The organism is Massilia sp. LjRoot122, from assembly GCF_964252725.1.
Taxonomy (GTDB): Bacteria; Pseudomonadota; Gammaproteobacteria; order Burkholderiales; family Burkholderiaceae_D; genus Telluria.
Genome location: NZ_CAXUPB020000001.1, coordinates 3,585,633 through 4,503,779, shown reverse-complemented (window position 1 = coordinate 4,503,779; position 918,147 = coordinate 3,585,633). Strand labels below are relative to the sequence as shown.

General features: G+C 66.0%; 795 protein-coding genes, 8 tRNA genes, 2 other RNA genes and 2 riboswitches (2 of these 807 running past the window's edge). Of the genes, 455 read left to right on the top strand and 350 right to left on the bottom strand.

Translation table 11 applies throughout. The annotated features are described in order from the left end of the window. On the top strand, window positions 1-1,241 hold the 3' portion of the coding sequence (locus tag ACSQ25_RS19685; RefSeq protein ID WP_436107356.1) for a hypothetical protein. Its footprint begins 142 nt before the window's first position; only the last 1,241 of its 1,383 coding nucleotides appear in the window; its start codon lies beyond the left edge, outside the window; its stop codon occupies window positions 1,239-1,241. A gap of 25 nt (window positions 1,242-1,266) precedes the next feature. Here the strand turns inward: ACSQ25_RS19685 and ACSQ25_RS19680 are convergent, their stop codons facing one another. Together ACSQ25_RS19680 and ACSQ25_RS19675 are read right to left on the bottom strand one after the other, a co-directional pair. Further along, window positions 1,267-2,253, bottom strand: a complete 987-nt coding sequence (locus tag ACSQ25_RS19680; RefSeq protein WP_436107355.1) for a TerC family protein — start codon at window positions 2,251-2,253, stop codon at window positions 1,267-1,269. A gap of 29 nt (window positions 2,254-2,282) precedes the next feature. Continuing rightward, window positions 2,283-2,711: a TerB family tellurite resistance protein gene (locus ACSQ25_RS19675; RefSeq protein ID WP_436107354.1), complete on the bottom strand. Its 429-nt coding sequence runs from the start codon at window positions 2,709-2,711 to the stop codon at window positions 2,283-2,285. A 110-nt stretch (window positions 2,712-2,821) separates the two neighbouring features. On the opposite strand from ACSQ25_RS19675, the gene ACSQ25_RS19670 reads away from it, so the two are divergent. Continuing rightward, entirely contained in the window at window positions 2,822-3,721 is a 900-nt protein-coding gene (locus ACSQ25_RS19670) for a LysR family transcriptional regulator (protein WP_436107353.1), read from the top strand. A gap of 57 nt (window positions 3,722-3,778) precedes the next feature. Here the strand turns inward: ACSQ25_RS19670 and ACSQ25_RS19665 are convergent, their stop codons facing one another. The 5 genes from ACSQ25_RS19665 to uraH all read right to left on the bottom strand — a co-directional run bounded on the left by ACSQ25_RS19665 (window position 3,779) and on the right by uraH (window position 9,912). Further along, window positions 3,779-5,014 (bottom strand): type II secretion system F family protein, encoded by a 1,236-nt coding sequence (locus ACSQ25_RS19665; RefSeq protein WP_436107352.1) that lies wholly within the window; start codon window positions 5,012-5,014, stop codon window positions 3,779-3,781. 19 nt (window positions 5,015-5,033) lie between these two features. Continuing rightward, on the bottom strand, window positions 5,034-6,758 hold the full coding sequence (pilB, locus tag ACSQ25_RS19660; RefSeq protein ID WP_436107351.1) for a type IV-A pilus assembly ATPase PilB: 1,725 nt from the start codon (window positions 6,756-6,758) through the stop codon (window positions 5,034-5,036). A gap of 377 nt (window positions 6,759-7,135) precedes the next feature. Continuing rightward, window positions 7,136-7,693 (bottom strand): ATP-dependent Clp protease proteolytic subunit, encoded by a 558-nt coding sequence (locus ACSQ25_RS19655; protein ID WP_436107350.1) that lies wholly within the window; start codon window positions 7,691-7,693, stop codon window positions 7,136-7,138. A 36-nt stretch (window positions 7,694-7,729) separates the two neighbouring features. Further along, window positions 7,730-9,556: a DUF4153 domain-containing protein gene (locus tag ACSQ25_RS19650; protein ID WP_436107349.1), complete on the bottom strand. Its 1,827-nt coding sequence runs from the start codon at window positions 9,554-9,556 to the stop codon at window positions 7,730-7,732. A 2-nt stretch (window positions 9,557-9,558) separates the two neighbouring features. Then, window positions 9,559-9,912 carry a hydroxyisourate hydrolase gene (gene uraH, locus ACSQ25_RS19645; RefSeq protein WP_436107348.1) on the bottom strand — a complete coding sequence of 118 codons (354 nt, stop codon included), beginning with the start codon at window positions 9,910-9,912 and terminating at the stop codon, window positions 9,559-9,561. Between the two features lie 93 nt (window positions 9,913-10,005). On the opposite strand from uraH, the gene puuE reads away from it, so the two are divergent. The 10 genes from puuE to ACSQ25_RS19595 all read left to right on the top strand — a co-directional run bounded on the left by puuE (window position 10,006) and on the right by ACSQ25_RS19595 (window position 25,602). Beyond that, a complete protein-coding gene (puuE, locus tag ACSQ25_RS19640; protein WP_436107347.1) occupies window positions 10,006-10,947 on the top strand; it encodes an allantoinase PuuE in 942 nt (313 codons plus the stop codon). 117 nt (window positions 10,948-11,064) lie between these two features. After that, window positions 11,065-12,528 (top strand): xanthine dehydrogenase small subunit, encoded by a 1,464-nt coding sequence (gene xdhA / locus ACSQ25_RS19635; protein ID WP_436107346.1) that lies wholly within the window; start codon window positions 11,065-11,067, stop codon window positions 12,526-12,528. A gap of 13 nt (window positions 12,529-12,541) precedes the next feature. Then, entirely contained in the window at window positions 12,542-14,872 is a 2,331-nt protein-coding gene (xdhB, locus tag ACSQ25_RS19630; protein WP_436107345.1) for a xanthine dehydrogenase molybdopterin binding subunit, read from the top strand. Then, window positions 14,872-15,951 carry a xanthine dehydrogenase accessory protein XdhC gene (gene xdhC / locus ACSQ25_RS19625; protein WP_436107344.1) on the top strand — a complete coding sequence of 360 codons (1,080 nt, stop codon included), beginning with the start codon at window positions 14,872-14,874 and terminating at the stop codon, window positions 15,949-15,951. Before xdhB ends, xdhC begins: the two co-directional genes overlap by 1 nt. After that, window positions 15,938-17,242 carry a guanine deaminase gene (gene guaD / locus ACSQ25_RS19620; RefSeq protein ID WP_436107343.1) on the top strand — a complete coding sequence of 435 codons (1,305 nt, stop codon included), beginning with the start codon at window positions 15,938-15,940 and terminating at the stop codon, window positions 17,240-17,242. Before xdhC ends, guaD begins: the two co-directional genes overlap by 14 nt. 190 nt (window positions 17,243-17,432) lie before the next feature. Next, window positions 17,433-18,929: an adenosine deaminase gene (locus ACSQ25_RS19615; RefSeq protein WP_436107342.1), complete on the top strand. Its 1,497-nt coding sequence runs from the start codon at window positions 17,433-17,435 to the stop codon at window positions 18,927-18,929. A 485-nt stretch (window positions 18,930-19,414) separates the two neighbouring features. Beyond that, the gene (locus ACSQ25_RS19610) at window positions 19,415-21,787 is read left to right on the top strand and encodes a TonB-dependent receptor (protein ID WP_436107341.1); all 2,373 of its coding nucleotides are present in this window, start codon (window positions 19,415-19,417) and stop codon (window positions 21,785-21,787) included. A 106-nt stretch (window positions 21,788-21,893) separates the two neighbouring features. Continuing rightward, window positions 21,894-23,573 (top strand): bifunctional metallophosphatase/5'-nucleotidase, encoded by a 1,680-nt coding sequence (locus ACSQ25_RS19605; RefSeq protein WP_436107340.1) that lies wholly within the window; start codon window positions 21,894-21,896, stop codon window positions 23,571-23,573. A gap of 18 nt (window positions 23,574-23,591) precedes the next feature. Next, complete coding sequence (locus ACSQ25_RS19600; RefSeq protein WP_436107339.1) at window positions 23,592-24,653, top strand: S1/P1 nuclease; 1,062 nt, start codon at window positions 23,592-23,594, stop codon at window positions 24,651-24,653. A 91-nt stretch (window positions 24,654-24,744) separates the two neighbouring features. After that, window positions 24,745-25,602, top strand: coding sequence for a MipA/OmpV family protein (locus tag ACSQ25_RS19595; protein ID WP_436107338.1), 858 nt, complete (start codon window positions 24,745-24,747; stop codon window positions 25,600-25,602). A 72-nt stretch (window positions 25,603-25,674) separates the two neighbouring features. On the opposite strand, the gene ACSQ25_RS19590 is transcribed toward ACSQ25_RS19595, so the two are convergent. The 7 genes from ACSQ25_RS19590 to ACSQ25_RS19560 all read right to left on the bottom strand — a co-directional run bounded on the left by ACSQ25_RS19590 (window position 25,675) and on the right by ACSQ25_RS19560 (window position 32,902). Then, on the bottom strand, window positions 25,675-26,022 hold the full coding sequence (locus ACSQ25_RS19590) for a hypothetical protein (protein WP_436107337.1): 348 nt from the start codon (window positions 26,020-26,022) through the stop codon (window positions 25,675-25,677). Between the two features lie 197 nt (window positions 26,023-26,219). Next, entirely contained in the window at window positions 26,220-27,185 is a 966-nt protein-coding gene (locus ACSQ25_RS19585) for an ABC transporter permease (RefSeq protein WP_436107336.1), read from the bottom strand. A gap of 6 nt (window positions 27,186-27,191) precedes the next feature. Next, a complete protein-coding gene (locus ACSQ25_RS19580; protein ID WP_436107335.1) occupies window positions 27,192-28,271 on the bottom strand; it encodes an ABC transporter permease in 1,080 nt (359 codons plus the stop codon). A 6-nt stretch (window positions 28,272-28,277) separates the two neighbouring features. Beyond that, the gene (locus ACSQ25_RS19575) at window positions 28,278-29,807 is read right to left on the bottom strand and encodes an ABC transporter ATP-binding protein (RefSeq protein ID WP_436107334.1); all 1,530 of its coding nucleotides are present in this window, start codon (window positions 29,805-29,807) and stop codon (window positions 28,278-28,280) included. 90 nt (window positions 29,808-29,897) lie between these two features. Continuing rightward, entirely contained in the window at window positions 29,898-30,902 is a 1,005-nt protein-coding gene (locus ACSQ25_RS19570) for a BMP family lipoprotein (protein ID WP_436107333.1), read from the bottom strand. 384 nt (window positions 30,903-31,286) lie between these two features. Further along, complete coding sequence (locus ACSQ25_RS19565) at window positions 31,287-32,258, bottom strand: alpha/beta hydrolase (protein WP_436107332.1); 972 nt, start codon at window positions 32,256-32,258, stop codon at window positions 31,287-31,289. Between the two features lie 119 nt (window positions 32,259-32,377). Next, the gene (locus ACSQ25_RS19560) at window positions 32,378-32,902 is read right to left on the bottom strand and encodes a DUF2231 domain-containing protein (protein WP_436107331.1); all 525 of its coding nucleotides are present in this window, start codon (window positions 32,900-32,902) and stop codon (window positions 32,378-32,380) included. Window positions 32,903-33,069: 167 nt separating this feature from the next. Here ACSQ25_RS19560 and ACSQ25_RS19555 point away from each other — a divergent pair, with 167 nt between their 5' ends. From ACSQ25_RS19555 to pcp, 6 genes are all read left to right on the top strand, one after another. Then, window positions 33,070-33,585 carry a transposase gene (locus tag ACSQ25_RS19555; RefSeq protein ID WP_436107330.1) on the top strand — a complete coding sequence of 172 codons (516 nt, stop codon included), beginning with the start codon at window positions 33,070-33,072 and terminating at the stop codon, window positions 33,583-33,585. Continuing rightward, on the top strand, window positions 33,585-34,424 hold the full coding sequence (locus tag ACSQ25_RS19550; RefSeq protein WP_436107329.1) for an IS3 family transposase: 840 nt from the start codon (window positions 33,585-33,587) through the stop codon (window positions 34,422-34,424). Before ACSQ25_RS19555 ends, ACSQ25_RS19550 begins: the two co-directional genes overlap by 1 nt. Window positions 34,425-34,642: 218 nt before the next feature. After that, on the top strand, window positions 34,643-34,945 hold the full coding sequence (locus ACSQ25_RS19545) for a YciI-like protein (protein ID WP_436107328.1): 303 nt from the start codon (window positions 34,643-34,645) through the stop codon (window positions 34,943-34,945). Between the two features lie 67 nt (window positions 34,946-35,012). Further along, window positions 35,013-35,705, top strand: a complete 693-nt coding sequence (locus ACSQ25_RS19540) for a DUF969 domain-containing protein (RefSeq protein WP_436107327.1) — start codon at window positions 35,013-35,015, stop codon at window positions 35,703-35,705. After that, entirely contained in the window at window positions 35,702-36,655 is a 954-nt protein-coding gene (locus ACSQ25_RS19535) for a DUF979 domain-containing protein (protein WP_436107326.1), read from the top strand. Before ACSQ25_RS19540 ends, ACSQ25_RS19535 begins: the two co-directional genes overlap by 4 nt. Continuing rightward, the gene (pcp, locus tag ACSQ25_RS19530; protein WP_436107325.1) at window positions 36,652-37,299 is read left to right on the top strand and encodes a pyroglutamyl-peptidase I; all 648 of its coding nucleotides are present in this window, start codon (window positions 36,652-36,654) and stop codon (window positions 37,297-37,299) included. Before ACSQ25_RS19535 ends, pcp begins: the two co-directional genes overlap by 4 nt. A 40-nt stretch (window positions 37,300-37,339) precedes the next feature. Here the strand turns inward: pcp and ACSQ25_RS19525 are convergent, their stop codons facing one another. Next, on the bottom strand, window positions 37,340-37,747 hold the full coding sequence (locus tag ACSQ25_RS19525; protein WP_436107324.1) for a hypothetical protein: 408 nt from the start codon (window positions 37,745-37,747) through the stop codon (window positions 37,340-37,342). A gap of 205 nt (window positions 37,748-37,952) precedes the next feature. Between ACSQ25_RS19525 and ACSQ25_RS19520 the strand changes: the two genes are divergently transcribed. Continuing rightward, on the top strand, window positions 37,953-38,162 hold the full coding sequence (locus ACSQ25_RS19520; protein WP_436107323.1) for a hypothetical protein: 210 nt from the start codon (window positions 37,953-37,955) through the stop codon (window positions 38,160-38,162). On the opposite strand, the gene ACSQ25_RS19515 is transcribed toward ACSQ25_RS19520, so the two are convergent. The 3 genes from ACSQ25_RS19515 to ACSQ25_RS19505 are packed head-to-tail and all read right to left on the bottom strand — an operon-like array spanning window position 38,149 to window position 41,097. Further along, complete coding sequence (locus ACSQ25_RS19515) at window positions 38,149-39,066, bottom strand: LysR family transcriptional regulator (RefSeq protein WP_436107322.1); 918 nt, start codon at window positions 39,064-39,066, stop codon at window positions 38,149-38,151. The two genes, ACSQ25_RS19520 and ACSQ25_RS19515, sit on opposite strands and share 14 nt — an antisense overlap. A 10-nt stretch (window positions 39,067-39,076) precedes the next feature. Beyond that, window positions 39,077-39,985 carry a pseudouridine-5'-phosphate glycosidase gene (locus tag ACSQ25_RS19510; protein WP_436107321.1) on the bottom strand — a complete coding sequence of 303 codons (909 nt, stop codon included), beginning with the start codon at window positions 39,983-39,985 and terminating at the stop codon, window positions 39,077-39,079. A 2-nt stretch (window positions 39,986-39,987) separates the two neighbouring features. Further along, on the bottom strand, window positions 39,988-41,097 hold the full coding sequence (locus ACSQ25_RS19505; protein WP_436107320.1) for a carbohydrate kinase: 1,110 nt from the start codon (window positions 41,095-41,097) through the stop codon (window positions 39,988-39,990). Between the two features lie 269 nt (window positions 41,098-41,366). Here ACSQ25_RS19505 and xapA point away from each other — a divergent pair, with 269 nt between their 5' ends. The 10 genes from xapA (at window position 41,367) to ACSQ25_RS19455 (ending at window position 54,623) form a co-directional block, all read left to right on the top strand. Next, window positions 41,367-42,209, top strand: a complete 843-nt coding sequence (xapA, locus tag ACSQ25_RS19500) for a xanthosine phosphorylase (protein ID WP_436107319.1) — start codon at window positions 41,367-41,369, stop codon at window positions 42,207-42,209. Between the two features lie 17 nt (window positions 42,210-42,226). After that, the gene (locus tag ACSQ25_RS19495) at window positions 42,227-43,420 is read left to right on the top strand and encodes a phosphopentomutase (RefSeq protein ID WP_436107318.1); all 1,194 of its coding nucleotides are present in this window, start codon (window positions 42,227-42,229) and stop codon (window positions 43,418-43,420) included. Continuing rightward, entirely contained in the window at window positions 43,417-44,373 is a 957-nt protein-coding gene (gene deoC, locus ACSQ25_RS19490) for a deoxyribose-phosphate aldolase (RefSeq protein ID WP_436107317.1), read from the top strand. The genes ACSQ25_RS19495 and deoC overlap by 4 nt, the downstream gene beginning before the upstream one ends. A gap of 18 nt (window positions 44,374-44,391) precedes the next feature. Then, window positions 44,392-46,770 (top strand): aldehyde dehydrogenase family protein, encoded by a 2,379-nt coding sequence (locus ACSQ25_RS19485; protein ID WP_436107316.1) that lies wholly within the window; start codon window positions 44,392-44,394, stop codon window positions 46,768-46,770. Between the two features lie 127 nt (window positions 46,771-46,897). After that, the gene (gene deoA, locus ACSQ25_RS19480) at window positions 46,898-48,220 is read left to right on the top strand and encodes a thymidine phosphorylase (RefSeq protein WP_436107315.1); all 1,323 of its coding nucleotides are present in this window, start codon (window positions 46,898-46,900) and stop codon (window positions 48,218-48,220) included. Window positions 48,221-48,229: 9 nt separating this feature from the next. Beyond that, on the top strand, window positions 48,230-48,631 hold the full coding sequence (locus ACSQ25_RS19475) for a cytidine deaminase (protein ID WP_436107314.1): 402 nt from the start codon (window positions 48,230-48,232) through the stop codon (window positions 48,629-48,631). Window positions 48,632-48,816: 185 nt separating this feature from the next. Further along, entirely contained in the window at window positions 48,817-51,717 is a 2,901-nt protein-coding gene (locus tag ACSQ25_RS19470) for a type VI secretion system Vgr family protein (RefSeq protein WP_436107313.1), read from the top strand. 9 nt (window positions 51,718-51,726) lie between these two features. After that, on the top strand, window positions 51,727-53,136 hold the full coding sequence (locus tag ACSQ25_RS19465; RefSeq protein WP_436107312.1) for a hypothetical protein: 1,410 nt from the start codon (window positions 51,727-51,729) through the stop codon (window positions 53,134-53,136). 34 nt (window positions 53,137-53,170) lie between these two features. Then, the gene (locus tag ACSQ25_RS19460; RefSeq protein ID WP_436107311.1) at window positions 53,171-53,860 is read left to right on the top strand and encodes a hypothetical protein; all 690 of its coding nucleotides are present in this window, start codon (window positions 53,171-53,173) and stop codon (window positions 53,858-53,860) included. A gap of 103 nt (window positions 53,861-53,963) precedes the next feature. After that, entirely contained in the window at window positions 53,964-54,623 is a 660-nt protein-coding gene (locus ACSQ25_RS19455; RefSeq protein ID WP_436107310.1) for a DUF2076 domain-containing protein, read from the top strand. A gap of 20 nt (window positions 54,624-54,643) precedes the next feature. Here ACSQ25_RS19455 and ACSQ25_RS19450 read toward each other — a convergent pair whose 3' ends face one another. The 7 genes from ACSQ25_RS19450 to ACSQ25_RS19420 form a co-directional block, all read right to left on the bottom strand. Further along, a complete protein-coding gene (locus tag ACSQ25_RS19450; protein WP_436107309.1) occupies window positions 54,644-55,405 on the bottom strand; it encodes a LytR/AlgR family response regulator transcription factor in 762 nt (253 codons plus the stop codon). After that, complete coding sequence (locus ACSQ25_RS19445; RefSeq protein WP_436107308.1) at window positions 55,405-56,304, bottom strand: sensor histidine kinase; 900 nt, start codon at window positions 56,302-56,304, stop codon at window positions 55,405-55,407. Before ACSQ25_RS19445 ends, ACSQ25_RS19450 begins: the two co-directional genes overlap by 1 nt. A gap of 3 nt (window positions 56,305-56,307) precedes the next feature. After that, window positions 56,308-56,559, bottom strand: coding sequence for a hypothetical protein (locus ACSQ25_RS19440; protein WP_436107307.1), 252 nt, complete (start codon window positions 56,557-56,559; stop codon window positions 56,308-56,310). A 130-nt stretch (window positions 56,560-56,689) separates the two neighbouring features. Then, window positions 56,690-57,295 carry an energy transducer TonB gene (locus tag ACSQ25_RS19435; protein WP_436107306.1) on the bottom strand — a complete coding sequence of 202 codons (606 nt, stop codon included), beginning with the start codon at window positions 57,293-57,295 and terminating at the stop codon, window positions 56,690-56,692. 11 nt (window positions 57,296-57,306) lie between these two features. After that, window positions 57,307-57,870 carry a GNAT family N-acetyltransferase gene (locus ACSQ25_RS19430; protein ID WP_436107305.1) on the bottom strand — a complete coding sequence of 188 codons (564 nt, stop codon included), beginning with the start codon at window positions 57,868-57,870 and terminating at the stop codon, window positions 57,307-57,309. A gap of 27 nt (window positions 57,871-57,897) precedes the next feature. Beyond that, window positions 57,898-58,530, bottom strand: coding sequence for a TetR/AcrR family transcriptional regulator (locus ACSQ25_RS19425; RefSeq protein WP_436107304.1), 633 nt, complete (start codon window positions 58,528-58,530; stop codon window positions 57,898-57,900). 7 nt (window positions 58,531-58,537) lie between these two features. Continuing rightward, complete coding sequence (locus ACSQ25_RS19420; protein WP_436107303.1) at window positions 58,538-59,965, bottom strand: PLP-dependent aminotransferase family protein; 1,428 nt, start codon at window positions 59,963-59,965, stop codon at window positions 58,538-58,540. 350 nt (window positions 59,966-60,315) lie between these two features. On the opposite strand from ACSQ25_RS19420, the gene ACSQ25_RS19415 reads away from it, so the two are divergent. The 8 genes from ACSQ25_RS19415 (at window position 60,316) to ACSQ25_RS19380 (ending at window position 70,601) form a co-directional block, all read left to right on the top strand. Next, the gene (locus ACSQ25_RS19415; RefSeq protein WP_436107302.1) at window positions 60,316-61,632 is read left to right on the top strand and encodes an aspartate aminotransferase family protein; all 1,317 of its coding nucleotides are present in this window, start codon (window positions 60,316-60,318) and stop codon (window positions 61,630-61,632) included. 4 nt (window positions 61,633-61,636) lie between these two features. Next, window positions 61,637-63,130, top strand: a complete 1,494-nt coding sequence (locus tag ACSQ25_RS19410) for a CoA-acylating methylmalonate-semialdehyde dehydrogenase (protein ID WP_436107301.1) — start codon at window positions 61,637-61,639, stop codon at window positions 63,128-63,130. A 38-nt stretch (window positions 63,131-63,168) separates the two neighbouring features. Beyond that, on the top strand, window positions 63,169-64,545 hold the full coding sequence (locus tag ACSQ25_RS19405; RefSeq protein ID WP_436107300.1) for an NAD(P)-dependent oxidoreductase: 1,377 nt from the start codon (window positions 63,169-63,171) through the stop codon (window positions 64,543-64,545). After that, window positions 64,533-65,813 carry an NAD-dependent dihydropyrimidine dehydrogenase subunit PreA gene (gene preA, locus ACSQ25_RS19400; RefSeq protein WP_436107299.1) on the top strand — a complete coding sequence of 427 codons (1,281 nt, stop codon included), beginning with the start codon at window positions 64,533-64,535 and terminating at the stop codon, window positions 65,811-65,813. The genes ACSQ25_RS19405 and preA overlap by 13 nt, the downstream gene beginning before the upstream one ends. 71 nt (window positions 65,814-65,884) lie before the next feature. Further along, on the top strand, window positions 65,885-67,387 hold the full coding sequence (locus ACSQ25_RS19395) for an NCS1 family nucleobase:cation symporter-1 (RefSeq protein WP_436107298.1): 1,503 nt from the start codon (window positions 65,885-65,887) through the stop codon (window positions 67,385-67,387). Window positions 67,388-67,398: 11 nt separating this feature from the next. Further along, window positions 67,399-68,790 carry a dihydropyrimidinase gene (gene hydA, locus ACSQ25_RS19390; protein ID WP_436107297.1) on the top strand — a complete coding sequence of 464 codons (1,392 nt, stop codon included), beginning with the start codon at window positions 67,399-67,401 and terminating at the stop codon, window positions 68,788-68,790. A gap of 11 nt (window positions 68,791-68,801) precedes the next feature. Continuing rightward, entirely contained in the window at window positions 68,802-70,040 is a 1,239-nt protein-coding gene (locus tag ACSQ25_RS19385; protein WP_436107296.1) for a Zn-dependent hydrolase, read from the top strand. 69 nt (window positions 70,041-70,109) lie between these two features. Next, on the top strand, window positions 70,110-70,601 hold the full coding sequence (locus ACSQ25_RS19380) for an MgtC/SapB family protein (RefSeq protein ID WP_436107295.1): 492 nt from the start codon (window positions 70,110-70,112) through the stop codon (window positions 70,599-70,601). Here the strand turns inward: ACSQ25_RS19380 and ACSQ25_RS19375 are convergent. Both ACSQ25_RS19375 and ACSQ25_RS19370 read right to left on the bottom strand, forming a co-directional pair. Next, window positions 70,598-72,349: an allantoate amidohydrolase gene (locus ACSQ25_RS19375; RefSeq protein WP_436108110.1), complete on the bottom strand. Its 1,752-nt coding sequence runs from the start codon at window positions 72,347-72,349 to the stop codon at window positions 70,598-70,600. The genes ACSQ25_RS19380 and ACSQ25_RS19375 overlap by 4 nt on opposite strands. Window positions 72,350-72,435: 86 nt before the next feature. Further along, complete coding sequence (locus ACSQ25_RS19370; protein ID WP_436107294.1) at window positions 72,436-73,374, bottom strand: LysR substrate-binding domain-containing protein; 939 nt, start codon at window positions 73,372-73,374, stop codon at window positions 72,436-72,438. A 107-nt stretch (window positions 73,375-73,481) separates the two neighbouring features. Between ACSQ25_RS19370 and ACSQ25_RS19365 the strand changes: the two genes are divergently transcribed. Then, complete coding sequence (locus tag ACSQ25_RS19365) at window positions 73,482-74,717, top strand: urate hydroxylase PuuD (protein WP_436107293.1); 1,236 nt, start codon at window positions 73,482-73,484, stop codon at window positions 74,715-74,717. Next, the gene (locus ACSQ25_RS19360) at window positions 74,717-75,952 is read left to right on the top strand and encodes a M20/M25/M40 family metallo-hydrolase (protein ID WP_436107292.1); all 1,236 of its coding nucleotides are present in this window, start codon (window positions 74,717-74,719) and stop codon (window positions 75,950-75,952) included. Before ACSQ25_RS19365 ends, ACSQ25_RS19360 begins: the two co-directional genes overlap by 1 nt. Here ACSQ25_RS19360 and ACSQ25_RS19355 read toward each other — a convergent pair. After that, complete coding sequence (locus tag ACSQ25_RS19355; protein WP_436107291.1) at window positions 75,926-78,166, bottom strand: hypothetical protein; 2,241 nt, start codon at window positions 78,164-78,166, stop codon at window positions 75,926-75,928. The genes ACSQ25_RS19360 and ACSQ25_RS19355 overlap by 27 nt on opposite strands. A 59-nt stretch (window positions 78,167-78,225) precedes the next feature. Further along, window positions 78,226-80,601, bottom strand: coding sequence for a prolyl oligopeptidase family serine peptidase (locus ACSQ25_RS19350; protein ID WP_436107290.1), 2,376 nt, complete (start codon window positions 80,599-80,601; stop codon window positions 78,226-78,228). A gap of 607 nt (window positions 80,602-81,208) precedes the next feature. Between ACSQ25_RS19350 and ACSQ25_RS19345 the strand changes: the two genes are divergently transcribed. From ACSQ25_RS19345 to ACSQ25_RS19310, 8 genes are all read left to right on the top strand, one after another. Beyond that, window positions 81,209-81,853: an ANTAR domain-containing response regulator gene (locus tag ACSQ25_RS19345; protein WP_436107289.1), complete on the top strand. Its 645-nt coding sequence runs from the start codon at window positions 81,209-81,211 to the stop codon at window positions 81,851-81,853. 26 nt (window positions 81,854-81,879) lie between these two features. Next, the gene (locus ACSQ25_RS19340; RefSeq protein WP_436107288.1) at window positions 81,880-83,055 is read left to right on the top strand and encodes a CmpA/NrtA family ABC transporter substrate-binding protein; all 1,176 of its coding nucleotides are present in this window, start codon (window positions 81,880-81,882) and stop codon (window positions 83,053-83,055) included. A gap of 266 nt (window positions 83,056-83,321) precedes the next feature. After that, on the top strand, window positions 83,322-84,617 hold the full coding sequence (locus ACSQ25_RS19335; protein ID WP_436107287.1) for an MFS transporter: 1,296 nt from the start codon (window positions 83,322-83,324) through the stop codon (window positions 84,615-84,617). A gap of 11 nt (window positions 84,618-84,628) precedes the next feature. Then, window positions 84,629-87,163, top strand: coding sequence for a nitrite reductase large subunit NirB (nirB, locus tag ACSQ25_RS19330; protein WP_436107286.1), 2,535 nt, complete (start codon window positions 84,629-84,631; stop codon window positions 87,161-87,163). 16 nt (window positions 87,164-87,179) lie between these two features. Continuing rightward, window positions 87,180-87,527 (top strand): nitrite reductase small subunit NirD, encoded by a 348-nt coding sequence (gene nirD, locus ACSQ25_RS19325; protein WP_436107285.1) that lies wholly within the window; start codon window positions 87,180-87,182, stop codon window positions 87,525-87,527. Next, window positions 87,512-88,735 carry an NAD(P)/FAD-dependent oxidoreductase gene (locus tag ACSQ25_RS19320; protein ID WP_436107284.1) on the top strand — a complete coding sequence of 408 codons (1,224 nt, stop codon included), beginning with the start codon at window positions 87,512-87,514 and terminating at the stop codon, window positions 88,733-88,735. Before nirD ends, ACSQ25_RS19320 begins: the two co-directional genes overlap by 16 nt. Next, window positions 88,735-91,416, top strand: a complete 2,682-nt coding sequence (locus ACSQ25_RS19315; RefSeq protein WP_436107283.1) for a molybdopterin-dependent oxidoreductase — start codon at window positions 88,735-88,737, stop codon at window positions 91,414-91,416. The genes ACSQ25_RS19320 and ACSQ25_RS19315 overlap by 1 nt, the downstream gene beginning before the upstream one ends. Before the next feature lie 133 nt (window positions 91,417-91,549). Beyond that, complete coding sequence (locus ACSQ25_RS19310; RefSeq protein WP_436107282.1) at window positions 91,550-93,829, top strand: ATP-binding protein; 2,280 nt, start codon at window positions 91,550-91,552, stop codon at window positions 93,827-93,829. A gap of 17 nt (window positions 93,830-93,846) precedes the next feature. Here ACSQ25_RS19310 and ACSQ25_RS19305 read toward each other — a convergent pair whose 3' ends face one another. From ACSQ25_RS19305 to ispB, 7 genes are all read right to left on the bottom strand, one after another. Then, complete coding sequence (locus ACSQ25_RS19305; RefSeq protein ID WP_436107281.1) at window positions 93,847-95,547, bottom strand: hypothetical protein; 1,701 nt, start codon at window positions 95,545-95,547, stop codon at window positions 93,847-93,849. Between the two features lie 36 nt (window positions 95,548-95,583). After that, on the bottom strand, window positions 95,584-97,002 hold the full coding sequence (locus ACSQ25_RS19300; protein ID WP_436107280.1) for a glycosyltransferase family 2 protein: 1,419 nt from the start codon (window positions 97,000-97,002) through the stop codon (window positions 95,584-95,586). Next, window positions 96,999-98,066 carry a HEAT repeat domain-containing protein gene (locus ACSQ25_RS19295; protein ID WP_436107279.1) on the bottom strand — a complete coding sequence of 356 codons (1,068 nt, stop codon included), beginning with the start codon at window positions 98,064-98,066 and terminating at the stop codon, window positions 96,999-97,001. The genes ACSQ25_RS19300 and ACSQ25_RS19295 overlap by 4 nt, the downstream gene beginning before the upstream one ends. Next, window positions 98,041-98,790, bottom strand: coding sequence for a YaiO family outer membrane beta-barrel protein (locus ACSQ25_RS19290; RefSeq protein ID WP_436107278.1), 750 nt, complete (start codon window positions 98,788-98,790; stop codon window positions 98,041-98,043). Before ACSQ25_RS19290 ends, ACSQ25_RS19295 begins: the two co-directional genes overlap by 26 nt. Further along, complete coding sequence (locus ACSQ25_RS19285) at window positions 98,787-99,179, bottom strand: response regulator transcription factor (RefSeq protein WP_436107277.1); 393 nt, start codon at window positions 99,177-99,179, stop codon at window positions 98,787-98,789. Before ACSQ25_RS19285 ends, ACSQ25_RS19290 begins: the two co-directional genes overlap by 4 nt. 155 nt (window positions 99,180-99,334) lie before the next feature. Beyond that, window positions 99,335-99,411: transfer RNA gene (locus tag ACSQ25_RS19280), tRNA-Pro, on the bottom strand. Window positions 99,412-99,463: 52 nt separating this feature from the next. Next, window positions 99,464-100,450: an octaprenyl diphosphate synthase gene (gene ispB, locus ACSQ25_RS19275; RefSeq protein ID WP_436107276.1), complete on the bottom strand. Its 987-nt coding sequence runs from the start codon at window positions 100,448-100,450 to the stop codon at window positions 99,464-99,466. A gap of 277 nt (window positions 100,451-100,727) precedes the next feature. Between ispB and rplU the strand changes: the two genes are divergently transcribed. The 6 genes from rplU (at window position 100,728) to ACSQ25_RS19245 (ending at window position 104,525) form a co-directional block, all read left to right on the top strand. After that, complete coding sequence (gene rplU, locus ACSQ25_RS19270) at window positions 100,728-101,039, top strand: 50S ribosomal protein L21 (protein WP_027865917.1); 312 nt, start codon at window positions 100,728-100,730, stop codon at window positions 101,037-101,039. Window positions 101,040-101,082: 43 nt separating this feature from the next. After that, complete coding sequence (rpmA, locus tag ACSQ25_RS19265) at window positions 101,083-101,355, top strand: 50S ribosomal protein L27 (protein ID WP_027865916.1); 273 nt, start codon at window positions 101,083-101,085, stop codon at window positions 101,353-101,355. A 108-nt stretch (window positions 101,356-101,463) separates the two neighbouring features. Further along, window positions 101,464-102,576 (top strand): Obg family GTPase CgtA, encoded by a 1,113-nt coding sequence (cgtA, locus tag ACSQ25_RS19260; protein WP_436107275.1) that lies wholly within the window; start codon window positions 101,464-101,466, stop codon window positions 102,574-102,576. 9 nt (window positions 102,577-102,585) lie between these two features. After that, complete coding sequence (locus tag ACSQ25_RS19255) at window positions 102,586-102,996, top strand: hypothetical protein (RefSeq protein WP_436107274.1); 411 nt, start codon at window positions 102,586-102,588, stop codon at window positions 102,994-102,996. Then, window positions 102,993-104,123, top strand: coding sequence for a glutamate 5-kinase (gene proB, locus ACSQ25_RS19250; protein ID WP_436107273.1), 1,131 nt, complete (start codon window positions 102,993-102,995; stop codon window positions 104,121-104,123). The genes ACSQ25_RS19255 and proB overlap by 4 nt, the downstream gene beginning before the upstream one ends. Window positions 104,124-104,162: 39 nt before the next feature. Continuing rightward, on the top strand, window positions 104,163-104,525 hold the full coding sequence (locus tag ACSQ25_RS19245; protein WP_436107272.1) for a nuclear transport factor 2 family protein: 363 nt from the start codon (window positions 104,163-104,165) through the stop codon (window positions 104,523-104,525). A 10-nt stretch (window positions 104,526-104,535) separates the two neighbouring features. On the opposite strand, the gene nth is transcribed toward ACSQ25_RS19245, so the two are convergent. Next, window positions 104,536-105,228, bottom strand: coding sequence for an endonuclease III (nth, locus tag ACSQ25_RS19240; protein ID WP_436107271.1), 693 nt, complete (start codon window positions 105,226-105,228; stop codon window positions 104,536-104,538). A gap of 6 nt (window positions 105,229-105,234) precedes the next feature. Continuing rightward, on the bottom strand, window positions 105,235-105,915 hold the full coding sequence (gene rsxB, locus ACSQ25_RS19235; protein WP_436107270.1) for an electron transport complex subunit RsxB: 681 nt from the start codon (window positions 105,913-105,915) through the stop codon (window positions 105,235-105,237). A 138-nt stretch (window positions 105,916-106,053) separates the two neighbouring features. Here rsxB and ACSQ25_RS19230 point away from each other — a divergent pair, with 138 nt between their 5' ends. Next, a complete protein-coding gene (locus tag ACSQ25_RS19230; protein ID WP_436107269.1) occupies window positions 106,054-106,386 on the top strand; it encodes an RcnB family protein in 333 nt (110 codons plus the stop codon). Window positions 106,387-106,506: 120 nt separating this feature from the next. Here the strand turns inward: ACSQ25_RS19230 and ACSQ25_RS19225 are convergent, their stop codons facing one another. From ACSQ25_RS19225 to ACSQ25_RS19205, 5 genes are all read right to left on the bottom strand, one after another. Next, a complete protein-coding gene (locus tag ACSQ25_RS19225) occupies window positions 106,507-107,742 on the bottom strand; it encodes a polyhydroxyalkanoate depolymerase (protein ID WP_436107268.1) in 1,236 nt (411 codons plus the stop codon). A gap of 284 nt (window positions 107,743-108,026) precedes the next feature. Continuing rightward, window positions 108,027-109,124, bottom strand: coding sequence for an NAD(P)/FAD-dependent oxidoreductase (locus ACSQ25_RS19220; RefSeq protein ID WP_436107267.1), 1,098 nt, complete (start codon window positions 109,122-109,124; stop codon window positions 108,027-108,029). 104 nt (window positions 109,125-109,228) lie between these two features. Beyond that, complete coding sequence (gene fdxA / locus ACSQ25_RS19215) at window positions 109,229-109,552, bottom strand: ferredoxin FdxA (RefSeq protein WP_436107266.1); 324 nt, start codon at window positions 109,550-109,552, stop codon at window positions 109,229-109,231. Between the two features lie 170 nt (window positions 109,553-109,722). After that, window positions 109,723-109,998, bottom strand: coding sequence for a protealysin inhibitor emfourin (locus tag ACSQ25_RS19210; RefSeq protein ID WP_436107265.1), 276 nt, complete (start codon window positions 109,996-109,998; stop codon window positions 109,723-109,725). Beyond that, on the bottom strand, window positions 109,995-111,485 hold the full coding sequence (locus ACSQ25_RS19205; protein ID WP_436107264.1) for a hypothetical protein: 1,491 nt from the start codon (window positions 111,483-111,485) through the stop codon (window positions 109,995-109,997). The genes ACSQ25_RS19210 and ACSQ25_RS19205 overlap by 4 nt, the downstream gene beginning before the upstream one ends. A gap of 181 nt (window positions 111,486-111,666) precedes the next feature. On the opposite strand from ACSQ25_RS19205, the gene ACSQ25_RS19200 reads away from it, so the two are divergent. Then, window positions 111,667-111,948, top strand: a complete 282-nt coding sequence (locus tag ACSQ25_RS19200) for a polyhydroxyalkanoic acid system family protein (protein ID WP_436107263.1) — start codon at window positions 111,667-111,669, stop codon at window positions 111,946-111,948. A 15-nt stretch (window positions 111,949-111,963) separates the two neighbouring features. On the opposite strand, the gene ACSQ25_RS19195 is transcribed toward ACSQ25_RS19200, so the two are convergent. Further along, window positions 111,964-112,218, bottom strand: coding sequence for an acyl-CoA-binding protein (locus ACSQ25_RS19195; RefSeq protein WP_436107262.1), 255 nt, complete (start codon window positions 112,216-112,218; stop codon window positions 111,964-111,966). Window positions 112,219-112,361: 143 nt separating this feature from the next. After that, window positions 112,362-112,718: an FKBP-type peptidyl-prolyl cis-trans isomerase gene (locus ACSQ25_RS19190; RefSeq protein ID WP_436107261.1), complete on the bottom strand. Its 357-nt coding sequence runs from the start codon at window positions 112,716-112,718 to the stop codon at window positions 112,362-112,364. A 153-nt stretch (window positions 112,719-112,871) separates the two neighbouring features. On the opposite strand from ACSQ25_RS19190, the gene ACSQ25_RS19185 reads away from it, so the two are divergent. From ACSQ25_RS19185 to ACSQ25_RS19170, 4 genes are all read left to right on the top strand, one after another. Then, window positions 112,872-113,672, top strand: coding sequence for an EI24 domain-containing protein (locus ACSQ25_RS19185; protein ID WP_436107260.1), 801 nt, complete (start codon window positions 112,872-112,874; stop codon window positions 113,670-113,672). Between the two features lie 362 nt (window positions 113,673-114,034). Beyond that, window positions 114,035-117,310, top strand: coding sequence for a transglycosylase domain-containing protein (locus ACSQ25_RS19180; RefSeq protein WP_436107259.1), 3,276 nt, complete (start codon window positions 114,035-114,037; stop codon window positions 117,308-117,310). A gap of 29 nt (window positions 117,311-117,339) precedes the next feature. After that, on the top strand, window positions 117,340-118,689 hold the full coding sequence (locus tag ACSQ25_RS19175) for a TAXI family TRAP transporter solute-binding subunit (protein ID WP_436108109.1): 1,350 nt from the start codon (window positions 117,340-117,342) through the stop codon (window positions 118,687-118,689). 61 nt (window positions 118,690-118,750) lie between these two features. Continuing rightward, window positions 118,751-120,706, top strand: a complete 1,956-nt coding sequence (locus ACSQ25_RS19170) for a CocE/NonD family hydrolase (RefSeq protein ID WP_436107258.1) — start codon at window positions 118,751-118,753, stop codon at window positions 120,704-120,706. A gap of 135 nt (window positions 120,707-120,841) precedes the next feature. Here ACSQ25_RS19170 and ACSQ25_RS19165 read toward each other — a convergent pair whose 3' ends face one another. Continuing rightward, a complete protein-coding gene (locus tag ACSQ25_RS19165) occupies window positions 120,842-121,300 on the bottom strand; it encodes a rhodanese-like domain-containing protein (protein WP_436107257.1) in 459 nt (152 codons plus the stop codon). A gap of 284 nt (window positions 121,301-121,584) precedes the next feature. On the opposite strand from ACSQ25_RS19165, the gene glnA reads away from it, so the two are divergent. The 5 genes from glnA to corA all read left to right on the top strand — a co-directional run bounded on the left by glnA (window position 121,585) and on the right by corA (window position 127,344). After that, window positions 121,585-123,000, top strand: coding sequence for a type I glutamate--ammonia ligase (gene glnA, locus ACSQ25_RS19160; protein WP_436107256.1), 1,416 nt, complete (start codon window positions 121,585-121,587; stop codon window positions 122,998-123,000). A gap of 165 nt (window positions 123,001-123,165) precedes the next feature. Further along, window positions 123,166-123,681, top strand: a complete 516-nt coding sequence (locus ACSQ25_RS19155) for a DUF4124 domain-containing protein (protein WP_436107255.1) — start codon at window positions 123,166-123,168, stop codon at window positions 123,679-123,681. Further along, window positions 123,678-124,751, top strand: coding sequence for a nitrogen regulation protein NR(II) (gene glnL, locus ACSQ25_RS19150; protein ID WP_436107254.1), 1,074 nt, complete (start codon window positions 123,678-123,680; stop codon window positions 124,749-124,751). The genes ACSQ25_RS19155 and glnL overlap by 4 nt, the downstream gene beginning before the upstream one ends. Window positions 124,752-124,822: 71 nt before the next feature. After that, the gene (gene ntrC, locus ACSQ25_RS19145) at window positions 124,823-126,322 is read left to right on the top strand and encodes a nitrogen regulation protein NR(I) (protein ID WP_436107253.1); all 1,500 of its coding nucleotides are present in this window, start codon (window positions 124,823-124,825) and stop codon (window positions 126,320-126,322) included. A 53-nt stretch (window positions 126,323-126,375) separates the two neighbouring features. Next, entirely contained in the window at window positions 126,376-127,344 is a 969-nt protein-coding gene (gene corA, locus ACSQ25_RS19140; protein WP_436107252.1) for a magnesium/cobalt transporter CorA, read from the top strand. Here the strand turns inward: corA and ACSQ25_RS19135 are convergent. Together ACSQ25_RS19135 and ACSQ25_RS19130 are read right to left on the bottom strand one after the other, a co-directional pair. Next, on the bottom strand, window positions 127,341-128,213 hold the full coding sequence (locus tag ACSQ25_RS19135) for an EamA family transporter (protein ID WP_436107251.1): 873 nt from the start codon (window positions 128,211-128,213) through the stop codon (window positions 127,341-127,343). The two genes, corA and ACSQ25_RS19135, sit on opposite strands and share 4 nt — an antisense overlap. Further along, on the bottom strand, window positions 128,210-129,823 hold the full coding sequence (locus tag ACSQ25_RS19130) for an NAD(P)/FAD-dependent oxidoreductase (RefSeq protein ID WP_436107250.1): 1,614 nt from the start codon (window positions 129,821-129,823) through the stop codon (window positions 128,210-128,212). Before ACSQ25_RS19130 ends, ACSQ25_RS19135 begins: the two co-directional genes overlap by 4 nt. A 445-nt stretch (window positions 129,824-130,268) precedes the next feature. Here ACSQ25_RS19130 and ACSQ25_RS19125 point away from each other — a divergent pair, with 445 nt between their 5' ends. The 3 genes from ACSQ25_RS19125 (at window position 130,269) to ACSQ25_RS19115 (ending at window position 140,528) form a co-directional block, all read left to right on the top strand. Continuing rightward, window positions 130,269-133,211 carry a TonB-dependent receptor gene (locus ACSQ25_RS19125; protein WP_436107249.1) on the top strand — a complete coding sequence of 981 codons (2,943 nt, stop codon included), beginning with the start codon at window positions 130,269-130,271 and terminating at the stop codon, window positions 133,209-133,211. Between the two features lie 649 nt (window positions 133,212-133,860). Continuing rightward, window positions 133,861-136,758 (top strand): TonB-dependent receptor, encoded by a 2,898-nt coding sequence (locus ACSQ25_RS19120; protein WP_436107248.1) that lies wholly within the window; start codon window positions 133,861-133,863, stop codon window positions 136,756-136,758. Between the two features lie 785 nt (window positions 136,759-137,543). After that, window positions 137,544-140,528, top strand: coding sequence for a carboxypeptidase regulatory-like domain-containing protein (locus ACSQ25_RS19115; protein WP_436107247.1), 2,985 nt, complete (start codon window positions 137,544-137,546; stop codon window positions 140,526-140,528). A 64-nt stretch (window positions 140,529-140,592) separates the two neighbouring features. Here ACSQ25_RS19115 and ACSQ25_RS19110 read toward each other — a convergent pair whose 3' ends face one another. Further along, window positions 140,593-141,318: a 16S rRNA (uracil(1498)-N(3))-methyltransferase gene (locus ACSQ25_RS19110; protein WP_436107246.1), complete on the bottom strand. Its 726-nt coding sequence runs from the start codon at window positions 141,316-141,318 to the stop codon at window positions 140,593-140,595. Window positions 141,319-141,438: 120 nt separating this feature from the next. Between ACSQ25_RS19110 and tkt the strand changes: the two genes are divergently transcribed. The 3 genes from tkt (at window position 141,439) to ACSQ25_RS19095 (ending at window position 147,667) form a co-directional block, all read left to right on the top strand. After that, window positions 141,439-143,436, top strand: a complete 1,998-nt coding sequence (gene tkt, locus ACSQ25_RS19105) for a transketolase (protein WP_436107245.1) — start codon at window positions 141,439-141,441, stop codon at window positions 143,434-143,436. Between the two features lie 82 nt (window positions 143,437-143,518). Beyond that, window positions 143,519-144,529 (top strand): type I glyceraldehyde-3-phosphate dehydrogenase, encoded by a 1,011-nt coding sequence (gene gap / locus ACSQ25_RS19100; RefSeq protein ID WP_436107244.1) that lies wholly within the window; start codon window positions 143,519-143,521, stop codon window positions 144,527-144,529. Between the two features lie 261 nt (window positions 144,530-144,790). Beyond that, window positions 144,791-147,667 carry a TonB-dependent receptor domain-containing protein gene (locus ACSQ25_RS19095; protein ID WP_436107243.1) on the top strand — a complete coding sequence of 959 codons (2,877 nt, stop codon included), beginning with the start codon at window positions 144,791-144,793 and terminating at the stop codon, window positions 147,665-147,667. Between the two features lie 82 nt (window positions 147,668-147,749). Here the strand turns inward: ACSQ25_RS19095 and map are convergent, their stop codons facing one another. The 4 genes from map to glnE form a co-directional block, all read right to left on the bottom strand. Further along, entirely contained in the window at window positions 147,750-148,514 is a 765-nt protein-coding gene (gene map, locus ACSQ25_RS19090) for a type I methionyl aminopeptidase (RefSeq protein WP_436107242.1), read from the bottom strand. Between the two features lie 119 nt (window positions 148,515-148,633). Continuing rightward, entirely contained in the window at window positions 148,634-151,495 is a 2,862-nt protein-coding gene (locus tag ACSQ25_RS19085; RefSeq protein ID WP_436107241.1) for a TonB-dependent receptor domain-containing protein, read from the bottom strand. Between the two features lie 334 nt (window positions 151,496-151,829). Further along, window positions 151,830-154,730 carry a TonB-dependent receptor domain-containing protein gene (locus tag ACSQ25_RS19080; protein WP_436107240.1) on the bottom strand — a complete coding sequence of 967 codons (2,901 nt, stop codon included), beginning with the start codon at window positions 154,728-154,730 and terminating at the stop codon, window positions 151,830-151,832. A gap of 308 nt (window positions 154,731-155,038) precedes the next feature. Further along, window positions 155,039-157,768 carry a bifunctional [glutamate--ammonia ligase]-adenylyl-L-tyrosine phosphorylase/[glutamate--ammonia-ligase] adenylyltransferase gene (glnE, locus tag ACSQ25_RS19075; RefSeq protein ID WP_436107239.1) on the bottom strand — a complete coding sequence of 910 codons (2,730 nt, stop codon included), beginning with the start codon at window positions 157,766-157,768 and terminating at the stop codon, window positions 155,039-155,041. 164 nt (window positions 157,769-157,932) lie between these two features. Here glnE and ACSQ25_RS19070 point away from each other — a divergent pair, with 164 nt between their 5' ends. The 3 genes from ACSQ25_RS19070 to tldD all read left to right on the top strand — a co-directional run bounded on the left by ACSQ25_RS19070 (window position 157,933) and on the right by tldD (window position 164,619). Beyond that, on the top strand, window positions 157,933-162,120 hold the full coding sequence (locus ACSQ25_RS19070) for a YhdP family protein (protein ID WP_436107238.1): 4,188 nt from the start codon (window positions 157,933-157,935) through the stop codon (window positions 162,118-162,120). A 7-nt stretch (window positions 162,121-162,127) separates the two neighbouring features. Continuing rightward, window positions 162,128-162,925: a carbon-nitrogen hydrolase family protein gene (locus ACSQ25_RS19065; protein ID WP_436107237.1), complete on the top strand. Its 798-nt coding sequence runs from the start codon at window positions 162,128-162,130 to the stop codon at window positions 162,923-162,925. 233 nt (window positions 162,926-163,158) lie between these two features. Continuing rightward, entirely contained in the window at window positions 163,159-164,619 is a 1,461-nt protein-coding gene (gene tldD / locus ACSQ25_RS19060; protein WP_436107236.1) for a metalloprotease TldD, read from the top strand. A gap of 61 nt (window positions 164,620-164,680) precedes the next feature. Here tldD and ACSQ25_RS19055 read toward each other — a convergent pair whose 3' ends face one another. Beyond that, window positions 164,681-167,542, bottom strand: coding sequence for a TonB-dependent receptor (locus tag ACSQ25_RS19055; RefSeq protein WP_436107235.1), 2,862 nt, complete (start codon window positions 167,540-167,542; stop codon window positions 164,681-164,683). A gap of 507 nt (window positions 167,543-168,049) precedes the next feature. On the opposite strand from ACSQ25_RS19055, the gene aroG reads away from it, so the two are divergent. Next, window positions 168,050-169,108, top strand: coding sequence for a 3-deoxy-7-phosphoheptulonate synthase AroG (gene aroG / locus ACSQ25_RS19050; RefSeq protein ID WP_436107234.1), 1,059 nt, complete (start codon window positions 168,050-168,052; stop codon window positions 169,106-169,108). A gap of 246 nt (window positions 169,109-169,354) precedes the next feature. Here the strand turns inward: aroG and ACSQ25_RS19045 are convergent, their stop codons facing one another. Beyond that, window positions 169,355-172,222: a TonB-dependent receptor domain-containing protein gene (locus ACSQ25_RS19045; RefSeq protein WP_436107233.1), complete on the bottom strand. Its 2,868-nt coding sequence runs from the start codon at window positions 172,220-172,222 to the stop codon at window positions 169,355-169,357. 388 nt (window positions 172,223-172,610) lie between these two features. On the opposite strand from ACSQ25_RS19045, the gene ACSQ25_RS19040 reads away from it, so the two are divergent. The 15 genes from ACSQ25_RS19040 to ACSQ25_RS18970 all read left to right on the top strand — a co-directional run bounded on the left by ACSQ25_RS19040 (window position 172,611) and on the right by ACSQ25_RS18970 (window position 191,114). After that, window positions 172,611-173,549, top strand: coding sequence for an ABC transporter permease (locus ACSQ25_RS19040; protein ID WP_436107232.1), 939 nt, complete (start codon window positions 172,611-172,613; stop codon window positions 173,547-173,549). Next, the gene (locus ACSQ25_RS19035; protein WP_436107231.1) at window positions 173,546-174,559 is read left to right on the top strand and encodes an ABC transporter permease; all 1,014 of its coding nucleotides are present in this window, start codon (window positions 173,546-173,548) and stop codon (window positions 174,557-174,559) included. Before ACSQ25_RS19040 ends, ACSQ25_RS19035 begins: the two co-directional genes overlap by 4 nt. Beyond that, window positions 174,556-176,247, top strand: coding sequence for an ABC transporter ATP-binding protein (locus ACSQ25_RS19030; RefSeq protein ID WP_436107230.1), 1,692 nt, complete (start codon window positions 174,556-174,558; stop codon window positions 176,245-176,247). The genes ACSQ25_RS19035 and ACSQ25_RS19030 overlap by 4 nt, the downstream gene beginning before the upstream one ends. A gap of 20 nt (window positions 176,248-176,267) precedes the next feature. Next, window positions 176,268-177,212 (top strand): rhodanese-like domain-containing protein, encoded by a 945-nt coding sequence (locus ACSQ25_RS19025; protein ID WP_436107229.1) that lies wholly within the window; start codon window positions 176,268-176,270, stop codon window positions 177,210-177,212. A 143-nt stretch (window positions 177,213-177,355) separates the two neighbouring features. Further along, window positions 177,356-178,366 (top strand): glucokinase, encoded by a 1,011-nt coding sequence (locus ACSQ25_RS19020; RefSeq protein WP_436107228.1) that lies wholly within the window; start codon window positions 177,356-177,358, stop codon window positions 178,364-178,366. Between the two features lie 359 nt (window positions 178,367-178,725). Beyond that, window positions 178,726-179,472: an SMC-Scp complex subunit ScpB gene (gene scpB, locus ACSQ25_RS19015; RefSeq protein ID WP_436107227.1), complete on the top strand. Its 747-nt coding sequence runs from the start codon at window positions 178,726-178,728 to the stop codon at window positions 179,470-179,472. After that, window positions 179,459-181,354 carry a 23S rRNA pseudouridine(2605) synthase RluB gene (rluB, locus tag ACSQ25_RS19010; protein ID WP_436107226.1) on the top strand — a complete coding sequence of 632 codons (1,896 nt, stop codon included), beginning with the start codon at window positions 179,459-179,461 and terminating at the stop codon, window positions 181,352-181,354. Before scpB ends, rluB begins: the two co-directional genes overlap by 14 nt. A 300-nt stretch (window positions 181,355-181,654) precedes the next feature. Next, window positions 181,655-182,143 (top strand): ribosome maturation factor RimP, encoded by a 489-nt coding sequence (gene rimP, locus ACSQ25_RS19005; protein ID WP_159696170.1) that lies wholly within the window; start codon window positions 181,655-181,657, stop codon window positions 182,141-182,143. Next, window positions 182,140-183,705, top strand: coding sequence for a transcription termination factor NusA (gene nusA, locus ACSQ25_RS19000; protein ID WP_436107225.1), 1,566 nt, complete (start codon window positions 182,140-182,142; stop codon window positions 183,703-183,705). Before rimP ends, nusA begins: the two co-directional genes overlap by 4 nt. 46 nt (window positions 183,706-183,751) lie before the next feature. Further along, window positions 183,752-186,604 carry a translation initiation factor IF-2 gene (infB, locus tag ACSQ25_RS18995; RefSeq protein WP_436107224.1) on the top strand — a complete coding sequence of 951 codons (2,853 nt, stop codon included), beginning with the start codon at window positions 183,752-183,754 and terminating at the stop codon, window positions 186,602-186,604. A 293-nt stretch (window positions 186,605-186,897) separates the two neighbouring features. Next, a complete protein-coding gene (rbfA, locus tag ACSQ25_RS18990; protein WP_436107223.1) occupies window positions 186,898-187,305 on the top strand; it encodes a 30S ribosome-binding factor RbfA in 408 nt (135 codons plus the stop codon). Beyond that, window positions 187,302-188,222: a tRNA pseudouridine(55) synthase TruB gene (gene truB / locus ACSQ25_RS18985; protein ID WP_436107222.1), complete on the top strand. Its 921-nt coding sequence runs from the start codon at window positions 187,302-187,304 to the stop codon at window positions 188,220-188,222. Before rbfA ends, truB begins: the two co-directional genes overlap by 4 nt. A gap of 284 nt (window positions 188,223-188,506) precedes the next feature. Continuing rightward, window positions 188,507-190,339, top strand: coding sequence for a translational GTPase TypA (gene typA / locus ACSQ25_RS18980; RefSeq protein WP_436107221.1), 1,833 nt, complete (start codon window positions 188,507-188,509; stop codon window positions 190,337-190,339). A gap of 7 nt (window positions 190,340-190,346) precedes the next feature. After that, complete coding sequence (locus ACSQ25_RS18975) at window positions 190,347-190,511, top strand: hypothetical protein (RefSeq protein WP_436107220.1); 165 nt, start codon at window positions 190,347-190,349, stop codon at window positions 190,509-190,511. Between the two features lie 84 nt (window positions 190,512-190,595). Further along, window positions 190,596-191,114, top strand: coding sequence for a porin family protein (locus tag ACSQ25_RS18970; protein WP_436107219.1), 519 nt, complete (start codon window positions 190,596-190,598; stop codon window positions 191,112-191,114). A gap of 65 nt (window positions 191,115-191,179) precedes the next feature. Here ACSQ25_RS18970 and ACSQ25_RS18965 read toward each other — a convergent pair whose 3' ends face one another. From ACSQ25_RS18965 to flgB, 12 genes are all read right to left on the bottom strand, one after another. Then, entirely contained in the window at window positions 191,180-192,187 is a 1,008-nt protein-coding gene (locus ACSQ25_RS18965) for a hypothetical protein (RefSeq protein ID WP_436107218.1), read from the bottom strand. A gap of 24 nt (window positions 192,188-192,211) precedes the next feature. Beyond that, on the bottom strand, window positions 192,212-193,123 hold the full coding sequence (gene flgL, locus ACSQ25_RS18960) for a flagellar hook-associated protein FlgL (protein ID WP_436107217.1): 912 nt from the start codon (window positions 193,121-193,123) through the stop codon (window positions 192,212-192,214). 11 nt (window positions 193,124-193,134) lie between these two features. After that, on the bottom strand, window positions 193,135-194,508 hold the full coding sequence (gene flgK / locus ACSQ25_RS18955; RefSeq protein WP_436107216.1) for a flagellar hook-associated protein FlgK: 1,374 nt from the start codon (window positions 194,506-194,508) through the stop codon (window positions 193,135-193,137). Between the two features lie 62 nt (window positions 194,509-194,570). Then, the gene (locus tag ACSQ25_RS18950; RefSeq protein ID WP_436107215.1) at window positions 194,571-194,927 is read right to left on the bottom strand and encodes a rod-binding protein; all 357 of its coding nucleotides are present in this window, start codon (window positions 194,925-194,927) and stop codon (window positions 194,571-194,573) included. Next, complete coding sequence (locus ACSQ25_RS18945) at window positions 194,927-196,012, bottom strand: flagellar basal body P-ring protein FlgI (protein ID WP_436108108.1); 1,086 nt, start codon at window positions 196,010-196,012, stop codon at window positions 194,927-194,929. The genes ACSQ25_RS18950 and ACSQ25_RS18945 overlap by 1 nt, the downstream gene beginning before the upstream one ends. Window positions 196,013-196,058: 46 nt before the next feature. Further along, window positions 196,059-196,712, bottom strand: a complete 654-nt coding sequence (flgH, locus tag ACSQ25_RS18940; protein ID WP_436107214.1) for a flagellar basal body L-ring protein FlgH — start codon at window positions 196,710-196,712, stop codon at window positions 196,059-196,061. A gap of 3 nt (window positions 196,713-196,715) precedes the next feature. Next, window positions 196,716-197,501: a flagellar basal-body rod protein FlgG gene (flgG, locus tag ACSQ25_RS18935; protein WP_436107213.1), complete on the bottom strand. Its 786-nt coding sequence runs from the start codon at window positions 197,499-197,501 to the stop codon at window positions 196,716-196,718. A gap of 25 nt (window positions 197,502-197,526) precedes the next feature. After that, window positions 197,527-198,255 (bottom strand): flagellar basal body rod protein FlgF, encoded by a 729-nt coding sequence (locus tag ACSQ25_RS18930; protein ID WP_436107212.1) that lies wholly within the window; start codon window positions 198,253-198,255, stop codon window positions 197,527-197,529. An 8-nt stretch (window positions 198,256-198,263) separates the two neighbouring features. Further along, window positions 198,264-199,451: a flagellar hook-basal body complex protein gene (locus ACSQ25_RS18925; protein ID WP_436107211.1), complete on the bottom strand. Its 1,188-nt coding sequence runs from the start codon at window positions 199,449-199,451 to the stop codon at window positions 198,264-198,266. An 11-nt stretch (window positions 199,452-199,462) separates the two neighbouring features. Further along, a complete protein-coding gene (locus ACSQ25_RS18920; RefSeq protein WP_436107210.1) occupies window positions 199,463-200,155 on the bottom strand; it encodes a flagellar hook capping FlgD N-terminal domain-containing protein in 693 nt (230 codons plus the stop codon). 5 nt (window positions 200,156-200,160) lie between these two features. Beyond that, on the bottom strand, window positions 200,161-200,565 hold the full coding sequence (flgC, locus tag ACSQ25_RS18915; protein WP_436107209.1) for a flagellar basal body rod protein FlgC: 405 nt from the start codon (window positions 200,563-200,565) through the stop codon (window positions 200,161-200,163). Between the two features lie 27 nt (window positions 200,566-200,592). Then, window positions 200,593-200,952, bottom strand: coding sequence for a flagellar basal body rod protein FlgB (flgB, locus tag ACSQ25_RS18910; protein ID WP_436107208.1), 360 nt, complete (start codon window positions 200,950-200,952; stop codon window positions 200,593-200,595). Between the two features lie 324 nt (window positions 200,953-201,276). Here flgB and flgA point away from each other — a divergent pair, with 324 nt between their 5' ends. Then, entirely contained in the window at window positions 201,277-201,753 is a 477-nt protein-coding gene (flgA, locus tag ACSQ25_RS18905) for a flagellar basal body P-ring formation chaperone FlgA (protein WP_436107207.1), read from the top strand. Here flgA and flgJ read toward each other — a convergent pair. Genes flgJ through ACSQ25_RS18820 form a run of 17 tightly spaced genes read right to left on the bottom strand, consistent with a single transcriptional unit; the run spans window position 201,750 to window position 215,175 of the window. Next, entirely contained in the window at window positions 201,750-202,496 is a 747-nt protein-coding gene (gene flgJ / locus ACSQ25_RS18900; RefSeq protein WP_436107206.1) for a flagellar assembly peptidoglycan hydrolase FlgJ, read from the bottom strand. The genes flgA and flgJ overlap by 4 nt on opposite strands. Continuing rightward, window positions 202,483-202,923, bottom strand: a complete 441-nt coding sequence (gene flgN / locus ACSQ25_RS18895; RefSeq protein WP_436107205.1) for a flagellar export chaperone FlgN — start codon at window positions 202,921-202,923, stop codon at window positions 202,483-202,485. The genes flgJ and flgN overlap by 14 nt, the downstream gene beginning before the upstream one ends. Further along, window positions 202,920-203,195, bottom strand: coding sequence for a flagellar biosynthesis anti-sigma factor FlgM (gene flgM / locus ACSQ25_RS18890; protein ID WP_436107204.1), 276 nt, complete (start codon window positions 203,193-203,195; stop codon window positions 202,920-202,922). The genes flgN and flgM overlap by 4 nt, the downstream gene beginning before the upstream one ends. Window positions 203,196-203,235: 40 nt before the next feature. Further along, window positions 203,236-204,183, bottom strand: coding sequence for a flagellar motor protein MotB (locus tag ACSQ25_RS18885; protein WP_436107203.1), 948 nt, complete (start codon window positions 204,181-204,183; stop codon window positions 203,236-203,238). A 2-nt stretch (window positions 204,184-204,185) separates the two neighbouring features. Further along, a complete protein-coding gene (motA, locus tag ACSQ25_RS18880; RefSeq protein ID WP_436107202.1) occupies window positions 204,186-205,097 on the bottom strand; it encodes a flagellar motor stator protein MotA in 912 nt (303 codons plus the stop codon). A 35-nt stretch (window positions 205,098-205,132) separates the two neighbouring features. Further along, window positions 205,133-205,873, bottom strand: a complete 741-nt coding sequence (locus ACSQ25_RS18875; protein WP_436107201.1) for a FliA/WhiG family RNA polymerase sigma factor — start codon at window positions 205,871-205,873, stop codon at window positions 205,133-205,135. Between the two features lie 21 nt (window positions 205,874-205,894). Beyond that, the gene (locus tag ACSQ25_RS18870) at window positions 205,895-206,365 is read right to left on the bottom strand and encodes a flagellar basal body-associated FliL family protein (RefSeq protein ID WP_436107200.1); all 471 of its coding nucleotides are present in this window, start codon (window positions 206,363-206,365) and stop codon (window positions 205,895-205,897) included. 10 nt (window positions 206,366-206,375) lie between these two features. Further along, complete coding sequence (locus ACSQ25_RS18865) at window positions 206,376-207,479, bottom strand: flagellar hook-length control protein FliK (RefSeq protein ID WP_436107199.1); 1,104 nt, start codon at window positions 207,477-207,479, stop codon at window positions 206,376-206,378. Between the two features lie 8 nt (window positions 207,480-207,487). Continuing rightward, window positions 207,488-207,805, bottom strand: coding sequence for a hypothetical protein (locus tag ACSQ25_RS18860; RefSeq protein WP_436107198.1), 318 nt, complete (start codon window positions 207,803-207,805; stop codon window positions 207,488-207,490). Then, on the bottom strand, window positions 207,798-208,187 hold the full coding sequence (fliS, locus tag ACSQ25_RS18855) for a flagellar export chaperone FliS (RefSeq protein WP_436107197.1): 390 nt from the start codon (window positions 208,185-208,187) through the stop codon (window positions 207,798-207,800). The genes ACSQ25_RS18860 and fliS overlap by 8 nt, the downstream gene beginning before the upstream one ends. A gap of 13 nt (window positions 208,188-208,200) precedes the next feature. After that, a complete protein-coding gene (gene fliD, locus ACSQ25_RS18850; RefSeq protein WP_436107196.1) occupies window positions 208,201-209,577 on the bottom strand; it encodes a flagellar filament capping protein FliD in 1,377 nt (458 codons plus the stop codon). 25 nt (window positions 209,578-209,602) lie between these two features. Beyond that, window positions 209,603-210,040: a flagellar FliJ family protein gene (locus ACSQ25_RS18845; RefSeq protein ID WP_436107195.1), complete on the bottom strand. Its 438-nt coding sequence runs from the start codon at window positions 210,038-210,040 to the stop codon at window positions 209,603-209,605. After that, window positions 210,037-211,353, bottom strand: coding sequence for a flagellar protein export ATPase FliI (fliI, locus tag ACSQ25_RS18840; protein WP_436107194.1), 1,317 nt, complete (start codon window positions 211,351-211,353; stop codon window positions 210,037-210,039). Before fliI ends, ACSQ25_RS18845 begins: the two co-directional genes overlap by 4 nt. Continuing rightward, entirely contained in the window at window positions 211,350-212,030 is a 681-nt protein-coding gene (fliH, locus tag ACSQ25_RS18835) for a flagellar assembly protein FliH (protein WP_436107193.1), read from the bottom strand. Before fliH ends, fliI begins: the two co-directional genes overlap by 4 nt. Then, window positions 212,027-213,049 carry a FliG C-terminal domain-containing protein gene (locus tag ACSQ25_RS18830; protein ID WP_436107192.1) on the bottom strand — a complete coding sequence of 341 codons (1,023 nt, stop codon included), beginning with the start codon at window positions 213,047-213,049 and terminating at the stop codon, window positions 212,027-212,029. Before ACSQ25_RS18830 ends, fliH begins: the two co-directional genes overlap by 4 nt. After that, a complete protein-coding gene (gene fliF, locus ACSQ25_RS18825) occupies window positions 213,033-214,778 on the bottom strand; it encodes a flagellar basal-body MS-ring/collar protein FliF (RefSeq protein WP_436107191.1) in 1,746 nt (581 codons plus the stop codon). Before fliF ends, ACSQ25_RS18830 begins: the two co-directional genes overlap by 17 nt. 49 nt (window positions 214,779-214,827) lie before the next feature. Continuing rightward, window positions 214,828-215,175 (bottom strand): flagellar hook-basal body complex protein FliE, encoded by a 348-nt coding sequence (locus ACSQ25_RS18820; RefSeq protein ID WP_436107190.1) that lies wholly within the window; start codon window positions 215,173-215,175, stop codon window positions 214,828-214,830. Between the two features lie 336 nt (window positions 215,176-215,511). On the opposite strand from ACSQ25_RS18820, the gene ACSQ25_RS18815 reads away from it, so the two are divergent. From ACSQ25_RS18815 to ACSQ25_RS18785, 7 genes are read left to right on the top strand one after another with little or no spacing between them, the layout of a single operon-like run. Beyond that, complete coding sequence (locus tag ACSQ25_RS18815; protein WP_436107189.1) at window positions 215,512-216,414, top strand: hypothetical protein; 903 nt, start codon at window positions 215,512-215,514, stop codon at window positions 216,412-216,414. Between the two features lie 6 nt (window positions 216,415-216,420). Further along, window positions 216,421-216,771, top strand: coding sequence for a FliM/FliN family flagellar motor switch protein (locus ACSQ25_RS18810; RefSeq protein WP_436107188.1), 351 nt, complete (start codon window positions 216,421-216,423; stop codon window positions 216,769-216,771). Beyond that, window positions 216,768-217,526: a flagellar type III secretion system pore protein FliP gene (gene fliP, locus ACSQ25_RS18805; protein WP_436107187.1), complete on the top strand. Its 759-nt coding sequence runs from the start codon at window positions 216,768-216,770 to the stop codon at window positions 217,524-217,526. The genes ACSQ25_RS18810 and fliP overlap by 4 nt, the downstream gene beginning before the upstream one ends. A gap of 20 nt (window positions 217,527-217,546) precedes the next feature. After that, window positions 217,547-217,816 (top strand): flagellar biosynthesis protein FliQ, encoded by a 270-nt coding sequence (gene fliQ, locus ACSQ25_RS18800; protein WP_436107186.1) that lies wholly within the window; start codon window positions 217,547-217,549, stop codon window positions 217,814-217,816. Window positions 217,817-217,832: 16 nt separating this feature from the next. After that, window positions 217,833-218,618, top strand: a complete 786-nt coding sequence (gene fliR, locus ACSQ25_RS18795) for a flagellar biosynthetic protein FliR (protein WP_436107185.1) — start codon at window positions 217,833-217,835, stop codon at window positions 218,616-218,618. Then, window positions 218,608-219,747 (top strand): flagellar type III secretion system protein FlhB, encoded by a 1,140-nt coding sequence (flhB, locus tag ACSQ25_RS18790; RefSeq protein ID WP_436107184.1) that lies wholly within the window; start codon window positions 218,608-218,610, stop codon window positions 219,745-219,747. Before fliR ends, flhB begins: the two co-directional genes overlap by 11 nt. After that, window positions 219,744-221,846 (top strand): flagellar biosynthesis protein FlhA, encoded by a 2,103-nt coding sequence (locus ACSQ25_RS18785; RefSeq protein WP_436107183.1) that lies wholly within the window; start codon window positions 219,744-219,746, stop codon window positions 221,844-221,846. Before flhB ends, ACSQ25_RS18785 begins: the two co-directional genes overlap by 4 nt. A gap of 18 nt (window positions 221,847-221,864) precedes the next feature. Here ACSQ25_RS18785 and ACSQ25_RS18780 read toward each other — a convergent pair whose 3' ends face one another. From ACSQ25_RS18780 to ACSQ25_RS18755, 6 genes are all read right to left on the bottom strand, one after another. Next, window positions 221,865-222,707: a hypothetical protein gene (locus ACSQ25_RS18780; RefSeq protein ID WP_436107182.1), complete on the bottom strand. Its 843-nt coding sequence runs from the start codon at window positions 222,705-222,707 to the stop codon at window positions 221,865-221,867. Window positions 222,708-222,789: 82 nt separating this feature from the next. Continuing rightward, on the bottom strand, window positions 222,790-223,716 hold the full coding sequence (locus ACSQ25_RS18775; protein ID WP_436107181.1) for a flagellin: 927 nt from the start codon (window positions 223,714-223,716) through the stop codon (window positions 222,790-222,792). Between the two features lie 152 nt (window positions 223,717-223,868). After that, complete coding sequence (locus ACSQ25_RS18770; protein ID WP_436107180.1) at window positions 223,869-225,044, bottom strand: DegT/DnrJ/EryC1/StrS family aminotransferase; 1,176 nt, start codon at window positions 225,042-225,044, stop codon at window positions 223,869-223,871. Next, window positions 225,041-227,131 carry an O-linked N-acetylglucosamine transferase family protein gene (locus ACSQ25_RS18765; protein WP_436107179.1) on the bottom strand — a complete coding sequence of 697 codons (2,091 nt, stop codon included), beginning with the start codon at window positions 227,129-227,131 and terminating at the stop codon, window positions 225,041-225,043. The genes ACSQ25_RS18770 and ACSQ25_RS18765 overlap by 4 nt, the downstream gene beginning before the upstream one ends. A gap of 447 nt (window positions 227,132-227,578) precedes the next feature. Continuing rightward, a complete protein-coding gene (locus ACSQ25_RS18760; protein ID WP_436107178.1) occupies window positions 227,579-228,142 on the bottom strand; it encodes a hypothetical protein in 564 nt (187 codons plus the stop codon). A gap of 3 nt (window positions 228,143-228,145) precedes the next feature. Beyond that, the gene (locus tag ACSQ25_RS18755) at window positions 228,146-229,084 is read right to left on the bottom strand and encodes a DapH/DapD/GlmU-related protein (RefSeq protein ID WP_436107177.1); all 939 of its coding nucleotides are present in this window, start codon (window positions 229,082-229,084) and stop codon (window positions 228,146-228,148) included. Between the two features lie 241 nt (window positions 229,085-229,325). Here ACSQ25_RS18755 and dusA point away from each other — a divergent pair, with 241 nt between their 5' ends. From dusA to ACSQ25_RS18735, 4 genes are all read left to right on the top strand, one after another. After that, complete coding sequence (dusA, locus tag ACSQ25_RS18750; RefSeq protein ID WP_436107176.1) at window positions 229,326-230,318, top strand: tRNA dihydrouridine(20/20a) synthase DusA; 993 nt, start codon at window positions 229,326-229,328, stop codon at window positions 230,316-230,318. A gap of 371 nt (window positions 230,319-230,689) precedes the next feature. Then, window positions 230,690-232,462 (top strand): methyl-accepting chemotaxis protein, encoded by a 1,773-nt coding sequence (locus tag ACSQ25_RS18745; protein WP_436108107.1) that lies wholly within the window; start codon window positions 230,690-230,692, stop codon window positions 232,460-232,462. A gap of 75 nt (window positions 232,463-232,537) precedes the next feature. Further along, window positions 232,538-232,882 carry an energy transducer TonB gene (locus tag ACSQ25_RS18740; protein ID WP_436107175.1) on the top strand — a complete coding sequence of 115 codons (345 nt, stop codon included), beginning with the start codon at window positions 232,538-232,540 and terminating at the stop codon, window positions 232,880-232,882. Between the two features lie 176 nt (window positions 232,883-233,058). Beyond that, on the top strand, window positions 233,059-233,502 hold the full coding sequence (locus tag ACSQ25_RS18735) for a YXWGXW repeat-containing protein (protein ID WP_436107174.1): 444 nt from the start codon (window positions 233,059-233,061) through the stop codon (window positions 233,500-233,502). 48 nt (window positions 233,503-233,550) lie between these two features. Here the strand turns inward: ACSQ25_RS18735 and ACSQ25_RS18730 are convergent, their stop codons facing one another. The 5 genes from ACSQ25_RS18730 to ACSQ25_RS18710 form a co-directional block, all read right to left on the bottom strand. Then, window positions 233,551-235,146 carry a sensor domain-containing diguanylate cyclase gene (locus tag ACSQ25_RS18730; RefSeq protein WP_436107173.1) on the bottom strand — a complete coding sequence of 532 codons (1,596 nt, stop codon included), beginning with the start codon at window positions 235,144-235,146 and terminating at the stop codon, window positions 233,551-233,553. Between the two features lie 123 nt (window positions 235,147-235,269). Next, window positions 235,270-235,345: transfer RNA gene (locus ACSQ25_RS18725), tRNA-His, on the bottom strand. Window positions 235,346-235,427: 82 nt separating this feature from the next. Continuing rightward, window positions 235,428-236,297 (bottom strand): glutamate racemase, encoded by an 870-nt coding sequence (gene murI, locus ACSQ25_RS18720; protein ID WP_436107172.1) that lies wholly within the window; start codon window positions 236,295-236,297, stop codon window positions 235,428-235,430. A gap of 45 nt (window positions 236,298-236,342) precedes the next feature. Beyond that, a complete protein-coding gene (locus ACSQ25_RS18715; protein ID WP_436107171.1) occupies window positions 236,343-237,878 on the bottom strand; it encodes a fumarate hydratase in 1,536 nt (511 codons plus the stop codon). Between the two features lie 21 nt (window positions 237,879-237,899). Beyond that, entirely contained in the window at window positions 237,900-238,505 is a 606-nt protein-coding gene (locus ACSQ25_RS18710; protein WP_436107170.1) for a TIGR00645 family protein, read from the bottom strand. Window positions 238,506-238,698: 193 nt separating this feature from the next. On the opposite strand from ACSQ25_RS18710, the gene acs reads away from it, so the two are divergent. Beyond that, window positions 238,699-240,696: an acetate--CoA ligase gene (gene acs / locus ACSQ25_RS18705; protein WP_436108106.1), complete on the top strand. Its 1,998-nt coding sequence runs from the start codon at window positions 238,699-238,701 to the stop codon at window positions 240,694-240,696. A gap of 155 nt (window positions 240,697-240,851) precedes the next feature. Here acs and ACSQ25_RS18700 read toward each other — a convergent pair whose 3' ends face one another. Further along, window positions 240,852-241,217 carry a VOC family protein gene (locus tag ACSQ25_RS18700; protein ID WP_436107169.1) on the bottom strand — a complete coding sequence of 122 codons (366 nt, stop codon included), beginning with the start codon at window positions 241,215-241,217 and terminating at the stop codon, window positions 240,852-240,854. A gap of 90 nt (window positions 241,218-241,307) precedes the next feature. Here ACSQ25_RS18700 and ACSQ25_RS18695 point away from each other — a divergent pair, with 90 nt between their 5' ends. Together ACSQ25_RS18695 and ACSQ25_RS18690 are read left to right on the top strand one after the other, a co-directional pair. Then, window positions 241,308-241,634: a helix-turn-helix domain-containing protein gene (locus ACSQ25_RS18695; protein ID WP_436107168.1), complete on the top strand. Its 327-nt coding sequence runs from the start codon at window positions 241,308-241,310 to the stop codon at window positions 241,632-241,634. Between the two features lie 76 nt (window positions 241,635-241,710). Next, window positions 241,711-241,801: transfer RNA gene (locus tag ACSQ25_RS18690), tRNA-Ser, on the top strand. Window positions 241,802-242,462: 661 nt separating this feature from the next. Here the strand turns inward: ACSQ25_RS18690 and ACSQ25_RS18685 are convergent. Further along, window positions 242,463-243,767, bottom strand: coding sequence for a hypothetical protein (locus tag ACSQ25_RS18685; RefSeq protein ID WP_436107167.1), 1,305 nt, complete (start codon window positions 243,765-243,767; stop codon window positions 242,463-242,465). Between the two features lie 951 nt (window positions 243,768-244,718). On the opposite strand from ACSQ25_RS18685, the gene ACSQ25_RS18680 reads away from it, so the two are divergent. From ACSQ25_RS18680 to ACSQ25_RS18650, 7 genes are all read left to right on the top strand, one after another. Beyond that, the gene (locus tag ACSQ25_RS18680; RefSeq protein WP_436107166.1) at window positions 244,719-246,125 is read left to right on the top strand and encodes a methyl-accepting chemotaxis protein; all 1,407 of its coding nucleotides are present in this window, start codon (window positions 244,719-244,721) and stop codon (window positions 246,123-246,125) included. 437 nt (window positions 246,126-246,562) lie between these two features. Further along, the gene (locus ACSQ25_RS18675; RefSeq protein ID WP_436107165.1) at window positions 246,563-246,706 is read left to right on the top strand and encodes a hypothetical protein; all 144 of its coding nucleotides are present in this window, start codon (window positions 246,563-246,565) and stop codon (window positions 246,704-246,706) included. A gap of 305 nt (window positions 246,707-247,011) precedes the next feature. Beyond that, on the top strand, window positions 247,012-248,361 hold the full coding sequence (locus ACSQ25_RS18670) for a hypothetical protein (RefSeq protein ID WP_436107164.1): 1,350 nt from the start codon (window positions 247,012-247,014) through the stop codon (window positions 248,359-248,361). A 181-nt stretch (window positions 248,362-248,542) separates the two neighbouring features. Then, window positions 248,543-250,156, top strand: a complete 1,614-nt coding sequence (locus ACSQ25_RS18665) for an ABC-F family ATP-binding cassette domain-containing protein (protein ID WP_436107163.1) — start codon at window positions 248,543-248,545, stop codon at window positions 250,154-250,156. Window positions 250,157-250,190: 34 nt separating this feature from the next. Next, on the top strand, window positions 250,191-251,213 hold the full coding sequence (waaF, locus tag ACSQ25_RS18660) for a lipopolysaccharide heptosyltransferase II (protein WP_436107162.1): 1,023 nt from the start codon (window positions 250,191-250,193) through the stop codon (window positions 251,211-251,213). 19 nt (window positions 251,214-251,232) lie between these two features. Further along, window positions 251,233-252,234 (top strand): ADP-glyceromanno-heptose 6-epimerase, encoded by a 1,002-nt coding sequence (gene rfaD, locus ACSQ25_RS18655; protein WP_436107161.1) that lies wholly within the window; start codon window positions 251,233-251,235, stop codon window positions 252,232-252,234. Between the two features lie 98 nt (window positions 252,235-252,332). Further along, window positions 252,333-253,490, top strand: coding sequence for a sensor histidine kinase (locus ACSQ25_RS18650; RefSeq protein WP_436107160.1), 1,158 nt, complete (start codon window positions 252,333-252,335; stop codon window positions 253,488-253,490). 2 nt (window positions 253,491-253,492) lie between these two features. Here ACSQ25_RS18650 and ACSQ25_RS18645 read toward each other — a convergent pair whose 3' ends face one another. Then, window positions 253,493-253,891, bottom strand: a complete 399-nt coding sequence (locus ACSQ25_RS18645; RefSeq protein ID WP_436107159.1) for a putative quinol monooxygenase — start codon at window positions 253,889-253,891, stop codon at window positions 253,493-253,495. A gap of 121 nt (window positions 253,892-254,012) precedes the next feature. On the opposite strand from ACSQ25_RS18645, the gene ACSQ25_RS18640 reads away from it, so the two are divergent. Then, entirely contained in the window at window positions 254,013-255,647 is a 1,635-nt protein-coding gene (locus ACSQ25_RS18640) for a M28 family peptidase (RefSeq protein WP_436107158.1), read from the top strand. A gap of 1 nt (window position 255,648) precedes the next feature. Here the strand turns inward: ACSQ25_RS18640 and ACSQ25_RS18635 are convergent, their stop codons facing one another. The 3 genes from ACSQ25_RS18635 to ACSQ25_RS18625 all read right to left on the bottom strand — a co-directional run bounded on the left by ACSQ25_RS18635 (window position 255,649) and on the right by ACSQ25_RS18625 (window position 259,255). After that, a complete protein-coding gene (locus ACSQ25_RS18635; protein ID WP_436107157.1) occupies window positions 255,649-258,222 on the bottom strand; it encodes an ATP-binding protein in 2,574 nt (857 codons plus the stop codon). A gap of 77 nt (window positions 258,223-258,299) precedes the next feature. Next, window positions 258,300-258,713, bottom strand: coding sequence for an urease accessory protein UreE (locus ACSQ25_RS18630; protein WP_436107156.1), 414 nt, complete (start codon window positions 258,711-258,713; stop codon window positions 258,300-258,302). A gap of 11 nt (window positions 258,714-258,724) precedes the next feature. Then, window positions 258,725-259,255, bottom strand: coding sequence for an N-acetyltransferase family protein (locus ACSQ25_RS18625; RefSeq protein ID WP_436107155.1), 531 nt, complete (start codon window positions 259,253-259,255; stop codon window positions 258,725-258,727). A 212-nt stretch (window positions 259,256-259,467) separates the two neighbouring features. Between ACSQ25_RS18625 and ACSQ25_RS18620 the strand changes: the two genes are divergently transcribed. After that, window positions 259,468-259,947 carry a chemotaxis protein CheW gene (locus ACSQ25_RS18620; RefSeq protein WP_436107154.1) on the top strand — a complete coding sequence of 160 codons (480 nt, stop codon included), beginning with the start codon at window positions 259,468-259,470 and terminating at the stop codon, window positions 259,945-259,947. Window positions 259,948-259,997: 50 nt separating this feature from the next. Beyond that, a complete protein-coding gene (locus tag ACSQ25_RS18615) occupies window positions 259,998-261,608 on the top strand; it encodes a methyl-accepting chemotaxis protein (protein WP_436107153.1) in 1,611 nt (536 codons plus the stop codon). Between the two features lie 68 nt (window positions 261,609-261,676). Here ACSQ25_RS18615 and ACSQ25_RS18610 read toward each other — a convergent pair whose 3' ends face one another. Further along, the gene (locus tag ACSQ25_RS18610) at window positions 261,677-262,699 is read right to left on the bottom strand and encodes a porin (protein WP_436107152.1); all 1,023 of its coding nucleotides are present in this window, start codon (window positions 262,697-262,699) and stop codon (window positions 261,677-261,679) included. A gap of 328 nt (window positions 262,700-263,027) precedes the next feature. Here ACSQ25_RS18610 and ACSQ25_RS18605 point away from each other — a divergent pair, with 328 nt between their 5' ends. Then, window positions 263,028-264,083: an aldose epimerase family protein gene (locus ACSQ25_RS18605; RefSeq protein WP_436107151.1), complete on the top strand. Its 1,056-nt coding sequence runs from the start codon at window positions 263,028-263,030 to the stop codon at window positions 264,081-264,083. 7 nt (window positions 264,084-264,090) lie between these two features. Here ACSQ25_RS18605 and ACSQ25_RS18600 read toward each other — a convergent pair whose 3' ends face one another. Further along, window positions 264,091-265,461, bottom strand: a complete 1,371-nt coding sequence (locus ACSQ25_RS18600) for a serine hydrolase domain-containing protein (protein WP_436107150.1) — start codon at window positions 265,459-265,461, stop codon at window positions 264,091-264,093. 278 nt (window positions 265,462-265,739) lie between these two features. On the opposite strand from ACSQ25_RS18600, the gene ACSQ25_RS18595 reads away from it, so the two are divergent. Both ACSQ25_RS18595 and ACSQ25_RS18590 read left to right on the top strand, forming a co-directional pair. After that, window positions 265,740-268,463 carry a GAF domain-containing protein gene (locus tag ACSQ25_RS18595; RefSeq protein WP_436107149.1) on the top strand — a complete coding sequence of 908 codons (2,724 nt, stop codon included), beginning with the start codon at window positions 265,740-265,742 and terminating at the stop codon, window positions 268,461-268,463. A gap of 53 nt (window positions 268,464-268,516) precedes the next feature. After that, entirely contained in the window at window positions 268,517-269,206 is a 690-nt protein-coding gene (locus tag ACSQ25_RS18590; protein ID WP_436107148.1) for a fumarylacetoacetate hydrolase family protein, read from the top strand. On the opposite strand, the gene ACSQ25_RS18585 is transcribed toward ACSQ25_RS18590, so the two are convergent. Further along, complete coding sequence (locus tag ACSQ25_RS18585) at window positions 269,178-269,984, bottom strand: hypothetical protein (RefSeq protein WP_436107147.1); 807 nt, start codon at window positions 269,982-269,984, stop codon at window positions 269,178-269,180. The genes ACSQ25_RS18590 and ACSQ25_RS18585 overlap by 29 nt on opposite strands. Before the next feature lie 90 nt (window positions 269,985-270,074). On the opposite strand from ACSQ25_RS18585, the gene ACSQ25_RS18580 reads away from it, so the two are divergent. Next, a complete protein-coding gene (locus ACSQ25_RS18580) occupies window positions 270,075-270,929 on the top strand; it encodes a hypothetical protein (protein WP_436107146.1) in 855 nt (284 codons plus the stop codon). Here the strand turns inward: ACSQ25_RS18580 and ACSQ25_RS18575 are convergent, their stop codons facing one another. Continuing rightward, window positions 270,930-271,955, bottom strand: coding sequence for an asparaginase (locus ACSQ25_RS18575; RefSeq protein ID WP_436107145.1), 1,026 nt, complete (start codon window positions 271,953-271,955; stop codon window positions 270,930-270,932). It lies immediately after the preceding gene. 364 nt (window positions 271,956-272,319) lie between these two features. Here ACSQ25_RS18575 and ACSQ25_RS18570 point away from each other — a divergent pair, with 364 nt between their 5' ends. Next, complete coding sequence (locus ACSQ25_RS18570; RefSeq protein ID WP_436107144.1) at window positions 272,320-272,715, top strand: hypothetical protein; 396 nt, start codon at window positions 272,320-272,322, stop codon at window positions 272,713-272,715. Here the strand turns inward: ACSQ25_RS18570 and ACSQ25_RS18565 are convergent. After that, window positions 272,701-273,567, bottom strand: coding sequence for a pirin family protein (locus ACSQ25_RS18565; protein WP_436107143.1), 867 nt, complete (start codon window positions 273,565-273,567; stop codon window positions 272,701-272,703). The genes ACSQ25_RS18570 and ACSQ25_RS18565 overlap by 15 nt on opposite strands. 90 nt (window positions 273,568-273,657) lie before the next feature. Between ACSQ25_RS18565 and ACSQ25_RS18560 the strand changes: the two genes are divergently transcribed. The 5 genes from ACSQ25_RS18560 to ACSQ25_RS18540 all read left to right on the top strand — a co-directional run bounded on the left by ACSQ25_RS18560 (window position 273,658) and on the right by ACSQ25_RS18540 (window position 280,681). Then, window positions 273,658-275,172 (top strand): dipeptidase, encoded by a 1,515-nt coding sequence (locus tag ACSQ25_RS18560; protein WP_436107142.1) that lies wholly within the window; start codon window positions 273,658-273,660, stop codon window positions 275,170-275,172. A gap of 373 nt (window positions 275,173-275,545) precedes the next feature. Then, window positions 275,546-276,655 carry a galactose-1-phosphate uridylyltransferase gene (gene galT / locus ACSQ25_RS18555; RefSeq protein ID WP_436107141.1) on the top strand — a complete coding sequence of 370 codons (1,110 nt, stop codon included), beginning with the start codon at window positions 275,546-275,548 and terminating at the stop codon, window positions 276,653-276,655. Beyond that, window positions 276,652-277,773, top strand: coding sequence for a M24 family metallopeptidase (locus ACSQ25_RS18550; protein WP_436107140.1), 1,122 nt, complete (start codon window positions 276,652-276,654; stop codon window positions 277,771-277,773). The genes galT and ACSQ25_RS18550 overlap by 4 nt, the downstream gene beginning before the upstream one ends. Next, window positions 277,770-278,858 (top strand): galactokinase, encoded by a 1,089-nt coding sequence (gene galK, locus ACSQ25_RS18545; protein ID WP_436107139.1) that lies wholly within the window; start codon window positions 277,770-277,772, stop codon window positions 278,856-278,858. The genes ACSQ25_RS18550 and galK overlap by 4 nt, the downstream gene beginning before the upstream one ends. Next, window positions 278,855-280,681, top strand: a complete 1,827-nt coding sequence (locus tag ACSQ25_RS18540; protein WP_436107138.1) for a glycoside hydrolase family 2 protein — start codon at window positions 278,855-278,857, stop codon at window positions 280,679-280,681. Before galK ends, ACSQ25_RS18540 begins: the two co-directional genes overlap by 4 nt. 66 nt (window positions 280,682-280,747) lie before the next feature. Here the strand turns inward: ACSQ25_RS18540 and ACSQ25_RS18535 are convergent, their stop codons facing one another. From ACSQ25_RS18535 to ACSQ25_RS18505, 7 genes are all read right to left on the bottom strand, one after another. After that, a complete protein-coding gene (locus tag ACSQ25_RS18535) occupies window positions 280,748-281,335 on the bottom strand; it encodes a hypothetical protein (protein ID WP_436107137.1) in 588 nt (195 codons plus the stop codon). A gap of 155 nt (window positions 281,336-281,490) precedes the next feature. After that, on the bottom strand, window positions 281,491-281,928 hold the full coding sequence (locus ACSQ25_RS18530) for a VanZ family protein (protein WP_436107136.1): 438 nt from the start codon (window positions 281,926-281,928) through the stop codon (window positions 281,491-281,493). Window positions 281,929-281,948: 20 nt separating this feature from the next. Continuing rightward, on the bottom strand, window positions 281,949-282,269 hold the full coding sequence (locus ACSQ25_RS18525; RefSeq protein WP_436107135.1) for a hypothetical protein: 321 nt from the start codon (window positions 282,267-282,269) through the stop codon (window positions 281,949-281,951). Between the two features lie 540 nt (window positions 282,270-282,809). Further along, window positions 282,810-283,574, bottom strand: a complete 765-nt coding sequence (locus ACSQ25_RS18520; protein WP_436107134.1) for an SDR family NAD(P)-dependent oxidoreductase — start codon at window positions 283,572-283,574, stop codon at window positions 282,810-282,812. A 48-nt stretch (window positions 283,575-283,622) separates the two neighbouring features. Beyond that, on the bottom strand, window positions 283,623-284,132 hold the full coding sequence (locus ACSQ25_RS18515; protein WP_436107133.1) for a TPM domain-containing protein: 510 nt from the start codon (window positions 284,130-284,132) through the stop codon (window positions 283,623-283,625). Then, window positions 284,132-284,986, bottom strand: coding sequence for a TPM domain-containing protein (locus ACSQ25_RS18510; protein ID WP_436107132.1), 855 nt, complete (start codon window positions 284,984-284,986; stop codon window positions 284,132-284,134). Before ACSQ25_RS18510 ends, ACSQ25_RS18515 begins: the two co-directional genes overlap by 1 nt. A 3-nt stretch (window positions 284,987-284,989) precedes the next feature. Continuing rightward, on the bottom strand, window positions 284,990-285,601 hold the full coding sequence (locus tag ACSQ25_RS18505) for a LemA family protein (RefSeq protein WP_436107131.1): 612 nt from the start codon (window positions 285,599-285,601) through the stop codon (window positions 284,990-284,992). A 144-nt stretch (window positions 285,602-285,745) separates the two neighbouring features. Here ACSQ25_RS18505 and pyrF point away from each other — a divergent pair, with 144 nt between their 5' ends. Continuing rightward, complete coding sequence (gene pyrF, locus ACSQ25_RS18500) at window positions 285,746-286,567, top strand: orotidine-5'-phosphate decarboxylase (RefSeq protein WP_436107130.1); 822 nt, start codon at window positions 285,746-285,748, stop codon at window positions 286,565-286,567. Window positions 286,568-286,719: 152 nt separating this feature from the next. Here the strand turns inward: pyrF and sbcB are convergent, their stop codons facing one another. Continuing rightward, window positions 286,720-288,168, bottom strand: coding sequence for an exodeoxyribonuclease I (gene sbcB / locus ACSQ25_RS18495; RefSeq protein WP_436107129.1), 1,449 nt, complete (start codon window positions 288,166-288,168; stop codon window positions 286,720-286,722). A gap of 97 nt (window positions 288,169-288,265) precedes the next feature. Then, window positions 288,266-289,231, bottom strand: a complete 966-nt coding sequence (locus ACSQ25_RS18490; RefSeq protein ID WP_436107128.1) for a GGDEF domain-containing protein — start codon at window positions 289,229-289,231, stop codon at window positions 288,266-288,268. A gap of 104 nt (window positions 289,232-289,335) precedes the next feature. Here ACSQ25_RS18490 and ACSQ25_RS18485 point away from each other — a divergent pair, with 104 nt between their 5' ends. Then, window positions 289,336-290,145, top strand: a complete 810-nt coding sequence (locus ACSQ25_RS18485) for a helical backbone metal receptor (RefSeq protein ID WP_436107127.1) — start codon at window positions 289,336-289,338, stop codon at window positions 290,143-290,145. A gap of 41 nt (window positions 290,146-290,186) precedes the next feature. Here the strand turns inward: ACSQ25_RS18485 and ACSQ25_RS18480 are convergent, their stop codons facing one another. From ACSQ25_RS18480 to ACSQ25_RS18470, 3 genes are all read right to left on the bottom strand, one after another. Continuing rightward, on the bottom strand, window positions 290,187-290,561 hold the full coding sequence (locus tag ACSQ25_RS18480; protein WP_436107126.1) for an HPF/RaiA family ribosome-associated protein: 375 nt from the start codon (window positions 290,559-290,561) through the stop codon (window positions 290,187-290,189). Window positions 290,562-290,680: 119 nt separating this feature from the next. Beyond that, window positions 290,681-291,937, bottom strand: a complete 1,257-nt coding sequence (locus ACSQ25_RS18475) for an MFS transporter (RefSeq protein WP_436107125.1) — start codon at window positions 291,935-291,937, stop codon at window positions 290,681-290,683. Between the two features lie 59 nt (window positions 291,938-291,996). Further along, window positions 291,997-293,025, bottom strand: a complete 1,029-nt coding sequence (locus ACSQ25_RS18470) for a CDP-6-deoxy-delta-3,4-glucoseen reductase (protein WP_436107124.1) — start codon at window positions 293,023-293,025, stop codon at window positions 291,997-291,999. Window positions 293,026-293,173: 148 nt separating this feature from the next. Between ACSQ25_RS18470 and ACSQ25_RS18465 the strand changes: the two genes are divergently transcribed. From ACSQ25_RS18465 to ACSQ25_RS18455, 3 genes are all read left to right on the top strand, one after another. Beyond that, window positions 293,174-294,082 carry an SDR family oxidoreductase gene (locus ACSQ25_RS18465; RefSeq protein ID WP_436107123.1) on the top strand — a complete coding sequence of 303 codons (909 nt, stop codon included), beginning with the start codon at window positions 293,174-293,176 and terminating at the stop codon, window positions 294,080-294,082. After that, the gene (locus ACSQ25_RS18460) at window positions 294,079-294,306 is read left to right on the top strand and encodes a hypothetical protein (RefSeq protein WP_436107122.1); all 228 of its coding nucleotides are present in this window, start codon (window positions 294,079-294,081) and stop codon (window positions 294,304-294,306) included. The genes ACSQ25_RS18465 and ACSQ25_RS18460 overlap by 4 nt, the downstream gene beginning before the upstream one ends. Window positions 294,307-294,529: 223 nt before the next feature. Further along, window positions 294,530-294,799 carry a hypothetical protein gene (locus ACSQ25_RS18455; RefSeq protein WP_436107121.1) on the top strand — a complete coding sequence of 90 codons (270 nt, stop codon included), beginning with the start codon at window positions 294,530-294,532 and terminating at the stop codon, window positions 294,797-294,799. Window positions 294,800-294,851: 52 nt separating this feature from the next. Here the strand turns inward: ACSQ25_RS18455 and ACSQ25_RS18450 are convergent, their stop codons facing one another. From ACSQ25_RS18450 to ACSQ25_RS18440, 3 genes are all read right to left on the bottom strand, one after another. Beyond that, window positions 294,852-295,697 (bottom strand): glycine-rich domain-containing protein, encoded by an 846-nt coding sequence (locus tag ACSQ25_RS18450; protein WP_436107120.1) that lies wholly within the window; start codon window positions 295,695-295,697, stop codon window positions 294,852-294,854. A gap of 244 nt (window positions 295,698-295,941) precedes the next feature. After that, window positions 295,942-297,762 carry a CHASE domain-containing protein gene (locus ACSQ25_RS18445; RefSeq protein ID WP_436107119.1) on the bottom strand — a complete coding sequence of 607 codons (1,821 nt, stop codon included), beginning with the start codon at window positions 297,760-297,762 and terminating at the stop codon, window positions 295,942-295,944. 244 nt (window positions 297,763-298,006) lie between these two features. After that, window positions 298,007-299,764 (bottom strand): glutamine--tRNA ligase/YqeY domain fusion protein, encoded by a 1,758-nt coding sequence (locus ACSQ25_RS18440; RefSeq protein WP_436107118.1) that lies wholly within the window; start codon window positions 299,762-299,764, stop codon window positions 298,007-298,009. A gap of 143 nt (window positions 299,765-299,907) precedes the next feature. Between ACSQ25_RS18440 and ACSQ25_RS18435 the strand changes: the two genes are divergently transcribed. From ACSQ25_RS18435 to ACSQ25_RS18410, 6 genes are all read left to right on the top strand, one after another. After that, a complete protein-coding gene (locus ACSQ25_RS18435) occupies window positions 299,908-300,051 on the top strand; it encodes a hypothetical protein (protein WP_436107117.1) in 144 nt (47 codons plus the stop codon). Between the two features lie 106 nt (window positions 300,052-300,157). Next, window positions 300,158-300,448, top strand: coding sequence for a DnaJ domain-containing protein (locus ACSQ25_RS18430; RefSeq protein WP_436107116.1), 291 nt, complete (start codon window positions 300,158-300,160; stop codon window positions 300,446-300,448). 46 nt (window positions 300,449-300,494) lie between these two features. Beyond that, window positions 300,495-301,004: a hypothetical protein gene (locus ACSQ25_RS18425; protein WP_436107115.1), complete on the top strand. Its 510-nt coding sequence runs from the start codon at window positions 300,495-300,497 to the stop codon at window positions 301,002-301,004. After that, a complete protein-coding gene (locus ACSQ25_RS18420) occupies window positions 301,001-301,786 on the top strand; it encodes a hypothetical protein (protein WP_436107114.1) in 786 nt (261 codons plus the stop codon). Before ACSQ25_RS18425 ends, ACSQ25_RS18420 begins: the two co-directional genes overlap by 4 nt. A gap of 17 nt (window positions 301,787-301,803) precedes the next feature. Further along, the gene (locus ACSQ25_RS18415) at window positions 301,804-302,676 is read left to right on the top strand and encodes a hypothetical protein (protein WP_436108105.1); all 873 of its coding nucleotides are present in this window, start codon (window positions 301,804-301,806) and stop codon (window positions 302,674-302,676) included. A gap of 10 nt (window positions 302,677-302,686) precedes the next feature. Beyond that, a complete protein-coding gene (locus ACSQ25_RS18410) occupies window positions 302,687-303,895 on the top strand; it encodes an MFS transporter (protein WP_436107113.1) in 1,209 nt (402 codons plus the stop codon). On the opposite strand, the gene ACSQ25_RS18405 is transcribed toward ACSQ25_RS18410, so the two are convergent. From ACSQ25_RS18405 to ACSQ25_RS18395, 3 genes are all read right to left on the bottom strand, one after another. Continuing rightward, window positions 303,881-304,423: a DUF2812 domain-containing protein gene (locus tag ACSQ25_RS18405; protein WP_436107112.1), complete on the bottom strand. Its 543-nt coding sequence runs from the start codon at window positions 304,421-304,423 to the stop codon at window positions 303,881-303,883. The two genes, ACSQ25_RS18410 and ACSQ25_RS18405, sit on opposite strands and share 15 nt — an antisense overlap. Beyond that, window positions 304,420-304,758 (bottom strand): PadR family transcriptional regulator, encoded by a 339-nt coding sequence (locus ACSQ25_RS18400; protein ID WP_436107111.1) that lies wholly within the window; start codon window positions 304,756-304,758, stop codon window positions 304,420-304,422. Before ACSQ25_RS18400 ends, ACSQ25_RS18405 begins: the two co-directional genes overlap by 4 nt. Window positions 304,759-304,852: 94 nt before the next feature. Continuing rightward, window positions 304,853-305,854, bottom strand: coding sequence for a lysozyme inhibitor LprI family protein (locus tag ACSQ25_RS18395; protein ID WP_436107110.1), 1,002 nt, complete (start codon window positions 305,852-305,854; stop codon window positions 304,853-304,855). A gap of 207 nt (window positions 305,855-306,061) precedes the next feature. On the opposite strand from ACSQ25_RS18395, the gene ACSQ25_RS18390 reads away from it, so the two are divergent. After that, window positions 306,062-306,385: a hypothetical protein gene (locus ACSQ25_RS18390; RefSeq protein WP_436107109.1), complete on the top strand. Its 324-nt coding sequence runs from the start codon at window positions 306,062-306,064 to the stop codon at window positions 306,383-306,385. Here ACSQ25_RS18390 and ACSQ25_RS18385 read toward each other — a convergent pair whose 3' ends face one another. The 6 genes from ACSQ25_RS18385 to ACSQ25_RS18360 are packed head-to-tail and all read right to left on the bottom strand — an operon-like array spanning window position 306,386 to window position 311,120. After that, window positions 306,386-307,639 carry a CaiB/BaiF CoA transferase family protein gene (locus tag ACSQ25_RS18385; RefSeq protein WP_436107108.1) on the bottom strand — a complete coding sequence of 418 codons (1,254 nt, stop codon included), beginning with the start codon at window positions 307,637-307,639 and terminating at the stop codon, window positions 306,386-306,388. Window positions 307,640-307,677: 38 nt separating this feature from the next. After that, window positions 307,678-308,034 (bottom strand): adenosylmethionine decarboxylase, encoded by a 357-nt coding sequence (gene speD / locus ACSQ25_RS18380; protein WP_436107107.1) that lies wholly within the window; start codon window positions 308,032-308,034, stop codon window positions 307,678-307,680. Continuing rightward, a complete protein-coding gene (locus tag ACSQ25_RS18375; protein WP_436107106.1) occupies window positions 308,034-308,201 on the bottom strand; it encodes a hypothetical protein in 168 nt (55 codons plus the stop codon). The genes speD and ACSQ25_RS18375 overlap by 1 nt, the downstream gene beginning before the upstream one ends. Before the next feature lie 10 nt (window positions 308,202-308,211). Continuing rightward, window positions 308,212-309,660: a DUF4178 domain-containing protein gene (locus tag ACSQ25_RS18370; protein ID WP_436107105.1), complete on the bottom strand. Its 1,449-nt coding sequence runs from the start codon at window positions 309,658-309,660 to the stop codon at window positions 308,212-308,214. Further along, window positions 309,660-310,700 carry an SPFH domain-containing protein gene (locus ACSQ25_RS18365; RefSeq protein WP_436107104.1) on the bottom strand — a complete coding sequence of 347 codons (1,041 nt, stop codon included), beginning with the start codon at window positions 310,698-310,700 and terminating at the stop codon, window positions 309,660-309,662. The genes ACSQ25_RS18370 and ACSQ25_RS18365 overlap by 1 nt, the downstream gene beginning before the upstream one ends. Before the next feature lie 33 nt (window positions 310,701-310,733). Further along, window positions 310,734-311,120 carry a DUF350 domain-containing protein gene (locus tag ACSQ25_RS18360; RefSeq protein ID WP_436107103.1) on the bottom strand — a complete coding sequence of 129 codons (387 nt, stop codon included), beginning with the start codon at window positions 311,118-311,120 and terminating at the stop codon, window positions 310,734-310,736. 60 nt (window positions 311,121-311,180) lie between these two features. On the opposite strand from ACSQ25_RS18360, the gene ACSQ25_RS18355 reads away from it, so the two are divergent. From ACSQ25_RS18355 to ACSQ25_RS18345, 3 genes are all read left to right on the top strand, one after another. Then, on the top strand, window positions 311,181-312,692 hold the full coding sequence (locus ACSQ25_RS18355) for a polyamine aminopropyltransferase (RefSeq protein WP_436107102.1): 1,512 nt from the start codon (window positions 311,181-311,183) through the stop codon (window positions 312,690-312,692). Then, a complete protein-coding gene (locus ACSQ25_RS18350) occupies window positions 312,692-314,293 on the top strand; it encodes an NAD(P)-binding protein (RefSeq protein ID WP_436107101.1) in 1,602 nt (533 codons plus the stop codon). Before ACSQ25_RS18355 ends, ACSQ25_RS18350 begins: the two co-directional genes overlap by 1 nt. Window positions 314,294-314,371: 78 nt before the next feature. Further along, the gene (locus ACSQ25_RS18345) at window positions 314,372-315,619 is read left to right on the top strand and encodes a b-glycosidase (protein WP_436107100.1); all 1,248 of its coding nucleotides are present in this window, start codon (window positions 314,372-314,374) and stop codon (window positions 315,617-315,619) included. Window positions 315,620-315,623: 4 nt separating this feature from the next. Here the strand turns inward: ACSQ25_RS18345 and ACSQ25_RS18340 are convergent, their stop codons facing one another. Both ACSQ25_RS18340 and ACSQ25_RS18335 read right to left on the bottom strand, forming a co-directional pair. Further along, on the bottom strand, window positions 315,624-317,387 hold the full coding sequence (locus tag ACSQ25_RS18340) for a cation:proton antiporter domain-containing protein (RefSeq protein WP_436107099.1): 1,764 nt from the start codon (window positions 317,385-317,387) through the stop codon (window positions 315,624-315,626). Window positions 317,388-317,576: 189 nt separating this feature from the next. After that, window positions 317,577-319,895 carry a family 1 glycosylhydrolase gene (locus tag ACSQ25_RS18335; protein WP_436107098.1) on the bottom strand — a complete coding sequence of 773 codons (2,319 nt, stop codon included), beginning with the start codon at window positions 319,893-319,895 and terminating at the stop codon, window positions 317,577-317,579. Between the two features lie 306 nt (window positions 319,896-320,201). Here ACSQ25_RS18335 and trpS point away from each other — a divergent pair, with 306 nt between their 5' ends. Together trpS and ACSQ25_RS18325 are read left to right on the top strand one after the other, a co-directional pair. Then, window positions 320,202-321,230 (top strand): tryptophan--tRNA ligase, encoded by a 1,029-nt coding sequence (gene trpS, locus ACSQ25_RS18330; protein WP_436107097.1) that lies wholly within the window; start codon window positions 320,202-320,204, stop codon window positions 321,228-321,230. A 131-nt stretch (window positions 321,231-321,361) separates the two neighbouring features. Beyond that, a complete protein-coding gene (locus tag ACSQ25_RS18325; protein ID WP_436107096.1) occupies window positions 321,362-322,411 on the top strand; it encodes a serine endopeptidase in 1,050 nt (349 codons plus the stop codon). Window positions 322,412-322,429: 18 nt separating this feature from the next. Here the strand turns inward: ACSQ25_RS18325 and ACSQ25_RS18320 are convergent, their stop codons facing one another. Further along, entirely contained in the window at window positions 322,430-322,861 is a 432-nt protein-coding gene (locus ACSQ25_RS18320; RefSeq protein WP_436107095.1) for a DUF3597 domain-containing protein, read from the bottom strand. Between the two features lie 24 nt (window positions 322,862-322,885). Beyond that, window positions 322,886-323,425: a hypothetical protein gene (locus tag ACSQ25_RS18315; RefSeq protein ID WP_436107094.1), complete on the bottom strand. Its 540-nt coding sequence runs from the start codon at window positions 323,423-323,425 to the stop codon at window positions 322,886-322,888. 147 nt (window positions 323,426-323,572) lie between these two features. On the opposite strand from ACSQ25_RS18315, the gene ACSQ25_RS18310 reads away from it, so the two are divergent. From ACSQ25_RS18310 to ACSQ25_RS18275, 8 genes are all read left to right on the top strand, one after another. Continuing rightward, entirely contained in the window at window positions 323,573-323,920 is a 348-nt protein-coding gene (locus ACSQ25_RS18310) for a DUF1294 domain-containing protein (protein WP_436107093.1), read from the top strand. A 22-nt stretch (window positions 323,921-323,942) separates the two neighbouring features. Beyond that, a complete protein-coding gene (gene ugpQ, locus ACSQ25_RS18305; protein WP_436107092.1) occupies window positions 323,943-324,695 on the top strand; it encodes a glycerophosphodiester phosphodiesterase in 753 nt (250 codons plus the stop codon). A 93-nt stretch (window positions 324,696-324,788) separates the two neighbouring features. Then, the gene (gene alaS, locus ACSQ25_RS18300) at window positions 324,789-327,398 is read left to right on the top strand and encodes an alanine--tRNA ligase (protein WP_436107091.1); all 2,610 of its coding nucleotides are present in this window, start codon (window positions 324,789-324,791) and stop codon (window positions 327,396-327,398) included. A 332-nt stretch (window positions 327,399-327,730) separates the two neighbouring features. After that, window positions 327,731-327,958 (top strand): sulfurtransferase TusA family protein, encoded by a 228-nt coding sequence (locus ACSQ25_RS18295; RefSeq protein ID WP_436107090.1) that lies wholly within the window; start codon window positions 327,731-327,733, stop codon window positions 327,956-327,958. A gap of 213 nt (window positions 327,959-328,171) precedes the next feature. Then, complete coding sequence (locus tag ACSQ25_RS18290) at window positions 328,172-329,893, top strand: hypothetical protein (protein ID WP_436107089.1); 1,722 nt, start codon at window positions 328,172-328,174, stop codon at window positions 329,891-329,893. 142 nt (window positions 329,894-330,035) lie between these two features. Beyond that, on the top strand, window positions 330,036-330,785 hold the full coding sequence (locus tag ACSQ25_RS18285) for an electron transfer flavoprotein subunit beta/FixA family protein (RefSeq protein ID WP_436107088.1): 750 nt from the start codon (window positions 330,036-330,038) through the stop codon (window positions 330,783-330,785). Between the two features lie 19 nt (window positions 330,786-330,804). Next, complete coding sequence (locus ACSQ25_RS18280) at window positions 330,805-331,734, top strand: electron transfer flavoprotein subunit alpha/FixB family protein (protein ID WP_436107087.1); 930 nt, start codon at window positions 330,805-330,807, stop codon at window positions 331,732-331,734. A gap of 191 nt (window positions 331,735-331,925) precedes the next feature. Continuing rightward, window positions 331,926-333,716 (top strand): acyl-CoA dehydrogenase, encoded by a 1,791-nt coding sequence (locus ACSQ25_RS18275; RefSeq protein ID WP_436107086.1) that lies wholly within the window; start codon window positions 331,926-331,928, stop codon window positions 333,714-333,716. A gap of 66 nt (window positions 333,717-333,782) precedes the next feature. Here the strand turns inward: ACSQ25_RS18275 and ACSQ25_RS18270 are convergent, their stop codons facing one another. After that, window positions 333,783-334,196 carry an NINE protein gene (locus ACSQ25_RS18270; protein ID WP_436107085.1) on the bottom strand — a complete coding sequence of 138 codons (414 nt, stop codon included), beginning with the start codon at window positions 334,194-334,196 and terminating at the stop codon, window positions 333,783-333,785. An 85-nt stretch (window positions 334,197-334,281) separates the two neighbouring features. Between ACSQ25_RS18270 and ACSQ25_RS18265 the strand changes: the two genes are divergently transcribed. The 11 genes from ACSQ25_RS18265 to ACSQ25_RS18215 all read left to right on the top strand — a co-directional run bounded on the left by ACSQ25_RS18265 (window position 334,282) and on the right by ACSQ25_RS18215 (window position 343,822). Continuing rightward, complete coding sequence (locus tag ACSQ25_RS18265; protein WP_436107084.1) at window positions 334,282-335,037, top strand: AAA family ATPase; 756 nt, start codon at window positions 334,282-334,284, stop codon at window positions 335,035-335,037. 158 nt (window positions 335,038-335,195) lie between these two features. Beyond that, complete coding sequence (gene rpsP / locus ACSQ25_RS18260; protein WP_036216003.1) at window positions 335,196-335,444, top strand: 30S ribosomal protein S16; 249 nt, start codon at window positions 335,196-335,198, stop codon at window positions 335,442-335,444. Window positions 335,445-335,485: 41 nt separating this feature from the next. Continuing rightward, window positions 335,486-336,025, top strand: coding sequence for a ribosome maturation factor RimM (gene rimM, locus ACSQ25_RS18255; RefSeq protein WP_436108104.1), 540 nt, complete (start codon window positions 335,486-335,488; stop codon window positions 336,023-336,025). 26 nt (window positions 336,026-336,051) lie between these two features. Then, window positions 336,052-336,813, top strand: a complete 762-nt coding sequence (trmD, locus tag ACSQ25_RS18250; protein ID WP_436107083.1) for a tRNA (guanosine(37)-N1)-methyltransferase TrmD — start codon at window positions 336,052-336,054, stop codon at window positions 336,811-336,813. Window positions 336,814-336,923: 110 nt separating this feature from the next. Then, complete coding sequence (gene rplS, locus ACSQ25_RS18245) at window positions 336,924-337,310, top strand: 50S ribosomal protein L19 (protein ID WP_436107082.1); 387 nt, start codon at window positions 336,924-336,926, stop codon at window positions 337,308-337,310. Between the two features lie 80 nt (window positions 337,311-337,390). Further along, the gene (locus ACSQ25_RS18240) at window positions 337,391-338,059 is read left to right on the top strand and encodes a CoA pyrophosphatase (RefSeq protein ID WP_436107081.1); all 669 of its coding nucleotides are present in this window, start codon (window positions 337,391-337,393) and stop codon (window positions 338,057-338,059) included. A 98-nt stretch (window positions 338,060-338,157) separates the two neighbouring features. Continuing rightward, window positions 338,158-339,117, top strand: a complete 960-nt coding sequence (locus ACSQ25_RS18235; protein ID WP_436107080.1) for a CobD/CbiB family protein — start codon at window positions 338,158-338,160, stop codon at window positions 339,115-339,117. A 115-nt stretch (window positions 339,118-339,232) separates the two neighbouring features. Next, entirely contained in the window at window positions 339,233-339,583 is a 351-nt protein-coding gene (locus tag ACSQ25_RS18230; RefSeq protein ID WP_436107079.1) for a DUF3579 domain-containing protein, read from the top strand. Between the two features lie 85 nt (window positions 339,584-339,668). Then, window positions 339,669-340,118 carry a CBS domain-containing protein gene (locus ACSQ25_RS18225; RefSeq protein WP_436107078.1) on the top strand — a complete coding sequence of 150 codons (450 nt, stop codon included), beginning with the start codon at window positions 339,669-339,671 and terminating at the stop codon, window positions 340,116-340,118. Window positions 340,119-340,193: 75 nt separating this feature from the next. Continuing rightward, window positions 340,194-342,935, top strand: a complete 2,742-nt coding sequence (locus ACSQ25_RS18220; RefSeq protein WP_436107077.1) for a M16 family metallopeptidase — start codon at window positions 340,194-340,196, stop codon at window positions 342,933-342,935. A gap of 95 nt (window positions 342,936-343,030) precedes the next feature. After that, complete coding sequence (locus ACSQ25_RS18215; protein ID WP_436107076.1) at window positions 343,031-343,822, top strand: SDR family oxidoreductase; 792 nt, start codon at window positions 343,031-343,033, stop codon at window positions 343,820-343,822. A gap of 89 nt (window positions 343,823-343,911) precedes the next feature. On the opposite strand, the gene ACSQ25_RS18210 is transcribed toward ACSQ25_RS18215, so the two are convergent. The 8 genes from ACSQ25_RS18210 to ACSQ25_RS18175 all read right to left on the bottom strand — a co-directional run bounded on the left by ACSQ25_RS18210 (window position 343,912) and on the right by ACSQ25_RS18175 (window position 353,357). Further along, on the bottom strand, window positions 343,912-344,652 hold the full coding sequence (locus ACSQ25_RS18210; protein WP_436107075.1) for a GntR family transcriptional regulator: 741 nt from the start codon (window positions 344,650-344,652) through the stop codon (window positions 343,912-343,914). A gap of 15 nt (window positions 344,653-344,667) precedes the next feature. Next, window positions 344,668-345,738 carry a flavodoxin family protein gene (locus tag ACSQ25_RS18205; protein ID WP_436107074.1) on the bottom strand — a complete coding sequence of 357 codons (1,071 nt, stop codon included), beginning with the start codon at window positions 345,736-345,738 and terminating at the stop codon, window positions 344,668-344,670. A 132-nt stretch (window positions 345,739-345,870) separates the two neighbouring features. Beyond that, window positions 345,871-347,184 (bottom strand): tetratricopeptide repeat protein, encoded by a 1,314-nt coding sequence (locus ACSQ25_RS18200; RefSeq protein WP_436107073.1) that lies wholly within the window; start codon window positions 347,182-347,184, stop codon window positions 345,871-345,873. A gap of 152 nt (window positions 347,185-347,336) precedes the next feature. Beyond that, window positions 347,337-348,848: a beta-N-acetylhexosaminidase gene (gene nagZ, locus ACSQ25_RS18195; RefSeq protein ID WP_436107072.1), complete on the bottom strand. Its 1,512-nt coding sequence runs from the start codon at window positions 348,846-348,848 to the stop codon at window positions 347,337-347,339. 12 nt (window positions 348,849-348,860) lie between these two features. Continuing rightward, window positions 348,861-349,871: an SIS domain-containing protein gene (locus ACSQ25_RS18190; RefSeq protein WP_436108103.1), complete on the bottom strand. Its 1,011-nt coding sequence runs from the start codon at window positions 349,869-349,871 to the stop codon at window positions 348,861-348,863. Window positions 349,872-349,891: 20 nt separating this feature from the next. Further along, a complete protein-coding gene (gene nagA / locus ACSQ25_RS18185) occupies window positions 349,892-350,977 on the bottom strand; it encodes an N-acetylglucosamine-6-phosphate deacetylase (protein WP_436107071.1) in 1,086 nt (361 codons plus the stop codon). Then, complete coding sequence (locus tag ACSQ25_RS18180) at window positions 350,974-351,852, bottom strand: BadF/BadG/BcrA/BcrD ATPase family protein (RefSeq protein WP_436107070.1); 879 nt, start codon at window positions 351,850-351,852, stop codon at window positions 350,974-350,976. The genes nagA and ACSQ25_RS18180 overlap by 4 nt, the downstream gene beginning before the upstream one ends. 173 nt (window positions 351,853-352,025) lie before the next feature. Continuing rightward, window positions 352,026-353,357: a GIN domain-containing protein gene (locus ACSQ25_RS18175; protein ID WP_436107069.1), complete on the bottom strand. Its 1,332-nt coding sequence runs from the start codon at window positions 353,355-353,357 to the stop codon at window positions 352,026-352,028. A gap of 220 nt (window positions 353,358-353,577) precedes the next feature. Between ACSQ25_RS18175 and ACSQ25_RS18170 the strand changes: the two genes are divergently transcribed. The 9 genes from ACSQ25_RS18170 (at window position 353,578) to bufB (ending at window position 362,341) form a co-directional block, all read left to right on the top strand. After that, window positions 353,578-356,403: a PAS domain S-box protein gene (locus tag ACSQ25_RS18170; RefSeq protein WP_436107068.1), complete on the top strand. Its 2,826-nt coding sequence runs from the start codon at window positions 353,578-353,580 to the stop codon at window positions 356,401-356,403. Window positions 356,404-356,487: 84 nt separating this feature from the next. Further along, window positions 356,488-356,673: a hypothetical protein gene (locus ACSQ25_RS18165; RefSeq protein ID WP_436107067.1), complete on the top strand. Its 186-nt coding sequence runs from the start codon at window positions 356,488-356,490 to the stop codon at window positions 356,671-356,673. A gap of 6 nt (window positions 356,674-356,679) precedes the next feature. Continuing rightward, window positions 356,680-357,156: a hypothetical protein gene (locus tag ACSQ25_RS18160; RefSeq protein WP_436107066.1), complete on the top strand. Its 477-nt coding sequence runs from the start codon at window positions 356,680-356,682 to the stop codon at window positions 357,154-357,156. Between the two features lie 19 nt (window positions 357,157-357,175). Further along, window positions 357,176-358,774 carry an AAA family ATPase gene (locus ACSQ25_RS18155; protein WP_436107065.1) on the top strand — a complete coding sequence of 533 codons (1,599 nt, stop codon included), beginning with the start codon at window positions 357,176-357,178 and terminating at the stop codon, window positions 358,772-358,774. A 3-nt stretch (window positions 358,775-358,777) separates the two neighbouring features. Continuing rightward, a complete protein-coding gene (locus tag ACSQ25_RS18150; protein WP_436107064.1) occupies window positions 358,778-359,443 on the top strand; it encodes a general secretion pathway protein GspB in 666 nt (221 codons plus the stop codon). Next, entirely contained in the window at window positions 359,415-359,957 is a 543-nt protein-coding gene (mobB, locus tag ACSQ25_RS18145; RefSeq protein ID WP_436107063.1) for a molybdopterin-guanine dinucleotide biosynthesis protein B, read from the top strand. Before ACSQ25_RS18150 ends, mobB begins: the two co-directional genes overlap by 29 nt. 53 nt (window positions 359,958-360,010) lie before the next feature. Continuing rightward, a complete protein-coding gene (locus tag ACSQ25_RS18140; protein ID WP_436107062.1) occupies window positions 360,011-360,208 on the top strand; it encodes a YjfB family protein in 198 nt (65 codons plus the stop codon). A gap of 206 nt (window positions 360,209-360,414) precedes the next feature. Beyond that, complete coding sequence (locus tag ACSQ25_RS18135; protein WP_436107061.1) at window positions 360,415-360,717, top strand: BufA1 family periplasmic bufferin-type metallophore; 303 nt, start codon at window positions 360,415-360,417, stop codon at window positions 360,715-360,717. 4 nt (window positions 360,718-360,721) lie between these two features. Next, a complete protein-coding gene (gene bufB, locus ACSQ25_RS18130; protein WP_436107060.1) occupies window positions 360,722-362,341 on the top strand; it encodes an MNIO family bufferin maturase in 1,620 nt (539 codons plus the stop codon). A 4-nt stretch (window positions 362,342-362,345) separates the two neighbouring features. Here bufB and ACSQ25_RS18125 read toward each other — a convergent pair whose 3' ends face one another. The 3 genes from ACSQ25_RS18125 to fumC all read right to left on the bottom strand — a co-directional run bounded on the left by ACSQ25_RS18125 (window position 362,346) and on the right by fumC (window position 364,368). Next, window positions 362,346-362,627 carry a DUF883 family protein gene (locus tag ACSQ25_RS18125; protein WP_436107059.1) on the bottom strand — a complete coding sequence of 94 codons (282 nt, stop codon included), beginning with the start codon at window positions 362,625-362,627 and terminating at the stop codon, window positions 362,346-362,348. A 112-nt stretch (window positions 362,628-362,739) separates the two neighbouring features. Continuing rightward, window positions 362,740-362,952 carry an RNA-binding S4 domain-containing protein gene (locus tag ACSQ25_RS18120; protein ID WP_436107058.1) on the bottom strand — a complete coding sequence of 71 codons (213 nt, stop codon included), beginning with the start codon at window positions 362,950-362,952 and terminating at the stop codon, window positions 362,740-362,742. A gap of 18 nt (window positions 362,953-362,970) precedes the next feature. After that, entirely contained in the window at window positions 362,971-364,368 is a 1,398-nt protein-coding gene (fumC, locus tag ACSQ25_RS18115) for a class II fumarate hydratase (RefSeq protein WP_436107057.1), read from the bottom strand. 128 nt (window positions 364,369-364,496) lie between these two features. Here fumC and ACSQ25_RS18110 point away from each other — a divergent pair, with 128 nt between their 5' ends. Both ACSQ25_RS18110 and ACSQ25_RS18105 read left to right on the top strand, forming a co-directional pair. Then, window positions 364,497-365,447 carry a type IV pilus assembly protein FimV gene (locus ACSQ25_RS18110; RefSeq protein WP_436107056.1) on the top strand — a complete coding sequence of 317 codons (951 nt, stop codon included), beginning with the start codon at window positions 364,497-364,499 and terminating at the stop codon, window positions 365,445-365,447. A 324-nt stretch (window positions 365,448-365,771) separates the two neighbouring features. Beyond that, window positions 365,772-366,716, top strand: a complete 945-nt coding sequence (locus ACSQ25_RS18105; RefSeq protein ID WP_436107055.1) for an HDOD domain-containing protein — start codon at window positions 365,772-365,774, stop codon at window positions 366,714-366,716. A 59-nt stretch (window positions 366,717-366,775) separates the two neighbouring features. On the opposite strand, the gene ACSQ25_RS18100 is transcribed toward ACSQ25_RS18105, so the two are convergent. After that, window positions 366,776-367,057 carry a flagellar protein FliT gene (locus ACSQ25_RS18100; protein ID WP_436107054.1) on the bottom strand — a complete coding sequence of 94 codons (282 nt, stop codon included), beginning with the start codon at window positions 367,055-367,057 and terminating at the stop codon, window positions 366,776-366,778. A 335-nt stretch (window positions 367,058-367,392) separates the two neighbouring features. Here ACSQ25_RS18100 and ACSQ25_RS18095 point away from each other — a divergent pair, with 335 nt between their 5' ends. The 4 genes from ACSQ25_RS18095 to ACSQ25_RS18080 all read left to right on the top strand — a co-directional run bounded on the left by ACSQ25_RS18095 (window position 367,393) and on the right by ACSQ25_RS18080 (window position 373,049). After that, window positions 367,393-370,020, top strand: a complete 2,628-nt coding sequence (locus tag ACSQ25_RS18095; protein WP_436107053.1) for a M1 family metallopeptidase — start codon at window positions 367,393-367,395, stop codon at window positions 370,018-370,020. A gap of 37 nt (window positions 370,021-370,057) precedes the next feature. After that, a complete protein-coding gene (locus ACSQ25_RS18090; protein ID WP_436107052.1) occupies window positions 370,058-372,118 on the top strand; it encodes a M13 family metallopeptidase in 2,061 nt (686 codons plus the stop codon). A 67-nt stretch (window positions 372,119-372,185) separates the two neighbouring features. Beyond that, a complete protein-coding gene (locus tag ACSQ25_RS18085) occupies window positions 372,186-372,803 on the top strand; it encodes a class I SAM-dependent methyltransferase (protein ID WP_436107051.1) in 618 nt (205 codons plus the stop codon). 69 nt (window positions 372,804-372,872) lie between these two features. After that, window positions 372,873-373,049, top strand: coding sequence for a CsbD family protein (locus ACSQ25_RS18080; RefSeq protein WP_436107050.1), 177 nt, complete (start codon window positions 372,873-372,875; stop codon window positions 373,047-373,049). Between the two features lie 49 nt (window positions 373,050-373,098). On the opposite strand, the gene ACSQ25_RS18075 is transcribed toward ACSQ25_RS18080, so the two are convergent. Further along, a complete protein-coding gene (locus ACSQ25_RS18075; RefSeq protein WP_436107049.1) occupies window positions 373,099-374,181 on the bottom strand; it encodes an AI-2E family transporter in 1,083 nt (360 codons plus the stop codon). Between the two features lie 181 nt (window positions 374,182-374,362). Between ACSQ25_RS18075 and ACSQ25_RS18070 the strand changes: the two genes are divergently transcribed. Continuing rightward, complete coding sequence (locus ACSQ25_RS18070) at window positions 374,363-374,572, top strand: CsbD family protein (protein ID WP_436107048.1); 210 nt, start codon at window positions 374,363-374,365, stop codon at window positions 374,570-374,572. 295 nt (window positions 374,573-374,867) lie between these two features. Here ACSQ25_RS18070 and ltrA read toward each other — a convergent pair whose 3' ends face one another. From ltrA to ACSQ25_RS18055, 3 genes are all read right to left on the bottom strand, one after another. Beyond that, window positions 374,868-376,229 (bottom strand): group II intron reverse transcriptase/maturase, encoded by a 1,362-nt coding sequence (gene ltrA / locus ACSQ25_RS18065; protein ID WP_436108037.1) that lies wholly within the window; start codon window positions 376,227-376,229, stop codon window positions 374,868-374,870. Between the two features lie 438 nt (window positions 376,230-376,667). Next, the gene (locus ACSQ25_RS18060; RefSeq protein ID WP_436107047.1) at window positions 376,668-378,887 is read right to left on the bottom strand and encodes an alpha/beta fold hydrolase; all 2,220 of its coding nucleotides are present in this window, start codon (window positions 378,885-378,887) and stop codon (window positions 376,668-376,670) included. Window positions 378,888-378,959: 72 nt separating this feature from the next. Further along, window positions 378,960-380,363 carry an MATE family efflux transporter gene (locus tag ACSQ25_RS18055; protein WP_436107046.1) on the bottom strand — a complete coding sequence of 468 codons (1,404 nt, stop codon included), beginning with the start codon at window positions 380,361-380,363 and terminating at the stop codon, window positions 378,960-378,962. Window positions 380,364-380,490: 127 nt separating this feature from the next. Between ACSQ25_RS18055 and tssF the strand changes: the two genes are divergently transcribed. The 3 genes from tssF (at window position 380,491) to ACSQ25_RS18040 (ending at window position 384,033) form a co-directional block, all read left to right on the top strand. Beyond that, window positions 380,491-382,323 (top strand): type VI secretion system baseplate subunit TssF, encoded by a 1,833-nt coding sequence (tssF, locus tag ACSQ25_RS18050; protein WP_436107045.1) that lies wholly within the window; start codon window positions 380,491-380,493, stop codon window positions 382,321-382,323. Window positions 382,324-382,327: 4 nt separating this feature from the next. Next, window positions 382,328-383,320 (top strand): type VI secretion system baseplate subunit TssG, encoded by a 993-nt coding sequence (gene tssG, locus ACSQ25_RS18045; protein WP_436107044.1) that lies wholly within the window; start codon window positions 382,328-382,330, stop codon window positions 383,318-383,320. A gap of 89 nt (window positions 383,321-383,409) precedes the next feature. Next, a complete protein-coding gene (locus ACSQ25_RS18040) occupies window positions 383,410-384,033 on the top strand; it encodes a type 1 glutamine amidotransferase domain-containing protein (protein WP_436107043.1) in 624 nt (207 codons plus the stop codon). Between the two features lie 129 nt (window positions 384,034-384,162). Here ACSQ25_RS18040 and ssrA read toward each other — a convergent pair. After that, window positions 384,163-384,519: a transfer-messenger RNA gene (gene ssrA / locus ACSQ25_RS18035) on the bottom strand. 277 nt (window positions 384,520-384,796) lie between these two features. Between ssrA and ACSQ25_RS18030 the strand changes: the two genes are divergently transcribed. Next, window positions 384,797-385,555: a methyltransferase domain-containing protein gene (locus tag ACSQ25_RS18030; RefSeq protein ID WP_436108102.1), complete on the top strand. Its 759-nt coding sequence runs from the start codon at window positions 384,797-384,799 to the stop codon at window positions 385,553-385,555. Window positions 385,556-385,587: 32 nt separating this feature from the next. On the opposite strand, the gene ACSQ25_RS18025 is transcribed toward ACSQ25_RS18030, so the two are convergent. From ACSQ25_RS18025 to ompA, 4 genes are all read right to left on the bottom strand, one after another. After that, on the bottom strand, window positions 385,588-386,244 hold the full coding sequence (locus ACSQ25_RS18025) for a glycine zipper 2TM domain-containing protein (RefSeq protein ID WP_436107042.1): 657 nt from the start codon (window positions 386,242-386,244) through the stop codon (window positions 385,588-385,590). 108 nt (window positions 386,245-386,352) lie between these two features. After that, window positions 386,353-387,060: an HAD family hydrolase gene (locus ACSQ25_RS18020; RefSeq protein ID WP_436107041.1), complete on the bottom strand. Its 708-nt coding sequence runs from the start codon at window positions 387,058-387,060 to the stop codon at window positions 386,353-386,355. Window positions 387,061-387,080: 20 nt separating this feature from the next. Continuing rightward, window positions 387,081-387,782 (bottom strand): bifunctional 2-polyprenyl-6-hydroxyphenol methylase/3-demethylubiquinol 3-O-methyltransferase UbiG, encoded by a 702-nt coding sequence (ubiG, locus tag ACSQ25_RS18015; protein WP_436107040.1) that lies wholly within the window; start codon window positions 387,780-387,782, stop codon window positions 387,081-387,083. Between the two features lie 148 nt (window positions 387,783-387,930). After that, complete coding sequence (gene ompA, locus ACSQ25_RS18010) at window positions 387,931-388,644, bottom strand: outer membrane protein OmpA (protein WP_436107039.1); 714 nt, start codon at window positions 388,642-388,644, stop codon at window positions 387,931-387,933. Window positions 388,645-388,987: 343 nt separating this feature from the next. Between ompA and gyrA the strand changes: the two genes are divergently transcribed. From gyrA to ACSQ25_RS17940, 14 genes are all read left to right on the top strand, one after another. Further along, window positions 388,988-391,603, top strand: a complete 2,616-nt coding sequence (gyrA, locus tag ACSQ25_RS18005; RefSeq protein WP_436107038.1) for a DNA gyrase subunit A — start codon at window positions 388,988-388,990, stop codon at window positions 391,601-391,603. Between the two features lie 85 nt (window positions 391,604-391,688). After that, a complete protein-coding gene (locus ACSQ25_RS18000) occupies window positions 391,689-392,237 on the top strand; it encodes a DUF2059 domain-containing protein (RefSeq protein WP_436107037.1) in 549 nt (182 codons plus the stop codon). A gap of 15 nt (window positions 392,238-392,252) precedes the next feature. Further along, window positions 392,253-393,344 (top strand): 3-phosphoserine/phosphohydroxythreonine transaminase, encoded by a 1,092-nt coding sequence (serC, locus tag ACSQ25_RS17995; RefSeq protein WP_436107036.1) that lies wholly within the window; start codon window positions 392,253-392,255, stop codon window positions 393,342-393,344. A 61-nt stretch (window positions 393,345-393,405) separates the two neighbouring features. After that, window positions 393,406-394,476, top strand: coding sequence for a prephenate dehydratase (gene pheA / locus ACSQ25_RS17990; RefSeq protein ID WP_436107035.1), 1,071 nt, complete (start codon window positions 393,406-393,408; stop codon window positions 394,474-394,476). Between the two features lie 26 nt (window positions 394,477-394,502). After that, window positions 394,503-395,606, top strand: coding sequence for a histidinol-phosphate transaminase (gene hisC, locus ACSQ25_RS17985; protein ID WP_436107034.1), 1,104 nt, complete (start codon window positions 394,503-394,505; stop codon window positions 395,604-395,606). Next, a complete protein-coding gene (locus ACSQ25_RS17980) occupies window positions 395,607-396,512 on the top strand; it encodes a prephenate dehydrogenase (RefSeq protein WP_436107033.1) in 906 nt (301 codons plus the stop codon). Continuing rightward, the gene (aroA, locus tag ACSQ25_RS17975) at window positions 396,509-397,840 is read left to right on the top strand and encodes a 3-phosphoshikimate 1-carboxyvinyltransferase (RefSeq protein ID WP_436107032.1); all 1,332 of its coding nucleotides are present in this window, start codon (window positions 396,509-396,511) and stop codon (window positions 397,838-397,840) included. The genes ACSQ25_RS17980 and aroA overlap by 4 nt, the downstream gene beginning before the upstream one ends. Window positions 397,841-397,852: 12 nt before the next feature. Continuing rightward, window positions 397,853-398,515, top strand: coding sequence for a (d)CMP kinase (gene cmk / locus ACSQ25_RS17970; protein ID WP_436107031.1), 663 nt, complete (start codon window positions 397,853-397,855; stop codon window positions 398,513-398,515). 280 nt (window positions 398,516-398,795) lie between these two features. Beyond that, window positions 398,796-400,502, top strand: a complete 1,707-nt coding sequence (gene rpsA / locus ACSQ25_RS17965) for a 30S ribosomal protein S1 (RefSeq protein ID WP_436107030.1) — start codon at window positions 398,796-398,798, stop codon at window positions 400,500-400,502. 20 nt (window positions 400,503-400,522) lie between these two features. Then, entirely contained in the window at window positions 400,523-400,828 is a 306-nt protein-coding gene (locus tag ACSQ25_RS17960; RefSeq protein ID WP_036216108.1) for an integration host factor subunit beta, read from the top strand. Between the two features lie 295 nt (window positions 400,829-401,123). Continuing rightward, a complete protein-coding gene (locus ACSQ25_RS17955; protein ID WP_436107029.1) occupies window positions 401,124-401,441 on the top strand; it encodes a LapA family protein in 318 nt (105 codons plus the stop codon). A 33-nt stretch (window positions 401,442-401,474) separates the two neighbouring features. Then, window positions 401,475-402,650: a lipopolysaccharide assembly protein LapB gene (lapB, locus tag ACSQ25_RS17950; protein WP_436107028.1), complete on the top strand. Its 1,176-nt coding sequence runs from the start codon at window positions 401,475-401,477 to the stop codon at window positions 402,648-402,650. 12 nt (window positions 402,651-402,662) lie between these two features. Next, the gene (gene rfaE1 / locus ACSQ25_RS17945; protein WP_436107027.1) at window positions 402,663-403,640 is read left to right on the top strand and encodes a D-glycero-beta-D-manno-heptose-7-phosphate kinase; all 978 of its coding nucleotides are present in this window, start codon (window positions 402,663-402,665) and stop codon (window positions 403,638-403,640) included. A 99-nt stretch (window positions 403,641-403,739) separates the two neighbouring features. After that, a complete protein-coding gene (locus ACSQ25_RS17940; protein WP_436107026.1) occupies window positions 403,740-404,099 on the top strand; it encodes a ComEA family DNA-binding protein in 360 nt (119 codons plus the stop codon). A 45-nt stretch (window positions 404,100-404,144) separates the two neighbouring features. On the opposite strand, the gene ACSQ25_RS17935 is transcribed toward ACSQ25_RS17940, so the two are convergent. Next, window positions 404,145-404,495: a hypothetical protein gene (locus ACSQ25_RS17935; RefSeq protein WP_436107025.1), complete on the bottom strand. Its 351-nt coding sequence runs from the start codon at window positions 404,493-404,495 to the stop codon at window positions 404,145-404,147. Window positions 404,496-404,572: 77 nt separating this feature from the next. Continuing rightward, window positions 404,573-404,932, bottom strand: coding sequence for a DUF2200 domain-containing protein (locus tag ACSQ25_RS17930; protein ID WP_436107024.1), 360 nt, complete (start codon window positions 404,930-404,932; stop codon window positions 404,573-404,575). Window positions 404,933-405,131: 199 nt separating this feature from the next. Here ACSQ25_RS17930 and ACSQ25_RS17925 point away from each other — a divergent pair, with 199 nt between their 5' ends. The 6 genes from ACSQ25_RS17925 (at window position 405,132) to cysM (ending at window position 410,939) form a co-directional block, all read left to right on the top strand. Beyond that, on the top strand, window positions 405,132-406,754 hold the full coding sequence (locus ACSQ25_RS17925) for a methyl-accepting chemotaxis protein (RefSeq protein ID WP_436107023.1): 1,623 nt from the start codon (window positions 405,132-405,134) through the stop codon (window positions 406,752-406,754). Between the two features lie 128 nt (window positions 406,755-406,882). After that, window positions 406,883-407,416 carry a DUF4142 domain-containing protein gene (locus ACSQ25_RS17920; RefSeq protein ID WP_436107022.1) on the top strand — a complete coding sequence of 178 codons (534 nt, stop codon included), beginning with the start codon at window positions 406,883-406,885 and terminating at the stop codon, window positions 407,414-407,416. A 10-nt stretch (window positions 407,417-407,426) separates the two neighbouring features. Further along, complete coding sequence (locus ACSQ25_RS17915; RefSeq protein WP_436107021.1) at window positions 407,427-407,759, top strand: cupredoxin domain-containing protein; 333 nt, start codon at window positions 407,427-407,429, stop codon at window positions 407,757-407,759. Window positions 407,760-407,771: 12 nt separating this feature from the next. Then, window positions 407,772-408,470, top strand: a complete 699-nt coding sequence (locus ACSQ25_RS17910; RefSeq protein WP_436107020.1) for an RNA polymerase sigma factor — start codon at window positions 407,772-407,774, stop codon at window positions 408,468-408,470. Between the two features lie 64 nt (window positions 408,471-408,534). After that, window positions 408,535-409,938, top strand: a complete 1,404-nt coding sequence (locus tag ACSQ25_RS17905; RefSeq protein WP_436107019.1) for a M20/M25/M40 family metallo-hydrolase — start codon at window positions 408,535-408,537, stop codon at window positions 409,936-409,938. A 98-nt stretch (window positions 409,939-410,036) separates the two neighbouring features. Continuing rightward, window positions 410,037-410,939, top strand: coding sequence for a cysteine synthase CysM (cysM, locus tag ACSQ25_RS17900; RefSeq protein WP_436107018.1), 903 nt, complete (start codon window positions 410,037-410,039; stop codon window positions 410,937-410,939). A 115-nt stretch (window positions 410,940-411,054) separates the two neighbouring features. Here the strand turns inward: cysM and ACSQ25_RS17895 are convergent, their stop codons facing one another. From ACSQ25_RS17895 to ACSQ25_RS17875, 5 genes are all read right to left on the bottom strand, one after another. Further along, window positions 411,055-411,390 carry a hypothetical protein gene (locus ACSQ25_RS17895; RefSeq protein ID WP_036216124.1) on the bottom strand — a complete coding sequence of 112 codons (336 nt, stop codon included), beginning with the start codon at window positions 411,388-411,390 and terminating at the stop codon, window positions 411,055-411,057. 452 nt (window positions 411,391-411,842) lie between these two features. Beyond that, a complete protein-coding gene (mltB, locus tag ACSQ25_RS17890) occupies window positions 411,843-413,036 on the bottom strand; it encodes a lytic murein transglycosylase B (protein ID WP_436107017.1) in 1,194 nt (397 codons plus the stop codon). Next, window positions 413,033-415,042: a transglutaminase TgpA family protein gene (locus ACSQ25_RS17885; RefSeq protein ID WP_436107016.1), complete on the bottom strand. Its 2,010-nt coding sequence runs from the start codon at window positions 415,040-415,042 to the stop codon at window positions 413,033-413,035. Before ACSQ25_RS17885 ends, mltB begins: the two co-directional genes overlap by 4 nt. Further along, the gene (locus tag ACSQ25_RS17880; protein WP_436107015.1) at window positions 415,039-416,052 is read right to left on the bottom strand and encodes a DUF58 domain-containing protein; all 1,014 of its coding nucleotides are present in this window, start codon (window positions 416,050-416,052) and stop codon (window positions 415,039-415,041) included. The genes ACSQ25_RS17885 and ACSQ25_RS17880 overlap by 4 nt, the downstream gene beginning before the upstream one ends. Beyond that, window positions 416,053-416,973: an AAA family ATPase gene (locus ACSQ25_RS17875; RefSeq protein ID WP_436107014.1), complete on the bottom strand. Its 921-nt coding sequence runs from the start codon at window positions 416,971-416,973 to the stop codon at window positions 416,053-416,055. Window positions 416,974-417,147: 174 nt separating this feature from the next. Here ACSQ25_RS17875 and ACSQ25_RS17870 point away from each other — a divergent pair, with 174 nt between their 5' ends. From ACSQ25_RS17870 to ACSQ25_RS17860, 3 genes are all read left to right on the top strand, one after another. Then, window positions 417,148-418,077 (top strand): histone deacetylase family protein, encoded by a 930-nt coding sequence (locus tag ACSQ25_RS17870; protein ID WP_436107013.1) that lies wholly within the window; start codon window positions 417,148-417,150, stop codon window positions 418,075-418,077. Window positions 418,078-418,150: 73 nt separating this feature from the next. Beyond that, window positions 418,151-419,032 carry a hypothetical protein gene (locus tag ACSQ25_RS17865; RefSeq protein WP_436107012.1) on the top strand — a complete coding sequence of 294 codons (882 nt, stop codon included), beginning with the start codon at window positions 418,151-418,153 and terminating at the stop codon, window positions 419,030-419,032. Next, window positions 419,007-420,236, top strand: a complete 1,230-nt coding sequence (locus ACSQ25_RS17860) for a hypothetical protein (protein WP_436107011.1) — start codon at window positions 419,007-419,009, stop codon at window positions 420,234-420,236. The genes ACSQ25_RS17865 and ACSQ25_RS17860 overlap by 26 nt, the downstream gene beginning before the upstream one ends. 6 nt (window positions 420,237-420,242) lie before the next feature. Here ACSQ25_RS17860 and ACSQ25_RS17855 read toward each other — a convergent pair whose 3' ends face one another. Beyond that, complete coding sequence (locus ACSQ25_RS17855) at window positions 420,243-422,321, bottom strand: MASE4 domain-containing protein (protein ID WP_436107010.1); 2,079 nt, start codon at window positions 422,319-422,321, stop codon at window positions 420,243-420,245. A gap of 77 nt (window positions 422,322-422,398) precedes the next feature. Then, entirely contained in the window at window positions 422,399-422,548 is a 150-nt protein-coding gene (locus tag ACSQ25_RS17850; protein ID WP_436107009.1) for a hypothetical protein, read from the bottom strand. 169 nt (window positions 422,549-422,717) lie between these two features. Here ACSQ25_RS17850 and ylqF point away from each other — a divergent pair, with 169 nt between their 5' ends. Then, complete coding sequence (gene ylqF / locus ACSQ25_RS17845) at window positions 422,718-423,665, top strand: ribosome biogenesis GTPase YlqF (RefSeq protein WP_436107008.1); 948 nt, start codon at window positions 422,718-422,720, stop codon at window positions 423,663-423,665. 113 nt (window positions 423,666-423,778) lie between these two features. Here ylqF and ACSQ25_RS17840 read toward each other — a convergent pair whose 3' ends face one another. Genes ACSQ25_RS17840 through ACSQ25_RS17830 form a run of 3 tightly spaced genes read right to left on the bottom strand, consistent with a single transcriptional unit; the run spans window position 423,779 to window position 427,717 of the window. Next, window positions 423,779-424,579: a DODA-type extradiol aromatic ring-opening family dioxygenase gene (locus tag ACSQ25_RS17840; RefSeq protein WP_436107007.1), complete on the bottom strand. Its 801-nt coding sequence runs from the start codon at window positions 424,577-424,579 to the stop codon at window positions 423,779-423,781. A 49-nt stretch (window positions 424,580-424,628) separates the two neighbouring features. Further along, the gene (locus ACSQ25_RS17835; RefSeq protein WP_436107006.1) at window positions 424,629-425,516 is read right to left on the bottom strand and encodes a hypothetical protein; all 888 of its coding nucleotides are present in this window, start codon (window positions 425,514-425,516) and stop codon (window positions 424,629-424,631) included. Further along, complete coding sequence (locus ACSQ25_RS17830; RefSeq protein WP_436107005.1) at window positions 425,513-427,717, bottom strand: M1 family metallopeptidase; 2,205 nt, start codon at window positions 427,715-427,717, stop codon at window positions 425,513-425,515. The genes ACSQ25_RS17835 and ACSQ25_RS17830 overlap by 4 nt, the downstream gene beginning before the upstream one ends. 113 nt (window positions 427,718-427,830) lie before the next feature. After that, window positions 427,831-428,066, top strand: a riboswitch (cobalamin riboswitch). A 65-nt stretch (window positions 428,067-428,131) separates the two neighbouring features. Here ACSQ25_RS17830 and ACSQ25_RS17825 point away from each other — a divergent pair. The 4 genes from ACSQ25_RS17825 to ACSQ25_RS17810 all read left to right on the top strand — a co-directional run bounded on the left by ACSQ25_RS17825 (window position 428,132) and on the right by ACSQ25_RS17810 (window position 432,211). Beyond that, a complete protein-coding gene (locus ACSQ25_RS17825; RefSeq protein ID WP_436107004.1) occupies window positions 428,132-430,117 on the top strand; it encodes a TonB-dependent receptor in 1,986 nt (661 codons plus the stop codon). Beyond that, complete coding sequence (locus ACSQ25_RS17820; protein WP_436107003.1) at window positions 430,117-431,004, top strand: cobalamin-binding protein; 888 nt, start codon at window positions 430,117-430,119, stop codon at window positions 431,002-431,004. The genes ACSQ25_RS17825 and ACSQ25_RS17820 overlap by 1 nt, the downstream gene beginning before the upstream one ends. 218 nt (window positions 431,005-431,222) lie before the next feature. After that, entirely contained in the window at window positions 431,223-431,885 is a 663-nt protein-coding gene (locus ACSQ25_RS17815; RefSeq protein WP_436107002.1) for a thiol:disulfide interchange protein DsbA/DsbL, read from the top strand. Next, window positions 431,882-432,211: a hypothetical protein gene (locus ACSQ25_RS17810; protein WP_436107001.1), complete on the top strand. Its 330-nt coding sequence runs from the start codon at window positions 431,882-431,884 to the stop codon at window positions 432,209-432,211. The genes ACSQ25_RS17815 and ACSQ25_RS17810 overlap by 4 nt, the downstream gene beginning before the upstream one ends. A gap of 19 nt (window positions 432,212-432,230) precedes the next feature. On the opposite strand, the gene ACSQ25_RS17805 is transcribed toward ACSQ25_RS17810, so the two are convergent. From ACSQ25_RS17805 to ACSQ25_RS17790, 4 genes are read right to left on the bottom strand one after another with little or no spacing between them, the layout of a single operon-like run. After that, on the bottom strand, window positions 432,231-432,815 hold the full coding sequence (locus tag ACSQ25_RS17805) for a DUF6151 family protein (RefSeq protein ID WP_436107000.1): 585 nt from the start codon (window positions 432,813-432,815) through the stop codon (window positions 432,231-432,233). Beyond that, window positions 432,812-433,117, bottom strand: coding sequence for an antibiotic biosynthesis monooxygenase family protein (locus tag ACSQ25_RS17800; RefSeq protein WP_436106999.1), 306 nt, complete (start codon window positions 433,115-433,117; stop codon window positions 432,812-432,814). Before ACSQ25_RS17800 ends, ACSQ25_RS17805 begins: the two co-directional genes overlap by 4 nt. Next, window positions 433,114-433,653 (bottom strand): lipopolysaccharide transport periplasmic protein LptA, encoded by a 540-nt coding sequence (lptA, locus tag ACSQ25_RS17795; protein ID WP_436106998.1) that lies wholly within the window; start codon window positions 433,651-433,653, stop codon window positions 433,114-433,116. The genes ACSQ25_RS17800 and lptA overlap by 4 nt, the downstream gene beginning before the upstream one ends. Before the next feature lie 23 nt (window positions 433,654-433,676). After that, a complete protein-coding gene (locus tag ACSQ25_RS17790) occupies window positions 433,677-434,978 on the bottom strand; it encodes an ATP-binding protein (RefSeq protein WP_436106997.1) in 1,302 nt (433 codons plus the stop codon). Window positions 434,979-435,254: 276 nt separating this feature from the next. On the opposite strand from ACSQ25_RS17790, the gene ACSQ25_RS17785 reads away from it, so the two are divergent. The 3 genes from ACSQ25_RS17785 (at window position 435,255) to ACSQ25_RS17775 (ending at window position 438,079) form a co-directional block, all read left to right on the top strand. Continuing rightward, the gene (locus tag ACSQ25_RS17785) at window positions 435,255-436,472 is read left to right on the top strand and encodes a protease complex subunit PrcB family protein (protein WP_436106996.1); all 1,218 of its coding nucleotides are present in this window, start codon (window positions 435,255-435,257) and stop codon (window positions 436,470-436,472) included. A gap of 69 nt (window positions 436,473-436,541) precedes the next feature. Then, on the top strand, window positions 436,542-437,381 hold the full coding sequence (locus ACSQ25_RS17780; RefSeq protein WP_436106995.1) for a MipA/OmpV family protein: 840 nt from the start codon (window positions 436,542-436,544) through the stop codon (window positions 437,379-437,381). Then, entirely contained in the window at window positions 437,381-438,079 is a 699-nt protein-coding gene (locus ACSQ25_RS17775) for a hypothetical protein (protein ID WP_436106994.1), read from the top strand. The genes ACSQ25_RS17780 and ACSQ25_RS17775 overlap by 1 nt, the downstream gene beginning before the upstream one ends. Before the next feature lie 118 nt (window positions 438,080-438,197). On the opposite strand, the gene ACSQ25_RS17770 is transcribed toward ACSQ25_RS17775, so the two are convergent. Then, a complete protein-coding gene (locus tag ACSQ25_RS17770; protein ID WP_436106993.1) occupies window positions 438,198-438,887 on the bottom strand; it encodes a response regulator in 690 nt (229 codons plus the stop codon). 167 nt (window positions 438,888-439,054) lie between these two features. On the opposite strand from ACSQ25_RS17770, the gene ACSQ25_RS17765 reads away from it, so the two are divergent. After that, window positions 439,055-441,028: a S9 family peptidase gene (locus ACSQ25_RS17765; RefSeq protein WP_436106992.1), complete on the top strand. Its 1,974-nt coding sequence runs from the start codon at window positions 439,055-439,057 to the stop codon at window positions 441,026-441,028. Between the two features lie 119 nt (window positions 441,029-441,147). Here ACSQ25_RS17765 and ACSQ25_RS17760 read toward each other — a convergent pair whose 3' ends face one another. After that, window positions 441,148-442,218: a tartrate dehydrogenase gene (locus tag ACSQ25_RS17760; protein ID WP_436106991.1), complete on the bottom strand. Its 1,071-nt coding sequence runs from the start codon at window positions 442,216-442,218 to the stop codon at window positions 441,148-441,150. 95 nt (window positions 442,219-442,313) lie between these two features. On the opposite strand from ACSQ25_RS17760, the gene ACSQ25_RS17755 reads away from it, so the two are divergent. Next, window positions 442,314-443,213: a LysR substrate-binding domain-containing protein gene (locus ACSQ25_RS17755; protein WP_436106990.1), complete on the top strand. Its 900-nt coding sequence runs from the start codon at window positions 442,314-442,316 to the stop codon at window positions 443,211-443,213. A gap of 55 nt (window positions 443,214-443,268) precedes the next feature. On the opposite strand, the gene ACSQ25_RS17750 is transcribed toward ACSQ25_RS17755, so the two are convergent. Together ACSQ25_RS17750 and xseA are read right to left on the bottom strand one after the other, a co-directional pair. After that, the gene (locus ACSQ25_RS17750; RefSeq protein WP_436106989.1) at window positions 443,269-443,847 is read right to left on the bottom strand and encodes a superoxide dismutase; all 579 of its coding nucleotides are present in this window, start codon (window positions 443,845-443,847) and stop codon (window positions 443,269-443,271) included. Between the two features lie 89 nt (window positions 443,848-443,936). Continuing rightward, window positions 443,937-445,307, bottom strand: a complete 1,371-nt coding sequence (xseA, locus tag ACSQ25_RS17745; RefSeq protein ID WP_436106988.1) for an exodeoxyribonuclease VII large subunit — start codon at window positions 445,305-445,307, stop codon at window positions 443,937-443,939. A gap of 1,095 nt (window positions 445,308-446,402) precedes the next feature. Here xseA and ACSQ25_RS17740 point away from each other — a divergent pair. The 6 genes from ACSQ25_RS17740 to adk all read left to right on the top strand — a co-directional run bounded on the left by ACSQ25_RS17740 (window position 446,403) and on the right by adk (window position 450,203). After that, complete coding sequence (locus tag ACSQ25_RS17740; protein WP_436106987.1) at window positions 446,403-447,008, top strand: MotA/TolQ/ExbB proton channel family protein; 606 nt, start codon at window positions 446,403-446,405, stop codon at window positions 447,006-447,008. Next, window positions 447,008-447,451 (top strand): ExbD/TolR family protein, encoded by a 444-nt coding sequence (locus tag ACSQ25_RS17735; RefSeq protein ID WP_436108101.1) that lies wholly within the window; start codon window positions 447,008-447,010, stop codon window positions 447,449-447,451. Before ACSQ25_RS17740 ends, ACSQ25_RS17735 begins: the two co-directional genes overlap by 1 nt. Then, complete coding sequence (gene lpxK / locus ACSQ25_RS17730) at window positions 447,448-448,473, top strand: tetraacyldisaccharide 4'-kinase (protein ID WP_436108100.1); 1,026 nt, start codon at window positions 447,448-447,450, stop codon at window positions 448,471-448,473. Before ACSQ25_RS17735 ends, lpxK begins: the two co-directional genes overlap by 4 nt. Beyond that, window positions 448,454-448,624 (top strand): Trm112 family protein, encoded by a 171-nt coding sequence (locus ACSQ25_RS17725; protein WP_436106986.1) that lies wholly within the window; start codon window positions 448,454-448,456, stop codon window positions 448,622-448,624. The genes lpxK and ACSQ25_RS17725 overlap by 20 nt, the downstream gene beginning before the upstream one ends. Then, window positions 448,621-449,373, top strand: coding sequence for a 3-deoxy-manno-octulosonate cytidylyltransferase (gene kdsB / locus ACSQ25_RS17720; RefSeq protein ID WP_436106985.1), 753 nt, complete (start codon window positions 448,621-448,623; stop codon window positions 449,371-449,373). The genes ACSQ25_RS17725 and kdsB overlap by 4 nt, the downstream gene beginning before the upstream one ends. 173 nt (window positions 449,374-449,546) lie before the next feature. Continuing rightward, window positions 449,547-450,203 carry an adenylate kinase gene (adk, locus tag ACSQ25_RS17715; protein WP_436106984.1) on the top strand — a complete coding sequence of 219 codons (657 nt, stop codon included), beginning with the start codon at window positions 449,547-449,549 and terminating at the stop codon, window positions 450,201-450,203. Window positions 450,204-450,247: 44 nt separating this feature from the next. On the opposite strand, the gene ACSQ25_RS17710 is transcribed toward adk, so the two are convergent. Beyond that, a complete protein-coding gene (locus tag ACSQ25_RS17710) occupies window positions 450,248-450,760 on the bottom strand; it encodes a DsbA family protein (protein ID WP_436106983.1) in 513 nt (170 codons plus the stop codon). Window positions 450,761-450,922: 162 nt separating this feature from the next. Between ACSQ25_RS17710 and ACSQ25_RS17705 the strand changes: the two genes are divergently transcribed. The 30 genes from ACSQ25_RS17705 (at window position 450,923) to ACSQ25_RS17560 (ending at window position 489,602) form a co-directional block, all read left to right on the top strand. After that, the gene (locus tag ACSQ25_RS17705) at window positions 450,923-451,600 is read left to right on the top strand and encodes a hypothetical protein (RefSeq protein WP_436106982.1); all 678 of its coding nucleotides are present in this window, start codon (window positions 450,923-450,925) and stop codon (window positions 451,598-451,600) included. Window positions 451,601-451,721: 121 nt separating this feature from the next. Continuing rightward, a complete protein-coding gene (locus ACSQ25_RS17700) occupies window positions 451,722-452,480 on the top strand; it encodes a 3-hydroxyacyl-CoA dehydrogenase (RefSeq protein ID WP_436106981.1) in 759 nt (252 codons plus the stop codon). A 94-nt stretch (window positions 452,481-452,574) separates the two neighbouring features. Next, a complete protein-coding gene (gene ggt / locus ACSQ25_RS17695) occupies window positions 452,575-454,356 on the top strand; it encodes a gamma-glutamyltransferase (RefSeq protein WP_436106980.1) in 1,782 nt (593 codons plus the stop codon). Between the two features lies 1 nt (window position 454,357). Beyond that, window positions 454,358-454,999 carry a class I SAM-dependent DNA methyltransferase gene (locus tag ACSQ25_RS17690; RefSeq protein ID WP_436106979.1) on the top strand — a complete coding sequence of 214 codons (642 nt, stop codon included), beginning with the start codon at window positions 454,358-454,360 and terminating at the stop codon, window positions 454,997-454,999. Window positions 455,000-455,071: 72 nt separating this feature from the next. Then, on the top strand, window positions 455,072-456,217 hold the full coding sequence (locus ACSQ25_RS17685; protein WP_436108099.1) for a patatin-like phospholipase family protein: 1,146 nt from the start codon (window positions 455,072-455,074) through the stop codon (window positions 456,215-456,217). After that, window positions 456,214-460,494, top strand: coding sequence for a two-component regulator propeller domain-containing protein (locus tag ACSQ25_RS17680; RefSeq protein WP_436106978.1), 4,281 nt, complete (start codon window positions 456,214-456,216; stop codon window positions 460,492-460,494). The genes ACSQ25_RS17685 and ACSQ25_RS17680 overlap by 4 nt, the downstream gene beginning before the upstream one ends. 77 nt (window positions 460,495-460,571) lie before the next feature. Then, window positions 460,572-461,222 carry a response regulator gene (locus tag ACSQ25_RS17675; RefSeq protein ID WP_436106977.1) on the top strand — a complete coding sequence of 217 codons (651 nt, stop codon included), beginning with the start codon at window positions 460,572-460,574 and terminating at the stop codon, window positions 461,220-461,222. Window positions 461,223-461,325: 103 nt separating this feature from the next. Further along, entirely contained in the window at window positions 461,326-462,960 is a 1,635-nt protein-coding gene (locus ACSQ25_RS17670; protein ID WP_436106976.1) for an AMP-binding protein, read from the top strand. Window positions 462,961-462,967: 7 nt separating this feature from the next. Further along, window positions 462,968-463,462 carry a MarR family winged helix-turn-helix transcriptional regulator gene (locus tag ACSQ25_RS17665; RefSeq protein ID WP_436106975.1) on the top strand — a complete coding sequence of 165 codons (495 nt, stop codon included), beginning with the start codon at window positions 462,968-462,970 and terminating at the stop codon, window positions 463,460-463,462. Between the two features lie 97 nt (window positions 463,463-463,559). Next, window positions 463,560-464,336 (top strand): EAL domain-containing protein, encoded by a 777-nt coding sequence (locus tag ACSQ25_RS17660; protein ID WP_436106974.1) that lies wholly within the window; start codon window positions 463,560-463,562, stop codon window positions 464,334-464,336. Between the two features lie 101 nt (window positions 464,337-464,437). Then, a tRNA-Arg gene (locus tag ACSQ25_RS17655) sits at window positions 464,438-464,512 on the top strand. Between the two features lie 46 nt (window positions 464,513-464,558). Next, window positions 464,559-466,937, top strand: a complete 2,379-nt coding sequence (locus tag ACSQ25_RS17650) for a PAS domain-containing protein (RefSeq protein WP_436106973.1) — start codon at window positions 464,559-464,561, stop codon at window positions 466,935-466,937. A 90-nt stretch (window positions 466,938-467,027) separates the two neighbouring features. Beyond that, window positions 467,028-468,986: an ATP-binding cassette domain-containing protein gene (locus ACSQ25_RS17645; protein ID WP_436106972.1), complete on the top strand. Its 1,959-nt coding sequence runs from the start codon at window positions 467,028-467,030 to the stop codon at window positions 468,984-468,986. 41 nt (window positions 468,987-469,027) lie between these two features. Further along, the gene (locus tag ACSQ25_RS17640) at window positions 469,028-469,756 is read left to right on the top strand and encodes a CAAX prenyl protease-related protein (RefSeq protein WP_436106971.1); all 729 of its coding nucleotides are present in this window, start codon (window positions 469,028-469,030) and stop codon (window positions 469,754-469,756) included. A gap of 45 nt (window positions 469,757-469,801) precedes the next feature. Continuing rightward, entirely contained in the window at window positions 469,802-471,031 is a 1,230-nt protein-coding gene (gene epsL / locus ACSQ25_RS17635) for an XrtB/PEP-CTERM-associated polysaccharide biosynthesis outer membrane protein EpsL (protein WP_436106970.1), read from the top strand. A 26-nt stretch (window positions 471,032-471,057) separates the two neighbouring features. Further along, on the top strand, window positions 471,058-472,440 hold the full coding sequence (locus ACSQ25_RS17630) for an undecaprenyl-phosphate glucose phosphotransferase (RefSeq protein ID WP_436106969.1): 1,383 nt from the start codon (window positions 471,058-471,060) through the stop codon (window positions 472,438-472,440). Between the two features lie 269 nt (window positions 472,441-472,709). Next, on the top strand, window positions 472,710-473,825 hold the full coding sequence (gmd, locus tag ACSQ25_RS17625; RefSeq protein ID WP_436106968.1) for a GDP-mannose 4,6-dehydratase: 1,116 nt from the start codon (window positions 472,710-472,712) through the stop codon (window positions 473,823-473,825). 5 nt (window positions 473,826-473,830) lie between these two features. Then, a complete protein-coding gene (gene fcl / locus ACSQ25_RS17620; protein ID WP_436106967.1) occupies window positions 473,831-474,868 on the top strand; it encodes a GDP-L-fucose synthase in 1,038 nt (345 codons plus the stop codon). Window positions 474,869-475,036: 168 nt separating this feature from the next. Then, window positions 475,037-476,092 (top strand): EpsD family peptidyl-prolyl cis-trans isomerase, encoded by a 1,056-nt coding sequence (locus ACSQ25_RS17615; protein ID WP_436106966.1) that lies wholly within the window; start codon window positions 475,037-475,039, stop codon window positions 476,090-476,092. Between the two features lie 51 nt (window positions 476,093-476,143). Continuing rightward, window positions 476,144-476,932 carry a polysaccharide export protein EpsE gene (gene epsE, locus ACSQ25_RS17610; RefSeq protein ID WP_436106965.1) on the top strand — a complete coding sequence of 263 codons (789 nt, stop codon included), beginning with the start codon at window positions 476,144-476,146 and terminating at the stop codon, window positions 476,930-476,932. 91 nt (window positions 476,933-477,023) lie between these two features. Continuing rightward, a complete protein-coding gene (gene epsF / locus ACSQ25_RS17605) occupies window positions 477,024-478,430 on the top strand; it encodes a chain length determinant protein EpsF (RefSeq protein ID WP_436106964.1) in 1,407 nt (468 codons plus the stop codon). A 140-nt stretch (window positions 478,431-478,570) separates the two neighbouring features. Further along, window positions 478,571-479,386 carry a chain length determinant protein tyrosine kinase EpsG gene (epsG, locus tag ACSQ25_RS17600; protein WP_436108098.1) on the top strand — a complete coding sequence of 272 codons (816 nt, stop codon included), beginning with the start codon at window positions 478,571-478,573 and terminating at the stop codon, window positions 479,384-479,386. 1 nt (window position 479,387) lies between these two features. Beyond that, window positions 479,388-480,356, top strand: a complete 969-nt coding sequence (gene xrtB / locus ACSQ25_RS17595) for an exosortase B (RefSeq protein ID WP_436106963.1) — start codon at window positions 479,388-479,390, stop codon at window positions 480,354-480,356. Further along, on the top strand, window positions 480,353-481,057 hold the full coding sequence (gene epsI, locus ACSQ25_RS17590; protein ID WP_436106962.1) for an exosortase-associated protein EpsI, B-type: 705 nt from the start codon (window positions 480,353-480,355) through the stop codon (window positions 481,055-481,057). Before xrtB ends, epsI begins: the two co-directional genes overlap by 4 nt. 43 nt (window positions 481,058-481,100) lie before the next feature. Continuing rightward, the gene (locus tag ACSQ25_RS17585; protein WP_436106961.1) at window positions 481,101-482,579 is read left to right on the top strand and encodes an O-antigen ligase family protein; all 1,479 of its coding nucleotides are present in this window, start codon (window positions 481,101-481,103) and stop codon (window positions 482,577-482,579) included. Next, window positions 482,579-484,102 (top strand): lipopolysaccharide biosynthesis protein, encoded by a 1,524-nt coding sequence (locus ACSQ25_RS17580; protein ID WP_436106960.1) that lies wholly within the window; start codon window positions 482,579-482,581, stop codon window positions 484,100-484,102. The genes ACSQ25_RS17585 and ACSQ25_RS17580 overlap by 1 nt, the downstream gene beginning before the upstream one ends. 3 nt (window positions 484,103-484,105) lie before the next feature. Further along, complete coding sequence (locus tag ACSQ25_RS17575; protein WP_436106959.1) at window positions 484,106-485,317, top strand: glycosyltransferase family 4 protein; 1,212 nt, start codon at window positions 484,106-484,108, stop codon at window positions 485,315-485,317. After that, window positions 485,307-486,125, top strand: coding sequence for a glycosyltransferase family 2 protein (locus ACSQ25_RS17570; protein ID WP_436106958.1), 819 nt, complete (start codon window positions 485,307-485,309; stop codon window positions 486,123-486,125). Before ACSQ25_RS17575 ends, ACSQ25_RS17570 begins: the two co-directional genes overlap by 11 nt. A gap of 282 nt (window positions 486,126-486,407) precedes the next feature. Further along, the gene (locus tag ACSQ25_RS17565; RefSeq protein WP_436106957.1) at window positions 486,408-488,642 is read left to right on the top strand and encodes a DUF4962 domain-containing protein; all 2,235 of its coding nucleotides are present in this window, start codon (window positions 486,408-486,410) and stop codon (window positions 488,640-488,642) included. Between the two features lie 102 nt (window positions 488,643-488,744). Beyond that, a complete protein-coding gene (locus tag ACSQ25_RS17560) occupies window positions 488,745-489,602 on the top strand; it encodes a beta-1,6-N-acetylglucosaminyltransferase (protein WP_436106956.1) in 858 nt (285 codons plus the stop codon). On the opposite strand, the gene ACSQ25_RS17555 is transcribed toward ACSQ25_RS17560, so the two are convergent. Further along, entirely contained in the window at window positions 489,599-490,462 is an 864-nt protein-coding gene (locus tag ACSQ25_RS17555) for a DUF4394 domain-containing protein (protein ID WP_436106955.1), read from the bottom strand. The two genes, ACSQ25_RS17560 and ACSQ25_RS17555, sit on opposite strands and share 4 nt — an antisense overlap. A 208-nt stretch (window positions 490,463-490,670) precedes the next feature. Between ACSQ25_RS17555 and ACSQ25_RS17550 the strand changes: the two genes are divergently transcribed. The 11 genes from ACSQ25_RS17550 (at window position 490,671) to ACSQ25_RS17500 (ending at window position 506,128) form a co-directional block, all read left to right on the top strand. Continuing rightward, a complete protein-coding gene (locus ACSQ25_RS17550; RefSeq protein ID WP_436106954.1) occupies window positions 490,671-491,888 on the top strand; it encodes a glycosyltransferase in 1,218 nt (405 codons plus the stop codon). A gap of 186 nt (window positions 491,889-492,074) precedes the next feature. Further along, window positions 492,075-493,118, top strand: coding sequence for a glycosyltransferase (locus ACSQ25_RS17545; protein ID WP_436106953.1), 1,044 nt, complete (start codon window positions 492,075-492,077; stop codon window positions 493,116-493,118). 34 nt (window positions 493,119-493,152) lie between these two features. Next, window positions 493,153-495,117 (top strand): alginate lyase family protein, encoded by a 1,965-nt coding sequence (locus tag ACSQ25_RS17540; protein ID WP_436106952.1) that lies wholly within the window; start codon window positions 493,153-493,155, stop codon window positions 495,115-495,117. A 56-nt stretch (window positions 495,118-495,173) separates the two neighbouring features. Continuing rightward, complete coding sequence (gene wecB / locus ACSQ25_RS17535; RefSeq protein WP_436106951.1) at window positions 495,174-496,307, top strand: non-hydrolyzing UDP-N-acetylglucosamine 2-epimerase; 1,134 nt, start codon at window positions 495,174-495,176, stop codon at window positions 496,305-496,307. Between the two features lie 28 nt (window positions 496,308-496,335). Next, window positions 496,336-497,094 (top strand): WecB/TagA/CpsF family glycosyltransferase, encoded by a 759-nt coding sequence (locus ACSQ25_RS17530; RefSeq protein WP_436106950.1) that lies wholly within the window; start codon window positions 496,336-496,338, stop codon window positions 497,092-497,094. 201 nt (window positions 497,095-497,295) lie between these two features. Further along, window positions 497,296-498,294: a UDP-glucose 4-epimerase GalE gene (galE, locus tag ACSQ25_RS17525; RefSeq protein ID WP_436106949.1), complete on the top strand. Its 999-nt coding sequence runs from the start codon at window positions 497,296-497,298 to the stop codon at window positions 498,292-498,294. A 25-nt stretch (window positions 498,295-498,319) separates the two neighbouring features. Beyond that, entirely contained in the window at window positions 498,320-499,498 is a 1,179-nt protein-coding gene (locus ACSQ25_RS17520) for a sugar phosphate nucleotidyltransferase (RefSeq protein ID WP_436106948.1), read from the top strand. Next, window positions 499,495-500,913, top strand: a complete 1,419-nt coding sequence (locus tag ACSQ25_RS17515) for a mannose-1-phosphate guanylyltransferase/mannose-6-phosphate isomerase (protein ID WP_436106947.1) — start codon at window positions 499,495-499,497, stop codon at window positions 500,911-500,913. The genes ACSQ25_RS17520 and ACSQ25_RS17515 overlap by 4 nt, the downstream gene beginning before the upstream one ends. 132 nt (window positions 500,914-501,045) lie before the next feature. Continuing rightward, complete coding sequence (locus ACSQ25_RS17510) at window positions 501,046-501,765, top strand: PEP_CTERM-anchored TLD domain-containing protein (RefSeq protein ID WP_436106946.1); 720 nt, start codon at window positions 501,046-501,048, stop codon at window positions 501,763-501,765. A gap of 150 nt (window positions 501,766-501,915) precedes the next feature. After that, entirely contained in the window at window positions 501,916-502,938 is a 1,023-nt protein-coding gene (locus tag ACSQ25_RS17505; protein ID WP_436106945.1) for a TIGR03790 family protein, read from the top strand. Between the two features lie 196 nt (window positions 502,939-503,134). Next, a complete protein-coding gene (locus tag ACSQ25_RS17500; RefSeq protein WP_436106944.1) occupies window positions 503,135-506,128 on the top strand; it encodes an ExeM/NucH family extracellular endonuclease in 2,994 nt (997 codons plus the stop codon). A gap of 105 nt (window positions 506,129-506,233) precedes the next feature. Here ACSQ25_RS17500 and ACSQ25_RS17495 read toward each other — a convergent pair whose 3' ends face one another. Then, on the bottom strand, window positions 506,234-506,572 hold the full coding sequence (locus ACSQ25_RS17495; RefSeq protein WP_436106943.1) for a hypothetical protein: 339 nt from the start codon (window positions 506,570-506,572) through the stop codon (window positions 506,234-506,236). A 323-nt stretch (window positions 506,573-506,895) separates the two neighbouring features. Between ACSQ25_RS17495 and ACSQ25_RS17490 the strand changes: the two genes are divergently transcribed. The 12 genes from ACSQ25_RS17490 (at window position 506,896) to ACSQ25_RS17435 (ending at window position 516,860) form a co-directional block, all read left to right on the top strand. Then, window positions 506,896-507,300: a hypothetical protein gene (locus ACSQ25_RS17490; RefSeq protein WP_436106942.1), complete on the top strand. Its 405-nt coding sequence runs from the start codon at window positions 506,896-506,898 to the stop codon at window positions 507,298-507,300. Window positions 507,301-507,446: 146 nt separating this feature from the next. Then, window positions 507,447-507,896, top strand: a complete 450-nt coding sequence (gspG, locus tag ACSQ25_RS17485) for a type II secretion system major pseudopilin GspG (RefSeq protein ID WP_436106941.1) — start codon at window positions 507,447-507,449, stop codon at window positions 507,894-507,896. Between the two features lie 50 nt (window positions 507,897-507,946). Then, window positions 507,947-509,143, top strand: coding sequence for a type II secretion system F family protein (locus ACSQ25_RS17480; protein WP_436106940.1), 1,197 nt, complete (start codon window positions 507,947-507,949; stop codon window positions 509,141-509,143). Beyond that, window positions 509,140-510,834, top strand: coding sequence for a GspE/PulE family protein (locus tag ACSQ25_RS17475; RefSeq protein WP_436106939.1), 1,695 nt, complete (start codon window positions 509,140-509,142; stop codon window positions 510,832-510,834). Before ACSQ25_RS17480 ends, ACSQ25_RS17475 begins: the two co-directional genes overlap by 4 nt. Continuing rightward, window positions 510,827-511,633: a hypothetical protein gene (locus ACSQ25_RS17470; protein ID WP_436106938.1), complete on the top strand. Its 807-nt coding sequence runs from the start codon at window positions 510,827-510,829 to the stop codon at window positions 511,631-511,633. Before ACSQ25_RS17475 ends, ACSQ25_RS17470 begins: the two co-directional genes overlap by 8 nt. After that, window positions 511,630-512,178: a PilN domain-containing protein gene (locus tag ACSQ25_RS17465; RefSeq protein ID WP_436106937.1), complete on the top strand. Its 549-nt coding sequence runs from the start codon at window positions 511,630-511,632 to the stop codon at window positions 512,176-512,178. Before ACSQ25_RS17470 ends, ACSQ25_RS17465 begins: the two co-directional genes overlap by 4 nt. Window positions 512,179-512,183: 5 nt before the next feature. Then, window positions 512,184-512,750: a hypothetical protein gene (locus tag ACSQ25_RS17460; RefSeq protein ID WP_436106936.1), complete on the top strand. Its 567-nt coding sequence runs from the start codon at window positions 512,184-512,186 to the stop codon at window positions 512,748-512,750. Next, complete coding sequence (locus ACSQ25_RS17455) at window positions 512,747-513,274, top strand: hypothetical protein (protein WP_436106935.1); 528 nt, start codon at window positions 512,747-512,749, stop codon at window positions 513,272-513,274. The genes ACSQ25_RS17460 and ACSQ25_RS17455 overlap by 4 nt, the downstream gene beginning before the upstream one ends. After that, window positions 513,274-515,283, top strand: a complete 2,010-nt coding sequence (locus ACSQ25_RS17450; protein ID WP_436106934.1) for a secretin N-terminal domain-containing protein — start codon at window positions 513,274-513,276, stop codon at window positions 515,281-515,283. The genes ACSQ25_RS17455 and ACSQ25_RS17450 overlap by 1 nt, the downstream gene beginning before the upstream one ends. Continuing rightward, window positions 515,283-515,753, top strand: a complete 471-nt coding sequence (locus ACSQ25_RS17445; protein ID WP_436106933.1) for a type II secretion system protein — start codon at window positions 515,283-515,285, stop codon at window positions 515,751-515,753. The genes ACSQ25_RS17450 and ACSQ25_RS17445 overlap by 1 nt, the downstream gene beginning before the upstream one ends. Before the next feature lie 5 nt (window positions 515,754-515,758). Continuing rightward, a complete protein-coding gene (locus ACSQ25_RS17440; RefSeq protein ID WP_436106932.1) occupies window positions 515,759-516,142 on the top strand; it encodes a type II secretion system protein in 384 nt (127 codons plus the stop codon). Between the two features lies 1 nt (window position 516,143). Beyond that, window positions 516,144-516,860, top strand: a complete 717-nt coding sequence (locus ACSQ25_RS17435; RefSeq protein ID WP_436106931.1) for a type II secretion system protein — start codon at window positions 516,144-516,146, stop codon at window positions 516,858-516,860. A 1-nt stretch (window position 516,861) separates the two neighbouring features. Here the strand turns inward: ACSQ25_RS17435 and murJ are convergent, their stop codons facing one another. Then, the gene (gene murJ / locus ACSQ25_RS17430; protein ID WP_436106930.1) at window positions 516,862-518,412 is read right to left on the bottom strand and encodes a murein biosynthesis integral membrane protein MurJ; all 1,551 of its coding nucleotides are present in this window, start codon (window positions 518,410-518,412) and stop codon (window positions 516,862-516,864) included. Window positions 518,413-518,645: 233 nt separating this feature from the next. Here murJ and rpsT point away from each other — a divergent pair, with 233 nt between their 5' ends. Both rpsT and ACSQ25_RS17420 read left to right on the top strand, forming a co-directional pair. Further along, on the top strand, window positions 518,646-518,912 hold the full coding sequence (rpsT, locus tag ACSQ25_RS17425) for a 30S ribosomal protein S20 (protein WP_027864728.1): 267 nt from the start codon (window positions 518,646-518,648) through the stop codon (window positions 518,910-518,912). A 288-nt stretch (window positions 518,913-519,200) separates the two neighbouring features. Further along, window positions 519,201-521,435 (top strand): NADP-dependent isocitrate dehydrogenase, encoded by a 2,235-nt coding sequence (locus ACSQ25_RS17420; protein WP_436106929.1) that lies wholly within the window; start codon window positions 519,201-519,203, stop codon window positions 521,433-521,435. A 198-nt stretch (window positions 521,436-521,633) separates the two neighbouring features. Here ACSQ25_RS17420 and ACSQ25_RS17415 read toward each other — a convergent pair whose 3' ends face one another. Further along, a complete protein-coding gene (locus ACSQ25_RS17415) occupies window positions 521,634-522,191 on the bottom strand; it encodes a pseudouridine synthase (protein WP_436106928.1) in 558 nt (185 codons plus the stop codon). A gap of 181 nt (window positions 522,192-522,372) precedes the next feature. Here ACSQ25_RS17415 and icd point away from each other — a divergent pair, with 181 nt between their 5' ends. Both icd and ACSQ25_RS17405 read left to right on the top strand, forming a co-directional pair. After that, a complete protein-coding gene (gene icd / locus ACSQ25_RS17410) occupies window positions 522,373-523,626 on the top strand; it encodes an NADP-dependent isocitrate dehydrogenase (protein WP_436106927.1) in 1,254 nt (417 codons plus the stop codon). A 32-nt stretch (window positions 523,627-523,658) separates the two neighbouring features. Continuing rightward, a complete protein-coding gene (locus tag ACSQ25_RS17405) occupies window positions 523,659-523,952 on the top strand; it encodes a hypothetical protein (protein WP_436106926.1) in 294 nt (97 codons plus the stop codon). A gap of 61 nt (window positions 523,953-524,013) precedes the next feature. Here ACSQ25_RS17405 and cspE read toward each other — a convergent pair whose 3' ends face one another. Then, the gene (gene cspE, locus ACSQ25_RS17400) at window positions 524,014-524,217 is read right to left on the bottom strand and encodes a transcription antiterminator/RNA stability regulator CspE (protein WP_020653506.1); all 204 of its coding nucleotides are present in this window, start codon (window positions 524,215-524,217) and stop codon (window positions 524,014-524,016) included. A gap of 319 nt (window positions 524,218-524,536) precedes the next feature. Between cspE and clpS the strand changes: the two genes are divergently transcribed. From clpS to ACSQ25_RS17380, 4 genes are all read left to right on the top strand, one after another. Continuing rightward, window positions 524,537-524,839, top strand: coding sequence for an ATP-dependent Clp protease adapter ClpS (gene clpS, locus ACSQ25_RS17395; protein ID WP_027864722.1), 303 nt, complete (start codon window positions 524,537-524,539; stop codon window positions 524,837-524,839). After that, window positions 524,836-527,136, top strand: coding sequence for an ATP-dependent Clp protease ATP-binding subunit ClpA (gene clpA / locus ACSQ25_RS17390; protein WP_436106925.1), 2,301 nt, complete (start codon window positions 524,836-524,838; stop codon window positions 527,134-527,136). Before clpS ends, clpA begins: the two co-directional genes overlap by 4 nt. A 75-nt stretch (window positions 527,137-527,211) precedes the next feature. Further along, complete coding sequence (locus ACSQ25_RS17385; protein ID WP_436106924.1) at window positions 527,212-530,658, top strand: S41 family peptidase; 3,447 nt, start codon at window positions 527,212-527,214, stop codon at window positions 530,656-530,658. 111 nt (window positions 530,659-530,769) lie between these two features. After that, entirely contained in the window at window positions 530,770-532,350 is a 1,581-nt protein-coding gene (locus ACSQ25_RS17380; RefSeq protein ID WP_436106923.1) for a methyl-accepting chemotaxis protein, read from the top strand. On the opposite strand, the gene ACSQ25_RS17375 is transcribed toward ACSQ25_RS17380, so the two are convergent. After that, window positions 532,347-532,787 carry an FKBP-type peptidyl-prolyl cis-trans isomerase gene (locus ACSQ25_RS17375; protein ID WP_436106922.1) on the bottom strand — a complete coding sequence of 147 codons (441 nt, stop codon included), beginning with the start codon at window positions 532,785-532,787 and terminating at the stop codon, window positions 532,347-532,349. The two genes, ACSQ25_RS17380 and ACSQ25_RS17375, sit on opposite strands and share 4 nt — an antisense overlap. Window positions 532,788-532,922: 135 nt before the next feature. On the opposite strand from ACSQ25_RS17375, the gene ACSQ25_RS17370 reads away from it, so the two are divergent. Continuing rightward, entirely contained in the window at window positions 532,923-534,230 is a 1,308-nt protein-coding gene (locus tag ACSQ25_RS17370) for a family 1 glycosylhydrolase (protein WP_436106921.1), read from the top strand. A gap of 18 nt (window positions 534,231-534,248) precedes the next feature. Here the strand turns inward: ACSQ25_RS17370 and ACSQ25_RS17365 are convergent, their stop codons facing one another. The 3 genes from ACSQ25_RS17365 to prpR all read right to left on the bottom strand — a co-directional run bounded on the left by ACSQ25_RS17365 (window position 534,249) and on the right by prpR (window position 538,634). Next, window positions 534,249-535,421, bottom strand: a complete 1,173-nt coding sequence (locus ACSQ25_RS17365) for a trans-sulfuration enzyme family protein (RefSeq protein ID WP_436106920.1) — start codon at window positions 535,419-535,421, stop codon at window positions 534,249-534,251. Then, entirely contained in the window at window positions 535,418-536,797 is a 1,380-nt protein-coding gene (locus tag ACSQ25_RS17360; RefSeq protein ID WP_436106919.1) for a pyridoxal-phosphate dependent enzyme, read from the bottom strand. The genes ACSQ25_RS17365 and ACSQ25_RS17360 overlap by 4 nt, the downstream gene beginning before the upstream one ends. Before the next feature lie 244 nt (window positions 536,798-537,041). Then, the gene (gene prpR / locus ACSQ25_RS17355; protein ID WP_436106918.1) at window positions 537,042-538,634 is read right to left on the bottom strand and encodes a propionate catabolism operon regulatory protein PrpR; all 1,593 of its coding nucleotides are present in this window, start codon (window positions 538,632-538,634) and stop codon (window positions 537,042-537,044) included. 133 nt (window positions 538,635-538,767) lie between these two features. Here prpR and ACSQ25_RS17350 point away from each other — a divergent pair, with 133 nt between their 5' ends. The 7 genes from ACSQ25_RS17350 to ACSQ25_RS17320 all read left to right on the top strand — a co-directional run bounded on the left by ACSQ25_RS17350 (window position 538,768) and on the right by ACSQ25_RS17320 (window position 549,747). After that, complete coding sequence (locus ACSQ25_RS17350; protein ID WP_436106917.1) at window positions 538,768-539,100, top strand: DUF485 domain-containing protein; 333 nt, start codon at window positions 538,768-538,770, stop codon at window positions 539,098-539,100. Further along, window positions 539,097-540,758, top strand: a complete 1,662-nt coding sequence (locus tag ACSQ25_RS17345) for a cation acetate symporter (protein ID WP_436106916.1) — start codon at window positions 539,097-539,099, stop codon at window positions 540,756-540,758. The genes ACSQ25_RS17350 and ACSQ25_RS17345 overlap by 4 nt, the downstream gene beginning before the upstream one ends. A gap of 233 nt (window positions 540,759-540,991) precedes the next feature. After that, window positions 540,992-541,882 carry a methylisocitrate lyase gene (gene prpB / locus ACSQ25_RS17340; RefSeq protein ID WP_436106915.1) on the top strand — a complete coding sequence of 297 codons (891 nt, stop codon included), beginning with the start codon at window positions 540,992-540,994 and terminating at the stop codon, window positions 541,880-541,882. Between the two features lie 17 nt (window positions 541,883-541,899). After that, entirely contained in the window at window positions 541,900-543,060 is a 1,161-nt protein-coding gene (prpC, locus tag ACSQ25_RS17335; protein ID WP_436106914.1) for a bifunctional 2-methylcitrate synthase/citrate synthase, read from the top strand. A gap of 153 nt (window positions 543,061-543,213) precedes the next feature. Next, entirely contained in the window at window positions 543,214-545,820 is a 2,607-nt protein-coding gene (gene acnD / locus ACSQ25_RS17330; RefSeq protein WP_436108097.1) for a Fe/S-dependent 2-methylisocitrate dehydratase AcnD, read from the top strand. An 11-nt stretch (window positions 545,821-545,831) separates the two neighbouring features. Continuing rightward, window positions 545,832-547,043: a 2-methylaconitate cis-trans isomerase PrpF gene (prpF, locus tag ACSQ25_RS17325; protein ID WP_436106913.1), complete on the top strand. Its 1,212-nt coding sequence runs from the start codon at window positions 545,832-545,834 to the stop codon at window positions 547,041-547,043. A gap of 73 nt (window positions 547,044-547,116) precedes the next feature. Beyond that, on the top strand, window positions 547,117-549,747 hold the full coding sequence (locus ACSQ25_RS17320; protein ID WP_436106912.1) for a sensor domain-containing protein: 2,631 nt from the start codon (window positions 547,117-547,119) through the stop codon (window positions 549,745-549,747). A gap of 1 nt (window position 549,748) precedes the next feature. On the opposite strand, the gene xth is transcribed toward ACSQ25_RS17320, so the two are convergent. After that, the gene (xth, locus tag ACSQ25_RS17315; RefSeq protein WP_436106911.1) at window positions 549,749-550,516 is read right to left on the bottom strand and encodes an exodeoxyribonuclease III; all 768 of its coding nucleotides are present in this window, start codon (window positions 550,514-550,516) and stop codon (window positions 549,749-549,751) included. 481 nt (window positions 550,517-550,997) lie between these two features. On the opposite strand from xth, the gene ACSQ25_RS17310 reads away from it, so the two are divergent. The 3 genes from ACSQ25_RS17310 (at window position 550,998) to ACSQ25_RS17300 (ending at window position 552,089) form a co-directional block, all read left to right on the top strand. Continuing rightward, window positions 550,998-551,348, top strand: a complete 351-nt coding sequence (locus ACSQ25_RS17310; RefSeq protein ID WP_436106910.1) for a hypothetical protein — start codon at window positions 550,998-551,000, stop codon at window positions 551,346-551,348. Then, entirely contained in the window at window positions 551,348-551,560 is a 213-nt protein-coding gene (locus ACSQ25_RS17305; protein WP_436106909.1) for a DUF1653 domain-containing protein, read from the top strand. The genes ACSQ25_RS17310 and ACSQ25_RS17305 overlap by 1 nt, the downstream gene beginning before the upstream one ends. Window positions 551,561-551,627: 67 nt before the next feature. Continuing rightward, window positions 551,628-552,089, top strand: coding sequence for a hypothetical protein (locus ACSQ25_RS17300; RefSeq protein WP_436106908.1), 462 nt, complete (start codon window positions 551,628-551,630; stop codon window positions 552,087-552,089). A gap of 66 nt (window positions 552,090-552,155) precedes the next feature. Here the strand turns inward: ACSQ25_RS17300 and ACSQ25_RS17295 are convergent, their stop codons facing one another. Next, complete coding sequence (locus ACSQ25_RS17295) at window positions 552,156-553,658, bottom strand: leucyl aminopeptidase (protein ID WP_436106907.1); 1,503 nt, start codon at window positions 553,656-553,658, stop codon at window positions 552,156-552,158. Window positions 553,659-553,733: 75 nt separating this feature from the next. Between ACSQ25_RS17295 and lptF the strand changes: the two genes are divergently transcribed. The 4 genes from lptF to ACSQ25_RS17275 all read left to right on the top strand — a co-directional run bounded on the left by lptF (window position 553,734) and on the right by ACSQ25_RS17275 (window position 558,958). After that, window positions 553,734-554,903 carry an LPS export ABC transporter permease LptF gene (gene lptF, locus ACSQ25_RS17290; RefSeq protein WP_436106906.1) on the top strand — a complete coding sequence of 390 codons (1,170 nt, stop codon included), beginning with the start codon at window positions 553,734-553,736 and terminating at the stop codon, window positions 554,901-554,903. Beyond that, entirely contained in the window at window positions 554,900-556,084 is a 1,185-nt protein-coding gene (lptG, locus tag ACSQ25_RS17285) for an LPS export ABC transporter permease LptG (protein WP_436106905.1), read from the top strand. Before lptF ends, lptG begins: the two co-directional genes overlap by 4 nt. Window positions 556,085-556,098: 14 nt before the next feature. Continuing rightward, on the top strand, window positions 556,099-556,467 hold the full coding sequence (locus ACSQ25_RS17280) for a sirohydrochlorin chelatase (protein ID WP_436106904.1): 369 nt from the start codon (window positions 556,099-556,101) through the stop codon (window positions 556,465-556,467). Window positions 556,468-556,663: 196 nt separating this feature from the next. Continuing rightward, window positions 556,664-558,958, top strand: a complete 2,295-nt coding sequence (locus ACSQ25_RS17275) for a DUF4214 domain-containing protein (RefSeq protein ID WP_436106903.1) — start codon at window positions 556,664-556,666, stop codon at window positions 558,956-558,958. Window positions 558,959-559,059: 101 nt separating this feature from the next. Here the strand turns inward: ACSQ25_RS17275 and cobA are convergent, their stop codons facing one another. From cobA to ACSQ25_RS17245, 6 genes are read right to left on the bottom strand one after another with little or no spacing between them, the layout of a single operon-like run. Next, entirely contained in the window at window positions 559,060-559,776 is a 717-nt protein-coding gene (gene cobA, locus ACSQ25_RS17270) for a uroporphyrinogen-III C-methyltransferase (protein ID WP_436106902.1), read from the bottom strand. 13 nt (window positions 559,777-559,789) lie between these two features. After that, entirely contained in the window at window positions 559,790-561,103 is a 1,314-nt protein-coding gene (locus ACSQ25_RS17265) for a sulfate adenylyltransferase subunit 1 (protein ID WP_436106901.1), read from the bottom strand. Further along, complete coding sequence (cysD, locus tag ACSQ25_RS17260) at window positions 561,103-562,041, bottom strand: sulfate adenylyltransferase subunit CysD (RefSeq protein ID WP_436106900.1); 939 nt, start codon at window positions 562,039-562,041, stop codon at window positions 561,103-561,105. The genes ACSQ25_RS17265 and cysD overlap by 1 nt, the downstream gene beginning before the upstream one ends. Before the next feature lie 24 nt (window positions 562,042-562,065). Further along, window positions 562,066-562,782 (bottom strand): phosphoadenylyl-sulfate reductase, encoded by a 717-nt coding sequence (locus ACSQ25_RS17255; RefSeq protein WP_436106899.1) that lies wholly within the window; start codon window positions 562,780-562,782, stop codon window positions 562,066-562,068. Window positions 562,783-562,792: 10 nt separating this feature from the next. Beyond that, window positions 562,793-563,350 (bottom strand): DUF934 domain-containing protein, encoded by a 558-nt coding sequence (locus tag ACSQ25_RS17250; protein WP_436106898.1) that lies wholly within the window; start codon window positions 563,348-563,350, stop codon window positions 562,793-562,795. After that, entirely contained in the window at window positions 563,343-565,031 is a 1,689-nt protein-coding gene (locus ACSQ25_RS17245; protein WP_436108096.1) for a nitrite/sulfite reductase, read from the bottom strand. The genes ACSQ25_RS17250 and ACSQ25_RS17245 overlap by 8 nt, the downstream gene beginning before the upstream one ends. Window positions 565,032-565,210: 179 nt before the next feature. On the opposite strand from ACSQ25_RS17245, the gene ACSQ25_RS17240 reads away from it, so the two are divergent. The 4 genes from ACSQ25_RS17240 to ACSQ25_RS17225 all read left to right on the top strand — a co-directional run bounded on the left by ACSQ25_RS17240 (window position 565,211) and on the right by ACSQ25_RS17225 (window position 568,508). Continuing rightward, window positions 565,211-566,149, top strand: a complete 939-nt coding sequence (locus tag ACSQ25_RS17240; RefSeq protein WP_436106897.1) for a CysB family HTH-type transcriptional regulator — start codon at window positions 565,211-565,213, stop codon at window positions 566,147-566,149. A 16-nt stretch (window positions 566,150-566,165) separates the two neighbouring features. Continuing rightward, on the top strand, window positions 566,166-566,825 hold the full coding sequence (locus tag ACSQ25_RS17235; protein WP_436106896.1) for a class I SAM-dependent methyltransferase: 660 nt from the start codon (window positions 566,166-566,168) through the stop codon (window positions 566,823-566,825). Window positions 566,826-566,968: 143 nt separating this feature from the next. Next, the gene (locus ACSQ25_RS17230) at window positions 566,969-568,177 is read left to right on the top strand and encodes a hypothetical protein (protein ID WP_436106895.1); all 1,209 of its coding nucleotides are present in this window, start codon (window positions 566,969-566,971) and stop codon (window positions 568,175-568,177) included. A 64-nt stretch (window positions 568,178-568,241) separates the two neighbouring features. Beyond that, entirely contained in the window at window positions 568,242-568,508 is a 267-nt protein-coding gene (locus tag ACSQ25_RS17225) for a hypothetical protein (protein WP_436106894.1), read from the top strand. A gap of 12 nt (window positions 568,509-568,520) precedes the next feature. On the opposite strand, the gene nhaA is transcribed toward ACSQ25_RS17225, so the two are convergent. The 3 genes from nhaA to ACSQ25_RS17210 all read right to left on the bottom strand — a co-directional run bounded on the left by nhaA (window position 568,521) and on the right by ACSQ25_RS17210 (window position 572,060). Continuing rightward, entirely contained in the window at window positions 568,521-569,738 is a 1,218-nt protein-coding gene (gene nhaA, locus ACSQ25_RS17220) for a Na+/H+ antiporter NhaA (RefSeq protein WP_436106893.1), read from the bottom strand. 205 nt (window positions 569,739-569,943) lie between these two features. Next, a complete protein-coding gene (locus tag ACSQ25_RS17215) occupies window positions 569,944-571,434 on the bottom strand; it encodes an alanine/glycine:cation symporter family protein (protein ID WP_436106892.1) in 1,491 nt (496 codons plus the stop codon). Between the two features lie 209 nt (window positions 571,435-571,643). Continuing rightward, window positions 571,644-572,060 carry a DUF2141 domain-containing protein gene (locus ACSQ25_RS17210; protein WP_436106891.1) on the bottom strand — a complete coding sequence of 139 codons (417 nt, stop codon included), beginning with the start codon at window positions 572,058-572,060 and terminating at the stop codon, window positions 571,644-571,646. Window positions 572,061-572,169: 109 nt separating this feature from the next. Between ACSQ25_RS17210 and ACSQ25_RS17205 the strand changes: the two genes are divergently transcribed. Beyond that, window positions 572,170-572,697 carry a sterol desaturase family protein gene (locus tag ACSQ25_RS17205; protein WP_436106890.1) on the top strand — a complete coding sequence of 176 codons (528 nt, stop codon included), beginning with the start codon at window positions 572,170-572,172 and terminating at the stop codon, window positions 572,695-572,697. On the opposite strand, the gene crtB is transcribed toward ACSQ25_RS17205, so the two are convergent. The 9 genes from crtB to ACSQ25_RS17160 all read right to left on the bottom strand — a co-directional run bounded on the left by crtB (window position 572,600) and on the right by ACSQ25_RS17160 (window position 583,515). After that, on the bottom strand, window positions 572,600-573,574 hold the full coding sequence (gene crtB / locus ACSQ25_RS17200; RefSeq protein ID WP_436106889.1) for a 15-cis-phytoene synthase CrtB: 975 nt from the start codon (window positions 573,572-573,574) through the stop codon (window positions 572,600-572,602). The genes ACSQ25_RS17205 and crtB overlap by 98 nt on opposite strands. Continuing rightward, window positions 573,571-575,100 carry a phytoene desaturase gene (locus tag ACSQ25_RS17195; protein ID WP_436106888.1) on the bottom strand — a complete coding sequence of 510 codons (1,530 nt, stop codon included), beginning with the start codon at window positions 575,098-575,100 and terminating at the stop codon, window positions 573,571-573,573. The genes crtB and ACSQ25_RS17195 overlap by 4 nt, the downstream gene beginning before the upstream one ends. Next, window positions 575,097-576,275 carry a lycopene beta-cyclase CrtY gene (gene crtY, locus ACSQ25_RS17190; RefSeq protein ID WP_436106887.1) on the bottom strand — a complete coding sequence of 393 codons (1,179 nt, stop codon included), beginning with the start codon at window positions 576,273-576,275 and terminating at the stop codon, window positions 575,097-575,099. The genes ACSQ25_RS17195 and crtY overlap by 4 nt, the downstream gene beginning before the upstream one ends. Window positions 576,276-576,279: 4 nt before the next feature. Next, complete coding sequence (locus ACSQ25_RS17185) at window positions 576,280-577,593, bottom strand: glycosyltransferase (protein WP_436106886.1); 1,314 nt, start codon at window positions 577,591-577,593, stop codon at window positions 576,280-576,282. 17 nt (window positions 577,594-577,610) lie between these two features. Then, window positions 577,611-578,624 carry a polyprenyl synthetase family protein gene (locus tag ACSQ25_RS17180; protein WP_436106885.1) on the bottom strand — a complete coding sequence of 338 codons (1,014 nt, stop codon included), beginning with the start codon at window positions 578,622-578,624 and terminating at the stop codon, window positions 577,611-577,613. Window positions 578,625-578,928: 304 nt separating this feature from the next. Beyond that, window positions 578,929-579,942, bottom strand: a complete 1,014-nt coding sequence (locus ACSQ25_RS17175; RefSeq protein WP_436106884.1) for a porin — start codon at window positions 579,940-579,942, stop codon at window positions 578,929-578,931. A 133-nt stretch (window positions 579,943-580,075) separates the two neighbouring features. Further along, the gene (locus ACSQ25_RS17170) at window positions 580,076-581,272 is read right to left on the bottom strand and encodes an ATP-binding protein (RefSeq protein ID WP_436106883.1); all 1,197 of its coding nucleotides are present in this window, start codon (window positions 581,270-581,272) and stop codon (window positions 580,076-580,078) included. Window positions 581,273-581,404: 132 nt separating this feature from the next. After that, on the bottom strand, window positions 581,405-582,172 hold the full coding sequence (locus ACSQ25_RS17165; protein WP_436106882.1) for a LytR/AlgR family response regulator transcription factor: 768 nt from the start codon (window positions 582,170-582,172) through the stop codon (window positions 581,405-581,407). A gap of 68 nt (window positions 582,173-582,240) precedes the next feature. Beyond that, complete coding sequence (locus tag ACSQ25_RS17160; RefSeq protein WP_436106881.1) at window positions 582,241-583,515, bottom strand: sensor histidine kinase; 1,275 nt, start codon at window positions 583,513-583,515, stop codon at window positions 582,241-582,243. Between the two features lie 275 nt (window positions 583,516-583,790). On the opposite strand from ACSQ25_RS17160, the gene ACSQ25_RS17155 reads away from it, so the two are divergent. Next, window positions 583,791-584,729, top strand: coding sequence for an exopolyphosphatase (locus ACSQ25_RS17155; RefSeq protein ID WP_436106880.1), 939 nt, complete (start codon window positions 583,791-583,793; stop codon window positions 584,727-584,729). Window positions 584,730-584,732: 3 nt separating this feature from the next. On the opposite strand, the gene ACSQ25_RS17150 is transcribed toward ACSQ25_RS17155, so the two are convergent. From ACSQ25_RS17150 to ACSQ25_RS17140, 3 genes are all read right to left on the bottom strand, one after another. Continuing rightward, a complete protein-coding gene (locus ACSQ25_RS17150; protein ID WP_436106879.1) occupies window positions 584,733-587,105 on the bottom strand; it encodes an EAL domain-containing protein in 2,373 nt (790 codons plus the stop codon). Between the two features lie 128 nt (window positions 587,106-587,233). Next, entirely contained in the window at window positions 587,234-588,502 is a 1,269-nt protein-coding gene (locus ACSQ25_RS17145) for a nitronate monooxygenase (protein ID WP_436106878.1), read from the bottom strand. A gap of 125 nt (window positions 588,503-588,627) precedes the next feature. Beyond that, entirely contained in the window at window positions 588,628-589,113 is a 486-nt protein-coding gene (locus ACSQ25_RS17140; RefSeq protein ID WP_436106877.1) for a YajQ family cyclic di-GMP-binding protein, read from the bottom strand. 144 nt (window positions 589,114-589,257) lie between these two features. On the opposite strand from ACSQ25_RS17140, the gene murB reads away from it, so the two are divergent. Together murB and ACSQ25_RS17130 are read left to right on the top strand one after the other, a co-directional pair. Further along, the gene (murB, locus tag ACSQ25_RS17135) at window positions 589,258-590,286 is read left to right on the top strand and encodes a UDP-N-acetylmuramate dehydrogenase (protein ID WP_436106876.1); all 1,029 of its coding nucleotides are present in this window, start codon (window positions 589,258-589,260) and stop codon (window positions 590,284-590,286) included. 23 nt (window positions 590,287-590,309) lie between these two features. Continuing rightward, the gene (locus tag ACSQ25_RS17130; RefSeq protein WP_436106875.1) at window positions 590,310-591,029 is read left to right on the top strand and encodes an SDR family oxidoreductase; all 720 of its coding nucleotides are present in this window, start codon (window positions 590,310-590,312) and stop codon (window positions 591,027-591,029) included. Here the strand turns inward: ACSQ25_RS17130 and ACSQ25_RS17125 are convergent. The 8 genes from ACSQ25_RS17125 to ACSQ25_RS17090 form a co-directional block, all read right to left on the bottom strand. Then, window positions 591,026-593,623: a sensor domain-containing protein gene (locus ACSQ25_RS17125; RefSeq protein WP_436106874.1), complete on the bottom strand. Its 2,598-nt coding sequence runs from the start codon at window positions 593,621-593,623 to the stop codon at window positions 591,026-591,028. The genes ACSQ25_RS17130 and ACSQ25_RS17125 overlap by 4 nt on opposite strands. Window positions 593,624-593,684: 61 nt before the next feature. After that, window positions 593,685-593,978, bottom strand: a complete 294-nt coding sequence (locus tag ACSQ25_RS17120; protein ID WP_436106873.1) for a GIY-YIG nuclease family protein — start codon at window positions 593,976-593,978, stop codon at window positions 593,685-593,687. A gap of 176 nt (window positions 593,979-594,154) precedes the next feature. Further along, window positions 594,155-594,478 carry a YkgJ family cysteine cluster protein gene (locus ACSQ25_RS17115; protein ID WP_436108095.1) on the bottom strand — a complete coding sequence of 108 codons (324 nt, stop codon included), beginning with the start codon at window positions 594,476-594,478 and terminating at the stop codon, window positions 594,155-594,157. 75 nt (window positions 594,479-594,553) lie between these two features. After that, a complete protein-coding gene (locus ACSQ25_RS17110; protein WP_436106872.1) occupies window positions 594,554-595,786 on the bottom strand; it encodes an argininosuccinate synthase in 1,233 nt (410 codons plus the stop codon). Window positions 595,787-595,881: 95 nt separating this feature from the next. Then, window positions 595,882-596,808 carry an ornithine carbamoyltransferase gene (gene argF / locus ACSQ25_RS17105; RefSeq protein ID WP_436106871.1) on the bottom strand — a complete coding sequence of 309 codons (927 nt, stop codon included), beginning with the start codon at window positions 596,806-596,808 and terminating at the stop codon, window positions 595,882-595,884. A gap of 83 nt (window positions 596,809-596,891) precedes the next feature. Then, window positions 596,892-597,791 carry a ribosome small subunit-dependent GTPase A gene (gene rsgA / locus ACSQ25_RS17100; protein WP_436106870.1) on the bottom strand — a complete coding sequence of 300 codons (900 nt, stop codon included), beginning with the start codon at window positions 597,789-597,791 and terminating at the stop codon, window positions 596,892-596,894. Continuing rightward, the gene (locus tag ACSQ25_RS17095) at window positions 597,784-598,113 is read right to left on the bottom strand and encodes a 4a-hydroxytetrahydrobiopterin dehydratase (RefSeq protein ID WP_436106869.1); all 330 of its coding nucleotides are present in this window, start codon (window positions 598,111-598,113) and stop codon (window positions 597,784-597,786) included. Before ACSQ25_RS17095 ends, rsgA begins: the two co-directional genes overlap by 8 nt. Next, window positions 598,110-599,372: a M48 family metallopeptidase gene (locus tag ACSQ25_RS17090; protein WP_436106868.1), complete on the bottom strand. Its 1,263-nt coding sequence runs from the start codon at window positions 599,370-599,372 to the stop codon at window positions 598,110-598,112. The genes ACSQ25_RS17095 and ACSQ25_RS17090 overlap by 4 nt, the downstream gene beginning before the upstream one ends. Before the next feature lie 49 nt (window positions 599,373-599,421). Between ACSQ25_RS17090 and orn the strand changes: the two genes are divergently transcribed. Beyond that, window positions 599,422-600,006 carry an oligoribonuclease gene (gene orn / locus ACSQ25_RS17085; protein ID WP_436106867.1) on the top strand — a complete coding sequence of 195 codons (585 nt, stop codon included), beginning with the start codon at window positions 599,422-599,424 and terminating at the stop codon, window positions 600,004-600,006. A gap of 65 nt (window positions 600,007-600,071) precedes the next feature. After that, window positions 600,072-602,555 carry an ATP-binding protein gene (locus tag ACSQ25_RS17080; RefSeq protein ID WP_436106866.1) on the top strand — a complete coding sequence of 828 codons (2,484 nt, stop codon included), beginning with the start codon at window positions 600,072-600,074 and terminating at the stop codon, window positions 602,553-602,555. Here ACSQ25_RS17080 and ACSQ25_RS17075 read toward each other — a convergent pair. Further along, complete coding sequence (locus ACSQ25_RS17075) at window positions 602,552-603,499, bottom strand: MBL fold metallo-hydrolase (protein ID WP_436106865.1); 948 nt, start codon at window positions 603,497-603,499, stop codon at window positions 602,552-602,554. The genes ACSQ25_RS17080 and ACSQ25_RS17075 overlap by 4 nt on opposite strands. 137 nt (window positions 603,500-603,636) lie before the next feature. Here ACSQ25_RS17075 and ACSQ25_RS17070 point away from each other — a divergent pair, with 137 nt between their 5' ends. Next, on the top strand, window positions 603,637-604,767 hold the full coding sequence (locus ACSQ25_RS17070) for an HPP family protein (protein ID WP_436106864.1): 1,131 nt from the start codon (window positions 603,637-603,639) through the stop codon (window positions 604,765-604,767). Window positions 604,768-604,797: 30 nt separating this feature from the next. Here the strand turns inward: ACSQ25_RS17070 and ACSQ25_RS17065 are convergent, their stop codons facing one another. After that, window positions 604,798-605,490 carry a UPF0149 family protein gene (locus ACSQ25_RS17065; RefSeq protein WP_436106863.1) on the bottom strand — a complete coding sequence of 231 codons (693 nt, stop codon included), beginning with the start codon at window positions 605,488-605,490 and terminating at the stop codon, window positions 604,798-604,800. 99 nt (window positions 605,491-605,589) lie between these two features. Here ACSQ25_RS17065 and ACSQ25_RS17060 point away from each other — a divergent pair, with 99 nt between their 5' ends. Together ACSQ25_RS17060 and ACSQ25_RS17055 are read left to right on the top strand one after the other, a co-directional pair. Beyond that, on the top strand, window positions 605,590-606,597 hold the full coding sequence (locus tag ACSQ25_RS17060) for a serine/threonine protein kinase (protein WP_436106862.1): 1,008 nt from the start codon (window positions 605,590-605,592) through the stop codon (window positions 606,595-606,597). Between the two features lie 103 nt (window positions 606,598-606,700). Beyond that, window positions 606,701-609,019 carry a hypothetical protein gene (locus ACSQ25_RS17055; protein ID WP_436106861.1) on the top strand — a complete coding sequence of 773 codons (2,319 nt, stop codon included), beginning with the start codon at window positions 606,701-606,703 and terminating at the stop codon, window positions 609,017-609,019. A 183-nt stretch (window positions 609,020-609,202) separates the two neighbouring features. On the opposite strand, the gene ACSQ25_RS17050 is transcribed toward ACSQ25_RS17055, so the two are convergent. Together ACSQ25_RS17050 and ACSQ25_RS17045 are read right to left on the bottom strand one after the other, a co-directional pair. Next, complete coding sequence (locus tag ACSQ25_RS17050) at window positions 609,203-609,610, bottom strand: hypothetical protein (RefSeq protein ID WP_436106860.1); 408 nt, start codon at window positions 609,608-609,610, stop codon at window positions 609,203-609,205. A gap of 78 nt (window positions 609,611-609,688) precedes the next feature. Next, complete coding sequence (locus ACSQ25_RS17045) at window positions 609,689-610,732, bottom strand: DUF475 domain-containing protein (protein WP_436106859.1); 1,044 nt, start codon at window positions 610,730-610,732, stop codon at window positions 609,689-609,691. Window positions 610,733-610,900: 168 nt separating this feature from the next. Between ACSQ25_RS17045 and ACSQ25_RS17040 the strand changes: the two genes are divergently transcribed. The 3 genes from ACSQ25_RS17040 (at window position 610,901) to ACSQ25_RS17030 (ending at window position 615,891) form a co-directional block, all read left to right on the top strand. Then, on the top strand, window positions 610,901-611,317 hold the full coding sequence (locus ACSQ25_RS17040; RefSeq protein WP_436106858.1) for a divergent PAP2 family protein: 417 nt from the start codon (window positions 610,901-610,903) through the stop codon (window positions 611,315-611,317). A gap of 185 nt (window positions 611,318-611,502) precedes the next feature. Beyond that, window positions 611,503-612,678, top strand: a complete 1,176-nt coding sequence (locus ACSQ25_RS17035; RefSeq protein WP_436106857.1) for an efflux RND transporter periplasmic adaptor subunit — start codon at window positions 611,503-611,505, stop codon at window positions 612,676-612,678. A gap of 12 nt (window positions 612,679-612,690) precedes the next feature. Then, on the top strand, window positions 612,691-615,891 hold the full coding sequence (locus tag ACSQ25_RS17030; RefSeq protein WP_436106856.1) for an efflux RND transporter permease subunit: 3,201 nt from the start codon (window positions 612,691-612,693) through the stop codon (window positions 615,889-615,891). Window positions 615,892-616,070: 179 nt separating this feature from the next. Here ACSQ25_RS17030 and ACSQ25_RS17025 read toward each other — a convergent pair whose 3' ends face one another. The 4 genes from ACSQ25_RS17025 to ACSQ25_RS17010 form a co-directional block, all read right to left on the bottom strand. Beyond that, window positions 616,071-616,466, bottom strand: a complete 396-nt coding sequence (locus ACSQ25_RS17025; protein WP_436106855.1) for a hypothetical protein — start codon at window positions 616,464-616,466, stop codon at window positions 616,071-616,073. Window positions 616,467-616,663: 197 nt separating this feature from the next. Further along, on the bottom strand, window positions 616,664-617,677 hold the full coding sequence (locus ACSQ25_RS17020; protein WP_436106854.1) for an NAD(P)H-hydrate dehydratase: 1,014 nt from the start codon (window positions 617,675-617,677) through the stop codon (window positions 616,664-616,666). 6 nt (window positions 617,678-617,683) lie between these two features. Further along, a complete protein-coding gene (locus ACSQ25_RS17015; RefSeq protein WP_436106853.1) occupies window positions 617,684-618,445 on the bottom strand; it encodes a histidine phosphatase family protein in 762 nt (253 codons plus the stop codon). 110 nt (window positions 618,446-618,555) lie between these two features. Beyond that, window positions 618,556-619,956, bottom strand: coding sequence for an L-cystine transporter (locus ACSQ25_RS17010; RefSeq protein ID WP_436106852.1), 1,401 nt, complete (start codon window positions 619,954-619,956; stop codon window positions 618,556-618,558). 247 nt (window positions 619,957-620,203) lie between these two features. Between ACSQ25_RS17010 and ACSQ25_RS17005 the strand changes: the two genes are divergently transcribed. After that, window positions 620,204-621,895, top strand: coding sequence for a methyl-accepting chemotaxis protein (locus ACSQ25_RS17005; RefSeq protein WP_436106851.1), 1,692 nt, complete (start codon window positions 620,204-620,206; stop codon window positions 621,893-621,895). A 38-nt stretch (window positions 621,896-621,933) separates the two neighbouring features. On the opposite strand, the gene ACSQ25_RS17000 is transcribed toward ACSQ25_RS17005, so the two are convergent. Then, on the bottom strand, window positions 621,934-622,116 hold the full coding sequence (locus ACSQ25_RS17000) for a hypothetical protein (protein WP_436106850.1): 183 nt from the start codon (window positions 622,114-622,116) through the stop codon (window positions 621,934-621,936). A gap of 566 nt (window positions 622,117-622,682) precedes the next feature. Here ACSQ25_RS17000 and ACSQ25_RS16995 point away from each other — a divergent pair. From ACSQ25_RS16995 to ACSQ25_RS16980, 4 genes are all read left to right on the top strand, one after another. Then, window positions 622,683-623,102, top strand: coding sequence for a hypothetical protein (locus tag ACSQ25_RS16995; RefSeq protein WP_436106849.1), 420 nt, complete (start codon window positions 622,683-622,685; stop codon window positions 623,100-623,102). Between the two features lie 325 nt (window positions 623,103-623,427). Continuing rightward, window positions 623,428-624,678 carry a CmpA/NrtA family ABC transporter substrate-binding protein gene (locus tag ACSQ25_RS16990; protein ID WP_436108094.1) on the top strand — a complete coding sequence of 417 codons (1,251 nt, stop codon included), beginning with the start codon at window positions 623,428-623,430 and terminating at the stop codon, window positions 624,676-624,678. A 26-nt stretch (window positions 624,679-624,704) separates the two neighbouring features. Continuing rightward, a complete protein-coding gene (gene ntrB / locus ACSQ25_RS16985) occupies window positions 624,705-625,595 on the top strand; it encodes a nitrate ABC transporter permease (RefSeq protein WP_436106848.1) in 891 nt (296 codons plus the stop codon). 13 nt (window positions 625,596-625,608) lie between these two features. After that, entirely contained in the window at window positions 625,609-626,421 is an 813-nt protein-coding gene (locus ACSQ25_RS16980; RefSeq protein ID WP_436106847.1) for an ABC transporter ATP-binding protein, read from the top strand. A gap of 42 nt (window positions 626,422-626,463) precedes the next feature. On the opposite strand, the gene ACSQ25_RS16975 is transcribed toward ACSQ25_RS16980, so the two are convergent. The 9 genes from ACSQ25_RS16975 to ACSQ25_RS16935 form a co-directional block, all read right to left on the bottom strand. Further along, window positions 626,464-626,539 (bottom strand) — tRNA-Lys (locus tag ACSQ25_RS16975). 71 nt (window positions 626,540-626,610) lie between these two features. Next, window positions 626,611-627,366, bottom strand: coding sequence for a tol-pal system protein YbgF (ybgF, locus tag ACSQ25_RS16970; RefSeq protein ID WP_436106846.1), 756 nt, complete (start codon window positions 627,364-627,366; stop codon window positions 626,611-626,613). Between the two features lie 108 nt (window positions 627,367-627,474). After that, the gene (gene pal / locus ACSQ25_RS16965; RefSeq protein ID WP_436106845.1) at window positions 627,475-627,996 is read right to left on the bottom strand and encodes a peptidoglycan-associated lipoprotein Pal; all 522 of its coding nucleotides are present in this window, start codon (window positions 627,994-627,996) and stop codon (window positions 627,475-627,477) included. 36 nt (window positions 627,997-628,032) lie between these two features. Then, window positions 628,033-629,298, bottom strand: coding sequence for a Tol-Pal system beta propeller repeat protein TolB (gene tolB / locus ACSQ25_RS16960; protein ID WP_436106844.1), 1,266 nt, complete (start codon window positions 629,296-629,298; stop codon window positions 628,033-628,035). Window positions 629,299-629,317: 19 nt separating this feature from the next. Further along, window positions 629,318-630,256 carry a cell envelope integrity protein TolA gene (gene tolA, locus ACSQ25_RS16955; RefSeq protein ID WP_436106843.1) on the bottom strand — a complete coding sequence of 313 codons (939 nt, stop codon included), beginning with the start codon at window positions 630,254-630,256 and terminating at the stop codon, window positions 629,318-629,320. A 1-nt stretch (window position 630,257) separates the two neighbouring features. Next, window positions 630,258-630,692 carry a biopolymer transporter ExbD gene (locus tag ACSQ25_RS16950; protein WP_436106842.1) on the bottom strand — a complete coding sequence of 145 codons (435 nt, stop codon included), beginning with the start codon at window positions 630,690-630,692 and terminating at the stop codon, window positions 630,258-630,260. A 13-nt stretch (window positions 630,693-630,705) separates the two neighbouring features. Continuing rightward, window positions 630,706-631,389: a protein TolQ gene (gene tolQ, locus ACSQ25_RS16945; RefSeq protein WP_436106841.1), complete on the bottom strand. Its 684-nt coding sequence runs from the start codon at window positions 631,387-631,389 to the stop codon at window positions 630,706-630,708. 38 nt (window positions 631,390-631,427) lie between these two features. Further along, a complete protein-coding gene (gene ybgC, locus ACSQ25_RS16940; RefSeq protein ID WP_436106840.1) occupies window positions 631,428-631,832 on the bottom strand; it encodes a tol-pal system-associated acyl-CoA thioesterase in 405 nt (134 codons plus the stop codon). A 218-nt stretch (window positions 631,833-632,050) separates the two neighbouring features. Then, window positions 632,051-632,797, bottom strand: a complete 747-nt coding sequence (locus ACSQ25_RS16935; protein WP_436106839.1) for an SDR family oxidoreductase — start codon at window positions 632,795-632,797, stop codon at window positions 632,051-632,053. Between the two features lie 145 nt (window positions 632,798-632,942). Next, a riboswitch (ZMP/ZTP riboswitch) is annotated at window positions 632,943-633,059 on the top strand. Between the two features lie 98 nt (window positions 633,060-633,157). On the opposite strand from ACSQ25_RS16935, the gene glyA reads away from it, so the two are divergent. From glyA to ACSQ25_RS16890, 9 genes are all read left to right on the top strand, one after another. Beyond that, complete coding sequence (glyA, locus tag ACSQ25_RS16930) at window positions 633,158-634,405, top strand: serine hydroxymethyltransferase (RefSeq protein WP_436106838.1); 1,248 nt, start codon at window positions 633,158-633,160, stop codon at window positions 634,403-634,405. Window positions 634,406-634,458: 53 nt separating this feature from the next. After that, complete coding sequence (nrdR, locus tag ACSQ25_RS16925; protein ID WP_436106837.1) at window positions 634,459-634,917, top strand: transcriptional regulator NrdR; 459 nt, start codon at window positions 634,459-634,461, stop codon at window positions 634,915-634,917. A gap of 111 nt (window positions 634,918-635,028) precedes the next feature. Next, on the top strand, window positions 635,029-635,535 hold the full coding sequence (gene pilV, locus ACSQ25_RS16920; RefSeq protein ID WP_436106836.1) for a type IV pilus modification protein PilV: 507 nt from the start codon (window positions 635,029-635,031) through the stop codon (window positions 635,533-635,535). Beyond that, window positions 635,532-636,464 carry a PilW family protein gene (locus tag ACSQ25_RS16915; protein ID WP_436106835.1) on the top strand — a complete coding sequence of 311 codons (933 nt, stop codon included), beginning with the start codon at window positions 635,532-635,534 and terminating at the stop codon, window positions 636,462-636,464. Before pilV ends, ACSQ25_RS16915 begins: the two co-directional genes overlap by 4 nt. A gap of 97 nt (window positions 636,465-636,561) precedes the next feature. Then, entirely contained in the window at window positions 636,562-637,119 is a 558-nt protein-coding gene (locus ACSQ25_RS16910; RefSeq protein ID WP_436106834.1) for a pilus assembly PilX family protein, read from the top strand. Continuing rightward, window positions 637,116-637,565, top strand: a complete 450-nt coding sequence (locus tag ACSQ25_RS16905) for a type IV pilin protein (protein ID WP_436106833.1) — start codon at window positions 637,116-637,118, stop codon at window positions 637,563-637,565. The genes ACSQ25_RS16910 and ACSQ25_RS16905 overlap by 4 nt, the downstream gene beginning before the upstream one ends. After that, window positions 637,562-638,119, top strand: coding sequence for a GspH/FimT family protein (locus tag ACSQ25_RS16900; protein WP_436106832.1), 558 nt, complete (start codon window positions 637,562-637,564; stop codon window positions 638,117-638,119). Before ACSQ25_RS16905 ends, ACSQ25_RS16900 begins: the two co-directional genes overlap by 4 nt. A 65-nt stretch (window positions 638,120-638,184) precedes the next feature. Next, window positions 638,185-639,273 carry a bifunctional diaminohydroxyphosphoribosylaminopyrimidine deaminase/5-amino-6-(5-phosphoribosylamino)uracil reductase RibD gene (gene ribD / locus ACSQ25_RS16895; protein WP_436108093.1) on the top strand — a complete coding sequence of 363 codons (1,089 nt, stop codon included), beginning with the start codon at window positions 638,185-638,187 and terminating at the stop codon, window positions 639,271-639,273. 6 nt (window positions 639,274-639,279) lie between these two features. Further along, window positions 639,280-639,906 (top strand): riboflavin synthase, encoded by a 627-nt coding sequence (locus ACSQ25_RS16890; protein WP_436106831.1) that lies wholly within the window; start codon window positions 639,280-639,282, stop codon window positions 639,904-639,906. Between the two features lie 36 nt (window positions 639,907-639,942). On the opposite strand, the gene ACSQ25_RS16885 is transcribed toward ACSQ25_RS16890, so the two are convergent. Then, on the bottom strand, window positions 639,943-642,834 hold the full coding sequence (locus ACSQ25_RS16885; RefSeq protein WP_436106830.1) for a M16 family metallopeptidase: 2,892 nt from the start codon (window positions 642,832-642,834) through the stop codon (window positions 639,943-639,945). A 78-nt stretch (window positions 642,835-642,912) separates the two neighbouring features. After that, on the bottom strand, window positions 642,913-645,588 hold the full coding sequence (locus ACSQ25_RS16880; protein WP_436106829.1) for a two-component system response regulator: 2,676 nt from the start codon (window positions 645,586-645,588) through the stop codon (window positions 642,913-642,915). Window positions 645,589-645,948: 360 nt separating this feature from the next. Between ACSQ25_RS16880 and ribBA the strand changes: the two genes are divergently transcribed. From ribBA to nusB, 3 genes are all read left to right on the top strand, one after another. Next, window positions 645,949-647,055 carry a bifunctional 3,4-dihydroxy-2-butanone-4-phosphate synthase/GTP cyclohydrolase II gene (gene ribBA, locus ACSQ25_RS16875; protein WP_436106828.1) on the top strand — a complete coding sequence of 369 codons (1,107 nt, stop codon included), beginning with the start codon at window positions 645,949-645,951 and terminating at the stop codon, window positions 647,053-647,055. Window positions 647,056-647,119: 64 nt separating this feature from the next. Further along, window positions 647,120-647,599 (top strand): 6,7-dimethyl-8-ribityllumazine synthase, encoded by a 480-nt coding sequence (ribH, locus tag ACSQ25_RS16870; RefSeq protein WP_436106827.1) that lies wholly within the window; start codon window positions 647,120-647,122, stop codon window positions 647,597-647,599. A gap of 13 nt (window positions 647,600-647,612) precedes the next feature. Beyond that, on the top strand, window positions 647,613-648,083 hold the full coding sequence (nusB, locus tag ACSQ25_RS16865) for a transcription antitermination factor NusB (RefSeq protein ID WP_436106826.1): 471 nt from the start codon (window positions 647,613-647,615) through the stop codon (window positions 648,081-648,083). A 75-nt stretch (window positions 648,084-648,158) separates the two neighbouring features. On the opposite strand, the gene ACSQ25_RS16860 is transcribed toward nusB, so the two are convergent. Further along, window positions 648,159-648,707 carry a DUF4755 domain-containing protein gene (locus ACSQ25_RS16860; RefSeq protein WP_436106825.1) on the bottom strand — a complete coding sequence of 183 codons (549 nt, stop codon included), beginning with the start codon at window positions 648,705-648,707 and terminating at the stop codon, window positions 648,159-648,161. Between the two features lie 15 nt (window positions 648,708-648,722). After that, window positions 648,723-649,790, bottom strand: a complete 1,068-nt coding sequence (locus tag ACSQ25_RS16855) for a DUF4214 domain-containing protein (RefSeq protein WP_436106824.1) — start codon at window positions 649,788-649,790, stop codon at window positions 648,723-648,725. Between the two features lie 183 nt (window positions 649,791-649,973). Here ACSQ25_RS16855 and ACSQ25_RS16850 point away from each other — a divergent pair, with 183 nt between their 5' ends. Next, complete coding sequence (locus ACSQ25_RS16850) at window positions 649,974-650,960, top strand: response regulator transcription factor (RefSeq protein ID WP_436106823.1); 987 nt, start codon at window positions 649,974-649,976, stop codon at window positions 650,958-650,960. 22 nt (window positions 650,961-650,982) lie between these two features. Here the strand turns inward: ACSQ25_RS16850 and ACSQ25_RS16845 are convergent, their stop codons facing one another. Next, complete coding sequence (locus tag ACSQ25_RS16845; protein ID WP_436106822.1) at window positions 650,983-651,804, bottom strand: transglycosylase SLT domain-containing protein; 822 nt, start codon at window positions 651,802-651,804, stop codon at window positions 650,983-650,985. Window positions 651,805-652,378: 574 nt separating this feature from the next. Here ACSQ25_RS16845 and ubiD point away from each other — a divergent pair. The 7 genes from ubiD to ACSQ25_RS16810 all read left to right on the top strand — a co-directional run bounded on the left by ubiD (window position 652,379) and on the right by ACSQ25_RS16810 (window position 659,338). Further along, a complete protein-coding gene (gene ubiD / locus ACSQ25_RS16840; protein ID WP_436106821.1) occupies window positions 652,379-653,863 on the top strand; it encodes a 4-hydroxy-3-polyprenylbenzoate decarboxylase in 1,485 nt (494 codons plus the stop codon). Between the two features lie 68 nt (window positions 653,864-653,931). Continuing rightward, an RNA gene (ffs, locus tag ACSQ25_RS16835) (signal recognition particle sRNA small type) lies at window positions 653,932-654,030 on the top strand. Window positions 654,031-654,178: 148 nt separating this feature from the next. Beyond that, a complete protein-coding gene (locus tag ACSQ25_RS16830) occupies window positions 654,179-656,320 on the top strand; it encodes a DNA polymerase III subunit gamma/tau (RefSeq protein WP_436106820.1) in 2,142 nt (713 codons plus the stop codon). 43 nt (window positions 656,321-656,363) lie between these two features. Continuing rightward, window positions 656,364-656,690, top strand: coding sequence for a YbaB/EbfC family nucleoid-associated protein (locus ACSQ25_RS16825; protein ID WP_436106819.1), 327 nt, complete (start codon window positions 656,364-656,366; stop codon window positions 656,688-656,690). Window positions 656,691-656,709: 19 nt separating this feature from the next. Continuing rightward, a complete protein-coding gene (recR, locus tag ACSQ25_RS16820) occupies window positions 656,710-657,300 on the top strand; it encodes a recombination mediator RecR (RefSeq protein WP_436106818.1) in 591 nt (196 codons plus the stop codon). Window positions 657,301-657,408: 108 nt separating this feature from the next. Next, window positions 657,409-658,542, top strand: coding sequence for a glycosyltransferase family 4 protein (locus ACSQ25_RS16815; RefSeq protein WP_436106817.1), 1,134 nt, complete (start codon window positions 657,409-657,411; stop codon window positions 658,540-658,542). Continuing rightward, the gene (locus tag ACSQ25_RS16810) at window positions 658,529-659,338 is read left to right on the top strand and encodes a DUF2334 domain-containing protein (protein WP_436106816.1); all 810 of its coding nucleotides are present in this window, start codon (window positions 658,529-658,531) and stop codon (window positions 659,336-659,338) included. Before ACSQ25_RS16815 ends, ACSQ25_RS16810 begins: the two co-directional genes overlap by 14 nt. On the opposite strand, the gene ACSQ25_RS16805 is transcribed toward ACSQ25_RS16810, so the two are convergent. After that, complete coding sequence (locus tag ACSQ25_RS16805) at window positions 659,317-659,601, bottom strand: hypothetical protein (protein ID WP_436106815.1); 285 nt, start codon at window positions 659,599-659,601, stop codon at window positions 659,317-659,319. The two genes, ACSQ25_RS16810 and ACSQ25_RS16805, sit on opposite strands and share 22 nt — an antisense overlap. 180 nt (window positions 659,602-659,781) lie before the next feature. Here ACSQ25_RS16805 and ACSQ25_RS16800 point away from each other — a divergent pair, with 180 nt between their 5' ends. After that, entirely contained in the window at window positions 659,782-662,217 is a 2,436-nt protein-coding gene (locus ACSQ25_RS16800) for a penicillin acylase family protein (RefSeq protein ID WP_436106814.1), read from the top strand. On the opposite strand, the gene ACSQ25_RS16795 is transcribed toward ACSQ25_RS16800, so the two are convergent. The 4 genes from ACSQ25_RS16795 to ACSQ25_RS16780 all read right to left on the bottom strand — a co-directional run bounded on the left by ACSQ25_RS16795 (window position 662,174) and on the right by ACSQ25_RS16780 (window position 669,867). After that, window positions 662,174-664,333 (bottom strand): putative bifunctional diguanylate cyclase/phosphodiesterase, encoded by a 2,160-nt coding sequence (locus ACSQ25_RS16795; RefSeq protein WP_436106813.1) that lies wholly within the window; start codon window positions 664,331-664,333, stop codon window positions 662,174-662,176. The two genes, ACSQ25_RS16800 and ACSQ25_RS16795, sit on opposite strands and share 44 nt — an antisense overlap. Window position 664,334: 1 nt before the next feature. Continuing rightward, entirely contained in the window at window positions 664,335-667,202 is a 2,868-nt protein-coding gene (locus ACSQ25_RS16790; RefSeq protein ID WP_436106812.1) for a response regulator, read from the bottom strand. Window positions 667,203-667,594: 392 nt separating this feature from the next. After that, window positions 667,595-667,801, bottom strand: coding sequence for a YbdD/YjiX family protein (locus tag ACSQ25_RS16785; protein ID WP_436106811.1), 207 nt, complete (start codon window positions 667,799-667,801; stop codon window positions 667,595-667,597). After that, window positions 667,801-669,867, bottom strand: a complete 2,067-nt coding sequence (locus ACSQ25_RS16780) for a carbon starvation CstA family protein (RefSeq protein WP_436106810.1) — start codon at window positions 669,865-669,867, stop codon at window positions 667,801-667,803. The genes ACSQ25_RS16785 and ACSQ25_RS16780 overlap by 1 nt, the downstream gene beginning before the upstream one ends. Before the next feature lie 216 nt (window positions 669,868-670,083). Between ACSQ25_RS16780 and ACSQ25_RS16775 the strand changes: the two genes are divergently transcribed. From ACSQ25_RS16775 to ACSQ25_RS16755, 5 genes are all read left to right on the top strand, one after another. After that, window positions 670,084-671,448 (top strand): cache domain-containing protein, encoded by a 1,365-nt coding sequence (locus ACSQ25_RS16775; protein ID WP_436106809.1) that lies wholly within the window; start codon window positions 670,084-670,086, stop codon window positions 671,446-671,448. Continuing rightward, window positions 671,445-672,086 (top strand): response regulator transcription factor, encoded by a 642-nt coding sequence (locus ACSQ25_RS16770; RefSeq protein WP_436106808.1) that lies wholly within the window; start codon window positions 671,445-671,447, stop codon window positions 672,084-672,086. Before ACSQ25_RS16775 ends, ACSQ25_RS16770 begins: the two co-directional genes overlap by 4 nt. A 116-nt stretch (window positions 672,087-672,202) precedes the next feature. Beyond that, window positions 672,203-673,375 (top strand): EAL and HDOD domain-containing protein, encoded by a 1,173-nt coding sequence (locus ACSQ25_RS16765; RefSeq protein WP_436106807.1) that lies wholly within the window; start codon window positions 672,203-672,205, stop codon window positions 673,373-673,375. A 1-nt stretch (window position 673,376) separates the two neighbouring features. Next, complete coding sequence (locus ACSQ25_RS16760; protein WP_436106806.1) at window positions 673,377-675,419, top strand: putative bifunctional diguanylate cyclase/phosphodiesterase; 2,043 nt, start codon at window positions 673,377-673,379, stop codon at window positions 675,417-675,419. Between the two features lie 48 nt (window positions 675,420-675,467). Next, window positions 675,468-675,557, top strand: a tRNA-Ser gene (locus tag ACSQ25_RS16755). 48 nt (window positions 675,558-675,605) lie between these two features. Here ACSQ25_RS16755 and ACSQ25_RS16750 read toward each other — a convergent pair. The 3 genes from ACSQ25_RS16750 to ACSQ25_RS16740 form a co-directional block, all read right to left on the bottom strand. Further along, complete coding sequence (locus tag ACSQ25_RS16750; protein WP_436106805.1) at window positions 675,606-677,246, bottom strand: ATP-binding protein; 1,641 nt, start codon at window positions 677,244-677,246, stop codon at window positions 675,606-675,608. A 150-nt stretch (window positions 677,247-677,396) separates the two neighbouring features. Beyond that, on the bottom strand, window positions 677,397-678,425 hold the full coding sequence (locus ACSQ25_RS16745; RefSeq protein ID WP_436106804.1) for a chemotaxis protein CheB: 1,029 nt from the start codon (window positions 678,423-678,425) through the stop codon (window positions 677,397-677,399). Window positions 678,426-678,723: 298 nt separating this feature from the next. Further along, window positions 678,724-679,374, bottom strand: coding sequence for an SGNH/GDSL hydrolase family protein (locus ACSQ25_RS16740; RefSeq protein WP_436106803.1), 651 nt, complete (start codon window positions 679,372-679,374; stop codon window positions 678,724-678,726). Between the two features lie 259 nt (window positions 679,375-679,633). On the opposite strand from ACSQ25_RS16740, the gene ACSQ25_RS16735 reads away from it, so the two are divergent. From ACSQ25_RS16735 to ACSQ25_RS16720, 4 genes are all read left to right on the top strand, one after another. Beyond that, a complete protein-coding gene (locus ACSQ25_RS16735) occupies window positions 679,634-680,785 on the top strand; it encodes a TRAP transporter substrate-binding protein (protein ID WP_436106802.1) in 1,152 nt (383 codons plus the stop codon). Between the two features lie 75 nt (window positions 680,786-680,860). After that, entirely contained in the window at window positions 680,861-681,442 is a 582-nt protein-coding gene (locus ACSQ25_RS16730; protein WP_436106801.1) for a TRAP transporter small permease subunit, read from the top strand. Beyond that, on the top strand, window positions 681,439-683,346 hold the full coding sequence (locus tag ACSQ25_RS16725) for a TRAP transporter large permease (protein WP_436106800.1): 1,908 nt from the start codon (window positions 681,439-681,441) through the stop codon (window positions 683,344-683,346). Before ACSQ25_RS16730 ends, ACSQ25_RS16725 begins: the two co-directional genes overlap by 4 nt. A gap of 291 nt (window positions 683,347-683,637) precedes the next feature. Beyond that, on the top strand, window positions 683,638-684,285 hold the full coding sequence (locus tag ACSQ25_RS16720) for a YitT family protein (protein ID WP_436106799.1): 648 nt from the start codon (window positions 683,638-683,640) through the stop codon (window positions 684,283-684,285). On the opposite strand, the gene ACSQ25_RS16715 is transcribed toward ACSQ25_RS16720, so the two are convergent. Both ACSQ25_RS16715 and ACSQ25_RS16710 read right to left on the bottom strand, forming a co-directional pair. After that, window positions 684,270-685,403 (bottom strand): serine hydrolase domain-containing protein, encoded by a 1,134-nt coding sequence (locus tag ACSQ25_RS16715; RefSeq protein WP_436106798.1) that lies wholly within the window; start codon window positions 685,401-685,403, stop codon window positions 684,270-684,272. The two genes, ACSQ25_RS16720 and ACSQ25_RS16715, sit on opposite strands and share 16 nt — an antisense overlap. 45 nt (window positions 685,404-685,448) lie before the next feature. Further along, window positions 685,449-686,345, bottom strand: a complete 897-nt coding sequence (locus ACSQ25_RS16710) for a LysR family transcriptional regulator (protein WP_436108092.1) — start codon at window positions 686,343-686,345, stop codon at window positions 685,449-685,451. A 210-nt stretch (window positions 686,346-686,555) separates the two neighbouring features. Here ACSQ25_RS16710 and ACSQ25_RS16705 point away from each other — a divergent pair, with 210 nt between their 5' ends. Both ACSQ25_RS16705 and ACSQ25_RS16700 read left to right on the top strand, forming a co-directional pair. Then, a complete protein-coding gene (locus ACSQ25_RS16705; protein ID WP_436106797.1) occupies window positions 686,556-688,250 on the top strand; it encodes a diguanylate cyclase domain-containing protein in 1,695 nt (564 codons plus the stop codon). Window positions 688,251-688,290: 40 nt separating this feature from the next. Continuing rightward, complete coding sequence (locus tag ACSQ25_RS16700) at window positions 688,291-689,022, top strand: helix-turn-helix domain-containing protein (RefSeq protein WP_436106796.1); 732 nt, start codon at window positions 688,291-688,293, stop codon at window positions 689,020-689,022. A 181-nt stretch (window positions 689,023-689,203) separates the two neighbouring features. Here the strand turns inward: ACSQ25_RS16700 and ACSQ25_RS16695 are convergent, their stop codons facing one another. Then, the gene (locus tag ACSQ25_RS16695) at window positions 689,204-690,538 is read right to left on the bottom strand and encodes an alpha-amylase family glycosyl hydrolase (protein ID WP_436106795.1); all 1,335 of its coding nucleotides are present in this window, start codon (window positions 690,536-690,538) and stop codon (window positions 689,204-689,206) included. 198 nt (window positions 690,539-690,736) lie between these two features. Between ACSQ25_RS16695 and ACSQ25_RS16690 the strand changes: the two genes are divergently transcribed. The 3 genes from ACSQ25_RS16690 (at window position 690,737) to ACSQ25_RS16680 (ending at window position 693,329) form a co-directional block, all read left to right on the top strand. Beyond that, complete coding sequence (locus tag ACSQ25_RS16690) at window positions 690,737-691,687, top strand: porin (RefSeq protein WP_436106794.1); 951 nt, start codon at window positions 690,737-690,739, stop codon at window positions 691,685-691,687. 98 nt (window positions 691,688-691,785) lie between these two features. After that, entirely contained in the window at window positions 691,786-692,889 is a 1,104-nt protein-coding gene (locus ACSQ25_RS16685; protein WP_436106793.1) for a S41 family peptidase, read from the top strand. 20 nt (window positions 692,890-692,909) lie between these two features. Further along, window positions 692,910-693,329 (top strand): hypothetical protein, encoded by a 420-nt coding sequence (locus ACSQ25_RS16680; RefSeq protein WP_436106792.1) that lies wholly within the window; start codon window positions 692,910-692,912, stop codon window positions 693,327-693,329. On the opposite strand, the gene ACSQ25_RS16675 is transcribed toward ACSQ25_RS16680, so the two are convergent. The 3 genes from ACSQ25_RS16675 to ACSQ25_RS16665 all read right to left on the bottom strand — a co-directional run bounded on the left by ACSQ25_RS16675 (window position 693,306) and on the right by ACSQ25_RS16665 (window position 696,033). Then, entirely contained in the window at window positions 693,306-694,328 is a 1,023-nt protein-coding gene (locus ACSQ25_RS16675) for an SDR family oxidoreductase (RefSeq protein WP_436106791.1), read from the bottom strand. The two genes, ACSQ25_RS16680 and ACSQ25_RS16675, sit on opposite strands and share 24 nt — an antisense overlap. A 375-nt stretch (window positions 694,329-694,703) precedes the next feature. Further along, window positions 694,704-695,717 carry a sulfate ABC transporter substrate-binding protein gene (locus tag ACSQ25_RS16670; RefSeq protein WP_436106790.1) on the bottom strand — a complete coding sequence of 338 codons (1,014 nt, stop codon included), beginning with the start codon at window positions 695,715-695,717 and terminating at the stop codon, window positions 694,704-694,706. Between the two features lie 103 nt (window positions 695,718-695,820). Then, window positions 695,821-696,033, bottom strand: coding sequence for a hypothetical protein (locus tag ACSQ25_RS16665; RefSeq protein ID WP_436106789.1), 213 nt, complete (start codon window positions 696,031-696,033; stop codon window positions 695,821-695,823). A gap of 142 nt (window positions 696,034-696,175) precedes the next feature. Here ACSQ25_RS16665 and ACSQ25_RS16660 point away from each other — a divergent pair, with 142 nt between their 5' ends. Continuing rightward, on the top strand, window positions 696,176-696,928 hold the full coding sequence (locus tag ACSQ25_RS16660; protein ID WP_436106788.1) for a phosphatase PAP2 family protein: 753 nt from the start codon (window positions 696,176-696,178) through the stop codon (window positions 696,926-696,928). Window positions 696,929-696,953: 25 nt separating this feature from the next. Further along, window positions 696,954-697,790 (top strand): metallophosphoesterase family protein, encoded by an 837-nt coding sequence (locus ACSQ25_RS16655; protein ID WP_436106787.1) that lies wholly within the window; start codon window positions 696,954-696,956, stop codon window positions 697,788-697,790. Here the strand turns inward: ACSQ25_RS16655 and cls are convergent, their stop codons facing one another. After that, on the bottom strand, window positions 697,791-699,179 hold the full coding sequence (cls, locus tag ACSQ25_RS16650; RefSeq protein ID WP_436106786.1) for a cardiolipin synthase: 1,389 nt from the start codon (window positions 699,177-699,179) through the stop codon (window positions 697,791-697,793). Next, window positions 699,176-701,287, bottom strand: coding sequence for a site-specific recombinase (locus ACSQ25_RS16645; protein WP_436106785.1), 2,112 nt, complete (start codon window positions 701,285-701,287; stop codon window positions 699,176-699,178). Before ACSQ25_RS16645 ends, cls begins: the two co-directional genes overlap by 4 nt. Before the next feature lie 126 nt (window positions 701,288-701,413). On the opposite strand from ACSQ25_RS16645, the gene ACSQ25_RS16640 reads away from it, so the two are divergent. After that, complete coding sequence (locus tag ACSQ25_RS16640) at window positions 701,414-702,250, top strand: branched-chain amino acid aminotransferase (protein WP_436106784.1); 837 nt, start codon at window positions 701,414-701,416, stop codon at window positions 702,248-702,250. On the opposite strand, the gene ACSQ25_RS16635 is transcribed toward ACSQ25_RS16640, so the two are convergent. The 6 genes from ACSQ25_RS16635 to ACSQ25_RS16610 form a co-directional block, all read right to left on the bottom strand. Next, window positions 702,247-702,852 carry an NUDIX domain-containing protein gene (locus tag ACSQ25_RS16635; protein WP_436106783.1) on the bottom strand — a complete coding sequence of 202 codons (606 nt, stop codon included), beginning with the start codon at window positions 702,850-702,852 and terminating at the stop codon, window positions 702,247-702,249. The two genes, ACSQ25_RS16640 and ACSQ25_RS16635, sit on opposite strands and share 4 nt — an antisense overlap. Window positions 702,853-703,120: 268 nt before the next feature. After that, the gene (locus tag ACSQ25_RS16630) at window positions 703,121-705,985 is read right to left on the bottom strand and encodes a TonB-dependent receptor domain-containing protein (RefSeq protein ID WP_436106782.1); all 2,865 of its coding nucleotides are present in this window, start codon (window positions 705,983-705,985) and stop codon (window positions 703,121-703,123) included. 298 nt (window positions 705,986-706,283) lie between these two features. Further along, window positions 706,284-706,952 carry an OmpA family protein gene (locus ACSQ25_RS16625; protein ID WP_436106781.1) on the bottom strand — a complete coding sequence of 223 codons (669 nt, stop codon included), beginning with the start codon at window positions 706,950-706,952 and terminating at the stop codon, window positions 706,284-706,286. A gap of 106 nt (window positions 706,953-707,058) precedes the next feature. Next, complete coding sequence (locus ACSQ25_RS16620) at window positions 707,059-707,205, bottom strand: lmo0937 family membrane protein (protein ID WP_020652694.1); 147 nt, start codon at window positions 707,203-707,205, stop codon at window positions 707,059-707,061. A 105-nt stretch (window positions 707,206-707,310) separates the two neighbouring features. Beyond that, window positions 707,311-707,538: a hypothetical protein gene (locus ACSQ25_RS16615; RefSeq protein ID WP_436106780.1), complete on the bottom strand. Its 228-nt coding sequence runs from the start codon at window positions 707,536-707,538 to the stop codon at window positions 707,311-707,313. A gap of 184 nt (window positions 707,539-707,722) precedes the next feature. Continuing rightward, window positions 707,723-708,523, bottom strand: coding sequence for a glycine zipper 2TM domain-containing protein (locus ACSQ25_RS16610; protein ID WP_436106779.1), 801 nt, complete (start codon window positions 708,521-708,523; stop codon window positions 707,723-707,725). A 218-nt stretch (window positions 708,524-708,741) separates the two neighbouring features. Here ACSQ25_RS16610 and ACSQ25_RS16605 point away from each other — a divergent pair, with 218 nt between their 5' ends. Then, entirely contained in the window at window positions 708,742-709,470 is a 729-nt protein-coding gene (locus ACSQ25_RS16605; RefSeq protein ID WP_436106778.1) for a Crp/Fnr family transcriptional regulator, read from the top strand. A 104-nt stretch (window positions 709,471-709,574) separates the two neighbouring features. Here ACSQ25_RS16605 and ACSQ25_RS16600 read toward each other — a convergent pair whose 3' ends face one another. The 3 genes from ACSQ25_RS16600 to ACSQ25_RS16590 all read right to left on the bottom strand — a co-directional run bounded on the left by ACSQ25_RS16600 (window position 709,575) and on the right by ACSQ25_RS16590 (window position 712,310). Continuing rightward, the gene (locus tag ACSQ25_RS16600; RefSeq protein WP_436106777.1) at window positions 709,575-709,796 is read right to left on the bottom strand and encodes a glycine zipper 2TM domain-containing protein; all 222 of its coding nucleotides are present in this window, start codon (window positions 709,794-709,796) and stop codon (window positions 709,575-709,577) included. A gap of 22 nt (window positions 709,797-709,818) precedes the next feature. Further along, the gene (locus tag ACSQ25_RS16595; protein ID WP_436106776.1) at window positions 709,819-710,139 is read right to left on the bottom strand and encodes a BON domain-containing protein; all 321 of its coding nucleotides are present in this window, start codon (window positions 710,137-710,139) and stop codon (window positions 709,819-709,821) included. Window positions 710,140-710,234: 95 nt separating this feature from the next. Then, window positions 710,235-712,310, bottom strand: a complete 2,076-nt coding sequence (locus ACSQ25_RS16590) for an AsmA family protein (RefSeq protein WP_436106775.1) — start codon at window positions 712,308-712,310, stop codon at window positions 710,235-710,237. Between the two features lie 192 nt (window positions 712,311-712,502). Between ACSQ25_RS16590 and ACSQ25_RS16585 the strand changes: the two genes are divergently transcribed. The 7 genes from ACSQ25_RS16585 to ACSQ25_RS16555 all read left to right on the top strand — a co-directional run bounded on the left by ACSQ25_RS16585 (window position 712,503) and on the right by ACSQ25_RS16555 (window position 716,320). Next, on the top strand, window positions 712,503-712,916 hold the full coding sequence (locus tag ACSQ25_RS16585) for a DUF4398 domain-containing protein (RefSeq protein ID WP_436106774.1): 414 nt from the start codon (window positions 712,503-712,505) through the stop codon (window positions 712,914-712,916). A gap of 59 nt (window positions 712,917-712,975) precedes the next feature. Further along, window positions 712,976-713,917 (top strand): OmpA family protein, encoded by a 942-nt coding sequence (locus ACSQ25_RS16580; RefSeq protein ID WP_436106773.1) that lies wholly within the window; start codon window positions 712,976-712,978, stop codon window positions 713,915-713,917. A gap of 25 nt (window positions 713,918-713,942) precedes the next feature. Beyond that, window positions 713,943-714,476, top strand: a complete 534-nt coding sequence (locus tag ACSQ25_RS16575; protein WP_436106772.1) for a ferritin-like domain-containing protein — start codon at window positions 713,943-713,945, stop codon at window positions 714,474-714,476. 43 nt (window positions 714,477-714,519) lie between these two features. Next, window positions 714,520-714,873, top strand: coding sequence for a DUF883 family protein (locus tag ACSQ25_RS16570; RefSeq protein WP_436106771.1), 354 nt, complete (start codon window positions 714,520-714,522; stop codon window positions 714,871-714,873). Window positions 714,874-714,892: 19 nt separating this feature from the next. Further along, window positions 714,893-715,279 (top strand): phage holin family protein, encoded by a 387-nt coding sequence (locus ACSQ25_RS16565; RefSeq protein ID WP_436106770.1) that lies wholly within the window; start codon window positions 714,893-714,895, stop codon window positions 715,277-715,279. 24 nt (window positions 715,280-715,303) lie between these two features. Beyond that, a complete protein-coding gene (locus ACSQ25_RS16560) occupies window positions 715,304-715,687 on the top strand; it encodes a hypothetical protein (protein ID WP_436106769.1) in 384 nt (127 codons plus the stop codon). Window positions 715,688-715,780: 93 nt separating this feature from the next. After that, complete coding sequence (locus ACSQ25_RS16555; protein WP_436106768.1) at window positions 715,781-716,320, top strand: hypothetical protein; 540 nt, start codon at window positions 715,781-715,783, stop codon at window positions 716,318-716,320. A 9-nt stretch (window positions 716,321-716,329) separates the two neighbouring features. Here ACSQ25_RS16555 and ACSQ25_RS16550 read toward each other — a convergent pair whose 3' ends face one another. Next, complete coding sequence (locus ACSQ25_RS16550) at window positions 716,330-716,677, bottom strand: hypothetical protein (protein WP_436106767.1); 348 nt, start codon at window positions 716,675-716,677, stop codon at window positions 716,330-716,332. A gap of 73 nt (window positions 716,678-716,750) precedes the next feature. Then, window positions 716,751-717,215 (bottom strand): glycine zipper 2TM domain-containing protein, encoded by a 465-nt coding sequence (locus ACSQ25_RS16545; RefSeq protein ID WP_436106766.1) that lies wholly within the window; start codon window positions 717,213-717,215, stop codon window positions 716,751-716,753. A 227-nt stretch (window positions 717,216-717,442) separates the two neighbouring features. Here ACSQ25_RS16545 and ACSQ25_RS16540 point away from each other — a divergent pair, with 227 nt between their 5' ends. From ACSQ25_RS16540 to ACSQ25_RS16530, 3 genes are all read left to right on the top strand, one after another. Then, window positions 717,443-717,991, top strand: a complete 549-nt coding sequence (locus ACSQ25_RS16540; protein WP_436106765.1) for a hypothetical protein — start codon at window positions 717,443-717,445, stop codon at window positions 717,989-717,991. 101 nt (window positions 717,992-718,092) lie between these two features. Then, complete coding sequence (locus tag ACSQ25_RS16535) at window positions 718,093-718,410, top strand: BON domain-containing protein (RefSeq protein ID WP_436106764.1); 318 nt, start codon at window positions 718,093-718,095, stop codon at window positions 718,408-718,410. A 43-nt stretch (window positions 718,411-718,453) separates the two neighbouring features. Further along, window positions 718,454-719,725: an AI-2E family transporter gene (locus tag ACSQ25_RS16530; RefSeq protein ID WP_436106763.1), complete on the top strand. Its 1,272-nt coding sequence runs from the start codon at window positions 718,454-718,456 to the stop codon at window positions 719,723-719,725. Window positions 719,726-719,758: 33 nt separating this feature from the next. On the opposite strand, the gene ACSQ25_RS16525 is transcribed toward ACSQ25_RS16530, so the two are convergent. Together ACSQ25_RS16525 and ACSQ25_RS16520 are read right to left on the bottom strand one after the other, a co-directional pair. Continuing rightward, window positions 719,759-720,709: a YihY/virulence factor BrkB family protein gene (locus ACSQ25_RS16525; RefSeq protein WP_436106762.1), complete on the bottom strand. Its 951-nt coding sequence runs from the start codon at window positions 720,707-720,709 to the stop codon at window positions 719,759-719,761. A gap of 71 nt (window positions 720,710-720,780) precedes the next feature. Next, on the bottom strand, window positions 720,781-721,809 hold the full coding sequence (locus ACSQ25_RS16520; protein WP_436106761.1) for an OmpA family protein: 1,029 nt from the start codon (window positions 721,807-721,809) through the stop codon (window positions 720,781-720,783). 407 nt (window positions 721,810-722,216) lie between these two features. Here ACSQ25_RS16520 and ACSQ25_RS16515 point away from each other — a divergent pair, with 407 nt between their 5' ends. From ACSQ25_RS16515 to phbB, 5 genes are all read left to right on the top strand, one after another. Continuing rightward, window positions 722,217-722,831: a winged helix-turn-helix domain-containing protein gene (locus ACSQ25_RS16515; protein ID WP_436106760.1), complete on the top strand. Its 615-nt coding sequence runs from the start codon at window positions 722,217-722,219 to the stop codon at window positions 722,829-722,831. A gap of 201 nt (window positions 722,832-723,032) precedes the next feature. Then, a complete protein-coding gene (locus ACSQ25_RS16510) occupies window positions 723,033-723,800 on the top strand; it encodes a glutathione peroxidase (protein ID WP_436106759.1) in 768 nt (255 codons plus the stop codon). A gap of 1 nt (window position 723,801) precedes the next feature. After that, the gene (locus ACSQ25_RS16505) at window positions 723,802-724,689 is read left to right on the top strand and encodes a zinc-dependent peptidase (protein WP_436106758.1); all 888 of its coding nucleotides are present in this window, start codon (window positions 723,802-723,804) and stop codon (window positions 724,687-724,689) included. Between the two features lie 94 nt (window positions 724,690-724,783). After that, window positions 724,784-725,341, top strand: a complete 558-nt coding sequence (locus tag ACSQ25_RS16500) for a hypothetical protein (RefSeq protein WP_436106757.1) — start codon at window positions 724,784-724,786, stop codon at window positions 725,339-725,341. A gap of 120 nt (window positions 725,342-725,461) precedes the next feature. Then, window positions 725,462-726,205, top strand: a complete 744-nt coding sequence (gene phbB, locus ACSQ25_RS16495) for an acetoacetyl-CoA reductase (protein WP_436106756.1) — start codon at window positions 725,462-725,464, stop codon at window positions 726,203-726,205. Between the two features lie 18 nt (window positions 726,206-726,223). Here phbB and ACSQ25_RS16490 read toward each other — a convergent pair whose 3' ends face one another. From ACSQ25_RS16490 to ACSQ25_RS16460, 7 genes are all read right to left on the bottom strand, one after another. Continuing rightward, window positions 726,224-726,721: a hypothetical protein gene (locus ACSQ25_RS16490; RefSeq protein ID WP_436106755.1), complete on the bottom strand. Its 498-nt coding sequence runs from the start codon at window positions 726,719-726,721 to the stop codon at window positions 726,224-726,226. An 11-nt stretch (window positions 726,722-726,732) separates the two neighbouring features. After that, on the bottom strand, window positions 726,733-727,590 hold the full coding sequence (locus ACSQ25_RS16485; RefSeq protein ID WP_436106754.1) for a hypothetical protein: 858 nt from the start codon (window positions 727,588-727,590) through the stop codon (window positions 726,733-726,735). A gap of 105 nt (window positions 727,591-727,695) precedes the next feature. After that, entirely contained in the window at window positions 727,696-728,061 is a 366-nt protein-coding gene (locus ACSQ25_RS16480; protein ID WP_436106753.1) for a VOC family protein, read from the bottom strand. A 42-nt stretch (window positions 728,062-728,103) separates the two neighbouring features. After that, a complete protein-coding gene (hyi, locus tag ACSQ25_RS16475) occupies window positions 728,104-728,910 on the bottom strand; it encodes a hydroxypyruvate isomerase (protein ID WP_436106752.1) in 807 nt (268 codons plus the stop codon). Window positions 728,911-728,912: 2 nt separating this feature from the next. Next, window positions 728,913-729,383, bottom strand: coding sequence for a MarR family winged helix-turn-helix transcriptional regulator (locus tag ACSQ25_RS16470; RefSeq protein ID WP_436106751.1), 471 nt, complete (start codon window positions 729,381-729,383; stop codon window positions 728,913-728,915). 181 nt (window positions 729,384-729,564) lie between these two features. Then, the gene (locus ACSQ25_RS16465; RefSeq protein ID WP_436106750.1) at window positions 729,565-730,971 is read right to left on the bottom strand and encodes a DEAD/DEAH box helicase; all 1,407 of its coding nucleotides are present in this window, start codon (window positions 730,969-730,971) and stop codon (window positions 729,565-729,567) included. Between the two features lie 244 nt (window positions 730,972-731,215). Then, a complete protein-coding gene (locus ACSQ25_RS16460; protein ID WP_436108091.1) occupies window positions 731,216-731,995 on the bottom strand; it encodes an inositol monophosphatase family protein in 780 nt (259 codons plus the stop codon). Window positions 731,996-732,170: 175 nt separating this feature from the next. Here ACSQ25_RS16460 and ACSQ25_RS16455 point away from each other — a divergent pair, with 175 nt between their 5' ends. The 10 genes from ACSQ25_RS16455 to ACSQ25_RS16410 all read left to right on the top strand — a co-directional run bounded on the left by ACSQ25_RS16455 (window position 732,171) and on the right by ACSQ25_RS16410 (window position 741,435). Continuing rightward, complete coding sequence (locus ACSQ25_RS16455; RefSeq protein WP_436106749.1) at window positions 732,171-732,953, top strand: RNA methyltransferase; 783 nt, start codon at window positions 732,171-732,173, stop codon at window positions 732,951-732,953. Between the two features lie 54 nt (window positions 732,954-733,007). After that, on the top strand, window positions 733,008-733,526 hold the full coding sequence (locus ACSQ25_RS16450) for a twin-arginine translocation signal domain-containing protein (RefSeq protein ID WP_436106748.1): 519 nt from the start codon (window positions 733,008-733,010) through the stop codon (window positions 733,524-733,526). Further along, the gene (locus ACSQ25_RS16445; protein WP_436106747.1) at window positions 733,523-735,145 is read left to right on the top strand and encodes a GMC family oxidoreductase N-terminal domain-containing protein; all 1,623 of its coding nucleotides are present in this window, start codon (window positions 733,523-733,525) and stop codon (window positions 735,143-735,145) included. The genes ACSQ25_RS16450 and ACSQ25_RS16445 overlap by 4 nt, the downstream gene beginning before the upstream one ends. A gap of 10 nt (window positions 735,146-735,155) precedes the next feature. Continuing rightward, complete coding sequence (locus tag ACSQ25_RS16440; protein ID WP_436106746.1) at window positions 735,156-736,097, top strand: esterase/lipase family protein; 942 nt, start codon at window positions 735,156-735,158, stop codon at window positions 736,095-736,097. 47 nt (window positions 736,098-736,144) lie between these two features. After that, a complete protein-coding gene (locus tag ACSQ25_RS16435) occupies window positions 736,145-736,969 on the top strand; it encodes a response regulator (protein WP_436106745.1) in 825 nt (274 codons plus the stop codon). 58 nt (window positions 736,970-737,027) lie between these two features. Further along, window positions 737,028-737,501: a phasin family protein gene (locus ACSQ25_RS16430; RefSeq protein ID WP_436106744.1), complete on the top strand. Its 474-nt coding sequence runs from the start codon at window positions 737,028-737,030 to the stop codon at window positions 737,499-737,501. A gap of 74 nt (window positions 737,502-737,575) precedes the next feature. Then, window positions 737,576-738,271 (top strand): TetR/AcrR family transcriptional regulator, encoded by a 696-nt coding sequence (locus ACSQ25_RS16425; protein ID WP_436106743.1) that lies wholly within the window; start codon window positions 737,576-737,578, stop codon window positions 738,269-738,271. A gap of 16 nt (window positions 738,272-738,287) precedes the next feature. Next, window positions 738,288-738,830 (top strand): TIGR00730 family Rossman fold protein, encoded by a 543-nt coding sequence (locus ACSQ25_RS16420; RefSeq protein WP_436106742.1) that lies wholly within the window; start codon window positions 738,288-738,290, stop codon window positions 738,828-738,830. Between the two features lie 84 nt (window positions 738,831-738,914). Continuing rightward, a complete protein-coding gene (locus ACSQ25_RS16415) occupies window positions 738,915-740,288 on the top strand; it encodes a DUF1800 domain-containing protein (RefSeq protein WP_436106741.1) in 1,374 nt (457 codons plus the stop codon). A 1-nt stretch (window position 740,289) separates the two neighbouring features. Continuing rightward, the gene (locus ACSQ25_RS16410; protein ID WP_436106740.1) at window positions 740,290-741,435 is read left to right on the top strand and encodes a DUF1501 domain-containing protein; all 1,146 of its coding nucleotides are present in this window, start codon (window positions 740,290-740,292) and stop codon (window positions 741,433-741,435) included. On the opposite strand, the gene ACSQ25_RS16405 is transcribed toward ACSQ25_RS16410, so the two are convergent. From ACSQ25_RS16405 to ACSQ25_RS16360, 10 genes are all read right to left on the bottom strand, one after another. Beyond that, on the bottom strand, window positions 741,350-742,327 hold the full coding sequence (locus ACSQ25_RS16405; RefSeq protein ID WP_436106739.1) for a carbohydrate kinase family protein: 978 nt from the start codon (window positions 742,325-742,327) through the stop codon (window positions 741,350-741,352). The genes ACSQ25_RS16410 and ACSQ25_RS16405 overlap by 86 nt on opposite strands. Further along, on the bottom strand, window positions 742,321-744,168 hold the full coding sequence (locus ACSQ25_RS16400; protein ID WP_436106738.1) for a glycoside hydrolase family 13 protein: 1,848 nt from the start codon (window positions 744,166-744,168) through the stop codon (window positions 742,321-742,323). The genes ACSQ25_RS16405 and ACSQ25_RS16400 overlap by 7 nt, the downstream gene beginning before the upstream one ends. Window positions 744,169-744,262: 94 nt before the next feature. Beyond that, the gene (locus ACSQ25_RS16395; RefSeq protein WP_436106737.1) at window positions 744,263-745,372 is read right to left on the bottom strand and encodes a GGDEF domain-containing protein; all 1,110 of its coding nucleotides are present in this window, start codon (window positions 745,370-745,372) and stop codon (window positions 744,263-744,265) included. Continuing rightward, complete coding sequence (locus ACSQ25_RS16390) at window positions 745,369-748,080, bottom strand: bifunctional diguanylate cyclase/phosphodiesterase (protein WP_436106736.1); 2,712 nt, start codon at window positions 748,078-748,080, stop codon at window positions 745,369-745,371. The genes ACSQ25_RS16395 and ACSQ25_RS16390 overlap by 4 nt, the downstream gene beginning before the upstream one ends. A 5-nt stretch (window positions 748,081-748,085) precedes the next feature. After that, window positions 748,086-748,517, bottom strand: a complete 432-nt coding sequence (locus tag ACSQ25_RS16385) for a phosphate ABC transporter substrate-binding protein (protein WP_436106735.1) — start codon at window positions 748,515-748,517, stop codon at window positions 748,086-748,088. An 8-nt stretch (window positions 748,518-748,525) separates the two neighbouring features. Then, entirely contained in the window at window positions 748,526-749,797 is a 1,272-nt protein-coding gene (locus ACSQ25_RS16380) for a hypothetical protein (protein ID WP_436106734.1), read from the bottom strand. 116 nt (window positions 749,798-749,913) lie between these two features. Further along, complete coding sequence (locus tag ACSQ25_RS16375; protein ID WP_436106733.1) at window positions 749,914-750,468, bottom strand: YgjP-like metallopeptidase domain-containing protein; 555 nt, start codon at window positions 750,466-750,468, stop codon at window positions 749,914-749,916. 91 nt (window positions 750,469-750,559) lie between these two features. Next, entirely contained in the window at window positions 750,560-750,910 is a 351-nt protein-coding gene (locus ACSQ25_RS16370) for a KGG domain-containing protein (protein ID WP_436106732.1), read from the bottom strand. Window positions 750,911-751,051: 141 nt separating this feature from the next. Then, entirely contained in the window at window positions 751,052-751,618 is a 567-nt protein-coding gene (locus ACSQ25_RS16365) for a hemerythrin domain-containing protein (protein ID WP_436106731.1), read from the bottom strand. An 80-nt stretch (window positions 751,619-751,698) separates the two neighbouring features. Next, window positions 751,699-752,730, bottom strand: a complete 1,032-nt coding sequence (locus tag ACSQ25_RS16360) for an NADP-dependent oxidoreductase (protein WP_436106730.1) — start codon at window positions 752,728-752,730, stop codon at window positions 751,699-751,701. A gap of 112 nt (window positions 752,731-752,842) precedes the next feature. Between ACSQ25_RS16360 and ACSQ25_RS16355 the strand changes: the two genes are divergently transcribed. Beyond that, complete coding sequence (locus tag ACSQ25_RS16355; protein ID WP_436106729.1) at window positions 752,843-753,385, top strand: YaeQ family protein; 543 nt, start codon at window positions 752,843-752,845, stop codon at window positions 753,383-753,385. A 39-nt stretch (window positions 753,386-753,424) separates the two neighbouring features. Beyond that, complete coding sequence (locus ACSQ25_RS16350; RefSeq protein WP_436106728.1) at window positions 753,425-753,874, top strand: copper chaperone PCu(A)C; 450 nt, start codon at window positions 753,425-753,427, stop codon at window positions 753,872-753,874. A gap of 14 nt (window positions 753,875-753,888) precedes the next feature. On the opposite strand, the gene ACSQ25_RS16345 is transcribed toward ACSQ25_RS16350, so the two are convergent. Next, on the bottom strand, window positions 753,889-754,662 hold the full coding sequence (locus tag ACSQ25_RS16345; RefSeq protein ID WP_436106727.1) for a head GIN domain-containing protein: 774 nt from the start codon (window positions 754,660-754,662) through the stop codon (window positions 753,889-753,891). 218 nt (window positions 754,663-754,880) lie between these two features. Here ACSQ25_RS16345 and ACSQ25_RS16340 point away from each other — a divergent pair, with 218 nt between their 5' ends. From ACSQ25_RS16340 to ACSQ25_RS16330, 3 genes are all read left to right on the top strand, one after another. Beyond that, window positions 754,881-755,354: a DMT family transporter gene (locus tag ACSQ25_RS16340; RefSeq protein WP_436106726.1), complete on the top strand. Its 474-nt coding sequence runs from the start codon at window positions 754,881-754,883 to the stop codon at window positions 755,352-755,354. Between the two features lie 87 nt (window positions 755,355-755,441). Beyond that, window positions 755,442-756,563 carry a type IV pilus twitching motility protein PilT gene (locus ACSQ25_RS16335; RefSeq protein ID WP_436106725.1) on the top strand — a complete coding sequence of 374 codons (1,122 nt, stop codon included), beginning with the start codon at window positions 755,442-755,444 and terminating at the stop codon, window positions 756,561-756,563. Between the two features lie 82 nt (window positions 756,564-756,645). Beyond that, entirely contained in the window at window positions 756,646-757,104 is a 459-nt protein-coding gene (locus tag ACSQ25_RS16330; RefSeq protein WP_436106724.1) for a cupin domain-containing protein, read from the top strand. Window positions 757,105-757,139: 35 nt separating this feature from the next. Here ACSQ25_RS16330 and ACSQ25_RS16325 read toward each other — a convergent pair whose 3' ends face one another. The 4 genes from ACSQ25_RS16325 to ACSQ25_RS16310 form a co-directional block, all read right to left on the bottom strand. Then, window positions 757,140-758,516, bottom strand: coding sequence for a serine hydrolase domain-containing protein (locus ACSQ25_RS16325; RefSeq protein ID WP_436106723.1), 1,377 nt, complete (start codon window positions 758,514-758,516; stop codon window positions 757,140-757,142). A 93-nt stretch (window positions 758,517-758,609) separates the two neighbouring features. After that, window positions 758,610-760,067, bottom strand: a complete 1,458-nt coding sequence (locus ACSQ25_RS16320) for a CitMHS family transporter (protein WP_436106722.1) — start codon at window positions 760,065-760,067, stop codon at window positions 758,610-758,612. A gap of 92 nt (window positions 760,068-760,159) precedes the next feature. Further along, window positions 760,160-761,602, bottom strand: a complete 1,443-nt coding sequence (locus ACSQ25_RS16315; protein WP_436106721.1) for a sensor histidine kinase — start codon at window positions 761,600-761,602, stop codon at window positions 760,160-760,162. 13 nt (window positions 761,603-761,615) lie between these two features. After that, a complete protein-coding gene (locus ACSQ25_RS16310) occupies window positions 761,616-762,308 on the bottom strand; it encodes a response regulator (protein WP_436106720.1) in 693 nt (230 codons plus the stop codon). Window positions 762,309-762,476: 168 nt separating this feature from the next. Here ACSQ25_RS16310 and ACSQ25_RS16305 point away from each other — a divergent pair, with 168 nt between their 5' ends. From ACSQ25_RS16305 to ACSQ25_RS16270, 8 genes are all read left to right on the top strand, one after another. After that, window positions 762,477-763,679 (top strand): ISL3 family transposase, encoded by a 1,203-nt coding sequence (locus ACSQ25_RS16305; RefSeq protein WP_436105555.1) that lies wholly within the window; start codon window positions 762,477-762,479, stop codon window positions 763,677-763,679. A 202-nt stretch (window positions 763,680-763,881) separates the two neighbouring features. Continuing rightward, on the top strand, window positions 763,882-764,862 hold the full coding sequence (locus tag ACSQ25_RS16300; protein WP_436108090.1) for a Bug family tripartite tricarboxylate transporter substrate binding protein: 981 nt from the start codon (window positions 763,882-763,884) through the stop codon (window positions 764,860-764,862). Window positions 764,863-765,248: 386 nt separating this feature from the next. Further along, entirely contained in the window at window positions 765,249-766,028 is a 780-nt protein-coding gene (locus ACSQ25_RS16295) for a PEP-CTERM sorting domain-containing protein (protein ID WP_436106719.1), read from the top strand. A 1-nt stretch (window position 766,029) separates the two neighbouring features. Further along, window positions 766,030-766,323: a hypothetical protein gene (locus ACSQ25_RS16290; protein ID WP_436106718.1), complete on the top strand. Its 294-nt coding sequence runs from the start codon at window positions 766,030-766,032 to the stop codon at window positions 766,321-766,323. A 268-nt stretch (window positions 766,324-766,591) separates the two neighbouring features. Beyond that, window positions 766,592-767,149, top strand: coding sequence for a hypothetical protein (locus tag ACSQ25_RS16285; protein WP_436106717.1), 558 nt, complete (start codon window positions 766,592-766,594; stop codon window positions 767,147-767,149). 65 nt (window positions 767,150-767,214) lie between these two features. Continuing rightward, window positions 767,215-767,400, top strand: a complete 186-nt coding sequence (locus ACSQ25_RS16280; RefSeq protein WP_436106716.1) for a hypothetical protein — start codon at window positions 767,215-767,217, stop codon at window positions 767,398-767,400. 11 nt (window positions 767,401-767,411) lie between these two features. Next, the gene (locus tag ACSQ25_RS16275) at window positions 767,412-767,693 is read left to right on the top strand and encodes a hypothetical protein (protein ID WP_436106715.1); all 282 of its coding nucleotides are present in this window, start codon (window positions 767,412-767,414) and stop codon (window positions 767,691-767,693) included. A gap of 251 nt (window positions 767,694-767,944) precedes the next feature. After that, window positions 767,945-768,790 (top strand): GIY-YIG nuclease family protein, encoded by an 846-nt coding sequence (locus tag ACSQ25_RS16270; protein WP_436106714.1) that lies wholly within the window; start codon window positions 767,945-767,947, stop codon window positions 768,788-768,790. Window positions 768,791-769,828: 1,038 nt separating this feature from the next. Here ACSQ25_RS16270 and ACSQ25_RS16265 read toward each other — a convergent pair. Together ACSQ25_RS16265 and ACSQ25_RS16260 are read right to left on the bottom strand one after the other, a co-directional pair. Continuing rightward, a complete protein-coding gene (locus tag ACSQ25_RS16265) occupies window positions 769,829-770,527 on the bottom strand; it encodes a hypothetical protein (RefSeq protein WP_436106713.1) in 699 nt (232 codons plus the stop codon). A gap of 460 nt (window positions 770,528-770,987) precedes the next feature. Continuing rightward, window positions 770,988-771,299 (bottom strand): hypothetical protein, encoded by a 312-nt coding sequence (locus ACSQ25_RS16260; RefSeq protein WP_436106712.1) that lies wholly within the window; start codon window positions 771,297-771,299, stop codon window positions 770,988-770,990. 268 nt (window positions 771,300-771,567) lie between these two features. Between ACSQ25_RS16260 and ACSQ25_RS16255 the strand changes: the two genes are divergently transcribed. Further along, a complete protein-coding gene (locus tag ACSQ25_RS16255) occupies window positions 771,568-772,533 on the top strand; it encodes a helix-turn-helix domain-containing protein (RefSeq protein ID WP_436106711.1) in 966 nt (321 codons plus the stop codon). A gap of 165 nt (window positions 772,534-772,698) precedes the next feature. Here ACSQ25_RS16255 and ACSQ25_RS16250 read toward each other — a convergent pair whose 3' ends face one another. Together ACSQ25_RS16250 and ACSQ25_RS16245 are read right to left on the bottom strand one after the other, a co-directional pair. Beyond that, window positions 772,699-773,958: a c-type cytochrome gene (locus ACSQ25_RS16250; RefSeq protein WP_436106710.1), complete on the bottom strand. Its 1,260-nt coding sequence runs from the start codon at window positions 773,956-773,958 to the stop codon at window positions 772,699-772,701. After that, window positions 773,955-774,668 carry a c-type cytochrome gene (locus ACSQ25_RS16245; RefSeq protein WP_436106709.1) on the bottom strand — a complete coding sequence of 238 codons (714 nt, stop codon included), beginning with the start codon at window positions 774,666-774,668 and terminating at the stop codon, window positions 773,955-773,957. The genes ACSQ25_RS16250 and ACSQ25_RS16245 overlap by 4 nt, the downstream gene beginning before the upstream one ends. A gap of 103 nt (window positions 774,669-774,771) precedes the next feature. On the opposite strand from ACSQ25_RS16245, the gene ACSQ25_RS16240 reads away from it, so the two are divergent. Continuing rightward, complete coding sequence (locus tag ACSQ25_RS16240) at window positions 774,772-775,512, top strand: class I SAM-dependent methyltransferase (protein WP_436106708.1); 741 nt, start codon at window positions 774,772-774,774, stop codon at window positions 775,510-775,512. Here ACSQ25_RS16240 and ACSQ25_RS16235 read toward each other — a convergent pair. Further along, window positions 775,484-776,122: a 3'-5' exonuclease gene (locus ACSQ25_RS16235; protein ID WP_436106707.1), complete on the bottom strand. Its 639-nt coding sequence runs from the start codon at window positions 776,120-776,122 to the stop codon at window positions 775,484-775,486. The two genes, ACSQ25_RS16240 and ACSQ25_RS16235, sit on opposite strands and share 29 nt — an antisense overlap. Next, window positions 776,122-776,691 (bottom strand): ProQ/FINO family protein, encoded by a 570-nt coding sequence (locus ACSQ25_RS16230; protein ID WP_436106706.1) that lies wholly within the window; start codon window positions 776,689-776,691, stop codon window positions 776,122-776,124. Before ACSQ25_RS16230 ends, ACSQ25_RS16235 begins: the two co-directional genes overlap by 1 nt. A gap of 581 nt (window positions 776,692-777,272) precedes the next feature. Between ACSQ25_RS16230 and rpoD the strand changes: the two genes are divergently transcribed. From rpoD to ACSQ25_RS16215, 3 genes are all read left to right on the top strand, one after another. Next, window positions 777,273-779,966: an RNA polymerase sigma factor RpoD gene (rpoD, locus tag ACSQ25_RS16225; protein ID WP_436106705.1), complete on the top strand. Its 2,694-nt coding sequence runs from the start codon at window positions 777,273-777,275 to the stop codon at window positions 779,964-779,966. 117 nt (window positions 779,967-780,083) lie between these two features. Beyond that, complete coding sequence (locus ACSQ25_RS16220) at window positions 780,084-780,863, top strand: transporter (protein ID WP_436106704.1); 780 nt, start codon at window positions 780,084-780,086, stop codon at window positions 780,861-780,863. Window positions 780,864-781,034: 171 nt separating this feature from the next. After that, the gene (locus ACSQ25_RS16215) at window positions 781,035-783,218 is read left to right on the top strand and encodes a family 10 glycosylhydrolase (RefSeq protein ID WP_436106703.1); all 2,184 of its coding nucleotides are present in this window, start codon (window positions 781,035-781,037) and stop codon (window positions 783,216-783,218) included. A gap of 173 nt (window positions 783,219-783,391) precedes the next feature. On the opposite strand, the gene ppc is transcribed toward ACSQ25_RS16215, so the two are convergent. Next, window positions 783,392-786,199, bottom strand: coding sequence for a phosphoenolpyruvate carboxylase (gene ppc, locus ACSQ25_RS16210; RefSeq protein WP_436106702.1), 2,808 nt, complete (start codon window positions 786,197-786,199; stop codon window positions 783,392-783,394). 119 nt (window positions 786,200-786,318) lie between these two features. Here ppc and hemC point away from each other — a divergent pair, with 119 nt between their 5' ends. The 5 genes from hemC (at window position 786,319) to ppa (ending at window position 791,047) form a co-directional block, all read left to right on the top strand. Further along, entirely contained in the window at window positions 786,319-787,359 is a 1,041-nt protein-coding gene (gene hemC, locus ACSQ25_RS16205) for a hydroxymethylbilane synthase (protein WP_436106701.1), read from the top strand. Next, complete coding sequence (locus ACSQ25_RS16200) at window positions 787,352-788,125, top strand: uroporphyrinogen-III synthase (RefSeq protein ID WP_436106700.1); 774 nt, start codon at window positions 787,352-787,354, stop codon at window positions 788,123-788,125. Before hemC ends, ACSQ25_RS16200 begins: the two co-directional genes overlap by 8 nt. Continuing rightward, window positions 788,122-789,237: a uroporphyrinogen-III C-methyltransferase gene (locus ACSQ25_RS16195; RefSeq protein ID WP_436106699.1), complete on the top strand. Its 1,116-nt coding sequence runs from the start codon at window positions 788,122-788,124 to the stop codon at window positions 789,235-789,237. Before ACSQ25_RS16200 ends, ACSQ25_RS16195 begins: the two co-directional genes overlap by 4 nt. Before the next feature lies 1 nt (window position 789,238). After that, window positions 789,239-790,435, top strand: coding sequence for a heme biosynthesis protein HemY (locus ACSQ25_RS16190; RefSeq protein ID WP_436106698.1), 1,197 nt, complete (start codon window positions 789,239-789,241; stop codon window positions 790,433-790,435). Between the two features lie 72 nt (window positions 790,436-790,507). Next, window positions 790,508-791,047: an inorganic diphosphatase gene (ppa, locus tag ACSQ25_RS16185; RefSeq protein WP_436106697.1), complete on the top strand. Its 540-nt coding sequence runs from the start codon at window positions 790,508-790,510 to the stop codon at window positions 791,045-791,047. A 59-nt stretch (window positions 791,048-791,106) separates the two neighbouring features. Here ppa and ACSQ25_RS16180 read toward each other — a convergent pair whose 3' ends face one another. From ACSQ25_RS16180 to ACSQ25_RS16135, 10 genes are all read right to left on the bottom strand, one after another. Beyond that, window positions 791,107-792,558 carry a PA domain-containing protein gene (locus tag ACSQ25_RS16180; RefSeq protein WP_436106696.1) on the bottom strand — a complete coding sequence of 484 codons (1,452 nt, stop codon included), beginning with the start codon at window positions 792,556-792,558 and terminating at the stop codon, window positions 791,107-791,109. After that, window positions 792,545-792,952 carry a post-PEP-CTERM-1 domain-containing protein gene (locus tag ACSQ25_RS16175; RefSeq protein WP_436106695.1) on the bottom strand — a complete coding sequence of 136 codons (408 nt, stop codon included), beginning with the start codon at window positions 792,950-792,952 and terminating at the stop codon, window positions 792,545-792,547. Before ACSQ25_RS16175 ends, ACSQ25_RS16180 begins: the two co-directional genes overlap by 14 nt. 27 nt (window positions 792,953-792,979) lie before the next feature. Further along, window positions 792,980-793,666: a choice-of-anchor J domain-containing protein gene (locus ACSQ25_RS16170; protein ID WP_436106694.1), complete on the bottom strand. Its 687-nt coding sequence runs from the start codon at window positions 793,664-793,666 to the stop codon at window positions 792,980-792,982. 222 nt (window positions 793,667-793,888) lie between these two features. Beyond that, window positions 793,889-794,968, bottom strand: a complete 1,080-nt coding sequence (locus ACSQ25_RS16165) for a branched-chain amino acid ABC transporter permease (RefSeq protein ID WP_436106693.1) — start codon at window positions 794,966-794,968, stop codon at window positions 793,889-793,891. Window positions 794,969-794,973: 5 nt separating this feature from the next. Then, the gene (locus tag ACSQ25_RS16160) at window positions 794,974-795,993 is read right to left on the bottom strand and encodes a branched-chain amino acid ABC transporter permease (RefSeq protein ID WP_436106692.1); all 1,020 of its coding nucleotides are present in this window, start codon (window positions 795,991-795,993) and stop codon (window positions 794,974-794,976) included. Between the two features lie 8 nt (window positions 795,994-796,001). After that, window positions 796,002-796,736, bottom strand: coding sequence for an ABC transporter ATP-binding protein (locus tag ACSQ25_RS16155; protein WP_436106691.1), 735 nt, complete (start codon window positions 796,734-796,736; stop codon window positions 796,002-796,004). Further along, a complete protein-coding gene (locus ACSQ25_RS16150) occupies window positions 796,729-797,520 on the bottom strand; it encodes an ABC transporter ATP-binding protein (RefSeq protein WP_436106690.1) in 792 nt (263 codons plus the stop codon). Before ACSQ25_RS16150 ends, ACSQ25_RS16155 begins: the two co-directional genes overlap by 8 nt. A gap of 1 nt (window position 797,521) precedes the next feature. Next, window positions 797,522-798,724: a substrate-binding domain-containing protein gene (locus tag ACSQ25_RS16145; RefSeq protein WP_436106689.1), complete on the bottom strand. Its 1,203-nt coding sequence runs from the start codon at window positions 798,722-798,724 to the stop codon at window positions 797,522-797,524. Window positions 798,725-798,745: 21 nt separating this feature from the next. Further along, window positions 798,746-799,621 carry an alpha/beta fold hydrolase gene (locus tag ACSQ25_RS16140; RefSeq protein WP_436106688.1) on the bottom strand — a complete coding sequence of 292 codons (876 nt, stop codon included), beginning with the start codon at window positions 799,619-799,621 and terminating at the stop codon, window positions 798,746-798,748. Window positions 799,622-799,740: 119 nt separating this feature from the next. Then, on the bottom strand, window positions 799,741-802,029 hold the full coding sequence (locus ACSQ25_RS16135) for a TonB-dependent receptor (RefSeq protein WP_436106687.1): 2,289 nt from the start codon (window positions 802,027-802,029) through the stop codon (window positions 799,741-799,743). Window positions 802,030-802,300: 271 nt separating this feature from the next. Between ACSQ25_RS16135 and ACSQ25_RS16130 the strand changes: the two genes are divergently transcribed. The 12 genes from ACSQ25_RS16130 to ACSQ25_RS16075 all read left to right on the top strand — a co-directional run bounded on the left by ACSQ25_RS16130 (window position 802,301) and on the right by ACSQ25_RS16075 (window position 812,918). Continuing rightward, a complete protein-coding gene (locus ACSQ25_RS16130) occupies window positions 802,301-803,230 on the top strand; it encodes a LysR family transcriptional regulator (protein WP_436106686.1) in 930 nt (309 codons plus the stop codon). Continuing rightward, window positions 803,227-804,141 carry a LysR family transcriptional regulator gene (locus ACSQ25_RS16125; RefSeq protein WP_436106685.1) on the top strand — a complete coding sequence of 305 codons (915 nt, stop codon included), beginning with the start codon at window positions 803,227-803,229 and terminating at the stop codon, window positions 804,139-804,141. Before ACSQ25_RS16130 ends, ACSQ25_RS16125 begins: the two co-directional genes overlap by 4 nt. Window positions 804,142-804,364: 223 nt before the next feature. Then, on the top strand, window positions 804,365-805,798 hold the full coding sequence (locus tag ACSQ25_RS16120) for an SLC13 family permease (RefSeq protein ID WP_436106684.1): 1,434 nt from the start codon (window positions 804,365-804,367) through the stop codon (window positions 805,796-805,798). Window positions 805,799-805,814: 16 nt separating this feature from the next. Continuing rightward, complete coding sequence (gene mdcA / locus ACSQ25_RS16115) at window positions 805,815-807,482, top strand: malonate decarboxylase subunit alpha (protein WP_436106683.1); 1,668 nt, start codon at window positions 805,815-805,817, stop codon at window positions 807,480-807,482. Between the two features lie 8 nt (window positions 807,483-807,490). After that, a complete protein-coding gene (gene mdcC, locus ACSQ25_RS16110; RefSeq protein ID WP_436106682.1) occupies window positions 807,491-807,805 on the top strand; it encodes a malonate decarboxylase acyl carrier protein in 315 nt (104 codons plus the stop codon). Next, the gene (locus ACSQ25_RS16105; protein WP_436106681.1) at window positions 807,802-808,710 is read left to right on the top strand and encodes a biotin-independent malonate decarboxylase subunit beta; all 909 of its coding nucleotides are present in this window, start codon (window positions 807,802-807,804) and stop codon (window positions 808,708-808,710) included. Before mdcC ends, ACSQ25_RS16105 begins: the two co-directional genes overlap by 4 nt. Beyond that, a complete protein-coding gene (locus tag ACSQ25_RS16100) occupies window positions 808,710-809,426 on the top strand; it encodes a biotin-independent malonate decarboxylase subunit gamma (RefSeq protein ID WP_436106680.1) in 717 nt (238 codons plus the stop codon). The genes ACSQ25_RS16105 and ACSQ25_RS16100 overlap by 1 nt, the downstream gene beginning before the upstream one ends. Then, a complete protein-coding gene (gene mdcG / locus ACSQ25_RS16095) occupies window positions 809,410-810,120 on the top strand; it encodes a malonate decarboxylase holo-[acyl-carrier-protein] synthase (RefSeq protein ID WP_436106679.1) in 711 nt (236 codons plus the stop codon). The genes ACSQ25_RS16100 and mdcG overlap by 17 nt, the downstream gene beginning before the upstream one ends. Continuing rightward, window positions 810,108-811,025 (top strand): triphosphoribosyl-dephospho-CoA synthase MdcB, encoded by a 918-nt coding sequence (gene mdcB / locus ACSQ25_RS16090; protein ID WP_436106678.1) that lies wholly within the window; start codon window positions 810,108-810,110, stop codon window positions 811,023-811,025. The genes mdcG and mdcB overlap by 13 nt, the downstream gene beginning before the upstream one ends. 1 nt (window position 811,026) lies before the next feature. Continuing rightward, window positions 811,027-811,956 carry an ACP S-malonyltransferase gene (locus ACSQ25_RS16085; RefSeq protein WP_436106677.1) on the top strand — a complete coding sequence of 310 codons (930 nt, stop codon included), beginning with the start codon at window positions 811,027-811,029 and terminating at the stop codon, window positions 811,954-811,956. A gap of 115 nt (window positions 811,957-812,071) precedes the next feature. Continuing rightward, complete coding sequence (locus ACSQ25_RS16080) at window positions 812,072-812,212, top strand: hypothetical protein (protein WP_436106676.1); 141 nt, start codon at window positions 812,072-812,074, stop codon at window positions 812,210-812,212. A 112-nt stretch (window positions 812,213-812,324) separates the two neighbouring features. Continuing rightward, window positions 812,325-812,918: a GNAT family N-acetyltransferase gene (locus ACSQ25_RS16075; protein ID WP_436106675.1), complete on the top strand. Its 594-nt coding sequence runs from the start codon at window positions 812,325-812,327 to the stop codon at window positions 812,916-812,918. Here the strand turns inward: ACSQ25_RS16075 and ACSQ25_RS16070 are convergent. Then, window positions 812,899-814,050, bottom strand: a complete 1,152-nt coding sequence (locus tag ACSQ25_RS16070) for a GNAT family N-acetyltransferase (protein WP_436106674.1) — start codon at window positions 814,048-814,050, stop codon at window positions 812,899-812,901. The two genes, ACSQ25_RS16075 and ACSQ25_RS16070, sit on opposite strands and share 20 nt — an antisense overlap. 30 nt (window positions 814,051-814,080) lie before the next feature. On the opposite strand from ACSQ25_RS16070, the gene ACSQ25_RS16065 reads away from it, so the two are divergent. After that, window positions 814,081-816,129, top strand: a complete 2,049-nt coding sequence (locus tag ACSQ25_RS16065; protein WP_436106673.1) for an NAD(+) synthase — start codon at window positions 814,081-814,083, stop codon at window positions 816,127-816,129. A 26-nt stretch (window positions 816,130-816,155) separates the two neighbouring features. Continuing rightward, on the top strand, window positions 816,156-816,494 hold the full coding sequence (locus ACSQ25_RS16060; protein ID WP_036250489.1) for a P-II family nitrogen regulator: 339 nt from the start codon (window positions 816,156-816,158) through the stop codon (window positions 816,492-816,494). A 24-nt stretch (window positions 816,495-816,518) separates the two neighbouring features. Here the strand turns inward: ACSQ25_RS16060 and ACSQ25_RS16055 are convergent, their stop codons facing one another. From ACSQ25_RS16055 to trxB, 4 genes are all read right to left on the bottom strand, one after another. Continuing rightward, window positions 816,519-817,124 carry a trimeric intracellular cation channel family protein gene (locus tag ACSQ25_RS16055; protein WP_436106672.1) on the bottom strand — a complete coding sequence of 202 codons (606 nt, stop codon included), beginning with the start codon at window positions 817,122-817,124 and terminating at the stop codon, window positions 816,519-816,521. 67 nt (window positions 817,125-817,191) lie between these two features. Beyond that, on the bottom strand, window positions 817,192-819,357 hold the full coding sequence (locus ACSQ25_RS16050) for an ATP-binding protein (protein ID WP_436106671.1): 2,166 nt from the start codon (window positions 819,355-819,357) through the stop codon (window positions 817,192-817,194). 132 nt (window positions 819,358-819,489) lie between these two features. Continuing rightward, window positions 819,490-820,158 (bottom strand): Smr/MutS family protein, encoded by a 669-nt coding sequence (locus ACSQ25_RS16045; protein WP_436106670.1) that lies wholly within the window; start codon window positions 820,156-820,158, stop codon window positions 819,490-819,492. A gap of 16 nt (window positions 820,159-820,174) precedes the next feature. Then, window positions 820,175-821,140 carry a thioredoxin-disulfide reductase gene (gene trxB, locus ACSQ25_RS16040; RefSeq protein WP_436106669.1) on the bottom strand — a complete coding sequence of 322 codons (966 nt, stop codon included), beginning with the start codon at window positions 821,138-821,140 and terminating at the stop codon, window positions 820,175-820,177. Between the two features lie 183 nt (window positions 821,141-821,323). Here trxB and ACSQ25_RS16035 point away from each other — a divergent pair, with 183 nt between their 5' ends. The 3 genes from ACSQ25_RS16035 to ACSQ25_RS16025 are packed head-to-tail and all read left to right on the top strand — an operon-like array spanning window position 821,324 to window position 825,088. Continuing rightward, window positions 821,324-823,810, top strand: coding sequence for a DNA translocase FtsK 4TM domain-containing protein (locus tag ACSQ25_RS16035; RefSeq protein ID WP_436106668.1), 2,487 nt, complete (start codon window positions 821,324-821,326; stop codon window positions 823,808-823,810). Between the two features lie 11 nt (window positions 823,811-823,821). Further along, on the top strand, window positions 823,822-824,457 hold the full coding sequence (gene lolA, locus ACSQ25_RS16030; protein ID WP_436106667.1) for an outer membrane lipoprotein chaperone LolA: 636 nt from the start codon (window positions 823,822-823,824) through the stop codon (window positions 824,455-824,457). Window positions 824,458-824,476: 19 nt separating this feature from the next. Beyond that, window positions 824,477-825,088, top strand: a complete 612-nt coding sequence (locus ACSQ25_RS16025) for an energy transducer TonB (protein WP_436106666.1) — start codon at window positions 824,477-824,479, stop codon at window positions 825,086-825,088. A gap of 16 nt (window positions 825,089-825,104) precedes the next feature. On the opposite strand, the gene ACSQ25_RS16020 is transcribed toward ACSQ25_RS16025, so the two are convergent. After that, window positions 825,105-825,653, bottom strand: a complete 549-nt coding sequence (locus ACSQ25_RS16020) for a hypothetical protein (protein ID WP_436106665.1) — start codon at window positions 825,651-825,653, stop codon at window positions 825,105-825,107. A gap of 146 nt (window positions 825,654-825,799) precedes the next feature. Between ACSQ25_RS16020 and ACSQ25_RS16015 the strand changes: the two genes are divergently transcribed. Next, window positions 825,800-827,101, top strand: a complete 1,302-nt coding sequence (locus ACSQ25_RS16015) for a replication-associated recombination protein A (protein ID WP_436106664.1) — start codon at window positions 825,800-825,802, stop codon at window positions 827,099-827,101. Here ACSQ25_RS16015 and ACSQ25_RS16010 read toward each other — a convergent pair. Next, window positions 827,098-827,454 (bottom strand): winged helix-turn-helix domain-containing protein, encoded by a 357-nt coding sequence (locus ACSQ25_RS16010; protein WP_436106663.1) that lies wholly within the window; start codon window positions 827,452-827,454, stop codon window positions 827,098-827,100. The genes ACSQ25_RS16015 and ACSQ25_RS16010 overlap by 4 nt on opposite strands. A gap of 123 nt (window positions 827,455-827,577) precedes the next feature. Between ACSQ25_RS16010 and ACSQ25_RS16005 the strand changes: the two genes are divergently transcribed. The 4 genes from ACSQ25_RS16005 (at window position 827,578) to ACSQ25_RS15990 (ending at window position 830,007) form a co-directional block, all read left to right on the top strand. Next, complete coding sequence (locus tag ACSQ25_RS16005) at window positions 827,578-828,084, top strand: hypothetical protein (protein WP_436106662.1); 507 nt, start codon at window positions 827,578-827,580, stop codon at window positions 828,082-828,084. Between the two features lie 154 nt (window positions 828,085-828,238). Next, window positions 828,239-828,436 (top strand): hypothetical protein, encoded by a 198-nt coding sequence (locus ACSQ25_RS16000; protein ID WP_436106661.1) that lies wholly within the window; start codon window positions 828,239-828,241, stop codon window positions 828,434-828,436. An 86-nt stretch (window positions 828,437-828,522) separates the two neighbouring features. Beyond that, window positions 828,523-829,812 carry a serine--tRNA ligase gene (serS, locus tag ACSQ25_RS15995; RefSeq protein WP_436106660.1) on the top strand — a complete coding sequence of 430 codons (1,290 nt, stop codon included), beginning with the start codon at window positions 828,523-828,525 and terminating at the stop codon, window positions 829,810-829,812. A gap of 105 nt (window positions 829,813-829,917) precedes the next feature. Next, window positions 829,918-830,007 (top strand) — tRNA-Ser (locus ACSQ25_RS15990). Between the two features lie 246 nt (window positions 830,008-830,253). Here the strand turns inward: ACSQ25_RS15990 and ACSQ25_RS15985 are convergent. Both ACSQ25_RS15985 and ACSQ25_RS15980 read right to left on the bottom strand, forming a co-directional pair. Then, entirely contained in the window at window positions 830,254-830,946 is a 693-nt protein-coding gene (locus ACSQ25_RS15985; protein WP_436106659.1) for an anti-sigma factor, read from the bottom strand. Then, window positions 830,943-831,500, bottom strand: a complete 558-nt coding sequence (locus ACSQ25_RS15980; RefSeq protein WP_436106658.1) for a sigma-70 family RNA polymerase sigma factor — start codon at window positions 831,498-831,500, stop codon at window positions 830,943-830,945. The genes ACSQ25_RS15985 and ACSQ25_RS15980 overlap by 4 nt, the downstream gene beginning before the upstream one ends. Before the next feature lie 211 nt (window positions 831,501-831,711). Between ACSQ25_RS15980 and ACSQ25_RS15975 the strand changes: the two genes are divergently transcribed. Then, window positions 831,712-831,801, top strand: a tRNA-Ser gene (locus ACSQ25_RS15975). 151 nt (window positions 831,802-831,952) lie between these two features. Beyond that, the gene (locus tag ACSQ25_RS15970) at window positions 831,953-833,434 is read left to right on the top strand and encodes an SEL1-like repeat protein (RefSeq protein WP_436106657.1); all 1,482 of its coding nucleotides are present in this window, start codon (window positions 831,953-831,955) and stop codon (window positions 833,432-833,434) included. A 7-nt stretch (window positions 833,435-833,441) separates the two neighbouring features. Here ACSQ25_RS15970 and ACSQ25_RS15965 read toward each other — a convergent pair whose 3' ends face one another. Then, window positions 833,442-834,821: an enolase C-terminal domain-like protein gene (locus tag ACSQ25_RS15965; protein ID WP_436106656.1), complete on the bottom strand. Its 1,380-nt coding sequence runs from the start codon at window positions 834,819-834,821 to the stop codon at window positions 833,442-833,444. Between the two features lie 17 nt (window positions 834,822-834,838). After that, complete coding sequence (locus tag ACSQ25_RS15960) at window positions 834,839-837,604, bottom strand: glycosyl hydrolase 115 family protein (protein ID WP_436106655.1); 2,766 nt, start codon at window positions 837,602-837,604, stop codon at window positions 834,839-834,841. Window positions 837,605-837,763: 159 nt separating this feature from the next. Here ACSQ25_RS15960 and ACSQ25_RS15955 point away from each other — a divergent pair, with 159 nt between their 5' ends. The 3 genes from ACSQ25_RS15955 to ACSQ25_RS15945 all read left to right on the top strand — a co-directional run bounded on the left by ACSQ25_RS15955 (window position 837,764) and on the right by ACSQ25_RS15945 (window position 839,545). Continuing rightward, window positions 837,764-838,471 (top strand): GntR family transcriptional regulator, encoded by a 708-nt coding sequence (locus tag ACSQ25_RS15955; RefSeq protein WP_436106654.1) that lies wholly within the window; start codon window positions 837,764-837,766, stop codon window positions 838,469-838,471. A gap of 128 nt (window positions 838,472-838,599) precedes the next feature. Continuing rightward, entirely contained in the window at window positions 838,600-839,037 is a 438-nt protein-coding gene (locus ACSQ25_RS15950; protein WP_436106653.1) for a universal stress protein, read from the top strand. 85 nt (window positions 839,038-839,122) lie between these two features. Then, window positions 839,123-839,545 (top strand): DoxX family protein, encoded by a 423-nt coding sequence (locus ACSQ25_RS15945; protein ID WP_436106652.1) that lies wholly within the window; start codon window positions 839,123-839,125, stop codon window positions 839,543-839,545. Between the two features lie 18 nt (window positions 839,546-839,563). Here the strand turns inward: ACSQ25_RS15945 and ACSQ25_RS15940 are convergent, their stop codons facing one another. Beyond that, entirely contained in the window at window positions 839,564-842,296 is a 2,733-nt protein-coding gene (locus ACSQ25_RS15940; protein ID WP_436106651.1) for a Tat pathway signal sequence domain protein, read from the bottom strand. Window positions 842,297-842,624: 328 nt separating this feature from the next. On the opposite strand from ACSQ25_RS15940, the gene ACSQ25_RS15935 reads away from it, so the two are divergent. Further along, window positions 842,625-844,460: a glycoside hydrolase family 2 protein gene (locus ACSQ25_RS15935; protein ID WP_436106650.1), complete on the top strand. Its 1,836-nt coding sequence runs from the start codon at window positions 842,625-842,627 to the stop codon at window positions 844,458-844,460. 27 nt (window positions 844,461-844,487) lie between these two features. Further along, entirely contained in the window at window positions 844,488-845,828 is a 1,341-nt protein-coding gene (gene gudD / locus ACSQ25_RS15930) for a glucarate dehydratase (RefSeq protein ID WP_436106649.1), read from the top strand. 112 nt (window positions 845,829-845,940) lie between these two features. On the opposite strand, the gene ACSQ25_RS15925 is transcribed toward gudD, so the two are convergent. Both ACSQ25_RS15925 and ACSQ25_RS15920 read right to left on the bottom strand, forming a co-directional pair. Further along, a complete protein-coding gene (locus tag ACSQ25_RS15925; protein ID WP_436106648.1) occupies window positions 845,941-847,392 on the bottom strand; it encodes a sialate O-acetylesterase in 1,452 nt (483 codons plus the stop codon). Beyond that, complete coding sequence (locus ACSQ25_RS15920) at window positions 847,389-848,210, bottom strand: NAD-dependent epimerase/dehydratase family protein (protein ID WP_436106647.1); 822 nt, start codon at window positions 848,208-848,210, stop codon at window positions 847,389-847,391. Before ACSQ25_RS15920 ends, ACSQ25_RS15925 begins: the two co-directional genes overlap by 4 nt. 170 nt (window positions 848,211-848,380) lie before the next feature. Here ACSQ25_RS15920 and ACSQ25_RS15915 point away from each other — a divergent pair, with 170 nt between their 5' ends. The 4 genes from ACSQ25_RS15915 to ACSQ25_RS15900 all read left to right on the top strand — a co-directional run bounded on the left by ACSQ25_RS15915 (window position 848,381) and on the right by ACSQ25_RS15900 (window position 859,855). Then, a complete protein-coding gene (locus tag ACSQ25_RS15915; protein WP_436106646.1) occupies window positions 848,381-851,335 on the top strand; it encodes a glycoside hydrolase family 2 protein in 2,955 nt (984 codons plus the stop codon). 256 nt (window positions 851,336-851,591) lie between these two features. After that, window positions 851,592-855,377, top strand: a complete 3,786-nt coding sequence (locus ACSQ25_RS15910) for a TonB-dependent receptor (RefSeq protein ID WP_436106645.1) — start codon at window positions 851,592-851,594, stop codon at window positions 855,375-855,377. Window positions 855,378-855,610: 233 nt separating this feature from the next. Next, complete coding sequence (locus tag ACSQ25_RS15905; RefSeq protein ID WP_436106644.1) at window positions 855,611-858,769, top strand: TonB-dependent receptor; 3,159 nt, start codon at window positions 855,611-855,613, stop codon at window positions 858,767-858,769. A 72-nt stretch (window positions 858,770-858,841) separates the two neighbouring features. Continuing rightward, the gene (locus ACSQ25_RS15900) at window positions 858,842-859,855 is read left to right on the top strand and encodes a glycoside hydrolase family 43 protein (RefSeq protein WP_436106643.1); all 1,014 of its coding nucleotides are present in this window, start codon (window positions 858,842-858,844) and stop codon (window positions 859,853-859,855) included. 43 nt (window positions 859,856-859,898) lie between these two features. On the opposite strand, the gene ACSQ25_RS15895 is transcribed toward ACSQ25_RS15900, so the two are convergent. Beyond that, window positions 859,899-861,566 carry a sodium:solute symporter family transporter gene (locus tag ACSQ25_RS15895; protein ID WP_436106642.1) on the bottom strand — a complete coding sequence of 556 codons (1,668 nt, stop codon included), beginning with the start codon at window positions 861,564-861,566 and terminating at the stop codon, window positions 859,899-859,901. Between the two features lie 322 nt (window positions 861,567-861,888). On the opposite strand from ACSQ25_RS15895, the gene ACSQ25_RS15890 reads away from it, so the two are divergent. Beyond that, window positions 861,889-865,716 carry a beta-galactosidase gene (locus ACSQ25_RS15890; protein ID WP_436106641.1) on the top strand — a complete coding sequence of 1,276 codons (3,828 nt, stop codon included), beginning with the start codon at window positions 861,889-861,891 and terminating at the stop codon, window positions 865,714-865,716. Between the two features lie 71 nt (window positions 865,717-865,787). On the opposite strand, the gene ACSQ25_RS15885 is transcribed toward ACSQ25_RS15890, so the two are convergent. The 7 genes from ACSQ25_RS15885 to ACSQ25_RS15855 form a co-directional block, all read right to left on the bottom strand. After that, window positions 865,788-866,204 carry a hypothetical protein gene (locus ACSQ25_RS15885; protein WP_436106640.1) on the bottom strand — a complete coding sequence of 139 codons (417 nt, stop codon included), beginning with the start codon at window positions 866,202-866,204 and terminating at the stop codon, window positions 865,788-865,790. Window positions 866,205-866,430: 226 nt separating this feature from the next. Then, window positions 866,431-867,828, bottom strand: coding sequence for an FGGY-family carbohydrate kinase (locus ACSQ25_RS15880; RefSeq protein ID WP_436106639.1), 1,398 nt, complete (start codon window positions 867,826-867,828; stop codon window positions 866,431-866,433). 17 nt (window positions 867,829-867,845) lie between these two features. Further along, the gene (locus tag ACSQ25_RS15875; protein ID WP_436106638.1) at window positions 867,846-868,886 is read right to left on the bottom strand and encodes an ABC transporter permease; all 1,041 of its coding nucleotides are present in this window, start codon (window positions 868,884-868,886) and stop codon (window positions 867,846-867,848) included. Then, window positions 868,883-869,875: an ABC transporter permease gene (locus ACSQ25_RS15870; protein ID WP_436106637.1), complete on the bottom strand. Its 993-nt coding sequence runs from the start codon at window positions 869,873-869,875 to the stop codon at window positions 868,883-868,885. Before ACSQ25_RS15870 ends, ACSQ25_RS15875 begins: the two co-directional genes overlap by 4 nt. A 2-nt stretch (window positions 869,876-869,877) precedes the next feature. After that, on the bottom strand, window positions 869,878-871,443 hold the full coding sequence (locus ACSQ25_RS15865) for a sugar ABC transporter ATP-binding protein (RefSeq protein ID WP_436106636.1): 1,566 nt from the start codon (window positions 871,441-871,443) through the stop codon (window positions 869,878-869,880). A gap of 72 nt (window positions 871,444-871,515) precedes the next feature. Next, on the bottom strand, window positions 871,516-872,481 hold the full coding sequence (rhaS, locus tag ACSQ25_RS15860; protein WP_436108089.1) for a rhamnose ABC transporter substrate-binding protein: 966 nt from the start codon (window positions 872,479-872,481) through the stop codon (window positions 871,516-871,518). A 38-nt stretch (window positions 872,482-872,519) separates the two neighbouring features. After that, entirely contained in the window at window positions 872,520-873,380 is an 861-nt protein-coding gene (locus tag ACSQ25_RS15855) for a DeoR/GlpR family DNA-binding transcription regulator (protein ID WP_436106635.1), read from the bottom strand. Between the two features lie 347 nt (window positions 873,381-873,727). Here ACSQ25_RS15855 and ACSQ25_RS15850 point away from each other — a divergent pair, with 347 nt between their 5' ends. The 3 genes from ACSQ25_RS15850 to ACSQ25_RS15840 all read left to right on the top strand — a co-directional run bounded on the left by ACSQ25_RS15850 (window position 873,728) and on the right by ACSQ25_RS15840 (window position 877,569). Beyond that, window positions 873,728-875,836, top strand: a complete 2,109-nt coding sequence (locus ACSQ25_RS15850) for a bifunctional rhamnulose-1-phosphate aldolase/short-chain dehydrogenase (protein ID WP_436106634.1) — start codon at window positions 873,728-873,730, stop codon at window positions 875,834-875,836. A 60-nt stretch (window positions 875,837-875,896) separates the two neighbouring features. Beyond that, a complete protein-coding gene (rhaI, locus tag ACSQ25_RS15845) occupies window positions 875,897-877,192 on the top strand; it encodes an L-rhamnose catabolism isomerase (protein WP_436106633.1) in 1,296 nt (431 codons plus the stop codon). A gap of 62 nt (window positions 877,193-877,254) precedes the next feature. Continuing rightward, a complete protein-coding gene (locus tag ACSQ25_RS15840) occupies window positions 877,255-877,569 on the top strand; it encodes an L-rhamnose mutarotase (RefSeq protein WP_436108088.1) in 315 nt (104 codons plus the stop codon). A 15-nt stretch (window positions 877,570-877,584) separates the two neighbouring features. Here ACSQ25_RS15840 and ACSQ25_RS15835 read toward each other — a convergent pair whose 3' ends face one another. Further along, window positions 877,585-878,502 (bottom strand): alpha/beta hydrolase, encoded by a 918-nt coding sequence (locus tag ACSQ25_RS15835; protein ID WP_436106632.1) that lies wholly within the window; start codon window positions 878,500-878,502, stop codon window positions 877,585-877,587. A 38-nt stretch (window positions 878,503-878,540) separates the two neighbouring features. On the opposite strand from ACSQ25_RS15835, the gene ACSQ25_RS15830 reads away from it, so the two are divergent. Next, complete coding sequence (locus ACSQ25_RS15830; RefSeq protein ID WP_436106631.1) at window positions 878,541-879,179, top strand: 3-keto-disaccharide hydrolase; 639 nt, start codon at window positions 878,541-878,543, stop codon at window positions 879,177-879,179. Between the two features lies 1 nt (window position 879,180). Here the strand turns inward: ACSQ25_RS15830 and ACSQ25_RS15825 are convergent, their stop codons facing one another. After that, entirely contained in the window at window positions 879,181-880,527 is a 1,347-nt protein-coding gene (locus tag ACSQ25_RS15825; protein ID WP_436106630.1) for a hypothetical protein, read from the bottom strand. A gap of 154 nt (window positions 880,528-880,681) precedes the next feature. On the opposite strand from ACSQ25_RS15825, the gene ACSQ25_RS15820 reads away from it, so the two are divergent. The 3 genes from ACSQ25_RS15820 to ACSQ25_RS15810 are packed head-to-tail and all read left to right on the top strand — an operon-like array spanning window position 880,682 to window position 884,475. Next, a complete protein-coding gene (locus tag ACSQ25_RS15820; protein WP_436106629.1) occupies window positions 880,682-882,358 on the top strand; it encodes a rhamnogalacturonan acetylesterase in 1,677 nt (558 codons plus the stop codon). Next, window positions 882,358-883,044 carry a DUF6250 domain-containing protein gene (locus tag ACSQ25_RS15815; RefSeq protein ID WP_436106628.1) on the top strand — a complete coding sequence of 229 codons (687 nt, stop codon included), beginning with the start codon at window positions 882,358-882,360 and terminating at the stop codon, window positions 883,042-883,044. The genes ACSQ25_RS15820 and ACSQ25_RS15815 overlap by 1 nt, the downstream gene beginning before the upstream one ends. A 12-nt stretch (window positions 883,045-883,056) precedes the next feature. Beyond that, window positions 883,057-884,475, top strand: a complete 1,419-nt coding sequence (locus tag ACSQ25_RS15810; protein WP_436106627.1) for a glycoside hydrolase family 88/105 protein — start codon at window positions 883,057-883,059, stop codon at window positions 884,473-884,475. A gap of 119 nt (window positions 884,476-884,594) precedes the next feature. Here ACSQ25_RS15810 and ACSQ25_RS15805 read toward each other — a convergent pair whose 3' ends face one another. From ACSQ25_RS15805 to ACSQ25_RS15785, 5 genes are read right to left on the bottom strand one after another with little or no spacing between them, the layout of a single operon-like run. Next, the gene (locus ACSQ25_RS15805) at window positions 884,595-885,548 is read right to left on the bottom strand and encodes a glycoside hydrolase family 43 protein (RefSeq protein WP_436106626.1); all 954 of its coding nucleotides are present in this window, start codon (window positions 885,546-885,548) and stop codon (window positions 884,595-884,597) included. Then, on the bottom strand, window positions 885,545-886,846 hold the full coding sequence (locus ACSQ25_RS15800) for a rhamnogalacturonan acetylesterase (RefSeq protein WP_436106625.1): 1,302 nt from the start codon (window positions 886,844-886,846) through the stop codon (window positions 885,545-885,547). Before ACSQ25_RS15800 ends, ACSQ25_RS15805 begins: the two co-directional genes overlap by 4 nt. A 19-nt stretch (window positions 886,847-886,865) precedes the next feature. Continuing rightward, window positions 886,866-889,550: a Tat pathway signal sequence domain protein gene (locus tag ACSQ25_RS15795; protein WP_436106624.1), complete on the bottom strand. Its 2,685-nt coding sequence runs from the start codon at window positions 889,548-889,550 to the stop codon at window positions 886,866-886,868. 3 nt (window positions 889,551-889,553) lie between these two features. Further along, the gene (locus ACSQ25_RS15790) at window positions 889,554-890,774 is read right to left on the bottom strand and encodes a DUF4861 family protein (RefSeq protein ID WP_436106623.1); all 1,221 of its coding nucleotides are present in this window, start codon (window positions 890,772-890,774) and stop codon (window positions 889,554-889,556) included. Window positions 890,775-890,787: 13 nt separating this feature from the next. Further along, complete coding sequence (locus tag ACSQ25_RS15785) at window positions 890,788-892,683, bottom strand: rhamnogalacturonan lyase (protein ID WP_436106622.1); 1,896 nt, start codon at window positions 892,681-892,683, stop codon at window positions 890,788-890,790. Between the two features lie 266 nt (window positions 892,684-892,949). Between ACSQ25_RS15785 and lldD the strand changes: the two genes are divergently transcribed. After that, on the top strand, window positions 892,950-894,083 hold the full coding sequence (gene lldD / locus ACSQ25_RS15780) for an FMN-dependent L-lactate dehydrogenase LldD (RefSeq protein ID WP_436106621.1): 1,134 nt from the start codon (window positions 892,950-892,952) through the stop codon (window positions 894,081-894,083). Window positions 894,084-894,204: 121 nt separating this feature from the next. Here the strand turns inward: lldD and ACSQ25_RS15775 are convergent, their stop codons facing one another. Beyond that, on the bottom strand, window positions 894,205-894,594 hold the full coding sequence (locus ACSQ25_RS15775) for a hypothetical protein (protein ID WP_436106620.1): 390 nt from the start codon (window positions 894,592-894,594) through the stop codon (window positions 894,205-894,207). 401 nt (window positions 894,595-894,995) lie between these two features. Between ACSQ25_RS15775 and ACSQ25_RS15770 the strand changes: the two genes are divergently transcribed. After that, a complete protein-coding gene (locus ACSQ25_RS15770; RefSeq protein ID WP_436106619.1) occupies window positions 894,996-895,565 on the top strand; it encodes a hypothetical protein in 570 nt (189 codons plus the stop codon). A gap of 206 nt (window positions 895,566-895,771) precedes the next feature. Here ACSQ25_RS15770 and ACSQ25_RS15765 read toward each other — a convergent pair whose 3' ends face one another. Continuing rightward, window positions 895,772-896,149, bottom strand: a complete 378-nt coding sequence (locus ACSQ25_RS15765) for a hypothetical protein (RefSeq protein ID WP_436106618.1) — start codon at window positions 896,147-896,149, stop codon at window positions 895,772-895,774. Between the two features lie 165 nt (window positions 896,150-896,314). Between ACSQ25_RS15765 and ACSQ25_RS15760 the strand changes: the two genes are divergently transcribed. After that, window positions 896,315-898,102, top strand: a complete 1,788-nt coding sequence (locus tag ACSQ25_RS15760; protein ID WP_436106617.1) for a serine hydrolase domain-containing protein — start codon at window positions 896,315-896,317, stop codon at window positions 898,100-898,102. 87 nt (window positions 898,103-898,189) lie between these two features. On the opposite strand, the gene ACSQ25_RS15755 is transcribed toward ACSQ25_RS15760, so the two are convergent. The 7 genes from ACSQ25_RS15755 to ACSQ25_RS15725 form a co-directional block, all read right to left on the bottom strand. Continuing rightward, a complete protein-coding gene (locus ACSQ25_RS15755) occupies window positions 898,190-898,804 on the bottom strand; it encodes a DUF4304 domain-containing protein (protein ID WP_436106616.1) in 615 nt (204 codons plus the stop codon). A gap of 209 nt (window positions 898,805-899,013) precedes the next feature. Next, window positions 899,014-899,532, bottom strand: a complete 519-nt coding sequence (locus ACSQ25_RS15750) for a GNAT family N-acetyltransferase (RefSeq protein ID WP_436106615.1) — start codon at window positions 899,530-899,532, stop codon at window positions 899,014-899,016. Between the two features lie 20 nt (window positions 899,533-899,552). Further along, window positions 899,553-900,572, bottom strand: a complete 1,020-nt coding sequence (locus tag ACSQ25_RS15745; protein WP_436106614.1) for a S41 family peptidase — start codon at window positions 900,570-900,572, stop codon at window positions 899,553-899,555. 75 nt (window positions 900,573-900,647) lie between these two features. After that, the gene (locus tag ACSQ25_RS15740) at window positions 900,648-901,820 is read right to left on the bottom strand and encodes a Gfo/Idh/MocA family protein (protein WP_436106613.1); all 1,173 of its coding nucleotides are present in this window, start codon (window positions 901,818-901,820) and stop codon (window positions 900,648-900,650) included. A gap of 55 nt (window positions 901,821-901,875) precedes the next feature. Further along, window positions 901,876-903,222, bottom strand: a complete 1,347-nt coding sequence (locus tag ACSQ25_RS15735; protein ID WP_436106612.1) for a DUF3422 family protein — start codon at window positions 903,220-903,222, stop codon at window positions 901,876-901,878. 98 nt (window positions 903,223-903,320) lie between these two features. Next, window positions 903,321-904,091: a slipin family protein gene (locus ACSQ25_RS15730; protein ID WP_436106611.1), complete on the bottom strand. Its 771-nt coding sequence runs from the start codon at window positions 904,089-904,091 to the stop codon at window positions 903,321-903,323. Window positions 904,092-904,100: 9 nt separating this feature from the next. Continuing rightward, window positions 904,101-905,495, bottom strand: a complete 1,395-nt coding sequence (locus ACSQ25_RS15725) for an NfeD family protein (protein WP_436106610.1) — start codon at window positions 905,493-905,495, stop codon at window positions 904,101-904,103. A gap of 193 nt (window positions 905,496-905,688) precedes the next feature. Between ACSQ25_RS15725 and ACSQ25_RS15720 the strand changes: the two genes are divergently transcribed. Beyond that, window positions 905,689-906,393 (top strand): YjjG family noncanonical pyrimidine nucleotidase, encoded by a 705-nt coding sequence (locus ACSQ25_RS15720; RefSeq protein WP_436106609.1) that lies wholly within the window; start codon window positions 905,689-905,691, stop codon window positions 906,391-906,393. On the opposite strand, the gene ACSQ25_RS15715 is transcribed toward ACSQ25_RS15720, so the two are convergent. Next, complete coding sequence (locus ACSQ25_RS15715; RefSeq protein WP_436106608.1) at window positions 906,383-907,318, bottom strand: methyltransferase; 936 nt, start codon at window positions 907,316-907,318, stop codon at window positions 906,383-906,385. The two genes, ACSQ25_RS15720 and ACSQ25_RS15715, sit on opposite strands and share 11 nt — an antisense overlap. Window positions 907,319-907,490: 172 nt before the next feature. Here ACSQ25_RS15715 and ACSQ25_RS15710 point away from each other — a divergent pair, with 172 nt between their 5' ends. The 4 genes from ACSQ25_RS15710 to ACSQ25_RS15695 all read left to right on the top strand — a co-directional run bounded on the left by ACSQ25_RS15710 (window position 907,491) and on the right by ACSQ25_RS15695 (window position 910,673). After that, window positions 907,491-907,679 (top strand): hypothetical protein, encoded by a 189-nt coding sequence (locus ACSQ25_RS15710; RefSeq protein WP_436106607.1) that lies wholly within the window; start codon window positions 907,491-907,493, stop codon window positions 907,677-907,679. A gap of 23 nt (window positions 907,680-907,702) precedes the next feature. Further along, the gene (gene ypfJ, locus ACSQ25_RS15705; protein WP_436106606.1) at window positions 907,703-908,563 is read left to right on the top strand and encodes a KPN_02809 family neutral zinc metallopeptidase; all 861 of its coding nucleotides are present in this window, start codon (window positions 907,703-907,705) and stop codon (window positions 908,561-908,563) included. A 292-nt stretch (window positions 908,564-908,855) separates the two neighbouring features. After that, a complete protein-coding gene (locus ACSQ25_RS15700) occupies window positions 908,856-910,040 on the top strand; it encodes a zinc-dependent alcohol dehydrogenase (protein ID WP_436106605.1) in 1,185 nt (394 codons plus the stop codon). A gap of 9 nt (window positions 910,041-910,049) precedes the next feature. Continuing rightward, on the top strand, window positions 910,050-910,673 hold the full coding sequence (locus tag ACSQ25_RS15695) for a hypothetical protein (protein WP_436106604.1): 624 nt from the start codon (window positions 910,050-910,052) through the stop codon (window positions 910,671-910,673). Here ACSQ25_RS15695 and ACSQ25_RS15690 read toward each other — a convergent pair. Next, the gene (locus ACSQ25_RS15690) at window positions 910,670-911,899 is read right to left on the bottom strand and encodes a PepSY-associated TM helix domain-containing protein (RefSeq protein ID WP_436106603.1); all 1,230 of its coding nucleotides are present in this window, start codon (window positions 911,897-911,899) and stop codon (window positions 910,670-910,672) included. The two genes, ACSQ25_RS15695 and ACSQ25_RS15690, sit on opposite strands and share 4 nt — an antisense overlap. Window positions 911,900-912,001: 102 nt before the next feature. Here ACSQ25_RS15690 and ACSQ25_RS15685 point away from each other — a divergent pair, with 102 nt between their 5' ends. Both ACSQ25_RS15685 and ACSQ25_RS15680 read left to right on the top strand, forming a co-directional pair. Beyond that, entirely contained in the window at window positions 912,002-914,155 is a 2,154-nt protein-coding gene (locus ACSQ25_RS15685) for a TonB-dependent receptor (RefSeq protein WP_436106602.1), read from the top strand. 134 nt (window positions 914,156-914,289) lie between these two features. Beyond that, the gene (locus ACSQ25_RS15680; protein ID WP_436106601.1) at window positions 914,290-916,092 is read left to right on the top strand and encodes a M4 family metallopeptidase; all 1,803 of its coding nucleotides are present in this window, start codon (window positions 914,290-914,292) and stop codon (window positions 916,090-916,092) included. Here ACSQ25_RS15680 and ACSQ25_RS15675 read toward each other — a convergent pair. Both ACSQ25_RS15675 and ACSQ25_RS15670 read right to left on the bottom strand, forming a co-directional pair. Then, complete coding sequence (locus ACSQ25_RS15675; RefSeq protein ID WP_436106600.1) at window positions 916,086-916,808, bottom strand: M23 family metallopeptidase; 723 nt, start codon at window positions 916,806-916,808, stop codon at window positions 916,086-916,088. The genes ACSQ25_RS15680 and ACSQ25_RS15675 overlap by 7 nt on opposite strands. Before the next feature lie 27 nt (window positions 916,809-916,835). Then, window positions 916,836-917,846, bottom strand: a complete 1,011-nt coding sequence (locus tag ACSQ25_RS15670; RefSeq protein ID WP_436106599.1) for a L,D-transpeptidase family protein — start codon at window positions 917,844-917,846, stop codon at window positions 916,836-916,838. 104 nt (window positions 917,847-917,950) lie between these two features. Here ACSQ25_RS15670 and ACSQ25_RS15665 point away from each other — a divergent pair, with 104 nt between their 5' ends. Then, window positions 917,951-918,147: the 5' portion of a 2Fe-2S iron-sulfur cluster-binding protein gene (locus ACSQ25_RS15665; protein WP_436106598.1), read on the top strand. Its footprint extends 103 nt past the window's final position; only the first 197 of its 300 coding nucleotides appear in the window; the start codon lies at window positions 917,951-917,953; the stop codon falls past the right edge of the window.

The following is a 918,147-nucleotide window of genomic DNA, read 5'->3' as shown; positions in this document are numbered from 1 at the left end:
GCGAGCTGCTCGACACGCTCAACGCCGCCGGTGTGCCCATCTATATATGGTGCTCGCGCGCCCAGCCCGACCGCTTCCCGCTGCCTTTCCTGCGGCGTTTCCGCTCCGAATTCCGCGGCATCGCGACCTTCCTCTACCGGCCGGGGCGCGACATGCGCATCGCCAAGGAGCTGCGGCGCCTGCGGCTGCCGCTGGCCGCCTGCCCGGACGGCGTCACGGTCGGGCTGGCCGGCGACCTGCGCCTGACCGCGCTCGCCAACGGCGACGGCGACACCGCCTGCCTGATCAGCTGCGGCGGGCGCAGCATCCTCAACCTGGGCGACCGCGCCCTGGCCACGCCGGCGGCCTGCCATGCGGCGGCGCCGCGCATCGCCCAGGCGGCGTCGCGCATCGACCTGCTGCTCACCGGTTTCGGCAGCATGGGCTGGTGCGGCAATCCGGAACAGTTCGCGCTGCGCGAGGCGGCGGCCAAGGCGGCGGTGGAGCGCCTGGCGCTGCAGGTCGAGCGCTTCCGGCCCAAGTTGGTGCTGCCGATTGCCTCGTTCGCGCGCTTCGCCCGCGTCGACAATGTCTGGCTCAACGGCGGCAGGCTGTCGCCGGCCGAGCTGCTCGAGGTGTCGCGGCTCGACAACCTGCGCGGGGTGATCCGCTTCCTGGCGCCCGGCGCCAGCATCGACCTGCAGCGCGACACGCCGGGCACGCTGGCCTGCGCCCACCAGCGGGCGCTGGAACACTGGACCGAAGGCTGGCGCAAGCGTCCGCCGCCCTTGCCGCGCCTGCCGCAAGCGTCGCTGGGCGAGCTGAAGGCGGCCTTTTCCCGCTACAGCGAGCGGGTCACGGCCGGGATGCATGTGCTGCCCTGGCTGCTGGAACGGATCGGGCTGCTGCGGCCCTTGCTGGTCTACCTGCCGGACCTGCGCCAGACCGTGGAGCTGTCCTACCGGCATGGCTTCCGCCTGCGGCCGCGGGCCAACGGCGAACTGCCGGCGGCCCACGTGGCGATGTTCTCGGGAACCGCGCTGCAGCTGCTGCGCACCGGGGACGGCTTCGACACCGTCTATGCGGGCGGCTGCTTCTGGACGCTGCGGCGCAGCGGCCTGTCGACCTTTGGACGCTTCTTCCTGCCGCAGCGCATGGGCGGGCGCGGCGCCGACCGGCACCGGCCACTAGCCATGGGCGGCTATCTGTGGCGGGCGCTGCTGGGACGGATGGCGCGCGGGGTGCAGGCGGCCTTGCGCTGAACCCGGCGCAAGGCCGCCCCCGGTCTCAGCCTGCCGCCGCCGGCGGCTCGCCGCGGGTACGCCACAGCGAGTACAGGATGCCCGACGCGATCAGCAGGCCGGTGACGGCCAGCGACAGGCCAGCCGGCACCTTGCCGCCGAATACGAAGTCGCCCAGGAAGATCTTCGAGCCGATGAAGACCAGCACTGCCGCCAGCGAGTATTGCAGGTAGTGGAAGCGCGCGACCATCGCCGCCAGCGCGAAATACAGCGCACGCAGGCCCAGCACCGCGAAGATGTTCGAGGTGTAGACGATGAACGGGTCGCTGGTGATCGCGAAGATGGCGGGCACGCTGTCGACCGCGAACACGACGTCGGTGATCTCGACCATGCACAGCGCCAGGAACAGCGGCGTCGCCCACAGCAATGTCTTGCCGGGCTGCGCCGGGTCGGGCTGGCGCACCAGGAAGTGGTTGCCGTGCAGTTCAGGCGTGACGCGCAGGTGGCGCTTCAGCCAGGCCAGGACCTTGCTTTCGCGGATGTCGTCGCCGCTGGTCGAGACGAAGAACATCTTGATGCCGGTGAATACCAGGAAAGCGCCGAAGATGTACAGCACCCAGTAGTAGTTCTCCACCAGGGCGGAGCCGGCGCCGATCATGATGCCGCGCGTGACGATCACGCCCATGATGCCCCAGAACAGTACCCGGTGCTGATAGAGCGGCGGGATCGCCAGGGTGGCGAAGATCAGCGAGATCACGAAGATGTTATCCAGCGACAGGCTCTTCTCGATCAGGAAGCCGGTATAGAAGTGCAGGCCCTTTTCGCTGCCGAGCTCGAACCAGACCCAGAGGCCGAAGGCCAGGCCCGCCGTCAGGTAGAGCGCCGACAGCTTCAGGCTTTCCTTGACCCCGATGACGTGGTCTTTCTTGTTCAGCACGCCGAGGTCGAAGGCCAGCAGGACCACGACGATCGCGATGAACACCAGCCAGGTCCAGGCCGGTGTGCCGAGCCAGAGTGTAGTGAGGATGTCCATGATGATGTTCCTTATAGGTCGCTACGGCCTCAGGAGGCCAGCGCCGCGGTGCTGAAGGCATCCTCGGCACGGTCCTGGCCGAACCAGGCGCGCGCTGCGCGCCGCACCAGGGTGGTCTCGCGGGTGTCCAGGTGGCCGTCGGCGTGGACGATGTCGACCATGGTCCGCCACACGCGGATCTGCAGCAGCGGATCGCGGATGTCGAGCAGCAGGGCGTCCATCAGGCGCGGGTCGATCTCGACCATCCCGGCGTGGCGGTTGCTTGCCGCACCGAGCAAGTCTTCGCACAGCTCGCGCAGGGTGCGGTCGAAGGTGTCGTCATCGATTCCGGCCTGCTCGAGGTACTCGGCGCGGTGCATGGCGTGCACCTCGGACGGGCTGACATGGCCGTCGACGATCATGGTCAGGGCCAGGATGCGGCTGACTGCTTCGGGACTGTTGATGGAATACGTGTGCATGGCGACCTCGTCGGTAATGAATGAAAGTGGATTCACTATAGAAGCGCGCAAATGCAAAGTAAAATCGATTAATCTTTCGTGAAGCGTAAGTTTTAATTGAGGATTGTTCGATGATCAACTACAAGCACCTGCACTACTTTCACGCGGTGGCCACGCTGGGCACGGTGGCGCGCGCGGCCGAGCAGCTGCACGTGACGGCGCAGGCGATCAGCATGCAGCTGCAGCTGCTCGAGGAGCAGCTGGGCGAAGAGCTGTTCAAGAAGAAGGGGCGGGTGCTGGAACTGACTGAGGCCGGCAAGACCGTGCTGCGCTATGCCGAGCAGATCTTCGACCTCGGCAACGAGCTGGAAGAGGCGGTGCGGCGCGGCGCCTTTAACGGCGACGAGACCCTGCGCGTCGGCATCTGCGACGTGATCGCCAAGACGCTCGCCTTCCGCCTGCTACAGCCGGCGCGCGAGGCGGGCCTGGCGATGCGCCTGATCTGCCGCGAAGGCCGCTTCGACGACATGCTGCTGGAACTCACGGCGCACAAGCTCGACCTCGTCATCGCCGACCAGGGCTTGCCGACCGGCGGCGCGGTGCGCGGATTCACCCACCTGCTGGGCTCGAGCACGCTCACCGTGTTCGGCCATCCCGCGCTGTGCGCGGCCTGGCCGGGCGAGTTTCCGCAGCGGTTGCGCGGCGCGCCCTTCCTGCTGCCGGGGCAGGACGCGGCCATTCACAGCCAGCTCAAGAGCTGGTTCGAGAGCCAGGCGCTGCGCCCGATCACAGTGGGCGAGTTCGACGACGGCGCGCTGCTGAAGTCCTTCGCCTGCGCCGGCGCCGGCTTCATGGTGGCGCCCACGGTGCTGTCCGACATCGTGCGGGCGGAGAATGGCCTGGAAGCTGTCGGGACCGTCGACAGCATCGTCGAGCATTTCTACGCCGTGTCGGTGGAGCGGCGCGAACGGCATCCGGCGGTACGGCGCATCCTCGACGGGGCCGGCGCGGTGTTCGGCGGCGCGGCCTGAAAACGCGAAGGGCCGGTCCACGGACCGGCCCTTTAATGCAGCGCTCCAGCGCGAGGCTTACACCACCGCCCCCAGCTTGAAGATCGGCAGATACATCGCCACCACCAGGCCGCCGATCAGCACGCCCAGGATCACCATGATCAGCGGCTCCATCAGCGACGACAGCCCGGCCACCGCCTCGTCGACTTCCTCTTCGAAGAAGTCCGCCACCTTGCCCAGCATGGCGTCGAGCGAGCCGGATTCCTCGCCGATCTGCACCATCTGGATCACCATGTTCGGGAACACGTTCACGTTCTGCATCGAGATCGTCAGGCTGGTGCCGGTGCTGACCTCGGTCTGGATCTTCTTGGTCGCTTCCAGGTAGACATCGTTGCCGGAGGCGCCGCCGACCGAGTCGAGCGCTTCGACCAGCGGCACGCCGGCTGCGAACATGGTCGACAGGGTACGGGTCCAGCGCGCGATGGTAGCCTTGCGGATCACGGCGCCGAAGATCGGCAGGCGCAGCAGGATGCGGTCCATCGTTTGCTGCATCTTGCGCGAGCGCTTCCAGGACTGGAAGAAGAAATACAGGCCGGCGAACAGCGAACCGAAGATCACCCACCACCATTCCACGACGAAGTCCGACATCGCCATCACGATCAGGGTCGGGGTGGGCAGGTCGGCGCCGAAGGAGGTGAAGACCTCCTTGAAGGCCGGCACCACCCAGATCATGATGACCGCCGTGACCACGAAGGCGATCGCGATGATCGAGATCGGATACATCAGGGCCGACTTGATCTTGGCCTTGATCGCCAGCGTCTTCTCCTTGTAGATCGCCAGGCGGGTCAGCAGGTCTTCCAGGATGCCGGCCTGTTCGCCGGCGCCGACCAGGTTGCAGAACAGCGGGTCGAAATAGACCGGGTACTTGCGGAAGGCGTTGTTCAGGCTGGTGCCGGTCTCGACGTCGTTGCGCAGGTCCATGATCAGCTTGGCCATCGAGGGATTGGCGTGGCCCTTGCCGACGATGTCGAAGGCCTGCAGCAGCGGCACGCCGGCCTTCATCATGGTGGCCAGCTGGCGCGTGAACAGGGTCAGGTCCTTGTCGGTGATCTTGCGTCCGCTGCGTAGGGTCTTCTTCTTGACCTTGGTGACCAGGATGCCCTGGCGGCGCAGCGTGACGTTGACGATCGCCTCACCGCCGGCGCGCAGCTCGCCGCGTACGGTCTTGCCGGTCTTGTCCTTGCCTTCCCAGGCATAGACAGATTCCTTGACCTGCGCGCCTGCGCGGCTCCGGGGTTGTAGGGACGTTGCCATAGTAGTCTCGTAGGTTCGCTTATTCGTTGGTGCAGCCGAGCACTTCTTCAAGACTCGTGAGTCCCTGTTTCACCTTCATCAGGCCCGAGCGGCGCAGCGAGTTCACGCCGTCCTTCTCGGCCTGCTCGGCGATCTGCATCGAGTTGCCGTGCGCGAGGATCAGGGCCTCGATCGCCGGCGTGATCGGCATGATCTGGTAGATGCCGACGCGTCCCTTGTAGCCCGAGCCGAGGCAGCGGTCGCAGCCCACCGGGCCGTAGGGCTTCCAGCCGCCTTCCAGGTCGCCCTCGCGGTAGCCGGCCGCCAGCAGCACCTCGCGCGAGGTCTCGAGCGGCTGCTTGCAGCCGCACAGGCGGCGCGCCAGGCGCTGCGCCGTGATCAGGATTACCGAGGAGGCGATGTTGAAAGGCGCCACGCCCATGTTCATCAGGCGCGTCAGGGTCGAGGGCGCGTCGTTGGTGTGCAGGGTCGAGAACACCATGTGGCCGGTCTGGGCGGCCTTGATCGCGATGTCGGCGGTCTCCAGGTCGCGGATCTCGCCGACCATGATGATGTCCGGGTCCTGACGCAGGAAGGACTTCAGCGCCACCGGGAAGGTGAGGCCGGCCTTGTCGTTGACGTTGACCTGGTTCACGCCGGGCAGGTTGATCTCGGCCGGGTCTTCCGCGGTGGAGATGTTGATGCCGGGTTTGTTCAGCACGTTCAGGCAGGTGTACAGCGACACGGTCTTGCCCGAGCCGGTGGGGCCGGTGACCAGCACCATGCCGTAGGGACGCGAGATCGCGTCCAGCAGCAGCGCCTTCTGGTCGGGATCGTAGCCGAGCGCGTCGATGCCCATCTGCGCCTGGGTGGCGTCGAGGATACGCATGACGGTCTTTTCGCCGAACAGCGTGGGCAGGGTCGAGACGCGGAAGTCGATGGTGCGGGTCGGTCCCATCACCAGGCGCATGCGGCCGTCCTGCGGCACGCGCTTTTCCGAGATGTCGAGCTTGGCCAGCACCTTGATGCGCGAGACCAGCTTTTCCCGGATCGACAGCGGCGGGGTGGCATGGTCACGCAGCACGCCGTCCACGCGCAGGCGGATGCGGTAGTACTTTTCGTAGGGCTCGAAGTGGATGTCCGAGGCGCCCAGCTGCAGCGCGTCCATCAGGATCTTGTTCAGGAAGCGCACGATCGGCGCGTCCTCGACCTCGCTGGTCGCGTCGGGCGCCGCCTGCTGCGTGGCTTCCTCGGCGAACTCGATCTCCGTGTCGTCGCCCACCAGGTCGTTCAGGGTGGCTTCGGCGCTCTTGGCCAGGGTCCCCAGCAGCTTGACCAGGACGTCGTGGGCCACGATCACCGGCTCCACCGAGGCCTCGCTCTGGAACTTGATCTGGTCGAGGGCCTGGGTATTGGTGGGGTCGGACAGCGCCACCGACAGCTTGTTGCCGCGCTTGGCCAGTGCGATGACGCGCTGCGCCTGCATCAGCTTGGCGTCGATGGCGGTGGTGGGGATGGCTTCCGGCGCGAAGCTCGACAGGTCGAGCAGCGGATAGCCGAAGGTCTCGGCACAGAAGCTGGCCAGGGCGGCCGGCTCGATGATGCCGCTCTCCAGCAGGGCATCGATGAAGGCGCTCTTGTCTGCGGCGGCCTTTTTTTGCAGGGCGTCCGCCTGTCCCGGGCTCAGCCGGTTCGCCTGCACGAGCGCGCGCGCCAGGCCCGCGAGGGGAGCGCCGCTGATCGTGTTGGGGAGGACTGCTGCCATAGGTAGCCGAGGCGCCTTGAAAAAGGAAGATTTACCCGGGAAGGATTCTTTGGATGATGCCTACGGGCATCAAATTTGTAAAGGATTCCGTCCCCGGGAGATGCGTGCGCGCCACGTCCCCGGGCTGCCGTGGGACGTTTCATGGACCGGCTGACAATCCTTGTGGTCGGGCCGACAAGGATTGTGGTCGAGGTGGCAAGGAGCCGTATTGACGGGCGGAGGGCGGTGAGTTGATGCGTTTCAGGCTGCGCAAGAAAATTGGGTCCCGCCTGCGCGCACGACGATTTTTTTAAGCTAACGCGGAATCATGCAATGTCTTTCGGTCTGCTACGCCGGGCGCCGCCTCTGCCAGCCCTTTGAAACAGCCTATGGTCAGTTTAATTCCACCAATGACAGGTCGCTCCGGCTGCCGGCAATTGCGCCTGCATGGCGCGGTGGATGATGCCGGCCCTGGCCGCTTCGTCGGCATCGAAGATACGGGCATTGCCCGTGAGGTTGCTGCGGATATCGGTGGCGGTGCCGGCCGCCGTGGTGGCTTCGAGGAAGATTTTCGCGTAGCGCTCGGCGTCGAAATCGAGGCAGTCGCGCCATTCGGATACCCGCGAATGGTCGGCCGCGACCAGGCTGCCGAAGCCCCAGTGCAGCGGGTGGATCAGGAAGCGGGTGCCGGGGCAGGCGTAGCGTTTCTGGCCGGCGAGGAAGATCACCACGGCCACCGATTCGACGCTGCCGATGTTGTGGGTGGTGAGGGGCACCGGCAGCGACTTCAGGAAGAAGTACAGCGCGAAGCCGGCCGTCATGTTGCCGCCTTCGCTGGAGAGGTGCAGCTCGATCTCGGTGGCGCCGTTCTGCAGGGCCTGCAGGCAGTTGTTGCGGATCGCACTGGCGGAACTGTGGTTGATCGGTCCGATGAAATGAACGATGTGCAATGCCATAGGCTCTCCTTGCGGTGAGCCCAAGCATAGCAAGATTCACTCCGGCGGCGCGTCCGGCTGGGCGGGCGCGGTGGCCAGGCAGTCATCCTTCTGCGGCGGCCGCTGGTCGAAGGGGATGCGCCGTCCCGCCACTTCCAGGTCTTGCCAGGCGGGCGGCACGGCGCGCACCTTTCCTTCGCGCATGGCTTGCTTCCAGGCCGGACAGAGCGTTCTGGAGAAGGAGCCGGCGATACGCCAGCGGCCGCCGGCCTCTTCGGTGGCGACAATCGACTCCCAGGGCTTGTCGCTGAACAGCAGGACTTCCGGCCGGGCGTCTCCCCCGAGGTCGAGGACCAGCGCGTCGCAGGTTTCCGCACGGCGCAGCAGGCATCCCGGCATGAAGCCCGTGCGGCTCTGGTCCAGCCAGTCCATCCGCACGAAGCTGTCGGGCAGCCGCGCACCCGCGGGCCAGACGCGCAGGTTGGCGGCCAGTGCCGGCCGGTCGTTCACCAGGTCTTGCTCGTGCCGGTGGCGCAGCTTGCGCACGGCCGCGATCCGGCTGCGCAGCTGGGCCGGGTCTGCACCTGCGTTCGCCTCGAGCTGCGCCAGCGCCGCCTGGCCGTAGCGCGCGCCGTCGAAGTGCAGGTAAGCGAGGTCGAATCGCGCCGCGCCGACGCGGCCGGAGGCCAGGCGCGCCATCTGGTCGTTCGTCGCCAGGCGGGCCGGATCGGCCAGCGGCGTGAACAGGGCCAGCAGCACGGCCAGCACCACGAAGGCGGCCGCGATGTTGACCCCGGCGAGCGTGCGCAGCCAGCCCTTGCGCAGGGCCGCCGCCGCATAGCCGCCGGCATAGCAGCTGGCCACCAGCATGCAGGCCGCGGCGAACACGCGCTCGTCGGTCCAGCCATGCTCGCCGACCCGCAGGGCCAGGGCATAGATGGCCAGCGCGGTCACCGGCACCAGCAGCAGGGCGGCAGTGCGCGCCGCCACGGCGACCGGACGCGCCACCGCCAGGGCGCCGTTCTGCCAGGCGGCATTGATCAGCACCACGAAGGCCGCCGCTGCCCCGAGCAGGACCGCGGCCGCGCTGCGGGTCGCCCACAGCGGTGCGAGTCCGGTAAAGGGCAGGCTGGCGAGGAAGCCGCCGACCAGCAGGGTCAGCACCGGCAGGATCCAGGACAGCAGCACCAGCAGCAGGTTGCGGATGCCGCGCACGATGCCTGGACGTACGTCGGTCAGGTGCATGGCGCTCGCGAAGGCGAAGGTCGTGACGGGAATCGAGAACCACGATTCCTGGATCGCCTTGCTGAGGAAGTCCAGCTTGATCAACAGGAACAGCTGCGCGCCGAGCTGGAGCACCAGCCAGGTGACGCCGACGAACAGGGCGCTGAAGGCCAGTTGCACGCCCAGCTTCCAGGCGATCTCGAAATAGGCCGTATAGCTGGCGATGCGGCGCCGTTCCGACGATCCGGCCAGCACCAGCGCATGGGCAATGAAGAAGCCGGCCACGAGGGCCAGGCACAGCTGCGGCGACGGCTCCGGCCCACGCGGTTTCGGTCCGTCCGGCGGCCGCCAGGCGCCTTCCATGCGCCACACGTCATAGAAGGCGAGGACGGCAATGAACACCGCGGCCGTCGCGGTCCACAGCAGCAGGCGGCGCCGGGACAGTTGTCCGAGCGCGCTGATGGCGATGACCGGCACCAGCACGCTCACCATCAGCAGGGGCAGGAACAGGCGCGGCACGGTCGCCGGCCAGCTGACATCGGTGCCCGCGCGGTACAGCAGGTAGAGCACCAGCCCCTGCAGCAGCCCGATGCCGATCCGGGCGGCGGCGATGCCCGGCCTCGGGGCCGGCTCGGCCGGGTCGTTGGTGCCTGCTTGCATGGCTAGCTGCCCCGGTAGGTCGAATAGGACCAGGGCGTCATCACCAGGGGCAGATGATAGTTTTGCTCGCTGTCGGCGATGCCGAAGGCGATCGCGATGCGGTCGAGGAAGCGCGGCGAGGGCAGTTCCACGCCCTGGGCGGCAAAATAGTCGCCGGCGTGGAATACCAGCTCATACTGGCCGGGACGCAGCAGGGCGCCTTCGAGCAGCGGCGCGGCGCAGCGGCCATCGGCATTGGTCACATCGGTCTTGATCAGGGTACGGCCACAGGAGTCAATGCCGTAGAGTTCGATCCTGACCCCCGCCCCGGGGCGGCCGTGGGCGGTATCGAGGACGTGGGTGGAAAGTTTGCCCATATGAGAAGGATGAGTTGAGGTATGCGGGTAATCATATACCCTTGTGCTTCCTGCAATATATGATCGTCCATATACCTGCCCTTTTGCGATCCCATGGACACTTACACGCACTATCCGCGCGACCTGGCCGGCTATGGCCGCAATCCTCCCCATCCGCAGTGGCCCGGCGGGGCACGCGTGGCCCTGCAGTTCGTGCTGAACTACGAGGAGGGCGGCGAGAACTGCGTGCTGCACGGCGACCAGGCTTCCGAAACCTTCCTGTCCGAGATCATCGGCGCCCAGGCCTTCCCGATGCGCCACATGAGCATGGAATCGCTCTACGAATACGGTTCGCGGGCCGGCCTGTGGCGGGTGTTGCGCCTGTTCGAGGAGCGCGGCCTGCCGCTGACGGTGTTCGGGGTGGCGATGGCGCTCAAGCGCCATCCGGAGGCGGTGTCCGCCTTCCGCGAACTGGGCCACGAGATCGCCTGCCACGGCCTGCGCTGGATCTCCTACCAGAACGTGGACGAGGCCACCGAGCGCGCCCACATGCAGGAAGCGGTGCAGATCATCCGCGCGCTGACCGGTGAAGCGCCGCTCGGCTGGTACACGGGACGCGATTCGCCCAACACGCGCCGGCTGGTGGTCGAGCACGGCGGTTTCGCCTATGACGCCGACCATTACGGCGACGACCTGCCGTTCTGGCAGCAGGTAAGCACGCGCGACGGCCAGGTGGTCCCGCATCTGGTGGTACCGTACACCCTGGACACCAACGACATGCGCTTCGCCGCCATGCAGGGGTTTAATTCCGGCACCCAGTTCTTCGACTACCTGAAGGATGCCTTCGATGTCCTGTATGCCGAAGGCGATCCGGACGGCCTGAACCAGCCGAAGATGCTCTCGATCGGGCTGCACTGCCGCCTGGTCGGACGGCCGGCGCGGGCGGCGGCGCTGGCGCGCTTCCTCGATTACGTGCAGGGCCACGAGCGCGTCTGGATCACGCGCCGCATCGACATCGCGCAGCACTGGAAAACCCTGCATCCTTTCCTAAAATGAAAGGGTGCAAAGAACCATCAGATATGTTAATTAATTGATGAGCAATATATTCAAATTCTTATAAGTATGGTTCCGCCGGGTGGTAGCCTTCCGCCCTTGCTTGAGAGTGAGTTGACCATGTCAGAGCCGATCCGATTCTTTTACCGCGGCGCCGTCCAGGAAGTCCAAAACGTGCAGCCGACGCAGACCATCCTGCAGCACCTGCGGGAGGACCTGCATTGCACCGGCACCAAGGAAGGCTGCGCCGAAGGCGATTGCGGCGCCTGCACGGTGGTGATCGGCTCGCTGGAAGACGGCAGGCTCGAACTCAGGGCGGTCAACTCCTGCATCCAGTTCACCCCCACGCTCGACGGCAAGGCCCTGTTCACGGTGGAAGACCTGCAGCAGCCCGACGGCAGCCTGCACCCGGTACAGCAGGCCCTGGTCGAATGCCACGGTTCCCAGTGCGGCTTCTGCACCCCGGGCTTCGCCATGTCGCTGTGGGGCATGTACCTGAAACAGGAAGGCCGGGTGCCGCTGCGCTGCCAGATCGACGACGCCCTGTCGGGCAACCTGTGCCGTTGCACCGGCTACCGCCCCATCATCGATGCGGCCCGCCGCATGGTGGAATTGCCGCCCGCCAGTTTTGATCGCGCCGCGCTGGCCGAGCGCCTGCGCCTGCTGCAGCGCACCCATGGCTTCAGCTATGAAGCGCAGGGAGCGCGTTTCCACACCCCGCGCACGCTCGAGGAACTGGCCGCGCTGCGGGCCGAACGCCCGGGCGCGCTGCTGCTGGCCGGCTCGACCGACGTCGGCCTGTGGGTGACCAAGCAGATGCGCGAGCTGGACGACATCATCTATATCGGCCAGGTGGACGCGCTCAAGACGGTGAGGGAAAGCGCCGATACGCTGGAGATCGGCGCCGGCGTGAGCCTGAACGAGGCCTATGCTGCCGTCTGCCGCCACTATCCGGACGAACTTTCCGAGATGTGGCAGCGCTTCGCCTCGCTCCCCATCCGCAACGCGGGCACGCTGGGCGGCAACGTCGCCAACGGCTCGCCGATCGGCGATTCGATGCCCTGGCTGATCGCCTTGGGCACCCGCATCGTAGTGCGCGGCGCCGCGGGCGAGCGTGTGCTGGCGCTGGAAGATTTTTACCTCGGCTACCAGCAGAAAGACCTGCGGCCGGGCGAATTCGTGCAGGCCCTGCGCATACCGCTCCCGCGCGCAGGCTTGCGCTTCCGTAGCTATAAACTGGCGAAACGCTTCGACCAGGACATCTCGGCCGTGTGCGCGGCCTTTGCGCTCACGCTCGACGGCGATACCGTCGCGAGCGCGCGCATCGCCTTCGGCGGCATGGCCGCCACCCCCAGGCGCGCCGCCATGGCGGAAGCGGCACTGACCGGCCAGCCATGGAACGAGGCGAGCATGCGCGCCGCGATGGACGCGCTGGCCCAGGACTATGCACCGCTGAGCGACATGCGCGCATCCGGCGCCTACCGCATGCGGGCGGCGCAGAACCTGATGCGCCGCTTCTGGCTTGAAACCCGCAGCGACGATCCGCTGCCGGCCACGGCCGTCAATGCCTTCGCGGCCGGCTGAGAGGAGAACCGACATGAACGACACAGGTGCACGCATCCTCGCCGAAGCCGACTGGAGGGAGGTCGGCAAGCCACGGCCGCACGAATCCGCCGTGCTGCACGTGCTCGGCCAGGCCACTTATACCGACGACATCCGCGAGACCGCCGGCACCCTGCACGCGGCGCTCGGCCTGTCGTCGCGCGCTCACGCGCGCATCCTCGGGATCGATCTCGCGCCGGTACGCGCCAGCCGCGGCGTGGTGGCGGTGCTCACCGCGCGCGACATCCCGGGCCTGAACGACTGCGGCCCGATCATCCATGACGACCCGATCCTGGCCGACGGCCTGGTCCAGTACGTCGGCCAGCCGGTCTTCATCGTGGTGGCCGACAGCCACGACAATGCGCGCAGGGCGGCCAAACTCGCGAAAATCGACTACGAAGACCTGCCGGCCATCCTGACGCCGCAGGCGGCGCGTGCCGCCCAGTCCTACGTATTGCCGCCGATGCGCCTGGCGCGCGGCGATGCCGAAGCTGCCTTTGCGGCTTCACCCTACCGGGTCAAGGGCGAGCTGTACGTGGGAGGGCAGGAGCAGTTCTACCTCGAGGGCCAGATCGCCTATGCGATCCCCGGCGAGGACCGCGGCATGCACGTCTACTGCTCGACCCAGCACCCGAGCGAGATGCAGCATGTGGTGGCGCATGCGCTCGGCCTGCATTCGCACCACGTGGTGGTCGAGTGCCGCCGCATGGGCGGCGGCTTCGGCGGCAAGGAATCGCAGTCGGCGCTGTGGGCGTCCGCCGCGGCCATCGCCGCGGCACGCCTGCGGCGCCCGGTCAAGCTGCGCGCCGACCGCGACGACGACATGCTGGTGACCGGCAAGCGCCATTGCTTCCACTACGAATACGAAGTCGGCTACGACCGCGAAGGCCGCATCATCGCCGCCAGGGTCGACATGGTCACGCGCGCCGGCTTTTCGGCCGACCTGTCCGGCCCGGTGGCGACGCGCGCCGTCTGCCACTTCGACAACACCTATTATTTGTCCGACGTCGAGATCCGCGCCGCCTGCGGCAAGACCAACACCCAGTCGAATACCGCCTTCCGCGGCTTCGGCGGGCCGCAGGGCGCGATCGCCATCGAATACGTGATCGACGAGATCGCGCGCAATCTCGGACGCGACCCGCTCGACATCCGCCGCCTGAACTTCTACGGCAAGGGAGAACGCAAGGTCACGCCCTATGGCCAGGCCGTGGTCGACAATGTGATCCACGAACTGGTGGCCGAGCTGGAGGAAACCAGCGATTACCGCGCCCGCCGCGCGGCGATCAATGAGTTCAACCGCGGCAGCCCGGTGCTCAAGAAGGGCCTGGCGCTCACCCCCGTGAAATTCGGGATCGCCTTCAACGTCACCCACCTGAACCAGGCGGGCGCGCTGGTGCACGTCTACGTGGACGGCTCGATCCTGGTGAACCACGGCGGTACCGAGATGGGGCAGGGCATCAACACCAAGGTGATGCAGGTGGTCGCGCACGAGCTGGGCGTGGACCTGGAACGGGTGCGCGCCACCGCCACCAATACCAGCAAGGTCGCGAATACCTCGGCCACCGCCGCCTCGACCGGCGCCGACCTGAACGGCAAGGCCGCCCAGGATGCCGCCCGCAAGATCCGCGACCGCCTGGCCGCCTTCGTCGCGGCGGAGTTTGGCGCCAATGCTTCCGAGGTGCGCTTTGCCGACGACACCGTCTTCGTGGCCGGCCAGGCGCTGCGTTTCGGCGAGGTGGTGGCCAAGGCCTACCTGGCGCGGGTCCAGCTGTGGTCCGACGGCTTCTATGCCACCCCGGGCCTGCACTGGGACCCGAAGACCATGAACGGCAACCCCTTCTCCTACTATGCCTATGGGGCAGCGGTGTCGGAGGTGGTGGTCGATACCCTCACCGGCGAATGGAAGCTGCTGCGCGCCGACGCGCTGTACGACGCCGGCAACTCGCTGAACCCGGCGATCGACATCGGCCAGGTGGAGGGCGCTTTCATCCAGGGCATGGGCTGGCTGACCACCGAGGAACTGTGGTGGAACCCGGCGGGCAAGCTGATGACGCATGCGCCCTCGACCTACAAAATACCCGGCATTTCCGACTGCCCGGAAGACTTCCGCGTGCGCCTCTTCAAGAACCGCAACGTCGCGGACAGCATCCACCGTTCCAAGGCGGTGGGCGAGCCGCCGCTGCTGCTGCCCTTCTCGGTGTTCTTCGCGATCCGCGATGCCGTATCAAGCGTGGGCGGCCACAGGGTCAATCCGCCGCTGAACGCACCGGCTACCTGTGAAGAGATCCTGAAGGCGGTGGCGGCCGTCGAGTCTGCGAGCGCCTGATGAGCGATTGGCTGACAGGCACGCTGCCGGCGCCCGCAGTGCTGGTGACGGTCGCCCGCGTCGAGGGCTCCGTCCCACGCGAACCGGGCGCGCGCATGCTGGTCGATGCCCAGGGCTTCCGCGGCACCATCGGCGGCGGACACCTCGAGCACCGGGCGCTGGAGATTGCGCGCGCGATGCTGGAGCAGGGGGGCGAGGCCCATATCGAGCGCTTCCCGCTGGGGCCGAAGCTGGGCCAGTGCTGTGGCGGGATCGCCTGGCTGGCGTTTGAATTTGCCGATGCAGAGCAGCTTGCAACGCTCGATGCGCGGCGTAACGAAGATACCTGGCGCGTGGTGTTCGTAGGGTGGGCGGGTCTCCCGCCCGCGCGTTCAACTACCGACGGCGTCTCGGCTGCGCTTCCGCCAGTTGAACGCGCAGGCGGCGAAGCCGCCCACCCTACGTCCCTGTTCGACGCCGGTGGGCGCCAGCTCGCGGGCGTATCTGTTCCCGCATTCGACCGCAGCCAGGGCACCCACGTCTTCCAGGACGACAGCGGCCGCCTCTGGCTGATCGACGCCGTCCTCGCCCCGCGCGCCCACCTGATGCTGTTCGGCGCCGGCCACGTCGGCGCCGCCATCGTCCGCGCCCTCGCCGAACTGCCTTGCAGCGTCACCTGGGTGGACGAGCGCGAGGACCTGTTCCCGCCCACGGTGCCGGCCAATGTGACGGTCGAGGCGACCGACATCCCCGAGGCGCTTGTTGAAAACGCACCACAGGGCACCAGCTTTCTGGTCATGACCCACAGCCATGCTCTTGACCTGAGCCTCTCGCACGCGATACTGTCGCGCCCCGGCCCTGACTGGTTCGGCCTGATCGGCTCCGATACCAAGCGCCGCCAGTTCGAGCACCGCCTGCGCGAACGCGGCGTCGATCGCGCGCGCCTCGACGCAATGGTCTGCCCGGTCGGCCTGCCCGGCATCGAAGGCAAGGCCCCGGCCGTGATCGCGGCCTCCGTGGCGGCCCAGCTGCTCACCGTGTGGGAAGCGCAAGCCCGCCAAACCGATTTTTCTCCGGATTTTCAAGATGTCCATCACTAATGTGCAAGCCTACCGTGCGAGCTTGCTGCACTTCCGCGCCGACCCGGCTTTCGACGGCGACGCCCATGCCTGGCATGAAGACGGCCTGCTGGTCGTCGAAGGCGGCAAGGTCACGGCCGCAGGCGACTACGCCGCCCTGGTCGACACGCTGCCCGCCGGCGTGACCCCGCACGACTACCGCGGCCAGCTCATCACCCCGGGCTTCATCGACACCCACCTGCATTACCCGCAGACCGACATGATCGCCTCGCCCAGCGAGGGCCTGCTGCCCTGGCTGGAGACCTATACCTTCCCGACCGAGCGCCGCTTCGAGGACCCGGCGCATGCGCGCGCGACCGCCGAGTTCTTCCTCGACGAGCTGCTGCGCTGCGGCACCACGACCGCGGTGGTCTACTGCACCGTGCATCCGCAATCGGTCGACGCCTTCTTCGAGGCCAGCGAAGCGCGCAATCTGCGCATGGTGGCCGGCAAGGTGCTGATGGACCGCCACTGCCCGGACTTCCTGCGCGACTGCGAGGGCGGCGTCGGCAGCAGCGCCGACCTGATCGAGAAGTGGCACAAGCGCGGCCGCCAGCTGTACGCGATCACCCCGCGCTTCGCCCCGACCTCGACCGACGCCCAGCTGCGCGCCACCGCCGAACTGGCCAAGGCTTACCCGGACACCTTCATCCAGACCCACGTCTCGGAAAACAAGGACGAGTGCAAGTGGGTGGGCGAGCTGCACCCGCAGGCGCGCAGCTACCTGGACGTCTACGAACGCTTCGGCCTGATGCGCCCGCGCGCGCTGTTCGGCCACTGCATCTGGCTGGATGACGAAGACTTCGCGCGCATGGCGGCCACGGGCAGCGCGGTGGCGGTGTGCCCGACATCCAACCTCTTCCTCGGCAGCGGCCTGTTCGACTTCGAGAAGGCCGACGGCGCCCGTGCGCTGCTCTCGCTCGGCACCGACGTCGGCGCCGGCACCTCGTTCTCGATGCTGCAGACCATGAACGAAGCCTACAAGGTGGCACGCCTGAAGGGCAGCTACCTGCCGGCCGTGCGCATGTTCTACCTGGCCACCCTGGGCGCGGCCCGTGCGATGGGCCTCGAAGGCACGATCGGCAGCTTCGCGCCGGGCGCCGAGGCCGACTTCATCGTGCTCGACCCGCAAGCCACCCCGCTGCTGGCGCGCCGTACGGCGCGACCGGAATCGCTGGAAGAGCTGCTGTTCGCGCTGGCCCTGCTGGGCGACGACCGCGCCATCCGGGCGACCTACTCTGGCGGCAGCTTGGTTCACACCCGCGACGCCTGATTTTGTAGGGTGGGCGGGTCTCCCGCCCACGCGTTCAACTCCCGCATGCACTGTTTGAACGCGTGGGCGGCAAAGCCGCCCACCCTACGGACCCCACGTAGCCATATTGCCAACCCTAACTCAACCGTATAGAGTTGCGCGGTCCAGTGCAGGCGCGAGCCTGCCATAACCGCACCAGAGAATTCGATCCATGTACAAGAAACTGACCGGCAGCGTCCTGCTTGCCCTGGCCGTCGCCGGCGCCCCCCATGCCCTGGCCAAGGGCCCGACCGGGAACGCCAACGAGGCCGCCACCGCCCGCCACTATGCCAGCCTGATCGCCGGCGAGCCGAAGACCGCCGAGCTGACCCTGTTCTTCACCCAGATGCCGAAGGGCGGCGACCTGCACCACCATTACTCGGGTTCGGTCTACGCCGAGACCTACGTCGACTTCCTCGACAAGCAGGGCTACTGCGTCAACAAGCAGACCTACCGGATCGAGACGAAGAAGGAAGTCATCGAGGCCGAGCGTGCCAAGCCGGCGGAGCAGCGCAACTGCCTGTCGACCGCCGAGGTCTATGCCGACGACCACACCTACCGCGAACTGCTGCAGCGCTGGTCGAACAAGGATTTCCATAACCACGGCGCCATGCAGCCGCCGCCGGACCGCCTGTTCTTCCAGACCTTCAACTTCTTCGGCCCGGTGTCGAACGCGAACTTCCGCGAAGGCCTGCAGGAGCTGAAGAAGCGCGCCATCGCCGAGAATGTGAGCTACATCGAGACCATGTTCAAGATGTCGCCCTTCGTCGTGAACAAGGAATTCGACGCCCAGGCCTGGAACAATGCCAACAATGACCAGGCCTTCGACGCCCAGATGGGCGCCTGGCTGGCGGTGCTGGAGCAGGATGCCGGCTTCAAGAAGTCGACCGAAGACTTCGTCACGAAGATCCACGAGTCGGCCGAAGGCATCGACGACGAGCACTTCACCATGCGCTACCAGACTTATGTGCTGCGCCTGCTGAACCCCTCGCAGGTGTTCTCGTCGATGGTCTCGGGCTTCAAGGCCGCGGCCATGAGCGACAAGATCGTGGGCGTCAACATCGTGGGCCAGGAAAGCACCATGGTCTCGATGCGCGACTACGCGCTGCACATGAAGATGTTCCGCTTCCTGAAGTCGCGCTATCCGGCAGTGAAGGTGGCCATGCACGCCGGCGAGCTGGCGCTGGGCGACGTGCCGCCGGAAGGCCTGAAGTTCCACATCGACCAGGCCCTGGTGGTGGCCGGCGCCAACCGCATCGGCCACGGCATCGACCTGGCGCACGAAAGCGAGGCCCTGGCCATCATGGCGAAGATGCGCAAGGACGACATCCCGGTCGAGATCAACCTGACCTCGAACGCCTTCATCAGCGGCATCGAGGGCGCCAATCACCCGGTCACCCTGTACCGCAAATACGGCGTGCCCTACGTGATCTCGACCGACGACGCCGGCGTGACCCGCCATACGCTGTCGAACGAATATGTGCTGTTCGCCAGCCGCTACAAGCCGGACTATGCGGAAATGAAGCGGACCTCGTATAACAGTATCCGTTACGCCTTCCTGCCAGTGGCAGAAAAACAACGCCTGACCCGCCAGCTGGATGCGCGTTTCGCGGCCTTCGAGGCGCGCGTCGCCGGGATGACCCGCACGGCTGCCGCTGCGAAGAAGTAATCCGACAGCTGAGCGCTTGTTTGACACTTGACAGTGCCGCTTCCTCCTAAACGGGCAATCTGTGGTCATCGTGCTACAGATTGCCTGTCCTGCCTCATGGCAATTCGAATTTATAACAAATTCATTTCGTTGCCGAATTAGTCCTCTTATAATCGCGCCGCAGCATGTTTCCGTAGGTGAAAACTGTGTTGTGGGCAACCCACACGCCATCCTTACGGAGACTTATACGAATTACGTATAAATTTGTAAGCGAAATGGTATTTGTCACGCTAGATGCACTCATGCATAGTCGCCGAATGACTAAATGGAAAGTATTTCCTGGTGGTCATATCGTCAAACCGTGACTCCGGGCGCGTCATCAACCGGACATATTCAGACCTTACACTGCCGTGCCTCTGCGAAAAACGTGATCTTTTGCTAAGAATTCATGCAGGTGTAGTGCTTGCTGTTGTAGTTTTCATAATGACACTCTAGGGAGTTTTTGAATGCAATCCGCTTTTAACCAACAACCGAAGCTGCGCCTGAGCGCCATCGCGCTGGCATGCCTGGCATGCACCGGCGTCGCGCAAGCCCAGACGGCAACGTCTGACGAAGGCCAGGTTCGCTCGGAAGTTGTTATCACCGGCAAGAAACTGGGTATGGGCCTGATGGTGTTCGAAGACGCACCGAAAGCGCGTTCGACCGTCACCGCAGCGGAACTGGAAAAGCAGCGTCCGACCGGCAACGCCTATGAGGCACTGGAACTGCTGCCGGCAGTGAACAGCTACAACCACGATGCAACCGGCCTGTTCGGCGGCGGCCTGACCCTGCGCGGCTTCAACAGCGACCAGATCGGCGCCACCATCAACGGCGTGCCGGTGAACGACTCGGGTTCGTTCTCGGTGTACCCGCAAGAATACGTTGACCAGGAAAACACCTGCTCGCAGTTCGTGACCCAGGGCTCGACCGACGTCGACTCGCCGCAAGTCGGCGCGACCGGCGGTAACTTCGGCATCAACACCTGCAACCCGGAAAACAAGCAGCGCGTCCGCTTCATGCAGACCGTCGGCCAGCTGGACATGTGGAAGACCTTCATCCGCTACGACAGCGGCAAGCTGCCGGATAACCGCTCGAAGTTCTTCATCTCGGCCTCGCGCGCGATGACCGACAAGTGGAAGGGCAAGGGCGTCGCCAAGCGTGACCACGTCGACGCCGGCTTCAACTACGACTGGGATCGCTTCAACTACGTCCACGCTACCCTGCTGTGGAACGAAGCCCTGAACAACAGCATCAACAACCTGACCAAGACCGAGCTGAACACCCGTGGTTACTACTACGACACCAGCGACTTCTTCGCCGGCCACCTGACCCCGGTGCGCGGCACCGCCCAGGTCGAAGCGACCCAGAGCCCGCTGTACCACGGCCTGTACATCAACCCGTTCAAGAACGCGATCGCCTCGGCCACCGCCAAGTTCCGCCTGAGCGAAAACCTCGACCTGAAAGTGCTGCCGTACTTCTGGTATGGCTTCGGTAACGGCGGCCTGCAGCAGCGCGTCCAGCGCGAAAGCAGCGGCTTCCTGAACACCACCACCAACAAGACCACTGCAGCGGTCGACCTGAACGGCGACGGCGACACGCTCGACACCGTCATCATGGCGAACGCGTCGCACACCAACACCAAGCGTCCTGGCGTCACCTCGTCGCTGAACTACACCTGGAACAACCACAACATCCTGGGTGGCTTCTGGTACGAGCGCGCCAAGCACCGCCAGACCGGCCCGATGGTCCCGGTGACCGCCGACGGCCGTCCGGTCGATCCTTACCTGCAGATCTTCCAGATCGCCCGTCCGGACGGTTCGAAGTTCATGAGCCGCGACTGGGATACCATCTCGACCGCGTACCAGTTCTTCATCCAGGACACCATCAGCCTGATGGACGACCGCGCAACGATCAACCTGGGTATCCGTACCCCGAACATCGAGCGTGACTTCACCAACTTCGCCAGCGAAGGCAACCAGAACGCGACCTACAACATCGTCAAGAAGTACAACGATGTGCTGCCGCAGCTGGGCGCCAAGTACCGTATCGACAACGACAACCAGCTGTTCGCCTCGGTCGCCAAGAACATGAAGGCGCCGCCGAACTTCGTGTTCAGCAACGTCGGCAGCAACGTCATCCTGACCAACGGCGTCCCGAGCCTGCGTGGCGACGTGCAGGAAGAGACTTCGTGGAACACCGACATCGGCTTCCGTCACCAGAGCAACGCCTTCATCGCGACCGCGACCGCGTTCATGGTGGACTTCAAGAACCGCCAGGCGACCGCGTTCGACCCGATCACCAACACCAGCAGCTACACCAATGCTGGCAACGTGAAGAACTACGGTTTCGAGCTCGAGCTGGGTAACACTCCGGTCAACGGCTGGGCAGCCTACGGTTCCTTCGGCTACACCCGCAGCAAGATCGAAGACGACCTGCGCGTGAGCGCCACCGGTACCCTGCCGACCGCCGGCAAGGTCATGCCGCTGACGCCGAAGCTGAAGGCCGGCCTGTCGCTGGAATACTCGCAGGGCACGTTCTACGCCCGTGTGAAGGCCAAGGCAACCAGCAAGCAGGCTGGCACCCTGGTGAACGACGAATGGGCACCGGGCTACACCACCTACGGCTTCGATGCTGGCTACACCTTCGCGAACTACGGCATCTTCAAGCGTCCGAAGCTGCAGTTCAACATCAGCAACATCACCAACAAGCAGTACATCAACCCGTCGTCGCAGAGCGTCACCAACACGACCCAGTTCCCGGGCGTGACCAGTGTCGGCACCCTGCGTTACTACCTGGGCGCACCGCGCTTCGCGTCGGTCACCCTGTCGGTCGACATCTAATCGACGCCATCATGTCAGCCGCTCCCGGGCGGCTGGCTGCAGCGTGCAGTACCAAAGCAGGCCCGCAAGGGCCTGTTTTTACATTCAAACCCAGTATTGACAGAATATGATGACCGCGACCCCCACCGTCCGACTCCTTCCCCTGCTGCTTGCCATTGCGCTCGCGGGATGCGCCACCCAGGCCGTGCAAACTCCGGTCGACATCAACCTGGTTGCCATGAACGACTTCCACGGCAACCTCGAACCCAGCCGCTACACCCTGGCCAATGCGGACGGCGGCAAGGCCCAGGCGATCCGCGCCGGCGGCGTCGAAGCCGTGGCGGCAGCGCTGCAGGCCTGGCGCAAGGAAGACAAGGAGCTGCTGTTCGTCTCGGCGGGCGACCTGGTCGGCGCCAGTCCGGCGATGTCCTCGCTGTGGGCCGACGAGCCCACCATCGAGGCGATGAACATGCTCGACCTGCGCGTGAGCGCGGTCGGCAACCACGAATTCGACGCCGGCCGCAAGGAACTGCTGCGCCAGCAGAACGGCGGCTGCGATTCGCCGCGCCCTGCCAAGGCCTGCCAGATGGCCAAGGATTACCGCGGCGCGAAATTTACCTACCTGGCCGCCAACGTGGTGGACAGCGCCACCGGCAAGCCCTTCATTCCTGGCTTCCGCATCGAAGAAGTCAAGGGCATCAAGGTCGGCCTGGTCGGCGCGGTGCTGCAGGATACCCGCTCGGTCGTGATGGCCTCGGGCATCGCCGGCCTGAGCTTCGGCGACGAAGCCGAGGCGATCAACCGCGCCATCCCCGAGATGCGGCGCCAGGGCGCCGACGTGATCGTGGCGCTGGTGCACGAAGGCGGCACCACCAAGGATCACCCGACCCAGCCCGGCTGCAGCAACTTGACCGGCCCGATCGTCGGCATCGTCAGGAAGCTCGACCCGAGCATCCGCCTCGTCATCAGCGGCCATAGCCACCAGAGCTACCTGTGCAAGGTCGACGGCCGCACCGTGACCCAGGCCTCGTCCTATGGCCACATGCTGACCCGCATCGGCATGAAGGTGCAGAAGGGCGCCGGCGCCGTCGGCGAGATCAAGGTCGAGAACGTCCTGATGAAGCAGGGGGACTACCCGGCCGACGACAAGATGGCGGCCTTCATCGCGAAGCTGAAGGACAGCAGCCGCGTCGCCCTGAACCGTCCGGTGGCACGCCTGGCGTCCGCGCCGGTGCTGCGCAAGCAGAACGAAGCCGGCGAAGCGCCGCTCGGCAACCTGATCGCGGACGCCGTGCTGGCCGCGACCCGCAACCTGGGCGCCCGGATCGGCTTCATGAACGAAGGCGGCATCCGCAAGGACCTGGAAGCGGGCCCGGACAAGGTGGCCGCCTTCGGCCAGACCCAGGCCGTGCTCCCGTTCGGGAACACCCTGGTGGTGATGGACCTGAGCGGCGCCCAGATCCGTGCACTGCTCGAACGGCAGTGGAAGGAAGGCTCGTCCAGCGCTTCGATGCTGCAGGTCTCGCAGGGCTTCAGCTATACCTGGGACGAGAAGCGCCCGGTCGGCAGCCGCGTCACCGGCATCACCCTGGACGGCAAGCCGCTGGAAGACGGCAAGACCTACCGCATCGTCGCCAACAACTTCCTGGCCGAGGGCGGCGACAACTTCCCGGAGTTCGGCAAGGGCACGAACCGTCTCGAGACCGGCCTGCTGGACCTGGACGCCTTCACCGACTACCTGCGCAACACCGAAGGGCAGGGCGCCTCGCTGGCCCCTGCCGCGCCGCGCATCATCAAGACCCGATAATTGCAAACAAAGATGACCATGAAAAAACTGGCATGTGTACTCGCGCTCACGGGCGCCTTCGCATCGTTCGACGCCGCGGCCTGGGGCCGCGACGGCCACCGCGCCGTGGGCGCCATCGCCGACAAGCTGCTCAAGGGCAGCATGGCGCAGAAGCAGATCCAGGCGCTGCTGCTGCCGGGCGAGTCGCTCGAATCGATCGCCAACTGGGCCGACTGCGTCAAGGGCAGCTACTGCGGCCCGCAGACCCCGGAAATGATCGACTACGTCAACGGCAACCCGCAGCACAGCGAGTACCACTACACCGACGTCCCCTTCCAGCTCGAGAAGTACCATGAGCACGGCGTCGGGACCTCGGAAGTGGACATCGTCCAGACCCTGAAGCAGTGCATCGCCGTCCTGCAGGGCAAGACCGATCCGGCGCTGAATCCGCACAAGTTCACCAAGCGCCAGGCGCTGATCCTGCTGGCCCACTTCGCCGGCGACATCCATCAGCCGCTGCACGTGGGTGCGGCCTTCGTGAGCAAGGACGGCAAGTTCGTGGTGCCGAAGACGCACGCCGAGGTGGACGAAGCGGCGATCTTCGACTCGCGCGGCGGCAATAACCTGCTGCTGGACGACGCCAGGATCACCGCGCTGGCCGATGGCCTGATCGGCCCGGGGCAGCCGGCACCGGTGCGCGAAGGCGTCCCGAAGGCCCTGACCAAGCCTTTCCACTCCTATTGGGACAGCACTACGGTGGACTATGCCTTCCGCCGCATCCAGACCAGGACGCCGGAGCAGTTCGCCGACGCCGCGATCGCCGGCAAGCCGCAGGTCGCCACGGCCAAGGGCGACCCGATGACCTGGCCCTACCAGTGGGCCGACGACGCGCTGGTGGTCTCGAAGCTGGCCTACCAGGACGTGGTGCCGGGCAAGCTCACGCCGCAGACCAGCAAGAAAGGGGAGACCTACTACACCTTCGCGCTGGAAGTGCCGCAGAACTACCCGGTCCCGAGCTCGGCGATTGCCAAGACCCAGCTGATCAAGGGCGGTTACAACCTGGCGGCGCTGCTGCAGGCGATTTTCCCGGAACAGGGCTGATCGGCGGCCGACATGGTGGCCTGAGGTGAGCGGCGCGCGGCGATGGCGCTTCGGCTAGAATGCGGCACACCATCCGCCACCTCCAGAACCCATGAATTCCGTCCTCAAGGCCGCCTGCTGCGCCTGCCTCCTGTCTTCCTCTCCGGCCTTCGCCCAGGCCGATCCCGAACGCAATCTCCCGCTCTGGGAAATCGGCCTCGGCGGCGCGGCCCTGTCCACGCCGGCCTATCCGGGCGCCGACGAACGCGTGTCGCGCGTGCTGGTCTTTCCGAACGTGGTCTACCGCGGCAAGGTCTTGCGCGCCGACCGCTCCGGCATCGCGGCGCGCCTGTTCAGCAGCGACCGGGCGGAGCTGGACGTCGGCTTCGCCGGTGCCTTGCCGTCCGACTCGGACGAGGTCGACGAACGCGACGGCATGCCCGACCTGGGCCCGCTGGTGGAATTCGGCCCGCGCCTGAAGTTGCGGCTGGCCGACCTGGGCGGCAAGCGCAGGCTGCGCCTCGAATTGCCGCTGCGCGCCGTGATCGAAGCGCGCGGCGGGCTGCACGGCCGCGGGACCACCTTCGAGCCGCGCCTGGCCTATGAAATGGCCGGCGAACGCAGGCGCTGGACCCTGGAGGCCAATGTGTCGGCGGTGCTGGGCGACCGCAAGATCAACCGCCACTTCTACGAAGTCGCGCCGCAGTATGCGACGGCATCGCGGCCGGCCTATGCGGCCGATTCCGGACTGCTGTTGACGCGTCTCGGCCTGTTCGGCTCGCGCTACGTCAACGAGGACCTGCGCCTGTTCGGCTACCTGCGTTTCGAGAGTTACAAGGGGACGGCAAACCGTGAGAGTCCGCTGCATGTAAAGGACAGCGGCGTGTCGGGCGGGCTAGGGCTGCTGTGGACCTTCAAGCGCTCGGCGGCGCGGGCCCGCGGGACAGCAACAGTCGACCCGAGCCTGTAATAAAAAAGCCGTGCGGGGCCGCACGGCTGCGTGTACCCGGGCGGCGCAAGGCCGGCCCGGATAACGACTGAATTACTTGGTCGCGTCCTTGGCGTCCTTGCGCGCGGCCTTCTTGTCTTGCTTGGCCTGCTTGGCGTCAGCCTTGTCGGTCTTGTCTGCTGCGGATGCCGGAGTCGCTGGCGTAGCCGGGGTTGCTGGCGTAGCCGGGGACGCTGCAGTTGCCGCGGTCGTGCCGGTGCCGCCGCTGGTATCGGTGGTGCTTGCCGGGTCGGTGACGGGAGCGGTCGGCATTGCCGGCGTAGCGCTGGCAGCCGGAACTGCGGGGGTGGCCGGGGTTGCCGGCGTTGCCGGAGTGGTGGTCTGGGCGTAGGCCGAGGCAGCGGACAGAGCGACGATCAGGGTAGCAATGGTCTTCTTCATTGGTGATTCCTTTCTGGTTCGGGTTCTGGCGTACGTTATCGTGTCACCTCGGCATCTAACGGGGCGCGGATGAGGTCTGTTGACCGTCCTTACAAAGCCTTACGCTAGTCACATTTGCTAACAAACTGTGCAACACCCCGTGGCGTGAAGCAAAAAAATGGCCTGCGGAAAGCAGGCCATTTTCTGGGCGGAGTGGATCAGCGCGATTTGACGAAGGGCTTGCCCAAAGCCTTGGGCGCCACCGACTTGGCCATCAGGCCGGCCAGCACCACCACGGTCAGCACATACGGGATCATCTGGATCAGCGCACCCGGGATACGGCCCACCACCGGCAGGTCCACGCCTTCGATCTGCACCTGCACCGCGCCGAAGAAGCCGAACATCAGGCAGCCCAGCACCGTGTGCAGCGGACGCCAGTTACCGAACACCATCGCGGTCAGCGCCAGGTAGCCGGCGCCGGCCGACATGTCGCGCAGGAAGAAACCGCTCTGGACGATCGACAGGTAGGCGCCCGAGAAGGAGCACAGCACGCCGGCGATCAGCATCGCGGTGTAGCGGGTGCGCTGCACCGGGACGCCGGCCGCGTCGGCCGCGTGCGGGTTTTCGCCGCAGGCGCGCAGGCGCAGGCCGAAGCGGCTGTGGTAGAGCACCCAGTGCACCAGCGGCAGCAGCAGGAAGGCGAGATAGACCAGCACGGTGTGGCCGCCGATCACGCTGCCGTACAGCCAGCCGATGAAGGGAATGTCGGCCAAGGCCGCGGTGCCCGGCAGGACGATGTCGGCCAGGCGCGCTTCGCCCAGGTCCGGCGTGCGGCCGCCCTGTTGGAAGAAGTACTGGGCCACCACGAAAGTCAGGCCGCTCATGGCGATGTTGATCGCCATGCCCGCGACCAGCTGGTTGCCCTTCTGGGTGATCGAGACGAAGGCCTGCACCATCGCGAGGGCGACGGATACGAGGATGCCGGCGGCGATGCCCAGCCACGGGTCTTGATAGGCGTAGGCGACGCCGGCCGACACGAAGGCCGAGGCGAGGATCTTGCCCTCGAGGCCGAGGTCGATCACGCCGCTGCGCTCGGCGAACAGGCCGGCCATGGCTGCGAAAATCAGGACCGGCGCATTGCGGATCATCGTGACGACGATACCGGCTAACTGGAAGTCTTCCATGGCTGCTTAACCTTTACGAGCATTGATCAGTTTGAGGACCGCCGGCGCGTACAGGTTCTCCATCGCGCCGCAGAACAGGATGATCAGTCCCTGGATGAAAATGAAGGTCTCCTGCGGGATGTTCGGCTTTTCCAGCGAGAGGTCGAAACCGCCCTGGATCAGGGCGCCGAACAGCACCGACGACAGGAAGATGCCGACCGGGTTCTGGCGGCCCATCAGGGCGATCGCGATGCCGATGAAGCCGGCGCCGGCAGGGAAGTTCAGGCTCAGGTAGTGGGTCGAGCCGAGGATCGAGTTGACCGCGGCCAGGCCGGCCAGCGCGCCCGAGATCAGCATCGCGACGATGATCATGCGGCTGATGCGCACGCCGGCGTAGTGGGCCGCGTGCTGGTTCAGGCCCGTGGCCTGCAGCTTGTAGCCCCAGGGCGAACGCCCCATCATGACGCCATAGATCACCAGCGCGGCGATCGCCAGGAAGAAGCCGATGTTCAGCGGGGTGTCGCCCAGCACCGGGAACCACTCGCCCAGGCGCGGCATCCATGCGGCTTCGCTGAATACGCGGCTGGCCGGATTCTGGTCGCCTTCGGGGATCAGTTTCAGGATCAGGAAGTTCATCAGGCTGGCGGCGATGAAGTTGAACATGATGGTCGTGACCACCACGTGGCTGCCGCGCTTGGCCTGCAGGTAGCCCGGCAGGAAGGCCCAGCCGGCGCCGAACACGGCGCTGGCCACCATCGCCAGCGGAATCAGCAGCCAGGGCGAGAGCGAGGCATCGAAGGCCAGCATGGCCAGGGTTAGGCCCAGGCCGCCCAGGTACATCTGGCCTTCGGCGCCGATGTTGAACAGGCCGGCCTTCATCGCCACCGAGACTGCCAGGCCGGTGAAGATGAAGGTGGAGGCGTAGAACAGGGTGTAGCTCAGGCCTTCCGGATTGATGACGGCGCTGTTGATCAGGATCTGCAGCGATTCGATCGGGCTTTCGCCCAGCAGGTGGATGACGAGCGCCGCCACCAGCAGCGCCGACAGCAGGTTCAGGACCGGCAGGACGAAGCCCGATGCCCAGCGTGGGAGTTCAGTCGTTTTCATTGGAGCTTAGTGCTTGTGCATCCCGCCCATCAGCAGGCCGATGCGGGTAGTGTCGAATTCGTCGACGTTCAGTTCACCCGTGATGCGGCCGCTGGAGACGACCACGATACGGTCGGCCAGCGCGCGCACTTCTTCGAGTTCGGTCGAGACCAGCAGGATCGCCACGCCTTCGTCGCGCAGGCGCAGCAGCTGGGTGTGGATGCTTTCGATGGTGCCGATGTCGACGCCGCGGGTCGGCTGGCCGACCAGCATCAGCTTCGGTGAGGCCGACACTTCGCGCGCGATCACGACCTTCTGCTGGTTGCCGCCCGAGAGCAGGCCGATGCGCAGGTCCGGATTCTTCGGACGCACGTCGAAGGCTTCCAGCAGGTGCGCGCAGCGCTTGGCGATGGCCTCGAAGTCGAACAGGCCCAGCTTGTTCCTGACCCGGTCCTGGTAGCCGAACACGGTGTTCTGCATGACCGAGAAATCCTTGATGACGCCGTCGCGCAGGCGGTCTTCCGGCACGTGGCCGATGCCGAGCTCGCGGAACTCGGCGGGCAGGCCGTCGGCGTTCGAGCGGCGCGCGTAGGGCAGTTCCTTGCCGAGGAATGCGAGCTTGCCGGAGGTCGGCAGGCGCATGCCCGACAGGATTTCCATCAGTTCGCTCTGGCCGTTGCCCGACACGCCGGCAATGGCGACGATCTCGCCGGCGCGCACGATCAGGTCGATGTCGGCCAGCAGCTTCACTTTATTCTTGTCTTCCAGCTGGAGGTTCGAGACCTGCAGCACCGGCGCGCCCGGATTGAAAGGCTTGCGCGGCAAATTGCCCTCGATCGGGCGGCCGACCATCATGTTGGCCAGCTGTTCCTTCGAGGTGTCGCGGGTGGCGACGGCGCCGGCCACGCGGCCCGCGCGCATCACCGTCACCTGGTCGGTGATCTCCATGATCTCGCCCAGCTTGTGGGTGATCAGGATGATGGTCTTGCCCTGTTCCTTGAACAGCCGCAGGATCTCGAACAGCGAGGCGGTTTCCTGGGCGGTGAGGACGGCGGTCGGCTCGTCCAGGATCAGGATCTCGGCGCTGCGGTAGATCTGCTTGAGGATCTCGACGCGCTGCTGGGCGCCCACCGACAGGTCGTGGATGGTGGCGAGCGGGTCGACGTCGAGGCGGTAGCGGGCGCAGATCTCGCGCAGCTTTGCCTCGGTTTCCTTGCGCTTGGCAGCCAGCTTGAATCCGCCCTCGGTGCCGAGCATGACGTTGTCGAGCACGGTCATGTTCTCGACCAGCATGAAGTGCTGGTGGACCATGCCGATGCCCATGGCGATGGCTTCCTGCGAGGTGCGGATCTGGCGTTCCTGCCCGTCGATCAGGAGCTGGCCGCTGTCGGCGTTGTAGTAGCCGTACAGGATGCTCATGAGGGTGGACTTGCCCGCGCCATTCTCGCCGATCACGCCGTGGATCGAGCCTTTGGCGATCGAGAAGCTGACATCAGCGTTCGCCTGCACGGCCCCGAAGGCCTTGCTGATGTTGCGAAATTCTACGGCTGGCTGCATTGCGATCAGTATTAAGTAAGTGTTCTTCATTCAAAAGCGCGCCGGGCCGGGGTCACCGGCGCGGCGCGCTTTTTCATGGGGATGGGGGAATCAGACCGGGCAGCTGCCTGCGGCGCGGTAGTCGATGACCTTGATCTTGCCGTTGATGATGTCGGTGCGCACGGCGTTCACGCGCTTTTCCATCTCCGGCGAGACCACCTTGCGGTTGTCCTTGTCCAGGACCCAGTCCACGCCGCCTTCCTTCAGGCCCTTGTGGGTGACGCCGGCTTTCCAGCTGCCGTTCTTCATCGCCATGAAGGAGTCGTAGACGGCGATGTCCACGCGCTTGACCATCGAGGTCAGCATGCTGCCCGGGTGCAGGTAGTTCTGGTTCGAGTCGACGCCGATCGCCAGCTTGCCCTTGGTCTTGGCCATCTGCAGCGCGCCCATGCCGCTGCCGCCGGCCACCGCGAACACGACGTCGGCGCCGCGGTCGAACTGGGCACGTGCCAGTTCGCCGCCCTTGGCCGGATCGTTCCAGGCCGCGGCGGTGGTGCCGACCATGTTCTGCATGATCTCGATCTTCGGATACTGGGCTTTGGCACCCTGGGTGTAGCCGCAGGCGAAGGCGCGGATCAGCGGGATGTCCATGCCGCCGACGAAGCCCAGCTTCTTCGACTTGGACGCCATGGCGGCGGCCACGCCGACCAGGTAGGAGCCTTCTTCTTCCTTGAACATCACCGAGTTGATGTTGTTACCCTTGGCGATGCTGTCGATCAGTACGAAGCGCACGTTCGGGAATTCCTTGGCGACCTTCTGGACTGCCTGGGTCTGCGAGAAACCGATCGCGGCGATCAGGTCGACCTTCTTGCGCGCGAGGCCGCGCATCACCTGCTCGGCCTGGGTATCGCTGTTGGCCTGCACTTCGAGGACCTTGATGCCGGTCTCTTTCGAGAAGCGCTGCAGGCCTTCGAAGGCCGACTGGTTGAACGATTTGTCGAACTTGCCGCCCGCATCGTAGACCATGCCGAACTTCGGTGCGGCCGGTGCTGCTGCAGCGGCGCTGCCGGCGACGCACAGCGCCGCAATGGTCATGGTGAGTTGCTTGAGTTTCATGAATGAGGCTCCTGGAATTTCGATATTGTACCCGGCACAAGAGGTCGCTTGGAACGGGCTGCGCAAGCTGCATCGCCAAGGGCGCAAGGGCCGGACAATGCGAAGCGCATTGTGTCAGCCGTACGGCGCACGAGGGGTTACGATTTGTATCGCGTGAATTTTCTCTCGACAGCGCTTGCTAGCATGTAGCTCATCTGCAACATCCATACAGCTACTTACGACAGGTCTGGAGCCAAAATCCGCCGCGAGGCCGCGCAATCAAGGGAAATCCGGGTATACGCAGCTCAGCCTGTCAAATATGCATCAAGCGACATATTGATGACAAATACGATTTTACTTGGCAATTTATACCAAGGAAATATAACTGTTGATAATTTTCAGCAATTATTTTGCTATGGCGCTCATCGTGTCGGCAGCCGGCACCGCCAGCGGGGCCTCTTCGGCCGGCTTGGGACCGACTTCCTTGCCGACTTCGGCCTGCAACACCGGCGTGTCGGCCGCGGGGAGTTGGGGCGTGGCGACCGGTTTCTTGAACTGGCGCGTCAGGAAGCTGGCGATCAGGGCCTGGGTCGCTTCCATGTAGGGGATGCTCATGTGGTCCGAGCCGGGCACGGTGTCGTCGCCCACCAGCGTGGCCAGCTTTTCCACCAGCTGGTCGGTGTGCGAATGCGGCACCACGTCGTCCTGGGCGGCGCGCAGCACATAGGTCGGGGCCTTGAGCGAGGGCGCGTACTTGATCGACTCGAAGCGGTGGCGCAGCATGTACTCGATCGGGATCACGCGGAAGCGGCGCTTGGCGATGGCCAGGATCGAGTCGTAGGGCGTGATCAGGACCACCGAGTGCACCGGACGTTCCTTCGCCACCTGTACCGCAACGCCCGAGCCCAGGCTGCGGCCGACCAGTGCGATGCGCGCGGCATCGACCTGGCCGAGGGCGGCGAGCCAGTCGAACAGGGTGCAGCCGTCTTCGATCATGTGGATCTCGGCCGGCACGCCGTGGGACTGGCCGTAGCCGCGGTAGTTCATGGCCAGCACGGTCATGCCGGGGAACAGCTTGCCGGCGTCGCGCGCGACCCAGGACACTTCCTCGGAGCGGCCGCCGAAGTACATCACCGCGGGACGCGGTCCGGGTACGAGCGGGGTGAGCAGCCAGCCGGACAGGCGGGTGCCGTCCTTGGCGCGCAGGACGATCGGGCGGGTCCGGTGCCCGGTGCTGCGCGGGCTTTCGACTTCGGGGGTGATGCAGGGATTGAACACGAGCCGGCGCTGGTTGGCCGCCAGGGCGGCGCTCAGGGTCAGCCATAAAAAACTGGCAAATCCCGTGATCCCCGCCGCCATTTTCTTTGATGTGTCCATGGTTCCAGTCTACCCCCGCCGCAGACATTTGTTCTGTGCGGCACTTCGCTAAGTGGGACGCGATATGGATGAGATGTGGAACAGTTGGCTTATTACAACATCAGGCGGCCCCCCCGGCTTCACTGCGGGGCGTGCAGCGTGGACGGACCCGCGGCGACGTACTGTTCGACGTCGGGCGCGCTGTGGTCGATGCGGACGTCGGCCTGGTTGGCATGGACGCCCGCTTCGGCATGCGTGCCGCTGCCCGACATCTGCTTGCTCAGGTATTCCGAGGCCAGCACGCCGGCCGCCGACAGCGCCGTCAGCGCCAGCGAGCCGCCGCGCGCATGGCTGCCCTGGCGGCGCAGCACCAGGTTGGCTGCGCCCACGAGGAGGGCGGCGCCGGTGAGGGCGGCATGCAGCTGGCCTTCGCGCTTGGCCTCGCCCTGCGGCTTGTCGGCCACGTAGTCGGCCACGCCGGCGGCGCTGGCCGCCAGTCCGCCGACGATGCCGGCGCCCATGCTCAGGTAGGAAGCCTTGGCATAGTCATCGTCGCCGGTGGCGCTGTGCATGGCGTCGAGGATGAAGCCGAAGGGAATGAGGACGGCCGGCGCCGCGCTCAGGATCGAATGCAGAGGTTGGCCGGCGATGGTGATCTTGTTCATGGCATGCTCCTGGCGTTGGTTGCTGTCGGGATGAGTGTGGCATAGGGTGGGGGAGGGGAACGCACGATACCGGCGCTTCCCTTCCTCGTTAGCCCAAGAACGTCGTTCCGGCGAAGGTGAACTGCCACTAGAAAGTTGGACAGCAAATGTTCACTTTCGAGGGGTAGATGGTTAAGTACACGAAGAAGACCAAGCTCAAGGTCATCAAGCAGTATTTGGATGGGCAGCTCGGATATCACCGGCTGTCAGTCAAGCTCGGCATACCCGCCTTCACGATCCGGCGTTGGGTAGATGCGTATCGGTTGCACGGCGATGAATCGTTCGAGAGGCGCCGGGACCATTACCCTGCCGAGTTCAAGCTGTTGGTGCTTCAGCACATGTGGGACAATGGAGCCACGATCAATCAGACGGCTGCGTTCTTCAATATTCCTCATCCGGACAGTATTCGCACCTGGGCGAAGCGATACGACGAGGGAGGTAGCGAAGCACTGGGCCGTATAGAAACCGCTGTTCCAGCTATGCCGACTCGACTGCCGCCACCCGACGATAAACCCGTGCACGAACTCACGCGCGAAGAGCTGCTCAAGCGCGTCGAGTACTTGCAGATGGAGGTTGCCGTCCTAAAAAAGCTGGAAGCCTTAACTCAAGCGAAGAAAGCTGCTGCGCAGAAAAAGCGCAAGTAGTGCACGAGTTAAGGCAGTCCTACCCCGTTGTGGCGCTGCTGAAGGTTGTGAAACTGGCTCGTAGTACGTTCTACGCTTGGGATGCGGCGCGCAAGATGCCGGACAAGTACGCGAAGGCCAAAGAGCTGATCAAGCAGATCTACGAAGATCACAAGGGGCGCTATGGCTATCGTCGTATCGCAATCGCACTACGCGCGCACGACATCCATCTGCACGCAAATACGGTGCAGCGCCTGATGGCTAAGCTCGAGCTGAAATCAACACAACGGATTAAACGATACAGATCGTTCAAGGGACATGTCGGCATTGTCGCGCCTGACCGACTGCAGCGCGATTTCAAGGCCGAGGCACCAAATCAAAAATGGGTAACCGACGTGACCGAGGTGAAGGTCGGTGACGAAAAGGGTTACCTGTCGACCGTCAAAGATCTGTGCACACGTGAAATCGTAGCTTATGAACAGAGCTTACGTCCGACGATGGACATGGTGATGTCGATGATGAAGAAGGCCTTGTCTACGCTTAGGTCAGGAGAGACGCCAATCCTGCACTCGGATCAGGGATGGCACTACCAGATGCCCGATTTCCGTAAGCTTCTGAGCGACCGCAACGTGTTGCAGAGTATGTCCCGTAAGGGTAACTGCCTTGATAACGCAGCGATGGAAAGCTTCTTTGCAGTGTTCAAGACCGAATGTTTTCACAAGCAGAAATTCGACAGCATGGATGCGTTGCGCAGCGCCATCGACGAGTACATCCAGTACTACAACACGCAGCGCATTAGTACCGTCTTGGGCGGCCTGACCCCATCACAATGCAGGGCCAGGCACGCTCAAGTAGCTTAAAATCAGTGTCCAGCTTTTGTGTGGCAGTTCAAGGCCGGAACCCAATTTTGCATGCGTTCCGACTACGGATGCGTTTAGCGGCACGCGGCGAACTTGGGTTCCCGCCTTCGCGGGAACGACGGGCGAGGGGAGCGGGCCAGCGCGAAGGCAGTCACGTCCCGGCTCGATCTAGTAAGATCGTCCATTCCGGCATTCGCCACACCGACATCGGAGACCTCGTGCACTACCTGCTCATGTATGACCTCGCCCCCGACTACCTCGAACGCCGCGCTGAATTCCGCGACGAGCACCTGAAACTGGCCTGGGAGGCGCAGGCACGCGGTGAACTGGTGATCGCCGGCGCGCTGGCCGATCCCGCCGACCGCGCCGTCCTGATGTTCAGCTGCGACACACCGGAACCGGTCCAGATGTTCGCCGCCCAGGACCCCTACGTCACCCACGGCCTGGTGCGCGCTTTCCACGTACGCCAGTGGAATACGGTGGTCGGGGACACGGCCTTCACCCCGGTCCGCCCCGGCTGATTTATCGCTGGCAAATTTGTACTGAACAGGTAACATTGCCCGGCTTTCAAACTGAGCCGGAGAGTTCATGCAATCTGCCGTCAACCTGTGGCCGCTGCTCGGCGTCGCGGTCATCGTCGCCGGGTTCCTGCTGCGCGCGCACCCCGTGTTGGTGGTGGTCGCCGCCTGCGGCGTCACCGGCTTTGCCGCCGCCATGCCGCTCGAGGCCATCCTCGCCTCGCTTGGCACCGCCTTCGTCAAGACCCGCAACCTGCCCCTGATCCTGCTGCTGCCGCTGGCCGCGATCGGCTTGCTCGAGCGCGCCGGCCTGCGCGAGCGCGCCCAGGCTGCGATCGCCAAGGTCCGCTCGGCCACCGCGGGGCGCCTGCTGATCGTCTACCTGTTCGCGCGCGAGACCTCGGCGGCGGTGGGTCTCACCAGCCTGGGCGGCCAGGCGTCGATGGTGCGGCCGCTGGTGGCGCCGATGGCGGAAGCCGCGGCCGAAACGCAGTACGGCGATCTGCCCGACCACCTGCGCTACCGCATCCGCGCCATGTCCGCCGCCACCGACAACGTCGGCCTGTTCTTCGGCGAAGACATCTTCGTGGCCTTCGGCGCCATCGTCCTGATGCAGACCATCCTGAACGCCGAGGGCATCGCGGTCGATCCGCTGCACATGGCGCTGTGGGGCATCCCGACCGCCATCACCGCCTTCATCATCCATGCCTGGAACCTGCGCCGGCTCGACGCCCAGATTCGCCGCGAGATGGGCAAAGCATGATCACGCTCGAATTTTTCTACCTGCTGGTCGGCTTGCTGTTCGTGGCGGTCGCCGTCATGAACCTGCGTGACCGCAGCAATCCGCGCCGCTTCACGACCGCGCTGTTCTGGGGCCTGTACGCGCTGCTCTACCTGGCGGGCGAGCGCCTGCCGCCAAGCTTCGTCGGCGCCCTGATGATCCTGATGGCGCTGGTGGCCGGCTTCAAGGGTGTCACTGCGGGCAAGCCGGCCGTGCTGCCCGAGGAGGAGCGCCGCGCCTCCAGCCAGCGCCTTGGCAACCGCCTCTTCATTCCGGCGCTGCTGCTGCCGCTGGTGACCATGCTGGGCGCCACCCTGTTCAAGGATGTGCAGGTCGGCGGCCTGCCCCTGCTCGAGCCCAAACACCTGACCCTGGTCAGCCTCGGCGTCGCCGCCCTGGTGGCGCTGGGCGCGGCCTGCTGGCTCACGCGCGCCACGCCGCTGCAGGGCGTGCGCGAGGCGCGCCGCCTGGTCGATGCGATGAGCTGGGCCGTGGTGCTGCCGCACATGCTGGCGGTGCTCGGCCTGCTGTTCACCGAGGCGGGCGTCGGCAAGGCAGTGGCGCACGTGACGACGTCCTATATCGACATGGATGCGCGCTTCGTCGCGGTGGCGGTGTTCTGCATCGGCATGGCCCTGTTCACGGTCGTGATGGGCAACGGCTTTGCCGCCTTCCCGGTGATGGCGGGCGGCGTCGGCATCCCGGTGCTGGTCGGCGTCTATGGCGCCAACCCGGCCGTGATGGCGGCGATCGGCATGTTCAGCGCTTATTGCGGTACATTGATGACGCCGATGGCGGCCAACTTTAATATCGTGCCGGCGGCGCTGCTCGACCTGCCCGACAAGAATGCCGTGATCCGGGCGCAGATCCCGACGGCGCTGCCGCTGCTGGTGGCCAACATCTTCCTCTTGTACTTCCTGATGAACCAATGATCAAGACTGTCCTGCTCACCGGTTTCGAACCCTTCAACAAGGCGAGCATTAATCCTGCGTGGGAAGCCGTGCGCGCGCTGGAGGGCTGGTGCGGTCCGAACTTCCGGGTCGAGGTGCGCCAGCTGCCCTGCGTGTTCGACGAAGCCAACGACGCGCTTGCCGCGCTGGTGGACGAGCTGTATCCGGACATCGTCATCGCCGTCGGCCAGGCCGGCGGACGCGCCGAGATCTCGGTGGAGCGGGTGGCGATCAATGTCGACGACGCGTCCATCCTGGACAACGCCGGCCGGCAGCCGGTCGACCGGCCCATCCGTGAAGACGGACCGGCAGCCTATTTCAGCACGCTGCCGATCAAGGCAATGGTGGCGGCGATGCGGGACAAGGGCTTGACGGCGGGGGTGTCGCAGACCGCGGGCACCTTCGTGTGCAACCACGTGTTCTACGGCCTGATGCACCACACGGCGGGCAAGCCGGTGAAAGCGGGATTCATCCACGTGCCCTTCCTGCCGGAGCAGGCCGAGGGAAGGGCGGACAATCCTCCGTCGATGCCGCTGGCGGACATCATCGCGGGGATCAGGATTGCGGTCGAGACGGCGCTGACCGTGGAACGCGACGTGGCGCAGCCCGGCGGGGCGACTCACTGAGCCGCCCGCCGGGCTGCGCCACGACGCTTACTTCAGCAAATTAACGCTTTTCCTGCAGCTTCTCGCCAGCGCGCTCCAGGGCGGCGCCGGTCTTGTCGCCCACCTTGTCCGAAGCAGCCTTGACTTCGGCAGCGGCTTCCTTCGATTCCTGCTTCACTTCGGCGCCGGCTTCGCGGACGTTCTCGCCAGTCTTTTCGGCAGCTCGCTCGATGTTCTCGCCGGCGCGGTCGGCGGCGGCATCCACGCGTGCGGCTGCGTTTTCGGTCGCGTTCTCGACGTTCTGTGCGGCTTCCTTGGTTTCCTGGGCAGCGTTGGCAGCGGCGTTGTCGACTGCAGCGCCGGCTTCCTGTGCCGGGCCCATGTTCGGGTTGTCGTCGGCCTTCTTGCAACCGGTGGCGGTCAGGGCGACGGCGAGCATCAGGGCGGTAATGGTGGCGGTGTTTTTCATGGTGTGCTCCTTGTAAAAGGGTTTAAGTTATTCATCTTTTGACAAGAGTTTGCACGAGTGCGCCGTCGAGAACGGTGCGCAAAGTAACGCAGAACAAAGAAAAACTTGCCCGTTACACAAAATTAATCGAAACGGGTGTTGCAATCGGTTTTCTCGAAGGGCGTGCGCCTTGGAGTGCGAGCTTGAGGGATGTTAGGATGAATCAATGGACCGACGAAACGACTACAAGACTGCACTGCTCATCGATGCCGCCATCCACGAAGCGGCCAGCGAAGGCCGGCCCCATGCCGCGACCGAACTGGCGAAGATGGGCGTTCCGCTCGACACCACGATGCGGGTGCTGACCCGCCCGGCCGACCGGCGCCACCAGATCGCCTCGCTCAGCACGGTGGCGGTCGAGCTCAAGCGCCAGTAAGGACCTCTCCCTCTGGGAACAGGATGTTCAGGAAGGCGCGCACCACCGGCGCATCGCCCTCCACCGGATAGCTGATGTAGAGATTCGCCGAAGGCGGGTTGGTCCTGATCGGCAGGAAGCGCACGCCCGGCCAGCCGATCCGGCTGGTCGTCTGGGGCAGCAGCGCCACGCCCAGGCCGGCACCGACCATGGCCAGCAGGGTTTGCGGCTCGGCCGCTTCCTGGAAGATGGTCGGCTGGAAGCCGGCATTGACGCAGCACTGGATCAGGTAGCGCGGCTCGGCCGACTGGTCCAGGTGCAGGGTCAGCATCGGCTCGTCCGCGATGTCCATCAGTTCGATGGCGTCGTTCTGGGCCAGCGGATGCTTCTCGTTGATCGCCACGCACACGTTCTCGCGCGAGCACAGGTCCTGGCGCAGCTTGGCCTGCTTCAGCACGTCCTGCTCGATGCGCGGCTCGCGCCAGAAACCCACGTCGATCTGCTTCGCACGCAGCGCTTCCCACTGGTCGTTCGGGCCGAGCTCGTGGATGGTCCAGGTCACGCGCGGATATTGACTCTGGAACTGTTCGAGCAGGGCCGGGATCGGACCCCACATGGCCGAGCCGACGATGCCCACGCGCAGGCGGCCCACTTCGCCGCGGTCGATCTGGCGGATGGTGTCGATCGTCATGCGCATCTTGCCCAGCAGCTCGGCCGCCTCGCTCATCAGGGCCTTGCCCGCCACCGTCAGCTCGAAGCTGCGCGTGGTGCGGGTGAACAGGCGCACTCCGAGTTCGCTCTCCAGCTTCATGATCTGCTGGCTCAGCGGCGGCTGCGAGATGTGCAGGCGCTCGGCCGCGCGGCTGAAGCTCTTTTCTTCCGCCACCGCCAGGAAGTAGCGCAGCTGTTTCAGGTCGATCGACATCGTGCGCGGGTCAGCCGTTCAGGGCCACGGCCAGGCGCGCGCCGACCAGCGCGTTGTGCTTGACCAGCGCGATGTTGGTTGCCAGGCTGCGGCCCTGCGTGAGCTCCTTGATGCGCGCCAGCAGGAAGGGCGTCACCGCCTTGCCTTTCACGCCCTGCGCCTCCGCTTCGCCCAGCGCCTGGGCGATGATGGCGTCGATTTCCTCGCCCGGCATGGCGGATTCCGCCGGCACCGGATTGCTGACCACCACGCCGCCCGCCAGGCCGAGCTGCCACTTGGTGCGGATGAAGGCCGCCTGTTCTTCGGGCGTATCGAGCTGGAAGTCGGCATTGAAGCCGCTCTCGCGGGTGAAGAAGGCCGGGAAGCCGGGCTGGCCGACGCTCACCACCGGCACGCCCTGGGTCTCCAGGTATTCGAGGGTCAGGCCGATGTCGAGGATGGACTTCACGCCGGCGCAGACCACGGCCACGCTGGTCTGGGCGAGTTCCTGCAGGTCGGCCGAGATGTCGAAGCTGGTCTCGGCGCCGCGGTGCACGCCGCCGATGCCGCCGGTGACGAAGACCTCGATGCCGGCCAGCCGGGCGCAGATCATGGTCGCGGCCACGGTGGTGGCGCCCAGGCGCTGTTGCGACAGCACGTAGGCCAGGTCGCGGCGGCTGACCTTCATCGCGTCTGGCGAGGAGCCGAGCAGCTCGAGCTGCTCGTCGGACAGGCCGACGCAGATCTTGCCGCCGATGATGGCGATGGTGGCCGGCACGGCGCCGGCGTCGCGGATGAGCTGTTCGACTTCACGCGCGGTCTGCACGTTCTGCGGGTAGGGCATGCCGTGCGAGATGATGGTCGATTCGAGCGCGACGACGGGTTTGCCGGCAGCGCGCGCGGCCGCCACTTCGGGCGAGAACAGGAGGAAGGATTGCATGCTCAGTCCAATACGGTATCAAGAGGGGTGGCATCGAAATGGCCGGGTTCGAGCGCCGGGCAGACGGTCTGCTCGCACTCGATGGTCATGGCGGACAATTGCAGGCCGCGGCGGCAGGCCAGGCCGAGATCGGTCTCGCCGCTGTGCAGCGACCAGCACACGGCGGCGGCGAAGGCATCGCCCGCGCCGGTGACGTCGACGACATTGACCGCCGGCGCGTCCAGGCGCATCACCCCGCCGGGGGAGGTATACATGACGCCGCAGGCGCCGCGCGTGACGATCAGGTCCTGCACGCCCTGGCGCTGCAGTTCGAGGCAGGCCGCGCCGATGGCGGCGTCGCCGTCCAGCGCACGGCCGACGCGGGTCGCCAGTTCGCCTTCGTTCAGGATCAGGAGGCGCAGGCCGGACAGGTTCTCGGGCAGGCGCGCCATCTTTGGTTCGGACACGGCCACCAGCACCAGCGCAAGACCGTCGCGCGCCGTGTCGGCGAGCAGGGCGGCGATGCTGTCGAGCGGGAGATTCAGGTCGGCGACGACCAGCGCGGCGCTGGCGCGCTGCTGCTGGCGCGTCGCCAGGAAGGCCGGGCTCAGGCTGTCGTTGAGGGCCATGTCGGCCAGTGCCACCACCATCTCGCCGTCCTGGTCGAGCACCGCGGTATAGGTGCCGCTGCTGACGCCGTCCAGGCGCAGGGCGCCGCGGGTGTCGATGCCGGCGTCTTCGGCGTGGGCCAGCAGGGCGCGGCCCGAAGCGTCGTTGCCGACCGCCGTGATCAGCGCCACCGGCGCCCCCAGGCGCGCCAGGTTCTCGGCGATGTTGCGGGCCACGCCGCCGAAGGATTCATCCTGGGTGGCCGGATTCGAGGTGCCGAGCGCGAGTTTCCTGATGCTGCGCAGCTTGCGGTCGAGGTTGGAAGCGCCGATGCACAGGACCGGGCGCTGGTCCGGCAGCACGTAGGCGCGCCCCAGGATGCGGCGTTCGCGCACCAGGGTGGCGATGTAGTTGGCCACGGCCGAGCGCGACAGCCCCAGCTGGGTCGCAAGGTCCTGCTGCGAAATGAAGGGATTCGCGCGGATCAGCTCGTACAACTGTTCTTTCTTGGGCAGCTCGGTCACGGTCGTTGGTCTTGGTTTAAACAATTGTTCATCGATACTAGACAAATGTTTGACGGGTGTCAAAGCATATCCGGATGCTGTATCCGCATGTCAACAATACACCGTTTGATTTATTTTATAAACCAATAAATCGCCAAGAAAAATGGTATTTGCCATACATATTGGCCCTCATGCATAGTTATAATATTCCGGCTGATATGTGCACTCTTCTGTAGCAACAATCCTGCCAGCCTTCTCACCACTCCCCCGATTCGTACACAAGGACGACCATGTTCAGCAACACCCCATTTGAAGCAGCAGAAGTCATCAAGGCCCGCAAACCCGGTTTCGCGCCGCGCGCCGCACTGATCCTGGGCTCGGGCCTGGGTGTGCTGGCCGAGCAGATGCTTGACGCGGTCTCGATCAGCTACGCCGACCTGCCGGGCTTCCCGATCAGCACCGTGCACGGCCACGCGGGCGAACTGGTGCTGGGTACCCTGGCCGGCGTGCCGGTGGTGTGCATGAAGGGCCGCGGCCACTTCTACGAAGGCTATGGCGCGGCCGTGATGACCTCCGCCGTGCGCACCTTCAAGCTGATCGGCTGCGAGATGCTGCTGGTGACCAATGCCGCCGGCTCGCTGCGTCCCGAAGTGGACGCGGGCAGCGTCGTGGTCCTGAGCGACCACATCAACCTGCTGCCGGGCAGCCCGATGGCCGGCCCGAACGACGACCGCTTCGGCCCGCGCTTCTTCAGCATGGCCAATGCCTATGACGCCGAACTGCGCGCCATGATCAAGGAAACCGCGGCAAGCAAGGGCATCACCCTGAACGAAGGCGTGTACCTGGCCTGCCCGGGCCCGAACTTCGAAACCGCCGCCGAAATCCGCGCCTTCAAGGCGCTCGGCGCCGACGTGGTCGGCATGTCGGTGGTGCCGGAAGTGATCTCGGCACGCCACTGCGGCCTGAAGGTCGCCGGCATCTCGGCCATCACCAACCTGGCCGAAGGCCTGACCCCGTTCCCGCTGTCGCACGAGCAGACCCTGAAGTACGCCGCGGTCGCGGCCAAGGATCTGGTCACCCTGATCCATTCCTTCATCGAGCGCCTGGGCGCCACCCCGCGCAGCGCCGCTTAATCAACTAGCGAGATTCCATGTCACGCGCATTCATCCTCCTGCTTGACTCGTTCGGCCTGGGCGCCTTGCCCGATGCCGACAAGTACGGCGACGCAGGCGCCAACACCTTCGGCCACATCGCCGCATGGGCAGCGAAAGAGGGCAAGCCGATGGCGCTGCCCAACCTCGAGCGCCTCGGCCTGGCGGCCGCCGCGCACAAGGCCAGCGGCGAATGGGCCGCGGGCTTCGGCCAGCGCGACGGCTTCAGCGGCGCCTGGGGCGTCGCGCGCGAGCAGTCGACCGGCAAGGACACGCAGAGCGGCCACTGGGAAATCGCTGGCGTGCCGGTGCTGTTCGACTGGGGCTACTTCCCGAAGACCGTGCCGTCCTTCCCGAAAGAACTCACCGACAAGCTGCAGGAGCTGACCGGCGTTCCCGGCTGGCTCGGCAACTGCCACGCCTCCGGCACCACCATCATCGACGAGCTGGGCGACGAGCACGTCGCCAGCGGCAAGCCGATCCTGTACACCTCGGCCGACTCGGTGCTGCAGATCGCCGCGCACGAAGAGCACTTCGGCCTCGAGCGCCTGTACGAAGTCTGCGAAGCGGCGTATGAGCTGGTCAAGCCCTACAACATCGGCCGCGTGATCGCGCGTCCCTTCCTGGGCGAGAATGGCAAGTACAAGCGCACGGCCAATCGCCACGACTACGCCGTGCCGCCAACCGCGCCGACCCTGCTCGACCACGTCAAGGACGCGGGCGGCGAAGTCATCGCACTGGGCAAGATCAGCGACATCTTCGCGGCCCAGGGCGTGACCCAGCTGATCAAGGGCGCCGACAACATGGCCCTGTTCGACCGCCTGGTCGAAGTGGCCGATACCGCGCCTTCGAAGTCGCTCACTTTCGTGAACTTCGTCGACTTCGACATGCACTTCGGCCACCGCCGCGACGTCGCCGGCTATTCCAATGCACTGCACGAGCTGGACGCGCGCCTGCCGGAGTTCATGGCCAAGCTGCAGGATGGCGACCTGGTCGTCATCACCGCCGACCACGGCTGCGACCCGACCGCGCCGGGCTCGGACCACACCCGCGAGCATATCCCGATGATCTTCTTCGGCCCGAAGGTCGCTCCGCAGGAACTGCCGATTGCATCCACTTTCTCTGATATCGGCGCCACCCTTGCCAAGCACCTTGGCGTCAAACCACTTTCGAACGGAACCGCACTGCTATGACCCAGCCCCTGGATTTCAAACGTAATACCGCCGTCGGCCTCGACCTCGGCCTGGTCAAGCACGTCAAGGTGAACCGCAACGCGGCCGACCGCCGTGCCGCCAGCCTGGCCAACCGCCGCACCGTCAAGAAGGAATACCAGGCCGCCTGGTTGATCCGCGCCGTCGAGTGCATGGACCTGACCACCCTGGGCGGCGACGACACCCCGGGCCGCGTCGAGCGCCTGTGCATGAAGGCCATGCGCCCGCTGCGCGCCGACCTGATGCAGGCCCTGGGCCTGGAATCGCTCACCACCGGCGCCGTCTGCGTGTACCACGAGATGATCGGACCGGCCGTCAAGGTCCTGCAGGGCCGCCTGCCGATCGCCGCGGTGTCGACCGCCTTCCCGGCCGGCCTGTCGAGCCTGGAAACCAAGCTGCGCGAGATCGAACTGTCGGTGGCCGCCGGTGCGACCGAGATCGACATCGTGATCACCCGCCAACACGTCTTGACCGGCAACTGGCAAGCCCTGTACGACGAGATGCTGGCCTACCGCCAGGCCTGCGGCGAAGCGCACGTGAAGGCGATCCTCGCCACCGGCGACATCGTCACCCTGGACAATGTGGCCAAGGCCTCGATGGTCTGCATGATGGCCGGCGCCGACTTCATCAAGACCTCGACCGGCAAGGAAGGCGTCAACGCCACCATCCCGGTCTCGCTGGTGATGACCCGTGCGATCCGCGACTACTACGAGCAGACCGGCTTCCAGGTCGGCTACAAGCCGGCCGGTGGCGTGAGCACCGCCAAGGCCGCGCTGCAGTACCTGACCGTGATGAAGGAAGAACTCGGCAACGACTGGCTGCAGCCGCACCTGTTCCGCATCGGCGCCTCGAGCCTGATGACCGACATCGAACGCCAGCTCGAACACTACGTGACCGGCAACTACTCGGCCGCCCATCGCCACGCGCAACCATAAAACAGCAAGGTATTCGTCATGCCAACTATTAAAGAGATTCTTCAGACTATGGATTACGGCCCCGCACCAGAAAGCACCAAGGAAGCAAATGCGTGGCTGGATCAGCATGGACGCCGTTTTGGCCTGTTCATCGACGGCGCGTGGACCGACGCCGCAAGCACCTTCGCCACCAGCAACCCGGCCGACGCCAGCGAGCTGGCCCAGGTGACGCAAGCAAGCGCGGACGACGTCGAGCGCGCCGTGCAGGCCGCGCGCCGCGCCCAGCCGGGCTGGGTGGCCATGGGCGGCCATGGCCGCGCGCGCGTCATGTACGCACTGGCGCGCCTGCTGCAGAAGCACTCGCGCCTGTTCGCGGTGCTCGAGACCCTGGACAACGGCAAGACCATCCGCGAAACCCGCGATGCCGACCTGCCGCTGGCCGCACGCCACTTCTACCACCACGCCGGCTGGGCCCAGCTGCAGTCGGAAGAATTCGCCGACTACCGCGCCGTGGGCGTGGTCGGCCAGATCGTGCCGTGGAACTTCCCGCTCCTGATGTTGGCATGGAAGATCGCCCCGGCCCTGGCCGCCGGTAACACCGTCGTGTTCAAGCCGGCCGAGTTCACGCCGCTGACCGCGCTGCTGTTCGCCGAGATCTGCCAGCAGGCCGGCGTGCCGGCCGGCGTGGTCAACATCGTCACCGGCGACGGCGCCGTGGGCGAAGCCATCGTCAATCACCCGGGCATCGACAAGCTGGCCTTCACCGGCTCGACCGAAGTCGGCCGCATCATCCGCAAGGCCACCGCCGGCACCGGCAAGAAGCTGTCGCTGGAACTGGGCGGCAAGTCGCCCTTCATCGTGTTCGACGATGCCGACCTCGATGCAGCCGTGGAAGGCCTGGTCGACTCGATCTGGTTCAACCAGGGCCAGGTCTGCTGCGCCGGCTCGCGCCTGCTGGTGCAGGAATCGGTCTACGACCGCTTCATCGCCAAGGTGAAGGCACGCATGCAGAACCTGCGCGTCGGCTCGCCGCTGGATAAATCGAACGACATCGGCGCGCTGGTCGACCCGATCCAGCAGCAGCGCATCCACGCGCTGGTGGAATCGGCACGCACCGAGGGCTGCGAAGTCTGGCAGCCGGCCTGCGAAGCCCCGACCGCGGGCTCGTGGTACCTGCCGACCCTGATCACCGGCGCCTCGACCTCGGCCGCCGTCGCCCAGGCTGAAATCTTCGGCCCGGTGCTGGTGGCGATGAGCTTCCGCACCCCGAGCGAAGCCGTGCAGCTGGCGAACAACACCGTCTACGGCCTGGCCGCCTGCGTGTGGTCGGAATCGATCTCGCTGGCGCTGGACGTGGCGCCGCAGATCAAGGCCGGCGTGGTGTGGATCAACACCGCCAACCAGTTCGACGCAGCCTGCGGCTTCGGCGGCTACAAGGAATCGGGCTTCGGCCGCGAAGGCGGCAAGGAGGGCATGTACGAGTACCTGACCCCGCTGTCGGAAGATGCACGTCCGGCCGCGCCGGTGGCGCCTGAAAAAGGCCGTGTGAAAGCGTCGGAAGAGGGCAGTCCGTTCGCCGTCGACCGCACCGCCAAGCTCTACATCGGCGGCAAGCAGGCACGCCCGGACGGCGCCTACAGCCGCGCGATCAACGGCGCCAACGGCGCCTTCCTGGCCGACGTCGGCGAAGGCAACCGCAAGGACATCCGCAACGCCGTGGAAGCGGCGCACAAGGCGGCCGGCTGGTCGAAAGCGACCGCGCACAACCGCGCGCAGGTGCTGTATTACATGGCCGAGAACCTGGCGATCCGCGCCGACGAATTCGCCCAGCGCATCGCCGCGCAGACCGGTTCGAAGGACGCCGCACGTGAAGTGCAGGCCTCGATCGAGCGCCTGTTCTACTGGGCCGCATGGTGCGACAAGTACGACGGCCAGGCCCACCAGCCGCCGATGCACGGCATCACCGTGGCGCTGAACGAACCGGTCGGCGTGATCGGCATCATCTGCCCGAACGAGAACCCGCTGCTGGGCTTCATCTCGCTGGTCGCTCCGGCGCTGGCCTTGGGCAACCGCGTGGTGGCAGTGCCGTCGGAAGCGCACCCGCTCTCGGCCACCGACCTGTACCAGGTGCTGGACACCTCCGACCTGCCGGGCGGCGCGCTGAACATCGTGACCGGCTCCGCGTCGGAACTGGCGCGCACGCTGGCCTCGCACTCGGACGTGGATGCCGTATGGCGCCACGACGGTTCGCTCGAGGGCTGTGCGGAAGTCGAGCGCCTGTCGGCGGAGTCGCTGAAGCGCACCTGGGTCGGCGGCGCCAAGGGCCGTGACTGGTTCGACGCCAAGCAGGCTTGCGGCCGAACGGTGCTGCAGCATGCGAGCCAGGTCAAAAACGTCTGGATTCCGTACGGCGTTTAATACCAACAGCTTATAAACCGTCATTCCCGCGGAGGCGGGAATCCAAGTTCTGCCAGCGTCACGCGAACAAATTGGATTCCCGCCTGCGCGGGAATGACGTTTTTGAGATAACACTTAAGGAAGCATCATGTTCCTCCCCCAAGAAATCGTCCGCAAAAAGCGTGACGGCGGCGTCCTCAGTGCCGAAGAGATCCAGTTCTTCGTGCGCGGCATCCCGGACGGCAGCACCACCGAAGGCCAGATCGCCGCACTCGCGATGGCCGTCTACTTCAACGACATGAACATGGACGAACGCGTCGCCTTTACGCTGGCGATGCGCGATTCCGGCCTGGTCATGGAATGGAAATCCCTGGACCTGCCGGGTCCCGTGGTCGACAAGCACTCGACCGGCGGCGTCGGCGACGTGGTCTCGCTCATGCTCGGCCCGATGATCGCGGCCTGCGGCGGCTACGTGCCGATGATCTCGGGCCGCGGCCTGGGCCACACCGGCGGCACCCTCGATAAATTCGATTCGATCCCGGGCTACAGCACCGTGCCAGACCCGGACAAGTTCCGCCAGGTCGTCAAGGACGTGGGCGTGGCCATCATCGGCCAGACCGCCCAGCTGGCGCCGGCCGACAAGCGCTTCTACAGCATCCGCGACACCACGGCGACCGTGGAATCGGTGGCCATGATCACCGGCTCGATCCTGTCGAAGAAGCTGGCCGCCGGCCTCGATGCGCTGGTGATGGACGTGAAAGTCGGCAGCGGGGCCTTCATGCCGACCTACGAGAAATCGGTGGAGCTCGCCGAGAGCATCGTCCACGTCGGCAACGGCGCGGGCACCCGCACTTCGGCCATCCTGACCGGCATGAACGAGTCGCTGTGCCACGCGGCCGGCAACGCCGTCGAAGTGCGCGTCGCGATCGACTACCTGACGGGTAAATCGCGCCCGGCGCGCCTGCACGAAGTGACGATGGCGCTGTGCGCCGAGATGCTGGTCATCTCGGGCATCGCTGCCAATGATGGCGAGGCGCGCGCCAAGCTGCAGGCGGCACTCGATTCCGGCGAAGCGGCCGAGCGTTTCGCACGCATGGTCACGGCCCTGGGCGGTCCGGCCGACCTGATGGACAAGCCGGATGCGCACCTGGAGACCGCACCGGTGATCGTGCCGGTACCGGCGCTGCAGCCGGGCTACGCGAGCTCGGTCGATACCCGTGGTTTGGGCCTGGCCGTGGTGGCATTGGGCGGTGGCCGCGTGCGTCCGCAGGATTCGATCGACTTCGCCGTCGGCCTCACCAATCTGGTGGAACTGGGCGACACGATCGCGGTCGGACAGCCGCTGGCGATGGTCCATGCACGTACCAGGGACGCCGCCGAGCAGGCGGTACGCCAGGTGCAGGCGGCCTACCAGATCGGCGCCGACAAGCCGGTGGCCGAACCGATGATCTACAAGACCATTCGTCCTTAAGGAACCGGCATGAAGTACGCAAAACTGATCGACGAAGCCCGCGCCGCGCGCGAACTGGCCTACACCCCGTACTCGAAGTTCCAGGTCGGCGCCGCGCTGGAGTGCAAGGACGGCCGCATCTTCCGCGGCTGTAACGTGGAAAACGCCTCCTACGGCCTGTGCAACTGCGCCGAGCGCACCGCCTTCTTCAGCGCCATCGCGCACGGCTACAAGCCGGGCGATTTCAGCGCGCTGGCCGTGATCGGCCAGACCGACGGCCCGATCGCCCCCTGCGGCGCCTGCCGCCAGGTGATCCTGGAACTGGGCGGCAATGCACTGCCGGTGGTGCTGACCAACCTGAAGGGCGACGTGTTCGAGACCACGGCGGCCGAGCAGCTGCCGAATGCCTTTGGCGGCAGGGACCTGAACTAGCAAGTCCCAGGTTCAAACCTGACACGAAGCGCTGCACGCGGAAACGCGGCAGCGCTTTTTTATTGCTTCGGATTATTCTGAATACGGCTTGCAAGGCTCGCATGCCTGATCCTTCTCAAGAGCAACATCTCGATCCCAACGTGTAATCGCAGGAATCACTGTGCACTGCACGAAGGGAGGAGCCGATGTCAGCACATGACACCAGCCTGTTTGCTTCATTCACGCGCTTCACCCAGGACACGCGCCTGATCCGCCTGCACACGGCCCTCGGCGAGGACTTGGTGGCGGAATGCGTCCACGGCGAGGAAGCCATCAGCAGGGGCTACTGTTTCCGCATCGATGCGCTGTCGACCGATGCCCATGTATCCTTGCGCACGCTGGTCGGGCAGCCCGCGCTGGTGCAGCTCCTGACCGCCGAGAGCCATGCCGCGCTGCGTCCCTTCCACGGCTACATCACCGCGGCCGAGATGACGGGCGCGAACGGCGGCTTCGCGCGCTACGTCCTCACCATCGAACCCTGGAGCCAGTTCCTGTCGCTGGGCAGGGACAGCCGGATCTTCCAGGACATGAGCGTGTTCGACATCCTGGACGTGGTCTTCGGCGGCTACGCGGGACGCGGCAGGATTGCGCCCGCATGGCGCTTCGAACTCGCCGACCGCCCCATCTATCCGAAGCGCAGCCTCACCACCCAGTACCAGGAAAGCGATCTCGCCTTCGTCGAAAGGCTGATGCACGAGGAAGGCCTGTTCTACTTCTTCGAGCACAGCGGCGCACCAGGCAGCGCCTCGCTGGGAAGCCATACCATGGTCGTCGCGGACCACAACGGGGCGTTCACGCCGAATGTCCAGTCTTCCGTCGAGTTCACCCGGCCCGGTGCGGTCATGGAGGCCGACAGCATCGACCGCTGGCGCAGCGAAGTGCGCCTGTCGACCAATGCCATCGAGATGGGCAGCTGGGACTACCGCAGCGCGCGCCGGCGCCAGGTGTCGGCAGGGGGAGCGGCCGAGGTATTGTTGTGCAGCCGCGATTGCCCGGGCCTCTACGCGTGGGAGGACCGTGAGCAGGGCGAGCGCATGGCGGGCAAGCAGATCGACGCGATCGAGGCGGCCCGGCGGATCCACATCGGCGCGGGGACCGTACGCACGTTCGGAGCGGGCACCACCTTCACCCTGCACGGCCACGCGGAGTTCGACCGGGCCGACCGCGACGACGATCGCACTTTCCTCATCCTGCGCACGGTGCACCTGATGCACAACAACCTGAGCGCGGAGATGCTCGACGGGGTCGCCAAGCTCCTGGGGCAGGGCGCCGTGGCGCGGGCGGGGGCGGGAGAGCCGATGTTGAAGGCGCTGCGGCCCGGCGCTGAGCGGCCGCTGTACCGCAACCGGATCGACGCGATCCTGGCGAGCCTGCCTTACCGCAGCAGCGCGACCGACGGACATGGCCAGCTTCTGCATCCGCGTCCGACGGTGCACGGCCAGCAGACTGCGATCGTGGTCGGCCCGCCGGGCGCGGTGATCCACACGGACCGGGACCACCGCATCAAGCTGCAGTTTCACTGGCAGCGCGGAGTTTCCAGCCACAGCCGTCTGGCGCATGCTTTTCCGGAAGGTCATACTGGTGCGCCTGGCGACGACACGGCCGGCACCTGGGTGCGCGTGGCGACGCCGATGGCAGGGGCGAACTGGGGCAGTAACATGCTGCCGCGCATCGGCCAGGAAGTGCTGGTCGATTTCCTCGAAGGCGATATCGACCGGCCTGTGGTGATCGGCAGCCTGTACAACGGCCGCGGGCAGATCGACGCCCAGCATAACCAGGTCGCACACGGGGCCGGGGCTGCGACCGGCAATGCGCCGCCATGGTTTCCCGGTGAAAGCGGCGGGCATGCGCATCCTGCTGTGCTGTCGGGCTTCAAGTCGCAGGCCATGCAGGCCAGCCAGGCTGGCAACGGCGCCTACAACCAGCTGGTGTTCGACGACACGCCGGGGCAGGCGCGCATCGGCTTGCAGCATCACGCGAAGCAGCATGACGGGGCTGCGGAACTGAATTTGGGGCACCTACGGCACCAGAGCGATAACGAACGCTTGCAGACCGTTAGCTTTGGTGCGGAGCTGAAAACGGCAAACAGCGCTGCGCTGCGGGCGGGGCAGGGGATGCTGTTGTCGACGGATGCGCGTAATGGTGGGCGCGGCAACCTGCTCGACTCGCGCGAGGCGGTGAGTCAGGTTGAAGAGAGTCACCAGTTGCAGGTTTCTATGGCGACGCTGGCGCAGAAGCACAACGCGAAACTGAAGGATGACGCTGGGCCGGAAGCGCTGGGGGCGATCAAGCAGATGGCGCACAGCGTTGACGTGCTCAACGCGACAGCGGGCTCGCCGCAGCCTGTGGAAGCGTACAGCGAGCCGCATTTGCAGCTGTCGAGTCCGGCGGGGATTGTTGCTACCACGCCGGCGGACGCGATGTTGTCGGCGGGGACGACGAGCAGCATCGTGGCGGGGCAGGACATCAATATGGTTGCGCAAGGGAGCATGTCCACGCTCGTCGCGGGTGGAATCAGCCTGTTCACGTATGGGAAGGCGACCAATAAGGAGAAGCCGAATCAGGAGGTGGGGATCAAGTTGCACGCGGCGAGCGGGAAGCTGAGCACCCAGAGTCAGTCGGGGCCGACGTCGCTGACAGCGGACAAGAAGGTCACGGTGGCGAGCGTTACCAAGTCGGTGTCGATTGCGGCGCCCAAGAAGCATGTATTGCTGACTGCGCAGGGGGCCTACATCAAGTTGGAGGGCGGGAACATTGAAGTACATGCGCCGGGGAATGTGGATTTCAAGGCATGCAAGAAGGAGCTGGCTGGGCCTGTGAGCGTCTCCAGTCCGGAGCTCGCCATGAAGGTATCTGAACTGAATATCAAGCGGGACCTCGAAATCGAGTACGTAGATGCGGACGGTAATGCCCTTACCGATGAGCCGATCAGCTTGAGATTTTATTCCGGCATAGAGAAGAAGGCAGTATTGGACGGCAGCGGTAAAGCCCTCATCAAGAATGCACCTCTAGGGCCATTCGGAGCTAAACAGCCACGACGCAAGTGAGGATAGGTGATGGGCGCGACGAAAGCAGGGACAGCATCGAAAGCGAAGGCGCAAGAGGTATGCATTGACTTGCCTGGCCAATATGTCGAGTGCTGGCGATCGAGCGAAAGCGTCAAGGTCATCTTGCGCAAGCATCGCGACGTCATCTTCGATATCAATCTGACGAAAGACGCAATCTATACCGTCGAGTCAAAATCAGAATTCTACAGCCCGCGAGAAAAGAAGTTATTGAAGAAGGCAAACTTTTTCGACGGCGAGAGATTTCAGATCTGGGTCGGCCGGGATTTCAAAGGGTCTCTTATATTGACTGCGAATGGAGTGGTTCTAGGAAGATACAAGGTCGCTGAGCTTGATTCAACCAATTATGGTTCTGATCCCAAGGAAAAACCTGAGCCAGTCTTGATAGTTTTAGGTAGTAAAGAGTCGCACTTTTCTCCGGTCTGCTCGATTAGCGACCCTCTCAGCGTCAAGCAGAGTCATCTAGATATTTTCTCAATACTCCAGCCGAAATTGCCGATTTTGTCAACAGCAAGTAGCACACGGTTCGATTATTCATACTCTTCTGATGAACTGGAGGTGAGAGAGTACGTCGCGGTTGCAGAAGTTCAACCCGATGAGATTCGGCCCGAGGTATTGAAGAAGCTGGAAGGCGGATCGGTCAGCGGAAAGCCAAGCGAACTGTTTTCAGAGACGGTGCAGAAAAAACAGGATTCTCATCTGTATAAAGCACTGGTTGCTGCAGGCTCAGCCATCGCAGGTAATGAAGTTCTGACTAGCAACACATTTAAAGAAGGAGCCGGTTATATGCAGGAACACTTCCGGGAGCTCGATAAAGTCTTAATGACGATACGCGTTGAAAAAAAAGCGAAGGGTCAGTACAAAGCAATTTTCAAAGGTAAGCCGGTTTCAAAAGTCATTGCCGCGGCATTGCAAGGGAAAACGGCAAAGACTGTCCATCAAAATGTTCGCGCTGGGTCAAAAGCCGCAAGTTTCGTGGATGGTGGATTTGCCAGGAGCGGCAAGGCCGGATACGGTAGCATTCGCCGGATAATGCTGACTTCGGCGGAAAACTTCAAAGGTGGCGTGAAAATACAAATTATAGGAACAGTCGTCGATTTGTTTGTTGATGCAAACTCAGTATTTCTCGAAGAAAAAGGAAGTAAAGATCTTTCCGAATTTTTAGGGCGAGCCGGCGTCACGATCGTAAAAGCTGGCATGACTGCTGCGCTAGGCAGTGTATTTGCAGCGCTAGGGATGGCCGCGATAAGTGCAGGTGCAGCTGCACTAGGGCTAGCGGCCGTGCCAGTGGTGGCTGTTGTAGCCGTTGCAGTTCTGGGCTATATATTTGCCGCATCAATCATTGATGGTGTCGATGATGGATTTAAAATCAAGGAATCTGTAGCGAAACTTGCGCGCTAGAAAAATGTTGAATCATAGAGTCTCGAACATTTCGTTGTCGGCATTCATGTCTGCAGGTGGTACTGCAGGAGGTTATGCGATTACCTATAAATTGGCTGGATACGATGGAGCCCAGTCGTTCCTATGCTTTTGCGCGTATACTTTGGCGACTCTGCTGACAGTGCAAGCGATCCTTGGAATCAAAAGTGCGGTGCGGGCTGTCTATCTGGTTCTTTTCAATATATGTTTTATTCTCGGCATCGTCTGGTTCATGTTGTGCTTGATCTTGCCAATGTTCTGGATTCCGACAATCGACATGTCAGCAAAATTACTCTTGTCTGTGGCATCCGTAATACTCTGCTCTGTTAACATCTCGAAGGGAGTTGAATTGTTCAAGCTGAGATGGAATCGGGTGGGAGCGGAACTACTCTCCCGATACTATGACCAGAAGCACAGCGTTATCGAATGGAGTGATATGGTAGGAGGACTCCGAATGGCGGTCTCAATCTATATACCTGGAGTGCCGGAGAAGTTGAATTCGATTATTTCTGTTGCAGTCGTTCTTTCAATGATAGTAGGCCTGTCGCTTCGTAATGCTTTCCCACTGTTCAGTTTGTTCGCATGGGGAATTCCAATAGTGATTGTGGTTTCTTTAGTCGTGCAGATGATTGGCTTTGGTATCGGTCAGTTGTTGGTGCTGACTGCTCTTGAGAAAAAGGATCGAAATATCATTCGTCCCTTGTAGCGATCATTAACATAGTCCGCTCTACCATAAGCGGTGCGGTCTTGAAATCCGCGCCGCCCCCACAACATGCAGCTTTAACCACGTTTCGATGAGGAGCACCACCATGAGCCCATCCGATACCCAAAAGCTGCATGATTTCCTCGGCCAGCTCGTCCAGGCCCGAGACATCCAGAAAGACCCCGAAGCCGACGCGCTCATCCAGCGCGCGGTCGCGCAGCAACCCGACGCTGCCTACCTGCTGGTCCAGCGCGCCCTCTTGATGGAGCAAGCCCTGGACAGCGCAAGATCCCAGATCGCCGCACTGGAAAGCCAGCTACAGCAACAGCAGCGCCATGGCGGCGGATTCCTCGATCCCAACTCGTGGGGCCATCGCAGGCATGTCAGCCATCCGCAGGCCCACCACATGCACTACCAACACGCTGGTTCAGGGTCGATGGGCCAAGGCATGGGCGGCTTCCTGCGCGGAGGCGGAGGCGGGGGATTGCTGGGTTCGATCGCGGCAACGGCCGCCGGCGTGGCAGCAGGCAGCTTCCTCTTCCACGGCCTGGACAACCTGTTCCACGACCATGACGGCAACGGTGCGGCCCACTTGTTGGGCGGCGAAAACCAGGCGGGTAGCGATCTGTCGGGCAGCGCCCTGGCCGACCAGGCCGGCCTGAACGACATCGGCACCGGCGACGGCCTGCTCGGCGCCGAAGGCGGCATCGAAGGCAGCGGCGGCTTTTTCGATGGCGACGGTTCCGACGAAGGCCTGTTCGGCTGAGGCTCAGGCCAGTAGACGTATCACATCTGCTGGAACAGATGCCCGTGATTGCGGCTCACTTCCAGCTCGTCCGGGAAGCCGCGCAACCTGAGCATCTGCCGCCCGCGCACATCGCGGACCACTTCGGTGATCGCATCCACCCGCACCAGGGTCGAGCGGTGGATGCGCCAGAACTCGTCCGGGTCCAGCTCGTCCGCCAGTTCCTTGAGCGTCTTGCGGATCAGGAGTTGGGCGGTGGCGGTCTGCACGCAGGTGTACTTGTCGTCGGCCTGGAAGAACAGGATCTCGCGCGTGCTGACCATGCGCAGGCTGCCGCCCACTTGCGCCTGGATCCAGCGCAGGTAGCTCGGCTTGGCCGCTCCCCCTTGCTTCAGCAGCGTGCCCAGTTCGGCCAGTTGTGCGCCGATGTCCTGCGGTGAGCGGTGCAGGCGCGCGCGCAGGCGCTCGCAGGTGGTCTGCAGCCGTGCCGGCGTCACCGGTTTCAGCAGGTAGTCGATTGCCCCCTGTTCGAAGGCGTCCAGCGCATACTGATCATAGGCGGTCGCGAACACGATGTGGCAGCGGTCGTAGAGCTGGCGGGCGGCGTCGATGCCGCCCATGCCCGGCATGCGGATGTCGAGGAAGGCGATGTCCGGCTTGTGCTGCGCCGCCAGCTCCAGCGCCTCGGCGCCGTTGGCAGCTTCGGCGACCACGCGCAGCTCGGGCCAGGCTTCAAGCAGGCGCATGCGCAGCTGGTCGCGCATCGGCGCCTCGTCGTCGGCGATCAGGGCGGTCACCGTCATCAGTCGAACTCCGTCATGCGGTAGGGCAGGCGGATCGAGGCGCAGGCGCCGCCGCCCGGTGGCATTTCGATTACCAGTTCCGCATCCTTGCCATACAGGAGGGCGAGCCGTTCACGGATGTTGGCCAGGCCCACGCCTTCGTCGGCATGCAGGTCGATCCCGACACCGTCGTCGCACACGTCCACGTGCAGCGTGGCGACTTCGACATGGGCGCGGATGGTGATGGTGCCGCCGGCCACCTTCGGCTCCAGCCCGTGCTTGATCGAGTTCTCGATCAGGGTCTGCAGCATCATCGGCGGGAAGGGCGCGCTGCCGAGGAAGTCGGGCACCTCGAAGCGCACAGCCAGGCGTTCCTTCATGCGCGCCTGCATGATTGCCAGGTAGGCGCGCGACAGTTCGACCTGCTTGCCGAGCGTGCCCTGCGTACCGCCTCCGCCTGCGCGCATCTGCGGCAGCGAGGAGCGCAGGTATTCGATCAGGTGGGCATGCACGCGTGCCGCTTCCTTCGGGTCGGTCTCGATCAGCTGGCCGATCAGCGCCAGCGTATTGAACAGGAAGTGCGGTTCGACCTGGGCCTGCAGCGTGGCCATCTGCGCTTCCATCAGGCGGCGCTCGAGCGTGGCCACGTTGGCCTTGTCGGCCGCTTCGCGGGCGGTGAGTTCGGCGCGGCGCTTGCCGCCGGCCAGCACCTTGACGCCGAAGGAGATCAGGATGAACCACACCGCCGGTTCGGTCAGCTGGAACGAAATGCCGAACACGAAGACGATGAACCAGGTTACGTACAGCTTGCGCCACTCGACCAGGGCCAGCCAGTCGAAGAAGCTCCACCACAGGGCGCTGGCTTCGCTGACGGCTTCGCGCACGAAGTCGACTGCACGGTTGATCGGGGCGGCGGTCATCGCTTACTCCACGATCTGGGCCGGGCGGCGGCCGAACAGGGCCGCGGCGACGAACTTCAGCAGCAGGAAGCAGACGAACAGGGTCAGCGCGAGCGGCACGATGCTCAGCACCAGTGCCAGGGCGATCGACACGGCCAGCAGCGATGGCCAGGACAGGGCGGCCAGGCTGCGGGCGCCGGAGCGTACGGCGCGGTTGGTCTGGCGGCCGATGGCTTTCATGTCGTCGATGAACGAATCGAAGCGGGAGGTTTTCATGCGTGCGTCCTTCGGTTGAGTTGATGGCGCCACTGTAAGTCCTGGACGCGAACCGCGCCATGGCGATCCGACGAACGGTCGAAATCCCGGTTCTGGCGGTAGCGTGGGGCGATAAGCGGAAGGCGCCGTCTTACTTTCGGGGTAGCTTCGCCGCTTCCTGCTGCATCAGGGCGAAGAGGGTGTCGCCGGGCCGTGTTGCGCAAGCGTCAATGGCGGCTGCCGCGACGGCGCTGCTGTTGCGCGCGTAGGGCATTTGCTGAGGACCAGGCAGCGTAAAGATGACCCTGTCCTGCAGCGCCTTCACTACCTCCATGTCGCCCGGCCTCTTCCAGGGGAAGGTGGCGCTGAACCAGGCCTTGTCGATATTGAAATCCGCGCAGGTTTTCTTCGGCAGGTCGGACGGGCGATCCTTGATAAAGCGGATCGTGACCAGTGTCTCGCTCCCCGCTGCGCCCTTCTTTGCCGGAGGGTAGGGATAGGAGCGTGCCAGGGCCAGTGCCGCATCGTCCAGTTCACGCGAGCGCGAGGACGTGCCGATGGCGGTGGCGGCAGCCTTGCCCTCGGCATTGACCGACACCCGCACCACCGCCCGTCCCTGTACGCCGCGCGCGGCGAGGCCGGCCGGGTAGGCGGCCTCGCCGGGGTAGACCAGGGTGTCGCCGATCATCATCTGCCCGCTGGGCAGTTGGAAGGCGGCCAGCATGAAAGCAGCGAGCAGCGCAGCGTGGGTGCTCATCGGTATCCGGTTCAGGTGCGCTCGCGCGCGTCCCAGTAGCGGCGCAGCAGGCCGTAGTTGATCGTATCGGCCATCTCGCCATGCACGAACCAGCGTTCCGGCATATAGCCTTCCTTGCGAAAACCCATCCGCTCCAGCACGGCGGCCGAAGCGCCGTTGCGTGGATCGATGTCGGCTTCGACGCGGTTCAGGCGCAGTTCATGGAAGCCGTAGTCGAGCGCCGCTTGCAGGGCTTCGGTGGCATAGCCTTTGCCCCAGTGCGGACTGCCGAGCGCGTAGCCCAGTTCGCAGCGGCGGTTTTGCGGGAAGAAGTGGTGCAGGTTGACGGTGCCGACCATGGCGCCGGTTTCCGCGAGCTCGATGCCGAAGCGGACCTCCGATTGTTCCCGGTAGCCGTCGAGCGCGCGTGCGATGGCGTTTTCCGCGAAGGCGATCGAGGTCCAGGGTTCGGCGCTCCAGTAACGTACCACGGCCGGGTCGGAGAATACCGCGAACAGGTCGGCCGCGTCGTCCGGCGCCAGGGGACGCAGGGTGAGCCGCTTCGTCGTGAGGGTGGGTGTGGGATAGCTGGACATGAAGGAAATGATAACACCGGCACGGCCTCAGCCTGCCGCGGCCACTGCCCGCACCACCATGTCGCCGATCAGGCGCTCGGCGTCCTCGAAGTCGTCTCCCGTGAGTTCGGGTTTGCCGAGCACCAGCGTCATCTGGGCCGCGAAGTCGGCGTACGACTGCGTCATGGCCCACAGTGCGAACAGCAGGTGGGTGGCGTCGACGCGGGCGATGCGTCCGTCCGCCATCCAGCGTTCGAATACCTCGATGTCGCGGCGCAGCAGCGGCACCACGCGTGCGCGGATCTGCTCGCCGTAGAACTTGGCGCCGCCGATGACTTCCATCGCATATACGCGCGAGGCCCAGGGCTGTTCGCGCGAGAAGCGCAGCTTGGCCGCTACGTATGCGCGCAGCACCTCGGCCGGTTCGGCCCCGGCATCGGCCAGGTGGGCCATGCGCGCCAGCCAGTCGTCGAGCACCTCGTCGAGCACGCGTTCGTACAGGCCGTGCTTGGTCGGGAAGTAGTAGAGCAGGTTCTGCTTCGAGATGCCGGCCCTCTCGGCGACAGCGGCGATGCTGGTGCCTTCGAAACCGCATTCGGCGAACAGGCGGGTGGCGGCGGCCAGGATCGTGCCTTCCAGGCGGTCGCGCCGTTTGGCGCCGTCGGTAACGTGAATGTCCATGGTGTCCTCAGCGCTGTGTGCGCAGGAAGGCCAGCAGTTGCGGGTCGGCCGCATAGGCGGCATTGAAGCGGAACCAGATGCCTTGCGGTTCGCGCTGGGTGAAGAATTCGCCCGGTGCCAGCAGGATGCCGGCACGCAGGGCGGCGTCGGCGATAGCCCGGCCGGTACGGCCGGGCGCCGTTGCCGCGTTCCAGCCGGCGCTGACGAACATGCCGCCGCGCGGGCGCGCCAGCGGCGCCATGCCGATGCCGTCCAGCGCCTCCAAGGTGCGCTCGCGTGCGTCGTCGAGCTGGGCCGCCAGGCGCTCGACCATGCGCCGGTAGCCGCGCGCGCTGGTGGCGTGGAAGACCGCGCGCTCGTTGATCTCGGAAGTCGTCAGGCCTGCCACCATCTTCACACGCAGCAGTTCCGGCACCAGCGAACGCGAGGCGCACAGGGAGCCGACGCGCAGCACCGGCGACAGGGTCTTCGAAAAACTGCCGACCCGGATCACGCGGCGCAAGCCGTCCATCGCCGCCAGCGAGGCCTCACCCGGCGCGGCCAGTTCGCGGTAGATGTCGTCCTCCACCAGCCAGAAATCGAACTGCTCGGCCAGCGCCAGCAGGCGGTGCGCCTGGGCCTGCGACAGCGAGGTGCCGAGCGGATTCTGGAGCACGGTGTTGACGAACATGAGCTTCGGATGGAGCTGGGCGGCCTGGCGCGCCAGCTCGTCCAGGTCCAGCCCTGCCTCGCTGCGCCGGATGCCGACCGGGATGCAGCCGTGGTGGCGCACCAGGGCCAGCAGGTTGCTGTAGCCGGGATCTTCGACCAGCACCACGTCGCCGGGGCGGGTCAGTGTGCGCAGCACCAGGTCGAAGGCGTGGGTGGCGCCATTGGTGAGCAGGATCTGGTCGGGCTCGACGGGGAACAGTTCGCCCGACAGGGTGGTGGCCAGGTGCTGGCGCAGCGAGGGAAAGCCGAGCGGGTGGCCGTAGCCGCGCAGGCGGCTGGCCGGGATCTTCATCGCATGGCGCACGGCATCGAGGATGGTGTTCTCGCCATACCACTCGGGCGGCAGCCAGCCGGCGCCCACCGGCAGCGCTTCGCCCTGCCCACTGTAGAGGTCGGGGGCAAGGACGTCGATCTCGGATTGCAGGCCGGGCTGGGAGGGAACAGGGGCGCTGGGCGCCTGCGACAGGCTGCGTGCGACGAAGAATCCGGAACCGCGGCGGGAGGACAGCAGTCCCAGCTGGTGCAAGCGCTCGTAGGCTTCCACCACGGTGAATGTGCTGACGCCATTGCACTTTGCGAATTGTCTAACCGATGGCATTTTCGTACCGGCACTGAGCTGGCGCTCGTTTACCATCGCCGAGATAGCGCCGACGATCTGGTCGACCAGGCTCCCGCGCCCCTTCCTGTCGATGGCGAGCAGGGGCCAAGCCGCAGCGGATGCCATACTGGACGCCAATCGCAAGGTTTCAGAAGGAATGACCTCTGTTAACACAGCTTCTTCCATCGCCACTACTCCACTCACGGGGTTGGGGCACCTCGGAAAACCTGCTGCGCGTTGCACTGGCGGTCTGCGATGCTCGCTGTACTACTCGTACAGCTGCGCTTCTCGACCACCATTGCTGCCGCTCGCGACGGTTTTTCGAGGCGCCCGAAACTGTACAGGCCGTGTGACCTGTACGGTTGGTCGGTTTTGCCCTTGGTGTATCTGTGCCGGTGTTGCCTTGCTGACTATTATTGATCAATATTTTGCCAACTGGTAAAAATTTTTCGCCGTCATGGCGGGGAGAGAGACGGATGAACGAGTCCATGCCCAAGTCGATGTCCGCATTCTGGATGCCCTTCACCAATAACCGCGATTTCAAGGCCAATCCGCGCCTGCTGGTGTCGGCCGAGGGGATGTATTACAAGGATGTGGACGGCAATAGCGTGCTCGACGGCACCGCCGGCCTCTGGTGCGTGCCCTGCGGCCACGCCCAGCCGCGCATCACGCAAGCCGTCAGCGAGATGGTCGGCCAGCTCGACTTCGCACCCACCTTCCAGATGGGCCACCCGGCCGCCTTCGACCTGGCCGAGCAGCTGATGGACTACACCGGCCACAAGTTCGGCCACGTGTTCTATACGAATTCCGGTTCGGAAGCGGTGGATACCGCGCTGAAGATGGCGCTGGCCTACCACCGGGCGCGCGGCGAGGGCGGGCGCACGCGCCTGATTGGCCGCGAGCGCGGCTACCACGGCGTCGGCTTCGGCGGCCTGTCGGTGGGCGGCATCGGCAACAACCGCAAGAGCTTCGGTCCACTGCTGCCGGGCGTCGATCACCTGCCGCACACGCACAACCTGCTGAAGAATGCCTTTTCGCGCGGCGAGCCGGACTTCGGCGCGGAGCTGGCCGACGAGCTGGAGCGCCTGGTCACCCTGCACGACGCCTCCACCATCGCGGCGGTGATCATCGAGCCGGTATCCGGCTCCACCGGCGTGCTGGTGCCGCCCAAGGGCTACCTCAAGCGACTGCGCGAGATCTGCGACAAGCACGGCATCCTGCTGATCTTCGACGAAGTCATCACCGGCTTCGGCCGCCTGTGCACGCCCTTCGCGAGCGACTATTTCGGCGTCGAGCCGGACATGATGACCACGGCGAAGGGCCTGACCAACGGCGTGGTGCCGATGGGCGCGGTATTCTCCAAGCGCTTCATCCACGACGCCTTCATGGAGGCGCCGGCCGGCATCGAGCTGTTCCACGGCTATACCTACTCGGGTCACCCGCTGGCCTGTGCCGCCGCAATCGCCACCCTCGACGTATTCCGCGAACAGGGCATCATCGAGAACGCGACAGCGATGCAGTCCTACTTCGAGGATGCGCTGCATTCGCTGCGCGGCCTGCCGCACGTGATCGACCTGCGCTCGATCGGCCTGGTGGCGGGCATCGAACTCGAACCGATCGCCGGCAAGCCCGGCGCGCGCGCCTACAGCGCCTTCAAGAAGGCGTTCGCGGACGGCATCCTGATCCGTGTGACGGGCGACATCATCGCGCTGTCGCCGCCGCTCATCCTGAACAAGCAGCACATCGACGAACTGTTCGGCAAGCTTGCCAACGTATTGAAAAACCTGGACTAAAGACATGACCATCATTTCGCATTTCATCAACGGCGAACTGGCGCACGCCGAGGGCACGCGCCAGGCCGACGTCTACAACCCGGCACGCGGCGAGCCCTGCGCGCGCGTGGCGCTGGCCGAGCCGCGCGACGTCGATGCCGCAGTGGGCGCCGCCCTGAAGGCCTTTCCGGCCTGGGCGGCTACGCCGCCGCTGGCGCGCGCGCGCGTCCTGTTCAAGTACCTGCAGCTGTGCCAGCAGCATACCGACGACTTCGCCGCCATGGTCGTGCGCGAGCACGGCAAGACCTTCGCCGATGCCCAGGGCGAGGTCGCACGCGGCATCGAGGTGGTGGAATTCGCGGTCGGCATCCCGCAGATGCTCAAGGGCGAATTCACCGACCAGATCGCGCGCGGCATCGATGCCTGGTCGATGCGCCAGCCGCTCGGCGTCGTCGCCGGCATCACGCCCTTCAACTTCCCGGTGATGGTGCCGATGTGGATGTTCCCGGTCGCGATCGCCTGCGGCAATACCTTCGTGCTGAAGCCCTCGGAACGCGACCCTTCGCCCTCGCTGCTGCATGCCCGGCTGCTGAAGGAAGCTGGCCTGCCGGACGGCGTGTTCAACGTGGTCCAGGGTGACAAGGTGGCGGTCGATGCGCTGCTCGACCATCCCGACATCCAGGCCATCAGTTTCGTCGGTTCGACCCCGATCGCCGAATACATCTATTCGCGCGGCTCGGCCAAGGGCAAGCGCGTGCAGGCCCTGGGTGGCGCCAAGAACCACATGGTGGTGATGCCGGATGCCGACATGGACATGGCGGTCGATGCGCTGATCGGCGCCGCCTACGGCTCGGCCGGCGAGCGCTGCATGGCGATCTCGGTCGCGGTGGCGATCGGCGACGCCGGCGACAAACTGGTTGCGGCGCTGGCCGAGCGCACTGCGAAGCTCAAGATCAACGATGGCATGGCCGAAGGCGCCGAAATGGGGCCGGTGGTGACCAGCGCCGCCAAGGAGCGCATCGAACGCCTGATCGGCCAGGGCGTGGAGCAGGGCGCGACACTGGTGGTCGACGGCCGCGGCTACCGCGTGGACGGCTGCCCGAACGGCTTCTTCGTGGGCGGCACCCTGTTCGACCACGTCACGCCCGACATGAGCATCTACCAGGAAGAGATCTTCGGCCCGGTGCTGTGCGTGGTGCGCCTGCCGGACGTGGGGCGCGCGGTGGAACTCATCAACGCCAACGAGTATGGCAACGGCGTTGCCATCTTCACGCGCGACGGCGGCGTGGCGCGCGAATTCGTGCGCCAGATCGAGGTCGGCATGGTGGGCGTGAACGTGCCGTTGCCGGTGCCGATGGCCTTCAACAGCTTCGGCGGCTGGAAGCGCAGCCTGTTCGGCGACCACCACGCCTATGGTCCCGAAGGCGTGCGCTTCTATACGCGCCACAAGGCGGTGATGGAGCGCTGGCCCAACACTGCCTCCAGCGGGCCGCAGTTCGCCTTCCCGCAGATGAAGTAAAGCACGCGGCGTCGATTCAAAAACAAGAAGGGATGCACATGATCGAGTCACTCCAGCACCTGCCGCCCGCGGCAGGCTCGAACGGCGAGCTTGCCGCGCAGTTCACCGACCTGGCCCCGCCGCTCACGGCGCGCCAGGCCGCCGTCGAGGCGGCGCGCTGCCTGTACTGCTACGACGCCCCCTGCATGAATGCCTGCCCGACCGGGATCGACGTCGCCAGCTTCATCAAGAACATCCACGATGGGAACGTCGCCGGCGCCGCCCATGGCATCTTGAAGGCGAACATTTTTGGGGGCAGCTGCGCCCGCGTGTGCCCGACCGAGATCCTGTGCGAGGATTCCTGTGTGCGCAACAACCCGGCCGAGCGCGAGCCGGTGCGCATCGGCCTGCTGCAGCGCTACGCGATCGACAATGCCGGTTTTACCCACCATCCCTTCCAGCGCGCGCCCTCCACCGGCAAGGTGATCGCCGTGGTCGGCGCCGGCCCGGCCGGCCTGTCCTGCGCCCACCGCCTCGCCATGCTGGGCAACGACGTGGTGGTCTATGAAGCGCGCCCGAAGGCCGGTGGCCTCAACGAGTATGGCATTGCCAAATACAAGCTGCCGGGCGACTTCGCGCAGCAGGAGGTCGACTTCCTGCTGTCGATCGGCGGCATCCACATCGAACACGGCCGCAGACTGGGCGAGAACCTCAGCCTGGCCGAGCTGCACACGCGCTACGACGCGGTCTTCCTGGGCATCGGCTTGCAGGCCAGCCGCGCACTCGGGCTGCTAGGTGAAGACGCGCCGGGCCTGATGGCGGCGACCGACTACATCGCCGCGCTGCGCCAGGCCAGCGACCTGGCCAGCTTGCCGGTGCCGCGCCGGGCGGTCGTGATCGGCGCCGGTAACACCGCCATCGACATGGCGGTGCAGATCAAGCGCCTCGGCGCCGAGGACGTGACCCTGGTGTACCGCCGCGGCCTCGAGTCGATGAGCGCCACCGGCCACGAGATCGAGATCGCCAAGGCGAATTTCGTGCGCATCCGTACCTGGGCCGCGCCGCTCGAGGTCCTGCTCGACGACGCCGGCCGGGTGGCCGGCATGCGCTTCGAGCAGACCCGCATGGAAGAGGGCCGGCTGGTGCGCACCGGCGGCTTCATCGAGATCGCGGCCGATGCCGTGTTCAAGGCCATCGGCCAGGGCATGAGCGAAGAGGGCTTCAGCGAACCGCTGGCGCGTGAATTGTCGCGTGATGGCGAGCGTATCCGGATCGACAGCTGCTTCCGCACCGCGCTGCCGGGCATCTACGCGGGCGGGGACTGCGTCGCGCCGGGGCAGGACCTGACGGTGCAGGCGGTCCAGCACGGCAAGCTGGCCGCTTTGGCCATCCACGAAGACATCCAGGCAAAAACGGAGGCAGCATGGCCGACCTGAGCATCGAATTCTGCGGCATCAAGAGCCCGAACCCGTTCTGGCTGGCCTCCGCGCCGCCGACCGACAAGGCCTACAACGTCGTGCGTGCCTTCGAAGCAGGATGGGGCGGGGTGGTGTGGAAGACCTTGGGCGAGGATCCGCCGGCGGTCAACGTTTCGTCGCGCTACTCGGCCCATTACGGCAAGAACCGCGAGGTCATCGGCTTCAACAACATCGAGCTGATCACCGATCGCAGCCTGGAGATCAACCTGCGCGAGATCACCCAGGTCAAGAAGGACTGGCCCGACCGCGCCGTGATCGTCTCGCTGATGCTGCCCTGCGAGGAAGCGCCGTGGGCCGCGATCCTGCCGCTGGTCGAAGCCACCGGCGCCGACGGCATCGAACTGAACTTCGGCTGCCCGCACGGCATGCCCGAACGCGGCATGGGCGCCGCGGTGGGGCAGGTGCCCGACTACGTCAGGATGGTCACGGCCTGGTGCAAGAAGCACACGCGCCTGCCGGTCATCGTCAAGCTCACGCCGAACATCACCGACGTGCGCCAGCCGGCGCGGGCGGCGCTGGCCGGCGGCGCCGACGCCGTCTCGCTGATCAATACCGTCAACTCGATCACCCACCTCGACCTCGACCGCATGGTGGCCTTCCCGGTGGTGGGCGGGGCGAGCACCCACGGCGGTTATTGCGGTTCGGCGGTGAAGCCGATCGCGCTGAACATGGTGGCCGAGATCGCGCGCGACCCGCAGACCGCCGGCCTGCCGATCTCCGGCATCGGCGGCATCGGCAGCTGGCGCGACGCGGCCGAGTTCATCGCGCTGGGCGCCGGCAGCGTGCAGGTGTGCACGGCCGCGATGCTGCACGGCTTCCGCATCGTCGAGGAGATGAAGGACGGGCTGTCGCGCTGGATGGACAGCCAGGGCTACGCGAACATCGCGGCCTTCTCGGGCAAGGCGGTGCGCAATACCACCGACTGGAAATACCTGGACATGAACTACCAGGTGATCGCGCAGATCGACCAGGACAAGTGCATCAAGTGCGGCAAGTGCTACGTGGCCTGCGAGGACACCTCGCACCAGGCGATATCGCGCGCGATCGACGACCTGGGGTCGCGCCGCTACGAGGTGATTACCGCAGAGTGCGTGGGCTGCAACCTGTGCGAGATCACCTGTCCGGTCGAGGCCTGCATCACCATGGTGCCGCAGGAAAGCGGCAAGCCTTACATGAACTGGACGCAGGATCCGCGTAATCCGAGAGCGGAGCCGGTGGCAGTATAAGCCGCGCATCCGTACGTACGATTGCGCTACACTCGGTCGCATCATCTGCAACCGACGAGGAGAGTCCTTCCGTGACCACACAGCACAACGCAAGCCCCGAACTCTGGAACGCCGACCTGGCCCCGACCACGGCCGCGCAGCGCACCTGGCGCTGGTATCACTTTGCGGCGCTCTGGGTCGGCATGGTGATCAGCATTCCCGCCTACATGCTGGCGGCCAGCCTGATCGAAGGCGGGATGTCGGCCTGGCAGGCGGTGTCCACGGTGTTCCTCGCGAACGTGATCGTCCTGTTGCCGATGCTCCTGATCGGCCATGCCGGCACCAAATACGGGATTCCGTATGCGGTACTGGCGCGCGCATCGTTCGGCACCCGCGGCGCGCGCCTTCCCGCCCTGATGCGTGCGATCGTCGCCTGCGGCTGGTACGGCATCCAGACCTGGTTCGGCGGCAGCATGATCTACACGCTGCTTGGCGTCATGCTGGGCGCGCCGATCAGCGGCGAGAACCTTCCAGGCCTGGGGATCAACGCCGGCCAGCTGGCCTGCTTCCTGGGGTTCTGGGCGATCCAGATGTACTTCATCGTGCACGGCATGGAAGCGATCAGGAAGCTCGAGACCTATACCGCGCCGCTCAAGATCGCGATCTGCTTCCTGCTGCTGTGGTGGGTGTACGACAAGGTCGGCGGCTTCGGCCCGCTGCTCGACCAGCCCTCCGCTTTCGTCGAGGGCGGACCGAAGGCCGGCCTGTTCTGGGCGGTGTTCTGGCCCTCGCTGACCGCGATGATCGGCTACTGGGCCACGCTGGCGCTGAACATCCCCGACTTCACCCGGTTTGCGACCAGCCAGCGCGACCAGGTCGTCGGCCAGACGCTCGGCCTGCCGCTTCCGATGGGCCTGCTCGCCGCACTGGCCGTGACCGTCACCTCGGCCACCGTCGTCCTGTATGGCAAGGCGCTGTGGGATCCGGTCGACGTGGCCAGCCGCATGACGGGCGTGGCCGTGCTGGTGGCCCTGCTGATCCTCCTGATCGACACGGCCAGCGTCAACCTGGCCGCCAACCTGGTGGGCCCGGCCTACGATTTTTCGGCGCTGTCGCCGAAGCGCATCTCCTACCGCATCGGCGGCTACATCACCGCCGGCATCGCGCTGGCCATGATGCCGTGGAAGATACTCGAGACCACCCAGAACTACATCTTCATCTGGCTGACCGGATACTCGGCCCTGCTCGGGCCGATCGCCGGGATCATGATCGTCGATTACTACTTCATACGCAGGACGGAGCTCGACGTCGACCAGCTGTATCGCGAGGGCGGGGTCTACTCCTATCAGGGCGGCTGGAACATCGCGGCCATCGTGGCCTTTGCGGCCGGGGTGCTGCCCAACCTGCCCGGCTTCCTGAATGCGGCCTTGCCGAACAGCTTCCCGAACCTGGGCGAGGCCTTCAAGACCATCTATACCTATGCCTGGTTCGTCGGCGTCGTGATCGCGGCGATCGTGTATGGACTGATGATGAAGGGGCGCACGGCGCCGGCACCTCAAGCCGTGAATCACACCGCGAACAACTATCCAAGCTGAAGGGAGTGTCGATGACAACCTTGATCCGTGGCGGTACCGTCGTGAACGCCGACCGTGCCTTCCGCGCCGATGTGCTGTGTGTGGGCGACAAGATCGCGGCGGTGGGCGAGAACCTGGAGGCGCCCGCGAACGCGACGATCGTCGACGCCGGCGGCCAGTACGTGATGCCGGGCGGGATCGATACCCACACTCACATGCAGCTGCCCTTCATGGGCACCGTCACGGCCGACGATTTCTTCACCGGTACCGCGGCCGGCCTGGCGGGCGGCACGACCACCATCATGGACTTCGTGATCCCCGACCCGAAGCAGTCGCTGCTCGAAGCCTTCCACACCTGGCGCGGCTGGGCCCGGAAGTCGGCGGGCGACTACACCTTCCACGTGGCCGTCACCTGGTGGGACCCGTCGGTGCACGAAGAAATGGGTGTGCTGGTACGCGAGCATGGCGTGAACAGCTTCAAGCACTTCATGGCCTACAAAAACGCGATCATGGCCGACGACGAGACCCTGGTAAAAAGCTTCCGCCGCGCGCTCGAACTGGGCGCGATCCCGACCGTCCACGCCGAGAACGGCGAACTGGTCTACCAGTTGCAGCAGGAGCTGCTCGCGAAGGGCATCCGCGGCGCCGAAGCGCACCCGCTCTCGCGCCCGCCCGAGGTCGAAGCGGAAGCCGCCAACCGTGCGATCGCGATCGCCAACGTGCTCGGCACCCCGGTCTACATCGTGCACGTGTCCTGCGCCGAATCGCTGGAAGCCATCACGCGGGCGCGCGCCAAAGGCCAGCGCGTCTACGGCGAAGCGCTGGCCGGCCACCTCGTCATCGACGACAGCGTGTACCGCCACCCCGATCCCGCGTTCGCGCGCGCCCACGTCATGAGCCCGCCGTTCCGCAGCAGCCACCACCAGCAGGCGCTGTGGCAGGGCCTGCAGGGCGGGAACCTGCACACCACGGCGACCGACCACTGTACCTTCTGCGCCGAGCAGAAGGCGGCCGGCAAGGACGATTTCACCCGGATCCCGAACGGCTGCGGCGGCGTCGAGGAACGCATGGCCGTGGTCTGGGACGCCGGCGTGAACAGCGGCCTGCTCACGCCGATGGAATTCGTGCGCGTCACCTCGACCAATGCGGCCCAGATCTTCAACATGTACCCGCGCAAGGGCCTGGTCGCGGCCGGGGCCGATGCCGACATCGTGGTCTGGGACCCGAGCGGCACCCGTACCATCTCGGCCCAGACCCAGCATTCGAAAGGCGGCTTCAACGTCTTCGAAGGCCGCACCGTGCGCGGCGTTCCGACCCACACGGTGGCCGCCGGCAAGCTGGTGTTCGAGCGCGGCACGCTGCGCGCGGAAGCCGGTGCCGGACGCTACGTCGAACGTCCCGCTTTCACTGCAACCGCGGCCTGAGGAGAACCCGCATGAACGAACTGCGTATCAATGGCGACCGTCTGTGGAAGTCCCTGATGGACTTGGCCGCGATCGGTGCCACCGAAAAAGGCGGCGTCAAGCGCCTGGCCCTGACCGACCTCGATCGCCAGGGACGCGATCTGGTGGTGAAATGGGGACGCGAGGCCGGTCTGGAGGTCACGGTCGACCAGATCGGCAACGTGTTCATGCGGCGCGCAGGACGCAATGCTTCCTTGCCACCGATCGTCACCGGGAGCCACGTCGATACCCAGCCCACCGGCGGCAAGTTCGACGGCAATTACGGGGTGCTGGCCGGCCTGGAAGTGGTGCGCACCCTGAATGACTTGAAGATCCAGACCGAGGCGCCGATCGAGGTCGCATTCTGGACCAACGAGGAGGGCTCGCGCTTCGTGCCGGTGATGATGGGGTCGGGCGTGTTCTGCGGCGCCTTCAGCCTGGAGACGGCCTATGCGGCACGCGACGTGGAAGGCAAGAGCGTGCGCGAGGAACTGGAGCGCATCGGCTACCTGGGCGACGAGGTGCCGGGCCGGCACCCGATCGGTGCCTATTTCGAGACCCACATCGAACAGGGGCCGGTGCTGGAAGACGCCGACAAGGTGATCGGCGTGGTGCCGGCCGTGATGGGCCTGTCCTGGTATGACTGCACGGTCACCGGGATGGAAGCGCATGCGGGTCCGACCCCGATGGGCCTGCGCCGCGATGCCCTGCAGGTGGCCACCACCATCATGCAGGAGGTCGTGCAGATCGCCAAGCGCTACCCGCCCTACGGTCGCGGTACCGTGGGCATGGTCCAGGTGTTCCCGAACAGCCGCAACGTGATCCCGGGCCAGGTGAAGTTCAGCATCGACCTGCGTAACGTGAACGATGCGCTGCTCAACACCATGCACGAGGAGATGCTGGCCTTCGTCGCCAAGACCCGGCAGGACAGCGGCCTGGGCATCGAGGTCGAACGGGTGTCCTACTACCCGCCATGCCCCTTCCATCCCGATTGCGTGAACGCCGTGCGCGCGGCCACCGACAAGCTGGGCTATTCGACCATGGACGTGGTGTCGGGCGCCGGCCACGACGCCATCTATGCCGCGCGCGTCGCACCGGCGGGCATGATCTTCGTGCCCTGCAAGGACGGGATCAGCCACAACGAGATCGAGGATGCGCAACCGGCGCACCTGGAGGCGGGCTGCAACGTGCTGCTGCATGCCATGCTGGACAGGGCGGGCGTGGTGGTGTGAACCGTCGAGCGTGGCGACGTCATCCTTGCTGAACTGGCATCATTCCCGGATGTGATCGGGAGGAGCGGCATGGAGTGGCTGGATCGGAGCTGGCTGACAGTACAGCATGAATTTTCGGACCTCGGCAATGTCGAGGACATCACGCGCATCGTGCTGCGTCTTCTCGTTGCGGTGGTCCTCGGCGGCATGCTCGGCTACGAGCGCGAATCGGTCGGCGCCTCGGCCGGCCTGCGCACCCATATGCTGGTGTCGCTCGGCGCCGCGCTGTTCGTGCTGATCCCGCTGCAGGCGGGGATGCAGATCGGCGACCTGTCGCGGGTGCTGCAGGGCGTCACCGCCGGCATCGGCTTCATCGGCGCCGGGGCCATCCTCAAGCATCACCAGCAGGACGACGTCAAAGGCGTCACCACCGCTGCCAGCGTGTGGCTGACCGCCGCCATCGGCATCGCGGCCGGCATGGGACGCGAAGCGACCGCGGTGCTCAGCGCCCTGTTGGCGCTGGTGATTCTGGCGATCCTGCGGATCACGCCGAAGCGCTCCCAGGCCAAGCCGAAGAATTAAGCGGACGCCAGGCTGCGCAGGAAGCCGAGCAGCACCTCGCCCGCCACTTCCGCATCGTCCGCCGTCATGGTCTCGAGCGGATTGTGGCTGATGCCACCGTTGCCGCAGCGCGTGAACAGCATCGCCACATCAAGGATCTTCGCCATCTCCATGGCGTCGTGCCCGGCGCCCGACAGCAGGTCGAAGCGCGCCAGGCCGCTTGCCTCGATGGCCGCGCCCAGCAGGTCCATCAGCCGCGGCGCGCAGGGTGCGGCATCCGCTTCCACCAGCTTCCACAGCTTTTCCTCGATGCCGCGCCGCGCGCAGATGGCGCTGATGCCGGCCAGGATGTCGTCCACCGCCGCCAGGCGCTCCTCGTCGCTGGCGGCGCGGATGTCGAGCGACAGCCGGCACTGGCCGGGGATCACGTTGACCGAACCGGACGGCACCTCGAGCTGGCCGACCGTGCCGACCAGCGAACCGCGTCCGCTGCAGCGCGCTTCGACCAGCAGCACGATTTCGGCTGCCGCCGCGGCGGCATCGCGGCGCATGTCCATCGGCGTGGTGCCGGCATGGCTGGCCACGCCCGAGAGCTCGACCAGGTAGCGCGAGCTGCCGGCGATCGCCGTCACCACGCCGACCGGCAGGCCGCGCTCGAGCAGCACCGGGCCCTGTTCAATATGCACTTCGATGAAGCCCAGCAGCCTTGCCGGGTCGCGTGCCAGTTCGGGAATCGCCGAAGGATCATGGCCGGCGGCGGCCAGGGCCGCGCGCATGCTCACGCCCGCGCTGTCCTGCTGGTCCAGCAGGGCCGGGTCGAAGCGGCCGGTGATGGCGCTGCTGCCCAGGAAGGTGCTGCGAAAGCGTACGCCTTCCTCTTCCGCGAAACCGATGACCTCGAGATGGAAGGGCAGGCGTTCGCCGCCTTGGTTCAGGTGGCGCACCAGGGCGATGGGCAGCAGGATGCCGAGCCGGCCGTCGTACTTGCCGCCATTGCGGACGGTGTCGTAGTGCGAGCCGGTGAGGAGCGTCTTCGCATCCGGCCGGGCGGCGGCATAACGCCCCACCACGTTGCCGACCGCGTCGATGTGCGCTTCCATGCCGGCCTCGATCATCCAGTCGCGCAGCTGATGTGCGGTGCGCTGGTGGGCCGGGGTCATGTAGGCGCAGGTCAGGCCGTCTTCGCTGTCGCTGAAGGCGCCCAGCGTTTCGGCCCAGTCCATGACCTGCGGCCCGAAGGCCTGCTGCACGTCCAGCAGGGCATTGAGACGGATCTCCGCAATGCGGTGCACCTGGCGCAGGCACTCGGCCATCTCGTCGCCGCGGCTGTTCTTCAGGCGGCGCGAGAAAGTCGCGATGATGGCGGCGCGGCTCAGGCCATGGCCCGTCGGGCCCTTCACCGCCAGGATGAAGGGAAAGCCGAATTTCTCCTTGTACTGCGCATTCAGCGCCTGCAGCACGGCGTATTCTTCCGGGCTGCAGCGGTCCAGGCCGGAGGCTGCCTGCTCGCCGGTCGATTCCGCCGTCAGCTCGCCGGCGATCGCCGCCTTGCCCGCCAGCTCGGGGTGGGCGCGCAGAAGGGCGAGTTGCTCATCTAGCGTGGCCCGGGTGACGACCGCCTGCAAGGCCTGCTTGAGGGCGGTCACGCTGGCGAAAGGACGCAGGCCGGCGGCGCGCTCGGCGATCCAGGGAGAGTGTTCGTAGATGCCGCGCAGGGCCTCGGCGAAGGCGGCGGGCGCAAGGCTGTTCAGGTCCGGCAGGGTGGTCATGGTATGCATCGCCTCATTGGAATCAATGATGATAAATCCTGCAAGCCATCCAGCTTATACGCGGGTGCGCATAAGCGGTATTGCGCTTATTTGACCGCGAGTGCTCGTGCAGCGGCGCTCACCTGGTCGCGCAGCCACTTGTGCTCGGTCGACTGGTGCACCCGCTGGTGCCACAGCTGGTAGAAGCGCATCGGCGGAAACTTGATCGGCACCGTGAAGCTCTTGAGCGGCAGCGTGCGTTCATAGAAGCGGATGAACTGGCGGCCGGTGGTCAGCACCAGGTCGGTCTGGGTCAGCATGTAGGGGATCACGCCGAAATAGGGCGACTCGACCGCCACCTTGCGCTGCAGCCCCAGGCGGTCGAGATGGGCGTCGATCACGCCGTGGTAACCCGGCAGCATCTGCGAGGGCGCCACGTGCGGCAGCGACAGGTAGTCCTCGACCGTCATCGCGTCGCTGGCCGTACGCCGTGCGTAGGGGCTGTCGGCGCGCATGGTGCAGGTGATCGGGTCTTCGAACAGCTTCGACATGTGCAGGTGGGCGGGCGGCTCGTCCCAGTTGGCGATCACCAGGTCCATCTCGCCGTCGGACAGCATGCGCAGGTAGTCCAGGCCCGGCCCCAGGCTGTGGATCACCACCTTGCTGTTGGGCGAACCGCGCCGCAGCGAGGCCACCACGCCCGGCAGGAACTGGGTGTCGAGGTAGTCCGGGGCGGCGATGTGGAAGGTGCGCGCCGCTTCCTCCGGCACGAAGGGCGACTTGCGCACGAACAGGCTCTCGGTTTCGTCCAGGATGCGCTTGGCCGGCTTCATCAGGCTCTCGCCGTGCTGGGTCGGCACCATGCCGCGCGCGCCGCGCACCAGCAGCGGATCGCCGGTCAGCTCGCGCAGCTTGCGCAGCGAGGCCGAGATCGAAGGCTGCGGCTGGTTCAGCTTGAGCGCGACGCGCGAGACGTTCTTTTCCTGCAGCAGCAGGTAGAGGATGCGGATCAGGTGCAGGTCGAGGTGCTGGGGCAGGCTGGCCATCGGGCGTCGTGTGTATATCAATTCGGCTATGTCGAATATACGCTAAATTTCATGTTGCAGAAATTGAAATCACGTTATTGTCGAGGGATATACATCAAGGAAGCCCTATGGACGATTTTGGCTATCTGGGCCCATATGCCCTCGAATGGTTCAACATGCTGGTGCGCTGGCTGCACATCATCACCGGCATCGCCTGGATCGGCGCCTCGTTCTACTTCGTCTGGCTCGACAACACGATCCGGCCGCCGGCGCCGGGCTCCGAGCTGGCGAAGAAGGGCGTCGCCGGCGAGCTGTGGGCGGTGCACGGCGGCGGCTTCTACAACCCGCAGAAATACCTGGTGGCGCCCGCCGAGCTGCCGAAGGAGCTCCACTGGTTCAAGTGGGAAGCCTATTCCACCTGGATCTCCGGCTTCGCGCTGCTCGTCATCGTCTACTACCTGAATGCGCAGGCGATGATGGTCGACCGCAGCGTCGCCGACCTGAGCAGCTGGCAGGCGGTCGGCATCGGCCTGGCCAGCCTGGTGGTCGGCTGGGTCGTCTACGACCTGCTGTGCAGATCGAAGCTGGGCAGGCACGACCTGGCTTTCGGCCTCGTGATCTTCGCCTTCCTGGTCGCCAGCAGCTACGTGCTGAGCCATTTGCTCAGCGGCCGCGCCGCCTACCTGCACGTGGGGGCGATGATCGGCACCATGATGGTGGCGAACGTGGCGATGCTGATCATCCCGGGCCAGCGCAAGATGGTGAATGCGATGATGGCGGGCCAGCAGCCCGATCCCGTGCACGGCATCAAGGCCAAGCAGCGCAGCGTCCACAACAACTACTTCACCTTGCCGGTGCTGTTCATCATGATCAGCAACCACTACGCGATGACCTACCGCCACGAATATTCCTGGGCGGTGCTGGGTGTGATCATGGCGGCGGGCGTGCTGATCCGCCACTTCTTCAACCTGCGCCACAAGGGTCGCGTCGAGTGGAAATATCCGGCGGCGGGCGTGGCGCTGCTGCTGGCCCTGGCCGTTGCGATTGCGCCGAAGGCCCCGCTGCAGGCCAAGGCCGGCGCTGGCACCGACGACGCCGCGCGCTTCGCCCAGGTGCGCACCATCATCGACCAGCGCTGCGTGTCCTGCCATGCGCAGCAGCCGACGCAGGCGGGGTTTGCGACGGCGCCGGGCGGCGTCATGCTGCACACCCCCGAACTCGTGAGCCAGAACGCGCAGCGCATCTATCAGCAAACCGTGCAGATGAAAGCCATGCCGCTGGCGAACCTCACCAACATGACCGATGCCGAACGGGCGCAGGTCGGCGCCTGGTTCGAAGCCGGCGCAAAAACCGGGAACAACTGATGAACGATCGACAGCAACAGCTCCTGGAATGGATCGACGCCCACTTCGACGAGGAAGTCGGCTTCCTGCAGCAGGTGATCCGCATTCCGACCGATACGCCACCGGGCAATAATGCCCCGCATGCCGAGGCGGTGGCCGGCATGCTCGCACAATACGGCTGGAACGCCGAGCAGCACGCCGTGCCGGCACAGGAGGTGCGCGACTACGGCATGCAGAGCATCACCAACCTGATCGTACGCCGCCCTTACGGCGATGGCGGCCCGACGCTGGCGCTGAACGCCCACGGCGACGTGGTCCCGCCGGGGGAAGGCTGGAGCAAGCCGCCCTACGGCGCCGAGATCCACGAGGGCGCCATCTACGGCCGCGCCGCGGCAGTCTCGAAGAGCGACTTCGCCACCTATGTGTTCGCCGTGCGTGCGCTCGAAGCGCTGGGCGTGCCGCTCAAGGGCGCGCTCGAGCTGCACTTCACCTATGACGAGGAGTTCGGTGGCCTGCTCGGCCCGGGCTGGCTGCTGGAACAAGGCCTGAGCCGCCCCGACTACGTGATCGCGGCCGGCTTCAGCTACAACATCGTCACCGCGCACAACGCCTGCCTGCAGCTCGAGATCACGGTGCACGGCAAGGCCGGCCACGGCGCCATGCCGGAGCTGGCGGTGGATGCACTGCAGGCCGCCACCCGCATTCTGAACGCGATCTACGGGCAGCTGCCGGAACTGAAGAAGATCAAGTCGGGTGTCCCGGGCATCGACTCGCCCACCATGTTGGTGGGCCGCATCGACGGCGGCACCAACACCAATGTCGTGCCGGGCAAGGTGATCATGAAGATGGACCGCCGCATGATTCCGGAAGAAGATCCGGTGGCGGTCGAAGCGCAGCTGCGCGCCCTCATCGAAGAAGCGGTGGCCGGCATGCCCGGCATCCGGCTCGAGATCCGGCGGCTGCTGCTGTCGCATGCGTTGCGCCCGCTGCCCGGCTCCGGGAAGCTGGTAGAGAGCCTGCAGCGCCACGGCCGCGCCATCCTCGGCGAAGACATCACGGCCCAGGGCACGCCGCTGTATGCGGACGCGCGCCTGTACGGCGAGCGCGGCATCCCGGCGGTGCTGTACGGCGCCGGTCCACGCACCGTGCCGGAATCGAACGCCAAGAAGGCCGACGAGCATGTGCAACTGGACGACCTGCGCAAGGCTACCAAGGTGGTGGCGCTGAGCTTACTGGACTTTCTCGGTGGGGAGTGAAAGCTTGCGCGGCACGATGGCAAATTGCGGGCCGCGGCCGTAGTCCGGCTTGACGCTGCGCGCCATGAATTGCCGCCACGCCTTCCTGCCGGGCTCTCCCAGGGCGTCGACCGCATAGGCCAGCGCCGGCTGCATGTTCGACGGGAACCCTTCCTCGCTCGCCGAGTAACCGGTCATTTCACCGGTTTTCAGTTTGAGCGCGGCGGCCATTTCGTGGCCGCCGCAGGGCAGGGCGCGTATCTCGGCAGGAATGCTGGCGCGATAGGCTTCGTCGATACTGGCATAGAAGGGCGCCGATGCGCTGTCGCGCACCATCATGCTGTACATCGCGCCCTGGATCCAGCAGCTGCCGTCGCCGGTCATGCGCATCACGGGGAATCTGGTCTTCCAGCGCAGCAGTGCCTGCGCCTTGTCATAGCCCAGTTCTGCGACGTGCCCGACAGCCGACGTGAAAAAGTCGTCCTGCCATGGCGCCAGCCCGCGCTTGTCGGCGTAAGCCAGTGCATAGCCGTTGACGATGGCGCCCAGGGCGTTCGCCTTTGGGTTGTGGGTGTAGGTGGCGTTGTACCAGTCCAGGTTGTCGTCGAGGATCTGGGCGAAATGGCGCTTCAGCGGATGCGCGTCCGGGGTAATGTAGGCTGCTTCGGCGAGCGTGCGCAGCGCCCATGCCTGACCGCGCACCTGTTCGGGCTTGAGCAGGCCCTTGCGGTGTTCGCGGTAGCGGGGATTGGAGGCGAACACGTCGTACATGGCCCAGAACTGCAGTTCCTCCAGATGGTAATGGTCGCCCGTGAGGAGATAGGGCAAGTAGGAAAACGCCGGTTGGTGCGAAATATCGTGATTGTTGGGCGTCTTGCAGGCGTCCGGCCGTACACACGCAGGGAACAGTTCGCGTTTGCCGGTTGCCGGATTGAGCGTATCGCCGGGCATGCCGAATCGCGTCATGTAAGGATAGTCGTGCACGCTCACCGGCAGCCCGGTTCGGCGGTCGCGGTAGTGCATCGACCAGCTTCCCGCCAGGTCGGCCGTCCCGAGTGTGAGTTCGCGTGCACGCCGGTCCATGCCGAGCAGGTACATGGCCGCCCATCCCGGCAGCAGCCCGATATCGGCGCGTCCGCCTGTATTGGGCATGCCAGGAATTGCCATGCCGGTGCCCATTGGCTCGGTCCGCGGGCCGCTCCAGCCGGCGTGCATGCGCGACAGCCTGGTGTCGTCGATCACGACCGACTGGTCGTAGTTGGGCAGCGCCATCGACTCGATCAATTGCCGGGTGTCGTGGCGCACGTGGACGGAAGGGGCGCCGCCCCACCAGAACAGTTTGCGCCAGCGCGCGTGGTGGTAGTGGGTCAGGTCCTGCTTGCTGTAGACCTCAGTGTCGCCGACGATGACCTGCGCATCGTAGGTGAAGTTTTGCGGCGCCGGTTCGAAGGCCCAGTTGTTCTCGACCGTGACGTCGACACGCGCCTTGTCCAGTGCCGGATACCAGCGCAGCGCGAACCGGGCTGCCAGGTGCGGGTGAGCCCGGCCATCGGCATCGGCCAGCGGGCCCGTTACCTGCCACTCGCGCGCGATAGGTCCATCGAGCCAGAGTACCGCTTGCGTTTTCTCCAGCAGCGCGCGCAGGTTGGCGGTGTACACCCTTTCATCCAGCTGCAGCTCTACCCTGGTATCCATTCCCTGTTGCAGCAGCGTCGACAAGGTGCGCTCTTTCGACACGGCGGCCCTTGCCGGCGCGGCGCTTCCCTTGAACAGTCCAAGCAGCACCGGTTTCGCAGGCGAACTCCGGGCAAGGACCAGGGAAATGATGGCATGCCTGACCGACCCGTCGGGATGGCGCGCCTTGACGTCGGTCTGCAAGGGAACCGTGCTGCCATCGGCCAGCCGCGCCAGCAAGCCATCCGTGCGCTTGAGGACGCCCTCGCCGAACACCTGGCCAAAGGTGACCGGGACGTTTTCCTGGTCCTTCTTGCCCGTGTCTTCGAAGACCAGCGTCGCCAGCGCGCCCGAAATCCTGTCTTGGCGCGCCTGAACGCCGGCGCCGCCGGCATGGTCTGTCCCGGCCTTGCCGTAGCGGAGTTCGACGACGCGCGCGGCATCGAGCCCGCCGCCTGCCGGCAAACCGGCCTCCTTGCCCGATCCGGGCATGGCCTGGCTGCGCGCATCGGTGAGGACGGCGCCGGCCAGGAAAGCGATGACGAAAAGGTGGCGTGGCATGAATTGACGGAGTGGCCGATCAAAAAAGGCGCCCGCAGGCGCCTTTCATGTTAGCAGTGTTATTGCTTCAGCGTGCGTTCGAATAGCTGGTAGATGCGGCGGTACTGGTCGTACCAGGCTTCCGGCTGGACGTAGGCGTGGCGCTCCAGCGGGTAGCTGGCCAGTTCCCAGTTATCCTTCTTCAGCTCGATCAGGCGCTGGGCCATGCGCACCGAGTCCTGGTAGAACACGTTGTCGTCGATCATGCCGTGGGCGATCAGCAGGTGGCCCTGCAGCTTGTCGGCGTACTCGATCGGCGACGAGATCTTGTAGGCCTGCGGGTCGATGTCCGGCGTGTTCAGGATGTTGGCGGTGTACTCGTGGTTGTAGGTCACCCAGTCGGTCACCGGACGCAGCGCGGCACCCGCCTTGAAGGTGTCCGGCGCGCGCATCATGCCCATGAAGGCCATGAAGCCGCCGTAGCTGCCGCCGTAGATGCCGACGTTCCTGGCGTCGCCCTGGTGCTTGGCCACCATGTAGTTCACGCCGTCGATGTAGTCCACCAGTTCCGGATGACCCATCTGGCGGTAGATCGCGGTGCGCCACTTGCTGCCGTAGCCCTTCGAGGCGCGGTAGTCCATGTCGAGCACGACGTAGCCCTTCTGGACCAGCAGGTTGTGGAACATCTGCTCGCGGAAGTAGTTCGGGTAGCGCTTGCTGACGTTCTGCAGGTAGCCGGCGCCGTGCACGAACATCACCACCGGGTACTTTTTGTTCGGGTCGAGCTGGGCCGGGCGGTACAGCTTGGCCCAGACCGGGTCGCCACCGTCGCTCGAGGGCACCGCCACGTACTGCGGTTCGATCCACTGGCGCGCCTTGAATTCGGCCGTGCGGGTATCGGTCAGCTTGACGGCCGCGCCGCCGCTCACCGGCACCGTGGCGATCTGCACCGGGGTGTAGCTGCTCGACCAGTGCACCAGCAGCTTGCGCTCGTCCGGCGACAGGCGGAAGCGCTCGACGCCGTCCAGGCTGGTCACTTCGCGGATCGCGCCGTTCTTTGCGTCGACGGCGCAGACTTCGTAGTCGCCCGGGGTGGCGCGGTTGCACATCATGTAGGCGACGCTGCCGTCATGCGACCAGCGCACGTCCGAGGCTTCCCACTTGCCGGAGGTGAGGGCGCGCGCTTTTGCACCCTCGCCACCTTCGGCAGGCTGCGTGTACAGGTGCGAATAGCCGCTTTCCTCGGACAGGTACCACAGGGTGCGGTTGTCCGGCAGCCAGCCGAATTCGTTGTTGTCGTAGTTGATCCAGGCCCGCTCGGTCAGGCGGTGCAGCGGCTTGAGCTTGGCGCCCGCCAGGTCGACGCTGGCGATCCAGCGGTCCTTGTTGTCGACCGAGCGCAGCATGACGGCGACATTGGCGCCGTTGGGCGACCATTCGATCGCATCGGCGCCGTCGATCACGCGCACCGGGCGGCTGCCCTTCAGCGGCTCCTTCTTGGCGGCGGCGCGCAGCTCGGCCAGCGGATCGACGTTGACACCCGGCAGCACGTCGAAGGACAGGTCCTGCACCTTGTTGGTGCGCAGATCGACCAGCTTCAGTGCATGAGGCGTCGGCATGTTGCGTCCGACGCGGGTGCGCTGGTCGTCGAATTCCTCGTAGCCCGACTCGGTCACATAGCGCGGCATCTTGCCGACGCGGCCCTTGTCGCCGTTCTTCGGCGCGGTCACGACCAGCAGCCAGCGGCCGTCCGGGGACAGCACCGTGCTCTCGATCGCGACCTTGTCGCCCAGGTAGATCTGGCCAGGGGGCAGGGTCGGGTCGAAGCGGCGCTGCTCGTTCATGCGCTCGCGCAGCGCATCGCGCTCGTCCTTCTGGCGCTTCAGGGTGGCGATCAGGCGCAGCTGCTGGTCGCGCAGCGCGTCTTCCTCGTTCACCGCCGGATCCTTGGCGGCGCGCGGCAGCGCGACCGGGCCGACCACCCTGGTGGCGCGGTCCCAGCCATACCAGTCGGTGCCGATGCGGTAGTGGACGCTGCGTTCGTCGCTCGAATACTGCATCGCGTCGAGCCTGCTGGCGCCGCGCGTGATCTGCACCAGCGCGCCGCTCTTCAGGTCGCGCTCGAACAGGTCGCCGTTACGCAACATGAGGGCGCGGGTCTGGGCCGGGTTGTAGATGACGTCGGCGCCGTCGATCTTCGCGCCTTCGGCATCGCCCACCAGCTTCGGCCGGCCGCCTTGCGCCACCTGCCAGGTGTCGCGGATCGGCGAACCGCTGCGCTTCTGCTTGTAGAACACCTGCTTGCTGTCCCAGCTCCACCAGGCGGTTTCGACCGGGGTGCCGATCCAGTCGGGGTGGGCCATGGCCTGGTCGAGGGTGATGGGCGTGGAAGCCGCGGCCGGCAGCGCTGGTAGCACCAGCAGGGCCGCAAAGATCGTGATAACAGGTGGTCGCATCGTGTCGTGGATAGCTGATTGAAAGGTTTGGCTTTCTAGCCAAAAATGCGATTTGCATTCTAGCTCAGCATTTCACGGTGCGGGGAATGTGGAGAACGGACTTGCTAAAAAAGACAATGGCGGCGTACATACATACGCCGGACAGGCACATACATATCAATACGGCTGCTGCGTCGCAGCGTGTCAGGCAGCCGTACGCGGGCGCTTGGCGGGGCGCAGGAACAGGGCCAGGCGGACCACCAGCGCCATGAGGGCGCAAACGCTCAGGACGGTGTCGAGCATATTCATGTTCAGCCCCGGACTGCCGGCGCCCAGCCGCCGTGAGCGGCATAGAGTTCGATCGAGAAGCTGCGCACTGCGGCGGCGGCGTTGGCGAAGAAGCGGCGGGTTGCGGCCATGGTGGACTCCTGTGAAAAAGGTGATGTTGCGTTGCAGTATAAGGAGGCTGGAGCCATAAATAAACTTTAGATTCGTGATTCCGGCGATTCGTTCTGTGAATAATTAACGATCCGAGCTCATCCGTGATATTGACGCCGCGAATGTCTCATCCCCGCCACTTCGCATGAGGCTCATATGGGGTGGTGCGGTTCTTGCATGCCATACCGGCATGACATCCTCAAGCTGTGGTCCACCTCATTTGCGCATCGTCGTCGTCAACCCCGCCGCGCCGCCCGGCGCGGAGCGCGATGCGGCCCTCGCCGAACAGGCGCGCCGCAGCGCCGCGCTGCGCATCGGGCTGCTGGAATCGGGCTACGACCTGATCGCCTCGCTGCCGGCCGACGTGTTCCTGCCGGAGCGCATCGCCCAGCTGCAGCCGGACCTGATCATCGTCGACAGCGAGTCCGACGCGCGCGACATCCTCGAACACATCGTGATCGCCACCCGCGATGCGCGCCGTCCCATCGTGCTGTTCACCGAAGACGATGCACCGGCCAGCATGGACGCCGCGCTGGAAGCGGGCGTCTCCGCCTACATCGTGGCCGGCCTGCACGCGGAGCGGGTCAAGCCGGTGCTGGACGTGGCGCTGGCGCGCTTCCGGCGCGAGCAGAAGCTGCTCGACGAATTGCAGGGCACGCGCCAGAAGCTGGCCGATCGCAAGATCGTCGACCGCGCCAAGGGCCTCCTGATGACGCGCTACGGCCTGACCGAAGACCAGGCCTACCAGCGCCTGCGCAGCATGGCCATGAACAAGAACCTGAAGCTGGCGGAGATCGCGCAGCGGCTGATCGATGTGGAAGACCTGCTCGGCTGATGCCGGCGGCGGAGAAACGGAACACTATGGCAGGCAGCGAACAAAGCGGGGCGTGGATCGCCGGCTCCGACAAACCGGAACGGACATCGGTACGCATCGGCTTCATGCCCCTGGCCGACTGCGCGCCGGTGGTGATGGCCTCGGTGCTCGGCTTCGATGAAAAGTACGGGATCCGGTTCGAGCTGAGCCGCGAGCTGTCCTGGACCGGCATGCGCGACCGCCTGGTGGGCGGCGAGATCGATGCGGCCCATGTCCTGTATGGCCTGCTGTACGGGCTGCAGATGGGCGTCGGCACGCGCGCGCGCCAGATGGCCGTGTTGATGAACCTGAACCAGAACGGCCAGGGCATCACGCTGTCGCGCGCCCTGGCTGCGCGCGCCCAGGACGGGGCGGCGCTGGCCCGGCTGCTGCACGCGGACGAAGGGCTGCGTCCCACCTTCGGCCATACCTTCCCGACCGGGAACCACGCGATGTTCCTGTATTACTGGCTGGCCGCCGCCGGCATCGCTCCTTTCGAGGACTGCAAGCTGGTCACGGTGCCGCCCGGGCAGATGGCATCCAGCCTGGCCGCCGGCCACATGGACGGCTTCTGCGCCGGCGAGCCCTGGGGCCAGCGCGCGCTGCGCGAAGGCGTGGGCGTGCCGGCGCTGTCGAGCGAAGAGATCTGGCCGGACCATCCGGGCAAGGTGCTGGGCACGAGCGCCGGCTTCGCCGCCGCCCATCCGCACACCTGCCGCGCGATGGTGGCCGCGCTGCTGGACGCGGCGCGCTGGCTGGACGCCTCGCGCACCAACCGCGAAGCCGCGGCCGAGGTGCTGGCCAGCCCCGGCTACGTGAATGCGGGCAGGGAAGTGCTGCAGTACTGCCTGGCCGGCCGCCCTGGCAGCAAGGGCGGCAAGGGCGGCTGGCGCGGCCATAACGGCCTGCGCTTCTTCGGCGACGGCGAAGCCAGCTTCCCCTGGTTGTCGGACGGCATGTGGTTCCTCACCCAGCAGCGCCGCTGGGGCCTGCTGCGCGCCGACCCGGCCTACGCCGCCATCGCGCGCGAGGTCAACCGCATCGATCTCTACCGCGACGGTGCGGCGCTGGCCGGCGTGGCGGTGCCGGATGCCCCGCTGCGCAGTTCGACCCTGCTCGACGGCCGCGTGTGGGACGGCAGCGATCCTGCCGGCTACGCCGCATCGTTTGGGCGTATTGACTGAATCGGTGCGCAGCGCCGCATCATTTGCGGGCATGTTGCACCGCAATGTAGCGCGCCGGCCGGTACTTCCCTCCCGCTTCCCTCTGTGCCGGGTCTGGCACGCCTCTTGCTCATACTTTGGTAAAGGATCAATGGCGATCCCCTTCAACTTGCTGCCGGTCTAACGAGGGACCGGCAAACAAGCGCAACGACAGGACAACGGCGTCCGCAGCTCACTGCTTCAACAGCAGGAGCGCGGACGCCGTTTTGTTTTCTAAAGGAAGAAACATGGCCAGCAAAGCAGACAGCATCAAACTCTTCTCGTTCAATACGGCGCCGATGCGCGCCTTCCACCTGACCTGGGTCGCCTTCTTCATTTGCTTCTTCGCCTGGTTCGCCTGCGCACCGCTGATGCCGGTCATCAAGGGCGAGTTCGGCCTGTCGATGGAGCAGGTCGCCAACATCAACATCGCCGCCGTCGCCATCACGATCTTCGTGCGGCTGCTCATCGGCCCGCTGTGCGACCGCTTCGGTCCGCGCAAGGCCTACACCGGCCTGCTGCTGCTGGGTTCCATCCCGGTGCTGGGCGTGGCGATGGCGCAGAGCTACGAAAGCTTCCTGCTGTTCCGCCTCGGGATCGGCGCGGTCGGCGCCAGCTTCGTGATCACCCAGTACCACACCTCGGTCATGTTCGGACCGAAGGTGGTCGGCACCGCCAACGCGGCTGCCGCAGGCTGGGGCAACAGCGGCGGCGGCGCGGCCCAGGCCCTGATGCCGCTGCTGCTCACCGCGGTCGCCATGCTCGGCGTCTCGCAGGCCATGAGCTGGCGCGTGGCGCTGGTGGTGCCGGGCCTGATGATGATCGTGATGGCCTTCGTCTACTGGCGCTACACCCAGGATTGCCCGGCCGGGAACTACGACGAGCTGCGCGCCAGGGGCGAACTCCCGCAGGGGAATAAGGGCGGCCTGGCGAGCTTCCGCGAAGCCTGCCGCAACCACCGCGCCTGGCTGCTGTTCGTGACCTATGGCGCCTGCTTCGGCATCGAGATCTTCATCCATAACATCGCCGCCGTGTACTACGTCGACAAGTACGGCCTGTCGCTCGGCGCGGCCGGCCTGGCCGCCGGCAGCTTCGGCCTGCTGGCCCTGTTCGCCCGCGCCCTCGGCGGCTGGCTGTCGGACCGCAGCGCCCGCAATGGCAGCCTGAACAGCCGTGTCACCGTGCTGTTCGTGCTGATGATCGGCGAAGGCCTGGGCCTGCTGTGGTTCGCGCAGGCCGAGGGCGTGGCCTACGCCGTGATCGCCATGCTGTGCTTCGGCCTGTTCACCCACATGGCCTGCGGCGCCACCTATGCGCTGGTGCCCTTCGTTGCACCGAAGGCGCTGGGCGGCGTGGCCGGCATCGTCGGCGCGGGCGGCAACGTCGGCGCCGTGGCGGCCGGTTTCCTGATGAAGGGCACGGGCGACATCGCCCAGACCCTGACGATTTTGAGTGTGATGGTACTGGTCGCAAGCCTGTGCGCCATCGCCGCCCGTTTCACCATGACCGCAGGCGAAGCGTCGCCGGCGGTCTCCGCAGCATAAGGAGTAGAGCAATGCATATCGTCGTCGTCGGCCACGGCATGGTGGGCCATAAATTCGTTGAAACCCTCGCAGCCAGCGGAGACCCTGACCTGCGCGTCACGATCCTGGGCGAAGAACCGCGCCCGGCATACGACCGGGTCCACCTGTCCGAATTCTTTGCCGGGAAAAGCGCGCAAGACCTGTCGCTGGTGGCGCCCGGCTTCTTCGAGAACCAGCAACTGTCGCTGCGCCTCGGCACCCGCGTGGTCGGCATCGACCGCGAAGCGCGCCAGGTCACCCTCGCGGAAGGCGCGCCGGTCAGCTACGACAAGCTGGTGCTGGCCACCGGCTCCTATCCCTTCGTGCCGCCGGTACCGGGATCGGACCGCAAGGACTGCTTCGTCTACCGCACCATCGAAGACCTGGAAGCGATGAGCGAATGCGGCGCCCGTTCGCGCACCGGCGTGGTGGTCGGTGGCGGCCTGCTCGGCCTGGAATGCGCCAAGGCGCTGCGCGACCTGGGCCTGCAGACCCACGTGGTCGAGTTCGCGCCGCGCCTGATGGCGGTGCAGGTCGACGATCCGGGCGCGCGCGTGCTGCGCAACAAGATCGAAGAGCTGGGCGTGCAGGTGCACACCCAGAAGAACACCCTGGTCATCGCCGACGGCGAGGAGGGCACCCACCGCATGCAGTTCGCCGACGGCAGCCACCTGGACACCGACATGATCGTGTTCTCGGCCGGCATCCGTCCGCGCGACGAGCTGGCGCGCTTCAGCGGCCTCGCCCTCGGCCAGCGCGGCGGCATCGTCATCGACGACGCCTGCCTGACTTCCGATCCGCACATCTACGCCATCGGCGAATGCGCCCTGTGGCAGGGTCAGCTGTTCGGCCTGGTGGCGCCGGGCTACGACATGGCGCGCACCGCGGCGAAGCACATCCTGAACGGCGAAGGCAGCTTCAGCGGCGCCGACATGAGCACCAAGCTGAAACTGATGGGCGTGGACGTGGCCAGCATCGGCGACGCGCACGGCGCCACCAGCGGCAGCCGCAGCTACCAGTTCCTCGACGAGCGCAAGCAGGAGTACCGCAAGATCGTCACCTCCAGCTGCGGCAAGCAGCTGATCGGCGCCGTGCTGGTGGGCGATGCCTCGGCCTACGGCGAACTGCTGCAGATGATGCTGAACGGGATCGCGCTGCCGGAGTCGCCCGAAGTCCTGATCCTGCCGCAGCTGGACGGCGCGGCGCGCCCGGCGCTGGGCGTCGACGGGCTGCCCGCCAGCGCCCAGATCTGCTCCTGCAACGACGTCTCGAAAGGCGCGCTGTGCGAGGCGGTGGCGGGCGGCGCCGGCTCGATCGGTGCGCTCAAGAGCTGTACCAAGGCGGGTACCGCCTGCGGCGGCTGCGTACCCCTGATGACCCAGGTGATGAACGCCGAGCTGACCCGGCTGGGCGTGGCCGTCAACGACCACCTGTGCGAGCACTTCGCCTGCTCGCGCCAGGAGCTCTACCACCTGGTGCGCGTGGAGGGCATCCGCAGTTTCGGCGAGCTGATCGCACGCCACGGCAAGGGCCTCGGCTGCGACATCTGCAAGCCGGTGGTCGCGAATATTCTCGCCTCGGCCTGGAACGACTTCGTGCTCAAGCCCGAGCACGCGAGCCTGCAGGATTCGAACGACTACTTCCTCGGCAATATCCAGAAGGACGGCACCTATTCGGTGGTGCCGCGCATGCCGGGCGGCGAAGTGACGGCCGACGGCCTGATCGCGGTGGGGCAGGTGGCCAAGAAGTACGGCCTGTACACCAAGATCACCGGCGGCCAGCGGGTCGACCTGTTCGGCGCCCGCCTGGAGCAGCTGCCGAACATCTGGGAAGAACTGATCGCAGCCGGCTTCGAATCCGGCCACGCCTACGGCAAGTCGCTGCGCACCGTGAAATCCTGCGTCGGCTCGACCTGGTGCCGTTACGGCGTCGGCGACAGCCTGGCCTTCGCCATCGCGCTGGAGAACCGCTACAAGGGCCTGCGCTCGCCGCACAAGATCAAGTTCGGCGTGTCCGGCTGCACCCGCGAATGCGCCGAGGCGCAGGGCAAGGACGTCGGCCTGATCGCCACCGAGAAAGGCTGGAACCTCTACGTCTGCGGCAACGGCGGCATGAAGCCGCGCCATGCGGAACTGATCGCCTCGGGCATCGATGATGAAACCGTGGTCAAGCTGGTCGACCGCTTCCTGATGTTCTACGTGCGCACCGCCGGCCGCCTGCAGCGCACCAGCGTGTGGCGCGAGAACCTCGAGGGCGGCCTGGATTACCTGAAACAGGTGGTGGTCGAGGACAAGCTGGGCATCGCCGCCGAGCTCGAGGCGCAGATGCAGCACGTGGTCGACACCTATGCCTGCGAATGGAAGGAAGCCGTCACCAATCCGGAAGTGCGGCGCCGTTTCCGCCACTTCGTCAACAGCGAAGCGGTCGACAGCAATGTCGTGTTCGTGCCGGAGCGCGGCCAGATCCGCCCGGCCAATCCGGAAGAGCGACGCGGACGCGTCATCCCGATCGCCGCCAGCGCGGCTTGAACTCAAGGAGAAAACCATGCACCGTGACCTGCAGCTTCAGAACTGGACCGCCATCTGCGCCCTCGACGAGATCGTGCCCGACACGGGCGTCTGCGCCCTGGTAGACAATCGCCAGGTGGCTGTGTTCCGCGTCGGCGGCGCCGAGCCGCGCGTTTTCGCCATCGACAACTTCGACCCCAACGCCCAGGCAGCCGTGCTGTCGCGCGGCCTGGTCGGCAGCATCGGCGAGCGCATCGTCGTCGCATCGCCCATCTACAAGCAGCATTTCGACCTTCACAGCGGCGAATGCCTGGAAGCCCCCGAGCATTCGGTGGCCAGCTACCCGGCCCGCGTGGAAGGAGGCAAGGTATGGATCGCTCCATAAAACCCAGGCTGGTCGTGGTCGGCAACGGCATGGCCGGCATGCGTACCGTCGAGGAGTTGCTCAAGCTCGACGCGGACATGTACGACATCACCGTGTTCGGCGCCGAGCCGCGTGTTAACTACAACCGCATCCTGCTCTCGCCGGTGCTGGCCGGCGAGAAGCGGGCCGAGGACATCGTGCTGCACACCCGCGAATGGTATGCGGAGCACGGCATCGTGCTGCACGCCGGCGATCCGGTGGTGGCGATCGACCGCAAGCGCCGCATCGTGCGTGCCCGTTCGGGAGTCGAAGTCGCTTACGACCGGCTTCTGCTGGCGACCGGATCCAGCCCCTTCATCGTGCCGGTGCCGGGGTCGACCCTCGAGGGCGTCATCGGCTTTCGCGACCTCGACGACGTCGAGGTGATGCTGGCCGCGGCCCGGCGCGGCGGCAGCGCCGTCGTCATCGGCGGCGGCCTGCTCGGGCTGGAAGCGGCCAACGGCCTGCTGCGGCAGGGCATGCAGGTGACCGTGGTGCACCTGACGAACAGCCTGATGAACCAGCAGCTCGACCCGCAGGCCGCGCTGCTGCTCAAGCTGGCGCTCGAACGGCGCGGCCTGCGCATCCTGCTCGGCGCCCAGACCGAGACCATCCTGGGCAACGGCAGGGTGGAAGCGATACGCTTCGCCGACGGCCTCGAAGTGCCGGCCGACCTGGTCGTGATGGCCGCCGGCGTGCGCCCGAACGTGGCGCTGGCCCGCGAGGCCGGCCTGCACGTCGAGCGCGCCATCGTGGTCGACGACACCCTGCAGACCTACGACCCGCGCGTGTACGCCGTGGGCGAATGCGTCCAGCACCGCAAGGCCACCTTCGGCCTGGTGGCGCCGATCTGGGACCAGGCGCGCGTCTGCGCGGCCCACCTGGCTGGCCTCGGGCACCGCCGCTACGTGCAGCAGGCCACCGCGACCAAGCTGAAGGTGACCGGCATCGACCTGTACTCGGCCGGCGACATCGTCGGCCTCGAAGGCAGCGAAGACCTGGTGCTGCGCGACCGCCATGCCGGCGTGTACAAGCGCCTGGTGCTGGCCGGGAACCGCGTCACCGGCGCGGTGCTGTACGGCGACGTGTCCGACGGCCCCTGGTACTTCGACCTGATCCAGCGCGGCGCCGACGTGTCGACTTTCCGCGACCGGCTGCTGTTCGGCCCGGCCCTGTGCGAGGCTGCCTGATGAATGCACCCATGATTCCGATCGCTTCGGCGGTCCGCACCACCTGTCCCTACTGCGGCGTCGGCTGCGGCATCAAGGCCACTCCCATGGCGGACGGCGCCCTGATCGAGGGCGACCCCGATCACATGGCGAGCCGCGGCCGCCTGTGCGTCAAGGGCTCGGCGCTGGGCGAGACGCTCGGCCTGGACGGGCGCCTGCTGGCCCCCGCCATCCGCGAGGAGGGCAGGCTGCGTAGCGCGAGCTGGGACGAAGCGCTCGGCAAGGTCGCCTCCAGCTTTGTATCCATCATCGCCGAGCACGGCCCGGACGCGGTGGCGATGTATGTCTCGGGCCAGCTGCTGACCGAGGATTACTACGTCGCCAACAAATTCATGAAGGGCTACGTCGGCAGCGCCAACATCGACACCAATTCGCGCCTGTGCATGTCCTCGGCGGTGGCCGGCCACAAGCGCGCCTTCGGCGAAGACCTGGTGCCCGGCTGCTACGAGGACTTCGAACTGGCCGACCTGGTCGTGCTGGTCGGCTCGAACACGGCCTGGTGCCACCCGACCCTGTTCCAGCGCATCGCCAAGGCCAAGGAAGCGCGCCCGTCGATGCGCATCGTCGCGATCGACCCGCGCCGTACCGCCACCTGCGAACTGGCCGACCTGCACCTGCCGGTCAAGGCCGGTACCGACGTCTGGCTGTTCAACGGCCTCCTTACCCACCTGGCGCGCGCCGGCGCCGCCGACCATGCCTTCGTTGCCGCCCACACGGATGGCCTCGACGCCGCACTGGAAGTAGCGGCCGGCTGCGCCGACATCGCCTCGGTCGCCCGTACCTGCGGCGTCGATCCGCACAAGCTGGCCGAGTTCTACGACATGTTCGCCGCGACCGGTAAAGTGGTCACCGCCTTCTCGCAGGGCGTCAACCAGTCCTCGAGCGGCACGGACAAGGTCAACAGCATCATCAACTGCCACCTGCTCACCGGCCGCATCGGCCAGCCGGGCATGGGGCCGTTCTCGCTGACGGGCCAGCCGAATGCGATGGGCGGGCGCGAAGTGGGCGGCCTCGCCAACATGCTGGCCAGTCACCTCGACCTGGACAAGGCGGCCCACCGCGAGGCCGTGCGCAGCTTCTGGGATTCCCCGCGCATCGCCGACAAGCCCGGGCTGAAGGCGGTCGACCTGTTCCGTGCGATCGAAGCGGGCAAGGTCAAGGCCGTGTGGATCATGGCGACCAACCCGGTGGTCAGCCTGCCGGACGCCGACCAGGTGAAACGCGCGCTGCAGCGCTGCGAAATGGTGGTGGTATCGGACATGAGCGGCGCCACCGACACCGCCGCGCTGGGACACGTGCTGCTGCCCGCCCTCGGCTGGGGCGAAAAGGACGGCACGGTCACCAATTCCGAGCGCTGCATCTCGCGCCAGCGCGGCTTCCTGCCGGCGCCGGGCGAGGCAAGAAGCGACTGGCAGGCGATCTGCCAGGTCGCGCAGCGCATGGGTTTCCGCGGCTTCGATTACGAGGGCGTGCACCAGATCTTCGACGAGCACGCCCGGCTCTCGACCTGGCGCAACGAGGCAGGCGAGCTCCCGCGCGCCTTCCGGATCGACGGCCTGGTTGGCATGGACCGCGCCGCCTATGACGCGCTGGAGCCGCTGCAATGGCCGGTCCTGCGCCGCCGCGAGGGCACTGAGCGCCTGTTTGCCGACGGCCGCTTCTCCCACCCCGACGGCAAGGCGCGCTTCGTCGCGACCGCGCCGCGCGCGCCGGTGCACGCCCCCGGCGGCGAATTCCCGCTGGCGCTGAACACCGGGCGCCTGCGCGACCAGTGGCATACCATGACCCGCACCGGCAAGTCGCCGCGCCTTGCCGGCCACGCTCCCGAACCCTTCGTCGACCTGCATCCGCACGACGCCCTGCTCAGCGGCGTGCGCGAGGGCGAACTGGCACGCGTCACCAGCCGCTGGGGCGCGATGGTGGCGCGGGTGGCGCACAGCGGCGGCATCGCGCGCGGCGCCGCCTTCGTGCCGATCCACTGGAACGGCCAGACCGCCTCGGATGCGCGGGTCGGCGCCGTGGTCAATCCGGAAGTCGACCCGGTCTCGGGCGAACCCGAGTTCAAGCACACGCCGGTGCGCATCGAACCCTTTGGGGTGGCCTGGCACGGCTTCATCTTGAGCCGTGAAGAGCTGGACCTCGCACGCGTGGCCCACTGGACGCGGGTGCGCGGCGCGGGTTTCATACGGTATGAACTGGGCGGGCGCGAGGCGGTCTCGCCGGAGTGGGCGAAAGTGCTGTTGGGTGGGGCGGACGAGGACGCGGACTGGATCGAATACCAGGACAAGTCGGAGGGCATGCTGCGCTGCGCGCTGCTGGTCGATGGCCGCCTGCAGGCCTGCCTGTTCGTGTCGCGCCGGCCGGACCTGCCGGCCCGGAGCTGGCTGGGCGGCCTGTTCGTTCAGGACGAAGTGTCGGCCAAGGACCGGGCGACCCTGCTCGCCGGGCGTCCGCCGGTGCAGGGTCTCGATCCCGGCCCGACGGTGTGCTCGTGCTTCGGCGTGGGACGCAATACGATCTGCAGTGCGATCAAGGAGCACGGCCTGCTGGACGCCGCAGGCGTGACCGCCTGCACGCGCGCCGGCGGCAATTGCGGTTCCTGCCTGCCGGAGATCCGGCAACTGCTGGCGCTGGACCGCTAGCTCGCAGCCAGGCCCAGCGCGCTGGCCTGTTGCGGCAAGCCCTCAGTTCCCGGCGAAATGCTCGGGACCGGGCCGTCCAGCAGCGTGACTGTGTTACGCTGACGCAACTATTCCCGTTGCGGGCTTGCTGCACATGCTTTTTCTTCGATCGATCCAGCCCCGCCGGCGCGGGCTTGGCGCCTGGCTCGCGCTGGCGTTTTCCCTGTTGACCGTCATCCTGACCCTGCTGCTGGTCGAGGTCGTGGAGCGCGCCTCGACCGAACAGGTCAAGGACAGTATCGGCCATGGTCTCGGCGAGCTGGCGCACCAGACTGCCGACAAGCTCGATCGTGGCATGAGCGAGCGCTACCGTGAAGTCAGCCTCATGGTGCGCCGGCGGACCCTGCGCGACGCAAGCGTCTCCACGGACGAGCGGCGCCAGGTCCTGACCGATATCCAGCAAACCTACGGCTATTACGACTGGGTCGGCCTGACCGGCCTGGACGGCCGGGTGATCGTCGAGGCACGCGGCCTGCTGGAAGGAGTCGACGTGTCGCAGCGCCCCTGGTTCAGGAACGCCCTGGCCGGCATTCACGTCGGCGATGTGCACGAGGCGGTCAAGCTGGCCAAGCTGCTGCCCGGCGAGAACGGCGAGCCGCGCCGCTTCGTCGACGTCGCCTTCCCATTCACGGGCTTGGACGGCAGTACCGCCGGCGTGCTGGGCGTGCATCTCTCGTGGCAATGGGCACGCGACGTTGAACGCTCGATCATCGCGCCGGTCCAGCAGCGTGGGCGAGTGCAGGCGCTCATCGTGAGCCGCGAGGGCGTGGTGTTGCTGGGGCCCCCAGGGCTGCAGGGCCGGAAGGTCGCCACGCCCAGCCTTCGGCTGGCCCAGCAGAAGCGCACCGGCTTCGTGGTCGAGCAGTGGCCGGACGGCCAGTCCTACCTGGTTGGCTACAGCGCGACCGTGGGGCGGGGCAGCTACCCGGGCCTGGGCTGGACCGTCCTGGTGCGCCAAAACATCGACGACGCCTATGCGCCGGTGCGGCTGCTGCGTGCGCGGGCGCTGTGGAGCGGCGCCGCGCTGGCAGTGCTGTTTTCGATCGCCGGCCTGCTGGTGGCGCAACGCATCACGCGTCCGCTTGGCGCGCTGGCTGCATCGGCCGAGCGCCTCGGGCGCGGCGAGGCCGGGGAGCTGGTGCCCAACGCAAAGGATTATTTCGAGGTGGAAGCGCTCTCCACCACCATCAACAGGCTGGTGGCCGACCTGGTCCAGCAGCGGGCGGCCTTGCGCGACCTCAACGCTACACTCGAAGAGCGCGTCGAAGAGCGAACCGCCGAACTGGAACGCGCGCTGGATGCCGTACGCGCCAATGAGCAGCGCATCAACGCCATCGTGGAAGCGGCCCAGGACGCCTATATCGCGGTCGACCAGCGCGGCATGATACTCGACTGGAACCATGCGGCCGAGCGTATGTTCGGCTGGCGCCGCAGCGAAGTGCTTGGCTGGCCGCTGGCTGAACTGGTGCTGCCGGAACGGCACCGCGCCAGCCTCGGAAAGGCCTTGCACAACTTCCGCCAGGGCATCCGCCCGCCGATGCTCGACGGCCGCTTCGAGCGCACCGTGATCGACCAGTCCGGCCGCGATTTCCCCATCGAGATGACGACCGCCCTGGCCGGCGAAGGCGCGGACGCCTTCTTCAGCGTCTTCCTGCACGATATCTCCGAACGCAAGAAAGTCGAGCAGATGAAGAGTGAATTCGTGTCCACGGTCTCGCACGAGCTGCGCACACCCCTGACGTCGATCCAGGCCTCGCTGTCGATGCTGTCCGACGGTATGGCTGGCGAACTTCCCCCGGATGCGGCGCGCCTGACCGCCATCGCCAGCCAAAGCAGCGAACGCCTGATGCGGCTGGTGAACGACTTGCTTGACCTCCAGAAGATGGAAGCCGGACACATGGAGTTTGCGCGCGCGCCTCAGCGGCTGCTGCCGCTCGCCCGGCACGCGCTGGCGGCGATGGAAGCACAGGCCTCCCGGACCGGCGTCGTGCTCCGGCATGACTGGCAGGCCGAGGCCGAGCACTGCGCGGCCAGGATCGACCCGGATCGCATCGAGCAGGTGTTGACCAACCTGCTGTCCAATGCGATCAAGTTCACACCATCCGGCGGGGCGGTCACGGTGGGCCTGGCGCAGTCAGCAGGCAAGCTGCGCCTGAGCGTGGCCGACGAGGGACCAGGCATCGCGCCGGCCTTCCAGGCCCGTATATTCGAGCGCTTCGCGCAGGCCGACGGCGCCGATACCCGCACGCGCGGCGGCACCGGTCTGGGGCTGGCCATCAGCAAGGCGATCATCGAGGAGCACGGCGGCACGATCACCTTCCATACCGTGCCCGGCCAGGGCACCTGCTTCACCGTGGAGCTGCCGGCCGCCTGATCTGGCCAGGCCGCGGCTCAGCGCAGCCCGTGCAGCGCAATGCCGGCGAAACCCGGCCAGGCGCCGAAGTCGGCCTCCAGGCGCGGCAGCAGCGCGCGGAGCGCTGCACGGTCCCCATGAAAACTGGTGGCGGAACCGTCGATCGGCCGGGTGGCGGCCAGCCGGTATGGCTGGGCGCCCGGGATGGACAGCGGTTCGCGCAGCAGCGCCAGCACCGCATGGCCGCCGAGTTCGAGCAGCAGCATATCGCCCGCGCCGCCGGATGGACCGGCGCGGTAATGGCGCTCGGTCGCAGGCGCCAGCGGGCCAGCCTCGAGGGCGATGCGCACCCGCTTGCCATGCGCCGCGCCCCAGTCGAGGAAAGGAATGGCGAAGGCAACGATCTGGTCCGGCGCGGTGCGGTAGTCCATCACCGTGACGGCGTCGGCGCTGCGCGCCAGGGCGCCGAGCAGTTCGCGTTTGCCGGCCCACCAGAACGGCAGGACGAAATCGAGCGGAAGCTCGCCTGCGGCGGCGCGCAGCGCTGCGGCGGTGTCCAGGTAGTCGCGTTCGAGCCGGGACGGCGCCAGCACGTCCGGTGGCAGCAGGTAGGGCTCGATGTCGAACTGCAGGCTGGCCAGGCGCGCTGCCGGTGCCGCCGTCCTGTTGTAGCTTGCCAGCGCCCGCGCGCGGGCGGCGCCGGCGGCGCGCTCGGCCGGGAGCACCAAATGCGGGTCGCCCTCGACTGCGCTGACGGCAATGCCGCGCGCACCGGCGGCCTGCACGAACGCTGCCAGCGCCCCAGGTTCGCGCACCCGGTCGCCTGCGATCGGCACCGCGATGAACAGTTCGCCTACTCCTGCTTCCACGGCCCAGTCGAGCAGGGCGGCGCCGTGCTCGCGCCAGTCGCTGTGGTTCCAGACCCAGGTCGAGCGTGGCGCCGGCCGCTGCCGCGCTGCGGCAGGATCGGGCTCGAGCGCCAGTTCGCGCAGTTCCAGCGTGGCGGGACCAGCGGGACAGGCGAGTACGAACTGGCGCCAGCTGGCCCGTTCGAGTCCCGGGGGCAGCCCCAGGCGCAGGCTCGACTCCGCACCGGTCGCGCTGAGTGTTCCCATGTCGAGCGCGGTTTCGCGCGCCGCCTGTGCGGCGTCGGCGGCGCGCCAGGCGAACTGCCCGTGGCCAAGAAAGCGCAGCTGCATCGCTCCCCGCAGCAGCGGCAGCGGCCATGGCCCGCCCAGCAGCACGCCGGCGGGCCGGACGCCGGCCTGGCAGGCCACGTGCAGCCGTCCAGCTTCGAGGCGGGCCTGGACCCGCTCCTCGCTGCCGTAGGTCGCCACCCGCATGGCACCCAGCAGGTTGCTGCGGAGCGGCATGGCCGCGGGCGTGGCGGGCTGTCCGGGACGTTCGGGGAGCACCAGGGTCTGCTCGCGCACCACGAAGCGGCCGTCCTGCTGTTCGCCCTGCAGCACGATGGCGGCCGCGCCGCGCGCTTGCGGGCCCGGCGCGTGCAGGGACTCGACGCGGGCGCCGCCGAGCGCCAGCGAGCTGCACCCGGCTGGCGCCGGCCGGTCGGTGACGACGAAGCGCAGCGCGCTGCCGTCGGCGGCAGCCGCACTGGCCAGAATGGAACCCGGCGGCGGCGCCGCCGCCGGGCACAGGTGCAGGTAGGCGCAGTGGGCCGGACCCATGGGAATCAGCGACAGCAGGGGCAGCAGACGGCGCAGGATCGAGCGGGACATGCCGCTAGCGTAGCGCGCATGCGCCGGGAGCCGCGCTCATTTGCCGGCGCCGCTTTGCCAGTTGCCTTTGCGCCGCATCGCCCCCCAGCTCGATTCCTTCTGCATGGCCCAACGGTACAGGCCGGTCAGGCGCCAGACCGTGTTGAGCTGGCGGTAGCCGAAGTTTTCCAGGATCACGACGCCAGCCAGGGCCAGCAGCTGCTTGCCGCGCGGGTACAGGTGGAAGGACATCTCTTCCAGCAGCAGGCCGGAGGCCGACAGCAGGATGCCCATGCCGATGGCGACGAACAGGAAGGCGCTGAAGGCCTGCCAGGAAATCGCACCGCTGAAAAATGCGATCAGCATGAAGCCGTAGCCGCCCAGTTCGATCAGTGGGCCGAGCCACTCGAAGGCCAGCATGAAGGGAAACGCCAGCCAGCCGGGCACGCCGCCATTGCGCGACAGCGGCAGGCCCCAGTTGGCATTCAGGCTTTCGGCTAGGCCGCGCTGCCAGCGGATGCGCTGGTTCTTCAGCGTGCGCATGTCTTCCGGGGCCTCGGTCCAGCATACCGGATCGGGCACGAACTCGATCCGGTAGGGCTGGCGGCGCGCACGCAGCAGGCGGTGCATGCGCACCACCAGTTCCATGTCTTCGCCGATGGTGTCGACCCGGTAGCCGCCGGCCAGCACCACCGCGTCCTTGCGGAACACGCCGAAGGCGCCCGAGATGATCAGCATGCCGTTCAGCGAAGACCAGCCGAGGCGTCCGAACAGGAAAGCGCGCAGGTATTCGACCACCTGGAACATCGCCCAGGGATTGCTGGGCAAGCCGACCCGGGTCAGGAAGCCGCCGCTGACCTCGCAGCCGTTGGCGATGCGTACCGTGCCGCCGGTGGCCACCACGGTGGCGTCGCGCAGGAAGGGTTCGGTCACCTTGGCCAGGCTGTCGCGCTGCAGGATCGAATCGGCGTCGACGCCGCAGAACAGGGGATAGCGCGAGGCATTGATGCCGGCGTTGAGCGAATCGGCCTTGCCGCCGTTGACTTTGTCGATCACGCGCACGTTCGGGTAGCGCGTGGAGCGGTAGATCTGCCGCACCTCCTTGGTAGCGAGCTGGCGCCGGTAGGCTTCCGGGAAGGGCAGCAGGGCGAACTCGCGTTGCAGCACCTCGAGGGTGGCGTCCTTCGAGCCGTCGTTGATGACGATGATCTCGAACTCCGCGTAGCTCAGCTGCAGCATCGAGCGGATCGAGGCGGCGATGGTGGCTTCTTCGTTGTAGGCCGGGACCAGGATGCTGACCGGCGGCTCCAGCCCCGAGTAGGCGCGCGGCAGCTCGTTCAGGAACTGTTCCTCTCCCTTGCGGCGCAGGGCGCGCAAGGCGAACATGTTGAGCAGCAGGTAGCCGCCGTTGAGGGCAATGAAATACAGCAGTACGAACCAGGTCACCCAGGTGACGATGTCGGGATGGATGCTCATGCGGGGCTCCCCTCGGCCATGACCTGGGCCAGGATGTCGGCCGCGAAGCGGTCGGTCAGCGACGCGCGCAGCGCCTCCAGGTCGGCGCGGCTCAGGGCCGGCAGGTCGCGTAGCGCCTCGGCGGCGCGGTAACGCACCCACCAATGCGGATCGCCCAGCAGGCCGGCCAGGCGTCCGGCGTCGGCGCGTTCACCTACACGCCCGAGGGCGCGGGCGGCCTGTACCCGCACCTGCCAGTCCTCGTGCTCCAGCAGGGTACGCACCTGGCCGATGGTTTCCGGCGTGAGCACGCTGCGCAGCGCGGCGATGACCACCGGCACCGCCGGACTGGCCAGCGCCGCTCCCAGCACGCTGGGCGGCAAGCTCAGCCGCAGTGCCTCGGCGATGCGCAGCGCGCGCGGCAGCTTCGCTTCGCCGAGCGAGGGCAGAATCCGCGCCAGCGCAGCGGCGGCCGGCGCGCTGGCCTGCTGGAGGATGCCGGCCACGTGCGACAACGCCCAGTCTTCGCGCTCGATGAACATCGGCGTCAGGTAATCGGCGGCGGCCTCGGGATCGATCCGCACCAGCGCCCAGAGCGCGGTCAGCGACAGCGTATTGTCGGCGTCGGAGGACAGCTCCAGCAGGTCGGGCCAGGCGCGCCGTTCGCGCAGGTGGCCCAGCACCAGCGCGGCAAGCAGGCGCGCGGTGCGCGGGCCGCGCGCCAGCATCGCCAGCGCCTCTTCGTCCAGGCGCAGGCGACGCGCCAGCGCATTGAGAGTGTCGCCGGCTTCGCCGCGCACCGATCCCTGCAGGTGCACCCACAAGCGCAGGAAGGGCAGGCGGTCACCCGGCAACATGGGCGGCAGGCCAGTGCTGCCTTCGGCCGGCAGCTCGCCCACGACGGCGGCGTTGAGCACCGGCCGCCAGCGCGCCAGGACGACTGCCTCGGCGGCCTGGCGCCGGCGCAGCCGGACCCGCATGGCGACGATTTGCAAACTCAGCAGCAAAGTGAGCCCGAGCGCGCCCAGCCCGGCCCACACGGCCGCAGCGATGAACGGGTCAGAAAGCGTACTGGAGGCCGGCATTCATACCCTTGCGTGTGTACAGGCTGCCCTGGCGCACATAGCTGGCGCCCCAGGTAAGGGACCAGTGCGGATCGAACCAGTGGCGCCCGAGCAGGGCCAGCGAACGCACGTCGGTCAGGACCACGCTGCCCGGCACGCTGGCTGCCTCCTTGCCGCCGGCGGCGATGACGCCGACCGAATTGCGCTCTCCATAGTAGAGGTTGGCGCGCAGCTCGGCGCCGTGCGCGGTGGCCCCGAAGGCGCGCGTCGGCCGCCATCCCAGCATGACGCTGTAGCGGCCAATATAGTGCTCCAGCGCGAACTGGTAGCCGTTGACGGTGGCGCTGTCGTAGCTGCTGGCGCGGGCGCCGCCGTGCAGCAGCCAGCGCGGTGCGAATTCGTATTGCAGCGCCGCGCCAAGGGAGCGGCGCGCCAGCACCCGGTGTGTGGGGCTGGCGTTGGCGTCGACGGTGGCGGTCAGCGCCGCCGAGAGTGGCAGCGTGGCGCTGGCGGCAAACTGGCTGTCGTGCAGGCCGAAGCGGTGCACGTCGGCCACCGACAGGTCGAGCAGCTGGCGCGGTGCGAAGCCAAGCTGGACCCCGGCCGTGCTTTCCCTCCAGGCTGGGCTGCCGTTGCTGAGGTGTTCGGTGGCGCCCGCAAGGCGCAGGCTGGTGTCGGCGCCGGCGGCGGGGGCGGCCAGCGCCGCCAAGGCCACCAGGGCGGCCGTGGACGCGCCCCGGTTCATGCCCGCACCGTCAGGTAGCGCCGCACCCGCGCCAGCAATTCGTTCGGCTGGAACGGCTTGATGACGTAATCGTTGGCGCCGGCGTCGAGCGCGCGCACGGTGTCGCGCTCGGTATTCTTGGCCGTCAGCATCAGTATCGGAACGCCGGACCAGCCGGCTTGCTCGCGGATGATGCGCACCAGCTCGAAGCCGTCGATATAGGGCAGCATTACATCCAGCAGCACCAGGCCGGGTGGGCTGGCGGCGGCGATATGGGCGGCGGCGGCGCGACCGTCGGCCAGGCGGGTTACGCCATAACCCTGTCGTTCCAGCATGAAGCTGAGCACCTGGGCGATGTTTTCGTCGTCTTCCACGACCAGAACGCTCGACGGAACTTTATCGTTATTCATCTGATTCAAAAATACTATAAGGAACGCAGTATAAGGCCGGCCGCTTTGGTTCCGGCGAACCGGTAGGAAGGGCAGCGTGACATTGGCGGGACTCGATCACGCTAAAAGCAAAAAAGCCCAAGTGCTTGAACACTTGGGCTTTTCCAGAATTCTTTTGGTCGGGGTGAGAGGATTCGAACCTCCGGCCTCTACGTCCCGAACGTAGCGCTCTACCGGGCTAAGCTACACCCCGACGGTTTGAGATCGCGTTTCCGAAATCTCGGGAAGGCATTACTATAATTTGCTCAGTGGTTCCTGTCAACAGCGAAGCTGCAGAGCTGGAGCAGGCTGGCCTTGTAGATACTGTCCGGCAGGCCGGAGATCGCCTCGGCCGCGCGCCGTCCCGCCTGTTCCGCCTGCTTGCGGGTATAGTCCAGCGCGCCGCTCGAGCTCACCGCCGCCAGCACCGCCTCGAACTGTTCCTCGTCGCCGTGTTCGATGCAGCTGCGCACCAGCTGGCGCTGGTCGTCGCTGCCGTTTTCCATCAGCCAGATCAGCGGCAGGGTAGGCTTGCCTTCGCGCAGGTCGTCGCCCAGGTTCTTGCCGATCTCGGCGGCGTCGCCGGCGTAGTCCAGTACGTCGTCGATCAGCTGGAAGGCCGTGCCCAGCGAGCGGCCGTATTCGCCGGCCGCTTCGATCTGGGCGTCGCTCGCGCCGCCGATCAGGGCGCCCAGCTCGGCCGCCGCTTCGAACAGCTTGGCGGTCTTGGAGCGGATCACCTTCAGGTAGCTCTCGTGGGTCACGTCGGGGTCGTGCATGTTCAGCAACTGCAGCACTTCGCCTTCGGCGATCACGGTGGTCGCGCGCGACAGGATGCTCATCACGCGCATGTTGTCGAGGCTGGTCATCATCTCGAAAGAGCGCGAGTACAGATAGTCGCCGACCAGCACCGAGGCCGCGTTGCCGAACAGGGCGTTCGCCGTCTGGCGGCCGCGGCGCATCGAGGATTCGTCGACCACGTCGTCGTGCAGCAGGGTCGCGGTGTGGATGAACTCGACCACCGCCGCCAGCTCGTGGTGGGCCGTGCCCTTGTAGCCGTAGGCGTTCGCCAGCAGCAGGACCAGCACCGGCCGGATCCGCTTGCCGCCCGCGCTGATGATGTACTCGGAGATCTGGTTCACCAGGCTCACTTCCGACTGCAGTCGCTGTCGGATCACCGCGTTCACGGCCTCCATGTCGGTGGCGATCGATTGGGCGATGTTGTTCTGGGCGTGTTGGGTAGCGGCTGACAAGGCGAACCTGCAATAAACGGTGAGTATTAGTGCCGGGATTATACGTCATGCAAGAAAGCCTGTCCCACTGATGGCTTATCAGTCGCCGCGGCGAGCGAAACGCCGGCCGGGAGCATTGTTGGCATTGTGCTACGCCGACAACACGATCCCGGCCGAATCGTCAAGGCCTTTTGACGCGCTGCAGCGAGTTATGTATAATCCCCTGTTCCCCGGCATCCGAACAGTCCAGCGTCTCGACGCCGGCGGGATTCTTTTAACATTTGATGAGGTTTCAATCATGTACGCGGTCATAAAAACCGGTGGCAAGCAGTATAAAGTTGTCGCTGGCGAAAAACTCAAAGTAGAACAGATACCTGCTGACATTGGTTCCGAACTCACCATCGATCAAGTTCTCGCGCTCGGCGCGGGCGATAGCATCAAGTTTGGTGCTCCGCTGGTCGAAGGTGCCTCGGTCCTGGTGAAAGTTGTTTCCCACGGTCGCCACGACAAGGTCCGCATCTTCAAGATGCGCCGTCGTAAGCACTACCAGAAGCGTCAGGGCCATCGCCAGAACTTCACCGAAATCCAGGTGGTGTCGATCAACGGCTAATCGCCGTTCGATTCACCAAGTTCATTCATCAAGGAGCAAATAAATGGCACACAAAAAAGGTGGCGGTACTACCCGCAACGGCCGTGACTCAGAAAGCAAACGCCTTGGCGTGAAAGTCTACGGCGGCCAGGCGATCAACGCCGGCGGCATCATCATCCGTCAACGCGGCACCCCGGTGCGCGCTGGCACCAACGTCGGCACCGGCAAGGATCACACCCTGTTCGCGCTGGTCGACGGTACCGTCAAGTTCGTCAAGCAAGGCGTGGGCTCGAAGCAGTTCGTGACCGTCGTTGCTAACGAAGCAGTCGCTGCTTAATTAAGCACACGCGCCGCGCGTTCTGCGGCGCTTCTTTGCAAGGCGCAAGCCTTCCATCGAAAGGCTCTGCCCACGGTAGGGCCTTTTTAGTTTTTATCGGTCACCATCATGAAGTTTATCGACGAAGCAAGAATTGAAGTCATCGCCGGCGACGGCGGCAACGGGTGCGCCTCGTTCCGCCGCGAGAAGTTCCGCCCATTCGGCGGCCCGGACGGCGGCGACGGCGGCAAGGGCGGCTCGATCTACGTGGTGGCCGACCGTAACATCAACACCCTGGTGGACTTCCGCTACTCGAAGACCCACCACGCCCGCAACGGCGAACCGGGCCGCGGCTCCGACTGCTACGGCAAGGGCGCCGAGGACGTCTATCTGCGCATGCCGGTGGGCACCCTGATCGTGGACGACGTCAACGGCGAGATCATCGCCGACCTGACCGAGCACGGCCAGACCGAACTGCTGGCGCAAGGCGGCGAGGGCGGCTGGGGCAACATCCACTTCAAGACCTCGACCAACCGCGCGCCGCGCCAGAAGACCGAAGGCAAGGAAGGCCAGCGCCGCACCCTGCGCCTGGAACTGAAGGTGCTGGCCGACGTCGGCCTGCTGGGCATGCCGAACGCCGGCAAGTCGACCTTCATCACCGCCGTGTCGAACGCCAAGCCGAAGATCGCCGACTATCCGTTCACCACCCTGCACCCGAACCTGGGCGTGGTGCGCGTGTCGCACGAGAAGAGCTTCGTGATCGCCGACATCCCGGGCCTGATCGAAGGCGCGGCCGAAGGCGCCGGCCTGGGTCACCAGTTCCTGCGCCACCTGGCGCGTACCGGCCTGCTGCTGCACATCGTCGACCTGTCCTCCTTCGATGCCAACGTCGATCCGGTCAAGGAAGCCAAGGCCCTGATCAAGGAACTCGAGAAGTACGACGAAGAGCTGCTGAACAAGCCGCGCTGGCTGGTGCTGAACAAGCTCGACGTGGTCGATGAATCCGAGCGCAAGAAGCGCGTCAAGGACTTCGTCAAGCGCCTGGCCTGGAAGGGCCCGGTGTTCGAGATCTCGGCGCTGAACCGCGAAGGCTGCCAGGACCTGGTCAACGCGATCTACCTGCACCTCGAAGAAAAGCGCCACAGCGAGCATCGCGCCGAAGAGACCACGATGACCGAGGAAGCACGCGGCATCCATTCGATCGACCCGGACGATCCGCGCTTCAAAATCCTTGAGGATTAAGGCGCCAAGTTGAACGCAGCTGTGCTGAACCGCAGCTGGCTGCGCAGCCAGCTGCTGCAAGTCCTCGCCACCGTCAGTTCGCTGGCGGCCCTGGCGGCCATGCTCGATCCCGACCGCATTGCGTCGGCGATGGGCATCTTTCTCGTCGGCGTGAACGGCTACAGCCAGTTCTACGCCGTCTACGTGGGCATGCGCCTCGCTACCGCGATGCTGGCGCTGCTGGCAGCGAGACAGGGCGACCAGCCCCTGCTCGTCGACCTCACCGCATTGTTCCTCCTGGCCCAGCCAGCCGGGCGCCTGGCCGCGGCTTTCGCGATCGGGCTGCCGAAGGGGGTATTATTAGCAGTCTGCGCGGTCGAGTTGTTGGCAGGACTTTCCCTGCTGGCCTTACGGCCGCGAGGAAAATTCCTGTCGACATGAACTCAGCCCATCACTCAGCCCTCCAGCAAGCCTCCCGCATCATCGTCAAGGTCGGTTCCTCGCTCGTCACCGACGAGGGCAGGGGCCTCGACCATACCGCCATCGCCCGCTGGGCCGCCCAGATCGCCGCCCTGCGCGGCCTTGGCAAGGAAGTCGTGCTGGTGTCCTCGGGCGCGATCGCCGAAGGCATGCTGCGCCTCGGCTTCACGGCGCGCCCGACCGACATCCACGAACTGCAGGCCTGCGCCGCTTGTGGCCAGATGGGCCTGGCCCAGATCTACGAAACCAGCTTCCGCACCCACGGCATCGGCACCGCCCAGGTGCTGCTGACCCACGCCGACCTGGCCGACCGCGAACGCTACCTGAATGCGCGCTCGACGCTGACGACCCTGCTGCGCCTGGGCGTGGTCCCGATCATCAACGAGAACGACACCGTCGTCACCGACGAGATCAAGTTCGGCGACAACGATACCCTGGGCGCGCTGGTCGCCAACCTGATCGAGGCCGACGTTCTGGTGATCCTGACCGACCAGCGCGGCCTGTTCTCCGCCGATCCGCGCAAGGATCCGGCCGCGCACCTGATCCAGGAGGCACAGGCGGGCGATCCGGCACTCGAAGCGATGGCCGGCGGCGCTGGTTCCAGCCTTGGGCGCGGCGGCATGCTGACCAAGGTGCTGGCAGCCCGGCGCGCGGCGCGCTCGGGCGCCCATACCGTCATCGCCTGGGGCCGCGAGCAGGACGTGCTGGTGCGCCTGGCCGCTGGCGAAGCCATCGGCACCCAGCTGACCGCGCCGACCGGCCGCCTGACCGCGCGCCGCCAGTGGATGATCGACCACCTGCACACCACCGGCGAGGTGGTGCTCGACGCCGGCGCCGTGCAGAAGCTCACCAGGGAAGGCAAGTCACTGCTGCCGATCGGCGTCGTCGCCGTGCGCGGCGAGTTCGGGCGTGGGCAGGTGATCACTTGCATCGACGAAGCGGGCAAGCCGCTGGCGCGCGGCCTGACCAACTACACCAGCAGCGAAGTGCGGCGCATCATGCGCCATTCCTCGGCCGAGATCGAGCGCATCCTCGGGTATGTCGAAGGGCCGGAGCTGGTCCACCGGGATAACCTGGTGCTGCTGTAAGCAGCCGGGGCGCATTTTTTTCATCTACTCACGGAGCCCATGAACCCGACTTCTCCCCTCGCCGTCGTCCAGGCGCAGCTCGATGCCTACAATGCCAAGGACCTCGACGCGCTGATGCGCACCTATGCCGCGGACGCGCAGCAGTTCGCCCTGCACGGTGCGCTGCTGGCACAAGGCCACGACCAGATCCGCCCGCGCTACCAGGAGCGCTTCCTCGAGCCCGACCTGCAGGCCCGCCTGCTTACGCGCTCGGTACTCGGCAACTTCGTCACCGACCTCGAGATCGTGACCCGCAACTTCCCGGAGGGGCGCGGTACGGTGGAAATGCTGTGCGTGTACGAAGTGGTCGACGGTCGCATTGCGCGCGCCTCGTTCGCCACCGGAGAAAAACGCCTCGGCTGAAGCTAAGTACTTAGCCGAGTTCCGCCACTTCGCTGGCCAGGTCGGCGGCCGGGTCCAGCACGCCCGCAGGCGCGGGCGTCTTGTCCTTGAACTCGCACAGGTCCTTGATCAGGCAGTTCCAGCACTTCGGCTTGCGCGCCACGCAGGTGTAGCGGCCGTGCAGGATCAGCCAGTGGTGGGCGTCGTGCAGGAAATCCTTCGGCACGAACTTGAGCAGCTTCTGCTCGACGATGTCGACGTTCTTGCCCGGTGCAATCTTCGTCCGATTCGACACCCGGAAGATGTGGGTGTCGACCGCCATGGTCGGCTCGCCGAAGGCGGTGTTCAGCACCACGTTGGCGGTCTTGCGGCCCACGCCCGGCAGGGCTTCCAGGGCCTCGCGCGCGCGCGGCACCTCGCCGCCATGCTGCTCCACCAGGATCCGGCAGGTCGCCATGACATTGGCCGCCTTGGTGTTGTACAGGCCGATGGTCGAGATGGTGGACTTGAGTTCGTCCAGGCCGAGGTCGAGGATGGCTTGCGGCGTGTTCGCCACCGGGTAGAGTCGGCGCGTGGCCTTGTTGACGCCGACGTCGGTCGACTGCGCCGACAGCAGCACCGCGATCAGCAGCTCGAAAGGCGTGGTGAACTCGAGCTCGGTGGTCGGCTTCGGATTGGCGGCGCGGAAGCGCGTGAAGATCTCTAAGCGTTTGGCGGGATTCATCGGTCGTCAGGCTTTGTCGGGAGGATTGCCGGCCGCCTTCTGGCGCGCGCGCTCCATCGCGGCGGCGATGATGGCGCGCTTGCGTTCCTTTTCCGCCAGCTCTTCCGGCGTGTTCGTTACTTCGGCCGTCACCGCACGCATCTTTTCCAGCGCCTTGGCGGCCAGGCGCGCATCGTTCTCATCGCGTTCGCGCTGCAGGCGCTCGCTGCGGAAGTCGTGGCGCGCACGCGCCGCATCGGCGGCCTCCTGCGACCAGGCGTCCCAGCCGGTGCGTTCACCCGTCACGGGCAGCATCGAGATGCAGTCGACCGGGCAGGGCGCCACGCACAGGTCGCAGCCGGTGCACAGGCTCGGCAGGATGGTGTGCATCTGCTTGGCTGCGCCCAGGATGGCGTCCACCGGGCAGGCCTGGATGCACAGCGTGCAGCCGATGCAGAGCGACTCGTCGATGAAAGCGACCGGGCGCGGGCGTTCGATGCCGTTGGCCGGGTTGATCGGGATCACCGGGCGTCCGGTGACGCTGGACAGGCGGCGCACGCCTTCGATGCCGCCGGGCGGGCACTGGTTGATCCCGGCTTCGCCGCGCGCGATCGCTTCCGCATACGGACGGCATGCGGGGTAGCCGCACTTCGTGCATTGCGTCTGCGGCAGTACGTCTTCGATCTGGTCGGCGAGGGTCTTGGTCACGGCGCGGGGTGGAGCGGTAAAGCCGACATTATCCGCCAAAACCGGGAGCGGTGCGACCCACGCGCCTCCGTGCTGGAGCGAACAGACTGCAGCGTCCGTGCGTGGTGTACTGGGACCTCGACGCTGAGAGGAGCTCATATGAACAGGATCATCGTTCCGCTGCTGGTCGCCGCGGTGCTGGCCGGTGGCGCCGCGGCCCAGGCGCACCAGCGCGGCGAACAGGAAGCGCGCGTGCAGCAGGCCAAGTCGGCCAAACCCGGTCCCTACCGCAGCGTGGCGGCCAGCGGCCAGCTCAAGCGCGGCGAGCAGCTGCCGCCGCGCTACCGGACCCATCATTTCGTGGTGGAGAACTGGAAGGCGCATCGCCTGACCGAGCCGCCGCCGGGGCACCAGTGGGTGCAGGCGGGGAGCGAGTATGCGCTGGTGGCGATTGCGACCGGGGTGGTGCAGGAGGTGTTGGTGGGGAGGTAGAAGTATGGCTGTGGCTATTCGACGGAATTGGATCCCGGCCTTCGCCGGGATCCAAGTTCGTAAAGCAGTCGGTAGCCCAAACAAAAATGCCGGAGCAAGCTCCGGCATTTTTTACGTCAATCAGGCATGCGCCCGGATGAACTCCCCGATCTTCGGGCAGATGATCTCGCGCCAGCGGCGGCCCGAGAAGATGCCGTAGTGGCCGCATTTGGGTGCCACGAACTCGAGGTGCTTGTCCTTCGGGATGCCGCTGCACAGGTCGTGCGCGGCGCGGGTCTGGCCGAGGCCGGAAATGTCGTCCAGCTCGCCCTCGACGGTGAACAGCGCCACCGTCTTGATGTCCTGCGGACGCACCAGCTGGCCGCCGACTTCCCAGGTGCCCTTCGGCAGGCGGTGTTCCTGGAACACGGTCTTGATCGTGTCGAGGTAGTACTCGGCCGGCATGTCGAGCACGGCGTTGTATTCGTCGTAGAACTGGCGGTGCGCCTCGGCCGAGTCGTCATCACCCTGCACCAGGTGCGAGTAGAACTCGCGGTGGCTCTGGGCGTGGCGGCCCGGGTTCATTGCGATGAAGCCGGCATGCTGCAGGAAGCCCGGATAGACCTTGCGGCCGAAGCCCGGGTAGTTGCCCGGCACCGAGTAGATCACGGTGTTCTCGAACCACGAGAACGGCTTTTCGACCGCCAGGTCGTTCACCGCGGTCGGCGACTTGCGCGGGTCGATCGGGCCGCCCATCATGGTCATGGTCTTCGGCAGCTTCGGGTCCTTGTTGGTCGCCATCAGCGAGATCGCGGCCAGCACCGGTACGGTCGGCTGGCACACCGAGATCACGTGCACGTCCGGGCCGAGGTGGCGGATGAAGTCCTGGACGTAGTAGATGTAGTCGTCGAGGTGGAAGGGGCCGTTCGACAGCGGCACCATGCGGGCGTCGGTCCAGTCGGTGATGAAGACGTCATGCTCGACCAGCAGGGCGCGCACGGTGTCGCGCAGCAGGGTGGCATGGTGGCCGGACAGCGGCGCCACGACCAGCACGCTCGGCTGTTCCAGCGCGGCAAAATCCTTGTCGCTCAGGTCTTTCTTGAAATGGAGGAGCTTGCAGAACGGCTTTTCGAGCACCGTGCGCTCGATGATGCCGACCTCGGCACCCTTGATGGAGACGCTCTTGATGCCGAAGGCCGGCTTTTCGTAATCCTTGCCGAGGCGGTACATCAGCTCGTAGCCGGCAGCGATACGCTGCGCGAACGGCGTGTGCGCGAAGGGCGAAACGGGGTTGGAGAACAGTTTTGAGGACGCATCTGCCCACTGCATCAGCGGGGTCAGGAAGGAACGTTGCATCTCGTGGAGTTGGTAAAGCATAAAGTTTTCCTTCGTGGGGAATGGCCCGTGCAATCGTTGCGCGTGACTGTAATCAATTATAGGGGATAGTCATTTACTTGTGGAAACAGTCGTTTTCACATCCCGTTTGCATAGACCAGTTGTAGCATATTTGTGCAATACCGCTCCGTGAACCGGCCCACATAAGCAGGTAGGCCCTGTCCGACACGGTATTGTGTTGCGCCGCACTAACTGAACATCGATGGAATAAAAAATGCCGCCGGGCTTGCGCCGGGCGGCATTTTTAGTATTGCTTGTCGTTCGGATCAGTCGAAGACCGGGGTCTCGACGCCGAGGATCTTGTGCAGTTTCGGCGAGGTCGTCGTGTACTGCATGTGGATCTTCTTGTCCGGGAAGATGTAGGGCGCGGCGCCGAAGGCGGCCAGCGCGGCTTCGTGGAAGCCCGACAGGATCAGCTTCTTCTTGCCCGGGTAGGTGTTGATGTCGCCCACCGCGAAGATGCCCGGCACATTGGTCTCGAACTTCTCGGTGTCCACGACCTTGAGCTGCTTGCGTTCGATGTCCAGGCCCCATTCGGCGATCGGACCCAGCTTCGGCGACAGGCCGAAGAACACCAGCAGCATGTCCAGCGGCACGCGGCGGGTGACGCCGTCGGCGCCGGTGACCTTCACTTCGCTGAGCTTGCCATCGGTCTCGTCGAAGCCGGTGACCTGGCCGATGATCAGCTGCATTTCGTATTCGTCGCAGAGGGCCTTCATCTTGGCGACCGAGGCCGGCGCGGCGCGGAAGTCCTCGCGGCGGTGCAGCAGCACGACCGACTCGGCCTTGCCGACGAAGTTCAGGGCCCAGTCCAGCGCGGAGTCGCCGCCGCCGCAGATGACCAGGTTCTTGCCTTCGAACAGTGCCGGATCCTTGACGCGGTAGAACAGCTGGCTGTTGTCGAACTTTTCGATGCCGTCGACCTTCATGGTGCGCGCCTGGAAGGAACCGACGCCGGCCGCGATGAAGATGGTCTTGGTGATGAAGCGCGTGCCGGTCGAGGTCTCGACGTTGAAGCGGCCGTCTTCGCGGCGCTGCACGGTGGTGACTTCCTGGCCCAGGTGGAAGGTCGGCTCGAAGGGCTCGATCTGCTTGAGCAGGTTGTCGGTCAGTTCCTGGCCGGTGCACACCGGCACGGCCGGGATGTCGTAGATCGGCTTGTCCGGATACAGTTCCACGCACTGGCCGCCGACGGCCGGCAGCGAATCGATGACGTGGGCCTTGATCTCGAGGAGGCCGAGTTCGAAGACCTGGAACAGGCCGACCGGACCGGCGCCGATGATCACGGCATCGGCATCGATCGCGCCGGCGAACGAGCTGTTGGGAGCGATGCTGCCCGCTTCGTGGGAGGCACTGATAGTCATGCGCTTAACTTTCTGTATTTGGGTATAGATGTGACGATGGCAGCTAGTGTGCCATGATTGACGAACCTGCGCTGGCAGGGCCCTGGCGGGCCCTGCCTGGGGAATCAGCGGGCCAGCTGGTCCAGCTTGTCCTTGACGTCTTTCCACTCGTCCGCGTCCGGCAGGGCCGGCTTGGTCTTGGTGATCGACGGCCAGAAGCGCGACAGGTCGGCATTGATCTTGATGAACTGCTGCTGATCCGACGGCACGTCTTCTTCCGCATAGATCGCGTTCACCGGGCACTCGGCCACGCAGACGGCGCAGTCGATGCACTCGTCAGGGTCGATGGCGAGGAAATTTGGGCCTTCCCGGAAACAATCTACCGGGCATACATCGACGCAGTCGGTGTAACGACAACGGATGCACGATTCGGTGACAACGTGGGTCATAACAGTCCTATTAGTTTGTATGGTGTCGCGGCGCCGGGCGCTGACTGGGCCGGCGGGACTTGCAAAGCACTGTATTTTAGGGCAATTCGGCTTTTCCTACAAATTAGGCTTATACACAATATATATAAGCAAATGTGGGCCGTGACGGCGCGCCGCAGGGCCCGGGACGCTCAGGCAGTCGTCCGCAGCCGGTCCAGCAGGGACTGCCAGTCGCCGCCGCTGCCGTCCTCGCGCACGAAGACGGTGTGGCAGCGCGCACCGTCTTCGACCGTGATTTCCCAGCGCGGCAGGTCGGCCCCGATCGGACAGCTGGGCGCCGCCGAGAAGAAGTCGAGGCGCTGCAGGAGCGTTTCGAACTCGCCGCCGCCGGGGTGGGCGGCGGTGTCGAGGTCGTAGGCTTCGGCCAGGCCGGCGAAGCCGCCGCAGGCGCGCGCGCTGATTTTCATGCCTGGTCCGCCACTGCGGCGACCGGAACGACGACCGACGCGGGCACGAGGCATTCGCCGAGGCGGCCATTGGCCGCGCACCAGCGCGCCAGCGCCTGGGCTTCGCTGTCGAGCACCCGCTCCATCCGGTAATACTCGGGCAGGTTCATGGTGCCGCAGCAGGCGCGCCGGTCCTGGCGTGCGCCGGGCTGGTCGCAGACCTTCGGCGCCAGCGGCCCGGCCGGTGCGCCGGCGTCGGTTGCTACGGTGCCGGGCTGCTCGACCACCTCGCGGCGCGCGAACTGGTTGCGGATGAAGGCGCCATAGATGGCCGGCTTGCCGTCTTCCTGGACGATGCGCAGCATCTGGTTGACCACGTCCACGTAGCTGGCGGCGCTGTCGGGGGCGGCGATCAGGGCGCGCAGCAGCAGTCCGCGCAGGTAGGCGGCCACCCGGTGCAGCACGGCGGCGCAGTCGTCCAGCAGGGGATTGCGCTCGTAGGCGAACATGTCGGCCAGCACGTCGTACATGGCGCCGGTGAACACCTGCGAGATCGCATGCACCTGGGTGCCGGCCTGCGACAGCGTCAGGTCGTTGTCGGCGTTGCGCAGGGAGCTGGCGCCGCCGAGTGCCATCCCGAACTGCTCGGCGATGTCGGCCAGGTAGGTCTTGTCGTGCAGGTGGGCCCGGGTCTGGGCCACCACCGCCTCGCACTGGTCGAGCTGTGACAGGGCCAGGAAGATCGCGGTGAGGTCGCCGAAGGCTTCGTGCAGGCCGCCGGTCTGGGGCGGGGCATCGGCCAGCAGCCACTGCGGCTTGAGGCCGTCGAGCACCGCGTGCGCGGTCTCGTGGGCCACGATGTCGAAGGAGCGGCAGGTGTAGACGCGCGCAGATTCACCCAACTGCGCCCCTCCCTCCCCTGGGGGAATGAAGTCGCCGAACTTCAGGCAGGCCTGGGTGCGGCTGTAGAAGGCGTTCATCACGTTCGGCAGGCCGTAGGGATAGACCGCCAGCGGGCGCGTATCCATGCTGGTGTTCCACTGCCAGGGCAGGGGCATGTCGAGGCCGGCCGCGAGCAGGGCGCGCTGGTACATGGTCAGGGTCTGGCGCACCACCGCGAAGGTGTGCACCGCGTCGAACTGCGGGGTGTCCGGCTGGGTGACGAAGTCGCCCAGGGCGTTCGGCTCGACCGGATCGATGCCGGGCGTGCCCGGGGCGATGCGGGCGTCGCGCGGGCCGGCCAGGACCGGGCCGGGCAGCCAGGCGCGGCGGGTGCCGATCTCGCCCACCGAGGGGTCCTGCTTCCACATCAGCACGCGCGCCCCGAAGGCGTGCGGCAGCGGCGGCGCTTCGGCCTGCGGCTCGTCGGCCGGCCCGGGCGGCTGCTCGAGCAGCCTCGCGAGGCGGTGCTGCTGCTGGTAGGGGGCGCTGGGCGTGGGGATGAAGCGGACCGGCGGCTGGTCACGGGACGTGTCCAGTTCGTCCGGCAAGAGGGCACCTGGTTCCATGACGGCTCCTTGCGATATGTCGGGCGGCAGCTCCATGGTCGCGCGCCCGGCGGCGCGGGCATTGACTAAAATCAATTGACTTAGATCGGGACCGGAATCGCTCGGCACACTGGCATACTCAGCCGTCAGCTGGCATCATGGCGGGCTTTCTTGTAACGGATTCAGAATAGGATTGCCCAGCATGTCGGAAATCAGCATCGTCCAGGAACACAATCTCAGCCCGGAACAGGCGCGCGCCGCCGCCCAGCAGGTGGCGCAGCGGATCGCGGCCGAGTACGGCCTGGCGTGCAAGTGGGATGGCGACGTGCTGCGCTTCGAGCGCAGCGGCGTGGAAGGGGCCCTGAGCCTGGAGGACCGGCAGGCCGCCATGCGGATCCGCCTGGGATTCTTCATGGGGGCCTTCGCCCCGGCGATCGAGGCCAAGGTGGCGGAAAAGATGCGCAAGGTGTTCGCGCCCGCCTGATTCCCTACGGGAAAATCAGCCCTTCAGTTCCTCGATCAGGTCGATGTACTGCTGCATCGCGTCTTCCTGCGAGCTGCCCTTCAGTGCGGCCCAGGCGTCGAACTTGGCGCGGTTGACGAAGTCGGTCATGCCCGGGCGCTCGCCGGTGGCGTCGCCGCTCGAACCTTGCTTGTACAGCGCGTAAATCTTCAGCAAGGTCATGTTGTCCGGGCGTTCCGGCAGATTCTTCGATTCGGCCTGGGCCTGGGCGAACTGTTCTTGCAAGCTCATGGATACTCCTGTGTTGGTTGCGTTGGCAATGTCCTAAGACAGGAGGCGATCTTAGCGCAGGAGGAGGGCGTTCACTGCCAAATCGGGCGAACTTTAGAGGGGATGCTCGGGCGGCGCCCGCAGAGAGCGCCGCCGGGTAATGCTTAAACGGCGAGCAGTTCGACGTCGAAGATCAGGGTCGCGTTCGGCGGGATCACGCCGCCGGCGCCGCGCGCGCCATAGCCGAGGCTGGCCGGGATGGTCAGGCGGCGCTGGCCGCCGACTTTCATGCCCTGCACGCCTTCGTCCCAGCCGCGGATCACGTGGCCAGCGCCCAGCGCGAACTGGAACGGGTCATTACGGTCCTTGCTCGAATCGAACTTGGCGCCGGTGCTGCCGTCGTCGTTGCGCAGCCAGCCGGTGTAGTGGACGGTGACGTGCTGGCCGGCTTTCGCCTCGGCGCCGGTGCCCGGTACGGTGTCTTCGTATTGCAGGCCGGAATCAGTGGTGATGGTGGACATGGTTTTCCCTGTTGTTCAAGTTGAACGGAGAATTGTAGTGCATGCATCCAGAGGACGCCAAACGGGCCCGGCGCGCCCATTGCGTACAATGGCAATATTGGAATCCAGACAAGGAGCCGCGATGCCCGAGCCTACCCGTCCCGAGGCCGCCCGATGAAGGGCGTCGGGGCCGCCTACCGGCGCGCGCTGCGCGCCCAGTTCTCGCGCCGCATGCTGATGCTGTCCGGCGCCCCGCTGGCGCTGTCGCTGCTGCTGTGGGGCGCGGTCCTGTGGACCGGCCTGCAGCCGCTGCTCGACTGGCTGCAGGGCGTGTTCGCGGACTACGGACTGTTCCAGTCGAGCGGCGGCCTGCTGGCCATGCTGGGCCTGGGCATGCTCAAGGTGATGGTGGTGCCGCTGGTGGCGATCGCACTGCTGCTGCCCCTGATGATTGCCTCGGCCCTGCTGTTCATGGGCGTGATCGCGATGCCGGTCATCGAGCGCCACGTCGGCAACAACCACTACCCGAAGCTGGAGAAGAAGGAGGGCGGTTCCTTTGTCGGCAGCGTCGCCATCAATGTCGGCAGCACGGCGGTGTTCGCGGTGCTGTGGCTGTTCACCCTGCCGCTGTACGCGGTGCCGCCGCTGGCCTGGCTGGTGCAGGCCTGCCTGTGGGCCTGGGTGACCTCGCGCGTGATGAGCTACGACGCGCTGGCCGCCCACGCCAGTCCCGAAGAACGGCACGCGCTGATGCGGCGCCACCGCGGTGCGCTGCTGGCGATCGGCTTCGCCTCGGGCCTGGCCGGCGCGCTGCCCGGCATCGCCTGGATGGGCGGGGCCCTGCTGTCGATCGTCCTGTTCCCGGTCCTGGCCATGCTGTCGCTCTGGCTGTACATCATGATCTTCCTGTTCGCCGGACTGTGGTTCCAGTATTTCTGCCTGGGGGCGCTGGAAGAACTGCGCGGCGGCGCATGACCGAATGGCTTTATTTCACAGCACTGTCCACCCGGAGCGCTCGCCGACCGTTTATGAACAGGACACTCGCGCCACATCGCGGGCCGAATTCCGGCCTTTGTAGGACTGCATGCCGTCCTGCTAACTCAGCCGTTGTTTTTTTGCGAAAATACTTCGCGCGCATCAAAATTGTTAAACCGTGTCTCGCGCGTGTCGTATTGATGTGGTGGAATGATACCTGTGGAGGTGCAATCCTGAGTGAGTTTGCGCCGCGCATTTTTGCAGACTGACGAGGACCCAATCACTCGAACAAACCAGAAGCAAAGATGGCGGACAGGTTAGCGGGGATTGAGCGCATATTGATTCAAACCGGTTGAGCCATCATGGAAAGTATTCGCCGCATCAAGCGGCCAAGTAAGGTAATTCAAGCAGTTGGCAAATGGCTCGGGCGCTTCGCCCAGCCCATGGCTGGCGGCGCCCCCGTGTTCGCGTCCGCGGGCGGCAACGACGTTCCCCTGTACGAAGCCTATCCGCACCTGGCGACCGCCGGCGGCGGTGCGCCGTCGGGTGCTCCCGTGCCGCCGCCCGAAGTGCCGGACGGCGGGCCCGGGCGTGCTCCCGAACCGGCGCCGCGCAAGCGCCGCCTCAAGCCCTGGTTCTACCTCGCCCTCGTGATCCTGCTGGTGCTGCTGGGCGGCTGGGGTGCGCTCGAGGTCCGCAGCTCGCGCCTGCAGGCGAAGATCTTCGCCGACATGGCCGCCGATCTCACTTTCCGCATGGAGAAGGGCCCGAGCCCCGCGATCCGCTTCCCGGCCGCCAGCCCCTACGACACCCGCCTCGGCTATGCCAACCTGCCCGACTACCTGCAGAAGCTGCAGACGCGCGGCTACCATATCGAGGCCCAGGCCCGCATCTCGCCCGCGATGGTGGAGATGGCCGACCGCGGCCTGTATGCCACCTACCACGAGAAGACCAAGGTCGGGCTCGAGATCCTCGACTGCCGCGCCCAGCCGCTGTTCGCATCGCGCTTCCCCGAGCGCTTCTATCACAAGTTCGACGACGCGCCGCCGCTGCTGGTGCAAAGCCTGCTGTTCATCGAGAACCGCGAGCTGCTCGACCCGGCCTACCCGCACCGCAACCCGGCGGTCGAATGGGACCGCTTCTCGAAGGCGGTGTTCGACAAGACCCTGAGCAGCGTCGGCCTGGGCGGCGAAGGCCGCGTTGCCGGCGGCAGCACGCTGGCGACCCAGATCGAGAAGTACCGCCATTCGGCCGAAGGGCGCACCGGTTCGCTACAGGACAAGATGATCCAGATGGCGTCGGCCACGCTGCGCGCCTACCGCGACGGCGAAGACACCACCAGGGCACGGCGCCAGGTCGTGCTCGACTACCTGAATACCGTGCCGCTGTCGGCCAAGCCCGGCTACGGCGAGGTCAACGGCATCGGCGACGGCATGTGGGTCTGGTACGGACGCGATTTCAACAAGCTCAGCGGCATGCTGCGCGGCCCGATGAACAATACCGAAGCGGTCACCGCCTACAAGGAAGCGCTGTCCCTGATGATCGCACAGCGCCGCCCGGCCTATTACCTGGGCGCGGGCGAGCAAGACCTGGAAACGCTGACCAACAGCCACCTGCGCGTGCTGGCCCAGGCCGGCGTGATCTCGCCGCAGCTGCGCGACGCCGCCTTGAAGGTCAAGCTGCATCCGGCCCAGGGCTCGGGCGTGGCCGCGCCGGGCGCCGATGCCTTCGTGTCGCGCAAGGCCGCCAACGCGGTGCGCAACCACCTCGGCTACCTGGTGGGCGACTCGCGCCTGTACAACCTCGACCGCCTCGACCTGTCGGTGGTATCGACCCTCGACGCCTCGGTCCAGCAAGCCGTCACCGACGTGCTGCGCAAGCTGTCCGACGCCGAGCATGCGAAAGAGGCCGGCCTGACCGGCAAGGGCCTGCTCGGCAACGGCGACCCGTCCCAGGTGGTGTACAGCTTCACCCTGATGGAGCGCGGCGAGCACGTGAACTACCTGCGGGTCCAGACCGACAACTACGACCAGCCGCTCGACATCAACGAAGGCGCCAAGCTCGACCTCGGCTCGACCGCCAAGCTGCGCACCCTGGTGACCTACCTCGACATCGTCGACCAGTTGCACAAGCGCTTCGCGCCGATGGACGAGATCGGCCTGATGGGCGTGGAGGTCGATGCGAAAGACCGCATGTCGCAATGGGGGCTCGAGTATTTCCGCACGCTGCCGAAGGGCGCCGATCGCGGCCTCAAGCCGATGCTGGCGGCCGCGATGGACCGCAAGTACTCGGCCAATCCGGGCGAAGCCTTCTTTACCGGCGGCGGCATTCACACCTTCGGCAACTTCAGCAAGCTGGACAACAGCAAGATCATGACGGTCACCGAGGCGCTGCGCCAGTCGACCAACCTGGTGTTCGTGCGCATGATGCGCGACGTGGTGCGCTACTACATGTTCCAGCTGCCGGGCTCCTCGGCCCAGCTGCTGGCCGATGCCGACGACCCGCGCCGCGCCATGTACCTGGCCCGCTTCGCCGACAACGAGGGCAAGGTCTTCATGGCCAAGTTCTGGAACAAGTACAAGGGCAAGACCCCGGCCGAGATCGAGGCGCTGCTGTTCTCCGGCGTGCGTCCCTTCGCTTCCAAGCTGGCCGCGGCGCACCGTACCGTGTTCCCGAACGCCACCCCGGCGCAATTCGGCGAGTTCATCGCCAAGTCGCTGCCGGCGTCCAACGACATGGACCCGGAGCGCATCCCGAAGATGTACGAGATGTACGACCCGCGCAATATGTCGCTGGCCGACCGCGGCTACGTGGCCTCGGTGCACCCGCTCGAACTGTGGCTGGTGAGCTACCTGCGCAGCCATCCGAAGGCCGGCTGGACCGAGGTGACCAATGCCAGCGTCAAGGAGCGCCAGGAAGTGTATTCGTGGCTGTTCAAGACCCACCGCAAGCATGCGCAGGACAACCGCATTGCCGGCCTGCTCGAAGTGGAAGCCTTCCTGAAGATCCACGCCCAGTGGAAGAAGATGGGCTATCCCTTCGATTCGCTGGTGCCGTCCTATGCGACCACGCTGGGCGCATCGGCCGACCGGCCGGCCGCGCTGGCCGAACTGATGGGCATCATCATCAACGGCGGCGTGCGCAAGCCGGTCGAGCGCATCGACTCGCTGCACTTCGCCAAGGACACTCCGTACGAGACCCTGGTCAAGCGCAGCAAGGGCGGCGGCAAGGAACAGGTGCTGGCCCCTGAGGTGGCGCGCGCGGTCGCGGATGCGATCCAGGGCGTGGTCACCGACGGCACCGCCAAGCGCGTCAAGACCGCCTTCATGCAGTCCGACGGCAGCGTGATCGCCGTGGGCGGCAAGACCGGCACCGGCGACCAGCGCTTCGAGGTGTATGCGCGCGGCGGCCGCGTGATCGAGTCGCGTTACGTGAACCGTTCGGCTACGTTTGTGTTCAACATCGGCGAGCGCTACTTCGGCAGCATGACCGCCTACGTGCACGGCCCGCAATCCGGCAACTACGACTTCACCAGCGCGCTGCCGGTGCAGCTGCTGACCAACCTGGCGCCGAGCCTGATGCCGATGATCGAACCGCCCGCGGGCAGCGTGGCAGCCCAGCGCCAGTGCGTCCGTTGACGGAGCGAACCGGCGCCGTCAAACGCGCAATGACGCGGGTGCGCCAGTTCAGCTTCGTGTCCCTGCGCGACCTGCTGGTAGCAAGCGGGCCGACGCTGCTGGCGGCCATCGCGGTGGCGGTGCTGGCCTATCTCTGGGTCGACCCGGCGCCGCCGCGCCGGCTCAGCATGGCCACCGGCCAGTTCAACAGCGCCTACGAGGAATTCGGCCGCCAGTACGCCGCACGGCTGGCGCGCGACGAGATCAAGCTGACGCTCCAGCCTTCGCTCGGCTCCCATGACAACCTGCAGCGCCTCATCGACGGCAAGGTCGACATCGCCTTCGTGCAGAGCGGCTCCACCGCGGAAGGGCAGGCCGAGCAGGCCGGCCTGGTCTCGTTGGGCAGCCTGTTCACCGAGCCGGTCTGGCTGTTCCTGCGCGAGAAGGCCGGGGTCACCCACCTGACCGACCTCAAGGCCAAGCGCATCAACCTCGGCCCGGAAGGCACCGGCGTGCCGCGCCTGTTCCGCCAGGTGCTGGACGCGAACGGCATCGAACCGAACGAGCTGCAGATCGGCGCGCTCGAGAACACGCCGGCCACGATGGAACTGCTGGCCGGCCGCATCGACGGCCTGGTATTCAGCTCCGCGCCCGAAGCGCCGCTGATTCAGATGCTGCTGCAGACCCCCGGCATCAAGCTGTTCAACTTCAGCCAGGCCGACGCCTACACGCGCCGCCTGCCTTTCCTGACCCACGTGGTGCTGCCGCGCGGGATCGTCGATCTCGGGCGCGACATCCCGGCCCAGGACTACCACCTGATCGCGCCGACCGCGACCCTGGTGGCGCGCGAAGACCTGCATCCCGCCCTGGTGGGCTTGCTGGTGAAGTCGGCGGGGGAGATCCATGGCAAGGCGGGCTGGTTCCAGCAGCAGGGCCAGTTCCCGTCGCCGAAGTACACCGAGATCCCGGTGGCGCGCGAAGCGGCGCGCTACTACCGGGACGGTCCGCCCTTCATGCAGCGCTACATGCGCTTCTGGCTGGCCAATTTGTTCGAGCGCCTGTGGGTGGTGGCGGTGGCGCTGGCGGCGCTCCTGATTCCGCTGTCGAAGATCGTGCCGCCGATCTACGTGTGGCGGGTGCGTTCGCGCGTCTACCGCTGGTACGGCGAGCTGCGCAAGGTAGAGCAGGAACTGGAAGCCATCGAACCGGAGGCCCGCGAAGGGGCGCGCGAAGGCTTGCTGAAGCGTCTCGACGACATCGAGGAGCGCGTCAACCATATCTCGATTCCGCTCGCCTATGCGGAGGAACTGTACCGCCTGCGCAGCCACATCAACTTCGTGCGCGAACGGGTGCGCGGGACCATCGACCTGCATGGCCTCGCCGTGCCCTTGGCGAAATAGCAAGACCGGGGCGAATTCGGATTACACTGGCGGTCTTTGTTCCGCATTTCCGAAAGAAGCCATGATCCGTCGTCCGTTTTCCACCCTGCTACTTGGCGTGATGCTGGCTTGCAGCGCAGGCGTGCAGACCGCCGCAGCCCAAGCCGATTCTCCTGTCCAGAAGCGCAGCCCGCGCGAGTCCTACACCAAGTACGAATACCGCATCCCGATGCGCGACGGCGTGAAGCTGTTCACCACGGTGTACGTGCCGAAGGACAGCGCGAAGCCTTACCCCTTCCTGGTACAGCGCACCCCCTACAGCGCCGGCGTGTATGCGCAGGGCGAGCAGCGCTACGGCGTGGACTGGATGCCCGAATCGCTCGGCCCTTCGCGCGAGCTGGAGGATGCCGGCTACATCTTCGTGACCCAGGACGTGCGCGGCCGCTACATGTCCGAAGGCGTGTGGCAGGAGATGACCCCGCATGCGAAGTCCAAGCGCGCCAAAGGGGAGGGCCAGGAAAGCGAGGACATGCACGACACCGTCGAATGGCTGCTCAAGCACGTCCCGAACAACAACGGCCGGGTCGGCATCTGGGGCATCAGCTATCCGGGCTTCTACACGGCCGCGAGCATCATCGATTCGCACCCGGCAATCAAGGCCGCTTCGCCGCAGGCCCCGATCGCCGACCTCTACATGAGTGACGACTCCTACCACGGCGGCGCCTTCATGCTGTCGGCGAACTTCGACTTCTACTCGGCCTTCCTGCCGCAGAAGAACCCGACCGCCGGCAACAAGGAGCGCTCCCGCTTCGAGTACGGCGAGGCCGACGCCTACGACTTCTTCCTGAAGCGCCTGACGCTGCCGAACATCCTGGCCAGCATGAGCGACGAGCAGCGCGAACTGCTGGTGCCGACCATCGAGCACGATACCTACGACGAGTTCTGGCGCTCGCGCGCGATCACGCCGCACATGAAGAACGTGAAGGCGGCGGTGCTGACGGTGGGCGGCTGGTTCGATGCCGAAGACCCGGCCGGGCCCTTCGCGATTTATAAGGCGGTCGGCAAGTACAACCCGGCCACGCCGAACGCGCTGGTGATGGGACCCTGGGTACACGGCGGCTGGGCGCGCGGCGAGGGCGCACGCCTCGGCCACGTGAGCTTCGATGCGAAGACCAGCGAGTACTTCCGCCGCGAGATCCAGTTCCCCTTCTTCGAGCAGCACCTGAAGGGCGTGAAGCCGGCGCGCGCGCTGCCGGCGGTGACGGCCTTCGAGACCGGCACCAATGTCTGGCGCAGCTATGCGGCCTGGCCGCCAGCCCCGGCGAAGGCCCGCACCCTGTACTTCGGCCCGAACGGCACGCTGGCCTGGCAACAGCCGGCCAGTGCCGGCAACAGCGGCGCCGGCTACGACGAGTACGTGGCCGACCCGCGCAAGCCGGTGCCCTTCATCGGCTATCCGGCCACCGGGGTGCCGCGCGAGTACATGGTGTCGGACCAGCGCTTCGCCGCGACCCGCCCCGACGTGCTGGTCTACCAGAGCGAGGTGCTGGAAGAAGACGTGACGATCGCCGGTCCGGTACTGTCGAAGCTGTTCGTGTCGACCACCGGCACCGACGCCGACTGGGTGGTCAAGCTGATCGACGTCTATCCGGCCGAGTACCCGACGCCACCCGCCGAGCGCAAGGGCAACGACACCGGCCCGCTGGCGCTGAAGCTGGGCGGCTTCCAGCAACTGGTGCGCGGCAATCCGCTGCGCGGCAAGTTCCGCAACAGCTACGAGAAGCCCGAGGCGTTCACGCCGGGCAAGCAGGAAGCGCTCAGCTTCGACATCGGCGACGTCAACCACAGCTTCCGCCGCGGCCACCGCATCATGGTGCAGGTGCAGAGCTCGTGGTTCCCGCTGATCGACCTGAATCCGCAGACCTTCACGCATATTCCGAAGGCCAGGCCGGAAGATTTCAGGAAGGCGACCCAGCGCGTCTATCGCGCGCCGGGCGCTGCGTCCGGGTTACAGCTAATGGTAATGCCGGCACACTGATGTTCGTAGGGTGGGCAGGTTTCCTGCCCACGCGTTCAACCAGCGTTTGCACGGACGCGCTGCGGCTTGGTTGCGATAACTATCACCGCATGGGCGGGAGACCCGCCCACCCTACAAGAGCGCCCGCCAGCGAAATCACGCCCCGATCCAGGGCAGCCCGGCCTTGCACCACCCGCCGATGGTCTTGCGATGCCCCTCCGCATCCCGGTCGCCCTCGAAGCCTTCCAGGATGTCGTAGGACTCCGCAAAGCCCTGCTCGGTCGCCACCCGCGCGCTGTGGCGCGAGCGCACCCCCGAGCGGCACAGGAACAGCAGCACCTCGTCCTTGCGCGCCACTTGCTGGAGCTGCGCACCGAATGCGGGATTCGGCGCCCCGCCCGGATAGGTGGCCCATTCCACCGCGACGTGCTGGGTGTCGGGAATCGCCACCCGGCCGACCCAGTCGCGCTCGGCGTTGGTGCGCACGTCGACCAGCTTCACACGCGGATCGCTGCGCAGCAGCGCAAAGGCTTCTTCGGGCGTGACCGCGCCGGCATAGGGCTGGCCGGCGGCGCGCTGGCGGGCTTGGGCAAGGATGGTCTCAAGGCTAGTCATGGTTGATCCGTTCTGAACAAGAAAAGTCGATGCACCAACTTGGTTCGGTGTATCCTGCGCTGCGATGGTGCACGCGCAGGAAGATTGCACCAATGTAGTGCGCCGCTGCACGGGAGTGCAGGAGGCTGATGGGACGATTCTAGGACGGATACCAACGAATTCCAAAGAAGCATTGTGCATTTGTTCATAACGCAGGCTTGGCACGGTTCATGCTTTGACATAAAGCAAGTTGCCGCGATGCGAGTGTTCCAGCGCGGCACCCCCTTTTCAATCAGGAGATACGAATGGCAAAGACGGCTGCAGACGTAATTCAACTTATCAAAGACAACGAGGTCAAGTTCGTTGATTTGCGCTTCGCTGATACCCGGGGTAAAGAGCATCACGTGACCGTGCCGGTCTCGCACTTCGACGAAGACAAATTCGAATCGGGCCACGCCTTCGACGGTTCGTCGATCGCCGGCTGGAAGGGCATCGAAGCGTCGGACATGTTGCTGCTGCCGGACCCGAGTACCGCGAACATCGATCCATTCATGGAAGAGACCACGCTGTTCCTGCAATGCGACGTCATCGAGCCGTCGGACGGCAAGGGCTACGACCGCGACCCGCGCTCGATCGCCAAGCGCGCTGAAGCTTATCTGAAGTCGACCGGCATCGGCGACACCGCCTTCTTCGGCCCGGAGCCGGAATTCTTCATCTTCGACTCGATCAAGTGGCGTATCGACATGTCGGGCTGCTTCGTCAAGATCGACTCCGATGAAGCCTCCTGGTCGACCGACAAGGACATCGAAGGCGGCAACAGCGGCCACCGTCCGACCGTCAAGGGCGGCTACTTCCCGGTCCCGCCGGTCGACAGCTTCCAGGACATGCGCTCGGAAATGTGCCTGATCCTCGAATCGATGGGCATCCCGGTCGAAGTGCACCACCACGAAGTGGCCGGCGCCGGCCAGAACGAAATCGGCACCAAGTTCTCGACCCTGGTCGAGCGCGCCGACTGGACCCAGAACATGAAGTACGTGATCTGGAACGTGGCCCACAGCTACGGCAAGACCGCGACCTTCATGCCGAAGCCGATCAACGGCGACAACGGCTCGGGCATGCACGTGCACCAGTCGGTCTGGAAAGACGGCAAGAACCTGTTCGCCGGCGACGGCTATGCCGGTCTGTCGGAGACCGCCCTGTTCTACATCGGCGGCATCATCAAGCACGCACGTGCCCTGAACGCGATCACCAACCCGGGCACCAACTCGTACAAGCGCCTGGTGCCGGGCTACGAAGCCCCGGTCAAGCTGGCTTACTCGGCGAAAAACCGTTCGGCCTCGATCCGCATCCCGCACGTGGCGAACCCGAAAGGCCGCCGCATCGAGACCCGCTTCCCGGATCCGCTGGCCAACGTCTACCTGTGCTTCGCAGCGCTGCTGATGGCGGGCCTGGACGGCATCCAGAACAAGATCCACCCGGGCGAAGCCGCGACCAAGGACCTGTACCACCTGCCGCCGGAAGAAGACAAACTGATCCCGACCGTGTGCTCCTCGCTGGAAGAAGCGCTGGAAGCCCTGGACAAGGACCGCGAGTTCCTGACCCGCGGCGGCGTGTTCAGCGACGGCATGATCGACGCCTACATCGAGCTGAAGATGACCGAAGTGCAGCGCATGCGCATGACCCCGCACCCGGCCGAATTCGACATGTACTACTCGTCGTAATCAAGAGGTCAACGAATCCGTTGCGCTCATGCATCACAGGGCGTAAGCGTTCGTAACAAAGGCGGGGAAAGCGAGGGCTTTCCCCGCCTTTTTTCATGCTTGCTGTACACTCGCCTCGGACTACAATAGCTGCACTTTTATTGTGCAATCCGACTCATGATGGGAATGACAATCAGCTTCTTCCGACGCTTCGCAATCGTGCTGGCCGCCGGCCTGGCGCTCCACAACGGGGCCCACGCCCAGGCTGCCGTCTACAAATGCGTGGACGAGCAGGGCAGGGTCGAATTCACCGACACCGCGCGCCGAGGCTGCAAGGTCCTCGACCTGCCGGGCTATGCGCCGCCTCCGCCGCCGCGCGCCTCGGCGCCGATTCCGGCCGTCCGTCCGATGAGTCAGGGACCGGCCGCCGCCGTCACCCCGGCCAGCTTCCCGCGCGTCGATACTGCCCAGCAGCGCGCGCGCGACGACGACCGCCGCGAGATCCTCAACGACGAACTGCGCACCGAGCAGAAGAAGCTGGCCGACCTGCGCCGCGACTTCAACAAGGGCGAGCCCGAGCGCCAGGGCAACGAGCGCAACTACGCCAAGTACCAGGAGCGGGTGGCCTCGATGCGCGACGAGATCGGCCGCACCGAGCGCAACATCGAGGCGCTGCAGCGCGAGATCGGCAACATCCGATGAGCCCGTCGGCGGCACCGTCGCATTTCGCAGGCCTCGACCTGCTGGCCTCGAGCGTGCTGCTGCTCGGGCCCGCGGGCGAGGTGCGCTACGCCAATCCGGCCGCCGAAAACCTGCTCGAACTCTCGCTCAAGTCGCTGCAGCGCGCGCCGCTGCCCGAGCTGTTCGCCAACGGCGCCGAGCTGGCCGCGTTGTGCGCCCAGGCGCTGGCCCACCAGTACGCCGACCTGCGCCAGGACCTGGTCCTGCAGCGCAGCGGGCGCGAGCCGCTGCACGTCAACAGCATCGTCAGCGCCCTCGGCGAGAGCGAGCTGCTGATCGAGCTGCGCGAGAACGTCCAGCAATTGAAGCTCGACCGCGAGGAGCGCATCCTCGACCAGAGCCAGGCCAACAAGGAACTGATCCGCAACCTGGCGCACGAGATCAAGAACCCGCTGGGCGGCATCCGCGGCGCCGCCCAGTTGCTCGAGCTCGAACTCCCTCCCCATCACCTGGCCGACCTCTCGGAATACACTCAGGTGATCATCAAGGAGGCCGACCGCCTCCAGACCCTGGTCGACCGCCTGCTGGCGCCGCACCGCAAGCCGCATATCGTCGGCGACGTCAACATCCACGAAGTGTGCGAGCGCGTGCGCAGCCTGATCCTGGCCGAGTTCCCGGCGGGCCTCAGCATCCGGCGCGACTACGACGCCTCGATTCCCGAGTTCAGGGGCGACATGGAGCAGCTGATCCAGGTGGTCCTGAACATCGCCCACAATGCCGCCCAGGCCCTGAAACAGCGCATCGCGGCGGGTGACGCCGAGATCGTGCTGCGCACCCGCGTGGCGCGCCAGGTCACCCTGGCCAAGGTCCGTTATGGGCTGGCATTAGATTTGCATATCATCGACAATGGACCGGGCATCGCACCCGAGATCCGCGACCGCATCTTCTATCCGCTCGTCTCCGGGCGCGAAGGCGGCAGCGGCCTCGGACTGACGCTGGCGCAGACCTTCGTGCAGCAGCACCTGGGTGTGATCGAGTGCGAAAGCCGGCCTGGACTGACGGATTTCCGGATCCTGCTGCCCTTGCCATAAGCCGGGGCGTGCAGGTTTCACCGTGGGTCCCCATTGAATCGTAGATCGCGAACGACGGGAAGCACGAACACATGAAACCAATCTGGATTGTCGACGACGACGCATCGATCCGCTGGGTACTGGAAAAGGCGCTGGCACGCGAAAGCCTGGAGACCCGCAGCTTCGCCAACGCGCAGGATGCGCTGGCCGCCTTCGAGACGGACACGCCGCAGGTGCTGGTGTCGGACATCCGCATGCCGGGCGAATCCGGCATCGAGCTGCTGGGCGCGGTCAAGGCGCGCCATCCCGGCCTGCCGGTCATCATCATCACCGCTTTCTCCGACCTCGATTCGGCGGTTGCCTCGTTCCAGGGCGGCGCCTTCGATTATCTCGCCAAGCCCTTCGACATCGACAAGGCCGTGGCCCTGATCCGGCGCGCGCTCGAAGAAAGCCTGCGCGAAGCCAGCGTCGAGGCGGCGCCCGCCGAGACGCCCGAGATCCTCGGCCATGCGCCGGCGATGCAGGAAGTGTTCCGCGCCATCGGCCGCCTGTCGCAGTCGAACGTGACGGTCCTGATCACGGGCGAATCGGGCAGCGGCAAGGAGCTGGTGGCGCGCGCCCTGCACAAGCACAGCCCGCGCGCCCAGCAGCCCTTCATCGCGCTGAACACGGCGGCGATCCCCAAGGACCTGCTGGAGTCGGAACTGTTCGGCCACGAGCGCGGCGCCTTCACCGGCGCCCAGGCCATGCGGCGCGGCCGCTTCGAGCAGGCCGAGAACGGCACCCTGTTCCTCGACGAGATCGGCGACATGCCCTTCGACCTGCAGACCCGGCTTCTGCGGGTGCTGTCGGACGGACACTTCTACCGCGTCGGCGGACACCAGCCGGTGAAGGCCAACGTGCGCGTGATCGCCGCCACCCACCAGAACCTGGAACAGCGCGTGCGCGACGGCCTGTTCCGCGAAGACCTGTATCACCGCCTCAACGTGATCCGCCTGCGCCTGCCCTCCCTGCGTGAGCGCAACGAAGACATTCCGATCCTGGCGCGCCACTTCCTGGTGCAGAGTGCACGCCAATTGGGCGTCGAACCGAAGCGCCTGAGCGAGCCGGCGATGCGTTTCCTGTCCAGCCTCGAACTGCCCGGCAACGTGCGCCAGCTGGAAAACCTGTGCAACTGGATCACCGTGATGGCGCCCGGCCAAACCGTCGAGGTCAAGGACCTGCCGCGCGAACTGACGCAAGGCGAGCCGGCGCCGTCGACCCTGCAGGATCCGGGCCTGGCCGGCATGGCCGCCGCGCCAGCGGTGGCGACAGCGCCGCCGGCGGCCCCCGGCGTGTCGGCCATGGCGGCGCCGGCCACGCCCGAGGGCTGGATCGCGCTGCTCGAACTGCAGGCCGCGGGGATGCTCAGCGCCGGCCAGACCGACGTGATGGACACGCTCGGGCGCCAGTTCGAGTCGGCCCTGATCAAGACCGCCCTGAAGCACACCCACGGGCGCAAGAACGACGCCGCGATGCGGCTCGGGATCGGCCGCAACACCATCACGCGCAAGATCGTCGAGCTTGGGATAGACGGCGCACGCGACGAGTGATTCCGATGGTGTAAGCTGGCGCATCATGTGCCGATTCTTCGCTTACACCATCCATGCTGATTAACTGTGTCGCCTACCAGGAAGGTAAGAAGCTGTCCGACATCCCCGTCGAGGACATCAGTGAATACCTGAAACTGCCCGATACCTTCGTCTGGGTCGCCCTGCGCGACCCAGACCAGGCCGAGATCGCCACCATGCAGGAAGAATTCGCCCTGCACGAACTGGCGGTGGAAGACGCCGTGCGCGGCCACCAGCGTCCCAAGATGGAGGAGTACGGCGACTGCGTGTTCGTCACGCTCCAGATCCTCGAATTCGCCGGCGACGAACTGAATTCCGGCGAACTGGCCGTGTTCGCCGGGCCCAACTACGTGCTGTCGGTGCGGCGCGACGCCAACCAGGGCTTCCTGGGCGTGCGCGCCCGCGCCGAACGCGAGCCGCACCAGCTGAAGAAGGGCTCGGGTTTCGTGCTGTATGCGCTGGCGGACGCGGTGGTGGACCGCTACTTCCCGGTGGTGGACAGGCTCGAGGCCGAGCTCGAATCGATCGAGGACCACATCTTCGGCAAGGTGGGCGAGCAGCGCGCCAACATCGAGCGCCTGTATGCGCTCAAGCGCAAATCCCAGACCATGCGCCATGCCGTGATCCCGCTGCTGGACGCGGTCGGCCGCCTGTACGGCGGACGGGTACCGCCGGTGGTGTCCGAAACCCAGGATTACTTCCGCGACGTCCACGACCACCTGCTGCGCATCGCCGGGCGTCTCGATGCCGTGCGCGACACCATCAACACCGCGATCCAGGTGTCGCTGTCGATGGTCGCGATCGAAGAGAACGACATCAGCAAGAAGCTGGCTTCGTATGCGGCGATCTTTGCCGTGTTCACGGCCTTTGCGGGCGTCTGGGGCATGAACTTCGAGTTCATGCCCGAGCTGAAGTGGAGGTATGGCTATCCGGTAGCCTTGGCCACCATGGCCTCCGTGTGCGGCTACATGTACTGGCGCTTTAAAAAAGCAGGCTGGATCTAGACGTTCCTGGCTTTGCCGGCCGTGGCCGCGGCACCGCCACAGGCCAGGACCACCAACGCGATCGCCAGCCACTGCATCCCCGTCAGGCGCTCGCCCAGCACCACCCAGCCGGCCAGCGCCGCGAAGGCCGGTCCGGCACTGACCAGGATGCCGAACACGCGCTGCGGCAGGCGCGCCAGCGCCGCCATTTCCAGCGTATAGGGCAGGGCGCTCGACAGCACCGCGACCGCCAGGCCGCCGGCCAGCACCGCCGGCAGCAGCAGGTCCGCGCCCGCGTGAACCACCCCGACCGGCACCGTGAACAGCGCCGCCGCCAGCATGCCCCAGGCCACCGCCTGGCCGCCGTTCAAGTGCGAGACGCGCTTGCCGAACACGATGTACATCGCCCAGCAGAATGCGGCGCCGAGCGCATAGGCCACGCCCCCCGGATCAAGCGGCGCCACACCTTCGTGTACCGGCGCCAGCAACCACAGGCCGAAGGCAGCCAGCAGCACCCAGGCGAAGTCGCGCGCGCGGCGCGAGGACAGCACCACCACGGCGAGCGGGCCGACCACTTCGATGGCCACCGCGATGCCGATCGGGATGCGTGCGAACGCGCCGTAGATCAGGAGGTTCATGCAGCCCAGCATCAGGCCGTACACGAGCAGATTCAAGGCGTCGCGCCGCACCGGCAGGCGGCGCCAGGGGCGCACGATGGCGAGCATGATGACCGCCGCCAGGCCGACCCGCACGGCGGTCACGCCCTGGCTGCCGACCAGCGGGAACAGGTGCTTGGCCCAGGCGGCGCCGGCATTCACCGACACCATCGAGGCCAGGATGGCGAGACCGGGGCCGAGCGGCCCCGCTGCCACGCCTTTGGCGGCAATCACGCGGCCATCGCCAGCGCCACGGCTTCCGCCACACGGATGCCGTCCACCGCCGCCGACATGATGCCGCCGGCGTAGCCCGCGCCTTCGCCGGCCGGGAACAGGCCGCGCGTGTTCAGGCTCTGCAGGTCGCCGTCGTTGCGCTTGATGCGGATCGGCGACGAGGTACGGGTCTCGACCCCGGTCAGCACCGCGTCGTCCTTGTAGTAACCCTTGATCTGCTTGTCGAAGGCCACGAAGGCTTCGCGCATGGCGGTGATCGCGTACTCGGGCAGCGCAGGCGCGAGGTCGGTCAGGTGCACCGCCGGCTTGAACGAGGGGACCACCGAACCGAATTCCTTCGAAGGCACGCCACGCACGAAGTCGCCCATCAGCTGGCCGGGCGCGTCGTAGTTGCTGCCGCCGAGGACGAAGGCGCGCGATTCCAGCTCGCGCTGGAAAGCGATACCGGCCAGCGGGTGGCCCGGATAGTCCTCGGGCGTGATGCCCACCACGATGGCGCTGTTGGCGTTGCGCTCGTTGCGCGAATACTGGCTCATGCCGTTGGTGACGACCCGGCCTTCCTCGCTCGACGCCGCCACCACCGTGCCGCCCGGGCACATGCAGAAGCTGTACACCGAGCGTCCGTTGGAGGCGTGGTGGACGATCTTGTAGTCGGCCGCGCCGAGCAGCTTGTTGCCGGCGTTCGGGCCGAAGCGGCAGACGTCGATCAGCGACTGCGGGTGCTCGACCCGGAAGCCGATCGAGAAGGGCTTGGCCTCGACGTAGACGCCGCGCTCGTACAGCAGCTCGAAGGTGTCGCGGGCGCTGTGGCCGATCGCCATCACCAGGTGGCGGGTGGCGATTTCCTCGCCGCTGGACAGGCGGATGCCCTGGACCTGGCGCACGCCGTTTTCCTCGCTCACGTAGATGTCGTCGAGCCGGGTTTCAAACCGGATCTCGCCGCCCAGGGCAATGATCTCGGCGCGGATCTGCTCGACCATCTTCACCAGGCGGAAGGTGCCGATGTGCGGCTTGCTGACGTACAGGATTTCTTCCGGCGCGCCGGCCTTGACGAATTCGGTCAGGACCTTGCGGCCGTAATGCTTCGGATCCTTGATCTGGCTGTACAGCTTGCCGTCCGAGAAGGTACCGGCGCCGCCTTCGCCGAACTGCACGTTCGACTCGGTATTCAGCTTGCGCTTGCGCCAGAAGCCGAAGGTGTCGACGGTCCGTTCGCGCACGATCTTGCCGCGCTCGAGCACCAGCGGATTCAGGCCCATCTGGGCCAGGATCAGGGCCACGAACATGCCACAGGGGCCCATGCCGACCACCACCGGACGCGGGGTGCCCGGCGCCGGTTTGGCGTCGACGAACTTGTAGCCGGTGTCGGGCGAGGGGAACACGGCGGTGTCTTTCGCCAGGCGCGCCAGCACGGCCGCTTCGTCGCGCACGTCGGCGTCGATCGAATAGATCAGCACGATGGCGGACTTCTTGCGCGCATCGTAGCTGCGCTTGAAGACGGTGAAATCGAGCAGGTCGCCGCTGTCGATGCCGAGGCGGGCCAGGATGGCGTCGCGCAGGGCGGGTTCCGGGTGGTTGAGGGGGAGTTTGAGTTCGCTGATTCGGAGCATGGTGTCGTGACGGGCAGGTTGCTGGTGATGCAACAGAGAATGAGGGGCCAGGGCCAAGGCGCTATTTTACCCAAGAGCCCATGCCAAAGGGCAGAAATGATGCATCCGGCAAAACTCTATGTTGCATTGCAATATCTTGAATTAATACCGTCAACATAAGCATATTTGTGCCAATGTACTTACGTTTATGCATGAATTTACGCTGCAATGCAGCATGCAGAAAACTAAAAACTCAATGAAATCAATATGTTGTTAAATTGTGTATTGACGCAGTGAAATATTTGACATGTGAATATATGCATGTTTCTATCGTGAAAGTTCCTTGCGTAAGGCATAAGAACATGCAGCATGCCCGAATGGAGCACTGGGTTTGCTGCAAAACAGCGATTTGTAATAACAACCAAGGCAGGCCGGTAGTCAGGCCTGCGAAACAAGGAAATACAATATGTTGAAGAAGACAGTGCTGGCGCATGCGTTGACCATCGCATTTGCCGCCTCGCTCGGTAGCGTCGTCGTATCCGGCAACGCCTACGCCGCCTCGAACACGGCCGGCGACATCGTCGGCCGCGCCGCGGCGGGCACCGTGATCACGATCGAAAACAAGTCGATCGGCCTCACCCGTACCCTGACCGTCAACAAGAACGGCGACTACCAGCTGACCATGCTGCCGCCGGGCACCTACACCGTGCGCGCCAAGCGTCCTGACGGTTCGCTGGAAGAGCGCAGCGTGGCGGTCAACGCCGGCGAGGGCACCTCGGCCAACTTCGAGGCGGCCGCCAACACTGTCGTCGTGACGGGTCGCCTGCAGCGCATCGACGTCAAGTCGCCGGAATCGAGCATGGTCCTGAACGAAGCCGCGATCGACCGCATCCCGGTCTCGCGCGACGTGACCGCCGTGGCCCTGCTGGCGCCGGGCGCGACCCGCGGCGACGCCCGTATCGGCCAGACCACCCTGCGCGCCGGTAACGTGCCGTCGCTGGGCGGCGCCTCGCCGGCCGAGAACGTCTACTACATCAACGGCTTCAACGTCACCAACATGCTCAACGGCGTGGCGTTCAACCAGGTGCCTTTCGAAGCGATCGCGCAGCAGCAGGTCAAGACCGGCGGCTACGGTCCGGAATACGGCCGTTCGCTCGGCGGCGTGCTGTCGGTGACCACCAAGCGCGGCACCAATGAGTGGAAGGGCGGCGCCAACCTCATCTGGGAACCTGTCGACCTGAAGGCCAAGTCGGTCTACACCGAAGCGGGCAAGAGCACCGGCAAGTGGCTGGTCGCCGAGCGTCCGGGCGGCACCGACGACCTGAAGGCCAACCTGTGGGCGGGCGGTCCGGTCATCAAGGACAAGCTATTCGTCTTCGGCCTGGTCCAGGGCGCCGACATCGAGCAGAAGACCTATGGCGTCAGCGACCAGACCATCACCAAGAGCAATTCGCCGCGCTACCTGGTGAAGGCCGACTGGAACATCAACGACAGCAATACCCTCGAATTCACCGCCTTCAGCGACGAGAGCAAGGACAAGGTCCGTACCTACGCGTCGCCGACCCCGTACGCCACCCCGCGCGGCGCCGAGCGGCTGCCGGACGAATACACCAACGGCGGCCAGAACTACGTCGCCAAGTACACCTCATGGCTGACCGACGACTTCACCGTGTCGGCCATGGCCGGCCTGGGCAAGTACAACCGTGAGTCCGTGATCGGCTCGGCGGCCTGCCCGTTCATCCGTGACGACCGTACTTCGGCCCGTCCACGCCTGGGCTGCGCCACGACCTCCAACATCACCGATCCGGGCGCCAATGACGAGCGCAAGGCAATCCGTCTCGACGCCGAGTGGAACCTGGGCAACCACGGCCTGCGCTTCGGCCTCGACAACGAGGAATACCAGGTGGTGGACGGCACCCAGAGCTCGGGCGGCTCGACCGTGCTGATCAAGACCCTGGCGCCGGGCTCCGACCTGCCGAGCGGCTACGTGAACAACACCGGCAAGCCGATCGATTACCTGCAGATCCGTACCTTCCAGAACGGCGGCGCCTTCACCACCAAGAACTCGGCCTTCTACCTCGAGGACAACTGGCAGGTCACGAAGAACCTGGTCGCCAACATCGGCGTGCGCAGCGAATCCTTCGAGAACCTGAACGCCGACGACAAGACCTTCATCAAGGTCGACAACACCATCGCGCCGCGCCTCGGCATGTCGTGGGACGTCAAGGGCGACCAGAGCACCAAGGTCTTCGCCAACCTGGGCCGCTACTACATCCCGGTGATGTCGAACACCAACGTCCGTCTGTCGGGCGTCGAAACCGACTACACCGACTACTTCGTCTACACCGGCACCAACGGCAGCGACGCCTTCCAGAACCCTGGCCGCGGCGCCCAACTGGGCCAGCGCACCGTCAGCGGCGACGGCACTGCGGGCGATCCGCGCTCGGTGGTCGATCCGAACATCAAGCCGATGTACCAGGACGAGTTCATCATCGGCGCCCAGCAGGCGCTGGCCAACCGCTGGACCGTCGGCGTGAAGGCCACCTACCGCAAGCTGAAGAAGGTGATGGACGACATGTGTAACGGTCCGGGCGCCGAACAGTGGGCGCTGGCCAACGGCTACAATGCCGACCAGTCCGCCGTCATCGGCCATGCGATCGACAGCTGCTTCCTGTACAACCCGGGCGGCGACCTGACCGCGAACATCGACCTCGAAGACGGCAAGGGCCTGACCGAGGTGGTGATTCCTGCGGCGTCGCTGGGCTTCCCGAAGCCTGAGCGCAAGTACACCGCCCTCGAGTTCACCTTCGAGCGCGCCTGGGACGGCGTCTGGAACCTGCAGGGCTCCTATGTCTGGTCCAAGTCGCGCGGCAACACCGAAGGCTACGTCAAGTCGGACATCGGCCAGGACGACGCCGGCATCAGCCAGGACTGGGATTACCCGGGCCTGATGGAAGGCTCCTACGGCGACCTGCCGAACGACCGCCGCCACACCCTGAAGATCTTCGGCGCCTACCAGGTGACCCCGGAGCTGCGCCTGGGTGCGAACGCGATCATCCAGAGCGGCCGTCCGCTGAACTGCCTGGGCTACTACTCGGGTAACCTGGACACCGTGTCGATCCTGTACGGCGCGTCCTCGTTCTACTGCAACCGCACCCTGAACCCGCGCGGCACCGTCGGCCGTCTTGAGTGGACCCGCGAGCTGAGCCTGCAGGCGAACTACCAGCCGAAATGGCTGCCGCGCACCACGTTCTCGGTCGACGTCCTGAACGTCTTCAACGAGCGCGGCGTCACCCAGGTGAACGAGGCAGGCGAATCGGCACGCGGCACGCCGAGCCCGAACTACCTGCAGCCAGGTGCGTTCCAGATCGGTCGCAGCGTCCGCCTGATGGCGCAGTACGAGTTCTGATTCAGCGAACTCGAGCACGATAAGCGCTGCCTGTCACAGGCAGTGCTGAGTGAATAAAGCCTCCCGGGCGCGAGCCCGGGAGGCTTTGTCATTGCTTCCGGGTTGTTTTTTCGCAACGGACTAGACCTTAGCGGGAAACACTGACCGCCGCAGCCCACATACACCTGCTGGCACATGCATATTCCTGGCTCGTTATGACACGAATTGTCGTCAACCTGCTTCTTCTTGCATCGGACTGCTCGTATCTCCCCAGAGCGCAAGGCTTATTGCGTCGAGTCCCCGTAGTGCGTCTCACGGTGCGAGATGCCGGGAGAAGGGAAAAGTTGGTTGTTTTCATTGCAAGTGCATATCCATGTTCAATTGACACTTTTCAACACGCTATGGTCTTATGTGTAAGCACAAATAACATCTTATTTATTTAGTTATTTAGGCCATTTGTCCTAGAAATACGGCTGGGCGCGTACGTTGCTGTTGAAAAGCGGCAACACGAAGTATATGTATGTTTCAGTCCTTCAGGCCATCCGCCGCAGCGATGCGACAGAGTGCGCATAGTTTGCGCACGGTTTGCAGGAGACGGCCGTACCGTGGGAGATCCCTGCGGCACGGTGGCAAAAACCATCCAAGATAAAACCAAGAAGGAGAAGTATTCATGACGTTTAAATTGAAGTCGCTGCCGTTCGCAGTCGCATGCGCGGTCGCCAGTGGCGCCCTGGCTGGTTCGGCACCGGCCTTCGCACAGACCACGGAAGCCGCCGGCGGTTCCACCCCGCAGCGCGTGGTCGTGACCGGCTCGCTGATCAGCCGCGCCAATACCGAAACCCCGACTCCGGTGCAGGTGCTGACCAGCGCCGACATCCAGAAGAGCGGCAAGACTTCGGTAGCTGAACTGCTGACCGACCTGGCCGCCAACGGCGCAGGTACCCTCGGCACCGGCTTCGCCGGCGCATTCGCCAACGGCGCATCGGGCATCTCGCTGCGCGGCCTGACCGTCGGCGCCACCCTGGTGCTGATCGACGGCCACCGCATGGCACCGTACCCGCTGTCGGACGACGCCCAGCGCTCCTTCGTCGACGTTTCGTCGATCCCCTTTGACGCGATCGAGTCGATCGAAGTCCTGAAGTCCGGTGCCTCGTCGCTGTACGGCTCGGACGCAATCGCCGGCGTCATCAACATCAAGCTGAAGAAGAACCTGAACGGCACCCGTCTGGCGGCCGAGTATGGTGATACCCAGCACGGCGGCGGCAAAACCAAGCGCGCGTCGATCAGCACCGGCATCGGTGACCTGGACGCCGACGGCTACAACGCCTTCGTGACCCTGGAAACCCGCAAGCAGGGTTCCATCAAGGTCCATCAGCGCGAACAGTTCGGCTACGCGAACCGCGACTGGCGTGCACGCGGCGGCAACAACATCAACCTGGGTGTGCCGAGCAGCATCAACAGCTTCCTGACCCCGACCAACACCCCGTTCCTGTATAACCCGTCGAACCCGAACAACCCGGCTGGCGTAACCAACGTCAACAATCCGGCCAACTATGTGTTCCTGGATCCGACCAAGTGTAACTTCACGCTGTACCGCGCAGGCGGTTGCCAGGTAAACGATCGCGAATCGAACATTCAACCGGAAACCGAAAACGTCAACCTGCTGGTCGGCATGACCAAGAAGCTGAGCGACGACTGGGAACTGGCGCTGAAGGGCTCGATTTTCCAGCGCAAGAGCGAGAACAACCGTAACGCCAACCCGCAGGCCTACAACCCGACCGCCTTCAACGGCTTCACCACCCTGAACAACGGCGTGCTGACCAGCCGTGTGGGCGCAATCCCGAGCACCCTGTTCGCTCCGGGTGCACAGGTTGGTGCCAACATCACCAACCCGTTCGCCCAGAGCGCGCGCCTGTATGGCTACATCGCCGACATCGGCCCGACCCTGCGTACCCAGAACAAGTCGACCAGCTCGCGCGTGTCGGCCGACCTGACCGGTAGCGCCATGGGCTGGGACGTGAACGCCGCCGCCGGCTGGACCGAGGTCAAGACCGACAACGAGTACAGCGGCAACATCAACCGCCAGAACTTGTACGGAGCGATCCGTAACGGCACCTGGAACGTGCTGGGTGGCAACTCGCCGGCACTGGTCGCTGCTGTCGCACCGACCTTTGACAATACCCTGAAATCGACCCTGAGCTACGCCGACGTGGTCGGTTCGCGCGAGATCCTGCCGTCGTTCGGCGCGGGGCCTCTGGCCTTCGCGGCCGGCGTGCACTGGCACAAGCGTGAGCAGAACGCACCGGCATCCTCGCTGACCGCAATCGGCGCCGTGAACAACACCTCGGCCTTCACCATCGGCGACGAGACCAACACCGCCGTGTTCGCCGAACTGCGCGCCACCCCGATCAAGAACATCGAGATCGGACTGGCCAGCCGTTACGACCACTACGACACCTACGGCAACTCGTTCACCCCGTCGGCCAACTTCAAGTGGACCCCGATGCAGAACTTCGGTGTCCGCGGTACCTTCGCTCGCGGCTTCCGCGCGCCGAACCCGGCAGAAGTGGGCAACGCCGGTTCGTTCTTCACCTTTAACGCGATCAACGACCCGATCCTGTGCGCCAACGGCAACCAGAACACCGCCGGCAACGTGCCGACCGCCTGCGGCTTCAACCCGCCGTATGTCCAGACCACCAACCCGGACCTGCAGCCTGAGAAGTCGAAGTCCTACACCCTGGGCATCATTTACGAGCCGATGCGCGGCCTGAACATGACGCTTGATTACTACAAGATCAAGATCAACAACCTGGTGGTGACCCAGGCAGGTAACGACCCGAGCTTCGTCCCGACCTGGGTTCGCGGCCCGGCGGCTCCGATCGACATTGCTACCGGCGTCGGCCAAGGCCGCACGGTCGGCACCCCGTCGGTCGGCCCGATCCTGTACGGCCTGTCGCCGTACATCAACGCGGGTAGCACCGAAACCCACGGCATCGAAGCGGACGTGCGTTACCGCTGGCGCCTGACCAACGACCGCGGCACCGTCTCGGCAGCCCTGTCGGCGGCACACACCTTCGGCTACAAGACCGCGATCGGCGGTACCGAGTACCAGCTGGCAGGCACCCAGGGCCCGTCGTCGGTCGGCGGCGCAACCGGTAATCCAAAGCAGCGCGGCCAGTTCACCATCGGCTACGCCCGTGGCCCGCTGGACGTGACCGCCACCGTGAACTACACGAGCGGCTTCTCGACTATCGACCCGGCGCTGGGCGAAACCGACTGCGCGACCACCGCGGAACACGTGGGCGGCCGTACCTACTTCCAGGGTCTGGTCCAGCCGGCTCAGTTCTGCAACGTGTCCTCGTTCACCTCGACGAACCTGAACGTCGCGTACAAGCTGACCCCGAACCTGACCCTGCGCGGTGCCATCCTGAACCTGTTCGACAAGGAAGCACCGTACGACGTCGCCACCTACGGCAACTCGGGTGCCGGCACCTCGTACAACGCTTCGCTGCACCAGCCAGGCGCAATCGGACGCTTCTTCAGCCTGGGTCTGAACTACACGTTCTAATCCAGCTGAGCGGGACGGCAGCGCTGCTGCTGTCCTATGCGGACAAACCCTGCAGCAAGAAATTGCTGCAGGGTTTTTTATTGGGACCGCCGCTCATGAAAGAAGCGCGATATTGGTGCGTCATGTTTCGTAGCTCATGTACGGGGCTGGGCCGTTCCGCTTCGGCAGGCAGCGCGCCTGCTGCTTGCACGGGTGCACCATGCCGGGGCGTTGTCAAGTATAAAAATTCCAAAATGGGGCGACAAGAAGAATGTTCTTTTTTATTCGGATTCGTTCTGCTTTTTATGCTTACTCGAAATATTTCCGTAAGGCACATTGCTGCACTTCATGTTTACGAAATTCGGTGATATATCGCTGAGGTGCAGAAAAGTCCGTAAAGACTTTGTTTTCCGTCTATTCGTTCACGTGTTTACACTTTTGGCATACAAAGCATGCTGCATTGCGCAAAAAAAGAGGTTTTATGCCTCTCGCGTAATGTTTTCTTGAAAAGTGTTGTAAGTATGCATATTTCCAACAGTTATTATTGACGACGCAACTTTGCCTATGATTCTATGTGTCAGTTGAGCTGGCACAACCAGCGAAACGAGGAATAAATATTCCTCTTTTGCCAGTCGGGAGAGAGAAGGTTGGATCCCCGAGGCAGGTAGCATCGGAACGTCAACAGAAACAACGGCCGATGCGTCGGGGCTCTTCGCTTGCATTGCTCTGATCTTAATAAATTAGCTTCAATAGAATTGAATGGGAGAGTTATGTTGCATACGGTAAAACAAACGTCGAGGACCGCCGTGCTGCGTCGGTCGGCAATCTCGGTGGCAATCGGCATGTGCTTCATGGGTGCGGCACTGGCTGCCGAAACCGGCGGCCTGCGTATCGCCATCACCGCACAAGGCAAGCCGGTTGCCGGCGCGACGGTGCGCATCAGCTCGCCGAGCAGCCTGGTGACCAAGACCGCTGTGACCGAAGCAGACGGCACCGTCCGTGTCGCTGGTCTGGACCCTGCAACCGACTACAAGATCGAAGTGGTCGCACCTGGCTATTCGAACTTCGTTGCCAGCGACGTGGCCGTGGTCTCGAACACCAACCCGACCGTCAGCTACTCGCTGGGCGGCGACGCCGGCGCACAGCAAGTGGTCGTGACCGGTTCGCGCCTGGTGCGCGTCGACACCACCTCGGCAACCGTCGGCACCGTGCTGAACCTGGGCGTCGTGGAATCGCTCCCGACCGGCCGTAACTACCAGAGCTACCTGCAGCTGGTCCCGGGCGTCAAGCCTTCGGCCGGCGGCAACCCGTCGTCGAAGTCGGGCGTGAACTACTCGGACATCGGCGGCGCCACCGGCTCCTCGTCGGACAACGTCTACATCCTGGACGGCGTCGACGTGACCGACCCGAGCACCGGTACCTTCGGTTCGAACATCAACTCCGAGATCATTCAGGAACAGCAGATCCTGACCGGCGGCATCCCGGCGGAATTCGCGGGTGGTTCGGGCCTGGTCTCCAAGGTCATCACCAAGTCGGGTAGTAACGAATACCACGGCTCGGTCAACTACTACTTCCAGAACGACAAGCTGGTCGCCGACTACAAGAACACCACCTCGTCCGGCTTCTCGACCTATGACGCGGCAGTCACCCTGGGCGGCCCGATCGTCAAGGACAAGCTGTGGTTCTTCGGTTCGTACCAGAAGAAGGCCCGCGAGACCGACGTCGTCAACTCCGACACCGGTCAGTTCATGCGTACCGTCGACCGCGACGACCGCCTGGGCTTCCTGAAGCTGACCTGGCAGGCGACCGAGAACGACCGCCTGGTGGCATCGTTCTTCAACGACCCGACCGAAACCACCGGCACCACGACCGCGACCACCCTGAACAACCGCGACACCCGTCGCAAACAGGGCGGCAGCAACTACAACATCCAGTACTCGCGCGACATGGAAAACCTGCGCGTGACCGGCTATGCGTTCCGCCACATCGGCGAAGTCTCTGATTTCGCGGCCAACACGGCAACCCGCAATACCATCCTGTTCCGCACCCCGCCATCGCCGGCGCTGACCCAGGTGCAACTGGGCGGCTTCGGCTCGGACACGATCTCGGAACGTAACCGCGACGAAGTCGGCATCAATGCCGAGTACTTCTGGGAAACCGCCAATTCGGGCACCCATACCATCAAGGGTGGCTTCCTGGTCTCGAAGAACGAGTACTTCGAAGACGCACGCTACGCCGGCGCCGACAAGGCGCAGTACCAGTCGATGAATACGGCCCAGGGCAACGTCTCGTTCACCGAGGCGACTGCCGCCAGCTCCGCCTGGACCGCCCGTCCGGTCGTTGCAGCCGACATCCCGCGTATCATCACCGGCATCAACGGCTCGTCGGCCACCAACCGCGCCTACTTCTACAGCCTGCTCGATGCCAACCGCGACGGCGTCATCAGCGATCCGGAAGTGCGCGCGCTGCGCTTCGGCAGCACCGCCGGCAACCCGAACGGCCAGGTCAACCTGTACCGCATCGTCGAGACCGTTGCTTCGCCGTACACCGTGGAAGCCACCGGCAAGGCAGCCTTCCTCCAGGACACCTGGACCAAGGGCAACCTGACCGTCGGCGCCGGCGTCCGTGCCGAAGAGTGGACCCACAAGGATTCGAAGGGCAACCAGTCCGCCAAGTTCGAGTGGAAGTTCGCACCGCGCCTGAACGTCGTGTATGACCCGACCGGCGAAGGCCGCAGCAAGATCTGGGGCTTCCTGGGCCGTTACTACGATCCGATCCGTACCAACATGTCGGACTTCGCCGGTAACCTGACCGGTCCGGTGCAGGAAGAGCAGGTCTTCGTCGGCGACCGCTGGCTGACCTTCCGTACCCGCGGCGGCGAGAAGCAGCCGGATGCGGTGTTCGCGCCGACCACCAAGACCCCGTTCACCGACGAGTTCATGGTCGGCTATGCGACCAACCTGGGCCGTGACTGGACCGCGTCGATCGCCTACACCAAGCGCCGCACCCGCGACATCCTGGAAGACTACGATCTGGCGCTGTACTCGGATCCGGCCAACACGCCTGACGTCGAAGGCCACGCCGCGCCGAACTCCTTCCTGTACCTGCCGTACTCGTACTTCGGCTACCCATCGAAGCCGAACGCGAACTACGTGCTGGGCACGCTGGCAGGCGGCAAGCGCGACTACCAGGGCGTCGAAGTCAGCCTGACCAAGGCCAAGCGCGACAACTGGATGGGTTCGGTCTCGTACACCTGGAACGAAGCCAAGGGCAACACCAACTCGGATAGTAACGCCGACTTCCAGGGTGACTGGCTGGCGCTCGATCCACGTGCTCCGAACGCCTACGGCCCACAGCCTGGCAACATCAAGCACCAGTTCAAAGGCTACGGTACCTACTACTTCAACAACGGCCTCGAGCTGAGCGCAGTGTTCAACTGGAACAGCGGCCTGCTGTACACCCGTTCGCAGCTGGTGTCCGGCCGTTACCTGCCGGAGATGGATGATGCCTACGTGGTCGGCAACACCCTGGATACCTGGATCAAGCCGGGTTCCATCGGCAGCCAGACCGGCCCGTCGTACTACACCCTCGACATGCGCCTGAAGTACACCTACAAGCTGGCCGGTGCTCAGAAGCTCGAGTTCTTCGTCGACCTGTTCAACGTGCTGGACAAGCAGTCGGGTACCGCGGCGCAAGCCCTGGTCAACTCGACCGGCAAGTACCAGTTCGGCCAGTCGAACGCCTTCGTCGAGCCACGCCGCCTGTACGTCGGCGCACGCTACTCGTTCTAATCCAGCGAGCTTCAGTGCATGAAACCGGCCCCGCAAGGGGCCGGTTTTTTTACGCCCGTCGGATTTACATGCCGTTCCAGAGCCCGCCCAGCATGGCCAGCGCCGCCAGCGCCGCGGTCTCGGTGCGCAGTACCCGCGGGCCGACCGACAGGGCCAGCGCGCCGGCCGCCAGCGCCGCCTCTTCTTCTTCCGCCGTGAAGCCGCCTTCCGGGCCCACCATCAGGGTCAGGGCCTGCGGCCCTTCGGCGCGCGCCCAATCCGCCAGGGAGGTGTCGGCGCGCGGGCTGAGCAGGATGCGCGGCGCGGGGGAGGGCGCCGTCACCCAGCGCCCGAATTCCGCCACCGGCGCCAGGCCGGCCAGCCGGTTGCGCCCGCACTGTTCGGACGCCGCCACGATCACGCCTTCCCAGTGCAGGTGGCGCTTCTCGGCGCGTTCGCCCGACAGGCGCACCACGCTGCGGCGCGCCGCCAGCGGTTCGATGCGGGCCACGCCCAGTTCCACCGCCTTCTCGATGATCCAGTCCATCTTCGATCCTTCCGGCAAGCCCTGGGCCAGGGTGACGGCATACGGCAGTTCGGCTTCGCGCGCATCATGGGCGCCGATCGTGGCGCTGGCGCGCCGCTTGCCGATCTCGGCCAGGGTGGCGTCGTACTGGCCGCCGTGGCCGTCGAACAGGGTCAGGGCGTCGCCCGCTTGCATGCGCACCACGTGCAGGTGGTGGGCGACGGACTCGGGCAAGTCGACGGTGGCGCCCGCGATCAGGGGCTGGGGGCAATAAAAACGGGGCATGCGGCGCTTTTCCGGAGTGAACGAGGCTGCATTTTAATTCGGCAGCAGACTGTCTGCTAAAATAACGGGTTACGGCCAGCCGCACCGCCACCGCTTTCCAATCCAGACCTCCGTACGCTCATGAAATCTACGCAAACCACCACCCTGATGGCCAACGCGATCCGCGCGCTGGCGATGGACGCCGTCCAGAAAGCCAACTCCGGCCACCCGGGCATGCCGATGGGCATGGCCGAGATCGGCGTCGCGCTGTGGGACAAGCACTACCGCCACAATCCGGCCAATCCGGGCTGGTTCAACCGCGACCGCTTCCTGCTGTCGAACGGCCACGGCTCGATGCTGCACTATGCGATGCTGCACCTGGCAGGCTACGACCTGTCGATGGACGACCTGCGCGACTTCCGCCAGTTGCACTCGAAGACCGCCGGCCACCCGGAAGTGGGCATCACCCCGGGCGTGGAAACCACCACCGGCCCGCTGGGCCAGGGCATCGCCAACTCGGTCGGCATGGCGCTGGCCGAATGGCTGCTGGGCTATGAATTCAACCGCCCGGGCTACGACGTGGTCGACCACTACACCTACGCCTTCCTGGGCGACGGCTGCCTGATGGAAGGCATCTCGCACGAAGTGGCCTCGCTGGCCGGCACCCTGCGCCTGAACAAGCTGATCTGGCTGTACGACGACAACGGCATCTCGATCGACGGCCGCGTCGAAGGCTGGTTCACCGACGACACCCGCAAGCGTTTCGAAGCCTACGGCTGGAACGTGATCGGCCAGATCGACGGCCACAGCGTGACCGCCGTGTCCGACGCCATCGAACAGGCGAAAGGCTCGGATCGTCCGACCCTGATCATGTGCAAGACGATCATCGGCAAGGGCGCTCCGAACCTGGAAGGCGGCGACAAGGTCCACGGCGCCCCGCTGGGCGACAAGGAAATCGCGGCCGTGCGCCAGCACCTGCTGTGGGATCCGATCCCCTTCGACATCCCGGGCGAGATCTACGAAGCCTGGGACGCGAAAGCACGCGGCGCGCAGATGGAAGCCGAATGGAACGCGAAGTTCGCGGAATACCGCGCCGCCCACCCGGAACTGGCCGCCGAATTCGAGCGCCGCATGAAGGCTGAACTGCCGGGCAACTTCAACGACGTGCTGGACGCCGCCATCGCTTCCTGCGTCGAGAAGAAGGAAACCATCGCCACCCGCAAGGCTTCGCAGAACGCGATCCAGGCCCTGGCCGCGACCCTGCCGGAATTCCTGGGCGGTTCGGCCGACCTGACCGGCTCGAACCTGACCAACTGGAAGGAATCGGTGGCGGTGCGTTCGGGCATCCCGGGCAACCACATCAACTACGGCGTGCGCGAATTCGGCATGGCCGCGATCCAGAACGGCGTCGCCCTGCACGGCGGCTTCATCCCGTTCGGCGCGACCTTCCTGACCTTCTCGGACTACAGCCGCAATGCCCTGCGCATGGCCGCCCTGATGAAGATCCGCTCGCTGTTCGTGTTCACCCACGACTCGATCGGCCTGGGCGAAGACGGCCCGACCCACCAGTCGATCGAGCACGTGTCCTCGCTGCGCCTGATCCCGAACCTGGACAACTGGCGTCCGTGCGACACCGTCGAATCGCAAGTGGCCTGGGGCGCTGCCGTGCAGCGCAAGGACGGCCCGTCGACCCTGATCTTCTCGCGCCAGAACCTGCCGTTCATGGAGCGTGACGCCGCCGCCATCGCCGCCATCGCCAAGGGCGGCTACGTGCTGCGCGACGCCGCCGATGCGAAAGTGATCCTGATCGCCACCGGTTCGGAAGTCGAACTGGCGATGAAGGCCGCCGACGCGCTGGCAGGCGAGGGTGTCCAGGCCCGCGTGGTCTCGATGCCGTCGACCGACGTGTTCGAGCGCCAGGACGCCGCCTACAAGGCAGCTGTCCTGCCGCGCGGGATCCCGCGCGTCGCCATCGAAGCCGGCGTGACCGACTTCTGGTACAAGTACGTGGGCCTGGAAGGCGCGGTGGTCGGCATCGACACCTTCGGCGAATCGGCGCCGGCGCCGGTGCTGTTCAAGCACTTCGGCTTCACCGTCGAGAACGTCGTGGCCAAGGCCAAGGGCGTCATCGCGGCGTAAAGTGTTTAGCGGGCTGCCTCAGGGCGGCCCGCTGTGTATCTGCGGTACGAAAAAGTTTTTTTCTATAATCAGGAGCTAAGCAATGACGATCAAAGTTGCAATCAACGGTTATGGCCGCATCGGCCGCAACATCCTGCGTGCCTTCTATGAAGGCGGCAAGAAGCAAGACATCCAGATCGTGGCGATCAACGACCTGGGCAATGCCGAATCGAACGCCCACCTGACCCGCTACGACACCGCGCACGGCAAGTTCCCGGGCACCGTCACGGTCGAAGGCGACAACATGATCGTCAACGGCGACAAGATCCGCGTGTACGCGCAGCGCAACCCGGCCGAGATCCCATGGGGCGAGCTGGGCGTGGACGTCGTCCTCGAGTGCACCGGCTTCTTCACCACCAAAGAGAAGGCCTCGGCCCACCTGAAGGGCGGCGCCAAGAAGGTCATCATCTCGGCGCCGGGCGGCAAGGACGTCGACGCCACCATCGTATTTGGTGTTAACCAGGACGTGCTGAAGTCGACCGACACCGTGATTTCGAACGCATCCTGCACCACCAACTGCCTGGCCCCGCTGGTCAAGCCGCTGCACGACGCCATCGGCCTGGAAACCGGCCTGATGACCACCGTGCACGCCTACACCAACGACCAGGTGCTGACCGACGTGATGCACGAAGACCTGCGCCGCGCCCGTTCGGCCACCCAGTCGATGATCCCGACCAAGACCGGCGCCGCCGCCGCAGTCGGCCTGGTGCTGCCGGAGCTGAACGGCAAGCTGGACGGCTTCGCGATCCGCGTGCCGACCATCAACGTGTCGATCGTCGACCTGTCCTTCATCGCCAAGCGCGACACCAGCGTCGATGAAGTCAACCAGCTGATGAAATCGGCGTCGGAAGGCGCCCTCAAAGGCATCCTGACCTACAACACCGATCCGCTGGTCTCGGTCGACTTCAACCACAACCCGGCCTCGTCGAACTTCGACGCGACCCTGACCAAGGTCTCGGGCCGCCTGGTGAAAGTGTCGTCCTGGTACGACAACGAGTGGGGCTTCTCGAACCGCATGCTGGACACCACCGTTGCGCTGATGAACGCAAAATAAGCAGCGAAGCCGTACATACAGAAGTTTGCAAAACGCCCCGAAAGGGGCGTTTTTTATATGTGTATTTGCACCAAGAGCAGAAGAATATTTGGCGTTGAGGAAAAACAACAGATATCAAGTTTTTTTAACCTTTCCTTAAGAAAAGCGTTTTCTTACTAGCAAGTTCCTGCGAGACTTAATCCCTGTATGCATCAAGTGCATATCTCGTATTGAGAAAACATAATAGAAATGTTTGGGACGGAAAACGTGAATAAACCTCTTTTGAAACACAGTGTCGTCGCAGTTGCCCTGGCAGTTGGCGTCGCACCGTTCGCCCTGGCGCAGAACTCCGCATCGGAAGCGCCTTCCACCGTCTATGTGACGGGTTCGAACCTGAAGCGCACCGACAAGGAAGGCACCCAGCCGATCCAGACCATCACCGCCAAGGAAATCCGCGAGTCCGGCGCCACCACCGTCACCGATCTGATGCGCCTGGTACCGGCAATCGGCGGCGACAACCTGATCGACACCAATGATGGCGGCTTCTCTCGTGGCGTCTCGACCGCGTCGCTGCGCGGCCTGTCGTCGACCTCGACCCTGATCCTGCTGAACGGCCGCCGCATGGCGCCGTCGGCCTACGCCGACCCGAACAACGGCAACTCGACCCTGTATGACCTGAACCAGATCCCGATCAACGCGCTCGAGCGCGTCGAGATCCTGAAGGATGGCGCATCGGCCGTGTACGGCTCCGACGCAATCGGCGGCGTCATCAACTTCATCACCAAGTCCTCGTTCCGTGGTTCGGAAATCAGCGCTCGCATGAGCACCAACGACGACGGCGAATTCACCCGCAAGGGCGTGGGCTTCTACACCGGCCTGGGCGACGTCGAGACCGACGGTTTCAACGTCTTCTTCACGGCCGACCTGTCGGACCGCGACCGCACCCAGCGCGATAAAGTGCGCGACATCAAGTTTGACGAGTACAAGCGCCTGCAGAACCGCTATGCATCGCCATACGGCAGCAACATCTCGCAAGCCCCGCTGTTCTACCGTGAAAGCAGCCCTGGCTCGCGTTCGTTCACCGCGACCCCGGCCAACGCCGCCGACCGCTTCCGCGCACCGCTGGACAACTGCCCGCAAAATCGCCGCCTGGTCGGCGACGCCTCGATGGGCTTTACCGCCTCGAGCGTCTTCTTCGGCCGCACCTTCTGTAACTTCGATACCAACCAATACCTGGAAGGCACCAGCGCCGGCAAGGACGGCAGCTTCCTGACCCGCGGCGTCCTGAAGCTCAACGACAACGTGCGCGCCTTCGCCGAAGTGGCATATGCCCGCACCGAGCGCCAGTACACCGCCTCGCCGATCGCGATCAGCACCGGCGTGACCACCAACTTCACCGCAAGCGGCGTGGCGCCGTCGTACCAGAGCATCCTGCCGATCGGCCACCCGGACAACCCGTTCACCAACGCGCGCGCCTCGTTCGCCTACCGCTTCGAGAACGCGCCGCAGGGTACCGAGACCATCAACCAGACCGGCCGCCTGCTGGCCGGCCTGTCGGGCTCGCACTTCAACTGGGATTGGGAAACCGCTTACCTGTTTAACGAAGCGCGCAAGGAAGACGGCTACAACGGTCGCCTCTACCTGCCGACCCTGAGCAAGATCAATGCAGGTTCGCGCATCGCCGATGTCGCCAACGATCCGACCCTGTTCCGCAGCACCCGCTCGGACGACCGTTCGCGCATCGCCCAGGTCGACGCCAAGGCCAGCACCCAGTTCGGCTCGCTGCCGGGCGGCGCGATCGGCATGGCAGTCGGCGCCGAGTTCCGCCGTGAAACCCTGAAGATGCGTCCGGACGCCGAACTGGCAGCCGGTAACATCTTCGGCCTGGCCAACGTCATCATCGACGGCGAACGCGACGTCAAGTCGGGCTTCGTCGAGTTCCGTACGCCGTTCCTGAAGAACTTCGAGATGGACTTCGCGGGCCGTTGGGACAAGTACGAAGGCATGAAGACCAACTTCGTGCCGAAGGTCGGCGCCAAGTGGAACGCCACCAAGACCCTGGCCTTCCGCGGTACCTATGCCGAGGGCTTCCGTGCCCCGGCGCTGTCGCAGGTGACCCCGGGCGGCGCGCAGTTCTTCCTGTCGGGCCTGTTCGATCCGAAGCGTTGCGAAGCCGACGAGAAGACCCCGAAACCAGGTGCGAGCGAAGTGGATTGCGCGAAGTCCGCATCGGGAACCGGCGGCGCCAACCCGGACCTGAAGCCGGAAACCTCGAAGTCCTACTCGTTCGGCATCCTGTTCTCGCCGACCAACAACTGGGACTTCGGCCTGGACTTCTACAAGATCCGCAAGGAAGGCGAAGTGGCCCTGGGTTCGGCCTTCGACGCGCTGCGTAACGAAGACAACAACCCTGGCCTGATCGTGCGCGACACCAATCCGGCTAACCTGCTGCGCGACGCCGCCGGTAACCCGATCCCGGGCACCGGTCCGCTGCTGGCAGTGCGCGAGCCTTGGCTCAACCAGGGCGCGACGGAAGTGCGCGGCGTCGACATCGATGTGGCCTTCCGCAAGAACCTGGGCTCGATGGGCAACTTCAGCGCCAAGCTGAGCTCGACCTACGCCCACGGCTACTACCTGGCGCAGGAAGCAGGCGATCCGGAGCACAACATCGCTGGCTTCAATGCCGGTCTGGTGGACTGGAACCTGTCGAGCGGTATCGACGTTCCGCGCTGGAAGACCAACATCTCGGCTTCGCTGAGCCGCGGTGCGCACGCGTTCAGCGCCAACATCAACTACACCGGCCCGGTTTCGCTGCGTCGCAAGTACGACAAGGACGTTACCTACGCCATGCCGTTCTGCCACTACGCGCCGGTCGTGAACAGCACGACCACCGCCAACTTCCCGAGCGCCAACGGCACGATCCCGGGTTACCTGACGGCGTTCCCGGATTGCTCGGTGAAGGAATGGGTCCGTGTCGGCGTGGGTTACACCTACACCGGTATCAAGAACCTGGCCGTGACCCTGAACGTCCAGAACCTGTTCGACGAAGCGGCACCGTACGATCCGCGTTACGGCGCGATCGGCGGCAGCGGTTACAACACCCGTCTGCACAACCCGTACGGCCGTTACTTCACCGTGTCGGCGAAGTACAGCTTCTAAGCGCTGCGCGCCTAGCAAAAACCCCGGGTTGCGGCCCGGGGTTTTTTTATGGCTGCGTGCCGCAGCACGAAGGGGAAGAAGCTCAGGCGTCCGGCCAGGGCGTCAGGATCTCGACCCCGTTCTTCGTGACCGCCACCATGTGCTCCCATTGGGCCGAGAGCGAGCCGTCCGCCGTGACCACGGTCCAGCCGTCGTCGAGCTGGTCGACGTCGGCGCCCCCCAGGTTGATCATCGGTTCCACCGTGAAGGTCATGCCTTCCTTGAGCAGCAAGCCGGTGTTCGGGCGGCCGTAGTGCAGCACCTGCGGATCTTCGTGGTAGACGCGGCCGATGCCGTGGCCGCAGTACTCGCGCACCACCGAGAAGCCGGCGCCTTCGGCCAGCTTCTGGATCGCGTGGCCGACGTCGCCCAGGCGCGCCCCCGGGCGGACCTGGCGGATGCCGGCCATCATGGCCTGGTAGGTGGTATCGACCAGCTTCTTCGCCACCGGCGCGGGCTCGCCCACGAAGTACATGCGGCTGGTGTCGCCGTGCCAGCCGTCCTTGATCACGGTGACGTCGATGTTGACGATGTCGCCTTCCTTCAGTACTTCCTTCTCGCTCGGGATGCCGTGGCAGACCACGCCGTTGACCGAGGTGCACAGGGTCTTCGGGAAGCCGTGGTAGCCGACATTGGCCGGCGTCGCCTTCTGGACCTTGCGGATGTAGTCGTGGCAGCGGCGGTCGAGTTCTTCGGTCGAGACGCCGGGCACCACGTGTTCCTTGATCATCGCCAGCACCTCGGCCGCGAGGCGGCCGGCGACGCGCATCTTCGCGATGTCCTTGTCGTTCTTGAGTTTGATTGCCATTGTGTTGTTCTGCTGTCTGCGTAGTCCGCCATGATACCCGCGCCCAATGAAAAATGCCCGCCAGGCGAACCTGGCGGGCATCGGGCTGCTTCAGGCCAGGCCCTTGCGGGCCGTGGTCATCAGAAGGCCTGGTTGTAGCGCACGTAGAAGAAGCGGTCGATCGGGTAGTCCGCATCCACGCGCGACGACGAGGCGGCGCTGGTGGTGATCAGGCGCGGCTTCTTGTCGAACAGGTTGTTGACGCCGACCATGACCTGGCCCTTCCACGCGGTCTTGTAACCGACGCTGAGGTCGGTGTAAGCCACGCCGCCGAGCTGGTTGTAGTTCTTGCCCCAGCTTGCTTCGCCGCCGATGTTCGAGCACTCGGCCGCGTTGACCTTGTAGCAGCGGTCCTTCACGCCGCCGTGGTAGCGGGTGGTGACGGTGGCGTTCCAGTTGGCCAGGCTCCAGTCCAGCGACAGGTTGGTCTTGGTACGGTTGTAGAAGTACTCGCCGACTTCATCGACCCATTCCGCACCGGCGGTCGCCTGCTCGCGCAGCTTGTCGACGTAGGCGGTGTCCGAACGGACGGTGAACTGACCGTACTTGGTGCGCGGCAGGCGATAGGCGATCGACAGGTCGAGGCCTTCGGTTTCCTGGGCGCCGATGTTGGCGTTACCACGGTTCAGCGAGGTGATCTCGCCGGTGATCGGGTCACGCTTGATCGCCGCGCAGTATGGTGCCAGGCCCTGCACGTAGCAGTACTCGGCCACGTCGGTCGCGCTGATCTCGGTGATGCGGTTGTTGATGCGCACCTTGAACCAGTCCAGGCCCAGGGTGAAGCCCGGCACGAAGGACGGGCTGTACACGAAGCCGGCGGTACGGGTGATCGCGGTTTCCGGGGTCAGGGCCGCGTTGCCGGCGCCTGCCATGAACGGATACGGGCTCTGGTCGCCGGCGGCGCTGGTGATCGGGCCGGTCTGCGCCAGCTGGCGGAAGCCCGCGCCGGCGCCTGCCGCCGCGCAGCGTGCCGCCACGGCCGGGTCGCTGGTCTGGCCGTACAGCGCGTCGCACGGATCCAGGTAGTCGTCGAAGGTCTGCTGGCCGCCGCCGAAGGTGTCGCCCACCGACGGAGCACGGAAGCCTTCAGCCCAGGTGCCGCGCACCAGCAGGTCCTTGGTCGGCTTCCACATGAAGCTGGCCTTGCTGTTGTTGGTCACGCCGAAGTTGCTGTAGTCCGAGTGGCGGGTCGCCAGGTTCAGGCTCAGCAGCTCGGCGAAACGCACGCCCTTCAGCAGCGGGACGTTCACCTCGGCGTAGGCTTCACGCACGGTGTAGCGGCCGCGGGTCGGATTGCCCGCCAGGTCGCTCGAGTAGCCCGATTGCTCGAACTGGCCCGGCACGTCGTAGCCGCGCACTTCGCGGTGCTCGAGGCCGACCGCGACGCCGACGCCGCCGGCCGGCAGGCTGAAGATCTCACCCGAGATGTCGGCGGTGGCGCTGTTGATGGTGCTGCCGTAGGTGGCCTGGCCGGTCGACATGACGTAGTCCAGCACTTCCGGGTTCGAGGCCGACGGGCCGCCGATGATGTCGAACGGACGGCATTCGGCCAGGGCGACCGGGGCGGCGGCGGTGCCGCACTGGACCACGCCGGAAGCGTTGCGGAACGACGGGCCGAGGGCGCGCTTCAGGTTCAGCAGGTTCAGGTTGCCGGTGCCGTAGGTCGAGCCGCGCAGGGCGCTGTGGTTGTAGCCGACGCTCCAGTTCCATGGCAGCGTGCGGAACTCGAAGTCGCCCGACAGGGTGGCGTCGATGTGCAGGGTGCGGTTCTGGTTCTCGGTGATGCGCGGACGTTCGATGGTGCGGCGGTAGAAGATCAGGTCCTGACCGTTGCCGGCGCCGAGCACCGAGCTGCCGTACGGATTGAAGTAGCTGTCCTTGTCGATGTAGACCGGGAAGGCCGGCTGGCTGAAGCTGTTCAGCGGGTAGCCGGCGATCTGGGCGACCGACTTGCGCTGCGAGTACATCGCGGTGGTCTGGAATTGCATGCCGTACGGCAGTTCAACGGTGCCCTTGGTGAACAGGGTGTCGAGCTTGGTCGGCATCGCGAACATCATCTGCGAAGCGCTGTTGAAGTTGTCCGCGGCACGGCCGTCGTAGTCGTGGTAGTTGGCCGGGTTGCGCGAGTCGCTGCCGGTGCCGTCGCCCAGCGGGCCGCCGGTGTGGTTCAGGACCTTGTCGAAGGTGCCGTCGAGGTCGGTGATGTTACCCCATGGGCCGACGCCGAATCCTTCGGTCGGGTATTGCGGGCCGCGCGGGAAGCCGGTGATCGGACGCTTGTTCGCCCAGACCGTGCCCTGCTCGGTGTGCGACAGGCCGAACATCAGCGAAGACTTTTCGCCGTTGGCGCCGTAGCTCAGCGAGAAGTCCTTGCTCTTGCCGTCGCCTTCCTTGTTGGCACCCATGTAGACGCTCAGGTTGCCGCCTTCCATGCGCTTCTTCAGGATGATGTTGACCACGCCTGCGATCGCGTCCGAGCCGTAGATCGACGAGGCGCCGTCCTTCAGCACTTCGATACGGTCGATCATCGAGGCCGGCACGGTCGACATGTCGGTGTAACCGTCAACCGACTGGGTCCAGCGCTTGCCGTCCACCAGCACCAGCAGGCGGTTCGAGCCGAGGTTGCGCAGGTTGATGAACTGGCCGCCGTTTTCACGGTTCGAGGTCAGCGAGCCGCCCTTGCTGAAGTCCGGCGAACCGACCGAGGACAGCTGGTTCAGCACGTCGCCGACGGTGATCAGGCCGGTCTTCTGAATCTGTTCCTGGGTCATGACCTGGATCGGCTGGGCCGTTTCCAGGTCCACCTGGCGGATACGCGAGCCGGTCACTTCGACGCGCGCAGGCGCTTGCGCCGCTTCCTGGGCAAACGCGGCGTGCATGCCGAGGGTCATGCCGCCCAGGCAGATCGCGCGGATCGACCGGGACAAGATTGTTTCCATCATGTTGCAAACTCCTTGGGTGAAAACGCGGCCATGCTGTTGTGCAGCAAAGCCACAGGGAAGGGTCCTTGGACCAACCTGAAAATAGTCAAGGTTTTAACTGAACTTACTTTCAAGTCAGCAATCAAAGCACCTGCCGTCCCGGAATGTCAATTGAATCAACCTTACACAACTACTAAGTGTTGCATAAATGTGTATTTACTTAACAATTACAATTTCACCATTGAGCGCTGGAAATGTTAATTAGAAATGAAAAAAGCCCGGCCGGCTTGCGCCGGTCGGGCTTATCACGCAATTAAATTGCGTCGTATCGATTAACCGTAGTTAGTCACTAGAATCAGAAGTTCTGGTTGTAGCGGACGTAGAAGAAACGGTCGATCGGCAGTTCCGGGTTCACCGAGCTCGACGAGTTCGGGCCACCGTAGCCGCTGTTCGAGTTGTAGTTGATGATCGGACCCTTGTTGCCGATGTTGTTCACACCAGCCAGCAGCTTCGCATTCCAAGGGAGGGCGTAGCCGACCGACAGGTCGGTGTACCACATTTCCTTGAACTTGTTGTAGCCGGTGCCCCAGGTTGCCAGGCCGGTCGGGTTCGAGCACTCGACAGCCGGGGAGGCGGTCCAGCAACGGTTCTTCTGGCTGCTGTAGAAGCGGTTGGCCAGGGTCACGTTCCAGTTGCCCAGGCTCCAGTCAAACGCGACGTTCGCTTTCCACTTGAAGATGTCGTACTCGCCAGCGTACTCGGTGAAGTTGCCCGTGTTGCTGGACTTGCTGCGCCAAGAGTCGACATAGGTGCTTTCCGAGCGGAAGCCGAACACGCCGTACTTGGTACGCGGCAGGCGGTAAGCCAGGCTCAGGTCGTAGCCTTCGGTTTCCATCGCACCCAGGTTGGCGTTGCCGCGCGACAGGTTGACGATCTGGCCGGTGATCGGATCACGCTTGATCGCGTCGCAGAAGCTGGTCACGCCGTCCACGTAGCACTGGTTGACGACGAAGGTCGCGCTGATCGCGGTGATACGGTTGTTGACGCGGATGTTGAACCAGTCCAGGCCCACGGTCAGGCCCGGCACGTAGGACGGGCTGTAGACCAGGCCGGCGGTACGGGTGACCGCGGTTTCAGGCTGCAGTGCCGAGTTGCCGGCGCCGGTCTGGAACGGGGTCGGGGTCTGGGCGCCACCGGCGGTGACCGGGGTGCCTGCCTGGTTGACCTGGCGGAAGTTGACCGGCACGCCGGCGGCGGTGCAGCGCGCCTTGGTGGCTGGGGTCGAAGCCGCATTGCCGAACTGGCTGTCGCAGGCGTCCAGGTAGCTGTCGTAGGACTGCGAACCGCCACCGAAGGTGTCGTTCAGGGTCGGAGCGCGGAAGCCCTCGGCCCAGGTGCCGCGTGCCAGCAGGTCCTTGATCGGCTTCCACATGAAGCTGGCCTTGCTGTTGGTGGTCGAACCGAAGTTCGAGTAGTCCGAATAGCGCGACGCCAGGTTCAGGTTCAGCAGCTCGGCGAACGGCATGTTCTTGAGCAGCGGAATCTGGGCTTCGAGGTAGGCTTCACGCACGGTGAAACGGCCGTAGGTCGAGTTGCCGGCCAGGCCGGTCGAGTAGCCCGACTGCTCGAACTGGCCCGGACGGTCGTAGCCGCGCACGGTGCGGTATTCGAGGCCGCCGGCGATGCCGAGAGCACCGGCCGGCAGGGTGAAGACTTCACCGGCGAGGTCGACGTTGGCGTTGCTGATGGTCGAGCCGTAGGTGGCCTGGCCGACTGCCATGACGTAGTTCAGGGCTGCCGGGGTCGAGGCCGACGGGCCGCCGACGATGTCGAACGGCACGCATTCCGCCAGCGGGATCGGGCTGGCCGCGGTACCGCACTGGACCACGCCCGAGGCGTTGCGGAACGACGGGCCGAGGGCCTTCTTCAGGTTCAGCAGGTTCAGGTCGCCGTAGCCGGTGTTCGAGCCCTCGACCTTGTTGTAGTTGTAGCTGGCCGACCAGTTCCACGGCAGGCCGCGCAGTTCGAAGTCGCCTTCCAGGGCGGCGTCGAGGTGCAGGGTGCGGTTGGTGTTGTCGGTCCGGCGCGGCACTTCGATGGTGCGGCGGGCGAAGAACAGGTCGATGCCCTTGCCGGCGCCGGCAACCTGGTTGCCGTACGGATTGAAGTAGTTGTCCTTGTCGATGTAGACCGGGAATTTCGACTGGGTGGTCGAGGTCAGCGGATAGCCGGCGATCTGGCGGGTCGAATCACGCACGGCGTACATCGCGGTGCTGGTCAGGCGCATGTCGAACGGCAGTGCGACTTCGCCCTTGGTGAAGATCGAGGTCAGCTTGTTCGGCGACAGCAGGTGCATCTGCTGGGTCGAGTTGAAGACGTCCGGATCGGCGCCGCCATAGGTGTGGTAGCTCGCTGGATTGCGCGAATCCGCGCCGGCGCCCACGCCGTCGTAGGTGCCGGTGTGGTTGATGATGCGGTTGAAGCCGCCGGCCGATGCGGTGGTGTTCGAGCCGCCCGATGCGTTCACCGGGGTGATGCGGCCCCATGGCGAAGTGCCCAGGCCGGCATTGTGGTGGTACGGGCCGAAGGTGAAGGCGGTCTTGTTGCGGTCCTTGGCCCAGACTTCGCCCTGGGTGGTGTGGGTCAGGCCGAACAGCAGGCTGGCTTTTTCGTCGCCGGCGCCGTAGCTGACCGAGAAGTCCTTGTTCTTGCCGTCGCCCTGTTCGTTGGCGCCCTGGTAGATGCTGGCGGTGCCGCCTTGCATGGTCTTCTTCAGGATGATGTTGACCACGCCGGCGATCGCGTCCGAGCCGTAGATCGAGGAGGCGCCATCCTTCAGCACTTCGATGCGCTCGATCAGTGCCGACGGGACGGTCGACATGTCGGTGTAGCCGGCCACCGAAGCGGTCCAGCGCTTGCCGTTGACCAGCACCAGCAGGCGCTGCGAACCCAGGTTGCGCATGTTGATGTACTGGCCGCCCTGTTCGCGGTTCGAGGTCAGGACCGAGCCGCGGCTGAAAGCAGGGGTACCAACCGAGGACAGCTGGTTGACGATGTCGCCGACGGTCACCAGACCGCTCTTCTGAATCTGTTCCTGGTTCACGACCTGGACAGGCTGCGCGGTTTCCAGGTCAACCGCGCGAATGCGCGAGCCGGTGATCTCGACGCGTTGCGGGGCCTCTTGAGCCTGCGCCACGGAAATCATCGACTGCAGGGCGATAGCGACGGCCATCGCGATCTTGGTTGGTTGTTGCATGTGTTCTCCATCAAGCGCCCGAAGCGGGCGTTTCTACGTTTTTAAAAGGTTGCAACCTGTGCGGCCCGGCACACCACGGGTAGCGGCAATGCTGAAGTGCATACACAGCTGTATAAGATCACTGCGTTCTTGATTGGTGTCAATATGTGTGCAGGGTAAAACTATCTAGAAAACAACAGTTGTTGGATTTAAATCTCTGACCCGAAAGTCAATAAACATGCAGGGCACGAACGGGGTGCAAAGTGGAGGGGAAATGCCTGGGAGGGGTGCGGATGCACCATCGTGGTGCATCCGTGGAGAGCGGTGGATTAACTGCCGAAACAGGCGTCCCACAAGCGTCGGACCTGGGCCGGATGCTGGCCCAGCACCTGGGGATCGACGCGGGCCTTTTCCTGGCCCTGCAGGCGCACCTGGTGCTGCAGGCGGCGCATTACGCGGTAGGCGTCGGCTACCGCTGCCGCCAGGGCGGCATCGATCAGGCCGAGCTCGCCGGACAGCTTCAGCAGCGCGATATTGCCGGCATTTGCCGTCAATTGCGGATAATTCGCCGCGTGGCGCAGTACCAGGTACTGGACGATGAACTCGATGTCGATCATCCCGCCCTCGTCCTGCTTGAGGTCGAACAGCTCGGTCGGGTTGACATTGGCGTCGCGCATGCGCTTGCGCATGGCGCGGACTTCGTCCTTCAGCTGCTGGTCCTGGGCGCTCCGGTCCTTGCGCAGCACGGTGTCGCGGATCTGCTCGAAGCGCGCGCCGATGGCGGCGTCGCCGGCGCAGAAACGGGCCCGGGTCAGGGCCTGGTGTTCCCAGATCCAGGCCGAGCTGTCCTGGTAGCGCTCGAAGGCGGCCACCGAGGACACCAGCATGCCGCTGGCGCCGTCCGGGCGCAGCGCGATGTCGATGTCGAACAGGATCCCGGCCGCCGTGTGGGCGGTGTTCCAGGTGATGAAGCGCTGCGCCAGCTTGGCATAGTTGGACGGCGCCATCTCGTCCTCGTCGTCGAACAGGAAGATCACGTCGAGGTCGGACACGTAGCCGAGCTCCTTGCCGCCCAGCTTGCCGTAGGCGATGACGGCGAAGCGCGGTTCTTCGCGGTGGCGGCTGGCGACCGCGCGCCAGGCGTGGCGGACGGTGGCGCCGACGATGGTGTCGGCCAGCAGCGACAGGTGATCGGCCAGGCGTTCGACCGAGAGCTCGCCGGCCAGGTCCAGGGCCAGCAGCCGGAACAGCTGGGCATGGTGGGCTTCGCGCAGGATGTCGAGCTGGCGCTCGGTGTCGCCGGCCGCCGCGAGCAGCTGCCCGTCCAGCTCCGCGGCCAGCTGGTTCATGTCGCCGGCACCCTCGTTGCGGTCGTCCAGCAGCTCGTCGAGCAGGATCGGGTGCTGGGTCAGGAAGGTGGCGGCCCAGCCGCTGGCATTGATCATCCGGATCACGCGCTCGAGGGTGTGCGGGTATTCCGTCAGCAGCGACAGGTAGGCCGAGCGGCGCGCGATCGCTTCGAAGAAGTCTAGCAGGCGGCCGAGCGTGGCCGCATGGCTGCCGACGCCGGCCTCGCGCACCACGGTGGCGATCTGGCCAAGGGCGGCGTCGCCCAGCGCCAGCAGGCGGCTGCGGCTGGCCTCGGGCAGGCTGGACAGGCGCGGGCCCTGCAGGGTGGCGACCAGGCGCGCGGCCGCGCCGGCCGGGTCGTCGTAGCCGAGCTCGGCCAGGCGGGCGGCGATCCCCTCGCGGTTTTCCGGGTCGTCGGCCAGGGTGGCGACTTCGGGGGCGGCAGCCTCTGCCTTGTCCGCGAAGATGGCGTCGAACTGGGCCGCCACGAAGGCGCGCTGTTCTTCGAGACGGGCGAGCAGGGCGGGAACGTCGGGCAGGCCCATCATGCGCGCCACCGTCAGGCGGTCGTCCTCGCTGGCCGGCAGGGTATGGGTCTGGGCGTCGTCCAGGTATTGCAGGCGGTGTTCGAGGTTGCGCAGGAAGGTATAGGCGTCGAGCAGGCGCGCCACCGTGTCCTGGGGCAGCAGTTCGCGTTCGGCCAGCAGGCGCAGGGTGGCCCGGGTCGAGCGTTCGCGCAGCGCCGGGTCGCGTCCGCCGCGGATCAGCTGGAACACCTGGGCCAGGAACTCGATCTCGCGGATCCCGCCGCGTCCCAGCTTGACGTTGTGGCTGCGTTCGGGATGCAGGCGTTCCTGGCGCTTCACCTCGGCGCGAATCTGGGCATGCATGTTGCGGATCGCATCGATCACGCCGAAGTCGAGGTAGCGCCGGAACACGAAGGGGCGCACGATCGCATCCAGCGCCGCAACGTCCTCCGGGTCGCCGGTGACCGCGCGCGCCTTGACCCAGGCATAACGCTCCCATTCCCGGCCCTGCACAATGAGGTATTCCTCGACCATCGCCAGGCTGGCCGCGAGCGGCCCGGAATTCCCGTTGGGACGCAGCGCCATGTCGACGCGGAAAGTAAAGCCGTCCTCGATGACTTCCGACAGGGCGGCGTTCAGGCGCCGGCCGAGGCGCACGAAGAACTCGTGGTTGGACAGCTGGCGCTGGCCGGGGCCGGCGGCGGTGTCGCCGTCCTCGGGGTAGACGAAGATCAGGTCGATGTCGGACGAGACGTTCAGTTCGCCGCCGCCGCCCTTGCCCATGGAGAGCACGATCAGCTGCTGCGGCCGCCCCGATTCTTCGCCGGTGGGCATGCCGTGGGCGGCCACCATCTCCGCCGTGAGGGCGCCGGCATGGGTCTGGATGGCGAAGTCGGCGAAACGGGTCATGGCCGTGACCACCTCGTCCAGGCCGGCCCGGCCTTGCAGGTCGCGCCGGATGATGGCGCAGACGAGCAGGTTGCGCAGGCGCCGCATGGCGCGCGGCAGGGGCAGACCGGCCTCCAGTTCGCGCGTCAAAAAGGCGCCCAGATCGAGGCTGGACAGCGATAATTCGCATACCTCGTCGAGCAGGGCGGCGCGGGCGGCATCGGCGCCGAGCCAGCGCTGCAGGAAACGGGAATGGTCGGCCGGCGAACCGGAAGCGGAAGCAGCTGCAATCATGATCGTGATCCGGTAGTGGTTTTGCCGTCCGGCAGGCGTTCGTGCGGTAGAATTGCCCGCCGTGCACCCTGGGGTCAGCACGATGGTAAGGTAGACGCCGCGACTGTTGCAAGCGATCTGTTATTAGAGAATCAAATTTACGGCGAGCCTTTTTGAGTACCTTGATGGACAACCAGGACCCGCAGGCGGCGGCAGCGCACCTGCCCTTGGCCGTTCGCTGGCATCGCCTGCGTGCGTGCTATCGCTATGCGAACCTGGCCTCGCACCATTTCCTCGGCTTCGCCATCAAGCTGGTGCTGCTGCTGTATTTCGCGCTGGCCCTGCTGTTCCTGGCCCTGCGCTACGCCATCCTGCCCAACATCGACCTCTATAAAGGCGACATCGAAGCGGCCGCCGGGCGCGCGCTCGGCAACCGGGTCACGATCACGCGCCTGGAAGCGGGCTGGCAGGGCATCCATCCGGTATTGACGCTGGGCGACGTGCGCCTGATCGACCGCGGCGGGCGCCAGGTGCTGGCCTTGCCCTCGGTCTCGGCGGCCCTGTCCTGGTGGAGTCTGGCCGCGCTGGAGCCGCGCCTGCATGCGCTCGAAGTGCGCGGCCCGCAGCTGGACGTGCGGCGCGGCCGCGACGGCGTGCTCACGGTAGCCGGGGTGCGCCTCGATCCGAATAAAAAGGATGACGGCCGCGGCGCCGACTGGCTGCTGCGCCAGCGCGAGATCGTGATCCGCGGCGGCCGGGTCGACTGGACCGACGAGCTGCGCGGCAGGCCGACCCTGGTCCTCACCGACGTCACCATGGCGCTGCTGAACCGCTTCGGCGGCGGGCACCGCTTCGCGCTGCGCGCCACCCCGCCGCGCGCGCTCGCCCGCCCGCTCGACGTGCGCGCCCGCTTCCGCCACCGCTTCGGCGCCCGTCCTTCGGACTTCAGCCGCTGGAAGGGCGAGCTGTACGCCGACCTGCGCGATGCCGACCTGGTGGCCTGGAAACAGCACGTGGACTTGCCCTTCCAGATGGCGAGCGGACGCGGTTCGGTGCGCGCCTGGCTCAACGTCGACCAGGCCCGGGTGGCCAGCTTCACCGCCGACCTGGCCCTGGCCGACGTCAATGCGCGCCTCGGCACCAGCCTGGCGCCGCTCGAGCTGGCGCTGGTCCGGGGACGCCTGGCCGCGGCCGAGGAAATGCTGCCGGGGAAGGACGAAGGCAAGCCGACCTTCGGCGCCCACGGCCACACCGTCAGCCTGACCGATTTCTCGGTAACCACCCGCGACGGCCGCGCGCTGCCGCCGGCCACGCTCGAACAGCGCTGGCGCCCGGCGCGCGGGGGCAAGCCCGAACAGGGCGAGCTGAGCGCGCGCCAGCTCGACGTCGGCGCGCTGGCGGCGCTGGCCGGCTACCTGCCGCTGCCGCCGCAGCAGCGCCAGATGCTGCTCGATTACGCCCCGCGCGGCCGCCTGCTCGACGTCGCGGCCGAATGGGAAGGGCGCTATCCGGCGCTGCGCAGTTTCAGGCTGCGCGGCGACGTGGCGGGCCTGGCCATCAATCCCCAGCCGGCGCGGCCGGCCCAGGCGGCCCGCAACGGCCAGCCGGCGCTTCCAAGCCGTCCGGCCACGCCCGGCTTCCAGAACCTGAGCGGCAGTATCGACGCCAACCAGAACGGCGGCAGCGTGACGGTCGACTCGAGCGCGCTGGTGCTGCACATGCCGGCCTGGTTCGCCGAACCGGCGCTGCCGCTCGACCGCCTCGACCTGAAGGCGCGCTGGAACCTCGATCCGGGCAAGCAGCTGCTGGTCGAGGTGGAGCGCCTGGCCTTCGCGCAGGGCGCCCTGAACGGCTCGCTGTCGGGACGCCACACCCTGCCGCTGCTGCCCGGAGGGGGCAGGGCGGGCCCGGGCACGGCCGACTTCAGCGGCACGCTGGACGGCTTCGAGATCGCTTCGGTGGGACGCTTCCTGCCGCTGGCCACGCCCGAAAACCTGGCCCACTGGCTGAGCGCCGCGCTGCAGGGCGGCACCCTGCGCGATGCGCGCCTGCGCCTGCGCGGCGACCTGGCCGGCTTCCCCTTCCGCGCCACCACGATGCTGGAACGGGCGCGCGGCGAATTCAAGGTCGCCGGGCGTCTCGACAAGGCGCGCCTCGAATATGCGCCGGGCCACCGGCACGAGGACGGCACGCCGCTGTGGCCGCTCGCCGAGAGCATCGACGGCCGCATCGAATTCGACCGGGCGCGCATGGAAATCCGCGGCGACAGCCTGCGCACCATGGGGGTCGCGCTGTCGAACGTGAAGGCGGTCATTCCCGACCTGGGTGCGCGCGAGCAGATGCTGCTCGAGATCGACGGCAACGCGGCCGCCCCGCTGCAGGAATTCCTGCGCTACGTGGCGGCCAGCCCGGTGCCGGGATGGATCGGCCACTTCCTCGACGACACCCGGGGCGGCGGCAATGCGCGCCTGGGACTGAAGCTGCGCATGCCGCTGGCCCACCTGGCCGACACCAAGGTGCAGGGCGGACTGCAATTGCTGGGCAACGATGTCAGCCTGTTCCCGGAACTGCCGGTGCTGCAGGCCGCGGAGGGACGGGTCGACTTCTGGGAGCGCGGCGTCGCCCTGAACGGCATCGGCGCCAGCTTCCTCGGCGGGCCGCTGGCCCTGTCCGGTGGCACCCAGCGCGACGGCAGCATCGCCATCCGCCTGAACGGCAGCCTGTCGGCCGAGGGCATGCGCCGCACCGCGCCGGCCCCGGCGCTGGGGCGCCTGGCGCAGCGCCTGTCGGGCAGCACGCCGTACACCGGCAGCGTGGTGGTGCGCGAAGGCCGGCGCAGCGTGACGCTCGAATCGAACCTGGCGGGCCTGGGCCTGGAGCTGCCGGCGCCGCTCAACAAGCCGGAGGCGGACAGCCTGCCGCTGCGCTTCGTGCTGGCGGGCGAGCCGGCCGTGGGCGGCCTGGCGCGCGACGAGATCCGGATGACGCTGGGCGAGGGCGTGGCGGCGCGCTACCTGCGCGAAAAGAACGGACGCATGCCCTGGACCGTGCTGCGCGGCGGGATCGGCGTCAACGTGCCGGCGCCGGAACCGGACGGCGGCATGATGATCCACGTGGACATGAAGTCCCTGAATGCGGACGGCTGGATCGCGGCCGGCAAGGCGATCGCGGGCGAGGGCGGCGACGCCGCCGCTGCGGCTGCCGGCGGCGGCGACTTCACCCAGTACGTGCTGCCGACGGTGATCGCCGGACGCGTGGGCGAACTGACCATCGGCGAGCGCCGCATGGCCGACGTGGTGATGGGGGCGACCCACCTGCGCGACACCTGGCAGGCCAACCTGCATTCGCGCCATGCCAGCGGCTACGTGACCTGGGCCGAAACCGGCAGCGGGGGCGGGCTGGGCAAGGTCACGGCGCGCCTGGCCTCGCTGGTGATCCCGGAGTCGGGCGAGGCCGAGGTTAAGCACCTGCTGGAATCGAACCGCGGCGCCAGCGCCACCATCCCCTCGCTCGACATCGTGGCTGAACAGTTCCAGCTGGCCGACAAACGCCTCGGCCGCCTCGAACTGCAGGCCAGCAACGTCCAGGCCCTGGCCGGGCGCGAGTGGCGCATCAACCGGCTCAGCATCGACAATCCGGACGGCCAGCTGAAGGCCAACGGGCGCTGGCTGACCAAGGACGGGCGCAGCAATACCAGCCTGAACTTCATCCTCGACATCATTGATGCCGGCAAGCTGCTCGACCGCCTCGGCTTCCCCGAGACCCTGCGCCGCGGCAAGGGCAAGATGTCGGGCGACATCTCGTGGAGCGGCTTGCCCTATGACCTCGACATCCCCAGCCTGTCGGGCCAGATCGAGATGAACGTGGAATCGGGCCAGTTCCTGAAGCAGGATCCGGGCGCGGCCAAGCTGCTCGGCGTGCTCAGCCTGCAGGCACTGCCGCGCCTGCTCAAGCTCGACTTCCACGACGTGTTCTCGGAAGGCCTGGCCTTCGACGGCATCAGCGCCAATGCCCTGATCCAGCGCGGCGTGCTGCGCACCGACAACCTCAAGATGCACGGGGTGGCCGCCACCATCCTGATGGACGGCAGCGCCGACATCGCCCACGAGACGACCAACCTGCGGGTGGTCGTGATCCCGGAATTCAACCTCGGCACCGGACCGCTGGTGTACGGTCTGGCGGTCAACCCGATCGTCGGCATCGGCAGCTACCTGGCGCAGCTGTTCCTGCGCGCGCCGGTGATGAAGGCGCTGACCTACCAGATGCGCATTTCCGGGCCGTGGAAATCCCCGATCATCACCAAGATCGACAATCCGCCGCCGGCCCCGGCGCCAGCCCCGTCCGGCGTGCGGCCCAATCCAAAGAAGGAGTGACATCGACATGACGACCGTAGCCGCAGTGCAGATGGTGTCCACCCCGCGGGTGGAAGACAACCTGGCGACCGTGCGCCGGCTGGTGGCGCAGGCGGCGCGCGAAGGTGCGCAGCTGGTGGCGCTGCCGGAATACTGGCCGATCATGGGCATGAGCGACAGCGACAAGGTGGCCCAGGCCGAACAGGAAGGCGCCGGCCCGATCCAGGACTGCATGGCGACGCTGGCGCGCGAGCACGGCATCTGGCTGGTGGGCGGCACCCTGCCGCTGGTCTCGCGGGAAGACGGCAAGGTGATGAACACCACGCTGGTGTACGACCCGCAGGGCAAGCTGGTCGGCCGCTACGACAAGATCCACCTGTTCGGCTTCAACAAGGGCAGCGAATCCTACGACGAGGCGCGCACCATCGTGCCGGGCGAAGCCGTGGGCAGCTTCGAGGCGCCGTTCGGACGCGTCGGCCTGTCGGTGTGCTACGACCTGCGCTTCCCGGAACTGTTCCGGGCGATGGGCGAATGCGCGCTGATCATCGTGCCGGCCGCCTTCACCCACACCACCGGCCTGGCGCACTGGGAAGTGCTGCTGCGCGCGCGCGCGATCGAAAACCAGTGCTACGTGCTGGCCTCGGCCCAGGGCGGCCTGCACGCGAACGGCCGCCGCACCTTCGGGCACAGCATGCTGGTCGATCCCTGGGGCGAAGTAAAGGCGGTGCTGCGCGAAGGCGAGGGCGTCATCAGCGGCACGCTCGACGAGGCCTTCCTGGCCAGCGTGCGCGAGAGTTTGCCGGCGCTGAAGCACCGCAAGCTGTAAGGCTGTGTAATAGGGCAGCAATCGGGGTCAGCAGTAATCGGGGCAGCGTCGAATTATTTGCCGAGAACCTGCGGTCTACTGGTGAAGGTCCTTGTTTCATGACTCCGCGCAATTCCTCTCGGGATCGTGCTCAATGTCGACGCTGACCCTTATTCTTTCGCTGCGGCTCCTGTCCGATACGAAGCGACCGCTTATGGCACAATGCATTCTCCAATCGAACGACCGAACGCAAAATGAAACCATTCGAACCGAACCTTTCCTCCCTGGCTGTCGCACGCGACGTGCTGCTGACGCCATTCGGCCTCGACGAGGGCAAGCTGCTGAATGCGCTGGGCTCGATGTTCACGCACAAGGTCGACTACGCCGACCTGTATTTCCAGTTCACCAAGAGCGAGGGCTGGAGCCTGGAAGAAGGCATCGTCAAGACCGGCAGCTTCTCGATCGACCAGGGCGTCGGCGTGCGCGCCGTGTCGGGCGACCGGACGGCCTTTTCGTATTCCGATGACATTTCCGAAGCGGCGCTGCTGGATGCGGCGGCCGCCACCCGCACCATCGCCCGCGCCGGCAGCGGCAAGGTGAAGATCGCCAGCGCGGCGCGCCCGACCGGCGGCCGCTCGCTCTACCTGCCGCACGATCCGCTCGCTTCGCTGGACGCGACCGCCAAAGTAAAACTGCTGGAGCGCGTGGAGAAGATGGCACGCGCCAAGGATCCGCGCGTGGTCCAGGTGATGGCCGGCCTGGCAGGCGAGTACGACGTGGTGCTGGTAGTGCGCAGCGACGGCGTGCTGGCGGCCGACATCCGTCCGCTGGTGCGCGTGTCGGTCACCGTCATCGCCGAGCAGAACGGCCGCCGCGAAGTCGGTTCCTCCGGCGGCGGCGGGCGCTACGACTACGGCTACTTCAGCGACGAGCTGCTCGACAAGTACGCGAGCGAAGCGGTGAAGTCGGCCTGCGTCAATCTGGAAGCGCGTCCGGCCCCGGCCGGCCCGATGACCATCGTGCTCGGCCCGGGCTGGCCCGGCGTGCTGCTGCACGAGGCGGTGGGCCATGGCCTGGAAGGCGACTTCAACCGCAAGGGCTCCTCGGCCTACGCCGGCCGCATCGGCGAACGCGTCGCAGCCAAGGGCGTCACCGTGGTGGACGACGGCACCCTGCAGGACCGTCGTGGCTCGCTCAACATGGACGACGAAGGCAACCCGACCCAGTGCACGACCCTGATCGAGGACGGCATCCTGAAGGGCTATATTCAGGACACCATGAACGCGCGCCTGATGAAGATGCCGGTCACCGGCAATGCGCGCCGCGAATCCTTCGCCCACCTGCCGATGCCGCGCATGACGAACACCTACATGCTGGCGGGCGACAAGGATCCGGAAGAAATCCTGGCTTCGGTGAAGAACGGCTTGTACGCGGTCAATTTCGGCGGCGGCCAGGTCGACATCACCAACGGCAAGTTCGTGTTCTCGGCCAGCGAAGCCTACATGATCGAGAACGGCAAGATCAGCTATCCGGTGAAGGGCGCGACCCTGATCGGCAACGGCCCGGAAGTGATGAACAATATCTCGATGATCGGCAAGGACATGCGCCTGGATTCGGGCGTCGGTGTATGCGGCAAGGAAGGCCAGAGCGTGCCGGTCGGCGTCGGCCAGCCGACCCTGCGCATCGAGGGCGTCACCGTCGGCGGTACCGCCTGACGCGGCATCCGCCTGTCGACGAGAGCCGGCCCGCGAGGCCGGCTTTTTTTCGTCGCGGCGTTCAGAAGGTGTAGCGGGCCCCCAGCGTGAAGAAGCGGCCGACCGCACCGCTGAAGTCGAGCGGGTTGTACGACACCGCGCCGTAGGTCAGCGGATCCAGCGGCGGCAGCTTGTCGAACAGGTTCTGGATCGAGCCGAACACTTCCCAGCGTGGCTCCGGCTTCCAGCGGAACACCAGGTCGACGGTGGTGAACGAGGCCAGTTCGCAGTCGGTCGGGGCATCGTTGCCGTTGGCAAAGTGGGTCGCGCAGCCGTCCGGGTCGTCCTTGAACAGGGTGTTGTCGATCCGGCCCCGGTAGTTCAGGTTGGCCGACACCCGGAAATTGCTGCGTTCCCAGGTGGCGCGCAGGTTGGCGCGGTTGTCCGGCGTACCGACGCAATTGGTCACGTCGCAGTTGCCGTGGGTGCCGGCGAAGTCGCGTGATGTGCCGTCCTGCTCGGTGCGCAGCCACTTGACCAGGTGGGTCCACTTGGCGTCGAACACCAGGTTGCCGAGATTGTTCGGCAGCGGCAGGCTGTGGCGCGCGTCGAGGTCGAGGCCGCGTACCTTGGTCTGGGCCGAGTTGACGTAACTGGCCAGCACCGCCGTGATGGCGCCGGGGTCGCCCGGAATGCCTGCCTGGGCCGTGCTGGGGTCGCGCGACACGCGCCCGGCGAGGATGGCGGCATCGATCTGTTCCTGGTTGATCTCGTTCTTGCGCTTGATCTCCCAGAAGTCGAGCGAGAGGCTGGTGCGCGGCAGCGGATCCCAGATCACGCCCACGTTCCAGCTCTTCGAACGCTCGGGGGAGAGGGCCGGGTTGGGCGAGGTGATCAGCGCGATGCTGGCCGGGTTGCAGGCCGCCGCCACGCCCAGGGCGCAGCGCACCGGGTCCTCGGCGGTGGAGAAGGCCGCCAGGCCGCCGACCCCGTTCTCTGCCGGGCTCGGCGCGCGGAAGCCGCGTGCCCAGGTCGCGCGCAGGGCGAAGCTGCGCAGCGGCGTCCATTTGACGCCGACCTTGGGCGTCCAGGCGTCGCCGACATCGGTGAAGTGGTCGTAGCGCATGGCGCCGGTCAGCTCGACGCCGGGCCACACCGGCGCCAGCACTTCGCCGTACAGGGCGCTCACGTTGCGCTGGCCGTCATAGGCGGAATAGCCGAGGCCGATGATGTTGCCCCGTTCGGTGCCGGAGGTCGGCTCCAGCTCGGCCGACTCGTGGCGGAACTCGGCGCCGACCGCCACCCCGAGCGCACCGCCCGGCAGCTTGCCGAACTCGCGCGAGGCCTTGACGTCGACCTGGGCTACTTCGGTGTGGGCGTCGTTGGCGATCTGCGGCGACAGCGCGGCATACACGGCCGGCGAATTCAGGCCGGCGTTCTCGCCGATGCGCCACAGGGTGCCGACCGGCAGCGCGCGGTAGCCGGGGTTGTTGAGGATGGCGGCCGCGACGTTCGCCGGGGTGGGATTGAGCAGGGCGAAGGTGGCGTCGCGCTGCAGGTAGCCGGTGCGCTGGTTGGTGACCTTGTTGCGCGAGTAGAGCAGCGAGCTGTCCCAGTCCCAGCCGGCGGTGCTGCCGCGCGCGCCGACCAGCGCACGGACGAAGTTCGAATCGATGTTCGAGACGCGCGGGCCGACGTCGGCCGCCAGGTAGCGCAGGCGCGCCTCGCGCCCGAAATACGGGTTGTCGGGGTGCGTCGGCCCGAAGGCGGCCCCGGCGCCGCTGACCGGGCCGCCCGGATAACCCTGGTTGGCGCTGATGGTCGATGGCGTGGTGCCCGACTGGCTCTCGCTGTGGTAGAGGTTGAGTTCGGTGTAGGCTTCGATGTCGTTGTCGAGCTTGAAGGTGCCGCGCCCGAACACGGTCACGTATTCCTGGTCGGGCTGCACCTGGCTGTACAGGTGGGGGGCGTCGATCAGGCAGCCGCCGCCCGGGTCGCCCTGAGGATGGTTGGTGAAGTTGCCGCAGGCCGCGGCCGGGAAGAAGCGGGTGAAGCCGACGCCGGCCGGATTGCCGCGGTTGTAGTAGTCGAGCGTGTCGGGGTTGCGCACGTTGCCGTTGATGGCGCTGCCGGACGCATTGTTGCCGGTGATGGCGCCGGTGCCGCCCAGCGCTTCCTGGGCCGAGAAGCCCCAGGGCCGCAGGTCGCCCTTGCCGACCCAGTCGCGGTTGCCGCGTTCGCGGTTCCAGATTTCGTCGGTGCTCTTGTATTCGAAGTTGAGCAGGACGTTGTAGCGGTCGGTGTCGAGGTCGCCCTTGCCCCAGGTGGCGGCGAGGTTGGCGTGCTGGCCGTCGCCCGCGGTGGCGGTGCCGGCCATGGCGCGCACGGTGGTGCCCTGGAAGTCGCGCCGCAGGATGATGTTGACCACACCGGCAATCGCGTCGGAACCGTAGATGGCCGAGGCGCCGTCCTTCAGGATCTCGACCCGCTCGACGGCGTCGGTGGGGATGACGTTGAGGTCGGAGAAGACCTTCTGGCCGTCGTCGGCCAGGCCGTAGGGCGCCATGCGGCGGCCGTTCAGCAGCACCAGGGTCGAGGCGGTGCCGAGGCCGCGCAGCGAGATGCCGGAGGCGCCCGAAGCGAAGCCGCCGCCGAAGGTGGTCGGCACCGACCCCGAATTGTCGACGGCCAGGGTCTGCAGCAGTTCGGCGACCGTGGTCTTGCCCGAGCGCTCGATGTCGGCCCGGTTCACGGTCTGCACCGACGAGGCGGTTTCGGCCTGGGCGCGGCGGATGTTCGAACCGGTGATTTCGACGCGGGCGACAGGCTTGGGCGCGGCCTCCTGCGCCAGCAGTTCGGGGGGCGCCGCCAACAGCGCCAGGCCGACGGCGCCGCCGCCGGCGAAGATGCGCCGCAGGGCGCGCGAGAGCAGGGTTTCAGTCATGTCCGGACTCCAGTGGTTGGGGTTCTTCCCGCAGCCTCCGCGCTTGATTGCAACCAAGTGACCAAAAGACTTTTCTTGTGAGAACACAAGAAGGGCGCGGAATCGTCGGGGGCTTGAAGCGACTTTCGCAGCGCTGGATGAACGGCGACTGATCCCGCTCAAGGTGCGCCAAAAGGCAGGGAACAGTTGTGGGGTTCCCGCAACCGCTTGCCAAATCTGGTCGCGGCATTCCGCGTGTCGTGCTGTGCGGATCCCCGAAAATGCCTTGCCAACCGTTACATAATGGCGTTATAGTCAAGCGAACAAGGTCACCAGGCCACCACGGACTTCTCATGCGCCAGCACGTTTTCTTTACCTGCTATTTTTACTTTAGCCATTCCAGCCCCTTGGCGGTGGAGTAGCGGCAGGTTCACGCGACATCAGAACAGTCCGACGCAATCCAGACAAACCGCCAGCGATGGCGGTTTTTTTATTTCCAGCCCCAGCCAACACGATACGGAGTACAGCATGCCTCGCACCGACGATTTACGCATCCGCGAAATGAAGGAACTGACGCCGCCCGCGCACCTGATCCGCGAGTTCCCGGTCACCCCGGCCGCCGAGCAGACCGCCGCCGGCGCGCGCGTGGCACTGCACCGCATCCTGCACGGCCAGGACGACCGCGTGATGGTGGTGGTCGGCCCGTGCTCGATCCACGACCCCAAGGCGGCCCTCGAGTACGCGCGCCGCCTAGCACCGCTGCGCCAGCGCTTCGCCGGCGAGCTTGAGATCGTCATGCGCGTCTACTTCGAGAAGCCGCGCACCACGGTCGGCTGGAAGGGCATGATCAACGATCCCTACATGGACAACAGCTTCCGCATCAATGACGGCCTGCGCATGGCGCGCGAGCTGCTGCGCGACATCAACGAACTGGGCCTGCCGGCCGGTACCGAATTCCTGGACGTGATCAGTCCGCAGTACATCGCCGACCTGATCAGCTGGGGCGCCATCGGGGCGCGCACCACCGAATCGCAGGTGCACCGCGAGCTGGCCTCGGGCCTGTCCTGTCCGGTCGGCTTCAAGAACGGCACCGACGGCAACATCAAGATCGCGGCCGACGCGATCAAGGCGGCCTCGCAGCCGCACCACTTCCTGTCGGTGACCAAGGGCGGACACTCGGCGATCGTGTCGACCGCCGGCAACGAGGACTGCCACATCATCCTGCGCGGCGGCAAGGCCCCGAACTATGACAAGGCCAGCGTGGAAGAGGCCTGCCGCCAGCTGGCGGCCAACGGCCTGGCGAGCCGCCTGATGATCGATGCCTCGCATGCCAACAGCAGCAAGAACCCGCAGAACCAGGTGCCGGTGTGCGCCGACATCGCGTCCCAGATCGCCGCCGGCGACGACCGTATCGTCGGCGTGATGATCGAGTCGCACCTGGTGGGCGGCCGGCAGGACTTGGTGCCGGGCCGCGAGCTCACCTACGGCCAGTCGGTGACGGACGGCTGCATCGACTGGGACACCAGCATCGGCGTGCTGGAAGGGCTGGCGGAAGCTGTGAAGCAGAGGAGGGTGCGGCCGGAGTAAGAACCCGCCGAAGTCGAAGGGGTAAGCTTTCTCGTACTCTGACCGACGTCGTCCCGGCGAAGGCCGGGACCCAAGTTCGCTGCGTCACGTTAGCGGGTAAACGCAAGCGTATGCGGGGCGCGACGGAATTGGATCCCGGCCTGCGCCGGGATGACGTGCTTACGCTATGGGCTCGGTAATACGTAACTAGTACGCAAACAAAAAAACGGCGCACCGAAGTGCGCCGTTTTCATTTGATCCGCCCGATCAGAACTTGGCGGTCAGGTTCAGGAAGATATGACGGCCCATGGCGTCATACACCTGCGGGTAGGTATTGCCGTTGCCGAACACCGCGGCCACGACACCGGTCACCGGCGGATCGCGGTCCAGCGCATTGTTCATGCCCATGCGCAGGGTCACGTTCTTGTTCACCGCCCACTGGCCCACCAGGTCCAGGTAGTCGCGTGCGGCCAGCTTTTCGTCAGCCGGTTCGAACTCGGTTGCCAGCAGCGGGTTGTCGCTGGTGGCGTCGAGCTTGACGCCCTTGATGTGACGCCAGGTCACGCCGACTTCCAGGCCGCGCCATGGGGTGGCCCAGACGGCGCGGATCTTGTGGCGGTACTTCGGCAGCGGCGTGCCGCAGGTGGTGCCGTGCAGGCCTGCGCAGTCGTACTCGCCCGAACCCGGGAAGTCTTCCTGCTTGAACTCGTCGAGGAAGGTGCCGATGTAGGACAGGTCGAGGCCGCCGTACGAGCCCATCTTCCAGCCGTAGTTCGCACCCAGGTCGATACCGCGGGTCGAGCTCATGCCCAGGTTCTGGTTGGTCGCGACGATGCGGCCGGCATTCAGCGCCCACAGGGTGCCGAGACGGTCACGCTGGATCAGGCCGCAGAATTTCGGATCGCCGGTCTGGATACACTGGGTCAGGGTGGTCGACGCCGACAGGCCGCCGATCGTGCCCTCGACCTTCATGTCGAAGGCGTCGATGGTCAGGCTCAGGTTGCGCATCGGGGTCAGCACCAGGCCCAGGGTGTAGGAATCCGATTCCTCCGGTGCCAGGCCGGTGTTGCCGCCGCTGATCTGGTTGTACTGCTGGGCCGGGCTGTCTTCGATGGTGCCGTACTGGGCCGCGGTGACGCCGGTCAGCTGGCACTGGGCCAGGGTGGCCGACGGCTTGGCGCCGGCGCACGGGTCGCTCGACATGCCGAACAGGCTCAGGCCCTGCGGGGTGAACAGCTCGACCACGTTGGCCGCACGCGCCGCGCGCTGGTAGCTGAAGCGGACCTTGGCGGCCTGCACCGGTGCCCATTCGGCGCCGACGCCGTAGGAGTTGGTCTTCTGGCCGGTCGAATAGTCCGACTTGCGATAGGACGCGGTGAGGGTCAGCTGGTCAGCGAAAGGCAGTTTTTCCAGCACCGGGATGCGGGCTTCGGCGTAGTAGTCGCGCACGCTGAACTGGCCGGCCACGCCCAGGGTCGGACCACCCTGGCCGGCGAGGTCGCCGGTTTCGAAGGCGGTGTCGGTGGCCAGGTCGAGCTTCTCGGTGCGGTGTTCCCAGCCGAAGGCCAGGCCGACGCCGCGGCTGGTGGTCGGCAGCTTGATGCCGTACTCGCCGAGGTCGGTCGACAGGTTGATGCCCTGCACGGTCTGCGAGGTGCTGCCCTTCTGGAAGCCCGGGGTCTGCAGGTATTTCAGCGCTTCCGGCGTGACCTTGCCCAGCGACCAGATGTTGTACGGCACGCAGTTGGTATCGGTACCATCGAGCACGCTCTGGCAGACCGGCTGGCCGTTGGCGCCGGTGACGACGTTCAGTGCGCGGCCGATGCGCTGGTTCGAGAAGTCGTTGAAATAGGTTTCCGAGTACAGGACCTTGCCGGCCTGCAGGAAGGCGTCGTAGGTCCAGTTGCCGACGTCGCCCTTGACGCCGATCACGCCGCGGTAGGAGGTGTGGCGCTGGTCGTCCTGGCGGCCGCCGCCTTCCACGTTGCGGCGGAAGATGATGGCGTCAGCGGTGGTGCCTGGGCCGGTCAGGCCGAGGTCGCGGCGCCAGGCCGGGGTCAGGAACGGGTTCTCGAAGCGGATCGCGTTGGCGCCCGAAGCGTCGAAGCCGAACAGGCCCGAAGGGGCGATCTGGGCCACGGTGCTGTCGTCGTGGAAGCTGGCTTCCGTGTACAGGCGCATCTGCTCGGTGATGTCGTAGCGGGCGAAGCTGCTGAAGGTGTAGCGCTCCGACGGGCGGCGGAAGTAGTTCAGCGGACCGTAGTTGTACTGGTCGGTGGCGGCCACGTAGGGACGGGTGTTGCCGTTGGCGTCGGCGACGGTGCGCTGGCCGGCGGCGGTGAAGAAGCGGCCCGGGAAGCTGGTGCCGGAACCGCCGCAGTTGAAGGTATTGCCCGAGCTGAAACCGTCCAGCGAGCAGGACGTGAAGTCGCGCTCGGACTGCAGCAGGGCGTCTTCCTTCTTGTAGCCGAAGAAGGCGACGGCATTGCCGCGGCCGTCGGCGAAGTTACCGCCCAGCAGCAGGTTGGCGTCCTTGATCTTGCCGTCGGCGCTCTTGTCGTCCGGGACCGGGAACTTGCGGCGGTTCGCCGCCTGGGCGGCCGGGCCGCCTTTCTGTTCGTGGTTGTAGAACGCGTAGTTGGTTTCCAGCTGCACGCCCTGGAAGCTGTCGTTCATGATGAAGTTGACGACGCCTGCGACCGCATCCGAGCCGTAGATGGCCGATGCGCCGCCGGTCAGCACTTCGACACGCTTGATCAGCGCCGCAGGAATCTGGTTCAGGTCGGCTGCGGTATTGCGCGGCGAGCCGGCCGGCAGGCGGCGGCCGTTGACCAGCACCAGGGTGCGGTCGGCGCCGAAGTTGCGCAGGTTGACGGTCGCGGTGCCGGACGAGCCGTTCGAGATCGAGCCGCCCTGGTCGGCGAACACCTGGGGCAGGTTGTTCAGCAGGTTTTCGACCGAACGCGTGCCTTCCAGCTTGATGTCCTTGGCGCCGACCACGGTGACCGGGCTGACGCTTTCCAGGTTGGCCGTCGCGATGCGCGAACCGGTCACTTCCACACGCTGCAGGTTCTGGCCTTCGGCTGCCTGGGTTTGCTGCGCGTCCTGCGCATAGGCGGTGGCGGCGAATGCCATGCCCCCTGCGAACATCAATCGAACTGAACGAGAGATTACTGTTTCAACCATCATGTTGAGCTTCCCGGGTTAGCTTCCGTGGCTCTTGTTCTGTAGCTGGCCACGGAGAGGTGTCGATGTCATTGCCGTCCAGGTATAGGAACGGCATCTTTTACTACTGAGCAATAAAAACATTTGCGTACAGACGTTGTCAATTGAATAGTATGTACAAGTCTAAAAAACAACTATTGGCAAAAAATGTCTTTACAAGCATGCGCGTTGTAGTTATGGCACGGAAATAAATTGGAATGGGCCGGGACCGGCATGGCAGGCTGCCAACGCGGCAGAATATGCGCTATCGTTACGCCCTTCGGCCCGCCCGAGCGGCACCGCCCACCTGAGGAGTTCCATGCTTAGCTTTATCGTCCGCCGGCTCTGGCAGATGCTGCCGACCATGCTCGGCGTGGTGCTGCTGGTGTTCCTGCTGTTCAACTGGGTCGGCGGCGATCCGGCCTACCTGCTGGCCGGGAAGATGGCCGATACCGCCGCCATCGAGAACATCCGGCGCCAGCTCGGCACCGACCAGCCCTATCCGGTGCAGCTGTGGATCTTCGTCCAGCAAATCCTGACTTTCGATTTCGGCAATGCCTGGAGCACGGGGGAGCCGGTGTCGCAGATCATCGCCAGCCGCCTCGGGCCCTCGCTGACGGTGCTGGTGCCGCTCACCATCCTGGAAACCGTGCTGGGCATCGCGCTGGCGCTGGCGATCGCCTTCGTGCGCGGCTCGCTGACCGACCGTGCCGTGATGGTCGCCTGCACGGTCGGCATGTCGATCTCGATCCTGGTCTACATCATCGTGTTCCAGTACGTGTTCGCCTACAAGCTCGGCCTGTTCCCGGTGCAGGGCTGGGGCGACAGCCTGGGCCAGAACCTGCTGCGCTATGCGCTGCTGCCGATCATCATCGGCCTGGCGGTCTCGATCGCGCCGACCCTGCGCCTCTACCGCAGCTTCGTGCTGGACGAAGTAGGGCAGGACTACGTGCGCACCGCGCGCGCCAAGGGCCTGCCGGAACGGCGCGTGGTCTGGGTACACGTGCTGCGCAATGCCGCGATCCCGATCATCACCCACGTCATGGCCAACCTGCCGGCGCTGCTGATCGGGGCTTTCCTGCTCGAGCGCTTCTTCGGCATCCCCGGCATCGGACGCGAAGTCATCCTGGCCGTCGAACGCAGCGACTTCCCGGTGATCAAGGCGATCACCGTGTATGTCGCCGCCGCGACCATGGTGTTCAACCTGCTGGCCGACCTGCTGTACCAGGCGGTGGACCCGAGGGTGCAGCTGAAATGACGACGTCGACGATGCAATCCCCGGGCCTGTGGGCGCTGGCCTGGCGCCGCCTGCGCGCCGACCGCGTCGCCATGGGCGCGCTGGCGGTGGTGGCGGCTTTCCTGCTGATGCTGCTGCTGTCCTTTGCCGGCCTGGTGGCCGGCGACTGGGAAGACGAGGTGGCGGTCAACTACGCGCCGCCGGCCTTCATCGGCGCGGATGCCGGTACCCGCGCGCTGGCCGCAGCAGGGCTGCCGCGCGAGACGCCGCCGAACGCCTTCGACCCGCTGGCGGCCGAACTGGCCATACTGAAGGCCCAGGTCCGCGCCAGCCATCCGCCGGTGGCGAAGGCGACCACGCTGCCTTTCGGGGCCGACAAATGGGGCCACGACGTCGTCAAGAAGACCATCAAGGGCGGCGAGACCTCGATCGTGGTCGGCCTGGTGGCGGCCTTCGTGGCGGTGGCGCTGGGCACCCTGTTCGGGGCGCTGTCGGGCTTCTATGGCGGCCTGGTCGACGACCTGTTCAACTGGTTCTACAGCATCTTCACCTCGATTCCCTCGATCCTGATGATCCTGACCGTGGCCGCGGTGCTGCAGCAGAAAGGGGTGACGACCATCGTGCTGATCCTCGGCCTGACCGGCTGGACCGGGCCCTATCGCCTGATGCGCGCCGAGTACATCAAGCACAAGGCGCGCGAATACGTGATGGCGGCCGATGCCATCGGCGCCTCCAGCTGGCGCCGGATGTTCGGCCATATCCTGCCCAACGTCTCGCACGTGGCCCTGGTGCAGATGTCGATCCTGGTGGTCGGCTTCATCAAGGCCGAGGTGATCCTGTCCTTCCTGGGCTTCGGCGTGCCGGTCGGCGTGGTGTCCTGGGGCAGCATGCTGAACGAGGCGCAGAATGAACTCATCCTGGGCAAATGGTGGCAGCTGGCGGCCGCAGCCAGCGCGATGGCGCTGCTGGTGACGGCCTTTTCCCTGTTCGCGGACGCCCTGCGCGACGCCCTCGACCCGAAGCTCAAATGACGGACAGCACCCAGAACCTGCTCGAGGTACGCGACCTGCGCATCTCCTTCCGCGTCGACAAGAAGAGCAGCGTCGAAGCGGTCAAGGGCGTCTCCTTCGACGTGCCCAGGAACAGCACGGTGGCCCTGGTGGGCGAGTCCGGCAGCGGCAAGTCGGTCAGTTCCCTGGCCGTGATGGGCCTGCTGCCGCTAGATACCACCATCGTCCATCCCGGCTCCAGCGCACGCTTCGGAGGGCGCGAGCTGTTCGGCCTGCCCCTTGCGGAGCGGCGCAAGCTGTGCGGCAAGGACATCGCGATGATCTTCCAGGAGCCGATGTCCTCGCTCAATCCCGTGTTCACGGTCGGCTACCAGGTGGGCGAGGTGCTGCGCCGGCACATGGGCATGAGCGTGAAGCAGGCGCGGGCGCGCACCCTCGAATTGCTGGCCGAGGTCGGGATTCCCGACCCCGCAGCCAGGATCGATGCCTACCCGAGCCAGATGTCGGGCGGCCAGCAGCAGCGCGTGATGATCGCGATGGCGATCGCCTGCGAGCCGAAGCTGCTGATCGCGGACGAGCCGACCACGGCGCTCGACGTGACCATCCAGAAGCAGATCATGGAACTGATCGCGCGCCTGCAGAAAAAACACCAGATGGCGGTGCTGTTCATCACCCACGACCTCGGGCTGGTGGGCGAGATCGCCGACCGCGTGATCGTGATGCGCCATGGCGAGGTGCGCGAAGAAGGCGAGGCCGCGCAGGTGTTCGGCGCACCCGCCGACGCGTATACCCGAGCCCTGCTGCATTGCCGTCCGAAGCTGGACGAACGGCCGCTGCGCCTGCCCGTCATCGACGACTACCTGAGCGGGAAATTCTCGCCTGAACAGCAACTGCCGCAGCGCACGCGCGGCACGGCGCCCGGCGACGAGCCGGTGCTGGTGGTGCGCAATCTCGCCAAAAGCTTCTGGCTGCGCGACGGACTGTTTAAAAAGCGCGAGTTCAAGGCGGTCAAGGACGTGTCCTTCACCCTGGCGCGCGGCAAGACACTGGGCGTGGTGGGCGAATCCGGTTCGGGCAAGACCACGGTCGGCCTGACCCTGCTGCGCCTGCACCGCGCGACCGGCGGCAGCGCGCTGTTCGAGGGCCGCGACCTGCTTGGCATGTCCGACCGCGACTACCAGGCCTACAAGCGGCGCATCCAGATCATCTTCCAGAATCCCTATGCCTCGCTGAATCCGCGCTTCACGGTGGGCCAGATCCTGCTCGAGCCGATTCGCATCCACCGCATCGGCGCCAACGACGCCGAGCGGGTCGAGATGGCGCAGCAGCTGCTCAGGCGCGTCGGCCTGCCGGAGCAGGCCTTCCACCGCTATCCGCACGAGTTTTCCGGCGGCCAGCGCCAGCGCATCGCGATCGCGCGCTGCCTGACCATGAAGCCGGAGATCCTGGTCTGCGACGAATCGGTGTCGGCGCTCGACGTGTCGGTGCAGGCCCAGGTACTGAACCTGCTGCAGGACCTGCAGGACGAATACGGCATGAGCTACATCTTCATCTCGCACGACCTGTCGGTGGTGAAGTACATCGCCGACCAGGTGATGGTGATGCACCATGGGAGCGTGGTCGAGATGGCGGATTCGGACGAGCTGTATCGCAATCCGCAGCACGACTATACGCGCAGCCTGCTGGCGGCGATTCCGCGCGGCGCGTAAAAGTCCGCTACACTACAGCGATGCCCCAGCTCGTCGACCTGCTCCAGACCTACGGTGTGCTGATCGTGTTCGGCATCGTCCTTGTCGAACAGTTCGGCCTGCCCATTCCCGCCTTCCCGATCCTGATCGTGGCCGGCGCGCTGTCGGTCGACGGCACGCTCAGCTGGGAACTGTGCCTGGCGTCCGCGGTGGGCGCCTGCCTCATCTGCGACATGTTCTGGTTCCGCGCCGGGCGCTTCTACGGCAAGCGCATCCTGCGGCTGCTCTGCAAGATCTCGCTGTCGCCCGATTCCTGCGTCAACCAGACCGAGGACCGCTTCCGCCGTTTCGGCGCCAAGTCGCTGCTGGTGTCGAAATTCGTCCCTGGCTTCAATACCATCGCCGCGCCCCTGTCGGGCGCCATCGGGACCCGGCCGCGCCAGTTCATCGCCTATTCAGGCACCGGCGCGGCGCTGTGGAGCGGCACCGGCATCCTGCTCGGCATCCTGTTCCATGACGGCGTCGAAGAGCTGCTCGGCTGGCTCGAGACCATGGGCGGCACCGCGCTGTCGGTGCTGGCCACGATGCTGGTGCTGTTCATCGCCGTCAAATACGTCGAGCGGCGCCGCCACCGCGCCCGCAGCGCGGTGCCGCGCATCGAGATCGCCGAGCTGAAGGCGCTGATCGACGGCGGCCACGACCCGGTCCTGATCGACGCGCGCAGCCTGACGGCCCAGGAACTCGAAGCGGCGATTCCCGGCGCTGTGGTATTCCAGTCCTGCGTGCCGGACCAGCTGATGGCCACCCTCGACAAGGACCGCCACATCGTCGTCTACTGCAGCTGCCCGAACGACGTCACCGCCGCCGAGGTGGCCAAGCAGTTCCTGGCCAACGGCTTCCACCGCGCGCGGCCCCTGCGCGGCGGGCTGGACGCCTGGAATGCCCAGCGCGGGGCCGATCCGGAACTCGCACCGGCAGCGTGCTGAGGTAGTTCGACTACTTCATATGCCCCCAGCCTATGCGGTAGTCATAGTGGTTGGAGCGACACCTTGTACCTAAACTACAAAATTCACTTGTAAGACTACTACAAAGTTTAGTAAGCTTGGTCATCGCTTCCTTATTAGCTGCAATGACCGCCTCTCCTTCCAGCCTCGTACCCGATCCGTCCACCCATGCCGGCGTCCGCCTGCTCGCCGACATCGGCGGCACCAATGCCCGTTTTGCGCTGGAAACCGGGCCGAGCCGCTTCGAGGCCATCGAGGTGCTGTCCTGCCAGGAGCATGCGAGCCTGGCCGACGCCGTGCGTGCCTACCTGGCGCTGCCCCAGGTAGCCGGCCTCGGCCAGGGCATCCGCCATGCAGCCATCGCGATCGCCAACCCGGTCACCGGCGACCAGGTGCGCATGACCAACCACCACTGGGCCTTCTCGATCGAGGCGCTGCGCCTCGAGTGCGGCTTCGACACCTTGGTGGTGGTCAACGATTTCACGGCGCTGGCACGCTCGCTGCCGCACTTGGGCGAGCACAAGCGCCAGGTCGGCGGCGGCGCTCCCGAGCCCGATGCGCCGCTCGGCCTGCTGGGCGCCGGCACCGGCCTCGGCGTATCGGGCCTGATCCCCTTCGGCCCGGCCTGGGCGGCACTGCGCAGCGAAGGCGGGCACGTCGGCTTCTCGCCGGTCAACGACACCGAAATCGCCATTCTTCAATATGCCTGGCGCGAATTCGAGCACGTCTCCTGCGAGCGCCTGCTGTCCGGCGCCGGCGTGGAACTGATTTATCGTGCGCTGAGCGACCGTGCCGGCCGTCCCGACAGCCTGGCCGCGCCCGAGATCTCGCGCCGCGCGCTGAGCGGCGAGTGCGCGCTCTGCGACGAGGTGCTGGAAGTTTTCTGCGGCATGCTCGGCACCGCCGCCGGCAACCTGGCCATCACCCTCGGCGCCCAGGGAGGCGTCTACATCGGCGGCGGCATCGTGCCGCGCCTGGGCGAGCGTTTCGTCAACTCGTCGTTCCGCCGCCGCTTCGAGCAGAAGGGGCGCTTCAGCGCCTACCTGGCCCAGGTCCCGACCTATGTGATCACGGCCGACTACCCGGCCTTCCTCGGCGTGTCGGCGATTCTGTCGGAAAAACTGTCCGCCGCTTGATCAAACTGGCCATTTGTGCACGGCTCTTGCCGTCGCCTTGTCCGTTCCCGTGTTTTATCGGTTACAATGGCCCTTAGTTGTCAGGAACGCTGACCTTATTCGTTCGGCTCCAGCGGTTCACGAGCCCCGCGTTTCACCTGAAAGACCAACAGCTATCGCCCGCCTGGCACGCGGGCAGCCGTGACGGGCGCCAAGCCTGTCACCTTAGTCAGCCCGGCGCATTCCGGCCCGGGCCACGGATTCCAGAATCTTGCGCAGCATCTCGCACCGCGGCCGGTATCGGCTCCGTGGCTGGCTTCCGCCAAATCGGTTTTGTTTTGATTTCTTGCATACGATTCGAAGCGTGACGACACCGCGACATGAATACTGACGAGGCCAAGCGCGTCCTCGAGACCGCCTTGCTGTGCGCGCGCGAGCCGATGACGATCCACGGCATGAAGAAGCTGTTCGCCGAGATCGACGCCAACGGGCGCCAGCTGAATGCCGGCGTCGGTAGCGACACGATCAAGATCTTGCTGGAAGAATTGCGCCAGGACTGGCAGGGGCGCGGCATCGAAATCGTCAGCCTGGCATCCGGCTGGCGCTTCCAGAGCCGGCCCGAGATGAAGCCCTATCTCGACCGCCTGTCGCCCGAGAAGCCGCCGAAGTATTCGCGCGCGACGCTGGAAACGCTGGCGATCATCGCCTACCGCCAGCCGGTCACGCGCGGCGACATCGAGGAAATCCGCGGCGTGGCCGTGAACTCGCAGACGATCAAGCTGCTGGAAGACCGCGGCTGGATCGACGTGGTCGGCCACCGCGAAGTGGTGGGGCGCCCGGCGCTGCTGGGCACCACCAAGGAATTCCTCGACGACCTGGGCCTGGCGTCGCTGTCGCAACTGCCGCCGCTGCAGGCGGTCAGCGACGGGCCGGACAGCCGCAGCCTCGAGGCGCTGGAAGCGGCGCTGAACGACAACTTTGACAGGGCGGACGCCGCGGCGCACGCCACCGAGACAGATACCGAGACGGGTACTACGCCCGTCGACGTCCCCATTCTTGACCAGGAGACGGCAATCGCCGCTGGGCCGGGTCAGCACAATAAAGATACGAACGATGAACCCAACTGAACCGAACGAGAAGCCCGTCGAGGCTGAAGGCGCTCCCGCCAAACCGAAGCGTACCCGCAAGCCGGCAGCTGCCGCAGCCGCGCCGGATGCCGCACCCGTGAGCGCGGAGCCGGCTGCCGCCGCGAAACCGAAGCGCACCCGTAAGCCTGTCGCTGCTGCCGAGCCCGCAGCCGAGGCGCCCGCAGCCGAGCCCGCAGCCAAGCCGGCGCGCAAGCCGCGCGCACCCAAGGCCGCTCCGGTGGAAGCCGCGCCGGCCGTCGCCGAAGCCCCGGCCCCGGCTGCTGAAGCCGCCGCCGCGCCGGAAGGCGAGCAGCGCAAGCCGCGCGGCCCGCGCCAGATGCGCGAGAAGCGCCAGGTACGCGAAGCCCTGCAGCAGGAGCAGGCCGCCGCCCAGGCGCCGGCCGAAGCAGTGCCGGCCCAGGCTCCGGTCCAGGCCGACGGCGAACAGCCGCAGCCTGAAGCCCGGCGCGAAGGGCGTGGCCGCAACCAGCCGCGCAACAAGCAGAATCCGCACGGCCTGCAGAGCCAGCGTCCCCAGCAGGGCCAGCAGGCCGGCAAGCAGCAGGGCAAGCCGGGCAAGTCCGGCAAGCAGCAGGGCAAGCCTCAGCAGGGCGGCAAGGGCAATGACGCCGACGCCGTGTTCTCCTTCGTGACCTCGGACGACTTCGACGCCAACGAAGGCGGCCGCGGCAAGGGGCAAGCCAAGCCGGTGCGCCGCGACCTGACCGCCGACGACGACGCGCCGAAGCTGCACAAGGTGCTGGCCGAGGCCGGCCTGGGTTCGCGCCGCGACATGGAAGAACTGATCATCGCCGGCCGCGTGTCGGTGAATGGCGAGCCGGCCCACATCGGCCAGCGCATCCTGCCGACCGATGCCGTGCGCATCAACGGCAAGCTGATCCAGCGTAGGGTGAACAACAGCAAGCCGCCGCGCGTGCTGGTGTACCACAAGCCGGCCGGCGAGATCGTCAGCCACGACGATCCGGAAGGCCGTCCGTCCGTGTTCGACCGCCTGCCGACCATGAAGACCGGCAAGTGGCTGGCCGTGGGCCGCCTCGACTTCAACACCGAGGGCCTGCTGCTGTTCACGACCTCGGGCGACCTCGCCAACCGCCTCATGCACCCGCGTTACAACATCGACCGCGAATACGCGGTGCGTACCCTGGGCGAGCTGGAAGAAGGCATGCGCCAGAAGCTGCTGGCCGGCGTCGAACTGGACGACGGCCTGGCCTCGTTCTCGAAGGTCCAGGACGGCGGCGGCGAAGGCATCAACAAGTGGTACCGCGTGGTCATCGGCGAAGGCCGCAACCGCGAAGTGCGCCGCATGTTCGAGGCGGTCGGCCTGACCGTCTCGCGCCTGATCCGTACCCGCTACGGCGCCATGACCCTGCCGACCGGCCTCAAGCGCGGCCGCTGGGAAGAGCTGGAAGAAAACGACGTGCGCGCCCTGATGGCCGCCTTCGGCGTCGAAAAGAAGGGTGGCGAGGCCCCCAAGGGCAAGGGCGGCAAGCCGCAGCGCGACGATAAGCTGCGCACCGACGGCAACCGCATCGACCGCGCCGACGCCAACCGCAACGTGGATCCGTACGGACCGCCGGTGGTGCGTGCCGGCGTTCCGCGCCAGGGTGGCCAGGGCCAGGGCGGTTTCGCCGGCGGCCGTCCGCAAGGGCAGGGCGCCAAGGGTGCTGCGGGCGGCAAGGGCCGCGGCGGCAACAACGCCGGCGGCTTTGGCGGCGGCAAGGGTGGCGCCAGCAGCCGTCCGAAGCAGCCTGATCCGCTGCAGACGACCTTCGGCTTTGCCGGCACCGGCGGTGGGCGCCGCGGCGGCCAGGGACCGCGCGGTTCCGAGCACGGCCTGCCGCGCCGCGGACGCCGCGGTTGATCCCGCCCGGCGGGAAATTTCCGAGTCGCCGGGCACGCGATGCTGCAATGCCGTAGAATGCAGCCCATGCCCCTTTATGGTCATCCTGCCAACTGTTGCTTTTTGCTCTAGTCGCCCTCCAATTTTGGCCCGGCGATTGCGGGAGAAGCAGGATCACTGTATAATTTGCAGCCTAATCAAAGTTCTTCCCAGTATTTTCTTGGTGCAAGTGCTTTCATCTGGTTGGGTTGTGAATACAAAAAGATGGGCAGATGCCCATTTTTTTTTTGGTAAATCGATTTCGAGTCCTGGAGAAGTGCCGTGCAGCAGTTTGAACTCATCGCCAAAACAGTCAGTGGCCTCGGCTACGAACTCGTGGACGTCGAACGGGGCGAGCGCGGCATCCTGCGCGTGTATATCGATTTCCCCGCTGACGTCGTGGAAGAGAAGGGCCTGATCACGGTCGAGGACTGCGCAACGGTCAGCCACCAGTTGACGCACGTGTTCACCGTCGAGAATGTGGATTACGAACGGCTGGAAGTATCGTCGCCGGGCCTCGATCGCCCGGTGCGGACCCTGGCCGACTTTGCGCGCTTTGCCGGACATGAATGCACGGTGAAGCTGCGCGTCGCCATGCCGGGCACCGCGAACCGGAAAACCTTTACCGGTATCCTGCGCGGCGTCGAGGGCGACAAGGTCGGTCTGGAATTTGATAATAAAGATGGCGCAGCGTTGTTGGAATTTACGCTGGCCGAATTGGACAAGGCACGTTTGGTGCCACAGGTGGATTTTAGGAGTCGCAAAGCATGAGTCGCGAAATTTTATTGCTGGTGGATGCGCTCGCGCGCGAAAAGAACGTCGATAAGGAAGTGGTCTTCGGAGCGCTCGAGTTCGCGCTCGCGCAAGCCACCAAAAAACGCTATGAAGGCGAGGTCGACATTCGCGTGAGCATCGACCGCGACACCGGCGAGTTCGAGACCTTCCGCCGCTGGCACGTCGTTCCCGACGAAGCCGGCCTGCAGCTGCCCGACCAGGAAATCCTGCACTTCGAAGCCAAGGAACAGATTCCGGACATCGAAGTCGACGAATACATCGAAGACCCGATCGAATCGGTCGAATTCGGCCGCCGCTTCGCCCAGGACACCAAGCAGGTCGTGCTGCAGCGCGTGCGCGATGCCGAACGCGAGCAGATCCTGCAAGACTTCCTCGAGCGCGGCGATTCGCTGGTCACCGGCACCATCAAGCGCATGGAGCGCGGCGATGCCATCGTGGAATCGGGCAAGATCGAAGCGCGCCTGCCGCGCGACCAGATGATCCCGAAGGAAAACCTGCGCATCGGCGACCGCGTCCGTGCCTACATCCTGCGCGTGGACCGCAATATGCGCGGCCCGCAGGTGATCCTGTCGCGCACCGCGCCGGAATTCATCATGAAGCTGTTCGAGCTGGAAGTGCCTGAGATCGAACAAGGTCTGCTGCAGATCAAATCGGCTGCCCGTGACGCCGGCGTGCGCGCCAAGATCGCGGTGTTCACCGCCGACAAGCGCATCGACCCGATCGGTACCTGCGTCGGCATGCGCGGTTCGCGCGTGCAGGCCGTGACCGGCGAGCTGGGCGGCGAGCGCGTCGACATCGTGCTGTGGTCGGACGATCCGGCCCAGTTCGTCATCGGCGCCCTGGCCCCGGCCAATGTCTCGTCGATCATGGTCGATGAAGACAAGCACGCCATGGACGTGGTGGTCGACGAAGAGAACCTGGCGATCGCGATCGGCCGTTCGGGCCAGAACGTGCGCCTGGCGTCGGAACTGACCGGCTGGAAGATCAACATCATGACGGCCGAGGAATCGGCCAACAAGGTGGCCCAGGAAACCGCCGCGATCCGCGTGCTGTTCATGGAAAAACTGGACGTCGACCAGGAAGTGGCCGACATCCTGGTGGATGAGGGCTTCTCGAGCCTTGAAGAAATCGCTTACGTCCCGATCTCCGAAATGCTGGAAATCGAGTCGTTCGACGAAGACACCGTCAACGAACTGCGCACCCGCGCTCGTGACGCGCTGGTGACCGAAGCGATCGCTTCCGAAGAAGGCCTCGAAGGGATGGAAGAAGCCCTCGTGACCCTGGAAGGCATGGACCGCGGCACCGCCGGCAAGCTCGGCCTGGCTGGGATCAAGACGGTCGAAGCCTTCGCGGCACTCGCTTACGACGAATTCGGCGCCATCCTGGCCCTGTCGTCGGACCGTGCCCGCGACCTGATCAAGAACGAATTTAATGATGTGACCGACGAAGAGATGAAGCTGGTCGACAGCAAATACGATGACCGCGCCAAGGCGCTGCAGGCGAAAGCCTGGAGCCTGGCAGAAACGGCCAAGGCGTAATTTGCAAATCTTTATCATCTCAGCGACACATAGAAAAGAGGACTGAATGGCGAGTAACAACGTAGCCCAATTTGCCACCGAACTGAAGATGCCTGCAGACCTGCTGCTGACACAGCTGCGCTCGGCCGGCGTCGAAAAAAGTTCGACGTCAGATCCCTTGTCGAAAGATGATAAGGACAAGCTGCTGAACCATCTGCGCCGTACCCACGGCGCCGCCGAAACCGGCGAGAAGAAGAAGATCACGGTCACCCGCAAGGAAACCACCGAGATCAAGCAGGCCGACGCCAGCGGCAAATCGCGCACCATCCAGGTCGAAGTCCGCAAGAAGCGCACCTTCGTGCAGCGCGACGACCTGGTCACCACCCCGAAGGTGGAAGCAGCACCCGTGATCGATGCCGCCGAGCAGGCGCGCCGCGAGGAAGAGTCGCGCCGCCAGGCCGAGCTGATCGCCCGCCAGGAAGCGGACCTGCGTGAAAAGCAGGAACGTCTGGCCAAGCTCGAAGCGGAAGAGGCCGCCCAGGCCAAGGCTGCTGAAGATCAGGCCAAGCGTGACGCCGCCGAGAAAGCCAAGCGCGAAGCGGCCGAAGCCGCTGCCGCCGCGAAGGCCGCCGCTGCTGCCCAGGCGCCTGCGTCGCCGGCGTCGGCTGCTGCCGAAGAAGCCGCGCAGACCGCTGCTGCCGAAGCCAAGAAGCGTGCAGAAGAAGCCGCCAAGGAAGCGGCCGAACGTGCTGCCGCTACCGAGCGCGCACGCAAGGCCGTGGCCGACGAAGTGGCCCAGATCAAGCTCATGATGAGCCAGCCGCGCCGCGTCATCAAGGCGCCGGAGCCGGTCGCCAAGCCGGCTGCACCGGCCGCACCGGCCGGCACCCTGCACAAGCCTGCGGCCAGCGCCGACAAGAAGCCCGCGGATGCGAAAGCGGGCGACAAGAAGCCGGGCGACAAGAAGTCGATCAAGTCGGCCAATGTCTCCTCGACCTGGTCGGACGACGCCAAGAAGCGCGGCGCGCCGAGCGGCCCGAAAGGCCGTGGCGGCCCGGGCGCGAGTACCGGCCGTGACGGCTGGCGCAGCGGTGGCCGCAGTGGCGGACGCCGTTCGCACAGCGATGACCGCGAAACCAATTTCCAGGCGCCGACCGAGGCGATCGTCAAGGACGTGCACGTGCCGGAAACCATCACCGTGGCCGAACTGGCCCACAAGATGTCGGTGAAGGCGTCGGAAGTCATCAAGCAGCTGATGAAGCTGGGCCAGATGTGCACCATCAACCAGGTGCTGGACCAGGAAACCGCGATGATCCTGGTGGAAGAGATGGGCCACAAGGCCTTCGCTGCCGCCGAGGATGATCCGGAAGCGCTGCTGGCCGACCAGGGCGAGCACGCCGAGTTCGAAGCGACCTCGCGCGCCCCGGTGGTCACCGTCATGGGTCACGTCGACCACGGCAAGACCTCGCTGCTGGACTACATCCGCCGCGCGAAAGTGGCTGCGGGCGAAGCCGGCGGCATTACCCAGCACATCGGTGCATACCACGTGGACACCCCGCGCGGCATGATCACCTTCCTGGATACCCCGGGTCACGAAGCCTTCACGGCAATGCGTGCCCGCGGCGCGAAAGCGACCGACATCGTCATCCTGGTGGTGGCGGCGGACGACGGCGTGATGCCGCAGACCAAGGAAGCGATCGCCCACGCGAAAGCCGCCGGCGTGCCGCTGGTGGTGGCAATCAACAAGATCGACAAGCCGGGCGCCAACACCGACCGCGTCACCCAGGAACTGGTGGCCGAGGGTGTGGTGCCGGAAGAATACGGTGGCGATTCGCCGTTCGTCCCGGTGTCGGCCAAGATCGGTACCGGTATCGACGACCTGCTGGAGCAAGTCCTGCTGCAGGCCGAAGTGCTGGAACTGACCGCACCGGCCGAAGCACCGGCGCGTGGCCTGGTGGTCGAAGCCCGCCTCGACAAGGGCCGCGGTCCGGTGGCGACCATCCTGGTGCAGTCGGGTACCCTCAAGCGCGGCGACGTCGTGCTGGCGGGCTCTTCCTTCGGCCGCGTCCGTGCGATGCTCGATGAAAACGGCAAGCCGGTCAGCACCGCGGGTCCGTCGATCCCGGTCGAGATCCAGGGCCTGACCGAAGTGCCGAGCGCCGGTGAAGAAGTCATGGTCATGGCCGACGAGCGCAAGGCGCGTGAAATCGCCCTGTTCCGTCAAGGCAAGTTCCGCGACGTCAAACTGGCGAAGCAGCAGGCCGCCAAGCTGGAGAACATGTTCGACCAGATGGCCGAAGGCGAAGTCAAGAACCTGCCGCTCATCGTCAAGACCGACGTGCAGGGTTCGCAGGAAGCGCTGGTCGGCTCGCTGCAGAAGCTGTCGACTTCGGAAGTGCGTGTCCAGATCGTCCACGCGGCGGTCGGCGGCATCACCGAATCGGACGTCAACCTGGCGGTCGCGTCGAAGGCAGTCATCATCGGCTTCAACGCCCGTGCCGACGCCCAGGCGCGCAAGCTGGCCGAAGCCAATGGCGTCGACATCCGTTACTACAGCATCATTTACGATGCGATCGACGAGATCAAGACGGCACTGTCGGGCATGCTGGCGCCGGAGAAGCGCGAGACCATCACCGGCCAGGTCGAGATTCGCCAGGTCATCCTGGTGTCGAAAGTCGGCGCGATCGCGGGCTGCCTGGTCACCGATGGCGTGGTCAAGCGTACCTCCTCGGTCCGCCTGCTGCGCAACAACATCGTCGTGTGGACCGGCGAGATCGACTCGCTCAAGCGCTTCAAGGACGATGCGAAAGAAGTGCGTGCCGGCCTCGAGTGCGGCCTGTCGCTGAAGAACATGAACGAAATCCAGGTCGGCGACGTCCTGGAAGTGTTCGAAGTCACCGAAGTGGCGCGTACGCTGTAATTTCGACATTGGGCGTACCATGAGGGCCAGGACGCTTCGCGGCAATGCCGCGAGGGGCCTGGCCCTTGTTTTTAGGGCGGCCGCCGGAAGTAAGGATCGGCCCGCGACCCTTGAGTCGTCGTTCCGGCGAAGGCCGGAACCCAATTTTGTGCCGCAGCCACTGTCGTCGAACGTAGTTGGTATGCATGAAAAATTGGATCCCGGCCTGCGCCGGGATGACGGTGCTGAATGTGGTGGTAAATAAAGATGCCGCGGCAGTTCAGCTAACTAGCAAAGAACAACACAGCAACATCATGGCAAAACACAGCAAAAGCATCCCCCAGCGCGGCCTGCGCGTCGCCGACCAGATCCAGAAAGACTTGTCGGAACTGATCGCCTTCGAACTCAAGGATCCGCGCGTCGGCATGGTCACCATCAGCGAAGTCAAGCTGACGCCCGACTACGCCCACGCCAAGGTCTACTTCACCCTGCTGAAGGACAGCCCGGAAGAAGTCAAGCAGACCCTCGAAGGCCTGTCGAAGGCGGCCGGCTACCTGCGCAACCTGCTCGGCAAGCGCCTGCACATCCATACGCTGCCGCAGCTGCACTTCGTGCACGACACCTCGACCACGCGCGGCCTCGCCATGTCGGCCCTGATCGATCAGGCCAATGCGGTGCGCGCCGCCGATTTCGGCCAGGACGAAGATTCGGATTCCGAGTGAACGCACGTCCGCCCAAGAAGCCGCGCGACCCGGTCGACGGCGTCCTCCTGCTCGACAAGCCGGTCGGCCTGTCCTCGAACGACGCCCTGCTCAAGGCCAAGCGCGTGCTGAATGCCAAGAAGGCCGGCCACACCGGCACCCTCGATCCCTTCGCCACCGGCCTGCTGCCACTCTGCTTCGGCGAAGCGACGAAGTTCTCGCAAGACTTGCTGGAAGCCGACAAGACCTATGAAGCCACGGTCCACCTCGGCATCATGACCACCACCGGCGACACCGAAGGGGAGACCATCGAGCAGCGCGAGGTCGAGGTCACGCGCGAGCAGATCGAAGCCGTGCTGGCGCGCTTCCGCGGCCCCATCTTCCAGGTTCCGCCCATGTATTCCGCGCTCAAACGCGACGGCAAGGCCCTGTACGAATATGCGCGCGAAGGCATCGTGCTCGAGCGCGAGGCGCGCCCGGTGACGATCCACGGCCTGTCGCTGGTCGATTACGCGGCCCCTTTCCTGAAGATCCTGGTGACCTGCAGCAAGGGCACCTATGTGCGCGTGCTGGGCGAGGACATCGGCGCCGCGCTCGGCTGCGGCGCGCACCTGAACGCGCTGCGGCGCGTGCAGGTGGGCGCCTTGTCGACCGACAGGATGATCTCGCTGGAAGACCTGCAGGCCCATCCCGATCCGCTGTCGCTGCTGGCCCCGGTCGATGCGCTGCTGTCGAGCTTTCCGTCGGTCGAGCTCACGCCCGAGCTGGCAAAGCGCTTCCTGAACGGCCAGCGCCTGGCGCTCGGCAAGGAGACCGTGCAGGTGCCGGGCGAGCTGGGCAGGGTCCGCGTCTACCACGAGGGCAAGCTGCTCGGGACGGCGAACCTGCAGGAATATGCGATCCTGGCGCCGGAACGCCTGGTCGCCGCCCAGCAATAGATAGTTGCGTCTGCCGGCCTTGAAAACCGGCGGACCGCCCCCATCTTGCCTGAATCCGGAAGTGGCGGCCCCTGGCTGCCCGGCGGCGTCCGGACGTCATCAACCTTCAATATTCCGCCGCTATACTGGGCGCGCCCGGCTGTTCGTCGAAATACCTTGTCTTTCCCGCCCGCTGCAGCGCAGCAAGGGCGATAACCGTGCTATAGTAGCGGGTTACGGAAATCGGCAAGTTCAATCGACCTCGCTGCCTTCATCCATCACGCAACATTCACTGTTGAAAATACATGTCAGACACCAAACGCGCGATTCGTAATATCGCAATCATCGCCCACGTTGACCACGGCAAAACCACCCTGGTGGACCAGCTGCTGCGCCAATCCGGCACCTTCCGTGAAAACCAGGCGGTCGACACCCGCGTGATGGACTCGAACGATCTCGAAAAAGAACGCGGCATCACGATTCTGTCGAAGAACTGCGCGGTCGAGTACGAAGGCACCCACATCAACATCGTCGACACCCCGGGCCACGCCGACTTCGGCGGTGAGGTCGAGCGCGTGCTGTCGATGGTGGACTCGGTGCTGCTGCTGGTCGATGCCCAGGAAGGCCCGATGCCGCAGACCCGCTTCGTGACCCGCAAGGCGCTGGCCCTGGGCCTGAAGCCGATCGTCGTCGTCAACAAGGTCGACCGTCCAGGCGCGCGCCCGGACTGGGCGATCAACCAGACCTTCGAACTGTTCGACAAGCTGGGTGCGAACGACGAGCAGCTCGACTTCCCGATCGTCTACGCCTCGGGCCTGAACGGCTATGCCGGCATGGACGAGAGCGTGCGCAGCGGCGACATGAAGCCGCTGTTCGATGCCATCCTGAAATACGTGCCGGTGCGTGACGACAACCCGGACGGCCCGCTGCAGATGCAGATCACCTCGCTGGACTACTCGTCCTACGTGGGCAAGATCGGCATCGGCCGCGTCAACCGCGGCCGCGTCAAGACCGGCCAGGACGTCATCATCCTGAACGGCCCTGACTCGACCCCGATCAAGGGCCGCATCAACCAGGTGCTGAACTTCAAGGGCCTGGAGCGCGTGCTGGTCGACGAAGCCGTCGCCGGCGACATCTGCCTGATCAACGGTATCGAAGACATCGGCATCGGTTCGACCGTCTGCGCCGTGGATACCCCGGAAGCCCTGCCGATGCTGACCGTCGACGAGCCGACCCTGACCATGAACTTCATGGTCAACAGCTCGCCGCTGGCCGGCCGCGAAGGCAAGTTCGTCACCAGCCGCCAGCTGCGCGAGCGTCTCGAGCGCGAACTGAAGGCCAACGTCGCACTGCGCGTCTCGCCGACTGACGACGACACCGTGTTCGAAGTCTCGGGCCGCGGCGAACTGCACCTGACGATTCTGCTGGAAAACATGCGTCGCGAAGGCTTCGAGCTGGCCGTGTCGCGTCCGCGCGTCGTGTACAAGATGGTCGATGGCGTGCGCCACGAGCCGTACGAGAACCTGACCGTCGACGTGGAAGAAGTCAACCAGGGCGGCGTGATGGAAGAACTGGGCCGCCGCCGCGGCGACCTGCAGAACATGGAATCGGACGGCAAGGGCCGCGTCCGTCTCGAATACCTGATCCCGGCGCGTGGCCTGATCGGCTTCCAGGGCGAATTCATGACCCTGACCCGCGGTACCGGCCTGATGAGCCACGTGTTCCACGAATACGCTCCGGTCGACAACAGCAAGGGTGAACTGGCCGGCCGCCGTAACGGCGTGCTGATCTCGCAAGACGACGGCGCCGCCGTGGCCTACGCGATCTGGAAGCTGCAGGACCGCGGCCGCATGTTCGTGTCGCACAACGACCCGGTGTACGAAGGCATGATCATCGGCATCCACTCGCGCGACAACGACCTGGTCGTCAACCCGATCAAGGGCAAGCAGCTGACCAACGTGCGTTCGTCGGGTACCGACGAAGCCGTGCGCCTGGTGCCGCCGATCCAGATGTCGCTGGAATACGCTGTCGAGTTCATCGAGGACGACGAGCTGGTCGAGATCACGCCGAAGTCGATCCGCCTGCGCAAGCGCTTCCTGAAGGAACACGAGCGCAAGAAGGCAAGCCGCGAAGCGTAATCGCTGCATGGCTGAACAAGAAACCCGCTGCTTGCAGCGGGTTTTTTTATTGTCAGAAGCATTTGTTGCGTCCGCTGCGCTCTCGCGTATCGTCGGTCATCTGGCGCACATAAGTGCAGATCTGGTCTTCATTTTGCATCTTGTTACAGTTCTTACCGGCTTTGGGCTGTGAACATCCGGCAAGGTTTGCTATTGTGACTACATCGCGATTCGTTGTGAATTGCGGGCCAGATGAAGATTATTGAAGGGAGTTCGCATGAAAAAGCTGATGATTGCACTGATCGCCACCGCCGCCGTTGCAGGCACCGCCCAAGCCCAGACCGCCGGTCGCGGCTACGTCGGCACCGCCGTCGTGAGCGCGAAGAACACCACCGTCGACGCCCACAAGGCTGACGGCAAGCTGTTCGCCGGCTACCAGTTCGACGAGCGTCTCGGTGTCGAGGCCGGCTGGACCAACCATCACAAGACCGATTTCGGCGTGCGCGGCAGCACCGAAGGCTATGGCACCTACGTGGCCGCCAAGTACACGCTGCCGATCAACGAGCAGGTATCGGCCTACGGCAAGGTGGGTCTGTCGCACAACGAGCGCAAGCTCAGCAACGACCTGGGCCAGCGTTTCAAGGATGACGATACCGGCGGCTACGGCGGTGTGGGCGTCGAGTACAAGCTGAACCAGAATGTGGCGCTGCAGGCGGAATACGAGCGCTACGGCAAGAGCAAGGCTTATGGCGCCAAGCCGGACGTCGTCAGCGTGGGTCTGAAATACGGCTTCTAAACTGCACACGCAATAAAAAAGCTCCCATCGCGCATCGCGCGGTGGGAGCTTTTTTCATGAAGGGATCAGCGCAGTCCGAGCAGGGCCTGCACGCGGTCGCGGCTGACGCCGACCAGTGCGGAGGTGATCGCCAGCAGGGATTGATAGTCGTGGCCGGCAGCCGTGGAGGCGAAGTCGCCAGTGACGACTGCCAGTTCCGCTTCCGGCAGCGGTGCGTCCGGCGTACGCACCATGGCGGCGCTCAGCGCGGCACTGGCCGCTTCCTGGGCGCGGCGCACCCGGGCCAGGGCCTGCACCACTTCGCGCAGGCTCTGGCGCAGGGCGTCGGGGTTACCGATATTCCATTGTTCCGGCGCGAGGCCGGCCGGGTCTTCCGCCACGTCCACGCGGCCGCGGCCCGAGATGGCGATGGCATCCTTCATGCCGGCCCACTCGGCTTCCGGCGCGCTGAACACCAGCTGCTGCTGGTTGTCGAGCGCTACACGGACGTTCACCGGCGACAGGGTACGGTCGAGGCGGGCGGCGATTTCTTCCGGCGTCATGCCCGCTTCGATGGTGGCGGTCAGCTGCGGTCCGCCGCTGCTGCCGACCGAGAAGGCATAGGTCTGCTGGCCCGCGGACTGCAGCGCGGCCAGGTCGAAGCCGCGGATGCGGAAGCGCGTCATGGCGGGCTGGCCGTCCCTGAAACCGAGCTGGGCGTCGACGCCGCCGCCGGCCTGCTTGCGGCGTGATTCCAGCGCGCTGGCGAGCTGCTGCGAACGGGCTTCGATCTGGCGCGCCGGGTCGCTGCGGCCGGTGATCTTGGCGCTCAGGTCGGCCTTCAGCGCTTCCAGTTGCGAGGCGACGCGTTCCAGGTAGTCGATCGCCTGTTGTGCACGCGCGACATCGCCTTGCAGGCGGGTGTCCCACTTGATGCCGCGCTGGAGGGGGGCAGTATTCGGGGCGACCCGGGTGACGGTGCGGCTGTCGGCGTCGAGCGGCTTGACCGCGGTGGCGCGCGCCGCCGCGGTCGAGGCCGCCGCAGCGGCATTGCCGACCGAGGAAGTGGCCGGGGTGGCCGACGAATTGTTCAAACGAAGGGCTGCGTCCATAAGGAGTTACAACACGGAGAACAGGGACAGGGTGCCAATGCGGCTATAGGCTTTGTAGGTAGCTTGCAGGGCGGTCGAATAGCCGTTGAGCGAGGTCGCCGCTTCGCCGATGTCGAGCGTACCGATGTCGGTGATCGCCATCTTGTTGGACAGGCTGACGTTGGCGTGGTTGGCGTCCAGGGTCTTCATGATGTTCTGCGAGCCGCCCAGCGTCGCTACCTTGCTGGTCATCAGGTTCAGTGCGTCGTCGAAACCGTCCAGGGCGCCCGTCAGCACCGACCGGACGGCGGGATCGTTGGCCGAAGCGCCGGGCGTTTTCAGGGTGGTGATGGTCTGTTCCAGGTGGTTCAGCAGTTGTTCGACGCCTTGCAGATTCTGATTCCCGGCCTGGGTGATGCCATTGCCGATGACGACATCCTGCGAATTCGTGTTGCCGACGTAAGTGTAGCGCGAACCGGGCGCGGCCAGTGGATCGTAGGCGATCGGCGCGGTTTTGGTCAGCGTTCCCGAGAAATTGTAGTTGCCTTCGGTGTCGATCGAATTGGCGTTATACAGGATGCTGTCGCGCAGCGCCTCGAGCGGCGAGACCATGGCCTTCAGGTCGTCCGGCGCATTGCCGCCGTCCGCGGCCCACACCAGCAGGTCGCGGCCCTGGATGATTTCATCCGCCATATTCGTCAGGTAGCCTTCGGTCTTGGTGAGCCGAATCTTGATCGCGGCAATGTTGTCGCGGTACTGCTGCACGGTCGATTCCTCGCGTGTCAGGCGCGCCAGGCGCACGCTGTCGATCGGGTCATCCGAGGGCACCAGGATGCGCTTGTTGGCCGCCATCTGCTGGGTCAGGTGGGTGATGCGCTCCTGGTTGTTCTGGAGCGACTGGTTCATCGTCGATTGGTACTGGGTAGTTGCGATACGCATGGTGTGTTCCTTTAGCCCATCATCGCCAGCGTGGCGTCGAACAGCTGATTGGCGACTGCAATCACTTTCATGTTCGCCTGGTACATGTTCTGGTACTCGACCAGGTTGACCGCTTCCTCGTCCTGGTTCACGCCGCTGGTCGACTGCCAGTCGTCCACCGACTGGGTGCGCACGGTCTGGGAGGTCTTCAGCGCAGCCTTGTTGAGCGCGCTGTCGACGCCGAGCTTGCCGACGATCTGGGCGTCCGCATCGCTCAGCAGCACGTTGCCGACGGTGCCGACCGTGATCGGCTGGCTCTTGATGGCGAGCAGTTTTTGCAGGTTGCCGGTGTCGCCCGGGGTGCCGTCGGCGGAAAAGGCCAGGTCGTCAGCCATCAAGCCGCTGTTGAGCTTGAGCATATCGGCATTGCTGCCCGGGGTGTACACGAGCAGCGGGGCGCCGGCACTGCCATCGGGCTTGAAGCCGAGCGTCAGCTGGCTGTTGATCTTGCTCGCAATCTGCGCGGCGATGTCGGCGATGTCCTGTTGCAGCGGCACCAGCTTTTCGGTTTCGAATTTGGTGAGGCCGCCCAACTGACCGCCCAGCTTGCCGGCGTCGAGGACATAGGAGGTGCCGGCGAAGCTCAGCGAGAATTCCTGCGGCGAAGTCGCGGTCGGCGCCGCCTTGAGGGTGCCATGCATGCTGCCCAGCACCAGCGACTGGCCGGTCTTGAGCGAGACGTCGCGGGTGCCGTCGGCATTGTCCGAGACTTCCAGCGCCATCTTGCCGGCCAGGTCGTCGATGGCCTGGTCGCGCGCATCGATCATGGCCGAGGCGCTCAGTCCGCCTGCCTGGGCTTCGCTGATCTGCTGGTTGAGCTTGGCGATGGCGGCGATCTGGGCGTTGGCCGAGTCGACGATCGCGCCGCGCTGGTTGCGCACCGATTGCAGCTGGGCATTGAACACGTTGTTCAGGCCGTTGAAGCGTTCCGACATCAGGCCGGCCGAGGTCAGCACCTGCTGGCGCAGCGGGGTCGATCCCGGGTCGCCGGCAACCGCGTTGAGGGCGCCGAAGAACTGGTCGATGCCGGCCGACAGGCTGGCGGTTTCGTCGCCCATCACGTTCTCGAGCTGGCTCAGGTAAGGCTGGGTCTGCGAATACGCACCCAGGTCCGAGGCGGCGCGCCACATGGCCTGGCTCTTGTAGCCGTCCGAGAAACGCAGCAGGGCCGTTACCTGCACCCCGTTGCCGCTCGAGCGCGGATTGGCTTCCGGGCCGACCGCGGCGAGCAGGGCGGCCTGGCGGGTATAGCCCTTGGTCTGCAGGTTGGCGATGTTCTGGCTGCTTGCGGACAGCGCCACCTGGGCGGCGAGCGCGCCCGATAGTGCGTTGTGGATGATGGCCATGGTGCGGATTCTTCCTCGAGCGGGGGGTACACCTTGGTAAGGCGACCGTTTATTGCTGCTTATTAAGCTTTTTCTTCAGGCTTCATGGCGGGCCTGGCGGCGGGGACCAGCTGGCGCAGGATGGCGTCGGCGATGCCGAAGGCGCGCTTGCCGGCCATGTTCCCGGCCAGCAGGTCGTCGGCCATGTCCTGCATGTCCTGGTTGACGCGGTTGTTGAATACGCTGTCCTCGGTGGCCATGGCACGGGTCGAGGAGCGCATTTCCTTGAGCATGTGCGAGATGAAGAAGCGTTCGAACTCGACCGCGGCCTTGGTGGCCTTGGCGACGTAAACTGGGTCGGGCTGGTCCGCGGCAGGCGCCACGGCCGGGGCCTCGGTGCCGGTCGACAGCGGAATCGGCTGGTTCTGGTCGATCTTCATCAGATCACCACCAGTTCGCCTTCGATCGCGCCGGCCTGGTCGAGCGCCTGCAGGATCGCCATGATGTCGTCGGGCGAAGCGCCCAGGCTGTTGACCACGTCGATGATGGTCTGCAGTCTGGCGCCGGCCGGCCAGTTGAACATCTGGCCCGAGCCCTGGTCCACCGACAGCTTCGATTCCGGCGTCACCGCGGTCTGGCCGCGCGAGAACGGGCCCGGCTGCGAGACGCGCGAGCTTTCCGAAATGACCACCTTGAGCGAGCCGTGGGTGACGGCGGCCGCTTTCACGCGCAGGCCGTCGGCGATGACCACGGTGCCGGTGCGCGAGTTGAACACCACCTTCGGGACCTCGACGCCGGCTTCGACGCGCAGGTTGTTCAGCTTGGCCATGAAGGCCACGCGCTCGGTCGGGTTGCTCGGGGCGGCGACTTCGACGCTGGTGCCGTCGGCGGTGGTGGCGATCGGGCCGTAGGCCTTGTTGATCGCGTTGACCACGTTGGTGGCGGTCTCGAAGTGCGGCTGGCGCAGGCGCAGCATCACTTGCGGACGGGTCGCGAAGTCGGTGGCGATCTCGCGCTCGATCATGGCGCCGTTCGGGATGCGGCCGGTGGTCGGGGTGTTGACCGTGACCGAGGAACCGCTTTTTCCCGTCGCGTTCAAGCCGCCGACCACCAGGTTGCCCTGGGCCAGCGCATAAATTTCATTGTCGGCCGCGCGCAATTGCGTCAGCAGCAGGGTGCCGCCGCGCAGGCTTTTCGCATCGCCCAGCGAAGAGACGGTCACGTCGATCGCCTGGCCGCGGCGGTAGCCCGGCGGGAACACCGCCGACACCATGACGGCGGCGACGTTCTTGTTCTTGGCGTCTTCGCCTTCCGGCAGGCGCACGCCGAACTGCTTGAGCATGTTGACTACCGACTGGCTGGCGTACTTGACCTGGGTCGAGTCGCCGCTGCCGTTCAGGCCGACGACGAGGCCGTAGCCGACCAGCGGGTTGTCACGCACGCCTTCGACGCTGACCAGGTTGCGCAGCGCCTGCGCCGCGTGGGCGGGAAGGGCGCCGGCGCCGAGCAGCGCCGCGCACAACATGATTCGAAAAGCGCGTGACGCGCGAGAGATTTGAATCATGTTGTCCTCAGAACGGCATCAGGGGGCTGTTGAAGAAGCGGGTCAGCCAGCCAGGCTGGTTGGCATCGGACAGGGCGCCCTTGCCCGAATAGGCGATGCGGGCGTTGGCGACGCGCAGCGAGGACACCTGGTTGTCGTTGTCGATGTCCTGGGCCCGGATGAAGCCCTTCAGGCGCACGAATTCCTCGCCCTGGTTCAGGGTCAGGTTCTTCTCGCCGGCCACGCGCAGGAGGCCGTTCGGCAGTACTTCCTGCACGATCACGGTCAGCGCGCCCGACAGGGCGTTCTGCTGGGTGCTGGTGGCGTCGCCTTCGAATTCGCGGTCGGCCGAGATGTCGATCGCGGTCTTGCCGAAGGTCTTGCCGAGGGCCGCGATCGGCGACACGCCGGCCGACGAGCTCTTGGAGATGCTGGTGCCGGCGCGCTTGCTGGCCTGGGTGGTTTCCTGGAGGATTACGGTGACCGCGTCGCCCACGCGGTAGGCACGGCTGTCCGAGGTCAGCGACACGGCTTCACCCGTGAAGACGCCGCCCGAGACGCCGCGCGACGCCGTGCGTGCCATCGGCACGAAATCGTCGTCGTCGTTCATGGCCTGGCGCGGCGGCGCGGACGCGCAGCCGGTCAGGATGATGGCGCACAGCGCCGCGGTAACAAGTTTCATTATTTAGCGTGCAGCCTGTGCCAGGTACTGGAGCATGTTGTCGGCCGCCGACAGCACCTTGGTGTTCATCTCGTAGGTGCGCTGGGCGGCGATCATGTCGACCATTTCTTCGACCACTTGCACGTTCGAGCCTTCCAGCGCGCCCTGCTTGAGCTTGCCGAAAGCGCCGTCGCCCGGACGGCCCTCGTTGGCGGTGCCCGAGGCGGCGGTTTCCTGGAACAGGTTCTCGCCCAGTGCCAGCAGGCCGGCCGGGTTGACGAAGCTGGTGAGCGTGAGCTGGCCGAGTTCGGTCGGGGTGGTGGAACCGGCGACGGTGGCCGAGACCATGCCGTTCTCGCCGATGGTGATCGCAGTCGCATTCTGCGGTACGGTGATCTGCGGCACCAGCGGCAGGCCCTGGGCATTGGTGAGCGTACCGTTCGAATCCACCTGCAGCTGGCCGGCGCGGGTAAAGGCCGGTTCGCCGTTCGGGCGGCGCACCTGCAGGAAGCCGGCGCCGTTGATGGCGACGTCGAGCGGCTGGCTGGTGGTCTGCATGCTGCCGTTGGTGAAGACCTTCTGGGTACCGACGATGCGGGTACCGTTACCGAGCTGGACGCCGTTGGAGACGGTGTTGTCGGCGCTCTGGGCGCCCGGCTGGGCGTCGACCTGGTAGAACAGGTCTTCGAACACGACGCGGTCGCGCTTGAAGCCGACGGTGTTGACGTTGGCCAGGTTGTTGGCGATCGCCTGCAGCTTGGCATCCTGTGCCTGCACGCCGGTCTTGCTGATCCACATTGCTGGATTCATGTCTAACTCCTTGATAGGGGACGGCTTAGGCGCCGATCAGGCGGTTGCCCACTTCATTCATGCTGTCGCTGGCCTTGAACAGCTTCATCTGCATCTCGAAGCTGCGGTTCAGGCTCATCACGGCGACCATCTCTTCCACCGCCGAGACGTTACTGCCCTCAAGGGCGCGGCCGCGCACGGTGACGTTCGGATCGGCCTCGAGCGGATCACCGCCACGCGAAACGATGAGACCGGATTCGTTCTTGGTCAGTTCCGCGCCTTCGGCGTTCACCAGGCGCAGCTTGTCGACAACCTGCATGGTGGTCGCGCCTTCGGTCAGCACGGAAATGCTGCCGTCGGTGCCGATCTCGACCGCCTGGTGCGGCGGCAGCACGATCGGGCCGCCTTCGCCCATCAGCGGATGGCCGTGCACCGACAGGGCGCCGTTGGCGTCGACGTCGATGGCGCCGGCGCGGGTATAGGCTTCGCCGTCGCCGTACTGGACCGCCAGGTAGCCGTTGCCGTTGATGGCGACATCGAGCGGGCGGCCGGTCTCGCGCACCGCGCCGGCGCGGGTCGAGATGGTGTCGGCCTCGGTTTTCGCCAGGTGGGCGCTGTCGTAGCCGTAGCCGTTCTGCAGGGCCTGGGTCGAGGCCACTTCGAGGTTGGCGCGGAAGCCTGAAGTCTCGATGTTGGCCAGGTTGTTGGCGTGCACCTGCTGCGCACGCATGGTGCGCTCGGCGCCGCTGACCGCGGTGAAGATCAGTTTATCCATGGCTCGGCTTACAGGGCCTGCATCAGGGCTTGCATCATCTGATTCTCGGCGGTGATCACCTTCGAGTTGGCCTGGTAGTTGCGCTGCGAGGTCATCAGGCCGACCAGTTCCGAGGTGATGTCCACGTTCGAGCCTTCCAGGCTGCCCTTGGACAGCTTGCCGGCCAGGCCCACGCCCGGGGTGCTGTACAGCGGCGCGCCGGAGCCGTTGTTGGCGGCCCAGCTGGTGTCGCTGGTCTGGGCCAGGCTGCCCTCGTCCGCGAAGGTGGCGATCGCCAGGGTGCCGACCACCTGCTGCTGTTCGTTGCTGTACTTGGCCAAGACCGAGCCGTCTTCGGCCAGTTCCACGCCCACGAAGGCGCCCGAGGCATAGCCGTCGCTGCGGTTGGTGGTGGTGGTGGCTTCGCCGGCGAACTGGGTGGAGCCGCTGTAGTCGATGACGAAGTCCAGGGCGTCGGCGCCGGCGGTAGCCGGCAGGGTCAGGGTGCCGCTCCTGGTGACCGCCGGCAGCTGGCCGGCGCTGTTGAAGCTCAGGGCGGTGGTGGCCGCGATCGGCGCGCCGCCGTCGAAGGCGTAGCGCACGCTCACGGCGTTCGCGCCGGTCTTGACGAAGTACTGCGACACGGTGTGCTGGGTGCCGAGCGAGTCGTACAGCACCGACTGCTTGACCATGTTGTAGCTGGTCGGGTCGGCGGCATTGAAGGTGGTCGTGGTCGGCACGGTCCAGTCGGCGGACAGGTTGCCGACGAAGGTGATGCCGGTGCTTTCCTTGGCCGGGATCTGGCCGGTCGGAACCTGGATGTCGCCCATCACGCCGAGGGTGCCGCCTACGCTCGGGCCATAGCCCTGCACCTTGCGGCCGACGCCGTCGACCAGGTAGCCTTCCTTGTTGGCATTGAAGATGCCGACGCGGGTGTACTGCATCACGCCTTGTGCATCGCGGCTGCTGAAGAAGCCACGGCCCTGGATGGCGGCATCGAGGCCGCGGCCGGTGGTGACCAGGCTGCCGTTCTTGCTAATGTTCTGGGTCAGCGAGCCGATTTCGACGCCGTTGGCCTGCTCGCCGGCATACACCGAGGCGAAGTTGGCGCGGCTGCTCTTGAAGCCATAGGTGCCGGAGTTGGCGATGTTGTTCGACACGGTTTCCAGCTGCTCGTTGATGGCCTGGATGCCGGACAGTGCGATATTGAAGCTCATGAGAATTCCTTTCAGTGTTCCAGGGAGGCCAGGGCGGAGGCCTTGCCGTTGAAGCCGGTGACGCTCGATGGATCGACCTCGCCGATGCCGGCGACCTGCAGCAGGATGCCGCCGGCGGCCGACATGCGGACGCTGTCGAGGCGGCCGGTGACTTCGACCGCGGGTTTGGTGCCGTCCGATGCCTCGGCACTGATGCTGTAGTTGCCCGGCGCCAGGCCGAGGGCGGCCGGGTCGATCGTGAACGGCAGCGCGCCGGCGCCGTGCGGGGGCAGGCTGATGTGGTGCTGCTGGCCGTCGACGCCGGTCAGGATGAGCTTGGTGGCACTGTTGGCGCCGGTGAGCTGCACGTTGCCGCTGATCTTGTCGTCGCCGAGGCGCACGCGGCTGGTCTGGATCGAGACTTCGCTGCCGACCTGGGCGCCCATCGCCAGTACCTGCAGGCTTTGCAGCACGCTGGCGCTGGCGCTGGTGGTCTGGGCCAGCTGCTGCAGCGCTTCGGTTTGCGACAGCTGCGACAGCTGGTTGACGAACTGGCTCGGGTCCGAGGGCGCGAGCGGGTCCTGGTTGCGGATCTGGGCCACCAGCAGCTTGGTGAACATGTCCTTGTTCTCGCTGGTGCTGACGCCGGTGGCGATCTTGTCGCTGGCCGGGGTGGTGGAAGCCGGGAAGCCGAAGCTGTTGCTGGCGGAGGTAGTCGTGGTCATCGGAATCAGCCTTCGCCCATCTTCAGCAGCGACTGCTGCATGTTCTTGATACGGCCCATGACTTCGACATTGGTCTCGAAGGCGCGCGAGGCGGCCATCATGTCGGCCATCTCGGCCACTTCGTTGACGTTGGCGTAGTAAACCATGCCGTCGGCGTCGGCCACCGGATTGTCGGGCTCGTACATCTTGCGCAGCGGCTCGCTGGACTGGACCACGTCCAGCACCTGCACGCGGGCGCCGCCTTCTTCACCCATCACCGAGGCGAACACCGGCTTGCGGGCGCGGTAGCCTTCGGCTTCGGAGCCGGCCACGGCATTGGCATTGGCCAGGTTGCTGGCGATCGTGTTCAGGCGCACGGTCTGGGCCGCCATGGCCGATCCGGCGATATTCGAAATGTCCTTGAAACCCATGCTATTCCTCCTCGTTATTGACCCGCATTACTGGCCATTAATGGCTTTGGCCAGGCCGCGCAGCTTCATGTTGATGAAGGTCAGGCTGGTCTGGAAGTCGGAAGCGTTCTGCGAGAACGCGGCCTGCTCAACGCCGATCTCGACGGTGTTGCCGTCGGCGCTGGGGTGGAAGGGCACGCGGTACAGCGGGCCGTCGGAGGACAGGGTCGGTTCCCCGGCCTCGGCATCGATCTGCTCCTGCAGGGCCGATGCGAAGTCGATGTCGCGCGCGGTGTAACCGGGCGTACTTTCGTTGGCGATATTGGCGGCAAGCACACGGGTACGTTCGGCCCGTACCTGCAGCGCGTCGGCGTGTACGCCGAGTGCGTCCTTGAAATTAATCGTCATGTCGATCCTCCGTCGGTGGGCTGCAGTTTGTTTCTGTACAATGGACGCTTACTTGTTTCAATCGCGACCCTCTATTTAACAATGATTGCTTTCCGTAGGGCAACCATCGTCATTGTATCTTGTCTTTTCTGCGCCACAACCGCGGCAGCGCAATCTATTTCCTTAAAGATAGAGCAAGCCGCGCGTGGACAAATCGACAAACAACTGCTAAGCAGCGGCCTGTCGGAACCGGAAGTCGCACTGAGCGTCGTCTCCAGCCGTCCGGCGCCGCCCTGCAATGCGCCGGTCGAGATCGAGGCCCTCGATACCCGCCAGTACGCCCGCATGCGCTTCGTCGCCCGCTGTCCCGACGCGCGCGGCTGGCGCCACGATTTCGTGGTGCGCGCCCGCGTAAGCGCCCAGGTCGCCGTCACCGCCATACCGCTCAAGGCAGGGGAGGTGCTGACCGACGCCCACGTCACGCTCGAGCGCCGCGACGTCACCCTGATCGGCGACGCCATCGGTGCGCCCGAGCTGGCCGTCGGCCAGACCAGCCGCCGCAGCCTGCGCGCCGGCGAAGTGCTGCGCAGCGGCGGCTTGAGCGCGCCGCTCATGGTCAAGCGCGGCGACCAGGTCCTGATGGTGGCGCGGCATGAAGGCATCGAGGTGAGCATGGCGGGCGAGGCGCTGGACGCCGGCGCGCAAGGCGCCGTGGTCCGGGTGCGCAATACGGGAAGCGGGCAGGTGGTGCGGATGCGCGTGGCCGGCGCGGGCACCGTCGAGCCGGTCGACCTGCCCCAGGGCGTCAGCCGCCGGCCTTAGTTGCCCTGCAGTTTGCTGGCCAGACGCTCCAGCTTGGCCGCATAGGCCGGATCGGTCGCATAACCACCCCGTGCCAGGCCCTGGGCGAAGGCGCGCGCGTCGCCGCCGACGCCCAGCGCGCCCTTGTAGCGCGGGTTCTCGATCAGCATCCGGGCATAGTCATTGAAAGCGGCGCCCGCGTCCGGGTAGGAACGGAAGCGCTCGCGGGTCTTGATCGCCGCGCCGCCCACGTATTCGGTGGTCGCCGATTCGCTCACGGCGCCATCCCAACCGCCGCCGGCCTTGATGCCGAACAGGTTGTGGCTCGAGGCGCCGTTGGCATTCCGCAGCGGGCGCTGGCCCCAGCCCGATTCCAGCGCGGCGTGCGCCGACACCAGTTCCGGCGCCACGCCCAACTGCTGTGCGGCTTGCTGCGCCCAGGGCGCGATACTTTCCAGGAAAGCCTGTTGCTCGGGCGTGCCGGCGGCATTGCTGCCGCCGACGCCATCCGGGCCGTCGACCTCGGTTTCTCCACCCATCAGGCCCGCGGCACGGGCACGCCAGATCGCGCCTTCGGCGCTCAAGGCCGCGCCACCGCTCGCGTCGGCCGGGTCGCCGTGCTGGATGTAAGTGGCCACTTCGCCCTGCACTTCGCTGAACATGCTGGCGAAACCCGAGCCGCCGCCAATGGCGGCAGTCGGACGGGTGCTCGCGGTCGGCGCCGTCGGCGCCAGGGCAGGGGTCGAGAAATCAGCGTGGCGCATAGGTATCGTCCTCGCCGTGCAGCACGCGCTGCATCACGGTGTACTGTTCGGCCAGCAGGCCGCCGTTGCGGTTGGTCGCCGCCTTGCAGGCCTGCACGGTGCTTTCCAGGTCGGACCAGGCCGCCGCCAGCGCGCCGCGCGCCGGATCGGCCAGGCTGGCGATGAAGTCCGCCATGCCCGCGCCTTCGCCCAGCAGGGCGCGCACCAGCGACACGCGCTGCTGGCGCCGCGCTTCCATGGCGTCGAGCAGGGGCGTGAGTTGTTCGGCAAGCAAGGTCAGCTCGCTGCTGCGGTGGCGCAGCGCGGCATCGAACTGGCGTTCGAGCAAGGCCAGCACTTCGGCGCTGTCGCGCACGTCGGCCTGGACGCCGTCGGCAAGCAGCAGGTTGGCCTGCTGGCGGGTCAGGCGCGGCTGGTTCTGGCTCATCCGCGCCCTCCGCCGTGGAAGCGCTGGATCAGGCCGGCCAGACGGCCCGCATCGAAGGGCAGCTCGCCCTTGGCGAGCTGGTCGCGCAGCTCGGCCACGCGGGCGGCGTCGAAGTCGGGCATGGCGCGCAGGGCGGCCGCGGCCGGCTGCAGCACGTCGGATTGCAGGGCTGGCGCGGCGGCGCCCGGCGCAGCCGTCTCGGCAGGCACCTGCACGGTCACGCGCTGGGTGCCGATGCTCACCGTGGAAGTGATCGCGCCGGAAATCTTCATGCGGGGTCCTCGTTTCGATTGGATACTCATGACATTCGCCTTACTTCGGCAGCTGGCCGCGCAGCGTTTCGAGGGCGGCGGCGTCCGGCATTTCGATCGACGCCTCCTTTCCCAGTGGAATGGTGGTGCCGGGCTTGCCGAACATCGCCGCGACCAGGCGCGACTGCGTGCTCGTCAGGATCAGCAGTTCGATGCGGCGGTTCACGCCAGCCAGCGGCTGTTGCGCGTCGATCGGGCCGCGGTCGGCCATGCCCACCACCTGCAGCACGCTCGCGCTGCGCATGCCGCCGCCCAGCAGCTCGGCCCGGGCCGACAGCGCACGGTCGGTGGACAGCGCCCAGTTCGAATAGCCGCCCTTGTCGGGACCGGCGAAGCGCGAGGCGTCGGTGTGGCCGACGATCAGCATCTGGTTTTCCATCTGCGCGAACAGCGGCCCCATCTTGCGCAGCAGCTTCACGAAACGGCCGGTGGGCAGGGCGCTGCCGCGCATGAACATGCCCTGCTTATCGGTATCGTGCAGCATCACGCGCAGGCCATGGGGCGTCACCACGGTGTCGAGGTTGGCCGCGAGGCCGGCTTCCCGGCTCATCTCGCCCAGCGCCTTCGAGAGCGCCGCCAGTTCGGATGGCGATTCGTAGGCCACGCGCGGCTGGCTCGGCGCGCCCGGATCGTTGCTGCCCTTGCTGCCGGCGGTCGGCAGCTGGAAGCGCTCGATCATGCTGCCGCTCGGCTCGGCCGCGATCGCCGGCTTGTGGCCCATGCCCTCGAGCATACCGCTGTCGGTGGCGTCGCGCACGATTTTCTTGAGCTGCTGTTGTTCTCGCGCGGCAATCAACCACAACACGAGAAAAAGTGCCATCAATGCCAGGCAGAAGTCGGCGAAGGCCACCTTCCATGCGCCTCCATGCTCGTCGTGCGCATGCTTGCCGCCGCCGCGCTTGACGATGGTGGCTTCGTGTTTGTCGTTTTTGGTAGAGAGGCCGGCCACGATCAACCCGCCATGCGATCAGAGTTGCGGCGTCGCTTGTTTTGCGACTCATCTTCGCCGCCCATCGCATTGATCCACTGTTCGAGCTGGGCGAAGCTGGGCTTGGTATTCAGCTGGATCAGGCGGCGGCCGGCGTCGATCGCCAGCAGGGCCGGCTTGCCGGCCACGTGGGTGCATAGCACCACCTTGACGGTTTCCATGGTCGATGCTTCCGAGTTCACCAGCTGCTTCATCATGTTCGCCAGCGGTTCGAGAATGCCGTAGCAGAAGAAGATGCCGATGAAGGTGCCGACCATCGCCGCCCCGACCTTTTCGGCGATCTCGCCGGAATCGGCACCCGCCGACACCGAGAACATCGCCATCACGATGCCCAGCACTGCGGCCAGGATGCCGAAGCCCGGCATCGCCTCGGCAATCTTCTGCAGCGACTTGGCCGGCTGCGTCAGTTCTTCATGGATGGCTTCCAGCTCCTGCTCCAGCACGCCTTCCAGTTCGTGGGCGTTGATCTTGCCCATGGCCATCAGGCGGAAGTTGTCGACGATGAAAGCCAGCAGCTTCGGCTCGTCCAGGATGCGCGGGTAGCGCTGGAACAGCGGGCTTTCCGCCGGCGCCTCGACGTGGGCGTCGAGTGCCTTCAGGCCGCCGGCGGCGGTCTGCAGCAGTTCGTACATCAGCAGCAGCAGCTGGCGCTGAAATTCCGAATCATGCTTCTTGCGCGCTGCGACCTTCTTCAGCTGGTGCGTCATTTCGGCCAGCACGTGCCTCTGGTTGCCAAGCACGAGTGCGCCGAACGCGGCGCCGCCGATGATCAGCAGCTCGATCGGGTGGAAGATGGCCGAAAAGGTGCCGCCCATCAAACTGAAGCCCCCGAATACGGCGCCAAGCACGATCGCGATTCCGAGTAATTGCTGCATGACGTAAGCCTTTCTTGTTGCTTATTGAATGTTGGTCAGGCGCGCTGCAGCGCGGCCTTCATTTTCGCCAGGGCGCTCTTGTTGAGCTGGCAGACGCGGGCGTCCGACAGGTCGAGCACGGCGGCGATTTCCTTGTAGCTCAGTTCGAACTCGTAGATCATCTGGATCACGCGCTGTTCTTTTTCGTTCAGGCTGCCGAGTACCTGCTCCAGGCTGCGGCGCACCAGGAAGGCTTCTTCCGGGCCCGGCGTGCTGTGCGCATGGTCGGTGGCTTCCTGCAGCACCTCGTCGAAGCTGAGCATCTCTTCGGCGCAGTCGTCCAGCACGTGCTGGCGGAATTCCTCGGCAGTGACGCCGAGCGCGGCGGCGGCTTCCTTTTCAAGCGGCTCGCGGCCCAGCTTGCGGGTCAGTTCGCGCAGCGCGTCGCGCACACGGTGGCTGTCCTGGCGCACGGCGCGCGGACGCCAGTCCTGGCGCCGCAGCTCGTCCAGGATGGCGCCGCGCACCCGCAGGCTCGCATAGCTGCCGAAGCCATTGTCCGGCGTACCGTAGCGGCGCAGCGCTTCCAGCAGTCCCATCAGGCCGATCTGTTCCATGTCCTCGCGCGACACCGCGCCGGACACCTGCGAATTCAGCTGGCGCACGATGCGCTTGACCAGCGGCGCATAGGCCAGCAGGTGGCGCTGCTCCTCGCCCGGCGTCATCCCGGCGTTGGCAGGCGCCTCGCCGTACAGGGTGGCGCCATTGGTGTCGGCATAGTCGGCTAGATAGGCCACGATGTCCCCGCTGCGCTTGACTTACTCAATGATCAGCTTGCCGATCATGACTTCGGAAAACGGACGTTCGTGGTTTTCCTTTTCATAACTGGCGTTGAAGGTCTTGTTCAGCAGTGCCGCGTACTGGTCCACGGTCATCGCGTTGGCCTCGGCCAGCGTATGTGCGGACAGCGCCGACACGACGATGCTGCGCAGCAGCGGCAGGTGTTCCTTGGTTTCCTTTTCGCGCTCGGTGGTGGTGGCCAGCACCAGGTCGACCGACAGGTAGTGTGCCGCCGCCTCGTTCGGGGCGCGGCGCAGCATCACGATCACTTTGTCGAGGGTGACGTACTTGGTCGGCTTCTTCTCCGGTTCCTTTTTCGGCTCTTCCGCCTTGGTGCCGGCCGCATGCTGCTGGGCGGGCGCCAGGTACCACATCGCACCGCCGGCGGCGCCGGCGGCGAGGAGGGCGACGCCGAGGAAGGCGGCGATCAGTTTGGCTTTGCTGTTCATGGCTCTATGCTCAAGCGCGTCCGCTCAGGGAGAACGCGGTAGTGGATTGGTTGGCTTCGGCCAGGGCCGCACCCGGGGCGCGCTCGTCCTGGTCCTGGCCCTGCTGGCGGCCGCGGCCCTGGGCATCGGCGCCGAAGGCGCCTGCCTGTGCGCCGGCCTGGGCACGCGGGGTCGCCTGGCTGACGTTGACCGACACGTCGGTGTACTGGCGCTGCGCCAGGTCGCTGCGCAGGTTGTCGCTCACGGTGTTCAGCTGGCGCAGCACTTCGCTGTGGGTGGCGGTGATGTTCACTTCCAGGCTGCCGGCGGCATGGCGGATCGAGATCTCGACCCGGCCCAGCATCGGCGGTTCGAGGCGGATCACGGCCTGCTCGGCGTTCTTGCCGAGCTGGAGGTTCAGGCGCTCGCCCAGCGCTTCCTGCAGGCTCTGGCGCCATGCGGCCGGTGGGCCGGACAGGGTCAGGGTGCCACCGTCGCGCCCAGCGCTGGCCGGCGCGGATTGGGCAGCGATGCCGAAGCCGGTATTGCTGCTGCCGGCGGCGGTGTCGCCGGCCGCGGCCTGGATCTCGGTGCCGGCGCCTTCGCGCACCTGGCCTGCGGCGCCCTGCGGCGCGGCGGCCGGCTGGCTTGCCTGCGCCGCGGCACGCAGCTGCACGGCGGCGCCGTCGGCTGCCTGGGCCGGCAGCGCGCCCGATGCCGTGGCTTCGCCCGCGCCCGGCAGCTCGGCGGCTGCAGCAGCGGCATGCTCCTGACGCTCCGGCTGGCCGGCGGCCAGTCGCATTGCGGCGGGCAGGCCGGCCTGCATCGCCATCATCGACGGCATCAGCGGCATGTTCATGGCGGCCAGCAGCGGCTGGCCCGCTTCGGAAGCAGCCTCGGTCTCGTCTTCCTGCGCCGTGGCGGCGGCCTTGATCGCCTCGCCCGGCACGCCGGCCAGTTCCGGCTGCGGCAGCGGCTCGGCGGGCAGCGCGGCGTCCAGCTGCATGAACTGCAGGAAGGCCAGCGGCGCCTGCGCGCCCGGCTGGGCCGCGGCCAGTGCCGGATCGAGCGGCTGGGCCTCGTTGACGGCGGTGGCTGCGGCGTCGCCGGAGACAGGCATGGAAGCGCTATTCATGGTGATGTTCATGGTTGGGTATTACCGAAATCGGGTTCGCCCGCGAGGGCATAGGCCATCCAGCCTTCCTTGTTGGCGGCCATGTCATCCATGCGCGCCTGCAGCTGCACGCTGGCGGTGGCGACCGCCCCGGCCGCGCCGGCGTGGGCGCCGCGCAGGCGCTCCAGCGCGGCACGCTCGCCGGCGCTCCAGGGCCCGGCGGCGGCCAGCGCCTGCAGCTGGGAGCCGAGCTCGCGCACCGCGCGGCCCAGCAGCTCCCAGTCGGCACGCGCGCCGGCGTCCTGCAGGACGCCGGCGAGGCGGTCGATGACGGGTGTCCTATCCATTGCGTTCCTGGACACCCTTCCAGCCCTGGCGGATGGTGGTCAGGATGCGCACGACTTCGTCCAGCATGCCGGTGTCCATCTTGATGCCGGCGCCGTGCAGGTGCTGGACGCAGAAATCGTAGATGCGCGCCAGGTTGGCGACGGTCTCGCCGCCCTGCTCGAAATCGAGAGAGCTGGACAGGCCGTTGATGATCTCGACGCACTTGTCGATGCTGGCAGCCTTCTGCTCGTAGCGTTTTGCGGCGATGTGGGCGCGGGCGCGCGCCAGTTCGTCGAGCAGGCCGTCGGTGAGCAGGAGGACCAGCTCGACCGGCGAGGCGCGCGAGGTCTGCGCATCGAGGTTGACGGCGTGGTAGTCGCCGTAGGCTTCTTGGTAGGACATGGAATGATCTCGTCTAGTCTTTGTCGCTGCTGAACAGGGCATCGAACATCGAGCTGTTGTTCGACATCTGGCTCTGCAATGCTTGCAGTTGGGTGAATTGCATCAGGTAGCGTTGGTAGGCGGCGTTGTACTGCTTGTCCAGGGTTTCCTGGCGCGCCGTCATTTCGATCTGCAGTTTCGACACCGCATCCTTGCGGCTGTTGATCTGGCCCTTGGACGAGCTGGTCCAGGTATTCAGATAGGTGTCGAGCGCGCCGGCCAGCCCCGTCGCGGGGGTAGCGCTGCTGCTGCCGATCAGCGTGTCGAGGCCGGTCGGATTTTCCGCCAGTGCCTTGTTCAGGCGCGTCGTATTGAGCGACAGGGTACCCTGGCGGTTGGCGGTGATGCCGTAGGCCGCCAGGTTGTCACCGCTAACCGGGCGCAACAGGCTGACCAGCCGGTCGCGCAAGGAGCGCACGCCGCTGTCGCCGGCGAAGGCGCCGCCTGCGATTCCCTTCGAGGGATCGCCGGAAGCCGCCAGCGCATCGACCACCGCCTTCATCTTGTTGTAGGCATCGACGAAAGCCTGGACGTTGTCCCTGGTCTTGCCGGTATCGGCGCCGACCGCCAGCGTGACCGCGGTGCTCGTCGTCTTGGTGAACGTCATCGTCACGCCGTCGATCACGTTGAAGGTATTCGACGCCTGCTCGATCGGCGTGCCGCCGGCCGATCCGATGTGGATCAGGGCATCGTCCGCGGGAACGAGTTCGCTGATGGTGGTGAATGGCGCGGGTGGCGCCGAAGGGGGGGCGGCGGCAGACTCGATGGACACCGCGTTGGCTACGCCGGTGTTCTTCGCGGTCAGCACCAGTTCATAGGTGTTTTTCCCATCGACGTTGACCCCGGTGCTGATGACGGATGCCGTCACCACCGCGCTGGCGCCGGGAGCCGCATTGATGGCGGCCGCGATCTCGCGCGGGGTCGCCTGGCCGTCCGATGTGGCGGCGGCGCTCAGGTCGACTTCGATCGAGGTACCGCCCGCCTTGACGTACACCGTGCCGTTGGCGCCGCTGTTCTCGATGAGCGAATACGAGACCTGGTGCGCGGTGGCGAGACGCGCGACGTGGAACGAGTAGGTGCCGGCCGCCGCGGTCGAGGTGGCGGTGGCCGTGCCGACGGTGGTATCACCGAACAGCGCGGATTGTGCGAACAGGGTCTTGTTCGTGCCGGTCAGGCCGGACAGCGCCGTCTGGAAGCCGCTGAGCGCATTCCTGAGCTCGCTCAAAGCCTTTTCGGTCGCACTGGCGCGGTTGGTCTTGGCCGTGAGCAGTTGCTGCTGACCCGAGATGTATTTCTCGGCTAGTGCCGCCGCGGTACTGGCTGGATCATAGGTAGGGGTGGAAATTGCCATTTTTTACTCTCCTTGATGGTCCGGGCTAGGCCGTCCGGCCAGCCATCCACGATTGGGTGGCGATATCGTCTTCGCGCTTGCGCACGGAACGGTTCTGTTCGCGCGCGAACTGAACCTGTTGTTGTTCCAGCACCTTGCCCAGCAGCTCGCGTTTGGTATAGGCGTCGGTCAGCTTGCGCTGCGCCACCGCCATGTTCGCCTCATGCAGCGCCAGGTCGACCCGGTGCAGGTCGGCCATCGCCATCACGTTCTGCTTGTAGGCGCCGCAGTTCAGCGCCAGCGCCAGGGGCAGGGCGCCGGACGCCCCGCTGCCGGTGGCCAGCGCATCCATGCGCGCCAGGTTGTTCTGGTAGCGCGCGCGGGTCGCTTCCTGGCTGGCCAGGTCGGCCTGCAGGCGATCCACGTCGATGCTGCGCAGCTGCACCAGGGTGCCGAGGCTGGCGATGGTCTGTTCGCGCTTCATGCCATCATCGCTTTCAATTGTTCGACGCAGCCGGCCATCGGCGCTTCTTCACGCGTGCCCTGGCACAGGAAGGCTTCGATGTGCGGATGCAGGCGCACCGCCTTGTCGGTTTCCGGGTCGGCGCCCGGCACATAGGCGCCGAGCGGGATCAGGTCGCGCACGCGGGCATGCTTGGCCAGCGCCGCCTTCAGCCTGCGTGCCGCCAGGGCGTGGTCCTGACCGACCACCTGCGCCATGCAGCGCGAGATCGACTGGGCGACGTCGATCGCCGGATAGTGGCCGCGTTCGGCCAGTTCGCGCGTCAGCACGATGTGGCCGTCCAGGATCGCGCGCGCCGAATCGACCACCGGGTCTTGCTGGTCGTCGCCTTCGGCCAGGACCGTATAGATCGCGCTCATGCTGCCCTTCGGGTTCTCGCCGTTGCCGGCCGATTCGACCAGTTGCGGCATGTTCGAGAACACCGAAGGCGGGTAGCCGCGCGTGGCCGGCGGCTCGCCCAGCGACAGCGCGACTTCGCGCAGCGCCATCGCGTAGCGGGTCAGCGAATCGCACAGCAGCAGCACGTTCTGGCCGCGGTCGCGGAAGTGGGCCGCGATCGAATGGCACATCTCGGTCGCCATGACGCGCATCAGGGGCGACTCGTCGGCCGGCGCCACCACCAGCACAGCGCGTTTCAGGCCCTCCGGGCCGAGCGACTTCTCGACGAATTCGCGCACCTCGCGGTTACGCTCGCCGATCAGGCCGACCACGATCACGTCGGCCACGGTCTGGCGCGTGATCAGGCCGAGCAGCACCGATTTGCCGACGCCGGAACCGGCCATCAGGCCGACCCGCTGGCCCTTGCCGATCGTGAGCATCGAATTGATCGCGCGCACGCCGACGTCCAGAGGTTCTTCCACCGGGGTCTTCCTCAGCGGATTGACCTTGGGCGGGGTGGTCGACAGCGGCTGGTCGCCGCCGAGTTTGCCGAGGCCGTCGATCGGCTCGCCCAGGCCGTTGACCATGCGGCCCATCCAGGACGGGCCGATCATCAGGTCCTGCTGGACCGGGGTCGGCAGCACGCGTGCGCCGGTCGCCAGGCCGCTCGCCTTCTTGAACGGCATCAGGTAGGAGATTTTTTCCTTGAAGCCGACCACCTGGGCGTCGAGCCAGCCGCCGTCGACGGTCTCGATGCGGCAGCGCTGGCCGGTGTGCAGCGGACAGCCGACCGATTCCAGCAGCAGGCCCTGGGCGCCGACCAGGCGGCCGGTGGGGGTGGCGACCGGCACCGACCCCAGTTCGACCGCGCGCAGGCGCGCCGCGAGGGCCGTCATTCCTCGTCCTCCGCGTCGAGCAGCTGTTCGCGCACCTGGTCCATCACGGCCGACAGGCGGCCCTGGCAGCCGGCGTCGACTTCATTGTCGCCGGAGCGCACCCGGCATTCGCCCGGCTCGAGGGCCGGGTCGGGCAGCAGGGTCCACTTCTTGGCGCGCTTCGGGTCGAGCTCGAGCACGCGGCGCAGTTCTTCCGGATTCAGGAATACCTCGACCTGGTCGCGCGAAGGCGGCATCACGCTCAGGGCTTCTTCCACCAGGGCGAGCAGCTGCACCGGCTGTAGCGCCAGTTCGGCGCGAATCACCTGGCGCGCGATCTTGCCGACCAGGTCCACGACTTCCTTGCGCTGGGCTGCGCGCATGTCGGTTTTCAGCTTCTTGAGGCCCTTGAGCATGGCGTCGATCGGCTTGGACAGCGCGTCGAACTGGGCCAGCGCGGCGGTGCGGCCTTCTTCGACGCCGCGCTGGAAACCCTCGCTCTGGCCGACCGGGAAGCCGTCGGCGCGGCCCTGGTCCAGGCCGGCCTCGTAGCCTTCGCGCTGGCCCTGGCGGTAGCCGTCGGACAGGGCGGCCTGCCATTCCTCGGCCGAGCCCGCGCCCGTCGCGCCCGCGCCCTTCGGCAGGGCGCTGGTGAGCTGGTACAGGGGAGGGAAGTGATAGGGCCGGAATTGCTTCATTCGGCGGTCGCCTCGGCAAACAGTGCGATGTCGATTTCGCCGGCGTCGGCCAGGCCCTTGACGGTGGCCATGATCTCGCGGCGGGTCTGCTCGATGCGCGACATCGGCACCGGTCCGGAACGGCGCATCAGGTCTTCGAAGCTCTGGGCCTGGCGCTTCGGCATCGCGCCCAGGATCGCGTCGCGCAGCGCCGGTTCGGCGCCCTTGAGCGCGATCGCCCACTGCTCGAGCGGCACTTCGTCGAGCAGGCGGGTAATGACCTGTTCGGTCTGGCGCGACAGGATGAAGAAGTCGTACATCGACATCTCGATCTGGGACACGACGTCCGGATCGTGGGCGCGCAACAGCTCCACCATGCCGGCGCGGTTGTCCTGCAGGCGGTTGAGGATTTCGGCGACCTGGCGCACGCCTTCCACGCTGGCGCTCTGGGTGTCGAGCGCGGACAGGCAGCGGTTCACCAGTTCCTCCAGCTCGTGCAGTACGTCGCGCTCGATCTCGTCGAGGTGGGCCATGTTCAGCAGCACCATTTCGCGGCCGTCGGCCGGCAGCGCTTCCAGGATCTGCGAAGCGTGCGCCGGCGGCAGGAAGGCCAGGAACACGGCCTGCATCTGCACGTGCTCGGACGCGATGAATTCGGCCAGCCACTTGGGCGAGGCGTACTGCAGGCGCGCCATCATCGGGCGGATCTCGTCGCCGTAGATGGTGTTCAGCACGCTGTTGGCGATGTCGCTGCCGAGCGCCAGGTCGAGCGAGCGCTTCAGGTAGCCGCGCGAGGCCGCGTGCAGGCCGCTCTGCTGACGGTAGTCGTCGAAGAAGTTCTGGACGGCCGATTTCACGGAGTCGACCTTGATGCCGCTCATGCGCGACATGACCTGGGTCAGCTCGAGCAGTTCTTCACGCTCGAGGCAGCGCAGCACGGCGGCGGCGCCTTCTTCGCCGATCGACAGCAGCACGATGGCAGCCTGCTCGACCGGGCTCAGGACGGCATCCATGCCGTCAGCGTTATTCAGTTCGGCCATGTTTTTTCTGTACCCATTGTTTGACGACTTCGGCAACGCGCTCAGGCTCTTTGCCGGCGAGGACTTTCAGATGGTCGATCATGACGTCGACGGGCGAACCGGCCGGCGGAAGATCGTAGTTTTCGAGCAGCGGGACGACCGGCATCGTGCCGGAAGCGGTATCCGCGCCGGCGACCGCGCCAGCCGGCGCGCCGAGCGCAGGGGCGCTTCCCGCCGGCAGGGCTGCGACGGCAGCATCCGCAGCGGCGGCTGCGCCACCAGGTACACCCGGCAGGGCCGGCGCGGCAGGCATCAGCGGCGGCTGCGGCGCCAGGCGCGAGGTCACCGCGCGCAGCAGCGGGCGGGCCAGCAGGAGGTAGGCGAGCAGTGCGCCGAGCGCGTACATGCCGTAGCTCGTCATGTCGACCACGTTGTCGCGTTCCTGCCACCATTCCTGGGCCATCGGCGCGGCCGGGAATGTCAGGCTGGACACGGTCAGCACGTCGCCGCGGGTGGCGTCGATGCCCAGGCCGCCCTTCAGGATCTTCTCGATGTTCGCCAGTTCGGCCGGGGTGTAGCCGACTTTCGGGTTGGCGGCGCTGGCATTGTTCAGCACCACCGCTACCGACAGCTTCTTCAGCCGGCCGCGCGCGCGCTTGATCTGGGTGATCGCACGGTCGTAGGCATACTGGCGGGTGGTGGCGTTCTTGCGCGCGCTGCCGTCGTCAGGTTTTGCGGCAGCATCCGGGTTCTGCGCGTCGGCCTGGGCGGCGGCTGGATCGGCCGCCTGTGGCGGACGGTTCGACAGCGTGCCCGGCACGCCCAGCGCCATGCGGTTGCGCTCCATCTCTTCGCGCATCGCCTCGCTGGTGACCTTCGGGGCTTCGCCGTACTTTTCCTGGGTTTCCTCGATCTTGTCGTTGTCGACGTCGGCGGTGACGCTGAGCTTGAAGTTGTTCGCGCCCAGCACCGGGCCAAGGAGCTCGTTGACGTTCTTGCGTACGTCGTCGGTGAAATGCCTGGAAGCCGTATCGCCCTGTACCTGGCCGTCGAAGCCATCCGTCAGGTCGACGCGCGAGGACAGGTAGTTGCCGGCCTGGTCGACCAGCGACACGCGCGCCGGGTTCAGGTTGGCGACGCTGCTCGACACCATGTTGACGATCGCGGCGATCTGCTCGTTCGACAGCGAGCGGCCCGGCTTGACCGCGACCACCACCGAGGCCGAGGACTGGTCGCCGGCGCCGGCAACGAAAGAGCTCGTCTTGGCGATCGCCAGGTGCACGCGCGCCGAGGCGATCGCGTCCATGGTCAGGATGCTCTGCGCCAGCTCCCCCTCGAGGCCGCGGCGGAAGCGCACGTCCTGCACGAAGGACGACACGCCGAGCGGGTCGTTACGGTCCATCAACTCGAGGCCGGCCGGCAGCTGGGCGGTCACGCCCTTGGCGGCCAGCAGCATGCGCACCTTGCCCAGTTCGCCGGACGGCACCAACACCTGGCCGCTTTCCGGGTGGACGCGGTAGGGAATCTGCTCGGCTTCGAGCACGCTCATCATGTCGCTGGCGGCGACCTTTTCGCGCGCGCCGAACACCGGCTTGTAGTTGGACTGGTCCTGCCACAGGAACAGCATGACGGCGGCCGTGATGGCCACGGCCAGGCCGATCAGCAGGACCAGGTTGTTGCGCAGCGCCGGCGGCATGCCCGGCAGCGCCAGCTTCTTGTCGCCAAAGGCGGCCTTGAGTGTGGAAATCACGAGTGGTTCTCTTCGCTTCTCTGCAATAGGGGAGAAATCCGGGGAGCGGTCAGACCGGCAGCTTGATCAGCTCGTCGACGGCGCCCATGACCTTGTTGCGCACTTGCATCAGCATCGAGAACGACAGGCTGGCCTGCTGGCTGGCCAGCATGGCGCCGACCAGGTCGTCGCTCTTGCCGGCATCGACGGCGGCCATGCGCTCGCCGGCGGCGCGGTCTTCCTGGTCCACGCTGGCGAGGGCGTCCTTCATGGTCTGGGTAAAGGAAAAGGCGTTTGGTGAATTGTTAAATGCGGCACCCGCCGACAGCTCACTGGCAGGTGCGATCGCCATACGCTGGGCATCGTTTGTCAGTGCGGCAAGGTCAGCTTTGATCAGACCGGCAAGTTCAGTTCCCATGCTTCGTTCCAGTACTAAAAGATTTGGTGCGCGTGTTGTGGAGAGGCGACAAAATGTGTCTTCTTTTGCCGGCAAAAAGCCCATCCAGGAGCTTCATTTGTTAAATCGATGTCTACGAACGGCCGTTTTATTCTTGACCCTTTTACTGGGTTTTCCCACGTAAGTACTGGGAAGACGCCGGGTGCTGCGATGCGATAGGAGAGATATTACCGTAGGGCAAGTGGGAAATCAAAGGCGAATGTCAAAGTCTTTGGCGCAAATCTCCATGTATAATTGTTTCCCTGGAGAATGAAAAAAAGTCATTCGCCATTTCTCAGTGACCAATAAACAATGCCGATGAATCCACTCGACCGATCGCGCACCGACCAGACCGCCCACTCCGGCAAATACCAGGGTAATTACCAGGTGCTCGATCCGAGCCTGTTGGGACGCCCGGTCCATCTGTTGCCGAAATTCGCGCGCCGTTTTGCCGATGCCCTTGGCACGTCGATGGGCGGGCCGGGCGGACGCCGCTACTGGGGCGCCTACCGGCTGGTGAACCTGGCCTTCGAGCGCGCACCGGACGAGGAAGGCCTGCGCTGGCTGGCGGTGGCCGGTCCGCTCGGTACTGCCGCGGTGGCGTTCGAGCGCAGCCTGTTATTGAGCCTCCTGGAAGGGCGCTATGGCCGAAAGAACGCTGCACCGAGCGCAGCGCGCGATCCGGCCACCGAAAGGGTGACCGCGACCGAGGAGCGCCTGGCAGCAACCCTGACCGCGCAACTGGCCGAGCAGCTGCATGCGCGCGTGGCCGAAGGCCTGGCGGCGGTGGGTGTGGAAGTGCCGGGTGCGGATGCCGCGGTGGTGGAAGCGCCGGCGCCGGCCAGCGCGCCGGGCAAGGCCGGCTGGGTCATCCGCGTGACGCTGTCGGCCCCGGGCGAACAGCAGAGCCACTGCTGGATCGGCCTGGACCAGGAGCTGATGTCCCACGTGCTGCAGGGCCTGAAGGAAGAGCGCAACAGCGTGCGCACGGCGCGCGCCGGCAACGACGGCCTGTCCTCCGGCCTGTTCGTGAAGCTCGACGGGCGCCTGGTGAGCAAGGACACCACGCTGGGTGCGCTGTTCGAGCTGAAAGTCGGCGACGTCATTCCCGTGTCGGTCGGGCGCGCCGACGTGCTGCTGGACGAATCGCGCCTGTTCACGGCCGCCGTGGCCGAACACAAAGGAAAGCTCTGTTTAACCTCTTTTGAAGATGCCGAGTAAATAGCTATGAACCTGAACGATCAACTGACTGGCGACGTCATCATCGACGACCTCGAAGGCGTTGAAGCGGCTACCGCGGTGGCCGGCAAGAATGCCGCGCGCCAGCTGCCGCAGATGATGCGCCGCATTCCAGTGACCCTGACGCTGGAAGTGGGCTCGGCCCGCATCTCGCTGCAGGAACTGATGGCGATCGGCCCGTCCTCGGTGGTGCCGCTCGACGCCCTGGCCGGCGAGCCGCTGGTCATCAAGGTCAACGGCGCGCCGATCGGCCGCGCCGAAGTCGTCGTCGCCGGCGAACAGTACGGCCTGAAGGTCATCGACCTCGACGGCCTGAACCTGGATGCGCTGACTTCATGATGCAGGCTGTCCGCGGCGCGCTGGCTGTGGCCGGCGTGCTGGCATTGCTGTTTGCGCTGCCTGCCGCGGCCCAGGACCAGGGACCCAGCATCCTGCCCGGGGTGATCCCCGGCTCGACCCAGGGAATGACGGTCAAGTCGCAGATCCTGGTCCTGATGACCCTGCTCGGGCTGCTGCCCGTCATGGTCATGATGATGACCAGCTTCACCCGCTTCGTGATCGTGCTGTCGCTGCTGCGCCAGGCCCTCGGCCTGCAGCAGGGCCTGCCGAACCGGATCATCACCGGCATCGCGCTGATCCTGACCCTGCTGGTCATGCGCCCGGTGGGCGAAGCGGTGTGGCGCGACGCCTTCCTCCCCTACGACAAGGACAAGATCGGCCTCGAGCAGGCGCTCAAGATCGCCGAGGTGCCGGTGACGCGCTTCATGCTGGCCCAGACCAGCAAGACCTCGCTGGCCCAGGTCGCGCATCTGGCGGGTGAGCCGGCCAACCTGGCCCCCGAGAAGCGCGGCTTCACGGTCAAGCTGGCCGCCTTCGTGCTGTCCGAGCTGAAGACGGCTTTCCAGATCGGCGCGATGCTGTTCATTCCCTTCCTGATCATCGACCTGGTGGTGGCATCGGTGCTGATGGCGATGGGCATGATGATGCTGTCGCCGCTGGTGATCTCGCTGCCCTTCAAGCTGCTGCTGTTCGTGCTGGTGGATGGCTGGACCCTGACCGTGAACACGCTGGTCGGCAGCATCCACGGCTATTAGCTTCCAAACGAGAGAGTGAGATGAGTCCTGATATCGCTGTCGACCTGGTGGTCGAAGCCCTGCAGGTCGTGATGCTGCTGGTCCTGGTGCTGGTGGTGCCGGGCCTGGTCACGGGCCTGATCGTGGCGCTGTTCCAGGCCGCGACCCAGATCAACGAGCAGACCCTGAGCTTCCTGCCGCGTCTGCTGGTGACGCTGGCCGCGGTGATCCTGGCCGGCCACTGGATGACCTCCACGCTGATGGATTACTGCATGTCGGTGTTCCAGCGCGCGGCCACGCTCGCGACCTGACGGAATCCGGAAACGAATGGAGCTGGTCGGCTTCCTGCTGCCGCTGATGAATGCCTTGTGGTGGCCGTTCTGCCGCATCATGGCGATGCTCTCGACCGCTCCGGTGCTGGGCGAGGGCATGGTGCCCTTGCCGGTGCGCGCGCTGCTGTCGGTGGCGCTGTCCTTCATGATGCTGCCTCTTACCACGCAGGCCGCCGGCGCGATGCCCGATCCGTTCTCGCTGGCCGGGGTGGTGGCGATGGTGGAGCAGGCCGTGATCGGCGGCGTGCTCGGGCTGGCGCTGCAGTTCGCGATGGCGGTCATGTCGATGCTCGGCTTCCTGGCGTCGAGCCAGATCGGCTTCTCGATGGCGCAGATGAACGACCCGATGAACGGGCAGGCCTCGGACGTGGTGTCCGGCCTGCTGTCGCTGCTGGCGATCCTGGTGTTCTTCGGGATCGACGGCCACCTGGTCCTGATGGGCGTGGTGGGCCAGAGCTTCAAGGCCTGGCCAGTCGGCGCCGGCTACGGGCCGCTGCTGCTGGAAGCAGTGGCGCTGAACGTGGCCTGGATATTTTCCGCGGCGGTGCTGCTGGCGCTGCCGATCGTGTTTTCGACAATGGTGGTGCAGGTCGGGTTCGGTTTCCTGAACCGGGTTGCGCCGAGTTTGAACCTGTTTTCGCTGGGCTTCTCGCTGGTGACGATCTTCGGTCTCCTGATGCTGGTGCAGGTGGTGCGTTTCATCCCCGAGCATTACATTGCGATGACCAACCAGATCCTGGAGATGCTGCAGGAGCAGATGAGGATAGCGCATGGCCGATAGCGGCACCGGTGGCGACAAGACCGAAAAGCCCTCAGCGCAGAAGCTCAAGAAGGCGCGCGAAGAGGGCCAGGTCGTCCGCTCGAAAGACTTGGCGACGGCAGTCGGCATCCTGTGTGCCCTGAAGCTGTTGGCCATGCTGCTGCCGGGCTACCTCGAGTCCTTCCGTTCGCTGTTCCGGCTGGTATTCGTGCCGCTGGGCGAAGCCGGCGCGATCGAGAACGCGATGTCGGTGGTGTTCACCGGCGCGCTGCTGCTGCTGGTGAAGATGGTGCTGCCGCTGGCGGTGGTGCCGGCGGTGATCGTGGCCGCCAGCGTCTTCCCGGGCGGCTGGGTGGCCTCCAGCAAGAACATGGCGCCGAAGTTCAGCCGCATGAGCCCCATCACCAACCTGGGCAACCTGTTCTCGCAAAAGCACTGGATCGGCTTTGCGACGTCCGCCGCCAAGGCGATCGTGCTCGGTTTCGTGCTGTGGCACGTGGTGGGCTCCGGCATGAAGGCCTATGTCGAGTTGCAGCGCATGCCGCTGAGCGATGCGCTGGGCGGGGGCGCCGCGCTGATGCTGGACGGCCTGATGGCGATGGTGGCGGTGTTCGTCGTGTTCGCGCTGATCGACGTGCCGGTGCAGTCCTTCCTGTTCACCAAAAACCAGCGCATGAGCAAGCAGGACCTGAAAGAAGAACACAAGAGCAATGAGGGCAGGCCCGAGGTGAAGCAGCGCATCCGCCAGCTGCAGCGCCAGCTGGCCCAGCGCAGCGTGCGCAAGAGCGTGCCGACCGCCGACGTCGTGATCGTCAACCCGGAGCACTACGCGGTGGCCCTGAAGTACGACATCGACCGCGCCGAAGCGCCGTTCGTGGTGGCCAAGGGCGTCGACGAGATGGCGCTGTACATCCGCCGCGTGGCGCGCGAGCACAAGATCGAGACCGTGTCGCTGCCGCCGCTGGCGCGTGCGATCTACAACACCAGCCAGGTGCAGCAGCAGATCCCTGCGCAGCTGTACCAGGCCGTATCGCAGGTACTGAACTACGTCCTGCAACTGAACGCGTTCCGTGCAGGCCGGCGCCAGGCGCCCCCACGGTTCCCCAACGAGGTGGTGGTTCCATCTCATTTGAGTGAGGTTTCCGCATGAGCATTTTCACCAACTTCAACGCCTTCGTCTCGGAGCTGAAGCGCCAGAAGTTCGCCGGGCCGGTCTTCCTGATCGCGCTGCTGGCGATGATCATGTTGCCGCTGCCGCCGGTGCTGCTGGACGTGCTGTTCACGTTCAACATCGTGCTGGCGCTGATCGTGATCCTGGTGTCGGTGACGGCCAAGCGTCCGCTCGACTTCTCGGTGTTCCCGACCGTGATCCTCGGCACCACCCTGATGCGCCTGGCGCTGAACGTGGCCTCGACCCGCGTGGTGCTGCTGAATGGCCACACCGGCTCGGATGCCGCGGGCCACGTGATCGAGTCCTTCGCCAACGTCGTCATCGGCGGTAACTTCGTGGTCGGCCTGGTGGTGTTCGTGATCCTCATGATCATCAACTTCATCGTCGTCACCAAGGGCGCCGAGCGCATCTCGGAAGTGTCGGCGCGCTTCACACTGGACGCGCTGCCGGGCAAGCAGATGGCGATCGACGCCGACCTGAACGCGGGCCTGATCAACCAGGAACAGGCGAACCAGCGCCGCAAGGACGTGGCGGCCGAAGCCGACTTCTACGGCGCGATGGACGGCGCCTCCAAGTTCGTGCGCGGCGACGCCGTCGCCTCGATCCTGATCCTGATCATCAACCTGGTCGGCGGTATCGCGATCGGCGCCCTGATGTACGACCTTCCGCTGGGCGAAGCCGCCAAGGTGTATGCACTGCTGACCATCGGTGACGGCCTGGTGGCCCAGATCCCGGCGCTGCTGCTGTCGGCGGCAGCGGCGATCCTGGTGACCCGCATCGGCGAATCGGGCGACCTCGAGCAGCAGGTGGGCGGCCAGCTGCTGGCCCAGCCGGCGGTGCTGTTCTCGGCGGCCGGCGTGATGGTCGTGCTCGGGCTGGTGCCGGGCATGCCGACCTTTATCTTCTTCGTGTTCGCCGGCGTGGTGGGCTATGTCGGCTGGAAGCTGAGCAAGCGCGTCAAGGCGCCCGACAACGCGGGCGTGGCGGCGATCGAGGCCGCCCTGCGCGACGAGCGCGCGCCCGACCTCGACTGGCAGGCGCTGCCGGTGGTGCAGCCGGTGACGGTAGCGGTGGGCTACAAACTGGTGGGCATGATCGACAAGGCCCAGGGCGAGCCCTTACCTAAGCGCATCAAGGGCGTGCGCCAGAGCCTGTCGGAGCAGATGGGCATGTTGCTGCCCGCCATCGGCGTGCGCGACGACCTGGCGCTGCGTCCCTCGCAGTATGCGATCAGCCTGTCGGGCACGGTCGTGGCCGAGGCCGAGGTGATGCCGGACCACCTGATGGCGATCCCGTCACCCAACGTCTACGGGGAGCTGGATGGCATCCCGGGCATCGAGCCGGCCTACGGCATGGCGATCACCTGGATCGCGCCGGAGCAGAAGGCCGATGCGCTGGGCCTGGGTTACCAGGTGGTCGAGGTGTCGAGCGCGATCGCCACCCACACCTCGAAGGTGGTGCGCGAATACCTGCACGAGCTGTTCCGCCACGAAGACGTGCCGGCGATCCTGGAGCGCCTGACCGCGCTCTCGCCGAAGCTGGCCGGGGCGCTGGAAAAGGCGCTGACCCACACCCAGCTGTTGCGCGTGTTCCGCGTGCTGCTGGCCGAGGGCGTGTCGCTGAAGGACATCGTGGTGGTCGCCACCACGCTGCTGGACAGCTCGGAGACCACCAAGGATCCGATCCTGCTGGCGGCCGAGGTACGTTGCGCGCTGCGGCGCCAGATCGTGTCCGGCCTGTTCGGCAAGAAGAAGGACATGCCGGCCTTTAACCTCTCGGCCGAGCTGGAAAACATGCTGCTCGGTTCCCTGAACCAGGCGCGCCAGAACGGCGGCGGCAAGGTCGCGCTGGACAACTACCCGATCGACCCGCAGCTGCTGTCCCAGCTCCAGATCAACATGCCGGTGGCACGCGAACAGATGAAGCAGCAGCACACCCCGCCGCTGCTGCTGGTGCTGCCGCAGGTGCGCCCGCTGCTGGCGCGCTACGCCAAGCTGTTCGCGCCGGGGCTGCACGTGCTGTCGTATAACGAGATTCCCGAGAACCGGGACGTGTCGATCGTCGGGACGGTCGGCTGACCTGTCCGTGATGAAGCATCAGGGTGCCGGCCTGGCTTCGCGCGGCAGCACCAGGGCCAGTTCGGCCACGGCGCGGAACACGGGGAGCGTCAGCACCTGCACCACATCGCTCGATGCCATCCGCGCGTGCACCGGCGCCAGCGGCAACCGGTCGCGGTAGCGCCAGCGCAGCACCTGCAAGCCAGCGCGCGCGATCGCGTTTTCCAATTCCGGCTGCAGCCTGTGCAGCCGTTCCAGCGCCGCCGCATCCGGGGCGCAGAGTTCCACCGCCAGTCCGCCGGGGAGCGCTTCCACCTGCACCACGACCGCGGTGCCATCGTCCAGTTCCAGTTCGAGGCGCAGCGCGGCCCGGCTGCGCCGGCGCCGGCCGGACGCGCCGTCCGGCTGTTCGTGTACCACACCCAGGTGCTGGTCTTTCTGGCCACCCGCATGCACCGTGAAGCGCCATGCGTCCTGCAGGAAAAGGGGATGTTCAGCCTGGCGCAGCACGCGCCCTTCCTGGTGCGCCGCCAGTACCGCCGGCGCAAGCTGACCGGCGTGGGCGCGCAGTTCACGCTCGGTGATCTGCTTGCCGTACTGGCGCACCATGGCCTGCCAGGATGCGGCCAGGGTGCGGCTGTCGGCAGCCTGGAAGTGCATCTGGCGCGCCAGGAAGACCTGGTCGGGACGCATCGCCAAACCTTCCGGTCCCGGTTCGGCCTGGGCCGCCGGGGTGGGCGCAAGCGGCTGGGACACCGGGAAGGGCAGCTCACCGCCATCGAAAGGCGTCAGGGCAACGGGAGCCGCCGCCGCCACCGCGCCGACACTGAGCGGCGTTGCGGCAGGCGGCAGGAGCGGGACGATGGACGGGATGCTGGCCATTACGATTCACTTATGAAAAAAAAGGCCAGCCTTTCGCGGGCTGGCCTTTCGATACTACCCGAACTCTGCCCGGGATCGAGGATTACTGCAGCAGCGACATGACCATCGACGACATGCTGTTGGTCTGCTTCAGCATGGCGGTCGAAGCTTGCATGAGCATCTGCTTCGACGTCATGTTCGAGGACTCGGTCGCGAAGTCGACGTCCATGATGCGGCCGGTTGCAGCCTTGGTGTTGTTGCTGATGTTGTTCAGGTTGTTGTACACGTGCTCCAGGCGGTTCGACGCTGCACCGAGCTGCGAACGGACAGCGCTGACGCTCTCGATTGCCGTCTTCAGCTTATCGATCGTGTTGTTTGCGTTGGTCGCGCCGACGGTGGCCGTCGTGGTGGCCGTGTCGGAGATCTCGCTACCGGCTGAAGCGGCGCCGGTCGTGATGGCGGCGCCACCATTGAATCCACCTGCTGCCGCGACGATGTCGTTATGCATGGTTGCCAGTGCACCGGTCGTGCCGCTGATATCGAACGACATCGTTTCGGACTTTTCCGAGCCGATCTGGAAGGTCACTGCAGCATTGAATTTACCGTCAGTGGTATTGGCGAGCAGCTTGGTGCCGCCGAAGGAGGTGTTGGCGACGATGTTGCTCAGTTCGTTGGTCAGCGCATCGTACTCACCCTGCATCGCTTTCTGGTCGCCGGCCGAGGACGAGCCGTCGGCTGCCTGGGTTGCCAGGTCCTTCATGCGGTTCAGGATGTTGCTGACTTCGTCCAGCGAACCTTCGGCGGTCTGCATCATCGAAATCGAGTTCTGGGTGTTGCGCATTGCCACTGCCATGCCGCTGGTCTGGGCTTTCAGGCGGGTTGCGATCTGCAGGCCTGCAGCGTCGTCCATGGCCGAGTTGATACGGAAGCCGGTGGACAGGCGGGTCATCGAGGTCGACAGACCGTGCTGGGTGCGGCTGATCGAATTTTGTGCGGACAGAGTAGCGGCGTTGGTGTGAAGGCTCAGCATTTGAAGCTCCTGAATAAAGTGGTCTGTTTTCCGGAGCGTGATTTCTTACGCTCTCATGAGTACAAGACGACCGTTTTGGGCTCGGCATTAAATGCCACATGGAAATTTTTTGAATTTCTTTTGTGGCTTGCACAAAAAGCACGACAACAGGCTCAGGCGCGGGTGCGGATGGCGGTACGGATCACCTGGACCACGGTGTCGATCGCGGCGGCGTCCATGGTTTGCCCGGTCGGCAGGACGACCACGCTGGCGGCGACGGCCTCGGTTGCCGGCAGCATCAGTCCGGCATGCGGGAAGAGGGAGCGGTAGGGCTCCATCCTGTGGCTGCCCGGCCAGAAGTAGCGCCGGGCCATGATGTTCTCGGCCCTCAGGATGTCGACCAGGCGGTCGCGGGAAACCGGGCAGTCGGCGCCGACCTCCAGGATCACATACTGGTAATTGTTACGCTCCTTGTCGTTGTAGCTCACCATGCGCACACCGGGGACGCCTTCCAGGGCCGCGCGGTAGGCTTCGTAGTTGCGGCGGTTGGCGGCGATGACCTCGTCCACCGACTCCAGGTTGACCAGTCCCATCGCGGCGGCAATCTCGATCATCTTGCCGTTCGTGCCCGGATGGATGACTTCGTCGAGGCCGGAAAAACCGAAATTGCGCATCAGGCGCGCCTTGGTCGCCAGTTCGTCGTCGTTGGTGACGATGGCCCCGCCTTCGAAGCTGTTGAAAAACTTCGTCGCATGGAAGCTGAGCACTTCGCAGGCGCCGAAATTGCCGATCATTCGCCCTTGGTGGGTGCAGGAGAAGGCGTGCGCGGCATCGAACATCAGCTTCAGCCCGTGTTCGTCGGCGATCTCCTGCAATTCGGCCACCGGCGCGGGGCGGCTCCACAGGTGGACGCCGATGATGCCGGTGGTGCGTGGCGTGATCATCTTGCGCACCGCAGCCGGGGACAGCGTATGCGTGGCCGGATCGATGTCGGCGAACACCGGCGTAATCGACTGCCATTGCAAGGCATGCGCGGTGGCGACGAAGGTGTACGAGGGTACGATCACCTCGCCCTCTAGCCCGAGGGCGCGGATCGCGATTTCGAGGGCGATGGTCCCGTTGCACATCGCGACGCAATGCTTGACGCCCAGGTGCTGCGCCACCCTGGCTTCGAATTCCTTGACCAGCGGGCCGTCATTGCTGAGCCAGCGCCGGTCGAAGATCTCGCCGACGTAGTGCATGAAGGCGTCGCGGTCGCCGATATTCGGGCGACCTACGTGTAAGAGTTGTTCAAACGCAGGTTGGCTGCCATTGATGGCAAGGTCTTCAGGACCGCGAATGGTTTTCATGCCGTGGTTTCCTCGTTGGAAGCGTTGGACAGGTCGGACAGGCGAACCTTGAGGTGTTCCGGCGGCAGGCCGGCGCACCAGCGTTGCCACATCAGGCGGAACGCGTGCTCGGCGCCGGCCGCGGTAATGCCGGGATAACCGACGAGCGAGTTGGTGAAACGCTCACGCATGCTGGCGCGCATTGCCGCCAGCGCGGACAGGTTCCCGGACAGGAAGACGCCCAGCTTGATATAGGTGTCCTCATCGGGGGCGACGAAGGAGCTCAGTCCGAGGTGGGCGAGGTAGAAGGCCACCGACTGGCTCGGGTTGGTTGGCCCCATGGTACACAAGGTCGGCACGCCCATCCAGAGCGCGTGGGCGATCGTGGTCGAGCCCGTATAGGGGAAGGGGGTCAGGCAGAGATCGACTTCATGATGTTGCGCCAGGTAGTCACGCATTTTGGCGCGGGGACGAAGGATCACGCGGCTGCGGTCGATTCCCTCTTCTTCGAACCAGCCGAGCATCCTGGCCGCGCCATCGTCGTTGGCAATACCGCCCAGCAGCATTTTCGAGTCAGGAACTGCACGCAATAATTTTGCCCATTGCGTCACGACTTCGCGGCTGACCTTGTTCAGGCGGTGAAAACTCCCGAAGGTCAGGTAGCCATTGCGTAAAGCCGGCAGCTCGTTCACCGGTGGGGCTACCGGGTCGGGCATGAAGGGGGCGACCAAGGGAATGCGGGCAATTTTTTCGGAAAACTGGCTTTCGTAACGTCCCTCGGGCAGGCGAAACGCGTCGGCCATGTAGTAATCCATGGTTTTCAAGCCTGTCGTACCGGCATAGCCGATCCAGCTGACCTGCACCGGTGCGGGCTTCCTGCCGAACAGCGCCAGGCGGTTATGCAGTGAATGGCTGGACAGGTCGATCAGGATGTCGATTCCGTCTGCCCTGATCTTGCTCGACGCTGCCTCATCGTCGAGCCCGGCGATCGAATGCCAGTGCGCGATGTGGCCGCGCAGTCGCTCGGTCGCCTCATCTTCGATCGTGCCGTTGCTATAGACGTGCAGGCTCAGCTGCGTGCTGTGCTTGAGCACCTCGAAGACCGGCTCGATGAAGCTGGTGACGGCGTGATTGTAGAGGTCGGCCGAAACGAAGCCGATGCGCAGGCAGCGCGCGGGATCGCGATCGTTCGCATGTGCTTCCCAGCTGGGCGCATCCCAGCGTTCGCCGAATCCCAGGTGGGCGCGTGTCAGCTCGACCGGGTCCGTGGTGGTGTGGCTCAACATGAACAACATCGTGCTGTACATGCCGCTCTTGCGGGGAGCGAGCTCCGTCGCGCGCCTGGCAAGACGTACAGCCTCTTTACCTTGCCCGAGTTCGAAGCAGGTAAAGGCGAGCGAACCGAGGGCGTCCAGGTGGTCGGGCGCGATCCGCAGCGCCTGCTCGAACATGTCACGGGCCGCCTGTAGCTGCTTCAGCTTGAGCAAGGCCACGCCCATGGCGCTGATGACGTCCGGATCGCCCGGCTTGAGCGCGAGCGCCTGCCGGTAGATGGCTTCCGACGCCTCGTCCTGCTTGAGCCGGCGCAGGCAGCGGCCCAGCTGGAGCAGGGTGTCCACATGGTCCGGATACAGCGCGAGCACGCGCCGGTAGGCATCGGCGCCTGCCGCGTCGCCGGACAAGGCGTGCTGCGCCTTTGCCAGGCAAAAATGCAGCGCTGGATCGTCCGGAAACAGTGCCAGGCCGCGTTCGGCACTGGCTGCGGCGTCTTCGAACTGCCTGGTGTCGTACAGTGCGGCGCTCAGGCCCCGGTGCAGCGCCGCATTCCTTTCCTGGGCAAGCAATCCGCGGCGATACGCGTCAATGGCTTGCGCAGGCTTTTCAAGCGCATGCAGGGCAGTCGCAAGCGTCTCATGCAGCGACGTCAGGCGAGGGTTGAGTTGAAGCGCCTTACGCTGGCTGGCGACAGCCTCATCGAGCTGGCCAAGTTCCTGCAGCTCCAGGCCGAGCAGCGCATGCGCGTGCGCGTCCAGCGGAGTGGCGCGGACGGCGCGCCGGCATTTCTCCAGCTTGGTCAACTGCACGGCATTCTTGGCGCGTGCCTTCATGATGCTTTCCTCATTGGGAGCAGGGAAAGGGGGGGCGATGCCAGGAGTGCCCCGGGATTATTGTTAGGACCGATGACGAACTTCATTGCAGAGTGTCCAGAAAAGGGAAGAACTTCGGCTTTAATGCCGCACGGAAAGTTTTACCTGGATTGTACCTGCTGTTTTTTCCCTTGCGGATGAGAAGGCAGGGAACAGGCTGAATGAGGGGATGCAGACCAAGATATCTCGTCTCAAGCGTGGGTCAGGCGCAACAGGTGGACAGCGGCGCCCGCGCCGGGCGGCGGGGCGCCGAATCGAAGGGAGGAGGCGATCCAATAACGCATTGCGAGTCTGGCATCGCGATACCGATGCCGACCGCAATGGTAGTTCCGAAACCGGCGTGTCAGTAAAAACCCATACACGGCGAGGCCGCTTGTCGAGCGACAGGCGGCCGCATCGGAATGAGGTTCACTCCTTGTTCTTCCGATAGAACTGGGCAGGTGAGCCGTACCACACTTCGTTATCGGGCACGTCATGCCGGACCTGAGAACACGCGCCGATTTCGGCATTGGCGCCGATCGTCACGCCAGGCATGATGACGACGTTCGCACCGAAGCGCGCCCCTTTTTTCAGGCGGCCGACGACCTTTTCGCTGTTCCTGCTGAGGACAGGGGTGTCGGTCACGACGAACGAGTATTTCATGATCACGTCGTCTTCGACAATCGTGCCGGCCGACAGCGTGCACCGACTACCCATCGACACATTGCTTCCGAGTTGGCAACCGTCACGGATTTCGCAATACGCCGTGAGCGAACAATGTGAGCCGATAACGACTTTCTTGCCGACCTTGGAATAGGTTCCCACCTTGCTGTTCGGACCGATCTTTGCGCCCGCCAGGATGGTGACGAAATCCTCGATCACGCAGCCGTCCGCGATCTCGACCTCGGCTTCGATGATGACGAACCGGCCGATCGACACGTTCTCTGCAATCTTCGCACTTTCTGCAATACAGCTAAAAGCCTGGGCGCTCATGTATCAATCGTCCTTTTTATCTATTTTCTTGGGTACGCCGCTCAGCCGCGTTTTCGTCGGCTGGGAGCTTTTTGCGGGCACGCCCATCAACACCAGATGAGAATCGCGAACGCTCTCGACCACGACGGCACCTGCACCGACGGTCGTATCTGCAGCCAGGGTGATCATGGGGCGGACAACGGCAGCCGAGCCAAAAAAGCAGCGCTCGCCCGTGGTGACGTTGCCTGCCAGGCTGACGTTGTTGGCGAAGTGATTGTTGGCCCCGATCGTACAGCCATGTCCTAGCTTGGTGCCGTGCGCGACCACGGTGCCATCGCCAATGAGCGTGTCCTCATTGACCGAGCCGCGGACGATGGAAATATCGCTACCTAAAAAGCAATTATTGCCAACAATGACTCCACCAATTTGCGGCTGGACGATCCGCTCGCCGCTTGCGCTATCCCACACCCAGGCAACGCCGCTGGCGCCGATTGTCGAGTGCGATTCAATGACCGTGTGTTCGCCGATAACACAGTTGTCGCCGACAACGATATGGGAAGCCAGTACAGCCCCGGTCCGGATCTCGGCCTTGCCAATGACGCAATATGGTCCGATTTCGACGCCAGGGGAAATCAGCGCTGCCGGGTCGATGATTGCGGAAGGGTGCACGCCTTTATTTACCTTGTTACCGAAATAAAAGCGCATCAGCTTATAAAATGCTATCTGCGGATGAGAAACCTTGACGACGCAATTAGAAGCATCGAACCCTTCCTCGCTCGAGCACAGAATCAGGGAATTCCTGATGTGGCCCGTGCTCGCGCCCTCGACGTAATAAATCCCGCGTTCTTCGATCTTCCTGAGGCTCTTGAATCTCAGGGAGTGCAGTTCGAGCCGGCTCGATTCGAAGGGGATGCCTAGCTCGCTCAGCGTTTCCTTGATTTGCTCAGTTGTAAAGACTTGCATCGCCGACCAGTTCCTCAATGTGGCGCCTGGCTTGTCAGTCTTGTCAGGCGGTATATCTACGTTGCATCAGCGGACCGCATTTGTCAACAAGACCCAGGACGGTTCGACGCCCTTTTAGGGTAATATGCGCAGCCCGCGAACGTCGCCGAAGCGCCGGCATCCATTCCAGCCTCGATTTTCCGGGCCCATGCGAGAACCCCTGCCTTCACCGGGGATGTCTCTGAAACGGACGTGTGATTTGATGAAAGACAGCAAGAGAAAACTTAGCGTAGCCCCCATGATGGATTGGACCGACCGCCACTGTCGCGTCTTCCATCGCCACATCACCCGTCACACCTGGCTGTACACCGAGATGGTCACCACCGGCGCCCTGGTCTACGGCGACGTCGAGCGCCACTTGCGCTACAACGAGCTGGAGCACCCCATCGCGCTGCAGCTGGGCGGCAGCGACCCGGCCGACCTGGCGAAAAGCGCCAAGCTGGGCGAGCAGTGGGGCTATGACGAGATCAACCTGAACTGCGGTTGCCCGTCCGAACGGGTGCAGAAGGGCGCCTTCGGCGCCTGCCTGATGGGGGAGCCGCAACTGGTGGCAGACTGCGTCAAGGCGATGCGCGACGCGGTGTCGATCGACGTCACGGTCAAGCACCGGATCGGCATCGACTACAACGAGGAATACGGCTTCGTGCGTGACTTCATCGGCACCATTGCCGACGCCGGCTGTCAGACCTTCATCGTTCACGCCCGCAATGCCGTGCTGAAGGGGCTGTCGCCGAAGGAAAACCGCGAGATTCCGCCGCTGCGCTATGAAGTCGCCTACCAGCTCAAGCGCGAGTTCCCGGCACTGGAAATCATCATCAATGGCGGCATCAAGACGGATGAGGAGATCGCCCAGCATCTGCAGCATGTGGACGGCGTCATGCTGGGCCGCGAGGCTTATCACAACCCCTGGGTCATGGCGACCTGGGACCGCTTGTTCTACGGCGATACCAGCGCGCCCATGAAGACCCGGGTACAAGTCCTGGAAGCGATGCTTCCTTATATCGCCGAGCAACTGCGCCTGTATGGCCAGCATGGCCTCAAGCTGAACAGCATCACCCGCCACATGCTGGGCATCATGACCGGCTTGCCCGGGGCGCGCGCCTTCCGCCAGATGCTGTCCGATCCCAAGAAGCTGGCCGGTGCCGATCCCATGCTGTTGCTGGAGGCGGCCGGGCGCATGCCTGCCGTTGCCTGAGCCGGCATCCTGGCCTTGTTCTCCCACTAAAGGCGTACTTCGGTACGCCTTTTTAGTTTCTTGTCGGCAAATTGATACATTTCCTTGTCGGATTGTATAGCCATGTTCCGAAATGCTTGCCGTGCGGCAAGCCTGCACGCATAATTTCTTTCACTACCTCACACGTTGAAACGCATCAACACTGTTGTTGAGCTGAAACAGTTCGATGACGGCGGTCGATTTCGACTTTCCGGGCGGAATTTTTGATTTATCCTGTCGGAAATACTCATAGCTCATAACGATCTATGAAAACGCGTCGCACGGCGCCAGGATCCGGGCGAATTCGATCAATAGATGAACAGGGATGAACAGGAATGGCTTTTTTGAATAACTTGAAGGTCGGTACCCGCCTCGCACTCGGCTTTGCACTGGTGCTGGTGTTGCTGGTGGTCGTGACCGTGGTCGGCATCCTGCGCATGGCGCAGATCCAGGACCGCCTCGACAAGGTCGTGAGCGTCAGCAATGTCTCGACCGCCCTCGTGACCGACATGCGCAACAACGTCGGCGACCGCGTCGCCTCGCTGCGCGTCCTGACCCTGATGACCGACCCGGCCGACATGGAGCCGGAAATGGTCAAGTTCAAGGAACAGACCCGCAAATACGACGAAGCCCAGAAGAAACTGTCTTCGCTGTTCGCGGCCCATGCCAGCGACAAGGAAAAGGCACTGCTGGCCCAGGTCAAGGAATTCGAGGGCGCCGCCATGCCGGCCATCGCCAAGGCATCGGAACTCTACCTGGCCAACAACGCGATGGACGCCACCCGCGTCATGATCCGCGAAGTGCGTCCGGTGCAGAAGAAGTGGACCGAGGCACTGGACCAGCTGGCCCTGCTGGAAGAAAAGCAGAACGCCCAGAGCAAGGCGGACGCCCAGTCGGAATTCGAGAACGCCCGTAACTTCATGATCGTCCTGCTGCTGGCCGCCGTCGCCATGGGTGTCGTCGCAGCCTGGCTGATCTCGCGCAGCCTGCGCAAGCAGCTCGGCGGCGAACCGGCCTATACCGCCAAGATCGCCGCCAGCATCGCCCACGGCGACCTGGCCGTGGCGATCGAGACCGAAGAATCGGACCGCGGCAGCCTGCTGGTCGAAATGAAAGAAATGCGCAACAGCCTGGTCGGCATCGTCGAACAGGTGCGTCGCGGCACCGAGACCATCGGTACCGCCTCGCGTGAAATCGCAGCCGGCAACATCGACCTGTCCTCGCGTACCGAACTGCAGGCCAGCTCGCTGGAAAAGACCGCGTCGGCCATGGAAGAACTGACCTCGACCGTCAAGCAGAACGCCGACAACGCCCGCCAGGCCAACGCCCTCGCCGCAACCGCATCGGACGTGGCCCGCAAGGGTGGTGAAGTGGTGTCCCAGGTGGTCGGCACCATGGGCGAGATCAACAGCTCGGCCAGCAAGATCTCCGACATCATCGGCGTGATCGACGGCATCGCCTTCCAGACCAACATCCTGGCGCTGAACGCCGCGGTGGAAGCCGCCCGTGCCGGCGAACAGGGCCGCGGCTTCGCAGTCGTGGCATCGGAAGTGCGCAACCTGGCCCAGCGTTCGGCTGCGGCGGCGAAAGAGATCAAGACCCTGATCGGCGACTCCGTCGAGAAGGTCGAGCGCGGCAGCAAGCTGGTCGGCCAAGCCGGCGTGACGATGGATGAAGTGGTGACGAGCGTGAAGCGCGTGACCGACATCATGAGCGAAATCGCCAACGCCAGCGCCGAGCAGAGCGCCGGTATCGAACAGGTCAACCTCTCGATCATCGAGATGGACAGCATGACCCAGCAGAACGCCGCCCTGGTGGAAGAGGCCGCTGCCGCCGCGCAGAGCCTGCAGGACCAGGCGGGCGAACTGGCCCGCGTCGTCAGCATCTTCAAGCTGAGCGAGGGCGAGCAGTACCAGGCTGAGGCCTCTGCCCCGGCCGTAACCGGCACCGCCGTCGTGGTGCGCCCGGCCGCCGCCAAGCGTCCGGCACCGGCCCTCAAAAAGCCGGCGGTGAAGAAGCCGGCAGCACCAGGCAAGGCCGCGGCTGCGCAGGATGATGCAGCCGCACCGGCGCCGAAGGCCAGGAAAGCAGCCACCGTCGCCAGCGACGAGTGGGAAGAATTCTAAGAGAGAAGAACGCCGGCCCGCGGGCCGGCACGCAGTGAGACTGCCAACCTTAAACAAAACCTTATTGGGGAAACCATGAAAAACCTGACCGTGAAACTGATCGCTGCAATGACCCTCGCCACCGCCGCTGGCGCTACCTTCGCCGCTGAAGTGCCGGCGTCGTTCGACCCGAAGAAGTGCGCGGTCGAGTACCCGAAGGCGTCGCTGATGAACGAAGAGCAGGGCACGACCTCGGCATCGTTCCACGTCAGCGCCGACGGCACCGTGACTGAATCGAAGCTGGAAAAGTCGAGCGGTTTCAAGAACCTGGACAAGGCAGCCCTGAAAGGCCTGTCCTCGTGCAAGTTCAAGCCGGGCACCAAGGACGGCGCACCGGCAGCGACCTGGACCAAGGTCGACTACGCCTGGAAGCTGGACTAATCCCCCGTTTCTCCCAGTAAAAGCAGCCGGCATCAGCCGGCTGTTTTTTTTGGTGGTTTATGCATCAGTTACATTTTCGTAGCGGCATGTTTCGATTGTAAGAACGTATTTCATTTCTCCCGTGTGCGGTTGAGGCTGGCTATAGTGGTCTCAACACAACCGAAAGGAGAAGTACCATGAAATCGATTCTTGCCGCTACCGCAGCTGTCCTGATCAGTACCGCCGCCTTCGCGCCGGTCCAGGCCCAAGCCCAGAGCCGCACTGAAGTGATCGTGGTGCGCGAAGCACCGCCGCCAATGCGCAGGGAAGCGATCCCGAACGCCCGCCGCGGCTACGAGTGGGTGCCGGGCTACTGGAGCTATAACGGCCGCCGCTACGTGTGGGAACGCGGCCACTACGAGCGGGTGCGCAGCGGCTACGTCTACCAGCAGCCGGTGTGGCGCCAGGACCGTAACGGCTGGTACCTGGACCGCGGCGGCTGGATCCGTGACCGCGACCACCGCATGGCGCGCCGTGACCGCGACGGCGACGGCGTCCGCAACAGCCACGACCGCGATCGCGACGGCGACGGCGTCCCGAACCGCCATGACGACCGTCCGAACAATCCGACCCGCTACTAAGCATCATTCGGTAGTCACCATGAACCGCCTGCATCGCAGGCGGTTTTTTTATATGGCGAGCGTGGGCGACGGCGGTGCGTCAGTATTGTCGAGGTCGCTGCAGACGCGGTTGCGCCCATTCGCCTTGGCGCGGTACAGCAGGGCGTCGGCCTGCATCAGCAAAGCTTCCGGCTCCAGCGCCGCGCCCGGGGTGGGATGAAAGGTGCAGGCGCCGGCGCTGATGGTGGCCACGCCGGAGGGATTGTCGGCATGGCCGATACCGAGCTCCATGATGGCCAGGCGCAGGCGTTCGGCCACGTAGCGGGCGCCGATCCGGCTGGTCGACGGCAGGATTACGGCGAATTCCTCGCCGCCATAGCGCGCCGCAAGGTCGGTGGGGCGCGCCAGCCCGCCGCGCAGGGCGCCCGCGACCTGGCGCAGGCAATCGTCGCCGGCCACGTGGCCGTAGCGGTCGTTGTACTTCTTGAAGAAATCGACGTCGAGCAGCACCAGCGACAGCGGCGTGCCGGTGCGCCTGGCGCGCTTGAGTTCGAGGTGCAGCGTGTCCTCGAAATGGCGGCGGTTGGCGAGGCCGGTCAGCCCGTCCCGCGTGGCCAGCACCGTCAGCGCCTGGTTGCGTTCCTGCAGGTGCTCCTCGGCGATACGCAGTTCGGCCTCGAGCTGGTCGCGGATCATGATCTGGCGCACCAGGCGTGCCCCGACCCCCACCAGCAGGAACACGACCAGCAGGGTGGCGCCGGACAGCAGCAGGGACGACTGCTGCCACTCGGCCAGGATTTCTTCCTTGGATTGCGCGGTCGCGACGATGAGGGGCAGCTTGTCCAGGTGGCGGAAGCTGTACAGGCGCACGATGCCGTCGATCTTGGAACGCAGCATCGCGGTCCCGACAGGACCCGTCGCCCGATACGTCTGGAACACGGGACCGCTCGCGATGTTGGTGCCGATCAGTGCCTCGCTGAAGGGGCGGCGGTAGATCAGGGTGCCATCGTCGTGCGCCAGGAAGACCACCCCCTGCCTGCCCACGTCGAAGCGCTCGTAGAGATCGGCAAAGAACGCGATCTGGACCGTGCCGAGCGCCACGCCGGCAAAGCTGCCGTCGGGCTTGTCGAGGCGGCGCGACACCGGCAGGATCCAGACGCCGGTGGAGCGGCTGCGGACCGGCTTGCCGATGTGGACGGCGCGGCTGGGGTTCTTGAGGTGGTACTGGAAATACTCGCGGTCGGCGTTGTTGCCGGCAATCGGGCGCTCGAGCGAGGAGACCAGCCAGCTGCCGTCCGCGCCGTAGACGAACAGCCCGTGCAGTTCCTTCACTTCCTTCACCATGTTCCGCATGTGGCTGCGCAGGCGGTCGGACGCCGCCGGCGTGGCGCCGTCGTGCTCGACGCGTTCGACCACGCCGGCCAAGACGGTATCGACGATCCTGATGGTGCTTTCGGCCTGGGCCGCGAGGGCGCTGGCCATGTTCGAGGTCGCGGCCGCATTCTCGGCCAGCCGGCTCTGGCGTGCAGTCCAGGCGCTCCAGCCCTGGGCCGCGATCAGCAGCACGCAAAACAGGACCAGGACCCGGATGGCGTACCTGACTGCCGGGCGTTTCTTTGCCGTCAGGCGGCTGACGGGCGTCGGAGCGGCATGCTGTTGGGTCATCAGGGGCGCCACGCACGTGACAGGGTTGCCAGAACTTCAAGGATACCCATGGCGCATGGAAAAGTCGAGCAGGACCGGAAAAGCAAAAAGCCCAGTCCGGAGACTGGGCTTTGCTTGAATTCTTGGGGTGGCTGATGGGACTCGAACCCACGACAACAGGAATCACAATCCTGGACTCTACCAACTGAGCTACAGCCACCATTGTCTTGCTTACTTCTTGTCTGCCTCGCTGTTTCCGAGACAGAACAAGATTATACAAAGGTCTTCCCGAACTGGCAAATTTAAATGTGCGTCCCTGCCGGGTTCGACATCGTTGCCCCCAGCGCGACCTCGTGCACGGCCAATACCTGGCCCAGCAGACTGGCGAAAGCGGCGCTCAGCGCAGCGCCGCTCGCGCTGGTAAAACCGGTCAGGCGTGCCGCTTCGCCGCCGGCAGGGCGCAGCAGCCCCGCCGCCTCGAGCAGGCGAGCGAGCTGGCGTGCCACGGCCTCGCCCGTGTCGATCAGCGTGACCTCGCCATCGGTATGCCGGCGAATCACGCGCTCGATCGATGCCTGCACCAGCGGATAGTGGGTGCAGCCGAGCACCAGGGTGTCGGCACCCTGGGCCAGCAGCGGCGCGATATAGCGTTCCAGCATCGCCTCGAGCGCCGGAGAGCCGGGCTCGCCGAACTCGATCTGGTCGGCCAGGCCCACGCAGGGCTGCAGCAGGAAGCGGGCACCCGTCGCTTCCACGATCTGGTCGCGCAGCAGCAGGAATTTTTCGCCGGAGAGGGTGCGCTCGGTGGCCAGTACGCCGACGGTGCCCTTGCGGGTACTTGCCGCGCCCGGTTTCAGGCCCGGTTCGACGCCGACGATCGGCATGTCGGGATAGCGCTCGCGCAGGACGCGCACGGCGGCGACGGTGGCGGTATTGCAGGCCACGACCAGCGCCTTGGCGCCGCGCGCCGCCAGGAAGGCGCCAATTCCCAGCACACGCTCGATGAGCACGTGTTCGGGCTTGTCGCCATACGGGGCGAATGCGGTGTCGGCGAAATACAGGAGGTGTTCGTTCGGCAGCTGCGCCTGGATGTGGCGCAGCACCGAAAGGCCGCCGACGCCCGAGTCGAAGATGCCGACCGGGGCGCCAGGGGAGGGGGGAGATGTGGTCATGGTTGAAAGCGCAGGCGTGTCATCGGATGATTCGCCCGCGCATCATCACGCGGCGGTGACCGGGATGCCCTTGAGCGACTCGATCTTGGCCGACCATTCCTTCGGGCCGGTGTTGTGCACCGAGGTGCCGGTCGAATCGACGGCCACGGTGACCGGCATGTCGGTCACGTCGAACTCGTAGATCGCTTCCATGCCCAGGTCTTCGAAGCCGACCACCTTGGCCGACTTGATGGCCTTCGACACCAGGTAGGCCGAGCCGCCGACCGCCATCAGGTAGGCCGACTTGTGCTTCTGGATCGATTCGATCGCCGCCGGGCCGCGCTCGGCCTTGCCGATCATCGAGATCAGGCCGGTCTTCTCCAGCATCATGTCGGTGAACTTGTCCATGCGGGTCGCGGTGGTCGGGCCTGCCGGGCCGACGACTTCATCGCCCACCGGGTCGACCGGGCCGACGTAGTAGATCACGCGGTTGGTGAAGTCCACCGGCAGCTGCTCGCCCTTGGACAGCATGTCCTGGATGCGCTTGTGCGCGGCGTCGCGGCCGGTCAGCATCTTGCCGTTCAGGAGCAGGGTCTGACCCGGCTTCCAGGAAGCGACTTCCTCTTTGGTGAGGGTGTTGAGGTCGACGCGCTTCGATTTCTCGGTGTCCGGGGTCCACTGCACGTCCGGCCAGGTCGACAGCGCCGGCGGTTCGATGTAGGCCGGGCCCGAGCCGTCCAGCACGAAGTGGGCGTGGCGGGTGGCGGCGCAGTTCGGGATCATCGCCACCGGCTTCGAGGCCGCGTGGGTCGGGTACATGTTGATCTTCACGTCCAGCACGGTGGTCAGGCCGCCCAGGCCCTGGGCGCCGATGCCCAGCGCATTGATCTTGTCGCACAGTTCGATACGCAGTTCTTCCAGCTTGTTCTGCGGGCCGCGCTGCTTGAGCTCGTACATGTCGATGTCGTCCATCAGCGACTCTTTCGCCATCAGCATCGCCTTCTCGGCGGTGCCGCCGATGCCGATGCCCAGCATGCCCGGCGGGCACCAGCCGGCGCCCATCAGCGGCACGGTCTTCATGACCCAGTCCACCAGCGAATCGGACGGGTTCAGCATCACGAACTTGGTCTTGTTTTCCGAACCGCCGCCCTTGGCCGCCACTTTCACGTCGACGGTGTCGCCTTCGACCAGTTCCATGTGGACCACGGCCGGGGTGTTGTCCTTGGTGTTCTTGCGTTCGAAGTGCGGGTCGGCCACGATCGAGGCGCGCAGCTTGTTGTCCTCGAAGGCGTAGGCACGGCGCACGCCTTCGTTGACGGCGTCGGTGACGGTGCCGGTGAAGCCTTCGAAGCGGACGCCCATGCCGATCTTCAGGAACACGTTGACGATGCCGGTGTCCTGGCAGATCGGACGCTTGCCTTCGGCGCACATGCGCGAGTTGGTCAGGATCTGGGCGATGGCGTCCTTCGCGGCCGGGCTTTGCTCGGTCTCATACGCGCGCGCCAGGTGCTGGATATAGTCGGCCGGGTGGTAGTAGCTGATGTACTGGAGGGCTGCTGCGACCGATTCGATGAGGTCGCTCTGGGTGATAACGGTTGCCATATAGTTCTCGATCAGGAGGAATTAATGTTTTGCGTGCGTGGTCATGACGATGCGGTCGGTGTAGGCGATGGCGATCGCCGATACCAGGAAGGCGCAGTGGATGAGGGTTTGCCACATCATCGTATCGGTGTTCGGGTAGTTCGCCGCGTTGATGAAGGTCTTCAGCAGGTGGATCGACGAGATGCCGATGATCGCCATCGCCAGCTTGGTTTTGAGTACCGAGGCGTTCACGTGGGACAGCCATTCGGGCTGGTCCGGGTGGCCTTCGAGGTGCATGCGCGAGACGAAGGTCTCGTAGTCGCCGACGATGACCATGATTAACAGGTTCGAGATCATGACCACGTCGATCAGGCCGAGCACCACCAGCATGATCGTGGTTTCGGTCAGCTTGGTCGGACGCGGCGCACCAGGCACGGTGACGGCATCCAGGATGTGGGCGAGCGACGGCGCATTGCCCATCGCCGCACCGATCAGGTCCTTGAGCTCGACCCAGAAGTGGAACACGTAGACGCACTGCGCCAGGATCAGGCCGAGGTACAGCGGCAGCTGCAGCCAGCGGCTGGCAAAGATCAGGCTATTGAGTGGAGTAAGCTTTTTTGCTTCGGTTGGGGGAATTAACTGCGCCATCGGGATGCGGACTCCTGGATGCTGGACAAATACAGCCGAGCATTTTACACCCGTCTAAGGCTCCTTGCGGCTTACTTCGCCCCTGAGCGGCAAGGTTGGTAGAATGGCATTCGATGAGAAGCCTGCTGTAAGGGCTCAGTAAGCGAGCGCCCCTAAGGTGTTCAGTAAAAACCTTACTACTATGGAGACGATGATGGCCGAGAACGAGACCAAGCAAGAAGAATTCACCCTGCAGGAAAACCGCGTGTTCCCACCGCCGGCGGCGTTCGCCGGCAAGGCTGCGATTTCCGGCATGGAAGCCTACGAAAAGCTGTGCGCCGAAGCCGCCAGCGACTACGAGGGCTTCTGGGCGCGCCTGGCGCGTGAAAACATCGACTGGCACAAGCCGTTCACCACCACCCTCGACGAATCCAGTGCACCGTTCTATAAATGGTTCGCCGACGGCCAGCTGAACGCCTCGTACAACAGCCTCGACCGCAATCTCACGAACGGCAATGCCGACAAGACCGCCATCATCTTCGAGGCGGACGACGGCACCGTCACCCGCGCCACCTACCGCGAGCTGCATGCCCGCGTCTGCCAGTTCGCCAACGGCCTGAAGTCGCGCGGCATCCAGAAGGGCGACCGCGTCATCATCTACATGTCGATGTCGATCGAAGGCGTCGCCGCAATGCAGGCCTGCGCCCGCATCGGCGCCACCCACTCGGTGGTGTTCGGCGGCTTCTCGGCGAAGTCGCTGCAGGAACGCATCATCGACGCCGGCGCCGTCGCCGTTATTACTGCCGACGAGCAGCTGCGCGGCGGTAAGTCGCTGCCCCTGAAGGCCATCGTCGACGAGGCGCTGGCGATGGGCGGCTGCACCACCATCCGCGACGTCATCGTCTACAAGCGCACCGGCGGCAACATCAACTTCCAGGAAGGCCGCGACCTCTGGCTGCACGACCTGGTCGACCAGCAGCCGACCCAATGCGAGCCGGAGTGGGTGGACGCGGAACACCCGCTGTTCATCCTCTACACCTCGGGCTCGACCGGTACGCCGAAGGGCGTGCAGCACGCGACCGGCGGCTTCCTGCTGTGGGCCGCGCTGACCATGAAGTGGACCTTCGACATCAAGCCGGACGACGTCTACTGGTGCACGGCCGACATCGGCTGGGTCACCGGCCACAGCTATATCGCCTACGGCCCGCTGGCTGTCGGCGCCACCCAGGTGGTGTTCGAAGGCGTGCCGACCTATCCGCACGCCGGCCGCTTCTGGGAAACCATCGCCAAGCACAAGGTCTCGATCTTCTACACCGCGCCGACCGCGATCCGTTCGCTCATCAAGGCCTCCGACGTCGACGAGAAGGTGCACCCCAAGAATTTCGACCTGTCGAGCCTGCGCCTGCTGGGTTCGGTCGGCGAGCCGATCAATCCGGAAGCCTGGATGTGGTACTACAAGAACGTCGGCCAGGAACGCTGCCCGATCGTCGACACCTTCTGGCAGACCGAGACCGGCGGCCACATGATCACCCCGCTGCCGGGCGCGACCCCGCTGGTGCCGGGCTCGTGCACGCTGCCGCTGCCGGGCATCATGACCGCGATCGTGGATGAAGCCGGCAACGACGTGCCGAACGGGCAGGGCGGCATCCTGGTCGTCAAGCGTCCATGGCCGTCGATGATCCGCACCATCTGGAACAACCCGGACCGCTTCCGCACCAGCTACTTCCCGGAAGAATTGGGCGGCAAGTACTACTTGGCCGGTGACGGCGCGGTGCGCAACAAGGACACCGGCTACTTCACGATCACGGGCCGCATCGACGACGTGCTGAACGTCTCGGGCCACCGCATGGGCACGATGGAAATCGAATCCGCGCTGGTGGGTCACCCGCTGGTTGCGGAGGCGGCGGTGGTTGGCAAGCCGGACGAGACCACCGGCGAGTCGATCTGCGCCTTCGTGGTGCTGAAGCAGGCCCGTCCGAGCGGTGACGACGCGAAGAAACTGGCGACCGAGTTGCGTAACTGGGTGGGCAAGGAAATCGGCCCGATCGCCAAGCCGAAGGAAATCCGCTTTGGCGACAACCTGCCGAAGACCCGCTCCGGCAAGATCATGCGCCGCCTGCTGCGCGTGCTGGCCAAGGGCGAGACCATCACCCAGGACGTGTCGACCCTGGAAAACCCTGCAATCCTGGAGCAGCTGAAAGAAACCGCTTAAGTCGGCTTCACGTCTGTCGTGCGCGCCCGCTTCCTCGCGAGAGGGGCGGGCTTTTTTGTGTTTTGAATTTTTACTAGCCAGCCTAAAAACCGTCGCTCCGGCGAAGGCCGGAGCCTAATTTCCCCGCCGAAGTCGCGAACGGGAACCGACCAGTATCAGGACGACGACAGCACGAAGGTATTCCCGTCCGGATCCTTGAACTTCGCGAACGAGCCCCAGGGCTGCACAGTCGGCGGCTCGACGAACTCGACGCCGCGCTGGCTCAGCTGGCGGTAAGTCGCTTCCACGTTATCGCAGGCAAACGAGCCGTTGAAGAAGCTGCCGATACGGTCTTCCTGGCCGTCCGGCGTGAACAGCACGACGCGCGTGCCGGACGAGCCGATGCGCAGCTCGATCCAGCGCTTGCCCGGACCCATGGGCTGGTCGGTGGCGATGTCGAAGCCGAGTTGTTCGGTGTAGAAGGCGAGGGCGCGGTCCTGGTCCGAAACCGGGATGCTGACGAATTTCAGTTGGGTGATCATGGTGGTTCGTGGTGGTTCGTGGTGGTTGTCGTGGCAAGCATTATCGTGGCAGACTCGCGGCTGCATGTAATTTTAATTACTATAGTATTCATGACTACCCGCCGTTGTTCGCTCGATGCCTACGTGTTCGAGGTCCTGATGCCCGACCTGGTCGGCCACGACCGCCGTCCCGCCGCCTTTGTCGTTTATCTCTACCTGCTTACCAGCGCGGAGGCGCTCGGCCGCGACCAGGTGCCGGCCAGCCTGCAGACGATTGCGGTCAAGACAGGACTGTCGAAGTCGGCGGTGCAGGTGGCGCTGCGTCACCTGAAGCGGCGTGGACTGGTCGGGGAGGACGAGGTGGGCACGCAGGTGAACCCGGTGCGGCAGGTGCTGCGGCCGTGGCGCCGGCGCTGGCCGGCCGAAGCAGCGTCGTGAGTGTTGTCGGAACAGTCTTGTATAGAAGAGAATCCTTGTTATAATAGGCGGCTTCGTGGATACACGAGACCCATCAGGAGAGATGGATGAGTGGTTTAAGTCGCACGCCTGGAAAGCGTGTGTAGGTTCATAGCCTACCGGGGGTTCGAATCCCCCTCTCTCCGCCAGGAAACAAAAGAAAGGCCACCCACCGGGTGGCCTTTTTTTGTTGCCTGGCGGAGAGAAGCAGAGCCCCTGCGGGCTCTGCGTGGGGGATTCGAAGCCTTGCGCGTACTTCGCGCAAGGGCGGCCCGCGGTACGTGGGCGAATCCCCTGCTTGAGCGGCCGCGAACAGGGCAGAAACCCATGGCCACCGTCCGACGCAGGGTCACGTCCGACGCAGGGTCACGACGCAGGGTCAGGTCTGACATTCAGACACGACCTCTGCCTTAACTCCAATCCGGACGCAGGGTCAGCGAACTACGAGGCAGGGTCAGGCCGACACTCATGTAGGTATGGCGGCGATGGTGTGCTTATGCCGTAGAGGTCGTGTCTAATTGTCAGACCTGACCCCTACCATGTAGAGGTCGTGTCTAATTGTCAGACCTGACCCCTACCATGCTCTCCGCACGCTCTGGTGGATGTACGCTTTCGGCGGGTGGGGTAGGGTATTTGTCTCGTCGTGCCATCTTCGCTCCTTGAAGTTGACAGAATAGACTGGGAAGGGGCTTTCAACAACCCTTGTCTGCGCAAGTGGCTAGGTTACCCACCGCGCCGCTCGCTCTTGCCCTGCTCATGGGGCGGCGAGCGGCGCCGTGGATAACCTTTTACGTATGCCTCAAATTGCAATTACCCATGAGTTTCATCCGGAGGAAGAATTCGATCTAGCCAAAAAGCGGCGGAGAGCTTAGGCCCATCTTTGAGCATTGGATCAACTAGGAAGCGCTTAAGCGCGTCCCGAAGACAACTTTTTCCTATCTCTGCATGTTCCACAATCAAATTCGAGTTCGTCGAGCTCATGTTTAGACCCCCATGGACAACTTTATTACGTGTCACCTGGACGCTTTTCAAAGATTCGTATCTTTTACGGCGTGATGAGGGTGAATCGAGATACGCATAGTTCAGTGCTACTCTGAACGACAATTCTCCTATATCGCTAGGGTTTAATATAACTTCCAGTCCTATGATGCTATCGAGCAACGCATCAACTGGCGATAGTCGATGTTCCGAATCTAACAATCTCCCTGCCGCAATTATTACTTCACTTCGTTTGCATTCTTTTAACGACTTGTAAATTGACAAGAGCTCTTCTATATCAGGCAGGTTAATTTCAAAAGATGCATGCGGATGTAATTGGATGGGGGCGCTAGTTGTTGTTCCGCCAAGATCGATTGCACTGTTGTCCGTGAATGTTGAAGTTAGAAATGCGTTCGCACGTCCAGGTTTTAGGACATGTAGGGCGAGCATTAGATGAATAACTTCCTCATGCATATTATTGGCTTCATACGGCAGAGGAGTTGAATCGCTAGAAAATTTCAGAGGAAGATCGACAAGCTTTTCAATGCATGATGTAACACCATACCTTAACGGGTCATTAGCCGAGGTGCTGTATATATCATGGCTGCCTAACTCAGTAAGCTCTCCAACGGTAAGTTTTCTCAGAACCAAATTATCGTCTAGCTGAATTTCGGTTATCTCATCCGGTAAAGATATCCCAGATAATGCAGTGACCATTCTGCAGGTAAGGCAATCCTTATCTAAGATTTCGGAGAAATTACTTAGTGCCTCAGCGATCAGTGTCGATATATCTTTCGTTGATTGGTTGGCTTCCATAAATTTCAGCCATCCAATAACGAGGTTCTCGACCTCCATTTTTCTTGAGCTTCCTGGTGTCGCCATATAGTTTAGGAGCACAGGTGAATATTTACCGATCGCCTCTTCAAGCTGCGCTATATGGCAACATTGATTTACTATTCCGTAGAATTTCCCCGTAGTGCCAACTCCGCGATAAGGTTCGATATGAATCGTCGCACTTCCATTGCCCTGTGGCCTTACAGTGCGCCGCTGGTCAATAAGCGCTTGTGACATCCATTTTGGAAAGAGCTCGTGCAAACAAGCAGACGCGGCAATCTGGATCGGTTCTGGAAGGAGCATAAGAATTTTTTGTGTATCGAAAGATGCGCTATAGGACAGGCCCGCGCTAAATTATTAAGGGAGTCGATATCGTCAGTTCACGAACTTTAATAGCGCTTGAAAAGCATTGTAACTCACTGATTAGCAACAATATATCTATATACCGTTGGTTGGTTCATAGCCTACCGGGGGTTCGAATCCCCCACGCAGAGCCCCTGCGGGCTCTGCGTGGGGGATTCGAAGCCTTGCGCGTACTTCGCGCAAGGGCGGCCCGCGGTACGTGGGCGAATCCCCTGCTTGAGCGGCCGCGAACAGGGCAGAAACCCATGGCCACCGTCCGACGCAGGGTCACGTCCGACGCAGGGTCACGACGCAGGGTCAGGTCTGACATTCAGACACGACCTCTGCCTTAACTCCAATCCGGACGCAGGGTCAGCGACCTACGAGGCAGGGTCAGGCCCGACACTCATGTAGGTATGGCGGCGATGGTGTGCTTATGCCGTAGAGGTCGTGTCTAATTGTCAGACCTGACCCCTACCATGTAGAGGTCGTGTCTAATTGTCAGACCTGACCCCTACCATGCTGCGAGAACGCGGGTTTTTTGTTTCTTGAGCGTAAACGCTCAAATGCATCTTCATCGATACATCTTTATTCATTGCACGGGCTATGGCACTAAAGCTGCACGTTGCAGATAACTAACAGTGCTCCAGATTCAAGACAAGTTTGGATTAACGGAACTGATTGATTTCGCATATCCAGCTTCCTATCAGGGGCGCATGAAATAAATCCGATAAATTTTCTTGATTAAAGCAAGGAGTGCGAGGCCACTGATGAACGACGCTCATCTACAGACTCCAGAGTGAAATTTCGAGAGAATCTTTGCGAGTGCTTCAATGTAGGATAAGTAGGAGAATTCCTACAGGAATCCGACCTGCGTTGTCCTGACGCCGGCGGACTTTGACCTCCGAACATATGAAACAGGCTGCAGTCTCCTCGTCTTCTCGTGACGATTCGCACGTTCATGGCGCCAACAAATTGTTTCTCGTCGTGTTATGGCTGTTGCTGGCAACGGCGGTAGGACTCTCATTTGTTCATGAAACTCTTCTGTTAGCACTTGCGGTCGGTACGCCACTCGCATTGTTTCCTACAATTCTGATAGTCAGCGTTCCGGACAAGCTGATCACGCGACTGGCGGTTGCCGTGGCTCTGATGCTGTTCTGCGCGCTCCACATCCACCAAATGCATGGGATGACTGAACTGCATTTCGGTATCTTTGTCCTGCTTGCCTTCCTGGTTTGTTACCAGGACTGGCGCGTCATTATTGCCGCGGCTGCAACTGCGGCGGTACACCACCTTTCATTCAACTACCTGCAGGAGTGGGGCTATCCTGCGATGTGCTTCACGCGCCCGGGGATCGGCATGGTGTTGCTGCATGCGGTGTACGTCGTCATTGAGGCCGCCGTCCTAGGCTATGTGGCAGTTCGTCTGCAACGGGAAACCACCACAGTCAGGCATGGGGCCGATCTCCTGCAAGAGACCTTGAGAACGATGCATGAAAGCGCGGATAAGGTTGCCGAGGGCATGCACCTGATTGCGCAAACCTCGAGCGCGATCGCGTGCAGTAGCGAGGACCTGTCGGTCAAAGCGACGACGCAGGCAGCACGTTTGGAACAAGCATCCAACTCGATCGAAACACTGGCGATAACCGTCAAGCGCAATGTTGAGCATACAGGCCAGGCAAACGAACTGGTTTCTTCGGCATCGAGCATGGCCATCAAAGGCGGTGAAGTAGTTGCCAATGTCGTGCAAACGATGAACTCGATCCAGGCCAGTTCACGCAAGATCGAAGACATCATCAGCGTCATCGATGGCATCGCTTTCCAGACAAACATCCTGGCATTGAACGCCGCGGTCGAGGCGGCACGCGCAGGTGAACAGGGACGCGGTTTTGCCGTGGTCGCATCCGAGGTACGCAACTTGGCTCAGCGAAGCTCTCAGGCCGCAAAGGAAGTCAGGCAATTGATCAACGATTCCACATCGCAGGTGAGTGCCGGAGGGCGCTTGGTCGATGAGGCTGGCCACGCAATGAATGACATCGTTGACTCGGTTGGGCAGGTAGCGCAAATTATGACCGCCATCGCTGGCGCCAGCCAGGAGCAGCGCGATGGTATCGAACAGATGATAGAGACGATCCAGGAGATCGAGCAGACGACCCGGCAGACAGTCCTTCTGGTGGAGCAAAGCTCAGTTGCGGTGGAGTCGATGTGTGAGCACGCTTCATCGGCGAAGCGGGCCGTGGGCGCGCTCCGGCATCAGGATCCAGTGATACGTCGTGCATTGAACGATGAAACGCCGATTACGTCAGCACTGTTGCAATGAAGTGTACACAGCGTAGCGAAAGCGTCTTTTCAACAGTGCAAGAGAGCAGAACGGGTGGCGCACGCCTTGCAGGAGTTGTAGCAATGCCGGCAACGCTGATTTATACCCAAAACTCATTAGACGGTCTGGATCGAGACTTGTTTGTCTCTAATCATGGTCGCATGTCGCGCTTCAGAGTAGGGAGCCAATGCAATGCGGCCGTGATATGGGCGAATCGCGCCCGAACTGCCAAGAAATGGGCAGAAGCCATTACGTCTACGATGATCATCAATTTCCGTCATACAAAACACGAATAACCGCGTAGTACGTCAGCACGAAGCGGCTGTTAAGATATTCATTTTTTTTATCGCTGAGATCAGAAATAGCGATTGGATTAATGTCTCGTAATGTCCTAAGCTGTCTCCATTGCTCAACGCTTCCCAATTCAAGGACATCACATGAACGCCGCCATCGCCATCCCAACCAATCCCGACTTCTCGATCGCTTTCCGCCTGGTTGCCCGTCGTCTCCTGGCCACGCTGCGTCGCTCCATCGAACTGTCCGGCGAGTCCCACCTAGTCAAGGGTTCGCGCTACCTGTAATCCTTATCCAAAGACGCGCACCGCAGTCATCGGTGTGCATCTGCCGCGTCTCCGACTTGCCGGCGCCCCCTGCGACACCGCGGGACCGGCAGTACTCCGTCCCGTTTCACCCCCCGCATACCCAGCCAGGCCCTGGCGCCTAATTGTTTTACGCCCGCCCCATGCACCAGTTGTCGGAACTTCACCACCCCCATATGCCATTCGCGTAAATATACGGTGACTCGACCAGAAGTAAGTGCTAAATTGCTACTTTCTTGGCAAAAAGCCATTTACTCAGCGTTACTTTCTATAGGGGGAGAGCAACGATGGACGAGGCAGCATTCGAGCAGATGAAGCAGGCGAAGGAGTACTTCCACGCCACTGTGATGACGATTCCTGGTGTGCACGGCACCAGCATCGGCGTAAAGCGCGTCAGGGGCCAGCCAACCGGCCAGTTGGCGATCTGCGTCCATCTCACCCGAAAACGAGCGCCGTCCTCGATCCCTCCCGACGAACGGATCCCGCTCGACGTCGACGGCTTCCCGACCGACGTGATCGAGCATGCGCCCATCATCCGCTGCGAAGCCAAGTCCGAACGGCGCGCCATGTACGAGGACAGCAGCAAGTACCGCCCGCTCGTCGGCGGTACCAAGCTCAGCGCCGGCTATTCCTTCGGCACCCTCGGCTGCATCGTCAGGAAGCCCGACGGCAGCTGTTACGCGCTGTCCGCCGCCCACGTGCTGGGCGAGATCGGCAGCACCGTCTACCAGCCAGCCAAGGCCAAGTGCGACGAGATCGGCGCGACGGTCACGGTGCAGGAATGCTCGCAGATGGATGCCGCCATCGCGAGCCTCGACTATTACGACGACGCCGGCCTGGCCTATATCCGCGAGATCGGCGCCATCGCCGGCACCCGCGACATCGGCAAGGATGCACTGCCGTTCCCGGTCGCCAAGCGCGGCGCGTCCACCGGCCTGACCCACGGCAGCGTCGTCGCGATCCACTACAGCGGCCTGGCCGCCAACCTCGAGCTGTTCCAGGACATGCTGTTCATCGACGGCAGGGATGGTGAATTCGTCGACCATGGCGATTCGGGTTCCGCGATCGTCCACCGGGAACATGAAGACCATAACCTGGTGGTCGGCCTCCTGTGGGGCAAGGCGCCGGGCGTGAGCCGGATCGGCGTCGCCACGCCCATCGACCGCATCACGGGCGCCCTGGGCGTGAGCGTCCTCACGGCCAGCGACCGGGTGCGCCCGGCTTCTGAAACCCTGCTCGGCCGCTTCGAAGCCTTCCTCGGCGAGACCGAGCGTGGCAGGGCCTATTGGGAAGCCTATTCGCACAACCGCATCTACTTCCGCCACATCTTCCATCATGTGCCGCGGCTGGCGGCGACCTGGCGCCGGATGCCGGTGCCGGAGATGATCGAGGCCCTGCGTGCGGCCATGCGCGATCCGGACACGCTGATCCCGATGAAGCTCGGCGACCACGATACCGACGAGGTGATGTGGGACTTGTACGAAGTGCTCGGGAAGTTCCTGCAGACGAACCACCATGGCCTGTTGCAGCAGCAGGCGGCATCCTTCTGCCGCCTCGTATGCGGGAATATCGGCAACAGCTGGCGCAACGCGCTGCACGGGATTCCGATGCCGGAGTCCGGCACCAGCCTGTCGTAGCCAGCTTGGTGCGCTGCGGAGTAAGGGCGGAAGTTCCTGTAGCAAAACTTTGCTATCATTCCGCCACATTCATTTTTGCGAGGGTTCGTCCAATGCGCCATTGATGCCGCCGTCTGCTTGACGGCCAGTACTCCCACCTTCCCGCAAGCAGCAGGGGAGTCCCGGCATCCTTGGAGGTCTCATGACGCACCCATACCTGGCGCTCGACAGCGCATCGTTCATTCTTCCCGACGGCAGGACCCTGCTGTCCGGCCTCACCGAACAGTTCGACACACGCCACACGGGCCTGGTCGGCCGCAATGGCGTCGGCAAGAGCGTGCTGGCGCGGCTGCTGGCCGGCGAGCTTGCGCCATCGAACGGCCAATGCATCCGCAGCGGCAGCGCGCACTACCTGTCGCAGCAGGTCGACCTGGTCACGAGCGGCACGGTCGCCCAACTGGCCGGCGTGCAGGACGTGCTCGACGCCCTGGCGCGCATCGATGCCGGCAGCATCGCCGAAGCGGACTTCGAGCTGGTCGGCGAAGGCTGGGACCTGCCGGCCCGCTTGCGGCACGCATTCGACCAGGCCGGCCTGGGCCACCTCGATGCCGCCGCGCCCGCCCACAGGCTGAGCGGCGGCGAAGCGATGCGGGTGGCGCTGCTGGGCGCCATGCTCTCCGATGCCGATTTCCTGATCCTCGACGAACCCACCAATCACCTCGACGGCGCCAGCCGCAATGCGCTGGCGGGGCAGCTGCGCGGATGGAAGCGGGGACTCATCGTCGTCAGCCACGACCGCGCACTGCTGGCGCAGATGGAGCGCATCGTCGAGCTGTCGCCGCAGGGCCTGCGCAGTTACGGCGGCAACTATGACTTCTATGCCGAAGCGCGCGCCGCCGAACAGGAAAGCGCCCTGCGTGAATTCGAGCACGCGCGCCAGAGCATGCAGCGCGAGGAACGCGCCATGCGCGAACAGCGCGAGCGCCAGCAGCGCCGCCAGGCGCAGGGCGCGCGCGATGGCAGGGCTGCCAACCAGGCGAAGATCCTGCTGGGACGGCAGAAGGAGCGCAGCGAAAACAGCGCCGGCCGCCTCATGCTGCAGCACGAAGAGGCCCGCCGCCAGCAACGTGCGCGCGTGCGCGAAGCGGCGCAGACGCTGGTCGAAGACAGCAGCGTGCGCCTGCACGCCACTGTCGTCGACGGCGCCGCGCAGCGCCGCGTCGCCGAGCTGGACGAGGTGGAACTGCCCTTCACCGTGCCGGCCTTGCGCCGCATCAGCCTGGCCGTCGGCGGCCGCCAACGCATCGGCATCACGGGGCCGAACGGCAGCGGCAAGTCGACGCTGCTGAAGGTGATCGCCGGTGAACTGGCGCCGCTCGCCGGCCGCGTCACACGCGACCCGGCTTGCGCCTGGCTCGACCAGCGCCTGGGCACGCTCGACCCCCACCGCAGCACCATCGATCAACTCCTGGAACTGAACCGCAGCACGGCACAGGACCGCCTGCGTACTTATCTTGCCCAGCTTGGCCTGGATGCCTGCCAGGTGGGGCAGCCCAGCTGCCGGCTGAGCGGCGGCGAGCGCCTGAAGGCCGCGCTGGCCTGCGCCCTGTACGCCGATCCGCCGGCGCGCCTGCTCCTGCTGGACGAGCCGGGCAACCACCTCGACCTGGCCTCGCTCGCGGCGCTGGAGGCGATGCTGGGGCAGTACGCCGGTGCGCTGGTGGTGGTGTCGCACGACGAGGTCTTCCTGGAGCGCATCGGGCTGAGCCACCGCCTGGAAGCTAGCCCCGCCGGCTGGCGGCTCCGATTGTTATAATCGCAGATCACATTGCAGGAAGACAAAAACCCCCATGTTGAGCACGCTTGTCATCTCCCCCAACTGGATCGGCGACGCCGTCATGGCGCAGCCGCTGCTGCGCCGCCTGAAGGAACAGCATCCGGAGCGACCGATCGACGTGCTGGCGCCGACCTGGGTCGCCCCGGTCTGGCGCGCGATGCGCGAGGTGGACACCGTGATCGAGTCTCCCTTCAAGCATGGCGCGCTGCAGTGGAAAGAGCGCAAGGAATTCGCCCAGATGCTGAAGGCGCGCGGCTATGCCGACGCCTACGTGCTGCCGAACACGCTGAAATTCGCCCTGATCCCCTGGCTGGCCGGCATCAAGCGCCGGGTCGGATACAAGGGCGAGATGCGCTATGGCCTGGTCAACGTGATGCACAACGACGACAAGGCCGCGCCGCGCCCGATGGCGCAGTTCTATGCCGCACTGGCGGACGAACCGGTGCGCCACCTGCCGCGTCCGGACCGGCTGCCGGAGCCGTCAATGTCGGTCGAGCCGAGCCAGGCCGATGCCGCCATCGCCCGCCTGCAGCTGCCGGCCGGGACCTATGTGGCCTTCGCGCCCGGCGCCGAGTTCGGCCCCGCCAAGCGCTGGCCGGCCTCCTACTTCGCCGAGCTGGCGCAGACCATCCGCACCAATCGGCCGGATGCGCAGATCCTGCTGCTCGGTTCACCGAAGGACCGCGCCGTCTGCGACGAGATCACGGCCATCGTGCCGGAGGCGCACAATCTCGCCGGCTCCACCTCGCTGAGCGAGGCGATCGCGCTGATCTCGCGCGCGGCCGTGGTGGTGACCAACGATTCCGGCCTGATGCACATCGGCGCCGCGCTGGGCCGGCCGGTGGTGGCGATCTACGGACCGACCGACCCGCGCCACACGCCGCCGTTATCACAGCTGGCCAAGGTGCTGTGGCTCCATATCGAGTGCTCGCCCTGCCAGCAGCGCGAATGCCCGCTGGGCCACCAGAACTGCATGAAACAAATCCTGCCAAACGACGTCTGGCAACCGCTGCAGCCCATGTTGGCCGCAGCCTGAACGAAGAAAGAGGTACGAGATGATACTGGTCACCGGCGCAGCAGGCTTCATCGGAGCCAACCTGGTCCACGCGCTGTCGCAGCGCAAGCCCTTCAGCGTGTTCGCGGTCGATAACATGGCGCGGCCCGAGAAGTTCCACAACATCGTCGATGCCGAAGTGGCGGATTTCGCCGACAAGGAAGACTTCCTGGTGCGCCTGAAGGCGGGCGAGTTCGACGGCAAGTTCTCGGCGGTGCTGCACCAGGGCGCCTGCTCCAATACCATGGAGACCGACGGCCGCTACATGATGAAGAATAACTACGAATACACCATCGCGCTGTTCGAACACTGCCGGCGCGAGCGTATTCCCTTCATCTATGCCTCGTCGGCCGCGGTGTACGGCGGCGGCAGCGTGTTCAAGGAAGAGCGCCGGCACGAGCGCCCGCTGAACGTCTACGGCTATTCGAAATTCCTGTTCGACCAGTACATGCGCCGCCATTGGCTGCACCATGGCATCCGCGAAGGCAGCCAGGTGGTCGGCCTGCGCTACTTCAACGTGTACGGCCCGCTGGAAGGGCACAAGGGCACGATGGCCTCGGTCCCCTTCCACCAGTTCCACCAGTTCCAGAAAGAGGGCAAGGTCAAGCTGTTCGGCGCCAACGAGGGCTACGAGGCCGGCACCCAGATGCGCGACTTCATCTACGTCGAAGACGTAGTGAAGGTGAACCTGTTCTTCCTCGATCACCCGGACAAGCGCGGCATCTTCAACCTCGGCACCGGCCGCGCCCAGCCCTTCAACGACCTGGCGGTGGCCACGGTCAATGCGCTGGCCAACGAGGGCAAGGCGCCGCTCACCCTCGAGCAGATCGTCGAGCAGGGCCTGCTGGAATACCTGCCTTTCCCGGACAAGCTGAAGGGCAAATACCAGAGCTTCACCCAGGCCGACGTCACGGCACTGCGCGCCGCCGGCTACACCGAGCCCTTCACCGACGTGGCCAACGGTGTCGCCAAGTACATGCAGTACCTCAAGAAGGCGCGCTAAGGCAGCATTCACGCGCCGCCCGTAATGACGGTCATGTAGACTGGGGTCACGTTCTTATCTGACAACGCGACCGCAGTTTCTGAAGCACTGGGCCGAGCATGAGCGCAAACCTGACCGGACACCTGTCCCCGGATGATCCAGGGCTGTCGCCCGTCACGCGGGCGATAGTGGCCCTGCGCGGGCCGATCGTGGAGACCTGGATGAACGAGGTGCGCAGCACCGTGCCGCAGGCCAGGGAACTCCCGGTGCCCATCCTCGAAAACACGGTGCCGGCCTACTTCGACACCCTGGCCGCGCTGCTGACGCCCGGCTATTCGGCGCGCGTCCTTACCGACCTCGGCGCCGTTGCCAGCGAGCATGGCGGCGAGCGCGCCCGCATGACGCTCTACGATGCCACCGCCGTCATCCACGAACTGCAGATCTTCCGCGACGTGCTGCTGCGCGAACTGGAACGCCATGGCGTCACGCTCGAAGAAGCCCAGCGCGCCACCGTGTATGCCCACGTGGACGCGACCATCCGCGAAAGCGCGAATGCCTTCACCGTGGTGCAGGCGGCCTTGCGCGAGCAGTACGTCGCCACGATGGCGCACGACCTGCGCACGCCCTTGTCCACCGCCCAGATGGCGGCCGAAATGATCAACCACACCTCCAACGATCCGAACGCGCGCCGCTTCGCCGAGAAGATCGTGGCCAGCACCCAGCGCATCGACGGCATGACGCGCGAGCTGCTCGACCGCATCGCCTTCTGCAAGACCGGGCCGGTGAAGCTGCGGATCGACCGGGTCGACCTGGCGGCCCTGGTGCGCGACATCGCCCAGTCGGCCGAAGTCTTCCATCCCGTCGAGCTGGCGATCGAGGCCGATCCGGTGGAGGGCTGGTGGTGCCTCGAGGCGCTCAGGCGTGCGATCGAAAACCTGGTCAACAACGCGATCAAGTATGGCGCGCGCGAACCGGCGATCCGGCTGAGCGTGTCGACCACGGTCGAGCGGGTGCAGGTGATGGTGCATAACCAGGGTCCGCCGATCGCGCCGGAAGACAGCGAGAGCATCTTCCAGCTCTACCGCCGCGCCGGCAGCCAGGGCCTCGGCGACAGCCTGGGCGAGGGCTGGGGCCTGGGCCTGCCTTACGTGCGGCGCGTGGCCGAGGCGCACGGCGGCAGCGTGCTGATGTCCAGCTCCGTCGAAGACGGCACGGTCTTCGTGATCGACCTGCCGACCGATGCGCGGCCCTTCGCAGGCGCGCCTACCGCAGCCTGAAACTAGGCCGAGCGCTTCGACATCATCCCGTGCCCGCCCACCGGTTCGGTCTCGAAGCGCTCGCCGAAGCCGGCGATCAGCGGCCGGCCCTTGGCGATCGCCGCCTGCACGGACGGCAGCGACAGCGAGGCCTTGTGGCTGGCCTGGTCGACCCAGGTTTCCGTGATCCAGAGCGCGTCGGCATCCAGCTTGTCCTTGGCGATGCCGTAGCTCAGGCAGCCCGGCATCGCCGCCGTGCCCTCCAGCAGGATGGCGATGAGGGCGTCGCGCTGGCCCGGCTGGGCGCGCATTTTTCCGATCAGTCCGTACATGGGCGTGGGTTCTTTCCTGTCTGGGGCGGCCTGGGCGGCCAGGGGCAGGGCGGCCAGTGCGGCGACGGCGGTGCGGCGTGTGATGGTCATGGCGTTCCCGGTGAAGTGAACAGCAAGTATAGGCGCGCCGGCGACCGCGCCGCAACGGGAAGCGCACAGCATATGTACGCCGGGTTAAGATGGCGCTTTGCCAAGCCCAATGGATATCCCGATGCGCCTTTCACGCCTTGCCCTCGCCGTCGCCTTCACCCTGCCAGCAAGCGTCTTCGCCCAGCAGGCGCCCACCGTGTCCGAACCCGTCCTGCGCGGCCACCTGGCCTTCCTCGCCGACGACCTGCTCGAAGGCCGCGGCACCGGCCAGCGCGGCGGCGATCTCGCGGTGCGCTATCTCGAAACCCAGGCCGCGATCATCGGACTGAAGCCAGCCTATCCCGCGAACAAGGACGGCGGCTACCGCCAGAAGGTCGAGATCGAAGGAACGAAACTGCTGCCGGGCAGCGCGGTCAGCTTCCAGGCCGGCGGCAAGCACTTCAACCCGGAGATCGGCAAGGACATCGTGTTCGGCACCGCCAGCGGGCGCACCCAGCTTGCCTTCGATGCGCCGCTGCTGTTCGTCGGCTACGGCGTGGTCGCGCCCGACGAGCAATGGGACGACTACAAGGGCGTTGACGTGAAGGGCAAGATCCTGGTCATGATGGTCAACGATCCCCAGCCTACCGCGCAGGAACCGAAGCGCTTCGCCGGCAAGGCCTACACCTGGTACGGGCGCTGGCTGTACAAGTTCGAGGAAGCGGTGCGCAAGGGCGCGGCCGGCGCGCTGCTGATCCACACGCTGCCTTCGTCCTCCTACCCGTGGAGCGTGCCGGCCAACGGCTTTTCGCACGAGCGCTTCCACCTGGCCGGCCCCGGCAATCCGATCGAAGGCTGGCTGCACGAGGACACCGCGCGCGCCCTGTTCGCGGCCGGCGGCTTCGACCTCGACGCCTTGCGCGCCCAGGCCGAGCGGCGCGACTTCCGCCCGGTGGACCTGAAGATCGCGGCCAAGGTCGAGCTGAAGTCGGCCATCCGCACCGTCGAGCAGGTCAACGTGGTCGGCATCGTGCCGGGCACCGACCCGAAGCTGAAGTCGCAGGCGGTGGTGTACTCCTCGCACTGGGACCACATGGGCATCGACGAGGTCGCGCAGCCGGGGAAGGCCGACCGCATCTACAACGGCGCCATCGACAACGCCTCCGGCACCGCCGCGCTGCTGGCAATGGCGGCCGAAGCCGTCAGGAAGCCGGCGCGCCGCACCCAGGTCTTCCTGTGGCCGGCGGCCGAGGAGCAGGGCCTGCTGGGCAGCGCCGCCTACGTGAAGAATCCCGTGGTGCCGCTGGCGCAGACCGCCGCCGACCTGAATCTCGACAGCCTGAATTTCGTGGGCCGTACGAAGGACATCGGCGTGCCGGGCGCCGAGCGCAGCACCCTGTACGACACCGCCGCCCAGGTGGCGAAGGGCATGGGCCTGAAGCTCGCGCCCACCATTCCCGACCTGTCGGGCGCCTACTTCCGCGCCGACCATTTCAACTTCGCCAAGGCGGGAGTGCCGGCCTTTAACGTGGGTTCGGCCGTGTTCTCGGGCGACGGCCATTTCGAGTTCGCCCACGACCATTCGGCGTCGAGCGAAAAGATGGTGGGCTTCAAGAAGGACTACCACCAGGTGACCGACGAGTACCGCGCGGACTGGGACCTGTCGGGCATGGTGCAGCAGGCCCAGTTCACGCTGAACCTGGGCTACGCGGTGGCCAACGCGCCCGCCATGCCGGCCTGGAAGAAGGGCGAGCCCTTCGGAAGCATTAAACGCTGAATCAGGCGCTGACCCGGTCGCCGGCCGCGCCGGCCACGATCTTGTCCAGGCTCGCCATGTCCACCGGCTTGACCAGGTGATGGTCGAAGCCGGCGGCGGCGCTGTTGCGCCGGTCCTGTTCCTGACCGTAGCCGGTCACCGCGACCAGGGTCGCGCCGGCGCTGGCGGGGTGGCGGCGCAGGCGGCGCGCCAGTTCGTAGCCGTCCATCTCCGGCAGCCCGATGTCGAGCAGGCAGAGGTCCGGGGCAAAAGCGGCCGCCAGCGCCAGCGCCTCGTGCGAATCGTGCTCCACCCGCACCTCGTGGCCCTGCGCAGCCACCACCATGGCCAGCATCCGGGCTGCGTCGACATTGTCGTCCACCACCAGCACCTTCAGGTGCCCGCCCGCCGCGGCCTTGCCGCCTGAATCACTGGCGTTCGTGCCGCGTTCGACGCAGCGCGGCAGGCGCACCGTGAAGGTGGTTCCCTTGCCCTGGCCGCCGCTGGCCACGTGCACGCTGCCGCCGTGCAGCTCGACCAGGCTGCGCACCAGCGCCAGGCCGATGCCAAGGCCGCCGAGCGAGCGGTCCGGCGTACGTTCTCCCTGCACGAACATGTCGAAGGCGCGTTCCAGTTCGTCCGCCAGCATGCCGATGCCGTTGTCGCGCACCTCCACCAGTACCGCTTCACCGGCGGCGCTCACGGAAACCTCGATCCGGCCGCCGCGCCCGGTGAACTTGGCCGCGTTGTGCAGCAGGTTGCCCACCACCTGCACCAGGCGCTTGCGGTCGCCCAGCACGAAGCAGGGCTGCGGCAACACGGCGACTTCCAGCTGGTGTCCCTTGTCGCGCACCAGCGCCTGCACCTGTTCGATGGCCTCCAGCACGACGCCGTTGATGTCGGTGCGCTCCTTGCTCAGGACCACCAGGCCGCGCGTGACCCGCGAGACGTCGAGCAGGTCATCCACCAGCCCGGCCATGTGGCGCACCTGGCGCGTGATGATGGCGCTGACCTGCCTGATACGCGCCGGGTCGAGTCCCTCCTGGCCGAGCAGTTGGGCGCCGGAGGAGATCGGGGCCAGCGGATTGCGCAGCTCATGCGCCAGCATCGCGAGGAATTCGTTCTTGCGCTGGTCGGCCTGGCGCAGGGCTTCCTCGGCGCGCACGCGTTCGCTGATGTCCTGCATCGTGCCGCGCAGCGCCACCACCCGACCGTCCGCTCCGTGCACGCTCTCGCAGCGGTAGTCGAGCCAGATGCGGTGGCCTTCGACGTGGAGCGCCTGCAGCTGCAGCTTGCCGCTGCCGCCTTCGCGCACCAGTTCCGAGCTCAGGCGCTGCACCTGCTGCCAAGACTCCTCGAGCAGCACGCTGCCGCGCTGTTGCGCAAAGGGTGGCAAGGTGCGCCCGAAGATGTGCGGCACCGAATCGGAGACCTCGATCTCCTCGCTGTCCAGGTTCCAGTGCCAGGTGCCGAAGCGCGCCAGCATGTGGGTTTCGCGCAGCGCCGACTCCTTGGCCGCCAGCTGGCGTGCACGTTCCGCCAGCAGGGCGGCGGCGTCGCCGATGGCCGCCGCCACGTCGGCCGCCTCGCGCACGTGCACCTCGGTGAACGGCGGCGGGGTTTCTCCTTTGCCGAGCGCCTGCGCCTGGCCGGACAGTGCCTGCACCGAGCGCGCCAGGCGCCCGCCGATCAGCCATGCCAGGCACAGGCCGATCGCGAACAGCAGCGCGGCGACGCCCGCCATGAGGGCGAGCTGTCCCATCAGTTCCGTCAGCAGGGTCGCACGCGGGATGCCGATCGCGACGCCCCAGCCGCTGAAGGAGGAGCGTGCGAAGGAGGTCAGCAGCGGCACGCCCTCGCGCGAGCGCGAATCGATGGTGCCTTCCAGGCGGCTGGCGGCGGCGCCGCGCAGCAGCGGGTTGACCGGCTGGCCGACCGACTGGTCGCGGTTGATGTTGCGGTAGAAGATGATTCCCTTGCGGTCGAACAGTGAGGCGACTCCGCCCTCCGGCACCGACTTCGGGCTCAGCAGGCCGTCGAAGTCCTCCGGCCGCATGCCGATGCTCAGGACATAGCGGATCTCGCCGCGCACGCGCACCGGCACGTCCACGCTGGTGGTCGGACGCCTGCGTAGCGCGCCCTGGAACACGTCCGATACCGATGATTGGCCGCTGGCGAACACCCGCGCCAACTGGGGCGAGGGGTCGAGCGGCAGCGGTGTTCCGTAGCCGGCCGAAGTGTTGAGGAGCTGCTGCCCGCTGCGGTCGCGCAGCACGACGTTCATGCGCCCGCCGGCGAGCGCCAAAGCCTCGCGCGCCTGGCGGTGCACACGTGCGAAGTCGCCCGCCTCGAGGGCGTCGATGGTGGACAGGGTCTGGGCGATCGACTGGGCCTGGCGCAGCCTGTTGTCGGTACTCTGCACCAGCGCGCGCACGGTATGCAGGGTGTTCTTCTCGAACTGGGCGCGCGCCTTCTGGTACTGGTGGACGAACAGGATCGATGCGCCGACGACGCCCGGCAACAGGGTCGCCAGCACCAGCCAGAACAGGTAGGCGCGCAGGGGCCTGCGGACGATGGAGGAAGAGCTGTCGGGCACGTTGGGGTGGTGGTCACGGGAACGGCATGATTCTACGTGACATTGCGACAACGCAGCGATTCGGGCGTGTGCCGCGCTCAGCGGGCGGTATCGGGTGCGAAGGGCGCCAGCTCGTCGTCGACGCTCACCCCCAGGCCACGGATGACCGGGCGCAGGGCGGGTACGGCGCGGATCCGCAGTCCCCATTGGCAGACCTGGGCCTGGATCCGGCACTGCTCCAGGTAGCGCGCGCAGCGCGCCAGGGTCGGCGCATCCCGACAGCGCAGGGCATAGGTCGGTTCGGGGGCGGCGACGATGCGCACCACGCGGCCATCCTCGCCGCGCAGCAGGTCGCCGTGCTGCAGGGGAGTTCCGCAAGACATGTTCAGCGCCACGGCTTCGCCCGAAGCCATCACCGCCTGCAGGCGCGCGCCCGCCCGCCGCTCCCAGGGCAGCGCGAGCACGCCGTGGACGCGCGTGGCGTGGTGGATGCGGTCGGTCAGGGTCAGCATGGCGTTCGGGGTCAGCGGCGCGCGCGCGGGAACAGCGTCTTGTACCAGATCGCGGTCGGACGCCAGTGGCCGTTCGGGCTGCAGGCGTAATCCGGCAGTTCGCCGACGCGTGTGTAGCCCGCCTTGCCGTACAACTGCTCGGCGCCGGAGCCGGCTTCGGTATCGAGGAACAGCAGGCCGCGGCGCAGGCCCAGCGCCTCGACTTCGGCCGCCTGCAGCAGGGCGGTGCCGACGCCGCGCCGCCGCATCGTGCAGTGCACCAGCATCTTCTGCAGCTCGGCGCGGTTGCTGCCGTTCGGCTTCTGGCACAGCTCGAGCTGCACGGCGCCGACCAGCAGGCCATTGCGTTCAGCCACCAGCAGCACCCGGCCGCCGGCAGCGACATCCCGTTCGACGCCGCTCCAGTAGGCGTCGAGCTGTTCATCGTCGAGTCCGGCCAGGAAACCGAGCGAAAAGCCATCGGCCACCGCGTCGAGCAGCAGGGTCGCCAACTGCGTGCGCACTTCGCGCATGGCGCGGGCGTCGAGTCGTCGGATGATCATGCGGGCCTCCCTGGCGAATGCGATGTCATGCATCACTGCAATGCAGAAAGCGTGCCAGGCCCGGTAGCGTTGCATGCATGCCATACGGCGCACTGTTTTGGAAAAAAAATCCCCAGTTTTGCCATTCCTCTATCGAGTTCGCACTGGAATGGACGTAATGTATCTTGCGCTCCGGAAATTATGGCCGGGCTAATTGAACAGAAAGCAAGAAGATGGACTCCCAGAACACGACCCAAGACAAGGAAGTGCTCTCTTTCCGGCTGGCGAAGGAAGAGTATGCAATCAGCATCCTGAAGGTGCAGGAAATCCGCGGCTACGAAGAGCCGACCCTGCTGCCGAGCGCACCGGCCTGCATCAAGGGCATCATGAACCTGCGCGGCTCGATCGTCCCGATCGTCGACATGCGCATCCTGTTCAATCTCGGCGAGCCGGTCTATGACCAGTTCACCGTCGTCATCGTCCTGAACATCAAGAACCATGTGATCGGCATGGTGGTGGACAGCGTCTCGGACGTCGTGACCCTGAGCGATGACCAGATGCGCCCGGCGCCCGAGATGGGCTCGACCGCCGACGGCGACTACATCACCGGCCTGGGCACCGTGGGCGAGCGCATGCTGATCGTGCTCGACATCGACCAGCTGATGAGCTCGGAAAAGCTCGGCCTGATCAACGGCGTGCAGAAAGCCGCATGAACGCATGACCTGGGGCCGGCGGGACGTCCGGCAAAATAAGGAAAACCACCATGAACTTCGCTAACCTGAACATCGGCAAGCGCCTCGGCCTCGGCTTCGGCAGCATTTGCCTCATGCTCGTCTGCATGATCGCCACCAGCAATATGATGCTGGGTCGGATCAACGCGGGCACCGACGAGATCGTTAACAACCGCATGCCGCGCATCGAAACGACGGGCCACCTGCTCGGCGAAATCGACACTATCGCGATTGCGCTGCGCAGCGTCATGCTCATCGAAGAGCGGGGCGACCGCCAGAAGCAGGTCGAGCAGGTGATGGCCTCGCGCAAGGAGATCGACCGCATCCTGGCCGAGATGGACAAGACCCTGCACCATCCGAAAGCACGCGAGCTGCTGGCGGAGAAGGTGAAGCATGTCGGCCGCTACGTGCAAGGCCAGGAAAAGCTGATCGGTCTCGTCAACGCAGGACTGCACGAAGAAGCGCGCCAGTACCTGGTCGAAGATCTGAGTCCGCTGCTGGTCAACCTGAAAAAGGCGGTGCGCGAGCAGGCCGCGCTGCAGAAGGCGATCGCCATGGAGAAGGCCGGGGAGGCGCAGCGCACCTACGACAACACCGTTCGCCTGATGTGGGCACTGGGCGCGGCGGCCCTGGCCCTGGCGGCCGCCGTGGCATGGTGGATCACCCGTTCGATCACCGTCCCGGTGCAGCGCGCGCTGGAAGTGGCGAACACCGTTGCCGCGGGCGACCTGACCAGCCGCATCGAGGTCACGACCCGCGACGAAGCCGGCCAGCTGCTGCAGGCGCTCAAGACCATGAATGAGAATCTGGCGCGCACCGTCAGCACCGTGCGCAGCGGCACCGACACCATCACCGTGGCCGCCTCGGAAGTGGCGGCCGGCAGCCAGGACCTGTCGGCACGTACCGAGCAGCAGGCCGGCTCGCTGGAAGAAACCGCCTCCTCGATGGAAGAGCTGACCTCGACCGTCAAGCAGAACGCCGACAACGCCCGCCAGGCCAACGTGCTGGCCGAAGCGGCCTCGCAGGTGGCGCAGCGCGGCGGCGCCGTGATCGGCCAGGTGGTCGGCACCATGTCCGACATCGATGCGTCGTCCGGCAAGATCAGCGACATCATCGGCGTCATCGACGGCATCGCCTTCCAGACCAACATCCTGGCGCTGAACGCCGCCGTGGAAGCGGCGCGTGCGGGCGAACAGGGCCGCGGCTTCGCCGTGGTGGCGAGCGAAGTGCGCAACCTGGCCCAGCGTTCGGCGGCGGCGGCCAAGGAAATCAAGGGCCTGATCCACGACTCGTCCGAAAAGGTCGCGAGCGGCGGCAAGCTGGTGGCCGAAGCCGGCGCCACGATGCAGGAGATCGTCGACAGCGTGCGCCGCGTGACCGACATCATGGGCGAGATCACCTCGGCCAGCCAGGAACAGACGGCCGGCATCGAGCAGATCAACCAGGCCGTGGTGGAGATGGACCACGTGACGCAGCAGAACGCCGCGCTGGTAGAAGAAGCGGCGGCCGCGGCCGAAGCGATGAAGGAACAGGCGGCCAAGCTGAATGCGGCGATGGCGGTGTTCCGCATCGATGCAGGCCAGGCGGCAGCGCCGGAAACGGTGCGCGCCCCGCAGCCTGCGTTCAAGGCACTCGCGGCCTGACGCGATTCAGGCGCGAAAAAAAAACGGCAAGCCCGGAGGGCTTGCCGTTTTGCTTTGGGGCGTCGTTCTTAGAACGAGTGACGCACACCCACGTTGAACACCGACGGATCGGCGCCGAGCGCGGTGGCCGGCGGGGCGAAGGTGCCGCCAGCGGAAGCCACGCCGAACACGCCGAGACGGTTGTTGCGCAGGCGTGCGTAGCTGCTGTACAGGTTGGTGCGCTTGGACAGGGTATAGCTGTAGGCCAGCGAGAAGCCGTTGCCCTTGGCGCCGGTTTCCAGTTTCTGCTGGTGCACCGAAGCGTAGAACTTGTTCGGGCCGACGGTGTACACGCCACCGACGGTGGTGTACTTGTACTCGTTGTTGCCGCCGGTCGGATCCGCTTCCAGGTAGGCCGCGCGCAGGTCGAAGGCGCCCACGGTGAAGCCGGCGCCCAGCGCGTATTCCTTGTTGTCGCCGGTGGCCAGGGCCTCGGTCTGCTGGTAGCCGGCGCCCAGGTACAGCGGGCCGTTCTTGTATTCGGCCGCGACGCCGACCAGGTCGCCCGACGGGTTGTCGGTCTGGCGCTCGCCGGCGCTGTAGGCGGCCAGCACGGTGAAGCCGCTGATCGGATCGCTCTTGTAGTTGACCGAGTTCGACAGGCGGCGGGTCAGGCGGTTGGTGCCGAAGCCGGTGAGGGTGGAACCGTAGAAGCCGTGGCCGAGCGGGTCGGCCGACTGGGCGACCGCGGCGATCGGGCCGTATTCGCGGCCGATGGTGATGGTACCGAAGGCGCCCTGCAGGCCGACGACGGCGCGGCGCTGGAAGGTACCGGCAGCATCCTGGGCACCGCTGTCGAGGGCGACGCCGGCTTCGATGTTAAACAGCGCCTTCAGGCCGTTGCCCAGGTCTTCCGTGCCACGGAAGCCGATGCGGCTGGTGGACTGGGTGCCCGAGCTGATCACGGTGCGGCTGTCCTCGCCCGGGGCGTCGGTATCTTCGATGCCGACCGAGGCGTCGGCAATGCCGTAGATCTGGACGCTCGTCTGCGCATGGGCGGCTGCCAGCGGCAGGAGGGATAACAGGGCGATGGCCAAGCTCTTCTTTTTCATTGGGGTGATCTCCGGTGGTTGAATGGGGTTTCCGAACGCCGTTCTCGTTGTCAGTAGACAGAAACGCACAGTTGCAAAAAAGCTTAAGTTACCAGTGCAATCAAAACTATGCCACGATTCCTTAGCTCTTTGCTTATTCGGTTTCCGAGAAGCATGTCTGCGTGGCCAAAAAGCCGCACGACCCAACGCAAACTAAGTGGTTCTACTTAGTCATGTGTTGTAAATAGGTAACGGATGCGCCAAAGCTGCGGCGCGGACTACGTTGCGCGGAGCCGTCGGCACGCATGTTAGGATCGGCCCATTCACCCACTACGGAGACGACGACAACGTGCGCACCGGTATCACGCAAGCGCCCTTCGGCCACAGCCCGGACGGCCAGATCATCACCCAGTTCACCCTCACCAATGCGAACGGCATGGTGGCCAGAATCATCGACTTCGGCGGCATCATCACCGAGCTGCATGCGCCGGACCGCGAAGGCCGGCTGGCCGACGTCGTGCTGGGCTTCGACACGCTCGCGCCCTACGCAGGGGACAGTCCGTATTTCGGCGCCCTGATCGGGCGCTACGGCAACCGCATCGCCAGGGGCAGGTTCACCCTCGACGGCCGGGAATTCAGCCTGCCGGTCAACAACGGCAACAACCACCTGCACGGCGGCGCGCCCGGCTTCGACAAAGTGAAGTGGAGCGCCACGGTCGAAGGCGACAGCCTGCTCCTGTCTTACGCCAGCCGCGACGGCGAGCAGGGCTACCCGGGCAATCTGGAGGTGACCGTCATCTACACGCTCACCGACGACAACGAGCTGGTGGTGCGCTTCCATGCCGTGACCGACCAGGCCACGCCGGTGAACCTGACCCAGCACAGCTACTTCAACCTGGCCGGCGGTAACGACATCCTCGGACACGTGTTGACGATCGATGCCGATGCCTTCGTCGCCATCGACGCCGAATCGATCCCGACCGGGGCGCTGGCGCCGGTGGAGGGCACGCCCTTCGACTTCCGAACGCCGCGCCCGATCGGCGCGCGCATCGGCGAGGACGATGTCCAGCTGCGCAACGGCCAGGGCTATGACCACTGCTTCGCGCTCAACAAGCCGCAGGGGAAGGCCATGACGCGCGCCGCCCACGTGCTGGAGCCGCGCTCGGGCCGGGTGCTGGAACTGTTCACCGAAGAGCCGGGCGTGCAGTTCTACAGCGGGAACTTCCTCGACGCTTCGCTGACGGGCAAGGGGCAGACCTATGCCCACCGCAGCGGCTTCTGCCTGGAGCCGCAGCACTTCCCGGATTCGCCCAACCAGCCGCAGTTCCCGAACGTGATCCTGCGCCCGGGCGAGGTGTACCAGACCGAGTCGCGCTTCCGCTTCTCGACCGACCGCCAGGCCTGATCCACGCTTATTCGAGCGAGATCCCCAGCCGCTCGATCAGGCCGTCGCTACCCTGGTGCAGCGCCACCAGCAGGGTTTCGTTCTCGAACAGGAAACGGTAGCGCGCCTGCTTGCCGCCCGCCTCGCTGCCGCGGGCCAGCAGTTCGACCGACCGCAGGGCACCGAAGTCGCGGAACTCGTTGGCGATCTGCGTGACCCAGCGCTGCGTGAAGCGACTGCCTTCGTCCGCCGACAGGCCTGCGGGCACCTGGCCGGCAAGAAGCTGGCCGACCGCCGTGCGGGCGCGGGCCGTACTGGCCGGATCGCGGTCGGCGATGGCCGGCGGCCGCACCGGCGCCAGGGCGGGGAGGTAGTGGGCCGCCACCAGGTCGGCGATCTTGCCCTGGCGCGCGGCGGCCGAATTCGCCAGGACGATCACGGTGAGGCGGTCGTCAGGGTAGCGCGTCATGACGGATTTGAACCCTTGCCAGGCGCCGCCGTGCAGCACCGTGCGGTGGCCGGCCTGGGTGCCCAGGTACCAGCCGTAGCCATACGGCCCCTTGCTGCCGTCCCTGAGCTGCGGCGGCGTCCAGCTGGCCTGTTTCATGCGGGCGTCGAGGACCGTGTCGCCCTCGAGCGCCATGTCCCAGCGCGCCAGGTCGCGCGCGCTCAGGTGGATGGTGCCGTCGGCGGTCCGGTTCAGGCTGGGCGCTACCCAGCGCTGGTTCTGCAGCTTGCCATCGATGCGCTCGTAGCCGGCGGCGCGTCCGGGAACGATGTCGGCTTCGCTGATCACGTCCGCCTTCATGCCCAGCGGCGCGAAGATGCGCTCTTTGAGCTGTTCGCCGAAGAATTTGCCGCCGACCCGGTTGCAGATGAAGCCGAGCAGGTGGTAGCCGGCGTTGCTGTAGGCGAAGCGCTCACCGGGGGCGAACAGCAACGGCATCGTCGCTTCCAGCGCGATCAGCTGTTCGTCCGTGTAGTCCTTGCGCAAGTCGATCTTCGTATAGGGATCGCCCAGGCCGGAGGTGTGGGTGAGCAGGTGGCGCAGCGTGATGCCGGCCCATGCGGGCGGGGTGTTGTCCAGGTAGCGCGAGACCGGGTCGTCGAGCTTGAGCTTGCCGTCCTTCTCGAGCAGCAGCACCAGGGCCGCGGTGAAGGTCTTGCCCACCGAAGCCGACTGGAACATGGTATCCGGCGTCACCGGCACGCCATGCTCCACGTTGGCCAGGCCATAGCCTGCCTCGCGCACGATCCTGCCGTCCTTGACCACTACCAGGGCCAGGCCCGGCACCCCGCGCCGCTGCATCTCGCGCTGAATCACATCGTCGAGGGCATCCGCGCGGACGGTGCCGGCGCACAGGACCGCCAGCAGGGCGAGCGGAATCGAAAAGCGCATCGTGAATCCTCGGAATGGTTGAACGCGGTCCGCATTGTAAGCGCCGTTCGTTGACATTCCTGCCAATCCTCGTGAAATATCTGCCACGATGAACATTTCACCCGATCTGCATGCCGGCGCCTCCTCATTGGCAATGTATTAAGGAAACGTATCGGGCGCGGCTCATCTGGATAGCTCGCTATAATTCCCCGATTAATTGACGGCGATACAACAACTCACGGCGACAGGGTTCCCATCCCTGCGACCGGACGCCGCGGAATCGAACTGGGGCTATCCTGATGAGCAACGAAAGCAGTCTCTCCCTTCTTCCGGAAGGCGGCGCGACGCTGCCCGGCCAGGCCATCGAGCGTCCTTGGCCAGTCTTCCCTACCGTGAAACCCGACAGTTGGCCCGAAGGCATGCAAGCCATCGCCGACCTGATCCTCGCGTCGCATTTTCCGATGGCCATCGCCTGGGGCCCGGAACTGCGGCTGTTCTATAACGACGCGTATGCCGAACTCCTCGGCGACCGGCATCCGGCGGCCATGGGCCAGCCTTTCCCGCTGGTGCGCCCGGAGCTGTGGCCGCGGCTGCAGCCCCATGTCATGGAGGCGCTGGCGGGCCGGCCGGCGTATTTCGAAAATACCCTGACCGATTTCCAGCGCAACGGCAAGCTGGAGCGGCGCTACTTTTCGGCCTCGATCACGCCGGTGCGCCATGACGGCGCGGTGATCGGCGTGTACTTCGTGCTGTCCGACTGCACCTCGCGCATGCTGGCCGAGCATCGCCACGCCTTCCACCTCAAGCTGAGCGATACCCTGCGCGGCCTGGTGGACGCCGTGCACGTGATGGAAGCGGCCAGCAGCCTGACCGGCGACTACCTCGGCGTGGGCCGGGTCGGCTACGGCGAGATCGATGCGGCGGGGCGGATGGTGAGCGTGGAGCGCGACTGGACCGACGGCAGCATCGCCAGCCTGGCCGGCGAATCGCGCGAGCTCGACAGCTTCGGGCCCGCCATCATCGGGCTGCTGCGCACCGGACGCACGCTGGTCCTGGACGACATCGCCCTCGACGAGCGCGCGGCGCCGTATGCGGCCGGCTATGCCAGCATCGGCGCGCGCTCGATGGTGATCGTGCCGCTGATCGAGGAAGGGCGCCTGGCCGCGATCTTCTACCTGCACGAGCAGCGCCCGCGCCACTGGAGCGAGCAGGAAGTCGCGCTGGCCGAGGACGTGGCGCGCCATACCCGCGAAGTGGTGCGGCGCGCGCGCGTCGAGGAATCGCTGCGCGACGAAAAACGCGTGCTCGAGATGGTCAACCGCACCGGCCAGGCGCTGGCCTCGACGCTCGACCTGGGCACGCTGCTGCAGGCGATCACCGACGCCGGCACCGAGCTGGCGGGCGCGCGCTTCGGCGCCTTCTTCTACAGCGCCCAGGACGAGCATGGGGAGCGGCTGCAGCTGTACACGCTCTCGGGCGCCTCGCGCGAGGACATGGAGCAGCCGGGCAAGCCCGCCACCGACATCCTGCGCCCGACCTTCAACGGCGAGGCGCCGGTGCGCAGCGACGACATCACGCGCGATCCCCGCTACGCGGCAATGGGCGAGGGCATGCCCTCCGGTCACCTGGCGGTGCGCAGCTATCTCGCGCTGCCGGTGGTCTCGCGCTCCGGCGAAGTGCTGGGCGGGCTGTTCTTCGGCCACCCTGAGCCCGGCGTGTTCACCGAGCGTACCGAACGCATCGTCGCCGGCGTGGCGGCGCAGGCGGCCATCGCGATGGACAATGCGCGCCTGTACGAGGTGGCGCAGAAATCCGCGCAGGAGCGCGACGCGCTGCTGCAGAGCGAGCGCGCGGCGCGCGTGCAGGCCGAGCGCCTGAGCCATACCAAGGATGAATTCCTGGCGATGCTGGCGCACGAGCTGCGCAACCCGCTGGCCCCGATCAGCAGTTCGGCCAGCCTGCTGTCGATGCAGTTCAAGGACGAGCCGCGCATCTGCCAGACCAGCACCATCATCAGCCGCCAGGTGCGCCACATGAGCCGCCTGATCGACGACCTGCTCGACGTCTCGCGCGTCACGCGCGGCCTCGTCAAGCTCAAGCTGGGCGTGGTCGATTTCCGCGACATCGTCTCGGGCGCACTCGACCAGGCGCGCCCCCTGATCGCCGAGAAGGGGCACGCGGTGGAACTGGCGCTGCCGCCCGGCCCGGTGTACGTGCGCGGCGACCAGACCCGCCTGGTGCAGAGCGTGGCCAACATCCTCAACAATGCGGCCAAGTACACGCCCAAGGCGGGACGCATTGCACTGGCGCTGGAGGCGGGCGAGGGACGGATGCGCCTCACCGTCAGCGACAACGGTTCCGGCATGCCGCCCGAGCTGCTGCCGAACGTGTTCGACCTGTTCACGCAGGGCGCGCGCACGCTGGCGCGTTCGCAGGGCGGGCTGGGACTCGGCCTGACCCTGGTCAAGCGCCTGGTCGAACTGCATCAGGGTGAGGTCAGCGCGCACAGCGATGGCGTCGGCAGGGGCAGCAGCTTCACGCTCGCGCTGCCCTGCGTCGATGCGGTACCCGAGACCGGCAATGGCGGCGCGCCGGCGCAGGAACAGGGCTTGCGCCTGGAGCGTCCGCTGCGCCTGGTCCTGGTCGACGACAATGCCGACGCCGCCGACAGCCTGTCCACGCTGCTGGGCGTGCAGGGCTACAGCACGGCGGTCGAATACGACGCGCGTTCGGCCCTGCGCCGCGCCCGCGCCGAACGGCCGGACGCCATGCTGGTCGACATCGGCCTGCCCGACATCGACGGCTATCACCTGGCCGAGCAGCTGCGCGCGATGCCGGAGACGCGCGACACGGTGCTGGTGGCGATCACCGGCTACGGCCAGGCCAGGGACCGCGAGCGCGCCATCGAGGCCGGCTTCGCCCATCACCTGGTCAAGCCGGTCGACATGACGGCGCTGGTGCGCATCCTCGAGTCGGTGGGCGCCGCCGCGGCGCGCGCCCAGGCGCCGGCCGCCACCGCCTGACGAAGCCGGGGCTGCACGGTTATCATGGGCGTCCAGTCCATGAAAGGATCAGCATGTCCAGTTACGTCATCACCGCCCCGGCCCGGCCTTCGCTGGCCGTCGCCGGAAGCAGCGAACGCTTCCCGGTCCGCCGCGTATTCTGCGTAGGCCGCAACTACGGCGCCCATGCGCGCGAGATGGGCAGCGACCCGAACCGCGAGCCGCCCTTCTTCTTCACCAAGCCGGCCGACGCCGTGGTGCCGGCCAGCGGCGCCGTGCCTTACCCGCCCGCCACGCAGGACCTGCACCACGAGGTCGAGCTGGTGGTGGCGCTGGGCGCCGGCGGCGCCGACATCGATCCCGCCGACGCGATGTCGCTGGTGTGGGGCTATGGCGTGGGCCTCGACCTGACGCGGCGCGACCTGCAGGCGATCGCCAAGGACGCCGGCCGGCCCTGGGACATGGCCAAGGGCTTCGATGCCTCGGCGCCCTGCAGCCCGCTGATTCCGGCGGCAAGCCTCGGCCATCCGCGGGATGCGCGCATCTGGCTGGAAGTGAACGGCGACCTGCGCCAGCAGGGCAACCTGAACGAGATGATCTGGCCGATCGCGGACGTGATCAGCCTCCTGTCGCGCCTCGTCACGCTGGCGCCGGGGGACCTGATCTATACCGGCACCCCGGCCGGCGTCGCGGCGCTGAAGCCGGGCGACCGGGTGCGCGGCGGGGTGGATGGGGTCACGGAGTTCGAATTAAGGATTTCGTAGCCAGCAGCGCCTCCATCTGCGCCAGCAGTGCCTCGCGCGCAGCATCGATCTGCGCGCCGTTCGTCTTGCCGGACAGGGCAGCCCGCTCCTTGCGCCCAAGGAAATAGGCGACCCGCTCCGCATTCGCCCCCGATGGATGCGGCAGCCCGTGCAGCACGCGCCCCGGCCGGATGTGGCCTTCCGCCACCAGCCAGTCGAGCGTTTCGCTGACGCTGGCGCCCATCGGAATGTAGAGCGCGTCCGGCAGCTGGCGGGCTTCCTCGGCAAACCAGCGCAGCACCTGTTCGCGCAGAAACGCATTGCGCAGCGGAGAAGGCGAGCCGCTGTAGTTCTTCGCGTCGACGAAGACCGGATGGCGCAGGATGGCGCTCACCTGCACCAGTCCGGCATCCTGGTCGAACACGGTGGCGCAGCTGGCGATGCCGAGCCAGCGCTGCACGCCGATGGCATCGAGCAGGGCCACGAAGTTGGGCCGGATCGCGCCGCTGAAGGCGCCTGCCAGCCGGGCCGCGCGCAGCACCGTGTCGTCGTCGCTGCCGGCCGCCAGCCGGCGCTGCGCCTCGCGCATGGCGTTCTTCCATTGCGCGAAGCCGGGGGTGATCCCGGCCACCACGATGCGCGCCTGCGGATGCACCGATTCGAAGGGGATGTAGTGGGTGCTGTAGCGGCCCTCGCGGCCGAGCAGGAAGGCCTCCGGGATCTGCGCAGGCGCCGTCACCTGCGCGAGATCGAGGCCGCGGATCGCCTCGCGGTAGCGGCTGAAGAGCAGGTCGGGCATGGTCGTCTGCGTCGTCCGAAAGCCCCATGGTAGTCGAAAACTGTTAGGCTATCCCCAACAATACAAGGAGCGCGGGAAGGGGAGGATGCCATGGCCGACGTGGCGCTGATCACGGTGCACGGGATGGGGGAAACCCCGCCCACCTATGCCGACGGGCTGATGGCAAGCCTGCGCGGGCAGCTGGGTGTGCTGGCGGGACAGGTAGTGATGCGTTCCGTGTATTACCAGAAGATTTTGCAGGACAACCAGGACGCCATCTGGGAAATGACCCGGGCGCGCAGCACCGTGCGCTACGCCGACCTGCGCAAGTTCGTGCTGTACGGTTTCGGCGACGCGGCCGGGCTGGAGAACCGCAAGGAGATCCCCGGCTCGGTCTACGAGCTGGCCCAGGGCGAGATCGCCAAGACCCTGCTGTCGGCGCATGCCGCGCGGCCGGGCGTGCCGGTGGTGTTCGTCGCGCAGTCGCTCGGCTGCCAGGTACTGTCGAGCTATATCTACGACGCCCAGAAGGCGGCGAAGCGGCAGCCGGTCAGTGCCGGTATCTGGCGCAACATCGATGCCTGGGCCGCCAGCACCCTGGACCGCGCGCTGACCGAGAGCGAAAAGGCCTTTCTCGGCGCCGGCACCTGCGCCGCCCTGGTCACGACCGGCTGCAATATCCCGATCTTCGTGGCCGCGCACAAAATCATGCACATCGTCCCGATCGACCGGCCGACCAGGCACTTCAGGTGGATCAACTACTACGACCCGGACGACGTGCTGGGCTGGCCGCTGCAGCCGCTGCCGGGTTACCACGATCTGGTCGAAGACCGCATCGTCAACGCCAGCGGCGGCGTCGCCAGCCTGCTGCTGCGCAGCTGGAACCCGCTCGCCCACAACAGCTACTGGGACGACGCCAAGGTGGTCGAGGGCATCGCCGCCATGCTGCGCCGCCTGGTCGGCTAATCAGGTCGCGGGCGTCAAGCTGAACAGCGTACGGATGTCGCCCGCCACCGTGCCGCGCGCATTGCGGATCGGCGGCTGGCGGTAGGGCTCGAGTTGGGCGCGCCGGGTTTCGTCGAGCAGGCCGAGCTGGTCGAGCACGGCGTATACCGCCGGGTGCAGGGCGCGGCTGTTGCCGTCCGCGATCTTGACCGCGATGCCCAGGCCCGCCGAGCGGATGCCGATCGCCTGCACCGCATCGGCGCCGATCTTCGCCACCCAGTCGCCGCCGCCGGCGCGCATCCACGCCAGGTCGGTACGCGCCGTCCCGGAGACCAGGTCCGGCCGCGCCGTCATCGCATCGAACAGCAGGCCCATGGCGCCGCCCAGTTGCGGGTCGGCGCTTCCCTGTGCGAGCCGTGCATACAGGTGGGCGAGGCTGGACAGCGGCAGCGCGTAGTTCGGCGCCGAACAGCCGTCGAGCCCGACCGGCATGCGCTCGGCCGGGATTCCCACAGCCTCCGCCAGCGCGGCGCGGATCGCCGCTTGCAGCGGATGGCTGCGCTCGACGTAGCCGCGCGTCGGTGCGCCATGCAGGCGGCACCAGGCCAGGAAGCCGCTGTGCTTGCCCGAGCAGTTGTGGTGCAGCGGCGTCCAGTCGCGGTCGGTCGGCGCCGGCTGGCCGGTGAATTCGTAGAACAGCGGCGTGGCGCAGCCGCATTCGAGGTGGCCGGGGTCGAGGCCGATCTTGTCCAGAATCGAGCGCACGCCCGCGAGGTGCATCTCTTCGCCCGAGTGGCTGGCGCACAGCAGCGCCATCTCGTCGCGGCTCAGGCCGAATCGGGCAGGGCCGTCGGACAGGATGAAGGGCAGGGCCTGGAAGGGCTTGAGCGCCGAGCGCGTGAAGGTCGGGTAGTGCGGGTCACCCGCCGCATACAGCAGGCGGCCGTGGACGTCGACGACCGCGATTGAACCAAGGTGCAGGTTCTCGATCACGTTACCGGTGTCTGGGTAGCCGCGCGTGGTGGCGACGAGGGGAATGGCTTGCATGAAGTGTTGAGACCAGTGGGAAAAGCCCTACTGTAAGCCAACTGCAGACATGCAGACGCACGTTCCAAAAAAGCAGTTTTCGCCCGTCAATTCAGGCTTTGTGGGACATCTGTACGGCGTGCAGACGTCGAACGCAGGCACAAATATGGTCCTCCCGTCTGGTCTCCGTTTTAGGCATTTCGTCACGCGTTTTCGGCGTTCCAGCACATGTCGCTTGAGCGGCCGCGGCGCATCGCTACACTTCCCTCATCGCCAGACAAACACCGATAAACGCTGGCGAATCTGAACAAGGTGGACCGCGCGGCGCGTGCAGTAAAGCCGCACAGGTCCGACAATCAATTCGACCTGAAAGGAAGTACCGATCATGCGCACCAAACTCCTGCTGGCAGCCGCCGCCACCTTCGTCACCCTGAGCGCTTCCGCAGCACCGCAGGTTGACGCCGAGCGCGTCACCGTCGTCGGCGCCCAGCCGAAACAGACCCAGATGGCACCCTTCATGTTCGACAACGTGCAGGGCCGCTACGACCTCGAGGATGGCCGCATGCTGACCGTCACCGGCAAGGTCGACGGACGCAACCGTAGCCTGTACGCCGATCTCGGCGACGGTCCCGTCGAGATCGTTCACGTCGGCAAGAACCGCTTCGTCGCGATGAACAAGGATATGCGCTTCGCCTTCGAGCGTCCGAACAGCCGCCGCCTGCCGGACACCGTGCGCATCAGCACGCTGGCCGGCCGCCAGGTCGCACTAGCCCAGCGCTGAGCCGAAGCGCCCGGCCTGGTAATCGCTGATGGCCTGCGCGATCTCCTCGCGCGTGGTCATCACGAAGGGACCGTGGGACACCACCGGTTCCCCGATCGGGTCGGCATGGCCGAACACCACCACCGCGTCATGGATGGCGCGGATCTCGACCGTGTCGCCGGTCTCGTCCAGTTCCACCAGGTGCATCGGGCTGACCAGGTCGGCATGGTTGCCCACCTGGACCACCCCGCGCGCGACGTAGAGGAAGACGTTGCGCCCATTCAGTCCGCCAAAGCGGATGCTGCCGCCGGCCCGCATTTCCAGCGTGCTCATAAAGACCCCGGTAAGCGAACGCACCGGTCCCGTGTGGCCTTCCCATTCCCCCGCAATCAGGTTCAGCGTCACCCGTCCGCCGTCCGTCGGCAGGGCCGGGATGTCCGCGCGCTGCAGGCCGGTGTAGGCGGGTTCGCTCATCTTCAGGCGCGATGGCAGGTTGACCCATAGCTGCAGGATCTCGATCGGGCCGCCGCGCTCGAGGAATTCGCGCGGCGAGACCTCCGCATGCACGATGCCGCGCCCGGCCGTCATCCACTGCACGCCGCCGGCATGGATCACGCTTTCGTGACCGGCGTTGTCGCGGTGGGCCAGGCTGCCTTCGAGGATGAAGGTGACGGTCTCGAAGCCGCGATGCGGGTGCGGGCCGAAGGGCAGGCCGCGGTTGTGCGGCGGGTAGGTTTGCGGGCCGTGGTGGTTGAGGAAGAGGAAGGGATCGATCTGGTCGACGAGGCGGCCGGGCAGGGGGCGCTGCGTGATCAGGTCGCCGATATCGTCGCGCATCGCAGGATGCAGGCGGTGGACGGCTCGAGCGGTCATGGCGGAGGCTCCTTAGCTTGGTAGGCCTCACGATACATGAAAGATGCTGTGCTAGACTCTTTGCGTTTAAGCAAGTGGAGACGGCCACCCATGATTCAAAAAACACTGCTTGCCAGCCTGCTGCTGGCTTCCTTCGCGATGCCGGCAAGCGCGGCAACCAAAGCCCCGAGCGACATCGCGGTCAAGACCGCCAAGTATGCGGTGACTACCTACCGCAAGGACATCGTCGACACCCTGGCCAAACTGGTGAGCTACAACACGGTGGCCGACAAGGCCGTCCCGTCCGACAAGAACCCGGTCCACATCGCCTTCAAGGAAGCGCTGAAGGCCGAAGCCGAACGTCTGGGCCTGGACTACGCCGACCACGGCTGGACCGTGATCATCGGCCTGGGGCAGGGCACGGAACGCGTCGGCGTGGTCACCCACGGCGACGTTCAGCCGGTCGATCCGGGCAAGTGGAAGAAATCGCCCTTCGTGCTGGACCGTACCAGCGAGCCGGGCAAGCTGCTGGCGCGCGGCGCCGAGGACGACAAGGGCCCGATCGCCACCGCGCTGTATGCGATGAAGTCGATCCGCGACAAGGGCGTGCCGCTGTCCAGGCGCATCGAGCTGTACGTGTACATGGGCGAGGAATCCGACTGGGCGCCGCTGGTCGAATTCCTGAAGACCCATCAGCCGCCCCAGGTCAACATCACGCTCGACGCCGAATACCCGGCGGTGACGGCCGAGAAGGGCTATGGCACGGTGGCGGTGACGGTGCCGAAGGCCGGCGCTGTGGCGGCGCCGGAAGACCAGCCCTACGTGGCCGAATTCGGCGGCGGCTTCTTCGGCAGCCAGATTCCCGAGGACGCCAATGCGGTGATCGCCAACGCCACCCCCGAAATCGAAAAGGCGGTGCGGGCCCGCGGCGCAAAGCAGGAAGGCATGCAATACAGCTTCAGCTGGCAGGGCAGCAGCCTCGCCATCAAGGCCAAGGGTGTGTCGGCCCACTCGTCCAAGCCGGAAGACGGCGTCAACGCGGTCAGCATGCTGGCCGACGCGCTGGCCGTGCGCCCATGGGCCAACACGACCGCCGGCGGCGTGGTCAACTTCCTCAACGAGATGGTCGGCACCGGCATCTACGGCGAGAAGTTCGGCAGCATCGCCTACCGCGACGGCTTCATGGGCCCGATGACCTTCGCCCCGACCGTGATCAAGCAGCGTGACGATGGCATCGAGGTATCGATCAACATGCGCCGCCCGCAGGGCAAGACCAGCGAGCAGCTGACGGCCGAGGTCAATGCCGCGCTGGCGCAATGGCAGGCGCGCCAGCTGCCGCTGGCGAACGTCGGCGTGCGCATCAGCGACCCGTGGGTGCAGAAGAATGCGCCCCACCTGCCGACCTTGATGAACGTGTTTTCCTACTTCACCGGCATGAAGAACCCGCAGCCGGTGGCGGTCGGCGGCGGTACCAATTCGCGCCTGTTCCCGGGCGCGGTGAGCTTCGGCCCGACGATGCCGGGCAAGGTCTATACCGGCCATTCCGAGCACGAGTTCATCACCGAGAAGCAGCTGCTGCTGAACCTGCAGATGTACACGGCGGTGCTGGTCGAACTCGCGAAGTAAGACTGCAGCACACCATCCAGCCCCGGCACTGTCCGGGGCTTTTTTTCGCCCGCTCCACCCTGTTGGGCTCGTAGGTGTTTGGCGCGCCAAAATGTGTAAATAATTCTAATCATGCTGTAGGACTGTACTTACGCCGCAGCCTCGCCCAGAGGGAACAAAAACGGCTTCTCCTAGAAGCGACAGGGCAGGCTGCACGCTGTGCCGCACCCCTTGGCCGGCATTGCGTTGACAGCCGGAAAAAGCACCAGTTCTAGAGGGAAAATGTGGCGAAACCAGCATGATAGGATCGTCGCTACGAACCGCGAACGGACCGGGACACCCGGTGCCCGCTTGCGCTCGTTGCTTACCCCAAGCCCGACATTTTTTGGATGCCATGCACAGCAAAGATCTCAAGAAGCCGGACGGACGCAACATTACTTTGTACAGCAAGCAGCCGATCCCGGACGGGATCGTTGCGCCCAGCCCATTCGCCGATCCCCAGCATGCCAATCCCCACCTGCGCTGGCATCCGCTGCGCGGCGAATGGGTGACCTTCGCCGCCTTCCGCCAGAACCGCACTTACCAGCCGCCGCCCCAGTACAACCCGCTGGCGCCGATGAGCGATCCGCAGCACCCGACCGAGATGCCGGCCGGCGATTACGAGATCGCCGTGTTCGACAACCGCTTTCCTTCGCTGGCGCTGGAGTCGCACGACCCGCCAAGCGTGACGGTGCCGACCGCGCCCGCCAACGGCCACTGCGAGGTGGTGGTGTTCACCCAGGACCCGCAATCCGCGCTGGCCTCGCTGCCGCTGTCGCGCATCGAACTGCTGCTGTCGGTATGGGGCGACCGGACCACGCGCATCGGCAGCCGGCAGCACATCCACTACGTATTGCCTTTCGAGAACCGCGGCGCCGAGGTCGGCGTGACCCTGCATCATCCGCATGGCCAGATCTATGCCTATCCCTTCGTGCCGGCGGTGCCGGCGCGCATGCTGGCGCAGGAGCGCGAGTACTTTCTGCAGCACGGCACCAGCCTGCTGTGCGACATGGCGCGCGACGAAGCCGCGGACGGCAAGCGCGTGCTGTACCAGGACGAGGACGCGATCGCCTTCGTGCCGGCCTGCGCGCGCTACCCCTACGAGGTGTGGGTGATGCCGAGCCGGCCGTGCAAGGATTTCGCGGCCCTCACGCCGCCGCAGCGTGAAAGCCTGGCGCGCGCGCTCAAGACCGTGCTGCTCAAGTACGAAGCCTTGTGGAACCGTCCCTTCCCCTACCTGATGGCCTGGTACCAGGCGCCCACCGACGGCGCCGCCCATCCGGAGACCCAGCTGCATGCGCAGTTCTATCCGCCTTACCGTACCAAGGACCGCCTGAAGTACCTGGCCGGCACCGAGCTGGCGGCCGGCATGTTCGCGATGGACGTGCTGCCCGAGACCACCGCCTACGAACTGCAGCAGGTGGAAGTCAGCCTCGATGAAGGCGCTGCAGGAGGGCGCGCATGAACGGCCAATTGCAACGCAGCGCCGAGGTCGCGGACAAGCTGGCGCTGCTGCGCGCCCAGCTGGCGGCGGCGGGCGCGGGGGCGGTCCGCCTGCGCGGCGTCGACTGGTTCGCCTGGGTGACGGCGGGCGGCTCGAGCGCCGTGCTGCAGACCACCGACGGCGGCGTGGCCGAGGTCCTGGTGACGCCGGAGGAAGCCTGCATCCTGACCGACGCCATCGAAGCCGAGCGCCTGCGCACCGAGGAGCTGCCCGATGGCTTCACCTTCCACATCGAGCCCTGGGCCGAGCCGGAGCTGCGCGAACGCTACGTGCAGAACGCCGCGGCCGGCCGGACCATCCTGTCCGACCGCCCCGGAAACGGGACCGGCGCCGCCTTCGGCGAACAGCCGCTGCCGCATGCGCTGCGCCAGCGCCGCATGGTGCTGGGCCCCGACGAAGGCGCGCGCTACCGCGTGCTGGGACGCGAGGCCGCCGAGGCGATGAGCGAAGTGCTGCGCCGCGCGCGGCCCGACTGGACCGAGTACCAGCTGGCCGGCGCCGGCGCGGAAGCGCTGTGGCGGCGAGGCATCCATCCGGCGCTGGTGCTGGCTGCAGGCGAACGGCGCCTGCCGGCCTACCGCCATCCGACCCCCACCAACGAGCCGATCGGCGCACGCGCCATGCTGGTGTTCTGCGCGCGCCGCCACGGCCTGTACGCCAACCTGACCCGCTTCGTGAGCTTTGGCCCGGCACCCGTCGATGAGCAGCGCGCGCTGATGGACGTCGAGGCCACCGGCCTGGCGGCGATCCAGCCGGGCAAGTCGCTGTCGGCCGTGTACCACGCGCTCGAGGCGGCCTACAAGCACGCCGACCGCGAAGCGGCGATCCGCGAGCACCACCAGGGCGGCATCACCGGCTACCGGGCGCGCGAGATCGTCGCCGGCCCCAGCACCGCGACGCTGCTGGAAGAGGGCATGGCCTTCGCGTTCAATCCGAGCTTCGCGGGCGTAAAAATCGAAGACACTTTCCTGCTCGGCCCCGACGGGCTCGAGAACCTCACGTTCGACCCCGGCTGGCCGGCGGCGGACGTACATGGCCGCAAGCGGCCCCTTTGGCTGGAGGCGCAAGCATCATCATGATGAACACCGACACCTTCTTCGGCGGCGCGCCTGAAGTGAACGCGTCGGCCCCCGGGCGCGTCAACCTGCTCGGCGAGCATACCGATTACAACGACGGCTTCATGCTGCCGGTGGCGACCCCGCAGCGCACGCTGGTGGCGATGAGCCGCAGCGGCGACGAGCATTTCCACTTCTACTCGCCTACGTTCGACAACACCGTCACCTTCGCCCAGGACGGCAATGCGCGGCAGGGCTACGGCAGCTACATCGAGGGCTGCATCCGGCTGGTCCAGGCCGAGGGCGTGGAGGTGCCGCCGCTGCGCGTCTACATCACCACCAACCTGCCGGTCGGTTCGGGCCTTTCGTCCTCGGCGGCGCTCGAGGTGGCGACCCTGCGCGCCATGCGCGCGCTGCTCGGCTTTGCACTGGACGACGTCAAGCTGGCGCGCATCGCGCAACGCGCCGAGATCGAGTACGCGCACGTGAACTGCGGAATCATGGATCAGATGGCGTCCAGCCTGTGCGACGAGGACAACATGCTGTTCATCGACGCGCGCACGCTGGAACACCGCCTGGTCAAGATGCCCCCTGGCTCCGAACTGATCGTGGTCGACTCGGGCGTGGCGCGCAAGCTCGCGGCCAGCAAGTACAACGAGCGGCGCGCCGAGTGCGAAGAGGCCTCGCGCAAGCTGGGCGTGCAGGCGCTGCGCGACGTGCAGGACCCGGCCGCGGTGGAGAGCCTGCCGTCGCCGATGCGCGAGCGCGCCCGCCACGTGGTCCATGAAAACCTGCGCGTGCTGGAAGCGGCGCAGGGCGTGAGCGCCGAACGCTTCGGCGAATTGATGAATGCCTCGCACTTCAGCCTGCGCGACGACTACGAAGTGTCGATTCCCGAGCTGGATGCCTTGTGCGAGGCGCTGCGCGCCGCTCCCGGCGTACTGGGAGCGCGCCTGACCGGCGCCGGCTTCGGCGGGGCCTGTGTAGCCTTGTGCCGTGCCGGGCAGGCACAGGAAGCTGCCGCCGCCGCGCTGGCGGCCTACAACAAGAACGGACGACAGGGCCGGATCCTCATTCCGGTTCCGACTGAACAGAAAGGACAACAATGAATCAGTTTGAATACCCCCGTCCCCAATTGGTACGCGACAACTGGATCAACCTCAACGGCAAATGGCGTTTCACCTTCGACGACGAGCTGCGCTATGCACAGCCGGAAGACGTCGCCGAGTGGACCCATGAAATCAATGTGCCCTTCGCGGTCGAGACCGAACTGAGCGGCATCCAGGACACCGGTTTCCACCGCGCGGTGTGGTACCAGCGCGAGTTCGAGATCATGCCGAACAACAAGCGCACCATCCTGCATTTCGGCGCGGTCGACTATGCGGCGCGGGTCTGGGTCAACGGCCGCCTGGTGGCCGAGCACGAGGGTGGCCACACGCCCTTCCAGGCCGACATCACCGGCTCCATGAACGCCGACGGCAAGCAGGTCGTGACCGTGTTCGTCGAAGACGATCCGGCCGACCTGGCCAAGCCGCGCGGCAAGCAGGACTGGCTGCTCGAACCGCACTCAATCTGGTATCCGCGCACCACCGGCATCTGGCAAACCGTCTGGGTCGAGCAGGTGGCAGACACCTACATCGCCTCGCTGCGCTGGACGCCCATCTTCGAGACCTACGAGATCGGCTGCGAGGTGTTCGCGGCCGGCCACACCCAGCAGGATCTGTTCGTCGAGGTCAAGATCTGGCACGGCGACCAGTTGCTGGCGGACGACTACTACAAGCTGCTGCAGGGCGAGGCGAACCGCAAGATCGCGCTGTCCGACCCCGGCATCGACGATTCGCGCAACGAGATCCTGTGGAGCCCGGAACGCCCGACCCTGCTCGATGCCGAGGTGACCCTGCGCTGCGGCGACCAGGTGCTCGACCGCATCCGCTCGTACACGGCGCTGCGCTCGGTTTCGATCAACCGCGACCGCTTCATGCTCAACGGCCGTCCCTACCAGCTGCGCCTGGTGCTCGACCAGGGCTACTGGCCCGAGTCCTTCATGACGGCGCCCTCCGACCAGCACCTGAAGCGCGACGTCGAGCTGGTCAAGCTGATGGGCTTCAACGGCGTGCGCAAGCACCAGAAGATCGAAGACCCGCGCTTCCTCTACTGGGCCGACAAGCTCGGCCTGCTGGTGTGGGAAGAGATGCCGTCGGCCTACCGCTTCAGCTCGCGCGCCATCACGCGCATGGTGCGCGAATGGACCGAAGCGATCCAGCGCGACTACAGCCACCCCTGCATCATCGTGTGGGTCGCCTTCAACGAATCCTGGGGCGTGCCGAACCTGACCCTGACCCAGGCTCACCGCAACGCGGTCGAGGCGCTGTACCACCTGACGCGCACGCTCGACTCGACCCGGCCGGTGATCGGTAACGACGGCTGGGAAGCTTCGGCCACCGACATCCTCGGCATCCACGACTACGACTGCGATCCGGAAAAGCTGCAGGCGCGCTATGCCGTCACCGACCCGGTGCGCACCCTGTTCGATCAGCGCCGTCCGGGCGGCCGCATCCTGACCCTGGACGGTTTCCCGCACCGCGGCCAGCCGATCGTGCTGACCGAATTCGGCGGCATCGCCTACGATCCGAAGCAGAATCCGGACGCGGACAAGACCACTTGGGGCTATTCGCGGGCGCACTCGTCCGAGAGCTATCTGTCGCTGTACCGCGACCTCCTGAGGGTGGTGAACGAGACCTTCATGTTCAGCGGCTTCTGTTACACGCAGTTCACCGACACCTTCCAGGAAGCCAACGGCCTGCTCAACGCCGACCGTACGCCGAAGCTGCCGCTGGAGGTGATCAGTGCCGCCACGCGCAACGTCACGCTGCAGCGCAAGGAGATCGAAGCGGAAGGGGATGGCTTGCCTGGCGGGACGGGCATGCCGTAAATCGCGCGCACGGCTGAGGAACAACGCGCACCCGCGATGGTGCGCGTTGTCGTTTGCGGGGCCTCCTTAGCGCTTGATGACGCCGCTGGTGACGTTCACGCGGTCGCCGCTGCGGAAGTCCGGCGTGGTGTCCTGGGTGATGACCTGGGAGCTCCCGTCATCCATGCGCACCGTGACCCGGTAGCTGTTCGCGCCGGCAGTTGCGCCGCTCGAGCCCGTGCTGCCGGTGGCACCGGAGCTGCCCGAGCTGCCCGAGCTCGCGCGCGGCATGACCTCGATCGCTAGCACCGTGCTGTTCGGTGGGGCGCTGGCGGCGGTCGGGGTGCCGGCCTGCGCCGAGGCGCCGGACTGGTCCCAGCCGGACGATCCGCTGGTGCCGCTGGTGCCAGAGCTGCCCGAGGTGCCGGTGCCCATGGTGCCCGTGCTGCTCGAGCTGCCGCTGCTGCCGGTGGGATTGCCGGATGCATCGGTGGCGCTGCCGGAGCCGTAGCTGCTGGAGCCACCGGTGCCGGTTGCGCCGCTGGTGCCGCTCGAGCCCCCCGAGGTGGCGCCGTTCGGTGACTCGCCGCCGCCGCGCATGCCGGCGCACCCGGCCAGGCCCAGCGATACAGCCAGCAAGCCCGCCAGGAGCATGCTCTGGTGTGTGTGCTTCATGTTCAACTCCTTATGGTGGATGTTTGGATGCGTGACGATGTCATGCCACTGGAGTGAGAGGCAGGAAGCGCGTCAGCGTTCCAGCTGACTCGGGTTCGGCCTGAGCTGAATCAAGCTGGCCACTGGTCCGGCGGATTTTTCCGCGGCAAGAAGGGTCAGCGCCGGCGTACGGTGTCTTGCCGGGGTACCAACACGGCCAGCAGGGTGCTGGCCAGCAGCGCCGCGCCGACGTCGATCATCCAGTCGCCCACGGCGCCGGTACGGTAGGGCAGAAAGCTCTGCACCAGCTCGTCGCCGGCACCCATCAGCGCGATCGCCGCCACTGCCTTGGCGGCGCGCACCGGGCCGCTTCCCGCGCTGCCGAGGAACCACAGCATGGACAGGAAAGCGTAGGTCAGGCCATGCAGCACCACGCCGGGCGCGAATTCACCCACCTCGGCACGGGCGCCGGGGATCGAGCCGGCGACGAGCACGCCGGCATACAGCACCACGGCGGTCGTGATGCGGACGGAACGCAGGCGGGGATCGAGCAACAAGTGCGACAGGAAAGCAGGCATGGCGGCAGTACGTTGGGCAAATGCCCACGATACCATGCGAGGAATTTTCTGGCCGCTCAGATCGCCAGCGCGTGAGCGCCGTTCGTATAGTGGGCGTCGAAGCAGCTTTCGCAATCGGCGCAGAACAGGTGTGCCATGCGCACGCTGTTTTGCCGCAGCACGAGTTTCAGGTGGGTGTGCCGGCACTTGGGACAGATTTCGCGCACGCTGCCGAAGGTCAACAGGTTCAGCGGAACGCTCTCGTCGTCGAGCTGATCGATGACGGCCAGGGGGTTCAATTCGCTCAGCACAAGATCATCGCCGACCTGATGCTGGTGGCGGCGGCAAGCGGCCGATTCGGGCGGATCTGCGTAGGTCTCGGATGCACGTAGATTCATAGGACAGGCTCCCTAGTATCGTAATGTGTCCGCAACCCTGCGGATGAGAAAAGTGCAGGGCGGGAGCTTCATCATAGCCAATTCCCGGGCAGCTTCAAGCTCTGCCGGAAAATTTTTGTTGGTGTGTTGCCAATACGAAGAAAAAAATGCCCGTCAGGAACTGACGGGCACAACCCAAGATCGGGCCAAGAGACGTAATCGGTTGGTGTGTTGCACCCCGGTGCAGCACACCTGCTGCCATCACGCATATCGGTTGCGTGTATCGCAGTGATTCAAAGTATATGGGCTGATTGTGACCACGCCGTGACAGTAATCAAACGAGAACCGAAGTACTCGAACTGTGCCGGCCTTTCGTAATCTCAACCATATCGCGCAAAAAAAAAGCCCGCTCGAGGCGGGCTTAAAACTATTTTCTTGGAGGAGAATAGTGGAGACAGGTGCAAGTATGCTGCGCTGCCAAATATATGTCCAATTTAGAATGCAGATACCAGACATTGATATTTCGCATATCTGTTCACTTAACTCTTCGGCTGTCTCGCTTCACTCGCGCACGGGCACCGTATAGTTCAGGGCCAGACGGCCGCCGTCCGCATACAGCGTCTGACCGGTGACGTAGGACGCGTCGTCGCTCGCCAGGAAGGCGCAGATCGACGCGACTTCCTCGGGCTCGCCACAGCGTCCCAGTGGCGTGCGCGACAGGATCGTGTGGCGCGCCTCGGGGCTGCCGAGCACGGCCTTCTTCGCCAGTTCGGTGAGGATCGTGCCCGGACCGATCGCGTTGACGCGGATGCCATGTGCGGCCAGGCTGATCGCGGCCACGCGCGTCAGCTGATTCACGCCGCCTTTCGAGACGACGTAGGGCACCTGGTTCGGGATGGTCAGTTCGGCGTTCACGCTGGACATGTTGATGATGCAGCCGGCCTGGCGCTTGACCATCTCGCGTGCGGCGGCCTGGCTGCACAGGAACATCGATTTCAGGTTGATGCGCAGGACGCGGTCGAAGTCTTCTTCCTCCAGCTCGAGGAAGTCGGCCGCATGCGTCACGCCGGCATTGTTGACGAGGATATCGATCTGGCCGAAGGCGGAGAGGGTCGCGGCGATCATTGCGTCGACGTCGGCTTTCAGGCTGACGTCGGCATGGTGGAAGCGTGCCGCTTCGCCCAGCGCCGCGGCGGCCTCGGCACCCTCGGGACGGACGTCGACGAGCATGACGCGTGCGCCTTCCTGCACCAGGCGCTGGGCGCAGGCGAGGCCGATGCCCTGGCTGGCGCCGGTGACGATGGCGGTTCTATTGGCTAGTCGCATGGCGGTTCTCATTGTGTTGAAAGCCGCCATTGTATCCAGCCGGGACCTCTACAGCATCAGCGGCTTGTCCGGCAATTCGTTGGCGCGGCTGCCGTTGGCCGGGAAGTGCTGGCGCAGCAGCTCGTTGACCTGCCCGATCGCCGCCAGCGTCGCCTCGTGGAAGCGTCCGGCCTTGAAGCCCTCGGTCATGGTGCGGCACACCGCCTGCCAGGTGGCGCTGTCGATCTTGCGGTCGATCCCGCGGTCGGCCACGATGTCCACCTTGTGCTCGGCCAGGTTGATGTAGATGAGCACGCCGCAATTGTCTTCGGTGTCCCACACGCCGTAGTCGGCGAACAGGGCCAGCGCGCGCTGGCGGTTGCTCACGCCGTCCCAGGCATCGTCGAAGGGCAGGGCCTTCTCGACGATCAGGCGGACCTCGCCGCGGTGGGTCTGTTCACCGGCGGTGATGGCTTCGCTGATCGCAGTGAGCGTGGTTTCCGGAAAGGCGTGCCTGGCCTCGCCGCTGCTGCTGCCCAGGTGGCGCCAGGCGCGTTTGATCTTTTGTCCGATACCCATTACCAGTCTCCCGAGGCGCCACCGCCGTCGAAGCTGCCCCCGCCGCCGGAAAAGCCGCCGCCACCGAAGCCGCCACCGCCGAAGCTGCCGCCGCTGCGTCCTCCGCCGCTCAGGATGCTGCCAAGGATGATGCCGGTGGCGACGTTGCCCATGCCGCTGCTGCCGCGGTGCCCCCAGTGGTTAGGCGACAGCCGGCTGCGGCGCGGACGGAAGATCGAACGCAGCATGGTGAAGCCGATGACCAGGGCCAGGATGCCGAAGATGGAGAAGCCGCCGCCGGAATCCTGTTGCGCCTGGCGCTGGGGAAGCTGCTGTTGCTGGGCCGGAGCCGGGAAGCTCTCTTTGTTGAGCAGGGTCGCGATGGCGCCGACGCCGGCCACCAGGCCTTCGTAATAATGGTTCTGGCGGAAGTGCGGCGCGATCACGTCCTGCAGGATGCGTTTGGATTGGGCGTCGGTCAGCACGCCCTGTACGCCGCGCCCGGCCTCGATGCGCAGCCGGCGCAGCGAGCTCGGGTTGTCGCGCGCGACCATCAGCAGCACGCCGTCGTCGACGCCCTTGCGGCCCAGCTTCCAGGCGTCGGTGACGCGGATGCTGAACTGCTCGATCGCCTCCGGCTCGGTCGATTTGACCAGCAGGACCGCGATCTGGCTCCCGGTGCGCGCCTCGTAGTCGGCCAGCACCGCGGTCAGGCGCTCGCGCTGGGCGGCGTCCAGCATGCCGGCTTCGTCGACGACGCGTCCGCTCAGGGCCGGCACCGGCTTGAGCTGGGCGAAGGCGGGCGATGCCAGCACGCAGGCCAGCAACAGGGCCCACAGGAAACGAAGGAAACGGCCTCCAGTCGGCGCGTGCATCGCTTACTTGCCGAAGTCGACCGTCGGCGCGGTCGAGATCGACTTTTCGTTCTCGACCGTGAACGAGGGCTTGGCGTCGTAGCCGAACATCATGGCCGTCAGGTTGGTCGGGAACTTGCGCACGGTGACGTTATAGTCCTGCACCGACGCGATGTAGCGCTGGCGCGCCACCGTGATGCGGTTCTCGGTGCCTTCCAGCTGCGACTGCAGGTCGCGGAAGCTGGTGTCGGCCTTCAGGTCCGGGTACTTCTCGGACACGACCATCAGGCGCGACAGCGCGCCGGACAGCTCGCCCTGCACCTGCTGGAACTTCTGGAAGGCGGCCGGGTCGTTCAGCACCTCAGGCGTGATCTGGAAGCTGGTGGCAGCGGCGCGGGCGCGCGTGACGGCCTCGAGCGTCTCGCGCTCGTGCGAGGCATAGCCCTTGACGGTGTTGACCAGGTTCGGAATCAGGTCGGCACGGCGCTGGTACTGGTTCACCACTTCACCCCAGGCGGCCTTGGTTGCCTCGTCCTTGGTCTGGAACTCGTTGTAGCCGCAGCCGGACAGCAGCGAACCGGTGAGCAGGGCAAGGGCAAGGGTACGGGTCCAGCGCGCGAAGAGGGTAGATGTCATGATCTTTCCATGGCAAGTTGTCGAATGGTCAAAATATACATGATGTAAAGATATTCTGGCGCATCATCGGCGTCCATTCGGCCAGCTTCATGGCTGGCGGGTACAATAATGGGTTTGCAATAATCGACTGACAAGGGGCCCGACGTGACATTCATCGACAAACTTTCCGCAGCATGGACCCGCAACAATTCCCTGCTGTGTGTCGGGCTCGACCCGGACCTGGCGCGCTTCCCGGCTCACCTGCAAGGCCAGCCGGACGGGATCGTCCAGTTCTGCAAGGCGATCATCGACGCCACGGCCGACCTGGCCTGCGCCTTCAAGCCGCAGATCGCCTATTTCGCGGCGCTGGGCGCCGAGGCGCAGCTGGAAGAAATCTGCCGCTACCTGCGCGAGAACTATCCGCACATCCCGCTGGTGCTCGATGCCAAGCGCGGCGACATCGGCGCCACCGCGCACCAGTACGCACGCGAAGCCTTCGACCGCTATGGCGCGGACGCGGTGACGGTCAGTCCCTACATGGGCTTCGATTCGGTCGAGCCCTACCTGGAATGGGCCGACCGCGGCGTGATCGTGCTGTGCCGCACTTCGAACGCCGGCGGCTCGGACCTGCAGTTCCTGGACGTGGGCGGACGGCCCCTGTACCAGCACGTGGCCCAGCTGGTGGCGGAGAAGTGGAACCGCAACGGCCAGCTGGCGCTCGTCGTCGGCGCGACCTTCCCGGACGAGATCGCGCAGGTGCGCAAGCTGGTGGGCGACATGCCGCTGCTGATCCCGGGTGTCGGGGCGCAGGGTGGGGATGTGGAGGCGACCGTGAAGGCGGGGCGTAGCGCGAACGGGACCGGGATGATGATCAATTCGTCGCGGGCGATTCTGTATGCGGCGCCGCGAGAGGGCGAGGATTTCGCGGCCGCGGCCCGTCGGGTGGCGATCGAGACGCGGGATGCGATCAATGGGGCGCGGGGGTAAGGACGCGTTCTCGATGCGCTAACAAAATTGGGTTCCGGCCTTCGCCGGAACGACGGTCTTTCAGTTAGCTAAGGAAGACCGCTACCGCATCTCCGAGCGTTACACCTGGCACGTCGTCCCGGCGCAGGCCGGGACCCAAGTACATTCCAGCTTCAATACCTGCTCGGCGCAATCCCTTCCGCATAGTCATACAGCGCGCCCAGGATCTCCTCCGCTCGCTCGTCCGCAGTCTCCGACAGCGCATCGATCTCCATGAACAGCTGATCCACGGTGCGCGCCCCGGCTGCACCGTCGAACAGCCGCGCCGCCCGATGCGCCTCCCACTGCTGCATCTCAGCTTCCGACAAAGTCTGCGGGAAGTTGCGCGCCCGGTAGCGGAAGAACAGCTCGCTCAGGCGCTCGTCCTCGAAGGAGGGCCGCATGCCGGCCAGCGCTTGTGGCTTTTCGTGGCGCAGCGATTCCAGCTTGCGGCGGTCGCCATTGCCGACGAAGCCGCCGTACAGGTCTTCATCGACGTCGACCTCAATGCCCGAGGCCGGCTTCTTGAACACCTCGGCCCAGATTGCGCTCATGTTGCGTCCGGCGGCCGCCAGCGAAGCGTGCGCGCGCCCGCGCTCCAGGTCGATGTCCCAGCGCGCCGCAATGCTGGGGTGCAGGGTTTTCAGGTTCCCGACCAGCATCGGCGACTTGTTCAGGTGCACGCTCTTGATCGGCAGGCGCGTCATCCCTTCCGGCATGTCGGCGCTGCGGGTGAACATGCGGGTACGGATCGTCTCGACGTCCAGCTCGAACAGTTCCGAGGGATCGTGACGGCAGTCCCACACCAGGATCTCGTTCTTGTTGGTCGGGTGCTGGGCCAGCGGCCATACCAGGCCCAGGCAGCCGTACTCGACCGGGAACATGCCGGACACGTGCAGGAAAGGCTGGCGCTGCGAGGGTTCCAGGTGCAGGCCCATCTCGGCGGCGACGCGGTCCTTGCGGCGCAGCTCCAGGCAGAAGTCGAACAGCTTCGGCTGCTTCTGCCTGATCAGGCGGGCCAGCGCAATGGTGGCGCGCACGTCCGACAGCGCGTCGTGGGCCGCATCATGGACCAGGCCGTTGGCCGCGGTCAGGTGTTCCAGGCGGAAGCTCGGCTTGCCGTCTTCCTTGCTGGGCCACTCGATGCCGTCCGGACGCAGCGCATAGGTCATGCGCACCACGTCCAGCAAGTCCCAGCGCCCGCAGCCGTTCTGCCATTCGCGCGCATACGGATCGATCAGGTTGCGCCAGAACAGGTGGCGCGTCACTTCGTCGTCGAAGCGGATCGTGTTGTAGCCGACGCCGATGGTGCCGGGTTCGCTGAAGGCGGCCTCGATGCGGCGCGCGAATTCGTGTTCCGGCACGCCATGTTCCAGGCAGTGCTGGGGCGTGATGCCGGTGATCAGGCAGGATTGCGGATCGGGCAGGAAGTCCGGCGCCGGCTGGCAATACAGCATGATCGGCTCGCCGATCTCGTTCAGCTCGGCGTCGGTGCGGATGGCGGCGAACTGGGCCGGGCGGTCACGGCGCGGGACCGCGCCGAAGGTTTCATAGTCGTGCCAGAGGAAGGTATGCGTGCTCATGTATTGTTATGGTGTCGCCCCAGGAGGGCGGGCAGGCGACATGGTGGCACAGAATGCGTCCGGCGTCAGCCGTGAAATCGGCGCGGCACCGGCCCGCTCAAATGCTGACGCGGTCGCGTCCCGCCTGCTTGGCGCGGTACAGGGCGGCATCGGCCGCCGCCATCAGGCCATGCTCGTCGCCGCCGGGCGCCAGGCTGGCCACGCCGAACGAGCCCGTAATATGCGGCAAGGGCAGGCGCATGTCGGGGAAGACCATGGCCGTGCGCAGGCGTTCCGCCAGGCGCTCGGCCACCATTTCGGCCAGGCCGGTCTGGGTGTCCGGCAGCACCGCCATCAGTTCTTCACCACCAAAGCGCACCGCAAAATCCGAGGGACGCAGCGACTCGCGGATCACGCCGGCGGCGCTGGACAGCGCGGCATCGCCGGCGATGTGGCCATGGGTATCGTTGAAGCGCTTGAAGTGGTCGAGGTCGATCATGATGATCGACAGCGGACTGCCATCCTGGCGCGCCCGCGTTGCCAGCTTGGGCAGCATCTCGTTGAGCCAGGCGCGGTTGTACAGGCCGGTCAGGCCGTCGTTGAGCGAGAGCTGGCGGTAGAACTCGCCCAGCTTCTGGCGCCGCTTCAGCTGGGCATTGGCGGCGCGCACGCGGAAGGACAGCAGGCGCAGCAGATTACGCGCCAGCACGTTCGAGCGGTCGATCAGCTGCCACACCAGCTCCGGTTCGATGACCAGCAGCTCGCAGTCTTCCAGCGCGGTCATCGCGGCCAGGTTCACCGCGTCGTCCAGCACAGCCTGCTCGCCCACGCTCTCGCCGGGCAGCACGCGCGTCACGCTGTTGTCCTCGTTGCCGCTGTGGGCGTCCGGCGCGACTTCCAGGGTGCCCGAAAGCACGATGTAGAGGCGGGCGTGCAGCCCGTCCTCGACCCGCTGGCCGGCCGCCACCCGGATCACCGCGCACGGGGCGAGCGCCGCCGCGACGACCGGGTCGTCGGCATCGCGGAACAGCTGCAGCTCGCGCGTGGTGTAGGGGGAAGCACCGAAGGTGCCGATCTGGTCCAAGGGGTTCTCTGGCGGAAAGCGTCATTACGGCCCAGCATGATAACTCATTGCAACTCATGCGCATGGGGTAGCGTTTGATAAACAACAGTGGTCAAATGGCGGCCATGACGAATCCTTCCCACCTGGTCGATGCGCTCGGCCGCCAACATGTTCCCGCACCGGATGCCCGCATCGTGTCGCTGGTGCCCTCGATTACCGAACTGCTGTGCGATCTCGGCCTGGCGGGGCAACTGGTCGGCCGCACCGGCTTCTGCATCCATCCGCGCGCGACCGTGGAGGCCATTCCGAAGGTCGGCGGCACCAAGGACGTGAACATCGAAAAGATCCGCAAGCTGGCGCCGACCCACCTCGTGGTCAACATCGACGAGAACGAAAAACCGACCGTGGAGCAACTGGCGGAATTCGTGCCGAACATCGTCGTCACGCACCCGCTGGTCCCGGGCGACAACCTGGCGCTGGCGCGCTTGATGGGCGGGATCTTCGGGGCGGAACAGGCGGCCGAGCGCTGGTGCGCCGGGTTCGAAGGCGAGCAGGCGGCCCTGCGTGCGCTGCCACGGGCGCCGCAACGCACGGTGTTGTACTGCATCTGGCAGGATCCCTGGATGAGCGTGTCGAAAGACACCTATATCGCCGCCATGCTGGCCGAACTGGGCTGGACGATCCCGCACCTGGGCGAGGCGCGCTATCCGCGCTTCGACTGGTCCGAGCAGCTGGTCGCCCAGCTCGACGCCGTCCTGCTGTCCACCGAGCCCTACCGCTTCACGGAAGCGCATGCGGATGCGCTCGAGAAGCAGCTTGGCATCCCGGTCTTCCTGGTCGATGGGGAAATGATGTCGTGGTATGGCAGCCGCGCACTGGCGGGCCTGCGCTACCTGCGCGAGCTCAGGGCGATGCTGGAAGGGGCGGCGGCGTAAACAACGCACGCCCAGGAGCAGGGCGTGCGCCGGATGCTGCCTTACGAGTCGGTCAGGTGCTTGTCCGACAGCGGATCGTCGATGGCCGGGGACGTATGCTTGTTCTTGTCCTGCAGGCGGCCCAGGGCGCTGTCGAGGGCGCGCGCGAGCTTGCCGCCGGCGTTCTTGATCGACTGGTGCAATTCCTCGGCATGCTCGTGGACGACGACCGGCTGGTAGCCGCGCACACGCGCTTCCATCATGCAGGAGTTGCCGCCGTCGGCATGCTTTTCACGGTTCTCGTTGCTCAGGTGGACTTCGACACTGGTCAGATGGTCGCTGAAACGGCCGATCGCGCCGTTCACCACCGTTTGCACGTGTTCTTCCAGGCCCGGGCTCTTGCTGATGGTACGGTCGGTATTGACGTTGATTTGCATATGCTTGCTCCTGTTGTCATAACGATTACATCTTACCTGCGGCGCGATTTAGGCCGCGTCCTGTTACGACAGGTGGGGCCGCCCCGGCAACTTGCAAGGGCGTCCATATTGCAAGATGCTCATGCCTTCACGCTTTCTGGTTCTTTGTCGTGGTGCGGGAAGCGGTCCATGCGCGACAGCACCGGGAACAGCACTGCCCACAAGCCGGTCACCACCAGCGTGGCCGCGCCGCCCAGCAGGATCGCCCGGGTCAGGCCGAGCCAGCCGGCGGTGACGCCCGACTCGAATTCACCCAGTTCGTTCGAGGCGCCGATGAACACCGAGTTCACCGCGCTGACGCGCCCGCGGATGTCGTCCGGCGTCTCGTGCTGCACCAGCAGGTGGCGGATGTAGACGCTCACCATGTCGCCGGCGCCGAGGATGAACAGGGCGGCGAGGGCCACCGGCAGGCTGTCGGTCCAGCCCATCACCAGCGTGCACAGGCCGAACACGGCAACGCCGCCGAACATCCACAGGCCGACCCGGCGCGTGATCGGATAGAAGGCCAGCACGATCGAGCACAGCGCCGCCCCCAAACCGGGCGCGCTGCGCAGCCAGCCGAGGGCGGTAGGGCCGGCATGCAGCACGTCGTGCGCATAGGCCGGCAGCAGGGCGGTGGCGCCGCCGAACAGCACCGCGAACAGGTCGAGCGAGATCGCGCCCAGCACGATCGGGCGCGAGCGCACGAAGCGCAGGCCTTCGAACAGCGACGCCAGGCTCACCGGGCCCTGGCTGCGAGCCTGCCTCGCGGCGCGGGTGCGCGACATGCACAGCACCGCGACCGTCAGCAGGCTGGCCGCGACCAGGTGCACGGTCATCGGGCCGAACACGTACAGCAGGCCGCCGACGATCGGGCCGGCGATCACCGCCACGTGGAAGCTCGAGGAGCCCAGGGCCACGGCCTGGCTGAAGTCGCGGTCCGGCACCAGGTTCTTCAGCACCGCCTGCGAGGCCGGCATCATGAAGGCGCGCGCGGAGCCGAACAGCACCAGGATCGCGAACACCGGCCAGACGACACGGCTGCCGGTGGCCGTGAACCCCACCAGCAACAGGCTGCATAGCAGCTGGGTGGCCATGCACAGCAGGACGATGTTGCGGCGGTTGTAGCGGTCGGCCACGTGGCCGGCCCACAGGATCAGGACCAGGAAGGGCGCGAACTGCGCCAGGCCGATCAGGCCGAGGTCGAACAGGCTGCCGGTGATCTGGTAGACCTGCCAACCGATGGCCACGCTCTGCATCTGCACCGCGAGGGTGCCGAGGAAGCGGCCGGACAGGTAGAAGGCGAGGTTGCGGTTGCGCAGGACGGCCAGGCCGCTGGAAGAGGACAGCAGGGACATGAAGGGCTTTCGGGGACAATGCTGGGTTGCTACCCATGCATTGTGCCCGAATCCGGCCCTTATGGTTGGGCCAGGTCTGCTTCGCTGGTGAAGGCGTCCGCGAAGAACTCGTCTTCCGGTAGCCCGCACTGCGCCACGTAGTCGCGCCGCGCGGATTCCACCATGATGGGTGCGCCGCAGGCATAGACCTGGTGGCCCGACAGGTCCGGGATGTCCTGCATCACGGCCGCGTGCACGTAGCCGGTGCGGCCCTGCCAGGCGTCTTCCGGCAGCGCGTCCGAGATCACCGGGATGTACCGGAAGTCGGGCAGGGTGGTTTCCCATGCGCGGCACAGTTCGTCCATGTACAGGTCCTGCGGGCGGCGGCCGCCCCAGTACAGGCGCACCGGGCGGGTGGATTTCAGGTGCATCAGGTGCTCGACCAGGGCCTTCACCGGGGCGAAGCCGGTGCCCGAGGCCAGCAGCACGATCGGCTTGTCGGATTCCTCGCGCAGGAAGAAGGTGCCGAGCGGGCCTTCGAAGCGCAGGATGTCGCGCTCCTTCATGGCACCGAAGACGTGGTCGGTGAACAGGCCGCCCGGCAGGTGGCGGATGTGCAGCTCGAGCGGGCCGCTGAACGAGGGCGCGCAGCCGATGCTGTAGGCGCGGCGCTTGCCGTCCTTGAGCAGGAACTCGACGTACTGGCCGGCGCGGTAGGCCAGGGCTTCGTTGGCCGGCAGCTGCAGCGTGACGATGGCGACGTCGGGCGCGGCCTTGCGGACGCCCGCGATCCGGGTCGGCATCTTGCGCACCGGGTACTCCGAGCTGCCGCCCACTTCGTGCGCTTCGATCACCAGGTCCTGCTGCGGCACGGCGCAGCAGAACAGCGACATGCCCTGGGTCTTTTCGAGGTCGCTCAGGGCGCGCTGCTGGTGCGGCTTGTGGGTCAGTTCGCCGTCGAGCACTTTACCCTTGCATGAACCGCAGGCGCCGTTCTTGCAGCCGTAGGGCAGGCCGATGCCGGCACGGATGGCGGCGGAGAGGACGGTTTCGTCGGCTTCGCAGGTGAACTGGTGGCCACTGGGCTGGACGGTGATCTGGAAGGTCATGCGGTGTAGGCGGTTGGTGGCTGCGCGCGGCAAGCCGTTGATTCGACAGGGTTTGATGGGCGGTATTCTACACCGGCGCCCCAAACGCCGCGAAACGCCAGCCGGAAGCCTGTGCTAGAGTAGCAAGCTTTCCTTCGTCATCCCCTCCATGATCCAGCCCGCCTCTTTCCACCGTCCACGCCTGCTCGTCGTCGGCTGCGGCGACGTCGGCATGCGCCTGCTGCCGCTGCTGGCCGGACGCTTCCGCATCTTTGCCCTCACCAGCCAGCGCGAGCGCTGCGCCGAACTGCGCGCCGCGGGCGCCGTGCCGATCGTGGCGGACCTGGACCGTCCCGCGAGCTTGCGCCGCCTGCGCGGCCTGGCCGACTGGGTCGTCCACCTCGCGCCGCCGCAGCCCGAAGGCGGCGTCGACCGCCGCACGCGCCACCTGGTGGCGGCGCTCGGCAAGGCGGCGCGCCTGGTCTATGTGAGCACGAGCGGGGTATATGGCGACTGCGGCGGCGAGCTGGTACGCGAGACGCGGCCGGTGGCGCCGCGCAACGCCAGGGCGCAGCGGCGTGTCGATGCCGAACGGGTGCTGCGCGCCCGGGCGCTGGCGGGCGGCACGCGGCTGACGATCCTGCGCGTGCCGGGCATCTATGCCCTCGAGCGCCTGCCGCTCAAGCGCCTGGAGCAGGGCACGCCGGCGCTGCGGCCGGAAGACGACGTGTACACCAACCACATCCACGCCGACGACCTGGCGCGCATCGTGGCGCTGGCCTTGTTCCGCGCCCCTGGCGGCGGCCGGGTGCTGCACGCGGTGGACGATACGCGCATGAAGATGGGCGACTATTTCGACGCCGTGGCCGACGCGTTCAAGCTGACGCGCCCGCCGCGCCTGCCGCGCGCGGAACTGCAAGCGGTGGTCACGCCAACCCTGTTGTCCTTCATGTCCGAGTCGCGCCGCCTGGACAATACGCGGCTCAAGCGCGAACTGCGCGTGCGGCTGCGTTATCCCGATGTCGCGGCGGCGCTGGCGCAGGTACAATCGGGCACCCAGAACGAGAGGCCAGCATGACCTATGAAGAATACCTCGACGAAGTGACCACGCTCATCGTCGAAAAATACGGCGTCAAGGACGCCGCCGCCATCAAGATCGTCGTCGCCGCGCAGGACAAGGAATACTTCGTCGCCCACGACGACAATCCCGAGATGCGCACCGTCGAACGGGCGCATACCGACGCGCGCACCCTGTACCAGGCCAGCGCGCTGGCCAAGGCCGCTCCCGCGAAAAAGAAGTAAGCCTTCCTCCTCCAGAGCATTGACGGCTTCCGGCCTTGCCGGAGGCCTTCGTGCGTCCCTGCCTTCAAAATGACAGCGTCTTGTGCAAACATCAAGTCGAGTGTGTATCATTTCGTCCGTTGGTAAAAAAGCCATACGAATGATGTCCCAGCGGATCTTCACGCAAATAATTCACTGAAGACCACGGAAAATGGCAAATAATTAACACTCCTGAAAGAATCATATGCCCATCAGACGCCTTCCGCCCGGCGCGGAATACGATCCGAACCGCGTCCTCGACGCCATCATCGCCAGGCTGCGCCTGAAGAACGACGCCGCACTGTCGCGCGTGCTCGAAGTCGCCCCGCCGGTGATCAGCAAGATCCGCCACAATACGCTGCCGATCGGCGCGACGCTGCTGCTGCGCATGCACGAGGAGAGCGAGTTCAGTATCCGGGAATTGCGCGAGCTGATGGTCAGGCCGCAGCATGACGGGCACGCGCTGGCCTGCTGAATGAAAAACGGCCGGTGTGGCCTGTCGCCACACCGGCCGTAGAGGGAGGGAGTCAGGCCGCGTGCGACAGCTCCCTGCCCGGTGCGGCGCAATATTCCACGGCATCAGACTGCGCCTGCGACGGCTTTCCCGGCGAGGAACAGAAGGCGTACGCGGCATTGGCGGCTTCGCGTGGCTTTCCCGGCGAGGAGCAGAATGCGAATGCGGCGCTGGCGGTTTCGCGTGGCTTGCCTGGCGAGGAGCAGAACGCATACGCGGCGCCGGCGACTACGCGTGGTCTGCCCGGCGACGAGCAGAATGCGTACGCCGTGCTGGCAGCTTCGCCCGGCTTGCCTGGCGAGGAGCAGAACGCATACGCGGCATCGGCCGTTTCGCGTGGCTTGCCCGGCGAGGAGCAGAACGCATACGCGGCATCGGCCGCTTTACCCGGCTTGCCCGGCGAGGAGCAGAACGCGTACGCGGCGCTGGCGGCTTGGCCCGGTTTGCCCGGCGACGAGCAGAATGCATTCGCAGCGTCGGATGCAGGCGAGACGCCAAATTCCGCTTCGTAGATCTCGCGCATGCGTTCGCCCCCAGCAGCGTGGTCGTCGTCATTTGCATCGGCGCCGATGCCGACGTACGGATAGTGGTGCAGGAAGTAGCCGAACACGGCTTCGCAGTCCTGCGCATACTTCATCGTGTCGAGGATGTGATAGTGCCAGAAGGTGTCGACGTCGACGGTCGGCGAGGCCTGGGCGTCGGGGTATTTCTTCATCAGGAAGAGGAAGCGGCGGTACTCCGTTTCCACAGCATCGGCCCGTAACGCGGACCAGCCCTCACCGGATTCCACATGCATCAGTTTCATTTTGATCGGAGCGAGATCGAGTGCTGCGAAGGCTGCGAATTCGTTAGTCGACATAGTTATCACCTTTTTTTGTAGAGCTGTTGTTAAGGCATTCTTTTTAATCCCTAGTGTTGAAGCGGTACGTCAGAGAATCCTCCTCAAAGAACGTGGCGCGTTTATCGGAAGCCAAGAACTGCGTCTTGACCGGTGGCAGTGATAACTATTGTCCTGCGCCCGGTCAGGCTTAATGTTGAGTTCTGTCAACCGAGAAACAGCTGTGCTGAAACGAGACAACATGGCGGCACATCTGCTGCATGTGTCAGGCGATGGCCGGCAACACGACATCGCTGTCGTGTGCACGGAAAGCGTTCGTCCCGGGCAGATATCCGTCCACGGGAATGGTGACGACGATGGTGGTGCCGGTGTCCGGCCCGCTGCTGATCGAGAAGCTGCCGCCGAGGATGTTGATGCGCTCCTCGATGCCGACCAGGCCGAAGGAACCGTTGCGGTTGCGGCTGCCCGGCTGCATGCCGATGCCGTTGTCGCGGATCGTCATGGTGAGCATGTCCGCGTGCCGGTGCAGGTCGATCCTTACCTTGCTCGCACGTGCATGCCGCGCCACGTTGTTGAGTGACTCCTGCAGGATGCGGAACAGCGCGGTGGCCGACTGGTCGTCGATGTGGTATTCGGTTTCGTCCTCGACCAGCTCGCACGCGATGCCGGTGCGGCGCGCGAAGTCGCTCACCTGCCAGTCCACCGCCGCATTCAGGCCGAGGTCGAGCACGTTCGGCCGCAGGTCGTTGATGATCTGGCGCACGCTGCGGATGGTCAGGTCGATCTGGCGCACCGTCGCGCTGGCGCGCTCGTGCAGACGGCCGTGTTTGTCGCGCGTGCGGTTGGCGAGGAACTCGGCCTCGATCTTCAGCGCCAGCAGGTTCTGCGCGAGCTCGTCGTGGATCTCGCGCGCGATGCGTTTGCGTTCGGCTTCCTTGATCTGTTCCGCGTGCGCAGCCAGCTGGCGCAGCTTCTCGTTGGTAGCCTGCAGCTTGCCCTGGCTCGCGCGCAGTTCGCGCGTCATGTCCTCGGCCATCCGCAAGGCGCTGCGGCGCGAGGAGGCCATGGTCTGGAATAGCGCATACAGCAGGGCCGTGCTGAGCGAGCCGGCGAGGGCGGCCATCCAGGGGTAGTAGAGGTCGAAGCGCGTGTACAGCGCCGACTTGGCGACGCTGAAATCGGCGCGCCACTGGCGCTGGTTGAATTCGATCGGCAGGCTGGCCTTCAGCAGTTCGGCGTCGTCGGACACGGCCGGCGGCAGGCTTTCCGCCGCATGGCTGTCATAGAGGACCGCGCTGATCCGGTTCTCGCCCGGCTCCTGAGGCACATCGTTGAGGTCGGTGAGGACCAGGCGCACTCCGCTGACAGGGAAACCCTCGAGAACGCCGTTGACCATCCTGTTGACGCCGAAACCGATGCCGACGGAGCCAAGATAGGCGGCGCGGCGCTGGGAGACGGTGTCGATCGGCATGCCGCCGCGGTACACCGGCAAGCGCATCGCGAGCACGTTCTGAATGGGGCCGGGCAGTACTCTGACGCGGAAGCCCGAAGCGGCGATGGTATTGTAGTCCCGCGACTGCGCCGCCGTGCGGCGGATGTAGCTGCGCGCTTCCAGGTCGAGGCCGAGCTTGTCGAGCGTTTGCGGGGTGGCCGGTTCCATGTAGACGAGAATCGTGTAGCTGTCGCGGCCGGGCAGGGGACGAAGTTCCCTGGCAGGCTCCGGCATGCCGTACTGGCGCAGCCGGTGCCGCACGTCCGCGTCCACTGCCTGCAGTTCAGCCGGGCCGACGCTGCGGGCGTAATTCATGACTTCGATACCGGGGAAATTGCGCGGCGTGTCGAGCTGCTCGACGTAGTGGCGGAATTCGTCGGGACCGACCTCGTTACTGGCGCGGAACAGCCCGGCCGCGCCGCGCAGGACGTCGGAATAACTCTTGATGCGGGCGTCGATCGCGAACTGGGCGGTGCGCGCCATGCCGCGGAAACGCGTCTGGGCGTCACTCTCGATCGCCTTGGCGGTGGCCAGGTAGAGGACAGTGCCGACCGCCACCGACAGCACGGCCCCGGTCAGCATCGTCGTTGGCATCACGACCAAATGGGATGAGGGGCGGCGGGGGAGCATGGTCCGTAATCTCGCTTGCTAGGTGGATGCGTCGCGATAATGCGACATACATTCCTACGCTAAGCTTGTTTACAGAACCAAGTACCTATCAGGCTTAATAGGTATGGCAGAAAAGCAACGGAAGTGAACGAAATGGAAACGTTTCGTAAGGAGGGGAGCGCGCCATACCGCCGACTCTCCCGTCAGCAGTATGGCGCGATGGCAGAACTTACTTGCCCCAGCTGTCCTTCAGCGTCGTCACGCGGTTGAACACCGGCTTGCCCGGCTGCGAATCGACGCGGTCCGCCACGAAGTAGCCGTGGCGCTCGAACTGGAAGCGCTGGTCGGCCGCGGCATCCTTCATGCCCGGCTCCAGGTAGGCGGTCACGGTCTCGAGGGCGTTCGGGTTGAGCGCGGCCTTGAAGTCCTTGCCGCCGGCGTCCGGCTGCGGCTCCGTGAACAGGCGGTCGTACAGGCGCACCTCGGCTTCGAGCGCGGTGGCCGCGCTGACCCAGGTGATGTTGCCCTTGACCTTGTAGTTGTCCGCGCCCGGCGTGCCCGACTTCGAATCCTCGAAGTACTTCACGTGCACCGCGGTCACCTTGCCGTCTGCATCCTTGTCGAAGCCGGTGCACTCGACCACGTAGCCGTACTTCAGGCGCACGCGCGCACCCGGCTGGTCGCCGACCGGCGGGGTGAAGCGGTGGTAGCCCTTGGTCGGCACTTCCATGAAGTCTTCCTGCTCGATCCACAGTTCGCGCGTGAAGGGGAAGGTACGCACGCCCAGTTGCGGATGATGCGGGTGGACCGGCGAGGTGCACTCGACCGATTCGCCTTCCGGGAAGTTGTCGACGATCAGCTTCAGCGGACGCAGCACCGCGATGGCGCGCGGCGCCTTCGGATCCAGGTCGTCGCGCAGCGCGCCTTCCAGGGTGCTCATGTCGATCCAGCCGTCGGCCTTCGAGACGCCGATGCGCTCGCAGAACAGCTGGATCGATTCCGGCGTATAGCCGCGGCGGCGCAGGCCGACGATGGTCGGCATGCGCGGGTCGTCCCAGCCGGTCACCACGCCTTCGTCCACCAACTGGCGCAGCTTGCGCTTGGAGGTGACGACGTAGGTCAGGTTCAGGCGCGCCATCTCGTACTGGCGCGGCACCGGGCGCGGGAAGAAGCCGCCGTCGGCCAGGGTGTCCACCAGCCAGTCGTACATCGGGCGGTGGTCCTGGAATTCCAGCGTGCAGATCGAATGGGTGATCGACTCCAGCGCATCCGAGATCGGGTGCGTGTAGTCGTACATCGGGTAGATGCACCAGGCGTCGCCCGTGCGGTGGTGGTGCGCATGGCGGATACGGTACAGGGCCGGGTCGCGGTTGGTCATGTTCGGCGAGGCCATCGCGTCTTCCGACATCTTGGCGCGCAGGATGTGCTCGCCGTCCTTGTACTTGCCGGCTTTCATGTCGCGGAAAATCTGCAGCGATTCTTCCACCGGGCGGTTGCGGAAGGGCGAGTTGGTGCCCGGCGTACCGAAGTTGCCGCGATTCTTCGCCATGTCGGCGGCGCTCTGGCTGTCGACGTAGGCCTTGCCTTCGCGGATCAGGTACTCCGCCATCTCGTACAGCTTGTCGAAATAGTCGCTGGCGTAGTGCAGGTACTCGCCGTCGCCTTGCTCCCAGCTGAAGCCGAGCCACTTCACGGAATCCATGATGGTGTCGACGTATTCCTGGTCTTCCTTCTCCGGATTGGTATCGTCGAAGCGCAGGTGGCAGCGGCCGTTGTAGTCGCGCGCCAGGCCGAAGTTCAGGCAGATCGACTTGGCATGGCCCACGTGCAGGTAGCCGTTCGGTTCCGGCGGGAAGCGGGTGATGACGGGCGGCATGCCTTCGCGCGCATGCGTTCCGGCCGCCAGATCGTTTTCGATAATGGCGCGCAGGAAATTGGACGATGGGGGATTGCCCGCAGCGGCCGGCGTATTCTTTTCGTTGCTCATGGAGAAAGAGTTCTGTATAGGTAAGTTGCGCACATTTTACCGTAATGCAGGGGGCAGCCGCCCCTGTATGTGGTGGAGCGCACGGTAGGCAGCGTTTGGTAGAGACATACTGGGGGCAGTCGCTTCATTCGCAAGGCTCAACCATGAAAACCCTCGCCACCCATCCGGACCTGGTCCGCGCCTGGCTGCTGGCCCTGGCCGGAATGCCGCTGCCCCCGGCAGCTCAGCCGGCTACTGCGCAGGCAGGTCCGCACACGCCGCCTCCAGTCCAGCCTTACCGCCGCTGAAGGCTTCCCGTAAAAGCGCCGGCCTCGCCAGCTTATCGCTTTATATAGGATAATCTCGGATTGGCCGTCTTGCGGCCCGCAGTGGCCAACTCTCGGGAGAGTCTCTTTGGAAAATTTATACGCGATCCTCGGCGTCGCCCCGAATGCCGGCGACGACGAGATCAAGAAGGTCTACCGCTCGCTGGCGATGCGCTACCACCCGGACCGCAACCAGGCCCCGGGCGCCGAAGCGCGCTTCAAGGCCGTCACCAAGGCCTACGAGATCCTGTCGGATCCGGTCAAGCGCGCCGAATACAACCAGAGCGTCAACCACCGCATCGTGCTCGATGCCGAGGCCGAAGCCTTCGAGCTGTGGCGCTCGGTATTCGCGCTGAACGGCGTGAATCTGCCGCACTAAGTTGCCGCACTGAGCTGCGCCCACCATTGAATCAACAGGACACACAATGAAAAACGTACATCCCGAATTTTCGTTCCAGTCACGCGAACTGGAAGGACAGATCGAGGGCACGCTGGGCGACCCGCCCAACAAGAAGAACTACGACATGATGGTCAACGCACTGGTGTCCGAGTACGCCGGCGGATCGGGCCTGGACGACGTCAACCTGATGGCCTTCGCGCTCGTTGATTGCATCAAGTTCAAGGATCCGAAAGGCCTGCTGCGTGAAGCCGCCGACTACGACGGCAGCATTCCTTCGCGCGTGTTCGCCATGGCCGAGTGCACGGGCGACGAAGGCCGCGCCATGTACGAGGCGATGACCGCGAATTATCCGGAACTGGCGCGCCAGGCCATCATCACGGCCTTCCTGTACAAGAACCAGGGCCGCTGGGACGACGAAGACCGCTCGCTCGACCGCCTGGCCGAAGGCGACGAGGGCGAGGACGACGACATGGACGACACGGCCGCCACCGACGACTTCACCCAGCTGTTCGATGCAGACGGAGAGCGCGAATGAGCGACGAAGGCAACAAAGCCAATCTGCCCGCGCTGACCAGGCAGGTCAGCGAACTGGTGCTGGCCGGCTCGCTCGAGCACGCCGAGGAGGCGTTCTCGAAGGCCGCCGACGAGCACGGCGACTACGCGGTCGTCGAGGTGCTGTCGACCCTGCCGCCCCAGGTCACTGCGCTGCACCTGTCCGGCTTCGACGGCGCCAAGACCTCGGTCGCGACCCTGCTGGTGCCGCCCAAGGCCTGGGCCGAGAGCCTGGCCTACATCGCCGCCACCTGGCCGGACAACCTGATCGAAGACGATCCGGAACGTATCGCCGAGAACCTGTTCAACCACGTGCACGGCATCGTCTACGCCAACGACGACGAAGACCGCCGCCACGAACTGCTGCAGGAAGCCTCGGCCACCGACTACGGCGCGACCGTGTTCGCGATCCTGTGGTCGCTGGCCCCGAAGGAAATCCTCGAGGTGGCCGGCGAAATCCTGGCGAAAGGCCGCTACGTGACGGGCCAGACCAGCAGCGACAGCGACATCGTGCCGCTGGCGGTCGACCTGGCCAAGGCCAGCGAAGACGGCTGGGAGCGTTCGCTGCTCGAGCTGTTCCCGGAATTCCGCCACAGCGCCGACCTGGCCGACGTCGAGCTGCCGGACGATCCGGACGAAGAATCGCCCTTCATGCAGCGCAACACGCGTGAACTGCTGTACCGCCTGCGCCGCCAGGTGCCCTCGGTGCGCAGCATGCCGCGCCGCGGCACCCGCCGCAGCATGGGCACGGACATCTTCTCGTGAGCGGGGCGACCGGAACGATGCTGCCCGCAATCGTCATCGAGAAGCTGCCGCGCCTGGTACGCGCCATCAAGCTGCTGCCGGGTGAAGCCACCGACGAGGAAACCGTGGTGCTGGCGGACGAACTGGCCGGCATCACCGCCATGGTGGCCGAGAAGTTCACGAATGACCGCACCGCCGAAGGCATCCAGCGCGCGCTGCTGCTGACCGTGGGCGGCGTCTCGCTCGGCCTCGAGCACCTGGTGGACAGCGACGACGACCTCGATGCGCTCGACATCCTGATCGAGGAGGGCGCCGAGCTGGTGTTCCAGCAGGGTTTCCGCCTGGTGAAGGACCTGTCCGCGCTGCCCGAAGACAGCCTGGTGGGCGAGTACGACGTCGACCCGATCTATTCCCAGCGCCGCCTGAAGGAACTCTTCGTCGACCTGTGCACGGCCGACCCGGGCGAGTCCTGGTCCGGCTACGAGCGTTATCTCGCCCAGCTGAAGCAGCGCCAGGGCGTGCAGGCGATCGTGCGCGCGGCCCAGTGGATCCGCCGCCATCACTACGAAGGCCCGATCAACGATCCGGACCTGAATGCCGAAGGCGTGCTCGCGCTGGCGATCATCTTCGCGGTCGAGGGCGGCGGGCGCATCACGGCGCGCACCGGCCAGAAGGAGTTCGAGCGCCTGGTGAAATCGGTGCGCAAGAACAAGCCGGACTTCGAAGCCGGCTGGGCCGAACTGATGGCGCAGGTGCCAGCCACCCACCAAGCCATCATCGCCGAGCGCATCGCCACCTACCGCGAGCACTGCACGGTGCTGCAACACATCGGTACCAAGGCGAGCATGAAGCAGCTCTTCACCGAGCTGGAAAACTACGCCGGGTCCGAGCTGGACGCGGATTTGCCGTGACGCATTTATCATGAGCCATGGGCGCGGTCCGATCGCGGCGGGAAGCCAGGAATTCCGCCGCATCAACCGCGCGATGGCCTTCGGCGGCTTTTCCGTCTTCGCATTGCTCTACTGCGTACAGCCGCTGATGCCGCTTCTGGCGCAGGATTTCTCCCTCACTCCCGCCCAATCGAGCCTGGCCTTGTCGGTGTCCACCGCGACGCTGGCGGTGGCGCTGCTGGCCTCGGGCAGCGTGGCCGACCGCATCGGCCGCAAGCAGCTGATGGTCGCCTCGATGGTCGGTGGCGCGCTGCTGACCTTGCTGTCGGCCTTCGCCCTCGATTACACCCAGCTGGTCGGCGTGCGCGTGCTGCTCGGCTTCGTGCTGGGCGGCCTGCCGGCGGTGGCGATGGCCTACCTCAGCGACGAGATCGAAGGGACCTCGCTCGGCCTGGCCATGGGCACCTACATCAGCGGCAGCGCCTTCGGCGGCATGAGCGGGCGGGTGCTGTCCTCGGTGATCAGCGACTTCGTCTCCTGGCGCATCGCGCTCGGCCTGCTCGGCGCGGCCGGCCTGTACGCCGCCTGGGAGTTCTCGCGCAGCCTGCCGCCCTCGCGCCACGGTGAGAGCAAACGGGCGCGGGGACCGGGCTTCCTCGACGGCCTGCGCACCCACCTGGCCGACGAGGGCCTGCCCTGGCTGTTCGTGCTGCCTTTCCTGCTGATGGGCTGTTTCGTGAGTCTGTACAACTACATCAGCTATCGCATGCTGGCGCCGCCCTTCGGCCTGAGCCAGAGCGCGGTGGGCGCGGTGTCGCTGCTGTATTTGCTGGGCATGTTCAGCTCGATGTGGGCGGGCAAGCTCGGCGACCGGCTCGGGCGGCGCAACGTGCTGTGGCTGTTCATGGGCGTGATGATCGCGGGGCTGCTGGTGACGCTGCACGATTCCATCGTCGCCATCGTGCTGGGAACGGGCCTGGCCACCTTCGGCTTCTTCGCCGCGCACTCGGTGACCAGCAGCTGGGTCGGGCGGCGCGCCAGAGCGCCGCAGGCCCTGGCCTCGGGCATCTATTTGTTCTGCTACTACCTCGGCTCGAGCGTGGTCGGCTGGTTCACCGGCTATGTGTGGCAACACTGGGCCTGGCCCGGCGTGGTCGCCGTGCTCGGCGCGCTGCTCGGCGTGGGGATGGGCATCGCGCTGCGGCTGCGGCGGCTGGCGCCGGCATCAGGCCGGCAATGAACCGTTCAGCGCGCGGACCCGCAGCCATAAGCGCAGGATCGTATAGGGCATGATCAGCAGGAACACGGCGAGCGCCCCGCAATACGCCACCAGGAAGGGCATGGACAGCTGGTCCAGCTTGCCCGGCATGTCGAGCAGGAAGAAGGTGACGAAGACAGGCATGGCGGCGGCCACGAAGGTGGCGAGCCTTTGCCTGAATTTGTTGGCCTTCGACGCATTGTCGGTGAACAGCGCCGGCGCCTTGCCGCGGACGACCGGGGTACGCCAGTAGTGCCAGCCGACCGTCTTCGCGGCCAGGGTCCAGCCGGCGTCCTGCATCAGCTGCCGGAAGGCCGGATCGTGGCTGGCGTTGGGGAAGTCGACGCGATACACGACGTCGGCCGGCTCGCCGCGGCGGAAGGTCCAGAAGCAGAAAGGGTTCACCTTGAGCAGGTGCAGGCCCTGCTGCGCCATGGAACGCAGCCAGTCTTCCTGCTGCTCGTCCTGGTGGGCCCAGAACAATTTAAAGATCCTTACCGTCGTGCTCACGCTGCTTCTCCCCGATTCAAAAATGACAGTGCAAACTGCCCGTTGCGTACCATGATGGTCAGCCGTTTTACCTGCTCGGCCAGGACCAGGCGGCCCTTGTCGGTCAGGCCGTAGGTCTTGCGCCGCTCCACTTCGCTGAGCTTCTCGATCAGTCCCTGCTTTTCGAGTGCGGCGAAGGCGCCGTAGAGCGTGCCGGGGCCGATGACCACCTTGCCCTCGCTCATTGCTTCGACCTGCTGCATGAGGGCATAGCCGTGCAAGGGTTCGCGCAGCGCCGCCAGCACGTAGAAAGTCGCTTCCGACAGCGGCAGGTATTTCGCGTAGTTGATGTCCACCGTGGCGTTCCGGTTGTGTGTCGTTGCTCGTTATATCGTGTGTCGATATATTAGCACCGCTGTCCTATCTGTCAACACATTTTCGGGCGCCGGCTCAGCGATAACGCAGCATGGCGTTCAACTCCGCCAGGCGCTGCCTCGTCAGTTCCACCGCGATCGCCTCGCGGCTCGCGCCCGAGGGCAGCTGGGCCCGGAACGCGAGGAAGGCGTCGCGGTAGGCGATCCAGCGCCGTTCGGCCTGGCGCACCTCGGTGCGCGTGATGGTCGACTCGCCGACCCGCTCCGGCTGTCCGGCTTCGGACGGCAGCGGCGACATCAAGGTTTTGTAAGCGGCGTTGAGTTCCCTGTCGATGCGCGCCAGGTCCTGCGGCGACGCGGCAGGCAGGCCCTTGTCGAGCACCCTGGCGAGCGTCCGGGCGAATTGTTCCTCGAGCTTTCCTTTGCGTGCGATCGCCAGACCGGGTGCCGCTGTGCCCTGCATGTCGGTCTCGGCTGCGGCTGCGTAACGGTCGGCCGCGGCCTGCAGTTGGGTGAGTGCGCGCCTTGCGGATGGCGGCAGCGCCGCCGCATGGCGATCCAGCCGCGCCTTGCGGATGCGCCCGGCCTGGCGCTCGCGGATGCCGGCGCACACGCTTCCCATATAGCCGCTGGTGATGTCGTCGCACTGGTCGAACACGGCGCCGGCCGGCTGCGGCTTGCTCAGGTGGGCGATGCGCGATTCCATTTCTGCTTTCGCGATGAATTCGAGCTTGCAGGCATGGTGGATAGCGATGTCGATGTCTTGCTGCACGCCGAAACCGTTCGCGTACAACATCATGAGGACGGCATCGTCCTGCTGCGCCAGCGCGCAGGCGCGCACCTGCCGCCATTCCGCTGCCGACGTGAGGGCCTGGCTGCGCTTGTCATAGTAGAGATCGCCGGCATTGCAGCCCTGCGCCGGCGTCTGGCCGCCCAGGCCGGGCGCACTGCGCCCTTCGACCCGCATGCATTGGCGGTACCAGGATTCGTCTTGGGAAAAGGGGACGCCGAAGTTGCCCGTGTTCGGATAGGGAGCGGCCTGCGCCATGCCGGCGAGCACGAAAACACTGAACAACATGCGGTGCAATGGTCTGGACATGGGCAAGGCACAGGCAAAGTGAATGATGGCATCACCTTAGCGCATTCCCGCAGTCCGCAAATCCTTGAATTCTCACTGCCCCAGAGTTGACGCGCGCACGGCTGAAATGCGTGCTTGATATCCCTGCTGGGAGGACTAAAGTGGTTGATTCCAGCGGGGTCACCGCTATACTTTCAGGAGGTCATCATGTTGCAACCTGCCGAAATTCAACAGCGTTTCACCCAGATCCAGCAGACGATCAACCAGGCCGAAGAAGTGACCCGGAACGACCAGGGTGCGCCGGAAGAAATCCGCGACTGCATCCAGAAGATCGCCCACGAAATGCCGGAAGCCCAGCGCGTGATGCAGTCGAACGACCAGTCGCGCATCGTGCAATGCATCGACCGGCTGGAAGAGATGGGCGACGAAGCCAAACGGATGTGCCGCAGCGGGCAGCCATCGCCCCAGGTCGCGTCGGTGGTGACGCGGGTGCATGACGTCCTGTCGGACCTCAAGCACCAGCTGCATTAATCAGACGATTCCCTTGCCGCGCAAGGCGGCAATCTCCGCCTCGCCGAGGCCCAGCACATCGCTCAATACTTCGTCGGTGTGCTGGCCCAGCAGGGGCGGGGCCTTGTCGCTGGTCGCCGGCGTGGCCGACATCCGGATCGGATTGCGCACCAGCTTGACCTTGCCTGCGCTCGGATGGGGCAGTTCGATCGCCACTTCGCGCGCCTGCACCTGTTCGTTGGCGAAGACCTCGCCGATGTCGTTGATCGGCCCGCAGGGCACGCCGACCGATTCGAGCAGGGCGATCCACTCGTCGCGGCGCTTTTCCTTCACCATCTCCGCCAGGATCGGCACCAGGGTGTCGCGGTTCTTCACGCGCAGCGGATTGGTCGCGAAGCGCGGGTCCTGGCCCAGCTCGGGCCTGCCGCCGGCTTCCACGAATTTCTGGTATTGGCTGTCGTTGCCGGTGGCGACGATGATATGGCCGTCCGCGCAGGCGAAGGTCTGGTAGGGCACGATGTTGGCGTGCGCATTGCCCCAGCGCTTGGGCGGCTTGCCGCTGTTCAGGTAGTTGCTGCCCATATTGGCCAGCATGGCCACTTGCGTGTCGAGCAGGGCCATGTCGATGTGCTGGCCTTCGCCCGTGCGGTCGCGGTGGGTCAGCGCGGCCAGCACGGCCACGGTCGCGTACATGCCGGTCATCAGGTCGGTCAGGGCCACGCCGGCCTTTTGCGGGCCGCCGCCCGGCAGGTCGTCGCGCTCGCCGGTGACCGACATCAGCCCGCCCATGCCCTGGATCAGGAAATCGTAGCCGGCGCGGTGGGCGTAGGGGCCGTCCTGGCCGAAGCCGGTGATCGAGCAGTAGACCAGGTCGGGCTTGATGGCCTTCAGGCTCGCGTAGTCCAGTCCATAGCGCTTCAGGTGGCCGACCTTGAAGTTTTCCAGCACCACGTCGCAGTGCTTCACCAGTTCGCGCAGCAGGGCCTGGCCTTCAGCGCTGGCGATGTCCACCGTCACCGAGCGCTTGCCGCGGTTGGCCGACAGGTAGTAGGCGGCTTCGCTGGTGTCGCGGCCTTCTTGGTCTTTTGCATAGGGCGGCCCCCAGGCACGGGTGTCGTCGCCGTTGCCGGGACGCTCGATCTTGATCACGTCGGCGCCGAGGTCGGCCAGGTTCTGCGAGCACCAGGGGCCGGCGAGCACGCGCGAGAGGTCGAGCACGCGGATGTGGCCGAGCGCCTTCGGCAGCGCGGCGGAAGAAGTACCGGAATGCGTCATCTTGTTCCTGCTGGGTTGTATAGTCGAGCGAAGCCGGATTATAGCTGTCCGCGTTCGATGGTCTTGACCTTCCGCGTGGCCGGCTGGAGCGCCGTGTCGATGACGGCGAGTGCGCGCTGCGGCTGGGCCTCGCCGCACATGAAGATGTCGGCCGCGGCGAAGCCGTGCTCGGGCCAGGTGTGGATCGAGATGTGCGACTCGGCCAGCAGCAGCACGCCGGTCACGCCCATGCCGGGCCCGAAGGCATGGAAGTGGCTGTGCAGGATGCGGGCGCCGGCCGCCAGCGCGGCTTCGCGCAGCAAGGCGTCGATCGCGTCCGGGTCGGTCAGGCGCGCGGCATCGATGCCGGCCAGGTCGGCCAGCAGGTGGATGCCGGTGGGGCGGTGCGGCGTCATCACTTGTGACCGCCGCCCGAATAGCCGCCCGAGTAGCCGCCCGAGTAGCCGCCGCCACGGCTGCGCCAGCTGCCGTCGCTCTTGAAGGACGAGAACAGGCTGATCCAGCAGACGATGGTGGTCACCAGCGTCACGACGATGGCGTACAGGATGAAATTGCGCTTCATGCGTTCAGATTCACTGTTTGGGGTGCCCGAGGAACATCGGCAGGAACAGCGCCAGCAAGCCGGCGAAGATGAAGAACAGGCTCGGCCCGAAGTTGAAGATAAGCGGGATGAAGTTCAGGCCGAGCAGCCAGAGCAGGGCGCGCCAGGCGATGTCGCCCTGCGTCAGTGCCTTCTTGTCGCTCTTCCTCCCGGCAGGCTCCGCCAGCCCGAACCAGCTGCGCACCTGGTCTTCCGCCACCGGCGACGAACGCGACCAGCTCAGCTCATCGACCGTGTATTCGGCCGCCAGTCCATTTTGCCCATGTTCGTACTCCGTCACCTGGACCACGTCACCGGCCTTGACGCGCCAGTTGAAAGCGCCCGCCGCATAGCTCACACGCGCCGGATACTCCCAGGTGCGCTCGTAGCTGACGCCGTCCACCTGCACGGCATGCATGGCAGGCAGCGGCGGCGTCGGCCAGTCGTCCATCACCTGCGAGCGCGACCAGCCCTCATTCGTTTCGACCAGCCAGAAGAACGGCCCCTGGGTCGAATACAGCAGGTACTCGTCCCAGCTCTCGCCTTCGTCGTCCTGGCGCCGCATCGCGCCCAGCACCGTGTAGGTCTGGCCGCCGATCTTGGCAACCGAACCAAGCGCCAGCGTGAACTGGACGCGCTCATGCTCCTCGCCCTTGAGCAGGACCTCGACCTTCGGCGAGGACGCATCCATGCGGGTCGAGCAGGCCGGGCAGACGCAATTGGCCGCCAGTCCGGGCAGGTAGCGGATCGAGGTGCCGCAGGAGCGGCACTGCAGCACGTCGACCTTGCCGCGGTACTTGCCGGCGCTGGCCTTGATCTGCTCGTCGTCGCGCAGCAGCTGGCACTTCATGCCTTCCAAGCTCACCGCATTGCCGGCATAGAGGAGGGGCGGCGTGCCATCCGAATAATCGAGCGTGGCGAAACTCGGACCGCGCCGGAAGTCGGCCACCCGTGCCTCCCAGCCTTCGCCGACCCGGAAAGGCAGCTCGCCCTGGCCGCCCGTGCACTTCGCTAGCCGCTTGTCGGAGGCCACGTAGGGGCCGAAGCCGATGTCATACTGGCGCGTGACCTGGATAGCATCGAAGGCCGGAAACCCGGGCGCCAGCTCGCGCTTCGTGGTCAGCACGTACTGGCCGGAGGCATCGCCCAGCCAGCCGTCCGCGCCATCGTCGAACAGCAGGTACCACTCGTTCCACATGCCGGCGTCGTAGCGCAGCTGGATGCGGCCGACGACCGTGAAACTGCGGCCCCCATGCACGCCGGAAGTCCCGACCTGGATGCGCGAATAGTCTTCCAGCACCTCGGACATCTTGCCGAGGTCGCGCACGGCGTCCGCTTCCTTCAGGACGGTCGCGCGGCAGTACTCGCACACCGCGAGGACCGAGGCGTGCGAGCGGAAGGGGACCGGTGCGCCGCAGGAAGGACAGGAAACGGTCTGCATCAGCCGATCAGTTTCTTCAGCAGCTCGGCCTTGGTGCTGTCGTAATCACCCTGCGAGATCAGGCCCTTGTCGAGCAGGCCCTTGAGCTTGGCCAGGCGGTCCTCGATCGATTCGCTCGCTGCCGGCACGTTGGCCGGCTGCGGCGACGTAGCGACGCCCGGCGCGAAGGCTCCCTGCATGCCCTGCGCCATCGCCTGGCCGATGGCGATGCCCGCGCCGGCACCGGCGCCGATACCGGCGATGCCGCCTTCGTTCTGGGCCGCCAGCGGGATGCTGCTCGCCACCTGGAACTGGGTGAAGCCGCCCATCTTGTCGGCGCCCAGGCTGGCCTTCATGCCGGCCGAGATGCGCTCATCCAGTGCTGCCTGCAGTTCTTCCGGCAGGCTGACGCTGGCGACCTTGAATTCGTCCAGCCCGATGCCGTAGCGGCCAAAGGCAGAGGCCAGGTCGCCGCGGATCTGCTGCGCCATCAGGGTCTGGTTGGCCGCCATGTCGAGGAAGGCGATCTTCGAGGCACCCAGGGAGTTGGCCATGGTGGCCAGCATCAGGCCGCGCAGCTGGTCTTCGACTTCCTCGCGCGTATAGCTTGCGCGGGTGCCGCTGATCTCGGTGAAGAACAGGCGCGGGTCCGCGATGCGGTAAGAGTACATGCCGAAGGCGCGCACCCGGATCATGTCGAAGTCCTTGTCGCGGATCGTCACCGGCTGCGGCGTGCCCCATTTACGGCCGGTCTGCACGCGCGTGCTGAAGAAGACCACGTCCGACTTGAAGGGGGAGGCGAACAGCTTGTCCCAGTTCTTCAGGTTGGTCAGCACCGGCAGGGTGGACGTCGTCAGGCGGTGGGTGCCGGGGCCGAACACGTCGGCCACGCGGCCTTCGTCCACGAACACCGCGACCTGCGACTCGCGCACGACCAGGGTGGCGCCGTTCTGGATTTCGAAGTCCTCCATCGGATGGCGCCAGGCCAGCACGCCTTCGCCTTCCTCGTTCCACTGCAGGACGTCGAGAAACTGCTTCTTGATGAATGAGCCGATAGACATGATGGGACCTCTTCTATGCGTGGTGAGTAGGTGTCAGGAGATGCTGCCGGCGTTGACCAGGCCGATCGACAGCGAGATGGCGCCGAGCAGGGTGCCGAAGCCCAAGTTGTTGTTCTCGATCTGGTCCTTCGACATGCGCAGCAGGCGCGTGGCGATCACGAACACCAGCACCTGGATCAGCATCGCCAGCGCGGCCCAGCCCGCGAATTCATAGTAGTCGTCGGTGTGCATCAGCGCCGAGGCGATGGTCACCGAGAAGCCGAGCAGGGTGCCGCCCAGCGAGACCGCGGCGGCGCAGTTGCCCTGGCGGATGAGCAGCACTTCGTCATAAGGCGTGACCCGCGTGTACACCACAAAAAATGCCAGAACCAGCGCGATTGCCGTCGCAAGATGCAGCACATAGTTTAGGATGGCGGGCACAAGATTCTCCAAAGAAAAATAGACGAGATTGCAAGCGCGATCTTAGAACAAATTTGTCTCATGACCAAAAGAATTCTGATCCTCTCGGTATTCGTCGTCGCTTCCTGCGGCCTCGCCTATGAACTTATTGCTGGTGCATTATCCAGCTACCTGTTGGGCGACTCGGTCCTCCAGTTTTCCACCATCATCGGCTGCTATTTATTCGCCATGGGTGTGGGCGCACACTTCTCGAAATACGTGCGCGACGAAGACGTGCTGTCGCGCTTCATCGACATCGAGCTGGCCGTCGGCCTGATCGGCGGAACGTCAAGCGCGATGCTGTTCATGACCTTCACCTGGATGGGCGCGCCCTTCCGCACGGTGCTCTACGTGACTGTCTTCATGATCGGCGCCATGGTGGGCATGGAGGTGCCGCTGGTGATGCGCGCGTTGAACGAGCGCCGCACCGAGTTCGCCGAGATCGTCAGCCGCGTGCTCACCTTCGACTACCTCGGCGCGCTCGCGGTGTCGCTGCTGTTCCCGCTGGTGCTGGCGCCGCACCTGGGCCTGGTGCGAACCGGCTTTCTGTTCGGGATGCTCAACGTCGGCGTCGCCATGTGGACCCTGTACGTGTTCCGCGCCGAGTTGAATCACCTGCGCGGCAAGGCGATCCGCGCCAGTGCGGTGCTGTTCACGCTGGTGCTGGGCTTCGGCTTCTCGGACCGGATGGTGGAGTGGGGCGAGCACGGGCTGTTCGGCGACGACGTCGTCTACTCGACCACCACGCCCTACCAGCGCCTGGTGATCACGCGTTTCAAGGACGACCTGCGCCTCTACATCAACGGCAACCTGCAGTTCTCCTCGCGCGACGAATACCGCTACCACGAAGCGCTGGTGCACCCGGCGATGCAGTCGCTGCCCTGGGCCAGGCGGGTGCTGGTGCTGGGCGGCGGCGACGGCCTGGCGCTGCGCGAAGTACTGCGCTACCCGCAGGTCGAAGAGGTGACCCTGGTCGACCTCGACCCGGCCATGACCGGGGCCTTCGCCACCCGTCCCGAACTGGTCAAGCTGAATGCCGGCGCGCTGAAGGACAAGCGCGTGAAGATCGTGAATGCCGATGCCGGCATCTGGCTGCAGAAGGAAGCCGGCATGTACGATGTCGCCATCGTCGATTTCCCGGACCCGTCCAGCTTCGCCCTCGGCAAGCTGTACTCGGTGCCCTTCTACGGCATGCTGCGCAAGCACGTGGCCGCCAACGGCCTGATCGCGGTGCAGTCGACCTCCCCATTCTTCGCGCCGAACGCCTACTGGACCATCGAGGCGACCTTGCGCGAAGTCGGCCTGCAGACCTGGCCCTACCATTTGTACGTGCCCTCGTTCGGCGAGTGGGGCTTCATCATGGCTTCGCCGCAGGGCCGCTTCGCGCCGCCGGCCGCGTATCGCCTGCCGATGCGCTACCTGACCGGCGAGACCACCCGCGCCATGTTCGACTTCCCGCCCGACATGCCGCGCCGCCCGATGGCGCCGAACCGGCTCGACACCCAGTCGCTGGTGCGCGAGTTCGAAGAAGACTGGCAGCAGGTGATCCGCTGATGGACCGGCGTTCCTTCCTGGTGAGCGCCGCCGGGGCCGGCGCGGCCGGGCTGGCGACCGCCGCGGGTTTCTATCGCTGGCAGGAGATCGCGCCCGCCGTCCATGCGCCGGGCCGGGCGGAAGGGCACTTCCTGCGCGATCGCGGGGCCTTGCCGCCGCCTTCCGAGACCATCGAGACCGATGTCGTGATCCTCGGCTCCGGCATTGCCGGGCTGAGCGCGGCGTGGAAGCTCGGGAAGCTGGGGCATGAAGACTTCCTCCTGCTCGACGGGCCGGAAGCCTTCGGCAACGCCGCCGGCAGCCGCTATGGCGATCTGGCTTGCCCGACCGGTGCGCACTACCTTCCGCTGCCGGGACCGGAGTCGACCCATGTGCGCGAGATGCTGCTTGATCTCGGCATCATCCTGCGCGACGCCGACAAGGACCAGCCCTACTACGACGAGCGCTTCATCCTGCACGGGCCGGAAGAGCGCCTGCTGCGCGGCGGCGAATGGCACGAAGGACTGGTGCCTACCGATGCCGGCGATGCGGCCGAGCACAAGGCCTTCTTCGAGGAGATGGCCCGCTTGCGTCATGTACGCGGCAGCGATGGACGCCGTGCCTTCGTCTTCCCGCTTGCGCTTTCCTCCAATGATCCGTCGTTCTCAGCGCTGGACCGCGTCAGCTTCGCGCAGTGGCTGGGCGACCAGGGCTACCGCTCCGCGACCCTGCGCTGGTACCTCGACTACTGCTGCCGCGATGACTACGGCGCGGGCCTCGACCGCGTCTCCGCCTGGGCCGGCATCCACTACTTTGCAGGACGCTGGGGCCAGGCCGCCAACGCCGGCGAGAACGCGCTGCTGACCTGGCCCGGCGGGCTGGCGCCGCTGGCCGAGGCGCTCGCCAGCAGGGCGGGACCGCGCCGCCGCGCTGGAACGGCAGCTTCCGTGCGCGAGGTGGACGGCAGGGTCGAGGCCCTGTGCTTCCGGCTGGAGGGGGGCAAGCCGCGCAGCTTCCTGGTGCGGGCCCGGCGTGCGATCTGCGCGATGCCGCTGTTCGTCGCCAGCCGCGTGGTCGAGGGCATCGGGCGCTACGGCTTCGATCCGCGCGCACACTTGCCGGATTACGCCCCGTGGATGGTGTCGAACTTCCTGATGCGCGACTTCCCGCGCGAGCTGCCGGAGGCGCAGCTGGCCTGGGACAACGTGGTCTACCAGGGCAGGGGACTCGGCTACGTGGTCTCGACCCACCAGGACATCCGCTCGCGCCCGCCCGAAAAGACCGTGTTCACGGCCTACACGGCGCTGTCGCATCACACGCCTGCGGCGGCGCGGCGCTGGATGCAGTCGGCCAGCCCGGCCGAGCTCTTGGCCCTGGCCAGCAGCGATCTGAAGGATGCCTACGGCTGGGCCTTCACGCCCTGTGTCGAGCGGGTGGACATCACTTTGCGCGCGCATGCGATGGCGGTGCCGCAGCCGGGCTTCCGGGCCAATGCGGGACTGGCGGCGCTGCGCGAAGCGCGCGGACCGGTGCTGTTCGCCCATGCCGACCTGTCCGGCTTGTCGGTATTCGAGGAAGCCGCATGGTGGGGATGCCGCGCGGGAGAACAGGCACTCGCCTGACGTGCACGGCGATGGACGGACTCGTGGCATGCTAGGACTTCGGCCTGGCTTCCAGGCAAGCACCGAAAGGAGACTCGCATGGTACAGCGTCCCGGGATATTCCCTACCTTCTTCCTGTCCGGCTTCGAATGCTCGAATTTCCTCTGGAAAGACGGCGTGCGGCGCAACCTGGTCGCGGAAACCGGCCATGACCGCCATGTCGCCGAGGACTACCAGATCCTGAACCGCCTGGGGATTGCCGTGGCACGCGAAGGCATCCCCTGGCCGCTGGTGGACCGGGGCGGGAACTATGATTTCTCGCTGCTCGATCCCTATATCGCAGCCATGAACGCGGCCAAGATCATGCCGATCTGGGACTTGTGCCACTACGGCTATCCGGATGACCTCGATCCGTTTTCGGATAGCTTCGTGGCCCGCTTCGCCAACTATTGTCGCGCCGCGGCCGAATATGTGCTGCCGAAGGTCCCCCACAGTCCCGGCTTCTTCACGCCGATCAACGAAATCACCTTCTTTTCCTACTGCGCCGGCGAATGGGGCTGGGCCGCGCCCTACCGCTGCACCCGGGAAGACCGGCTGCGGCTGCGGGTGGCGCTGTCGCGGGCGGCGATCGCGGGCGTGAAGGCGATACGGGAGGTCGATTCCAGCGCGCGCATGGTGCACATCGATCCGCTGGTGCGGGTGGTTGCGCCGCGCGACCGCCCGGACCAGATCGAGGCCGCGCGCCATGAGACCGAGTCCGACACCTTCCTGGCCTGGGACATCATCTGCGGCCGCCAGCATCCCGAATTCGGCGGTTCGCCCGAGATCCTGGACATCGTCGGCGCCAACAATTATTCCTTCGGGCAGATGGAGTACCGCGAGAGCGGACCGCATGCGGCGCTGCCGCCGGGCGACGACCGCATTGCGCCGCTGTGCGACATGCTCGACACGGTCTGGCAGCGTTACCGCCGGCCGATGATCATCGGCGAAACCAGCGGCCTCGGGCACGGGCGCCCGGACTGGCTCAGGGATGTGATGGGCGAATCGCTGGCGGCGGTGCAGCGGGGCATGGACCTGCAGGGGGTATGCCTGTTCCCGGCGGTCGACATGCCGGACTGGCATACCGGCGAGTGGGTCGGCAACGGCATCTGCGACCTGGTCAAGGAAAACGGCGTCCTGCGGCGGGTGCCGCACCAGCCCTACGTCGATGAATTGCGCCGCTGGCAGAAGGAGCTGAACCGGGTTACCGCACTGGATGAGGACCCCTACAGCGATCCGGTGGAATTGCAGGACGTGGTCGATGCGGCGCATCGGCTCAACATGCGGCCGGATAAGGATTGGCACTGAGCGCCTAGCCCGCGCGTTCGGGCTCCAGCAGCCTGGCGCTGACCAGGTCGCGCTCGTGGTCGACGATGCCGTCCACCAGGCGTTCGTCCAGGCCCATCGCCTCCAGCACGAAGGCCGACAGCTGCAGGCTCGCTTCCAGGGTCTCCGGCACCACCACGCTGGCGCCGGCCTGGCGCAGGGCGCGTGCGTGCTTCTCGTCGCGCGAGCGCACGAACAGGCGCGCGTGCGGGAACTCGCGGCGGATGCCGCGCACTGCCTGCATGGCCGACGCCGGATGGTCCATGGTCAGCACGATCGCGGGCGCTTCGTCGGCATGCACGCGGCGCAGCAGCTCGGGGCGCGAGGCATTGCCGAAGTAGACCGGCCGGCCTTCGGCATGGAGTTTCGACACCAACTTGGCGTCGCATTCGAACGCCACGAAGGGGATGTTCTGCTCGCCCAGCAGTTTGGCCAGTTGCTGGCCCACGCGGCCGAACCCGGCGATGATGACGCGGCCGCGTGCCGAGGCCAGGGCCGCGTCGTCGTTGGCCGCGGCCTGTTCGTGCCGCGCATGTTCGTGGCGCTCGCCGATGAAGCGCCCCAGGCGCGCCAGCATCGGGGTGAAGAACAGCGACAGGCCGACCACCAGCATGACCTGCGCGCCCAGCGTCGGATCGAGCACCTGCGCGCTCATGGCGTAGCCGATCGCCACGAAGGCGAATTCGCCGCCCTGGCCCAGCAGCAGGCCGCCCTCGACGGCACGGCTCCAGGGCTGGCCGCCGATGCGCAGCAGGATGGCCACCACCAGCGCCTTGAGCAGCACCAGCCCGGCCACCGAGGCCGCCAGCAGCAGGGGCGCATCGAGGACCTGGCGGGTGTCGATGCTCATCCCGACCGTCATGAAGAACAGGCCCATGAGCAGGCCCTTGAAGGGCTCGACCATCAGTTCGACTTCGTGCTTGAACTCGGTCTCGGCCAGCAGCAGGCCGGCGATCATCGCACCCAGCGCCATCGACAGGCCGGCGGCGGCCGACAGTCCCGCGATACCGAAGGTGCTCAGCAGGATCAGGGCCATGAACACGTCCGGCTGGCGGTGTTCGGCGAAAGCGCGGAACAGCTTGCGGACGACGCGGCCGCCGACCAGGTAGATCAGGCCGATCGCGATCGCGGCCTTCAGCAAGGTGGTGAGCGCCAGCATGGCGACGCCGCCGCTGCCGCCGCTGTTTCCACCCAGGGCGCCGATCAGGAGCAGGATCGGCACCACGGCGAGATCCTGCAGCATCAGGATGGCAAACGCCGCCTGCCCGAGCGGACTGCCGGTGGCCTGCTGCTGGGCGAGCAACTGCATGACGACGGCCGTGGAGGACAGCGACAGCACCAGGCCGACGATGAGGGCGGTCTGGGAGTCGAATCCATAGGCCAGCAACAGGACGCCGCCGACCAGCGCCGCGCTGGCCAGCACCTGCGCGCTGCCGGCGCCGAACACCCAGCGCCGCATCGCCCACAGGCGCGCGGCCGAGAGCTCGAGGCCGATCATGAACATCAGGAACAGCACGCCGATCTCGGCCAGCGCCGCAATGCCCTGGTCGCGCGGGAAGGTGAGGAAGGCCAGCCAGGGGACCTCGTCGGCCAGCAGGCCCAGGCCGAAGGGGCCGACCAGGGTGCCGACCGCCAGGAAGCCGACCACCTGGTTGATGCGCAGGCGCTGCAGGGTGGGGATCAGGATGCCGGAGAGGACCAGGAAGAGGAGGATCTCCCGCAGGAAGGGGAATGCGTGTTGCTCTTGCACGGTGGGTGGCCAGTGGTTGAAGTTGGCCGGATTGTAGCTTGAGCTAATGGCTGCGGTACGGAATTAGGTTCCGGCCTTCGCCGGAACGACGTTGTTTAAGAGCGGTGGTTACGCAACTCCATCGCTATCTGTAAAACCGTCGTCCCGGCGCAGGCCGGGACCCAAGTTTGCGAGCAAGTCCCTAACGCCTCAGCAATTCCCCGCCTGCACCGCCTCCGGCGGCGTCTCTTCCTGCTGCCGGTGCCCGCTGGCCACCGGCTGGCGGCTTTCGGCGGTGTGCTGGAGTTCTTCGATCTCCGGATCCTCGACATTGCGCAGTTCGAGGTAGCGGTCGAGCGCCTGGTCGAGGCGCGGCAGCAGGATGCCGCGCTCGCTCGTCAGGGCGCAGTACGCAGGCCGCGCCGCCGGGAAGGCGATTGCGCGCGCCTCCAGCCGGCTCGCATCGACGCCGGCCCGCTCGGCCGCCTTCAGCGCCAGTTCGGCCCAGGTCAGCTCGCCGCCGTTCGACAGATGCCAGATGCCGGCCTCGCGGTCGATCGCCAGGTCCAGGCAGGCATGCACCAGGTCCGGCACGTAGGTCGGCGTGATGGTCAGGTCATTGGAGGCCACGAAAGGCTCGCCGCGTTCCAGCGCATTCAGGGCCAGGGTGACGAAGTTGTGCTGGTCCCAGGGGCCGAAGAAGGCGCTGGTGCGCACCACCAGCGCGTCCGGATGCTTGTCCAGCACGGCCGCCTCGGCCTCGGCCTTGCTGCGGCCATAGACGTTGAGCGGCGCCACCGGGTCGGATTCGACATACGGGCGGTCCTGGCGGCCGTCGAACACCAGGTCGCTCGAGAAGGTGCTCAGGTGGATGCCGTGGCGCGCGCAGGCCGCGGCCAGGATCGCCGCGCCGAGCGTGTTCTCGCGCAGGCAGCGCTCCGCATCGTGCTCGGCCTCGTCGACACGCACGTAGCCGCAGGTATTGATGACCGCCCAGGGCTGGTGCTCGGCCAGCGCCCGCTCGACCGAGTTGGCGTCGGCGATGTCCATCTCCTTGCGCGACAGCAGGCGGTAGGACAGGTTGCGCTTGCGGCAGACGCGGGCGAAGGCGCGGCCCAGGGTGCCGGTCGCGCCCAGGATCAGGATCGGCGCCGCGCCCGTGCCCACCAGGCGGTGGCCGTCGGCCGAGATCGAGGTCAGCGCGCTGGGCGTGGCCACCGGCGGGTGGCACAGGAAACGGCCCGGACGGCGCCACCAGCCCTGGCCGCGCAGCACCGGGTGCGACAGCGGTGTAGCGGACGACAGCTCCTTCATCATCTTCGCCAGTGCGGTCGGACGCGGCAGCGGCGAGCGCACGTCGAAAGGCCCCGGTTCGTAGTAACCCTTGTTCTGCGTGACCAGGCTGTTCCAGTCGAAGGAACCGAGCAGCGACCAGACGGTGACGGCGCGCACGTCGACGCCGTTCTGCTGCGACTGCTGGGCCGCTTCCCAGATCTCGAGCAGCCAGCGCAGCTGGTCTTCGCGGTTGGCGTCGATGTGGGCTTCGGTGATGGCCAGCGGGATGCCGTAGCGGTCCCAGATCTCGCTAAGGAGCGGGGCGATGCCCGGCGTCGGCGTGGCCAGCACGCGCGACGCTTCGATGTCGGCGCAGGGGATGCCGTCGGCCATGCCGCGGTGGTGTTCCGGGAAGCGCTCGGGACGGTGGTCGAGCCAGCGCTCGGAGGTGACGTAGTAGTTGACGCCGATGATGTCGGGCGGGCAGGGGTTCTCGCGGAACCACAGGAATTCGCTTGCGGCGATGCCGGTCTTGAGCAGGTACTTCCACAGCTTGTGCTGCTCGTCGACCATGCCGCACAGCAAGTCCCAGGCCAGCCAGCGGCGCTCGTTGTAGAACTCGGCGACGTGGGCGAGTTTCGGGGTGCCGTAGGTCTTGCCGAGGTCGTCGGTCTGGACCAGCTTGGCATCCGGGTTGACGGCGCGAATCGCGCGCATGGACAGCACCACGGCGCGGCACTGGATCAGCAGGGCTTCGATGAAGGTACGGTCGTCGCGGCCGTGCGGGTACCAGACGCCGTACAGGCCGGCGAAGCGGGCGGTGGTGCAGGGCTCGTTGACCGGGGTGTAGTACTCGATCCAGGGATAGCGCGCGGCCACCGCGCCGGCATACTCGGCCAATTGTTCGGCAAAGGCCGGGTCAACCAGGCTGGTGTGGCGCGGGCCGCTGCCGTGGTGCACCAGGCCGGCGATCGGCGCCACGCCGGCTTCGCGCAGGGCGTTCAGGCGCTCGTCGGCCCAGCTCCAGTCGGCATTCGCCACGCCGTCGGGCGCGGTACGTTCCCATAGCACGGGATAGCGGATTGCCCGGATGCCGGTGGACGCGAAGCGCCCGATGTCGCAGGCGCGTGCGGCGTGGCCATTGCGGTCGAGCTGGCTGAAATACTCGTCGCGGACGCGGTTGACCGTGCATTCAAGGCCGCCCCAGAGTTCCAGTGGGCGGGTTTGGCTGTTCGTGCTCTTTTGTGGATTCATCAGTTTCACCAAATATTAGTTTTCTTACAACAAATTCCCTGTGGCTCGGCTTCCCAGGTGTAAAAGTATCGAAAGGGGAGCCGGCCCGCAGGCCATGGGACCTGGAAGCGGTTGACATCCTTGCGCCAACCTGCAACCATGCGGTCCATGAATTTTCCGAAAGCACATCATCTTTTCTTGACCTGGTGGCGCCGCTCCTAGCGCGCGGCCACAGGAAATGATCTGCATTTCGACTAACGCCGCCTCGATCCGGGTGGCGTTTTTGTTTCTGGCGCAGGAGGATCGGGGCAATAACAAGGAAACCCGATGAGCTCCCAAACCCCTTCTACTGCCGCGCCAGTCATCCTCACCGGCGACCGTCCTACCGGTCCGCTGCACCTCGGCCACTTCGTGGGCAGCCTGCGCAACCGCGTCGCCTACCAGGACAGCTACCGCCAGTTCGTCATGCTGGCCGATGCCCAGGCGCTGACCGACAATATGGATGACATCGGTAAGGTACACCGGAACGTCGTCGAAGTGGCGCTCGATTACCTCGCCTGCGGCATCGATCCGGCCCGTACGACCATCCTGATCCAGTCGCAAATCCCGGAACTGACCGAGCTCACTTTCTATTACCTGAACCTGGTGACCGTGGCCCGCCTCGAGCGCAACCCGACCGTGAAACAGGAGATCATCCTGCGCGGTTTCGAGCGCGACATCCCGGCCGGCTTCCTGACCTATCCGGCCAGCCAGGCCGCCGACATCACCGCCTTCAAGGCCAGCGTGGTGCCGGTGGGCGAGGACCAGATCCCGATGATCGAGCAGTGCAACGAGATCGTGCGCAAGTTCAACCGCACCTATGGCGGGGACAGGGACATCCTGGTCGAGTGCAAGGCGATCGTGCCGGAAGTCGGCCGCCTGCCGGGCATCGACGGCCGCGCCAAGATGAGCAAGTCGCTCGGCAACACCATCAACCTGGGCGCGTCCGCCGACGAGATCCGCGCCGCGGTCAAGCAGGTCTATACCGACCCGCTGCACCTGAAGGTGTCGGACCCGGGCCACCTGGAGGGCAACGTCGCCTTCATCTACCTCGATGCCTTCGATACCGACAAGGAGGGCCTGGCCGAGATGAAGGCCCACTACACTCGCGGCGGGCTGGGCGACAGCGTGGTCAAGAAGCGCCTGGAAGGCATCCTGCAGGAGCTGCTGGCGCCGATCCGCGCGCGCCGCGAGGAGTTCGCCAAGGACCGTGGCCAGGTGCTGCAGATCCTGAAGGAAGGCACCATGAAGGCGCGTGAAGTGGCGGCGCAGACCACCGACGAAGTGAAAAAGGCGCTGGGACTGTCGTACTTCTGATCTGAGACACGGTGCCGGTATCGCGCGGTGGTACCGCGCGTATCGGCACCTGCCTCCCGCGCGGTCCCTACTAGCCCGCGATCTCCTCCGGTGGCAAGCTGCAGGCTTCAACGTCACTGGAGGACTCTCCCATGAGCAAAGGCCTGCGCCTGACCGAAAAATGGATGCAGCGCGCGCTGTGGCTGGTCGCGCTTGCGTTCGCCTCGTTCCTGATCGGCCTGGGCGGCAAGATCGTCCACAACCTGTGGGACGTCGAACAGCCCTTGAGCATCGAGCAGTTCATGGACCGCAACCAGGTCGACGCCTTGCGCGACGGGCAGGCTGCGGCAAGGGCGCGCCGCGAGGCCGCCCAGCTGCAGCTGGAGCAGGCGGCCCAGCAGCACGAGGTGGCGCGCGCGAATACCCGCTCGGCGCGCGAAACCTTCGACAACTGGCTGGCGACGCGCCGCGCCACCGCCAGGCCGGACCAGGATCCCGAGCTGCTCGAACGTACCCGTGGACTGGACCAGTTGGAGCGCGACGAGCGCGCTGCGCTGGCGGCGGTCCAGGCCCAGCAGCAGGCGCTGCTCGACGCCGACCAGGCCCTGCAGCGTGCGCAGATGCGCTGGGAACGCATGGAAAAGCCGGCGCGCGACGCCTATGCGCGGGCCGCCACCAGCAAGGAGCTGCGCGTCTTCCTGTACCGCCTGGCGCTGACCCTGCCGCTGCTGGTGCTGGCCGGCTGGCTGTTCGCACGCAAGCGCCAGAGCGCCTACTGGCCCTTCGTATGGGGTTTCATCTTCTTCGCACTGTTCGCCTTCTTCTTCGAACTCGTGCCTTACCTGCCGAGCTACGGCGGCTACGTGCGCTACCTGGTCGGCATCGCCGTCACCGTGCTGGCGGGGCGCTATGCAATTCAATCGCTGCAGCGCTACCTGGCGCGCCAGAAGCAGGCCGAGGCGCTGCCGGACCTGCAGCGCCGCCAGACCCTGCGCTACGACGCGGCCCTTGCCCGGCTGGGCAAGGGCGTGTGCCCGGGATGCGAGCGGCCGGTCGACCTGAAGGATACGAGCGTCGACTTCTGCCCGCACTGCGGCATCGGCCTGTTCGACCGCTGCGGCTGCTGCAGCAGCCGCAAGAACGCCTTCGCCCGCTTCTGCTTCTCGTGCGGGACGGCGGCGAATACCTCCCTGGCTGACTGAGCCCATGGGAGGGCAGCTTTAGTCACGCAGGTCGGCCGGGACCTTTCCGCCATTGGCCGCCAGCTTGTTCATGACCTGGCGGTGCAGCCAGATGTTCATCGAGGCCGAGTCGCTGGTGTCGCCTTTGTAGTTCAGTTCGGCGGCCAGTTCCTTGCGCGCCTGCAGGCTGCTGTCCAGGTCGAGCAGCTTGAGCAGGTCGACGATCGAGGTGCGCCAGTTCAGCTGCTGGCCGCTGGATGCCTGCATCTTGCCCAGGATTTCCTCGACGTCGACCTGGTCCATCATGGCCGGGGCGGCCTGCGGCTGGGCCTGCGGCGTTGCAGGAGCTGCGGGAGCGGCGGGCTTGGGCGCCTGTGCCTGCGGCTGGGCCTGGGGTTGTGCCTGCGGGCCCTTGTTGGCGGCATGCGCTTTCGGGAAGATCTTGCTGAAGATATTGCTCAGGATGCCCATCGTGTCCTCTTTTCTGTGCGTGGATTATTGGCGGCGCATGTTCTGCGCCATGTGGCCCAGTGCGATGGCAAGGGCGGCGCCGCCGATTGCCTTCACCAGGGTAGGGTTTTGGGCATAGAAATCACCCATCCGGTCGACGATGCTCGGATTTTCCTGCTCGGCCTTTTCGGCCAGTTCGCGCACCTCTTCGGGCGAGACCTGCGAGGCCTGTTCCGGCGTCACCTGGGTGGGCGCCCGCCCACCGCCGAAAATGCTGCCTAGTCCACCGAGGCCGCCGGACCCGCGGCTGGCGAGTTGGGACAGCACCGCCGGGCCCAGGGTCGCCAGCAGCTGGTTCAGCATGCCGGCGCGCTGGTTCGGATTGCTCTGGCCAAACATCTGGCTCACCATCTGCGGGAAGGGCGGGGTCTGGTCGGAGCGCAGCGCCCCGGTCACGCCGCGGGCCAGCATGTCGGGCGGCGCATTCTGCGCCACGCGGTCGAAGTCGTCGTTGGCCTGGTTATAGTTGCCGCCGGCTGCGCCGCCCAGGTATTGGTTCAGGAGATTCCCAAGATCGAATGCCATTTCGTACTCCCTTGCTGTTCACATGGTAGAAGTCGAGAGTAGGGGCTTTGACCTGCGTTTCTCTGTTCGGTATCCAACGGTGGCCGGCCGAAAGCAGTATTTACTTTCCATGTAGACATCACTGGGCAGGCGCGTTAAGCTCCCCGCATGTCTTATCTGCTGCTCCTGCTGTTCGCCGCCGTCTACGCCTTCGCCAGCTTCGCGTGGGATCTGCCGCTGCTGGTCGGCGGCGCCTACCTGGCGATCAGTCTGGGCTGTTTCGTGGCCTATGCGATCGACAAGTCGGCCGCGAAGAACGGCAATTGGCGCACGCCGGAGTCGACTTTGCTGCTGCTCGGCCTGGTCGGCGGCTGGCCTGGCGCCGTGCTGGCGCAGAACTGGCTGCGGCACAAGACGTCGAAACAGTCGTTCCAGTGGAAGTTTTACCTGACGGTCGTGCTGAACCTGGGCTTGTTCCTGTATCTCTCACGGCCAGGCGCAGCACCGATTCCTTGACTCCAGCGCGGAGGAAGAGAGCATGTGGCGATATCCCCGGATCCTGGCCCATCGCGGCGGCGGCACGCTGGCTCCCGAAAACACCTTCGCCGGCCTGCGGCGCGGCATGGATTACGGCTTCCGCGCGATCGAATTCGACGTCATGCTGGCGCGCGACGGCGTGCCGGTGGTGCTGCACGATCCCTACCTCGGCCGCACCGTGAGCGGCGCCGGCCACGTGTTCGACTATGACGCCCACGAGCTGGCGCAGATGGACGCCGGCAGCTGGTTCGGCCCGGACTTCCGCGGCGAGCCGGTACCCCTGTTCGTCGAGTATGTGCAGTACTGCAAGGCGCGCGGCATCTGGATGAACATCGAGATCAAGCCGGCGCGCGGTTTCGACCGCGAGACCGGCGACAAGGTCGCACGCATCACGCGCGCCGTGTTCGCCGACGAGATCGCGGCCGGACAGCTGGAGCGGGTGCCGCTGCTGTCCTCGTTCAGCCTGGCCGCCCTGGAAAGCGCGCGCGACGCCGCCCCGGACCTGCCGCGCGCCATCCTCATGAGCGAGCTGCCGCCCGGCTGGGAGCCGCTGGCGCGCTCGGTCGAGGCGGTGGCGATCCATACCAACCACCGCCACCTGACCCCGGCGCTGGCCAAGGTCGTGCGCGACGCCGGCTTCGGGCTGTTCTGCTACACGGTCGACGAACCGGTGCGGGCCCGCGAACTGCTGGACTGGGGCGTCCAGGCCTTCTGTACCGACCGCATCGACCTGATCGGCCCCGATTTCGCCTGAATACGTAAACATCGGGCGGACTGATAAGCGTCCGCCCAGCTAGGCTATAATCGATTTTTTATAGCGCATGCTCCCTCATTCCGCCCCTACGACATGAAATCCTCCGAAATCCGCGAAAAGTTCCTCAAGTTCTTCGAGTCCAAAGGCCACACCATCGTCCGTTCCAGCCCCCTCGTGCCGGGCAACGATCCCACCATGTTGTTGACCAACAGCGGAATGGTGCAGTTCAAGGATGTGTTCCTGGGCCTGGATACGCGCCCGTACTCGCGCGCCACCACCGTGCAGCGCTGCGTGCGCGCCGGCGGCAAGCACAACGACCTGGAAAACGTCGGCTACACCGCGCGCCACCACACCTTCTTCGAAATGCTGGGTAACTTCAGCTTCGGCGATTACTTCAAGCGCGACGCCATCAACTACTGCTGGGAGCTGCTGACCAAGGTCTACCTGCTGCCGGCCGAGAAGCTGACCGTCACCGTCTACTTCGAGGACGACGAAGCCTACGACATCTGGGCCAATGAGATCGGCGTGCCGAAAGAGCGCATCATCCGCATCGGCGACAACAAGGGCGCGCGCTACGCCTCCGACAACTTCTGGCAGATGGCCGACACCGGCCCCTGCGGTCCGTGCACCGAGGTGTTCTACGACCACGGCGCCGACATCTGGGGCGGTCCTCCGGGCTCGCCTGAAGAAGACGGCGACCGCTTCATCGAGATCTGGAACCTGGTGTTCATGCAGTTCAACCGCGACGAGTCGGGCACCCTGACCCCGCTGCCGAAGCCGTCGATCGACACCGGCATGGGCATGGAGCGCCTGGCCGCCGTGCTGCAGCACGTGCACAGCAACTACGAGATCGACCTGTTCCAGGCATTGATCAAGGCCGCCGCGCGCGAAACCGGCGCGACCGACCTCGAGAACAACTCGCTCAAGGTCATCGCCGACCACATCCGCGCAGCCTCGTTCATGATCGTCGACGGCATCATCCCGAGCAGCGAAGGCCACGGCTACGTCCTGCGCCGCATCATCCGCCGCGCGCTGCGCCACGGCCACAAGCTGGGCCAGACCAAGCCCTTCTTCCACAAGCTGGTGGCCGACCTCGACATCGAGATGGGCACTGCTTACCCGGAACTGCACGAAGCGGCAGCGCGCGTGGCGCAAGTGCTGAAGACCGAGGAAGAGCGTTTCGGCGAGACCCTGGAAAACGGCATGAAGATCCTGGAAGCTCAACTCTCCAAGGATGCGAAGAACCTGGACGGCGCCACCGCCTTCACCCTGTACGACACCTACGGCTTCCCGCTCGATCTCACCGCCGACATCTGCCGCGAACGTGGCATCACGCTCGACGAAGAAGGCTTCACGGCCGCGATGGAGCAGCAGAAGAAGACCGCGCGCGCCGCCGGCAAGTTCAAGATGGCCGCCAAGGTCGAGTACGCGGGCGAAAAGACCAAGTTCGTCGGTTACGAATCGCTCACCCACAACACCCACGTGCTGGCCCTGTACGCCGACGGCGTGTCGGTCCAGGAGCTGAAGGCCGGCCAGGAAGGCATCGTGGTGCTCGACACCACCCCGTTCTATGCGGAGTCGGGCGGCCAGGTGGGCGACCAGGGCGTCATCAAGGCCGGCGCCAGCCAGTTCGAAGTCGAGGACACCCTGAAGATCCAGGCGGAAGTCTTCGGCCACCACGGCGTGCTGCGCGAAGGTTCGCTGAAGGTCGGCGACACCGTCGATGCGCAGGTCGACACCGTCAAGCGCGCGCGCACCATCCGCAACCACTCGGCGACCCACCTGATGCACAAGGCCCTGCGCGAAGTGCTGGGCAGCCACGTGCAGCAGAAAGGCTCGCTGGTCGACGCCGAGAAGACCCGCTTCGACTTCAGCCACGGCGCGCCGCTCACCGCCGACGAAATCGCCAAGGTCGAGGCCATCGTCAACCGCGAGATCCTCGAGAACCACGCCACCCAGGCGCAGCACATGTCCTTCGACGACGCCGTCAAGCACGGCGCGATGGCCCTGTTCGGCGAAAAGTACGGCGACAGCGTGCGCGTGCTGGACATCGGTTCCTCGAAAGAGCTGTGCGGCGGCGTGCACGTCACCCGCACCGGCGACATCGGCCTGTTCAAGATCGTCTCCGAAGGCGGCGTCGCCGCCGGCATCCGCCGTGTCGAAGCCGTGACGGGCGAGGGCGCGCTGGCGCTGGTGCAGTCCATCAACCGCAAGCTGCAGGAAGCCGCCGGCGCCCTCAAGACCAGCCCGGACGAGCTGCCGTCGCGTATCGCCCAGGTGCAGGACCAGGTCAAGTCGCTGGAGAAGGAAGTGGCCGCGCTCAAGTCGAAACTGGCCGCAGGGCAGGGCGACGAGCTGCTGACCCGTGCAATCGACGTGAACGGCATCAAGGTGCTGGCCGCGACCATGGAAGGCGCCGACGTCACCGCGCTGCGCGAGACCATGGACAAGCTGAAGGACAAGCTGGGCACCGCCGCCATCGTGCTGGCCAGCGTGCTCGAAGGCAAGGTCAGCTTGATTGCGGGCGTGACCAAGGATGCCACCGGCAAGGTCAAGGCCGGCGAATTGGTGAACTTCGTCGCCCAGCAGGTGGGCGGCAAGGGCGGCGGCCGTCCGGACATGGCCCAGGCCGGCGGTACCGATCCGGCCAACTTGCCGCAGGCGCTGGCCGGCGTGGCCGGCTGGGTGGGCGAGCGCGCATAAGCGGTTCCGCTCTTCCATGAACAACGCCGCCCTCGGGCGGCGTTGTCGTTCTCAGCGGCGGTTTTGCAGGCTCGACTGTCCAGCCTGCTTGTAATCGGCCGGCAGGGGCCGCATTTACCGTGTGTCGCACCATGGCAGTGCTTACTGGTTTCGCTTGTGTCTTGCCATGGTGCGCGAGCATAGATCATTTCACAATCGGTTGCAGGCGTGCAACAATGTGTGACTATTTTGGTGCGCTGCGTCATACTGCCGGAAAAGGAGTAGTATTCGACTTCCCAGCACCACCATTGAGCAGGCTAGCGATGAGCGTCACGACTATCGACATTGACACCATGGAATTCCAGAGAGACCTGGATGCGCGCGGACTGAATTGTCCGCTGCCGATCCTCAAAGCCAAGAAGGCACTCGCCGAGATGGAGAGTGGGCAGGTGCTGCGCATCGTTGCGACCGACACCGGCTCGGTGCGCGACTTCCAGGCCTTTGCCAAGCAGACCGGCAACGCGCTGCTGGCCCATACCGCCGAGAACGGCGAGTTCACCTTCCTGATGCAGCGCAAGTAAGATCCGGGCATTCGCCCGACCGCAGCCTCGGCGAGGCTGCCCGCATTACAAGAAAAGGTTCTTCACGAAGGCAGCGTGGTTCGCGGCTTTCTGAAGGACCTTTTTTCATATTACCGTTCCGGCAACGCGAGCAGAACGGAGCCGGATAAATACTGCCGCGGACCGCGGCGGCTGTGGCAAAATTGACCATTTTCCATGCCACGGGTTTCCTTCATGCGCCCTCCGTTCCGTTCGTCCCACCTGCGCCGCTTCGGCAGCTTCGCACTGGCCCTGGGCCTGGTCGGCGCCTGCACCTTGGCGCCGCTGTCGCCAGTCGAACGCGGGGCCAAAGCGCCGCTGCTGGACGGATTCGGCGACGCCACGCTGCAGCCCTCCCGGGCGAACGAGGCCGCGCGGCGCCTGTTCGCGCAGGGCATGGCGCAAGCCTATGCCTTCAACCGGCCGGAAGCGATCCGCGCCTTCAAGGCCGCGCTGGCGCAAGATCCGGCCTGCGCCATGTGCGCCTGGGCGGTGGCCTGGCAGATGGGCCCCAACATCAATAATCCGAAACGCGGCGACCTGGCCGAGGCGGTGCGTCACGTCGATTACGCCCTCAGGCAGGCCGAAGGATTGTCGGCGCGCGACCGCGCCCTGGTCGAAGCGCTGGCCCTGCGCTACGGCCACGCCAGCACCCGCGGCCAGGCCCTGCCGGCGGTCGAGATCTGCCGCGCGCCCGGCGCGAATGCGCGCAGCGAACCGGCCGATCCGCTCGACATCGCCTACGCCGCCCGCATGCGCGAGCTGGTGACGCGCCATCCGCTCGACCCGGATGTGCTCTCCCTGTATGCCGAAGCCGAACTGGTGGCGACCGACCAGGAATGGTGGGCCGAGGCGAGCGGCAAACCGTCCGGGCGGGTAGGCGAGGTGGCCGACCTGGTCGAGGCGGCGCTGGCGCGCACGCCCGATCATGTGGGCCTGAACCACTACATGATCCACGCCGTCGATGCGGTGCCGGTGGCGGCCAGGGCGGTGCTTGCCGCGGACCGGCTGGGGCGCCTGGCGCCGAAGTCGCCGCACCTGCTGCACATGCCCTCGCATACCTATGCCCAGGTCGGGCGCTATGCCGACGCCACCCGCGTCAACCAGCTGGCGGTGGCAGCCGACGAAGCCTTGATGGCCGACCTGGCGCGCCAGGGCTTTCCGGTCGCCTTCGACTGGCGCGGCCACAACACGCATTTCCAGTGGTTCGGCGCCCTCATGGAAGGGCGGGCCGAACTGGCGCTCGACACCGCGCGCGCCGCCGCCGGCCGCGCCACTGGCAAGCATACCTATGCCGAATACGTGCGCAGCCTACCGATGCTGACCCTGCTGCACCTGCAGCGCTGGGATGCCCTGCTGCGCGAACCGGCGCCGGCCGGCGACGAGGGCCTGGCGCCGGTCCTGTCCGGTGCTGCACACGGCATCGCCATGGCACGCACCGGCGACCTGGCGGGCGCACGGGCGGCACTGGCACGCGTCCAGCCGCAGGCCGACGCCCTGCTGGCGAAGCATCCGGGCAAGGACTACGTGCCGCGCATGCTGCGCAGCCTGGCCGGCAGCGCCGCCAAGGAACTGGCGGCCGAACTGGCCTTCGCCGACGGGAAGGTGGATGCGGCGCTGGCGCTGCAGCGTGAGGCCGTCGAGGCCGCGCTGGATGCCAACCGCGCCGAGCCGCCGATGCTGGCCAGCGGTCCGCGCCTGCGCCTGGGCGCCATGCAGCTGCGCGCGCGCCGCTTCGCCGAGGCCGAACAAAGCTTCCGTGCCGACTTGGCGCGCCATCCCGGTGGCGGCTGGGCCTTGCAGGGCCTGTCGCGCGCCCTGGCCGGGCAGGGCAAGGAAGCGGAACTGCGCGCGGTCGAGCGGCAACTGGCGGGCAGCTGGGCCGGTGCCGACGCCGAGGTGCGCGGCGCACCCTGAGCTGCGCTTGCGCCTGCGCAGATTAGGAGAAAACCTCTAGCATGAAATCGCACGATCGTGCTTTAATTTCGACCTGAGGCTGAATTTCTCATATAATCTAGGCCATTTCGTCTGTCCCCATTCCATTTTCTAAAGGCACCCTATGAAAGTCCTGGTACCCGTCAAACGCGTGGTCGACTACAACGTCAAGGTCCGCGTCAAATCCGACGGCAGCGGCGTGGATATCGCCAACGTCAAAATGTCGATGAACCCGTTCGACGAGATCGCGCTGGAAGAAGCCACGCGCCTGAAGGAAGCCGGCAAGGTCACCGAAGTGGTGGCGGTGTCGGTGGGTGTGGCCCAGTGCCAGGAAACCCTGCGTACCGGTATGGCGATCGGTGCCGACCGCGGCATCCTGGTCGAGACCAGTGTCGAGACCGAGCCGCTGGCCGTGGCCAAGATCATGAAGGCGCTGGCCGACAAGGAGCAGCCGCAGCTGATCATCCTGGGCAAGCAGGCGATCGACGACGACTCGAACCAGACCGGCCAGATGCTGGCTGCGCTGCTGGGCTGGCCGCAAGCCACCTTCGCATCGAAAGTGGTGCTGGAAGACGGTAAAGTGACCGTGACCCGCGAGGTTGATGGCGGCCTGGAGACTGTTGCTTTGACTCTTCCTGCCATCATCACCACCGACCTGCGCCTGAACGAGCCGCGCTACGTGACGCTGCCGAACATCATGAAGGCCAAGAAGAAGCCGCTGGAAACCGTCAAGCCGGAAGACCTGGGCGTCGACGTGGCCCCGCGCCTGAAGACCTTGAAAGTGGTCGAGCCGGCCAAGCGCTCGGCCGGCATCAAGGTGCCGGACGTTGCCACCCTGGTGCAGAAGCTGCGCCTTGAGGCCAAAGTCATCTAAATATACTTAGGAAAAGAACATGGTCGCACTCGTCATTGCTGAACACGACAACGGCTCCCTCAAGGGCGCTACCCACCACACCGTGACCGCTGCCGCCCAGTGCGGTGGCGAAGTCCACATCCTGGTCGCAGGATCGGGCTGCGGCGCCGCCGCCGAAGCCGCCGCGCAGATCGCCGGCGTGAGCAAAGTGCTGGTCGCCGACGCGCCGCACTTCGCCGACGGCCTGGCCGAGAACGTCGCCGAGCAGATCCTGGCGATCGCCGGCGGCTACTCGCACATCCTGGCTCCGGCCACCGCCTACGGCAAGAACATCCTGCCGCGCGTGGCCGCCAAGCTGGACGTGGCCCAGATCTCGGAAATCACCAAGGTCGAATCGCCGGACACCTTCGAGCGCCCGATCTACGCCGGTAACGCCATCGCCACCGTCCAGTCGTCGGATTCGGTGAAGGTCATCACCGTGCGCGGCACCGCGTTCGATTCCGCAGCAAGCGGCGGTTCGGCCGCCGTCGAGCAGATCGCCGCCGTGGGCGACATCGGCAAGTCGGCCTTCGTCGGCCGCGAGCTGGCCAAGTCGGACCGTCCGGAACTGACCGCCGCCAAGATCATCGTGTCGGGTGGCCGCGGCATCGGCTCGGCCGAGAACTTCAAGCTGCTCGAGCCGCTGGCCGACAAGCTGGGCGCCGCCATGGGCGCCTCGCGCGCCGCGGTGGACGCGGGCTTCGTGCCGAACGACTGGCAGGTCGGCCAGACCGGCAAGATCGTCGCCCCGACCCTGTACATCGCGGTCGGCATCTCGGGCGCGATCCAGCACCTGGCCGGCATGAAGGACTCGAAGACCATCGTCGCCATCAACAAGGATCCGGAAGCGCCGATCTTCTCGGTGGCCGACTACGGCCTGGTGGGCGACCTGTTCGACGTCGTGCCGGCGCTGGTCAAGGAACTGGGCTGATCCCACCACTGAAGCATGATCCGTCGTTCCCGCGCAGGCGGGAACCCAAGTTTGCCTGCGCTCCCGATAACGCCAAACGCTATCGCTGAGCATAGGAATTGGGTTCCGGCCTTCGCCGGAACGACGTTGTACTTTATAGCGTACGAAACCTGTGGCGTTCACTGCCCCCAGGCCCACATCAGGAGACAAAGGTGAGCTATCAAGCCCCGCTGAAAGACATGCAGTTCGTGCTGAACGAACTGGCCGACCTTGCCGAGATTAACCAGCTGCCCGGCTGCGAAGACGCGACCCCGGATACCGTCGATGCCGTGCTCGAAGAAAGCGCGAAGTTCTGCGGCGAAGTCGTCGCCCCGCTGAACCATGCCGGCGACAAGGAGCCGAGCTTCTGGAAAGACGGCAGCGTCACCACCTCGAAGGGTTTCAAGGAAGCCTTCCGCGCCTTCGCCGAAGGCGGCTGGCAGGGCATCCAGCACCCGGCCGAATTCGGCGGCCAGGGCCTGCCGAAGCTGGTCGCGACGCCATGCATCGAGATGCTGCATGCGGCCAACCTGTCCTTCGCGCTGGCGCCGCTGCTGACCGACGGCGCCATCGAGGCGCTGCTCACCGCCGGCACCGACGAGCAGAAGAAGCTGTTCCTCGAGCCGCTCATCAGCGGCAAGTGGACCGGCACCATGAACCTGACCGAGCCGCAGGCCGGCTCCGACCTGGCCGCCGTGCGCACCCGCGCCGAGCCGCAGGGCGACGGTACCTTCAAGGTCTTCGGTACCAAGATCTTCATCACCTACGGTGAGCACGACATGGCGGAGAACATCATCCACCTCGTGCTGGCGCGCACTCCGGATGCACCGGCGGGCGTGAAGGGCATCTCGCTGTTCATCGTGCCGAAGTTCCTGGTCAACGCCGACGGCTCGCTGGGCGCGCGCAACGATGCGCACTGCGTCTCGATCGAACACAAGCTGGGCATCAAGGCTTCGCCGACGGCGGTCCTGCAATTCGGCGACCACGGCGGCGCCATCGGCACCCTGGTGGGCGAAGAGAACCGCGGCCTCGAGTACATGTTCATCATGATGAACGCGGCCCGCTTCGGCGTCGGCATGCAGGGCGTCGGCCTGGCCGAACGCGCCTACCAGCAGGCGGTCGCCTTCGCCAAGGACCGCGTGCAGTCGCGCGAAGTGGCCGGATCCAGTGGCCCGGTGGCCATCATCAACCACCCGGACGTGCGCCGCATGCTGATGTCGATGCGTTCGCAGACCGAGGCGGCGCGCGCGCTGGCCTATGTCGGCGCGAGCCTATCGGACATCGCGCACAGCCACGCCGACGAAGTGACCCGCAAGGCCAAGCTGGCCGTCTACGAATACCTGGTCCCGGTGATCAAGGGCTGGTCGACCGAGATGAGCGAGAACGTGGCGCGCGACGGCGTGCAGGTGCATGGCGGCATGGGCTTCATCGAAGAGACCGGCGCGGCCCAGCACTACCGCGACGCCAAGATCCTGACCATCTACGAAGGCACTACCGCGATCCAGGCCAACGACCTGGTCGGCCGCAAGACCGTGCGTGACGGCGGCGCCGTGGCCAAGGGCCTGATCGCCCAGGTCCGCGCGACCGAGGCGCAACTGGGCGAGCTGCAGGGCGACGAGTTCGCGGCCATCCGCCGCCAGCTGGCGCTGGGTTCCGCCGCGCTGGAGCAAGTGGTGGACTTCGTCGTGGCCAATGCGAAATCGGACGTGCGCGCCGTGTTCGCGGGCAGCGTGCTGTACCTGAAGCTGGCCGGCGTCGTGCTGGGCGGCTGGCAGATGGCGCGTGCCGCGATCGCGGCACAGAAGAAGCTGGCGGCAGGCGAGGGCGATGCCTCCTTCTTGCGCGCCAAGATCGTCACCGCGCGCTTCTTCGCCGACCACGTGCTGTCGACGGCGCCGGGCCTGTGCACTGCCATCGTCGAAGGCGCGCCGGGCGTGCTGGCGCTGGAGGTGGACCAGTTCTGACGCTGTCAGCGTCGATGAAAAAAAGGCAGCCCCGCAAGGCTGCCTTTTTTTTGTCGACGCCGTTTGTCAGCCGTAGGATCCGCCGGTGTACAGCAGATCGAACACCCGCGCGATCGTCCCGATCAGCACGATCGCACCCACCCCCAGGATCAGCACCAGCAGCAGCGCCAGCATCCAGTTCGAGCGCGAGCGCTTGCCGCTGCCCTTGTTGTGCTGCGCATCCCAGGCCTCGTCCGCCGTCAGGCCGATGACCAGCCCCTCCACGAAGCCCGCGATATACGACACCAGCAGCGGCAGCAGCACGTAGAAGGGGTGCGGCTGCACCGCGCCCCACAGGATGCCGGTGACCGGCAGGCTGCACAGGTGCAGCAGGCCGAGGCGGTCGGTGGCGCCTTTCAGGTAGAAGCGGTGGACGCCGAAGCCGCCCAGCAGCAGGGCGAGCAGGGTGGCGAGAGTCTTGTTCTTGTGCCGGACAGCCATGAGCATTGCCAATAGTTCAGGAAAACAGGAGTATGGTGCAAAATGGCAAGGAAGGCACGCCTTTAACCCATCCAGAACCCCGACGATGCTCAAGACCCGCTCCTACCTCGCTGAAATCCAGCTCAAGCCGAGCGCGCCGGTGGAGCCGCCGGTGTTCCCGTTTACTCTGCCGGCGATCCGCTCCCTCGAGCGCCTGCCCTTGCATCCGAACGTCACCTTCCTGGTTGGCGAGAACGGCTCGGGCAAGTCGACCCTGCTGGAAGCCATCGCGGTCGGCATGGGCTTCAATGCCGAAGGCGGCAGCCGCAACTTCAACTTCGCCACCTTTGCCTCGCATTCGAGCCTGCACGAGCATCTGCGCTTCGTGCGCGGCTACGAGCGGCCGCGCGACGGCTTCTTCCTGCGCGCAGAGAGCTTCTACAACCTCAGCAGCGAAATCGAACGCCTTGACAGCGAACCCGGCTTCAGCCCGCCGATCATCAACTCCTTCGGCGGCAAATCCCTGCACCAGCAGTCGCATGGGGAATCTTTCCTCACCCTGTTCATGGAACGTTTCGGCGGCCAGAGCTTCTACATGCTGGACGAGCCCGAGGCTGCCCTGTCGCCCCAGCGCCAGCTTGCCCTGCTGAGCCGCCTGCACGACCTGGTCGGCCAGCGCTGCCAGTTCGTGATCGCCACCCACTCGCCCATCCTGATGGCTTACCCGAACGCGATCATCTACGAATGCGGCGCGCACGGCATCCGCGAGATCGCCTACGAAGATACGGAACACTACCGCGTCACCCGCGACTTCCTGGCCAATCCATCCCGGATGTTGCGCGTGCTGATGGGAGAGGAGTAGCCCAACGGTGGCCTTGTGGCGAAAAATCGGGGATAATGCGCAATTCGCCGAACTGCACGTTGCGTGTCCGTCGTGTTGCTATTAACGCTTGCCCATATCTAGGCTTGCGCGCTATAATCGTCGGCTTTCTCCGTCCAATACAACTTTTTGGAATTATTATGGTCGTTATCCGTTTGGCTCGTGGCGGCGCAAAAAAGCGCCCGTTCTACAACATCGTTGCAACCGATTCGCGTAACCGTCGCGACGGCCGTTTCATCGAGCGCATCGGTTTCTACAACCCGATGGCCTCGGGCGCTGAAGTCGGCCTGCGTATCGCAGCTGACCGTCTGGCTCACTGGCAAGGCGTTGGCGCACAACTGTCGCCGACCGTTGCTCGCCTGGTCGCTAACCAGCAGCCTGCAGCCTAAGTAAAGCAGGTCAAGGCTTGACCGATTCGGCAGCATCCGGGGTGCAAGTCCCCGACGACCTGGTCCAGGTCGGCTATGTGTCCGGCGCGTTCGGGATCGTGGGAGGCCTGCGTGTCACCCCGTTCTCGGTGGACGCCGACGCGCTGCTGAACGTCAAGACCTGGTGGCTCGACAAGCCGGCCCTGCGTTCCGTCTCGGTACGCACGGCAAAGATGCATGGCGGCGATGTGGTCGCCACCCTGGTCGGCATGCGCGACCGCAACGACGCCGAAGCGCTCAAGGGCGCGGGGGTGCACGTGTCGCGCAGCGAGTTCCCGAAGCTCGAAGAAGACGAATACTACTGGTCCGATCTGATCGGGCTGGATGTGGTCAACCTGCAGGGCGAAGCCCTGGGCAAGGTGACCGACATGATGCACAACGGCGCGCAGTCGATCCTCCGGATCGCTCCCGTCGCATCTGAGAATACTGGTGCTCCCGACGCGAAAGTGTCGGAGCGCCTCGTGCCGTTTGTCGACCAGTTCGTCAAGAACGTCGATCTCGGTGGGAAACTGATTACCCTGGACTGGGGTCTGGATTATTGACCCGTCCGATACGGAGCGAGGTCCCGATGCAGTTTGACGTCGTGAGCTTGTTTCCGGAGATGTTCGCAGCCTTGACGCAGTCGGGCGTGACCCGGCGCGGCATCGAGCAGGGGCGCTGGGGCCTGACGATCTGGAACCCGCGCGATTTCACGCAAGACCGCCACCGCACCGTGGATGACCGCCCCTACGGCGGCGGCCCTGGGATGGTGATGCTGGCCAAGCCGCTGGAAGCCGCGATCGCTGCTGCGAAGGGGCGCCAGGTCGAGCTGGGTTTGCCGGCGCCGCGCGTGGTGTTCATGTCGCCGCAGGGCAAGCCCCTGACGCACGAACGCGTGGTGGCGCTGAAGGACGAGCCGGGACTGGTCGTGCTGTGCGGCCGCTACGAAGGCGTGGACCAGCGTTTGCTGGACCGCTGCGTCGACGAGGAAATCTCGCTCGGCGACTTCGTGCTCTCGGGCGGCGAACTGCCGGCGATGGCGCTGATGGATGCGGTGGTGCGTTTGCTGCCGGGCGTGCTGGGCGACGAAGCCTCGGCGGTCGAAGACAGTTTCGTCAACGGCCTGCTCGATTCGCCGCATTACACGCGTCCGGAAGTCTACGAAGGCGAAGCGGTGCCGCCGGTCCTGATGGGCGGCAACCACGCCGAGATCATCAAGTGGCGCCGCCAGCGCATGCTGGAGGCGACCGCGAAGAAACGGCCGGACCAGCTGGAGCGTGCGCGTGCCGCCGGCCAGCTGACGAAGGTCGATGAAAAGTTTCTGGCAGAGCTGAACAAGCCTGCCGAGTAAGAATGTACCTTGTGTGCATGTAACGGCGGGCATGTTGTCCGCATGTTCAACCCCATCCTCTACTGGGCATCCTGTACAGCGCCAGCAAGATGGTTTTTGGAGTAATAAAAATGGATCTGATCCAACAACTCGAGCAAGAAGAAATTGCGCGCCTCGGCCGCAAGATCCCTGATTTCGCACCGGGCGACACCGTGATCGTCAGCGTCAACGTCGTCGAAGGCAACCGCAAGCGCGCCCAGGCATACGAAGGCGTCGTCATCTCGCGTCGTAACCGCGGCCTGAACTCGAACTTCATCGTTCGCAAGATCTCGTCGGGCGAAGGCGTCGAGCGTACGTTCCAGCTGTACTCGCCGCTGATCGCTTCGATCGAAGTGAAGCGCCGTGGTGACGTGCGTCGTGCGAAGCTGTACTACCTGCGTGAGCGTTCGGGCAAGTCGGCACGTATCAAAGAAAAGCTGCCACAGCGTAAAGTCGCGACCGCTGCTGCTGCTGAGTAATAGCGTCCGTGCTCAGAGAAAGGCATCCGCAAGGATGCCTTTTTCTTTATGCGCGCCAGTTTTTCCTCTAGGAATGTGATTTGACCAAGTTCGTGTTCGATCCCACTGCAATGCCCGTCGAAGGCCTGGCCGGCGAAGCGCCGCTCGCGCCCGCGCTGCTGAGCGCCGAGGCGGTCCGCGCCCGCTTTGCGCGCATGCTGCCGTGGGAGCCTGAGGCCTCGGATGAGGCGCTGGCCACACCCGCGCTGCGCCTGCGCCGCGCCGCCGTGCTGGTGCCGCTGGTGGAACGTCCCGAAGGACTGACCGTGCTGCTGACCAAGCGCACCGACCACTTGTCCAGCCACGCCGGCCAGGTCAGCTTTCCCGGTGGCCGCGCCGAAGAGCTGGATTCCTCGCCGATCGAGACCGCCCTGCGCGAGACGGAAGAAGAGATCGGCCTGCACCGCCGCCACGTCGAGATCATCGGCGTGCTGCCCGAGCACGTCACCATCAGCGCCTACCGCGTCACCCCGGTGGTGGCGATCGTGACGCCGCCCTTCGAACTGAACGCCGACCCGGGCGAGGTGGCCGAGATCTTCGAAGTGCCGCTGAGCTTTTTGATGTCCGGCGCCAACCATGAGCGCCGTTCGGTGGCGCTGCCGGAGGGGATGGGCAAGCGCCGCTTCTATGCGATGTCCTACCAGGATTACTTCATTTGGGGGGCGACGGCTGCCATGCTGCGCAATCTCTATCACTTCCTGCGGGCCTGAGTCCGAGCCGCTCCTCGATTTCCTGATTTGATTCCGGCCCGCTTCTCCGCTATCGTAGCGGGCAGCACGGTATTGCCAGAACAAAAAAGGATTCCTGAATGACATTTTTCTCCATCCTCGTCGCGCTGATCATCGAGCAGCTCAAGCCGCTGCGCGCCGACAACCAGGTCTACGGTGGCATCAAGGGCTTCGCGATGCGCATCGAAGGCTGGTTCAATGCGGGCGAGCAGAAGAATGGCCGCATGGGCTGGATCCTGATGATGCTGGCCCTGATGCTGCCGACCTGGCTGGTGTACTGGGTCTTCATGCGCTACAACCTGGTGCTGCTGGCCTTTGCCTGGAACGTCCTGATCGTCTACCTGACGCTCGGCTTCCGCCACTACAGCCATTACTTCACGTCCATCCAGTTGGCCCTGAACCAGGGCGACGAAGCGGGTGCGCGCCAGTTGCTGGCCGAGTGGACCCGCCTCGATACGGTCGGGATGGACGGCACCGAGATCGCCCGCGTGGCCGTGGAAAAATCCCTGATCACCACCCACCGCAACGTATTCGGCGTATTCTTCTGGTTCCTGATGCCGCTCGGACCGGCCGGCGCGGTGATGTACCGCGTCTCGGAATACCTGGCGCGCGCCTGGAACGAACCCGATCACATGCGCAACGAGGCCTTCGGCCAGTTCGCCGCCAAGGCCTTCTACTGGATCGACTGGATCCCGGTGCGCCTGACGGCGGTGGCCTTTGCCGTGGTCGGCAACTTCGAGGATGCGATCTATGCCTGGCGCAATTTCGCGCGCCGCTGGGCCGACGAGTCGAAGGGCATCATCCTGGCCGCGGGCGGCGGGGCGATGGGTGTCAGGCTGGGCACGCCGAACGAGAACGCGCCCGAGCCGCTGCCCCTCGATGCCGCCACGGTCGACCTGAGCGACCGCGACACCGAGGTGCTGCCGGGCGAGGAACCGAATTTGCGCGCTCTGCAGAGCACGGTCGGGCTGGTGTGGCGGGCATTGATCCTGTGGATGATCCTGCTGCTCCTGCTGTCGAGCGTGGTGTGGCTCGGCTGACCGCGAATTCGTCCAATCCGCACGGCAGGCCTCGTCCGTCAGTCTTCTATAAGATATAATACTGCGCTGAGGTTGTTCTCATCCACGCAGTATTCTTGTTTCAGCAAGCAGCACTATGGCCGAGTTACCGCATACCACGGAAAAGAAACTCAAGGACGAGTTTTTTATCCTGGGCATCACGAGCAAAGGCAGGCAGTTCCGTCCCAGCGACTGGGCCGAGCGCCTGTGCGGGGTCATGTCCTGCTTCGCTCCCGGCGCCGCCGGCCGTAACGCCCACCTGCAATTCTCCCCCTGGGTCCACCCGACCATGGTCAATGGCGTGAAGGCCGTGGTTGTCAGCCGCGAGCTGCAGCAGATCGAGCCGCTGGCCTACCACTTCGTGCTGAACTTCGCCAAGGACAACGATTTGCAGGTCGCGGATGCCTGCTTCGTGCCGCCGCCGGATGAGAAGAAACCCGCGGCATAAGGCCTTTCGGATTCGGGAACTGGCGCTATGATGAAAGTCATAGCGCCAGTTTTCATTTGGTCCCGGAAAAAAGGAGGGACGCACCATGCACATCCGCGACATCTGCACCAGCGAAGCCGCCCACTGCACCCGTGACGAAACCGTGCAGGGCGCGGCCCTCATGATGCGCCGCCTGCACGTGGGCGACATCATCGTCGTCGATCAGTTCGACGGCGCCAGCGTCCCGGTCGGTATCCTGACCGACCGCGACATCGTGGTCTCCGTCATCGCTCCGGGCCTCGATCCGGCCAGCCTGCTGGTGGGCGACATCATGACCGACGACCTGCTCACCGCGCGCGAAACCGACGACGTCTACGAGACCATCGAGCGCATGCGCCTGCGCGGCATCCGCCGCGTGCCCGTCATCGACGCCGGCGGCAGCCTGGCCGGCATCGTCAGCGCCGACGACCTGCTCGAATTCCTGGCCGAAGAGATGGGAGAATTGTCCCGTATTAGCCCATATCAACAAGCGCACGAGCGCCGAGCCCGCCAGTAGTAAATCTCTCTGCTACCATCCTGCATTGTTCAAGAACATGCAGGACAGAAAGTCCTGCCAACATGACAGGACACCATGAACTGGATCAATTGCAAGCGCGGCCTGGCCGCATGCAGCCTCAGCTTCCTTCTGGCCGGCGCCGCCTGGAGCGCGCCGGCACAGCAGAAGAGCGCGCCCCTGCCGCCGGGCGTGAGCCTGGGCCCCTCGGCCGAAGGCATCACCGAATACCGCTTGGCCAACGGCCTCAAGGTGCTGCTGTTCCCCGACGCCTCGCGCCCGACCGTGACGGTGAACGTCACTTACCTGGTCGGCTCGCGCCACGAGAACTACGGCGAGACCGGCATGGCCCACCTGCTCGAACACCTGCTGTTCAAGGGGACGAAAAAGAACCCCGACATCACCGGCCAGTTCGCACGGCGCGGCATGGACTTCAACGGCACCACCTCGCTCGACCGCACCAACTACTACGAAGTGTTCCAGGCTTCGCAGGACAACCTGGACTGGGCCCTGCAGATGGAAGCCGACCGCATGGTCAACTCGCCGGTGGCGCAGAAGGACCTGGCCTCCGAGATGACGGTCGTGCGCAACGAGTTCGAGAGCGGCGAGAACTCGCCGGCCCAGGTGCTGTTCAAGCGCATGCAGAGCGTGGCCTACGACTGGCACAGCTACGGCCGCTCGACCATCGGCAACCGCAGCGACATCGAGAACGTCAGGATCGCCAACCTGCAGGCTTTTTATCGCACCTGGTACCAGCCGGACAATGCGGTGCTGCTGGTGGCCGGCAAGTTCGAGCCGAATGCGACCCTGGCCACCATCAAGCGCCTGTTCGGCGCCATCCCGAAACCGAAACGCTCGCTGCCGCAGTTCTGGACCGTCGAACCGACCCAGGACGGCGAACGCAGCTTTGCCGTGCGGCGCCAGGGCGACGTCCAGATCGTTGCGGTGGGCTACAAGATCCCGTCCGACCTGCAGGAAGAGTCCGAAGCGCTCGGCTTCGCCTCCGAGATCCTGGGCGATGCGCCGAACGGCCGCCTGCACAAGCTGCTGGTCGAAACCGGCAAGGCGAGCCAGGTCTTCAGCTTCGGCCAGACCGGCTACGCGCCCGGCCTGCAGTTCTACGGCGCCGTGGTCAAGAAGGGCGAGCCGATCGAGCCGGTGCGTGAAGCGCTGCTCGATGCCGTCGAAGGTTTCGCCAAGCGCCCGCCCACCAAGGACGAGATGGAGCGGGTGCGCCGCTCCTGGCTCAACTCGATCGAACGCAGCCTGAACGACGCACAGGGCTTCGGCGTGGCGCTGTCCGAGGCGATCGCGCTGGGCGACTGGCGCCTGTACTTCCTCGGCCGCGAACGCATCAAGGAGCTCAAGGGCGAGGAGGTGGCCGCCAGCGCCGGACGCTACTTCCTGCGCAGCAACCGCGTCACCGGCACCTTCATCCCCGAGGATGCGCCGGTGCGCGCCATGATCCCGCCGGCCCCACACGTCGAGACCGTGATGAAGGACTACAAGCCGGCTGAATCCAGCCTGGTGTCGGAAGACTTCGACCCCAGCCAGGCCAACATCATGAAGCGCACCACGCTCACCACGGCGGGCGGCGTAAAGCTGGCCCTGCTGCCGAAGAAGAACCGCGGCGAGACCGTGACCGTCCACCTGCGCCAGCACATGGGCGACGAGAACAACCTGTTCGGCAAGGGCATGACCTCGGCGCTGTCCTCCGCCATGCTGACGCGCGGCACCGCGAAGTACAGCCGCGCCGAGCTGGCCGATGCCTTCGACAAGCTGAAGATGGCGGGCGGCCCGACCAGCTTCCAGACCACCCGCGAACACCTGCCCGAGGCGCTCAGGCTGGCGGCCCACGTGCTGAAGGAGCCGGCCTTCCCGGCGACCGAGTTCGAGCAGCTGCGCAAGCAGATCATGGTCGGCCTGGAATCCAGCCGCGCCGAACCGCAGAGCGTGGCGGCGCGTGCGCTCTCTACCCACTTCAACCTGTATCCGCGCGGCGACGTGCGCCATGCGACCACTCTCGAGGAAGACATCGAGGACTTGAAGGCCGTGCGCCTGGAGGACGTGGTTGCCTTCCACCGCGAGTTCTACAACACCAACCCGGCCGAGATGGCGATCGTCGGCGACTTCGATCCGAAGGAGATCCTGCCCCTGGTCGACAGCCTGTTCGGCAAGTGGAAGGCCCCGGCCAATGTGGCGCCGGTGCTACGCCGCCATGCCGAGGTGGCGCCGCTCAGCAAGACCCTGAATACGCCGGACAAGGAAAACGGCTTCTACCTGGCGCGCATGAACCTCGACCTGAACCTCGAGGACCCGGATTATCCGGCCCTGATGCTGGCCAACTACGCTTTCGGCGAGGGCGGCCTGAAGTCGCGCCTGATGGACCGCATCCGCCAGAAGGAGGGTCTGTCCTATGGCGGCGGCTCGGACCTCTCGGCCGGGGATCTCGACCGCGCCGGCAGCTTCTCGATCAGCGCCATCGCCGCTCCGCAGAACCTGCGTAAGCTGGACGCCGCCGTGCGCGACGAACTGGCGCGTGCGCTGAAGGGCGGCTTCACGGCGGAGGAGCTGGCCGACGCCAAGTCGGGCCTGATGCAGCAGCGCCTGCAGAACCGCACCAACGACGGCGTGCTGGCCTCGGGCTGGACCGCCTTCCTGTACCGCGGCCGTAGCTACGAATGGTCGGCCGAGCTGGAGCGCAAGCTGATGGCGGTCACGCTGCCCCAGCTGAATGCGGCCTTCCGCAAGGCGCTCGACCCTGCGAAACTGTCGGTGGTGATGGCGGGCGACCAGAGCAAGGCCGGCGGCGCGCCCTAGAAGCAACAGACTAGGTCCCGGTTGTGACAAGGCGCCCAATGCTGCGTTAAAATGTTGCCTTTAGGAAGCATTATTTGCGGAGCATCAGGAGCATCATGAAAGGGATATCAAAAGCGCAGGTGCCGAACGAGCTGCCATTCACCGGCAAGGTGGCACTCGTGACCGGCGCGTCCAGCGGGATCGGGCGCGCCACGGCGCTGGCCTTCGGCCGTGCAGGCGCCCAGGTGGTAGTCGCCGATACGGCGATCGACGGCGGCCATGCGACCGCCGCCATGATCGTGGAATCGGGCGGCAAGGCGCTGTTCGTGCGCTGCGACATCACCAAGGCGGTCGAGGTCGAGGCCATGGTCGAGAAGACCATCAATTACTACGGTCGCCTGGACATCGCCATCAACAACGCCGCCATCGATGAAGAATGCGCGACGCTGGCCGAGGGCAACGAAGAGCAGTTCGACCGCATCATGGGCGCCAACGTCAAGGGCGTGTGGCTGTGCATGAAATACCAGCTGCGCCGCATGCTGGTCCAGGGCGGCGGCGCCATCGTCAACGTGTCCTCGGTGTCGGGCCTGGTCGGCGCGCCGAACCGCGCGATCTACGCGGCCAGCAAGCATGCCGTGGTCGGCCTGACCAAGAGCGCGGCCGCCGAATACGCGCGCGAAGGCATCCGCATCAACGCCCTGTGCCCGGCGGCGGTGAAGACCCCGATGCTGGCGCGTTTCGTCGAGCGCGATCCGGCCAGCGAGAAGAAGCTCAAGGCTTCGCACCCGATGGGGCGATTCGCGGAGACGCTTGAAGTCGCGAATGCGGCGCTGTGGCTGGCGTCGGAGCAGGCTTCCTACGTCAACGGGCATGAACTGGTGGTGGATGGCGGGTTTACGGCTGTCTGAGTAAACAGCGGTGATACGCATCGGCTCCGGCGTCGCGCCGAATGATCTGGCTGCAAACGATCACCGCGTGGGCGGGAGACCCGCCCACCCTACGAAGCATTCAACTCCGCCACGAAGTCATACATGTCGCCCCTGAAGTAAGAGCGGCAGAACTCGACCGCCCGCCCATCGCGGGCAAACCCCAGCCTTTCCACGCACAGCCCCGCGTCGCCTTCGCGGGTCTGCAGCAGGCGCGCCTGTTCGGCATTCAGCAGCAGCGCCGACAAGCGCTGCAGCGCCCGCACCGGGCGGTTGCCGGTGGCCTGCAGGGCCTCGTACATCGAATCGTCCACCGCATCCAGCGCGGGCAGGGCGAAGGCGGCGATGGTCGCGTACTCGAGGCACATCGGCAGCTCGTCGGCATAGCGGATGCGGTTGAAGCGGTACACCGGCGTGCCCGGCGAGAGCCGCAGGCGCAGCGCTTCCTCGGGCGTCACCAGGCCTTCCGAGCGCTTGAGCCACTCGTTGCGCGGCACCCGTCCGCGCGCCCGCATGTCTTCGGAAAACGAGGTGAGCTTGGCGAAGTTCTTTTCGATGCGGGTGTTGATGAAGTTCCCCGCGCCCGCGCGCCGCACCAGCAGGCCTTCCTCGACCAGTGCGTCGATCGCCTTTCTCACCGTGATGCGCGAGATGCCGAGTTCCTGGGCCAGCTGGCGCTCGGCCGGCAGGGCCGAGGCCGAGCCCCAGGTCCCCTCGTCGATGGCGCGGCGCAGCGCCTGCTGCAGCTGCTGGTACAGGGGGAGCTTGCCGCCGGCGGCGGCCGCTTGCATCAATTCTGCGAGTGCGTTCATCCCCGCATTCTATCTTTACTTCGGGCGCGGGCTCTTCAGCTCATGGCTGACGACGGCGACACGCCCGGCGCGGATCTCCCGCACCGCCGCCTCGACGGCGCGGGCGACATTGCGCACTTCTTCCTGAACCGCCACATCGCGGTCCAGCGCATCATGGCTTTCGGCGTAGGATTCGTAGTAGCCGATATAACGGTCGAGCTGGGCGAAACTGCCTGCGTCGAGCAGGCCCATCCATCCCAGCCAGTCCGACAAGGCGCGCCGGGTGCCTTCGATACCCGCGACGTCGCCGTGGACCACCAGGCCGAATGCACGTCCGGCAAGGTGCTTTGGATAATCCCAGCCCTTGAGTTCCAGTTCCTTGGCTTCAGCCGGGGACTTGCCGTGCGTCGAGGTCGGGTCGGGGTTGCCGCCGTCGGCGCAGACCAGCCGGTCGATCATCGCCTTGAGGACGGCAGGGGTCTGGTACCAATAGGTCGGCGTGACGATGATGACGCCATGGGCGCTGACCCAGCGCTCGTAGATCTCGTTCATCCAGTCGTTCACCTGGCGCAGCGAATGGTTGGGGTAGCAGCTGCAGGGCCAGTGACACAGCGGCATCGCGGTCGAGACGCATGCCTTGCAGGGATGGATATGACGATCGTAGTCCGACACCACGCGACTCAGGTCGAGCAGGTCGGTCTCGATGCCCAAACCGTCCAGTGTTTCCTTCGCCAGCATGCTCAGGCGCCAGGACTTTGAAATCTCTCCGGGACAGGTGCCATCGTTGCGGGCTGCGCCGTTGATCAGGAGGATACGGCTGCGCGTGGCCGGGTCTTTCTGCCTTGCCTCGGCCGCCTTCAGGCGGTCGGACGCTTCTTTCCATTCGACCGACAAGTCGTAGTCGGGATCGGCAAAACCCGGTCCGGCCTTGACCGTGCGCGGGGCCTTGCGGCCTTCCCGGTAAGCGTCCCAAGCCACCTGCTCGACGGCATCGAGCGCATCGTCGACGCCCTCATAAGCAGGGTCATACAGCGCGCGCCGGAAGCGCAGGTGGAATTCATCGCGCCCCAGCATCGCCGGCGCCTGCCCCTTGCGAACATGTGTCATGCCATCCTCCCTGGATTGCCGGAATTATCGGATGGAAATCGAAGCCGGGATGTTCGGAAGCGCACGCAAGGACGCAAGGGCGAAAAAAAAGCCGGACGCACGGTCCGGCTTCCTCTACGGCCTGCGCGCTGCTTACTGCGCAGCGACCGCGGCGCCACCCTGCTGCTGCAGCAGGATGACCCAGTACTTGGCGATGTCGGCAGCGCCGCCCTTGCCGTTGATGCCCTGGAAGGTCTGGATCGCTTCGGCCTTCTTGCCGGCGCGGGCCTGTGCCATGCCGAGGCGCAGCTTGGCTTCGTCCGGCGCCTTCAGGCCGCCCTTGGCGATACCCTGCTGGATGAAACCGATGCCCTTGTCGGCCTGGCCCATCGTGGCGTAAGCCCAGCCCAGGTTGACGAGGCCGGCGCCGGTCTTGGCCTTGGCGGCGTTCGCTTCACCCGCGCCGATGGTCTTGACGTCGTCGGCGGCCTGCTTGGTCGCCTTGCTGCGCAGTGCGGTATGGGTCTTGGCATCGCTGCCCTTGCCCAGTACGCCGGAGGCGAAGCCGGCATCCAGCACTTCCTTGGCTTCTGCCGGGAAACCGTCGCGCAGGGCGACTTCTGCCAGGTAGGTATAGTGCTCGGGCGGCATCGCCTTCACGGCTGCCATCTCCAGGCGCAGCATGTCGGCGCCATAGGTCGGCTCATCGAAGCCGGCCTTGCGGGTGATGCCACGGCTCAGCAGGTCCATCCAGAAGTCGTCGGTCGGGTAGTGCTGCACCAGGTTTTCGAGCGCGAACAGGTAGGTCGCGGTGTCCTTGGCCTTGTTGGCTTCCTGGCCCAGCAGGCGCAGGTCGTTCTCGGTCGGCTTCTGGCCCGCCTTCTTGGCGTCGTTGATGTTGGCCATCAACAGTTCCTTGGCGCCGGCGAAGTTACCGCTATTGGTCTGGGCGCGCGACAGGGCGAAGCGCACCTTCGAGGCGTCGCCGCCTTCCTTCACGAAGCGGTTGTACCACTCGACCGCTTTCGGGTAGTTCTTGGCATTGAAGTTGGCGTCGCCCAGTGCCTGGTAATAGTTCAGCTGCTCGGCCGGGGTCAGGCGGCCCGAGTTCAGGATCGCTTCCATGGTCGGCAGCGCGACGGCGTTGTTCTCCGAACCCAGGGCCCAGGACAGCTTCATGCGGTTGATGACGTACTCCTCGTAAGGGGTACGGTTCGGCATGGCTTCGGCCTGGGCGATGCGGTTCTGCACTTCGGTGAAGTTCTTGGCGTCCATCAGCGCCTTGATGGCAGCCGGGTCGAGCAACTTGAACATGTCGGGACGGACGGTGTCCTTCGCGGCTGCCTGCGCGGCGGCAGCCGGCGCGTCGCTCTTCTGCTGCGCGTGGGCGCTGGACACCAGTGCCGGGGCGGTGACGCCGATCGCGGCGAGCATCAGGCAGAGGCGGGCAAGACGGAATTGGGCCATGAATAATCCTTCAATCAAGTCGATAGTGGTGAGATATGCATACTCGGCAACATAGCGAGATTGCTATCCCGGCAAAGTGCGCATTGTCCCATAAAACTGCCTATTTCAGGCTCGGCAATTGTGCCCTAGCGTGCGCGGGAAAGGGCGCGTGCTTACATAGCGTTACCATCTTTCGCACCGGCATGTTCGAAGCCAGGCACCGGGCAATGTCCCGCCGCCTCGATGTGGCCCGCCAGCCAGTCGATTACGGCATCCAGCGCAGGCGCCGCGAAGCCGTAGGTCATCAGGGCAGGGGCGTCGAAGTCGAGCGCCTGATAGGGGTTCCAAAGCGCCAGGTGCAGGTCGGGGCGCCAGCTGGCGCGGGCCTGCGGGCCGTAGCGCCGGCGCGAGGTCGAGGCCAGGATCGTGAAGCGCCCGTCCTGCGGCAGCGCGCGCCAGTCGAAGGCCTCGGCGTCGGCGAAGGTCACCAGTTCGACCTCGTACAGGCGGCCCAGCGCGGCGGCAATCGCGGCTGCCGGCACGCCGGCTTCGGACACGCCGTCGCTGACCACGTCGGCACGCGCGACCAGGCGGACGCGGCTAGCCCGTGCGGGACGCTGCGGCTGGCCGAGCGCGCTCAGGCCGGCGCGCCAGGCGCGCGCCATCAGGGCACGGTCGTCGACCTCGGTCGCATACGTCACCGGGCCGGCCGGGTGCGCATCCGCCAGTTTCTGCAGGCGTGCCAGGCGCGCCTCGACTTCCGCCAGCGGCAGCACGCCGTCGCGGATCGCCGTCGCGATCGCGTGCACGGTTTCTTCCTGGGTCTCGCGCGACCCGATCGCCATCACCATGTCGGCGCCCGCCACCAGCGCGTTGACGGCCGCCTGGCCGGCGCTGTAGCGGTGGGCGATCGCGTGCATGTCCATGCCGTCGGTGATGATCACGCCTTCATAGCCGAAGCGCTCGCGCAGGATGCCGGTCAGGATCGGGCGCGACATCGTGGCCGGATTGACCGGATCCAGTGCGGGGTAGACGATGTGGGCGGTCATCACTGCGGATGCCTTCGGCGCCGCGATGCGGAAGGGCGCGAACTCGAAGCGCTCCAGTTCCGCCAAGGGCTTGTCCACGGTCGGCAGGTCGCGGTGCGAATCGACGTGGGTGTCGCCGTGGCCGGGGAAGTGCTTGACGCAGCAGGCCACGCCTTCGCTTTCGGAGCCTTCCATCCAGGCCATCGCGATGCGCGCGGCGGTCTCGGGGTCGGCGCCGAAGGAACGCTCGGCGATCACCGGGTTGTGCGGATTGTTGTTCAGGTCCAGCACCGGCGCGAAGTTCCAGTTGAAGCCGAGCGCACGCACCGCGCGCGCCACCGCGGCGCCGACCTCGCGCGCCAGCTGCGGATCGTTGGCCGCGCCGAGCGCCATGGCGCTCGGCGGCGCCGGCACCCAGGTCGAGCGCACCACGGCGCCGCCTTCCTGGTCGAGGGCGATCAGGGCCTGCGGGCCGAGCGCGTCGCGCAAGGCGCGGTTGAAGCGCGTCAGCTGGGCCGCGTCCGTCATGTTCTGGCGGAACAGGCAGGCGCCGCGCACCTTGTACTGGCGCAGGAAGGCGTCGGTATCGGCATCGAGTTCGGTGCCGAACAGGCGCACCATCATCAGCTGGCCGGCGAGGTCGAGGTAGTTGCTCATCGCTTGGTTCGCTTAGTTCGTCTTGGTCACTTTGCTGAGGTGGCGCGGCTTGTCCGGGTCGAGGCCGCGCGCCTCGGACAACTGCGCCGCCATCATGTAGAAGGCCTGGATCGCGGCGATCGGGTCGAGGTCGGGGATGGCCGCCGTCGGCAGGGTCAGGTCGCGGCTGGCGATGTCCTGCGGGGCGGCGAGCAGCACGCGCGCGCCGCGGCCGCGCATCTCGTCGGCCAGCGCCACCAGGCCGCTTTGTGCCGGGCCGCGGGTGGCGAAGATCAAGAGCGGATAGCCTTCCTCGATCAGGGCCATCGGGCCGTGCTTGATCTCGGCGCCCGAGAAGGCCTCGGCCTGCAGCGCCGAGGTTTCCTTGAATTTCAGGGCCGACTCCAGCGCCACCGGGAAGCTGATGCCGCGGCCGACCACCATGATGTTGCGGGCCGGGGCCAGCACCTCGATCGCGGGCGACCAGTCGGCCTGGCTGGCGGCGCGCAACGCGTCCGGCAGGGCGGCGATGCCATCCTTGAGTTCGGGATCGTTCTGCCATTCGCTCACCAGGCGTGCGCCGGCGACCATGCTGGCGATGAAGCTCTTGGTGGCGGCCACGCTCTGCTCTTTACCCGCGTGGAGGGGCATGGTCCATTCGGCCGCTTGCGCCAGCGGAGAGGCGGCATCGTTCACCAGCGCCACGGTGGTGGCGCCGCCGTCGCGGAAGTAGCGGATCGGCTCGACCACGTCCGGGCTCTGGCCCGACTGCGAGATCGACACCGCCAGGGTGTCGCGCGTCACCAGCGGCGACTTGTACAGCGTGATCAGCGACATCGGCAGCGAGGTCACCAGGCGGCCCATGCGCGCCATGATCAGGTAGGCCAGGTAGCTCGAGGCGTGGTCGGAGCTGCCGCGCGCGACCGTCACCGCGCTGTGGAAGTTGGTGGAGCGCAGCGCGCGGCCCAGTTCCGCATAGCGCTCGGCATCCTGCGCCAGCTGTTGCGCGACGCAGTCGCCGGCGGACAGGGCTTCCTGGTACATGAGGGACGTGGGGACGGCGGTCACTGGGCTTCTCCTTCGATATAGACGGCTTTGATGTTCAGGTCGCGGTCGAGGACCACGAAGTCGGCGTGGCAGCCCGGCGCCAGGCGGCCGCGCTGGGTTTCGCCGAGGTAGTCGGCGGCATGGGTGGATACGCGCAAGCTGGCTTCTCTCAGCGGCAGGCCGATCTTGACCAGGTTGCGCAGCGCCTGGTCCATGGTGAGGGTACTGCCGGCCAGGGTGCCGTCGGCCAGGCGTACGCCGCCCATGCACTTGTGGACGACCTGGCGGCCCAGCATGTATTCGCCGTCCGGCATGCCGGAGGCGGCGGTGGAATCGGTCACGCAGAACAGCTTCGGGATGCAGCGCAGCGCGGTCTTGATCGCGCCCGGGTGTACGTGCAGCAGGTCGGGGATGATCTCGGCGTATTCGGCGTGCGCCAGCGCGGCGCCGACCATGCCGGGGTCGCGGTGGTGCAGGCCGGGCATGGCGTTGAACAGGTGGGTGAAGCCGGCCGCGCCATGCTCGAGCGCCTCCACGCCGACCTCGTAGGAACCGTTGGTATGGCCGATCTGGACCCGGATGCCGGCGTCGGCGATGGCGCGCAGCAGATCCATGTGGCCGTCGATCTCGGGCGCCACCGTGATCAGGCGCATCGGGGCCTGGTCGTTGAAGCGATTGACTTCGTCGAGCGTGGCTTCGCGCGCATAGGGCGGCTGGGCGCCCAGCTTGCCCGAGTTGATGTAGGGGCCTTCCAGGTGCACGCCGAGGATGCGCGCCTCGCCCTTGCCGCGTGACTTGATCGCGGCGCCGATCGAGGCGAGCGCACGCTCGATGTCCTCGACCGGGGCGGTCATGGTGGTGGCCAGCAGGGCGGTGGTGCCGTGCTTCGCATGCAGGGCCGCGATCACGTGCGGCGCGTCGCCGCCTTCCATCATGTCGCGCCCGGCGCCGCCGTGCACGTGCACGTCGATGAAGCCGGGCAGGATGTAGTCGTCGCTGTTGGCCGAGGGGTCCACTTCGTGGCCGTCGATGGCGTCGATGCGGGCGCCGTGGCGCAGTTCGCCGTGGATCCAGCCGCCGGGGGTGAGGATGTTGCCTTTCATTGTGCTGCTCCTTGTAGGTGGCGCCCGATCATGCGCAGTGCGCCGGCGGCCGAGTCGCCTTGCGCCGGCACGCAGCGCGCCAGCGTGTCGGCCGGCAGCCAGGCGCGCAGGGCCTCGCCCAGGCCGCCGCACAGGGCCAGCGGCAGGGTGTGGCTGCGGTCGAGCGCATCGGCGATGCTGGCCACTTCGCGGCCTGCGTGTTCGAGGATGGCGCGGGCGACCGGATCGGTCGCGCCGTGGGCCACGACGAAGCGCGCCAGGCCGGCGTAGGCGGTCTGGTTGGCGCGGCCGAGCCAGACCTGCACCGCGTCGCGCGAGCCGCCGCAGAAGGCGATGACTTCGCGCGCGAAGGCGCGGCCTTCGACGCGGCCGTCGAGCACCTGTTCGATGTGGTTCAGTGCGCGCAGGCCCATCCAGGCGCCGCTCGCTTCGTCCCCGGCCGGGAAACCCCAGCCGCCGACTTCGACCTTGCTGCCGTCCGCCAGCATGGCTTCGCCGACGCTGCCGGTACCGATCGCGACGATCGCACCGGGGCGGCCGGCATGGGCGCCCATCAGGGTGGTGAAGCCGTCGGTGTCGAGGGCCAGGGCAGCGTAGCCGGGATTGGCGGCGACGAACTGGGCCGCCCACTCCTTGTTGTGCACGCCGGCCAGGCCGAGGCCGATGGCGCAGGCATGCATGGGAACGCGGTCGATGCCGACGGTGGAAAAGGCTTCGGCGACGACGCCCTGGATGGTGGTCCAGGCATTGTCGATGCCGCGCGACAGGGCCGATGGGCCGCCGCTTGCCTGGGCGATTTCAATACCGTCGGGACGGGCCAGGCGCACGCGGGTGCCGGTACCGCCGCCATCGACGCCGATGAGATAGTCGGTCATGGTGTAAGTGTTCTGCCGGGGAGGTCAGCGCACTATAGGCAGGCGGTACGGTGATGTCAACAGGTATTTAACTGGTATGCAAATTTCCTGTGCAGGAATCGCTCCATGACCGCGACTTATTTGCATAAGTCGTTGATTGTGCAAATCTTTTATTGGTATCTGAATTGGTATGGTCACTCGGCGTGGCGGCTGCCGCTGCGGTCCACCAGCAGTAGCTGGCCGTCGCCCCGGGACGCACGGCCAGTAAGGTTCACTGCGGCATTGGCCGGCCCGGTTACGGCGATGTCGGCGCGTGCGGCACTCAGGCGTCGGCCGTCGAGGCCGCCCGAGCCGCTGAGCCGGGCCTTGACCAGGTCGACCTTGCCCCCGACCCTGGCGGCGCCCGGCCCGGTGATCTTGAGCAGCAGGCGCTTGCCTTCGACATTCGCGTCCAGGCCGCCCGAACCGTGCAGTTCGGCGTCCAGGGTGTCCGACACGCTGGCCAGTTCGATGCCGCCCGGGCCGCGTGCCTTGACGGTAGCGCGCTTCACCTCCAGCTCGCCCGCTTCCAGGTCGCCCGAGCCGCTCACCTCGGCGGTCAGATCGCCGATGCTGCCGCTCAGGGTGGCGCTGCCGGGGCCGCCGAGGCGGACCATGGCGCTGGCCGCCTGCAGGCCGCTGGCCTGCAGCTCGCCCGAGCCCTGCACTTCGGCATCGAATTTCCTGATGTTGCCGGCCACGCAGGCATTGCCGGGGCCGCGCTGGACCGTGGATGCCGCCTCGGCCGCCAGCGCGCAGGCCTCGAAGTCGCCCGAGCCGCTGATCTCGGCGCGCAGTTCGCGTGCGCTGCCCGACAGCTTCATGCCGCCCGGGCCGCTCATGCGCGCGTGCAGGCGCGCGAGGCGCAGCGCGTCGGCTTCGAGGTCGCCCGAGCCGCTCAGCGTCGCCGCCAGTTCGTTGCCGACGCCGGACAGGCGCACGTCGCCCGGCCCCGACATGGTCAGCTCGACATTGGCCGCCTTCAGGCGGTGCAGGTCGAGGTCGCCGCTGCCGCTGGCGCGTACCGCCAGCTCGCGCACCGCGCCGGCCGCCTGCAGGTCGCCCGGACCGTCGACGCTGAGGCTGAAGCGCTCGCCCGCCAGCTGGCTCAGGTCGACGTCGCCGCTGCCGGACATCCTGAGACTCTTGAGCTGGCTGGCAGTGATGGTGATCGTCGGCGTTTCGCGCTTGCCCCAGCTGAAGTGGAAGCCGTTGCGCTGCAGCGGCCGCACCACCAGGGTATCGCCGCGCACGACGGTCTCGATCTCGTCGAGCTGCTTGCGCTCGCCCGACAGTTCGAGCGACTGGCGGCCCTGGGCGCGCACCACGACGTCGTAGGGTCCGGCCAGTTCGATGGCGCTGAAGGGCTGGACGCTGCGCTGCTGCGAGACCGTAGCGGCCGGCGCTTCGGCATGGCTGGCCTGGGTGGCGAAGAAGCCGGCGGCGATGGCGGCGGCGAGGAGGGCGGGCTTGAGGACGGTTTTCATGTTCTTGTTGTCGGTAAAAACATCGGGAGCCTGAACCATAAGCCAGGGCGCCGGCCCGCGCTTGCGGAAACCGACGGAAGCGCGAAAACGTGGAACGAAATGCACATTCCTGCGATGAGCCGCAGCGGCAGGCCGGGCATGCCAGCCGGAACCTTGTTGGCATGCGCGGCCGCTTTGGATTAGCCTGTCTGTCCCGCTATTGACTCTTTTAAACGGCCTGATGAGCTACAGGGAACAAGCGCAGGCATTGGCCGCCATCGGCGACCTGGTTGTGACACACGAGCTCGGCTCGCGGCCGGTCCGCACGCCCGAGCTGGCGGCTGAAAACCGCGAGCTGGCCGCGCTTGCCCTGGACCTGGCGCAGCAGCCGGACGGCGTACCGGCACGCATCGAGCAAGTGCTGCGCGCGCTGTGCCGCGGCGACGCTGCCGGCACCAGCCTGCCGGAGCCGCAGGACGGCGGCTTCGACTGGCGCGCGGCGAGCGGCAAGGCGCCCATGCTGCTGCGCGATCCGGCCCGTGTCTTCCCCTTCCTGCAGGACGGCGGGCCGCAGCCGTCCGAGATGTTGCTGCTGCCCTGGAGCAGCGAGGGCGAAGCGGACGGTGTGCTGTGGGTGGCCAGCCATGATCCGGCGCGCCGTTTCGACGCCGGGGATGCGCGCCTGCTGCGCAGCCTGGCGGGCTTCGCCGCCGCGGCGCAGCGCATAGCTGCAGCCGGGCCGAGTGCGCGCGAATGGCAGCAGGCCCAGGCGCGCCTGGCCGACCAGATGGCGCAACGCGCCGCCGCCGAGCACGAACTGCGCCAGAGCCATGCGATCCTGACGGCGGCGATGGAGACCGAAGCGGTGGGCCTGGCTTTCTACACGCTCGACGGCGTCATCCTCGACTGCAACGCGGCGCTCGAGCGGATGAGCGGCTACAGCCGCGAGGAGCTGCGCACGATCACGCGCTGGCCCGACCTGGCCACCCCCGAATTCGCCGCGACCACGATGCGCGCGCTGACCGAACTGCGCGAGGGCGGCCGCACGGCGCCCTACATGAAACAGCTGGTGCGCAAGGACGGCAGCCGCTGGTGGGCGATGGTGGCGCCGACCTGCCTGCCGGGCGAAGGCGAAACGCGCAGGTGCATCGCCTTCGTCCTCGACATCTCCGAGACGCGCGAGGCCGAAACGGCGCTGCAGGCCAGCGAAGAACGCTTCCAGGCCCTGGTGAAAGGCTTCGCGCAGGCGGTGTGGGAGACCGACGCCGACGGCGTGATGCGCACCGAGTCGCCCAGCTGGCGCGCGCTGACGGGGCAGGGACCCGGCGAATCCCTGGGCTTCGGCTGGGCCAATGCGGTCCACCCCGACGACCGCCACTTCATCCTGCGCCACTGGCACGAGGCGCTGGGCGCGGGATCGCCGGTGAATGCCGAGTACCGGCTGCGCCAGGCCGGCGGCGGCTGGCGCTGGACCAATGTGCGTGCCGCCCCGGTGCGCAATCCGGACGGCAGCGTGGCGCGCTGGGTCGGCATGAACATCGACGTCGACGCGCGCCGCCAGGCCGAGGCGGCGCTGCGCGAAAGCGAGGGCCGCTTCCGGGTGCTGGCCGAAGCCTCGCCGGCGCTGATCTTCCAGCTCGACGAACAGGGCCAGGTGAGCTACGCCAACCGGCGCAGCTTCGAGATGGTGGGCCTGCAGGTCGGGGCCAACCCGGACGGGGGCTGGGGCACGCTGCTGCATCCGGACGATGGTCCGCGCTACATCGAGCAGGTGCGGGCTGCGATTGCCGGCCGCAGCTCCCTCCAGCAGCGCGTGCGGGCACGCGCCGCCGACGGCCGCTGGCACTGGTTCGAGAGCCACCTCGCGCCCCTGTTCGGCCAGGGCGGCGCCTACCGCGGCCACGTCGGCATCGCGATCGACGTCACCGTGGCGGTGCAGGCGGAGCAGGCGCTGCGCGAGGCCGACCGCCGCAAGGAGGAGTTCCTGGCCACCCTGGCGCACGAGCTGCGCAACCCGCTGGCGCCGATCAGCAATGCCGTGCACCTGTTGCGCCGGCCGGACGGGCGCCGCACGGCCGACCGCATGGTCGAGATGGTGGGGCGCCAGGTGCGCCAGATGGTGCGCCTGGTGGACGACCTGATGGACGTCTCGCGCATCACCCAGGGCAAGCTGGAACTGCGCCGCGAGCCCTTGTCCCTGGCCGAGGTCCTGTCGATGGCGGTCGAGACCAGCATGCCGGCGATCGAGGCCGGGCGCCACGAACTGACCGTCTCGCTGCCGGAAGAAACCCTGGTGCTGGAGGCCGACAAGGTCAGGCTGACCCAGGTCTTCGGCAACATGCTGAACAACGCGGCCAGGTACACCGACCGCGGTGGCCGCATCTGGCTCGCGGCGTGGCGCGAGGGCGCGCAGGTGGTGGTGTCGGTGCGCGACAGCGGCATCGGCATCCCGGCCGCCAAGCTGCCGCACGTGTTCGAGATGTTCTCGCAAGCCCACCGCGACAGCGCGCGCGGCCAGGCCGGCCTGGGCATCGGGCTGACCATGGTGCGCAGCCTGGTCGAGCTGCACGGGGGCAGCGTCGAGGCGCGCAGCGAAGGACTGGGGCAGGGCAGCGAGTTCATCGTCCGCCTGCCGCTGGCCGAGGCACCGCAGGCGTTGCCGCAACAGCCGGGCGGCCCTGCCGAGGCGCCGCTGGAAGGGCGGCGTATCCTGGTGGTGGACGACAATGGCGATGCCGCCGAATCGCTGGCCCTGCTCCTGGAGTCGTCCGGCGCCGAGGTGCGCACTGCCAGGGAGGGGCCCGCGGGGCTGGCGCTGGCGCGCGAATTCGCGCCGCACGCCGTCCTGCTCGACCTGGGCATGCCCGGCATGGACGGTTTCGAGGTGGCGCGCCGCCTGCGCGCCGAGCCGCGCCACGCGGGACTGGCGATCATCGCCCTGACCGGCTGGGGCCAGGAGGAAGACCGGCGGCGGACCCGGGACAGCGGCTTCGACCAGCACCTGACCAAGCCGGTGGATGTCGGGCAGCTGCTCGACATCTTGGTGCGGATCAAGCCGGCGGACTAGGCGGACCGGTCCGGCTGTGGCTGGACCGCAACAGCCGGGCAGGGACCCGCGGTGTCATAATGCGGGCATGGAAGGAGAACTCCCGTGATTCGCTATATGGGCACCCGCAAGAACGAGGACGGCGCTGCCGTCTACGTCTTTCTCGTCAACGGCATGCAGAAGGAAGTGCGTGAGCATGCGCTCAAGCAGCATCCTGGCTGCTATGAAGCCCTGCCGGCCACGGTCAAGGCCCAGATCGCGGCCAACCGCGCCTGGCTGTCCAGGCTGTAGCCGGCCATGCGACTTTCCCGACTCGCGCCCGGCGCCATGCTGGCTGGCGCGCTCGCGGCTCCCTGTTCTTCCGCATACGCCATGCCCTCGACCTTCAGCCAGGTCGTCGGCAATGCGCTGCTGTGCCGCAGCCACCTCGACAACCGTACTTTCCACGACTACCTGAGCAGCTCCTTCGGCCCGGCCTACAAGCGCGAGGGCGGGGCCTGGTGGTTCCGGGTCGAGGCCACGCTCTGGGGCGCGGAAGTGAAGGAAGTCATGGTCAGCGACGACAGCAGCGAGCTGGCCTTCATTGCCGCCGTGACCGACAGCAGCCCGGAAGCGCTGGAAGGCGCGATCCGCAGCGGCGCCGGCACTGCGTTCCACGCGGTCGACGCTTCTGCCTTTCCCTTGCGCGTCTCGAAGCTGGGCAGCACGATCGCTTACGCGAATGACAAAAGCAAGATATATTGCGTAAAGTACAAATCGCAGCCGCCCCGCTAGCTCCCCGTTTCACTTGCTCATGTACAACCACTATTTCCACCTGAAGGGTGCGCCCTTCTCGATCGCCCCCGATCCGCGCTACCTGTTCATGAGCGAGCGCCACCGCGAGGCATTGGCGCACCTGCTCTACGGTATCGGCAGCGGCGGCGGCTTCGTCCTGCTGACCGGCGAGATCGGGGCCGGCAAGACCACGGTCTGCCGCTGCTTCATCGAGCAGATTCCCGAGAATTGCCGCCTGGCCTATATCTTCAACCCGCGCCTGAGCGTCGAGGAACTGCTGCTGAGCGTGTGCGACGAGCTGCGCATCGCGCTGCCGCCGGCCGCCACCCACATCGGGCTGAAGGGCTACGTCGACGCCATCAACCGCTACCTGCTCGAATCGCACGCGCAGGGGCTGAACAACGTGCTGGTGATCGACGAGGCGCAAAACCTGTCGGCCGAGGTGCTGGAGCAACTGCGCCTGCTGACCAACCTCGAGACCAGCGAGCGCAAGCTGCTGCAGATCATCCTGATCGGCCAGCCCGAGCTGCGCGCCATGCTGGCGCGCCCGGAGCTGGAGCAACTTGCCCAGCGCGTGATCGCGCGCTACCACCTGGGACCGCTGTCGGAAGCCGAGACCGGTGCCTACGTCGCCCACCGGCTGGCGGTGGCGGGCGCCGGCGGAACACCGTTCCCGCCCGCGCTGACGCCGCTGATCCATGGGCTGACGCAGGGCGTCCCGCGCCGCATCAACCTGCTGTGCGACCGCGCGCTGCTCGGCGCCTACGTCGAGACCAGCCCGCAGGTGACGCGCACCATCCTGAAAAAGGCGGCGGCCGAGGTCTTCGCCGGCGAGCCGTCCGCGCCGCGCCGCCCGCGCCTGCCGCTGGTGGCGGGCGGCGTGCTGGCGGCGGCGGCCGTCAGCGCGGCTGCCTGGCAGGCATTGCCGGCGCGTTCGCCGGCGCCGCCGGTACAAGCCGCCGCGCCCGCCAAGGCCGCGCCGGCGGCTGCGCGCGTCAGCCCGTCCAAGGTGCCGCCGGTGCAGGCCGATCAAGCCAATGCCTTGCGCGAACTGGCGGCGCTGTGGGGGCAGCCGCTGGCCGACGCACTGGCAGGAGACCAGCCCTGCGAGGCGGCGCTGCGCCTGGACCTGCGCTGCCACCAGGGCCGCGGCGGCCTGTACGAACTGCGCATGCTCGACCGGCCGGCCGTCGTCACCCTGCACGACGGCCCGCGCACCGGTTATGCCGTGCTGTCTGCGCTGGACGGCAACAGCGTCACCCTGAGCGCCGGCGCGCGCCGCGAGAAGATCGACCTGGCCAGCTTCGTGGCCCGCTTCGGCGGCGAGTTCACGACCTTCTGGCGCATGCCGCGCGCTTTCCGCGACGAGCTGGCCGAGGGCGACCGCGGCCTCGATGTCGACTGGCTGGGCGGGCGCCTGGCCCAGTTGAACGGGACCGCGGCGCCGCAGGCCGGCAGCCCCTTCGACGCCCACACACGTGAATGGTTGCGCCGTTTCCAGGCCGCGCAGAACCTGAAGGCGGACGGCCTGGCCGGTCCGCGCACCTACATGCGCCTGAACCAGCTTTCCGGCGTGCCCGAGCCGCGCCTGCTGGCGCAGGCCGCGACAGGAAAATAAGGCATGTCCTACATCCTCGAAGCCCTCAAGAAGGCACAGGCGGAGCGCCAGCTCGGCAACGCGCCGACCATCCACGCACCGGCGCCGAGCTATACGGCCGGCGTGACCCGCAGCACGCGCAACCCGCTGATGGTCGGCATCGTTGCCGGCAGCATCGTCGTGGCGCTCGGTGCGCTGTTCCTGCTGCGCCAGCCTGCGCCGGCGCTGCAAGTGGCGAGCGCGCCGGCACCGGCGCCTGTACCAGCGCCTGCGCCGGTCGCTCCGCCGCCAAGGCCGGCGGAACCGGTGAAGGCGGAACCACCGCCAGCTCCTGTCAAACCCGCCGCCAAGCCGGCGGCGCCTGCCATCAAGCCGAAGCCGGCGCCGCGCGCCGAACCCGTCGAGGTGGTGCAGGAAACGCCGGCTCCGGCCCCCGTCGCGGCCGCCCCGGCGCCGGAGGACAGCGTCGGTCCGCTGCAATCGCTGCCGGAAGCGGTCCAGCGCGAGGTGCCGAAAGTGGCCTTCGGCGGCTACATCTATTCGCCGAACCCGGCCGAGCGCCTGCTGCTGGTCGACAAGATGCTGCGCCGCGAAGGCGAGGAAGTCGCGCCCGGGCTGGTGCTGGAGCGCCTGCTGCCGAAGGCCGCGATCATGAATTTCCGTGGCTACCGCTACCGTGTCGCTTACTGACGCGGGGCGGGTGCTGGGCGTGGTCGGCTGGTCCGGCAGCGGCAAGACCTCGCTGCTGGAGGAGCTGATCAAGCGGCTGGCGGAGCAGGGGCTGCGCATCAACGTCGTCAAGCACAGCCACCACGACGTCGAGCTCGAACCGCCGCGCAAGGACAGCGCGCGCCTGCGCATGGCCGGCGCGGCCGAGGTGATGCTGGCCTCTCCCTACCGCGTCGCCATCCTGCGCGAGCTGCGCGGGGCGGCCGAGCCTGCGCTGGCGGAGCACCTGGCCCGCCTGGCGCCGGCCGACCTGACGCTGGTGGAAGGCTACAAGTGGGAGCGCATGCCCAAGCTGGAGGTGTTCCGCCCCAGCCTGAGCAAGCCGGCCCTGTATCCGGAGGATCCCGACATCCTGGCCGTGGTCTCGGACGCGCCGCCGCCGCCGGGCGGGGAGGGCGGGCCGGCATGGCTGGACCTGAATGATGCGGATCAAGTCATGGCCTGGCTGGAGAAATGGATGCGGTCGGAGGCCTAAAGTTTTCGCGCAGGCTGCCGTAAAGAGGGGATACGCCTTAATGGGAGAACGACATGGATGTGTCCGCCATCGCCAAGCTGTCCACCAGCATCGCTGAAACCGGCAACCGCCAGGATGTGAGCCTGGCCGTGTTCAAGAAGGCCCAGCAGATCCAGGAAGCGACCGCCACCCAGCTGCTCGACGCGCTGCCGGCCGTGCAGTCGGCGAATTTGCCGGCGCACCTGGGGAACAAGATCAATACGACGGCTTGAGCCGGCGTTTTCGGCTGCTCTACGGAATTGGATCCCGGCCTTCGCCGGGATGACGTGCTCACGTTGACAACTCACGGTAGAGTCGTCGTCCCGGCGAAGGCCGGGACCCAAGTTTGATCTGCAGCTACCAGCTTCACCCACTCCACCTTGCATCTTTCCCCCGCCTGATAAATACTGGCGCCTTCACCCAGCCAGGAGTAAGCCGCATGACCCACCGCCACGCCCTGATCGCCGCCGCCCTTGCCGGCGTCTGCGCCCATGCCGCCGCCCAGGACCAGATGGGGGCACCGAAGGCCGACCAGGAAGCCTGCTACGGCGTGGCCAAGGCCGGCCAGAACGATTGCGGCACCGCCACCCATGGCTGCGCCGGCGTCGCCAAGGCCGACAATGACCCGAACGAATGGAAATTCGTCGCCAAGGGCACCTGCACCAAGCTGGGCGGTTCGCTCGAGGCCGGCAAGCCCGCCCAGGACAAGGCCGAGCCGGCCAAGACCGAACCCAAGAAGTAAGCCCATGACCGCCCCAGGCGTGGGGCTGCGCGCGCCGCACTACCGCGCCTTCCTGGAACAGCGCCCGGCAGTCGGCTTCATCGAAGTCCACAGCGAGAACTACCTCGCCCGCGCCGGCTGGGACTGGCATGTCCTTACCCAGCTGCGCCGTGACTATCCCCTCAGCCTGCATGGTGTCGGGCTCGGCCTCGGCTCGGCGCGCGGCTTTTCCGATGCCCACCTGGAACGCGTGCGCGCCCTGGTCGAGGCCGTCGATCCCTTCCTCGTTTCCGAACACCTGAGCTGGGGCGCGCTGGCCGACCGCCAGCTCAACGACCTGCTGCCGCTGACCCTCGATGAAGCCGCGCTGGCGCTGCTGTGCGACCGGGTCGACCGGGTGCAGAACCTGCTGGGCCGCCGCCTGCTGGTCGAGAACGTCTCGACCTATGTGCGCTTCCGCGCCGATACCATGAGCGAGGCCGCCTTCCTGGCCGAACTGGCGCGCCGCACCGGCTGCGGCATCCTGCTCGACGTCAACAATCTCTACGTCAACCAGCACAACCACGGCGAAGACGCGCTGGCCGCGATCGCCGCGCTCCCCGTGCACAGCGTCGGCGAAATCCACCTCGCCGGCCACCTGGAAACGCCGCTGGCCCTGGTCGACCACCACGGCGCCGCGGTGGCCGAGCCGGTCTGGGCCTTGTACCGCGCCGCGCTGCGGCGCTTCGGCCGGGTACCTTCCCTGGTCGAGTGGGACGCCGACCTGCCGCCGCTCGAGGTCCTGGTGGCGGAGGCCGCCAAGGCCGGGGCGATCGCAGCGGACTACCCCGTGCCGCATGCCGCGCCCGCGAGCCGCACGCCGGCGCCGCCGCCGGCGCCGAACGAGGCCCTCGCCACGCTCCAGCAGCAATTCGGCGCGGCCCTGTTCGACCGTCGGCAGGAAGCCGCCTTGCAGCCCCTGCTTGGCGCGGGCGGGCTGGAGCGGCTGGCGCTGTACCGCGGCAACCTGACTGCCGGCTGGGAGCGCGCCCTCGGCGAAGCCTGTCCGGTATTGCGCCGGCTGGTGGGAGAAGAATTTTTCGCAGGCCTGGCGCGTGCCTACGGCAAGGCATTGCCCTCGCAGGATCCCGACCTGGCCGGCTTCGGCGCGCGCTTTGCCGATTTCCTGGCCGGATTCGCACCAGGCGCGGCCTATCCTTATTTGCCCGACGTGGCGCGCCTGGAGTGGGCCGTCCACCGCGCCTGCCTGGCGCCGGACCGGACGCCGCTCGGGATCGCGGCACTGACGGAGATGGCGCCGGCAACGCTCGATGCCGCCCGCTTCACCCTGCATCCCTCCGTGAGCCTGCTGCACAGCCCCTGGGCCGTGGGCGCACTGTGGCAGGCGCACCAGCCGGGCGGTCCGGACCTGCCGGCGCAGGTGGATACGCCGTGCACGCTACTTGTCGTGCGGCGCGGCTGGCGGGTGGAGGTGGTGGAACTGGGCGCACCCGAGGCGGCGGCCCTGGCGCGGCTGGCGGCGGGCGCCAGCTTTGGCGAGGCCATCGATGCCGCGTTGGCGCTCGAGGCGGCGCCCGACATCGGCGCCATGCTGCAGGGCTGGTTCAGGCTCGGTGTTGTCGCCGCGATTGCGGCCGACGGATAAGTTCTTAGTGGAAAGCGCGCAGGATGCGCTGTTCACCGGTCCGGTCGCGGAAACGTTCATTGGCGGCGCGGGTGGCGGCCATCATGCGTTCGAGCTGGGCGTCTTCGAAACGCGCCAGTTCCTCATTCGCCGCTTCCAGTGCCAGCGCCAGCTTGGCGCGGGCATTCTGGTACAGCACGCTGGTGTAATGATCGGTGTTTTTCAGCAGCTCTTCCGCGTTCTCGATGACGAGACGCAGGTCTCCGATGAGCTGCTCCTGGGATTGGGCGCGGTTCGGGGTTTCCATCGCTTCACCTTTGGCCGGTTGATTTAAGTCGACTCTGACGACTTAAAATATAAACAAGGAAGCCCCGCTCTGTTTGTTAGCGCGCAAACATAAGCCCGCTGTTTTAGCCCCCTTATTGCACCCGGATCTGCAGGTCGCCGAGGCTGACCGTCTGGCCGCTGCGGATCTTCGCGGTCTTGCGCAGTTCCTGCTTGCCGTCGACCGACACCACGCCGCTGGCGACCATGTTCTTGCCGGCGCCGCCGCTGTCGACCAGGCCGACCAGCTTCAGCAGTTGGTTGAGCTCGACGAATTCCGACGTCAAATCGAATACTACTTTTTGCATGTTTATCCTCAGTAATTATTAGTCGACCGGATCCGGGCGGGTCATGTCGATCGGCACGATCCACTGGTCGAACTGCTGCCCGGTGACGAAACCGGACTGCAGCGCGGCCTGGCGCAGGGTCAGGCCCTCGTGCGACGCCGTCTTGGCGATTTGCGCGGCGCGATCATACCCGATGTGCGGGGCCAGTGCGGTCACCAGCATCAGGGATTTTTCCATCAGCTCGGCGATGCGGGCGTGGTTCGGCTCGATGCCCTGGACGCAGTGCTCGTCGAAGGAACGCATGCCGTCGGCCAGCAGGCGCGCGCTCTGCAGGAAGTTGTGGGCGATCATGGGCTTGAACACGTTCAGCTCGAAATTACCCTGGGAGCCGCCGACCGTGATCGCGACGTCGTTGCCGAACACCTGGCAGCACAGCATCGTCAGCGCCTCGCACTGGGTCGGATTGACCTTGCCCGGCATGATCGAGCTGCCCGGTTCGTTTTCCGGGATCGTGATTTCACCCAGGCCCGAGCGCGGGCCCGAGGCCATCCAGCGCACGTCGTTGGCGATCTTCATGAGGGCCGTGGCCAGGGTCTTGAAGGCGCCGTGGGCGGATACCATGGCGTCGTGCCCGGCCAGCGCCATGAATTTGTTGGGCGCGCTCTTGAAGCTCAGGCCGGTGCGCGAGCCGAGCTCGGCCGCGATGCGCGGCGCGAAGTCGGGGTGAGCGTTCAGCCCGGTGCCTACCGCCGTGCCGCCTGCGGCCAGCAGGAGCAGGCCGGGCAGGGTGGAGCGGATCGCGCTTTCCGCGAATTCCAGCTGGGCGACGTAGCCGGAGAACTCCTGGCCCAGGGTCAGGGGCGTGGCGTCCTGCAGGTGGGTGCGGCCGATCTTGACGATGGATTCGAAATCGCGCGACTTGCGCAGCAGGGTGCCGCGCAACTGTCCGAGTGCCGGCAGCAGGTTCTGGGCCACGGCGATCGCGGCGGCCACGTGCATGGCGGTCGGGAAGATGTCGTTCGAGGACTGGCCCATGTTGACGTGGTCGTTCGGGTGCAGCAAGCGTTTCTCGCCGCGCTCGCCACCCATCAGCTCGGAACCCCGGTTGGCCAGCACCTCATTCATGTTCATATTGCTCTGGGTGCCGGAACCGGTCTGCCAGACGGCCAGCGGGAATGCGTCCGGGTGACGGCCTTCCAGCACCTCGTCGGCGGCGCGGATGATGGCCTCGGCCTTGTCCGCCGGGAGCTTGCCGAGCGAACGGTTGACCGCGGCGGCGGCGCGCTTGACCTGGGCCAGGGCCGCGACCAGTTCCGGCGCCATGCGCTCGCTCGAGATGTGGAAATGGTGGAGCGAACGCTGGGTCTGGGCGCCCCACAGCTGCTGTGCGGGGACCTCGATCGGGCCGAAACTGTCCTTCTCAATCCTGTTGTCCATGGCTGTCCTGTGAATGAATGCGGGCTCTGGCTAAAGAGTTTAGCCGATTGTCCGATATATACGCTCTGGCTTCATTTTCGGTTCCCGCTATGGCTTGCCGCCTTCCACTGTTATTCACTTGCGCGCTGTTGGCCGGCGCTGCCCCGGCGGCCGAGCTCGGCGAACCGCGCGTGAGCTCCTGGCTCGGCCAGCCGCTGGTGGCCGACATCGAGCTCACCATGCTGGAAGACGCCGCCACTCCGGTCGGGGTGCGCCTGGCGCATCCGAACGTCTACCGCGGCGCCAACATCGGCATGCCGGCGGTGCTGTCCACGCTCAGGATGTCGGTGATGCGGCGCGACGGGCGCCAGTTCCTGCACATCACCTCGCTCGGCCCGGTCGCGTCGGAACACCTGCATCTGTACCTGGAGCTGGCCGACGGTTCGCAGCGGAGCGTGCGGCTGGCGACCCTGTGGCTGACACCGGATCCAAATCCTGTCCCGGCGCCGGTTGCTGCCCCGGTCATCGCCAAGGCGGTCGAGCCCGAGCTGAAGCCGGTACCGAAACAGGAGCCTGCGCCCAGGCCGGTCCCGGCCAGGCCGAAGCCGGTTCCCGTGGCGCGCAAGGCCGCCGAGCCCGTCGCCGTCAAACCCACTCCGGCCCCGGCCGGCGCCGCCTGCGCGCCCCAGCCCCGGCAAGAGGTCGATGCCTGCGTCGTGCTGGGTGCGAAGAACGCCTTGCTGCGCGAGCAGTTGGGCAATCTCGAGGACAAGGTGAGGCTGCTGCAGGTGGCGGCGGGTGCCGCGCCGGCCCCGGCCGCGCAAGCCGTCAAGGTCCACAAGCCGAAGAAGAAAAAGCCGGAACCGCCGCCGGAGCCCGGCACGCCCTGGCTGCTGGTGGGTGCCGGCGCCGGCGCGCTGGCGCTGCTGGCCGGACTGGTGCTCGTCCTGCGCCGCAGGAAGGCGGCGCGGCGCAAGGACAGTCCGCGCGTCGGCCTGGGAGCGCGCCTGAAAGCACGCCTGCAGCGCAAGGCGGCGCCGGTTGCGGCGGTCGAGCCGACCCTGGAACGGGGTGCGCACGAGTCGTCTACACAAGTCTGATTTTTCCGCTATACTGGTTTCGTGGTCGCGAGATCATGAACGGCACAGAGGCCTGGCGCAGCCACCACCGATAGCGTGGCGCGGAAAGCAGGCAGACGTTGAAGAAACGCCTGTGTCCGGAAGCAGTTTGTCTGCCAACTGCGGCAGCGGACGCCGGATGCAACCGGCAAGAGGCGACGCCAGGAGATACCTGGAGGTCGCTCTCCCCGATTCCGTGGCCGAGCCTTCCGCTCGGACACATCCAAAAGCGCCTGCGAGCGCTTTTGTCGTTTCAGGCGCCGGACAGGCTACAATCCACCTTGCATGAAAAACTGGATCAATCGCTTGTTGAGCACCCCGGAACCCCAGGCGTCCACGCCCGAGGTTGCCGCCCCACAGCCCGATGCGGTCACTGGGGACGATGCTGCGATCGATACCCTGTATTACCGCTGGCTGGCCGGACCGGCCGGCTTCGACGCGCCGCCGGACACCGAGCGCCTGATCCTGGAGCAGGTGAGCACGCTGGCCCAGAATCCGGCCCTCGCGGCCGAGCTGGTGCCGCGCGTTCCGGAGCTGATCCCCAAGCTGCTGCGCAGCCTGCGCGACGAAAGCGTCGGCACGGGCGAGCTGGCCGCGCAGGTGGCCGAAGACGTGGTGCTGGTGGCCGAAGTGCTGCGCGAGGCGAACAGCGCCTATTACCGGCCGGCCACCCCGATCAAGACCCTGGACGCGGCGATCATGCTGATCGGCCAGAACGGCCTGCGCATGCTGCTGGCGCGGGTCGCCTTCCGGCCGCTGATCAAGCTGCACGAGGCGGGCTTCGCGCGCCGGGCCGCGCCGCTGGTATGGAACCATTCAGAAAAATGCGCGGTGGCAGCCAGCCTGATGGCGTCCGCGGTTGCCGCCGACTTCTTCGAATCCTGCCTGGCCGGGCTGATGCAGGATGTCGGGCTGGTGGTGGCCTTCCGGCTGGCCGACCGCGTCTGCCACAACGGCAAGGTGCCGGCCTCCGAAACCTTTGGGGTGGAGCTGCTGGCGCGCAGCCGGCAGTTGTCGGCGGTCATCGCCAGGCATTGGGATTTCCCGGACAAGGTCGCCGACGCGATCGCGCAGGCGGGTGGGGCGGGCGGATCGAGCCTGGCGCAGGCGCTGGCGCAGGGCGACCGCATCGCCAAGCTGCGCCTGCTGATCGATGCCGGCCTGGTGAGCGAGGACGACGCCCTCGTCATGGAAGGGCTGAACGGTTACGAGCGGCGCTGCCTCGGCAAGCTGAGCAAGCTGGACGAATAATCGTCCGCCAAGAAAAAAGGCACCCGCAGGTGCCTTGATCTCGATAATCCTGTTTTACATCAGTGTGCGCACATTGCGCGGTCCAGCTGGCCCATCCAGGGCTCGGTCACGTCGCGGATCGCGCGGTCATTGGCCATCAGCTGCTTGATCAGGTCGATCTTGCGCTGGCGCTTGGCGCCGTCCAGTGCCGGCACGCCGCCGATCGCGGCACCCGCCGCCACGCTTGCCTGCGCGTTCAGCTTGTCGAAACCCGTCCAGTCGCCGGCTTCGGCGGCGCCCTTCATCTGGCCGGTAATGCCGGCGAGGTTTTCGTACATCGAGAGGACGTCGTTCGAGGTCATGTTAGCACCGAGACAAGTAACCTGGCCGGATTGCCGGGTATCTAAGGGATTTACGGATGGGTTTTCGGGAACTTTAGGGTCTTTTGAAAAAAAATTTAAAATTTTTTCGTTTGGATACAAATGTTGCCAGTCATGCATGTTCAAACTGGGTCGCATGACCCAGAATACTTCTCCCCATTCCCCGGTTTCAGCAGTCTGGCCCGGTTTTTTGCAGTCTGTCGCAATCCGGGAGCAGGCGGCGCCCGGCTTTCTTACAGTGCGTGCTGGGTTCCCACGCCGTGGTGCGCAGGAATCATCAAATAAAAACAGATTCGAGAGAGAGACTTATGAGAGACATGCCAGTCGCCCGGGCTGCCACGGCCGCAGCCGCGCTTGCGTTCGCGCTGAGCGCCGGGACTGCACAGGCCGAGGCGCCGTATTCCTTCGCGGCCACGCCGGGCAAGCTGCCGAAGGACGTGGTGCCGCTGCAGTACACGGCCCACGTCATCCCGGACGTCGCCGCGAACACCTTCCGCGGCAGCCAGACGGTCGAGATCGAAGTCTTGAAACCGACCTCGACGATCATGCTGAACGCCGACAACATGCAGATCGACGCCGCCAGCCTCAGCGGCAATGGACTCGCCGGCAAACTGAAGCTCGAGCCCATCCTCGACAAGCAGCAGCAAACCCTGCGCTTCAAGCTGGCCCAGCCGTTGGCGCCGGGTAAATACGAACTGGCGATGCAATTCCGCGGCCAGATCAACCGCGAAGGGCGCGGCCTGTTCTACGTGAACTACAAGGCCGGCGGCGCCGATAAAAAGCTGATCGCCACCACGATGGCGCCGACCGACGCCCGCCGCATGCTCCCGACCTGGGACGAGCCGGCCTTCCGCGCCCGCTTCAAGCTCAGCGTCGACGTGCCGGGCAACTTCAAGGCCTATTCCAATACGCCGGTCGAAAAGCGCGAAGAGATCGGCGGCGGCATGCAGCGCCTCAGCTTCGGCACTACCCCGAAGATGCCGAGCTACCTGGTGGTGCTGGTGGCGGGCGAACTCGAGCGCCTGTCCGCCAAACAGGACGGCGTCGACATCGGCATCGTCACCACCGAGGGCAAGCTCGGCTCGGCCACCTTCCCGCTGGCCGCCAGCCGCGACCTGCTGCGCTACTTCAATCACTACTTCGGCATCCGTTATCCGCTGCCCAAGCTGGACCAGATCGCGATCCCGGGCGGCTTCAACGGCGCCATGGAAAACTGGGGCGCGGTGGTCTACAACGAGCCGACCCTGCTGTACGACCCGAAGAAGAGCCCCGAGCGGGTCAAGAAGTTCACCTTCAACATCAATGCCCACGAAATCGCCCACCAGTGGTTCGGCAACCTGGTGACCATGGCCTGGTGGGACAACCTGTGGCTGAACGAGGGCTTCGCCTCCTGGATGGCGGCCAAGGCCACCGACCACTTCCACCCGGAATGGCGCCCCTACCTGGAGGGCATGGCCGAGCGCGAATACGTGATGAACCTGGATGCGCGCAAGACCACCCACCCGATCCAGACCCCGATCCAGACCGAGGAGCAGGCCGCCGCCGCCTTCGACGCGATCACCTACCTGAAGGGCCAGGCCTTCCTGCGCATGCTCGAGGCCTACCTGGGCGAAGACGCCTTCCGCAAGGGCATGCGCGCCTACATGGCGAAGCACCAGTATTCGAATACCACCTCCGCCGACCTGTGGGTGGCCCTGGAAAAGGCCTCCGGCAAGCCGGTCGAGAAGCTGGCGTCGGACTGGACCCTGCAGCCGGGCTTCCCCCTGATCAAGGTCGAGCAGGCCTGCGAGGACGGCAAGCGCAAGGTCACGCTGTCGCAGGAACAGTATCGCCTCGACGAGCCGCCCAAGCAGCAGCGCCTGTGGAACGTGCCGCTGCAGGTCGGCACCGTCAACGGCAGGGCCTGGTACACCCTGCTGTCCGGCACGAGCGGCACGGTGACCCAGGCCAGTTGCGAAGGCACCCTGGTGGTCGATCCGCACAGCGTCGGCTACTTCCGCATCCAGTACGACCCGGCCAGCTTCCGCGCCCTGGCCGGGCAGGCGCCGCGCCTGCCGGACAGCACGCGCCTGAAGCTGTTGTCCGACACCTGGAGCTTCGCCTCGAACGGCCGCATGGGCCTGGACGGCTACCTCGATCTGGTGCGCAAGTACGGCGACGAGCCGCGCGTGGCGGTCTGGGATGCCATCCTGTCCAACCTGCGTACGCTCGACTCGCTGGCGCGCGGGGAACCGGAGCAAGCCCTGATCCGCCGCTTCCTGATCGGCTTCGCCCGCCCCAAGTTCGACAAGCTCGGCTGGGAAGAAAAGCCGGGCGAGACCGCCGAGGACACCCAGCTGCGCGGCATGCTGGCCACCGCGCTGGCGCGCGCCGGCGACCCGCAGGCGATCGCCGAGGGCAAGGCCCGTTTCGCGCGCTACCTCAAGGATCCGGAGTCGGTGAATCCGGGCATGATCGATTTCGTCATGAGCACCGCCGGCCGCTATGCCGACCAGGCGACCTACGACGCCCTGGCCGCGCGCACCGCGAACGCCCCGACCAGCGAGGAGCGCAACCGCTTCGGCCGCGCGCTCACCAGCGCGCAGGACCCGGCGCTGGCGGCGCGCACGCTGCAGGCCCTGCTGTCGCCGCAGACCCCGCCGGACCTGGTGCCCTACATCCTCGGCGGTGTCGCGGGCGAGCACCTCGACCAGACCTGGAACTTCGCCGTCGCCAACCGCGACGCCCTGCTCGCGAATATGGAAGCGCTGGGCCGCAACAGCATGTTCGCCAGCATCGTCGCCTCGTCCGCCAAGCCAGCGCATGCGGACATGATGGAAGCCTATATGCGCAAGAACTTCGGCCCGGACGGCCTTGTCGAAGCCGAACGCGTCGGTAATGGGGTGCGTATCCGCGCCGACCAGAAGGCGCGCCTGCTACCGCAGGTCCGTGCCGCCCTGCAATGACAGACTTAGAACCTTTACCAAGAGAAGAAGGGAAGCCATGAAAACCAGCTGGACTCCGATCAAGACCGCGGTCACCCTGGCGCTGTGCGGCGCCGCATTCGGCTTTGCTCCCGCGTTTGCGGCCGAGCAGGGCGCCAACGCCGGCGTGGCGGCAACGAAGCCGGCAGGCGCCGTCGTGCTGCCGGGCGACGATTTCTACGCTTACGCCAACGGCGAGTGGATGGCCAAGACCGAGATCCCGGCCGACCGCGGCTCCTGGGGTGCGATGTACGCGCTGGCCGAAGAGACCAATGCCCGCATCGTCAAGCTGATCGAGGAAGCGGGGGTGAACAAATCCGCCAGCGCCGAAGCGCGCAAGGCGGCCGACTTCTACACCGCCTGGATGAACGAAGCGGCGATCGAATCGGCGGGCCTGGCTTCGCTCAAGCCGCGCCTGGCGAAGATCGATGCGATCAAGGACCGCGCCGCGCTCTCGCGCGTGCTGGGCGAATTCCTGCGCGCCGACGTCGACCCGCTGAATGCCACCAACTTCAACACCCCGAACCTGTTCGGCGTGTGGTTCAACCAGGGTTTGACCGATCCCTCGCGCAACGTCCCTTATCTGCTGCAGGGCGGCATCGGCCTGCCGGACCGCGCCTACTACCTCGACAACAGTCCGAAGATGGCCGAGCTGCGCAGCAAGTACCAGCAGTACATCGCCGCGATGCTCAAGCTCGCGGGCTATGACAACGTCGAAGCGCGCGCCACCAAGATCTTCGCGCTGGAATCTGAACTGGCCGAGAGCCACGCTTCGCGCGAAGAGTCGGCCGATGTCCAGAAGGCCAACAATACCTGGACGATGAAGGACTTCGCCGCCAAGGCCCCGGGCATGGACTGGAAGGCCTTCATGCAGGGCGCGCACCTGGCAGGCCAGGACCGTTTCATCGCCTACCATCCGGGTGCGCTCAAGGGAGCGGCCGAGCAGGTGGCTGCCACCGACCTGGCGACCTGGAAGGACTACCTGGCCTTCCACAGCCTGAACCAGTTCGCCAGCACCCTGCCGAAGGCCTACGCGGACCTGCGCTTCGAGTTCTACGGCAAGGGCCTGACCGGCTCGCCGCAGCAGTCGCCGCGCTGGAAGCGTGCGCTGTCGGCCACCAATTCCGCGATGGACGATGCGGTCGGCAAGCTGTACGTCGCCAAATACTTCCCGGCCGAAGACAAGGCACGCATCCAGAAGATGGTCGCCGACATCAAGACCGCCTTCGAGCGCCGCATCGACAAGCTCGAGTGGATGGCACCGTCGACCCGCGCCCAGGCCAAGGAAAAGGTGCGCACCATGTACGTGGGCGTCGGCTATCCGGATGCCTGGAAGTCGTATGCGGGCCTGCGGGTGTCGCCGCTTGATGCGCTCGGCAACGTGCTGCGCGCCCAGGAATTCCACTACACCCAGCAGCTCGCCAAGCTCAAGCAGAAGCCGACGAAGACCGAATGGCATATGCCGCCGCAGCTGGTCAATGCCGTCAACCTGCCGCTGCAGAACGCGATGAACTTCCCGGCCGCGATCCTGCAGCCGCCGTTCTACGATCCGAAAGCCTCGGACTCCCAGAACTACGGCGCGATCGGCTCGGTGATCGGTCACGAGATCAGCCACAGCTTCGACGACACGGGCGCCCAGTTCGACGCCCAGGGCCGCTTGCGCGACTGGTGGACCAAGGAAGACCTGGCCCATTTCAAGAAGGCTTCGCAGAAGCTGGTGGAACAGTACAACGCCTACAAGCCCTTCGACGACCTGGCCATCAACGGCCAGCTGACCTTGAGCGAAAACCTGTCCGACCTGGCCGGCCTGGCCGCCGCCTATGACGCCTTCAAGGTCTCGCCGAGCGGCAAGAGCACGGGTGTGGAGGGGGACCGCGCCTTCTTCACCGGCTTCGCCCAGGCCTGGCGCAGCAAGATGCGCGAAACCTCGCTGCGCCGCGTGGTGCTGACCGACGGCCACTCGCCGGGCCAGTACCGCACCTACACCGTGCGAAACCTGGACGCCTGGTACAAGGCCTTCGACGTGCAGCCGGGGCAGAAACTGTATCTGGCGCCGGAGGAGCGCGTACGGGTCTGGTAACAGGACAGGAGGTGAGCGGGCCGGCGAGGCGCGCTCACCTCCTTGCCGCTTGCGCCATAATGGCGGCATGAACGCCGACGATATCTCCCACCGCACCCTGGCTCATTACGAGCACAACGCCGAGGCCTTCTTCGCCGGCACCATCGACCACGACGTCAGCCAGAACATCGACGCCTTGCTCGGCGCCATCGAGGCCCCGGTGCCCTGGACCATCCTCGACCTCGGCTGCGGTCCCGGCCGCGACCTCAAGACATTCACCGGACTCGGCCACAAGGCCATTGGCCTGGACGGCAGCGCGCGCTTCGCCGAGATGGCGCGCGCCTACAGCGGCTGCGAAGTCTGGCGGCAGGACTTCCTGCACCTCGACCTGCCGCCTGCCATGTTCGACGGCATCTTCGCCAACGCATCGCTGTTCCACGTACCCAGCGCCGAACTTCCCGGCGTGCTGTCCCGGCTCTTCGATACCTTGAAGCCCGGCGGCGTCCTGTTCAGCTCCAACCCGCGCGGCGACAACCGCGAAGGCTGGAACGGCCCGCGCTACGGCAGCTACCACGATTACCCGGCCTGGGAGCGCTACCTGACGACGGCCGGCTTTACTCCACTGCATCATTACTACCGTCCGCCCGGCCTGCCGCGCGAACAGCAGCCCTGGCTGGCCAGCGTCTGGCGCAAGCCAAAGTGTTAGTTGGCGAACAGTGCGGCACTAGCTTCGCGCCTATGGTGGGACCTCGCTTTACCAACCAGGAGTGAAGACATGAACGAAGACCAGATCAAGGGCAAGGCCAAGGACGTCGGCGGCAAGATCCAGGAAAAGGTCGGCGAAGCCGTCGGCAACCGCCAGGCTCAGCGTGAAGGCGTCTCGAACCAGGCCGAAGGCAAGGTGCAGGAGAAGGTCGGCGACGTGAAGGACATCGTCAAAGGCAACCGCTAAGCTTCGTTGCCATAAGGACAAAGCCGCGCATTGCGCGGCTTTGTCGTTTTCAGCTTCGCCCGTGTGCGGGCCGGTCGCCCAGCACGTCTTCGACGTAGAGCATCTTGACCAGCACCGCCAGCCCGGCCGCCAGCGGCGTCGCCAGCGCCACGCCGGCAAAGCCGAAGAGGGTGCCGAAAATCAACTGCATCACGACCACCAGCGCCGGCGGCAGGTCCACCGCCCGCGCTTCGATCAAGGGCTGCAGCACATAGCCTTCGACCAACTGGATGCCGACGAACATCAGCACCGTGTACAGGGCCAGGTCCGGGCTGATCGACAGCGCCAGCAGCACCGCCGGCACGCCGGCCATGATCGGGCCCAGGTAGGGGATGAAGTCGAGCAGGCCGGCGATGATGCCCAGGATCAGCGCCAGCGGCACGCCCAGCATGCTCAGGCCGATCGAGGTGGCGACGCCGACGATCAGCATCGAGGCCGCCTTGCCCAGCAGCCAGCTTGCCAGGGTATGCCCGAGTTCCTGCTGCACTTCCCGTGCGCGTGGGCGCTTGCTTTGTGGAATCAGGCGGATGGCGCCATTGGTATAGAGCTGAGGCGAGGCGGCAAAGTAGATGCCGACGAAGATGATGATGATCACGTTGCCGATGGCGCCCAGCACGCCGCCGAAGAACAGGCCGGCGTTCGGCACCATGGCGCCCATCTGCTTGACGATCTGCTCGGGCGGCGGCAGTTCGGAGGCGACGCGCTTGAGCAAGGGATGCTGCTGGACGGCGCCTTGCAGGCGTTCGACGGCGGCCGGGATTTCCTTGGCCAGCTTGCTTGCCTGCTCGGCAATCTGCGGCGCCATGGCCCAGCCGCCGAGGCCGATGATGGCTGCCAGCAGGAGCACGACGAGGGTCAGCGCGAGCTTGCGCTTCATGTGGAAGCGGCGCGCCATGATCTCGCTCAGTTTGTAGAGCAGGATGGCGCACAGGATGCAGGCGAACACCAGCAGCAAGGCGTCGGCGGCCAGGACGATGGCCGCCGCCAGCGCGACGAAGAGGATGGCGAGGCCGTTGATCAGGCTGACGCGCTTGGCGAGGCGGCGCTGGGCTTGTGGCGGGTCGGAAGCATGTTCTTGATCTTGTTCGGTCATGGCAATTCCCCGGTGGGGCGGCGCGGCCGCGTTGACAAAAGATTAGCATTCACGGCAGCAAAACGTCGCGCGCCAGCTATTGCTGTGCTGTGTGCGTACCCGAACAGAGGTGGCGGAAGGGGAGGCGTAATCTGTGCTTCATGCATGGCCATCCGGACATGTTTTCTTAAAGGAGAAGACCATGAACAAGGACCAAGTCAAAGGCACGCTCAAAGACATCGGCGGCAAGATTCAGGAAGAATTTGGCGACGCGATCGACAGCCCGGAGCAGGAAGCCAAGGGCCTGGCAAACCAGGTCGAGGGCAAGACCCAGAAGAAGCTGGGTGACGTGCGCGAAGCTTTGGATGAGCGCACCACGACGACCACTACCACGACTGTTCGTCGTCCGTAATTCGCTGATTTAGTGATGAGGAACAGCCGCCTTCAGGGCGGCTGTTTTCGTTGACGTGGTTGCGGTACGGAACTTGGATCCCGGCCTGCGCCGGGATGACGGTTTTAAGGCTTGTGGATAAAGGTGACGCGACCGCCTCGCCCGCGTCCTAAAGACCGTCGTCTCGGCGAAGGCCGGGACCCAATTCCTAAGAACAGCCAAGTAAATCGGGATAGGGGCGGCCATTGAGCCTGGCCGGGCCCCTCCCACACCACCCGGCATGCGGGTCCGCACCGGGCGGTTCGAGTAGTTGAGGTTAAGTGAGCCGAGGCATGCCAAGGCGGTCGAAGTAGGCAATCGTCAGCACGTTGTTCAGGGCGAGTCGGCTGTTGTGCCACCAGCGACGGCCATTTCTGGCCACCAGCAGCGCGACGTTCGGTTTGGCCCCTAGCTTCAGTAGCTCCCGGTGGATTGTCGTGCCTCGCCTCCAATGCTTGAGATGAATCGCACGCATTCGGTGACGCATCCATTCATCCAGCTTGCGCAGGACGCCTGATGTTTGTGCCAAGCCGAAATAGCCTTTCCATCCCAACACGTAAGAGCGCAGACGTTCAATTACTTCGCGAATACTGCGTCCACCAGTCCGGCGAGTAAGCTGCCTGATCTTCTGCCGGAACGTCTCCAATGCCTTCTTCGACACGGCGCGTTTAACCTCGCCTTTCGGGGCAGCCCATAGGGCATAGCCCAGAAATTTTCGGCCGAACGCACTGGCTACCGCACTCTTTGATTCATTGATCTTCAAGTGCAGCTTGTCGTATTGGCGCTTGAGCAGGGCCATCACCCGCTCGCCTGCCTTCTGGCTGCGCACATATACATTGCAGTCATCGGCATAGCGGGCAAAGCGGTGTCCCTGTCGTTCCAGCAACCGATCCACCTCGTCGAGAAGCACATTGGCCAATAGCGGCGAGAGCGGACCGCCTTGCGGCGTCCCTTCGCTCCGCTCGACCACCATGCCGCCATCCATGATGCCCGCGTTCAGGTAGGCGCGCACCAGCCGGATGATTCCAGCGTCGTGCACACGTTTCCTTAGGCGGTCGATCAGGATGTCGTGGTTGACCCGATCAAAGAACTTCGACAGATCGACGTCGACCACTGTGCGGTAGCCTTCCTGCACGTACTGCTGTGCTGCAAGCACGGCATCACGCGCACGCCGGCCGGGCCGGAATCCGTGGCTGTGCTCACTAAAGGTGGGATCGATCAGCGGTTGCAGCACCTGCAATAGTGCCTGCTGAATCAGACGGTCGGTCACGGTGGGTATCCCCAGTTCACGTTCGCTTCCATCTGGCTTCGGAATGCCCACGCGCCGTACCGGCATGGGCCGGTACGTGCCATTCATCAGTTGCTGCCTGATGAGGGGCCAAGCGTGCTTCAGGCGCTGTCCGGTCCGGGCAATGTCCAGGCCATCGACACCTGCAGCTCCCTTGTTCGCCTTCACGCGTTTCCACGCGCGTTGCATGTTCTCTCTAGCGAGCGCTTGCGCAAGCAAGTCTCGCCCTGTGCCTGCCAAGTCTTGTCGCGGGAATCGTGTTTCATCGCTGATCGCTTTGGACGAGGCTTCACCCCGCCTTGCCGCGACCTGCCCCGCTTGAGCGGGCATCTGATGCCGTACACGATTCATCGACAAGTTGTTCGACACTCCTACTCGTTCGGCCCTTCGCCCACACTGCGACTACTACGGCCTCTGCTGACTTCTCGCTCCGATTTTTTTTTTTCGTCGCCCTTTCAGGCACAAGACGAGATCTCCCCAGGTAAGAACGCACTCCTTCCCTGCACAACCGCCGGATTTACGCCACTTCACCTTGACCACAAGAGCTTCGCGGTTGTTTGCCCGCTCGCCCTGCTCGGCAGCGCCTCATATCCGATTCTTGTTCATCGGCTCGCAGTTTCGCTCCACACTTCCTCCCCACACTCGGTCGCCCTTATGCAGTTGTGCTTCGCTTCGCTCGCTGTGGTCAGCTCGCGGCGGGACTTTCACCCACAAGAGTGCGCCCATGCTGGGCGCACAAACAAAACAGCCGCCCATCGGGCGGCTGTTTCCGTGAGTAAAACGGAAGGCTTACTTCGCCGCCGTCCCACCCAGGTTCTTCTTGAAGAAGGCCTCGATCATTCCGTACACGTGACGCTGGTTGACCTTGCCCGAAATGCCGTGCTTGGCGCCCGGATAGGTCATCAGTTCAAACTGCACGTTGCGCTTCACCAGCTCGTCGATCAGGCGGGTGGTGTTGGTGAACAGCACATTATCGTCAGCCATGCCGTGGATCAGCAGCAGCGGCGACTTCATGCCGTCCAGGTGGGCGAACACGCCGCTGCGCTTGTAGGCTTCCGGATCCGACTTCGGCGTGCCGCCGACGTAGCGCTCGGTGTAGTGGGTGTCGTACAGTGCCCAATCGGTCACCGGCGCCACCGACACGCCCATCGCGATCTTGTCCGACGCGGCCGCCAGCAGGCGCAGGGTCATGTAGCCGCCGTAGCTCCAGCCGAACACGCCGATGCGCTTCGGGTCGACGAAGCTCTGCTGGGCCAGCCAGTCGACGCCGGCCACCTGGTCTTCCACTTCGACCTTGCCCAGGTTGTTGTAGAGGGCGTCGGTGAAGGCGCGCTCGCGGCGGCCCGAACCGCGGTTATCCAGGCGGAACACCACGAAGCCCTGCTGCGCCATGTACTGGTCAAAATAATTGCCCCAGGCGCGGGTCACGCGCTGCGAGTGCGGGCCGCCGTAGGTGAACAGGAACACCGGGTAGCGCTTCTTCGCGTCGAAGTTGGCCGGCTTGATGATCGAGTAGTGCAGGGTCTGGCCGTCCTTGGCCTTCATCGTGCCGTACTCGGTCGGCAGGTGGTCGGCGATGTGCCTGGCGTAGGGATGGTTCGCGTTCAGCTCGTTCTTCTCGAGCCATTCCACCATCGAACCGTCGGCGCGGCGGATCGACACTTGCGGCGGGGTGGTCGGGTTCGAGTAAGTGTCGACGAAGATCTTGCCGTTGCTTGCGAAGGCGGCCTCATGCCAGCCGTCGCCGGCCGTGATGCGGTCCGGCTTGCCGGCATTGCTGCCGTCCAGCTTCAGCGCATAGGTCTGCTTGTCGATCATGGCGTCCTTGCCCGACGAGATATAGACCTTGCCGCCGGCCTCGTCGACCGCCAGGATATTGTCCACGCCCCATTCGCCTTTCGACAGCGGGTACTGCAGCTTGCCGTCCAGGCCGTACACATACAGGTGCTTGCGGCCGCTGCGCTCGGAAGCCCAGATGAAGGCTTTCTTGCTCTTCAGGAAGCGCAGGTCGTTGTGGATCTCGACCCAGGTCTTCGAGGTTTCGCTCAGCAGCGGGCGCTGGGCCAGGGTGTCGACGTCCACGGCCACCAGGTCGAGGCGCTTCTGGTCGCGCGTCTGGCGCTGGAAGACCAGGGTCTTGGCGTCGGCGCTGAAGTCGGCGCGCACCAGGTAGATGTCCTTCTCGGCGCCGAGGTCGACCTTGCGCTGCTGGCCGGTGGCCGGGTTGACGATCATCAGCTCGATCAGCACGTTCGGGTCGCCGGCAGCAGGGTAGTGCTGGTCGATCACTTCGGTGCGGTCGGCGAAGATTTCGAAGCGGCGCGCCACCGGCACCGGCTTTTCATCATAGCGGCGGTAAGCGATCGCGGAATCGTCCGGCGCCCAGTAGTAGCCGGTGTGCTGGTCCATCTCTTCCTGCGCGACGAATTCCGCCTCGCCGTTGTGGATGCTGCCTTTACCGTCGGTGGTCAGCTGGCGCTCGGCGCCGGTCTGCAGGTCGATCACGACCAGGTTCTGGTCGCGCACGAAGGAGACGTAGCGGCCCTTCGGGGAAATCTTCGGGTCGGTGACATTGCCCGAGGCGACCTTGCGCGGCGCGTCAGGCTTGGCGGCGTCGACCAGGAACAGGTCGCCTCCGATCGGCACCAGCAGCTGCTTGCCGTCCGGCGACCAGTAATAGCTGATGATGCCCGACAGGCCGGCGGTACGGGCACGCTCGCGGCGCGCCTTTTCCTCGAGCGACAACTCTTCGTTCGGCACCAGGCGCTTGGAATCGACCAGGCGCTGGGTGCTCTTGGTCTTCATGTTGTATTCCCACAGGTCCTGCTGGTACTGGTTGTCGGCACGGCCGCGCAGGAAGGTGACGCGTTCGCCGTCCGGCGATACGCGCAGGGTCTTCACGCTGGCGCCGGCCAGGGCCGGATCACCGTAGATACGGTCCAGCGTCAGGCGTTCGGCCGAAGCGGGAGCGGCCGCGAGAGCGGCCATAAGGAGCAGGAGAGGGCGCATGTAGTGTCTCTGGTGTAAGTTAATTTGCGACAACGGCGGAACGATACCAGAGTCGGCCCTGAAAAGCTGTAATTACGCGGCTGCCCGGATGCGCTGGCGCGCCAGCTTCTCGAAGGACCAGGTCAGCAGCACCGCCGCCACCGTCAGGGCCACGACCAGGCCGATCCAGAAGCCGGTGGTCGACATCGGCGCGCCAGGTGCCCACGGGAACCACTGCGGCGCCAGTCCCAGGATGCAGCCGAGCGGCAGCGACACGCCCCAGAAGGCCACCAGCTGGATGATCATCGGCGGGCGCGTCACCTGGTAGCCGCGGATCGCCGAGGCGGTCGCCACCTGGGTGGCATCGGACAGCTGGAACAGCGCCGCGAACAGCAGCAGGTGGGCGCAGGCGGCCTGCACCGCCGGGTCGGAGGTGTAGGCGGCCGCGATCTCCCAGCGGAAGATCGCGATGAACAGCGCCGACAGTGCCCCGAACACGACCGACATGCCGACGCCGACCCAGCCGACGAAGCGGGCGCGCTCCGGATTGCCTTCGCCCATGGCTTGGCCGACCCGGGTCATCATGCCGATCGAAAAGCTGAGCGGCACCATGAACACCAGCGAGGCGAAGTTGAGTGCAACCTGGTGCGAGGACACCGCCACCACGCCGAAGCGCGCCACCAGCAGACTGATCAGGCCGAAGGCGCTGACCTCGGCGAAATAGGTGACGCCGATCGGCAGGCCGAGGCGCAGCATCGTGCCGATTTCTTTCCAGTCCGGCCCTTCCCAGCCGGTGAAGGGATAGGTCATGCGGTAGGCCGGCGAAACCTTGATCCAGTAGAGCATGGCGCCCAGCATCAGCCACATGCCGATGGCGGTCGATACCGCGCAGCCGACCGCGCCCAGCTGGGGGAAGCCCCAGTTGCCGTACACCAGCAGCCAGTTCGAGAGCACGTTGAAGAGCAGGCCGAAGATGGCGATCCACATGATCGGCTTGGTCTGGTTGATGCTGGTGGTATAGCCGTACAGCGCGCGGTAGCAGGCGAAGGCCGGCATGCCGACGCTGATCACGTGCAGGAACAGGGCGGCGCGGTCGGCCACGTGCTGGTCCAGCCCGACGTGGTCGAACAGCAGTGTGCACAGGTTGGCGAACAGCATGGCGACCAGGCCCACCAGCAGGCCCTTCCATAACGACTGGCGCACCGAGTGCGGGATCTGGTCGTAGCGGGCCGCGCCGATCTCGTGGGCGACGACGGTATTGATCGCCATCATCGTACCCATCACGGTGACCAGCACGATCGACCACACCGAGGTGCCGAGCGACACCGCCGCCAGCTCCTCGGCGCTGACGTGGCCGGTCATGGCGACGTCGGCCACGCCCATGCCCACGGTGGCCAGCTGGCCGACCAGCATCGGCCAGGACAGGCGCCACAGCGTGGCGATCTCGGTACGCACGGGCGATGCGGTGCCGGAAGGGGCGGAAACGGTGGCGGTCATGGCAGGCAGAGGGGACGGGAAAGCTCGCCATTTTACTGACGAAGCGGCAAGTCCGCCGCATATTGACTAGTCACAAAGTCACCTGAGCAAAACTGCACGACCTTTAACGCTTCAAGAGGAGAGCGTGATGGAAGAGCTGTTGCCTTACTACGAGCGTGAACTGGTCTACCTCAACACGGTCGGGCGCGAGCTGGCGCATCAGTATCCGCGCCTGGCGAGCGAACTGGGCCTCGGCGCCGAAGGCCTCGAGGACCCGCACATCCGCCGCCTGATCCAGGCCTGCGCGCTGCTGAATGCGCGCACGGCGCGCAAGCTCGACGACGACTACCCGGAATTCACCGAAGCCCTGCTCGGCAGCCTCTATCCCTACTTCCTGCAGGGCATCCCTTCCTGCTCGATCGCCCGCATCGGCGGCGAACCCGGCGCCCAGGCGACGGGCAAGCTCGAGCGGGTAGAGACGGTGCCGCGCGGCAGCGAGATGAGCGCGCTGCACGGCAAGGGCACGGTGTGCCGCTTCCGCACTGCCAGCCCCTTGACCCTGGCGCCGGTCGACGTCGCCCGCGCGCGCTACGAGCCGGTGGTCCATGCGCCGGCGCACGTGCGCCTGCCGGCGCGCGCGACCGGGCAGGTAGCGATCACGATCGAAAGCGCCGCGCCGGCGCGCCTGCTGCGCCAGCTCGGGATGCCGCGCCTGCGCCTCTACGTCGATGCCGACCCGCTGCTGGCGGCGGCCCTGATCGACACCCTGTTCATGCACGTCGGCGCCAGCTACCTGGAGATCGGCGACGGCGGCCCGTGGCGCCCGCTCGAGCGCATGCCGCTGGCCCTGGGCGGCTTCGGCGACGACGATGCCCTGGTGCCGCTGCGCCCGAGCGAGCATGGCGCCTACCGGCTGCTGAGCGAATACTTCGCCTTCCCCGAAAAATTCCACTTCATCGACATCGACCTGGGCAAGCTGGCGCCGATGCTGCCGGCGGCGGCGCACCGCTTCACCCTGCACCTGATCGTCAACTGCCTGCACGGCGACAGCGGCGCCGCGCGCCTGCTGGGCAGCCTGGGCGCATCGCACCTGCTGCCCGGCTGCGCACCGGTGGTCAACCTGTTCCACCAGGCCGCCATGCCGGTGCGGATCACGCACCGCACCGCCATGTACGACGTGGTGCCGGGCCGGCACGAGGAAGATGTGGAGGTCTACAGCATCGACCGGGTCGACGTGCTGCGCACGGCCGAGGGCAGGGTGCAGTCGATCGCCTACCGGCCCTATTACGGATTGCGGCACGGCGAAGGCGGCGAGCTGCGCGAGCGCTACTGGTTCGCGCGCCGCGACGACCGCGGCGTGCACCGCCAGCGCATGAAGATCGGCTTCACGGACGCCGGCTTTTCGCTGGCGCCGGACGAGCAGTGCGTGGCCTCGATCGACCTGACCTGCACCAATGGCGCGCATGCGACCAGCACCGGCTTCGGCGCATCCGGTGGCGACCTGAGCAGTGAAACCGCCGGCGGCCTGCCGATCCAGCTGCTGCGCCGGCCGACGCTGCCGCACCGCTTTCCCTCGTCCGGCGGCGCGCACTGGCGGCTGGTGGCCCAGCTCGCGCTCAACCATCGCTCGCTGGGCGACCTCGACGCCTTCCGCGAAGTCCTGACCCTGTACGACCTGTCGCGCTCGGCGGCGACCCAGCGCCAGATCGCCGGCATCACCGCGATGGAGACGCTGCCGTCCACGGCCTGGATGCGCAACAAGATCGGCGCCACGCTGGTGCACGGGACCGAAGTGCGCATGACGGTGGACGAGGAAGCCTTCGCGGGCAGCAGCCTGTACGTGTTCGCGGAGGTGGTGAACCGCTTCTTCGGCCTCTACGTGCACGTCAACAGCTTCACGCGGCTGGTGCTGCGCTCGGCGCAGACCGACAGGGAACTCCTGCGCTGCGAGCCGCGCAACGGCCAGCTGACGCTGGTGTGAAGACGTGATCGCGGGTGGGATCAATGAGCTGCTGGCCGAGCCCTGGCGCTACGAGCTGTTCCAGGCCATCCGCCTGCTGACGCGCTGGCTGCGCCGCTACGGCCTTGATCCGGAATCCGCGATCCGCTTCGAGAACAGCCTGTCGCTGGCCTTCCCGGCGAGCGACATCGATGCGCTGCAGCTGGAGCAGGGCCCCGCGGGCGATGGCGCCATGCGCCTGCGGGTACGCACGGCGGTGATGGGGCTGCTGGGCGTGAACGGCGCGCTGCCCCTGCATTACACGGAGCGCATCGCGGCCTGGGAGCATGCGACGCACGACGACGGGCCGCGCGCCTTCTACGATGCCTTCTCCAGCCGCCAGCTGGCGCTGTTCTACCGCGCCTGGCGCAAGTACCGGGTGCGCGGCGGCCCGGACGAACACAATCGCGACCGCTTCCTTGCCCAGCTCGCCGCGCTGGGCGGCGCCGGGTGGCAGGCTGCGGCGCAGGGCCAGCCGGATGCCGGCCTTGCCTTCGAGAGCCTGGCTTATTTTGCAGCCCAGCTGCGCAGCCGGGTGGTGCCGGCCGGCCTGATCGCGGGTGTGCTCGGCGAATACCTGCAGGTGCCGGTGGCGGTCGAACAGTTCGCCGGCCGCTGGGACGCGCTCGGCCACGGCGACCGCAGCCGGCTGGGCGAGAACAACTGCGACATCGGCCTCGGCGCGACCCTGGGCGAGCGCCTGCCGCGTCCGGAACTCGGCATCCGCATCCGCGTGGGGCCGGTGTCCGCGCGGATATTCGAGCGCTTCCTGCCGGGCGCGAGCGGGGCCCGCGCGCTGGCGGCGCTGCTGGACCGCTTCGCGATCGACCTGCCGCACCGCGAGCTGCAGGTGATCCTGCGCGGCGACGAGGTCGACGGGGCCAGCCTGGACGGCAGCATCCGGCTCGGGCTGGATGGCTTCCTGTGCACCCGCCTGGACAGGCGCGACCGGGACGACGTCTGCTACCTGCTGGCCTGAAACTTGAGCCGCCGGTCATCCGCGCGACGCCTGCCATGGGGGCGTCCTACAATCGAACCGACAAGCGAATGAACCAGACAGGAGGGCATATGACCAATATCGTGAATGCGGGAGATCACCTGGACCTGGTGAGCGAGAAGGACCTGATCGGCAGGCGCGTTGCCGTTTTGATGACCGATGGCGTCGAGCAGGTCGAATACACGGGGCCGCGCAGTTTCCTGGAGGGGAAGGGCGTGCGTGTGACCCTCATTTCCCCCAAAGGCGCGGGCGAGGAAGTGCAGGGCATGAACCACGACCAGCCCGGCAACAAATTCAAGGTGGAACTGAGCCTGTCGCAGGCGAACGAAGCCGACTTCGATGCGCTGCTGCTGCCGGGCGGCGAGGAAAATCCGAAGAAGCTGCGCCAGATCCCGGAAGCCATCGCCTTCATCAAGGCCTTCGATGACGCGGACAAGCCGATCGCGGCGATCTGCCACGGACCGTGGCCGCTGATCGAGGCGGGTATTGCCGAGTCGAAGCACCTGACCAGCTACCCGGCGATTCAGGACGACCTGAAGGCCGCGGGGGCGGAGTGGACTGACGACGAGGTGGTGGTGGACGGCAAGCTGATCACGAGCCGCAAGCCGGACGATATTCCGGCCTTCAATGACGCGCTGATGAAGGAGTTGATGGTGATCCAGCAGGCGGGCGCGGATCCGGGGCCGACGTCGTAATGCTGTCAACTCCTTGACACTGAAGAGCCGCTGAGCGATCAGCGGCTCTTTTCTTTGCGCATAGCTTCTCGCTGTACTCGCGCAGAAATGAAAAAGCCGCTGACGAATCAGCGGCTTTTTGAATGCGGTTGGTGGAGGCGGAGGGAATCGAACCCTCGTCCGCAAGCACTCTACAGACAGTTCTACATACTTAGCACTATCAATTAATTTAACCTGAGCAACGGGGATGTGCACCCTTTGAACAGGCTAGTCACCTATTTTTTAACAGTCGACCAAGTGACCCGGCCTACTGCGAGCCCCTGTAAATGACTCTACTGCCTTGCGGCCACCCCAGGGGCGAGGTGTTGTAGAGCTAGCAGCAATTAAGCTGCGAGTGCGTACGAGTTATCGTTTGCAGTTATTGATTTCTGGATGTATTTACGAGGTAACCAGTCCTCGGTATGCCCTGCGCTGCTTTGCAACCCACGTCGAAACCAGGTCGCCCCCAACGAAAGAACGTCCATTGTACCCCAATTCGCTAGTGCGTGCAGCCTGACTGCTTAGAATCCGCTTAATGTCAAGTAGGCCAAGAAGATATGCTCACAGCATGACGAAACTGCAATATCATGGCCCGGCTACGCGCTCTACGTCACCGCTCTACGTCACACTTCGACAAGGGATGGCAATGGTCTGTATCGTCTGCGGTAACACCCAAACTGCGGGGCTCGCGTCGTGGCACGCGACCTGTCCGGCATGCCAGTACGAAAGCGCGGCCTTGTCCGTCGTGATCAACCAGCATACCGGGCCCGAGGTCAACGAGGCCGAGCGCGAAGCCGGCCTGAAGGCCCTGCGGCTCGAGAATTTCCGTGCCATCGTCCAGTACGCCAAACGCCATGTGCGGCCCGGCGCGCGCAGCCTGCTCGATGTGGGCAGCGCCCACGGCTGGTTCCTGGAAACGGCGCGCGAGGACTTCGACGTGCTCGGGGTCGAACCGGATGCCGTCGTCGGCGGCCGCGCCGCGGCACGCGGCCTGCCGGTGCGTGCCGGCTTCTTTCCCGACGTGTTGCGGGAAGACGAGCGCTTCGATGTGATCGTCTTCAACGACGTCATCGAGCACATCCCGGACATCCGCAGCGCCCTCGACGCCTGCCGGCAGCGCCTGAATCCGGACGGCATCCTGATCCTCAACCTGCCGAACAGCCGCGGCTTCTTCTACCGCCTGTCCAAGACGATTGCACGGCTGGGCTGGCGTACGCCCTTCGAGCGGCTGTGGCAGAAAGACCTGCCTTCGCCGCACGTGCACTACTTCAGCACCGGCAACCTGGCGCAGCTGGTGGCGGGGCGCGGTTTCGACCTGGTCGACAGCGCCGAATTGCCGGCCCTGCGCGCCAAGGGCCTGCGCGAGCGGCTGAGCTGCGCCGGCAATGTGCCTTTGGTCTCGCTGTGGGTGCAGTACATCGCCATCGTGTGCGCGATTCCGGTACTGCGCATCTTCCCAAGCGACATCATCGTCTGCATCTTCCGAAAAAAAACCGCAGGCTGAGTGCCTGCGGCTTTTAGGGGAGAACCAGCTGCTTAGCGGTTGCGGTTGGCGATCTCGTTGCCGAGCATGCCGCCGCCGATGATGCCGGCCACGGTGGCGAGCTTCTTGCCGTTGCCGCCGCCGATCTGGTTGCCGATCAGGCCGCCGATCACGGCGCCGGTGCCGATGCCGACATAGTTCGGCTGGGCCGGGGCCGGGGCAGGGGCCGGCTGCGGATAGTAGCGCGGCTCGCTCCTCGGCTTCGCATGGACCACACGGGTCTTCTCGACCACCTTCACCACCGGCTTTTCACGAATCACTTCCTTGATCACGACCGGGGCCGGTGCAGGTGCGGGCTGGGCCGCAGGCTGCATGTAGGCGACCGGCATGGCCATCTGCGGCGCCGGACCGGCTGCCAGCTGGGTGGCCAGTTGCGGCGTCACTGGCGTGGCCGACAGCGGCTGGCCCTGGACCGCGGTAGCCGGCACCATCACGACCTGGCCTTGCGCCGTCGTGACCGGCACGAACTGCGGCTGCTGCGCCGCGTACGGCGAAGCGGCTGCCAGCTGAGCTGCGGGTACGTCGGGTGCGCTGTTCGAATTCGGCAGCAGGCCGGTGATCGCGGCGGCGCCGGTCAGGCTGACAATCACAACCGACACGGCGGCAGCGGCCATCAGGGGATGAATGCGGTTGAGGCGGGTGGTTTCCATGTTCTTCTCCGTAAATGACGTTGTGTTGTCGTATGGGAGTAGATTACCGGTGAGCCCGCCGCGGAACTAGACCGAAGCCTGTATCAATCGTAAAGACTTGTAAGCGGACTAGGCCGCTGACCTGGCCGCGCTCGCGCTTTCCACCACGGTGCGCAGGGTCTGCAGCAGGTCGGTCGGGGTGTCGAGCAGGTAGTCGGCGCCCCAGGTCGAGGGTTCGATGGCGCCGCAGTAGCCCCAGTTGCAGGCCACCGTCACCATGCCGGCGGCGTGGCCGGCTTCGACGTCGCGCTTGTCGTCGCCCACGTACCAGCAGTGCGCCGGGTCGACGCCGAGGCGGCGTGCGCCTTCCAGCAGCGGGGCAGGGTGGGGCTTGGGGAAGCCGGTGGTGTCGCCCGACACCACGCAGCCCGCGTGCGACAGGCCGATCTGCGGAATCAGCGGGTCGGTGAAGCGCGCCGGCTTGTTGGTGACAATGCCCCAGGCCATGCCGGCCTGTTCGATCCCGTGCAGCAGTTCGGTGATGCCGCCGAACAGCGAGCTGTGCACCGCCATGGTTTCCTGGTAGCGGTCGAACCACTGCATGCGCAGCTCTTCATAGCCCTCGTCGCCCGGCGCCAGGCCGAAGGCGGCGCCGATCATCCCGCGCGCGCCGGCGGATGCGGTAGGGCGCAGCACCGAATACGGGGTCGGTGGCAGGCCGCGCTCGGTACGCAGCCAGTTGACGGCGGCCGCGAGGTCGGGCGCGGTGTCGGCCAGCGTGCCATCGAGGTCGAACAGGATGGCACGCGGTGCCGGCAGGACGGTCGTGAGAGTCATGGAAAAGTTCGGGATGAAGTTCAGAGCGGCTTGGTGCACGCCACCATGTAGTTCACATCGGTGTCGTTGTTAAGCGAGTAAATCTTGGTGAGCGGATTGTAGGTCAGGCCTTTCAGGCCGTCGACCTGCAAACCCGCCAGCCGTGCGAACTGCGAGAGTTCGGCCGGCGTGATGAATTTGGCGTAATCATGGGTGCCGCGCGGCAGCATGCGCAAGACGTATTCCGCGCCGATGACGGCGAACAGATAGGACTTCGGATTGCGGTTGAGCGTCGAGAAGAACACGTGGCCGCCCGGCTTGACCAGGGTGGCCGCGGCTTGCACGATCGAGGCCGGATCGGGCACGTGCTCGAGCATTTCCATGCAGGTGACCACGTCGAACTGTCCGGCTTCCTCGGCCGCCATCTCTTCGGCGGCGATGTGCTTGTAGCGCACTTCCACGCCGGATTCCAGGCTGTGGAGGTCGGCGACCTTCAGCGCCTTCTTCGACAGGTCGATGCCGGTGACCTTGGCGCCCTTGCGCGCCATGGCTTCGGACAGCACGCCGCCGCCGCAGCCGATGTCGATCACTTTCTTGCCCAGCAGCGGAGCACGCGCGTTGATCCACTCGAGGCGCAGCGGGTTGATTTCGTGCAGCGGGCGGAATTCGGACGTCGGGTCCCACCAGCGGTGCGCCAACTCGCTGAATTTCTGGATTTCTAATGGGTCTGCGTTCGTAGTCATACTCGGGATAATACTGGAAATGGGGCTTGTCACGGAGTGCTGCACAGAAAATATGTAATCAGCTGTGGACGGACTCTCAGGGTTTTTTCTTGCCAAGAACGAAAAAAAACCCCGCCTGAGCGGGGTTTGATTGCGCAAAGCGCAAGGATTACTTGTTGACGGTACGGGTACCGACGACTTCGATTTCCACGCGGCGGTTCTTCGCGCGGCCAGCCGAGGTCTTGTTGTCGGCTTCCGGTTGCTTCTCGCCCTTGCCTTCGGTGTAGATGCGGTTCTCTTCCACGCCCTTGCCCTTCAGGTAGGCCTTGACGGCTTCGGCGCGGCGGATCGACAGCTTCTGGTTGTAGGCATCGGTGCCGATCGAGTCGGTGTGGCCGACGGCGATGATGACTTCCAGGTTCATGTCGCCCAGCTTCGAGACCAGGTCGTCGAGCGATGCCTTGCCGGCCGGCTTCAGCACAGCCTTGTCGAAGTCGAAGAAGGCGTCAGCCGAGTAGGACACTTTTTCCGAGGTCGGGACCGGGGCAGGCGCAGGTGCCGGCGCAGGTGCCGGTTCAGCAACCGGTGGCGGTGGCGGTGGCGGCGGAGCGACGCACTTGCCGTTCTCGAGTTTCTCCGGCGGCACGCACAGCGGCGCGTCGCAACCCGGGACCGCGTCGGCCGGGGTCCAGTAGCCGGTACGCCAGCACAGGCCGAAAGGATTGCGGGCGATCACGCCGCGGCTGTCCTGCACGTAGGCGCTGTACGGGGTACGCGCCTTGATGTCGGTGGTCAGCGGTGCATACGGCGCATCGCTCTGGGCGAATGCGTTGCCCGCGAGCGCAGCCGAAGCAGCGAGCAGGAGGGTGGCCAGTTTATTCATGTTCTTTTTTCCTTTCGGTAAATTCCGTGCGAAAAGCAGCGTGGCTTCTCAAAACATTAACACAGTGTCCACGTTGCATGTTTCGCATTGTGAAACAAGCAATTAATTTCCTGTCCATTTTGCCACATGCACCAAAATCGCACGACTGCACCTAAATCAAACGCAATGCATATTCTTGTTGACGTTGTTTTGTTGCAACATTCGGTCAAGCGGACTAGGCCGACATCGACAATGCTGGAACTGTCCGCCCCTAAAACCGGAATTGTGCTGGTGCTAAGTGGGCCATGGTAGAATCGTCCGTTGCAACTCATAACCATTAGCCTGAAAGCAGTCGACCCGCCCAATGGATCAATTCGCAAAAGAAACAGTTCCCATTTCCCTAGAAGAAGAAATGCGCAAGAGCTACCTCGATTACGCGATGAGCGTGATCGTGGGCCGTGCTCTGCCGGACGTGCGCGACGGCCTCAAGCCGGTGCACCGCCGCGTGCTGTACTCCATGCACGAGAGTAACTACGCGCACAACCGTCCGTACGTGAAATGCGCGCGCGTGGTCGGCGACACCATGGGTAAGTACCACCCGCACGGCGACGCCTCGATCTACGACACGCTGGTGCGTATGGCGCAGGACTTCTCGCTGCGCTACACCCTGGTCGACGGCCAGGGCAACTTCGGCTCCATCGACGGCGACTCCGCCGCGGCGATGCGTTACACCGAGTGCCGCCTGGACAAGATCGCCAGCGAACTGCTGGCCGACATCGACAAGGACACTGTCGACTACCAGCCGAACTATGACGGCAAGGAAAAGGAACCGACGGTCCTGCCGACCAAGATCCCGAACCTGCTGATCAACGGCTCGTCCGGCATCGCGGTGGGCATGGCCACCAACATCCCGCCGCACAACCTGTCGGAAGTCATCAACGGCGCCCAGCACCTGCTGAAGAACCCGGACTGCACGATCGACGAACTGATCGAGCTGATCCCGGCGCCGGACTTCCCGACCGCCGGCATCATCTACGGCGTCTCGGGCGTGCGCGACGGTTACCGCACCGGCCGCGGCCGCGTGGTGATGCGCGCCAAGACCCACTTCGAGGAATACGGCAAGGACGGCGGCCGCGTCGCGATCATCATCGACGAGCTGCCCTACCAGGTGAACAAGAAGTCGCTGCTCGAGCGTATCGCCGAGAACGTGCGCGACAAGAAGCTGGAAGGCATCAGCGACATCCGCGACGAATCCGACAAGTCGGGCATGCGCGTGGTCATCGAACTGAAGCGCGGCGAAGTGCCGGAAGTGGTGCTGAACAACCTGTACAAGCAGACCCAGCTGCAGGACACCTTCGGCATGAACATGGTGGCGCTGGTCAACGGCCAGCCGAAGCTGCTGAACCTCAAGCAGATGCTCGAGTGCTTCCTGTCGCACCGCCGCGAAGTGGTTACCCGCCGCACCGTGTTCGAGCTGCGCAAGGCGCGCGAGCGCGGCCACATGCTGGAAGGCCTGGCGGTGGCGCTGGCGAACATCGACGACTTCATCGCGATCATCAAGGCCGCGCCGACGCCGCCGATCGCGAAGGTCGAGCTGATGCAGCGCGGCTGGGATTCGTCCCTGGTGCGCGAAATGCTGAACCGTACCGAGCTGGGCGCTTCCGGCGGCATCGAAGCCTTCCGCCCGGAGCACCTGCCGAAGCATTACGGCATGCAGCACGACGGCATGTACAAGCTGTCCGACGAGCAGGCCCAGGAAATCCTGCAGATGCGCCTGCAGCGCCTGACCGGCCTGGAGCAGGACAAGATCGTCAACGAGTACAAGGAAGTGATGGACCACATCGCCGACCTGCTCGACATCCTGGCCCGCCCGGAACGCGTCACCACCATCATCAGCGACGAGATGGTGCAGATCAAGAGCGACTACGCCGACAACGGCAAGGACACCCGCCGCTCGGTGATCGAACACAATGCCAGCGACCTCGAGACCGAAGACCTGATCACCCCGCAGGACATGGTGGTCACCTTGTCGCACACCGGCTACATGAAGTCGCAGCCGATCGCCGAATACCGTGCCCAGAAGCGCGGCGGCCGCGGCAAGCAGGCGATGGCGACCAAGGACGAAGACTGGATCGACCAGCTGTTCATCGCCAACACCCACGACTACATGCTGTGCTTCTCGAACCGCGGCCGGATGTACTGGCTGAAGGTGTGGGAAGTGCCGCAGGGCTCGCGCAACTCGCGCGGCAAGCCGATCGTCAACATGTTCCCGCTGCAGGACGGCGAGAAGATTACCGTGATCCTGCCGCTGTCGGGCGAGAACCGGACCTTCCCGGAAGACCACTACGTGTTCATGGCGACCTCGCTGGGTACCGTCAAGAAGACCCCGCTGAAGGACTTTAGCAACCCGCGCAAGGCCGGCATCATCGCGGTCGACCTCGACGAGGGCGACGTGCTGGTGGGCGCCGCGCTGACCGACGGCCAGCACGACGTGATGCTGTTCTCGGACGGCGGCAAGGCGGTGCGCTTCGACGAGAACGACGTGCGTCCGATGGGCCGTACCGCGCGCGGCGTGCGCGGCATGAACCTGGAAGAAGGCCAGCAGGTCATCGCCCTGCTGGTGGCCGAGAACGAGCAGCAGTCGGTGCTCACGGCCACCGAGAACGGCTTCGGCAAGCGTACCCCGATCACCGAGTACACCCGCCACGGCCGCGGCACCAAGGGAATGATCGCGATCCAGACCTCCGAGCGTAACGGCAAGGTGGTGGCCGCGACCCTGGTCGAAACCACCGACGAGATCATGCTGATCACGACCGGCGGCGTCCTGATCCGTACCCGCGTCGCCGAGATCCGCGAGATGGGCCGCGCGACCCAGGGCGTGACCCTGATCGCGGTGGAGGACGGCACCAAGCTGTCCGGCCTGCAGCGCATCGTCGAGACCGACCTCGAAGAGGTCGAGATCGAACAGGCACCGCAGTAATCGCGTCAAGCGGGCCGCCTCGATGCGGCCCGTTTTTTTTCGCACCGGGCAGGAGAGCCCGCGTTTTATCACCATCACGACAACAATGAAAAAATTCGTCCTTGCCCTGACCGCTGCCGCGACCTTCGCAGCCTTCCCGTCCTTCGCCCTGGCCGCGCCCGGCGCCGATCCGCAAGCCACCGCCGCCGTGAAAGCCATGTTCGAGGCGATGGAAATGCGCAAGAATATGAGCGCGATGGTCGCCCAGATGCAGCAGGCCATGCCCGGCATGATGCGCCAGCAGCTGGCCGGCATGATTCAGGCCGACCCCAAGATGGATGCCGCGCAGAAGAAGGAAGCCCTGGCGAAGGTCGAGCAGACGCTGCCGAGCGTGTCTAAATCGATCGGCAAGATCTTCAACGATCCCACCCTGATGGATGCCATGATCGACGAGATGGTGCCGCTGTATGCCAACAACTACACGGTCGCCGAGATCAAGGAGTTGGCGGCGTTCTACCAGAGCCCGGTCGGCCGCAAGATGATGAGCCTGTCGCCGAAGCTGGCGGCCGAAGGCATGGCGGCCTCCCAGCGCGTGATGATGCCGCGCGTGGCCAAGCTGATGCAGGAAGTAGCGCAGGACGTGCAGAAACCGTAACAGAGAAAGGACCGCATGACGAACCAGATCTTCAACTTTTCGGCCGGTCCGGCCGTCCTCCCGAAGGAAGTGCTGCAGCAGGCCGCCAGTGAAATGCTCGACTGGCATGGCAGCGGCATGTCGGTGATGGAGATGAGCCACCGCGGTCCGGAATTCATCTCCATCTACAAGCAGGCCGAAGCCGACCTGCGCGAGCTGCTGGCCGTGCCCGGCAACTACAAGATCCTGTTCATGCAGGGCGGGGGACTGGGCCAGAACGCCATCATCCCGATGAACCTGGCGGGCTGCTGTGCCCAGCCGGCCACGATCGACTTCATCCACACCGGTTCGTGGTCGGGCAAGTCGATCAAGGAAGCGAAGCGCTACGCCCACGTCAATGTCGCGGCGAGCAGCGAAGCGAACGGCTTCACCGGCGTGCCGCCTCAGTCCTCGTGGAACCTGAGCCCGGGCGCGGCCTACCTGCACATCTGCACCAACGAGACCATCGACGGCGTCGAGTACAACTTCGTCCCCGAGATCGAGCCGCGGGTGCCGATCGTGGCCGACATGTCCTCGCACATCCTGTCGCGCAAAATCGACGTGTCGAAGTATGGCGTGATCTTCGCCGGCGCCCAGAAGAACATCGGCCCGGCCGGGCTCACGATCGTGATCGTGCGCGACAATCTGCTGGACGACGCGCTGCCGATCTGCCCCTCGGCCTTCCACTGGAAGACCGTGGCCGAACATGAATCCATGTTCAACACGCCGCCGACCTACGCGATCTACATCGCCGGACTGGTGTTCGCCCACCTCAAGAAGCAGGGCGGGGTGGCGGCGATGGAACAGACGAATATTGAAAAAGCGCGCCTGCTGTACGAGGCGCTGGATGCGGACGACTTCTACCAGAATCGCGTCTCGCACGAATTCCGCTCGCGCATGAACATACCGTTCTACCTGCGCGACGAATCCCTGAACGACAAATTCCTGGCCGGCGCGAAGGCGCGCGGGCTGCTGCAACTGAAGGGCCACAAGTCCGTCGGCGGCATGCGGGCGTCGATCTACAATGCGATGCCGCTCGAGGGTGTGCAGGCCCTCGTCGATTATTTGAACGAATTCGCGGGACGATAGTTCCGCGATCGTCGGGTGGGCGGCTCTGCCGTCCACCCGACGGAAATAATACGAGCTTACGATGAATGACAAACTTCTCCCCCTGCGCGAACAGATCGATGCGATCGACGCGCAAATCCTCGACCTCCTGAGCCGGCGCGGCCAGATCGCCCAGCAGGTCGGCCACGTCAAGGCCGAGACCAACGCGCCGGTGTTCCGTCCCGAGCGCGAAGCCCAGGTGCTGCGCGGCGTGGCCGAGCGCAATCCCGGCCCGCTGAAGGACCGCGACGTCCAGACCATCTTCCGCGAGATTATGTCGTCCTGCCGCGCGCTGGAAAAGCGCGTGACGGTGGCCTATCTCGGCCCTTCCGGCACCTTCAGCGAGCAGGCCGTGTACCAGCAGTTCGGCACCGCCATCGAGACGCTGCCCTGCGTCTCGATCGATGAGGTGTTCCGCGCCACCGAGGCCGGCACCGCCGACTTCGGCGTGGTCCCGGTCGAGAACTCGTCCGAGGGCGCGATCAACCGCACCCTCGACCTGATGCTGGCCACGACCACCGTGATCAGCGGCGAGATCTCGATCCCGGTCCACCACAGCCTGATGACCAAGACCGGCAGCATGGATGGCGTGCGCGTGGTGTGCGCCCACTCGCAGGCCCTGGCCCAGTGCCAGGTCTGGCTCAACCTGCACCATCCGGGCGTCGAACGCCGCGCGGTGGCGTCCAATGCCGAAGCCGCGATCCTGGCCAGCCAGGATCCGAGCGTCGCGGCGATCGCCAGCGAGATGGCGGGCGAGCAGTACCAGCTCGGCGTGGTGCAGGCCCACATCCAGGACGACCCGCACAACCGCACCCGCTTCGCCGTGATCGGCAGCCTGGAAACGGGACCCTCGGGCCGCGACCACACCTCGATCGTGCTGGCCGTGCCGAACAAGGCCGGCGCCGTCTACAACCTGCTGGCGCCGCTGGCGAAGCACGGCGTGTCGATGACCCGCTTCGAGTCGCGCCCGGCGCGCATCGGCACCTGGGAGTACTACTTCTACGTCGACATCGAGGGCCATGTGCGCGATGCCGCCGTCGCCCGCGCCCTCGGCGAGCTCAAAGACAACGCCGCCTTCTTCAAGGTCCTGGGTTCCTACCCGCAGAGCCTCTGATTTCACTTACTTATTTCGAGAATCCCATGTCGCAACTCGGTCCAGATTACGTCCGCGCCATCGCCCCTTACCAGGCCGGCAAACCCATCGCTGAAGTCGCCCGTGAGTTCGGCCTCGACGAAGCCAAGATCGTCAAGCTCGCCTCGAACGAAAACCCGTTCGGCGTGCCGGAGTCGAGCCGCGCCGCGATGGCCCAGGCAGCCGCCGACCTCGGCCGCTACCCGGACGCCAACGGTTTCGAACTGAAGTCCGCGCTGTCCGCACGCTACGACGTGCCGGCCGACTGGATTACCCTGGGCAACGGCAGCAACGACATCCTGGAAATCGCCGCGCATGCCTTCGTCCAGAAGGGCGAGGCCGTGGTGTATTCGCAGTACTCGTTCGCGGTGTACGCGCTGGCCACGCAGGGCGTGGGCGGCCGCGCCATCGTGGTCCCGGCCGTGGACTACGGCCACGACCTGGACGCGATGGCCGCTGCCATCGATGCCGACACCCGCCTGGTCTACGTCGCCAACCCGAACAACCCGACCGGCACCTTCATCCCGGCCGCGCAGATCGAAGCCTTCCTGCAGAAAGTGCCGGCCAACGTGGTCGTGGTGCTGGACGAGGCCTACAACGAATACTTGGCGCCCGAACACCAGTTCGAGTCGAGCCAGTGGGTGCGCAAGTATCCGAACCTGGTCGTCTCGCGCACCTTCTCCAAGGCCTACGGCCTGGCCGGCCTGCGCGTGGGCTTCGCCATCGCCCAGCCGGCGGTGACCGACCTGATGAACCGCATCCGCCAGCCCTTCAACGTCAATTCGCTGGCCCAGGCCGCCGCGATCGCCGCGCTCAACGACAAGGCTTTCCTGGAGAAGGGTGCGCAGAACAACGCCGCGGGCTACCAGCAGCTGACCGCCGCTTTCGACGAGCTGGGCCTGCAGTACGTGCCGTCCTTCGGCAACTTCGTGCTGGTGAAGGTCGGCGACGACGACCAGGCCGGCGCGCGCGTCAACCTGGCCCTGCTGAAGCAGGGCGTGATCGTGCGCCCGGTCGGCAACTACGGCCTGCACCAGTGGCTGCGCATCTCGATCGGCCTGCCGGAAGAGAATGCGGCCTTCATCTCAGCATTGAAGAAGGTGCTCGGCTGAATGATTGACCGCCTCGTCATCGTCGGCGTCGGCCTGATCGGCGGTTCCTTCGCGCTGGCGCTCAAGGCGGCCGGCCAGGTGGCCAAGGTCGCCGGACTGGGCCGTTCGCCGGAAGCGATGGCGCGCGCACTGGAGCTGGGCATCATCGACGAGATCTGCGCCTCGCCGCAGGAAGCCATGCGCGGCGCCGACCTGGTGCTGCTGGCCGCGCCGGTGGGGCAGACCGGAGCGATCCTGGCGTCGCTGCTGCCGCACCTCGAACCGCAGACCATCATCACCGACGCCGGCAGCACCAAGTGCGACGTCGTGGCTGCGGCCCGCGCGGCGCTGGGTGGGCGCATTGGGCAGTTCGTGCCGGGCCACCCGATCGCCGGCAGCGAATCGAACGGGCCGGATGCCGCCATGGCCGGCCTGTACCGCGGCAAGAAGACTGTGCTGACGCCGCTGCCGGAGAATCTGCCTGCCGACGTCGAACGCGTGGCCGCCGCCTGGCGCCACTGCGGTTCGCTCATCCATCGCCTGAGCCCCGCCGACCACGACCGCGTGTTCGCCGCCGTCAGCCACCTGCCGCACCTGCTGGCCTATGCGCTGGTGGACGACATCGCCGCCAAGCCGCACGCCGATCTGCTGTTCCAGTACGCCGCCAGCGGTTTCCGCGATTTCACCCGCATCGCCGGCTCCTCGCCGGAAATGTGGCGCGACATCAGCCTGGCCAACCGCGACGCCTTGCTTACCGAGCTGGATGCATATCTGGCACAATTGACTACATTGCGGGCGAGGCTCGCCGCCGCCGACGGTCCCGGCCTCGAAACCGTGTTTGCCAACGCCCAGCGCGCAAGGCAGGCATGGATCGAGGCGATCGAGGCCGGCTCGCCGCCTGCTCCGCAACACCAGGGAATAGAATGACGCAGTCTAAACACTACCCGCAGCACATCGACCTCGAACCCGTGATCCACGTGGAGGGATCGGTGCGCCTGCCGGGCTCCAAGAGCATCTCGAATCGCACCCTGCTGCTGGCGGCGCTGTCCGAAGGTACGACCACCATCCACGACCTGCTGGCCTCGGACGACACCATGGTGATGCTGGGCGCGCTGCGCTCGCTCGGCATCCAGTGGGATGAAGTCGACGAGCGCACCGTGGTCGTCCACGGCAAGGGTGGCGTGCTGCCGGTCCACGAGGCCGACCTGTTCATGGGCAATGCCGGCACCGCGATCCGTCCGCTCACCGCCGCACTGGCCGTGATCGGCGGCGACTACACCCTGCATGGCGTGTCGCGCATGCACGAGCGTCCGATCGGCGACCTGGTCGATGCGCTGAACGAGGTCGGCGCCCAGATCGAGTACACGGGCGAGCCGGGCTTCCCGCCGCTGCGCATCCGCCGCGGCCACATCCACGCCAACCGCATGGCGGTGCGCGGCAACGTGTCGAGTCAGTTCCTGACCGCGCTCCTGATGGCCGCACCGCTGATGGCGACCACCCATGCCGTGTCGATCGATGTGGTGGGCGAGCTGATTTCCAAGCCCTACATCGAAATCACCCTGAACCTGATGCGCCGCTTCGGCGTGACGGTCGAGCAGAACGGCTGGTCCTCGTTCACCGTGCACCCGGGCCAGCGCTACCGCTCGCCGGGCAGCATCCACGTCGAGGGCGACGCTTCCTCGGCCTCCTACTTCCTGGCGGCCGGCGCGATCGCCGGCGGTCCGGTGCGCGTGGAAGGCGTGGGCGAGAACAGCATCCAGGGCGACGTGCGCTTCGCCGACGCGCTCGAGCGCATGGGCGCCATCATCACGCGCGGCGAAAACTGGATCGAGGCGCGTTCGAATGGCGTGCTGAAGGCGATCGACGCCGACTTCAACCACATCCCGGACGCCGCGATGACCATCGCCGTGGCCGCGCTGTACGCCGACGGCACCAGCACGCTGCGCAACATCGCCAGCTGGCGCGTGAAGGAAACCGACCGCCTGGCGGCCATGGCGCTTGAATTGCGCAAGGTCGGCGCCGAGGTGGAGGAGGGGCCGGACTACATCCGCATCACCCCGCCCGAGCAGCTGAAACCCGCCACCATCGACACCTACGACGACCACCGGATGGCCATGTGCTTCTCGCTGGCTTCGCTCGACGGCAAGGCGCGGCGCGGCAACGCGATGCGCATCAACGACCCGAAATGCGTGGCCAAGACCTTCCCGGAGTATTTCGAGGCCTTCGCGGGTATTGCAAAGAACGATTTGTTTTGACGATTGGATAACATGCCGAACAATCCCATCCCCGTCATCGCCATCGACGGCCCGACCGCGTCCGGCAAGGGTACCGTCGCCGCCAAGGTCGCCGAGCGCCTCGGCTTCCACCTCCTCGACTCGGGCGCGTTGTACCGCCTGACGGCCTTGCAGGCGATGCGCCGCGGCATCGAGCTGCGCGACGAGCACGGCATCGCCAAGCTGGCCGAGCACCTGCCGGCCCGCTTCGTGGGCGGGGATATCTTCCTGAACAACGAGAACGTCAGCGGGGCGATCCGGGCCGAGGAAGTCGGCAACATGGCCTCGAAAATCGCCGCGCTGCCGACCGTGCGCCAGGCCCTCTACGCCCTGCAGCTGGGCTTTCGCGAGACCCCCGGCCTGGTGGCCGACGGGCGCGACATGGGCACGGTGATCTTTCCCGGCGCGAAATTAAAAGTTTTCTTGACCGCAAGCGTGGAGGCAAGGGCGCAACGCCGGTATAAGCAATTGATTGACAAAGGGTTTTCTGCTAATATGGACGATCTCCTGAAGGATTTGAAGGAGCGAGACGAGCGCGACACCAAGCGCGCGATCGCTCCCCTGGTCCCGGCGGAGGATGCGCACTTGCTCGATACCTCGAACATGACGGCTGCGGAAGCGGTCGAACAGGTACTCGCCTGGTATGCGCATGCATGAGTTTGAAATGACGGTTGAGAAGAGTCGTTAGCTTCGAGACCGTCATTCCGGCGCAGGCCGGAATCCAAGTTGGGTGCACCGCCGTCGGCTTGAGTCATCGCCATGGTGGCTGCGCTGACAAACTTGGGTCCCGGCCTTCACCGGGACGACGTGCTGAAGAGCACATCGTCCTTGTAGGGTGCCTGCGACAGCATCCCGCCATCGCAGGCGTGTTTCAACCTAACCCCAGTTCAGTCCGCACTAACGCCGGCCTGCTGGGCTAACCTGAGTAATATCCTTTATGTCTACTGCAACCACCCAAGATACCGGTATGGAAAGCTTTGCCGCCCTGTTTGAAGAATCGCTGTCGCGTCAAGACATGCGTTCGGGCGAAGTCATCTCCGCCGAAGTCGTGCGTCTGGATCACAACTTCGTGATCGTCAACGCCGGCCTGAAGTCGGAAGCTTTCATCCCGGTCGAAGAATTCAAGAATGACCAGGGCGAACTGGAAGTCCAGATCGGTGACTTCGTCTCCGTGGCCATCGAATCGCTGGAAAACGGTTTCGGCGATACCATCCTGTCGCGCGACAAGGCCAAGCGCCTGGCATCGTGGCTGGCTCTGGAAAAAGCAATGGAATCGGGCGAGATCGTCACCGGTACCGTCAACGGTAAAGTCAAAGGCGGCCTGACCGTCCTGACCAACGGCATCCGCGCATTCCTGCCGGGTTCGCTGGTCGACACCCGTCCGGTCAAGGACACCACCCCGTTCGAAGGCAAGACCCTGGAATTCAAGGTCATCAAGCTGGACCGCAAGCGTAACAACGTCGTCCTGTCGCGTCGCGCCGTCATCGAAGCATCGATGGGCGAAGAGCGCGCCAAGCTGATGGAAACCCTGAAAGAAGGCACCGTGGTTACCGGCGTCGTCAAGAACATCACCGACTACGGTGCGTTCGTCGACCTGGGCGGCATCGACGGCCTGCTGCACATCACCGACCTGGCATGGCGCCGTGTGCGTCACCCGTCGGAAGTGCTGTCGGTTGGCCAGGAAATCACCGCCAAGGTCCTCAAGTACGACCAGGAAAAGAACCGCGTCTCGCTGGGCGTCAAGCAGCTGGGCGACGATCCTTGGACCGGTCTGTCGCGTCGCTACCCGCAGGGCACCCGTCTGTTCGGCAAGGTCACCAACCTGACCGACTACGGCGCGTTCGTGGAAGTCGAGCAGGGCATCGAAGGCCTGGTGCACGTCTCGGAAATGGACTGGACCAACAAGAACGTGGCTCCGAACAAGGTTGTCCAGCTGGGCGACGAAGTCGAAGTCATGGTCCTGGAAATCGACGAAGAGCGTCGCCGTATCTCGCTGGGCATGAAGCAGTGCAAGGCGAACCCATGGGACGACTTCGGCATGACCCACAAGAAGGGCGACAAGGTCAAGGGTTCGATCAAGTCGATCACCGACTTCGGCGTGTTCATCGGCCTGCCGGGCAACATCGACGGCCTGGTGCACCTGTCGGACCTGTCCTGGACCGAAGCCGGCGAAGAAGCCGTGCGTCGCTTCAAGAAGGGCGACGAGCTGGAAGCCGTGGTCCTGGCCATCGACGTCGAGCGCGAGCGTGTCTCGCTGGGCGTGAAGCAGCTGGAAGGCGACCCGTTCAACAACTTCGCTTCGCTGAACGACAAGGGCACCCTGGTCACCGGCACCGTGAAGTCGGTTGAGCCGAAAGGCGCCGTCATCGCGCTGAACGACGAAGTCGAAGGCTACCTGCGCGCTTCGGAAATCTCGCGTGACCGCGTGGAAGACGCCGGCACCCACCTGAAAGTGGGCGACAAGGTCGAAGCTCTGGTCATCAACATCGATCGCAAGGCTCGCAGCATCCAGCTGTCGATCAAGGCGAAAGACAATGTCGAGACCCAGGAAGCAATGAGCAAGCTGGCCAACGACAACAGCGCTGCTTCGGGCACCACCAGCCTGGGCGCACTGCTGAAGGCCAAGTTCGACAACAAGGGTTAATTCCTTTCTGAGGCGACCAGATGACCAAGTCCGAGCTGATCAACCGCCTGGCTGAGCGTTACTCTCAGCTGGTGGCGAAAGACGCGGAATTCGCTGTCAAGACCATCCTCGACGCGATGACCAACGCCCTGGCGACTGGTCAGCGCATCGAGATCCGCGGTTTCGGCAGTTTCGCGTTGAACAGCCGGCCACCGCGCATCGGCCGCAACCCGAAGTCCGGCGACAAGGTGATGGTGCCCGAAAAACGGGTGCCTCACTTCAAGCCTGGCAAGCAGTTGCGCGAGCGGGTGGACGCGATGGTCGGGCAACCGATCATGGAAGACTGAAGTCGTCTGCTAGCGAGCAGACAAGAACGGCGTCCCTTTTGGGATGCCGTTTTTTTTTCGTGCTGAGTTATTGGTCTGCACGTGAAATTGGGTTCCCGCCTTCGCGGGAACGACGGTCTTGAGGCTAACGGTAAACTCAAACAACGTCATCCCGGCGCAGGCCGGGATCCAATTCCCTCGCGCAGCGTTAACTCTTCCTCGCACCACATACCGCCGAGCACCACCAAGCCTTTTGAAATATCATGTTGGATATGCGACACTTCGCCTTTGCGCACTCAACCAGCAGGCACTATCGATGAAATTTGTTTCAACCATCGCCGGCATCATTCTGTTCGTCCTGTTCTTCGGCTTCGCGCTGAAGAACACCCAGGAAGTCGAGCTCCATCTCTTCCTGGGCTACGTGCTGCGCGGGCCGCTCGTGCTGATGCTGCTGGCCTTCTTCATCGCCGGCGCCGCACTCGGCATCCTCGCACTGACGCCGACCGTGTTCCGCCAGCGCCGCCAGACCTCGCAGCACAAGAACACCATCCAGGCCCTGCAGAGCGCCGCCGGTACCGGCAACGCACAGCCGGCGCCGGATGTGGTGAACCCGGCGCAGAAACTGGCGCAATAAGCTGTTCAGACAGCGCACACAGAACAAGAACACATGGAATTCGAAATCTGGATGCTCCTCGGCATCCCATTCTTCTTCGGCCTGGGCTGGATCGCCGCCCGCGTCGACATCAAGGAACTGGTCTCCGAATCGCGCAGCCTGCCGCGCGGCTACTTCAAGGGCCTGAACTACCTGCTCAACGACCAGCCGGACAAGGCCATCGATTCCTTCATCGAGATCGTCAAGCTCGACCCGGAATCGGCCGACATGCACTTCGCCCTCGGCAACCTGTTCCGCCGCCGCGGCGAGATCGAGCGCGCCATCCGCGTCCACCAGAACCTGCTGGCGCGTCCCGACCTGCCGAGCGAGCAGAAGGCGCACGCGCAATATGAGCTGGGGATGGACTACCTGAAGGCCGGCCTGCTCGACCGCGCCGAGGAAACCTTCAACCTGCTGGTCGACACGCCCTTCGAGGTGCAGGCACGGCGCGCGCTGCTCGAGATCTACCAGCGCGAAAAGGAATGGCGCCGCGCGATCGACGTCGCGGTCGGTCTGCAGGAATCGGGCGCCGGCGCGCGCCAGAAGGAAATCGCCCAGTTCTATTGCGAGCTGGCCCAGGACGCCCTGGTGCACCTGCAGCCGAGCGATGCCATGCAGCTGCTGGAGAAGGCCCTGCAGGCCGACCGCTCCAGCGTGCGCGCCACCATCCTGATCGGCGACGCCCAGCTGGCCCAGGGCGATACCGAAGCGGCCCTGGTCACCTGGCGCCGCGTCGAACACCAGAGCGTCCCGCACGTGGCCCTGGTGGCGCAACGCCTGATGGACGGCTACCGCAAGGTGGGCCGGCCGCAGGAAGGCGTCAACCTGCTGCGCGCCTACCTGGCCGAAGCCTCGTCGATCGACCTGATCGAGGTGGTGTTCAAGGCCGTGATCGAACTCGACGGCGTGGAAGCTGCCAAACAACTGGTGATCGAGGAACTGCGCCGCAATCCGACCCTGCTGGGCCTGGACAAATTGCTGGAGGCACGCCTGATGGACGCCCCGGCCCACGTCTGGGAAGAGCTGTCGATGGTGAAGAACCTGGTGCAGCGCTACACCCAGAAGCTGGCGCGCTACCAGTGCAGCCACTGCGGCTTCAAGGCGCGCCAGTTCTACTGGCAGTGCCCGGGCTGCAGCCGCTGGGAAACCTACCCGCCGCGCCGCACCGAAGAACTGAATGTGATGAACTGACGCAGCAAACTTATGACCCATCCGATCCCGAGCCGCCTCCTGACGGCAGACAGCTTCCGCCGCGAGGCGGCCCCTGAACTCGCACGCGTGCGCCTGCTGGTGGTGGGCGACGTCATGCTCGACCGCTACTGGTTCGGCGACGTCTCGCGCATCTCGCCGGAAGCGCCGGTGCCGGTGGTGCGCATCGAGCGCCGCGAGGAGCGCCTGGGCGGCGCCGCCAACGTGGCGCGCAACGCCGCCGCACTGGGCGCGCATACCGGCCTGCTGGGCGTGACCGGCAATGACGAAGCGGGCGACGAAGTCGAGAAGCTCTTGAAGGGCGCCGGCATCCACAGCTACCTGAAGCGCGACGACGCGATCTCCACCATCATCAAGCTGCGCGTCATCGGCCGCCAGCAGCAGATGGTGCGCATCGACTTCGAGGATGCGCCCACCGAGACCGTGCTGCGCGACAAGCTCGACCAGTTCCGCGCGCTGCTGCCCGACTACGACGTCGTGATCCTGTCCGACTACAACAAGGGCGCGCTGGTGAACGTGGCCGAGATGGTGAAGGAAGCCCGCGCCGCCGGCAAGATCGTGTTGGTCGACCCCAAGGGCGACGATTTCTCGCCCTACCAGGGCGCCAGCATCCTGACCCCGAACCGCTCGGAACTGCAGCGCGTGGTCGGCGGCTGGAAGACCGAGGAGCAGCTGACCGCCAAGGCGCAGAACCTGCGGGTCGAGCTCGGACTGGAGGCGCTGCTCCTGACGCGCTCGGAAGAGGGCATGAGCCTGTACAGCGCCGACGAGGTGCTGCACGTGCACGCCGACGCGCGCGAAGTCTTCGACGTCTCGGGCGCGGGCGACACCGTCATCGCGACCCTGGCCGCGATGCTGGGCGCGGGCGCGCCGCTGGCCGAAGCCCTGGCCACCGCCAATCGTGCGGGCGGCATCGTGGTCGGCAAACTGGGGACGGCAACCGTCACGCGGGAAGAACTGTTCCCTGGTTGAGTTACGTCAAGCCAGGGCCGTCAACGGCGGCCCGGCAGCTTCGTTAGGGCAGGATGGATGGCGCCGCCGTCCATTTTGTGAACCTACGGAGAACCATCAATGATCAAGAAACTGATGCTTGCTGTTGCCGCGCTGGTCGCCTCGACCGGTATCGCCTTCGCCCAGGTGGACGTCAACAAGGCCGACGCGGCCGCATTGGACGGCCTCAAGGGCGTGGGGCCGAGCATGTCGAAGATGATCCTCGACGAGCGCGCCAAGGGCGAGTTCAAGGACTGGGCCGATTTCCAGGAGCGCATCAAGGGCGTGAAGGGCAAGAAGGCCATGAAGCTGTCCGAAGCCGGGCTGGTGGTGAACGGCAAGCCGATGGAGGCCGCGGCTGCCAAACCGGCCAAGGCGCAAAAGACGTCGGCCAAGGCGGATGCGAACGCCAAGCCTGCCGAGCAGAAAGCTGCGATGTAAACGGAAAAACCCGCGGCGACGCGGGTTTTTTACTGGTGCGCCGGCTTATTGGCGGATGCGGACGTCGATGTTCACTTGGGGATCGCGCCGGTCATAGCGGTCGTAGTCCGGGTAGTAGTTCGAGTTCGCCGGGTAGTAGCCTTGCTGCACGACCGGGCGCGCATAGCGACGGTCGTCATAGCGGTGGTCCGAATAATGGCGGTCCTGGCGCTTGCACTTGCGCTTTTCCTTGTAGTCGCCGTCCTTCTCCCATTTCCGTTCGACCTTGCAGTTGCCGTCCCAGTACTCCTGCTTGTACTCGCGGCCATGACGGCCGTCTTTCCATGAGTCTGCCAGGGCGACGGACGACACCGATGCAAGCGTAACCAACAAGAGTGACATGGCTGTTTTTTTCATGATGGGGCTCCCTGATCTGTATCGATCCATTCTAGGCGAGCCCGGCCGGTGTTCCGGTCCGATTGTGTTATGGAATGTTACGGCGCCGGCTGGCGCAGGATCTTCTCCATGGCCTTGCCCTTGGCAAGTTCATCAACCAGTTTGTCCAGGTAGCGGATCTTGCGCATCAAGGAATCTTCGACTTCTTCCACGCGGACGCCGCAGACGAGGCCCGTGATCAGCGCGCTGTTCGGGTGCATACATGGCGCCTCGTCGAAAAAGGTCTTGAAACTGCTTTCCTGCTCGAGTTGCCGCTTCAGTCCGGCAGCGTCATAACCCGTCAGCCAGCAAATGATTTGGTCGACTTCTTCCTTCGTTCTTTGCTTCTTTTGCGCCTTCTCGATGTACATCGAATACACCTTGGCGAATGCTGTCCCGAATATGCGGTGCTCAGGCATGTGATTCTTTCCTCATTGGAGGTGACGATAGACACTTACGTCAAAAATAATTGCTACGCAGGCAATGAAGATGTCGTTTTCCTACAAGTAATTGATGAATTTGAGCAAAATTACAAGGCACGTGTTATATTTACTCGTTGCTATTTGGAAATAGTCCCGGCTCCCCGAGGCGCCGGTCCGTCCTGTCCATCACTTCGTCATGAACAAAAAATCCCTCACCATCGGCATGCGCCTGACTGCCGGCTACGGCGCCGTTTTCTTCCTCATGATCGTCCTGACGGCGCTGGCAATCAGCCGCGTCGGCGACATCGGCCGTGTCCTCAACCATATCAACGACGTCAACAATGTCAAGCAGCGTTACGCGATCAATTTCCGGGGGAGCGTGCATGACCGCGCGATCGCTCTGCGCGACGTCGTACTGACCGCCGATCCGGCCGGTGCCGCGGCGCCGGTGAGCCTGATCAAGACCCTGGACGACAACTATGCGCGCTCGGCGCAGCCCATGGACAAGCTGTTCCAGGACCTGGACGGAATCCTGCCGGCCGAGAAGGATGCCCTGGCGGCGATCAAGGAGCAGGAGCGCCGTGCCAAGCCGCTGATCGAGCGCGTCATCGCATTGCACGCCGCCGGCCAGGGGCAGGAAGCCGCAGCGCTGCTGTCGCAGGCGGCGGCGCCGGCCTTCGTGGACTGGCTCGCGAGCATCAACACCTTCATTGACCTGCAGGAAAAACTGAACAACGAGCAGGCGGCCGGCGCGCGCGCGATGGCTTCGGGATTCCTCGGATGGATGACCTTGCTGTGCCTGGGCGCGATCGCGGTCGGCGCGGCAGGTGCGTGGTACATCGCACGGGGCCTGCTGCGCCAGCTCGGCGGCCAGCCGGACTATGCGGCGTCGATCGTCGCCGCCATCGCTGCGGGCGACCTGGGCGTGAAGATCGATACCGCGCCAGGCGATCGCGGCAGCCTGCTGTTCGCCATGAAGGGCATGCGCGACAGCCTGGTCGCCATCGTCGGGCAGGTGCGTAAGGGCACGATGAGCATTGCCAGCGTGTCGACCGAGCTCGCGGACGGTAACCGCGATCTCTCCAGCCGTACCGAGCGCCAGGCCAGCACGCTGGAAGCGACCGCCGCTTCGGTCGAGCAGCTCACCGCGACCGTGCGCCAGAATGCCGACAACGCGCGTCAGGCCAATGCGCTGGCCGAATCCGCGTCGGCAGTCGCGGTGCGTGGCGGTTCCGTCGTGTCCCAGGTGGTCGAAACGATGGCATCGATCAACGATTCGTCGAAGAAGATCGTGGACATCATTGGCGTGATCGATGGCATCGCCTTCCAGACCAATATCCTGGCGCTGAATGCCGCAGTCGAAGCAGCGCGCGCAGGGGAGCAGGGCCGTGGCTTCGCGGTGGTGGCAAGCGAAGTGCGCAACCTGGCGCAACGCTCCGCCGCAGCGGCCAAGGAAATCAAAGGGCTGATCGGCAGCTCGGTCGAGCGTGTCGAAGCAGGTGCGCGCCAGGTGGACGAAGCCGGCGCGACCATGAAGGACATTGTCCATTCCGTGCGCCGCGTGACCGATATCATGGCGGAGATCACGCACGCCAGCGGCGAGCAGAGTGCCGGCATCGGCCAGGTCAATGAGGCCATCGGCCAGATGGACGAGGCCACCCGCCAGAACGCGACCCTGGTGCAGGAAGCCACGACGGCGGCGGCCTCGCTGGAGGCGGAAGCGGAGCGCCTGGCCCGGGTCGTGAGCGTGTTCCGCCTCGACGAGGCCAGGGACGGCGCGCCCCCACGGCCGGCACAGCTGGCGATCGCCGGGCACTGATCACGAGGGCTGCTGCAGCGCGTGGGCCACACCCATCGCGCTGCATGCATCTCATGCAACGTAGGCAGGTCACGCGACATCTAATGTCAGTAAGGCAAACCACTCAAACCTGACACAAGGAGCACACCATGAACTTCCTGTCGCACAAAATGATCGCCGCCGCCATGGCGGGCGCATTCACCCTGGCCAGCGCGGCCGCCCTGGCCCAGGCCGCGCCCGACGATGCGCAGATCGCCGGCATCGTCGTCGCGGCGAATACCGTCGATATCGATGCGGGCAAGCTTGCCCAGAAGATGACGAAGAACGCCGAAGTCCGGGCATTCGCGAAGCAGATGGTGACCGATCACTCAGGCGTCAACAAGCAGGCCGTGGCGCTGGTAACCAGGCTCAAGGTGACGCCGCAGGACAGTGAGCTGAGCAAGAGCCTGACACAAGGCGGAAACGAGAACCTCGCCAAGCTCAAAACGCTCAAGGGCAAGCAATTCGACAGGGCATACGTACAGCACGAAGTCGTTTACCATCAGGCCGTGATCGATGCACTGGACAAGACCCTGATCCCGCATGCGAAACACCCCGAGCTGAAGGAAACGCTGGTCAAGGTACGGCCGGCATTCGTCGCCCACCTCGAACACGCCAAGCACCTCGAGGCTGCGCTCAAATAGGGAGGCTGCCATGTGGCTGCGCGAAACAATGAGCCTGGCGGCAGTGCTCCTGCTGCTGGCGCCGGCAATGGCGGTACGCGCGGCCCCGGCCGTGCACACCGTCGTGATCGACGGCATGCGCTTCATCCCCGAGACGCTGGAAGTCAGGCGCGGCGACACGGTCATCTGGCGCAACAAGGATCCTTTTCCCCACACCGCCACCGCCATTGCCAGCGGCGGCGGACCGGCCTCGCCGAACATCGCCGCCGGGGAGAGCTGGAAGTTCAAGGCGACAAAGAAGGGCCGCCATGACTACCTGTGCACGCTGCACCGCACGATGAAGGGGAAGCTGGTCGTCAAATGAGGAAACCGATCGATGGAATTGCACGCCGAGTATGACCCGAAGCAGGCCAGCGGACAGGCGCTCATGGCCATGGTGGCGGCCGGCGACCAGGGCGCCTTCGAAGTGTTGATGCGCAAGCACAACCAGCTTCTGTTCCGCACCGCGCGCAGCATCGTGCGCGACGAGGCGGAGGCGGAAGACGTGGTCCAGGAGGCCTACCTGCTGGCCTACCGCAAGGCCGCCGGCTTCCGCGGCGAGGCCAACCTGTCGACCTGGCTGGTGCGCATCGTCGTCAACGAAGCGAGCGGACGGCTGCGCAAGCAGCGGCGCCGGGCCGACATCATCCAGCTGGTGCCGGGCGGGGATGGCCTTGATGAGGAGGAGGGCAGCATGGACGACGCATTCGGCGCAGCGCCCGAAGCACCCGACGAAGCTGCGCTGCGCGCCGAAGCGCGCAGGCTGATCGAGGCACGCATCGACGCCTTGCCCGACAAGCTGCGCACGGTGTTCGTGCTGCGCGCCATCGAGGACCTGTCGGTGCAGGAGACGGCGGAGGCCTTGGGCATTCCCGACGTCACGGTGCGCAGCCAGTTCTTCCGTGCCCGCGGCCTGTTGCGCGAAGCGCTGGCGCGCGACTTCGACAATGCGGCAGCGTCGGCCTTCTCCTTCGACGGGGAGCGCTGCGACCGCATCGTGGCGGGCGTGCTGGCACGCCTGCCATGTATTGACTGACACCAAGCAATTCGCATGAGAAGATGTGCTTGTCATCTGCACTTCACAAACCAGAAAGGTACTCATGCCTCACGCCCGCATCTCATCCTCCCTGCTGGCCGCACTGCTCGCCGTTACCGCCGCGTCTGTTACCACTGCGGTAGTCGCCGCACCCGCAACGCCGGCCACCCCGGCAGCGCCCGACCTCAAGCGCCAGCAGCCCCAGATCAACAAGATCCTCGCCGACATCTCACCCAAGCGCATGGAAGCCTATGTCGCCAAGCTGGTGAGCTTCGGCACCCGCCACACGATGTCGGAAACCGAATCGGAGACGCGCGGCATCGGCGCGGCCCGCCGCTGGATCAAGGCCGAACTGGAACGCTGCGGCGCCGGCACGCCGCTGCAGGTTTCGTTTGATAGCCACATCGCCCCGGTGTCGGCACGCATTTCGCGCCCGACCGAGATCGTCAATGTGGTCGCCACCCTGCCGGGTACCCAGGAAGCCGCGAAGGACCGCATCTACGTGGTCAGCGGCCACTACGATTCGCGCGTCAGCGACGTGATGAACTACACCGCCGACGCCCCGGGCGCCAACGACGACGCCTCCGGCACCGCGGCCACCATGGAACTGGCCTGCGTGATGGCCAAGCACAAATTCGACGCCACCATCGTCTTCATGGCGGTGGCGGCCGAAGAGCAGGGCTTGCTGGGCGCCCGCCACTGGGCCACCCAGGCACGCCAGAAAAACCTGAACATCGCCGGCATGTACACCAACGACATCATCGGCAGCTCGCGCGCCGACAATGGCAAGGTGGACAACAAGCAGGTGCGCCTGTTCTCGCAGAGCATTCCCGCGACCAAGGAAATGAGCGAGGCCGTGCGCCAGCTGGTGGCCACCGGCGGCGACAGCGATTCGCTCTCGCGCCAGCTGGCCCGCCATACCAAGGAGCAGGGCGAGCGCTACGTGAAGGGCTTCAAGGTCTCGGTGATCCACCGCGCCGACCGTTACCTGCGTGGCGGCGACCACATGCCTTTCCTGGAGCAGGGTTACGCGGCGCTGCGCTTCACCGAGCCGGCCGAGGACTTCGCGCACCAGCACCAGGACCTGCGTACCGAAAACGGCAAGGTCTATGGCGACATGATCGAGTTTAATGATTACGACTACATCGCCAAGGTGACCAGGGTGAACGCCGCGGCGCTGGCATCGCTGGCACTGGCTCCGGCCGCGCCGCAGAACGTCAAGCTGCGCACCGACAGGCTGACCAATGATTCGACCCTGGTGTGGCAGGCAAACGCCGAACCGGACGTGGCGGGCTACCGCGTCGTCTGGCGCGAGACCACCGCCTCCGACTGGCAGGGCGCCAAGTGGGTCGGCAATGTCACCGAGGCGACCATCGACCTGTCGAAGGACAATGTGTTCTTCGGCGTGCAGGCAGTCGACAAGGACGGCAACGTGAGCGTCGCCACCTATCCGCTGCCGCAACGCTGATCCGGCAGCGCCTGGGCCGGCCCGCCGGGGCCGGCCCAATACGCCTCCTTGCTGTCCGGATTAGAATAGCGGTTTAGGAAATCGCGAGAGAGCAAGGAATGGCTTACAAGACCATCGAAGACACGATCGGCAATACCCCGCTGGTACGCCTGGTGCGCCTGCCCGGCGCCGATGCGGCGGCCCGCAACAACATCATCCTCGGCAAGCTCGAAGGCAACAATCCGGCCGGCTCGGTGAAGGACCGTGCCGCCATGTCGATGCTGCGCGGCGCCGAAGAGCGCGGCCAGATCAAGCCGGGCGACACCCTGATCGAAGCCACCAGCGGCAACACCGGCATCGCGCTGGCCATGGCGGCCGCCATCCGCGGCTACAAAATGGTGCTCCTGATGCCGGACAACCTGTCGATCGAGCGCCGCCAGAGCATGGCGGCCTATGGCGCGCAGATCATCCTCACCCCGAAATCGGGCGGCATGGAATACGCACGCGACATGGCCGAGCAGATGCAGAAGAACGGCGAGGGCATCATCCTCGACCAGTTCGGCAACCAGGACAACCCGCGCGCCCACTACGAGAGCACCGGTCCGGAAATCTGGCGCGACACCGAAGGCCGCGTCACCCACTTCGTCAGCGCCATGGGCACCACCGGCACCATCATGGGCGTGTCGCGCTACCTGAAGGAGCAGAATCCGGCGGTGCGCATCGTCGGCGCCCAGCCTGAAGAAGGCTCGTCGATCCCGGGCATCCGCAAGTGGCCGGAAGCCTACCTGCCGAAGATCTACGACAAGGCACGCGTGGACCAGGTGGAACCGGTGAGCCAGGCCGCGGCGGAACAGATGGCGCGCCGCCTGGCGGCCGAAGAAGGCATCTTCTGCGGCATCTCGGCCGCCGGCGCCTGCGAAGTGGCGCTGCGCATCTCCCAGACCGTCGAGAACGCGACCATCGTGTTCGTCGTGTGCGACCGCGGCGACCGCTACCTGTCGACCGGCGTGTTCCCCGCCTGAGCTTCAGCGCGCCGCCAAATAAAAAAGCCATCCTGAGGGATGGCTTTTTACTATGTGCAACTTTTGACGCGCCCGGAAGCAGCGCCAACGCGGCGCTTCCCGCGCCACGCGACGATTACGCTTCTTTCGGAGCGGCGCCTTCTTTCGGCTTGAACTGCTTGTCGCTGATGCGGAACTTGGCGCGGCGGTCACCCATGAGGTAGCGCAGGTCGCGGATCGACAGGTCGCTCACTTCGTGCATGCGGATCAGCAGCGAGGCGCCGACCGGCAGGCGGTGGTGGCGGATCTTCGAGATCACCGGTGGTGCGACTTCCAGCGCGCGCGACAGGGCAGCGTCGTTCTTCAGGCGCAGGTTCTCGATCAGGGTGTCGAGCAGGCGGTTCGGGTTGTACTGCAGGAGCTCATCGGACTCCGAATCGCTATTCATATCAATGCCGACTTGGTTTGTCATGATTCAATATCCTATTTTGGGTTGGGCGGAGCCCCATGCGGCCCTCGGCTCCAGGCTTCGGTATTATTTCGTAATTTTCTATTCAATTGTACAACTAATTTCTTATCTGATACTTAATGGCAATAAAAATCAGATGAACTCATTCAGGATTGTTGTCTTATCGCAACAATAGCCTCAATGCAATTCTCTCATAATCTCACTGAAATATTAATTGTTTTTTGGTTAATCACCAGTGTATAGGCAAGGGGGATTTAGTGCCGCACGGTATGAAAAACACTGACAGATTTGCAAGAAAGACGGGGGTATGACGGGAGGGAGGATGTTTCTACAGAGAATCTGCACGAAACCACCCTATACCCCCGGGGGGTATGGGGCTGCCGAGGCCGGCCAGGAAGGAAGAAAAACCGGGAAAGCAGTTACAAATCGATACAAACTTTCCTGCGGGGCAATGCTCAGCCGCCGCGTGAAGCACGCACGGCGCGACCAAGCTCGATCACCGACATCGCATAGAAGTAACTGCGGTTGTATTTCGTGATGGCAAAGAAGTTGTCGTTCGCCACCCAGTACTCGGTCGGCTCGGCGCCGTTCTGCAGGTCGACCAGCCCGTACGGCCGCTCCGCAGGCAAGGCGGCCTCGGTGACGACGCCGGCCGCGCGCAGCTCTTCGGGGCGCAGGGTCGCTGCCAGCCCGCGCTCGAGCAGCGGCTCCCAGGCCTGGCTCGGCGAGACCTCGGCCGGGGTGGCCGGATTGCCGCGGTATTCCGGGTTCCAGCCATGCTGGATCAGGAAATTGGCGACGCTGCCGATCGCATCTTCCGGCGAATTGCGCAGGTCGATCTGGCCATCCGCATTGAAATCCACGCCGTACTTCAGGATATTGCCGGGCATGAATTGCGGCATGCCGACTGCGCCCGCGAAGGAACCCAGCAGCGAGAACGGATCGATCTTGTGCTCACGGGCGAACAACAGGGTCTGCGCCAGTTCGCTGCGGAAGAAGGCCATGCGGCTGCTGCGGTTCGGCGTCTCGGGGTAGGCGAAAGCGAGCGTCGCCAGGGTGTCGAGCACGCGGAACTTGCCGGTATCGCGGCCGTAGATGGTCTCGACCCCGATGATGCCGACAATGATCTCGGCCGGCACGCCGTACGCCGCTTCCGCGCGCGCCAGCGTCTCGGCGTTCTCGTTCCAGAAGCGCACGCCGGCGGCGATGCGGATCGGCTCGATGAAGCGCGCGCTGTAGGCCTGCCAGTTCTTCGGCTTGCCCGGCGGCGCCGGCTTGACCAGCTGTACCGCCGAATCGATGAAGCGCGCCTGGCCAAACAGCGATTCCAGCCAGGCGCGGTCGAAGCCGTGCTGCGCGCTCACGTCGTCCATGAACGCGCGCACCGCCTGCCATTCCAGGAAGTTGTGGTGTTCGCCGTCGTAGTCGATCACGGCCGCCGCCGGGGCGGCCTTCAGCACCCGGGTCGACTTGATGGAGACGCGCTTGCCAGCCTTGCCTGCGGCCTTGGCCTTCCTGGCTTTGTTGGCTTTGGCCTTGGACTTGGCAGGGCTGGACGCGGCGTGCGGATCCTTCGCGGCGGCGAGCGCCTGCCCGGCCGGGGCAAAGGCGATTGCCAGCGCGGCAAACAGGGGAACGATCGATTTCATCTGACTTGCGACAGTAATCTCTTCAAGGTAGCGGCCAGCTGCCGGGTGGCCGCTTGATGGGGCCCGGGCTGGGGCGGCGCATAGCGCCAGGCGCTAAAGCGGCGCAAGAACTCGGCGGCGGCTTCGCGTGATGGCGGCACCAGCTGTTGCGAGGCCGCGATCCGGGCCGCATAGGCGGTGGGCCCTTCGTCCGCTGCACGTGCCAGGCCCAGTTGGGCAAGACGCTTGCATAGGGAAGAGTATACCGCCTCGATCGGATCAATTTCCCTACGGAGATAGAAAATTCTGCCCAGAAGCAACACTCCGGCGCCAAGCATGATCAAGCCGGCAACGCGCCAGCCGGCCAGGCTCGCGCCCAGCTCTTGCAGGAAGCCGCGCTGGCGTTCGGGCGTGTAGTTCAGCACCCACTGGTTCCAGCCGTTGTTGATGGCGCCGAAGGCATTGCGCATGCGTCCCAGCAGCGAATCGGCGCCGGGCTCGAACAGGGACAGGCCGCGCAGGGCATCGATGCCGAACGGGGCCGGCCGCTCGACCGCGGCGGCGAGGTTGCGGCGTATCCGCTCCGGCGCCACGGCGGCGGTCGGGTCGACCCGTATCCAGCCGCGCCCGCGCAGCCAGACTTCGGCCCAGGCATGGGCATCGGACTGGCGCACCGTGACGTAGCCGTCGAGCGGATTGGCTTCGCCGCCCTGGTAGCCGGTGACCACGCGCGCCGGGATGCCGGCCGCGCGCATCAGGAACACGAAGGCGCCCGAATAATGCTCGCAGAAGCCGGCCCGGGTCGAGTACAGGAATTCGTCGACCGAATGGCGGCCCAGCAGCGGCGGCTCGAGCGTGTAGCTGTAGGGCTGCTCGCGGAAGCGGCGCAGCACCAGCGCGATGCGGCGTGCCGGCAGCGGCTCCTTGCGCAGCGCCAGGCCGGCGGCCAGCGCCTGCGGGTTGTAGCCGTAGGGGAGCAGCAGCCACTGGTTCGGGTCGTCGAGCGCCTCGCGCCCGTCCAGCGCATAGTCCGGATAGGAGATCATCCGGTAGCGCACCCGCTCCGCCAGGGGGCGGTCGGTGCTCAGCTCGAACTGGTGCGAGACGCTGGCGCGGTAGCCCGGCAGCTCCGGCATGTGGCCGGCCATCTCGAGCGTGAACAGCCAGCGCGTCTCGGACGGCTCCAGCGTGATCTCGTAGCGCTGCGCCGGTCCGCGCACGCTCAGCGAGGTGCCGGACCGGGTGGCGATCGAGCCGCCGCGGGTCCAGGCCCTGCCGTCGAAGGCATCCAGCACCAGCCCGCGCCAGTACAGCTGTTCCTTGGGCGGCACCGGTCCTTCGAAGCGCACCCGGAAGGCCGGCTCGTCCGACATGGCCAGGCTCGACATCTCCCCCGGCGCCATGCGCTCCGACAGGCCGGACTTGCCGCCGCTGCCGGCGCCGCCCGGCATGCCCCACAGCGGGCTGCCCAGGCGTGGGAACACGAAGAACAGCACGACCGCGATCGGCGCCGCGAACAGCAGCATCCTGGCCCCCATCGCCAGGCGTGCGCGCAAGGACGGCACGGTAGCGGTGAACTGGAAGGACATCTGGGTGGTGAGCAGGGCCAGTACCGCCGCCACCATCAGCACGGCGGTGCCGATGCCCTGGGCGTAGAAGAAGTTGGTGAGCACCAGGAAGATGCACAGGAAGATCACGACATAGAGGTCGCGCCGCGCGTGCATCTCGAGCATCTTGAAGGCGACCAGCAGCACCAGCATGGCGACCCCGGCGTCGCGCCCGATCAGGGTCTGGTAGCTGAACTGGATGCCGGCCATGGCCGCCACCGCGATCGGCAGCAGCACCAGGGTGGACGGCATGCGCTTGCCGCGCAGCGTGACCGCGGCGCGCCAGGCCAGCGTCGCCGCGCACAGCAGGGACACCCACAGCGGCAGGTGGGCCGTGTGCGGCGCCAGCACCAGCACCGCACTGCCCAGAAGGAGGAGGGTATCGGCCTTGTCCCTTGGGAGTGAATTCAGGAACTTCATGCCGGCTCCCTGGCGCCGTACAGCGCCAGCGCGCGCAGGCAGGCCGCCTGGTGGGCGGCGCCCTTGCCGGCGTCGTAATGGAGGGTGCCGAGGCGGAAGGCGTAGGGCAGGGCGCGCTGTTCGGCATCCAGCACCCAGCGCGTCATGCGCGACAGGCGCAGCTCGAGGTCGAGCTGGACGGGCAAGAGGGCGAAGTCGAGTACCAGCTCGTCGCCCACGCCGCCTTCGAAATGCTTGGTGACGAGCTGGCCGCCCAGCGCCGGGTCGAGCCGCGCAATCTGGCGCCAGGCCAGCTGGCGCGGCGAGTCGCCCGCCTGGTAGCTGCGCACGCCGGCGAAATCGTCATGGCCGCCGGCCCGGCCGCTGCCGACGGCGTTGCCGCTCACCGGCAAGGGCGGCGCGCCTTCTTCCGGGCGCGGGTAGACCAGGGCCCGGGTGGCGGGACGCCAGTAGCTCCAGGCGCGGAACAGGCCGAGCGGGAAGCTGGTGGACAGCAGCACGCGCGCCGGCTGCAGCCAGCCGCGCGCGGCCGTGGGTACCCCCAGCAGCACGCTGGCGCTGCCGTGGGCGGCGATGTCGGTGACGTGGCGCTGTTCAGCTTTCCTGCCCGTGTCCGCGAAATCGATCCGGACGCCGTAGCGTGCCAGCGCGCTGCGGTTGGCGAGGTGCAGCTCGAACTGCGCTTCCTGGCCGGCGAAGACCGCCGGCACGCGGCCCTGCTGCAGGGCCAGGTGGGCCAGGTTGCGGTAGGTGAAGACCATGTCCACCAGCGCGCAGGACAGGACCAGGAAGCTCAGTGCGAAGCCCAGGCCGAGGCTGTAGTTGATGGAACCGATCAGGAGCACCAGCACCAGCACGGCGAAGCCGAGGCCGGCGCGGGTGGGCAGGATGAAGACGCGGCGCTGGCTCAGCACCACTTCGCCGGCGTCCAGCGTGCCGCGGCGCGGCAGCCACTTGCCGGTGGTGCGCCGCAGCCAGCCCCTGAATCCGCCCGAAGCCCCGCCCGCCATCTAGACCGGCACCGCTTTCTGCAGTTGCAGCACGAGGTCGCGGCTGGCCAGCGCCTGGCCGTGCGCCGCCTTGAGCGGGCGCAGGCGGTGCGCGCAGACCGGCACCAGCACCGCCTGGATGTCTTCGGGGATTACGTGGTCGCGGCCCTCGAGCGCGGCCCAGGCGCGGCCGGCCTGCAGCAGCGCGATCGCGGCGCGCGGCGACAGGCCCTCGGCGAACAGGCCGTTCTGGCGCGAGGCCTGGGCCAGCGCCTGCACGTAGCTGACCAGCGAGGCCGAGGCGTGGACTTCCTTGAGCGCGCGCTGGGCCTGGGCCAGCTGCTCCGGCTGCATCGCCGGCTCCAGGGCCCGCAGCATGGCGCGCCGGTCCTCGCCCATCAGCAGCGCGCGCTCGGCGGCGGCATCCGGGTAGCCCAGCGACAAGCACATCAGGAAGCGGTCGAGCTGCGACTCGGGCAGCGGGAAGGTGCCGACCTGGTTGGCCGGGTTCTGGGTGGCGATCACGAAGAAGGGTTCGGGCAGGGCGCGGGTGACGCCGTCGGCGCTGACCTGGCGCTCTTCCATGGCTTCGAGCAGGCCGGACTGGGTCTTGGGCGTGGCGCGGTTGATCTCGTCGGCCAGCAGCACCTGGGTGAAGATCGGGCCGGGATGGAACACGAAGCCGTTGGTCTCGCGCTCGTACACCGAGATGCCGGCCACGTCGGCCGGCAGCAGGTCGCTGGTGAACTGGACCCGGTTGAACTTCAGGCCGAGCGAGATCGCCAGCGCGTGCGCCAGCGTGGTCTTGCCGACGCCGGGCAGGTCTTCGAGCAGCAGGTGGCCGCCCGCCAGCAGGCAGGTCAGGGCCAGGCGGACCTGCTGGTCCTTGCCGACCACGACCTGGCTGACCTGGCGTGCGGCGGCATGCAGTTGATTGAACATGGTTGGGTTCCGGTGAACTGTTCGGAGCGGAGCCGGGCGCTCCCATGGTAGATTAGCGCCATTGGCAAGCTTTATACTCCGTCGGCAACAAGCCTTGGGTCGATTCTATGCGAGAACGGCCGCCGAGGTGCGCTATGGATGAGCAGGCACGGAACCAGTACACACGCGAGCACGATGAGCACAGCAATCTACAGCCACCCCGACTGCCTGAAGCACGAGATGGGCGAGTGGCACCCCGAATCGCCGGCGCGGCTGCAGGCGATCGACGACCAGCTGATCCTGGCCCGCCTGGACGGCCTGCTCGAGCAGCGCAGCGCGCCGCTCGCCGACCTGGCCGACGTCCTGCGCAACCACACGCCCGGCGCGCTGGCGCTGGTGCGCGACCACGTGCCGGCCGCCGGCGACTACTATCCGCTCGACGGCGATACCATCCTCTGTCATGACAGCTACCGCGCGGCGTTGCGCGCGGCCGGCGCGGCGGTGGCGGCGACCGACGCCGTGATCGCGGGCGAGATCGACAACGCCTTCTGCTCGGTGCGCCCGCCGGGGCACCATGCGACGCCGACCGAACCGATGGGGTTTTGCTTCTTCAATAACGTCGCGATCGCGGCGCGCCACGCGATGGAGGTGCATGGGCTGGAGCGCGTGGCCATCGTCGACTTCGACGTCCACCACGGGAACGGCACCGCGGACGCCTTCCGCAATGACCCGCGGGTGCTGATGGTGAGCCTGTTCCAGCATCCCTTCTATCCCTACTGCGACCCCGAGCCGATCACGGCCACCAGCGTCAACGTGCCGGTGCCGGCCATGTGCGACGGCGAGGCGGTGCGCAAGCTGGTCCTCGACTACTGGCTGCCGGCGCTGCACGCGCACCAGCCGCAGATGATCTTCATCTCGGCCGGTTTCGACGGCCATCGCGAGGACGACATGGGCGGTATTGGACTGCTCGAGGCCGACTATGCCTGGATCACGCGCCAGGTGATGGCGGTTGCCAAACAATATGCGCAAGGGCGCATCGTCAGCTGCCTCGAGGGCGGCTATGCACTGTCGGCATTGGGACGCAGCGTGGTGGCGCACCTGAAGGTGCTGGCCGAGCTCGAGTAGCTTTCGCAGCCCGGCGCGGAACGCAGTTCCGTTTCACCGCTCTAAGTCTCCACATGACAAAAAGGAGAACAAGGTGAAACCATTTCGGACTTTCTGCGCGCTCTGTCTGTTCCTCGTATCCGGCCTGGCAGCCGCCGCCAACTACACGCTCTGGATCAACGGCCGCGCCGGCGGCGCCGTGGGCGCCATCGGCAACTACAAGGACTTCAGCTACTGGGGACCGTCCTCGACGCCCGCCGGCGTCAACAAGAAGGCCGTCAACTGGGATGGCCGCAGCAGCATCGCCGCGCAGAGCGGCAGGGTGCGGGATGCGCTCGACTGCTTCTGCACCGGCACCAACTGGTGCTACATCGTCACCTACAGTGCCGGCGACCTGATGATGGGCTATACGCTGGCCAACTACGGCGGCTCGGCGCGCCTGAAGAAGAACGCCAGCCCGAACAGCAGCGGCGTGTGCGGCAACAGCGACGGGACTGCGCAGACCGGCTGGAACATCAAGTGGGTGCGCGCCGCCGCCGGTGCGGCCGGCGGTTCGGAGCTGTCGGATGCCGGTTCCTGGACCACTTCCGAACCGCTGGTGCAGGACCTCCGGACCACCACCGCGCGCGCGATGTACAACCACAACGACACGCGCAACGTCTGGTTCTACATGTACGCGGGCGCCAGGGGCACCGCCTACTCCTTCATCCTGCCGGGACAGGACGACGAGGTGGTCGCCTACCACAGCGCGGGCGGCGTCTCCGGCAGTTCGGGCGGCTCCTACTGCAATCCGGGGGACTGGTTCTGCAATGACCTGACCTACGGCACCGCCAACAACCAGGGCGGCCGCGCCAAGTGGAGCTACCACTCGGTCTTGTTCCGGGATGATGGCGAGGACTACAGCCACTACTTGAACGGCAACTGGGGCGGGATCACCGGCGTCGTGCGCAATGCCGTGGTGGGCAGTGCCCTTTAAGTCGAAAAAACCGCTGGTCGGGCTGGGCGTGGCGCTTGCCGTCGCGCTGGCCCTGTGGCTCGGGCGCGGCGAGCGCGAGGCGGCGCCGCAGCCCGCCTCGCGTCCGCCGCCGTCCGGGCCGCAATTCTTCGGCCAGGTGACTTCAAACCAGGGCCTGGCGATCCCGGACGAGCGCGCCGAAAGGCGCCGCCAGCTGATCGAGAACGTGCAGCTGACCGACCACAGCTATTGCAGCTACCGCGAGGGCAGCAAATACCCGATGGAGTCGCGTCCGGCCGCGCAGAACCCGGACCAGCTGCACCCGAACCAGCCCGTCACCGAGATGAACCCGATGCGGCTCGAAGGCGGCGGCAGCAACACCCAGGTGTTCCTGCAGACCTCGCAGTCGCGCGTCTACCTGGCCGCCGGCGAAGCGGCCGCGTTTTCACTGCGCGCGGTGGACGCCCAGGGCGCCACCGTGCCGGTCGTGATCACGCGTGCGGTGGCGGCAGGGATGACCTACGGCGCCAGCCGCCCGACGCCGCAGGTGGCCGTGCCCTTCGCGGACGATGGCGGCGGCGCCGACCCGGTGGCCGGCGACCATGCCTTCGCCGGCATCCTGGCGCCTAGCCAGACCGGCCTGGCCGGCTTCCACGGCACCATCCGCACGGAAGTACGCTACAGCGCGGGAGGGCGCAAGGGCTTCGCCCTGTTCGACGTGGTTTACACGCCGGTGCTGCCGGCCAGCTGGACCGGCCAGGTGCGCGAAGGGCTCGACCAGGGCTCGCTGGCCTTCTACCTGGGCCTGGACGTGCGCCAGCCCGGCCGCTACGTGGTCAGCGGCCGGATCGACGATGCGCGCGGCCGGCCTTTTGCCCTGGCCACCTTCAACGAGGTGCTCGGGGTAGGCGCGCGCGAGGTGAAACTGACGGTATTCGGCAAGCTGATGACGGATGGCGCGCCGGCGCTGCCCCTCCGGCTGCGCGACGTCGACGGCTACCTGCTGCGCGAAAACGTCGACCCCGACCGCCTGCTGCTGCCGCGCCTGGAAGGGCAGGTGTTCGCCAGCCGCACCCAGTCCCTGAAGGGTGTGTCGGATGCGGAATGGGAGAGCGAAGAGCGTGCGCGCTACCTGGCGGAATACGGGAAGGACCGCGCGGCCGCCAGGGAACAGCTGGCCGCCTTCGATCCGGGCCAGCCGCTGCCGCCGAGCGCCTGCCGCTGAGAACGCTCAGGCCGCCGTCGCGCCTTCGCGCAGGACGGACCGTACCGCATGCGCCAGCTCGTCGCGGCCATACGGCTTGCTCAGCAGGCTGACGCCTTCGGCGAGCTTGCCGTCGTGGATCACGGCATCTTCGGTATAGCCCGAAGTGAACAGCACGCGGATCGCCGGATGGGCGGCGCGCGCCAGTTCGGCCAGCCGGGTGCTGCTGGTGGCGCCCGGCATGATCACGTCGGTGAACAGCAGGTCGATGCGCGCATGCTGTTCCAGCACCGTGCGCGCCTCGTCGGCACTGGCGGCGCTCAGGATGCGGTAGCCGAGCCCCGACAGCATGGCGCTGACGTTGGCGCGGATCTCGGCTTCGTCGTCCACGACCAGCACGGTTTCGCTGCCGCCCACCGCCTCGCCCGGCTGGGCGGGCTTCTTGTCGACCGCCGATGCCGGCGTGCGCGGCAGCAGGATGACGATGGTGGCGCCCTGGCCCGCTTCGCTCTCGATGTCGATCTGGCCGCCGCTCTGCTTGACGAAGCCGTAGACCATGCTCAGGCCGAGGCCCGTTCCCTTGCCGACTTCCTTGGTCGAGAAGAAGGGCTCGAAGGCGCGCTGCCTCACTTCCGGCGTCATGCCGCAGCCGGTGTCGGCGAAGCTGATGCGCACCGCCTCGCCGTCCGCCCCCACCAGGTTGCGTACGCCGATCGTCAGGCGGCCGCTTCCTTCCATGGCGTCGCTCGCATTCAGGGTCAGGTTGAGGATGGCGTTTTCCAGCTGCTGCGGATCGACGATCACGTTCCAGGCATCGGCATCGATCTGCAGGTCGATGTCGATACGCTCGCCGACGGCGCGCTTGAGCAGCACGTCCATGTTGGACAGCACTTGGGCCAGGCTGGTCGGCGCCGGCTGCAGCGGCAGCTTGCGCGCGAAGGACAGCAGCTGCGAGGACAGGCGGGCGCCGCGCCGCACCGCATCCTGGGCCGAGGCGCAGCGCGGCAGGATCTTCTCGTTCCCGGCCGCGAACATCTTGATCAGGTCGAGGTTGCCGTTGATGATGTGCAGGACGTTGTTGAAGTCATGCGCCACGCCGCCGGTGAGCTTGCCGACCGCTTCCAGCTTCTGTGCGTGCAGCAGTGCGTCGCGCGCCTCTTCCAGCGAACGGGTGCGTTCGGCGACCAGGGACTCGAGGTGCAGCTGGTGGTGCTCCAGCTCGACCTTGGCGGCGGCCAGCTCGCCGGCATTCAGCGCGGCGTTCAGGTAGACCCGGTTCACTTCCTTCATGTACAGCGCCAGCATCACCAGCGCCGATACCAGCGCATTGATGCGGCCGACGTACCAGCCAATCGACAGGCGCGCGCCGCCGGCCATGGTGATGGCATTGTCGATGGCGAGGGCGAACATGGCCACGCCGAGCCAGGCACTGATCGGCGTGGCGAAGCGGGTCGCGCGCCACAGCATGAACAGCGCCAGCATGACGATGGCCTGGATCAGCGGCGCATAGCCGGTGCGGGTGATGGCGCTGAAATCGCCGCCGCTGTCCATCGGCGGCAAGGCGTCGTGGAACACGGTGACGGCAATCAGGGTCGCGCCGAGCGCGGCGCAGGTCAGCAGGACGCAATGCAGGAAGCCGCTCTCCGCGCCGGCCACCTGCGCGCCCGGCCGGCGCAGCTCGGCGAGCGCATAGGCGAACAGCATGCCGCTGGCGCCGATATGCCAGAAGAACCAGAGCCAGATCGTGGTCTGGGCGCCGCCCAGCAGGCGGGTGTCGGCGACGAAGGCATTCGGCAGCGACAGGAACTGCGCGACCAGCACGCCGGCCGTGTAGATGCAGCCGCCCCACAGCCAGAGCATCGCGCGCAGCCGGGTCTGCTTGAAATAGCCGTGGATCAGGTAGGCGGCAACCAGGTAGGCGCCGATCAGGGCGGTCTGGTAGGAAGGCACGAAGGCGGGAACGTTCGGCCACTTGTGGGCCGCGAAAGGCATCAGGCAGGCGGTGACGATGCCGATGGCCAGGGCGGCCAGCAGGGCCTGGCGCTGGAAGGGAGCGAGTGCGGACTGCGGGCGCGTCGTCCGCAGACCGTCGAAAGTGGATTGCATGGTGGGGCTTCCTGCGCTTTGCCTGAGGTAAGCCCCGAGAATAGCATTGTTTGTCTTTCTCGATAGAAATTGTGTCGTTAACCTGACAGCAGCGGGAAACGATCGATGAAGCAGGCCGCCCCGACCATCCCGCACAGCAGGCCGAACGCACACCAGCGTCCCAGCGACTTCTTCGGCGGAAGCTCGATCGCGGCCCAGCGTGGCGTTTCCCTTGGCAGGTGGTGCATGATGCTTCTCCCGGATGCGGCCCAGCGGGCGGAAACGCCAGTCTGCGCCGATGCGCCGCAAATACATTGCAATGAATCAATAGACTGGCGCTTCAGGCCTGCTGTTTATTCTCAATCCGGCCGCCAGCGTAAAATAGCGGCTTGATTGAAGCATTTAAGAAAGCACAGCATGTCGATACAATGGTTCCCGGGGCACATGAATGCGGCCAAGAAGGAAGCCGCCGAGCAGATGGAGAACACCGACCTGGTGATCGAAGTCCTCGACGCCCGCCTGCCCGAGGCGAGCTGCAACCCGCTGGTTGATCAATTGCGCAAGTTCCGCCAGCGTCCTTGCCTGAAGATCCTGAACAAGACCGACCTGGCCGATCCGGCGGCAACGGCTGCCTGGAAGGCCTATTACGACGCGCAGGAAGGCGTGACCGCCTACCCGATGACGACCAAGAAGCCGGCCGACGTCGCGCGCATCCCGGACATCTGCCAGTCGCTGGCCCCGCACCGCGGCGTGCCGACCAAGCCGCTGCGCATCATGATCATGGGGATCCCGAACGTCGGCAAGTCGACCCTGATGAACGCGCTGCTCAAGAAGCGGGTGGCCAAGGTGGGCGACGAGCCGGCCGTGACCAAGGTCCAGCAGAAGCTCTACCTCGGCAAGCACATCGTGCTGGTCGACACCCCGGGCATGCTGTGGCCGAAGATCGCGATGGCGAGCGACGGCCTGATGCTGGCCGCCAGCCACGCGGTCGGCTCGAACGCCCTGATCGAAGAGGAAGTGGCGGAGTTCCTGGCCAACTCGCTGCTGGAGCGCTATCCCCAGCTGCTCACGGCGCGCTACGGCTTCAAGACCGAGGGGCTGGACGGCATCGCCGTGATCGAGGGTGTGGCCCAGCGCCGCGGCTTCCGCGTGCGCGGCGGCGAATTCGACTACGAGAAGGCGGCGCACGTGCTCCTGCACGACTACCGCACCGGGGCGCTGGGACGGATCAGCCTCGAGACGCCGGAAAGCCGCGCCGCGGCGCTGGCGCGCCACGCGGAAGAGATGGCGGAGAAGGCGCGTATCGCCGAAGAGAAGGCGGCGGCGAAGGCGGAAGAGGCGATGCGCGGCAAGCGCGGCAGCTAAGGCTGTTCGTAGGGTGGGCGGGTCTCCCGCCCACGCGTTCACATCACGGTGATGTCGCCTGCGCGGCAATTCAGATCGAAACTATCACCGCGTGGGCGGCGTAGCCGCCCACCCTACATCCCCCCGAAGCGGAAGCTGGATACCGTCAGCGACCCGAAGAAATCGTCTTCGTGATACACGCAGGCCGCCGGCTCCTGTTCGGCGGCCCCGAGCGCCACCATCAGCGGCAGCAGGTGCTCCTCGCGCGGATGCGCCGCCCGCGCCATCGGCGCTTCCTCCCAGCGCAGCAGCGCCGCCGTGCGCGCTGAGGGCGGCAACACCATCACCTCCTGCAGCCAGCCGTCGAAAGCCTTCGAGGCCGCCGCCCCGGCCGGTCCGAACTGCCGCAGATTGTGGAAGGACAGCCCGCTGCCCAGGATCAGCACCCCTTCGTCGCGCAGCGGCGCCAGCGCGCGGCCTGCGTCGATGTGGGCCTGCGGGTCGAGGTCCTGCCGCAGCGACAGCTGCACCACCGGCGTCGAGGCCTCCGGATAGACCGGATACAGCATCGAGAAGGTCCCATGGTCGAAGCCGCGCTCCGGATCGAGTCCGGCCGGATGTCCGCCCGCCTGCAGCAGCGTGGCGACGCGCTGCGCCAGCGCCGGGTCGCCGGGCGCGGGGTAGCTGATGCGGTAGGTGTGCGGCGGGAAACCGCCGTAGTCGTAGATCATGCCGGGCGCGCTGCCGGATGACAGCATGAAGCCCGGCGTCTCCCAGTGGCTGGTCACGACCAGCACGGCCCGTACCGCGTCGCCATGGGCCTGCCGGAGCGCGGCCAGCGAGGCTTCCAGGCGGTCGTAGGCGCCGCCGGTCTGTTCCTTCATCCACGGCCAGGGGCCGCCGCCGTGCGAGACGAAATAGGTGGGGAGAGTCATGGGTGCTCCTTGCCGCGGTCGAAGCACCCATGGTAGCCGATCGGGGACATCAGCGTGCGTGCATGCCCCGTACCAGCTCCATCAGGCCGAACAGGCGCGCGCAGCGCATCCAGGCCAGCGCCAGCACGGCCAGCTGGGCCAGCAGCAGGCCGCCGAGCAGGCTGCCCGCGCCCAGCGCCGGGACGTTCAGGCGCGCCAGCGCCAGCACCGCCGCAAGCAGCAGGCCGACTGCGCTGAGGCCCAGGTACAGGCCCAGCACCGCGAAGGGACGCTGCACCAGCAGTCCCAGGCCGTCGCACCAGGCCAGCACCGCCGAGCTGCGGCGGCGGTCGAGCGCCAGCACGGCGCGGCCCAGGTCGAGCGTGGCGTGTGCCAGCAACATCAGCAGGCCGGCCACCAGGCCCGCACCCATGACGGCGCCGGCGGCCTGGCCGTCGGCGGCGTCCAGCACCAGCGCGCCGAGGAAGGCGGCGACGCCGAGCGGGACCACGGCCCACAGCAGCATGCGCAGCAGGCGCCCGTATTCGCGCACCCCGCCGGCGGCCAGGGCCGCGAAGCCGAGCGGCGCCGGCGCCCGTGCGGCGGTGATGGCCGCGCCGGTGAGGAGCGGCGACAGCAGCAGGGTCAGTGCCAGTGCGACGCTGCCGCCGCCGGCAAGGGCCGGAGCATAGCGGGTGTGCATTCCCATGACGTCGGCGATGGCGACCAGGTCGAGGCGCCGGGCCAGCGCCGCGGCGTTCACCGTGTGGTCGAAGGCGGCGCCCAGCATGGTCCAGAGCGGCAGCGCGGCGGCCAGGGTGGGCAGCAGCAATCCCAGCAGCCAGAGCAGCATCAGGCGCCACTGCAGGGCAGGGCGCAGGGAGCGCAGCAGGCTGTTCGCGGCAGCCGGCGCGGCCTGCGCCTGCGTCGGTTCGAAGGTGGCGGTGGTGGTCGTCATACGGTGGCGATCAGGGACAGGATGAGTTGGAAGAAGGCGGCCGCGTCGGCCGTCCAGCGGGTCGATGCGCTGCGATCGGGCGCCATGCTGCGGCTGTCATCGAGCTTGTTGACGTCGAGGTAGTGGGCGCGGCGCGGATCCAGTTCGGCCGACACGGCGCGCGCCGGCTTGACCCAGCTGAAGCGGCGCCATTTTTCATCTGGCGAGGCGGCGTTCCACGTCAGCGTTTCGCTGCTGCCGTCCGCGAAGCGCACCACCAGGGTCTGCGGTACGGCGGCGCCGTCGCGGCGCAGGGTCACCTCGGTGCGCCACGGGAAGGGGCCGAGACCATCCTTTGCTTTCGGATTCGCCTTCTCCCACTCGGCACGCTGCTTCGCGATACGCTCCTCCACCGCCGCGCGCGATTCTTCGACGCGCTTGCCGTTGACGACGCGGGTGCCGGCGAGCGGCAGTTCTTCCTCGCTCGTCAGCTTGGCCACGCGGTCGTCCACGCGCGCCGTGGCATAGATCTGCTTCGCGAACACATCCTCGACGGCGGCGCGTTCGCCGCTGCCGTCGGCCAGCGCCTCGCGCAGGTCGGCGATGCCCGGGTGGCGGAATTTCCAGCGGCGGTAGTATTCCTTGAAGCCGCGCTCGATCGCCTCGCTGCCGATGCGCGCTTCGAGGTCGCGCAGCACGACCGCGCCGCGGGTGTAGACCGGGCCGATGCCCTGCAGGCGCCGCCAGGCGTTCTGTCCCGGCGCGTCGGCCGGCCGGTCGCGCGGCATGAACAGGCGCATGCCGTCGAAGCCCTCGAAGGCCGGATCGATGCCGATCCGCTTCAGGAAGCCAGGGGCCGGATAGATCTGCTGGCCGCGGTCGCGCATCATGCGGCTTTCCCAGTAGGAGTTCAGGCCTTCGTCGAGCAGGGGTTCTTCGAACTCGTTGCTGGCCAGGATGCCGTAGAAGTAGCCGTGGCCGAATTCGTGGATCGTCACTGCGTCGAGATCGAAGGCCTCCTGCGTCTTCGGCGCCACCTCGGCATAGCCCGCGGCGGTGAAGAAGGTCGGGTATTCCATGGCGCCCGCTTCTTCCGCGCCTTCCGGCGGAATCACGACGGTGAGCGTGCGGTAGGGGTAGGGGCCGAGCGCGCGCGAGAAGTAGGCCAGCGACTCCTTGGCCGCCTTCATCGCCGGCTTGGCGCTGGCCTCGTATTCGGGCGGGTAGAGCACCTGCACGGTCACGATCGGGCTGCCGGGACCGGTCCAGGTCTCCACCAGCGGGCGGGCGCTGCGGCTGTCCGCGGTCCAGGCGAAGTCGTGCACGTCGTGCTGCACGTAGCGGTGGGTGAGCATGCCGTTCTTCTCGACGGGCGCGCCCTGCAATTCGCCGGTGGCGCCGACCGTATAGCCCTTCGGGACGGTCAGGCTCACGTCATAGCTGCCGAAGTCCGAATAGAACTCGGAATCCAGGTGGAACTCGTGCGCGTTCCAGCGCGGCGCCGTTGCACCGCGTTCGCCCGGCAGTTCCAGCACCGCGATCTTCGGAAACCACTGCGCCACCAGGTGGAAACTGCCGTGGTGGCCGGTGCGCGCGATCACGCGCGGCAGCTGGGTGCTGAAGGCCATGTCGAGGGTGGTGGAGGCGCCCGGGGCAACCGCCTCGGGCAGGTCGAGGCGCGCCACCGTGTGGTCGGTGGCGGGGCCCTTGTCGGGCTGGACGAAGCGCCACGCGACCCGGGCGCCGCCCTGGCTGACGCCCTGCAGGCTGATATGGCCCCATTCGCCGTCCTTGGTGTCGATGCCGCCGCGGAAGGCCTCGCCGCGCTGGCGCTGCTCGGTGAAGAAGCTGCTGCCTTCGCCGGCGAAGGCGTTCATGTAGAGGTGGACGTAGACGCTGCGCACCGGCACGGCGCTGCGATTGCGCCAGGTGAGCTGCTGGCGGCCGCTGACCACGTGCCGGACCGGGTCGAGGGTGGCGGCGATGCGGTAGCTCACCACGCGGTCGGACAGGGTCGGGTGGTCGCCGCTGCGGATGCCGCCCCAGGCATCGGGACTGCTGGGAACGGTGACGGCGGCGGCGTCCGGTGCGGCCAGCGCGATGCCGTCGAGCGGTGGCGGGACGGCGGGCGCCGGCGCGTCGGCCCAGGCCAGCCAGGCGCCGCCCACCCCGAGCGCCAGCAGCGTTGCCGCGAGCACGCCGCGCTTCCATTGGATCTGCATGCAAGACTCCCTGTTTTGGTATGAGCGCGACTATATCCAGAAGATTATTAAATTTCCAATCTTTTAGGATAGAAACGCAAATAGGGCGACAGAAGCGCAAAAAGCTTGTCAGGTTATAATCTCGGGGTTCTGGTGCCCGCGCATGCCCTCCGCATGCGCAGTTAAACGGGAAACACGAGGCAACGGCGCTGCGCGCCTACGCCGAGGTGTGCTGCCCCCGCAACGGTCAACAAGCGTCGTTCCTCTCCCGAGTAACGACAGGCTGCCTCGATAACCACTGTGCATCGCATAGGAAGGTGGGGCGGTCCGTCTTGCAAGCCCGGATACCGGCCAGACAGGTGGAAGCGCCCGCGGCGTTTCCGTTGAAACCGGTGTGCGGGGACGCAGGCCGGTGCCATTACCGAGAACATCCACATGAAATTTGCTGTCGTACCACGCAGCGCGCCGGCGTTCAAGCCGCTCGCGCTGGCCTGCGCCCTGTCGCTGTCCGTCCTTGCCGCCAACGCCGCTGCCCAGGAATCCCTGCCGTCGATCGTCGTCACCGGCGCCCGCTTCCCGGCGCAGACGGCCGCCGCACCGATCGGCGCCACCGTCATCACCGCCGAGGACATCCGCCGTGCCGGCGCCACCGACGTCAATGCCGCGATCCGCAAGGTCGGCGGCGTCTACGGGCGCCAGAGCCTGGACGCGTCGCCGGACTTCGCGCTCGACCTGCGCGGCTTCGGCTCGAACAGCGCCCAGAACCTGGTGATCCTGGTCGACGGCGTGCGCCTGAACGAGAACGAGCTGAGCAACGCGGTCCTGTCCAGCATTCCGGTGGATACCGTCGAGCGCATCGAGATCCAGCGCGGCGGCAGCAGCGTGCTGTATGGCGAAGGCGCGACCGGCGGCGTGATCAACATCATCACCCGCCGCGCCGGCGCGAGCGGCACCCACGGTTCGCTGTTCGCCGAAGCAGGGCGCTTCGACGCCCACGACCTGCGCGGCTCGCTGAGCCATGGCGCCGGTCCCTGGTCGCTCGACGTGGCCGTGGCCGACCGCGGCACCGACAACTACCGCAAGAACAGCCAATTCAAGCAGAAGACCGCCAGCGGCGGCGTGCAGTACAGCCATGGCGCGGGCCGCGCCGGACTGCGCTTCGAGCGTTCGGAGCAGGACGCGCGCTTCCCCGGTTCGCTGACCGAAGCCCAGTTCCTGGCCAATCCGCGCCAGACCCTGACGCCGGACGATTTCGGCACCCTCGACACCGACCGCTACACGGCCTTCGTCGAGCACCGCATCGGTGCGGTCGAACTGGCCGCCGAGCTGTCGCGCCGCGAGCGCGAGGTCGAGGCCAACTACTTCTACATGATGGGCGGCGCCAAGGTGGCCTCGCGTGTGCGCTACGACGCCAGCCAGACCCAGTTCTCGCCGCGCCTGCGCCACACCGCCGCGCTGGGCGGCATGCGTAACGAGCTGGTGGCCGGCCTCGACCTGGTGCGCTGGGAGCGCCAGACCAGCTCCGACTTCTCGCGCGGCGACGCCGAGCAGGATGCCAAGGCTGTCTACCTGCGCAACGAGATCCTGTGGAACGCGCCGCACAACGCCCGCCTGGCCATCGGCGGCCGCCACGAGCGCTTCACCAAGGACTACTCGGATCCGCTGGCTTTCCCGCCGGTGCTGAACGAGCACCGCAAGCAGTCGATCAATGCCTGGTCGCTGGAAGGCAGCATCGACGTGCTGCCGCAGGTGACCGTGTTCGCCAAGGCCGGCCGCAGCTACCGCATCGCCAACGTGGACGAGAACAGCCTGCGTTCGGGCCCTGAGGTGCTGGCGCCGCAGACCTCGCGTGATCTGGAACTGGGCGTCAGCGCCGGTTCCGCTGCGCGCCAGATCAGCGCGCGCCTGTTCCGCCACCGCCTGAAGGACGAGATCTTCTACGATCCGACCATCGGCTGGGGCGCCAACACCAACCTCGACCCGACCCGCCGCCAGGGCGTCGAAGTGGAAGGGCAGCATGCGCTGACCCAGGACCTGCGCCTGAACGCCAAGTGGCAGCGCGTCGATGCCGAGTTCACCGGCGGCCCGAACGCCGGCCGCGAAATGGTGCTGGTGCCGAAGAACGTCGTGACGCTGCGCGCTGCATGGACGCCTGCCGGCGGCCACAGCGCCGACATCGGCGCCCAGTGGGTGGACAGCCAGCGCTACGGCAGCGACTTCAGCAACAGCTGCGGTACGCGCATCCCGTCCTACACCACGCTCGACGCACGCTACGCCTACCGCGTTGGCGGCTGGGAAGCGGCCGTCAGCGGGCTCAACCTGGCGGACCGCCAGTACTACAGCAATGCCTTCGGCTGCCGTTCGGGCATCTACCCGAGCGACGGCCGCCAGCTGAAGCTGTCGCTGCGCTACGCGTTCTGATGGCCGCGCCCCGACTTGCCGTAGCGGCGCTGCTGGCGCTGGCAACTGCCGGCGCCGGGGCCGCGGTGACCGTGGTCGACGATGCCGGCCGCCGCGTCACCGTGCAGCAGCCGGCCCGGCGCGTCATCTCGATGGCGCCGCACGCCACCGAGCTGCTGTTCGCGGCCGGCGGCGGCGCGCGCGTGGTCGGGGCCATGAACTACAGCGATTACCCGGAAGCGGCGAAGACCATCCCTCTGGTCGGCAGCAACAGCGTGATCGACATGGAGCGGGTGCTGGCCCTGAAGCCCGACCTGGTCGTGGTCTGGCACAGCGGGAATACGGCGCGCCAGATCGCCCAGATCGAGTCGCTGGGCGTGCCGGTCTTCCACAGCGAGCCGCGCAGGCTGGCGCAGGTGGCCGACAACATCGAGCGCCTCGGGCAGCTGCTGGGCACCGGCCCGGCGGCGTCCAGCGCCGCGGGCGCGCTGCGCGGGAAGCTGGCCGGGCTCGAGGCGCGCTACGGCGGGCGTTCGCCGGTGTCGGTGTTCTACCAGATCTGGGACCAGCCGCTGTACACGCTCAACGATGCGCAGATCGCCAGCGACGCGATCCGCGTCTGCGGCGGGCGCAACGTGTTCGGCGGGCTCAAGGTCGTCGCGCCGGAGGTCAGCCTCGAGGCGGTGCTGGCGGCCGATCCCGAGGCGATCATGGCGGGCAAGCGTTATGATCCGGCCAATCCGGGGCTGAAGCTGTGGGAACCGTACAAGAGCATGACAGCGGTGAAGCGGGGCAATTTGTTGACGGTGAATGGCGAACTGCTGACGCGGCCGGGCCCGAGGGCTGTGGATGGAGCTGCGTTGTTGTGTGAGGCGCTGGAAGGGGTGCGGCAGCGCAGGCCGAAGTGACTTCGGATGGAAAATTGGGTTCCCGCCTGCGCGGGAACGACGATGCTACTTGTGTTGGCCTAAAAACCGTCTTTCTTTACCGTAGTCACTAACGCAACTCCCCCGTTTCCCCTGCGTTAATTCCGTAAGCAAATGCAAAATTCAGCCCTTCCTCAGAATGAAGGGCGAAAAAAGTGGTAATCTCCCGGCGTTTGCTCAATCACTTGTGAAGGAAACCTATGCGTTCTCTGCGTTTTGCCCTCATCGCCGCCACCATGGTCGCCAGCACCGCGTTCGCGTCGCCTGCCGACCCGAAGAACGGTGTCGACTACCAGACCCTGAGCGCGCCGCAGCCGGTGCAGGCAACGGGCAAGAAGGTCGAGGTCATCGAGTTCTTCGCTTACCACTGCCCGGCCTGCAACATGCTGGAGCCGGCCTTCAATGGTTGGATCAAGAAGCAGGGCGACAACATCCACGTGCGCCGCATCCACCTGCCGTTCCAGGGCCCGGCCGATCCGGAAGCCCACCTGTTCCTGACGCTCGAAGCGATGGGCAAGCTCGACCAGTACCACCATCGCGTGTTCCAGGCCGTGCACGTCCAGCGCCAGCGCCTGATGAAGGATGACCAGATCATCGAGTGGGCAGTGAAGAACGGCCTGGACCGCGCCAAGTTCATGGAAACCTGGAACTCCTTCGGCGTGACCACCAAGCTGCGCCGCCTGAACCAGATCTCGGGCGCCTACAAGGTCTCCGGTACCCCGACCATCATCATCGACGGCAAGTACGTGGTGTCGCCGAGCCAGGTGGCCGAAGCCAACAAGATCCAGGACGTCGGCCAGATGCTGCAGGCGACCACCCAGGTCATGGACGCACTCGTCAAGAAGGCTGCTGCCACGAAATGAGCAATGACGTCGAACGCGAAGTCCTCAAGATGTACGATGGGTCCCGGCCCAACGAGGACGACCTGTTTGAAACCAGCCATGTGAACCACGTGGCGTGGTCGCTGGCGGTGTTCTGCGCGGGCGTCGCCGTCTGGCTCGCGATTGCCCTCGTCAATGCCGAGAACCAGCGCTACGCCCTGATGACCAATCAATGCCCCGATCCGCTCTTCAAGGGCGGGATCGACAAGGCATGTCTCGTGACCGTGCACTCGCGCGAGCACTGGTGGGAACACCTGTGGTACGGCGTGACCCACGTGCGTGCGGAGCGCGAGCACAGCGGCCGCTGATCCTTCCTGGCGCTGGTCCTTACGGGGTCAGCGCCGTCCTTTCTTCCAGCGACAGCACCTGCACCGGTTTCACCGGCTCGTCGCTGTGCGGACGGAAGAAGGGATTGTTCCTGTAGCCCCCTCCCAGGCGCGCCTTCATGAGCATGGCGCCGACCTTGACCACCACCCATACCGTACTCAGGCCGCTCGAGGCGACCGGCTTCGTGGCCGTCGCCGTCTGGGTCCGGCAGCGCAGCGGCCCGAGCGTGCGCGCAAGTTCCGCATCCGGCGCATCCAGGCAGGCCCGCACCAGCCCGACGTAGGAGCTGCGCGGGTCGCGCGGCGTCGCGCCGACCGGCGTGCGGCAGCAGCTGGCGTACCAGCGGTACAGTCCCTTGGGGCTGAGCGACATGCAGGCCAGGTGCTCCAGGCCCGCCTCGAAACGCACGGCGGCGGGCAGGGTGGCGGCCACCTCGGTGCCGCCGGCCTCGTCCAGCACGCCGCTGCCGAGGAAGTGGCCATAGGCCTGGCAATCCTTGCAGTAGCACACCGCGCGTGCAGCCACGCGCGTCTCGTCGACCTGGCCGCGCAGCTTGCCGCAGCGGCAGCGTAAGGCAATACTCATACTTCTCCTCCGTCGAGGACCATCGCGTAATGCTCGACGGTCGGGAAAGGATCGTAGAAATGGTGCAGCAGGGCCTTCCATTCCTGGTAGCCGGGCGAGCCGCGGAAACCGATCGTATGGTCTTCCAGCGTCTGCCAGTTCACCAGCAGCACATAGCGGTTCGGCCGTTCCAGGCAGCGCTGCAGCTGGTGTGAAGCATACCCCGGCATGGCGGCGATGATGCCGGATGCCTGGCGGAAGGCCGCTTCGAAGGCTTCTTCCTGGCCGGGCCGGACGTCGAGGGTGGCGACTTCGAGGATCATGGTTGTGCCTTCCGTTTCGATTGCAGGGTGATGGTGTTGCGCCCGCCGCCCGGACGGTCTTCGCCCGTGCTGGTATTGCGCAGGCTGAATTCCTCGGTGCGGCTGTCGTAGGCGATGTATTCGCCCTCGGCCTCTTCGGTCTGGAGACCGCCGAGGGTACGCCTGACCTTCGCCTTCGACATCAGTTTCACCATGGCCGAGCGGTCATCGTACTCCACGCGGTCGGCTTCGCCCTCCATCCAGCGTTCGCCGGGGCCGTCGGCCTTCTGGCGGAAGCGCACCTTCTTGCCGGGCTCGGCCTGCAGCAAAATGCGCTGGTAGCCTTCCGGCGACTCTTCGACGCGGCCGCCGTCGGCGCTGATCGTCAGGGTGCCGCGGGTCAGCTCCACCCCGCCCGCCACCATGAAGCTGCGGGTCAGGCTGTTGGCATCGCAGGAGCGGCAGGTGATCTGGGTCGGCTTGTAAACATCGGCCTTCTCGGCGGCCGCCTGGCCCGCCGCGGCCAGCAGCGCGGCAAAAAGGATGGTTCGTTGCATGGCTGGTCTCTCGTATTGTCGTCTCAGGCGGGCAGGGTGATCACGAAGCGCGCCCCACCCAGCGGCGAGCTGTCGGCGCGCAGGCTGCCGCCGTGCAGGGCCACCGCCTTGCGCGCGATCGACAGGCCGAGGCCGAAGCCGCCGGTGGCGCGGTCGCGGCTGCGGTCGAGCCGGTAGAAAGGCTCGAATATCTTGTCGCGTTCCTCTTCCGGGATGCCAGGGCCGTCGTCGTCCACCGTGATCTCGACGCCGCCGGCGCTGCGCGTGGCCGACAGCAGGATGCGGCCGGCGGCATATTTCTGGGCATTGCGCAGCAGGTTGCAGACGGCGCGCGCCAGCAGGCGGCGGTCGAGTTCGAGTTCGCCCAGCTCGTCGCCGAAGGCGCAGTCGAGCGCATGCGGGGAGGGCGGCAGCATCCCGGTGCATTCGCGCAGCACCTCGGCCAGCGCGGTGGGCTCGAGCTGCAGCTTGCGTGCGCTGTCGAGTTTGCTCATGTCGAGCAACTCGTTGACCAGGGAATTCAGTTCGCGCAAATCGCCCTCCATTCCCCGGATGCGCTTGCTCAGGTCCGGGTCCTTGGCGCGCGCGTCCAGCAACTCCAGGCCGAATTCGAGCCGCGCGATCGGGGTGCGCAGTTCGTGCGACACCGAATGCAGCAGGCTTTTCTGCGCTTCCAGCAGGTCTTCGATGCGGTCGGCCATGTGGTTGATGCGTTCGGCCAGCGGGTAGATGCTGGCCGAGGGTTTCATCTGGGCGCGGGCGGTCAGCTTGCCGCTGCCGAATGCGTCCGCCACGCGCGACAGCGACTGCAGCCCCTGCCAGTGCGAGCGCGACCACAGCGCGATCGGCACCAGCAGCGCCACCGCGACGATCACGTAGCGCAGCGCTTCCATGATGAGCGCCTGCTTGACGTCGACCGGCAGGTTCTGGGCGCGCAGCACTTCCTCGTGGCTGCCGATATAGCGCTCGCCCTCCAGGTCGACGCGGCGGTAGAAGCTGCGTGCGGCAGGATCCAGCACCAGCTCGCCGCGGTCCAGCAGGGCGCGCCGGCCGGCGGGCAGGGCCTGGCGCGCATCGGCCAGCGGCACCAGGTCATAGCGCACGTCCGACACGATACGCACATTGTTCAGCCGCACCAGCCACTCGTCCGGCGGCGCCTGGTCGACGTATTGTTCAAGCAGGAAAATCTGCGCGGCCGCCTGGCGGCGTGCGATGTCCTCGAGCGGGTCCCCGAACAGACGGCTGAAGGCGAAATAGATCACGAAGGTGGCCGCCGTGATCGACAGCATGACCAGCACGAAGAAACGGAAGAAAATCCGGTTCACTTGCCCATCCTGCATAACTGGCGGTGTCGAATTGCTGCCCTACACATAGTATCTCCTTGGCAGCATTGTATAGGAGCAAACGAAGCTTTGGTTAGCCCGCCAGCCTTACAAATTGATGACAATTCATCGACAGTTCGAGGGGGAATGCAAGGCGCGAATTTCTTACCATGCTCAACATCAGGTTCAGGATTATCTGGTTTTCCGTTTGCCCGCCTGATATGCGAGTGTCGGCGGGTTTTTTTATTCCTAAGGAAACGATCGGTGGAGAAGAAGAAAATGAGTCAGGTCGGACGCACCCTCATCACTGCCGCCATGGCCGGCGTGACCCTGGCAGCCTGCGGCGGTGGCGGCGACAGCCCCGCCGTCATGCGCAACCAGACGGCAGGGCAAGGCATCGCCGTCGGCGAGCCGAATGGCGGCGTTCCGGTCGTTTCCGAGTACATCAAGATGGCGCAGGAGGCTTCCTGCGCATCGACCCGCAACAATCTCTTCCTCGTCGACAGCAAGTACGTGCTGTGGGACCGCGCCGGCAATTGCGCCGACAATTCCTACGGCCAGGTTCTGATGGGCGCGACGCCGCAGGCCGTGCTGTGCTCGGCGGGCGACAGCATCGCCGGCCCGCGCACCAGCTGCAGCGACGAGAGCCAGCGTGCGCTGTTCGACACCATGCTGAAGAACCTCGACAAGGCCGACCTCGGCCTGGGCGCCGGCCACAAGGTCGAGCCGGTCGGCTTCCTGCCCAAGTCGGGCACCCCGGTCGCCTACAAGACCATCGTGACCGACTCCTTCTCCGGCATCGAGACGCCGCGCGAAGTCGTGATCAAGGATGCCGCCGCCTGGTCCGCCCTGTGGGCCGAACACAGCAAGGCCCGCATCGCCGCGCCCGAGGTCGACTTCTCGCGCACGATGCTGGTGGCCGTATTCCTGGGTAACAACCCGGTCTGCGGCAGCTTCGACGTGGTGCACGTCGGCGCCAAGGACGGCAAGCTGCTGGTCGAATACGAAGTCCGCGACCTGTCCCCGGTGGCGCTGTGCCTGGCGGCCATCACCCAGCCGATGCGCGTGATTGCGGTGCCGAAGCTCGATGCGCCGGTGGAAATCCGCAAGATCGTCTCGGATTACCTCAACTTCACGACCGTCGAGCCGACTGTCCGTAGTGCGATCCACAGCGAGCGCAATGTCGTCGTGCGCGACGAGGCGGAATGGGCCACCCTGTGGGCCGAGCATGCGGGCGGCGAGCATCCGCTGCCGAAGATCGATTTCAGCAAGAAAATGGTGATCGGCGTATTCCGTGGTCCCAAGCCGAGCACCTGCCATGGCGGCGGCGTCAGCGCGGTGAACTTCGAGGGCGGCAAGCTGAAGGTCGGGATCGTCGACACCGAGCCCGGCCCGGGCATCGCCTGCGGCATGATGATCGTCTACCCGGCCCACCTGGTCGTGGTGAACCGCAGCGAGGCGCCGGTCGAATTCGTGACGCATACGCGTACCCAGTAGTAACAATGCGTGAGAGTTTGGCTTGCCCGACGTAAAATATCAGGCTCGCCGAACTCCGATTGTGAATACATGAAAAAGCTTTTCGCCCTGGTCCTGGCTGTCTTGGGCAGCGCCGCAAGCGCACAGACGCCGACCACCAACCCGATGCCCGATGGCAGCCGCGATATGTATGCTGGGCTGGGCGTCGTGTCGGGTCCACGCTACGAAGGGGCGGACAGCAGGAAAACGAGGGCATTGCCGGTGCTTCAGGTCCAGTGGAGCAACGGCATCTTCATTTCGGGCATGAGCGCGGGGATGCACCTGTCCGCCAACCCGACGATCGAATACGGCCCGCTGCTGGCGATCCACCCGCGCCGCACCGAATCGGGCACCGGTGGCGAGATCGGCGACGTCGCGGGCGCCAGCCTGCTGCCGACCGCGCTGCGCGCCTTCGCCGGCAACCCGCTGGCCGGGATGGAAGAAATCAAGACGCGCCCGGAAGCCGGCGCCTTCTTCAACTATTACCTGTCGCCGGCATGGCGCCTGACCAGCTCGGTGCTGGCCGGCGCCGGCAATGACCGCAACGGCGTGCGCGGCGAGATCGGCATCCAGCGCCTGGCCATGGAACTGGCGCCCCACCACACGCTGTCGCTGTCGGCCGGCCTGGGCTTCGCCAACCGCGCCTACCAGCAGTCCTATTTTGGCGTCACCGAGGCCCAGGCGCTGGCCAGCGGCAATCCTCCCTACCGCCCGGACGGCGGCCTGAAGGACCTGCGCATCGGCGCACGCTGGAACTGGGTGCTGTCGCCCTCGTGGATGCTGACCTCCAGCCTGCAGGCCACCCGCCTGGCAGGCGATGCCCGCCATAGCCCGCTCGTCGAGCGGCCCACCAACCTGACGGTTTCGACCGCCTTCGCCTACCGGTTCTGATGATGCGACTCGCACACGCCACCGCATGCGCATGCCTCCTGAGCACGGCCACCCTGGCCGCGGCACAGGTGCAGCCGCAGGCCTCGGAGTGGGCGAGCTACCGCGATGCCTACCGTACGGTGGTGGTGTTCGAGAAATACGGCGGCGCCAAGAACCTGCTGCAGAACCACCTGCAGCTGCTGCCGCGCGAGAAGGGCGTATTGGGCGAAGGCCTGCAGCTGGTCCTGACCGGCAAGAGCGTACAGACCAGCCTGGCGCTGGATGCGCTGGGCCGCGGCGTGCTGCCGCTGATGAAGGCGGCCTACGACGACAACGCCGTGCTGGCCCCCGGCCGCAGGATCGGCCCCTTCAGCCTGCGGGCCCGGGTGACGATCGCGCCGCAAGCCGACAATGTCTACGACACGGATGAGTTGCGCGCCGCCTGCGAACAGGCGCTGGCCTATGCCCGCCACGTCGACGCCACGGCGCGCTCGCGCCAGTGCGTGGGCGTGCGCATGGTGTTCCCGAAGAAGGGCATGGAGACCTCGGTCAAGCTGCGCCGTCCCGAGGGCGAACAGGGGCTGGCGGTCGCGCCGGGAGCGGCCTTCGGCGGTGACCCGGATGCCGACTTCCCGGCCGTGAACTACCGTTTCGACGCCGAGCGCGCCCAGCTGATCACCTACAGCGCGCCGCTGGCGATCGTGCCGCTGTTCGAATAACACCCGGCATTAGCGTAGGGTGGACGGCTTCGCCGTCCGCGCGTCCAGCAGGTACATGCGTTGCCACGGTGCGACCGTGAGTCGAACGCGCGGTCGGCGGAGCCGACCACCCTACATGTTAGTTCCAGGCCGATGGCGAGAACAGGTAACCCTCGCCCCACACCGTCTTGATCTTCTCCGATTCCGCATCGTCGAACTTGCGGCGCAGTTTCGAGATGCAGTTGTCGATGCTGCGGTCCAGGCCATCGAACTCGATGCCGCGCATCTTCTTGAGCAGGGCATCGCGCGACAGCACGCGGCCGGCCGCTTCGGCCAGCACCAGCAGCAGCTTGTATTCGGTATTCGACAGCACGCAGGGCTCGCCGCGCCAGACCACGCTGCGGTCGGTCGTGACGATGCGCAGCGCGCCGAACTGCAGCACGCGGCTGTCGACGCCGCCCCTGGTCTGGGCCGTGCGCCGCATCAGGGCGCGCAGGCGCGCCAGCAGCACGCGCGGCTGCACCGGCTTGTTCACGAAATCGTCGGCGCCCTGTTCCAGGCCCGAGACTTCGTCGTAGGAGTCTTCGCGCGCGGTGAGGATCAGGATCGGCACCTCGGACAGCTCGCGGATCTGGCGGCACACCACCATGCCGTCGAGTCCCGGCAGCATCAGGTCGAGCACGACGACGTCGGGCGACAGGGTCTTGAAACCTTCCAGCGCCTGGTCGCCGCGGGTGACCAGGTCGACCGCGAATTCATAGCCAGACAGGTATTCGGTGACGAGCTCCGCCAGGCGTGCATCGTCTTCCACCAACATCACTCGGTACATGCTTGATTCTCCTTGGTCCGAGATTGTATCGAACTACTTACTCGGCAGCACAGCCCCTACAAAGGGGGGACATTCGGATACAAGTGGTGACATGGTTGTCGTTGGGCCGACATCGTGTAAAGTTGGAATGCAGTAATACCAACCGCCATCTCAATGGAGACTACTGGATGAGACCTGTACGCCGCCCGCTCGGGCTGACCCTGATTGCAACCCTGATCGCCGCCGCCGGCGCTGCCGTGGCCCAGGAGCCCCCCGTCGCACCCCCAAGCGCGATGGTGCTGGAAAACGTGCCGCCGGTACGCGCCGGCCTGGCCAGCCAGGTGGCGAAGTACAACGAGTTCAAGCCGACCTCGTATGCGTCCTGGCACCCGACCAAGCTCGAGATGATCGTCTCGCGCCGCCACAATAACACGCCCCAGCTGTTCCGCGTGGCGAAGCCGGGCGCGCCGCTGGAGCTGATGACCGACTATGCCGAACCGGTACGCAGCGCCCAGTACGAGCCGCGCCACGGCAAGTTTTATGTGTTCGGGCGCGACACGGGTGGCAATGAAGTCTTCCGCGCCTATAGGCGCGACGTCGGAAGTGCCGACGCGATCCCGGTCACGCCGGACAACCGCCGCGTGCAGGACACCGCCTGGGCCAAGAAGAGCGGCAAGCTGCTGTACGTGACCGTGCCGGTCGGTCGCCAGGGCTCGAACGACCAGATCACCTCCACCATCAGCATCGCCGATCCGCTACAGCCGGAACAGGCGCGCGTGCTGGCCGAGCTGCCGGGCGGCGGCTGGGGCTCCTTCGCCTTCTCGCAGGACGACAAACAGCTGGTGTACAGCGAGTACGTGTCGGCCAACGAATCCTATCTGTGGTTGATGGATGTCGCCAGCGGCAAGAGCCGGCGCCTGACCGAAAAAGGCGGAGAGAAGGTCGCCTACGGCAACGCGGTGTTCGCGCGCGACGGCAAGGGCGTCTACACGACCAGCGACCGCGGCTCGGAATTCCGCCGCCTGGTCTACATCGACCTGGCCAGCGGCAAGGAGACCGTGCTCACGCCCGAGATCAATTGGGACATCGACGACATGGACCTGTCCGAGGACGGCAAGCTGCTGGCCTTCGTCGCCAACGAGGACGGTAGCAGCGTGCTGCGCATGATGCGTACCTCGGACCGCAAGTTGGTGGCCCAGCCCAAGCTGCCGATCGGCGTCATCGGCCGCATCGAGTGGCACAACAACAGCCGCAACCTGGCGCTGTCGCTGTCCTCGGCGCGCAGCCCGTCCGAGGTCTACAGCATCGATGCCAAGACCGGCGCGGTGACGCGCTGGACCCGGCACGAGAAGATGGACGTCGACATGAACAAGTTCGTCGAGCCTGCGCTGGTGCGCTGGAAGTCCTTCGACGGCCGCATGATCTCGGGCTTCGCCTACCGTCCGGACGCCGCCAGATTCCCCGGCAAGCGTCCGGTGGTGATCAACATCCACGGCGGACCGGAAGGGCAGTCGACGCCGGGCTTCCTGGGCCGGAACAACTATTACACGGACGAGATGGGCCTGACCGTCATCTATCCGAACGTGCGCGGTTCGACCGGTTACGGCAAGAGCTTCCTGAAGCTAGACAACGGCAAGCTGCGTGAGGATTCGGTGAAGGACATCGGCGCGCTGCTCGACTGGATCGCTACGCAACCCGACATGGACGCCTCGCGCGTGGCGGTGGTGGGCGGTTCCTACGGCGGCTACATGACGCTGGCGGTATCGACCATGTACCCCGAGCGCATCGCCGCGGCAATCGACATCGTCGGCATCTCGAACTTCATCACCTTCCTGGAACGCACCGAGAGCTACCGCCGCGACCTGCGCCGCGTGGAGTACGGCGACGAGCGCGATCCGGAGATGCGCAAGTGGATGGAGGCGTCGGCGCCGGCCAGCAACGCCGCCAAGATCAGGAAGCCGCTGTTCGTCGTGCAGGGCAAGAACGACCCGCGCGTGCCCTGGCAGGAGGCTGACCAGATCGTGGCGACAGTGAAGAAGAACGGCACGCCGGTGTGGTACATGACGGCGAACGATGAAGGGCACGGCTTCGGCAAGAAGGCGAACGCCGATTACCTGTTCTATTCGACGATCGACTTCTTCAATACTTACCTCCTCAAATAGGTTGGCGCTTTTCGTAGGGTGGGCGGGTCTCCCGCCCGCGCGTCCAGCCAGCCCTAGCGTTACGAGGACTCATTCTTTAGTTGAACGCGCGGGCGGCGAAGCCGCCCACCCTACGAGCATCATGCGGTCGCGAGGTATTCGCTGAGTGCCTTGCCCACTTCCGTCGTACTGGCCGTGCCGCCCATGTCGGGCGTGCGCGGCCCGTTCACCAGGCAATGCTCCATCGCCCGCACGAGCGCATCGTGCGCGTCCTTGTATCCCAGGAACTCCAGCATCATCGCACCCGACCAGATCATGGCAATCGGGTTCGCGATGTTCTTCCCGTAGATGTCCGGCGCCGAGCCGTGCACCGGCTCGAACAGCGAGGGGAAGGTTCGCTCCGGATTCAGGTTGGCCGAGGGCGCGATGCCGATCGTGCCGGTGCAGGCCGGACCGAGGTCGGACAGGATGTCGCCGAACAGGTTCGAGGCCACCACCACGTCGAAGCGTTCCGGCGACAGCACGAAGCGCGCGGCCAGGATATCGACGTGGTACTTGTCCCAGCGGACCTCCGGATAGGCGTGGCCCATGACGGCGACGCGCTCGTCCCAGTAGGGCATCGAGATCGCGATGCCGTTCGACTTGGTGGCGGCGGTCAGGTGCTTCTTCGGGCGGCGCTGGGCCAGCTCGAAGGCGTACTTCAGGATGCGGTCGGTGCCATGGCGGGTGAAGATCGCTTCCTGCAGCACCAGCTCGCGCTCGGTGCCTTCGAACATGCGGCCGCCGACCGCCGAGTATTCGCCTTCGGTGTTTTCACGCACCACGTAGAAGTCGATGTCGCCCGGTTTCTTGTTGGCGAGCGGGCAGGGCACGCCCGGCATCAGGCGCACCGGGCGCAGGTTGACGTACTGGTCGAACTCGCGGCGGAACTTCAGCAGCGAACCCCACAGCGAGATGTGGTCGGGTACCGTGTCGGGCCAGCCGACCGCGCCGAAGAAGATGGCTTCGCAACCGTCGAGCTGCTGCTTCCAGTCGTCCGGCATCATCTTGCCGTGCTGGAGGTAGTAGTCGCAGCTGGCCCATTCGAAGTGGGCGAACTCCAGGCCGATGCCGAAGCGTTTCGCTGCCGCCTCCAGGGCGCGCAGGCCCTCGGGCATGACTTCCTTGCCGATGCCGTCTCCGGCGATCACGGCGATCCTGTGCTGCTTCATGGCTGGCTCCTGTGCTGTTTGCGATCGGTGACCAGCTTAGCAAGAAAACGCTGCGTTTATAATCCCTCTATTCGTAGCTTGATGGAACACGAAACGTGAATAATCAAATCGAGAATGGCGACTTGCGGGTCTTGGTCGAAGCGGTGCGCAAGGGCAGCTTTTCGGCAGCGGCGGAAGCGCTGGGCATGTCAGCGGCCTTCGTCAGCAAGCGCATCGGCGTGCTGGAAGCGATGCTCGGGGTGCGGCTGTTCGAGCGCTCGACCCGGCGCGTCGTGATCACGGAAGAGGGCGAGCAGGTCTACGCCCGGGCCCAGCTGATCCTGGAGCAGCTCGACGACATGCTGGATGACGTGTCCGAGCGGCGCCAGGAGCCGGCCGGACGCCTGCGCATCTGCAGCAGCTTCGGTTTCGGCCGCAATGTCGTGGCGCCGGTGATCGCCAGGCTGGCGGTGGCCCATCCGAAGCTGCAGATCCGCTTCGAGGTGTTCGACCGCCTGGTCGACACGGTGGCGGAAGGCTTCGATCTGGACGTGCGCATCGGCGACGAGCTGCCGCCGCAGCTGGTGGCGCGCAAGCTGATGGACAACCACCGCATCCTGTGTGCCTCGCCGGCCTACATCGCCCGGCACGGCATGCCGAAGACCCTGAAGGAGCTGTCGAGCCACCAGTGCCTGGCGATCAAGGAGCGCGACCATCCCTTCGGCAGCTGGCGCCTGCGCGGCAAGGGCGGCGAAGAAGAGACCGTGCGGGTGGCGGGGGCGCTGTCGACCAACCATGGCGAGATCGCGCTGCGCTGGGCGGTGGAGGGCGCGGGCATCGTGCTGCGTTCGCTGTGGGATGCGCGGGCCTATCTGGACGAGGGCAGGCTGGTGCAGGTGCTGCCGGAGTACACCCAGCCGGCCAGTGTGTGGGCGGTGTATCCGCAGCGGCTGGCCGGGTCGGGCAGGGTGCGGGTGTGTGTGGACTTCCTGCGCCAGCATCTGGCGACGCCCTGAGATAAAAAAATGGCCCGCAATCGCGGGCCACTCTTCATGCGTGAACGAGAACAGCTTACGCCATGTTCTGGTTCGCGAATTCCCAGTTAGCCACATTCCAGAACGCTTCCAGGAACTTGGCGCGGGCGTTGCGGTAGTCGATGTAGTAGGCGTGCTCCCAGACGTCGGCGGTCAGCAGGGCTTTGTCCGAGGTGGTCAGCGGGGTGCCGGCGTTCGAGGTGTTGACGATGTCGACGCTGCCGTCGGTCTTCTGCACCAGCCAGGTCCAGCCCGAACCGAAGTTGCCCAGTGCCGACTTGTTGAACTCTTCCTTGAACTTGTCGACCGAGCCCCACTTGGCGTTGATCGCGTCAGCGACCTTGCCGGTCGGTGCGCCGCCGCCGTTCGGCGACATGCAGTTCCAGAAGAAGGTGTGGTTCCACACCTGGGCCGAGTTGTTGAACACACCGCCCTGCGACTTCTGGATGATCTCTTCCAGGGACATGTTTTCGTACTCGGTCCCCTTGATCATGTTGTTCAGGTTGGTGACATAGGTCTGGTGGTGCTTGCCGTGGTGGTATTCCAGGGTCTCGGCCGAGATGTGCGGTTGCAGAGCATCTTTAGCGTATGGCAGTGCCGGCAGGGTATGTTCCATGTTCTATTCCTTGTGCGTTGGTTGGACGGGTTTTGTTCCAAAACCGCGCTATTCTAAACCGGATAACGCGATGTTGCATGCTTGGCCATTCAGGCGTTTTCATCCAGGGTGCTCTGCACGCTGGACACCACGATCTCGGCGCTGCCGCCCGCCAGCCTGACGTTCAGCTTGTTGCGCGCCTTGACCTGGGCCGGGTCGCGCAGGACTTCGCCCTTGGCGTTGCGCACGATGGCATAGCCGCGCTCCAGCGTGCGCTGCGGGTTCAGCAGTTCCAGCTGGGCGGCCAGCGCGTTCAGGGCGTCGCGCCGCCCCTTGACCGCGTTGCACAGGCTGGTGTTCAGGTGGCGTCCGTTGGCGATCAGCTGCGCGCGCAGGGTCCGCATGTCGGGGCGGTGGCGCATCCAGCGCTGCTGCAGCTGGGCCAGCACCAGGTTCTGGCGATTCACCGGGGTGCGCACCGCGTGGGTCAGCGCGGCCGCCATCGACAGCAGCTTGACGCGCTGGTGGCGGATCTGGGCCGATGGGCTGAGCAGGCGACGGCTGTAGCTGTCCAGGCCCTGGCTCGCTTCCGACAGGCTGCGGCGCATCGCGCGGCGCAGGTCCATCGCGTCGGCCTCGAGCGAAGCCAGCCAGTCGGCGCGCGGCGTGGCCGCCAGTTCGGCGGCGGCGGTGGGCGTCGCGGCGCGCACGTCGGCGGCGAAGTCGGCGATGGTGACGTCGGTTTCATGGCCGACGCCCGAGACCACCGGGATCTGGCAGGCGTCGATGGCGCGCGCCACGCATTCCTCGTTGAAGCTCCACAGGTCTTCGATCGAGCCGCCGCCGCGGCAGACCAGCAGCACGTCGGCTTCGTTGCGGCGGGACGCGGTCATGATGGCTTCGGCGATCTTGTCGGCGGCGAACTGGCCCTGGACCGGGGCCGGGTAGAGGATCACGCGCACGTGCGGCGCGCGGCGGCGCAGGGCGGTGAGCACGTCGCGCAGGGCGGCGGCCTGGGGGCTGGTGACGATGCCGATGGTGCGCGGGAACAGCGGCAGCGGACGCTTGCGCTCGGCGTCGAACAGGCCCTGGCTGGATAACTTTTCCTTCAGGCGCAGGAAGGCTTCATAGAGCTGGCCGACACCGGCACGGCGGATGGTCTCGACATTGATCTGGTAGTCGCCGCGCGCGCCGTACAGGGTCACCAATGCGCGCACCTCGACCTTGTCGCCTTCGCGCGGGTTGAAGCCGGCATATTGCGCGCGGCTGCGGAACATGACGGCGCGCACCTGGGCGGCATCGTCCTTCAGCGTGAAATACCAGTGGCCGGACGCGGCCCGCGTGAAGTTCGAGATTTCGCCGCTGATCCAGGCCAGTGGAAAACTCCGTTCGAGCAGGCGCGCGACCTGCTGGTTCAGGGCCGTCACGGTCAGGACAGGTGCTGCCTTGTAGGCGGAGTCGGCGTCGCTTTGGAATTCCATGGCTGCGTGGGTGCGGGGGCAAAGCCCATGCTTATGTCATATCTTGGCGAAAACGACAAGTCCGCGCACGCTTGCAGGTTTCGAAGCGTAGTTGCCATTTTTCAATGCATTCTATTGGAAAGCTTTGAAATCAATGACTTGCAGACGAGTCTTCCGGCATTCATGCGACTTTATCCACAAAATCTGTGGGCAACTCATCCATAAGAGCAGCGGTGCCCACAACACTGAAGTGATGCGTATGAGCAAGGGAAGGGCGACTTGCTAAGTTCGCCTGCCCAAAAATGACGCTGGGAAATTTTATTGTTATAGATCAATGACTTACTCACCTGCGCTTGTCTTTGCAAACAATGTTGTCCACAAAAAGTGTGCACAACAGGTTTCAGGCCAGCAGTTCTGCCCTTGAGGGCGTTTGCATGTTTTGCAGGCAGTAGGGTGCGATCCTTTAATAATCAATGACTTAAGCACAAGCGTACAAGCTTCATCACATTCTTATCCACAAAAAATGTGCAGATCTGAATTTTCTTTGCCACCCTGTCTCAACAGCTGAATAAGTCATGCAGGAAACAAGAAACTTGCACGGATTCCCTTGTTATATTGCTGAGTGATGAAATTTTGCGCAGTGCATGTTTTTTGTTTTAGATCAAAGACTTAAGCGTCAAAAAAGGCCATTGCTCACATTATTGTCCACAAAAATTGTGAGGAACCGCACATTGGGCGGGCGTGGAGGAGGGATCGCCACACTGCCTATTTTTTGCGCCATGGAAATTTATCCCAGTAAATCAAGTACTTAAGCGACCCTAGATGCCATTGCGCACAATTTTGTCCACAGATTTTGTTCGTAAGTGCGAACCCTTGAGCTGGATCAATACAAAAGCTGAACATCATGGATGAGTTGGAAGCATCCGCTTCCGGCGATGCTGTTTTCTTGCGCAGGCGCAAAATATCCTTTGAAATCAAGACTCTTCCGCAGAGCGGGCAGCCTTGCGCACATTTTTATCCACAGAACTTGTGCAGAACCTTGCATGGACTGCACTTGCCGCACTGCTGGCAACTTGTTACATTGCTGAATTGATTTCTTTCCCTCAGGAGTTTCTCTTGCTCGCTATTTTCCAAGCTGCAGGCTGGCCAATCTGGCTCTTGCTGATTGCCTCGATCGTCGCCGTCGCCCTGATCGTGGAACGCCTGATCTACCTGCGCCGCGACAAGATCCTCCCGAAACAACTGCTCGATGAAGTGATCCGCGTCTACCGCGCCGGCAAGGTCACGCCGGAAGTGGTGGACAAGCTCGAACACAATTCGCCGCTCGGCACCGTGCTGGCCGCCGCGCTGCGCAACGTCGACGCCCCGCGCGACGTGATGAAGGAATCGATCGAGGAAGCCGGCCGCGGCGTCGCCCACGGCCTCGAGCGCTTCCTGACCACCCTCGGCACCATCGCCTCGCTGGCTCCGCTGATGGGCCTGTTCGGCACCGTGGTCGGCATGATCGAGATCTTCGGCGCCCAGAGCCCGACCGGCAACAACCCGGCCCAGCTGGCGCACGGCATCTCGGTGGCCCTGTACAACACCGGCTTCGGCCTGGCCATCGCCATGCCGGCCCTGGTGTTCTACCGCCACTTCCGCGCCCTGGTCGACAGCTTCATCGTCGAGATGGAACTGCAGGCCGTGAAATTCGTCGACGTCGTGCACGGGACCCGCAAATGATGAACTTCCGCCGCGGCCGCCAGCGCGAGGAGCCGGAGATCAACCTGATCCCCTTCATCGACGTGCTGCTGGTCGTCCTCATCTTCCTGATGGTCTCGACGACCTACAGCAAGTTCACCGAGCTGCAGATCACGCTGCCGACGGCCGACGCCGACAAGGTGCAGGAACGGCCGTTCGAGATCAACGTCACCATCGACGCCAAGGGCAACTACACGGTCAACAACGTGCCGGTGTCCTTCCACAGCGTGGCCGGCCTGGCCGACGACCTCAAGAATGCGGCCCGCAGCGGCGGCCCGAACGGCCAGCCGGTCAAGGACCCGGTCATCATCGTCAATGCCGACCAGTTCGCCATGCACCAGATGGTGATCAACGTGCTGGAAGCGGCGCGCGTCGCGGGCTACGACAAGCTGACCTTCGCCGCCCAGACCGGGACCAAGAAATAAGCAGCCTCGAATCGACCCTTACCCGCGCCTGGCTGCGCCGCGGCCCGCTGGCCCTGGCGCTGCTGCCGCTCGCGCTGCTGTTCCGCCTGCTGGCCGGCCTGCGCACGCTGCTCTACCGCCTGGGCCTGAAAAAGAGCGAACGCCTGCCGGTGCCGGTCATCGTGGTCGGCAACATCTTTATCGGCGGGACCGGCAAGACGCCGCTGACGATCTGGCTGGCCGAGGCGCTGCGCGGCGCCGGCCTGCGTCCGGGCGTGATCTCGCGCGGCCATGGCGGCTCCGGATCCGCGCCGCGCGCGGTCACGCCGCAGTCCGATCCAGCTGAGGTCGGCGACGAACCGCTGCTGATCGCGGCCCGCACCGGCTGTCCGGTGGTGGTCGGACGCCGGCGTGCCGAGGCGGGCAGGGCGCTGCTGGCGGCGCATCCGGAGGTCGACGTGCTGATCACCGACGACGGCCTGCAGCACTACGCGCTGGCGCGTGACGTCGAGATCGTCCTGTTCGACGGCCGCGGGGTCGGCAACGGCTGGCTGCTGCCGGCCGGCCCGCTGCGCGAGCCGCCTTCGCGGCGCCGCGATTTCACCGTGGTGAACGCGCCCCAGATCACGCCTGCGCTGGCGGACGCGGTCGGCGGCCGCCCCTTCCGCATGCAGCTGGCCGGCGACTTCGCCGAACCCCTGGCCCGGCCGGAAGACTGCCTGCCGCTGGCCCGGCTGAAGGGCAGGCGCATCGTCGCGGCGGCCGGCATCGGCAACCCGGGCCGTTTCTTCGCCATGCTGCGCGCGGCCGGACTGGCGTTCAGCGAACTGCCGCTGCCCGACCACCACGATTTCCTCGACCGTCCTTTCGACGGCGTGGACGCCGATGTCATCCTGATCACCGAGAAGGATGCAGTAAAATGTCGGCAACTTGATAACCTGAAGGACGATCCGCGCTTGTGGGTCGTGCCCGTGACGGCGCGGATCGATCCCGCGCTGGCCGAACAAATCGTGGAGAAATGTCGTGGACGCTCGACTGCTTGATATCCTGGTCTGCCCGCTGTGCAAGGGCCCACTCCAGTACGACAAAAAGGCGCAGGAACTGATCTGCAGCCCCGACCGCCTGGCATACCCGATTCGCGATGGGATCCCGATCATGTGGGCTGACCAGGCGCGCAAGATCGAGCCGGTATGAGCTTTACGGTCATTATCCCGGCACGGCTGGCCTCGACCCGCCTGCCGAACAAGCCGCTGGCCGACCTCGGCGGCAAGCCGATGGTGGTGCGCGTGGCCGAACGCGCGCGTGAATCGGGCGCCGCGCGCATCATCGTCGCGACCGATCACCCGGACATCCTGGCTGCCTGCGCCGCCCACGGTATCGAGGCCTGCATGACCCGCGCGGATCACCCCTCGGGCACCGACCGCATCGCCGAAGTCGCCCACAAGCTGGGCCTGTCGTCGGACGAAGTCGTGGTCAACCTGCAGGGTGACGAGCCGCTGATCGACCCCGGCCTGCTGGCCGCCTGCGCCGCGCGCATCCGCGATGGTGTGCCGATGGCGACCGTTGCCCACCCGATCCACGCACTTGCCGACGTGTTCAACCCGAACGTGGTCAAGGTGGTGCTCGACAAGGCGGGCAGGGCGCTGTATTTCTCGCGCGCCACTATCCCTTGGCACCGCGACGCTTTCGCCGCGACCCAGGATTCGCTGCCGGCCGGCTACGCGCCGCTGCGCCACGTCGGTCTTTATGCCTACAGCAACGCTTTCCTCCAGGCCTACCCGGCACTGGAACCGTCGCCGCTCGAAACCATCGAGGCGCTGGAGCAGTTGCGCGTGCTGTGGCACGGCTATCCGATCGCCGTGCACATCACGGACAGCGCGCCGCATGCCGGCGTCGACACCCCTGACGACCTGGAGCGCGTACGCCGGCACTACGCCGCCTGAAGCTCTTTTTTGCGACCCTGCGCTATATCAAAACCGGCTGGTGGACGCCCCGGGGATTGGCGTAAAAGCTGACTTTTGTGGTAACTTTCGTGTCAAGCTAGCCAGATATGCATCAAGCGCGGTCGTCCGCGAATATAAAAATTATCAACATCCTCTAAGAATCTAGGAAACTCATGCGTCTCATTCTGTTAGGAGCACCCGGCGCCGGTAAGGGCACCCAAGCCAATTTCATCAAGGAAAAGTTCAACATTCCTCAGATTTCCACCGGCGACATGCTGCGCGCCGCCATCAAGGCCGGGACCGAACTGGGCATGGCTGCCAAGAAGGTGATGGATGCGGGCCAGCTGGTGTCCGACGACATCATCATCGGCCTGGTGAAAGAGCGCCTCAAAGAGACCGATTGCGCCAACGGCTACCTGTTCGACGGCTTCCCGCGCACTATTGCGCAGGCCGACGCCATGAAGGACAGCGGCGTGGCCATCGACTACGTGCTGGAAATCGACGTGCCGGACGAGCTGATCGTCGAGCGCATGTCGGGCCGCCGCACCCACGCCGCCTCGGGCCGCGTGTACCACACCAAGTTCAATCCGCCGAAGGCCGAGGGCATCGACGACCTCACCGGCGAGCCGCTGGTGCAGCGCGACGACGACAAGGAAGAAACCGTCCTGAAGCGCCTGTCCGTGTACCACAACCAGACCGAAGTCCTGCTCGGCTACTACAACAAGTGGGCCCAGTCGGGCCTGCCGGGTGCACCGAAGTACCGCAAGATCTCGGGCGTCGGCCCGGTCGAGCAGGTGCGCGACGCAGCCTTCGCGGCGCTGTCGGAATAAATAGTCAGCAAGTTGAGCAAACGGCCCTGCGGGGCCGTTTTGTTTTACAGGTAGCGCTCGACGGCAGCCGTCAGCGCTTCCCGGTCCGAATCCCCCTGGTAGCGCTCGCCGTTGATGAAAAAGCTCGGCGTCCCGCTCGCCCCCAGTGCTTTGGCTTCCTCGGCCTGCTCGCGGATGCGCGCGCGGTGCCTGCGCGTCGCCAGCTCCTCGTCGAAGCGCGCCCCATCCAGCCCCAGCCCCTGCGCCAGCAGCGGCAGCTGGGCCGGCGGCAGCTGAGCCTGGTGCTCGAACAGTGCGTCGTGCATTTGCCAGAACTTGCCCTGGCTTGCCGCCGCTTCCGCCGCCTCGGCCGCCGCTTGCGCATAGGGATGCATGTCGAGCGGCAGGTGGCGGTAGACCAGGGCGATGCGCTCGCCGTACTGCTTCTGCAAGGCGGCCAACGTCGGGCGGGCCCGGGCACAGTAGGGACACTGGAAATCCCCGTACTCGACGATGACGATGTCGGCATCCGGCCTGCCGCGCACGTGGTCGTGTTCCCTGATCTGCACCTGGCGCATTCCCGCTCCCCTGAATGTGAGGGCCCGATCTTCGCATGCCTGCCGCCGGGGACGCCGCCCATTACCGTCCATCAATCATGTAAGCGCGTGTTTCGCGTGCGCCCGCGCGACCTGCACAGGCAGATAATGGTCCTCCACTATTCGAATCGCATGAGGTGCACCATGAGTCCCATCAAGTCCATGATTGCCCTGCTGTTCGCGCTGGGTTCGGCGGGCGCGCTGGCCCAGAACCAGGCGACGCCGCAGCCGCCGACCGGCAAGCCGGTGTCCGACAGCGCCACCTACGGTCCGGTGCTGAATCCGCCATCGACGCCCGCCACCACCGGGCAGTCGACCCAGAACGGTAGCCAGGCCACGGGCGAGTCCCGCCCTCAGGCGCAGGAAGAACGTGCCGGCCAGCCGCCGGTGACCGGCAAGCAGAACGAAGTCGATCCCTCGGCCCGCCCGGCGCCCGAGACCGTGCAGCCGCAAGCGCCGGCGCAGGCGCCATCGCAAACCCGGCAGATGCAGCCGAAGACCCAGCAGGAGCTCCAGGGCCGCCCTGAGCCGAAGCAGCAAACGAAGAAGGACAAGCAGGCCCGGCGCCGTCCGGGCGCGGTCCAGCGCATCGAAGGCACCCCGCGCATCGCCGCGCCGGCGCCCATGCCGGCGCCGCGCACCGGGACGCCGGCGGTGCCGACCCCGGTCGGCCCGAGCTCGAGCCAGGTGGTGGGCTGCGTGGGCGGCACCTGCACCGACATCAGTGGCGCCACCTACAATGCCGGCGGCCCGGGCAACACCACGGTCAGCAGCAATGGCCGCCTGTGCACGCAAAACGGCGCCAATATGCAGTGCCTTTGATGTCGCGACATGGTTTTTCTTGTTAAAAGTTCGCTACAATGCCGCTGTTTGACGTTTACGTTAACGTAAGCATCAGAACCGTGTGAAGACAGCGGCATTAGAACGTTTAAAAGGGAAAACCATGCAAATTCAGAACAATGTGTTCATCGTGACCGGTGGCGCCTCGGGCCTTGGCGCAGCTACCGCGCGCATGATCACCGAAGCGGGCGGCAAGGTCGTCATCGCCGACGTGCAGGCGGAAGCGGGCGCTGCCCTGGTAGCCGAGCTGGGCGGCCAGTTCGTCAAGTGCGACGTCACCTCGGAAGCGGACGGCCAGGCGGTCGTGGACGCCGCCGTCAAGCTGGGCACGCTGCGCGGCCTGGTCAACTGCGCCGGCGTGGCGCCGGCCGTCAAGACCGTCGGCAAGGACGGTCCGCACCCGCTGGATGCCTTCCAGCGCGCGGTGAACATCAACCTGGTCGGTACCTTCAACATGTGCCGCCTGGCGGCCGACGCCATGGGCAAAACCGAAGCGGGCGAGTACGGCGAGCGCGGCATCATCATCAACACCGCCTCGGTCGCGGCCTTCGACGGCCAGATCGGCCAGGCCGCCTACGGCTCCTCGAAAGCGGCGGTGGCCGGCATGACCCTGCCGATGGCGCGCGACCTGGCGCGCAGCGGCGTGCGCGTGATGACCATCGCCCCGGGCATCTTCGAGACCCCGATGCTGATGGGCATGCCGCAGGAAGTGCGCGACTCGCTGGGCAAGATGGTGCCCTTCCCACCGCGCCTCGGCATGCCGAAGGAGTACGCGCACCTGGCCAAGGCCATCATCGAAAACGTGATGCTCAACGGCGAAACGATCCGCCTCGACGGCGCGATCCGCATGCAGCCGAAGTAAGCCGGCCTGAAGGCTGCTGCCAATTGTTGTACGATTGGCAGATGTCGGGCGCGTGGCGCAAGCCGCGCGCCCGTTTTGCTTTCTGGAGAAACGATTGAATAAACTGACACTGCTGGCCTCCACGCTGGCACTGGCCCTGGCCGGCCTCAACCCGGCGCTGGCGCAGGACACCCGCCAGGCCGCCCCCGAAGCCGCCACCGGCTACCAGGACAAGGCCGGCTGGCCTGCGAAGAACTACATGGTGGCCGCGGCCAATCCGCTGGCGGTGGAAGCTGGCTACCGCATCCTGAAGCAGGGCGGCAGCGCGATCGACGCCGCCATCGCCACCCAGCTGGTGCTGACCCTGGTCGAACCGCAGTCTTCCGGCATCGGCGGCGGCGCCTTCCTGGTGCACTACGACGGCCGCCAGACCCAGGCCTTCGACGGCCGCGAGACCGCGCCCTCGAAAGCCGACGAGCGCCTGTTCCAGCGTCCCGACGGCACGCCGGTGTCGCGTACCGAGGGCGTGGTCGGCGGCCGTTCGGTCGGCGCGCCCGGCGTGCTGCGCATGCTCGAACTGGCCCACCGCGAACACGGCAAGCTGCCGTGGAAGGCGCTGTTCGCGCCCGCCATCAAGCTGTCGGAAGAAGGCTTCGCGGTCAGCCCGCGCCTGCACGCGCTGCTCTCTGGCGATGCCCACCTGCGCAAGGATCCGGAAGCCGCGCGCTACTTCTACGGCAATGGCGGCAAGCCCTGGCCGGTCGGCCACGTCCTGAAGAACCCGGCGCTCGCCAAGACCCTGCGCGAGATCGCCGACGGCGGCGCCGACGCCTTCTACACCGGCCGCATCGCGCGCGACATCGCGGCCAAGGTGCAGTCCCACCCGACCAACCCCGGCCTGCTCAGCGCCGCCGACATCGCCGGCTACCAGCCGAAGGTCCGCACGCCCGTCTGCAGCGACTACCGAACCTACACCGTGTGCGGCATGCCGCCCCCATCCTCGGGCGGCATCGCCGTGGCCCAGATGCTGGGCATGTTCGAGACCATGGACATGAAAGCGCTGGCGCCGTCCAATGGCGTGCCGGGCCCGGACGCGCTGCACGTGTTCAGCGAAGTGGGGCGCCTGGCCTACGCGGACCGCAACCGCTATGCCGCCGACACCGACTTCGTGCCGCTGCCGGGGCGCGGCGTGCCGAGCCTGATCGACAAGACCTACCTGGCCACGCGTGCGAAGCTGGTGGGGCAGCGCTCGATGGGCGAGGCGCCGGCCGGCAAGCCGCCCGGCATGGAAGTCGCCTGGCACTGGGGCAAGGACAACGCCATCGAGACCCCGTCCACCTCGCACGTTGCGGTGGTCGACGGCTACGGCATGGGCCTGGCGATGACCACCACCATCGAAGACGCCTTCGGTGCGCGCCAGATGGTGAACGGTTTCATCCTCAACAACCAGCTGACCGATTTTTCCTTTGCCTCGCGGGACGCCGACGGCCCGATCGCCAACCGGGTGGAGGCGGGCAAGCGGCCGCGCAGCGCGATGTCGCCGACCGTGGTGTTCGACCGCAAGACCGGCAAGCTGGTGCTGACGGTCGGCTCGCCCGGCGGCCCGGCCATCATCAACTACGTCGCCAAGGTGCTGGTCGGGACCCTCGACTGGGGCCTCAACGTGCAGCAGGCGATCGCCTTGCCGAACTTCGGCAGCCGCAACGGCCCGACCGAACTCGAAGTGGGGCGCTTCCCGTCCACCACCATCGAGGCCCTGAATGCGCGCGGCCACAAGCTGCGACTGGGCGAGCAGACCTCGGGCCTGCACGGCATCCAGCGCATCGAGGTGCATGGCGTGCCGCTGTGGTACGGCGGGGCCGATCCGCGCCGCGAAGGCGTGGCCAAAGGCGACTGAGATGGAGGCGCCGCCGGTCGCCGCCGCCTACGACGCCCTGGCCGAACGCTGGCGCGACGGCGTCTTCGACGGCGCCAACGGCATGCGCCAGCACCGGCTGGCGCTCGCCTTTCTCGAGCCCGGGGCCGATGCCTGGGCCCTCAACGTCGGTTGCGGCGGCAATACCCGTTTCAATGCGCTGATGCGCGCCCATGGCCTGCGGATCGAGGGCGTCGACGTCTCCGGGCGCATGGTCGACATGGCCCGTGCCGCCGACCCGGAGGTGGTCCTGCACCAGGCCGACATCACGGTCTGGCCGCTCCCGCGCACCTACCGTTTCATCGCGGCCTGGGACAGCATCTGGCACCTGCGGCTGGAACAACAGCGTCCGCTGATGCTGAAGCTGATGCGTGGGCTGGAGCCGGGCGGGGTCTTGCTCTTCTCGGCGGGTGGCCTGGACCGGCCCGATGAACACGTCGACGCCACGATGGGCCCCGCACTCCATTACAGCACCCTCGGGATCCCGGGACTGCTCGAGGTGGTGAAGGAGGCGGACTGCGTCTGCCGGCACCTCGAATTCGACCAGTATCCGGAGAAGCATCTGTTTGTCGTCGTGCAAAGACTGCAATGTCCGAGCCGGAATGCGTCGGCGAAACCCAACTAACAGTCATTTATTTCCCAAGAGATACCCGACTTTTGCTAAGCTTGGCGGGTGGACAGCAACGAGAAAACAGGCCTGGTCCTCACAGGCGGCGGAGCGCGCGCCGCCTATCAGGCTGGCGTGATGCATGCGATCGCCCGCATTCTCGCCGATGCCGGCCGTCCGGCCCTGCGTTCACCCTTCGACATCATCTGCGGCACCTCGGCCGGCGCGCTGAACGCCACCGCGCTGGCCTGCCGCGCCGACGACTTCACCAGCGCCGTGCGCGGCCTGCTGAGCGTGTGGGAAGGCGTGGCCGCCCACCAGGTCTACCGTGCCGACTCGCTCGCCGTGCTGCGTTCGGGCGCGCGCTGGTTGTCGCTGCTGTCCTTCGGCTGGCTGTTGCGCAAGTGGCACGCAGCGCCGCCCCAGTCCCTGCTCGACAACACTCCGCTGGCCGGCCTGCTGCACCGCGCGCTCGACCTGCCGCGCCTCGATGCCGCGCTGGCCGACGGCGTGCTGCATGCGCTGGCGATCACCGCTTCCTCGTACTCCAGCGGCCACCACATCACCTTTTACCAGGCCGCGCGCGAGATCGCGCCCTGGCTGCGCCACCAGCGCCTGGCGCTGGCGACCCAGATCAGCGTCGAGCACCTGCTGGCCTCGAGCGCGATCCCCTTCATCTTCCCGGCGGTGCCCCTGTACCTGGGCGGCCGGCGCGAATACTGCGGCGACGGCTCGATGCGCCAGCTGGCGCCGATCGCGCCGGCCATCCACCTGGGCGCCACCCGCGTGCTGGTGGTGGGGGCGGGGCGCATGTCGGAGCCGGCCGTCGATCCCGCCCCGTACAGTGGCTACCCCAGCCTGGCGCAGGTGGCCGGCCATGCGCTGTCCTCGATCTTCCTCGACAGCCTGGCGGCCGACATCGAGCGCCTGCAACGGGTCAACCAGACGCTCGAACGGGTGCCGCCTGAAGCGCGCTCCGCGCTGCCGCTGCGGCGCGTGGAACTGCTGGTGATCGCGCCGTCCGAGCGGCTCGACGACATCGCGCTGCGCCACGTCCACAGCCTGCCGGCCCCGGTGCGCACGCTGCTGGGCGGGATCGGTGCGCTCGAGACCCGTGGCGCGGCGCTGGCGTCCTACCTGCTGTTCGAAGGCGGCTACACGCGCGAGCTGATCCGCCTCGGCGAACACGACACCCTGGCCCGGCGCGACGACGTGCTGGCGTTTTTCCCGCAATGAGCGCCTTCTTCAGACTCCTTGCCGCGGCGCTGCTGCTGGCCATGTGCGCGGGCGCCGCCGCCGCGCCGCGCCCGACGCTGCGCTTCGAGCACCTGTCGGTGGCCGAAGGCCTGGCGCAGGAAACCGTGCTGGCCGTGGTGCAGGACCGCGACGGCTTCATGTGGTTCGGCACCCAGAACGGTCTGTCGCGCTTCGACGGCTACCGCGTCATCAACTACCGCAGCGTGCCGGGCAAGCCGCGCTCGCTGTCGAACAGCTGGGTGCGGGTGCTGCACCTCGACCGCCACGGCAGGCTGTGGCTGGGCACCGACGGCGGCCTCAACCTGTACGACCCCGTCACCCAGTCCTTCACCCTGTTCGTGCCGGACGAGACTGCGCGGCGCGGCAATGGCAACCGCCACATCAACGCCATCGTCGGCGACGGCCGCGACGGCCTGTGGATCGGCACCAACGACGGCCTGCAGCACTTCGACACCGTGCTGCGCCGCTTCACCACCTGGCACCACGAGCGGGGGAACGAACGCAGCCTGAGCGACGACAACGTCAATGCGCTGGCGCTGGACGCCGGCGGACGCCTGTGGATCGGCACCGGTGGGGGACTGGACAGCCTCGCCACGGGTTCCGGTTCCGACGCCGCCGCCGGCCGCGCCCAGATCGAGCACCACGCGTCCGGCCTCGGACCGCGCAGCAACCCGGTGCATGCGCTGATGGTGGACGGCGAGCAGCGCCTGTGGGTCGGGCGCCTGGGCGGGCTGGAACGGCGCGCGCTCAAGGGGCCGGAGGTGGGTACGGTGCGCCGCTTCGGTGCGGCGGACGGCATCGGCCCGTGGTGGATCACGGCCCTGTACCGCGATGCCGCCAATGAGATCTGGATCGGCACCCATGACGACGGCCTGCTGCGCTGGCGCGGCCGCGAAGACAGCTTCGAGAGCCACCGCCACGTCGTCACCGACCGCCACAGCCTGGGCGACAACCAGGTGTCGGCGCTGTACCGCGACCGTCTCGGCACCTTCTGGGTCGGCACCTGGTACGCCGGCGTCTCGCGGGTGGACCTGGGCAGCGGCGGCTTCGCCCGCATCGTGCGCAGCGGGAACTTTCCCGACACCCTGCCCGACAACAAGGCGCGTGCCCTGCTCGCGGATGGGACAGGCGCGGGACAGAAGCTGTGGGTCGGCACCGCCACCGCCCTGAACCACGTCGACCCGGCCACCGGCGCCACCACCGTGTACCGCCATGAGGAAGGCAATCCAAACAGCCTGGGCGGCCTGCCGGCATCGGCGCTGGCGCGCGACCGCAAGGGTCTGCTGTGGATCGGCAGCCGCACCGGCCTGACCTCGTTCGACCCGAAGACGCGGCGCTTCCAGCGCCTGGCGCTGCCCGGCGACGCCGATGCCAACAACGTGCGCGCGCTGTATGCGACGCCGGACGCCAGCATCTGGGTCGCCACCCGCGGCGGCCTGCACCGGCTCGATCCCGCCACGCGCAAGATCGCGAGCTGGCGCCACGACCCGGCCAGGTCCACCAGCCTGGCCGACGACATCGTGCGCCCGATGCTGCAGGACCGGCGCGGCCGCATGTGGATCGGCACCTTCGACGGCCTCGACCTGATGGACCGCGCCAGCGGGCGCTTCCGCCACTTCCGCCACGATCCCCACGACGCGGCCAGCCTGAGCCACGACGAGGTGCACGCCCTGTTCGAGGACAGCCGCGGCGACGTCTGGGTCGGCACGGCGGTGGGCCTGAACCGCATGGTCACGGCCGGCGACGGTTCGGTGAGCTTCGTACGCTACACCACGCGCGAAGGGCTGCTGGACGACGCGCTGGCCGCCATCCTGGAAGACGACGACGGCCACCTGTGGGTCAGCACCACCAGCGGCATCTCCCGCCTCGACCCGGAGTCGGGGCGCTGGCGCAACTACACCGCCGCCGACGGCCTCACCGAAGGCGCCTTCTTCGACTCCTCGGCGGTGCGCGGCGCCGACGGCGTCCTGTACTTCGGCGGCTTCAACGGCATCACCGCCTTCGACCCGCGCGCGATCCGCGACAACCGGGTGGCGCCGCGTCCCGTCATCACCGGCCTGACCATCTTCAACAAACCGGTCGACGAGGCGCTGCCCGGCCTGCTCAAGGGGCCGATCGAGCATGCCGAGACAGTGACGCTGCCGGCCGACGCCTCGGTGTTCTCGCTGGAATTCTCGGCCCTGCACTTCGCCGCGCCCGGGCGCAACCGCTTCGCCTACCGCCTCGACGGCTTCGATCGCGACTGGGTGCAGGGCGATGCGAGCAAGCGTTTTGCCACCTACACCAACCTCGACCCCGGCACCTACGTGTTCCGCCTGCGCGCGGCCAACAAGGACGGCGTCTGGAGCGAGCAGGTGGCGGCGCTGGCGATCACGATCGAGCCGCCGCCGTGGGGCACGCCCTGGTTCCGCGCCATCGCCGTGCTGCTGCTGGTGACGCTCGGCTACACCGGGGTACGCATGCGCATGTCGGGACTGCGGCGCCAGAAGGAGCAGCTGGCGCGCCAGGTCGGTGCGCGCACCGAACAGGTCGAGCAGCAGAACCGCATGCTCGAGCGCCAGACCCAGGAACTGCGCGACCAGGAGCAGCGCGTGCGCCAGCAGTCCAACGAGCTGGCACGCGCCTACCGCGCGCTGCAGGAGAACGAGGAATTCCTGCGCCAGGCCAAGCAGCGCGCCGAGGACGCGACGCGCCAGAAGTCCGAATTCCTGGCCAATATGAGCCACGAGATGCGCACCCCGCTGGCGGGCGTGATCGGCATGCTCGGTTTCGCGCTGCGCGACCCGCTGCTGCGCGAGACCACGCGCGAACAGATCGAGCGCGGCCAGGGCAATGCCCAGGCCCTGCTGGCGATCATCAACGACCTGCTCGACTTCTCCAAGATCGAGGCGGGCAAGCTGAGCATCGAGAACATCGACTTCGACCTGCACGCCATGATCCGCAGCGTGGCCAGCCTGTTCGAGGAACAGGCGGCCGGCAAGAGCGTCGGCTTCGACGTGACCTTCGACCCGGCCTTGCCGCGCTTCGTGGTGGGCGACCCGACCCGCCTGCGCCAGGTGCTGGTCAACCTGGTCGGAAACGCCTTCAAGTTCACCCGCTCCGGTTCCATCTACCTCGGGGTCGAGCTGCGCGAGGACGACCAGGTGCGCGGCGAGGGCTGGCACATGCTGCGCTTCACGGTGCGCGACACCGGCATCGGCATCCCGGCCGACGCGCTGCCGCGCCTGTTCCAGAAATTCGAGCAGGCCGACACCACCACCACGCGGCGCTACGGCGGCACCGGCCTGGGGCTGGCGATCTGCCGCCAGCTGGTGGCCCTGATGGGCGGCAGCATCGGCGTCAACAGCGCCGAGGGCAAGGGCAGCACCTTCAGCGTGCTGCTGCCGCTGGCCGACGGCGTCGAGCCGCCGCACGTGGAACAGGCGCCGCGCGTACCGCACACCCACCGCCTGCGCGTGCTGTGCGCCGAGGACTTCCCGACCAACCAGATCATCGCCCGCACCATGATCGAAGACATGGGCCACCAGATCGACATCGCCGACAACGGCGCCCAGGCGGTGCAGATGTGCGCGCGCACGCGCTATGACCTGATCCTGATGGACGGGCGCATGCCCGAGATGGACGGCGCCACCGCGACGCGGATCATCCGCGCCGGCGGCACGCCGGATGCGCGCGTGCTCGACCAGCACCTGATGATCGTGGCCCTGACCGCCAACGTCAGCGGCGACGACCGGGCGCGCTACCTGGCCTGCGGCATGGACGCCTTCCTGACCAAGCCGATCGACGAGGACGCGCTGCACCAGCAGGTCTCGCGCGCCATCGAGCGCCAGCTGGCGCGCGGGATCGCGCTGCCGCCGATGCCGCCAGGGGCGGGGGGGCTGGCGCAGGCGGCGTCGCCGCTGGCCGCGCTGGATGCGATGTTCGGGGTGGTGCCCGCTTTGCTGCCGGCCAGCGTGGCGGAGCCGGCGAATCCGGGCCGGCGCGCCGACGACCTGGCCGTGCGCCTGCGCGCCGCTTTCGCGGCCGACCTGCCGCGCCGCCGCGCCGAACTCGAGGCGGCCCTGCAGGCCGACGACCTGGACGCGGCCGGCAGGGTGCTGCACGGCCTGCGCGGCAGCGCCGCCTACCTGGGCGAGGCTGCGCTCGGCCAGCTGTGCGCCGAGCTGGAAGCCGCCGCCGACGCCGGCGAGCGCGAACGCCTGCTGGCCGGTGTCGCGCGCCTGGGCGTGCACCTGGCCGCCTTCCAGCCTTCCTGAGCATTTCCGTGCTCGCCGCAGCTCGCCTTCCCTAGTAAGATGGCGCCAACACACTTGTAAAAAGGGCAAAAAGTGACATGAAGGTGCTGGCGGTGGATGACGACGTGGTGGCGCGCATGATGCTGATGCATCTGGTCGACAGCTGCGGGGAATACGAGGTCCTGGAGGCCGAAGACGGCGAGGACGCCTGGCGCCTGCTGGCGGACGGCCTGCGTCCCGGCATCGTGTTCTGCGACCTGCGCATGCCGACGCTGGGCGGCATGGAACTGCTGGCGCGGGTGCGCGCCAGCGCGGAGCTGGCCGCGCTGCCCTTCGTGCTGGTGTCGGCGGCTTCCGATGCCGATACCCTGGCCGAGGCCGGGCGCCTCGGCGCCGACGGCTACATCGTCAAGCCCTTCGCCGCGGGGCAGGTGCGGGCCCAGCTCGCGCGCCTGGCGCCGCTCGACGAAGACCCGGCGGCGGTGGCGCAGCGTCTCGGCATCGCGCCCGAGCGGCTGCTGCTCTACCTCGGCGGCCTGCAGCGCCAGCTCGAGGAAGCCGCGTCCTTCTCCGGATCCGACGCCGCGCCGGAGCGCGAGGCGCGCCTGCAGCGCCTGGCCGAAGGCTGCGCCACGCTCGGGCTGATGGACAGCGCGGCGCGGCTGCGTGCCGTCGCGGCAGGCAAGGATGCCGCCGCCATCGGTACGGCGCTGGCGCATGCGCGCGCGGCGGTGGCGCGCCGGCTGTAGTTGTCGACGATGCGCGCAAGCGGGTCCCAATTTCACTTGCTGGCAAATTACTTTAGATTTAAAGTAAGCCTTGATGTTGCCGGAATTTCACCAGGGACCCGACATGACCGACGTTTCCGCAGCACTTGCGCCGTCCGGCTACGCCGACGGCTTTGCCCGCGCCAATCTGCCGCCGTTCGAAGAATGGCCCGAATTCCGCTTCGACCTGCCTGAACTGCAGTACCCGCCGCGCCTCAATTGCGTGGCCGAGCTGCTCGACACGGCCAGCCTGCGCGGCTGGGACGAGCGCACCGCGCTGATCGGCAGCCGCGAGCGCCTCAGCTACGCCGCGCTGCGCGCCCGGGTCGACCGCATCGCCCACGTGCTGCGTCAAGACCTCCAGCTCGCGACCGGCAGCCGGGTGCTGCTGCGCGGCGCCAATTGTCCGATGATGGCGGCCTGCATCCTGGCCGTGATCAAGGCCGGCTGCATCGCGGTGCCGACCATGCCGCTGCTGCGCGCCCGCGAGCTGGGCACCATCGCCGGCCGCGCCCGCGTCGATGCCATCCTGTGCGCGGCCGCGCTGCGCGCCGAGGTCGATGCGATGGAGCCGGGCGGCCTGCCGCTGCTGCTGTTCGACGCCGCGCCGGATGCGCCCGAGTCTCTCGAAGTGCGCATGGCGGCGCACGACGCGGCCTTCAGCGCGCCCGACACGGCGGCCGACGACGTCTGCCTGATCAGCTTCACGTCGGGCACCACCGGCGTGCCCAAGGGGACCATGCACTTCCACCGCGACCTGCTGGCGATCTGCGACTGCTTCCCGCGCCATACGCTGCGCTCGCGCGGCGACGACGTCTTCATCGGCACGCCGCCGCTGGCCTTCACCTTCGGCCTGGGCGGGCTGCTGCTGTTCCCGCTGCGGGTGGGCGCCGGCGCCGTGCTCTGCGAAAAGCTGACGCCGGAAAGCCTGCTGGCGGCGATCCAGGAACACCGCGCCACGGTCTGCTTCACCGCGCCCACCTTCTACCGCCAGATGGCCCAGCTGGCCCTACGCTTCGACTTGCGCAGCCTCACGCGCACGGTGTCGGCCGGCGAGGCGCTGCCGGTGGCGACGCGCGAAGCCTGGAAGGAGGCGACCGGCCTCGACATGATCGACGGGATCGGCGCCACCGAGATGCTGCACATCTTCATCTCCGCCGCCGGCGGCGAGGTGCGCCCCGGCGCGACCGGCAAGCCGGTGCCGGGCTACCAGGCCTGCATCCTCGACGAGAACGGGCAGCCGGTGGGGCCGGGCGTGATCGGGCGCCTGGCCGTGAAGGGCCCGACCGGCTGCCGCTACCTGGACGACCCGCGCCAGCGCAACTACGTGCAGGGCGGCTGGAACATCACCGGCGACGCCTACGAGATGGATGCCGACGGCTATTTCTATTACCGTTCGCGGCTGGACGACATGATCATCTCGGCCGGCTACAACATCGCCGGCGCCGAAGTCGAGGACGTGCTGCTGCACCATCCGGCGGTGGCCGAGTGCGGCGTGGTGGGGCGCCCCGACGAGGAGCGCGGGCAGGTGGTCGAGGCCCATGTCGTGCTCAAGCCGGGCGTCGACCCCAGCTGCGAGACGGCCGCGCTGCTGCAGGAATTCGTCAAGGCCCAGATCGCGCCCTACAAGTATCCGCGCGTGGTGCGCTTTCGCGAACAGCTGCCGCGCACCGAAACCGGTAAACTGCAGCGGTTTAAATTACGCATGGATGCGGTCTGAGGAAAACATGTCGGATTTCGAGGACCACGAGCTCGACCTGGCCAGCCGCCTGCGCCAGGAGCACCACCAGTCGCTCAAGCTGTGGCTGCGCATGCTGTCCTGCACCGTGCGCATCGAGAACGAGATCCGCACCCGGCTGCGCGCCGGCTTCGGCATCACGCTGCCGCGCTTCGACTTGATGGCCCAGCTCGAGCGCCATCCCGACGGCCTGCGCATGGGCGAGCTGTCCAAGCGCATGATGGTTACCGGCGGCAACGTCACCGGCATCACCGACCAGCTCGAGCGTGAAGGGCTGGTCGTGCGGGTGCCCGACCCCAACGACCGCCGTGCCTGGGCGGTGCGGCTGACGCCGGCCGGACGCAGCGCCTTCGCCGAGATGGCGGCGGTGCACGAACGCTGGATCGACGAGATGCTGGCCGATATCCCGGCCGAGGACAAGGCCAGCCTGATCGCGCTGCTGGCGTCGATGAAGGAGCGGCTCAGGGTCGACGAGGAGCGCTAGCGGCGGCCGGTCGACGAGCCGCCGCAACTGCTGGTTGCAATCGTGCGACCCGGCTCCCATGGCCGAGGATAATGGCTGAATCCGCCGAGGGGGATCCATGAGCCTGACACCACCGGAAGTGCCGCCGGAACTCCGTACCTGTGCCCGCTGCAGCAATCAGCTCGGCCTGGGTTTCGGGGTCAGCTTCGCCTACCAGCCGATCGTCGACCTGAGGCGGCGCAGCATCTGGGCGCACGAAGCGCTGGTGCGCGGTCCGCGCGGCGAAGGCGCCTGGTCGGTCCTGTCCCTCGTCAACGAGGACAACCGCTACGCCTTCGACCAGGCCTGCCGCATCGAGGCGATCCGCGGCGCGGCGCGCCTCGGCCTGCCCGGCAGGTTGTCGATCAATTTCCTCCCCAACGCAGTGGTCCATCCCGCGACCTGCATCCAGCGGACCTTCGCGGCCGCTACCGAGGCCGGCTTCCCGCTCGAGAACATCATCTTCGAAGTCACCGAAGGCGAACGGGTACGCGACCGGCCCCACCTGGTCCACATCTTCCGCGAATACCGCCGCTACGGCTTCTCCACCGCGATCGACGATTTCGGTACCGGCTATGCGGGCCTCGACCTGCTGTCGGCCTTCCAGCCGGATGTCGTCAAGCTCGACATGGCGCTGGTGCGCGGCATCGACGGCGACCGGGCGCGCCAGGCGGTGGTGAAGGGGGTGATGACGATGTGCGCCGCACTGTCGGTGCGGGTGCTGGCGGAAGGTGTCGAGACCCCGGCCGAGCGCGACTGGCTGGCCGGCGAGGGTGTCGAACTGATGCAGGGTTACCTGTTCGGCCGGCCCGCGTTCCATGGAGCGGCCGAGATCGACGCGGCGGCCTGGGCTTAGCGCCTGTCGGAACAGCGCATGCGTCGCGGTAGTTCTGCTTTGGCAAGACCGCTGGTACAATAGAGGACTGCACGAGGGCTGTTCCACGCCCTTGCGGATGTGTCGCCATAGTACAATGGATAGTACAAGGTCCTCCTAAGACTTAGATGCAGGTTCGATTCCTGCTGGCGACACCATCGTTTCTGTCTGTCGGCCGCTGCGCCAGCTCTCCCCAGGACCACGATGTTTCTTCTTGCTCCCGCTTGCCCAGACCAGTCCGGCCCTGTCGAGGCCCTGATGGCGTCGCTCGGCTGGGATGGCACGGCCTGCGGCGCACCCGCCGGCTGGGAACCGGCCCTGCAATACGCGGTGCGCCAGATGCTCGACGCGGCGCTGCCGACCTTCATCGTCTGGGGCGAGGGCGAGACCTTCCTGTATAACGATGCCTACATACCGATCCTCGGCCGGCGCCATCCGGCCGCGCTCGGGCTTCCCTTCGCCGAGGTCTGGCCGGAAGCCTATCCGGCGGTGGCGTCCGCGGTCGCCCAGGCCATGGCCGGCCGGCCCGCCAGGTTCGACGACGCGCCGTTCACCGTCACCCGCAACGGCGTCGAGGAACAGGCCCGCTTCTCGTTCACGTATTCGCCGCTGCGGCGCCTGGACGGCAGGGTGCGCGGCTTCGCCTGCGTGGTGGCCGAGACCACCGGCGTCGACGCCTGGCAGCGCAGCGAGGCGGCGCTGCACGACGCCCGGCTGCGGCTCGAAGGCGCGCTCGGCGCGGCCGAGATCGGCACCTGGAACTGGAATATCCGCGCGAACCGGGTGGTCGCCGACGCCAACCTGGCCCGCCTGTACGGCGTCTCGGTCCGGGATGCCGAGGGCGGGCCGATCGAGGCCTACCTGGCGGTGATTCATCCGGACGACGCGGCGCGGGTGCAGGCGCATATCGCGCATGCGCTGGAGACCGGCGCGGCGTTCAGCGACAGCTACCGCGTGCGCGGCGCGGACGGCGCCTGGCGGCATGTCGAGGCGCGCGGCAAGGTCAACGTCGGTGCGGACGGCCAGGCGGAATGGCTGGCCGGCGTCGCGCTCGATGTGACTGCCCGCAAGGAGGCCGAAGACGGGCTGCGGAACAGCGAGGCGCGCTTCCGGGTGATCGCCAACGCCATGCCGCAGGCGGTCTGGTCGACCCGGCCGGACGGCTTCCACGACTACTACAACGACCAGTGGTATGCCTTCACCGGCGTGCCCTACGGCTCGACCGACGGCGACGGCTGGAACGGCCTGTTCCATCCGGACGACCAGCCGCAAGCCTGGGAAAAATGGCGCCGCTCGCTGGAAACGGGCGATCCCTACGAGATCGAATACCGCCTGCGCCACCATTCCGGCCGCTACCGCTGGGTGCTCGGGCGCGCGTTGCCGGTGCGCGGCGAGGACGGGACGATCGTGCGCTGGATGGGCACCTGCACCGACATCCACGAGCAGAAGCTGGCGCACGAGGCGCTGCAGGACGCCGACCGCCGCAAGGACGAGTTCCTGGCGATGCTGGCGCACGAGCTGCGCAATCCGCTGGCCCCGATCGCGACCGCGGCCTCGCTGCTGGCGATGGCGGCCCAGGACCCGGCGCGGGTACGCCAGGTGGGCGCCGTCATCTCGCGCCAGACCGCCCATATGACCGGCCTGATCGACGACCTGATGGACGTCTCGCGCGTCACCCGCGGACTGGTGACGCTCGAGCATGACACGGTGCCGCTGGCCCAGGTGATCGACGACGCCGTCGAGCAGGTCCGTCCGCTGATCGAGGGCAGGGCGCACCGCCTCGAACTCCGTTCGGCGGCCGCCGGCGTGGTCGTGCGCGGCGACCGCAAGCGCCTGGTGCAGGTTCTGGCCAACATCCTCGGCAATGCCGCCCGCTATACGCCCGCGGGCGGCCACATCGTGCTGTCGGCCGGCATCGAGGACGGGCGCGCGCTGCTGGCGGTGCGCGACAACGGGATCGGCATGGCGCCGGAACTGGTCGCCGGCGCCTTCGAGCTGTTCCACCAAGGCAAACGCAGTCCGGACCGCTCCCAGGGCGGGCTCGGGATCGGCCTGGCCCTGGTGCGCAGCCTGGTGCAGCTGCACGGCGGGACGGTGCAGGCGGCCAGCGAGGGCGAGGGACGCGGCAGCAGCTTCACCGTGACGCTGCCGCTGCCGGAGCAGGGCATGCATGCGGCAATGGGCGCCACGGCCGAGCGGCTGCACGCGCCCGGCACGCTGCGGGTGCTGGTCGTGGACGACAATACCGATGCGGCGGAACTGGTGGCGATGTTCCTGCAGCTGCTCGGCTACGAGGTGAGCGTGGAGTTCGGCGCCGTCGCGGCGCTGGCCCGGGCACGCCAGCTGATGCCGCACGTCTGCCTGCTCGACATCGGCTTGCCCGGCATGGACGGCATGGAACTGGCGCGCCGCCTGCGCCAGCTTCCCGGCCTCGAGCGGGTGCGGCTGGCGGCCATGACCGGCTACGGCCAGGCCCAGGACCGCCGTGCCAGCGCGGATGCCGGTTTCGACGTCCATTTCGTCAAACCGGTCGAGACCGATGCGCTCGCAGCATGGCTGGCGGAACAGCCGCCCACTGCTTAAACCGCGGGCTCGTGCCGCCAGTCGGTACAATGCACGCTTCTTTCAACATTTTGCGCCTGCCGCCTTGCGGCGCGGGCGGGTTCACGGATCATGGCTGTCATTTCCCTTTCTTCCGCACAACTGGCCTTCGGCCACGTCGCGCTGCTCGACCACGCTGACTTTTCCCTGGAGACCGGCGAGCGCGTCGGCCTGATCGGCCGCAACGGCACCGGCAAATCCTCGCTGCTGAAAGTCATTTCGGGCCGCTCCCGGCTCGACGACGGCCTGCTGGTCATGCAGCAGGGCGTCAAGATCGCCTACGTCGAGCAGGAGCCGGTCTTCGATCCCGGCATGACCGTGTTCGACGCGGTGGCGGCCGGCATGGGCGAGCAGCAGGCGATGCTGGCCGAGTATGAATCCCTCACCGGGCAGTTCGGCGGCGACAATGACGAGGCGCTGATGGAGCGCATGCACGAGATCCAGCTCAAGCTCGACGCCATCGACGGCTGGAACCTGGCGCACAAGGTCGACACCACCCTCGACCGTCTCGGCCTGAACCGCGAGGCGAAGATGGGCACGCTGTCGGGCGGCATGCAGAAGCGCGTGGCGCTGGCCGTGGCGCTGGTGTCCGCCCCGGACGTGCTGCTGCTGGACGAACCGACCAACCACCTCGACTTCACCTCGATCAAGTGGCTGGAAGGCCTGCTGCGCGAATACCGCGGCTCGGTCCTGTTCATCACCCACGACCGCAGCTTCCTCGATAACGTCGCCACCCGCATCATCGAACTCGACCGCGGCCGCCTGCTTTCCTTCCCGGGCAATTTCTCGACCTATCAGGAGCGCAAGCGCGAGCTGCTTGCCAACGAGGAAGTCGAGAATGCCAAGTTCGACAAGTTCCTGGCGCAGGAAGAAGTCTGGATCCGCAAGGGCGTGCAGGCCCGCCGCACCCGCGACGAAGGGCGGGTGCGCCGGCTCGAAGCGCTACGCCTGCAGCGCAACGCGCGCCGCGAGCAGCAGGGCACGGTCCGCCTCGACGTGGGCGCCGGCGAACGTTCGGGCAAGATCGTCGCGGACATGGAAAACATCTCGAAGTCGTACGGCGAGAAAGTTATCGTCAGCAACTTCACCGGCACCATCCTGCGTGGCGACAAGGTCGGCCTGATCGGCCCGAACGGCGCCGGCAAGACCACCTTGCTGAAGATTATCCTCGGAGAAGAAACGGCCGACAGCGGCACGGTGAAACTCGGCACCAAGCTGAACGTGGCCTATTTCGACCAGATGCGCGCCCAGCTCAATGAAGAGGCGAGCCTGGCCGACACCATCTCGCCGGGCAGCGACTGGGTCGAGATCAACGGCCAGAAGAAGCACGTGATGACCTACCTCAACGACTTCCTGTTCGCGCCGGAACGCGCACGTTCTCCCGTGAAGTCGCTCTCGGGCGGCGAACGCAACCGCCTGCTGCTGGCGCGCCTGTTCGCCAAGCCGGCCAACTGCCTGGTGCTCGACGAACCGACCAACGACCTCGACATCGAGACCCTGGAACTGCTGGAAGAATTGCTCGAGGAATATACCGGCACCGTGTTCCTGGTGAGCCACGACCGTACCTTCCTCGACAACGTCGTTACCCAGGTAATTGTTGCCGAAGGCAATGGTATGTGGCGTGAATACGTCGGCGGCTACACTGACTGGGAGCGTACGCGCGCAAACAGCCAGGACGCGGCGGCGAAGGGCGCGGCAGCTATGGCGAAGGGGGCCGCAAATACCCCGGCCGCGCCGGCCGACTCAGCAGTCAAAGCTGGCGAAATGTCATCTACCGCACAGAGCGGGTCTGGTAAAAAGGTAAAGTTGAGCTACAAGGAGCAGCGCGAGCTGGAGGAACTTCCCCAGCTGATCGCCACTCTTGAAGATGAGCAGTCCGCGATTACGGCCCAGCTGAATTCGTCCGACTTCTATAAGCAGAATCCTGGCGATGCGCGCCGCCTGAGCGAGCGCCACGCCGAGATCGACACCCTGCTGCTCGACGCCCTCGAACGCTGGGAGCGCATCGAAGCCCGCTCAAGGGGCGAGTAGCCTAACGAACCAGGCAGGCCAGGCGCCTGCGATACAAGGACATGACCGAGCACAACGACACCCGTACCGCTCCCACTGCAAGCCCTGCGTTATCGGTCGACGCACCCCTCTTCAGCCGCGCCGCCTGGGCGCGGATCCTGCCTTTCGGCGCCTATATCTTCTTCATCATCCTCGGTGACATGCTCGAACGCACGGGCATGGCCCGTGCCGACCTGCGCTGGCTGTATCCGGTCCAGATCGGCGTCGTGGCCGTGCTGCTGGCCGTGTTCTGGCGCCGCTACCACGAACTGCGCGCGCCGCTGCCCAGCCCGGGGCGGCTGCTGGCGGCGGTGGCCGCCGGCGTCCTCGTTCTGGTTCTCTGGATCAACCTGGACGCGCCCTGGATGACGGTCGGCTCGAGCCCCGGCTACGACCCGCGTACTAACGGCGAGCTCGACTGGGTACTGATCCTGATCCGCATCGCCGGCGCTGCGCTGGTCGTGCCCGTCATGGAAGAACTGTTCTGGCGCTCCTTCGTGATGCGCTGGGTCGATGCCGCCGACTTCGAGGCATTGGCCCCGGCCCGTGTCGGCATCAAGGGCTTCCTGGTGTCGGTGGTCCTGTTCGGCTTCGAGCACAACCTGTGGCTGGCCGGCATCGTTGCCGGCGTGGCCTACAGCCTCCTGTATATGCGTCACGGCAATCTCTGGTCGGCGGTGATCGCCCATGCTGTCACCAACGGCCTGCTCGGCGTGTGGGTGGTCGCCACCGGCAACTGGGCTTTCTGGTAATCCAGTAACAATCCAAGCGCAATGACTTCAGAAAAGACAAACAACATGATGCATTCTCGCCCACTCACCCTGCGTCCACTCGCCTTCCTGGTCGGCGCAATCTTCCTCCTCCCATCCCATCATGCGATGGCACAGGCCAGTCCGCAGCAGGAAGAAGGCCTCAAGCTCTACGGCGGCATCGGCTGGGGCTACGACGACAACCTGCTGCGGGTGCCGGACAACCGGCCCGCCTTCGGCGGCAAGCGCAGCGACCGCTGGCGCCAGGCCGAGGCCGGGGTCGTGTACAACAAGCGCATCAGTCGCCAGCGCGTGGCGGTGGTGGCCAAGGCCTCGAAGGTCGAGTTCGACCATTTCAAGCAGCTCGACTATGACGGCCGCGACCTGCAGGCCACCTGGTACTGGGAGCTGGGCAACAAGTTCGAAGGGCAGGCCGGCACGCTCTACGACCGCACCCTGGCGTCCTACACCGACTTCTTCAGCGACGAGCGCAACGTGCGCGAGCGCCGCCGCCAATGGTTCGACGCCGGCTGGAAGCTGCACCCGAGCTGGAAAGTGCGGGCCGGCTTCACGCGCGAGCGCTACGAATACGAGCTGCTGCGCCAGCGCTTCAACAACCGCACCGAGAAGGCTGCCGAGGCGGAACTGCTGTACCGCCCGCGTAGCGGCAGCTCGGTGGGCCTGGTGGCGCGCCGCGTCAAGGGCGAGTATCCGTTCCGCCGTCCCGCCACCACCGGGGTGCTGGTGGACGACTTCACCCAGGACGAACTGAAGGTGAGGGTCAACTGGTACGCCACCGGCTCGACCACGGTGCAGGCGCTGGCCGGCTACGTGCGCCGCGAGCAGCCGTCCTTTGGCGAGGGTACGACCAGCGGCTTCAACGGCCGCCTGAACGCCTACTACCAGCCGCGCGGCAAGGTGACCTACAACGCTTCGGTATGGCGCGAATTCGCCCCGATCGAGAGCACCATCGTCAGCTATACCCTGAACCGCGGCGCCAGCATCGGCGCCACCTGGCAGGCCACCGGCAAGATCAAGGTCGATGCCAACGCCGCCTACGAACAGCGGGCCTACAACCCGCGCTCGGTCGCCGCCGCCGGCCTGCGCGACCTGGACGACTCGCTGCGCACGGCGAGCCTGCGCGCCACCTGGCAGGTCAAGCGCAAGATCGCGGTCTCGGCCGGGTGGCAGCACCAGTCGCGCAGCGGTTCGCAGACGCTGAACCTGGGCAAATTCGACGCCAACACCGTCATGGTGAACGCGAACGTGCTGTTCTGAAGTGCCGCGGTATCAAGAAGTGACTTATGACGGTTAACGATATCCCGATCATCTCGTTTTTCCAGCGCGTGCTCGATCCCCTGATCATCATGGGGACCCTGTACCTGGCCACGCTGTATTACCAGGAACCGTTTTCCGGATATTCGCTGGTGCTGATGATCCTGGCCTTCTTCATCTCATCGTCGATCTACCAGCACGTCGATCCCTACCGCACCTGGCGCAGCGGCCGCATGCTGGCCTATGCGCGCGACACCGTGTTCGGCTGGTGCCTGACCATCGCCGTGCTCTACTTCCTGGGCTCGGCCAGCGGCCTGAAATACTTCTACGACGAGCGCGTGCTGCTGGCCTGGTTCATCGCCACGCCGGTGACCATCCTGGTCAGCCACCTGGCGGTGCGCAAGGCCACCGGCAGCCGCGACCGTTCGCGCGAGGTGCGCTCGATCGTGGTGGTCGGCGCCAACGACGTCGGCATCAAGTTCTCCCGCGTGTGCGAGCGCCACCCGAACCTGTTCATGGAAGTCTGCGGCTTCTTCGAGGACCGCAAGGACGAGCGGCGCCCGGCCCAGATCGGGCACCCGGTGCTGGGCGGCATGGCCGACGTCTGCGCCTATGTGCGCAAGCACAACATCAAGATGATCTTCATCAGCCAGCCGATCTCGGCCCAGCCGCGCATCCGCAAGCTGATCGACGAGCTGAAGGACACCACCGCCTCGGTCTACTTCCTGCCGGACGTCTACGTGTTCGACCTGATGCAGGCGCGTTTCGACACGGTGGGCGGCATGCCGGTGATCGCGATCAGCGAGACCCCCTTCATGGGCTGGAACAGCGTGATCAAGCGCGGCTGCGATATCGTGATCGGCAGCATCATCCTGTTCCTGCTGGCGCCGCTGATGCTGGTGATCGCCGTCGCCGTCAAGCTGACCTCGCCAGGCCCGGTGATCTTCCGCCAGCGCCGCTATGGGTTGTACGGCGAAGAAATCTATGTCTACAAGTTCCGCTCGATGACCGTGACCGAGGACGGCGCCAGCGTGGTGCAGGCGCAGAAGAACGACCAGCGCGTGACCCCGATCGGCGGCTTCCTGCGCCGCACCTCGCTCGACGAGCTGCCGCAGTTCATCAACGTGCTGCAGGGGCGCATGAGCCTGGTCGGGCCGCGCCCGCATGCCGTTGCGCACAACGAGCAGTATCGCAAGCTGATCAAGGGTTACATGCTGCGCCACAAGGTGCGGCCGGGCATTACCGGCTGGGCCCAGGTCAACGGCCTGCGTGGCGAAACGGCCACGCTCGACAAGATGGAAGCGCGCATCCAGTACGACCTCGACTACCTGCGCAACTGGTCGCTGTGGCTCGACCTGTGGATCATTGTCAAGACGGTGAAGGTGGTGCTGACGCGCGAGAACGCGCATTGAACCCGGCCTTGCGTGCGGCATCGAACAGCAGGATGATGAAAACCGGCTAGAGCGAAAAGTAATTAACTGCTCGCAACACGCTGTTATTTACCAGTGAAAACACTTTAAATTCGATTTGGAAATAGTTCGCTTAAGGTCAACTTAAAAGCTGCGCGCACGATTGGCATCTTGCTTGCACGACCACACGAGCTGCGTAGAATCGTTGATGAGTTTGCAACTGCCGGGACTGGTTTTGTCCGGTTTCACGCGGGAAAAACGTAAGGAAAAACATGAAGAAAGCACTGATTACCGGCGTGACCGGCCAGGATGGTTCCTACCTGGCGGAACTGCTGCTCGCGAAGGGGTATGAGGTCCACGGCATCAAGCGCCGCGCCTCCTTGTTCAATACCGGGCGCATCGATCACATCTACCAGGATCCGCATGCCGACAATCCGCGCTTCTTCCTCCACTACGGCGACCTCACCGATACCTCCAACCTGACCCGCATCCTGCAGCAGGTCCAGCCGGACGAGGTCTATAACCTGGGGGCGATGAGCCACGTGGCCGTGTCCTTCGAATCGCCCGAATACACCGCCGACGTCGACGGCATCGGCACCCTGCGCCTGCTGGAGGCGATCCGCTTCCTGGGGCTGGAGAAGAAGACCCGTTTCTACCAGGCCTCGACCTCCGAGCTGTACGGCCTGGTGCAGGAAAGCCCGCAGCGCGAGACCACCCCTTTCTATCCGCGCAGTCCTTACGCCGTGGCCAAGCTGTACGCCTACTGGATCACCGTGAACTACCGCGAGGCCTACGGCATGTATGCCTGTAACGGCATCCTGTTCAACCACGAATCGCCGCGCCGCGGCGAGACCTTCGTCACCCGCAAGATCACGCGCGCGCTGGCCAACATCGCCCAGGGCCTCGAGCCCCGGCTCTTCCTCGGCAACCTCGACGCGCTGCGCGACTGGGGCCATGCGCGCGACTACGTCCACATGCAATGGCTGATGCTGCAGCAGGACAAGCCCGAGGACTTCGTGATCGCCACCGGGCGCCAGTATTCGGTGCGCCGCTTCGTCGAAGTCGCCGCAAGCGAGCTCGGCATCGAGATCGCCTGGACCGGGCAGGGCGTTGAGGAGCGCGGCACGGTCGCGGCCATCCGTGGCGACAAGGCGCCTGGCGTCGAGGTCGGACAGCTGATCGTGGCGGTGGACCCGCAATATTTCCGGCCGACCGAGGTCGAAACCCTGCTGGGCGACCCGACCCGTGCGCGCGAGCGTCTCGGCTGGGCACCGACAACCAGTTTCGAAGCGATGGTGCAGGAGATGGTGGCGCATGACCTCGACACGGCGCGCCGCCACAAGCTGCTCGCATCGCATGGCTACAACGTCGCACTTTCACTGGAGTAAATGTGTTGAATAATCAGCCTCGCATCTATGTCGCCGGCCATCGTGGCCTGGTCGGCTCGGCCATCGTGCGCGTCCTGCGCGCCCAGGGCCACACCAACATCGTCACCCGCACCCATGCCGAACTGGAACTCACCGACCAGGCCCAGGTGCGCGAATTCTTCCGTACCGAGCAGATCGACCAGGTCTACCTGGCCGCGGCCAAGGTGGGCGGCATCCATGCCAACAACACCTATCCGGCCGAGTTCATCTACGACAACATGATGGTGCAGGCCAACGTCGTCCACGAAGCCTGGCGCGCCGGCGTGCGCAAGCTCCTGTTCCTCGGCTCCTCCTGCATCTACCCGCGCCTGGCAGCGCAGCCGATCCGCGAGGAATACCTGATGAACGGCATCCTCGAGCCGACCAACGAGCCCTATGCCATGGCCAAGATCGCCGGCATCAAGCTGTGCGAAAGCTACAACCGCCAGTACGGCACCGATTACCGCAGCGTGATGCCGACCAATCTGTATGGGCCGGGCGACAACTATCACCCGGAAAACAGCCACGTGATCCCGGCCCTGCTGCGCCGCTTCCACGAAGCGCGCGAGAGCGATGCGGCCGAAGTCGTGATCTGGGGCAGCGGCAAGCCGATGCGCGAGTTCCTGTACGTGGACGACATGGCGGCCGCCAGCGTCTACGTGATGAACCTGCCGATCGACGTGTACGCGGCCAATACCGATCCCATGCATTCGCACATCAACGTCGGCACCGGCCAGGACGTCACGATCGCCGAGCTGGCGCGGCTGGTGGGCGAGACCGTCGGCTACCGCGGCCGCATCGTCTTCGATGCGAGCAAGCCGGACGGCACGCCGCGCAAGCTGCTCGACGTCTCCAAGCTGGCCGCGCTCGGCTGGCGCGCCAGCATGCCGCTGCAGGAAGGCCTGCGCCGCGCCTACGAGGCCTTCGTTGCCCAACAGGACGAACACGCCGAATCAGGGCCGCAGGAAGTGCCGGCCGGACTGCTCGGACGTGCGCCCGGCGGCGTGTCGGCGGTGGCGGCATGAGTCGCCCGTGCTGCTGCGGTAGCAGAGTGTTAATTGACGAACAGAGAACGAATCGTGCGGAACCCAGAATGGATGAGTCCCGGTTCTGACCTGAATTCTGGAGCGGGTCACGAATAAAAAGAGGAAAAGAGGCGGGCTCACCCGCTAACTAACGTCGAGGAAATTATCTTGAAAACCTTCCATTTGGCAGCCAACCAAACTTCTTTCCCAACTCCCAGGCGCCTGCTGTCCGCGGCGGCGCTGGTGCTGTGCGCGGCCGGCCTGGCCGGCTGCAACAAGGACGAGGCCCCCAAGGAGTCGAAGCCGGGCCAGGCCCTGGCCAGCGTCAACGGCGAAGAAATCACCGTGCTGCAGCTGAACGAAGAACTGCAGCGCCTGGGCGTGTCGGCGGCGCAGCAGCAGGTGGCCGGCAAGCAGGTCCTGCAGGCCCTGGTCGACCGCGAACTGCTGGAAAGCGAAGCGGCCAAGGAAAAGCTCGACCGCGACCCGAAGGTGATGCAGGCCATCGAGCGCGCGCGCTCGCTGATCATCGCCCAGGCCTATATGCAGAAGAAGATCGGTGAGCCGCAGCGTCCGAGCCCGGCCGAAGTGGAAGACTACTTCAACAAGAACCCACAGTTCTTCAGCAACCGCAAGCAGTTCGCCATGAACGAGCTGATCCTCGCGGCCAACGACCTGACGCCGGAGGTGCGTGCGGCCGCCGACAATGCCAAGTCGCTGGAAGAAATCGCCGTGCTCCTCGATGCGAAGAACATCAAGTACGGACGCGCCCAGGTCACCCGCAGCACCGCCGATCTCAATCCTCAGCTGTCGAGCAAGCTGCTGTCGATGCAGAAGGGCCAGCTGTTCGCGGTCAAGGAAGGCGACCGTGCGATGCTGATTTCGATCGCCGAAGTGCGCGACGCGCCCGTCACCCTGGCCATCGCCGGACCGCAGATCAGCCAGTACCTGATGAACAAGAAGAACAAGGAGCTGGCCGCGGCCGAGATCCAGCGCCTGCGCGGCACCGCCAAGATTGCCTACCTGAACAAGGATTACGCGCCGAACCCGAACACGCCTGGTGCTGCGCCGTCCGCAGCACCGGCGCCGGCCGCGGCGGATCCGGCTGCCGCGGCGGTGGCCGCCGCGCCGGCCGGCCCGACCTCGATCGCGCCCGCACCGGCGCCCGAGGCCGGCACTGCCGACAAGGCAGCGCTCGACCGCGGCGTGGCAGGTCTGAAGTAAGCGTAGATTCATCCCTCATCGACCAACAGCAAAAGAATTGAAGGAGCAATCATGAAAAGATTCGTCAAGTGGATGATGGCAGCCGCGCTCGTGCTGACCATGGGCATCGCCGGTGCCGCCGAAACCGTGCTGGGCCCGGGCGACGTGGTCAAGCTGTCCGTCTACGGCAGCCCCGATCTCGCGCTCGAGACCCGCGTCAGCGACAGCGGCAACATCACCTTCCCGCTGCTGGGCCAGGTCTCGGTGGGCGGCCTGTCGGTGGCGGCGGCCGAGAAGAAGATCGGCGACCTGCTGGAGAAGGGCGGCTTCCTCAAGAAGGCCCAGGTCAACATGCTGGTGACCACGCTGGCCAGCCAGCAGGTCTCGGTGCTGGGCTACGTCAACCGTCCGGGCCGCTACGCGGTGGAAGGGCGCCGCAAGGTGCTCGACCTGCTGGCCATGGCCGGCGGCATCCACGGCGAGGGCGGCGACATCATCAACCTGGTGCGCACCCGCAACGGCAACACCACCCGCGAAACCATCGACGTGGTCGACATGGTGCGCAAGGGCGAGCTGAACAAGGATTACGAAGTGGCCGGCGGCGACATCATCTACGTCGAACGCGCACCGCGTGCCTACGTTACCGGCGAAGTCCAGCGTCCGGGTCCGTTCCGCCTCGAGCGCGGCATGACCGTCCAGCAGGCCGTCTCGGCCGGTGGCGGCCTGAACATGCGCGGCAGCAACAAGGGCATGAAGGTCACCCGCCGCGATGCCAGCGGCAATCCGGTGACGATCAATGTCAATGCCAACGACCCGGTCCAGGTCGACGATGTGATCACCGTGCGTGAAAGCTGGTTCTAAGAAGTTTTCCGGCGCGCCGCAGCCGGCGCGCCGGGCCGCAGTCCCGTTTTGTCCACCCGCTGTCAAAGGCATCTGATGCAAAGGTAAGGCCATGAACGTCCATCAATTTCTGCTGATCCTACTGGCCAGGAAAAAGATCATCCTGGGAACCCTGCTGGTCACGGTCCTGCTCGCGCTGGGCTGGAGCCTGGTGCAGCAGAAGACCTACAAGGCCACCGCATCCGTGCTCCTCAACTACAAGGGCGTGGACCCGGTGAGCGGACTCACCATGCCGGGCAACCTGATGCCGGGCTATATGGCGACCCAGATCGACATCATCAGCAGCAAGAACGTGGCCTTGCGGGTGGTCGATTCGCTGCGCCTCGCATCGAGCCCGGCCGTGCAGGCCCAGTGGCGCGAAGCCAACGAAGGGAAGGGCACGGTGCGCGACTGGCTGGCCGACCTGCTGCTCAAGAAGCTCGAGATCATGCCCTCGCGTGAATCGAGCGTGGTCGAGATCAGCTTCAAGGGCGCCGACCCGACCTTCGCCGCCGCCGTCGCCAACGCCTTCGCCGACGAATACCAGAAGATCAGCGTCCAGCTCAAGACCGAGCCGGCCAAGAAAGCCTCTTCCTACTTCAACGAACAGACCAAGCAGCTGCGCGACAACCTCGAGGCCGCCCAGGCGCGCCTGTCGAAATACCAGCAGGAGAAGGGCATCGTCAGCCTCGACAACAACCGTGTCGATATCGAGCTGTCGCGCCTGAACGACCTGTCGGCCCAGCTGGTCGCGGCCCAGACCCAGTCCATGGAAGCCAGCTCGCGTGAACGCATGGCCACCGGCGTGGGTTCGCCCGACGTCGCCAACAACGCCCTGGTCCAGAGCCTGCGCGTGAGCCTGGCCAGCGGCGAGGCCAAGCTGGCCGAAGCCGCATCGCGCTACGGCCGCAACCACCCAGTCTACCAGTCCGCCTCCGCGGAAGTCGGCAAGATGCGCGCCGAACTGAATGCCGCCCTGGGCAGCGTCTCGAAGAGCGTCGGCGCCAATGCCCAGGTCTATCGCCAGCGCGAGGCCGAGCTGCGCGCCGCCCTGGCCGCCCAGAAGACCCGCGTGCTCGAGCTGAACCGCACCCGCGACGAGCTCGGCGTGATGCTGAAGGACCTCGACAGCGCCCAGCGCGCCTTCGACGCCGCCAGCCAGCGCTTCTCGCAGACCCGTATCGAAGCCCAGGCCGAGCAGTCCGACATCTCGGTGCTGAACCCGGCGGTGCCGCCGACCGTGCCGGCCGGCCCGCGCGTGCTGCTCAACACCCTGGTCTCGATCCTGCTGGGCACCATCCTGGGCGTCGGCCTGGCCCTGCTGCTGGAACTGGTCAACCGCCCGGTACGTTCGAGCGGCGACGTCAAGGACATGCTGGGCATCCCGGTGCTCGGCACCATCGAGTGGCGCATGAAGCGCCCGCGCAGCAGCGGCATCCGTGCCTTGATGACGCCGCGCCGCCTGCTGAGGCTGAACTGAGCCGGCTCACACAAGAATAGGACACGACCATGAATTCATCCGTGCTATCCGCATTGCCTACCGGTGCACCCCACGACGGTGCGCTACACCATGGCGCACCCCATGAGGGCGCATTGCATAACACCAACGCCGATTCGAGCATGGGCGCACTGCTGCTCGACGCCGGCAAGCTCACGCCCGAAAGTGCCGAGCGTGTCCTGCGCATGCAGAAAGACCTCGGAATCCGTTTCGGCGAAGCCGCCGTGCGCCTGGGGCTGGTCAGCGAGGACGACATCCAGCAGGTGCTGGCGCGCCAGTTCTCCTATCCCTATCTGCAGAAAGGGCAGGCCAACCTGTCGCCCAAGCTGGTCGCCGCCTACGACCCGTTCTCGCCCCAGGTCGAGGCGCTGCGCGCGATCCGCAGCCAGCTGATGCTGCGCTGGTTCGCCCGCGGCCGGCGCGCGCTGGCGATCGCCGGCGTCACCCCGGAAGACGGCTCCAGCCTGTTCGCGGCCAACCTCGCGGTGGTGTTCTCCCAGCTGGGCGAACAGACCCTGCTGGTGGACGCCAACCTGCGCAGCCCGCGCCAGCAGGAGATGTTCGGTCTCAAGCCGCGCCAGGGCCTGTCCGACCTGCTGGCCGGCCGCGCCGACCTGGACGTGATCTCGCGCGTGCCCGCCTTCGTCGACCTGTCCCTGATGCCGGCCGGGACCCTGCCGCCGAACCCGCAGGAACTGCTGGCGCGCGAAGGCTTCCGCAACCTGAATACCCAGCTGGAAAGCCGCTACGACGTGGTGCTGTACGACCTGCCGCCGTTCGCGTCCGGCGCCGACGCGCTGGCCGTGGCCGGCCGCGCCGGCGGTGTGCTGCTGGTGGCCTGCAAGCACCGCACCCGCATTGCCAACATCAGCCGCATGGCCGAGCAGATGGCCGAATCCGGCGCCGAAGTGGTCGGCTCGGTGGTGGTGGAGTTCTGAGATGGCGACGGCGGCACGCAAGGAGTCCGCGGCGGTACCGCGTGAGCTGGGCAGCACGCTCGCTTCGCTGCGCGGCGCACTGCCGGAGTGGTGGCCGGTCTTCCTCGGCCTGGCGATCCTGCTCGGTCCCACCTTCTACGACCTGTTCACCGGCGCCTGGATCGGCGAAGAGCAGGGCCATGGACCGATCATCTTCTTCCTGGCGCTGTGGCTGATCTGGCGTAAATGGCCCGAGGTCATGGCGGCCCTTGGCCCCACGCCGACAGGCAACTGGAGCGGCTGGCCGGTACTGGCCATCGGCCTGATGTTCCACCTGCTGGGCCGCTCGCAAAAGATCCTGATGTTCGAGGTCGCCTCGATCGTGGTGGTGATGGCGGCCGTGGTGCTGCTCAAGTTCGGCAGCCGCGCCTTGCGCGTGCTGTGGTTCCCCTTCTTCTTCATGCTGTTCCTGATCCCGCTGCCGAGCGAGCTGGTGGCGGCGGTGACGATGCCGATGAAGATGGCGGTGTCCTGGGTGACCGAACACATCCTGTTCGCGCTGGGCTACCCGATCTCGCGCTCCGGCGTGGTGCTGCAGATGGGCCAGTACCAGTTGCTGGTGGCCGATGCCTGCGCCGGCCTGCAGACCCTCTTGACGCTGGAAGCGCTCGGCCTGTTCTACCTGAACCTGATGCGCCACCCCTCGGCCTTCCGCAACATCACGCTGGCGATCCTGATCATCCCGATCTCGTTCACGGCCAACGTGATCCGCGTGATCGCCCTGACCCTGATCACCTATTACTTCGGCGACGCCGCCGGCCAGGGCTTCCTGCACGGTTTCGCCGGCATGGTGCTGTTCGTCACCGCGCTGCTGCTGATCCTGGCGGTCGACAACGGCCTGCAGTGGTGGCTCAAGCGGCGCGAAGGCGGTAGCGGCGGCCCGGGTGCGGGCGGCGGCCGCGTGCGCGCGACCCTGAAGGAGGCAACATGAACCGCCGTTTCGCCATCAGCCTGGTGCTGGGCCTGGCCATGGCCGGCACCTCGGCCCTGACCGGCGCGCTCACGCCCAAGGCGCGGGTGCCCCAGGCCCATGAACAGTTCAGCCTGGAGCAGATGATCCCGCAGCGCTTCGCCGACTGGCGCATCGACCCCTCGGTGGTGCCGCTCACGCCCGATCCCGAGCAGCAGAGCGTGCTCGAAAAGATCTACGACCAGACCCTGTCGCGCACCTACGTGAATGCCGAAGGCCAGCGCGTGATGCTGTCGATCGCCTATGGCGGCGACCAGAGCAAGTCGCTGCAGCTGCACCTGCCCGAGGTCTGCTACGTGGCCCAGGGCTTCCAGATGGTGAAGGAAGACGAGGCCGCACTGGCGACCCGCTTCGGCGAGCTGCCGGTCAAGCGCCTGGTGGCGCGCCTGCACGAGCGCAACGAACCGATCACCTACTGGATCACGATCGGCGAGCACGCCTCCCGGGCCGGTATCCAGCAGAAGCTGCGGCGCCTGGCCTACGGCCTGTCCGGCGAAATCCCGGACGGCATGCTGGTGCGGGTCTCGACCATCGGCGCCGACGATGCCGGGGCCTACCGGATCCAGGACCGCTTCGTCGCCGACATGCTCGGCACGATGGCGCCGCGCGACCGCACCCGCCTGCTCGGCGCCGGGCTGGCGCCGGCACCGGCACCCGGCTAAGGCCTGAAGCCGACAACACGAAGAACAAGGACACATCAACCCGATGAATTTGAACGCGATCATCCCGTACGTGTATTACTCGCTGCCCTGGGCCTTCGTGATCGGCCTGTCGGTGGCTGCGGTCGCGGGCATCGGCATCGGCCTGGTCTGGCCGCGCTTCCTGGTCTATCCCTACCTGGCGGTCTATTTCTGCATGAACTCCACCAGCTACGGGAACATGGCGATCTTCGCCACCCGCAGCATCTACAGCCGCGGTTCGGGCATGCTGCTGTTCGGCCTGGTGCTGTGGTACGTGCTGGGCGCCTGGGCCTGCGCCCGCGTGGCCGCCACCTTCCAGCGCTACCCGACCCCGGCCTGCAACCTGCGGCCCTGGTTCTGGGCCTGGGGCGTGCTGCTGGCCGCCCACGTGGGCGTCGGCCTGATGTCCGGCGTCACGGTGGCCGAGGCGCTGACCCCGCAGGGCTTCTCGAACGTGGTCTGGATGGCGCCGCTGATCTCGCTCATGCTGCTGTCCTTCCGCACCCGCGAGCACGTGCTGGAGCTGACCCATTTCATCCTGATCGTCGGCCTGTGCCGCTCCCTGTTCGGCCTGGTGCGCTGGGCGGCCTTCGGCGGCGATCCGAACAACGTCTACGCCAACCTGAATGCGATCAAGATCCGCCTGACCTTCTTCGACATCAACGACAGCCTGGTGTGCACCATCGCTTTCGCGATCGCCGCCGTCCACCTGTTCCAGACCGTCAAGATCGAGCGCCCGGCATTCTGGCGCACCATCGAGTGGATGACCCTGGTGTCGACCGGCCTGTGCATCCTGCTGTCCTACCGCCGCAGCGCCTGGATCGGCTTCATGCTGGCCTTCCTGGTGATCATGATGCGCTTCCCGCTCAAGCGCCGCATGCAGCTGATGACGGCCGGCCTGCCGCTGGTCGGCGCCGCGCTCACCTATGTGGCGGTGCAGCGCCTGTCGCAGACCAAGGGGGCGGGCAGTGGGCTGTCGAGCCTGGTGTACGACATGCAGTCCAAGCGCTTCGGACCCGAGAGCGAACGGGTGCTGGAACTGAAGTTCGCGTTGGGCGACTTCCTGGCCAACCCGATCACCGGCATCGGTTCCTGGGGCAGGTACACCGGCTACCAGTACATTTCGTGGCAGCAGAACCCGGACGGCGGCCTGTTCCTGCATAGCGGCGTGCTGCACATCGCGCTCAAGAGCGGCGTGGTCGGCACCGTCCTCTTGTTCGGCACATTGCTCACCTTCATACTGTTCGCGCGGCGCGCCCTCAAGACCTTGCCGCCCGAATTGCTGGGGCTGGCGACGGCCGGCGTGGCCGGACTGGCCTTCATGATCCCGGACTTCCTGATCGGCACCCCGTTCCCGCAGGTGCGCACCAGCCAGATGCTGGCGGTCTGCCTGGCCCTGCCTTACCTGGCGATGGCCGTCGCCAAGGCTGCGCCGGCGCCGCAGCGGGGACTGCATCCCGCCGTGAAGCCCTTCGTGCCGCGTCCGCGCCTGGTGAGCGCCTGATGAACCTGCGTCTTGCCCGCAACGCCTGGTCGAACCTGCTCGGCGCCGCGATTCCCGCGCTGGTCATGCTTGGCACCGTGCCGCTGGTCGTCAAGGGACTGGGCGAGGCCAGCTATGGCGTGTACTCGCTGGTCACGGCCATCGTCGGCTACTTCGCCGTCATCGACATCAACGTCACCGCCGGTTCGGTCAAGTACATCGCGGAACACAATGCGCGTGAGGACGATGACAGGATCTTCGAGACCATTTCCTTCGGCCTGGCCACGTATGCCGGCATCGGCCTGCTGGGCGCGCTCGGCCTGTTGCTGGGGGCCGCCTGGTTCGTCGGCGATGTGTTCTCGGTGCCGCAGGCCCTGGTGCCGGAGGCCACCGCCACCTTGCGCCTGGCCGCGCTCGGCTTCCTGGCCGGCCAGCTGCAGAGTTACCTGAACAGCGTGCCGCAAGCGCTGATGCGCTACGACATCTCGGCGCGCCTCGAGATGGTGTTCGGCACCCTGGTGCCGCTGGCCACGGTCGGGGTACTGCTGCTCGGCTATAACCTGTTCGAAGTGATCCTGCTGCGGGTGGTGGCCTCGAGCGTCCATTGCGCCATCCTGTGGGGCGCGATCCGGCGCCTGCTGCCGGGCATGCGCTGGCGCTGGCCCGGCTCGCGCTTCCGCAACGCGCTGCTCGGCTTCTCGGCCTATTCCTTCCTGTCGCGCTTCGCCACGCTGTCCTATGCCCATGCGGACAAGCTGATCATCGGCGCCCTGGTCGGGGTCACCGGCCTGGCCTATTTCACGGTGGCGGCGACGCTCGCCAACCGCGTGCTGAGCCTGACCTTCCGCCTGTCCGGGGTGTTCTTCCCGGCCGCCAGCGCGCTGGCGGCCAGCGGCGAATTCGCGCGCCTCGACCGCGTCTACCTGAAGGCGACGCGCTACGTGGTCTTCCTGAACGCCGCCATCCTGGTGCTGGTGGCGGTGTTCGCCCACCAGATCCTCGGCTACTGGATGAACGAGGCCTTCGCCCGCAACGGCGCCACGGTACTGGCCGTGATGGCGCTGGCCCAGTTCGTCGATTCGCTCACCAGCCTGCCGTCGCTGGTGAACGACGGCATGGGCCACCCGCGTGTATCCGGCCTGTTCGCCGTGACCCGCGCGCTGGCCGGGCTGGCCATTGTGTACGCCGGCGTAGCCGGCTGGGGCATCGACGGCGCCGCCTGGGGCCACCTGGCGGCATCAACGGTGTTCACCAGCGGCTTCCTGCTGTACGTGCACAGCCGCACGGTGCCGACCAGCTTCGGGCGCCTGCTGTCCCAAGCCTATGCGCCCGGCCTGGCCGGGGTGGCGCTGGTGGCGGTGGCCGCCACCGCGGCCGAGCAGCTGTTCGACCGCGGGGCCTGGGATTTCCTGTTCATCCTGGGCGTGACCGTGCTGCTGCTGGGCGTGCACGGCGTCCTGTTCGTGGTCGAACGCGATGACCGCCTGCTGGCCTGGTCGCGCCTGAAAGCCGGCTGGGCGCGCTTGCATCCGGCGGGGGGCTAGCAGATGCGGATATTGATGGTGTCGGAAGACTTGCCGGGCGCCCAGCTCGGTGGATTGGCCAAGCACGTGGTGACCCTGTCGAACGCCTTGCTGGAAGAAGGGCATACGGTGGACATCATGGGCCGCTCGGACCGCGCCCATGCGCGCAGCGCGGAAGAGATCGGCTTCCAGGGCCGCTTCATCCCCGGCTTCGACTTCCGCCGCGTTGGCTGGAAGGAAGCCCAGCTCGGTTTCTTCAACCCGGCCAAGCGGCCCTGGTTCGCGGCCCGGGTGGCGCGCGCGCTGTCCGAACACGCGTCCGCCTATGACGTGGTGCACTACCACGGCCACCTGCCGATGACCGGCCTGTACGTCGACCCGGCCCTGAACTTCGTCCAGACCCGCCACGACCAGGGCAGCGAATGCGTGACCCACCTGCGCTTCAAGGAAGGCGCGGTCTGCACCGAGACGGCGGCGCGCGCCTGCGCCGGCTGCGCCCATGCGGCGCCGGGACCCTTGCGCACGGTGCTGTCCGGCCACGCGGTGGCGCGCTACCGCGGCGAGACCGAGCGCACTTTTGCGCGCCACAAGACCATCTTCGTGTCGGACTTCCTGCGCCGCCAGTTTCTGCGCACCTTGCCGCATGCCGATCTGTCGCGCTCGCGCGTGATCCACAACTTCATCAACTACCGCAAGCTGTCGCAGCTGGCCGCCGCGGCGCAGGGGCCGGTGCAGGGCCGGGTGCTGCTGGCCGGGCGCATCGACACCGGCAAGGGCTTCGCCGAATTTCTGGCTGCGGCGCGCGGGCGCCTGCCGGCGCAGGCGCAGCTGCTGGTGGTCGGCGACGGCCCCCTGCGCGCGGGGCTGGAAGCAGAGTATTCAAGCGAGCAGATCCGCTTCCTCGGCTGGCAGCCGAACCCGGAAGTGGTGGCGCTGACCGCCACCAGCCATGTCTGCGTGGTGCCCTCGGTGTGGGAAGAACCCTGCGGCACCACCATCCTCGAAGCGCTGGCGCTGGGCCGACCCTGCCTGGCGCTGGCACGCGGCGGCAATCCCGAGCTTGCCGTTTACGAGTCCTATCCCGGCCAGCTGCGCCTGGCTGCCTCGATGGAGGAGCTGGTCACGCTCCTCGGCGAGGAGCTGGCGCGTCCGGCAGCGGCGCGCCCGCTGCCGGCCACGGCCGGGATGGACGTTTTCCAGGCCTTACCCAAGATCGTGGACTTCTATGCACACTAATGAGCCAAAGCAGCCGAACCCAGCCCCCGGCAAGCCGACCTTCTCCATCGTCACCTGCACCTGGAACAGCGCCGCGACGCTGGCCGACACCCTGGCCTCGGTCCAGCGCCAGACCTGCCAGGATTTCGAACACATCTTCGTCGACGGCGGCTCCACCGATGGCACCCTCGACATGATTGCCGCCTATCCCGGCAACAAGCGGGTGCTGCGCGACGTCGGCGGCGGCATCAGCCGCGCCATGAACCAGGGCATCGAAGCGGCCCGGGGCGAGATCATCGCCCATTTGCATTCGGACGATTACTACAATGGTCCCGACGTGCTGGCCACGGTCAAGCGCGCCTTCGACGAGGCGAGGGCGTCCGGGCGTCCCGTGGATTGGGTGTACGGCAACATCCAGGTCTTGAAGGACGGCAAGATGGTGCCGCCCTATGCGATGCCGGCCTTTTCCTACCGCTCCTTCGTGGCCGGCCGCAGCTCGATCCCGCATCCGGCCGTGTTCGTCCGCAAGGCGGCCTTCGAACGGGTCGGCAGCTTCGACGAGAAACTCAAGTACGCGATGGACATCGACCTGTGGCTGCGGCTCGGGGCCGTCTCGCGCCCGGCGATGATCGACCAGCCCCTGACCGTGTTCCGCGACCACGAGGGCAGTGTGTCCTCGGCCAACCGGCTCAAGGCGCGCCAGGAGGAATTCAACGTGCGCCGGCGCCACATGGACAAGGCGCCGCTGGCCTTCGGTATTTATTGTTTGCGCTACCTGAAGCGGGTGCGCGCGCTGCAGGCCGAGGCGCGCGCGGTGGCGGTTCAATAGCCTTTTTGACAGCTTTGCCGTTTTATCTTTTCAGGCGAATTACGACCGTTATAGGCATGCAAATATTGTTCGGCAAGAGTTGAAATTCTGTCGTGGGATTTCTGCACGGCAAGCAAAAAATCTGTGATTTCTTTGGAGAATTTTCCTGTGCTCAACTTACTTTGGGGTAGCATAACTCCTGTCAAGTAAGCGCTTTCGGGGCACAGCAAACGTTCTCAAGCCACCACCGGCGAGCCCGGCCCGGCGCATCGATTTTCAAGATTTTTTTCTCGGAGTACCCACATGGAATTTCAACGCAAGATTCTGGTCATGGCCGCTGCATTCGCCTCGCTGTTCGCGAGCGTCACCGCACGGGCCGACTGGGTCCAGTCGACCGACCCCCTGGTCGTGCAAGCCAAGCCTGAAATGAACCAGGTGCAGGCGCAGAATCCGCCCGGCTTCACCTGGGCCCGTCACGGGACCGGTCCGGCCAGCTACGAAATCGAGATCACCCCGGTCGGCGGCACGCCGACCCGCGCCGTCGTCGACCGCAACTGGTACCTGCCGACCAAGGCCCTGGCCCTCGGCAACTACACCTGGCGCGTGCGCCCGGTCGGCAGCAACGACTGGTCGACCGCGCGCACCTTCTCGATCACCAGCAAGGCGACCACCTTCGAAGTGCCGGACAACGCCACCCTGCGCAACCGCATCATGGCGAAGCCGCGGCCGCGCTCGCTGCCGTCGTCGGTGACGCCGTTCTCGACCTGGAACTACGCCAAGCGCACCACGCTGGAGCCCTACCTGAGCCGTCTCGGGAATGAAGTCAAAGCGCAGGTGACCGCCGTGCCGGCGCTGTCGGATTCGCGCTGGTCGATCGTCATCAGCTCGCCGCTGACCGCCGCCATGGCCAGCCAGCAGACCGACGTGCGCCAGCGCATCAACGAAGCGACCCGCCAGATGGAAGCGGCGGCGCTGATGTACAAATTGAAGGGCGAAAGCCTGTACCTGACCGAAGCCTTGCGTCGTGGCGACGAACTGGCCGCCCTGAATCCGTCCGGCCCGACCAGCTACGCCAACCAGGACCAGGCCACCCGCCAGATCGCCTGGGGCCTGGCCAAGGCCATCGACCTGCTGGGCAGCTCGCTCGATTCGACCCGCAAGGCGCGCTGGTTGGGCGCGATCAAGGTGCGCACCACCGAGATGTACAACAGCCTGGCCGGCGACAACGGCCGCCTCGACCAGTACCCGTTCGACTCGCACGGCAATACCAGCCTGATCTACATTGTGCTGATCTCGACCCTGACCCTGGGCGACATCCCGGAAGCGCAGAAGTGGTTCGACTTCTCCTTCCGTGCCTATGCCCTGAGCCCGAACCCCTGGAGCGGCCCGGAAGGCGGCTATGCCAACGGCACCGCCTATGCCGAATACGCGGCCGGCTACCTGCTGGCCCTGTGGGATCCGCTGACCCAGGCCAGCGGCGTGAACTTCTTCGGCAAACCGTGGACGCTCGGCTTCCTCGACTTCGCGATGGAATTCACCCCGCCGGGCATGCGTACCCACGCCTTCGGCGATGCTTCCGAAACCAAGCCGGACCCGCGCGTGTTCCGCGCCTTCGCCTCGCGCATGTGGTCGCCGCGTGCCGCCTGGTACGTGAAGAACACCACCGGCATGGAAGACGCCATGTCGCTGCTGCAGGCCGAGTACCCGCTGCCGGTGACTTACACCACCTACCTGGAGGCACCGCAGAACTCGGCCTATTACCCGAGTATCGGCTGGGTCGCGATGCACAGCAACCTCGGCTCGAGCTCGCGCATCTCGGCCTTCTTCAAGTCCAGCCCCTACGGCTCGTTCAACCACAGCCACGGCGACCAGAACGGCCTGCTGCTGTCGAGCGCCGGCCAGCCACTGCTGGTCAAGGCCGGCTGGTATGACTGGTACGGTTCGCCGTACTGGACCGACTGGTACCACCAGACCCGTTCGCAGAACGCGATCACCTTCGACGGCGGCAAGGGCCAGATGGTGACCGGCTACCGCGAGCAGCTGCAGCGCAACGGCAAGATCACCGCCTTCACCGCCCAGCCGAGCTACGACTATGCCGAAGGCGACGCCACCCCGTCGTATGGCGGCCAGCTGACCATGGCCAAGCGCCAGGTCTGGCACCTGCGCAATGCCGGCAATGCGATCCTGGTGCGCGACCGCCTGGCCAGCACCGTGGCCCGCACCTACGAGTGGAACATGCACACCCCGTCCATCATGACGGTCGAGAACGGCCAGAACGTCAAGGTCGTGGCGGGCACCCAGTCGCTGTGCGTGCGTTCGCTGAACACCAATGCCAGCTTCGCCAAGTGGATCGGTCCGGGCGCCAAGACCAACGTGGTGGAAGACCACGGCGCCTTCTACCTGAAGGCCAACGCCAACACCACCGCCGAGTACCTGGTGCTGCTCGACGTCGGTTGCAAGAAGCCGACCGTGAGCATCTCGACCTCGGGCTCGGTGCGCACCGTGACCGTGGGCGGCCAGGCGGTGACCATCAACTAAGCGGGCGCTGTCCCGTTCGCGCGCCATGCTAGACTCGGCGCGCAGCAATAAGTCCCCCGCGGCGCAGGCTGCGGGGGATTTTTTTTATGGACGGGGAGGTTGATGAAACAGGTATTCCTGATCTGTGCGCACAAGGACATGGACCAGATCAACGCGCTGGTCGACGCCCTGTGCGATCCCGATTTCACCGTCTACGTCCACCTCGACCGCAAGAGCGCGCTCGACCCCGCCGCGCTGCATCCGGCCGCGCACCAGGTCGCACCGCGCATCGACGTGCGCTGGGGCGGCTTCTCGCAGGTGCAGGCCACCCTGGTCGCGCTGCGCCAGATCCTGCGCGAGCAAGCTGACTTCGACAAAGTCGTGTTCCTGTCCGCCCAGGACTTCCCCTTGCTGCCCAACGCCTTGCTCAAGCGCGAGCTGGAGCGGCTGCGCGACCGCGAGCTGATCGAGACGGCGCCCATCGCGCCGGGCGGCTGGAACGTGGGCTTCCGCTACCAGTTCTTCCACCGCGAAGGAGGAGGGAGGCTGGAGCGCCTGGCCTGCGGCCTTGCCAACCGCGTGCTGCGCGCCACCGGGCGGCGCCGGCGCATGCCGGACGGCTTCGTGCCGCACGGCGGCGCCTCGTGGTGGGCCCTGTCGCGCGACTGCATCGCCGAGGTACTGCGCCTGCTTGACGCGCACCCGCGCCTGCTGCGCTTCCTGCGCACCGTCCAGTGCCCGGACGAGATGCTGTTCCAGACCCTGGTGATGGGCTCACGCTTCGCCGGCCGCGTACTGTCCGACAATTACCGCTACGTGCAATGGCCGGAACAGGGCGCGCGCAATCCCAAGGTGCTGGACGCCGGCGACTTCGAGCGCATCCGTGCTTCGAATGCCCACTTCTGCCGCAAGCTCGACAGCCAGGCCAGTGCCGGGCTGCTGCCGCAACTGCAGCGCTGGAAGGAAAGCCGCGCCGCCTAATCCTGATCGAGCGGGATGGCGATGCCGATCACCCGGTACTGCGCCGGGAAGTCGCCGCGCAGGGTCGCCTTGCCGGTCGGCAGGTCGACACTGTACAGGCTGCTCTTGCCGCCGCTTGTCGCGAGCGAGGCCAGGGCCTGCACGCCGCCGCGCGCGCTGCTGTAGATATCGAAGCCGGTGTCGGTGCCGGCATCCAGGCCCAGCTTGCCGGTGGCGGCCAGGGTGCCGTCGTTCGGCGGCGACTGCAGGGCGACCTGGTCCAGGTTGGTGTCGAGCGCATACAGCGTGGTGCCGGTCGTCGCCGACAGGTCGTTGTTCGTATAGGCCGAGCCGGTCACCCCCATGGCATTCGGGCCGACCGCGTTCACCGGGGTGGCGGGCGGATAGTCGAGCGGGTCGTCGGCGATCGTCGTGCCCGCAGTGATGTTGTGGCGCAGGTTCTGGCCGGTGTCGCTGACGATGCGCAGGCGGTCGGCGGCGGGATTGAAATCGACGCCGAACGAGCTTCCCTCCAGCATGACCGTCAGGTTGCCGACCTTGGTCGCCATGGCGCCGGCGAGATCGATGCGGTAGATGCCGCCGCTGCGGCTGACGCCATATAACTGCTTGTCCTGGACCCGGTAATCGATGCCGACCAGGGCATCTCCCCGCATCAGGCCGCTGATACTGCCGATGCTGCGCGCCTTGTCCGGCCGTTTCTCTCTGAAGCAGACGAGCTGCATGTCCGCGCTGAGTCCGACCACCAGCAGGGGACCGCCTTCGCGGTCATCGTTGGTGCAGGCGCTACGTGGGGCCGCGCTGGCGGGAAGCGACAGGGCGGCAAGGGTGACGGCGACGACCAGGCTGGCTGATGTTCTCACAATGGTTCTCCTCGAAAGCCGGAACGGGCGATCCGGTGGTGGTACTACGTCCGGGCAGGCAAGCCGGATGCAGCTTCGCTTAAATATTTTTTGAGCAACATTTTCTTTGCCCCGATGTGCTGCACCGCACATATCCGTCCCGACGGCGGAGCGTGCGCGCGAAACGCTGCGCTAGAATCGGCTGGTCTTGCCCATCCTTATGAATCGCATGCACAAGCCCCTGTCCATCGCCTTCATCGTCCGTGATCCTCTACCTCCGTTGCGTGCCGACGTACTGACCCTGTTCGGCGCCGAGATGCCGCGCTACGGCGTGCACACCGAGCTGGTAGGGCAGTCCGGCAGCGAGGGCGGGGCGCCGTGGCCGGCGGGCGGCATGCACATGGTCGGCAGCCTCAAGTCGCGCTTCGCCAGCGTGCTGTCGCCCCTCTGGGATTTGCGCGGCCTGCTGCGGGCGCGACGCAAGGGGCGGCCCGACTGCATCCAGGTGCGCGACAAGATCGCCTCCGGCCTGCTCGGCCGCCTGGCCGCCGCCCTCCTGCGCGTTCCTTTTATTTACTGGATGTCCTTCCCGATCGTGGAAGGCTTCGAGGTGCGGCGCGACGAGATCGGCAGCCGCAAGAAAGGCCTGAAGTGGTTCGCCCACGCCTTGCGCGCGGCCGCCTCGCGCTTCGTCATCTACCGCCTGGTATTGCCGGGCGCCCGGCATATGTTCGTGCAGAGCGAAGCCATGGCCGACTGGCTGACGGCGCAAGGTTTCGATCGCGCGCGCATGACCGCCGTGCCGATGGGCGTCGATGCCGGGCTGTTCGACCGCAGCACGGTCGAGCCGGTCGATGACCCGCGCCTGATTGGCCGCCGCGTGGTCCTCTACCTCGGCCGCATCGCCCAGGCGCGCCGCTCTGACTTCCTGCTCGACGTCGCCGAGCAGCTCAAGCAGGACGTCCCCGATGTGCTGCTGGTGATCGCCGGCGACGCCGCCTCGAGCGACGAAATGGACTGGATGCGCGCCGAGATCGCCCGCCGCGGCGTCGGGGAACACGTGCTGCTGACCGGCTGGCTGCCCCAGCGCACCGCCCTCGGCTACGCGGTGCGGGCCGAGGTGGGCTTGTCGCCGATCCCGCGCGGCACCCTGTTCGACGTCTCCTCGCCGACCAAGCTGGTCGAGTACCTGGCGCTGGGCATCCCCAGCGTCGCCAACGACATCCCGGACCAGCAGCTGGTCATCGCCGAGAGCGGGGCAGGGCTGTGCGCGCCGATGGAAGCGGCCCCGTTTGCGGCAGCCGTGCGGCGTCTGCTGGAGGACCGGGCCCTTGCCGCGGAGTTCGCGAAACGTGGCCCAGCGTACGTAAGGAGCCACCGGACCTATGCTATTCTGGGTCGGATTGTTGCAGAAACATACACGAAAATCATGCCTCGACAGGGTTAAAAAAACAACACTGTAGTTCCGCAGGCATCGTATCGTGCGCTTCCTGGAGTAAACACTGTTGTACTATCCAAAACAATTTCTATTTTGCAAACTTGTTTGCAAGCCTCGGAGGGAAGGGCGAATGGCATGAACCGGGTATCGGCACCAGCAGCGCCAGCGGCGACGCATGCATCGCCCAGAGTGCTCATGCTGGGTACCGAGCCTGGCGGACGCGGCGGCGTCGCCACCGTGGTCTCGCTGTTGCGCCAGAACGGCCTGTTCGAGCGCGAGGGCGTCTGCTACGTGTCGACCCACGCCGAAGGCAGCCGTGCCGCCAAGCTCGGCGCCGCCCTCAAGGGCCTGCTGCGCACTCTGGCCTGCCTGGCGCGCGGCCCGGACATCGTCCATGCGCATGCGGCCTCGAACGGCAGTTTCGTGCGCAAGTCGGTGCTGCTGGCCTTGGCCCGCGCGAGCGGCGCCAAGACCGTGTTCCACCTGCACGGTGCCTGCTTCGACAGTTTCATCGAACGCTCGAACCCGCTGATGCGGCGCTGGATCCGCCATACGCTCGACAAGAGCACGGTCGTGATCGCGCTGTCCACCCGCTGGGCGAGCTACCTGAACGGCTTCGCGCCGCGCGCCCGGGTCGTCGTGATCCCGAACTCGGTGCCGCTGCCCCCTGCGGGGCCGGACCGGGCCGAACCGGGGCGCATCCTGTTCCTCGGCCAGGTCGAGCCGCGCAAAGGCATTTATGAGCTGGTGGAAGCGCTGGCCCTGCTCAAGGACCGCTACCCCCAGCTGAAGCTGGCAGTCGGCGGGCAGGGCGAGCTGGCGCAACTGAAGGCGCGCGCGGCGGCGCTCGGCGTGGCCGAGCGCATCGAGGAGCTGGGCTGGGTCACCGCCGGGCGCAAACAGGACGAACTGGCACGCGCCGCCATCTTCTGCCTGCCGTCGCATGCCGAAGGCTTGCCGATGGCGCTGCTGGAGGCGATGGCTGCCGGCAAGGCCGTGGTCAGCACCGGCGTCGGCGGCATCCCGGATGCGCTGCGCGACGGCGACAACGGCCTGATGGTCGAGCCGGGCAAGGTGGATGCGCTGGCAGCTGCCCTCGGCAAGCTGCTCGGCGACGACGGGGAGCGCCGCCGCCTGGGCGCGCGTGCCCGCGCCACCATCGAACAGGAATTCGAGTCCGGCGTCGTGATCGGACAAATATCAGCGGTGTATCAGCAATTGCGGCAGCAGCGCAGCTGAAGCAACATCGCGACCACCAAAGCGGGGGAGAGAGATGAACGCAACAGTAAGGATAGGTTGGCTGGTGAACCGGCTGCGCTGCATGTCGGTGGCCGAAGTGGGTTACCGGGTCCGCCAGGCGGCCGCCACCCGGATGGGCCGGCGCATGGCGGGCCGCACCGCGCCCACGCCGCTGCCGCGCGCGCGCACGCTGGCCGTGCACGGCGCCCCCACGCTCGACGCCGCTGAAATCGAGGCCCTCCTGCTCGACGCCGAGCGCATCTGCGCCGGCCATGTGGTGCTGTTCGCCGAACGCCGTTTCGACGTCGGCGTGCCCACCGCCTGGAACCGCGATCCCGAGACCGGCGTCACCGGTCCGGCCATCTACGCCGGCGACATCGCCATCACCAACCGCGAACAGGTCGGCGACATCAAGCACGTGTGGGAACTGAACCGCCACCTGCACCTCGTCCGCCTGGCCCAGGCCTGGGTGCTGAGCGGCGAAGTGCGCTGGCTGCACGCGCTCGGACAGCAGCTGCGCAGCTGGCTCGACCAATGCCCGCCGCTGACCGGTCCCAACTGGACCAGCTCGCTCGAACTGGGCATTCGCCTGATCAACTGGAGCCTGGTCTGGCAGCTCGTCGGCGGCGAAAAGAGCCCCCTGTTCGACGGCGAATCCGGCCAGAAGCTGCGCGAAGACTGGCATGGCAGCATCCATGCCCACTGCCGCAGCATCGCGCGCCACCTGTCGCGCCATTCCTCGGCCAACAACCACCTGATCGGCGAACTGGCCGGCCTCTACGTCGGCGCCAGCACCTGGCCGTGCTGGAAGGAATCCGGCGAGTGGCTGGAGCAGGCGCGCCGCGAGCTCGAACACGAGGCCGTGGCCCAGTATTCGCGCGACGGCGTCAACCGCGAGCAAGCCTTCGCCTACCATATCTTCTCGAGCGAATTCCTGTTCGTCGCCGGCCTGATGGGCCAGGCCTGCGGCCAGCCTTTCCCGCGCCACTACTGGGCGTCGCTGCAGCGCGCGCTGCGCTTCCTGCGCTCGGTGCGCGACGCTAGCGGCCACGTGCCGGCGGTGGGCGATGCCGACGACGGCTGCGTGTTCCGCCTCGACGCTTCCGGCATGGACCGCGCCGCCCAGCTGCTGGCGCTGGGCGACACCGTGTTCGGCGCCGCCGGCGATACCCACCCCGGCGTGCGCTGGCTGCTGCACGCGCTGCCCGGTTCGCGCCCGGACTGCGACCCGCACGAAGTCGATACCGGCTGGGCCTTCCCGGACGGCGGCTACCTCCTGTTCGGCAACCACTTCGGCGAGCACCAGGAGATCAAGGGCATGCTCGACTGCGGTCCGCTCGGCTACCTCGGCATCGCGGCCCACGGCCATGCCGACGCGCTGGCGATGACGCTCTCGGTGGCGGGCGAGGAATGCCTGATCGATCCCGGTACCTATTCCTACTGGCAGGAGCAGAAGTGGCGAGATTATTTCCGCGGCACGTCCAGCCACAATACCGTGCGCATCGACGGCCTCGACCAGTCGACCAGCGGCGGGCGCTTCATGTGGCTGCGCAAGGCGCAGGCCCGCATCGAGCGCATGCCCAGCAGCCCGAACGACTTCGATTTCCGCGGCTCGCACGACGGCTACACCCGCCTGTCGGACCCGGTGCGCCACATGCGCAGCGTGCGCTTCGACGGCACCAGCAATACCCTGGTCGTGCGCGACGAAGTCTCGGCGCGCAAGCAGCACAAGGTCGAACTGTTCTGGCACTTCGCGCCCGAGCTCGACGTGCGCCTGACCAGCCACGGCCTGTCGGTGCGCGGCAAGCGCTTCGTGCTGCAGATGCAGGCCAGCGGCGCCGACCTGCAGCTGGAACTGGTGCGCGGCGCCGAGAATCCGCCGCTCGGCTGGTGCTCGCGCACCTACGAATCGAAGCGTCCGTGCGAAGTGCTTCGTATCACGACCGTATCGTCCGCCGTCCCTGTCGAATGCAGGTTTACAATAACGTTTCTGCATTAGTAAAAAATTACTGAATTCAACAATTACAAACAAGTTTTTAAAGGGAAATGTCCAAAATGCTGATTTACCTCGTTGCCGGTGCCCGTCCGAACTTCATGAAGATTGCACCCATCGTGCGCGCGCTTCGGGCCCAGGATGCCCTGTCGTTCAAGATCATCCACACCGGACAGCATTACGACCGCGAGATGAATGACGTGTTCTTCGAAGAACTGGGTATCCCCCAGCCGGACGTGTTCATGGCTGCCGGCGGTGGCAGCCACGCCCAGCAGACCGCCAAGATCATGGTCGCCTTCGAGGAGTTGTGTCAGGCTGAGCGCCCGGCCGCCGTGCTGGTGGTGGGCGACGTGAATTCGACCCTGGCCTGCTCGATCGTGGCCAAGAAGCTGGTGATTCCGGTGGCCCACGTTGAGGCCGGCCTGCGCAGCGGCGACATGGCCATGCCGGAGGAAATCAACCGCCTCGTCACGGACAGCATTTCCGACTGGTTCTTCGTGACCGAGCCGGCCGCCGTCGAGCATCTGCGTCGCGAAGGCAAGCCGGAATCCGCCGTGCACTATGTCGGCCACGTGATGGTGGACAATGTGCTGTACCAGGCCGAGAAGCTGTCGCAGGCGGATACCTCGGACTTCGATACCAGTGGATTCAAGTCGGCCCGGCAGGCCGAGGGCGGGCGCTACGGCGTGGTGACGCTGCACCGCCCCAGCAATGTCGACGAGCCGGACACCTTCGCCCGCATCGCCGGTGCGCTGAAGGAGATCTCGCGCGAGTTGCCGCTGATTTTCCCGGTCCATCCGCGTACCCGCGCCAACATTGAAAAATTCGGCATCGAGCTCGGCCCGAACATTACCCTGGCCGGTCCGCAAGCCTACATGGCCTTCCTCAATCTGTGGAAGGACGCGGCCGTGGTGCTGACCGACAGCGGCGGACTGCAGGAAGAAACCACGGCGCTGGGCGTCCCCTGCGTGACGATCCGCGAAAACACCGAGCGCCCGGTGACGGTCGACGAAGGTTCCAACGTGCTGGCAGGCACTGATCCCGACACCATCGTCCGTGAAGCCCGCAAGGTGCTGCGCGGCGAGGGCAAGCAAGGCCGCCGCCCGCACCTGTGGGACGGCAAGGCCGCCGAACGCATCGTTGCGATCCTCTCCCGGGAGATCGCTGCGGCAAAGCCGAAGGACATTGCCGCGTAAGTCAATCACTCAGCTGTAAAGGACGCACATGAATGACCGGATCACGTTGATGGGCTGTCAGGTCGACAACCTGACGATGGAAGAAACGCTGGGCAAGGTCGAAGGCTTCATCCAGACCGGCCTGCCGCACCAGCACGTGGTGGTCAATGTGGACAAGCTGGTCAAGGCCAGCCGCGACCCGGAACTGCGCCAGATCATCAACGACTGCGCCCTGGTCAACGTGGACGGCATGCCGGTGGTGTGGGCCTCGCGCCTGCTCGGCAAGCCGCTCAAGGAAAGGGTGGCCGGCGTCGACCTGTTCGAGGCCTTGATGCGGCGCGCGGGCGAAAAGGGCTGGCGCGTGTTCCTGCTGGGGGCACGCGAGGAAGTCGTCAGCAAGGTGGCCGAGACCTATACCCGCAAGTACCCGCGCCTGGTGCTGGCGGGCTACCGCAACGGCTACTGGAAGGGCGAGGAAGAAGAGCAGGCGGTGGCCGAGCAGATCCGCGCGAGCCAGGCCGATCTGCTGTTCGTGGCGATCAGCTCGCCCAAGAAGGAGCAGTTCCTCGGCAAGTACCAGGCCCATATGCGGATTCCCTTCGCCATGGGTGTCGGCGGAACCTTCGACGTCGCGATCGGCAAGGTCAAGCGGGCTCCGCTCTGGATGCAGAGATCCGGGCTCGAATGGTTCTACCGCTTCCTGCAGGAGCCGCGCCGCATGTTCCGGCGCTACTTCATCGAAGACATGGCTTTTATCGGCCTGTTGTTCAAGGAAGCGCTCAAGGGCCGGCAGGCCAGGCAGGGATAGGGCGGCCACAGAAGCCGTCCGGGCAAGAACAGACAAGCGCCCCAACCGATCATAACGCGACCACGCAAGCCGGAGACCGCATGGCGCCGCACGCGTCTGCTGTGGCGGAGCGTGTGTGCATGCCCGGCACGGCAGTGATATGCTGGGTATCGCGTTATCACATTACTAATACGTAACACATATCACAGAGAGCGAAACGACATGAAGATCCTGGTTACTGGCGGCATGGGCTATATCGGTTCCCACACCGTCGTCGAACTGCAGAACGCCGGCCACGAGGTGGTCGTGGTGGACAACCTGTCCAACGCGGTCGCATCGGTACAGGAGCGTGTGCAACGGATCACGGACAAGGCCTTCGTCTTCGAGGAAGCCGACATCCGCGACCGCGCAGCCCTGGAGCGCGTCTTCGGTGCCCACAAGGTCGATGCGGTGATCCACTTCGCCGGCCTGAAGGCGGTCGGCGAATCGGTGGCGCAGCCGCTGCGCTACTACGACAACAACGTCAACGGCAGCGTCATCCTGTTCGAGACCATGGCCAAGTTCGGCGTGAAGACGATCGTGTTCTCGTCCTCGGCCACCGTGTACGGCGACCCGGCCTCGGTACCGATCCGCGAAGACTTCCCGCTGTCGGCCACCAATCCCTACGGCCGCAGCAAGCTGATGATCGAAGACATCCTGCGCGACCTTGCCAAGGCCGAGCCGGACTGGCGCATTGCGCTGCTGCGCTACTTCAACCCGGTCGGCGCCCACGAGAGCGGCCTGATCGGCGAGGAACCGAGCGGCATCCCGAACAACCTCGTGCCCTACATCGCCCAGGTCGCCAACGGCCAGCGCGACAAGCTGTCCGTGTTCGGCGGCGACTATCCGACCCCGGATGGTACCGGCCTGCGCGACTACATCCACGTGGTCGACCTGTCGATCGGTCACGTGAAGACCCTCGACCGCCTGGCCAGGGAGCCGGGCATCGTCACCTACAACCTCGGCACCGGCCGCGGCAACAGCGTGCTCGAAATGGTGAGGGCCTTCGAAGAGGCCTGTGGCCGCAAGATCGCCTACCAGATCGTCGAGCGCCGCCCGGGCGACGTGGCCAAGTGCTACGCCGACCCGACCAAGGCGCGCGAAGAGCTGGGCTGGACTGCCGAGCGTGATGTCGCTCAAATGTGCGCCGACGTGTGGCGCTACCAAACCACAGCCAAATAATCCAAGTTATGTAAAGGACGGTCTGATGAAAGCCATGATTCTCGCTGCAGGCAAGGGCACGCGCGTACGCCCGCTGACCTATGACCTGCCAAAACCCATGATCCCGCTGCTGGGCAAACCCGTGATGGCCTACCTCGTCGAGCACCTCAAGAAGCATGGCGTGACCGAAATCATGGTCAACGTCAGCTGGCTGCACGAAAAGATCGAGGAATACTTCGGCGAAGGCGAGCAGTTCGGGGTCCAGATCGGCTACTCGTTCGAGGGCTATATCAAGGACGACGGCGAAGTCGTGCCCGAGCCGATCGGCTCGGCCGGCGGCATGAAGAAGATCCAGGAATTCGGCGGCTTCTTCGACGACACCACCATCGTGCTGTGCGGCGACGCCCTGATCGACCTCGACCTCAAGGCTGCGCTCCTCGAGCACCGCCGCAAGGGGGCGATGGCCACGGTCATCACCAAGGAAGTCCCGTGGGACAAGGTCTCATCCTATGGTGTCGTCGTCACCGACGCCGAAGGCCGCATTACCGAGTTCCAGGAAAAGCCGTCCGAAGCCGAAGCCAAGTCGAACTTCATTTCGACCGGCATCTATATCTTCGAGCCGGAAGTCATCGACCTGATTCCGTCGGGCGTGGCCTTCGACATCGGTTCCGAACTGTTCCCGCTGCTGGCCGAGCGCGGCCTGCCGTTCTATGCCCAGGGCCGCCCCTTCAACTGGCTCGACATCGGCACCATGAGCGACTACTGGGAAGTGCTGCAGACCGTGCTGACCGGTGAGGTCAACCACATGGACGTGCCGGGCATACAGATCGAACCCGGCGTCTGGACCGGCCTGAACACCAGCATCGACTGGAACGGCACGGTCATCGAGGGTCCGGTCTACATCGGCTCGAACGTCCGCATCGAGGCCGGTGCCCGCATCGTCGGCCCGACCTGGATCGGCCATGGCAGCCACATCTGCGAAGGCGCCGAAGTGGTGCGTAGTGTGTTGTTTGAATACACACGGGTGTTGCATGATGTAACATTGCACGAAATGATCGTTTTCAAAGATTACAGTGTCGATCGCCAGGGCGAGATGAAGCATTCCTCCGAGTATTCCTCACAGGAATGGCTCAATGCGCGCGACCGCCGGCGCTCGCGCCGCAAGGACGCCGACAGCACGACCAGCAACGAGTTCGAGACAATCATAGAGAAAGTAAGCGCATGAAAATCTACCCAGTCATCCTCTCCGGCGGTGCCGGTACCCGCCTGTGGCCCTTGTCGCGCGCCGTGCTGCCCAAGCAGCTGCTGCCGCTGGTGGCCGACAGGACCATGCTGCAGGAAACTGCGCTGCGGGTGGCCGGCTGGCCGGGAGTGATGGCGCCGCTCGTGGTGTGCGGTAACGATCACCGTTTCATGGTGGCGGAACAGCTGCGCGAGATCGGCATCACCCCGCTCGGCATCCTGCTCGAGCCGGTCGGCCGCAACACCGCCCCGGCGGTGGCCGCGGCGGCCCACTACCTGAAGGCGATCGATCCGGAAGCGCTGATGCTGGTGCTGCCGGCCGACCACGTGATCGAGAACGGCGCGGCCTTCCGCGACGCCGTCGAGCGCGCCGTGACCCTGGTGTCCCAGGGCGCCCTGGCCACCTTCGGCATCGTGCCGAAGACCCCGGAGACCGGCTACGGCTACATCCGCCGCGGCGAACCGGTCGCCCATTGCGGCGACTGCTACAAGGTGGCGCGCTTCGTCGAGAAGCCGGACGCCGCCACCGCACAAAGCTTCCTGGACGACGGCGGCTACTACTGGAACAGCGGCATGTTCATGTTCCACGCCGAGCGCTTCCTGGCTGAACTGCAGCTGCACGCACCGGCCATCGCCGACGCTGCCGGCAAGGCCGTCAGCACCGGTTACCGCGACCTCGACTTCTGCCGCCTCGAAGAAAAGGCCTTCTCCGACAGCCCGTCCGATTCGATCGACTATGCGGTGATGGAAAAGACCCTGGACGCCGCCGTGGTGCCGGCCGATATCGGCTGGAACGACGTCGGTTCCTGGTCGGCGCTGTGGGAAGTGCAGCCCAAGGATGCCAACGGCAATGCCCAGCGCGGCGACGTCTACCTGGACGGCGTCACGAATTCGCTGGTGCGTGCCGAATCGCGTATCGTGGCCGTGGTCGGCGTCGACAACCTGGTCGTGGTCGAGACCCAGGACGCGGTGCTGGTCACCCACAAGGACCAGGTGCAGCGCGTCAAGCAGGTGGTCGACCACCTCAAGAGCAAGGCGCGCACCGAGCACCTGCACCATACGCGCGTGTACCGCCCCTGGGGCCACTACGAGGGCATCGATGCCGGCGACCGCTTCCAGGTCAAGCGCATCACCGTCAAGCCGGGCGAGAAGCTGTCGCTGCAAATGCACCACCACCGCGCCGAGCATTGGGTCGTGGTGTCGGGCACCGCGCGCGTGACCTGCGGCGACCGCGTCAGCCTGCTGTCGGAAAACGAATCGACCTACATCCCGATCGGCATGAACCACCGCCTGGAAAACCCGGGCAAGCTGCCGCTGCACATCATCGAAGTGCAGTCCGGCAGCTACCTCGGCGAGGACGACATCGTCCGCTTCGAGGACATCTACCAGCGCGCCTGATCCGGCGCCATTGAGCTCAACTGTACGGCCCTGCCGTACAGTTGAAGCCGCTTGCGCAGCGGAACCGTGCGAACCCCTTCCGGAACGCGGGCATACAATTGCTCGCAACTGAACCGAGCGAGGGGAAAATCCATGAAAACAATCCTTGCAGCGTCTGCGCTGGCCGTCGTGCTGGCCGCACCGGCGGCATACGCCCAGAACGGCGTGCCTCTGCTGGACCTGACCCTGTACGGCCAGCTCGAACGCTGGCTCGGCGCCGGCCCGCTGGACCTGCGTAACATCTACACCCGGGAACAGGGCCACAATTCGCGCGACTTCCATGCCGCTGCCGACGGCGCCGGCATGACCTTCACGCTGCTCCAGGTGAGCGACAATTTCGGCCAGAGCTGGATCGTCGGCGGCTACAATCCGCAGAGCTGGTCGTCCACCGATGGCTGGCACGAGACGCCGAACGACTGGCAGCGCACCGCCTTTATCTTCAACTACACCGACGCCCAGCTGTGGCGCCAGGTCATGCGCGACAACGTCCTGCCGAACCGCGGCCTGCGCCAGACCTTCAACGACCCGAATCACGGCCCGACCTTCGGCGCCGGCCCCGACCTGTTCGTCAACGACCAACTGAACGCGGCCATGTCCTGGCAGGTGAGCTATGGCGACGGCCTGAGCGAAGGCACCAGCCTCATCGACGGCAGCACCGGCGGCCAGCTGTTCCGGGTCAATGCACTCGAGGTGTATTCGATCTCGCTCGTGCCCGAACCCGCCAACACGGCGATGTTCATCGGCGGCCTGGGCGTGCTGGGCTGGACCGCGTGGCGGCGGCGCGCGCAGCCTGCACGCCGGCGCAGGCACTGACCAGGGTCGCAGGGCAGGGCGGCGCAGCGGCCGCACCGCTCAGCGGTGAGCAGACGAAACGGCAAGCTGTGGCATGATGGCGGCGGAGCTTCGGCTCCGCCGTCCGTTCACCATGCGACCGATCCGATGCGACCGAAACTGCAAGCATTCTTGCATGCGTCCCTGCGTGCGATTTTTCTCTGCTGCCTGTCCCTGTCCTGCGCCACCGCTGCCGTCGGCGCGCCCGCGTCCGCACTGAAACCCGCGCAACTGGCGATCGTCATCAATGACGAGGATCCGAACAGCGTCGCGGTGGGCGCCTACTACCGCAAGCGGCGCGATATCCCGGCCGCGAACGTGGTGCATGTGCGCATTCCCGGCAAGCCTCGTAGCATCAGTCCGGCCCAGTTCCGCCTGCTGAAGGAAGAAATCGACAGCCAGCTCGGCCCCCAGGTCCAGGCGGTGCTGATGGTCTGGACCGCGCCCTATGCGGTCGACTGCAATGCCATCACCGGCGCCTACACCCTCGGCTTCGACGGCAGCCAGTGCGCCAAGACCTGTTCCCCCGGCCAGCCCAGCCCCTATTTCAACAGCAAGTCGGCGCGTCCCTTCGGCGACCACCAGATCCGCCTGTCGATGCTGCTGCCGACCGAGTCGGTGCAGGAGGCGAAGGACCTGATCGACCGCGGCGTGGCGGCGGGCTTCCGTACCGTGCCCGCCACCGCCTATTACCTCGCCACCTCGGAAAAGGCGCGCAATACCCGCGCCGGCTTCTTTCCGCGCCCCGGACGTATCCCCGGCCGCCGGCTCACGACCAGGGTGATGCAGGCCGACGCACTGGAAGGGGTGAAGGACGTGCTGGTCTACCAGACCGGGATGGCCCAGGTGGCCAAGCTCGACACCATCGGCTTCGTGCCCGGCGCCCTGGCCGACCACCTGACCTCGCTCGGCGGCGACCTGCTCGGCACGTCCCAGATGAGCAGCCTGCGCTGGCTGGAAGCCGGCGCCACCGCCAGTTACGGCACCGTCAGCGAGCCCTGCAATCACTGGCAGAAATTCCCCAATCCCTCCGTCCTGCTGCGTCACTACCTGAGCGGCAACAGTGCCATCGAGGCCTACTGGAAGAGCGTCGCCTGGCCCACCCAGGGGCTGTTCATCGGCGAACCGCTGGCCGCTCCCTATCGCGGCAGATAGGCGGGCCGCATCGGCATGAAGCGCGCCTCAGCGCCCCGACCGGCGGCGCCTGCGCTTGCGCGTGTATCCGTGGTGCATGAACACAACAATGTCATCAAATTGCAAATTTATACATTTACTATGTATTTTTCTGATGATAAATTGCGTTTTGCTAAGTAGTGTTTCATAAACATTATTTCCCCACTTATAGGATTACATGAACAAGTTCCTTGCTTCCATACACTTCCCTGGGCGACCTACTGTGCTGGCCGCGCTGCTTGCCAGCCTCGCGCTTCCGGTGTGCGCTGCGCCTGCCGATGTCGTCATCAGCCAGGTGTATGGCGGCGGCGGAAACAGCGGCGCCAAGTACCGCTACGATTTCATCGAGATCTTCAATCGCAGCGGCGCCGCAGTGTCCGTCGGGGGCTGGAGCGTGCAATATGCCGCGGCGGGAGGCGACACGTGGCAGCTGACCAAGATTCCTGCCAACGTCGTACTGCAGCCAGGACAGTACTACCTGATCCGCGAGGCTTCAGGCAGCAACCTGGGGGCGGAGGACGTGCCCTCCGATGTCCAGGGGGCCATTCCAATGGGCGCCGCCTCGGGCAAGGTGGCGTTGGTGAGCGCGCAGACGGCGCTGAGCGGAACTCAGCCGGCTTCCAGCGCCCTGGTCGACCTGGTCGGCTTCGGCAGCGCCAATGCTTACGAAGGCAGGGGCGCGGTCAAGCTCTTGTCGAACAACGAGTCGGCGTCGCGCAAGAATAGCGGTTGCGAGGATAGCGATTCGAACATCGACGACTTCATCGTCGGCGGCGTCGCGCCGCGCAACAGCGCCAGTGCGCTCAAGGCCTGCGGCTCGACCGGCCCCGCCGCCGAGCCGATCATCGCCAGCTGCCCGGCGACCATCCTGCGCCCGCACGGCGAACTGGCGGCCGCCAGCCTGTCGGCCATCGACAAGGACAGCCGGGTGACCGGCGCCGCCATCATCTCGGGCGTGGCCGGTATCCGCCTCGACGAGTTCGCCGCATCCGGCGCGGTCGACAGCGCCGCCACGGTCAAGCTGGTGGCGGATGCCTCGGTCGCCCCGGGCAGCCACACGGTGACGGTCAACTTCAGCAATGACGGGGGCCAGGCCCAGAGCTGCACGGTCAAAGTGCGCGCGGCCGCCAGCCACACCATCCCGGTGATCCAGGGCCCGGGCGCAAGCAGCCCCCATGCCGGCACCGACCAGACCCTCGAGGGCGTGATCACGGCCAAGGTCGGCAGCGGCTACTTCATCCAGGATCCGGCCGGCGACGGCGACCCGTCCACCTCGGACGGCATCTTCGTGTTCGGGTCGACCAGCGGCGCGGTGGGCGAGCTGGTGCGCGTCACCGGCACCGTGACCGAATACGGTGCGTCGGGCGCCACCAACACCTATACCGAACTGACCGACACCGTGTCGCGCGTGCTGGGCGCCGGCCCGGCGGTCAGCGCGGCCAACATCACGCTGCCGGGCAGCGACCTGGAAGCCCATGAGGGCATGCTGGTGCGCTTCACCAACCCGCTGACGGTCAACCAGAACAAGTACGTGGGCGCACGGGGCGAGCTGACCCTGTCGAGCGGCCGCCGCGAGATCCCGACCAACCGCTACCGTGCCGGCACGCCGGAAGCGCTGGCCATGGCCGCGGACAATGCCGCCAACGCGATCGTGCTGGACGACGGCCTGTTCGTCACGCCGCCGGTGATCCCGTATATCGGCCCTGACGCCACCGTGCGCACCGGCGACACCGTGACCGGTCTGGAAGGCGTGCTCGACTTCGGCGCGCTGGGCGGCGGCGGCACCGGCTTCAAGCTGCAGCCGACCGTGGCGCCGGAGTTCTCGCGCAGCAACCCGCGCCTGCCTGCCCCAGTCCTGCCGGCCGGCATCAAGGTCGCCAGCGCCAACGTGCTGAACTTCTTCACCACCTTCACCAACGGCCAGAACGTCGACGGCGCCACCGGCCAGGGCTGCACCATCGGTTCGAACACCCGCGCCAGCAACTGTCGCGGCGCCGACAACATGGCAGAGTTCGTGCGCCAGCGCGACAAGATCGTCAAGTCGCTGATCGCCCTCGATGCCGACGTCGTCGGCCTGATGGAGATCCAGAACAATGGCGACGTCGCCGTCAACTACCTGGTCGGCGCACTCAATGCCGCGCTGGGCGGGCCGGTGTACGCGGCCGTGCCGAAGCCGGAAGCCACCGGCACCGACGCGATCCGCGTCGCGATGATCTACAAGCCGGCATCGCTGGCGCTGGTGGGCGCCGCGCTGTCGGATGACGACACGCTCAACAACCGCGCGCCGATGGCCCAGACCTTCCGTGCCAACAACGACGCGAAGTTCTCTGTGATCGTCAACCATCTCAAGGCCAAGGCCGGCTGTCCGACGAGCAAGGACACCGAAGCCGACCGCGACCGCGGCGACGGCCAGGGCTGCTGGAACGCGACCCGCGTGCTGCAGGCCCAGCGCCTGGCGAAGGTCTTCATCCCCCGGGTGGTGGCGAGTGCGAACGACCCGGACGTGCTGGTGATCGGCGACATGAATGCCTACGGCTCCGAAGACCCGATCGCGGCCCTGCTCGATGCCGGCCTGGTCAACCAGCTCGAGCGCTTCGTGCGCCCGCACGGCATGGTGTATTCCTATGTGTTCGACGGCGAAAGCGGTTACCTGGACCATGCCCTCAGCAGCGCTTCGCTGGGCAAGCAGGTGGCCGGCGCCGCCGAATGGCACAACAATGCCGACGAGCCGGAAGTGATCGACTACAACGTGGGAGGCAAGCCGCAGGACCTGTATGCGAGCAACGCCTACCGCGCCTCCGACCACGATCCGGTGGTCGTCAGCCTCGACCTGACCCCGCCTTACGTGGACGTGAGCGCCTCGGTGCGCGCTGTCCAGAGCGGCCTGGCGGTGAACTACGCAGCCTCGAAGTACAGCGGCAAAGTGATGTTCACCAACACCAGCAATGTCGCCTTGAGCGGTCCGCTGCACTTCGTGTTTTCGGGCCTGACGCCGGGCGTGGTCCTGGACGGCGCGCACGGCACGCACAAGGGCTCGCCTTACCTGAGCCTGCCGGAAACCACGATCGCCCCGGGCGAGAAGGTGACGGTGGACTTCAGCTTTACGTATGGCGAGAAGAAGAAGGGCATCGACTATACGCCGAAGCTGTTCACGGGTTCGCTGAACAACTAAGCTGGTCCTGGGTGGCTGCAGCAAAACACCTGCCTCCGGCAGGTGTTTTTGTTCTGGAAAGACAAACGGCGCCGCAAGGGCGCCGTCATGAGGAAAACCGGGAAATCAGGACTGTGCCGGACCCATGTCGTCGGCCGAGGCACGGCGCATCGCGTCGAGGCGGTAGGCTTCGGCATTGCCGTCGATGATACGCAGGCTGGTGCAGCCTTCGGCGGCGCAGTCCGGGGCCGGGTTGTTCGGGCCGGCGGCAGCGGCAACGGCCGGGCCGGTCGAGGCGACAGGGGCGGCTGGGGTGGCAGCGCCGCCGGCTGCGGCGACGTTCAGGTCGCTCTGCACTGCCGTGCCGAGGGTCATCGGCATGTGCGACTCCTGCTGGCCTGCGCCACAGGCGGTCAGGAGGGTGGTCAGGGCGAGGGCGGCGATGGTACGGAAAGAGATGTTCATGATTCGGTCTGGGTGAGCGGGCTCGTCAGTAACAGAATCTATTGTAGTGAGTAAATTTTTCCAGCGCTCAATTTTTTTCGTTAGCGAACAGCAAATATTAAGATTTAGAAATAAAAATGCGCGACGTTCCTGATTTTTAGATGCAGTTGTGGCGTCTGTTTTTAATGAAATAAAAAATTCCGTACGGCAATTGATGTTCTGCGGCAACAGCAGACCGTTGCTGCACAGCGACGTAAGGACGGAAGGATTGGTGTGCCGACAAGCTTTGCCATGCATACCGTGATTCGCTTGACCACATTCTGGCAAGCAGGGAAGATGGCAGGATGCGAAAACTCATCCTTATCCTCCTGCTCGGATGCACTGCCTGTACCACCCAGGCCCAGGATCCTGGCCGTAACAGCAGTGCGCCGGCCCAGGGCGGCGACACCCTGGCCCGCATCCGCGCGCTGATCGGCCCGGCTTCCTGTACCGAGTCCAGCCAGTGCCGCACCCTGCCGATCGGCGCCATGGCATGCGGCGGTCCGCAGGCCTACCTGCCGTATTCGATGTCCGGTACCGACGAAAAAGCCCTGCGCGCACTCGGCGAGCAGCACAAGGCCGAGCGCCTGGCCGAGATCAAGGCCGGCGGCATGGTATCGATCTGCCGCCACCAGCCCGATCCGGGCGCGGTCTGCAGCAGCGGCGCCTGCCAGCTCGGCGCCTCGTCGCCGGCACCGGTCGCGCGCTGAAGCGGCGTGCGCCCGTCCCGATTTGCGGCAGCGCAAGCGGGCCCAGCCGTCGTGATGGCAAAAAATAAAGAAATGTTGTCTTGGCCTTGGGCGCCGTGGTAGCCTTCAACGCCAAGCTTTTCGTATGTGCAATTAGGAGTCGGTCGATGGTTTCAGTATTCGAACAGCGCGTCGCCGCGCGTCCCGCCCTGCGTCCTGCGGGCTTCACCCTGCTCGAGCTGCTGGTGGTGATCGTGATCATCGGCCTGCTCGCCGCGTATGTCGGCCCCAAGTATTTCTCGCAGCTGGGCAAGTCCGAAGTGACGGTGGCAAAGGCGCAGATCGAAGCCTTCGACAAGTCGCTCGATACCTACCGCCTCGACGTCGGCCGCTACCCGAGCGCCGAGGAAGGCCTGAACGCGCTCATGGCGGCGCCGCCGAGCGCGGGCGCCAAGTGGAACGGCCCCTACCTGAAGAAGGGCGTGCCGCAGGATCCCTGGGGCCGTGCTTACCAGTACCGCTCTCCGGGCAGCAAGGCCGAGTACGAGATCCTGTCGCTCGGCAAGGATGGCCAGCCGGGCGGTACCGGCGACAACGCCGACATCTCGTCGCAGTGATCTTCTGACATCACACCAATAAACTCGCGTTCATAGCCGGGCCCGCCTTCATGCAGTTCGCCGTACGTACCCTTGCGCCCGACATGTCGATTTCGAAGCTCGTCGTCGATGCCGCCGACGCCCTCGACGCGCGCCGCCAGGTGGAGGCGCGCGGGCTGTTCGTCAGCGCCGTCGAACCGGCGCGCAGCTCGCCCTTCGCCGGACTCGGACGCCGTGGCGGCGCCAAGCTGTCCCTGGTACTGTTCAGCCAGGAACTGCTGGCCCTGCTCAACGCGGGCCTCGGCATCGTCGAGGGCCTGGAAGCGCTGCTCGAGAAGGAAGCCAGCCCGGGCGCGCGCGGCGTGCTCGAACGCCTGCTCGGCGGGCTGCGCGAGGGCAAGCGCTTCTCCAGCGTGCTGGCCGCCCAGCCCGACCTGTTCCCGCCGCTGTACGTCGGCATCGTGCGCGCCGCCGAAGGCACCAGCGACCTGCCGCGCGCGCTGTCGCGCTACATCGATTACCAGCAGCGCATCGACACCGTGCGTTCCAAGATCGTCAGCGCCTCCATCTATCCCGTCATCCTGCTGCTGGTGGGCGGCGGCGTGAGCGCCTTCCTGATCGGCTACGTGGTGCCCAAGTTCGCCGAGGTCTACCAGGGGGCAGGGCGCTCGCTGCCCTGGATGTCGCAGCTGCTGCTCGACTGGGGCCAGTTCGCGTCCGCGCACGGCAGCGCCATCGGCGTGGCGGCGCTGCTCGCCATCGTCGGCGCGGTGGCGGGCGTGCGGCGCCTGGCGCGCAGCGGCGGCATCAACCGCCTGCTGGTGCGCCTGCCCGGCATCGGCGAGCGCGCCCGCATCTACGAACTCTCGCGCCTCTACCTGACGCTCGGCATGCTGACCGAGGGCGGCATCACCATCGTCGGCGCCATCGAGACCGTGCAGCCGATGGTGACCGGTAACGTGCGCAAGGGCCTGCTGCATGCGCGCGCCGCCATCGAATCGGGCCAGCCGCTGTCCCATGCCTTCGAAGCAAACGGCCTGACCACGCCAATCTCGCTGCGCATGCTGCGCGTCGGCGAGCGCACCGGCGACATGGGACCGATGCTGACCCAGTCGGCCGCCTTCTACGACGGCGAGATCACGCGCTGGATCGACCGCTTCACCCGTACTTTCGAGCCGCTCCTGATGGCGGCCATCGGCCTGGTGGTGGGCGCCATCGTGGTGCTGCTCTACATGCCGATCTTCGACCTGGCCGGAGACATGTCGTGAACGCGCCCAGGGACAAGGTCCTCGACCCGGCACTGCTGGCGCGCGCCCGTGCGCTGGCACAGGGCTCGCGCCGCGGCCTGGTGGCCGAACTGGAAGGCCTGACCGGCCTGGAGCCGCGCAGCATCATCCGCGAGCTGGCGGCGCCCTTCGCGCTGCCGGTGATGGAAACCGCCGCCATGCTGGCGCAGTCCCCGGCCTTTGATTTGCTGCCGCTGGCCCAGGCCATGTCGCGCCACTGCGTGCTGCTGCGCGACGGCGCCGGCCACCTGCTAGGGGTGCTGTCCGATCCCTTCGACCTCGACCTGCAGACCTGGCTGGGTGCGCAGGCGCGCGCCACCGCCAGGTCTCCGCTCGACCTGTGCCTGGCGCTGCAGTCCGACATCCAGGCCTATCTCTCCAAGCAGGAAGAATCGGCACGCGCCGTGGACAGCCTGGTGGGCGGCGACGGCGATGCCCGGCGCGACGGCAAGGCCAACCAGGTGCTGTCCTTCGCCTCGGTCTCGGAGAGCGGCAGCCCGGCCGTCAAGCTGGTCAACTCGACCCTCTACGATGCGCTCAAGGCCGGCGCCTCCGACATCCACCTCGAAAGCACGGCCGGCGGCCTGGCGGTGAAGTACCGGGTGGACGGGGTGCTCGACCATGCGGCCACGGTCGGCGGCGTCGAGCTGGCAGAGCACATCATCTCGCGCCTGAAGGTGCTGGCCGAACTCGACATCGCCGAGCGCCGCATCCCCCAGGACGGCAGCTTCCGGGTGGAGTCGGGCGGGCGCGACATCGACCTGCGGGTCTCGATCATGCCCAGCATCCACGGCGAGGACGCGGTGATCCGTATCCTCGACAAGCGCGCCATGATCGAGTCCTACGGCGCGCTGACCCTGGAAGCGCTGGGCTTCGACGCGCCTTCGCTGGCGACCCTGCGCACCCTGGCCCAGGAAGCCTACGGCATGCTGCTGGTGACCGGGCCGACCGGTTCCGGCAAGACCACCACGCTGTACGCGGCGCTCACCGAGATCCACAACGGCCGCGAGAAGATCATCACCATCGAGGACCCGGTCGAGTACCAGCTGCCGGGCATCCTGCAGATCCCGGTCAACGAAAAGAAGGGCCTGACCTTCGCCAAGGGCCTGCGCTCGATCCTGCGCCACGACCCGGACAAGATCATGGTCGGCGAGATCCGCGACCGCGAGACCGCCGAGATCGCGGTGCAGTCGGCCCTGACCGGCCACCTGGTGCTGACCACGGTCCACGCCAACAACGTGTTCGACGTGTTCGGCCGCTTCACCCACATGGGCATCGACCCGTATGCCTTCGTGTCGGCACTGAACGGCATCTGGGCCCAGCGCCTGATCCGCATGAACTGCCCGCATTGCGCCGTGCGCTACGAGCCGGATGCGCTTGAGCTCGCATCGGTGCACCTGGCGCGCGAGGACGCCCAGGAGTACGTCTTCATGCGCGGCAAGGGCTGCGGCGACTGCCGCGGCACCGGCTATCGTGGACGCCGCTCGATCGCCGAGATCCTGACCCTGAACGACGAGATCCGCGAGCTGATCGTCGACAAGCAGCCGATCCGCCGCATCAAGGCCGCGGCCCACGCCAACGGCACCCGCAGCCTGCGCCTGGCCGCGCTCGACCTGGTCAAACGCGGCGCCACCACCATCGACGAGATCAGGCGGGTGACCCTTCATGCGTAGACGGTTCGGACAATCCCTGCGCCTGGGCGTCGCCGCCGACGGCCTGGCGCTGCTGCGCGTGAGCGGCTGGCCGCGCGCCGGCGCCGAGGTGCTGGCCCAGCTGCCGCTCGAAGCCGGCGCGCCGGACGCGCTGGCGACCGGCCTGCGCGCGCTGCTGGGCGAAGCGCGCCCGCGCGGCTGGCCGCTGACCGTGGTGCTGGCCGACGAGCTGGTGCGCCTGTGGCAGGTGCCGCCGCCACAGGGAGCGACGCGCTTCGGTGACCTGCAGGCCGCGGCCGCGCTGCGCCACCAGCACCTGTTCGGCACGCCGCCTCTCGACTGGCGCATCAGCGCCGACTGGGACGCGGCGCGCCCCTTCCTGGCCGCCGCCGCGCCCGAGGCCCTGCTGGCGCTGCTGGAGACGCTGGCGCGCGAGCAGCGCTTCCACCTGGTCGAGGTGGCGCCGCAGTTCGTGGCCGCGATGAATGCCTGGCGCCGCGCGCGCCGGCCTGGCGCCTGGTTCGGCCTGGTGCATGGCGGCGTGCTGTCGCTCGCGGCCTACGAGGGCGCGGCGCTGGCCGCGGTGCGCACCGCCGTGATCCCGCCTGGGGCCGACCGCGACTGGCTCGAAGCCCACGTCGCGCGCGAGGCCTTGCGGGTCGGGGTAGGGCGGCCGGAGCGCCTGCAGCTGTGCGGCGCCGCGCCGGCCGGCTGGGCCAGTTCGGCCGGACGCCTGAAGTTCGCCTGCACCCTGCTGGAAGACGACAGCGCCGACTGGCCGCTGCACGTGCGCCTGGCGCGCACCGGGATCGCATCATGAAGCGCACCAACATCGATTTCGCGCCGCGCACGCTGCGGCGCACCCTGTTCCGGGTTCCGCCGCGCTTTGCCGGCTTCCTGTTCTCCACCGCCATGCTGTGCTTCGTGCTGGTGTCGCAGGTGCGCCAATACCAGGAAGAGCGCGAGGGGCTGGCGGCGCTGCAGGCGGCGATCGCGGCGCGTTCGCAGGCGCCGCAAGCGCTGCCGGTGGCCGCGCCGCCGAAGTTCAGCGTGTCCGACGCCCAGGCGCAGGCCGTCAATGACGCCGTCATGCAGCTCAACCTGCCGTGGCGCGACCTGGTCGAGGCGGTGCGCGGCGCCACGCCGGACAGCGTGGCCCTGCTGGCGCTGGAACCGGACGCCAAGCGCCGCGTCCTGCGCATCACGGCCGAGGCGCGCAACAGCGACGACATGCTGGCCTATGTGGCGAAGATGGAAGAGCAGGGCTGGTTCGGGTCGGTGGCCCTGGTGCGCCACGAGATCGCCGAGCAGGAGCCGAACCGGCCGCTGCGCTTCCAGCTCAGCGCGCAGTGGGGTGGCCAATGAAGGACATGAGCTTGTCGGCACTGTGGCTGCGCACGGTGCTTGCGCTGCGCCGCATGAACCCGGTCATTGCCGGCGCCGTCGTGCTGGCCCTCGGTGTCATCGTGGCGATGGCCTTCATGTTCAAGGCGCTGGTCGATATCGACGAGGAGTACGCGGCCGCGCGCCGCCAGGCCGCCATGCCGCCCTCGCCGCTGGCCGCGCCGGCGCTGCCGCCGCCGAGCGCCGACCAGAACCTCGCGCATTTCTATTCCTCGCTGGGTCAGCGCCGCCAGCTCGATCGCCAGCTCAAGACCCTGTTCGCGCTGGCCGAAAAGAACGGCTTGAGCCTGCGCCAGGGCGAGTACCGCAGCAGCCTGGATCGCGCCGGACGCTTCCATACCTACCAGGTCACCCTGCCGGTGAGCGGCCGCTACGGCGCGATCTGGCAGTTCGCCTTCGACGCGCTGCGTGCGCTGCCGCATGCCTCGCTCGACGACGTCGGTTTCCGGCGCGACGCGATCGGCAGCCCGACCGTCGAGGCGCGCCTGCGCCTGACGCTGTATCTCGCCGCCACCCCGGGAGTGCCGCAATGAAGCCGCGCCACATCGCGATGGCGGTCGCCCTGGCCGCTGCCGCCGGCCTGGTCGCCTTCGGCGACAACACCCCCGAGGACGTGGTGGCCGAGCCGGTCGAGCGCGCCCCGGCGCCGGCGCCGGTCGCGGATGCCGGCACCGCCGCGCGCAAGGACAAGGCCCCGGCCATCCTGCGGCTGGTGGACCGCGAGGTCCTGATCGGCGACAGCGAAGCGCGTTTCAACGCCGGCGAGAATGGCGTGTTCGCGCGCCAGGACTGGACGCCGCCGCCACCGCCGCCGGCCCCCGCGCCGCCACCGCCGCCGCCGAGCGCGCCGCCGTTGCCTTACACCTTCATCGGCAAGTCGCTGCAGGACGGCACCTGGGAAATCTACCTGGCACGGGGCGACCGTACCCATCTGGTCCGCGAGAACATGACGATCGACGGCATGTACCGCGTCGATGCGATCCGTCCGCCCGTGCTGACCCTGACCTACCTGCCGCTGAACCAGGTTCAGCAGCTCAATATTGGAGTATTCGACTGATGGTTCGTATCCGCAAACTCGTGCTTGCCGCTGGCCTCGGGGCGGTGCTGCTCGGCGGCTGCGCCGGGCAGCGCGCCTACCAGGAAGGCAATGCGCTGGTGGCCCAGGACCAGGTCGGCGCCGGGCTGGCGAAGTACCAGGAGGCGGTCACCGCCGACCCGGGCAACGCCCAGTACCGCACTGCCTACCTGCGCGCCCGCGACAGCGCGGCCGGCCGCCTGCTCGGGCAGGCCGAGGCGGCCTTCGCGGCCGGCCAGGCCGAGGCGGCGCTGCAGGACTACCGCCGCGTGCTGGCCTTCGACCCGGCCAACGAGCGCGCCCGCGCCGGCCTGCGCCAGGTCGAGGCAGACCGCCGCCACAGCGCCATGCTGCAGGAGGCGCGCGCCGCCTTCGACAAGGGCGAGCTCGATACCGCACGCCAGAAGCTGGGCGCCATTCTCACCGAACGCCCGGCCCACGAAGCGGCGCGCCTCCTGATGCTCGAGGTGGACGAGAAGGCGGCCGCCGCCCCGGCCGGCGAGGCGGCGCTGGCGGCGTCCTTCCGCAAGCCGATCAGCCTTGAATTCCGCGATGCCCCGCTGAAGCAGATCTTCGAAGTCATCGCACGCCACTCCGGCCTGAACTTCGTGTTCGACAAGGACGTCAAGTCCGATGCGCGCAGCTCGATCTTCCTGAAGAAAAGCACGGTCGAGGCGGCGGTCTACTACCTCCTGATGACCAACCAGCTCGAGCGCCAGGTCATGGACGGCAACACCATCCTGATCTACCCGAACGTGGCGGCCAAGCTGAAGGAATACCAGGAGATGACGGTCAAGACCTTCTTCCTGGCCAATGCCGACGCCAAGAACATCGCCAACACCTTCAAGACCATCCTCAAGTCGCGCGACGTGGTGGTGGACGAAAAGCTGAATCTCGTGATCCTGCGCGACAGCCCGGAAGCGGTGCGCGTGGCGACCCAGCTGGTGGCGCTGCAGGACGTGCCCGAGCCGGAAGTCATGCTCGATGTCGAGGTGCTGGAGATCAAGCGCAGCCGCATCACCGACCTCGGCATCGCCTGGCCGGGCGCGGTCTCGTTCGCGCCGCTGGCCACCATCGACGGCGACCCGGTCAGCATCGACCAGCTGCGCGGCCTGAACCGCGGCAACATCGGCGTCTTCAGCGACCTCACCGCCACCGTCAACGCCAACAAGACCGACGGCGACTCGAACACCCTGGCCAATCCGCGCATCCGCGTGCGCAACAAGGAAAAGGCCAAGGTCGTCATCGGCGACAAGATCCCGAACATCTCGACCACGATTTCCTCGGGCGTGGGCGGCTTCGCGTCCGAATCGGTGAACTACGTGGACGTCGGCCTGACCCTCAACGTGGAGCCGACCATCTACCTGAACAACGAAGTCGGGATCCGCATTTCGCTCGAGGTCAGCACCCTGGGCGAATCGGTGACCACCCGCTCCGGCACCGTGGCCTACCGCATCGGCACCCGCTCGGCCACCACCCTGCTGCAGCTGAAGGATGGCGAGAACCAGGTGCTGGCGGGCCTGATCAGCAACGAGGACCGCTCCAGCGGCAGCAAGGTGCCGGGCATCGGCGACCTGCCGATCGTCGGCCGCCTGTTCGGCAGCACGCGCGATTCCAACGACCGCACCGAGATCGTGCTGTCGATCACGCCGCGCCTGGTGCGCACGGTGCAGCGCCCGCCGGCCGCAGCCTCCGAATTCGGCGCCGGCACCGAGGCCAGCTTCCGCCGCCGCCCGGACGGCACGGCACGCGCGCCGGTCCAGTTGCCTGTCACTGCGGGCGCGGCCGCCGCAGCAGCAGCCGCACGTGCCGCGGGCACGGCGCCAGGGACTGCCCCGGCACCGGCGCCGGAGCGCCCGATTTCGGTACCGCCGTCGCAACTGCCGGTGACGCCGCAGACCGGTTCCCCGCAATCCGGCCCGCCGCCGGCCGCGCCCGCACCGAACATCCAGGTGGTGCCGGTGCCGCCGCCGCCGCCCGCCCAGCAGTAATGTTCAGGCGCGGCTTCACGCTCATCGAGCTGCTGGTGACGCTGGCGATCCTGGCCCTGCTGGGAACGCTGGTGCTCCCGGTGGCCCAGGTCACGGCCCAGCGCCGTGACGAGGTGGAGCTGCGCCGCGCGCTGCGCGAGATCCGCACCGGCATCGACGCCTACAAGAAGGCCAGCGACGACGGCCGCGTGGCCAAGACCGCGGGCGCCAGCGGCTATCCGCCGCGCCTCGAGATGCTGGTCGAGGGCGTGCGCGACCTGCGCAGCCCCAAGCAGGCCCGGATCTACTTCATGCGGCGCCTGCCGCGCGACCCCTTCCATCCGGATCCGGCGGCATCCGATGCCGAGACCTGGGGCAAGCGCAGCTACGCCAGCGAGCCCGACGAGCCGAAGGAGGGCGACGACGTCTACGACGTGTATTCGATGTCCGAGAAACCCGGCCTGAACGGCATCCCTTACAACAAGTGGTGAACACGATGCCCATCCTCCGGCGCCCGCGCGCCTTCACCCTGATCGAACTGCTGGTGGTGCTGGGCATCGTGGCCCTGCTGCTGACGCTGGCGGTGCCGCGCTTCTTCCCGAGCATCGACGCCACCCGCGAAACCATCCTCGAGGAGAACCTGCGCAACACGCGCGCGATCATCGACCAGTTCCGCGCCGATACCGGGCGCTATCCGGATTCGCTCGACCAGCTGGTCGAGAAGAAGTACCTGCGCGAACTGCCGATGGATCCCATTACCGAGAGCCGCGAGACCTGGATCGTGGAAGCGCCGCCGGAAGGCGAGCCCGGCGAGGTAGGCAACGTCAAGAGCGGGGCGCCGGGCAATGGCCGCAAGGGCAAGCCCTACGCGGAGTGGTAGCGTGAATCAGCGCCAGCCGCCGCGCCAGGCCGGCTTTACCTACCTCGGCCTGATCATCTTCGTCTTCATCATCGGCATGGTCGGCGCGGCCACCTTGAAGATCGGCGCGCTGCTGCAGCGCGCCCACGCGGAACAGGAGCTGCTGGAGATCGGCGCCCAGTTCAGTACCGCCCTGCGGACCTATGCCGAAGCGACCCCGCGCGGCCAGCCGCCCCAGCCCATGACGCTGCAGGAACTGCTGCGCGATACCCGCTTCCCGAGCCCGCGCCGGCACCTGCGCAAGATCTTCGTCGATCCGGTCAGCGGCAAGGCCGAGTGGGGGCTGGTGCGGGCGGGCGAGGGCGGGCGCATCCTGGGCGTGCACAGCCTGTCGCAGGCCACGCCGCTCAAGCTGGCCAATTTCGACAAGCGCTTCCCGGGCTTCGAGAACCGCGAGCACATCGCCGACTGGAAGTTCATGGCCGAGCAGGGGGGAAGCAGCGTACCGCTGGCGCCGGGCGCGCGGCCGCCGGGCAGGCCGCCGCAGCCGGGCACTGTGCCCCTGGCGCCGCCAGCGCCGCCCGCGCCGCCGCCCCAGGCGGAGCCCCAGCCTGAACCTGAACCGGAAGCGCCGAAGGAGGAGCCGCCCGAAGAAGAACCGGCGCCGGAGAAGCCGGCCGAGCCTGAAGAGAAGGAGCCGAAGGAACCGCCCGGCCAATCACAGGATTCCGGGCGCTGACTTACTTGGCGCGGCGCTTGAAGTCGCGCGGACGGAAGCCCAGCAGCGCCAGCACGGCGAAGTAGGCCAGTGCCGCGGCGGCGATGATCGCCGCCAGCACGCCGGCGCGCAGCAGCGGCGTGGCGCGCATGGCGATCCAGTCGAACTGGTCCTGCGCGAACCAGGACACCGCGCCCATCACGGCGACCGCCACCAGCAGCTTGACCAGGAACTTGCCCCAGCCCGCTTGCGGCACGTAGATCCGGCGGCGGCGCAGGCCGGCATACAGGAAGGCGGCATTGATGCAGGCGCCGACGCCGATCGACAGCGCCAGCCCGGCCACGCCGAACATCGGTACGAACACGATGTTCAAGAGCTGGGTCACCACCAGCACGCCCACCGCGATCTTGACCGGGGTGCGCACTTCCTGGCGCGCGAAGAAGGCCGGCGCCAGCGTCTTGACCAGGATGAAGCCGAGCAGGCCGGCGGCATAGGCCATCAGCGGCCTGGACGACTTGAGCACGTCGGCGTCGTCGAATTCGCCGTAGTGGAACAGGGTGGAAATCATCGGCTCGGCCAGGGTCGCCATGCCCACTGCCGACGGGATCGCCAGCAGGAAGGTCAGGCGCAGGCCCCAGTCCAGCAGGGACGAGTACTCGGTGGTGTCGCCGTCGGTATTCGCCTTGGCCAGGCCCGGCAGCAGGATGGTGCCGAGCGCGACGCCCAGCAGCGCGGTTGGCAGTTCCATCAGGCGGTCGGCATACTGCAGGGCCGAGACGGCGCCGGGCCCCTGCCAGGCGGCGATGGTGGTATTGATCAGGAGGCTGATCTGGGCCGCCGCCACGGCGAAGACGGCCGGCCCCATCTTGCCGAGCATGCGGTGCACGCCGCTGTCGCGCAGGCCGACCAGCGGGTTGAGCGACAGGCGCGGCAGCATGCCGAGCTTGAGCAGGGGAGGGATCTGGATCGCCACCTGCAGCAGGCCGCCGATGCACACGCCGACCGCCATCGCATAGATCGGCTGGGCGAAGTAGTCGGACAGCACCACGGCGGCGAAGATGAAGGAGATGTTCAGCAGGACCGGCGTGAAGGCCGGTATCTTGAACTGGCGCCAGGTGTTGAGGATCCCGCTGGCCAGGGCCACGAAGGCCATGCAGGCAATATAGGGGAACATCATCCGGGTCATGACGACCGCCGCATCGAAGGCTTCCGGCTCGTCCTGCAGGCCGCCGCCGATCCAGTAGATCAGGACCGGCGCCGCCAGGATGCCGGCAATGCTGGTCAGGATGGTGGCCCAGATCAGGACGGTGGCCACATGGTCGACCAGGGTCTTGGTGGCTTCCTGGCCGTGCTTTGTCTTGTATTCGGTCAGGATCGGGACGAAGGCCTGCGAGAACGCGCCTTCGGCAAACAGGCGCCGCAGCAGGTTGGGCAGGCGGAAGGCGATGTTGAAGGCGTCGGTGAAGTAGGAGGCGCCAAAGGCGGCCGCGAACAGGCTTTCACGCAGCAGGCCGGTGACGCGGGACACCATGGTCATGCTGGAAATTGCGGCAAGGGTACGGAGCAGGTTCATGGGCCGGGATTATACTTGGGCAATACCGGTCCCGGACCGGCACACGGGCGCCCGGACGACAATTATGCAATTATGAATTGCCCTGGCGGGCTTCCTTCGCTATAATCGTGGGCTGTACTGAATTCTGTTAGCAGACACGAATCGTTGGGCAGGCACTCGTCGGACATAAATGAGGCGCCAGTTTCACTCGCGAATGTTTGCAAACGCAACTTGACCCCGATTTAGGAAATTTCATGGCAAATACCGCACAAGCGCGTAAGCGCGCTCGTCAAGCAGTTAAGCAAAACGCGCACAACTCGTCGCAGCGTTCGACCCTGCGCACCGCAATCAAGGCAGTCCGCAAGGCCATCCAGGCTGGCGACAAGGCCGCTGCAACCACCATCTTCCAGCAGTCCGTGTCGACCATCGACAGCATCGCTGACAAGAAGATCATCCACAAGAACAAAGCAGCCCGCCACAAGAGCCGTCTGGCTGCAGCCCTGAAGGCACTGTCGGCTTAATTCGACATGCGTGCGGCCTAGGCCGCGCAGGCAGTTCTGTGCAGAGCAAGACCCGCCCGACTTCGGTCCCGGCGGGTTTTGTCGTTTGTCGGCTTCATTGTCCGGTTCGCTTTCGGGCTGCCGGTGCATATCTTAAAACCGTGGCGCACAGTAAAATGTTGGTGCATAATGTGAAACGCCGTCTTATGTCTTATAGAAGACTTCGCGAAGTCTGCCTCTTCAAGGCCCGAGCGTTACCACCCGTTTTTAGACATCGTGCGACCCGCACGATCATCGAGGAAAAAGCGTATGAGCAGTGATCCGACCATCATCTACACCCTGACCGACGAGGCCCCGCTGCTGGCGACCCACGCCTTCCTGCCTGTCGTCAGCACCTTCACCAAGCCGGCCGGCATCAAGGTCGAGCAGGCCGATATTTCGGTCGCCGCCCGTATCCTGGCCCAGTTCCCGGAAAACCTGACGCCGGAACAGCGCGTCCCGGACGTGCTGAGCGAACTGGGCAAGAAGACCCTGGAGCCGGACGCGAACATCATCAAGCTGCCGAACATCTCGGCCTCGGTGGGCCAGCTGACCGCCGCCATCAAGGAACTGCAGGCCAAGGGCTACAACCTGCCGGACTACCCGGCCGACCCGAAGACCGACGAAGAAAAGGCCATCAAGGCCAAGTACGGCAAGTGCATCGGTTCGTCCGTGAACCCGGTCCTGCGTGAAGGTAACTCGGACCGCCGCGCGCCGAAGGCCGTCAAGGAATACGCACGCAAGAACCCGCATTCGATGGCCCCGTGGTCGCAGGCATCGCGCACCCACGTCTCGCACATGACCCACGGCGACTTCTATCACGGCGAAAAGTCGATGACCCTCGAGGCCGCCCGCGACGTCAAGATGGAACTGATCACCAAGTCGGGCCAGACCATCGTGCTGAAACCGAAGGTCGCCCTGCAGGCCGGCGAGATCATCGATTCGATGTTCATGAGCCGCAAGGCCCTGCTGGACTTCTACGCCAAGCAGATCGACGACGCGAAAGAAACCGGTGTGCTGTTCTCGCTGCACGTCAAGGCGACCATGATGAAGGTCTCGCACCCGATCGTGTTCGGCCACTGCGTGCGCATGTTCTACAAGGAAGCCTTCGAGAAGCACGGCGCCCTGTTCGACAGCCTCGGCATCAACGTCAACAACGGCATGGCTGATCTCTACAACAAGATCGCCGACCTGCCGACTTCGCAGCGCGAAGAAATCGAACGCGACCTGCACGCCTGCCAGGAACACCGTCCGGCGCTGGCCATGGTCGACTCGACCAAGGGCATCACCAACTTCCATTCGCCGAACGACGTGATCGTCGACGCGTCGATGCCGGCCATGATTCGCGCCGGCGGCAAGATGTACGACGCCAACGGCAAGCTGAAGGAAGTCAAGGCGGTCATCCCGGAATCGACCTTCGCCCGTATCTACCAGGAGATCATCAACTTCTGCAAGTGGCACGGCGCCTTCGATCCGAAGACCATGGGCACGGTCCCGAACGTGGGCCTGATGGCGCAGCAGGCCGAAGAATACGGCTCGCACGACAAGACCTTCGAGATCCCGGAAGACGGCGTGGCCAACATCACCGACCTCGCCACCGGCGAAGTCCTGATGAGCCAAAACGTGGAAACCGGCGACATCTGGCGCATGTGCCAGACCAAGGACGCCCCGGTCCGCGACTGGGTCAAGCTGGCGGTCACCCGCGCGCGCAACTCGGGCATGCCGGCCGTGTTCTGGCTGGATCCGTACCGTCCGCACGAGAATGAGCTGATCAAGAAGGTCAAGACCTACCTGAAGGACCACGACACCACCGGCCTGGACATCCAGATCATGTCGCAGGTCCGTGCGATGCGCTACACCCTGGAGCGCGTCAAGCGCGGCCTGGACACCATCTCGGTGACCGGTAACATCCTGCGCGACTACCTGACCGACCTGTTCCCGATCCTGGAACTGGGCACCAGCGCCAAGATGCTGTCGATCGTCCCGCTGATGGCCGGCGGCGGCATGTACGAAACCGGCGCCGGCGGTTCGGCGCCGAAGCACGTGCAGCAGCTGACCGAAGAAAACCACCTGCGCTGGGATTCGCTGGGCGAGTTCCTGGCGCTGGCCGTGTCGCTGGAAGACCTGGGCCTCAAGACCGGCAACAACAAGGCCAAGGTGCTGGCCAAGACCCTGGACGCCGCCACCGGCAAGCTGCTGGACAACCGCAAGTCGCCGTCGCCGAAGACCGGTGAACTCGACAACCGCGGCAGCCAGTTCTACCTGTCGATGTACTGGGCCCAGGAACTGGCCGCGCAGACCGAGGACGCCGAACTGGCAGCCAGGTTCGCGCCGCTGGCCAAGCAGCTGGCCGAGAACGAGCAGAAGATCGTTGCGGAAATGCTGGAAGTGCAGGGCAAGCCGGCCGATATCGGCGGCTATTACAAGGCCGATGACACCAAGGTGAAAGCGGTGATGCGTCCGAGCGCGACCTTCAATGCTGCGCTGGAGTCGTTCGCGGCTTAAGCGATCGCTTGCTCAAAATAAGAACGCCGGCTTTCACGCCGGCGTTTTTTATTCACCTAACCGTAAAACCGTCGTTCCGGCGAAGGCCGGAACCCAATTTTGCGCGAATAGTCGACGGCGTGGACTTCGGATGGGAAATTGGATCCCGGCCTGCGCCGGGATGACGGATCATCGTCTGGTGGTGCTATTCGTTACCTCTCATCTCAACGAGGAAGTCGGCACCTCAATAAATTCCCCCGGCATCAGGGGATGCGTCGCCAGCGAGAAGGGTCCGATACTGCTGCGCACCAGCCTCAGGGTCGGCAAACCCACCGCCGCCGTCATCCTGCGCACCTGCCGGTTTTTCCCCTCCTCCAGCGTGATCGCAATCCAGCTGGTCGGCTTGTCCTGGCGCGCACGGATCGGCGGGTTGCGCGGCCACAGCCATTCCGGCTCGGCGATGCGCACCGCGCGGCAAGGCTTGGTCACGAAGTCGCCCAGGTCGAGCGGCGCCTGCAGCCGGGCCAGCGCGGCCGCATCGGCCACGCCATCCACCTGCACCAGGTAGGTCTTGGCTTCCTTGTGGTCCGGGTGCGCGATCTTGTGCTGTAGCTTGCCGTCGTCGGTCAGCAGCATCAGGCCTTCGCTGTCGGCATCGAGCCGGCCGGCAGGGTAGATGTTGGGGATGTCCAGGTAGTCGGCCAGGGTCTCGCGGCCGTCCTGGCCAGAGAACTGGCACAGCACCTGGAAGGGTTTATTGAAGAGGATCAGAGGCATGGATGGCGAATGGGGTCATAAAAGGCGTTGCGTAGCGCCTCGGAAAATACTGGTGCATAATGCAAGATGCCAGGAAAGGGTCTTATACAAGACTTGCAGCCGTATTCCACATTGTAGATGAAATGCGGGGCAGGCCCGACGCCGCGACACGGCCTGCCACGCGACCACATGGGAGAGCACGATGTACCAACATATCAAGGTCCCGGCCGACGGCCAGAAAATCACCGTCAACGCCGACTTTTCGCTGAATGTGCCGGACAATCCGGTCATTCCGTACATCGAGGGTGACGGCACCGGCGTCGACATCACCCCGGTCATGCTCAAGGTCGTCGACGCGGCCGTGGCCAAGGCCTATGGCGGCAGCCGCAAGATCAGCTGGATGGAAATCTACGCCGGCGAAAAATCGACCAATGTCTACGGTCCCGACGTGTGGCTGCCGTCGGAAACCCTGGATGTGGTGAAGGACTACGTGGTCTCGATCAAGGGCCCGCTCACGACCCCGGTCGGCGGCGGCATCCGTTCGCTCAACGTGGCGTTGCGCCAGGAACTCGACCTCTACGTCTGCCTGCGCCCGGTGCGCTACTTCGCCGGCGTGCCGTCGCCGCTGAAGCAGCCGGAAAAGACCGACATGGTGATCTTCCGCGAGAACTCGGAAGACATCTATGCCGGCATCGAATGGGCCGAAGGCTCGGAAGGCGTCAAGAAAGTCATCAAGTTCCTGACCGAAGAGATGGGCGTCAAGAAGATCCGCTTCCCGGAGACCTCGGGCTTGGGGCTAAAGCCGGTCTCGCGCGAAGGCACCGAGCGCCTGGTGCGCAAGGCGATCCAGTACGCGGTCGACAACGACAAGCCCTCGGTGACCCTGGTACACAAGGGCAACATCATGAAGTACACCGAGGGCGGCTTCCGCGACTGGGGCTATGCGCTGGCCCAGAAGGAGTTCGGGGCCGAGCTGATCGACGGCGGCCCATGGTGCAAGTTCAAGAACCCGCGCACCGGCCGCGAGATCACCATCAAGGATTCGATCGCCGACGCCTTCCTGCAGCAGATCCTGCTGCGCCCGGCCGAGTACAGCGTGATCGCCACCCTGAACCTGAACGGCGACTACATCTCCGACGCCCTGGCGGCCCAGGTCGGCGGCATCGGCATCGCCCCGGGCGCGAACATGTCGGACTCGGTGGCGATGTTCGAGGCCACCCACGGTACCGCGCCGAAGTATGCCGGCAAGGACTACGTGAACCCTGGCTCCCTCATCCTTTCGGCAGAGATGATGCTCCGCCATATGGGGTGGGTCGAAGCAGCCAATCTCATCATCAGTGCGATGGAACGCGCGATTACCTCGAAAAGAGTCACCTATGACTTCGCGCGCCTGATGGAAGGGGCGACCCAGGTGTCCTGTTCGGGCTTCGGCGAGGTCATGATCGAGCAGATGTAAGCCGGGCCGGGCGCTTTTATCGGGAGGCGGCAATGGCTTACCAGGCAGACTACGAGCGCATCGGCCGTTTCATCTACGGCTTCCACCGTATTGCCAATCCAAAAACGCTGCGCGGGCTGCATGCGTCGGGCCCGCTGCCGGCGGGACTGGCCGAGCGCGGCACCGTGCTGGCGCAGCGCTTCGATGCCGTGCTGGCGGACTGGCAGGAGGATGCGCGGCTCGCGCGCGGCGATTCGGTCAGCGACGAGCGCATTGCCGCACTGTTGAAGGACACCAGCGACTTTGCGGCGGAACTGGCTTATGCTCGTACCGAAGGAGCAGGGTAGGGCGGATGGGCGAAAAAAAACCCCGCTTGCGCGGGGTTCCTTGCTTCCGGGAGGGGAAAGATTACATGCCCTGGATATTGGAAGCTTGCTTGCCTTTCGGGCCTTGCGTGACTTCGAATTGGACTTTTTGACCTTCTTTGAGGGTCTTAAAACCGTTCATATTGATTGCGGAGAAGTGTGCGAACAGATCCTCGCCGCCGTCATCAGGAGTGATGAAGCCAAAGCCTTTGGAATCATTGAACCACTTAACAGTACCAGTTGCCATAAAAGAACTTTCAAATTTTAACTAATCACACGAGCCATAAAAGCAAGAAGCTTCTTGCCCCCTCCTCAGCCTGCTCACTTCTTATCAACAAGTACATAAGTACAATGTCGATGAGTACATTGTTGGTGGAATAACCACGTAAGTCAAGCGCTTTTGAGCGAGTGTTGCCAAATTTTCCACAGCAGAGCTAACGCGGCTCTTGATTTCGTCAATTGGATCGCCATCTGCGCATTCAACGGGAATCGCGTAACATGGAAGCACATGAAAACAAGCTGATGTTTACGCTTGGCACAGACTTTGAAAGCATTAGAATACGCCCATGGCTACGAAGCATGACACTGAACAGCTGCTGGAGCGGCAGACCGTAAAACCGCCACCCTTGTACCAGGTGGCGTTGCTGAACGACGACTACACGCCGATGGAATTCGTGGTTGCGATCATCCAGGAGTATTTCAACAAGGATCGCGAAACGGCGACCCAGATCATGCTTTCCGTGCATAGGCACGGCAAGGGCGTCTGTGGGGTGTTTTCCAAAGATATAGCGTGTACCAAAGTGGAGTTTGTCTTAACGCATGCGCGTAAGGCAGGGCACCCCCTGCAATGCGTGATGGAGGAAGTATGATTGCGCAGGAACTTGAAGTATCCCTACACATGGCCTTTGTCGAAGCCCGCCAGGCCCGCCACGAGTTCATTACCGTGGAACACCTGCTGCTGGCCCTGCTCGACAATCCATCAGCCGCCGAAGTCCTGCGTGCGTGCGCGGTCAATATCGAAGACCTGCGCAAGACCTTGACTAATTTTATCGGTGATAACACCCCGACCGTGCCTGGCACGGGCGAGGTGGACACCCAGCCGACGCTCGGTTTCCAGCGCGTGATCCAGCGCGCCATCATGCACGTCCAGTCGGCCTCGAACGGCAAGAAGGAAGTCACCGGCGCCAACGTGCTGGTCGCGATCTTCGGCGAGAAGGATTCGCACGCCGTCTATTACCTGCACCAGCAGGGCGTGACCCGCCTCGACGTGGTCAATTTCATCTCGCACGGCGTGCGCAAGGACCAGCAGCTCGACACCAGCAAGGCGTCGGAAGGCGTGGAAGAAGCGCAGGTCGAAGGCCAGGCCAAGGAAAGCCCGCTCGACCAGTTCACCCAGAACCTGAACAAGTCGGCTGCCGACGGCAAGATCGATCCGCTGATCGGGCGCGAGGAAGAAGTCGACCGCGTGATCCAGATCCTGTGCCGCCGCCGCAAGAACAATCCGCTGCTGGTGGGCGAGGCCGGCGTCGGCAAGACCGCCATCGCGGAAGGCCTGGCATGGCGCATCGTCCAGGAAGACGTGCCGGAAATCCTGCAGAACGCCGTCGTGTATTCGCTCGACATGGGTGCGCTGCTGGCCGGCACCAAGTACCGCGGCGACTTCGAGCAGCGCCTGAAGGCCGTGCTCAAGCAGCTCAAGGACACCCCGAACGGCATCCTGTTCATCGACGAGATCCACACGATCATCGGCGCGGGTTCGGCTTCGGGCGGCACGCTCGACGCCTCGAACCTGCTGAAGCCGGCCCTGGCCAACGGCCAGCTCAAGTGCATCGGCGCGACCACGTTCACGGAATTCCGCGGCGTGTTCGAGAAAGACCACGCACTGAGCCGCCGCTTCCAGAAGGTCGACGTCAACGAACCGTCGGTCGAGCAGACCGTGGCGATCCTGCGCGGCCTGAAGTCGCGCTTCGAAGAGCACCACGGCGTCAAGTATTCGGCCTCGGCGCTGTCGACCGCGGCCGAGCTGGCGGCGCGCTTCATCAATGACCGTCATCTGCCGGACAAGGCCATCGACGTGATCGACGAGGCGGGCGCGGCACAGCGCATCCTGCCGAAGTCGAAGCAGAAGAAGACCATCGGCAAGACCGAGATCGAGGACATCATCTCGAAGATCGCGCGCATTCCGCCGCAGACCGTCAACCAGGACGACCGCAGCAAGCTGCAGACCATCGACCGCGACCTGCGCAACGTGGTGTTCGGCCAGGATCCGGCGATCGAAGCCCTGTCGGCGGCGATCAAGATGGCGCGTGCCGGCCTCGGCAAGACCGACAAGCCGATCGGCTCCTTCCTGTTCTCCGGTCCGACCGGCGTCGGCAAGACCGAAGTCGCCAAGCAGCTGGCCTTCATCCTGGGCATCGAGCTGGTGCGCTTCGATATGTCCGAGTACATGGAGCGCCACGCGGTGTCGCGCCTGATCGGTGCGCCGCCGGGCTACGTCGGCTTCGACCAGGGCGGCCTGCTGACCGAGGCCATCACCAAGAAGCCGCACGCGGTGCTGCTGCTGGACGAGATCGAGAAGGCCCATCCGGACATCTTCAACATCCTGCTGCAGGTGATGGACCACGGCACGCTGACCGACAACAACGGACGCAAGGCCGACTTCCGCAACGTGATCATCATCATGACCACCAATGCGGGCGCCGAGAGCCTGACCAAGCGCTCGGTGGGCTTCGTGGACTCGAAGGCGGCAGGCGACGAGATGGCCGACATCAAGCGCATGTTCACGCCGGAGTTCCGCAACCGCCTGGACGCGATCATCAGCTTCCGCGCGCTGGACGAGGACATCATCCTGCGCGTCGTGGACAAGTTCCTGATGCAGCTGGAAGAGCAGCTGCACGAGAAGAAGGTGGAAGCGGTCTTCACCGAGAAACTGCGCAAGTTCCTCGGCAAGAAGGGCTTCGACCCGCTGATGGGCGCCCGTCCGATGTCGCGCTTGATCCAGGACCTGATCCGCAAGGCATTGGCCGACGAGCTGCTGTTCGGCCGCCTGGTCAACGGTGGCCGCATCACGGTGGACCTGAACGAGAAGGACGACGTCGTCCTCGAGTTCCCGGAAGGCGACGCACTGCCGCCGCCGGCTCCGGCCGAAACGGTCGAGATCGAGTAATCGATCGGGTCTCGCAAAAACCGCGCTTCGGCGCGGTTTTTTTTGCACGTATGCACATCGCGCGGCCGTGCTCGTGTGGCAAACTCTTCCTCTTTAGTAACTTTTGCCACCGTGACCATGACCGTGTTCCGCACCATCCTTGCCCTGTCGCTGGCGCTCATCGGCAGCCAGGCCGCCGCCGCAGACCCATACTTCCGTTTCCCCGCCATCCGCGGCGACAGCATCGTCTTCACCGCCGAAGGCGACCTGTGGCGCACCACGCTGGCCGGGGGCAAGGCGACCCGCCTGACCACCCACCCGTCCTCGGAAACCCAGGCGACGATCTCGCATGACGGCAAGTACGTCGCCTTCGCGGCCTCGTATGAGGGCGCGCAGGAAGCCTATGTGATGCCGATCGCGGGCGGCCTGCCCAAGCGCATCACCTTCGAGAACGGCGGCGTGACCGTGCTGGGCTGGACGGCGCAGGGCGAAGTCCTGGTCAGTACCGAAAATTCGGTGGGGCCGTCGAAACACCGTATCGTCGCCGCCCTCGACCCGGTCAAGATGGCGCGCCGCGTGCTGCCGCTGGCCGATGCCAACGATGCCGTGCTGAGCGACGACGGCCGCAGCGTGTTCTTCACGCGCATGGGCCTGTCGATGACCAACGATAACGTCAAGGCCTACCGCGGCGGCGCCCATGCCCAGCTGTGGCGCTACGAACTGGGCGGGAAGGGCGAGGCCGTGCGCCTGTTCAAGGACGACGATGCCAACAACCGCCGCGCCATGTGGTGGCAGGGCCGCATTTACTTCATCAGCGACGCCGGCGGCGCCGACAATATCTGGTCCGCGCTGCCGGACGGCAGCGACCGCAAGGTCCACACCCAGCACAAGGAATGGGACGTGCGCACCGCTTCGCTGGGCGACGGCCGCATCGCCTACCAGCTGGGCGCCGACCTGCGCGTGTTCGACATCGCCAGCGGTGCCGACACCCGGCTCGAGGCCAGCCTGGTCTCGGACTTCGACCAGCAGCGCACCCGCCGCGTGCGCTCGCCGCTCGACGCGCTGACCAGCATCGAAGTCGCGAACAAGGCCCAGCGCATCGTGCTGACCGCGCGCGGCAAGGTGACCATCGCCGGCACCGGCAGCTACCGCCGCGTCGAGATCGCCGTGCCGGAAGGCGCGCGCGCCCGCGGCGCCGTATTCAGCCACGACGACAAGTGGGTCTACGCCTTCGTCGACACCAGCGGCGAGAACGAGATCTGGCGCTACGCGGCCGACGGCTCCGGCAAGGGCGAGCGCCTGACCATGGACGGCGCCAGCCACCGTTCGGGCCTGTACCCGTCCCCGGACGGCAAGTGGCTGGCCCACACCGACAAGAAGGGCCGCACCTGGCTGCTCGACCTGCAGGCGAAGACCAACGTCATCATCGACGATGCCAAGCAGGTCGGCGCCGAGCGCCCGGACCAGGTGGTGTGGTCGCCCGACAGCCGCAACCTGGCGTTTGTCCGCGTCGGCAGCAGCGAGCAGCGCAACCAGATCGGCATGGTTAACCTGGCCTCGAAAAGCGTGAGCTTCGTCACCACCGACCGCTACACGGCCGACTCGCCGGTGTTCTCGCCGGACGGGAAGTGGCTGTACTTCCTGTCTTCGCGCCACTTCAACGTCGGCAATGCCGGCCCCTGGGGCGACCGCAACATGGGCCCGGTGTTCGACCGCCGCGTCGGCATCTACGCGCTGGCCCTGCAGCCGGGCGTGCGCTTCCCCTTCAAGCCCGAGGACGAGCTGACCAAGCCCGAGACGGCGTCCCCGGAAGCCGCAGCGCGCACTGCCGTGACCACCCCCGGCAAGGACGAAGCCGACAAGACCGCCGCCGTGGCCGCCGCCGCCGCGGCAACGGCCGCCGCCAATGCCACCGACCCCAAGGCCAAGGCGGCGCCGACCCCGGCCATCGACTATGCGGGCCTGCGCGAGCGCCTGTACGAAGTGCCGGTCGCACCGGGCAACTACCGCGCCCTCGCCATCGACGACAAGCGCCTCTACGTGCTCGAATCCGACAACGGCCGCAGCGGCGCCCTGAAGACCCTCGAGATCTCGCGCAGCAGCCCGCAGCTGGAAGTCTTCGTGAATAACATCCGCGAGTTTGGCCTGAGCACCGACCGCAAGCACGTCTTCTACCGCAGCTTCAATGCATCCGGCCCGGGCGAGATGCTGATCGTCGCCGCCGGCGCCAAGGCCCCGGCCGACGTCACCAAGGCCAAGGTCAGGATCGACGACTGGGCGGTCAGCACCAACCCGCGCCTGGAATGGAAGCAGATGTTCAACGACGCCTGGCGCATGCACCGCGACTTCCTGTACGACGCCAACATGCGCGGCATCGACTGGAATGCCGTGCGCAGCCGCTACGCGCCGCTGGTCGAGCGCGTGACCGACCGCGCCGAACTGGACGACGTGCTGGGCATGATGGTGGGCGAACTCGGCGCGCTGCACTCCCAGATCCGTCCGGGCGACGTGCGCCGCGCGCAGGGTGAAGGCGTGCCCTCGAGCCTGGGCGCGGTGCTGACGCGGGTCGAGGACGGCTTCCGCGTCGACCGCGTCTACCGCAGCGAACCGGAACTGCCGTCCGAGCGCGGACCGCTGGCGGCGCCGGACGTGGGCGTGAAGGAAGGCGACATCATCACGGCCGTCAACGGCAAGTCGCTGGTGGAAGCGCGCGACATCGCCGACCTGCTGCTCGACCAGGCCGACAAGCAGGTGCTGCTGCACGTGAAGAGCGCGGGAGGCAAGGCGCGCCCGGTCATCGTGACGCCGGTGACGATGACGCGCCACGCCGCCCTGCGCTACGCCGACTGGGAGCAGGGCAGGGCCCAGCAGGCCGACAAGGCCTCGAACGGCAAGATCGGCTACCTGCACCTGCGCGCGATGGTGGCGCGCGACATCAACGCCTTCGCGCGCGACTTCTACGCCAACATCAACAAGGAAGGCCTGATCATCGACGTGCGCCGCAATAACGGCGGCAACATCGACAGCTGGATCATCGAGAAGCTGCTGCGCCGCTCCTGGGCCTTCTGGACCTCGAACGGCAACCTGCCGCAGTCGAACATGCAGAACACCTTCCGGGGCCACCTGGTGGTGCTGATGGACGAGCTGACCTACTCGGACGGCGAGACCTTCGCCGCCGGCGTCAAGTCGCTGAAACTCGGCCCGCTGGTCGGCAAGCGCACCGCCGGCGCCGGGGTCTGGCTCAGCGACGGCAACGGCCTGTCCGACAACGGCATGGCGCGGGTGGCGGAATTCGGCCAGTTCGCGGCGGATGGTGAATGGCTGATCGAAGGCGTGGGCGTCGCGCCGGACGTCGAGGTCGACAACCTGCCGCACGAGACCTTCGCGGGCCGCGACCGCCAGCTGGAAGTGGCGATCGAGCTGCTCCAGAAGAAGATGAAGGAACAGCCGGTCAAGCCCTGGAAGCCGGCCGCGATCCCGGCGCTGAAGCGCCAGTGGGAGGCCGGCGAGGCCGCCAGCAAGGCGCCGGCACTGAACAAATAAGTGCCGCGGGGCGGATATGCCCGCATATCCGCCCCGATCCCGTGACATTCATTCATCAAGCTGTCACATACAATTTCTAAACTGCAAGTATCTCATTCACCGGTACTTGCAATGCCACTCGCAAAGCTCCAGACCGGCACCAAGATCCTTGGCTCCTTCGGTGTCGTCTCCTTCCTGATCCTCCTCCTGTCGGCCGTGGCGCTGTGGCGCATGCAGTCCAACGACGCGCTGACCACCGACCTGGTCTACGACAAGCTGGCCAAGCAGCAGCTCACCTCGGACCTGCTCGGCGTCGAGCGCCTGAACGGCTCGCGCCTTGTTGCCATCGCGCGCAGCGACAGCCTGGAACTGGCGGACTACTTCGGCGCCCAGCTCGCAAGCGGGAGGAAGAGCGCCGCGGAGCTGGAAGCGAAGCTGGCCAGGCTGCCGCGCACCGGGCGCGAAGACGCGTTGATCGCGCAAGCCGGCAAGCACAAGGCGGCGCTGGCGAAGATCCAGGCCGCGCTGTTCCAGGCCAAGGAGTTCGGCCAGACCCAGGTGGTCGAAGGTCTCGTCAGCGGCGACTGGGAGACGGCCTACAAGGCGCACACCGGCGCGCTCGAAGCCCTGCTGGCCCATGAGGCGGCGGAAGCCCGCCGCCTGGCCGAGGAGTCGGCCACCGCATCCGCATTCGGCAAGGCGCTGCTGCTGGCGCTGGGACTCGGGGCGCTCGGCATCGGCGCGGCGCTGGCCTGGATGCTGACCCGGAACATCGTCGGCCCGCTGCAGCAGGCCGTCGTGCTCGCCGAGCAGGTGGCCCATGGCGACCTGCGCCCGGTCATCCGGCACGCACGCAGCGACGAGATCGGCCGCCTGTTCGACGCCCTCAACGGCATGACCGGCGGCGTGTCCGCCACCGTGTCCCAGGTGCTGCAGGGCGCGCAGGCGATCGACTCGGCATCGAGCGAAATCGCGGACGGCAACCAGGACCTGTCGCGCCGCACCGAGCGCCAGGCCTCGCGCCTGCGCCAGACCGTCGGCGCGATGGAAGAACTGCTCGAGGCGATCGCCCGCAACAACGCCAGCGCCCGCTCCGCGAATGCCCTGGCCCAGTCGGCATCGAATGTTGCCACCCGCAGCGCGCAGGCGGTCGAGGAGGTCGTGGCGCGCATGGCTGCCATCAAGGCCTCGGCAGACAGGATCGTCGATATCACCGGCATGATCGACAGCATCGCCTTCCAGACCAATATCCTGGCGCTGAATGCGGCGGTGGAAGCGGCGCGCGCCGGCGCCGAAGGGCGCGGCTTCGCGGTGGTGGCGGCCGAGGTGCGCAACCTGGCCCAGCATTCGGCCACGGCGGCGAAGGAAATCAAACAGCTGATCAGCGAGTCGACCGGGGAAATCGCCGCCGGCACCGACATCGCCGGCACCGCGGGCGAGACCATGCGCGCGGTGCTCGCGCACGTGCATGACGTGGCCGGCCTGCTCGACACCATTTCCACGGCCAGCAGCGAACAGGCCAGCGGCGTGGCCCAGGTCAGCCAGGCGATCGCCGAGATGGACGAGTCGACCCAGCAGAATGCGGCGATGGTCGAGCAGGCCGCGGCCGCGGCCGAATCGATGCGCCAGCAGGCGGCGGAGCTATCGGAACTGGTGGGCACCTTCAAGCTGCGCGCGCCTGCCGGCGCGCAGCGCGCGCTGGCGATGGCTTAGCGGACTTCCAGCAGTTCGACGTCGAAGATCAGGTTGGCGTTCGGCGGAATCGGACCGGCGCCCGAGCTGCCGTAGCCGAGGGAGGAGGGGATGATGAGGGTGCGCTTGCCGCCCACCTTCATGCCCTGCACGCCCGCATCCCAGCCCGGGATGACCTGGCCGGCGCCGAGCTGGAAGCTGAACGGCTCGCGTCCGCTCGACGAGTCGAACTGGGCGCCGTGCTTCGATTCAGCCTTCGGCTCGTACAGCCAGCCGGTGTAGTGGACGACGACGGTCGTGCCCTCGACCGCTTCCTTGCCGGTGCCGGCCACGGTATCGATCTTTTGCAGCGCCACCGAGTCGGCTTGCGTGGATGGTGGCGTTTCGGCGCGCTTGCAGCCGGTAGCGGCCAGGGCGATGGTCAAACCGAGGAGGCAGTGGGAGATCAGCTGTTTCAAGGTGGTCTTTCGTCGTGTGGTGAAGGGGTGATGCCAGTATACATTGCTGCTACGCCATGACTCGCATATCTCGTTGACAGGCCGAGGCAATCGTGTCGACAATGTCCTGGCACCGTGACCTTTGCGAGACAGCACATGGTATCGAGTCCACCCGGATTTCTCTTTGCGACCGGCATCGAGAACAGCATCCCGACCATCGCTGCCGGCCGGATCCGCATGGACGAGATGGAAAAGTGCGGCCATTACCGCCATTGGCGGCGCGACTTCGATCTGGTGCAGGAGATCGGCATCCGCTTCCTGCGCTATGGCCCGCCGCTGCACACGACGCTGCTTGGCGCGGGGCGTTACGACTGGTCGTTCGCGGATGAGGTCTTTCCCGACTTGCGGCGCCGCGGCCTGGTGGCGATCGTCGACCTCTGCCATTTCGGCTTGCCCGATTTCCTCGGCAACTTCCAGAATCCGGATTTCCCCGCCATCTTCGCCGCCTATGCCCGCGCGTTCGCGCTGCGCTACCCCTGGATCCAGCTGTACACGCCGGTGAACGAGATGTCGATCAGCGCGCTGTTCTCCGCGCTGTACGGCTGGTGGAACGAAGAGTTGCGCAGCGACCGGGCCTTCGTGACCGCCCTCAAGCACCTGGTCAAGGCCAACCTGCTGGCCATGCGCGCTATCCTCGAAGTGCGTCCGGATGCCTTGTTCGTCCAGAGCGAATCCACCGAATACTTCCATGCCAAATCGCCGGCGGCGATCGGGCCGGCGGAGACCATGAACGCGCGCCGTTTCCTGTCGCTGGACCTGAACTACGGCCGCCGCGTGGACTCGACCATGTACGAGTACCTGCTCGACAACGGCATGCGCCGCGAGGAATACCACTTCTTCCTGAATAACAACCTGAAGCACCACTGCATCATGGGGAACGATTACTACCAGACCAACGAGCACCACGTGGCGGCCGACGGTACCACGACCTCGTCCGGCGAAATCTTCGGTTATGCCGTGATCACGCACCAGTACTACAACCGCTACCGCCTGCCCGTGATGCACACCGAGACCAATCTGTGCCAGGGCCCCGGCGGCAACGAGGCGGTCACCTGGCTGCGCAAGGAGTGGGCGAACGTGCTTCGGGTCCGCAACAACGGCGTGCCCCTGGTCGGCTTCACCTGGTATTCACTGACCGACCAGGTGGACTGGGACAGCAGCCTGCGCGAGAACAATGGCCACGTCAATGCGCTGGGCCTGGCCGACCTCGACCGCCATTTGCGTCCGGTCGGGCTGGCATACCGCGACCTGATCCGCGACTGGACCGAAGTCTTGCCGACACAAAGCGTCTGCCTGCAGGTGCCGCTGGAGCTCGACGAGGACTATCCCGAGCGCGGCGGTTCGCATCCGCAGCGGCGGCCGGACCCGGCGACGGCCACGGGTGCCCCGCGCAACGCGGAGTAGGCGCCCACGCGGCCTGCCTCAGATCGCGGCCAGCGCCCGACGCAGGTCTTCGCGCTGGTCGTCCAGGTGCTCGATGCCGACCGACAGGCGGATCAGGCCGTCGCCGATGCCCAGCTGGGCGCGCTGCTCGGCCGGAATGCTGGCATGGGTCATCAGGGCAGGGTGCTCGATCAGGCTCTCGACGCCGCCCAGGCTTTCGGCCAGCGTGAACACCTCGCAGGCTTCCAGGAAGCGCCGCGCCCCGGCCAGGTCGGTGGCCAGGTCGATCGACACGATGCCGCCGAAGCCGTTCATCTGGCGCCGCGCCAGCGCGTGCTGGGGGTGCGATTCCAGGCCCGGATAGAACACCTTGCGGACCTTCGGTTCGCGCTCCAGCCACTGCGCCAGCGCCAGCGCGTTGGCGCTGCTGCGCTCCACCCGCAGGGCCAGGGTCTTGATCCCGCGCAGCACCAGGAAGCTGTCGAAGGGCCCCTGGATCGCACCGACCGCGTTCTGGATGAAGCCGAGCTGCTCGGCCAGCTCGGCGTGGCGCGCTTCCTTGCCGACCACCGCCACGCCGCCGATCACGTCGGAATGGCCGTTCATGTACTTGGTGGTCGAGTGCACCACGATGTCGAAGCCGAGTTCCAGCGGGCGCTGGACGATCGGGCTGGCGAAGGTGTTGTCGCACACGGTGATGATGCCGCGCGCGCGGCACAGCTGCGCGATCGCCGCCAGGTCGGCCAGCTTGAGCATCGGGTTGGTCGGCGTCTCGACCCACACCAGCCGGGTCTCGGGCGTGATGGTCCGGGCCAGGGCGTCGGGGTCGGTCAGGTCGGCATAGGCGAAGCTGTGGCCGGCGCTCTTGCGGCGCACGCGCTCGAACAGGCGGAAGGTGCCGCCGTACATGTCGTCGCCCGCCACGATCTGCGAGTTCGCCGGCAGCAGTTCCAGCACCGCCGCGATCGCGGCCAGGCCGGAGGCGAAGGCGAAGGCGGCGCTGCCGCTCTCGATGTCGGCCACGCAGCGCTCCAGCGCCCAGCGGGTCGGGTTGTGCGAGCGGCCGTAGTCCAGGCCCTTGTGCACGCCCGGGCTCTCCTGGCGGAAGGTCGAGGTGGCGAAGATCGGCGGCATGACGGCGCCGGTGCTGGGCTCGGGCGCCTGGCCGCCGTGGATCACGCGGGTGGCAAGGTGTTTTTTCGTCTCTGTCATGAGAGGGTCCTACGAAGGTGGTTGAGCAGGTCGAAGCGGGTGATCAGGCCATAAAAATGCTCGCCGTCGGCGATCACGGCGGTCAGCCCGCGGTCGAGGATCTCGCGCAGGTGGCCCATGCTGGCCGTGGGCAGCAGGGTCTGGAGCGAAGACGTCATGGTACTGGAGACCGGCGCGCTGAAGTGGTTCGGTTCCGCCGTCACGTGCAGCAGCAGGTCGGACTCGTCGATCAGGCCGACCAGGCGGCCCTCCTTGTCAATGACCGGCATCTGCTGCAGGTCGGCGCTGCGCATGCGGTTGAAGGCGGTGAGCAGGGTATCGGTCGGCAGCAGGCTGACCACTTCGCCCTCGTCGTAGCGGCGGCCGATCAGGTCGCGCAGGTCGCCGGTCTTGGGGCGCGTGATCAGTCCCTGGTCGACCATCCAGCCGTCGCTGTACACCTTGGTCAGGTAGCGGGTGCCGGTGTCGCACACGAAGGTGACGACGCGTTTCGGGCGGGTCTGCTCGCGGCAGTAGCGCAGCGCGGCGGCCAGCAGGGTGCCGGTGGAGGACCCGCCCAGGATGCCCTCGCGCTGCAGCAGCAGGCGCGCGGTACCGAAGCTTTCTTCGTCCGGGATGGTATAGGCCTTCTTCACGCGCGACAGGTCGGCGATGCCGGGGATGAAGTCCTCGCCGATGCCTTCCACCGCCCACGAACCGGCATCGGTACGCAGCACGCCGGTGTTCACGTAGTCGGCCAGGATCGAGCCCTGCGGGTCGGCCAGGATGAACTCGAGCTTGGGCTGGGTCTTCTTGAAATAGCGCGACAGGCCGGTCAGAGTGCCGGACGAGCCGACGCCGACCACGATCGCGTCCAGCCTGTGGTTGACCTGGTCCCAGATCTCGGGGCCGGTGGTGGTTTCGTGGGCGCGCGGGTTGGCCGGGTTGTTGAACTGGTCGGCGAACCAGGCGCCCGGAATCTCCTTCGCCAGGCGCGCCGCGTAGTCCTGGTAGTACTCGGGGTGGCCCTTGCCGACGTCGGAGCGGGTCAGGTGGATCTCGGCGCCGAGCGCCTTCAGGTGCAGGATCTTCTCGGCGGCCATCTTGTCGGGCACCACCAGCACCACGCGGTAGCCCTTGATGCGCGCCACCAGGGCCAGGCCCAGGCCGGTGTTGCCGGCGGTGGCTTCGACCACGGTGCCGCCGGGCTGCAGGTGGCCGTCGTGCTCGGCCTGCTCGATCATGGCGCGGCCGATGCGGTCCTTGATGGAGCCGCCGGGATTCTGGGATTCGAGTTTCAGGAACAGCTGGCAGGGACCGGTGTCGATCCGTGTCACTTCAATCAGGGGGGTGTCACCGATCAGGGAAAACAGTGCAGCTTGCGACGCATGTTGCATAGTGCCTCCGAAAGGCCGGGCAGGGCCCGGGCGGTGCGCCGCTGGGCGGACGCTAGTCGAGGATCTGACACTCAATGGGTGCCAGGCCATGTAAAAAAGTCATGATACGGCGAATATGACAGCTGGTGTTGATCTTGTAGGGTGGGCGGGTCTCCCGCCCACGCGGTGATAGCTGGCAGCGAGATCATCCGGTGCGAGAGCGGAGCTGATTACGATCACCGCGTGGGCGGCTTAGCCGCCCACCCTACGGATTCTTCAGGCGCCGCCACAGGGTCGTCCGGCTGATCCCGAGGTGTCTTGCCGCCGCGTCGCGTTGGCCGCCGAAGCGCGCCAGCACCTCCGCAATGTTTTCTGTCTCCGCCTTCGGCGCCGGCAATGCCGCTCCCTGGCCTAGTTCAGGGGCAATCGACACCAGGAAACTCGGAGTCAGTGCCTGCAGCGGTTCGGCCGCCAGGAACAGCGCCAGCCGCTCCATCAGGTTGCGCAGCTCGCGCACGTTGCCCGGCCAGCCATAGGCTTCGAGCAGCGGGGCGCAGGCGCGGATCTCGGCATGCAGGTTCGGATGCGGTTTGGCCCCGAGCGCCGCCAGTGCGTTCTTGAGCGCCCATTCGCTCAGGGGCGCGATGTCGGCGACGCGCGCGCGCAGCGGCGGCAGGTCGAGGCGCAGCACCGCCAGCCGGTAGAACAGGTCGGCGCGGAAGCGCCCCTCGCGCACGCGCGCTTCCAGGTCGCAGTGGGTCGCGCTGATGACGCGCACCTCGATCGGCACCGGCCGGGTGCCGCCCACGCGCATCACCTCGCGCTCTTCCAGCACGCGCAGCAAGCGTGTCTGCAGCGCCAGCGGCATTTCGCCGATCTCGTCGAGGAACAGGGTGCCGCCGTTGGCCGCCTCGAACAGGCCGGCATGGCCGCCGCGGCGGGCTCCGGTGAATGCGCCTTCCTCGTGGCCGAAGAGTTCCGATTCCAGCAGCGATTCCGCGATCGCGCCGCAGTTCACCGCCACGAAGGGCCGGTTGGCGGCGCGGTGCGGTCCTTCGCGGTGGATCGCCTGCGCCACCAGCTCCTTGCCGCTGCCCGTCTCGCCCTCGATCAGCACCGTGGCCGGCGACCGCGCGTACAGCACCACGGTCTGGCGCAGGCGCTCCATCGCGGCCGATTCCCCGCGCAGGTCGTGCAGGCCGCGCCGCGCGCGGCGGCTGTCCGCCGCGGCGACGCGCCGTCCGCGTCCCGCCTCCAGGCGGGTGAGGCGCGCGGTCTCGAGCGCATCGTCGAAGGCCTGGCGGATCGACGCCGCCGAATACAGGAACACGCCGGTCAGGCCGGCTTCCTCGGCCAGGTCCGTAGTCAAGCCTGCGCCGACGATCACCTCGATGCCCGAGGCTTTCAGCTCATTGATGCCGGCACGCGCGTCTTCCTCGGTCACGTAGGTGCGCTGGGCGATGGCGATGCCGAAGGTGTCCGCGAACTCGGCCAGCTCGCGCAGCGGTGCCTGGTAGGTGATCACGCCGATGCGGCTCGAGACGCGGCGCGCGCGCGCCAGCGCCTGCATCACGTCGAAGCCGCTGGCCTTGGCCACCACCACCGGGACGGGGATCCGGCCCTTCAGGTAGGCGGCATTCGAGCCGGCGGCGATCACCACGTCGCAGTGCTCGGTCGCCAGGCGCTCGCGCAGTGTGCGCACGGCCTCGTCGAAACCCAGGTGCAGCGGTTCGATCGTCGCCAGGTGGTCGTACTCGAGGGTGATGTCGCGGAACAGGTCGAACAGGCGCGATACCGACACGGTCCAGATGACCGGCTTGTCGCCGCCGTCCATGGGGCTGCGTGTGGATGGGCTCATGTATCAAGTGTAGCAGGGTCGGCTGCTGTCAGTTAGGCGTAAGCAAGCGTAAGACTGAGGTAAGGGCGCGCCCTTAGGATTGACTCCAGCCCTGAATACCAGGCATCACCAGAATAGATAACCGGAGACAAAAGTGGATCAAGACATCGTACAGCGGGTCAAGGCCGACCCCAATTACCGCAAGCTGGTCACGAAGCGTTCGCGCTTCGGCTGGATGCTCACCTGGAGCATGATGGTCGTGTATTACGGCTTCACCCTGCTCTGCGCCTTCGACAAGGAATTCATGGGCAGCCGTGTCGGCGACGGCGTCATGACCTGGGGTATCCCCCTGGGCCTGTTCGTCATCCTGTTCACCGTGGTCGTCACCGCCATCTACGTGCGCCGCGCCAATGGCGAGTACGACCAGCTGACCGACGCCATCAAGGCCCGCGTGGCCGAGGGCGGCAAGCAGAAGGTGGCCGCATGAAGACCCTGCACCGTTCCTTCATCGCGCTGCTCGCGCTGGCAGCCGGCGGCGCCGCCATGGCCGCGCCCGACCTCGGCCAGGCCACCAAGCAGGCCACCAACTGGACCGCGATCAGCATGTTCGCGCTGTTCGTGGTGATGACCCTGTTCATCACCAAGTGGGCCGCCGCCAAGACCCGCTCGGCCTCCGACTTCTACACCGCCGGCGGCGGCATTACCGGCTTCCAGAACGGCCTGGCGATCGCCGGCGACTTCATGTCGGCCGCATCCTTCCTGGGCATCTCGGCCGCGGTCTTCCTCGACGGCTTCGATGGCCTGATCTACGCGATCGGCTTCCTGGTCGGCTGGCCGGTCATCACCTTCCTGATGGCCGAGCGCCTGCGCAACCTGGGCCGCTACACCTTCGCCGACGTCGCCGCCTACCGCTTCCACCAGAAGCCGATCCGCGTGTTCGCGGCCTCCGGCACCCTGGTCGTGGTGGCCTTCTACCTGATCGCGCAGATGGTCGGCGCCGGCCAGCTGATCAAACTGCTGTTCGGCCTCGAATACTGGATCGCGGTGGTCCTGGTCGGCATCCTGATGATGGTCTACGTGCTGTTCGGCGGCATGACCGCCACCACCTGGGTGCAGATCATCAAGGCCGTCCTGCTGCTGTCGGGCGCTTCCTACATGGCCTTCGCGGTGCTGGCGCAGTACAACTTCAGCCCTGAACAACTGTTCGCCACGGCGACCGAAGTGCATGCCAAGGGCGATTCCATCATGGGCCCGGGCAGCTTCCTGAAAGACCCGATCTCGGCGATCTCCTTCGGCATGGCGCTGATGTTCGGCACCGCCGGCCTGCCGCACATCCTGATGCGCTTCTTCACCGTCCCGAGCGCGAAGGAAGCGCGCAAGTCGGTGCTGTGGGCCACCACCTGGATCGGCTACTTCTACATCCTCACCTTCATCATCGGCTTCGGCGCGATCGTGCTGGTCGGGACCAACCCGGCCTTCAAGGACGCGGCCGGCAAGCTTATGGGCGGCAACAACATGGCGGCGGTCCACCTGGCGCAGGCCGTCGGCGGCGACATCTTCCTGGGCTTCATCTCGGCGGTGGCCTTCGCGACCATCCTGGCGGTGGTGGCCGGCCTGACCCTGTCGGGCGCCTCGGCCGTGTCGCACGACCTGTATGCCACCGTGTTCAAGAAGGGCAAGGCCAACAGCGCCGACGAGCTGAAGGTCTCGAAGATCACCACCATCGCACTCGGCGTCATCGCGGTGCTGCTCGGGATCGCGTTCGAGAAGCAGAACGTCGCCTTCATGGTGTCGCTGGCCTTCGCGATCGCCGCTTCGGCCAACTTCCCGGTACTGTTCATGTCGGTGCTGTGGAAGGACTGCACCACCCGCGGCGCCACCGTCGGCGGCTTCCTGGGCCTGGCGACCGCGGTCGTGCTGACCCTGGTGTCGAAGTCGGTGTGGGTCGACGTGCTCGGCAACGCCGCGCCGATCTTCCCCTACACCTCGCCGGCGATGTTCTCGATGGCGGTGGGCTTCTTCGGCATCTGGTTCTTCTCGGTGACCGACAAGAGCCCGCGCGCGGCAATCGACAGGGCTGGCTTCGAAGCGCAGGAAGTGCGCTCCGAGACCGGTATCGGCGCTTCTGCGGCAGCAGCGCACTAAGTCATCCGTTTCCCCCCCAACCCCGCTGCGGCGGGGTTTTTTTATTGTTATCATGTTTCATTTGGCGTTTCACGTTGCATTGAAATGAAACAGATGAGCCGGCTAGCTGAACTTCCTTCCACTAAGTCTTGTACTAAGTGATTGATTATGTGGAAAATTTTCGACGGTCGCTTACTGGCACGCTGCTTGCATTAATAGAGTGCATTAACAACGCATCATTCGAAAGGACCAGCATGACCCACCACTCCGCCGGCGCCGCCTTCCGCAAGGCCGTCCAGGAAGAATCCCCGCTGCAGGTCATCGGCGCCATCAACGCCAACCACGCGCTGCTGGCCAAGCGCGCCGGCTACCGCGCGATCTACCTGTCGGGCGGCGGCGTCGCCGCCGGTTCGCTGGGCCTGCCGGACCTCGGCATTTCTAGCCTGGAAGACGTCCTGATCGACGTGCGCCGCATCACCGACGTCTGCGACCTGCCGCTGCTGGTCGACATCGACACCGGCTTCGGCGCCTCGGCCTTCAATGTCGCGCGCACCGTGCGCTCGCTGATCAAGGCCGGCGCCGCCGCCTGCCATATCGAGGACCAGGTCGGCGCCAAGCGCTGCGGCCACCGCCCGGGCAAGGAAATCGTCAGCAAGGACGAGATGGTCGACCGCGTGAAGGCGGCCACCGACGCGCGCACGGATGAGAACTTCGTCATCATGGCGCGCACCGACGCGCTGGCCGTGGAAGGCCTGGACGCCGCCATCGAGCGCGCGGTTGCCTGCGTGGAAGCCGGCGCCGACATGATCTTCCCGGAGGCGATGACCAGCCTCGAGATGTATAAACAGTTCGCCGAGGCCGTGAAGGTGCCGGTGCTGGCCAACATCACCGAATTCGGCGCGACCCCGCTGTTCACGCTCGACGAGCTGCGCAGCGCGAACGTCGGCCTCGCCCTGTACCCGCTGTCGGCTTTCCGCGCCATGAACAAGGCGGCCGAGAACGTGTACCAGGCGATCCGCCGCGACGGCACCCAAAAGAACGTGATCGACACGATGCAGACCCGCGCCGAGCTGTACGACCGCATCGACTACCACAGCTACGAGCAGAAGCTCGACGCGCTGTTCGCCCAGAAAAAGACCAAGTAATTCAGGAGATTCGACGCATGAGCACCCAGAACAACGAGACCCCAACGTTCAAGCCGAAGAAATCGGTGGCCCTGTCCGGCGTCGCCGCCGGCAATACCGCCCTGTGCTCGGTCGGCAAGACCGGCAACGACCTGCACTACCGCGGCTACGACATCCTGGATGTCGCCACCACCTGCGAATTCGAGGAAATCGCCTACCTGCTGGTGCACGGCAAGCTGCCGACCAGCGCGGAACTGAAGGGCTACAAGGCCAAGCTGAAGTCGCTGCGCGGCCTGCCGCAGGCGGTCAAGAGCGCGCTCGAGGCGCTGCCGGCGAGCGCCCACCCGATGGACGTGATGCGCACCGGCGTGTCGGTGCTGGGCTGCACGCTGCCGGAAAAGGACGACCACAATGTCCCGGGCGCGCGCGACATCGCCGACCGCCTGATGGCCTCGTTCGGCTCGATGCTGCTGTACTGGTACCACTTCAGCCATTCGGGCAAGCGCATCGACGTCGAGCTGGATGACGATTCGATCGGCGGCCATTTCCTGCATATGCTGCACGGCGAAAAGCCGCGCGAGTCCTGGGTGCGCGCGATGCACACCTCGCTGATCCTGTACGCGGAACACGAGTTCAATGCCTCGACCTTCACCTCGCGCGTGATCGCCGGCACCGGCTCCGACATCCACTCGGCCATCACCGGCGCGATCGGCGCGCTGCGCGGCCCGAAGCACGGCGGCGCCAACGAAGTCGCGCTGGAGATCCAGAAGCGCTACGAGAACGCCGACGAGGCCGAAGCCGACATCCGCAACCGCGTGGCGAACAAGGAAGTCGTGATCGGCTTCGGCCACCCGGTGTACACCATCAGCGACCCGCGCAACGTGGTGATCAAGGAAGTGGCGCGCACGCTGTCGCAGGAAGCCGGATCGATGAAGATGTTCGACATCGCCGAGCGCCTGGAATCGGTGATGTGGGAAGTCAAGAAGATGTTCCCGAACCTGGACTGGTTCTCGGCCGTCTCGTATCACATGATGGGCGTGCCGACCGCCATGTTCACCCCGCTGTTCGTGATCTCGCGCACTTCGGGCTGGGCCGCGCACATCATCGAGCAGCGCATCGACAACAAGATCATCCGCCCGAGCGCGAACTACGTGGGTCCGGAAGACCTGCAGTTCGTGCCGATCGCGGATCGGAAGTAATTTAGTACCATCGCCCTCTGATCCGTCGTCCCGGCGAAGGCCGGGACCCAAGTTTGTTTGCAGGGCCACTCACGCAAAATTGGATCCCGGCCTTCGCCGGGATGACGGTCTTACGGTTAGCTGATCAATCTGGCTATATCGAGCATCACCATGATGAACACCAATCACCGCAAACCCCTCCCGGGCACCTCGCTGGACTACTTCGACACGCGCGCCGCGGTCGACGCCATCCAGCCCGGCGCCTATGACACGCTGCCCTACACCTCGCGCGTGCTGGCCGAGAACCTGGTCCGCCGCTGCGACCCGGCCAGCATGCCAGATGCGCTCAAGCAGATCATCGAACGCAAGCGCGAGCTCGACTTCCCCTGGTTCCCGGCACGCGTGGTCTGCCACGACATCCTGGGCCAGACCGCCCTGGTCGACCTGGCCGGCCTGCGCGACGCCATCGCCGCGCAAGGCGGCGACCCGGCCCTGGTCAATCCGGTGGTCCCGACCCAGCTGGTGGTCGACCACTCGCTGGCCGTCGAGTGCGGAGGCTTCGATCCGGACGCCTTCGCCAAGAACCGCGCCATCGAAGACCGCCGCAACGAAGACCGCTTCCACTTCATCGAGTGGACCAAGAAGGCCTTCCAGAACGTCGACGTGATCCCGCCGGGGAACGGCATCCTGCACCAGATCAACCTTGAGCGCATGTCGCCGGTGATCCAGTCCGAGAAGGGCGTGGCCTATCCGGACACCCTGGTCGGCACCGACTCCCACACCCCGATGGTCGACGCCCTGGGCGTGATCGCGATCGGCGTGGGCGGCCTGGAAGCGGAAAGCGTCATGCTGGGCCGCGCCTCGTACATGCGCCTGCCGGACATCGTCGGCGTCGAGCTGACCGGCAAGCCGCAACCGGGCATCACCGCCACCGACATCGTGCTGGCGCTGACCGAGTTCCTGCGCAAGTCGAAAGTCGTCTCCGCCTACCTCGAGTTCTACGGCGAAGGGGCGTCCGCCCTGACCCTGGGCGACCGCGCCACGATCTCGAACATGGCGCCGGAATTCGGCGCCACCGCCGCGATGTTCTACATCGACGAGCAGACCATCAAGTACCTGCGCCTGACCGGCCGCGAGGAAGAGACCGTGCACCTGGTCGAGGCCTACGCCAAGGAAGCCGGCCTGTGGGCCGACAGCCTCGAGACCGCCCAGTACGAGCGCGTGCTGTCCTTCGACCTGTCGAGCGTGGTGCGCAACATCGCCGGACCGTCGAACCCGCACAATCGCGTACCGACCTCCGAACTGGCGGCGCGCGGCATTTCCGGGGTGGTCGAGAACGAAGCGGGCCTGATGCCGGACGGCGCCGTGATCATCGCCGCCATCACCAGCTGCACCAACACCAACAACCCGCGCAACATGGTCGCGGCCGGCCTGATCGCGCGCAACGCCAACCGCGCCGGCCTGCTGCGCAAGCCCTGGGTCAAGAGTTCGCTCGCGCCGGGTTCCAAGGCCGTGGCCCTGTACCTGGAAGAAGCCGGCCTGATGCCGGAGCTGGAAAAGCTGGGCTTCGGCGTCGTGGCCTTTGCCTGCACCACCTGCAACGGCATGAGCGGCGCGCTCGATCCGACCATCCAGCAGGAGATCATCGAGCGCGACCTGTACGCGACCGCGGTCCTGTCGGGCAACCGCAACTTCGACGGCCGCATCCACCCGTATGCCAAGCAGGCCTTCCTGGCTTCGCCGGCGCTGGTGGTGGCCTACGCCATTGCCGGCACCATCCGCTTCGATATCGAGAAGGATGTGCTGGGCGTCGACGCCTCGGGCAAAGAGATCCGCCTGGCCGACCTGTGGCCGAGCGACGAGGAAATCGACGCGATCGTGGAAAGCAGCGTCAAGCCGGAGCAGTTCCGCAAGGTCTACACGCCGATGTTCGCGCGCGTCGCCGACGATGGCGAGAAGGTCAGCCCGCTGTACGACTGGCGTCCGCAGAGCACCTACATCCGCCGTCCGCCCTACTGGGAAGGCGCGCTGGCCGGTGAGCGCACGCTTGCCGGCATGCGTCCGCTGGCGGTCCTGGGCGACAACATCACCACCGACCACCTGTCGCCCTCGAACGCGATCATGCTGGATTCGGCCGCCGGCGAATACCTGGCGAAGATGGGCCTGCCGGAAGAGGACTTCAACTCCTACGCCACCCACCGCGGCGACCACCTGACCGCGCAGCGCGCCACCTTTGCCAACCCGACGCTGAAGAACGAGATGGTGCGCGACGCGATGGGCAATGTGAAGGCCGGTTCGCTGGCACGCGTCGAGCCGGAAGGCACGGTTACCCGCATGTGGGAAGCGATCGAGACCTACATGGAGCGCAAGCAGCCGCTGATCGTGATCGCCGGCGCCGACTACGGCCAGGGCTCCTCGCGCGACTGGGCGGCCAAGGGCGTGCGGCTGGCGGGCGTGGAAGCGATCGTGGCCGAAGGCTTCGAACGCATCCACCGTACCAACCTGGTCGGCATGGGCGTGTTGCCGCTCGAGTTCAAGCCGGGCGTGAACCGCCTGAGCTTGGGGCTTGACGGCACCGAGACCTTCGACGTGACCGGCGCGCGTACCCCGCGCACCGATCTCACGCTGGTCATCCACCGCAGGAACGGCGAACGCCTGGAGGTCTTGGTGACCTGCCGTCTGGACACCGCCGAGGAAGTGGCGATCTACGAAGCGGGCGGCGTGCTGCAGCGTTTCGCGCAGGATTTCCTCGAATCGTCGGCGCCGAAAGCCGCAGCATAAGAGATTCGTCCATGGCCCACACCCCCCAAATCAAAATCCCCGCCACCTATATGCGTGGCGGCACCAGCAAGGGCGTCTTCTTCCGCCTGCAAGACCTGCCCGAAGCCGCGCGCGTGCCCGGACCGGCGCGCGACGCGCTCCTGCTGCGCGTGATCGGCAGCCCCGACCCCTACGGCAAGCAGATCGACGGCATGGGCGGCGCCACCTCGAGCACCAGCAAGGCCGTGATCGTCGCCAGGAGCGAACAAGCGGACCACGACGTCGACTACCTGTTCGGCCAGGTCTCGATCGACAAGCCCTTCGTCGACTGGAGCGGCAACTGCGGCAACCTGTCGTCGGCGGTCGGCTCCTTCGCCATCGCCAGCGGCCTGGTCGACCCTGAGCGCCTGCCGCGGGACGGCATGGCCACGGTGCGCATCTGGCAGGCCAACATCGGCAAGACTATCATCGCCCACGTCCCGATGACACAAGGCGAAGTGCAGGAAACCGGCGAGTTCGAACTCGACGGCGTGACCTTCCCGGCGGCCGAGGTGCAGCTCGAATTCCTCGACCCGGCGGCCGAGGAGGAGGGCGCCGGCGCGGGTGTGGCAAATTCGATGTTCCCGACCGGGAACCTGGTCGACGAGCTGGACGTCCCGGGCGTCGGCCTGCTGCAGGCGACCATGATCAATGCCGGCATCCCGACCATCTTCGTGAATGCGGAAGCGATCGGCTACAAGGGCACCGAGCTGCAGGAAGCCATCAACGGCGACCCGCGCGCGCTGGCCATGTTCGAGACCATCCGCGCCCACGGCGCGCTGCGCATGGGCCTGATCTCGAGCATCGAGGAAGCGGGCAAGCGCCAGCACACGCCGAAGGTGGCCTTCGTCGCCAAACCGGCGAACTACGTCGCCTCCAGCGGCAAGGCGGTGAATGCCGGCGACGTCGACCTGCTGGTGCGCGCGCTCTCGATGGGCAAGCTGCACCACGCGATGATGGGCACGGCAGCGGTGGCGATCGGCACCGCCGCCGCCATTCCGGGCACCCTGGTCAACCTGGCGGCCGGCGGCGGCGAGCGCAGCGCCGTGCGTTTCGGCCACCCGTCCGGCACCCTGCGCGTCGGCGCCGAAGCGGTGCAGTCGAACGGCGAATGGAGCGTGGCCAAGGCGATCATGAGCCGCAGCGCCCGCGTGCTGATGGAAGGCTGGGTACGCGTTCCCGGCGACTATTTCGAGGAAACTTGAATTTGGAGCATGGTCGGTTTGTGGTTTATGATTGCTAAATGGCAAGTTAGCCGAGAGACAATCAAGAAACACCATGGACCGACACTCCGGCGGGCTTTCGCTCGCAGCCGCTAACGCGCCCACCGAGGCTCCCGCTATCGAGGTGCCGGATCTCGAACAGGAGATGCTGCGCATCGCCCTGCGCGACCAGCATGCCATCCTGGAGAATGCGCCGGTCGGCATCATCTTCACCTTGCCGGGCCAGTTCAAGTCCTGCAACCCGCGCATCTGCGAGATGCTCGACTATTCGTATTCCGAACTGAGCCGCCTGAGTCCCGCCGACATCTTCGACAGCCCCGAGGCCTACCAGGCCCTGGTCGCGGAAGCCTATCCGGTGCTGGCCGCCGGCGGCCTGTTCGAAAAGGGCGAGTATCCGTTCCGCCGGCGCGACGGTTCGATCATGTGGGCGCGCCTGCGCGGCCGCGCGGTCGATCCCGCGGCGCGCGAGGCCGGCACCATCTGGATCGCCGAGGACGTGACCGAGGTGCGCCAGACGCTGTTCGAGGTGCAGGCGATCATGCAGAACGCCACGATCGGCATCATGTACACGCGCAACCGCGTCATCCAGCGCTACAACCCGGCCTTCGCCGCGATGTTCGGCTACCGCGACGGCGAGGCCCTGGGCCGCTCGACCCGCATCGTCTATCCGGACGACCAGGCCTGGCAGGACTTCGGCATGAGTGTCTATCCGCAGCTGGCAAGCGGCATTCCCTATCGCGCCGAGACTGAGCTGGTGCGCAAGGACGGCTCGCGCATCTGGGGACAGCTGAACGGCTACCTGTTCAGTCCCGAGGATCCGGAGCTGGGGGCGATCTGGATGTTCGAGGACCGCACCCGCGAGCGTGCCGACGAAATCCAGCTGCGCAACGCTCTGATGGAGAACCGCGCGATCCTCGACAACGCGGTGCTCGGCATCGCGGTGGTGGAGGACGGGGTCACCCTGCACTGCAACAGCAAGATGGAAGAGCTGTTCGGCAGTCCTGCCGGCGGCATGGACGGCACCCCGGTGCGCAGCCTGTACCCGGACGAGGCCAGCTGGAAGATGGCGCGCCTGGATACCGCGCGCAGTTTCGAGGCCGGCCAGGTGCACACGGCGGAATACCAGATGGCGCGGCGCGACGGCAGCCGCTTCTGGGCGCGCCTGTCGGGCCGCCTGTTCGACGCGCTTGACAAGGCCGGACGCAGCGTCTGGCTGATCGACGACGTCACCGCAGGGCGCGAGGCGGCCGATGCGATCCGGCGCGCGCGCGACGAGCTCGAGGTCCGGGTGGCCGAACGCACCGCCGAGCTGGCCGGGGCGAATGCGCTGCTGCAGGAAGAAATCGCCGAACGCCGCCAGGCCGAGGCGCGCGTGCACCACATGGCCTACCATGACAGCCTGACCGGGCTGCCGAACCGCGCGCTGCTGTCCGACCGGCTCGACTGCGCCCTGCGCTCGGCCAATCGCAATGATCGCCAGCTGGCGGTGATGTTCCTCGACCTCGACCGCTTCAAGACCATCAACGATTCGCTCGGCCACGCCACCGGCGACCAGCTGCTGCGCGAGGTCGCGCGGCGCCTGTGCACGGCGGTGCGCGACAGCGACACCGTGGCGCGCCTGGGCGGCGACGAGTTCGTGATTCTGCTGCCGGACGTCGGCGGCGCCCGGGATTGCGCCGCGGTGGGCGACAAGATCATCGAGGCCCTGGCCACCCCGTTTCCGCTCGAGGGCCACAGCCTGCACATCTCGCCCTCGATCGGCATCTGCCTGTGCCCGGAGGACGGCAACGACGTCGAGACACTGATGCGCCATGCCGACGCCGCGATGTACCACGCCAAGGCGGCCGGGCGCAACAACTACCAGTTCTTCGACCAGCGCATGAACCAGGCGGCGGCGCGCCGCTTCGAACTGGAGTCCAGCCTGCGCGGCGCGCTCGCGCGCGGGGAATTCGAGCTGCACTACCAGCCCATCGTCGACGCCGTCTCGCGCCGCCTGCATGCCCTCGAAGTGCTGCTGCGTTGGCGCAGGGGAGGGGAGATGCTGGTGGGGCCGGACGAGTTCATCCCAATCCTGGAAGAGAACGGGATGATCGTGCCGGTCGGCGAGTGGGTGATCCACACGGCCTGCGAGCAGAGCATGGCCTGGCAGCGCCGCGGACTGGCTGCGGTGCCGCTCGCGATCAACCTGTCGGCGCGCCAGTTCATGCATGACGGGCTGCTGGCCTCGATGCGCCGCATCGTCGGCGAGACCGGCATCGACCCTTCGCTGCTGGAATTCGAGATCACCGAGACCGCGCTGATGCAGCATGGCGGGCGGACCCTCGACATCCTGCGTCAGATCAACGGCATGGGCATGCGCCTGTCGATCGACGACTTCGGCACCGGCTACTCGAGCCTGGCCTACCTGAAGCGCTTCCCGGTCCGCAAGATCAAGATCGACCGCGCCTTCGTGCGCGAGTTGGAAGCCAGTTCGGAAGACCGTGCCATCGTGGCGGCCGTGATGGCGCTGGCGAACAGCCTGGGCTTGTCGGTGGTGGCCGAGGGTGTCGAGACGGAAGGGCAGTATGCCCTGCTGGGCGGCTATGGCTGCCAGTTCGCCCAGGGCTATCTGTTCGCGCGGCCGCTGCCCGCGGGCGACGCGGCGCGGCTGCTGGTCAGTTCGGTGATGGGGATGATCGAGGGCTAGCTCAGGCGCCCAGCGTCGCCACCACCGGCGCATGGTCCGACGGCTGCTCCCATTTGCGGGTCTCGCGGTCGATATGGCAGGCCGTGCAGCGTTTCGCCAGTTCGCCGGTGAGCAGGATGTGGTCGATGCGCAGGCCGCGGTTGCGGCGGAAGGCCATCTGGCGGTAATCCCACCAGCTGTACTGTTTTTCCGGCTGTTCGAACAGGCGGAAGGCGTCCGCCAGGCCGAGCGCCATCAGCTCCTGGAGCGCGGCACGCTCCGGCGGCGTGAAGTGGATGTGGTTTTCCCATTCGGCCGGGTCGTGCACGTCGCCTGCTTCCGGCGCGATGTTGTAGTCGCCCAGGACGGCCAGTTGCGGGTGGCTGCGCATTTCTTCCGCCACCCATTCGCGCAGTCCGGCCAGCCAGGCCATCTTGTACGCGAATTTGTCGCTGCCGATTTCCTGTCCGTTCACCACGTAGGCGCAGATGATGCGCATGCCGGCGATGGTCGCGGCGATCAGGCGCTGCTGCTCGTCCTCGAAATGCGGGTTGCCTTTCTGGACGTCTTCGATAGGATGCTTCGACAGGATGGCCACGCCGTTATAGGTCTTTTGGCCGGTGAAGGCGACCTGGTAGCCGGCCGCATTGATCTCGGCCAGCGGAAACTTGTCGTCGGTGAGCTTGGTCTCCTGGATGCACAGGACGTCGACCGGATTGGCTTCCAGCCAGGTGAGCAGGTGCTGGAGGCGGACTTTCAGCGAGTTGACGTTCCAGGTGGCGATCTTCATGTGCGGGCAGGTAGGTGGTCGAAGGCGGCATCATAACCGTTTGCAAGATGAGCGGAAAGCCGGCCGGTCCGTCCGGCTTATGCAGGCTGGATAAAACCCCTGATATGACAGTTGTATTTATGCTAGACCACGGGAAACTGTTAATAGATAAGCTATTACAATTGTGTACTATGCAATTCACTATGCTAAAATGAATTAATAGAATAATAAATAAGTTGGTAAATTCCTGAAAACGGGCTGTAAAAATGTTCGTAAAAGCATTAAACTAGCATCACAGTATTTAACACTGTTTCCGTGTGGGAATATAGTTATTGCGCTAGTGCAACTAACCTTGTACTATTTGCAGATTGAGAAACAAGTTCGGTTGTCATTGTTTCCGCTGAATCGTGCGGACATGTTGGCACGGTGCAAAGTGGTACTATTCGAAATCTTGTTTTTTCGATAGCAGATGAACCCGAACGCCGATTTACAAAGGACAGAAATGCGCACTGCATTCGAAGCGTGGGCCCAACGCGAAGGCCATATCACCCGCCGCCGCGAAGACAAGCCCGAGGAATACCTCGTCTATGAAACCCAGCGCCGCTGGGTGATCTGGCAGGCTGCCCTGACGCATGGCGCCAAGGCTGCGGCCGAGGCGCCGTCGAAATTCGCCAAGGAAGCCGAGACCAAGCCTGCGGTCACGCAGGACGAGGCCATGGTGCGCAACCGTGTGCTCAACGAAGTGCTCGACGCCTTCAGTGAGCTGGACGAGGCCGCCGGCATGGAAGGCGTGCTGAAAGTCATCCAGAACCTCAAGAAGAAGCAGAAGGACCTGGCCGACAGCAAGGCCTGATGTCGCCCGCCCGGCGCTACCGCCACTACAAGGGCGGCATCTATGAACTGGTCTGCGAAGCCGTGCTGGAGGCGGATCATACGCCCGTGATGGTGTACCGCGGCCAGGATGGCGCGGTCTGGGTGCGTCCGCGCGCCGCTTTCTTCGAGACCGTCAGCGTCGACGGCACGGCCATGCCGCGCTTTGCGCCACTCCCCGCAGCGGACGAATAGCGTAGCGGCCCTTCAGTATCTGCTCTTGCCTGCCGTTAATGGGACATACAGCACTCTGGCGGGTCCCATGTCGCGTTTTTCCCGGAATTTCTTCCTCTCTTTCTTGATTGCGCCGCTCTTCCTGGGCGGCTGCGCCACCGTGTCCGACGCTCCCCTGCAGCAGCAGGTCGAACTGCACGCCGTGCTCGACTACCAGGAAGTCGGCGGGGTGGGCTGCCTGCTGAGCAATAACCTGGGGCGCTGGTTCGTCGTGGCGCCCGGGCGGGTCACCATTGCGCGCAGCGCCGAGCCGCTCGTCGTCAGCTGCAAGAAGGCTGGCATGGGCATGGCGCAGGAAGCCTTCGGCTCGCGCCCCGACGCGATGAGCCTGATGGGCAACGTGGTCATCAGCGCCGGCATGGGCCTGGCGGTGGACAAGTATTCGGGTGCCGGCTGGTCCTATCCGGCCAACCTGACGGTGCTCATGGCGCCGGCGCAGACGCGCGAGGAACTGGCGGCGGCGCAGCGGGTCGACAGCGCCGTGTTCTGACGCCGTCGGCCCCTGGAACGAAAACAGCCCCGCAAGCGGGGCTGTTTTCCTTGGTGGAGCAATATATCAGACGCGGTTCATCAGGAAGGTGGTCAGCAGCGGCACCGGACGCCCGGTCGCGCCCTTGGCGGCGCCCGACTTCCAGGCGGTGCCGGCGATGTCGAGGTGGGCCCAGGTGTACTTGCGGGTGAAGTTCTCCAGGAAGCAGGCCGCGGTGATCGAGGCCGCGCCCGGGGTGCCGATGTTGGCCAGGTCGGCGAAGTTCGACTTCAGCTGCTCGTTGTAGTTCTCGCCCAGCGGGAAGCGCCATGCCACGTCGCCGGCCTGCTTGCCGGCGTCCAGCAGTTCCTGCGCCAGCGCGTCGTGTTCCTCGTCGTGGCGCGTGAACAGGCCGCTGGTATGGTGGCCCAGGGCCACGATGCAGGCGCCGGTCAGGGTCGCGATGTCGACCACGGCGGCCGGCTTGAAGCGCTCGGCGTAGGTGAGGGCGTCGCACAGGATCAGGCGGCCTTCGGCGTCGGTATTCAGGATCTCGATGGTGAGGCCGTTCATCGAGGTCACGATGTCGCCCGGCTTCGAGGCGCGGCCCGACGGCATGTTCTCGCAGGCCGCCACGATGCCGATCACGTTCAGCTTCAGGCCCATCTCGCCGATCGCGCGGAAGGTGCCCAGCACCGAGCCGGCGCCGCACATGTCGTACTTCATCTCGTCCATGTTCGGACCCGGCTTGATCGAGATGCCGCCGGTGTCGAAGGTGATGCCCTTGCCGACCAGGACGGTCGGTGCATCCTTCTTGTTGCCGCCCATGTGCTTCAGGACGATGAACTTCGGCGCTTCGTCGCTGCCCTTGGCCACCGACAGGAAGCTGCCCATCTTCAGCGCTTCGAGCTGCTTGCGTTCCAGGACTTCGATCTCGAAGCCGAATTGATCGGCCAGCTGGCGCGCGGTATTCGCCAGGTAGGTCGGGGTGCAGACGTTCGGCGACAGGTTGCCCAGTTCCTTGGTCAGCGCCATGCCGTTCGAGATCGCGACGGCCTGGGTCAGGGTGCCCTTGAGCTGGGTGGCGGCATTCGCGGCGTCGGCGGCGATGACGATCTTGCGCACGCCGGCGGGCGCCGGGTCCTTCTTGCTCTTCTGGGTATCAGTACGGTGTTCGGTCTCGTTGGCCGCGATCACCAGTAGACGCACGGCCCAGTTGATGTCCCGCTCTTTCACATCCGCGATCGGGAATGCGATAATGGCATCCTGGCTGCCCAGGGTGCCGAACACCTTCAGGGCGGCGCCGACGGCGGTGCTGAAGCTCTTTTCGCTCACCGCTTCGTCCGTGCCCATGCCAACCAGCAGCACGCGGGCCGCGGCGACGCCGGTCACGCCGCGCAGCAGCAGGGTCGAACCGGCCTTGCCGCTGATGTCGCCGGACTTGACCGCCGCGCTGATCTCGCCACTGGCGTCCAGCGCCCTGGCAGCCTGCGACAGCTTCTTGTTTTCGAACACGGCAACCGCCACGACGCCGGCTTTCGCAGAGGCCAGGGTGTTCTTGGTGTCGAATGCTTTTATGCTAAAGTCCATTTTTGGTTCTCCGGTTTGATTTTCGCGGCTCATTTGCGAACTACGTGCCTAACCTGCAATTATAGCTATTATTGAATGATCTTTCGACGCGCCCTGCAACGTGAATTGGCCAGTTCGGCCGGCGCCACCTTTACGGTGCTGTTCACGATCCTGGTCACCTGGACGCTCATCAAGGTCCTCGGCACGGCCGCCGGCGGCAAGGTCGATCCGGCCGACGTGCTGGCCCTGATCGGATTCGCCATCCTGAATTACCTGCCCACCATCCTCACGCTCACCGTGTTCATTTCGGTGCTGGCCGCGGTCACGCGCAGCTACCGCGATTCCGAGATGGTCGTCTGGTTCGCCTCCGGCATGTCGCTGATGCGCTGGATCCGCCCGGTCCTGACCTTCGGCCTGCCGATCCTGGTGGTGGTCGCCACCCTGTCGCTGCTGGTCACGCCCTGGGCTGCGATGAAGCGTGTCGAATTCGTCGAGCGCTTCCAGAAGCGCGAAGACCTCAAGCGGGTGGCGCCCGGGCAGTTCCGCGAATCCTCGTCGGCCGACCGCGTGTTCTTCGTCGAACGCTCGACCACCGGCGCCACCGTGGTGCAGAACGTGTTCGTGAATTCGCAGGACAAGAACGGCAACACCTCGATCGTCGTCGCCAAGGAAGGCGTCATCGAGGCCGACGCCAAGGGCGGCCAGTACCTGGTGCTGAGCACTGGACGGCGCTACCAGGGCATCCCGGGGCAGGCCGACTTCCAGTCGATGGAGTTCGAGCGCTACAAGATGCGCGTCGCGACCAAGGCGCCGGTGCTGGGCACCGACACGCCCAGCAACGCGCTCCCGACCTCGGTGCTGCTGCAGCACGACAACCAGTACACCCGCGCCGAACTGCTGGCGCGTATTTCGGCGCCGATCATCTGCCTGGTGCTGATGCTGCTGGCGATCCCGCTCGGCTTCGTCAACCCGCGCGCGGGCAGTTCCGCCAACATGATCCTGGCCCTGCTGATCTTCTTCACCTACCTGAACCTGAATAAAATGATGGAGAACAGCGTCAAGCGCGCCAAGCTCGAATTCGAGGTGGCATGGTGGCCGCTGCACCTGGCGGCCGGGCTCACGGTGCTGGGGCTGTTCGCCTGGCGCCTGAACGTCAACCACCGCTGGCATCCGCTGGCGCTGCTCGGCGCCTGGAAGCGGCGCAAGCTGGCGAGTCGCGGAAACGGCAAGGCAGCGGCACCGCTGGCCAAGGCGGAGGCGGAATGACGGTCCTGCAACGCTACTTCGCGGTCAACATCGCACAGGCGGTCGCCTTCGTGCTGGTCGCCTTCCTCGCCCTGATCTCCTTCATGGACCTGACCAGCGAACTGCCGTCGGTGGGCAAGGGCGGCTACGAATTCCAGCACGCCCTGATCTACGTGCTGCTGCTGGTGCCGGGCAACGTGTACCAGGTGATGCCGGTGGCGGCCCTGATCGGCACCATCTACACGATGGCGCAGTTCGCCTCCAGTTCCGAGTTCACCATCATGCGCGCCTCCTCGATGTCGACGCGGATGGCGGCCTGGATGCTGTTCAAGGTGGGCCTGGTGTTCGTCCTGATCACCTTCGTGTTCGGCGAGCTGATCACCCCGCGCACGGCGCCGCTGGCCGAGCGCGTGCGCCTGGCCGCCAAGGGCTCAACCCTGTCGGCCGAGTTCCGCTCAGGGATGTGGACCAAGGACAGCATCCATGCCGAGGGCGTCAAGGGACCGGTGATCGGCACGCGCTTCTTCAATGTGCGCCAGATCCGTTCCGACGGCCAGCTGGTCGACGTGCGCCTGTACGAATTCGACGCCAACATGCGCATGCGTGCCGTGATCACCGCCAGCGCCGGCAGCTACCTCGGCAACAATACCTGGCGCCTGCGCGGTGTCAGCGAGACGATGTTCTCGAACAGCCGCACGCTGCCCGCGCCGGGTGCGCCGGTGCCGCAAGGCCAGTCGATCGCAGCCAGCTTCGGCCAGGAGACCGCCGCCGTCGCCACCCGCAAGCTCGATACCCTCGACCTGGCTTCCGAGATCACGCCCAAGATCCTGTCGGTGTCGCGTTCCGACCCCGAGCGCATGTCGGCCAACGAACTGGCCGTGTACACGCGTCACCTGGCCGAGAATCGCCAGGAGACCGGACGCTTCAAGGTGGCGTTCTGGAAGAAGATCATCGATCCGCTGTCGATCATGGTCCTGATGGCGCTGGCGCTGCCCTTCGCCTACCTGCACACGCGCAGCGGCGGCGTGAGCCTCAAGATTTTCGTTGGCATCATGATCGGCGTGAGCTTCCTGCTGCTGAACGCACTGTTCTCGAACCTGGGCGTGCTGACCGCGCTGCCGGCCTTCTTCACGGCGGCCGCACCCAGCCTGCTGTTCCTGCTGCTGGCGATCGGGGCCCTGATGTGGGTGGAGCGACATTGATGAAAGAGACTTCCATGAAGCGTGCACTCGTCCTGTTCGCCCACGGCGCCCGCGCCCAAAGCTGGGCCGCACCCTTCGAGCGCCTGCGCGACCAGTCGCAGGCACGCCTGCCGGAGGTGCGCGTCACGCTCGCCTTCCTCGAACTGATGGAGCCGCGCCTGCCGGAAGCGGTCGAGGCGCTAGTGGCGGAGGGCGCCGGCGACATCACGGTGGTGCCGGTCTTCCTCGGACAGGGCGGCCACCTGCTGCGCGACCTGCCGCAACTGGCGGACGGCATCCGCGCCGCCCATCCGGGGCTGCGCCTGAACATCGTCGGCGCCATCGGCGAAGACCCGGCGGTGCAAGCCGCGATGGCGGATTACTGCACTCGTGCAATGGAGTAATCACGGCATTTGTGCGGTGTTCAATATTCTTGATAATGAAGCGTTAACGGCTCTGGCAAAGGCGCCAAGATTCCGTTGGATTCACGCTAAATTTCCGTACGGAATTTAATTTCCCACTTCAAATTAAGGTTGTCGTAGGGCATCATATTTGCTTGATCCGCGCCATGTCGGCGCAACGCACAGCAAACTTGCCCCCATGACCACCGATACCATTGACTACGCGCCCGTAGGCATCGTCGACAACCGTGACACCCTGTTCACCACCCTGCGCAGCGGCGAGGTCGCGGCCATCCTGACCCCGATCGACTGGGGCCAGCTGTGGGGCGGCCGCTGGGTCATCGACGGCCAGTCGGTGCCGGGCCTGTTCTCGATCTCCTACAACCCGGCGACCGACGAGACGGCGCGCCTGGTGGTCAACAATGCTGCGCTGCTGCCCGAGGCAGGCTCCTTCGCTTCGGTGACGGTGCATTACTACGATCGCAACCAGGTCGACGGCTACGGCAACCCGCGGACGGGCACCGGCGTCGCCGAGACCCTGGTCTACAGCTTCGAATCCGGCACCTCGCGCGACCTGCCGGGATTCGGCAGCGACATCGCGCTCGGCGCCGCCACGCGCGCCGCCGGCCCCGACCTGGCGACACTGTCGAACGGCCGCTTCATCGCCGTGTGGCAGGCGCCTGACGCCGGCGGCGCGGTCCAGGCCCAGCTGCGCGACGCGGCGGGCAAGGCCCTTGGTACGGCCTTCGCCGTCAGTTCCACCGGCGACGCGGCAGTGGAGGGCGCACCCGCGGTCGCGGCGCTGGCGGACGGGCGCTCGGTGGTCGCCTATACCAGCACCGGCGCCGGCGGCAGCAGCATCGCCTACCGCATCATCGATGCGAACGGCGTGCCTGGCGCGGAGATCGCGGCAAGCGGCATCGGCGCCGATACCGGGATGCCCGACGTGGCCGCACTGCAGGGCGGCTCCTTCGCCATCACCTGGCGCAGCGGCGGCCAGGTGCACGTGCGCAGCGCCGATGCCAACGGCAATCCGCTTGGTCCGGACGCCGTGTACGGCAGCCTCGGCACCGCCTTCAACCCGAGCATCGCGGCGCTGGGTTCGAGCTATGTGGTGAGCTGGGGCGAGATCGGCGACGGCAACGTGTACGCAGCCGTGGCGGGCGGCGCGCCCGTCGTGGTCAACGGCGACGGCCTGGCAGCTTCGGTCACTACGGCCGCGCCGCTGCCGAGCGTGGCAGCGCTGGCCGGCGGCGGCTTCGTGGTGGCCTGGGACAGCTACGCCAATTCGCCCTGGGGCTTCGCGAGCAGCGACATCTTCTTCCAGCGCTTCGACGCGGCCGGCAATCGGGTGGGCGACATCGCCCAGGCTAACCTGGACGGCGGCAGCGGGCGCTTCGACGCGTCGGTGACGGCGCTGCCCGACGGCGGTTTCGCCGTGGCCTGGCAGTCGCAGTCGGGTGACTTCGACGCCAACGGCGTGTTCGCGCGCCGCTTCGGCGCCGACGGCGTCGCGATCGATGCGCGTGAATTCGAACTCAACGAAGTGCGCCAGGGCGACCAATACAATCCGGTGATCACGGCGCTTGCGGATGGCGGCCTGGCCGCTGCCTGGGTCGACGCCCAGGACAACGGCACGGTGCAGGTCGAAGCCCGCGTGCTGGCCGGGACCGAGCCGGTGGCGCCGCCCACGACCAGCGTACCGGCGATCAGCAGCCCCACGCCCCCGACGCCGGTTGCGGAACCGGCACCGGCACCTGCGCCGGCTCCAGCTCCAGCTCCTGCACCTGCACCGGCACCAGCGCCTGCTCCGGCTCCGACTCCGGCTCCGACGCCGACCGGCACCGGCGGCAGCTCGGGCAGCGGTTCGGCGTCCATTCCCAGCGTGTTCGGCAGCGACGGCGCCAACCTGCTCAAGGCGGCGGCGGGCGCCCAGAAAATCGACGGCATGGGTGGCATCGACACCATGGTCTACAACGGCTGGAAGGGGCTGTTCGAGATCCGGCTGACGGCAAACGGCGCCACCGTCAATGACCGCTTCGGCAGCAGCGGCATCGACACCCTGGTCAACGTCGAGCGCCTGGCCTTCAACGACGTGACGGTTGCGCTGGACATCAACGGCAATGCCGGCCAGGCTTACCGCCTGTACCAGGCAGCCTTCGACCGCACGCCCGACAAGGGCGGTCTGGGCTACTGGATCAAGATGCTCGACGGAGGCCAGAGCCTGGAGCAGGCCGCGGCCGGTTTCGCCACCAGCCAGGAGTTCAAGGACCTGTACGGCGCCAACACGAGCGATGCGCAGTTCGTCGAGCTGCTGTACCAGAACGTGCTGCATCGTGCGCCCGACGGCGCGGGGCTGGCGTACTGGATGAATGCGGTCGCGCACGAGATGTCGCGCGAGAAGATGCTGGCCTTCTTCAGTGAAGGTTTCGAGAACCAGGCGCAGGTGATCGGGGTGATCCAGAACGGGATCGAATTCACGCCCTGGGCGTGATTCTTGAACGGCCGCCCACGCGGTGATTGCGTTCGGCTCCGTTCTCGGGCTCGATGATTTTGCTGCTAGCGACCACCGCGTGGGCGGGAGACCCGCCCACCCTACGTCTGGTGTTCGCGTTTAGCGAGCGCCTCGCCCAGCATCACCAGCACCGGCCCATGCCCCGGCTCGAGGCCGTGCGCCAGATCCGATAAGCTCAGCCGCAGGATGCGCTCGTCCGCCCGGCTGCAGTTCTCCACCACCACCACCGGCAAGTCCGGCCGCCGTCCTTCCGCCAGCAGGCGCTCGGCGGTGGCCGCCGCTTCGCGTCCGCCCATGTACTGGACCAGGGTGTCGGTCTCGGGCAGGGCAGGGTGGTCGGGCTGGTCGGGCGCGGTACTCGAGGTGAAGAAGGCGACGCTGCGCGCCACGCCGCGCTTGGTCAGCGGCTGTTTGGTGGATGCCGCCGCGGCCACCGCGGTGGTGATGCCGGGGACGACTTCGACCGCGATGCCCGCCGCTTCCAAGGCACGCAATTCTTCGTCGGCACGGCCGAACAGCATCGGGTCGCCGCCCTTCAGGCGCACGATGCGCTCGAACTTGCCGGCGCATTCGACCAGCTGCTGGTTGATCAGGGTCTGGGCCGTGGAGCGCTGGCCCGAGCGCTTGCCGACCGGGATCAGCTCGGCCTGGCGGCACAGGTCCAGCATCTCGGGGGTGACGAGGGCGTCATAGAGCACCACGTCGGCCTGCGCCAGCAGGCGCGCGCCGCGTACGGTGATGAGATCGGCGGCACCGGGGCCGGCTCCTACCAGATAGACTTTGCCCAGTGCCCCCATGCTTCCCCTTCCCTTATTGGTGTTGATCCAGACGGATCATACCTGCCGCGACGGTCTGGTGGGTGACTTCGTCGATCAGGATGAAGGCGCCGGTGGCGCGGTTGTCGGCGTAGGCGTCGGCCGCCAGCGGCTGCTGGACGGTGAGCTGCACGCTGGCGATGTCGTTCAGCTTCAGGCCCTCCGCGGCGTGGCGCTGCTGGGTGTTGACGTCGAGAATGCTGTCCACCTGCTTGATCTTGGCCCCCGTCTGGCGGGTGCCGTGCTTGATCCAGTACTTGCGGCGCACATCCAGCGGTTCGTCCGACATCCAGCACACGTCCGCCACCACCTGTTTCAGCTGGGTCGCCGGCTGGTCGGCGCCTGCCAGCAGGTCGCCGCGCGAGATGTCGAGGTATTCGTTGAGCAGCAGGGTGACCGACTGGCCGGCCGCGGCCGATTGCAGCGAAGCGTCGAAGGTCACGATCTCCTTGACGGTGGCCTGCTGGCCCGAAGGCTGTACCACCAGCTTGTCGCCGACCGCGACCTTGCCGGACTCGATGCGGCCCATGTAGCCGCGGAAGTCATTCGCTTCGTGGCCGTTGTGGCGCGCCACCAGCTGCACCGGGAAGCGGAAGGGCGCGGCGTGCGATTCATCGTAGACCGACAGGCCTTCGAGCAGCTCGATCAGGGTCGGGCCGGCATACCACGGCATCTTTTCCGACGCATCCACGACGTTGTCGCCGGCCAGGGCCGACAGCGGAATCGCGGTGACGTCCTTCAGGCCCAGCGATTGCGCGAATTCAGCATAGGCGGCGACGATGCGGTCGTACACGGCCTGGTCGTAGTTCACCAGGTCCATCTTGTTGACGGCGACGATCACGTGCTCGATCTGCAGCAGCTTGGCGATGGTCGAGTGGCGCTTGGTCTGCACCAGCAGCTCCACGCTGCCGTCGTCGCCCAGTTTCACCTTCGAGACGTCCACCAGGATGATCACGGCATCCGCGGTCGAGGCGCCGGTCACCATGTTGCGGGTGTACTGCTCGTGGCCCGGGGTGTCGGCGATGATGAACTTGCGCTTCGGCGTGGCGAAGTAGCGGTAGGCCACGTCGATGGTGATGCCCTGTTCGCGCTCGGCTTCCAGGCCGTCGGTCAGCAGCGACAGGTCGATGGTGTCGCCCACGGTGCGCTTGTGCTTCGAGCGCGAGACGGCGGCCAGCTGGTCGGCGAAGATGCCCTTGCTGTCGTACAGCAGGCGGCCGATCAGGGTGCTCTTGCCGTCATCGACGGAACCTGCGGTGATGAAGCGCAGCATACCGCTTTGGTGGAGGTTGTCAGTCATGGCGTTCATCAGAAATATCCTTGCTTCTTGCGTTTTTCCATCGAGGCTTCGGAGGTCTGGTCGTCCATCCGGGTCGCGCCGCGTTCGGTCACTTCGGTGACGGCCGTCTCGGCGATGATGTTCTCCACCGTGCTCGCGTTGGAGGCCACCGGGCAGGTGCAGGAGATGTCGCCCACCGTGCGGAAGCGCACGGTGCGGGTCTCGACCGTCTCGCCGTCGCGGGCCGGGGTCAGGGGCGTCAGCGGCACCAGCAGGCCGTTGCGCGGGATAACCTGGCGCTCGTGCGCGAAGTAGATCGGGGGCAGGGCCAGCTTCTCGCGGGCGATGTACTGCCACACGTCCAGCTCGGTCCAGTTCGAGATCGGGAACACACGCATGTTCTCGCCCGGGTGGACGCGGGTGTTATACAGGTCCCACAGTTCCGGGCGCTGGGCCTTCGGATTCCACTGGCCGAATTCGTCGCGGAAGGAGAAGATGCGTTCCTTGGCGCGGGCTTTCTCTTCGTCGCGGCGGGCGCCGCCGATGCAGGCATCGAAGCCGTGTTCGGCGATGGTTTCCAGCAGGGTCACGGCCTGGGCCGCGTTGCGCGAGTCGGTCGCCGGGTTACGCAGGCGCACGGTGCCGCGCTTGATCGAATCCTCGACCGAGCCGACGATCAGGCGCTCGCCCAGTTCCGCGACGCGCGCATCGCGGAAGGCGATCACCTCGTCGAAGTTGTGGCCGGTGTCGATGTGGACCAGCGGGAAGGGGAATTTACCGGGACGGAAGGCCTTCTCGGCCAGGCGCAGCAGCACGACCGAATCCTTCCCGCCCGAGAACAGCAGGGCGGGGTTGCTGCATTCGGCCGCCACTTCGCGCAGGATGTGGATGGCCTCGGATTCGAGGGCGTCGAGGTGGCGCGCGTTCACGTCGGTGAGTACGCCCGGATTGTCGAATACTGTCGTCATGTTGTTTTGCCTGTTGTTGGCTGCTTATGCGGCCACGGATTTGATGCGAATGAGTTTGCCGTCGACCACGTGCAGGCCGCATTCCTTCGATTCGGGGTTCTCCCACCACCAGCGGCCGGCGCGTACGTCCTCGCCCGGCTGGATCGCACGGGTGCAGGGTTCGCAGCCGATCGAGGGATAGCCGCGCTCGTGCAGGGCGTTGTAGGGCACCCCATTGCTGCGCAGGTAGTCCCACACGTTTTCCTCCGACCAGTCGGCCAGCGGGTTGAACTTCTGCAAGCCGTGCGCGGCGTCGTCTTCCTGGACCGCCAGTTCGGCGCGGGTCGTGGATTGCGCGCGGCGCTGGCCGGTGATCCAGGCCTTGTTGCCGGCCAGGGCACGGCCCAGCGGCTCGACCTTGCGCACGCGGCAGCATTCCTTGCGCATCTCGACGCTGTCGTAGAAGGCGTTCAGGCCGTTCTGCGCCACGTAAGCTTCGACTGCCTCAGGCTGCGGGCGGAACAGGGCGATCTCGTAGCCGTAGGTCTCGCGCACACGGTTCAGCATGTCCAGGGTCTCGGCGTGCAGGCGGCCGGTCTCGAGCGAGAAGATCCCGATCGGCAGTTTCGCTTTCAGGATCAGGTCGGTCAGGACCATGTCCTCGGCCGCCAGGCTCGATGCGAACACCGCGGGCGAGTACTCGCGGGCAATGCGTGCCAGGATGGCCTTGGTTTCCTCGACGCGGTGGTGCAGGTCGCTCATGTCGGTGTCCTCAGATGCCCGCGCCGACGTCGGTCAGTTCGGGCGGCGTACCACGCGGCGCACGGCGGAACAGCGGCAACGGCTGGTCGACCGAAGCCTGGTAGGTTTCCGAGAACACGGTCAAGCCCTTGAGCGCGTCGTGGATGCTGCGGTCCTGGCGGGTGGCGAAGGCATCGAAGCCGACGCGCGACAGGGGCCAGAGCTGGTCGCGCAGCACGTCGCCGATGGCGCGCAGCTCGCCGGTGTAGCCGAGGCGCTTGCGCAGGTTGAAGGCGGTCGAGTAGCCGCGGCCGTCCGAGAACTTGGGGAAGTCCACGGCGATCACGCCAAAGCGATGCAGGTCTTCCTTGATGCTTGCCGCCTGTTCGTCCGGGGCGAACCAGACGCCGATGTCGGCACGGCCGGACAGCGCCGCGCGCTGCGCCTGCCACACGGTCAGCGGCACGATGATCTTGCCTTCCGGGACTTCGACGGTCTCGGCGGTTTGTCCCTCGTCGAGGCGCAGGACCGCCCAGTCGTCTTCGACCACTTCGCGGTGCTTGATGATCTGCTTGTGCGAATTAAGCATAGTGGTCTTCTCCAACCAGTTGGCCCGCCGCGATCGGCGTGGCATACACGTATTCCTTGAATGGTGCGACACCCAGGCGCTGGGCGGTGTCGACGAAGCGTTCGCCCTCGAAGCGCTCGCGTACATAGACTTCGAGCAGGCGGCCGACGACTTCCGGCATCTGCTGCGCCGAGAACGACGGCCCGATGATCTTGCCGATCGCCGAGTTGTTGCCCTGCGAGCCGCCGATCGACACCTGGTACCACTCGCTGCCGTCCTTGTCGACGCCGAGGATGCCGATGGCGCCCACGTGGTGGTGACCGCAGGCGTTGATGCAGCCCGAGATGTTCAGTTCGATGTCGCCGATGTCGTGCTGGAAGTCGAGGTTGTCGAAGCGTTCCGCGATGGCGGCCGCGATCGGGATCGACTTGGCATTCGCCAGCGAGCAGAAGTCACCGCCCGGGCAGGCGATGATGTCGGTCAGCAGGCCGATGTTCGGCGTCGCCAGGCCCTTGGCCTTCACCAGCTGCCACAGTTCGAACAGTTTCGACTGCTCGACGTCGGCCAGCACCAGGTTCTGCTCGTGGGTCACGCGCAGTTCGCCGAAGCTGTACTTGTCGGCCAGGTCGGCCACGAAATCCATCTGCTCGGCGGTCGCGTCGCCCGGCGGCACGCCGGTCTTCTTGAGCGACAGCACCACGGCGGCATAGCCCGGCACCTTGTGCGGCTTGACGTTGCGGTTGAGCCAGTTGGCGAAGGCGCGGTTGTCCGGATGTGCGGCAGTCGGATCGGTATCGTCCAGCTGGGCATAGCCGTGCGGCTGGAACCATTGGGCGACGCGGTCGAATTCTTCCTGGGTCAGGGTTTCCGGACCATCCTTCAGGTCGACCCACTCGGCTTCGACCTGGCGCGTGAATTCCTCGACGCCGAGGGCTTTCAGCAGGATCTTGATGCGGGCCTTGTACTTGTTGTCGCGGCGGCCGTGCTGGTTGTACACGCGCATCACGGCTTCGGTATAGGTCAGCAGGTGCTGCCAGGGCAAGAAGTCGCGGATGACCGAGCCCAGGATCGGGGTGCGGCCCATGCCGCCGCCGGCCATGAACTTGAAGCCGACTTCGCCCGCGTCATTCTTGACCAGGGTCAGGCCGATGTCGTGGATGGCGATGGCGGCGCGGTCTTCGACGGCGCCGTTGATCGCGACCTTGAACTTGCGCGGCAGGGCGATGAACTCGGGGTGGAAGGTGCTCCACTGGCGCAGGATCTCGGCGAAGGGGCGCGGATCGATGATCTCGTCGGCGGCCACGCCGGCGAATTCGTCGGTGGTGATGTTGCGGATGCAATTGCCCGAGGTCTGGATGGCGTGCATCTCGACCGAGGCCAGGTCTTCCAGGATGCTCGGCGTTTGCTCCAGCTCAATCCAGTTGTACTGGATGTTCTGACGGGTGGTGAAATGGCCGTAACCACGATCGTACTTACGGGCAATATGAGCGAACATGCGCATCTGTGCCGAAGACAGCAGGCCATAGGGCACGGCGACGCGCAGCATATAGGCGTGGCGCTGCATGTAGAGGCCGTTCTGGAGGCGCAGGGGCAGGAATTCTTCCTCTAGCAGCTCACCGTTCAGGCGGCGCTCCACCTGGCTGCGGTACTGCGCGATGCGTTCGCGCACGATGAGATGGTCGTAGTGGTCGTAGCGGTACATGGTCTCGTCCAGTGAGGATGGACCTTGCAAACATTGTCCACCCGTTAAATGTATGGCCAAGTCTAGGGGGTGGCGCTTATATTCCAAACTACGGAGAATTCATTTGCTTATATGCGTAACTTGAATAAGCATCTTAAAATGTCGTCTGCTGACACAATCATAAGAACTGGTATCACTACATGAATCTTCACCAGCTACGCTTCGTGCGCGAAGCCGTCCGCCAGAACTACAACCTGACCGATGCGGCCAAGGCCCTGTTCACCTCCCAGCCCGGGGTCTCGAAAGCCATCATCGAACTCGAGGAAGAGCTCGGCGTCGACATCTTCACCCGCCACGGCAAGCGCATCCGCGGGCTCACCGAGCCGGGCCGCCTGGTGCTGCAGTCGGTCGAGCTGATCATGCAGGAGATCGACAGCCTCAAGCGCATCGGCAAGGAATACGCGGCCCACGACAGCGGCAGCTTCACCATCGCCACCACCCACACCCAGGCGCGCTACATGCTGCCGAAGGTGGTGCAGGGCTTCATGCAGAAGTACCCCAAGGTGCGCTTGTCTTTATTGCAAGGAAATCCGAAGCAGATCGCCGACATGGTCAAGAACGACCAGGCCGACCTGGCCATCGCCACCGAGTCGATCGCCGCCATCGACGGCCTGATCACGCTGCCGTGCTACCAGTGGGAACACGTGCTGGTGGTGCCGCCCGAGCACCCGCTGCTGCGCTCCAAGGCCGTGTCGCTGGAGGAAATCGCCTCCTACCCGGTCATCACCTACGATGCGGCCTTCGCCGGCCGCAGCAAGATCGACCATGCCTTCGGCCTGCGCAACCTGAAGCCGGACGTGCTGCTGGAAGCGATCGACGCCGACGTCATCAAGACCTATGTCGAACTGGGCATGGGCGTGGGCATCATCGCCGGCATGGCTTTCGATCCGGAGCGCGACCGCAACCTGCGCGCGATTCCCGTGGGCCAGCTGTTCGGCATGAACATCTCGCGCGTGGCGGTCAAGCAGGGCGCCTACCTGCGCAGCTACATCTACACTTTCATCGAACTGCTCGCGCCGACGCTCAACCGCAAAATGGTCGAGTCCGCCATGCGCGGCGGCGAGAACTACGAACTGTAATATTTAAGGAAATACCATGAGTACCAATCCAGTCGCGGACTTCTACACGGCCATCGCGGACCACTACGACGCCCAGTTCCACGACGAGACCGACGAAGACCGCCAGGACGACCTCGACGACGTGGCGGAACAGGTCGCGGACCTGATGCGCGGGCATACCGTGCTCGAGCTGGGCTGCGGCACCGGCTACTTCACCGACGTGATCGCCGAGACGGCCCAGTCCGTGCTGGCGACCGACATCAGCGAAGCCATGCTGAACGTGGCGCGCGAGCATGGGGAAGGGCTGGAAAACGTGGAGTACCGCGTGGTCGACGCCCTGAACCTGCCCACGGATCTGGGGAAATTCAGCGCCGTGTTCGCCGGTTTCCTGTGGTCGCACTTCAAGAGGGAGCAGCAGGATGCCTTCCTGGCCGGCCTGCGCGCCCGCATCGGCAAGGATGCGCTGCTGGTGCTGATCGACGATGAATACGTCGAAGGCGCCAGCCCGACCGTCGCGCGCACCGACGCCCAGGGCAATACCTGGGCCCAGTTCGTGGACGCGGACGGCAATCGCCACGAGCTACCCAAGAACTACCCGACCGACAGCGCGCTGCGCAAGCGCCTGGGAACGGCTGTCCGCGAGATCAAGATCGGGCGCTGGGACAGCTGCTGGGCGCTGACCTGCCGCCTGAAGTGATGCTCAGCGGGATGGGCTGGAAGCCGCGGCCCGTCTGGTATACCTATCCGTGGTACATAAAATGGTGGCGCTGAGCCGCCAGCCTGTCCGTATTGCGCTAGCCGCCGATATACTCGACTGATCGACGATCACGAGGGGGAGATATGCGTGGACAGCTTACCTGCGGCGCCTTGCTGCTATGCCTTGCCTGCTGGACTTCACTGGCGCAGGGCGCCGCTCCGCCCGTCGTGCTCACCGAAGCCCAGCTCAAGACGGTGCTGGCGTCCGGCCAGCCGACCCCGCTCGATGCCTTGACTCCTCACGGCAAGCGCAGCTTCCTCCGTGCAATCGCATGGCGGGAAAAAGGAATGGGCGGTTTTTCCGGCACCCAGCTGGTCCGTGAGCTGAACGCCGCCCAGATCAGGGAAGTGCTGGCTTTCTTCGATATGGCAGCCTACGCCAAAGCCTATAGCGAGAAGCTGCCCGGCGAGCCGCTGCGGCTGCCGGCACCGTCGCCAGCCCTCGAAGCCCAGCTGGAACGGTTCGAGCAATTCGCCAACGCGGTCCGCGACGATCGGGCGAATGCGGCGAATGCTACAAGCATGAACCAAACCACGCGCATCGCACGCCGTTACGAAGAGGAATTTTCCGGCGCAATGGAGACGGCTGCATTGAAGCGGCGGCCGCTGGGGGATCTGCCTGCGCTCTTCGATGCCGCGGCGATTGCAAGCAATAACGATCCGGACTCGCAGGCCACCGCACATGTGCTGGCGCTGCACCGTGAATTGAGCGCGCGCGGCATCGACACCCGGCGCAGCTTCGATGAAAGCGTCCTGTACAGCCTGTTGGCCGCCCGGCGCTTCAGCGAAGCGAAGATGTTCGTCGCGGACCGGCCACATCTCGGCCATCGGAAGATTCCCGCCGTGGTCGATACGCTCGGCCAGGGCTTCAGTGGACGCAGCCTGTACGACTACGACGGCAGCACGGACGTGCTGACGCGCCGTGCAGCGCCGCCACCCGCAGGGCTGGAACTGGTGATGGTAGCCGGTGCGGGCTGCCAGTTCTCGCGCAATGCGCTCGCCGCGCTGCGCGCCGATCCGGTGTTGCTGGCGCGCTTGCGCCAGGCGAACCTGAAACTGCTCACATCGCCGCGCACACCCATTCCTTTCTGGTACATCGCCGAGTGGAATGCGGCGAATCCCACGCTGCCCCTGCGTGTTGCCTACGATAGCAAGGAGTGGAGCGTGATCGCCGAAGCGAACACGCCCGAGTTTTTCCTGCTCAAGGACGGCAAGCTGGCGGGACACCTGGTCGGCTGGCCGGAAGGCGGCAATGCCGCTGCGCTGCTGGCCATGCTCGAAGCGGGACGCTGAACGAATTCCTGGTGCCGGTCCTTTTCACGAGTAGAATCCAGCTTCGACAACCTAGAGGCAAACAATGAAAAAGACCGACCTGGCAAAGAGCGATGCCAAGAAACTGATGAACCAGATGGGGACGCAAGGCGCCACCTTCGGTGCGGCGGGCAAAACGGCGGCGCCCGACCGCCGCGAACAGCGCGACCGTGATCGCGCCCTGGGACTGGTGCCGTTTGCCGTCAAGCTGAACGGCGACCTGGTCCAGCAGCTGCAGACGCTGAGCAAGGAGCGCGGCGTCGAGCTGAACCAGCTGGTCGCCGAGCTGCTGCAAAAAGGCTTAGCGGCCTGAGCCGCGCTGGACTCAGCGCGGCAGCTCGTCCGCTTCGAAGTCGAGCGTATCGGTGTCGGGGTCCGTGTCCAGCGGCCCACCCCATAGCTTCAGCCAGCTGAACCCGGCGATGCCCGCCACCAGCGAGGCCGCCAGGATCGCCATCTTCGACCCGTTGACGGCATCCGGTGCCCCCGTGAAGGCCAGGTTGGTGATGAAGATCGACATCGTGAAGCCGATCCCGCCCAGCAGGCCCGCACCCAATACATGGCGCCAGGCCAGGTCCAGCGGCAGCCGGCACAGGCCGAGCGCCACCGCCGCAAAGCTGAACAGGAAGATGCCGACCGGCTTGCCGGCGACCAGCCCAAGGATGATGCCCAGGCTGTTCGTGCTCAGGAGTTCGGAAGCCCAGCCGGCGCCGATCACGATCCCCGTATTCGCCAGCGCAAACACCGGCAGAATCAGGAAGGTGACCGGCTTGTGCAGCGCGTGCTCGAGCCGGTGCGAGGGCGACGCCGCATCGTCTTCTTGCGCCGAATAGGGGATGGCGAAGGCCAGCAGGACGCCGGCGATGGTCGCATGCACGCCGGATTTCAGCATCAGGAACCACATCAGCGCCCCGCCCAGCAGGTAGGGCAGCAAGGCCATCACGCGCAGCACCCGGTTCATCGCCATCAGGCCGGCGAACACGGCCAGGGCGCCGAGCAGGTAGAGGAAGGACAGGTCGGCCGTGTAGATCAGCGCGATGACGACGATCGCCCCGAGGTCGTCCATCACGGCCAGCGCCGTCAGGAAGATCTTGAGCGAGGCCGGCACCCGCTTGCCGAGCAGGGCCAGCACGCCGAGCGCGAAGGCGATGTCGGTTGCCATCGGGATGCCGACGCCGGCCTGGGTGGCGCTGCCATTGTTCAAACCGAAGTGGATCAGGGCCGGCACCGCGATGCCGCCCGCGGCGGCCAGCATCGGCAGCATGGCATTGCGCAGGTCGGACAGTTCGCCGTTGTTCAGCTCACGTTCGAGTTCGAGGCCGATCAGCAGGAAGAACACTGCCATCAGGGCGTCGTTGACCCAGTGCTCGATGCTCAGTCCCGCCACATACAGATGCCAGAAGCCGAGATAGCCGGCGCCGAAAGGCGAATTGGCGATCGCCAGCGACAGCAGCGTGCACAGGATCAGGAGGATGCCGCCGGCCTTGCTCGACTGGGTGAATTCCTTGAAGCTTTGCGACAGGCTGCGCTCGATGCGGATCATGCGGCCTCCCGGGCGGCAGGGCATGGAGCGGAGAAAAGGGGATGGGAAACAGGCGAATGGATGCTGTGCATGATGGACGCGAATAAGCCGCGTGGCGGCCCGACCATCGCGCATCCTGTCGTACCCGTATGGTACGAACACCCGCGCCCCAGTATAACAGAGTCGACTCGGCGGCCGCACTGGAAGCGCGGCCGCCGGAGGAGGCTTAGCTGGCGGTCTCGGTTGCTACCGTGCCGCCGCTTGCCCTGCCCGCCTGGGCGGCTTGAGCGTTGCGCTGCACCCAGTAGTCGGCGCCCTTGATGCCCAGCGCGACCGGATCGAAGACCGGATCCTTGCCCTGGGCCTTCTGGGCTTCGTAGTCGCGCAGGCACTTGAAGGCCACGTTACGCAGCAACAGGATCGCGATGATGTTCAGCCAGGCCATCAGGCCCACGCCCAGGTCGCCCAGCGCCCATGCGGCATCGGCGGTCTTGATGGTGCCGTAGAAGGTGGCGCCGATGATGCACAGCTTCAGGACGAAGGCCATCCAGGGACGGTTGGTGGCGCGGTTGATGTAGGCGATATTGGTTTCGGCGATGTAGTAGTAGGCCACGATCGTCGTGAAGGCAAAGAACAGCAGGGCGATGGCGACGAACAGCGCGCCGAAGCCCGGCATGATGTTTTCCAGCGCGGTCTGGACATAGCCCGGGCCGGAAGCGACGCCCTGCACGCCGACGAACATCGGGGTGCCGTCCGGCGCCTGGACGTTGTACTGGCCCGTCACCAGCAGCATGAAGGCGGTGGCCGAGCACACGAACAGGGTGTCGACGTAGACCGAGAAGCCCTGCACCAGGCCCTGCTTGGCGGGGTGGCTCACTTCAGCGGCCGACGAGGCGTGCGGACCGGTGCCCTGGCCGGCTTCGTTCGAATACACGCCGCGCTTGACGCCCCACTGGATCGCCATGCCGATGATGGCGCCGAAGGCGGCGTCCATGCCGAAGGCCGAGCTGAAGATCAGCGAGATCACGCGCGGCAACTGGTCGATGTGCAGGGCGACGATGATGCAGGCCACCACGATGTAGCCCAGCGCCATGAAGGGCACCACGAATTCGGCGAAGCTGGCAATGCGCTTGACGCCGCCGAAGATGATGAAGGCCAGCACGATGGAAAGAATTACGCCGGTCACGGTGGTGTCGACGCCGGCGGCGGTCTTCAGGCTTTCGGCGATGGAGTTGGCCTGCACGCCCGGCAGCAGCACGCCGGTCGCGAAGATGGTCACGAAGGCGAACAGCAGCGCATACCATTTCACGCCCAGGCCCTTCTCGATGTAGAAGGCGGGACCGCCGCGGTATTGCTTGTTGATCGATTCCTTGTAGACCTGGCCGAGGGTGGACTCGACGAAGGCCGAGCTGGCGCCCAGGAAGGCCACCATCCACATCCAGAACACGGCGCCGGGGCCGCCGAAGGTGATGGCGGTGGCGACACCGGCGATGTTGCCGGTGCCGACGCGGCCGGCCAGCGTCATCGTCAGTGCCTGGAAGGACGAGACGCCCTGGTCGGAGCTTTTCCCGTCCATCATCAGGCGCGTCATCTCGCGCACGTGCCGCACTTGCAGGAAGCGCGAGCGGATGGAAAAATACAGGCCGGCGCCCAGGCACAGCGCGATCAGCGCCGTACTCCAGACATAGCCGTTGATGGTGTTGACCAACTCATTCATGAAGGTGTTCCCCTAGCAAGCAAGCGCAGGCATCCCAGCCTGCGTCCGTGTTATCGATCATGGCCGAAAACGCTGTCCGGCCACTCGTGAGACCACAAAGATACCCGAAGAATTATCTGATTCCTATCGTTATTTTCTAGGGCGCGCAGGCTTGCTCCCGGAGAGTGCGTACCGGCGCCCCGGCGCACCGTCGCCGGGCGTTTTTTGCCTCAGTGGAGCCGGATCGGGGCAAGGGTCGTTCCCTCACGGACCTCGATGGCGGCGTCGTCGAAGCCGGGCGGCCCGAAACGGCCGGCGGCATCGCGGCTGAAACCGTAGTTCTCCTTCGGGATGCCAATGAAATTGCGATCGAGCTCGCTGTTTTCATTCTCGTCCTGGTAGGCCAGCACCGCCCAGGTACCGGCCGGAATGTCCTTCAGGCTGACCACGGTCTCGCCGGCCCGGGCCGGCACCGAGGCGCTGTAGGCGCACTGCTTGAGGAAGCGTTCGCGGTCGCACACGGCAACATTGACCTTGCCCTTGCCGCCGGCCACGTTCGATACACGGACTTCGATGGTCGCGGCCGGGGCAGGGCTTGCCGCCAGCAGGAAGCTGCAGGAGAGCAGGACGGAAACCAGTTTAGGCATGAATGTCCTTTCAAATCGAAAATGTTGTACCGCCGGTGAACCGCTCCGGATGGCGTGCGCGCCGGCGCCTGTGATAGGCTCGCCGTACTCCCCTTATCCGGTTCGCGCCATGCTGCTCAACGCCTTCATCGTCGTGCTCACCGTCGTGCTGATGGAAGTGTTTTCCATCGTCGCGCACAAGTACGTCATGCACGGTTTCGGCTGGGGCTGGCACCGCTCGCACCACGAGCCGCGCACGGGCTGGTTCGAGAAGAACGACCTGTACGCCGTCGTGTTCGCGGGCGTGGCGATCGCCCTGATCTGGTTCGGCACCCGCGGCGCCTGGCCGCTGCAATGGATCGGCGCCGGCATGACGGCCTATGGTTTCCTCTACTTCGTCGCCCACGACGGCCTGGTGCACCAGCGCTGGCCCTTCCGCTATACGCCGCGCAGCGGCTACCTGAAGCGCCTGTACCAGGCCCACCGCATGCACCATGCGGTGGAAGGCAAGGACGGCGCGGTCTCCTTCGGTTTCCTGTATGCGCCGCCGGTGTCCAGCCTCAAGCAGCGCTTGCATGCGCTGCACGGCGGACGTCCGCCGAAGCGCCCGGACGCTGCCACAGCGCCGCCGGACGCGTCCCGGGATCACGCGCACTGAAACGCGAGGCGAGGGCGCTGCCGGCGCCTTTCGCCAGCAGCCACAGCTTGGTCGCCTTGCTGGTGCCGGCGCGCTCGTCCCAGGCACGCGGTCCGCGCCGCTTCACTTCGATCCCGATCTGGCGATAAACATTGCGCGCGCTCGCAATCGCCCAGGCCGAGCGCAGGGGCAGGGCGGCAATCCCTGCGCGCGCCGAGTCGTAATAGGGCTCGGCATGGTCCACCAGCCGCGCCGCCACCCGGGCCAGGGCCGCGCGGTGGCGCGGCTCGGCCAGTTCGTGCGGCGGGATGCCGGCCTCGCGCAGCCACTGGGCCGGCAGGTAGCAGCGGCCCATGCGGGCATCCTCGACGATGTCGCGCGCGATGTTGGTGAGCTGGAAGGCCAGTCCCAGGTCGCAGGCGCGGTCCAGCACACGGGGATCACGGGCGCCCATGATCGAGGCCATCATCAATCCGACCACCCCGGCCACGTGGTAGCAGTAGCGCAGCAGGTCTTCGATGGTCTCGTAGCGCGCGCCCTCGACGTCCATGGCGAAGCCGGCCAGGTGGTCGAACGCGAAGCGCGGGTCGATGCGGTGGCGCAGGGCCACTTCCCGGAAAGCGGCGAAGGCCGGGTCCTGCATCGTTTCGCCGGCATAGGCGCGGCGGGTCTGGGCCTCGAGCAGCGCGAGCGCGCCGGCCGCATCGTGGCTTGCAGGCGCGGCCACATTGAAGCCGAGCTCCTGGCCGTCGACCACGTCGTCGCAATAGCGGCACCAGGCATACAGCATCAGCACGCTGCGCCGCGTCGCCGGATCGAACAGGCGGGCCGCCGCGGCGAAGCTTTTCGACCCGACCTCGATGCTGCGGGTGGCATGGTCCATCAATGTTTCGCTCATGCCCGCACCGCCTCCCCGGCGATGCCGGGTGTCCATGCCTGCGCCAGGTCGGCGATCATCAGGCCGGCGGTCGCCTTGGCCGAGCCGATCACGCCCGGCACGCCGGCGCCCGGGTGGGTACCGGCGCCCACCAGGTAGAGGTTGGACAGCGCGCTGTCGCGGTTGTGCGGGCGGAACCAGGCGCTCTGGGTCAGGATCGGTTCCAGCGAAAAGGCCGAGCCGAGGTGGGCGTTGAGCTGGTCGCGGAAGTCGACCGGGGTGAAGAAGCTGCTGGTGACCAGCTGGCTGCGCAGGCCCGGCATGTAGCGCTGCTCGAGGTAGTCGAGGATGCGGTCGCGGTAGCGCGGGCCCTCGGTCTCCCAGTCGATCGGCGCATTGCCCAGGTGCGGCACCGGCGCCAGCACGTAATGGCTGCCGCAGCCGGGCGGCGCCAGCGAGGGGTCGGTCACGCAGGGCGCGTGCAGGTAGAGCGAGAAATCCTCGGCCAGTTCCTGGCCCTGGAAGATGTCCTTGATCAGGGCGCGGTAGCGCGGGCCGAAGCAGACCGTATGGTGCTGCAACTGCGCGTGATGCCGGTCGAGGCCGAAATACAGCACGAACAGCGAATTGCTGAAGCGCTTCTTGCGCAGCGCCTCGCCCTGCGCCGCGCCGCGCGGGTGCTGGCCGAGCAGCTTGTCGTAGGTGTGGACCACGTCGGCATTCGAGGCCACCGCATCGGCGGCGAACAGGCGTCCGTCCTCGGCTCGCACGCCGCTCACGCGGCCGCCTTCGGCTTCGATGCGCGCAACCGGGGCGTTCAGTTCGATGCGGCCGCCGATGTCCTGGAACAGGCGCACCAGGGCGCGCACCAGGGCGCCGGTGCCGCCGCGCGGGAACCACACGCCCCATTGCCGCTCCAGGGCATGGATCAGGGTGTAGATCGCGCTGGTGGCGAAGGGATTGCCGCCCACCAGTAGCGAATGGAAGGAAAAGGCCTGGCGCAGCTGCTCGTCCTGGATGAAGCGCGCCACCTGGCCGTAGACGCTGCGCCAGGCCTGCAGCCGCGCCAGCTGCGGGCCGGCCGCGATCATGTCGCGGAAGGACAGGAAAGGCACGGCGCCCAGCTTCAGGTAGCCCTCGTCGAACACCGCTTTCGAATAGGCCAGGAAGCGCCGGTAGCCTTCCACGTCGGCCGGATTGCGCGCATGGATCTGGCGGTCGAGCGCCTCCTGGTCGTTGGCATAGTCGAAGTGACTGCCGTCTTCCCAGCACAGGCGGTAGAAGGGCGCGACCGGCAGCAGCTCCACGTAGTCGGCCATGCGCTTGCCCGCCAGCGTGAACAGCTCCTCGATGCAGGACGGGTCGGTGATCACGGTCGGGCCGGCGTCGAACACGAAGCCCTGGTCTTCGTAGACATAGGCGCGGCCGCCCGGCTTGTCGCGCTTTTCCAGCAGGGTGACCTGGGTGCCGCTGGCCTGCAGCCGGATCGCGAGGGCCAGGCCGCCGAAACCGGCGCCGATCACCACGGCCTTCTTTTGTTCGTTCATGCTGGTTTCCTGATCTGGTCGGGGTGGATCTTGCACGCCGCCGCCAGGGCTTGCGCCACCGGCACCGGCGGTTTGCCGCTGAGCAGGCGCGCCTTGTCGCCCAGGTGCGGGCGGCCGGCATAGAAGCGTGCGATCAAGGGCGCCGGCAGGCGGTAGAAGCGCTGCATCACGCGCCAGCGCTGTTCCGGGCGGCCGGCGAGGAAGAGCATGCGGTTGAGCAGCCGGAAGAAGCGCTGGCCCTGCCACTCGCGCCGCGCCTCGGCGCGGATGGCCGCGAACAGGGCCGGGGCGCCCAGATCGTGCAGGGCAGCGATGTGGTCGGCGAGCCGCACCGCATGCGGCAGCGAATAGCCGGTGGTCGGGTGGAACAGGCCGGCGCGCAGGCCGCTGCTGGGCTGGCCCTCCAGGTCGGCCCAGAAGGCGTCGAAGTCGCCGGCCAGCACGATCGGCAGCGAGCCCTGCTCCTCGCGCAGGAGGTCAAGCACGCGCCAGCTGCGTGCCTTCACGTAGGCCGCGATGTTGGCGCGCAGCCGTTCCGGCTGCCAGGCCGCGCTGTCGACGTAATGGGTGTCCTCGACCAGTACCCGGTCCGGCCCGAAGGGCAGCAGGTAGACGAAACGGTAGCCGCCCTGCTGTTCGACGGTGGCGTCCATGATGACCGGCCCGCGCAAGCCGTGCGGCGCGGCCAGGCGCAGTTCCTGGCCGAGGAAGGTCTGGTAGCCGAGCGAGAGGCGGTCGGTCGTGCGCATGCCGCGCCCGTCGATGACGGCGCCGGCGTGGACGGTTTCGCCGTCCGCCAGCACTACCTGGGTCGGCGCGACGGAGGCGATCCGTGCGCGCGTCAAGAGGGCGGGGCCGAGCGCCGCCTCGATCACGCGCGCGAAGTCGCCGGAAGCGATGCTGGCGTAGCCGCCTTCCAGCGTGCGCGCCAGCTCGGGAAAGGCGACCTCGTAGCGCGGCCAGCGGTGCGAGACCAGGGGCGCGATCCAGGCCCGCTGGCCCGGGGTCAGGTCGGTATCGTGGAAGGACCAGGTGTGGTTGCCGCCGATGTGCTCGTCCGCCTCGAGCAGCAGGATGCGCAGCTCCGGGCGCAGGCTGCGCAGGCGCCAGGCCAGCAGGCCGTTGGCGAGGCCGCCGCCGGCCAGCACCAGGTCGTAGTAGGGAGCGGAAGGCACGGGCTTATCCAAGGGCGGCTGCGCCGACGGGTGCTTGTCCCGGCTGGCGCCGCAGCTGCAGCGCCGCCTCGATGATGTCGGCCGCGCGCGGCGTGCCGCCGGCGGAGATCACGCTGCCGGACAGCGCTTCCAGCCGGTCCGCGAATGCGCCTTCGCGGAGCAGGCGTTGCAGCAGGGACGCCAGCTGGGCGCTGCCGGCAAACCGCGCAGATGCCTTCAGGCCGACGCCGGCGTGCACCACGCGCGCCGCCGTGCCGGGCTGGTCGAAGGCGATCGGCAGCGCCAGGATCGGCGTGCGCGCGGCGATTGCGTCCATGACCGTGTTCGACCCCGCGTGCGAGACCACCGCGTCGGCGCGTGCCAGCACCGCCTGCTGGTTGGCGAAGTCGCAGACCCAGGTGGCGCCGGCGCGCTCGAGGACGCGTTCCTGGCGGGCATCCAGTCCGCCGCAGTGCGCGACCAGCAGCTGCACGTCGAGGGAGCGGCAGGCGTGGGCGATGCGCTTGAACAGCGCCAGGCGCCCGCCCTGCATGGTGCCCAGCGAGGCGAACACGAAGGGCCGGCCGGCCGCGATGGCGGGCATGCCGTGCCGTGGCGCGCCGGCGGCACGCTTGCCGGTGGGGCGCAGCGGTCCCACGTGGTGGAAGTGCGGCGGCAGCGCGCGGCGCGGGAAGTCGAAGGCGGCCACGGTCTGGCTGAGCTGGGCCAGCGGCGACAGGCACTCGTGCAGTCCGTCGCGCGCAGCCAGGCCGAGGCGGCGCGCATTGGCCGCGATACTGCGCCGGTGCGGCGCCATCATCCAGTCGTAGACGCGGGTGCTGCCTTCGCAGACCTTGTGGGCGCGCTCGTCGTCGGCATAGTCGAAGGGCATGACGGGCAGCGGGATGCCGGGCTCGCGGTTCACCGGCAGCGCGCAGGCGACCGAAGCGAAGGGCAGGCCGAGTCCTTCCGCGACCAGCCCGCCGGCGGCCTCCATCTGGTCGGCGATGATGGCGTCGATGCCGAGGGTAACGATGGCGCGCGGCAGTTCGCGGCACAGCATGTCGGTACCGGCGGCCATGTCGAGGATGACGCGGCGCAGTCCGAACGGTCCGCCCGGGTTGGCGGCGCGCCGCAGCGCGGCCGCGAGCGAACCGGGCGGATGGGTGTCGGCGCCGACCGCCTGGAAGCCAAGCCGCGCGTCGTTCACGTAGGCGGCGGCGTCCGGGCGGTGGATGAAGCTGACGCGGTGGCCGCGTTCCACCAGCTCGCCCGCGAGCGCGCCGAGGGCGCTGAAATGGCTGTAGAAGGCCGGTGCGACGACCCCGAAGTGCGCCATGTGATGCTTCCCCGGGCTCAGTTCACCAGCGCTTCGCGGCTGCGCGCGGCGTCGGCCGGAAAGCGCAGGCGCGCACGGCCCTGCGCGAACAGGCCGCCCACGAAGCGGCGCGTGCCGGCCGCGGCGCCGAGCGCATCGCCCAGGTGCCGCTGCGCATCGTGCAGATGGCGCGCCAGCCGGCGCTGCGCTTCATCCGCGCCGAGCGAGGCGAGCAGGGTGGCCTTGCCGAGGTCCTTGCCGGTGTCCTTGCCGCTCCCGCTGCCGGTGAGCGCGATGTCTTCTCCCGGCAGATCGAGGAAGTCGTCGCGGATCTGGAAGGCGTGGCCGGCCGCCAGCGCGAAGGCGCGCAGCGAGGCTGCCACGCGCTCGTCGGCCTGGGCGACGATGGCGGCCATGTCTACCGCGACGCCGAGCAGCACGCCAGTCTTGAGTTCATTGGTGGTGGCGATCGCGTCGAGCGTGCGCGCGCCGCCGTGCAGGTCCTGGAACTGGCCGCGCACCAGCCCCTGGCTGCCGACCGTGTCGCTCAGGCGTGCCACCAGGCGCGCGCGCGTCACCGGCGGGATGTCGCCGGCGCTCGCCAGCACGCCGAACGCGCGGCTCAGCAGCGCCACCGAGGCCAGGATGGCGAGGTCTTCCCCATACTGGACGTGGATGGCCGGCTTGCCGCGCCGCAGCCGGGCGTTGTCCATGCAGGGCATGTCGTCCAGGATCAGGGAAGCCGCATGCACCATCTCGACCGCACAGGCGACATCGGCCAGGGCCGGCGAGGTGCAGCCGAGGTCGCGCGCCACCAGCATCACCAGCAGCGGGCGCATGCGCTTGCCCGCGCTGAGCGCGCCGGCGCGCATGGCGCCGCCCAGCAGGTCGGCCTGGTCGCCGGACTCGGCCAGCAGCTGGGCCATGCGTTCCTCGATGGCATTGCGCAGGGCATCCAGCCCCTGCATGTGGAGTTCGTCGTCCTGTGCCAGGTCGACACCCTTGATGGCCCCCTGCAGGTTTCCATCGAGCCGCCGTGCCGCTGTCGTCATGCGCTACCCCTTCGAACCGAGAGCTGGAAACAAAAATTGTCAGATTTGCTGACGATCATACCGGAAGCAAAGTTGCGCAATCGTTCATCATTTCAATCGTGCGCACCGTGCTTGCGGTGCATGCGTGACCCAGCCTGCGGGCTGCCGCAAGGCTGTGACAAGCGTATTAAACGTGAAAATTCGGCCACATTCGCTTGCGCGCCGAAGGGGAGCGGGTCAAGCGCGGGACGGGAGCGTAAACAGAAAATGCCGGCAGGGCCGGCATTGTAGAGACACGCGGCTTGCGCCGCGTCGCAGGGGAAGCTTAGAAGGAGTGACGCACGCCGACGTTGAACACGCGCGGATCGGCGCCCAGCGCGGTGGCCGGCGGGGCGATGGCCACCGACGACGAGCTGATGCCGAACACGCCGCGGCCGTTATTGCGCAGCTGGGCGTAGGTCGTGTAGATGTTGGTGCGCTTCGACAGCGCGTAGGTGTAGGCCAGCGACACAGTGTTGCCCTTGGCGCCAGATTCAAGCTTCTGCTGCTGGAAGTTCAGGAAGAACTTGTTCGGGCCGGTGGTGAAGGCGGCGCCGATGTTGGCGTTCTTGTACTCGTTGTTGGCGCCGGTCTGGTCGGCCACCAGGTAGTTGCCCTTGATCTCGAAGGCGCCGAAGGTGTAGCCGGCGCCGAAGGCGAGTTCCTTGTCGTCGCCGGTCGCCAGGCGCTCGATCACGTGATAGCCGGCGCCAAGGTACAGGCCGCCGGTCTTGTATTCCAGCGACACGCCCATCAGGTCGCCCGACGGCTCGACGGTCTTTTCGCCGGTCGAGTAGGCGGCGTTGACGGTGAAGCCGCTCATGGCATTGCTCTTGTAGTTGACCGAGTTGGCCAGGCGGCGGGTCAGGCGGTTGGTGGCGAAGGCCGACAGGTTGCTGCCGTACAGGCCCTGGCCCAGGACGTCGGTGGCGGCGGCCACGGCGGCGATCGGGCTGTATTCGCGGCCGACGGTCAGGGTGCCGAAGTTGCCTTGCAGGCCGACCACGGCGCGGCGGCCGAACAGGGCGGAATCCGCGGCGCCGGTGTCGAGGGCGACGCCGGCTTCGATGTTGAACAGCGCTTTCAGGCCGTTGCCCAGGTCTTCGGTACCGCGGAAGCCGATACGGCTGCTCGACTGGTTACCCGAATTGATCACGGTGCGGCTGTCTTCACCTGGTGCGTCGGTGTCTTCCACAGCGATCGCTGCGTCCATCACGCCATAGATCGTGACGTTGCTCTGGGCGTGGGCGAACAGCGGGAGGGACGACAGCAGCGCAGCTGCCAGGGTTTTGCACTTCATGAAGAGCTCCTTTGGTGTTGGACAGGATGTCGAGTTCTTAATAAACTCAGATCGAGGCGGATATTACCTACGGAATATTTCCGCTTAGTGACATCCTGATATGCCGTCCTGCCAAGCCAACAGCGCGCGCCGCTCAACCCGTGGTTTCCTCCCCCATGATGCGGCCGGCCAGCGGGAGCACGATGTCGATGCGGGTGCCGGCCTCCGCATCGATGCTGATGGTGATCTCGCCGTCCATGGCCCAGACCCGTTCGCGCATGCCGACCAGGCCCAGCGATTCTTTCTTTTCCATGTCTTCGGCACGGATGCCGCGGCCGTCGTCGCGGATGGTCAGCAGCAGCTCGCCGTCGGTGCGGTCGAGCTTGAGCACGACGCGCGTGGCGCCGGCATGGCGCGCGATGTTGGTGAGCGCCTCCTGCACGATGCGGAACACGGCGGTGCTGGCGGTATCGTCGAGGCGCAGCTCGGCCTCGTCGGCCAGCAGGGCGCAGACGATGCCGTGGCGTTCGACGAATTCGTCGCGCAAGCCCTGCAGGGCGAAATACAGCCCGCCTTCGTCGAGCGCGCGCGGGCGCAGGTTGGTGGCGATGCGGCGCAGCGAGGCGATCGCCATCAGGAGGTTGCTTTCCATGCCTTCGATCAGGCGCTGGCTCGGTTCGGGCAGCTGGTTGTTCCCCTGCAGCAGGGTCAGGTCCATGCGCAGCGAGGCCAGCAGCTGGCCGAGGTCGTCGTGCAGCTCGCGCGCGATGTGGGTGCGCTCTTCTTCGCGGATGGTCTGCAGCGCCGAGGACAGCTGGCGCAGCTGGTCGTGCGAGCGCGCCAGTTTCTGCTGCACCAGGTGGCGTTCGGAGACGTCGCGCAGGATCACGGTGCAGACCTCGTGCCCGTCGTGCTCGATGGTGGAGATCGAGCCTTCGATCGGAAACAGCTGGCCGTTGCCGCGGATGCCGGTGACGGCGTAGTCGGTGGCGCGCCGTCCCGCGCGCCCGCTGCCGGCCGGAAAGTAGTCGTAGGGTGTGCGGGCGTTGCGCAGCGGCGTCTGGATGAAGCGCGCCAGCGAGCTGCCCTGCATGGCGGTGACGCTGCTGGCGAACATGTGGGCCGCGGCCGGGTTGGCGAACAGGATGACGGCGTGCTCGTCGATCGACAGGATGGCATCGCTGGCACTGTTGACGATGCGCCGCCCGTCGAAGGCGCGCGCGGGGCGGTGCACGCTGCGCGCCCGGCGCAGCGCGGCGGCGGCATGGCCGGCACAGTATCCGCCCAGGAAGGAGAATACGAGAACCGCCGTGCCCGGACTGCGCCGGCGGAAGCGTCGCTGTGGTGTCATGCGGGAGCTGCGAATGAAGGGCCGTGGGGCCGGGAGCTCTACATTACGGCGTGGGGAAGGGGTGGGGCTTGATGCGAGACAAAGGGGGCGGAGTGGGGCGCGGGGGGGGGCGGAATCGCCCCCTGCCGCCAATTACATTTGCTTGAACAGATGCAGGAAGCTGCGGCTCACCTCGAGTTTCTCCGGTCTGCCCTTGACCAGCACCAGGTGCCTGCCGCGGATGTCGCGCGTCACGCCCTCGATCGCGTTGACGTTGACCAGGGTGGCGCGGTGGATCTGCCAGAACAGCGAAGGGTCGAGTTCCTCGGCCAGGTCGCGCACCGGCTTGCGGATCAGGGCTTCGAAGCTGGCGGTCTGCACGCAGGTGTACTTTTCGTCCGAACGGAAGAACAGGATGTCCTCCACCGGGATCATGCGCAAGTCCTGGCCGATGCTGGCCTGGATCCACTGCAGGTGCCGGGGTTTCGGCGCGCCGATCTTCTCGGCCAGCTGCGACAGCATCGCCTGCACGCTGTCGTTGACGTTGGCGCGCTCGGCCGGGCGCTCCAGGCGTGTCTTGAGGCGGTCCACCGTGAGCTTCAGGCGCTCCGGCTCGGTCGGCTTGAGCACGTAGTCGATCGCGCCGCGCTCGAAGGCTTCCACCGCGTACTGGTCGTAGGCGGTAACGAACACGATCTGGCTGCGGTCGCCGATGTCGCGCGCCGCTTCCATGCCGGTCTTGCCCGGCATGCGGATGTCGAGGAAGGTCAGGTCGGGTTTGAGCTGGTCCACCAGTTCCACGGCTTCCTCGCCGTTCTTGGCTTCGCCGATGATGTCCAGTTCCGGCCAGGCCTCGGACAGGCGCAGGCGCAGCTGGTCGCGCATCAGTCTTTCGTCGTCGGCAATGATCGCAGTAGGCATGGTCGTCTCTGAGGGTAAGGATTTAATAATTATTCAATGAAACAGCGTGGCAGGCAAGTCACCCGGCATTACTTCGACAGCTGGTAAGGCACCTCGATCATGGCGATCACGCCGCTCGGGCTGTTGGCCGCGATGTGCAGCTGGCCGGCCTCGCCGTGCAGCAGCTTGAGGCGGTCGCGGATGGTCTGCAGGCCGAGGCCGGTGCCGTCGCTCGGCACCACGCCGAAGCCGACGCCGTCGTCGGTGACGGTGACGACCAGCTTGCTGTGGATCACCTCGGCCTGGATCTTCAGGGTGCCGCCTTCCGGCTTGCACTCGAGGCCGTGCTTGATCGCGTTCTCGACCATCGACTGCAGCATCATCGGCGGGAAGGCGGCGCTGCGCAGGCCCTCCGGCACCTGCATCACCACCGTCAGGCGCTCTTCCATGCGCATCTTGAGCAGGGCCAGGTAGGCCGTGACCATGTCCACCTCGCGCCCAAGGCCGGTGACGACGGCGTTGTCGCGCATCTGCGGCAGCACTGCGCGCAGGTACTGGATCAGGCTGCGCTGCATGGCCGAGGCGCGCGGCGGGTCGACCTGGATCAGGTGCTCGACCGAGGCCAGGGTATTGAACAGGAAGTGCGGCTCGACCTGGGCCTGCATCATCTGCATCCTGGTTTCCGACAGCTGGCGTTGCATGGCCTCGCGCTCGGCGGCCGCGTTCGCCACCTGGGATTGCGCTTCGGCGCGCTTCTTGCCGCCGACCAGGGCCTTGGTGCCGAACAGGGCCAGCACGAACAGCAGCACGAAGTTCATGAACCAGGTCGAGGCCTGCTTGTGGTAGCGCGACACCTTCTGCTCGGCCGCGTCTTCCACCGCCGCGTCGATCGCGTTCGACAGTTCCTCGCTGATCTGGGGCGGCAGTTCGATGTGGACCGATTCGCCTGCCGTCGGGGCGGGTGGGGCAGGCGGGACAGGGGTGGCATTTGGGGCCGGGGCGGCCGGCGGATCCGGCGGCACCGGCAGCTCGGATGCATCGGGCGGGGCGACCGGTGCCTCCGGCGTGGCGGCGCCGCTGCGCGCGCGGCTGCGCGGGTGGAAGCGGATGCCGCTCTCGTCGATCAGGATGGCGGCGTCGCTGCCGCGCTTGGCATCGCGCTCGGCGCGCGAGACGTATTCTTCGCCGGGGCCGGAGAACAGTTCTTCCTGCAGGATCGCACCGGCGGTGAGGGTCAGGATCGCAAACAGGAAAAACTTCCACCACGACAGCTGGGTGACCCAGGTCGCCACGGCGTCGAAGCCGCGGTACAACCACGACAGGGCGCTCGAAAAATAGTGCGGGCTTGTCTTCCTTGCTTGCATGTTGATTCTTCGCTTTCAGTGCAAGGGGCGAGTGTACCGCGTCGCCGCTTGCGCGTGCCGGAAATACAACATTTCCGGCGACTACAACTGTTGGGATGATGCAACTTTACTCCTCGCCTTCCCATGGAGCCAGTGCTGTGCGACAGCCTGCACGATCCGGGGAATGGATGGCGTCCAGCCCAGCCAGGATGCGCCACCGCAAAGGCTGACAATCGGAAACATTGCAAGGTATGATCTTTCCGTCCCGCGTCCCCGACTCCTGAAAGGAAGTGCCGATGTCAGCCGACCAGCAAAAATTCCGACTCGTAACCCGCAGCGACTTCGACGGCCTGGTGTGCGCGGTGTTGCTGAAGCACCTCGACCTGATCGACGACATCCTGTTCGTGCACCCGAAGGATATGCAGGACGGCAAGATCGCGATCAGCGCGCGCGACATCACGACCAACCTGCCCTACGTGGCGGCGGCCCACCTGGCCTTCGACCACCATCTGTCCGAGACCATCCGCAATACGGGCAGGCGCGAGAACCACGTCATCCATCCCGAGGCGCCGTCGGCGGCGCGCGTGGTGTACGACCACTACGGCGGCGCCTCGACCTTCCCGGCCGCCTGGAACGACATGATGGCGGCGGTCGATAAGGGCGATTCGGCGCGCTTCTCGCGTGACGAGGTGCTGTTCCCGCAGGGCTGGAACCTGCTGAATTTCCTGATGGACGCGCGGACCGGCCTGGGCCGCTTCCACGAGTTCCGCATCTCGAACTACCAGCTGATGATGGCCCTGATCGACTACTGTGCCAGGCATTCGATCGAACAGATCATGGAACTGCCCGACGTGCGCGAGCGCACCACGCTCTACTTCGAGCACAGCGAGCGCTGCAAGGAGCAGATCCGGCGCTGCGCCCGGGTCCACCGCAACCTGGTGGTGCTCGACCTGCGCGAGGAAGACGTGATCTACGCCGGCAACCGCTTCATCATCTACGCGCTGTTCCCAGAGACCAATATCTCGATCCACGTGCTGTGGGGCGTGAAGCAGCAGAACACTGTGTTCGCTACCGGAAAGTCGATCCTGAACCGGACTTCGCACACCAACATCGGCGCCCTGATGCTGGAGTACGGCGGGGGCGGGCACGAGAATGCCGGTACCTGCCAGGTCGACAATGGAATGGCAGAAGACGTGCTCGGGGCCTTGATCAACCGTATCAACAAGGACGGCTGACAACTATTGCGCGTGGTAGCGCTGGTCGAGCATCTGGCGCACCGCATCGGGCATCAGCGGTGCGCTGAACCATTGCCCCTGCAGCTGGTCGCAGCCATGTGAGCGCAGGAAATCCACCTGCGCCTCGGTCTCGACTGCTTCGCCGACCACCGCCAGCTCGAGGTTGTGGCCGATGTCGATCAGGGTCTTGGCCAGCTGGCTGCCCTTGCCTTCGAGGGCGATGTCGTGCACCGCCGCTTTCGACAGCTTCACCTGGCGCACCGACAGCTGGCGCAGGAAGGACAGGTCGGAAATCCCCTTGCCGAACTCGTCGAGCGAGAGCGCCACGCCGACCTCGCGCAGCTGGGCCGACAGATCGCGCCCGAGGGCGGGATTGCGGATCAGGTCGGCTTCGGGAATCTCGATTTCCAGGCTGCCCGGCGGCAGCCCGTAGCGCTCCATGCGTGCAGCCAGGCCCGGGATGAAGCCGTGCTGGCTGTACTCGCGGTGCGAGACGTTGACCGACACCGGCAGACCGGTGTAGCCGAGCTGGCGCAGCTCCTGCAGGAAGGCGCAGGCCTGGTCCAGCACCCAGTTGCCGATCTCGATCATCTTGCCGGATTCCTCGGCCTCGGCCAGGAAGGAGGCCGGCAGCATGATGCCGTTCTTCGGATGGCGCCAGCGCAGCAGTGCCTCGAAGCCGCGCACCTTACCGCTGCGCGCATCCATGCGCGGCTGGAACAGCAGGAACAGCTCGTCGTGTTCGAGGGCGCTGCGGATGCTGTCGGCCAGCGCCGCGCGCTTCTCGCTGGCCGTGCGCATCTCGGGTGAATAGAAATGGACGCCGCCGCCGTTGCTCTTGACGTGGTACATCGCCATGTCGGCCGCGCGCATCAGCTCGGTGGGCGTCGGGCCGTCGTTCGGGAACACCGCCACCCCCATGCTGGCGCCGACCGGGATCTCGTTGCCGCCGAAGGCCACCGGCAAGGTCATCGCGCGCTGCAGGCGCTCGGCCATGCGCAAGGTGAAGCGTACCGAGGGCTGGTCGACCAGCACCAGCACGAATTCGTCGCCCGACATGCGCGCCACCGTGTCGCTCTCGCGCACCGCCGCCTGCAGCCGCCGCGCCACCACCTTGAGCACCACGTCGCCTGCCTCGTGGCCGAAGGTGTCGTTGATGGTCTTGAAGTTGTCGAGGTCGATCAGCACCACCGCCACCATCGAGCCGTGGCGCTGCGCCAGGTGCACCGCGTGCTCCAGGCGGTCCCACATCAGGGTGCGGTTGGCGGCGCCGGTGAGGGCGTCGTGGTTGATCTCGTGCTCGAGGTGCTCGCTGCGCTGCTTGATGGCGGTGACGTCCTGCAGGATGCCGATGAAGTGGGTCACTTCGCCGTATTCGTCGCGCACCGGGGTGATGTTCAGGTCGTTCCAGAAGATCTCGCCGTTCTTGCGCATGTTGCGGAACACCACATTCACCGGGCGCCGCTCGGACAGGGCCAGGCGCACCTGGCTGCGCTCGTGGGCATCGAAATTGGGCGCGGCCATGAAGCGCGAATCGCGCCCGAGCGCCTCGCTGGCCGGGTAGCCCGAGATGTGCTCGAAGGCCGGGTTGACGTACTCGATGATGTTATCGCGCCCGCAACAGCGGGTGATGACGATGCCGTTGCTGGCCGCGTGCAGCGCCCGTTCGCTCAGGAGCAGCTGGCGTTCCTTCTCGCGCCGCTTGGAGATGTTGATACCCATGCCGAACAGGTAGCGGTCGCCGTTGCAGGCCACCAGGGCGCCGCCGACCATCATCGGCGTCTCGCGCCCGCTGCGCGAGACGTAGTTGGTCTCCATCGAGACCTCGGCGCCTTCCTCGAACACGCGGCGGAAGTTTTCCAGGGCCAGGTGGCGGTCGCGCCGCTCGAACATGTCCATGACCTTGGCCGAGGCGAGTTCGTCCGGCGTCATCTCGGTGAGGCGCTCGAGGTTATGGTTCCAGAGGACGAAACGGCCGGCGCGGTTGATGGCGTAGAAGGTACCGGGAAGCAGGTCGACCACGTCGGCGAGGGGCGTCGCGCCGACGCGCTGGGTTTCGGACGGGGACTCGGAAGGCGCCAATGTGAGGCTGGCGCTCCAGCCCTGGGGTTCGCCGCGCGCGTCGTATTGCCGGAGCAGGGAGAGGGTGGCCTTGCCTTCGGCGCCGCCGGCGAAGCGGATCCGGACGCGCCCGCCGCCCGCCGAGGCCAGCGCGGGCCAGCTTGCCTCGCCGGCCAGCAGGCCGGTGAGCTCGCGCCCCGGCGCTCCCTCGGGCGTCCAGCCGAACAGCTCCGCGCAGGCCGGATTCCAGGTCATGACCTTGCCTTCGTCATCGGTCAGGAAGCATACCTGCGCGGACGGTTCGATGCTCGACATGCCGGAACCCTTCGTGAAAAGCGCTCGTTGTGGAATCAGCTTACACGGCTTCGCGGGGAGGGGGCGCAATGCAAACAAGCCACGGCGGAGCGTGGCTTGTCGGATACGGAACAGTTAAATGAGCAGCTTCAGGCCGCCACAATCTCCTGTTTCGGCGGCAGTGCGATCTGGTTGTCCACGCTGAACTGATAGTCCTCGAACACGTGCTGTGCCGACAGGATCTGGTAGCTGCCGTCCGCCAGGCGGTGGGTGGTGTCCTTCAGGCGGTAGGTGTAGTGGCCGCAGGTCCAGCAGTTGAAGTTGCGCATGTGCGTGCACAGGCAGGTCTTGTCGAACACGGTGATGTTCTTGCCGTCCGGGCTGGCCTGCACTTCGCGGTTGTACGAGTTGATGTAGGCACAGTTGCCGGTGGCATCAAGCAGGTAGCCGTAGGATTCGCAGCCCGGGCGGATGCCGGAACCGATCGCCGGCGTGCTTTTCAGCATGCGCATCGGATAGCCGGTCGGCGACACGCCGTTGACGATGATGTCTTCTTCGCTGGCGCGGAAGTATTCCTGCTTGACGTGGTCCGGCAGGCCGCATTCATGGGTGACGGTGAAGCGGGTCGCCACCTGTACGCCGCCGGCGCCTTTTTCCATGAAGCCCGCCGCGTCCGAGCCGGTGAAGATGCCGCCGGCGGCGATGACCGGGATGGCGAGCTGCTGCTCGCGCATGTAGGCATGGATCTCGTCCATGATGGTATGCAGGTCGTACTGCTGCCAGTCGTCGATGCCGAAGCCGAGGTGGCCGCCGGCCAGCGGACCTTCGACGATGATGTAGTCGGGCAGGCGGTCCAGGCGCGCCACTTTTTTCAGGAACAGCTGCAGCGCGCGCACCGAGGACACGATGATGCCCAGCTTGGCATCGCGGAAGCGCGGATGGTCCTTGATCAGGTCGAACGAACCCAGGTGCAGGCCGGCCGACATGGTGATGCCGTCGATGCCCGCGTCCAGCGCCGCCGACAGGCGGGTGCGCAGGGTTTCCTTGGGCGCGTTCATGGTCAGCTTTTCCATGCAGTTCACGAAGATCAGGCCATCGCCCTTCTTCGCTTCCATGGTCGCGCCGACGTGCAGGCGGGTCGCCTCGGCCAGGCGGTCGAGGTCGAACTGCACCACCGCCTTGTTCATGTTGTTGATGTTGAACTTGTAGAGCTTGGTCTTGTCCTTGACGAAGGTGGTGTCGAACTTGCGGTCCGACACGTCCTGCACCATCGCATCCGAGATGTGGCCGATGCCGCCGAGGCGGGCAGCTTCGAGGGCCAGTTCGGAGGTCGAGATGTCCACGCCCATCCCGCCGATCATGATGGGCACATATTCCTTGTTGCCCAGTCGCAGGCGGAAATCATCAACACGTTTCATTGCAATCCTTAAACCGCTGTAGTTCCCTACGCGTACTCAATGCATTGACCAACCGCAGCATACGGTCGTCATTCTACTCTCAGGCGTGGCTCTGCCACGCCGCGTTGGTGCCTGAAGCGCTCCGTTCAATCGCGGAAGTTGTTGAACGCCAGCGGCAGGTCCTGGATATCCTTGCGCAGCAGGGCCATGGCGGCCTGCAGGTCGTCGCGCTTGGCGCCGGTGACGCGCACCGATTCGCCCTGGATGCTGGCCTGCACCTTCATCTTGCTTTCCTTGATCAGCTTGGTGATCTTCTTGGCGTCCTCGGTTTCGATGCCGTTGCGCACCTTGATGACCTGCTTGACCTTGTCGCCGCCGATCTTCTCGACCTTGCCTTCGTCCAGGAAGCGCACGTCGACCTTGCGCTTGGCCATCTTGTTGATCAGGACGTCCTTCACCTGGCCGAGCTGGAAATCGGAATCGGCGAGCAGGGTCAGTTCTTTTTCTTTCTGCTCGACATTTGCCGAGCTGCCCTTGAAGTCGAAGCGGGTGGTGATTTCCTTGTTCGATTGCTCGACCGCATTCTTTACTTCAACCATGTCTGCTTCGCAGACGACATCAAACGATGGCATGGGGTTTTCCTTTTTCTGTAATGCACACTAGATGAACCCCTCTATTTTAACGGACAACGCCTCCCTGAGGCCATTACATTTGCCCACACGGCAACAGTCTGACCCGAGCTTGCCTCTATAATGATCAAAAAACACCGCCAAGCCATGCAAGCCACCCTACCCATCCTCCACGACTTCCCGCTGACCTCCCTGAACACCTTCCGCATCCCGGCGCGGGCCCGGCATTACCTGCGGGTCGAAGGGGCGGCGGAGCTGGACGCGCTGCGGCGCGACCCGGCGCTCGCCGGACTGCCGCGCCTGGTGCTGGGCGGCGGCAGCAACATGCTGTTCACGCGCGACTTCGACGGCATCGTCCTGCACATGGCCGGCCTCGGCAAGGAAGTGCTGGGCGAGCGGGACGGCAAGCTGCTGGTGCGGGCCCAGGCCGGCGAGAACTGGCATGGCTTCGTCCAGTGGACACTGGCGCAGGGCCTGGGCGGGCTGGAAAACCTGTCCCTGATCCCGGGCACGGTCGGCGCGGCGCCGATCCAGAACGTCGGCGCCTACGGCACTGAAACCAAAGACGTGTTCCACTCCCTGACCGCCTACGACATGGCCAGCGGAGAACTGCGCACCCTCGATGCGGCGGCCTGCCGCTTCGCCTACCGCGACAGCCTGTTCAAGCACCCGGAAGGGCGCGCGCTGGTGGTGCTGGACGTGAGCTTCGCGCTGCCCCTGGACTGGCATCCTAACCTGCGCTATGCCGAGCTGGCCAAGGCGGTGGAGGAGGCCGGTTTCACGTCGCCGACGCCGCAGGACGTCGGACGCACGGTCGAGGCGATCCGGCGCCGCAAGCTGCCCGATCCGGCCGAGATCGGCAATGCCGGCAGCTTCTTCAAGAACCCTGTGGTTGCGCGCGAGCACTGTGCGCGCCTGCTGGCCGAATTCCCGAACCTGGTGCACCATGCGCAGGCGGACGGCAGCGAGAAGCTGGCAGCCGGCTGGCTGATCGACCAGTGCGGCTGGAAAGGCCGGGCGCTGGGCGCGGCGGGCGTGTACCCGAAGCAGGCGCTGGTGCTGGTCAACCTGGGCGGGGCCCAGGGCGAGGACGTGGTCAGGCTGGCGCGCGCGATCCAGGCGGACGTGGCGGCGAGGTACGGCGTCGAGCTCGAGCCGGAGCCGGTATTCATCTAGCCGATTCTTCTAGGGAGGCGGACATGATCAAGGCAGTCGTGACGGGCCACAGCCGTGGCCTGGGCGCCGCGGTGGCGGCGGAACTGGTGGCGCGCGGCATTCCGGTACTGGGGCTGGCGCGTGGACATGCGGAGATTGGCGAAGGCATGGAGCAGGCCGTGGTCGACCTGGGCGACAGCGCGGCCCTCGCGGCCTGGCTGCAGGGGCATACGCTGCGTTCCTTCCTGGCCGGCTGCGACACCGCGCTGCTGGTGAATAATGCCGGCGTGGTGACGCCGGTGGGGCCGCTGGCTTCCCAGGATCCGCTGGCGGTGCTGCGCGCGGCCACGCTGAACGTCGGCGCACCGCTGGCGCTGTCCAGCGCCTTCGTCCAGGCGGCGCCGCAAGCCGAACGGCGCATCCTGCACATCTCGAGCGGGGCGGGGCGCAGCGCCTACCCGGGCTGGAGCGTGTACTGCGCCACCAAGGCGGCGCTCGACCAGCATGCGCGCGCGGTGGCCCTCGACGGCGATCCGCGGGTGCGCTGCGTCAGCCTGGCGCCTGGCGTGATCGACACCGACATGCAGGCCCAGATCCGGGCCACGCCGGACACGCAGTTCCCGCTCAAGCAGCGCTTCGTCGACATGAAGGACAGCGGGGTACTGGAGACGCCGGCGGACTGCGCGGCCAAGCTGGTGGATTGCCTGCTGTCCAAGCGCTTCGGCCACGAGCCGGTGGACGATCTGCGCAACAACGGCGCTTAACGCACCAGCATCGCCTCGAAGGCGGCTGCCGTCACCGGGGGCGAGAACAGGAAACCCTGGCCGTAGTCGCAGCCCGAGCGGCTCAGGCAGGCGCGCTGTTCCGCGGTCTCGACGCCTTCGGCGATCACCTTCAGGCCGAGCTTGTGGGCCATGACGATGATGGTGTCGGTGATGGTGCGGCTGAAATTGTCGTGGACCAGTTCGGCGATGAAGGACTGGTCGATCTTCAGGTAGTCGATGTCGAGGCGCTTCAGGTAGCTCATCGAGGAGTAGCCGGTGCCGAAGTCGTCGATCGACACCTGCATGCCGCTCGACTGCAGCGCCCCCAGTTTGGACATCACCGACTCCGACAGGTTCAACAGCAGGCCTTCGGTGATTTCGACGTTGATGCACTGGGGCCCGAGCCGGATCTCGCGCAGGTAGGCCACCCAGTCGGCGGCCGTGGCCTGGGGCTGGAACTGGACCGGCGACTTGTTGATGCTGATCTGGAAGTCGCGCCCCAGCAGTTCCGACCAGCGTTTCGACTGTTGGGCCGCGGTGTGGAACACCCAGTCGCCGATCTCGTGGATCAGGCCGGATTCCTCGGCGACTTCGATGAAGGTGTCCGGGCTCAGCAGGGCGCCCGAGGCATGGCGCCAGCGCAGCAGGGCCTCCGCCTTGACGATCCGGTTCGACGCCAGGTCGACGATCGGCTGGAAATACAGCTCGAGCTGCTTGCCGGGGACGGCATTGCGCAGCTCGGCGAGCAGCTTGAGGCGGCGGATCGCGGCCGCCTGCATGTTGGCCTCGAAGAAGGTCAGCTGGTTGCGCCCGCCCGACTTGGACCGGTACATGGCGTGGTCGGCGTTGCGCATCAGTTCTTCCGGGTCCAGCGCGTCGTCCGGGAAGCGGGCGATGCCGATGCTGCCGGCGATGTACAGGAGTTCGGCCTGGATCTGGAAGGGCTGGGAGAGCGCGTCCAGGATCGCCTGCGCGACCGCTTCGACGTGGACCAGTTCATGGGTCTCGGTCAGGATCACCGTGAACTCGTCGCCGCCGAGGCGGGCCACCGTATCGCCCTTGCGCACGCAGGCCCGGATACGCTGCGCCGCCTCGATCAGCAGCAGGTCGCCGGCATCGTGGCCCAGCAGGTCGTTGACCTCCTTGAAGCGGTCGAGGTCGATGAACAGCAGGGCGATGTCGCGCCCTTCGTCCTCGGCGCGGCGGATCGCCTGCTCGAGGCGGTCGCGGAACAGGGCCCGGTTGGGCAGGCCGGTCAGGTCATCGTAATTGGCGCGCCGTTCGAGCTTCTCGGTGAACTGGCGGATCGTTTCCTCGCTCTGCTTGCGGCTGCTGATGTCGTCGATGAAGCCATACCAGACGGTGCCACCGTCCGTACCCGGGGCCGGTGTCGCGATCACTTCGCGCCAGCAGCGCTCGCCACCTGGCAGGTCGACCTGGAACTCGGCGCGCAGCGGCTGCATGCCGGAAGCCGAGCGTTCCAGGGCGCGCCGCAGGCGGCCGCGGTGCAGGGGCGGGATGCGTTCGGCCAGGCGGTCGAGGCTGGACTGGATTGCGGCCGGGGCCAGCTCGAACAGGCTATGGGCCATGTCGCTGATGAAGGGGCAGGTGTAGCGGCCGTCGGGATGCCGCACCAGTTCGAACAGCGCGCCCGGAACCTGCTGCGCCAGCTGGGCCAGCCGTTCGTGGCTTGCGGCCAGCGCCTTCCGGATCTGCCAGGCTTCGGTGATGTCGGTGATGGTGCCGATCATGCGCAGCGGCTGTCCGTGGGCGTCGCGCTCGACGATGCTGCCGCGCGAGCGCAGCTTGATCCACTCGCCGCTGAAGCGCCGGATGCGGTACTCGCAGGTGTACAGGGCTTCGTCGCCGGCCAGGTAGCGCGAGATGCAGCGCCGCACGTGGGGATTGTCGTCGGGGTGGATGCGGCTGGTCCAGATCTTCGGCGTAGCGCCATCCAGGCTGCCGGTGGCGCCCATGATTTCCTTCCACTTGGCGGAGAAGGTGACAGTATTCTTGTCCATGCGCCAGTCCCAGACACCTTCGCCGGTGCCGTTCAGTGCCAGCACCAGGCGCTCTTCCTCGCGCCGCAGCGACTCGGCCAGCCGGCTCTGGGTGGCGAAGGCATCCTCCAGCTTGCGGTGGGCCAGCTGGAGCTTGTCCTCGCGATTGATGACGTCGGAGATGTCGTGCACGGTGCCGACCAGGTCGGTGCAGCATCCGTCGGCGTCGAACACGGGTGTGATCGAGACCCGGCCCACCTTGCGGCCGGCAGGATAGTCGCTGCTTTCTTCCCAGTGCTGGGTCTGGCCGCTGCGGATCGCCTCGCGGTAGTGCCCGAGCACCATCGACAGCGAAGGCTCGGGGACGACTTCCTCGACCATCTTGCCGATCACCTGCTCGGGCCTCAGCTGGGTCGCCTTGTAGAAGGCCGGATTGACGTTGATGAAGCGGAAGCGGTCGGGGCCTTCGACCGTGAGCTGGTAGACGACGTCTTCGATGTTGCGGTAGATGATGGCGAAGGCGTCCCCGGCGGCGGCACCGGCGGGCGCGGGGGCCAGGGTCTTGCCGGTCTCGGTGTCGTGGTCGGAATGCATGCAGGCTCCGGAGGGACATGCGCGGAGATTCTAGCCTGAAAGGGAGCGTGGGGGCGGTTTCTCAGGCAGAGATACCGGGATACAGGTCGTGCCAGTGGGGATTGGTGGATTGGATCAGGTTCACTTTGCAGTTCCTGCGCCACTTCTTGATCTGTTTTTCTCGGGTGATGGCGGAAACGATCTCAGTATGGACTTCGTACCAGACCAGGAGTTTCACTTTGTGCGTTTTGGTGAAGCCTTCCACGAACCCTTCCTTGTGCTGCCAGACGCGGCGGATCAGGTCGGAAGTAACACCGATGTAGAGTGTGCCGTAGCGACGGCTGGCGAGAATGTAGACGTAGGATGGCTTGTCCATCGGCATATTGTCGGCCGACGGTCGTATTGTTAGCTGAGGGTACGCAAACTAGATTGGGTTCCCGCCTTCGCGGGAACGACGTTTCTAAGCTAACGCTCGGAATACGGTAGCGCATTTCTTGCCATGTCCCTCAAAACCGTCGTTCCCGCGAAGGCGGGAACCCAAGTTAGAAGCGCTCACGAAACGCAACTTAGAGCCGGCAACCCGTGCTTCGCCCGCGCCCGCTCACACTTCTCATCCCCAATCTGCACTTCCCGGCACGGGCTCGGCCGATGCGCATACACCCCGCACGCCATCCGCCCCGCATCCCCCTTGCCCAGCGCCGCACAATACGGCGCCGACGCATTCGTCCCCTTCATGCAGGACAGATGCGGCGTCAGCTGTTCGGCCATGACCTCCGGCATCCCGCGTTCCAGCGCTTCGGCCCAATAGAAGGACACACGGAAGGACTTGCAGCAGGCGCCGCAGTCCAAACAAGGATTGTCACCAAAATCGCTCATGGCTTGCGATATTAGCACCGCCGCGCCCATGAAAAAAGGCCGCCCGCAGGCGGCCTCCCGATAAAGCGAAAACGCTTATTTGCCGCGTGCTGCGCGCGCCTTGGCCGCGATGCGCATGCGCAGCGCGTTCAGCTTGATGAAGCCGCCCGCGTCCGCCTGGTTGTAGGCGCCGCCGTCTTCGTCGAAGGTCGCGATGGTCATGTCGAACAGCGAATCGGTCTTCGAATCGCGCGACACCACGATCACGTTGCCCTTGTAGAGCTTCACGCGCACCCAGCCGTTGACGGTCTGCTGGGTGTGGTCGATCAGGGTCTGCAGCGCGACGCGCTCCGGTGCCCACCAGTAGCCGTTATAGATCAGCGAAGCGTAGCGCGGCATCAGGTCGTCCTTCAGGTGCGCCACTTCACGGTCCAGGGTGATCGATTCGATCGCGCGGTGGGCCTTCAGCATGATGGCGCCGCCCGGGGTTTCGTAGCAGCCGCGCGACTTCATGCCGACATAACGGTTCTCGACCAGGTCGAGGCGGCCGATGCCGTGCTTGCCGCCCAGGCGGTTCAGCTCGGTCAACACTTCGGCGGCGCTCATGCGCTTGCCGTTCAGGGCCACGATGTCGCCTTGTTCGTATTCGATGTCGAGGTACTCTGCTTCGTTCGGCGCCTGCTCCGGCGACACCGTCCAGCGCCACATCGATTCCTCGGCTTCCGCGCTCGGGTTTTCCAGGTGACGGCCTTCGAAGGAGATGTGCAGCAGGTTGGCGTCCATCGAGTAGGGCGCGCCGCCGTTCTTGTGCTTCATGTCGATATCGATGCCGGCGTCTTCCGCGTACTTCAGCAGCTTCTCGCGCGACAGCAGGTCCCATTCACGCCACGGAGCGATGATCTTGACGTCCGGCTTGAGCGCGTAGGCGCCCAGTTCGAAGCGCACCTGGTCGTTGCCCTTGCCGGTGGCGCCGTGCGAGATGGCGTCGGCGCCGGTGGCGTTGGCGATCTCGATCAGGCGCTTGGCGATCAGCGGACGCGCGATCGAGGTGCCCAGCAGGTATTCGCCTTCGTACACGGTGTTCGCGCGGAACATCGGGAACACGAAGTCGCGCACGAATTCTTCGCGCACGTCGTCGATGTAGATGTTTTCCGGCTTGATGCCGAACTTGATCGCCTTGGCGCGCGCAGGCTCCAGCTCTTCGCCCTGGCCAAGGTCGGCGGTGAAGGTGACGATTTCGCAGTTGTAGTGGTCTTGCAGCCACTTCAGGATGACGGAGGTGTCGAGGCCGCCCGAATAGGCGAGGACTACTTTTTTAATGTCGCTCATGGAGATTCCAGTGTGGAGGAGGAGGTGGGGTCGGGATGGTCAGCCGGCCCTCGCGGGCCGACGATCAAACTAAATGTTTGTGGTGGTGAAAAATCTTACTTGTCTTCGATGCGGCCGAGCAGCAGGTATTCGATCAGCGCCTTTTGCACGTGCAGGCGGTTCTCCGCCTCGTCCCAGACCACCGACTGCGGGCCGTCGATGACTTCGGCGGCGACTTCCTCGCCGCGGTGGGCCGGCAGGCAGTGCATGAACAGGGCGTCCGGGGTGGCGCGCGCCATCTTGGCGCCGTCCACGATGAAGCCGTCGAAGGCCTTCAGGCGTTCGGCGTTCTCCTTTTCGTAGCCCATGCTGGTCCAGACGTCGGTGTTGACCAGGTGCGCGCCTTCGCAGGCATCCGAGGGCTTGTCGAACAGGGTGTAGCGCTGCGTCGACACCAGCTTCGGATCGAGGTCGTAGCCCTTCGGCGTGGAGACGTTCAGGTGGAAGCCGAACACCTCGGCCGCCTGCAGCCAGGAGTACAGCATGTTGTTGGCGTCGCCGATCCAGGCCACCGTCTTGCCCGTGATCGGGCCGCGGTGCTCGTAGAAGGTGAAGATGTCGGCCAGCACCTGGCAGGGGTGGTGTTCGTTGGTCAGGCCATTGATCACCGGGACCCGCGAGTTGGCCGCGAAGCGCTCGATGATCTCCTGGCCGAAGGTGCGCACCATGATGATGTCGCACATGCGCGACATGACCTGGCCCGCGTCTTCCACCGGCTCGCCGCGTCCCAGCTGGCTGTCGCGCGTGTTCAGGTAGATCGCGGCGCCGCCCAGCTGGTGCATGCCGGCTTCGAAGGACAGGCGGGTGCGGGTCGAGCTCTTCTCGAACACCATCACCAGGGTACGGTCGACCAGCGGGTGGTAGACCTCGTAGGCCTTGAACTTGCGCTTGATGACCTTGGCGCGCTCGATGACGTACTCGAATTCGTCGAAGGAGAAGTCGGAGAACTGCAGGAAGTGCTTGATCGGTTTTGCGACTGGCATAGCGTCTTTGCGTCTTTGCTGAACTGTTATCCCTTGAATTATAAGGGTTTTTATTTGACGTTAGGGAAGGCGGGTAAAAACCTTCAATACAGGGTCTGCGAGGACTCGTGCAGCAGCTGGCCATACAGCGTATGCCGCATCTTCGCGATCTTGCCTTCCGCGACCGCGCCCAGCACGGCGCACTGGGGCTCGGCCAAGTGGCGGCAGTTGTAGTACTTGCAGCCGCCCAGGTAGGGCTTGAACTCGACGAAGGCCCGCTCCAGCATCCCTTCCGTCAGGTGGTAGAGCCCGAATTCCTGGAAGCCGGGCGAGTCGATGATCGCGCTGCCGGGCGAACTGCCGGGCAGCCAGTACAAACGGGTGAAGGTGGTGGTGTGCTTGCCGGTGTCGAGCGCTTCCGAGATCTCGCGCACGGCGATGTCGGCGTCCGGCACCAGCAGGTTGATCAGGGACGACTTGCCCATGCCCGACTGGCCGATGAAGATCGAGGACTGGCCGGCGAGCAGCGGCATCAGGGTCGCGACCGCGTGTTCCGGGTTCGCGCGCGCCGACAGCTCGTGCACTTGGTAGCCGAGCGAGGCATACAGGCCGACCCGCTCGCGGGCGCGCGCCAGCGGTTCCTCGACGTCGACCTTGTTCAGGATGATGTGGGCTTCGATGCCGGCCGCCTCGGCGGCCACCAGCGAGCGCGAGACCAGGTCGTCGGCGAAGCCCGGTTCGGTGGCGACGACGATGAACAGGCGCGAGATGTTCGCCGCCAGCAGCTTGGATTTGTACTGGTCCGAGCGGTAGAGCAGGGTAGTGCGGTCGGCGATCTTCTCGATCACGGCCTGGTCGTTCGAAGTGCGCTTGAGGTGGACGATGTCGCCCACCGCCACATTGGTCTTCTTGCCGCGCGTGACGCACTGCAGCTTGTCGCCGTTTGCATCGGCCAGGTAGTGGCGGCCGTGGGCGGCGATGATGGTGCCGGTCAATTCACTCATGTACCGCCTTATAGATTGCGTCGGCCCTGGCCGCGCAAATGAAATCGTTGTCGCTCAGTGCGCCGCCGGCCGAGTGGGTCGTGTAGGCGACCGTGCAGCGGAGCCAGGCCACCGTCAGCTCCGGATGGTGGTTCTCCGCTTCGGCCATGTCGGCGATCGCATTCACGAAGGCGATGGTGGCGCGGTAGTCGGGGAAGCGGTATTCGCGCGCAATGGTGCCGTCGATCGCCTGCCAGTCCGGCACTTCGGCGAGGCGGGCGCGGATGGCGGCCGGGTCGCGCGCCGCGGCGCCGTGGATGCAGTGTTGGTCGAGCAGGTTCATGCGGCCGCCATCGTCAGGTGTTTCACCCGCACCGAGGCCGGCGGGTGCGAATCGTAGAAGGCCGAGTGCAGCGGGTCCGGGGTCAGGGTCGAGGCGTTGTCCTCGTACATCTTGACCAGGGCCGAGACCAGGTGGCCGCTATCGGTGTGCTTGGCCGCGAAGGCGTCCGCCTCGAACTCGTGCTTGCGCGAGGTGATGGAGCTGAGCGGCGAGAGCACGAAGGTGAACACCGGCAGCACCAGCATGAACAGGATCAGGGCCATGCCGTCGTTCGAGGCCCCCATCATGGGCTGCACGCCGAGGCCGGTGTAGAACCAGGCCTGGGTCTTCAGGTAGCCCAGCAGCGCGAGGAAGCCCAGCGACAGCGCGAACATCACCACGATGCGCTTGACGATGTGGCGCAGCTTGAAGTGGCCGAGTTCGTGCGCCAGCACGGCTTCGATCTCGTGCGGGTCGAGGCGCGACAGCAGGGTGTCGAAGAAGACGATGCGCTTGTTGCTGCCGAAACCGGAGAAGTAGGCGTTGCCATGGGCGCTGCGCTTGCTGCCGTCCATCACGAACAGGCCCTTCGAGGCGAAGCCGACGCGCGCCATCAGGCCCTCGATGCGTTCGCGCAGACTGGCGTCCTGCAGCGGGGTGAACTTGTTGAACAGCGGCGCGATCACGGTCGGGTAGAGCACCATCATCAGCAGTTGGAAGCCGCTCCACACGCACCAGGCCCACAGCCACCACAGGTCGCCGCTCTTTTCCATCAGCGCCAGGATCACCCACAGCAGCGGCAGGCCGATCACGGCGCCCACCACGGCGCCCTTGGCCATGTCGGCCAGCCACAGGCCGGGCGTCATCTTGTTGAAGCCGAAGCGCTGTTCCAGCACGAACTGGCGGTACCAGTCGAAGGGCAGGTCGAGCAGGCTTGAAACCACCGCGAAGGCGACCACCAGGGCCATCTGGTGCGCCAGGCCGGGCCCGGTCAGGCCGAGCAGGGACACCGACAGGGCCTGCAGGCCGCCCAGCAGGGTGAAGCCGATCAGCACCACGCCGCCCCACAGCATGGAGGCAATGCCGATCCGGGTCTTGGCCACCGTATAGTCGGCTGCTTTCTGGTGCGCCGCGAGCGGCACCTTTGGCGCAAACTCGGCCGGTACGCTGGCGCGATGGCGTAGCACGTGCCGGATGTGGCGGCTGGCCAGCCAGAAGCGCACGCCCAAGGTCAGCGCAAAGAAAACGACGAACAATACCGAAAACCCAAGTGAAGACATTCTGTGCCTGTGAGAAAATGCAGGATTACGCAATAAAGAAGAGAGAATTATGTCACAAGCTACACAAACCGAAGGCGCCGCGGCGGCCGTGCGTCCGAACGAATTCAACCTGGTCTGGCTCGACATGGAAATGACCGGCCTCGACCCGGACACCGACCGCATCATCGAAGTCGCCGTGGTCGTCACCGACCCGGAGCTGAACATCATCGCCGAAGGCCCGGTATTCGCCATCCACCAGTCGGACGAGACCCTGGACAAGATGGACAACTGGAACAAGGGCACCCACGGCAAGTCGGGCCTGATCGACCGCGTCAAGGCCTCGACCGTCACCGAAGCCCAGGCCGAGCAGGAACTGATCGCCTTCCTGAAAAAGTACGTGCCCGCGAACAAGTCGCCTATGTGCGGCAACTCGATCTGCCAGGACCGCCGTTTCATGGCGCGCGGCATGCCCAAGCTGGAAGCCTTCTTCCACTACCGCAACCTGGACGTGTCGACCCTGAAGGAACTGTGCCGCCGCTGGAAGCCGGAACTGGCATCCGGTTTCAAGAAGCACCAGAAGCACACGGCGCTGGCCGACATCGTCGAGTCGATCGAAGAACTGCGCTACTACCGCGAGCACTTCATTAAACTGTGATATGCATGCTTTGCCTGTTTTGCAAAATGCACTACAGGCAATAAAAGCTGTGAGACAATCGGCCCATGTCCTCATTCCTGCACAGTGGGCCCGACAATGGCGGCATGCGCACGCGCATCCGCCGTCATGACTGGACCCGGACCCCGCTCGGTCCACCTGGAGACTGGCCGCCCGCCCTGCGCACGGCCGTCGACATGATGCTGCACTCGGCCTTCCCCATGTTCCTGGCCTGGGGGCCGGACCTGATCTTCCTCTATAACGATGCCTACGTGCCGCTGCTCGGGCAGAAGCACGGTCGCGCGCTCGGCGAACGCTTCTGCGAGCTGTGGGCCGAGGTCTGGAAGGAGATGGTGCCGCTGATCGACCGTGCCCTGTCGGGCAAGCCGGTGTACTACGAGGACATGCCGATGACCGTGATGCGGCGCGGCTACCCCGAGCGCGCCACCTTCACCTTCTCGCACGCGCCCCTGATCGGCGACGACGGCCAGGTGGCGGGCATGTTCTGCACCGTGATGGAAACCACGCGCCGCGTCGCCGCCGAGCGCCGCGCCGCCTTCGAGCTCACGGTATCGGATGCGCTGCGGCCGCTGGCATCGAGCGAGGAAGTGATCGCCACCGCCAGCGCGCTGCTGGGCGGCGAGCTGCATGCGGGCCGGGTGGTGTATGCCGAGGTGAACCCGGCGACCGGGCGCTTCTCGGTGCCGCGCTGGTGGGCGCGCGACGAGCGTAAATTCACGCAACCCAGCTTCAGTCTCGACGAGTTCGGGCCGGCCGTGGGCGCCGCCCTGCGGGCTGGCGACGTGGTGCGTATCCACGACACCGCGCGCGACGTGCGCACCATGGGCTACCGCAGCGCCTACGTGGCCGACCGGATCGGGGCGCTGCTGGTGGTGCCGCTGGTGAAAATGGGCCGCCTGACGGCCTGCCTCGGCATCGATTGCCCCCAGCCGCGCCACTGGAGCGAGGACGACGTGCAGCTGGCGCGCGACGTCGCCGAGCGCACCTGGGCGGCGACCGAAACCGCCCGTGCCCAGGCCGAGCTGCGCGCCGAACGCGACCGCAGCCGCCACATTTTCGACACCATCGCCGAAGGCTTCGCGGTGTTCGCCGCCGACTGGACCATCGTCGAGATGAATGCCGAAGGCCTGCGCCTGTGCCGTGCGACAGCGCTCGAGGTCATCGGGCGCAACCACTGGGAAGTCTTCGCGCACACGGTCGACATGGATGTCGGCCGCATGTACCGCGAGGTGATGCGGACCCGGGTTGCCTCGGCCGCGATCTATGCGCATACCTACCCGGACGGCCAGCGCATCTGGACCGAAGTGCGGGCCTACCCGATGCAGGACGGCAGCATCGCTTCCTTCTTCCGCGACATCACCGACCGCAAGCTGGCCGAGGAAAAGCTGGTCGAGGCCGACCGCCGCAAGGACGAGTTCCTGGCCATGCTGGCGCACGAGCTGCGCAACCCGCTGGCGCCGATCAGCGCCGCCGCCGAGCTGCTGCGCATCGGCCGCCTGGAAGAAGCGCGGGTGCGCCAGAGCAGCAACATCATCGGGCGCCAGGTGCGCCACATGACGCGCCTGGTGGACGACCTGCTGGACGTCTCGCGCGTCACCCGCGGCCTGATCACGCTCGAGCGGGCCCGGGTCGGCATGCGCGCGGTGGTGCAGGAAGCGGTGGAACAGGTCCGGCCCGCGATCGAGGCGAGGCAGCAGCGGCTGTCGGTGCACCTGCCGCCCTCGTGGGCCCTGGTGGAAGGCGACAAGGCGCGCCTGGTGCAGGTGGTGGCCAATGTGCTCGGCAACGCCACCAAGTACACGCCGGAAGCCCGCGCCATCGACCTGCGCGCCGAGGCGAGGGCGGAAGCCCTGGTCATCAGCGTGCGTGACGAAGGCATCGGCATGGACCGCGAACTGACCGGCAGGGTGTTCGACCTGTTCACCCAGGCCGAACGCTCGTCCGACCGCTCGCAGGGCGGCCTGGGACTGGGCCTGGCCCTGGTGTGCAACCTGGTCGAGCTGCATGGCGGAATGGTCGCCTGTTCGAGCCCGGGGCTGGGCAAGGGCAGTACCTTCGTGATCACCCTGCCGCTGATGCAGGAGGCGGCGGCCGCGCCGGAAGCCGGCCTGCCGGCGGGCGCGGCGCAGGGCGGGACGCCGCAGGGGCTGAAGGTGCTGGTGGTGGACGACAATGTGGACGCGGCCGAGACGCTCGGCCTGCTGCTGGCGGCGCAGGGGCACGAGGTGGTGGTCGAGCACGAACCCTTGCGGGCCCTGGAGCGGGCGCGCGGCAGCGCGCCGGACGTCTGCCTGCTCGACATCGGCCTGCCCGGGATCGACGGCCGCGAGCTGGCGCGGCGCCTGCGCGCCCAGCCGGAAACCGCCGCGGCCGTGCTGGTGGCCGTCACCGGCTACGGCCAGCAGCAGGACCGCGACCAGACCCGGGACGCCGGCTTCCAGCATCACCTGGTCAAGCCGCTCGACTTCGATGCGCTGGCACGCCTGCTCGACGAGGTCGGCGCAGGCCTGCGTGCCGGCGTAACGGCTTAGCGCATCTGGGTGTAGTTCACGGGGATGTAGCGGTAGCCTTTGCCTTCGCTGCGCAGGTAACCCATGCCCGGGAACTGCAGGTGGGCGCCGCCGATCATATAGCCGCCCTTGGCCGCGGCGTCGAATTCCTTCTTGCGCGCGGCAGCCGCGGCCTTCTGGTCGCTGTCGAACTGGATGGTCACACCCGGGTTTTCCATCTGCACGCTGGCGACATGGATCAGGTCGCCGATCAGGAGCAGCTTCTGGCCGCCGCTCTCGACCAGGTAGGTGGTGTGGCCCGGGGTATGGGCACCGGTCGGGTTGGCGCGGATGCCCGGCACCAGCTCGACGCTGCCTTCGAAGGGCTTGTAGCGTCCGGCTTTCACATAGGGGCCGAGCGCAGCCTGGGCGCCCTTGAAGCTGTCCTTGTCCTTGGCCTTGTCCATGTTCGCCTGGCTCAGCCAGAAGTCCGACTCCGCCTTGCTGGCGCGCACGACCGCGTTCGGGAACACGGCGGCCGAGTTGTTGACCAGGCCGCCGACGTGGTCGCCGTGGAAGTGGGTGATGTAGATCTCGTCGACCTGTTCCGGTTTGTAGCCGGCGGACTTCATGTTGGCGACCAGCTTGCCGAGGGTCGGGCCGAAGAAGCTGCCGGCGCCGCTGTCGATCAGTACCAGCTTGGTGCCGGTATTGACCAGGTAAGCGTTGTCCGAGGTTTCCAGCGGCGACTTCAGGTGGGATGCGGCCAGGGCGGCGTTGGTCTTCTTCGCGTCCTGGGCCAGCAGTTCGTGGACCGGCAGGTCCACCGTGCCGTCCGACAGCGGGGTGACTTCGAACTGGCCGAGCATGATGCGGCTGTAGCCGGGGGCGGGGGTCTTCACCATCGGGGCGGCGGCCATGGCGGCGCCGGCGAAGCAGGTCGCGGCAAGTGCGGCGGCAAGGCTTCGTTGCTGGATTGTTTTCATCGAGGGTCCTTGTTGTTGGTTATTGCTGTTGTCTATCCTACATGATTGCCTAGGGAATGCTCACTGCCTGGGTGGGGGAAAACGCGATTTCGCAAGCTGTGGTGTAATGGCAAGTTCCATTGTTGTAAATCGAATCCATGTTCTCCTTGCTTATAGAAAGGCTGCAGCGTCTCCGCCCCGCCGGCCCCACTTCGCTGACCCACCAGGTGTCCGCCGCCCTCGGCGCACTGGCCTCGCTGCTTCTCACCGCCCTGATCAGCCGCGCCGCACTCGGTGCGGCCGCCAACCACGCGCTGCCTTTCCTGATCGCCCCGATGGCGGCGTCGGCGGTGCTGCTGTTCTGCCTGCCGGCGGCGCCGCTGGCCCAGCCCTGGCCCGTCATTGGCGGGAATATCTTGTCGGCGCTGGTGGGCGTGGCCTGCGCGCAGGCGGCCGACCCGCTGGTGGCGGCACCCCTGGCTGGCGGCCTGGCGATCGCCGCCATGGCCTCGCTGCGCTGCCTGCATCCGCCCGGCGGGGCGGTGGCGGTTACCGCGGTGCTGGGCGGGGCGGCGGTGCAGGATGCCGGTTTCTGGTTCGTGCTGGCGCCGGTGGGCCTGAATTCGATATTGATGGTGCTGGGCGCGGTGGCCTGGAACAGGCTGTCCGGCCATCCGTATCCACACGTGCAGCCGGCCGCCCGTCCGCCCGAGGAAAAGGCCGGTTTTGCCAGGGAAGACCTGGACGCGGCGCTGGACAGCTTCGGCGAGACGCTCGACGTCAGCCGTGACGACCTGGCTTCGATCTTCGCCGAGACCGAGCAGCGCGCGGCCGAGCGCCGGGCGCGCCGGCACAGTTGCGGCGAACTCGCGCATCCCGTGCCCGCCAACCTGACCCCCGACATGCCGCTGGCGGCCGCGCGTGCGCTGCTGGTGCGGCACGGCGTCCCGGCGCTGCCGGTGGTGGACGCCGCCGGTTGCCCGATCGGGGTGCTCAGCATGTCGGGCCTGGTGGCGGCCGGCGGCAGCGCCAGCCGGCCCTTGCCTGCGCGCGCGCGCCGTGCGACGGCGCTGCTGTTCGGACGCGACACGGTGCCGACCGTCGGCCAGCTGGTCGAGCCGGACTTCGTCGCCGTGACGGCGGCGGCGCCGGTCACGGCGCTGCTGAGCCGCTTCCATGATGGGGCGAAACAGGTGTTCGTGGTGGATGAGGAGGGCCGGCTGGCCGGGATGGTGCAGCCCGGCGACTTGCTGGTGGGGCTGGATCTGGGATTGACGGAGGCTGCCTGAGCCTTGCGCTTCAGGCAGCCTTGCTTCGCTTCAGCTGGCTTCCGCGCCGCAGCACTTCTTGTACTTCTTGCCGCTGCCGCAAGGGCAGTCGTCGTTGCGGCCGACCTTCGGCTCTTCGCGCTTGATCGTTTCGACCGCGCCTTTGCGCTGCGGCAGCCAGTAGCGGTAGATCGCCGGGATATTGGCTTCGATCTCGAGCGCCAGCTGGTGCGCCTTGCGCGGGTCTTCGACTTCCGGCAGTTCGGTTTCGTCGATCTCGTCGGCGCCGAGCAGGTAGATCGGGCGCATCAGTTCGGCCACTTCCGAATCCCACACCGGATCCCAGGAGCCCGGGCGCAGCTCCATGCCTTCCCAGAAGCCCCAGCACCAGGCTTCGGCGTCGATCAGGTTCTCGCCCTCGATCTCGTGCTCGCAGAACAGCGGCTCGAATTCCTTCGGCGCGGCTTCGAAGGTGATCAGCACTTCGTTCATGAAGCGCATGATCAGGTTGATGATGCGCTGTTCTTCCTTCGGATTCTTCCAGGCCGGCGCCTGCTTGCCGTCCTCGCCCCAGACCCGCGGCAGCCACTCGGCCGGCATGATGGTTTCCGGGCCGATCGCGATCGCGGTCAGGTAGCCGTGCAGGGTGTCCATCGTCATCGCGTCCTCGGGGGAGCGGTCGGACAGCAGGAACTGGTCGAGTTCGTCGAATTCTTTGTCGCTGAGGGGTTCGTCGAGATGCATGTGGGGCTCTTGTTGCGTTTTGAAGGCGCCAGTGTAACGCCTGCGCGGGACGAGAGCACGGAAAACCTGCGCCGCGGCGGCGCCGGATACAATGCGCACATGGATCATTCGTCTACTGAAGCAAACCCGCAGGCCCATCCGTTCGCGCGGCTCGACCCCCAAACGGTGCTGGAGGCTGTCGAGAGCGTCGGCCTGTACGGCGACGGCCGCCTGCTGGCCCTGAACAGCTACGAGAACCGCGTCTACCAGGTCGGCCTGGAAGAGGGGCCTCCGGTGGTCGTCAAGTTCTACCGCCCCGAGCGCTGGAGCGATGCGGCGATCCTCGAGGAGCATGCCTTCGTGGCCGAGCTGGCGGAACGGGAAATCCCGGTGGTGCCGGCCAGCGTCATCGACGGCCGCAGCCTGCACGGCTTTGCCGGCTACCGCTTCGCCGTGTTCCCGCGCCGCGGCGGGCGCGCGCCCGAACTGGGCGACTCGGATACCCTCGAATGGATGGGGCGCTTCATCGGCCGCATCCATGCCGTCGGCGCCCTCCGGCCCTACACGCAGCGGCCCGCGCTCGATCCGCAGACCTTCGGGCGCGATCCCTACGACTACCTGCGCACCCACGGCTTCATCCCGCCCGAACTGGCCGCGACCTGGGCCAGCGTGGTCGAGCAGGCGCTCGAGGGCGTGACGCGCTGCTATGAGCGGGCCGGCGAGCTGCCCCTGCTGCGCCTGCACGGTGACTGCCACGGCGGCAACGTGCTGTGGACGCCGGACGGCCCGCATTTCGTCGACTTCGACGACAGCCGCATGGGGCCGGCGGTGCAGGACCTGTGGATGCTGCTGTCCGGCGAGCGCCAGGAAATGGTGGGGCAGATGGCCGACGTGCTGGCCGGCTACGAGGACTTCTGCGAATTCCATCCGCGCCAGCTCTACCTGGTCGAGGCGCTGCGCACCCTGCGCCTGATCCATTACTCGGCCTGGCTGGCGATGCGCTGGGATGACCCGGCCTTCCCGGCGGCCTTCCCCTGGTTTAACACCCAGCGCTACTGGCAAGACCGCATCCTCGAGCTGCGCGAGCAGGTGGCGCTGATGGATGAGCCGCCGCTGTGGCCTGTATAGCAAAGAATTGCCGCACCTTTGCCGTCCAGTTCGGCGTGACACGCGCGCGCGATTTCCCGGATAATCGGCTGAACGCATCCTGCGTGCGCCATTGAGAATGAGCATGGAACCCATCAAGCCCGAGCACGACGACACCGACTTCACGATCGACCTCTCACATGCGGGCAGCGTCGTGCCGGAGCCTGCTCGGCGCGGACCGATGGAAATGCACGAGATCCACGAAGGCATCGCCCGCGTCGAAGCCGAGGCCAAGGCCAAGGTCGCCGCCGAAAGCCGTGCCCATGCCGAGGCGCGCGCCCGCTCGCTGGCCGAGGAACGCGCCGCCATGGACGCGGCGGCCACCGCCGCGGCACTGGCCAGCGCCCAGGCTTCGGAAGAGGCGATCGCCGCCAACCGCGAGCGCCTGGAGTCGCTGCGAGCGGCCGCCCAGGCCTCGAACGAACGCCTGGAAGCGATCCGCCAGGAGACCGTCGAGCTGCGCGCCCGCGTGCAGTCGGAAACCGAGACCCGGATGGCGGCCGAGGCCCGTGGACGCCTCGAAGAAGAAGCGCGCCGCCGCGCCACCGCCCAGGTGGAAGCCCAGGCCGAGATGGCGGCCCAGGCCACGAAAGCCGCCGAGGAACTGCTGCTGCAGACCGAGCAGGCGCGCCTGCAGGCGGCCGAACGCATGGCGGCGGTGGAGGCGGCCAAGGAAGAAGTGCTGCACAACGCCAGCGCCGACGCGCGCGTGGCGATCCTGGCGCGCGAGCGCGAGCGGGCCGAGCGCGCCGCCCGCCAGACCGCCGAGAAGCTGGCCGAGGCCGAAGCCGAGGCGCTGGAACTGACTCAGCAGCGCGAGCGCGCCGACCAGGTGGCGCTGTCAGCGAGCTTCGCCCGCGCCGCCGCCGAGGCGCGCGCGCTGGAAGAAGCGCGCGCCCTGGCCCATATCGAACAGGAGCGCGAGGCGATCGCGCTGGCCCAGGCCGAGTCCGAGCGCGTCGCGGCACAGTCGCTGCGCATGCGCCTGCAGACCGAGAAGGAATTGCGCGACGCCACCACCCACCGTGAACGCCTGGAGCAGATGGCAGCTGCCGGCGCCGAGGCCAGGCGCGAGGCCGAGACCCGCATCCTGGCGGCGACCGAGGCACGCATCGAGGCCGACCGCAGGCTGCGCGCCGTCGCCGAGGAACGCGCCCGTGCCGAGGAAGAGGCGAGCGGGCAGGTACAGGCCCGGGTGGACGCCGAAGCCGTCGCGGCCAGCCAGGCGCGCGAGCGCGCCGCGGCCGACGAGGCGGCGGCCCAGGCGGCCCTGCGCCAGGCCGAACAGGAAGGGCGCGAACGGGCGCTGCTGGAAGAGCGTGCCGCCCTGATGCAGGCCGCGGCCGAGGCCAAGGCCCAGGAAAACGCGTTCGCCGAAGCGGCGATGGCGGCCGTGCGCGAGCAGGCCCAGGCAGAGCAGCAGAGCTTGGCGGCGGCGCGTCAGCGCGCCGAGCAGGCCGAGCGCCTGGCCCAGGCCGAACGCGAACGCGCCGCGGCCGAGGAAACGGCGCTGGCGCGCGAGCAGGAGCGCCTGCAGGCCGAGCGCGAACTGGCACGTGTTGCCGAGGCGCGTGCCCAGGCGGAAGTTGAAACGGCCGCGCAGCTGCGCGCGCAGCTCGACGCCGACCGCCGCCTCGAGGCCGCGCAGCAGGCCGCGCTCGAGGCACAGCGGGCGCAGGCGCGTTCCGCGATCGAGGAAGTCGAGCATGCCGAGGCGGCCGCGGCCGCCCAGCAGGCCCAGGTGCGCCGCGCGGCCGAGCTGGCCCAGGTGCAGGCCGAGCGCGCCCAGGTCGAGCGGCGCCAGCTGGAACTGACCGAAGCGGCGCTGGCCGAGGAGCATGCTGGCAGCGAAGCGGCGCGCGAATCGCTGGCCCTGGTCGAGCGCAAGCTGGCCGCCCAGCGCCAGCAGGCGCAATCGGATGCGCGCGCCAACGAGGCGGCCGCCGCGCGCCTGGCGTCGGAACAAGCGGCGGCCCAGGCCGCGCAGGCGCGCGCCGCGGCCGAGGAAGAGCAGGCGCGCCTGGCGCGCGAACGCGAAGCGGTGGAGCAGGCGGCCCTGCAGGCGGCGGTCGAGAAGCGCGAGGCCCAGCGCGCCCTGCTGGAACACGCCCAGCGCCACGCCGACATGCAGCGCAAGGCGGCCGAGGCGACCCGGCGCATGGCGGATGCCCGCAAGGAACTGGCCGACCTGGAGGCGCAGCGCTACGAGGACCATACGCACGAGCTGGCAGCAAGCGAGCGTGCGATCGGCGAGCGCAAGGCGGAAGCCGCGCACCGGGTGGCCTCGGTGAACATCACGCGCGAAGTACTGGGGAGGTTCAAGCAGATGCCGCCGGCGTCGGCGTCGCAGGCGGCGACGCGTTTGGCGGATGTCATTCTCAATCAGAGGAAGACTGAGGAGTGATTTCGACGAAAGTCAAATTAGGTTCCGGCCTTCGCCGGAACGACGGTCTTAGGGGTAACGCAGAGTAGTGGCGGCAATGCCTTGCACCCGCACCCCTAGCACGTCATCCCGGCGCAGGCCGGGATCCAAGTTGGGGTGATATGCCACGCATATCATTAGCACCTGATTAATACGCAACGCGTATTACTGCACCTGACTCGGCGCCACCGGATTCACCGGCCCCATCGACGCCCTGGTCGCGAAATACTCGGTCTCGCCAAAGCACGAGGTCGGAATCCCCACGTGCTGTTCATAGGTGATCTGCACCCGCTGTCCCATCGCGTTCTGCAGCTGCTTCACCACCGCGTCGTCGCGTACGGTGAAGGCGAAGCGCTCCGGAATCGCCCCCGGCATGCTCGACAGCAGGATTTCGCCTTCCCAGGTCTTGCACAGCCAGCCCTTCTTCGAGAATTTCTGCAGGTAGCCCGCTCGTTCGCCTTCCGAATACGACCAGCTCAGCGTGAACCAGGTATACAGCGCGAACAGCACCACGATGGCGGCGAGGGCGGAGAGGAGGAGGGCGGTAGCGCGTTTCGGCATGGTCTTGGGCATGGTATTCAGTCAAGTTGTCAGGATGGCAGCATGGCGGCCGCGCCCATTCTGCCATGGCCGGGGCAAAACGCAAACTCGCTAAGCTGCATGCTCGCGCGCCTCCGTGCGGCGCCGGTAGCGTACCGAGGACCACAGCGACACCAGGATGAAGGCCAGCCCCGACAGCCCGGTGAACCATTCGGGGATGTGGTAGTGGACGCTGGCAAACATGATCACAGCCAGGATGCCGATCGCGTAGTGCGCCCCGTGCTCCAGGAACACGAATTCTTCCAGCGTGCCCTTGTAGACCAGGAACACCGTCATCGAACGCACGAACATGGCGCCGATCGCCAGGCCGAGCATGATGATCACGACGTCGTTGGTGATGGCGAAGGCTCCGATCACGCCGTCGAAGCTGAACGAGGCATCGAGCACCTCGAGGTAGAGGAAGCCGCCGATGCTGCCCTGGGCGATCATCTTGCCCACCGCCGGATCGTCTTCTTCCTTCTCGAGCAGGCCGCTGAGCCATTGCACGCCAATGTAGATCAGCACGCCGGTGACGCCGGCAACCAGCACCGGCAGCTTGCGTTCGACGGGCATCAGGTACATGGCGCCGCAGACCGCCAGCAGGGTCAGCATGATGGCCAGGCCCTCGGTGCCGTACTTGCCCACCTTTTCCTCGATCCAGCCGAGCCAGTGCAGTTCCTTTTCCTCGTCGAACAGGAAGTTCAGGAAAACCAGCATCAGGAAGGCACCGCCGAAGGCCGCCACCTCGGCATGCTTCTCGGTCAGGTGGCGCGAATATTCCCTCGGGTTGTCGATCGCCATGTGCCAGACCTCGACCAGGCCGAGCCCCGTGGCCGCCGAGACGATGACGAGTGGGAATAGCAGGCGCATGCCGAACACGGCCACCAGGATGCCGACCGTGAGGAAGAGCTTGCGCCAGAACTCGTTCCAGCCGCGCAGGACCGAGGCGTTGACGACCGCGTTGTCGAAAGAAAGCGACACTTCCAGTACGCCCAGCACGGCCGTGATCCAGAGCGCCTGCAGCAGTCCCGGCAGCCCGCGGTGCCCGTAGCCCCACCAGCCGGCGACGCCCATCAGGATGACCGTTACCGCGATCGACAACCGGAAATGCCGCATACCGCCCCCTTGTCTATCTCACTTAGTTGAGTGAATATTAGCGTTCCAGGTGCGGCGGCGGCGCTACGGATGTCCTTGATTCATCAAGGTATATGTGTTCCTGTTGGCTTGCTTCTGAGATAATTCCGCCCGGCATCAACTCAGCTTAACAAGCACCTGGATTTCGACATGGATTTTGCATACCTGATAACACCCGTGCTGACCTGGATGGTGGTCGGCCCGATCAAGTTCCTGATTACCAGCGTGCGCCAGCGCCGCTGGGCGTTCAACCTGGTGGGCAACGGCGGCTTCCCCAGCAACCATAGCTCCGTCGTCAGCAGCATGGCCACCCTGATCGCGCTGCGCGAGGGGATCGGCCATCCGGCGTTCGGGGTCGCGGTGACGCTTGCCTTCATCGTGATGATCGACGCGAACAGCCTGCGCCAGCACGTGGGCCGCCAGGCGGCGGCGATCAACAAGCTGGCGTGCGACACTGTCGGGCACATCGTCCTGCGCGAGCGCATGGGCCATACCCTGGTGGAGATCGGCGGCGGCATCGCCACCGGTATCGGGATGGGCTTCCTGATCCACGCCATCTTCGGCTGAAAAAGGGCGCATTTCAGTCCGCCTGAAATGCAGCTCATCGCCAAATACCGCATTTCATCCCTCGATTTCCGCAGTACGCAGAGTAGTCGCTTGAAGTTGGCAGGGCACTACCTGATACTGCGCGCTGGCTGTCTATATCCGGCTTTTACAAAAATAATCACTGAGTCCACTCTCTGGAGAACCAAATGCTGCGCAAAACACTACTCGTCCTTGCCATCGCCTCGGCGCTCGCCGCCTGCAGCAAGGAGGCCAAGGAGCCTGCCAAGCCAGGTCAGGAAACAGCCCAGGCCGGCGCCAAGGATGGCCCCAAGGACAAGCGCCCTACGCAGCTGCAGGTCGCGCCGGAAGACGTGATGACCGTCCAGAGCGACACCCTGAGCAGCGGCCCGGTGGTCACCGGCTCGATCCAGCCGGAACGCAAGGCCGACCTGCGCGCCGAAGTCTCGGCCGTGGTGCTGCAGGTCCTGAAAGAGAATGGCGAGCAGGTCAAGCGTGGCGACGTGCTGGTGCGCCTCGATGAAACCGCGATCCGCGACAGCGTGCTGTCGGCCAACGAGGCCGTGCGCGCTGCCAGCCAGGCTCTGGACCAGGCCAACCGCCAGCTCGAGCGCATGAAGACCCTGCGCGCCTCCGGCATGACCTCGGCCGTCGGCCTGGACGAAGCCGAAGTGCGCCGCAACAGTGCCCAGAGCGAGCTGTCTGCCGCCAAGAGCCGCGCTGCAACCGCACGCCAGATGAGTTCCCGCACCGTCGTGCGTGCGCCGTTCGACGGCATCGTCTCCGAGCGCAAGGTCTCGGCCGGCGACACCGCCAACGTCGGCAAGGAACTGGTCAAGGTGATCGATCCGAACAGCATGCGCTTCGAAGGCCGCGTCTCGGCCGACTCGGTCGGCACCGTGAAGGTCGGCCAGAAGGTCAACTTCCGCGTCAACGGCTATGGCGAGCAGCAGTTCGCCGGCATCGTCAGGCGCATCGACCCGGCCGCCAATGCCGTCACCCGCCAGGTCGAGGTGCTGGTCGAGTTCGCCGACAAGGCCCAGCCGAAGGTGGCCGGCCTGTATGCCGAAGGGCGCATCGACGCCGCCAGCACGAGTGCCCTGATGCTGCCGGAAGCGGCAGTGGTGAAGGCGGGCGACAAGGCCTACACCTGGCGCATCAAGGACAAGACCCTGTCCCAGGTCAACCTGGTGGTCGGCGCCCGCGATCCGCGCACCGGCAACGTCGAGATCAAGCAGGGCCTTGCCGCCGGCGACGTCGTGCTGCGCGCCCCGACCTCGAACCTGAAGGACGGTCAGAAGGTCGAGATGCCGACCGCCCGCGTTGCCAGCGCTGCCGGCAAGGTCGCGGTCCAGGGCAAATAAGGAAAACAACCCATGTTCCTCTCTAATTTCAGTGTCAAGAAACCCGTCGCCACGGTCGTGATGATCGTGGCGATGATGGCCATGGGCCTGCTGGCCCTGTCCAAGCTGAAGGTCAACCAGAACCCGGACGTCGAAGTGCCGATCATTGTGGTCGACATCCCGTATCCGGGCGCCTCGCCGGAGACCGCCGAGCGTGAGATCACCAACCGCATCGAGAAGCAGATGCTGGCGATCCAGGGCGTCACCGAAGTCAATTCCAACTCCTACGAAGGCGGCGCCTCGATCTGGATGGAATTCGACTTCGACCGCAACCTGATCGAAGCCTCCGACGACGTGCGCAACGCGATTGCCGCGGTGCGCTACAAGCTGCCGGTCGAAATGCGCGAACCGATCCTGCGCCGCATCGACCCGGCTTCCGAGCCGGTGATGTCGCTGGCCCTGTCCTCGAGCGCGCAGAGCCATGCGGAAATCTCGCGCTATGCCGAAGACGTGCTGGCGGACAAGTTCCGCGCCATCGACGGCGTCTCGACCGTGAACGTGAACGGCGCCCTGCGCCGCGAACTGTCGGTCCTGCTGCGCGCCGAGAAGATGCGTGAGTTCAACGTGTCGGCCTCGGACGTGACCAACGCCCTGCGCACCCAGAACACCAATGCACCGGTGGGCAAGCTGCGCAGCGAGCTGGACGAAAAGGGCATCCGCCTGGTCGGCCGCATCGAGCGACCCGAGGATTTCTCGCAAGTCGTGGTCAAGCGCAACGGCGACCAGATCGTGCGCCTGAACCAGGTAGCCGAGATCAAGGACGGCTATGCAGACATCAACAGCCTGTCCTTGCGTAGCGGTAAGCCGAACGTCGGCCTGCAGATTTCCCGTTCGCGCGACGCCTCGACCGTGTCGCTGGCCAAGAAGGTGCACGAAGTCGTCAAGGAAGCCAATAAGGAAATGCCGTCGGGCACCCAGCTGGAAGTCGTGCGCGACGGCGGCGAAGACGCCCAGGACAGCCTGAACAACGTGATCGAAGCCCTGGTGCTGGGCGCGATCCTGACCATCTTCGTGGTGTATGCCTTCCTGAACTCCTGGCGTTCGACCCTGATCACCGCGCTGTCGCTGCCGACCTCGGTGCTGGCAGCCTTCATTGCGGTCTGGTTGTGCGGCTTCACCCTGAACTTCATGACCCTGCTCGGCCTGTCGCTGGCGATCGGCGTGCTGATCGACGATGCGATCGTCGTGCGTGAAAACATCGTGCGCCACATGGAACTCGGTTCCGACCGCCGCACCGCCGCTTTGGAGGGCACCGCCGAGATCGGCATGGCCGTGGCCGCGACCACCTTCTCGATCATGGCCGTGTTCATCCCGGTCGCCTTCATGCCGGGCATGTCCGGACAATGGTTCGGTCCCTTCGCACTGACCGTGACCTGCTCGGTGATCGTGTCGCTGTTCATCTCCTTCACCCTCGATCCGATGCTGTCGGCCTACTGGGGCGACCCGGTCGACCACCACAAGATCCAGAAGAAGGGCATCGGCAAAGTGCTGGACCGCTTCAACGTCTGGTTCGATCACCAGGCCGACCGCTACAGCCGCGTGATCGCCTGGGCGCTGCACCACCGCAAGTGGATGGCCGCCATCGCCGTCGCCAGCTTCGTCGGCGCCATCGTCCTGCACGCCAAGTTCGGCGGTTCCAGCTTCCTGCCAAAATCCGACCAGGGCACCCTGATGGTCGAGATCCGCGTCCCGGCCTCGTCGAGCGTGGAGTATTCGCGCCGCAAGGTGGAAGCGGCAGCCGAACTGGCCCGTGCGATCCCGGAAACCAAAGACACCAACAGCAACGTCAACACCGGCGGCGGCCGTATCTACGTCGACATCGGCAAGCGCAGCGAACGCAAGCGCAGCGGTGCCGACATCGCGACCGAACTGCGCGAGAAAGTCGGCCGCCTGGTCGGCGCCGAATACGTCGTCATCGACGACCTGAACGGCGGCGGCAAGCCGGTCCAGATCCAGTTCACCGGCCCGGATTCGCGCAAGCTGATGGAACTGACCACCGCCTACATGGAGAAGCTGCGCCAGGTCCCGGGCGCCGTCGACGTCACCCTGTCGGAGCAGGATCCGAAGAACGAGCTGCAGATCGTGCTCGACCGCGGCCTGGCCAATGCCATGGGCATTTCGATCAACGACGCGGCCCAGTCGCTGCGCGTGGCCTTCGCCGGCATCGAGGTGGGCGACTGGGTCGATCCGAGCAGCGAGACCCGCGACGTCGCCGTCCGTCTGCATCCGGATGACCGCGTCAACACCGACAGCATCGAGCGCCTGCCGATCGCGGTACAGGGCACCGGCATGATGGTGCCGCTGGAGCAGATCGCCAGCATCACCATGGGCAAGGGCCCGGCCGCCATCCGCCACAAGAACGGAGAGCGCATGATCACCGTCTCGGCCAACGCCCAGGGCCGTTCGCCGGGTGAAGTGACCGCCGACGCCATGAAGCTGGCCAAGAGCTTCGACTTCCCGCCGGGCTATGGCCTGCAGCTGGGCGGCGCCGGCCAGGACCAGCAGGAAGTGTTCACCGCGATGGGCATCTCGCTGATCTCGGGTATCGGCCTGATGTACCTGATCCTGGTGATGCAGTTCGGCTCCTTCACCGCACCGATGGGCGTGATGCTGTCGCTGCCGCTGTCGCTGATCGGCGTGGTGCTGGCGCTCTTGATGACCAAGAACACCCTCAACCTGATGAGCCTGATCGGCGTCATCATGCTGATGGGCCTGGTGGCGAAGAACGCGATCCTGCTGCTGGACGCTGCCCGCGCACTGGAAAAAGAAGGCATGGACCGCGAGGACGCGCTGATGCAGGCCGGCCGCAAGCGCCTGCGTCCGATCCTGATGACGACCTTCGCGCTGATCGCCGGCATGCTGCCGGTGGCGCTGGCCCTGGGTGACGCCGGCCAGTTCTACCAGCCGCTGGCCATCGCGATCATCGGCGGTACCATCACCTCGACCTTCCTGACCCTGCTGGTGGTGCCGACCTTCTACGACAGCATCGAGATCGCCCGCGATCGCATGTTCGCGAAGTTCAACCGCCGTGCCGGCCGCTACAACCCGGCACTGGCCTTCCTGGTGACCTTCGTCGAGGCGATCCTGGCACTGACCTTCGTGCGCCTGATCTTCCGCAGCATCATGCGCGCCGGCCGCTTCGTGACCGGACGCAGGGCAGTGCAGCCGGCATAAGCAGGCAGCAGCGAGTATCTGCAAGAGCCAGCCTTCGGGCTGGCTTTTTTTTGCGGGAAGAAGAAGAGGCTGAGACAGCTAGCTCAAGAAACGACAAAGCCAGCCCTGCCGGGCTGGCATCGTCAATACCTCCCGGAGCCCGCTGCGCGGACTCCGTTCCTTGCCTGGCGGATGGCCGATCAGCGGCCGCTGGTCGGCGGTGTGGTGGTGCCGGTGCCGGTAGTGCCGGTAGCGCCCGAAGTGCCCGAGCTTGCGCCGGTGCCGGTCGGCGGAGTCGTGTCGGTACCGGTCGGTGGCGGCGTCGTGGCCGGATCGGTGGTGGTGGCCGGCGGGGTGGTCATGGTCGGATCGGTGGTGGTGCCGGTCGCGCCGGTGGTGCCGGTGCCGGTTGCACCGGTGCCGGTGTCACCCGTGGTGCCGGTGGCGCCCGAGGTGCTGCTCGGCGCGGTGGCCGAAGTGTCCGGCGTCGTGGTCGTGGTGTCGGTCGCCGGCTCGTTCTTGCGGCAGGCGCCCAGCAGGGAGGCCAACACGGCAGCAGTCAGCAGGATTTTTGGTGCTTGAGTCAGTGCTTTCATTGTTTAAACTCCTCGTTCACGTCAATCTTGTGCCGCATTGCCCGGGTGAGGCCTTGGGCGGACTGCGGCGCCAGGTTAGGTCCTCCGAGGGTTCGGAAACCCAGCAGTGGAACCATCAGGGAACCGACGCAATACGCGGCCCCGGTCAGTGCACGAATCCGATCGTCGGATCGCATCCTGTCGTACTCGATTCCGCGCTACGTTGCGGAATGCTGGAGTTCAAGCGTACTGCCCGCTCTCCAGCCCACCGGCGGCTGCCGTATGGTTTGGTTGTCGCCGGCATCTTTGCCGGCGATCTGTTCCAACAGCGCGGGTACCTCCTGCGATATCTCCCGCGCCAGATAACCGAGTGTGCCCATGCGCTCGGCGAGACGCTCGCCGGCCCGCGCATGCAGCGCCACGCCCCAGCAGGCGGCCTGGTCCAGCGGCGCACCGCGGGCGGCCAGGCCGGCGATGATCCCCGCCAGCACGTCGCCGGATCCGGAGATGGCCAGGCCCACGTTGCCGCCTTCATGCTGGTACAACGTTCCATCCGTCGTTGCGATGACAGTACGCGCACCTTTTAATGCGATGACCGCATTCCAGGCGCGCGCCGCGTCCAGCGCGCGCGGATCGGGCAGGGCGCAGATGTCTTCCTTGGCGATGCCGGTCAGGTGGGCCATCTCGCCCGCATGGGGCGTGAGGATCACGGGCCGCTCGAAGCGCCAGGGCATGCCCTGGGGCCAGCTTGCCGGCGGATGCAGCAATGCGCCCATCGCGCAGGCATCGAGTACGATGCTGGTGCCGGCCGCCTCCAGGCCCGGCAGCAGCGCATGCACCAGCGCGGCGGTGGCCGGCTCGTCGCGCATGCCGGGCCCGACCAGCACCGCATCGATGCGCTCGGCGAGCGGATCGAGGCAGGCGACGGCCTCGATGCTGAAGCCATTGCTCGCGTGTTCGCGCAGGCCGATGACGCGCGCCTCGGGCATGGCCAGCGCCACCAGCTGGGCCACGCTCTGCCCGGTGGCGATGGTGAGCTTGCCCGCGCCCGCACGCAGCGCCGCGGTGGCGGCCAGGATGACGGCGCCCGGCATCTCGCAGGAGCCGCCGACGATGAGTACGTGGCCGCGGATTTCCTTGTCGCCTTCGACGGCCGGCATCGGCACCGGCCAGCTGCGCAGCAGGGCTGTGTCGACGTCATGCACGGCAGTGGCGCGAGTCAGGGTAGTCATGGGGAATCAGGCATTCGGTGCGGCAGGCAGGTCCTTGCTGGCGGTGACAGGAGTGCCGGTCGCTTCGAGCGGTGCAACGAAGTTCACCAGGCGCAGGGCCAGGTGCCCGCCCTTGCCGAGATCGGGATCGTATTCGTAGGACGTGACCGAGCAGTTCGGCACGTCGCCGGCGCGGTCGAAATCGAGGATGGTCTTTTCGTCGAGGCGCTCGAACAGGTAGCGGAAGCAATTCACCGTGACCTGGTGCGCGACGATCAGCACGCGCTCGCGGCAGAACTCGCGGTTCAGGGTATCGACCACGCTGCGCAGGCGCAGGATGACGTCGCACCAGCTCTCGCCGCCGGGCGGGCGGAAATAGAACTTGCCGACGTGCTGGCGCTGTTCGTACAGCTCCGGGTGGTGGTGCGCGATGCCGAAGGTGGTGAGGCGGTCGAGGATGCCGAACTCTTTCTCGCGCAGGCGCTCGTCGGATTCGACGACGATCCGGCTGCGCTCGAGGCGTTGCATCAGGATGTTGGCGGTCTCGGCGGCGCGCACATAGGGCGAGTGCAGCACCACGGTCGGCTGCTGCTCGGGCGGCAGGGAGGCAAACCAGGAACCGAGGGCCTGCGACTGGCGCTCGCCCAGCTCGGACAGGGGCACGTCGACGTCGCGATGGGCGATATCGATGCGGTGTCCGGCGGCAGCTTCGGCGAGGTCACGCGCAACGTTGCCGGCGCTCTGACCATGCCTGACCAGCCAGACTTCCTGCGGCCACTTTTGTTCCATCACCAGCCCGTCTTCGATATTGACATGACGGCATCATAGACGGATTCTACGGGCGGAAAGCGCACGATTGCAGGCTTTCCGGACAGGCTCGCCGCAGCGTCGGAACCCTCTTACACAGCTTGCGATTCGCTATCTAAATTGATTTCCGCGTCGCTATGAAACACGCGCAAATCGGTCTGTCCGAGGAGGCGGCTGGTCACCGTTCCGGCCGTGATCGAGCCGCTGACGTTGAGCGCCGTGCGACCCATGTCGATCAATGGTTCCACCGAAATCAGCAGGCCCGCCAGCGCCACCGGCAAGTCCATGGCCGACAGCACGATCAGGGCGGCGAAGGTGGCGCCGCCGCCGACCCCGGCCACGCCGATCGAGCCGAAGGCAACGATCGCGAGCAGCGGCAGCAGGAAGGAGGCGGTGAACGGGTCGATGCCGACGGTCGGCGCGATCATCACCGCCAGCATGGCCGGGTAGATGCCGGCGCAGCCGTTCTGCCCGATGGTGGCGCCGAAGGAGGCGGCGAAGTTGGCGATGCCTTCCGGCGTGCCCAGGCGCGCGGTCTGGGTCGCCACGCTCATCGGGATGCTGCCGGCGCTGGTGCGCGAGGTAAAGGCGAAGGCCAGCACCGGGAAGATCTTGGCGACGAAGCGCAGCGGGTTCAGGCCGCTGCCCGCGACCAGCAGCAGGTGCACGAGGAACATCAGGGCCAGCGCGCAGTAGGAGGCGGCCACAAAACTCGCCAGGCTGAGGATGTCCTGCAGGCTCGAGCCGGCCACCATCTTGGCCATCAGGGCGAACACGCCGAAGGGCGTCAGGCGCAGCACCAGGGTGACCATGCGCATCACGATCACGTGGGCCACGTGCACGAAGTCGCTGAAGGACTGGAACACCTCGGGCTTCTTGCCGGCGATGCCGGTGGCCGAGATGCCGATGAAGATCGAGAACACCACCACCGCGATGGTCGAGGTCTTGCGCGCGCCGGTCATGTCCAGGAAAGGATTGGCCGGGATGAAGGACAGCAGCATGCTCGGCAGCGAAATCTCTTTCGCGGCGGCCAGGTTGCCTTGCAGGTATTCACCGCGCGCCACTTCGGCGGTGGAGGCCGTCAGGCCGACCGCGCTCAGGCCGAATAGCTTGGCCATCAGGATGCCGATCGCGGCCGCCACGATCGTGGTGGCGATCAGGATGCCGATCGTCAGCGTGCTGATGGTGCCGAGCGAGGCCGCATTGCGCAGCTTGAGGATGGCCTGCACGATCGAGACCATGATCAGGGGAATCACGATCATCTGGAGCAACTTCACGTAGCCGCTGCCGACCACGTCCAGCCAGGCATTGGTGCCGGCGACCTCGGGCGAGCCGGCGCCGTAGAAGGCCTGCATCGCCGCCCCCAGCACCACGCCCAGTCCGAGGCCGGTGAACACACGTTTGGTGAACGAGACGTGGTTCGCCTGCAGGCGGTAGAGCAGGACGCAGACGCCCAGTGCGAGCGTCAGGTTGATCAGGACGGGAAAGTTCATCGCGGGTCTTTAAGTGGCTAATGCACTGCGGAAATCAATGCCTGCATTCTATAGGCAAAACGGCATCGCCGTCGGGCTGGCGAATGCACCGACACGGTGCATCCGGCCGGCCTCTGTGGTAGAGCGACCACGGCGCTGCTCATCGACATGATCAGTTCGATCGATATGCGCATGGGATTGCGCAGTTGTTTCTATAATTCAAGTGTATAGAGGCATCTTCGCCGGCCAACACTCCTAGCGAGCCACCATGTTCAAACATCTCACGATCAAAACCCGCCTCGTCTTCGTCATCACCTTCCTCGCCGCCGAACTGGTCGCCGGCGCCGTCATCGGCATCTATAACCTGGGCGTCGCCAACGACGAGCTGAAGAGCTTGCACGACGACCGTGTCGTGCCGATCGGCCAGCTCAGCCGCGTGATGCAGCTGATCACGACCAATCAGCTGCTGGTCGGAAAAGCTGCGGACGCTGCCGACAATGCCCAGCGCGACGCTTTCCTGTCCCAGGTCGAAGCCAATGTGGCTGCGGTGAATACCACCTGGAAGGCATACGAGCAAACCGAACTGACGCCCGAGGAAGCGGCGCTGGTGGCGAAATTCGTCGATGCGCGCAAGTCCTTCCTGGCCCAGGGCCTGCTGCCGGCGGTCGCGGCGGTGCGTGGCGGCGATGCCGCACTGGCCAAGCAGCTGGTGACGGGCGAGATGGCGCGCCGCTTCCAGCCTGTGGGCGAGCTCGGCACTCAGTTGCTCGACCTTCAGGAGCGCGTGGCGCAACAGGAATACGAGCAGTCGCAGGCGAGCTTCCGGACCGTGCGGATGGTCTGCCTGGCCGGTCTCGCATTCGGCCTGCTGATGGCAGCCGTGGTGGGCTGGATGCTGGTGCGCGCGATCGTGCGCCCGATCGAACAGGCCGTCGAGATCGCCGGTGCCGTCGCCGCGGGCGACCTGACCCGGAAGATCGAGGTGAACTCGCAGGACGAGACCGGCCGCCTGTTGCTGGCGCTGCGCGACATGAATACCTCGCTGGTGCAGATCGTCACCCGCGTGCGCGGCGGTACCGACACCATTGCCACCGCCTCCGGCCAGATTGCCGCCGGCAACCTCGACCTGTCCGCGCGTACCGAGCAGCAGGCCGGTTCGCTGGAAGAGACCGCATCCTCGATGGAAGAACTGACCTCGACCGTCAAGCAGAACGCCGACAATGCGCGCCAGGCCAATGCCCTGGCGGCCTCTGCCCAGCAAGTGGCGGGCAAGGGCGGCGCCGTGGTCGAGCAGGTGGTGGCCACGATGGGCGCGATCAACAACTCGGCGACCCGCATCGTGGACATCATCTCGGTCATCGACGGCATCGCTTTCCAGACCAATATCCTGGCGCTGAACGCGGCGGTGGAAGCGGCGCGCGCGGGCGAACAGGGCCGCGGCTTCGCCGTGGTCGCCGGGGAAGTGCGCAACCTCGCCCAGCGCAGCGCTGCGGCAGCCAAGGAGATCAAGGCGCTGATCGACGATTCAGTCGAGAAAGTGCATCACGGTTCGATGCTGGTCGACCAGGCCGGTGCGACCATGGCGGACATCGTGCAGAGCGTCGGCCGCGTGACCGATATCATGGCCGAGATCACGGCCGCGAGTCAGGAGCAGACCGCCGGTATCGAACAGATCAACAGCGCCGTGTCGCAGATGGACGAGGTGACGCAGCAGAACGCGGCGCTGGTCGAGCAGGCTTCGGCGGCGGCGCAGTCGTTGCAGCAGGAAGCGGCGGAGCTGGCGCAGGCGGTCGGGATTTTCAGGCTCGATGCGCAGGCGGCGCCTGTAGTGGCGGCGCGTCCGGCGAAGGCAGCGGGCGCGATTGCGATGAAGCCGCGCAAGGCAGCCGCCCTAGCGCCAGCCCGCAGGGAGGCCGCGACGCGCAAGGCGGAAGCGACCGAAGGCTGGGAAGAGTTCTGATGGCAAGGCCGCGGGCCTGGCGGCCCGCGGCCTCGTTTTTATTCGAGGGCGATGACGATTGCCGCCAGGCCGAGGCAGAGGCTGACGGCAAGGCCGACCCGCTGGCGCAGGCGGCGGCTGTTCGAGACGATGCTCTTTGCGAAAGTGCGCTTCGGCGCGTTTGGATTGCTGCGGTCGACGGTGCCCGGATGGATGCGTGGATGCGAATGCTCGGTGTTCATGATGGCTTCCTGATTTGCCGCCTCCACCGGAGGCTGGCGTTCAATGGGTAGTGTTCAATGCGTGGCGCCCCTGGATGGCGCGACAATGCTGGCGAGTGGCCCGGCGGAAGACGCACTGGGCGCCAGCCGAGCTCAGGCAAGCCGGATAGCGTGCGCGGCCCTATGCACGCGAACTTGCCGCACTGGATGTTATCTATTTTACATCCAGGATTGCTGATGACAAGGGCGTACACGATTGCTTACAATCTCAAGCAATTTCCGTGAAACAACAATATCCCGCTGCCGCTCGCTAAAGTCAAGTGGATGCAGAGGGGCGTAGGGGGAAACCAACACTTACGCTGAGCGGGAGACCGTGAAAACCGGACGGACAGGAATACAATTCGATACAAAAAACTGTCCGAGCATGTTGTTTTTGTATCATTTCAAGCAAGTCTGACTTCGCGGCGATCGAGACCGTTTCGTGATGTCCGCCAAAGACACCTTGCAGGTAGCGGACCCCGCCCTAGACTGGAATGAGCCACGCTGGCCTCGCCAGCGCGCCTGTCCCGTGTCCTGAAGGAGTCATCATGCGCCGCCTCGCCCTACTTAGTGCCATTCCCCTGTTTCTTCTGGCCGCCGATGCCGTGGCCCAGTCACACAGTTACCCTGCCACGAGCTCGTCGATCTCGAGCGTGCAGGTGACCGCCCCGGCCCGCACCGCCAGGGTCTACCAGGAACACCTCGATGCCGTGCGTGGAGCGTACGCCCTGTCGAATGGCTGGCGCATGAAGGTCGGCACGACCGCCAACGGCATCAGTGCACAGATCGACCGGCAGCCGGTCATCCGCCTGGTGGCCGTGTCGCCGGACCGCTTCGTATCGCGCGACGGCAATGTGACGATGGATTTCAACCGCGGCGAGAACGGCGATGACATGCTGATGAGCTACGTCCCGAGCGACCGCCTGGCCGAGGTCATCGTCGTGGGGGCCACCCTGGCCCAGCGCTGAGGCGCCGCACCACGGCCGCCCATGCGGCGGCACACTGTTCTCCCAAAATGATGCGCTGCACAATCACTGTGCGGCGCATCTGCCATTGCACGGTGCATCAGCCATCCGGCCGGTCGCCGCTTCCCTCTGCAGACCTTGCTGGCACGGCGCTTGCATATTGACATTGGCGCAACGAAGCGCACGAGCCCTGCCAGCGCCGGCAGAGCCACCCGGACAACGACGTCTACCCGAACATGAGCAGCTTCATGTGGGGTACGCGTCGCTTTTTTTTGCCTGAACATAAAGGACCGCGATGAAATACCAGAAACTCGAAGCGAAGAGCACCATGCCGCAAGCTGCCGACGGGGTGAGCGTCACGCGCAGGAATTTCATGCAGGGTGCGGGCGTGGCTGCGGGAGCAAGCCTGCTGGGCCTGGCATCGGGTGGCGCCTGGGCCGCCGGTTCGGACAAGCCGGAAAAGGAAGAAATCAGGATCGGCTTCATCCCGCTGACCGATTGCGCGTCGGTCGTGATGGCCTCGGTGCTGGGCCTCGACAAGAAGTACGGCGTCAAGTTCGTGTTGAGCAAGGAGGCTTCCTGGGCCGGCGTGCGCGACAAGCTGGCCAATGGCGAGCTGGACGCCGCCCACGTGCTCTACGGCCTGCTCTACGGCGTGCAGATGGGGATCGGCGGCCAGAAGAAGGACATGGCAGTGCTGATGGGCCTGAACAACAACGGCCAGGCCATCACGCTCTCGAAACAGCTGTCCGACAAGGGGGCGGTCGACGGCGCATCGCTGGCGAAGCTCATGCGCACCGAGAAGCGCGAATACACCTTCGCCCAGACCTTCCCGACCGGCACCCATGCGATGTGGCTGTACTACTGGCTGGCGGCCAACGGCATCAACCCGATGAAGGACGCCAAGGTCATCACCGTGCCGCCGCCCCAGATGGTGGCCAATATGCGGGTCGGGAACATGGATGGCTTCTGCGTGGGCGAGCCCTGGGGCCACCGCGCCATCATGGACAAGGTCGGCATCACGGCCGTCACCACCCAGGACATCTGGCGCGACCACCCGGAGAAAGTGTTGGGCAGCACGCTCGAATTCGCCAGGAAGCATCCGAACACCTGCCGCGCCATGATGGCCGCCATCCTCGAAGCCGGCAAATGGATCGATTCCTCGCTGGCCAACAAGAACAGGATGGCCGAAGTCATCGCCAGCAAGTCCTACGTCAACACCAGCAAGGATGCCATCGACCAGCGCATCATGGGCCGCTACCAGAACGGCCTCGGCAAGACCTGGGACGACCCGAACCACATGAAGTTCTACAACGAGGGCGCGGTCAATTTCCCCTACCTGTCGGACGGCATGTGGTTCATGACCCAGCACCGCCGCTGGGGCTTGCTGAAGGACGACCCGGACTACCTGGCCGTGGCTTCAAGCGTCAACCAGGTCGAGCTGTACAAGGAAGCCGCCACCATGACCAGGACACCGATTCCGAAGAGCCCGCTGCGCAGTTCGAAACTCATGGACGGCGCCGTCTGGGATGGCCGGAATCCGAAAGCCTACGCCGCCTCGTTCAAGATCAAGGTCTGAATCCCATCGTCTGACAAGGAGCTGCCATGAGCGCCATCCTGAGATCCCTCCCCAAGCCGCCGGTCGCCGCGCCGACGGCATCCGCACGTTCGCTGCCGGCACGCAAGCCGGCCGCCGTGGCCGCCCGCGGCGCGCAGCCACTCGCCAGGATCGTCCAGCTGATCCTGCCGCCGCTGCTGGGCATCGCCCTGGTGGTGCTGGCCTGGCACATCATCGCCAGCCGCAATACGGCCTTCCCGACGCCGCAGGCGACCCTGCAGGAAGCCATCGTCCTGTTCGCCGACCCGTTCTACCGCAACAGCCCGAACGACCAGGGCATCGGCTGGAACGTGCTGGCTTCGCTGAAGCGGGTGGCGCTGGGCTTCGGCCTGGCCGCGCTGGTCGGCATCCCGCTCGGCTTCATGATCGGCCGGTTGGCCTTCGTGGGCCGCATGTTCGCGCCCATCATCAGCCTGCTCAAGCCGGTGTCGCCGCTGGCCTGGCTGCCGATCGGCCTGCTGGTGTTCAAGTCGGCCGACCCGGCCGCGATCTGGTCCATCTTCATCTGCTCGATCTGGCCGATGGTCATCAATACCGCTGTCGGCGTGCAGCGCGTGCCGCAGGACTACATGAACGTGGCGCGGGTGCTGAACTTGTCCGAATGGAAGGTCTTGACCAAGATCCTGCTGCCCTCGGCGCTGCCCTACATCCTCACCGGCGTGCGCCTGGCGATCGGCACCGCCTGGCTGGTCATCGTGGCGGCGGAAATGCTCACCGGCGGGGTCGGCATCGGTTTCTGGGTGTGGGACGAGTGGAACAACCTGAACGTGTCGCACATCATCATCGCGATCGTCATCATCGGCGTGGTCGGCCTGCTGCTGGAGCAGGCCCTGGTGGCCCTGGCCCGTGCGCTGACCCACGAACAGACCGCCAACTGAAGGAGGAACGAGCATGAACCATCCGAATCCGAAGTTCATCGACATCAGCGGCGTGGAGATGGCCTTCCACACGAAGAAAGGCGTGTTCCACGCGCTGCAGGGCATCGACCTGGCCGTGCGCAAGGGCGAGTTCATCACCCTGATCGGCCACTCGGGCTGCGGCAAGTCGACCCTGCTCAACCTGATCGCCGGCCTCCTGAAGCCGACCGAGGGCGTGCTGCTGTGCGCCAACCGCGAGATTGCCGGGCCCTCGCCGGAGCGGGCCGTGGTGTTCCAGAACCACTCGCTGCTGCCCTGGCTGACCTGCTACGAGAACATCCATCTCGGGGTGGAGCGGGTGTTCGGCGGGCTTGAATCGCGCGCCCAGCTGCGCCAGCGCACCCAGGCTGCGCTGGCCCTGGTGGGTCTGGCCAGCGCCGAAGGCAAGCGCCCGCACGAGATCTCGGGCGGCATGAAGCAGCGGGTCGGCATCGCCCGCGCGCTGGCGATGGAACCGAAGGTGTTGCTGATGGACGAACCCTTCGGCGCCCTCGATGCGCTGACCCGCGCCCACTTGCAGGACGAGCTGCTCAAGATCGTCGCGGCTACCAAATCCACGGTGGTGATGGTGACGCACGACGTGGACGAGGCGGTGCTGTTGTCGGACCGCATCGTCATGCTGACCAACGGCCCGGCGGCGACCATCGGCGAGATCGTCGAGGTGGAGCTGGAGCGGCCACGCGACCGCGTGGCACTGGCCCAGGATGCGCGCTATACCGAGCATCGCAGGGTGGTGCTGGAGTTCCTGTACCGGAAGCAGGCGCATCCGGCGGCACAAGCGGCCTGAAAACAAAAACGCCAACCCGAAGGTTGGCGTTTTGTTGAAACTTGGTAGGCCGTGCGGGATTCGAACCTGCGACCAACGGATTAAAAGTCCGCTGCTCTACCAGCTGAGCTAACGACCCGAAGAAGCGAGATTATAGGCTGCGCCGCGTTCGCTGTCAAATACCACACAACATCGTAGCGCAGCCTGAGCTTATTTCAGCGAGGCCAGGCGGTCCTTGGCGGTCTTGGCCGCGCTCGACTCCGGATACTTCGAGACCAGCTGCTGCAGCGCCTTCTTGGCGTTCTTGCTGTCCTTCAGCAGGGCGTAGCTGCTGCCGATGTTCAGCATCGCGTCCGGCACCTTGGGGCTGCTGGAGTAGGTCGTGGTCAGCACTTCCTGGGCGGCGATGGCCTTCTTGTAGTCGCCCAGTGCAAAGTAGGCATTGCCCAGCCAGTACTGCGCGTTGGCGGCATAGGCCGAGTCCGGGTAGCGGCGCACGAAGTCCTGCAGCGCGGCGCTGGCGCCCTTGTAGTCGCCGGTCTGGAACAGGGCGGTGGCGCTGTCGTAGGCGCTCTTCTCGGACGGCAGCACCTGGGCGACCTGGCCGTCCACGGTTTCCTGTTGCGGCTCGATCTTCTTGATGCGGGCGTCGAGGTCGGCGTAGAGCTGCTTCTGGCTTTCCTGGGCGCGGGCGATCTGGTTGGCCAGCACTTCGATCTGGCCGCGCAGGCGCGAGATTTCCTGCATGGTCTGCTCGTGCTGGTTCAGCATGTCGAGCTGGACGGTCTTGTCCGACTTGTTCTCGATCTGGGTCTTCAGCTCGCGGGCAACGGCGTCGACCTTGGCGCGCAGCTCGAGGATGGCCTTGCGCGCTTCGTCGTCGTCGAGCAGGCCGGCGGAGGCCTGCAGCGGCATCCAGGCTGCCAGGATCAGGCAGGCAAGACGGGACGGGGACAGTTTCATCATGGTGTTTTCCGATTGCAGAGTAAAAACGGGGCGGATGCAGTCTGCACTGCTGTCCGCCCCGCTGTCAATCAGCCGAGTCTTAAATCTATCAGCTTGATTGCCAGAAGATTACTGATAAACGATGTCTGCGCGGCGGTTTTCAGCCCATGCAGCTTCGTCGCTGCCGGTGGCCTTCGGCTTTTCTTCGCCCAGCGACACGGCTTCCATCTGGTTTTCCGACACGCCCAGCGAGGACATCGCACGACGGACGGCTTCAGCACGCTTCTGGCCCAGGGCCAGGTTGTACTCGGTGCCGCCGCGCTCGTCGGTGTTACCCTGGATCAGGACCTTGCGGCCGGTGTTCTTGGTCAGGTAGCCCGAGTGGTTGGCGACGACCGGCTTGCCGTCTTCGCGCACGACGAAGCTGTCGTAGTCGAAGTAGACGCTGCGGTTGGCCAGCACGCCTTTCGGATCGTTCAGCGGATCGACGCTGCCGGTCTCGACCGGGCGGATTTCGCGTGCCGGTTCAGCCGGGGCTGCGGTCGGGGTCGGGGTCTTTTCGACGACCGGGGTCTCTTGCAGTTTGGTCGACGAGCAAGCGGTCAGCAGGACGGCCGAAGCGATGAGGGCTACTTTCTGGAAGTTGCGCATGGTTTTTCTCCTTGTCTATTAAAGATTTACTGCTATTTACTTCATGAAGGGACCCCAGCTGGGCTCCCGAATGTTTCCCGCATTGGTGGTCAAGCGCTGCTTCACCCGTCCATCCACCGAGACCACGGCGAGCGAGACACGCCCGCCGCCTTTGGTCGCATACATGATGTACTTGCCGTTAGGCGAAAAACTCGGTTCGGTGGCCCCTTCGGCCAGGCGCAGCTCCTGGCCGCTGGCCAGGTCCATCGCGTAAAGAGAAAAACCGCCGCCACGCTGGGAAATCCAGGCCAGTGTCTTGCCGTCCGAAGACACGCGCGGGCTGATGTTGTAATTGCCGTTGAAGGTCACGCGGGTCGGATTGCCGCCGGTGACGCTCATCTTGTAGACCTGCGGACCGCCGCTGCGGTCGCTGGTGAAGTAAATAGTCTGGCCGTCGGCCGAGAACTGGGGCTCGGTATCGATCGACGGGCTGTTGGTCAGGCGGCGGTGGCCGGTGCCATCCGAGTTCACGGTATAGATTTCGGTATTGCCGTCTTTCGACAGGGCGACGGCCAGGGTGCGGCCGTCCGGCGACCAGGCGGGCGCCGAGTTGTTGCCCTTCAGGTTGGAGATCACGTTGCGGCGGCCGGTCATCAGGTCTTGCAGGTAGACCACCGGCTTGCGGTCTTCCATCGAGACGTAGGCGACCTTGGTGCCGTCCGGCGCCCAGGCCGGCGAGATGATCGGCTCGCGGCCGCGCGCGGCCACGACTTCGTTCTCGCCGTCGGCGTCGGCCACGGCCAGGGTGTAGTTGCGGCCGGCGCGGTCTTCCTTGACGTAGGCGATGCGGGTCGAGAAGATGCCGCGCACGCCGGTCAGCTTTTCGTAGACGTCGTCGGCGATGCGGTGGGCCTGCAGGCGGATGTATTTCGGCTGCACTTCGCCGCCCAGCTGCGAGATCTGGGCGCCCTTGACCGTGTCGTGCAGCTTGTAGCGCACCGCGAAGCGGCCGTCCGGACCGCGCGACACGCTGCCGACCACCAGGGCGTCGGCGCCGCTGGCGCGGAAGGCGGCCAGGTCGACGCTGGCGCTGTCGCTGATGACCCGTCCGGCGTCGATGACCTTGAATACGCCGCTGCGCTCGAGGTCGGCACGGATGATGTCGGACACGTCGGCCGGAGCCAGTCCTTCGTCGGCGAAGGCGGCGACCGCGACCGGGATCTGGTTGCTGCCGACACCGGCGATCTCGACCTTGATCTGGGCTTGGGTCGCCGTACCCATCAGCAGGGTGGCGCTAAACAGCAGGTAATGGAGTTTTTTCATAGTCTGTCTTCAGTAGCGATCAGTCGTAGTCTTTCATCGAGAAGTTGACGTCGAGCGTGCGTTCCACCGTGCCGTCTTTCTTCTTCGGGAGCGGGGATGCCTTTTTGATACCATTTTCCACTGCTCTGTCAAACTCAGGCACACCGCTGCTTTTCACCAGGCGCACCGACATGATTTCGCCGGTCGGCAACTGCTCGACCTTGAAGATGGCCTTCGGATTGCCCGGCATCGTGGTGCTGCCGCCATAGGCGGTATTGCTCTTGATCGCGGCGGTGATCGCGGCCACGTAGCCGCTGTCGGCCTTCGGCGCCGTCGATTTCTGGGCGGTGCCGGTCGTGCCCATGGCGCCGACCATGCGCTTGAGTTCGTCTTGGGCCAGCTTCGCGAGCTTGGCGGCTTCGGCCTTTTCGGCTTCCGCCTTTTTCTTGGCTTCGGCGAGCTTGGCGGCTTGCTCTTTCTTTTTCTTCTCCGCCTCTTCCTTCTTGGCGAGTTCCTTCTTTTCCGCTTCCTCTTTCTTTTTCTTTTCCGCGAGTTCCTTGCGTTCCTCTTCCTTGCGCTCGCGTTCCTTCTTCTCGGCCAGCTCGCGTTTTTCCAGTTCCTTGCGCTCTTTCTCGCGCTGCAGGTTGATGTCCGGCGGCGTCGGCGCGGGACGTTCCACCGGCGGCGGTTCGACCGGACGCGGCGGCGGAGCGGGCTCGGGTTCGGGTTCCGGCTCGGGTGCCGGTGGGGGCGGGAGGGTCGGCGCGGCGGCGCTCTGGACCGACATGTCCCAGACTTCGGCCTCGACCGCGACCGGTTCGTTGCTCTGCCAGCTGATGCCGAACCACAGGAAGAAGATCAGGACGGCGTGCACGGCCACTGCCAGCAGGAAGGCTGGCATGCGGCTCGGTTCTGGCGGCACCTGGTAGGGCGCGCCGGCGGTAGCAGGCTGAGGGGCGGGCTTCAATGCGGCTGACATATCACTTGGTGGCAAGTCCCACCCGGTTAATGCCCATCTTCTTCGCTTCCGAAATCAGCTGGATCACGTCATCGTATTTGCTGTCGCGGTCGCCTTCAATCAAGACCGGGTAGTCCGGATTCTCCTCGTGCAGGGCGCGCAGGCGTTCGAGCAGGGCGGTGCGGTCGGCCACTTCTTCCGACGCGAGCTTCTGCTTGCCGCCGACGCCGATCGACAGCTTGTTGTCCGGCTGGACCGAGATCCGGATATAGGTGTCCGGCGGCAGCGCCGACTTTTCGGCGCTCGGCAGGTTGACGACGCTCGGCGCTTCGTTGGCCGGCACCGCCATGAAGATGATGAGCAGCACCAGCATCACGTCGATGTAGGGCACGACGTTGATCTCGGATTTGAACTTGCGTTTGCGTCCGCCGCGCAGGCTGCTGCTGGAAAAGGCCATCCTGTCCTCCGTCTCAGCGCGCCTGGCGCTGCAGGATGTTCGAGAATTCTTCGACGAAGCTCTCGAAGCGGATCGCCAGGCGGTCGATGTCGTGGGTGAAGCGGTTGTACGCCACCACCGCCGGGATCGCGGCGAACAGGCCGATCGCGGTGGCGATCAGGGCTTCGGCGATGCCGGGCGCGACCACTGCCAGCGTCGCCTGCTGCACGCTGGCCAGGCCGCGGAAGGAGTTCATGATGCCCCACACGGTGCCGAGCAGGCCGATGTAGGGCGAGACCGAACCGACCGAGGCCAGGAAGTTCAGGTGGATGTCGAGGGCGTCGAGTTCGCGCTGGAAGGCGGCGCGCATGGCGCGGCGCGAGCCGTCCAGCACCGGACCCATGTCCGCGACGTCGCGCGCGGCCTGCTTGCCCTTGATGAATTCGCCCATGCCGGATTCGAAGATGCGTGCCAGCGGACCGCTCTGGTCGCGCTGGGCGCTGGCGCTCTGGTGCAGGGTGTGCAGGTTGCCGCCGGCCCAGAAGCTGCGCTCGAACTGCTCGGTTTGGCTACGTGCGGCGCGCAGCGCGAACACCTTGCGGAAGATATAGGTCCAGCTCACGATCGAGAGGATCAGCAACAGGGCCATGATCAACTGCACCAGCGGGTGGGCATTGAAGATCAGGGCGGTCAACGAAAGGTCTGGGGTCTCGGTCATCGGTAAGGCTTCTGTTGTCGGATTATTCAGGCGCTCGTTTATGCGGCGCGCATTTTATCAGCAGCATGGTCTGGAAGCGAACGTGGCCGCATGGTCGCGATGTCGACACAGCCGACCTTGACGCTGGCACTGGTCAGCAGCAGCTCGCCTTTCCAGGCCTGCTGGGCGAACTGGACCGATGCGCGGCCGAGCTTTTCGACCGTGGTGCGGATGGTCAGCACATCGTCCAGCCGGGCCGGCGCATGGTAGTCCAGGGAGGCGCTCTTGACGACGAAAGCGCTGCCGTCCGCGTCCAGCAATTCCTGCTGGCCGACGCCGGCCGCACGCAGCCATTCGGTGCGCGCACGTTCGAAGAATTTCAGGTAATTGGCGTAAAACACGATGCCACCGGCGTCGGTATCTTCGTAATAGACCCTGACTGTCCAGTCAAAAGCTGAAGGCATTTCCCCTGCCATTAATTTTAAATAGGAAACATTTTACGCGATTTTGCCCTCCCTATGTACGCTTGCGAACATAGGGGAGGGAAAAGGTCGGGCGTGCCTTTCGCTAAAGGCAGCTACGGTGCGCAGTAGTAGACGTGAAACATAGCCGAAAGGCCAATTACTGTAACACTTTCTCACAATTGCAGAGCGCGCGATACAGGTGGTAAATACAGTGAAAATCAGCCGCGCTTGATCGTGAACGGCGAGAATCCCTGGCAGGTCGGCATCAGTTCGATGCTGTTGACGTTGACGTGGGGCGGCAGGGTCGCGATCCAGTAGGCCGTGTTCGCGATGTCCTCGGCCGTGAGCGGCTGCGTGCCTTCATACACCTTGGCCGCGGCCGCGTCGTCGCCCTTGAAGCGCACGTTCGAGAACTCGGTGCCGCCGCACAGGCCGGGCGCCAGGTTGGTCGCGCGCACGCCGGTGCCGACCAGGTCGGCGCGCAGGTTCAGGGTGAACTGCTCGACGAAGGCCTTGGTCGCGCCATACACGTTCCCGCCCGGGTAAGGGTAATGGCCCGCCACCGAACCCAGGTTGATCACCAGGCCGCTGCCGCGTGTCACCATCGCCGGCAGTACGGCGCGGGTCATGGTCACCAGGCCCTGGCAGTTGGTGGCGATCATGGTGTCCCAGTCTTCCAGCGGCACTTCGTGGGCCGGCTTGGTGTTCAGCGCCAGGCCGGCATTGTTGACGAGCACGTCGATGTCGCGCCAGCCTTCCGGCAGGCCGGCCAGGGCGGCCTCGATCGAGGCCCGGCTGGTGACGTCCAGCGTGACCGGCAGGGCGGCGTCGCCCAGTTCGCGCGCCAGTTCGGCGATGCGCTCGGTGCGGCGCGCGGCCAGGATGGCACGGTGGCCGTTGCGGACGAAAATGCGGGCCATCGCGGCGCCGAAGCCGGCCGAAGCGCCGGTGATGAAGACGATCATGGTGAGTCCTGAGGGCGGTGGATCTGAAAATTGTAGCCGAAGTGGCTACAAGTCTGCTGACGCCGGTTTGCCAGGCTGCTGGCTTGTTAAGAAGACAGCTGTTTCCTTGCCCTAAGGGGCCCGGATCACATACAATCTTCTCATTTACGTCTCACGTAACTGGCGAAACACCGTGCGCCGCGCCTTCCGCGTCGCGCCCGGCAAAGGTGGACACCCACCGGGGAACGTGAGATGCCACTCGCCGTTCGCCTGGGCAGCCACCAACTGGTACGTGACGTATCGCGGGCTGCCTGTGCGCCTGCCGGTCCCGCCGCTTACGCGCTGCCCGTTGCCTGGTATTTCTCTCGATTGGAGTTTTACATGTTTGCCAAAGATCATACGCTTTCCAATATCGACCCGGAACTGTGGGATGCCATCCAAAAAGAAAACGTTCGCCAGCAAGACCACATCGAACTGATCGCATCCGAGAACTACACCTCGCCGGCCGTGATGGAAGCGCAGGGCTCGCAGCTGACCAACAAGTACGCCGAAGGCTATCCGGGCAAGCGCTACTACGGCGGTTGCGAATACGTCGACGTCGCCGAGCAGCTGGCGATCGACCGCCTGAAGCAACTGTTCGGCGCTGAAGCCGCCAACGTGCAGCCGAACTCGGGCTCGCAGGCCAACCAGGGCGTGTTCTTCGCCATGCTCAAGCCTGGCGACACCATCATGGGCATGTCGCTGGCCGAAGGCGGTCACCTGACCCACGGCATGGCGCTGAACATGTCGGGCAAATGGTTCAACGTCGTGTCCTACGGCCTGACCGAGCAGGAAGACATCGATTACGAGGCCATGGAACGCCTGGCGCGCGAGCACAAGCCGAAGATGATCATCGCCGGCGCCTCCGCCTTCGCGCTGCGCATCGACTTCGAGCGCTTCGCCCGCATCGCCAAGGAAGTCGGCGCCTACTTCATGGTCGACATGGCCCACTACGCCGGCCTGATCGCCGCGGGCGAATACCCGAACCCGGTGCCGCATGCCGACTTCGTCACCTCGACCACGCACAAGTCGCTGCGCGGCCCGCGCGGTGGCATCATCCTGATGAAGGCCGAGTTCGAGAAGCAGATCAATTCCGCGATCTTCCCGGGCATCCAGGGCGGTCCGCTGATGCACGTCATCGCCGGCAAGGCCGTGGCCTTCAAGGAAGCGCTGTCGCCGGAATTCAAGGAATACCAGAAGCAGGTGGTCAAGAACGCCGCCGCCCTGGCCAACACCCTGACCGAGCGCGGCCTGCGCATCGTCTCGGGCCGTACCGAGTCGCACGTGATGCTGGTCGACCTGCGTTCGAAAGGCCTGACCGGCAAGGAAGCGGAAGCGATCCTGGGCCAGGCACACATGACCTGCAACAAGAACGGTATCCCGAACGACCCGCAGAAGCCTTTCGTCACCTCGGGCATCCGCCTCGGCAGCCCGGCCTTCACCACCCGCGGCTTCAAGGAAGAAGACGCGGTCAAGGTGGGCCACCTGATCGCCGACGTGCTGGACAATCCGCACGACGCCGCGACCATCGAGCGCGTCAAGGCGGAAGTGAAGCAGCTGACCGACAAGTATCCGGTCTACGCGAAGTAAGGCAACCTGGGGCCGCTTCTGAAGCGGCCCATTTTCAGTAGCATCCGGCGCCCATGAAATGTCCGTTCTGCCAGCATGAAGATACCCAGGTCCTCGACACCCGCGTGTCCGAGGAAGGGGACGCCATCCGCCGGCGCCGGCGCTGCGCGAAGTGCGACAAGCGCTTCACCACCTACGAGCGCATCGAGCTGTCGATGCCGATCATCGTCAAGAAGAACGGCAGCCGCACCGAGTTCTCGTCCAACAAGCTGCGCGGCAGCCTGATGCTGGCGCTGCGCAAGCGCCCGGTCGCCGCCGAGGCCATCGACACCGCGGTCGCCACCATCGAAGAAAAGCTCCTGACCAGCGGCCGCCGCGAGGTCGACACCGGCTACGTCGGCGAGCTGGTGATGCACGAACTCAAGCGGCTCGACAAGATCGCCTACATCCGCTTCGCCTCGGTCTACAAGAATTTCGAAGACCTGGCCGAGTTCCAGGAAGCGCTGGCCGAAGTCGGCCACCCTCGCAAGTAAACCGCACTCTCAGCAGTTCCCCTGACACGATTGCGCCAGCTCAGGGCTGGCCGGCGCTCGCCTGATAACTTCGCAGCTCGCAGTCGACCGGGAGGGCATGTGGGGGCAAGAATGGGGGGATTCACGCTGGCCGAGGTGCTGGTCGCGCTGTTCGTGCTGGCCATCGGCATCGTCGGCGCCGGGGCGACCCAGCTGACGGCCGAACGCACGCGCCAGCAGTCGGCGCTGCTGTCCGAAGCGGCGCAGCTGGCGGCCTCGCTGGCGGCGCGCATGCAGGTCAATCCTGCGGTGGCCGGCCTGCCCGACGGCACCAATCCCTACCTCGCCTTCGGCTATGACGCGGCCGGCGGCCCGCCGGAGGGCGGCGGCAGCTGCTACGGCGCCGCCGCTTGCACCCCGGCCCAGCTCGCCGAGTCCGACCTGCATGACATCCGCCAGGCGCTGCACGCCCACTTCCCGCGCGGCCGCATCGCCGTGTGCCGCGACGGCTCGCCCTGGGACAGCGCCACCCGCCGCTTTCGCTGGAGCTGCGACGGCAACGCCCGCGCGCTGCCGGTCGTCAAGCTGGGCTGGCAGGGCACGGGCGATGCGCCCGGCTACGTGGCGGTGATCCGATGATTTTCCAACGAGGCATGTCGCTGGTCGAGCTGCTGGTCGCCATGACGGTCGGCCTGGGCGTGCTGCTCGGCGCGGCCGGCCTGTTCATCTGGGCCAACCGGGCCTTTGCCGCCCAGCTGGAGACGGCCGCGATGGACGACGCCGGACGCTATGCCCTGGAAGCGATCGCCAGGGCGGTGCGGCAGGCGGCGGCAGCCGACTGGGAAGGCGCCAGTACCGGACCGGATCCCGCTGCGCCGGCGCGCCTGGCCGGGCTCGATGCCAGCAGCGTGCACCGGACCGCCTTCGGCATCGACAACGCATCCGCCGCTGCCGCCGATGTGGTGAACGGCAGCGACGTGCTGGCCGTCCGTTTCCCGGGCACGGGCGCGGCGCCGAATGGCGACGGCACCAGCCTCGATTGCGCCGGCTTCAGCGTGCACCGCGACGAGGAAGGCTGGAGCATCTTCTACGTCGCCCGCAACGCCCAGGGCGATGCCGAGCTGCGCTGCAAGTACCGGGGCGCCGGCGCGTGGTCGGCGGACGCGGTGGTCGGCGCGGTCGACAGCTTCCAGGTGCTGTACGGACTCGACGCGGATGCCGACGGGGCGCCGGAGCGTTACGTCAACGCCAGCGCCCTGGCCGGACTGGACGCCGGGCTCGCGCTCGCCGGCGCGACTGCCGCCGAGCGCGCGGCGGACCTGCGCCGGCGCACCCACTGGAAGAAGATCGTGAGCGTACGGGTGGCGCTCTTGCTGCATGGTCCAGTCAGCCGGATCGGGACGGCGGGCGATGCCGTCTACGCGTTGTTCGGGCGCGGCTACGGCGAGCTGGCCGGTGCGGACGATGCCGGCACGCGCCTGCGGGAGGCAGCCCTGTCCGCCGGCGCCGCGCCGCGCTACCGCAAGGTATTCGGCACCACGATCGCGCTGCCGGTGCGCATGCGCTGAGGGCGGCATGATGGCATCCACCCGGCGTTCCAGGCAGCGGAAGGAGGAGCGTGGCGTCGCGCTGCTGACGGCGCTGCTGTTGATGCTGGCCGTCCTGATGACCAGCATTGCCGCGGCGCGCACGGCGATCAGCGGTGCGCGGGCGGCCGGGCATGAGCGCGACCGCATGCTGGCATTGCAGGGCGCGATGGCCGCGCTGGCGGACGCCGAACACGACATCGAAGGCGGGAGCGACCCCGGGTCGGCGCGCGCTGCCGCCTTGGCGAACGGGGCGGTGGCGGCATTCGCGGACGGCTGTCGCGGCGGCGCCCCCTATGAGGGCCTGTGCGAATACGCGCCGGATGCCGGCACCATCTTCGCCGCGCTGGCGGACGAGGCCGGGCCGGCGGTCGTCCTCGGCAGCTTCACGGGCGCCCATATCCCGGCAGGCGAGGGCGGACTGGCGGCCCAGGCGCCGCGCTACCTCATCGAGCGCATGCCGTCCGCATCCGGATCGCTGCTGTACCGGGTGAGCGCGCTCGGCTTCGGCAGTGCGGCGACGACCCAGGTGGCGCTGCAGGCCTACTACCTGAAGCTGCCCGCTGCTGGTACACCGGGCGGGCCCGGCATCCGCGTCGGCTGGCGCGAAATCGGCAATTGGCGGGAGGGAAGATGAGGACACAGCGCGGATTCACACTGGTCGAGCTGCTGGTCGTGCTGGCGATCGTCTCGATCCTGACGGCCTTCGCCTACCCGAACTACTCCCGCCATGTGGTCAAGAGCCGGCGTGTCCAGGCGCAGCTGGCGCTGGTCGATACCATGCAGAAGCAGGAACAGTACCGCGCGCTGCACCACACCTATGCCGCCTTCTCCGCGGCGTCCACGGATGCCGACAGCCGCCAGTTCCGCTGGTGGATCGGGGCGCAGCCGGGCGACAGCGCGTACGAGCTCGACGGGCGTGCCTGCGCGGGACAGCTCATCAGCCAGTGCATCGAACTGCGCGCCCGGCCGGGCACCGCGAACGTCGACACCGGTTTCAGCGATCCCGACTGCGGCGTCCTGAGCCTTGCCAGCAGCGGGGCGCAGGGCGCGAGCGGGGCGGCGCCGCGCTGCTGGCCATGAGGCGCAGCCCGCCCAGGGGCGCCACGCTGGCGGAACTAGCCGTGGTGCTCGCCGTTGCCGCCGTGCTGTTTGCCGTCGCTGCGCCAGACCTGGGTGCGCTCGTGCGCGCCCAGCAGCTGAAAGCCGCCGCCGGCGAGCTGCGCGACGCCATCCTGCATGCGCGGGCGCAAGCCATTGCCCGCCAGGAAAAAGTCAAGCTGATGCCGCGCGACCCGCTCGGCGCCGACTGGACGCAGGGCTGGACGGTGTTCATCGACCGCGACGGCGACCGCCAGCCGGGCGCGCCTGACGAGCTGCTGGCCATCCACGGGCCCTTGCCGCAAGGCATGCGGATCGGCTTTTCCTTCACCAGCTCAGCGCCGCCCCAGTACATCGCCTACAATGGCGCCGGACGCAGCTGCAGCGACACCAGCAGCGCCGCAGCGCGGCTCGGCACCCTGTCGCTGTTCCACGGCGGACAGACCCGCCGTATTAAAATCAATATGCTCGGGCGCGTACGGCTGTGCAATCCGGCGCGCGACGCGGGCTGCGAGGGCAGTGAAGCGCCGCCCTGAACTGGACAGCGGAACAGAAGACTTTGGCACACGACACGGCACAGATCCTCAACGATACCCACGGCATGGCGCTGGCACTCGCCTGGGCCGCGAAAGGCATGTTCATCACCGCGCCGAATCCCCGGATCGGCTGCGTGATCGTGCGCGACGGCGTCGTCATCGGCGCCGGCCACACCCAGCCTGCCGGGCAGGCGCATGCCGAGATCCAGGCCCTGCGCGACGCCCAGGCACGCGGCAAGGACGTACGCGGCGCCACCGCCTACGTCACGCTGGAGCCGTGCAGCCATTACGGGCGCACGCCGCCCTGCTCGGACGCGCTGGTGCAGGCCGGCCTCGGGCGCGTGGTGGCGGCCATGACCGACCCCAATCCGCTGGTCGCCGGGCGCGGCCTGGCCCAGCTGGAGGCGGCCGGCATCGCGGTGACCTCGGGCGTGCTGGCCGACCAGGCCCATGAACTCAACATCGGCTTCTTCTCGCGCATGCGGCGCGGCCTGCCCTGGGTGCGCCTGAAGCTCGCGGCCAGCCTGGACGGCGCCACCGCACTGGCCGGCGGCGAGAGCCAGTGGATCACCGGGCCCGAGGCGCGCGCCGACGGCCATGCCTGGCGCGCCCGCGCGCAGGTGATCCTGACCGGCATCGGCACGGTCAAGGCCGACGACCCGCAACTGAACGTACGCGGCATCGACACGCCCATGCAGCCGCGCCGCGTGATCGTCGACAGCCGGCTCGAGATTCCATTCTCGGCGCGCATCCTGCAGGGCGAGCCGTGCTGGGTCGTGGCCGCCGTCGAGCTGCCCGAGAAGGCGGCGGCGCTGCGCGCGGCCGGCCATGAAGTCCTGGTGCTGCCGAATGCGCAGGGCAAGGTCGACCTGCCGGCCCTGCTGCGCGAACTCGGGCGCCGCGAGATCAACGAAGTGCACGTGGAAGCCGGGTCGAAACTGAATGCCTCGCTGGTGCGCGAAGACTGCGTCGACGAGCTGCTGGTCTACCTGGCGCCGAACCTGATCGGGCCGGGGCAGGGCATGTTCGAACTGCCGCCGCTGGCGCGCCTGGCCGACAAGCGCCGGCTGCGCTTCCACGACCTGGCCCGGGTCGGCGACGACATCCGCATCCTGGCCCGCTTCATCCAACCTGACACCAACACTGAGGAATAAGCTCCTATGTTTACTGGAATCGTCGCCGCCGTCGGCAACATCACCTCGGTCACCCCCCTGGAGGGTGGCTCGTTCGCGGGCGTGCGCCTGGAAGTCGACGCCGGCCCGCTGGCGCTGGCCGACGTCGCGCTGGGCGACTCGATCGCCATCAACGGCGCCTGCATGACCGTCGTGGCCAAGACCGACAAGGCCTTCACCGTGGACGTCTCGCGCGAAAGCCTGAACAAGACCGTGGGGCTGGAAGCCACCGGCGAAGTCAACCTGGAAAAGGCATTGACCCTGGCCGAGCGCCTGGGCGGCCACCTGGTGTCCGGCCACGTGGACGGGCTGGGCGTGGTGCACAGCTTCGAGCCGGTCGGCGAATCGCGCGAACTGGTCATCGACGCGCCCTGGGAACTGGCGAAGTTCCTGGCCTATAAAGGGTCGGTGGTCGTCAACGGCGTGTCGCTGACGGTGAACCGCGTGGAAGACATCGCTGGGGATGGGGACAAGCTGTGCCGCTTCTCGATCAACCTGATTCCGCACACGATCGAGGTGACCACGCTGAAGCACCTGAAAGCCGGATCGAAGGTCAACCTGGAGATCGACCTGATTGCGCGCTACGTGGAGCGCATGCTGTCCGCAAAAGGGTGATTCATACGGCGGTCGGCATTGCCGACCACATGGCATTCAACCGCCCGGTACCGCGGTCTTGGCGCTGGACACCGCCACCGTCTCCACCGCCTGTGCCTTCTCCGGATTCAACACTACCTGCACGTAATTCTGCTCATTGAAGTAGCGCCGCGCCGCAATACGGATATCTTCCGCCGACAGCGCCTGCACCTGCTTCTCGACTTGCAGGATCGCTCCCGGATCGGTCCCTTCACTGAGCGCCGTCTGCAGATGCCCCAGCCAGTAACCGTTCTCGCGCAGCGAGCGGCGGTGATTCTGGATCCAGTTGCTCTTCACTTTCTCCAGGTCGGCCGCTTCCGGCCCCTCGAGCTGCAGCTTCTTGATTTCGGCAAAGGTCGCGGCGATCACCTTGTCCACGTGTTCCGGCCCGGTCGGCAGGGTCACGCCGATGGAGTAGTTCCCGTAGGGGATCTTGCTGAGCACGCCGGAGGCGCCGCCGCCGTAGATCAGCGCCATCTTCTCGCGCAGCACGTCGATGATGCGCAGGTTTACCACTTCGAGCAGGGCCGACAGGCGCAGCTGCTCGGCTTCGGTGAACTCGGCCTGGCCGGTGAAGGTCAGCGAGATCGTGCTCTTCGGCTCAGAACCGCTGCGCACCTCGCGCTTGACCACCCCCGTCGCCGGACGCAGGCCGACGTCGCGGAAAGCCACGGTGAGCTCGGGCGTGGGCAGGCTGCCGAGGTAGGCCGCCAGCAGCGGCTTGATCGCGGCCGTATCGAAACTGCCGACCAGGATGAAAGTCAGGTCGCGGGCGCTGGAGAAGCGCTGGCGGAAGATGTCGATGCTGCGGTCGAGGTCGATCTGCTCGTACTCTTCGGCCTTGAGCGTGCGCGGCGCCCGCGGGTGGTTGTTGTACAGCGCCGCCATCACCGCGTCGCCGAAGCGTGCACCGGGCTGGGCGGTCTGGTTGCGGGCCTGCTCGGCCTGTTTGCCGACGTAGGAGCGGAACAGGTCTTCGTCGCGCCGCACGCCGTGGAACTTCAGCCAGGTGAGCTGCAGCATGGTCTCGATGTCGGTCGCGCCCGAGGCGCCCACCACCACGTCGGTGTAGTTGGCCAGGCCGACGTTCACCTGCGCCGCCTTGCCGGCCAGGATCTTGCGCATGTCGAGCGGGCTGAAGTCCTTCACGCCCATGCTGGCCACGATCGCATTCGCGAAACGCGCGTTCAGGATGTCCTGGTCGCTGAACAGGCTCTGGCCGCCGAAGCGGGCCGCGCTCATCATGACCTGGTCGTTGCGGAAGTCGGTCGGTTTCAGGATCACCTTGACGCCGTTCGACAGCACCAGGTGGGTCAGGCCGAGCGCCTTGTCATGCGACTCGGCGACGATACGGCCGGGTGTCGGCGGGCGCTCCATCAGGCGCGCCGCGACGGCTTTCTCGTCGTGCGGGCGCAGCTCGGCGCGCTGGGCCGCCGCCACCGCCGCCAGCAGCTGGGCGCCCTGCGGCGTCTCGGGGCGGGTCACGCCGGTGTACAGCACCAGCTTGCCGGACTCCAGCGGGATGGTGCGGCGCGCATAGGCGTTGAGTTCATCGAGCGTGATGCCGGGCACCAGCTGCTTCACGTAGCGGTATTCGGTGTCGATGCCGGGAATCGCTTCCTGCTGCAGGAAGTTGCGGATGTATTCGGCGGCATAGGTGCCCGAGTCGCTCTTGGCGCGCTCGTTCCAGGCCTGCTCGTAGTCGCGCATCAGGCTTTTCTTGACGCGCTCGAGTTCCGCGGCGCTGAAGCCGTGGCGGCGGGCGCGCTCGTTTTCTTCGACCAGGGCGGTGAGCGCCGCCTCGGCGCCGCGCGGACCCAGCGCGGCCGAGGCGTTGTAGGAACGATAGCGCGGGGTCAGCTTGCCGAGCGAGCTGCTGGCGCCCATGAAGGGCGGCTCCGGCAACTGGGACAGCTCCCCCAGGCGCTGGTTGAGCATGGCGGAAAACATGGCCTGCACCAGGTCGTCGCGGTAGGCGCGGATGGTGCCCGCCTCGACCACAGGCTGGACCGGGTAGCGGATCAGCACCGCATTGCCGGTCGCTTCCTGGTCGGTGACCACCAGTGCCTCGGTGGCCTGGCGCGCCGGGATCTCGGCATAGGGGCGGGGACGCGCCGGCTTCGGGTTCTTGAGATGCGCGAAATGCGCCTTTACGAGCTTTTCGGCGCGCGCCGGGTCGATGTCGCCGACCACCACGACCGCCATCAGGTCGGGGCGGTACCAGTCGCGGTAAAAGCGCGTCAGGGCTTCGGGCTTGAAGTTGCGCAGCACGTCTTCGGTGCCGATCGGCAGGCGCTCGGCGTAGCGCGAGCCATTGAAGATCGCCGGCATGATCTGCTTGCCCATGCGGTCCGAGGCGCCTTTGCCGAGGCGCAGCTCTTCGAGCACGATGCCGCGCTCCTTGTCGATGTCTTCCGGGTCGAAGCGCAGGCCGTGGGCCCAGTCTTCGAGTACCTGGAAGGCCTTGGCCACGTGTTCCTGCTTGTCGGTCGGGATCGGCAGGATGTAGACGGTTTCGTCGAAGGACGTATAGGCGTTCAGGTCGGCGCCGTAGCCGACGCCGATCGTCTGCAGGTAGGACACCAGCTCGTGCTTGCGGAAGTTGGTCGAGCCGTTGAAGGCCATGTGCTCGACGAAGTGGGCCAGGCCGCGCTGGTCCTCGTCCTCGAGGATGGAGCCGGCCTTGACCACGAGACGCAGTTCGAGCTTGCGCTCGGGACGGGCATTGCGCTGGATGTAGTAGGTGAGGCCGTTGGCCAGCTTGCCCACCTTGACTTGCGGGCCGATCGGAATCGGCGCGTCCAGGCGCAACGGTGCCGCGTCGCGCGGCGCGGCGCTGGCGCTGCCGGCCAGCGATTGCGCGCACAGCAGCGCGGCCAGGCACAGGCCGCGCACGAAATTGTTGCTCATCTGGGATCCGATTCTAAGGACGAGCAGGCATTCTACCGCGCATGGCGGTAGATACTGTTGCGCTGTCGTGTATGTATGTCAAACCGCGACACGCCCCTTGGCAAGCAGCTGCGCCATTTCCTGGGCCGGCACCGGGCGGCTGTACAGATAGCCCTGCATCACGTCGCAGCCGATCAGGCCCAGGAAGTCGCGCTGGCCGACCGTCTCCACGCCCTCGGCCACGACCGACAGCGACAGGCCCTGGGCCAGCGCGATGGTGGCCTGGGCGATGGCGGCGCTGCGCTGCTCGGTGGTGATGTTGCGCACAAAAGTCTGGTCGATCTTGAGCTTGTCGAGCGGGAAGCGCGACAGGTAGCCGAGCGAGGCATAGCCGGTGCCGAAGTCGTCCAGCGACAGCGACACGCCCATGGCGCGCAGCTCGGCCATCTGCCCCTCGGCGGCGGCGCTGTCGCCCAGCATCACGCTCTCGGTCAGCTCCACCTCCAGGTAGCGCGGCGCGAGGCCGCTGTCGGCCAGGGCCTGGCGCACGATGCCGCTCACCGAGCCGGCCTTGAACTGGCTGGCCGAGACGTTGACGGCCACCCGCACCGGCGGCAGGCCGGCGTTTTGCCAGGCCTTGTTCTGGAAGCAGGCCTGGCGGATCACCCACTCGCCGATCGGGTGGATCAGGCCGGTGTCCTCGGCCAGTGGGATGAAGTCGCCCGGCGGTACCACGCCGATCTCGTCGCTGCGCCAGCGCAGCAGCGCTTCCATGCCGACCACGCTGCCGTCGATGCGCGACACCTGCGGCTGGTAGTGCAGGGCCAGCTCCTCGCGCTCGATGGCGCGCCGCAGGCGCGTCTCCAGCGCCAGCCAGCGCAGCGCCTGGGCATTCATTTCGCCCTTGAAGAAGCGGAAGCCGTTGCGTCCCGCGCCCTTCATGTCGGTCAGCGCGGCATCGGCGGCCTTGAGCAGGTCGCCGGGCGCATTGCCGTCGCGCGGGAAGATGCTGATGCCGACGCTGCCGGTAACCACCACGTCGTGCCCGCCCACCTGGTGCGGCTGGGCGATGGCGTCGATCAGGCGGCGCGCGGCCAGGATGATGTCGTCGGTGTCCTTGCAATTGGTGAGCAGCAGGACGAATTCGTCGCCGGACAGGCGTGCCAGGGTGTTGGTCGGGCCGGCGATCTCGCCGACCCGGCGCGCCACCTCGCGCAGCACCGCGTCGCCCGCGGCGTGGCCGAGGCTGTCGTTGATGCGCGAGAGGCGGTCGACATTGAACAGGAGCAGGGCGAGCTGGCCGTCGCCCAGGCGCGCGGAGGCCATCGCCTGCTGCAGGCGGTCGTTGAACAGCGAACGGTTCGGCAGCAGCGTGAGCGCGTCGTGGTTGGACAGGAAGTCGAGCTGGTGGTGCGCGGCCTTGAGGGCCGACAGGTCGGTCGAGACCGAAACGTAGGCGGTCAGCTTGCCGGATTCGTCGCGCACGGCGCTGATGCTGAGGCGTTCGGGATAGATTTCACCGTTCTTGCGGCGGTTCCAGATTTCGCCGCGCCACTGGCCATCGCTTTCCAGGCAGTTCCACATGCTCCCATAGAAGGCCTCATCGTGCCGGCCCGAGCGCAGGATGCGCGGGTTCTGCCCGATCACTTCGGCCTCGCGGTAGCCGGTGATCTGCTCGAAGGCCGGGTTGACGGCGACGATGTTGGCATGGGCATCGGTCATCATGATGCCTTCCTGGGTGCTGTCGAACACCTGGCGGTTCAGTTCGAGCCGGTGCTGGCTCTCGCGCAGCGCCTTGTCGGCGTCGGCGCGCGCCAGCGCCTCCAGCTGCAGCTGGGCGGCGTGGCGCTGGACCACGTCGTACAGGTTCAGGTTTTCGTAGGCCACCGCCAGCTGGGCGGCCAGCGCGGTGGCCCAGCGTTCCTCTTCTTCGGTGAAGGCGGGGGCGCCGGGGCGGCGTGCGCAGTACAGCCAGCCGTGCGGATGCTGCAGGTCGTGTACCTGCAGGCCGAGGAAGCTGCCCATGGCCGGATGGCAGGACGGCATGCTGCCGAGCATGGGATCGCCTTCCGCCATGCGCAGCGGCGCGCGGGCGCGCAGCAGCATGCCGGGCAAGTGCCCTTCATCGAGGGCGTGCGCCGCCAGCAGGCTGGGATCGAGCGACCAGGTGTCCAGGTGGCGCACGTTGCGCTCGTCGCGGTCGAGCAGGCACAGCGCGGCGCAGTCGGCATGCAGGACGCGCCGCGCGGCATCCAGGAAGGAGGCGGCCAGGGTCTCGACGCGGCGCTCGCCGATCAGGGCCAGGCACATGCGTTCCAGTTCGGCCAGGCGGGCGCCGAGGTCGAAGGGCAGGGCGCGCTCGCTTTCCGGCGCCAGCTGCGGCACCGGCAGCGGTGGCTCGCCCTCGAGTACGCCCAGTTCGGCGCCGATGGCGTCGAGGATCTGTTGCGGGTCGGCCGGCTTGGGCAGTACGGTGGCGACGCCGCAGCGCGCCGCCATCGCCTTGGTCTCGTTTTCGGCGTAGACGGCGGAAAAGAAGATCACGCGGATGCTGCGCAGGTCGGCATCGTGGCGCAGCTGCTGGACCAGCTCGTAGCCGTCCATGACCGGCATCAGGATGTCGGTGATGATCAGGTCGGGGCGCCGGGCGCGCGCCAGCGCCAGCGCCTGGGCCCCGTCCTCGGCCTCCAGCAGGCTGTGGCCGGTAAAGCCGAGCAAGGCATTCAGGAAGGCGCGATTGCTGGGGCGGTCGTCGACGATCAGGATCGTAGCCATTCAGTGCCGCCTTTCCGGGGAAAGCGGACAGTGACTGAAGGCGTGCGGAATGACCGTCATGTCAACTCCAGGAAATGGCCGAGCGTCGCGAGGGAAAGTTCCCGGCGACACCCCAGGCCGCGATGTCATCATCATAATCGAGTCATGCGTGGGCATGCCAGCTTGTTGCGTGCAAGAATCTGAGCTTAACAATTCCATGTGCACAAATGTACGCGAATTGTTGCATGTTGCTCTTCAGCAACAAGTGTTGACGAATGCGCAGCGCTGTGATGGAGCGGGTCTTGCTTTGCTTCGGTTGAAAGACAGTAAATCCTTTAAAATAGCGGATTACGCAAACACCGCCGTTTCAAGGAAATCCGTATGTCTATCTCCAGCACCGAAGAAATCGTTGCCGAACTGCGCGCAGGGCGCATGGTCATCCTGGTCGATGAAGAAGACCGCGAGAACGAGGGCGATCTGGTGCTGGCCGCCGACTTCGTCACTCCGGAAGCGATCAACTTCATGATCCGCCACGCGCGCGGCCTGGTGTGCCTGACCCTGACCGAAGAGCGCTGCGACGAACTGGCGCTGCCGATGATGACGTCGAAGAACGGCACCTCCTTCGGCACCAACTTCACCGTGTCGATCGAAGCGGCCGAGGGCGTGACCACCGGCATTTCCGCCGCCGACCGCGCGCGCACCATCCAGGTGGCCGTGAACAAGGGCACGACGCCGGACGACCTGGTCCAGCCGGGCCATATCTTCCCGCTGCGCGCCCAGAAGGGCGGCGTCCTGATGCGCGCCGGCCATACCGAAGCCGGCTGCGACCTGACCGAGATGGCCGGCCTGACCCCGGCCTCGGTGATCTGCGAGATCATCAAGGAAGACGGCACCATGGCGCGCCTGCCGGACCTGATCGAATTCGCGCAGGAACACAAGCTGAAGATCGGCACCATCGCCGACCTGATCCATTACCGCAGCCAGAACGAAAGCCTGGTCGAGCGCGTGGCCGAGCGCCCGCTGACCACGCCGCATGGCGATTTCAAGCTGGTCGCCTACCGCGACAAGCCGAGCGGCGCGGCCCACCTGGCCCTGGTGCACGGCGAGCTGTCGCGCGACAAGGAAGCCCTGGTGCGCGTGCACCAGCCGGTCTCGATCCTCGACGTGCTGGGCGATTGCGCCTCGACCCACTCCTGGGACCTGGCCTCTGCCATGAAGGCGGTGAAGAAGGGCGAGAGCGGCGCCATCGTGCTGCTGAACTGCGGCGAAACCGCCGACCAGCTGTTCGCCCAGTTCGCCCCGCGCGACAGCGGCCCGCGCAGCGCCCGCGCGGCTTCGATGGACCTGCGCACCTACGGCATCGGCGCCCAGATCCTGCGCAACCTCGGCGTCGGCAAGATGCAGCTGCTGGCAAATCCGCGCAAGATGCCCTCGATGACCGGCTTCGACCTGGAAGTCACCGGCTACCTGCCGCAGCCGAACGCCTGACGGCGCGCGGCCACCGACCAATACCCACTAATATATATACACATTCGAGAAGAAGAGGTCAGCCATGACGGTAGGAACTTTTGAAAGCAATCTGGCGGGCGATGGCCTGCGCATCGGCATCGTGCAGGCACGGTTCAACGCCGACATCGGCCACGGCCTGCTGTCGTCCTGCCTGGCCGAACTGAAGCGCATGGGCGTCGCCGACGAGGACATCCTCCACATCACGGTGCCGGGTGCGCTGGAAGTGCCGCTGGCGCTGCAGAAAATGGCCGAGACCCAGCAGTTCGACGCGCTGATCGCGCTGGGCGCGGTGATCCGCGGCGAGACCTACCACTTCGAGCTGGTGTCGAACGAGTCGGGCGCCGGCATCACCCGTATCGGCCTGGACTACGGCATGCCGATCGCCAACGCAATCCTCACCACCGAGAACGACGAGCAGGCCGAAGCCCGCATGGCCGAGAAGGGCGCCGACGCGGCGCGCGTCGCGGTCGAGATGTCGAACCTGCTGTTCGCGCTGGAAGAGCTGCAGGCTGAAGAAGAATAAGGAAGGGAAGCACATGACTGAGAAGACCACGCACGCCAACCCGAGCAAGAACCGCACGCCGCGCCACCGCGCGCGCGAGTTCGCGCTGCAGGGCCTGTACCAATGGCTGCTGAACAATGAGCCGGCCCGCACGGTCGTCACCAACATCCGCGGCGCGCACGGCTTCGAGAAGGCCGACGCCGAGTTCTTCAGCGAACTGCTGAACGGCGCCATCGCCACCTCGGTCGAGCTGCGCGAAGCCATCGCGCCGCTGATCGACCGCAGCGTGGCCGAGCTGTCGCCGATCGAGCACGGCGTCCTGCTGCTGGGCGCCTACGAGCTGAAGAACCACCCGGAAATCCCTTACCGCGTCGTCATCAACGAAGCGGTCGAGCTGACCAAGTCCTTCGGCGGCATCGACGGCCACAAGTACGTCAACGGCGTGCTGGACAAGCTGGCCTCGACCCTGCGCCCGGACGAAGTGGGAGCCGACGCGCGCCGCTAAGCCTCATCGCTCTAATATAAATAGAGAAAGCCACCGTGGCGCTGCCCGGTGGCTTTTTTTTGCTGCTGGCGCCGCTTACGCCGCTTCGTTCACTTCCTGGCGCAGGATTTCCATCCACCTTTCCAACTGGCGCTGGACATCCTTGACAGGGAACTCGATATGCCATTTGGGGTGGTCCACATCCCTGACCTGGATAAAGAGGCCGGTATTCGCGCGGTTTTCACGCTGCTGCCGCAGATTCTCGGCCACCGCCACCATCCCCGCGGTGACCGAAGGCGAGGACCTGATCATGCCGCCGGTGGCGATATTGGTTTCCCATGAGCGAATGTGCGCGAATGGATACACCTTGTATTCGCCGTTGGAGATCAGGTGGACCTCCTGCCTGGACGAGTCGAGGGCGATGCCGGATTTCTCATGGAAATGATTGTAATGAAAACCCGACAGGCGCTCCCTCAGGGAGTTGTCCGCTGTCGGCTTGCCGGGACCCTTTATCGCCTTGATCAGCAGCCATGCGGCCCATGCCAGCAGGCCGAAGCCGAACAGCTTGGAGGTGGCCGAGGAAAATGAGCCCAGGGTATTGAGTCCGACAAAGGCGAGAAGGGCAGGGAACAGGTATTTTTTCATCGTTGCCGTCCGCGATCAGAGGGGGAATTTGCAGCTCAGGCCGTCGATACCCGCTTCGATGCCGGGCGTGAGGGCCGAGGACAGCGCCGCATATTTCGGGGAGGTCGCCTTGAAATCGAAGTGGGCCATGGCGGCATCATGGGTGTCGATCGCCATGAAGAAGCTGTCGGAGGCGCCGGCCGAGACCTTCGAATAGACCGGGAAGCGGTAGGGCGACTGCAGCGTCCTGGTACTCGTGCCCGCCGCCAGGCTGATCTTGCCGTCCGCGGCGATGCTCAGCGTGCATTCGGTATTGCCGAACGTGGTCTTGCCCTTGATCGTCCCCACCATGCACTGGTAAAACTCCCCGGACTGGACCGCATTGGCATCGGGGCAGGCCGCCAGGATGGCGACGCTCAAGGCCGGAAGCGGGACCGGCGGCTTGTAGACGGTGTAGTAGAAGCCGCTGCCGATGCTGGGTGCGAGCAGGGCCTTGTTTTCCGGGCTTTCGCCGAAGGAGGCCAGGACGCTCGGCGGACTCGCCTGTCCCTTGTCCAGCACGCTTACCCAATAATCGTAGCCTGCCTGGTCGGGCGCGCGATGCAGCACGTTCTGGTAGAACTTCCCGACCATGTCCGCATTGCTGGGACGGGCGCCGTACAGCGCGGCAAACTCCTGCGAGCCGACGAAACCCGCGGCGACGGCGTCGAGCGACATGCCCTTGTCCATCTGGTCGATCCAGTAGCCGAGGCCTTCGTAGTCAGGCGTCCGGTTGAACGCCGCCTGGTAGATCCGGTAAGCCTTTCCCGCCGTGCCATCGATATCGAAAGCGATGGCGATGTCGGTGAACAGCAGGCGCTTGGGCGCGACCAGGTTCACCACGCCTTCCTGTCCGACCAGGTCGGTAACGCTGACGCCGTCCGCGGTCTTGGCGAGGGTGTAATTCGCGCGCTTTCCGTTGAAGGTCGTCACACCGGTCGCGGCGGTGGTGGTCGCGAGCGACCTGCCGGATTGCATGCCGACGCCCTGGGGCGCTTCGGGGCCGCCGCAGGCGCTCAGGGCCAACATGGCAAGCAGGGGGAAAGAGAAGCGGGACAGATTCATGGCTATTCCTGGATGAAGGGTATGCATGAATTATCCTGTGTTACCAATCTACTAATCCATGGAACGAATGTACTAAGGCATGCGCCATGAATTGCATCTTTTTCAACATGGGCCTAGCATGGTGACTTTTAATCACCGTGCAAGATTTGCTTCTTGTTATTTGCGATGAACCAGCATGCCAGCTTGATCCTGAGCCTGTACGAGATTGCCCAGCACACAGGGCAGGTCGAGTGCAAAGAAGAAATGATCAAGGAGATCAAGCGCACCCTGTCATTCGATGCGGCCCTGATTGGCGACCTGGGAATCTTCGGCGACCGGCTCATCCCGATCGGCGCCTACTTGCACAATGTGCCGGCCGAACGGCTTGCCGAGCGCCAGAGCATGCTGGGCGAGGAAATCATCTCGTCCGACGGACGGGTCACGACCCGTGATCCGGCATTGAGGGCAAGCTTCGGCAGGCGCGGAAACAGCGTGGCAACCGACATCGCGCGCAGCACGCAGGATCGTGCCGTGCTTGCCTATTGCCGCAAGTTCGAGACGGCCCATTCGCTGACCTTCGTCTCGGATCGCAAGGTCTCGGGGCGGGTTACCGCGATTTCGTTCTGGCGCGCGTCCCGGCGTGCCCGCTTCAGCGACGATGCGGTCGCGCTGGCCGACCTGATGCTGCCGCACCTTATCCAGGCGCGCCAGGTCAACGAGCGGCTGACGGCGCATTCTGCACAGGCGCCTGCGACAAGCGTGATCAGCGACCTGAGCGGGAAGGTGTATTTTGCGCACTACGACGCCATCAGCCTGTTGCAGGAAGAGTGGCCGCAATGGTCGCCGCCGCTGCTGCCCGACGAACTGGTCGCCGCCTTGCGCTCGGATCGTACGCAGAGCTACCTGGGCCGGCGGCTCGCCATACGCGCCCGGGTTGAAGGCAGCGTGCTCAATCTGTCGGTAGCGCGGCGTGTGTCGGCGGCATCGACGCTCACGCCGGCCGAACTGCGCAGCGCCACGCTGGCGGCCCGGGGGCTGCAATACAAGGAGATTGCCAAGCAGTTGGGGCTGTCACCGAGCACGGTACGCAATCAGCTCAGCAGTGCCTACCGCAAGCTGGACGTCGCCAACAAAACCAGCCTGTCGCGTGCGCTGATGGAGGCCGGAATCCTGCCGCACCCATGCGCCTGAAACAGGCGTTCGTTGCGACGCCTTACAGGGTTGCCAGCGCTTCCGAACCGTGGCTCTCGGCCTTGGCCGGCTCCGGGGTGACGACAGGGGCGTCGGCCGGGGCGGCTGTGGGAGCTTGCTTGACCACGGCCGTTTCCGGCAGCGGGCGCGGGTTGGTGGTCGGGACCTTGTGGCCCTTGGCGACCTGCTTCAGGCGCTTGTACTCGGCCAGCACTTTGGCGCCATAACCGGAATCGCTTTCCATGTCGGCGGCGCCGACATAGGTCTTCAGGCCGCCTTCGACGGAACCGGTGCGCTTGACGTAATCCTTCAGGATCAGGGCGCCGACCTTGATGTTGGCGACCGGATTCAGGGCGGCTTCCTGGCCGCCGACCTTTTCGAACTTGTCATGGTGGACCTTGGCCATGACCTGCATCAGGCCCTTGGCGCCCACCGGGCTTTCGGCGAAGGGGTTCAGGCCCGATTCGATCGCCATCACCGCCAGGATCAGGAGCGGGTCGAGCTTGACCTCGTGCGCCGTCATGTAGGCGGTCGAGACCAGCATGTTGGCGGCGTCGCTGGCGACGCGGTAGCGCTTGCTCAGCCAGGAGGTGACCCATTGCTGCTGCTTGCTGTTGCCGAGGTGCTGGGTGCCGGCCTGGGGCGCGGCTGCGGTGTCGGCTGCTTCGGCGACGGCCGCGAGCGCCGGCGCCGGAGCGGCTGGGGCGACGGCGACGACTTCAGGCTCGGGATGGAGCATGTCCGAGACGCGCTTGGCGACGTCTTCGTTGGTATAGAGCAGCGCGAGCATCGCGACTGCCGAGAGACCGAATACGGTCAGGGTATTGCGTGCGGTGTTGAACATACCGCGTGCCGCTTTGCTCACGGAAGACAACGTGACTGGCTGGCTGGCCATGGATTGCACGAGCCTTGCGCTCGTGATGAAACGATGGATCATCGAATTCCCCTTGTCGCGGCAAAAAGTGTCCTGTCACGGCTGTCTAAGAAGACGCGCTGTGTCGGGTAACTGAATGCCGTGCATCAGAAATATCGTAGGTCGCCGCGGTGCGGCCGACTAACGCCGTCATTGCTTTGCTACAGCTGGCTGCTTTCAAACCCGTGCGGGTGGAACCAGTGGCTCAACAACTGTCTCGGGGGGTTGGGCAGACGCCCAGTGAAAACACTCCTTAAAATGTCATATGGGGCCCCGACCCCGTGAATGCATGAGAACAGATAGAATCACGTCGAAACGAATGCCTGCCTCATCAAGTAGGACGGATTCTAGTGGGTCCTTTATACCAAGTCAACCCTAGCACGATCCGCTCTTATTACTTTTAGGTCTGATTGCCAAGCCGAAATTTTAGAAAGGCTTGCTAAATCAACTACTTGGCATGGTGCCTTGAACAAGCTTCTACTGACGAGATAACGATCAAAACTTGATGAAATATTCAGATTTGCGGGACTTTATGGGCCAGCTCGAGAAAATGGGCGAGCTGAAACACGTTGGCGTACCGGTGTCGCCCCACCTCGAGATGACGGAGATCTGCGACCGTACCCTGCGCGCCGAAGGGCCCGCGCTGCTGTTCGAGAAGCCGACCGGCCACACGATCCCGGTGCTCGGCAACCTGTTCGGCACCCCGCGCCGGGTGGCGCTCGGCATGGGCGCGGACGACCTGGGCGAACTGCGCCAGATCGGCCACGTGCTGGCGCGCCTGAAGGAACCTGAGCCGCCCAAGGGCTTCAAGGACATCATGGGCCTGGGCTCGCTGGTCAAGGCGGTATGGGACATGGCGCCGAAAGAAGTGCGCGGCGCGTCCTGCCAGGAAATCGTCTGGGAAGGGCAGGACGTGGACCTGGCCAGGCTGCCGATCCAGCACTGCTGGCCGGGCGACGTCGCGCCCCTGATCACCTGGGGCCTGGTGATCACCAAGGGCCCGCACAAGAAACGCCAGAACCTGGGCATCTACCGCCAGCAGGTGCTGGGCCGGAACAAGGTGATCATGCGCTGGCTGGCGCACCGCGGCGGCGCCCTCGATTTCCGCGAGCACGCGCTGGCCAATCCCGGCAAGCCGTATCCGGTCGCGGTGGCCCTGGGCGCCGACCCGGCCACCATCCTGGGCGCCGTCACGCCGGTGCCGGACAGCCTGTCCGAATACCAGTTCGCCGGCCTGCTGCGCGGCCAGCGCACCGTGCTGACGAAAGCCATCGGCAGCGAGCTGCGGGTGCCGGCATCCGCCGAGATCGTGTTGGAAGGGCATATCTACCCGGACGCGAACCACCCGTCCGGCTTCGAACACGCGCTGGAAGGCCCCTATGGCGACCATACCGGCTATTACAATGAGCAGGACAGCTTCCCGGTGTTCACGATCGACCGCATCACGATGCGCCGCGACCCCATCTATCACTCGACCTATACCGGCAAGCCGCCCGACGAGCCGGCGGTGCTGGGCGTGGCCCTGAACGAAGTCTTCATCCCGCTGCTGCAGAAGCAGTTCAGCGAGATCACCGATTTCTACCTGCCGCCGGAAGGCTGCAGCTACCGCATGGCGGTGGTGCAGATGAAGAAGCAGTACGCCGGCCATGCCAAGCGCGTCATGTTCGGGGTCTGGAGTTTCCTGCGCCAGTTCATGTACACCAAGTTCATCGTGGTGGTGGACGAGGACGTCGACGTGCGCGACTGGAAAGAAGTCATCTGGGCCATCACGACCCGGGTCGACCCGACCCGCGACACGGTCATGGTCGACAACACCCCGATCGACTACCTCGACTTCGCGTCGCCGATCAGCGGCCTGGGCAGCAAGATGGGCATCGACGCCACCAATAAATGGCCGGGCGAGACCAACCGGGAGTGGGGCGTCCCGATCGCCATGACGCCGGAAGTGAAGGCGCGCGTGGACGACATCTGGGGGCAGCTGGGCATCTGATCACGGCGCGCTGCGAGGGGAACCGGCTCAGGTTCCCCTATTTCCCGCCGTGAGGTATAATGACTGCTGGCGGGCCCCTGCGCATTGCGGCATGGTTTACCTGGTCAGGTCGGGAACGAAGCAGCCAAAGCCGTTCACCGCAAGTGCCGCAGATCAGGCTCGCCTCCTTCTTCTCTCTTCCTGTTGTACCCATCCATTCCTTGTTGAACGCAGCTGTCGAACGCTGTGTCGCTTGTCATGCCTGATGGAATCTTGTTGTTGCCGGGCAGTCCATGGAATGTTCGCGGCAGTCGCCAACTGCGGTAAAATCCCGGCATGTCCTATCAAGTCCTCGCCCGCAAATACCGTCCCAAGAACTTCGAAACGCTGGTCGGCCAGGAGCACGTCGTCCGTGCCCTGACCCATGCGCTGAAAACGGGCCGCCTGCACCACGCCTACCTGTTCACGGGAACGCGCGGGGTCGGCAAGACGACGCTGTCGCGTATCCTGGCCAAGTCGCTCAACTGCGTCGGCCCGGACGGGCGGGGCGGCATTACCGCCGAGCCCTGCGGCGTGTGCGAAGCCTGCCGTGCGATCGATGCCGGCCGCTTCGTGGACTACATCGAGATGGATGCGGCGTCCAACCGCGGCGTCGACGAGATGGCCCAGCTGCTGGAGCAGGCGGTGTACGCGCCGAGCAATGCGCGCTTCAAGGTCTACATGATCGACGAGGTGCACATGCTCACCAACCATGCGTTCAACGCGATGCTCAAGACGCTCGAGGAACCGCCGCCGCACGTCAAGTTCATCCTGGCGACCACCGACCCGCAGAAGATCCCGGTCACGGTGCTGTCGCGCTGCCTCCAGTTCAACCTCAAGCAGATGCCGCCGGGCCACATCGTCGGCCACCTGGAGAACATCCTCGGCCAGGAAGGCGTGAGCTTCGAGCAGCCGGCCCTGCGCCTGCTGGCGCAAGGCGCGCACGGCTCGATGCGCGACGCGCTGTCGCTGACCGACCAGGCGATCGCCTATGCCGCCGGCCAGGTGACCCTGGATGCGGTGCAGGGCATGCTGGGCGCGCTCGACCAGTCCTACCTGGTGCGCCTGCTGGATGCGCTGCTGGCCCAGGACGGCGCCGACCTGATGGCGGTGGCCGATGAAATGGCCAGCCGCAGCCTGTCGTACAACGGCGCGCTGCAAGACCTCGGCACCCTGCTGCACCGGATCGCGCTGGCCCAGTCGGTGCCCGCGGCGGTGCCGCAAGACCTGCCGGAACTGAACGACATCCTGCGCCTGGCCCAGGCCTTCGACGCCCAGGAAGTGCAGCTGTATTACCAGATCGCGGTCCACGGCCGCAACGAGATCGGCCTGGCGCCGGACGAATACGCGGGCTTCACCATGACGCTGCTGCGCATGCTGGCCTTCCGTCCGGGGCAGGGCGGTGCCGAGCAGGTGGCAGCGCCGGCGGCGGCTGCGCCGGGCGCGGCCCCGGCGGCACGGGCGGCGGCGGTGGCCGCGGCCAGCCATGCTGCAGTGGCGCCTGCAAGGCCCGCTGCTCCGCCGCCGGTCCAGGCAGCGCCGGCACCCTCGGCCCCGGCAGCATCGGCGCCAGCCCCTGCCATGACCTCGGCGCGCGCCGCGATCAATGCGGCGCTGGAAGCGGCCCGCGCCGCATCCGGCAGCCGGAATGGCGGCGGCGCCAAGCCGCGCCCCGAAGCCCCACCCCCACCGGCGCCGGCCGCACCGGCCGCCGCGCCCGCACCGGCCGCGCCGCCGCCGGCGCCGGGTCCCGCGGCCGCGCTGCAGAGCGCGCCGGCAAGCCGTCCGGCAGCCGGCGGCACGCCGCCATGGGAGCAATCCCAGCCGCAAGCCGTCCAGCCGCCGCAGATGCAGGCACAGCAGCCCCAGGCGCGCATGCAGCAGGCTCAGGCGGAAGACGAGCCGCCTTCCTGGGTCACCGAATTTTCCGACGACACCGCCGTCGCCGCCGATGCACCGGCGGTGGTAACTGCGCCGGCCCCCGCACAGACGCGGGCCCCGGCTGCGCCGCCGCATGCCTACGTCGTCACCCCGGTGCCGGCCATCGGCTGGGACGGCAACTGGCCGGCGCTGGCCGCCGGCCTGCCGCTGCGCGGCGTGGCCCAGCAGCTGGCCCTGCAGACCGAGCTCATTGAATGCATCGCCCACGAACAGGCCGCGACCTTCCGCCTGCGCGTGCCGGTCGACACGCTGCGCGCCAGCGGCAACAGCGAGAAGCTGACCGCCGCCCTGCAGGAGCGCTTCCCGGCGGTGCGCGTCAGCCTCGATACCGAGATCGGCCCGGTCTGGTACACGGCCGCGGCCGAAGCCAAGGCCGCGCGCGAGGAGCGCCAGCGCCAGGCGGAAGCCCTGGTCGCCGCCGATCCCTTCGTGCAGGCGATGGAGCGCACTTTCGACGCCTTCGTCGTGCCCGGCTCGGTGAAGCCGGCGGCAGCCTGACCCATTTGAACAAGCTATTTGATACTTACCGGAGAAACCGACCATGATGAAAAACCAGCTCGCAGGCTTGATGAAACAGGCGCAGGCCATGCAGGACAACATGAAGAAGGCGCAGGAGCAGCTGGCTCTGATCGAAGTCGAAGGCCAGTCGGGCGCAGGCCTGGTCAAGGTCGTGATGACCTGCAAGAACGACGTCAAGCGCGTCACCATCGATCCTTCGCTGCTGGGCGATGACCGCGACATGCTGGAAGACCTGGTCGCGGCCGCGTTCAACGACGCCGTGCGCAAGGCCGAAGCCACTTCCGCCGAGAAGATGAGCGGCCTGACCGCCGGCATGCCGCTGCCGCCGGGCTTCAAGATGCCGTTCTGAGCACGAAGAAAAGGCTCCCATGTCGAAATCGCTCGACTTCCTCACCGAGGCGCTGCGGCGCCTGCCCGGCATTGGTCCGAAGTCGGCGCAACGCATGGCCTTCCACCTGCTGCAGCATGACCGCGAAGGCGCGGCCATGCTGTCGCGGGCGCTCTACCAGGCCGTGGACACGGTGCATCACTGCGCCATGTGCAATACCTTTTCCGATACCGAAGTGTGCGATCTGTGCGCCGACGAGGCGCGCGACCGTTCGCTGCTGTGCATCGTCGAAACCCCCGCCGACCAGATGATGATCGAGCAGACCCTGACCTTCAAGGGCCTGTACTTCGTGCTGATGGGACGGCTGTCGCCGCTGGACGGCATCGGTCCGCGCGACCTGCACCTCGACAAGCTGGTCGGGCGTGCCACTGATGGCGTGGTCGAGGAAGTGGTGCTGGCAACCAACTTCACCAACGAGGGCGAAGCGACCGCCCATTACATCAGCGAAATGCTGAAGGCGCGCGGGCTGAAGGTCAGCCGGCTGGCGCGCGGCGTGCCCGTCGGCGGCGAGCTCGAGTATGTCGATGCCGGCACGATAGCGCGCGCCATGCTCGATCGCCGCAGCGCATAATTCCCCTGACACGACGACCCGGTAGCAGGGACCCCCTGAGCCTTCCTGCGTGCGCGCAAACCTGGCCGATGGACCGCTGCTATCGTGGCACTTTCAGCGGATCCCTACATGCATCTTGTCGACATCACGATGTTCTACGCCGCCGAGGGTGGCGGCGTCAGCACCTACCTGAACGCCAAGTCACGCTGGCTTGCGCGCTATGGCTGGGCGCGGCACACCATCTTCAGTCCCAACGTCGGCGACGACGAGGCGCCCAGCCTGGTGCGGGTGCCGGCCTTGCCCTTTCCCGGTCTCCACGGCTACCGCATGCCGGTCTCGGTGGCGGCGGCAGCGCGGCGCCTGCGCGCGGCCGAACCCGACCTGATCGAGGCGGGCGACGCCGGCCATAGTGCCTGGGCGGCGCTGCGCCTGCGCCAGCAGCTCGGCATCCCGGCCATCGCCTTCTACCATTCCGACCTGCCGCGCCTGGTGCAGAACCGTTTCGGCGACACCATTTCCCATGGCAGCTGCAAATACCTGGCGCACCTGTACCGCGAGTTCGATACCGTGCTCGCGCCCAGCCGCCTGATGGTGCACCAGCTGGCCGACATGGGCGTCACGCACGCCCTGCACCAGCCGCTCGGCATCGACAGCGAGATCTTCCACCCGCGCCGCCGCCGCGACAGCCTGCGGGCCGAGCTCGGCCTGCCGGAAGACACCCGGCTGCTGGTCTATGCCGGCCGTTTCACCGCCGACAAGAAGCTGCCTTTCCTGATCGACGCCGTGCGCAAGCTCGGCAAGCCCTACCACCTGCTGCTGGTCGGGGGCGGGGCGCAGTTGCCGCAGCATGCGCAGCTGAGCTTCATGCCCTTCCAGCGCGACCAGCGCGCGCTGGCCGCTGTGCTGGCGAGCTGCGACGTGCTGGTGCATCCGGGCGACTGCGAAACCTTCGGCCTGATCGTGCTCGAGGCGATGGCCTGCGGCTTGCCGGTGGTGGGGACGGCCGGCGGCGGCGTGGCCGAGCTGGTGGACGAGCAGACCGGCATCCTGGCGCGCCCGAACGACGTCGACAGCCTGGCCGGCGCCATCGAGGCGATCTACGGCCGCGACCTGGCGCGCCTGAGCGCCAATGCGCGCCGCAAGGCGCACGAGCACTACGACTGGAGCCAGGTCTTTCCGCAGCTGATGCACCGCTACGGCAGCCTGCTCGCATCGCGCCAGGGAGCGCAGCGCGCGCTGGAGCGCCTCTGTGTGCCCGACTGAATCCCGGGACGCGCGGCCGGTGCTGTGCGTCTCGGTCCACGACGTCGCCCCGGCGACCTGGGACGAATGCGCGCGCCTGGCCCAGGCCATGCGCGCGGTGGCCGACCTGCCACTGAGCTGGCTCGTGGTGCCCCAGTACCACCGCGCCGGCGGCGATGCCGCCCGCATGGAAGCCGGGCTCGAACGGGCCCTGGCGCGCGGCGACGAACTGGTGCTGCACGGCTTTACCCACCTCGATACGGCGCCGCGCGGTCCCGGCTTGGGCGAGCGCTTCCTGCGCGGCAGCTACAGCATCGAAGGCGAGTTCGCGGCCCTGCCGGCCGAGGAGGCGGCGCGGCGCATCCAGCGCGGGCTCGACTGGTTCGCCGAGCGCGGCTGGCCGGTGCGCGGCTTCGTGCCGCCGGCATGGCTGATGGGGGAGGGGGCCTGGGAAGCCCTGCGCGGCTTCGACTTCGACTACACCACGACCTGGAAGCACTTTCACCTGCTACATGGTGCTGGCAGGGGCAGCGGCGGCGCCTTGCTGTCACCGTCGCTGGTCTATGCGGCGCGCAACCGCAGTGGACGGCTGGCATCGCCGCTGCTGGCGGACCTGCTCGCGCTGGCGCTGGCGCACCGTCCGCTCATCCGCCTGGGCCTGCATCCGCCGGACGTGCGTTATCCGCGCCTGCTGCGCCATGCGCAGGCCACGGTCGAACGCCTGCTCGCCACGCACACGGCCATGACCAAGGCCGCGTTCGCGCGGCGCCTGCTTGCCAGTAACTCAGCAGTCACTTACCAGTACGGTCCCCAGTAGCCGCCGCCGCGCCAGTGGCGCGCGCCGAAGCCGCCGTAGTACGAAGGACCGGTATGGCGCAGTTCCTCGCGCGTGCTGAGCTGCAGCACGCAGTGGCGCCACTGGTCGCTGTTCTCCGCGTAACCCAGCCGTGAGCAGGCCGGACCGTAGATGGTCATCAGCTCGGCCATTTCCGCCTGCATGCGCTCGGCGCGCTGCTGTGGCGTGCTGCAGGCCGCAAGCGTCAAGGTCATTGCCACTACCGCATACTTTGCCATTTGCATGATGAACTCCTTTGTCCGCCGTCCTGGCGGCCTGCTTCCAGTATAGAACTGCAGTTGGGGACGTGTCGTGCATAAATCAATCGTGCATGACCACGCTCCGGATCCGGAGACGACAAGGCCGGGTCGCCAGGACGCTCTCATTTCTGGCAAGATACGCGAAAAAAAGGGGGAGAAACCAAGATGCCGCAGCGCCGATGGAAGACCTGGACCCTGCGTGGGCTGGCCGGCTTGCTGGCGCTCGTCCTGCTGGCGCTGCTTGCCGCTTGGCTGGTCCTGCGCGCCAGCCTGGCCCAGCTCGATGGCGAGCGCAAGGTCCCCGGCCTGCAGGCCGCGGTGACGGTGGCGCGCGACGCCGGCGGCGTGCCCCTGATCAGCGGCGCCAGCCGCGCCGACCTCGCCTATGCCACCGGTTTCGTGCACGCCCAGGAACGCTTCTTCCAGATGGACCTGCTGCGCCGTACCGCGGCCGGCGAGCTGGCCGAACTGTTCGGCCCGCGCGCACTGCCGCTCGACCGCTCGCGCCGCCTGCACCGTTTCCGCGCCCGTGCCCGGCTGGCCCTGGAGCGCCTGCCCGCAGCCGAGCGTGCCCTGCTGGACCGCTATGTCGCCGGCGTCAACGACGGCTTGCGCGCGCTGCAAGCCAAACCCTTCGAATACCTGCTGACCGGCACCGAAGCGCGCCCCTGGAGCGCCGCCGATTCGCTGCTGGTGATCTGGGCGATGTACATCGACCTGCAGGGCAACCAGGTGCCGCGCGAACTGGCGCGCGGCTGGCTGCGGGCGCACAGCGACCTGGCGCAGCTGGCCTTCCTGCTGCCCGAGGCGAGCCGCTGGGACGCGACGCTCGATGCCGGTGCAGCAAGGGCAGCAGCCGATGCCCCGATCCCGCCCAAGGCGCCGGCCTGGTGGGGCGCGGCCGCCGGGAAGCCCATCGAACTGGCAGGCGCCGCCTTCGCCGATTCGGTCGGCAGCAACAACTACGCGGTGGCCGGCAGCCGCAGCGCCGGCGGCGCGGCCATCGTCTCGGACGACATGCACCTCGGCCTGCAACTGCCGAACATCTGGTATCGCCTGGCGCTGCGCTTCCCCGACCCCAGGGGCGGACAGCGCCGGCTGGCCGGCGTCAGCCTGCCCGGGGCGCCGCCGAGCATCATCGTCGGCAGCAACGGGCAGGTGGCCTGGGCCTTCACCAACAGCTATGCCGACCTGGTCGACCTGGTGGCGCTCGGCCTCGATCCTGCGCGTCCGGGACAGGTGCGCACCGCGGCCGGCTGGGAAACGCCGGCCAGTCACGTGGAGATGATCGCCGCGAAGGGCGCGCCGGCCGAGCGCTTCGTGGTGCGCGAAACCTCGCTGGGGCCGATCTACACGGCCGGCGGGCGCCAGTACGCCGTGCACTGGATCGCGCACGACCCGGCCGCCATCAACCTCAGGCACATGGAACTGGAGACGGCCGGGAGCGTCGACGAGGCCCTGGCGATTGCCGCGGTCGACGGCATCCCGGCGCAGAATTTCGTGGCGGGTGACGCGGCCGGCAACATCGGCTGGACCATCGCCGGCCTGCTGCCGCAGCGCGCCACGGCGCCGCTGGCGAGCAGCTTCCCGCTGGAAGAGGGCGTGCCGACCTGGAGCGCGCTGCTGGCGCCGCAGCGCTATCCGCGGGTGCTGAATCCGGCCGACGGCCAGCTCACGACCGCCAACAGCCGCCAGCTGATGGGCGAAGGCGCCGCCCTGATCGGCGACGGCGGCTTCGACATCGGCGCGCGTAACCGCCAGCTGGCCGAGGGCCTGCGCGCGCTCGGTTCGAGGCTGGACCTGCGCCAGGTCCACGCCGTGGCGCTCGACGACCGCGCCCTGTTCATCGCGCCCTGGCGCGAGCGCGCATTGCGCGCGCTCGATCCCCGGGCACTGGCGGGGCAGCCGCAGCGCGCCGAGTTCCGCCGCCTGCTCGAGACCAGCTGGAACGGCCGCGCCAGCGTCGATTCGGTCGGCTACCGGCTGGCACGCAACTACATGTGGGCCCTCAACGAGCTGCTGTTCGGGCGTGCCAACCAGGCCATCGACGCGCTCGAACCGAAGGCCACGCTGGCCACCGCCACCACCCGCTGGCCCGAGGTCGTGGCGCGCCTGCTCGACACCCGGCCCGCCGGCTGGCTGCCGCCCGGCCATGCCGACTGGCGCGCGCTCGAGCTGGCCGCCATCGACCGCGTGATCCAGGACTTGACGGAGGACGGGGAGCCGCTCGCGAATGCCACCTGGGGCCGGCGCAACCGCGCCGCGATCGCCCACCCCATCAGCATGGCGGTGCCGCTGCTGAAGCCGCTGCTGGGGGCGCCGGCCGACCAGCTGGCCGGCGATTCCAATATGCCGCGCGTGGCCGGGCCGAAGTTCGGGCAGTCGGAGCGCATGACGGTGGCGCCGGGGCGCGAGGAGGAAGGCCTGTACAACATGCCGGGCGGGCAGAGCGGGCATCCGCTGTCGCCGTACTTCCTGTCGGGGCACGCGGAGTGGGTGGCGGCGAAGCCGGTGCCGCTGCTGCCGGGGGCGGCGCAGCATACGCTGCGTTTCCTGCCTACTTCTCCGGCAGCAGCAAGGGCGCCTGCAGCATCCCGGTAATCGCCTCGGCACTCGACGGGTGCCCCAGGTAGTAGCCCTGCACCATGTCGCAGCCATACTGCTCGAGCAGCAGCAGCTGTTCGCCGGTCTCGACGCCCTCGGCCACCACCACCATCTTCAGGCCGTGCGCCATCGCGATGATGGCGCGCGTGATGGCCGCGTTTTCCGAGTCCTGGGGCAGGCCGTTGATGAAGCTGCGGTCGATCTTCAGCGCGCGCACGTCGAAGCGTTTTAAATAGTTCATCGACGAATAGCCGGTCCCGAAGTCGTCGATCGACAGGTAGACACCGATTCCACGCAGCCGTTCCAGCGTGATCAGGGTGGCGCGCGCATCGTCCATCAGCGTGCCTTCGGTCAGCTCCAGTTCCAGCAGGCGCGGTTCCAGGCCGGCATCCAGCAGGGCCGAGTGCACCATCTGCGACAGGTTCTCGTCCTTGAACTGCTTGGCCGACAGGTTGACCGCCATGCGCAGCGTGCGCTGGGCGTGGCGTTGCCAGGATCTGGCCTGGCGGCAGGCGGTGCGCAGCACCCATTCGCCGATCGGCACGATCAGGCCGGTCTCCTCGGCCAGCGGGATGAATTCGGTCGGCGGCACCAGCCCGCGTTCCGGGTGGCGCCAGCGCACCAGCGCCTCGACGCCGACGATTTCGGCGCTGCGCACGTCGCGCTGCGGCTGGTAGACCAGATACAGCTCGTCGTTCTGCAGCGCCTTGCGCAGTCCGACCTCGAGCTTCACGTGGCTCATGATCTGCATCGTCAGCGAGGAGCTGTACAGCTTCGCATTGTTCTTGCCGCAGTTCTTGGCGTGGTACATCGCGGTGTCGGCGAACTTGAGCAGCGAGCCGCAATCGTCGCCGTCTTCCGGGAACAGGGAGATGCCGATGCTGGCGGTGACGAAGATCTCGTTGCCCTCGATGAGGAAGGGCCGCCGCATCGCCTCCTTGACGCGGTGCGCCACATTGAGCGCATGCTCGACCCGTTCGAGGTCGGGAATCAGGATGGTGAACTCGTCGCCGCCCAGGCGCGCCAAGTTGGTCGCGTGCTCCGGCTTGGCGGCTGAACCATCGCCGCGTGACACCAGGTCGCTCGGGCGGGTGGTCTCGCGCAGGCGCTCGGACACCATCTTGAGCAGCGCGTCGCCGGCGTTGTGGCCGAGCGTGTCGTTGATGCGCTTGAAGGCGTCGAGGTCCATGAACAGCACCGCGAACTTCTTGTTGCCGATCTTGGAGCGCTGCAGCTCGCGCTCCAGCGTCTCCAGGAAGGCCTGGCGGTTTGGGATGCCGGTCAGGCTGTCGCAGTAGGCGAGGCGCCGGATCTGCTCTTCGGCGCGCTTGCGTTCGCTGATGTCGCGCACCAGGCCGAGCACCTGCGCGTCTCCCGTGGCGACCAGCCGCGCCTCGAAATGCTGCACTTCGCCGCAGTGTTCGAGTTCGTATTCGACCGAGCGCACCTGCTGGGTGGCGAGCACGGTGCGCATCTGTTCCAGCATGCGCCCGGCGATCTCGGGCGGCAGCACGTCGGTGATGTGCTTGCCGACGCAGGCTTGCGCATGCGGCTGCGGCTGGGACATGGCGCGCGCGCGGCCCGGACGCTCGTGGCCCGGCTCGTAGTCGAGGTAGAAGCCGTCGCGGTCGAGCCGGAAGAAGGTGTCCGGAATGGCGGCCAGCACCGCGCGGTTCTGGGCATCGGCGATGCGCAGGCGCGCGATGGCATCGCTGGCGCGCAGCACGTAGAGCACGCGGTGGCCAAGGATCGGCCAGTTGATCGGCTTGGACACGAAGTCGGTGGCGCCGGCCTCGTAGGCCCGCGTGACCGCTTCCAGGTCGTCGCCGCCCGTCACCATCACGATCGGCACGGTGCCGCCGTCGAAGGCGTTGACGAAGCCCGCGCGGCGGATCGCCTCGCAGGCCGCGAAGCCGTCCATGCACGGCATCTCGACGTCCATCAGGATCAGGTCGGGCGAGCGGCTGTGCGCCAGTTCGACAGCAAGCGCGCCGTCGGCCGCCTCGATCGCGTCCAGCCCGACCTGGGCCAGCATCTCGAGCATCAGCATGCGCATCACCGGGTCGTCGTCGGCGACCAGGACCGTTCCGCGCTTTGGGGGAGAAGAAGGCATCTCAGGTTTCCTTTTCAAGCATGGCGTGGAGCGAATGGCGCACGGTCTGGAATTCGTGTTCCATGTCGGCGAGGATGCGGTCGGCGCCGATGACCGTGTCGGCGCGTCCGAGCTGTTCGAGTTCCTTGCACAGCGTCGCCAGGCGCGCGGCGCCGACGTTGGCGCTGGCCGACTTCAGGCTGTGGGCGACGCGGCGCACGCTGCCCGCATCCATGCCATCGACCGCCTCGCGCAAGGTCGCTAGGTGGCGCGGCGTGTCGCCCACATAGGCGGCAATGACCTTCTGCACCAGCGCATCGCCGCCGTCGCGGCTGAGCGCACGGATGTTGTCGAGCGCCACCCGGTTGACGGCTTCGCGCTGGATCACCTCGACCGTCTCGGGCGGCAGGCGCGGCGGCGCATCGAGGTGGTGGCTGGTGGCCGCCAGCGGCACCGCGACCCAGCGGCCGATCACGGCGGCCAGCTGCTGCTGGGTGAAGGGCTTGGACAGGTAGTCGTCCATGCCGGCGGCCAGGCAGGCTTCGCGGTCGCCCTGCAGGGCGTTGGCGGTGATCGCAATGACCGGCAGGGTGCGCGCGCGGCCGGCTTCGCGTTCGTGGCGCCGGATCGCGGCGGTGGCCGCGAAGCCATCCATGACCGGCATCTGGCAGTCCATCAGCACGGCGTCGAAGCCACCGGCGCGCACTGCCTGCAGCGCCTCCTGGCCGTTGCGCGCGCAATGCGCCTCGATGCCCAGGCTTTCCAGCATCGCCTTCGCGACTTCGACGTTGACCGGATTGTCCTCGGCCAGCAGCACGCGGCGCGCCCGGGCGCGCGCGGCCGGGCGCGCCTCGGCGGCGGCGGGCCTGGCGGGGACACGGGCCTGGAGCGCTGCCGGCGCGGCGCTGGCAGCCGGTGCATGCAGGCGCGCCGCGCAGGCGGCCAGGCAGGCGTACAGGTCGGCCGCGCGGGCCGGCTTGACCAGCTGGTAGGCGACGCCGGCGGCGCGGCGCTGGATCGGATCGGCCGCCAGGCGTTCCGGACTGACCAGCACCAGGTGGGTGGCGCGGGCCCCGGCATCGGCCTTGATCGAGGCCGCCAGCGCCAGGCCGCTGGTGTGGGTCAGCTCCATGTCGAGGACCGCCGCATCGTAGGGACGGCCGGCGCGGGCCGCGCTCAGCAGGCGTTCATAGCCCGCCGCCGCGCTGGCCGCGCTGTCGCAGCTGGCGCACCAGGCCCGCAGCTGCTGGGCCAGGTCTTCGCGGCTTTCCTCCTGCTCGTCCACCACCAGCACGCGCAGGCCTTCCAGCGGGTGCTGGCGGCGGCCGGGCGCATCCGGCGCATCGGGATCCACGCGGCGCTTGTCGAAGCTGACCGTGAACCAGAAGATCGAACCGCGCGTGGGCGCGTTGTCCACGCCGATGGCGCCGCCCATCAGCTCCACCAGCTGCTTCGAGATCGCCAGGCCCAGGCCAGTGCCGCCGTAGCGGCGCGTGGTGGAATCGTCGGCCTGCGAGAAGGCCTCGAACAGGCGCGCCCGCGCTTCGCGCGAGATGCCGATGCCGGTGTCATGCACCTCGAAGCGCAGCATGACGGACTGGGTATCCTCGCCGGCCACCCGCACCCGGGCCAGGATGCGGCCTTCCTCGGTGAACTTGATGGCGTTGCCGAGCAGGTTGGCCATGATCTGGCGCAGCCGGTTCGGATCGCCGCAGATCGCCACCGGGATGTCGTTGGCGATGTCGAAGTCGAAGCCGATTCCCTTGCCGGCCGCCTGCGGCGTGTACACGTTGTGGATGTCGTCCAGCAGGTCCCACAGGTTGAAGTTGATGTACTCGATGGTCAGCTTGCCGGCCTCGATCTTGGAGAAGTCGAGGATGTCGTTGATGATCACCAGGAGGTGCTCGCCCGAGCGCTTGACCAGGGTGGTGTAGTTGCGCTGGCTATCGGAGAGACCCGTCGCGAGAAGCATTTCGGTCATCCCGAGCACGCCGTTCATCGGGGTGCGGATCTCGTGGCTCATGGTGGCAAGGAAGGCGCTTTTCGCGCGGCTGGCCGCTTCGGCGGCGTTCTTGGCCTTTTCCAGCTGCTCGGTGCGCACGCCGACCTGGCGTTCCAGCTCGTCGCGGTGGTGCAGCAGGGCCGCGCCGCGGTCCTCGATCTGGGCCATCATGGTGTTGAAGCTGTCGATCAGCTGGCCCAGTTCGTCGGTACGCCGGTGGGCGATGCGCAGGCTGTAGTTCTGGCTGACGGAGACCTTTTGCGCGGCCTGGATCAACTTGGTCACCGGTTCGGCGATGCTGCGCTTGAAGCGGCTGGCCATGGCCACCGACACGATCAGCGAGGCGCACATCGCCAGGCCCATCACGGCCAGCCCGGCGAGGATGTCGATCCAGGTCGCGACCAGGTCGGTCTCGATCATCACCACGCCGACCTGCAGCTCGCCCGCCAGCACCGGCTGGTACAGGCGCATGCGGCGCGACAGCAGGTCCCGGCCGGCGGCGTTGGCGGATGCCAGGCTGTCGGCGTCGACGCCGTCCAGCGCGGCGGGCGGGACCAGGTCTTCGGTGGCGCTGTCGCTGACGGTCACGTACTGGGCGAAGGGCTTGCCGTTGCGGTCGTACAGGACGGCGGACGAGATGTCGCTCTCGGATGCCAGCGCCCCCAGGGCATTGCGGGCGCGCGCACCGTCCCGCAGCAGCAGGTAGTCGGCGCTGCTGGCCGCGATCACCTGGGCGAAGGTCGACAGCTGCATCGCCTCGTCCTTCCGGTGATTCGCCACCGAGGTCACCGCGAAGGCCGCGAACACGAATATGAGGGCGGTCGCGGTCGAGAGCAGCGAGATAATGGTCAGCTTCTGGTTCAGGCTGGAGCGCTCGAAGTTCGGCATTCTGATCCCGCAGGCACGGCGGAACGGCCCCACGCCGGACGACGCAGGGCTTCCTTTGCGGAATGCAAATTCCCGCAAGAAAAAAATATACGTTCAAGGGGGAGGGGGAGCGTTGACGGATGTCAACGTGTGCGGGAAGGGCGTTCGGAGAGTGAGCAGAGGTAGCGCTGACCTCATTGTTAGCTGCCAAACCGTCGTCCCGGCGAAGGCCGGGACCCAAGTTCGTCGTATCACGTTGGCGGGTGCACGCAAGCGCTTGCGGTCCGCGCCGGAAATTGGATCCCGGCCTACGCCGGGATGACGGATCATGCTTTAGTGGTCGAAGCGAATCAGGGCGGTGTGTGCATAAAAAAGAAGGGGCGCCGCAGCGCCCCTCTTTCATTCAACAGGCTTCAACAACAAGTCGCCCGTTTCCCCCCATACCTTGCCTCCTGCCGTTCGCGGAAGAATTCCTCGTAAGTCATCGGCGCCTGGTCCGGGTGGGTACGCTCCATGTGCGCCAGGTAGGTGTCGTACTCGGGCAGGCCGACCATCAGGCGCATGCTCTGCCCGAGGTACTTGCCTGCTTCCTTGCCTGCCTCCAGCAGCGCGCCGAACATCACTGCACCTGCGGGGTTGGCATGGCGACGTACGGTGTCTCCTTGGCGGTCGGCTTGTTGCTGGCACGCGCCGCCAGCACGGTGCGCACACCGTACACCAGCACCGCCAACACCACGAACATGAAGAAGCCCGCCAGCGTCGCATTGATGTAGTCGTTGAAGATGATGCGCTCCATCTGCTCGATCGTCTTGGCCGGCGCCAGCACCGTGCCGGCGTCGTGCGCGGCCTGGAACTTGTTGGCGTGGGCGATGAAGCCGACCTTCGGATCGGCCGCGAAGATCTTCTGCCAGCCGGCGGTCAGGGTGCAGGCCAGCAGCCACAGGGTCGGCACCACCGTGATCCAGGCGTACTGCGCGCGCTTCATCTTGTACAGCACACAGGTGCCCAGCATCAGCGCGATCCCGGCCAGCATCTGGTTGGCGATGCCGAACAGCGGCCACAGGGTGTTGATGCCGCCCAGCGGATCGACCACGCCCTGGTACAGGAAGTAGCCCCAGGCGGCCACGCACAGGCCGGTGGCCAGCAGGTTGGCCGGCAGCGACTCGGTGCGCTTCAGCGACGGGGCGAAGGCGCCCAGCAGGTCCTGCAGCATGAAGCGGCCGGCGCGGGTGCCCGCATCCACCGCGGTCAGGATGAACAGGGCCTCGAACAGGATCGCGAAGTGGTACCAGAAGGCCATCATGGCCGGGCCGCCGACCACGTTCGACAGGATGTGGGCCATGCCCACGGCCAGGGTCGGGGCGCCGCCGGCGCGCGAGATGATGGTGTTCTCGCCGACGTCGCGCGCCATTTGCTCGAGCGACTCGGGAGTGATCACGAAGCCCATCTGCGACACCGCCGCCGCGGCCGACTGCGCGGTGGTGCCCAGCACCGCGGCCGGGCTGTTCATCGCGAAGTAGACGCCCGGGTCGATGGTGGACGCCGCCACCAGCGCCATGATGGCGACGAAGGATTCCATCAGCATGCCGCCGTAGCCGATGAAGCGGGCGTGGGTCTCGTTCTCGATCATCTTGGGCGTGGTGCCCGAGGAGATCAGCGCGTGGAAGCCCGACACCGCGCCGCAGGCGATGGTGATGAACAGGAAGGGGAACAGGTTGCCCGACCATACCGGGCCGGAACCGTCGATGAACTTGGTGGTGGCCGGCATGCGCAGGTCCGGAGCGACGATCACGATGCCGATCGCCAGCGCCACGATGGTGCCGATCTTCAGGAAGGTGGACAGGTAGTCGCGCGGCGCCAGCAGCAGCCAGACCGGGATGACCGAGGCGACGAAGCCGTAGCCGATCAGCATCCAGGTCAGCTGGGTGCCGGTGAAATCGAACATCACGGACAGGGTCGGCGAGTCGTGCACCCACTGGCCGCCGATGATGGCCAGCATCAGCAGCACGAAGCCGATGATCGAGACCTCGCCGATGCGGCCGACGCGCACGTAGCGCGAGTACAGGCCCATGAAGAGCGCGATCGGGATGGTGGCCATGACGGTGAAGCTGCCCCACGGCGAGTGGGTCAGCGCCTTGACCACGATCAGCGCCAGCACGGCCAGGATGATCACCATGATCATGAAGGTGCCGAGCAGGGCGATCAGGCCGGGGATGTCACCCATTTCGGACTTGATCAGGTCACCCAGCGAGCGGCCGTCGCGGCGGGTGGACATGAACAGCACGATGAAGTCCTGGACGGCGCCGGCGAAGACGACGCCGGCCAGGATCCACATCATGCCCGGCAAATAGCCCATCTGGGCCGCCAGCACCGGGCCGACCAGGGGGCCGGCGCCGGCGATCGCGGCGAAGTGGTGGCCGTACAGCACGTACTTGTTGGTCGGGACGTAGTCCAGGCCGTCGTTGTACTTGTAGGCGGGGGTCTGGCGCTTCGGGTCCAGGCCCAGCGCCTTGTAGGCGATGAACCGGCTGTAGAAGCGGTAGGCGATCAGGTAGACGCAGACTGCTGCTGCGACGATCCAGATGGCGTTGATGGTTTCGCCTTGCTTGACCGCGATGTACCCGAGCGAAAATGCGCCCAGGACCGACAATGCGATCCAGCCGAGCGCGCTCGACATGCTTTTCATGGTGCTCCTCCGAGGATGGATTGAAACTTTTTTTAACCGGGCGCGACGGATCGGCCGGCGGATTTTTGGACAGCGTACCGGCAAGTATGTTGCACCATTATCAGCGCCACAAGCGCACCATTACGCAGTCCCTGCGTAGTACTACGTAGCGGATGGCCGCAGCGGCGAGGCGCGTTCCGCCTTAAAATGCTGGACTGATTTATTGGGAGAAACAGGATGCGCCTGAGGCAGAAGCTCATCGTGCTGGCGATCGGCCCGCTGATCGTGGCCTTGTGCGCGATCGCCCTGTTCGTACGCCACCAGGCCGTCGAACTCGCCCAGCAGCAGCGCGCCACCATCCAGCGCGCTTACCTGGCGAGCAAGGAGGCCGAGCTGCGCCACTACGTGGCCCTGGCCACGCAGTCGATCGGCCACCTGGTCCGCTCGGGCCGCAGCGACCCGGCAACGCTGGAGGAAGCCAAGCGCATCCTGGGCTCCCTGAGCTTCGGCGACGACGGCTATTTCTTCGTGTACGACATGCAGGGGCGCAGCCTGATGCATCCGCGCCAGCCCGAACTGGTCGGCACCGAAATGTGGAACTGGCGCGATGCGCAGGGTGTGCCGACCATCCAGCGCCTGATCGAGCGCGCCCGTGCCGGCGGCGGCTTCCACCGCTACATCTGGTCCAAGCCGTCCTCGCACCGGCCCGCGCCCAAACTCGGCTATGTGGTGCCGGTGGCGCACTGGGGCTGGATGATGGGCACCGGGATCTACCTCGACGACGTCGAAAACGCGCTGGCCCAGGTTGACGCCCAGCAGTCGCGCAATATCGACGAGACCCTGCTGTGGATTGCCGGCCTGGCCGTCCTGGCCTCGGTCGCCGTGGCCAGCGGCGGCCTGGTGCTCAACCTGCGCGAGCTGCGCGTGGCCGACGCCAAGCTCAAGGCGCTGGCCCAGCGCGTGGTCGAGTCGCAGGAAGAAGAGCGGGCGCGCCTGTCGCGCGACCTGCACGACGGGATCAGCCAGGCGCTGGTCTCGGTCAAGCTGCAGCTCGAAGCGGGCATCATCCGCCTGGGCGGCGACGCCGCCCAGCAGCTGGCCGCGCGCGGTGCGCTCGAGCGCACGGTGGACCAGCTCAAGTCGGTGCTGGGCGAGGTGCGGCGCATTTCGCACGATCTGCGCCCGGCGCTGCTGGACGACCTGGGCCTGGCGCCGGCGCTCGACCACCTGGCCAGCGAATTCGGATACCACACCGGCACGCCGGTGCGCTTCCGCGCCGAGGGCGAGGTCGACGCGCTGCCCGAGATGGCGGGCACGGTGCTGTTTCGCATCGCGCAAGAAGCGCTGACGAATGCCGAGCGCCACGCCGGCGCGCGCCAGGTAGAGATGCTGCTGGCGCGGCGCGGCCGCTGCCTCACCCTGAGCATCGCCGACGACGGCGGCGGCTTCGATGCCCAGGGCATCGCCCGCCACCCGCAACGCGGCATCGGCCTGCGCAACATGATGGAACGGATGGAAGCCATCGGCGGCACACTGGCGATCGCTTCCTCGCCGCTCGGCACCCGCGTGGTGGCCAGTATCGACTTGAAGGAGCAGACATGAGCGACGAAGGACAGGAAATCCGCATCCTCCTGGTGGACGACCACCCCCTGGTGCGCGACGGCCTGCGCGCGCGCCTGGAAGCGGCGCCGCGCCTGCGCGTGGTGGGCGAGGCCGGATCCGGCCAGGAAGCCATCGAGCAGGCCGGCGCCTGCCGTCCCGACCTGGTGCTGATGGACGTGAACATGAAGGGCGGCAGCGGCATCGAGGCCACCGCGCGCCTGCTCCAGCACTATCCCGGCATCGCGGTGCTGATCCTGTCGATGCACGACAAGCCGGAATACGTGACCCAGGCGATGCAGGCCGGTGCGCGCGGCTACGTGCTGAAGGACGCGCCGGGCAAGGACATCGTGCTGGCGATCGACACCGTGATGGGCGGCGGCATCTACTACAGCGCCGCGCTGGCGCGCCAGCTGGCCAGTCCCGCGGCGCCCGGCAATGTGCTGACCGGACGCGAGGAGGAGGTGCTGAACCATATCGCCGACGGTCAATCGAACAAGCAGATCGCGCGCGCCCTCGACCTGTCGGTACGGACCGTGGAAACCCACCGCCTCAACATCAAGCGCAAGCTCGGCATCGAGGGCCAGGCCGAACTGATCCGTTTCGCGGTCGAGCGCGCGGCAAACCGTGGTTATTTATGAGTATGTACGGAAAGTATCTCTAAAGAAACAAAAGATGTTGCTTTCTGATAATCGCTCGAATAAGATTGATTGAATAATCAACCAGAGCTTCTTGAGAGCCCCAGAAAGCCCATTCCATGGCCGCGCCGGACAACAATTCGTTTCCGCTGGTAGCAATCGACCCGGTCGCCAATGGGCAGAACGAGTGGGTGGCGCTGTGCCTGCGCATCGAGTCTGGTCCTGAGCTGGGCCAGCGCCTGCAGGCCCTGTTCGGCACGCCCGACCTGCTGGCTGCGATCGCCCCGCTCGACGGCCTCCTGATGCTCGACGATCCCGCCGTCCTCACGCCGCCCGTGCTGGCCCTGATGCCGGCCAACCGCATCGGCTTCGCCGTCGCTGCCGCGTCGCTGGCCCAGGACGGCGTGGCGCGCCGCCTCACCGAACTGCACGAACTCGGCTACCGCCTCTGGCTCGACGGCACGCCGCCGGCCGGCGTCAAGGTGCCGCCTGCACTGCGCACGCTTGCGCGCGACTGCACCCGCGATCCGGTACCGGCAGGGCGCCTCGCGGCGCTGTTCGGCCCCCACCTCGCGCGCCGCGTCGACAGCGCCGCCGTGTTCGCCGAATGCGAGATGCTCGGCTTCGACTGGTTCAGCGGCGACTACCCCTGCGATCCGGCCTTGGCCGGCAGCGGCGCCCCGGACGGCAGCTCGCGCCGCCGCATCCTGAGCCTGCTCGGCCTGTTGTCGCGCGACGCCGATTCGCGCGAGATCGAGCAACAGCTGAAACAGGACGCGACCCTGTCCTACCACCTGCTCAAGCTGGTCAACTCGGCCGCCTTCGCGGTCAGCACCCAGATCACCAGCTTCAACCAGGCCATCAGCCTGCTCGGCCGGCGCCAGCTGCAGCGCTGGCTGCAGCTGCTGCTGTACGCGCGCCAGCAGGCCGACGGCCTGCCGAACCTGCTGCTGCCGCTGGCCGCCCGCCGCGGCGCGCAGCTGGAAGCGCTGTGCAAGCAGAGCGGGGCAGAGCGCGACGACTGCGACCTGGCCTTCATGACCGGCGTGTTCTCGCTGCTCGACCGCTTGCTGCACATGCCGATGCCGGACATCGTCGCCGAACTGCACCTGCCGCAGCACGTGTCGCAAGCCCTGCTGGCGCGCAGCGGAACCCTGGGGCGCTGGCTGCGCCTGACGGAAGCCCACCCCTCGGGGGAGGCGCTCAAGGAGGCGGGCATCGACGCTGCCGGCTGGTGGAACAGCCAGTTGAACGCCTATCACTGGGCCATCCAGGTAGGACGGAATGTCTGACATGCAGCTCGTACCGGTCGACGCAACCCTGAATTTTGCCGGCGGTACGGGCGCTGTCTGCGATGCCGTCCTGCGCCTGCGCGGCGACGCCCTGCACGAGGAACTGGGCCGCGTCGCGGCCGCGCTGCTGGCCAGCCCGTCGGGACGCTTCCTGCCGGGCGCCGGCGTCGCCAGCCCCGCATGTGCCGGCCCGGTGCTGCGCCAGGTGGTGGCCGGCACGTCCGAGCAGTTCGGCATCTACGAGGTGGCGGGGCGCGAGGCTTATTCGGCCGAGGACGCGCGCCAGCTGGCCGCGCTGGCGCACCTGACCGCCTCGCTGCTGCAGGTGCATTCGCTGGCGGTGCGCTCGACCCATGCTTACGCCCAGATGGAAGCCCAGCTCGCGCACCAGTCGCAGATCCTCGACCAGATCCACGAGTCGGTGCTGACCATGGACCAGATGGGTTACATCACCAGCTGGAACCGCGGCGCCGAAGACCTGTTCGGCTACAGCGCGCTGGAAGCGATCGGCCGCAACATCCTGTTCCTGTACGCCGACGAGGACGAAGGCTTCCACGACAGCTTCGCGGAAGGGGGCGGGCGCATGATGGAAGTCCGGCGCCGCAAGAAGTCGGGCGAGGTGTTCTGGGCCAGCCTGTCGCTGTCGCCGCTGCGCGACCTGGCCGAGCGCCCGATCGGCCTGATCGCCTACCTGACCGACATCACCGAGCGCAAGCAGGCCGAGGAACAGCTGCACCACCTCGCCTACTACGACGAACTCACCGGCCTGCCGAACCGCACCCTGTTCGCGCGCCTGGTGGACCAGGCCCTGATGGTCGCGCAGCGCAACGAGGCCGCCGGCTGCGTGCTGTTCATCGACCTGAACCGCTTCAAGCGCATCAACGACACGCTCGGCCGCCGCATCGGCGACGAGCTGCTGCGTCAGGTCGCCCAGCGCCTGCGCGACACCCTGCGCGACGAGGACGTGGTTGCGCGCCTGTCTGGCGACGAGTTCGCGGTCGGCCTGTTCGACATCCGCCAGCACTTCGAGGCCACCACGGTGGCGCAGAAGCTGCAGGCCTCGCTCGATGCGCCTTTCCTGATCGGCGGCCACGACCTGCGCGTGGGCGCCAGCATCGGCATCAGCGTCTATCCCCAGGACGGCAGCGAGGCCGAGACCCTGCTGGGCCTTGCCGACATCGCGATGGAGCGCGCCAAGCAGGCCGCGGACAATCCGGACCGCAGCGTGGCCTTCTACAGCCAGGACATGAACGAGGGCATGCAGGAACGCATGCGCATCGAATCCGGGCTGCGCCAGGCGCTGGGCAACGGTGAACTGATCCTGTACTACCAGCCGAAATTCGAGCTCGGCAGCGACCGCATCGTCGGCGCCGAGGTCCTGGTGCGCTGGCTGCATCCGACCCGCGGGCTGGTGCCCCCGAGCGAATTCATCCCGCTGGCCGAGAGCACCGGCCTGATCGTGCAGGTAGGCGAGTGGGTGCTGGAGCAGGCCTGCGCCCAGGCCGCGGTCTGGCAGCGCGCCGGCGTGGCGCCGCTGCGCCTGGCGGTGAACGTGTCGGCGCGCGAATTCACGGCTTCGCTGCCGGCGCGCGTGGCCGACACGCTGGCGCGTTACCAGCTGGATCCGTCTTGGCTGGAGCTGGAGATCACCGAGAGCACGCTGATGCACGACTTCGAGCGCGTCACCGCGATCATGGACCGCATCCACCAACTGGGCGTGGCGCTGTCGCTCGACGATTTCGGCACCGGCTATTCGAGCCTGTCCTACCTGAAGCGCTTCCCGATCGACACCCTCAAGATCGACCGCTCGTTCACGACCGGGATTCCGGAGGATGCGAGCGACTGCGCGATTGCGGGGACCATCATCAGCATGGCGCAGCAGCTCGGCCTGCGCGTGATCGCGGAGGGGGTGGAGACGCTGGAGCAGCTGGCCTTCCTGCGTGAGTCGGGGTGTGACGAGGTGCAGGGGTACTTGTACAGCAAGCCGTTGCCGGCGGTCGACTTCGAGCGGTGTTTGCGGGAGAACTGGCTGCTGGTGGCCTGATTGACTTCGCCGGCATTGATGAATTATGTATAATGCCGGTTCCTCACAGGAAGCGTGGCCGAGTGGTTGAAGGCAGCAGTCTTGAAAACTGCCGACGGGGGAACCCGTTCGTGAGTTCGAATCTCACCGCTTCCGCCAAGCATATTGAATAAAAGCTCCACACGTTGGGGCTTTTTTTCGTCAGCCTCATCCGTATTGCGCGATGGGAAGCGACACCGTAAACACGCTTCCTTTCCCCAAGCCAGCACTCGCAGCCGTGATCTCGCCACCATGCAGGCTCACCATGCTCTTGACGAGCGCCAATCCGATGCCGAGGCCTCCCTGTGACCGGTCCGGCGTCCGTTCGGCCTGGGTGAAGAGGTCGAAGATGTGGGGGAGCAGGGTGTTCTTGATGCCGATGCCTGTGTCGCCTATCTCGACATGTACCTGATCGTTTTCCACCCAGATGGCGCAGGTGATGACGCCGTCCTCCGGCGTGTATTTGGCAGCGTTGTTCAGGATATTGGCGAAGATCTGCACCAGCCGCTTGCGGTCGCCCATGAGCATCTGCGAGGGCGCATCGTCCTGGACCTGCAGCTGGTGCCGTTTCGTTTCGATCAGCGGCCTGGCCTGCTCGATGGCGTTGTCGACGATCGACCTCAGGCTCACGAGCTCCCTGTCCAGTTCGACCAGGCGCCGCGTCACGTGCGAGGTGTCGAGGAGATCGTCGATCAGCGCCGTCATGTGTTTGGCCTGGCGGCTGATCACTTCGCTGGCCCTGGTGACCCTGGGATCCGCATGCGCGACCATGCGCAGCATTTCTGCGGCGGTGGAAATCGGCGCCAGCGGGTTGCGCAGCTCATGGGCCAGCATCGCAAGAAACTCGTCCTTGAGCCGGCTCGAGGTACGCAGCGCTTCTTCCGCCCGGGCGCGTTCCAGCGCGTCCCAGGTGCGTTCGGCGACGTCCGCCACGACCATGATGTCGTCCGCGGTCCACTTGCGCGCCGACGTATGGGCGACGTTGAGGTTGCCGCGCAGACGGCCATCCCGAATCAGCGGGACGATCATGATCGAGCGAATGGCGAGCGCCTCGTAAGCCTCGACGAACCCGGCGAAGTGCGGATCGCTGCGCATGTCCTCGACGACGACAGCTTGCCCTTGCCGCAAGGTCGTCAACAGGTAGGGGCCGAATTCGGCAATGCTGCCATAGGCCGGCAGCTGGGGCAGATCGGCGCTTTCGGTCCACTGCAAGGGAATACTGAAGGTCCCTGAGCGGTCGTCGATTTCCGCGTAATAGGCGCGCGCCACTTGCAGGTGCTTGCACAGCAGTTCCGTTGCAGTGGCGACGATGTCATCCGTCGCCGCAAGGCCGCGCAGCTTGTCCGCCAGCGTCAGCTGGAAGGCGTGCCGGCGTTCCGTGCGTACCCGTTCGGTGGTCTCCACCGCCGTCGTGAACATACCGTCGATGTGGCCCTTGATATTGCGGATAGGGCTGTATGAGAAAGTGAAGTGGCACAGCTCGGGATAGCCGTTGCGTTCCAGGACCAGGGGCATATCCTCGCCCTTGACCGCGGTTCCCTGTTTGACGACCTGCTCGACCAGGGGACCGATGGTCGGCCAGATGTCGGGCCAGGTTTCTACCGCCGGCCGGCCGAAGGCCTGCGGATGCTTGGTGGCGCCCAGGATCGGCCGGTAGCCATCGTTATAGAACTGGATGAGATCCGGTCCCCACCATACCGCGATGGGAAAGGCCGACTCGAAGCAGATGTTCAGCTGCAGGCGCAAGGCCTCCGGCCAGGTCGATGGTGGCCCCAGGGGTGTCGATGACCAGTCCGTGTTGCGGAGCATGGCGACCATCTCACTATCGTGGGCAAAATGATCGAACTCCGGGGCCGGCTTTGACATGGACAGACTGTATCGATGACAGGAATCGATAGTATGCCGTTTCCTTGAGAAAGCGGACTTCCAATTGAATAATGGCTAGTGCGTGCAAGACAGTCAAGAAGCATCACTGTGGCTGACGAGTGCGCGCGCAGCGATCACGTCGCGCAGGGCCTGCGAGTGCGTTCGTGCTCGAGCAGCCATGGCCTGGTACTCGGCAGCCCCTTCCTGGCGCCCGGTCTGAAGTTCTTTCTCGGCCATTTTGCTGAAGAGACGTTCTTGCTCATGGAGAGCGCGAATGGCGCTCCAGATAGCATCTTCCACTGCGTCGCTCTGTAGTGCCTCGAGCACCCTGGCTGTGAACGCATGACCCGTATGACAGCGGTAACGTATTGGCCCCTTGGCCCGGATTTCCCACAAAGCGCCGTTACACTCAGGGCAAGTAAGCGATGAGAGCTTTCCGATTTTCTCTAGATCATCCATATCGCTGTCCTGTGCGGTGATCCGGCTCTCGATATCTATCCAGTTCGGCTTGCCGGACATGACATCCTGCTGACCCGCGGCGCTTTGCTGCACGTCTGCTTTCGCCAACTGGAGGAGTGCCGGTCCAATCTCGTTCACACCGAGCACCCGGTCAACATCCGCATATTTTATTGCGCTTGCCGGCATATCAGATGCATCGGATTCCGCAGGGTCCTGCACAAGGGCGACGCCTCCGCAGGCTTTAACCGCCTGCAAACCTACGGTTCCGTCATCAAGATAGCCGCTGAGGACAAGGCCGATCGTGTTCGAGCCGAAGGCAGATGCGGCAGTGCGAAAAAGCGGATCGACCGCCGGACGACTGTGGTTCTCTTTTGGCCCATGTACCAAACGTGCATACGCCCGGTCGCCGCTTCGCATCACCATCAGATGCTCGTCGGGCGGCGCTACCAGAACACGCCCCGGGATGATCGGCTCACCATCGATCGCATGGCGCACAGGCATCGTTGAACGGCGTCCCAGGATCTCTGCAAGCATGCTTTTCTGTGATCCGATGTGGGTGACGATCAATATTGCAGCTGGGAAGTCATGCGGCAAGGTAGGCAGGATGAGCTTCAGGGCATTGATCGCACCGGCCGAACCTCCGATAACAACAATCTTGGACATCGTTTCCTCCGCTAGTCGTAGCGACGAAGCTACCGGAAAGTAGAAGAACAAGGCGCGGGCCAGAGGTCCAGGCTGAGCGTTGCCGGTTCTTCCCGCTGGAGGTTTGCCCGGCATGATGGCGCCGGCTTACTTCGATTCAGGCTTCCAGCCCTTGTCGATGAACGCATCGACCTCTCGTCTCAATGCGCCTGCAAGTTCTGATTCTCTTGAAACGCCGAGGAATTCGGTGTTTGCCGGCACGTTGATGGCTGCATGCTACGGACCCGCATTTCCCTTGGTAACGTATCAACTGCTCCATCTACGCTCCAGCCCGCTGACGCGCCCCACCGTACACCGTGATATGCGTCGCAGCCGGATGCCGCGTGCCGACCAGCTCGGCGATGGCCGCCGCGATCCTGGCGGCGCCCTGGGCCGAGGGCTCGATCGGGGAAGAGGGCACATAATCGGCCGGATCGCAGCACACCAGGCGCAAGTCCAGCACCGGCAGGCCCAGCGCCGCGGCTTCGCGCAGGATCACGTCGTTGAACGGCGCCAGCGCCGTGCGCAGGCCGGGCACCCCGTCGTAGATGGTCGCCACGGCGGTCGGCTTGCCGCGCGCAAGGACGGCCTCGAGCATGGCCCGGTAATCGCGCCGGAATGCGGCCTGCCAGGATGCCAGCAGCTCGGCCGCTTCGAGCACCGTCTGCACCGGACTGTGCATTGCGCCCACCAGACCCAATACGTCATTGCCGCCGCAACTCACCAGCAGCCAGGTGGCCGGCGCGTCCAGCTGCTCGAGGCGAGGGACCTGTTGCGCCATGTCGGCAAGGACGTCTCCGTCATGCGCCAGCAGGGAGACGCGGTGGCGCGGGCTGAGACGCAAGCGCAGCTGGGACGTGACATCGCAGCCGGCCGCGACGTAGGCGGCGTTATCGAATACGGAATCGCCCAACAACACGATATGTTCCACGCTGGTCTCCTTGCAAGACGGCCCCAGTGTACCGAAAAGCCCGATGCCGGGGAGCCGGAGCGGGAGCTTCAGCGTGCTCTTGACACAACAACAAAACCGAACGATCCTCCGTAAGCCCCGCGTAAGCAATCCGTAAGGAAACGAGAACATCCTGAGAGAAGGCGTAGCAAATATTTAATAGAAGGAGAAGTCCAGCCAAAACCAGTAGTTGTACGTGCAGCGATTCAGTCCGTGTAAAAAACTAAACAGGAGACAGACGATGAAGCAGCGTGACGACGATGTAAAGAAGCCAGCATCCACCCGCCGTAAGTTCCTCGGCACCGCAGCCGCCGGCACCGCCGGAGCCGCCCTCGCGGTCCCGATGGTCGCAACAGCCCAGACCCCGAAGCAGATGCGCTTCCAGAGCACCTGGCCCAGCAAGGATATCTTCCACGAATACGCGCTCGACTTCGCCAAGAAGGTCAACGACATGACCGGCGGCGAGCTGAAAATCGAAGTGCTGCCGGCCGGCGCCGTCGTTCCCGCCTTCGGCCTGCTCGACGCCGTCTCCAAGGGCACCCTCGACGGCGGCCACGGCGTCATGGGCTACAACTACGGCAAGCAGAGCGCCATCGCGCTGTGGACCTCGGGTCCGGCCTTCGGCATGGACGCCAACATGGTGCTGGCCTGGCACAAGTACGGCGGCGGCAAGGCGCTGCTGGCCGAACTGTACAAGGGCATCGGCGCCAACGTCGTCTCCTTCCTCACCGGCCCGATGCCGACCCAGCCGCTGGGCTGGTTCAAGAAACCGATCAGCAAGGTCGAAGACCTGAAGGGCCTGAAGTTCCGCACCAACGGCCTGGCGATCGACCTGTTCACGGCCATGGGCGCCGCGGTGAATGCGCTGCCGGCCGGCGAGATCGTCCCGGCGATGGACCGCGGCCTGCTGGACGGGGCCGAATTCAACAATGCCAGTTCCGATCGCGTGCTCGGCTTCCCGGACGTGTCGAAGATCTGCATGCTGCAAAGCTTCCACCAGAGCTCCGAGACCTTCGAGATCACCTTCAACAAGACCAAGTACGACGCGCTGCCGGCCATGATGCGGTCGATCATCGAGAATGCGGTCGAGGCGGCATCGGCCGACATGTCGTGGAAGGCGGTCGACCGCTATTCCAAGGACTATGCCGGCATGCAGGCCCAGAACGGGGTCAAGTTCTACAAGACGCCGGACTCGGTGCTGCAGGCCCAGCTCGCGGTGTGGGACCAGGTGGTGGCCAAGAAGGGCGCCGACAATCCGCTGTTCAAGAAGGTCGAGGCCTCGATGCGCGCCTTCGCCGAGCGCGCGATGAAGTGGGACATGGACACCAACAACCCGCGCCGCATGGCCTACAACCACTACTTCGGCCGCAAGGCGCCGGCCAAGAAGGCCTAAGCCATCCTGCAGCTTGACGTGTGCCCGCCCTTCATGACGAGGGGCGGGCCCTGTGTGTTCGACCGGAGCAGCTCCATGCAAAACGTCTTGTTTTTCGTCGACCGGGTCAGCAGCTGGGTAGGGCAGGCCTTTTCCTGGCTGATCGTCGCGCTCACCTTCCTCATCACCTGGGAAGTCTTCGCGCGCTATGTCCTGAACACGCCCAATCCCTGGGCCTTCGACCTGATGATCATGATGTACGGCGCCGCCTTCATGATGGCCGGCGCCTACACCCTGGCCAAGAATGGCCACGTGCGCGGCGACGTGCTGTATTCCTTCTTTCCGCCGCGCCTGCAGGCCGGCCTCGACCTGGTCCTGTACTTCGTCTTCTTCATCCCCGGCGTGGTCGCCCTGGTCTGGGCCGGCACCACCTATGCCGCCGAGTCGCTGGCCATCAAGGAGCACTCCACGCTCACCGCCAACGGCCCGCCGCTGTATCCCTTCAAGATGGTGATTCCCTTCGCCGGCGTGCTGCTCCTGCTGCAGGGCTTCGTGGAGATCGTGCGCTGCGTGGTCTGCCTGAAGAACGGCGCCTGGCCCCCGCGCGAGCCCGATGTCGAAGAGGTCGACGTCGACCAGCTCAAGGCCCAGGTCTCGACCGGCAAGGAGGCGCCATGAGGAAGGAAATCTGGTTCGGCCTGTCGATCCTGCTGGCGATCGTCATCGGCCTGTTCATCCTGATGCCGGCGCCCGCCGACATGACCAACGGCCACCTCGGCCTCTTGATGCTGGCGTTGGTGGTGGTCGCCATCATGCTGGGCTTCCCCACCGCCTTCACCCTGATGGGCATGGGCGTGATGTTCGCCTGGTTCGCCTTCCACAGCCAGGATCCCGGCCAGGCGGTCCAGCTCACCCTCGACCTGATGGTGCAGCGGGCCTATTCGGTGATGGCCAACGACGTGCTGATCTCGATCCCGCTGTTCATCTTCATGGGCTACCTGGTGGAACGCGCCAACCTGATCGAACGCCTGTTCAAGAGCCTGCACCTGGCGATGGCGCGCGTGCCCGGTTCGCTGGCGGTGGCCACCATCGTCACCTGCGCGATCTTCGCCACCGCCACCGGCATCGTCGGCGCGGTGGTTACCCTCATGGGCCTGCTGGCCTTGCCGGCCATGCTCAAGGCCGGCTACAGCACCCAGCTGTCGGCCGGCAGCATCACGGCGGGCGGCTGCCTGGGCATCCTGATTCCGCCCTCGGTGCTCCTGATCGTGTACGGCGCGACGGCCGGGGTCTCGGTGGTCAAGCTGTATGCGGGCGCCTTCTTCCCCGGGATCATGCTGGCCGGGCTGTACGTCGGCTATGTGCTGATCATCGCCAAGCTGCGGCCATCCATGGCGCCGCCGCTGCCCGCGGAGGAGCGTATCGTGGCGCTGCCGGCCTACACCCAGGCCATTCCCGGCGCCTACGGCAAGAGGGCGGTGCCGGGCCTGCTGCGCGCCTTCAAGGGGGCGGGCGCGCCGCAGCGCACCCTTGCCTCGAACCTGTTCGTCGCCCTGCTGCCGGCCCTGGCCTTTGCCGCCATCATGGGTCTCGGCTATCGCATGGTGACCGCACCGGAAGGGCCGGCCACCGAACTGGTCGAGATGGGCGCCCAGCAAGACCTCGATTCAGCGTCCGGCGGCGATGCCGGCGGCCTGGAAGAGCCGCCGGTGGAGGGAGCGCTGGCCGAACCGCCCGTCGAAGGGGGCGCGCCGGCCGCGGCAGCGCCGCCGGCGCCGGCAGCGACGCAGGCCATTCCCACGCCGGCCTCCGCGGATCCGGTCGCCAAGCCGGCCCCTCGGGCTTTCTGGATCACGCTGGCGGTGGTCGCCGCCGCGCTGGCCATCTTCTACCTGCTGTTCACCTTCGCGCGGCTCGAGATCTTCAAGATGCTGCTCGGCTCCCTGTTCCCGCTGGCGATCCTGATCCTGGCGGTCCTCGGCAGCATCGTGTTCGGGCTGGCCACGCCGACCGAGGCGGCGGCGATGGGCGCCTTCGGTGGACTGATCCTGGCGATCGCCTACCGGCGCTTCAACTATGCCCTGCTGCGCGACTCGGCCCACCTGGCGACCAAGACCACGGCCATGGTGTGCTGGCTGTTCGTCGGCTCAAGCATCTTCTCGGCCGCCTTCGCGCTGCTGGGCGGGCAGGAGATCATCAACAACTGGGTGCTCGGCATGGACCTGACCCCGGTGCAGTTCATGATCCTGGCCCAGGTGGTGATCTTCCTGCTCGGCTGGCCGCTCGAGTGGACCGAGATCATCGTGATCTTCATGCCGATCTTCGTGCCCTTGCTGGCCCACTTCAACATCGACCCGCTGTTCTTCGGCCTGCTGGTGGCGATGAACCTGCAGACGGCCTTCCTGTCGCCGCCGGTGGCGATGTCGGCCTTCTACCTGAAGGGAGTGTCGCCGCCACACGTCACCCTGAACCAGATCTTCCTCGGCATGCTGCCTTTCATGGGGCTGCAGATCCTGGGGATCATCCTGCTCTACACCTTCCCGGCGATCGGCATGTGGCTGCCCGAGGTGCTGTACAAATAGGCGTCATGCGCAAGACTCTTGTCTCTTCATAAAGTTATGCGTTCCGCGAATGGCTGTCATGCGGAACGCGAAGTGTCATTGCGCTGCAACATCGGTAATAATGGCGGGCTATACGCTGTAGTACCTTCCACGTTCGCGGATGTTGTCATCACAAGTGCCATCATCCGGCAGCGCTGGCCCCCGACTTTGTTCACGCATTGTGAGGAACATGAAGCATCATCTCCTGCCCGGTTCGACCTCTCACCGATTTGACGGCGGCTCCCCGCGTGCGTCTGGTGGCGAGGTGGCGCGATGATGCAGGGCAGCCTGCAAACCCGGCCGGCACAGGTCAAGAGCGTGGCCTCGATCAAGCCCCATACCCTGTTCGACGACGTCTACGGGATCGCCGTCGGCGTGCTGTTCGTCGTCATGGGCGTCCTGCTGCTGCAGGCCGCGAACCTGATCACCGGCGGCGTGGCCGGCATTTCGCTGCTGCTCTCGTACACCACCGAGCACACGGTCGGCGTGCTATTCATGCTCATCAACCTGCCGTTCTTCCTGTTCGGCTACCTGTTCATGGGCGCACGCTTCACCGCCAAATCCCTGGTCGGCAGCGTGCTGATCATGGCGATGCTCAAGCTGCTGCCGAACGGCCTGGTGATCGGCCACATCCACCCGATGGTCGCCGCGCTCGGCGGCGGGACCTTCTGCGGCATGGGCATCCTGGCACTGGCGCGCCATGGCGCCGGGGTCGGCGGCACCGGCATCGTCACCCTGTGGCTGCAGAAGAAGTACGGCATCAATGCCGGCCGCACCCAGGTCCTGATCGACGGCGTGATCCTGCTGGCGGCGCTGGCGATCGTCACGCCGGAGCTGGTGGGCTGGTCGTCGCTGAGCGCGATCGCCATGAGCAGCATGGTCATGGCCTGGCACCGCCCGGGACGCTACTTCGGTAACTGAGCGCCGTATTCCCATTCCCACGGCATGTCGGTCTCGCCCAGCACGCGCCGGGCGAGTTCGGGATAGATCCGCTCGGCGCGCACGTCGTTGGCCAGCATGACCACGCAGCGCGCGCCGCTCTCCAGGCACAGGACCATGTTGCCGGTGCTGTCGTTGTGTCCTCCCTTGAACCAGGCCGGCCCGCTGCGGTCGCGGAACGTCACCACGCCCAGTCCCGCGGCAAGCCCTTGCGGCCAGGTCGCCGGTCGCGCCGTGAGCGTCGGGAACTGGCTGGCCGAGCCGATCGGCAGCTGGGGCGCCACCAGCATGGCGCGTGAGGCCGCACTGAGTCCCTCTCCGCGCATCACGCCCGCCCACAGGCGCGCCTGGTCCTCGATGCTGGTGTCCATCGAGCCGGCCGCGCTGGGCCGGCTGCGCTCGTCGTGCGGCTCCATCTTGCCCTCCAGCGTATAGCCGTCGGCCAGGTTGGCCGCGAAATCCGGGCGCCACTGCATGCTGGTATTGCGCATCCCGAAGCGGTCGAAGACGCGGCGCTGCATTTCCTGGCCGGTGTCCAGCCCCAGGCCTCGTTCGACGATCAGTTGCAGGATGTAGAAGCCTTCGCCCGAATAGGCGTAGCGCGTGCCGGGATCGAAGTGGAAGCGCAGCTTGCGGTCCGGCTCGAGCCAGCGGAAGTTGGCGAAGCCGGAAGCATGCGTGAGCAGGATGCGCGGCGTCAGCCTGCGCCAGCGGTCGTCGTACGCCAGCGCGGAGAAATCCCAGGGCTGCTGGTCGTAGGCGGGCAGGGGCCTGGGCAGCAGGGTAGAAACAGGCGCGTCGAGGTCGAGCCGTCCTTCGTCGACCAGCTGCAGCAGCATATAGGCGAAAGCCGCCTTGGTGAGCGAGGCGCCGTACATGACGGTCTGCGGCGTCAGCGGCAGGCCGCGCTCGACGCTGCGGCTGCCGTAGGCCTTCACGCTCACCACCTGGCCGCGCTCGATCACGGCCAGCGCCAGTCCCTGCAGCTTTTCGCGCGCCATCAGGCGCCGCACCTCGTCGTCGGGGATGCTCGACACCGAAGGCGGGGCGGCCGCGCATCCGGCAAGCAGGCAAACGGACAGGCATAGTGCTGCTCTCATCGACGCTCTCCCTCTGGTACACACGGCAGCGCCATGGTACACCGCTTAAAGTCCGGTGGCCTGCGCGAAGACTTCCTTGATCCAGTCGACGAACACGCGCACCCGCGGCGACAGCTGGCGGCTTTGCGGATACAGCACTGAGACCGGCAAGGCGGGCGGCGCCAGCGCCGGCAGCACGATCTCGAGCCGGCCTTCGCGCAGCGCATCGTCGATGCGGTAGCGCGGCACCTGCACGATGCCCAGGCCCGCGATGGCCGTCGCCGTGTACATGTCGGCGCCGCTCACGCTGACCGATGCCGGCAGCACCACCTGGCGCAGCTCGCCGCCCACGCTGAACTCCAGCGGGTAGGGCCGGCCGGTGCTGGACGAGATGAAGTGCACCGCATGGTGGCAATCGAGTTCGTCGAGGCTGCCGGGGCGGCCGTGGCGGTCGAGGTAGGCCGGGCTGGCGACCGTGACCTGGGTCAGCCGCGCCACCTCCTGCGCCACCATCGACGAGTCCTGCAGATTCCCGGCGCGCAGCACGCAATCGATCCCTTCGCGCACCAGGTCGACCAGGCGGTCGCCTTCGCCGATCTGCAGCACGATGCCGGGATAGCGCGCCAGGAAGGCGGGCAGGCTTGGGGCCAGCACCTGCTTGGCCAGCGAGGGCTGCAGGTTCACGCGCAGCAGGCCGGCCGGCTCGGTACGGCTGAAGACGCTCTCCATTTCCGCCAGTTCGGCCAGCAGGCGCACGCAGCGTTCGTAATAGGCCTGCCCGTCGAGCGTCGGCGCCACCACCCGCGTGGTGCGCTCCAGCAGGCGGGCCGCCAGGCGCGCTTCCAGGCGCTTGATGGCATTGGTGACGGTGGCGCGCGGCAGTTGCAGGTCGTCGGCCGCCAGCGTGAAGCTGCGCCGCTCGACGATGCGCGTGAAAATGCGCATCTCCTGGAAACGGTCCATCTGCGTGCTCATCGATTGTTTCCCATAAAGGAATAATACTGCCGAGTGTAGCCCATCCATTCGGTTTTGCTAAACCGTCCCGGAGTTGAACCGTTGCAAACACCATGAACTGGTCTATGAGGCAACAAATGATGCCTATTTGTATTTATTGATTGGCAGGAATGTCGTTACAATGTGCGCCCATTTGATTTGCTTGGCTATGATTCGTCCATGAGCGGCATCTTCGGAAAAATGCGTCTGTCCAGTGTGATGACCTTGGCGGTCTGCGCCACGGTCGCGCTGACGGTCGCGCTCCAGCTGGCGCTCGTCAACCACTTCGCCGTGCGCCAGGCGCGCGAGGAAGCCCAGCTGCGGCTGCAGCAGCTGTCCTGGCAGATGCGCGATTCGCTGAACCGGGTGATCGAGCAGGCCACCGGCGACGCCCGGCTGCTGGCCGAGCTTCCGGCGGTGCGCTATGCCAGGGATGCCGACCAGTCGCGTGCGGTGCTCGAAAGCCTGCAGCGGACCTTCCCCGATTACGCCTGGATCGGCATCGCCGACCTCGACGGCAGGGTGGTGGCCGCCACCGGCCGCATGCTGGAGGGCGCCAATGTCAGCAAGCGGCCATGGTTCACCATCGGCATGCGTGGCGTGCATGCCTCCGACTACCATCCCGCGCTGCTGCTCGAGAAGGTCTTGCCGCGCAAGCCCGATCCGTGGCGCTTCGTCGACCTGTCCGGTCCCATCCTCGACGGGAACGGCAAGCCGGTCGCCGTGCTCGGCCTGCACCTGAGCTGGGAGTGGGCGCGGCGCCATGCGCGCCAGCTGCTCACGCCGGCGCTGCGCGAATACGGCGCCGAGATCCTGGTGATCCGCGACGACGGCACCGTCATGCTCGGCCCGCAGTCGATGGTCGAGACGAAGGTCGATACCACCAGCCTGCGCCTGGCGCAGAAGGGCATGACCGGCTCGCTGCGCGAAGTCTGGCCGGATGGCCGCGCCTACCTGACCGGCTACAGCCGGACCGGCGACGTGCTCGACCCGGCCTCGCTGCGCTGGACGGTATTGGTGCGCCAGACCGAGGACCGGGCGATGGAAAGTACGGCCGACCTGAAGCTGCGCATGCTCGGCTGGAGCGCCGTGCTGGCGCTACTGCTGGCCGGCCTGGCGGCGCTGATGGCACGCCGCCTGACGCGCCCGATGGCGGTGCTGCGCGCGGCGATCGAGCGTGCCACCGAGGCGACCCGCACCGGCAGGGAAGCGCCGCCGATCCCGCAGGTGGACGGCTTCCTCGAGACCCGGATCCTGTCGAGCACGATGCGCGAGCTGGTGCACAGCGAGACCGCGCACCGCCAGGCCCTGCTGGCCCTGAACGAGCGCCTCGAGCTGGCCGTGGCCGAGCGCACCGCCGAGCTGCAGGCGCTGCTGCTGCGCGACGTGCTCACCGGCCTGCCCAACCGCCGCGCGCTGCTGGAAGCGCTGCCCGAGGCGATGAGCCGTGCGCGCCGGGTCGGACGGCCGTGCGCCTTGCTGTTCCTCGACGTGGACGGCTTCAAGGCGGTCAACGACAGTCACGGCCACGAAGAAGGCGACGAGCTGCTGCGCCAGTTCGGCGGCCGCCTGCTGCAGGGCGTGCGCAAGACCGACATGGTGGCGCGCCTGGCCGGCGACGAATTCGTGGTGGTGCTGGAGATGCTGAGCGACGCCGCCCATGCCGACGAGACCGCGCGCAAGCTGCTCGCGCACCTCGCCGAGCCCTTCATCCTGCGCAGCGCCACCGTGACGGTGGGCGCCAGCATCGGCATCGCCCTGCATCGCCCGGACGACCCGCTCGACATCGACGGCTGGCTGGCACGCGCCGACCACGCGATGTACGCGGTCAAGCGCACCGGCAAGAACGGCGTCGCGCTGGCGGCGTCGTTCTGACCCTTGCCCATGCGGGCGCGGCGCTGCTACCATCGCCGCTATGTCCGAAATCACCCAACTCATCGCCACGCTCAAGCGCGAGCTCAAACAGCAGGACAAGACCTACCGCGACGTCGCCGAGGCGCTCGGCCTGTCCGAACCGAGCGTCAAGCGCCTGTTCGCCAGCGAGCAGTTCACGCTCGACCGCCTGGTCGAGATCTGCTCCCTGGTGGGCCTGACCCTGGCCGAGCTGGCGCAGGAGGCGGGGCAGGGCCACCAGCGCCTGCGCACCCTGAGCCCGGCCCAGGAACGCGAGCTGGTATCGGATGCGCGCCTGCTGCTGGTGGCGGTGTGCGCCCTGAACCACTGGACCATGGCCGAGATGCTGCAGGCCTATCGCCTGAGCGAGGCCGAATGCGTGCAGCTGCTGCTGCGCCTCGACCGGCTGGACCTGATCACCCTCCTGCCCGGCAACCGCATCCGCCTGAACGTGGCGCGCGACTTCGACTGGCTGCCGGGCGGGCCGATCCGCCAGTACTTCCGCGAGCAGGGCATGCCCGGATTTATCGACAGCGCCTTCGGCCAGCCGGGCGACACGCTCGACTTCGTGCACGGCATGCTGACCGAAAGCGCGCGCGCCAAGCTGCAGGGCGAGCTGCGCCAGCTGCGGGCGCGCTTCGCGCAGCTGCACGAAGAGAGCCTGGCGGCGCCGCTGCCGCAACGGCGCGGGACGGGCTTGCTGCTGGCCTCGCGGGAGTGGGAGCCGGCGGTGTTTGCGGGCTTGCGCAGGTAGCGCGTGAGCTAACGATGTCGATACAAAATTGGGTTCCCGCCTGCGCGGGAACGACGGTTTTTAGGGTAGCGGAAGAACAGCGGTAGCGTCTCTACCACCTGCACATCCAGCACGTCGTTCCCGCGCAGGCGGGAACCCAAGTTCGCCGCGTACAAGGTACCTGACATAGCGTAGCGTCCCACTACTTGACTGCCCCCGACACCTTGTACTCCCACGCCCCCAGCGACTCCTCCCGCCCCGCCACCGCATAGCGCTGCACCACCCCGGACAGGTTCACCGTCACCGCAACCACGTTCCCGCTCTTCTCGCGCCGGAACGCGAACACCTTGTCGTTCCCCGTCTCCAGCACCCGCATCGTCCCGCCATACTGCCCGTTCCACAGCGCCGGATTGTCATGCTTGAGCTTCAGCAGGAAGGTATACACCCCTTCGTTGGCATGCTCGCGCCACACGATCGGATCCTTCTCGAAGAATTCCAGCCGCTTGTCGAGCCCCGCCTCCTGTCCGCCGTAGATCAGCGGCATGCCCGGCAGCGTCGCCGCCAGCACCGCCATCGCCTTGAACGCCGGCCCATAATGCTCGGCGTCGCTGCCATGCCAGGAATTCTCATCGTGGTTGCTGGTGAAGCGCATCCGGTAGGCGTGCTCCGGATAGGCCACCGGCGGCTGCTCGAACAGCGCCCGCAATGCCCTGGCGCCGGCCTTGCCCTTGGCGACGTCCTTGAATACGGTCAGCGTATCCCAGCCGTAGCTCATGTCGAAGGCGCGCCTGTGCAGCTCGGGCTGCCAGGCCTCGGCCAGCATGAACACCGGCTTGATGCGTTCCAGTTCGGCGCGGGTCTCTTCCCAGAACGCGGTCGGCACCTTGGCCGCCACGTCGCAGCGGAAACCGTCGATGCCGGTCTCGCGCACCCAGAAGGCCATCGCCTCGCGCATGCCGGTCCACAGGCCGGGCTGCTTCCAGTCCAGGCCGGTGACGTCGGTCCAGTATTCGGGTTCCGCGCCCTCGGTATAGGTCACCGGGAAGATCTCGCCCTTGGCATCCTTCAGGTACCAGTCCTTGTGCCGGACCGTCCACGGGTTGTCGAAGGCGGTGTGGTTGGCGACCCAGTCGATGATGACGCGCATGCCCATGCCCTGGGCCTGCTTCACGAGGCGCTTGAAGTCGTCCATCGTGCCGAATTCCGGATTCACGGCCGTGTAGTCGCGCACCGCGTAGTAACTGCCGAGCGTGCCCTTGCGGTTCTTGACGCCGATCGGCTGGACCGGCATCAGCCACAGGATGTCCACGCCCATCTTGCGCAGGCGCGGCAGGTGTTTGGCAAAGGCATTGAATGTCCCTTCCTGCGTGTACTGGCGGATATTGACCTCGTAGATATTGGCGCTGCGCGACCATGCCGGGTGGGTCATGGGCGCACTTGCGGCCTGCTGGGCCAGTGCGGATGGGGCGGCGAGGATGGTGAGCGCGGCGCTGAGCGCCAGGGCAAATGCGGGCAGGGGGCGGACAACGAAAGTCATGGGGTCTCCTCGGGTTTTGTTCAAGCCTCTTGTGCCCGCTCATTCTACGGTGTAGAACCTTAGGTAAGCGGGAAAGTTCGGCTCGGACGAATGCACCGCCCCTTTTTGCCCTGGTCCGGTACTGCTGTTTTATGTGAAGTAATAGACAGATCAGCTCGGCAAATGAGGGAATGATGGCTTCAAAGAGGGAATGACGCCATGAAGATGTCCATCGTCGCAGGTGCCGTGCTCGGAGCGAGCGCAGCGTGCGTCTCGGCCCAGAATACGGCGGTGCCCATCGGGAACGCCGGCACGGGCGAGGTTGCAAGAGAAGTCAGGGAAGCCGGTACCGGTCGTGCCGGCGACGCGCCGGCGATTTTCACGCTGGAAACCGCGCATGAGGCGGAGCAGCGCAAGGCAGCCGTATCCCGCTCACTCACCGTGGGCCGCCAGTACAACCTGGAATTCCTGGCCCTGAGCGACGTCGGCGATCCCTTCCACGGCGGCCTGGCCGGCAGCGCCAGCGGCGCCGCCGCCGACGTGCGCCGGCTGGACGACAGCGTCACCTATCAAAGCGAATTCAATGGCTTCACGGCCGGCTCGTCCTGGGGCAAGGGCGACATCGACGGTTCGCCCTCGGGCCGCGCCTGGGGCATGACGGTGGGCTTCAACGCCGGCCCCTTCACCATCCGCGCGGCACACCAGAACCGCAACGTGGCCAAGGTCACCCGCATCAATCCGGTCGACATCAGCATGGCGGCAAAAAATTCCATCGTGGCCGCCAACATGCGCTTCAGCTGGGGCACTGCGTATGCCGCCTACAGCGCCAGCCGCGGCTGGGGCAGTTCACCGCTGTTCAACCCGGACAATCCCTACGGCGCCGGCATCAGCTCGACCACCTCGACCGACAGCCGCGACGTGCTGGCCGGGGTGGCGGTGCCGATCAACCATGCGACCACGCTGCTGGCTTCCTACATCCGCAAGAACGACCGCGACCCGGCCAACCGCGACGCGCGCCAGATCGCGGTCGGCGCCACCTATGCGGTCTCGCGCAAGCTCGATTTCTATGCCGCGTATTCGCACATCCGGCAGCAGAGCGGCCTGCAGAACGCCAGCGTGCGCAGCGGCGGCGGCGGGGCGATCAACCTCGGGATGCGGCGTGCTTTCTGATATGCGCACGGAATAAATCGCAAGGCATGTCTTGAAATATTGCAATCTTTCCTGAGATGTCAGGGACTCGGAAATCGTCCGAGGCGCCAGGGGACACCATGAAAGTATTGCACGCGCTGCTCAGCAGCATCCTTGTTTCAGCCCTGGCCGGATCGCCGGCTTTGGCGCAGGCCGACATGCGGATGACGGCCGCGGACCGCCAGCAACTCATCAAGACCCTGATCGACGAAGTCGAGGGGCGTTACGTCTTTCCTGAGGTCGCAAGGAAAGTCGCCGCATCGCTGCGCGCGCAGCAGCAGCGCGGCGCCTACGAGGGCATCACGAGCGCACGCCAGTTGTCGGAAGCCCTGACGCAGGAGATGCAAGCCACCGCCAAAGACCGGCATCTGCGGGTGCAGTTCAGTGAAGACACGATCCCCGCAAGGAAGCTGAAGACCGAACCTGCGCCAGACGAGGCCGCCCGCCGCCTGGCGGAGCTGCGGTCGGATAATTTTGGTGTGGCGAAGGTCGAGCACTTGCCCTTCAACATAGGCTACCTGGAGCTGGCCGGCTTTGCGCCCGCCGGGCATGCGGCCGAGACCCTGGCCGCCGCCATGACGGTACTGGCGCATACCGACGCGTTGATCATCGACCTGCGCAACAACGGTGGCGGCGATGCGGCCGCCTCGACGCTTCTGGCCAGCTACCTGCTCGACAAGCGGACCCACCTGAGCGATTTCTACTACCGCGAAGGAAACCGGCTCGAACAGCGCTGGAGCCTGGACGTGGTGCCCGGCCCTCGCTATGGCCAGAAGAAGGAGGTCTACATCCTCACCAGCAAGGCCAGCTTCTCGGCGGCGGAAGATTTTGCTTACGCGCTCAAGAACCTGAAACGCGCCACCGTCGTCGGCGAAACGACCGGCGGCGGTGCCAATGCGGGCGACGACATCCGCCTGCTGCCGAACTTCGCCGCCTTCATTCCCTTGAGCCGCTTGACCAGTCCGATCACGAAGTCGAACTGGGAGGGCGTCGGCGTGACGCCCGATATCGGCGTGTGCGCGGCCGATGCTTTGAGAACCGCGCAGCTGGCGATCCTGGAGAAGTGGGCAGCGGCCGAACCGGACCGTAACAGGCTCGCCTACCTGAAGCAGCGTATCGCGGACTTGGGTGCCCTAGGGGGCGACGCCAGCTTGCAAAAAACGGTAGCCTGTTCCCATGGCTAACACACGTTTTTGGAGGCAACATGACAGGCACAAGCACACTTGATCCGGACAACTTCCCGGAGCGTCCGGACCGCAGCCTCGGCAAGGGCCATGGCATCGATGCGCTCGGCCCGAGCGACATTTCCGACACCGGCAGCGACGTGGTCGGCGGCCCCGGTTTTTCCGACGCGCTCGACCCGGACCAGACCCTCGACTTCGACCGCGGCACCACCTCGGACCTGGAGCAGAGCCACGCCGGCGGCACCGCCGGCCCTGATGTTGGCGACGCCGATTTCTCGGGCGACAGCGACATGGGCGGCACCGGCGAACGGGCCGCTGCCGGACGCGACAATGTCGGCAAGGACGGTGCCGACATCGACACCGATCAGATCGTGTCCATCCCCGACCTGCCGCTGACCGAGGAGGACACCGATTTCTTAACGAGCAAACCGCCGCGATAGGCTGAACGCGGCCAGCAAGGCCCCGCCGCCCACCAGGGCGGTCATCAGGGGCGAGGAGCGCAGGCTGGTGCTGGTGTACAGGCTGCGCTCGTGCACCGTCTGCGGCATGCCCTGGCGCTGGCGCAGTTCGGTCGAGGGATCGGGCTTGTAGAGCGCGTCGCGGCGGTTCGGCGCCGTCGGGCGGTCCGAGCGCTGCTGCTTGAACATGGTGGCGTTCATGTAGCGGTCGAACAGGGTCGGCATCAGCTTGGAGCCGGCCGCGATCATCTTCGAGGCGCCGCCGGCATAGGCGTCGCGCTTCGGATGTTCGGCGCAGTACAGGATGGTGTCGGCCACCACTTCGGGTGCATAGATCGGCGGCGGCAGGGCGGGTTCCCTGTCCATGTAGTTGCGCGCGTGCACCGCGAACATGGTGTCGATCGCGGCCGGACGCACCAGGGTCACCTGCAGCGGCGCGTTTTCCTTTTCCATTTCCATGCGCAGGGCGTCGGTGAAGCCTTTCACCGCATGCTTCGAGGACGCGTACATGCCCTGCATCGGGATCGAGCGCTCCGACACCTCGCTGCCGATATTGATGATGGCGCCGCCGCCGCGGTGCTTCATGCGCCGCACCGCTTCCAGCGAACCGTTCACCGTGCCCCAGAAATTGGTCTGGAACAGGCGGTGGTGGTCTTCCGGCCTGACTTCTTCGAGGCGGCCGAACACCGAGATGCCGGCATTGTTGACCCAGGTATCGATGCGGCCAAAACGCGCGATGGCCTTTTCGCCGATCTTTTCGACCTCGCCCATGTCGCCGACGTCGGCGGCCACGGTCTCGACCAGGACGCCCTTGCTGCGCAGTTCGTTCGCCAGCTCGTCGAGCGCGTCCTTGCTGCGCGCGGCCAGCACCAGGCGGGCACCGCGTGCGGCGGCCATGCGGGCGGTGGTCAGGCCGATGCCGCTGGTGGCGCCGGTGATGACCATGACCTGGTCGTGAAGTTTCCTGAGTCTGATTGCCATGACGTGATCCTTTTCAAGGTGATGAAGAGGACTGCCCGCGGCGTCCGGCCGCAGGGACAGGCCGTTGATGAACGGTCACTATGCTAGCCCGGCTTCAGAAAAGGGGGTTTTCAGTTGCTTATAGGAAGGATGCTTTGCTTGGAGGCGAATGAGTGCCGCTAGCGCCTCCATCGCTACTACCCGATGAGTCGTCATCCCGGCGCAGGCCGGGATCCAATTCCCATGCACAGCGAGAATGCGTGCGTGAGTAGTACTCGACGAAATTAGATTCCCGCCTGCGCGGGAATGACGTTCATAAGTAACGGGTAAAAGGGGAGGGTATCGATATGCAGGTGAAACTGGGTCCCGGTTGGCGGACATCTCACTGCAGGCGTCCTACTTGCCCGGCTGGTAGATCTGGTCGAACAACCCGCCATCCGCGAAGTGGGCCTTCTGCGCCTGCGTCCAGCCACCCAGTTCGGTGATCGGGAACAGCTTCACGTTCGGGAACTGGGACGCGTACTTCTTCGCGAACCTGTCCACCGCCGGACGGTAGTAGTTCTTGGCGATGATGTCCTGGGCTTCGTCGGTGTACAGGAACTCGAGGTAGGCCTGGGCCACCTGGCGGGTGCCGCGCTTGTCGACGTTCTTGTCGACCACGGCCACCGGCGGTTCGGCCAGGATGCTCAGCGAAGGCGCGACGATCTCGAACTTGTCCGGGCCGAGTTCGCGCAGCGCCAGCAGGGCTTCGTTTTCCCAGGCCAGCAGCACGTCGCCGATGCCGCGCTCGACGAAGGTCGTGGTGGCGCCGCGGGCGCCGGAGTCGAGCACCGGCACGTTCTTGTAGAGTTTGGACAGGTAATCCTTGGCACTCGCCGGCGAACCGCCCGGCTGGCGCAGCGCGTAGCCGTAGGCGGCCAGGTGGTTCCAGCGCGCGCCGCCCGAGGTCTTCGGATTCGGCGTGATGACGGCCACGCCCGGCTTGATCAGATCGCCCCAGTCGCGGATCTTCTTCGGATTACCCTTGCGCACCAGAAACACGATGGTCGAGGTGTAAGGCGAGCTGCGGTGCGCCAGCCGTCCCTGCCAGCCGGGCGCAATCAAACCTCTTTCGCTGATAGCATCGATGTCGTAGGCCAAGGCGAGCGTGACGACGTCGGCCGACAGGCCGTCGATGACGGCGCGCGCCTGCTTGCCCGAACCGCCGTGCGATTGCTTGACCGTGACGCTGTCGCCGGTCTTGGCCTTCCAGTGGCGGGCAAAGGCGGCGTCGACGTCCTGGTAAAGTTCGCGCGTCGGATCGTACGAGACGTTGAGCAGGGTAACATCGGCGGCTGCGGCAGATTGGCCCAGCAGCGTGAGCAGAAGACTTGAAGCAGCCAGCGAGCGAAGGAAGGTTTTGCGAAGCATGTCGTTCTTTCAGAGGGCAGTTTGGAGCCTCTAGACTACGGCTCAGTTCCCCCTGAAGGAACGAATTTATTCGCTTAACAATATGCGAATTTTGCTACGCTGCTCAGTGCGCCTTCGACAGGATGAGCAGCCAGCGCTTGAACAGCAGCACTTCGAGATGGCCCGGTTCGATGCCGGTGTCGCATTCGATGATCGGGTTCACCGCATAGAAGCGCTTGCGGAAATCACGGGTGATCAGCAATTCGCGACGGCCGATGCGGACCATAAAAGGGACAGGTGCATATTCCAGGCCGAAGGAGCTGTTCAGAGTGGTCATGGTGTTTTCCTTTTATTAAATTCGTTGGAGTGAGTAAAGAATATCACAACTACTGTATAAATCTACAGGTACTGTGTGGATGTACAGTAAATTTTTATGGATGTGGTTTTTTAGCCAATCCGCGCAACCCCGAACGACACGCATGCCGAACGACATTTTTCCCCGACTCCAGCGCTTTGCCGCAGCCCGTTTTTCCCCCGAAGGCGAATACGGACTCCACCTGACCGCCGGCCTGGCGATGCTGCTGCTCGCCACCGCGGTGTTCGCCCGGATGGCCGGCGCCGTCGCCGCCGGCGCGCCCATCACCCAGCTCGACGTGGAAGTGGCCAACTGGCTGCATGCGCATGCCCGCGTCAACGACGGCCTGCGCCAGGTCCTGATGGCGCTCACCCACCTGCACAGCACGCCCGGCATCCTGGGCATGGCGCTGGTGGCCGGCATCTGGCTGGTCCGCAACGGGCACCGCTACTGGACCGTGGCCCTGGTCGCCAGCGTGCCCGGCGGCCAGGTCCTCAACGTCTTGCTGAAGCACACTTTCGAGCGTGCGCGCCCGCATTTCGCCGAGCCCCTGCTGGAGCTGAGTACCTACAGCTTCCCCAGCGGCCACGCAATGGGCGCGACGGTGCTGTACGGCTTCATCGCCTGCTATGCGGCGAGACACGCGCGATCCTGGGCGGGCAGGGTGCTGCCTTTCGTGCTGGCCGCGGCCATGGTGGCGACGGTCGCGTTCTCGAGGATGTATCTTGGAGTCCATTACCTGTCGGACGTGCTGGCCGCCGCCGCCGAAGGTTGCGGCTGGCTGGCGATCTGCATCACCGGCGCCGCCACCCTCAACCGCCGCAGCCGGGCGCGCGCCCGCCGCGCCGGCGAGGCCGTCGATCCGCAGGACATTTGATCAAACCAAGAGAATCGGGAAAGCGATGCGCACACTCGTACACCTGTCGGACCTGCATTTCGGCCGCGTCGACCATACGCTGCTCACCCCTTTGCGCGAACTGGTCGAGCGCATCGACCCGGACGTGCTGGTCGTTTCGGGCGACCTGACCCAGCGCGCCAGGGAGGAACAGTTCGAGGAAGCGCGCGCCTTCCTCGACACCCTGCCGGGCCCGCAGATCATCGTGCCGGGCAACCACGACATCTCGCTGTACAACGTGTTCCGCCGCTTCGTGAAGCCGCTGGAGCGCTACAAGCGCTACATCACGGACGACCTCGACCCGTTCTACCTCGACGACGAGATCGCCGTGGTCGGCGTCAACACGGCGCGCTCGTTCACGATCAAGGACGGCAAGGTGAGCCGCGACCAGCTGGCGACGGTCAGGCAGCAGCTGGCAGGGGTGTCGCCCTCGGTCACGCGCATCATCGTGGCCCACCACCCCTTCGACCTGCCCGACCATTTCGAGGAGCAGGACCTGGTCAACCGCGCGCCGCGCGCGATGGAGGCATTCTCGGAATGCGGGATCGACATCCTGATGGGCGGCCACATGCATGCCAGCCATGCGGGCAGCACGGCGGCGCGTTACCAGATGAGCGAATATGCGGCGCTGGTGGTGCAGGCGGGCACCGCCACCTCTACCCGCGGGCGGGGCGAGGTGAATTCCTTCAATGTGCTGCGGGTCGAGCGGGACAAGGTCGAGATCGACCGCTATGGCTGGGACGTGGTGCACGCCCACTTCGAGCTGGTCGATACCGACAAATTCTTCCGCGCCGGGAATGTCTGGACGCCGCATAACGACGGCCTGATGGCGGCGGGGCTGTAATCAGATCCAGTATTCGGCCAGGCGTCCCATGAATTCGCGCAGCCGGTCCTTCCAGGGCCGGTTGCGCCACGCCTCCAGCGTCACCTGCTTCGAGCTGCGCAGGTCTTCGTTGAAGGCCGCCTCCATGTCGCGCCCGAAGGCCGGGTCGAGCACCACCACGTTCAGCTCGTAGTTGTGGATGAAGCTGCGCCGGTCGATGTTGGCCGATCCGATGGTCGACCAGATGCCGTCGATCACCGCCGTCTTGGCGTGCAGCACCGCCACCTGCAACTGGTAGATCTTCACGCCGCCCTTCAGGAGCTGGTCGTAGAAGGCCTGGCCGGCGTACATGATCAGGTCATGGTCCGACACGGCCGGCAGCACCAGCTTGACGTCCACCCCGCGCCTGGCCGCGGCCACCAGGGCATCGACGATCTGCTGGTCGGGCACGAAGTAGGCCGAGGTGATGTGGATCGAGGTCTTGGCCTCGTTCATTGCCACCATCAGCGACTTGTAGATTTCCGAATCGCGGTCCGGGGTCGTGGCCAGCACCCGCATCACCTTGTCGCCGGCCGGGGCCAGGCGCGGGAAGTACTCGGCCGGCGGCAGTTCGCCCGCATCCTGGCGCACCCAGTTGTCGATGAAGGCGTACTGCAGGGCGGCCACGGCCGGACCTTCGATGCGGATGTGGGTGTCGCGCCAGCCGACCTCCTCGCTGTTGACGGTGCTCGGCTTCTTGCGTGAGCGGAACAGCGAGCTGTTGGCATAGGTCTCGCTGATGTTGATGCCGCCCGTGAAGCCGATCTTGCCGTCCACCACCATGATCTTGCGGTGGTCGCGGTTGTTCAGCTGCCAGGTGCCGGGGCGTTGCAGCGGGTTCACCGGATTGAAGATCAGGACCTTGATGCCGGCGGCGCGCAGGCGCTCGAAGAATTCCTTGGGCGTGGCCAGGGTGCCGACCCCGTCGGCGATGATGTTGACGACCACGCCCTGGCGCTGTTTCTCCATCAGGAGCTCGGCGAACTCCAGGCCGACCGGGTCCTGGTCGAAGATATAGGTCTCCAGGTTGATCGAGTTCCTGGCATCCCGTACGGCGGCCATCATGTCGCGCATGGTGGCCGGACCATCGAACAGCAGGGTGACCTTATTGCCGGGGATCAGCGGGGCACCGGTGGCCTGTTCTTCCAGCACCGCGAGCTGCTTCAGGTCGGGCGAGGCATTGGCCCAGCGCTTGCGCAGGAGCTCGGCCGCCCGTTTCGTATCCAGCATGCCGCGTGGCGTCGCCACCGCCGGCGTCGCCTTGGACGGGTTCTCGGGCAGGTGGTCGGCGTTCGGCAAGGACTTGCACGAGGCGACCACGCAGACGAAGGCGAGGAAGGCCAGGAAGCTGCTCAGGCGCTTGTTGTTCATTTCGTGTCCCTCATGATGAGTTCACTGTCGTTGGCCAGCCGGGGAAGGTCTTTGGGACCGAGGAAGAATTCGACCGGTGCGGTCAGCAGGCGCCGGCCCAGGGCCTGCACCAGCAGGATGCCGCGCTTGAAACGGATCTTGCGGGCGCGCATCGCCACCCACAGCGCGAGCCCGAAGCTGACCAGCAGGTTGACCGTGCCGATCAGGGCCACCCCGAGCGAGGCGGTGCCGATCGCGGTCCAGGACAGCGCATAGTCGAGGCCGACCAGGGCCGTGGCGAAGTTGGCGGTCGAAAAGGTGACGTGGCGAATGTCGAGCGGCAGGCCCAGCAGGAAGCCGACGAAGCCGGTCATGCCCAGCATGAGGCCGAAGAAGAAGTTACCCATCAGGCTGCCGAGGTTGTCCTCGACGTAGACCGAAAAACGCTCGAGGCGTGCCGGGCCCAGCAGCCGGCGCAGGCTGCGCAGCTGGCGCACGCGCTGGCCCATGCGGGTGTACAGGGCCTTGTTGTCGTAGTAGCCCGAGATCAGGCCGGCCACGAACAGCCACACGCCGGCGACGGCCGCATAGAACAGGGCCGGACCGTGGAGGGGATCGATGTCGGCCAGCAGGTGCCGGGCCTTGGCCGGGTCGACCATGTGGTTGCCGTTGATCATCTTGTAGCCGACCGCGATCAGCCAGGCCACCGGGAAGGCCAGCGCCACGTTGCCGAGCACGGCGACGATCTGGGTCCGGAACACCTTGGTGACCAGGGTGGCGAGGCTGTCGACGTCCAGCCCGCGGCCGTTGTCCGCATTCTGCAGCGAGGCGGCGATGTGCTGGGCCGTCATGGCCGGCTGCTTGGTTGCCACCGTGAAATGCAGCACGTAGATCAGGATGAAGCCCAGCGAGTAGTTCATGCTGAACAGGAAGGCCTCGACCAGCGGGGCCGTGTGCAGGTAACCGAGCATGATCTTGAACATCGCCATGAAGCCGACGATGAAGCCGGCGCCGGAGGCGGCCACGAACATATGGCGCAGGGCGCGCCGGGTTTCGGCGATGTAGTGCTCGCCGGTGCGGCTGGCGTTCTCGGTGACGTTGCGTGCCAGCAGGTCGACGTTGTCGCGCAACAGGCCGCGCACGCGGTACTTGGTATTGTGGGCCTCGATCAATTCCTCGGCCAGGGCGATGGCCGCCAGGCGGCGGTCGCTGGTCACCAGCCCGGCCGGCGTCGCCACCGAACTGGCCACCGCTTCCAGGTTCACCGACGGCGCGCTCGGCAGTTCGCCGCTGACATCCACCAGGTAGAGCAGCTTGTGCAGGCGGTCGATGCTTTGCTGCAGGGCGACCAGCAAATAGGTCAGGGCCACGCTGGTGCCGCTGCTCTGGGCGCCGCGGCGGATCTTGAGCACCACCTCGGTGCACTGATCGAGCATGACCAGCAGGTGGCGGGCCGGCTCGGGCTGCTCGATCTTGCCGTCGAGGTAGCGTGCGTATTCGTCGAGGTAGTGGTTGACCTCGATGTTCTGCATCAGGAAGGGCGAGTCGAAATCCTCGATCTCGCTGTAGCTGTGCACCAGGCGCGGCTCCAGGCCGAGCGCGCAGATGCGGCAGGACAGGGTGCGGATCGCATCGAGCAGGCCCATCAGGGTGACGTAGCGCGCGCGGTCCGGGGTCGCGTCTTGCGGCGGCGGGGCGTCGGCGATGACGTCGAACAATTCCATCCAGTCGGCATTCGGCACCATGCGGATCCAGGCGTGGTCGTCCTCGTCGTACAGTACCTGGTCGAGCGCGTCCGACAGGTACAGGTCGTTCAGGGCCGGCGGCAGGAAGCGGTAGGTCACGCGCCGCTTGAGTTCGGTAACGAAACCGTCGTTCGAGAGGATGCCGATGTCGCTGTACAGGCTGGTGTGGCGGCGGCGCTCGAGCAGGGTCGTGATGTAGCGCCGCAGGGCCCAGGCCTGTGCGGGATTGCCCCTGAGTAGCTGGGTGAGGGTGCGTACGGCCTGGACCGGATCGTCCTCCTTTTGCCATACCCAGCGGTGACGCGGGCGCAGGCAATCGACCAGGTCGACCAGCAGGTCGATGCGGTCGCTGTCGGGATCGATCCGTTCTAGGATTGCAAGCATGGGCAGTGTTGACTCTGGAAAGCCATAGTGTACGCGAGGCATCGATATCCCATGGTTCGCCACCGAACAATGAACCCCTTGAAAGCGTTACACTGAGGGACTGTGTCATATGAAAACGAGGGATGCATGTACCTGACTTATTACAACGGCCAATGGACTGAGGGCAATGTTCCACTGTACGGCGCGATGGACCACAGCCTGTGGCTGGGTTCGTCGGTCTTCGACGGCGCGCGCGCCATGCGCGGCAAGCTGCCCGACCTGCGTCCGCACCTGGAGCGTGTGATCGCATCGAGCGAGAAACTGGGCCTGCGCTGTCCGCTGAGCGTGGACGAGATGGAAGCGCTGGTGCGCGAAGGCGTGGCGAAGTTCCCGGCGGACGCCGAGCTCTACATCCGCCCGCTGGTGTTCGGCACCGAGGGCTTCCTGATCCCGGTACCCGAGGCCAGCCAGTTCGCGCTGACGCTGTTCGACGCACCGTTGCCGCCCTTCACCGGTTTTTCCGCCTGCCTGTCGACCATGCGCCGCCCGCAGCCGAGCATGGCGCCGACCGACGCCAAGGCTTCCGCCCTGTACGCCAACTCGACCCGCGCCATGCGCGAAGCGAAGGCGCGCGGCTTCGACCAGGCGATCGTGCTCGATGCCGACGGCAACGTCGCCGAGTTCGCCTCGTCGAACCTGTTCATCGTGGCCCCCGACGGGTCCGTGGTGACGCCGAAGCTGAACGGCACCTTCCTGGCCGGCATCACCCGCGCACGCGTGATTGCGCTGCTGGCCTCGGAAGGCGTGCACGTGGAAGAGCGGACCGTCGGACCGGAAGAGCTGGTCACGGCACGCGAAATCTTCAGTACCGGCAACTACGGCAAGGTGACGCCGTGCACCCGCTATGAAGACCGCACGCTCGAAGCCGGCCCGGTGGCGCGCCGTGCGCGCGAGCTCTACCTGGCGTTCACCGACGCGAGCTAATCCGCTGCGTGATCTGGTCCACTGGACCAGATCACCTCGCGCAGGAACTGCAGCAGGATCACCGTCTTGGCATCGACGATGCCGCCTCCCTTCACCTGCCTGAAGGCTTCGTCGACGTCCATCTCGAGGACCTCGATGTCCTCGCCTTCCTCTTCCTTGCCGCCCCCTGTGCCCTTGCGGTCGCGTTCCCCGTACTCGCCCAGGTAGCAGTGCACCGTCTCGGTCAGCGAAGAGGGATTCGGGAAGAATTCGATCACCTTGCGCAGGCCTTGGCCGCGAAAACCTGTTTCCTCGCACAGTTCGGCGCGCGCACGTTCGCCCGGATCGGCATCGTCCAGCATGCCGGCGGGAACTTCGATCATGAAGCCGTCGTGCCCGGCCAGGCGCGCGCCGATGCGGAACTGGCGGGTCAGCAGGACGGTGCGCTTGTCCGGGTTATACAGCAGCACGGCGGATCCGCCGGCATTGGCGTAGACCTCGCGCGTTTCTTCGCGCGTTCTGCCGTCGCGGCGGCGCTGGGTGAAGCGGACTTTCTTCAGCGCGAAGTGATTGGCGGAGAGGGTTTCTTCATGGAGGATGTGGATCGGGTCGTCGTCTTGCATGGGAAGCTCCGGATGCTGTTGGAGACGACTATAGCGTTGGTGGGGAAGGGATAGCGCTCGGATGATGCAAGGAAAATTGGGTTCCCGCCTTCGCGGGAACGACGGTCTTTTGGCTAACGGAAGAATAGTGCTAACGCTTTTTCAGCCACCTTCTTTAGCACGTCGTTCTCGCGAAGGCGGGAACCCAAGTCCGTCGCATACCACCAGCACAAACGAAAAAAGCCGCCCGGTTCACACCAGGCGGCTTTCACTCAAACTACCAGCTCAATCAGAACTTGTAGTTCGCGCTCACGCGGAAGTAACGGCCCATCGCATTGTGCAGCTGGGTGTTGAAACCTTCGGTCGGGTAACGCGGATCGTAGGGAGCCGCGGTGTCGAAGATGTTCTTGATGTTGGCCGACAGGGTCCAGTTCTTGAAGCCGGTGTACGAGTACGCGACGTTGAACGTGGTCCATTCCGGCACCGAGCAATCGCTCACCCAGTTGCTGAACTTCTCGAGGCCGCCCAGGCTGTAGGCGCCGGCCGGCTGGCCCTTGCCGTAGTGGCAGTAGGGCACCGGGTAGGTGACGTCGTTGTCGGTACGGCGCAGCAGCGAGACCGGCGAGACGAAGTCCACCGAGCCGGTGACCGAGTGCGCACCGCGCGACCAGTTGGTCGACAGGTGGGCGCGGTGACGCGGGATGTCGCCCACGGTGATCGCCCAGTCCGAGTAGCCGCCGGCGGTGCCGACGACGTTGGCTTCCACTTCGCCCGGACGCTCCGAACGCTTGAAGGTCAGCGCGTAGGACCAGTCGAACTTGGTGGTCAGGCGGCCCTTGTCGCCCAGGTTCAGGCGGTGCGCCACTTCGAAGTCCAGGCCCGAGGTCTCGGTTGCGCCCTGGTTCACGTAGTAGCGGTTCACGGCGGTCAGCGGACCGGTGCCCGGGATCGGCTGGCCGTTGGCGCCGATGACGAAGTTGAGCGGGTTGGTGTCGCGGATGGCCAGGCCCGGGTACAGGTCCGGGTGGTCCACCACGTAGCCGGCCGACAGCAGGGCGGTTTCGTCTTCCTTGCGGATCTTGTAGTAGTCCACCAGGATGTCGAGGTTCCTGGTCGGGGCGATGATCGCGCCGAACGAGAAGCTCTTCGAGGTTTCCGGCTTCAGGTCCGGGTTGGCCTTCGAGCGCGACGAGATGCTGCGGCGGCAGTCCGAGGTGTCGGCGCCGTTCAGCGGGTTCTTGCCGTCCGGGCAGCGCAGGCTATCGACGACGGTCGAGAACGACTGCACGCCGCCTTCGGCGATCTGCGACAGGGCCGGGGCGCGGAAGCCTTCGGCGTAGGACGAGCGGAAGGTCAGCTTGTCATTGACGATGAACTTGGCGCCGACTTTCGGCACGAAGGAGTTCTCGGTCGGGTACTTGTCGTAGCGGCCGGCGAAGTCCATTTCGAAGTTCTTGGTGAACGGGGTACGCAGTTCGACGAAGGCCGACTTGACCATGCGCTTGCCGTTGACCAGCGAGTTGGCCAGGCCGATGATGTTGCCCACCTGGGTCTGGTAGTCCGGGGTCAGCGCCAGCTTTTCCTGGCGGATTTCGCCGCCGAAGGCCACGCCGATGTCGCCGCCGGCGAGCTGGCCGAGGGTGGTCGATGCCTTGGCATCGAACTGGCTGACCTGGGCATAGCCCTCGTTCACCACGTCACGGTAAGCGCCGGCGTCGGCCGCGGTCTGGGCCAGGGTGCGGCCTTCGGTGACGATGCGGTCGATGGTCGGGCGGTACAGCATGCCCTTCATGGTCTCGGTACGCTCGCTGCGGTTCAGCAGCAGGGCGGTTTCCCAGTCGAAGCGGCCGCTGGTGCCCTTCAGGCCGGCCAGCAGGCGGCCCGACTGGTTGACGTTCTTCGAGCCGCCGTCGACGCCGACGAAGCGGTAGCCGATCGCCGCGCGCGAGGTGGTCCAGGGGTTGTCCGGATGGCCGGCCGGCAGGATCAGCTGGTAGTCGCTGGCGGTGCCGTCGGCACGGAACACGGTGGTCGGCGCGGTCGACGAAATGGTCGAGGAGTTGCCGGTGTATTCGCGCTCGGTGCGGGTGATGCCGGCTTCGACGAAGGCGGTGATGTCCGGGGTGAGCTGGAAAGTCAGCTTGCCCAGCAGGTTGGCATCGTTGCCCTTCGACTGCGCTTCCTGATTGCTCCAGGTGTCGTAGTTGCAGAAGCTACGGCCGTTCAGCATCGAGGTGGCCGACAGGTTGTGGCGTTCACGGTTGCCGGTGATCTGCTGCGAAGGGTCGCAGCCCAGGCGGTTGATGATGTCCGCACCGGTCGCCAGGGTGGTGGCGAAGTTGCGCGCGCCGGCGGTGCGCTCGCGGAAGAAGAAGGGCTGGTCCGAGACGTAGCTGCCGTACTCGTTCAGGCGCGCGTTGATGTCGGCGTACATGTGCTGCTTGACGTCGCGGGCATCGCGGATGCCGGTGCGGTCGCGCGAGGACAGGTCGAAGGTCAGGAAGGCGTTGTAGCGGTCCGCTTCCAGGTCGCCGAAACCGAACACGCCCGCAACGCTCCGGCGTGCGAACTCGAGGTTGTCGTTGGCGCTGGCCGAGGCGGTGATTTCCTTGCCCTGGTAGTTGGTCTTGGTGATGAAGTTGATCACGCCGGCGATCGCGTCCGAACCGTAGACGGCCGAGGCGCCGTCCTTGAAGATCTCGACGCGCTCGATCGCCGAGACCGGGATCGTGTTCAGGTCATACACGGCCGACTTGCCCTGGTTCGGGTCGGCATAGGCCGAGGCGGTGATGCGGCGGCCGTTCAGCAGGATCAGGGTCGACGAGGAGCCGAGGCCGCGCAGCGAGGCGGTCGAGGCGCCTTTCGAGAAGCTGCCGTCGGTGATGTCGTTCGAGGTGCCCGAGCCGAAGGCCGGGATCGAATGCAGCAGTTCCGACACGGTATTGGCACCGGTGGCGGCGATCTGCTTGGCATTGATGGTGGCGACCGGCGACGAACCTTCCTTGTCGGCGCGCTTGATGTTGGAACCGGTCACAAAGACTTTCTGGACCGAGGCTTCTGCGGCTTGCTGGGCAAACGCGGCGCTGGTCGAGGCCAGTGCCACAGCGACAGCGATGACGCTGCGCTTTACTACGAGTTGCTGCTGCTTAGACAAAATATCTCCGAAACTTCTGAAACACAACTTTGTTGATCACATCTCCGCACTGTGAATATTCGTGAATATTCACCGGAGGATGACATCAAAGCATTTCGCACAGACAAAAGTCAAATCGGATTGGTAAATTGTTTGTTAATTGCGACACCCATAAGCGGCAGGTATGGAAGTCCGCAGAGATTTTATGGATTCTGTAAATATGGATAAGAAAAACTAATTCATTGGAAAAGAAAAAGGGCCGGAATCACCGGCCCTTGTCTAGACGAGGTGTGAATATTCACACCTGTTCCGCGCGATTTTAGCCCTGACCGCGTTCCGCGACGTAGATTTCGACGCGGCGGTTGCGTGCGCGGCTCGAGGCATCGGTGTTCGACGCGATCGGTTCGCGCGAACCGCGGCCTTCGATCGTGACGCGGTTCGGGTTCACGCCGCGATTGGCCAGGTAGTCGCGGGTGCGTGCTGCGCGGTCGACCGACAGCGGCTGGTTGATCGCATCGGTGCCGGTGTTGTCGGTGTGGCCGATGATGACCACGGTGGTGGCCGGGTTTTCCTGCAGCGTGGAGGCGAAGCGGTCGAGCACCGGCTGGAAGTTCGACTTGATGTCGGCACGGCCGGTATCGAACGAGACGTCGCTCGGGATGTCGAGCTTCAGGCGGTTGTCCGAGGTCTGGCTGACCTGCACGCCGGTGCCGCGGGTCGCTTGTTCCATCGCCTGTTTCTGTGCTTCCATGCGCTTGGACCAGATGTTGCCGATCACGGCGCCGGCAGCGGCACCGATTGCCGCGCCGCCTGCGGTGCGCTTGCCGCCGCCCCCGCTGGTGCTGGCGCCGACGATGCCGCCCAGGGCTGCGCCGATGCCGGCGCCCTGTGCGGTGCCGCGTTGGGTAGCGGACATGTCGGCGCAGCCGGTGGCGGTAAAGGCCACGAGGGAAGCGGCAATCACGGATTTGGTCAGTTTGGTATACATGGTGGTCTCCTTAAAAAAGCAAAAATCCGCTTCGCGGTCATGCCCGCAAGTTCGAATGCAGGCACGACTGCGAAACGGATTGGGTCTTACGAAAAATCTGCAACAACTATATGCCTCGTCCGCTGATCAGGCGCACCAGGATCATGATCACGGCAACGACCAGCAGGATGTGGATGAAGCCGCCGATGGTGTACGAAGTCACCAGCCCGAGCAGCCACAGGACGATCAGTATAACGGCAATTGTGTATAGCATGATAATGCTCCTTCCGTGGAATCACGCGCTTCGGCGTCGTGATTCCAGTGTGCCGCCGCTTACTGCTGGCCTCTGTACGATGCCGTACTTATCGCAGCTGAAAAATCACGCGTGGCCGTTTTCCTTACGCAATCCCGGGATCCAGCCCATGAAACCCAGCAGGCCGGTGACCCCGATCAGGCAGGTCACCATGCCACCCGCCACCAGGAACACCACATCCTGCGGCTGCAGGCCACCCGCCGCCGTATCTCCCGGTGGGTGTGCCGACAGCAGACCGAAGGCTGCAACGACGATTCCCCAAACGATGATGCCGATCCATGCCATGCTGTTCATGATGCGTTCCCCCTGAAGTGGTTATTTTTTGCACCGCATACGCACTTGCTAGCGTGGGTCCATTGTCGGGGTAGCTCATCCATTGTTCCGTGCGCTGCCGCACATTGCGTTTGAGAAAGTTATTCAAATGTAATAAAAGCCGGGATCCTTGCGGAATCCCGGCTTTGTCAAGGAGCTGAGGGACTCAGGCGACCGAGCGCAGGCGGCCCTTGACGATGCGCACGCGGTCGCCGCTGCGCCATGCCGGCGCGCTGCTCTGGCGGAAGGTGCGCAGGGTGCCGTCGTCGAGGCGCACGCGGATTTCGTAGCTGGTGGTGGCCTTCATATTGCCCTCGACCTGGTTGCCGACCACGGCGCCGCCGATGGCGCCCGCCGCGGTCGCGATGGTACGGCCGGTGCCGCCGCCGATCTGGTTGCCCAGCAGGCCGCCGATGACGGCGCCGCCGGCCGCGCCCAGGCCGCTGCCTTCCGCGCGCTGCTTGATGGTGCGGACCGATTCCACGTTGCCGCAGTTCGAGCACCAGTTGCGGCCGTTGTCGGCGGCCGCCACCTGGACGGCCTTCCTGGCCGGCTTGCTGACCGGTTCTTCATAGTCGCGCGCCGGCGCGGTGGCGGCGGCTGCGGCCACCGCGGGCGCTGCGGCGTAGCCGGCCGCCGGTGCATAGGACTGGGCCGGCACTACCTGTTGGGGCGCAGCGTTCACGTAGGCGGAGCCGTCCGGCGCCTGGACGTAGCCCGGAGCCGGCACCTGGCCTGGGACGGCCGCCACCATGCCCGGCTGCGCCGTGCCCGGGGGCAGGGTCGAGGCCAGTGCGAGGCGGTCGGCTTCGCTCAGCTGGCGGTCGCTGTTGCCGCCCACGGAAGAGGGGATCCAGCCCAGGATGGCTGCGGTGCCGACCAGGCAGAACAGCAGGACCGCGAGTGCGGCCAGGATCATCAACGGGTGCATGCGTCCGCGTGCGGAGGGGTGGGGGGAGGTATTCATGGTGGTCCTTTCGGCGTGGTCTTGTCGGGCTCGAACCAATGCATGGATGCAAACGGTACGAGCGGCCTGTTCATTAGCGAATTGTCCTCAGGAACAACAAGCGGTTCCGTGCGTCACCGTACATACTAGGGCGGAGGGGGGCGGTTACGCTGACTTAAATTGTTTGCAAATGTATCCGACAGACGGTTTGGGTCATGCAATCCTCACACGAGAATCCAATGAACTTTGCCGTACCGCCGCCGATTGCCGAACACAACAGCAATCTCTTGCTGGCCGCGCTGCCGCCGCAGGAGCTGGCGCAGGTCCTGCCCTTGCTCGACCCGGTCACCGTTGCCCTCGGTGAGGTGCTGTCCGAGGCCGGCGACCCGCTGCGCTACATTTATTTTCCGCACGATTGCCTGATCTCGCTGATGGGCGTGGCCGAGGGCCGCATGACGCTCGAGGTCGGCCTGGTCGGGCGCGAGGGCATGGTCGGCGCCACGGTGGCGCTGGGCCACGATACGGCCCAGGTGCGCGCCATCGTCCAGCGCGCCGGCAGCGCCAGCCGCATGGACAGCAAGCGCTTCCGCGCCGAAGTGGCGCGCAATCCCTCGCTGCAGCGCGTGCTGTACCGCTACACGGACACGCTGCTGGCCCAGGCCATCCAGATCGCCGTCTGCAGCCGCTTCCACGTGCTGGAGGCGCGCCTGGCGCGCTCGCTGCTGGTCACGCGCGACCGCCTGCAGTCCGACAAATTCCACCTGACCCATGAATTCCTCGCGCATGCGCTCGGCGTGCGCCGGGTCGGCGTTACCAAGGCCGCCAGCGCACTGCAGCAGCAGGGGCTGATCAACTACAGCCGCGGGAATATCGAGATCCTCGACCCGGACGGACTGGCGGCGGCCTCGTGCACCTGCTATGAGATCGTGAAGGAAGCAGGGGCTCTGCCGGTACTCGGCGTCATGTAGGGTGGGCGGGTATCCCGCCCACGCGTTCAAATACGAAACCCGACCCGCAAACAAAAGAGCCTGGCATCGCCAGGCTCCGTTGTGTCGCTGCTAGAAAAATCGTCTTAGTTGGTCTTGCCAACCTGGTTGCCGACCACGCCGCCCACGGCTGCGCCGCCGACGGTGCCGACTGCGCTGCCGCCGGTCAGGGCGCCGCCGATCACTGCGCCGGCACCGGCGCCGACTGCGGTTGCCTTGTCCTGCTGCGACATGCCGGAGCAGCCGGTCAGGCCCAGCGCTGCGGTTGCCAGAGTTGCGGTCACTACCAGAGTTTTGATGGTTTTCATGTTGATCTCCTTTTACGGTGGGTTATTTCAAGCGCAGGTCATTCCTGACCGATTTCACGCCCTTCACGGTCCGGGCAACCGATGCCGCGGCCGCCACACTGTCCGCCGAGTTGACGAATCCACTCAGCTGCACAACGCCTTGCACGGTCTCGACATCGAGTTCGGACACCTTCAGCGACGGGTCGCGCCCGAGGGCGGTCCTGACGCCGGCGGTGATGGTGGCATCGTCGATGGCTTGCGCCACCGGTCCGCCGCCCGACGTCGCACATCCTGCGACCTGGCCCAGGGCCAGCATGAGCGCGAGGGCGGTGGTGATACCGAAGTGCTTTCCTCTTTGCTTCATGCCGCAGTGTTCGTCGAGTCCATGTGCACAGGATATTGTTTCCGCGCGGTCTGGTATGTTCGACAACTCACAGTGCCGCGAAAATATTCTTGAGCTCAACGGCGCTGGGTCTTGCCCGGTGGCGGCGCGCTCGGCTTTTCACGGGCCTGCGCCAGCAGCCGCGCGCAGTCGCTGTCCTCGCCCGGCCCGGTATTGATCAGCGGGAGCAGGGCCGCAATCGGCGCCACGGCGGCGAGCGCAATCGCGCTGCCGGCCTTCATGGCCAGCACACCCTTGTCTACCGACACGTCCGGTTGGCTGAACGGCCCGCGCACGTAGAACGGCGAGCGCAGCGAGAACAGGCGCAAGCCCTTGGTCTTCGGATCGATGCGCATGTCCAGCTGCTCGTTGGCCAGGTTGACGGTGCCCGCGACGTTGATCAAGGCCTCGTCCGTATCCACCACGAAGTAACGGGTGCGCGCAAGACCGTTGGTGACGGCGAAATCGGTGGCCATGCAGTTGAGTTGCACCTGCTTGTCGCCGAACAGCTTGGTGATGACGACATTGGCCACGTTCAAGCCCATCATTTCCAGCAGCATCTTGCTCACCTGGCCCTGGTTGATCAGGGTCTTCAGCTCGCCGTTCGAGCCCGCCAGCAGGCTGGACACCGAATTTCCCTGGGCGGTGAGGTTGGCGTCGCCGCTGATGCTGCCGACCGAGGCCTGCAGCTGCTCGATCTTCGGGAACAGCTTCTTGATCTCGATCTTGCGCGCGGTGACCTTGGCCTGGGCCTTGATCGCCTTCGGCCCGGTGCGGCCGCGGCCGTCGAGGCGGATGTTCGAACGGACCGTGCCGCCCGCCATCGCGAATTCGAGCGGCTCGAGGTTCAGCACGGCATTGTTCATCTTCAGGTGGGTCGACAGCTTGCTGATCGGGAAGGCGGTATCGCGGACGATGCGGTCGGCGGCGAAGTGCACGTCGGCATCCAGCTTGTTCCAGCGTTCGGTCTTGAATTCCTCGACCGGCAATACCTTGCCGCTCGGCTGCAGCGCATCGGCGTTGCGCTCCTTCTTGGCGGCGTTGGAATCGGCGCCGATCAGCGGCGCCAGGTCGGTGAACACCAGCTTCTGCGAGCGGACCTTGCCCGACAGCTTGGGCCTTGCCCCGCCGGTGGCGTACTCGAGGCGTCCACCGATGTCGGAGGAGCCGACCTTGCCCTTGAAACCGTCGTACACCCAGCGTGCCGAGCGCTTGCCTTCGCTTTCCTCGCCCAGGGTACCGATCAGGCGCCCCGAGGTCGAGAACGGACCGGTGGTCGGCAGCACCACGCCGGTGAAGTTGTACAGCTGGTCCATGCTGGGGCCGGCCAATTCGAGCTTGAGGTCGAGCGCCGCCAGCTTCGACGGACGCGTCACCGTGCCCTCGACCGCGATCCGGGTCTTGCCCGATCGCATGTCCGCCTGGATCGGGTAGGGCGTCGTCTGCTGCTTGAGCGAGAGCACCGCGCCGGCCTTGCCGCCGCCCTCGACCTTGGCGCCGTTATAAGTGCCATCGAGGGTCCAGCCGACCCCGTAGCGCGGGTCGCGCTCCAGCGTGCGCACGCGCGCCGTCACGTCGGCCTTGGTCACCGCATCCTTGATGTGGACGATGCCGTCGGTCAGCACCACGCGCTCGAGGTCGAGCGTCCAGCGCGACTTTTCTTCCTTCTTTTTAAAGGTCCAGTTGTTGCGCTTCTCGTCGAGGCGCAGCAGGTCGACGCGCGGGCCGTCGAAGCGCAGCAGCGGGATGTTGATGGTGCGCGAGAGCAGGGCGAAGGGATTCAGCGAGAACGAGAACTGGCGCGCGCTGCCCGAGTCCTGCGCCGGCATGCCGGCCGGGTTGCCGATGTGGGTGTCGTTGGCGATCAGGTGCGGCCAGGGAATGTGGTCGCGCCAGGTACGCTCGGACGGTGCCATGGTCTCGGCCGGGCGTTCCCATTCGACGTGCAGGTTGCCGCGGATCTCGAAGGGACGCTCGATGGCTTCGCTGACCCTGGCGTTGATCCAGGGACGGGCGCGGTTCCAGTCGAAGGTGAGAATGAAGATGATCGCGATCGCCGGAATGGCGACCAGGATGCCAAGTATGCTCAGGATCAGGGTCTTGCGGCGCGCCGGGTGACGGCCCTGCGCCGCCTGCTTGTCGGTCTCGGCCATGGCGGACTTTCGCTTGTAGGTAGGTTCAGTCCAGCTTAGCGCAAGGCAGTTGGCGCCAATGTGCGCTGCCTAACGCTCTGCCATTGAGCAGGCCGCTGCGGGCCGGGCAATGTGCGGCAGCGAACCGAAGGCAGGGGATAACAGGTTTATAACGTTATCAAGGACATTTCCTCATCAATAGGAGAACAAGCGATGGACCAAGAACATTCGATGAGCCGTCTGTTGAAATCGCTGGCCGCCGCGGCCGGTGTGCTGGTGCTGGCGGCGTGCACCAGCCCGCAGAAGGCGCCCGCCACCGCCGACGTGGCGGTCTCGCGCAATGCGGTGGAGAACGCGGTGTCGGCCGGCGCCGCCGAACTGGCGCCGGCGGAGATCACGGTCGCACGCGACAAGATGATGCGCGCCAACCAGGCGCTCGCTGCCAAGGACTACAAGCTGGCCCGCGAACTGGCGATCCAGGCCCAGGCCGATGCCAAGCTGGCGCAGAGCAAGGCCAATTCGGCCAAGGCCACCGCCGCCGCCAATGCCCTGGACGCCGACCTGCGCGTACTGCGCGAGGAGGTCGAGCGCGCCAATGCCCCGGCCACGTCGACCACTACGCAATAACAAGAAGTTCCCTTCGTTGACCGCCGCACGCTGCGGCGCCCAGGAAAAAGGACAAGCACATGAAAACCCGCTCCACGATGTCGCTGCTGGCCGCCGCCGTGCTGGCCGCAGCCTGCGCCACCGCCCCGATCACGACGCCGACGCTGGACCAGGCGCGCGCCGATTTCGTTGCCGCCAACAATAACCCCCAGATTTCCCAGTACGCGCCGCTCGAATTCAAGCAGGCCAGCGACGCCCTCGACCAGGCCAATGCCGCCGCCGCGCGCCGCGAAAGCCTGAACGACGTCGACCGCCTGGCCTACGTGGCCAAGCAGCGCATCGCCACCGCGATGGAGGTAGCCAAGGCCAAAGGGGCGGAAGTCGATATCGCGAACGCCTCGCGTGAACGCGACCAGGTTCGCCTGGCCGCCCGTACCGCGGAAGCCGACCGCGCCAAGCGCGAGGCCGAAGCCGCCCAGACCCAGGCCGCACAGGCCCAGATGCAGGCCCAGGCCGCCCAGCAGCAGGCCCAGACGGCCCAGATGCAGGCCGCCGCCGCCCAGGAGCAGAACGCCGCCCTGGCCCAGCGCGCCGCCGTGCTGGAAGCGCTGCTGGTCGAACTGCAGGCCGTCAAGACCGAGCGCGGCTATATCGTGACGATCGGCGACGTGCTGTTCGCCACCAACCAGGCCAGCCTGACGCCGAACGGGATGTCGACCTTGCGCAAACTGGCCGACGTCATGGCGCAGAACCCGAACCGTAGCGTGCTGGTCGAAGGGTTTACGGATAGTACCGGCAGCTCCTCGCACAACCAGGAATTGTCGCAGCGCCGCGCCGAAGCCGTGGCCTCGGCACTGGGCTCGCTCGGCGTACCGCGTGACCGCATCGCCATGAAGGCCTACGGCGAGGCCTTCCCGGTGGCCCCGAACGACACGGCATCCAACCGCCAGCGCAACCGCCGTGTCGAGATCGTGCTGTCGAACGAGAACGCGCAGATCCCGCCGCGCAGCACGGGGCGCTGAGCCGGCATTTGAAAGAGGAACAGTCATGGAAGAAACGAAACACCTGGCACATGGGTTCGACGTCGCGGCGATCCGCCGCGCGGCGGCCAAGCTCGACGACGGCGCCGTCACCGAGGGTTACCAGGCCGACCGCGAGGCGGTCATCGCGATGCTCAACGACGCGCTGGCCACCGAACTGCTGTGCATCCTGCGCTACAAGCGCCATTACTACACGGTCAGCGGACCGAACACCGGCCATATCAAGGCCGAGTTCCTCGAGCACGCCCAGCAGGAGCAAGACCATGCCGACCGCATCGCCGAGCGCATCGTGCAGCTGAACGGATCGCCCAACTTCAATCCGGCCACGCTGACCGCGCGCAGCCATGCCGAGTACGACGATTCCGAAGACGTGCAGGCGATGATCCGCGCCGACCTGATCGCCGAACGCGTGGCGATCGAGTCCTACCGCCAGATGATCCTGGCGATCGGCGACAAGGACCCGACCACGCGCGCGCTGCTGGTCGACATCATGTCGGTCGAAGAAGAACACGCGGACGACATGCGCGACCTGCTTGCCTGAATACAGGCATCATTCAACAACCACAACACTAACGGAGTAGACCATGTACGACACCACCCGCAGCACCTACAAATCCCAGGCCCACGCCCACCAGTTCGACAGCAATGCAGCGGAGGCATCGTCGGATGTCAAGGCGCTGGTGCGCGACGCCCAGTCGATGCTGAGCGCTGCCGCCGCACTCACGGGCGACAAGGCCGAGGAGCTGCGCAGCCGCGGCATGGAGCTGCTCGACCGCGCGCTCGGCCGCGCCGGCCAGTACCAGGGCGAGGCCATGGAACGTGGCCGCGAGCTGGCACACGAGGCCGATGTCTATGTGAAGGACAATCCGTACCGCATCCTGGCAGTCGCCGCCGTCGTGGGCGTACTGCTCGGTGCTCTCCTCAGCCGTAAGCAATAAGCGCAGCCGGGGGATTGCCATGCAGAATGACGACACTGTCGTGCATAACCCCGGCCTCATGGCCGGGATCTCCAGCCTGATGAAGAGCCTGTTCGGCCTGGCCGTGTCGCGTGTCGAGCTGGCCGCGCTCGAGCTGTCCGAGGTGCGCAACCACGTGATCGAGCTCGTGGCCCTGTTCGGTGCAGCCGTGCTGGCGATCTGGTTCGCCATCGCCTACGGCACCGCGACCATCGTCGCGCTGGCATGGGACGACATGGGCTGGAAGATCCTGCTGATCCTGTTCGTCGTGTTCCTGGTCATCACCGGCATCCTGGTGGCGAAGGGCCTGGCGCTGCTCAAGCAGGACAAGCTCTCCTTCCCGGCAACCATGAAGGAACTGAAGAACGACCGCGACATGCTGCGCTAAGCGGCGACACGAAGGAGGGGAAACATGCACAATGAAGACGGAACGACCGGATTGGCCGGCCACAAGCACAGCATCGATCCAGTCAGGCGCAAGCAGGAGTTGCTGCGCGAAGGCGAGTATTTCCGCACCAGTGTGGCGCAGGCGCGCGCCCAGATCCGGCATGCGGCGCGGCCCGACGTGATACTGCATGGTGCAATCGACCACGCGACCCATGCGTTGCGCGTGCGAGCCGATGCCTTGTTGCGGCCCACCGGCACCAATGTGTCGGCGCTGATGCCTTACGGTATGGCGGCATTCGATTTTATCCGCCAACGCCGACTCGGCAAGCAGGCTGGCACGGCCGCAATCCTGCTCGGCGTCCTGGGTTGGTATGTGCATAAGCGGCGTGCGCAGTCAGGACAGGCCTGAAGCAGCCGGATAGCAGCAACACGACAGAATATGGTGGGGCTTGAGCGGCGTCGCAATCATTGATTGCACGCCGTTTTTTTTGAAAGGAAAGTCATGAAGTTTGTCCTCGGGGCCGCAGTGGGTCTTTCGCTGGTCTTCGTCAACCCGGCACACGCCGCGAGCACGGCGCCCACGGCACAGGCTGCCGTGTCCGGTCCTGCCCACGTGAAGGCCGTGCAGGACTTGCTGGGCGCCATGCAGGTCGAAAAGGTCTTGCGCGGCGTGGCCGCCCGCAGCCGCTACCAGAGCGAAGCGCAGCGCAAAGCGGTGTTCGCCAAGCTCGACAGAACGCCGCCCACCGTGGTCTACCAGCGCCTGGCGGCGCCATTGGCATTGGTGATTTCCGCCGATACCGCGTCCGAGATGACGCGCTTCTACCAGACCCCTTACGGCAAGCAGGTCATCCACAAGAAGTACAACAGCGGCTCGCAGATCATGATGCCCGGGATGAAGCCGGTGGTGCCGCCGGAAGAAAAGAAGGAGCGCAAGCGGGCCGCCTACGTCAAGGCCAGCAAGGAGCTGGCGGATGTGGAACCGATGATCGAGCGCGAAGCCTTCAAGCTGCTGCAGCAGCTCAACAAGGAAAAGGGCTGACAGGCTCGGTCAATGCTGGGCCGGGGCTTGCTCCCGGGTTTGCTGCATATCGCGCTGGTAAGTCGCGCGCGCCTCCTGCAGGCAGGCGCTGCGCTCGGAAGCCGCCACCTTCTTGCAGGCATTCTTCGCTTCCTGCAAGGCCGCACCGATTTCCTTGTGCAGGGTACGCAGCTGGGCCTGGCGGCTCGCATCTTCCCGGTACCAGCGTGCCGGGTCGCCCTGGGCGATCTCGCGCGCCTGCTGTTTGGCGGCAACGGGGTCGACGAGGGCGTCGCTGCTGGTCTGGGCGTGGGCAAACAGGGTGGTGCCGAGCAGGCAGGCACATGCCCCGCGCAGCACGGTGGGCAGATATCGCATGCTGTCCTCCAAGGAGAAACCAGGATTGCCGCGACCGGGCGGCTGGCCGCCGTTCCCCGGTCGCGACCAACGATCAATAGCGGTAGACGCGGCCGTCGACGATGCGCACGCGGTTACCCACGCGCAGGTCGTAGACGCTGTCCTGGTTCACGGTGCGGTATTCGCCGTTATCCATGCGCACATTGATCTGGTACACCTCGGCGCCGCCGGCCTGGCGGTTGCGTTCGACGCTGTTGCCGACCGCCGCGCCCGCGACGCCGCCGGCGACGGTGGCCGCGGTACGGCCGCTGCCGCTGCCGACCTGGTTGCCGGCCAGTGCGCCGACCACGCCGCCCAGGATGGCGCCGGCGCCGCTGGTGCGGTTGGCGCCCTGTGCCACCTGGATCGACTCGATCGTGCCATAGCCCATCGACACGTTGTTATAGCCACTGTTGTAGCCGTTGTTTTGCGCGTAAGGATCCGACGAGGTGCTCGCGCAGCCGGTGAGGAGGGCGCTCGAAGCCAGCACAGCAACAGCAAGGGTACGGGTTGCGTTCATGTTGTTCTCCTGACAAAAGTATGGCTCCAGCTTAGTCACTGCCGCGTAAGGGGTCTGTGCGTTGACTAACGGTCCTTGCCCAGCGTATCGAGCCTCGCGCTTCGTCTGAATACCGATGAGTTGTTGCAGCGCTGTTGTTGTGTGGTTGATGTGTTCGGCACCGAACAGATACCTCGTCCAGCCCCGTGTAAAACGTCATTAGCGTGTTGACAAATGGAGAATAAAAAATGAAAACATCCCATGCTTTCCTGCTCGTTGGCGCCGCGCTCGCCTGGGCCAATTCGGCGCGTGCCCAAGTGGCACCGGATCCGAAAACCGTGTACGAACAAGCCAAGGGTACGGCCGAAGTGAACTACAAGGCGGCCAAGGCCAGGTGCGACCAGATCGCCGGGAATCCGCACGATCTGTGCATGGCCGAAGCCCGTGTGGCGCGCGTGCGTGTCGAGGAAGAAGCGGAAGCCGCCTACAAGAACACCTTGTCGGCCTATACCCAGGCCCGCATGCGCATCGCGTCGGCTAACTTCGACCGCGACAAGGTGCGTTGCGCCGCCATCACCGGCAATGACCGCGACGTCTGCCTGGAGCAGGCCAAGGCGACCCTGATCGCGGCCCAGGCCGATGCCAAGGCCGACCGCAAGAGTATCGAAGCACGCCAGGATGCGCACGAAGACAAGCTGGCTGCCCAATACCGTGTCGCCATCGAGAAATGCGACGCCTATGCCGGCGCCGTCAAGGAGCAGTGCGTCAACGCCGCCAAGACCGCGTTCCGGAAATGAATTGCGGTCCGGCGTACCGGTACCGCCCACTTGCCCGCATCGGGCTTCTTTAGTTGTTTGACCATCAGCAGTCTTTCGCAGTTTTTAATCAAGGAGCTATCATGAAAATCGCACAACGCCTCGTCACCGCCACTTTCGCTGCCGCCGTCGCCCTCACCGCCGTTGGCTGCGCGTCGTCGAACCCGACCGCGAAAACCGCCGGCGAGTACGTCGACGACGCTGTGATCACCACCAAGGTGAAAGCCGCCTTCGCTGCCGACCCGACCGTCAAGGCAACCGAAGTGAACGTCGAAACCTTCAAGGGCGACGTCCAGCTGTCCGGCTTCGTGGCCGAACCGCGTGACGCCCAGCGCGCCGTGGAAATCGCGCGCGGTGTACAAGGTGTAAGCTCGGTGAAGAACGACATCCGCGTGAAGTGATCACCTGCCGGGGCGGCCCGGCTCCCTTGTCAAGGCACGATCCATGCAGCTTGCACCATCCGAACCAGCCGAACCTGCTGCTCAAGCTGCCCAGGCTATAGACGCGCCTGACAATGCCGCCCCGGTGGCGCCGGTCCAGCATGGACCCGGCGCCGACACCGAGCACGCAGGCGACGAGCTCGCAATACACGCGGGCGGCCTGCGCTTGCCGATCCACGTCAATGCCCGCGGACTCTCGCTCGGCATCCTCGCCACCATTGCCTCTATCTTTGCACTGCAATGGGCGCAGAAATTCTTCGTGCCGCTCCTGCTCGGCATCTTCATCGCCTACACCCTGAACCCGGTCGTGCGCTGGCTGGAACGCTGGCACGTCCGCCGCGTCATCGGCGCCACCCTGGTGACCGTGCTCATCCTGGGCGCGATGGGCGGCACCCTGTACCGCCTGCAAGACGAATTCTTCAACATCATCGACGAACTGCCGACCCTCACCACCAAGGTCACGCGCATCCTGACCAACAGCAGCGGCCAGCGCTCGACCATCCAGCAGGTGCAGGCGGCGGCCGCCGAGATCGAGCGCGCCGCCTCCAACGCCACCGGGGGCGAGCAGCGCCGCAGCATCCAGAAGCGCACCCAGAACGTACCGCCGGCGCCGGCCGCCGGCAGCAGCATCCGGGTGATGGACTGGGTGCTGGCCGGCTCGGTGAGCCTGGCGACCTTCCTGTCGCAGGCGACCATGGTGGTGTTCCTGGTGTTCTTCCTGCTGCTCGCCGGCGACACGTTCAAGCGCAAGCTGGTCAAGCTGACCGGTCCTTCGCTGACGCGGAAAAAAGTGACCGTGCACATCCTGGACGACATGAACAACGCGATCCAGAACTACATGTTCATGCTGCTGGTGACCAATGTCCTGCTGGCCTTGCTGACCTGGGCGGCGCTGCGCTACATCGGCCTCGAGAATGCCGGCGCCTGGGCCGCCTTTGCCGGCGTCGCCCACGTCATCCCGTATTTTGGTCCGCTCCTGATCACGATCGCGACCGGGGCGGTGGCCTTCTTCCAGTTCGAATCGCTGCGCATGGTCATCCTGGTGGCCGGTTCCTCGCTCGGGATCGCGACCCTGGTCGGCATGGTCGTGACGACCTGGATGACCGGCAAGATCGCCAAGATGAACCCGGCGGCCGTGTTCGTGAGCCTGCTGTTCTGGGGCTGGCTGTGGGGGATGTGGGGACTGCTGCTCGGCGTGCCGGTGGTGGTGGTGCTGAAGGTGGTGGCCGAGCGGGTCGAGGGGATGGAAGTGCTGGCGGAGCTGCTGGGGGAGTAGGGTGGCCTGCTCGAGCGCAGGCCACCTCGCGATTCAACCGGCGCGGCCGTTCTTCCAGGTGGCGGTCGGCTGGGGCGGCTCATCCTTCTTCTTGTCCCCGGTTTCCTCCTTCGGCTTGTGCTTCAGGCTGCCCATCTTGAGGGCATACTGGCGGGCGAACTCGGCCCCGAGGAAGAAGATCTGCGCCGAGTAGTACACCCACAGCAGCAGGGCGATCAGGGAGCCGGCCGCGCCGAAGCTGTCGGCGGCGCCGCTGTTGCCGATGTAGAGCCCGATGCCGAATTTCCCGAGCGTGAACATGGCTGCCGTGCCGAGCGCGCCGATGATGACGTCATGCCAGGACAGCTTGATGCGCGGCAGCAGCTTGTAGATCACACCGAACAGGGTGGCAATGACCAGGAAACTGACCGCCCAGGCGACCCATCCCATGATGACGGCCGCTTCCTTCCACATGCCGCCGATGTACTCCTCGACCACCGCCAGGGCGGCACTGACGACCAGCGACACCATCAGCAGGAAGCCGAGTACCAGGATCAAGCCGAAGGAAAGCAGGCGGGTGCGCACCAGGTTCCAGAAGCCGGCGTTCTTCGGCGGCGGCACGTCCCAGATCTCGTCCAGGCTGTCCTTCAGCTCCGAAAAGACGGTGGTCGCGCCGATCAGCAGCAGCACCGTCGCCACGATGGTCGCGAAGAAGCCGCTCTCCTTGTTGCGGGCCCCGGCCAGGATGGCCTGGATGGTCTCGGCCCCCTGTGGCCCGACGAGGCCGCGCAACTGCGTCAGCAATTGCCCCTGGGCCGCTTCGGCGCCATAGAAGAAGCCGGCGACGGCGATCACCAGCACCAGCACCGGCGCCAGCGAGAACAGGGTGTAGAAGGCGAGCGCGGCGCCCTTGCTGGATGCGCGATGGTCCAGCCACTCCATCACCGCGCAGCGCATCACGTGCACCAGCTGACGTGAATACGGTAGCCAATCTTTGACAGCCATGACTCATCCTCCAATTGAAAAAGGGGGCCGCAGCCCCCTCGGTTCACACGGTGCGTGTGGGATGCCCGTGCTTACTGAACGCGCTTCTCGACGGTGATCTGTTCGACTTCGACGCGGCGGTTCGGCTCCAGGCAGTCGATCAGGGCCTTGCGGTTCTTCTCGGTGCACTGGACCAGCGGGTTGGCTTCGCCCTTGCCGTAGGCCTTCAGGCGGTTGCCGTCCACACCCTTGCTGACCAGGTAGTCACGCACGGAGTTGGCGCGGCGCTCCGACAGCTTCAGGTTGTACTTTTCCGAGCCCAGGCGGTCGGTGTAGCCGGTGATGTCGACGTCGGTGATGCTCGGGTCGGCCGACAGCGCAGCTGCGATCTCGTCCAGCTTCGGCGACGGCATGATGAGGTCGGCCTTGTCGAACTCGAACAGCTTGGTGGCTTCCAGGGTGACTTTCTCGAAGCGTGCCGGTGGCGGCGGCGGAGCGACCGGTGCCGGAGCCGGAGCCGGGGCTTCCACGACCGGGGCCGGTGCCGGGGCCGGTGCGGCGGCCACTGGCGGCGGGTTGAACGCGTAGTTCAGGCCGAACGACAGGTACTTGTTGTTGATGCGGCGGGTGCCGAACTGTTCGTGGTCGCGCAGGAAGCCGCGCACGGCGCGCAGGTCGAGCTGCATCGACCACTGCGGGGTCAGGGTCGCCTGGTAACCGATGCCGGCGGTCAGGTAAGGGGAGTTCTTGCCGACATTGCGCAGCGGGTTCTGCACCTTGTCGCGTTCGAGGCCCAGGCCGAGGAGTACGAAGGGACGGAAGTTGCTGCGCGAGAACATCAGCAGGGCGTCGGCGCCCAGCAGGGTCTGGCGGTAGCGTGCAGGACCGTCTTCGAAGCGGACCTGGCTGCCGCCGAACTGGATGTCCCACATCGGCGCCACGGCCTTGCCGAACTTCAGGCCACCGCCCCAGTCACGGTCCGCCACGCCCATGCGTGCGTCCGGCTTGGCAAGGATGGCGCTCGGCTGGATGTACCACGACGGGTTGATTTCTTGGGCCATGGTCGTGCCAGCCATGCACAGCAGTGCGGCGGCCAGGGCGATCTTCTTCGTATTATTCACAGGTGACTCCCATAAGGTGAAGGGTTGTTGACATCGCATGCCTTAACACAGATGTTGGATAAAGAATAACAGTGCAAGTTCCGCAATCTCGGTGCGGTAGCGCACCTTGCGGGTCTGTCATGTGCGATTTTACAACAGTGGCGGAAATGTCACAGAGCTCAGCAGTGTGCACTGTTTTGGTGCGCATTTTTTTTGGTGGGAAATGGACATTGCCCGGGATGAGAGGCAAGCGGCTTTATCAAAAATGCTTGCAGGAATGATCTCGAATGTTGGATGGCGCACAGACCGGGTGGGCTGACGCAGGCAATCTTGAGGCCAGTTAAGCGGAACCGAGATGTTGTCAGGGTGTCAGACGACACACAGCGACCCGGACCACACAGTCTCACTCTATAACGGAGCTCACCAATATGCATGCAACGACCCATCACAACGCGGTGCAAGGCGACATCGGCGCGGTGCACACTTCCAGCAACTCTGCGCTGATCGAACGCGTTCCCCCGCAACCGACCGAGCGCGCCCCGATTTCGCTGGCGCCGATCGAACGTGTCCGTTCGACCTCGGCCACCCAGCGCCGGATCGAAAACATGCAGAAGCTGATCAACGAACTGTCGACCCACGAAATGCTGGCCGACGAAATCGCCTGGTTCCTGAAGTTCTCGCCGTCGGGCGCACGCAAGTACATCCGTGACCTGCGCGAAGCCGGCGTCATCGAACTGGCCCGCTACATCGAAGGCACCGCCACCTACCTGGGCAAGGCCGTGTACCAGATCTGCCCGGACCAGGACCGCGTCAAGGCCTTCCTCGCCGCGATCTGCCAGCCGAAGCGCGAAGGCGCCGCCCCACGCAAGGAGCGCCCGGGCCTGCGCGAGCAGAACATGGCCGGCAGCGGCCGCCACTTCCATATCCTGGCGGACGACACCCACTATGCGATCCGCGTGAACCGCAGCCCGGTCACCCGCGACCCGCTGGTCGCAGCACTGTTCGGCCCGCCGCCGGGCCAGACTGCCAAGGAACGCGCATAAAAGCGCGTCCCGGCGCGCCGCGGTAGAGACCCGCGGCTGTGCCGGTCCAGACGATCGCTGTCGTCATTCAGCCGCGCCATGAGCGCGGCTTTGTTTTTTCAGGCGAACAATTATTTGCGGCGCCTGCGTTGAAATCCGGTCAATAGTCCTTACCTCCCTCCCAACGCGGCCGAGGCTGCCGCTTCGAGAAAAGGAAGACCGATGCCAAGCAGCGCACCATTACCGACCGCGGAATCCCTGCAGGGCAGGGCGGTACCGCGGGTGACTTTCAAGGCCCGCCCCGGCGACCAGTGGCAGGACATCAGCACGGACGAGCTGTTCAAGGGCAAGACCGTGGTCGTGTTCTCGCTGCCCGGCGCCTTCACGCCGACCTGCTCCTCGACCCACCTGCCGCGCTACAACGAGCTGGCGCCCGTGCTGCGCCAGAACGGCGTCGACGACATCGTCTGCATCTCGGTCAACGACGCCTTCGTGATGAACCAGTGGAAGGCCGGGCAGGATGCCGCCAACATCACCGTCATCCCGGACGGGAACGGCGACTTCACCGAAGGCATGGGCATGCTGGTCGACAAGCGCGATCTCGGCTTCGGCAAGCGCTCCTGGCGCTACTCGATGCTGGTCAAGGACGGCGTAATCGACAAAATCTTCATCGAACCGGAGCGCGAAGGGGACCCGTTCGAGGTGTCGGACGCCGATACGATGCTGAGCCATATCAACCCCGATGCGAAGATTCCCGAGCCGGTCGTCATGTTCTCGCGGCCGGGCTGTCCGCATTGTGCGCGCGCCAAGGCGCAGCTGGAGGAGAATGGCATCGTCTTCACCGATATCTCGGAAGACCAGAAGATCACGACCAGCGTGCTGCGCGGCCTGACCGGCCGCCTCACCTGGCCGCAGGTATTCGTCGGCGGCCGGCTGGTCGGCGGCGCCGACGAGGTGCAGGACTGGCTCGCATCGTCACGGGAAACTTGAGATGGAAGCACTCATCGCCGGCCTGGTGGCGGCCGGATTGCTGGCGGCCTGGCTGTGGCCGAAGCTGCGCCTGCGCCGCGCGCTGGCCCGTCCGCTGGCGCCGCCGCTGCGCGCCATCCTCGCGCGCAACGTCGCCCAGTATGCGGGCATGGACCTCGCGCACCAGAAGCGCCTGCAGCGCCTGGTCCAGCAGTTCCTGCACGAAAAGGCCTTCGTCGGCTGCGCCGGGCTCGACGTCACCGACGAGATGCGCGTCACCATCGCCGGCCAGGCCTGCATGCTGGTGCTCGGGCGCGCCTGCGATGCCAGCCCGGCCACGCTCTATCCGTCGCTGCACGCGGTGCTGGTCTATCCCGGCGCCTTCCTGGTGCCGCGCCGCGAGGTCGATGCCGCCGGCGTCGTCACCGAGCAGCGCCAGGACCTGCTGGGGGAGTCCTGGGGCGACGGCCGCGTGATCCTGTCCTGGGACCACGTGCGGCGCGCCGGGATGGATGAGTCCGCGCATCACAATGTGGTGCTGCACGAGTTCGCCCACCAGCTCGACAGCGAATCGGGCAGCACCAACGGCGCGCCCTACCTGGGCAGCACCGAGCGCTACCGCAGCTGGTCCGACGTCCTGTCGCGCAACTATGCCGCACTGCGGCGCGATGCGATGTGGGGACAGCAGGGCGTGCTCGACCACTATGGCGCCAGCAATCCGGCCGAGTTCTTCGCGGTCGCCACCGAAAGCTTCTTCGAGCAGCCGTGGGAGCTGGCGGCCCGCCACCCCGACCTGTACGAGGAATTCCTGAAATACTTCCGTGTGGATCCGCGCCACTGGGTGGCGCAGCCGCGGCCGGTGTTCGACGAGGCCTTCGGCACCGAGCTGGTATACGGGCAATGGCGCTGAGCTGCGGTCCGCTGCCGGGCTGCGTGCGCGTGCGTACAGAGCAAGGCGCGCGCGCCGGGCATAGTCGAGTCACCACGATCCAGGAGAAATCGATATGTCCACCATTATTGCAGGGCGTTTCCAGCTTCAGGATGAGGTCGACCGGGCGCGCCGCGCGCTGGCCGATGCGGGCTTCGACGCCGGCCGGATCAGCGGTTTTTACCTGAGCCAGCCGGGCCAGCACGACCAGACCCCGATCGGCGGCGACCATCTCCAGTCACCTGGCGCCAAGGAAACGCCGAAAGGCGTGATGGAGGGCGTCGCCACCGGCGGCGCGGTCGGCGCCGCCATCGGTGCCGCCACCTCTCCCGTTACCGGACCGCTGGGACCGATCGTCGGCGGCCTGGTCGGCGGCCACGTCGGCTCCTTGTTCAGCTTTTCGAAAATGAAGGAACGCGGCGAGTCCGAAGAAGGCAGCAGCGAGAACCGCGTGCCGCCGCGTGAAGCCGGCATGCTGGTGGCGGTGGCCTTCGACGACGCCGGCATGACCGACCGTGCGGTCGACGTGCTGCGCCAGCTCGGCGCCCACCACATCGAGCGTGCCGACGGCAATATCGTCGACGGCGACTGGGCCGACTTCGACCCCGGCAGCCGCCCCCAGCTCATCGCCTGAGCCTGGTGCAGGCTTGATCCCGGTCAACAAGCTGCACGGAGCGCTTCCCTACACTCGTTAGTTCGCATCGCGGCAGGCGTGGCCTGGCGGATGCGGACAACCACGTCCAGGGGAGTCTTCATGAGCAAACGCGTCGCCCTCGTCACCGGGGGCATGGGCGGACTCGGCACGGCCTTGTGCCGCCGCCTGCATCTCGACGGTTTCACCGTCGCCGCCACCTTTTCACCCTCCAACCATCACCACCGCGAATGGCTGGCCAGCCATCGCCGCGACGGCATGGACTTCATCGCGGTCGAGGCCGACGTTGCCGATTTCGACGGCGCGGCGCGTGCCCTGCAGCGCCTGCTCGCGCATACGGGCCGCATCGACGTGCTGGTCAACAATGCCGGACTGGCGCGCGACCGCAGCATGCGCAAGATGGGCCTGGACGACTGGCATGCGGTCATGGGCGTCAACCTCGACGGCGCCTTCAACATGGCGCGCCATGCGATCGAACCGATGATCGCGCAGCGCTGGGGCCGCATCGTGAACATCGGTTCGGTCAGCGCACAGCAGGGCGCACCCGACCAGGCCAACTATGCCGCCGCCAAGGCCGGCCTGCACGGGCTGAGCAAGGCGCTGGCGCTGGAAACAGCGTGCCACGGCGTCACCGTCAATACCGTCTCGCCGGGCCACCTCGAGACCCGCATGGTGCACGAGCTGCCGCCCCAGGTGCTGCACGAACGCATCCTGCCGCAGATCCCGGTCGGGCGCCTGGGGCAGCCGGGCGAAGTGGCGGCCATGGTGTCCTGGCTGGTGTCGGAAGACGCGGCTTTCGTCACCGGCGCCAACCTGGCGATCAATGGCGGGCAGCACATGTGCTGAGCGGCGCAGGCGTGGCGTTCAGCCGGCCTTGGCCGGCGGCTTCGGCTGGAGCGCATTCAGCGCCTTGCCGTGCTTCTCGACCTTCTGGATGGCGGCGAGGATGGCCAGGGGCTGCCCGGTTGCGGCGGCGCCGGCCAGGCCCAGCAGGCCTCCGACCAGGCCGGTGACTTCGCCGATCACGCCGATCTTGCGGATCTTTTCGGCGGCGTCGGCGGTGAGCTTGACGAGCTGGGCCTGCTGCTTGCCGAGGCCCTTGACGATGAAGGTGGCGGCATCGGCGTACAGGCCGTTGGCGCGCTGGCGCAGCAGCACCTCGTCCTCGAACAAGGCACGCGCGCTGGCCTGGACAGGTTCGGGCACCGGCTTGCCGCCGTAGCTGCGGATCTCGGTCATCACGCGCTCGTGGATCTGGTCGGCGCAGGCCGACAGGTGGTCGGCCAGTTCGACGATCTTCTCGGTGCTGGACAGGGCGCTGCCGGCGTCCTCGGGGCTGGAACGGGTGGGGGTGGTAGCCATGTGCTCTCCTGTCAGTCGCCGGACAGCCCGTCGCGGATGGTGCGCAGGTCGCGTCCGTAGTTGGCCAGCAGGCGCCGGACTTCATCGTTCGACAGCTTGCCGAGGTTCTCGCGCATTTTCTGGTGCCCCAGCGCCACCTTGGTCAGGCCCTGCAAGGCCAGCTCGTAGCGGCGGTCGACGAGCTTGTACTCGGTGGCCTTGTTCAGGTAATGCACCTTGGCGAGCGTGACCAGCATGCGGTCGGAATTGCGCGTCGAGAAAGGAATCTCGACATCGAAGATGCCGAGGATCGTTTTCTTCTCATTCTCGTTGGTCTTGTAGTAGAGGCGGGTGAGCGAGATCATGGCGTCGAGCAGGGTCTGCACGTCGGCATCGCCGTCGCGCACCATGGTCTCCACGCTGCGGTTCTGGTAGCCCGAGGCGATCACCCGCGTCAGCAGGCGGGTCAGGCCGGTGTAGGCCGTGATGTGGCGCTGCTGCAGGCCGGACTCGGTATTCGCCTTCAGGCCATTGCCGAGGTCGTCGATGCGCTCGGACAGGTCGTAGCGCGCATCGCCGGCAAGCAGGCTCAGGGTCTGCATGTAGAGCACCAGGGTCTTCTGGATCGCGACGAAGTCCTCGAACACCGCCTTGCGCTTGGCGTCGTTCTCGCGCGCCATCTTGTCGGTGGCGGGAGACAGATAAGGCTGTTCGCGCTCATAGGTGTCGCGGTAGCGACGCGCCAGTTCGGCGTAGCCGCCCAGGCGCGCCGATGCATCGGCGAATTCGCGCACTTCCTGCAGACTGACCGGACCGCCGCCGGTCGTGCCGCAGCCGGCCAGCAGCAGGGCACCTACGAGGAACAGGCGGATCGAGAGATGTCGCAGCATGTGGGTCCCTTCTGGCCGCAGGAGGCGGCCCGAAAGTGCCCATTGTTTCAAACTCCGTGTGCAGGAGCCTTGCTGATGGTCAATTGCTTGAAGAGAGAGTGCTCTTTACTCGACTTTGGCGCGGTCGAAATGGGGATTCTCGATCACGCCGAACAGGTTGCCATAGGGGTCGCGCACGGTGGCGACGCGGATGCCGCCGCCGACGTCGGCCACCGGCGCGTCCACTTCCGCACCCAGCGCGATCAGGCGCGCCACCTCGGCGTCGATGTCCTGTGTGCCCCAGTAGGCGGTGGCGCCGGCGCTGCCGGGCTGGCCGTCCGGGATCAGGCCCAGTTCGAAGCCGCCGACCGCGAAGCCGACATAGAAGGCTTCGTCGAAGTAGGGCGCGTGGCCGAGCACCTGCTCGTACCAGGCGCGGCCTTCAGCAAGCTTGGTGACGGGGTAAATGACGGTACGCAATCCCTGGATCATGCCGGCTCCTGGCGGAATAAAACACCGATGTTGCCTGAATGATCAGGCCCTGTCCAGCGTCCCGGCGGACCTTCGGCGCTCCTGTTCGAGCCAGCCGAGCGAGGCCCGGGTTTCGCCTTCGGGCAGATATTCGCAGCCGACCCAGCCTTCATAGCCGAGCTCGTCCAGCAGGCGGAACAGGTAGGGGAAATTGATTTCGCCGGTGCCCGGCTGGTGCCGGCCCGGCACGTCGGCCAGCTGGACGTGGCGGATCAGCGGCAGGTGGGTGCGGATGGTCTCCGCCAGCTCGCCCTCCATGCGCTGCATGTGATAGATGTCGTATTGCAGGTAGAGATTGGGCGCGCCCACTTCCTCGATGAGCGTGGCCGCCTGGCGCGTGCCGGTGAGGAAATAGCCGGGGATGTCGCGGTCGTTGATCGGTTCGACCAGCAGCGCGATCCCGTGCGGCTGGCACTGCGCGGCGGCATGGCGCAGGTTGGCGACATAGGCCGCGTGGGCGCGTTCCCGCGAGACCTTCGGCGGCAGCTTGCCGGCCAGGCAGTGGAGGCGGCGTACGCCGAGCTCGCGCGCATAGTCGATGGCCAGGGCGACGCCGTCCTCGAACTCGGCCGTGCGGCGCGGGTCGCAGGCCAGGCCGCGCTCGCCCGCGGCCCAGTCGCCGGCCGGCAGGTTGTGCAGCACCAGCTCCAGTCCGTAGCGCTGCAGGCGGGCCGTGATCTGTTCCGGCTCGAAGGCATAGGGGAACAGGAACTCGACCGCATCGAAGCCGGCCGCGCGCGCGGCGGCGAAGCGGTCGAGGAAAGGGAGCTCGTTGAACATCAGGCTCAGGTTGGCGGCGAATTTCGGCATGCTTACTGGCTGCCGCCGAGCTGGGCCAGCAGGCTCGAGGTCGACTCGATTTCCGCGCGCGAGGGCGCGCCCAGCAGCATGCGGCTGACGTTGTGCACCACCACGCTGGCATTCGTGACCAGCTCGCTGCCGGTGGGCGTGATGATGGCGTAGCCGACCCGGGCGTCGCGCGGATCGCTCTGGCGGCCGACCAGGCCGATCTTCTCCAGCGGCAGCAGGGAACGGGTGACGCCGGACGCGGTCAGCCCCAGCTTTTCCGCCAGGTCGACCCGCCGCAGCCGCCCGCCCGGCGCCCGCTGCAAGTTCAGCAGCAACTGATAGTCAGCAAAACTAATCCCGTGCAAGGCCCCCAGGGAGCTGTCCAGCCGCCGCGACAATGCCGCCCATGCGCGCGACATGCGCAGGCAGAACTCGCTGGTCGGGCTGTCGAGGGGCGCGTCGGTGTCGAGCGTGGTGTCGTTCATGTCGGTCATGGCAAGCTCAGCCTTTGATTGGTGGTTGATTACTCAAATATATGCTGAAAGTCGACCTTTGGCAAGTACTTGAGTAATCAAATATTAGAGATGAGCTCGCTTGAAATGCAATGAGGGTCAGCGTCGAATCGATTCGACGCTGACCCTCATGGGGGAGGGCAGGCTTGGCTGCCCAGCGCTGTTAGCGGTCGCGGCGTGGGGCGGAACCCGTGCGTGGGCCGCGGCTGGCGCTGCTGCCGTTGCGGTTGCCGCTGGCGGCGCCGGCAGGGCGGCTGCCGTTGGCTGCCGGACGGCCACCGTTGCCACCGCCGCCATTGGCGCCGGCGCTACGCGGCTGGCCCTGGCCGCTGCGGTTGCCGCCTGGACGGCCGCCGCCACGGTTGGCATGGCCCGGGGCGCCGCTGCGCAGCTGGATCGGTTGTGCCTTGGCGGTCGGGTCCGGTTCGAAGCCCGGGATCACGTGACGCGGCAGGGTCTGCTTGATCAGCTTCTCGATGTCCTTCAGCATCTGGTGCTCGTCCACGCACACCAGCGACACGGCTTCACCGGTCGCGCCGGCACGGCCGGTACGACCGATCCGGTGCACGTAGTCTTCCGGAATGTTCGGCAGGTCGTAGTTCACCACGTGCGGCAGCTGGTCGATGTCGATGCCGCGCGCCGCGATGTCGGTGGCCACCAGCACCTGCAGGCTGCCATCCTTGAACTCGGCCAGCGCCTTGGTACGCGCAGTCTGGCTCTTGTTGCCGTGGATCGCCATCGCGCCGATGCCGTCACGGCCCAGCTGCTCCACCAGCTTGTTGGCGCCGTGCTTGGTGCGGGTGAAGACCAGCACCTGGTGCCAGTCGTTTTCCTTGATCAGGTGCGACAGCATCGGGTGCTTCTTGTCGCGGTCGACCGGGTGGATCTTTTGCGAGATCACTTCCACGGTCGAGTTGCGGCGTGCCACTTCGATCGAATGCGGATTGTTCAGCAGCTTGTCGGCCAGGGCCTTGATGTCGTCCGAGAAGGTGGCCGAGAACAGCAGGTTCTGGCGCTTCGGCGGCAGCAGGGCCAGCACTTTCTTGATGTCGTGGATGAAGCCCATGTCGAGCATGCGGTCGGCTTCGTCCAGGATCAGGATTTCGACCTTCGAGAGGTCGACGGTGCGCTGGCCCGCGTGGTCCAGCAGGCGGCCCGGAGTCGCGACCAGCACGTCGACGCCGTGCTTGAGCAGCTTGATCTGCGGGTTGATGCCGACGCCGCCGAAGATCACGGCCGAATTCAGGTTGGTGTACTTGCCGTACAGGCGCACGCTTTCCTCGACCTGGGCCGCGAGTTCGCGGGTCGGGGTCAGCACCAGGGCGCGGATGGCGCGCGGGGTGGTCTTGCTTTTCAGGGCGCTGCCGACCGCATCGGTCGACAGGCGCTGCAGGATCGGCAGGGTGAAGCCGGCGGTCTTGCCGGTGCCGGTCTGGGCGCCGGCCAGCAGGTCGCCGCCGTTCAGGACGGCGGGAATGGCCTGGGCCTGGATCGGCGTCGGCGAGGTATAACCCTGTTCAGTCACCGCGCGAACGATCGCGTCGGACAAACCAAGTGTGGAAAAAGACATAAACTCTCAATAAAGGGCGGCCCGTCGCCACATGGCGCCAGTCCAGGAAATCGGGTTAGTCATGCGGAGGCGGGCAAGGCTTTGTGAGCCTGCCGCCCGGACGCTGCCGCGCACAGAGCACGAACGGGGCAGCCGGGATTATAGAGGAAAGGTTTCTCTATGGAAAGTTTATGACCGGGACTTTCCAGCCGGTGAAGCGGAGTGTCTTGTGACACTCCGGAAGCACGGGGCGTATTCTACGCGATTACGCAAAAGCCGACATGAGGGGCACCATTTGGCCGAAAACCTTCGGGCCGGCGGCGATGATGTCGCCCTTGTGCAGGTAGTCCGATTCGCCGTTGAATTCGCCGACGATGCCGCCCGCTTCGGTCACCAGCAGGGCGCCCGCCGCGATGTCCCAGACCTTCAGGCCCTTCTCGAAATAGCCGTCGATGCGGCCGGCGGCCACGTTGGCCAGTTCCAGCGCGGCCGAACCGGCGCTGCGCACGCCGTGGCAGCGCGAGGCGACGACTTCGTACATGCGCAGGTATTCGGCCAGCGCGCGCGGGTCCGGACCGTGGCCCGAGGACAACAGGGCCTTGCCGATGCGGTCGTGGTTGCGCACGCGGATGCGCTTGTCGTTGAGGTAGGAACCCGCGCCCTTGGTGGCGGTGAACAGGTCGTTGCGCACCGGGTCGTAGACCAGGGCCTGGGTGGTCACGCCGCGCTGTTGCAGGGCGATCGAGATGCAGTAGTTGGGGTAGCCGTGCAGGAAGTTGGTGGTGCCGTCGATCGGGTCGATGATCCACACGTATTCGCTCTCGTCATTCAGGTTCTTCGACGCGCCGCTTTCCTCCGCCAGGATGGCGTGGTCCGGGTAGGCCTTCAGCAGCGTTTCCACGATCGCCTGTTCGGCCGCCTGGTCGATGTCGGTGACGAAATCGTTGTGATTTTTTTCAGAAATGGTGATGCGATCGAGGTCGAAGGACGCGCGGTTGATGACGGTGGCGGCGCGGCGGGCGGCCTTGATGGCCGTGTTGAGCATTGGGTGCATGAGCTTTCCGTGGAAAAAACGCGAACGCCCACCACGCTGCGATGCGCCGTGAACGGTCTGCTGAATTGAGAATGACAAAGAGCAAAGCGGTGCCGAACCCGTTAAAATCCCGGACTACCTACTCCAGGATATTAAGCGCCCGCACCGCGCGATGGCGCTATTTTAAATGAACCCGACCGAAATCAACACATCTCTCTTCAAAAGGCTCCGTTTCGTACTGGTCGAGACCAGCCGCGCAGGCAATGTCGGCTCGGTGGCGCGCGCCATGAAGACGATGGGGTTCAGCGAACTGGTGCTGGTGGCGCCGCGCTGCGACGACCCGCTGAACGACCCGGAAGCGGTGGCCTTCGCCAGCGGCGCCGGCGACGTCCTGGCCGGGGCGCGCATCGTCGGCACCATCGGCGAAGCCCTGGACGGCTGCAATTTCGCCGCCGCGGTGTCGGCACGCCTGCGCGAGTTCTCGCCACCGGTGTGGACGCCGCGCGCCTTCGCGGCCCATGCGGCAGGGCAGGGCGATCTGGCGCCCGCCCAGGGCGAGCTGTGGCCCGCCCTGGTCCTCGGCAACGAACGGGTCGGCCTGCCAAACCAGATCGTCGAGGGCTGCAACGTCCTGATCAACATCCCCTCGAATCCGGACTATTCTTCGCTGAACCTGTCGCAGGCCGCCCAGGTACTGGCCTACGAATGCCGGCTGGCCGCGAGCGGCGACACCGTCGAGGAACGCGGCGTCGGCTTCCACGGCGATGCCGCCAGCATCGCCCAGATCGACGGCATGTATGCCCACCTGGAAGAAGCGCTGGTGGCGATCGGCTTCCTCAACGCGAACAACCCGAAGAAGCTGATGCCGCGCCTGAAGCGCCTGTTCTCGCGCACAGGGCTCGAGACCGAAGAGGTCAACATCCTGCGCGGGATCGCGCGCGAGATCCTCCAGCACGCGCCGAAAAAGTAGGCCCGCAGCTAGATTGCCTCCTCCAGTACACTAGGGGAAACACAAGAGGCAGCAATGGGGACATCACGACGAACCTTCCTGAAAGCCGGCGGCCTGGCCGCGCTGGCGCTGGCAGCCGGCGGCGCGCTCTACCGGACCACGCACACTGAAACACCACAGCGCTTCGCCCTCGACGGCGAGGCGCGCGCCGCCCTGCACGCCATCGCCCCAGCGATCCTGGCCGGCGCGCTGCCGCAAGGCGCCGGTCGCGAAGCTGCGCTGGCCGGCACCATCGACGGCGTGCACGCGGCCATCCTCGGCCTGCCGCCCGCCACCCAGAAGGAAGTGCAGGACCTGTTCGGCCTGCTCGCACTGGCGCCGGCGCGGCGCCTGCTGACCGGCATCTCCGGCGGCTGGCAGCATGCGCGCTCCGAAGACGTGCATACCTTCCTGCAGGACTGGCGCCTGCACCGCCTCGGCCTGCTGCGCAGCGCCTACCACGCGCTGCATGACCTGGTGCTCGGCGCCTGGTACGCGCAGCCCGCCAGCTGGGCCGCCACCGGCTATCCCGGACCGATGAAGGCGCTGTCGTGAGCACGCCCATCATCGCGGACCCGATCCAGGCCGGCATCGCCAAAGGCTGGAACATCATCGATGCCGCCGCGCTCACGCAAGACCGCAGGCTGGAAGCCGACGTCGTCATCGTCGGCAGCGGCGCCGGCGGCGGCGTCACGGCCGAGATCCTGGCGCGCTCGGGCCTCTCGGTCATCGTGGTCGAGGAGGGCGCACTGAAATCCTCGCGCGACTTCAGGATGCGCGAAGCCGAGGCCTATCCCGCGCTCTACCAGGAGTCCGCCGCACGCAAGACGGCGGACAAGGGCATCAACATCCTGCAGGGGCGCACCGTCGGCGGCTCCACCACGGTCAACTGGACCTCGAGCTTCCGCACCCCGCCCGCCACGCTGGACTGGTGGCGCCGCCACTATGCGCTGCCTGATGCGACGCCAGAAGCGATGGCGCCCTGGTTCGCGATGATGGAAGCGCGCCTGCACGTCAAGGATTGGCCGGGCGCCCCCAACGAGAACAACGACATCCTGCGCCGCGGCGCGCAACAACTCGGCATCCCGACAGGCCTCATCCAGCGCAACGTCAAGGGCTGCTGGAACCTCGGCTACTGCGGCATGGGCTGCCCGACCAATGCCAAGCAATCGATGCTGGTGACGAGCATTCCGGCCGCGCTGGAAGAGGACGCGACCCTGGTCACGCGGGCCCGCGCACAGGAATTCGTGTTCAGGGGCGAACGCGCCGACGAGCTCCTGTGCCATGCGCTCGATGCGGCCGGCATCGCGCCGACCGGGCGCCTGCTGCGCCTGCGTGCGCGCCACTACGTCGTGGCCGGCGGCGCGATCAATTCGCCCGCGCTGCTGCTGCGCTCGAAGGCCCCCGATCCGAGCGGCCAGCTGGGCCGCCGTACCTTCCTGCACCCGACCGTCATCTCGGCCGCCTTCTTCCCGCAGCGGGTGGAGGCCTGGGCCGGTGCGCCGCAGACCGTGTATTCCGACCACTTCCTGGCCGGCCCCCTCGACGGTCCGATCGGCTACAAGCTGGAAGCGCCGCCCCTGCATCCGCTGCTGCTGGCCACCACCATGAACGGTTTCGGCGAGACCCACGCCCACATGATGCGCGACTTCCCGCATCTGCAGGGCATGCTGGCGCTGCTGCGCGACGGCTTCCACGAGGACGCGCCGGGCGGCAGGGTCGGCCTGCGCGGCGACGGCAGCCCGGAACTCGATTATCCGCTCAGCGATTACCTGTGGGACGGGGCGCGCCGCGCGCTGCTCAGCATGGCCGAGATCCAGTTCGCGGCCGGCGCCGCCAGCGTGCAGCCGGCGCACGAGATGGCGCGCCGCTACGGCTCCTGGCGCGAGGCGAAGAGCGCGATCGCGGCCCTGCCGCAGGGCTTGCAGCTGACGCGCGTGGCCTCGGCCCACGTGATGGGCGGCTGCGCCATGTCGGGCGACGAAGTCCTCGGCGTCACCAGCCCGGACGGCCGCTACCGCGGGCTGTCCAACCTGTCGGTGCACGACGGCTCGCTGTTCCCGACCTCGCTCGGCGCCAATCCCCAGCTCACCATCTACGCCCTTGCTGCGAAGCTGGCGAGCGGGCTGGCGACTTCGCTCACGGGCCGGCCGGCGGCCCGGCTGGCGGCCTGAGGACGGGGCGATGAGCGCGCGCCGCCTGCTTCAGCTGCTGCTGCTCGTGCAGGCCCTGGCCGCGCTGGGCATCGGCCTGGCCGCGGTCGAGATCTTCGGCGCCAGCCGCTGGCAGGGGCTAGCCCTGGGGCTGGGCAGCGTGTTGCTGGTGCGCCTTCTCATCAACGCCAACAATTTTTTCATGAGCGCGCGCTACGCCAGCCCGACGCCGGACGAATACCGGCTCGGTCCTGGCGCGCGCCTGCGCATGTTCGGCGAGGAGTTCGCCGCCAGCATGCTGCAGTCTTCGTGGACCATGCCGCGCGCCGCACCCCGTACCCGCATTTATCCCGGCTCGGGTGCACCGCCGGTCCTGCTGCTGCACGGCTACGGCTGCAACAGCGGCTACTGGTCGCACCTGCTGCCGCGCCTGGACGCCGCGCACATCAGCCATGCCTCGGTCGACCTCGAGCCCCTGATGGGCGACATCGACGGCTATGCGCCGCTGGTCGAGCGCGCGGTGGAGGCGCTGCGCACGGCGACCGGCGCCGACAAGGTGGTCATCGTCGCGCACAGCATGGGCGGACTGGTGGCGCGCGCCTGGATGCGCGCCTGCGGGACCGGCAAGGTGGCGCGCGTGATCACGCTCGGCACGCCGCACCACGGCACCTGCCTGGCCGCCTTCGGGCTGGGACTGAACGCGGCGCAGATGCGCAGGGCTACCAGGGACGAGCCGCCCGAATGCGCCTGGCTGCGCGCCCTGGCCGGCACCGAGGATGCGGCGGCGCGCGCCCTGGTCACGTCGATCTGGTCGCACCACGACAACATCATTGCGCCCCAGACCTCGAGCGAGCTGCCGGGCGCGCGCAACCTGGCTGTCGGGGGCGTCGGCCACGTGGCCCTGGGCCGCAACCCGCGCGTGCTCGACACGGTCATGCGCGAGATCGCCGCCGCTCCGGGATGCCTGTATTGACGGGTGCCGTGTTAGAGTAGGGACAACGCCGCAACTGGAGCGCCGACTTGGCCCGCATCCTCATTATCGAAGACAATCCCGCGAACGTTGAGCTGATGGCGTTTCTGCTCACCGCCTACGGACACACCGCCGTCAGCGCACCCGACGGCCTGCGTGGCGTCGCCGCCGCCCGCGCCGCGCCGCCCGACCTGATCGCCTGCGACGTCAACCTGCCCGGCATGAACGGCTTCGCGGTCCTGGCCACGCTCAAGGCCGAGCCGGGCCTGGCCGGGGTCCCGGTGCTGGCCGTGACCGCGCTGGCGATGGCCGGCGACCGCGAGAAGGTGCTGGAGGCCGGCTTCGACGGCTACATCAGCAAGCCGATCGAGCCGGAGAGCTTCGTGGCCGAGCTTGAGGCCTTTTTGCCCTCTGCCGCCGCGGCATCCCCGTCCAGCCCAGGCCCGGTGCCGACATCAGCACCGCTCGCCCCGATCCCCGCCGCGCAGTCCGCCCAGCCGACCATCCTGCTGGTCGACGACGATCCCTTCATGCTGGCCGTGCTGGCCGACATGCTCGGCGACGAGCCGGTGCGCGTGCTGAGCGCCGCTTCCGGGCCGGAAGCATTGGCACTGCTCGAGCGCGAAGCGGTCGAGGTCATCCTGTGCGACCAGGCCATGCCCGGCATGAGCGGCACCGAGGTGCTGGCCCAGGTCGCCGCGCGCCATCCGCGCACCGTGCGCCTGATGCTGACCGGCCAGCAGGACCTGGCCGAGATCGAGTCGGCCCTGCGCTCCGGCGTGGCCGAGGCGCATTACGCCAAGCCGGTATCGGCGGTCAGCCTGCGCGAGCGCATGCGCGAGGCGCTGGCCCTGCAGCGCAGCCGGGCGTTTTAGAATGCTGGTTCTACCGTGCACGCCTAGAATGGGCGCACGGAGACACTGAGGAACAGTCATGAGCAAGAAACTCCCAGCAGCGGACGACGACGAGGCGCTGGCGCGCGCCGTGCGCGCGTCTGCCCAGCAGATCTGGCAGGCAGGCCTTGGCGCCTTCGCCAAGGCCCAGGAAGAAGGCGAGGGTGGCCGCTCGTTCACGCGCCTGGTGCGTGACGGCAGCGTGCTGGCCCGGCGTGCGCGCGAAGTCGAGGAAGCCACCGGCACGGTGGCGCGCGCCGCCGAGCGCGCAACGCGGCGCAGCAGCGGCTCCTGGGGCAAGCTGGAACAGGTGTTCGAGGAGCGCGTGGCGCGCGCCCTGGCGACCATTGGCGTGCCCGCGTCCAGCGAGGTCGAGGCGCTGCGGCGCCGCGTCGACGAGCTCGAAAAGATGCTGGCGGAGCTGGGCACGCGCCTGCCCGCACCCGCGGCGGCCAAAAAGCGCACGCGGTCTGCGCCGAAGGCGGCCGAGCCCGAGGAAGACGACGGGGCCTGAACGGGGGCGGAATGCTGTCTCATTGACAGCATTTGGTGTTATTCTCCCGTCTGGAATCACAAACTTCGCCCTTCATGCAACAAAAAGCTCCGCGCCGGACCCGCGAACGCATCCTCGAGCTCTCGCTCAGGCTGTTCAACGAGTTCGGCGAGCCGAACATCACGACGACGGTCATTGCCGAGGAGATGAATATCTCGCCCGGCAACCTGTACTATCACTTCCGTAACAAGGACGACATCGTCAACTCGATCTTCGTCCAGTTCGAGGCGGAGATCGAACGCATCCTGACCGTGCCGGCCGGGCGCCGTTCGAACATGGAAGACGTCTGGCTCTACCTGCACCTGATGTTCGAGCTGATCTGGCGCTACCGTTTCTTCTACCGCGACCTGAACGACCTGCTGTCGCGCAACCGCAAGCTCGAGCTGCACTTCAAGGCGATCCTGGCCCACAAGATCAAGGTGGCGCGCCAGCTGTGCGAGGACCTGCGCAGCGAAGGCTCGCTCGAAGCGGGCGACCAGCAGATCGGCGCGATGGCGACCAATATGGTGGTCGTCGCGACCTACTGGCTGTCCTATGAATACGTGCGCAACCCGCGCAAGTACAGCGAGCAGCAGGCCATCGCCGACGCGCTTGCGCGCGGCTGCTACCAGGTGCTGTCGATGGTCGGCCCCTACCTGCGCGGCGACACCCGCCTGCTGTTCGAGAAGCTGTCCGAGGAATACCTCAAGAAGCTGTCCGCCGAGGCCAGGCCCGGCGCCGATTTTCTGTAATACCAGAACCGACACAATGAAAAGCCTTGCCGTCTACTGCGGCGCCTCGCACGGCGTCAACCCGCTCTACACCGAGGCCGCGCGCGGCCTGGCTGCCGCCCTGGTGGAACACAACATCGGACTGGTCTACGGCGGCGGCAAGGTCGGCCTGATGGGCGTGATCGCCGACGAAGTGCTGCGCCTGGGCGGCGAGGCCACCGGCGTGATCCCGAAGGCCCTGGTCGAGCGCGAAGTCGGCCACGCCGGCCTGACCCGGCTGTTCGTGGTGAAGGACATGCACGAACGGAAGGCCATGATGGCCGAGCTGTCGGAAGGCTTCATCGCCATGCCGGGCGGGATGGGCACGCTGGAAGAACTGTTCGAGATGCTGACCTGGGCCCAGCTGGGCATCCACGCCAAGCCGGTCGGCCTGCTCAATGCGAACGGCTTCTGGGACGGCTTGGTGGGCTTCGTGCGCCACCAGTGCGAGGAAGGCTTCGTGCGGCCCGAGCACCTCAACTTGATGCAGGTCGATGCCGACCCGGACGCACTGATCCGGCGCCTGCGCGCGCCCGTGTAAAACTTTCGGGAACTTTTCGTACTGCTCAGCGGAATAGGGGTGACGACCCGTTTTTCAACCATATGCGCAGCGCCGAAGGGACCCATGACACCTGAATCGATCGCTCTGAACCGCTTCGGCCTCGGCGTCCGGGCGGACGACCCCGTGCCGGCCGACCCGCGCCGCTGGCTGCTGGCCCAGCTCGACGCCTACGAAGCCTTGCCCGCTCCCTGGAAACCACTGCCGCGCACCACCGTGCTGGCGCAGCAATGGGCGCAGCAGCAGCGCGCCGTGCGCGCGGCGCCCGAGGGCCAGAAGAGCGCCATCCGCGAAGCCTACCTGCGCGATGGCCGTGAAACTTACCAGGCGGCGGTCGGCGCGCGCGCCGCCAGCGCCCTGCAGACCGAGACGCCCTTCGTCGAGCGCCTGGTCCACTTCTGGGCCAACCATTTTGCGATTTCCGTCGACAAGCTGCTGGTGATCGGGCTGGCCGGCAGCTTCGAGGCCGATGCCATCCGTCCCCACGTGCTGGGCCGCTTCGAGGACCTGCTGCTGGGGGCCGTGCGCCACCCGGCGATGCTGCTCTACCTGGACCAGGCCCGCTCCACCGGCCCGAACAGCCCTGCCGGACAGCGCGCCAACCGGCGCCGGGCCCGGGGCCAGGGCAACGGCCAGGGACTGAACGAGAACCTGGCGCGCGAAATCCTCGAACTCCATACGCTGGGCGTGCGCAGCGGCTATACCCAGGACGACGTGACCGAGCTGGCGCGCGCACTCACAGGCTGGACGCTGCCGGGCGACGGGGAGGAAGATGAGGCGCCGGCCACCTTCCGCTTCGTGGCGGGGCTGCACGAGCCGGGCGTACGCACGGTGCTCGGCCGCAGCTATGCCGACGGCGGCGAGGAGCAGGCCCGCGCGATCCTGCGCGACCTGGCCGCCGCTCCCGCCACCGCCACCCACATCGCCACCAAACTGGCGCGCCACTTCGTCGCCGACGAACCGCCGCCAGCCCTGGTGCGACGCCTGGCCGACAGTTACCTGGCGAGCGGTGGCAAGCTCTCGGTCGTGTACCAGGTGCTGGTAACGGCGCCGGAGACCTGGGCCGCGGGCGGCGCCAAGTTCAAGTCGCCCTGGGAGTGGACGGTGTCCGGCATGCGCGCGCTGGGACGGCGCGAGCTGCCGCCGAACAGGGTCGCGAACCTGCTGAACCAGCTGGGCCAGCCCGTCTGGCGGCCCGGCTCGCCGGCAGGCTGGGGCGACACGGCCGCCGCCTGGGCCGCACCCGACGCGCTGCTGCGCCGGGTCGAGCTGGCGCAGCGCCTGGCCTCGCAGGCCGCTGCCGTCGACGCACGGGCGCTGGCCCCGCGCATCCTGCCGGGCAGCCTTGGCGACAAGACGCGCACCGCGATCGCCCGGGCCGAGAGTCCGGCCACCGCGCTGGCACTGCTGCTCGCTTCCCCCGAATTCCTGCGGAGATAAGATGACCCTCGACCGACGCCAATTCCTCGCCGCGGCCACCGCGCTGCTGGCCGCGCCGCGCATCAGCTTCGCGCAGGCCGCCACCGAACGCCGCTTCGTCTTCATCCTCCAGCGCGGCGCCGCCGACGGCCTGAATACCCTGATCCCCTATGCGGAACCGGCCTACGCCGGCCTGCGCGGCGGCCTCGCCATCGACCCGGCCACGGCGGCAAAGCTCGACGGGAGCTTCGCGCTGCATCCCGCACTGGGCGAATTCGCCACGCTGTACCGGGCCGGCCAGGCCAGCTTCTTCCACGCGGTCGCGTCCTCGTACCGCGAGCGTTCGCACTTCGACGGCCAGAACGTGCTGGAGACCGGCGGCAATGCACCTTACCAGCTGAAGGACGGCTGGATGAACCGCCTGGTGGGCCTACTGTCGCGCCCCGGGAAGGATGCGATCGCCTTCGCGCCGACCGTGCCGATGGCCTTGCGCGGCGCGCTGGCGGTGCCCTCGTATGCGGCATCCAACCTGCCCGAGGCCAACGACGACCTGATGCTGCGCGTCGAGGGGCTGTATGCCGACGACCCCCAGCTGCACGCCCTGTGGTCGGCGGCGCTGGAAGCGCGCAACCTGGCCGGTGGCATGGAAGGCGGCAAGCGCCAGAATCCGCTGGAAACGGGGCGCATGGCGGCCAAGTTCCTGGGGCGCGCGGACGGCCCGCGCATCGCGATGATCGAGACCGGCGGTTGGGACACGCACAGTGGCCAGAACGGCCGGCTGGCAACCCAGCTGCGCAACCTGGACGGACTGGTCGGTGGCCTGCGCCAGGGACTGGGCCCGGCCTGGGAGCAGACGGTGATCCTGGTCGCCACCGAATTCGGGCGCACCGCCGCCGCCAACGGCACCGGCGGTACCGACCACGGCACCGGCGCGGCGGCCATGCTGGTGGGCGGGGCGGTGCAGGGCGGCCGCGTGCTGGCCGACTGGCCGGGCCTGGCCCCCGCGGACCTGTTCGAGGGGCGCGACCTGCGGCCTACCCTGGCCCTCGAGACGCTGATCGCGCAAACCTGTGCCGAAGCCTTCAGGGTCGAGCCGGCAAAGATGGCACGGGCGCTGTTCCCGCATCTGGTGCAGGGCAAGCCCCTGCCGCGCCTGCTGAAAGCCTGAGCGCCAGTTCTTCCAGGCCCAGGCTGCGCTCGGCCGTGCCGTGGAAGCGGCAGGCGAAGGCGCCGCCGATCGCCCCGGCGCGCATGCAGGCCTCGATTGGCGCGCCCTCGAACCAGGCGTGCAGGAAGGCGGACGAGAAGGCATCGCCCGCGCCGTTGCTGTCGACCACCGGCCCGTCCACGACCGCGCATGGAGTATGTCGTATCGTATCGTCGCCGCGGCGCAAGGAATAGCTGCCACCGGCCCCGGCGGTCGCCACGACCACCTGCGCGCGCCCGTCGCGCATGATCGCGCGCATCGCTTCGGACACGCCGTCGCCCAGCACCGCGGCGCTCAGGAACACCAGGTCGGAACGCCGGGCGAAGGGGTAATGATAGGGATTGCTGCCGTCCCAGTCGTGCAGGTCGGTCGACACCGGCAGGCCGAGCTTGGCCGCGTCGTCGAACAGCTCCGCCGCCCAGGGCATGATGCTCAGGTGGACGTGTTCGACTTCGCGCATGCGCGGCAGGTAGAATTCGCGCGGCATGCGCAGGCTGTCGGGATGGCGCCCGTCGTACAGCGAGAGCCGGCGCCCGTCGGGGCCGACCAGGTTGACGCTGCGCCGGGTGCCGCTCTCGTGGACCAGGTAGTCGAAGGCCAGGCCGCGCTCGCGGTAGCGGGCATGGATCAGCTCCGCCTGCGGGTCCTGGCCGATGAAGTCGAGCAGCAGCGGGCGGTGGCCGAGGGCGAGCAAGCCAAGGGCGACGCCGTTGCCGGTGTGCGCCACGTAGTCGGTCACGGGCGGCACATGGATCGAATCGGCCATCGCCAGCGGCAGCGCCGGCACATGGACGATGGTGTCGATGCCGACCCCACCCGCCACCAGTACCCGCCGTCCCTCCGTCCTTACCATGCGAGTACCACCGAAGTCATTGCCGGCAGCGCCAGCGGCGCGCGCAAGTCCACCGGGGCGCCGGTCAGCACATTGGTGGCGCTGCGGGCGCCCTTGATCATGCCGGCGAAGCGGTCCAGGTCGAGCCGGGTGTCGGCCGCATTCTTGTTGAGCACCACCATCACGGTCTGCTTGCCGTCATGGCGGAAGTAGACGTAGCTGCCGTCGCGCGGCAGGTAGTGGGTCAGCTTGCCCTGCGTGACGGCGGAACTGGTCTTGCGCCAGTTGAAGAGGGTGCGTACGAAGCCCTGCATGTCGCGCTGGGCCGGCGACAGGCCGGCGCCGCTGAAGGCATCCACGCGGTCGCCATCCCAGCCGCCCGGCATGTCGGCGCGCAGCAGGCCGTCGTCGCGCTGTTTCGGGCTGCCGATCAGCACCTCGGTGCCGTAGAACACCTGGGGGATGCCGCGGGTGGTGGCCATCAGGATCAGGTTGGCCTTCGCCAGCTCGACCTTGTTGTCGACCTGGGCCAGGATGCGCGGGCGATCGTGGTTGTCCGGGAAGACCATCAGCCGCATCGGGTCGGCGTACAGGTAGTCGGCCGCGATGATCTCGTAGATCCGGATCAGGCCCTTGTTATGCGACTCCGGCTCGGCCAGCGCCTCCGCCGCAGTGTCGCTCAGGGGGAAGTCCATCACGGTCGGCAGTTCGGAACGGTAGCCGTCGCGGTTGACGACGCCCTTCTGCCAGTAGGCCACCATGTGCGGCCGCGCGTCCATCTCTTCGCCGACCACGTTCATGTGCGGGTACTCGGCGGCCACGGCGCGGTTCCAGTCGTTCAGGAAGGCCGGATCGGAATAGGAATAGGTGTCCTCGCGGATGCCGGACAGGCCCGCATACTCGATCCACCACAGCGTATTCTGGATCAGGTAGCGCGCCACCAGGCGGTTGCGCTGGTTCAGGTCGGGCATGGTCTCGACGAACCAGCCGTCGAAGAAGCGCGCCTTTTCTTCCGGCGCCGCGTGGATGTCCTGGGCCACGGTGTGCTGGTTGTTGGTGGGCCGGAAGCTGCTGCCGTGGTTGATCCAGTCGCGCGCCGGCAGGTCGCGCATCCACCAGTGGCTGGTGCCGATGTGGTTCAGCACGATGTCCTTGATCACGCCCAGGCCGCGCGACTTGGCCGCGGCGACGTAGTCGCGGAATTCCTCGTTGCTGCCGAAGCGCGGGTCGATCCGGTAGTAATCGGTCAGCGCATAGCCGTGATAGGAATAGCTGGGCTGGTTGTTCTCGAGCAGGGGTGTCGGCCAGACCATCGTGAAGCCGAGGTCGCGGATGTAGTCGAGCCGGCCGCCCATGCCGGCCAGGTCGCCGCCATGGCGCTTGACCGGGTTGGCGCGGTCGGCGCCTTCGCGCATCCCGGCCACGTCGTTCGCCGGCGTCGCGCTCGCGAAGCGGTCCGGCACCAGGAGATAGATCGCATCGCGGGCGCCGAAGCTGGGCCGCTGCGCGGATCCCGGACGGCGGGCTTCCAGCCGGTAGCGGTGGCTGGCCACCGTCTGCTTGCCGCGCCGGAACGCCAGTTCCAGCTCGCCCGGCCGGGCGTCCTTGCCGATGGCCAGGTTCAGGAACAGGTAATTCGGGTTGTCGCTGCGCTCGACGCCGGTGATGCGCACACCCGGATAGGCGGACGCCAGGGCCGGCGCCAGCTCGGCGATCTTTTCGCCATGCACCATCAGCTGGAGATCCGGCCGCTGCATGCCGGCCCACCAGTTGGGCGGCTCGACATGCTGGATCTGGTAAGGGGCCGCCGTGGCCCAGGCAGCCGGCAACACGGCCGCGATCGCGAAGATAAACCTGAGCACCTTGCCTCCATCGGAATCTGTCGATGTAGTAAAGTAACAGAAGTAAATACGGATCGCAACGGGGCTTTGCCCCTGTTTGTAGTTTTACTTCAGTTCACGCCAGAACGATCCGGTCGCGGCCGGCCGCCTTGGCCTGGTACAGCGCCTTGTCGGCGCGGTGGATGGCGTCGGCGAAGGGCTCGCCGGCGCGGCGTGTGGCGAGGCCCGCCGAGAAGCTGATGCGGCGGCCCTGCAGGCCGGGTACCGGCATGTCGCGCACGTGTTCGGCCATCCGCTCCAGCACCAGGCGCGCGTCCTCGGGGGCGGCGTCCGGCAGCAGCAGCAGGAATTCCTCGCCGCCCCAGCGCGCCAGCACGTCGTTGGCGCGCAGGCAGGCGCGCGCCGTGCTCGAGAAGCTGCGCAGCACGGCGTCGCCGACGGCGTGGCCGTTCTGGTCGTTGACCTGCTTGAAGAAGTCGATGTCGAGCAGGGCGATGCAGCTCAGTGTGCGATCCTCGCGGCCGCCGGGCTGGCGCCGCTCCTCGGCCTCGAGCAGCTCGTTCATGCGGCGCCGGTTCACCAGCGAGGTCAGTTCGTCCACCGTGGCCAGCACGCGGATGGTGTCCAGCGCGTCGCTCAGTTCGCGGCGCTGGCGCTTCAGGCGCGAACGCAGCTTGCTCATCTCGCCGCTCAGCACCGCGGTCGAGAGCAGGGCGCCTGCCAGGTAGCCGAAGGTGATCGCCTCGGTCACCGGCGGGTAGCGCGCCGGGTCGCGCAGCTGCATCCAGTACATGGTGGCGCCCATGCCAACCAGGGCGGCGACGGTGAGCAGCAGGGTCTGGCGCGGCTTGGAGGCGAACATGCAGAACACAATCACCACCACGGTCATGCTCAGCATCGCGGCGCGCAGCGGTCCCGAGATCGCATAGGCGCCCATGCCGCAGATGAGCGAGAACATCGCTTGCGACACCGCCAGCTGGTCGGGCGCCACCTTGAGGCGTCCGCTGGCGCGGATCAAGACATAGAACGCGCACACGCCGCAGCTGCCGAAGGCGATCAGACGGGTCGCGGTCACCGGGTCGGTCATTCCCTGGTCGACCTGCACCAGCATCAGGCCGATGCAGACCACGTACAGCAGGCAGGTCGCGGCCCAGTACTGCAGCATGCGGCGCAGTTTCGGCTCGGTGCCGCACAGCAGTTCGATGAGGCGCTGCGGCAGCGTCATGGCAGCTCCGCCGGGCAGGAAGAGAGGAGTTCGGCAATCTGCTCCGGCGGTACCGGACGGCTGAACAGGTAGCCCTGCATCTCGTCGCAATCGTTGGCGCGCAGGAAGGCGCGCTGCTGTTCGGTCTCGACGCCCTCGGCGATGACGCGCAGGTTCAGCTTGTGGCCGAGCGAGATCACCGCCATCGCGATGGCCTGGTCATCCGGGCTGTCGGCCAGGTCGCTGACAAAACTCTTGTCGATCTTCAGGCGGCTGATCGGGAAGGACTTGAGCGCGGACAGGCTCGAATAGCCGGTGCCGAAATCGTCGATCGAGAGCGACACGCCCATGTTTTTCAGTTCGCGCATCTTGTCCACCGCGCGTCCGAGGTCGCGCATGATCGAGCTTTCGGTGACTTCGACTTCCAGCGCCTCGGGCGGCAGCCCGGTGTCGCGCAGGGCGCCGGCGATGCGCTCGACCAGGCGCTTTTCCTCGAACTGGCGAGCCGATACGTTGACCGAGATGGTGAGCGGCGGCAGCCCGGCGGCGCGCCATGCCACGCCCTGGGCGCAGGCGGTGCGCACCACCCATTCGCCGAGCGGCACGATCAGGCCGCTCTCTTCGGCCAGGCCGATGAAGCGCAGCGGCGAAATCATGCCCTGTTCGGGGTGCTTCCAGCGGATCAGGGCTTCGACGCCGAACAGGCGGCCGCTGCGCAAGTCGATCTTCGGCTGGTACAGCAGCTGGAACTGGCAATCGGCCCCGCCGCAGCCGCGATCGACGCCGGCCTCGACGCACTGATCGAGTGCGGCGCGCATGCCTTCCAGCAGCACCAGCTTTTCCTCGACGCTGGCGTTCATCTCGCTGGCGTAGAACTGGAAGCTGTCCTTGTTTTCCTTGGCGCGGTACATCGCCGCGTCGGCGTTCATCATGAGGGTGTTGGCGTCTTCGCCGTCGCGCGGGTAGAGCACCACGCCCATGCTGCAGCTGACCTGCACTTCCTGGCCTTCGACCTCGACCGGTTCGGTGACGGCCTGGCGCACCTTTTCCAGCAGCGGCGTGATCGCCAGCGGATCGCCCGAGATCTCGGGCAGCAGGATCACGAATTCGTCGCCGCCGAAGCGCGCCAGCGTGTCGTTGCGGCGCAGGCAGCGGCCCATGCGCGCGCCCACCACCTTCAGCAGCTCGTCGCCGGCATTGTGTCCGAGGCCATCGTTGACCAGCTTGAAGCCGTCGAGGTCGATGAAGGCCAGGCCGACCGCATGCCCCTTGCGCTCGGCGTCGCGGATGGCCTGGCCGAGGCGGTCGCGCAGCAGGCTGCGGTTCGGCAGGCCGGTCAGGTCGTCGTGGTGGGCCAGGTGCCGAATGCGCTGCTCGGTCAGCTTGCGCTCGGTGATGTCGCGCACGATCGCGACCACGCCGCCTTCCACCGGCACCACCTGGCGGTGCAGCCAGCGGTCCTCGACGGGCAGCATGTGCGCCAGCCATTCGGCCTCGCGCGCCACGCCGTCGGTGGCGACCGCGGACAGGTCCTCGAAGATGCCGATGCCGAGGTGGGTCGGCAGCAGCACCGACATGCGCTTGCCTTCCATGCGCGCCTTGGGCAGGCCGGTGAGCTGCTCGGCGCGGGTATTGGTGGTCTCGATCAGGAAGTCCATCACGCCGCCATGCACGCCGGGAATGGTGCGCAGCACGAAAAACGCGTCCAGGCTGGCCTCGGAGGCGGCGGCATAGGTTTCCTGCGCCAGCCGCTCGCGGCGGCGCGCCTTGGCCAGCTGCCAGGACCAGGCGCTGACCAGGCTGACGACCAACAGCAGCAGCGCGGTGCCGGCGCCGGCGCCGAGCAGCCAGGCGCGGCGCTGCGCGCGGAACTCGGCCATCTGCTCGGCTTCGGACAGGCCGACCACCGCCACCAGCGGGAAGCCGCCCAGCGGGCGCTCGGCGGTGTAGCGCAGCGCGCCGTCGACGCGGCTGGTGTGCAGGCGCACGCTGTCGGGCTTGCCGAAGACGATGCGCTTGCCCCACGAGACCTGGTCGCCGATGCGCACCGCGCGGGTCACGCCATCGCTGCCGGCGACGCCGAGCAGGCCGCGTTCGCCCTGGCGCGAGTGTTCGTAGGCGCTGGTGAAGAAGGCCGGGTCCACCGCCACGGTGGCGACGCCCGCGAACAGGCCGTCGCTGCCGTTGATGCGGCGCGAGAACACCACGTGCGGCTCATGGTGGCCGACGGTGGTGCTGACGTAGGGCGCGTCGCTGTCCCGGTCGCGGTGCCAGGCGAACCAGGGCGCGCGCGTGACGTCGCCGCCGGCGCGGCTATGCGGGTTGCTGGCCAGGACGTGGCCGTTGTCGCCGATGATCGCCACCTGGAACACCAGGCCCGGCGGCAGCAGGCCCTTGGCGCCCAGCGCCGCGAGGGCGTCGTTGGGGCCATTGGTTTCGACCGCATACTGCAGCACGCGCAGGGTCTGGTCGATGCCGCTCAGGGTGCGCGCCATCTGGGCCTCATAGGTGTCGGCCAGCTCGCGCGTCGCCTCCTGGGCCGCCTCGTGCGCGGCGCGCTCCTCGGCGCGGATCATGTGGAAGGCGGCGGTCCACAGGGCCGCCACCAGCAGCAGCGCGAACAGCGGCAGCGCGACGTGGGTTTCCAGCCCGCGTCCGAGCCAGCGCTGGCTGCGCGCCGGTGGTGAGATCAGCGGCCGAGGCAGGCCGTTGTGGGTCGATGTGTCCATGACGGTCAGCGCAGCACGAGCACCGGACGCACGCTGCCGTCCAGGGCGGAACGGTCGATGTAGCCGATCATCGACGGGTTGTCGGCCACCATGCGGCGCACGCTGGCGGCATCAAGCGCTTCACGGGGCGGCTGGCCGCGGCCGGTGAAGAGCATCTTCGACCAGTGGGCCTTGAGCAGGGCCGGGGTCTTGCCGGCGACCTGCTGGTAAAACTGGTTGCGCTCGCCCGAGCCGATGCGCTGGTCGAGCGCCACCACCTCGCTGCCGTCGGGCAGGCGGCCGGCCTGGCCCAGGAAAATCGCCGCGACCTGATCGCCGGAGAGCTGCGGCGCCGGACTGCGCGCCGAGACGATGACGACCAGCTCGGCCGACGCATCGGCCGCTGCGGCAAAGGCCAGCACCGCGGCGGCGAGGAGGGCGGGGATGCGCAATGCCATGCGGCGCCTCAGAAAACGAAGTCGAGCGTCATGCTCGCGACGTGGACGGTCTGGCCCGAGCGGAACTCGCTGCCCCTGTTGATCAGGGTGCCGCGCGAGCCGCCGGTCGGACGCAGCCGGTCGTACTGGACCTTGAACGCGACATTCTCGGCTGCGTCCCAGCGCAGGCCGGCGCTGACCGAGGACTGCACCGGGATCGTCGCCAGGTTGTAATTCAGGCCGGCGTTGAGCAAGGCGCCGAGCGCCTGCTGCTGCGGCGGCAGGCCGTCCAGGTCGAGGCCGGGGTCACTGATGGGACTGTCGGCGCGCACCCTGGCGCAGGAGATGAAAGGGGTGAGGCTGGCGAAGCGGTAGCCGCCGCCGGCATACATCGATGTGGTCTCTCCGAGGCTGGAGCGGGTGTGGGTGCGCCCGATCTCGGCCAGCACGAACCACTGGCCCGGATCGTAGTTGATGCCGGCGCTCAAGATGGTCATGCGTTTGTCCTCGATGGCGTAGTGCTCCGCCAGCGCGGCTCCCTGCGGGCCGAAGCCGCGCATCGCGGCATACATGTCGCTGGCGAGGTTGGAGTTCAGCCTGGCCGTCAGCGCCGACATGCGGGCGCTCAGCGCGCCCCGCTCGATACTGTGCGACAGGCCGGCGATGCCGCGCGCCTTCAGGCGGATGTCGCTGTACACGACGGTATCGGTGTAGCCGTAGAATACCTGGGTAGTGTTGCGCATCGAACCGCCGCTCCAGCGCCAGGTGGCGTCGACGCCGTCGCTGCTGGACACCGGCAGCAGGCCATACATCTCCACGGGCGTGCGCACCCATGGCAGGACGTAGCCGATCTTGCGGTAGTCGGCCGCGAGGAAGCTCGGCAGCGCGATGCGGCCGGCGCGGACAGCCAGGTCCGGCGTGAGCTGGTATTTTACGTTCGCCCATTCCACCCGGGGGCGGTAGCTGCCGTCCGGGCCCTGTTCGCTGAGCAGCTGCAGCACGCCCGACCAGCGGCCTTGCGAGACGTCGAGCTGGGCGCCCAGGCGGCTGTCCACGTGCGGGCTCCAGCGGTCGCTGAGGCCGGCGCCAGTGGCGTGCAGCACGGTCGACGTGAAATCGGCGTTGCGGATGCTGGCGTGCGCGACGCCGAGGGTGCCGAAACCGGAGAATTTCCAGGTCGGCGCCTTGTCATCGGGAGCGGCTGCGGACGCCGCCGCGCCGGCCAGCAGGCCGAAGGCGAGCATGCTGCCGCGCAGGGCGATTCGTACAGGTTTGCCGGGGAAAGAAAACTGGTGCGTCATGATTCGGGTTGCGGCCGGGACAGCTCGGGAGAGCGAGGGCCCCGCAAGGGGCAAGACGACCTCAGACTTTACCCAACGCGACAGTGAAAGTCGAGATGTTTGCGCGAGGCAACGAATCAATCTGACAATTCTTGTTGTTCGATGGCAACGGGCTCGGCCGCAGCACTCCACAGGCGCCTGCCGCCCAGGTCGAGCCAGGTCAGGTAGAGCCGCAGGTCGAACTCGAGCTGGTGGTAATGCGGTTCCATCCAGCAGCACAGCTTGTAGAAAGCCTTGTCGTGTTCCTTTTCCTTCAGGTGGGCCAGTTCGTGCACCGCGATCATGCGCAGGAAGGGCAGCGGGGCGTCGCGGAACACGCTGGCGATGCGGATCTCGCGCTTGGCCTTGAGACGATTGCCCTGCACCCGCGAGATCGCCGTGTGCAGCCCGAGCGCGTGCTGTACCACGTGGATCTTGCTGTCGAAGGCGACCTTGCTGACCGGCTCGGCCTGGCGCAGGTAGTCATCCTTCAGGTCCTGCACGTAGGCGTACAGCGCCTTGTCGGTACGGATGCCGTGCGCGTCGGGATAGCGCTGCAGGAGCACGGCGCCGAGCTGATTGCTGTCGATCAGCTGGCCCACCTGGGCGCGCAGGGTGTCGGGATAGGCGGTGAGGTAGGGAAGCTTGTGCATGGGGCCGCAATGTAACACGGCGCCGCGCCTTTGGGCCTTGCGGGGAACACGGCGCCGGAGCGCCGTGGTGTCGATGCATCGTCGGGGTGGCTCAGCTTTCCTTTTCGCCCTGGCGGTTGCCCGTATTCTTGGCCGCTGCGGCGGCCGCGCGCTGGGCCGACTGCCGGCTTTCGCCGCCCTTGCGCCCGATGTCGGCCATGTGGGCGCGGTTGCGGCTGACTGCCTCGCCGCCTTTCTGGCCGGCGCGGCGTGCTTCTTCGGAATCGAACTCGTGTGCGGTGCCTTTCTGGTGTGCCGCCTGTCCGCCCTTGCTGGCGATTTCACGCTGCTGGTTCTGGTCCATTGCCGCGAAACCGCGCTTGGCCGGGGCCTGGGTGCTGCCGCTGCTGCCACTACTGCCTTTCTGGGCGCTGCCCTTGCCGTTCTCTTTACTTGTCGCCATGTCGCTCTCCTTGTGTGCCCTGAAGTGTCGATATCTGTCGAAGTGGGAACCGCGAGCGCGTATGGATGCGCTCGTGCCGTTTAGAGAGGAGGCTGGAGCGTTAGTTCCTTCGGCTTGGGACTGGTAGCGCGATGTCCGGCGCTAGCGCGGCCGCGAACGCCGCTCGCGCGGCCCGCGGGTCGCCGCGTGCAGCAGGCCGCGCGGCTCGCAGCCGTCGATCGCGGGCGGCGCCGCGGCGAGGTCGGATTCGAGCTGGGCGCGGCGCGCGCGCAGGCTCATCCCCAGGGAGAGCTGGTCGGCGCCGGCGCGTGCGAGCGCCGGGAACAGGATGGTTTCCTCGAAGGCGACGTGGCGTTCCACTTCTTCGGACAGCACTGCGACGCTGACGTCGAAGAACTCGTCGTCGGGGAACAGCGAGGCGAGCTGCTCGACCAGTTCGCGCGTGCTGTCGTGTTCCAGGGCCGCGTCTTCGAGCAGGCTGTCGTCGACCGCACCACGCAGCACCGGATAGAACAGTTCGTCCTCGAGCAGGGCGTGCAGCACCAGCGCATCGCACAGCTCATCGACCACGCTGGCGCGCTGTGCTTCGTCCTCGCGGTCGAGCATCGCAAATGCGTGGAACAGGGCGCGAACCTGCGCGTGGTCGGCGCGCAGCTGGGACAGGATGCCGCCGGGCGGCTCGGCGCTTGTATGTGACAGCTGAACCATGGTCGCCTCGCCATGAGGGATAAGTTCTTTAATTATAGGTCGCGTCCTGCCCGAATCAAGACGCGACCTCAGGCCCGTGATCAGGCGTCTGCCACCTTGAGCACCAGCTTGCCCAGGTTCTTACCCTCGAACAGCATCAGGAGCGCCTCGGGGAAGCGTTCGAAGCCCTCGACGACGTATTCCTTGCTCTTGACGCTGCCTTCCTGCATCCAGCCGGCCAGCGTCGCCACGCCTTCCGCATAGCGCGGCGCGTAGTCGAACACGACCATGCCTTCCATGCGCGCGCGGTTCACCAGCAGCGACAGGTAGTTGGCCGGTCCCTTGACCTGGCTGGTGGCGTTGTACTGCGAGATGGCGCCGCAGATCACGATCCGCGCCTTCAGGTTGATGCGGGTGAGGACCGCGTCCAGGATCTCGCCGCCGACGTTGTCGAAATAGACGTCCACGCCCTGCGGGCAGTGTTCCTTCAGGCCCGCGTGCACGGAACCGGCCTTGTAGTCGATGCAGGCGTCGAAGCCGAGCTGCTCGACCACGAAGCGGCATTTATCCTGGCCGCCGGCGATGCCGACCACCCGGCAGCCCATCTTCTTGGCCACCTGGCCGACGGTCATGCCGACCGCGCCGGCCGCGCCCGAGACCACCACGGTCTCGCCGGGTTTCGGCTGGCCGATCTCGCGCAGGCCGAAGAAGGCGGTCATGCCCGGCATGCCGAGCGTGTTGAGCCAGGCCGTCAGGGGCGCCACGCGCGGGTCGATCTTCGTGAACGCGGCGGTCTTGTCGTCCGCCGCGCCGGACCAGTAGCGCTGCACGCCGGTGCCGCCGGCCACGTAGTCGCCGACCGCGAAACGTTCCGACCTGGATGCCACCACGACGCCCACGCCGCCGGCGCGCATCACCTCGCCGATCGCCACCGGGCGGATGTAGGATTTGCCCTCGTTCATCCAGCCGCGCATGGCCGGGTCGAGCGACAGGTAGAGCACCTTGACGACGATGCCGCCCTCAGCCGCCTCGGGCACGGCTTCTTCGTGGAACTGCCAGTCTTCGTTGCGCGGCAGGCCGAGCGGGCGGGCGGCGAGGCGGAACTGCTGGTTCGGGGGGAATGCGTTGGTCATTGCGGTCTCCGGATGATCTTGACAACGTGACTATACCGTCTCTTGTCCACGCCTGTACGGCGCATGCGACAATAGCGGGCTATCCACACCTCACGCAAACGACCACCCGCTTATGGCTCTCAAGGCAACCATCTACAAGGCCGACCTGTCGATCGCCGACATGGACCGCAACTACTACGGCGACCACACCCTGACCATCGCCCGCCACCCGTCCGAAACCGACGAGCGCGTGATGATCCGGGTGCTGGCCTTCGCGCTGCACGCCGACCCGGCGCTCGCCTTCACCAAGGACCTGTTCGACGTCGACGAGCCGGCCCTGTGGCAGAAAGACCTCACCGGCGCCATCGACCTGTGGATCGAAGTCGGCCATCCGGACGACAAGCGCCTGCTGAAGGCCGCCGGCCGTTCGGAAAAGGTGATCGTGTACAGCTACAGCGCCACCAGCGACATCTGGTTCAAGGGCATCGCCAACAAGATCGAGCGCGCCAAAAACGTCTCGGTGGTGAACATCCCGAACGAGGCCAGCGTCCAGCTCGAGAAGATGGCAAAACGGAACATGCAGCTGCAGTGCACGATCCAGGACGGCCAGGTATGGCTGACCGACGGCGTCGACACCGTGCTGGTCGAGCGTCAAACCCTGCGCGGCGGGCAGTAAAGCTATAATTCCCCTTCACTTTATTTCACATTCGCCGCCATGAAACGCCAGTTCCTTGCCCTGCTTGCCAGCGGTCTGCTGTCCGCTTCCGCCTTTGCCCAAGTGAGCGTGTCCGACCCGTGGATCCGCGCGACCGTCCCGGCGCAGAAGGTGACCGGCGCCTTCATGAAGCTGCAGTCGGCGGCGCCCGCGCGCCTGGTTGGCGTGCAGACCGAGGTGGCCGGCCGCGCCGAGCTGCACGAGATGGCGATGGATGGCCAGACCATGCGCATGCGCCGCGTCGAGTCGATCGAGCTGCCGGCCGGGAAGCCGGTCAACCTGGCCAGCGGCGGCTACCACGTGATGCTGTTCGAGCTGAAGCGCCAGGTGAAGGAAGGGGAGAGCGTCGAGCTGACCCTGCTGGTCGCGGATGCGGCCGGCAAGCGCCAGGATGTGAAAGTGAAGGTGCCGGTGAAGCCGCTGACCCACAGCGCCCACACCGGCCACTGATTCTCGACCGCTTCTCAGCGCGGCGCCGCCGCGATCCGGCGTGCATCACCCGAGCCCACGATCGACTTGCTGATGCGCGGGTCGCCATAGTAATTGACGTCGCCCGAGCCGGCGATGGTCATGCTCAGCTCATGGCGCGCCCACACGGTGGCTTCGCCCGAGCCGGCCACGCTGATGCTGGCGCTGTCCGACTGCACCCGGCCCATGTCCACGGTGCCCGAACCGCCGATCGACACCGACAGCTTGCGCGCTTGTCCAGCCCCGGCCTTGAAGTCGCCACTGCCGCCCAGGGTCACCGCCACCGATTCGCTGTCCAGCTTGCGCACATTGATCTCGCCCGAGCCGCCCAGGTCGATGTCGAGGCGCGGCGCGCGCAGCGCGTCGGCATCCACCGAACCCGAACCGCCCAGCGCCAGGCGCTCGATCTGGCGCGCGTTGACGACGATCCTGAGGTTTTTCGTGCGCAGGTTCAGGTTGCGCTTGCTCGGACGGATCTTGAGGGTGCCGTTTTCCACCACGGTCTCGATCAGCGGCAGCACGTTGTCGTCGGTCTCGATCGTGACGCCTTCGCTGTCGCCCATGCGCAGCTCGAGCCGGCCCGGCACTTCGAGGGCCAGGCCGGTGAAGTGCGAGACCTGGCGCGCCTGGCGCTTGATGTTGCCGTTGCCCTGCACCTGCTCGCCGCCCCAGGACCAGTTGGTCGCCATGGAGGGGGCGGCGGCGCAGGCGAGGGCCGCTGCCAGGACGATGCCGCGCAGGACGGTGGTGGAAAGGGAGGTCTTGTTCATGTTTGTCTCCTTGATGAGTGTCTGTCGATGTTGCCATCCTAGGCAATCGGCCCGGCTGGCGCGCGCCGAATGCGACGAAGCGCACAGTCCACGGACCAGAATGCATCGTGGCGTGACAGGCTGCGCCGGCTTCATGCAGGCTGGATGGCTATCCCGAACGCCCGGATTGCACTAAAATTGTGCGCTTTTTGCCCCGGCATGGCCCGGTGGAGGAAGCAATGAACCTGATTCTCTTACTGATGGCCTTCTGTGTCGGCATGGCCATGTCGATCCAGGCCGCCGTGAATACCCAGCTGGCCGCCTCGATCGGCGCCAATTCCGTGGTCGCCGCCCTGGTGTCCTTTGGTTGCGGCACCATCGTGCTGGCCGGGGTCGCGCTCTCGCGCGGCGGGCTGGGACCGAGCTTCGCGGCCCTGGCCGGCCAGCCGGCCTGGAAGTTCGCCGGCGGTTTCCTGGGCGCGGCCTTCGTGTTCGGCACGGTGTTCCTGGCGCCGCGCATCGGCCTGCTGAGCCTGATCGTGCTGGTGATCGCCGGCCAGCTGCTGACCTCGATGGCGATCGACCATTTCGGCCTGATCAACATGGCGGTGCGCAAGGTGTCCAACGTCAGGGTCCTGGGGGCCTGCGTGGTAGCGCTGGGCGTGGCGATTACCCTGTTCGGCGACCGGATCGTTGCAAGCTTGTCACGCTAAGCAATTTTCTTTCACTTTTGCAATCTTTCGGCGAGGCATGGTTTTATAATGTCCGGCACTATTCACCCTTTCACCGTGCCGGCCAGAATGGAACATCACCAGTCCTCGCAGATCCCCACCCTGTCCTATATCGAGAACGAAGACCACCCGGTATTCGGGACCCTGGTCGAGCAGATCCTGCACCTGCTGAATTCGCGGCTGGTGTTCTCGGACATCATCATTCACCAGAACAGCCCCTTGATGCTGCGCCAGCCGAAGGGCCTGGTGGCGGTGACGGATTCGCCGATCACCAAGGAAGAGCTGGAAGAATTCTTTGACGTCATTGAGCCGAACTGGGCCGAGCGCATCGCGCTGCGCGCCTTCGACCGCTCGATCGACCTGCACACGGCGCGCATCCGCGCCAACTGCTTCAGCTTCCAGGGCAAGAAGCGCCTGGGCTGCGTGATCCGCCGCTTCCCCAAGGAGCCGCTGGCGCTGTCCGAGCTGGGCCTGTGGAAGGACGAGCAGGAATTCGCGCGCCTGACCAGCGGCCTGGTCCTGATCATCGGCGACACCTGCCAGGGCAAGTCGACCACGATCGCCTCGATGATCGACGAGATCAACAAGCAGCGTTCGGGCCACATCATCACCATCGAAGACCCGGTCGAGACCCTGATCCCGCAGCGCAAGTGCATCGTCACCCAGCGCGAAGTGGGTGTCGATGGCGACGTCGAGAGCTACTACCTGGGCGCGCTGGACGCGCTGCGCGAGCGCCCGGACGTGATCGTGATCGGAGAGATCCGCGACGCCGAGACCGCGCAGGAAGCGCTGGCGCTGGCCGAATCCGGCCCGCTGGTGCTGGCCACGCTGCACGCGCGCTCCACCGAACTGGGCCTGCAGAAGATGCTGCGCCTGCTCGGTAATTCGGAAGCCCAGTCCCAGGCCCTGGCGCATGCCCTGCGCGGCGTGCTGTGCCAGGCGCTGCTGCCTTCGGTCGAAGGCAACCGCTACCACCTCGCCACCGAATGCCTGACGCCGGGTGCGGCGGTCATGCGCATGCTGGAAGCGGGCGACGTGGGCGCCATCCGCGCCCACATGAACGCAGGCCGCGATCCGGGCTGCCATACCATGAACGCTTCGCTCGAGCAGCTGCTGGCGGCGCACAAGGTGCGCGTGGACGATGCGCGCAATGCCACCACCGACCGGGTGGGCTTCGCCGACATGGTCTGAAGCTCCGCGGCAGGAGTAAGATGGGCCGGTGAGCCGCATGGCGTCCTGCCGTACGGCATCGCCAACTCGAGGAGAATCGGCCATGATCGCAACTTCTGTCGTTCGCCGTTCGCTGCAGTTCGCCGTGCTGCTTGCTCTCAGTCCCATCCTGCAGGCGCAGGAACGGGCGCTTGCGCTGGGTGTGGAATCTCCGGACATCAAGTGGGGGCCTTGCCCGGACCCCTTGCCGAAAGGCTGTCAGCTGGCTGTGCTGCATGGTGATCCGGCCAAGCCCAATGCCGACGTATTGCTCAAGGTCCCCGGTGGGTCGACGGTTCCCCTGCACACCCATACCTCGGCCGAGCGCATGATCCTGGTGGCGGGCAAGTTGAACCTTCGCTACGAGGGCCAGGAAATGGCTGTGCTGCGGGCGGGTTCCTATGCCTATGGCCCGGCGAAGATGCCGCACAGCGCGGCCTGCGCCAGCCGCACATCTTGCGTGCTTTTCATTGCCTTCGAGTCTCCGGTCGACATCACGGCGGTCGCCGCCAGGGCAAAGTAGTCCCGGCTGATCCAGCCGATACGGCCACCGCCCCCTTATTTCGGCCCGAAGCCGAGCAGCTTGCCGTCCTTGTCGACGTCGAAGCCCCAGGTCTGCGCACGCTGGCCGTGGCGTGCCCGGTAGGTCCGGCGGATGCCCCCATCCCTCGGGCTTTCGGCCAGCAGCACGAACTCGTCGACCGCGGGCAGGGAGCGCACGAAGGGCAGCAGGAAGTCCTTGAATGCCGGGACGAAGTCCTTGCGCGCCCGCTCGCTGAAATGCTCCTCGCCGACCTTGCCGGCGGCGGCTTCCGCGAGGGTCCTGCGCAGCAGGGCGCTGAGCTCGGGGCGGCTGTCGGCGATCCCCGCCGGCATCACGACTGGCGGCGGCGGGTAGAACAGTTCGGACAGGCCCTGCGCGAGGTAGGGATAGAGCTTCTTCCCATTGGTCAGCACGATAAAGGTCGCGCGTTCCCCGGGAAAGTGCAGGATGTCCGACAGGGCCGGTCCGCCGGAGTGGCCGACCGCTGTCCTGCCGTTCACGTCGCGCACCGTCCATCCCAGGGCGAAGCCGTTGGACTCGCCGTTGCCCAGCCGGGACGGCGTCCACATGGCGTCGAGGCTTTGCCGCCGTAAAAAACTGCCCTTGTCGAGCGCGATCGCCACCTTCGCCAGGTCTTGCGCCGATGCCAGCAGGCCGCCGGCGACGTAGCTGAACGGACTGAAATGGAAGCGGAATTCCCGATGGCGGCCGGCGCTCCAGTCGTACACGCCGGCACGCTTCGGCACGACCTCGAGGCTGCGCATGTTCGGGTCGCCGCTGCTGTAGTCGAAGTCCGCGCGCAGTCCGAGCGGGCCCGTGACGTAGTGTTTCAGGGCTTCGGGGTAGGGCATGCCGGCGGCGGTTTCGATTAGCTTGGCCAGGACCGTATATCCCGCGATGCCGTAACTGGCCGACGCGCCTGGTGCGTGCGCGAGCGGCAGGGCGGCCGCGGCGGCGACGTACTCGTCGAGCGTGGCGTCCGGGCCGACCTTGACATCATCCGGAATGCCCGCGGAGTGGTCTGCCAGGTGGCGCAGCGTGATGGGACGCCAGGCCTGTGGGGCTTCCGGCAGGTACTTGGCGACGCTGTCGTCCAGCGACAGCCGGCCCGCTTCCTGCAGGCGCATCAGCAACAGGCCGGTAAACGGCTTGGTCGACGAGGCCAGCTGGAACGCGGTATCCGGCGTGACCCTTTGCCGCCACTCCAGGTTGGCCAGGCCGTAAGTCCCCAGCTTGACGATCCTGCCGTCGCGGACGACCGCCACCGCGGCGCCCGGCACATGGTTGAGCGCCATCTGCCTGCGCATGTAGTCGTCGACCTGGTCGGCGTGGGAGGGGGCCGCGACCGCAAGGAGGATGGCGGCAACAAAGGGGTACAGGGAGGTATTCATGAGCCCTGATCTTAGGCCTGAACCCCGCCCAGCGAAAGACGCCGGCCCCGCTTCCCCCACCGTAGGGGGGAAGCGGGGCCGGCGCTGATTGAATCAGCCGGCGCTTCCGACCAGCGGGACCACGCCGAAGACCAGGGCCGCCGCCAGCATCACCAGCGAGGCCGTGATCGACCAGATCAGCGTGAAGCGCTGGTGGTCGCCGAACTCGATTTTCGACATGCCGACCAGCAGGTAGGTCGAGGCCACCAGTGGGCTGAGCAGGTGGACCGGCTGGCCGATCAGCGAGGCGCGGCCGATCTCCGCGGCGCTGATGCCGTACACGGCGGCGGCCTTGGCGAGGATCGGCACGATGCCGAAGTAGAAGGCGTCGTTCGAGATGAAGAAGGTGAAGGGAATGCTGAGCAGGCCGGTCACGACCGCGAGATAGGGCCCCATCCATTCCGGCACGGCGGCGATGACGCTGAGGGCGATCGCATCGACCATCTTGGTGCCTTGCAGGATGCCGACGAAAATGCCGGCGGCGAAGATCAGCGACACCACCGGCAGCACGTTGACGGCGTGGTGGGCGATGCGCTCCTTCTGCTCTTCCAGTCCGGGATAGTTGATCATGATCGCGATCGCGAAGAAGATCATGAACAGCACCGGCAGCGGCAGGGCGCCCATCACCAGCAGGACCAGCAGGGTGAGCGTGAGCAGGGCATTCACCCAGATCAGCTTGGGACGCGCGATGGCCGGATCGGAGACGGCGACATCCGGTTCCATGTCGCCGCCATCGGTGGAAACCGTAGCGCCGCTTCGATTGGCCACTGCCGCATGCGCGACCCATTGGCCGGTGGTCCCGTCCATCGCGCCGCTGGCGGCCATGCCGGCGCGGGCAGGCTGCAGCATGCTGACGTTCGAGGCCTGCTTGATGCTCGTCTGCGCGGCCAGTTGCACCATGCCGATGCGCTTGCGTTCCTTCTTGCCCAGCACGTAGGCGACGAACAGCACCCAGGCGACGCCGGCCAGCATCGGCAGCACCATCGGCACGAAGATGTCGTGCACGTCCACGCCGAGTGCGCTGGCGGCGCGCGCCGTCGGTCCGCCCCAGGGCAGGATGTTGAAGACGCCGCCGGCCAGCATGATGACGCAGGCCAGCACCAGCTGGCTCATGCCGAGGCGCCGGTACAGGGGCAGCATGGCGGCGACCGTGATCATGTAGGTGGTGGCGCCGTCGCCGTCGAGCGAGACCAGCATCGCCAGCGCCGCCGTGCCGACCACGATCTTGACCGGGTCGCCGCGCACCACTTTCACGATGCGCCGGATGACCGGGTCGAACAGGCCGGCATCGATCATGACGCCGAAGTAGAGGATCGCGAACATCAGCATGACGCCGGTCGGCGCCAGGTTCTTGATCCCGGTGAGCATCATGGGCCCGAGTTCCGGGCCAAAGCCGCCGATCAGCCCGAAGGCGATCGGCACCACGATCAGCGCTACCATGGCGGGCAGGCGCTTGGTCATGATCAGGAACATGAAAACGATGATCATCGAGTAAGCCAGGATGGTCAGCATGAAATTCTCCTCACGGGTGTCTCCGCATCTTGTCGTTATGTGCTGCCTGAATGACAGCCATGCGCCAGACTATATGCGGCGTGGGCTTTCAGTTAGCTTTCAGGGCGCGGATGAAGACGAGCGGGAAACCGTACATTGACATTGAGGCCGCGGCCGTCCTCGCCCGGACCCAGCGCCAGGACGGCGCCGTGCATGGCGGCGATGTCGCGCACGATGGCCAGTCCCAGGCCGGTGCCGCCGGGATTGGCTTCGAGGGTCGCCTGGGCGCGATAGAAAGGGGTAAATACCTTGTCGTGTTCCTCCGGGGGGATGCCGGGACCGCTGTCCAGCACTTCCAGCAGGACCCCGTCCGCGCGCCGCCCGACGCGCAACAGCACCTTGCCGCCCGCGGGCGTGTAGCGGATCGCATTGTCGGCCAGATTGGCCACCAGTTCGTGCAGCAGCAGGGCATCGCCTTCCACCGTCGTATCCTCGCCGTCGACGACGTCCAGCCCCAGGTCGATCCCTTTCTGCACCGCGCTCAAGGCCAGCTCGAGGCCGACCTGGCCCGCCACGGCGGACAGCGGGACCGGGCTGCCGGCCGGCCGTCCGGCGCCGTGTTCGATGCGCGCCAGCGTCAGCAGCCGGTTGGCCAGGTGGATGGCGGAATCGGTGGTGCCGGCGACCGCGCGCACGATCTCGCGCATGGCGGCCGGATCGTCCTCGCGCAGGGCCAGCTCGGCCTGGGTCTTGAGCACGGCGAGCGGTGTGCGCAGCTGGTGCGAGGCGTCGGCAATGAAGCGGCGCTGGGTAGCGACCAGGTCGTGCATGCGCGTCATGGCGCCGTTCATGGCCAGCACCAGCGGCCGCACTTCCTTGTGCACCAGGTCCGGGTCGACGTCGGACAGGTCGGACAGCGCGCGCGTCTCGACTTCGTGCTTCAGGTCCATCAGGGGCCGCAGCACCAGGCGCACGGCGAACCACACCAGGGTCGCCACCGCCAGCACCAGCAAGGCCTGGCGCAGCAGGGTGTTCAGCAGGATACGGCGCGACAGGGCGCGGCGCGCATCCAGGGTCTCGCCGACCTGGATCAGGGCGATGCCGCGCATGCTGTCGTCGAACACCGGCTGGTGCAGGGCCGCGATGCGCACCGGCTCGCCGTTGTACTGCGCATGGTAGAAGCGCACCAGGGCCGGATACAGGTCGGAGCGCGGCACATTCTTCGGCACCGCCGGCAGGTCGCCGAAGCCGGACACCGTCTCGCCCTTCAGCCCCGTCACCTTGTAGTAGATGCGGCCCAGGGTGTCGGTCTCGAAGCTGTCCAGCGCCACGTAGGGCACGTCGGCCACCACCTTGCCGTCGCGGACCGAGACCCGCTCGGCCAGCGCGCGCGTCGACGACAGCAGCGAGCGGTCGTAGGCGATGTCGGCCGCTTCCAGCGCGTCGCTGTACAGCGACACCGCGTTCAGTCCGACCAGCACGACGAGCGGCAGGATCAGCCAGCGCAGCAGCTGGTTGCGCAGGCTGCCGCGCGGCCTGGCGGCCTTCAGTGCCATCGCTGCGCCCGCTTCAAGACGGGCGTTCCTGCAGCAGGTAGCCGATCCCGCGCAGGGTGACGATGGCGGCATTGCCCTCGGGCTGGCGTTCGAGCTTCTTGCGGATGCGGTGGATGTAGAGCTCGATGGCGTCGATGTTGGCGTCGTCGACCAGCGCGAACACTTCGTCGAACAGCTTTTCTTTCGACAGCGCGCGCCCCGGACGTGCGATCAGCGCTTCCAGCACCGCATGCTCGCGCGGCGTCAGGGCCAGCGGCTCGCCGCAGTAGTGGAACATGCGCGCGACCGTGTCGAAGCTGAGCTGGCCGCAGCTGTGCACCAGGGTCTCATTGCTGCCGCTGCGCCGGCGCAGCAGCGCCTTCACGCGCGCCTCGAGTTCGGCCAGCTCGAAAGGCTTGGCCAGGTAATCGTCGGCGCCCAGGTTCAGTCCCTGCACCTTTTCTTCCAGGCCGCCGCGCGCGGTCAGGATCAGCACCGGCGTAGCGCCGCGCGTGCCGCCCCGCGCGCGCAGGCGGCGCAGCACGTCCAGGCCATCCATGCGGGGCAGGGTCAGGTCCAGGATCACCAGCGCGTAGTCCTGGGTATGGAGCAGGGCGTCGGCGTCGGCGCCGGTGGCGGCGCATTCCACGGTAAGTTTGGCGTCGCGCAGCGCCTTGGCTACCCAGTGCGACAGTTCGGCGTGGTCTTCGACTAGCAGGATTCTCATCGCGCCAGTGTAAGCCCAAACCCGGCGCCGCGAAAAGGCCGAACGCGACGGGTTTTTTTTGGTTCATCGCGGATTTCCGGGATGAACCTGTTGTAAACGCAAGAGAGCAGTAAAGAAGAGTTATTGTGTTTGTGCGACCAAACTCAACCAACTCAACTTACCGCTCTCATGCCGGATCATAATCTTAGCCTTCCGTTCTGGGAAGGCTTTACCGCCACCAAATTGGATGTTCAGGAAGATGCTGTCTGGATCACGCTGTGTCGTGATCCTGCTGCGGCGATGGTCTGTAGCCGGTGCGGGATGCATTGCTACCAAGTCCATGATGTCGCTACGCGCATCATTCGAGAGTTGCCGATGCAAGGAAGGCCGGTGCGGCTGCGGGTGCCATTGCGCCGTCTGAAGTGCAGCATGTGCGGCACCAGAACCGAACGCGTGACCTGGCTTGACCGCCATGCGCGGGTGACGCGTGCGTTGGCCGATTTTGTCGGGGCGTGGTGTGAGAAGCTTCCGGTGGCCCATGTGTGCAAGCTCGCTAGCCTGCATTGGGGGACGGTGCGGCAGATCGAGCGCGCGCGCCTGGAGCGGCAACTTGCTTACTTGCCCCCGGCGCAGCCGGTCCGCCTCGTGATGGACGAATTTGCGCTGTTCAAAGGCCACCGCTATGCCACAGTTGTGCTTGATGCCGACACCCGACGTGTGTTGTGGGTCGGCGAAGGCCGCAGCCGCGAGGCCATCCGTCCGTTCTTTGAATGGCTAGGCCCTGAACGCTGCGCCAACATCGAAGCTGTCGCGATGGATATGAATACCGCGTTTGATTTGGAAGTGCAGCAGCAATGTCCGAAGGCACGCGTGGTCTACGACCTGTTTCACGTCATCGCCAAGTACGGCCGTGAGGTGATCGACCGGGTGCGAGTCGACGAAGCCAATCGCCTGCGAGACGACCGACCCCAGCGCAAAGTCGTGAAGCGCTCGCGCTGGCTTCTGCTGCGTAATCGGGAAAACGTCCCGCCGAGCCAGCAGGCGAATCTGGACGAACTGCTGGCCGCCAACCAAGCCTTGATGACGGTGTATGTGATGAAAACGGCACTCAAGGAACTCTGGCAGACATCCGGCGGATGGCAGTGGCTTCTCGCCTGGCGCAACTGGCTGAAGATGGCACGCGACAGCGGGATCGAGCCGCTAAGGAAGTTTGCCGCCAAGCTCAAACCTTACTGGCGAGGCATCGCAGCACGGTTGCGCTGGCCGATGCACACCGGACAGCTCGAAGGCATCAACAACCGTATCAAGGTGATGAAGCGAATGGCCTACGGATACCGGGATAGCGAATTCTTCTTCCTGAAGATCAAAGCCGCGTTTCCCGGAAATCCGTGAAGAACCTTTTTTTTGTGGCCGGCTGAAAGCTGATTGAAAGCTTGGCCCGTTTACAGTGGCCCAAACAAGGTCGTATATAAAAGATCAACGGAGACAAGATGAAGCAGTCGGCCCTCGCGCTTGCCGTCCTGGCAGCGCTTTCCCTTTCGAATGTCGTCTTTGAGCGGAGCGGGACGTTGCGGGCTATCATGGGTGCATGAAGATGCTGCGCACCCTGTTGTCCTTGCTGCTGCCGGCCTGGCTGGCGCTGGCGAGCTTTGCCGTCGCCGCCGGACAGCCCCCCGATGCCGAATGCCTGGTGCCGTCCAAGCCGGGCGGCGCAATGGACCTGACCTGCAAGCTGGCCCAACTTGGCCTGCGGAACCAGCCCAGCGTGCCGCAGCTGAAACTCAGCTACATGCCGGGCGGCGTCGGTGCGGTTGCATGGCATACCCTGGGCTCGCAGCGCCGCAGCGAGCCGAACACCCTGGTCGCGTTTTCCGGCGGCTCGGTCCTAAACCTTGCGCGCGGTAAATTCGGCAAGGCCAGCGTCGACGACGTGCGCTGGGTGGCGGCCTTCGGCACCGACTACGGCATGGTCGCCGTTCCCGCCAGCTCGCCTTACAAGACCCTGGGTGAACTGCTGCAGGCCTTGCGGCGCGATCCGCGCCGGGTATTGGTCGGCATGTCGGGCACCATCGGCAGCCAGGACTGGATGAAGATGGCGCTATTGGTCAGCAAGGCCGGCGTCGACCCGCGCAAGATGCGGTTCGTCGCGCTGGAAGGCGGCGGCGAGCAGTTCGTGGCGATGCAGGCCGGGCACGTACAGGCGATTTCGGGCGACGCATCGGAAGCGCTGCTGTATGCAGGGCGGGGCACGGTCAGGGTGCTGGCGGTGCTGTCGGAACAGCGCTTGCCGGGCCTGCTGGCCGGGGTGCCGACCGCGCGCGAGCAGGGCTACGACGTGGTCTGGCCCTTGATTCGCGGCGTGTGGATGGGGCCGGGGGTGAGCGATGCGGATTACCGGCGCTGGGTCAGTGCATTCGCCAGCATGGAAGCGGATCCCGAGTTCGCCCGCATGCGCGCGGAAGCGGGGCTGTATCCGTTTTCGCGGACCGGGGATGCGCTGACGCGGTATGTCAAGCAGTCGATCGCGGACTATAACCGGCAGGCTGCGCAGTTCAATCTGGTGCGTGAGCGCTAGGTTTAGCGAATACCGCACTGGCACAATCGCCCGGCAACTTGCATTTACTGTAGGGCTGTTGCGGCGTCCGCAATCGACCATAGCAAACACTCAATTGCAGAGTCCTCTGACTTGCGTGTGCAAGCTTATTCTTGCCGCTAGACAGCTAAGTCTGGCGCCGGGAAGACAGTTTGCCATGTGCTCCCTTGAAAACTTAAGCTTTGCGACTTAACGACGTGGGCGTTACGGCCTTTACGCCCCCTGTAACTCACTCAGAATTGGCGGGCAGCTGTCCCAAAACAGCTGAAGCTCGATCAAGCGCGACCTTAATGTAGCGATTCCAATTGCATTTTCGAAATTTTTAGTCGACAATTAAGTCATTGCTATTTTATAAAGAGACACCTGCGATGTTCTTTCGTTTAGCTTCGTTAGTAACGGTCGTAGTCGTCCTCTTCCCAAGCTTTGCTCATGCGACAATCCTAAGTGCGTCTTCTTCGGGAACTATTGAAAACGGCATTGACGAAGTGGGTCTTTTCGGCGCGAAAGGAACTAGCTTAGCTGGAAAAAACTACTTCTTGGAACTGAGGTTTGACCGTTCGCTTAATACTGACTTTATTGCGACCGCGAACAATCTTGGTAACGGTAGCCAGGGTAAGGCACCGGTCACATTAACAGCTATCGTCGACGGTGCAACATACTCACGTGTCATCACAAATGGAATCGGCTATCAAGCGATTTACTACGGTTTGTCAACAGCGGACCATACAAACTATGGGACGACACCTAATCATGTTTTTGACGGTTTCTCCGCGTCAATTGACACCCCTATGTCATATGGTCTTGATTACTTCTCCAGCAATCTGAGCTACGGATCACAAGGAAGATCATTCACAGGGGCGTATAGCGACGTTAGCAAACAGTTTAACGTACTGACAACTTCGTCGATTCTAGACTGGTCGCGTGCGAGCTTCAACTTCACCTCCAACATGAGGGGTGAGAGTTCCGACGGTCGAACTTACTTTTATGCGCCGAATGCCACGTCGTTCTCATTCAATGCTGCAGAAGATGCTCCGTCTGTACCTGAGCCTGACACCCTTGCCCTTTTCGGGCTCTCGCTGGCCAGTTTGATAGTGGGCCGCCGTGTACGCAATTTACCCACCAAGCACACTAATTTTGCAAAGAAATAATATGACACTTATAGTCAGACTTCCACAGGGATTTCTTCCTGACAATTTTGAAGATTTAATCCGCGGTACGTTGGCTAAGCATTACCCCGATGTGCCTGACCCAGTGTTTAAGAATGATAAGGACGGAAATCGAGTGGCGATTATTAGTGGCCTAACTCTTAATCAGGAGCAGGCTCTCGAGGAGCATCTGGCGCCGGTTACTACAGGTAGCTCATCAGAAATGAGCCGGCTACGCGACGAGCTGAAGGACACTCTTCCAATCAATGAAATTGAAGAAAACCGGGCTAAAGCTTAATTGTCCGCGTACAGTACTGTCCTGTTCAGGCTACACCCCTACATGTACGACTATGTGCGTGGTTGCCATTTCCAAGGGACAGCGACTAAGCTCTACGACTATGGGCGCAATGCACACGTTACCTTGTCTATCTCTGGCAACAAGTTCAAGGGTTTCGGCTACGGTGACGTACACCATTTCACTGGTACGGTCAGTGGCCTTAACGTGACTGTTTACGATTATGGCGAGTCTCAGCATTTCCAGTATCAAGTGTGAAGGAAAACCAGCAATGAACAGTGAAATGCAAACTATCAAACTTTCTTGCTCTGGTTGTGCAGCGCCGCTAGAAATCGGCACCGACCTGGATCGATTTGCTTGCGGATACTGCGGTACTTCTCAAATAGTAGAACGAAAAGGGGGAGTGGTCTCGCTTAAGAGATTCGAAAGCGCGATCAATGCCGTTCAGCGTGGCACTGATCGAACTGCTGCAGAATTAGCAGTTCCCCGCCTTACTCGAGAGCTAGCTCAGGTGCGCCTAGACAAGAGCTCTGCACTACACGTCGAGCATCAGAACAGAAGTGGAGCTCGATCCGGACGGATGATGCTCTGTGCGATCGTATTTCTTATCACTTCTTTCGGCGGGCTAGTCGCTGGTTCAAAGCTGGAGTCGCCGATTATTATGCTCATCGCGCTCTTGGCGTCGGTATCACTACCAGTCTACGTCTTTATTAAGACTAAATTACCGGCCGATCGGAGCGCCGAAATCGCCGCGGAGTTTGACAATCGAATTGCCCGGCTTGAAGCTAGCCTGCAGGCTAATAGAGCTGTTCTCGACACACCACTCTGACAGCTTCATATATCGACCAATCCAGGCGACAGCGGCCGCCCCTGTTCTGACCGAGGAAAAAATACATGAATGGCAACACTGCCAGCAGCTCCGAAATCGACTTGTTCGAGGTTATGGCTTTGAAGGCGCGCACAGGGGAGCCGGTCCAAGTCGCCACGCTGGTTATTAAGCCGCTTCTGCGGCTCCATCTACGCACGATTACCCGGCTCCGCGCCAAAACTGGTATCCCGGTCCACGTCATCTACAACTGAGCGAAAATTGCATGGGCTTCAAACACTCTATTGACCCCTATGTGGCGATGCTAAAGCGATCGGAGCGCAAAGCTATAGGCTACGGCTTTTTAGCCTTGTTTCTGTTGGTTCTGGCCTTTTTGGTGGCTGGCATCGGTAGCGCCGGTGCCGGGCAGTTCGCGGCCCTGGTGGAACCAGTGCGGTCTACGGTTGGCCTCTTCCTTCTATGTGGGAGCGTTCTTTCGATCTTTGCCGCAATCTGGTTCATCGGGCGCTATTTGTACTTCGTCAAATGGCCTGAACGATTTGAATGAGCGTCAAAGGGAAAATATGCATCGACTACGGATAACCTTCAGCGCGCGTATCATAAGGTGTGCTTTCGCGGCACCCAGTTTGCTTGCGCAAGTTCCAGCGAGCCCATCAGCGTGTCCCGACCGATCAAAGTTGCAGAATATCTGCATGATAGTCGGTGGTCATTTGCAGGGCGATGAGGGACGGTACCTGCTCGAAACTCTAGGCAGGCATCATCAATTTTCTCCCCCGGCAGGTTGAGTACAATACGTCGATGAAACAGACTCAGTTCTACGCACTACTTGAAGATCGGGGGATCAGTCCCGCGCTGCAGCCTGTCACCATGATGCGCCACCAGGACCCACGCTACCCGTTGTACAAGTACATCGGCACCAAAGCGCTCACCTTGTACCAAGCGCTCCAGAAACACAGGCACGAGCCTGGCGGCCTCATCTTCGGCTTTTACGGACACCGGCCCGGGCACGCTCTGCTTCTTGGCGTCTGGCGCGTCATGGCATGCATGGCGGCGGCTGAAGCCTATCGACAAGGCCGCCTTGAGGACAGTTTCGAACCCGCCGATGAAAGCTGGCCGGGTTACTTCCTAGAGCTCGAAGAAACGCAGTTACTTGCCGACGTGCGCATGAAACTTGAAGTCGGTTGGGGCAACGATAGAGTCTGGCGTCGGGTTCTGAAACCCGCGGACAACTATCCGGTCACGGTCCGCTCCGATCCGGCCGTGCCCTTTGAATCGCTCAGTCAGGCGTCGGTCATGTGGTCTGAATTGCGCGTCGCCTTGCAGGACGTTGCATGGAAGCAGGGTCTCGGCAGTGTCTCCGGCGTGTACCTCATCACCGACGAGCGCAGTGGCCACCATTATGTCGGCTCAGCCAATGGCGCAAAGGGTATTCTCAGGCGGTGGAACGATTACGCATGCACAGGACATGGGGGCAACATCCAACTGGTGAACCTACTGCAATCTTTCCCCGGCAGGGAAAACGAACTTCGCTTTACCCTTCTTGAAGCGATGCCGCTCGCAACGCCGAAGGCCCAGGTCATCGCCCGCGAGGGGTATTGGAAAATTGCGTTGGGCAGCCGCACCTTCGGCTTGAACAGCAACTGAGCATAATTGAATGCAGCCGTATGAAGGAACCTGTAGCGCTCATGCGTAACGAGACCACATCGGGGCGCCATCGCTGATCGCTGCTATAGTGGCCCCGGCCGGGAGTGTCCAGTAAGGCTACCATGCACTCCTGCATAAGCTCGGACTGACTTGTGCCGCTTTTCCCGTGCACGCGCGCGGTGGACGCGTGTGTAGTTGGTGCACATCTGCAGCGTCGACGGCGAATATTTTTGTACCGTACAGGCAGAGCTGCCTTGCAGGCCGCTGAGTAAGCATTTCACCTTACTACGCAAGCCGCGCGGCCAATCAATGTCGAGGGTTTCGTTCCTTATATTTCCTGAGGCGGAGGGCGTGATATCCCTGGCGCTCATGTCGCATCGGCGTTGAAACCCTTGGCGCGCTTCTCGGCATTGCGCGCGGCAGCCGGTATCCGGAACAGCGCAACAAATCCGCACGGTTAGCAGCATGCCGTGCCTGGCGCCTCTCTAACCAGCTCGATATACCAAGAATGCGCGACTGACCGCCTGGTCAGGAAATCAGTCTCGAACCTGGTCAGTTGATCTTTTTCTTGGAAGTGGTGTGATGCGATACGTGATCAAATGTCCGCCATTGGCCGAGAGCAGTCGGCCAGTGATCGACCGCTACCGACCCATTGCGAACGTTCGAATGACATCCCTAACTGATGCACTAAGTTACTCAATGCCGTAAATCATTAGTTTTACGGGCAAACTGATCGCCAAGTTTGACAAGGTGGTTTCTATTTCAGTCGTGCATGCCAAGCATGTGATCACTCTCGTAAACGCCAAGAAACCAACGCAAAAAAATGTCTGACCCGGTATTGACGCGAGGTCGATCGGGCCTAATATGGCACGATTACTACCGTCCAAGCCAGATGGCTCTGCGGTACGTTGGCGCTCCCATGGGTGTTGCCATGGGGTTCATTGAAGCATGTCCAGGATGCCATTTCGCGTGGTCTCTTGCGAGATGGATCGCGTCTAGGCTCTCAACTAATCCGAACAACCTCTTGCAACTTCACAGCTAGGCCCTCTTTCGCTGGACCCGGCGCGCCGGCGGCGTGCCGGCGGGCGCGGGAGCGCCGGGAACCGGTAGCGGCATGCGCCGCGTCGATGTCGTCCCTGCCTCGTACTGGCGCAGCGTGGCTCGCGCCCATTTAAGGTCCGCTGGCGTGACCACCACCGAGTACGAACCGCCCCGGAAGAGTTCCTCCGGCACCGGAAGCTGGGGGGACCAGTGCCTGATCCCGTTGCGCCCGTTCTCGCCGGCCGTGACCAGGGTAACGCGGTCGTTCTCGAAGAAGAACTCGAGCATGGCCTTCTTCAGCATCGGTGCCACCTTCGGGTCGAACATTGCGATGCCGCGATCCTTGCGCGCCATCCTGTGTCCGCGTCGCAGTCCCTTCGCGGTGCGCTTCTTGACCAGGTGCTGCAAGGCATTAACCGAGATCGCATCGATATGCCAACTGCAGATGTGGACCGCCGCCGTCTCGAAGGTCCGATAGCGTCCAGACAGGGGAAGCGACGGCGGCGCGGCGCGCAGTTGCAGGTACAGGTCGAAGAGGAAGTCGCACAGCTCCGTCGTGAGATTTTTCGACAACACGAAGGGACGGAGCGTCAATGAATGGGTCATGGTCGAGAGCAGGGTAAGCGGACAGTCAAAGCGCGTCCAGAACAGAGGCGCGGCGCCGTGCAGCTCCCAGCGAACCTGCATCGAAGACATCACCCATGCGCGACGGGCGGGCGCCGGTATCGCGCCGCATACGGACCCTCGCCGGTCGTGTCGGAACTGAAGCCCGATTATAGCCGGCGCGGGCGCTGGCGGCCCCGGCAATAAGCCTGTCTCTGGCGCGGGCCAGGTAGTGCGCAGGCCGCGCCATGCGTCGAGGGTCTCGCTAATAGCAGGGGCGTCCGCTGCACCGCCAGGCATTCTAAGGTGGTGGGCACCACGCTTCACATCGACGGGACAGGGTCGCCTGCGCCGCCCAAGCCGCGCAAAACCCGAAGCGCAGTGCGAAAAAAATGCCGCGACGTCGGGATGCTGGCCCGTGGCTGCTCGCCCTGACCTTCGCCAGCGCTCGCAGCCACCGGCCGCGGCGCCGAGTGACCGCCCGCTGGCCGCATCGCTGCCACCCCGGATGCCACCGCCCGCAGCGCGGAGCCGTGCAACTTGCGGGCCAGGATCAGATAGCGGAAACGGATGCGCGCTGGTCGACCCAGGCTTCGAAGACACCGCGCCCGTCCAGTCCGCGTCGGGTCGACCAGTCGCGCTCGAACCACCCGTGCTGGCGCACCTGCGCGATCCAGTCGAGCGGAGCACACCCGGTCGCGTCGCAGTCCAGGTACGACCAGCCGGTGCTTACGAGCGCAGCGGCCTCCTGGCGGGCCAGCTCTTCGGAGGCGGCGCCGGTGATGAAGGAGCCGTCGCGGACCACGTCCCGCACGCCGCCGCTGGATGCTCGCCGGCAGCTGGGTGCGCGCAAGACCAATGTCATGGCCGCCTCCCTTGTCCATGGCGGCCCGGCCGGCTGGTGCAACGGCTGCGGCCGATGGTGCGATTCGGTCATACGGTCACAGGTGCACAGGTGCTTCCTCCATGTAAAAGAATCCGGGAAGCGGCTGCCGTGGCGACGGCATGGCCGGTCGATCGGTAATGGAATGGCACGCGCCGGGACGGCGGTGCGGAAGAAAAACGCCGCGGGGGCGCAAGACGCGCGAGGCTAGTGACGTCGGCTGCGCCGGCAAAGCCGGTCGATCGCAACGATGTCGGAAGGTGAATACCCGCGCAGCATAGCGCGCCTGGCGTCCCCCGCGCTTGCGCGCTCACGTGGCCTGACCGGGCTGGGCGATCGCGCCCCCGTCGTGCAGGCCGCGGCCAGCTACGCTCAGATCGAACACCAGGATCGTGCCGTTCAAGGGACGCTTGATGCGTTTAAGTGCTGCTTGAAAACAGACAGTCACGGTACATTTGACGTGGTGGCAGTGCAAAGTCACTTGCCAGTGTTCCCAACCTTGTCCTCGCAAAGGAGCGTCATTATGTCGAATTCCGTTACCGTCTACGGGCTGGCGTCGTCGGAGGATGGCGTGATCCGATATATCGGGCAGACCAGTCGATCGCTGGCGACCCGCCTGCAGTGGCATCTCACCTGGACACTGCGCGAGCGCGACAAGAGCAGGCGCACCGCGTGGATCAAGTCCATCCTGCGTCGTGGCTTTGGGTTGAACATCGTCGTCATCGAGGCCGATGCGGTGAAGGACGAATCCGAGATGCGCTGGATCGCCCGCTACCGTGAAGTCGGCCACGACTTGGTCAACGGCTCGGCTGGAGGCGATAACTGTATCGGCGTGCCCAAGACCGCTGAACACCGCGCAAAAATTGCGGCCGCCTTAACGGGACGAAAAAGCCCTTGGACGAGCGAGCGTAATCGCGCGACGAAAGGCAAGCCCGGCCATCCCTCAACGCCGGAGACGAATGCCAAGATCGCAGCGGCGCACTTGGGCAAGCCCAAGCCCAGCACAGGCGAACGAAACAGAAAGATAGAATGGACGCCCGCCATGCGCGCCAAACTCCGTGAGGCCAATCGGCGGCTGTCAGACGGCGATGTACGACAGATCAAGGCCATGCTGGCCGCTGGCTCACCACAGGCGGCGATCGCTGCACGGTTCAATGTTTCGGTGAGCACGATCAGCGGGATCAAGCGCGGCAAGAAGTTCCGGGACATCGTGTAATCTGCGCGCCACGCACGAAGCTGAGAGGAACCCGAGGGGGGCAACGGGATCACTCAGCGCTTCTTGGTCTTCAGACCTTTCACCTAAACGGTTTCATCGTCCTTTGTATAAGATTCTCTACCCTTTTGCGAAGGTCCGCTTTTGCCGATTGCAGACCTTGAGTATTTAGTCGAGAGGCACGCTGCGATAGCGATTCACATCCGGCACTGACACTGGCGCTGCCGCATTGCCCCAACTGGCTCGCACATAAGTCAGCACCGCAGCCACCTGCGCATCGTTCAGCTCATGGCTATAGGGCGGCATCCCGTACGGCCGCGGATTGCCAGCGGTCCCTGGCGGGAAGCCGCCATTCAGCACGATGCGGATCGCGTTTACGGCCGGCGTCAGCGTCACCGCCCGATTGCCGGCCAGCGGAGGATAAGCCGGCGCCTTGCCCTTGCCATCGGCCCCATGACAATCCACGCAGTACGAGCCATACAGGCGCCGCCCCTCGGCCAGCAGCGGCTCGCTCGGGCGCTCACCGCTGTCCTGCGCCGGCGTCTCGTTCGACGGCAGCGATTTCAGATAGCTCGCCATCGCTCCCACGTCGGCCTGGTTCAAATGCTGAAGGCTGCGCGCCACCACTTCCGCCATCGGCCCGGTAGCCGAACCACGCGGGGAAATCCCGGTCTGCAGCAGCGCGACGATGTGTTCCTTGTCCCAGTCCCCGAGTCCCGCTTCGCCGCTGGCGGTCAGCGATGGCGCATACCAGCCGATGGTCGGAATCAGGCCGCCCGACAGCGTATCGCCCGTCGCGCCGAGCCGGTTGCGGGTGCTGTGGCATGCGCTGCAGTGGCCCAGTCCCTCGACCAGGTAGGCGCCGCGGTTCCATTCCGCCTCGCGTGCCGGCTGCGGCGTGAACACGGCAGGTTTGAAGTAGAGCAGGCGCCAGCCCGCCAGCAGGGCTTGCTGGTCGTAGGGGAAGTCGAGTTCGTGCGGCTGGTTCGGCCGGCGCTGCGGCGCCAGGCTGCGGAAGTAGGCGTACAGGGCGTCCGAATCGGTGCGCGAGACCTTGGTGTAGTTCGTGTACGGGAAGGCGGGGTAGAGCAGGCGGCCGTCGCGCGACTTCCCGTTGTGCAGGGCGTTCCAGAAGTCGTCGGCGGACCACAGGCCGATGCCGGTTTCCCGGTCCGGCGTCAGGTTGGGGCCGTACAGGCGCCCGAAAGGCGTGTCGAGCGCACGTCCGCCCGCATATTCCGGCCCGCCGCGCGCGGTGTGGCAGGCCACGCAGTCGCCGGCGCGCGCGAGGTAGGCGCCGCGCGCGATGTTCTCCGGCGTCGCGGCCCAGGCGGCGGGCGAGGTCGAGGCGACGAAGTCCTCGCGCGGCCAGGCGATGGCCACGGCGGCGACCGCGACGGCCGCCAGTACCAATATGATCTTCTTCATGGCTGCTCCGGGACGCTGCCGCAGGCAAGGGGCAGGGGCCGTGCGATCGCCGGCGCGGGACGCGGGTCGGCGGGCATCGGCTGGGCGGCGAGCCAGCTCGAGACGGCATTCACGTCCTCGAGCGACAGGCGCGCCGTGATGTCGGCCATGCAGTCGGGTGCATGGGCGCGGCGCGCCTTGTTGCGCCAGGCGCCGAACTGCGCGTTGACGTAGTCGCGCGGCAGGCCGAGCAGGCCGGGGATCGTGGATTCGACGCCGGTCAGGCGCTGGCCATGGCAGGCGATGCAGGCCGGAACCTTGCGCGCGCTGTCGCCGTTGAGCGCGAGCTGGCGGCCGCGCTCCAGTACCTGCGCCGACACGGCCGAGGTCTCGGCAGCATGCGCCGCGGGCGGCAGGGCCGCGAAATGGCCGGCGATCTCGCGCAGGTAGGGATCGGGCAGGTGATCCACCAGGTAGGTCATGAGCGGATACTGGCGCCGGCCTTCGCGGAAGTTGAGCAGCTGGTTGTACAGGTAGCCGGCCGGCTTACCGCCAATGCGCGGGAAGTAGCTGTCGTTGACCGGATTGCCGCGCGCATCGACGCGCGCGTGGCATGCGGTGCAGGCGACCAGGCGCTGGGCCAGCGTATCGGGTACGGCCTGCGGCGCCGCATGCGACGCACCGGCGCACGACAGCAGCAAGACAGCGAACAGCATACGGCGATGACCCATGAGTGAACCCGGCAGTAGCAATGCCAGGATGATAACGCGGATCAAGCCATAACGGCTCGCTGCCTTGCTATAATCCCAGCTCTTTGGACCGCCGGGACGCAGGATGGGTGTCAGTTATACGGAAGGGGTGTTCAGGGACCGCAATCCCGTCAAGCGCTGGCTCCAGCAGCAGCGCCTGCACAGCGCCATCGGCTTCGCCCGGAAGGCCCGTGAATCCGTGCGCTGCGTGCTCGATTTCGGCGCCGGCAGCGGTGAGCTGTGCAAGCACCTGGTGCACGCCTACCCCAACGCCACCATCATCTGCTACGAGCCTTGTTCCGACCTGCTGGAAGAAGCGAAGATCGAGCTGAAAGACCTGCCCCGGGTCGAATTCCACGCCTCCGTCGACACCATCCCCACAGGGCAGGTCGACCTGCTGTTCTGCCTCGAGGTCTTCGAGCACATTCCGCTGTCGATGCGCGCGAGCTCGCTGGGCGAAGTGGCGGCGCTGCTGAAGGAAGACGGTGAAGCCGTGTTCGGCGTGCCGGTCGAGGTGGGCCTGCCGGCGCTGTACAAGGGCATGTTCCGGATGAGCCGGCGCTACGGCGCCTACGATGCCAGGCCGAAGCACGTGCTGATGGCGACACTCGGCATGCCGCCGAAGGACCGTCCGCTCGGCTTCCTGCCTCCCAGCGTCGAGGTGCACAACGAGCACATGGGTTTCGACCACCGCGTGTTCCGCAAGGCGCTGGGCGAACGGTTCGCCCTGACGAAGGCGAGCGCCAGCCCGTTCCCGATGCTGGGAACGGCGGTCTGCCCGGAAGCGTATTTCGTGGTCAGGAAGCGCGGCGGGCGGGAACGATAGCGTCGTCCGCCGGCGGATTGGCGCGCCAGTAGCGGTACAGGCGCAGCGCCACGTGGGCGTCGTCAGCCGCGTACAGCACCTGCTTTTCGCTCAGGTGGGGCAGGGCCCAGTTGGTCGTGGTGATGCGGCGCGACTTTTGCAGGCGCTTGCCGAAGAAGCGCGCCACCGCGGTCTTGGCGCCGAGCGTGTTGCGCTCGCCGCGCCGGCGCATCGCCGTCGCCAGGTCCAGCACGTTGCGTGCCTCGATACCGAGCTTGCTGCGCAGGCGTTTCAAATCATCCCCCAGGCCGAAACCGACCTTGAGGATGCTGTCCGATTCGAGCAGGGGCTTGAGCACTTCCAGCGCCGTCTGCGCGCTGGCCGCGCTGCCGATCTGGAACAGGTAGGCCAGGTCGTCGGAGGCAAGCTGCACCAGGTGCGGCCCGGTCGAGACTTCGCCCTTCGAGAAGGTCGGCTTGGACTCGGTGTCGAAGCCGATCACGTCGGCCTGCGACAGCGCCGCCAGCGCGGCGGCCGCATCGAGCGGCGACCGCACGATGCGCACGTCCGCCAGCCGGATTCCTTCGTACGCAGGCAGTTCGTCGATGTCGACGACGCTCGGCTCCACCATCAGTTGCGCGAGAACTTGGAGGCGAGGGCCTTCAGCTTTTCCTGGCGCTGGCGGTTCGCCTCTTCGGCCGCGGCGGCGTCGCGCTCGGCCTTCTTGCGCTCGGCTTCCTTCTTGAAGCGCTCCTGCAGCTGTTCCTTGGCGTGCTGGCGGTGGGTGTCGGTCACTTCGGCGCCCGGAGTGCCGTCGAGGTCGTAGCGCACCTTGGCCTTTTCCATGGCGCGCAGGTAGCGCATCGAGCCGGTGTGGATGCCGAGGGCGGCGCGCATGGCCTTGCGGTTCAGGTCGGGCATGCGTGCCAGCAGTTGCTTGTCGATGCCGATCGACAGCGGCAGGCAGTCGCGGAAGGCCGGGAATTCCTGCTGGAGCTGCTTGAGCAGGGCGCGTGCGGACGGCGCCGGGGTGGCGCTTGCCGGAGCAGCTGCGGGAGCGGCCGCGGCCGCATCGGTTGCCGTATCGCCGGGCGCAGCGTCCTGTGCGGGAGCGGCGGATGGCGAATCCGGCGTCTCGGGAGTGGCAGGAGCGGTGGTGTCGACGGTCTCGGCAGCGGTATTGGTATTCATTGACTTCATTATAAGAACGGGAATGCGAAGGATAGCACGGCGCCCGGACACCAGTGCGGGCCGTATTGTACTTGTTCCATTAATCTTGAGAATTACATGGCGGGCGTGCGAATGAGCGGCAGGCGTGCGGGCGTGAAATCGTGTATGATCCGCCTCTTGCCTTGCGCGCGGCTTGCGCCGCCGCAGACTGACCGGGAGATCGGCGAATCGCTGCATGTCATATTCAGGGTGGTGATATCCCATATGGGATATTTCAATTATCACCAATTCTTGCAATGCGGCATAATATCGCCTTCCTTCTGTTCTTCCCTGAACATGAGATGCAAGCCCGTTTCACCTGACGGGCTTTTTTTCGTTCCGACATGCACACCGTGATTTTAAACATCGTCTATTTTTCCTTAGCCCGCCGCCATCCCACCAGGATCGCAGGCCGCCCCGGGGAAGACGTGCTTGAAGTCCGCGTGTCCGCCCTCAGGTAGGGCCACTTCCGCCACCGATCCACACCGGACCCGCACGCGGGTTTCGCTGAGATTCCGCTGACATTGAACTTCGCAGGCGCGCTGCGCGCCTCGACTGGAGAGAGTTTTACTATGAAAAACACCGCCAAGACACTGACACTGACCGCCAAAAAAGCGCCCGCCAAGGCTACGGCACAGCTGGCAGTGCCGAAAACCGCGACCTCCTACTTCCTGGAAACGGAAGCGGCGGCCAAGGTGACGGTGGTGAAGACCCGCTCGCGCCTGGCGGTGGCCAAGGCCGCGCTGGAAGCCGACGGGGTGCCGGCCGGCCAGGAGGCCGCCGCGAATGAAATGCTGCTGGACGCGCCGGCGGCAGAAGTGGTCGAGGCAGCGGCCGAAGCCGCGGTTGAGGCTACTGCTGCGCCTGCCGCCGAGCCGGCAGCTTTCGAGGATTACACCGCCGCCGTGCCGAACGTCGCGGCTGTCGTCGTGCGCAAGCGCGGCTCGAAGCTGGCCGCGCTGAAAGCAGCCGCGGCGGAAGCACCGCAGGCCGAGGCTGCCGTGGCGGAAGTGCCGGCTGTGTCGGTGACTGCGGTCGTCCTGGCCGCCGCTGAAGAAGCGCCGGCCGCGCCGAAGACCGTGCGCACCCGCACCCGCCGCACCGACGCCAATGCCGAAGGTGGCAACCCTTCGGCCCCGGCCACCGCCGTGGGCGCCGTCAGCGCCACCACCGATGCCGCCGCGCTGGCCAAGATCGACACCTCGGGCTACCTGCTGCCGCAGGTAAAAGTCCCGGGCCGCCGCGGCCGCAAGCCGAGCGAGTTTGTGCCGGAAAACGACGAAGTCGCGGCACTGAACGCGGTCGAGCGCGCCGAAATGAAGGTGGCCTCGAAGCTGCGCGAGCGCAAGGCCAAGGGCCTGGCCGGCATGCTCGGCGGCGAGAACGGCTTCTCGGAAACGGAACTGGAAAAGCGCCGCCAGCAGATCAAGAACCTGATCAACCTGGGCAAGGAGCGCGGCTACCTGACCCACGCCCAGATCAATGACCAGCTGCCGGAAAACATCGTCGATCCGGAAGCGATCGAAGGCATCATCGCGACCTTCAACGACATGGGCATCGCCATTTATGAGCGCGCCCCGGAAGCCGAAATGATGCTGCTGTCGGACAATGTGCCGACCGCCACCAGCGATGACGAAGTGGAAGCGGCCGCCGCTACCGCGCTGTCGACCGTCGATTCCGACTTCGGCCGCACCACCGACCCGGTCCGCATGTACATGCGCGAAATGGGCGCGGTGTCGCTGCTGACCCGTGAAGGCGAGATCGAGATCGCCAAGCGCATCGAAGAAGGCCTGAAGGACATGGTGCAGGCGATCTCGGCCTGCCCGACCACGATCTCGGAAATCATCGCGCTGTCGCACAAGATCGCCAGCGACGAGATGAAGATCGACGACGTGGTGGACGGCTTCGTCGACCTCAACGAGTCGGCGCCGGCGCCGAGCAGCAGCGCTGCCGCCTCGGACGACGAGGATGAAGAAGAGATCGAGGAAGAAGAGGAAGAAACCGACGGCGCGGTCGGCGGCGGCGCGGCCGGCTACTCGACCGAACAGCTGGCCCAGCTGCGCAAGAGCGCGCTGGAGAAGTTCGCCCTGATCGAAAAGCAGTTCGACCGCATGGGCCACGCCTTCAAGACGGTCGGCTACGGATCGAGCGAGTACGAAGCGGCGCAGACCATCATCTCGAACGAGCTGCTGGGCATCCGCTTCACCGCCAAGATCGTGGAAAAGCTGTGCGACACCCTGCGCGGCCAGATGGACGAAGTGCGCGCCATCGAGCGCGCCGTGCTGGACATCTGCGTGAACCGCTGCGGCATGCCGCGCGCCCACTTCATCAAGGTCTTCCCGGGCAACGAGACCGACCTGCAATGGGGCGACCGCGAAGTCGACTGCGCTTATCCGTATAGCGCGGTGCTGAGCCGTAACCTGCCGGCCATCAAGGAACTGCAGCAGCGCATGATCGACCTGCAGGCGCGCGTGGCGCTGCCGCTGGCCGACCTGCGCCGCATCAACAAGCAGATGGCGGCCGGCGAGAAGCGTGCGCGCCAGGCCAAGCGCGAAATGACGGTGGCCAACCTGCGCCTGGTGATCTCGATCGCGAAGAAGTACATCAACCGCGGCCTGCAATTCCTCGACCTGATCCAGGAAGGCAACATCGGCCTGCTGAAGGCCGTGGACAAGTTCGAGTACCGCCGTGGTTATAAATTCTCGACCTATGCGACCTGGTGGATCCGCCAGGCGATCACGCGCTCGATCGCGGACATGGCCCGTACCATCCGCGTGCCGGTGCACATGATCGAGACGATCAACAAGATGAACCGCATCTCGCGCCAGATCATGCAGGAAACCGGCAGCGAGCCGGACCTGCCGACCCTGGCGGCGAAGATGGAAATGCCGGAGAACAAGGTTCGCGAGATCATGAAGATCGCGAAAGAGCCGATTTCGATGGAAACCCCGATGGGCGAGGACGGCGATTCGCAGCTGGGCGACTTCATCGAGGACAACACCACCTTGGCCCCGCTGGACGCCGCGCTGCATGCATCGATGCGCAACGTGATCAAGGAAGTGCTGGACTCGCTGACCCCGCGCGAAGCCAAGGTGCTGCGCATGCGCTACGGCGTCGAGATGTCGAACGACCACACGCTGGAAGAAGTGGGCAAGCAGTTCGACGTGACCCGCGAGCGTATCCGCCAGATCGAAGCCAAGGCGATGAGCAAGCTGCGCCAGCCTTCGCGGTCGGACAAGCTGAAGACCTTCCTGCACAACCAGTAATTCTTACCACCTGGTAAAAAAAGCCGTTCAGTTCCGCTGAACGGCTTTTTTTCATTCCGTGCGGCGCCGCAGTCGGGAATACCTTATCTTTTCTTTAAAATCCCGGACCCTGCCACGATGAAACCCACCGCCATTCTTGCCGCCACAATATTTCCCCTCTGTGTAGCGGGCGCCCACGCCCAGGACGATATCGAGTCCGACCGGCCCGACTTCGTCGAGTCGAGCAAGGTCGTGGGCAAGGGCCGCTTCCAGCTCGAAACCGGTCCGCTGTTCGAGCGCGATCGCAGCGAGGCAGGGCGCGAGCGCACCCTGTCGACGCCGACCCTGCTGCGCTTCGGCCTCACCGACGCACTGGAATTGCGTGTCGAGACCGACGGCCGCATGGTCCGCCACGTCAGCGAGGATGGCCGGCGCACGACCGAGACCGGCTATGCGGATACGGCGCTCGGTGTCAGCTGGCATGCCCTGGATGCCGGCGGCGGCCGGCCTTCGGTCGGCGTGCTCCTGTTTGCGGAACTCGACAGCGGTTCGCGTGCCTTCCGTGGCGAGGGCGTGCGCCCGTCGCTGCGCGTGGTCGGCGAATGGGAGTTGCCGAATGAGGTCACACTGGGCGTGATGCCGGGGATCGGTGTCGAGCGCGACGAGAGCGGCCGCTACCGCTACGGCATGCTCGGTATCGTGGCCGAGAAGGAGTTCGGCGAGCGCTGGCGCGGCTTCGTCGAAGTGGCGCTGCCCCACATTGCCCGCGGCAGGCACGGCGGCACCGAGGCGAGCTTCGACGTCGGCGCCGCCTATCTGCTCTCGAAAGACGTCCAGCTCGACGCGATGCTGTCGCGCGGGCTGAACAGCCGCACGCCGGATATGGCCTTCACCATCGGGCTGTCGATCCGGCGCTGATACGCTCATGCATCCGGGTTATGCCGCCCAACCCGAATTTCATTTGTTGTCAAAATTGCTCGCGCGTACTCTCTTTTGCGGATGGCAACACATCGGCGCGTGGAGAGGCGCCGGGGACCGCCACCGGCGCTCCTCTGGTGCGTTCACGTCAACCTGCAAAAAAAAGACAACATGAAAAAACTTTTGCTTGCAGCGGCAGCCGCGGTGCTCGTCGCTTCCACTTCCCATGCCGATGCCCAGACTGTCGCACCGAAGCGCGAAATGCGCGGCGTGTGGATCAGTACCCACATCAGCCTGGACTGGCCGAACCGTACCCAGACGCCTGCGCAGCAGCAGGCGGCCCTGAAGGCGATCCTCGACCACAACAAGGCAACCGGCATGAACGCCGCCTTCCTGCAGGTGCGCAGCCAGGCCGACGCCCTGTACCCGAGCAACCTCGAACCCTGGTCCTATTACCTGACCAACCAGCAGGGCAGCGCCCCGAGCCCGGCCTGGGATCCGCTGCAGTTCGCGATCGACGAGACCCGCAAGCGCGGCATGGAATTCCACGCCTGGATCAATCCCTACCGCGCCGTGGCCACCGCCTCGAACCAGGGCAACACCGCCATGTACGCGGCCAACCACGTGTCGCGCGCCCATCCGGAATGGATGCTGACGGTCGGCACGGTCAAGATCCTGAACCCGGGCCTGCCGGCGGTGCGCGACCACGTCGTGAACGTCATCATGGACATCGTCAACCGCTACGACGTGGACGGCATCCACTTCGACGACTACTTCTACCCGAACGGCACCACGGGCGACGACGATGCCTACTACGCCGACCCGCGCGGCTTCCCGAATACGGCTGCGGGGCGGGCCGACTGGCGCCGCGACAACATCAACATCCTGGTCGCGCGCGTCAACGACAGCATCCGCGCCGTCAAGCCCTGGGTGAAATTCGGCATCTCGCCGTCCGGCATCTACCGCAGCAGCACCGATCCGGCAGTCGGCTCGCCGACCTCGAGCGGCACCCTGCAGCACTACAGCGCCATGTTCGCCGACAGCCGCAAATGGATCCAGCAGGGCTGGGTCGACTACCTGACGCCGCAGGTGTACTGGTACATCGGCCAGACGGGATCGGACTACAAGCTGCTGGTGCCATGGTGGAACGACAACGCCTACGAGCGCCACATGTACATCGGCCTGGCCGACTACAAGATGAACACCACCGGCTGGACGGACCCGAACCAGATCAACAACCAGATCGCATTGAACCGCGCTTCAGCGAACATCTCGGGCCAGATCCACTTCCGCCACGCCTTCCTGCAGGCCGACCCGCTGGGTTACCGCAGCTCGCTGAAGAACAGCACGTATGCGCGTCCGGCGCTGCTGCCGCTGATGGCGTGGAAGGGCACGCAGGCACCCGCTGCGCCGGCGCAGCTCAGCGCAGCCGCCGGCGACAACAACGCCGTGCAGCTGGCCTGGGCCGCGGCGCCCGATAGCGCCGACGAGTACGAGAAGACCCGCAAGTACGCCATCTATCGCTCGGAACAGCGCGAGATGGACCTGGGATCCCCGGCCAATCTGTTGGGCGTGACCGACACCGCCACCAATACATTCGCCGACAAGGGCGTCGCGCCGGGGCAGTACTACTACTACACGGTGACCGCGCTGAACCGCCTGAGCGTGGAAAGCCCGCGTGCGAACACGGTCAGCAACGACTTCGAGGCACCGGCCGTGCGTACCCGCGAAGTGTCGGTGACGCTGGCGAACGGCACCGCGTCGATCACGGCCGCCGACCTCGATGGCGGCACCAGCGACAACTGGGGCGTGGAGTCGCTGGGCGTCTCGCGCAGCACGTTCTCGTGCTCGGACATCGGTGCGCAGAAGGTGGTGCTCAGCGCCGTCGACAAGGGCGGCAACAGCGCCAGCGCGGAAGCTACCGTGCAGGTGCTGGGCCACGTGCCGCAGCCGTCGATCAGCGTCACCAGGGACGCCGGTGAAGCCACCGGCCTGCCGGCGAACACGATCGCGCTGGGCTATGGCCCGCAGAGCGTTACGCTGAGCGCGAGCGATGCCGCGGGCGTGTCGACCTTCAGCTGGAGCCCGTCCTCGGCCAGCGGCGCGGTGACCAGCTTCGCGCCGACCGCGGCCGGTTCGTTCAGCTTCACGGTGCAGGCGGCCAGCCCGGAAAGCTGCTTCGCACAGGCGACGGCCACGGTGAACGTGATCGATGCGCGCTGCGGCGAGGGCAAGGTGATGGTGTGTAACAAGACGGGCAGCCAGAGTCATCCGGGTGCGCAGGTTTGTGTCTCGCCGAATGCGGTACCGGCCTTGCTGAAGAAGGGGAGTGTGCTGGGGGCGTGTGCGGGGTGATACAAGCCGCTTACACCAGTAGCAGATGAGCCGTCGTTCCCGCGAAGGCGGGAACCCAAGTTCGTTGCGTTTCGCTAGCGTGACACGCTAGTGGCTACGGAACGGAATTGGGTCCCGGCCTTCGCCGGGACGACGGTCTTTGAGCTGGTGGTAGGAAGATGCGGTACTGGTGCTTAGCCGGTGTTGCGCAACCCCGCCGCCACCCCATTGATGGACAGGTGAATCCCCCGATGCACCCGCGGATCCGCATTGTCGCCCAGCTTGCGGCGGCGATGGATCAGTTCCACCTGCAGGTGATTCAGCGGGTCCAGGTAGGCGAAGCGGTTCTGGATCGAACGCGCCAGCAGCGGATTGCCCGCCAGCCGTTCGCTCACGCCCGTCACCGCTTCCAGGCAGCGCAGGGTTTCGCTATGTTCCGCCGTGATGCGGCGGAAGATCCGTTCGCGCAGCTCCACGTCGGCCACCAGCTCCGCATAGCGCGAGGCGATCGCCAGGTCGGTCTTGGCCAGCACCATGTCCATGTTCGACAGCAGGGTCGCGAAGAAGGGCCAGTCGCGGTGCATCTCGCGCAGCAGTTCCATGCGCTCTTCACGGTTGCCGTCGGCCAGCCAGCCGCTGACGGCGGTGCCGAAGCCGTACCAGCCCGGCAGCAGCAGGCGGCACTGGCCCCAGGAGAAGCCCCAGGGAATCGCGCGCAAGTCTTCGATGCGGCGGGTCGACTTGCGCGAGGCGGGACGCGAACCGAGGTTCAGTTCCGCGATCTCGGCGATCGGGGTCGCGGTGAAGAAGTAGTCCGTGAAGCCCGGGGTCTCGTACACCAGGTTGCGGTAGGCGCGGTAGGCGCGCTCGGACAGCTCGGCCATCACGGCCTCGTAGCGCGCCAGGCGGGCGGTGTTCACCTCGTCGGCCGCGTGCGGGACCAGGCTGGCTTCCAGCGTGGCCGCCACCAGCAGTTCCAGGTTGCGCCGGCCGATCTCGGGATTCGAGAACTTCGAGGCGATGATCTCGCCCTGTTCGGTCAGGCGGATCTGGCCGTTGACGGTGCCCGGCGGCTGGGCGCGGATCGCGTCGTAGCTCGGGCCGCCGCCGCGTCCCACCGTGCCGCCGCGGCCGTGGAACAGGCGCAGCTTGACGCCCTTGGCGGCGAACACGTCGACCAGCTTCAGTTCGGCCTGGTACAGCTCCCAGTTGGAGGTGAGGAAGCCGCCGTCCTTGTTCGAGTCCGAGTAGCCGAGCATGACTTCCTGCAGCCGGCCCTGCTTCTCGATGACGCTGGACACCAGCGGGATCGACATCCATTCGTCCATGATCGCGCTGGCACGCTGCAGGTCGGGGATGGTCTCGAACAGCGGGATCACCATCACGTCGCACGAGCCCGCGGACGTGCGCATCAGGCCGGTTTCCTTCTGCAGCAGCAGGACTTCCAGCAGGTCGGACACGGTCTCGGTGTGCGAGATGATGTAGTTGCGGATCGCGCGGCTGCCGTAGCGCAGGCGGATGTCGCGCGCGGCGCGCAGGATCGCCAGCTCGGAATTGGTCTCGTCCGAATAGCTCTCGTAGGGCGAGAACAGGGGGCGCGGCTGCGCCAGCTCGCCCAGCAGCAGCGCGATCTTGCGCTCTTCGCTCAGGGCCGCATAGTCGCTTTCCGCGCCGGCGCGCGCGAACAGTTCGGCCAGCACGCGTTCGTGCACGTCCGAGCTCTGGCGCATGTCGAGCGAGGCCAGGTGGAAACCGAAGATGCGCGCGGCGCGCATCAGGCCGGCCAGGCGCGGCGCGACCAGCATGGCGCCGTGATTGGCGCGCAGCGACGCGGCGATGACTTCGAGGTCGGCCGCGAACAGGCCGGCGTCGAGGTAGGGCGGCGCATGGCCGACTTCCTTGCGCAGGATGTGGTCGACGCCCAGTTCGCGCGCGGTGGCGGCCAGGCGCGCATAGATGCCGATCAGGGCGCGGCGGTAGGGTTCGTCGCTGCGGTGCGGCGAGCTGTCGGTCGAGGCATCGGCCAGCGCCTGCATCTCGGGCGTCACCTCGACCATCAGCGTCGAGGTGGACAGTTCCGCGCCGAGCGCGTGCACTTCTTCCAGGAAGAAGTCGAGGATGGTGGTCGACTGGCGCACCAGCGCGTGGCGCATGGTGTCGGCATTGACGTTCGGGTTGCCGTCGCGGTCGCCGCCGATCCAGCTGCCCATCTGCAGGAAGGAGGCGTCGTGCAGCTGCGCGGCCGGACCCTCGTAGCGTTCCGCGATCTCGGCCTCGATGTCCTCGTACAGGCCCGGCACTTCGCGCAGGAAGGTGATGCGGTAGTAGGACAGGGCGTTGTCGATCTCGTCGGCTACGGTCAGCTTGGAATAGCGCAGCATGCGCGTCTGCCACAGGGTGGCGATGCGGGCCTGCAGCAGCTGGGTGTTGCGCTGCATTTCCTTCGGCGTCGGGCCGCGGTCGCGCTCGGCCAGCAGGCGGGCGATGTCGTGCTCGGCGTCGAGGATGCTCTTGCGCTGCACTTCGGTCGGGTGCGCGGTGAGGACCGGCGAAATCAGGGCTTGCTTGAAGAAGTCCTCGACCACGTCCTGCGGCACGCCGGCGTCGCGCAGCTTGCACAGGGCGTGGGCGACGCTGCCCTGGCGCGGGTCGGCGCCGCGCATCAGGTGGGCGCGGCGGCGGCGGATGTGATGCTGGTCCTCGGCGATGTTGGCCAGGTGCGAGAAATACGAGAAGGCGCGCACCACCGAAATGGTCTGGTCGCGCGTGAGCCGGTGCAGCAGGCTGGTGAGCTCTTCGCCTGCCACCGGGTCGGCGTCGCGGCGGAAGCGCACCGCGGTCTGGCGGACGGTCTCGACGACCTCGTACACGGCTTCGCCTTCCTGTTCGCGCAGCACGTCGCCGAGCAGGCGGCCGAGCAGGCGGATGTCTTCTTTCAGTGGCGCGTCCTTGTCGCTGGAAGCCTGGACGGCCGGGTTGTCTAGTGCAGCTTGATTATCCATATCGACCACAAGTAAGTGTTAGTGCCATGGCGGTTGGCCATCGTCTGCAAGAGGGCCCATGCTAAAATTTGTGATCTTGAGCAGGGGCCGGATACACCGGCATCGTCCTGGTGGGCTAGATGACAGTGAAAGAAACCGTGTTGAATGTACCTGAATCGGCGCAGGAAGCGCCCGCGAAGTTAATTATCGCATCCCGTGAGAGCCGCCTCGCCATGTGGCAGGCGGAACATGTACGTACACGGCTCAGCGCATTATATCCGCAGTGCAGCGTCGAAATTCTCGGAATGACAACACGGGGCGACCAGATCCTCGACCGTGCGCTCTCGAAGGTGGGCGGCAAGGGCCTGTTCGTGAAGGAGCTCGAAGTGGCGATGGCCGAAGGCCGCGCCGACCTGGCGGTGCACTCGCTCAAGGACGTGCCGATGGAACTGCCCGAAGGCTTCGAGCTGGCAGCCGTACTCGAGCGCGAAGACCCGCGCGATGCCTTCGTGTCGAACGACCATGCCAGCCTGGATGCATTACCGCCGGGCGCGGTCGTCGGTACCAGCAGCCTGCGCCGCCAGGCCCTGATCGCGGCGCGCTACCCCCACTTGGTGATCAAGCCGCTGCGCGGCAACCTCGACACCCGCCTGGGCAAGCTGGACCGCGGCGACTATGCGGCCATCATCCTGGCCGCTGCCGGCCTCAAGCGCCTGGGCCTGCCGCAACGCATCCGCGCGCTGCTCGAACCCGAGGACAGCCTGCCGGCGGCCGGACAGGGCGCGATGGCGATCGAAATTGTCAGCGCCGCGCGCGGCGATGGCGTCGACCTGCGAGCGCTGCTGGCGCCGCTGAACCACGACGCCACCGCGCGCGCCGTGGCGGCCGAGCGCAAGGTCTCCAAGATCTTCGGCGGCAGCTGCCAGATCCCGCTGGCGGCCTTCGCCACCGTGAGCGGTTCCACCATGCGCCTGCGCGCGATGGTCGCCACCCCGGACGGCCAGCGCACCGCCCGGGCCGAAGTGGCGGGCTCGTGGGAGCATCCGGAATTCCTCGGCGAGCAGGTCTCGATCCTGCTCGAGGACCAGGACGCGCATGCGATCCTCGCAGCCTGCAAGCAGGAGGCCGCCGCCGCCGACGCTGCCGCTGCCGCTGCCGCTGCTCCAGGCCAGGATGCCTGAGCGGGCAGTCGTCATCACCCGGCCGCGCGCCCAGGCAGGGGCGCTGGCGCAGGCTGTGGGCGCGCTCGGGCGCCGGGCCGTGGTCTTGCCCCTGCTCGAGATCGCGCCGCTCGATGACACCTCGATCCTGCGCGCCGTGCTGGCGGAACTGCCGTCCTACGCGCTGGTTGCCTTCGTGTCGCCGAACGCGGTCGATGCCGCGTTTGCCCACCTGCCGGGCTGGCCGCCGGGCGTGCCGGTCGGCGTGGTCGGCGAGGGCAGCCGCGCTGCCCTGGCGCGGCATGGCGTCACCGCGGAAAACACCACCATCCATTGCCCGCCCGAGCCAAGCGCCAGCGATTCCGAACACCTGCTGGCCAGCCTCGACCTGTCCGCCTTCGCCGGCCGCCGGGTCCTGATCGTGCGCGGGGAAAGCGGGCGCGAGCTGATGGCCGACACCCTGCGCGCCGCCGGCGCGCAGGTGGACACGGTCGCGGCCTACCGCCGCAGCGTCCCCGTACTGGACGATGCGCTGGCGGCCGAACTGTCCGCCTTGCTGGCAGGGCCAAACGACTGGATAATCACGAGTTCGGAAGCGCTGCGCGGCCTGGCGGACCTGGTGCGCAAGCTCGACCCCGAGACCGGGATGGACCGCCTGCACCAGCAACACCTGATCGTTCCCCATGCGCGGATTGCCGAGACGGCGCGCGCATTGGGATGCAGCAGTATCACCCTGACCGGTTCAGGCGACGCACGCTTACTTGCCGCGATACAATCTCAAGAATGAACGAACAACAAAATAATCCAGAACAGATTCCCTCGGGCAGCCTTACGGTCCAGAAGGCGCCGTCGCGCCCGCCGGCGGGGCAGGGACTGATCCAGGCCCTGCAGCGTCCGCTGCCGGCCGCGGTCGCGGTCCTCGCCCTGCTCCTGGCGGTGCAGACCTGGACCTCGCACAACCGCATCAATACCCTGCGCCGCGATATGGCGCAGAGCCTGCAGAAGGGCAATGCCGTCAACGCCGACACCGCGGCCCTGGCGCGCGAGGTGTCGGACACGGCCAAGGAGCTGCAGATCAAGGTCGGCGTGCTGGAAAGCCGCCAGTCCGAAGCCCAGACCCAGCAGCTGGCGCTCGAGCAGCTCTACCAGGACCTGTCGAAGAACCGCGACGAGTGGGCGCTGAGCGAGGTCGAGCAGGTGCTGAACACCGCCAGCCAGCAGCTGCAGCTGGCCGGCAACGTGCAGGGCGCCCTGATCGCGCTGCAGAACGCCGACCGCTCGCTGGGCCGCTCGGACAAGCCGCAATTCCTGAACATCCGCCGCGCGATCGGCGCCGACATCGAGCGCCTGAAGGCGATGCCGGCGGTCGACCTGGCCGGCGTCGCGCTGCGCCTGGACAACGTGATCGCCCAGGTGGACACGCTGCCGATGCTGTCCGACGAGAAGCCGCTGCTGCCGGCCGCGCCCGTGCGCAGCACCCGCAAACAGCGCCCGGAACCCGTCACGGAAAACCTCAGCCTGGGCCAGCGCATGATCCAGACCTGGCGCAACTGGAGCCAGGAGATGTGGGACGACGTGCGCCAGCTGGTGCGCGTGCGCAGCGTCGAGACGCCGGAAGCGCTGATGCTGTCGCCCACCGAGTCCTTCTTCGTGCGCGAAAACCTCAAGCTGCGCCTGCTGAACGCGCGCCTGGCCCTGCTGTCGCGCAATGAAGCGACCTTCCGCGATGACCTCAACAGTGCGCAGGAAATCCTGCTCAAGTATTTCGACACGCGCGCCCGCAGCACCCAGTCGGCCCAGGCGGCGCTGCGCCAGGTGCAGGCGAACAACCTGACGATCGAGATGCCGACGCTGTCCGAGAGCCTGAACGCGGTGCGCAACTACAAGGCGAAGCAATAAGATGCGGCTCCTTCTCTGGTTAGTCGCCCTGATGGCCGCGGCCATCGGCATCGCCGTGACGGCGCGCTTCAATCCGGGCAACGTGGTGCTGTTCTACCCGCCGCACCGGCTCGACATGTCGCTCAACCTGTTCGTGGTGCTGCTGGTGCTGCTGTTCGCGCTGGTCTACGTCCTGGTGCGGACGCTGAAATCCACCCTCAAGATGCCCGAGCGCGTGGCCGCCTACCGCCAGCGCAAGCGCGAGCGCGAAGGCAACAAGGGTTTGCGCGACGCGCTCAAGGCCCTGTTCGAAGGCCGCTTCGGCCACGCCGAGAAGGCCGCCATGCGCGCCGCCGAGCTGCCGGAGAACGCCGGCCTGGCCGCCCTGATCGGCGCCCGCGCCGCGCACCGCATGCGCGAACCAAGCCGGCGCGACGCCTGGCTGGCCGGTATCGCCCACGACAATGCGCTCAAGACCGCGCGCCTGATGACGGTGACCGAACTGCTGGTCGACGACCACCAGCCGGAAGCCGCGCTCGAGGCGGTCGCCGAACTCAACGCCAGCGGCCAGCGCCACATCCATGCGCTGCAGTGGTCGATGAAGGCCCACCAGCAGGCCCGCAACTGGCCGGAAGTGCTGCGCCTGGTGCGCATCCTGGACAAGCGCAAGGCCCTGCATCCGGCCCTGTCGACGCGCCTGCGCGAGCTGGCCTACGAAGCCTTGCTGGGCGAGCAGGGCCATGACGCCGAATCGATCCGCCGCGTCTGGGCCGGCGTCCCGCCCGCGGACCGCCAGGTGCCCTACATCGCGGCGCGCGCCGCCAACGCCTTCAATGCGCGCGGCCTGCACGACGAAGCACGCGCCATCGCCGAGGACGCGCTCAAGGCGAACTGGGACGAGCGCGTGGTGCGCGCCTACCGCGAAGCGGCCGGGCCCGCCGGCTCGCCTTCGCTGCTGGTGCAGATCGAGCATTGCGAAACCTGGCTCAAGGAGCGTCCGCTGGACGCCGAGCTGGCCCTGACCCTCGGCTCGCTCTGCCTCAGGCAGAAGCTGTGGGGCAAGGCCCAACGCTACCTGGAGCAGGCATTGTCGGACGCCACCGAAGCGGCAATGGTGCGCGAGGCGCACCTGAAGCTGGCCCAGATGCACGAGGCGCTGGGGCAGGAGCAGGAAGCGGCGAATCACTATCGGCAGTGCGCGCTGGCAAGCATTCTCTGAGCCTGCGTCGTCCGCTTTCCGGTTTCGCTATAATGACGCACTTTATTGAAACTTCAGCAACCAAGGAATTCCATGAGCCTGAATAACGTCCCAGCCGGCAAAGACGTGCCGAACGACTTCAACGTCATCATCGAGATCCCGATGAACGCCGACCCGGTCAAGTACGAGGTCGACAAGGACAGCGGCGCGATCTTCGTCGACCGCTTCATGGGTACCGCCATGCACTACCCGTGCAACTACGGCTACGTGCCGCAGACCATCGCCGACGACGGCGACCCGTGCGACGTGCTGGTCATCACCCCGTTCCCGCTGCCGCCGGGCGTGGTGGTGCGCTGCCGCGCGCTGGGCGTGCTGAAGATGACCGACGACGGCGGCGGCGACGCCAAGGTCATCGCGGTGCCGGTCGAGAAGGTCCTGCCGATGTACAAGAAGATCCAGAAGCTGGACGACATCGAAGAACTGCGCCTGCAGCAGATCCAGCACTTCTTCGAGCACTACAAGGACCTTGAGCCGGGCAAGTGGGTCAAGATCGAAGGCTGGGCCGATGCGGAAGCCGCCAAGGCCGAGATCACCAACGGCGTCGAAGCGTTCAAGCGCCTGGGCAAGGAATAAGCTTCGCCCCTGCGGAGAAGCCGGCATCCCTCATGGGGATGCCGGCTTTTTTTTCGTCACTACCAGCCGATATCGCGCAGCAGCGGGAAGCTGAGGTCGCGCGGCGGCTTGACCACATGCCGCAGGTCGGAATTGATCGACGGCTCCATCAGCTGGTTCGGCCTGGCTTCGGTGGTGTAGTGCGACACCGTGGAACCCGGCGAATGAATGCTGGGCGTGTACATCAGGATGCGCCGCTGCCGGTCGGTGCCCGCCAGTTGGGTGCGGTCGATGCCGAAGCTGGCGATGACGCCCGATTTCGTCCGCGAACGCTGCTGCAGCGCGGCCTTGATGCCGACACCGTCGGACAGCGTGATGCGCAGGGACGGAATCCGGATGCTCGGGTCCGTGCCGCTGAGGCCGATGACGTCGCCGGGCACGTTGTCCACCACCAGCATCCCGATGGCGCCGGCCGCCTGCACGTTGCGCGCCTTGGTGACGAAGTCGCAGCTGCCGCGGTCCACCAGGGCGATGTTATTGCGCACCGCCAGGGCGTTGCCGGCATTGAGCGGCGTGCAGGCCAGCCCCGCGCCGTTCGGCTGGTCGACCACCGGCATCAGCTGCCCGCTCACGGGTGCCGCACTGACCGGCGGGCCGAAGGATGCATCGCCGACGTAATAGTCGCCCGTGGCGGCCCCGGCATTGGCGCCGCTGATGTCGAGGTTGGAACGTGGCGCCAGCACGCGCGGCACCGCGGCAGTCACGTTCGGGCCGTTCCAGGACAGGCCGCGCCAGGTGATGGCGGAGATCCGGCGCTGCTCGTCGGTCATGGCCACCCAGGGCATATTGCTGCGGTTGTTCACCAGGAAGTAGTCCCAGATCGAGGGTAGGCCGAAGAACTGCTCGCCGGTACCGTCGTCGGTGAAGGTCTGGAAACCGAGTCCGTGCGCCATTTCATGCAGCAGTACCGTGACCAGGTCGATCTGTCCGTTCGGCCGGTTGTCCAGGCCGAGGTAGAAGGGCGAGCCCGGCAGGCAATCGGGGAACAGGCCGAGCCGTGAGTTGAAGACCGCAATGATGTGCGGGTCTTCCGGCGCCGTCAGGTCTTCGCCCGCCAGCTTGCTGGCCAGCGCCGCAGGATACCAGGTATTGGGGCGCGGGGCATTCTCGAAATCGGTCCAGATTTCGTAGGCGCCGGCGGCGCCGAGGACCGCGCCGCTGGCCGTGCAGGACAGGGGCACGAAGGAGGCGCCGATGCGGATCGTCACGCTGCTGTCGAGCGTGGCGCCCCAGATGTTGGCGGCGCGCTGGAAGGCGATCAGGCGCTGGGCGCCCAGCGTGGTGCCGGTGTTGCCACCGACCGGCGCGGCCGGGGTCGGGTCATTGAAACCTTCGCCCGGGGCGTTCTGGTTGACGATCACGATGGTGGCGGCGGCTTGCGCGGCGCCGGCGCCGGCCAGTGCGGCAGCCAGCACAGCGATGCATACGGCGGCCAGGTGGCGCAGGCGTCTGGTGAGCTCAGCGGCTCTCATGGCGATGCTCCTCGGGTTTGTTGGATGCCGGGTGGGCGGCAGCATGCTTAGCCGCATCTGCTCCGTGGACGCATTGCTCGGCGAGCTTGCCGTCGGCGCCGCGGGTGACGACCGAATACACCATGTGGCGCTGGCCGAGTTTTACCGAACGGCGGCCGCCGGGACCGGTGACCATCTTGGGTGCGGGAGCAGCAGCGGCCGCCGCGGATGCGCTGGTGCCCGGATGGAGGGCCTGAGCTTCCGCCGGGGTCGGCGCGCGCAGTTCGCCGGTATCGGCATCGCGCACGACCACCATGCCTTGCTGCGATGGGGCTGTCGGGGTTTCCTGCGCGGCGCAGGCGGGCAGGGCCAGCGCGGCGAGCGGCAGGAAGAGCATGAATTTATGCGTGAACATGGCATTCTCCTGAAACGGTAAGGGCGCCTAGTCGGAGCAAGGCGCTTGCGCACCCTTGCGCAGCCGGCGGGCGCTTGCCCCGACGGCGCCGAGGCCCGCCAGCAGCATCAGGTAGGTCGAGGGTTCCGGCACGGCCGTCACGACCCTGACGGTGTCGAGCCCGATGTAGTCGAGCGTGGCGGCGTCGCCCAGGTAGCGGAAAGCAAAGCGTCCCTCTCCTTGGACATCGAGACTCGTCGTCCATTGCGCCCATTGGGCGGGAAAGCTGGCGTCGCCGCCGATGGTCAGCAGCAGGGTGTCGAAGCCGTCGGCACTGGTGCCGCTGCCGTAGCTGAAGCGCACCTCGAGCTGGTCGAAGAAGCCGGGTTCGCTGTCGCGGTTGGTGAAGAAGGACAGGGTGGTCAGGCCGTTCAGCGTGAGGGTCGGGGTGATCAGCCAGTTGTCGACCATGCCCAGGCCGTTGGCCGCGCTCAGGTAGTTGGCCCCGGCATAGGAATTGGCTGCGCCGGATTGTGCCGGGAAAATATCGGTATTGCCCTGGAACCAGCTGGTACCGGGCGGCGTGCTGCGGTTGATCTGCGCCCAGTCGGACAGGCTCGCCACGCTGCCGAAGCCTTCGTCGAGCACGACGACGCCGGCCGCGTGGGCAGGTAGCGGCGCCCACGTGGCCGTCGCGACGAGCGCCGCGCCGGCGAGTGAGATGAGACGTTTCATAGTTGCCCTCCAATGCTGAGCCAGAAAGATGGTAGACCGCTCGCGCCTGGCTGACGACGAGGCCATAGTTGTCTTTATGGTATGAGCAAGGAGATAACGAACATTGAGTTTTATTCAATGCGGGTGTGCCGAGGGGCGGCCCGGCTCAAGGGCGGGAAGGGAACTAAAATGAGAACGGCCTCCGCGATGGGAGGCCGTCGAGGTGTTGCAGAGATGCGTGACTTACTTTTGCCGCGCCATGAAACTGCGCAGCCGCAGCTTGCCCACGATCCCGATCGGGAAGAAGTAGATCGACAGGATGAACAGCACCCCCAGCCACAGCATCCAGCGGTCCGGATGCAGGGCCGCCGCCAGCAGCGGGACGCCGGCCAGCGCCTCCGAGCCCGCACCCATCAATCCCTGCAGGTAGTTCTGGGCGATGATGAACAGTGCCGCGCCCACCACCGCACCGTACATCGTGCCCATGCCGCCGATGACGACGATCAGGAGGATGTCGGTCATCACCTTGAAGCCGAGCGAGGTATCGGGACCGACGTAGCGCAGCCAGAAGGCCATCAGGGCGCCGGCCAGCGCCGCCACCAGCGCGGCCAGGCAGTTGGCCCAGATGCGGTAGGTCATGGTGCGATAGCCCAGGGCCTCGGCGCGGAACTCGTTCTCGCGGATCGCCTGCAGCACCCGCCCGAAGGGCGAGTTCACCAGGCGCAGCAGGAACAGGAACAGCAGCAGGCAGCCGAAGAACACCAGGTAGTAGCTGAGCAGCTTGCCGTCGATCGAGCGCCCGAGCACTTCGTTCTCGATCAGCGTGAAGCCGGGCGTCAGCACTTCAGGCACGCTGAAGGTGACGCCGTCCTCGCCGCCGGTAAAGTCGGACAGCTGCGACGCCAGCACCGCGAACGACGAAGCGACGGCCAGCGTGATCATGGCGTAGAAGATGGCGCGCACGCGCAGGGCGAACAGGCCGACCACCAGGGCCAGGGCCAGGGCCAGCAGCAGGGCGATGCCGAGGCCGCCGAGGGCCGCGCTCCAGGTGGCATCGTCGACGCGCGCCAGGCCCAGGCCGACGCCGTAGGCGCCGATGCCGTAGAACATGGTGTGGGCAAAGGAGACGATGCCCGTATAGCCCAGCAGCAGGTCGTAGGACGCCACCAGCACGATGTAGACGCAGATCGTGGCGGCGGTGTTGAGCGGGCGCGCGCCCGTGGTCAGGAAGGGCGCGAAGGCCAGTCCCAGCAGGATGATCAGCAAGACCGCGGAAAGTAGGCGGCTGCGCGGCAGGTCGCCGGAAAGAAGTCGGTGCAGCATCTGGTTCAACCCCGCATTTTCGAGTACAGGCCGGCCGGGCGCCACAGCAGGATCGCGATCATCAGGATGATGTTCGAGACCAGCGCGACCTTCGGCGCCAGGAAGCCGGCATAGTTCGTCACCAGCGCCATCAGGAGCGCGCCGATGAAGCAGCCGCCTACGGAACCGAGGCCGCCGATGATGATGACGATGAAGATCATGACCATGATCTCGCCGCCCATCGCGGCATTCAGGGTCTCCTTGTACAGGCCCCACAGCACGCCGCCCAGGCCGGCCAGCGCCGAGCCGGCCGCGAACACGGTGACGAACAGGCGCTTGATGCGGTAGCCCAGGCTTTCCACCATCTCGCCGTTCTCGACGCCAGCGCGGATGAGCAGGCCGATCTTGCTGCGGTTCAGGGTCAGGAACATGCCGGCGAAGACCACCAGGCCGACCACCACCGCGACCAGGCGGTACTTCTCGATCGCCGCGTCACCCAGGAAGATGGCGCCGCGCAGCGCGGTCGGCAGCGGCAGGGCGATGGTCTCGGCGCCCCAGATCACGTGGATCAGTTGCTCGGCCACGATCATGCCGCCCATCGTGATCAGGATCTGCTTCAGGTGCTGGCCGTAGACCGGCATGATGATCACGCGCTCGAAAGCCCAGCCCATCAGCGCGGTGACCAGCATGGCCACGGTGACTGCCAGCGCCAGCACGCCGAGGTTGATCATCAGCGAATCCATCTCGAGCCAGCCGCGCATCGGGATCAGGACCATGGTGGCGGAGAAGGCGCCGACCGACACGAAGGCGCCGTGGCCGAAGTTCAGCACGCTCATCAGGCCGAAGACGAGGGTCAGACCGCTCGCCATGATGAAGATCATCATGCCCATCGCCAGGCCGGCGACGGTCAGGGTGACCCAGGTGGGGAAGCTGCCGACCAGGGGCAGCATGGCCAGCATCAGCACCGGCACCAGCAGCAGCGGCGCGATGTCGCGCGGCGCGCTGGGCAATTGCGTGTCCTGGGCAAGGGGTAAGGTTGCGCTCATGGCTATTCCTATTGATGTGAATCGAGCGAGAGCCCGAGCAGGCGCTGCTGCAGTTCCTCGTCGCCGGCAAGCTGGGCCATCGATCCGGCATGCACCACGCGGCCGTCATCCATCACGCCGACCGTGTCGCCGAGCGAACGGACGAAGTTGAAGTTCTGTTCGACCAGCAGGATGGTGGTGTTGGTGTCCTTCAGTTCGCGGAAGGCCGCCATCAGGCTGCCGACGATGGCCGGGGCCAGGCCCTTGGTCGGCTCGTCCACCAGCAGCAGCTTGCGCGGTTCGACGATCGCGCGGGCGATCGCCACCATCTGTTTTTGGCCGCCAGACAGGTTGCCGGCCTGGTAGTTCCAGAATTTCTTCAGGGCCGGGAAGAAGCCGCAGATCCAGTCGACCCTGGCCTGGTCCAGCGGGCCGTTGCGGGCGGCGAGATAAAGGTTCTCGCGCACGGTCAGGTCCGAGAACACGGCCATGCTTTCCGGGACGTAGGCGATACCGAGGCGCGCGATGTCGGGCGTGGCCATCTTGCTGATGTCGCGGCCGTCGAACATGATCGCCCCGGCGCTGGCCTTCCACAGGCCCATGATGGTGCGCAGGGTCGTGGTCTTGCCGGCGCCGTTGCGGCCCAGCAGGACGGACAGGCCGCCGCGCGGCACCACCAGGTCCACGCCCTGCAGGATGTGGTACTGGCCGATGTGGGTGTGTACGCCCTTCAATGTGAGCAGCGGTTCGGACGGATCAGGCATGGGCTGCGCTGTGTGCAGATTCGGGTGTTCCAAGATAGGCTTCCTGTACGATCTTCGATTGCATGACTTCAGCGGGCTTGCCGTCCGCGACCAGGGTGCCGTTGTGCAGCACGATGATGCGGTCGGCCAGCGCCCGCACCACGTCCATCTTGTGCTCGACCAGCAGGACGGTCTTGTTGCGCTCGGACTTCACCGCGTGGATCAGGTCGAGCACCACCGGCACTTCGTCCACGCTCATGCCGGCGGTCGGTTCGTCGAACATCATGATGTCCGGCTCCAGCGCCAGCAGGATCGCCACTTCCAGCTTGCGCTGGTCGCCGTGCGAGAGCGTGCGTACCCAGGCGTCGCGCTTGCCGACCAGGGCCACGCGCTCCAGGTAATGCTCGGCGCGCGCGATCAGTTCCTTGTGACTGGACCAGATCGAGAAGAAATTCAGGCCCATGCCGGCGCGGCTCTGCACCGCCAGGCGCACGTTCTCCGCCACCGTCAGGTTCGGGAACAGATTGGTCAGCTGGAAGGCGCGGCCGATCCCGAGCCGGGTGCGGCGCGCGGCGCCGGCACGCGTCACGTCCTGGCCGTTCACGAGCACGCTGCCCGAGCTGGCGGGCAGCTGGCCCGACACCAGGTTGAAGTAGGTGGTCTTGCCGGCCCCGTTGGGACCGACGATGACCGTCAGGGTGCCGGGGTAGAAATCCGCCGTGACCGCGTTCACCGCGACGTGGCCGCCGAAGCGGATCGTCAGGTCGCGGGTGGACAAGGACGGCTGGGTGCTCGGTGTCGTCATGTCAGCGCTTGTTCCGCACCGGCAGCGGCAGTTCGGATGCCGGGATCTCGCGCACCAGCTCCAGCAGGTCCCACTCGTGCTTCTGGTCCTTCTTGATGCGGAAGTGGTACATCGGCTGGATCGCCTGGTGGTCTTCCTTGCGGAAGTTCATCCGGCCTTTCGGGGTGTCGAAGGACAGGCCCTCCATTGCCGCCACCAGCTCGTCGCCGTTCTTTGCATTCGGGGCCTTGCTCAGGGCCGCGTGCACCGCGCCCGCCGCCGCCATGCCGCCGGCGGTGAACATATCGGGCGGCATCTTGAAGCGCTTGGTGTGCTCGGCCACCAGCCAGTCGTTCATCTTGTTCTTCGGGAAGGCGTAGTAATAATAGATCGTGCCTTCGGTGCCGGCGAAGTTCTTCCAGGTCTTCATCACCGGCAGGATGTTGCCGCCGGGAGCCAGCGCGATGCCGAAGCGCTCCGGCTTCATGTCGGCGATCTTGTTCATCGGATTCGGCCCGGCCCAGACGATCTGCAGCACGCGCGGCTGCGGCTTGTCCTTCAGCTTGTCGAACAGGCGCTGGGCCGGCGCGGTGAAGTCGGTGGTGGTGGCGGGGGCATATTCTTCGTGCACGACCACCGCCTTGCTGCCGGTGGTCTTGAGCGCCTCCTTGCCGGCTTCGATGGCGTCGCGGCCGAAGGCGTAGTCCTGGGCCAGGAAGCCCACGCTGCCGCTCTTGAAGGTGCTGGCGGCGGCCAGCGCGTCCTGCATCGAGCTGCGCGCGGTGCGGAAGATGTACTTGTTCCATTTTTCCTGGGTGATCGCGTCGGCCACGGCTGGCTCGACGATCAGCACCTTCTTGTATTCCTTCGCCACCGGCAGCATGGCGATGGCCGAGCCGGACGAGGTGGTGCCGACCGCGATGTCGACCTTGTCGTCGCCGTAGGCTTCGGCCAGCAGGGTGCGGCTCAGGTCGGGCTTGGACTGGTCGTCCTTGACGATGACCTTGATTTTCCGGCCATTGATCTGCATGGTGCCGCCGGTGAGGTATTCGAGACCCATCATGAAGCCGGTCTCGGTTTCCTTGGCGTAGGCTTCGAGCGCGCCGGTCTTGCCGGCGATGAGGGCGATCTTCAGGTCCTTGCCCTGTGCGTACACGGTGGGCGCGGCGCTGACGGCGAAGGCCGCGACGATCGCCACGGCCAGGGGCTTGATCAGGTGGTTCATGGTGGTCTCCTTGTGTTTCTCTTACGGTAGCTTGGACAGGAACTGTCGAATTGCGTCCAGCGCTTCCGGCTCGGTGAGCATGGGCGCATGGCCGACGTTCGGCACTTCCGCGTAATGCAATTCCGGTGCTGCCTTGCGCATCCAGTCGGCCTGTTCCTGCTCGACCAGGTCGGACAGCGCGCCGCGCACCAGCAGGGTAGGGCGGCGCCGCGCCAGCCGGCGGAAGGCCATGCGCGCGGCCAGCGAAGTCGGACGCAGTTTCCCGGTCTGGATCGCGGTCGCGATATTCGGATCGTAACGCAGCGCCAGCTGCCCGTCATCCTTCAGTTCAAACGCGCGGCGCGCCCACTTGCCCCATTCGTCATCCGAATTGGCGGGGAAGGCGCAGGCGTTGATGTCGCGCAGGTAGCTGGCCGCTTCGTCCCAGGAGCCGACCGCGTTGCAGCGGCCCGCATAGCCCGCGATACGTTGCAGGCCGCGCACCGACATCACGGGGCCGATGTCGTTGAGGATGGCGGCGGCAACCAGGTCGAGCCGGCGCGCCGCCAGGGTCATGGTGATCAGGCCGCCCATCGAGGTGCCGACGAAGACCGCGCGCGCCAGCCCCAGCTCGTCCATCAGCCTGACGATGTCGCCGGCGTAGACGTTCGGGTTGTAGTTGTCCGGATTCGGGTCGCGCGCCGAGTGGCCGCGGCCGCGCACGTCGACCGCGATGGTGCGCCGGCCCATGGCGGCCAGGGTCGGGGCCAGTTCGTCGAAGTCGGCGGAATTGCGTGTCAGGCCGTGGATGCAGATGACCGGCAGCCGCGCTCCGGCCGCGGGATCGGCCGGATAGTCGCGCGCGTACAGCGCCAGCCCGTCGCTGCTGGTGTAGCTGATTGGTGTGTAGTTAGACACGCTGGCATGTATCCTGTGAGTCGTTCGGTTCGGCCGCAGCCGTTCGTAGGGCAGCACCCCTCCAGGCCGGCGCCGCGGGGGCGCCGGCCTGGAACTGCTGCCGGGTGCTTCGTGGGTGCTTAGAAGCGGTACTCGAGCGTTGCCGAGACCTGGCGTGGGTTGCCGTAGAACGCGGTCAGGGTGCCTTCGTTGCCCAGGGTCGGGAACAGGTAGCCGCCGGTCTTGTAGTGCTTGTCGCCCAGGTTCTTGCCGTGCAGGCCGACGCGGATCCTGCCGTCGGTACGGGTCCAGACGATGCTCGCGTCATACAGCTTGTACGATTCCTGATCCAGCAGCGACGCGGTTTCGAACTGCGCGGTCGCGCCCTTGTACGAGGCACTGCCGATCAGCGAGAGCTTGCCGCCATGGCCCATCACCGGCATCGGGATGTCGTAGTTGAAGCGCAGGTTGGCCGAGTTCTTCGGGGTGTTCTGGAAGCGACGCTGGCCTGCCAGGTTCACGCCCGCCGCGAAGTACTCCTTGTACTCGGCATCGATGTAGCTGTACATACCAGCGACCATGAAGTTCGGGCTCAGGTTGGCGATGGCTTCCAGTTCGGCGCCCTTGATCTTGGCCTTGCCGGCATTGGTGGTCACGCCGGCGAAGCTGTCGTCCTTGCCGTCGCCATTGGTGTCGATCGCCACCGAGCCCGGGATCTGCACGTCCTGGTAGTCGCTGTAGAACACCGCCGCGTTGGTGGTGATGCGGCCGCCGTTGAAGGCCGACTTCAGGCCCAGTTCGTAGGTCTCGATGATTTCCGGCTCATAGCCGCGCTGCGCGACCGCCAGCGGGATGCGGCTGCCGACCATGTTCAGGCGCGGTTCGAAGCCGCCGCCCTTGAAGCCTTCGGAGTAGGACGCGTACACGTTGTGGTCCGAGTTCAGCTTGTAGTTGACGGCCACGCGCGGGGTGAACTTCTTGTCCTTGCGCTTCAGCAGGCCGCCACGCAGGTCGGTATCGGTGCGGAACAGGACGGCGCCCGGGTTGCCCAGGCCCGGCGAACCGTTCAGGCCGAGGTAGATCTGGCGCAGCACTTCGGCCTCGCGCTCGTCGACGGTGTAGCGGCCGCCCAGCGAGACGCTGAAGGCGTCGGTGACGCTGTAGCTGCCGTCGGCGTAGATGGCCCAGGCCTTGGTGTCGATGTCGCCCATCGTAAAGGTCGAGGTCGGGACCGCGCCGCCGAGGATGGTGTCGAACTTGTTGAAGGCGTTGGCATCGATGTAGTAGATGCCGGCCACGCCCTGCAGGCGATCGCCCGAGTAGGTGAGATTGAATTCCTGGCTGAACTGCTTGTTGGTGTACAGGGCCGGCACGTGCATGTCGGTCACGCCCAGCGAGTCGAAGTCGATCGGCGCGTAGGACTTGTCCTTGCGCGAGGCCGTGATCGATTTCACCGACCATTCGTTGTTGAGGGTGTATTCGATGGTGGCCGAGACGCCGTGCGCCTTGACTTCCTGGTCCTGGCCCAGCGCCTGCATCAGGTTGGCGCGGGTGTCGAAGACCTTGCTCAGGATTGGCGCGCCGCTGGTGCGGCCGACGATCAGGCGGTGGCCGTTCTTCGGGCTGGAATCGTCCTGGGTGATGTCGCCGGCGATGCGGATGAACAGGTCCTGGGTCGGGGTGAACTCGGCCGACAGGCGCGCCGCGGTGACATCCTTGTCGTAGTTCTCGCCGCCGGTGGTGAGGTTCTTGCCGAAGCCGTCGCGCTTGAAGCGGGCGAAGGTGCCGCCGATGCGGGCGGTTTCCGAGATCGGGGTGCTGGCGGTGGCGACGATTTCCTTCTGGCCGTATTCGCCGATGGTGGCGCGCAGGCGTGCCTCGGTCTGCGGCGCCAGCTTGCGGGTGACGTACTTGACGGCGCCGCCGATGGTGTTGCGGCCGTACAGGGTGCCCTGCGGGCCGCGCAGCACTTCGATGCGTTCGACGTCGTAGATGTCGGCCACCGCGGCTTGCGGGCGGGCCAGGTAGATGTCGTCGACGTAGATGCCGACGCCCGATTCGAAGCCGGCCAGCGGGTCGGCCTGGCCGACGCCGCGGATGAAGGCGGTCAGGGTCGAGTTGGTGGCGCGCGAGGCCTTGAGGGTGGTGTTCGGCAGGGCGACGGCGAGGGCGGTAATGTCCGGCACGGCCGCTTTCGACAGCTGGTCGGCGCTGAAGGCGGTGACCGAGACCGGCACGTCCTGCAGGGTTTCCTCGCGGCGGCGGGCGGTCACGACCACCTTGTTGACGCCTTCTTCGGCATTCGCCACCGGCGGAGCGCCGGTCGCTTCCTGGGCGTAGGCCACGTTACCACCCGACAGGACGAGCAGGGCCACGGCCGACTGGATTGCAGGGTTCAGCAGTTTCAGTTTGTTCTTGGTCAAACGCATTCTTGTCTCCTAATTTTTGGTAGCGGCCTGCGTTCAGGTTTTCGCATGGTCAGCAGTGTGCCTCGGTTAAGTTTGGTTAGATAGTCAACAATCGCCCACCCCTTTGTGCAAAAATGCACAGCTTGCTGCACTGCCGCTGTGCGTGTCCTGACGGGGGAGGAAAGTGGCAATGCACCGTTTGTGCGCTGCCGCATTGAAAAAGCTTCAAATGATTGCAGGGGGAATGTGCACTGGTGCACAATATGTGATCTTGATATTGAACAATGCCCCGATGAATACGCTGCCCGAGTGGACCGACCTGCGTTTCTTCCTGGAGCTGGCGCGCGCCGGCACCCTGTCGGGCGCTTCGCGCCGGCTGGAAGTGGAGCACACGACCGTGGCGCGCCGCATCGACCGCCTCGAGGCGCAGCTCGGCTCGACCCTGTTCGACCGTTCGCGCGAAGGCTATGAACTGACCGAGGTCGGGCAGGCACTGCTGCCGCATGCCGAGGCGATGGAGGGCGCGGCGCTGGCCGCGGCCGAGCAGATCGGCGGGGCCGAGGTCGCCGCGCACGGCGTGGTGCGGCTCGGCGTGCCGGAAGTGTTCGGGGTGCGGGTGGTGGCGCCGCTGCTGGCCACGCTGCTGGAGCAGAACCCCGACCTCTCGATCGACCTGCTGGCCCTGCCCAGCTTCGCCAACCTGGCCAACCGCGAGGCCGATCTCGGCGTCACCATGGACGCCCCGACCACCGGCCGCTACATGGTGACCCGGCTGGCCTCCTTCCACTTCTACCTGTATGCTTCGCCGGACTACCTGGCCAGGCGCCCGCCGATCCGCACCCAGGCCGACCTGGCCGGCCATGACTTCGTCGATTACGTCCAGGACCGGCTGGCCAGCCGCGAGCTGTCCTACCTGAACGAACTGGGCTTCACGCCGCGCCGGCGCATGTGCTGCTCGGGCATGACCGCCCAGCTCGAGGCAGCCTCGCTGGGCATGGGTTTGATGATGGCTCCGCCGTATGCGGTGCCGGACAATGGCCGGCTGGTGCGGGTGCTGCCCGGCTTCCAGGCCGAGCGCGCCTTCTGGCTGGCGGCGCCGACCGACCTGTACCGGCTGCGGCGGGTCAAGATCGTGTGGGACCTGCTGCGCGAATGCGCGGAAAGCCACCCCGACCTGTTCGTGCAGGGCGACACCATGCAAGCAGTCCGGAGGCTGGCATGATCAACCGCATCAGCGACGACATCACTTTCCGCAAGCTCGAGATCCTGCTCGCCTATATGGAAGGCGGCAACCTGAACGCGGCCGCGCGCATGCTCGACATCAGCGCGGTGAGCGTGCACCGGGCCCTGCATTCGCTGGAAGAGGCGATGAGCTGCCAGCTGTTCAGCCTGCAGGGGCGCAACCTGATCCCGAACGAGGCGGCCCAGGTGCTGGCCGGCGTCAGCCGCGACGTGATCCGGCTGATGGCGGACGGGATCGCCGCCACCCGCTCGGCGGCCGGCTATTCGGCCGACCACCTCAAGATCGGCTCGCTGTATTCGCTGACCACCGGGATCATCCCGAACGTCATCATCGGCATCAAGCTGCGCAAGCAGGAACTCGAGACCGAACTGGTGCTCGGCTCGAACGACGACCTGCTGCACAAGCTCAAGCAGAATGCGATCGACGCCGCCCTGATCGCCGTGCCCGACCCGGATCCGGACGTCGAATCGATCCCGCTGTTCGAGGACGAGGTGTTCTTCGCCGCGCCGAGCGGTTCGCCTTATGCCGGCATGAGCGAGGTCGACCTGCGCGAGTGCGCCAATGAAAAATTCGTCTGCCTGCGCGACGGTTTCGTCACCTTCAGCGGCTTCCAGGAAGCCTTCCGCATCGCCGGCTTCGCGCCCAGCATCGTGACCCGGGTGGGCGACATCTTCTCGCTGATGAACCTGGTGGCGGCGGGCATCGGCTACACCCTGCTGCCGGGCCGGGTGCGCGATGCCTTCGGCGACAAGGTGCAGCTGATCCCCCTGAAGCCCGACTACCGCATGCGCCAGACCATCGGCCTGAGCTTCCTGCGCGTGCGCGAACGCGACCCGAATTTGCTGGCCCTTGCCGCCGTATGCCGCATGCTCAAGCACGGGCCCGCTTGAGCCCCGATGGTTTACGTTTACCGCGAATAGTTCCGCTGAAAGTAAACATCGCACGGCGAGCCTAATTGATCGCATCCGGATTCAGGGCTACCTTTACGTCTCACACTACATAATAAAAGAGCATGCCCGGCACGGCGGTCCACCGGCGGCAGGGCATGCATTCGGAGACGTATCACCAGCGGTTCCGCTCCAAGCCGGAGCCGCGCCTTGAAGGAGCAAGCCCGTGTCCTCTCACATGATCGCAATCTGCGTACTGGCCTTGATGTTCGTCCTGGCCACCGCGCTGCCCATCAACATGGGCGTCATCGCCTTCGTCGGCGCCTTCCTCGTCGGCTCTGTCGTCGCCGGCATGCAGGCCAAGGCCATCATGGCCGGTTTTCCCGCCGAACTGTTCCTGACCCTGGTCGGGATCACCTTCCTGTTTGCCCAGGCCCAGAACAACGGCACCATCGACTGGCTGGTCCGGCTCGCGGTGCGCGGCGTGGGCGGGCGCATCGCCGCCATTCCGTGGGTGATGTTCGCCATCACCGCGCTGCTGACCTCGGTCGGCGCGGTCAGCCCGGCGGCGGTGGCGATCATCGCCCCGATCGCGCTCGGCTTCGCCGCCAAGTACAACATCAATCCCCTGATGATGGGGATGATGGTGGTCCACGGCGCCCAGGGCGGCGGCTTCTCGCCGATCAGCATCTACGGCGGCATCACCAACAAGGTGGTGCTGGAGGCCGGGCTGCCGATCTCCCCACTGACCACCGCCTTCACCAGCCTGGGCGTCAACCTGGCCGTCTCGGCGCTGCTGTTCTTCGCCTTCGGCGGCATGAAGCTGATGCGCCAGCATGCGCCGAAATCGGGCTCCTTCGAGGGCATGCCGGTACCGCCCTTCGGTGCCCAGGTGGCGGTCGCGGCACAGGGTCCGCAAATCTATGGCGATGCCGAGAACGAAGCGGCCAGCGAAGAGCGGCTGACCGCCCAGCGCTCCAGTGCCGCGCTGAACGGAACCGGCGCCGCCGGGGGCGCGGTGGGGGCGGGCGCGGTTGCGGGCCTGCCCAAGACCGGTCTGAACGAAGGCCCGACCTTCCACCAGGTCTTCACCGTGGTCGGCCTGATCGCCCTGGCCGTGCTGACCCTGCTGTACAAGCTCGACATCGGCTTCGTCGCCATCAGTATCGGCCTCCTGATCTCGATCCTGTCGCCGCAGGTGCAGAAGCGCGCCATCGGCCAGGTGTCCTGGCCCGAGATCATGCTGATCGTCGGCGTCAGCACCTATGTCGGCGTGATGCAGAAGATGGGCACCATCACCTGGGTCGGCGATAGCGTCGCCAGCCTGAGCTCGCCGCTGATGGTGGCCTTGCTGCTGCTGTTCGTGGGCGCCATCGTGTCGGCCTTCGCTTCCTCGACGGCGGTGCTGGGCTCCCTGATCCCGCTGGCCGTGCCTTTCCTGGCCTCCGGCACCGGCGTCGACCCGATCGGCTTCATCGCCGCGATGGCGGTCGCGTCCACCATCGTCGACGTCAGCCCGTTCTCGACCAATGGCGCGCTGGTGCTGGCCAGTGCCCAGCACATCGACCGCGACGTATTCCTGCGCCAGTTGATGATCTATGGCGGTATCGTCACCCTGGTCGCGCCGGTCGTGGTGTGGCTGCTGTTCGTGGTGATGTAAGTTTCAAGGAGAAGACATGAATGAAGTCGAAGGCCGCTGGAGCACCCAGCAACGCAACCGCGGCGAGCGCCTGGCACGCGCCCAGGCGGCGCTCGGCCCGGCCCTGAACGGCAAGGTAGTGGCGGCGACGCACATCGTCGAACTGCTGCACGCGGTGCTGGAACCGGGCGACCGGGTCTGCCTGGAAGGGAACAACCAGAAGCAGGCCGATTTCCTCGGCAAGGCCCTCACCAGGCTCGACCCGAGCCGCGTGAACAATCTGCACATGCTGCTGTCGGTGCTGTCGCTGCCCGAGCACCTCGACGTGTTCGAGAAGGGCATCGGATCGCGCCTCGACTTCTCCTTCTCCGGGCCGCAGGCCGGGCGCCTGGCCAAGCTGGCCCAGTCGGGCAAGCTGAACATCGGGGCGATCCACACCTACCTGGAGCTGTTCGCACGCTACTTCGTCGACCTGACCCCGCGCGTGGCGCTGGTGGCGGCCGAGATGGCCGACCGCGAGGGCAATTTGTACACCGGCCCGAACACCGAGGACACGCCCGCCATCGTCGAGGCCACCGCCTTCAAGAGCGGCATCGTGATCGCCCAGGTCAACCAGGTGGTCGACAAGCTGCCGCGGGTCGACATCCCGTCCGGCTGGGTCGAGTACGTGGTGCAGTCGCCCACGCCGTACTACATCGAGCCGCTGTTCACGCGCGACCCGGCCCAGATCTCCGAGATCCAGGTGCTCATGGCGATGATGGCGATCAAGGGCATCTATGCGGAATACGAAGTCGAGCGCCTGAACCACGGCATCGGCTTCGACACCGCCGCCATCGAACTGCTGCTGCCGACCTATGCCGCCTCGCTCGGCCTGAAGGGCAAGATCGCCCGCCACTGGGCGCTGAATCCGCACCCGGCCCTGATCCCGGCGATCGAGGCCGGTTTCGTCGAGTCCGTGCATTCCTTCGGCTCCGAGCTGGGCATGGAGAACTACATCCGCGCCCGTCCCGACGTCTTCTTCGTCGGCCCGGACGGCTCGATGCGCAGCAACCGCGCCTTCTCCCAGGCCGCCGGCCACTATGCCTGCGACATGTTCATCGGCTCGACCCTGCAGATCGATTTGCAGGGCAACTCCTCGACCGCGACCCTGGGCCGCATCTCCGGCTTCGGCGGCGCGCCGAACATGGGCGCCGATGCGCGTGGACGGCGTCACCCGAGCGCGGCCTGGCTCAAGGCCGGCCGCCAGGCGCGCGAAGGGCGCAACACCATCCCGCGCGGACAGAAGCTGGTGGTGCAGATGGTCGAGACCTTCCGCGAACACATGGCGCCGGCCTTCGTCGAACGGCTGGACGCCTGGCAGCTGGCCGAGCAGGCCGGCATGGCGATCCCGCCGGTGATGATCTACGGCGACGACGTCACCCACATCCTCACCGAAGAGGGCATCGCCAACCTGCTGCTGTGCCGCAGCGACGAAGAGCGCGAACAGGCGATCCGCGGCGTGGCCGGCTATACGCCGGTGGGCATGGGCCGCGACAAGCGCATGGTGGAGAACCTGCGCGACCGCGGCGTCATCCGCCGCGCCGAAGACCTCGGCATCGACAAGCGCATGGCCACGCGCGACCTGCTGGCCGCCAAGAACATGAAAGGCCTGGTGCGCGCATCCGGCGGGCTGTACGATCCGCCGAAACGCTTCAGGAACTGGTAAGGAGTCCTATGGAAACGCTTCAATACAGGTTCGAGGGGGGCACCCGGCCCCTGGCCGGCATGCCCCAGCTGGTCGGCGTGGTCGGCTCGGGCAACCTCGAGATCCTGATCGAGCCGGCGCAACTGAACGGCGCCTGCGACATCGAAGTCCGCACCGCCGCCGTCGGCTTCGGCGCCACCTGGCAGGCCGTGATGGCCGACTTCCATCAGCGCTGGAGCCTGGCGGACGCGCGCATCTGCATCAACGACATGGGCGCCACGCCGGCCGTGGTCAGCCTGCGCCTCGACCAGGCGGTCGAGTCGCTGACGGGAGGATTGCCATGAGCAGCTACCAGGAACTGACGGCGCGCCAGCGCATTCCGGCCATCTTCGATGCCGGCAGCTTCGAGGAATTCCTGCCGCCCAGTGCCCGCATCGCCAGCCCGCACCTGGCCCAGCTCGACGCGCCGGTGTCCTTCGACGACGGCGTGGTCGTCGGGCGCGCCCGCCTGGACGGGCGGCTGGTGTTCGGTGCGGCCCAGGAGGGCGGCTTCATGGGCGGCGCGGTGGGCGAAGTGCACGGCGCCAAGCTGGTCGGCATGCTGCGGCGCGCGGTCGATGAACAGGCCGATGCGGTGCTGCTGCTGCTCGAATCGGGCGGGGTGCGCCTGCACGAGGCGAATGCCGGCCTGATCGCGGTGTCGGAAGTGATGCGCGCCATGCTGGACGCGCGCGAAGCCGGCATCCCGGTGGTGGCGATCGTCGGCGGCGCCAACGGCTGCTTCGGCGGCATGGGCATCTCGGCGCGCTGCGCCAACACGGTGATCATGTCGGAAGAGGGGCGGTTGGCGATGTCCGGCCCCGAAGTGATCGAGACCGCCAGCGGCGTCGAAGAATTCGACTCGCGCGACCGCGCCCTCGTCTGGCGCACCACCGGCGGCAAGCACCGCTACCTGATGGGCGACTGCCAGGTGCTGGTGCCCGACGACACGGCGGCCTTCCGCGCCGCCGCCATCCAGGCGATCGACGCGATCAGCACTTCAGGTGCACAGCTGACACTCGAGGACCTGCTGGCCGAACAGGACATGCTGGCGCGCCGCATTGACCTCGCCGAGGACTTGGCCGAACCGGTCGAGATCTGGACCAAGCTCGGCATTCCTGACGCAGCCAGCGTGCCGATGCTCGACGCCGACGCCTTCCTGGAACTGGCGGCGCGGCACCGCATGGAACAGCGCAAGGGAGAACGATGATGGAATGGCAGACACTGGCAGCGCAGCTGTTCCCGGGTGGTTTCGAGATCGGCGAGCGCGACAATTTCCTGTCCGGCAGTGCCCAGGTCGCGGGCCGGACGGTCGACGTGATCGGCACCACCGGCCACGTCCCGATCGGCATCGAGATCGCGCTGGCCCAGGCCCGGGCGATCCTCAAGACGGTGCAGGACCATCCGGGCCGCCCGATCCTGATCCTGGTCGACACGGTCGGCCAGCGCCTGCGCCACCGCGACGAGATGTTGGGCATCAACAGCTACATGGCCCATCTCGGCAAGTGCGTCGACCTGGCGCGGCGCAAGGGACATACCGTGGTCGGCCTGGTGTACGACCAGGCCCTGTCGGGCGGCTTCATCACCAGCGGCCTGATCGCCAGCGCCTGCTTCGCACTGCCGCAGGCGACGATCCGCGTGATGGGCCTGCCGGCGATGGCGCGCATCACCAAGGTGCCGGAGGAGCGCCTGACTGAGCTGGCCAAGGACAACCCGGTGTTCGCGCCGGGGCCGGAGAACTACCTGCGCATGGGCGGCCTGCACGGCATCTGGGAGCAGGATCTCGCGGGCGAGCTGGCGCGCGCGCTCGAGGCCAGCCCGGTGGAGGACCTGCGCATGGCGCTGGGCCGCGAACGCGGCGGGCGCCTGATGGCGCAGCCGGTCGCGGAAGCGGTCAGGACGGGCAGCCATGTTCGCCCGGCATGATCTGGTCTGGCTGAGCAGCCGCGGCTGGGAGCGGGTGCGCGCCGCCGCGCCGCTGGAAGCGGTCGACGCGCTCGACCTGTGGCGCGACGGCGGCTGGCCGGCGGTCGTTCGGCGCGCGGAGACCGATCTCCTGCCTGGCGAGGTGGCGGTCGGCTTCGCGCTGCCGCCGCGCCGCAGCGCGGCCGGTGCGAGAGTAAATGGAGAAGGCAAGGGCGGCAAACTGCGGGTCGGATGCCGCGTCGACCTGTCCGACGTCACGCGCCGCACCCGTGCCTTGCCGCTGGTGGGCGCACTCGATGCGGTGCCGCCGGAATGGCATGAAGCGCTGGCGGCGCTCGAACGCGAGGCCGCCGCAGCCGGCATCGGACTGGCCGTGTATGGCTCCGTGGCGCTGGAGGCGCTCACCGGCCAGCCCTACCTGACGCCGGCATCGGACATCGACCTGCTGCTGCAACCCCTGAGCCGCGCGCAGCTGATGGCGGGCCTGGATCTGCTGGCCCGGCATGCGGCCGTGCTGCCGCTCGACGGTGAAGTGGTGTTCGCGGACGGGCGTGCCGTGGCCTGGAAAGAACTGCGCGCCGCCTTCGACAGCGCGGCGGGTACCCGGGTGCTGGCGAAGGGCCTGGAGCGCATCGCCCTGGTCACGCCGGACGAACTGATTGCGACGCTGGAGGGACAGGCATGGCTGAACTGACTGCATTGCGCCCGGCTGTGCGCCCAGGCAGGCGCCAGGCCCCGGCCCAGGCGGCATCCGTGCCTGCTGCCGACATGCCGTTCTGCCGCCAGCTGGCCCGTCTCGCGGTGCGCAGCCTGTATGCGGAACTGGTGCTGTACCCGAAGCCGGGGCTGGTGTCGCTGGTCGACAACGGCAGCCATGCGGACATGGATGCGGCCACCTTCATGCGCAGCATGTTCGCGCTGCGCCGCTACTTCTTCGACATCGCCCGCGCCGGCATGGAGGACGCGCCTTTCCACGTGCTCAAGGGCCTGGGCATCGACGCGGAAGCGCGGATGATGCGCGCCACGGGCGGCATCAATACCCACCGCGGCGCCATCTTCTGCCTCGGCCTGCTGTGTGCGGCGATCGGCCGCTGCCGGGCCAAGGGAACTGTCTTGCGGCCTGCCGCGATCCAGGCCACCTTATTGATTTGCTGGGGCCGGGAGCTCGGCGCGCACAGCGGCGACGTGGACGTGCAGTCGCACGGCACGGAAGCACGCGAGCGCTATGCCGCCAGCGGCGCGCGCGAGGAAGGCGCGCGCGGCTTCCCGTCCGTGTTCGGCATCGGCCTGCCGGCCCTGCGCCGCGCCCTGGCGGCAGGCCTCGGCCTGCGCCGCGCCCGCATCGATGCGCTGTTCGCCCTGATGGCCCACATCAGCGACACCAACGTCTACCACCGCGGCGGCCCTGAAGGCGCGCAGGCAGTGCGGCGCCAGGCACGCGCCTTCATTGCGCGCGGCGGCAGCGCGGCGCCTGACTGGGAGGAGCGCGCGCTGGCCTGCCACCGCAGCTTTGTCGCGGCGCGCCTGTCGCCGGGCGGCGCGGCCGACCTGCTGGGCGCCGTGTGCCTGCTGCAGTCGGTGTGCGGAGGGCTGGAATAGCATGGCCGGCCGGCTCGTGATCCTGTGTCCCGGCCAGGGCGCCCAGCACCCGGCCATGTTCGACATGGCGCGCAGCGATCCAGCGGCAAGCCGGATACTCGACCGGTGCTTCGACGATCCCGTGCTCGCGGGGCCGCTCGGCGCCGCACTGGAAGGAGCGGAGCGCTTCGCCAACCGCGTGGCCCAGCCCTCGATCGTGGCGGCCACGCTGGCGATGTGGACCGCGCTGGGCGAGCTGCCTTCTCCGCCCGCGCTGGTGGCCGGCTACAGCATTGGCGAACTTTCCGCCTACGGCGTCGCCGGTGCGCTCGATCCTCTCGACGCGATTCGGCTGGCCGCCGAGCGCGCGCGCATGATGGACGCCTGCCTGGCGGACGGGCCGCGCCAGGGCATGGTGGCGCTGTCCGGTTTGCCTCTCGGGACCGTGGAAACGCTGCTGCAGCGCTTCGGCTTCCACCCGGCGATCCTCAACGGCGACGACGCCCTGGTGGCTGGCGGACCTGCCGCAGAAGCTGAAGGACTCGCGCAGGCCGCGGCCGCGGCGGGTGGCAAGGCGACCGTGCTGCCGGTCGAGGTGGCCTCGCATACGCCCTTGCTGCGGGGCGCGGTGGCGCCATTCGCGGCGCTGCTGGCGGACCAGCATTGGTCCGCCTTCAGTTTCCCGGTCTTGTCCGGTATCTCGGCCGAACCCGTGCACGATGCCGCGCGGGCGATGGCAGACTTGCCACGTCAGATCGCCGAGCCGATCCGCTGGAAGGACTGCATGGACGCCTGCGCCGAAGCCGGCGCGACGGTCGCGCTCGAGCTCGGCCCGGGCGCAGCGCTGTCGCGCATGTTGCAGGCGCGCCACCCGCAGATCGCTTGCCGTTCCGTTGCCGAATTCCGTACGCTGGACGGGATACGCTCTTGGCTAGGGAGGCAGCTCGAATAACATTCACCGGACGCATGTCTGGTATTGCAGATGGGAATTGGAAATTCACCCGACTCGCCTATATAACGGTGTCATGGGATCGCATTGCGATCTGAACCGTTACAAGGAGTCGCACATGAAGAATTTCCTGAACACCGCCAGCCGCGTACTGCTGGCCGCCGCCAACAGCCGCGCCATCAACGTCCTGCGCAAGCAGGCTGAGCTCGCCAAGCCTTTCCACGTCGAGTTCCGCTCGAACGCGGGCGGCTGGAACTAAGCCACATTCATCTGTATTGCCGCCACCTTGGCGTGGCTGGAATGAAAAGGGCCGGATTCGTGACAAGCGAATCCGGCCCTTTGTCTTGATGGGCTCCGCGTGAGAATTGGTGATGAAAAAAGCAAGCATGCCATCTATACTCGTTCGCCTGAAACCAGCAAGAATAGAGGAGAGCGCGAATAGGATGGACCACCTGATCCGACACTTCCAGCCGGCTGACCGCGACGCCGTCAACCGCGTGGCGCGCGCCGCGTTCGAACAATATGCGCACGACTACCAGGACTGGCCCACGTTCAGCGAGCGCCTCGCGCGCATGGCGGACCTCGCCGGCCAGGCTGACCTGATTGTGGCCGAGATCGCGGGGGAGGTAGCCGGCGCGGTCGTGCATGTCGGACCGGGCAAGCCCAGAAGTCCGATCTTTCCCGACGACTGGTCGCTCATCCGCATGCTGGTGGTGGACCCTGCCCATCGTGGCCGCGGCATCGGGCCGCAACTGGTCGCCGCCTGCCTGCGCTGCGCCATCCGCGACGGCGCGCCGGCAGTCGGCCTGCACACCAGTCCCATCATGGCGCCGGCGCTGCGCCTCTACACCCGCCTGGGCTTCACGCGCGACCGCGACCTCGACCCGATCCACGGCGTGCCCTATGGCCGCTACGTGCTGCCGGCCGGTGGCCTGCAGGCAGCGCTCAGCCAGTTGTCGGACTAGTGGAGCGGAAGGGGTTGCGCTCGTTCAGTTCATCCAGGTAGTCGTCGATCCCGCCCTTCTCGCGCTCCAGGAAGCGTTCGATCGCATCGGCGAAGGAAGGATGCGCGAGCCAGTGCGCCGACCAGGTGCGGGTCGGCAGGAAGCCGCGCGCCATCTTGTGTTCGCCCTGGGCGCCGCCCTCGAAGGCTTCGATGCCCTGTTCGATGCAGAACTCGAGCGGCTGGTAGTAGGCTGCCTCGAAATGCAGGCAAGGCACGTGTTCCAGTTCGCCCCAGTAGCGCCCAAACAGCGTGGTCTCGTTGTGGATCACCAGCGAGGCCGCGATGTCGCGCCCCTCGCGCGAGGCGATGACGAGCAGGATGTTGTCCGGCATGGCAGCGCCGATGCGCCGGAAGAAATCCAGGTTCAGGTAGGGCGTCGAGTAATGCGCCTGGTAGGTATGGCGGTAGCAGCGGTTGAACAGCACCCAGTCGCTGTCCAGGGCATCGCGCCCACGCACGCGGCGTAGCGTGACGCCGGCCTCGCGCACCTTCCTGCGCTCGGCGCGGATGTTCTTGCGCTTCTTCTGTTCGAGCGTCGCCAGGAACTCGTCGAAGCTGCCATAGCCCTGGTTCAGCCAGTGGAACTGGACGCCGCTGCGCAGCATGAAGCCGGCGTCCCGCAGCTGGAAGGCATGTTCCTCGGGCGGGAACAGCACGTGGGACGAGGACACATCGGCCGCGGCTTGCGTGGCCACCAGCACCTCGATCAGCGCCGCCCGCGCGGCGGCGTCGACCGCCATCAGGCGCGGCCCCGCGACCGGCGTGAAAGGGATCGCGGACAGCAGCTTGGGGTAGTAGTCGAGGCCATGCCGCTGATAGGCATCGGCCCAGGCCCAGTCGAACACGTACTCGCCATAGGAGTGGCCCTTGACGTAGAGGGGCAGGGCGGCGGCGAGCTCCTCGCCGTCGTACAGAACGATGTACTGCGGCTGCCAGCCCGTTTCCGGCGCCGCGCTGCCGGATTCGTGCAGCGCGTGCAGGAAGGCGTAGGACAGGAAGGGAGTCGGATTGTCCTGCGCGTTCACCAGGCCGTCCCAGTGCTCCCTGCCAATCTCGGACAGAGAGGAAACGATATGCGTGCGATAATTCAAAATGTCTTCCGTCGCTAAAAAGATCTACCCATGAACCAGCGATTCTTCAACCTCTACACTCACCACTTCGCCCGCGTCGCGGTGGCCATCCCGCGCTGCCGCATCGCCGACCCGGCCTTCAACGTCGAGCAGACCCTGGCCCTGGCGCGCCAGGCCGCCGACGGCGGCGCGGTACTGGTGGCCTTTCCGGAGCTGGGCATCTCGGCCTACAGCTGCGACGACCTGTTCCACCAGCGTGCCCTGCTCGACGCCTGCCTCGACGGCCTGGCCAGGATCATCGAGGCCTCCACAGCCTTGCCGCTGGCGCTGGTCGTCGGCCTGCCGCTGAAGGTCAACCACCAGCTCTTCAATTGCGCCGTGGTGGTGGCGAATGGCCGCGTGCTGGGCGTGGTGCCCAAGAGTTTCCTGCCTAATTATGGCGAGTTTTACGAATCCCGGCAGTTCAGTGCGGCCGATTGCGCAGCGGTCGACCAGATCGAGCTGTTCGGCGCCACCGTGCCCTTCGGTCCGGCCCTGCTGTTCGAGATCGAGAACCTGCCGCTGTTCCGCTTCCACGTCGAGATCTGCGAAGACGTCTGGGTGCCGATTCCGCCGTCCTCGTTTGCCGCCATGGCCGGCGCCACGGTGCTGGTCAACCTGTCGGCCTCGAACGTCGTCGTGGGCAAGAGCGGTTATCGCCACCAGCTGGTCAGCCAGCAGTCGGCGCGCTGCCTGGCGGCCTACCTGTACACCTCGGCCGGCCGCGGCGAATCGACCAACGACATGGCCTGGGACGGCCAGTCGCTGATCTATGAAAAGGGCGAGCTGCTGGCCGAGTCGGAACGCTTCAGCGACGACTCGCACGTGATCTTTGCCGACGTCGACCTCGACCGCCTGTCGAACGAGCGCATGCACGCCACCACCTTCGCCCAGTCGGTGCGCCGCCACGCGGACGAGGTGTCGAAGTTCCGCCTGGTGCAGTTCCAGCTCGCGCTGCCGCTTGAACGTGACATGCCGCTGGCGCGCACGGTCGAGCGCTTCCCCTACGTGCCGGCCGACGCCGCGCGCCGCGACGAGCGCTGCCTTGAGGTCTATAACATCCAGGTGCAGGCCCTGATCCAGCGCCTGTCGAGCACCGGCATCAAGAAAGTCGTCATCGGCGTCTCTGGCGGGCTGGACTCGACCCATGCGCTGCTGGTCTGCGCCAGGGCCATGGACCGCCTCGGCCTGCCGCGCACGAATATCCTCGCCTATACGATGCCGGGCTTCGCCACCAGTGAGCGTACGCTCAAGCAAGCGAACGACCTGATGGCAGTCGTGGGCTGCAGCGCCCAGCTGATCGACATCCGCCCGAGCTGCATCCAGATGCTGAAGGACCTCGGCCATCCCTACGTGGAGGGCAAGGCGGAATACGACATCACCTTCGAGAACGTGCAGGCGGGCGAGCGCACCAACCACCTGTTCCGCCTCGCGAACTTCCACAACGCGATCGTGATCGGCACCGGCGACCTGTCCGAGCTGGCCCTGGGCTGGTGCACCTACGGCGTGGGCGACCACATGTCGCACTACAACGTCAACGCCAGCGTGCCCAAGACCCTGATCTCCTACCTGGTGCGCTGGGTGGCGGAGACCGGCGCGGTGGTGGAGAATGGCGCCGAGGTGCTGCTGAAGATCCTCGACACCGAGATCAGCCCCGAGCTGGTGCCGGGCGCGGACAAGGACGGCAAGCCGGCCCAGATCACCGAGAACACCATCGGCCCCTACGAGCTGCAGGATTTTAATTTGTACTACACGCTGCGCTACGGCTTCAAGCCGAGCAAGGTGGCCTTCCTCTCCTGGAGTGCCTGGCACGACCGCGAGCAGGGCAGGTGGCCGAATGCGGCAAACGTGCGCAACCAGTACGAGCTGGCTGCGATCAAGAAGAACCTGGGCATCTTCCTGTGGCGCTTCTTCAAGACCAGCCAGTTCAAGCGCACCTGCGTGCCGAACGGGCCGAAGATCGGCAACGGCGGCTCGCTGTCCCCGCGCGGCGACTGGCGCGCACCGTCGGATTCCGAAGCGACCGTATGGATGGACGACCTCAAGAATATTCCGGACTAACCACTGTTTTTTAGAGAGACAAGAACATGAAACAGATTACCTGCGTGATCAAACCCTTCAAACTCGACGAAGTGCGCGAAGCGCTGGCCGAGGTCAACGTGACCGGCCTGACCGTGACCGAAGTGAAGGGCTTCGGCCGCCAGAAGGGCCACACCGAACTGTATCGCGGCGCCGAATACGTGGTGGACTTCCTGCCGAAGGTGAAGATCGAGGTGGTGGTCGATGACGCGATGGCGGACGGCGTGGTCGACGCCATCATCAAGGCCGCCCGTACCGGCAAGATCGGCGACGGCAAGATCTTCGTGCAGAACGTGGAGCAGGTGATCCGCATCCGTACCGGCGAGACCGGGGCGGACGCGGTCTAAGGGCTGGACAGCGCGGCTGGGGCCTCAGCGCCCCATCCGCAGATCGAACTTCCAGGTCAGCAGCCGCAACCCGCTGATGAACAGCGCGCTCGACCAGAGCGCGAAGTCGGGCTCCACGCCGTATTTGCCCATCAGGAGGTAGAGCCAGTTCCCGAGGAAGGCGCAGATCGCATAGGGCTTCCCGTCGCGGAAGACCATCGGTACCTCGTTGCACACGATATCGCGCATCACGCCGCCAAAGATCCCGGTGATCACGCCCATCATCGAGGCAATGAAGATCGGCATGCCGGCCGCCAGCGCCGCGGACACGCCGGCCACCGAGAACAGTCCCAGTCCCACCGCGTCGGCGATCACGATCAAGCGTTCCGACACGATCTGGCGCAGGGTGCGGATCAGGGGCGAGGCGACCAGCGCCAGCACGAAGATCAGGATCGCGTATTCCTGGTGGATGACCCAGAACAGCGGCCGGCGGTCGAGCAGGATGTCGCGCAGGGTACCGCCGCCGAAAGCGGTGATGAAGGCCACCGTGAAGACACCCACCAGGTCCATGCGCTTGCGCCGGGCTTCGATGAAGCCCGAGAAGGCGCCGACCAGGATCGCCATGATTTCGATGAACTTGATGAGGGTCATGCAGTAATGAAGAGCGGAGACTGTTGCTAGACTACCATGCCGCTCTGCATTTACGGTAGCGTGGACCTCAGGCGTCGTCCAGCAGTGGCAGCCGCACCGAGAAGATCACCTCATTGCCCTCATGGCGGTAAGCGATCTCGCCATGGTGCTCGCGCACGATCTGCTGCGCGATGTACAGGCCCAGCCCCATGCCCGTGCGGTTGCGCGGGTTGTTCAGCGAGGCGCGCTTGAAGGGGTTGAACAGCGTCGCCGCGAGCTCGGGCGGAATCGGCGCGCCGGCGTTGCTGACCTCCACCACCGCCTCCCGGCCCTGCACCGTCACGCACACGCGCACCGGCTTGCCGGCTTCGCCGTGGTGGCGCGCATTGCTCAGCAGGTTGGACAGCACCTGGCCCAGCCGCCCGCTGTCGGCATTCACCATGGCCGCTTCGTCGCAGGTGAGCTGGAACGGGATGGTCGGGTAGGCCATGCGCGCCTCGTCCATCAGGTCTTCCACCAGCGCGGTCAGGTCGACCGGTTCGAGCGCGACACCAAGGCCCAGGCCGCCGTCGATGCGGCTCATGTCCAGCACCTGGCTGATCATGCGCTGCATGCGGCTGGTCGAGGACTGGATGCGCTTGCCCAGGGTCGGCTGGCTGTTGCCCTTTTCGAGCACCATGCCGGCCATGTTGATCGAATGGAGCGGGTCGCGCAGGTCGTGGCCGAGCATCGCCAGCAGCTGGGCGCGCGTGGCATCGAGCTGGGCCCGGCGCGAGGTCATCACGCGCACCAGTTCGGCCAGCGCCAGGCGCGCATTGCCCAGGACGGTGGCCTCCCACGGCTGCGCATGGCCGCGTACCGTCTCGTACCAGGCGTCGAAGGAGCCGCGCGGCGTCAGGCGTGTGCCCAGCGGGCCGAGGGCCGTGGTCTTTTCCGGGCGCCCACCCCAGGCGACCTGTTCGATCTGCTCGACGCGCAGCAGGATGCTCCATCCGCCGGCGCCGGGATCGAAGGGCAGGGCCATCATGCCGACCCACTTCCCCAGCTGCGCGTGCAGCGCGGGCGGCCAGTCGCCGAGCGACTCGCGCAGCACGAGGTCGTGTTCGTTCTCCGGCAGCGAGGCGACGATGGCCTCGGCCAGGCCGGGCGGCAGGTCGCCGTGGGCCAGCAGCTTGCCGTAGTGGCAGGCGATCATGGCCTGGGATGCCGTCGCGGTCATGATCGCGCCGGCGTGGCGTGACAGGGTCTCGAGCGGGTCCTCATCCAGCACCAGGTCGGCGATCACCCTGGCGCGGGTGGCGGTCGAACGCTCCACCATCTCGCTCTGCAGGCGCGCCTCGATGCTGTGAATGGTCGAGCCGATCACCTGCGCCAGCACGTCGGCCGCCATGCGGACAGAATAGGGCACCAGCCGGCGCGACATGTGGTGGCAGGCGATCAAGCCCCACAGGCGGCCGTTGATCACGATCGACACGCTCATCGAGGCGCCGACCCCCATGTTCTTCAGGTATTCGACGTGGACCGGCGAGACGCTGCGCAGCACCGCATGGCTCATGTCGAGCGGGGCTGCGTCGGGCGCGCCCAGCAGCGGCACGGCCTGGTAGTGCACGTCGACGATCGAGCGCAGGGTGTTCAGGATGTACAGGCGGCGCGCCTGGGCCGGGATGTCCCCCGCCGGATAGCGCTGGCCCAGGTAGGGCACGAGGTCTTCGCGCCGGCTTTCCGCCACCACGTCGCCGCTGTCGTCCGGGCGGAAACGGTAGGCCATCACGCGGTCGAAGCCGGTGAACTCGCGGATCTGGTCCACCGCGCTGGAGAGCAGGCCTTCGATGCTTTTCTGGCGGCGCAGGCGGTCGATCGAGGCGTGGGCCTTCACCGCGAAGCGGGCCACTTCGTCGGCGCCGACTTCGCGCGCTTCGAATTCGGCGATGATGCGGCCGCAAGCGGCATGGACGATGCAGTCGAACTCCAGGCCATGGACGCTGACCGGGACCATCGAGGGCGCCGCCTCGGCATCAGCGGGGCCGATGTAGTCGCACAGGAGTTCGAGCGCCGCGGACGGCAGCGCCAGCGAAGCACAGGGGATGCCGGGTTCGGGTGCGATGCCGAGCAGGGTTGGCGCATTGGCGCTCCAGCCTTCGAGCAGGCCGGCGGCGGAGAAGAAGAGGAGGGCGCCGTGTGGCTGGATGGAGCCGGGAATGTGGATCGGCTCGTCGGCGCAGTTGAGCAGGTCGACCCGGCGACCGTGCTCCATCGGAATCACGGGAGTGCCCTTCAATTCGCCACCATGCCCTTCTCGTCACCCGGCAAATACCGGCGAGCGCATTTTACAACTAATACATATTCAGACACATTCTAATGGTGTGCCTGCATGTATTCCACACGCTTATTCGAGCAGGGCGGGGCGCAGCAGCACGATCAGGGCGCCTTGGCCACCATCTTTCTTACCGGCAACGCAAAAGGCCACGACTTCGCTTTTCTGCACCAGCCAGCTGTGGACGATACCGCGCAGTACCGGCTGGCCCTTGGGCGAGCCGTAGCCGATGCCGTGCACGATGCGGACGCAGCGCACGCCGCGCCGGTTGGCGCGCTGCAGGAAGTCGGTGAGGGCGTCGCGCGCTTCGTCGCGGTTCATGCCGTGCAGGTCGAGCTCGCCCTGCACCGGCCAGTGGCGCTTGCGCAGCTTGCGCACCACGTCCGGGCCGACGCCCGGCTGGGCGTAGCTGAGGGAAGGGTCTTCGTCGAGCAGGCCCTCGACGTCGAACAGGTCGGACAGGGATTCGCGCAGGACGGCGGCGGTTTCCTCGGCCTCGCTCAAGACCTTGCGGTCCTGGAAGCCGCGCTCAGAAGGCACGTATTCAGGACGGTAGACGTAGCGGTCGGATTCCGGGATTTTTTTCACGCCCTGCATCGCGCCGCGGAATTCCACGGCGCGTTCGAGCGCGAGCCGCTCGCGCTTCTCGCGCTCGGCCTTCTCGATGGCGCGCAGGCGCTCGTCTTCCTTGAGCTTGTCGCGCAAGCCCTTCAGTTCGGAAAAGTCTTTCATGCCCGCCATCCTGCGTATTACTTCCTTATGCCGGCGAGTCTTCCAGCGCTTCCAGGTAGCGCTGCGCGTCGAGCGCGGCCATGCAGCCGGTGCCCGAGCTGGTGATCGCCTGGCGATAGATATGGTCTTGGACGTCGCCGGCCGCGAACACGCCAGGCACGCTGGTGGCGGTCGCCATGCCATCAAGGCCCGACTTGGTCCGGATGTAGCCGTTCTGCATCTCGAGCTGGCCTTCGAAGATGCCGGTGTTCGGCTTGTGGCCGATCGCCACGAACAGGCCGTGCACGCTCAGGTCCTTCGACTCGCCGCCGGCGGTCGACTTGATGCGCAGGCCGGTCACGCCGCTGTTGTCGCCCAGGACTTCGTCCAGGGTGTGGTTCAGTTCCAACACAATCTTGCCTTCGCCGACCTTGTGCATCAGGCGGTCGACCAGGATCGGCTCGGCGCGGAACTTGTCGCGGCGGTGGATCAGGGTCACCTTGGAGGCGATGCCCGCCAGGTAGAGGGCTTCCTCGACCGCGGTATTGCCGCCGCCGATGACCGCGACTTCCTGGTTGCGGTAGAAGAAACCGTCGCAGGTCGCGCAAGCCGACACGCCCTTGCCCATGAAGGCCTGTTCCGACGGCAGGCCGAGGTACTGGGCCGAGGCGCCGGTGGCGATGATCAGGGCGTCGCAGGTGTATTCGTGGGCGTCGCCGACCAGGCGGATCGGTTTTTCGTTCAGGTAGGTCGTGTGGATGTGGTCGAACACGATCTCGGTGTTGAAGCGTTCCGCATGCTGCAGCAGGCGCTGCATCAGTTCCGGACCCTGCACGCCCAGTGGGTCGCCCGGCCAGTTCTCGACGTCGGTCGTGGTCATCAGCTGGCCGCCCTGTTCGACGCCGGTCACCAGCATCGGGCTCAGGTTGGCGCGCGCGGCGTAGACGGCTGCGCTGTAGCCGGCGGGACCGGAACCGAGAATCAGGACTTTGGCGTGTTTGGAAGTAGTCATGGAAGGCTTCTGAAAGAGATGAACAGACGGAAACTGGGGGCGGGCAGCACAGGAATCAAGGCCCGTTTGCAACACGAGATTATAGACGATGATGCACCGGAGCATGAATCGTAGGCCAGCCCAGCCGTTAATGGCTTAGAATGGGCGGATTGTCGATAGTGATTACTTCAGCAGTACCAAGCAATGAGCAAGAACAGCCAAGCCAGCACATCCGGATATACCCGCACCGCACAAACCACGCGTGCCCGCCAGCCCCTGCCTGGCCGGCTGTCGCGCCTCCTGTCGGAAGCGCGCTGGATGGCCATGGCCGTGGCCTTCCTGTATTTCGTGCTGATTTTATTAAGTTACAACAAGGGCGACCCGGGCTGGTCGCATGCCAACGCCGTCCCCAAGATCGCCAACCTGGGCGGCAAGGCCGGCGCCTGGCTGTCCGACCTGCTGCTGTTCATCTTCGGCTTCTCGGCCTGGTGGTGGGGCGTGATCTTCCTGCGTGGGGTCTGGAAGGGCTGGCGCCGCCTGACTAACCGGCTCGAGCCGGACGAGGCCGAGCTGCCGCATGCCGGCGAGATGTACGTGCGCTGGACCGGCTTCGCCATCATGCTGGCCGGCAGCCTGGGCCTCGAATACCTGCGCCTGTGGTCCTGGAACGTCGAGCTGCCGCGCGCCGCCGGCGGCGTGCTGGGCCAACTGATCGGCCATTCGGCCCACGTCGCCTTCGGCTTTACCGGCGCGACCCTGCTGCTCCTGCTGCTGTTCGGCCTGGGCTTTTCGCTGTTCTTCCAGGTGTCCTGGCTGGCCGTGGCCGAGCGCATCGGCGAGTCGGTCGAGAACAGCATCGACTGGTTCCGCCTGCGCATGGAAGACCACGAAGACCGCAAGCAGGGCGAAGCCGCGGCCGTCAAGCGCGACGAGCTGGTGGTCAACGAGCGCCAGAAGTACACCGAAAAGCATCCGGCCCCGCCGCAGATCGTCAAGGCAGAGCCGATGCTCGAGTCACGTCCCGAGCCGCGCCCGGAACCGGTCATCTTGCCGCCGTCGACGCCGGCCTCGCTCGCCATGCCCGCGCCCTCGCCGGTGGCGAGCGCCGCGTCCTCGATCAAGATCGAGCCGCAGATGACCAGCGTGCCGAAATCCGAGCGCGCCCAGAAGGAAATGCAGACCCCGCTGTTCCACGAGCTGGCCGGCGATTCGCCGCTGCCGCCGCTGGCCCTGCTGGACGAGGCGCCGCCGGCCCAGGAAACCGTGGCCGTCGAGACCCTGGAATTCACCAGCCGCCTGATCGAGAAAAAGCTGTCCGACTTCGGCGTCGAAGCCAAGGTCGTGGCGGCCTATCCGGGCCCGGTCGTCACCCGCTACGAGATCGAACCGGCCACCGGCGTCAAGGGCAGCCAGATCGTCAACCTGGCGCGCGACCTGGCGCGTTCGCTGTCCCTGACCTCGATCCGCGTGGTCGAGACCATCCCGGGCAAGAACTACATGGCGCTCGAGCTGCCGAACCCGAAGCGCCAGATCGTGCGCCTGTCGGAGATCGTCGGCTCCAAGGTCTATGGCGACAGTGCCTCGGCCCTGACCGTCGCCCTGGGCAAGGACATCGCCGGCAAACCGGTCTGCGCCGATCTGGCCAAGATGCCCCACCTGCTGGTGGCGGGTACCACCGGTTCGGGTAAGTCGGTCGGCATCAACGCCACCATCCTGTCGCTGCTCTATAAATCCGACCCGGCCGACGTGCGCCTGATCCTGATCGACCCGAAGATGCTGGAAATGTCGGTCTACGAGGGCATCCCGCACCTGCTGGCGCCGGTCGTGACCGACATGCGCCAGGCCGGCCATGCGCTGAACTGGGCGGTGAACGAGATGGAGCGCCGCTACAAGCTGATGAGTAAACTCGGCGTGCGTAACCTGGCCGGCTACAATGCCAAGATCATGGAAGCGGCCAAGCGCGAGGAGCACATCCCGAATCCGTTCTCGATCATGCCGGACAATCCCGAGCCGCTCGAGAAGCTGCCGACCATCGTCATCATCATCGACGAATTGGCCGACCTGATGATGGTCGTCGGTAAGAAGGTGGAAGAACTGATCGCCCGTATCGCCCAGAAGGCGCGTGCGGCCGGCATCCACCTGATCCTGGCGACCCAGCGTCCGTCGGTGGACGTCATCACCGGCCTGATCAAGGCGAACATCCCGACCCGGATCGCCTTCCAGGTCTCGTCCAAGATCGACTCGCGCACGATTCTCGACCAGATGGGCGCCGAGACCCTGCTGGGCATGGGCGACATGCTCTACATGCCGCCGGGGACCGGCCTGCCGATCCGCGTGCACGGCGCCTTCGTCTCGGACGACGAAGTGCATCGAGTTGTAAAACATCTGCAGTCGCTGGGTGAACCGAACTATATTGAAGGCATTCTCGAAGGCGGCACGCTGGAAGAGGGCAATGCCGAGGGCATCCCGGCGGGCGAGGGCGGCGGCGAATCCGACGCGCTCTATGACCAGGCCGTGGCCGTGGTGCTCAAGAACCGCAAGGCCTCGATTTCCCTGGTCCAGCGCCACCTGCGCATCGGCTACAACCGCGCTGCCCGCCTGATCGAGCAAATGGAGCAGAACGGCATGGTGTCGCCGATGCAGTCGAACGGCAACCGCGACATCCTCGTTCCTGCCACGACCGCCGAATAAGAGGAATGCCCATGAAATTCACGACTTACCGATTCGCAGCACTCATCGCCGCCGGCGCCCTGGCCCTGTCGGGTACCGCCAGCGCCGCTGCGCTCGACCAGTTCAAATCCTTCGTCGCCAGCACCAAGGCCGCCAAGGGCGAGTTCACCCAGCAGCAGCTCACCAAGTCCAAGAGCGGCAAGGCGGCCCCGGTCTCGAGCGGCAGCTTCGTCTTCGCTCGCCCCGGCAAGTTCATCTGGACCTACCAGAAGCCCTACGAGCAGTTGCTGCAGGCCGATGGCGAGACGCTCTACATCTACGACAAGGACCTGAACCAGGTCAGCACCCGCAAGCTGGGTAACGCCCTGGGCTCGTCGCCGGCCGCCATCCTGTTCGGCAGTAACGACCTGGAAAAGAATTTCACCCTGTCGGAAGCCGGCGAGCGTGACGGCGCCGAATGGCTGACCGCCGTGCCCAAGACCAAGGACACCACCTTCGAGCAGATCGGCATCGGCCTGAAGGGCGGCGTGCCGGTGGCGATGGAGCTGAAGGACCAGTTCGGCCAGGTCTCGCTGCTGAAGTTCACCAGCTTCCAGCGCAATCCGGCGCTGGGCGCGCAGCAGTTCAAGTTCGAGGTGCCGAAGGGCGCCGACGTCGTCAACCAGTAAAAAACAAAATGGGCTTCACTTGAAACCTTTGTCGACCCTGGGCGCCGTGCTGGCGCTCGCCTGCGCCGCGCCGCTCGCCACCGCGGCCGCGCGCCCACCGGCCTGCGACAAGCCCGAGTGGCCGGCGGAAGCCCGCCGCTATGGCCTCGAAGGCACGACCACGCTGAAGTTCAGGATCGACCCGCAAGGCCGCCCGATCGAGCCCTCGGTGGCGCGCTCGAGCAACTGGGAGATCCTCGACCAGGCTTCCATCAAGAGCCTGATGTCCTGCGTCTTCCCACCCGAGACGGTGGAGCGGGTGCAGGGCAAGGCCGTGCCGCTGCAGTTCGTCTGGAAGCTGGAGGGTGCGGACAAAGTCCCGCCAGCCTTCGCCGAAGGCAGCTGCGCGCCCTCCGAACGCTTCGCCCGCTTCGTCCCGCTCGAACGCGGCGCGACCGGCACCGACGGCGTGCTGGTGCGGCTGCTGGTACGGCCGGCCGATGGCCTTCCCTATGGCGTCAAGACCGAAGCTGCCGATCCGGCGCTGGCGCAGGCTGCGGCCGACTACGCGCAGAGCTGCCGCTTCGTGACCGATCCCAAGCGGGCCAAGGAGCCCGGCAGCGCCGTCATCGGCCGCGTCCTGCTCAAGTAAGGGCCCTGGGCCAGGCTCAGTAGATCGTCGTGCGCAAGTCGATGTGCTTGATCGGTGCGAGCGCCAGAAACGTCGCGTCGGTCGGCGCGGCCTGCAGGGTCACCCAGATGGTGTGCTCCTCGTAGAAATAGGAGCGGTTGCTGCCGCCCATCGAGGAGCGGAAGCGGGCGTTCCAGTCGATCCGGACGGCGTCACCCAGTCCGCCTTCGAACAGGGGAGAGGGCAGCCAGGCCGGCCACTTGGTGGTCAGCATGCCCTCCCAGGGGCGCAGCAGGGTCACGGCGAAGCCGTCGCCCACGCGCCGGACCCGCAGGTTGTCCGGCCGCATCGGGCGGTCATGGGCCCAGGCGGGGTCGTCCAGGGTGCGCACCAGCTGGCGCGGTTCGAAGCCGTATTCTTCCAGCGCCGCCACTTCGTGACGGATCGTCGCATCCCCGGTCAGCAGGGGCAGGGTATGGGCCCGGGGCAGGGCCAGCCGCGTCGCGGCATCGGCGGCGGCGCGCGAGCGCTTGGTCCACCTGGACCAGACGTCCTGGATCATCAAGACAGGCGCGGCATGCTTCATCGAGCGGCTCCGGTATCGAAACAGCGGATTATACGGCGCGGCCCGCCCGTGCAGCCCTGCCGGCGCTGCGTGCATCGTTTACACTAGGCGCATGCACAAGCATTCTCTTCATTCCGCATTCCCGTCGAGCGTCCCCGGAGGGCCTCATGGATGACCTGTTCAAGACCGAACCTGCGCCGCCGCTGGCCGAAGCACTGCGTCCGCGCACCATCGACGAAGTCATCGGCCAGAGCCACCTGCTCGGCCCCGGCAAGCCGCTGAACCTCGTCTTCAAGTCCGGCAAGCCGCATTCGATGATCCTGTGGGGCCCGCCCGGCGTCGGCAAGACCACGCTGGCGCGCCTGACCGCCTATGCCTTCGACTGCGAATTCATCGCGCTGTCGGCCGTGCTGTCGGGCGTGAAGGACATCCGCGCCGCGGTCGAACAGGCCGAGCACTACCTCCAGCAGGGCAAGCACACCATCCTGTTCATCGACGAGATCCACCGCTTCAACAAGTCGCAGCAGGATGCGCTGCTGCCCTTCGTGGAGTCGGGCCTGGTCACCCTGATCGGCGCCACCACCGAGAATCCTTCGTTCGAGGTCAACTCGGCGCTGCTGTCGCGCTCCCAGGTCTACGTCCTCAAGGCGCTCACCGACGAGGAGATGCGCCAGCTGCTCAAGCGCGCCCAGGAGCGCGTGCTGCAGCACCTGAACTTCGAGGAAGTGGCGATCGACACCCTGGTCGGCTACGCGGACGGCGATGCGCGCCGCTTCCTGAACCTGCTGGAGCAGACCAAGACCTCGGCCGAGACCTCGGGCATCACGACCATCACCGCGGAGTTCGTCGAGAACGCGCTGACGCTCAACGCGCGCCGTTTCGACAAGGGCGGCGACAATTTCTACGACCAGATCTCGGCCCTGCACAAGTCGGTGCGCGGCTCGCATCCGGATGCGGCGCTGTACTGGCTGTGCCGCATGCTGGACGGCGGCGCCGACGCCAAGTACCTGTCGCGCCGCATCGTGCGCATGGCCTGGGAAGACATCGGCCTGGCCGACCCGCGCGCGCTCCAGATCGCCAATGACGCCGCGATCACCTACGAACGCCTCGGTTCGCCCGAAGGCGAGCTGGCATTGGGGCAGGCCGTCGTCTACCTGGCCATCGCGGCCAAGAGCAATGCCGGCTACAACGCCTTCAATGCGGCCATGGCCTTCGTCAGGAAGGACAAGTCGCGCGAAGTCCCGGTCCACCTGCGCAATGCGCCGACCAAGCTGATGAAGGAACTCGGCTACGGCCACGAATACCGCTATGCCCACGACGAGCCGCATGCGTATGCGGCGGGCGAGACCTACCTGCCGGAGGGAATGCGCGAACCGGGCTGGTACCAGCCGGTGCCGCGCGGGGTGGAATCGAAGATCGCCGAGAAGCTGGCCTTCCTGCGCAGTCTCGACGACGAGGCCAAGCCTTAAGCGTCCTTCGTGGCCTTCAGCATCAGGCCCGAGACTTCATCGAAATAGGCCAGCGCCGCCGGGGTCAGGTCGACCTGCTTGCGGCGGCTGTCCTCGGTGTCGGCCAGCACCAGCCAGCCCTTGCTGCGCATCGACTTGATGCGGGTATGGATGGTCGCCGGCGCGCCCAGCTCGTCCTGGCCCATCAGGTCGCGCACGCTCAGGCGTTCCTCGAGCTGGCGGGCACGGCCCACCACGGCGAGGATACGTTCCTCGAGCGGGTCGAGCGGCGGCAGCGCGGGCAGGGCGCGCAACGCATCCATCAGGTTCAGGAAGCGCAGGTAGATATCTGCGGGACGGGCCGGCTTGTTCATGCCTCACGCACCGATGCGCAATGAAAGTTGTATAACATGTACTAGTATAATGTTTCAGCAAAGAAGTAAATCTTAACCTAGCTCGCGTTTCCAGTCATGCCCGATATGCAGATGAAGTGTGCCATGGCCGCAGGAACGGCAGTCCTTTTCCTTGGCGCCATCGGGCTGAACGAACTCCTGTTCGCCCGTTTCGAATTCGCGGCCGGCATCAGCTGGATCTACCTGCCCGCCGGCGTTCGCCTGCTGTGCACGCTGTTGTTCGCCGAGGCCGGTGCGCTCGGCATCCTGTTCGCGTCCTGGTTCATCTGTTTCTTCTACTTCTTTCCGGATGATCCGATCCGTTCCTTCGCCGGCGGCATCCTCGCTGCCCTCGCTCCCTGGCTGACCTACCGGCTGCTCATCGCCGGTCGCATCAGCAGCTCGCTCGCCGGTCTCGGCCCCTGGCGCCTGCTCGGCTGCGCGCTCGCGTTCTCGATCGCCAGCCCGGCGCTGCACCACTTCTGGTTCGCGCTGCAGGGCCAGCGCGAAGGCCTGCTCGGAAGCTTCCTGGTCATGGCCAGCGGCGATTTCGTGGGCACGCTGATCGTGCTGTACACGGCCAAGCTGCTGCTGTCGCTGCGCCGGCGCTAAGGGCCTGGCGAGCCCGCTTTCTTCGCACGCCGGTCCGCGCTTTGCGCATTCCAGCCCGCGATTTCGGCGCTTCATCGCATCTCGATGGCGATGCTCCGGTCCGATCGGTAAAGTTCAATCATACCGAATCACTTCCGACCCAAAGGAGCACACCATGAACATCCGCAAAAACTTCGAAGCCATCTTCCTGAGCGCTGCAGCACTGGGCCTGGTCGCCAGCTACGCCACCGCCGCCGGCCGTCCGGTCGAAGTGGTGAAACAGGATGCCGCGATCCTGATCGACTCGACCGTCCACGTGGTCGTCGTCAAGGCACCACGCCTGAGCGTCGCTGAAAAAGCCGGCCTGAAGTAATCAAGAAGCTCGTGGAGTAAAAGCAGGGGAAAACCGCGGTCGGCTTGGTACAATTGTGTTTTCGACATACGCAAGCCCAACCCGACATGATTGACATCCAACTTCTCCGCAAAGACATCGATACCGTCGCCGCGCGCCTGGCGACCCGCAAGTTCCAGCTCGACGTGGCCGGCTTCAACGCCCTCGAAGCGGAACGCAAAGCGATCCAGACGCGCACCGAGGAACTGCAGGGCAAGCGCAATTCGCTGTCCAAGCAGATCGGCATGATGAAGGGCAAGGGCGAAGACACCACGGCCGTGATGGCGGACGTGGCCGGCCTGGGCGACGAGCTGAAGGCCAATGAAGTCGCCCTGAGCGAAGTGCAGGCCAGGCTGGCGCGCTTCATGGAAGCACTGCCGAACCTGCCGCACGAGAGCGCGCCGCAGGGCCTCGATGAATCGGGCAACGTCGAAGTGCGCAAGGTGGGCACGCCGCGCAGCTTCGATTTCGAGGTGAAGGACCACGTCGACATCGGCGAAAAGCTGGGCCTGGACTTCGACACCGCCACCAAGCTGACCGGTTCGCGCTTCTCGATGATGAAGGGCGGCATGGCGCGCCTGCACCGCGCGCTGGCCCAGTACATGCTCGACACCCACACCGGCCAGCACGGCTATACCGAGTGCTACACCCCGTACATGGTCAACGCCGATTCGCTGCGCGGCACCGGCCAGCTGCCGAAATTCGAAGCCGACCTGTTCTCGGTGAAAAAGGGCGGCGCGGAAGGCGAGGGCGAGAACTTCTACCTGATCCCGACTTCGGAAGTCTCGCTGACCAACGTGGTGCGCGACGAGATCGTAGCACTCGACCAGCTGCCGCTGAAGATGACCGCGCACACTCCGTGCTTCCGCTCGGAAGCCGGCAGCTACGGCCGCGACACCCGCGGCATGATCCGCCAGCACCAGTTCGACAAGGTCGAGATGGTGCAGGTCGTGCACCCGGAAGCCTCGTACGCGGCGCTGGAAGAGATGGTCGGCCAGGCCGAGTTCATCCTGACCTCGCTGGGTCTGCCGTACCGCGTGATGCTGCTGTGCACCGGCGACATGGGCTTCTCGGCCGCCAAGACCTACGACCTCGAAGTGTGGCTGCCGGCGCAGAACACCTACCGCGAGATCTCCTCGCTGTCGAACTGCGAAGCCTTCCAGGCGCGCCGCATGCAGGCCCGCTTCCGCAATGCCGCCGGCAAGCCGGAACTGCTGCACACCCTGAACGGCTCCGGCCTGGCAGTGGGCCGCACCCTGGTGGCGGTGCTGGAGAACTATCAGCAGGCGGATGGATCGGTCGTGATTCCGGAGGTGCTGCGTCCGTACATGGGCGGGCTGGAGCGCCTGGCTGCGTAATTTCTGCTAGAGCAAATTTTTGCTTATCGTAAGAATTTGCTCTTCCGTTTTTGCAAGCGCGTGGCTATAATGCGTGTCTCTTGCAGCGACCGCAACACCGATTTAGGAGAGGTGGCAGAGTGGTCGAATGTACCTGACTCGAAATCAGGCGTACGGGTGACCGTACCGTGGGTTCGAATCCCACCCTCTCCGCCAGTAAATAAAAAGGGCCCCGGTGGGGCCCTTTTTATTTACTGGCGGAGAGGAGCAAGGCCCTGAGGGCCTTGCGCGTGGGATTCGAAGCCTCGCGCGTACTCGCGCGAGGGCGGCCCGCGGCACGTGGGCGAATCCCACCCTCCGCGAACGGGGGCCCCTCAACGGGGCCCCCGTTCGCTTCGTGAGCAGCCGCGGACTTGCGGACCTATCGGTAACTCATCCAACCCACCACGAACAGCCTAAAGCTCAGATCCTGACGGCCCGTCCGATAAAGAGGATCGGGCCGGTCGGGCGTCCGATCGGCGAGCCGGCCGGTGGTTCGAGGGTGATCTCGAACAGCTGGTTCGGCTGCAGCGGCGGCAGGTCGCGCAGCGGCACGTCGACCGCCTTGCCCGGTTCGACCAGGCCGAGCGACACCGGCCTGTCCCAGCCATCCGCCTTGGTCCACAACTGCAGCGAACGCGCCGCCGGCACCTCGGTGGCGCGCAAGGGGACCAGGCGCAGCCTGCCGTCCCGGGCGGACTGCAGCACCCAGCCGGGCGACATGTTCTGCGGCGCGGCCAGCACCACCATGTAGCGCGGCGCCGGTGCCTCGGGTTGCAGGGTGACGACGGCCATGGCCACGGCGGCCGCGAAGCCGGCGGCGGCCAGGCCGCGCCACAGCGCGAGCCGGTTCCACCAGCCCGCCCGCGGAGCCGCGGGTCTGGCCTGCGCCGCCAGCGAGGCCTCGATCCGCGGCCACAGGCGCGGCGATGGCGCTGAAGGTTCGACGAGTTCGGTCAGCGGCAACAGCCGCGCTTCCCATGCGGCGACAGCCGCGCGCAGCACCGGGTCCTGCGGCACGGCGCTTTCCACTTCGCGCCGCTCGGCGTAGGGCAGGGTGCCGAGCACGTATTCGCCGGCCAACGCTTCGGGGTCACGCTTCGGTTCGGCCGTCATCCCATGCACTCCCGTAAGGCGCTCAGGCCGCGCTTGATCCAGGCCTTCACGGTGCCGAGCGGCGACTGCAGGCGTTCGGCGATCTCGCTGTGCGAGCAGCCGTCGATGTAGGCGTACAGGATGCTGCTGCGCTTGGCGGCGTCGAGTCCGACCAGGCAGTCGTGCAGGCGCCCGAGATCCTGGCGCAGGGCGATCGTGTCGTCCATGCCCATGGTCTGGGCGGCGGCGGCACCGAGATTGTCGAGGACCGCGTCGTCGACGGCGACTTCACGCTCGCCGCTGCGAACCAGGCTGAGCGCCTGGTTGCGCACCACGCTGTAGATCCAGCCGCGCCCGGCGCCTCGCGCGGGGTCGAAGCTGGCGGCACGGGTCCAGATGTTGAGGAAGGCGTCGTGCAGGACGTCCTCGGCGATCTGGCGATGGCGGACGATGCGCAGCGCAAGGCCCAGCAGGCGGCCGCCGTCGCGGTCATAGATGCGGCGCAGCGCGGCCTGCTCGCCGCGGGCGCAGCCGGCCAGTGCGGCTTCGTAATCGAACTCGCCTGACGTGCTCATCGGGACTCCGTTTTGATGAATTTGATGGATTGATAGTAATGCAAAAGACCGACGGCGCGGAATGTAATATTCTTTCATGAAGTGTGTCGTCGTGAAATTTTCTTTCACATCGGCCGTGAAGAGCATATGAATGCGACACTTTCACCTTCCACAAACGCCAGACAGCCGCTATAATGCGGCCTCGCTTACGCGACCACGCAGCACCGATTTAGGAGAGGTGGCAGAGTGGTCGAATGTACCTGACTCGAAATCAGGCGTACGGGTGACCGTACCGTGGGTTCGAATCCCACCCTCTCCGCCAGTAAATGAAGGGCTCCCAATCGGGAGCCCTTTTCATTTCTGCAAACCGCTCATCCTGCTGATCAGTTTTCATTCCCATCCAAAATCGATGGAAGTTTATTATCAGTAACGGCACACTTGCTACCACACCTCTCTAGAGCAAGGATCTCCCCGTGTTGAAACCGAGCGTCGGCATCGCCATCCTGTTCACCCTGTCCTCCGCCGCCGCCCAAACCCCGGCCGCCGCCCCCGAGCCGCAAGCCGCCGGCCAGGTCGTCAAGATCACCGGCAACAAGACGCCCACGGGGGAAAGCAAGCAGGTCTTCGCCGCCAAGCGGCGCGTCCTCAAGGGGACGCTGGCGCAGAAATGTGCGCTGGACAGCGCCTATTTTTCGGCCCAGGACGATGAAGACACCTACCTCGAGCAGCTCGAGCAAGTCCAGGAGCCCGGCGAGATGAGCGAGACCGGCACGCCGATGCCGTCGCCGACCCTGCAGAAATTCAATAGCAAGGCGCCCTACGGCGATGCCTCGAACGTGGTCGATTCCTCGTCCATTACCGGCGCGGCCTCGAGCGTGGCGGCCGGGCCCTGCGCCATCGGCGACCGCAAGTTCGCCTCGGGCCGCGAACACATCATCCGCAAGGACAAGTCCTTCGCCAACGCGCTGGCCCACCTCGATGCGAAGGAATACGACAAGGCGGCCGCCCAGCTCGAAATCGCCTACAGCAAGATCGGCTATCCCGAAGCCGCCCTCCTGCTGGGCAAGCTGAGCCTCGAGGGCCTGGGCGTGCCGCGCAGTACCGACAAGGCCCTGTACTGGCTCGACCAGGCTGCCGGCCAGCGCTTCGATGTGCGCCGCGACAGGCTGCGCTTCAACCCGAAAGAGCCGGAAGCCTCCAACGGCATGATCGACGCGGCGCTGCTGCTGGCCAGGATCCACCTGCATGGCATCGGCGGCGTCCGGAAGGACCCGGCCGCGGCCCGCAAGTGGTACGGCAAGGCCGCCGACTTCGGCTTCGTGCCCGCGCTGAACGCGCTGGGACTGGCGTCCCAGGCCGGCGTCGGCGGTCCGCGCGACGCCAGGAAGGCGCGTGACTATTTCCAGCAAGCGGCGGAAGAGGGCTATGTTCCGGCCCAGTTCAACCTGGCCAAACTGTATTACACCGGTGGCGAGGGCCTGGCCCCGGACCACAAGCAGGCGGGCGCCTGGTTCGCCCAGGCGGGCAAGGCGGGCCATGCGCGCTCCCTGTATGCAATGGCCCGCATGTACGACCTGGGCGAAGGAGTGCCGGTCAGCCAGGAGCGCGCGATCGTGTACTACAAGGAGGCAGCCTTGAAACTGGTGCCGGAGGCGCAGAGCGCGCTGGCCTCGTATTTCTACACCGGCGAGCAGGTGCCGAAGAACCTCGCCACCGCGCGCCAGCTGTTCAACCAGGCCGCCATGCGCGGCGAGTCCGAGGCCATGTTCAACCTGGCGGTCATGCTGAGCAATGGCGAAGGCGGCGACAAGGACCTGGGCATGGCCTATGTCTGGTTCAGCCTTGCCAAGGCCAGCGGCTTCGAGGGCGCCGGTCCCGCCATCGCCGCGATCGCCGGCAAGCTGTCGCCCCAGGACCGCGCCAGGGCCGACGCCATCCTGAAGCCGTCGCGCTAGCCCGCGCTCAGCGCGCGTAGCTCGGCCGCTTCGGATCGTAGGTCCATCCCGGCACCAGGCAGCGCATCGCGACCGCATCGTCGCGCGCGCCCTGGGCCACTTTCCGGTACAGGGCATGCGCCGCTTCGATCTGGGCCATGTCCGCTTCGATGCCCAGGCCGGGCTGGTCCGGCACCGCCACCGCGCCGTCGACGATCCGCAGCGGCTCGCGCGTCAGGCGCTCGGCACCTTCCTGCCAGATCCAATGGGTGTCGATCGCCGTGATGGTCCCGGGCGCGGCGGCCGCGGCATGGGTGAACATCGCCAGCGAGACGTCGAAGTGGTTGTTCGAGTGCGAGCCCCAGGTCAGGCCCCAGTCGTGGCACAGCTGCGCCAGACGCACCGAGCCTTGCATGGTCCAGAAATGCGGGTCGGCCAGCGGGATGTCGACCGCGCCGAGCAGATGCGAGTGGCCCATTTGGCGCCAGTCGGTGGCGACCATGTTGGTGGCCGTGCGCACGCCGGTGGCTCGCTTGAATTCGGCCATGATCTCGCGGCCCGAATAGCCCTGTTCCGGACCGCAGGGGTCCTCGGCATAGGCCAGCAGGTGGCCGTACTCCTTGCCCACCGCGATCGACTCGCTAAGGGACCAGGCGCCGTTCGGATCGACGGTGCAGCGGGCGCCCGGCCGGCGCCGCTTGATGGCGGCGATGGCCAGCAGCTCGTCCTGCGCCGACATGACGCCTCCCTTGAGCTTGAAGTCCTGGAAGCCGTAGCGTTCGGCCGCCGCGTCGGCCAGGTCGGCGATGGCTTCCGGCGTGAGCGCTTCGCGCAGGCGCATGCCGTACCAGTCGTCGCCGCCGCGCGGCGGCAGGTAATCCATGTCGGTGCGTCCGCTGTCGCCGATGTAGAACAGGTAGGCCAGCATCGGCACCCGGTCGCGCTGCTGGCCGGCGCCGAGCAGTTCGCAAACCGGCACGCCCAGGTGCTGGCCCAGCAGGTCGAGCAGGGCCGCCTCCACCGCCGTGATGACGTTGTCGAGGCGCAGGTTGATCTCGTGCGGCTGGCGCAGCACCGCTGCTTCCGCGGCGGAGCTGACCTGATGCTGCATGGTTCCCGTGTGTGCCCCGTGGCTGGCGCGGATCGCATTCAGCGTGCGCTGGTAACGGGCCACCTCGGTACCCACCACCAGCGGCACCGCGTTCTGCAGCGCCTTCAGGATGCCGTCGCCGCCCGGCACTTCGCCCATGCCGGTGCGGCCGTCGCTGGCCTCCAGCAGCACCAGGTTGCGGATGAAGAAGGGGCCATGGGCGCCGCACAGGTTGAGCAGCATGCTGTCGCGGCCCGCCACGGGGATGACGCGCATGGCGGTGATGGTGGGGCTCGAGGAAGAACGCGTGCTGTTCATGGTGTAGTGGGGCTGGATCAGTCGGACGGCGGCATGCCGTAATAGTGCGGGGCGCCGTCCATCACGACGTCGATGCGGTCGAGCACGACGCCCGGGTCGAGCGCATACACGCGCAAGGTATGCACGCCGGGCTTGAGCTGGCTGAGGGTGCTGGTGCGCACCGCCATGTTGGACAACACGTTCTGCTTCCATTCGTCGCTGCGGCCGAAAGTGGTGTAGTCGAAGGTCTGCAGCGGGCCGTCGTCGAGCTGGACGGCGATGCGCAGCCGGTGTTCGGAGCTAAGCCCGTGCACCGGCACGGCGACGAAGCGGAGCAGGGCGCCACCCTCGCTGCGGGTCTGAAAGCGGTATTCGAGCGGCGTGGCCCTGGCGAGGGCCGCGCTGTCGCGCGCGGGCAGGTCGAGGCGGGCGCGCATGGCCTGTCCCGACGTGCCGAGCCCGGGCTGCCGCTCCCAGTCACTGCCGGCCGCCGCGCTGCCGGCCGGCAGCACGACGATGCGTTCGCGTTCGCCCGGAACGGCCTGGCCTGCCGCCTGCACCTGCAGGTTCAGTTTCACTGCCTTGTCGCCGCATTCCAGCGACAGAAGCGGCTTGCTCGAACCGTCGTAGTCGAGCGTGATGCGCTGCTCGTAGCCGTTGGCGGCATCCAGCTTGCCGCGCTCCAGGTGCGGACGCAGGCCTTGCGTGCCGGCGGCGACCGACCAGGCGACTTCCTGTCCGTCGTAGCTGACCAGGGTGATGCTGCGGCTGGCCTTGCGTCCCGCGGTCAGCACCAGCGCATTAGCCTCCACCGAATGCGGGGTGGGGTAGACCACGCCACAGCCGCTCCGCTGCCCCTTGCTCCAGGACGGATACGCGGGCTCGGCGAACACCGGCAGGCGGCGCGGCGCCATGTCCATGAAGTGGGCCCACTTGCCCTTGCCGAGCGCATTGTAGGCCGCCGTGTCGGCCACCAGCGCCGTATGCGCCGCCTTGGCCTGTCCGACGTGGAAGTTGGAAGAGGGGCGCTGCTGCCGGGCGTATTCGGCGGCCAGGTCCAGCTTCAGGATGCGCGTGTTCAGCTTGGCACTGGAGCGCACCGGATACAGCACCAGCTGGAAGTAAGCGTCGCGCAGCCCGGCCGGCAGGCGCTGCTCGAGCGCCTCGGCGCGCGCCACCAGGGCCGCGTAGCGCGCCAGGCGCCGTTCGGCTTCCTCGCCGCCGGTACGGACATAGTCGGTGCCGCGCACCGGCCGGGTCGGCTCGGTCTGGCTCCAGCCCATGAATTCCGGACGACGCTCCCAGGCCAGCGCGTAATACTCCTGCTGGATGGCGGCGATTTCCTCGCCATGTGCGGCGCCGAAAGCCTGGCCGGCCCAGGCGGCCAGGTGGCGGGCCGGGTCCTGGCGCAGCACGCCCGCATCGAAGGCGGCGTCGAGGAAGTACTGGGTCAGGTACTCGTTGGGTTTGATGTCGCCCACGTTGACTACCCACAGGCGCCGCGCCCCCGTCTGCCATGCGCGCTCGAGCTGGTCGCGCACCAGGGCCGGATGGGTCGTGCCCAGCCACAGGTAGTCGTGCGGGCGGCCCCAGTAGGAGATGTGGTAGTAGATGCCGTTTCCGCCGGGGCGGGTGCGCTCTTTCGCGGTGCCCAGCTGGTGCAGGTAGCCGTAGTTATCGTCCGGCCACACCAGCGCCACGTCGTCCGGGACCTGGAGGCCGTCGTTGTAGTAGTCCAGCACCTCCTTGTACATCGTGAACACGGTGGGGACGCGCGCCGCCGGCTTGCCCAGGCTGCGCGCGAGCATGTCGCGCTGCAGCTTGATCACTTCCTGCACGGTGTCGCGTGCGTGCGCGGGGCTGGTCGCGCCTTCCATGGCCGAATCGTGCTTGCCGCGCAGGCCGAGGGTGTAGACGTTCTCGAAGCCCTTGACCTGGTCGATGCGCTCCTGCCAGTAGCCGAGCATGCGCTCGCGGTTGCTGAAGTAGTTGAAGGGGCCGAAGGACGGCTTCCATTCATCGACGTTGTTGCGCATCATCGGCTCCGCATGCGAGGTGCCGACCGCGATCGCGTAGTCGTCCGCCGCCTGCGCATTACCCGGCAGCGTGTAGAAGGCCCGGGTCGAGTCGTGCATTGCCGGCCAGATCAGGTTCGCCTTCAGGCGCCACATCAGTTCGAACACGCGCGCGTAGGTGGCAGGGCCGATGTCCTTGACCGGGTCATGGGTCTTCGCCGCCCAGGGCTGCAGGCCCCAGTCCTCGTCGTTGAGGAAGATGCCGCGCCAGGCCACCGAGGGCGCCGGCGACAGGCGGCGGGCGCCGTCCAGCACCAGGCCGCTGCGGCGCGCCGGCTTGACGTCGGCCCACCATTCCCAGGGGGAGACGCCCAGTTCGCGCGTAGCGTCCACCACCCCGTAGACGGCGCCGCGGCGGTCGGCGCCGGCAATCAGGAGCACGCTGCGGCTCCCCAGCTTGCCGGCGGCCCGGATGTAGCGTTCCTGCTGGCCGGCGAGTAGCGCCAGGTCGATGCCCATCGCCTGTGCCGCCCGCGCTACCAGCGGCGATGCGGCGCTGCCGATCACGATGCAGCGCTCGCCGCAATCGTCGAGGTGCTTGCTGCGGGTGGCCGTCAGCCCCGTCAGCCCCTGCAGGTCGCGGCCCAGCAGCTCGCCGGCAAGCCGGAAGGTGGGGTGGGACTCGGTGACGATGACGGGAAGGCCTCCATCCGCGTCGAGCGGGAAGGATTGGGCATGGACGGCGCCGCTGGCCAGCATCAGGCCGAAGGCAATGAATACGAGGTTCATGAAGGATGGTTCTGCGCTAAACTAATGTATTAGTGCATTCTAGATAGTTCGCATGGAGTAAGGCTGCCCGCTCCGGAAACGCTCATGAAGCTGATCGCAGGCGCCTGTCCCGCCCGGGAACTCTAAAAAATACATATTGTCAGCCTCAGGCTTCACCACATGGAAACCATCGTATTCAGCGGACCGTTCACCCTCGACCGGTCGCGCCACGCCGCAGTCCAGGTCTACGAGTACCTGCGCGAGGAAATCGTCAGCCTGACGCTCAAGCCGGGAACCGTACTGCCGCGCAACGAACTGTCGGCACATTTCGACCTGTCCGTCACCCCCATCCGTGATGCCTTGATGCGCCTGGAAGAAGAAGGGCTGGTCGACATCTACCCGCAGCACGCGACGCGGGTGCGCGGCATCAGCATCGCGTCGGCGCGCCAGGCCCACTTCCTGCGGCTGGCGGTAGAGCTCGAAGTCGTGCGCACGCTGGCGCAGAAGAAGGACGCCGCGCTCGGCCAGATGCTGCAGAGCCTGGTGCTCCAGCAGAAGGCGGCACTGAAGGGGCGCGACCTCGAGTCCTTCAACCGCGTCGACCACGCCTTCCACCGCCAGCTCTACACTGCCGCCGACGTCGAGGAACTGTGGCGGCTGATGCGCCACCGCAGCGGCAACATGGACCGCCTGCGGCGCCTGCACCTGCCGCTCAACAACAAGAGCGAGTCGATCTTGAAGGACCATGCGGATATCGCCAACGCGATCGGGCGCGGCGATGCCGCCGCGGCCGAAGCCGCCTTGCGGCGCCACCTGTCGGGCACGCTCTCGGAACTCGATGCCTTGCGTGAGCAATATCCGGACTACTGGACGCCGGGAAGGGACTGACGCGGCGGCACTGCCGTCCACATGAATCACGTCAGTCGGCCGCCTGGCGCGAACACTCGGGCTGTCCTATACTCTAATAGGTATCTGCGGTGCCGCAGAACGGCGCCATGTCACCTTCTGGAGGGGATATGTATAAGCGCATACTATTGCCAACCGATGGTTCGGAGGCCTCCGAACGCGCTGTTCTCGCAGGCGTCGACTTTGCCAGGGATGCTGGTGCGGAAGTGGTCGCCATGACCGCCACGCCCGCTTTCCACGCCATCACTGCCGATACTGACATGCTGGAACAAACCCGACAGCAATACGAGGACAGTGCCGGCCGGGCGGCGCAGCGTCGTCTGGACGAGACCGTCGCGCTCGCGCGTGACGCCGGCGTGCCCTGCAGCAGCGTGCAAGTGGTGTCGGACAACCCGCACGAAGCCATCATCGCCACCGCGCGCGACCGCCTGTGCGACCTGATCATCATGGCCTCGCATGGACGCAGGGGCTTGAAGGGGTTGTTGCTGGGCAGCGAAACGCAGAAGGTGCTGGTCCACAGCGCCATTCCCGTGCTGGTGCACCGCTAGCACAGCGGGGAAAGCACCGGCCCTACCGGGCACCGGCCTCGGCCGTGGAATGCTATGCTCGGAGCGAACCTGCCATGGAGGAGCCATGCAAACCACATCCGAACGCGCCAACCACGACGACCTGGGCAAGCTGATTCTCCGCGTCGTACTCGCTGTCCTGCTGCTGTTCCACGGTCTGGCCAAGATCAGCGGCGGCATCGGCTTCATCGAAGGCATGCTGCAGAAGGCCGGCTTGCCGGGCGCCTTCGGCTACCTGGTCTACGTCGGCGAAGTGCTGGCGCCGCTGCTGATCCTGGTCGGCGTGTTCACCCGCGCCGCCGCCGCTGTGGTCGCCATCAACATGGTGGTGGCCCTGCTGCTGGTGCATAGCGGCGAATTCTTCACGATGTCCGATACCGGCGGCTGGGCCCTCGAGCTGCAGGGCATGTACCTGGGCACCGCGATTGCACTGATTTTCCTGGGCGCGGGCCGCTACAGCCTGGGCGGGGCTGCAGGGCGCTTCAACTGAGCTGCCCGCAGCTTCCGCTCAGCGCACCAGTCCGGCGGCACGCGCCGCTTCGTCCAGCGTATCGGCGCCCAGCGCCATGTGCTGGATCGCGGCCAGTCCCCATTGTGCCGATGCATTGGTGCTGATGCCGGACATCTCGTCGATCGGGCGCAGCAGGGCGGGGCCGCCCAGGCGGCGCACCGTGTGGCGCGGGCTGTCCTTCTTCAGCCAGTCGGACGCGAAGAACTCGCGCCAGGCGCGCAGCGACAGCGCGCGGTCGCGCTCCTGGTAGGCCGCATAGGCCGTCATACGCGAATTCGTGTCACTCATGCCGCGCCCGCCGGGATCGCGGCCCAGCAGGGCCTCGATGTCCGCTTTCGGCGCATTGTAGGTGCGGCAGTACTGCAGCCAGGCCTTGCGATAGGCCGGTACGTCCACTAGGCTCAAGAGCTCGGAGTTCATCTCGACCACGCCGAACACGCCGTTCAGGTTGGAGAACGAAGCCTTGTCGCCGGGGCCGTGGAAGCGGCCGGTGCGGTGATCGTAGGGCGCACCGGCGGCGAACCACTGGTACTTGAGGGCGGCGATGCTCTGCATGCCGTTGACGATCTTGTCGCGCCAGCGCGTGTCGCCGCTGCGTTCCCATTCCGCCAGCCAGGCCGCGATCAGCGAGCCCCAGACGGTGCCGAAGGAGGCGCCGATGAAGGCATCCGGGCGCGCGCCGGCGGTCTTCAGTTTGCGTGAGATGTCCACCTTGTGCAGGTCCTGGTCCGAATCGAGCAGTTCGCGCATCAGGTCGCCAACACGCTCGTCGGCGGTCAGGAAGTAATAGATGCGGCGGTAGGCAGCGTTCGAGACGCGCGGTTGTTTCGACGAATCCGACCAGTGCTGTACCCCGTGGCGGGTGCCGAAACCCTTGAAGGGGCCCAGGTGGTAGACGTCGACCTCGCCGGTGTGGCGCGTCATCGCTTCGGCATAGCGGAACAGGTCGGCGCGCCCGGTGCGCAGGTAGCTGTACCACAGCCACAAATCGGTCGAGAGCTCGGAATTGTCCCAGGCGTAGCCGCCGATGTCGTAGCGCCACATGTGGCGGTCGGTGTCATACGCGTGCATCACGTCGCCGTAGGACCAGAAGCCGTACCAGCGGTGCTGCTCGGTCTCGCGCAGGTACTGGTCCAGCTGCAGGGCCAGGCGGTCTTCGATCAGTTTGCGGGCGGGGGTGCCGGCATCCACCGGGTCCCAGTCGCCGAACACGCCGCACTGGTGGATGCGCTGCGGGCCCAGGACCAGGCGCGCCGGGTTGGCGACCTGCTCGGCCATGGCGGACAGCGCCTCGTGCGACGGGGTCGCGCCCAGCACCCACAGCTGCAGTTCCGAGGTGCGCGCGACGCCCATGGCCGAATCCCAGCCGGCCTCGTAGTCTTCGTAGGTGATGTTCAGGCCGGCGATCTGCTTTTCGTGGGTGTCCATGCCGTCTTCGGCGCGGTAGGAGCGCATGTCCATGGCCGGCGCCATCGGCGACCACATCCAGGCCGTGACGTCCGCCATCGCGGTGGCGGCACGGCGCACGTCCAGTCCCACCGGGGCGCGCTGCCAGAAATCCTTCAGGCCCAGCGCCACGCCGCCGGAGGCGCCGCCCGCGTACAGCAGACCCTTGGTCCGGGTGCCGGCGTTCACGTCGATCCAGGCGCGGCCCGAGCGCAGGCGCTTCTGCAGCGCGAAGCCGTCCGGCGTCAGCTGCGCCAGCGAGAAGTCGCCCCATTCGGGGATCCATTGCAGTCCGTCCTGCACGGCCTTGGCCATGCCTGCCAGCGGCGGCAGCGCCTTGCCGGCCACCTGGGCGTCGCGGTAGGCCTGGCCCGGATCGCGGCGCAGGCCGGTCACCGGCCGCACCGCTTCGCCCCACACGCCGACGCCTTCGCCCGAGAAGCGCACGTGGCGGTCAACGGTCTGGTCGGTCATCGGGACCTGGGCCGTCACGCCGAGGCCGGCGATGAAATCCTTCTCGGGATCGCCGTCGAAGATAAACGAATGCACGATGCGCACGCTGTCGGAGCCCGTGTAGAAATACAGGCGCACCGAGAAGGGCAGCCAATCGCGCTTGCCATCGCTGTGCATGCCGTCGAGCTTGACGACGGCGCGCACCGGGCCGGTCTGCTCCACCGTCAATCTGGTGATCTTGCTGGTGAAGGGCTGGCGCGACACGCTGCCCGTGGCTTCCAGTTGCGGGCCGTCCTGGCGCAGCGCCACCAGTTTCATGTTCTGCATCGTCACCCGGCCGGCGCGCGTGGCGCTGCGCACCAGGACCTCGCCGCTGCGCGGGACGGTCCAGGCCAGTTCGCCGGCCGTGATCAGCACGCCGTCCGCGTTTTCCTTGAGCGCGACCGTGCCGCGCGCCGGCGCGCCGGTCTGCAAGTCGTAGCCGTCCGCGTTGGCGCCGCCGGCGACCGCGTGGGCGGTCCACTTCAGCGAGCCGTCCGGCCAGTACGCCAGCGGCCAGGACTGCGTGGCCGGGCCATTCGCACCGAGCTTGAAGTCGAGGCGCTTATTAGCAGGCAGGCGCAGGGTGCCGCGCGGCCAGGGCACGCCCAGGGTGCAGCCTTCGAAGCGGGCAGGCGCCTTGCCGTCCAGCCAGCGCAGGGCGGTGCCGGAGACGGGGGCAGGCCGGGCTCCGGTATTTGCGGTGACCGCGCCGGCCAGTCCAGGAAAAGATGCAAGGAAAGGAAGGGCCGAGGCCGTGCGAAGGAAGTGCCTGCGCGGTGGGGTGTGCAATTGATGTCTCCGTGGCCGGCTGCTGCGCGTGGCGGTGCGCCGGTCCTGTCATGGGATGTCGGTCGTCGCGCCACCGGGATGGCACGCTGATATATCAGTTCCTGTCCGGATACTAGCGGAGGCAGGAGAGGTGGTCGATATACCGCATCCAATCGATCAGCTGGATGATCGAAGGCCATCCAATCATGAACGTGAGCACGTTGCGAGCGCAAAGCCACCTATACTGTAGGCGTATACTAATATATCAGTGAAGTGTACAATCTGGACAAGGCTGCTGATGAACTGGTGCCGTCCAGCTCCCGCATCCAAGCAAATCTCACGGAAACCCATGAAAACACTTGTCGCAGCATTCTGGATATTCATCGGCGCCATCGCCAGCCTGCCGACCATGGCGCAAGACTTGCGGCCCGCCTTTCTCCTGACCGGCGCACTGTCCCGCGACAGCCAGGACCTGTCCGGGCAGTGGACCTATTCCAAGGACCTGTACCGCACCGGGCTCACCGACATCAACGGCTGGGTGGCGAAGTCGCGCATGCAGCGCTACCGTGACGTCGACGTCGCCGCCGTCGAAGCCAAGGGTGGGGTGGATTTCTTCGAGTTCGACCTCGACCGTGGACCGATCGTCAACGTGCCGGGCGCGTGGAATGCCGCCAGCCCCGAGCTGCGCTACTACGATGGCCTGATCTGGTTCCAGCGCAAATTCAATGCGCAGGCACTTCCCGGCAAGCGCGCCTTCCTGCGCTTCGAGGCCGTCAACTACCGCGCCTACGTCTACCTGAACGGCAAGGAAGTGGGGCGTCACGAAGGCGGCTTCACGCCCTTCGTGCTGGAAGTGACGGGGGCGCTGCGCGCCGGCGACAACCGCCTGGTGGTCGGCGTCGACTCCACTCACGACGCGCAGTCGATCCCGACCTTCATCACCGACTGGGACCTGTACGGCGGCATCACCCGCCCGGTACGCCTGATCACGACCCCGGCCACCTTCATCGACGACGCCATGGTCACGCTGCGTCCGGACGGCCGCATCGCCGGCGAAGTGCGCCTGCAGGGACCGCAGGCCGCCAACCAGACGGTGACGGTGGCGATCGGCGCGCTCGCCACTGCCCGTGCCATTACCGACGCCAGCGGCCGCGCCGTGTTCGACCTGGCGGCGCCGAAAGGCCTGGAGCGCTGGTCGCCCGAGAAGCCGATGCTGTACGACGTGCGCTTCAGCGCATCCGGCGACACGGTACGCGACCGCGTCGGCTTCCGTACCATTCAGGTGAAGGGCAGCCAGATCCTCCTGAACGGCAAGCCGGTCTGGCTGCGCGGCATCTCGCTGCACGAAGAAGAGTTCGGCCCCAACCCGGCGCGCAACATGACGGAGTCAAGCTCGCGCGCGCTGCTGCACGAGATCAAGCATGGCCTCGGCGCCAATTACGTGCGCCTGTCGCATTACCCGCATTCGGAAACCACGGTGCGCCTGGCCGACGAGATGGGCCTGCTGGTCTGGAGCGAGATCCCGGTCTACTGGACGGTCGACTGGGACAACCCGGCGGTGCTGCGCAAGGCCCTGGCGATGCAGGCCGAGACCATCTACCGGGACCGCAACCGCGCCTCGGTGATCATGTGGAGCGTCGGTAACGAGACGCCGGTGGCGGACGCGCGCACGCGCTTCCATGCGGCGATGGCGGACAACGTGCGCCGGCTGGACCCAAGCCGCCTGGTGAGCGCGGCCCTGCTGGTCAAGCACGACGGCGCCGCGCTGGCCATCGACGATCCTCTGGCCGACAAGCTCGACGTGCTGGCCGTGAATACCTACGCCGGCTGGTACGGCCCCGACAAGCTCGACGCCGTGGCGAAACTGAAGTGGAAGGTGCCGGCCGACCGCCCGCTGATCCTGTCCGAGTTCGGCGCCGACGCGCTGGCAGGCTACCGCAATGACGGCATGAAGAAATTCACCGAGGAGTACCAGGCCGAGTACTACCGCCAGACCCTGGCGATGGCCGAACAGATCCCGACCCTGCGCGGCATGTCGCCCTGGATCCTGAAGGACTTCCGCTCGCCGCGCCGCGAACATCCGGTGTTCCAGAACGGCTGGAACCGCAAGGGCATCCTGTCCGAGACCGGTGTGCGCAAGCAGGCTTTCGGCGTGCTGGCCGACTACTACCGCAGCAAGCAATAAATCATTCCTATACCTTTGGAGTCACCGATGAACACCCCCGTCTCAGGCGCCCCCGTCATCACCGCGATGCGGGTCGTCCCCGTCGCCGGCCAGGACAGCATGCTCATGAACCTGAGCGGCGCCCATGGCCCCTGGTTCACCCGCAACATCGTGGTCCTCACCGACAGCGCCGGCAATACCGGATTGGGCGAAGTGCCGGGCGGCGAATCGATCCGCCAGACCCTCGAGGATGCGCGTCCCCTCATCATCGGCAAGTCGCTGGGCGACTATAACGCGGTGCTGAACGCCATGCGCACCACCTTCGCCAATCGCGATGCCGGCGGACGCGGCCTGCAGACCTTCGATTTGCGCACCACGATTCACGCGGTCACCGCGGTCGAATCAAGCTTCCTCGACCTGCTGGGCCAGTTCATGAACGTGCCGGTGGCCGCCCTGCTGGGCGAGGGCCAGCAGCGCGCCGCGGTGCCGATGCTGGGCTACCTGTTCTACATCGGCGACCGCAGCAAGACCAGCCTGGCCTACCGCGGCGAGCAGGATGCGGACGACGCCTGGTTCAGGCTGCGCAATGAAGAGGCGATGAGCCCGGAAGCGGTGGTTGCGCTGGCCGAAGCTGCCCAGGCACGCTACGGCTTCCAGGACTTCAAGCTCAAGGGCGGGGTGCTGGCGGGCGACGCCGAGATGGAAGCCGCCGTGGCCCTGCACGAGCGCTTCCCGCAGGCGCGCGTCACGCTCGACCCGAACGGCGCCTGGTCGCTGGCGGAAGCGGTGCGCCTGTGCCGCGACAAGCACGGCGTGCTGGCCTATGCCGAAGATCCCTGCGGCGCCGAAAACGGTTTTTCCGGCCGCGAGGTCATGGCCGAGTTCCGCCGCGCCACCGGCCTGCCGACCGCCACCAACATGATCGCCACCGATTTCCGCCAGATGGCGCACTCGATCCAGCTGCAGTCGGTCGACATCCCGCTGGCCGACCCGCACTTCTGGACCATGCAGGGCTCGGTGCGCGTGGCCCAGTTGTGCGAAATGTTCGGCCTGACCTGGGGTTCGCACTCGAACAACCACTTCGACATCTCGCTGGCCATGTTCACCCACGTCGGCGCAGCCGCACCGGGCAAAGTCACCGCCATCGACACCCACTGGATCTGGCAGGACGGCCAGCGCCTGACGAAAGAGCCGCTGCGCATCGAAGGCGGCGAGGTGAAGGTACCGGCCAGGCCGGGCCTGGGCATCGAGCTCGATGCCGATGCGCTGGAGGCTGCGCACCAGGCCTACAAGAACATGGGCCTGGGCGCGCGTGACGACGCGGCGGCCATGCAGTTCCTGATCCCGAACTGGAAGTTCGACAACAAGCGGCCCTGCATGGTGCGCTGAAGATGATCTCGTAGGGTGGACGGGTCCCCCGTCCGCGCGTTCAACCAGAGCACGCGTGACCACAGTGCGTACTTGAGTTGAACGCGCGGACGGCATAGCCGTCCACCCTACGTCATCGTGACAACTGGTTGGACGGAATCGGGTATTCCGACCGGAAGGGCAGCGCGGGCAGGCCGGCGCGGTTGACCAGGTTCGGCGTCGCCGCCTCATGCCAGCCGAAACGCACCAGCTTCGGATCCGCCACCTTCGGGCTGCTCACCACGACTTGACCGCCCTCGATGCGCGCGTTCGCTGGATGGAACTTGCCGTCGCTGCCAGCGATCTCGAACCAATCCAGCGGCTTGCCGTCGCGGGCGCTTAGCCCCTGCGCATGGTCGAAGCTGACGACCGCACGCCCATCCGAGAAACGCACCGCGCGATAGGTCGGACCGAAAGGCTCGATGCCGGGCCTGCCATAGGTCCCGGCCAGCGCCAGGTTGGCCAGGCGCAGCCCGACCGTCTGCTTGTCGCGCGGGTGGATGTCGCGTAAATCATCGGCCAGGTCGGTGGTGACGATCATCGCCGTTCCAGGGATGCCTAGCGCGTCAGCCTGGGCTTCGCGCAGGCGCGGCAAGGACTCGGCACCGTGCTGTACCTGGTCGGCGCGCACCACCGAATACAGGTGCGGCGCCAGCTGCACGTAGTAGAAGGGAAGATCGGCCCCGAAGGCGCGGCGCCAGCCGGCGATCATCGCTTCCATCTTCGCCGTGTAGGCCGGGCCGTCGTCGGTGTGGAGGATGTTCGACTCGCCCTGGTACCAGAGCGCGCCCTTGAGTGCGAAGGGCGCCAGGCCGGCGATCATGCCGTTGTACAGCGAGGCCGGCCTGTCCTTGACCGCAGCGGGCAGATTCACAGGCCCCAGCAGGTCCGGCGGCGTCCACGATTCGATGCGCGTGCCGCCCCAGCTGGCGTCGATCAGGCCAACCGGCGTGCCCAGTTCCTGTTTGATGCGGCGCCCGAAATGGTAGGCCGCGGCCGAGAACTGGCTGGCCACGATCGAGGCGGGGGAGGTGATCACCCAGGATCCCTGGACGTCGTCCGCCGGCCGCTCGGCCTTGGTCTTGGCCACCTTGAACAGGCGGATGTCCGGATGGTCGGCGGCGGCGATGTGCTCTTCGGCGCCGAAGGTCGGGCGCTGGCCCTTTTTGTCGCCGAGCGGCTTTTCCATGTTCGACTGGCCCGAGGCCAGCCAGACTTCGCCGACCAGCACGTCGTTCACCACGATCCGGTTGCCTTCGCCGCTCACCACCAGCACGCCTGGCGCCTGAGGGGCCCTGGCCAGGTCGAGATCGACGCGCCAGCGGCCATCCGGCCCGGCCTGCATGCTGCGCGCCTGGTTCCCGAAGCGCACCGACACCCCTTCGCCCGGCGCAGCCCAGCCCCAGACCGGCACCCTGGCGGCGCGCTGCAGCACCATGTGGTCGGACAGGACGGCCGGCAGCCTGACCTCGGCGCCGGCGGGGAGGGTGATGAAGGCCAGCGCGATCAGGCCGGCCGCGCGGCGGCCGGTGGCAAGGCGGCTCATGACGGGTACTTGGGGCCGGCCGTGACAAAAGCGCCGCCCTGCAGGAAGGTGCTGAGGTCGTCCGCCGGCGGATACGCGAATTCTTGCGGCAGATTGCCGAGGAACTGGGCCGAGCTGTCCTTGGCCTGGAAGGCCAGGTGGCGCGAATGGCGGTCGTCCCACCAGCGGCCCGGGTTGTCCGACACGCCGAAGCTGATGGTGTGGCCGACGCGCGGCGTCAGCAGCGAGCGGCGCAGCAGTTCCACCATGTCGTCCAGGCTGAGCCAGGTCACCATCTGGCGGTGGGTCGCCGGCTCGGGGAAGCAGAAGCCGATGCGCAGGCACACGGTCTCGATGCCGAAACGGTCCCAGTAGTAGCGCGACAGGTTCTCGCCCCATACCTTGGACAGGCCGTAGTAGCCGTCGGCGCGGGTCGGCATGGCGGCGTCGACGCGCTCGCTGGTCTGGTACATGCCCATGGTGTGGTTGCTGCTGGCGAAGACCACGCGCCGGATGCCCAGCTTGTGCACGGCTTCGTACAGGTTGACCATGCCGAGGATATTGGCCTGCATGATCGGTGCGAATTCGACTTCGGTGGACACGCCGCCGAAGTGCAGGATCGCGTCCACGCCTTCGCACATGCGCATCACCTGCTCGCGGTCGGCCAGGTCGCATTCCACGATTTCCTCGCCCGGGCCGGCCGGGCCGAGGCTTGCGACGCCCGGGGCCACGTCGGCCAGGCGCACGATGTCGGCGAATTCCTGCAGGCGTTCGCGCAGGCGGCGGCCCAGGTTGCCTCCGGCGCCGGTGAAGAGGATGCGTTTGAATGGTTTGGTCATGATGGTGTCGGACTGGTTGGAACGTGGAGCGCCATTACCGGCTGATTCGGAACGGGTGTCAATGACGGGTCCCTGAACGCTCACGATCTTGAGTAATTAGCGAGGAGGACCAGCAGCGATGTGCTGATCTACTAATATATTAGCGCAAATTCCAACAATGGAGACCCACGATGTTCCGATCCGCCCCGTTGTTCCTGTACGCATTCGGCCTCGCCGCCCTGCTGGCGAGCGCCCCGGCCCTGGCCGAGCGTGCCCAGTACGACTTCAATCCCGGCTGGAAGCTGCTGGTCGGCGATCCTCCAGGTGCCGCCCAGCCGTCCTTCGACGACGACGCCTGGAAGCCGGTCACGCTGCCGCGCGCCTGGAACGAGGACGACGCATTCGCCAAGGACATCGTCGACCATTCGCTAGGGGTGGCCTGGTACAGGAAACGCTTCACGCTGAAGGACCTGAAGCCGGGCCAGAAGGTCTTCCTCGAGTTCGAAGGCGCGCGCCAGGCCGCCGAGGTCTTCGTCAACGGCCGCCGCATCGGCCTGCACGAGAATGGTGTGACGGCTTTCGGTTTCGAGATCGGCACAGCGCTGGTGAAGGGCGAGAACGTGGTGGCGGTGCGCACCGATAACCGCTGGGACTACAAGGAGCAGGCCACCGGCCAGCGCTACCAGTGGGCCGACCGCAATTTCAATGCCAACTACGGCGGCCTGCCGAAGAACCTGCGCCTGCACGTGACCGAGCCGCTGTACCAGACCCTGCCCCTGGTCTCGAACCTGGGCACGACTGGCGTCTACGTCTACGCGCGCGACTTCGATATTCCGGGCCGTAGCGCCACCATCGCGGCCGAGTCCGAGGTGCGCAACGATTCGAAGCGGGCGCGCAGTTTTACCTACGAGGTCGAAGTGCGCGACAAGGACGGCAAGGCAGTGGCGCGCTTCGCCGCTCCCGCGCAGAGCCTCGCCCCCGGCGCCACCACGGTCGCCAAGGCCAGCGCGCGGGTAGAAGGCCTGCACTTCTGGAGCTGGGGCTACGGCTACCTGTACGAGGTGGTCACCACCCTCAAGGTGGACGGCAAGCCGTTTGATCGCGTCAGCACCCGCACCGGCTTCCGCAAGACCGAATTCGGCAAGGGCGTGATCAAGCTGAACGACCGCGTGCTGCAGATGAAGGGCTATGCCCAGCGCACCTCGAACGAGTGGCCGGCGATCGGCCTGTCGGTGCCCAGCTGGCTGAGCGACTACAGCAATGGCCTGGCCCTCGAGAGCAATGCCAACCTGATCCGCTGGATGCATACCGCGCCCTGGAAGCAGGACGTCGAATCCCTGGACCGCATCGGCCTGATGCAGGCCATGCCGGCCGGCGACTCCGAGAAGGACGTCGACGGCCGTCGCTGGGGCCAGCGGGTGGAAGCCATGCGCGACGCCATCGTCTACTTCCGCAACAACCCGAGCATCCTGTTCTACGAGTCCGGCAACAAGGGCGTGAGCGCCGGGCACATGGCGGAGATGAAGGCGCTGCGCGACCGCTTCGACCCGCAGGGCGGCCGCGCCGCCGGTAGCCGCGAGATGCTGAGCACTGCGTTGCAGCAGGTGTCCGAGTACGGCGGCGAGATGTTGTATATCAATAAGAGCGCGCGCATGCCGATGTGGGCGATGGAGTACGCCCGCGACGAAGGCGCGCGCAAGTTCTGGGACGAACTCAGTCCACCTTTCCACAAGAACGGCGACGGTCCGCCGCACAAGGGGCAGCCGGCGCCGTCCTACAACCACAACCAGGACAGCTTCGCGATCGAGACCGTGCGCCGCTGGTACGACTACTGGCGCGAGCGGCCGGGCACCGGCACCCGCGTGTCGAGCGGCGGCGTCAACATCATTTTCTCCGACAGTAATACCCACCACCGCGGCGCCGAGAACTACCGCCGCAGCGGCGAAGTCGACGCCATGCGCATCCCGAAGGACGGTTTCTACGCGCACCAGGTGATGTGGGACGGCTGGGTCGACGTCGAGCGTCCGCGCGCCCACATCGTCGGCCACTGGAATCATGCGCCGGGCACGGTAAAACCGGTGCACGTGATCTCGAGCGCCGAGACGGTGAAGCTCACGCTCAACGGCAAGGAGGTCGGCAGCGCACGCCAGAGCGAGCGCTTCCTGTTCAGCTTCGACCAGGTGGCCTGGGAAGAGGGCGAGCTGAAGGCGGTCGGCTACGACGCTAAAGGCAAGCAGGTGTGCGAGACCAGCCTGGTCACGGCCGGAAAGCCGGTGGCGCTGCGTCTGACCCGCATTCCGTCGCCACACGGCCTGCGTGCCGATGGCGCCGACCTGGCGCTGCTGCAGGTCGAGGCGGTCGATGCCCAGGGCCGGCGCAATCCGGTGGCGCTGGACACCGTGCACTTCGAGCTGGATGGCCCGGCCGAATGGCGCGGTGGCATCGCCCAGGGTCCAGGCAACCACGTGCTGGCGCGCTCGCTGCCGGTGGAGGGCGGCGTCAACCGCGTCTTCGTGCGCAGCACCACGCAGCCGGGCAGGATCGTGCTGCGCGCCCGCGCCGACGGCCTGGCGCCGGCGCAGCTGAGCTTCGCATCCACGGCGGTCAAGGTCAGCGGCGGCCTGGCCGCGCTGCCGGCGCCGCCGCCGCTACGCCTGGACCGCGGCCCGACGCCGTCCACACCCTCGTACACGGTGTCGCGCATCGCGGTGCCGGTGACATCCGCCGCGGCGGCCAGCAACGGGGGACAGGCTGCGCACTCCTTCGACGACGACGAGACCACCAACTGGACCAGCAAGGCCGGAGAAGCGGCGGAGATCAGCTACCGCCTGGCGCGCCCGGCGCTGCTGCGCGAAATCACGCTCAAGCTGGCCGGCTGGCGCGAGCGCAGCTATCCGCTGCGCGTCCATGTCGACGGCGTCGAGGTGTGGCGCGGCGTGACGCCGAAGAGCCTGGGCTACGTCACGCTGCCGCTCAAGCCGCAGCGCGGCAGCGAGGTACGCATCGCACTGGACGGACAGGCCGACGATGCGGGCGCCATCCAGTTGACCGAGGTCGCGAACCAGGCCAATACCGACACCGGCGCCCAGCGCGTCTCGCGTTCCGCGCTGGCGATCGTCGAAGCGGAATTCTACGAGCATCCCTGAATCGCACGCGACCGATAAGCAATTTTGCTGTTGCGATGTCATAAACGGCATCGGTCGCTTTCACGCCGCCGCAGCATCATACCGACGAGTGTGGCGCATCCGCACGCAACCGCTCAAGCCCATGAGTGTTTGCCGCAATTGCATTAATCGTGGTTGTTGTATTGATTTCATTCAATAACAATCGACCTCGTTACTCGTTTCCGGGCAGCAGGTTTTCACCCTGAAGCGCATATAAGACAGACAACATGGAGGAGAGATGGCAGCATATTCCCAAGCTGGTTTCCCAGTAAAACGCATCAGCCAGGCCGTGGCCATGGCATTGGCCTCGCTGGTCGCAGGCGGCGCCTACGCGCAGCAGGCTGCCACGTCGCAGGCATCGTCGACCGCAGCTGCCGCTGCGCCGGAAGGCGCGGTCGAGACAGTGCTGGTGGTCGGCTCGCGCGAATCGCAGCGCAGCGCCATCGCGCGCAAGAAGAACGCCGCCACCGCGCAGGATTCGATCATCGCCGAAGACGTCGGCGCCTTCCCCGACCGTAACGTCGCCGACGCGATTTCGCGTATCGCCGGCGTGGCCGTCGACCGCGGCGAATTCGGCGAGGGCATCAGCGTGTCGATCCGCGGCAATGGTCCGGAACTGACCCGCGTCGAACTGGACGGCATGGGCGTGCAGCAGGCCGGCGGCGCCGACATGTTGGGCGGCATCACGGCCGGCGCCGACACCTCGGGCGGACGCGCGGTCGAGATGCGCCAGCTCTCGTCGGACCTGATCAAGAGCGTGGACGTGGTCAAAGGCTCGACCGCCGACATGACCGAAGGCTCGCTGGGCGGCGGCGTGCGCATCCAGACCCGCAACGGCCTCGATTTCAAGAAGGACTACCTGTCCTTCCGCGTGGCCGGCCAGCAGAATTCGCTCAACAAGAAGAAAAACCCGAACCTGAACCTCATCGGCGTCAAGAAGTTCATGAACGACCGCCTGGGCGTGCTGGTCAACCTCTCGAAGAGCAAGGTTAACCAGGAAGCCCACTCGATCAACCAGGGCGGCACCAATGGCCAGGTCGGCAAGGTCCGCCTGATGGACTTCGACAACTCGCCGGAGAAGACGGTTGCGCTGCGTCCAGATACCCTGAACCTGAACGACGAGGCCTCGACCACACCCTTCTACACTTCGCCGTACAGCAACGCGGCGATGGGCAACTGGGTCAGCATGACGCCGAAGGACGTGCTGGAAGGTTCGGCCGCGGCCAAGACCAAGGCCGAGTGCTACCAGAAATTCCCGCTGCTGCCGGCCAGTGTGGCTTCGCAGATCAACAGCGCCAACAACGGCCGCACCAATGCCCAGAACATCACCCAGCTGGCGCTGCTGAGCTGCCTGGGCCAGTGGAACGACTGGACTCCGAGTAATACCCGCTACTTCGTCAACCGCTGGAACGACGAGCGCACCAGCGGCGACATCCGCCTCGACTTCAAGGTCAGCGACGCGCTGAGCATTTATGCCAAGCATAGCCGCAGCAAGGGCGAAGTCACCTCCTACAGCACCAACCTCGGCTACGGCGGCGTCGCCGTCAACCCGGGCAACGTGCGCGGCCCGAACGGCTTCAGCGGCCCGGCCTCCTCCGACATCATCTCGGCCACCCAGTTGCCCAACGGTGCCTGGGGCACGCGTGTGCTGAACCCGGCGTCGGGTTACTACGCGTATCCGAACGAACTGACCTACCGCAGCACCGGCGCCGTGAACGGCGCCGTCTCGAACGTCAACCCGGCCTCGGTCGTCGTCGACAGCAAGCACCACCTCACCGGCTTCCAGTTCGCGGACGGTGTCTACGGCGTCGACAACACCACGATCACGATCGGGACCAAGTCCAGCTACACCCAGGCCGGCGGCATCTTCAAGAAGGGCATCGTGCGCGCCGAGTTCCTGGTCGGCGATTCCAAGTCGGACTTCTACCGCTATGAGAAGCGCATGGGGCAGAGCGCCTACCTCGGCCCGACCAATGCCACGATCCTGCCGAACGGGATCTGGAACTACACGCCGACCGGTTCGGTGGACCTGAGCAACCCGAACAACTGGCTGACCCTCGGCACGCAGGCCCCGGTCACCGCGTCCGCGCCGAGTTTCAGCTCCCCGGGCAGCGCCGCCTACACCTCGGCCCAGCTGCCGCGCGTGAACGGCGCCACCACCCTGGCGTTCCAGAATCCACGCATCAACGAGTCCTACGAGAAGACGGCCAAGCTGGATGTGGACATCGCCACCGACGAGTACATCCCCTTCGTCCCGTCGCTCAAGGTCGGCTACAACCGCCGCAAGAGCGGCTACGATGCCTGGTCGACCGGCGGGCCGACGCTGCAGGACGCGGTTGGCACCTTTGGAACTCCCGGCTACATCCCGGGCGTCTACGTCTCGACCAACAACCTGCGCACCACCTTCCAGGTCTGCGAAGACACGCCGGGATCGCTGGCTGCGGGCGGCAGGCCTTGCCAGTACGGCTACAACCCGAGCACCGACCCGCGCTCCGCGCGCCAGGGCGCGATCGTCATCTCGCCGGAGCAGTACCGCCAGATCTTCAACCAGGCCTACACGGTGCAACCGACCGCGCAGTTCTATGCGGGCGACAAGGACCGTCCGGACAGCCTGGTCAACGGCTGGACCGAGTTCGACATCGACAAGGTCTATGCGCTGCTGGGTGTGCCGAACTACAACCTCGACTGCATCAAGAGCTGCGTGGGCAGCGACGGCAAGATGTATGACCAGCCGAAGAACTCGATCATGGAAACCGTCGATGCCGGCTACATGATGGCCAACTTCGAGGTCGACCGCCTGCCGTTCACCCAGCGCGCGCTGCCCTTCGGGATCGTCTTCGACGGTAACGTCGGCGTGCGCGCCGTGCGCACCAAGGTGGTGGGCAGCGGCCAGCTGACCTTCCGCTCGATTGTCCCGACCGCGTCCTACAACCCGCTCGATCCCAACAACGCGAACGGCATCAGCACCCGCGTGTACCGCAAGGAAACCGCGATCAATGCGAGTACCACCGATTACCTGCCGTCGGCCAACCTGAACACCTGGCTGATTCCGGAAAAGCTGGTCCTGCGCTACAACTGGGGCAAGACCATCGCGCGCCCGGTCGCCGGCCGCCTGATCCCGAACGGCACCTGCGAATACGACGGCCGCAAGCTGACCGAGCTGGATGACGACGGCAGCGAAGTCGCCATGCGCTGCACCGACATCATGGGTAACCCGGAGATCAAGCCGCTGACCAACCATAACCAGAACCTGTCGCTGGAATGGTATGCCAACCGCGACATCATGCTGGCAGGCGCGGTCTACAAGCAGGAAGGCATCACCGGCGCGCCGACCCTGATCGAAACCGTCGACAACGTCAAACCGTTCGCCGGCTCCGACGCGGTCGATCCGCAGACCGGCAAGCCGCTCGCCGACCTGGTCTTCACCCAGCGCCGCTGGACCAACCAGATCCCGTTCACCCGCAAGGGCTTCGAAGTGTCGGCCAAAGTCGGCTTCACCGTCCTGCCATGGTACCTGCGCTATACCGGCGTGGACGCGAACTACACCCGCAACAAGTCGACCCTGACCGGCGCGGCGATGCGCGACCTGATCACCGGCGACATCCTGCCGGTAGCGGGCGAGCCGCGCCACTCCTGGAATGCGTCGGTATGGTACGACGATGGCGCCCTGTCGATGCGCGTCGGCCTGCAGGTGAAGGCCTCGACCTTCGAGTGCACCTCCGGCTGCAACGGCACCTCGATCAACAACTATCCGGCGGTCGGCATGACCACGGTGCGCTTCCCGACCTACCTCCCGGGTACGCCGGTGTTCCGTGTGGATACCCGTTACGTGGACGCCAAGATCGGCTACCGCTTCAACAAGAACGTCGAGTTCTTCCTTGAAGGCCGCAACCTCGGCAAGACCCACACCGGCCGGAATACCGGCGGTTACTCGGACTTCGCCAACGGCACGCCGAACGTGTACACCGACTCGTTCGCCGGCAGCACCTACATGGCAGGCCTGAACTTCAAGTTCGGCGGCTGATCGTCGCGTAGGGCAGGAGGCCAATGGCCGCCGCATTCGCGGCGGCCATTCTCGTTTACAGGTCCCCGTGCACCAAAAAATCACTTGGTTGATCGTTTCATGGTGTATTTGCACCGGGAATGATCAGTTTGATGATTCTTTCGGTGCGCGGTGGATCGTCGCGATCCTGCACGCATAGAATGTTTTCAAGGCCAAGCCGTACCTCAAACTACAGAGCCCATGGAGACAATTCGATGAAACGAGCCACGATCAGCACGCAAGTGCTTCATCCGACCTGCTGCGCCCGCGCAGTCGCCGCAGTGATCACCCTCCTTGCCGCACAAGCCGCGCTGGCCCAGGAGACTACCCAGCCGCAGGCGGCCCCCGCCGCACCGGCATCGCAGGGTGCCGCCGACAGCGCGCCGCCCGCAGCGGCCGTCGTCCACATCGCCGGCACCCGCCAGTCGGTGGCATCCGCCATCAGCCGCAAGAAGAACGCCGGCACCGTCTCGGATTCGATCGTGGCCGAGGACATCGGCCAGTTCCCCGACAAGAACGTGGGCGAAGCGCTGTCGCGCGTCACCGGCGTGCAGCTGTCGCGCGATTTCGGCGAAGGTACCCAGGTGGCGATTCGCGGCGTCGAGCCGGACCTGAACCGCGTCGAGATCAACGGCATGTCGGTGCTGGGTACCAGCGGCGGCGCCGGCCGCGGCGCGGAACTGCGCGAACTCGCGTCCGAGCTGATCGGTTCGATCGACGTCTACAAGGGCATCACCGCCGACATGACCGAAGGCGGCGTGGGCGGCACCGTGCAGGTCACGACGCGCAAGCCGCTCGACTTCAAGAAGCCGACCATCGGCACCAGCATCGCGGCCGAGCACTCCACCTCGCGCGGCGGCGTCCAGCCGCGCGGCAACCTGTACATGGCCGACAAGTACCTGGACGGCAAGCTGGGCCTGATGGCCAACTTCGTCTACGACAAGGTCCTGACCCAGAACGACTACGCGCGCAACACCTCCTGGCGCTTCATCCAGGACTGGGACGCTTCGCCCGAGAAGACCGTCAACAGCATCGATCCGGCCGTCGCCGCCGTCGGCAGCGCCGCCGCCTGCGCCACCTCCGGCCTGAGCGCCGCCCAGCAGACCGCCTGCCGCAGCCAGTGGTTCGACTACTCGCCGGGCATCGCCCGCTACGGCATCTGGACCCGCGACCACAAGCGCTCCTCGGGCGAGGTGACCGCGCAGTACGCGTTCAGCAAGGAGTTCAATGCCTATCTCACCTACCAGGCGAACACCCAGAGCCAGCGCCTGAACGACCGCAACTTCGGCACCGACTTCGCGAGCGCCACGCGCCTGGCCAACAGCGGCCGTGCGCCGGTCTACAATGCCGCCACCGGCGTGCCGAGCGCCGCCGGCGCCTGCACGGCGCCGACCGGCGCCACGCCGGGCATGGTGGTCGCGAACCACCACGTCACCGAATACGTCGTCGGCTCCTGCCTGTTTGCAGCGGGCCAGGGCGGGCAGGGCGCCTTCAGCACCTCGGCGCGCGACTTCCAGCTCGACATCGACTCGCGCTATGCGTCCTCGGGCTTCAATTTCAAGCGCGGCGCGCTCGAAGTGGTCGGCCTGCTCGGCACGTCGAAGTCGCTGTACGACAGCAACAGCAACAGCGTCGTGCTGACCCAGAACGCGCCGGGCCTGAAAGTGGCGCTCGGCCCGGACAGCATTCCACGCTTTAGCTTCCCGGCCGGCTACAGCCCGGATAGCCCGACTTCCTACGTCCAGGCCCAGCTCCAGTACCGTCCGAGCGAAACCGAGAACAAGGAACACCAGGCCAAGCTCGACTTCAAGTACCGCCTCGCCACCCCGTTCTTCACCAAGGCCTGGTTCGGCGTCCAGGCGCGCAAGGCCAGCTCCGAGCAGTACAACGGCGGCGGCTACCTGGCCAGCAACGGCGCCAACCTGAACTCGACCGCCGACGACATCAACGTGCGCGGCGCCAACGTGAACCAGACCGCGGTCTACGATCCGCTGTACACCGGCTCCGCCCAGCGCCCGAACGACACGCAGAGCTTCATCAACTCGAGTTTCAGCACCCGCTACCTGAACGCCGCCCAGATGGCTGCGCTGGTCAGCGCCGTGCAGGGCCGCTCGCCCGGCACCTTCTTCAGCGGCTACGACAAGGTCTCCGGCCTGCCTTCTGGCTGGATGTCGCCGGTCTACGCCAACGCGGCGCCGTTCTTCGATACCACCAACTTCAACCACGCCTACCTGCGCAATGCGCCTGGCAGCGACGGCAACATGTATGCGCAGATCCCGGCCTTCGCGATCGACGAGCGCATCGCGGCGACCTATCTGCGCCTCGACTATGCCACCCAGCTGATGGGCAAAGAAGTGGAAGGCAACGTCGGCGTGCGCTATACCCGTACCCGCGACCGCTCGACCGGCCTGGCGCGCTACTCGGTGCGCACCGCCACCGCACCGGGCGCATCGACCTTCACCGACGTCGTGATCAGCAATTCGGTGGCGACGGTCGAGAACACCTACAACGACGTGCTGCCGAGCTTTAACGGCGCCGTCTGGCTCATCGACAACAAGCTGGTGACCCGCGTCGGCTGGGCCAAGGCGATGGCGCGTCCGCGCATGGACTTCCTGGCCCCGAACGCGACCTGCATCCGCGGCAGCGGCAACCCGCAGTTCGGCGGCGACGGCAACGACGACTGCACCGCCGGCAATCCGGACCTGAAGCCCTACCGCTCGACCAACACCGACCTGAGCTTCGAGTACTATCCGGGCCAGGACAGCCAGCTCTCGCTCGCCTTCTTCAAGAAGGACATCTCGAGCTATGTGATGGAACGCGTGCTGACCCGCGGCGTGGACCTGTTCAAGAACGGCGAGCTGTTCGACGTGACCCAGCCGGTCAACGGCGAGGGCGCCACCACCAAGGGCGTCGAGATCGCCGGCCGCACCGCGCTGACCTTCCTGCCGGGCTGGCTGAGCGGCTTCGGCATCGATGCCAACTACACCCGCATGAACTACAAATATGCGAGCGGCACCGAACGCCTGAACGTCCTCGACAACACCGTGCTGCCTTACCCGGGCATGTCGAAGAATGCCTACAACCTGTCGCTGTGGTACGACCAGGGCCCGATCAACGCCCGCGTCGCCTACAGCTACCGCGACCGTTTCTTCACCGGCAACAACGACGTGTCGGGTAACCCGGTGTTCGAGGCCAAGACCGGCTACCTGGATGCGAAGATCCAGTATCGCTACAACGACAACATCACCTTCGCCCTGGAAGGCAAGAACCTGACGGACGAAGTGAAACGCACCGACGCCGGCGAAAGCATCCGCCTGAACGAACTGGCCTGGGCTGGACGCCGCTACTACTTCACGGTGTCGGTCAAGCTTTGATCGCCTTGTAAAGACTCCTGTTCCGACTTGCCAGTCATCTCGCGATGACTGGCTTTTTTCATTGTGAGAGCCATGTACCCGACTGCCAACTTCGCCGCCGGCGCCTTGCTGGCGCTGCTCGCTGTCCCTCTACCGGCCGCCGCGGCCGAATCCGGTTTCGCCAACCCGCTGGTGCGCCAGCGCGCCGACCCCCACGTCACCCTGCATGCGGACGGCTGGTACTACTTCACCGCCACCGTCCCCGAGTACGACCGCCTCGAACTGCGCCGTGCGCGCAGCCTGGACGGTCTCGGTGCGGCCGAGGCGAAGACGGTCTGGCGCAAGCACGGCAGCGGCGAGATGGGCGCCCACATCTGGGCGCCCGAGCTGCACCGCATCGACGGCAAGTGGTACCTGTACTTCAGCGCGGGGCGCGCCGACAAGGTGTGGGAGATCCGGCTCTACGTGCTGGAGAACAGCGCCGAGAACCCGCTGGAAGGGGAGTGGGTCGAACGCGGCCAGCTGCGTACCGGATGGGAAAGCTTCGCCCTCGACCCGACCAGCTTCGTGCACCGCGGCCAGCGTTATTTGTCATGGACGCAGCGCGCGCCCGACGGCGGCAAGGCCACCAATATCTACCTGGCGAAGATGGATGGACCGCTGGCGATCCGCCAGCCGGCCGTGCTGCTGACGCGGCCGGAGCACGCCTGGGAGAAAATCGGGCACGAGGTCAACGAGGCGCCGGCGGTGCTGGTCAAGGACGGCCGGGTCCTGATGACGTATTCGGCCAGCGCGACCGACGCCAACTACGCGCTCGGCCTGCTGACGGCACCGGTCGATGCCGGCCTGCTCGATCCGCGTTCATGGACCAAGTCGGCGCTGCCGGTGCTGCGCAGCAGCGCGGCCACCGGCCAGTATGGCCCTGGCCACAACAGCTTTACCACCAGCCCGGACGGCAAGACCGACATCCTGGTCTACCATGCGCGCAACTACCGCGACATCGTGGGCGAGCCGCTGCGCGATCCGAACCGGCATACGCGCGCGCAGGTGATCCGCTGGCGCGCGGATGGGATGCCGGAGTTCGGGGAACCGGTCGCGGACCGGTAGGAGAAATGCAGGGTGGCCGGCTATGCCGGCCACCCGTTCATCGTTACCACCAGGCGGCGTAGACGATCACCAGGATCACGCAGACTACCGCCGAGCCGAAGGCGAAACCAGGCTCGACGCGGAACAGGCTGCGGTCGACCTTGACGATCGTCGATGCCGGCTGGCGGCCCAGCAGGCTGATGATGGCCATGCCGATCACGATCATCAGGAACACGATCAGGGTGCGGTCCAGGAACGGAATCTCGTACACGCCGCTGCTGTTGGGGACCGCGAAGCCGATCGGCGCCAGGAAGGACAGGTTCACGAAGTCCGGCAGGAACTTCAGCACGATCGACAGGCCCACGCTGGCGATGGCCGCGAACATCGCGGCGGCACCGTTGGTGCGGCGCCAGAAGAAGCCGAGCAGGAACATGGCGAAAATACCCGGCGAAACGAAGCCGGTGTATTCCTGGATGTACTGGAAGCCGCCTTTCTTGTCGATGCCCATCAGCGGGGCGATCGCCACCGCGATCGCCATCGCGACGACCACCGTCACGCGCCCGATCCAGACCATGTGGCGCTCGCTGGCCTCCGGACGGAACTTGGGACGGTAGATGTCGAGCGTGAAGATGGTGGCGATGCTGTTTGCCTTGCCGGCCAGCGAAGCCACCACGGCGGCAGTCAGGGCGGCGAAGGCGACGCCTTTCAAGCCCTCGGGCAGCAGGGTCAGCAGAGTAGGGTAGGCACGGTCGGGATTCAGTTCACCGCCCGGACGCAGCGAGTCGCCCAGCACGCCGCCCTGGTCGAGCGCATAGGCGGCGATGCCCGGCAGGACCACGATCACCGGCATCAGGAGTTTCAGGAAGGCGGCGAACAGCAGGCCCTTGCGCGCGACCGGCAGGCTGGCGCCGAGGGCGCGCTGGGTGATGTACTGGTTGCAGCCCCAGTAGCTCAGGTTGACGATCCACATGCCGCCGATCAGGGTGGACAGGCCCGGCAGGTCCATGTAGTTCGGGTTGTCGCGCGAGAGCACCATGTCGAAGTGGCCGCCGGCACGCGCGAACAGCTCGCGCACGCCCACCATCGCGCCTTCGCCGCCGGCCAGGCGCGCCACCAGGTCGAGCGCGATCCAGGTGGTGACCAGGCCGCCGATCACCAGGCAGAACACCTGGATCACGTCGGTGTAGCCGATCACCTTCATGCCGCCCAGGGTGATGATGGTGGCGAACACCGCCAGGAACAGCATGCAGGGCAGCACGCCGATGCCGACCATGCTGTTGATCGCCAGCGCACCCAGGTAGAGGATCGCGGTCAGGTTGACGACGATGTACAGGGCCAGCCAGAACACGGCCATGACGGTGGCCACCCCGGGTCCGTAGCGCTGCTCGAGGAACTGGGGCATGGTGTAGATGCGGTTCTTCAGGTAGATCGGCATGAAGAACACCGCCACGATGATCAGGGTGGCGGCCGCCATCAGCTCATAGACGGCGATGGCCATGCCGATCCGGAAGCCGGAGCCGCTCATGCCGATGAACTGCTCGGCCGAGATGTTGGACGCGATCAGCGAGGCGCCGATGGCCCACCAGGTGAGCGAGCCTTCGGCCAGGAAGTAATCGTGCGATTCCTTGCCGGAGCGGTTGTGGCGGCGCCGGTAGATCCAAATGCCGTAGCCGGCGACGACGAAGAAGTAGAACAGGAAGACGGCTGTGTCGAGGGTGGAGAACGAATTCATGTGATAGCGGTGTCTCGTCTTGGAACGGTGCGGGCACCTTCCTTGTTGTCCTGCCGGTGGACCAGCGCCCCGGCGGGCGGCGCACCAGGCATGGGCGCCGCGGCCCAATCTTTGCATAGCCGGGCCGGTGTGCGCAAGCCGGGGCGAAATACTCATCCGTTTGATCGCTTTGAGCGCTCCCCGGTCATGGCGGATCCCACCGATCAAGGCCCTGATTCTTTCGCGGCCAGGCTGATCGATTCGCGGCGCAGCACCTACAATGTCCGGGGGCGCCGGACACCCGAGGATGGACCGCGCCACCGCATAAAACAAAGGAGACACCTTGCCGATCACTTTCCACGCCAGGCCCTCGCTCCTGGCCATCGCACTTTCCGCCGCCACCCTGTCTGGTTCGGCCGCGGCCCAGGAGCTGGGCATCCCGCAAGGCTCAGGACTGCAGGCAGGCGCCGCCGCCGCCCAGGCCGCGAGCAAGTCCGGACAGGTGGTCCTGATGCCCGCGCTTACCGCGGGCGCAGCCAATACGCTCAGCGTGCTGTCCTCCCAGGACGGCGCGAACTTCGTGTCGCTCGCCTCCGAGACCTGGTCGCCGCCATCCGGCCGGCTGACCGATCCCACCCTGGCGCGGCATGCCGACGGCCGCTACGTCCTGGCCTACGCCAGCGGCGCGCCGGGCACGATCGGCCTGGCCACCTCGCAAGACCTGCGCCGCTGGGAGTTCCAGCGCGAGATCAAGCTCGGCGCCGGCCAGGCGCGTGCACCGGCCTGGCTGCGCGGTGCCGACGGCCGCTTGCACATGATCCTGACCCTGCCGACAGCCAACGGCGGGCAGGGCGCATATTTCGTCACGCCGGATGACAAGCTCACCGGCTGGGGAGCGCCGGCGCCGCTGCGCGGCCTCGACACGGGCTACCTCGATACCGTGATCGCGGCCGACGGCGGCGGCTATGTCGCCGTGGCGCGCGAAGAACGCAGCGGGCGCCTGGTGCTGGCGCGCGCCTCTGAGCTGGGCGGACCGTGGCGCATCGAGCCGCAAGCGGCGCTGGGCGGCCTCGGCGCCAACCTGAAGGTGGCCGGACTGGTGCGCCTGGGCGCCACCTTGCGGCTCTACACGCGCAGTGCCGACGGCAAGCGCGCCTGGTTTGCGGACAGCCAGGATGGCGGCCGCAGCTGGAGTGAACAGGGCCGCGTGAGCGGCACGGCTGCGATGGCATCGGGCTTCGGCGCCGTGGCCGAAGACGCGAAGGCCCTGGCCGCGGTCACCGCGCCCAAGGGCCGTCCGAAGGCGGTCAGCTGGGACCAGTATTCGCTGAAGATCGACGGCAAGCGGGTCGTGGTCTGGTCGGGCGAGATCCACCCGTTCCGCCTGCCGAACCCCTCGCTGTGGCGCGACGTGATCCAGAAGATGAAGGCCCTCGGCTTCAACGGCGTGGCCTTCTATTTCGACTGGGGCTACCATTCGCCGGCGCCCGGCGTGTACGACTTCTCGGGCATTCGCAACGTGGAGCGCGCGCTGCAGATCGCGGAAGAAGAGGGCATGTACATCATCGCCCGCACCGGCCCCTACGTGAACGCCGAGCTGACCGGCGGCGGCTATCCCGGCTGGATGTTCCGCAGCCGCGCCGAAGCCCGCACCGACGACCCGGTCTACCTGTCGGCGGTCGACGAGTGGATGACCCAGATTAACGCCATCATCGCGCGCCACCAGGTGACGGATGGCGGCGGCAACGTGATCGCCTACCAGCTCGAGAACGAGCTGGGCAAGGTCGAACCCAAGCACGTGCGCCAGATGGAACACCTGGCGCGCAAGGCGCGTGCCGACGGCATCAAGGTGCCCTTCTTCCACAATGCGGCCGGCCGACTGCCCGACTGGGCGCCGAAAGGCGCGAGCGCACCCTGGGCCAACCCGGGGCCGACCGACATCTATGCCTTCGACGGCTACCCCGGCGGCAGCTGCGACGTGTTCGCCAACCCGGCCGGCGCCAACAAGGCGCCGGACTGGGGCATCTACGCGACCGGCACCGGCAAGGTCGGCTCCCTGACCTCGCCCGGCACCCCCGGCTTCGCGGCGGAACTGGGCGGCGGCTGGTTCGACTACTGGGGCTCGAACGGTACCTATGCCTGCACCGCCGAACGCCAGGGCAAGGGCTACCAGCGGGTCTTCTACGGCACCAACCTGATCAACCGCATCACGATCCACAACGTCTACATGACCTTCGGCGGCACCTCCTGGGGCTGGCTCGCCGGCCCGGTCGTGTACACCTCCTACGACTACGGCGCGCCGATCTCGGAAGACCGCGGCCTGCGCCCGAAAGCCCAGGCGCTCAAGCAGCAGGGCATGTTCGTGCAGGCGGCCGAAGCCGTGCTGGCCGAGATGGACAAGGGCCCGCAGCTGGCGCCCGCCACCGCCAACCTGAAGCTTTACCACAACGTCAACCGGCGCCTCGGCACCCACGTGATCTTCGCCGCCCACAACCCGACCGACGGCAAAGGCGAGGAATCCTTCAAGGTCCAGCTGGCCACGCGCGACGGCGACTACACGATCGCCTCGACCTTGCGCGGCCAGGATGCGCGCATGCTGCTGGCCGCCTACGACATGGAGCGCCAGCGCCTGGTGTATTCGACCTCCGAACTGCAGACCCACTTCCGCAACGGCGAGCGCGACATCGCCCTGCTGCACGGCCGCGACGGCATCGCGGGCGAAACCGTGCTGCGCTACAGCAGCGCACCGACCGTGGAAGTGCTGGCGGGGCAGGTCAAGTCGCGCTGGGATGCCGCCAGGGGCGACCTGGTGCTGAACTACATGCACGACGGCCTGGCGCGGGTGCGCATCTCGGGCGGCGGCAGGGCGCCGATGCTGCTCCTGCTGGCCGACGAGCAGACCAGCCAGCGCTTCTGGACCCAGGAGACCGGCGCCGGCAAGGCGCTGCAGCTCACGCCGGCGCTGGTGCGCTCGGCCAGCCTGGCCGGCGGCAAGCTGGCCTTGAGCGGCGACGCGAGCGAGGACAGCCCGATCGAGATCTGGGGCCCGGCCTTCGAGGCCGCCAGCTTCAATGGCCAGCAACTGTTATTGACCCGCCAGCCGGACGGCAGCGTCCGTGGAGGCACGGTGAAGGGACCGGAGGCGGTGCGCCTGCCCGACCTCAAGCGCCTGGCCTGGACCCGCCGCGTGGACAGCCAGGAAGCCGCGCCGCGCTTCGACGACAGCGCCTGGGTGCAGGCCGACCGCCGCGCGTCGGCGGCACAGACCTGGACCATGCCGGAACGCGGCCAGCCAACCCTGGCGATGAGCGACTACGGTTTCCATCATGGCGACGTGTGGTACCGCGGCCGCTTCACGGCAACGGACCCGAAAGCCAACCAGCTGGAACTGTTCTACGGCGCCGGCGGCGCAGGCCTGGTCCAGGTCTGGATCGACGGCCGCTACGTGGGCCAGCACGAACTGGATACCGGCCGCTCCTTCCCGGAAACCACCGACAGCATCAAGCTCTCGCTGGGCGCGCTGCGTCCGGGCGAGCACGTGATCTCGGTCATGGTGCGCAACAACTCGCACAACTGGAACCTGATGGCGGACGACTACCACCGCGAGGCGCGCGGCCTGATCTCGGCCTCGCTCACCAGGCGCGGCGGCCAGCGCTTCGCGGTGCCGATCGCCTGGCGGATCCAGGGCCGTCAGGGCGGTGAGGAGCTGGTGGACCGCGTGCGCGGACCGATGAACAACGGCGGCCTGTATGGCGAGCGCCAGGGCTGGCACCTGCCTTCCGCACCCGCGCAGGGCTGGCAGGCAGCGCGGCCGGCCGATGCGCCGCCGGCGCCGGGCACCTACTGGCTGCGCACCAGCTTCAAGCTCGACCTGCCGCGCGGGCATGACATCCAGCTCGGGCTGGCCTTCGGCGATACCAGCAAACCGCGTTCGGAGCGCGAGAACCGCGCGCTGATCTTCGTGAATGGCTGGAATATGGGACAGTTCATCGCCCACGTCGGCCCGCAACGGACCTTCGTGATTCCGCCGGGGATTCTGAACCCGAACGGCGAGAACACGGTGGCGCTGGCGGTGACCACCGACGGGCGCAAGGAGAATGCGCTCGAACCGGTCGAGCTGGTGAAGCTGCGCGCGGTGCGCGGCGGCGTCGATCTCGAGATCATGCAGTGACATGCGGGCGCCACCTGCTTGCCGATATCGCAAGCAGGTGGCCGCCCGTTCCGCACACCTCCATCAGCTCCTCAGCGCTGGGCCATCCTGGATTCCAGCACGATGCGCTGGCCCAGGCGCAGGTCGGGCACATAGCTCATCCGCATATCGTCGCCGTCACCACGGTTGAATTCCATGGTCACGTTGCCGTCACCGGAAACAAAGCGGTAGGGTGCGACCGCGGCCAGGCGGATCGGCTGTTCGTCGTCGATGGTGGCGTCGATGTAGCGTGAGGTAGTGGAAACACGCAGGTTCCAGCCATTCGACATATCGTAAGCGCCGGAGATTTTCCGTGCTTCAGTGGGGCGGATCCGCACGACCTTGGCGGGCGCGCTCACCTGCACCGAAGCGATCGGCGCGGTGTCGGGCGGCGGATAGGACATTGTTTGGGCATCCGCGCCGGTGGCGATCAGCAGCAGGGATGCGGGCAATAGGAGGAGGGGGCGCATGATTGTTCCTTCACGAAGGGAGAATGGCCTTCGGAGCGGGCGTCGCGCCGGGCGGCGCGGTGTCGGGACCTTGGGGATGATTCAGTCTAGGTCGCCGCAGGCGGCCTGCAAGGAAGAAGGCAGACGCATCACGAAACAATCTCGTTCCATGAAAAGCGAGACCGGCCCGATATGATTCGATTTCGGCGCCGGATGGCGCCTTTTGAATCGTGACCCGCGGCTGCCCTCAGCCGGCGGCAGCCACCGGCGCGCCGGCCTGCTGCACGGCTTCGCGCCACTTTGCGCGGTAGGCTTCGAGTCCGGCGAGCGCGCGCGGCGCCTTGAACACGCTGGCGCCCGGCGGCGTCGCGTCGCGGTAGCGCAGCAGCCAGCCGCCGCAGGTGGTGCCGCTGGCGTCGTCCGAATAGCTCAGCGCCTGCTGGGGGCGCAGTCCGGCCAGCAGGGGACCGAACCAGGGATTGGCGGTGAAGCTGCCTTCGACCGTGATCGGGCCGCGCGCGCCCAGGGCGTCGAGGCAATAGTCGGTCATCAGGACGCAATACAGGGTGGCGAGCGCGAAGCGTTCGCCGGCGTCGACCGGCGCCCGGCCCTCGATGCTGCCGGCGCGGCCGGCGAAGGGACCGCCGCTGTCGGCGAAGCAGGGGAGGGCCATGCTGCCGCGCGCCACCATCTGCTCGAGCTGCAGGTAGGAGCAGCTGGCCGGCTGGTCGCCTGCCAGCGCCGCGAACTCGCGTCCGCCCATGAAGCGCATGCAGGCCACCGGCTGGCCCAGCGCATTGGTATTGGCCAGCATGTCCGCGTCTTCGCGCAGGCCGTCCAAGCTTGTTCCGAAGGCGGCGGCGATCAGCCAGGTGCCGGTCGAGAGCACGGTGCGCGGAGCGGCGGCGCCGTCGCGGCCCAGGTAGCGCACCAGCGAGGCATTGCTGTCGTGGATGCCGCACAGGACTTCGCAGTCCGCCGGCAGCCCGGTCGCTTCCGCGACCTCGGCGCGCAGGGTGCCGAGTGCGGCCCAGGGCGCGGCAATGGGGGGTAACTTCGACTCCCAGCCCATGCGCTCGACGAGCGCGGAATAATCCTGGCGCACCGGGTCCCACATGTCGGTATGGCAGCCGAGCGAGGTCGCCTCGCCGGCCGCGACGCCGCACAGGCGCCAGGCCCAGTATTGCGGGTACATCAGGATGTGGCGCGCGCGCGCGAAGTCTTCCGGGTGGCGCTGCTGCAGCCAGGCCAGCTGGCGGCCCAGGTTCAGGCCGGCCGGCAGCAGCGGCGAATAGGTTTCCGCATACGGCGGGCGCAGGGCCGCGTAGTCGAGATCGGGAAGCGCCGCTTCGTAGTCGAGCACCGGCAGCACCAGGCCTGCGTCGTCGACCAGGGCGGCGGTGGCGCCGTGGGTCACCGGCACGATTGCCGAGACCTGGGCCCGCCTGGCGAAACCGCGGCAGGTCGCCAGCATCCACTCCCAGATGCCGTCGGTGTCGTGGTGCGGGTAGGGGCCGTCGCGCAGGATCGCGTTCGGGCGGCGCTCTTCGGCGATCATGCGCCCAGCGGCGTCCACCAGGGCCAGCTTGACGTTGGTCTTGCCGATGTCGAGAACGATGAGGGCGTCGCCCGTCCTTGCTTGCATGTGATACGGTTCCTGATTCAGTGGCGGGTCGGTTTGCCGCGCAGGAGGCGCGACAGGGCGATGGTGGCCAGCAGCAGCACGCCGACCACGATGGTCATGTAGATGCCCGGGACGTTGGCCAGGGCCAGGCCGTAGGTCACGGCGCCCATGGTCAGCACGGCCAGCATCACGCCGCCGATGGTGCCGGCGCCGCCCGAGATGCTGACGCCGCCCAGGATCACCATGGTGATGATCTCGAGCTCCCAGCCGGTGGCGATGTTCGGACGGGTGCTGTCGATGCGGCCGGTCAGCAGGAAGGCGGCCAGGCCGGCCATCGCGCCGGTCAGCATGAACAGGCCAAGGCGGTAGCGGTCGACCGCGATGCCGGAGAAGCGCGCCGCGTCCGGGTTGTTGCCGATCGCGTAGATGCGGCGGCCCGTCGAGGTCCAGTGCAGCACCAGCGCGAACAGCAGGGCGAAGCCGAGCAGGATCACGAAGGAGCGCGGCACCATGCCGAAGAACACGCCCTGGCCCCAGTCGGCCATCAGCTGCGGGTAATTGGTAAAGGCCTTATCGCCCAGCACCACGCTGCCCAGGCCCCGGTAGAGCGAGAAGGTGCCGATGGTGACGACGATCGAAGGCAGCATGAAGCGGGTGACCAGGAAGCCGTTCAGCCAGCCGCACACCAGGCCGGTGCCCAGTGCGACGAACAGCAGGCTGCCCGCGGGCGCGCCGGCCTGGTGGGCCAGGCCCATCGCCACCGAGGACAGCGCCAGCGTGCCGGCCACCGAGATGTCGATCTCGCGGCAGATGATCAGCAAGGCCATCGGCAGTGCGATCAGGGCCTTTTCGCTGAAGTTGGCGGTGCCGTCCAGCAGGTTGTAGGGGTCGAGGAAGTGCGGCAGCGTCACGCCGCCGGCGACGAACACGGCCAGCAGCAGCAGGGCCAGCAGGCTTTCCCAGCGCTTGACGAGGTGGCGCAGGGCCGGCTTCTCGCGGTCCAGGATGGTGTAGCGGGACGTGGTCACGGCGTCGACTTCGGTCTGGGCCACGGTCTGTGCAATGGTGGTCGCGTTCACGCAGCGCTCCTCAGGTTGTCAAGCTTGTGCAGCGGCAGGATCTGGCGGCTGCGGTTGCGGTTGCCGCGGGCATTCATCAGGACGGCAACCAGGATCACGGCGCCGGTCAGGGCGCTCTGCCAGAACGGCGACACCTGCAGCACCGGCAGGGCATTGCCGATCACCGACAGGAACAGCGCGCCCAGCATGGCGCCCAGGACCGAGCCGACGCCGCCGGCGATGCTGACGCCGCCGATCACGCAGGCGGCGATCACGGTGAGTTCGAAGCCGTAGGCGATCTCGGTGTAGGCGACGGCGTAGCGCGCCACCCACAGGTAGCCGCACAGGCCGGCGACCATGCCCGACAGGCCGTAGGTCCAGCACAGGCGCTTGGCGGTCGGGATGCCGATGTAGGCGGCGCAGTGCGGCGCATTGCCGATTGCATAGAGGTCGCGCCCGAAACGGGTGTGGCGCGCCACGAAGGCCATCGCCAGCACGGCGGCCAGGGCGATCCACACCAGGTGCGGCAGGCCGAGCAGGCGCTCGAGCGGGAAGGCGACGAAGCCGGCCGGCATCTGGTGCGCCGAGACCCAGGTGCCGCCCGACAGCACGAATACCAGGCCGCGGTAGACGCTCATGGTGCCGAGCGTGACCACGATCGGCGGCAGCCCCAGGAACCCGATCAGCCAGCCGTTGACCAGGCCGAGGGCCAGGCCGGTGGCGGTGGCTGCCAGCATCACAAAGGCCAGCGGCAGGCCGGGATTGGCTGCGGCCAGCATGGCGGCCACCATGCCCGACAGGGCCAGGGTGGAGGCGACCGACAGGTCGATGCCGCGCGTGACGATCACCAGCATTTGCGTCAGCGCCAGCATCACCAGCAGGGTGCTGTCGGTGAGCAGGTTGGCAAGCGACTGCATGCTCAGGAATACGGGGGCGCGCATGCCGACCAGCAGCACCAGTGCGACGACCATGAGGGCGAGCAGGGGCTCGCGTTGTTTAAGGATGTTCATATTCATGCTGCTACCTCGGTTGCGGCGTCGAGGTCGACGCCGGATGCCGCCGCGACCACGGTTTCAGGCGTGGCGTCCGCGCGGGCGAATTCGCGCACCACGCGGCCCTGGCGCATCACGACCACGCGGTCGGCCAGGCCCAGGACTTCGGGCAGTTCGGACGAGACCAGGATCACGGACAGGCCGCGCGACACCAGCTCACTGATGAAGCGGTGCACCGCGGCCTTGGAGCCGATGTCGATGCCCTTGGTCGGCTCGTCGAGGATGATGACCTTCGGCTCGGTGGCCAGCCATTTGCCGAGCACGACCTTCTGCTGGTTGCCGCCGGAGAGCTCGGCGACGTGCTGGTTCAGGTGGTGGGCCTTGAGTTCGAGCTGTTCGGCGAAGCGGCGTGCCACTTGGGCTTCGGCGCGGCGGCGGGTGAAGAAGCCGAACTTCGACAGGATCGGCAGCGTGATGTTGTGCTGGATCGGCAGGGTCAGGTGGGCGCCGTGCTGCTGGCGGTCTTCCGGCACGTAGGCCAGGCCGTGGGCGATCGCCTCGCTCGGGTTGCGGAAGCGGGCTGCCGCGCCTTCCAGGCGCACGTTGCCCCGGACATTGGACGTGAGGCCGAACAGTGCCTGCATCACTTCCGAGCGGCCGGCGCCGACCAGGCCGTAGAAGCCGAGGATCTCGCCCTTGCGCAGGCTGAAGCTGACGTCCTGGAATTCGGTCGGGTGGCACAGGTTCTCTACTGTCAGCAGGGGCGCGCCGATCTCGACCTGGGCCTTGGGATAGGCCTGGTGCACCGCGCGGCCGACCATCAGGGCCACCAGTTCCGGCTCGGTGATGTCGGCCAGGCGGCCTTCGGCCACGAACTGGCCGTCGCGCAGCACGGTGTAGCAGTCGGCCACTTCGAAAATCTCGTCGAACTTGTGCGAAATGAAGATGACGGCGGTGCCGGCGGCCTTCAGCTGGTCGATGATGCGGTACAGCTCGCGGATTTCGCGCTGCGACAGGGCGGCGGTCGGCTCGTCCATGATCACCACGCGCGCATCCTGCGACAGGGCGCGCGCGATTTCCACGAAGTGGCGCTGGGCCACCGACAGGTCGCGCACGCGGGCGCGCACCGGCAGGGCCACTTCGAGGCGGGCGAACAGGCGTTCGGCTTCGGTTTCGATGTGGGCCCAGTCGACCCGTTTGGCGGCGCCGCGGGTCGGGTGGCGTCCGACGTAGATGTTCTCGGCGACGGTCAGGTCGTCGAACATGACGGTCTCCTGGTGCACGGCCGTGATCCCGACCGCCATCGCCTCCTGCGGGCTGCCGAAGCTGACTTCCTTCCCGTCGAGTAGGATGGCGCCGGCGTCGGGGCGGTGGATGCCGGTCAGGGTCTTGACCAGGGTCGACTTGCCGGCTCCGTTCTCGCCGATCAGGGCCATGACTTCGCCCGGACGGATGCTCAGGCGCACGCCGTTCAGGGCATGGACGCCGTTGAAGCGCTTGGTGATGCCGGTCAGCTGCAGGACTGGGGCATCCGATGCTTCGTTTGCGCGGCGTAGGGGAGGGCTTGTCAGTTCGGTCACTGGCATACGGGTGTCGCTTAAGGTGAAAGGCGCCGCGCGGGATCTCGGTGAAATTCGCACGCGCGGCGGTGGAGCCGCTTAGAACAGTTTGGCGAACTTGTCGACGTTCTCGGCGTTGTAGGTGAACGGCGGGCCCATGGCGGCTTCGCCGTTGGCATCCAGGATCACGCTGCCCATGCGGCCGACCGAGACGCTGGCGCCGGTTTCGGCTTTCGCCTTGCCCTTCACGAATTCGTGGGCGGCGAAAGTGGCGGCGTAGCCGAGGTCGATCGGGTTCCAGATCGCGAATTCGCGCACCGCGCCGCTCTTGACGTGGCCGGCCATCTCGGACGGCAGGCCGAGGCCGGTGACGAAGACCTTGCCCACCAGGCCTTCGTCCGCGACCGCCTTGCTGGCGGCGACGATGCCGACCGTGGTCGGGGCGATGATCGCCTTCAGGTTCGGGTGGCTGCGCAGCAGGCCGATGGCTTCGCGGTAGCTCTTGTCCGACTGGTCGTCGCCATACACCGTGGCGACCAGCTTCAGGTCCTTGTATTCGGGCTTTTCCAGGGTCTTCTTCATGACGCCGATCCAGATGTTCTGGTTGGTCGCCTGGGCCGAAGCCGACAGGATCGCCAGCTCGCCCTTGCCGCCCAGTTCCTTGGCTGCCATCTGGATCTGCTTCTCGCCGATCATTTCCGGATTCGACGGGTTCAGCTGCATCTGGCGGCCTTCCTTGGCCAGGCCGCTGTCGAAGGAAATCACCTTGATCCCGCGCTGCATCGCCTTCTTGGTGATCGGCACCAGCGCGTTCGGGTCGTTGGCCGAGATCACGATGGCGTCGACCTTCTGGCTGATCAGGGAGTTGATGATCTCGATCTGCCCTTCGGCGCTGGGCGTGGTCGGGCCGGTGTAGATCACCTCGACGCCGCCGATCTGGCCGGCGGCTTCCTTCGCGCCCTGGTGGGCGGCGTCGAAGAAGCCGTTGCCGAGGCTTTTCACGACCATGGCGATGCGGGTCTGTTCCGGTTTCTTCTCAGCGCAGCCGGCCAGGCCGGCGAGCATGCCGACGGCAGCCGCCGCGAGCAGGATTTTTTTGATCTTCAATGCGAAAGCTCCATCAGGTCAGCGGACTGCAGGTCGTACTGCGGGGTGTAGCGTGTAGCGCCCAAGGCGATTGGCTCGCCGTCGGGTTCGACGGTGACCACCTTGACGCCGTACTGCTCGAGCAGCTGCACGGCCTTGTCGGAGGCGTTGGTATCGGTGATGACGGTGGACACGCGGTCCAGGCCGCACAGGATCAGGCCGGCCTTGCGCGCGAACTTCGAGCTGTCGGCCAGCACCACCAGTTCTTCCGCCTGGCTGATCAGGCGCTTCTCGGCCTGGATCAGGAGCGGATCGGCTTCCATCAGTCCCAGCAGCGAGAGGCCATACACGCTCATGAACATCTTGGTGGCGTAGTGGTGCTGGGTGATGTCGTTATCGAAAGGCGACAGGATCACGTTCTGCTCGCGGTAGACACGGCCGCCCGGGACGATGATCTCGTTTTCGCTCGATACCAGCAGGCGCTCGGCCATCAGGAAGGAGTTGGTGAGGATCTTGAGGTGCTTTTCGGTCAGGAATTCGGCCATCATGAAGGTGGTCGTGCCGCCGTTGATGATGATCGTTTCGCCGTCGCTGCACATGCCGGCCGCATGGCGGGCAATGGCCCGCTTGCGCGCCGCGTAGCACTGGATGTTGTTCTGGAAGGTTTCGCTGGTCAGCGAGAACTGGCGCGTCTTCGGCAGCAGGTTCTCGGCGCCGCCGCGGGTGCGGGTGAGCAGGTTGCGGCCGGCGAGCCAGCTGATGTCGCGACGAACCGTCGCCGGGGATGCGTTGAGCCATTCGACAAGCTGCTGGACCGTTGCCGTCTGATGCTCGGCAAGCAGCTTCAGCAAACGCTTGCGGCGTTTGTGATTCACCATGTTGTCTCCTCCGAAAGCCGTCTGTGTATGTGCGGCGTGTCGTCCGTCGTTCCTGATGGAATCGCGGCGTGTTTGAAAAGTATTGATCAAGCACTGCCGTAACGTCAATCACCAAATGATCAAACACCTGATTATTTGGTTTCGTTGCAACGCACAAACGCGCAATTCGATCAACCCGGTGATTGATTGAGACTTGGTCAGCAAGTTGATCGTTTCCGCGTTGACACCCCTTGCTCGCCTGATTTCTACTGTGTCCCGGTGCCGCAAAACGTGGCGGCGGCAGGACATTGGAAGAGAGACACATCGACCATTGGACGATGACAAAACAATCAACTTGGAGAATTTTGATGGGCGCTATGAGCGAAACGAAACAGCGTGAACCGATCACCTCGCGCTGGGACGACAGTGTGGCCGCGAACATGAGTGAGCCGGAACTGTTGCTGTACCGTTCGAACCTGCTGGGTTCGGATCTGCGTATTACCAACTTCGGCGGCGGCAATACCTCGGCCAAGGTCACGATGCAGGACCCGCTGTCGGGCCAGCAGGTCGAGGTGCTGTGGGTGAAGGGCTCGGGCGGCGACCTGGGTTCGATCAAGCTGGATGGCTTCTCGACCCTGTACATGGACAAGCTGCAGGCCCTGAAAGGGCGTTACCGCGGCCTCGAGCACGAAGACGAGATGGTCGGCTACCTGCCGCACTGCACCTTCAACCTGAACCCGCGCGCCGCCAGCATCGACACCCCGCTGCACGCCTACATCGCCCACAAGCACGTCGATCACATGCACCCGGATTCCTGCATCGCGATCGCCGCTTGCAAGAACAGCAAGGAACTGACCGCGAAGATCTTCGAAGGTGAGCTGGGCTGGCTGCCGTGGCAGCGTCCGGGCTACGACCTGGGCCTGAAGCTGGAAGCCGTCTCGCAAGCGAACCCGGAACTGAAGGGCATCATCCTGGAAGGCCACGGCCTGTTCACCTGGGGCGATACCGCCAAGTCCTGCTACGAGACCACGCTGGCGATCATCAAGCGCGCCGAAGACTGGCTCGCAGCGAACATCCAGCAGCCGGTGTTCGGCGGCCAGGCCAAGCAATCGCTGCCGGCCGAAGAGCGCGCCGCGCTTGCGGCCCGCCTGATGCCCCTCCTGCGCGGCAAGATCAGCCAGGAAGAATACAAGCTGGGCCACTTCGACGACAGCGACGCGGTGCTGGAATTCGTGAACTCGCAGGACCTGGCGCCGCTGGCGGCCCTCGGCACCTCCTGCCCGGACCACTTCCTGCGCACCAAGATCCGCCCGTTGGTGCTGGACTTCGACCCGGCCGCGCCTGACTTCGATCGCCTGGTCGCCGGCCTGGACCAGGCCCTGGTCGACTACCGCGCCGACTACACCGCCTACTACGAGCGCTGCAAGCGCTCGAACAGCCCGAAGGTCCGCGACGCCAACCCGATCATCTACCTGATCCCGGGCGTGGGCATGCTCTCGTTCGCGAAAGACAAGGCCACCGCGCGTATCGCCGGCGAGTTCTACGTCAACGCGATCAACGTGATGCGCGGCGCGAACGGCGTCGACAGCTACGTCGGCCTGCCGGAACAGGAAGCCTTCGACATCGAATACTGGCTGCTCGAAGAAGCCAAGCTGCAGCGCATGCCCAAGCCGAAGAGCCTGGCCGGCCGCATCGCCCTCGTCACCGGCGGCGCCGGCGGCATCGGCCAGGCGGTCGCCCGCCAACTGCTGCAGGAAGGCGCCTGCGTGATGGTCACCGACATCGACAATGAAGCGCTGGCCAACGCCCAGCAGGAACTGTCGAAGGTGGCCGGCAAGGACAACGTCGCCACCGTGCGCGGCAACATCACCAGCGAGGAAGAAGTCGCCCAGGTGCTGGCCGACACCGCACTGCGCTTCGGCGGCGTCGACCTGCTGGTGTCGAACGCCGGCATCGCTTCGGCGGCGCCGCTGGACGAAACCACGCTCGAGATCTGGAAGCGCAACCAGGACATCCTGGTGACCGGCTACTTCCTGGTCAGCCGCAGCGCCTTCCAGATGATGAAGCAGCAGAAGCTGGGCGGCAGCATGGTCTTCGTCGGCAGCAAGAACGGCCTGGTGGCATCGGCCGGCGCCTCGGCCTACTGCACCGCCAAGGCGGCGGAACTGCACCTGGCCCGCTGCATCGCGCTGGAAGGCGCCGAGCACGGCATCCGCGTCAACGTCGTCAATCCGGACGCGGTCATCAAGGGCTCGCGCATCTGGGACGGCAAGTGGAAGGAAGAACGCGCCGCATCGAACAAGATCGGCACCGACGACATCGAAGAGTTCTACCGCAAGCGCTCCATGCTGAAACTGAGCGTACTGCCGGAAGACATCGCCGAAGCCGTCTACTTCTTCGCCAGCGACAAGTCGGGCAAGAGCACCGGCAACATCCTCAACGTGGACGCCGGCAACGCCGGGGCATTCACCCGCTAAAATAGTGCGCTGCGGAGCGGAGCGTTTCGGCTCCGTTACCGCAGCCTGAAGGAGACAAGTATGAAAAGTCTGATCGACGCCGGCCTGGTCCAGGACCAGAACACCAAACTGGAAGCCGGCCTGAAGGCCGACTATGACGCGCTGGGCGGGGTGCTGGCGCGCCGCGGCCTGGACATCGAAAAACTCACCGCACTGGCCCAGACCTTTGAAGTGGCCGTTCCGAGCTGGGGCGCCGGTACCGGCGGCACGCGTTTCGCGCGCTTCCCGGGTCGCGGCGAGCCGCGCAACGTGGTCGAGAAGCTGGAAGACTGCGGCGTGATCAACCAGCTGACCCGCGCCACCCCGGCCGTGTCGCTGCACTTCCCGTGGGACAAACCGAGCGATGCCGCCGAACTGCGCGAAGTCGCCACGAACTTCGGCCTCGGCTTCGACGCCGTCAACTCGAACACTTTCCAGGACCAGGTCGGCCAGGAACACACGTATAAATACGGCAGCCTTACCTCGATGAACGCGGCGGCACGTGCCCAGGCCGTGGCCCACAACATCGAATGCATCGAGCTGGGCAAGGCGCTCGGTTCGCAGGCCCTGACCGTCTGGGTCGGCGACGGCGCCAATTTCCCGGGCCAGAGCAACCTGCGCGGCGCCCTGGAGCGCTACCTGGAAAGCATGCGCCAGATCTACGCGGCCCTGCCGGACGACTGGAACATCTTCATCGAGCACAAGCTGTTCGAGCCGGCCTTCTACGCCACCACCATCGCCGACTGGGGCACCAGCTTCGCCTGCGCCACCACCCTCGGCCCGAAGGCCAAGTGCCTGGTCGACCTCGGCCACCACGCACCGAACACCAACATCGAGATGATCGTGGCGCGCCTGGCGCAGTTCGGCAAGCTCGGCGGCTTCCACTTCAATGACAGCAAGTACGGCGACGACGACCTGGATTCCGGCTCGATCAACCCCTTCCAGCTGTTCCTGGTCTTCAACGAACTGGCCGACGCGGCCCTGCGCGAAGGTCCGGGCTTCAAGCCGGCCTACATGCTGGACCAGTCGCACAACGTGACCGATCCGATCGAAAGCCTGATGAGCAGCGCGGTGGAAGTCCAGCGTTCCTTCATCCAGTCGGCCCTGGTCGACCGCAACGAACTGGCTTCGCTGCAGGAGCAGAACGACGTGCTGCAGGCGGCCCAGTGCCTGAAGCGCGCCTTCCGTACCGACGTCGGCCCGATCCTGGCGATGGCCCGTGTACGCGCCGGTGGCGCCGCCGATCCGGTGGCAGCCTACCGCGCCAGCGGCTACCGCGACCGTGTCGCCAGCGCGCGTCCGGCCAAGGCCGGCGCGAGCAGCAGCGGCATCGTCTGATCTTGATGTTGGCGCCCCTCAGGGGGCGCTTTTTTCGTTAACGACCAGGACAAGACATGAGCATCACCACCCGTGCATTCCGCATGAAACTCAAGCCCGGCAATGAAGAAGAATACCGCCGCCGGCACGACGAGATCTGGCCGGAGCTGGCCGCGCTGCTGGGCGGCGCCGGCATTTGCGATTATTCGATCTTCCTGGACGAGGCGACGCTGGACCTGTTCGCCGTGATGAAGCTGCACCCGGGGCACCAGCTGGGGCCGCTGCCCGAGCATCCGGTGATGCGGCGCTGGTGGGATTACATGGCGGACCTGATGGAAGTGGAGCCTGGGAACCGGCCGAAGGAGTGGCCGCTGACCCAGGTGTTCCACATGGCGTAATCCGCCATCCTCGCCTTATCTGGCGCGGTCGAGCAGGCCGCGCATCTTCAGCCACTCTTCGGCGCGGCGCGGCCACACCGACGCCGTTCCCAGTCCATCCCGCATCCCCATCCCGTGCGATCCCTGCTCGAACAAATACATCTCCGCCGGCACCTTGGCCCGCGTCAGCGCCTGGTAGAGCAGGATGCTGTTCTCGACCGGCACCGCCTGGTCGGCCTGGGTATGGATCAGCAAGGTGGGCGGCGTCTGCGCCGTCACCTGGCGTTCGGGCGACATCAGTTCCACGTCGGCCGCCTTGGGCGATGCGCCCAGCAGGGCCTTGCGCGAACCGGCATGCAGCGCCGGTCCTTCCATCGCGATCACCGGATACATCAGCATCAGGAAATCGGGACGGGCGCTGACCGCATCCAGCTGGGCGCCGGTGCGTCCGAGCGGATGGTCGAACAGGGTGCCCGCGGTGGCGGCAAGGTGTCCGCCGGCCGAGCTGCCCATCACGCCGATGCGGTCCGGATTCACCTTGAACCGGGCAGCCTGCGAGCGCACCAGCCGCACCGCGCGCAGCACGTCGCGCAAGGGGGCGGGGTGGCCGAATTCGAGCTGGCGGTAGCTCAGCACGAAGCTGGTGATGCCCAGGGTGCTGAGCCAGTGCGCGTACTGCTCGCCCTCGCGCCGGGTCGACTGGCGCACGTAGCCGCCGCCCGGGCAGATGATGACGGCCGTGCCGTTGGGCCGGTCCACCGCGGCCGGGTACACGGTCAGCGTGGGCTCGGTGATGTTGGTCGTGCGGCCTTCGTCGTCGACGCGGTTCGGTCCGAGTTCGGGTTTGGCGCCAGGTACGCCCTCCGGCCACAAGGGCAGCACCAGCGGGCCGGCAGCGGCGGCCGGCAAACTTCCAAACGTCGTCAGCACCAGACCGGCAGCAAGCTGCGTCATCGTGCGTCTCCTGTATTCATTCATGGGAATATCCTTTTATGGTAAAGCTTTCACATCTCGGCAGTATTCTCGCATCCGCAGCCTTGCTCGGCGGCTGCGCCACCCAGGGCGTGCAGCCCTTCGACAGCATGGATGGCCTGGAGCTCGTCGCCACGCCGGCGGCCGATACCTCCACGGCGTGGTTGCGCGGCCCCGATGGCGTGATCCGGGTGTCCGGCAAACCCGCCGGCTACATCGCCACCCGCGCCGCCTACACCAACTACCGCATGCACGTCGAATGGCGCTGGCCGGGCAAGCCGGGCAATGCCGGCGTGCTGCTGCACGTGGCGTCCGGGCCGAAGGATGGCGCCTGGCCGCTCAGCCTGCAGGTGCAGACCAAGCATGGTTTCGCCGGTGACGTGCTGCCGATGGCAGGCGCGTCCTTCGCCGAGCCGCTCACCACGGCGCCCGGCGCCTATCCGGCCATCAAAGGCCATACCGGGCCCGGCAGCGAGAAGCCGGCCGGCGAATGGAACAGCGCCGACATCCTGGCGCGCGACGGCGTGATCGAGGTGACGGTCAACGGCGTGCCGCAGAACCGCGTCAGCGCGGCCGCACCTGGCGCGGGGCGGATCGGCTTCCAGCTCGAAGGGACGCCCTACGAGCTGCGCAACATCCGGATCACGCCCCTGCCGTAGATCAGCGGCGCTTGAGCCAGGACTGCGGCACCGGCACCACCACGATGTTCATCGAGCGGCCATCCTCGGACAGCATGGCCGACTGGATCTGGATCTTGGTACCATCCGCATTGAAGGTCGGATGCGGGTGGTCGGCGGCGGTGGTCTTGTGGCCGGTGGTGAGCATCATCATCTCGCGCTTGCGGCGGTCGATCAGGTAGACGCTGCGGCTGAAATCGTCGCCCACGGCGAAGCGGCCGTCGCTGGAACCGTGCACGTGCCACAGGCCGCTGCCGGACTCGGTCTGCCCGACGATCTGCATCTGGCGGGTGCGCAGGTTGACGATCGCCAGGCCGGTCGGCTTCTCGCGGGTGCCGGTCTGGCCCCAGCCGTCGTCCTGGCCCGGGTTGGCGCCGCCGACGTCCGTTGCCGGACCGGCCACCGCCGATGCTGCACCCGGAATCGCACGGTGGCCCATGATCGCCATCGCCACTTCATCCTTCGAGATCACCGCCTCGTGGGTCACCCATTCGTAGGAAGCCTCGGGGTAGAGCGGGCGCAGGCCGCTGCCGTCGGCTTTCACGGTCCAGGTGCGCTGCGGCGACTTGCCGCCGGTCTCCCAGCAGAACACGATCTCGCCCGGGTTCCACAGGTTGGCCTGGATGTGGCCGACCTGGAAGGGCACCGACACCACGTGTTTCACTTCGCCGGTGCGCACGTTCAGGCGCGCGATGCCTTGCGGTCCGGCGCCCATCTTGCGTGGGCCGAAGGCCGGCTCGATCTTGGTGCCGGGCGCCAGGTGCTTGGCGGCCTGGCCGGGGCCGACCTTGAAATAAACCCATTCCTCGTCGGCGTCCAGCGCCAGGTCGCCGCCGGCTTCCAGCTCGGGAGGCAGGTTGGCGGTCACGCGCTGGTAGCTGTCGGCTTTCTGCATGCGGCCCGCGGCGCTGTCGGCGAATACGCGTCCCAGGTCGGTCTCGACGATCTGCAGGATCTTGTCATTGTCCGGCGCCTTGCGCATGTAGTACAGCTTCATGGACTTCTGGGCCAGGTTCAGCATGCCGGTGTAGCCGCCCTCGGTCACCTGCACCAGGTCGCCGGTCGCCTCGTTCACGGCGACGGCTTCGTTGTCGGCCAGGCGAGAGCGGAACACCAGCCACTTGCCGTCCGAGGTCCATTGCGGGTGGGTCGGGTAGATTTTTGAATCGCCGTGCGGTTTGCTGGTCAGGAAGGTGAGCATGGTGCCGGTGACCGGATCCTTGACGACTTTGCGCTCGGAGGGGAAGCGTTTGCCGATCTGGGCGGATGCGTCGGGGCTGAGCAGGAGTGCCGCCGACAGGCAGAAGGCGGTGGTGAAGAGGGTACGCATGGTGCTGTCTCCGTATTGTGATGTTGTCCGATCATTTTCCCAGCATGAGTTGCTCAGATCTAATCATTATGGTGATTCTTTCTGCGTCTTTACTGCCGGGTTCAGCGGCGGCGCATAGAATCAGGGAAAAGCTAAAACCCATGGAGACCCGTCGATGTCCATCCTGAGCACCCTCATCCGTGCCGGCGCAATGCTATTGCTGGCCTGCGGAATGGCACAAGCACAGAGCCCCGTCCCGAGCCCAGTCGCCGCCGTCAATACCGACCCGGCGCGCGCCCAGGTGAAGCTGCCGGAACCGGCCAATCCCGCCCTCCCTTCGATCATCCTGATCGGCGACTCGACGGTGCGCAACGGTCATGACGACGGCCAGGGCAAGGGCGCGGAAGGGCAGTGGGGATGGGGCAATCCGATCGCCGCCTATTTTGACGCGAACAAGGTCAACCTCGTGAACCGCGCGGTCGGCGGCCTGTCCAGCCGTACCTACATCACCAGCGGCCACTGGGAGCGCACGCTGGCCTTCGTCAAGCCCGGCGACATCGTGCTGATGCAGTTCGGGCACAACGACGCTTCCCCGGTCAACGACGACAAGCGGGCGCGCGGCAGCATCCGCGGCATCGGCGACGACGCCACCGAGATCGACAACATCCTGACCGGGAAGCGCGAGACCGTATACAGCTACGGCGGCTACCTGCGCAAGTACATCGCCGATATCCGCGCGAAAGGCGCGACGCCGGTCGTCGTCTCCCTCATTCCGCGCAAGGCCTGGAACGAGGAAGGCCCGGATGTGGGCAAGGTACGCCGCAACAAGGGCGACTACGCCGGCTGGGCCGCCGACGTCGCGCGCCTGGAAAAAACCGGCTTCATCGACCTGAACGAGCTGGCGGCGCGCCGCTATGACGAGATGGGCCGCGAGGGCGTGATGAAGATGTTCCCGGTGACGGTCCCCGACGAGCGCATCCACACCAACTGGGCCGGCGCCGCGCTGAACGCGCAGATCGTGGTGGCGGGCCTGAAGACCCTGGGCGACCCGCGCATGGCCTCCTTCCTGAAACCGGTCGACGATGTGCGTCCGGTGGTCGATGCACGCAGCGTGCGCGAGGAAGCCCCGCTCGATCCGAAGCTGCCGACCCTGTTCCTGGTCGGCGACTCGACCGTCAAGAGCAGCGGCCAGAACGGCGCCATCGGCTGGGGCGAGCGCCTCACGCCTTACTTCGACACCCGCAAGATCAATGTGGTCAACGCCGCCATCGGCGGGCGCAGCAGCCGCACCTTCTTCACCGAAGGCCGCTGGGAACGCGTGCTCGGGCAGCTCAAGCGCGGCGACACCGTCGTGATCCAGTTCGGCCACAACGACGGCGGGCGCATCGGCGACCCGGCCAACAAGAACCGCGCCTCGGCGCCGGGCATCGGACCGGACACGGTCGAGGACACCCGTCCGGACGGCAGCAAGGAACAGGTGCACAGCTTCGGCTGGTACATGGCGCGCTACGTGGCGGATGCCAAGGCGAAGGGCGCGACGGTCATCATCGCCTCGCCGATCCCGCACCGCGACAAATGGCAGCAAGAGCGCGACTTCGCCAACTTCGCCGACTGGGGCCGCCAGGTCGCCCAGGCAGGCGGCGCCCACTTCATGGACCTGACCATGCTGGTGACCGAGGCCTACCGCACGATCGGCGCGCAGCAGGTCGATACCTTCTTCTCCGATGCACGCACCCACACCAATGGCGCCGGCGCCGAGTTCAATGCCCAGCGCGCGGTCGCCGGCCTGAAGACGCTGCCCGGCAATCCGCTGCGTCCTTACTTCTCCGACAAGGCGGCGGGCGTCCAGTGATGAAACAGCTACTGCTCGCGGCGCTGCTGCTGGCCGGCGCCGATGCGGCGCAGGCTGCCTGCGACAACTGGGGCGAGCGCGGGGCGCTGCTGCACCGGGACGACTTCGACGGCCCCTTGACCGGCTATGTCAGCGAATACGCGCGCAAGCCGCGCAACTTCATCGGCAACCGCGACGGCCGCCTGGTGATCGATGTCGATTCGGGCGCGACCGTCTGGCTCGACAAGCCCCTGTCCGGCGACATCCTGATCGCCTACAACCGCCGCGTGGTGTTGGACGGCGGGCCCAACGACCGCCTGTCGGACCTGAACCATTTCTGGATGGCGCAGGACCCGGCGCGCAGCAGCCTGTTCACCCGCTCCGGCAAGTTCGAGGATTACGACGACCTCGACATGTACTATGCCGGCGTCGGCGGCAACGGCAACACGACCACCCGCCTGCGCCGCTACGGCGGGGGCCAGCGCGTGCTGGTCGGGGAGCGGCTGGAGCCGGACTGGATGCTGCAGCCGAACCGCGACTACCGGGTCGAGATCGCGGTGGTCGGCGGCTGCACCCGGATGCGCATCGACGGCCGCGAGGTCTTTTCCTACCGCGACCCCCAGCCCTTCACCCGGGGCTACACAGGATTCCGCAGCACATGGTCGCGTCAGACCATCGACAATCTTACGATTCACCAGTTGAAATAAAAGGAGACACCCATGAATTCCCCCATGCCGCGCCGCGCGCTGATCGGCCTGCTCGTCGCCAGCCTGTTCCCGGCCATGAGCGCCTTTGCGCAGGAAGCGCCCGCCGCCCAGGAAAAAGGTCCGGCCGCGGCCGACGCCATGCTGCACGCCCTGGACGTGAAGTACCCGACCCGCTACCAGCCGATGGAAGCCAACGAGGTCAAGGCGGTGCTGGACCGCGTGTTCGCCTACCTGGACCGCACCACCCCGGCTGAGCTGATCCACAAGAGCAACGGCACCCCGGTCACCGACCTGTCCAAGGCCGATCCGGACGCGGTGCTCAAGCCGGGCGACTTCCGCCTGACCAGCTACGAGTGGGGCGTCACCTACCAGGGCATGGTGGCGGCCGGGCAGGCCACCGGCGACCAGCGTTACCTCGACTACACCCAGAAGCGCCACGCGCTGCTGTCGCAGCTCACCAAGACCTACCTGCCGGTCGTGAAGGCGGACACCGCCAACGCGCTCGCGCCGATCAAGAGCTTCCTGAATCCGCATGCGCTGGACGACGCTGGCGCCCTGTGCCACAGCTTTCTCAAGGCCCAGGTGGCCGGCTCGAAGGTCGACTACAGCCAGATGGTCGGCATCTGCGGCGATTTCGTGACCAAGCACGAGTACCGCCTGAAGGACGGCACGCTGGCACGCGGCGGCCCGGACGGCAAGGGCGGCCGCAAGATGCGTCCGCTGCCGGATACCCTGTGGCTGGACGACATGTTCATGGGCGTGCCGACCATGGCCTACCTGGGCAAGGTCACGGGCGAGCGCAAGCACTACGATGACGCGGTGCGCCAGGTGCTGCAGTTCTCGAAGCGCATGTTCAACAAGGACCTGGGCATCTACATGCATGGCTACGTCGAAGGCATGCGCGACCATCCGGAATTCCACTGGGCGCGCGCCAACGGCTGGGCGGTGATGGCCATGGTCGAGGTGCTGGAAGTGCTGCCGAAGGACCACAAGGGCTACAAGCCCGTGCTGGAACAGCTGCGCGCCCACATCAAGGGACTGGGGAAATACCAGACCAGGGACGGCTTCTGGCACCAGCTGATCGACCGTAACGACACCTACCAGGAAACCTCGGCCACCGCGATCTATACCTACGCGATCGCGCGCGCCGTCAACCGCGGCTACGTCGATGCGCAGATGTACGGCCCGATGGCCAACTTCGCCTGGAATGCGGTGGCCAGCAAGGTCACGGCCAACGGCCAGATCGAAGGGATCTGCGTGGGTACCGGCATGGCCTTCGATCCGGCCTTCTACGCCTACCGTCCGACCAGCGTGAAGGCGGCCCACGGCTACGGCCCGACGCTGCTGGCCGGGGCGGAGATCATCGAGATGAACAAGAAGTACAAGTTCGGCCTGAACGATAGTGGCCTGATGTTCCAGGGTACGCGCTGATCGGGGTTCGTAGGGTGGGCGGCTTTGCCGCCCACGCGTTCAACCAGCTTGTGAAAAGTCGTCGCGGCTGTTCAAGCCGGATTTGAACGCGTGGGCGGGGAACCCGCCCACCCTACGGGTCAGCGCAGTTTGCTAATCAGGCTTGCCGGCGCCGCAAACGCCGTTCCATGCCGCACCCGCTGCCTGGTGCCTGTGCCCGGGAAGCGCAGCTTCGCCGTCACATCTTCCCAATTCACCATATCGCGCGTGCGCATCGCCCCATAGTGGCCGGCGGTATAGGCGTCGTAGTACACGATCACCTCGTCGCCCACCTGCAGCACGCTCGGCCCCTCGCTCCACAGGCCGGACGGCGTGACCGGCGCACCAAGCGTGCCGAACGGCCCCTCGAAACCGGAGGCCTGCGCCACCCGCAGGTGCTTCTTCGGCGGATAGCGGGTCTCGTCCTTCACCAGCAGCCAGTCGCGCCCGAAGGCCCGCGCCAGGGTGGCGTCGATCACCGAGAAGCCCGGATCGTAATACAGACGGGTCGGCGTGAAGCTGACGAAGTCCTTCGTCGTGGTGGCGTAGATGCGGTGATTGTACTTTTCCTCGCTCTTGCCCTCGGTCTCGGGGAAGCGTCCGGGAACTGTGGACGACCACAGGATCAGGTAGTGACCGCGCTGGGTGTCATGAAAAATCTCCGGCGCCCAGGCGTTCAGTGCGGTCGGCTCGTGCGCCATCACCGGCAGTTGGCGCTGGGGCGACCAGTTCATCAGGTCGGGCGAGGAGGCGTAGCCGATGCCCTTGTCGTTCCAGCCGCTGGTCCAGACCATGTGGTACAGGCCGTCCGGCCCGCGCACCAGGCTCGGATCGCGCATCAGTTTCGTGCCCACGGTGGGCGTGAGGAAGCTGGCGCCGCCGCGCAGCGCTTCCCACTGGTAACCGTCATTGCTGGCGGCCAGGTGCAGGCCGTCCGCGCCGTTGCCGATGAAGTAGGCGAACAGGTAAGCCTGTTTTTCGTCGGTGCGCGGCAGGCCCGTGCAGCCGGCGAGCAGCGCGCCCGCCAGCGTCGCCAGTACGGCACGGCGCTTCATCGCGCGCTTCCAGCGCGGTTGCTGTCGTCGCCGAGCGGGCGTTCCTGGGTGCGGCCCGGGCTCGGCGGCACGGCAAACGCGGCAACCGGGTCGGGCCTGGCCGGGTCGAAGGCGAAATCATCGACCACGTGGCGTGCGACCGGCAGTTTGGCATCCCGCATCCCGAGCACGATGGCCTTGGCCATCACATAGCTGCCGTAGGGGTTGTGGTGGGTGTTGTCGAGACGGTCCGGGGCGGGCAGGGCGAAGGCCGCCTTCGAGCCTTCGACGCCGAGGGCAGTATGCACGGTCTGGCTCATCGCATGCAGGTCGATGAAGGGAACGCCCAGCTCCTTGGCCGACTGGCGCGCCGCTTCGGCATAGTCGCTCAGGGTGAGCACGATCTTGCCGGCGTCGTCGAAGCGGCGCCGCTCCATCGACGAGACGATGACCGGCAGGCCGCCGCGCGCACGCACCTTCTCGACGTGGGTCTTGATCTCGGCCTTGTAGGTGGTGAAGGGGCCGCCCTTGCCGTCCTTGATTTGTTTCTGGTCGTTGTGCCCGAACTGCATCAGCAGCGTATCGCCCGGCTTCATCTGGCTCAGGATCTTGTCGATCCGGCGGCGCTGCAGCGAGTCGCGGTAGGTCTCGCCGGACTGCGCATGGTTGGCGACGGCGACCTCCGGTTTGAAGAAGCGCGGCAGCATCTGGCCCCAGCTGTTGTAGGGCTCTCCCGGCTGGTCGCTGACGGTGGAGTCGCCCAGCAGGAACAGGGTCGGCACCTGTACCGGCACGATCTCGATGCTCCGTACCGCCGGGCGGGCGCCGTTGAATTCCAGGGTCAGGCGCTTGTCCCAGTTCCAGGCTTCCGTGACCGTCTCGCGCGGCGCCTTGAGGGCGACTTCGCCGGCGGGCACGCCGTCGACCGGCGCGATTTGCGGGGTGCGCACGTTGACGATGAAGCTGCGTTCGAGCTTCTGGCCGGGCGCGGTCTTCACGTTCTCGAGCATCAGGCGGCGCAGTTCGGACTTGATGGTGGTGACGCCCGGCTGCGTGTCGTCGCCGAGGGTGACCGTCACCCGGTAGTTGCCTTCAGGGAGATCGACCGAAAAATAGCTGCCGCGGGCGCTGCCCGGCTCGAAGCCGAAACCGCGGGCGGCGTCATAGGTGGCATCCAGGGCCACCGCCGTGTAGCCGGCGGGCGCAGCGCCGCCGAAGGCGAAACGAAGGGCCGGGCCGGCGGGCGGCTGGGAGGCGCAGCCCGCCAGCAGGCTGGCGGCGGCGAGGGCGCACAGGGTGCGCTTGAAGGTTGGTGTCATGTGGTCTTGTCGCGTTGGTTCAGGATGCCGGCAGGGCGTCGCCGATCAGGGCCAGGTTCTGGATCGCGGCCAGGCCCCACTGGGCGGTATCGTTGGTGGTCACCCATGGCACTTCGTTTACCGGGTTGAGCACGGCCGCGCCGGCGACGCGCTTCGGTGCGAAGGCAGGATAGGGCCGCTTGCCGCCGGTGAATTCCTGCCAGGCCCGGCGCGCCAGCGCGGGATCCTTGCGCTTCCAGGCCGCATAGGCCGTCATGCGCGAGTTGCCCAGGTAGAGCGCGTCGGTCCCGCCATGGGTCTTGCCCAGGCGGCGGCGCTGTTCCTCGGCTGGCGCGTTGTACAGTTCGCAGTAGTCGATCCAGGCCTTCTCGAAGGCCTTGTCGCCGGTCAGGTTGATCAGCTCGTCGAAGGTCTCGATGGCGCCGAACACCGCATTCAGGTGCGAGGCGGCGACATCGTTGCCGATCATGTTGTGCAGGCGCCCGGTCTCGGGATCGTAGCCCATGCGTTCGGCGTTGAAGAAGCCGTGCGGCATGGCGGCGATGTCGCGCATGCCGGTCAGGATCTTGTCGCGGAACCTGGTGCTGCCGCTGCGCTCCCATTCGGTCAGCCAGTTGGCCGCCAGCGAGGCCCAGTCGGTGCCGAAGCTGGCCCGGACCGGGTAGGGACCCTTGGGCGGTGCATTGGGCAGCTTGCGCACCGGATCGACCGCGTCCAGGCGAGTGTCGGCATCGAGCACCTCGCGCATCACGTCGCCGATGCGCTCGTCCGCCGTCAGGAAGTAATACATGCGGCGGTAGACCGCGGTGCTGATGCGCACCTGCTTGGCGCTGCAGCCCCAGTGCTGGACGTTGTGGCGCGTGCCCAGGCCCGCGAAGCGGCCCAGGTGGTAGGTGTCGACGTCGCTGGTGTGGCGCACCATGGCTTCGCCCATGCGGAAGATGTCCGCGCGGCCGCTGCGCAGGAAGGAATACCACAGCCACAGGTCGGGCGAGAGTTCCGAGTTGGCCCAGGCATAGCCGCCGACGTCGTAGCGCCATTCGTGGCGGTCGGCGTCATAGGTGTGGCGCACGTCGCCATGGTCCCAGAAGCCGTACCAGCGGCGCTGCTCGACCTCGTCGCGGTAGAAGGCGAAGTGGGCGTCGAGGCGGTCTTCCAGCTGCGCCTTCGCCGGCGTCGAGCGGTCGGGCAGGGACCACATGTTGCCGAACACGCGGGTGGCGAGGATGTGGGCGGGCGCGGCCACCACCTGCGGCGGCGTCTGCACGGCGGCCGCCATCTGCACCAGGCGCTCGCGCGCCGGCGTGGCGTCCAGCGCCCACAGGGTGAGTTCGCTGCTGCGCGCGACGCCGACCGGGGTGCCGAAGCCTTTTTCGTAGTCTTCGTAGGTGATGTCGAGGGCCTGCAGCTCTTCGGCGTGGGTGTCCATGCCCATGCCGTCGTGGTAGAAGCGCAGGTCCATGGCCGGTGCGTCGGGCGACCACATCCAGAGCGTGACCTGGGCCGCATCCGTATGGGCGTTGCGGATGTCGAGCTGGGTCGGGTGGCGCTGCCAGAAGTCGCGCAGGCCGAAGGCGACGCCGCCGCCCGCGCCCCCAATGTAGCCCAGGCCCGGCGCGCGCCGGCCCCAGGCCGCGTCGATCCAGCCGTGGCCGGCCTTGGTGCGCTTGCGGATGCGGAAGCTGTCGGCGGACAGCTGCGACAGGCTGTAGTCGCCCCAGGCCGGGACGTACTGCATGTTCTTGCGCACGCGATCGGCGATCTCGGGCGTCGCTGCGCCGGCCAGCTGGGCCTTGCGCACGGCTTCGCCGGGGTCGCGCCGCAGGCCGGTCAGGTTGCGCACGCCTTCGGCCCACAGGCCGCCGGATTCGCCACCGAAGCGCACGTGGCGGTTGTGCGGCTCATCAAGCAGCGGCACGTCGAAGCGCAGGCCGATCCCGCGCACGAAGTCCTTCTGCTCGTCGCCGTCGAAGACGAAGGTGTGCATGATGCGCACCGATTCGGCGCCGGCGTAGAAATACAGGCGCACGGTGAAGGGCAGCCAGGCGCGCTTGCCGTCCGCCGCGCGGTGCTTGCCTTCGAGCTTGACCACGCTGCGCACCGGGCCGCGCTGCTCGAGCGTGACGCGGGTCAGGTGGCTTTCATACGCCGTCTGGCGGGTGCTGCCGTCCGGCTGGTCGTCGCTCAGCGCGACCAGCTTGCCGGCCCGTGCGATGTCGCGGCTGCCGCGCCGGATGCTGCGGATGATGTCGCCGCCCTGGCGCGGTACGACGCATTCGATGACGCCGGTGTTGACCACGATGCTGTCCGGACTTTCGCTGATGCCGAGTGCCTGGGCGGGTGCGCGTGCTTTACCGGGACGCAGCTGCAGGCGCGCCGGCGCCACGCCTTGCGCCGGCAGCGCGTGGGCGGTCCACTTGAGCGAGCCGTCCGGCCAGTAAGCGATCGGCCAGCTCTGGCAGGCCAGTTCGCCGCCCGCACCTAGCAGGGCGAAAGCCTGGTCCTTGCGCAGGGCGCCGCGCGGCCAGGGCACGCCGAAGGTGGTGCCGGTCATCAAGGCCGGGGTACCTTCGAGCCAGGAAAGATCGGCCACCGTCGGGGAAGCCGGGGCGGCGGCATCGGCGGAAACGGCGCGCATGCCGAGCGGCAGCGCCGCCGCGAGCGCGCCGGTCTTGAAGAAGGCGCGGCGGGACAGCGGGGCCATCGCTCAGCGTCCTGCGGAGAGGGTCACGCTCACCGGCGCGCGCAGGCGCGCGGCTTCCTCGGCGACGTGGCGCTTCCAGTCGTCTTGCGTGGCGAAGGGGCTGCCGCGGGTCCAGGCCGCGCCCACGTGGTAGCGCAGGGTCTGGCCGGAGACGACCGGCGCGGTCACCAGGCCGTTGCGTTCGTCGGCGGCGAAGCCGGAGGCGGTCGGGACGATCAGCGCAACGCCGAAGTCACCGAAGCTGCGCTGGGTGACCCATTGCACCAGGCTGCCGTCGTTCTTGTTCTCGCTGAAGTCGACCTTGACTTCCTGGCCCTTGTCGCTGGGGCGCTTGTTCAGGCCGACGGCGGCGGTGAGCTTGTCCGCACCGGCGAAGCTAAAGGTGCTGTCGATGCGGTCGAAGTAGCGGCCGGCGTCCACCGTGAAGCGCTTGAGCTCGGAGACCTTGGTGCCAGCGGCATCCCAGCCGTCGTAGCTCAACTCGAAGACGGTGCGCACCGGGCCATTGGCCAGGATCTTCCAGGTCTTGTAGTTGGCGCCGACGAACAGCTGCTTGCCGTCCCAGATGCCGGTGCCGCCCGCGCCGCGGGTGGTGCCGACGTTGTACATGTCGATGCCTTCGCCCTGGTCGACGTGGTAGTGGTCGTGGCCGATGTTGTACCAGCGGTCGACGACCGGGTAGGGAACCCGCTTGAACCAGATGTCCATGCCGCTGGTGACCAGCACTTCCTTGTCGCTGCCGGCGGGCGCCGGCGCGGCGAGGGCCGGGCCGTAGGCGCGGTGGGCCAGCTTGTCGTTCTCCCAGCCGAAGTCGTCGAGGCGTTCCTGCACGAAGCGTGCATAGGTCTTGGCCGGGAAGGGCGGCACCGTGGCGCCGGCCTTTTCGATGGTGAAGCTGGCGCGCTTCTCGCCCGGCTTGAAGTCGTGCTGGAACAGCAGTTCGCCGTAGGCGGCGCCGATGAACTTCGGATCCTTGGCGGTGGGCGCGACATTGGTCACCTGGTAGGGCAGGACGCGCCCGGCGGCATCCTTGATCACCAGTTGCTGGTTCAGGGCCTGCGGCAGGGCTTCGTTGACCTTGGCCCAGGGAATGGCGATGGTCTCGGCGGGCCGCGCGATGTCCAGCGAATGGGAGACGGTGACGGTCAGGCGCTCGGCGGCATTGGCGGCGCCGGCGACCAACAGGGTCGCGGCAGCTGCGGTAAGGGAGAAGCGGAGGATCATGTCTGGTTCGCGTTCAAGGTTGGTTGGTCGACGGCGGCGGCGTCATGCCTTCGCCGAGGAAGAAACTGGGGTGCGGAGGCTGGTTGTAGGCGGCGTTCTGGGCCGCCACCTGGACCCGGTACTGGCTGTCGTGCATCAGCGTCGGCATGCGGTGGCGGGTCGGCGCCGTGGTGCTGAACACCAGCAGGGCGTCGTCGTTGTTGCTGCGCCAGACCACTTCCTCGCGCCAGTCGCCGAACAGGTCGGCCGACAGCACCGGATTGGCCTTGGTGCCGTTGTTCGAGGCCGCGCGCTGCGGCGCGGCGTCGAGCAGGGGTTCGAGGCGCTGGGCCTGCGGATTCCATTTCTCGATCTTCGTGCCGTCCAGCGATTCGCGCAGCAGGTCGCCGTCCCACCAGAGGCCGAAGTTGAAGGCGCGCGGACGGGTGGCGGAGATCTGGACGCCTTGCGCGTTCACCAGGCCGCCGGCGGGGTTGGTGATGCCACCGAGGGCGGCCCAGCACTCGTTGCCGGGGTGGGCCGGGTCGATATCCATGCAGATGCCGCGGCCGACGTCGATGGTGGACGGCATGCCCCACAGGACGGTGCCGGTGGCGGCATCGCGCATGGCGGCGCCGTTGCCGCGGTAGCACTTGGGCGACTCGTGCACCATGAAGACCTGCAGGCCGGGCCGGCTCGGGTCGTGCTTGCCGACGTGCAGGGCGTCGCCGTGACAGAGCCCGGTGCTGTACATCAGCTTGCCGTCGCTCCTGATGGTGGCGGCGCCGTAGACGATGTCGTCGTGGCCGTCGGCATCGGCGTCCGCCACCGCCATCCAGTGCGCGCCCTGGCCGGCGGCGGTTTCATTGCCGGGTGTGTCGCTGTCGAAGATCCAGCGCTGCGTCAGTTTGCCGTCGCGCCAGTCCCAGGCCGCCAGCACGGCGCGCGTGTAGTAGCCGCGGGCGAAGATCGCGCTCGGGCGCTTGCCGTCGAGGTAGGCGACGCCGCCGAGGAAGCGGTCGACCCGGTTGCCGCGGCTGTCGCCCCAGGCCGCGCCGTCGCCGCCGCGCGCCGGCAGGTAGTCGGTGCTGGCCAGGGCGGCGCCGCTGCGGCCGTCGAAGACGGTCAGGAATTCCGGCCCGGCCAGGATGACGCCGCGCTCGTTGCGGTAGTCCGCCTTGGCGTCGCCGATGATCTTGCCCTGGCCGTCGACGCTGCCGTCGGCGGTCTTCATCATCACTTCGGCGCGGCCGTCGCCGTCGAAGTCGTAGGCGAGGTAGGTGGTGTAGTGGGCGCCGGCGCGGATGTTCCGCCCCAGGTCGATGCGCCACATGAAGCTGCCGTCGAGGCGGTAGGCATCGATGTAGGTCGAGCCGGTGTAGCCGCCCTGCGAATTGTCTTTCGCATTGGTCGGCTGCCATTTGACCAGCAGCTCGTAGCGGCCGTCGCCATCGAGGTCGGCGGCCGAACCGTCGTTCGCCACGTAGCTGTAGGCCACGCCGTCCGGGGTCACGCCATCCGCCGGCTTGCGCAGCGGGATGCTCAGGAAGGATTGCGGCCAGGCGGCGGCCGCTTTGCCGCTCTCGCTGCTCTCGGCATTGCCGCGCACTGGCCGCACGCTGTAGGCGGCGTTCGGGCCGGCGCCGGCGTCCATGAAGTTGGTGGCGGCAAGCGGCTTGTCGTTCAGGCGTTTGCCGTCGCGGTAGAGGTTGAAGGCGGTGGCCGGGTCTTCCCCGCCGAGCGCGCGCCAGCTGACGAAATTACCGCCTTGGGCGGGGATCGCGACCACGCCGCGGTCGAGCCGTTCGAGCTGCCGGCCCGCGGCCTGGGTCGTGGCCGGCGGCGTCGTGGTGCAGGCGCTGCAGGCGAGGGCCAGCAGGCCGAGGGCGATGCTGCGCTGCAGCGTGTCGTTGTAGGTATTGGGTGCCATGGTGTCCTGGGTCGCGCGTCGAGAATAGCTCATCCGAGTATTCATTTGCCATAGTGGCAGTGTCAACAAGCCGAATGTTTCGCGGGCCATTTAATCAGGCGCTTGAGCGAATGCGCGGGACTGTGAATACAGCCCGCTTTCGCTCAGGCTTGATCAAAGCGCTGCTCAATACGCTGCTCAATACGCTGATTAATGCGCAGATGAAGATGGACGCCCCAACGCGCCCCGGCATACACTGTGCGAATTCGATTCGCACACCACCGTCCATGATCATTTCGTCCGCCACCGACTTTCGCGAAGCGGCACGCCGCCGGCTGCCGCCCTTCCTGTTCCATTACCTCGATGGCGGCGCCGGCGCCGAGCAGACCCTGCGCAGCAATGTCGACGACCTGCAGGCGGTCAAGCTGCGCCAGCGCGTGCTGCGCGGCTCCGAGCAGCTGGATCTCGGCGTCGATTGGTTCGGCCAGGATTACGGGCTCCCGATCGCGCTGGCACCGGTCGGCCTGACCGGCATGTATGCACGGCGCGGCGAAGTGCAGGCCGTGCGTGCGGCCTGCCACCGCAACATCCCCTTCATCCAGTCCACCGTGTCGGTGTGCCCGCTGGCCGAAGTGGCGGCCCAGGCGGCGAATCCGATCTGGTTCCAGCTCTACGTGCTCAAGGACCGCGGTTTCATGCGCGACGTGATGCAGCGCGCCTGGGAGCTGGGCGCCAGGAACCTGGTGTTCACGGTGGACATGCCGGTGCCGGGCGCGCGCTACCGCGACGCCCACAGCGGCATGAGCGGTCCGAACGGGCCGCTGCGGCGCGTGCTGCAGGCCATGGCGCATCCGCGCTGGGCGCTGGACGTGGGGGTACTCGGACGTCCGCACGACCTCGGGAACATCTCGGCCTACCGCGGCAGCGCCACCGGCCTGGCCGACTACATCGGCTGGCTGGGCGCCAACTTCGACCCGGGCATCGCCTGGCCCGACCTGCAATGGATCCGCGACGAGTGGAAGGGCAAGTTCATCGTCAAGGGCATCCTCGACCCGGAAGATGCGCGCGACGCGCTGGCCTTCGGCGCGGACGGCATCGTGGTCTCGAACCATGGCGGGCGCCAGCTGGATGGGGCGCCGTCCTCGGCCAGCGCGCTGCCGGCGATCGCCGCAGAAGTGAAGGGCAAGATGACCATCTTCGCCGACGGCGGCGTGCGTACCGGGACCGACGTGTTCCGCATGCTGGCCTTGGGCGCGGACGGCGTGCTGATCGGCCGTGCCTTCGTGTACGCGCTGGCCACTCAGGGCCAGGCCGGGGTCGAGCGACTGCTGGCGATCATGGAAAAGGACTTGCGCACCAATATGGTCCTGACCGGGGTGCAATCCGTACGCGATATCGGGCCGCACCTGTTGGCGAAGTGAGGCCGGTCCGGTCAGGGCTGCGCGATCATCGATGCCATACCTTCAGCGGCAGCACCAGCACGTTCCCGCCTGTCTCGCTCTCCCATGACCTCTCCGGAATATTCCGGCTCACGGCCGTTCGCTAATGATCACTTTCGGCCGCCGATGATTGGACTCGCGGCAGGACGCAGGCTAATGCAAATACCGTAATGAGTGCCGCTTCCGCGGCCTCGAACCAGGCGAAATGGCCACTTGCCGTCAGGCCAACAACCGTATCCCATCCATCGAAGTAAATACTACTGAGGTACCAGAGCACACATGTGCCTGCGAGTAGTCGTCGTCGAGCTTGCCGAAGCATGGCTGCAAAAAGGAGCGCAACGATGACGATCGCCGGGACGAAGGCCCAAAGTGAATTATCGCCAAGAAAAAATAGGACCCCGAATAGCCGTAATAGAACAAGGATGATCGTGAGAACGGTAAGTGCCGAACACACGAGCAAACCGATGAGGCGTCCAAAGAAGGCCGTGTTCATAGGTGTCTCCTTGACGGGCAGAATATCCATCAAAACACGGAACTACTTACATACCACGCAATTTCTCGGTGGTATCGACATGCGGGATTCAGGGTGCCGTCTGATAGGCTTCCACAGCATCAACCGATTGCGTTCGCTGCTCATCCGATGTTGTCGTCAAGTACGAAGTTGAGGGAGTCGTCAAGCGACGAGTGAGACAAGAAATGCTCTGCCAGATCGTTGATTCGCTCAGGCATATTCGTCGGGAATCTTCTCTCAGTGCTTGAGAAAGCCGGTAATGTAGCCAGGTCAGCCCGGCATGTTCGTATATGTGCGCATTCGAACCGACCGCGTTCGCTCAGTCTGCCTTAATAGGTATCAGTCGCCAGAATAACTCGCCATCCAGGAAAAAGGAGATTGATATGGGCAACCTCGACTCACAGACATCAACCATGTTGGCCGTTGTTGTGGTTCTCGTTCTCGTTGCGCTGGCCGCATGGTACTTTTTCCAAAAAAAGCAGTCCGAGAGATTGCAGCAACGCTTCGGACCGGAATACGCCCGTACCGTGGACGAACTTGGAAGCCGGGCAAAAGCCGAATCGGAGCTCAAGGCGCGGGAAGACCGTGTTGGAAAGCTGACTATCGTGCCCTTGTCACCATCCGACGCTTCCAGGTTCAGCCAGGCGTGGGCGAATCTGCAGGCCGGTTTCATCGATAATCCACAGGGCGTCGTTGCCCAAGCGGATCAGCTGGTGCGCGAGCTGATGACGACACGGGGATATCCAATGGCCGATTTTGAAAATCGTGTGGCCGACATCTCGGTCGACCACCCGGCGGTTGTCGAGAATTACCGCGCTGCCCAATTCATTGCCGCACGCGATACGCGCGGCGAAGCCACCACTGAAGAACTGCGCAATGCGGTGGTGCATTACCGGGTGCTCTTCAATGAGCTGCTCGAGGTGAGGAACGACGCCCCTCCGATTGCTCGCTGACGGGCGCCGCGTTCCTGGTCGCGGTGGGTACATGCGTAGCCATTGATGATTCACTCGAGATCCGTTCCTGGCCAAAAGCTGCTGGCAGGTATACAGCAGCTTTCGGACCGAAGCGGACCTTCTTCATCCTTCCTTAGCTACCCGGCGCATAGCTCTCAGGACTCGACTTGTAGTGAGCTTCGAAGGCCTGAAACAGCAGTGCATCGTCAGGTATTTTTGCTGCATACCTGCGGTCGAGCGTTTCCGCCATCATCCGCGCCTTGCTCCAGCTCTTCGGGCGAGAAGCATTCAATTGAATGAAGCACGCCTCCGTTCATCGCACCGCTGTGAAAGCCAGGCATGGCTCGTACATAGAATTCCCCTCCTGAACGGTCTAAAACCTCGTCCATGCTATGTCCGCTTCTGGCCGAGAACAGTTTACCAGCGAAGGACCGCAGCCGACCCCACAGGGGGGCCTCGAATTTTTCGTCATTTTGAATGTATCGACCAAGACCAACGATCAAGGATGTGACAAGTTGCGAGATGAGGAAGCGATTTCCTCTGGCATTGGAGTGATCAGCGGCCAAGATGCATTTGTTCAACATGAAATTTCCTATACTCTTGCCATACTATTCGACAACAATTTGTCTGTTCGGCGGTTGGAACAGTGAATGCCCGGATAGCGGAACCGAACGCCCTTCCAGGCTCGCGCAATGGCGATTGTGCGATCAAGTCCAGTGACGAGGCAGCGATGATGAAAGAGATAACGAATGAAAAAAAAGTATTCTTTTCTAACGGCGGCGGCACTGCTGCTGGCCTATTCGACTGCCTGCAACGCGGACGTTCTCTTGCCTTCTACCACGCCAGCCACATCCGTTGAACAGCAAGTCGACGCCTTGTTCGCGAAATGGAACAGGACCGATGTGCCCGGTGCTTCGGTTGTCGTGATCCGAGACGGCAAGGTGGTACTGAGCAAAAGCTACGGCATGGCCGACCTCGAACGCGGTGTGCCGATCACCAGCCAGACCGTGTTCAATGTCGGATCGGTCGCCAAGCAGTTCACCGCCTTTGCGATCCAGCTGCTCGTCCAGGACGGCAAGCTGGCTTTGGACGACGATATGCGCAAGTACCTGCCGGAGCTGCCGGACTTGAAGCAGACGATTACGATACGCCATCTGTTGCACCACACCAGCGGCATGCGTGACTCGTCCAATTTGCTGTCGCTGGCCGGCTGGCGCTACGAAGACGTCGCGATGCCGGAGGACATGCTCACCATGCTCAAGAACCAGCGCAAGCTGAACTTTGCGCCGGGGACAGAGCATTTGTACAGCAATGGGGGGTACATCGTGCTCGCGGCGATCGTCGAGCGGGTGTCGGGCCAGCCGCTCAGTAAGTTCGCGAAGGAGCGTATCTTCGATCCGCTGGGTATGAAGCACACGCGTTTCCAGACGCACATCAGCGACCTCGTGCCCAACCGCGCGCAGTCGTATGTGCTTGCGCCGGGCGGCGCTTATAAGAATTTGCCGACCAATAACATATCGCCCGGCCCGGGTAATCTGCTCACGACGGCCGAGGATCTGGCGCTGTGGGACCGCAATTTCGACGACGGACGGATCGGTGGAACGCAGCTCCAGGCGAAGATGCTGGAAACTGGGGTGCTTAACAGCGGAGCGCCCGTCAACTACGCGTCGGGCCTGTACTTCGAGACCTACCGGGGCCTGAAGCTGGTCGAGCATTTGGGCACTACGGCCGGCTACATCGCGATCATGTCGCGCTTTCCAGCCCAGCATTTCACCGTGATCGCACTTGCCAATGCCCGCAGCGTTGCGCCGGTCAGGCTGTCGCGCCAGATCACGGACATCTTCCTTGCCCAGGACGTGGCGCCGCAGCCCGCTCCAGCCCCTCCCAAGCAGTACCCCGCCGAGGTCAAGCTCGACCAGGCCAAGTTGGCAGCAGTCGCGGGATTCTATGCTCTGTCGCCGGAATTCGGCTGCAATTTCAGTGCCGAAAACGAGGGGCTGGCGATCCAATGCACCGGGCAGGGAAAAGCGCCCTTGTTCGCGTCGAGCGATCGCGCGTTTTTTGCCAAGATGGTCGATGCGCAATTCAGCTTCGATGCGCCTGGCAAGGCGGGCGTGTCGGAGCGGTTTGTGCTGCACCAGAACGGCAAGGACCAGCCTGGCCTGCGTACGCGCAAACCGTCGCTGTCCGATGCCGACATGCAGGCGTACGAGGGCAAGTACTACAGCGACGAGTTGCGCGTCCTGTACTCGATAGAACGCAAGAACGGCAAACTGGTCATGATCTTTCCACGAGGCGAATTACCGATGGACTATGCCGGCGGCCACAAGTTCTTTGCGCCTGGGCCGGTTGGGGTGGCCATGTTCGACTGCGCTGTGCCCACGGCCTGCAGTGGCTTCAAGGTGCATGGCGAACGCGTGCGCGAGTTGCAGTTCACTAAAGTAGCCCTTGTGGCGCCCAGTGCTCCCGCGACGGCCGCTAACGCCGTGCTTCCAAAGCGTCGCCCAGCCAGCCGGGCGAAAGCCGCGTCGCGTTAGGGCCGACCGCGAGGATTCAATGCCCTTGTACAAGTAGACATTCGCCAGCCCGCCGCGGTCCTTGGGCTGGAATGATGGCTCAAGTGTCTACAAGACTTGTAGCGATTCATAATGGGCGAGCATTTTTTCCAAATTGGCCCTCGCCCCGGTTGCCCGCTCTCCCACCCGCACAAGTCCACTTCTTGCAAAATCAGCGGCTGCGTCGATCCGCCCAAGCTCTGCAGCTATTTTTGCGAAATGAAGGCAACGTCCCGGATGGATTGACGAAGGCATTGTTCGCGAGATCAGAGCAGCGAAGCTTTCAGGAAAACTCTTGTATTGTTCAAAGAATGCCTGGCCTTGAGAAGGCCATTCACTAATAATAAACTCGACGTTTTCGAGAGCCTGTTCCATGGTGTCGCAGTATGCCCAGCCAAATCGAGGGCCAGGTGGCGGATGCATCCGCTCTCTGAAAACGCAGCCGGACTCCATCATTTTTTCGGGCTGTACACCATTTCCTCCTTCTGGCGTAAGAAACGAAAGATGGGCACCATGATTCAGATAAAACGTGTTGCCGCTCGAACTTCCCTGAACATTGAATACGTGGATCACTGGGCCATTAATTCGACGGAGTGTCGTGCCTGAACCCTTAAATCCTTCGGCTCGCAAGACTGGATATAGGCGCTTGGATAAGAGTGAAAAGAATGTTTTTCGGTCAACCATGCGTGAACACTTTTTTTATGAATTTCCGATTGAACTCGATGAGCACAAAATTCTCATTGCCGCCCACAACGTCCGCCATATGGAGAAATTGCCATTGACGGCTTATGGCCGTGACGGGTAACAACATCGGCGATTACAGGTTGCCTGAGACTGAACGGATCAGAAACCTTGCTTGCATCCACAACTGGAATACGCGAATCGCAACCGCTTTAAGTACGTTCGCGCATGTAACTATTGACTTCCTTGCCGTTCAGCTCAGTTTTCATTTCGAACGTCATTCCCAGGCGCTCGGCGACACGACGCGATGATTCATTTCCGGAAGCGATCAGTGCGCGAAGCTTCGGCTCACTTCGAACCTCGAACGCATACTTCAACACCGCCGCCGCCGCTTCGTTCGCGATTCCTTTTCCCCAGAATGCCCGATAGGTATTCCATCCCATTTCCATCACAGTTGATTCGTAGCGGAAGAAAGCTCCCACGCTGCCAACCAGCTGACCTGTCTGCCGGTCCTCTATCGACCACCAACCAGCCTGGTTCAGCAGCCATAACCCGGCATGTGAGTTGAAGATGCGCCAAGCGGTCTGACGGTCTGCCGAGCCCAAATGGGCTGAGCTTTCAGCATCCGACAAATGATCTGCAAATAATTCGAAGTCTTCAATACGATATTCCCGAAGCGTAAGCCGATCCGTGTGAAGGCGAGGCACGGAAATCGTCAGGGCGTCATTCATGAGAAGGCATCCTTCAATAATTAAATGGCATCGCGCTTTCGCTGCAGCAGGTCCTTGGCCACCGCAAGCGCATCGGCCTGTGGCGTCGCGATATCTGGCTTGACGCCCGTGCCTTCCCAGTTCGTGCGGGTAATCGGGCTAATGCTGCGGCTGTTCGGGATATCGGCATGGAAGTGGCTGCTGAGGCGATACGAGGCGACCGGATGGGCGCCGCCCCAGGTCGGCTCGCCAATGACGGTGGCGCGTTTCAGTGCCTGCATCGTATAAGTGAAATCTTCGCCGGCCGACCCGGTGCGGGGGCCTGCCAGGATCACGATCGGCTTCTTGCCGCCATAGCGTTTGCCGTCGAGTCTGTCTTCAGTCCAGAACTGCTGCGTCCGGCCGGAATCGCGCGACCAGATGTCGTTCAGGCGGGTGCGCTGGTCGACGAAATAGCTGATCAAGAGAGCCACCGATTGGGGGGAGCCGCCACGGTGGTCGCGCACGTCGATGACGAGCGCGTCGGTATCGGCTAAGGTGTTCATCACGGAGGCATACTTTTCCGCAACGAGGGAGGGGGGAGGGAATGCCGATAGCCGCAGATAGCCGATGGCAGGAGTCAGGCGTCCGACCTTGTCGATGCCGGATTTCCCGCTCGGCGGCGCACTTGTCATGCTATCCGGATCGCGGTCGGGGCGCAGGAACCTGGGGCTGAACCTCACCTTCATATGCTTATCGTGGGCGACGGAAGCCATATCGGCCGTGAGCTGCGAGGCAAATCGCATGCCATTGCTGATCGCATCGTACTTGCCGTCCTGCTGCCGCTTGCGCAGCAAGGTTTCGATTTGTTTTGCAGCGTCGGGAAACACGTAATGCTGGTTCAGTTCCATCACCAGGCTATCGATTGCCTGCGTGCGCATGGCGCCGTCGAGCACGACTTCGTCGGGCTGCCTGAACGCAAACGCGCCAGTCAGCACCAAAGACAGCAATACCAGTGCGACGACAAGTTTTGCTTTACCTCCCGCCAATTCAAAGCCTCGAGGGTCGGTGATGGTTTTCATGGGCTGCCTCTCCTTTTTATCTTTTTATTCTAGAGGGCGTTGCAAGCTGAATATGCTTGAATTGTCACGCTGTCATCAGGCCGCTAACGGCCGCGTCGCATTCTTCTGCGCCTTCAAGACCAATTCGGCCGCCAGTAAAGCCTGTTCCTGATTTTGTGCCGTCTCGGTCCGGTTGACGATGTCCGCTACGAACTCTCGTCCGAACGGTAGGTCGAGCTTGCTGCAATCCAGGTAGCGCGTTTCCTTTCGATCGACGATCAGCAAATGGTTGTTGCCCTGTCGCCCAAGCGGATCGATGTATTTGCGCAGTTCGATATAACCTTCGGTGCCGAGGATGAACAAACGGCCGTCACCCCAGGTCGCCAAGCCATCGGGCGTAAACCAGTCCACACGCACATAGCCGGTGCCGCCATTGCCGGTCAGCAGCATGTCGCCGAAGTCTTCGAAATTCGGGTATGCCGGATGGGCGAGGTTAGCGGTCTGGGAAGCGACCACTGTTGCCTTGGTCGAGCCGGTATAGAACAGGAACTGGTCGGCCTGGTGCGAGCCGATGTCCGTCAGGATGCCGCCGTAGCGCTTCCCATCAAAAAACCAGGCTGGCCGCGAAGATGCCCTCAGGCGGTGCGGCGCCAGATTCACAGTTTGAATGACCTTGCCGATGGCGCCGGCCTGCACGAGCTCACCTGCTTTCACGGCTGCCGGCACTTCCAGACGTTCGGAATACATGATCGCGAACTTGCGCCTGGTCTCACGAATAGTCCTGCGCACTGCCGCAAGTTGGGCAAGGCTGGTAACGGCGGGTTTGTCGCTCAAAAAATCCTTCTCGGCTTTCATCACGCGGATACCCAAGGGGGCGCGCTGGTCGGGAACCGGTGCCCCGATCACAAGCTGGATTGAACGGTCCTGCAGGATGGCATCCTCGCTGGCTGCTTCGGGTACGTCGCCGAAGCGCGCGCGGAACTCGGCGAGCTGCTTGTTCTTCAGCCCCTCCTGATTCGTCGACAGGACGGAGACGAGTCGCCCGCCGCCCCGCAGGACCGCCGCAGTCATGCTCATGATGTGGGCGTGATCCAGTCCGATGACGGCGAAGCGGATGGTTTGGACGGGTGCCGGGACCTTCGGATCGGCTTCCAGCACCTGGTGCCGGATGTTTTCCGATCCCGTTTGGGCGAAGCCGATGCCGGGAATGGAAGCGGTGCCCGCCAACCCGGCCACATGGAGAAAGCGCCTGCGATCGAACGGGTTCATTTCAAAATTTCCATCCTTTTTTCACGGTTGATTGTACGAGGCTTGTCAGGTCTTCCTAGTGGCCGCGCCGCCCGATCCGGTGGTGCACCCTGCGCTGCGCCAGCCAGACCGCGCCTGCGACCACCGGCACCAGGATCCCGAGCGCCAGGTCCGGATTGATCGGCAGGCCGGCCGCCTTGGCCGCCTTGCCCGCGTAGCCGAGCAGGCCCACCAGGTAGTAGGAGATCGCGGCCACCGACAGACCCTCGACCGCGAGCTGCAGGCGCAGCTGCTGGGCGGCGCGGGCGTTCATCGATTCCAGGATCCTGCGGTTTTGCAGCTCCTGCACGATGCCGACCCGGGTGCGCAGCAGGTCGTTGCTGTCGGCGATGCGGCGCCCCAGCGCGTCCTGGCGCGCACTGACCGCGTCGCAGGTGTGCATCGCCGGCGCCAGGCGCCGTTCCATGAATTCTTCCACCGTGGGCGTGCCTTCGATGCGCACTTCGCGCAGTTCCTCGATGCGCGCCTTGACGATCCCGAAATAGGCTTTCGAGGCCGAGAAGCGGTAACCGTTGTCGAGCACCAGCTTCTCGCGGCGCGCGGCCAGGCGCGTGATCTGGTCGAGCAGGCGCTGCTCGCCTTCCGCGCCTTTCTCGGCAGGGGCCATGTCGGTGGCGACCATGGCGCTGGCCAGCGAAGACAGCTCGGCTTCGATGTGGTCGAGTTCCGTGCTGACGGTGCGCGCGGCGGGCAGGCCGAGCAGGGCCATCATGCGGTAGGTTTCGATCTCGAGCACCCGCTGCACCAGGCGTCCGCCCTGCAGGTGGCGCATGCCGAGGTCGCGGATCACGAAGCGGCTGAAACCGTCGGACTGGATCGCGAAATCGGTCCACAGCTCGGCGCCCTGCATCACGGAGGAACCGGCCAGTTGGTTGCGTTCGAAGACCGAGGGGAGGCGGGAAGCATCGGCATCGCCCTTGACCAGGGCCACGTGGGCCGCCGCCATCAGGCTGCCTTCCAGCCGCGCCAGCCAGGCCGCCGGCAGGAAGGACAGCGGCACCTGCGCAAAGGCCTCGTGCAGTGCCATGTCGGGCGGCAGCGGCGCGGCCACGGTATAGGTGGCGAACTCGGTATGGCATTCCCACTTCAGCCGGAAGCTGCCGAAGTCGTGGAAGAAGTGGTTGCTGCCCGGGCCCGGCGCCGCGACGCCGAAATGCCCGCACAGTTCACCCAGCAGGCGGTGCTGGGAATGCTGGCCCGGCGGGCCGGCCTCGCCGCCGTGGCAGACGGCCAGGTGGGTAATCGCCTCGGGAGCGTCGATGCGCATGAAGGGGCGCGAGTGGAGCTCGGCCGCGAGCGGCACGCGCGACGGATGGTTCAGCGTTACGTTGAAGTCTCTCACTGGGCTCTTTCGTAATGACATACTGGTCGTATTGACTAGTATGTCATTACCAGCCGTTTCATGCTGAGGGTCAAGCAGATGGCGCTGAACACTCAGGATGTTGAGCGGACCAAGGCGGTTCAGCCCGCGTCCTTGCGCAGGCGCGTATCGAGGCCGGCCAGCACGTCGATCGGCAGCGGAAACACGATGGTGGAGGACTTGTCGCCCGCGATGGCGTTGAGGGTCTGCAGGTAGCGCAGCTGCATTGCGCCGGATTGCTGCGACAGTACCCGCGCGGCCTGCTGCAGCTTCTCGGAGGCCTGCAGCTCGCCCTCGGCGTGGATGACTTTCGCGCGCCGCTCGCGCTCGGCCTCGGCCTGGCGCGCGATGGCGCGGATCATCGATTCGTCCAGGTCGACGTGCTTGATCTCGACATTGGCGACCTTGATGCCCCAGGCGTCGGTCTGCGCGTCCAGCACCTGCTGGATGTCGAGGTTCAGGCGCTCGCGTTCGGCCAGCATTTCGTCGAGCTCGTGCTTGCCGAGCACGGCGCGCAGGGTGGTCTGGGCCAGCTGGCTGGTGGCTTCCATGAAGTTCGCGACCTGGATGATGGCGCGCTCCGGGTCGACCACGCGGAAGTAGAGCACGGCATTGACCTTGACCGAGACGTTGTCGCGAGAGATGACGTCCTGGGTCGGCACGTCGAGCACGATGGTGCGCAGGTCGACCCGCACCATCTGCTGCACCACCGGGATGATGATGACCAGGCCCGGTCCCTTCACGCTCCAGAAGCGGCCGAGCTGGAACACCACGCCGCGTTCGTATTCGCGCAGGATCCGGATCGCCGCGACCAGCAGCGCCAGCACCAGGAACAAGAGGCCGCCGAGGCCGATACCGATACCCGTGATCATCGCGTTCTCCTAGTTGTTGTCGGCAGGGACCACTTCGAGCCGCAAGCCGCTGCGGCCGACGATGCGCACCGTCTGGGCCGCGTGCAGCGGGGCGCTGCTGATGGCATGCCACAGTTCGCCCTCGACCCTGACCCATGCTTCGTGGACGCTGCGCTGGCCGATCTGCTCGACCGTGCACAGGGCGCCGACCAGTCCCGCCGCGCCGCTGGTCACCGGACGGCGGCGGGTCTTGAGGGCCAGGCGCACGGTGCCGAACAGCAGCAGGGCGCTGGCGGTGGCGAGCGTGCCGACCAGGCCGGGCGGGATACCGTAGCCGGGCAGCTCGGTGTCGATCAGCATCAGGGCGCCCGCCACGAAGGCGGCGATCCCGCCCAGCCCGAGGATGCCGAAGCTGGGCAGGAAGGCTTCGGCAGCCATGAAGGCCAGCCCGAGCACGATCAGGGCCAGGCCGGCGTAGTTCACCGGCAGCAGCTGCAGCGCGTACAGTCCCAGCAGCAGGCTGATGGCGCCGATCACGCCGGGCGCCACCGCGCCCGGGTTCATGAATTCGAAGATCAGGCCGTACATGCCGACCGTCATCAGGAGCAGGGCGACGCTGGGGTTGGCGATCGCCGCCAGCGCATTGTTGCGCCAGTCGGGCGCGAACTCGACCACCAGCGCGCCCTTGGTCTGCAGCCGGCGCGGCTGGCCCGCCAGCGTGACCGTGCGGCCGTCGAGCCGCTCCAGCAGGGCGGGGACGCTGGGCGCCAGCACGTCGATGACTTGCAGGCGCAAGGCATCCTCGGCGCTCAGGCTGACGGATTCGCGCACGGCCCGTTCGGCCCAGTCGGCATTGCGGCCGCGCAGCTGGGCCAGGGCGCGCAGGTAGGCGGCGGCATCGTTGAGGGCCTTGGCTTTCATGGGGGATGCGGCATCTGGACGGGACGCGTCGGGAGCCTCCTTGCCCGCCTTGTCGGGCGGCGGCTGGGGTGGCGCCAGGCCGATCTCGACCGGTGTGGCGGCGCCGACATTCGTGCCCGGCGCCATGGCCGCGATGTGGCTCGCGTACAGGACATAGGTACCGGCGCTGGCGGCGCGCGCACCGCTGGGGGCGACGTAGGTGGCGACCGGCACCGGCGAGGCCAGGATCGCCTTGATCACGGTGCGCATCGAGGTGTCGAGGCCGCCGGGGGTGTCCATGCGCAGGACCAGCAGGCCGTGTCCGAGCGATGCGGAGCGCGCGATGCCGCGCACGACGTGGTCGGCGCTGGCCGGACCGATGGCGCCGTCGATCGTCAGCAGGCCGACGGCTGCCGGCCCTGCGGCAGCGGAGGCGGAAGGGAATAGGCAAAAGAGAGCAAGCAGCAGCGCGACCAGGGATGAGGCCGACACGGCCGATGCCGCAGCGAGCTGGTGGCGTAACACGTTCGCCTCCTGAATCGACGCCGGCCGCGAGCTGGACCGGACACGGACTTGGACAGCGTCCCCGGCCGGGTGTTCCCCGGGGCGGGGTTGTCAATATTCTCAGCTTAGCACGTGCAGCCGATTCCATTGGCAGTCTTCGCGTTTTTACCCATGCTAAGATGCAACACAACGGCAGGCATCATCGGACGCATCAGTGAAACACAAATTATTCCTCTTCGATCTGGACGATACCCTCCTCGACTTCAAGGCCTCCGAACGGCTCTCCTTCGTGCGAACGATGCGCGAACTCGGCCTCGAGGGTGAACTCGAAAACCTGTTCCAGCAATACCAGGCGATCAACCTGGCGCTATGGCGCGCCTTCGAACTGGGCAGCGTGTCGAAAGACCTGCTCAAGGTCGAGCGCTTCCGCCAGACCTTCGATGCTAACGGCCTCGACCTCGACCCAGCCCGGGCCAGCAGCGTCTATCTCGACTCGCTGTCCGAGACCGTGGTCCTGGTCGAGGGCGCCCAGCGCCTGTGCGAAAGCCTGTCTGCGGTCGGCGAAGTCGGCATCATCACCAATGGCGTGCATCACATCCAGCACCGGCGCATCGCCAGTTCCGGCTTGGGCGGGCACATCGCTTTTGTCGCGACCTCGGAAGCCTGCGGCCACGCCAAGCCGGACAGCCGCTTTTTCGATTACACGGTCAAGATGGCGCGCAGCTTTTCGAAACAGGAGACCGTCATCGTCGGCGACCGCCTGGATGCGGACATCCTCGGCGCCAACCGCTTCGGCATCGACAGTTGCTGGTTCAATCCGGGGCGCCTGGCGAACGACAGCGAGGCGCTGCCCAGCTGGGAGGTCGCCAGCCTCGACGAGGTCATTCCCGTACTGACCGGCAGGTATATCAGCGCTTGATCGCGTGCAGCCACACCGCCGCGATCCGCTCGGCGTCCTCGTAGCCCGGTTCACCCAGCTGGCCGCTGAAGATGTCCGGGTCCAGCTCTTCGTAGCTCCAGTGGTCGCACTGCGCTTCCAGCTCGGGACGGACCGCTTCCAGAAATTCGTCGGTCTCGCCGGCGATCGCCACGCCCGTGTAGAGCATCAGGTTGCCGCCGCGGCGCAGCCGTCCCAGGCTCTCCCTGACGATGCGCACCGACAGTTCGGCGCCGCGCATGCCGCCGCCGTGACGGTAGGGCAGTTCGCTCGGGTCGAGCACATAGGGCGGGTTCGATACGATCAGGTCGAAATCGCCCTCCAGGCCGTCGAACAGGTCGCTGTGGCAGGCGCGCAGGTTGGGCAGCCCCGCCAGCTGCGCGTTCACCACCGTCAGCGCCAGCGCGCGCGTATTGATGTCGGCACCGATCACCTCGGCGTGCGGGAACTGGCGTGCGATCGCCAGTGCGCCGGCGCCGCCGCCGCAGCCGATGTCCACGGCCCGGGTCGGCCCCGAGCCGAGCCAGGGAAATGCCCGCACCATGGTGCCCACGAAGCGGTAGGTATCGGGCCCGAAGAAGACCGAATCCTCATCATCGGTCGGGTAGGCCGAGTGGAACACCAGCAGTTCCCCCAGCGTCGAGGCGCGGAGGGTCGCACGCAGCAGGCTGCCGTCGGGCTCCACGATGCCGGCCTCGCGCATCAGCGACAGGAGTTCCGGCGCCACGTCGTCCGGCGCGAACGGCCGGCTCCAGCCGAAGATGCCGCGCAGGTCGGTGGCGCGCTCGTTGCCGGGACGACGGTTGATGCGGCGGTGGGTGGACGGGGTCACCGTGATGAAACGGTAGCCGTGCTCGCGCAGGTAGCGGCCGACGGCAATCAGGGCCTTGGCATGTGGACTGGTCATGCCCGCAGGGTCGCACGCGCGCGCGCAACATGCTGTGCGCCAGCGAACGGAAGGGCTTGACTTGATGGCAAGAAATTACCTCTGCTATGTGAGCATGCGTACAGTCCGAACCGGGGCGGGTGTCCATACTCGATTGCACAGGGTTCATCCTTCGGCCCACGGGAGAAGCGGCATGGCAAACAGGGACGGCGTGGAGGGGCAGCGGGGCCGGATCGAGCGCGAAATTGCGCGCGAGCGCCATGAGCGTGCATTGCACGACGAGGCCAGAAGCGGATTGGGAACGCTGGAAGAAGAATTCCGTACCAAGGACGCACGCGAGCGTGTCGATACGAGCAATCTGAAACGTCATCCGGGGCGCTGACCCGGCCGGCAAAGGAGACAGGCATGAAATGGGAAGGCGAACGCCAGAGCGATAACGTGGAGGACCGCCGCGGCGGTGGAGGAGGCGGCTTCGGGGGCCTGGGCGGACGCACCGTCGGCATCGGCACCCTGGTGATCGCCCTGGTGGGCGGCGCCATCTTCGGCGTCGATCCGGGCACCATCCTCGCCCTGCTGGGCGGTGGCGGCGGGCCGGTGCCGGTGCAGCACGCGCCGCGCGCGGAGCCGGCCAACGATCCGCAAACCCAGTTCGTGCGGGCGACCCTGGGTTCGACCGAGGATGCCTGGGCCACGCTGTTCGCGGCCCAGGGCGCGCAATACCAGCCGGCCCGCCTGGTGCTGTTCGAGGACGCCACGGCCACCGCCTGCGGCACCGGACGCAGCGCCACCGGCCCGTTCTACTGCCCGGCCGACCGCCAGGTCTACATCGACCTGGGCTTCTTCCGGCTGATGGAGCAGCGCTTCCAGGTGGCCGGCGAATTCGCCCAGGCCTACGTCATCGCGCACGAGGTGGGGCACCACGTCCAGAACCTGATGGGCCTCTCCGACCAGGTCCACAATGCCCAGCGCGGCGTGTCCGAGAAGGAAGGCAATGCGCTGTCGGTGCGGCTCGAGCTGCAGGCCGACTGCTTCGCCGGCATCTGGGCCAACCAGCGCAAGCAGGTCATCGAACCGGGCGACGTCGAAGCCGCCCTGGCCGCGGCTACCGCGATCGGCGACGATGCGCTGCAGCGCCAGTCGCAGGGCACGGTGGTGCCGGATTCGTTCACCCACGGCAGCTCGGCCCAGCGGGCGCGCTGGTTCAAGCGCGGCCTGGAGAGCGGCAGCGTGGAGCAGTGCAATACTTTCGAGGCGCGCCAGCTGTAGGGTGGGCGGGTCTCCCGCCCACGCGGTGATAGATACGGGCTCCGTTATCGAGCATGATGATCTCGCTGCAAACTACCACCGCGTGGGCGGCGAAGCCGCCCACCCTACGAAACTCGGGCCTGTGTAGGACAAATTCTCGTCGGGCGCCCCGAGGGCCGCCCGACCCATCAAATCGCCCCGTTCGTTTCCGTGCGCGTATCGCAATCTTGGGTGTTTTGCCATAACGTGTTTTCACAAGCCCGCCGAGATAGCGGGCTCCGTGTATCCGTCATGACATCATCGAGGAGGAGTTATGCTGGCAATGAACTACCGCGGGCCTTACCGCGTCCGCGCCGATCACAAGCCCGACCCCGTCATCGAGCACCCAGGCGACGCCATCGTGCGCGTCACCCGCTCCTGCATCTGCGGCTCGGACCTGCACCTGTACCATGGCCTTGTGCCCGACACCCGCGTCGGCCACACCTTCGGCCATGAGTTCATCGGCGTAGTGGAAGAGGTCGGCTCCGGTGTCCAGCACCTGAAGGTCGGCGACAAGGTGCTGGTGCCCTTCAACGTGTTCTGCGGCTCCTGCTTCTTCTGCGACCGCGAACTCTACGGCAATTGCCACAACATGAATGCGGAATCCACCGCCGTCGGCTCGATCTACGGCTATTCGCACACGGCGGGCGGCTACGACGGTGGCCAGGCCGAGCTGGTGCGCGTGCCGATGGCCGACGTCGGCCCGATGGTGATCCCCGACGACATCCACGATGACGACGCCGTGCTGCTCACCGATGCGGTGCCGACCGGCTACCAGGCGGCCGAGATGGGCGACATCCAGGAAGGCGACACGGTGGTCGTGTTCGGCGCCGGTCCGGTCGGCATCTTCGCCGCCAAGTCGGCCTGGCTGATGGGCGCCGGCCGCGTGATCGTGGTCGACCACATCGAATACCGGCTCGAGTTCGTCAAGCGCTATGCCCAATGCGAGGTGGTCAACTTCAAGGAAGTGCGCGACATGGCCGAGCACATCAAGAAGATGACTGACTGGATGGGCGCCGACGTCTGCATCGACGCGGTCGGCTGCGAAGCCTCGGGCAATGCGATGCAGTCGCTCACCGGGCGCTACGCGATGATGCAGGCCGGCTCGGCCACCGCGCTGCACTGGTGCATCAACTCGGTGCGCAAGGGCGGCAATGTGTCGATCGTCGGTGTGTATGGACCGACCTTCAACTTCGTTCCGATCGGCAATGCGCTGAACAAGGGCCTGACCCTGCGCATGAACCAGGCCAGCGTCAAGCGCCACCTGCCGCGCCTGATCGAGCACATCCGCGCGGGACGCCTGAATCCGAAGGAGATCATCACCCACCGGGTGCCGCTGGAAGAAGTGTCGGATGCCTACCACATCTTCTCGGGCAAGCTCGACAACTGCATCAAGACCATCCTGATCCCGCCGAACGCCAACCAGGTGAAGGCGGTCTCGGCCAGCGCAATGCATTAAGGAGCGACCATGGAAGCACGCAAGGACATCACCGAACACAAGCACCATGGCCACGAACATGGCCACCTTCAGCAGCACCCGGGCCAGGGCCACATCGCACCGCGCCGTCCCTCGCGCCAGGAGCTACAGCACATCAACGGCTGGGGCGCCGACCTCGACCGCAAGGACCGCCCCGGCGTGCCGATGGAACGCACGCCGCCGCGCTTCATCAACCAGCCCGACGGCGATCCGCCCCAGCAGCAGGAGAAGGTCGAGATCCTGGTGTCGACCGAGCGCCCGGGCATCACCCAGGTGTTCGGCACCGTGCAGCCGCCTTCGGGCCTGTCGGGCATGATCCGGCGCCTGGCCTTCAAGTCGAGCGAGAACGACATCCGCCACTGGCTGCTCCTGCTGTTGGCCGATCGCGTCAACATGGTCGAAGGCATCGCCGATGACCTCGCACACGGGAAGATCCCGAACGTGCTGGGCGAGATGGGCATCAAGGCCGAGATGCAGCACAACCCGGCCGGGCTGGCGAAGAAGGCGGTGATCACCGCCGCCGTGGTCGGCACGGCGGTCTACCTGATGAAGCGGCGCGACCGCGAGGAAGTCCGCTACGAAGCTGACCGTTACGGCAAGCGTTATTACCGCTAGGCCCGGCGCGCGCTCGCCTGTTCAGTTGTCAGGGCGGGCGCCGTTCTGGGCTGTGCCTTTGGCGCCGTGCGCTTGGCCGGCTTGCGGCGGAACTTGATCCAGACCACCAGTCCGGTGATGAAGAACAGCAGCGGCGTGAAGCCGGCGATGCTGATCACGACGCGCCCCAGGGTGCCGAAGGCTTCGCCGGAATGGAGCGGGAACATGGTGCTGACGAACCAGTCGCCGCCGCGCGCGCTGAGCGGATCGATGGCCCGCAGCACCGCGCCGCTGCCGGCGTCCACGCTCACGCGGGTCGCGCCCGGGCCGTGGCGCAGCTCGCCCGGCTGGCGCAGCCTGACTTCATAAGGCTGCTCCGGCTTGGCCGGAATGCTGATGCGCGACACCCGACCCTCGGGAAAGCGCGCCTGCGCCGCCGTCATCGCCGCGCCCGCGTCGATGCGCGGCGCGTCCTTCGGGCTGGCGTTCAGCTGCTTGTCGTTCTTGCTGAGCGGCGCGACCGCCCGGATGGCCGGCGTCACCCAGTCCGGCATATTGAAGTAAATCCCCGAAAAGGCCAGCACCAGCAGCACCGGCGCCGTATAGAAGCCGGCCGCGCGGTGCAGCTGGAAGTTGAATTTCGGCCAGTTACTGCCGCGGCGCACCGTGATCGCATGCCAGAAGGCTGACAGGGTCATCTTCGGCCACCAGACCACGATGCCGGTCAGGGCAAGCAGCAGCAAGGCCACGCCCTGCACGGCAATCACCACCTTGCCCACGTCGCCGGCCATCAGGTAGCGGTGCAGGTGGAACATGGTCGGCATCAGGAGCGGCCGCGACAGGCCGGCTTCGCCCCAGTTGCGTTCGCCCAGCACCGCCAGGTTCGCCGGGTCGACCATGACCTGGCGCGTCACCCCCTGGGTCCAGCTCGACGCCGGCTTGCCCGGCCGGTACCAGGCGACGTAGACATCTCCGTGCACCTCGGGCAGGAACAGGCTGTCGGGCCGTCCGTAGGCGGGGTCGCCCGCCAGGCGCGTCAGGACTGCCGACACCTGGGCGGGCGAGGGGCGCGCCTCGCTGCCGGCCACGGCGCCCGGCGGCGGCGCCACCTGCAGCAGACCCGGATTGAGCCAGGCATCGAGTTCATGACGCCAGCCGATGACGGTGCCGGTGAGTCCCTGCAGGACCAGGATGGTGCCGAAAATCAGTCCGGCCCAGAGGTGAACAGTGCGGATGAGCGGTTTCATGCCCTGAATGATAACCGAAATGAGAATGATTCTGATCTTGCGTCCTTACATGATAATAGTTATCATTTCGGGATTCCTGTAGAGAAAGCGTATTGGATTTCCATGAATAACAAGAACCCGATCAAGCCACTGAGCGCCGCCGTTGCCGCCGCCTGCATGCTGATGGCCATGTCCCATGCAGCCGCACAAGAACAAGGTCCGACCCAGGCGCAGGAAGACGAGCTCGCCTCGGTGGTCGTCACCGCCACCCGCACCGCCAAGGCGGTCGACAAGATCCCGGGCGCGGTCTCGGTGATCACCCAGCAGGAACTGGCGACCCAATACCTGATCGCCGACGATCCTTCGCAGGCGCTGGCGACCTATGTCCCCGGCTATGCGCCGAGCCGCCAGAAGATGACCTCGACCGGCGAATCGCTGCGCGGGCGCCAGCCGCTGATCCTGTTCGACGGCATCCCGCAATCGAACCCGCTGCGCGCCGGCATGCGCGAGGGCTACTTCGCCGACAGCGCCATCATCGAGCGCATCGAAGTCATCAACGGCGCCTCGGCCATGCAGGGCATGGGCGCGACCGGCGGCATCATCAACTACATCACCAAGACCCCGCGCAGCGAGGGCACCACCTACACGGTCAACACCCGCTTCGCCAGCCAGTTCGAGTCCGACAGCCTCGACTGGAAGACCGGCCTGACGGTCGCCCATAAATCGGGCGACTTCGACATGCTGGCCTTCGCCAGCGTGCAGCGCCGCGGCATGGGCTACGACGGCAGCGGCCGCCGCCTGGGCGTCGACGCCGTGCAGGGCGATACCATGGATTCGCATGGCAACGACCTGTTCCTCAAGCTCGGCAAGTCCTTCGGCGCCCAGCGCCTGCAGCTGACCCTGAACCGCTTCGACCTGGCCGGTGACGGCGACTATCGCAGCGTGCCCGGCAACGTGGCCCAGCGTCTGCCGACCAGCTCGGTCCCCGGCACCCCGATCGGTATGCCGCCGCGTAACAAGGTGCGCAGCGCCAGCATCGACTACCGCCACAACGACCTGGCGGGAGGCTATCTGACCGTGCAGCTGTTCGGCCACGAGTTCTCGGCCCTGTATGGCGCCACCAATACCTCTACCTTCCAGGACCGGAATATCGCCCCGGTCGGGACCCTGTACGACCAGTCGCAGGTCGTGACCGACAAGCGCGGCTCGCGCATGACCTGGGTCCGGCCGGACCTGCTGGTGCCGGGCCTGGAACTGACGGCCGGCGTCGACTGGCTGCAGGACAACCCCCAGCAGCGCCTGGCGGGGACCGGCCGCACTTGGGTGCCGGAACTGAAATTCCGTTCGCTCGCACCCTTCACCCAGCTCGAATACGAATTCGGCCCGGTGACCGTGCGCGGCGGCGTACGCTACGAAGACGCCAAACTGGACGTCGACACCTATACCACCCTGGCCGCCTACGGCAGCCGCCGGGTGGAGGGCGGTTCCGCCGAGTTTTCGAAAGCGGTGAAGAACATCGGCGCCGTGTGGCGCTTCGCGCCGGGCTGGTCGGCCTTCGTGGGCAGTTCGGAAGGCTTCGGCCTGCCGGACGCCGGCCTGGTGCTGCGCGGCGTGGCGGTGCCGAACCAGTCGGTGTCGAGCCTGATCAGCCTGCAGCCCATCGTCACCCGCAACAACGAGATCGGCATCAACTGGCGCGGCAGCCGGGGCCAGTTCGGCCTGTCGCGCTACGATTCGCGCTCCAAGCTGGGCAGCGTGATCCGCATCACCTCTGCCGGCATCGGCCTGGTCGAGCGCGTGCCGACCACGGTCAAGGGCTGGGAAGCGAACGTCGAGTGGCGTCCGACCAAGGAGCTGAGCCTGTTCGGCACCTGGGCCACCACCGACGGCAAGACCGCCGCCACGCAAGGCGCGCCGATGGACCTCGACCTCGGCGCCCGTTCGCAGGGCCCGGACAAGTCGGTGCTGGGCGCCAACTGGAAGTTCCGCCCCCAGGCCCAGCTGCGCCTGCAGGCCACCCACCTGCGCGACCGCGACATCAACATCGGCCGCCGCGTCGGCACCAGCAACCTGGAAGAGCACTTCAAGGGCTATACCCTGGTCGATGCCGCCACCACCTGGGATACCAGCTACGGCCGCTTCGGCCTGAGCCTGGAGAACCTGTTCGACAAGCAGTACGTCGGCTACTACTCGCAGTCGGCCGCCGCCGTCGATGCCAACGCCACCTACGCCGGCCGCGGCCGTACGCTGGCGCTCAGCTGGAACCGCAGCTTCTAAGCTGCATGCAGGCGGGCGCTTCGGCTGCCCGCCTGCATGAGCGTTGCGCTCAAGCAAATCCTTTCTGCTGAGCTCGTCCACACTGTCCGGTGGGCGGCCCATCCTGGGGCCGCGTTTCCACGGACGGAGACGAGATGACGACGCACACCACCTTCCCGGCAGCGCTGCTCGGCGCCGCCTTGCTGCTCCTGCCGCTGTCCCAGCCCCTCCTTGCGGCGCCGACCATGAGCGCGCCGACGACGCTGAGCTCCCAGGCCAAGGCCTCCGTACTGGCCCAGCTGGCGGGACAACGCCAGGCCAAGGGACTCGACAACGACCACCATTACCGGATCACGGCCCAGCACCCGGGCGTCAACGGCACCCAGATCCTGCGCGCCGCCCATACCTGGAAGGGCTTGCGCGTGTTCGGTTCCGAATCGGTGGTGGTGCTCGACAAGTCGGCCAAGGTCCTGTCCGAATCGGCCTCGGAGCGCCGCCTGCACCTGGGTACCGGCAGCGCCAACCGTCTCGGCGCCCTGACCGCGAGCTTCAGCGTCCAGCCGCAGGTCAACAGCAGGGCCGCGATCGCGGCCGCGCTGGCCTCGCTGGCGCCGAGCCTGGGACAGAACGCGGTGCACGTGGCGAAGCCGAACGCCGAGCTGCTGATCTACCCGGTGATGCGCATGCAGCGCGTGGTCGGCGCCGGCGCCAAGGAAGAAGCGGAGCTGAATGCCCTTGACGTGCAGGACGTGGTCGAGCGCTACGAACTGGCCTGGCTGGTGCGCACCCGCATGCGCGTGGGCGAGCAGCCGGTCTACTATGACAGCATCGTCAGCGCGCGCGACGCCGCGGTAATCGACCAGTGGAACATGCTGCAGACCGTGACCGGCGTGGGCAAGAGCCAGTACAACGGCGACGTCCCGATCAGCACCACCCTCAGCGACGGCCTGTACCGCATGCTCGACCCCGAGCGCGGCAAGGGCGGCACCTTCGGCGCGATGGCGATCACCAATGCCAACAACGGCAGCAGCGCCGGCAAGGTCTACACCAACGCCACCAACACCTGGGGCGACGGCAAGCAGTTCGTCGAGGGCGGCAGCACCACCGGCGTGAATGGCCAGACCGCGGCGGTCAATGCGATGTGGGGCCTGATGAACACCTACGACGCGCACAAGAACGTGCTGGGCTGGCTCTCGCTGGACGGCCGCGACACCTCGACCACTATCGCCGTGCATGTGAATCGCGGCTACGACAACGCCTACTACAGCGATACCTGCAAGTGCATGTTCATCGGCGACGGTACGTATTTCACCAGCCTGGGCTCGATCGACGTGATCGGCCACGAAATGGGCCACGGCGTCACCGCTGCCACCTCGGACCTGATCTACTCGGGCGAATCGGGCGGCCTGAACGAATCGAGTTCGGACATCGCCGGCGAAGTGGTGGAAGCCTATGCGCGCGCCGGCGGCAAGGGCGACAAGTTCCCGGAAGAGGGCAACGACTGGCAGCTGGGTACCGAGATCAGCAAGAATGCCACGCCGCTGCGCTGGATGTATCGTCCCAGCAAGGACGGCAGCAGCCCGGACGCCTGGAGCACCTCGCTGCGCCGCCTCGACGTCCATTACAGCAGCGGTCCGAACAACCGCATGTTCTACTTCCTGGCGCGCGGCTCGAAGGCCGACAACGCGGGTGATTACTACAGCAAGTACCTGGTCAAGCAGCCGAAGGCCATGACGGGCATCGGCACGGACAAGGCCTTCCGCATCTGGTTCAACGCGAATACGACCAAGTTCACCTCGTCGACCAACTACGCCGACGCGCGCGCCAAGATGATCGAGGCGGCCGAGGAGCTGTACGGCAAGGCCGGCCTTGAAGCGATCGCCGTGCAGCGCGCCTATGCCGCCATCAACGTCGGGGCGGACGTGGACGAGCCGGGCGCGGTTGCAACACCTTACTGAGCCGCGACGGCCTGTCCGTCCGCCATCAGGGGGAAGGGATTCAGCGGCGTCCCTTTCCACCACTGCTTCTCGGGCGTGAGCTCGAACACGGCGAAATGCAGGTGCGGTGCGTTCGGGTCGGAATTGCCGGTCACGCCGACATAGCCGAGCACGTCGCCGCGCTTGATCTCCATGCCTTCCTTGATGCCGTCGGCGTAGCGGTCCAGGTGCGCGTAGTAATAGGCGTACTTCTCGCTCGGATCGAACTGGTACAGGGTGGTGCCGCCCGGCTTGCTGGTGAACAGCTTGGCCACCTTGCCGTCGGCGGCGGCCAGCACCGGCGTGCCTTTGGGCGCCATGATGTCGAGGGCCTCATGGTGGCGCTGGGTGCCGCGCGGCTGGTCGTAGGTATCACTCAGGCCGGCGGCCTTGATTCCCTGTACCGGCACCAGCAGCTTGCCCTGGACCGCGCTTGCCACCGCGTCGGCCGGCGACTGCGCCTGGGTCGGCTGCGCCGCGTTATAGGGTGGGCGCAGCGGCAGGTCTGCCTCGCTGAGGTCGGTCTGCACCATGGAAGATCCGGACGGCTGGGGATCGGCCGGCGCAGCCGGTGCGGGCGGGGGCGGCGGCGCGCTCGCCACGACCGGCGCCGGATCGTCGGGCACGGCGCGCAACAGCACGAATAGGCCACCGGCGCCGACCAGCGCGCCGAGCAGGAAAGTCATCAGCCATCTCATGTCATCCTCCTTTGGTTCTTGCAGGGATCAGCTTTCCAGTACCACCTCGACGCCGGCGCCGACCGCGCCCGCCACTTCGGCGGCGCTCCAGTTGGTCAGGCGGATGCAGCCATGCGATTCGGTCTTGCCGACGTGGCCGGGCACCGGCGTGCCGTGGATGCCGTAGTGTTCCTTGGACAGGTCGATCCAGACCACGCCGACCGGATTGTTCGGGCCCGCCGGGACCTTGGCCTTCTTGTCGCCCGGTTCGGCGTCCCAGAACAGCTTCGGGTTGTAGTGGTAGGTCGGATTGGCGTGGACGCTGTTGACCTTCCAGGTGCCGATCGGGAGCGGATCGTTGGCGCTGCCGGTCGACACCGGGTACTGGGCCAGCAGGGCGCCGGCGGCGTCGAACAGCTGCAGCACCTTGGAACCTTCCTTGACCACGATCTTCGTGGCCTTCGACAGCGGCTGCTTGCCGTGCACGTTCGGCACCAGGATCTGCTCGCCGGCGCGGCCCAAGTCCTTGCCGGGATTCAGGCGCGCCAGCATGTCGGGCTTGGCGTGGAATTTCTCGCCCAGGCCCTCGAGGACATTGGCGTAGCCGAGCTCAGGGAGCTTGGCCTTTTCCATCATGTCTTCCGGTACCGGGCGGAAGGGGCCGGCGACGTCGGCCTCGACCAGGGTGTAGGTGACCAGGTGCGGGCTGTTGTCGGCGTTCAGGGCGTTCCAGGTGGCGTCGTCCAGCTTGCCGGTCACCGGCAGCTTGCGCGAGGACTGGAAGGTGCTCAGGGCCTGGCGCATGTTGGAGCCGTAGGCGCCGTCGATCTCGCCGGGCGACAGGTTGGCGCGGTCGAGCAGGACCTGGGCACGCAGGTTGCGTTCGAATTCGGCCTTCTTGGCAGCGGCGCGGCTGACGCGAGCGGTGGGCAGGGCGGAGCTTGGTCCCGCCGCCTGGGGCAGCGGGGCCGGCGCCAGTACGGCCTGCTGGGCCTGGGCCAGGGGAAGGGCGCCCAGCAGGGCGGCGGCGAGAACGGAGAGTGCGTGCGATTTGTTCATTTTGGTTTCCTGCAATGCTTGCTTTTGGAAACATCAGGGTAGGCCTGTGGCTGGAGCGGGTCTGTGCGAGAACGAACTCAAGCGGCCGCGCTACAATTCCGGCCATGACCAGCCATACCATCCTGCTGCACCCCAGCGGCATCGCCTTTGAGGCCGACGAGGACAGCAGCATCCTCCACGCGGCCGAGGCGGCCGGCATCGAGCTGCCCAGCTCCTGCCGCAACGGCACCTGCCGCAGCTGCATCTGCCGCGTGCGCAGCGGACCGGCTGTGCACCTGATCGAGTGGCCGGGCTTGTCCTT

Coding starts and splice junctions, on each gene's coding strand:
- ACSQ25_RS19680 (WP_436107355.1), bottom strand. CDS start 2,253: ATGGACATCCTCACTACACTCTGGCTCGGCACACCGGCCTGGACCTGG.
- ACSQ25_RS19675 (WP_436107354.1), bottom strand. CDS start 2,711: ATGCACACGTATTCCATCAACAGTCCCGAAGCAGTCAGCCGCATCCTG.
- ACSQ25_RS19670 (WP_436107353.1), top strand. CDS start 2,822: ATGATCAACTACAAGCACCTGCACTACTTTCACGCGGTGGCCACGCTG.
- ACSQ25_RS19665 (WP_436107352.1), bottom strand. CDS start 5,014: ATGGCAACGTCCCTACAACCCCGGAGCCGCGCAGGCGCGCAGGTCAAG.
- pilB (WP_436107351.1), bottom strand. CDS start 6,758: ATGGCAGCAGTCCTCCCCAACACGATCAGCGGCGCTCCCCTCGCGGGC.
- ACSQ25_RS19655 (WP_436107350.1), bottom strand. CDS start 7,693: ATGGCATTGCACATCGTTCATTTCATCGGACCGATCAACCACAGTTCC.
- ACSQ25_RS19650 (WP_436107349.1), bottom strand. CDS start 9,556: ATGCAAGCAGGCACCAACGACCCGGCCGAGCCGGCCCCGAGGCCGGGC.
- uraH (WP_436107348.1), bottom strand. CDS start 9,912: ATGGGCAAACTTTCCACCCACGTCCTCGATACCGCCCACGGCCGCCCC.
- puuE (WP_436107347.1), top strand. CDS start 10,006: ATGGACACTTACACGCACTATCCGCGCGACCTGGCCGGCTATGGCCGC.
- xdhA (WP_436107346.1), top strand. CDS start 11,065: ATGTCAGAGCCGATCCGATTCTTTTACCGCGGCGCCGTCCAGGAAGTC.
- xdhB (WP_436107345.1), top strand. CDS start 12,542: ATGAACGACACAGGTGCACGCATCCTCGCCGAAGCCGACTGGAGGGAG.
- xdhC (WP_436107344.1), top strand. CDS start 14,872: ATGAGCGATTGGCTGACAGGCACGCTGCCGGCGCCCGCAGTGCTGGTG.
- guaD (WP_436107343.1), top strand. CDS start 15,938: ATGTCCATCACTAATGTGCAAGCCTACCGTGCGAGCTTGCTGCACTTC.
- ACSQ25_RS19615 (WP_436107342.1), top strand. CDS start 17,433: ATGTACAAGAAACTGACCGGCAGCGTCCTGCTTGCCCTGGCCGTCGCC.
- ACSQ25_RS19610 (WP_436107341.1), top strand. CDS start 19,415: ATGCAATCCGCTTTTAACCAACAACCGAAGCTGCGCCTGAGCGCCATC.
- ACSQ25_RS19605 (WP_436107340.1), top strand. CDS start 21,894: ATGATGACCGCGACCCCCACCGTCCGACTCCTTCCCCTGCTGCTTGCC.
- ACSQ25_RS19600 (WP_436107339.1), top strand. CDS start 23,592: ATGAAAAAACTGGCATGTGTACTCGCGCTCACGGGCGCCTTCGCATCG.
- ACSQ25_RS19595 (WP_436107338.1), top strand. CDS start 24,745: ATGAATTCCGTCCTCAAGGCCGCCTGCTGCGCCTGCCTCCTGTCTTCC.
- ACSQ25_RS19590 (WP_436107337.1), bottom strand. CDS start 26,022: ATGAAGAAGACCATTGCTACCCTGATCGTCGCTCTGTCCGCTGCCTCG.
- ACSQ25_RS19585 (WP_436107336.1), bottom strand. CDS start 27,185: ATGGAAGACTTCCAGTTAGCCGGTATCGTCGTCACGATGATCCGCAAT.
- ACSQ25_RS19580 (WP_436107335.1), bottom strand. CDS start 28,271: ATGAAAACGACTGAACTCCCACGCTGGGCATCGGGCTTCGTCCTGCCG.
- ACSQ25_RS19575 (WP_436107334.1), bottom strand. CDS start 29,807: ATGCAGCCAGCCGTAGAATTTCGCAACATCAGCAAGGCCTTCGGGGCC.
- ACSQ25_RS19570 (WP_436107333.1), bottom strand. CDS start 30,902: ATGAAACTCAAGCAACTCACCATGACCATTGCGGCGCTGTGCGTCGCC.
- ACSQ25_RS19565 (WP_436107332.1), bottom strand. CDS start 32,258: ATGGACACATCAAAGAAAATGGCGGCGGGGATCACGGGATTTGCCAGT.
- ACSQ25_RS19560 (WP_436107331.1), bottom strand. CDS start 32,902: ATGAACAAGATCACCATCGCCGGCCAACCTCTGCATTCGATCCTGAGC.
- ACSQ25_RS19555 (WP_436107330.1), top strand. CDS start 33,070: ATGGTTAAGTACACGAAGAAGACCAAGCTCAAGGTCATCAAGCAGTAT.
- ACSQ25_RS19540 (WP_436107327.1), top strand. CDS start 35,013: ATGCAATCTGCCGTCAACCTGTGGCCGCTGCTCGGCGTCGCGGTCATC.
- ACSQ25_RS19535 (WP_436107326.1), top strand. CDS start 35,702: ATGATCACGCTCGAATTTTTCTACCTGCTGGTCGGCTTGCTGTTCGTG.
- pcp (WP_436107325.1), top strand. CDS start 36,652: ATGATCAAGACTGTCCTGCTCACCGGTTTCGAACCCTTCAACAAGGCG.
- ACSQ25_RS19525 (WP_436107324.1), bottom strand. CDS start 37,747: ATGAAAAACACCGCCACCATTACCGCCCTGATGCTCGCCGTCGCCCTG.
- ACSQ25_RS19520 (WP_436107323.1), top strand. CDS start 37,953: ATGGACCGACGAAACGACTACAAGACTGCACTGCTCATCGATGCCGCC.
- ACSQ25_RS19515 (WP_436107322.1), bottom strand. CDS start 39,066: ATGTCGATCGACCTGAAACAGCTGCGCTACTTCCTGGCGGTGGCGGAA.
- ACSQ25_RS19510 (WP_436107321.1), bottom strand. CDS start 39,985: ATGCAATCCTTCCTCCTGTTCTCGCCCGAAGTGGCGGCCGCGCGCGCT.
- xapA (WP_436107319.1), top strand. CDS start 41,367: ATGTTCAGCAACACCCCATTTGAAGCAGCAGAAGTCATCAAGGCCCGC.
- ACSQ25_RS19495 (WP_436107318.1), top strand. CDS start 42,227: ATGTCACGCGCATTCATCCTCCTGCTTGACTCGTTCGGCCTGGGCGCC.
- deoC (WP_436107317.1), top strand. CDS start 43,417: ATGACCCAGCCCCTGGATTTCAAACGTAATACCGCCGTCGGCCTCGAC.
- ACSQ25_RS19485 (WP_436107316.1), top strand. CDS start 44,392: ATGCCAACTATTAAAGAGATTCTTCAGACTATGGATTACGGCCCCGCA.
- deoA (WP_436107315.1), top strand. CDS start 46,898: ATGTTCCTCCCCCAAGAAATCGTCCGCAAAAAGCGTGACGGCGGCGTC.
- ACSQ25_RS19475 (WP_436107314.1), top strand. CDS start 48,230: ATGAAGTACGCAAAACTGATCGACGAAGCCCGCGCCGCGCGCGAACTG.
- ACSQ25_RS19470 (WP_436107313.1), top strand. CDS start 48,817: ATGTCAGCACATGACACCAGCCTGTTTGCTTCATTCACGCGCTTCACC.
- ACSQ25_RS19465 (WP_436107312.1), top strand. CDS start 51,727: ATGGGCGCGACGAAAGCAGGGACAGCATCGAAAGCGAAGGCGCAAGAG.
- ACSQ25_RS19455 (WP_436107310.1), top strand. CDS start 53,964: ATGAGCCCATCCGATACCCAAAAGCTGCATGATTTCCTCGGCCAGCTC.
- ACSQ25_RS19450 (WP_436107309.1), bottom strand. CDS start 55,405: ATGACGGTGACCGCCCTGATCGCCGACGACGAGGCGCCGATGCGCGAC.
- ACSQ25_RS19445 (WP_436107308.1), bottom strand. CDS start 56,304: ATGACCGCCGCCCCGATCAACCGTGCAGTCGACTTCGTGCGCGAAGCC.
- ACSQ25_RS19440 (WP_436107307.1), bottom strand. CDS start 56,559: ATGAAAACCTCCCGCTTCGATTCGTTCATCGACGACATGAAAGCCATC.
- ACSQ25_RS19435 (WP_436107306.1), bottom strand. CDS start 57,295: ATGAGCACCCACGCTGCGCTGCTCGCTGCTTTCATGCTGGCCGCCTTC.
- ACSQ25_RS19430 (WP_436107305.1), bottom strand. CDS start 57,870: ATGTCCAGCTATCCCACACCCACCCTCACGACGAAGCGGCTCACCCTG.
- ACSQ25_RS19425 (WP_436107304.1), bottom strand. CDS start 58,530: ATGGACATTCACGTTACCGACGGCGCCAAACGGCGCGACCGCCTGGAA.
- ACSQ25_RS19420 (WP_436107303.1), bottom strand. CDS start 59,965: ATGGCATCCGCTGCGGCTTGGCCCCTGCTCGCCATCGACAGGAAGGGG.
- ACSQ25_RS19415 (WP_436107302.1), top strand. CDS start 60,316: ATGAACGAGTCCATGCCCAAGTCGATGTCCGCATTCTGGATGCCCTTC.
- ACSQ25_RS19410 (WP_436107301.1), top strand. CDS start 61,637: ATGACCATCATTTCGCATTTCATCAACGGCGAACTGGCGCACGCCGAG.
- ACSQ25_RS19405 (WP_436107300.1), top strand. CDS start 63,169: ATGATCGAGTCACTCCAGCACCTGCCGCCCGCGGCAGGCTCGAACGGC.
- preA (WP_436107299.1), top strand. CDS start 64,533: ATGGCCGACCTGAGCATCGAATTCTGCGGCATCAAGAGCCCGAACCCG.
- hydA (WP_436107297.1), top strand. CDS start 67,399: ATGACAACCTTGATCCGTGGCGGTACCGTCGTGAACGCCGACCGTGCC.
- ACSQ25_RS19385 (WP_436107296.1), top strand. CDS start 68,802: ATGAACGAACTGCGTATCAATGGCGACCGTCTGTGGAAGTCCCTGATG.
- ACSQ25_RS19380 (WP_436107295.1), top strand. CDS start 70,110: ATGGAGTGGCTGGATCGGAGCTGGCTGACAGTACAGCATGAATTTTCG.
- ACSQ25_RS19375 (WP_436108110.1), bottom strand. CDS start 72,349: ATGACCACCCTGCCGGACCTGAACAGCCTTGCGCCCGCCGCCTTCGCC.
- ACSQ25_RS19370 (WP_436107294.1), bottom strand. CDS start 73,374: ATGGCCAGCCTGCCCCAGCACCTCGACCTGCACCTGATCCGCATCCTC.
- ACSQ25_RS19365 (WP_436107293.1), top strand. CDS start 73,482: ATGGACGATTTTGGCTATCTGGGCCCATATGCCCTCGAATGGTTCAAC.
- ACSQ25_RS19360 (WP_436107292.1), top strand. CDS start 74,717: ATGAACGATCGACAGCAACAGCTCCTGGAATGGATCGACGCCCACTTC.
- ACSQ25_RS19355 (WP_436107291.1), bottom strand. CDS start 78,166: ATGCCACGCCACCTTTTCGTCATCGCTTTCCTGGCCGGCGCCGTCCTC.
- ACSQ25_RS19350 (WP_436107290.1), bottom strand. CDS start 80,601: ATGCGACCACCTGTTATCACGATCTTTGCGGCCCTGCTGGTGCTACCA.
- ACSQ25_RS19345 (WP_436107289.1), top strand. CDS start 81,209: ATGACATCCTCAAGCTGTGGTCCACCTCATTTGCGCATCGTCGTCGTC.
- ACSQ25_RS19340 (WP_436107288.1), top strand. CDS start 81,880: ATGGCAGGCAGCGAACAAAGCGGGGCGTGGATCGCCGGCTCCGACAAA.
- ACSQ25_RS19335 (WP_436107287.1), top strand. CDS start 83,322: ATGGCCAGCAAAGCAGACAGCATCAAACTCTTCTCGTTCAATACGGCG.
- nirB (WP_436107286.1), top strand. CDS start 84,629: ATGCATATCGTCGTCGTCGGCCACGGCATGGTGGGCCATAAATTCGTT.
- nirD (WP_436107285.1), top strand. CDS start 87,180: ATGCACCGTGACCTGCAGCTTCAGAACTGGACCGCCATCTGCGCCCTC.
- ACSQ25_RS19320 (WP_436107284.1), top strand. CDS start 87,512: ATGGATCGCTCCATAAAACCCAGGCTGGTCGTGGTCGGCAACGGCATG.
- ACSQ25_RS19315 (WP_436107283.1), top strand. CDS start 88,735: ATGAATGCACCCATGATTCCGATCGCTTCGGCGGTCCGCACCACCTGT.
- ACSQ25_RS19310 (WP_436107282.1), top strand. CDS start 91,550: ATGCTTTTTCTTCGATCGATCCAGCCCCGCCGGCGCGGGCTTGGCGCC.
- ACSQ25_RS19305 (WP_436107281.1), bottom strand. CDS start 95,547: ATGTCCCGCTCGATCCTGCGCCGTCTGCTGCCCCTGCTGTCGCTGATT.
- ACSQ25_RS19300 (WP_436107280.1), bottom strand. CDS start 97,002: ATGAGCATCCATCCCGACATCGTCACCTGGGTGACCTGGTTCGTACTG.
- ACSQ25_RS19295 (WP_436107279.1), bottom strand. CDS start 98,066: ATGCCGGCCTCCAGTACGCTTTCTGACCCGTTCATCGCTGCGGCCGTG.
- ACSQ25_RS19290 (WP_436107278.1), bottom strand. CDS start 98,790: ATGAACCGGGGCGCGTCCACGGCCGCCCTGGTGGCCTTGGCGGCGCTG.
- ACSQ25_RS19285 (WP_436107277.1), bottom strand. CDS start 99,179: ATGAATAACGATAAAGTTCCGTCGAGCGTTCTGGTCGTGGAAGACGAC.
- rplU (WP_027865917.1), top strand. CDS start 100,728: ATGTACGCGGTCATAAAAACCGGTGGCAAGCAGTATAAAGTTGTCGCT.
- rpmA (WP_027865916.1), top strand. CDS start 101,083: ATGGCACACAAAAAAGGTGGCGGTACTACCCGCAACGGCCGTGACTCA.
- cgtA (WP_436107275.1), top strand. CDS start 101,464: ATGAAGTTTATCGACGAAGCAAGAATTGAAGTCATCGCCGGCGACGGC.
- proB (WP_436107273.1), top strand. CDS start 102,993: ATGAACTCAGCCCATCACTCAGCCCTCCAGCAAGCCTCCCGCATCATC.
- ACSQ25_RS19245 (WP_436107272.1), top strand. CDS start 104,163: ATGAACCCGACTTCTCCCCTCGCCGTCGTCCAGGCGCAGCTCGATGCC.
- nth (WP_436107271.1), bottom strand. CDS start 105,228: ATGAATCCCGCCAAACGCTTAGAGATCTTCACGCGCTTCCGCGCCGCC.
- ACSQ25_RS19230 (WP_436107269.1), top strand. CDS start 106,054: ATGAACAGGATCATCGTTCCGCTGCTGGTCGCCGCGGTGCTGGCCGGT.
- ACSQ25_RS19225 (WP_436107268.1), bottom strand. CDS start 107,742: ATGCTTTACCAACTCCACGAGATGCAACGTTCCTTCCTGACCCCGCTG.
- ACSQ25_RS19220 (WP_436107267.1), bottom strand. CDS start 109,124: ATGACTATCAGTGCCTCCCACGAAGCGGGCAGCATCGCTCCCAACAGC.
- fdxA (WP_436107266.1), bottom strand. CDS start 109,552: ATGACCCACGTTGTCACCGAATCGTGCATCCGTTGTCGTTACACCGAC.
- ACSQ25_RS19210 (WP_436107265.1), bottom strand. CDS start 109,998: ATGAAAATCAGCGCGCGCGCCTGCGGCGGCTTCGCCGGCCTGGCCGAA.
- ACSQ25_RS19205 (WP_436107264.1), bottom strand. CDS start 111,485: ATGGAACCAGGTGCCCTCTTGCCGGACGAACTGGACACGTCCCGTGAC.
- ACSQ25_RS19200 (WP_436107263.1), top strand. CDS start 111,667: ATGTCGGAAATCAGCATCGTCCAGGAACACAATCTCAGCCCGGAACAG.
- ACSQ25_RS19195 (WP_436107262.1), bottom strand. CDS start 112,218: ATGAGCTTGCAAGAACAGTTCGCCCAGGCCCAGGCCGAATCGAAGAAT.
- ACSQ25_RS19190 (WP_436107261.1), bottom strand. CDS start 112,718: ATGTCCACCATCACCACTGATTCCGGCCTGCAATACGAAGACACCGTA.
- ACSQ25_RS19185 (WP_436107260.1), top strand. CDS start 112,872: ATGAAGGGCGTCGGGGCCGCCTACCGGCGCGCGCTGCGCGCCCAGTTC.
- ACSQ25_RS19180 (WP_436107259.1), top strand. CDS start 114,035: ATGGAAAGTATTCGCCGCATCAAGCGGCCAAGTAAGGTAATTCAAGCA.
- ACSQ25_RS19175 (WP_436108109.1), top strand. CDS start 117,340: ATGACGCGGGTGCGCCAGTTCAGCTTCGTGTCCCTGCGCGACCTGCTG.
- ACSQ25_RS19170 (WP_436107258.1), top strand. CDS start 118,751: ATGATCCGTCGTCCGTTTTCCACCCTGCTACTTGGCGTGATGCTGGCT.
- ACSQ25_RS19165 (WP_436107257.1), bottom strand. CDS start 121,300: ATGACTAGCCTTGAGACCATCCTTGCCCAAGCCCGCCAGCGCGCCGCC.
- glnA (WP_436107256.1), top strand. CDS start 121,585: ATGGCAAAGACGGCTGCAGACGTAATTCAACTTATCAAAGACAACGAG.
- ACSQ25_RS19155 (WP_436107255.1), top strand. CDS start 123,166: ATGACAATCAGCTTCTTCCGACGCTTCGCAATCGTGCTGGCCGCCGGC.
- glnL (WP_436107254.1), top strand. CDS start 123,678: ATGAGCCCGTCGGCGGCACCGTCGCATTTCGCAGGCCTCGACCTGCTG.
- ntrC (WP_436107253.1), top strand. CDS start 124,823: ATGAAACCAATCTGGATTGTCGACGACGACGCATCGATCCGCTGGGTA.
- corA (WP_436107252.1), top strand. CDS start 126,376: ATGCTGATTAACTGTGTCGCCTACCAGGAAGGTAAGAAGCTGTCCGAC.
- ACSQ25_RS19130 (WP_436107250.1), bottom strand. CDS start 129,823: ATGCTCCGAATCAGCGAACTCAAACTCCCCCTCAACCACCCGGAACCC.
- ACSQ25_RS19125 (WP_436107249.1), top strand. CDS start 130,269: ATGTTGAAGAAGACAGTGCTGGCGCATGCGTTGACCATCGCATTTGCC.
- ACSQ25_RS19120 (WP_436107248.1), top strand. CDS start 133,861: ATGACGTTTAAATTGAAGTCGCTGCCGTTCGCAGTCGCATGCGCGGTC.
- ACSQ25_RS19110 (WP_436107246.1), bottom strand. CDS start 141,318: ATGCCCCGTTTTTATTGCCCCCAGCCCCTGATCGCGGGCGCCACCGTC.
- tkt (WP_436107245.1), top strand. CDS start 141,439: ATGAAATCTACGCAAACCACCACCCTGATGGCCAACGCGATCCGCGCG.
- gap (WP_436107244.1), top strand. CDS start 143,519: ATGACGATCAAAGTTGCAATCAACGGTTATGGCCGCATCGGCCGCAAC.
- map (WP_436107242.1), bottom strand. CDS start 148,514: ATGGCAATCAAACTCAAGAACGACAAGGACATCGCGAAGATGCGCGTC.
- ACSQ25_RS19085 (WP_436107241.1), bottom strand. CDS start 151,495: ATGATGGAAACAATCTTGTCCCGGTCGATCCGCGCGATCTGCCTGGGC.
- ACSQ25_RS19080 (WP_436107240.1), bottom strand. CDS start 154,730: ATGCAACAACCAACCAAGATCGCGATGGCCGTCGCTATCGCCCTGCAG.
- glnE (WP_436107239.1), bottom strand. CDS start 157,768: ATGATTGCAGCTGCTTCCGCTTCCGGTTCGCCGGCCGACCATTCCCGT.
- ACSQ25_RS19070 (WP_436107238.1), top strand. CDS start 157,933: ATGGACAACCAGGACCCGCAGGCGGCGGCAGCGCACCTGCCCTTGGCC.
- ACSQ25_RS19065 (WP_436107237.1), top strand. CDS start 162,128: ATGACGACCGTAGCCGCAGTGCAGATGGTGTCCACCCCGCGGGTGGAA.
- tldD (WP_436107236.1), top strand. CDS start 163,159: ATGAAACCATTCGAACCGAACCTTTCCTCCCTGGCTGTCGCACGCGAC.
- ACSQ25_RS19055 (WP_436107235.1), bottom strand. CDS start 167,542: ATGACTGAAACCCTGCTCTCGCGCGCCCTGCGGCGCATCTTCGCCGGC.
- aroG (WP_436107234.1), top strand. CDS start 168,050: ATGCCTCGCACCGACGATTTACGCATCCGCGAAATGAAGGAACTGACG.
- ACSQ25_RS19045 (WP_436107233.1), bottom strand. CDS start 172,222: ATGGCATTCGCCGCCACCGCCTATGCGCAGGACGCGCAGCAAACCCAG.
- ACSQ25_RS19040 (WP_436107232.1), top strand. CDS start 172,611: ATGCTTAGCTTTATCGTCCGCCGGCTCTGGCAGATGCTGCCGACCATG.
- ACSQ25_RS19035 (WP_436107231.1), top strand. CDS start 173,546: ATGACGACGTCGACGATGCAATCCCCGGGCCTGTGGGCGCTGGCCTGG.
- ACSQ25_RS19030 (WP_436107230.1), top strand. CDS start 174,556: ATGACGGACAGCACCCAGAACCTGCTCGAGGTACGCGACCTGCGCATC.
- ACSQ25_RS19025 (WP_436107229.1), top strand. CDS start 176,268: ATGCCCCAGCTCGTCGACCTGCTCCAGACCTACGGTGTGCTGATCGTG.
- ACSQ25_RS19020 (WP_436107228.1), top strand. CDS start 177,356: ATGACCGCCTCTCCTTCCAGCCTCGTACCCGATCCGTCCACCCATGCC.
- scpB (WP_436107227.1), top strand. CDS start 178,726: ATGAATACTGACGAGGCCAAGCGCGTCCTCGAGACCGCCTTGCTGTGC.
- rluB (WP_436107226.1), top strand. CDS start 179,459: ATGAACCCAACTGAACCGAACGAGAAGCCCGTCGAGGCTGAAGGCGCT.
- nusA (WP_436107225.1), top strand. CDS start 182,140: ATGAGTCGCGAAATTTTATTGCTGGTGGATGCGCTCGCGCGCGAAAAG.
- infB (WP_436107224.1), top strand. CDS start 183,752: ATGGCGAGTAACAACGTAGCCCAATTTGCCACCGAACTGAAGATGCCT.
- rbfA (WP_436107223.1), top strand. CDS start 186,898: ATGGCAAAACACAGCAAAAGCATCCCCCAGCGCGGCCTGCGCGTCGCC.
- typA (WP_436107221.1), top strand. CDS start 188,507: ATGTCAGACACCAAACGCGCGATTCGTAATATCGCAATCATCGCCCAC.
- ACSQ25_RS18975 (WP_436107220.1), top strand. CDS start 190,347: ATGGCTGAACAAGAAACCCGCTGCTTGCAGCGGGTTTTTTTATTGTCA.
- ACSQ25_RS18970 (WP_436107219.1), top strand. CDS start 190,596: ATGAAAAAGCTGATGATTGCACTGATCGCCACCGCCGCCGTTGCAGGC.
- flgL (WP_436107217.1), bottom strand. CDS start 193,123: ATGCGTATCGCAACTACCCAGTACCAATCGACGATGAACCAGTCGCTC.
- flgK (WP_436107216.1), bottom strand. CDS start 194,508: ATGGCCATCATCCACAACGCACTATCGGGCGCGCTCGCCGCCCAGGTG.
- ACSQ25_RS18950 (WP_436107215.1), bottom strand. CDS start 194,927: ATGAAGATCGACCAGAACCAGCCGATTCCGCTGTCGACCGGCACCGAG.
- ACSQ25_RS18945 (WP_436108108.1), bottom strand. CDS start 196,012: ATGTTGTGCGCGGCGCTGCTCGGCGCCGGCGCCCTTCCCGCCCACGCG.
- flgH (WP_436107214.1), bottom strand. CDS start 196,712: ATGAAACTTGTTACCGCGGCGCTGTGCGCCATCATCCTGACCGGCTGC.
- flgG (WP_436107213.1), bottom strand. CDS start 197,501: ATGAATCCAGCAATGTGGATCAGCAAGACCGGCGTGCAGGCACAGGAT.
- ACSQ25_RS18930 (WP_436107212.1), bottom strand. CDS start 198,255: ATGGATAAACTGATCTTCACCGCGGTCAGCGGCGCCGAGCGCACCATG.
- ACSQ25_RS18925 (WP_436107211.1), bottom strand. CDS start 199,451: ATGAGCTTCAATATCGCACTGTCCGGCATCCAGGCCATCAACGAGCAG.
- ACSQ25_RS18920 (WP_436107210.1), bottom strand. CDS start 200,155: ATGACCACGACTACCTCCGCCAGCAACAGCTTCGGCTTCCCGGCTTCC.
- flgC (WP_436107209.1), bottom strand. CDS start 200,565: ATGGGTTTCAAGGACATTTCGAATATCGCCGGATCGGCCATGGCGGCC.
- flgB (WP_436107208.1), bottom strand. CDS start 200,952: ATGACGATTAATTTCAAGGACGCACTCGGCGTACACGCCGACGCGCTG.
- flgA (WP_436107207.1), top strand. CDS start 201,277: ATGCGCTTCGTCGCCCGCTGTCCCGACGCGCGCGGCTGGCGCCACGAT.
- flgJ (WP_436107206.1), bottom strand. CDS start 202,496: ATGCGCCACGCTGATTTCTCGACCCCTGCCCTGGCGCCGACGGCGCCG.
- flgN (WP_436107205.1), bottom strand. CDS start 202,923: ATGAGCCAGAACCAGCCGCGCCTGACCCGCCAGCAGGCCAACCTGCTG.
- flgM (WP_436107204.1), bottom strand. CDS start 203,195: ATGAAGATTTCCGGCGCGATCACTTCCACGGTGAGCATCGGCACCCAG.
- motA (WP_436107202.1), bottom strand. CDS start 205,097: ATGCAGCAATTACTCGGAATCGCGATCGTGCTTGGCGCCGTATTCGGG.
- ACSQ25_RS18870 (WP_436107200.1), bottom strand. CDS start 206,365: ATGAACAGCAAAGCCAAACTGATCGCCGCCTTCCTCGGCGTCGCCCTC.
- ACSQ25_RS18865 (WP_436107199.1), bottom strand. CDS start 207,479: ATGAATAGCGCTTCCATGCCTGTCTCCGGCGACGCCGCAGCCACCGCC.
- ACSQ25_RS18860 (WP_436107198.1), bottom strand. CDS start 207,805: ATGGATAGGACACCCGTCATCGACCGCCTCGCCGGCGTCCTGCAGGAC.
- fliS (WP_436107197.1), bottom strand. CDS start 208,187: ATGTCCTACCAAGAAGCCTACGGCGACTACCACGCCGTCAACCTCGAT.
- fliD (WP_436107196.1), bottom strand. CDS start 209,577: ATGGCAATTTCCACCCCTACCTATGATCCAGCCAGTACCGCGGCGGCA.
- ACSQ25_RS18845 (WP_436107195.1), bottom strand. CDS start 210,040: ATGAAGCGCGAACAGACCATCGCCAGCCTCGGCACCCTGGTGCAGCTG.
- fliI (WP_436107194.1), bottom strand. CDS start 211,353: ATGACGGCCCTCGCGGCGCGCCTGCGCGCGGTCGAACTGGGGTCGGTG.
- fliH (WP_436107193.1), bottom strand. CDS start 212,030: ATGAAGCAATTCCGGCCCTATCACTTCCCTCCCCTGTACCAGCTCACC.
- ACSQ25_RS18830 (WP_436107192.1), bottom strand. CDS start 213,049: ATGGCCGAACTGAATAACGCTGACGGCATGGATGCCGTCCTGAGCCCG.
- ACSQ25_RS18820 (WP_436107190.1), bottom strand. CDS start 215,175: ATGGGAACTGAACTTGCCGGTCTGATCAAAGCTGACCTTGCCGCACTG.
- ACSQ25_RS18815 (WP_436107189.1), top strand. CDS start 215,512: ATGAATCCACTCGACCGATCGCGCACCGACCAGACCGCCCACTCCGGC.
- ACSQ25_RS18810 (WP_436107188.1), top strand. CDS start 216,421: ATGAACCTGAACGATCAACTGACTGGCGACGTCATCATCGACGACCTC.
- fliP (WP_436107187.1), top strand. CDS start 216,768: ATGATGCAGGCTGTCCGCGGCGCGCTGGCTGTGGCCGGCGTGCTGGCA.
- fliQ (WP_436107186.1), top strand. CDS start 217,547: ATGAGTCCTGATATCGCTGTCGACCTGGTGGTCGAAGCCCTGCAGGTC.
- fliR (WP_436107185.1), top strand. CDS start 217,833: ATGGAGCTGGTCGGCTTCCTGCTGCCGCTGATGAATGCCTTGTGGTGG.
- flhB (WP_436107184.1), top strand. CDS start 218,608: ATGGCCGATAGCGGCACCGGTGGCGACAAGACCGAAAAGCCCTCAGCG.
- ACSQ25_RS18785 (WP_436107183.1), top strand. CDS start 219,744: ATGAGCATTTTCACCAACTTCAACGCCTTCGTCTCGGAGCTGAAGCGC.
- ACSQ25_RS18780 (WP_436107182.1), bottom strand. CDS start 222,707: ATGGCCAGCATCCCGTCCATCGTCCCGCTCCTGCCGCCTGCCGCAACG.
- ACSQ25_RS18775 (WP_436107181.1), bottom strand. CDS start 223,716: ATGCTGAGCCTTCACACCAACGCCGCTACTCTGTCCGCACAAAATTCG.
- ACSQ25_RS18770 (WP_436107180.1), bottom strand. CDS start 225,044: ATGAAAACCATTCGCGGTCCTGAAGACCTTGCCATCAATGGCAGCCAA.
- ACSQ25_RS18765 (WP_436107179.1), bottom strand. CDS start 227,131: ATGAAGGCACGCGCCAAGAATGCCGTGCAGTTGACCAAGCTGGAGAAA.
- ACSQ25_RS18760 (WP_436107178.1), bottom strand. CDS start 228,142: ATGAGCGCCCAGGCTTTTAGCTGTATTGCAGAAAGTGCGAAGATTGCA.
- ACSQ25_RS18755 (WP_436107177.1), bottom strand. CDS start 229,084: ATGCAAGTCTTTACAACTGAGCAAATCAAGGAAACGCTGAGCGAGCTA.
- dusA (WP_436107176.1), top strand. CDS start 229,326: ATGAAAGACAGCAAGAGAAAACTTAGCGTAGCCCCCATGATGGATTGG.
- ACSQ25_RS18740 (WP_436107175.1), top strand. CDS start 232,538: ATGAAAAACCTGACCGTGAAACTGATCGCTGCAATGACCCTCGCCACC.
- ACSQ25_RS18735 (WP_436107174.1), top strand. CDS start 233,059: ATGAAATCGATTCTTGCCGCTACCGCAGCTGTCCTGATCAGTACCGCC.
- ACSQ25_RS18730 (WP_436107173.1), bottom strand. CDS start 235,146: ATGACCCAACAGCATGCCGCTCCGACGCCCGTCAGCCGCCTGACGGCA.
- murI (WP_436107172.1), bottom strand. CDS start 236,297: ATGACCACATCTCCCCCCTCCCCTGGCGCCCCGGTCGGCATCTTCGAC.
- ACSQ25_RS18715 (WP_436107171.1), bottom strand. CDS start 237,878: ATGGCAACCGTTATCACCCAGAGCGACCTCATCGAATCGGTCGCAGCA.
- ACSQ25_RS18710 (WP_436107170.1), bottom strand. CDS start 238,505: ATGGCGCAGTTAATTCCCCCAACCGAAGCAAAAAAGCTTACTCCACTC.
- acs (WP_436108106.1), top strand. CDS start 238,699: ATGGCCGAGAACGAGACCAAGCAAGAAGAATTCACCCTGCAGGAAAAC.
- ACSQ25_RS18700 (WP_436107169.1), bottom strand. CDS start 241,217: ATGATCACCCAACTGAAATTCGTCAGCATCCCGGTTTCGGACCAGGAC.
- ACSQ25_RS18695 (WP_436107168.1), top strand. CDS start 241,308: ATGACTACCCGCCGTTGTTCGCTCGATGCCTACGTGTTCGAGGTCCTG.
- ACSQ25_RS18685 (WP_436107167.1), bottom strand. CDS start 243,767: ATGCTCCTTCCAGAACCGATCCAGATTGCCGCGTCTGCTTGTTTGCAC.
- ACSQ25_RS18680 (WP_436107166.1), top strand. CDS start 244,719: ATGAAACAGGCTGCAGTCTCCTCGTCTTCTCGTGACGATTCGCACGTT.
- ACSQ25_RS18675 (WP_436107165.1), top strand. CDS start 246,563: ATGAACGCCGCCATCGCCATCCCAACCAATCCCGACTTCTCGATCGCT.
- ACSQ25_RS18670 (WP_436107164.1), top strand. CDS start 247,012: ATGGACGAGGCAGCATTCGAGCAGATGAAGCAGGCGAAGGAGTACTTC.
- ACSQ25_RS18665 (WP_436107163.1), top strand. CDS start 248,543: ATGACGCACCCATACCTGGCGCTCGACAGCGCATCGTTCATTCTTCCC.
- waaF (WP_436107162.1), top strand. CDS start 250,191: ATGTTGAGCACGCTTGTCATCTCCCCCAACTGGATCGGCGACGCCGTC.
- rfaD (WP_436107161.1), top strand. CDS start 251,233: ATGATACTGGTCACCGGCGCAGCAGGCTTCATCGGAGCCAACCTGGTC.
- ACSQ25_RS18650 (WP_436107160.1), top strand. CDS start 252,333: ATGAGCGCAAACCTGACCGGACACCTGTCCCCGGATGATCCAGGGCTG.
- ACSQ25_RS18645 (WP_436107159.1), bottom strand. CDS start 253,891: ATGACCATCACACGCCGCACCGCCGTCGCCGCACTGGCCGCCCTGCCC.
- ACSQ25_RS18640 (WP_436107158.1), top strand. CDS start 254,013: ATGCGCCTTTCACGCCTTGCCCTCGCCGTCGCCTTCACCCTGCCAGCA.
- ACSQ25_RS18630 (WP_436107156.1), bottom strand. CDS start 258,713: ATGCTGACCCTGACCGACCGCATCCACCACGCCACGCGCGTCCACGGC.
- ACSQ25_RS18625 (WP_436107155.1), bottom strand. CDS start 259,255: ATGATCATCCGACGACTCGACGCCCGCGCCATGCGCGAAGTGCGCACG.
- ACSQ25_RS18620 (WP_436107154.1), top strand. CDS start 259,468: ATGGACTCCCAGAACACGACCCAAGACAAGGAAGTGCTCTCTTTCCGG.
- ACSQ25_RS18615 (WP_436107153.1), top strand. CDS start 259,998: ATGAACTTCGCTAACCTGAACATCGGCAAGCGCCTCGGCCTCGGCTTC.
- ACSQ25_RS18610 (WP_436107152.1), bottom strand. CDS start 262,699: ATGAAAAAGAAGAGCTTGGCCATCGCCCTGTTATCCCTCCTGCCGCTG.
- ACSQ25_RS18600 (WP_436107150.1), bottom strand. CDS start 265,461: ATGCGCTTTTCGATTCCGCTCGCCCTGCTGGCGGTCCTGTGCGCCGGC.
- ACSQ25_RS18595 (WP_436107149.1), top strand. CDS start 265,740: ATGAGCAACGAAAGCAGTCTCTCCCTTCTTCCGGAAGGCGGCGCGACG.
- ACSQ25_RS18590 (WP_436107148.1), top strand. CDS start 268,517: ATGTCCAGTTACGTCATCACCGCCCCGGCCCGGCCTTCGCTGGCCGTC.
- ACSQ25_RS18585 (WP_436107147.1), bottom strand. CDS start 269,984: ATGCCCGACCTGCTCTTCAGCCGCTACCGCGAGGCGATCCGCGGCCTC.
- ACSQ25_RS18580 (WP_436107146.1), top strand. CDS start 270,075: ATGGCCGACGTGGCGCTGATCACGGTGCACGGGATGGGGGAAACCCCG.
- ACSQ25_RS18575 (WP_436107145.1), bottom strand. CDS start 271,955: ATGCAAGCCATTCCCCTCGTCGCCACCACGCGCGGCTACCCAGACACC.
- ACSQ25_RS18570 (WP_436107144.1), top strand. CDS start 272,320: ATGCGCACCAAACTCCTGCTGGCAGCCGCCGCCACCTTCGTCACCCTG.
- ACSQ25_RS18565 (WP_436107143.1), bottom strand. CDS start 273,567: ATGACCGCTCGAGCCGTCCACCGCCTGCATCCTGCGATGCGCGACGAT.
- ACSQ25_RS18560 (WP_436107142.1), top strand. CDS start 273,658: ATGATTCAAAAAACACTGCTTGCCAGCCTGCTGCTGGCTTCCTTCGCG.
- galT (WP_436107141.1), top strand. CDS start 275,546: ATGCACAGCAAAGATCTCAAGAAGCCGGACGGACGCAACATTACTTTG.
- ACSQ25_RS18550 (WP_436107140.1), top strand. CDS start 276,652: ATGAACGGCCAATTGCAACGCAGCGCCGAGGTCGCGGACAAGCTGGCG.
- galK (WP_436107139.1), top strand. CDS start 277,770: ATGATGAACACCGACACCTTCTTCGGCGGCGCGCCTGAAGTGAACGCG.
- ACSQ25_RS18540 (WP_436107138.1), top strand. CDS start 278,855: ATGAATCAGTTTGAATACCCCCGTCCCCAATTGGTACGCGACAACTGG.
- ACSQ25_RS18535 (WP_436107137.1), bottom strand. CDS start 281,335: ATGAAGCACACACACCAGAGCATGCTCCTGGCGGGCTTGCTGGCTGTA.
- ACSQ25_RS18530 (WP_436107136.1), bottom strand. CDS start 281,928: ATGGTATCGTGGGCATTTGCCCAACGTACTGCCGCCATGCCTGCTTTC.
- ACSQ25_RS18525 (WP_436107135.1), bottom strand. CDS start 282,269: ATGAATCTACGTGCATCCGAGACCTACGCAGATCCGCCCGAATCGGCC.
- ACSQ25_RS18520 (WP_436107134.1), bottom strand. CDS start 283,574: ATGCGACTAGCCAATAGAACCGCCATCGTCACCGGCGCCAGCCAGGGC.
- ACSQ25_RS18515 (WP_436107133.1), bottom strand. CDS start 284,132: ATGGGTATCGGACAAAAGATCAAACGCGCCTGGCGCCACCTGGGCAGC.
- ACSQ25_RS18510 (WP_436107132.1), bottom strand. CDS start 284,986: ATGCACGCGCCGACTGGAGGCCGTTTCCTTCGTTTCCTGTGGGCCCTG.
- ACSQ25_RS18505 (WP_436107131.1), bottom strand. CDS start 285,601: ATGACATCTACCCTCTTCGCGCGCTGGACCCGTACCCTTGCCCTTGCC.
- sbcB (WP_436107129.1), bottom strand. CDS start 288,168: ATGAGCACGCATACCTTCCTCTGGCACGACTATGAAACCTTCGGCGCG.
- ACSQ25_RS18485 (WP_436107127.1), top strand. CDS start 289,336: ATGACGAATCCTTCCCACCTGGTCGATGCGCTCGGCCGCCAACATGTT.
- ACSQ25_RS18480 (WP_436107126.1), bottom strand. CDS start 290,561: ATGCAAATCAACGTCAATACCGACCGTACCATCAGCAAGAGCCCGGGC.
- ACSQ25_RS18475 (WP_436107125.1), bottom strand. CDS start 291,937: ATGTCCCTGCTGTCCTCTTCCAGCGGCCTGGCCGTCCTGCGCAACCGC.
- ACSQ25_RS18470 (WP_436107124.1), bottom strand. CDS start 293,025: ATGACCTTCCAGATCACCGTCCAGCCCAGTGGCCACCAGTTCACCTGC.
- ACSQ25_RS18465 (WP_436107123.1), top strand. CDS start 293,174: ATGATCCAGCCCGCCTCTTTCCACCGTCCACGCCTGCTCGTCGTCGGC.
- ACSQ25_RS18460 (WP_436107122.1), top strand. CDS start 294,079: ATGACCTATGAAGAATACCTCGACGAAGTGACCACGCTCATCGTCGAA.
- ACSQ25_RS18455 (WP_436107121.1), top strand. CDS start 294,530: ATGCCCATCAGACGCCTTCCGCCCGGCGCGGAATACGATCCGAACCGC.
- ACSQ25_RS18450 (WP_436107120.1), bottom strand. CDS start 295,697: ATGTCGACTAACGAATTCGCAGCCTTCGCAGCACTCGATCTCGCTCCG.
- ACSQ25_RS18445 (WP_436107119.1), bottom strand. CDS start 297,762: ATGCCAACGACGATGCTGACCGGGGCCGTGCTGTCGGTGGCGGTCGGC.
- ACSQ25_RS18440 (WP_436107118.1), bottom strand. CDS start 299,764: ATGAGCAACGAAAAGAATACGCCGGCCGCTGCGGGCAATCCCCCATCG.
- ACSQ25_RS18435 (WP_436107117.1), top strand. CDS start 299,908: ATGAAAACCCTCGCCACCCATCCGGACCTGGTCCGCGCCTGGCTGCTG.
- ACSQ25_RS18425 (WP_436107115.1), top strand. CDS start 300,495: ATGAAAAACGTACATCCCGAATTTTCGTTCCAGTCACGCGAACTGGAA.
- ACSQ25_RS18420 (WP_436107114.1), top strand. CDS start 301,001: ATGAGCGACGAAGGCAACAAAGCCAATCTGCCCGCGCTGACCAGGCAG.
- ACSQ25_RS18415 (WP_436108105.1), top strand. CDS start 301,804: ATGCTGCCCGCAATCGTCATCGAGAAGCTGCCGCGCCTGGTACGCGCC.
- ACSQ25_RS18410 (WP_436107113.1), top strand. CDS start 302,687: ATGAGCCATGGGCGCGGTCCGATCGCGGCGGGAAGCCAGGAATTCCGC.
- ACSQ25_RS18395 (WP_436107110.1), bottom strand. CDS start 305,854: ATGTTGTTCAGTGTTTTCGTGCTCGCCGGCATGGCGCAGGCCGCTCCC.
- ACSQ25_RS18390 (WP_436107109.1), top strand. CDS start 306,062: ATGTTGCAACCTGCCGAAATTCAACAGCGTTTCACCCAGATCCAGCAG.
- ACSQ25_RS18385 (WP_436107108.1), bottom strand. CDS start 307,639: ATGACGCATTCCGGTACTTCTTCCGCCGCGCTGCCGAAGGCGCTCGGC.
- speD (WP_436107107.1), bottom strand. CDS start 308,034: ATGACGCCGCACCGCCCCACCGGCATCCACCTGCTGGCCGACCTGGCC.
- ACSQ25_RS18375 (WP_436107106.1), bottom strand. CDS start 308,201: ATGAAGCGCAATTTCATCCTGTACGCCATCGTCGTGACGCTGGTGACC.
- ACSQ25_RS18370 (WP_436107105.1), bottom strand. CDS start 309,660: ATGCAGACCGTTTCCTGTCCTTCCTGCGGCGCACCGGTCCCCTTCCGC.
- ACSQ25_RS18365 (WP_436107104.1), bottom strand. CDS start 310,700: ATGTCTATCGGCTCATTCATCAAGAAGCAGTTTCTCGACGTCCTGCAG.
- ACSQ25_RS18355 (WP_436107102.1), top strand. CDS start 311,181: ATGACCAAAAGAATTCTGATCCTCTCGGTATTCGTCGTCGCTTCCTGC.
- ACSQ25_RS18350 (WP_436107101.1), top strand. CDS start 312,692: ATGGACCGGCGTTCCTTCCTGGTGAGCGCCGCCGGGGCCGGCGCGGCC.
- ACSQ25_RS18345 (WP_436107100.1), top strand. CDS start 314,372: ATGGTACAGCGTCCCGGGATATTCCCTACCTTCTTCCTGTCCGGCTTC.
- ACSQ25_RS18335 (WP_436107098.1), bottom strand. CDS start 319,895: ATGAATCCACAAAAGAGCACGAACAGCCAAACCCGCCCACTGGAACTC.
- trpS (WP_436107097.1), top strand. CDS start 320,202: ATGAGCTCCCAAACCCCTTCTACTGCCGCGCCAGTCATCCTCACCGGC.
- ACSQ25_RS18325 (WP_436107096.1), top strand. CDS start 321,362: ATGAGCAAAGGCCTGCGCCTGACCGAAAAATGGATGCAGCGCGCGCTG.
- ACSQ25_RS18320 (WP_436107095.1), bottom strand. CDS start 322,861: ATGGGCATCCTGAGCAATATCTTCAGCAAGATCTTCCCGAAAGCGCAT.
- ACSQ25_RS18315 (WP_436107094.1), bottom strand. CDS start 323,425: ATGGCATTCGATCTTGGGAATCTCCTGAACCAATACCTGGGCGGCGCA.
- ACSQ25_RS18310 (WP_436107093.1), top strand. CDS start 323,573: ATGTCTTATCTGCTGCTCCTGCTGTTCGCCGCCGTCTACGCCTTCGCC.
- ugpQ (WP_436107092.1), top strand. CDS start 323,943: ATGTGGCGATATCCCCGGATCCTGGCCCATCGCGGCGGCGGCACGCTG.
- alaS (WP_436107091.1), top strand. CDS start 324,789: ATGAAATCCTCCGAAATCCGCGAAAAGTTCCTCAAGTTCTTCGAGTCC.
- ACSQ25_RS18295 (WP_436107090.1), top strand. CDS start 327,731: ATGGAATTCCAGAGAGACCTGGATGCGCGCGGACTGAATTGTCCGCTG.
- ACSQ25_RS18290 (WP_436107089.1), top strand. CDS start 328,172: ATGCGCCCTCCGTTCCGTTCGTCCCACCTGCGCCGCTTCGGCAGCTTC.
- ACSQ25_RS18285 (WP_436107088.1), top strand. CDS start 330,036: ATGAAAGTCCTGGTACCCGTCAAACGCGTGGTCGACTACAACGTCAAG.
- ACSQ25_RS18280 (WP_436107087.1), top strand. CDS start 330,805: ATGGTCGCACTCGTCATTGCTGAACACGACAACGGCTCCCTCAAGGGC.
- ACSQ25_RS18270 (WP_436107085.1), bottom strand. CDS start 334,196: ATGGCTGTCCGGCACAAGAACAAGACTCTCGCCACCCTGCTCGCCCTG.
- ACSQ25_RS18265 (WP_436107084.1), top strand. CDS start 334,282: ATGCTCAAGACCCGCTCCTACCTCGCTGAAATCCAGCTCAAGCCGAGC.
- rpsP (WP_036216003.1), top strand. CDS start 335,196: ATGGTCGTTATCCGTTTGGCTCGTGGCGGCGCAAAAAAGCGCCCGTTC.
- trmD (WP_436107083.1), top strand. CDS start 336,052: ATGCAGTTTGACGTCGTGAGCTTGTTTCCGGAGATGTTCGCAGCCTTG.
- rplS (WP_436107082.1), top strand. CDS start 336,924: ATGGATCTGATCCAACAACTCGAGCAAGAAGAAATTGCGCGCCTCGGC.
- ACSQ25_RS18235 (WP_436107080.1), top strand. CDS start 338,158: ATGACATTTTTCTCCATCCTCGTCGCGCTGATCATCGAGCAGCTCAAG.
- ACSQ25_RS18230 (WP_436107079.1), top strand. CDS start 339,233: ATGGCCGAGTTACCGCATACCACGGAAAAGAAACTCAAGGACGAGTTT.
- ACSQ25_RS18225 (WP_436107078.1), top strand. CDS start 339,669: ATGCACATCCGCGACATCTGCACCAGCGAAGCCGCCCACTGCACCCGT.
- ACSQ25_RS18220 (WP_436107077.1), top strand. CDS start 340,194: ATGAACTGGATCAATTGCAAGCGCGGCCTGGCCGCATGCAGCCTCAGC.
- ACSQ25_RS18215 (WP_436107076.1), top strand. CDS start 343,031: ATGAAAGGGATATCAAAAGCGCAGGTGCCGAACGAGCTGCCATTCACC.
- ACSQ25_RS18210 (WP_436107075.1), bottom strand. CDS start 344,652: ATGAACGCACTCGCAGAATTGATGCAAGCGGCCGCCGCCGGCGGCAAG.
- ACSQ25_RS18205 (WP_436107074.1), bottom strand. CDS start 345,738: ATGACACATGTTCGCAAGGGGCAGGCGCCGGCGATGCTGGGGCGCGAT.
- ACSQ25_RS18200 (WP_436107073.1), bottom strand. CDS start 347,184: ATGGCCCAATTCCGTCTTGCCCGCCTCTGCCTGATGCTCGCCGCGATC.
- nagZ (WP_436107072.1), bottom strand. CDS start 348,848: ATGAGCAACTACCTCGACCTCGCCGGCCAGCTGATGATGGTGCGCCTG.
- ACSQ25_RS18190 (WP_436108103.1), bottom strand. CDS start 349,871: ATGTACCAGGAAGCCCTGTCCGCCGGCGACTGCGTCGCGCAACAGCTG.
- nagA (WP_436107071.1), bottom strand. CDS start 350,977: ATGAAAGGCAACATCCTCACCCCCGGCGGCTGGATCCACGGCGAACTG.
- ACSQ25_RS18180 (WP_436107070.1), bottom strand. CDS start 351,852: ATGACCGACTATCTCATCGGCGTCGATGGCGGCGGTACCGGCACCCGC.
- ACSQ25_RS18175 (WP_436107069.1), bottom strand. CDS start 353,357: ATGAAAACCGTCCTCAAGCCCGCCCTCCTCGCCGCCGCCATCGCCGCC.
- ACSQ25_RS18170 (WP_436107068.1), top strand. CDS start 353,578: ATGAGCTACAGGGAACAAGCGCAGGCATTGGCCGCCATCGGCGACCTG.
- ACSQ25_RS18160 (WP_436107066.1), top strand. CDS start 356,680: ATGCGACTTTCCCGACTCGCGCCCGGCGCCATGCTGGCTGGCGCGCTC.
- ACSQ25_RS18155 (WP_436107065.1), top strand. CDS start 357,176: ATGTACAACCACTATTTCCACCTGAAGGGTGCGCCCTTCTCGATCGCC.
- ACSQ25_RS18150 (WP_436107064.1), top strand. CDS start 358,778: ATGTCCTACATCCTCGAAGCCCTCAAGAAGGCACAGGCGGAGCGCCAG.
- ACSQ25_RS18140 (WP_436107062.1), top strand. CDS start 360,011: ATGGATGTGTCCGCCATCGCCAAGCTGTCCACCAGCATCGCTGAAACC.
- ACSQ25_RS18135 (WP_436107061.1), top strand. CDS start 360,415: ATGACCCACCGCCACGCCCTGATCGCCGCCGCCCTTGCCGGCGTCTGC.
- bufB (WP_436107060.1), top strand. CDS start 360,722: ATGACCGCCCCAGGCGTGGGGCTGCGCGCGCCGCACTACCGCGCCTTC.
- ACSQ25_RS18125 (WP_436107059.1), bottom strand. CDS start 362,627: ATGGAAACCCCGAACCGCGCCCAATCCCAGGAGCAGCTCATCGGAGAC.
- ACSQ25_RS18120 (WP_436107058.1), bottom strand. CDS start 362,952: ATGCAAAAAGTAGTATTCGATTTGACGTCGGAATTCGTCGAGCTCAAC.
- fumC (WP_436107057.1), bottom strand. CDS start 364,368: ATGGACAACAGGATTGAGAAGGACAGTTTCGGCCCGATCGAGGTCCCC.
- ACSQ25_RS18100 (WP_436107054.1), bottom strand. CDS start 367,057: ATGACCTCGAACGACGTCCTCTCGATGTACGAAAACCTCGCCGGCATT.
- ACSQ25_RS18095 (WP_436107053.1), top strand. CDS start 367,393: ATGCCAGTCGCCCGGGCTGCCACGGCCGCAGCCGCGCTTGCGTTCGCG.
- ACSQ25_RS18090 (WP_436107052.1), top strand. CDS start 370,058: ATGAAAACCAGCTGGACTCCGATCAAGACCGCGGTCACCCTGGCGCTG.
- ACSQ25_RS18085 (WP_436107051.1), top strand. CDS start 372,186: ATGAACGCCGACGATATCTCCCACCGCACCCTGGCTCATTACGAGCAC.
- ACSQ25_RS18080 (WP_436107050.1), top strand. CDS start 372,873: ATGAACGAAGACCAGATCAAGGGCAAGGCCAAGGACGTCGGCGGCAAG.
- ACSQ25_RS18075 (WP_436107049.1), bottom strand. CDS start 374,181: ATGACCGAACAAGATCAAGAACATGCTTCCGACCCGCCACAAGCCCAG.
- ACSQ25_RS18070 (WP_436107048.1), top strand. CDS start 374,363: ATGAACAAGGACCAAGTCAAAGGCACGCTCAAAGACATCGGCGGCAAG.
- ltrA (WP_436108037.1), bottom strand. CDS start 376,229: ATGAATCGTGTACGGCATCAGATGCCCGCTCAAGCGGGGCAGGTCGCG.
- ACSQ25_RS18060 (WP_436107047.1), bottom strand. CDS start 378,887: ATGCGCCCTCTCCTGCTCCTTATGGCCGCTCTCGCGGCCGCTCCCGCT.
- ACSQ25_RS18055 (WP_436107046.1), bottom strand. CDS start 380,363: ATGACCGCCACCGTTTCCGCCCCTTCCGGCACCGCATCGCCCGTGCGT.
- tssF (WP_436107045.1), top strand. CDS start 380,491: ATGGAAGAGCTGTTGCCTTACTACGAGCGTGAACTGGTCTACCTCAAC.
- ACSQ25_RS18040 (WP_436107043.1), top strand. CDS start 383,410: ATGACCAATATCGTGAATGCGGGAGATCACCTGGACCTGGTGAGCGAG.
- ACSQ25_RS18025 (WP_436107042.1), bottom strand. CDS start 386,244: ATGGAAACCACCCGCCTCAACCGCATTCATCCCCTGATGGCCGCTGCC.
- ACSQ25_RS18020 (WP_436107041.1), bottom strand. CDS start 387,060: ATGACTCTCACGACCGTCCTGCCGGCACCGCGTGCCATCCTGTTCGAC.
- ubiG (WP_436107040.1), bottom strand. CDS start 387,782: ATGACTACGAACGCAGACCCATTAGAAATCCAGAAATTCAGCGAGTTG.
- ompA (WP_436107039.1), bottom strand. CDS start 388,644: ATGAATAAACTGGCCACCCTCCTGCTCGCTGCTTCGGCTGCGCTCGCG.
- gyrA (WP_436107038.1), top strand. CDS start 388,988: ATGGATCAATTCGCAAAAGAAACAGTTCCCATTTCCCTAGAAGAAGAA.
- ACSQ25_RS18000 (WP_436107037.1), top strand. CDS start 391,689: ATGAAAAAATTCGTCCTTGCCCTGACCGCTGCCGCGACCTTCGCAGCC.
- serC (WP_436107036.1), top strand. CDS start 392,253: ATGACGAACCAGATCTTCAACTTTTCGGCCGGTCCGGCCGTCCTCCCG.
- pheA (WP_436107035.1), top strand. CDS start 393,406: ATGAATGACAAACTTCTCCCCCTGCGCGAACAGATCGATGCGATCGAC.
- hisC (WP_436107034.1), top strand. CDS start 394,503: ATGTCGCAACTCGGTCCAGATTACGTCCGCGCCATCGCCCCTTACCAG.
- ACSQ25_RS17980 (WP_436107033.1), top strand. CDS start 395,607: ATGATTGACCGCCTCGTCATCGTCGGCGTCGGCCTGATCGGCGGTTCC.
- aroA (WP_436107032.1), top strand. CDS start 396,509: ATGACGCAGTCTAAACACTACCCGCAGCACATCGACCTCGAACCCGTG.
- cmk (WP_436107031.1), top strand. CDS start 397,853: ATGCCGAACAATCCCATCCCCGTCATCGCCATCGACGGCCCGACCGCG.
- rpsA (WP_436107030.1), top strand. CDS start 398,796: ATGTCTACTGCAACCACCCAAGATACCGGTATGGAAAGCTTTGCCGCC.
- ACSQ25_RS17960 (WP_036216108.1), top strand. CDS start 400,523: ATGACCAAGTCCGAGCTGATCAACCGCCTGGCTGAGCGTTACTCTCAG.
- ACSQ25_RS17955 (WP_436107029.1), top strand. CDS start 401,124: ATGAAATTTGTTTCAACCATCGCCGGCATCATTCTGTTCGTCCTGTTC.
- lapB (WP_436107028.1), top strand. CDS start 401,475: ATGGAATTCGAAATCTGGATGCTCCTCGGCATCCCATTCTTCTTCGGC.
- rfaE1 (WP_436107027.1), top strand. CDS start 402,663: ATGACCCATCCGATCCCGAGCCGCCTCCTGACGGCAGACAGCTTCCGC.
- ACSQ25_RS17940 (WP_436107026.1), top strand. CDS start 403,740: ATGATCAAGAAACTGATGCTTGCTGTTGCCGCGCTGGTCGCCTCGACC.
- ACSQ25_RS17935 (WP_436107025.1), bottom strand. CDS start 404,495: ATGAAAAAAACAGCCATGTCACTCTTGTTGGTTACGCTTGCATCGGTG.
- ACSQ25_RS17930 (WP_436107024.1), bottom strand. CDS start 404,932: ATGCCTGAGCACCGCATATTCGGGACAGCATTCGCCAAGGTGTATTCG.
- ACSQ25_RS17925 (WP_436107023.1), top strand. CDS start 405,132: ATGAACAAAAAATCCCTCACCATCGGCATGCGCCTGACTGCCGGCTAC.
- ACSQ25_RS17920 (WP_436107022.1), top strand. CDS start 406,883: ATGAACTTCCTGTCGCACAAAATGATCGCCGCCGCCATGGCGGGCGCA.
- ACSQ25_RS17915 (WP_436107021.1), top strand. CDS start 407,427: ATGTGGCTGCGCGAAACAATGAGCCTGGCGGCAGTGCTCCTGCTGCTG.
- ACSQ25_RS17910 (WP_436107020.1), top strand. CDS start 407,772: ATGGAATTGCACGCCGAGTATGACCCGAAGCAGGCCAGCGGACAGGCG.
- ACSQ25_RS17905 (WP_436107019.1), top strand. CDS start 408,535: ATGCCTCACGCCCGCATCTCATCCTCCCTGCTGGCCGCACTGCTCGCC.
- cysM (WP_436107018.1), top strand. CDS start 410,037: ATGGCTTACAAGACCATCGAAGACACGATCGGCAATACCCCGCTGGTA.
- ACSQ25_RS17895 (WP_036216124.1), bottom strand. CDS start 411,390: ATGACAAACCAAGTCGGCATTGATATGAATAGCGATTCGGAGTCCGAT.
- mltB (WP_436107017.1), bottom strand. CDS start 413,036: ATGAAATCGATCGTTCCCCTGTTTGCCGCGCTGGCAATCGCCTTTGCC.
- ACSQ25_RS17885 (WP_436107016.1), bottom strand. CDS start 415,042: ATGAAGTTCCTGAATTCACTCCCAAGGGACAAGGCCGATACCCTCCTC.
- ACSQ25_RS17880 (WP_436107015.1), bottom strand. CDS start 416,052: ATGGCGGGCGGGGCTTCGGGCGGATTCAGGGGCTGGCTGCGGCGCACC.
- ACSQ25_RS17875 (WP_436107014.1), bottom strand. CDS start 416,973: ATGTTCAATCAACTGCATGCCGCCGCACGCCAGGTCAGCCAGGTCGTG.
- ACSQ25_RS17870 (WP_436107013.1), top strand. CDS start 417,148: ATGAGCACAGCAATCTACAGCCACCCCGACTGCCTGAAGCACGAGATG.
- ACSQ25_RS17860 (WP_436107011.1), top strand. CDS start 419,007: ATGCCGTGGTGGGCAGTGCCCTTTAAGTCGAAAAAACCGCTGGTCGGG.
- ACSQ25_RS17855 (WP_436107010.1), bottom strand. CDS start 422,321: ATGCAATCCACTTTCGACGGTCTGCGGACGACGCGCCCGCAGTCCGCA.
- ACSQ25_RS17850 (WP_436107009.1), bottom strand. CDS start 422,548: ATGCACCACCTGCCAAGGGAAACGCCACGCTGGGCCGCGATCGAGCTT.
- ylqF (WP_436107008.1), top strand. CDS start 422,718: ATGTCGATACAATGGTTCCCGGGGCACATGAATGCGGCCAAGAAGGAA.
- ACSQ25_RS17840 (WP_436107007.1), bottom strand. CDS start 424,579: ATGACTCTCCCCACCTATTTCGTCTCGCACGGCGGCGGCCCCTGGCCG.
- ACSQ25_RS17835 (WP_436107006.1), bottom strand. CDS start 425,516: ATGACGACCACCACCGCCACCTTCGAACCGACGCAGGCGCAGGCCGCG.
- ACSQ25_RS17830 (WP_436107005.1), bottom strand. CDS start 427,717: ATGCAGATCCAATGGAAGCGCGGCGTGCTCGCGGCAACGCTGCTGGCG.
- ACSQ25_RS17825 (WP_436107004.1), top strand. CDS start 428,132: ATGAAATTTGCTGTCGTACCACGCAGCGCGCCGGCGTTCAAGCCGCTC.
- ACSQ25_RS17820 (WP_436107003.1), top strand. CDS start 430,117: ATGGCCGCGCCCCGACTTGCCGTAGCGGCGCTGCTGGCGCTGGCAACT.
- ACSQ25_RS17815 (WP_436107002.1), top strand. CDS start 431,223: ATGCGTTCTCTGCGTTTTGCCCTCATCGCCGCCACCATGGTCGCCAGC.
- ACSQ25_RS17810 (WP_436107001.1), top strand. CDS start 431,882: ATGAGCAATGACGTCGAACGCGAAGTCCTCAAGATGTACGATGGGTCC.
- ACSQ25_RS17805 (WP_436107000.1), bottom strand. CDS start 432,815: ATGAGTATTGCCTTACGCTGCCGCTGCGGCAAGCTGCGCGGCCAGGTC.
- ACSQ25_RS17800 (WP_436106999.1), bottom strand. CDS start 433,117: ATGATCCTCGAAGTCGCCACCCTCGACGTCCGGCCCGGCCAGGAAGAA.
- lptA (WP_436106998.1), bottom strand. CDS start 433,653: ATGCAACGAACCATCCTTTTTGCCGCGCTGCTGGCCGCGGCGGGCCAG.
- ACSQ25_RS17785 (WP_436106996.1), top strand. CDS start 435,255: ATGAGTCAGGTCGGACGCACCCTCATCACTGCCGCCATGGCCGGCGTG.
- ACSQ25_RS17780 (WP_436106995.1), top strand. CDS start 436,542: ATGAAAAAGCTTTTCGCCCTGGTCCTGGCTGTCTTGGGCAGCGCCGCA.
- ACSQ25_RS17775 (WP_436106994.1), top strand. CDS start 437,381: ATGATGCGACTCGCACACGCCACCGCATGCGCATGCCTCCTGAGCACG.
- ACSQ25_RS17770 (WP_436106993.1), bottom strand. CDS start 438,887: ATGTACCGAGTGATGTTGGTGGAAGACGATGCACGCCTGGCGGAGCTC.
- ACSQ25_RS17765 (WP_436106992.1), top strand. CDS start 439,055: ATGAGACCTGTACGCCGCCCGCTCGGGCTGACCCTGATTGCAACCCTG.
- ACSQ25_RS17760 (WP_436106991.1), bottom strand. CDS start 442,218: ATGAAGCAGCACAGGATCGCCGTGATCGCCGGAGACGGCATCGGCAAG.
- ACSQ25_RS17750 (WP_436106989.1), bottom strand. CDS start 443,847: ATGGAACATACCCTGCCGGCACTGCCATACGCTAAAGATGCTCTGCAA.
- xseA (WP_436106988.1), bottom strand. CDS start 445,307: ATGGAATTCCAAAGCGACGCCGACTCCGCCTACAAGGCAGCACCTGTC.
- ACSQ25_RS17735 (WP_436108101.1), top strand. CDS start 447,008: ATGAACTTCCGCCGCGGCCGCCAGCGCGAGGAGCCGGAGATCAACCTG.
- kdsB (WP_436106985.1), top strand. CDS start 448,621: ATGAGCTTTACGGTCATTATCCCGGCACGGCTGGCCTCGACCCGCCTG.
- adk (WP_436106984.1), top strand. CDS start 449,547: ATGCGTCTCATTCTGTTAGGAGCACCCGGCGCCGGTAAGGGCACCCAA.
- ACSQ25_RS17710 (WP_436106983.1), bottom strand. CDS start 450,760: ATGCGCCAGGTGCAGATCAGGGAACACGACCACGTGCGCGGCAGGCCG.
- ACSQ25_RS17705 (WP_436106982.1), top strand. CDS start 450,923: ATGAGTCCCATCAAGTCCATGATTGCCCTGCTGTTCGCGCTGGGTTCG.
- ACSQ25_RS17700 (WP_436106981.1), top strand. CDS start 451,722: ATGCAAATTCAGAACAATGTGTTCATCGTGACCGGTGGCGCCTCGGGC.
- ACSQ25_RS17690 (WP_436106979.1), top strand. CDS start 454,358: ATGGAGGCGCCGCCGGTCGCCGCCGCCTACGACGCCCTGGCCGAACGC.
- ACSQ25_RS17680 (WP_436106978.1), top strand. CDS start 456,214: ATGAGCGCCTTCTTCAGACTCCTTGCCGCGGCGCTGCTGCTGGCCATG.
- ACSQ25_RS17675 (WP_436106977.1), top strand. CDS start 460,572: ATGAAGGTGCTGGCGGTGGATGACGACGTGGTGGCGCGCATGATGCTG.
- ACSQ25_RS17670 (WP_436106976.1), top strand. CDS start 461,326: ATGACCGACGTTTCCGCAGCACTTGCGCCGTCCGGCTACGCCGACGGC.
- ACSQ25_RS17665 (WP_436106975.1), top strand. CDS start 462,968: ATGTCGGATTTCGAGGACCACGAGCTCGACCTGGCCAGCCGCCTGCGC.
- ACSQ25_RS17660 (WP_436106974.1), top strand. CDS start 463,560: ATGAGCCTGACACCACCGGAAGTGCCGCCGGAACTCCGTACCTGTGCC.
- ACSQ25_RS17650 (WP_436106973.1), top strand. CDS start 464,559: ATGTTTCTTCTTGCTCCCGCTTGCCCAGACCAGTCCGGCCCTGTCGAG.
- ACSQ25_RS17645 (WP_436106972.1), top strand. CDS start 467,028: ATGGCTGTCATTTCCCTTTCTTCCGCACAACTGGCCTTCGGCCACGTC.
- ACSQ25_RS17640 (WP_436106971.1), top strand. CDS start 469,028: ATGACCGAGCACAACGACACCCGTACCGCTCCCACTGCAAGCCCTGCG.
- epsL (WP_436106970.1), top strand. CDS start 469,802: ATGATGCATTCTCGCCCACTCACCCTGCGTCCACTCGCCTTCCTGGTC.
- ACSQ25_RS17630 (WP_436106969.1), top strand. CDS start 471,058: ATGACGGTTAACGATATCCCGATCATCTCGTTTTTCCAGCGCGTGCTC.
- gmd (WP_436106968.1), top strand. CDS start 472,710: ATGAAGAAAGCACTGATTACCGGCGTGACCGGCCAGGATGGTTCCTAC.
- epsE (WP_436106965.1), top strand. CDS start 476,144: ATGAAAAGATTCGTCAAGTGGATGATGGCAGCCGCGCTCGTGCTGACC.
- epsF (WP_436106964.1), top strand. CDS start 477,024: ATGAACGTCCATCAATTTCTGCTGATCCTACTGGCCAGGAAAAAGATC.
- epsG (WP_436108098.1), top strand. CDS start 478,571: ATGGGCGCACTGCTGCTCGACGCCGGCAAGCTCACGCCCGAAAGTGCC.
- xrtB (WP_436106963.1), top strand. CDS start 479,388: ATGGCGACGGCGGCACGCAAGGAGTCCGCGGCGGTACCGCGTGAGCTG.
- epsI (WP_436106962.1), top strand. CDS start 480,353: ATGAACCGCCGTTTCGCCATCAGCCTGGTGCTGGGCCTGGCCATGGCC.
- ACSQ25_RS17585 (WP_436106961.1), top strand. CDS start 481,101: ATGAATTTGAACGCGATCATCCCGTACGTGTATTACTCGCTGCCCTGG.
- ACSQ25_RS17580 (WP_436106960.1), top strand. CDS start 482,579: ATGAACCTGCGTCTTGCCCGCAACGCCTGGTCGAACCTGCTCGGCGCC.
- ACSQ25_RS17575 (WP_436106959.1), top strand. CDS start 484,106: ATGCGGATATTGATGGTGTCGGAAGACTTGCCGGGCGCCCAGCTCGGT.
- ACSQ25_RS17570 (WP_436106958.1), top strand. CDS start 485,307: ATGCACACTAATGAGCCAAAGCAGCCGAACCCAGCCCCCGGCAAGCCG.
- ACSQ25_RS17565 (WP_436106957.1), top strand. CDS start 486,408: ATGGAATTTCAACGCAAGATTCTGGTCATGGCCGCTGCATTCGCCTCG.
- ACSQ25_RS17560 (WP_436106956.1), top strand. CDS start 488,745: ATGAAACAGGTATTCCTGATCTGTGCGCACAAGGACATGGACCAGATC.
- ACSQ25_RS17550 (WP_436106954.1), top strand. CDS start 490,671: ATGCACAAGCCCCTGTCCATCGCCTTCATCGTCCGTGATCCTCTACCT.
- ACSQ25_RS17545 (WP_436106953.1), top strand. CDS start 492,075: ATGCTGGGTACCGAGCCTGGCGGACGCGGCGGCGTCGCCACCGTGGTC.
- ACSQ25_RS17540 (WP_436106952.1), top strand. CDS start 493,153: ATGAACGCAACAGTAAGGATAGGTTGGCTGGTGAACCGGCTGCGCTGC.
- wecB (WP_436106951.1), top strand. CDS start 495,174: ATGCTGATTTACCTCGTTGCCGGTGCCCGTCCGAACTTCATGAAGATT.
- ACSQ25_RS17530 (WP_436106950.1), top strand. CDS start 496,336: ATGAATGACCGGATCACGTTGATGGGCTGTCAGGTCGACAACCTGACG.
- galE (WP_436106949.1), top strand. CDS start 497,296: ATGAAGATCCTGGTTACTGGCGGCATGGGCTATATCGGTTCCCACACC.
- ACSQ25_RS17520 (WP_436106948.1), top strand. CDS start 498,320: ATGAAAGCCATGATTCTCGCTGCAGGCAAGGGCACGCGCGTACGCCCG.
- ACSQ25_RS17515 (WP_436106947.1), top strand. CDS start 499,495: ATGAAAATCTACCCAGTCATCCTCTCCGGCGGTGCCGGTACCCGCCTG.
- ACSQ25_RS17510 (WP_436106946.1), top strand. CDS start 501,046: ATGAAAACAATCCTTGCAGCGTCTGCGCTGGCCGTCGTGCTGGCCGCA.
- ACSQ25_RS17500 (WP_436106944.1), top strand. CDS start 503,135: ATGAACAAGTTCCTTGCTTCCATACACTTCCCTGGGCGACCTACTGTG.
- ACSQ25_RS17495 (WP_436106943.1), bottom strand. CDS start 506,572: ATGAACATCTCTTTCCGTACCATCGCCGCCCTCGCCCTGACCACCCTC.
- ACSQ25_RS17490 (WP_436106942.1), top strand. CDS start 506,896: ATGCGAAAACTCATCCTTATCCTCCTGCTCGGATGCACTGCCTGTACC.
- gspG (WP_436106941.1), top strand. CDS start 507,447: ATGGTTTCAGTATTCGAACAGCGCGTCGCCGCGCGTCCCGCCCTGCGT.
- ACSQ25_RS17480 (WP_436106940.1), top strand. CDS start 507,947: ATGCAGTTCGCCGTACGTACCCTTGCGCCCGACATGTCGATTTCGAAG.
- ACSQ25_RS17470 (WP_436106938.1), top strand. CDS start 510,827: ATGCGTAGACGGTTCGGACAATCCCTGCGCCTGGGCGTCGCCGCCGAC.
- ACSQ25_RS17465 (WP_436106937.1), top strand. CDS start 511,630: ATGAAGCGCACCAACATCGATTTCGCGCCGCGCACGCTGCGGCGCACC.
- ACSQ25_RS17460 (WP_436106936.1), top strand. CDS start 512,184: ATGAGCTTGTCGGCACTGTGGCTGCGCACGGTGCTTGCGCTGCGCCGC.
- ACSQ25_RS17455 (WP_436106935.1), top strand. CDS start 512,747: ATGAAGCCGCGCCACATCGCGATGGCGGTCGCCCTGGCCGCTGCCGCC.
- ACSQ25_RS17450 (WP_436106934.1), top strand. CDS start 513,274: ATGGTTCGTATCCGCAAACTCGTGCTTGCCGCTGGCCTCGGGGCGGTG.
- ACSQ25_RS17445 (WP_436106933.1), top strand. CDS start 515,283: ATGTTCAGGCGCGGCTTCACGCTCATCGAGCTGCTGGTGACGCTGGCG.
- ACSQ25_RS17440 (WP_436106932.1), top strand. CDS start 515,759: ATGCCCATCCTCCGGCGCCCGCGCGCCTTCACCCTGATCGAACTGCTG.
- murJ (WP_436106930.1), bottom strand. CDS start 518,412: ATGAACCTGCTCCGTACCCTTGCCGCAATTTCCAGCATGACCATGGTG.
- rpsT (WP_027864728.1), top strand. CDS start 518,646: ATGGCAAATACCGCACAAGCGCGTAAGCGCGCTCGTCAAGCAGTTAAG.
- ACSQ25_RS17420 (WP_436106929.1), top strand. CDS start 519,201: ATGAGCAGTGATCCGACCATCATCTACACCCTGACCGACGAGGCCCCG.
- ACSQ25_RS17415 (WP_436106928.1), bottom strand. CDS start 522,191: ATGCCTCTGATCCTCTTCAATAAACCCTTCCAGGTGCTGTGCCAGTTC.
- icd (WP_436106927.1), top strand. CDS start 522,373: ATGTACCAACATATCAAGGTCCCGGCCGACGGCCAGAAAATCACCGTC.
- ACSQ25_RS17405 (WP_436106926.1), top strand. CDS start 523,659: ATGGCTTACCAGGCAGACTACGAGCGCATCGGCCGTTTCATCTACGGC.
- cspE (WP_020653506.1), bottom strand. CDS start 524,217: ATGGCAACTGGTACTGTTAAGTGGTTCAATGATTCCAAAGGCTTTGGC.
- clpS (WP_027864722.1), top strand. CDS start 524,537: ATGGCTACGAAGCATGACACTGAACAGCTGCTGGAGCGGCAGACCGTA.
- clpA (WP_436106925.1), top strand. CDS start 524,836: ATGATTGCGCAGGAACTTGAAGTATCCCTACACATGGCCTTTGTCGAA.
- ACSQ25_RS17380 (WP_436106923.1), top strand. CDS start 530,770: ATGCCACTCGCAAAGCTCCAGACCGGCACCAAGATCCTTGGCTCCTTC.
- ACSQ25_RS17370 (WP_436106921.1), top strand. CDS start 532,923: ATGGTATCGAGTCCACCCGGATTTCTCTTTGCGACCGGCATCGAGAAC.
- ACSQ25_RS17365 (WP_436106920.1), bottom strand. CDS start 535,421: ATGACAGAGACGAAAAAACACCTTGCCACCCGCGTGATCCACGGCGGC.
- ACSQ25_RS17360 (WP_436106919.1), bottom strand. CDS start 536,797: ATGCAACATGCGTCGCAAGCTGCACTGTTTTCCCTGATCGGTGACACC.
- prpR (WP_436106918.1), bottom strand. CDS start 538,634: ATGAGCCCATCCACACGCAGCCCCATGGACGGCGGCGACAAGCCGGTC.
- ACSQ25_RS17345 (WP_436106916.1), top strand. CDS start 539,097: ATGAAGACCCTGCACCGTTCCTTCATCGCGCTGCTCGCGCTGGCAGCC.
- prpB (WP_436106915.1), top strand. CDS start 540,992: ATGACCCACCACTCCGCCGGCGCCGCCTTCCGCAAGGCCGTCCAGGAA.
- prpC (WP_436106914.1), top strand. CDS start 541,900: ATGAGCACCCAGAACAACGAGACCCCAACGTTCAAGCCGAAGAAATCG.
- acnD (WP_436108097.1), top strand. CDS start 543,214: ATGAACACCAATCACCGCAAACCCCTCCCGGGCACCTCGCTGGACTAC.
- prpF (WP_436106913.1), top strand. CDS start 545,832: ATGGCCCACACCCCCCAAATCAAAATCCCCGCCACCTATATGCGTGGC.
- ACSQ25_RS17320 (WP_436106912.1), top strand. CDS start 547,117: ATGGACCGACACTCCGGCGGGCTTTCGCTCGCAGCCGCTAACGCGCCC.
- xth (WP_436106911.1), bottom strand. CDS start 550,516: ATGAAGATCGCCACCTGGAACGTCAACTCGCTGAAAGTCCGCCTCCAG.
- ACSQ25_RS17310 (WP_436106910.1), top strand. CDS start 550,998: ATGCGCACTGCATTCGAAGCGTGGGCCCAACGCGAAGGCCATATCACC.
- ACSQ25_RS17305 (WP_436106909.1), top strand. CDS start 551,348: ATGTCGCCCGCCCGGCGCTACCGCCACTACAAGGGCGGCATCTATGAA.
- ACSQ25_RS17300 (WP_436106908.1), top strand. CDS start 551,628: ATGTCGCGTTTTTCCCGGAATTTCTTCCTCTCTTTCTTGATTGCGCCG.
- ACSQ25_RS17295 (WP_436106907.1), bottom strand. CDS start 553,658: ATGGACTTTAGCATAAAAGCATTCGACACCAAGAACACCCTGGCCTCT.
- lptF (WP_436106906.1), top strand. CDS start 553,734: ATGATCTTTCGACGCGCCCTGCAACGTGAATTGGCCAGTTCGGCCGGC.
- lptG (WP_436106905.1), top strand. CDS start 554,900: ATGACGGTCCTGCAACGCTACTTCGCGGTCAACATCGCACAGGCGGTC.
- ACSQ25_RS17280 (WP_436106904.1), top strand. CDS start 556,099: ATGAAGCGTGCACTCGTCCTGTTCGCCCACGGCGCCCGCGCCCAAAGC.
- ACSQ25_RS17275 (WP_436106903.1), top strand. CDS start 556,664: ATGACCACCGATACCATTGACTACGCGCCCGTAGGCATCGTCGACAAC.
- cobA (WP_436106902.1), bottom strand. CDS start 559,776: ATGGGGGCACTGGGCAAAGTCTATCTGGTAGGAGCCGGCCCCGGTGCC.
- ACSQ25_RS17265 (WP_436106901.1), bottom strand. CDS start 561,103: ATGAACGCCATGACTGACAACCTCCACCAAAGCGGTATGCTGCGCTTC.
- cysD (WP_436106900.1), bottom strand. CDS start 562,041: ATGACGACAGTATTCGACAATCCGGGCGTACTCACCGACGTGAACGCG.
- ACSQ25_RS17255 (WP_436106899.1), bottom strand. CDS start 562,782: ATGAGCGACCTGCACCACCGCGTCGAGGAAACCAAGGCCATCCTGGCA.
- ACSQ25_RS17250 (WP_436106898.1), bottom strand. CDS start 563,350: ATGCTTAATTCGCACAAGCAGATCATCAAGCACCGCGAAGTGGTCGAA.
- ACSQ25_RS17245 (WP_436108096.1), bottom strand. CDS start 565,031: ATGTACCGCTACGACCACTACGACCATCTCATCGTGCGCGAACGCATC.
- ACSQ25_RS17240 (WP_436106897.1), top strand. CDS start 565,211: ATGAATCTTCACCAGCTACGCTTCGTGCGCGAAGCCGTCCGCCAGAAC.
- ACSQ25_RS17235 (WP_436106896.1), top strand. CDS start 566,166: ATGAGTACCAATCCAGTCGCGGACTTCTACACGGCCATCGCGGACCAC.
- ACSQ25_RS17230 (WP_436106895.1), top strand. CDS start 566,969: ATGCGTGGACAGCTTACCTGCGGCGCCTTGCTGCTATGCCTTGCCTGC.
- ACSQ25_RS17225 (WP_436106894.1), top strand. CDS start 568,242: ATGAAAAAGACCGACCTGGCAAAGAGCGATGCCAAGAAACTGATGAAC.
- nhaA (WP_436106893.1), bottom strand. CDS start 569,738: ATGATCCGCATCGAGCGCAGCCTGTCGCAAAGCTTCAAGGAATTCACC.
- ACSQ25_RS17215 (WP_436106892.1), bottom strand. CDS start 571,434: ATGAATGAGTTGGTCAACACCATCAACGGCTATGTCTGGAGTACGGCG.
- ACSQ25_RS17210 (WP_436106891.1), bottom strand. CDS start 572,060: ATGCCTAAACTGGTTTCCGTCCTGCTCTCCTGCAGCTTCCTGCTGGCG.
- ACSQ25_RS17205 (WP_436106890.1), top strand. CDS start 572,170: ATGCTGCTCAACGCCTTCATCGTCGTGCTCACCGTCGTGCTGATGGAA.
- crtB (WP_436106889.1), bottom strand. CDS start 573,574: ATGAGCGAAACATTGATGGACCATGCCACCCGCAGCATCGAGGTCGGG.
- ACSQ25_RS17195 (WP_436106888.1), bottom strand. CDS start 575,100: ATGAACGAACAAAAGAAGGCCGTGGTGATCGGCGCCGGTTTCGGCGGC.
- ACSQ25_RS17185 (WP_436106886.1), bottom strand. CDS start 577,593: ATGGCGCACTTCGGGGTCGTCGCACCGGCCTTCTACAGCCATTTCAGC.
- ACSQ25_RS17180 (WP_436106885.1), bottom strand. CDS start 578,624: ATGACGACAGCGGCACGGCGGCTCGATGGAAACCTGCAGGGGGCCATC.
- ACSQ25_RS17175 (WP_436106884.1), bottom strand. CDS start 579,942: ATGAAGTGCAAAACCCTGGCAGCTGCGCTGCTGTCGTCCCTCCCGCTG.
- ACSQ25_RS17170 (WP_436106883.1), bottom strand. CDS start 581,272: ATGACACCACAGCGACGCTTCCGCCGGCGCAGTCCGGGCACGGCGGTT.
- ACSQ25_RS17165 (WP_436106882.1), bottom strand. CDS start 582,172: ATGCCTACTGCGATCATTGCCGACGACGAAAGACTGATGCGCGACCAG.
- ACSQ25_RS17160 (WP_436106881.1), bottom strand. CDS start 583,515: ATGCAAGCAAGGAAGACAAGCCCGCACTATTTTTCGAGCGCCCTGTCG.
- ACSQ25_RS17155 (WP_436106880.1), top strand. CDS start 583,791: ATGTCAGCCGACCAGCAAAAATTCCGACTCGTAACCCGCAGCGACTTC.
- ACSQ25_RS17150 (WP_436106879.1), bottom strand. CDS start 587,105: ATGTCGAGCATCGAACCGTCCGCGCAGGTATGCTTCCTGACCGATGAC.
- ACSQ25_RS17145 (WP_436106878.1), bottom strand. CDS start 588,502: ATGAAACGTGTTGATGATTTCCGCCTGCGACTGGGCAACAAGGAATAT.
- ACSQ25_RS17140 (WP_436106877.1), bottom strand. CDS start 589,113: ATGCCATCGTTTGATGTCGTCTGCGAAGCAGACATGGTTGAAGTAAAG.
- murB (WP_436106876.1), top strand. CDS start 589,258: ATGCAAGCCACCCTACCCATCCTCCACGACTTCCCGCTGACCTCCCTG.
- ACSQ25_RS17130 (WP_436106875.1), top strand. CDS start 590,310: ATGATCAAGGCAGTCGTGACGGGCCACAGCCGTGGCCTGGGCGCCGCG.
- ACSQ25_RS17125 (WP_436106874.1), bottom strand. CDS start 593,623: ATGCATTCCGACCACGACACCGAGACCGGCAAGACCCTGGCCCCCGCG.
- ACSQ25_RS17120 (WP_436106873.1), bottom strand. CDS start 593,978: ATGGACAAGCCATCCTACGTCTACATTCTCGCCAGCCGTCGCTACGGC.
- ACSQ25_RS17115 (WP_436108095.1), bottom strand. CDS start 594,478: ATGAGCGATTTTGGTGACAATCCTTGTTTGGACTGCGGCGCCTGCTGC.
- ACSQ25_RS17110 (WP_436106872.1), bottom strand. CDS start 595,786: ATGAGCGACATTAAAAAAGTAGTCCTCGCCTATTCGGGCGGCCTCGAC.
- argF (WP_436106871.1), bottom strand. CDS start 596,808: ATGCCAGTCGCAAAACCGATCAAGCACTTCCTGCAGTTCTCCGACTTC.
- rsgA (WP_436106870.1), bottom strand. CDS start 597,791: ATGAGTGAATTGACCGGCACCATCATCGCCGCCCACGGCCGCCACTAC.
- ACSQ25_RS17095 (WP_436106869.1), bottom strand. CDS start 598,113: ATGAACCTGCTCGACCAACACTGCATCCACGGCGCCGCGGCGCGCGAC.
- ACSQ25_RS17090 (WP_436106868.1), bottom strand. CDS start 599,372: ATGTCTTCACTTGGGTTTTCGGTATTGTTCGTCGTTTTCTTTGCGCTG.
- orn (WP_436106867.1), top strand. CDS start 599,422: ATGTCACAAGCTACACAAACCGAAGGCGCCGCGGCGGCCGTGCGTCCG.
- ACSQ25_RS17080 (WP_436106866.1), top strand. CDS start 600,072: ATGTCCTCATTCCTGCACAGTGGGCCCGACAATGGCGGCATGCGCACG.
- ACSQ25_RS17075 (WP_436106865.1), bottom strand. CDS start 603,499: ATGAAAACAATCCAGCAACGAAGCCTTGCCGCCGCACTTGCCGCGACC.
- ACSQ25_RS17070 (WP_436106864.1), top strand. CDS start 603,637: ATGTTCTCCTTGCTTATAGAAAGGCTGCAGCGTCTCCGCCCCGCCGGC.
- ACSQ25_RS17065 (WP_436106863.1), bottom strand. CDS start 605,490: ATGCATCTCGACGAACCCCTCAGCGACAAAGAATTCGACGAACTCGAC.
- ACSQ25_RS17060 (WP_436106862.1), top strand. CDS start 605,590: ATGGATCATTCGTCTACTGAAGCAAACCCGCAGGCCCATCCGTTCGCG.
- ACSQ25_RS17055 (WP_436106861.1), top strand. CDS start 606,701: ATGGAACCCATCAAGCCCGAGCACGACGACACCGACTTCACGATCGAC.
- ACSQ25_RS17050 (WP_436106860.1), bottom strand. CDS start 609,610: ATGCCCAAGACCATGCCGAAACGCGCTACCGCCCTCCTCCTCTCCGCC.
- ACSQ25_RS17045 (WP_436106859.1), bottom strand. CDS start 610,732: ATGCGGCATTTCCGGTTGTCGATCGCGGTAACGGTCATCCTGATGGGC.
- ACSQ25_RS17040 (WP_436106858.1), top strand. CDS start 610,901: ATGGATTTTGCATACCTGATAACACCCGTGCTGACCTGGATGGTGGTC.
- ACSQ25_RS17035 (WP_436106857.1), top strand. CDS start 611,503: ATGCTGCGCAAAACACTACTCGTCCTTGCCATCGCCTCGGCGCTCGCC.
- ACSQ25_RS17030 (WP_436106856.1), top strand. CDS start 612,691: ATGTTCCTCTCTAATTTCAGTGTCAAGAAACCCGTCGCCACGGTCGTG.
- ACSQ25_RS17025 (WP_436106855.1), bottom strand. CDS start 616,466: ATGAAAGCACTGACTCAAGCACCAAAAATCCTGCTGACTGCTGCCGTG.
- ACSQ25_RS17020 (WP_436106854.1), bottom strand. CDS start 617,677: ATGACTACCCTGACTCGCGCCACTGCCGTGCATGACGTCGACACAGCC.
- ACSQ25_RS17015 (WP_436106853.1), bottom strand. CDS start 618,445: ATGGAACAAAAGTGGCCGCAGGAAGTCTGGCTGGTCAGGCATGGTCAG.
- ACSQ25_RS17010 (WP_436106852.1), bottom strand. CDS start 619,956: ATGAACTTTCCCGTCCTGATCAACCTGACGCTCGCACTGGGCGTCTGC.
- ACSQ25_RS17005 (WP_436106851.1), top strand. CDS start 620,204: ATGTTCAAACATCTCACGATCAAAACCCGCCTCGTCTTCGTCATCACC.
- ACSQ25_RS17000 (WP_436106850.1), bottom strand. CDS start 622,116: ATGAACACCGAGCATTCGCATCCACGCATCCATCCGGGCACCGTCGAC.
- ACSQ25_RS16995 (WP_436106849.1), top strand. CDS start 622,683: ATGCGCCGCCTCGCCCTACTTAGTGCCATTCCCCTGTTTCTTCTGGCC.
- ACSQ25_RS16990 (WP_436108094.1), top strand. CDS start 623,428: ATGCCGCAAGCTGCCGACGGGGTGAGCGTCACGCGCAGGAATTTCATG.
- ntrB (WP_436106848.1), top strand. CDS start 624,705: ATGAGCGCCATCCTGAGATCCCTCCCCAAGCCGCCGGTCGCCGCGCCG.
- ACSQ25_RS16980 (WP_436106847.1), top strand. CDS start 625,609: ATGAACCATCCGAATCCGAAGTTCATCGACATCAGCGGCGTGGAGATG.
- ybgF (WP_436106846.1), bottom strand. CDS start 627,366: ATGATGAAACTGTCCCCGTCCCGTCTTGCCTGCCTGATCCTGGCAGCC.
- pal (WP_436106845.1), bottom strand. CDS start 627,996: ATGCGCAACTTCCAGAAAGTAGCCCTCATCGCTTCGGCCGTCCTGCTG.
- tolB (WP_436106844.1), bottom strand. CDS start 629,298: ATGAAAAAACTCCATTACCTGCTGTTTAGCGCCACCCTGCTGATGGGT.
- tolA (WP_436106843.1), bottom strand. CDS start 630,256: ATGTCAGCCGCATTGAAGCCCGCCCCTCAGCCTGCTACCGCCGGCGCG.
- ACSQ25_RS16950 (WP_436106842.1), bottom strand. CDS start 630,692: ATGGCCTTTTCCAGCAGCAGCCTGCGCGGCGGACGCAAACGCAAGTTC.
- tolQ (WP_436106841.1), bottom strand. CDS start 631,389: ATGACCGAGACCCCAGACCTTTCGTTGACCGCCCTGATCTTCAATGCC.
- ybgC (WP_436106840.1), bottom strand. CDS start 631,832: ATGCCTTCAGCTTTTGACTGGACAGTCAGGGTCTATTACGAAGATACC.
- ACSQ25_RS16935 (WP_436106839.1), bottom strand. CDS start 632,797: ATGATCGTCTTCATCACCGGCGCTTCGGCCGGCTTCGGCGCCGCGATG.
- glyA (WP_436106838.1), top strand. CDS start 633,158: ATGTTTGCCAAAGATCATACGCTTTCCAATATCGACCCGGAACTGTGG.
- nrdR (WP_436106837.1), top strand. CDS start 634,459: ATGAAATGTCCGTTCTGCCAGCATGAAGATACCCAGGTCCTCGACACC.
- pilV (WP_436106836.1), top strand. CDS start 635,029: ATGGGGGGATTCACGCTGGCCGAGGTGCTGGTCGCGCTGTTCGTGCTG.
- ACSQ25_RS16915 (WP_436106835.1), top strand. CDS start 635,532: ATGATTTTCCAACGAGGCATGTCGCTGGTCGAGCTGCTGGTCGCCATG.
- ACSQ25_RS16910 (WP_436106834.1), top strand. CDS start 636,562: ATGACCAGCATTGCCGCGGCGCGCACGGCGATCAGCGGTGCGCGGGCG.
- ACSQ25_RS16905 (WP_436106833.1), top strand. CDS start 637,116: ATGAGGACACAGCGCGGATTCACACTGGTCGAGCTGCTGGTCGTGCTG.
- ACSQ25_RS16900 (WP_436106832.1), top strand. CDS start 637,562: ATGAGGCGCAGCCCGCCCAGGGGCGCCACGCTGGCGGAACTAGCCGTG.
- ribD (WP_436108093.1), top strand. CDS start 638,185: ATGGCGCTGGCACTCGCCTGGGCCGCGAAAGGCATGTTCATCACCGCG.
- ACSQ25_RS16890 (WP_436106831.1), top strand. CDS start 639,280: ATGTTTACTGGAATCGTCGCCGCCGTCGGCAACATCACCTCGGTCACC.
- ACSQ25_RS16885 (WP_436106830.1), bottom strand. CDS start 642,834: ATGAGCAACAATTTCGTGCGCGGCCTGTGCCTGGCCGCGCTGCTGTGC.
- ACSQ25_RS16880 (WP_436106829.1), bottom strand. CDS start 645,588: ATGGCTACGATCCTGATCGTCGACGACCGCCCCAGCAATCGCGCCTTC.
- ribBA (WP_436106828.1), top strand. CDS start 645,949: ATGTCTATCTCCAGCACCGAAGAAATCGTTGCCGAACTGCGCGCAGGG.
- ribH (WP_436106827.1), top strand. CDS start 647,120: ATGACGGTAGGAACTTTTGAAAGCAATCTGGCGGGCGATGGCCTGCGC.
- nusB (WP_436106826.1), top strand. CDS start 647,613: ATGACTGAGAAGACCACGCACGCCAACCCGAGCAAGAACCGCACGCCG.
- ACSQ25_RS16860 (WP_436106825.1), bottom strand. CDS start 648,707: ATGAAAAAATACCTGTTCCCTGCCCTTCTCGCCTTTGTCGGACTCAAT.
- ACSQ25_RS16855 (WP_436106824.1), bottom strand. CDS start 649,790: ATGAATCTGTCCCGCTTCTCTTTCCCCCTGCTTGCCATGTTGGCCCTG.
- ACSQ25_RS16845 (WP_436106822.1), bottom strand. CDS start 651,804: ATGTTCAACACCGCACGCAATACCCTGACCGTATTCGGTCTCTCGGCA.
- ubiD (WP_436106821.1), top strand. CDS start 652,379: ATGAAATATTCAGATTTGCGGGACTTTATGGGCCAGCTCGAGAAAATG.
- ACSQ25_RS16830 (WP_436106820.1), top strand. CDS start 654,179: ATGTCCTATCAAGTCCTCGCCCGCAAATACCGTCCCAAGAACTTCGAA.
- ACSQ25_RS16825 (WP_436106819.1), top strand. CDS start 656,364: ATGATGAAAAACCAGCTCGCAGGCTTGATGAAACAGGCGCAGGCCATG.
- recR (WP_436106818.1), top strand. CDS start 656,710: ATGTCGAAATCGCTCGACTTCCTCACCGAGGCGCTGCGGCGCCTGCCC.
- ACSQ25_RS16815 (WP_436106817.1), top strand. CDS start 657,409: ATGCATCTTGTCGACATCACGATGTTCTACGCCGCCGAGGGTGGCGGC.
- ACSQ25_RS16805 (WP_436106815.1), bottom strand. CDS start 659,601: ATGCAAATGGCAAAGTATGCGGTAGTGGCAATGACCTTGACGCTTGCG.
- ACSQ25_RS16800 (WP_436106814.1), top strand. CDS start 659,782: ATGCCGCAGCGCCGATGGAAGACCTGGACCCTGCGTGGGCTGGCCGGC.
- ACSQ25_RS16795 (WP_436106813.1), bottom strand. CDS start 664,333: ATGCCTTCTTCTCCCCCAAAGCGCGGAACGGTCCTGGTCGCCGACGAC.
- ACSQ25_RS16790 (WP_436106812.1), bottom strand. CDS start 667,202: ATGCCGAACTTCGAGCGCTCCAGCCTGAACCAGAAGCTGACCATTATC.
- ACSQ25_RS16785 (WP_436106811.1), bottom strand. CDS start 667,801: ATGTTCGGCGCGCTGCTGGAGGCAGGCAAGGAAGCAGGCAAGTACCTC.
- ACSQ25_RS16780 (WP_436106810.1), bottom strand. CDS start 669,867: ATGAAAAGCATGTCGAGCGCGCTCGGCTGGATCGCATTGTCGGTCCTG.
- ACSQ25_RS16775 (WP_436106809.1), top strand. CDS start 670,084: ATGCGCCTGAGGCAGAAGCTCATCGTGCTGGCGATCGGCCCGCTGATC.
- ACSQ25_RS16770 (WP_436106808.1), top strand. CDS start 671,445: ATGAGCGACGAAGGACAGGAAATCCGCATCCTCCTGGTGGACGACCAC.
- ACSQ25_RS16765 (WP_436106807.1), top strand. CDS start 672,203: ATGGCCGCGCCGGACAACAATTCGTTTCCGCTGGTAGCAATCGACCCG.
- ACSQ25_RS16760 (WP_436106806.1), top strand. CDS start 673,377: ATGCAGCTCGTACCGGTCGACGCAACCCTGAATTTTGCCGGCGGTACG.
- ACSQ25_RS16750 (WP_436106805.1), bottom strand. CDS start 677,246: ATGCTCCGCAACACGGACTGGTCATCGACACCCCTGGGGCCACCATCG.
- ACSQ25_RS16745 (WP_436106804.1), bottom strand. CDS start 678,425: ATGTCCAAGATTGTTGTTATCGGAGGTTCGGCCGGTGCGATCAATGCC.
- ACSQ25_RS16735 (WP_436106802.1), top strand. CDS start 679,634: ATGAAGCAGCGTGACGACGATGTAAAGAAGCCAGCATCCACCCGCCGT.
- ACSQ25_RS16730 (WP_436106801.1), top strand. CDS start 680,861: ATGCAAAACGTCTTGTTTTTCGTCGACCGGGTCAGCAGCTGGGTAGGG.
- ACSQ25_RS16725 (WP_436106800.1), top strand. CDS start 681,439: ATGAGGAAGGAAATCTGGTTCGGCCTGTCGATCCTGCTGGCGATCGTC.
- ACSQ25_RS16720 (WP_436106799.1), top strand. CDS start 683,638: ATGATGCAGGGCAGCCTGCAAACCCGGCCGGCACAGGTCAAGAGCGTG.
- ACSQ25_RS16715 (WP_436106798.1), bottom strand. CDS start 685,403: ATGAGAGCAGCACTATGCCTGTCCGTTTGCCTGCTTGCCGGATGCGCG.
- ACSQ25_RS16710 (WP_436108092.1), bottom strand. CDS start 686,345: ATGGACCGTTTCCAGGAGATGCGCATTTTCACGCGCATCGTCGAGCGG.
- ACSQ25_RS16705 (WP_436106797.1), top strand. CDS start 686,556: ATGAGCGGCATCTTCGGAAAAATGCGTCTGTCCAGTGTGATGACCTTG.
- ACSQ25_RS16700 (WP_436106796.1), top strand. CDS start 688,291: ATGTCCGAAATCACCCAACTCATCGCCACGCTCAAGCGCGAGCTCAAA.
- ACSQ25_RS16695 (WP_436106795.1), bottom strand. CDS start 690,538: ATGACTTTCGTTGTCCGCCCCCTGCCCGCATTTGCCCTGGCGCTCAGC.
- ACSQ25_RS16690 (WP_436106794.1), top strand. CDS start 690,737: ATGAAGATGTCCATCGTCGCAGGTGCCGTGCTCGGAGCGAGCGCAGCG.
- ACSQ25_RS16685 (WP_436106793.1), top strand. CDS start 691,786: ATGAAAGTATTGCACGCGCTGCTCAGCAGCATCCTTGTTTCAGCCCTG.
- ACSQ25_RS16680 (WP_436106792.1), top strand. CDS start 692,910: ATGACAGGCACAAGCACACTTGATCCGGACAACTTCCCGGAGCGTCCG.
- ACSQ25_RS16675 (WP_436106791.1), bottom strand. CDS start 694,328: ATGGCAATCAGACTCAGGAAACTTCACGACCAGGTCATGGTCATCACC.
- ACSQ25_RS16670 (WP_436106790.1), bottom strand. CDS start 695,717: ATGCTTCGCAAAACCTTCCTTCGCTCGCTGGCTGCTTCAAGTCTTCTG.
- ACSQ25_RS16665 (WP_436106789.1), bottom strand. CDS start 696,033: ATGACCACTCTGAACAGCTCCTTCGGCCTGGAATATGCACCTGTCCCT.
- ACSQ25_RS16660 (WP_436106788.1), top strand. CDS start 696,176: ATGCCGAACGACATTTTTCCCCGACTCCAGCGCTTTGCCGCAGCCCGT.
- ACSQ25_RS16655 (WP_436106787.1), top strand. CDS start 696,954: ATGCGCACACTCGTACACCTGTCGGACCTGCATTTCGGCCGCGTCGAC.
- cls (WP_436106786.1), bottom strand. CDS start 699,179: ATGAACAACAAGCGCCTGAGCAGCTTCCTGGCCTTCCTCGCCTTCGTC.
- ACSQ25_RS16645 (WP_436106785.1), bottom strand. CDS start 701,287: ATGCTTGCAATCCTAGAACGGATCGATCCCGACAGCGACCGCATCGAC.
- ACSQ25_RS16640 (WP_436106784.1), top strand. CDS start 701,414: ATGTACCTGACTTATTACAACGGCCAATGGACTGAGGGCAATGTTCCA.
- ACSQ25_RS16635 (WP_436106783.1), bottom strand. CDS start 702,852: ATGCAAGACGACGACCCGATCCACATCCTCCATGAAGAAACCCTCTCC.
- ACSQ25_RS16625 (WP_436106781.1), bottom strand. CDS start 706,952: ATGTATACCAAACTGACCAAATCCGTGATTGCCGCTTCCCTCGTGGCC.
- ACSQ25_RS16620 (WP_020652694.1), bottom strand. CDS start 707,205: ATGCTATACACAATTGCCGTTATACTGATCGTCCTGTGGCTGCTCGGG.
- ACSQ25_RS16615 (WP_436106780.1), bottom strand. CDS start 707,538: ATGAACAGCATGGCATGGATCGGCATCATCGTTTGGGGAATCGTCGTT.
- ACSQ25_RS16610 (WP_436106779.1), bottom strand. CDS start 708,523: ATGAATACCTCCCCCCACCCCTCCGCACGCGGACGCATGCACCCGTTG.
- ACSQ25_RS16605 (WP_436106778.1), top strand. CDS start 708,742: ATGAACTTTGCCGTACCGCCGCCGATTGCCGAACACAACAGCAATCTC.
- ACSQ25_RS16600 (WP_436106777.1), bottom strand. CDS start 709,796: ATGAAAACCATCAAAACTCTGGTAGTGACCGCAACTCTGGCAACCGCA.
- ACSQ25_RS16595 (WP_436106776.1), bottom strand. CDS start 710,139: ATGAAGCAAAGAGGAAAGCACTTCGGTATCACCACCGCCCTCGCGCTC.
- ACSQ25_RS16590 (WP_436106775.1), bottom strand. CDS start 712,310: ATGGCCGAGACCGACAAGCAGGCGGCGCAGGGCCGTCACCCGGCGCGC.
- ACSQ25_RS16585 (WP_436106774.1), top strand. CDS start 712,503: ATGGACCAAGAACATTCGATGAGCCGTCTGTTGAAATCGCTGGCCGCC.
- ACSQ25_RS16580 (WP_436106773.1), top strand. CDS start 712,976: ATGAAAACCCGCTCCACGATGTCGCTGCTGGCCGCCGCCGTGCTGGCC.
- ACSQ25_RS16575 (WP_436106772.1), top strand. CDS start 713,943: ATGGAAGAAACGAAACACCTGGCACATGGGTTCGACGTCGCGGCGATC.
- ACSQ25_RS16570 (WP_436106771.1), top strand. CDS start 714,520: ATGTACGACACCACCCGCAGCACCTACAAATCCCAGGCCCACGCCCAC.
- ACSQ25_RS16565 (WP_436106770.1), top strand. CDS start 714,893: ATGCAGAATGACGACACTGTCGTGCATAACCCCGGCCTCATGGCCGGG.
- ACSQ25_RS16560 (WP_436106769.1), top strand. CDS start 715,304: ATGCACAATGAAGACGGAACGACCGGATTGGCCGGCCACAAGCACAGC.
- ACSQ25_RS16555 (WP_436106768.1), top strand. CDS start 715,781: ATGAAGTTTGTCCTCGGGGCCGCAGTGGGTCTTTCGCTGGTCTTCGTC.
- ACSQ25_RS16550 (WP_436106767.1), bottom strand. CDS start 716,677: ATGCGATATCTGCCCACCGTGCTGCGCGGGGCATGTGCCTGCCTGCTC.
- ACSQ25_RS16545 (WP_436106766.1), bottom strand. CDS start 717,215: ATGAACGCAACCCGTACCCTTGCTGTTGCTGTGCTGGCTTCGAGCGCC.
- ACSQ25_RS16540 (WP_436106765.1), top strand. CDS start 717,443: ATGAAAACATCCCATGCTTTCCTGCTCGTTGGCGCCGCGCTCGCCTGG.
- ACSQ25_RS16535 (WP_436106764.1), top strand. CDS start 718,093: ATGAAAATCGCACAACGCCTCGTCACCGCCACTTTCGCTGCCGCCGTC.
- ACSQ25_RS16530 (WP_436106763.1), top strand. CDS start 718,454: ATGCAGCTTGCACCATCCGAACCAGCCGAACCTGCTGCTCAAGCTGCC.
- ACSQ25_RS16525 (WP_436106762.1), bottom strand. CDS start 720,709: ATGGCTGTCAAAGATTGGCTACCGTATTCACGTCAGCTGGTGCACGTG.
- ACSQ25_RS16515 (WP_436106760.1), top strand. CDS start 722,217: ATGCATGCAACGACCCATCACAACGCGGTGCAAGGCGACATCGGCGCG.
- ACSQ25_RS16510 (WP_436106759.1), top strand. CDS start 723,033: ATGCCAAGCAGCGCACCATTACCGACCGCGGAATCCCTGCAGGGCAGG.
- ACSQ25_RS16505 (WP_436106758.1), top strand. CDS start 723,802: ATGGAAGCACTCATCGCCGGCCTGGTGGCGGCCGGATTGCTGGCGGCC.
- ACSQ25_RS16500 (WP_436106757.1), top strand. CDS start 724,784: ATGTCCACCATTATTGCAGGGCGTTTCCAGCTTCAGGATGAGGTCGAC.
- phbB (WP_436106756.1), top strand. CDS start 725,462: ATGAGCAAACGCGTCGCCCTCGTCACCGGGGGCATGGGCGGACTCGGC.
- ACSQ25_RS16490 (WP_436106755.1), bottom strand. CDS start 726,721: ATGGCTACCACCCCCACCCGTTCCAGCCCCGAGGACGCCGGCAGCGCC.
- ACSQ25_RS16485 (WP_436106754.1), bottom strand. CDS start 727,590: ATGCTGCGACATCTCTCGATCCGCCTGTTCCTCGTAGGTGCCCTGCTG.
- ACSQ25_RS16480 (WP_436106753.1), bottom strand. CDS start 728,061: ATGATCCAGGGATTGCGTACCGTCATTTACCCCGTCACCAAGCTTGCT.
- hyi (WP_436106752.1), bottom strand. CDS start 728,910: ATGCCGAAATTCGCCGCCAACCTGAGCCTGATGTTCAACGAGCTCCCT.
- ACSQ25_RS16470 (WP_436106751.1), bottom strand. CDS start 729,383: ATGACCGACATGAACGACACCACGCTCGACACCGACGCGCCCCTCGAC.
- ACSQ25_RS16465 (WP_436106750.1), bottom strand. CDS start 730,971: ATGTCTTTTTCCACACTTGGTTTGTCCGACGCGATCGTTCGCGCGGTG.
- ACSQ25_RS16460 (WP_436108091.1), bottom strand. CDS start 731,995: ATGCTCAACACGGCCATCAAGGCCGCCCGCCGCGCCGCCACCGTCATC.
- ACSQ25_RS16455 (WP_436106749.1), top strand. CDS start 732,171: ATGAACCCGACCGAAATCAACACATCTCTCTTCAAAAGGCTCCGTTTC.
- ACSQ25_RS16450 (WP_436106748.1), top strand. CDS start 733,008: ATGGGGACATCACGACGAACCTTCCTGAAAGCCGGCGGCCTGGCCGCG.
- ACSQ25_RS16440 (WP_436106746.1), top strand. CDS start 735,156: ATGAGCGCGCGCCGCCTGCTTCAGCTGCTGCTGCTCGTGCAGGCCCTG.
- ACSQ25_RS16430 (WP_436106744.1), top strand. CDS start 737,028: ATGAGCAAGAAACTCCCAGCAGCGGACGACGACGAGGCGCTGGCGCGC.
- ACSQ25_RS16425 (WP_436106743.1), top strand. CDS start 737,576: ATGCAACAAAAAGCTCCGCGCCGGACCCGCGAACGCATCCTCGAGCTC.
- ACSQ25_RS16420 (WP_436106742.1), top strand. CDS start 738,288: ATGAAAAGCCTTGCCGTCTACTGCGGCGCCTCGCACGGCGTCAACCCG.
- ACSQ25_RS16415 (WP_436106741.1), top strand. CDS start 738,915: ATGACACCTGAATCGATCGCTCTGAACCGCTTCGGCCTCGGCGTCCGG.
- ACSQ25_RS16410 (WP_436106740.1), top strand. CDS start 740,290: ATGACCCTCGACCGACGCCAATTCCTCGCCGCGGCCACCGCGCTGCTG.
- ACSQ25_RS16405 (WP_436106739.1), bottom strand. CDS start 742,327: ATGGTAAGGACGGAGGGACGGCGGGTACTGGTGGCGGGTGGGGTCGGC.
- ACSQ25_RS16395 (WP_436106737.1), bottom strand. CDS start 745,372: ATGACGCTGCCGCAGCGCCTCATCGAACTGCTGTGCGGCACCGAGCCG.
- ACSQ25_RS16390 (WP_436106736.1), bottom strand. CDS start 748,080: ATGGACACATCGACCCACAACGGCCTGCCTCGGCCGCTGATCTCACCA.
- ACSQ25_RS16385 (WP_436106735.1), bottom strand. CDS start 748,517: ATGGCATTGCGCATCCCCGCCCTCCTCGCCGCCGCGGTGCTGGCCTTT.
- ACSQ25_RS16380 (WP_436106734.1), bottom strand. CDS start 749,797: ATGACGCACCAGTTTTCTTTCCCCGGCAAACCTGTACGAATCGCCCTG.
- ACSQ25_RS16375 (WP_436106733.1), bottom strand. CDS start 750,468: ATGCACAAGCTTCCCTACCTCACCGCCTATCCCGACACCCTGCGCGCC.
- ACSQ25_RS16370 (WP_436106732.1), bottom strand. CDS start 750,910: ATGGCGACAAGTAAAGAGAACGGCAAGGGCAGCGCCCAGAAAGGCAGT.
- ACSQ25_RS16365 (WP_436106731.1), bottom strand. CDS start 751,618: ATGGTTCAGCTGTCACATACAAGCGCCGAGCCGCCCGGCGGCATCCTG.
- ACSQ25_RS16360 (WP_436106730.1), bottom strand. CDS start 752,730: ATGACCAACGCATTCCCCCCGAACCAGCAGTTCCGCCTCGCCGCCCGC.
- ACSQ25_RS16355 (WP_436106729.1), top strand. CDS start 752,843: ATGGCTCTCAAGGCAACCATCTACAAGGCCGACCTGTCGATCGCCGAC.
- ACSQ25_RS16350 (WP_436106728.1), top strand. CDS start 753,425: ATGAAACGCCAGTTCCTTGCCCTGCTTGCCAGCGGTCTGCTGTCCGCT.
- ACSQ25_RS16345 (WP_436106727.1), bottom strand. CDS start 754,662: ATGAACAAGACCTCCCTTTCCACCACCGTCCTGCGCGGCATCGTCCTG.
- ACSQ25_RS16340 (WP_436106726.1), top strand. CDS start 754,881: ATGAACCTGATTCTCTTACTGATGGCCTTCTGTGTCGGCATGGCCATG.
- ACSQ25_RS16335 (WP_436106725.1), top strand. CDS start 755,442: ATGGAACATCACCAGTCCTCGCAGATCCCCACCCTGTCCTATATCGAG.
- ACSQ25_RS16330 (WP_436106724.1), top strand. CDS start 756,646: ATGATCGCAACTTCTGTCGTTCGCCGTTCGCTGCAGTTCGCCGTGCTG.
- ACSQ25_RS16325 (WP_436106723.1), bottom strand. CDS start 758,516: ATGAATACCTCCCTGTACCCCTTTGTTGCCGCCATCCTCCTTGCGGTC.
- ACSQ25_RS16320 (WP_436106722.1), bottom strand. CDS start 760,067: ATGCTGACCATCCTGGCTTACTCGATGATCATCGTTTTCATGTTCCTG.
- ACSQ25_RS16315 (WP_436106721.1), bottom strand. CDS start 761,602: ATGGCACTGAAGGCCGCCAGGCCGCGCGGCAGCCTGCGCAACCAGCTG.
- ACSQ25_RS16310 (WP_436106720.1), bottom strand. CDS start 762,308: ATGAGAATCCTGCTAGTCGAAGACCACGCCGAACTGTCGCACTGGGTA.
- ACSQ25_RS16305 (WP_436105555.1), top strand. CDS start 762,477: ATGCCGGATCATAATCTTAGCCTTCCGTTCTGGGAAGGCTTTACCGCC.
- ACSQ25_RS16300 (WP_436108090.1), top strand. CDS start 763,882: ATGCTGCGCACCCTGTTGTCCTTGCTGCTGCCGGCCTGGCTGGCGCTG.
- ACSQ25_RS16295 (WP_436106719.1), top strand. CDS start 765,249: ATGTTCTTTCGTTTAGCTTCGTTAGTAACGGTCGTAGTCGTCCTCTTC.
- ACSQ25_RS16290 (WP_436106718.1), top strand. CDS start 766,030: ATGACACTTATAGTCAGACTTCCACAGGGATTTCTTCCTGACAATTTT.
- ACSQ25_RS16285 (WP_436106717.1), top strand. CDS start 766,592: ATGAACAGTGAAATGCAAACTATCAAACTTTCTTGCTCTGGTTGTGCA.
- ACSQ25_RS16280 (WP_436106716.1), top strand. CDS start 767,215: ATGAATGGCAACACTGCCAGCAGCTCCGAAATCGACTTGTTCGAGGTT.
- ACSQ25_RS16275 (WP_436106715.1), top strand. CDS start 767,412: ATGGGCTTCAAACACTCTATTGACCCCTATGTGGCGATGCTAAAGCGA.
- ACSQ25_RS16270 (WP_436106714.1), top strand. CDS start 767,945: ATGAAACAGACTCAGTTCTACGCACTACTTGAAGATCGGGGGATCAGT.
- ACSQ25_RS16265 (WP_436106713.1), bottom strand. CDS start 770,527: ATGTCTTCGATGCAGGTTCGCTGGGAGCTGCACGGCGCCGCGCCTCTG.
- ACSQ25_RS16260 (WP_436106712.1), bottom strand. CDS start 771,299: ATGACATTGGTCTTGCGCGCACCCAGCTGCCGGCGAGCATCCAGCGGC.
- ACSQ25_RS16255 (WP_436106711.1), top strand. CDS start 771,568: ATGTCGGAAGGTGAATACCCGCGCAGCATAGCGCGCCTGGCGTCCCCC.
- ACSQ25_RS16250 (WP_436106710.1), bottom strand. CDS start 773,958: ATGAAGAAGATCATATTGGTACTGGCGGCCGTCGCGGTCGCCGCCGTG.
- ACSQ25_RS16245 (WP_436106709.1), bottom strand. CDS start 774,668: ATGGGTCATCGCCGTATGCTGTTCGCTGTCTTGCTGCTGTCGTGCGCC.
- ACSQ25_RS16240 (WP_436106708.1), top strand. CDS start 774,772: ATGGGTGTCAGTTATACGGAAGGGGTGTTCAGGGACCGCAATCCCGTC.
- ACSQ25_RS16235 (WP_436106707.1), bottom strand. CDS start 776,122: ATGGTGGAGCCGAGCGTCGTCGACATCGACGAACTGCCTGCGTACGAA.
- ACSQ25_RS16230 (WP_436106706.1), bottom strand. CDS start 776,691: ATGAAGTCAATGAATACCAATACCGCTGCCGAGACCGTCGACACCACC.
- rpoD (WP_436106705.1), top strand. CDS start 777,273: ATGAAAAACACCGCCAAGACACTGACACTGACCGCCAAAAAAGCGCCC.
- ACSQ25_RS16220 (WP_436106704.1), top strand. CDS start 780,084: ATGAAACCCACCGCCATTCTTGCCGCCACAATATTTCCCCTCTGTGTA.
- ACSQ25_RS16215 (WP_436106703.1), top strand. CDS start 781,035: ATGAAAAAACTTTTGCTTGCAGCGGCAGCCGCGGTGCTCGTCGCTTCC.
- ppc (WP_436106702.1), bottom strand. CDS start 786,199: ATGGATAATCAAGCTGCACTAGACAACCCGGCCGTCCAGGCTTCCAGC.
- hemC (WP_436106701.1), top strand. CDS start 786,319: ATGACAGTGAAAGAAACCGTGTTGAATGTACCTGAATCGGCGCAGGAA.
- ACSQ25_RS16200 (WP_436106700.1), top strand. CDS start 787,352: ATGCCTGAGCGGGCAGTCGTCATCACCCGGCCGCGCGCCCAGGCAGGG.
- ACSQ25_RS16195 (WP_436106699.1), top strand. CDS start 788,122: ATGAACGAACAACAAAATAATCCAGAACAGATTCCCTCGGGCAGCCTT.
- ACSQ25_RS16190 (WP_436106698.1), top strand. CDS start 789,239: ATGCGGCTCCTTCTCTGGTTAGTCGCCCTGATGGCCGCGGCCATCGGC.
- ppa (WP_436106697.1), top strand. CDS start 790,508: ATGAGCCTGAATAACGTCCCAGCCGGCAAAGACGTGCCGAACGACTTC.
- ACSQ25_RS16180 (WP_436106696.1), bottom strand. CDS start 792,558: ATGAGAGCCGCTGAGCTCACCAGACGCCTGCGCCACCTGGCCGCCGTA.
- ACSQ25_RS16175 (WP_436106695.1), bottom strand. CDS start 792,952: ATGTTCACGCATAAATTCATGCTCTTCCTGCCGCTCGCCGCGCTGGCC.
- ACSQ25_RS16170 (WP_436106694.1), bottom strand. CDS start 793,666: ATGAAACGTCTCATCTCACTCGCCGGCGCGGCGCTCGTCGCGACGGCC.
- ACSQ25_RS16165 (WP_436106693.1), bottom strand. CDS start 794,968: ATGCTGCACCGACTTCTTTCCGGCGACCTGCCGCGCAGCCGCCTACTT.
- ACSQ25_RS16160 (WP_436106692.1), bottom strand. CDS start 795,993: ATGAGCGCAACCTTACCCCTTGCCCAGGACACGCAATTGCCCAGCGCG.
- ACSQ25_RS16155 (WP_436106691.1), bottom strand. CDS start 796,736: ATGCCTGATCCGTCCGAACCGCTGCTCACATTGAAGGGCGTACACACC.
- ACSQ25_RS16150 (WP_436106690.1), bottom strand. CDS start 797,520: ATGACGACACCGAGCACCCAGCCGTCCTTGTCCACCCGCGACCTGACG.
- ACSQ25_RS16145 (WP_436106689.1), bottom strand. CDS start 798,724: ATGAACCACCTGATCAAGCCCCTGGCCGTGGCGATCGTCGCGGCCTTC.
- ACSQ25_RS16135 (WP_436106687.1), bottom strand. CDS start 802,029: ATGCGTTTGACCAAGAACAAACTGAAACTGCTGAACCCTGCAATCCAG.
- ACSQ25_RS16130 (WP_436106686.1), top strand. CDS start 802,301: ATGAATACGCTGCCCGAGTGGACCGACCTGCGTTTCTTCCTGGAGCTG.
- ACSQ25_RS16125 (WP_436106685.1), top strand. CDS start 803,227: ATGATCAACCGCATCAGCGACGACATCACTTTCCGCAAGCTCGAGATC.
- mdcA (WP_436106683.1), top strand. CDS start 805,815: ATGAATGAAGTCGAAGGCCGCTGGAGCACCCAGCAACGCAACCGCGGC.
- mdcC (WP_436106682.1), top strand. CDS start 807,491: ATGGAAACGCTTCAATACAGGTTCGAGGGGGGCACCCGGCCCCTGGCC.
- ACSQ25_RS16105 (WP_436106681.1), top strand. CDS start 807,802: ATGAGCAGCTACCAGGAACTGACGGCGCGCCAGCGCATTCCGGCCATC.
- ACSQ25_RS16100 (WP_436106680.1), top strand. CDS start 808,710: ATGGAATGGCAGACACTGGCAGCGCAGCTGTTCCCGGGTGGTTTCGAG.
- mdcG (WP_436106679.1), top strand. CDS start 809,410: ATGTTCGCCCGGCATGATCTGGTCTGGCTGAGCAGCCGCGGCTGGGAG.
- mdcB (WP_436106678.1), top strand. CDS start 810,108: ATGGCTGAACTGACTGCATTGCGCCCGGCTGTGCGCCCAGGCAGGCGC.
- ACSQ25_RS16085 (WP_436106677.1), top strand. CDS start 811,027: ATGGCCGGCCGGCTCGTGATCCTGTGTCCCGGCCAGGGCGCCCAGCAC.
- ACSQ25_RS16080 (WP_436106676.1), top strand. CDS start 812,072: ATGAAGAATTTCCTGAACACCGCCAGCCGCGTACTGCTGGCCGCCGCC.
- ACSQ25_RS16075 (WP_436106675.1), top strand. CDS start 812,325: ATGAAAAAAGCAAGCATGCCATCTATACTCGTTCGCCTGAAACCAGCA.
- ACSQ25_RS16065 (WP_436106673.1), top strand. CDS start 814,081: ATGAACCAGCGATTCTTCAACCTCTACACTCACCACTTCGCCCGCGTC.
- ACSQ25_RS16060 (WP_036250489.1), top strand. CDS start 816,156: ATGAAACAGATTACCTGCGTGATCAAACCCTTCAAACTCGACGAAGTG.
- ACSQ25_RS16055 (WP_436106672.1), bottom strand. CDS start 817,124: ATGACCCTCATCAAGTTCATCGAAATCATGGCGATCCTGGTCGGCGCC.
- ACSQ25_RS16050 (WP_436106671.1), bottom strand. CDS start 819,357: ATGGAGCACGGTCGCCGGGTCGACCTGCTCAACTGCGCCGACGAGCCG.
- ACSQ25_RS16045 (WP_436106670.1), bottom strand. CDS start 820,158: ATGGCGGGCATGAAAGACTTTTCCGAACTGAAGGGCTTGCGCGACAAG.
- trxB (WP_436106669.1), bottom strand. CDS start 821,140: ATGACTACTTCCAAACACGCCAAAGTCCTGATTCTCGGTTCCGGTCCC.
- ACSQ25_RS16035 (WP_436106668.1), top strand. CDS start 821,324: ATGAGCAAGAACAGCCAAGCCAGCACATCCGGATATACCCGCACCGCA.
- lolA (WP_436106667.1), top strand. CDS start 823,822: ATGAAATTCACGACTTACCGATTCGCAGCACTCATCGCCGCCGGCGCC.
- ACSQ25_RS16020 (WP_436106665.1), bottom strand. CDS start 825,653: ATGAAGCATGCCGCGCCTGTCTTGATGATCCAGGACGTCTGGTCCAGG.
- ACSQ25_RS16015 (WP_436106664.1), top strand. CDS start 825,800: ATGGATGACCTGTTCAAGACCGAACCTGCGCCGCCGCTGGCCGAAGCA.
- ACSQ25_RS16010 (WP_436106663.1), bottom strand. CDS start 827,454: ATGAACAAGCCGGCCCGTCCCGCAGATATCTACCTGCGCTTCCTGAAC.
- ACSQ25_RS16005 (WP_436106662.1), top strand. CDS start 827,578: ATGGCCGCAGGAACGGCAGTCCTTTTCCTTGGCGCCATCGGGCTGAAC.
- ACSQ25_RS16000 (WP_436106661.1), top strand. CDS start 828,239: ATGAACATCCGCAAAAACTTCGAAGCCATCTTCCTGAGCGCTGCAGCA.
- serS (WP_436106660.1), top strand. CDS start 828,523: ATGATTGACATCCAACTTCTCCGCAAAGACATCGATACCGTCGCCGCG.
- ACSQ25_RS15985 (WP_436106659.1), bottom strand. CDS start 830,946: ATGACGGCCGAACCGAAGCGTGACCCCGAAGCGTTGGCCGGCGAATAC.
- ACSQ25_RS15980 (WP_436106658.1), bottom strand. CDS start 831,500: ATGAGCACGTCAGGCGAGTTCGATTACGAAGCCGCACTGGCCGGCTGC.
- ACSQ25_RS15965 (WP_436106656.1), bottom strand. CDS start 834,821: ATGAACAGCACGCGTTCTTCCTCGAGCCCCACCATCACCGCCATGCGC.
- ACSQ25_RS15960 (WP_436106655.1), bottom strand. CDS start 837,604: ATGAACCTCGTATTCATTGCCTTCGGCCTGATGCTGGCCAGCGGCGCC.
- ACSQ25_RS15955 (WP_436106654.1), top strand. CDS start 837,764: ATGGAAACCATCGTATTCAGCGGACCGTTCACCCTCGACCGGTCGCGC.
- ACSQ25_RS15950 (WP_436106653.1), top strand. CDS start 838,600: ATGTATAAGCGCATACTATTGCCAACCGATGGTTCGGAGGCCTCCGAA.
- ACSQ25_RS15945 (WP_436106652.1), top strand. CDS start 839,123: ATGCAAACCACATCCGAACGCGCCAACCACGACGACCTGGGCAAGCTG.
- ACSQ25_RS15935 (WP_436106650.1), top strand. CDS start 842,625: ATGAAAACACTTGTCGCAGCATTCTGGATATTCATCGGCGCCATCGCC.
- gudD (WP_436106649.1), top strand. CDS start 844,488: ATGAACACCCCCGTCTCAGGCGCCCCCGTCATCACCGCGATGCGGGTC.
- ACSQ25_RS15925 (WP_436106648.1), bottom strand. CDS start 847,392: ATGAGCCGCCTTGCCACCGGCCGCCGCGCGGCCGGCCTGATCGCGCTG.
- ACSQ25_RS15920 (WP_436106647.1), bottom strand. CDS start 848,210: ATGACCAAACCATTCAAACGCATCCTCTTCACCGGCGCCGGAGGCAAC.
- ACSQ25_RS15915 (WP_436106646.1), top strand. CDS start 848,381: ATGTTCCGATCCGCCCCGTTGTTCCTGTACGCATTCGGCCTCGCCGCC.
- ACSQ25_RS15910 (WP_436106645.1), top strand. CDS start 851,592: ATGGCAGCATATTCCCAAGCTGGTTTCCCAGTAAAACGCATCAGCCAG.
- ACSQ25_RS15905 (WP_436106644.1), top strand. CDS start 855,611: ATGAAACGAGCCACGATCAGCACGCAAGTGCTTCATCCGACCTGCTGC.
- ACSQ25_RS15900 (WP_436106643.1), top strand. CDS start 858,842: ATGTACCCGACTGCCAACTTCGCCGCCGGCGCCTTGCTGGCGCTGCTC.
- ACSQ25_RS15895 (WP_436106642.1), bottom strand. CDS start 861,566: ATGAATTCGTTCTCCACCCTCGACACAGCCGTCTTCCTGTTCTACTTC.
- ACSQ25_RS15885 (WP_436106640.1), bottom strand. CDS start 866,204: ATGCGCCCCCTCCTCCTATTGCCCGCATCCCTGCTGCTGATCGCCACC.
- ACSQ25_RS15880 (WP_436106639.1), bottom strand. CDS start 867,828: ATGCAAGCAAGGACGGGCGACGCCCTCATCGTTCTCGACATCGGCAAG.
- ACSQ25_RS15870 (WP_436106637.1), bottom strand. CDS start 869,875: ATGAACATCCTTAAACAACGCGAGCCCCTGCTCGCCCTCATGGTCGTC.
- ACSQ25_RS15865 (WP_436106636.1), bottom strand. CDS start 871,443: ATGCCAGTGACCGAACTGACAAGCCCTCCCCTACGCCGCGCAAACGAA.
- rhaS (WP_436108089.1), bottom strand. CDS start 872,481: ATGCTCGCCGGCCTGGCCGGCTGCGCTGAGAAGAAACCGGAACAGACC.
- ACSQ25_RS15855 (WP_436106635.1), bottom strand. CDS start 873,380: ATGGTGAATCACAAACGCCGCAAGCGTTTGCTGAAGCTGCTTGCCGAG.
- ACSQ25_RS15850 (WP_436106634.1), top strand. CDS start 873,728: ATGGGCGCTATGAGCGAAACGAAACAGCGTGAACCGATCACCTCGCGC.
- rhaI (WP_436106633.1), top strand. CDS start 875,897: ATGAAAAGTCTGATCGACGCCGGCCTGGTCCAGGACCAGAACACCAAA.
- ACSQ25_RS15835 (WP_436106632.1), bottom strand. CDS start 878,502: ATGACGCAGCTTGCTGCCGGTCTGGTGCTGACGACGTTTGGAAGTTTG.
- ACSQ25_RS15830 (WP_436106631.1), top strand. CDS start 878,541: ATGGTAAAGCTTTCACATCTCGGCAGTATTCTCGCATCCGCAGCCTTG.
- ACSQ25_RS15825 (WP_436106630.1), bottom strand. CDS start 880,527: ATGCGTACCCTCTTCACCACCGCCTTCTGCCTGTCGGCGGCACTCCTG.
- ACSQ25_RS15820 (WP_436106629.1), top strand. CDS start 880,682: ATGTCCATCCTGAGCACCCTCATCCGTGCCGGCGCAATGCTATTGCTG.
- ACSQ25_RS15815 (WP_436106628.1), top strand. CDS start 882,358: ATGAAACAGCTACTGCTCGCGGCGCTGCTGCTGGCCGGCGCCGATGCG.
- ACSQ25_RS15810 (WP_436106627.1), top strand. CDS start 883,057: ATGAATTCCCCCATGCCGCGCCGCGCGCTGATCGGCCTGCTCGTCGCC.
- ACSQ25_RS15805 (WP_436106626.1), bottom strand. CDS start 885,548: ATGAAGCGCCGTGCCGTACTGGCGACGCTGGCGGGCGCGCTGCTCGCC.
- ACSQ25_RS15800 (WP_436106625.1), bottom strand. CDS start 886,846: ATGACACCAACCTTCAAGCGCACCCTGTGCGCCCTCGCCGCCGCCAGC.
- ACSQ25_RS15795 (WP_436106624.1), bottom strand. CDS start 889,550: ATGGCCCCGCTGTCCCGCCGCGCCTTCTTCAAGACCGGCGCGCTCGCG.
- ACSQ25_RS15790 (WP_436106623.1), bottom strand. CDS start 890,774: ATGATCCTCCGCTTCTCCCTTACCGCAGCTGCCGCGACCCTGTTGGTC.
- ACSQ25_RS15785 (WP_436106622.1), bottom strand. CDS start 892,683: ATGGCACCCAATACCTACAACGACACGCTGCAGCGCAGCATCGCCCTC.
- lldD (WP_436106621.1), top strand. CDS start 892,950: ATGATCATTTCGTCCGCCACCGACTTTCGCGAAGCGGCACGCCGCCGG.
- ACSQ25_RS15775 (WP_436106620.1), bottom strand. CDS start 894,594: ATGAACACGGCCTTCTTTGGACGCCTCATCGGTTTGCTCGTGTGTTCG.
- ACSQ25_RS15770 (WP_436106619.1), top strand. CDS start 894,996: ATGGGCAACCTCGACTCACAGACATCAACCATGTTGGCCGTTGTTGTG.
- ACSQ25_RS15765 (WP_436106618.1), bottom strand. CDS start 896,149: ATGTTGAACAAATGCATCTTGGCCGCTGATCACTCCAATGCCAGAGGA.
- ACSQ25_RS15760 (WP_436106617.1), top strand. CDS start 896,315: ATGAAAAAAAAGTATTCTTTTCTAACGGCGGCGGCACTGCTGCTGGCC.
- ACSQ25_RS15755 (WP_436106616.1), bottom strand. CDS start 898,804: ATGGTTGACCGAAAAACATTCTTTTCACTCTTATCCAAGCGCCTATAT.
- ACSQ25_RS15750 (WP_436106615.1), bottom strand. CDS start 899,532: ATGAATGACGCCCTGACGATTTCCGTGCCTCGCCTTCACACGGATCGG.
- ACSQ25_RS15745 (WP_436106614.1), bottom strand. CDS start 900,572: ATGAAAACCATCACCGACCCTCGAGGCTTTGAATTGGCGGGAGGTAAA.
- ACSQ25_RS15740 (WP_436106613.1), bottom strand. CDS start 901,820: ATGAACCCGTTCGATCGCAGGCGCTTTCTCCATGTGGCCGGGTTGGCG.
- ACSQ25_RS15735 (WP_436106612.1), bottom strand. CDS start 903,222: ATGTCATTACGAAAGAGCCCAGTGAGAGACTTCAACGTAACGCTGAAC.
- ACSQ25_RS15730 (WP_436106611.1), bottom strand. CDS start 904,091: ATGATCACGGGTATCGGTATCGGCCTCGGCGGCCTCTTGTTCCTGGTG.
- ACSQ25_RS15715 (WP_436106608.1), bottom strand. CDS start 907,318: ATGACCAGTCCACATGCCAAGGCCCTGATTGCCGTCGGCCGCTACCTG.
- ACSQ25_RS15710 (WP_436106607.1), top strand. CDS start 907,491: ATGGCAAACAGGGACGGCGTGGAGGGGCAGCGGGGCCGGATCGAGCGC.
- ypfJ (WP_436106606.1), top strand. CDS start 907,703: ATGAAATGGGAAGGCGAACGCCAGAGCGATAACGTGGAGGACCGCCGC.
- ACSQ25_RS15700 (WP_436106605.1), top strand. CDS start 908,856: ATGCTGGCAATGAACTACCGCGGGCCTTACCGCGTCCGCGCCGATCAC.
- ACSQ25_RS15695 (WP_436106604.1), top strand. CDS start 910,050: ATGGAAGCACGCAAGGACATCACCGAACACAAGCACCATGGCCACGAA.
- ACSQ25_RS15690 (WP_436106603.1), bottom strand. CDS start 911,899: ATGAAACCGCTCATCCGCACTGTTCACCTCTGGGCCGGACTGATTTTC.
- ACSQ25_RS15685 (WP_436106602.1), top strand. CDS start 912,002: ATGAATAACAAGAACCCGATCAAGCCACTGAGCGCCGCCGTTGCCGCC.
- ACSQ25_RS15680 (WP_436106601.1), top strand. CDS start 914,290: ATGACGACGCACACCACCTTCCCGGCAGCGCTGCTCGGCGCCGCCTTG.
- ACSQ25_RS15675 (WP_436106600.1), bottom strand. CDS start 916,808: ATGAGATGGCTGATGACTTTCCTGCTCGGCGCGCTGGTCGGCGCCGGT.
- ACSQ25_RS15670 (WP_436106599.1), bottom strand. CDS start 917,846: ATGAACAAATCGCACGCACTCTCCGTTCTCGCCGCCGCCCTGCTGGGC.